Below are 922,746 nucleotides of genomic sequence, written 5' to 3' on the forward strand. Positions count from 1 at the left end.
CGGGATATGATAATCTGTATAAAAAGATCGAAGACAGACTAAAGAAATTCATAAGTATCTATCCTCACCCCGCAGATAAGCTCGTCGAAAATTATTCTCAAATCATCTCCGCGTTACAAGCGTCGGGAACAATTACTCCAGCGGAGGCTCGAGGGCATTTAACGGCCTTATTGCCTGAGGTCATTGCATTATCGAATAAACCTGGCGCAGTGGCTTGGGCAACGTCTTTGGTTGATACGATAAAGAATGATGCAGAGGGGCGTGAAGAACTGATAAAAAAACTCACTGAAAAAATGGCTGATCCCAGCAACGAAATCATCGATCAGCAAGGTAATAAAAACGCCTTTCAGCGGCTGAGTTTTATGGGTAGAAACTCTTCAATGTATGTCAGGGCAGTGATTAAAATACTCGAGGATGGTGGTATACGGATATCACACAAATCAGACAAAACGCCAATAGATAAGAAAATCTTTGATGCAGCAAGAAAAGCATCCGAAGAGATTGTCAGTGACCTCACAGAAAATACCTTTAAGATTATCAGAAGTCGGATTTGGACGGATAACAGAAATGCGATGTTGGATGTCGCCCGTGAGCATATTCACAGTTTATCACGTATGCAAGCAGAGATAGACAAACACAAACCGGGACTGCTGGATGCACTGGCTGGTTCCCTCGATACGATGTATCACGAAGGACTTACTCAGCACGAACAACATGCTGCTGGCTGTCGCGAAAGAGACGAAGCCATCGTTGCTGAAAAGGCTGCTGAGCGGGAAGCAAAATATGCAGAACGTGATTCTCAGGAAAATTTCAACATTATGGAATTTGCTGAAGGGGTAATGTCATTATCAAGAATAATAATGACTGCCACACCTGGTGTTAAACCCTGTGATATTGAGTCACTAACCGAAAAAGGAAAGATCAAACAGGATATTGATCGTTCAAAGGTGCGGGTTAAGCAGGAAAAGGCTCAGCAAAAAGAAAAATCAAGACAGCAAAAGGGACATGAGGAGAATATAACCAAACAAATAGCAGCAATGCGAAATGATATTCATGGTTTAGAAAATGCATTGAGACAAATTAATACAACGTTAAAGATACCTAATCTCACTCCAGGACAGCGAGACAATCTCGAAGGTTTAAGAGATCTTGTAGCAAGAAAAATCTGTGATTCAGAATTTCTGGCACAAGCTATACTTAATCTTGAAGCATTGAAAAAAGCGAATAAAGAAAGTTTAGAACTGATCAATGAGTTGCCACATCTAAGAAAAAGAATGGAAAAACAGCGAGAGATTGATGAAGCGATCTCCCATCTCTATCTCGATTCCGAAAGTGGCTCGGCAAGTGACACTGATAGCGTGCATTCGCAACCAACGGCAAAACAATTACGAGATGCTCACGTCAGACCTATGGTCGTTGATAATGGTAAAGGTGGTGAGGAAACTATTTACGTGGAGTTGACCAATGATACGTCTATGAAGCAATACATTTATGATGGGGAAACAGGAATGTTTCGCCAGGGTTATAATCATGTTGATGCAAAAGGGAAGAGAATGCGGCTTCCGGGCGGGTTTAATCTGCCCCCTGCGCAAAGGGCAAAACTCCAGGAGTTTATGAAGGAAAATATTTCGGGTTTTTCAACATTAACAGAAGCACAATTAGATAATTATATTAATAATATTCCTGCTGACAGCGCTGACAACTATACAAAGATGCTGGCATTTTTATTCAAGGCAAAAAAAGGTAAAGAAGCCGAGTGGATAGCCAAACATCAACCCGTTAAGGACGATACGGGTCCTGAGGTCAAATCCCAGGTTCAGCCAAAGGGCAGAAGGGATAAACCTGAAGCTGAACCTGAAGCCGGTCCATCACAACCCAAGAGAGTGAAATTAAGAGCTGATGGTGGGGCGCATGGCACACCACCAAGATCGAGGCCATCAGCATCAGGTGCATTGCATGCACCTTTTGGTAGTCCGCGAGTTGGCGCAAGCTCCAGCTCCAGACGTAGTGAACCAGTGGCATCCCACAATACTGAGCGAGCGACTCCACAATATATGGCTACGACTGAAAAAGGAGAAGTTCTGACCAGAATTGAAATCCCAAGGGAAGAGTGGCCAGAAACATTGATTCATTATACTGATGGCAAAGGATTCGAGGGAATAGGTCAAACTAATAGAATTAACTCATCATGTAATGCTAAAGGTGTCAAAAACGAAAAAAAATCGTTTGGAGGTTATTTTACCAATCTGTCACCACTTGATGCCAGCAGATACCAGATCAGTAAAAAAATAATTGGCATGGGAGTGAGTTTTTCTCTTGAAGATAAGACCTTTAATCTGCTTGAAATAAAACCCCAAAATCTACCAGAAGGTTCAAAAATGTACAAATGCTCCTGGAGTGATAATATCTTTACAGTAGAGTCCCCGGATCCCGACAAATCAATCAGGCTAGTGCAATCTAAAGTAAGGCCGACAGGGGACGATGTTTTAGTGTGGAAAGGAACATATAATGGGTATAAAATGAGTAGAAATAAATAGGCGTATATTTTTATATGCCAAAATTTTAGTTACTAAAATACCATGTAGCAGTACGTCTTTCCTGCTGCTACTTTTTTTGGGTATATTTTATGATTTTTTCATGATATTTAATTTTAATCAGGCTTCATATGTTATATGTGGTTTAACTTCGGACAATGACAATATATGAGGTGAACATATGGAAGCCAGTACAGCTAAAGTCGGTGGCAGTGGTAATCCTATCATTGCGTCCATGGGAGTGGGTAGTAGTGAAAGTGAACGCCATCAGGTTCCAATACTGGGTATATCAAATGAGACAATTGAACCTCTTAGTCTGATCACCTCTACAATCCCCAGCATCTCCCCCAATGATTGCTTTAAAAAAATAATTTCTTTTTTCTCTTCGCTTAACATTCTGCATATTGAAACACATAAAACACCCTTTTTATCTACCATTCACTTACTGGAAGCATTTTATAAAAACAGCGAGGCCTTCAGGATATGCTTTGAAAAAGTCTGCCAGAAAATAACACATGCAGACTATGAAGCTAAAAAAAACTTCGCCCAAATGCTGCATGCGTTCAATGACTATGAAAAAGAATTCAAAGATAACGCATCGGGTATAGAAATCGCTCTATTCTGTACTATGCAAAAAATCATTTCTTATGGTTCAGGGGCGGTCAATATCGAGCCGATTAAACGCGCACTGCATCAGAGTGACGTTCAGACCATTGCGCCGGTGATAAGGGATTTGGAAAACCGCTGCCTGGATAACTATCTACGCGTCGAAACGAAAGATTATACGCCTGATGCCTATGCCACTGGACTTTGCAATTCCCCTTTGGATCAAACGCTGCTGGAAGTTAAAGACCTGATTAAGGATTACAATCCGGAAAACAAACCAGTGGTATTGCTTTTAGACTTTGACGATACCATCAGTATTGCGAGTCATCGGTTTATGGGGATATCCAATAAAGAGTGGGCTGACAGGGAATTCGACAAGACGGCGGAGAATAAAGAAGCTCACATACGGGACGTTTTTCTCTCAGTTTGCGCAGGGCGAGCCTATGTCGGTTTTATTTCGTCGCGTTCTTTCATTGATGGTGCATTGATCAAGCTGGTTGATTTTTTAATCACCAAAGATATTGCCGGGGCAATGTGGCCTAAAAAATCAGATTGTGAAGATATCGATATTAAATTTGATGGCACAGTGGCAAAAGATGTCACAGTATTCCCGGATGGCAAGACCCGTTCGTGGTGCTATAAAGATAAAGTCTACCTGACATCTCAAACACCTAAGATTGAGATCATCAATGATATTGTGAATAAGCTCGCCATCCAGCACGGCGTCAAACCGAACGATTTCTTTGTTGCGTTCTGTGACGATGATGGAGGGAATCATGAAGTCGCGCGTAATGCCTTTAAACAGATGAAACGTGACGGAACTGAAAGCTATGAGCTTTTATCGGTGCAAACATTCCCGCATGAAATGGTCGAGGATGTGTATGTCTATCGGGATGACGTAGAGGGGTGAGTCCCAGGCTTAATCCGCAACCCGTTCGGCGTCGCTACGTGAAATCTGAGAAAAGAGCAGGGTAATGGAGAAGGAATTGTGTAAACAGGAGGATTGCAATCGCCATGTGTTTTTTCCTGCCTTTTCGGGGGCGGGATTGCGATAATATTTCAGTAAAATAGGGTGAGTGAACGGGTTAATGGTCTGGTTCAGAACAGGAGAATTAAATAGGACAACTCACCTCAGTCGTGATGACCGCTTGGCTTGCTTTACCCTCGGCTCTTGCTAATTTTTACTCAATGCGATGAATCCCTCCCTGTGCGACGAGGCTTAAGCCGCTAACAAACTAATACCAGACGATGAGTAAATACTGACTCAGATTATGGCTTTCCTGCCAGGCAGGGGGCCATTCGGTAAGGTAATTTTTGAGAGGAGTACATGATGGGAAAAGATAAACCGTATCAACCGTCACGTCGGGTAATACTGAAACACGCTCTCGCTATTTCCGCACTTTCCGTCACAGGGCTAACCGGCTTAACCGTGCCTTCTATCGCCTTTGCTGCCTCCCTCAGCAAAGAACAACGTGATGCGATGACACCGGATTCAGTGATTGAGCATTTCAGGCAGGGCAATCTTCGCTTCCGTGAGAATCGACCGACCAAACATGATTATCTGGCGCAGAAACGCAGTAGTGCGGCAGGCCAGTATCCGGCTGCCGTGATCCTCAGTTGCATAGACTCGCGTGCACCGGCTGAAATTGTTCTCGATGCAGGTATCGGAGAAACATTTAACGCGCGTGTGGCAGGTAATATCAGCAATCGGGACATACTCGGTAGCATGGAGTTTGCCTGCGCAGTAGCCGGGGCGAAACTGGTACTGGTTATGGGGCACACCAGTTGCGGTGCGGTTCGCGGGGCTATTGATAACGCCGAGCTTGGAAACCTGACGGGTTTGCTGGATGAGATAAAACCCGCCATTGAGAAAACGGAATACAGTGGTGAACGTAAAGGAAGCAATTATGATTTTGTTGACGCGGTGGCCCGTAAAAATGTTGAGCTGACGGTCGGGAATATTCGCGAAAACAGCCCGGTACTGAAAAAACTCGAAGAAGAGAAGAAAATTAAAATTGTGGGCAGCATGTATCATCTTGTGGGTGGCAAGGTGGATATTTTTGAAGTGTAGCATTGGCCCGTTAATTAATTTATCCCGGACCCGAGCAGGGTAATGGAGAAGGAATTTTGCCGTAGCGGCGCGGTCCGGAGGATGTACGGATATCGCATTTAACATAATATACATTGTAGGTACTTTGGTGTGACAGCAGAAAAGAACGATAACCAGGTGAAATGATGAGCTGGTAATCGCCGCCACTGCCAGCTGACTTTGACCCGGTAATAAAAAACCAGCTGATGCAGCTGGTTTTTTTATCTGGCAATTACCAGCTGACGGGCTTCAGCTGCATACCATGGTTACCCCGGTAATCCGGTGATACCGGCGATGTCCAGTTAGCCAGCAACTCAGCCTGCGGTTTGTAAATTTCTACCCCCAGCGGACGGCAAACTTTCAGCGTATCTTCCGCTTCGTCGCCCCACATCGGCAATGACAGATCGCCGCCCGGACAGGTGGATAACGCACACAGCAGGTCAATCTCAGCGAAGAACTCCAGGTAATCGCCCTTTTTCGCCGGACAGGCTTTCATAAAGTATTGGTCATCGTCGTTCAGGCCGGTGCACTGGAAAACATTCATCACATCGTGAACATCAAACTCAGTCAGACCATACGGCTGTACAGCACGCACCAGATTGGAATGGCAATGGAAATCGAAATCTTCACCGGTTAGCAGCTTGTTGACGTAAGGATCGCAACGCGTTCCCAGCAAATCATGCACCCGGCCACCATCGCTGTCGATGCCATAATCCGCCAGCGAATCAGCAGTAATGGTCGCCATCGGGCGGATAAACGGTAAATTGGACCACAGGCGATCGTAAGTCGAAAGATGCGCGCGTTGTAGCTGCCGTGTGCGGGACACCCACATTCTCTCGCGCGGATCGCGGCGGTTCCAGATATTCAAATCCCCGACCTGCGGACCTTCCGGCGTGGTAATACGGAACAGATGCCCGGCTGGCACTTCCCAGGCAAAACCGGTACGAATCGGGATCAAATGGGAGGCGGTAAGCTCACGCGGTCCCTCGGCCAGTGCCTGATAAAACTGGCGATCAACATCTAATGCAGAGCCGGATGTGCTCTGGTAAGCGGCAGGATAATTCGACATCAGTATGATTCTCCATGAGAAATAGGATGACTAAAAGTGGTGGTCAGCTGGCGCTCGGAATAGTCGAGGTAATCAATGAGCGCCTGGCATGCGGCTGCGGTTTGATGCTCGCCCAGCAATGTCAGGATCTGACGATCGCGGGCAATCCACGGCAGCTGAAAATCACGCTCGCCAGCACCGCTGCAAAACAGCAGACGTAACTGCGCCAGCAAGACGCTGAAAAAATCGTTAAATCTGGAGCAACCCAACATCTGTACGATGCTTTGATGAAAACGCAGGCTATGGGTACCCACGCTGCGCCACTGCTCCTCGGCCGCCGCCTGAGCAGCCTTGTCCAGATGCTGCGCCATGCGCGTCAGATGAAAGTCACTGACTGGGCTGTTTACGGTTAGCGCCAGCACTTCCAGATGACGGCGCGCTTTGAAAATATCGCGCACATCACGCTTATCCAGCTGGCGAACAAACACCCCGCGATTCTGGTGATAATTCACTAACCCTTCGCCGTGTAAGAAACGCAGCGCTTCCCGCAGCGTATTGCGGGAACTGTCACATAACGCCGCCAGTTCGATTTCACCCAGCGCCTGCCCGGCCACCAGGTTGCCGCTGATAATATTTTCCCGCAGCAGAATCGAAATACGCTCGAACGCGGGCAAGCCAGATAAATCAATATGTTCTGGTATTTCAATGGTTAAGGTTCGGGTTTCCCCGGCTATTCCTTTCATATGCTGACCTCAGGCCGTGGCCATATCATCGATAAAGCGCGAAATCCGGTGATCGCGCATCTGGCGAATCTCTGCGGGTGAGGCATCGATCTGAATACGCCCCTGCTCCATAAACACCACCCGGTCTGAAATGGCGAAAGCAAATTTCATCTCATGGGTGACGATCAACATGGTGATCCCCTCCTCTGCCAGCTTTTCAATCACCTGCAGGACTTCACTGACGCGCTCGGGATCAAGTGCCGATGTCGGTTCATCAAACAGCACCACCGCAGGCTTCATGACCAGCGTACGGGCAATGGCCACGCGTTGTTGCTGACCACCGGATAACTGATGCGGATATTTGGTGGCATGTTCCAGCATTCCCACTTTATCCAGCATCGCCAGGCTGCGTTGATGCAGGTCCTCACGGCTGTCCAGATTGTGCAGACGCGGTGCCAGCAGCAAATTTTCCAGCACTGTTTTATGCGGGAACAGATTAAACCCCTGGAACACCATGCCGAGACGGGTAATCTGCGAACGGTAAGGTAAGGCATTCTCACGCTGTCCCGCCTCGATAAACGCCTGACCCAGCAGCTCTACGCTGCCCTGGTCGAGTTTCTCCAGCCCGTTTACCGTACGGATAAGCGTCGTTTTGCCGGAGCCGGAAGGACCAATAATCGAGATCACCTCGCCAGGTTTCACGCTGAGGTTGATATCGCGCAGCACCGGTTTATCGTTAAACGCTTTGCTGATCCCGCGTAATTGCAGAATCGGTTTGGCCGATGCGCTATGGCTTTTGCGCGTCAGTGCCTCGGGGGCCGGTAAGCTGGCGCGTGCCTGCTCGGCATCAAACGCGGCCGGAGTCCGGTTTTGTACATCCCAGCGGCGTTCGAGCCAGCCAAACAGACGCTCAAACACGGTGACAATCAGCACGTAATAGCAGGCCACCGCTAGCATGGTTTCCATCACCTTGAAGTTGTCGGTGTACAGGCGCTCGCCCACCATCAAAATCTCGGACAGCGAAATCACCGATACCAGTGACGTCATCTTTACGATGGTAATAAATTCATTCACCAGAGTGGGCAGCGAGATGCGCAACGCCTGCGGAATAATGATGCTGAGGCGAATCTGGGTGGTGTTTAATCCTAACGCCCTTCCCGCTTCAAACTGCCCACGCTGGACTGATAACAAACCACCGCGATGGATCTCCGCAATATAGGCGGTCTCACTGATGATCAGGGCCAGCAGGCCAGCGGCAAACGGGTTGGACAGCACGCTGCTGGTCGCCGGAAAAATTTGTGGCAGGTTAAAGATAAAAATCAGCAGCACCAGCAGTGGCAGGCTGCGGAACAGCCAGATATAACAGCCAGCCACATTGCGCAGCAGCGCATGGCGCGACTGCTTTGCCAGTGCCACACCCAGCCCCAGAACGATCCCTCCCAGCCAGGTCAGCACGCTGAGTTGTACCACCAGCCAACTGGCCCGCCAGAAGTCCGCGTAATGAAATAAACTTATCAGGTAAGGCCAGTCAAATTGCATGCTTCCTCCAGGGCGATCCGTTATTTACAGCGTGCCAGCCAATGCTTTGGTGATTTCATCCGCGTCCGGCATTTGCAGGTTGTACTTTTGCAACAGCGCACGATAGCTGCCATCACTCACCTTCTGCGCGAATGAGGTTTTCAGTTCGTTCAGCAGCTGCGGGTTGTCCTTATTCACCGCCAGGCCGACCACCACCGGATAAATCATCTGGTGGGAAGAGATTTTCAGACGCTGCCCGGTCTTTTCGACCGTCGCTTTTGCCACCGCGGCATCTTCATATTGCACATCCACCGCTGACGACAGCAGCGCCTGAGTGGCTTCCGGTGAAGTCGGGAACTCGCGTACCGAAATGGCACCCAGCCCTTTCGGCTGGCAATAGTCCGTTGACACTTTATTCAGACGCGCAATCCAGGCACCGCCTTTGATCGAAGCGACGCGTTTGCCGCACAGATCTTCCGGCTTTTCAGGCGCAAAGCTGGAACTGGCGGTGACCAGCAAAGAACCCCCGGTTTTCATATACGGCAGAAAATCCACCTGCTGTGCACGCTCTGGCGTGACATAGAGTGTTGAAGCGACAATGTCGAACTTATCGCTCTTTAAGCCGAGGATCAGGCTGGCAAAACGGGTGTCCTTCACCACCGGTTTCAGTTTCAGCGGCGCGGCGATCAGATCAATAAACTCGGCATCAAAACCCGCAGGTTTATCCTGTTTTAAGAAGTTATACGGCGGATACGTCAGGTCCGAGCCAATGGTCAGGCTGCCAGGCACAAGGGTGGCAGCCTGCGCGACGCTGAAGAACACAGGTGCTGCAAGACAGGCCATGCGTAACATCGTTTTCATAGTGGAAAGCCTCTGGTGTTATTTGTTCAACAATGTATAAGCATTAAGTGTGCCAATATTATTTTTTGTGATTTTCCAGTGGATCAAATGCCGCCAGGGAAGATCTTGTTACGATGATTTGAACCAGAATGGGGCAAAAAAAACGGGCGATGCACCAGCATCGCCCGCTCGGGGAAGGAAAGGATCAGGTTATTTGCCGGCAAATTCCGCAAAGGCCACTAACTGGCGCGCGAGGAAACGTTTGGTGTCCTCATCGACCAGCATGCCATCCACCACCTTATGGCCGACATCGCCAATCATCGCTTCCGGCTTATTCAGCACTTTGGCATCGAAATAAGCGAGGATCTGTCGCAGATGCAGCTGCGCACGCACCCCGCCTAACTTACCCGGCGAGGCAGACTGAATCAGCACGGGCTTTCCGGCCAGCGGTTGCGGATTGACACGAGACAGCCAGTCGAGGGCATTCTTCAGCAAGCCCGGAATAGAATGGTTATATTCCGGGGTGATGATCACCAGGCCATCAGCCTCGGCGATATCTTCTGCCATGGCGACCACGGCCGCAGGAAACCCCGCCAGTTCCGTGTCCATGCTGTAATGCGGGAAATCCCCCGGCGAACCCAGCGCGGTAAAAACCACGCCCTCGGGAGCCAGTTCCGGTAATGTGCTGGCAATCGCCGCATTGACCGATCCGCTACGCAGGCTACAGGTCAGGGTGACAAACTTCAGAGGGGGATGATTCATGGTTCGCTCGCTATGTAATGGGGAAGTCTAAGCGATTATCAGCAGGAATTGAAAAAAAGTAAGTTATACAGATGGATAGCTATACGAAGATATAATTGATCCTTCAGCAAAAAGTCACACCCGCTCCCTCACACCTCATTCAAATTATCTGAAAGATTCCGCCAGAGATCAGGTATTCAGTTCCCCCTGCCATGTGCTTACAATTTACCCAATCGAAGCATACGCTTCCCCTGAATTGAGCGACACAGGAAATTATCATGAAATATATCAACATTTTTGCCACCAGCATGACGCTGCTATTCCTTTCATTCTCAGGCTTTGCACAAGCCCACGGCACAACGCTGGATGATGCCCAGGCCCGCGTGGTGATGCAGTCTAAAGAGGCTGGCGCATCGTATAAAATCGACAGCGCACGTTATGTGAACCACATCGAGCCTGCTGCTGAACTGATCAGCTACACCCTCGAATAACCCCCCGCCATACGCCGTCGTTTCTGCGTGCCTGCGACTATACTGTTGCGGGGGTTAACACCCTCAGTGCCGCTACTCATCAGCTCAAACAATCCTTAACTGATAGGAGTCTGTTCTATGGCTTTTGTAACGACGAAAGATGGCGTGAATATCTTCTTCAAAGACTGGGGACCTAAAGAAGCTCAACCGATTGTCTTCCATCATGGCTGGCCATTAAGCGCCGATGACTGGGACAATCAGATGTTGTTCTTTCTGGCAGAAGGATTCCGGGTTATCGCGATTGACAGGCGCGGTCATGGCCGGTCGGATCAGGTCAGTGAAGGACATGATATGGACCATTACGCGGCAGATGCCTCAGCAGTCGCTGAACATCTTGACCTGCATAATGCGGTGCATATCGGACATTCCACCGGTGGCGGCCAGGTCGCACGTTATGTCGCCCAATATGGACAGCCACAGGGCCGCGTCGCCAAAGCGGTGCTGATTAGCGCGGTACCGCCTCTGATGTTGAAAACACCGGGTAATCCCGAGGGTACACCATTAGAGGTGTTTGATGGCTTTCGCGCTGGGCTGGCAGCGAATCGCGCGCAGTTCTATCTGGATGTGGCTTCAGGTCCGTTCTATGGCTTCAACCGTGAAGGCGCACAGGTTTCCCAGGGCACGATTCAGAACTGGTGGCGTCAGGGGATGATTGGCGGGGCTAAAGCACATTACGATGGTATTAAAGCCTTCTCGGAAACCGATCAGACGGAAGATTTAAAGGCGATAACCGTCCCGACGCTGGTGATGCAGGGCGATGACGATCAGGTGGTGCCCTATAAAGATGCCGCATTGCTGCAGGATGAACTACTGCAGGACAGCACCTTGAAAATTTATCCCGGCTTTCCCCACGGGATGCACACCACCCATGCTGATGTGATCAACGCTGATTTGCTTGCCTTTATACGTGCCTGATTGACCTTCTCTCCTGAACCAGTCCGTTCCGGGCTGGTTTCTCCTTCCCGACCCTTGTGCCATTTTGTGATGCAGTTCATGGACTTAAGGTGGGAGCGAGTTTCTCTATGTTCGTGACAGCAAATTTTATCTTTGGCCCATCTCATTCCGCTAACGTAGCGCCATAACGCATGTAGTGGAGGAAATGAGATGGATAAGCTGTTGTATGGTATGGCCTATTATCGCGAATACTTGCCTGAGGAACGGCTGGATGAAGACATCCGCCTGATGAAGGCTGCCGGTATCAATGTGGTGCGCATTGCCGAGAGTACCTGGAGCACCTTCGAACGGCACGACGGCGAATTTGATTTCTCCAGCGTGCTCACCGTGCTGGACCGCATGCATGCCAGCCAGATTGCGGTCATTGTCGGCACCCCCACCTATGCGATACCGGGCTGGCTGGCAAAGAAACACCCATCCGTGATGGCGACCACACCCCAGGGCGTGAACAAATATGGTCATCGCCAGAAGATGGATATTACCAGCCCCATCTATCTGCGTTACGCCGAACGGATTATCCGCGCATTACTGCGCGCCACGGCGCAGCACCCCGCAGTGATAGGTTTTCAAATCGACAACGAAACCAAGTATTACGATACCTGCGGTGCGCATGTACAGCGTGATTTTGTGCGGCATTTGCAGCAGCGGTTTGCTGGCGATCTCGGCCGCCTCAATGCGGAGTTCGGGCTGGATTACTGGAGCAACCGTATCGACGCCTGGGAAGACTTCCCGCCGCTGGAGAGTACCATCAATGCCAGTCTTGGCGCGGCTTTCCAGCAATATCAGCGTCAGCTGGTTGAACAATTCCTTGCCTGGCAGGCTGAGCTTGTCAGCGAATACCGGCGGCCAGAGCAGTTCATCACCCATAACTTCGATTTTGAATGGCGCACCTGGTCATATGGGCTGCGTGGCGAAGTCGATCATTTCGCCGCTTCTGCCGCGCTCGATATTACCGGCGTCGATATCTATCATCCCAGCCAGCACCAGCTGACCGGCGCTGAAATCGCCTTCGCCGGCGATATCGCCCGCACCACCAAAGATAATAATTATCTGGTGCTGGAAACCCAGGCGCAGGCCTTCAAAAACTGGACCCCTTACCCCGGGCAGCTGCGCCTACAGGCGTTCAGCCATATTGCCTCGGGTGCGGCGATGATCGGTTACTGGCACTGGCATTCTCTCCACAACGCCTATGAAACCTACTGGAAGGGCTTGCTCAGCCATGATCTGCAACCCAACCCGATTTACCATGAGGCGCAACAGATTGGCCAGACACTGTCCCGGCTGTCGCCACAACTGGCGGGATTAAAGAAACAGAATCGGGTGGCGCTGCTGGTCAGCAATACCTGCCTGACCGCCATTGACTGGCACCCGTATCAGGGGCACCAGTTTGGCCGTCACAAAGAGCATCAGTACAACGATCTGTTCCGCAGTTATTATGATGCCCTTTACCGGCTGAATATCGAGGTAGATATTCTCACCGTTGACGACCCGCGCATCAGCCGATATCAGTTGCTGATCGCGCCACTGATGTATGCCGTGTCTGATGACGTGCTGCAACGATTAAACCGGTTCGTGGCTGACGGCGGTCATGTGCTGTATTCGTTTAAGTCAGGTTTTGCCAATCAGCATCTGAAAGTGCGTCATGAACGCCAGCCGGGCGTAATTCGCGAAGCGATTGGGGCCAGCTATCAGTTGTTTGTCGAACCACATGACGTCACTTTGCAGTCGGATGTGCTGGACCTGCCCCCGCAGGCCACCCGGGTTGATCACTGGATGGAGTTACTGGAAACGGAGAACCCGAATGCGGAAATCTGGGCGCGTTATCAGCATCCTTACTGGGGAAAATATGCTGCCATCGTTCACAATCGATTTGGCCGTGGCAGCGCCACCTATATCGGATGCTGCATCAGCGAGGGCGCGCTGGAGAGCGTGTTATGTACGCTGCGCCAGCGACTGGGATTGGCCGATGACGCTGAAGGCCACCGCTTCCCGGTGGTGGTTAAACGCGCCACCAATCGTGCCGGTAACACCGTGCTGTTTTATCTCAACTTTAGCAGCCAGCCGCAACAGGTCACGCTGTCATTCACGCGTGGACGGGAATTGTTGCGCCAGCGGCACTGGCAACGCGGCGAGACACTCACGCTGGCCGACTGGGATGTCGCGATTGTTGAACTGGAGGAGGCACAATGAAAACCGCTACCCCGACGGATGACCTGCAACGCATTGGCCTCGCTGAACGCCTGGCCTTTGGCATCGGTGATTATGGCACCAACCTGACTTACACCCTGATGGTAACCTTCCTCGCCTATTTTTATACCGATGTCGTTGGCATCTCCGCCCTGCTGATTGGCTCGCTGATGTTCTTCGCCCGGGTACTGGATGGGGTGATCTGTATCTTTGTTGGTATCCGCATCGATAAAACCCGTTCGCGTCTCGGCAAAGCGCGTCCCTGGGTACTGTGGACCGCACTGCCTTTTGGTTTGTCGGCCTTTTTGATGGCGACGGTGCCGAATGTCAGCGATAGCCTGAAGGTGGCTTATGTGTGTATCACCTACCTGCTGGCAAACATTTGTTTTACCGCCAATAACATCGCCTATGGTTCACTGTTGGCGTTGATCACCCGTGATGCGTACCAGCGCGGCATCCTGAGTGTGTTCCGTAAGGGGCTATCGACCTGTGGCTCGCTGACAGTCGGCGTGTTCACCCTGCCGCTGGTCGCGCACTTCGGCAACAGCAGTACCTCCTGGATCATCGTGTTTGCCCTCTTTGGTTTCTTTACCGCGCTCTGTCTGTTCCTGACGGCGTTGGGGACGCGTGAACGTGTCCAGCCGGTGCGCAGTGACAACAGCCAGCGCATCAATGTACGTCAGGTGGGGAGTTCCATGCTGGCGAACCGTTACTGGCTGATGATCTTTTTCTATCTGTTGATTACCTTTACCAGCCTGACCGCACTCTCCGCCGTGGGGGTATATTATTCGAAATACATTCTGCGCGATGTCTCCCTGATTGCTTATATCAGCATGGCGCAATACATCCCTGGTCTGCTGACCCTGATGATCATCCCGCTGTTGCTGAAAAAACTGGGTAAGCGGCGTCTGGCGATGCTGGGTTTACTGGTCTGCTCGGTCGCCTATCTGATCCCGTTGCTGAATAAACAGGATGCGCTGTTTGTGATCATCGCCACTGCCGTGCGCAGCGTCGGCTTCTGTGGCATTGGGGCCACCATGTTTGCCTTGCTGGCCGATACCATTGACTACGGAGAATGGCGTACCGGGTTACGTATTGAGGGCATTTTGTTCAGTGCCGGTACCCTCGGGCAGACACTGGGCATGGGGTTAGGTACCGCCAGTGTCGGCTGGGTACTTGGCGCAGTCGGATTTGTCAGCGGCGGCAATGCCGTACAATCAGCGTCAGTGCTGAACACTATCGAGTTTCTGTTTATCTTTTTCCCGCTCTTGCTGGCGCTACTCAACTTCGGGCTGCTTTATTTCTACAAACTGGATGATTTCTATCACCAGGTGGCACAGGACCTGGCAGCGGGCCGCTATCAGCAAAATAATCCGGTCATGACGCCGGTGGTTCGGGAGCCGCTACAACACTAAAGTTGCGCCACGCCGCAAAAGCGCCCTCTGCTCAGCGATTCTGACGGGGGGCGTCGTTATACTTCCCGCACTCTAATTCGCAGGAATGATGCAGATGGTTGAGTTGAGCGATGCCGACATGATGAATTTCTCCCCGCTGGTGAAAAGTTTCACCTTTAACGCCTTTATGGTGTCGGGATATACGCCAATCAGCCCCGGCAGCAAGCTCGACTTCTTTATTCACCGACCCCAGGGGATGAAAGGTTATCTGCTCAATATCACGCTAAAAGGTGAAGGCATTATTCATCACGCTGACGGAGAATTCCGTTGCCAGCAGGGAGAGATGTTGTTGTTTCCGCCGGGGGTGCTGCATCATTACGGTCGCGCTAAAGAAAGCCCCGCCTGGGATCATTTGTGGATTTATTTTGTGCCTCGCCCCTACTGGATCGACTGGTTACACTGGGATCGAAACCTGGGGCAGATAGGCCGTATGGCATGCGGCGATACGCCCCTGTTGCAGCACATGGTGCAGCTGTTTAAAGAGGTTATTCACTGGAATGCCGCAGCAGAGCCGCTGGCAGAAGCGATAGCAATGAACACGCTGGAACGTATTATTCTGGATGCATTCCAGCGGCAACCCACCAGCAACCGTCATAACCGTGACCCACGTATCCAGACAGTCTGCCATTACATCAATGAACATCTGGCCGAAGAGACGCGGGTGGAACAATTGGCACAGATGACGTTTTTATCCCCTTCCCGGCTGGCGCATCTGTTCAAGCGAGAGATGGGACATACCATTTATGGCTGGCGTGAGCGCCAGCGCGTTTCACGCGCCTGTGATTTGTTGCAGCAAACCCAGTTGCCGATTGCCCAGGTGGCACGCGCAGTCGGCTACGGTGATCCCCTCTACTTCTCGCGCATATTTAGCCAGCACCGCACACTGAGCCCGCGCGAATATCGCAAAAAGTTTGAACGTATACCGCTCTTTTAATCGGCAGATTGAATTCCGATCAATAATTAACCATTCGGGTCAATAAGTTATGCCTTATCTTCACATTGCAACATTCGCTGATGATAATCAGACTTATTGTGATAACATCCGGCATTATGCTAACACCCCTACATCTTTACACAGGTTGAACCTGTGTCTTTTCGCAGTATATTGGATATTAAGCACAACGTTTAAACATCCGTGAAATTCAGGTTGAGAAGAGTCCTTCTATGAATCACTTAGTTTATGTTGTAGATGATGACGAATCGGTAAGATCTGCCCTGAGTAATCTGCTCAGTTCAGAAGATTATGACGTTATTGTTTTTTCCACTGCTCAGGCATTTCTTGATCACACCTTCAACGCCGTTCCCAGTTGTCTGATTCTGGATATTAATATGCCGGGTGCGGATGGCTTTGCCGTAGCAAATACCTTAAATGAGCGCGGTTATGTTATTCCTACCATTTTCCTCACCGGGTTCGGCACTATTCCTGTTACCGTTAAAGCGATGAAAACCGGTGCCTGTGAATTCCTGACCAAACCGGTCGATCCGGAGCGGATATTACAGGCGGTGGCAGAAGCGCTGTTGATCGCGGAAGAAAACCTGGTTTCTTCACAGGAAAAATATGACATGACGGTTCGCCATCAGTCACTGACCCCGCGGGAAAGCGAAGTCATGATGCTGGCAATCAGTGGCCTGCTGAACAAGCAGATTGCTGCGGAGATGGGCATCAGTGAAATTACCGCCAAGGTGCATAAACGCCGGGTGATGGAAAAGATGAATGTCCGTTCCCTTTCTGACCTGGTGCGTGCTGCCGAACGGCTGAACATTCTCAGCACGCGCCGTCGTTAAGGGTTAAGCACTGGCTGGCGGCTCGACGGGTAAGGTAAACCAGAAGCGGCTGCCATAGTCAGCCAGGTTTTCCCCGCGCAATTCGCCGCAGTGCTTTTTAATGATGCCCTGGCTTATCGTCAACCCCATTCCCATCCCTTCCTTTTTGGTGGTATAGAACGAATCAAAGATATGTTCCCGCACCTCATCCGGGATACCCGATCCGCTGTCCCGCACTTCAAAGCGAATGGTGTCGGGGGTGGGATTGGAGGTTGCCAGCGTCAGAATCAGTGGACGCTGGTCAATATCGGTCATGGCATCGATAGCATTCACCACCAGGTTCAGTAGCACCTGCTGAATCTGGATGCGGTCACAATACACCTCGGCACAATCGGCATGCAGTTTCAGCTCCAGCGAGATCCATTTTCTTTCAATCTCCGCGCGTGACAATGCCAGAATATCGCGCGCAATCAAATGCAGGTTCGCTTTAGCAAATACCGAGTCATGTTTGCGGGTTAACGCCTGCAGGCCCCGGATAATGTCACCTGCGCGTTTTCCTTCCTGCAAAATCTCGTCCAGGCTGAAACAGGCATTCTCGATATGCCGGGGTTCGCGTTTCAGCCAGCGCTGGCTGGCACCGGCATGGGCCACGATCGACATTAATGGCTGGTTGATTTCATGCGCGATCGAGGCGGTTAACTGCCCTACAGTGGTGGCGCGCGAAACCCGGGCGAGATCGGCCTGTGCCATACGCGCCGCATCCTCTGCCCGACGTTGTACGGTAATGTCGGAAATGGTGCCAAAATATTCTTTGACTTCCGGCCAGTTCTCCACCGGATCGCCAATTCCTTTGATATAACGATTTTCGCCATTTGGCCGGATGATGCGAAATTCCGCCTGCATACTGATGCCGTTCTGCACACTGTCGCGCACCAGGTCATTAATACATTGAAAGTCGTCAGGGTGCACAACGGTCATGAAATCCGCCATCGACCAGCTTTGCTGCTGCTCGGGCAGACCGAGAATACGCATATACTCATCCGACACGGACAGCCGGTCCTGCCCGATATCCCAGCTCCAGGTGCCAGTATGGCTGATTTTCTCCCCCATCATCAGGGAGGTCTGGCTGGCGCGCAGCTGCTTCTCCACGCGTCTGCGGTGAATGTTCTCCTCAAGCAATTCGGCATACAGGCGCGCAGTCTCAATGGATACTGCTGCCTGCGCGCTGAGGGTTTTGACGATATGCGATTGCTCGGCGGTGAACACATCCGGCATCAGCCGGTTTTCCAGATATAACACCCCAACCATATTGGCCTGCTTGAACATCGGCACACACATCACGGCTGCGCCGGAAGAAACCAGATAAGGGTCCTGACTGAAGGGACTGAAATCTTCCGGTTTACCGGTACGAATCTCCTGCCCGGTGCGGATCACCGCGGAAAGTACCGACAGCGGCAAATCGGTGGCGGCTGGCCGTTCTTTGACAATTCTGACTTTAACGCCATCGGCATTGGCTTCGGCCCAGGCTTCCGTTTCCGGGACATTGCCGTCCAGCACGCGAATCAGCAGGCAACGCTGCGCCCCGGCGCGCTCCAGCAGCATCCGCATCAGAATATGGATCAGACGGTCAAGATTGATCTCCTCCGTCAGGGCGCGTACCGCTGTCACCACACTTTCGAGGTCACGAATGGATTCGTCTGCAAAGGGAATGGTGGTGAACGCGTTGCTCTGTTTTTGCGTCGCCAGCTGCGGATAGCGTTGTTCCAGCTGGCGTACCTTGGCCTGTGCGCCCCAGTTTTCCCAGCCGCTGATCGCCCCTTTTAAATAGGCATCGGCAGGCACGTCGAGTTTCCAGCCTTTGGCGCAATACCCCGCCAGCTCGTAAGCCAGTGCGTTGATGTGCTGATAACCTGACTTGCGTGACAAATTAATCGCCATCTCGTACTGGCTTAACGCCTCGCCCACTTCACCGCGCAGGCGGGCAAGTTCCGCCGCGATCAGTGCGGCTTTATCGGCAAACAGCTCGGGATTAAGCACCGACCATTGGACAATCTTGTCAAAATGGTCGTGGGCCTGTTGATGAACTTTGGCGGTCGCCTGCCCGGCAGACAGCGGCACCGTCAGGCTCAATGCGCTAAAGAAATGTAAATCCAGCAGATAGATATAGCCAGGCACGGCGCTTATCAGCTGCGTCGCCTCGGCGAAACAGGGCAAGGCCAGGGCATATTCGCCCGCATAAAAATGCGCCATACCGCGATACAAATATGACCAGAACAGCACCATTGCTTTAGGACCGGACACCGGCCCAGGCTCGCTGCCGGTAAGTTGTGTCGGATAGAGATCGATACCGCTGAATTTGGTATGGCTGCTGCCACGCAGATGGATGACAAAATGCTTCTGCATCAGCAGCACGTTTTCGACATCGGGATAAAAAGATTTTTGCGTAAAGGCCAGGCCACGTTCGATGGTGGTCTGCACCGACTCCAGGTGATCACCGCGCGTCAGGTAGTTCATCACCTGATGACGTAACGACAGGCAGGCAAAGGATTTATCGCCGTGCGCCAGCGCAACGTTAAAGCTTTTTTTCGCGTAATCGATTGCGAAGGCCAGCGGCTGCGTCCAGATCCCCACCTGATCGAGCGGCAACAACGTGCGCGCTTTAAAACGCACAAAGTTGTGCTTTTCGGCCAGCTGCGTGGCTAACATGCCGGATTTAAAGCCGTAGTGGTATTCCTGGTAGCGATCGGTGATCAGTACGCTAAACCATGACAGGCCAAACACCGACGCACCACTGATACCGTGGTCCAGCGTCATATCCAGCATTTTGCACACCAGCAGCAGGTGCAACTGCGGGCAGTCATAAGAGGAAGCAAAAATGGTGCTGGCCATCAGGTTCAGCACCGACTCTTTTTCGCGGTTCGCCATCAGCGGCAACGTACCGAGGGTGATGGACGGATCCGGCCCCAGGCGCGCTTTCAGTGCGTACCAGGCCGCGTTGCACTCATCCTCATCCGGATAGCGATTGAAATGCACACCGAACACCGCCAGCCAGGCCAGCGCGGTTTCCAGTGCCAGATAGTTGTCTGACTGCCGCATATGGATCTCAGCCGACAGGCAAGCCGCCGCCGATTTCTCCGTCAGGCTGCCCGGCATCCCCAGCAGTACAGTGCACTGGGCCTGTGCTGCGCTGAGATTGCCCTGCAGGAACTGGCACTCCGCTTCCTCGAAGCCCAGTAAAAAATGGTCAGAGGTGGGTTGTTGCTGATCCAGCGCGCGGGCCGTTTGCAGATAGCGTAACGCCGACGCGTAATCGCCAGCACGTTTGGCGCGCTGCGCCGCTGTAAGGCTGAGGCGAAAGTAATTGCGGCTTTGTGCCGGGGGCATCGGCACATCCGCCGCCATCGCAATATGGTGCACTGCGCGAAACAGCGTTTCGTTACCTTCGGCGCGCGGCGCACACTCTGCCAGCAGACAGGCGGCCTGTTGATGGATGCGTAACTTTTGCTTAAAACCAATCAGCAAAAAGGCTGCATCATGGACGCGATCGTGAGTGAAGGTGTATTCATCGTTGACGATGGTAATAAACTTTGCGGCGATGGCAGGTCGCAGCCGCTCCTGAATTTTGCGCTGACCAGCCCCCAGGATCTGGCTGAGCAGCGCCAGCTGACCATTTCCCCCCAGACAGGCCAGGCTGCCGAGCAGTTGCCGGGTCGCTTCAGGCATGCGCTCCAGCTGGCGTACCACCAGGCTGGCGACATTATCGGTATACTGACGCGCCTGCAACGCACTCTGGTCGTAATGCCATTTCAGCGGATCTTTGGTGTAAAAGATGAGCCCGTCATCGATAGCCTGTTTAAAAAACTCTTGCAGGAATAGCGGATTACCACCGGTTTTCTCATGGATCAGCTGGGCCAGCTCGCTGGTGCCGCTGGTACGGGTATGCAACATACCCGCCAGCCAGCGGGCGACCATTTTGACGTTAAGCGGCTGCGGTGTCAGCTGGGTGATACGTGCTGCGGCACTCTGGATGCGTGCCAGAAAACCGGCCACCTGCCGACAAGGCATCGACTCGGCATCGCGATGCGCGATCACCAGTAAAAACGGCAGATGTTCGTTACGCTGAAACACCGTCTCCAGCAGTTGCAGGCTGGCCTGATCTGCCCAGTGCACGTCATCAATTAACATCACCAGCGGTTTACCTGATGAGGCAAATGCCTTGATTAATGCACAAGCCATCTGGTGAAAACGTTCGCGCGCATCGATTAACGGATCGGTGCTGACCACAGGTTGCGAAATACCCAGCAACTGGCGCAGTTCCGGCACCAGTTCAATTGCCAGCTCGACATCATGGCCCAACGCTCGTGTTAAGCGCGTCCGCCACACCCGTACATCCGCCGCGGGCAGGCCGAGCAGATACAACGTCAGGGTACGGAAGGCGGCGCTCAGCGCGGAATATGGCACTTTGGGGGAATGTTGATCGGCTTTGCCGACCGTCAACAAAATGGGCTTGTGTTGTAGCTTTTTCAGCGCCGAGGCAATGATGGCAGACTTCCCTGATCCCGGCGCACCGCCGATCATCACCAGATGATGGGTACCGCTGTACTGCGCCTCCTCCAGTGCGTTCAGTAACTCCCGCGCCTGTGGATGGCCGGTAAACAGCGTTTCAATACGATAATTCGTCGTGAAACGTTCCTGCAAACCCAGGGTAAAAGGGGCGATGGTGCCCTCTTGCGTCAGCGTCGCCTTGCAGCGCCGCAGATCGGCCAGCAAGCCGTCAATGGTTTGATAACCATCGGCGGGCGATTTTGCCAGCAGACGCAGGATGATGGCCGACAGCATCGCCGGGACATCCGGGCGAATTGATTCTGGTGGACGTGGCGCGGTCGCCAGATGATGGTGGATCCACTCAGCCTGCCCCGCCTGGGGCGAACCAAACGGCAGCCTGCCGGTGAGCATTTCATATAACACCACGCCCAGACTGTAGAGGTCGCTGAGGTTGCTGACCGGATAAGGCGTACGTCCGGTATGTTCCGGCGACATGTAAGCCAGCGTGCCGCCCGACGCGCGCAGCGAATTTTTCAGTTGGGAATCGACGGTGACGGAGGCCAGCCCAAAGCCACCCAGACGGTAGGAACCGTCGTTATTCAGAAACAGATGGGCGGGTTTGATATCGCCGTGCACAATCCCCTGATGATGGGCCTGACTCAATGGCAAACATAGCTGAATCGCATTGCGCAAATAATCCGCGATCTGCTCCGGCGGCATCCCGATAATCCCCGCCAGTGTTCGATAAGGAAACTGCGGATACACCAGCGCATAATGACCCTGGTGACGGGTAAAGCCCGCCGGTTTCACCGCCCAGCGCGGAGCCAGATGCGGGGCCAGCGCCAGCTCGTTTTTTAATAACTGCGTCGCCTGAAATGCCACCTCGTCACTGGCGGCAGTGGCGATCAGCACGGTTTCACCGGCAGCAAATCGCCCCATCAACCAGGCATGCCATCCTGCGCCAGCGGGGTCAGCATTATCTCTTCCGGCAGGATGATCTTCGCTTCGTCGTTACCTTCCTGCGGCACAGAGATAATGCCCATTATGGTGTTTCCCCCTGCGACAGTTCGCTACGGATAATGGTCAGGAGCGTATCAACATCAATGGGTTTTCGCAAAAAGGTGAGCGCACCCAACGCGATCGCATACCACTGCACGGATTCTTCCTGATCGGCAGAGATGAAAATCACGGGCAGAGCCACGGATTGCTGTTTCAGGAGTGAGTAAAGTTCAAAACCGCTCATTCCTTTCAATCTGACGTCGATGATCAGCATAACCGCGCCGGTTAATGCTGAATCGTTTTGGAGGAGTTCTTCGCCCGATTCATACAGGCTGGTGGTGTATCCGTCAGAATGCAGTAAATTGCTCAGGCCATTACGGACTGAGCGTTCATCATCAACGATAACAATGTGCTGTGGTAGCGTCATGCTGTAATCCTCTGATAATCCTCACGCGTACGTGAGGATATTCCTTAGGGTCCCTTTTCTCCACCAGGTGGTGGCGTGCCACTGATTTTGGGCACACATTCATGGCGGAACCAGGCCAGGGTTACCGGTTGGCGACGGATCAGGCGTTGCGCCAGCGGGACCAGTTGCTCCCCCACCAGCATGCCAAATAATCCCAGCAACGCGATCACTGGCGGCGCAGGGGAATTGACATCTATCAGACCATAAATCACGCCCGCCAGCATACCCACCACCAGCGAAATAACATATGACTTCAGCATGGTCAGGATCTCTTATCGACGTGGCTTGCAACCGCGGCGGTCTGCTGCACTGGCTTCACCAGATGAATCAGCTGCCCGCCAATAATCATACCCAGCAAACCGATGAGCGCGATTGCCGGTGGTGCGGGTGAACGGACCCGGAGCAGTGCATAGAACAAGCCAACCAATACGCCTGCCCCCAGAGAAATGATCAAAGGATTCATCATGATCCTCCTGAGACCGGCACATCAGAGTGCCGGTCATCGCAAGGGAATTAACGTGCCGGAACCGGCGCCAGGGTGCGATGTTCGCTTTCCTGACGTGATGGCGCTTTGTGCACCATGGTGTAAGCGTAATCAACGCCGATGCCGTAGGCACCAGAATGCTCTTTGGCAATCTTCATTACAGCGTCATAGGTATCACGATGCGCCCAGTCACGCTGCCACTCCAGCATCACCTGCTGCCAGGTTACCGGGATCACCCCAGCCTGGATCATGCGCTGCATGGCATAGTCGTGGGCTTCTTTTGAGGTGCCGCCAGAGGCATCCGCCACCATGTAGATTTCATAGCCGCCTTCCAGCATGGCGCACAGGGCGAAGCTGTTGTTACACACTTCGGTCCACAGGCCGGAAACCACCACTTTTTTCTTCCCATTAGCGGCCAGCGCATCACGGACTTTCTGATCGTCCCATGAGTTCATGGAAGTACGTTCCAGGATATCCAGCCCCGGGAACACGTCCAGCAGTTCAGGGTAGGTATAGCCAGAGAAACTCTCGGTTTCGACCGTGGTGATGATGGTCGGAATGTTAAATACCTTCGCCGCTTTCGCCAGCGCGACCGTGTTATTTTTCAGCACCTGACGATCGATTGACTGCACACCAAACGCCATCTGCGGTTGCTGATCGATAAAGATAATCTGGCTGTTATGCGGGGTCAGAACTTCAAGCTTAGAGTTGGACATGAATGTACCCATTGAGGTTAGTAACTGGATTTCCGCGAACATAAATACGGAGCAAAAGTGGCAGTCACCGGTTGGTCACTGTCAGATCGGAGTTTAGGGGGCATTACATGACCGGACTATTATCTCTGTGTATAAGTATACGAACGTATAGGTATCCCTTTGTATAACTAGACGGCGTTTCTCCCCGCTTACCATAATCCTGAGCTGATGGTGCTCTGACGCCCTGCGACAGCGCGCATTTCCCGTCCTGCTATTCGGACATCTCAGTTCAGGAGGATCTATGGTGACGCTCGGTAAAGCAGAGCTGATTTTAATCAACGGTAAATTCCACACCGTTGACCGCGCCAACCCGGTGGCTGTCGCCGTGGCGATTCGTGAAGGCAAATTTCTTGCCGTCGGTAGCGAGGCCGAAGTGATGGAGCATCATTGCGAAGGCACTAAAGTGATTGATCTTAAGGGACATACTGCCATTCCTGGTCTGAATGATTCCCACCTGCACCTGATCCGTGGCGGCCTCAACTACAACCTGGAACTGCGCTGGGAAGGCGTACCGTCGCTGGCTGATGCGCTGCGCATGTTAAAAGAGCAGGCGCTGCGTACCCCGTCGCCCCAGTGGGTGCGCGTTGTCGGTGGCTGGACTGAGTTCCAGTTTGCCGAACGCCGGATGCCAACGCTGGAGGAGATCAACGACGCGGCACCGGACACCCCGGTGTTTATTCTGCATCTCTACGATCGCGCCCTGCTCAACCGCGCCGCACTCAAAGTGGTGGGATACACCAAAGACACACCAAACCCGCCAGGGGGTGAAATCCAGCGCGACAGCAACGGTAACCCAACCGGTATGTTGATTGCCCGCCCCAACGCGATGATCCTGTATGCCACACTGGCGAAAGGACCGAAACTGCCGCTGGAATTGCAGATCAACTCCACCCGTCAGTTTATGCGTGAATTGAATCGCCTCGGCCTGACCAGTGCTATCGATGCGGGCGGCGGTTTCCAGAATTATCCTGACGATTATGAAGTCATTGCCGAGCTGCACAGCAAAAAGCAGATGACGGTGCGCATCGCCTATAACCTGTTTACCCAGCGTCCCGGTCATGAACTGGAAGATTTCGAAAAATGGACCGATATGCTGACGCCCGGCCAGGGCAGCGACTACTTCCGCCATAACGGTGCCGGTGAAATGCTGGTGTTCTCGGCGGCAGACTTTGAAGACTTCCTCGAACCGCGCCCGGACCTCGCCCCAGGGATGGAAGATGAGCTGGAGCGCGTGGTGCGTCATCTGGTGGAACATCGCTGGCCGTTCCGTCTGCACGCCACTTACAACGAATCCATCAGCCGCATGCTGGATGTGTTTGAAAAAGTGGATCGCGATATTCCGTTTAACGGTCTGCATTGGTTCTTCGATCATGCGGAAACCGTGACGCAGAAAAATATCGACCGCATCAAAGCCCTCGGTGGCGGCATTGCGGTGCAACATCGTATGGCGTTCCAGGGCGAATATTTTGCCGAACGTTATGGCATCGAAGCCACCCGCCATACCCCGCCGGTGGCGCGTATGCTCGAAACCGGCGTACCGGTGGGTCTGGGTACTGACGCCACCCGCGTGGCCAGCTACAACCCCTGGACCGCGCTCTATTGGCTGGTTTCCGGCCGTACCGTGGGCGGCATGCAGATGTATGACGTCAATGCCCGCCTCGATCGTGACACCGCGCTGATGTTGTGGACCCAGGGCAGCGCCTGGTTCTCCAGTGAACAGGGCAAAAAAGGACAGATCAAAGTCGGCCAGCTGGCAGATATGGCGGTGCTGAGTAAGGATTTCTTTAGCGTACCGGAAGAGGAAATCAAAGGTATTGAGTCAGTGCTGACGGTGGTGGATGGCAACGTGGTGTATGCCGCCGGATCCTTCAGTTCAGAAGCCCCACCGACGCTGCCGGTGTTGCCGGAATGGTCACCGGTGGTGAAGGTGCCTGGTCATTACCGCAGTGCGCCGCCGGATGCTATGACGCGCGTAGGTATGATGCCGCAGGCGCATCATTGTAGCGGCCCCTGTGGTGTCCACAGCCACCAGCATGATATTGCGCGTGGTGCCAATGTTCCGGTAGCCGAAGATAACGCCTTCTGGGGCGCGCTCGGTTGCAGCTGCTTTGCGTTTTAACATCATGAAGACTTCATCGTTTTTCTCAATCCCGCCCCGGATCGATCTGGGGCTGTTTTTCCTGCGTCTGACCGGCAGCCTGTTACTTTTGCATGTCCATGGCCTACCGAAAGTGTTTCATTTTCAGGAGGAACTGACGCGTATCGAAGACCCGTTCGGTATGGGGCCGTATATGAGCCTGATCCCGGCGATCGTGGCTGAAGTGATCTGCCCGATCCTGATCATCCTCGGCTGGTGGTCACGTCTGGCCTGTCTGCCGATTATTGGCGTATTGCTGGTGGCGATGCTGGTGGTTCACCCGGACTGGTCGATCGCCGACGGCCAGTTTGGCTGGTTGCTGCTGATTATCTTTACCACGCTGGCGTTGACCGGGCCAGGAGCCTGGCGCATCGGCGTGAAGCCAAAGCAGGAGCTGCGCCATGGCACAGGTTAATGATATTCACAGCGCCGGAGCCGAACTCCCGAGCGAAGTACCGGTGCAAGCCGCTTCACCCTGGCAACCCCTGAGACAACCCGTTTTCCGTATGCTGTGGCTGGCCACAGTGGTGTCCAACATCGGTTCATGGATGAACGATGTTGGCGTCAACTGGAGCATGCTGACGCTCAGTAGCGATCCCCTGATGGTGGCACTGGTGCAGGCTGCCAGCAGCCTGCCGATGTTTCTGTTCGCGCTGCCTTCCGGGGTAATGGCCGATATTGTCGATCGTCGTAAATATCTGCTGTTCTCACAGCTATGGGTATTTATCGCCGCAACCGGCCTGACGCTGCTTTCCTGGTCTGGGCTGGTGACGCCCTGGGTGCTGCTGGTTGCCGCTTTTTTATTGAGTACCGGCGCAGCGATGAGTTCACCGCCCTTCCAGGCCATCGTGCCTGACCTGGTAAACAAAAATGAGCTGGGCCCGGCCATCGCTCTGAACTCTCTCGGTATTAACATCAGCCGTGCCATTGGTCCGGCGCTGGGTGGCCTGATCCTGTCGTTTGCCGGTCCCTGGATGGTATTTTTGCTCAATGCGTTGTCAGTGCTCGGGGTCGCCTGGGTGCTGTATCGCTGGAAGGCCGCTCCCAGTATCCAGCGGCTGCCACCGGAACACTTCTTCCCTGCGGTGCGGGTGGGGTTGCGCTATGTCCATGCAGCACCGGTTTTCCGCAATGTGCTGGTGCGCACCTGCGCCTTCTTCCTGTTTGGCAGCGCCGGATGGGCCTTGTTACCCCTGGTGGCAAGACGTGAACTGGGACTTGGCCCCGGCGGCTACGGCATTATGCTGGCCTGCATCGGCCTCGGGGCCATCTGCGGTGCAGTTTTACTGCCGGGATTGCGCAAAAAATTCAGCGCCGACCGGCTGATGGTGCTGGCCAGCCTGATGTTTGCTCTGACCATGCTGGCGCTGGCGTTTATCCGCCATTTCTGGTGGCTGAATGCCTGCCAATTCTTCACCGGATTCGCCTGGATTGCCGTGCTCTCCACCCTCAATCTCGGCGCGCAGCGCAGTGCTGCCAAATGGGTTAAAGCCCGCGCGCTGGCGGTGTACCTCACGGCATTCTTCGGCTCCATGACCGCAGGAAGCGCCGTATGGGGGCAACTCGCGACGCATTTCTCGATTCCGGTTTCGCTGTCGATTGCCGCAGTGGGGATGTTTTTATCCTGCGCCACTGTCTGGCGCTGGCGGCTCGATCAGGACCCCGATTTAAATCTTGAGATTCTGAACGACAGCGATAACAACCCGGTGCCCGAGGTCCATCACAATCGTGGCCCGGTGATGGTGAGCTACGAGTATCGGATCCGCCCGGAAGACGCTCATGATTTTACCGTCTGTATGCAGGATATGCGCCGCGTACGGCGTCGTGGCGGCGCGATCAACTGGTCGATTTATGAAGACGTGCTGCAACCCGGCATTTTCGTCGAAACCTTTGTGGTGGGGTCCTGGATGGAACATCTGCGCGAAAAGGAACGCTACACCATGAACGACCGCAAGATTCAGAGCCGGGTCTACGCCTTCCATCAGGGCGAAAACATGCCCGACGTTCGCTATCTGGTGGCCCCGGTCTGACACAGGCCGCCCAGGCATATCAATCAACTCAATCAACAAGAGGTCCATGCAATGAGCACTTTCAGAACCACAGACGGTACGCAGATTTATTTTAAAGATTGGGGTACAGGTAAGCCGGTGCTATTCAGCCACGGCTGGCCGCTGGATGGGGATATGTGGGATAGCCAGATGAATTTCCTGGCGGAACGTGGCTATCGCGTTATTGCGTTTGACCGTCGTGGCTTTGGCCGCTCAGAGCAGCCGTGGCAGGGATATGATTACGATACCTTCGCTTCCGACATTAACGATTTGATCAACTGCCTCGGTCTGGAAGAGGTGACGCTGGTTGGTTTCTCCATGGGCGGTGGCGACGTCACCCGCTATATCGCCAACTATGGCACCGCTCGCGTTGCGGGACTGGTGCTGCTGGGCGCGGTAACGCCGATCTTTGGTAAAGCCGAAGATTATCCGCAGGGCGTGGATTTATCGGTGTTTGCTGGTATCCGTGACGGATTGAGAAAAGATCGTGCGCAGTTTATCAGTGATTTCGCCGTGCCTTTCTATGGCACCAACGCGGGCCAGACCGTTTCTGACGGCGTGCTGACGCAGACGCTGAATATCGCTCTGCTGGCATCATTGAAAGGTACGCTGGATTGCGTCACCGCATTTTCTGAAACCGATTTCCGCCCGGATATGCAGAAAATTGACGTGCCTACGCTGGTTATTCACGGCAGCAACGATCAGGTCGTCCCCTTTGCCACCACCGGCAAAGTCGCGGCGGAGATGATTAAGGGTGCAGAACTGAAGGTGTACGAGAATGGCCCGCATGGTTTCGCGGTTACCCATCAGGATCAGCTGAATGAAGATTTGCTGGCGTTTCTGCAACGCTAGTCACAGTGTCAGGGGCGAATAAACTCGCCCCCTACGTTTAAGGTCGGCATTGATGCCGACCTTGCCAATGGTTATCGGGTCGGATGATTCACTTCAAGCGGACGCAAATCAAACACTAACACCTCGGCCTCATCGCCTTCGCTGAAGGTCAGCGTTTTTTCATTGCGCACCCGCGCACCATCTCCGGCTTTAAATTTCACGCCATTCACCGTGATGCTGCCGCGTGCCACATGGATATACGCATAACGATCATCATCCAGCGTCAGGGTCTGCTGCTCACCCGCACTGAAGAGTCCGGCGTAGATACGCACATCCTGACGAATGCTCAGTGAACCTTCCTGACCTTCCGGAGAGACGATCAGACGCAGATTGCCACGTTTGTCACTCTCAGGTACCGAGATTTGCTGATAACCCGGCGGTGAGTTCTTCTCAGATGGCACTACCCAGATTTGCAGGAAGTGAACGCCATCCTCACTGGAGTGGTTAAACTCGCTGTGCGTCACGCCGCTGCCAGCACTCATCAGCTGCACATCACCCGGAACAATCACCGAACCCGTTCCCATCGAGTCTTTATGCTCCAGCGCGCCTTCCAGCACATAGGAGATAATTTCCATGTTGCTGTGCGGATGTGCACCAAAACCACGCGCTTTCGCTACCCGATCATCGTTGATGACTAACAGGTCGGAGAAACCTACCTGTTTCGGATCCCAATAGTTGGCAAACGAGAAAGTATGGTGTGAATGTAACCAGCCGTGTGCACCGACACCACGTTGTTCTGACAGGCGTTGTTCAATCATGATCTGCTCCTCAATTCTCTGTGTTAACCGGGTAAAGGAGTGATGTCTCCTTCGTTGAACACAGATTAGGGTAAACAGATTTGCCTAACAATGACGTCATATTGCAATCAGTGTAACGAATTAGTGGACAATAAAATCAATAAAAAGCGCGATAAATCGCGCCGCTACAGTTCGACGGCGCAATGTATCACGCTATAAGTGACTTAAAGGCTGGAAAACTTATGCAGCACACGCACCAGCTGGGTAACAAAGCCGTATTCGTTGTCGTACCAGGAGACGGTTTTCACCAGCTGGATATCACCGGCTTCGCTGATTTCAGTCTGGGTTGCATCGAAAATCGAACCAAAGGGCACGCCAATCACGTCGGAGGAAACAATCGGATCGTCGGTATATTTAAACGATTCGTTGTTTTCACAGGCTTTTTTCAGCGCGGCGTTAATCTCATCCACCGTGACTTTTTTATCCAGCACCGATACCAGTTCGGTGACAGAACCGGTTTTCACCGGCACGCGCTGCGCATGCCCTTTCAGCTTGCCAGACAGCGCCGGAATCACCAGCCCGATGGCTTTCGCTGCGCCTGTGGTATGAGGAATGACGTTTTCCGCTGCCGCACGTGAGGCACGGAAATCTTTACCACGAGGCCCATCAACCAACGCCTGGGTGCCGGTGTAGGCATGGACGGTGGTCATGGTGCCGACTTTAATGCCAAAGCTGTCGTTAAGGGCTTTCGCCATGGGGGCCAGGCAGTTAGTGGTGCAGGAAGCCACCGAAATGATGGTATCAGCCGCATCGAGCGTGTCATCGTTGACGTTAAACACGATGGTTTTCATGTCACCGGCCGGGGCAGAAATCAGCACTTTTTTCGCCCCAGCATCAATATGCGCCTGGGCTTTGTCCGCGGAGGTATAGAAGCCGGTACATTCAATCACCACATCCACGCCGAGCTGACCCCAGGGGATGTTCTTCGCATCTTTCTCAGCAAATACCTGGATACTTTTGCCATCAACCACCAGGTTGTTGCCTTCAGCACTGACCGATACCGGGAAAGCACCGTAGTTGGAATCGTACTTCAGCAGATAAGCCAGCATTTCTGGCGAAGTGAGATCGTTGATAGCAACAATTTCAACCGCTTCTTTTTGCTCAAGAATACGACGCAGAACCAGGCGACCAATGCGACCAAAGCCGTTAATACCGATTTTTTTCATGATAGAAGTCCTTGCCATGGGTGAAGAGGAATTCAATAACAACCGGGAAAGATGACAATTAAATTAACTCAACTGCCGCCATCTCCCCCACGCATTCTGTGCGCAAAATTTCTGCAATGAAAAACGCCAGCGTGGATGCTGGCGTCGGCGGATTAGTTGAGGTGCAGTTTTATTTCTGCGCCTGCCTGTTGCAGCGCGGTGCGTACTGTTGGCTCCTGGCTCAGGGCATTCAGTAAGCCATAGTCATGGATCATGCCGTTGTAACGGGTGACGGTGACGGGCACGCCTGCTGCGTCCAGTTTGCGTCCAAACGCTTCACCTTCATCACGCAACACATCCAGTTCGGCGGTTTGAATCAGCGTTGGCGGTAAGCCGCGTAACTGTTCAGTGGTGGCGCGTAACGGGGATGCCAGAATATTGTTGCGATCTTTTTCACCCGGGGCATAGCTATCCCAGAACCACTTCATCATGTTTTTGGTCAGGAAGTGGCCATCCGCGAACTGCTGGTAAGAAGCATCATCAAAGCTGGCGTTGGTGACCGGCCACAGCATGACGTCATAACGAATCGCCGGGGTGTGGAATTGTTTGGCCTGTAACGCCACTGCCGCCACCATATTGCCCCCGACGCTGTTGCCGACCAGTGCCAGGCGGCTGCCATCGACGCCAATCTCTGCGCCATGCTGCGCGACCCACTTGGTGGCTTCATAAGCCTGAGTAATGGCGACCGGGAAATGTGCTTCCGGCGATGGGGTATAATTGACAAAAACCGCTGCCGCGCCCGATGCATTCACCAGATCGCGTACCAGGCGCTCATGCGTCTGATAATCGCCTAACACCCAGCCACCACCGTGGAAAAACATAAACACCGGCAATACGCCCTGCGCATGTTCTGGCTTCACGATGGTCAGCGTCAGCGGCTGACCCAGTACCTGAATGACTTTTTCACTCACCTGGGCCGCGGGCAGTTTGACGCCCTTCTGCGCGCCAATCAGTACCTGACGTGCCGCTGCTGGTGAAAGTTGCTCAATCGGTTTGCCGTTACCGCTGTTCAGCACGTTAAGAAAGGCCGCGACACCCGCTGTTGGTGCGGGAAGGTTTTCTTCACTCGCGGCAAATGCTGCACTTACCTGACTCGCCAGTAATAAAGCACCCATCACCATCTTCAATTTCATTGTCTTTTCCTTTTCAAATGTTACGTTAAACAACGCAATGGTTTTTCGCTTATTTATTTTTTAACAGTTCTGCCGTCAGGTGGAAGAATGCGCCTTTGTCATTGGCATATTGCCCCCTGATTTCACCCGGGGTGGCATGAATATATTTTTTAAAAATACGGGTGAAGGTTTGCTGGCTGGTAAAACCATTTTCTATCGCAATTTCCAGCAGGGTTTTCTGACTATGAATAATGGAAAACGTCGATCTGATGACCCGGCGAAGACGTATATATTCGCCGAGGTTATACCCGGTTACGTCGCGGAAGATCCGCTGGAAATGCCAGTGCCCATAACCACTTTTCCCGGTTACGGTGCTGACACGAATATTTTCGTCATACAGGTGGTCTTCAATCCAGTGGATAATGTCATCCACCACTGAATAAATAATCTTTTCATGCACCGGATAAGAGGTGGGCAGAAATGTCTTCTCAGCCGTCATCGCGTTCATATAACACCCTGCCTTGTAGATATTGAATAACAATATCAATCAGCTGTGGTGTAAAAGAAAGTTATACAAACGGATAGGTATACGAATGGATAATTGATTTTTATTTTTGGTCGCCCTTGAGGGCGACCGTGCCCATTACATCATCTGTGGTTCGCGAATCGCATTACCACGGGCAAAACGGCTCAGGCTATAGGGAGACAAATCGGTATAGGGCTGATCGTTCATCACCAGCTGTGAACACAACTTCCCGGCCCCCGGGCCGATGCCAAAACCATGACCACTAAAGCCAGAGGCGACGATCAGACCCGGGATCTGCGGGATTTCGTCAATCACCGGTACCAGGTCCGGGGTAGTATCAATCCAGCCACCCCAGGCATGATCGACGGCAATACCCTGTAATACCGGGAATTCATGCACCATTTTGGCAATCGCTTCGCGCAGAATTTGCTTGTCCGCGGCCGGATCCAGCACGCGGATTTTTTCAAACGGCGAGACCGCGTCCATCGACCAGGATCCTGCCGCTTCCGGACCGGAAAAGAACGAGCTATTGATGCGGATTTTCAGCTTTTTGGCGATTTTACTGCGGTACATGGGATAAAAGCGTGTGGCATAACGCAGGTTCTGCGGCGCCAGGTCCAGTTGCCCGCGCCCGGATATCGCCACGGTATAAGATCCATCAAGACGCCGACGCATCGCCAGTCCAGGCACACTCAGACAGCCCGGGGTCACTTCTGCCGCCACTGTAGTCTTAAATGCCGTACCCAGAATGTTGGCGCTCGGCAGTTCAATGCCATAACGCGTGCAGAAGCGTGAACTCCAGGCTCCGCCACAGCAGATGACCCGGCTGGTTTTGACCAGGCCGCGCTCGGTCCACACACCGGTTACACGACCGCCACTGATGTCCAGCCCGCGCACGGCACAGCGCTGTTGAATGTTGGCTCCCCGCTGCTGCGCCCCCATCGCCAGCGCAGGCACCGCCTGTGAAGGTTCAGCACGACCATCACTGGGCGACCACACACCGCCCAGCCAGGTTGTTTTGCCACCAATACGTTCCTGAGCTTCTTTTGCCGACAGCAGCTGGCTGTGAAAACCGATATTTTTCGCCTGTTGACCCCAGCTTTCCCACTTTGCCAGGTCTGCCGCTTCGGTGGTGCCGTACAGGATACCGGTACGGCGGAAACCCAGGTCCCTGCCGATTTCATCCCCCAACTCAGACCAGCGTTGCAGGCTGTACATCGCCATCGGCAGCTCGTAAAGATCGCGGTTTTGTTGTCGCACCCAGCCCCAGTTGCGACTGGATTGTTCACAAGCCATCACCCCTTTTTCAAACAGCGCCACCGACACGCCGCGCTTCGCCAGTTCATAGGCGACCGAGGTACCGATGATTCCACCACCAATCACCACCACATCAGCCTGTGCAGGAAAGGCTGGGCTGTCAGGCACTGCATCAATCTTTACGCGCATAGAGAGTCCTCAACGTCTCAGGAACTGCATAAATCCGGGATACCTTTACCGATTCTGATAGAGGTCCCAGCGGTTGCCGTAAATATCCTCAAACACCACTACCGTGCCGTACTCCTCTTCCCGAGGCTCTTCGCAGAAAGTCACACCCTTTGCTTTCATTTGCTGATAATCGCGCCAGAAATCATCGGTTTGCAGGAACAGAAACACGCGTCCCCCGCATTGATTCCCGATAAAACCTTCCTGACGCGGATTCGAGGCTTTCGCCAGTAACAGGTTGCAGTCACTCTCCGGATTGGGGTTCACCACCACCCAGCGCTTACCAGGTTGCGGCGTATCTTCGATTAAATGGAATCCCAGTTTCTGCGTGTAATATTCAATGGCCCGATCATAATCGTCCACCACGATAGCCACATATCCCATACAACGTTTTTGTGTACGCATTGTTCACTCCTTTGTTTTTAGTGGTTTCATCATAAAGACGCTGAGCGGATCGGGTAAATAAGGCGGGAAAGCTGCGCACTGGCGATAGCCCATTTTCTCGTACAGCCGGATAGCCGCCTGTTGCTGATTGCCGGTTTCCAGCCGGGTCACCCCACAGCCCTGCTGCATGGCGAGGGTCTCAAGTTGCTGCACAATCGCCTCACCCAGTTGGTGACCGCGCCACGCCGGGCGCACATAGATGCGTTTTAATTCTGCCCCCCCGTCACCCTGCAACAAAATCGCCCCACAGCCCACCGGATGGTCAGCGGCATCAGTGACCATCAGGCAATGCAGCATGCCATCCTCAACCGTGGCGAGATCCAGACAGTGGTTACTTTCCGCCGGATAAAGCACGCTCTGGAAAGCGTCCAGTTCGGCTATCAGCTGTTGTAAATCGGTATTTTGCGGGTGGGTGGTTTTGACAGTAAACATCCTTGCGATCCTTCTGTTCCGGCAGGTTATTTATTCAGGGTTCCACACTACTTTTATCGCGAGGAGAATAGCCAGGGTAAGACTTCTTTCGTATACATGCGTAGCGGCGCGAGGTATCACGCCGCTACGACAGGCAGCTATCAGGCTGCACCACCCGCCAGTTTATTTAAGGCGATCACTTCAGAATGCTCGACCAGCGGCGGCAGTTCGCCAAACAACTTCACAATATGCGGTGCATTAAGATGTTGTTCCAGCAGCGCCTGGCTTTGCCACTCTTCGGTCCAGATAAAGCGACGCGGGTTCTGGCTGTCGCGATTAAGCTGGTAAGTGATACAACCCGGCTCTTTTAATGTTTCTTCAATCACGCCACGAAATAGTTTCTCAGCCTGATCTTCACTGCCTGGTTTAATAGTAAATATTGCTACAACAGGAACTGTCATATTCCACTCCAATATTAAAAATAATAAGCAGCAATACGTTAGCGCAGCCTGTGCGGGCTGTCAGTCTGAAATTGTGCGGCCTGAAATTGATATATTGTTAGCTGAACAATTTTCGATACTGAATAAACTCGGTTTTACTGGCGACCTGATCATATAACCTGCGTGCGGTGGCATTCGATTCCTGGGTGGTCCAGTACACACGCGAGCAACCGGCCGCTTCTGCCTGCTGGTACACCGCGAGGATCAGCGCTTTACCTGCCCCTTTACCGCGTGCCGCCTCACTGACAAACAGATCTTGCAGGTAACAATAATCCCCTGTTGTCCAGGTGGAACGATGGGTCAGATAATGCACCAGACCGAGTAGTTCTCCGTTTTCTTCGGCCACCAGACAATGCATTGGCTCGTTATCGGCCAATAAGCGGCTGAAGGTATTTGCAGTCGTTTCCGCACTGATATCCGCCGCATAAAAACGTTGATAGCCCTGCCATAAGGCCAGCCACGAGGAGTAATCATTTGTCTGTAACGCACGTAACTGCATAGTTAATCCCTGCCTTTTATCATATTGATTATCTTATCCGCCGCCACGACCCGGTCATCATTCGGGAACCATTTATTCGCCAGCATAATCACGGCAATGTGCTCTGAGGGGATAAATACCGCATAGGTGGAGAAACCATTGGTGGAGCCGGTTTTGTTGTACCACGCCTGTTGTGGCGCAGGCTGTAACGGACGAATGGGCTGAGCAGCCATGCCCTGCATAATCCTCTGCCCGCTATTCCCCGCCACCAGCGTATGTTGTGTTACCGGCAAGGAATAATATTCCCACATCATCGCCTGCGTGAACGCCTCGGTGTGATATTGCCCCTGATGGGTGATGGCGATCGCCCGCCGCCATTCGGGATCAATTTGCACGTTATTGATCTGAATCGCCAGCCAGCGGATCAAATCGGCGCTGGTGGATTTCAGACCATAGGCTTCAGCATCCAGCGGGCCAGGTGTGACACGTACCGGTTGATCCTGTTTGTTGTAACCCTGGGCATAGTTTTTCATCTCTACTGGTGGCACCTGTACCCAGCTGTGATGCATCCCCATTGCGGGCAGCAGCTGTTGTTCCATTGCCTGCCGGAATGGCTGATGCAAGCTTTTAGCGGCGATCATGCCCAGCATCCCAATACCGAGGTTGGAATAAACCCGCTGTGCGCCAGGCGGCGCAGAAGGTTGCCAGTGCTGATACCATGCCATCAGTTGCTGCTGATTGGTCACTGCATCCGGCACAAACAGCGGCGTGCCGCTGGTATGCGTTGCAAGGTTAAGCAATGTGACGCGATCAAAAGCACTGCCCTTGAGTTCTGGCAGCCAGTGGCTGGCGGTGTCGCTGAACTGTAACTTGTGCCGGACTGCTGCATAGCTCGCCAGCGTCGCGGTGAAGGTTTTACTCAGCGATCCAATTTCAAACAGCGTTTCATTGGTGATCGGCTGTTGTGTGGTTTTCGACGCCACGCCGTAGTTATAAAACGTGGTTTTACCGCGATAAAAAATCGCCACGGCCATGCCGGGCACCTGATATTGCTGCATCAGCGGTGTGACGATCGGGTCGATGTCGGGTGTCTGGGCCAGTACGCTGCCACTCACCAGCACTGCCAGTACGGCGATTTTTTCCATTAAACGCATTGATATTCCTTTAATTTTGGTAACGGGCGGATTTCAACCAACCACAATAAATTAAGTGAACAACTTCACAACTGCAACACGGCGTTTGCTCGCTCAGGCGCAGCGGGAATTACAATGATCTCCTTATCTCGCGGTTTTTCAGGAGGAAACACGTCATGTTCGTCACCAATAAAGTTCGCATGAATCGCCTGTTTCAACACGGCAAATGTCTCGATGTGGCTATCGATCACGGCATTGCTAATGAACCCGATTTTCTCATTGGCCTGGAAAATATTGCTGGCGTGATGCGCAACCTGATAGCTGCCCAGCCGGATGCCATTCAGGTCAATTACGGCCAGGCCGATTTGTTGCAACGCGAAGTAGGACGCAAACCGGCGTTGGTGATGCGTACTGACGTCGGTAACGCCTATAACGCCGCCCGTCATCGCGAAATGTGGGCGGTGCTGCACAATCCGGAAGAACCGATTCTCGCCGCATTGCAGATGGATGCCGCTGCGGTGGTGGTCAATCTGTATCTGATCCCTGATGAACCCGGCATCTTCCGCATGTGCGTGGAGAATATTGGTCGCCTGCGCCAGGCCTGCGATCGCTACGCGATGCCACTGATGATTGAACCACTGGTGATGGCCCCTGCGGGACAGGGTGCCGCGTACGGCTCGATCGGTGACGTGGAGAAAATCGTGCCGCTGGTGCGCCTGGCGCGCGAGTTGGGTGCCGATATCGTCAAAGCCGATCCGACTGAGAACGTGGAAGACTTTCATCGCGTGGTGGAAGCGGCGCGCTGCCCGACGCTGGTGCGCGGTGGCGGCAAAGGCGAGCTGGGTGCGGTACTGCAAAAAAGCGCGGCGCTGATGGCGCAAGGTGCCAGCGGCATGGTGTATGGTCGCAACGTTTACCAGCACGATAACCCGTCACGCGTGGTGAAAGCGCTGATGGCGATTATTCATCAGGGAGCCAGCGGCCCGGATGCGCTGGAAATTTATCAGCAAGGTTAAGGGTTTGCACCACGGGTGAATACGGGTATAAACAATGTTCAACCCTCACCAGGATCAACATCGTGCAAATCACCCAGTTACCGTTTGGCATTACCCAGTGGGATCACATCGAGCCGGAAACACATCACGGAGAACGCGGCTTTGCGCTTTGGCGTACGCAGCGTTTTAACGATATTCGCGTACGGATGGTGGAGTATTCGCCGGGCTATCTGGCCGATCACTGGTGCCTGAAAGGGCATATTTTGTTGTGTCTTGAAGGCGAGATGCTGACCGAGCTGGAGGATGGCCGCTGTTTTACCCTGACACCGGGCGTCAGTTACCAGGTCGCCGATAACGCTGAAGCGCATCGTTCATCAACGGAAACCGGTGCAAAGTTATTTATTGTCGATTAATCAATCGCGCCCTGTGTAGCGGCGCGATTCATCGCGCGATTTTAATCTTTACTGATGTTGCGCCAGCGAATAAGCGGCCGTTAAATCCAGGCGTTGCCAGAAGGACTGATCCGCAGTGCTACCTGATAACGGATAACCTGCTGGCAGTGCCGATTTCACCATCAGCGCACGACGTTGCGCGTCAGACAACTGCGGCAACGCCGCTTTCAGCAGCACCTCAGCCCCAGCGGGTACCGTCACCGCCACATTTTTACCCGCGGCTTTCGGCAGGTTGTAGCTCATGGTAAAGCGATAGAACTGCTTCATCTGCGGCGAGGTGTAAGGGTCGTCCTGACCGGCACTGCGTGCGCACTCTGCCAGCGAGGTACCACACTCTTTCTCCAGCGCCGCACGCAGCTGATCGCGCGCCTCACTGAACAGCGCCTGGTAGCGCGTGTCGTTCAGGTAATTGGCAACGTTACGTTCGGCCACCATGCGTGAACCCATCACATCCAGCGGGTAATGCACGCCCAGCACCAGACGCGAATAACCATAACGCGCACCACGGGTGACCAGCGCTTCGAAACGTTCCGGCACCATCTCGGCCATCAGCAAGGCATCGGTGTAACCGGTGTTGGTATGGCCACTCGGGAAAGAACCGCCATCGGCGGTATACGGTTGATTATCTTTCACTACCGTATCATCCGGCACCAGATGGATGGTGTTGCCTTCATGCAGGAACGGGCGCGGATAGTTGAAATGCTTTTTCGCCGCGCCGGTGCTGACTTCGCTGGCCTTAATCAGTGCAGCAGCTTTGCCCAGTTCGCCCTTATCATAGGCAGCCAGAAACGCTTTGCCCAGACGTGGACCCAGCGCATCGGCGAGGAAATAAAGATGGTTGATGCCTTCAGCATCGGCCAGCGCCTGATGACGCGTGCCCTGGGTGGCATTCAGATTGATATGGGTGACAGTGGCGCGGTTGGCATCCAGCACGCTGGCCGGTAGATCGCTAAAACCCGACAGCAGCGCGATGCCTGCCTGCTGATTGGCTTTGGTCTGGAAATCGTAACCTTTACTTTTCAGCCATGCGTAGTCAGCCTGCGTTGGTGACTGTTTGGCTTTTTCCAGCAGGTTACGCGTCAGTGCTGGATTGTTACCCTGTAACGCGGCACGTTCGGCCTGCAACATCTGCTGTTCAAGATCGTTGTAACCTGCGTGAGCAGAACCGGTTGAAGTCTGGCTGGCGAGCGCGGCGGCGTCCGGCAGTGAGATCGCATGCGCCTGCTGCGCCAGCAGCAAAACGGTGGCCATCAGTGTATAGCGGGTTTTCATTATTTTCCCCTGTTATCAGAATATTACCTTGCCGGGGAAACACGCTAGCACCCTGATGTGACAGTTTTATTTCATTTAACGGCACTGGCTGGCACAGTTTTGTACGCAAATTTGTGCCAGCGAACCACATGCGCTGTCTTTATTGTTGTTGCATTGAGATTGCTGGATATAACAGTTCTGCTGGCAGGCAGAAACATCACATTTCGCTGCGGCGGGCGTCAGTTGCGGTAGCGGCGTTTTTTGCTGCGGTTGCCAGTTGGTTTGTGCTGCGACACCCAGGCTGGTCAGCAGCAGCAACAGGATAGTCCACTTCATCGCCTTACCCTCGTGTGGTTAGTCAGAATCAGTATGGCACAGTGGATATGACACCCACCGGTAGCGGCGCGATTTATCGCGCAATTTTGAGTTCTGAGCCGAAAAAAGCGCGATAAATCGCGCCGCTACACTATGTGCAGAATGAAACTATTGATTCATGCTTTACATGCTTATGCATCAATTTAGTGCGCAGCAATGAACTATTGTTGTGCGCGCCATACATATCCTCCAAAATAAAATTGATTAAAATCAATAAATATCAATCCATTGGCTTCTCAGCTGCTGACATGTCTTCATTGGTACAAAAGTTGCAAGCCTAATCCGTATTGCAAAGGAGACAGTTATGAAAGCGATTGTGATTGGTGCTGGCATCGGCGGAATGAGCGCGGCGATTGCGCTGGAGAAAGAAGGTTTTAGTACGGTGGTGTTCGAAGCGGTGAAAGAGATGAAACCGGTCGGTGCCGCTATTTCCATCTGGCCCAATGGCGTGAAGTGCCTGAATGCCCTCGGCATGAAAGAATCACTCCGTGCGCTGGGCGGCAATATGGCGTTTATGGCCTACAACGATGCCCACAGCGGCAGCACCCTGACCCGCTTCAGCATGTCACCGCTGGTACAGCAGGTGGGCGAATATCCCTATCCGGTTGCCCGTGCTGAACTCCAGGCGATGCTGATTGATACCTATGGCCGCTCACGCATCAACTTTGGTAAGCGCGTAACTCAGGTGGAACAAACCGCGTCAGGCGTTACCGCTTGGTTTGACGATGGCAGTCAGCAAAGCGCCGATTTTCTCATCGCGGCTGACGGTACCCACTCGGTTATCCGGCATTATGTGCTGGGTGAAAACGTTGAACGCCGCTATGCCGGGTACGTTAACTGGAATGGTCTGGTGACCATCGATGAAAGCATCGCCCCGGCGAACCAGTGGACCACGTTTGTCGGTGAAGGCAAGCGCGTCTCGCTAATGCCCGTCAGCGACAACCGGTTTTACTTCTTCTTTGATGTCCCGCTGCCAAAGGGATTAGCGGAAGATCGCAGCACGTTGAAAAGCGACCTGAAAGGTTATTTTGCTGGCTGGGCCGAGCCGGTGCAGCGGCTGATCGACACCATCAACCCGGACACCACCAATCGCGTAGAGATCCACGATATCGAACCCTTCAGCCAGTTTGTCAAAGGCCGGGTAGCGCTGCTGGGTGATGCGGCGCACAGCACCACGCCGGATATTGGTCAGGGGGGATGCGCGGCAATGGAAGACGCCATTGTGCTGGCGCAGACGCTGGCGGCCCATTCGCTGGGGATAGAAGATGCGTTACTGCGTTATCAGGCACGTCGCGTGGAACGTACCAAAGATTTAGTGCTGAAGGCGCGTAAGCGTTGTGATGTCACGCACGCGAAGGACGCGGCCATTACCGCCGCCTGGTATCAGGATCTGAAAAATGAAACCGGCGAGCGGGTGCTGGCCGGCATGTGCGACACCATCGAAGGTGGCCCGCTGGGGTAAATATTAAAATGCACCGACTGTCTATTGTGCGCGATAAATCGCGCCGCTACGGTCGGTGCATCACATTGCGCCGCTACGACAGTCCGCGATTCTCCAGCATCGGGCCGATTTCCGGCGCTTTGCCGCGCCAGGCCAGCCACAGGTACTGCAAATCGGTGCTGTTGCCGCGTGACAGGATGTGTTCACGGAAGTGCTGACCATTTTCCCGCGTTAAGCCGCCCCGCTCCTCAAATGCCTGATAGCCATCATCGGCCAGCATTTGCGTCCAGATATAAGCATAATAACCCGCGGCATAGCCGCCGCCCCAGATATGGCGGAAATAGCTGGAACGGTAGCGCGGCGGGACGGTTGCCAGGGCGATATTTTCCGCCGCCAGCGCCTGCAATTCAAAATGGCTGACATCTTCGGGATTATCATGGGTGGTCAGTGAGTGCCATTGCATATCCAGCAACGCGGCAGCCAGCAGCTCCGTCATGTCGTAACCTTTGTTGAACTTCGCCGCACGCACCATTTTCTCCCGCAGTTCAGCAGGCATCGGCTCGCCGCTCTGATAATGGCAGGCATAATTGGCGAACACCTGCGGGTTGCTGGCCCAGTGTTCATTAATCTGCGACGGGAATTCGACAAAATCACGCGGTGTGGCGGTGCCAGACAGCGTGACATAACGCTGCGAAGCGAACAGACCATGTAGCGCATGACCAAACTCATGGAACAGGGTGATAACTTCATCCCAGCTCAGCAACGCTGGCTGACCCGCCGCCGGTTTAGTGTAATTACAGACGTTGTAAATGACGGGTTTGCTGCCCAGCAGTGTCGATTGATCGACAAAGTTGCTCATCCATGCACCGCCGCTTTTGTTATCACGTTTAAAGAAATCGGTGTAGAACAGCGCCAGCGGCGTATCGTCTGCATCGAAAATCTCATATATGCGGACATCGGGATGATAAACCGGCAAATCATGACGCTCGCTAAAGCGAATGCCGAACAACTGGCTGGCTGACCAGAACACGCCTTTCTCCAGCACGTTTTCCAGCGCGAAGTACGGGCGAATCTGGCTCTCATCCAGCGCGTATTTGTCTTTACGTACCTGCTCAGCGTAGAAGCTCCAGTCCCAGGCGCGCAGCGGGAAACTATGGTGCGACTGTTCAATGGCCTGCTGAATCTCAGCCGCTTCCCGCTCGGCCCGTCCACGGGCGGCAGGCACGATATTGCGCATAAAACTCAACGCCGCTTCCGGAGTCTTCGCCATCTGGTCCTGCAAACCCCACTCGGCGTAGGTTTTGAAGCCAAGCAGACTGGCCCGCTGCGCGCGCAGCTGCGCCATACGCAGTACCAGCGCGCGGGTGTCGTTTTCGTCGCCCTGTTCACAACGCGTCAGCGATCGCTGGAACAACACTTCGCGGGTGGCCCGCACGCTTAACGCCTGCAGCACCGGTTGCTGGGTGGTGTTTTGCAATGGGATCAGCCATTCACCCGACAGACCGCGCGCCTCGGCCGCTGCTTTGGCATGCGCCAGTTCCTCATCGCTGAGTCCGGCCAGCGCCGCAGGACTGCTGACGGTATACGCCCCCGCTTTAGTCGCAGCCAGTAGCCGATTACCAAACTTCGTACCGAGCGTGGCCAGCTCCTGATTACAGGCGCGCAGCTGATCTTTGTCTGCGTCATTCAGGCTGGCACCCGCCAACTGAAAATGTTGCCAGACCACTTCCACCAGGCGCATCGCTTCAGCATCCGGGCATTGCGTACCGCGATGCTGATAAACGCTGTCGAGACGGGCAAACAGCTGGCTGTTCAGCGTGATTTCATCGTTCAGCGCCGTCAGCTGCGGAGTAATGATTTCATCCACTTCCTGTAGCAGTTCGCTGGTATTGGCGGAGGTCATGGCACCAAACACCAGATTGACACGGCTCAGCAGTTGCCCGCTGCGCTCCAGTGCTTCATAGGTGTTTTCAAAGGTGGCAGGTTCCGGATTGCTGGCGATCGCCGCGACCTGCTGACGTTTCTCTGCAATACCGGCTTCCAGCGCCGGGAGAAAGTCTGCTTCCTGAATAAGGTCAAACGGTGGGGTCTGGTACGGCAAGGTGCTGGCGGTGAAAAAAGGATTCGTTCTTGAATTCATTATCGCTCCTGACAATCAGCAACGCCGGAACAGGGCCCGGCGGGATGTCTCTATCCTGGCAGTTTCGCGCCGTCTCAACAACTCATCGTCTGACGCTGATAAACACTAATGATCTCTCCTGCCACCGCCACGGCAATTTCTGCTGGCAGCTTGCCCTTCACATCCGGTAAGCCGATCGGGCAACGCAGGCGGGCCAGGGTATCCGCTGCGATCCCTTTCCCCTCCAGCCGATAGCGAAAACGCTGCGCTTTGGTTTCCGAACCAATCACCCCGGCATAACAGAAATCGCCACGACGCAATATGGCTTCGCTCAGCGCCAGGTCGAGCGGATGATGATGGGTCATCACCACGAAATAGCTGCCCGGCCGCGCTTCGGCTACACAGTCCACCGGCTCCTCCAGCTGCCGCACCGAGACGCCATCCGGCACTGTGCGGAACTGCGCAGCACGGCTATCAATCCAGGTGATGTGACAGGGTAACGTTGACAGCAGTTGTACCAACGCCTGGCCGACATGCCCCGCACCGTAGACCTGGATTTCTGGCTGCTGCTGCATCAGCGGTTCAAACAAAATCGTCGCCATGCCGCCACAACACTGCCCCAGCCGCGCCCCCAACGCAAACTCCTCCGTATGCGGTGAACAGCGTTGCTGTTGCAGCATTTCTCGTGCCTGGGCGAGGCATTGATATTCCAGATGACCGCCGCCAATGGTGAGAAAGCTATCGCTGGCGGTGACCACCATTTTGCTGCCGCTGTCACGCGGCACCGAACCGCGCTCGCTGAGCACGGTCACCAGCACACAACTCTGCCGTTTTTCCCGCAGGCTATGCAGCACGCTAATCCAGTCGTGGTAGATCATCATCCGCTCCAGAGAGGCGCTGGACGCCCCAGAAAACCCGTTCCGGTGTGGCAGGCGCATCCAGCAGTGGATGCTGACGATAATCCGCCACGCTGGCGATCGCATCCTGCAACGCGCACCACACGGCAATCCCCAGCATAAAAGGCGGTTCGCCGACGGCTTTGGAGTGGAACACCGTCTGCTGTGGATTTTTGCGATTCTCCACCAGGGTGACGCGCAGATCCGCCGGGACATCGCTGATAGCCGGGATTTTGTAGCTGGCCGGTCCATCAGTCAGCAGTTTGCCCTGATCGTTCCACACCAGTTCCTCACAGGTCAGCCAGCCCATGCCCTGCACAAATCCCCCTTCCACCTGGCCGATATCAATCGCCGGATTCAGGGAAGCGCCCACGTCATGCAGGATATCGGCACGCAACAGGCGGTACTCGCCGGTGAAGGTATCCACCAGCACTTCGCAGCAGGCTGCGCCATAGGCGAAGTAATAAAACGGCGTGCCGCGACCGGCGTTGCGGTCGTAATGAATGCCCGGTACGCGATAGTAGCCGGTGGCAGAAAGTGGCACCTGATTCAGCCATGCCTGCTGGCAGACCTGGGCGAAGGTAAAATGCTCCTCTCCGACCCGGACGATGCCGTTGCTGAAATTCACCCGCTCCGGCCCGCACTGATGCAGTTTGCACAGCATTTCAGTTAAGCGATCGCGCAACGTCTGCGCCGCATCCTGGGCGGCTTTGCCGTTCAAATCGGCCCCACTGGAGGCGGCCGTCGGTGAGGTGTTGGGCACTTTACCGGTATCGGTGGCGGTGATCTGGATTTGGCTAATGTCGATTTGCAGCACTTCAGCGACGATCTGCGCCACTTTGGTATTCAGCCCCTGGCCCATTTCGGTGCCACCGTGGTTCAACTGCACCGTGCCGTCGGTGTAAATCAAAATCAACGCCCCGGCCTGATTGAGGAAGCTGGAGGTGAATGAGATACCAAATTTCACTGGCGTCAGCGCCAGCCCGCGTTTCATCACCCGATTGACCGCATTGAATGCCTGAATTTCGCTGCGTCGCGCCGCGTAGTCGCTACTGTTTTCCAGCTGCGCGGTGATCTCATCCAGCAGATTATCTTCCACCTGCTGGTGATAATGAGTGACGTTGCGATCCTGCTTACCGTAGTAGTTACGTTTGCGCAGTTCCAGCGGGTCGATCTGCAACTCACGCGCGATGTGGTCCATGATTTGCTCAATCGCCACCATGCCCTGCGGACCACCGAAGCCACGATAGGCGGTATTTGACGCGATGTTGGTACGACAGCGGTAACCAGTAATCAGCGCATCGCCGAGGTAATAAGCATTATCGGCATGGAACATGGCTCGATCGACTATCGATCCACTAAGATCGAGCGAATATCCACAATTTCCTGCCAGATCGATCTTCACCCCGCAGAAACGTCCTTCGTCATCGAAACCGACGTCGTAACGTACATAAAAGGGATGACGCTTGCCGGTGATACGCATGTCATCACGTCGGGCGAGACGCATTTTCGCTGCCCGCCGGGTCTGGCGCGCGGCAATCGCGCACAGGCAGGCCACCCCTGCTGCCTGCGTTTCTTTACCGCCAAAGCCCCCACCCATGCGGCGCATATCGATGGTGACATTGTTCATACTGATCCCCATCACTTCTGCCACCAGCTTCTGCACTTCGGTGGGGTTTTGTGTGGAGGAGAACACCTGCAAATTGGCATCCTCACCGGGGATCACCAGTGCCGTCTGGGTTTCGAGGTAAAAATGTTCCTGCCCGCCGATATGAAAGCTGCCCTGAATACGGTGTGGCGCGCGCGCCAATGCAGCATCGGCGTCACCGCGCTGATGGACATGAGGCTGCTGGACAAAATATCCCTGCTCCAGCGCCTCACAGACATCAAGGATCGCCGGTAACGGTTCATATTCGACGATAGCCGCAGCGACTCCGGCGCGTGCCGCTTCCGGGGACTCGGCGGCGACGGCGATCACCATCTGACCGAGATATTCCACTTTATCCTGCGCCAGCAGCGGGTCACCGGGTTCCAGCGGACCCACATCGTTGATGCCCGGCACATCACGCCAGGTCAAAACACTGACCACGCCTGGCACTGCGTAGCAGGGTTGCACATCGAGCCGGGTGATGCGCGCATGGGCGTGCGGGCTGAGTAACGGGCACAGGTGCAGCAAACCGGGCAGCTCTGGTTTGTCGTCGATATACATCGCTTCGCCGGAAACGTGTTTATCGGCGCTTTCATGCTTACGGCTGCGCCCGACGCCAGTCTGGATACCGGCGTCAAACTGCGTCTTTAACAGGGTTTCATTCAATTGCGGGCGGTTATGAGACATAGCGCGTTACCTCGGCAATGGTCAGCTCACCACTGGCCTGCGCGTAGTAGCGCCGCAACAGATTACGCGCTACTTGCAGGCGATAATCCGCGCTGGCGCGGAAGTCGCTCAGTGGCTGGAAATCATGGCTCAGGGCAGCACAGGCCGTTTCAATGGTGGCCAGATTAAAAGGCGCACCGGCGAGCGCAGCCTCGGCATGTAACGCTCGTTTCGGTGTCGCCGCCATGCCACCAAAGGCCATACGCACACGCTGCACCGTACCGTTTTCCAGTTGGATATTGATGGCGGCAAAGATGGCGGAAATATCGTCATCCAGGCGTTTTGACACCTTCCAGGCAACAAAATCAGGTGACACTGTCACACGAGGGATGATGATGGTACGGATAAACTCGCCCGGTTGTAACACCGTCTGGCGATAACCGGTGAAAAACTGATCGAGCTCCACTTCACGACAATGCTCCCCCTGCTGTAATTCCAGCCGGGCGCTAAGCGCCAGCAGCATTGGCGCGGCATCACCAATCGGTGAGGCATTACCGATATTGCCACCGAGCGTCCCCTGATTGCGGATTTGCAGTGAAGCGAAACGCTCCAGCATGGCACTGAATGCCGGAATGCGCGACGCCAGAAACTGATAACAATGATGCAGGGATGCCCCCGCGCCGAGACGCCAGCTTTCATCATCCTCAAGACAGGTCTTCAGCTCCGCTACTTGCTCCAGCGCGATTAACAGCGGGATACGCTGATACTGCTGGGTGATTTGTAAGCTGAGATCGGTGCCACCTGCCAGCAGACGCGCTTGTGGATGCTGCTGATACAGCGCCGCCAGTTGTGCCACCGTTTTGGGGACAAAACAGCGGCTATCATTGGCGTCCAGCACCTGCACTTCGTTGCTGACCAGCGCCTGTAAGCGCTGCACCAGACTGGCCTCGCTCTGGCTGAAGTTATCACTGGCTGGCTGTGCGCAGGCCTGCTGCGCCGCATCCATAATCGGTCGATAGCCGGTGCAGCGACACAGATTCCCCGCCAGGGCCTGCTCCGCCTGATGCCGGTCCCAGCCGTCACTGTTTTTCTGTAAGGTAAATAACGACATGACAAATCCCGGCGTGCAGTAGCCGCATTGTGAGCCGTGGCAATCAACCATCGCCTGCTGCACCGGGTGCAGATCGTTCCCCTGGCGCAGGTCTTCCACGGTGATCAACTGTTTTCCCTGCAAGCTGCTGACCAGCGTCAGGCAGCTGTTTACCGTTTCATAGCGGATACGGCCATCCACTACCTTGCCCAGCGTCACGGTACAGGCACCACAGTCGCCTGAGGCGCAGCCTTCTTTGGTGCCGCGTCGTTGCTGGTGATTACGCAGATAATTCAGCACGGTGAGATTGGGATCGAGGGCATGCTCGGTCACCAGACGGTTATTAAGCAGAAACTGAATCATGCAGCTTTCACCCCGCTTTCACGTTGCCAGACGGGCTGACCATTAACCCAGGTCTGGGCGATGTTGCGATCGTCACCCAGCGTCATCAGCACAAACAGTTTTTCCCAGATATCTTTGCTATTGGCATAGCGCAGTTGCTGTAAAGCTGATACGGCCGGGTCGAGTACCACGAAATCCGCCTCTTTACCGGGATTGAAATTGCCGATGGCATGATCAAGATCGAGCGCATGCGCCCCACCCAGCGTTGCGTGGTAGAAGGCTTCACAGGCGCTGAGTTTGTAGCGTTGCAGCTGGCCAACTTTATAGGCTTCGCCCAGCGTCTGGAGCAGATTGAAAGTGGTACCAGCGCCGACATCCGTGCCAATCCCCATACGCACCCCCTGTTGCCAGCAGCGTTTGATGTTAAATAATCCGCTGCCGAGAAACAGGTTGGAGGTTGGACAAAAGGCTATCGACGAATCGGTATCGTGCAGGCACTGCCATTCATGGTCTTCCAGATGCAGGCAGTGGGCAAACACGCTGCGTTTCCCGGTGAGGTGGTGTTGGTGATAGACATCAAGATAGCCTTCGTGCTCCGGGAATAACTCTTTCACCCAGGCAATTTCCTGCGGATTTTCGCTCAGGTGGGTATGCAGCCAGGTATCGGGAAATTCCGCCCGTAGCTGGCTCACTTTTTCCAGCAACTGAGGCGATGATGTAGGGGCAAAACGCGGGGTTAGCGCATAACTTAACCGCCCGCGATTGTGCCAGCGCTTAATCAGGTCACGGGTTTGCAGGTAGCTGGCCTGCGGCGTTTCCGTCAGATAAGCCGGTGCGTTGCGATCCATCATCACCTTTCCGGCGATCAGGCGCATATTGAGTTGCTCCGCCGCGCTGAATAAGGCATCGACCGATTGTGGATGCACCGTTCCGAACACCAACGCGGTAGTAGTGCCATTCGCCAGCAGCTGGTGCAGAAAAAATGCCGACATCTGCGCGGCGTGGTCAGGGCAGTGATACTGGCTTTCTACCGGAAAAGTGTATTGATTCAACCATTCCAGCAACTGCTCACCAAATGCGCCGATCATCTCGGTCTGTGGATAATGGATATGGGTGTCGATAAAACCCGGCACGATCAGTTTGCCACGCAGGTCGGTCAGGTTGGCGAGATTGATCTGTGTCTGCGCAGTTTCCCAGCTTTCCAGGCTGACGACTTTGCCGTCGCGCAGCGTCAGTACCCCATCTTCGAGGTAACGTGCCTGATCGGCAATGGTGTCAGGCTGGCTAGCCAGGCCGGTAAAGTCAAAAAAGCTGGCCCGCAGCGTGGTTTCGGATGCAAAAGGCATAAAATGTTCCTTAATTGAGAAAGCACCCGGCTTTCTCTTTGTTATGGCAGGTGACGGCCTTTTATGTAGATTGCAAACAACATGCCAACGCAGATTTTTGTTTTTATCATAATTTACAATGAGTTGTGTTTGATTTCGTGTTTTTGTGTTGCGAACTCCAGGCAACCGAATGCGCAACCGGTTGCCTGGAGTCGCAATCGGTTGCGATTTAACAACTGGTATTTTTGGTGCGATTGGCGTGAGAATGACGTGTGTCATCGTGGTGCAAGCCTGCGCCATCATTGTGCATGACACGTTCGGTCATTGTTTGTTATCGGCAGAACACCAGGCTTGAATTTAAAGAAAGGATTGGGTGCATTGAGGTTAGCAGCAACAACGAGTGGCGGGGATTACTCCCCGCCGGTTGCTCTTACCTGGGTTCGTAATCCATGACAGCAGCAACCTCCATGTAGCCGGTGCGGATTCGTACCTCGCAAAGGTCTTTCCTCGTTACCAATATGGCGGCTATAACCGCCCCTAATAGGATGGTGGCGATCAGGATCGCCTTATGCTGCTTCATGGTTGCTTCTCCTTGCCTTTCAGCACGTAAGAGGCTACCTTTATGTTGTCGAGCATGAAGGGGCCTCGGGTTGATTTAATCTTAATCACTCGGGGCTTTTCTTCTTCCTGCCTTTGACAAATGCTTCAGGCAGAAAGCCTCAAGCACCCGCCGCGATTCTAAGCCAACCCTCTGACTTAACCAAAGTTTTTAGATACCCCGCTTCGGAAATACGTACTTTTATCTCAATTTTGCGATCCGGGCCCGACATGCTTATGGTTTATGATGTTTATGGTTCATGACCCGGAGAGCCAGGTTGTCGTGCTGAATACGGTGCTGACAATTCAGTTTTGCCTCCTGTATACCCCTTTAGATTTTGAGGTGGATTAATTTAATTTAAATCAATAGATTAATCATGACGTGCAATTATTTAAGGAACAGTGAGATGATTATTTTTGTTACCGGCGCGACCGCCGGTTTTGGTCAAAGTATCACCCGCCGCTTCATTGCTACCGGTCATAAAGTGATCGCCAGCGGACGCCGCGCTGAGCGCCTGCAAGCACTGAAAGACGAGCTGGGCGACAATCTGTATACCGTTCAGCTGGACGTGCGTAACCGCGCGGCAATCGAGGAGGCTATCGCCGCCCTGCCTGCCGAATGGCGCAATATTGATGTGCTGGTTAACAATGCCGGTCTGGCGTTAGGCGTAGAGCCAGCACACAAGGCCAATATTGAAGACTGGGAAAATATGATCGACACCAACAACAAAGGTTTGGTGTATATGACGCGCGCGTTGCTGCCAGCCATGGTGGAACGCAACGTCGGTCATATTATCAATATCGGCTCCATTGCCGGTAGCTGGCCGTACTTAGGGGGCAACGTTTATGGTGCGACTAAAGCCTTCGTGCGTCAGTTCAGCCTGAATCTGCGTACCGATTTGCACGGCACCGCACTGCGTGTGACGGATATCGAACCAGGACTGGTAGGCGGTACCGAGTTTTCCAATGTCCGTTTTAAAGGCGACGACGGCAAAGCGGATAAAGTGTATGAAGGCACCACCGCACTGACAGCCGAAGATGTCACCGAAGCGGTGTATTGGGTCGCGACGCTGCCGAAGCACGTCAATATCAATACGCTGGAGATGATGCCGGTGACACAAACACTGGCCGGTCTGAAGGTTCATAAAGAATAAATCGTCGCGGCGCGATTTATCGCGTCGCTACGCTTCACTACCCCAGCCAGCCACAATAATCAGCATGCCACTTAAGGCTATCAGGCCCCCTGCCCAGTCCCACGGGCTGAGTTTTACCCCATCAACCACCCGCAGCCAAATTAGCGCCGTCATCACATACACACCACCGTAGGCGGCATAGACGCGCCCACTCGCCGCCGGGTGTAACGTCAGCAACCAGACAAATAGCATCAGGCTGGCCGCAGCCGGTAGCAGCAGCCATGCCGTCGCCCCCTTCTTCAGCCACAGCCACGGCAGAAAGCAGCCAACAATTTCCGCGATGGCAGTGAAAAAAAACAACAGTGCGGTTTTCACCAGCATAAAAAGTCTCTCAAAAGTCTCAACGAATGCCTCACCGCTGGTGAGTAAAGAAGCAGCGATGATATACTAGCGACCATTGTTGTTACAGCCACCATCGCGGCTGTGCTGGCGTTAACTGAAGGAAAAGATGATGAAAAAACTGTTTCCCGCACTACTGGCTGCGGTACTGACCTCCAGCGTACTGCTGGCTGCCCCTATGGCTTCCGCGCAGACTGATAAGCTGATCATTGAAAACGGCAACAGCGCTGCCAGCAATGAGGCGGCACGTCAGAGTAAGGAACAATGGAATGACACCCGCAACCTGCGCAACAAGGTCAACACCCGCGTCGAGAAAGAGTTCGATAAGGCTGACAAAGCGTTTGATACCCGCGACTCCTGTGAAAAAAGCTATAACGTCAACGCCTACTGGGAACCTAATACCCTGCGCTGTCTGGATCGTCGCACCGGTCGCCCGGTCGCACCATAAGCCGCTGATGCTGCTATAGTCATCAAGGGAATAAAAACCAAAGGAGTGTGTGATGAATAAACGTGTAGCCGTTGTATTGTTGTCCCTGCTGGCATTGCCGATGCTGGCACAGGCCTCCTGTGAAAGCGTAAAAGCAGATATCAGCAAAAAAATCATCAGTAACGGCGTAGCCGAGTCAGATTTTACCCTGGATATCGTCGCGAACGATCAGGCCGATCAGGCAGGTGGCCAGGTTGTGGGCCATTGCGAAAACGACAGTCAGAAAATTGTCTACAAAAAGCTGAACCACGACGCTGACAGCAACGAACCCAATGCTGCGGGCAGCTCACAGGACTCATCTTCACAGTAAACATACCCTGTAGCGGCGCGGCTTTGCACGCCGCTACTCATTCTCCGGCCGCTGATGCGGCATCAGCCACGCAATCCACAGTGTCAGGCTGGCAATCAGCAGCGCCACCACAAACACCCAATGCAACGAACTGGCGATCTGGGCTATCCACTCCTGCAATGTGCCGTATGGCAATGCCTGGCGGCTATCATGCGACATGATTTTTTGCATCGGATCGCTGGCCTGCGGCAGCCGTAGCATCAGGTTATAATTCAGCACCGCCCCCATCAGCGCCGTCCCAATCGCCGAACCCAGCATCCTGCTAAACATAATCGACGCGGTACAGATACCGCGAATCTCGTAATGCGCATGGTTTTGTACCGAAACCAGGAAGGTGGTGCTGGTCATCCCCATGCCCGTGCCGATGACAAAAGCGGTGAGTCCAGCCTGCAAAATGCTGCTGTCGGCGCGCAACAGCAGCAGCAACGCACTACCGGCAATTAATAATAGCGCCCCCAACTGGGCGGTAAAGCGGTAAGAGGTCATCAGCATCAGACGCCCACTCAGGGTGCTGGCGAGTGGCCAGCCAATCGACATCATCGCCAGCGCACTGCCCGCCTGTAACGGTGTGCCACCGGTAATGCCCTGAATCCAGGTGGGCAGGAAAGCGCTGATCCCCATCATCGCTGCCCCGATAATCAGATTGCCCGCATTGCCCGCCACAATTAACCGGCTGCGCCAGATGGCCAGCGGGAACAGGGGGGCCGCCGCACGTTGCTCATGACGTTTGAGGAAAAACGCGGCGATAAACGCCATCAACACGAAAAACAGTAACCAGTAGCCCAGCACTTCTGCCTGCAACAAGGCGATCAGTAACGCGCTGACGCTGAGCATTAGCCAGGCGCAGCCGGTGATGTTCAATGCACAAGGTTGTTGTTGTTCACGTGCGGGAAGGAATCGCGCCAGCAGCAGCATGGAGAGCAACCCAATCGGCACGTTGACCCAGAAAATCACCGCCCAACTGAAGTGCTGCACCAGCCAGGCACCGCTCAGCGGGCCGAGTATTGCCGCCACTCCCCAGACGCTGGAAAGCCAGCCCTGCACACTGGCGCGTTCGCGCGGCGAGTAGATGTCCGCGACGATGGTGGTGGTCAGCGGCATGATGGCTCCCGCCCCCATCCCCTGAAAAGCACGGAACAGAATCAGCCATGTCATGCTGTGGGCAAAGCCACACAGCACCGACCCGATCAGGAACAGCGAAACGCCAACAAAAAATAGCGTTTTTCGGCCCCACATATCTGCCAGCCGCCCGTAAAGCGGCACCGTCACCGCCTGGGTGAGCAGATAAATGGAGAAAACCCAGCCAAACTGCGAGAAGCCGCCCAGATCGGCAATGATGGTGGGCATCGCCGTCGCCACAATGGTGACCTCAATTGCCGCCATAAACATAGCCAGCATGCAGGCTATGAGGATCCAGTGGCGGTTTCCCGTTTGTATTTCTGCGCTCTCAGTCATTTTTTTACCTTCCTTTGTCTCAAAGCTAGACGAAATTTGCCGTCGTCAATTTCCTCTGCGTGCGCCCTGTTGTGACATTGTCACACAATTCGATGAATTTTTTTTATTGTCATAAATTGCCTGATTTCATGCGGCCTGAACCCATTTTTTCCCCTTTTTCTATCTGTCTGATTTTCCCCTGAAAACTGGCATGTTTCGTTTTAGGTTGCTATAGGTCTAAAACCCCTTTCCCGGTTTTCACTGGAAAAGTGACATTAAGAAGTCGTTTTATCTGCAATCTTAATTTTTTCAACGCTTTTATGATTCAGGGAGAAGCACGCTATGCAAAACGCATCGCTTGCCCGACGAGCCGGGTTGGCAGTGCTTGCCATTTTGGTGGTGGTTGGGCTGCTGGTCTGGGGACTCGGGCTGGATACGCTGCGCGCCCGCCGGGTGGATTTACTCTACCTTGGGCAACAGCATCTATTTTTGGTGTTCTGGTCGATGTTCTTCGCGCTGCTGGTCGGCATTCCCAGCGGTATTTTGCTAAGCCGTCCGTTTGCCCGGCGCTGGGCCGAGTACGTGATGCAGATTTTCAACGTCGGCAACACGTTGCCGCCACTGGCTGTGCTAGCCCTGGCGATGGTGATTGTCGGCATCGGCGATCGCCCGGCGTTAATTGCGCTGTTCCTCGCCTCTCTGCTGCCTATCGTGCGGAATACCTTTGCTGGACTGAGCGCGGTACCCCCTTCGCTGCTCGAAGCCGCCAACGGTATTGGCATGACCAAATTTCAGCGTTTACGCCAGGTGGAAATCCCCAATGCGCTGCCGGTGATCCTCACCGGGGTACGGATTGCCACCGCCATCAATGTTGGCACGGCACCACTGGCGTTTTTGATTGGTGCCAGCAGCTACGGCGAGCTGATTTTTCCGGGCATCTATCTCAACGATTTCCCAACGCTGATCCTCGGTGCAGCGGCAACCGCCCTGTTTGCGCTGATCCTCGATATGCTGCTTGCCGCAGTGGGACGCATCCTCAGCCCGCACTCAGCGGCATAACCACAGGAGTCTTGTGATGGCCACTGCCAACCTGCTGGCGCGCTGGGCGAAACGCACTGCGCTGGCGCTGACCGCAACCCTGGCACTCAGCCAGGCCGCTGCGGCTGCCACTCCCATCGTGATGGCGACCAAAAGTTTTACCGAGCAGCACATCCTTTCCGCTATGACGGTGTTGTGGCTGCAAAAGAAAGGTTTTCAGGTGATCCCAAAAACCAATATCGCCACCACCATTGGTCGTAATGCGATGATCAACAAACAGATTGATATGACCTGGGAATATACCGGGACGTCACTGATCATCTTTAACCACATCAATAAGCCGATGTCGTCACAACAGGCCTATCAAACGGTGAAAGATCTCGACGGTAAGCTGGGGCTGATCTGGCTGGACCCGGCACCCATGAACAATACCTACGCCTTCGCCATGAAACGCGAACGTGCTGACAAGGAAGGTATCAGCACTATGTCGCAGCTGGTGGCAAAGCTGGAGCAGATTCGTAAGACCGACCCGGATCATAACTGGAAGCTGGGGCTGGACCTGGAGTTTGCCGGGCGCTCTGATGGCCTCAAGCCGTTACAGAAGGCCTATAACATGCCGCTTGACCGCCCACAGATTCGACAGATGGACCCCGGTCTGGTGTACAACGCGGTGCTGGAAGGCTTTGTTGATGCTGGCCTGATCTATACCACCGACGGACGCGTCAAAGGCTTTGATCTCAAGGTGCTGGAAGATGATAAGCACTTCTTCCCAAGTTACAACGTCACGCCAGTGGTGCGTAAAGATGTGCTGGAGAGCCATCCAGGGCTGGCAGCGGCGCTGAATCAGTTGTCACCGTTGATCACAGACGAGGCGATCACTGAGATGAATAAACGCGTCGATATCGATCACCAGTCTCCTGAACAGGTGGCGCGTGATTTCCTTCAATCCAAAAACATGCTGTAAGGAGGCGCTATGGATACCCTGCATTACATCATGGATAACTGGGACACCCTGCTGGCCCTGACCTGGCAGCATACCTGGCTGGTGCTGGTGGCGGTGGGTTTTACCATTGTCGTTGGCGTGCCGCTCGGCATTTTGATTGTGCGCTTTAAATGGCTGGCGACGCCGGTATTGGGCATTGCCACCATTGTGCTGACTATTCCGACCATCGCGCTGTTTGGTCTGATGATTCCGCTGTTTTCGCTGATCGGTCAGGGTATTGGTGCCCTGCCTGCCATCACCGCCGTGTTTCTTTATTCACTGCTGCCAATTGTGCGTAACACCCATACCGCGCTAGAGAACTTACCACCGGGTCTGCGTGAGGCGGGACGGGGCATTGGCATGACCTTCTGGCAGCGCCTGCGCTGGGTCGAGATCCCCATGGCATTGCCGGTGATTTTTGGTGGTATCCGCACCGCCGTGGTGATGAATGTCGGCGTGATGGCGATTGCCGCAGTGATCGGTGCGGGTGGTTTGGGCCTGCAACTGCTGGATGGCATCAGCGGCAGCGATGTGCGGATGTTGATTGCCGGTGCGTTGATGATTTGTGTGCTGGCTATTGTACTTGACTGGCTGCTGCATCGTTTGCAGTCGGCGCTGACTCCTAAGGGGATTCGATAATGATAAAACTGGAAAACCTGACGAAAACCTTTACCCAGAAAAACGGCTCTCGCTTCAATGCTGTTGATAACGTCAGCCTGGAGGTTCCCGCCGGGGAAATGTGTGTGCTGCTCGGTCCTTCTGGCTGCGGCAAAACCACCACGCTGAAAATGATAAACCGACTGATTCCCGCAACCAGCGGCAGAATTTTGATCAATGGTGAAGACACCAGCATGCAGGATACCGTGACGCTACGCCGCAATATCGGCTATGTGATCCAGCAGATTGGTTTGTTCCCCAATATGACGATTGAAGAGAACATCACCGTGGTGCCCCGCATGCTGGGCTGGGATAAAAAGCGTTGCCGTGAACGCGCTACCGAGCTGATGAGCATGGTGGCGCTCGATCCGACAAAATTCCTGCATCGCTACCCGCGCGAGATGTCCGGTGGCCAGCAGCAGAGGATCGGCGTGATCCGCGCGCTGGCGGCGGATCCGCCGGTGCTGCTGATGGATGAACCTTTCGGTGCCGTTGACCCGATTAACCGCGAGGTGATCCAGAATGAGTTCCTCGACATGCAACGGCAATTAAAGAAGACGGTCATGCTGGTCAGCCACGATATCGACGAGGCATTGAAGCTCGGTGACCGCATTGCGGTGTTTGGACAGGGCAAAATTGTGCAGTGCGCCAGCCCGGATGAATTGCTGGCGAAACCGGCGAATGATTTTGTTGGATCGTTTGTCGGCCAGGACCGCACCCTGAAACGTTTGTTGCTGGTGCAGGCGGGTGACGTCACCGATCAGCAGCCGACTATTACCGTACAGCGCAGCACCCCGCTACAGGAAGCCTTCGCCACCATGGATGATAACGATATGCGCTCGGTAACGGTGGTAGATAATGATGGTAAGCCGCTGGGCTTTGTGAAACGCCGCGAAGCACGCGGGGCCAATGGACGCTGTGAAGAAATGCTGCATACCTTTACCGTCACCGGCAAAGCCGAAGAGAACCTGCGTGTCGTCCTGTCCAAATTGTATGAACACAATCTGGTATGGATGCCGATTGTCGATGAGGATGGCCGTTACAGCGGGGAGATTTCGCAGGATTATATTGCGGACTATTTAAGTTCGGGACGGACACGTCGGCGGTTAAATCCTTAACTGCACTGATCCGTAGCGGCGCGATTTATCGCGCAATCCCGTGCACGATGCGGGAAAAACCCGCGCGATAAATCGCGCCGCTACGTCAGTGTTTAATGGGAGTCCTCTGCTGCAGTCGTCAGTGCTGCGTTGTTCTGCTCTGATGGCAGCATCACGTTGAGCACAATCGCCAGGATGCCGCCGGTGGTCACCGCATGGCCAAACAAATTGGTGATGATCATCGGGAATTGTTTCAGCACATCCGGTACCGCTTCTACTCCCAGACCCAGACCAAATGACACCGCCACGATCAGCATTTCACGCCGTCCCAGCGGCGTCTGCGTCATCACGCGGATCCCCGCAGCGACTACGCTACCGAACATCACCAGCGTTGCTCCACCCAATACCGGCGGCGGAATTTGCTGCAACAGATTGCCAATCACCGGGAACACGCCCAGCAACACCAGCATCAGACCAATCACCATGCCAACATAACGGCTGGCGACGCCGGTCATCTGAATGACACCGTTATTCTGCGCGAAGGTGGTGTTCGGGAAAGCAGAGAACATCGCGGCCAGCACGCAGCTGATGCCATCCGCCAGGATACCGCCCTGCAAACGCCGCTGGAAGCCCTCTCCCTCAATCGGCTGGCGCGACAGCAGGCAGTTTGCGGTGAGATCCCCAACGGCTTCGATAACGCTAATCACAGAAACCAGCGCAATCGGCACAAAGATCGCCCAGTCGAAGTTGAAGCCAAAGCGGAAAAAGCCCGGCATCACCAGCCAGCTGCTGGTTGCCATCGGTTTCAGTTGCAGATGGCCAGTCAGTGCGGCAGCAATACAACCGACGGCGATGCCCGCCACCACTGCAATCAGTCGTGCCCAGCGGTTACGTGAACGGTTGAGTGCCACAATCACCAACAACGTCAGTGCGCCCAGCGCCAGGTTCCACGGAGCGCCGAAGTCAGCCGCGTTATGACCACCGGCCCAGTCAGTGATGCTGACTTTTATCAGGCTGATGCCAATCAGGGTGATCACAGTGCCAGTCACCACTGGCGTTAACACTTTACGCAACGGCGCGATACAGCGGCTGATCAGCATCGGGATCAGCGCGGCGATCAGGTTGCAACCAAAGATCATCGCCATGATCTCTTCCGGCGATCCGCCGCGTGCTTTCACCATCAGGCCGCCAGACAGGATCACACCAAGGAAGGCAAAACTGGTGCCCTGTAAACAGATCATCCCAGCACCGATGCCCATAAAACGCCGCGCCTGAATAAAGGTACCCAAACCAGAGACCAGTAACGACATACTAATCAGATAAGGAATATAAGCCTGTAATCCCAGTACCGAACCAATAATCAGCGGTGGCGTGATGATCCCCACTACGCTGGCCAACACATGTTGCAGTGCGGCAAAAAATGCGGGGACTGGGCCTATGCGTGCTTCCAGCCCGTACAGCAAACCTTTTTCATCTGAGTGCGACATAACGGTGCTCCGGCAGTAAATTCATCAGGTCAGCTGATGCATGAATCACGCCAGAGCAATAAGTTTAAGTGATATTTTTGGCAGGATGTTGAATTTAAAGGGGATTAATTTGATAAAAAAGGCGGCTGAATCTGCAACCTTAGATTCAGCCACTACGCATTTGCCACTTTTCGTTTCATCAGGCTGCTGGTTTTGCACTGTCGTTGTGCGACAGACGGTTATCCAGCAGCGAAAGATCGAGGTAACCACTCAGATCACGCTGTTCCGCACGCGGCAGATAGGGCAATTCACCCACTAACGGTGCGGCCAGCTTTTCACTCAGTACATCAATGATTTCAGCATAATGTGCCAGTCCAGGGTTGATGCGATTGGCAACCCAACCCACCAGCGGCAGACCATCCTGTGCTATGGCCTCGGCAGTCAGTAAAGCATGGCTGATGCATCCTTCTTTAATCCCGACCACCAGAATCACCGGCAACTGCTCCTGTTTTACCCAGCTTGAGAGCGGTTGCAGATCATTCATCAGGCAGCGCCAGCCGCCCGTTCCCTCAACCACCACATGCGGGGCGCGCTCCCGCAAGGCAGCCAGCCCTTTACTGAGCAGCGGATAATCAATTTGATGGGTGGGACTGGTGCTGATTTCATCCTCTTCCAAAGTAATAGGATTGATCGCGGCATAAGGTAATGCCAGGCCAGAAGCCTGCTGCAATAACAGTGCATCCTTGTTACGCAAGCCCTCAGGAGTCTGTTTTGCGCTTTTAGCAATGGGCTTATAACCCACAGCGCACTGACCTGCCTGTGCAAAGCACTGCAGCAGCGCGCGGGAAACCACGGTTTTGCCCACCGCGGTGTCGGTACCGGTGATAAAGAGTGTTTTCACCCTCTCCTCCTTCGTTATAGCGATGTGAACCAGAGGTGACGAAGGGGCAGTGTAAGTAAATGTCGTACCTGACAGATTGCGTTAGCGCAAACTTAGGGCGAGCTAATCAACCCTGGAGCAGTTTTACCAGTAAATGACCGGAATAAAGGGCATCTTTGATTAACGCCGCAGCCCCTAAGGTGCCGGGATCGTTAAACACGGTGGGGGCAAGCTGGATTTCATCGCTGTAAGCCGGTAATGCCTGCTGGCGAATGGTGCTGCTGACGGCAGGAAACAGGACGTCAGCGGCCTGATTGAGGGGAGAACCGATGAGAATTTGGCGTGGATTGAAGATATTAACCATCATTGCCAGCATGCGGCCAATATGATGCCCGACCCCGGCAATGACATCAGTCGCCAGACGGTCGCCCTGCTGTGCTGCCTGGCACAGGGTTTCAATCGTCAGCGGGGCCGCGTGCAGGCGGCTCTCCGGCTGGGTCGGCAGGCGCAATTTCGCCAGATTGAGCAAACTGCCAATGCTGGCGACGGTTTCCAGGCAGCCATGATTACCGCAGTAACACTGCTGACCATAAGGATCAATTTGCGTGTGACCAATTTCCACCAGCGCCCGCCCGCTCTTGTGCAGCAATTGTCCACCGGTAATCACCCCGGCTCCCACGGTTTCATCAATTACAATCTGAATCACGTCCTGCGCCCCGCGTGATGCGCCAAACAGCGATTCAGCCAGGGTCCAGGCGGAAATATCATGCTGCACGAAAACCGGCACACCACTACGTTGCGACAGGGTCTCGCCCAGCGGCATATCCTCAATATCGTAACCGGGGATACGGTGCACAACGCCGGATGCGGCGTTAATCAGGCCCGGCAGCGTGATGGCGATAGCCGTCAGGCGCTCCAGTTTTTTCTGATGACGGATAAAAAAGGCATCGATCAGTTCCAGCAGCTCCTGCAACAACGGTTTGTCCGGGCCGACGATCAGTGGCAGACGCTCCTCCTGCAAGGCTCGGCTGCTGAGGTCGCGCAATGTCAGGGTGATGTGACCAGGCTGAATACGTACCGCCAGATAGTGCCAGGCCAGAGTATCCAGCAGCAGGCCGATAGCCGGACGTCCACGGCTGCCCGCTTCCTGAAACTCGGTTTCCTGAACCAGATGTGCATCCAGCATTTCACGGACGATTTTGGTGATGCTGGCAGGAGCCAGTTGGGCGCGCTTAGAAAGTTCAATACGCGAAATCGGGCCGAAATGATCGATCAGTCGGTAAACCACGCCTGCATTGGTCTGCTTTATCTGGTCAATGTGGCCAGGTTGACTGTCCTGATTCACGCCCTGCTCCCGGTTATTTTCGCGCTTCTAAATAAATAGCAACTATGGTGCGGCAGAATGGCGGATAGCGCCAAATATTTGATTAGATATGTGATTTATCGCACATAAAGCCTGGTGTTTTTCTCACCCACTGGATTAAGTTTCGGCGTTGCGCTGTAAAAGCATCATCATATTCGCCATCTGCGCGCTGGGTTCGCGGGTGGATGACCACACCAGCCATACCTCCGAAAGCGCATCGCTTTCATGTAGCGGTAGCCATACCACATCAGCCAGCCGTGCGCGGCGAAACGATGCGGGTAATATCGACACCCCCAACCCGGTCGCCACCAACCCGAGAATGGTCATCGCCTCACCGACTTCCTGGGTTACAAAAGGTTTGATCTGGTAACGATGCAGCAAGGCAAGAATCTCACCATATAAGGCAGTGCCGCCCTGGGGATCAAAGAAAACAAAGGGTTCATTGGCCAGCGCCTGGATGGAAATGGACTCGGCATCGGCCAGTGGATGCGCCCAATGCACCACCGCACAGAGCGGCTCACGCAGCAACAATTGATGCTGCAAATCAGCAGGCAACGGTGTATTGCGCATCACACCCAGGTCGAGACGTCCTTCATGCAACGGTGCCAGTTGCTGCCGGGTGTTGATCTCCTGCATCTGGATATGGACCTCCGGCCAGCGCTGACGGAAATGGTAGAGCGCATCAGACACCAGCCCGGTAAAAGGTGCGGATGAGGTAAAACCGATGCGCAACTCCCCTTCCTGACCATTATGTAACCTGACGGCACGGCTGGCAGCCTGTTCGACCTGCAGCATGATCCCGCGCGCATCCAGTAAAAACTGCTGCCCGGCGGCGGTCAGTTGCACGCTGCGATTGGTACGGGTAAACAGCTGCGCACCAATTTCCTGTTCCAGCTGCTGGATCTGCTGGCTGAGCGGCGGCTGTGAAATATTCAGGCGCTGAGCAGCACGACCAAAATGCAACTCTTCAGCCACGGCAATGAAATAGCGCAGATGACGCAGTTCGATATTCATATTTTAAACGTCTCATTCGAGATTATTAATATATTGTACAACCTATTCATACTTTCCTACGATATCAATACCTTCATAATCTTAAGGATTTTCCGTGAGTCGCTCTTCTCAGGCTGTGACACTCGATGAGGACGAAGTGTCCGTTGTGCCTGCCTCAGTTCCCGCATCAGCAACATGGATTGAACGTGGTTCGCCGCAATTTATGCGTGTTACCCTTGCCCTGTTCTCTGCCGGTCTTGCCACCTTTGCCCTGCTTTATTGCGTCCAGCCTATTCTGCCCGTGCTTTCCCAGCAGTTTGGTGTATCGCCAGCGGCCAGTAGTATCTCGTTGTCGCTTTCGACTGCCCTGATGGCACTGGGATTGCTGGTCACCGGCCCGCTGTCGGATGCTATTGGTCGCAAATCGGTGATGGTCACTGCGCTGATGCTGGCGGCCATCTGTACCGTCATTTCTGCCATGATGACCAGCTGGCACGGCATCCTGCTGATGCGTGCGTTGATTGGTTTATCGCTCAGTGGTGTGGCTGCGGTGGGGATGACCTACCTGAGTGAAGAGATTCATCCACGCGTGATCGCCTTCTCGATGGGGCTGTATATCAGCGGTAACTCGATTGGCGGGATGAGCGGACGTCTGCTGACCGGGGTGCTGACCGATCTGTTTTCATGGCGCATTGCCATTGGGGTGATTGGCTGTTTTTCGCTGGCTTCCGCGTTGATGTTCTGGAAAATCCTGCCTGCTTCGCGTCATTTCCGCCCGGCTTCTCTGCGTCCACATAACCTGCTGATCAATTTCCGTCTGCACTGGCGAGATAAGGGCTTGCCGCTATTGTTCGCCGAAGGTTTTCTGCTGATGGGCGCATTTGTCACCCTGTTCAACTACATTGGCTACCGCCTGTTAAGTGCCCCGTGGTTTCTCAGCCAGGCAGTGGTGGGATTGCTTTCTGTGGTCTATCTGACTGGCTCCTGGAGTTCGCCTAAAGCCGGTGCCATGACCAGTCGCTTTGGACGCGGTCCGGTGATGATTGCTGCTACCGCCATCATGCTGTGCGGATTATTACTGACAGCATTCAATACGCTGTGGATTATCCTGCCCGGTATGATGCTGTTTACCGCAGGTTTCTTTGCCGCTCACTCGGTTGCCAGCGGCTGGATTGGTCCGCGCGCCCGTCGTGCAAAAGGCCAGGCATCATCCCTCTATCTCTTCAGTTACTACGCGGGTTCCAGTGTCGCCGGTACCTTAGGTGGCGTGTTCTGGCATAGCTTTGGCTGGAGCGGCGTCACGCTGTTTATCAGCATGCTGCTGGTGCTGGCTTTGCTGGTCGGCTGGCGTTTGCAGTGCCGTAAACTGTAGTAGCCTGCATCTTTATAACGGGGTCATTGCGCCCCGTTTTCCCACGCGAAAAACACTTCCTGATAAACCTTTAGTCCCAATCAAAACAAAATATCAATTGCTAGCTATAATTTGTTCTATTCCAACTATTGTTAGACTTTTTTTTTCACAGCAACGAGGAAGTCAGATGGGACTCTATTATTATGTCGATAAGCACGCAGGTTATAATGACAATCACGTGGTTCATGCCACCGGCTGTCCCTTCCTTCCACCTGACTCGGCACGGCGTTTTCTTGGAACTTTTTATACCGCGAACGCCGCAATTCAACAGGCGCGAAAATTTTTCCCCAGCGCCATGGGCTGCGAACATTGCTGTCCGGTTTTGGTAAAAAAAAACCTGACGACTCAGAATAACGTGGCGCTAAAACACCTGGTGTGACTCTGATAATCCCGGCCTGGATCCCGTCGCAGCGGTGCGCCGTTTTGTTAAGTTTTCCTGCGGCATTTCGCTATGTTAGAGACACTAAAACTGGCTTCAGGTTGGATCGTTGATGCGGGAAAAATTCGCGAAGTCACAAATCGCCCTGCACTGGTTAACAGTGCTGTTGATCGCTATTGCCTATACCACCATTGAACTGCGCGGTCTGGTTCCGCGTGGTTCATGGGCGCGCAATCTGATGATAATGACGCACTATAGCTGCGGTGTATCAGTATGGGTACTGATGCTGGCGCGTGGTGTGTTACGCCATCGTCACGCTTCACCCAATATCCTGCCACCCCCGCCACGCTGGCAACAGGGTTTAGCCCACCTGATGCATCTTCTGCTGTACGCGTTGTTTCTGGTATTGCCGATTTTGGGAGTAACCTCGAAGTATCTGAATGGACGTCCCTGGCAATTATTTGGCGTGGTGATGCCCGTCAGTGCAACCCCGAATTTTGATCTCGCCGATAGCCTGATCAGCTGGCATGAGACCCTCGCTCCACTCGGTTACTGGTTAATCGGCCTGCATGCAGCCGCAGCATTACTGCACCATTACGTATTCAAAGACAACACGCTGTTGCGCATGATGCCGGCACGCAAACGCGGTTGATAACCTCAGGCTATTGACTTTAGCGTTGGCGATAAAAAATATTCAGCAATAAAACGCGCTTAGAAGGTTTCCCTCCGCGTTTTAATCCATCACAATAGGCATAAATTGTGATGGATGTCACTTTACATGGGTGTCTTTAGCCCTTCATTTGCTGCTGACTGATCTGAAATTAATGCAATCAACAACCGTCTCCCGTAAAACGGCCTGGCTACGAGTCGTGCTGCTGGCCATTGCCGCTTTTGTCTTTAATACCACCGAATTTGTGCCGGTCGGCTTATTGTCAGATATCGCCGCCAGTTACTCGATGAAAACGGCTGATGTCGGCATCATGCTGACCATCTATGCCTGGGTAGTGGCGCTGTTATCGCTGCCGCTGATGTTGCTGACACGCAATATTGAACGCCGCCTGCTGCTATCGATTCTGTTCGTGCTGTTTATCGCCAGTCATGTGCTTTCGTCTGTGGCCTGGGATTTCACCTCACTGGTGCTCTCCCGTATCGGTATCGCCCTCGCCCATGCGGTGTTCTGGTCAATTACCGCGTCGCTGGCGATACGCGTTGCTCCGGCGGGTAAAAAGACCCAGGCGCTGAGTATGCTGGCAACCGGCACCGCGCTGGCGATGGTCCTGGGTGTGCCGATTGGCCGCGTCGTAGGTCAGTATCTGGGCTGGCGCACCACCTTTGGCATGATTGGTTTGTCTGCTCTGGTGCTGCTGGTGTTACTGGTGCGTATTCTGCCGCGTCTGCCAAGCGAACACACCGGATCGCTCAGCAGCGTACCGATGCTGTTTCGCCGACCGGCGCTGGTCAGTATGTATGTGCTGGTGACAGTGGTGGTGACCGCCCATTACACCGCCTACAGCTATATCGAACCCTTTATGCAAGTGGTGGCGAATTCCGGGGAGAACTTCACCACCTTGTTACTGCTACTGTTCGGCTCTGCGGGGATTATCGGTAGCGTGCTGTTCAGTACCCTCGGCAATAAATATCCCTCAGCCCTGCTGATTGCGGCCATCGCCGTGATTACCTTGAGCATGGGTTTGTTGATCTTTGCCGCCGTGCGTCCGGCAGCCATTGCTACGCTCTGTATCTTCTGGGGTATGGCCATGATGATGATCGGGCTGGCGATGCAGGTGCGGGTATTGTCGCTGGCACCGGACGCGACCGATGTGGCAATGTCGCTGATGTCCGGCATTTATAACATCGGCATTGGTGCCGGGGCGCTGCTGGGGAACCAGGTCAGCCTGCATTTAAGCATGGCGGATGTGGGTAATGTGGGTGGATTAATTGGTCTGGTCGCATTGTTCTGGTGCATCTACATCTTCCGTCGCTATCCGCAGTTGCGTTCGAACGGATAGTCGAAAAAGGGCTTCAGATACGCTGTGATCTGAAGCCAGCCCCTTCTTATTTATAGAGTTCTGCGGTGCCATGCAGGTTGTTGTTGCCAGAGGTCGAAGTGATGCGGAAAGACTTTGCTCCGGCAGCACTCGCCTTCTCCGCCAGTTGATTCTCCAGCGATGTCAAATCCGTGCTACCTGATGCACTAACCACGCCAATTTGTTGTTGATTCACTGGCGCTTCGCTCACCAGATCAGCAGCCATGGTTCCAAACGCGATTGATGACAGGGCCACAGCGGCCAGGGTCAGTTTAATGCTTTTCATGATTTGTCTCTCTTTGCAGATGAAATTAGGGTCAGTCGCCATTAAATTAACAACCGTTAAGTAAATGCTAAATCCAAAGCCGTATGCGCGTCAACTATTTTATTAACGCTCGTTATTTTAATGGGAGTGGCGTGAGTATGGGCTTTGGCGTCGATCTACACTTGACGGATCAGGCGGTTTTTCCGATCAAAAGCACAAACGGGCAAAGTGTGGACATCACTTTACCCGCTGCCCTTGCATATTAATTTAATGATCGGTAATTTAATGATATGTTTTCGCCGTTGTGAGGATGTATGAGCCAGATAAGTGAACCGGTGATCCGCAAAAGTCGTGGCAGACCCAAAGTCTTTGATCGCGATGATGCGCTGGATAAAGCGTTGATGCTGTTCTGGGCACACGGTTATGAAGGCACCTCGCTGGCGGATTTAGTGAGCGCTACAGGTGCGAAAGCCCCCACGCTCTACGCTGAGTTCGAAAACAAAGAAGGCCTGTTTAAGGCCGCCATGCAGCGTTATATCGAACGGTTTAGTGCACAACGTAATGCCGTGCTGAATGATGTAGCGCTGGATGTTAAGTCAGCGATAGAGGCGTATTTCCGCGCCACCGCGGCCTGCTTCACCGAGTGTGACAAACCGGCCGGTTGTTTTTTCATTTGTACTTCCAGCGCCCTTTCCGCCGGTTCTGAAGAGGTAGCACGCATGCTGGAGCAGCAGCATCATGCGCAGGAACACGCGTTACAGCAGTTCCTGGCAACCCGTCAGCAGCAGGGTGAGTTGCCTGCCTGTAGCAATACCACTACGCTTGCCAGTTTTCTCGCCTGCGTGCTCCAGGGAATGTCAGTGCGCGCCCGTGAAGGTGCTAGCCGGGAAGATTTAGAGCAAATCGTTGATACACAAATGGCGATTTGGCCTGCTCTGGCGGGCTATTGTTCAGTAAGGTCGTGACGGCGCGGGAGTTCACGCCGCCACGGGCTTAGGGCAGGAAAAACATCGGTTTTAATGCTGCGCTTACCGGGCTGTTATCGGCGTTGGACGGCATCAGATCTTTCATTGATGCCCACCAACGCTGGCAGACTTCGGTTTGTGCCACCGCCTGCCAGCGTGCTTCTGATTCAATCTCAACGCTGGCAAACAGCAAGTGGCGTTCTGCATCCAGCCAGATAGCGTAATTATGCGCTCCATGCGCTTTGAGGGTCTCAGCCAGCTCCGGCCAGATGGGCGAATGACGGCGCAGGTACTCCTCATGGCAATCCGCATGGACCTGCATGACAAAGGCTCTACGCAACATTCGCCCGCTCCACCTGCAACGCCGCCTGCCAGGGGGTGACACCAAAGCGTTCTCCCAGCGCGATCAGTTGTTCCGTGGTAATACTCTGGCGAATCCCTCCCATCGACAACGCTTTGACTACCACTTCCGAGGATTTTTCCGCTGTATCAATCAGACCAAAGGTCTCATCCAGCGTCGGCCCCGCGCCAAAGATGCCGTGGAAAGGCCACATTACCAGGCTATGTGTCGCCATTTCATCGGCCGTTGCCTGACCAATGCCATCGGTGCCAGGGACCATCCACGGCAGAATACCCACGCCATCCGGGAACACGACCAGACATTCGGTGCTGCCTTCCCATAACAGGCGGGTGAAGCGCGCGGAATCCAGCTCCACCACGTAACTCAGCGCCATAAAGTGGGTGGCGTGACAATGCATAATCACACGGTCAGCACCGTGACTCACCTGCTTACGCACGCTGTGCGACTGGAAATGGGCAGCCAGTTCTGAGGTCGGTAAGCCACCATTGCTCAATCCCCAGTGAATTTTGTACGACAGCCCGCGGTCATCGACCTGCAGCAGCACCAGACTGTCGGCGGGATCAAGTTGAACATTGCGGAAAAACTTGCCGGATCCGGTCACCAGGAACCAGTCATTTGCCAGTGCCGGTGCAGGTTTGCTGAGTTCAATACAACGAGGTTCAGCATAGAAATCCGCAGTATACGGCTGCACTTCTTCTGGCAACAGACGCAGGCTAACGTTACCGCCGTTGCGCTCATCCCAACCCTTTAGCCACATATCACTGGTCGCTTTAACCATTCCCTGTACAAACGCGGAAGTGAGAATACTTTGCATGGTGTGTCCCTTAACGTTGAGCCAGAATTTGTTGTTCGTAATGGCGGACATCGCTCAGCCAGCTGGCATCTGCCGGTACGTCATGGCGCAGGCACCAGGCTTCCCAGACCGCCTGCCACGGCAGTGATTTTTGTTCTTCCAGCAGCGCGAGGCGGGCGGTGTAATCCCCTTCACTTTCCAGTTTGCGCAGCTGTTCCGTCGGCTCCAGCAGCGCGCGCAGCAGCGCTTTTTTGGCGTTGCGCGTACCAATCACCCAGGCGGCAATGCGGTTGATGGAAGCATCAAAAAAGTCGAGGCCGATGTGGACCTTATCGAATAACTTCTGACGGGCGATTTCATTGGCGATCGCCTGAGTTTCGTCATCCAGCAGCACCACATGGTCGCTGTCCCAGCGCACCGGGCGGCTGACATGCAGCAGCAGGCGTGGCACATACAGCATGGCGGTGGAAATCTTGTCGGAGATCACTTCCGTCGGGTGAAAGTGGCCGGCATCAAGCGTCAGCGCGATCTGACGGCTACAGGCATATCCGAGACAGAACTCGTTAGAGCCGACGGTATAACTCTCAGCACCGATGCCAAACAGTTTGCTTTCAACCGCATCGATATGATGTTGTGGATTAAGTTTTTCACTGATGATCTCATCCAGCGCCGCCAGCAGTCTCTGGCGCGGTGCCAGCCGATCCACCGTCAGATCTTTCATCCCGTCCGGCACCCAAATGTTCATGACCGACGCCGTACCCAGCTGTTCGCCGAACGAAGCCGAAATGCGGCGGCTGGCCTTGCAGTGATCAATCCAGAACTGGCGGATGCTCTTATCTGCATGCGCCAGAGTAAAACCGTCGGCGCTCAGCGGGTGTGAGAAACAGGTCGGGTTGAAATCCAGCCCCAGTTTGTTGCTTTTTGCCCACGCCACCCAGTTGCTGAAATGTTCTGGTTCGATGGCATCACGCTCTACCGGCTTATCGCTTTCCAGATAGATCGCGTGCAGGTTGAGGCGTTTAGCTCCCGGAATCAGCGACATCGCTTTATCGAGATCAGCGCGCAGCTCCTCAGCATTACGCGCCTTGCCCGGGTAGTTGCCGGTGGCCTGAATACCGCCGGTCAGAGCACCTTGCGGGTTCTCGAATCCGCGCACGTCATCGCCCTGCCAGCAGTGCATCGACACCGGGATACCATCCAGTTGCGTCATTACCTGTTCCACATCCACGCCGATCGCGGTGTAGCGTTGTTTCGCCAGGTCAAAGGCCTGTTCAATCAGCTTTGTCATAAGCAAGTTCCTTAGCGGGTTGGCTCAGCGCGGCAAAACGTGCCTGGCTGGCACGAAAAGCGCTGTTGTTAAGCGGTTCGAATTTTTCTAACGGGAAGTTTTGGCTGATACAGCGACGCAGGTCGGCCACATCTCGCAGCTCACCGAGAGCGATCAGCTGGCAGCCGACATTGCCCAGCGTCGAGGCTTCCACCGGTCCGGCGAACACCGGCAGCTGGCAGGCATCGGCGCAAAGCTGGTTGAGCAACGGGTTCTGGCACCCCCCTCCAACCACATGCAGCTGACGCAAAGGTCCCGCACGTAGCTGGCCGAGTTCGCTGATGACCTGGCGATACAGCAGAGCCAGGCTGTCAAAAATGGTGCGGGCCAGCGCGGCAGATGACTGAGGAACCGGCATATGTTGTTCCGCACAGGCGTTCTGAATTTCCTGCACCATACTGGCGGGATTGATAAAGCGGCTGGCGTTGGGGTTGATCAGGGCGCGGCAGGCCGGTTCATCCGCCGCCTGCTGAATCAATCCACACAGATCGCTGATTTGCAGTTCACTGCACACCCGCTGCAACAGCCACAGGCCCATGATATTTTTCAATACCCGGTAGCCCTCCGCGCCCCCTTCATTGGTGATATTGGCGTCAAGCGCGGCACGGCTCAGGCAAGGTTGCAGGCTCTCAATCCCCATCAGTGACCAGGTACCAGAGCTAAGATAAGCGGCATCATCCTGCATTAAAGGCGTTGCCAGCACGGCACTGGCGGTGTCATGGGTGGCGACCGCAACCACCGGAATCCTGTGTCCACGGGGACTGGACCAAAAACCGACGGTGTTACCCGGTGCGGAGGGTTTGCCAAACCAGCGGGCATCCACCCCGGCCCAGGCCAGTAAATCCGGGTCCCATTCGCCACTGGTGATGTTCAGCAATTGGGTCGTCGTGGCGTTGGTGTATTCCCAGTTCATGTTGCCGGTCAATTGAAAATGCAGGTAGTCCGGAATCATCAACGCATGTGCTACCTGCGCCTGCCAGTCTGGCTGTTGCAAATGCAGGGCACGCAGCTGATACAGGGTATTAAACGGCAGAAACTGAATGCCGGTGCGCTGATAAATGGCCTGTTTGCCGAGATCGCTGATTGCCTGCGTCATCTGGCCATCGGTACGGGCGTCGCGATAGCTCACTGCCTCGCCGACCCGCTGTCCATCAGCATCCAGCAGCACCAGGTCAACACCCCAGGTATCGATACCGATGCTGTCCGGCACGATACCTTCCTCATCCAGCTGTTGTAGCCCGCAACGTATCTCCTGCTCCAGATGGTCCAGATCCCAGCAGTCGTAACCGGCACGACGCACGCGCTGATTAGCAAAACGGCGCACTTCCCGCAGCGTGATGCGCTGAGACGCGGAGGTCCATTGAGCGAGCATTATGCGCCCGCTGGATGCGCCTAAATCAATGGCAACAATGTTACGCATACTCATGGCGAGTTCTTCCTGTGATGAGATGCGTAAAGAGTAAAAATCCTGCCGTCTGGTCACCTTCCCCTTACTGCCAGCGCGCCAATGCTGCTGGCACCGTTACAAAGATGTTCGTGAGACAGCTCACAGAACCATACAAGCACCGGGTTGTGACCTTCGCCGCATTTTCCCGAACAACACGCGAGATCTTGAAAAATTAGCCATTTTCCTGCATTGGCAGGTTGAAAATTCAAGGTAAGGTGGCAGCCGCCTGAGTAGACTCGGTTACGGTTTTGTTAATAATGAGAGGCGAGCCATGACCGTTTTACACAGCGCAGATTTTTTCCCTGCCGGGGATTACGCCATCGCCATCGAGCCGCGCGTGCCGCAGCAGGCGTTTCCTGAACATCACCATGATTTCCACGAAATTGTGCTGGTAGAACAGGGTTCCGGCATTCATGTGTTCAATGGTCAGCCGCAGGCGCTGTGTGCCGGTTGTGTGTGTTTCATTCGCGATCACGATCGCCATCTTTATGAGCAAACCGACAACCTGTGTCTGACCAACGTGCTGTATCGCAGTCCGGCGGCCTTCCGCTTTCTCTCCGGTCTGCAAGCTTTGCTGCCGCGCGAGGAGGATGGCAATTACGCGTCACACTGGCGGATTAACCACAAGGTGATGGGCCAGGCCTTGCAGATTGTTACGCAGATGAATCCGCCAGGTGTCTGGTCACTGGAGAAGCAGGCACGTCAGGAACAGTTGTTCCTGCAACTGTTGGTGTTGTTGCGCGAGGCGGGTCACAACGATGAAGCCCAGGATCAGGAAGCCCGATTGCATCGGTTGCTTGACTGGCTGAATGAGCACTACAGTGAAGAGATTCTCTGGGAGGCACTTGCTGACCAATTTTCACTGTCGCTGCGCACCCTGCATCGTCAGATGAAGCAACAAACCGGGAATACGCCGCAACGCTACCTGAACCGGTTGCGCTTGCTACAGGCGCGCCACCTGTTACGGCACAGCGATTTGCGCATTACGGATATCGCCTTTCAGTGTGGATTTGGTGACAGCAACCATTTCTCCACCTTGTTCCGGCGGGAATTTGGCTGTGCACCCAGAACGGAGCGCCAGCAGATGTTGTGATTAGGAGTGACCCTCATGTCGCTAATATTGTCGCGCGAAGACTATTTCCCGGCACCCTCTTTGCCGATTGCGGTAGCTGAACGCCTGCCGCAGCCTTCCTTCCCGCCGCATCGTCATGAGTTCAGTGAAATTGTGATTGTCTGGCGCGGCAACGGCTTGCATGTGCTCAACGATCGACCGTGGCTGATTACCTGTGGCGATGTGTTTTATATTCGCGATAACGACTGCCACAGCTATGACAGCGTCAACGATCTGGTGCTGGACAATATTCTCTACTGTCGTGACCGCTTTCATCTTGGACTGGACTGGAGCCAGTTGTTGCCACCCGACGATGCAGAATCCCCGGGCTGCTGGCGCTTAACCACGCGTGGTATGGCGCTGGCACGTGGGGTGATCACCCAGCTGGAGCGGGAAAGCCGCAAAAGCGATCCTCTCTCCATTCAGCTTTCTGAAGCGCTTTTTTTGCAGCTGGCGCTGATCCTGCGCCGCCACGGTTATGCGGCGGATCGTCCCTGGGTATTGCCGGAGGGAGAACAGCTGGACCTGCTGATGTCTGCCTTGCAGGGCGCGATTGACCGCCCTTTCGACCTCGCCACGTTTTGCGAGCAGAATCAATTAGGTGAACGGGCGCTCAAACAGTTGTTCCGCCAGCAGACCGGCATGACCATCGGCCATTATCTGCGTCAGTTACAGCTATGCCAGGCGAAATATCTGCTGCGTACTCAGGATTGGTTAATCAGTGAAGTGGCCGCCCGTTGCGGCTTTGATGACAGCAATTATTTTTCGGTGGTATTTACGCGTGAAACCGGCCTGACGCCGAGTGCGTGGCGGCAACGTTTTTTGCCAAACCGCCTAATAATGATGAATGAAACACATTAAATCATTGCGGCGCGATAATTCGCGCCGCAATGATGTATCAGGATGCCATGCCCAGCCCGACAATATTCGCCGCAATGATGATCACCACACAGCCCAGCGACAGTACACGTACCGGACGTTGCCCAACGGCTTTCCATTCCTTCATGACCAGCCCAACCAGGCCACCGCACAGCACATACAGGCTCATATGCAGCATCCAGCTGACGAAGTCATACTGTGCCGGGATTTTGGCGTGTCCCCAGGCATAGAAGAAGAATTGCAGATACCACATGGTGCCGCCCAGCACGGCGAAGGCGATGTTAGCAATCAGCATCGGCTTCGCAATTGAGAAATCGGCCCGTACAGAGAGATCCGACTTCACCGCCAGACGGATAAAGCAGTAGGCCAGGTTGACCAGCGCCCCGCCCCCCATGATCACCACATAACTGGGCAATGCCACATACAGCGGGTTAATGCCAAGATTCGCCGCAGCCTCGTGCATCGGTTTCGCCGCGTCCATAGCAAAAGACATCCCGGCTGAGAAGATGCCGCAAATCACCGCCAGCACCAGCCCCTTCTTCAAATTGAACTCTTCCGCATTGATGCCCAGGGCGCGTTCTTTTAACAATCCGGCGCGTGAGACGATAGCGACGCCAATCAACGCCACAAACACGCCGAGCAACGTTAATCGCCCGCCTTCCGAGCTGAACAACTCGACAAAGCGGCCCTGGAGCAGCGGCGTCATCAGCGTACCTACCACCAGGGTAATCCCTATGGCGATACCGATGCCCATCGACATACCGAGATAACGCATCGTCAGCCCGTAGTTGATGTTGCCGATACCCCACATGCCCCCAAACAAAAACACCGGCAGCAACTGCGAAAAGCTGAAGCTACCGTAGTAGGCCCAGAAATTCGGTAACAGCACCGCACTGACCACCCAGGGCAAAATCAGCCATGACATCACGCCACCGACCGACCACATGGTTTCCCATGACCACTTTTTCACCTGTTTAAACGGAGCATAAAAGCATGCGGCACTGGCGGCACCCACCAGATGCCAGAAAATACCTGCAATGATGGCACTGTTCATTGTTATTCCTTCGTAAGGTTGAGGCCAACAGGAAACCGACGGTCTCCCGATTACCCGAGAGTCTACGGCGGTCAGCTTTTACTCAGCCTTTGGATGGTTGCCGGGGAACGGGCGGAGTTGGCAATATCCGGTGGGTATTCAACATTCGGATCACAAATCCACATTTGCAGGCAGTTACACAGGTAAAATAGATAACTCATTTATTATTATCGATTTTTTCCGGTAATGTTGTGTTGATCAGCACAGTTTTAACCTGATTGCCAGACTTCCTCTTAACATGGCAATCACACAAAGCACGGATCATGCCTTCCCCCGGCCGCAATTAATCCGTATAACGTTGAGGAAAATCATCAGGACGAAGGATTGGGATGAACACCAAATGGTTGACGCTGATGCTCTCAAGGCCGGTAAGCCGCGTGATGCTGGATGATATCCGCGCGATTGTGCCGCCTGAGTCACTCAACATCTTCATTAATGGACTGGAAGAGACCCGTTATGCCCGTGTTGAATGCGTGCAAAGCGAGGATAACTGCGCCCTGCTGGCGTCGGCTATCGTGGTCTGGCGGCAACTTGGGCATATTCATAGTATTCAGTATCAAAAAGGTGAACATCTGCGTGAAGTTGACGATGCCACGCAGTTTCAGCTGTTCAGTATGATGAAAACGCATCGTGCCCTGGTTCAGCTGAGCTGAACCCGCATTCACTTTAGGATAATCATGAAAATCGGACTGCTTTTTCCTATCGCCATTATTGTTGCCGGTGTCAGCTTTCTGGCCTGGTTTATTGCCAGCGGCGCGATGATGCCAGGTTCCTGAGGTTTTCAGACTCTGCCGACCCACATAGTAACCTGCTGAATACGCAGCATTTCGCCAGTTATGCTGCGTTTATCATGTTGTTCTTCCCGTCTTTGCCATCCACACGCCCGCCCTGGCAGCCATAAAAAGGTGCTACACCTTGATCTGTTTCACTCTGCATTTCACACAAATTTAACGAAACCGATCGCGGAGACCCTACAGATGACAACGCACCATCAACATTTCATTAATGGCGAGTTTGTTGCAAACCAGAATGATAAATGGATTGAAGTGATTAACCCGGCCACCGAAGCGCTGCTGTCACGCGTGCCGGAAGGCACAAAGCAGGACGCCAGCCAGGCCATTGCAGCGGCAGAAGCGGCGCAACCCGGTTGGGAGGCGTTACCGGCGATTGAGCGCGGCAACTGGCTGCGTAAAATCGCCGCCGGTATTCGTCAACATGAGACGGAATTGACCGCTACCATCGTTGCCGAAGGCGGGAAAACCCAGGGGCTGGCGCAAACCGAAGTGCTGTTTACCGCCGATTATCTTGAATATATGGCGGAATGGGCGCGACGCTACGAAGGGGAAATTGTTAACAGCGACCGCCCCAACGAAAACATTTTTGTCTTTAAAAAGGCGATTGGCGTCACCACCGGCATTCTGCCGTGGAATTTCCCTTTCTTCCTGATTGCGCGTAAAGCGGCCCCGGCGCTGGTCACCGGCAATACCATCGTGATCAAACCCAGTGAACTGACCCCCAACAACGCGGCGATCTTCGCCCGTATTCTGCATGACATCAGCCTGCCTAAAGGGGTGATTAACTTTGTTTACGGTTACGGCCCGGAAGTCGGTCAGGAGCTGGCGGCAAACCCGAAAGTCGGGCTGGTAAGCCTGACAGGCAGCGTCAATGCCGGTATCGCCACCATGGAAGCCGCAGCGAAGAACGTCACTAAAGTCTCACTGGAACTGGGTGGCAAAGCCCCGGCTATCGTGATGGATGATGCCGATCTCGATCTGGCGGTGAAAGCGATTGTCAGTTCACGTGTGATCAATACCGGGCAGGTGTGTAACTGTGCCGAGCGCGTTTATGTGCAGGAAGGCATCTACGATCGCTTTATCAATGCGCTAACCGAAGCCTTTAAGCAGGTGAAATTCGGCAATCCTGCGGAACTGACTGACATCGATATGGGGCCGCTGATCACCGCTGCAGCACTGGGGCGCGTAGAACAAAAAGTGGCGAAGGCGGTTGAGCAAGGCGGCAAAGTGGTGCTGGGCGGGAAACGTGCTGGCGATAAAGGTTTCTACTTTGAACCCACCATCATCACCGGCGTACGCCAGGAGATGGAGATCATGCGTGAAGAGATCTTTGGACCGGTGCTGCCAGTCATGACGTTTAAAACGCTGGATGAAGCGATCACGCTGGCTAATGACTGTGAATATGGGCTAACGTCGTCGATCTACACGCAAAACCTCAATACCGCAATGATCGCCCTGCGTCAGCTGAAGTTTGGTGAGACCTATATCAATCGCGAGAATTTCGAAGCGATGCAGGGTTTCCATGCGGGCTGGCGTAAATCGGGTGTCGGCGGTGCCGATGGTCGTCACGGGCTGGAAGAGTATCTGCAAACCCATGTGGCGTATTTGCAGTTTTCGTAAAAAAAACTTGCGCGATAAATCGCGCCGCTACGGAACAGTGCGTTTATTGACCGGGTCGGCATCAATGCCGACCCGGTTACGGTTATTGCAGTGGGTTAACTCAGGCGCTGCTTGCTGCGCACCAGCGCGATACCACTCAGCAATGCCACTGCCATCAGATAATAGCTCGGTGCCAGGCTGGTGCCGGTCGCGCTAATCAACAGGGTACAAATCAGCGGCGAAAAACCACCAAATACCGTCACCGCGATGTTATAGCTGATAGCCATGCCACTGGCGCGGGTACCCACCGGAAACAGGTCAGCCATCACCGAAGGTACCGTCGAGAAATACACCGACTTCAGCAGTGCCATCCAGCCCACCAGCAGAATCAACGTCGTCGGGGTGGTGTGGTTCACCACCATCTTAAACGCCGGATAGATGGTCACCAGCAGCAGAATCAGCGATCCCCACATCAACGGCACACGCCCGACTTTCTCAGCCCACAGTCCCATCAACGGCGTAACCACGGTCAGAATCACCCCGGCCAGCAGCGTGGCAGTGAAGGCCGCCGACCCCGGCAGATGCAGCGTTTTGGTGGCATAGGTCGGCACATAGTTGAGCATGTAGTTGACCGCAGTGGAGATCACCATCAACCCAATTGCCAGCAGCATCAGCTCCTTCTGGCGGCCAAACAGGCGCTTCAGCGGTGCCGCTTCCGGCTGTTGTGCAGCGAAGCTGGCCGGTTCATGCACATGGCGACGGATATAAATACCCAGCGGACCGATCAACAAACCAAACGCGAACGGAATACGCCAGCCCCACTCCTGAATCTGGCTCTCGGTAAGGATCTGCGTCAGACCCAGACCAAACGCCGACGCCATCAGGGTGCTCGCCCCCTGGGTGGCGAACTGCCAGCTGGCGATAAAGGCTTTGCGCTCTGGAAAATGCTCAACCAGGAACGCCGTCGAGCTACCGAACTCGCCACCGGCGGAGAATCCCTGGATCAGGCGCGCCAGCAGAATCAGTACCGGGGCAATCAGGCCAATCGAGGCGTAACCCGGCATAAAGGTAATAATCGCTCCGCCCAGCATCATCAGGTTGATCGACAGCAGCAGCGCCTTTTTACGGCCATGACGATCGGCGTAGTTGCCCAGCACAATCGCCCCCAGCGGACGAATCAGGAAAGAAACACCGAAGCTGCCAAAGGTCAGCAGCAGCGATACCGAGGGATCGCTGGTCGGGAAGAAAGCATGGGCGATATAACTGGCGAAGAAGCCATATACCGCAATGTCGAACCACTCCAGTGCATTGCCGATACAGGTGGCAAACAGCGTTTTATGCAGGCTGGGTTTGACCACGCTGGCCGGTGCGCTTTGGCTAAGGCTGCTCATTTGGCACCTCCGGCATGGGCACGGTGACGGGCCATCAGTTCCTCGCCCTGCTCACCCAAATCCCACAGCAGGCGCGTCATGATTTGCAGACCCTCACGCGCAATGGATTTCAGCATATGCTCGTTGACGCCATGCTGACCGCAGGCCGGATACGAGTGCGGCACCCACAACGTCGGCAGGCCGAGGATATCGGAGAACACTTCGTTCGGCAGCGAGCCACCGAGATTCGGCAACAGCGCCGGTTTTTTCCCGCTGGTCTCCGCCATGCTTGCCAGCACCCAGTGCACCAGCGGATCGGTGGGATCAAGGCGGGTGGCAGGCGATCCGCGCATAAACTCCACTTTTACCTGATCAAAGCCATGTTGTTGCAGATGCGCCTCGATGTGCTGCACCAGGTTTTGCCAGTCAGTCCCGACGACAAAACGCAGCTGACAAACTGCGCTGGCCTCACCAGGAATGGCGTTCATCGGCCGTGCCGGATTGCCGGTGAGAAACGCCAGCACTTCCAGCGTGTTCCAGCCATACAGGCGTTCGGTTGGCGTCAGTCCGGGCTCACCCCAGTTAACCTCAATCTGCGGGTCGCCTGGCATGCCCCCTACTTCGATATCACTCAGAATGGCACGCACTTCATCCGTCAGTGAGGTCGGTTTCAGCGCCGCCACCTGCAATACGCCATTGGCGCTCACCAGCGAGGCAATCGCATTCGCCAGCTGAGTACCGGGGTTGGTCAGCAGACCGCCCCAGTTGCCGGAGTGGTAGGCATTGTCGCGTGCGTTAATGGTCAGACGAAAATTGACGCAGCCGCGCGAACCAAGGAACAGCGTCGGGCGTACCGCATTGAGGCGCGGGCCGTCAGAGGCGATAAACAGGTCCGCTTGCAGCAGTTCACCGTGTTCCTGGCACAGCTGCGCCAGCCCCGGCGAGCTGATCTCTTCGCCCATTTCAAACAGCATTTTACAGTTAAAGCCAAGCCGTCCGCCGCGCGCCTTGAAGACCTGTTCCAGCGCCGCCAGATTGACGCAGTGCTGACCTTTATTATCCGCGCTGCCGCGACCGTACCAGCGATCGCCCTCTTCGGTCAGCTGCCACGGCGATAATCCGTCGCGCCAGTTTTCATCATCGCCAAATACCACATCGCCGTGACCGTAACTCAGCAGCGTTGGCAGGGCTGGATCCTCCATACGCACCGCAACCAGGAACGGACGCTGGGCGGTGACCGGGTTGTCGATAAAGTGCAGCGTAAACCCGAGTGCCGCCAGTTGCGGCCCGATTTCCTGATGCAGGTAGTGATGCAGTTCGTCATCGCGATCCGCGCGCTGGCTTTCAGTCACCAGCGCCACGCGGCGCGCCAGTAATTGCTGGAATTCCCCGCTGTCAAAATAGTCGCTGGCCTGATTAACGACCTGTTGTACTGTCATGTTTGCCCTGTCTTTTGTTGGTTTTATCATCATCCTTATCTTTGCGGAAAGGCTGATTTGCCACAATTATCAATTTATCGAGTAAGATTTGCTTTTAAAGCAAAGGTCAGCTGCCCGATTACGAGGCATGCACCATCAGGAGGCAGGTCAGTGCTCAGCAGTGAAATTCGTTATTTTATGGCGGTTGCCAATGCCGGATCGCTCAGCGCGGCCAGTGAGCAGTTATTTGTCGCCATTTCGGCGATCAGCCGCCAGATTCAGCGGCTGGAAGCTGAAGTCGGTGTGCCGCTGTTTGACCGCCACGCCCGTGGCATGGTGCTGAACGAAGCCGGAGAAATCTTTGCCCATCATGTGCGGAAAAATATGCTGGATATGGAATATGCCCTGGCGGAAATTAAGGGACTCACCGCCGTGCGCCGCACGCAGATTCGCGTGGCCTGCACCGATGGCATGGCGTTTACCTTGCTGCCACGTCTGTTTGCCGATTTCCGCGCCAGTAACCCAGGCGTGCTGTTTAGCCTGAAAGTGGCCAGCACCCAGGGCGTGGCTGAGTTAATTCGTAACGGCGAGTGTGATCTGGCGTTGCAGTTCAGCCTGTATGCCGAGCGTGGCGTTGAGGTCATCGGCTCCTGGCCCGCGCCAGTGCAGCTGGTGATGCATCATAACCATCCACTGGCGCAGGCTGATGAGGTGACACTGGCTGACCTGGGCCAATATCCGCTGGCGTTACCGGAGCAAAACACCACGGTGCGCCAGTTGTTTGATCTCTCCTGCCATATGAGTGGCTATGTTATCGAACCGGTGCTGACCTGCGATAACTTCTCCACCCTGTTCCATTTTCTGCTGCAAACACCGCTGGCGGTCACCATTTGTAGCCCGTTTACCGTGCGGTATGAGGCGCAAACTCACGGGTTGCTATTGCGCTCGGTGCGCATTGATCAGTTGAACCAGCGAACGCTGCAATTGCAGACATTATCAGGACGGCCGCGTAGTGCCGCCCTGAATTTGTTCCTCGATTTTCTGCACCAGCAGCTGAACACACTGGAACAATCGAGCGGTTAAAATCCGATTTCTCGCGATTAGTTGACTTCAATGAGTCTGCATCGTTATACAAGGCATTAATTAATAATTTGATTTAGTCGTTCTGCGAACGAACGCCCCGTTAAATTGATAAGGACTCCCGATGACAGATCAACTCGCCCGCCAGCTGACTCAGCGGTTTTACCGTTATCTGGCCGTTTCCAGCCAGAGCGATGCCAAATCCACTACGCTTCCGAGTACCCCCTCACAACATGCCATGGCTGAGCTGCTGGCAGCAGAGCTGCGTGAGCTGGGGCTGGAAGAGGTGATGATCGACGCACACGCCACGGTGACGGCACTGAAGCGCGGTAATCGCCCTGAAGCCCCACGCATCGGGTTTATCACCCACATCGATACTGTTGATGTCGGGTTGTCAGCGGATATCCACCCACAAACCCTAACCTTTACCGGCGACGACCTGTGCCTGAATGCCGTGCAGGATATCTGGCTGCGCGTGGCTGAGCATCCTGAAATCGTACCCTACCTCGGCCAGCAAATTATCTTTAGCGACGGGACCAGTGTACTCGGCGCAGACAACAAAGCGGCGGTGACGGTGGTGATGACGCTGATGGAAAACCTGCAAGGTGATCATGGCGATATCGTGGTGGCCTTTGTACCCGACGAGGAAATTGGCCTGCGTGGTGCCAAAGCGCTCGATCTGGAACAACGTTTTGACGTCGATTTTGCCTGGACCATCGACTGCTGCGAGCTGGGCGAAGTGGTCTACGAAAACTTCAATGCCGCCGCTGCTGAGATTATTTTTACTGGTGTTCCGGCACACCCGATGTCCGGCAAAGGCGTGCTGGTGAATCCGCTGCTGATGGCGCATGACTTTATCCAGCGGTTCGATCGCCAGGCGACGCCGGAGCACACCGAAGGACGCGAAGGCTATATCTGGTTTAACGATATGCAGGCCAATGCCAGCCGTGCGGTGCTGAAAGCATCGATTCGTGATTTTGATCTCAATGGCTTCGATGCGAAGAAACAGCAACTGGTGGAAATCGCCGATGAGATTGCCGCACAGTATCCCACCGGACAGGTGGCGCTCAGCATCAATGATGTCTACAGCAATATCAGCAATGCTATCGGTGAGGATCGGCGAGCGATTGATTTGATATTTGCCGCGCTGGCACAGCTGGGGATTGAACCGAAGGTGATTCCGATGCGAGGGGGGACTGATGGGGCAGCGCTATCGGCTAAAGGCTTGCTGACACCGAATTTCTTTACCGGTGCACACAACTTTCATTCGCGTTTTGAATTCCTGCCAGTGCCGTCGTTTGTGAAGTCGTATCAGGTTGCGGAAGCCTTGTGTTATCTGGCAGCCAGATAAACTCGTGCAATACGGTGTGCATCCTTATTGATGCACACCGTAATAGGTTATTTCGCCACGCTAACGTCGATACCCGGGAAGAATTTCGCCGCCAGTTTGGTCACGGTGCCATCAGTCTGCACTTTGGTGATCGCCGCATCCAGCTCCTGTTTCAGCCTGGCGTCACCCTTGCGCAGGCCAAAACCGATGCCTGAGCCGAGGATAGTATCGTCTTCCACTGGCTTGCCAACGAAAGCAAAACCTTTGCCCTGCGGCTTATCAAGGAAACCGGACTGACCCGCGGCTGACATCACCAGCGTGCCATCCAGACGCCCGGCGACCATGTCGTTATACACCTGGTTTTGATCCTGATAGGACGTTACGGTCACGCCCTCCGGCTCCCAATGTTTTTTGGCATAGGTTTCCTGGATGGAACCCTGCAATACGCCGATGTTTTTCCCTTTCAGCGATGCTGCGGTCGGCAGCAGGCCCTGGCCCTCTTTCGCCACCAGCATGGTCGGAATACGGTAAATCGGTTTGGTGAAGTCGATGCTTTTCGCGCGTGCTTCGGTGATGTTCATCGCAGAGTTGATGGCATCAAATTTCTTGGCCTGCAACGCCGGGATCAGAGCATCAAAGCTGCTTTCGACCCAGCTGCATTTGAAGTTGCCGCTCTGGCAAATGGCTTTACCCAGCTCAATATCGAAGCCTTCCAGCTCGCCCTGGGCGTTGCGGCTCTCAAACGGTGGGTACTGTGATTCCAGACCGTAGCGTAAGGTCTCCTGGGCGAATGCATGCACAGAGGTCATCATGCCCAGCGCCACAAAAAGTACGTTTAATTTTTTCATTGTTATACCCCTAAGTTACCCTTTGACCCGGCAGAGTGCTTCTGCTCCGGCCTGTAATGTCGCGTCGTCTTTGGCAAACGACAGACGGATTAATTTATTGTCTGTGCCATCCATATAAAACGCCGACAACGGAATGGTCGCCACACCGTGTTCGACGATGAGACGTTTTACCATTTCGCTATCACTTTCGTCACTGAAATGTCCGTAACTGGCTAAAACAAAGAAGGAACCGGCGCACGGCAGCAGTTTAAACGGCGAATCCGCCATCAATGACATCAGACGATCGCGCTTCTGCTGATAGAACGGCGACAGTTGCAGATAATTTTCCGGATGTTGCAGGTAATGGGCAAAACCCACCTGCATCGGGGTATCGGCGGCATACATCATAAACTGATGTACTTTGACAATTTCCGTCATCAGCGCGGCCGGTGCCAGCGCATAACCGACGCGCCAGCCGGTGACGTGGAAGGTTTTACCAAAGGAGGAGACAATCACGCTGCGCTGCGCCAGCTCAGGATGCGTCGCCATACCGCAGTGCGGACGACCATCAAACACGATGTGTTCGTACACTTCGTCGGACAACACCACGATATCGGTATTACGCGTCAGTGCGGCCAGCTGATCCAGATCCGCCGGGGTTAACACCTGCGCACTCGGGTTGTGTGGCGTGTTGATGATGATCATGCGGGTACGTGGCGTAATGGTGGCTCGCAGTTCGTCCCAGTTGATGGCAAAATCCGGCACCTGCAATTTCAGGCCAATCGGTTTACCACCCTGCAAACGGACCACCGGCGCATAGCTGTCGAAGGCTGGTTCGAAGAAAATCACTTCATCACCAGGATGCACCAGCGCGGAAATCGCCATATAGATACCCTGGCTGGCGCTGCCGGTGATCAGCACTTCACTGCCGACATCGTACTGCTGGCCATACAACGTATGCACTTTCTGCGCCAGCGCTTCTTTCAGTGCAGGCAGGCCCGTCAGCGGCGCGTACTGGTTATGACCCTCGCGCATCGCTTTGCTGACCAGCTCGACCAACTGTGGATCGCAGGGGAAATTCGGTGCGCCCTGTGACAGGTTGATGGCTTTATGCTGCGCCGAAAGCTGACCAATCACACTGAAAATAGTGGTGCCAACATCGGGTAATTTTGAAGAGGTCTGAACACTTGATTGAAGAGACATCGTAACTCCGCCAGATAGGTTGCATAACCACGTAATAAAATCAGATTTCTATTCAACGGCCTGCTGCTTGAGTCCACAAGCGAATTGTTGTCATAATAGCCATGACTTAAAATCATAGCTTGAGGCTGTTATGTCCCGCTCTGCTCTGCCGCTCAACGCCATTCACGCCTTTCTGGTCACGGCGCGTCACCTGAATCTGACCCGTGCCGCCAGTGAGCTTTGCATTACGCAGGGCGCGGTCAGCCGCAAAATTGCCGCACTGGAGAGCTGGCTGGGGTTCGCGTTATTCGAACGTCACGCGCGTGGGCTGCATCTGACCTCGCAGGGGGCGGCGCTGCTGCCTGAGCTGCAACAGGGATTCGCCATGCTGGTCAATGCCACAGAAAAGGCCAGCCGCAGCAATGTCTCGATACGCCTGAAAGCGCCCACCTGTGCCATGCGCTGGCTGGTGCCGCGTCTGGTGGCGCTGGAGCAACAGCGACCGGACATCCATGTGGCGCTCACCACCACTCTCGATCATGCCTCGCAACTGGATAACTTCGATGCGGCGATTGTCTACGGCATTGCCCCCGCCGAGGCCATCCATTTATTTGATGAGCGTCTGACCCCGGTGCTGGCCAGCAGCGTCACGCCGCCCGCCAGCGTGGCTGCCCTGTCCCGCTTCACCTTTTTACATCCCACCAATGACACCCGCGACTGGCAATTGTGGCTGCATGCACAGCAGGCCAGCGTTCCGATGGCGCGCAACCAGCATTTTGCCACCATGGATCTGGCGATCAGTGCGGCGATTCAGGGATTTGGTGTGACGGTGGCGGATGTGTCGCTGGTGCAGAATGATCTGGTAAATGGTCGGTTGATCGCCCCGTTTGACCACTGCGTCTCTACCGGGGCGAGTTATAGCTTATTACAGCGAGCGGAACGTGATGCGCCACCCTTCCTGCAGGAACTGGTGGCGTGGTTGTGTCAGCCTCAGAATGAAACCCATTCGTCGGTGCTGGCGGATTTGGATTGAGCTACCGGCGGCGCGTTGAGCGCCGGACGGCGTAACACAGGCCCAGCCGGTGGTTTGGCCGCGACCGTAACCGGAGCGCTGGGCGCAAGGCGGAATTTCGCCACTGACGCCTGCAACTCTTCGGTCTGACGTTCCAGCGCGCTGGCCGCCGCAGAAACCTCTTCAACCAGTGACGCGTTCTGCTGCGTCACGCTGTCCATCTCCGTCACTGCCGTGCCCACCTGCGAAATCCCTTTGCTTTGTTCTTCCGAGGCAGCGGCGATGTGCTTCATGATCTCATTCACATCCTGAACCGATTTCAGGATGTCATTCATGGTATGACCGGCATTGTTTACCAGCTCTGAGCCTTTACCGACGCGCTGTACCGAATCTTCAATCAGGGTAGCAATCTCTTTCGCCGCATTGGCGCTGCGCTGGGCGAGGTTACGCACTTCGCTGGCAACGACGGCAAAACCACGTCCCTGTTCACCGGCACGCGCAGCTTCCACCGCCGCATTGAGTGCCAGAATATTGGTCTGGAAGGCAATGCTATTGATGACGTTGGTGATTTCAGCGATTTTCTTCGAACTGCCGGAAATCCCTTCCATAGTGGTCACCACTTCCCCCACCAGACGGCCCCCCTGCTGTGCAGTCCCGGTGGCGGTTTCCGCCAGTGAACTGGCCTGACGCGCGTTGTCGGCGTTAAATTTCACCGTGGCGGTCAACTGCTCCATGCTGGCAGCGGTTTGCTCCAGCGCGGCGGCCTGCTCTTCGGTACGGGAAGAGAGATCGTTGTTGCCTGCGGAAATTTCCGCCGCACCACGGTAAATGTTTTCCGTACCGCTGCGAATGGCGCTTACCGCTTCACGCAGGCTGTCCTGCATCGCGCGCAGTAACGGCACCAGTTTGCCCACACAGTTGCGGCCAAACTCCTGCACCGGCTGGCTGAGATCCCCCTGAGCGATAATGGCGAAGTGATCGCGAATCTTATCCAGCGGCTTAACCAGCATGGTGACGAGGTAGCGATCGGTAAACAGCAGGATCAACAGCCCCACCACTACCGCCGCCAGGATAATGACCTTCGTCACGTTAGTCAGTTTATCGACGTTGACACGCGTTTCATCCAGCTTGATAGCCGCCGCCTGATTAAAACTCTCGGCGCTGGCACCAAACGCACGGCTCAACGCCGGTGTGACATTATTGGCCTGCGCACGGTAAGCCTCCAGCGTGCCCTGCTGCGCCAGCGCGACCTGCGGCGCAATCCCCTCATCCAGCAGTTTTTGCCAGCTGGCGATCACGCTATTGGCAGTGTCCGCATCCATCGGCCCGGGAGCCATCGCTTTAAACTGTTCCAGCTGCTGCTTCATGCTGTCCAGTGCCTGCTGTACCGGCCCAAATGCATCGGCCGGAGGTGTGGCACCTGAGGCACGGATTTCCATCACACGCGACATGCGTGTGACCACACGAAAATATTGATCGTTGCCTTTGCTCAGCACCGTCATCTGATTGACCAACTGACGATCAACCTCGTTGCCGTCACCCAGAGCGTTTAGCGAGTGCACGCTAAACAGGCCGACGACGCACCACAGCAGGCAGAACAGCCCAAGAATGGTTAGCATGACGGCACGAATAGTAAAATTTTTTAAGATACCCATACGAAATCCCTTGATGTGAAACGCAATGGAGGCCCGATAAAATCGGGCATATTGCGTTTATCGGCAGTCGATTCAGAAAATGTACTGGTTTAGTAAGCTAATTAATTGCTGGATCGGCCACAGATACAAAAGGATTGTCTGAGCTAAATCAGAGGGATGCGGAAAAATTTGCCTTAAAAAAACGTTTGCGGAATTTAATCATTAGCAGGTTAATTAAAGTTTCACCATGCTGCGCATCATCAGGCGGAACAAGCGCAGTCGCCCACGCATAAAACGAGGCTGTAACCGCAGGGGATTCTCTTTATCCTGGCCAAACACTAGCGTTACATCTTCACTGGCACGCCAGGCGGGCCAGGCAACGTCACCCTGCAACTGATGGCTGAACGCATTGGCGTCCCGGGCAAACGTCACCCAAAAGGCGCTGACTTTGGCGGCAAAGGCATGGTCGGCTGCGGTATACGTGCGCCCTTCCGGCGGAGGCAGCGACTGAAGCGTATTAAAGACATAGGGGATTTCATTGCCGTGCCAGGCACCGTGGGGATAGAGATCGCGTGATTGTTCGGAAACATAATCGAACCAGTAACGCCAGCCAGGCATACCAATATTATGTTGCGCTTTAACGATCAACAACGGCATCACCGAAAAGGCCATATCACGCGCCACGGCACGTCCCAGCAGGGCGTCATCATGAAGATCGTACAGCCACTTAATCACCTGATAGCTGAAGCGATTTTTACGCCGCAGCTGCTGAAGCACCTGGGTGGCATCGACACCAAAATACTCAAGCACGCTGGCTTCATCGCTATTGCTGCCAATCATCAAGGGCACCCGGTGCTGTTTGCCCGCCAGAAAAGTGGCCAGCATCGGCCGGGGCAACACCGTATCGCCACTGATCGGCACTGGCCCCAGCGCCAGCGGGCGTTGCAACGGCCAGAACGCCTCCGCAGGCAACTCGCGTAGCTCAGAGGCAGAAGCGTTCTCCGTCAGCCCGAAATGCGCCGCCACCTTTTTGCCCGCCTGCTGCGCTTCCGCACGCGGAATATCCGGCAGGCTATAGGCGCTCTGCACAATGCCTTTGTGGAACAATCCCTCGGCCAGCGGGGAACAACATAAAGACAATACGCTACGCGCGCCCGATGACTCACCAAACAAGGTGATATTGTGGCGATCGCCGCCAAATGCCGGGATATTGCGCTGCACCCATTGCAATGCCGCAATCTGATCGAGCAACGCGAAGTTATTCACCATGCCGCCATCGGGATATTCCGCATCCAGTGCCGGGTGGGAAAAAAAACCGAAATGCCCGAGGCGATAATTGAGAGTGACCACCACCACGCCCTGCGCGGCCAGCGCTTTGCCACGATAAGGATCGAGGCTGCCCGCACCAATAGCAAATCCGCCGCCATGCAGCCACACCATGACCGGCAGCGGTCTGGAGGGTTCGATATCAGGCGTCCAGATATTCAGATAGAGGCAATCTTCGCTAAAACGTCCCGGATCACCGCCCCCTGCCGCGACGCAGTAGTCCCGATTTTGCCAGCTGGCGTCGCCCCATGCTGTGGCATCATGCACCCCCTGCCAGGGTTGCAGCGGCTGTGGTGGCCGCCAGCGCAAGGCGCCAACCGGAGGAGCGGCATAGGGTATCCCCTTGAAGACAAAAAGATCATCATCCATTGTGCCTCTGAGTTCACCTTCCGCTGTCACGATCCTCAGACGTCGTTCATTTTTCATCTCGGCTTCCCTGATCATGGATTCCTCCATTATTTGCAGGCCCGGCGTGATTGTCCATGTTGCTGAGGAATTTGCAGATTAAGCCGAAAACCCGCACGCGAGATTCAACATCCCATTCTGATTTTTTGTCGGGTTGCCATTTACCGATTAGATTTAATGTTACAGGTTGACCTGGCGAAATGGAGAAGCGCAATGTTCGGTGGCATTAATCAGCTGTTTACCCGGATGTGTGATCATCCGGACTTCGCTAAATTGTTGCTCCGCCTGACGTTTGGCGGATTACTGTTGTTTCATGGTGAATTTAAAGTCGTTCACGGTGTGGCATGGATTGAGCATCTGCTCACCGTCAGAGGTATGCCTGGCTTCATCGCATACGGTGCTTATATCGGGGAAATTCTGGCACCCGTGATGATGATCATTGGTTTCATGACACGCCCTGCGGCGTTCATTATCGTGATCAACATGATTGTCGCGACGTTGCTGGTCAAAATGGGCGTGGTCTGGCACCTGACGGATGTGGGTGCATGGTCGCTGGAGACGGAAGCCCTTTACACACTTGGCGCACTCGCCATTATGTTTCTGGGGGCCGGGAAATACTCGCTGGTGCGGACTCCGCGCCTGCAATAATGCTACCAAGCCGGTCCGCAGACCGGCTCTTTTTTATGCCAGTCCGCAGCGTACCAGACTGCGCTGCTGCATCTGCTGATACAACACCATTTCATCCTGCACCGCTGCACCCAGCGCGTTTTCAAATGCTTCACGACTGGCATAGCCCGCACTGCGTACCTGGGCTTCATCCCCCAGATTAGACTGGAAAATCCCCGCCGCGCTTACCGGTAAAAAGTCTTCATAAGTGATGGGTTCTGCCAGCAATCGCCCTTCTTTCATCAGCTGCTCCATACTCTCTTCCGCACGCGGAGGAGACTGGACACCTTTTTCCGTTAGCCGATAGCGGAACCACGCCAGCTGCTGTTCCCGCAGGCTGGTTTCATCATCAGGGAAGTCACTGAACACCGCTGCCAGATGTTGCTGATGGTGTTGATTATCAGGAGCGGTTCCCGCTTCGGCCAGCAACTTATCATACAGCGCGCGGCCTTTCGGCGTCAGCGCCACGCCACGCTGCTCGATTTCGCCGAACCGGGCGGTGTGCGTCCCCTGAAAGCCATCCTGAAAATGAACCGGCTCTTCCAGCGCCTTGAAGCTGGTCTGGCGCAACAGAATCGGCACCTGACGTTGCGGTGGGCCTTCGATCAGCGTTTTAGGATCGATACCGCGTGACGGCATCAGCGCCTGCACACGGTCAATGTCCAGCGTGCGCGGGGTCAGGTGGTTGATATGACAACCGCGGAAACACACCACATCGGCGATCAAACGATGTTGCTGGCTCAGCGCACGATAGGTAGCGCTGTCTACCGTGGTATGCGCATGCCAGCGGAAAGTTTCCAGCGCTTCTTTGACAAATAACGCAGCATCGCCAGCGGTAAGCCCCCCCTGATGCTGGTGTTTCGCAATCAGCGCCCGGCAGCCTGGGGTAAAAATATCGCGTGCCGCGAGGATAGCGGCAGCTTTGGCACGCAGCGCCTCATCGTTAATCAACTCCAGCCGCAACAGTGAGGTAAAAACGCGGAAGGGATTGCGCCGCAGCGCACTATCGCTGACCGGGCGAAACGCGGTGGAGTGCACCGGCACGCCAGCCTGTGACAGATCGTAGTACCCCACCGGATACATCCCCATGACGGCAAACATCTGCCGCAACAGGCTTAACTCCGCAGCCGTACCCACACGGATGGCACCATGACGCTCCACGCTTAAGCGGCTGAGTTCATCGGCAGCCGCCAGACGATTTTTCAGGGCGGGATTGGCTTCCAGCGTCCGTTCGTTAACGGCGCTGACCAGCTGCGTCAGAGTGCCATATTGCGGCACCTCTTGCTGGTACATGGCCGACATGGCCTGAGAAAACAGCGTACGAATGGCATCACTGGCGAGAAAGTTGTCCATGATTATCACCTCGGGCTAAAGGGTTGTTGCTACTGTAGATCAACCGTTTAACACCGGGTAACAATTTCGTGGAACTGTGATCTCGCCTGCTTACTCTGGATCGCCAAAGCGAAATTTCAGGACCAGCATCACCGTGGTTAACGCCGCCGGGAGTGCCAGCATCAGGAAGATATGACTGAATGACCAGCCGAGCGACAGCAATTCTGCGCCAACAAAGGCGCTCAGGATGGCACCGACGCGTCCTACGCCATGCATCCAGCTGGAACCGGTCGCACGCGCATGGGTGGGATAATAACTGGCAGCAAGCGCGTTCATGCCGGTATTGGCGCCGTTAAAACAAAAGCCGCTGCAAAAGGCGATGCCACTCATCAATCCGACCTCGGCCGGGGAGAAGCCGAGGACGATAATCGCGATACCGCCACAAAAATAGATCACTGCCAGCGCCAGGTTGGCATTGACGCGGTCCATCAGCCAGCCAGCGAACAGTGAACCCAGGGTGCCGCCAGCCTGGTACATCGCGGTGATGATTGCGGCTTCGGTAACCGACATCCCCAGCGTATTCACCAGTGACGGCAGCCAGCTGCCAATCAAATAAACCAGGAACAGCCCCATAAAATAACCGCCCCACAGCATCAGGCTGCCAAACAGGTAACGGCGGGACACGACGGTGGCTATCGCGCCATGACGTGCTGCGGGTGGCTCGGCACTGTGAAAATGGCTATTGGCTTGCACTGCGCCCGGCATCATACGATCGAGAATGGCATGTATCCGTGCCGCAGGTGCCCGACGACTGATAAGAAAACGCACTGATTCCGGTAAACCGTGTAGCAAGAAAGGCAGTACCACCAGCGGCAGCACACCGCCAAGCAACATCACCGCATGCCAGTTATAACGCGGCAGCAGCCATGAGGCGGCAAAACCACCTGAGGCGGCACCGAAGGTGAAACCGCAAAATACCACGGTAATAATGAAGGAACGACGGCGTTCAGGGGCGTATTCCGCCACGAGCGTACCCACGTTGGGCATGGCCGCGCCAAGGCCTAATCCGGTCAGGAAACGGAACAACATCATCTGTTCGATGTTTTGTGCCATCGCAGTGGCCAGTGTCCATATGCCGAAGAACAGTACGCTTTGTAGAATCAGCAGGCGGCGACCAAAACGGTCGGCCAGTGGCCCCGCCACCACAGCACCCAGTGCCAGCCCCACCAATGCGGCGCTAATGACCATGCCGAGTTGATGATTGCTGACTCCCCAGGCAGCTTTGAGCGTCGGTGCGATAAAGCCCATCAGTGCGATATCCATACCGTCCAGCGCCACGACAATGAAGCAGAGCGCAATCAGGCGCTTTTGCCGGCTACTGAATGCGCTCTGATTAATGAGCTGGCGGACATCTACTGCTTCAACGCTGGTCACGTCAGAACCCCTGCTTCGGCTTACCGATTTAAACATCAGTTTTGGTAAAAAAAACGGCGCTTATGATAGCTCATCGTTAACAATAGCGGGCACTAATTTTGAATGTAATTGAGAATTATTCAGGATTTGTGATCTTAACCCTCTGATATTACAGGCGGTGATAATGTACCCGGCAGCTTAATATGCGGTATTTCCCATGATTACAGCGACTTATGCGTTTAGCGCAATACAATCTAAAATTGTTAATATAATTTTGCAGCAAGGTTAACAAAATTTCAGTTTGCCAGTTGCTTGCACGCTGGAAATCTCATTAAGTGTGAGGTTATGGACAAAAATATCCTTTTCAATCAGCGCATTCGCTTGCGCCACTTACATACCTTTGTTGCGGTAGCGCAGCAGGGCACCCTTGGCCGGGCAGCAGAGACTCTCAGCCTGAGCCAGCCTGCGCTATCGAAAACCCTCAACGAGCTGGAGGAACTGGCAGGTGCCCGTTTATTTGAACGTGGCAGACTTGGTGCGCAACTCACCACCCTGGGGGAACAATTTCTTACCCATGCGGTGAAGGTGCTGGATGCATTGAATCATGCCGGGCAGAGCTTCAACGCCCCGCTGCCAGGACGCCCAATGGTGATTCGTCTTGGCGCGCTGACGACGGCAGCGATGGGTATGCTGCCGCAAATTCTCGATCGTTTTCATCAGCAGCAACCCAACACCACGGTTCAGGTGGCAACCCTGCATAACAACGTACTGCTGGCGGGTTTACGGGCCGGGGAATTTGATATCGGTATTGGCCGCATGGCCGACAGCGAAATGATGGCTGGCCTGACTTATGAGTTGCTGTTTCTGGAGTCGCTGAAGCTGGTAGTACGCCCGGAACATCCGTTATTAGGTGACAACGTCACACTATCACGCGCCATGCAATGGCCGGTGGTGATCTCCCCGGAGGGCACGGCACCACGCCGTATCGCCCAGCAGATGCTGGATGATCAGGACTGCTCCCTGCCCGCCAACTGTGTTGAAACCTCTTCCACCTCACTGGCGCGTCAGCTGGCGCTGCGTTACGACTATGTGTGGTTTGTGCCGTCCGGAGCCATTAAAGAAGATTTGAGCCATAACGCGCTCTGCGCCCTGCCCATCAGTTCCGTTGGACCTGGCGAGCCGGTGGGTATTATCACCCGCACCGGTAATACCTTAAGCCTGAGCGCAGAAGTCTTAATGGCGACGATCCGTAAGTTCCACAGCTAGCGGCTGCGCTTGGCATGCCGTTCGCGGTTATCCAGGCGCGCCTTATCCGTTTTACGTAATCCAACGTAGAGCGCTCCCGCGCCGCCGTGCTGCGGTTGTGCCACGCAAAAGGTTTGCACTTCATCAAACTGTTGTAGCCAGCGAGCGAGGTAACTGCGCACGATATTGGCGTGCGATTCATCCTCCCGCCCCTTACCGTGAATGATCAGCAGATTGCGTAACCCCTGCTTGCGCGCCTGCATCATAAAGCTGAACAACGACTGGCGGCAGGTTTCTACCGGCTGACGCAGCAGATTGAGACTGGCATCCAGTGGGTATTTGCCCAGCCGCAGCTTATCCAGCACCCCTTGCTGGATACCGTCGGCTTTGTGTTCCAGCGGCGTCCCAAGGGAAATAATCTCCAGAAAGCCACGCGTGAGAAAGTTTTCCTGTTCATCATTGCGTTGTGCCACCCGTGGCGCTTTGGTGGACGGTGTGCGCAGCCACTGGGTATTGGCGCAATCTTTCAACGGTGTTACATCACCCATGGCATCCCGGAAAAGGTCATCATCATCAAGGTTCATGGTTTTTTCCCACATAACAATTCAGCGAAGAAAGAGTAGCAAAAGCTTTCTGGCATCACATCTGTCACTTTTTGTACAAAAACCCAGCAACGGGTGGTGCAAAAAAGTGTCAACAAATCGTTCCAGATCAAAAAACACCCTTGCGGAATTTATCGGCAAATAGCGGAATTAGCGCTGATCAACTATTTTTGTGTCACCCCCACTTTTTTTGAGGATTATTACTGCTCGGATGAGTGCCCTTTGCACGGAAAAATGTTAAAATTGACCACAGTCAATAATCATCGAGCGTAGACATTATGATCCCGGAAAAACGCAGCATTCGACGTATTCAGTCTGGCGGTTGTGCCATCCATTGCCAGGATTGCAGTATCAGCCAGTTGTGTATTCCCTTCACGCTGAACGAGCACGAACTGGATCAGCTGGATAATATCATCGAACGCAAAAAGCCGATTCAGAAAGGCCAGACATTGTTCAAAGCCGGTGATGAACTGAAATCTTTATACGCTATTCGCTCTGGCACCATCAAAAGTTACACCATCACTGAACAGGGTGACGAACAGATTACCGGCTTCCATCTGGCAGGTGATTTGGTAGGTTTTGACGCCATTGTCAGCGCCCATCACCCCAGCTTTGCCCAGGCACTGGAAACCGCGATGGTGTGCGAGATCCCGTTTGAGACTCTCGACGATTTGTCCGGCAAAATGCCTGCCCTGCGTCAGCAGATGATGCGCCTGATGAGTGGCGAGATTAAGGGCGATCAGGACATGATTCTGTTGCTGTCGAAAAAGAATGCTGAAGAACGCCTGGCGGCCTTTATCTGGAACCTGTCACGTCGCTTCGGTCAGCGCGGTTTTTCCCAGCGCGAGTTCCGGTTGACCATGACGCGCGGCGATATTGGTAACTATCTGGGACTAACCGTAGAAACCATCAGCCGTTTACTCGGTCGTTTCCAGAAAAGTGGCATGCTGGCGGTAAAAGGCAAATATATCACTATTGAAAACCATGCTTTGCTGGCAGAACTTGCTGGTCAGACTGAGCAGGCTGCCTGACACTCAGCCGGATCGATAAATGTTATTTTATTGATCCGGCAACAACTTTTTCCCTTCTGCACTGTCCTAACTTAGGCTATCTTTATCCCAACTTGCTTTGGTTTTGAGGAGATTGCCTTATGTCCCGGTACCAAAATATTCTGGTCGCGATTGATGCACAGCAGGACGATCAACCCGCGCTGCGGCGTGCGGTTTATCTCAATCAACGCATCGGCGGAAAAATCAAAGCTTTCCTGCCTATCTATGATTTTTCATACGAAATGACCACGCTGCTGTCGCCTGATGAGCGTGGCAATATGCGCAAAGGCGTGATAAGCCAGCGTACCGAGTGGATCCGTGAACAAGCCCACGCCTATTTAGAGGCGGGGGTCGATATTGAAATCAAGGTGATCTGGCATAACCGCCCCTTTGAAGCGATTATTCATGAGGTCATGACCCATCAGCACGACCTGGTGCTGAAGATGGCGCACCAGCACGATCGGCTGGAAGCAGTGATCTTCACCCCCACCGACTGGCATCTGCTGCGTAAATGCCCTTGCCCGGTGTGGATGGTTAAAGACCAGCCGTGGCCGGAAGGCGGCAAAGCGCTGGTGGCAGTGAACCTCGCCAGCGAAGAACCTCATCATGATGCCCTCAACCAAAAGCTGATTCAGGAAACCACGGTGCTGGCGGAAATGGTTAACCATACCGAAGTGCATCTGGTGGGTGCCTACCCGATTACCCCGATAAACATCGCTATCGAACTGCCGGACTTCGATCCCAGCGTTTACAACGATGCGATTCGCGGCCAGCATCTGGTGGCGATGAAAGCGCTGCGGCAGAAGTTTTCCATCAGTGAAGAGTTCACTCATGTGGCAAAAGGTTTGCCGGAAGAAGTGATCCCCGATATCGCAGCCCATCTGGGAGCGGGAATTGTGGTGCTGGGTACCATAGGCCGTACCGGATTATCTGCGGCGTTCCTCGGTAATACTGCTGAACAGGTGATCGACCATCTGCGTTGCGATTTGCTGGCGATTAAGCCGGATGACTTTAAATCACCCATCGAACTCGATGATGATGACGAAGAAGACGACGACGAATAACAGGCTGTGCACGCTGTCGAACAACCCGCGCGATAAATCGCGCCGTTACGAATAATGAAGGGCGACATATGTCGCCCTTCTGGTTTTTACAATGCGCGCAGGATGCCTTCTACGCTGGCCTTCGCGTCACCAAACAACATCTGGGTGTTGTCTTTGAAGAACAGCGGGTTCTGCACACCGGCATAGCCAGTATTCATGGAACGTTTGAAGACAATAACGTTCTGCGCTTTCCAGACTTCCAGCACTGGCATACCCGCGATAGGACTGCGTGGATCTTCCTGCGCTGCCGGGTTCACGGTGTCGTTCGCACCGATAACCAGTACGGTGTCGGTATCGCTGAAATCATCGTTGATCTCATCCATCTCCAGCACTACGTCATACGGCACTTTGGCTTCCGCCAGCAGTACGTTCATATGACCAGGAAGACGACCGGCCACCGGGTGAATACCAAAACGCACTTTGATACCGCGTGCGCGCAATTTCTCGGTGATTTCCGCCACCGGATACTGCGCCTGCGCCACCGCCATGCCGTAGCCGGGGGTGATGATCACTGAGGTTGAGGATTTCAGCAGCTCTGCGGTTTCTTCAACATTGATCTCACGGTGTTCACCGGCCTCTTCGCTTTCACCACCGACGCTGGTATCCGTACCAAAGCCACCGGCAATCACGCTGATAAACGAACGGTTCATCGCCTTACACATAATGTAAGACAGGATGGCACCGCTCGAACCCACCAGCGCACCGGTGACGATCAACAGGTCGTTGCTCAGCATGAAACCGGCCGCCGCCGCTGCCCAACCTGAATAGGAGTTCAGCATGGAGACCACTACCGGCATGTCAGCACCGCCGATAGAAGCCACCAGGTGCCAGCCAAATGCCAGCGCGATCACCGTCATCAGCAGCAGCGCAAATACCTGTGCACCGGTACTTTCCGTGCGGACAAACCACACCAGCAGCGCAAATGAAACCACCAGCGCCAGCAAATTAAGCTTGTGGCGATGCGGCAGCATCAGCGGACGCGATGAAATTTTACCGCGCAATTTGCCAAAGGCGACGATTGAACCGGTGAAGGTGACCGCACCAATAAAGATGCCGAGGAACACTTCGGTCAGATGGATGTTTTCCATCACCGCCGAAAGGCCCGGTGCGTGGTCGAGGTAGCTGTTAAAACCTACCAGCACCGCCGCCAGACCAACGAAACTGTGCAGAATAGCAACCAGTTCCGGCATTTCGGTCATTTCGACTTTCTTTGCCAGACGGACACCAATTGCACCGCCGATCACCATCGCCAGCAGGATCCAGGCAACGTGACCGCTGTTGGGACCAAAGATGGTTGCGAGTAGCGCGAGAGCCATCCCGCTCATGCCAAAAATGTTACCCTGCTTTGAAGTCTCATGTTTAGAGAGACCGGCAAGGCTGAAAATAAACAGAATCGCGGCAACAATGTATGCTGCAGTGACTAATCCGCCAGACATGTTGTTACCCCTTAATTCTTACGAAACATTTTCAGCATGCGCTGGGTGACAGTAAAGCCACCAAAGATGTTGATACTGGCGATCAACACCGCGATAAATGCCAGCAGCGTAACCCAACCGCCGTGCCCCATCTGCAACACTGCGCCAACCACGATAATGCCGGAAATGGCGTTGGTCACGGACATCAGCGGGGTATGCAGCGCGTGGCTGACGTTCCACACCACGTAGTAACCCACCACGCAGGAGAGCGCAAACACGGTAAAGTGCGACAGGAATTCCGGCGGCGCGACGTTTGCCAGGCAGGCGAACAGCACCACGGCCAACGCCAGCAGCACAAATTTACGCCACGGCGATGCCGGCTTTTCTTCGACTTTTTGTTTCGGGGCCGCTGCAGGCTGCGCGGCTTTCGGTGCAGCGGAAACCTGAATCGGCGGGGCCGGCCAGGTCACTTCGCCGTCACGGATGACCGTTACACCACGAATCACCACGTCTTCGAAATCGACAGTGATTTGACCGTCTTTCTCTTTACATAGCAGTTTCAGCAGGTTCACCAGGTTGGTGCCATACAGCTGAGAAGACTGGGTCGGCAGACGGCTTGGCAGATCGGTGTAACCAATGATCTTCACGCCGTTGCTGGTCAGCGTGACCTGATCGGCGACGGTCAGCTCACAGTTACCGCCGGTTTGCGCCGCCAGATCGACAATCACGCTTCCCGGTTTCATGCTGGCAACCATCTCTTTGGTAATCAGCTTCGGTGCCGGGCGGCCCGGAATCAGCGCCGTGGTGACGATGATGTCCACGTCTTTTGCCTGTGCGGCAAACAGTTCCATCTCCGCCTTAATAAAGGCTTCTGACATCACTTTGGCGTAGCCGTCGCCGCTGCCCGCTTCTTCCTCGAAATCCAGCTCAAGGAACTCGGCACCCATACTCTGTACCTGTTCCTTCACTTCCGGACGGGTATCGAATGCACGCACGATAGCGCCCAGACTACCCGCCGCGCCAATCGCAGCCAGACCAGCCACGCCCGCACCAATCACCATCACTTTGGCGGGAGGCACTTTACCTGCCGCCGTGATTTGCCCGGTAAAGAAACGACCAAATTCATGCGCGGCTTCAACAATGGCACGATAACCGGCAATATTCGCCATCGAGCTGAGTGCATCCAGCGCCTGGGCGCGGGAAATACGTGGCACGGAGTCCATCGCCATCACGGTGACGTTACGTGCCGCCAGTTTTTCCAGCAGCGCCGGATTCTGTGCCGGCCAGATAAAGCTGACCAGGGTGCTACCTGCACGCGTCAACGCGATTTCGTCATCGTCGGGCGCATTCACTTTCAGCACGATATCTGACTGCCACACCTCAGCGGTGTTGCTGATGCTGGCACCTGCGGCAACAAAACTTTCATCATCAAAACTGGCACGAATACCTGCGCCCTGCTCGATGGTGACGCTGAATCCCAGCTTGATCAGTTGCTCAACGGTTTTCGGCGTGGCGGCCACGCGCGATTCATTGGCTAACCGCTCTTTGGGTATCCCAATTAACATACTGTTTCCTTTCATCGGTTAAAGGATGAGGGTCTGTAAGCGGCACAGGCTCAGGTAACTGAAACAATGTTTCAGCTACTTATGAGCGAAATGCGCAATGTAACAAAGTCTTTATAACCTACTGAAAATATGAATAGCGATCCACAGTGATAATGCATACTTATGACATTCACACAAATATTCAGAAGCAAAGATTGAATGCCACGTTTTGCCACTGCATTTTGGTCATATTAAAAAATTATATGCTGTGCAAAATCGTGTCACGGCGAATTTAGTGTTATTAAAAACCTTTATTTAACAATACTTTAACTATTGCAGCACTAAGTGTTACCAGATTTAGTGGTAACGCGCACAAAAAAACGCCATAGCAGATAGTGATGACAGTCCAATGAATAATCCGGGTAGATTGTCAATCTGTGTCGGATAAATTGGCTGAGACAGGCTGATTATTACATGTAATAATCAGCGGCTAATCTGTTATACATCAAGAGTCCAGCACGTTTTCGTACTCATTTTTGCGTAAGGCGAAGGATCATTTTATGAAGCTTAAGAACACTATTCTGGCGTCCACCTTGTTATCACTGCTGGCAGCCAATGCGTTTGCTGCGCAGGAACTGACGCCGGAAAAAGCGGCCGCGTTGAAGCCATTCCAACGTATTAATATCACCGGCCGTTTCAACGCGATTGGCGACGCTGCTGACGCCGTATCAAAACGTGCTGATGAACTGGGCGCAGCCTCTTACTACATTCAGGGCATCAACGACAGTAACGGCAACAGCGGTAACTGGCGTGTTACCGCTGATCTGTACCACGCGGATGCACCTGAAGCATCAAAGCAGACTGAATACCTCAGCTACAATGGCGTAAAAGCGCTGCCAAAAGCAGAAGCTTACCGTCTGGAGCCGTTCGATACCGTTTCCGTCAGCGGCTTTTTCCCCAGCCAGCCGGATGTCAACGACGCTATTTCTAAAGCAGCGAAAGAGAAAGGCGCGGCCTCTTTCTTTATCGTTCGTCAGATCGATGCCAACAATGGCGGTAACCAGTACGTCACCGCTTATGTCTATAAAGCCGATGCCAAAGAACGCAAAGTTCAGAGCCCGAACCTGATCCCTGCTGATTCTGAAGCGGGTAAAGCCGCACTGGCCGCAGGTGGTGCTGCCGCGAAAAACGTTGAGATCCCGGGCGTTGCCTCTTCAGAAACCCCAACCACTAAAGTGGGTCGTTTCTTCGAAACCCAGACCTCCACCGGTGAGCGTTACACGGTAACCTTAGCCGACGGTAAGAAAATTCAGGAAGTGAACGCGATTACCGCAGCACAGATGCAACCGTTTGATACCGTGACCTTTACCGGCCACTTCGGTTCACCGACTGAAGTTTCTGAAGAAGTGGCGAAACGTGCCGGAGATAAAGGGGCGAAGTATTACCACGTCACCCGTCAATGGCAGAACCAGAGCGGCGGCAACCTGACCGTCACCGCAGACCTGTTCAAGTAATCTTCAGGCAGGGCGGCACTCGTCGCCCTGCTATTTGCATAAAAGCTAACCATCTCTGCATCATCATTCATTGCCTTCCCGCTACGCACTCCGTAAAATCTGCCGCCTGATTTTCAGGGCATTCCGTTTCAAAGCCGACGATTTGTCGCGTTAATATCCAACGGAATCGTTTTTACCCAGCATACTCTGCTGCTCAGGAATGGCGTTTTGGATAAAAAATTAGGTCTTAGTGCACTCACCGCGCTGGTACTCAGTTCAATGCTGGGAGCGGGTGTTTTTAGCCTGCCACAAAATATGGCCGCCGTCGCGGGTCCGGCGGCGTTGCTGATTGGCTGGTTAATTACCGGTGTGGGAATTCTGTTTCTTTCCCTGGCGATGCTCTTGCTGACACGCCTCAAACCCGAGCTGGATGGCGGTATCTTTACCTATGCCCGTGCCGGGTTTGGCGAGCTGATGGGGTTCTGTTCGGCGTGGGGATACTGGCTTTGCGCGGTCATTGCTAACGTTTCCTATCTGGTGATTGTGTTTTCTGCGCTGAGCTTTTTTACCGATACGCCCGATCACGTGGTGTTTGGGGATGGTAATACCTGGCAGGCGATGCTCGGTGCATCGGTGTTGCTGTGGCTGGTCCATGCGCTGGTGCTGCGCGGCGTGCAGACGGCAGCCAGCATCAATGTGCTGGCGACACTGGGCAAACTGGTTCCGCTACTGCTGTTTGTGGTGCTGGCGGTAATGGCATTTAACTATGATCGTTTTCGCCTCGATTTTAGCGGTGTTGCGCTCGATAAACCGCTGTGGGAACAGGTGAAGCAAACCATGCTGATCACCCTTTGGGTGTTTATCGGTGTTGAAGGTGCGGTGGTGGTCTCAGCCCGCGCGCGCCATAAGCAAGATGTGGGTCGCGCGACAATGCTGGCAGTGCTGGCCGCGCTGCTGGTTTATCTGCTGGTGACGCTGCTGTCGCTGGGTGTGGTACCGCGCGCGGAGCTGGCGCAAATGCGTAATCCCTCGATGGCCGGATTGATGCAACATCTGATCGGCCACTGGGGTGATGCCGTCATCGCCATCGGCTTAATCATCTCGGTGTGCGGCGCCTATCTGAGCTGGACCATTATGGCCGCTGAAGTCCCGTTTCTCGCCGCGCAATTAGGGGCTTTTCCGCGCAGCATTGCCCGGCAGAACCGCCATAACTCCCCCGCTGCCTCGCTATGGCTGACCAATGGCAGCGTGCAGGTGTGTCTGATTCTGATTGCCGTCACTGGCGCGGATTACAATACTCTGCTCACCATCGCCTCGGAGATGATTCTCGTGCCTTACCTGCTGGTCGGTTTGTATCTGATCAAGGTGGTTCGCGGACAGCAAAAGCCCCTGGCGATGCTGACGGGCATCGGTGCCAGCCTGTACGGTATCTGGCTGTTGTACGCGTCAGGTCCGTTGCATCTGCTGCTGTCCGTGGTGCTGTATGCGCCGGGTGTGCTGTTGTTTCTATATGCGCGCCGTGGCGGCCGTGCCAGTCAGACGCTGTCACAGCTGGAACGTATCGCTATCGTCTTGTTAATCGCCGCATCACTACCCGCCGTGTGGCAGCTGACAAATTAATGCGGTTGTCCGGGGATGGTCACGCACAGCAGGTCACCCTGCTGTGTCAGATTGAGCGGCTTACGGTATTCCTGATGGATGGCGTCAAGCTGCTCCGCTGACAGCGGATAAGGTAACTGGATATCGAAACGGCTGATGTGCTGCTGTTCAGCCAGGGTGATCAGGCGCGCAATGTTGATCTCATCACTGACCTGAGTTGAAATGATTTGTAATGCTAATTCTTTCAGATGATCGTCGCTGGCCTGTAGACTGTGCGCTGATTTACGGGTGACCATGCCAAAAATGGGCAACACACCATAGATGGCGTCAACGAAGCTCCAGCGTTTTTTGCACGAGGCGGAAAGGAAATCACTGTAATTGAAGCAGATGCGGTCACTGTATCCGGCTGAAGCCAGCTCTTTATCAGACACCCTCGCACTCCTCCTGTTTTTCATTACGGTTCCGAACCTTGCGCCACAACGCGCTGCTAATAATGGCACATTTCACGGCCCGGATACCAGAGAGCAAAGGATATTTCGTGCTGTAGCATAGAGCTCGACAGCTGAAAACGCTATGCTGCTGTCCATACTCACCAGTCACAGTGGATTATGAACAAGATTGTATATGTGGAAGATGAACCGGAAGTAGGTGAGCTGATCGCTGCCTACCTCGGACGTCATGACATTGAAGTAATTGTGGAAACGCGCGGTGACCGCGCTGAAGCCACCATTGCCGCCGCTGATCCCGATTTAGTGATGCTGGATATCATGCTACCGGGCAAAGACGGCATGACCTTATGTCGCGACTTACGTGCCAGCTGGCAAGGCCCCATTGTGTTGCTGACATCGCTCGACAGCGATATGAACCACATTCTGGCGCTGGAAATGGGTGCCAACGATTATATTCTGAAAACCACCCCACCTGCGGTGCTGCTGGCGCGCCTGCGTCTGCATTTGCGTCAGGCGCATATCGGCCAGCCGGAAGTTACCCCGGCGGTACAAAGTTCGCAGAAGGTACTGCGCTTTGGCTCGCTGACTATCGATGCGCTGAATCGTCAGGTCACGTTGTTTGAGGAAAACATCACCCTTTCCACCGCGGACTTTGACCTGCTGTGGGAACTGGCCAACCACGCCGGGCAGATTCTCAACCGTGATGCGTTATTACAAACCCTGCGTGGCGTCAGCTATGACGGGATGGATCGCAGCATTGATGTGGCAATTTCGCGCCTGCGCAAGAAACTGTATGACAGCGCCACCGAGCCGTTCCGCATCAAAACCATCCGCAACAAAGGCTATCTGTTCGCGCCGCAGGCCTGGGATACCCGTTCCGCATGAGAAAGCTCTTTATCCAGTTCTATCTGTTACTTTTCGTCTGCTTTCTGGTGATGACCTTGCTGGTAGGGCTGGTGTACAAATTCACCGCCGAACGCGCCGGACGCCAGTCGATGAATGATTTAATGGCCAGTTCGCTGTTTTTGATGCGCAGCGAGTTGCGTGAGATCCCGCCGCGTGACTGGAACAAAACCATCCGCAGCCTCGATCTCGATTTATCCTTTAATCTGCACATCGAGCCGATGAGTAAGTATGAACTGGACGAGCCGGATATGAAGCGGTTACGTGCAGGCGAAATCGTGGCGCTTGACGATCAATACACCTTCCTGCAACACATTCCGCGCAGCCATTACGTGTTATCCGTTGGCCCGATTCCTTACCTGTTTTATCTGCATCAGATGCGTCTGCTGGATATCGCGCTGCTGGCTTTTATTGGCATGTCGCTGGCGTTGCCAGTGTTTATCTGGATGCGCCCCCACTGGAAAGAAATGCTGCGGCTGGAAAAGGCAGCACAACGCTTTGGTCGCGGTGAACTGGATGTGCGTACCCATTTTGACAGCACCTCCAGCCTGTTCCGTCTCGGCGTCGCCTTCAACCAGATGGCCGATAACATCAACACGCTGGTTGCCAGTAAAAAGCAGCTGATTGACGGTATCGCCCATGAATTACGCACCCCACTGGTACGTCTGCGCTATCGGCTGGAGATGAGTGAAAACCTGAGCGAAAATGAATCTGCAGCGCTGAACAGGGATATCGGCCAGCTGGAAAGCTTAATCGAGGAGCTGCTGACCTATGCGCGCCTCGACCGTCCGCGTGTCGATCTCACCCTGAAATCTTTTGATCTCGCCGAATGGCTGCGCCTGCATATTGAAGATGTGCAGGCGGTGAATCCGCAGGCGCAAATCGATCTCGACATTCCGCAACGTGAAAACGTTGGCGTCGCTGATACCCGTCTGATGGAGCGCGTGCTGGATAACCTGGTCAATAACGCGCTGCGCTACGCACAACAACGGCTGCGCGTCAGCCTGTGGTTTGATGGCAGTATCGGGTGTTTGCAGGTGGAGGATGACGGCCCAGGCATTCCGCAGGAAGAGCGTGAACGCGTGTTTGAGCCCTTTGTACGCCTCGATCCCAGCCGCGATCGTGCCACCGGCGGCTGCGGCCTCGGTCTGGCGATCGTCCACTCCATCGCCCTTGCGTTGCAGGGCAATGTCACCATTGAGAGCAGCCCGCTGGGCGGTGCCAGCGTTCGCTTTTGCTGGCCGGTTGATCTACCCTTGCGGGAAATCCCGTCGCGCTTAACCTAACAAGGAGTTTCCCCGTGTCCTCAGCTTATCAGGAACTTAGCCGCACTTTTCTGCGTCTGTCTCGCTTCGGCCATTTAGGCGCTATCGCCGGTGTGGATATGCAAACCACCATGCCTGCCGGTGGCAGCCGCGCCCGTGGTGAAGCCATGGCCGAGCTGAGCGTATTTATGCACGAAATCCTGACCGATAAACGCCTCGGTGGCCTGTTTGATGCCGCGCAGCAGGAATCTCTCAATGATGTGGAGCAGGCAAACCTGACGGAAATGCACCGCGCCTGGCAACAGGCTACCCTTCTCCCGGCCTCATTAGTTGAAGCAAAATCGCTGGCGGGTTCCCGTTGTGAACACGCCTGGCGTCAGCAGCGCCCGGCGAATGACTGGCAGGGATTCGCCGCCAATCTGAAAGATGTGGTGAAACTGAGCCGCGAAGAAGCACAGCTGCGTGCTGAGGCGCTGGGCGTCTCCCGCTACGATGCACTGCTTGACGTGTTCGAACCGGGTATGACCAGCGCTCAACTTGACCAGACCTTTGGCGAGTTAAAAAGCTGGCTGCCGGAACTGCTGCAAAAAGTGGTGGCTAAACAACAGCAGCATCCCGTCACCACGCCGGTCGGGCCGTTTGCTATCGAATCACAAAAGCAACTCGGGTTGAGCCTGATGGGCACCCTCGGCTTCGATTTCAATCATGGCCGTCTCGACGTCAGTGCCCACCCTTTCTGCGGCGGTGTGCCGGAAGATGTGCGTATCACCACCCGTTACAATGAGAACGAATTTCTCAGCGCGATGATGGGGGTGATCCACGAAACCGGTCACGCCCGTTATGAACAGAATCTGCCCCAGCAGTGGCGCGGGCAGCCGGTTGCGCATGCGCGTTCCACCGCGATGCACGAATCGCAAAGTCTGTTTATGGAGATGCAGCTGGGACGTAGCCGTGAGTTTCTGCAACGAATCCAGCCGCAGGTGATTGCGCTGATGGGCGGTCAGCCCGCCCTAGCCAGTAATAATTTTATCCGTCTGACGCAACGTGTGAGACCGGGCCTGATCCGTGTTGATGCCGACGAACTCAGCTATCCGGCACATGTGATTTTACGTTACGAGATTGAACGTGCGTTGATTGAGGGCGAGATCGAGGTAGACGATATTCCTGCGCTGTGGGATGAAAAGATGCAGGATGCACTCGGCATGGATACACGAGGCAATTATCGTGATGGCTGTATGCAGGATATCCACTGGACGGATGGAGCCTTTGGTTACTTCCCGACCTACACCCTCGGAGCCATGTATGCGGCACAGCTGTTCCAGGCGGTGAAGCGCGCCATTCCGCAGGTCAGCGAGCTGATTCTGCAGGGGGATTTACAACCGGTGTTTGACTGGCTGCAACAGAATATCTGGCAGCACGGCAGCCGTTTCCCGACCGGGCAATTGCTGGTCAACGCCACCGGAGAAACCTTAAATCCGTACTATTTCCGCCAGCATCTTGAACAACGTTATCTGGCTGATTAAACTGCGCGGCGGCCTTGCTGGCCGCCTTTTCTATTCCTTTACCTTCCTTTGTACATTCCGTTACACGCCGATACCAATCCCTCACGGAAAGAATTCCTGCAATTTCATATAGTCATTTCACCGGCCCCGCAGTGGGCTACACATGAAAAAATAGTTCGAGGAATTTGCAATGAAAAAATTATTTGCGCTGGTGATCGCCGCTGCTATGGGTCTGTCTTCTGTAGCTTTCGCAGCTGAAACCACTGCTACCCCGGCTCCGGCTGCTGCTGCAACTACTACCGCTGCACCGGTTAAACACAAAGCGACTACTCATAAACACAAGAAAGCCGCTGCACAGAAAGCTCAGGCTGCCAAGAAACACAAAAAAGCAGCAAAGAAAAAAGCAGCACCAGCCGCACAAAAAGCTCAGGCTGCCAAAAAGCACCACAAAAAAGTAACCAAACCTGCTGCACAGAAAGCTCAGGCTGCTAAAAAGCACCACAAAAAAGCAACCAAACCGGCTGCACAGAAAGCCCAGGCTGCTAAAAAGCACCACAAAAAAGTAACTAAACCTGCTGCACAGAAAGCTCAGGCTGCTAAAAAGCACCACAAAAAAGCGACCAAAAAAGCCGCTAAATAAGGTTGCCTCTGCGCGCCCGACCTTGCATTAATGATTAAAACACCCGGTTCTGCCGGGTGTTTGTTTACTGGAGTAGCGGAACATGGTGCGTCGCTATCGCTTCGAAATCATTCTGATTGTGGTGATCCTGTGCGGCATTGTCGCAGCCAGCTTCTTTATTTAGTCGTTGTAGCGTGCTGATTATCCCAATATTTCTCCCTATTTTACCGCTTACCGACTATAGTTATCGCTCAAGCGTGATGACCAAAACCTCTACTTATTCTCGCCATTGAGAGAACTATGCGCCTGGCTATCCTGTTATTTGTTGGTATTTTCAGTTTTAACCTTGCAGCACATGCCGATGACGAAGACGGGCCAAGCCCGGACGAGATTAAAACGCTGTTCTTTGGCAAGGATCACCGCAAAGCCATTACCGATGTCAGCGCTGCGCCCTGGGATGCCATAGGTCAACTGGAGACCGAAAGCGGCAACCTCTGCACGGCTACGCTGATTTCTGCCCATCTGGCATTAACCGCAGGTCACTGTTTACTGACCCCACCAGGCAAATTCGATAAACCCGTAGCGCTGCGTTTTATGGCTGGCAAAAAAGGCTGGCGTTATGAAATTCATGATATCGATGCTCGCGTGGAACCCTCACTGGCACGCAAGCTGAAAGCCGATGGTGAAGGCTGGATTGTTCCGCCTGACGCCGCACCTTTTGATTACGGTTTGATTATCCTGCACAACCCGCCCTCCGCTATCACGCCGATTCCGCTGTTTGACGGTTCGCGTGGCGATCTGACGGACGCGCTGAAAGCCACAGGACGTCAGGTAACTCAGGCCGGTTACCCGGCAGATCATCTGGATACGCTGTATTCGCACAGCGATTGTCTGATTACCGGCTGGGCACAGCGCGCGGTATTGTCGCACCAATGCGATACCCTGCCCGGCGACAGCGGTTCACCGCTGCTGCTGAAGAAAGATGACGGCTGGCAATTAATTGCGGTGCAAAGCTCCGCCCCTGCACCCGCCGATCGTTATCGTGCGGATAACCGCGCCATTGCGGTCACCTCGTTCCGCGACAAACTGGAGGAGTTAGCGCAATAACATTGCGCTAACCCGATAAGGTGCGTTGCCAGTCGGCAACGCGCTATTAATTCATCTGCTCCATGGTCTGCAAAATACGCTTATCCGAAATCGGGTAAGGCGTCCCCAGTTGCTGGGCAAAGTAGCTGATACGCAACTCTTCCAGCATCCAGCGAATCGCCAGCACTTCCGCATCATCCTGACGCTGCGGCGGCAGCTTGTTACGCCAGCTTTGCCACGCCTGCTCCACAGCCTGGACTTTCAGCATGCGGGCGCGATCGCTATGTGGATCGACCGGCAATTTCTCCAGACGGCGCTCAATGCCCTGCAAATAACGCAAGGTATCTGCCAGACGCTGCCAGCCGTTGCCGGTCACGAAACCGCGATACACCAGCCCGCTCATCTGATTCTTAATATCCGCCAGTGCCAGCGCCAGAGACATATCCAGCCGACCTTTCAGACGTTTGTTAATATTGAAAACGCAGGTCAGGATCTGCTCCACCTGTTTCGCAATGGTGACAACCGTCTCGTTCAGTTCGGCACGGACTTTGTCGCGCAGCTGTTCAAAGTTTTCCTGTTGCCACGCCGGCCCCCCTGCTTCGCTCATCAGCTTATCCACACCGCAGGCGATGCAGTCGTCAATCAGCTCCAGCACTTTGCCATACGGGTTAAAGTACAATCCGAGTTTGGCCTTATTGGGCAGCTTCTCGTGCAGATACTTGATCGGCGATGGAATGTTCAGCAGCAATAAGCGACGCTGACCGCGCCACATCATTTTTTGTTGCTCCTGCTCGCTGTCGAACAGGCGAATCGCAACGCTATCTTTCTCATCCACCAGCGCAGGCCAGGCTTTAACCTGATAGCTGCCGCGTTTCTGCTCATAGCTTTGCGGTAAATCGCCGAAACTCCAGATATGCAGACCGCTCTGCTCCAGCCCGTCATCCGCCACTTTAGACAGCGTTTCCTGCACTTTCCCTTTCAGCGCCAGCTTCAGCTGATGCAGATCTTTGCCTTCCTGTAACTTGCGGTTGTGTTCATCCACCACGCGGAAGGTCATTTTCAGGTGATCGGGCACCTGATCCCATTGCCAGGCTTCGCGGTCAATGGTGACCCCCGTCATCCGGCGGAACTCACGCTCCAGCGCATCCAGCAACGGCAATTCCAGCGCGGTTACACGACCGAGGAAGGCTTCAGCATAGTTCGGGGCGGGCACCAGATTGCGTCGTACCGGTTTCGGTAACGATTTAATCAGGGCAATCACCAGTTCGCGGCGCACGCCGGGGATTTGCCACTCGAACCCGGCCTCATCAACCTGATTAAGTAGCGGCAGCGGGATATGTACCGTTACCCCATCCGCATCGGTACCCGGTTCAAACTGGTAACTGAGTTTCAGCTTCAGGTTGCCCTGATGCCAGAAATTCGGGTAATCAAGCTGGCTGACCTTTTCCGCACCATCCTTAATCAGCATCTGCTTATCGAAGCTGAGCAGGTCGGGATTATCTTTGCTGGCTTTTTTCCACCAGTTGTCAAAATGACGCGCCGAAACGACGTCACTGCCGATACGCCGATCGTAAAAGGCAAACAGCGTCTCATCATCCACCAGGATATCGCGGCGACGTGATTTATGTTCCAGATCTTCGACTTCGCTACGCAGCTTCTGATTGTTGCGGAAAAAGGCGTGACGCGTCTGCCAGTCACCTTCCACCAACGCATGGCGGATAAACAATTCACGGCTCAGTGGCGCGTCGATTTGGCTGTAATTCACCTTACGTGCCTGCACAATCGGCAAACCGTACAGTGTGACCTTTTCAGTCGCCATCACTGCGCCCTGAGCTTTCTCCCAGTGCGGCTCGCTGTAGCTGCGCTTGATCAGATGCTGCGCCAGCGGCTCGATCCACTCTGGATCGAGGCGGGCGGCGATACGTCCCCACAGACGGCTGGTTTCCACCAGTTCCGCCACCATGGTCCATTTCGGCGGTTTTTTAAACAGACCGGAACCGGGAAAGATGGAGAAGCGGGCATTGCGTGCGCCAGTAAACTCCTGTTTATCGGCATCTTTCTGGCCAATATGCGATAGCAGCCCGCTCAGCAAAGCGCAGTGGACTTCACGATAGGGTGCCGGTTCGCTGTTGACCGGCATCCCCTGCTCACGCACCACCTGGCGCAGCTGGGTGTAAATATCCTGCCATTCACGTACGCGCAGATAGTTGAGGTAGTCGCTTTTACACTGGCGACGGAACTGATTCCCCGACAGCGCTTTTTGCTGTTCCTGCAGATAGTTCCATAAATTCACGAACGTGAGAAAGTCCGACTCTTTATCTGCAAATCGCCGGTGTTTCTCGTCCGATGCCTGCTGTTTCTCCACCGGACGTTCACGCGGGTCCTGAATCGAGAGCGCCGCGGTGATGATCATCGCTTCGCGCACACAACCAAATTTCTGCGCTTCCAGCACCATACGCGCCAGGCGCGGGTCCACCGGCAGCAATGCCAGCTGCCGCCCGGACGCGGTCAGTTTGTAGTGCCCGTCTTCATTGACGGTGATCGCCCCCAGTTCCTCCAGCAACCTGACCCCATCCTGGATATTGCGTTTATCCGGGGCTTCAACAAACGGGAACGCGCCAATATCGCCGAGGCCGAGCGCGGTCATCTGCAAAATAACCGACGCCAGGTTGGTACGCAGAATCTCCGGGTCGGTAAATTCCGGACGGCTCAGGAAATCGTCTTCTGAGTACAGCCGGATACAGATGCCTTCCGAGACACGGCCGCAGCGGCCTTTACGCTGATTCGCCGAGGCCTGGGAGACCGGTTCAATCGGCAGGCGCTGCACTTTGGTGCGGTAGCTATAGCGACTGATACGCGCAGTGCCGGGGTCAATAACGTATTTAATGCCCGGTACCGTGAGCGAGGTCTCCGCCACGTTGGTGGCCAACACGATGCGTCGCCCGCTGTGAGACTGGAACACCCGGTTCTGTTCCGCGTTCGACAGACGCGCATACAGCGGCAGAATTTCGGTGTGTGGCAGATCACGCTTCATCAGCGCATCGGCGGTGTCGCGGATTTCACGCTCACCGCTCATAAAAATCAGGATATCGCCACGGCTTTCCTGGCCCAGTTCATCCACCGCATCAAAGATGGCCTGTAACTGGTCACGATCGGTGTCGTCCGCTTCTTCAACGATGGGACGATAACGCACTTCCACCGGGAAGGTGCGGCCAGACACTTCAATCACCGGCGCGTTGTTAAAGTGACGTGAAAAGCGCTGCGGATCGATGGTAGCGGAGGTGATGATCACCTTCAGATCCGGACGACGCGGCAGCAACTCGCGCAGATAACCCAACAGAAAATCGATATTCAGGCTGCGTTCATGCGCTTCATCGATGATGATGGTGTCGTACTGCAACAACATGCGGTCCTGCTGAATCTCGGCCAGCAGAATACCGTCGGTCATCAACTTCACCTGGGTGGTGTCGCTGACCTGATCGTTAAAACGGACCTTGTAACCAATGCAGCCACCGAGCGATGTCTCCAGCTCGTCGGCAATACGGTTGGCGACGGTACGCGCAGCCAAACGGCGCGGCTGGGTATGACCAATCAACCCTTTCACACCCCGACCCAGCGTCAGACAGATTTTCGGCAGCTGTGTCGTTTTGCCCGAGCCGGTTTCACCCGCCACGATGACCACCTGATGGTCGCGAATGGCTTCGGCAATTGCCTGCTGTTTCTGGCTGACAGGCAGATTTTCCGGGAAAGTGATGCGGGGTGTCGCGGCCATACGCTGGGCGACACGCTGCTCTGCCTGGCTGAATTCGGCCTCCAGCTCGGCAGCAATCCCCTCTTGTGCGGCGGGATTTTTCACTTTGGTTGCGCCATGTAGCCGACGCTGCAGACGCTGGCGATCGCGCAACATCAGGTTTTCGAGTCGCGTCCAGAACGGGGCCAAAGGAGAAGTAACGGATGATGACATAGTGATGAGTTACCTGTTGTGGCAATGCTCAGGCACTGCCGGCCGGAAATACCGGCGGATTCAATCAATTAATGAGCGGCATCATAGCATAATTTGCCTCTGCTGCCCTGACCGTGCGTGCTGCCTTATTCAATAAATTCGAACATAGGTCTCGAAATATTGCGCTTTTACCCGGCCCTTAATCTTCGTAGAGTGTAACGCATTGAGCGGTAAGCCTTCCGCGTAGACAAACAGGAAAACACCATGAGCAAAGTATTAGTTCTGAAATCCAGCATCCTTGCAGGTTACTCTCAGTCCAGCCAACTGGCTGATTTCTATGTTGAGCAGGCAAAGAGCAAGGGTGATGAAGTCACCGTTCGTGACCTGGCCGCTGACCCGATTCCGGTTCTGGACGGTGAGCTGGTTGGCGCGCTGCGTCCTTCTGACGCTCCGCTGTCACCGCGTCAGCAGGAAGCGCTGGCTCTGTCAGACGCCCTGATTGCTGAGCTGCAGGCTCATGATGTGGTCGTTATCGCGGCACCGATGTACAACTTCAACATCCCGACCCAGCTGAAAAACTACTTCGACCTGATTGCCCGTGCTGGCGTCACTTTCCGTTACACCGAAGCAGGCCCGGAAGGTCTGGTGAAAGGTAAACGTGCGGTGATCCTGTCCAGCCGTGGCGGCATCCACAAAGACACCCCGACCGACCTGCTGACCCCGTATGTTAAGCTGTTCCTCGGTTTCATCGGCATCACTGACGTGAACTTCGTGTTCGCAGAAGGTATTGCTTACGGTCCGGAAGTGGCGACCAAAGCAACCAGCGATGCTAAAGACGCGATCAAAGAGATTGCTGCTGCGTAAGCAAAACTGTGTCATCTTTTAGCCGGGCCTGAGCGCCCGGCTTTTTTTTGCCTATTTTTGCAACCATTGCCCGTTAATTCCCTGCACATACTCGCCAGATGCGGCACGATTCACCAGTTTTTCTCCAGCGATGCGCGCCACTTCACCGGTGGTCAAATTGTTCTGCTGCGCCACGCGTTGATATTGCTGGCTACGCCCGTCGTTGATACGTTTGACCAGCGCCAGCGTTTCGCTGTCCTGCTGACGTGCGGCAATGTAGCCACTCAGCGTTTCACCGACCCGCCCCTGCTGGCGGGCCTGGTCGAGCGTCAGCGCCCAGGCAGAAGGCACCAGTAACAGCGCCAATAGCAGAACCATCCCTTTACGCTTCATCGCCCCCCTCCTCAAAATAAACCGCTCTGATTCTTCAGCAGGGCTTCCACATCTTTATCCACCTTGATGTGAATTTCATGCTCGATTTTTACATTCATATTGATGGTGATCGGCTCTTTCGGTGCCGCGACTTCAATACGCGGCACGCAGCCAATCAGCGGCAGCCCGGCTGCCAGCACCAGTAATGCCCTCAGGCTCATGGTTGGGGGTCCTTTTTGGATGGCAGGGTGGCATTTTGCTCCACCCAGGATTGCAAATTATCGCCAAAGCGCAGGCTGCGCCACAGCTGGAACAGGTTTTCCTGATGACGGTAGTTAAGGTTGACCGATTGTCGGCGATTGCTGAACTGGCTGGTACCCTTCACCTCCGATTGCAGGGTCAGATTGCCGAAGTTATCCAGATCCAGCGTGGCCCATGAACGGGAAATTTCCATATAACGTAGCCAGTCCATTGCCGCCCCGGCGGCAAAATTGTTGCTGGTGATGGCATCGGCCATGTCTTTGTCCATGCGAAAGGTCAGCGGGCCGCTGTTGGCGATCCAACCTTTCTCAACCAGCCAGCGTGGATTATTCACCCACAACGGCAATTCGCCATTGACCTTGCCGGACATGGCGAACTGTTTCGGTTTAATCGCGGTAATCAGGCGACTCAGGTCGATATCTCGCAGCGAAATACGCGCAGGGTCATGCTGCGGCAGACGCAGCTCCGGCAGGCTGACGTGGCCGCCTAGCAGGTCGAGGTTGACATTGGAGAGCGTCAGCGGCTGCCGTTCCTGCCACGGATAATGGCCCTGCAAATCGGCGGTGATATTCTGCAAAGCAAACTGATTTTTCACTTCCGCAATGCGCAGGGATACCGGCCCACGTCGGCCAAGCTGCCATTGATGATCTTTCAGGCGGAACGGCAGCGAGAAATCGATGCCATTGATTTCGCTATCAGGCATCCAGACGCTGCCGTTTTTTACCACCCAGTGTCCACCCGCCTCGAATCCCTGATCGCTGGCGGCAGAAAACGCCACCTGCGCCTGAAGATCGCCCGACTGAATGCGCATCTTCAGATCGCTGCTGAGTAAAGGCTGAAACACCGCCAGCGATTGTTTTGGCCACCAGGCTTCACCACGCAATCGCTCGCCATCCCAGCGCCCATGCACCCGCAGCGGACCGATATCGCCTGCCCTGAGCTGACCACGCCAGATAAACTGGCTCGGGTCGCTGCCTTTCGCTTCAAAATCGAGTTCCGAAGGCGGCAACCAGCCACCGTAGCTGAAGCGGGTCTGGCCTGACTTGAGAACAAAACCGCCGTTAAAAGCGGGATGTTGTACATCACGCTGCCAGCGCACCGGCGCGGTGAGGGTAAGACGTGGTTTGCTCACCTCGACCATGCCGTAAGCCAGCTGATCAAAACCGGTGTCCAGCGTATCGAGACTGATGAGCTGGTCCTGCCAGCTACCGGTGCCTTTCACATCCCATTTGGCATTGAGGGGATCCATTACCCCATCGCCCCAGTAACGCCAGTTCCAGCGTCCCCGGTCGGGCCAGAATTGTGTCGCCCGCCCATCAAGATGCAGTCTGAAGCGGCCAAAGCTGGGATCGTGTGCCTGCAGGATCGCCTGCAAGCGCCCGTTTATCCCTGCTGTGCTCAATGTCACCCCGGCCAGCGGCCAGCGTGCCTCATCCACTTGCAGTGTGGAAAGCAGACGGCCACGCAGACGCAGCAAGGCACCGGGCCGCAGCGCCAGTTGCGGATCGGTCAGCATCCCCTGCAATACACCCGGAATAGCACCGTATAATTGCAGCTCAGAAAATTTGCTTTCGCCGGTTAACTGGAACGGTAAATGGCTGTTTTGCAGGCTGAGGGAACCGGGGCCGACGCTCAGCACCAGGTTGCCTTTGCCGCCCTTGCCTTGCGTCAGCAAATTGAAGCGCCCCTCGACCTGCGTGTTTTCCAGCCCCTGCTGCCAGTGAGTCAGCGTCAGCGCCAGACCACCCGCCAGAGGCTGTCCCTGCTGCGGCCAACGCCATTGTCCCTGGGCAATACGGATGTGTTGATCGTCGATCTGCCACGGCAGTTGCAGCAAAGGTTGCTCGTCCCCCGGCTGACGCACCGTCAGCTTACCCTGCTGCTGTTGCCAGTTGAGCGCCAGGCTGAGCGGTTGTGGCCACTGCGTCAGGCTGATATCGCCACTGAGTTCACCGGCCACCGGCAGACCATCGGCAAAAGTGGGTAATGTCAGGGTGCCATGCACATCCAGCGGTTTGGGCAGTAACGGGTGGGTCAGTTGCAGCTGCGTGAGTTGCAACTGCTGGCCTTGCAGGCGCGCGTCAACGCTCAGGTTATTGCCCTGATAACGTAAGAGCTGTGTGTCTTTGTCGAGAGTCAGGTCAAACTGACCGGCATATTGCTGCCACGGTAAAAGAATCAGTTGATCAAGATGGATATCTGCACCCGGCAGCATCGCCTGCCACTGCGCCAGAGTACGCGGGGCATCGCTGGGAGCGCTGCTTTGCGGCAACGATTGCAGGCAGTCACTGTTGAGTTGTAGCTGGCGAGCGGCGAGTTGCCAGCGATGCTGATGCCAGCCGAGCCGGGCATCGCTGACTTTGGCCAGTTCACAATCCCCGGCCAGGTAGCGGACTTCTGGAATAAACAGACCGCCCTGTTGCCAGCCGGGCGCAGCGCCCAGTTCCACGCGGGTATTGTCCGGCAGCCAGATACCGACCAGACGGGGCAACCATTGCGTCACCGTCAGTAACAATCCTAATAGCAACAATGTCAGCGCCAGCAGCGCAGCAAGTAATCGGCGTAGGCCCCGCGTCATGGCAGCTCACTTTCCTGTTCTTAACACAATCCTGACGAAGATGATGGCATGTTATGCCGGGTTAATGAAGGCTTAAACCCTGCTTCGGGTATTCACCAGCAAAGTTATGCAGAAACCGTTATCCTGTGAACATACCTGCATTCCATTTTTCAGGAGCGAAACAATGAAAGTTGCGGTTTACAGCACCAAACAGTATGACCAGAAATACCTCGAACACGTCAACGCCAGCTACGGTTTTGAACTGGAGTTTTTTGACTTTCTGCTGACAGAAGCCACCGCCAAAAACGCCGTCGGCTGTGATGCCGTCTGTATTTTCGTTAATGATGACGGTGGCAAAGTGGTGCTGGAGGAACTGGCTGCACTGGGGGTGAAATATATCGCGCTGCGCTGTGCCGGATTCAATAACGTCGATTTGACCGCCGCTGCGGCGCTCGGTTTACAGGTAGTGCGCGTACCCGCCTATTCGCCGGAAGCCGTAGCGGAACATGCGGTGGGCCTGATGATGACGCTGAACCGCCGCATCCATCGCGCTTATCAGCGTACCCGTGACGCTAACTTCTCGCTCGATGGTTTAACCGGTTTCAATATGCACAATAAAACCGCAGGCGTGGTCGGCACCGGTAAAATTGGTGTGGCTGCCATGCGTATCCTGAAGGGCTTTGGTATGCGCTTGCTGGCGTTTGATCCTTACCCCAGCCCGCAGGCGCTGGAGCTTGGTGCAGAATATGTGGATTTGAAAACCTTATTTGCCGAGTCCGATGTCATCACTCTGCACTGCCCGTTGACGCCGGAAAATCATCATCTGCTGAATGCCCATGCTTTCAGCCAGATGAAAGATGGGGTGATGATCATCAACACCAGTCGTGGTGGCTTAATTGATTCTCAGGCCGCAATTGACGCGCTGAAGCAGCAGAAAATTGGCGCGCTGGGGATGGATGTGTACGAAAACGAGCGGGATCTGTTCTTTGAAGATAAATCGAATGATGTGATTCAGGATGACGTGTTTCGTCGCCTCTCGGCATGCCACAACGTATTATTCACCGGCCATCAGGCATTCCTGACGGCGGAAGCCTTAACCGCCATCTCCGAAACCACGCTGAGTAATCTGCGGCAGCTGGAACGGGGAGAAGAGTGTCTCAACCTGGTAAAAGCCTGACTGTGTGCGCCTGCGTTAGCGGGCGCATCTCCCACCCATCAGCGCCTGCTCATCACAACGACGACCATTTGCCAACTGGCACATCCCGATACGGGAACCATCGAGCTGACGTGAAAACGCCAGTGTACCCCCGGCATTCGCGCAATTCGATTCCGCCAGCGACGACATCACCACCTGCGGTTGTATATGTGCGGCAGTCGCTTGTTGCGGCGGTTCATTATCACTATTGCTGCTGCAGGCAGAAAGTAACAGTGCAGCACCGGCCAGCAGGAAGGAAGCGGCTTTCATCGTTCAGGCTCCGGGCGGATGGGGAAAAATTCGAACCAGCATATGTCAGGCACAGCAAGGGGTCGAGAGGCGACACAGCTTTTTACAAAATTTTCTTTCCGGCTTTGCAACCAGAATTATCCTGATTGACGTTTTTTTACCACTTAGCGGCGAAAAGTGCCCGCCTTTCAGACCCACAGCAACCTGGCGTAAGTGGTTTAAAAAGCAGCAAAGTTAGATTTCGGTGCGCAGGATTCAGCACACCACACAGATAAGAAAGTGACGGCAGATCGCTTTGCTAGACTGAGATGATTAACCCGGCAATTTTACGGGCATTCTCAGCTTAGCAAAGGACGATCTATGATTACCGTTGACGGCAACGGTGCTGTGGCTTCTGTCGCCTTCCGTACCAGTGAAGTTATCGCCATCTACCCCATCACACCCAGCTCAACCATGGCAGAGCTGGCGGATAGCTGGGCCGGCGTTGGCCGCCGCAATATCTGGGGTGACGTCCCGCGTGTGGTGGAGATGCAATCCGAGGGCGGTGCGATTGCCACCGTACACGGTGCACTGCAAACCGGCGCACTTTCCACTTCGTTCACCTCATCGCAGGGCCTGCTGCTGATGATCCCGACACTCTACAAACTGGCCGGGCAACTGATGCCGTTTGTCCTGCATGTGGCGGCACGTACCATTGCTACCCATGCCTTATCGATTTTCGGCGATCATTCTGACGTGATGGCGGTACGTCAAACCGGTTGTGCGCAACTTTGTGCCTCCAGCGTGCAGGAAGCGCAGGATTTCGCCCTGATTGCGCAAATGGCATCGCTTAATAGCCGCATTCCGTTTATCCATTTTTTTGACGGTTTTCGTACTTCGCACGAGATCAATAAAATCGTCCCGATCAGTGACGAGACGCTGCTGGCACTGATGCCACAGGAAGCGATTGCGCAACATCGCGCCCGCGCCCTCACCCCGGATCACCCGACAGTACGCGGCACCTCAGCCAATCCGGATACGTATTTTCAGTCACGCGAAGCGACTAACCTGTGGTACGACGCCTGCACCGGGCATGTGATTAACGCCATGGAGGCGTTTGCCGGGCAAACCGGCCGCCGTTATCAGCCGTTCGAGTTTTACGGCCATCCACAGGCGGAGCGGGTGATTATCATGATGGGATCCGGCTGTGGTACCACCGAAGAAGCCATTGACGAGTTATTGCAGCGTGGCGAAAAAGTCGGTCTGGTCAAAGTCCGCCTCTATCGTCCGTTCTCCGCCAGCCATCTGTTGACCGTACTGCCTGCATCTGTCCAGCGTGTCGCGGTGCTGGATCGCACCAAAGAGCCGGGCGCGCTCGGTGAACCGCTGTTTCTGGATGTGATGACCGCACTGGCGGAAGCCTACAGTCGCGGCGAGCGCAGTACGTTGCCGCGGATTAGTGGTGGACGCTACGGTTTATCATCGAAAGAATTCGCACCCGATGCGGTACTGGCGGTGTTCCGCGCCCTGCAACGTCCTGAACCACCGGCCCGCTTTACCGTCGGTATTTATGACGATGTGACCCATCTGTCGCTGCCGCCGGAAACCAATATTGTCCCCAATCGCGCCCACCTCGAAGCCTTGTTCTACGGGCTGGGCAGCGATGGTAGCGTCAGTGCCACCAAAAATAACCTGAAGATTATCGGCAATGCCACGCCCTGGCAGGTACAGGGTTATTTTGTCTATGACTCAAAAAAAGCCGGCGGGCTGACGGTTTCGCATTTGCGTGTCAGCCAGCAACCTATCCAGTCGGCCTATCTGATTCAGCAGGCCGATTTTATCGGCTGTCACCAGCTACAGTTCATCGACAAATATTCGATGCTGGACCAACTCAAACCCGGCGGCATTTTTCTGCTAAATACCCCCTACGCGGCCGATGAAGTGTGGTCTCGTCTGCCACAGGAAGTGCAGACGCAGCTTAACGACAAACAGGCGCGTTTTTACGTGATCAACGCCGCCCGCATTGCGCGCGAATGCCAGTTAGGGGCACGCATCAATACCGTGATGCAAATGGCTTTCTTCCAGCTGACGCAAATTTTGCCGGGGGACAGCGCCCTGACAGAACTGCAAAACGCTATCGCCCGCAGCTATCGCAGCAAAGGTGAGGAACTGGTGCAGCGCAACTGGCAGGCGCTGGCGATGGCACAACAGGCGCTGGAGGCAGTGCCGTTGCAACCGGTCGATACCCGCAGCCCGCATCGCCCACCGGTTGTTGCAGATAATGCACCTGATTTTGTCAAAACCGTGACGGCAGCGATGCTGGCCGGTCTGGGTGACAAATTGCCGGTATCCGCCTTACCCCCCGATGGCAGTTGGCCGACCGGCACCACTCAATGGGAAAAACGCAACATTGCCGAGGCTGTACCAATCTGGCAGCCCGATCTCTGTACCCAGTGCAACCACTGCGTGGCGGCCTGCCCCCATTCCGCCATTCGCGCCAAAGTGGTGCCACCGGAAGCGCTGGCGGGCGCGCCCGCAACTCTGGCCTCACTGGATGTTAAATCGCGCGATATGCGCGGACAAAAATACGTGTTACAGGTCGCCCCCGAGGATTGCACCGGCTGCAACCTGTGCGTTGAAGTGTGCCCGGCCAGCGATCGTGAACATCCGGAAATCAAAGCCATCAACATGAAATCGCGTCTGGAGCATGTTGAAACGGAAAAAATCAATTACGACGCCTTTCTTGCCCTGCCGGAGATCACCGCCGAGCAACTGGAACGTATCGATATCCGTACCTCTCAGTTGATCACCCCGCTGTTTGAATATTCCGGTGCCTGCTCCGGCTGCGGCGAAACGCCTTATATTAAGTTGCTGACTCAGCTCTACGGCGACCGGCTGTTGATCGCCAATGCAACCGGCTGTTCCTCCATCTATGGTGGCAATCTGCCGTCTACGCCTTATACCACCAACGCGGAAGGACGCGGTCCGGCCTGGGCCAACTCCCTGTTCGAAGATAACGCCGAGTTTGGCCTGGGGTTCCGGCTGAGCGTTGATCAGCAACGTCAGCGAGCACTGCGTCTGCTGGAACAGTGCGCCGCGCAATTACCAGAGAGCCTGGTCGCCGACCTCAGAAGTGACAATGTCACACCATCATTACGCCGTGAACAAATCGCCCAACTGCGCAACCTGCTGCAAAGCTCGACACGGCAGGATGCTCAGGCGCTAATGATCGCAGCCGATGCGCTGGTGGATAAATCGGTGTGGCTGATTGGCGGCGATGGCTGGGCCTATGACATCGGTTATGGCGGGCTGGACCATGTGATGAGCCTGAGTGAAAACGTTAATGTGCTGGTGCTTGATACCCAATGCTATTCCAATACCGGCGGACAGGCTTCGAAAGCCACCCCACTGGGAGCCGTCACCAAATTTGGCGAACAGGGAAAACGTAAGGCGCGTAAAGACCTCGGCATGGCAACCTTGCTGTACGGGCATGTTTATGTGGCGCAGATTTCGCTCGGTGCCCAGCTCAACCAAACGGTGAAAGCGATTCAGGAAGCCGAAGCCTGGCCGGGGCCGTCGTTGATCATCGCGTACAGCCCCTGCGAGGAGCACGGCTATGACCTGGCCTATAGCCATGAACAAATGCGCCTGCTGACCACCAGTGGATTCTGGCCGCTCTATCGCTTCGATCCACGTCGTGCGGAACAGGGCAAAGCCGCGTTGTCACTCGATTCACGCCCGCCCAGCTCTGAGCTGGAGCAGGCCTTGATGAATGAGCAGCGCTTCCGGCAGCTGCAAACCAGCGAACCGGAAGCCGCTGCCCGGTTGTGGCGTGATGCCAGCGACGCTGCTAATCAACGTTATCAGCGGCTGGCAGAACTGGCAGGGAAAGCAGAGAAAAACGAGTCATAAACAAAGCCCGGCACAAATGGCCGGGCTGCAAGCTTATCAACAGGGCTTGAGTTGCGTAATTGCCATCTCCACTGCCCGGTTCGGGGATCCGGTTAATTCGCGATAACGGAGTTGCAGATTTTGTAGCTCCGTTGCCAGCACATCTTTTTCTGTCGCCGCGCCACGCTGCGCCAGTTCCAGGTAACATTGCCCCACCAGGCGGCACGCTTCTTCAAATACCATGTCGTACGTTTGCATCTGCCTCTCCTCACCTTTAGAAACTAAAGTAACTTATGCTTCCATCCTGTCAGTGCAGACAAAGCAAAATCTTCGCGCAGATCAATAAATGCACAAATAATTCAGGCAAAGAATGCTGATCCGGTTCCAGTGGCTGACTTAACCAGAAAAACGTGGCTTCTCCATGCGGAATCCCAGTCCGATTAGGCGACCAAAGACAAAACGCAGAAAGGGAAAGCGGCGGATAAGACCAGGCATCGGGCTTTTACTGCCGGGTTTACGTTTATTGCTGCTCATTTTAATTTGCAGAAATTGTGTTGCCACCGTCGGAAACTGACGGCGTTTCTGTACCTTCGCCAAATCGCGCACACTGACTGCACCCCGGCGCAGCGGTTCCGTCAGATAATTGGCGGCTGCAACTGCATCCTGAATCGCCAGATTGACGCCAACCCCACCAATCGGCGACATCGCGTGCGCCGCATCACCGATGCAAAGTACGCCGGGCTTCATCCAGCTATCAAGCCGGTCGATACGGATCGACAGTAACTTAAATTGCTGCCACTCCTCCAGCATTGACATCCGTTCCACGCTAAAGGGCGCAACGGCAGCGATAGCCTGTTTAAACTGATCCAGGCCCGCCACCTTTAATTCCTCAAACTGGCCTTTCGCAATGGTGTAGCCGCATTGCCAGTAGGTGCCGCGATCGATAACGATAAAGTTTTGCCGTGGCCCCTTATGTCCCATTCCCCAGGTCGGATCGCCCGACTGTTTATCCAGCCGAAACCACACCACATCCTTTGATGCGCCAAACGCCCGACTGGTCAATCCGGCGGCGAGACGGACCGCTGAATTGCGGCCATCAGCCCCCACAACCAGCGGGGCCTGAATTTCCACCGGGCCCTGTTCGGTGTTCGCCCGAATGCCCCGCACGGTGTCATGCTGGTAGAGAAAGCGGTCAAAAGTGGTGGATTGTAGCAGGGTGAAACCGGCAAACTGCGCGCTTTTCTGCGCCAGAAAGTTGAGAAAGTCCCATTGCGGCATAAACGCGATAAAACGGCATTGCACGGGCAGTCGGGTGAAATCGGCCATGGTGACTTCCTCACCGGCCAATTCAGCCTGTAACTTTTCTGCGCGCTGGTGTGGCAATAGCAAAAGTTCGTCCAGTAAACCGAGCTGATGCATGATTTCGAGTGTAGAGGGATGAATGGTATCTCCGCGGAAATCGCGCAGGAAGTCGGCGTGTTTTTCTATCACCACCACGCGTAACCCCGCACGCACCAGCAGATACCCCAGCATCAACCCCGCCGGGCCTCCGCCAACAATACAGCAATCGGTTTTCAGGATGTCATTCGCTTCGGGCTTCATAACCACTCCTTTGTTAGCACCCGATCAGTTTATGATAATAATTATCATTTGTGTATAGATGATAATTCTGCGCTTATGATGATCATGCCCATCTTTCTCCAGTGCTTCGTACCTGATAAAATATAACGTCAGCAGGGTTCTAATACTCATCAGGTACGCAAGGTAGAAAAACAATGACACGGACTTTCACCGCTCTCTTTTTTATTATTTTCCTGTGTGCGTTTTCTTATTTAAAGCTAAAAGGAATTTCCCACTATTCAGATGATGTCGTGTTTTCGCAAGAAGCACACACCCCAGATATTTTCCAATGGCTTATTACACGCTATCAATCATGGTCCTCCCGCACCGCCATTGAATTCGTATTATTAAAAATAATAAACCATAAACAAACATGGGCATTTTTAAATTCATTCTTCTTCGCTGTAACCATATGTTCATTATCCTGGATAGTGGCGAAAAATAAAAAAGACGCCATTTTAGCCAGCCTGTTCTTTGTACTGGTCATACTTTTCACTATTAAAAAAGGGTTTATCAAGGAGGGCATCCTGTGGATGACTGGCTCAGTTAACTATTTGTGGCCGTTTGCCCTTTCCATATTGGGCTTTGCTCTGCTTAAACGATGCACGACAGAACAGAATTTCTATAGAAATGCGATCGTCACCGCGATAATTTTTTTCTTCTCCTCGTTCAGCGAACAAATCGTGGTAATCAATCTCTTTCTATTGCCGACAATCGCTTTACTCTATCGGGGGCCAGTGAGAAAAGCAGCACTCATCTCTCTGGCAACCACTCTGCTGGTGTTCACGTACATCATACTCAGCCCGGGAAATACACGTAGATTATATCTTGAGATTGGGCGCTGGATGCCTGACTTTGTTAATTTGAATTTTGTTGATAAAGTGCTTATGGGATTGAATCTGGCCTTTGACCAGATGTTCACTGTTCAGCCAATCGCAGTCGGTATTATTTATTTATGTTTAGCCTTGATACTCCGTAACAATAAAAAGGCTCAAATATTTTCTCTGTTACTGCTTATTGCAACCATCACCTTGTCACTGATTGAACGTAGAGTTTTTGCCACATCAAATTTTGATGCCATCTACAAGTTCAGTTCAGAAAATATAACCAGCACTTTCGCGATTGCCAGAGCCGCTACGGTTATCATCTTTGCTCTCGCCACCACCCTGCTGTTGTTTCTGGCACAACAGGAGAGGAAAACGGCATGGCTCATCGCGATAGCCTATATTGCCTCATATTCAGGAACGGTGATGCTCGGCCTGTCACCTACCATCTATGCTTCAGAGCAACGAGTGCTGATGGTGTCAGGAATGATGGTGTCTGCGCTGGCAGCGTATCTGGCTCTTCAGACGTGTGCAATGAGTCAGAGCAAGCTGCTCCGGTGATTATCGCGGCAGAATGCAGGCACTTGACCTGAAGAATCTGAGTAACCGTATAACCAGGATAACTGCAAAATGCGCTGGCGTTCAGCGCTGCAATCCGTACCATACGCACTCATGTCAGAGGGGTTTTCAGTCGCGGGATGCGTTCTGCGATGCTTCACACCTCAAGCCGTCATTGTAAAGCGTGAAAATAATGTCAGAAAATCAAGAAGTCACAAAAAAAGAGCAGTACAACCTGAACAAATTACAAAAGCGTCTGCGTCGTAACGTGGGCGAAGCCATTGCTGATTTCAATATGATTGAAGAAGGCGATCGCATCATGGTGTGTCTGTCGGGCGGCAAAGACAGCTATACCATGCTGGAAATCTTACGTAATCTGCAACAAAGCGCGCCGGTTAACTTTTCACTGGTGGCGGTGAATCTTGATCAGAAGCAGCCCGGCTTCCCGGAACACATCCTGCCCGCGTATCTCGATAACCTCGGCGTTGAGTATAAGATTGTTAACGAAGATACTTACTCCATCGTTAAAGAGAAAATTCCGGAAGGCAAAACCACCTGTTCATTATGCTCGCGTCTGCGTCGCGGCATTCTCTATCGCACCGCGACTGAGCTGGGCTGTACCAAAATTGCCCTTGGCCATCATCGCGACGATATTCTGCAAACGCTGTTCCTGAATATGTTCTACGGCGGCAAGATGAAGGGTATGCCACCAAAGTTGATGAGCGATGATGGCAAGCATATCGTGATCCGCCCGCTGGCCTACTGCCGCGAAAAAGACATCATCCGTTTCTCTGAGGCTCGCCAGTTCCCGATTATCCCGTGTAATCTGTGCGGCTCCCAGCCTAACCTGCAACGTCAGGTGGTGGCCGATATGCTACGCGACTGGGATAAACGCTACCCGGGCCGTATCGAAACCATGTTTAGCGCGATGCAGAACATCGTGCCGTCCCATATGGCCGACATTAACCTGTTTGACTTCAAAGGCATTCAGCATGGCGATGCGGTGATTGATGGCGGCGATCTGGCATTCGATCGTGAATCGCTGCCCGTGCAACCTGCTGGCTGGCAACCGGAAGAGGAAGATGCTGCCGATTTAAGCGTCCGTCTGGATGTATTGCAGATAAAGTAATTCGCCCCGACAGAAAAAGGCGCGTCGCTTCGGCTACGCGCCTTTTTTATTAGCGATGCGGTGGCGGATCGATAATCGGTGGAAACTCAGGATCGTACGGCGGATCGGGTTCAGGAATGGGTTGTGGATGCGGAATCGGTTCCGGAATCGGTGGCGGATCGGTTGGAATGGGATCGGTGGCGCGGATAACTGACATGCCGTTCTCCTTGTCGCTGAATGTCTTATAAGCATAGGAAAAGATAAGCGGCACTGGCAAACGGACAAAAAAAAGCCGGCGGATTAGCCGGCGTTGTACGAATCAAATGTGCTATGCAGTAATTCAAAAAAGGAAGTAAGACAATATGGAGCGCAACGCCCATCGCTTGACGTTGCATTCACCTGCGAGAGAGAGTTTGCTCCTGTTGCCTGATGTGGATATTGACGTCGATCAGTTTTTTTACGCTTTTTTACCCTCGCATCCTTAATTTACAGCGGGTTACCTTCTGCTAACCCGCCATTAACATCATCAGTGGCGCTTATAGCCATTTGCGTTGTCTTAGCCACCAGGCCAGTCCCACTACCATGATTAATAACAGCAGGCAGAACACGCCAAAACCCATATGCCAGCTATTGCCGGGGATACCCCCGAGGTTGACACCAAACAGGCCGGTTAAAAAGGTGGTCGGCAGGAAAATCATCGCCAGCAATGACATGGTGTAGGTACGTCGGTTCATCGCTTCCGCCAGCACTGCGGCGATTTCATCGGTCAGCACTGCCGTTCGTGCCACCCCCGCATCCAGATCGTCCAGCCCGCGGCCAAGTCGGTCGGCAATATCCTGCATGCGACGACGGTTATCGTCGTCCATCCACGCCAGTTTTTCACTGGCCAGTCGTGCATAGACATCCCGCTGCGGGGCCATATAACGACGCATCACAATCAGTTGCTTGCGCAGCAACGCCAGTTCACCCCGGGCCGGGACTTGCTGATCCATCAGGGCATCTTCCAGCTCGATAATCTTGTCATGCATCTCTTCAATAAATTCACTGGCATGATCGGTAAGCGCATCACACACATCCACCAGCCAACTGCCGCCGTCTACCGGGCCATTGCCGTTTTGCAGATCGGTCAGCACTTCATCGACGGCGTAGACTTTACGACGACGCGTCGAAACAATCAGTTTGTCATTAATAAATACCCGCATCGCCACCAGCTGATCCGGTCGTGAATCACTGTTGTGGTTAACGCTGCGCAGCACAATCATAAAACCATCGCCAAGGCGTGACACGCGTGGCCGCATGCTATCGCCAGCCAGCGCATCACGCACGGCATCGGGAATGAGTGGGGTTTTTTGCAGCCATTCAGCGCTCTGCTCCTGAGTGTAATTCAGGTGTAGCCAGCAAGGACGTTCACAATTAATGACCTCAGTCTCATCAATAGCGATCACCCCACCTTTGCCGTCGAGCTGACAAGCCACAATGGCATCTGAAACCTTCAATTCTTTACCTTCAATGACGTTCACGAACTCGCCTCTTCATCAAAATCAATACGATACAGTCTAGCGTGGCGACGACGAGTTGCAATCTTCAGGCTGTGAGCAAACATGACAGGCGGCCAGAGCGGCCGCCAGGAAGATTAGTGTTTTTCAATCCACATTTCGCGGCTGTAGGCCACATCTTCTGGATTGGTAATCGGGTAGCCTTTCACCCAGGGTTTAATCAGACGTCCATTGGTGTACTGATAAATCGGCGCAATCGGTGCCTGTTCAGCCAGAATTTGCTCGGCACGGTTGTAGTCCTGATTTCGTGCCTGCGCGCTGGTTTCGTTACTGGCTTTTGCCAGCACGGCATCGTAATCGGCATTATGAAAACGCGCGATATTGCCGCTATGGCTGGAAGTCAGCAGGCTGAGGAAGGTAGAGGGCTCGTTATAATCTCCCACCCACGAGGCACGAATAACGTCAAAGTTGCCGCTGTTGCGGCTATCGATATACGTCTTCCATTCCTGATTTTGCAGCGTGACATCCACGCCCAGATTCTTTTTCCACATCGATGCCACCGCAATGGCGATTTTCTGATGGCTTTCTGAGGTGTTGTACAGCAACGTCAGATGCAGCGGTTTCGCCGGTCCATAGCCCGCTGCCGTCAGCAGCGATTTAGCCTGCGCATTGAGTTCCTGCTGACTATGCTGCTGCATATAACTTTTCTGCGGCGTGAAACCTGCTGTTACATCAGGCGTGAAACGCCAGGCGGGCTTCTCACCGGTGCCCAGCACTTTTTCGGCGATGATGCGGCGATCGATGGTCCATGTCAGCGCCTTACGTACACGGATATCGGCAGTCGGGCCTTTTTCGGTGTTAAAGGCGTAGTAATAGGTGCCAAGCTGGTCCGGAGTATAGACCTGGCCCGGCAGCTCTTTTTTCAGCAGCGCGTACATGTTTTTCGGAAAGGATTCAGTGATATCGATATCGCCAGCACGATAACGTTTGGTGGCACTGGATTCCTCATTGATTGGAATGAAGGTGACTTTAGTCAGTACCGAGTGCGCATCATCCCAATAATGGCTGTTACGGATCAGCACAATTTTTTCATTCACGACACGATCCTGGAGCTGATAAGCGCCATTGCCGACCAGCTTACCGGGGGCCGTCCAGCCATCGCCCTCTTGTGCAATGACTTTTTCCGGCACCGGAAACAGCGCCGCATTGGCTACCATGCTGGGAAACCACGGCACCGGGCGTGACAATGTCACTTTAAGTCGATTACCATCCAGCACGCTGACACCCAACTTGTCGGGGCTCATTTGCCCTTTGGTGATGGCTTCAGCGTTCTCGATGCCGCTCAACGTCGCAAACCAGGCTGAAGGCGAGCTATTTTTCGGATCAACCAGCCGTTGCCAGCTGTAAACAAAATCCTGGGCGCTGACCGGGTCGCCATTGGACCAGCGGGCATCTTTGCGCAGGTTAAAAATCCAGGTCTTGTTATCGTTACTGCTCCAGCTTTGTGCCACGCCCGGCACGATATGGCCCTGCGCATCCTGATTGGTCAGCCCTTCGAACAAATCACGCATGACCTGAATTTCCGGCAGGCCGACGGCTTTCATCGGATCAAGCGATGCAGGTTCATCTTTAATATGGCGCACGATTTCCTGTACCGGTGCCAGTTGTGCGCCCGGCGGCACATTGGCGGCGAATACCGGCGAAGTTGCACCGATAACCATTAAGGCAGCAAGCGTCTTGCGAAAAGTTATTTTCATCACCACTCCTTTACCCAAAAAAAGGCGGCCGCCAAAAAAAATGCGCCACCAGCGACTTTCGGCACTTTATCGCAAATTGCTGATTGATAAATAGCTATTTTCCCGCGCGCTGTTTACCGTTATGTTGAGGCTGGATCCCCGGTCACAATTTGAGGAAGTTTGTTATGTCGTCACTACACCCGCGCCCACTGCGCGGCAAGCTGGATGCTGTCTGGCAACAATATGGGCAATCGGTGCTGGGTGCGCCGCTGCTATGGTTTCCCGCTCCGGCTGCCGATGCCGAGAGTGGTCTGATTATCGCGGGGACTCACGGTGACGAAAATGCCGCAGTGGCGACGCTATCGGGCGCTATGCGTACTTTGCCGGAGTCACTGCGACGTCATCACGTTATCCTGGCAGTCAATCCTGATGGCTGTCAGCTTGGTCTGCGCGCCAATGCCAATGGTGTCGATCTCAACCGTAATTTCCCGGCGGCTAACTGGCAAAGTGGTGACACCGTATATCGCTGGAACAGTGTGGCAGACCAGCGCGACGTGGTGCTGTCTACCGGGGAACGTCCCTCATCAGAACCAGAAACCAGCGCGCTGTGTCAGCTGATTCATCACATCAAGCCGCGCTGGGTGGTGACCTGGCATGAGCCTCTGGCCTGCATTGACGATCCGCACAATAGCGAACTGGCGCAGTGGTTGTCGCAGCAGACGCAACTGCCGGTCGTCAGCAGTGTCGGGTATGCTACCCCCGGCTCGTTTGGCAGCTGGTGCAGTGATCTTGACCTGCTGTGCATCACCGCCGAAATGCCACCGATTTCGGTGGACGAAGCCACCGAGGTGTATCTGGAAACCATGATTAATCTGCTGCGCTGGCAGCCGCAGGGATAAGCACCCCGTTAGCAAAATGCAGCGACGGTTCCACATCCGCAGCCAGCCAGGTGGGACCGTCGAGATCGGCAAACTGCGCCAGCGGCGTCAGCGGAAGCGCCGCACGGATGGCACGCGAAGTGCACAGCATGCAGCCCAGCATGATGCCGAATCCCTGCTGCCGCGCACTGACGGCCAGCGCCAGTGCCTCCGTCAACCCACCGGTTTTATCCAGCTTAATGTTAACCATTTCATAGCGGCCTTGCAGGGCAGCCAGGCTTTCGCGGGTATGGCAGCTTTCATCGGCGCAGATCGGCAGCGGGTGAATAAAATTCGCCAGCGCCGCATCCTGGGCAGCAGGGAGTGGCTGTTCCAGCATCGCCACCTGAAGGTCGGCCAGCAGCTGACAACGTGCCGCCAGCCCTTCTGCCTGCCAGGCCTCGTTGGCATCGACAATCAGCGTGGCTTCCGGTACGGCGCTGCGAATCGCCACCAGACGTTCGCTGATGAAGTTATTGTCCAGCTTAATTTTTAACAGCTTTGCACCATGCTGCCATAGCGCCAGCGCGCTGCTGGCCATGGCATCAGGTGTGTCGATGCTGACGGTATGCGCGGTGACGATGCGGCTGGCGAGGCTGACACCACATAGCTCCGCCAGGCTTTGCTGTTGTTGCTGGCGCTCCAGATCCCACAATGCACAATCAACGGCATTACGCGCAGCCCCCGGCGGCAGTGCCTGTTGTAAGGCTACCCGTGTCATACCCGCCTGCAACTGCGGTAGCACGCTGGCAATTTGTGCCAGCACTGAGGCTTCGCTTTCCCCATAGCGCGCGTAAGGTGTTGCCTCGCCCACGCCGCGAATCCCTTCATCTTCAATTTCCACCACCACCACTTGCGCTTCAGTGCGGCTGCCGCGCGAAATGACAAACGGTGAATGCAACGGCCAGGCTTCCGGATAACTCTTTACTGTTCTCATTATTTCTCCTTTAATCCGTCACTTAAATGCGAGGCGGCTCAGTAATCGCTACGATTTGCTCTCGTAAACCCTTAAAAAATATGTCATAAACAACGGCTATACCTGTACTGACGTGTTAAAAGTCAGCTATTTTCATCGTTAAAAGGAAATCGTATGTCTCAGAATGTTCACTTCCAGGGCAACCCGGTGCCAGTTGCAGGCCAGTTCCCGCAGGCAGGCACCCAGGCTAAACCGTTTTCTCTGGTAGCTAAAGATCTCGCTGATGTGACTCTTTCTCAGTATGCAGGCAAACGCAAAGTCCTGAACATTTTCCCGAGCATTGATACCGGCGTCTGTGCCGCTTCTGTGCGCAAGTTCAACGAACTGGCGGGTAAAGCCAACAATACCGTGGTGCTGTGCATCTCCGCTGACCTGCCGTTTGCGCAGTCGCGTTTCTGCGGTGCAGAGAGCCTGAACAATGTGGTGACGCTGTCTACCCTGCGTGGTGCTGAGTTCAAAGAAGAATACGGTGTGGCGATTGCCGAAGGCGCGCTGAAAGGCCTGACCGCGCGTGCGGTGGTGGTGATCGACGAAAACGATAAAGTCATTTATAGCGAACTGGTGAACGAAATCACCAGCGAGCCAAACTACGATGCGGCGCTGGCTGCGCTCAACTAAGTCGTAAGTTAAAAAAAACCGTCTTCATTGCTGAAGACGGTTTTTTTATGCCGAATTATTCGCTTTCGTTGCGTTTCTGGCTTAACCCATATTCGCGCAACTTATTGGCAATGGCAGTATGTGACACGCCCAATCGCTTCGCCAGCTTACGCGTGCTGGGATAAGAGAGATACAGGCGCGTCAGAATCGAACGTTCAAAACGACTGGTGATCTCATCCAGCGTCCCTTCCATCGCCTCTTCTCCCATCGATACATCGAGCGCCTGCTCCGGCAACACGATATCCTGCGGACGGAGTTCATAGCCTTCCAGCTGCGTCAGGGCTCGGTACAGGGCATTTTTCAGCTGTCGCACATTGCCCGGCCAGCTGTAACGCGTGAGAAAGGCTGTCAGCTGCGGAGAAAGACGCGGGCGTGGCAACCCCTGTTCATCAGCAAAACGGGCGACAAACATTTCAGTGAGCGGCAGGATATCCTGCGGACGTTCACGCAGCGGCGGCAGGTTCAGCGTCAGTACATTCAGACGATAGAACAAATCTTCACGGAATTCGCCACGTTGAACCAGCTCAATCAGGTTCTTTTGCGTGGCACAAATCACGCGCACATCAACGTGCACCTCGTGCTCCTCGCCGACGCGGCGGAAGGTGCCATCGTTCAGGAAGCGCAACAGCTTGGTCTGCATACGCGGTGACATCTCACCAATTTCGTCCAGCAGCACCGAACCGCCATTCGCCTGCTCGAAAAACCCTTTTTTCCCTTCCAGCGCATTAGGATAGGCACCCGCCGCATGACCAAATAATTCACTTTCCGCCACATCATCGGGCAACGAGGCACAGTTCAGTGCCAGGAAAGGTTTCTTGCCGCGCGCACTGCGCAAATGACAGGCGCGCGCCAGCATATCTTTACCGGTGCCGGTATCACCGACAATCAGCAGCGGTGCATCGTGCATTGCCAGCTTACGAGCCTGGTCCAGCACCTGACGCATTTTTGGCGTGACCGCTACGATATGGTCGAATTCCGACTCATCGGTTACCGTCAGATTCTGCAGCTGACGGCCCATCCGCGCGGTGGATTTCAGGGTAATCATCGCACCCACCGGCTGATCGCTCTGGCCTTCTTCTTCAGCGAGATAAATCGGGCGCGCTTCCAGCAGGAAATCACGTCCCTGAATCACCACGTGCTGTACCTCAGCATCAACCCGATCATTCTCAATCCAGCGCTGGAAGTTAAAGCCGCTGATCAGCGTCCCCGCGTTCTGGTTGCGGATTTTTTGTTCGTCGAGATTAAACAGATTTTGTGCCGCCGGATTCGCCAGTTCCACTTTGCATTTGAGATCGATGGACAATACCGGTTCCGGCATCGCCACCAGTAACGCGCTCAGTGCCCGGTGTTCACGTTCTGAGGGCATGTAAGCCACGGTGCGTACATCTGTCACGCCAGGTGTACGGCGAATTTCCGCCATCAGTGAGCTGAATTGTTCGAATTCCAGTGCGGAAAAGTTGAGGTAGATGCGCCCAAGTGGCGCAATTTCAATGCCGCGCAGGTCGATATTGCGGGCAACCAGCAGGTCGAGCAGCTCGCGCGCCAGCCCGATACGGTCCTGGCAGAAAACTTCCAAACGCATTGCGATGGCCTTATTCAGGTTTTGATTTTAGTGATAATACGCTAACTTGCGACGCCTCAGAAGGGGCCTGTCAGGAAAAGTTGACAGTAAGAAGCCGACGATTGACAAAAGTGTAACGGAACAACCAATAATAATCCCGCCAAAAATCACAATTAACAAAGAAAATCTCACCTTTCACACCATTTTCAGTGCGAAAGGTGAGCGGGTGCTGATTATTTAGCACTCTGCCCTGCTTTAGCCTCGCTTTTGCTAAGGGTTTCTTTCAACTGGCCAATCAGTTCACGACGGAAATCACCCAGCCGCGGTTTATCATCTTCCAGCCATGGCAGAGGGCGACACAGCTCCATCGCCTTAATACCCAGGCGTGCCGTGAGCAGTCCGGCACCAATCCCCTGGGCTGCGCGAGCAGAAAGCCTTGCAGCAATATCCTGCGATATCCAATCCATGCCCACCTCACGTACCAGTTCAGAGGCTCCGGCAAAGGCCATATTCAGCAGCACCAGACGGAACAGGCGCAAACGGCTGAAGTAACCCAGCTCGATGCCGTAAAGGGTGGCGATACGGTTCACAAGGCGTAAGTTACGCCAGGCGATAAAAGCCATATCCACCAGTGCCAACGGGCTGACAGCAATCATCAGGGTCGCTTCCGCCGCATGACGGCTGATTTCACGCCGGGCCTGACGATCCAGCACCGGCTGCACCAGCTGCGCATACAGCGTGACTATCTCACGATCGTTATGCGTTTCATGCAAGGCAGCATGCCAGCGCTGCAATGCAGGATGCGCCTGATCCAGCTGCGCCTGCTGTGCCAGTTTTTCACAAAATGCACGCCCTTTACCGATACCATGGCTATGGAGTAGCTCACGCCCTATATCACGCTCCTCAGCGCGCTGCCGCAATCGATATAACCGACGCCACTCGCTAATCAGCGCACCCGCCCCGGCGGCGATGATCAAGCCACCGGCAACGCCGCTGCCTAGTGCAAACCAGTCACGTGTCAGCCAGGCATCGTGCATCCACTGCACTCCCTGAGCCACTACACTGACGCCAAAAATGCCGAGGCCGGCACCCACCATTTTGCGCCACAGGCTGCGTTTCGGACGCAGCGCCGCTTCAACCACTTTTTCACCCGCGCCCTCTTCCAGCGGCTCCTCTTCACGGGTGGCGAGAAACGCCACGTCAGTGTCGGCGCTGAAGGTTTGCGCCGCACGCAGCGGTTTATCTGCTTCGCGATCCAGAGGCCGGGCAAAGTCGATGCGCGGTTTCAACGGTGTTTCATCGTTCATCGCAACTTATCTCCCAATAAAAACTCCAGCGCCGCATCCATACGAATGTGTGGCAGTGGACGGTCAACGTCGAGCTGCTGCGGGCGGAATTGTTCAAACTGAAATCCCTGCTGTTGCCAGAAGGTGTGGCCAGGCAGGCGTGGCGGCACTTCGCCGGGATAGAAAGTCAACGCCTCACCATCGTCCAGACGGTTACCGCGCAGCGCGGGGAGTTTCTCGCCACGATGATCAACCAGCCCGCTTTCGGTCGCCTGCACCGAGGCCAGACCGAGACAATCCATGGTGATGCCTTCGAATGCGGCGTTCTGCCACGCATCCTGCACCAGCTGCTGCAATAACGACACCATGTTGGCGTGCTGATCGGCGGTGATGTGATCCGCTTTGGTGGCAGCGAACAGCAGCTTGTCGATAACCGGTGAAAACAAACGACGAAATAAGGTGCGCTGGCCGTAATGAAAGCTCTGCATCAGTTGTGTCAACGCCAGACGCATATCGTTAAACGCCTGCGGTCCGCTGTTCAGCGGTTGCAGGCAGTCGACCAATACAATCTGCCGATCAAAGCGCAGGAAATAATTTTTATAAAAACCTTTCACCACATGCTGGCAGTAGTAGTTAAAACGCTGCTGCAGCATCGCGAAATTACTGCCCGCCGGTGCCTGCCGCTGGATGTCGTCCACCTGAGGCCAGGGAAAAAACTGTAATGCAGGCGCACCAGCCATATCTCCCGGCAACACAAAACGCCCCGGCTGAATAAAATGCAGCCCCTCGGCTTTGCATTGATGCAGATAATCGGTCCAGGCGGCGGCGATGGCGGCCAGACGGTTTTCATCGGCCTGAGCATAAGGATCGAGATCGGCACACAGACTGCGCCAGCGCTGCGCCCATATGGCGCGATCGCCCTGCAACAATCCCAGCATCTGCCGTGACCAGCCAGCATAATCCTGCGCCAGCATCGGTAAATCGAGCAGCCATTCGCCGGGATAATCGACAATTTCCAGATACAACGTGGCCGTGTCTTTGAAGTGGCGCAGCAGCGATTCATCCGGGCGATAGCGTAGTGCCAGACGCATTTCACTGACGCCGCGTGTCGGCGTGGGCCAGCTGGGCGGCACGCCATACAGTTGGGCCAGACCTTCGTCATAAGTAAAACGTGGCGTACCCAATTCGCGTTGCGGCACACGTTTGACACCGAGCAGACGCTCCTCGCGCACCACAGAAAACAGCGGCAAACGAGCGCCGCTGTGGACATTCAGGAGCTGATTAACCAGTGAGGTGATAAAGGCCGTTTTGCCACTGCGGCTCAGGCCCGTCACGGCAAGGCGCAGGTGACGGTCAACTCCCCGATTCACCAGCGCCATCAATTCATTTTGCAGTCTTTTCATCGTTTTCCCTGATGAAGCGTGCCGACAGGCGACTAAACACCTTTGTCAGCAACGGTTCCAGCGCAAACGCCAGTAACAACTTTAACGGACGCCGCGCCACCGATTTCACTGCCCAGCCAGCGAGGCCGCCAGGGGCATATGTGACTGCACTGATGATGATAAATTTTCCCGCCGACTTCAACGCAGGTGCTGCGCGGCGACGCAGGGTTGTAAAACGTTGGGCGGACAAGGCAACCTCCGGCAATTAAATTTGACGAAAACGACTACGCACGCTGAAAGTTTCCGAGGTGACGTAACGTTCAATATCGCGCACATGATGTTCATCGACCTGTAGCGCAGCATCCAGCTCATCGAGCAGCTCGCTGGCACTGGGTTTATGTACGTCCGGCGCATCATCCGGTTTTACATCCAGTACGAAGCCGAGGATAAAGTAGGCAATCAGAACAAAGCCGAACAACCCAAAAAACATCGACAGTACCAAAATTACCCGCAGCAGCGTGACGGGGACATCAAGATATTCCGCCAGACCGGCACAAACCCCGCGCACTTTACCCTGTTGCGGGATACGCCACAGCTTACGCCCTTTCAGACTTCCTCCGCTCATGGCTGCCTCCAGTTCGGGTGCTCAGCATCAAGAATCGCCTCCAGCGCTTCGACGCGTTCGCGCATCCGGCGAGCATCCTGCGTCAGCTGTTGTAAACGTTGCATGTCATTCGAAGAAAGCTCCGCACCGCCGTTGCGTTTGTTGCTGTAATGAAGCCATAACCAAATCGGTGCGACAAACAGCACGAAGATGGTCAGCGGAATGGCCAGAAAAAGTGCGCTCATTGACTCTCCTTAATCATTTAACCCGTGACTGGTTCAGCACCATTACTCGCTGCGATTCATTTTGGCTTTCAGGGCCGCCAGCTGCTGGCTGATTTCATCATCAGCTTTCAGCTCGGTGAACTCCTGATCGAGGCTTTTCGGTTTACCAAAACGCTGGCTTTCCGCTTCTGCTTCCATGTGATCGATACGGCGTTCAAACGATTCGAAACGTGCCATCGCGTCATTCAGTTTATTGCTGTCGAGTTGACGACGCACATCGCGCGATGAAGAGGCTGCCTGGTGACGCAACGTCAGCGCCTGCTGGCGGGCACGGGTTTCGCTGAGTTTTTTCTCCAGCTCACCAATTTCCCCTTTCATACGTTCCAGCGTTTCTTCGACTTGTGAAACTTCCTGTTGCAGCGCAGCGATCAAATCGGTCAGTTTCTGTTTTTCAATCAGTGCCGCGCGCGCCAGGTCATCTTTATCTTTGCGCAGAGCCAGCTCAGCTTTTTCCTGCCATTCAGCCTGCTGAATATCGGCCTGCTCAATACGGCGCAGCAATTGTTTCTTTTCGGCCAGGGCACGGGCCGAGGTGGAGCGCACTTCCACCAGCGTGTCTTCCATTTCCTGAATCATCAGGCGTACCAGTTTCTGCGGATCTTCAGCTCGCTCCAGCAAAGAGTTGATATTGGCGTTCACGATGTCGGCAAAACGAGAAAAAATACCCATAATGATGTTCCTCAGAGTGTAATGTGGTTGCGTAAGACGCTCATCACTAATACAAAAGGCGTGCCAGTTTTTAACTGTATGAATTTATTGATCTTGATTGTTTTACATCCCGCCAGTATTCGCATAAGGTAGTGAAATTGATTAACTGATGGTGAAATTCATCATGGCAAATGGTAATGACAACCTGCTGGGCGAATCCAACAACTTTCTTGAAGTGCTGGAACAGGTTTCGCGCCTCGCCCCGCTGGAAAAACCGGTGCTGGTGATTGGCGAACGCGGTACCGGTAAGGAGTTGATTGCCAGCCGTCTACATTATTTATCCGATCGCTGGCAGGGTCCTTTCATCTCCCTTAATTGCGCCGCATTGAATGAAAATCTGCTCGATTCTGAACTGTTCGGCCATGAAGCCGGTGCCTTTACCGGTGCGCAGAAACGACATCTCGGTCGTTTTGAACGCGCCGATGGTGGCACGCTGTTTCTCGATGAACTGGCGACAGCGCCGATGCTGGTGCAGGAAAAATTGCTGCGCGTCATTGAATATGGACAGCTGGAGCGCGTCGGCGGCAACCAGTCGCTACAGGTTAATGTCCGTCTGGTGTGCGCCACCAATGAAGATCTGCCCGCGCTGGCAGCGGAAGGCAAATTCCGCGCGGACCTGCTCGATCGTCTCGCCTTTGACGTGGTCCAGCTGCCACCGCTGCGCGAGCGCCGCAGTGATATCCTGGTCATGGCAGAACATTTTGCCATTCAGATGTGCCGCGAACTGGGTCTGCCGCTGTTCCCCGGCTTCAGTGAACAGGCGCAACAGGCGCTGTTGCACTACAACTGGCCGGGTAATGTGCGCGAACTGAAAAACGTGGTAGAACGTTCGGTATACCGCCATCACAGCATTGAGGAGCCGCTGGATAACATCATTATCAACCCGTTTGCGCCACGCAGTGCGCCGGTTTCGGTTGCCGCCAGTACTGAAAGCAGCCAGCCCGCTCTGCCGCTCGATCTGCGTCAGTGGCAGAACCAGCAGGAACGTCAGCTGGTGGAACGCAGCCTGGCGGAGGCGAAATATAACCAGCGCCGGGCAGCGGATTTACTGGGGGTTACCTATCATCAGCTGCGGGCGATGATGAAGAAGCATGGCATCCAGGTGCGCGATGAAGGATAAAAGCGTTAACGTTTACCATCGGCAAACTCTGCAATCTCCAGCAACATATCTGATATGGTGTCAGGGTTATAAAGAATAAATTCACTTCTTAATTCACTGTTGGTTGTGAATGTCGTTATTGCCTCATCAAAAGTGCTGGCCCTCATTGCGGTAATAAACCCTGCCTGTTGTTTATCTGAGAACTGAAGATAATGCTTCGCTCTGCTGCTGGCGATAGAGCGATGCCATTGGCGGCGTATCGCAATTTTTTCTTCCAGCGGAATCGTCTTCACAATGAAATTGCAGTTAGAGTTACAGAAATCTTTCTCTGTTACAGGGGCACCCACGTAATAATTGTCTGGCAATGGATCGGTTCCCATGTCGCCTTCTTTTTTAACTTTAGCATGTACCGATTCATGTATGATAATCTGCACTTTTTCCCAAATATTTTTTGACCAAAAAATTTCCGGCAGCCCTATTTTATTTAATAAGGGATAATAAACGGCATTCGCTTTTATCCCTCCCACATATTCTAATTCCACTACACTTTTGTCTTCATCAGCCAGCCACTTTTGTGCTTCTCTCAGTTCTGAAACGATTTTACTCACTTTGGCAAAGATAGCATCACTCACTTCATTCGGCTGAACACCAATATATTCAGCGATAACGCTCCTGACGCTGGCATCTTTGCTCTTAATCAGCATCTCGACTCTGTCCAGAGTTAGTTCAAAGTTTTTAATCGCCTGCACTATCGCAATTTTATGGGCAATGTTATTTTTGCCAATGCTGTACTTCCCATCCGCGACCACCCGGTTTCTCTTTATTACATCATTGGTTGCGTCGTCCATACCCCATATAATTTTGCCTTCTAAATTTTCTGGAATGCTGGACACGACAGAACCACCACCTTTGACCCTTTCATCAAGTTTCCATTGCCATTTTTCCACATCAAAAATATATGCCAGTGCAGATGCGCCTTCTGGCCGGGTATAGGTTGACGGCACTTTTAGCTGCACACGTTTATTTTCTAAGATCTCAACAGCAACATACCAATCCCTGCCATTTTTATTTCCTGTTCTGAGATAAAAGTCACCTTTATTAGCCTGATAAACCTCCGGTAATTCAGCGACAGGTGTCAGGTTCAAATCACGGGATAACTTCAGCCTTAACTCTTTTGGTATGGTGTATTCAAAAGCTGGCGAGGTCACCTCACTCCTCCTCCACTCTTTTATTTTATTATTATAGGTAAATTTTGTCTGACTCAAGCCACCTTTTTTAAACGAATGCAAATCACTGATAGTTGGCTTCGGTGTTACAAAATGCTCGCCGTCCGCCATAATTTCAATATACTCCGCCTGGCCCTCTTTTTGCCCGACACGCAAAAAATACTGATTTGTTTTTTCCTGGAAATATACTCCAGGATATCCCTGTATGCGGCTGATGCCCGTGATACTGGAGAGTTTTTGCGTTGTTTCAGGCAGGTTATCTAAACTTCTAAATGCCTGCCGGTCGAAAACCCAGCCGATGTCTTTTTCAAAAAAATAGGTATTCTGACGTGAACCGTAGACGGGATTATTACTCTTCTCCTTCACCGTGAGGAGATCACCTTCAAAGAAAACATTCACATATTTATATTTACTATCCGACTCCCGCACGCGCAAATATAAGTCCTCATTTTCATCGCGCCACAGAATTGTACCTTCACCATAGTCATAGGATTTAAGTGTTTTTTCGTGCCATGCAAACGTTTTCATCTCAGGTAAAAGCAGGATATGTTTCGTTTGCCAACCCGCATCACCACGTTTATATTCGAGCGCTTCCTCATGGCCTGCGGTGAATCTGACATTCAAAAGATCCATCAGCGCGGATTCCAGTTCGTTTTGGTCAACCGCCCTTCCCGCAAGATGGTCATTTATCAGTGAAAAGATAGATCCCAATGAACTCCTGATGAGTCCGGCCGGATGCAGTGAGCTGGCGAGGGATTCTATTTTGCCAAGCTGGATAGCCAATGATTTCAAAGCCTGTTCAGTTTTGGATTCTAAAAGCCTGCCGGAAGAATATTGATAGAGTTCAATTGCCGCGCTAATAAATGATTCAACCGGTCGTTTAAAGGCTTCCGTCAAAAGGCCGGTAATATCCAGGAGGGTATATTGGGTTTTAATTCCTTCATCCAGTCTTCTGATAATAATGACATCGACAGGATTAAAAGGAGCTGGTGTCGTTTGCATCTGTCTGACAGGAAGTGACCGGACATTTCTTATCTGATTATCGTGTGGTAATAAACGCCAGTCTGCTGTGTCACCCAATCCACGCCTGGTTTTATCATCCCGTTGTTGCTGCCGATTGCGTGTCCGGGTGCGTTCAACGCCTTTATCATTCCTGATTAGTCTGTGTTCTTCTTCATGCGGACGATTCAAAACATGCATTGCTGTCTGGGCAGAATTATCAGAACGGACATTGATCGCTGGCGCATCACGCGCTCGGGACTTTACAGGATGGTGCTTAGCCGGGTTAAGGGCCGAAATGACCTGGTAATGGTGCCTGACAACAGCTTTTTTACAGGGAAGAGGTTTCTGACTTTTATTATGATACCCGGAAACCGGGGCCGGTTGTGATATTGCCTTTACCGGTGGCGCATGTATGGTAACGCCGGACGTTCGGACTGCGATTTGCTGTGGCCTGCCCGATGGTGAATATAACGGTGTGCTACACACCGCCGTGGCGATGGCTCCCGTTGTTAACGCGCCAGTAAAAAAATAGCGTCCGGGTTTGAAATAATGTTTACGAACCGAGGCTGGTTTTGCTGCGGTGATGTTTTCGAAGCTGACCTTGCAGGCTTTGCCGTTTAACAGGATGGTCGTTGAATCCTTAACTTTCGAGCCTCTGCGCGCACCGGCAGCGGGCCTCGGTATCCCTACAGCTGTTAATGATATCCTCGTCATAAACGCCTCCATGATAATAACGTTCACTATGAGAGTTTACTGCACAGGTTTTCGAAATAGTTTGCGCAGTAGCAAGGTGGCGAGCGAGTGCAGCCAACGAAGCTACAGCGCAAAATATGAAGAAAAAAAAGCCCGCTATAAGCGGGCAACAAATACTGGAAGCAATGTGAGCAATGTCGTGCTCTTCTTCGGTAGAGCCACCGTCGAAGCGCAGAAGAATAATAATCATTCTTATTATCATCTGTAAACCCCTAATTGAGAATTTTTCTCATTTCCACACTAACGTTGTGATTACCCCACCCTCGGTTTGCTGAAAAAGACACCAGAACTGTCCTTAATTTGGGGAGTACCCAGCGTTTGCGATACACTCTCGCTATTGCCTCAGAATCGTTGAGTTCTATGCCAAAATTATTCCCCACGCTGTTGCTCAGCCTCAGCGTATTGAGTGCGTCTGCATGGGCGCTGCCTGCGAACGATATTCGCCATACCGGCTTCGTTTATTGCGTCAACGGCACGGTGAATACCTTCAACCCGCAGCTGGCCAGCAGCGGGTTAGTGGTCGATACCCTTGCCGCACAGCTTTACGATCGCCTGCTTGATGTCGATCCCTATACCTATCGGCTGATACCCGACCTGGCACAAAGCTGGGAGGTGCGTGATAACGGCGCAACGTATCGCTTCCACCTGCGTAAAGATGTTGCCTTTCAGCACACCAACTGGTTTACGCCGACACGAAAAATGAATGCCGACGATGTGGTGTTCAGCTTTGCACGTATGTTTGATCGTCAGCATCCATGGCATAACGTTAACGGCGGCAGCTACCCTTATTTTGATAGCCTGCAATTTGCGGACTCGGTGCAGAGCGTGAAAAAACTCGATGACGATACCGTCGAGATTCGCCTGAACAGTCCGGACGCCTCGTTCCTGTGGCATCTCGCCACCCATTACGCGCCAGTGCTCTCCAAAGAGTATGCCGATCAACTGACGGCCAAAGGTCAGCAGGAAAGACTGGATCGTGAACCCGTCGGCACAGGCCCATTCCAGCTCAGCGAATACCGTACCGGGCAATATCTGCGTCTTGCGCGCAACCCGCAATACTGGCGCGGGGTGCCACGTCTCCAGCAGGTGGTGATCGATCTCGGCGTTGGTGGCACCGGTCGCCTGTCGAAATTGCTGACCGGTGAATGTGACGTGCTGGCCTATCCAGCTGCCAGCCAGCTCAGTATTCTGCGCGACGACCCACGTTTACGTATGACGCTGCGTCCCGGCATGAATATCGCTTATCTGGCCTTTAACACCCGTAAACCGCCGCTGGATCGACCTGAAGTGCGGCATGCGCTGGCGCTGGCGATCAACAATGAACGTTTGATGGAGTCGATTTATTATGGCACCGCTGAAACCGCCGCATCGATTCTGCCGCGCGCCTCGTGGGCATATGATAATAACGCGCGTGTTACCGAATATAACCCGGCCAAAGCGCGGGAAACCCTGAAGGCGTTGGGTGTGGAGGATCTGCATTTACGCCTGGTGGTGCCCACTGCGTCGCAGTCGTGGAACCCCAGCCCGCTGAAAACCGCTGAGTTGTTACAGGCCGATCTGGCGCAGGTCGGGGTGCGCGTCACCATCGTCCCGGTGGAGGGCCGTTTTCAGGAAGCTCAGCTGATGTCCATGAACCATGATATTACCCTCACCGGCTGGGCCACCGACAGTAACGACCCCGACAGTTTCTTCCGTCCGCTCCTGAGCTGCGCGGCGATTCGCTCGCAAACCAATTACGCGCACTGGTGCTCACCCGCCTTTGATGAGGTGCTGCAACAGGCCCTGCTGTCACAACAGCTCGCGGCGCGCATTGAAAGTTATGATAAAGCGCAGCAGATGCTGGCGCAGGAGCTGCCGGTGCTGCCACTGGCATCATCACTACGTTTGCAGGCCTATCGCCATGATATTAAAGGCCTGGTGCTGAGTCCGTTTGGTAACGCCTCATTCGCAGGCGTTTATCGTGATGAAAGCAGCGAGGAATAAGCATGATCATCTATATATTGCGTCGCCTGCTGTTGTTGATCATCACGCTGTTTTTGCTGTCGCTGGTCAGCTTCAGCCTGAGCTATTTCACCCCCAATGCCCCGCTGGAAGGCGCGTCCTTGTTTGATGCCTGGTGGTTCTGGTTTAAGGGGCTGCTGCAGTTTGATTTTGGGGTGTCCAGTACCAATGGTCAGTCGATTGATATCCAGCTACGCGAGGTGTTTCCCGCCACGCTGGAGCTGTGCATTCTGGCCTTTATGCTGGCGCTGATGGTCGGGATTCCGCTCGGGATCTGTGCCGGAGTGATGCGTAATAAATGGCAGGACAAGGCGATTAGCGCGCTGGCACTGCTTGGTTTCTCCATGCCGGTGTTCTGGCTGGCCTTACTCTTCACGATGTTTTTCTCGTTAACCCTCGGCTGGTTGCCGGTATCTGGCCGGTTTGATTTGCTCTATCCGGTGCAGAACGTCACGGGTTTCGCGCTGATTGATGCCTGGCTGAGTCATTCACCGTGGCGACATGAGATGCTGATCAGCACCCTGACTCATATGATCCTGCCGGTGGTGGTGCTGGCCGTTGCTCCGACCACCGAAGTGATTCGCCTGTTGCGTAGCAGCACCAGCGAGGTGATGGATAAAAACTACGTTAAAGCGGCGGCGACGCGTGGGCTGTCGCGTTTTACCATTATCCGCCGCCATGTGCTGCATAACGCACTGCCCCCGGTGATCCCCCGACTGGGTTTGCAGTTCTCCACCATGCTGACGCTGGCAATGATTACAGAAGTGGTGTTCAACTGGCCAGGTCTGGGGCGCTGGCTGATCAATGCTATCCGCCAGCAGGATTATGCCGCAATTTCTGCCGGTGTGATGGTGGTAGGCAGCCTGGTAATCGTCGTTAACGTGCTGTCAGATATTGTTGGCGCGGCGCTGAACCCATTGAAACATAAGGAATGGTATGCCCTTAGATAATATCTACGCCGAAAAACGGCAGCCCGGCACCTTCCGACTCAGCTGGCAGCGCTTCTATCACGACACCAGCGCGATGATCGGCTTATATGGCTTCGGTGCCATCCTGTTTCTGTGTCTGTTTGGCGGCCTGTTGGCTCCCTATGGTATCGATCAGCAGTTCCTTGGCTACCAGTTACTGCCGCCCTCATGGTCACGCTATGGCGATGTCTCGTTCTTCCTCGGCACTGACGATTTGGGCCGCGATGTCCTTAGCCGGTTGCTGAGCGGCGTGACGCCAACCGTGGGTTCGGCGATTCTGGTTACGCTGCTGGCGGCGATCTGCGCGCTGGTGCTCGGCGTGCTGGCTGGCATTACCCACGGTCTGCGTTCGGCGGTGATGAACCACGTACTGGATACACTGCTGTCGATCCCCTCGTTGCTGCTGGCGATCATTGTGGTGGCGTTTCTTGGCCCACGGCTGGAGCACGCCATGCTCGCCGTGTGGCTGGCGCTGATCCCGCGTCTGGTGCGCGAAATCTACACCGCCGTGCACGATGAGATGGAAAAAGAGTATGTGGTGGCACTGCGTCTGGATGGGGCGCGTAACTTCAATATCCTGTGGAGTGCGGTACTGCCTAACGTCCTCCCGCTGCTGGTCAGCGAATTTACGCGTTCGCTATCGATGGCGATTCTCGATATCGCCGCGCTCGGTTTTCTCGATCTTGGCGCACAGCTGCCATCGCCCGAATGGGGCGCGATGCTGGGTGACTCACTGGAACTGATTTATGTTGCCCCCTGGACGGTCATGTTACCCGGAGCTGCGCTGATGGTGAGTGTATTGATTGTTAACCTGCTGGGCGACGGCATCCGTCGCGCCGTAGAAGCGGGAGCTGAATAATGCCATTACTCGATATCCGCAATCTGACCATCGAATTTATGACCGCAGAAGGCCCGGTCAAGGCGGTTGATCGTATCAATCTGACCCTCACCGAAGGCGAAGTACGCGGTCTGGTGGGCGAATCCGGTTCCGGCAAGAGCCTGGTCGCCAAAGCCATCTGTGGCGTCACTAAAGATAACTGGCGCGTCACCGCCGACCGTATGCGCTTCGACGATATCGATCTGCTGCGCCTGTCTCCACGCGAACGCCGTCGCATTGTCGGCCACAACGTCTCAATGATCTTTCAGGAACCACAGTCCTGTCTTGACCCCTCGGAAAGCATTGGTCGCCAGCTGATGCAGGCGATACCCGGCTGGACATTTAAAGGCCACTGGTATCAGCGGTTGTGGTTTTGGCGCAAAGCGCGTGCCATTGAGTTGCTGCATCGCGTCGGTATCAAAGATCATAAAGACATCATGCGCAGCTTTCCTTACGAGCTGACCGAGGGTGAATGCCAGAAAGTGATGATTGCTATCGCCCTGGCGAACCAGCCACGGTTGTTGATTGCCGATGAGCCAACCAACGCCATGGAACCCACCACCCAGGCGCAGATTTTCCGCCTGCTCAGCCGCCTCAATCAGAACAATAACACCACCATTTTGCTGATCAGCCATGACCTGCGCACCATGAGTCAATGGGCCGATCGCATCAACGTGATGTATTGCGGCCAGACGGTGGAAACCGCACAAAGCGAAGATCTGATGGGAACGCCCCATCATCCTTATACCCAGGCGCTAATCCGCGCGATGCCGGATTTTGGTAGCGCTTTGCCGCACAAAAGCCGTCTCAATACGTTGACGGGAGCGATTCCTTCGCTGGAGCATCTGCCGATTGGCTGCCGTCTTGGACCGCGCTGTCCTTACGCGCAACGGAAATGTATTGAGACACCGCGGCTCAATGGCACCAAAGCGCATCTGTTTGCCTGCCACTTCCCGCTGAATATGGAGGGTCAGTAAACATGGAAACGCTGCTGGAAGTACGCAACCTGAGCAAAACGTTCCGTTATCGCACGGGGCTGTTTCGTCGCCAACATGTAGAAGCGGTGAAAGATGTCAGCTTTACGCTGCGCGATAAACAGACGCTGGCAATTATCGGGGAAAATGGTTCCGGTAAATCCACGCTGGCGAAGATGCTGAGCGGCATGGTTCCCCCCACAGATGGACAAATCCTGATTGACGATCATCAGTTGGAGTATGGCGACTATGGTTATCGTAGCCAGCGCATCCGCATGATTTTTCAGGACCCGACAACGTCGCTGAACCCGCGCCAGCGCGTCAGCCAGATCCTCGATTTCCCACTGCGCCTGAATACCGATTTGGATGATGAGGCGCGGGAAAAACGCATCATTGCCACGCTGCGCCAGGTGGGCTTATTACGCGATCATGCTGGTTATTACCCCCATATGCTGGCACCGGGGCAGAAACAACGTCTGGCGCTGGCGCGTGCGTTGATTCTGCAACCCAAAGTGATTGTGGCGGATGAAGCGCTGGCCTCGCTGGATATGACCATGCGTTCACAACTGGTGAACCTGATGCTGGAGCTCCAGGAGAAGCACGGTATCTCCTATATTTATGTCACCCAGCATATCGGCATGATGAAGCACATCAGCGACCAGGTCCTGGTGATGCATCAGGGCGAAGTGGTGGAGCGTGGCGGTACCGCCGATGTGCTGGCCTCCCCGCTGCATGAACTGACCAAACGGTTGATCGCCAGCCATTTTGGTGAAGCCCTGACCGCCGAAGCCTGGCGGCGTGAGCGTTGATTGTTCACTGCGTCGCGGAAAACGCGGCGCGATTTACCGCATTTGACAGAGACGTGCTAGAATCCGCACGTCGATTAACGTCGGTCGCGCACTTTTTAACCATTGCGGCCGCCAACAACAATGACCATAAGGATTACAGCTATGGGTTTTCTTTCCGGTAAGCGCATTCTGATTACTGGCGTTGCCAGTAAACTTTCCATTGCCTACGGTATTGCGCAGGCGATGCACAAACAGGGCGCAGAGCTGGCTTTCACCTACCAAAACGACAAACTGAAAGGTCGTGTGGAAGAGTTTGCTAAAGACCTGGGTTCAGACATTGTTCTGCCGTGCGATGTGGCAGAAGACGAGAGCATCACTGCGCTGTTCACCGAGCTGGCAAAAACCTGGCCAAAATTTGACGGTTTCGTTCACTCCATCGGTTTCGCCCCGGGCGACCAGCTGGATGGCGACTATGTAAACGCCGTTACCCGTGAAGGCTTCAAAATTGCTCACGACATCAGCGCCTACAGCTTTGTTGCTATGGCGAAAGAGTGCCGTGCGATGCTGAACCCGAATTCAGCGCTGCTGACCCTGTCTTACCTGGGTGCAGAGCGCGCCATCCCGAACTACAACGTGATGGGCCTGGCTAAAGCATCTCTGGAAGCCAACGTTCGCTACATGGCGAACGCGATGGGTCCGGAAGGTGTACGTGTTAACGCCGTGTCTGCGGGTCCGATCCGTACGCTGGCAGCCTCTGGCATCAAAGATTTCCGTAAGATGCTGGCACATTGCGAAGCCGTTACCCCTATTCGCCGTACTGTAACCATCGAAGACGTAGGTAACTCTGCGGCCTTCCTGTGTTCTGATCTGGCGGGTGGTATCACGGGTGAAGTGGTACACGTTGATGGCGGCTTCAGCATTGCCGCGATGAACGAGCTGGAACTGAAATAAGTTCCTGAGGGCGAGCCTGGCTCGCCCTTTTCATTTATGCCCGCAATCCTCTGCATCAAATATGCGCGATAAATCGCGCCGCTACGTTCTTATGCATTCTTGCTATTAATTATCACCGATCATTCTTTTGCCCCGGACAGCCCTTCGGCGAGGATAAGCTAGCCCTTCGGTGCGCGCCCGTTTTCAGATTGCGGCCACCGCTACCGAGTCCGTTTTTTGCAAAAGGAATGACCATGGAACAACGCCGTTCTCCAGGCCATGACCAGTGGTTTTATGAAAGTCAGACCCGCCCGCAACATAGCGCTGCGGCACCGCTGGTCCCTGAAGCTGCCCATATTGAGGATCGTTTTCTGCTCGGTTTACAGCAGGAAGCTACCGCCTTGCAGCCGTTGTTTATTCGCTTTCAACCCGCCCTGCTGGCGGCGCGCGATCTCAGCCAGATTCTGTTTCCCGACACCTTAACCCCCACCCTGACGCATACTCTGACGCTGTATGATCGTCTCAGTACCGCACTGACCGTGGCACAGGTGGCGGGCGTCCAACGCTTATGCAATCACTATGCTGCGCGACTGAACCCACTGCCGGGCCCTGACTCCTCCAGAGAAAGTAATAACCGGCTGACGCAGATCACCCAGTACGCGCGCCAGCTGGCAATGCAACCGGCGCTGATTGATGGCAGCAGTATCAGCGCGCTGGATGCCGTCGGGCTGACGGAACCGGATATCGTCACCCTTAATCAACTGGTGGGTTTTGTCAGCTATCAGGCGCGTGTGGTTGCCGGGTTACAGGCGATGATCGGCCTGCCCGTTCGCTGGATCCCCGGCGTATCACCACCACCCGATGCCGACGCCGCATTGTTTCAGCAATCCTCCCACTGGCAGCATGCGCTGAAACCGGTTGAGCTGCGTTATGCCACGGCGGAACAACTGGCGGCCATCACCTTTTGTCAGGGAATCGATGGGCTGGATGACGCGGTGTGGTTGCTGGTACATGATGCCCAGGCCTTGTACGGCTGGGCGACATTGCATCAACGTTTAAGCGAGCATTTTGACGCGGATGAGTCTCAGGGACAGGCGGTGAGCGCACGGATTCTCGGCTGCCAGCGTCAGTTTGATCGCCATGCCAGAGAGAAGCGCGACACGTTGATTAATGGGATTGCCGGTGACGACGAGCCACTGACCGCGTTGAGCGCACAACTTACCCGGCTTCCTGAGCGTTTCAGCGCTGCCCATCTGCAACCGCTGCTCAACGCCGGTTGGGGAACAGAAAAGATCTTTACCCTGCTACAGGCGGTGGCGCTGGCAAACTGGCAGGACCGCCTGTTGATGGCGCTGGGCGAGACACGTTAATCGGGCAAATGCCCACGCGCTTCATCGAAAAAATGCTGAGCCAGCGGCGTTGCCCGGCCTGGTTCAGCAATCACCAAAGCCGCCTGGCGTCCCATCGGCGCAATCTCAATCGGGCGACGTTGCAGATTTTGCAGCATTTCCGGCAGCAGATGCCCACAAGGCGAGACCATCACTCCTAACCCTACCTGCGCGCTTTGCAGCAACTGCATAATGGATGCGCTCTCGACAATCACCCGTGGCTGGAGCCCAGCCGCGCGCAGCTGGCTATCGAGATAACGGCGGAAATAACGTGTCGGTTCAGCGAGACACAGCGGCTGGGTAGCAAGCAGCGCCAGATCAAGCGTCGGATGCTCCAGCAGCGCCGGGAAAACCTCGGGATTGAACACCGCCTCGACACCGCGATCTTTCAATAGCGCCGTCTGGAAATGCAATTCGCGCAGCGCATTGAGTTCAAAAAAACCGATACCACCATCGACCGTATGGCTGTTCAGCGCATCCAGCAACTGATCGGCGCTCATCGCCGACACGCGATAATCCAGCTGCGGATAGCGTGCCTCAACCGCCTTCAGCAGCGCTGGTAACGCCACGCTGCACTGCGGCATCACTCCGAGACGCAGAGTGCCATTCACGCCGTGTTTCAGCGATTCCACTTCCAGTTTAAGTCCCTGATATACCGAGACGATTTCCCGCGCCCAGGCTAGTACCCGTTCACCTTCCGGGGTAAAGCCATCAAAGTTGTTGCTGCGGTTAATCAGCGACAGACCCAGCTCGCGTTCAAGATTTTTCAGGCGCATCGATAGCGTAGGCTGGCTGACAAAGCTGGCCTCCGCTGCCCGGCCAAAGTGACGTTCGCGTTCCAGATTGCACAAATAAATTAACTGTTTGATATCCATGTATTTTCACAAAGTTACAGCGACACCTGGCGTGCGCGTCTGAGAGCGGTCAGAGACATCATCGTCAACATCAGGCCGATCATTAATAACAATTTAAAACTGATGGCCTTCAGCAGCACGATACCCACCACCCCGCCGCCGAGGAACGCCAGCACCGTATACAAATGCAGCTTCAGCCGCTCAATATATAACGGCGCATCTTTGGGCGATTCCTTACGCCGCAGCACATCAAATAACATCGCCAGCTCGATACCGATATCGGTCGAGGTGCCGGAAACATGGGTGGTTCTGACGCGCGCGTTGGAAATCCGCGTCACTACCGCATTTTGTAGCCCGAGGAGAAAGCTCAGGCTGAGGATCAGCTGCACCCCGGAATCACCGTTAGGAAACCAGCTCTCCAGCACACCCAGCACCAGCAACGCGATGCCTTCGATAAAAATATTGATGGCGTAAATGCCACGAATTTCACGTCGCCGTCCGGCGTTGATAATCAGGGTTGAGACCGAGGATCCCGCAATAAATAGCAGGATAATCAGCAGAAAAAACAGGCCGATATGCAGGTCAACTTTTGCCAGATGATCTGATAACAGCGAAACGTTACCGGTCATATTGGCGGAGAAAAAACCCACGGTTTCGAACGCTGCCGTGTTCAGTGCACCGGCCACTGCCGCAAGGGTACAGGCCAGACTACGGTCGGTATTATAGGTTCTGGAACTCTCAGTGCTTACCAGCATGGCATTTCCCTGACTACCATCAACCCGGCTATCATCCTGCCAGCGCTGAATATTCTCAAGCGCTTCGCTTCTTTTTCCTGTCAGGCCACTCCTAGCGCACTTTTCACTTCACTGGCAATCTTCTCCACCTGTGGGCCATAAATCACCTGCACATCGTGCTCACTGACCCGGTTCACGCCATTCGCCCCGGTGGTCATCAGCGTCTGATCGACGACTTCATTCATTTGTTTAACGCGTACCCGCAGACGGGTAAAACAACAATCGACATCCTCGATATTGGCCTCCCCACCCAGCCCGCTGATGATCACACGGGTGCGCTCGTCGGCCGCCACCTGCTCCGGTTTCTGCTCATCCTCAGATTCGCGGCCCGGGGTTTCTACCCCCATCCGCGTGATGACAAAACGGAAGCCATAGTAGTAAATCGGCACATAGATGACCCCAAGGACCAGAGTCCACCACCAGTGCGTTTTGCTGCCGCCCAGGATGCCAAACACCACCAGATCGATGGCACCGCCCTGCACGTTGCCAATCATCAAATGCAGCATCGACATCAGCATAAACGACAGGCCCATCAATAGTGCATGCAGGAAATACAGGACCGGTGACACAAAGATAAAGCAGAACTCCAGCGGCTCGGTAATACCGGTGGTGAACGAGGTAAGCGCACCCGCCAGCATCAATGCTTTAACGCGCTGCTTATGCTCCGGGCGTGCGGTGTGGTAGATCGCCAGTGCGGCAGCGGGCAGGCCAAACATCATCACCGGAATCTTGCCCTGCGCGAGGAATTGGGTGGCGGTACGGACCGTCTCATCCGGAATTGCCCCTGGGTTGGTCAACGAGGTGTTGAAAATATTCAAGGCTCCAACGATGGTCTGTCCATCCACCGTCGCCATGCCGCCAATTGGTGTGAAACGCACGGTTTCATTGAGGATATGATGCAAACCGGTCGGGATCAGCAGACGTTCGCAGGCACCAAGCAGAAACGCACCGTACTGGCCGCTTTTGCCGATCATCTGCCCCACCCAGGCGATACCGGCACCGATGGTTGGCCAAATCAACGCCAGCAAGATTCCCACCAGCGGCAACACTACTACGGTGATAATCGGCACAAAACGCCGCCCGCCAAAGAAACTGATGGCAGTGGGAAGCTGCTGGGTATAAAAACGGTTATGCAATGCCACCGTAATCAGACCCGCTATCACCCCGCCGAGTACACTCATGTTGTAGGTAAAGATGCCCAACATCTCGATATATTCCGCCGAGGTCATCATCGCCGTGGTTTGATCCATCCCCGACTGCTGCAGGGCAGCTGCGGTGGTGGTGGCCTCCGTCATTCCCTTCGCCGCCAGGGTGGTGCTGATGCCCACATTCATGGCGATAAAACCAATCACAGCGGCAAACGCAGCGGTCGGTTTTTCAGCTTTTGCCAGACCAATCGCACTGGCAACGGCAAAAAACACCGGTAGATTGGCAAACAGCGCACCAGCCACCTTACGAATAAACCCAATAATGAGCTGAGGAACTTGCATATGTGCGAAGGCATCGCCAGTAATCGCCGGGTTTTGCATAGCCGCGGCCAGACCGAGAAATATCCCGGCAGCGGCAATCACCGAGATGGGCATCATTAAGGCTTTACCGAAGGCGTGAATTTGGCTGGCCAGATTCTTCATGGTTCAGACCTCTGCAATAATTGAAAGTACAATTATTAGCCAGTTATTCGCTGCACAGGTAAAAGCCCGCCCGCAGTGGCCGGTAAAGTTTGAACTGGCTCACGCTTCTGTCCGATTAGCGCGATAAACGCCAGCTATCGCACCATTAAGTCAATCAATTAGACAACTTTTGCTCTGAGTCGCACACTTCCCGTCAACAGTCGTCATATCCTGATAACAACTCCCAAACAATAAGCCTGCATTTACTATGAAATTTAAACGTAAAATTCAGCCCTACCGTGCCGCTGCCGGTGGATGGGGCTCTTTGGAAGCGACCACCCGTTTCGTCTTCGACAGTAAAGCTGCACTGAAAAACATGCGTAACCTGTTGCGTATGAACAAAGCACGCGGCTTTGACTGTCCGGGATGCGCGTGGGGCGATGACAACAAAAGCACCTTTAGTTTCTGTGAGAACGGTGCCAAAGCGGTGACCTGGGAAGCCACCCGCCGCGTCGTTGAACCCGCGTTCTTCGCCCAGCACAGCGTCAGCACGCTGTATCAGCAAAGTGATTATTTCCTTGAATATCAGGGCCGTCTGACCCACCCGCTGCGCTACAACCGCGATACGGACCATTACGAGCCGATCAGCTGGGATGATGCCTTCGCGCTGATTGCCAGCCATTTACAGGCGATGGACCACCCTGACCAGATGGAGCTGTATACTTCTGGTCGCGCCAGCAACGAAGCTTCCTGGCTGTATCAATTGTTTGGCCGCGTGATGGGCACCAACAATTTTCCTGACTGTTCCAATATGTGCCACGAAGCCAGTGGCTCCGGTTTGAAACGCAGCATTGGCGTGGGCAAAGGTACCATCCGTCTCGATGATTTTGACCATGCCGATGCGATTTTTGTCTTCGGTCAGAATCCCGGCACCAACCACCCGCGTATGCTGCACAGCCTGCGTCACGCCGCCGATCACGGCGCGCGTATCGTCACCTTCAATACCCTGCGCGAGCGTGGTCTGGAGCGTTTTGCCGATCCGCAAAAACCGCTGGAAGTGGTGACGTCGATGGCGGGCACCATCAGTTCCGCCTATTATCAGCCTAATCTGGGCGGTGATATGGCGGCCATCCGCGGCATGGTAAAAACGCTGCTGGAAACCCATCGCGCGCTGATCGCGGCCGGTGAAAAAGGTCTGTTTGACGAAACCTTTATCAACGCCGCTACCCAGGGCGTGGAAGCCTATCTGACCGCAGTGGATAACACCCGCTGGGATGACATTGTGCGTCAGTCCGGGCTGAGTGAAGCGCAGATTCGTGAGGCTGCCGCCATCTATCAAAGCGCCGACCGGGTGATCTGTACCTGGGCGATGGGGATCACCCAACATAAACACTCTGTCGATACCGTGCGTGAAATCGTCAACCTGCAACTGCTGTTTGGTCAGCTGGGCAAGAAAGGCGCAGGCCTGTGCCCGGTGCGTGGTCACAGTAACGTGCAGGGCAACCGCACCATGGGTATCGATGAAAAACCCAGCAAGGCGTTCCTCGATGCGCTGGGCAAACATTTTGACTTTGAACCACCGCGCGAACACGGTCATAACACCGTGGAAGCCCTCAACGCCATGCTGCGTGACGAAGTGAAAGTGCTGATCGCGCTGGGTGGCAACCTGGCGGCAGCGGCACCTGACTCGCCGCTGACCGAAGAGGCGCTGCAACGTTGCGGTCTGACCGTGCACATCAGCACCAAACTGAACCGTAGCCATCTGGTACCCGGTCACGAAGGTTTGATTCTGCCCACCCTCGGTCGTACTGAGCGTGATCGTCAGGCAACGGGTAACCAGTTCATCACCGTGGAAGATTCATTCAGCATGGTGCACGCCTCTGAAGGTGTCGGTATTCCTCTGGCGGACACCCAGCGTTCAGAAACTGCGATTGTCGCCGGTATCGCTCATGCCACCCTTGGCAAAGAGAAAATTGACTGGCTGGCGCTGGCCGATGATTACAATCTGATCCGTAATCACATTGCCGCCACCATCCCAGGCTTTAGCGATTTCAACACCAAATGTGATCTCCCGGGTGGGTTCTACCTCGGTAACGCCGCCGCAGAACTGCGTTTCAATACCCCGTCACAGAAAGCAGAGTTCAGCAATGCTGCCCTGCCCACTTCGCTGTTCCCACAGCTGGGCGATGTCGAGGTACCGTTTACGCTGCAAACCCTGCGTTCCCATGACCAGTACAACACCACCATTTACGGCCTCGATGACCGTTATCGCGGTGTGTACGGCCAGCGTGAAGTGGTGTTTATTCACCCGGACGATTTACAGGCGCTCGGTTTCAGTGAAGGCGAACTGGTGGATATCGAAACCCTGTGGAACGACGGTATCACCCGCCGGGTGAGCGGTTTTAAACTGGTGCCGTATAATATTCCTCGTGGCAATCTGGCCGCTTACTACCCGGAAACCAACCCGCTGGTGCCCCTTTCCAGCTACGGTGACGGTAGCGGCACCCCGACTTCGAAGTCAGTGCCGGTGAAGCTGGCCTTAACAGCCGCTGTACCAACCCAACGTATTGCCTGACGCCGGGTTATCAGAAGGTAAAAAGCCGCGTAAAGCGGCTTTTTAGCCTGTTTTGGCCTTGCCGCGCGGGCATGATTCGCGTAAAACTGTCAGCCGCTCTTAGGCCACGAAACTAAAAAAATTATGTTCCAGGATAACCCGCTGCTCGCGCAGCTGAAAGAGAAGCTCCACGCGCAGACCCCGCGCGCCGAAGGCGTGGTGAAAGGTACGGAAAAAGGATTTGGCTTTCTGGAGGTTGATGCTCAGAAAAGCTACTTCATTCCACCGCCGCAGATGAAAAAAGTGATGCACGGTGACCGCATCGTTGCTGTGATTCACACTGACAAAGATCGCGAGAGCGCCGAGCCGGAAAGCCTGGTTGAGCCGTTCCTGACGCGTTTTGTCGGCCGCGTACAGAAAAAAGATGATCGTCTGTCCATCGTGCCCGATCATCCGCTGCTGAAAGATGCCATCCAATGCCGCGCAGCCCGTGATGTCAGCCATGACTTCCAGGCCGGTGACTGGGCCGTGGCCGAAATGCGTCGCCATCCGCTGAAAGGCGACCGTGGTTTTTATGCTGAACTGACCGAATTTATCACCACCGCTGACGACCATCTGGCACCGTGGTGGGTGACGCTGTCGCGCCACAATCTGGAGCGCGAAGCACCGGAAGTCGGTTTTGGTGAAATGATTGACGAGCATCTGCAACGTGAAGATCTCACTGCGCTGGATTTCGTCACCATCGATAGCGCCAGCACCGAAGATATGGACGATGCGCTGTACGCAGAAGAGACTGCCGAAGGCAACCTGCTGCTGACCATCGCCATTGCCGATCCTACTGCTTATGTCCCTGAAGGCAGCACACTGGATAAACTGGCCGCGAAACGCGCCTTTACCAACTACCTGCCGGGCTTCAACATCCCGATGCTGCCGCGCGAGCTGTCTGACGATGTGTGCTCACTGCGTCCGAACGTGCGTCGTCCGGCGCTGGCCTGCCGCGTCACCGTACTGAAAGACGGCAGCCTGGCTGATGACATTCACTTCTTCGCCGCATGGATCGAATCCAAAGCCAAGCTGGTGTATGACGAGGTTTCTGACTGGCTGGAAAACAGTGGTAGCTGGCAGCCATCCAGCGACGCTATCGCCCAGCAGATTCGCCTGCTGCATCGCCTGTGCCTGGCGCGCAGCGACTGGCGTCAGACGCACGCACTGGTGTTCAAAGATCGTCCGGATTACCGCTTCGTACTGGGCGAAAAAGGTGAAGTGCTGGATATCATTGCCGAGCCACGCCGCATCGCTAACCGCATCGTCGAAGAAGCGATGATCCTGGCTAACGTCTGTGCCGCCAAAGTGCTGCAACAGAAACTGGGCTTTGGTATCTACAACGTGCATACCGGTTTTGACCTCGCTAACGCGGAACAGGCAGCTGGCGTACTGGCTGGCCACGGTATCACCGTGGATCCACAGGCCATTACCACGCTGGACGGTTTCCGTCAGCTGCGTCGTGAGCTGGATGCCCAGCCGACACAGTACCTCGACAGCCGTATCCGCCGTTTCCAGGCCTTTGCCGAGATCAGCACCGAGCCAGGCCCGCACTTTGGCCTCGGTCTTGAAGCGTACGCAACCTGGACCTCACCGATTCGTAAATCTGGCGATATGATCAACCATCGCCTGCTGAAAGCCATTATTCGTGGTGAATCGATCGCGCGTCCGCAGGATGAGCTGACCGTGACCATGGGTGAACGTCGTCGCCTGAACCGCATGGCCGAGCGCGATGTGGGGGACTGGCTGTACGCACGCTTCCTCGCACCGTTTGCCGGTGGCGATCGCAAGTTCAGCGCCGAGATCATCGACGTTTCCCGTGGTGGTATGCGCGTACGTCTGCTGGAAAATGGCGCGGTTGCCTTTATACCTGCGCCGTTCATCCACGCCGTGCGTGATGAGCTGGTGTGTTCGCAGGAAAACGGTACCGTACAGATCAAAGGTGAAGTCGCTTACCGTGTGACTGACGTGATCGACGTGACCATCGCCGAAGTACGTATGGAAACACGCAGCGTGGTGGCTCGCCCCGCCGCCTGAGCATGAAATTGTGCGGGATAACAGTCGTTATCCCGCATTTTTCCCCGCCTGTTTAAACAATTGTTAAATTTGTATTCCGCTTCACACTTCTTCATCTAATCACTGTCGCTTACATTCCATTACATTATTTTTAACTTGTTGTATTCGATCGTTTATTTTTCCCGGTCCCTACAAGGAGTTAACTCATGAACAACGTCAGAACCGGATTGATCTGGTTAGCGGTGGCGTTAATTGGTGCCGCATCGTTTGCCATGCTGGCGCTCAGTCGTGGCGAACACGTTAACGCGGTCTGGCTGGTGATTGCTGCCGTGGCCTGTTACAGCATTGCTTATCGCTTCTATAGCCTGTTTATTGCCCGCCGCATTTTCGAGCTGGATGATCGTCGCCGGACCCCGGCGGAACGTTTCAATGATGGTCTGGATTATGTGCCGACCAATAAGTGGGTGCTGTTCGGCCATCACTTTGCCGCCATCGCCGGTGCCGGTCCGCTGGTCGGCCCAATCCTCGCCGCCCAGATGGGTTTTCTGCCTGGCACTATCTGGATCCTGGTCGGCGTGATGCTGGCCGGTGCGGTTCAGGATTTCCTGGTGTTGTTTATCTCCACCCGTCGTGATGGCCGCTCGCTGGGCGAAATGGCGCGGCAGGAGCTGGGTGCCTTTGCCGGGGTGATTACCATGCTCGGCGCGTTCGGCGTAATGATCATTATTCTCTCAGCCCTCGCGCTGGTGGTGGTAAAAGCGCTGGCAAACAGCCCGTGGGGATTATTCACCATTGCGGCCACTATCCCGATCGCCTTGTTTATGGGCGTGTATATGCGTTTTCTGCGTCCGGGAAAAATCGCTGAAATCTCAATTATCGGCTTTGTGCTGATGATGGCGGCGATCATTTTTGGTGGCGATATCGCCCAACATCCCTTCTGGGGACCCTTCTTCACCCTGAAAGGCACCGAACTGACCTGGGTGCTGGTGATTTACGGTTTTGTCGCCTCGTCACTGCCGGTGTGGCTGCTGCTGGCCCCGCGTGATTACCTCTCTACCTTCCTGAAAATTGGCGTCATTCTTGGTCTTGCGGTAGGCATTTTGTTTGCCATGCCTGAACTGAAAATGCCCGCCGTCACTAAATTTATCGATGGCACCGGCCCGGTGTTCTCCGGTGCGATGTTCCCGTTCCTGTTTATCACCATTGCCTGTGGTGCGATCTCCGGCTTCCATGCACTGGTGGCCAGCGGCACCACGCCGAAACTGGTAGAGCGTGAGAGCCATATCCGTTTTATCGGCTACGGTGCGATGTTGATGGAGTCTTTTGTCGCCATCATGGCGCTGATTTGCGCCTCAGTGCTTGATCCGGGCGTCTACTTCGCCATGAACGCACCAGCCGCACTGATCGGCACCACGGTCGAAAATGCTGCGCAGGTGATTAATGGCTGGGGCTTTGTGGTGACGCCGGAAATGCTGACCTCCATCGCCGGTGAAGTGGGAGAACAAACCATTTTGTCACGAGCTGGTGGCGCGCCGACCTTTGCGGTGGGTATGGCACACATCATCACCGAGGTGTTTAACAGCCGCGCGATGATGGCGTTCTGGTATCACTTCGCCATCCTGTTTGAAGCGCTATTTATCCTGACTGCCGTGGATGCCGGTACGCGCGCCTGTCGTTTTATGGTGCAGGATCTGGTGGGCACGGTAGTCCCATCACTGGCGAACAACCGTTCATGGCTGGGCAATATGGCCGGGACGACCGTGGCAGTAGCAGGCTGGGGATTCTTCGTCTATCAGGGCGTGGTGGACCCACTCGGGGGCATCAATACCCTGTGGCCACTGTTCGGCATCGGTAACCAGATGCTGGCCTCGATGGCGCTGATCCTCGGCACGGTGGTGCTGTTCAAAATGAAGAAGCAGCGTTACGCCTGGGTGACCATTTTGCCTACCGTATGGCTGTTTATTACCTCGATGACCGCGGGCTGGCAGAAGATTTTTCACGAAAAACCTTCAATTGGTTTCCTCGCTCAGGCCAGCAAATTCCGTAAAGGCCTCGACGAAGGCGTGATTATCGCACCGGCCAAAACCGTGGCGGATATGCAAACCATTGTCTTCAGTAACCAGATAAACGCCTTGCTGTGCGGCTTCTTTATGCTGGTGGCGGTCACCATGCTGATCGCCGCGTTCTTCGTCATTCGTCGTGCATTACGCAGTGAAGTGCCGACCGTACATGAGTCGGTGGTGTCACTGCGTAAGGAGGTGCGTAATGTCTGATGCTATTCGTTACCCGCGAAAACCAACAGGAACCTGGCAAATCCGCCAGTGCCTGCCACTGACTAGTGTGGCGAGGGATGCACCACGCACGCGCTGGCAACGATTATGGCGAGGTTTGCAGCAAAGCTTCCGCTTAATGGTCGGCGTCCATGATTATCAAAATTATCTGCAGCATATGCGTCTGCATCACCCTGACCAGACGCCGATGAATGAGCGTGATTTTTATCGCTACTGTCTCAATGCCCGCTTTCCCAGTGAGCCAGGAAAACTGGGCAAATGCCCTTGTTAATGCTGCATAGCCCCAAATTTTTGGGGCTTTTTCGTGCCATTCATTTCTCTAAACAAAAATATATGCGGATTGCATCTTGTGCTTACGCAAGAGGATGAATACTGTTGCTAAAATAATGAGATACCGCCTGCTGAGCATTCCCCGGAGGAAGTTTCCATGACCGATGAACAAGGGCAAACGTTGCTATACACCTTGTTTGGCACCACCAGCCCTCATTGGCGTCTGACAGCAGACAGCGATGCATTGCACTTTGCCGAAGAAGAACATGCCCACACCAATCTGGCCGTTCCTCTTACCCCTGCGCAGGCGAGTTTGCTGCGCGCCATGACCGTTATAACCTCCAGCATTAACCTGACGTTATCGCTGCACGGCACGCCTGTGCCAATGCATTTTGTCGGCCGCAAAGTGAATCAGGCCACCTGGGCCGGTACCGCTTCTGCATGGGGTGATACCTCATCTGTCGCACGCGATTTGACCCTCGGACTTTCCTTTGCGGAACAAGTCGTTTCTGAAGCCAACTCGGTGATTGTCATCCTTGATCAGCGAGGAAATATTCAACGTTTCAATCGGTTAAGTGAAGAATACACTGGCCTTAAAGAACACGAAGTGATTGGCCGTAACGTATTCCAGCTGTTTATGACCAAACAGGAGGCCCAGGCCTCACGTCGCAACATCGCCGGATTCTTTCGTGATGGCAGTTCTTACGAAGTTGAACGCTGGGTGAAGACCAAAAAAGGTCAACGACTGTTTCTGTTTCGTAATAAGTTCGTCCACAGTGGCAGCGGCAAAAATGAAATATTTCTCATCTGTTCAGGAACGGATATAACCGAGGAGCGCCGCGCCCAGGAGCGTCTGCGCGTACTTGCCAATACCGATACCGTCACCGGTTTACCCAATCGCAACGCCATCCATCAGCAAATTAGTCTGGCTCTGGAGATGGCGAAAGGCACGCAAACCGGCGTGGTTTACCTCGATTTGGATAATTTCAAGAAGGTGAATGACGCCTACGGCCATATGTTTGGCGACCAGTTACTCCAGGCCGTATCGCTGGCCATCCTGAGTTGTCTCGGGAAAGATCAGACTCTGGCGCGCCTGGGTGGTGACGAGTTTGTGGTGCTGGCAGAAAACACCAGCCAGGCCGCACTGGAAGCCATGGCCTCACGTATTCTGGAACGGCTGCGTCAGCCATTCCGCATCGGCCTGATAGAGGTGTACAGCGGTTGCTCAATCGGCATCGCTCTCGCCCCGCTGCATGGCGAGGATCGTGAAAGCCTGATTCGTAACGCCGATACCGCGATGTATCACGCGAAAGAAAATGGTCGCGGTAAGTTTTGCGTCTTTGCCAGTGAGATGAATCAGCGCGTGTTTGAATACCTGTGGCTCGACACCAATCTGCGCAAAGCGCTGGAGCAGGATCATCTGGTGGTGTATTACCAGCCGAAAGTGGATCGCGATGGCGAGGTGCGCACGGCCGAGGCGTTGGTGCGCTGGAATTCGCCGGAGCGCGGTCTGGTGCCCCCCGGGGATTTTATCGCTTACGCGGAAGAATCCGGCCTGATTGTGCCGCTTGGCCGCTGGGTGATGCTCAACGTGCTGCAACAAGTCATCGCCTGGCGCGCGGAAGGCATCTGGTTACGGGTTGCGGTGAATGTCTCAGCGAAGCAGCTGATTGATCAAAGTATTTATAGCGACCTGAAACAGGCGCTGGCGGAAAGTGGCCTGACGGATTGTCCGATTGATATCGAACTCACCGAAAGTTGTCTGATTGAGAACGAAGCCGATGCACTGAAGCTGATGAAGCAGTTTCAGGAGTTGGGGGCGCAGGTCCATCTCGACGATTTCGGCACCGGTTATTCCTCATTGTCTCAGCTGGCGCGCGTACCGATTGACGCAATCAAGCTGGATCAGAGTTTTATTCGTAATATCAATAAGCAACCGGTGGCGCAGTCACTGGTGCGTGCCATTATGGCGGTGGCTAAAGCCCTTGATTTGCAGGTGATTGCCGAAGGTATTGAAACCAAAGCCGAAGAAAAATTTGTTATGGCTAACGGCGTCGATGGGCGTCAGGGTTATTATTATGCGAAACCAATGCCCGCAGACCAGCTCGGGCATTGGCTTAAGCATCCTGCCCGTGTTTAACGCTGGTCTGCGAGATTATCCGGCCTTGCGCAGGGATGCGCTATGACGGTTCTGCAGTTGCACCAGACGTTCCATATATGCAATGTCTTTTGGTTCCAACGTGAAAGCATAATCAACCCAATCCTCCGTAATATCCATTAGCTCCGCCCTGGAGAGTTGTAATACACGCTGACGCGCTTTCAGCATTGCCCGTACGCCATTCAATTTCGGACGCAGGGTATCGATGAAGGTGCGCGTGGCGCGATAGCTATCACCAGGCTGGAACACTTTATCCACCAGACCGCGGGTTTCATACCATTCCGCGCTGTGTGACTCCCCTTCACAAATTAACTCTTCTGCCAGCTTCATGCCGGCACGCCGCGCAACTAACGAGTACCCGCCCATGCCCGGGAACAGATTGAAGGCAATTTCCGGGAATCCCAGACGTGCGCTGTTCTGCGCCAGAATGAAGTGGTGCGCCAGGGCGGCTTCAAAACCACCGCCAAGTGCACTGCCCTCAATCATAGCCAGCGTTACCGCTCCGGTGTCGAAACCCTTCGCAGCTGAATGGATGCAGTCCACGCAGGCACGGGCATAAGCACGCAATGCTTCCCGCCGGTTGTTACGAATGCACTCGACAAAGAACCGCAAATCGCCTCCAGCGTTAAACATTTGTGGTACCAGCGATCCCGTCACCCAAAAATCGATCGGCAGACCGGAACGCTGCGCAGCGTAGCTCAGGTTCATGATCTCCTCGATTAATTCGTGGTTAAAGCTGGGACGCGGTTGCGCCCGCAGCATCATCCACATGGTGTGCCGCCCTTCCTCATAATAGGCAGCCAGCTGCGTGGTTTGTCCGACTTCGGTGAACAATCTGCATGTAGGTTGGTTAATCACTGTCATAGTCTCATCCTCTGTTTATATGATGCGTTGAACGCAATATCAGCGTAATCCAGAGTGAGGCCAGACCAAATGAGAGATTGATTTATATAGCAAATTCCAGAGATTTCCCCGACACAGGGGTCGGGGAAAGATTAGCAGGGTTACTTGATGGCCGCGCGTTGTCCTGCCGCAACATGAAAACGCTTAACGCGCCGTGAATAAAGCGCCGTAATGATGGGGACCAATACTGAAGTAACAATGACCGATGTCGCCACCAGCGCGGTAGCCGCAGGAGCAACGGGTTTAAACTGTGGCAGCATTTCGGCAATCAAGACCGGCGTTGCCACCGCGGCACCCGCGGTGCTGGAAGCAGCAATGCCTGCGGTACCGTCGCCACCGCCAATCAGACGGTCGGCAAGGATTAGCGGAATGCCGGTGATGATGATCACCGCGACGCCCAGCAACACACCGAGTAAACCGGTTTGCGCAATAACCGCTAAATCAATGGTATTGCCGAGCGCAAAGGCGAAAAACGGAATCAGGGTATGCACCGCTTTGCCGAAGAAATCCCGCAACTCCGGGTCGAGGTTACCGAGGGCAAAACCAACGAGGAATGGCAGCACCGCGCCGACAAACACATGAGGTTCAAACGAGGCGATGCCCGCCGTACCCAGAATCACCATGGTCATCAGTGGCCCTGATTCCAGTGACATCAGCACAAACGCCCCCGCTTCTTCTTTGGAGCCATATTGCTGCATGATCGAGGCATACAAACCGCCGTTGGTCATATCCATCGCCGCCACTAACGCCAGGGTAGAAAGGCCAGCAAACATGCCCACTTCCACCCCGTTTTCCGGCATCACGCGTGAGGCAATGGCTGCCACCACCCAGGCCACCGCGATTTTGGTTAGCACCAGCGTACCGGATTTGCGTAACACGGTGCCGGTGGCGCTGAGTTTAATGGATGCGCCCATGCAGAAGAACCATACCGCAAGGATGGGTACAGTGCCGCTCATGAGTCCATTGGTGAACGAACCGAAGTATTTGCCCGCGCCGGGTGAAAAGGTGTGGCACAGTGCGCCAAGGAACAACGGGATCAACATCATACCGCCAGGGATTTTATCGATTGCACGTTTGATATGCATATTAGTGTCACCTTGACTGAGCCAGAGGGAGGTGCGTTAAACATTGCCAACAGGTCTGGCTGGCAAGATAACGGCTTCTCACGAGCAAAATAGTGATCGCCAATATATTTATGAAACGTTGTTTTATTTTTATTGGTTTATAGTTTTATTTTTTGACCATGCTCGCCATACCAGTTAGTTTTTGGCAATAAAAAAGGCACCTGCTGGTGCCCTGGCGGTGTTCCATTACTTCTGCCCATACCAGGCATTTTTGCCATGCTTTCTTAGGTAGTGCAGGTCAAGCAGGGTTTGCGAAATGGAGGGCAGCTCCTGACGTAACTGTTCCGTATGCAACGCCATATAGGCGACTTCCTCCAAAACCACGGCGCTGTGAACCGCAGCATCCGCATCTTTACCCCAGGCAAAGGGACCATGAGAATTGACTAATGCCGCAGGAATGGCCGTCGGGGCAATTTCGCGTTTGGCGAACGTCTCGATAATCACCTGCCCGGTATTCCATTCATACTCCTGTTCAATCTCTTCTCGCGCCATTGCACGGGTACAGGGAATGGTGCCGTAGAAATCGTCAGCATGGGTGGTTCCCCAGGCAGGAATGTCTCGTCCGGCCTGCGCCCAGATGGTGGCGTGGCGCGAATGAGTATGCACAATACCGCCAATTTCCGGCCAGGCAAGATACAGCGCACGATGCGTTGCGGTGTCTGAGGATGGCCGCATTTTCCCCTCCACCACCTTGCCGCTTTCCAGTTCTACCACCACCATGTCGTCGCGCTGCATGTTGGCGTATTTCACCCCGGAAGGTTTGATCACCAATAAGCCGCTGGCACGGTCGATAGCACTGACATTACCCCAGGTAAAGGTCACCAGGTTATAGCGTGGTAAATCCAGATTGGCTTCCAGTACCTGTTGTTTCAACGCTTCCAGCATGTTTTTTCTCCTGCAAGATGTGATGGAGAAATTGTGCAAAGCCTGCGGCAAAAACGTTATGGAGGGAATGGCTGTAAAAGCAGCGGAAAGTGGCTGAGGGCGTAAAAATGTGGCGTGAATTAGGAGTTTTCTATCTTCGGAAAAAATCCGTAATGATTAGACTTGTCTCCAGCCAACCGTGGAGCGTTTTTTGCTCCCACACGGCAGGGTTAACACGCTGTTTTCGCATTCGGGCTGCGGATTGCAGGCTTAAGGATGAGGACCGTGATGACATAACGGTGTGAAACAGTTTCAGGGAGCAACGCCTATACTTAAAGAGTTGCCTCTGTATGTACAATCAAGGAGAAGTTTATGACAACAACAATGAAACGTCTGACCGCGGCCGTGCTGGCGACCACTTTAGTTATCGCCCTGAGCGGTTGTTCAAACTGGTCCAAACGCGATCGTAATACCGCCATTGGTGCGGGTGCTGGCGCGATTGGCGGTTCGGTTCTGACTAACGGCAGTGCATTGGGTACCATTGGTGGTGCCGCAGTGGGTGGCATTATCGGCCATCAGGTCCACTAAAGGACCTTACATAATATAAGGCTACGCAGCGCATCTACAGTACAGGGCCACTCATTGAGTGGCCCTTCTTTATTTAGCCGCCGGCGAGTTTAACCTTCATCCCTTTGGCTTCCAGCAACGATTTCAGCAGGTCACGCTTGTCGCCCTGGATTTCAATCACGCCATCTTTCACTGCGCCACCACAGCCACACTTTTTCTTCAGTTCGGCAGCCAGTTTCGCTAACGCATCATCATCCAAATCGACACCGGTGATCAGACACACGCCCTTACCTTTGCGGCCACTGGTCTGACGCTGGATGCGCACCACGCCATCCCCCTTAGGACGTGGTACTTTTTCTTCGACGGGCGCAATACGCCCACTTTCGGTGGAGTAAACCAGCGGATTGTCCTGAGCCATTAACCCTCCTGTAAACTGCGCAGAATTTGCTGCAATGTTGCCGCAGGATCGGCTGATTGGGTGATCGGACGCCCAATCACCATATAATCAACCCCTGCCTGCTGCGCCTGCTGCGGTGTCATAATGCGGCGCTGATCGCCCGCATCACTGCCAGCCGGACGAATACCGGGCGTGACCAGCGCGAAATCCTTGCCGATAACCTGTTTAAAATGTGCCGCTTCCTGTGCGGAGCATACCACACCATCCAGCCCGCAATCGTGCGTCAGGCGCGCCAGACGTTCTGCCTGAGCTGCCGGTGACAGAGTGATGCCCAGACCTTTGAGATCCTCTGCATCCATGCTGGTCAGTACCGTAACGGCAATCAATAACGGAGCATCATTACCATATGACACCAGCGCCTCACGCGCCGCATTCATCATGCGCGCCCCGCCACTGGCATGCACGTTCACCATCCACACCCCCAGGTCTGCTGCTGCCGCCACCGCATGTGCCGTGGTGTTAGGGATATCGTGAAATTTCAGGTCGAGGAAAATCTCGAAACCACGCGCCTGTAACGTTTTGACCAGCGATGGGCCAAATAGCGTGAACATCTCTTTGCCGACTTTCAGACGGCATTGGCTGGGATCGATCCGATCGACAAATTGCAGTGCGCTGTCGAGATTATGATAGTCGAGTGCCACCAGGATAGGTGAAGTGGTAACAGGCATAACGTTTCCTCAGTTACAGGCACCCGCAGGCGCGTTAGACAAACGGCAAGCATTCTACCTGCCTGTCCTGGTGACGACAATCTCAGTGCCGCGATTAACCGGCTGATTGAACGCAGGCTGCACAAGGCCTGAGGTTATTGAATTTTCTTAGCCTTTAGTATGTTGTAACTATGATGATGTTTTTTTTAAAACTGACGACCATTACTGGCCGTCAAGTCCGCGAATAGGTTTCACCGATGACCAGGTGCGGCATGAAGGACAATGCCAGTACAGCGCATGTGCGGTGAAGCCACATTTCTGGCAACGATAGCGCGGTTTGGTGCGAATTTGCTCGCCAACCATATCCCGCAGCACCATCAGGCTTTCTTTTGCACGGCCATCTTCCGCTTCATGCAGGTGAAAATCCATCAGGCGATGGAACACACGCATGGTCGGATGACGCTGCAGCTGCCGGTTGATATAGAGCTGTGCCGCTTCCGGGCCTTGCTGCTGCTCAAGGATATCGGCGAGATACAGTTCTGCTGCCGCCCCGGTGTTCTCCTCCACACAACGTTGCAGGAATTGCGCCCATTGTTCCGGCTCTTCCATCCGTTGATAGCAGGTTTCCAGCATCGGCAGGGTTTCGCTGACCAGCTCTTTATCCTGCTCCAGCACACGTTGCAGACGTTCCACCGCTTTCGCGTATTCACCCTGCTCCATCAGGATGCGACCGGTCATAATGGAGACACGCGCACTCTGACGATCGGCGGCCTCGCCTTTTTTCAGCAGCGACATCGCACGATCGAGATCATCACTGCTGAGCGCCTGCAGCGCCAGTTCACAATAAAAGTGAGCAATTTCACCTTTCTGCTTATCCTTGCCCAACTTGACCAGCTTTTCCGCCACCTCAATCGCCTGCTGCCAGTCACTGGTTGCCTGATGGATTAACAGCAACTGTTGCAACGCGCCGATGCGGAAATCGGTCTCATCTACCAACTGGCTAAACATATCTTCTGCACGGTCATACAGGCCAGCCGCCATATAATCGCGGCCCAACTGTTGTATCGCCAGCAAACGCTGTTCGTAGCTGAGTGAGGCACTTTCCATTAATGACTGGTGAATGCGGATGGCACGGTCAACTTCACCGCGGGAACGAAACAGGTTACCCAGCGTAAGGTGGGCTTCAACCGTGCCACTGTCCTCTTTCAACATGTCGAGAAAGAGGTCAACAGCCTTGTCCTGTTGGTTAGATAGCAGAAAGTTAACCCCTGCAACGTATTCACGTGACAGGCGGTTGGCTTCCTGTTGCTTATCCTGTTGTGCACTGCGCCGGCCCATATACCAGCCATACGCTGCAGCGACAGGAAGAAGCAAAAACAGCAATTCAAGCATCGAAGCTTAATCCCGACGACCGGCGGAAGGTGAGGTTGTCACCGCGGTCGATTGTTCATTTTGCGCCTGCATACGTTTCAGTTTGCGCTGCGCGTGTGCCAGCGATACCCGTAACCGTAACCAGAACAGCCCACAAATTGCCCATCCCAGCAGAAATCCGGCACCAAACAGACCAGCCAGCAATGTTGAAATACGAAATTGGCCCTGCGCCAGCAGATAGTTAAAAGTGATGATTTGGTCGTTATGCGCCCCGAGCGTAACGGAGACGATAAAAATGACCAATACCACGAGAAAAATCAGCAAATATTTCACAATGCATCCTGTCTGAGGTTATCCAGTAGAAGTATGCCAAAAAAGCGACGCCGATGCTGCTTATCACCACATCAAACGGCCTGATTTACGCAAGTGCAATCAATAATATGGGGCTGGATGGGAAAATTACAATCCGTCGTCCCGCTGTGCAATCTCTTTTGCCTCCGGTGGCGGGACACTAAGGGGACCACAAAACCGCTGTGCCAGCCATGTTGCTATCATCACCAGCAACCAGGAAATCAGCGTTGCCATTACCAAATCACGCGGCCAGTGCATCCCCAGCATCAGGCGACTGCCCATCACCAGACTCGCCCAGACAAACACCACCACGATGGTCAGGGTGTGACGCCGCGGCCACAGTAAACCGATGACCAGTAACGCCCAGCTGGCAGCAAACAGGGTATGACCAGAAGGAAACGCAAAGCCCGTTTCAAATGCCCAGTGTTTTTTTAACCAGCCAGGCAGCATCGTATCATTCGCCAACAGTTGTTCTACCACCTGGCTGCGCTGCTTACGTTTTAGCTCGTAAAACTGGTGTTCATCGAGACCATGGCTTTTTGCCAGCCACATCACGTAGGGACGAGGCTCCTGCACCTGATCTTTAATAAAGGATTTAGTGTACTGCCCGGTGAGAATAGCGCCATTCATGATGATGAGCAGCAAAATCGCGGGCCTGAGACGGAAGCGCAGGCACCATAATACCCAGGCACTGAGAAGCAGGCTGGTAAGCGTTCCCCATGGGCTGGTAACGGTTTCCGTCATCCAGAACAGGAATTTCAACAGTGCTCCATGGGATCCTGGCTGCCACTGCCAGCCAGAAAGCCAGACGCTCAGCGGCATTATCAGCAATAAAAACGCCCCGAACGTCGTGCGTTGTACAATCTTTAACATCCACTTTCCCTTACAACCGCGTAAAACACTGTGCCATGCATAACTTTAGCTGAAAAAAGAATAACATAACCATTGCGGCTTAGATAATTGTGCTTTATCACTACAATAACTCTGACTGATTAACTGCCTGATGTCAGGTTGTGGCACAATATTGTCAGTTTTGGGGCCACACAGGCCCATGCGTTATCATGATGATAGCGCATCCTATGAAGGTTCTGGAGAGTCACATGCAGCTTAAACGGGTAGCAGAAGCCAAACTGCCCACGCCATGGGGAGATTTCCTGATGGTTGGTTTTGAAGAACTGGCAACCGGTCACGACCACGTCGCGCTGGTTTATGGTGATGTTAGCGATCACACTGCGGTGCTGGCGCGCGTCCATTCTGAATGTCTGACCGGTGACGCTTTATTCAGCCTGCGCTGTGATTGCGGGTTCCAGCTTGAAGCCGCGCTGACGGCGATTGCTGAAGAAGGCCGCGGCGTGCTGCTTTATCATCGTCAGGAAGGTCGCAATATCGGCCTGTTAAACAAGATTCGTGCCTATGCACTACAGGATAAAGGCTTTGACACCGTAGAAGCCAATCATCAGTTGGGCTTTGCCGCAGATGAACGTGATTTCACGTTATGCGCTGATATGTTCAAACTGCTGGGTGTCAATGAAGTGCGCTTGCTGACCAATAACCCGCGCAAAGTGGAAATCCTCAGCGAAGCTGGCATCAATATTGTTGAGCGCGTGCCGTTAATCGTTGGCCGCAATCCAAAGAATGCCCATTACCTCGATACCAAAGCGGAAAAAATGGGGCATCTGTTGCCGAAGTCGTAATAAAAAAGCCGGGATACTCCCGGCTTTTTCTTAGTTCAGCATGTTACGAATTACGTAATGCAGAATGCCATCGTTCTGGTAATAGGTCAGTTCATTCCCCGTATCAATTCGACAGCGCGTCTCCAGCGTCTCGCGGCTGCCATCGGCGCGAGTCAGGGTCACGTTGACGGTACATCCCGGTTTGAGCTGTGCCAGGTTTGCCACATCAATATGCTCCTCACCGGTCAGTTGCAGCGTTTTACGCGTGACCCCCTGAGGAAATTCCAGCGGCAGAATCCCCATACCAATCAGGTTTGAACGATGGATACGCTCAAACGACTCGGCAATCACCACGCGCACGCCTTGTAAGCGCGGGCCTTTGGCCGCCCAGTCGCGACTTGAGCCGGAGCCGTACTCTTTGCCCGCAATCACCGCCAGCGGTATCCCCTCCTGCTGATACTTCATGGCAGCATCGTAAATCGCCAGTTGTTCATTGCTGGGGAAATGTCTGGTATAGCCCCCTTCCACGCCAGGGACCATCTCATTACGAATACGAATATTGGCAAAGGTGCCGCGCATCATCACTTCGTGGTTACCACGACGCGATCCATAGGAGTTGAAGTCGTTGCGCTCCACACCATGTGCCAGCAAATAACGCCCCGCCGGACTTTCTGCCTTGATACTGCCGGCCGGAGAGATGTGGTCGGTGGTGACTGAATCACCGAGCATCGCCAGAATGCGCGCACCGGTGATGTCCTGCACCGGTTTTGGTGTTTTTTCCATATCGTCAAAAAACGGTGACAACCGGATATAAGTTGAACCTTCATCCCAGTTATAGGTGGCTGCTTCACTCACTTTGATTTGTTGCCATTCCGGTGTGCCATCAAATACTTCGGCATACTCTTTGTGGAACATATCACTGGTCACCTTTTGTACTGCCTCGGCAATTTCTTCCGGTGACGGCCAGATTTCTTTCAGATAAACATCATGGCCGCGTTGATCCTGGCCGATCGGATCGCTCTGCAAATTAACCTTCATATTACCCGCGAGAGCATAAGCCACCACCAGCGGTGGCGAAGCCAGCCAGTTGGTTTTTACCAGGGGATGGATGCGGCCCTCGAAGTTACGATTACCGGAAAGCACTGCGCCGACGGTCAAATCGCCCTCTTTGATCGCGCTCTCGATACTATCCGGTAACGGTCCCGAGTTACCGATACAGGTAGTACAACCGTAGCCGACCAGATTGAATCCCAGTTCGTCGAGGTAAGGAGTCAGTTGCGCGACAGCCAGATAATCAGAAACCACTTTAGAACCGGGTGCCAGCGATGCCTTCACCCAGGGTTTGCGCATCAGCCCTTTTTCCACGGCTTTTTTCGCCAGTAATCCCGCCGCCATCAGTACGCTGGGATTTGAGGTATTGGTGCAGGAGGTAATCGCCGAGATCACCACCGCCCCATCATCCAGCTGATAGCTGTCACCGGTTTCGCTGTCGCGATAACTGACGCTTTTATGTGGTTTCTGTGCCTGGTTGAGTTCCAGTTCATTACTGGCGGCGAAAGCCGCAGGGACATCACCCAGCGAAACACGGTCCTGTGGACGTTTTGGACCGGCGAGGCTGGATTCAACATCATTCATATCCAGCGCCAGGGTGCTGGTAAATACGGGCTCATCACCGGGGTTACGCCACATTCCCTGCGCTTTAGCGTAGGCCTCCACCAGTTGCACCTGCACACTATCGCGGCCAGTCAACGTCATATAACTCAGGGTGACATCATCAATCGGGAAGAAACCACAGGTTGCACCGTATTCCGGTGACATATTCGCAATGGTGGCGCGGTCAGCCAGCGGCAGATCTGCCAATCCATCACCATAAAATTCGACGAATTTACCTACCACGCCATGCTTACGCAGCATCTGCGTGACGGTTAAGACCAGGTCAGTTGCGGTGATGCCGGGACGTAATTTCCCGGTAAGTTTAAAGCCCACTACATCCGGGATCAGCATTGAAACTGGCTGTCCGAGCATGGCCGCTTCTGCTTCGATACCCCCTACTCCCCAGCCCAGCACACCGAGTGCATTAATCATAGTGGTGTGAGAATCAGTACCAACCAGCGTGTCGGGGTAGGCCACATCCGTACCGTCCACGTTTTCATGCCAGATGGATTTACCGAGATACTCAAGATTCACCTGATGGCAAATGCCGGTGCCGGGTGGCACGACGCGAAACCGATTAAAGGCTTTTTGCCCCCAGCGCAGGAAAACATAACGCTCATGGTTACGTTCCATCTCTAACCGGACGTTTTCCTCAAAAGCCTCATCGTCACCAAAGTGGTCAACCGTGACCGAGTGGTCAATCACCAGATCGACAGGCGACAGCGGGTTCACCTTTGCAACATCGCCGCCGAGACGTTTTACTGCTTCACGCATTGCCGCCAAATCGACCACTGCCGGTACGCCGGTAAAGTCCTGCATCAGTACCCGCGCCGGGCGATAAGCTATCTCACGATCGGCATGTGCATCTTTTTGCCATGCCACCAGCGCCTGAATGTCTTCTGCCGTTACTGAGTCTTCATCCTGCCAGCGCAGCAGATTTTCCAGCAGAACTTTCATTGATTTGGGTAGACGATCGATATTGCCTAACTGGTGGGATGCTTTTTGCAGGCTGTAATATTGCCAGGTATTTTTACCAACTTTCAGCGTCTCCTGACTCTGCTCGCGTAACGTCGACATAGCTCCTCCTTAATAATGACACTCTTAACCTCAGTAACCACAAGGTTTAGCTTAAAGATAGACCACATTTTCGTTAACGTTTTGATAACAACACGAATTGACACATTGAGCTATGTATTTAACGACAAACAAAAATGCCCCGACGATGGGTCGAGGCATTTAAAATGAGAAACAATTTGAGTTATTGGATTACATTATCATCCACACAGCAGCGGCCCAAAAAAGGAATGAAAAGGCATATATGCTGAACCATGACATTGTTGTTGTTGCATTCATAGAGTCACTCCCTCCCGGATTCCGGGTAAAAAGGGATAACGTCCTCAGCCAGAGCTGATGACACCGTTTTTATATGCTGAGTGTTAAAAGAGGGGCTTTAAAGTTGCCCGCCGGATAACCCGGAAAAGAAGGACTACTCGTTGATATAAAAAGAGCAGAACGCAGACCTGCGTTATTTGGACTTCGGATCCATGAATGATTCAATAAAGTGACGCTGCTTTTCACTCAGTTCCCACGATGAAGGGATTGCCACTTCCTGTTCCGTGCTGGCAGCATCTTTTGCTTTACACACAGGTGTGTTGGGCTGACGTGCAGAAACTGAAGATTTACTGCTGAGTGTATTTGCCCACATGGCTTAACCCCACATACGCCAAATCATTAGTGCCACCACTACCCAGAACAAGGCTGATGCAGCGAAGACAGTCAACCAGGCTTTGCGACGGATGTTACCTGAACGCTCAACCTTGGTGCTTTTAGCCCGGAAATCCGGTTGTACAGTTAATCTCGTAGCCATAGTTTTTGATAATCACTCTCAATAAAACGATTGATGACATCGATTAAGATTTAGGACGAATCCTAAACGCGTTAAGACCAAAAATCCAGTTATTTTTATTGAGCACAACGATTAATGCTATTTATCAAAATGTCAGAAACTGATGAGATAAATTTAATAACTAAGCAAACTATTAATTAAATAGTTACATTGTAAATTTGGGTTAAATCAAAATTAGATCCAATCTTAATTAAACCTTAATTTACCGGACCAGCTAAAAAGCCCTTCCCCATCAACTCTTAACTGGAGTATGGGAATATTCCTGGGATCTCGCAAAGCGGTAAAGTAAAAAATGTGTACTAATTCGCATTTAAGAACTAACAATGAAAAAACATGTGACCGATGTTTCATTTACAAAAAAATAATGAAAATTTTTGAGCTACGGCTGGCGCTAAGTAAGGAAAAAACTGAGGGTGCCAGTCAGGCACCCCGAAAAAATAATGACTTAGCGGATCACTTGAAAGGTAACTTGATATCACGGAACATGGCTTCAATATCTTCATTGGAGCGCAAGGCGACTGCGGTATCCACGACATCGCGGGTCAGATGCGGAGCAAAACGCTGAATAAAATCATACATATAACTACGCAGGAAGGTACTGCGTCTGAAACCAATCTTCGTGGTGCTATTGGTAAATATCTCTGATGCTTCAATGCGGACTAAATCCGGATCGGAAACCGGGTCCACCGCCATGCTGGCAATCACTCCCACCCCTAATCCTAAACGGACATAGGTCTTGATGACATCCGCATCGGTGGCGGTAAAGACAATACGTGGCGTCAGTCCCGCACGATTAAACGCGGTATCCAGCTCAGAACGTCCGGTAAAGCCGAAGGTGTAAGTCACCAGAGGGAACTCGGCCAGCTCCTCAATCGTCACCTGCGCTTTCCCCGCCAGCGGATGGTCCGGCGTCACCACTATTGCGCGGTTCCAGTGATAACACGGCAGCATAATCAGGTCGTCGTAGAGATGCAGCGCTTCGGTGGCAATAGCAAAGTCAGCATTGCCTTTAGAAACCGCTTCAGCAATTTGGGTAGGTGAGCCCTGATGCATATGCAGGGACACACGTGGATAGCGTTCGATAAAGCCTTTAATGACCCCTGGCAGCGCATAACGGGCCTGAGTATGGGTCGTCGCGACGTACAGTGAACCTTTATCTGGCCAGGTATGCTCACCAGCAACCGATTTGATCGCATCGACTTTAGATAGCACTTCACGGGCAATGCGAATGATTTCCTCACCCGCTGGGGTAACCTGCGTCAGATGTTTACCGCTGCGGGCAAAAATCTGCACGCCCAGTTCATCTTCCAGCATTCTGACCTGTTTACTGATGCCTGGCTGCGAAGTGTATAAGCCTTCTGCGGTGGAAGAGACATTGAGGTTGTGATTGACCACTTCAACGATGTAACGCAACTGCTGCAATTTCATAGTTATATCTTCCCGGTAGGCGACAGAGTAGCAATCCCCCATGAGCGTGTTTCCGCCCTGGTTGAGGTATTTCAGGGAATGCGCGTCAGCGAAACGTAAAATCTATAACCACTATATCAGTTAAAGAAAGAATGTAGAACGATTAGCTATAAGGATGGGAAAAAGGCCAGCAAATGCTGGCCTTGGGGGGATTATTTTTTCGCTTCCTGCCATTTGCCGTCGATATAGAAGGCAGACCAACCGGTCGCTTTGCCCTCTTTTTCTGAGGCAACATATTGCTGCTTAGTCTTGCGACTAAAGCGCACCATGGTTTTGTTGCCTTCCGGATCGGTGGCCGGTGCTTCTGCCAGATATTTCAATTTTTCCGGCAGACGGTCAGCGAAACGCTGCAACTCTTCCACCAGCGGCGCACGGGTCTCGCGCGATTTAGGGAAGGTATTGGCGGCCAGGAATACACCGGCTGCGCCATCACGCAGGACGAAATACGCATCCGATTTCTCGCACGGCAGTTCCGGCAACGGTACCGGATCTTCCTTCGGCGGCGCGACTTCACCGTTACGCAGGATTTTGCGGGTGTTTTTACACTCGTCGTTGGTACAGGCCATGTACTTACCGAAACGTCCCATTTTCAGGTGCATTTCAGAACCACATTTTTCGCATTCAACGATCGGGCCATCATAACCTTTGATACGGAACTCGCCCTGCTCGATTTCGTAGCCATCACATTCCGGGTTGTTACCACAAACATGCAACTTGCGCTGATTATCAATCAGGTAACTGTCCATCGCAGTGCCGCACTTCTGGCAACGGCGGCGGGCGCGTAATGCGTTGGTTTCCGCATCGTCACCTTCCAGCACGTTCAGCACTTCGTTTTCCGGGATCAGGTTGATGGTCTGCTTACAACGCTCTTTCGGCGGCAGCGCATAACCGGAACAACCGAGGAACACGCCGGTGCTGGCGGTGCGAATGCCCATCTTACGTCCACAGGTGGGGCAATCGATGGAGGTCAGCACCATCTGGTTCGGCTGCATGCCGCCTTCTTCCGGCTCTTTTTCGGCCTGATCCAGCTGCTGGCTGAAATCGCTAAAGAAAGAGTCCAGCACACCTTTCCACTCGGCCTGATTGTTTGCCACCTGATCGAGGCTGTCTTCCATGTGCGCGGTGAAGTCGTAGTTCATCAGCTCACGGAAGTTCTCTTCCAGACGATCGGTGACAATCTCACCCATTTTTTCCGCGTAGAAACGACGGTTCTCGACCCGCACATAACCACGATCCTGAATCGTCGAGATGATGGAAGCATAGGTAGAAGGACGACCAATACCGCGCTTTTCCAGCTCACGCACCAGCGAAGCTTCACTGAAACGGGCTGGCGGCTTGGTAAAGTGCTGGCTTGGCAGCAATTCTTTCAGATCCAGCACATCGCCAACATTCACCGGAGGCAACGTCAGATCTTCATCATTCTTGCGCAGCGCAGGCATCACGCGAGTCCAGCCATCAAAACGCAGAGTGCGTCCTTTGGCTTTCAGTTTGAAGTCAGCTGCGCCCACGGTCAGCGTGGTGGAGTCATACTGCGCAGGCACCATCTGGCAAGCAACGAACTGACGCCAAATCAGCTGATAAAGCTTCTGCGCGTCCGCTTCCATATCCTTCAGCTTATCCGCCACGATCTCCACGTCAGAAGGACGAATCGCTTCGTGCGCTTCCTGCGAATTGTCTTTGCTGGCGTAAGTGTTAGGTGCCTCTGGCAGATATTTCTTACCAAAATTCTGGTCGATATAACCGCGTGCCATAGCAATGGCATCCTGACTCAGGTTGGTTGAGTCAGTACGCATATAAGTGATGTGGCCCGCTTCGTACAGACGCTGTGCCATCATCATGGTTTTCTTCACGCCGAAGCCAAGACGCGTACTGGCCGCCTGCTGCAGGGTAGAAGTAATGAAAGGCGCAGAAGGCTTGCTGCTGGTCGGTTTATCTTCACGATCCAGCACGTCATAACGGGCTTTCTGCAGCAGCGCAACCGCCGCATGGGTCTGTTCACGGTTAACCGGACGGAAGGCTTTATCGCCCTGATGCGTCACCTGCATCGCCAGCGCATCGCCTTTGGGCGTAACAAAGTCAGCATCGATTTCCCAGTATTCTTCCGGGACGAAGGCTTTGATTTCGCGCTCGCGCTCCACCACCAGACGCACCGCCACTGACTGCACACGACCGGCAGACAGACCACGGGCGATTTTCTTCCACAGCAGCGGAGAAACCATATAACCCACCACGCGGTCCATAAAACGGCGCGCCTGCTGAGCATTAACACGTTCGATATTCAGCTCGCCCGGCTTATCAAACGCCTGACGAATTGCATTTTTGGTGATTTCGTTAAACACCACGCGGCTAAAACGCTTGTCGTCGCCACCAATAACCTCGCGCAGATGCCAGGCAATGGCTTCCCCTTCGCGGTCAAGGTCGGTTGCGAGATAGATGTGATCAGCATCGGCCGCAAGGCTTTTCAGTTCTGAAACTACCTTTTCTTTACCCGGCAGAATCTGATAATCCGCCTGCCAACCATGCCAGGGATCCACGCCCATGCGATTCACCAGCGCGGCTTTTTCATCTTTCTTTACCTTCTTACCGGCGGGTTTCGCTTTTTCCCCGTCGGCACTTTTACGGGTCGTTGAACCACTGGTCGGCAAATCACGGATATGACCGACGCTGGATTTCACCACGTAGTCATTACCGAGGTATTTATTGATTGTTTTGGCCTTTGCCGGGGACTCAACGATGACGAGTGCTTTACCCATATGTACCTTTACCTAATTGAAACGTCCTGATAAACGGGAGAGGATTGGAGACCCTGAAACCCAATGGGTTCAATATTGCTGCCACTTTTTCACTTTTCAAGGCAACCGGGACAATCTCAGGTCAGATTGCATCGACTTATGCAACTTTATGATTAGGAGCGAGTTTTCCATCTGACAGTATCACACATCCCGGTGTGATCTCCCTGAAATCTGAATCGCCCACACTCTACCTGATAAAATCCGTTACGCAACTTAATTAGCACTCTGTTTAATTTTGCGCCAATTTTGCCTGTTGCCACTGATTTGCACCTCCCACTCACTGGCAAGTAATATAGAAGGAGAAAAGTGACTGTCAAAAAAGGAGTGAATAATGTCAGCATTTACGGAATCCATTTCACGCCAGGTGTTACTGGAAAAAGCCAATCAGCTCATCAAAGAACACGATGATTATTTCGCCGGTATGGAAGCCAATGAGGTCATCCAGCAAGGGGACGTGTTAGTGTTTCGCGGCCCCTTCTTTCTTGATGAACAAGGTTTACCCACTGTCAAAACCACTGCCGTATTTAACGTGTTCAAATACCTGGCGCTGACCTTTTCTTCCCACTATCACCTGGAATAAAAAAACCCGGCCGGAGCCGGGTGGTTTTACAGTAGCGGCTTATTACCACGCTGCCACATTTTCAGAATTACCCGCTCCGCTGCCAGGCTGGCGCTATGGGTCACGCGATCGATCATTTTGCGTTTGCGCGCATAGTGCACGCCGAGCACGGTAAAGCGGTCCATCTGATGGATAATCAGCGCATCGCTGGTGCCAATTTCGTCAACCAACCCCAGGTCCAGCGCCTGGCGACCATACCAATGTTCGCCGGTCGCCACCTTTTCCAGGTCGAGCGTCGGGCGCATCTGATGGACAAAATCTTTAAACAGCTGATGCGTTTCGTTCAGATCTTCGCGAAACTTTTCCCGGCCTTCGTCGGTATTTTCGCCAAACAGCGTCAGGGTACGTTTGTACTGACCCGCGGTATGCAGCTCGACATCGATATCGTTACGCTTCAGCAGACGGTTAAAGTTGGGGATTTGTGCCACGACCCCGATCGAACCTACGATCGAGAACGGTGCCGCGACAATGCGATCGGCTACACACGCCATCATATAACCGCCACTGGCGGCCACCTTATCCACCGCCGCCGTCAGCGTCAGACCCGCATCACGGAGCCGTTGCAGCTGCGACGCCGCCAGGCCATAACCGTGCACCACCCCGCCGGGGCTTTCCAGCTTCAGCAACACTTCATCGCCCGGAGTGGCTACCGCCAGCACCGCAGAGATCTCTTCACGCAGTGAGCTGACTTCTCCGGCGTCCATACTGCCTTTAAATTCCAGCACATACAGCGTCGGCTTTTCCGCTTCCGCTACACCGGCTTTGGCATTACGTTTGGCGGTTTTTGCTTTCTGCTTCTCTTCTTTTTTATGCTGTTTCAGCCAGACTTTTTGCATCTGAGGCTTCATTTTCGCCAGCTGCAAATCTTCTTTCATCTGGCGGTAGTCTTCATCCAGATGGGTTAAGCGCAACTGACCGCCGCTGTGACGTTTACGCAGCGCCGCATTGAGCACAATCAGAACAATAGCTGCGATCGTCACCACCACGGTGACGGCCTTGGCCAGAAATAATCCATAGCTGGAGAGTAAATCCATTCTGCCGCCTTATTAAACAGTGAATTACAGACAAAGGCTGAGTTTACCCGCTTTACCCGCGTTCGTCGCCTGAATTGCCGGCAGGCGGCACAGAATGCACGGTTGAGCGATTGCACCGAACGCCAATTTGAGGCATAAAACCAAAAAACCCTCTGACCTGTGCAAAGGACATCGCTGTGCATTATCAACCGAAAAGCGATCTGCTTGAAAATCGTATTATCCTGGTCACCGGCGCCTCTGACGGTATTGGCCGCGAAGCTGCATTAACCTATGCGCGCTATGGTGCGCAGGTGATCCTGTTAGGCCGTAATCCCGATACGCTGCAACAAACTGAACACGCAATCAATCGACTCAACAAAAAGCCCGCGTCATCGTTGCTACTGGATTTCTCTCATGCCACGCCAGAAAGTTGCCAGCAACTGGCACAACAGCTGGCCCAGCAGGTACCGCGTCTGGATGGCGTGCTGCATAACGCCGGCATTCTCGGTGAAATTGTGCCGCTTGCCGAACTGGAGCCGCATATCTGGCGTCAGGTAATGCAAATTAACCTCGATGCCACCTTTTTTCTCACTCAAGCCCTGCTGCCATTGCTGCTGAAATCCGATGCCGGCTCTCTGATCTTCACCACCTCAAGCGTAGGCCGGGTGGGCCGCGCGGGTTGGGGAGCTTATGCCGTGTCAAAATTTGCCACCGAAGGCATGATGCAGGTATTGGCTGATGAATATAAAAATCGCCATTTACGGGTGAATTGCATCAATCCGGGCGGTACTCGCACCAAAATGCGCGCCAGCGCCTTCCCGGATGAAGATGCCAGCCTACTGAAGACTCCGACTGATTTGATGCCGCTCTACCTTTATTTAATGGGTGATGACAGCAGACGAAAAACCGGCATCAGTTTTGACGCGCAGCCAGGACGCAAACCCGGACCAGCCAGCGCATGAGTGAACAACGTCATCAGCAACGCCAGCAGCGTTTAAAAGAACAGGTAGATGCACGTATCGCGGCAGCCAGTGAAACCCGTGGCATTCTGATTGTGTTTACCGGCAATGGTAAAGGCAAAACCACCGCGGCATTTGGCACCGCATTGCGCGCCTGTGGCCATGGCAAAAAAGTGGCGGCGATTCAGTTTATTAAAGGTGAATGGCCCAACGGCGAACGTAATCTGCTGGAGCAGCATGGGGTGGAATTCCAGGTGATGGCAACGGGCTTTACCTGGGAAACGCAGAACCGGGCAACCGACACCACCGCCTGCCAGCAGGTGTGGCAACACGCGCGACGCATGCTGGCTGATCCGCAGTTGGATCTGGTGATTCTTGATGAGATCACCTACATGGTCAGCATGGATTATCTGGATCTGGATGAATTGGTGACGGCTTTAATCGAGCGGCCGCTGGAGCAAACGGTCATCATTACTGGCCGCGGTTGTCACCGTACATTACTGGAGATGGCCGATACCGTGACGGAGATGCGCCCGGTAAAACACGCGTTTGATGCCGGCATTCAGGCTCAGCAAGGTATTGACTGGTAAAAACAATTGACGCCGCAAAGGCGGCGTCAATGATAACTCAGGAACCGCGCTTACTGCTGCGACGGGGCGAGTTACTGACCTGGCTGTGACGTTTCACTGCACGGCGAATCTGGTTCGCTTTCGTGCGGCGACGATCTTTCTCAACCGCCACTTTGGTCACCGTCTCTTCCGGCATCTCAACCAGGGTCCGCAGATAGTTTACCGCCGGTAATTCCAGCTCCATCCAGCCACCACGCGGCAGGCCTTTAGGCAGTTGAATATCACCATAACGCACACGCATCAGACGGCTCACCTGCACGCCAACCGCTTCCCATAAACGACGTACTTCACGGTTACGGCCTTCGGTCAGCGTCACGTTGTACCATTGGTTGATACCTTCGCCACCCGCGAAACGCAGCGTTTTGAATGCCGCAGGGCCGTCTTCCAGCTGCACGCCTTTGCTCAGCTGGCGAATTTTATCATCGCCAACTTCACCGAACACGCGTACCGCGTATTCACGTTCAACTTCACGGCTCGGGTGCATCAGGCGATTCGCCAGTTCACCATCGGTGGTAAACAGCAACAGGCCACAGGTATTCACATCCAGGCGACCAACGGCAATCCAGCGCGATCCACGCAGGCGAGGCAGGCGGTCAAACACCGTCGGACGCCCTTCCGGATCGTTACGGGTGCAGAGTTCACCTTCGGGTTTGTAATACGCCAGCACCCGACACACTTCCGTGGTGGATTCAGCGATGGAAACCACATGGCCATCAATACGGATTTTCAGGGATTTGTCGTTTTCGATGCGATCGCCCAGCGTCGCCAGTTTGCCATCAACGCTGACGCGTCCGGCCGAAATCATGGTTTCGATTTCGCGGCGCGAACCATGACCGGCACGCGCTAATACTTTCTGTAATTTCTCGCTCATTGAGCAGCCTCGTTGTCGCCTTCCCAGGCGTCGTGGTAAGAAGGTGCGGATACAGGGATTACCAGTTCCCATATCAGAATTCGTTTCAGCCGCCAGACCTGCAAGCGGCCCGCGATTTTACACTAAGCATAGCAGCGTTAAAACCTTTTACTTTTCTGCCGATAACAATGGTCGCGCATTTAGTGTCCATCCTGCAGAGAAAAACGCTATCCATTCGCAAAATTAATAAATGGCCCGCAGCGATATCAGGCTATTTTGCCCCAACCCCCTGAATTTTTGCCTTTTTGACCTGAGAGTCGTTGTCAGAAAAGCAGCCGCACTTAAACAAACTGATACATTAGCCACTCTCAATACTGCAATCACAGCATAGCCATCTATGCTTATGTTAAAGTGCGATTACAAAGACTACCACGGAAGTCAAAAACAGAATTTAATCCTGATCAACACGCTTAAGTAAGCCTCATCCCCCCAATAAATGTAAATTCCCAGCTAAATAACAGCGTGGATTGGATTACATCTATATTTTCTGATTTATTTTATAAAGGTTAAATTTCTGAATTGTTCTGATTTAAAATCTGTGTAAAATTTGACCCTGAAATCCAGTGCATCGTGAAAATAAACACTTTAAGCCTTACCTTTTATTATCTATTTACTAACAAATCAATAACGAGCATTGTGAAATTTCATTGATAATATAAACCGGCGCGCGCGGGAGTTGTTGCGTTAATTCATTCAGGTACGAATTAAACTTGCATGCCAAAAATCTTCACCAGGGATTTTACCGGTATGCCTGAATAAAGATTACTATCATGAGAACTTCCCTGCTTTGGCCTGCGCTCGCCGCGCTGGCACTGAGCGGTTGTTCCGTGGGCCATACTGAGTACAGCCGTGCGGCGCTGCAACACGTTGATATGAGCGTGACCGGCATCCCGACTGTACTGGGTTTAGGTGTCCTCGGCACAACCATTCCTTTAACACCAGAGTACAGCCTGACAGCTGCTCACGTTGCGACCACTGCCGTCCAGCGTGTGAAGGCTTATCACCCGTATTGTGATGTGGCAATTATTTATCACAAGAACGATCCTAAGACGTTGGTTAAATTCCGCAAAAGTGCCATTGGCGAACCGATTAAGATGTACGGTTACAGCTTTATTTCTGCCATGCCCGTTGAATCAAATGGTGTGAATTTAGCGCGTACCGCAATCAATAATCACTGGAATAAAAAACCCTGCGTGGCGATGGCGACAAATGCTGGCGTGGTACAGGGAATGTCAGGAGGTGCGGTATATAATGCAGACCAGACCATGGCTGGCGTTATTGTCGGATATAGCCATGAAATCGATAATGTGCGCAGTGGTAAAACGGTCCTGAAAGATGTATCGCTCTATATTCCGTATGGCGAATTCAGAACCTGGCTGGAAACCAATATTGGCCAGACGCCGGAGACGACGCCTGACCACGCATAATTACAGGAAAGGGCGAATATCGCCGACGCCTTCACGCACAATCACTGGAGCATCGCTGGTGAGATCGACCACCGTGGTCGGCTGTTGTCCCAGCGTACCGCCATCAATGATCAGATCGACCAGTTTACCGATGTTGTGCTGGATCTCTTCCGGGTCGGATTCGGTAAAATCATTACCCGGCAGCATCAGCGAGGTGGACATCATCGGCTCATTGAGTGCCTCCAGCAGCGCCAGCGCCACCGGGTTTGAAGGCACACGCAAACCAATGGTCTTACGTTTATCGTTCATCAAACGACGTGGCACTTCTTTGGTGGCTTTCAAAATAAAGGTGTAATTACCGGGCGTATTATTTTTGATGATACGAAACGCCGAATTATCCACCTGCGAATACGTCGAGAGTTCTGACAGATCACGACACATCAGGGTGAAATTGTGGTGCCCATCCAGCTGTCGGATACGGCAGATGCGCTCCATGGCATTTTTCTCTTCGAGACGGCAACCCAGCGCATAACCGGAATCGGTCGGATAAACAATAACTCCGCCTTTATTGAGATAGTCAACCGCCTGGTTGACCAGACGTGGCTGCGGATTATCCGGGTGAATATGGAACAGTTGACTCATAAAAACCTCATATCACCTGTCTGCTGGAACCAGATCAGGCGCAAGTGCAGGAAAACGTTCCCAGATCGGTTCGACACCGCCGGGTAACCACAACTTACGCCCCAACTCGATCCACGGACAGGGTTGGTGAAAATCAGATCCCTGCGACGCCGCCAGTTGATGATCGCGGGCATAGGTTGCCAGCTGACTGCGTTCATTAGGTGCCTGCTGGCATTGCGCCACTTCCATCGCGTCACCGCCCACCTCTGCGAAATGGGCGATCAGTCGTCTCAGCCATTTGCCGGATAGACCATAACGCCCTGGGTGAGCCAGCACGGCATAGCCACCGGAATCATGAATTGCATCAATGGCTTGTTTAATTGTACACCATTGTGGCGGCACATAACCGGTTTTACCGCGTGCCAGGTAATTCTTAAACACCTGGGCCAGGTTGTCCGCTTTACCGATTTCCACTAAATAGCGGGCAAAATGACCACGGGTAATCACCCCACCCTGCGCCAGCCGTTGCGCTCCTGCCAGTGCGTCAGGAATGCGTGCACGCTCCAGACGCTCGGCAATCAGCAGCGCCCGTTCAACCCTGCATTGATGTTGTTGCGCCAGAAATTGCGTCAGCTGCGGATGCTGGCAATCCACATGCAGCCCAACGATGTGGATTTCATGATTCTCCCACAATGTTGAAGCTTCCAGTCCGGCCACCACCTTAAGCGGTAGCGCCTGCTCCAGCACCGTCGATTGTGCTTCCGCCACGCCAGCAACGGTGTCGTGATCGGTAATGGCGAGCACACCGACACGCATTTCAGCCGCGCGCTGCACCAGCGCCGCCGGGGTGAGCACGCCATCGGAAGCCAGGGTATGGCTGTGTAAATCGTAAAGGGGAAAACGGGGGATGTCCGTCAAGATAACTCCAGCAACTGCATGAACCGGCAGGCATGATAACGATTTTGCCCTGAACTGAAAAAGGGTATTGACTTTTTTCAGCCGAACCAGTTAACTAGTACACAAGTTCACACGTAACGGGTATTTAATCATGGCTGTTGTTCATACGCATTCAAATGGTTGGTGGCGCGATGTTCCCGAACACGGGCGACGTCGTCGTGCACAACTTGCGTAAACGCTGTGCAGATACCTGAGCCCGCCACCGAGCGGGCTTTTTTTTGAGCTAAATTCAGAGAAATCATCATGCCAAATGCGAAACCTACATTGAAGTTGATTACCGGCACCGCGCCCTACCGCGAAGATCCGGCCGCAGTGTTTCATCAGTTATGCGGCGCACGTCCGGCAACCTTGCTGCTCGAATCCGCTGATATCGACAGTAAACGTAACCTGAAAAGCCTGTTAATCGTTGATAGCGCTCTGCGTATTAGCGCACTGGGCAACGTGGTCACTATTCAGGCGCTGTCGGAAAATGGCCGGGCGCTGCTGGCGCTGCTGGATGAAGCGCTGCCACAGACGGTGCGCATTGCGGTGCGCCCGGATGGCCGCGAGTTGCACTTCCCACAGCCGCGGGATTTGCAGGATGAAGATTCCCGCCTGAAAGCGTTGTCAGTGTTTGATGCGCTGCGCCTGATCCCCCAGCTGGTGCAAAGCCCGGTGGAAGAACGTGAAGCCATGTTCCTCGGTGGTTTGTTTGCTTACGACCTGGTGGCAGGATTTGAAGATCTGCCTGAATTGCAGAATGACCAGCGCTGCCCCGACTATTGCTTCTATCTGGCTGAGACCCTGCTGGTGATTGACCATCAGGAGCGCAGCGCTCGTCTGCAGGCCAGCCTGTTCTGTCCGTCCACCAGTGAGTTCCAGCGTTTGCAGAGCCGTATCGAACAATTACGCGGACAGATGACGCATGCCGCCCCTGCTCTGCCAGTGCAGACAGTGGAACATATGGTGTTAAGCACCAACCAAAGCGACGAGGTTTACTGCAACGTCGTCAGAGAGATGCAGGAAGCCATTCGCATTGGCGAAATTTTCCAGGTGGTACCATCACGCCGTTTCTCACTGCCGTGCCCGTCACCGCTGGCCGCTTATGACACACTGAAGAACAGCAACCCCAGCCCGTATATGTTCTTTATGCAGGACCAGGATTTCGCGCTGTTCGGTGCCTCGCCGGAAAGCTCGCTGAAATACGACGCCACCAGCCGCCAGATTGAAATCTATCCGATTGCCGGTACCCGTCCGCGCGGCCGTCATGCTGATGGCTCGTTGGATCGCGATCTGGATAGCCGTATCGAACTGGAAATGCGTACCGACCATAAAGAGCTGGCCGAGCATTTGATGCTGGTGGATCTGGCGCGTAACGATCTGGCGCGCATCTGCGTACCTGGCAGCCGTTATGTCGCCGACCTGACCAGCGTTGATCGCTACACCTTTGTGATGCACCTGGTCTCACGCGTAGTCGGTACGCTGCGTCATGATCTTGACGTGCTGCACGCGTATCGCGCCGTGATGAATATGGGCACCCTGAGCGGCGCACCCAAAGTGCGCGCCATGCAACTGATTGCCAATGCCGAAGGCACCCGCCGCGGCAGCTACGGTGGCGCAGTGGGTTACTTCACCGCGCATGGCGATCTCGACACCTGCATCGTTATCCGTTCGGCATGGGTAGAGGATGGTGTTGCCACCGTGCAGGCCGGAGCCGGTGTGGTGCTGGATTCGCAACCCCAGGCGGAAGCCGACGAAAGCCGTAATAAAGCCCGCGCCGTGTTGCGCGCCATTGCCACCGCCCATCACTGCAAGGAGATTTTCTGATGGCCGACATCCTGCTGCTCGATAATATCGACTCCTTTACTTACAACCTCGTTGATCAGCTGCGGACCTTCGGCCACAACGTGGTGATCTACCGTAACAATCTGCCCGCCGAACTGCTGATTGAGCGTTTGCAACAGATGGAAAACCCGGTGCTGATGTTATCTCCTGGTCCGGGCGCACCGAAAGATGCGGGTTGTATGCCTGAACTGTTGCAGACGTTACGTGGCCGGCTGCCGATTATCGGCATTTGTCTCGGACATCAGGCGATTGTTGAGGCCTACGGCGGTCATGTCGGCCAGGCGGGTGAGATTCTGCACGGGAAAGCCTCGTCGATTACCCATGATGGTATCGGCATGTTTGCCGGCCTGAGCAATCCGCTGCCAGTCGCACGTTATCACTCGCTGGTTGGCAGTAATACCCCCGCTGAACTGACGGTAAATGCCAGCTATAACGGCATGGTGATGGCTGTGCGCCACGATGCCGACCGCGTGTGCGGTTTCCAGTTCCATCCTGAATCTATTCTGACCACCCAGGGCGCACGTTTGTTAGAACAAACGCTGGCCTGGGCGCTGGCGAAGTAATAGGGAGATAATGATGCAAGCTATTCTGGAAAAACTTTATCAGGCCCAGACACTGACCCAGGCCGAGAGCCATCAGCTGTTTAGTGCCATTATTACCGGCCAGCTGGAACCGACCCAGCTGGCAGCTGCGCTAATTGCCATGAAAGTACGTGGCGAGCGCCCGGAAGAGATCGCCGGTGCCGCCTCCGCGCTGCTGGAAGATGCCAAACCCTTCCCGCGTCCGGATTACACCTTTGCCGATATCGTCGGCACCGGTGGCGATGGCAGCAACAGTATCAATATTTCCACTGCCAGTGCTTTTGTCGCGGCCACCTGTGGGCTGAAAGTGGCGAAACATGGCAACCGCAGCGTGTCGAGCAAGTCCGGTTCGTCCGACCTGCTGGCCGCGTTCGGCATCAATCTGGATATGCCCGCAGAACAGGCGCGGCTTGCGCTGGATGATCTGAATGTGTGTTTCCTGTTTGCCCCGCAGTATCACAGCGGTTTCCGCCATGCGATGCCGGTGCGTCAGCAGCTAAAAACCCGCACGCTCTTTAACGTGCTCGGCCCATTGATCAATCCGGCGCGTCCACCGCTGGCGGTGATTGGTGTCTACAGTCCGGAGCTGGTGCTGCCCATCGCCCAGACGCTGAAAGTGCTTGGCTATCAGCGTGCAGCTGTGGTGCATGGCGGCGGTATGGATGAGGTTGCGCTGCACAGTCCGACCCAGGTGGCGGAACTGCGTGACGGTGAAATCACCGGTTATCAGCTAACCCCGGAAGACTTTGGTTTCCGTTATCACGACAAAGAAGCCCTGGCAGGTGGCACCCCGGAAGAAAACCGTGACATTCTGACGCGTTTACTCCAGGGTAAAGGCCAGCAAGCCCACGAGGAAGCCGTGGCGGTCAACGTGGCGATGTTGCTGAAAGTATTTGGTAATGAAGATTTGCGTGACAATGCGCAGCGTGCCCTTACCGCGATTCGCAGCGGCCAGGCATACGAACGCGTTGTCGCCCTGGCAGCGAGAGGATGAGATGAGCATTAAGGGAACCGTGTTAGAAAAAATTGTGCTGGATAAAGCCGTATGGGTGGAAGCGCGCAAAGCGCAGCAACCACTGACGACCTTCCAGAACAGCCTGCAACCGGCCGAACGCCATTTTTACGATGCGCTGCGCGGCACGCGTACCGCTTTTATTCTGGAATGTAAGAAAGCGTCCCCGTCGAAGGGTTTGATTCGCGACGACTTTGATCCCGCCACCATCGCTGGCGTCTATCGTCATTATGCTTCTGCGGTATCAGTGCTGACCGATGAGAAATACTTCCAGGGCAACTTCGAATTTCTGCCCATCGTCAGTGCAGCGATTACCCAGCCGGTACTGTGCAAAGATTTTATCATCGACCCTTACCAGATTTACCTGGCACGTCATTATCAGGCCGATGCCATCCTGCTGATGCTGTCAGTGCTGGATGATGATCAGTATCGCCAGCTGGCTGCCGTGGCCCATAGCCTGAAAATGGGCATTCTGACTGAAGTCAGCAATGAAGAAGAGCTGGAGCGCGCCATTGCACTGGAAGCGAAGGTGGTCGGCATCAACAACCGCGATCTGCGCGATCTGTCGATTGACCTGAATCGTACGCGCCAGCTGGCCCCCCGTCTCGGCCATGGCGTGACGGTGATTAGCGAGTCCGGCATTCATAACTATGCTCAGGTACGTGAGCTGAGCCATTTCGCTAACGGTTTCCTGATCGGTTCCGCTCTGATGGAAGAAGACGATCTCAATGCTGCGGTACGTCGCGTGCTGATGGGTGCGAACAAAGTATGTGGCCTGACTCGCGCGGAAGATGCCCGCGTTGTGCATGAAGCCGGTGCTATCTACGGCGGCGTGATTTTTGCGGCGGGTTCACCGCGCCAGGTCAGCACTGAACAGGCCCAGACGGTGATTGCCGCGGCACCGTTGAAATACGTCGGCGTGTTCCGTAACAACAGTATCAGTGACATTGTCACGCAGACGACGACACTCAACCTGTTTGCGGTTCAGCTGCACGGCGATGAAGACCCGGCGTTTGTTGCCGAATTACGCCAGACCCTGCCTGCTAATGTGCAGATCTGGAAAGCCCTGAGCATCAAAGACGCGTTACCCGCACGTGACTGGCCGCACGTCGATCGTTATGTCTTTGATAATGGCCAGGGCGGTACCGGCCAGCGTTTTGACTGGTCACTGTTACAAGGCCAGAAGCTGGACAACGTGCTGCTAGCCGGTGGATTAAGCGCCGACAACTGCGTCGAAGCCGCACAGCTCGGTTGTGCGGGTCTTGATTTCAACTCTGGTGTGGAATCGGCCCCTGGTATTAAAGATGCCGGCAAGATCGCCGCAGTATTCCGCACGTTACGCGCCTATTAATTTCTCTTGCCCGCCGGGAGCGGGCTGGATAAGGAAGATGAGAAGATGACGTTACTGAATCCCTATTTTGGCGAATTTGGCGGCCAGTATGTGCCGCAAATCCTGATGCCGGCTTTGCGTCAGCTGGAGGCCGCGTTTGTCGAGGCTCAGCGCGATCCGGAATTTCAGGCGGAATTTACTGACCTGCTGAAAAACTATGCAGGTCGCCCTACCGCACTGACCTTGTGCCGCAACCTGACTAAAGGCAGTAAAACCCGCCTGTATCTGAAGCGTGAAGACCTGCTGCACGGTGGCGCGCATAAAACTAACCAGGTGCTGGGCCAGGCGTTACTGGCAAAGCGCATGGGTAAAAACGAAATCATCGCAGAAACCGGAGCCGGTCAGCACGGTGTTGCCTCGGCGCTGGCATGTGCGTTGCTCGGGATGAAGTGCCGCATTTATATGGGTGCGAAGGACGTAGAGCGTCAGTCACCAAACGTGTTCCGTATGCGCCTGATGGGTGCTGAAGTTATTCCAGTACACAGTGGTTCGGCGACGTTAAAAGACGCCTGTAATGAGGCCCTGCGCGACTGGTCTGGCAGCTATGAAACGGCGCACTACATGCTCGGCACCGCTGCCGGTCCACACCCGTTCCCGACCATCGTGCGCGAATTCCAGCGTATGATCGGCGAAGAGACCAAAGCGCAGATTCTGGAAAAAGAAGGACGTCTGCCGGATGCTGTGCTGGCCTGTGTCGGTGGCGGCTCCAACGCCATCGGTATGTTTGCTGATTTTATCGATGAAACCAGCGTTGGCTTGATCGGCGTGGAACCGGCAGGTCACGGTATCGAAACCGGCGAACACGGTGCACCGCTGAAACACGGCCGCGTAGGTATCTACTTTGGTATGAAAGCGCCGATGATGCAGACTGAAGAGGGACAGATTGAAGAGTCCTACTCCATCTCTGCCGGTCTCGACTTCCCGTCTGTCGGACCGCAACATGCCCATCTCAATAGCATCGGTCGTGCTGAATATGTGTCGATTACCGATGACGAAGCGCTGGATGCCTTCAAGCAGCTGTCGCGTTCAGAAGGTATTATCCCGGCACTGGAGTCATCTCATGCGCTGGCTCATGCGCTGAAGATGATCCGCGAGAATCCGGAAAAAGAGCAATTGCTGGTGGTTAACCTGTCCGGCCGCGGTGATAAAGATATTTTCACCGTTCACGATATTCTGAAAGCGAAGGGAGAGATCTGATGGAACGTTATAATCAGCTATTTAAACGTCTGTCGGCGAATAAAGAAGGTGCGTTCGTTCCTTTCGTTACCCTCGGCGATCCCTCGCCGGAGATGTCGCTGAAAATTATTGATGCATTGGTTGCCGGTGGTGCCGATGCGCTGGAGTTAGGCATTCCCTTCTCCGATCCACTTGCGGATGGCCCGACTATCCAGAACGCCACGCTGCGAGCGTTTGCTGCTGGTACCACCACCGCGCAATGCTTCGAGATTCTCGCCAGCGTGCGCCAGAAATACCCCGATCTGCCGATTGGTCTGCTGATGTACGCAAACCTGGTGTTCAGTAAAGGGATCGATAATTTTTACGCGCAATGTGAAGCTGTGGGTGTGGATTCCGTGCTGGTGGCAGATGTTCCGGTGGAAGAATCAGCCCCGTTCCGCCAGGCAGCGATGCGTCACAACGTCGCACCAATCTTTATCTGCCCGCCGAATGCCGATGATGACCTGCTGCGCGAGATCGCTTCACATGGCCGTGGCTACACTTATTTTCTGTCACGCGCCGGGGTAACCGGTTCAGAAAACCGCGCTCACGTGCCGCTGCAGCATCTGATCGACAAACTGCATGAATACCATGCTGCGCCGCCATTGCAGGGTTTTGGTATCTCAGAACCCGGTCAGGTGAAAGAAGCGGTCGCGGCCGGTGCGGCCGGTGCGATTTCGGGATCGGCGATTGTGAAGATCATCGAACGTAACCTTAACCAACCTGATGTGATGCTGAATGAGCTGCAAACCTTTGTCAGCAATCTGAAAGCCGCCACACGTTAATGCCCTGCCCGCCTTATCCGCTCACGCTGCGGGTAAGGTGGTTTTCTTCATGATGAACACTTCTCGTTTATAGCAAAAGATTACGTCTGATCCTGATGTTCTCCACGCAGCTTACCTAAGTAGTAAGCCGCTAAATAACCGACAATCATAGAACCAAAAAAACCTGCCAGCTTCATCGTGAGGCTGTCAAAAATATAGAATGAAGCCAAAGCGACAAAACTCATTGCAACGGTAATTGTTCCCTCTAATGCATGGGCCAACAACCACCCGATGGCCTTAACCAGCCAACTTGCAAATCTCATGGTTAATCCTTTTACACATTTCTGGGTGGCTGGTGATGAACTCAAGATAAGGCTGTAACTGATCCTCAACGAGGAAATAAATCATATCGAGTCCTTGCGGCTGTACTTTCCAGTATATGTGAGGGTAATGATGCTGCGGCTTGCTAATGCGGCTTCTTCAATGAATCCCTGCCACAATCCGGCACTAATCGTGAAACTGGTACCGAATCGGTATAATGTCTTCCATACTTTGCTGCCACGAGCAAATTTCACTATTGATGCAGCAACAACCTGAGAAGTCAGTATCTGAGCACCTACGCGGCCAGCTAATCTGCCGGTACCGTATCCAATCTGATTATGGACGACCTGTTTACCCTGCTCATCCAGTTTGTTGTAGAACTCAATGATGACAATGGTAATCAATCGGCGCAGAGGTTCTTCATTTTGAACTAATGACTTGATAACCCTATAAAAACGTTCATTTTCCTGATCATTACGAATTCTACGTTCAAAACCTAATGCGCCAGAGCTGATATAAGTTCGTTTTACACCGTAGTAAAAACTCTTCGGTATTCCCTTCACACTATCCCAGATACCTTCAGCGATCTTAGAAGCATCCATAGCCACAATCCTTTGTTGCCCAATAGAAGTGCCAATGATATCTGAAGTGGTTTGAATTGCACAAATTTCATCAAATTTATTAATGATTTGTGGCCTCTGTCACCCTGGTAAGCAGATTTAATTTTGCAGAATCATGCAAATGACTCACTCCCCAAGTCCCGATTCATAGGCATTATGATCATTTCGCGTTTTTTCGCTGTGCTGATTTGACCATTTCCCGTTGCCACACCACACTTTAAGCGCACCGTCACATCGCGGTGAAACATCATGTATGACAGGGAGATAACCAATGAAACTGTTCAAAATCGTTGCGGGATTGCTGATGGCTGCGGTGATGGCGCTGACCCTCAGCGCGTGTGCACCCACGCCGACACAGGAAGGGACCGGTGGTTATATCGATGACACCGTGATCACGACGAAAGTGAAAACTGAATTGCTGAAGGATGACTCGCTGAAATCAACCGAGATCAATGTAGAAACCTTCAAAGGTCGGGTGCAGTTAAGTGGTTTTGTCAGTTCACCCCAGATGGCTAATCGTGCAGTGGCCGTTACACGCAGCGTCGCAGGTGTGAAATCCGTGGTTAATAATATGCAAATCAAATAAGCAATCGGGCGGCCAACAGGTCGCCCGAATTTTTTGTCCCGGTCAGAAACGGTAACCAACACCAAAGAAGAAAACAAAGGGATTAATATTGGTATGGATATTCTGCTGTTCACCAGCCGCTTTAAATTTCACATTGGTATCAATATCCATGTACCACAGTGATGCGTTCAGCATCCAGTCCCGGTTGATTTGATAATCAACACCAACCTGTCCAGCCACCCCCCATGAATTTTTCATTTTGAGATCGCTCAGCCCGGCATCTTGCCCGGTTTGGTTGAAACTTTTATCAAAGAACATCGTGTAGTTAATACCCGCACCCACATAAGGCCGGAATTTACTGTTGCTGTCTAAGAAATAGTATTGCGCCATCAGCGTTGGCGGTAGCTGATGGACGGTCGCAATATTACCGGTCGCATTCAGGCCGACTTTGTGTCTGAAAGGCGTAGCCGCCAGCAATTCAATACCTATGTTATCGGTTGCCATATAGGTAAAGGTCAGGCCCATCTGGGTATCATTGCTGACGTTAAATCCCCCCAGACCCAACACATTTTGTGAGCTTTCTGTGGGACGTACCGTTGCGGTACCCACACGCATAAAGAAATCACCTGCTTCGTGAGCCAGTGCCAGTTGTGGAATTGCCAGTGCCACCAGCAGCGCGCATTTTGCCAGTTTCATATTCACTCCTTTGCCCATTTGTTATTGATGTAGTGACGAAGTTTGTGGCAAGAGATCTATCGCGTTTTTCGACAAATTGCATCTGAATCATTTCAGATAAATCACTTATAAAACAATGAATTGATTCAGATCAATTTTGGCGTTACAGCAGGAAATAAAAATCTGCTTGCGAAAATTTCGCGCCGTGACTACTTTGCTGAATCCTGCCGTTGATTTTGGTTCGATGCTTAGGAGAAGCGGGCGATCAAATGAGCGATTCATTCAACCCTTGTATGACCTGTGGCGCCTGCTGCGCCCATTTCCGTGTTTCTTTCTATTGGGCCGAAGCTGACGATGCTGGCGGTGAGGTACCGGTGGAATTAACTGAGCCTTTAAGTCTGCTAATGCGCAATATGCGCGGCACTAACGCGCGTACGCCGCGCTGTGTGGCGTTGCAGGGCGAAATTGGTGGTTGTGTCTCATGTGGCATCTATCAACAGCGCCCGTCACCTTGTCGTGAGTTTGCGATGTCAGGCGAGCAGGGTGTACTGAACGAAGCCTGCGATCGGGCCAGGGCGCGCTATGGTTTGCCCGCGCTTTTTTGCCCATCTTTACCAGACATGACAGAAAGTTATCCTAATGCGGGTGCCAGCATGCCCGCAGAACATGTACAATCGCCGGGTTAATTAACCCGGTTCCTTCAAGGAGTGTACATGTCTATCACGGCAAGCTCGTTATACCGTGACACAGGAAATTTTCTGCGCCATCAGCTGATTACCGTTGTGCTGATGGCGTTGCTGACCTCGTTTATTACCGTGATTATCGGCCATGCCCTGACCCCCGGTGCCGACCAGTTGTCACTGCTGAGCCAGAGTGATGACAGCGCATCCTCGCTGTTTGAGCTGGTACAGAATATGTCGCCGGATCAACAACGCATTTTGCTGCGCGCTTCCGCTGCGGGTACCTTCGCAGCGCTGGTGGGCAACACCCTGCTACTGGGCGGCATGCTATGCCTGATCCCGATGGTATCGGCGGGTCAACGTGTCAGCGCCCTGCGTGCTATTGGTGCTTCCGCACCATTGCTGCCGAAATTGCTGCTGCAAACCTTTTTAATCACTTTACTGGTTCAGCTTGGCTTTATGGTGCTGATGGTGCCTGGCGTTCTTTTGGCGATCCTGTTCTCGCTGGCTCCGGTGATGTTGGTCAGTGAAAAAATGGGTGTAATGCGCGCCATGCGCGCCAGCATGCGTATGGCCTGGAAAAACGTCAAACTGATCGCCCCGGCCATCATTGTCTGGTTGCTGGCTAAAATCGCGCTGATGTTCTTCTTTTCTTCGCTGACAGTGCTGCCCGCCAATGTGGCTTCTGTGGTACTAAACGCACTGGGGAACCTGGTTTCCGCCATTCTGATTATCTATTTGTACCGGCTCTATATGCTGTTACGTTAAGGATTATGGCGCTCATTGAGCGCCTTAATTGCCGCCCCTGACTGGATATCCTATGAAGCAGTTACTTGATTTTCTTCCACTGGTCGTGTTCTTCATTTTCTACAAGCTGTACGACATTTTTGTCGCCTCCGGCGCACTGGTGGTTGCCACCGGCATTGCGCTGATCGTCAGCTGGGTGCTGTACCGCAAGCTGGAGAAAATGACCATTTTCACTTTCGTGCTGGTGGCAGTGTTCGGCACTCTGACGTTGGTGTTCCATAACGATGAATTCATCAAGTGGAAAGTGACGGTGATCTATTCCCTGTTTGCGCTGGCATTGCTGTACAGCCAATGGTTTATGAAACAACCGCTGATTCAGAGCATGCTGGGTAAAGAGTTGCAGTTACCGGATGGTGTCTGGCGACGTCTGAATGTGGCCTGGGCCATTTTCTTCCTCGCCTGCGGTCTGGCAAATATTTATGTTGCATTTTGGTTATCACAGGAATTTTGGGTTAACTTTAAAGTGTTTGGTCTGACCGGTCTTACCCTGCTGTTTACCCTGTTAAGTGGCGTGTATATCTGGCGACACATGCCGCAACAAGAAGAAAAATAATGAATGATGCCCGGCAATTGCCGGGTTTTTTGGCGCCTGCCGCCATCACCTGCATAAGAACTGAAGCAATGGACGAAAAACACAAATTGCCGCAAGGCGAAATGGTGCTGCGCACGCTGGCAATGCCAGCCGATACCAACGCCAATGGTGATATCTTTGGCGGCTGGCTGATGTCGCAGATGGATATGGGCGGTGCGATTCTGGCGAAAGAGATTGCCGAAGGTCGCGTGGCAACCGTGCGCGTGGATGGGATGAGTTTCCTCAAACCCGTTGCGGTGGGTGATGTGGTGAGCTGCTATTGCCGCTGTATCCGTACTGGCAACAGCTCCATGACCATCAATGTCGAAGTGTGGATCAAAAAAGTGTCTTCAGAGCCGATTGGCCAGACCTACTGCGCCACCGAGGCGGTATTTATCTATGTCGCCATCGACAACACAGGTAAGTCACGCCCGTTGCCACCGGGTAAAGCCAACCTCAGCGATTAACCGCGATAAAAAAAGCGGTCCTTTGACCGCTTTCTCATCTTATTCGATATTCGCGCCACCGTTGATACGGAACACAATGTTCATCGTCAGGTTAGTGCCCGGACGTCCCGGCTGATAGCGCCATTTTTTCATCGCTTGCTTCACTTCACGTTCGAACATGTTGCGTGGTTCAGCCGAGAGAATCTGAATATTATCAACGCGACCCTCACTATCAACATCAAACTGCACCCGCACCCGACCTTCCACACGCAGCGCAAACGCGCGTGCCGGATAAGCGGGCTTGCTGACGTTCATCGCTTTCGGACCATCTGAAACTGATGGCGTCGAGGTCGGATTGGTTTTCGGTGCCGTTGTCGGCCGTGTCTGCGTGGTCGGCGCGTCGGTTTTTACCGGAGCCTGCGGCTTCGTTTCCTCACGCGGTTTTACCTCACGTTTCGGTTCGTGCTTTTTCTCTACCTTCGGCTTAGGTTTCGGCTTCGGCTCAGGTTTTGGAATCGGAATCGGGACCGGCTCAGCTTTAGGGGGTTCCGGGGCAACTTCAGGAACCGGCTCCGGTGTAGGTTCGGGTTCCGGCGGTGGCGGTGGCGTCTGCACTGTCGGCGCAGGTTCTGGCTGCACTTCCGGTGCCACCATGCTTACGCTAATCGGTTGTGATGCTTTAGGAACCTCAATGACCTGATGAAACGATGCATAGAGAATGCCAGCAATTACTGTGCCGTGAAGTACCACGGACAACAGCAGAGAAACGGGGGTACGTTTTGGGAAAGGCGTAGTCAGCGTCGTCATAACAGTCATGTTCATTGAGTGAAGCGCAGATTTTAAATGCAAATAGCAATCAGTTTCAATAAGCAGTGTTAAGTGCGTACCAGTAAATGCCTTTTTTAGCCCCATTTGCGCAGAATGGCGCAGGAAATATCTTTCGTTTGCACTCTGTTTACCGATCACTTAACGTGTTTCGCAAATCTGACCAGTATAACGGGAGTTCCCAATCGTGCTTTATGTCATTTATGCGGAAGACAATGCTGATTCACTGGAAAAACGTACTTCTGTACGCCCTGCCCACCTGGCGCGTCTGCAACTATTGCAGGATGAAGGTCGTCTGATTGTGGCAGGTCCGATGCCTGCGGTTGATAGCAATGATCCCGGTGCCGCCGGTTTTACCGGTTCAACCGTGATTGCCGAGTTCCCATCGCTGGAAGCGGCACAATCCTGGGCCAATGATGACCCCTATATTGCAGCCGGGGTGTATAAGCAGGTTGCGGTCAAGCCATTTAAACGCGTTTTCTAGATGTGGCGCGCACTTGCTCTGCTGATCATTGTCTTCGCATTGCTTGGCAGAGCACTCTGGATATGGCGTCGGCAGGGCTTTCGCAGCGCCCGTCAGCACATCGTGATGTTGATTGTGCTGGCCGCCGCGCTACAGATGGTAAACCTGACCTTAGTGTTACGCGGCGTTTAACGCCGCGCATTCCCATCAGGTATTTTGGGTGATGAACAGGATAGAGCGACGGTGTTGCTGCGCAACCTGGTGACGAATGGCGTGAATACGTTTATAGCGCCGGGATTGCCCTTCCAGCCAGCGCGCACGACGGCGCTGCACCTGACGTAACATTCTCCAGCGAGCCACTTCATTTCTGCTTCGTCTCATCACATCCTCTCTGACTGGCTAATCACCGGCTCGCATTATAGTGATCTGCCATAAAATGCCAATTCGAATCGCTTATCGTTAACCCGTTATGATTAAAGGTTTCGCTACCGTTCATCAGCACGTAAACTTTGCTCATCAAAGCGCGAACGGGACGTCCACTTAATGACCACATTTTATACCCTGATCAGTTGGTTGCTACTGTTTGGCTACTGGTTACTCATTGCGGGTGTGACACTGCGAATTCTGATGAAACGCCGTGCTGTGACTTCTGCCATGGCCTGGCTGCTCATCATCTATATTCTGCCGCTGGTGGGTATTATTGCGTATTTGTCATTTGGTGAACTGCATCTGGGCAAACGCCGTGCGGAGCGTGCGCGCACCATGTGGCCGTCAACGGCCAAATGGCTCAACGACCTAAAACAATGCCGCCATATCTTCGCCACTGAACACAGCGACGTGGCGCTATCGTTGTTTCAGCTGTGCCACCATCGTCAGGGTATTGCCGGAGTAAAAGGCAACCAGCTCCAGTTGCTGACCAACTCCGATGATGTGATGCATGCCTTAATCCGCGATATTCAGCTGGCTCGCCACAATATCGAGATGGTGTTCTATATCTGGCAACCCGGCGGGCTGGCAGACGAAGTGGCTGAATCGCTGATGGCGGCATCACGGCGTGGTGTGCACTGCCGCCTGATGCTCGACTCCGCCGGCAGCGTGGCCTTTTTCCGCAGTCCGTGGCCCGGCATGATGCGTAATGCGGGTATCGATGTGGTAGAAGCGTTACAGGTCAGCCTGCTGCGTGTGTTCCTGCGCCGTATGGATTTGCGCCAGCATCGCAAGGTGGTGCTGATTGATAACTACATTGCCTACACCGGCAGCATGAATCTGGTTGATCCACGCTTCTTCAAGCAGGACGCAGGTGTGGGTCAATGGATTGATATGATGGCCCGTATGGAAGGCCCGGTCGCCACCACCATGGGCATTGTCTACTCATGCGACTGGGAGATTGAAACCGGCAAGCGCATCCTGCCGCCCGCCCCTGATGCCAATATCATGCCGTTCGAACAGGAGAGTGGTCACACCATTCAGGTGATTGCTTCCGGCCCCGGCTTCCCGGAGGACATGATCCATCAGGCGTTGTTAACGGCAGTCTATTCCGCACGCCACCAGTTGATTATGACGACCCCCTACTTCGTGCCCAGCGATGATTTGCTGCATGCCATTTGTACTGCAGCGCTGCGCGGGGTGGAAGTCAGCATTATTGTGCCACGTCATAACGATTCCCTGCTGGTGGGCTGGGCCAGCCGCGCCTTCTTCACCGAGTTGCTGGAAGCCGGGGTGAAGATTTATCAGTTCGAGGATGGGCTGTTGCATACCAAGAGCGTGCTGGTCGATGGTCAGCTCAGCCTGGTGGGCACCGTAAATCTTGATATGCGCAGCCTGTGGCTCAATTTTGAGATTACCCTGGTGGTGGATGATGCCGGGTTTGGCAGCGATCTTGCTTGTGTCCAGGATGACTATATCGCCCGCTCACGCCTGCTGGATGGCGCCCGCTGGGCAAAACGTGCCTGGTGGCAACGCATCGTCGAACGACTGTTTTACTTCTTCAGTCCTTTACTGTAAAACGAGCGGAAATATTTACCGCCGCAGGGCACGCAAATGACCATGGATTTAAATAATCGCCTGACTGAAGATGAAACGCTGGAGCAGGCTTACGATATTTTTCTGGAACTGGCAGGGGACAACCTCGATCCGGCCGATATCATTTTGTTCAATCTGCAGTTTGAGGAACGTGGTGGCGCTGAGCTGTTCGATCCTTCGGAAGACTGGCAGGAACATGTCGATTTTGACCTGAATCCTGACTTTTTCGCTGAAGTGGTGATTGGACTCGGTGAAGCGGACGGTGAGCCGATTACCGATGTCTTTGCGCGCATTCTGCTGTGTCGCGAGAAAGACCACAAACTGTGCCATATTCTCTGGCGCGAATAGGGTCACAAAAGAACGCCGGGCAATCGCCCGGCGTTTTGTTTTACATCGGGTCCACCTTGAGGCAGGACACCGCATGGCGGAAGCTGCCTTCGAGTAATGGTCGTGTTTTCGCGCACTCTGGCCCGGCAATCGGGCAGCGGGTACGGAAGACGCAACCTGATGGTGGATTGATGGGCGACGGCAGCTCTCCTTCCAGCAACTGGATCTGTTTATTCTTTTCCAGATCCGGATCGGGAATCGGCACCGCCGACATCAGCGCGCGGGTGTAGGGATGCTGCGGGTTGTTGTACACCGCGTCGTAGGTTCCCAGCTCCACCGCGTGACCGAGGTACATCACCAGCACGCGGTCGGAGATGTGCTTCACCACTGCCAGATCGTGAGCAATGAAGATCAGCGATAACCCCATCTCACGTTGCAGCTGCTGCAACAGGTTCACCACCTGCGCCTGAATTGACACATCAAGTGCCGATACTGGCTCATCACAAATGATCAGTTTCGGTTCCAGAATCAGCGCGCGAGCGATACCGATACGCTGGCACTGGCCACCGGAGAACTCGTGAGGATAACGGTTGATAAGGTTTGGCAGCAGGCCAACCTTCATCATCATGTTTTTAACCTTATCCTTCACTTCCTGACGTGACATCTTCGGATGATAGGTACGCAGCGGTTCCGCGATAATATCGCCGATGGTCATACGCGGGTTGAGCGACGCTAACGGGTCCTGGAAGATCATCTGGATGTCGCTGCGCGCTTTGCGCCACTCTTCCTGACTCTGTCCCAGCAGATCCCGCCCCAGCCAGGCAACACGCCCTTCTGTGGCCTTCACCAGCCCGATAATGGCACGCGCCAGCGTCGATTTACCACAGCCGGACTCGCCCACCACGCCGAGGGTCTCCCCTTCATATAAGCGCAGGCTGACGCCATCGACTGCTTTCAGGGTTTTAGCTGGCTGCCAGAACCACTGCTTGCCATCTTTGATATCGAAATGCACCTTCAGATCGGCGATTTCCAGTAACACTTTCTTTTCCGCTACGGTGTTCATACTAATTCCTCCACCGGCTTAAAGCAGGCACGCAGGCGTCCGTCACCAAAAGGCTCCAGCGCCGGGGCTGTGGCACAGATATCCATCGCATGCGGGCAGCGAGGCTGGAATGGACAACCCTGCGGCAGACGCAACAGGTTAGGTGGATTGCCTGGAATGGTCATCAACGACTCGCCTTCAGCATCCAGACGCGGCACCGCGCTCAGCAGACCGATGGAGTACGGGTGCGCCGGTTGATAGAACACATCGCGCGCCCGGCCATATTCCATGGTACGTCCGGCATACATCACCAGCACCTTGTCGCAGATCCCCGCCACCACGCCCAGATCGTGGGTAATCATGATGATCGCGGTGTTGAACTCGCGTTTGAGTTCATTCAGCAACGTCATGATCTGCGCCTGCACTGTCACGTCCAGCGCGGTGGTTGGTTCATCGGCGATCAGTAATTTAGGACGGCATAGCAATGCCATAGCAATCATCACGCGCTGACGCATCCCGCCGGAGAACTCGTGCGGAAACATTTTCATGCGTTTGCGCGCTTCCGGCATTTTCACCGCATCCAGCATACGCACCGACTCTTCAAACGCCTGCGCATTGTTCATCCCTTTATGCAGCTTCAGCACTTCCATCAGCTGTTCACCGACGCGCATATACGGGTTGAGCGACGTCATCGGATCCTGGAAAATCATCGCGATCTGCTCGGCGCGCAGCTTATTCAGTTGATTTTCCGGCAGGTTGAGAATCTCCTGGCCGTTAAATTTTGCCGACCCGCCAATACGACCGTTTTTTGCCAGCAGCCCCATCAGGGCAAAGGCCGTCTGCGATTTACCCGAACCAGACTCCCCTACGATCCCGAGGGTTTCACCGGCACGCAGGGAAAAGTTGAGGTCGTTGACGGCGGTGACGTCACCGTCGTGCGTGCCAAAGGTCACGCGCAGATCTTTAACGTCTAACAACAGGTTGCTTCCCGCACGGGCCGCCATTGCTGGCTGAAATTCATGAATGGTCATCGGGAAACTCCTCAACGATCTTTCGGGTCGAGGGCATCACGCAGGCCATCGCCGATAAAGTTAAAACAGAACAGCGTGACCACCAGGAATCCTGCCGGAAACAGCAGCAACCAGGGTGAAACTTCCATGGAGTTGGCACCATCGCTCAGCAGCGCGCCCCAGCTACTCAGCGGCTCCTGGGTACCCAGTCCGAGGAAACTCAGGAAGGATTCAAACAGGATCATGCTGGGAACCAGCAGCGAGGCATACACCACGACCACACCCAACACGTTAGGCACGATATGGCGCAGCACGATATTGGTGGTGGATACCCCACCGACCTGGGCCGCTTCAATAAACTCTTTGCGTTTCAGGCCCAGCGTCTGGCCACGCACGATACGCGCCATATCCAGCCACGACACCATACCGATGGCGACAAAAATCAGCAGGATGTTACGGCCAAAGAAGGTCACCAGCAGAATGACGAAGAACATAAACGGGAAGGAGTTGAGGATTTCCAGGATACGCATCATCACCGAGTCGGTTTTACCGCCGAGATAACCGGCAGCCGAGCCATACAGGGTACCTACCAGCACGGCAATCAACGCCGAGGCAATCCCCACCATCAGTGAGATACGGCCACCGATGGCCACGCGCACCAGCAGATCGCGGCCAGAGGAGTCCGTGCCGAACCAGTGTCCGGAGGTGGTGTCCGGCGGCGCGGACATCATGCCCCAGTCGGTGTCGTCATAGCGGAACTGCGACAGCATCGGGGCGAACACCACAAACAGCGCGATCAGCACCAGCACCAGCAAACTCAGCAGCGCAGCACGGTTATGGATAAAACGACGACGCGCATCCTGCCACAGGCTGCGGCCCTCAACTTCCAGCTTTTCACTGAAGGCATCCAGAGCTTCGCTGTTTTTCTTACTTAACATCATGGGCGAACTCCAGCATCAGTAACGAATCTTCGGATCGATCACGGCATACAGCACGTCAACGACCGCATTAAACACAATGGTCAGTACACCGACCAGGATGGTCAGGCTCATTACCAGCGAGTAGTCGCGGTTAAGCGCGCCATTAACGAACAGCTGACCAATGCCCGGCAGGCCATAAATTGACTCGATAACCATTGAACCGGTGATGATGCCGACGAATGCCGGACCCATGTAGGAGATGACCGGCAACAGCGCCGGTTTCAGCGCATGACGCAGCACGATACGACGCAGCGGCAACCCTTTGGCCCGCGCGGTACGGATAAAGTTGGAGTGCATCACTTCAATCATCGAACCACGCGTAATACGCGCGATGCTGGCGATATACGCCAGAGACAGCGCCACCATCGGCAGCAGCATGTATTGCAGTTGCCCGCCATTCCAGCCACCACCAGGCAGCCAGCGCAGGGTGATGGCGAACACCAGGACCAGCAAGGGTGCGACCACAAAACTCGGTATCACCACGCCGGTCATGGCGACCCCCATCACCGCATAATCCCACAAACTGTTCTGTTTCAGGGCGGCTATTACGCCCGCGGTAATCCCCAACACCATCGCCAGCACAAAGGCCGCCAGACCAAGTTTGGCTGACACCGGGAACGCATGTCCTACCAGATAGTTAACGCTATAGTCCTTGTACTTAAAGGAGGGGCCGAAATCGCCATGCGCCAGCTGAATCAGGTAATCAACATATTGTTTGCCGATGGGATCGTTGAGATGGTATTTGGCTTCGATATTCGCCATCACTTCGGGCGATAAGGTGCGTTCGCCGGTAAACGGGCTACCGGGTGCCAGTCGCATCATGAAGAAGGAGATGGTAATCAAAACGAAGAGCGTCGGAATCGCTTCCAGAATCCGTCGCAGGATGAATTTTAACATTGCCGTACCTACCAGGCTGTTGCTTCACAAAGTAATTGGCGGTGCCGCAGCACCGCCACTGTCGATAGCCTGTGTGCTATTAGTGTTTAATTATATAAAAGTTCTTATCGAGGGTTTTATCCAGCGGATCTTTGCCGGTGTAACCGCCGACATAAGGTTTCACCAGACGTGCGTTCACGTAGTAGTAAACCGGCACGATGGTGCTGTCCTTATCGAGGATCTGTTCTGCTTTTTGATAATCAGCGGCACGACCTTTGGCGTCAGGTGCTTTGATAGCATCTTTGATCACCTGGTCATACTCAGCGCTCTTATAGTGCGAGGTGTTACTGCTGCTGTCCGATAACATGATGTTCAGGAACGACGTCGGTTCGTTGTAGTCCGCACACCAGGCCGCACGGGAAACGTCAAAGTTGCCCTGATGACGGGTATCCAGGAAGGTTTTCCACTCCTGGTTTTCCAGCTTGATATTCACACCGATGTTTTTCTTCCAGATTGATGCAGCGGCAATCGCCAGCTTTTTGTGCAGGTCGGAAGTGTTATAAAGCAGGTTGAAGGTCAACGGTTTATCAGCGGTATAACCGGCTTCAGCCAGCAATTTCTTCGCTTCAGCGTTACGTTTTTCCTGTGACCATTTGAACCAGTCCGGCGGCAGAATTTCCATGCCATCGGTGGCCGGCGGAGTGAAGCTGTAGGCAGGCATCTGGCCCTGTGCCAGCACTTTGTTCACCATGATGTCGCGATCCAGACCCAGTTTCAGCGCTGCACGTACGCGCGGATCGGTGAATGGTGCTTTCTGGTTGTTGATTTCGTAGTAGTAAGTACACAGGTACGGGTCAACATGCAGCTCTTTGCCGTTATCACGCTGCAGCTTCTTGAACAGCTCAATCGGCATGTTGTTATAGGTCATGTCGCTGCCGTTCTCAGAGAAGTAACGGTTAACATCGCTCACTTCAGAGCTGATCGGCAGGAAAGTGACTTTGTTCAGCACCGTGTGGGCGTTATCCCAATATTCCGGGTTACGCACCAGCGTAATACGCTCGTTGATCACATGATCCTGCAGTTTAAAGGCACCGTTACCGACCCAGTTTTGCGGCTGAGTCCACTGCTCACCAAATTTCTCAATCGCCGGTTTGTAAACCGGTGACATCACGGAGTTAATCAGCAGTTTGTCGAAATACGGCACTGGCTCACTCAGGGTGACTTCCAGCGTGTGATCGTCCAGCGCTTTCACGCCCAGATCGGTGATGGGTTTTTTACCGGCGATGATGTCATCGACGTTAGCAATGTGACCATACTGCGGATAGCTGGCATACGGGGACGCCGTTTTCGGGTCAACCAGGCGCTCCCAGCTATATACGAAATCCTGTGCCGTTACCGGCGCACCATTCGACCATTTGGCATTTTTACGCAGATGGAAAGTCCAGACTTTGTAGTCTTTGTTTTCCCAGCTTTCCGCCACGCCAGGCACCGGTTTGCCATCGCTGTCGCTCACCAGCAGACCTTCATACAGGTCACGCGCCACGTTATCTTCTGGCACGCCTTCGATTTTATGCGGATCCAGTGACTGTACTTCGTCACCATTGCCGCGCACCAGCTCCTGCTTTGCTGCCAATTGAACGCCTGCTGGCACTGTCGCTGCCAACGCGGCATTCCCTGCCAGCGCGCCAATCGCCGCAACTACACCTAAGGCGATCAGGCTTTTCTTCGTGATGTTGTTCATTATTACGCTCCAGTTTTATTATCGTCACCGGGTCGGTCTGAGCCGCCCGGCGTACCCCGTATCCGGGAATCTCCGCCCTGTCTGGTCAGAGATTGCAATCCCCCTTGCAAGGGTTGCCACGGTAACGTGCCGCCCGACTGTAGCGCCGGATCAGCCCGTTACTCAATGTTTCTTTATGTAATAGTATTTCAGATTAATCAGATCCTGCGGATCCTGCCCGGTAAAACCGCCCACCCAGGGCTTCACCAGGCGTACGCTGACGCGGTAATACACCGGGATAATCGCTGAATCTTTATCCTGCTGATTTTCTGCCTGTTGATAGAGCGCGGCGCGTGTCGCGTCGTCCGGTGCCGTCAGCGTTTGCGCCATCAGCCGATCGAATGCCGGGCTGCTGTAGAAAGCGGTATTGATGGAAGCGCCGCTCAGCAGAATATTCAGGAAGGTGGACGGTTCGTTGTAGTCTGCACACCAGGTGGCGCGCACCACATCGTATTGCGCCTGATGGCGTGTCTCCAGCAGCGTTTTCCATTCCTGATTTTCCAGGGTCACCACTGCGCCGAGGTTTTTCTGCCACATTGAAGCAGCGGCAATGGCCTGCTTTTTGTTTTGCTCGGAGGTGTTGTACAGCAGCGAGAAGCGCAGCGGATGCTGGTCGTTAAAACCGGCCTCAGCCAGCAGTTTTTTCGCGCTGGCATTGCGTTCTGCCTGCGTTTGAGTGAACCAGGCGGGCGGGGAAAGCTGCACGCCGTCAGTAAATGGTGGGGTCAGGCTGTAGGCCGGGATTTGTCCCTGCCCCATCACTTTCTGCGCGATGATGTCGCGGTCCAGCGTCAGCTTCAGCGCAGTACGCACCCGGGCATCATTAAATGGGGCTTTTTTGTTGTTGATTTCATAGTAGAAGGTACACAGCAGCGGGCTGACTTTGACCTGGTCGCCAAGATCCTGGCGCAATTTATGGTACATATCCGGCGGAACCACGCTGTTGGTCATATCCGTGCCGCCACTGCGATAACGGTTAATATCGCTGTTTTCCGACGATAGCGGCAGATAGACGCCCTCTTCAATCACGGTATGGGCATTGTCCCAGTAGAGCGGATTGCGCTTCACCACGATTTTTTCATTCACAACCCACTGACTGAGCGTGTAAGGACCATTGCTGACGTAATGTTCAGGCTGCGTCCACTGCTCGCCCCACTTCTCCACCGCTGGAGGATAAACCGGCTTCATTGCGGTATTTGCCACCATGGAGAGGAAATAAGGAACGGGTTCTGTCAGCGTTACCTGAAAATGACGAGCGTCCAGCGCTTTGACACCCAGCTCCGCAGGTTTGGCTTTACCCGCCATGATCGCATCAACATTGGCAACATGCGCCGCCTGCAAATAACTGGCGTACGGAGAGGCCGTTTTCGGATCGGCAAGGCGTTGCCAGCTGTAAACAAAATCAGCGGCCGTGACGGGCTCACCATTACTCCAGCGGGCGTTTTCTCGCAGGGTAAAAGTCCAGACGCGCGCCTGATCGTTTTGCCAGCTTTCAGCCACACCGGGGACAATTTTCCCGTTGTTGTCGGTGTTAACCAGGCCATCGAGCAGGCTTTGAATCACATTCGATTCCGGTACGCCCTCAATTTTCTGCGGATCAAGAGACGCCACTTCGCTGCCGTTATTAATCACAATACGCTGTGTGGCGGATAATTGTGTCCCTGCCGGGATATCAGCCGCCTGACTCTGGCTCAAAATACCCCACAGGCAGAGGGCAAGAGGTGAAAACGCCGGGGCCTTCGCTACCATCCATTTCATCAAAAGAAATCAACCTTCAACATAAACCTGATAGCGAGTAAGCAAGAACCGTACACATTTTTGACTATCAGATAAAAAAATTGCGATGTTCCGAAAATTATCAGAACAAATGCCCATGCGCCAAAGCTAAACCACAAAAATGTTATCTAATTCTCTTTTATCACGTCTTATTGCCAAGGAAAAGTGTTAATTCTTAACCAAAATTATCACTTAATTTATTGATTTATAGGCAATTATAGATGAATTTGCTGTCATTATGTGCAGAGTTAAATGCAGAATGGATAAAATGTGTTTTATGTCACTGAATAGTATAAACATGGGATATGTGAATAGGAAAAACCCCGACAAAGCGAGTTTTATTTATATCTTACCCTGATAATCAGAATATGATGCTGTGATAATTATCACAGTAAAATACAGAGAATAGCTAAACGCGGATTAGCACAGTAGCAAAATTGATAACCCACCCGTGATATTAAGCATGATGAATATCAGCACCAACATGGTGCGAAATTACCCTTTATCGCACCATGTTGGATCATGAAAAGATGACGTGTAGAAAATTAAGGCGATTTTTAACTTAATAAACCAGGGAAAATGGCTTTTAGTCCGGTGACCACAAACTCAATACCCAACGCCATCAGCAGTAAGCCCATAATACGCGTAATCACGTTAATTCCCGTCTGCCCCAGCACTCGGACCATTAGCGGAGCTGCGCGGAACAGCAACCAGCAGCAGAAAGCAAAAATGGCAATCGCCAGGGTGAATCCCAGCAGGTTTTGCCAGTTATGGTAGCGCGTACTCCAGACTATGGTGGAACTGATCGCTCCGGGGCCAGCCATCAGCGGCAATGCCAGCGGCACGACGCCAATGCTTTCACGGATCGCGGTTTCTGATTTTTCCTGTTTGTTCTGCTTATCTTCCCCCAGCTTACCGCTGATCATCGACATGGCGATGGTCACCACCAGGATGCCACCGGCAATACGGAACGAATCAATGGAGATCCCGAACAGGTGCAGAATCGCATCGCCGAGGAACAACGAGGTCCACAATATAATGGCCACAGCCAAATTTGCCGTCAGGTTGGTTTTATTGCGTTCTACCGCCCCCTGATAGCTGGTCATGCTGATAAAGACCGGAATGATGCCGACTGGGTTCACCAGGGCGAACAAACCGACAAAAAACTTAATATAGCCGGATAGATCAAGTAGCACGGGGGTCACAGTCAGCTCCACAATGGGTCACAGTAAAAATCGCGCATAATGTAGTGCAAATCACTGGCTAAAAACCAGCGCTTTCAGCAGAAATCTATGCTACCTCCGAGGCAATAAACCAGTGCATTTATCTGCCGTTAACGTTGGGTTACTGCTTTGCTACTGTTCGGTCCTTATTGTGTGGCGGGCTGCGATTACTTTAATTGCAAAAGTGGGTGCTGAATGGTGTCAGCTTAGGACAAAATTGATCTGCGTCATAATTCTAATACCTCATCAGGGGTAACCTTACCCCATCGAAACAATATCCTGAGGCACCAGCATCCAGAACAGTAAACCTTTTTAGTAAGCAACCGCGAGTTCACTCGCCTTCCTGACCAAACAGCGTTCTATAGCGCGACTATACTTTTGGATCCAGGCTTGTTTACTAAAAAAGTTTAACTTCCTTCAGGAGAGCACCATGGCCGTAACTAATGTCGCCGAACTTAATGCACTGGTAGAACGTGTTAAAAAGGCACAGCGCGAATACGCCAATTTTAGTCAGGAACAAGTTGATGCCATCTTCCGCGCCGCTGCCCTCGCCGCCGCTGATGCACGAATCCCGCTCGCTAAGATGGCCGTTGCCGAATCCGGCATGGGCATCGTCGAAGATAAAGTGATCAAAAACCACTTTGCTTCCGAATATATCTACAACGCTTATAAAGATGAAAAAACCTGTGGTGTGCTCGACACTGATGACACCTTTGGCACTATCACTATAGCCGAACCTATTGGCCTGATTTGCGGTATCGTACCGACCACCAACCCGACTTCTACTGCAATTTTTAAAGCTCTGATCAGTCTGAAAACCCGTAACGGCATTATCTTCTCACCACATCCACGCGCCAAAGATGCGACCAATAAAGCCGCTGATATCGTACTGCAAGCTGCCATCGCCGCGGGTGCACCAAAAGATATTATCGGCTGGATTGATGCCCCGTCCGTGGAACTGTCAAATCAGTTAATGCATCACCCGGATATCAACCTGATCCTGGCGACGGGTGGCCCGGGCATGGTGAAAGCCGCCTACAGCTCAGGTAAACCAGCGATTGGTGTGGGTGCCGGTAATACCCCGGTAGTGGTGGATGAAACGGCCGATATCAAACGCGCTGTGGCTTCAATTCTGATGTCAAAAACCTTCGATAACGGCGTGATTTGTGCTTCTGAGCAGTCCGTTATTGTCGTCGACTCCGCCTATGACGCGGTACGTGAACGTTTCGCCACCCACGGCGGTTATATGCTGCAGGGCAAAGAGCTGAAAGCCGTGCAGGATATCATCCTGAAAAATGGCGCACTCAACGCCGCGATTGTTGGTCAGCCAGCGCCGAAAATTGCTGAAATGGCCGGTATTACCGTCCCGGCAAACACCAAGATTTTGATTGGCGAAGTGAAGCTGGTTGATGAGTCAGAACCTTTTGCTCATGAGAAATTATCGCCGACACTGGCGATGTATCGTGCCAAAGATTTCCAGGACGCGGTTGATAAAGCAGAAAAACTGGTAGCAATGGGCGGTATCGGTCACACCTCCTGCCTCTACACCGATCAGGATAACCAGAATGAACGCGTGCACTACTTCGGCGACAAGATGAAAACCGCACGTATTCTGATTAACACCCCGGCTTCACAGGGTGGTATCGGTGACCTGTATAACTTCAAACTGGCTCCGTCACTGACACTGGGTTGTGGTTCATGGGGCGGCAACTCCATTTCTGAAAACGTGGGACCGAAACATCTCATCAACAAGAAAACCGTGGCCAAGCGAGCTGAAAATATGTTGTGGCATAAACTTCCGAAGTCTATCTACTTCCGTCGTGGTTCTCTGCCAATTGCGCTTGAAGAAGTGGCGACTGACGGGGCCAAACGTGCTTTCATCGTTACCGACCGTTTCCTGTTCAACAATGGCTATGCTGACCAGGTCACCCGCGTGCTGAAATCACACGGTATCGAGACTGAAGTATTCTTCGAAGTAGAAGCTGACCCGACGCTGAGCATCGTGCGTAAAGGTGCAGAGCAGATGAACAGCTTTAAACCCGACGTCATTATCGCCCTCGGTGGTGGTTCACCGATGGATGCCGCCAAAATCATGTGGGTGATGTACGAACATCCGGAAACCCACTTTGAAGAACTGGCGCTGCGCTTTATGGATATCCGTAAACGTATCTACAAATTCCCGAAAATGGGTGTGAAAGCGCGCATGGTCGCTATCACCACCACTTCCGGTACCGGTTCTGAAGTGACACCGTTCGCCGTCGTCACCGATGACGCGACGGGCCAGAAATATCCGCTGGCTGACTATGCACTGACCCCGGACATGGCGATTGTCGATGCTAACCTGGTGATGGATATGCCGCGTTCACTCTGCGCATTTGGTGGTCTGGATGCGGTGACCCACTCACTGGAAGCCTACGTTTCTGTGCTTGCCAATGAATACTCCGATGGTCAGGCTTTGCAGGCACTGAAATTGCTGAAAGAAAACCTGCCAGCCAGTTATAAAGAAGGGGCGAAAAACCCGGTAGCGCGTGAGCGTGTGCACAATGCCGCCACCATCGCAGGTATCGCGTTTGCTAACGCCTTCCTCGGGGTATGTCACTCCATGGCACATAAATTGGGTTCAGAATTCCATATTCCGCATGGTCTGGCGAACGCCCTGCTGATTTGTAACGTCATTCGCTACAACGCCAATGACAACCCGACTAAGCAGACCGCTTTCAGTCAGTATGACCGTCCGCAGGCACGTCGCCGTTATGCCGAAGTAGCTGACCATCTGGGCCTGAGTGCTGAGGGTGACCGTACTGCGCAGAAAATTGAAAAACTGCTGGCATGGCTGGAAGAGATGAAAACCCAGCTGGGCATCCCGACTTCAATTCGTGAAGCAGGGGTACAGGAAGCTGACTTCCTCGCTAAAGTTGATAAGCTGGCTGATGATGCCTTCGATGATCAGTGTACCGGTGCGAACCCGCGTTATCCGCTGATTGCTGAACTGAAACAAATCATGCTGGATACCTTCTACGGTCGCGAATTTGTCGAAACCACCGCTGAAGTGACAGAAGCAGTTGATCTGCAGCCGGTAAAGTCAGTCAAGACTGAGAAGAAAACTAAAAAGGCGTAAGCCCTGATAACAAAAAAACCCGCTTCGGCGGGTTTTTTTATATTAACTGTTTTTACAGATGGGGTTGATTCGACCCATAAATGGCTTTTAATGAGCCTTCATCAATTGCCTGTTTATAATGCTTACGGCAAACGGATATATAACGTTCATTACCGCCGATCACCACCTGCTCACCTTCACTAAAGGGTTTTCCGTTAGCATCCAGACGTAAAACCATGCTGGCTTTACGCCCGCAATGGCAGATAGTTTTCAGTTCCACTAACTTATCCGCCCATGCCAGTAAGTATTGGCTGCCGACAAACAACTCACCGCGAAAGTCGGTGCGCAGTCCATAACACAGCACCGGAATATCCATATTATCGACCACATCAGACAACGCTTTTACCTGTTCGCGAGTCAGAAACTGACTTTCGTCCACCAGCACGCAATGTACCGGTTGTCGGGCATGTTCAGCCGCTATTTCTGCATCCAATTGAGTTTGCGCATTATATAAAAACGCCGGTGAAGAGAGACCAATACGCGAACTAACCTTCCCGGCACCGAAGCGATCATCAATTTCGGCGGTATACACCAGGGTACGCATGCCTCGTTCCTGGTAATTATAGGAGGATTGTAGCAAGGCCGTTGATTTGCCCGCATTCATCGCCGAGTAATAAAAATAGAGTTGCGCCATTGGAAAATCTCATCAGAGCCTGAATCAGTTGCGCGCAAGTCTACCATAAAGACAGCATGACTGTAGCGATGGCTTAATTTTTATCATTTGCTCAAATTACCGACGCCAGACCACTTCGTTTATTGGCCAGGAGGCACCAACACCGCACGAAATGACAAAACGACAATGTTTGTTTTTTATTCACACTTATTCTCCTGCCTGCGTAGTTACCTTGCAACCACTGGTTATAAACCACAAAATTTAAGGGTTAAGGAATACAAAAGAGAGAGTTAAATAGTGTCTGGAGGTTGCTAAAAAAGTCTTATCAGTTTTAATTTACGTTTTACTTTATAATTTTACTATTGCAGTTATTTTTACCCACCACTATTATGAGCGGGCAGAACAACTCCCATTAAATATATTTTGAGATTAGGACAATGAGCGAAGCACTTAAAATTCTTAATAATATCCGTACATTGCGCGCGCAGGCTCGGGAATGCTCTCTTGAAACACTGGAAGAGATGCTGGAAAAACTTGAGGTTGTGGTGAATGAACGTCGTGAAGAAGAGTCACATGCAGAGGCAGAAAATGCTGAGCGTAACCGTAAGCTGGAACAATATCGTGAAATGCTGATTGCTGACGGTATCGATCCCAACGAGTTACTGAATGCGTTATCTGAAACCAAAACTGCAGCTAAAACCAAGCGTGCAGCTCGCCCGGCTAAATATCAATACGTTGATGAAAATGGTGAAAACCGTACCTGGACAGGTCAGGGTCGTACACCAGCCGTGATTAAAAAAGCCATTGAAGAACAAGGCAAACAACTGGACGATTTTCTGCTGTAAATCCCCCAGTGCTTCGAAATGATTGTGACTACACACCCGTTTGGTGAATTCACCAGGTAAGAAAAAGGAAGCCGCTGGCTTCCTTTTTTTATGCATCATTATTGCTGATAAAACTCACGGTACCAGTCAACAAATTGCTGCACGCCCTCTCGCACGCTGGTCTGCGGGTGGAAATTTATCGCTTTCTTCAGGGCTTCAGTATCTGCGCTGGTTTCCAGCACATCACCGGGCTGCAGCGGCATCATGTTTTTCTTCGCTTCCATGCCCAGTGCACTTTCCAGTGCTTCGATATACGCCATTAATGTCACCGGCTGACTGTTGCCGATATTGTAGACGTGATACGGCGCAGAACTGGTGGCTGCCGATCCGGTTTCTACGGTCCATTGAGCGTCTGGCTGCGGAATCACATCCTGTAAGCGGACAATCGCCTCAGCAATATCATCAATGTAGGTGAAATCACGCATCATCTGCCCATTGTTGTACACATCAATAGGTTCTCCAGCCAGCATCGCGCGGGTGAACTTGAACAGCGCCATATCGGGCCGTCCCCACGGGCCGTACACGGTGAAAAAACGTAAACCGGTGGTGGGCAATTGATAGAGATGCGAATACGTATGGGCCATTAACTCATTGGCTTTTTTGGTCGCGGCGTACAGCGAAACCGGATGATCAACCGAGTCGTCGGTTGAAAAAGGCATTTTACGGTTCAGACCATAAACTGAACTGGAGGAAGCATAAAGAAGATGGCCGACCTTATGATGGCGGCAACCTTCAAGAATATTGAGATGGCCGATGAGATTGGATTCGGCGTAGATATGCGGATTCTGGATAGAATAACGCACCCCGGCTTGTGCCCCTAAATGAATGACACGATCAAAGCCATGATGTTCAAACAAGGAAGAAATGGCCTGGCGATCAGCCAGGTCCATTTTACTGAAACTGAATGCGGGATGAGAGGCTATCCGATCAAGGCGGGCTTGCTTCAGGCTGACATCATAATAATCATTCAGGTTGTCGATGCCGACAACCTGGTGACCGGCAGCCAGCAGACGCTGACAAACATGAAATCCAATAAAACCTGCCGCGCCGGTAACCAGAAACTTCATACATCCCTCATTTATTACGCAATTTGAATAGAAGCTCCGCGGCCGATTGCATAATAAACGAAGCCGCGTTTGCTGATGCGTTCCGGATCATACAGGTTACGACCATCAAAAATCACGGGTTGTTTTAATGCCGTTTTAATGACATCAAAATCAGGTGCGCGGAAATTCTGCCATTCGGTACAGATGACCAGGCCATCTGCGCCCTGCAGCGCCGCTTCTTTGGTACCCATGAGTTTCAGATCGCTACGGTGTCCGTAGATACGTTGCGCTTCATCCATCGCTTCCGGATCGAATGCCTGAATAGTCGCACCCGCTTCCCACAACGTTTCCATCAAAACGCGGCTGGAAGCTTCACGCATATCGTCGGTGTTCGGTTTAAATGCCAGGCCCCACAGCGCAAAGGTCTTACCACGCAAATCATCGCCAAAATGACGTTTGATAAAGGTGGGCAGTTTGCTTTTCTGTGAGTCGTTAACATCTTCAACCGCCTGCAGCAGACGCGGTTTATAACCGATAGACTCAGCAGTACGAATCAGCGCCTGAACATCTTTCGGGAAGCAGGAACCGCCGTAACCACAGCCCGGATAGATAAAGTGGTAGCCAATACGGGAATCAGAACCGATGCCCTGACGCACTTTCTCAATGTCCGCACCAAGGCGTTCAGCCAGGTTGGAGATCTCATTCATAAAGCTGATTTTGGTTGCCAGCATGCAGTTTGCTGCGTACTTCGTCAGCTCTGCGCTGCGGATATCCATTAAAATCATACGATCATGGTTGCGGTTAAACGGCTCATAAAGCTCACGCAACAGCTCAACCACTTCATCGTTATCAGTACCGACCACGATACGCTCAGGACGCATGCAGTCACTTACCGCTGCACCTTCCTTGAGGAATTCCGGGTTAGAAACCACATCAAACGCAATATTGGCATCACGGTTTTTCAGGGTTTCCGTCATCACCGAGCGCACTTTATCTGCTGTGCCAACCGGTACTGTTGATTTATCGATAACCACTTTGTGACCATTCATGTGCTGCGCAATGGTACGAGCTACTGCAGTCACATATTTCAGATCGGCTGAACCGTCTTCATCTGGCGGTGTACCCACGGCGATAAACTGCATCACACCGTGGTTTACGCCTTCTTCCGCATCGGTACTGAATTTCAGGCGCCCTGACTCATAGTTCGCCATCACCAGAGGAGTGAGTCCCGGCTCAAAAATCGGGATGATGCCTTTTTTCAGGTTTTCGACTTTATTCGCGTCGACATCAATACAGAGAACGTCATGTCCGACTTCGGCCAACACCGCAGCCTGAACCAGACCGACATAGCCGATACCAAATACAGTGACTTTCATTGAATTATCCTGTGCTTAATGAGTTACTTTTTATTTCCTACTTCGCCTTCAAGCCACTGTGCAAAATCTTTGCCCAGGACCGGGTGGCGAACACCGTACTCAACAAAAGCCTGCATATAACCGAGCTTGTTACCGCAGTCATGGCTCACACCCTTCAGGTGATAAGCTTCAACCGTTTCTTTTTCCATCAGCATCGCAATGGAGTCAGTCAGCTGTACTTCACCGCCAGCACCCGGAGGGGTTTTCGCCAGCAACGGCCAAATATCCGCAGACAGCACATAACGGCCAACCACTGCCAGGTTTGATGGCGCTTCAGACGCTTTCGGTTTCTCAACGACACCCACCATCGGCGCACTTTCGCCCGGGCTGAGATCCGCACCTTTGCAGTCAACCACACCGTATGCGGTCACATCGGCAACCGGCTCAACCATAATCTGGCTACGGCCACTTTCTTCGTAACGCGACAGCATTTCTGCCAGGTTGTCTTTGGTCGGGTCAGATTCGTACTCATCGATGATCACATCCGGCAGAATGACGGCAACCGGCTCATCACCGACCAGCGGGTGTGCACACATCACAGCGTGACCCAGACCTTTGGCGATGCCCTGACGCACCTGCATGATGGTAACGTGTGGCGGGCAAATTGACTGGATTTCGTCCAGCAGCTGACGCTTAACACGTTTTTCCAGCATTGATTCCAGCTCAAAACTGGTATCAAAATGGTTTTCGATCGCGTTTTTAGACGAATGGGTAACCAGCACAATTTCGTTAATGCCAGCAGCAATACACTCATTCACGACATACTGGATCAACGGCTTATCGACCAGCGGTAACATCTCTTTGGGAATCGCTTTCGTGGCAGGGAGCATACGCGTACCCAGACCAGCAACAGGGATTACCGCTTTTTTTACTTTAGACTTAAAGGCAGACATCAAGATACCTCTCTTATAGGCCGCTCAAGTTAATACTTGATATGTCGGTTTAAAAAACGAAATGAGTATATCAGCTACTCACTGACGGATTTATCCTGGATGGAGTTAATCCGCGGAATTTAAGACTATTACCCAAGTGTAAAGCTTACCCCTGGCCCTGTCTCCAGCCCGCAGAAAATATAAATCTAATCGCTTATTCTTCAGCCGATAACATCAGACGCAGCCTGCCACCAGAGCCCCAGACATGGCATTGCCAGGACTCTGCACGCTGACTAATTTGATTGAGGTGGGTACTGCCCATAGTGCCAAGCGGAACCCCATTACTGAGTTGAATTTGATGGGTGTTAATGTGCAGTGTGGCGTTAAGACCTGCCGACACCAAAATAAGATTTTTAAGTTGCCGATGATAGTAACCGACCAGCAATGGAAATTGCCCATTCAGGTTTGCCTGACGCAACAACATATTCACCTGGCGCAGCAAGCCATTTAACTCCGGCAGGCGCTGTTTCTGTCCGGAAAGTTGTTCCTGCAGCAAGCCGTTAAACAACGCGCGCAACAACAACGCAGCCAACACGCCATTATCTCCGGCTCGGGTTACATCAAGACAATAAAACGCCAGGTCTTTATCGGATAACGCGGCAATATCCAGTACCAATCCCGGCTGTTCTGCCATGGTAAGCTGGCGATAATTAATCCGGCAGTTAGCAATAGTTTGCTGCACCGGGGGTTGCAGTTGCTTCAGAAGTTTGGAAGCCGCCAGCGGATCACGCACCAGCGCATCCCAATCCTGGAACAGCTGTTCATCTTCCTCAACCTTGGAGGTAAACATGGAAGGATAAAGGCACTCATACACCGCTTCACGAAAGCGGTCGAGGTTCTTCAAAGGCTTGAGCAGCACATCCTGCACACCAAGGCGTAAAACATGGGCAATATCGGCCATATTTTGTGTTGCCGAGATGATCAGAATTGGCACGCTGTTGCCGCGACTGCGGATTCGCTCGACAAACTGAATGCCACCCATGCGCGGCATTTCCAAATCGCAAATCACCAGATCAACCGGTTGTGCGGTGAGTAACGTCAGGCCATCGAGGCCATCGCCCGCCTGCATCGTCTGAGCGCCGAGACTGACTAATAAGTTATCCAGCATCGAACGGAAAACGACCTCATCTTCGACAATGAGTATCTTTTTGCCGATTAGTGGTTTTTCCATTCTCTCCCCCTGCGTACCAGATATTTCAATAGTGGTTCATAAAACGCAGTTGCGCCTTTCAGAATTAACTGAAGTAACAACATCTGTGAATGAACAACCTGACTATCTGCTACGAACCAGTGGCAATAGTTCATCCATTTTCTTCTCAACGGCGGCCTTGCCTGCCGCAATGGCTTCTTCAGCACGGTGAAAGTCCAGCGTAGAAATTTGTGGACAGAATGGCTGAATCAGCACATCCGGCGGATCGCCTGCCATACGGTTACGCTTCAGGCGATTTTCCAGTACCTGGATGGAGGTAGACATAATTTCCATCGCACCAGGTGTTTGATTAGCGCGGCGCTGGGCTAATCCCAGCAACCGCTGGCGCAGTTTTTTGCCCCAGCTCAGTGCTTCTGCTGCCGCTTGTTCTTCCCCACTTTGCGGCGTAACCGACAGCAAATCTTGTTGCATCAGGTGCGCGTCATGCTGCAAATCAACCGCGATAACGATATCCGCGCCCAGCGCCCGGGTGAGCGAAATCGGCACCGGATTAACCACCGCACCATCCACCAGCCAGTAACCATTGTAGCCAACGGGTGGTAATAAGCCTGGCATACTACAGGAAGCACGTACCGCCTGATGCAGGTCACCCTCGGTTAACCACAACTCACGGCCGGTACTAAGATTGGTGGCAACCACACCAAAAGGTTTGTCACACTGCTCAATAAAATCATTCGGGATCAGTTGCCGGACGTGACTGAATACCCGATCGCCTCGCAACAAACCACCGCGCTGCCATGACAGGTCCATCAGCCGAATGACATCCCAGTAACGAAAGGCGCTCACCCAGCGTTCCATCATACCCAGACGGCCATTTACATAAGCTGAACCGACCAGCGCACCCACGGAACATCCGGCGACGACATCGACCTCGATACCGGCCCGCTCCAGCGCATTAATCACGCCAATATGTGACCAGCCTTTGGCGGCACCTGATCCCAGGGCCAGCCCGATCCTCACCTTTCTCATCTTACCTCGGGTTTTGCCTGGTACGTAGCATCGCGCCTGACACTCGGCTACCATAGCGCGCGCAATCTTTAACTTTAATCACCCTCTGGAGATGACGTGTACGAAAAGTGCCCCTGCTGCAGCGGAAAGCAGTATAGCCTATGTTGCCAACCCTTTCTGACCGGGCAGAGTTCCCCCGCCAGTGCTGAGCAACTGATGCGCTCACGCTACTGTGCTTACGTGGAGAAAAACGCTGCCTGGCTGGTCGCCACCTGGCACCCCAGCCAGCGGGTGGCCGAACTTGAGACGTTATTATCTGAAAGTTTTTCCGGCACCGAATGGCTGGGCCTGAATGTAACCCGTTGTAATCAGGGAAGCCATGAGAACGAAGCATTCGTGACTTTTTTTGCGCGATTCATCGAAAAAGGACGTACTTCGGCCATCTATGAATGTTCACGCTTTCTTCGTGAGGATCAACGCTGGTACTATGTTGACGGAACAACGCCTGAACTGGGGCGTAACGATCGCTGTCCTTGTGGCTCCGATAAAAAATACAAAAAATGTTGTGGCTGATTTGGACATTCACCCAACGGCTTTACCATTCATCGCTTTGACAGGACTCTGATCGAGATGCAAGCGCAAACCATGCAACGAAAAGTATTACGTACCATTTGCCCCGATGCGAAAGGTCTGATCGCCAAAATCACCAATATTTGTTACAAGCACGAACTCAACATCGTGCAGAACAACGAATTTGTCGATCACCGTACCGGGCGTTTTTTTATGCGCACAGAGCTGGAAGGCATTTTCAACGACAACACCCTGCTCGCGGATCTCGACAGCGCCTTACCGGTTGGATCGGTCCGTGAGCTGAACAGCGCCGGACGCCGTCGTGTGGTGATTCTGGTGACCAAAGAAGCGCATTGCCTTGGCGACCTGCTGATGAAAAGCGCGTTTGGTGGTCTTGATATGGAAATTGCTGCGGTTATCGGCAATCACGAAACGTTGCGCTCGCTGGTCGAACGCTTCGATATTCCATTTGCGCTGGTCAGCCATGAAGGATTGACGCGTGAAGAGCACGATAACCGCATGGTTGAAGAGATTGATCGTTATCAGCCGGATTACGTGGTGCTGGCTAAATATATGCGCGTACTAACCCCAGCGTTTGTGCAGCGCTACCCGAACCAGATCATCAATATTCACCACTCCTTCCTGCCCGCCTTTATTGGCGCGCGTCCTTATCATCAGGCCTACGAGCGTGGCGTGAAAATCATTGGTGCCACCGCGCATTATGTGAACGACAACCTCGATGAAGGTCCGATCATTATGCAGGATGTCATCAACGTGGATCACAGCTACACCGCAGAAGAAATGATGCGCGCGGGTCGTGACGTTGAGAAGAATGTACTGAGCCGTGCACTGTACAAAGTGCTGGGCCAGCGTGTGTTTGTTTACGGCAATCGTACGATCATTCTTTAATCACTCAGACGCTGAACTGTGCAAGGCTTCAGCGTCACGGGCAAAAAGTGGGCAATCGATTCATAAATTTAGCGTGGGCGCTTTACAGACTGAGCGCATTTGGTATTATGCGCCCCGCTTTCAGGCGTAATGATTCAGGCCAGTGGTGGGATTCCCGAGCGGCCAAAGGGAGCAGACTGTAAATCTGCCGTCACAGACTTCGAAGGTTCGAATCCTTCTCCCACCACCATCTGAATCGCCGCGACCTGTAGCCACAATATGTATCATCCCTGGTGGGATTCCCGAGCGGCCAAAGGGAGCAGACTGTAAATCTGCCGTCACAGACTTCGAAGGTTCGAATCCTTCTCCCACCACCATCCAGATATTTCCTGTGTTGATTCCACTCCAGAACATCCATATTGCTGATGGAGAAGGATGAGAAACTTCGACCGAAGGTTCGAGTCGAGCTACGCGAGACAACGCGCTTTAGCGCGGCCCGAAGGGTGAGGCGCGACGCGCCGAATAATCCTTCTCCCACCACCATCCAGATATTTCCTGTGTTGATTCCACTCCAGAACATCCCCCTTAGTTATTTGCAAACTCATTTCTGAGTGCCTCGACAAAACAGCGTATTTTTGCCGTTTGTTTACGTGCCGAGGGAACCAGGACATGCATCGGGCGTGACGGACCTTCGTAATCCGGCAACACCCTGACCAGATGTCCTTTGTTGATTTCCTCTTTCAGCACATCTTCTGGTCCCAGCGTAACGCCATAGCCTTCCAGCGCCGCATGCATCAGCGCCTTCCAGTCATTGGATCTTAACCGCCCTTCTGGTCTCACTTCTTCCGTTTTCCCCTCTTTGCGGAACATCCAGCGACAGGGCATAGCGGCCGACCACAGTCCATACACCAGACAAGCATGGTGCTGCAAATCTGACGGTGTCAGCGGTAAGCCATACTGTTGAATATAGGAAGGAGCAGCACAGGCAATCAGCCGGTAAGGTGACAGCGGCCATGCCACCATCGAGCTGTCGGCCAGTTCGCCAATGCGGATAATCACCTCGGCCTCTTCTTCGCCAGGATTGATGATCCTGTCACTCAACGTCAGTTCAACCTGCACCTCTGGCCAGGTCGCCAGATAGTGGGTGATAAAAGGAGCAAGTGCGTAAGAGCCAAACGTCACCGGGGCATTCACCCGAATGATGCCGGAAGGCGTCGCCTGCATATTCAACACTACGGCATCCGCCTCCTCCACTTCCGATAACACCACCCGACAGCGTTCGTAATAGCTGCGCCCGATATCGGTCAGATGCTGACGGCGCGTAGTGCGGTTAATAAGTGCCGTACCTAAGCGCGATTCAAGCGCAGCAATGTGTTTCGCCACCATCTGTGGTGACATTTCCAGCGCATCAGCCACCGCTGCAAAAGAACCCAGTTCTGCGGCTTTAACGAATACTTTCATTCCAGTCAGCCTATCCACGATTAACCCCTTTGAGTTGTTTTTAAAACAACAATAGATCGATTTATCTTCTTTTAGGAGAGAATCATAGTAGACCACAGGTCAAGCCCCTGTGGAGGAATAATGAGAATTGGAATTATTGGTGCCGGATTCGTGGGCCGTGCGGTCGCTAAACTGGCAATTCAGGCCGGACATCAGGTCATGCTCAGCAATTCACGTAGTCCTCAGACGCTGTTCAGTCTGCGTCCGATGATCGGTTGTGAAATAGGTACGGCAAGCGAAGCCGCCAGATTTGGCGATATCGTGCTTATTGCAGTGCCACTGACCGCCATCGATGCACTGCCGGTAGATGAACTGAGAGGAAAGCATCTTCTCGATGCCGTTAACTACTATCCTGATCGCGACGGTAACGTCGATGTGCTGGCCAGGCGACAGACCACCACCAGTGAACTGCTGGCCAGCCACTTACCCGATAGTCAGATTACTAAAGCCTTTAACGCTATCCCCATGACTCAGCTGGAGAGTGATGGATTACCGGCGGCAACAGCCGGACGACGCGCACTGCCGCTGGCAGGCGACGATAAAGAGGGCAAAGCTGTCGCTGCCGCGCTTTACGAAGCTTTTGGCTTTGATACCGTCGATGCCGGTCCGCTGGCTGAAGGCTGGCGTTTCGAGCGCGGAATGCCCTCCTACTGCGTGCGGATGACCAGACAGGAGTTAGCAACGGCACTGGCCCAGGCCAGAAAGGACTGATTTACCACCTGCCGCCCGTCAGCACGCGGCGGCAGGTAAACCCCACGCCTTGCCTTTTCTGTCGATTCTGCCCATGACATTTATGACAAAACTCGCTACCATCCCGCCATACTTATCACGGATAAAATGGCTGCCACATGAAATTTGTCTCATTTAACATCAATGGCTTACGGGCGCGTCCTCATCAACTCGAAGCGCTGGTTGAGCAACATCAGCCAGACGTGATTGGCCTGCAGGAAACCAAGGTCCATGACGATATGTTCCCACTCGAGGAAGTGAGCAAGCTCGGTTACAACGTGTTTTATCATGGACAAAAAGGCCACTACGGCGTCGCTCTGTTGACAAAAGCACAACCGGTGGTGGTCCATCGTGGTTTCCCGGATGATGGTGAAGATGCCCAGCGCCGTCTGATCATGGCAGAAATTCCCAGCCCGATTGGTGATATCACGGTTATCAATGGCTATTTCCCGCAGGGAGAAAGCCGTGACCATCCGATCAAGTTCCCGGCGAAAGAGAAGTTTTATCAGGATCTGCAAAACTACCTGCAAAATCAGCTGGCCGCCGATAAGCCGGTGCTGATTATGGGTGATATGAATATCAGCAGCACCGATCTCGATATCGGCATCGGGGAAGAGAACCGCAAACGCTGGCTGCGCACCGGCAAATGCTCGTTCCTGCCGGAGGAGCGTGAGTGGATGGATCGCCTGATGAACTGGGGACTGGTGGATACCTGGCGTGCTAAATACCCGGAAACAGCAGACCGTTTCTCATGGTTTGATTACCGCTCCAAAGGTTTTGATGATAACCGTGGCCTGCGTATTGATCTGCTGCTTGCCAGCCAGCCGCTGGCCTCACGCTGCATCGCAAGCGGTATCGACTATGACATCCGCAGTATGGAAAAACCGTCCGATCACGCACCAGTGTGGTCAACGTTCGGTTTTTGATGATGCCGGGTGGCCTGCAACAGGCCACCCGGATTATTTGATGATCTTCCAGATTAAGGGATTGGTACCCATCACTTTCTCATCGCGTGAGCATTGCAGCAGCACGCCTTCCGCTTTGACCACCGCCCCTTCAGAATAACTGCGATTCTCATAGGTGCAGCACTGCAGGCAATTGCTTTGCTGGTTATTTTGTCCCTGCGTCCAGACTTCAGGTGGCATATCAACCACCACATCGGTATTGCCGGTGCGCCCCACATCAGGGGTGCGATTGGCCTGCGCAGCGCTGCTAAACAGCAATACGCCACTCAGCAGCACCATCAAATAACGCATCACTCGGTCTCCTTCATTTTGCGCCGGGCGGGTTTGCGTGATCGTTTTTTCTCACTCGCTGTGCCGCTCGCGGCAATGCCACGAAATGCCTGCAACGACGGCTGCTGACGCGCCTGACCAATCAAACCGATTAAGGTGCTGACCAGCGGCTGCATAAACTCATCGTAACGACAGGCTTTTTCACTGATGCGGGTTAGCGTCGATTCCCAGTGCGCCGTCATATCAGGCCGTGCCGCCATTTCGGGTAGCGCGTGAATCAATGCTCTGCCCGCTTCTGTGGAGTGAATATAACGGCCCTTCTTCACCAGGAATGTTCGCCGGAACAATAATTCAATAATTCCGGCGCGCGTCGCTTCCGTTCCTAAACCATCGGTTGCTCGCAGCACTTTCTTTAGATCTTTATCCTGAACAAAACGCGCGATACCGGTCATCGCGGAGAGTAAAGTCGCATCGGTGAAGGGACGCGGAGGCTGAGTCTGTTTCGCCAGTACCTCCCCGCGTTCGCATAACAGCTCATCTCCTTTGCTGACCACCGGCAACGGGGTGCCATCGTTCTCTTCATCTCGCTCTTTACTGCCCAGTAATGCCCGCCAGCCCGCCTCAGCCAGAAACCGAGCTTTCGCGACAAATTTGCCACCGGCAATGTCGAGATCGATCACGCACTTGCGGAACACCGCATCAGGGCAGAACTGCATCAGATACTGGCGTGCGATCAGCCCATAAATATTGGCTTCGTTTTCGCTCAGGTTAACCTTGCTGGAGCGCGCGGTTGGAATGATGGCGTGGTGCGCATCCACTTTTTTATCGTCCCAGCAACGATTGCGCTGATCGACATTGAAATCCGCTGGCGGCGTCATATCCGGCTGGTGTGCCTGAATGGCGTTCAGTACCGCATGCCGACCCGCAAAATGCTCTTCGGGCAGATAACGACAATCCGAGCGCGGATAGGTAATCAGTTTGTGGGTTTCATACAGGCGCTGGCAGCAATCCAGTACATTTTGCGCACTCAGGCCAAAGCGCCTTGCCGCTTCGATTTGCAGACTCGACAGTGAGAACGGCAACGGAGCGATTTCTGATTCCCGTTTATCATTATACCCGGTGACCAGCGCGGGCTTGCCGTTGATGCGTTCCAGCACATGATCCGCCAGCGAACGGTTTAGTAAGCGACCTTCTTCATCCTGCCAGGGTTCACAGGCGTCACTTGGCACCCAGCTGGCGACAAAGCGCTCGTTTTTTGGCGTCACAATGTGCGCTTTGACTTCGAAATAGTCCTTTGGAATAAAGTTTTCGATTTCTTCATCACGACGGACCACCAGGCCAAGCACCGGGGTTTGCACCCGGCCAACCGAGAGTACGCCGTCGTAGCCAGCGTTGCGTCCCAGCAGCGTCCAGGCACGGGTCATATTGATGCCATACAACCAATCCGCACGCGCACGCGCCAGCGCCGAGACGCACAGCGGAATAAACTCACGGTTTTCACGTAAACGACCTACCGCCCGCTCCACCGCCTGCGGATTGAGATCGTTAATTAAACAACGCTGCACCTTTTGACGTTTTTCCGGCGGCAGCTGGAGATAATCGATCACCTCATCCACCAGCAACTGACCTTCACGGTCCGGGTCACCCGCGTGCACCACCTCGGTGGCCTGCGCCAGCAATCCTTCAATAACCTTCAGCTGTTTTGCCACCGATGGCCGTGGCTGGAGCCGCCACTTTTCGGGGATGATCGGCAGATCGGCAAGGTTCCAGCGGGCGTATCGACTGTCATAGCTGTCTGGCTGAGCCTGCTCCAGCAAATGCCCGACACACCAGGTCACCACCTGGTCATTGCCGCAGGCAATATACCCATCGCCGCGTCGGTGCGGTTTTGGCAACACGTCAGCGATGGCGCGTCCCAGACTGGGTTTTTCTGCAATAAACAAACGCATGAATGGCGTCGTTCCTTAAACGTCAGTTAACTACGGTAATCAGTGGCAGATGGGGTTCTGCCGCAAAAAGCTCGCCAATGGCGGTTGCAGTGACACCCGCCAGCATGGCACAACGCTGAAACTCCTCGATAGCCGAGGGTTGTACCGCCACCAGCAGGCCGCCAGACGTTTGCGGATCACATAACAACGCGCGCGTCGCATCATCCATCGGCGACACATGTCGGCCATAACTGGCAAAGTTGCGGCCCGTCCCACCGGGGACAGCACCGGCAGCGATATAGGCATCAACCCCGGACAGACGCGGCACCTGCGCGACAATCACCTCAGCACGCAAGCCCGATCCCTGACAGATTTCACTCAGATGGCCCAGCAAGCCAAATCCGGTGACATCGGTCATGGCGGTGACCCCCGCCAGTTGCGCGAACTCTGCACCGGCTTTATTCAGCTGGCACATCACTTCCGCCGCCAGCGTCTGATGCTCAGGCCGCAGCAATCCTTTCTTTTCTGCCGTGGTCAGAATGCCAATGCCGAGCGGCTTGGTCAGGAACAGTTGACACCCGGCCTGCGCCGCGCTGTTTTTCTTCACGCGCGCCACATCGACGATACCGGTCACAGCAAGGCCGAAAATCGGTTCGGGGGCGTCAATGGAATGGCCGCCCGCCAGCGCAATACCCGCCGCCTGACACGCCGCGCGACCACCCTCCACCACCTGCTGCGCCACTTCCGGGCTGAGCACATTGACCGGCCAGCCCAGAATCGCGATAGCCATAATGGGTTTACCGCCCATGGCGTAGATGTCACTGATGGCGTTGGTCGCGGCAATACGGCCAAAGGTGTGGGGATCGTCAACGATCGGCATAAAAAAGTCGGTGGTACTGACCACCGCGCTGCCGTTGCCTAAATCGTAAACCGCTGCATCATCACGCGTTTCATTCCCCACCAGCAGATGGGGATCATGGAAGGCGGTCAGTTCGCTATGCAGGATGGTTTCCAGCACCTGGGGGGATATTTTACAGCCACAGCCAGCACCGTGGCTGTACTGGGTCAGGCGAAGAGGTTCACTCATGGCGGGTTCCTTATGCACTGGCAGATAGCGCTATGTTAGCCTGGCTGCCAGCATGTGGTAAGTGTTACGCGGTTACAGTTCGATCAATCGCACAGGCGATATGCAATCCCTGCAACGTCACTCAGCCTGCCGCACCAGCCCGCCATTTGTCTGTCAGAAATAACTGACAAATTCCGCCGTGTCGGGCGGGAGTACGGTGGTGCTGGATTTCAGCTGTGGCGTACCCAGATAAAGGAAGCCGACAATCGCATCCTGCTCACGGCAACCAAAGGCTTCGCGTACCTGAGGATGGTCCGTCCAGGGTCCACTGCGCCAGATGCCATTGAAGCCCTGCGCGGCGGCGGCCATTTGCATCGCCATCACCGCACAACCAGCGGAAATCAGTTGTTCCCAGCGCGGCACCTTCGGGTGATCTTCGCACCGCGCCACCACGGTGATAATCATCGGTGCGCGGAACGGTGACGAACTGGCTTTCTCTATCGCCTTATCATCCATCGCGCTGGCACGGGCAGCCTGCTCCAGCAGCTGGCTCAGACGGTCACGCCCTTCTTTCTCAACAATAATGAAGCGCCACGGCTGTAATGCGCCGTGATCCGGTGCGCGCATACCCGCGCGCAGAATGTTCTCCAGCACCTCACCCGCCGGTGCAGGATCGGCCAGACGTGAAGCCGAGCGACGATTAACTAACAAATCAAGTGCATCCATTATCTTCTCCCTTGTGTAAAAGCGTTGCCTAATCCTGGCATACGACGATCTTTTGTAACAGTCTGGCGCGATTTCCTGCTGACATTTAGCACGCTGCTCTTTAGGATGAGGGCGACATCGGGGCTGCCAGCGTGCTGGCTGTCTTCGGCTACGTGAATATGGAGAGTCTATGCGCACACTGTGGCGAATTATTGCAGGCCTGTTCCGCTGGGGCTGGCGGGTGCTGAATTTTATCCGGGAATTTATCCTTAACTTATTTCTTATTGTTTTGATCCTTGCAGGTGTTGGGATCTGGTTGCAGGTGAGCGGTTCAAGCAGTAGCGAACCGGTGCAACAAGGTGCGCTAAAAGTAGACCTCACCGGTGTACTGGTGGACAAACCTTCGGTCAGCAATCGTCTGAGCCGTATTGGTCGTCAATTGCTCGGCAGCAACAGCGATCGCTTGCAGGAAAATTCCCTGTTTGATGTTGTCGATGCCATCCGTCAGGCAAAAGGTGACAAAAACATCACCGGGATTGTGCTCGACCTGCGTGATTTTGGCGGTGGCGATCAGCCTTCGCTGCAATATGTCGGGAAAGCGTTGCGCGAGTTCCGTGACAGCGGCAAACCGGTGTATGCCATTGGCGATAACTACAGCCAGGCGCAATATTATCTCGCCAGCTATGCCAACAAGATTTACCTGTCACCGCAAGGCACCGTGGATTTACATGGTTTCGCCACCAACGGGCTGTACTACAAAACGCTGCTGGATAAGCTGAAAGTTAATTCACATGTGTTCCGCGTTGGCACTTACAAATCGGCAGTGGAACCTTTCCTGCGTGACGATATGTCACCGGAAGCACGCGATGCTGATAGCCGCTGGATTGGTCAGCTTTGGCAGAACTACCTGAACACCGTCTCAGCAAACCGCCAGATCACGCCGGAACAGCTGTTCCCTGGCGCCGCAGGCATCATCAGCGGATTACAGGCTGTGCAGGGCGATACCGCTAAATATGCGTTGAACAGTAAGCTGGTGGATGCACTGGAGAGCCGTGCTGTTGCCGATCAGGAGATGATCAAGACGTTTGGCTGGGATAAGCAAAACAACGATTATCGCAACGTCAGCATTTACGATTACACCGTTAAACAACCGCCGACGCAGCAGGATGGCAATATCGCTGTGGTAATGGCAAGTGGTGCGATCATGGACGGTGAAGAGACCGCCGGGAATGTCGGTGGTGATACCACAGCCGCGCAGATCCGCGATGCGCGTCTCGATCCGAAAATTAAGGCGATCATCCTGCGCGTGAACAGCCCTGGTGGCAGCGTCACCGCCTCAGAAGCGATCCGCGAAGAACTGGCGGCTGCCCATGCAGCGGGTAAACCGGTCGTCGTATCGATGGGTGGCATGGCGGCATCCGGCGGTTACTGGATCTCCACACCAGCTGATTATATTGTGGCGAACCCCAGCACCCTGACCGGTTCCATCGGAATCTTTGGTGTGATTAATACCGTCGAAAACAGCCTGAGTACCATTGGCGTGCACACCGATGGCGTTGCCACTTCACCGCTGGCAGATGTCGCGACCACCAAAGCGCTGCCACCTGAAGTGCAGCAGTTGATGCAGCTGACCATTGAAAACGGCTATCGTAACTTTGTAGGTTTGGTCGCCGCGTCGCGCCATAAAACGCCAGAGCAGATCAATGATATTGCTCAGGGCCATGTCTGGACCGGTAGCGATGCCAAAGCCAATGGGCTGGTGGATGCCCTGGGTGACTTTGATGATGCCGTCAAAAAAGCCGCCGAGCTGGCAAAAATCACCACACCACAGTTGAGCTGGTATCAGGATGATCCAGGCATGCTGGATCTGCTGCTGAATCAGATGAGTGCTTCGGCTAGCGCCATCATGCCACAGGCACTGAAAGTGTGGCTGCCGGCACCGATGCTGGATGTGATGAGCGCCATGAAGCAACAGCCTGGCCTGTTCGATAACCTCAACGATCCGCAAAATCGTTACGCGTTCTGCCTCAACTGCGGCAACGTAAACCCTAAATAATTCGCGCTGCAGGAGGGCGGCAAGCGAGTGAATCCTCAGGAGCTTACTCAGGTAAGTGACTGGGGTGAATGAGCGCAGCCAACGCACCTGCAGCGCGAAGAATGACGGGTGTGAGATAATCTTTACAGTCCGGCCTCTGGCCGGGCTGCTTTTCCCCGGTAATCCCCTTATACTGCGCGTTTTACGGCAAGTCTGAGTTCATTCATGCAAAAGAAAAATATCTACGTCGCCTACACTGGCGGGACCATTGGTATGCAGCGCTCCGCCCATGGCTACATTCCGGTGTCAGGTCACCTGCAACAGCAGCTGGCCAATATGCCTGAGTTCCACCGCCCGGAAATGCCAGATTTCACCATTCACGAATATCACCCGCTGATGGATTCCTCCGACATGACGCCGGAGGACTGGCAGGCTATCGCCAATGATATCAAACAGAATTACGACCATTACGACGGCTTTGTGATTCTGCATGGTACCGATACCATGGCATTCACCGCGTCGGCACTCTCCTTTATGCTGGAGAACCTTGCCAAGCCGGTGATCGTCACCGGATCACAGATCCCACTGGCAGAATTGCGCTCAGACGGCCAACAGAACCTGCTGAACTCGTTGTATGTGGCGGCTAACTATCCGATCAACGAAGTGACGCTATTCTTTAATAACACCCTGTTCCGGGGTAACCGCACCACTAAAGCGCACGCTGATGGCTTCAACGCGTTTGCCTCGCCAAACCTGCCACCGTTACTGGAAGCGGGTATTCATATTCGCCGCCTGAATACTCCACCGGCACCGCCAGGCAAGGGTGCACTGATTGTCCATCCGATCACCCCACAACCGATTGGTGTGGTGACCATTTACCCAGGAATATCTGCGGAAGTGGTACGTAATTTCCTGCGTCAGCCGGTGAAAGCCCTGATTCTGCGCTCCTATGGCGTAGGCAATGCGCCGCAAAACGCGGAGTTCCTGGCCGAGCTGCAACAGGCGAGTGAGCGTGGGATTGTGGTGGTCAACCTGACGCAGTGCATGTCTGGCAAAGTGAATATGGGGGGATACGCCACCGGTAATGCACTGGAGCATGCTGGCGTGATCAGCGGTTTTGATCTCACTGTTGAAGCAACATTAACAAAACTTCACTTTTTACTGAGTCAAAACCTCACCAGCGGAGAAATTCGTGCCAGAATGCAGCAGAATTTACGTGGCGAACTGACAGAAGATTGATACGGAGCGAGATGTAATGAAGCGGGCATTGATAATCATCGATATACAAAACGATTTTTGCCCCGGTGGCCCAATGGCAGTGCGTGAAGGTGACCTGACGGTTGCTGTTGCCAATCGCTACGCACGTGAATTTCGGGCCAGGGGCGAGTGCGTGGTGGCATTGCAGGACTGGCACCCGAAAAACCATGGCAGCTTTGCCTCTGTATCCGGCGAGCCGGTGTATACCTTAGGGGAACTGAACGGATTGGCGCAGATCTGGTGGCCAGACCACGGCATTCAGGGTTCTGCAGGGGCCGATTTCCATCCGGAGCTGGATCGTTCGCTGATTGATGCGGTGTTCCATAAAGGACAGGATGTGGATGTTGACAGCTACAGCGCCTTTTTCGACAACGGCCATCGCCGTAAAACCGAGCTGGACAGCTGGCTGCGTGAACGTGATATCAGCCATTTAGTGGTATTGGGGCTGGCAACCGATTACTGCGTCAAATACAGCGTACTGGATGCGCTGGAGCTGGGTTATCAGGTTGAAGTGGTGGAAGAAGGCTGCCGCGGTGTCAACCTCAACCCCGACGATAGCGCCATTGCCATAGAACAGATGCGTAATCAGGGTGCGGTAATTATCTGAAAATCAGGGCTGGTGGTCACCAGCCCTTCAGCAATCAGTGCAGGTTGATACGGGTCACATCGGTTTCGATGCCGAACTCTTCTTTCAGCTCTTTCTTCGACTTCATCACCATCTCGCCATTTTTGCCAATGGTCATATGCTGCGGTGCATCGTTGTGACGCGCCTGCCACAACATCACCAGCTGCAGGCAGTTTTCACGCTGCTCCGGGGTTAGCGCTACCCCATCCGGCCACTTCCCCGTCTCCACTGCAGTGGCAAGACGCTGGTAAACTTCTGGCGTCATCGCCGCCAGCATCGCTTCCAGTTCCTGTTTCATGCTTACCCCTGCTGTTGCTTGCCCTGCTCATCAGTGAAGCTGAGCGAAGCGGAGTTGACGCAATAGCGTTCACCGGTCGGCTGTGGTCCATCCGGGAACACATGCCCCAGATGCGCATCACAGTTTCCGCAGCGGATTTCGACGCGGTGCATGCCGTGGGTATCATCTTCGAGGTAACGAATCGCATCATCGCTGACGGGCTGGTAGAAGCTTGGCCAGCCACAGCCAGAATCATATTTGCTCTCGGAAAGGAACAGCGGCGCGTTACACACCAGGCAGTGGTAGATGCCCTCCTGCTTATTATGCAAAAGGGCTCCGGTAAAAGGAGGTTCCGTTCCGCGATGCTGGGTTACATAGCGCTGCATTTCGGACAGCTGCGCGATTTTTTCCGCAGGTGCGGTGTCTTTAGCCATTTTAGGATTCCGGGGTGTCATTCTGAAAAAATCGACTAGTATTCTAACAAACGAATAACATCATCCGGGTCTTTTTTCGTGCGAACGCATCCGTCTCGCGGATCACAGCACGAATTTGTGATGCCGATCACCCTTTACAATACACATCCCTTTATAGTCGGCGATCGGCAGATCTGGCTCTGGAATAATCGCCGTTGCGCAAGCGTTTGCGCAACGAATAATTCCTGTCAGTGGAATTGACCTGTCGCAACAATTGACACGATTCCGCTTGACGCCTGGTAAGGTTTTTGTAATTTTACAGCCAACCTTTTATTCACTAACAAATAGCTGGTGGAATATATGACTATCAAAGTAGGTATCAACGGTTTTGGCCGTATCGGTCGCATCGTTTTCCGTGCTGCGCAGCAGCGTTCTGACATCGAAATCGTCGCGATCAACGACCTGCTGGACGCCGATTACATGGCTTATATGCTGAAGTATGACTCTACGCATGGTCGTTTCGACGGCACCGTAGAAGTTAAAGACGGCGCGCTGATTGTTAACGGTAAAAAAATCCGTGTTACCGCTGAGAAAGACCCGGCTAACCTGAAATGGGACGAAGTGGGTGTTGACGTGGTTGCTGAAGCAACCGGTATCTTCCTGACCGACGAAACTGCACGTAAACACATCGCAGCTGGCGCGAAGAAAGTGGTTCTGACTGGCCCATCTAAAGATGACACCCCGATGTTTGTTCGCGGTGCTAACTTCGAGAAATATGCTGGCCAGGACATCGTTTCTAACGCATCCTGCACCACCAACTGCCTGGCTCCGCTGGCAAAAGTCATCAACGACAAATTCGGTATCGTTGAAGGTCTGATGACCACTGTTCACGCGACCACCGCTACCCAGAAAACCGTTGACGGCCCGTCTCACAAAGACTGGCGCGGCGGCCGTGGTGCTTCTCAGAACATCATCCCGTCTTCTACCGGTGCGGCTAAAGCCGTAGGTAAAGTTCTGCCAGAACTGAACGGTAAACTGACCGGTATGGCGTTCCGCGTTCCGACCCCGAACGTCTCTGTTGTTGACCTGACCGTTCGTCTGGAAAAAGCCGCCTCTTACAAAGAAATTTGTGCAGCCATCAAAGCCGCTGCTGAAGGCGAAATGAAAGACGTGCTGGGTTATGTTGAAGATGACGTGGTTTCAACTGACTTCAACGGCGAAGTGCTGACTTCAGTATTCGATGCTAAAGCCGGTATCGCGCTGAATGACAACTTTGTGAAACTGGTTTCCTGGTACGATAACGAAACTGGTTACTCTAACAAGGTTCTCGACCTGATTGCACTGGTTGCTGCTAAGTAAGAAAACCCGTGAAATGGACAAGGGGCGACTTAGGTCGCCCTTTTTTTTGGCTAGCTAAAGAGAAGGTCTTTGTATGCAAGAGTCGCTTTTTTCGCTACCCGTGGTGACGCAGATTACGCCTTATCTGTCACAACGTCAGATTGGTGATTTGCCCGTCATTGTCGTCAACCATCCTCGTGTCCGTGCCGCCATTACCCTGCAGGGTGCTCATTTGCTTGCCTGGCAACCGAGCGGCCAGCAGCCGGTGTTATGGCTGAGTGACAAAACACCGTTTGCTGCCGGTAAAGCTATTCGCGGCGGCGTACCGATTTGCTGGCCATGGTTTGGTCCGGCGGGTGAACCAGCACACGGCTTTGCCCGTAACCTGCCCTGGACGTTGTCAGCACATGATGAAAATGAAGAAGGTGTCATTCTGACCTTCGCGCTGGAAAGCAACGCACAAACCAAAAAGCTCTGGCCGCACGATTTCACCCTGTTTGCCCGCTTCCGTATCGAATCCCATTGCGAGATCGAACTGGAAGCACACGGTGATTTTTCTGCCACCGCGGCGCTCCACAGCTATTTCCAGATAGCCGATATCGTCCAGACCGAGGTGAGCGGACTGGGTAACGCGTTTATCGATAAAGTGGACAGCAGTGCCTCCGGTGAATCAAATGGCCGCCAGACTTACCCCGGCCGTATTGATCGCGTGTTTACCGCGCCAGATGACTGCAGCGTGATCCATGATAAAGGTGGCAACCGGCTTATCGAGGTTTACCATCATTATCAAAGTGACGTTGTCACCTGGAACCCGGGGCCAGAATTGTCATGCAGCATGGCTGATATGGCTAATGATGGTTACAAAACCATGGTGTGCGTGGAAACCGCACGCATTAATCAGCCGTTAGTGAGCGCTGGTGAATCCCCTGCCCGCCTCGCCACCACCTTCCGGTTGCGCAGTAAAGCCTGATAAAAGCGGTGCTGATGCGCCGCTATACCACATCCAGCGGCAGCTTATTCTGCGGCGGTGGAAACGCCTGGTTCAGCAACGCCAGTTCTTCCCCGCTTAACACCACGTCAAGCGCTGCCGCATTTTCCCGCACATGAGCCACACTGCTGGCTTTCGGAATGGCGATCACCCCATCTTTACGAATCACCCATGCCAACAGCAATTGCGCTACGCTAATGCCCTGCTGTTGTGCAACCTGCTGCACGCGCGCATCGCTGAACAGTGACTGCCGCAGCCGCCCCGCCTGGGCTAACGGGCAGTAGGCCATGATGGGGACATCACGCTGCTGGCATTCCGGCAGCAAATCATATTCGATCCCCCGCGAGGCGAGATGATAAAGCACCTGATTGGTCAGACAGGCGCTACCGCCGTCTTCTCCCCACAGCTCCTGCATATCGTCAGTATCGAAATTCGATACTCCCCAGTGCCGGATTTTCCCCTGCTGTTGCAGGGTTTCCATCGCGAGGATGGTCTCTTCCAGAGGGATGTTGCCACGCCAGTGCAACAAATAAAGGTCGAGATAATCAGTCTGTAAACGGCGCAGACTGCGCTCACAGGCATCAATAGCATCGACTGCACCGGCGTTCCACGGGTAGACCTTTGACACCAGCCAGGCCTGATCGCGTCGTCCTTTTAATGCCTCACCCACGACAATTTCCGCCCCACCCTCAGCATACATCTCAGCGGTGTCAATCAACCGCAGTCCGCAGTCCAGCCCGGCCTGCAGCGCTGCGACTTCCTGCTGGTGTGTCGCCGGGTTTTCCCCCATATACCAGGTCCCCTGGCCGATCGCCGGTAACAGTGATTCTCCCTGAAACTGAATTGTTCTGGTCACAAAGCCTCCAAATGCACCATAAATGAACCCACAAATGGTGCAATACAGAAAAAGAGCACCATTGCGGTGCATGGATGCAAAACCAACAAAAAATAGCGCCATGCAGCGTGGTCTGACACTGCGGCTGTCAGGTTACAGAAGGTGTTCTCGCGTACGAAACACACATTGCTGATATGAACCAGGAGCAACGTTTACCCTGTCATCATCACCCAGCAGCACCGGCTAAAAACGGTCCTGCCCATCACGATAAGATGATTCGTCATAAATAACAAAGGCACTATGAGATAAGGGAACTGCACCGGTGCTGCAAGCCGCAAAATATCAGGATCCCGGCACAGAAAGCACTTTAAGTTTGAAATGGTTCACAATTTATTCGGTCTATTAATATAACAATCACACACAGAGTCTAACCAAATTCTGCCAATGCTTTAACTTTTAATGAGGGTGCTTCTCAATCGCAGCAGAATTGTCTCAAATCGACGATACCGGCCCGAAATGAGGGCCTGGTTTTCCATAGCTTATGAGACTTTGTTATTGATATATCGCTAAATAAGGAGAAAAGACGGAGGAAATTTCTTAAATGCCTTCTACAGTTAAAAGTAAGACGAGACTTTTTGTACGAGCAGAGTAACCATAAGAATTGTGTATCCCGATAAAAAAACGTCAGGTTGGCATAAGGGTTGCTGTACTCAATAGAGAATATCTTCCGGGAGCTGCAAGAGCATCTTATTACGCTCCTTTACCTGTGCTAAAAACGAAAGGACGGGCATCGCTATGAATATATTCGATCACTATCGTCAGCGTTATGAAGCTGCCAAGGACGAAGAGTTCACACTGCAGGAATTCCTCGCAATCTGTAAGCAGGATCGCAGTGCATACGCCAACGCTGCAGAGCGACTGTTGATGGCCATTGGTGAGCCAGTGATGGTTGACACTGCTCAGGAGCCACGCCTTTCCAGAATATTCTCGAATCGCGTCATTGGACGCTACCCTGCGTTTGAAGAGTTCTACGGCATGGAAGAAGCGATTGAACAGATCGTCTCTTACCTCAAACATGCTGCGCAGGGGCTGGAGGAGAAGAAACAGATCCTTTACCTGTTGGGTCCGGTGGGTGGCGGTAAATCTTCCCTGGCCGAACGCCTTAAATCGCTGATGCAGCGCGTACCGATTTACGTGCTCAGTGCCGATGGCGAACGTAGCCCGGTGAATGATCATCCGCTGTGCCTGTTCAACCCGCAGGAAGACGCCAACATCCTCGAAAAAGAGTATGGTGTGCCGCGGCGTTACCTCGGCACCATCATGTCTCCGTGGGCAGCGAAACGCCTGCACGATTTCGGCGGCGATATCACCCGTTTTAAAGTGGTCAAAGTCTGGCCATCTATTCTGGAACAGCTGGCGATTGCCAAAACTGAACCGGGCGATGAAAACAACCAGGACATCTCCGCGCTGGTGGGTAAAGTGGATATCCGTAAACTGGAGAACCACGCCCAGAACGATCCCGATGCTTACGGCTACTCCGGCGCACTGTGCCGTGCCAACCAGGGCATCATGGAATTCGTTGAGATGTTCAAAGCACCGATCAAAGTGCTGCACCCTCTGCTGACTGCAACGCAGGAAGGGAACTACAACGGTACTGAAGGGATCTCCGCACTGCCGTTTAACGGCATCATTCTGGCGCACTCCAACGAATCAGAATGGGTCACCTTCCGTAACAACAAAAACAATGAAGCGTTCCTTGACCGTGTGTACATTGTCAAAGTGCCTTACTGCCTGCGTGTTTCCGAAGAGATTAAAATCTACGAGAAACTGCTGAACCACAGTGAGCTGGCCACAGCGCCTTGCGCGCCGGGTACACTGGAAACCTTAGCGCGTTTCTCCATCCTTTCGCGCCTGAAAGATCCGGAAAATTCCAGTATCTACTCCAAAATGCGCGTCTACGATGGTGAGACACTGAAAGATACCGACCCGAAAGCCAAGTCATGGCAGGAGTACCATGACTACGCTGGCGTGGATGAAGGGATGAACGGTCTTTCTACCCGTTTCGCCTTTAAAATCCTGTCACGCGTGTTCAACTTCGACCATGCCGAAGTGGCGGCTAACCCGGTACACCTGTTCTATGTGCTGGAACAGCAAATTGAACGCGAGCAGTTCCCGCAGGAGCAGGCTGAGAAATATCTGGAGCACCTGAAAGGTTACCTGATTCCGAAGTACGCCGAGTTTATTGGCAAAGAGATTCAGACGGCTTACCTCGAATCTTACTCGGAATATGGTCAGAACATTTTTGATCGGTATGTCACCTACGCCGATTTCTGGATTCAGGATCAGGAATACCGCGATCCAGATACCGGACAATTGTTTGATCGTGAATCACTGAACGCCGAGCTGGAAAAAATCGAGAAACCTGCCGGGATCAGCAACCCGAAAGATTTCCGTAACGAGATTGTCAACTTTGTGCTGCGTGCCCGTGCGCAGAACAGCGGACGCAATCCGAACTGGACCAGCTACGAAAAACTGCGCACGGTTATCGAGAAGAAAATGTTCTCGAACACCGAAGAGTTGCTACCGGTGATTTCGTTCAATACGAAAACCTCAACGGACGAACAGAAAAAACATGATGATTTTGTCGATCGCATGATGGAGAAAGGCTATACCCGCAAACAGGTGCGCCTGCTGTGCGAATGGTATCTGCGTGTGCGTAAATCGTCATAATTCGGTCTGTAAGCTAAACGGCGCCGGTGCGCCGGAAGAGGAAGGTCGGGTTCGCCCGACCTGGCTTGCACTGTAGTTTGGGGGAACTTTATGGCCTATTTCATCGATCGGCGTCTGAACGGCAAGAATAAAAGCGCAGTCAATCGGCAGCGCTTTCTGCGCCGTTACAAGTCGCAAATCAAGCAGTCGATCTCCGAGGCCATCAACAAGCGTTCGGTTACCGACGTGGAAAGCGGCGAGTCCGTCTCCATTCCAATTGACGACATCAACGAACCGATTTTCCATCAGGGCCGTGGCGGCAGCCGCCATCGCGTCCATCCCGGTAACGATCATTTTGTCCAGAATGACCGCGTCGAGCGCCCGCAGGGCGGCGGCGGCGGTGGCGGAGCCGGTCAGGGCAATGCCAGTCAGGATGGTGAAGGCCAGGATGAGTTCGTCTTCCAGATTTCGAAAGATGAATATCTTGACTTACTGTTTGAAGATCTTGCGCTACCTAACCTGCGTAAGAATCAGCATCGCCAGTTAAACGAATACAAAACCCACCGGGCAGGTTTCACTTCTAATGGGGTTCCGGCCAATATTAGCGTGGTGCGTTCGTTGCAGAATTCTCTGGCACGTCGTACTGCCATGACGGCGGGTAAACGCCGTATGCTGCATGAACTGGAAGCCACACTCAGCGAGGTGGAAAAAACCGAGCCTGCGCAGCTGCTGGAAGAGGAGCGACTGCGCAAAGAGATCGCGGAGTTACGTGCGCGCATCGAACGCGTGCCGTTTATTGACACCTTCGATCTGCGTTACAAAAATTTCGAGAAACGTCCTGAGCCTTCCAGCCAGGCGGTGATGTTCTGTCTGATGGACGTTTCTGGCTCCATGGATCAGGCCACCAAAGACATGGCGAAGCGTTTTTACATTCTGCTCTATCTGTTCCTGAGCCGAACCTATAAAAACGTCGATGTGGTATACATCCGCCATCACACCCAGGCAAAAGAAGTGGATGAACAGGAGTTTTTCTACTCGCAGGAGACCGGCGGTACTATCGTATCCAGCGCCCTGAAGTTGATGGACGAGGTAGTGAAAGAACGTTACGACCCGGCGCAATGGAATATCTATGCCGCGCAGGCCTCGGATGGCGATAACTGGGCCGATGACTCCCCGTTGTGCCACGAGATTCTGGCGAAGAACATTCTGCCGGTGGTGCGTTATTACAGTTATATCGAGATCACCCGCCGCGCCCATCAAACCTTGTGGCGTGAGTATGAGCATTTGCAGGCAATGTTCGATAACTTTGCGATTCAGCACATCCGCGAGCCGGAAGATATTTACCCGGTATTTAGAGAACTTTTCCACAAACAGGTGGCAGAAGCCTGATAAGCATAGCCGGTCACTGACCGGCTTTTTCTTTCCCGCAACCGCTACATTCCCGCCAGACGATGCTGATTTTGCCGACAAATTTAACTACAGATGCCCCAACACCTGCCGATATTAAAAAATGTGTAATTTTGCGCTGACAAGCTATTGATAAGGCATTATCTTTTGTCTTCATCCGTGTGAAACTTACACACTACATCTGATTTGCCACCCGCCGCAGGAGAATGCCGTTGAATGCCAGCATGGTTTACAGTTTGTTCATTATTGGTTCAGTGCTGGTAGCGGCAAGTATTCTGCTTAGCTCCTTCTCATCACGCCTGGGTATCCCGATTCTGGTGATCTTCCTCGCACTGGGGATGCTGACCGGGGTTGATGGTATCGGCGGTATCGCTTTTGATAACTATCCGGTCGCTTATCTGGTTTCGAACCTGGCGCTGGCGATCATCCTGCTCGACGGTGGAATGCGTACCAAAGCCAGCTCGTTTAAAGTCGCGCTGGGTCCGGCGCTGTCGCTGGCAACGGTGGGCGTGATGATCACCGCCGGTCTGACCGGACTGGCCGCCGCCTGGCTGTTCCATCTCGATTTGATGCAGGGCTTTCTGATAGGTGCCATTATCGGCTCCACCGACGCCGCAGCGGTCTTTTCCCTGCTGGGTGATAAGGGCCTGAACGAACGCGTCAGCGCCACACTGGAGATTGAATCAGGCAGCAATGACCCGATGGCGGTGTTTCTGACCATCACCCTGATCGACATGATTCAGCAGGGACAAAGCGGCCTGAGCTGGATGTTTGTGGTGCATCTGGTGCAGCAGTTTGGTCTGGGAATTGTGCTCGGACTGGGGGGTGGCTGGGCGCTGCAACAGCTGATCAACCGCATCAATCTGGCACAGGGGCTGTATCCGCTGCTGGCGCTGAGTGGCGGGATCATTGTGTTCGCGCTGACCACGGTGATGGAAGGCAGCGGGATTCTGGCGGTTTACCTGTGTGGCTTCCTGCTGGGCAATAGCCCGATTCGCAACCGCCATGGCATTCTGCAAACTTTCGATGGTATGGCGTGGCTGAGCCAGATTGGCATGTTTATCGTGTTGGGCCTGCTGGTCACCCCTTCGGATCTCTGGCATATCGCCATTCCGGCGATGCTGCTGTCATTGTGGCTGATTCTGGTAGCGCGCCCGCTGTCGATTCTGGTGGGATTATTGCCGTTTAAAGGTTTTACCGGCCGCGAACGCATCTTTATCAGTTGGGTCGGGCTGCGTGGCGCGGTTCCCATCATCCTCGCGGTATTTCCGATGATGGCCGGGCTGGAGAATTCCTCGCTTTACTTCAACATTGCCTTCTTTGTGGTGCTGGTGTCACTGATGCTGCAGGGCACCTCTCTGGGCTTTGCCGCGCGCAAAGCTAAAGTGGTGGTCCCGCCGACCGCCTCCCCGATTAGCCGTGTCGGACTGGATATTCATCCGGAAAACCCGTGGGAACAATTTGTCTATCAACTCAGCGCCGACAAATGGTGTATCGGTGCCGCGCTACGTGATTTGCAGATGCCGCGTGAAACCCGTATCGCCGCGCTGTTTCGTGACAATGTGCTGATGCATCCTAATGGCAGTACGCGGCTCAAAGAGGGAGACGTGCTGTGCGTGATTGGTCGCGAGCGCGATCTGCCCGCCCTCGGCAAGATGTTCAGTCAGTCGCCACCGGTGGCGCTCGACCAGCGCTTCTTTGGTGACTTTATTCTGGATGCCGATGCACGGCTGCGTGATGTCGCGCAGATTTACGGGCTGGATCTTGATGAAGAGACTAACGATCAGCAATCCCTCGGCCAGCTGGTGATGTCCCTGCTGGGCAGCACGCCAGTGGTTGGTGACCAGGTTGAATGGAACCAGCTGACCTGGACGGTGGCGGAGAAAGAAGACAATCACATTCTGAAGATTGGGGTACGTCCGGCGGAAGAGAAGGAATAATCCGAGGCCAGACCACTCGTAAACCGAGCCAGAACGACTATGATCACAGTTCCACCCAGTGCAAACGGGAGATTCCTATGGGACATGTGGTTAAGATTGGTCGTTACGAGATCATTGATGCGGAACTGAACGCCGAGAAACCCGACACCGTCAGTATCCCCTGCCTGACTAACCCCGGCCTGAGCTATCAGCTCGACGGCTGGGATCATGAAACCAGCGTACCGGCCTGGATCGATGGCGAACCCGTCGATCTGGAAATTGGCCACTACGATAAGCAACAAGACCGCTGGGTACTAAAGAAACCCGCCTGAGTCATTTTATTTACCGCCATCCGCTGCGAATGGCGGTTATTCCTAAAAACAGTCTTAAAATAAGGCGTTATATAGGATAATTTTTAGATTTTATTACATATATTCATTAGGTTATATCACTTCCGCACCAGGCATTTCTTTCCTTTTCAGACTATTTCCATATTAACTCCGTCAGATAACTCCTGCATAATCTTTAACACCGCTACAGAATATTGTGACAATAATCACGTTTTTAGCGGTCTTTTAAAGCGCAACGCTAATGGCAGCACCGACTCACATTTCGCTGAGAAATCATATCTTTCCCTATTCAGCGATTCACACCTGAACGCGTACTTGATTCTGGTCAGGCCATCTTTTACTGAAGAAAAGAGAGCAGGTTTTATGGCAAGTACATTGGTATTGAACAATGCGGCCCGCTCATGGAGCGGCTTGCGAAAAAATCTTATTGCGAAGGTTGCCCTAAGTATTTCTGATTTAATTGCATTAAATCTGGCACTTTTTTTGTCTGCCGCCACCGTCCAGGGTATTTGGGGAGAACTGGACAGCTTTATTCCTCCACAACAGATTGAATATCGTTTTATTGCCCAGTTGGGTCTGTCACTTCTTTGCACGCTGTGGTTTTGGGTGCGCTTACGTCATTACACTTATCGCAAGCCTTTCTGGTTTGAGCTGAAAGAGATCGTCAAAACGCTGTTTGTGTTCTCATTGCTCGATCTGGCGCTGATCGCCTTCTCGAAATGGGACTTCTCACGCATGGTGTGGGTGTTCAGCTGGAGCTATGCCCTGCTGCTGCTGCCACTGATGCGTGCCGGGGTCAAACGCGCCATCAACCGCGCCGGACAATGGCAAAAAGAGACCATCATCATTGGTTCCGGTAAAAATGCCATGGAAGCCTACGCAGCCCTGCAAAGTGAAGAAATTCTTGGCTACAACGTGCAGGCGTTTATTGCACTTGAGGATGATAAACGCCCGGAAAGTGTCAATGGCGTTCCGGTCATCACCTGGGAAGATATTAACTGGCAAACCATGGACCGCGATAACACCCAATTTATCGTCGCCACCGAGTTTGAGCAGCAGGTGGTGCGTGATAAATGGCTGAAGTTCCTGTCAAAAATGCAGTGTCGCTCGGTATCCGTCATTCCGACGCTGCGCGGCGTGCCGCTGTATGGCACCGACATGTCATTTATCTTCAGCCATGAAGTGATGATTCTGCGCGTCAGCAACAATCTGGCTAAACGCTCTTCGCGCTTCCTGAAACGGACCTTTGATATCGTGGTGGCTTCGCTGCTGCTGCTGTTCCTGGCCCCGGTTTTCGGCCTGCTGTGCTGGATGGTGAAACGTGATGGCGGGAATGCCATCTACGGTCATGAGCGCGTCGGATTTGAAGGCAAAAAGTTTAAATGCCTGAAATTCCGATCGATGGTGACCAACTCACAGGAAGTGCTGCAAAACCTACTCGCCACCAGCGAGGAAGCCCGGGCTGAATGGGATCGGGATTTCAAATTGAAGAATGATCCACGCATCACCAAAATTGGTGGCTTCCTGCGTAAAACCAGCCTTGATGAGCTGCCGCAGTTGTGGAACGTGATTCGCGGTGAGATGAGTCTGGTGGGGCCACGCCCGGTGATTGAGGCTGAGCTGGAACGCTATGCGGGGGATGTGGATTACTACCTGATGGCTAAACCGGGTATGACCGGGCTTTGGCAGGTCAGTGGCCGTAACGATATCGATTACGACACCCGCGTCTATTTCGACTCCTGGTACGTGAAGAACTGGGCGCTGTGGACGGACATCGCCATTTTGTTCAAAACCGCAGGCGTCGTGCTGCGTCGCGACGGCGCATACTAATACCCTCGACGCGATGTCTGTTGCAGTCTGGCAGGCATCGCCTTTTCTCTTTTTACCCCTTTCTTTTTTTCCGCTTAATCATTACCCTTCCCGCTCAATTAACAGGACGTTTCTGGTTCGTAATGCAAAAATTTACCCTACTGCTCTTAAGCCTGGTGCTGCTGGCACCGCTCGGCATTGATCTTTATCTTCCGACGTTACCGCAAATTGCTGAAGGGCTGGACAGCCCGGTAAGCCTGATTCAAACCACCATTCCGCTGTTCCTGCTGGTGATGGGGTTGGGTCAGTTGATCACCGGCCCGCTGGTGGATAATTTTGGCCGTAAACCTATCGCCCTGATTGGCCTGGCGCTGTACATCATCGGCAGTGCGGTCGCGGCGACCGCGACCGTCTGGCCGGTGTTCATGCTGGCGCGATTGATTCAGGGCTGTGCGGTGTGTTGCACGGCAGTGGTGGCTTTCAGCGGTGTGCGCGATCGCCTCAGCGGTGAAGCCGCCGCACGCGCTTACGGTTTCCTGAATGGCGCACTGAATATTGTCCCGGCGCTGGCCCCATTGCTGGGGGGATTGCTGGCGGATGCCTTTGGCTGGCGCGCGCCTTTCTGGTTCCTGTGCATTTACGCCGTTGTGCTTACGGTGGTCGTGCTGCTGTGGCTGCCTGAGACTCGTCCGGCAAATACGTTGCGCGTTGCCGGACTGCCGCTGGCGCAATATCTCGCCATCGCGCGTGAACCGCGTTTTCTTGCTTTTGCCTTTGCCAATGCCGGGGCACTCGGCATGGTGCTGACCTATGTCTCGCTGGCACCCCATGTACTGATGACGGAAGGCGGACTTACGCCGCTCCAGTTCTCCTTTGCCTTTGGTGCCAATGGTTTCTGGATCATGCTGGTCAGCGCTTTTGTCAACAAAACCATTCGCAAAGCCGGACGCCCTTTCTGCCTGGCGATGGGTTTTGTGGCGATGCTGGTCGGCGCGCTGCTGCTGACAGCAGGCATGGTGTTGTTGCCGGATAGCTGGCAAACCCACTGGTCGCTGTACATGATCCCGGTGGCGATCTCGGTCGCTGGCCTGGCGTTCACCGTTGGACCGGCCACCAGCTATGCGCTGGAACCGTATCAACAGCAGGCTGGTGTCGCCTCTGCGTTACAGGGATTTATTCAGATGGCATGCGGTGCGGGTGGCAGCCTGCTGGTGGTTGCCTTCCCGCTGGCAGAAAAATCTGCGCTGGCATTGATGATGCTGATTGGTGCAGCGCTGGCGCTGATCGCCTGGCGCTGCAGCAAAGGAATGCACGGATCTCTGACTGCGGTTAAATGATTTCCACCGGAACGCGTGGTGCCAGGGCACACATCAACTCGTAGCCCACCGTTCCGGCTGCTTTGGCCACGTCGTCGATTTTCACCTGCTCGCCCCACAGCTCCACTTTCGAACCAATGCCAGCCTGCGGGCAGGGCTCCAAATCAATCATTATCATATCCATGGAGATGGCACCGAGGGTGCGGGTTCTCACGCCATCGACTGACACCGGCGTGCCGGTTGGCGCATGACGCGGATAGCCATCAGCATAGCCACAGGCCACTACCCCAATACGCTGTGCAGCTGACGCATGGTAGCGATAGCCGTATCCCACACCATCACCCGCCTGCAACTGCTGAACACCAATGATTTCACTGGTCAGTGTCATCACCGGTTGCAGGCCGGTACTGGCGATATCCTGCCAATTGCCACTTGGTGAGGCGCCGTACAGCACGATACCCGGACGAACCCAGTCAAAATGCGCTTCCGGATGCCACAATGTCGCTGCCGAGTTCGACAACGAACGCGGGCATTGCAGCCCTTCTGCCGCCTGCTCGATGCGTTTCATCGGTTCGATCAGTCCCTGCGGGTTTTCCGCATCGGCAAAATGTGCCATCAGCGTCATCTCAGCCACATTCGGCAGTGCGCGCAGAGCCTGCCACACCGCGTTAACCTGCTCCGGGCGAAAGCCCAGACGGTTCATCCCACTGTTGACTTTGACGTAGATATCGACAGGGGCAGAGAGCTGCGCCTGCGCCAGCGCCTGGATTTGCCAGTTACTGTGTACGCTGGTGGTCAGACGATAGCGGTCAATCAGTTGCAGATCCTCGGGATGGAAGAAACCTTCCAGCAGCAAAATCGGTTTTTTCCAGCCCTGTTCGCGTAACAGGATGGCCTCTTCCATATTCAGCAACGCGAAACCATCGGTCTCGGCCAGGCTCTGCCAGACACGACGGATACCATGCCCGTAAGCATTAGCCTTTACCACCGACCAGACGCGTGACGATGGCGCCGCCTGACGAACGATGGCCAGATTATGTCGCAGCGCCTGTTGATTAACGGTGGCGACAATAGGACGTGACATACTCTTGCTCTCCCTGAATGCTCAGCGCGCTACGTTAGCATTACGCAGCGGCGAAGTGTTTGGCTCAAAACCCGGCAAATAACGCAATACAGACAAATCGTCAAAGGCGATAGCCGGTTTCTGGCCGGAAATCAGATCGGCCAGCAGCTGACCGGAACCACAGGCCATGGTCCATCCCAGCGTACCGTGACCGGTGTTGAGATAGAGGTTGGAGAGCGGCGTACGTCCAACAATCGGTGTACCGTCCGGCGTCATTGGGCGCAATCCGCTCCAGAAAGTGGCCTGTTCAACATAACCGCCTTCAGGATAGAGATCGCTGACCACCATCTCCAGCGTTTCACGTCGTGCCGGTAACAGTTTGGTGTTAAAACCAACAATTTCCGCCATACCCCCCACCCGGATGCGATCATCAAACCGCGTCACGGCAACTTTATAGGTTTCATCAAGAATGGTGGAAACCGGTGCAGCGTCCGGATTTTTAATCGGGATGGTCAGGGAGTAGCCTTTCAGGGGATAAACCGGGATGGAGACAATATCTTTCAACAGCGCGGTGGAGTAGGAACCAAACGCCACCACGTAAGCATCGGCTTTGATCACTTCATCGCCGCACTTCACGCCGTAAATACGGTTGCCTTCACGCAGCAGGTGATCAACCGGGGTATCGAAGCGGAAGGTGACACCCGCAGCTTTCGCCATCTCAGCCAGACGCTGGGTAAACAGCTGGCAATCACCGGTTTCATCATTCGGCAGACGTAAACCGCCTGTCAGCTTATGCGCTGTCGCCGCCAGCGCAGGCTCTGCACTCGCCAGCTGATGTGACTCCAGCAATTCATAAGGTACGCCTGCTTCTTTTAGCACGGCGATATCTTTGCTGGCACTGTCGAACTGCTGTCGGGTACGAAACAGCTGCAATGTACCGCCCTGACGCCCTTCGTAAGCAATGCCGGTTGACTCCCGCAACGCTTTCAGACAATCACGGCTGTATTCGGCGATACGCACCATGCGGCTTTTGTTTTCCTGATAATGACGCATATCGCAGTTACGCAACATGTTCCACATCCACTCCAACTGGAAGCGGCTGCCGTCAAGGCGGACAGCTAACGGCGCGTGACGCTGAAACATCCATTTAACCGCTTTTAGCGGCACACCGGGAGCAGCCCAGGGGGCAGCATAGCCGGGTGAAATCTGTCCGGCGTTGCCTGCACTGGTTTCCAGTGCCGCACCCGGCTGGCGATCAATGACGGTAACCTCATGTCCGGCCTGCGCCAGATACCAGGCGCTTGCGACGCCGACCACCCCACTTCCCAGAATCACTACGCGCATAAGACCCCCGCCACCCCAACAAAAGCATAATTGACCAAATAATTCGCCCGGCACAGCATAACCAGACACCTGATAAAACCTCTCATCTGACCATCACATTTCACATGTTTTTTACCATTCTGGTAACTAAAATCATGCCGACACGGCAAAATCAGGATTTTTTATGCTAAAAAATCATTAACCAGCAATTTATGATGCGCCAACCAGTGATTTTCTCTTTTTTCAGGAGAAAGCGCCGCAGTCATATAATGCGCTTATAAACAGAATTTTATTCTGATAATTGGAGCGTTATTGATATTTGGGTTTACGAAATCATCTGCGGGGTTTAATTGAATGATTTTGTGCCAAAAGAATTCGTTTGAGTTCCGGTTTCGGATAAGCGACAGTGGACTATCATTGATGTGTTCGCTCAGTTTTTTTGGGCTGTCTTTCTCAGGATGAAGCCTTAAACGTTCGTGACAGGTGACATTCCGTTACCTGCCACTCTGCAAAACAGAGGTGCGCTATGACGACAATCTTTGACGAGCCAACCAGGAACAGTAAACGACTCAGTGACGGACCTGACTGGACATTCGAACTGCTCGATGTCTATCTGGCGGAAATTGACCGCGTAGCCAAACTCTACGGGCTGGATACTTACCCGCACCAAATCGAAGTCATTACCTCTGAGCAGATGATGGATGCTTACTCCAGCGTGGGTATGCCAATCAATTACGCCCACTGGTCCTTCGGCAAGAAATTCATTGAGACTGAGCAACGATACAAGCACGGCCAGCAGGGTCTGGCTTATGAGATCGTGATTAACTCTAACCCCTGTATCGCCTATCTGATGGAAGAAAATACCATGACGATGCAGGCGCTGGTGATGGCGCACGCCTGTTACGGTCATAACTCCTTCTTCAAAAATAATTACCTGTTCCGCAGCTGGACCGATGCCAGTTCAATTGTCGATTACCTGCTATTTGCCCGTAATTACATTACCGACTGCGAAGAACGCTACGGCGTTGAAGAGGTGGAACGCCTGCTGGACTCCTGCCATGCGTTGATGAATTACGGTGTCGATCGTTATAAACGTCCGCAAAAAATCTCGCTGCAGGAGGAGAAAGCCCGGCAGAAAAGCCGTGAAGAGTACCTGCAAAGCCAGGTGAATACCTTGTGGCGCACTCTGCCGCGTAAAGAGAAGGAGTCGGTGCATATTGAAGCGGCCCGCTATCCTTCTGAGCCGCAGGAAAACCTGCTGTATTTTATGGAGAAAAATGCGCCGTTGCTGGAATCGTGGCAGCGTGAAGTGTTGCGCATTGTACGCAAAGTCAGCCAGTATTTTTATCCGCAGAAACAAACCCAGGTGATGAATGAAGGCTGGGCCACGTTCTGGCATTACACCATCCTCAATCATCTGTATGACGAAGGCAAAGTGTCGGAGCGTTTTATGATGGAGTTCCTGCACAGCCACACCAACGTGGTGTTCCAGCCGCCTTACAATAGTCCGTGGTACAACGGCATCAACCCCTACGCACTGGGATTCGCCATGTTCCAGGACATCAAGCGTATTTGTCAGTCACCGACCGAAGAGGATCGCTACTGGTTCCCGGACATCGCCGGATCTGACTGGCTGAAAACGCTGCATTTCGCCATGCGTGAGTTTAAAGACGAGAGCTTTATCAGCCAGTTCCTGTCGCCGAAGGTGATGCGCGATTTCCGCCTGTTTACCGTACTGGATGATGATCGCAACAATTATCTGGAGATTGCCGCCATCCATGATGAAGCAGGTTATCGTGCCATTCGTCAGCAGCTGTCTGCGCAATACAACCTGAGCAATCTGGAACCTAATATCCAGGTTTACAATGTTGACCTGCGCGGCGATCGTTCGCTGACGCTGCGCTATGTCCCGCAGCAGCGAGCACCGCTGGATAAAAGCCGTCGCGAAGTGCTGAAACACGTACATCGGCTGTGGGGCTTTGACGTGATTCTTGAACAACAGAATGAAGATGGCAGCGTTGAGCTGCTGGATCGCAGTCCGGCACGCGGCCCGGCACTGTGAGATAACGAAAAACGCCATCAATCTGATGGCGTTTTTTTAACTGAAGAAGGGGTTAGCGCTTGCTGCCCAAATCCTCCGGCATACTTTTCTGCATGCCATGCCAGATCTCACCACTACGACGGCCATAATCACGCACGCAATCCACAATCTGTTCCTGCGTCGGCACCACGCCGCACAGGTTAGCCAGCTGCTGATAAAAGCTGCGGGCCAATTCGCGTGCTTCCGGGTTAGAGAAGTAATGACGACCCACACGGGTATACAAACCTTTCAGACCATTAAGGATCAGACCATAGATCGGGTTACCAGAAGCAAAAGCCAGACCACGGAACACCCGATAATCCAGCTCGGTGTATGCCTCGGCCTGGTCATCGGAACTGAGCGCCGTTTCCAGCACGTCACGCGCCTTGTCCGGGTGATGGCGCAGGGCACGGCTGATAAAGATCGATGCGATGTTGGTGCGCACTGACAGCAGATTATCAATCAACTGTGGCACGCTGTCGTGATCGAGACGCGCCAGCGTTTCCAGAATATTTAAACCTGAGGTTTCCCAGAAATCATTCACACGCGTCGGTTTACCGTGCTGGATAGTTAACCAGCCATCACGAGCCAGGCGCTGCAATACCTCACGCAGCGTGGTACGGGTTACGCCGATCAGTTCAGAAAGCTCACGTTCGGCAGGCAGAATTGATCCCGGCGGAAAACGACTGTTCCAGATGCTTTCAATAATATACTCTTCAGCAAATCCTGCAGGGCTTTGCGCCTTAATCACCATAGCATTTATTTCTCGTTGCTTTCTTTGTCGTAATTGGACTCATCATACCAGAGGGGCTATAGCGGATATAGACTGGCAACAGATTAAAAGCGCGCGCTGCCGCAAATTTCAACATCAAAGATTTACCTCAGGGAGAGTCGATGGAACTCAGCTATGCGCAGGCATTCAGGCGCAATTTTCTTGGGCAGTCGCCCGAATGGTACAAACTTACCCTCATTGCTTTTCTGGTGATCAATCCGCTGATTTTCCTGTTTATCAGCCCGTTTTTTGCTGGCTGGTTACTGGTGGCGGAATTTATTTTTACCCTTGGCATGGCGTTAAAATGCCACCCGCTGCTACCCGGTGGCTTGCTGGCCATTGAAGCGATAGCCATCGGTATGGCCACTGCCGATCAGGTGAAAGCCGAGCTGGCGGGCAATATTGAAGTGTTACTGCTGCTGATTTTTATGGTGGCAGGCATCTTCTTTATGAAACAACTGCTGCTGTTCGTTTTCACCCGAATATTGCTGTCGATACGTAGCAAGGTGCTACTCGGGTTGACCTTCTGTCTCGCCGCCGCATTTCTCTCAGCCTTTCTTGATGCGCTGACCGTGCTGGCCGTGGTCATCAGCGTGGCGATGGGTTTTTACGAGATTTATCACCGTGTAGCGTCCGCTAATCCTGGGCAGCATGATGAAGCGCGCGCAACGCTGGAAAAATTCCGTGCTTTTCTGCGCAGCCTGATGATGCAGGCAGGTGTGGGGACCGCCCTCGGTGGGGTGATGACGATGGTAGGTGAGCCACAGAATCTGATCATTGCTCACGCAGCAGGCTGGAACTTCACCGATTTCTTCCTGCGAATGGCACCGGTCACCGTTCCCGTGCTGCTGTGCGGTATTGCCACGAGCATGCTGGTGGAGCGTTTCCGCTTATTTGGCTACGGTGAAACGCTGCCTGATGCAGTGCGCACCATTTTGCTGGAAAGCGATCGCCAGGCCAGCGCGCAGCGCACCCGCCAGGAGTCGCTGAAACTTGGCATACAAGCGCTGATCGGTGTCTGGCTGATCATCGCCCTGGCTTTTCATCTGGCTGAAGTCGGCCTGATCGGACTTTCGGTGATCATCCTTGCCACATCGCTATGCGGCATCACCGACGAACATACGCTCGGCCAGGCGTTTACCGAAGCCCTGCCCTTTACTGCACTGCTGGCGGTTTTCTTTGCCATCGTCGCGGTGATCATTGAACAGCAATTGTTCCAGCCACTGGTCCATTTCGTGTTGCAGGCCGATCCCGCCGCACAACTGAGCTGGTTTTATGTGTTTAATGGCCTGCTGTCCGCCATTTCCGATAATGTATTTGTCGGTTCGGTGTATATCAATGAAGCCAGACATGCCTTTGACAGCGGGGCCATTGACCAGCATCAGTTCGCATTACTGGCGGTTGCCACCAACACCGGAACAAATCTGCCCTCTGTCGCAACGCCTAACGGGCAGGCGGCATTTCTGTTTCTGCTGACCTCCGCTCTGGCTCCGCTGATCCGTCTTTCTTATGGCCGCATGGTGTGGATGGCTCTACCCTTTACCCTGGTGTTGTCGCTGGTCGGCTTTCTCTGCATTAATGCATGGCTGGTACCCGCGACAGATTATTTCGTGCAGCAGGGTTGGCTTAGCGCCGCACAACCCTGAGGTTTTTTGGCCTGGATCAGGATAAGTCATTTTTCTACATGATTTTTTCCCGCGTCCAGGCTGGCACGCACGCGCTTTTGGTTTACACTGCGATGCATTAACGACTACAGGAACAGCACTATGTTGCGATATTTGAACCAATGTTCGCGGGGACGCGGAGCCTGGTTATTGTTGGCACTGACGGCACTGGCTCTTGAACTGACTGCACTCTTTTTCCAGCACGTGATGGGGCTACAACCCTGCGTCATGTGCATTTATGAACGTTGCGCGCTGTTTGGCGTGATGGGTGCGGGTATTGTCGGTGCCATCGCACCGAAAACGCCGCTGCGTTGGGTGGCGTTGCTGATCTGGCTTTACAGTGCGATTGAGGGGTTAAGACTCTCCTGGGAGCACACCATGATCCAGCTGCACCCGAATCCGTTTGTCACCTGTGATTTTGCCGCACGTTTCCCGAGCTGGCTGCCACTGGATAAATGGTTCCCGGCGGTATTTGTGGCGCATGGTGACTGTTCTGAGCTGGGCTGGACTTTCCTCACCTGGAGTATGCCGCAGTGGCTGATCGTGACTTTCGGTGCCTATTTGCTGGTTGCCGTGCTGGTGCTGATTGCTCAGCCGTTTAAAGCCAAACGCCGCGATTTGTTTGGACGCTAATCAACATAAAACAGGCAGCCTGCGCTGCCTGTTTTTTCTCAGCCATGGCGATCCGGCCGATCAATAATATGTTCTTCCCAGTCTCTCACTTCGCTCTCACGCACCGCGATAAACCGCACTGAAATGCGCTGCGCATGCATCGCTTTCTTCGAACCCGCAATCAGCGGATGCCAGGCTGGCAAGGTTTTCCCTTCCCCCAGTAACCGATACGCACAGGTACGCGGCAGCCAGTTGAAGGTGGTGAGATTTTCCCGCGTCAGCTTGATACAGTCTTCTTCATACTCAAACCGCCGTTCGTAGTTACGGCACTGGCAGGTTTTGATATTGAGCTGATTACAGGCCACGTTAGTGAAGTAGATTTCATCGGTGTCCGCATCCTGCAGTTTATTCAGGCAGCACTGACCACAGCCGTCGCACAGCGATTCCCACTCGGCGTCGTTCATTTGGTCAAGGCGTTTTGTCTGCCAGAAAGGCTGTTCGGTCATGGTGGCGGTCCGGATTAACGTAAAGACCGCACCTTATACAAGGTTCAGGTGCGGTGATGCAAGTTTTACAGTACGCGAGTGGTAATACCGTGGCCAGCGAGGGAGATTTCCAGCTTATCGCCGGAACGCATTGGTCCCACCCCTTCCGGGGTACCGGTGAGCACCACGTCGCCTGCACGCAGGGTAAAATACTGGCTCATGTAGGCAATCAGCGGCAGAATTTTGTGGATCATGTCAGCGGTGGTGCCATGCTGGCGCACTTCACCGTTCACCACCAGCTTTAACTCCGTGTTCTGCGGATCGCCACTGAATTCAGAGACAGGAATAAAACCAGACAGCGGACAGGAGTTGTCAAAACCTTTGGATTTCTCCCACGGACGGCCTGTTTTCTTCAGACCGGCCTGCACATCACGCAGCGTCAGGTCCAGTGCCACACCATAACCGGCAATGGCTTTCGCCACATGTTCTTCGCTCGCCTGCTTCAGCGTCGCGCCGATCAGCACGGCCAGTTCAACTTCATGATGCACTTCACCAAAATTGCCCGGAATGGACAGCGGCTGACGCAGATCGCACAGTGCGGTTTCCGGTTTGATAAACACCACCGGTTCGTCAGGCGTTGCACTTCCCATCTCCTTGATATGATTAGCATAGTTGCTGCCAACACAGACCACTTTGCTGGCCGGATAATCCAACAGAGCGCCCTGCCAGTTACGATGCTGATACATGCTATTCCCCTGCTTTGATTTGAGTATGACGCCAGTTGAGCTGGCGCGTTGTGTCTGCTTCAGTGCCGGAACGCGGCAGGCTGAGGGTCAATATATTAAGCTGCTTTGTGGCTAAGGAGTGTGCGTAAATTGTCAAAAGACGTTAATCGATATCGCCATGGGTGGTTGATATTGCCTGCAATTAAGGGTTAGCCACAGGCAAATAAATAAAGCGACCACGCTGATGATTAAATCTGGATATATTTACAGATGAATCCGAATTAATCTTTTTTGTTTTGCTGAAGATGTATGTTCAACAGACTTTCCGGCGGCGGTGGCAATTGTAAATAATAGCCCTGTTCGCTCAATGCCTGCTTAACTTTATTGATATCTGCACCCGCCAGTTTGTCGCGCTTTTCCAGCGACAGCACCATAGATAGCTGGGGTTTGCCGAAGCCACGGAGCAATTCTTCTGGCACACGAGAAAAATCGTCTTTTTTTTCAACATAAAGATAAGTCTGGTCACGCTGCGGGCTTCTGTAGATCACACAAAACATATTTTTTACTCGAATTAACTGATGGCGTCACTTGCCTGAATATAGCAGTAACTATAACATGCTTGCTGAACTTCGAATATTGACCGCAGGGTGTTAATGACGATTTTATCGGCGTTCATCTAACGGTAGTGAAAACAGGACGAGTCAGGACAGATGTCGCAAACGCCAATCGAATTCAAGGGAAGCAGTTTTACCCTATCAGTCGTTCATCTGCACCATTCGCAACCTGAGGTGATTCGTCAGGCGTTGCAGGACAAAATCGACCAGGCGCCCGGCTTTCTGAAAAATGCACCGGTGGTGCTGAATGTGTCGGCATTGAACGGCGACATCAACTGGAAGCAGATGCAGCAAGCCATCAGTGCAACCGGGCTGCGCATCGTTGGCGTCAGCGGTTGTAAAGACGATGCGCTGAAAAAGATGATTGCGCGTGCCGGATTGCCGGTGCTGTCTGAGGGGAGCGATCGCAAAAAGCGCAATGATGCGCCAGCGGATGTTCCCGAGCCAGCCCCCGCCCCCGTAGTGGCGGAGACCGTCAATAAAACCCGCATCATTAATACGCCAGTCCGTTCTGGCCAGCAAATTTACGCCCGCAATGCTGATTTGATTGTCACCAGCAGCGTTAGCGCCGGTGCCGAGCTGGTTGCCGATGGCAACATCCATATTTACGGCATGATGCGCGGTCGCGCCCTGGCAGGTGCCAGCGGCGATCGTGACTGCCAGATTTTTTGCACCAACCTCGTCGCAGAGTTGGTCTCCATTGCCGGGGAGTACTGGATCATGGATCAGATTCCGGCTGAGTTTTTTGGTAAAGCTGCGCGTTTATGCCTCAAAGAGGGCGCGCTCACCATTCAGACACTTAATTAGGCCCCTTTTCTTTCGTTAAGGAAATCAACATTTATGGCACGCATCATTGTAGTTACATCCGGTAAAGGGGGCGTTGGCAAGACCACGTCAAGCGCGGCCATCGCCACTGGACTCGCGCAAAAAGGCAAAAAAACCGTGGTGATCGATTTTGATATCGGTCTGCGTAACCTCGACCTGATCATGGGCTGTGAACGTCGTGTTGTTTACGACTTCGTCAATGTTATTCAGGGCGATGCCACATTGAACCAGGCGCTGATTAAAGATAAGCGCACTGAGCAACTGTATATTCTGCCAGCGTCGCAAACCCGCGACAAAGACGCCCTGACCCGTGAAGGCGTTGAAAAAGTGCTTAACGACCTGGCAACGATGGAATTCGATTTCATCGTCTGCGATTCACCTGCCGGTATCGAAACTGGTGCGTTGATGGCGCTGTATTTTGCAGATGAAGCCATCATCACCACCAACCCGGAAGTGTCCTCGGTACGTGACTCTGACCGTATTCTCGGCATCATTTCGTCCAAATCCCGTCGTGCGGAAAATAGCCAGGAAGCGGTGAAAGAACACCTTCTGCTGACCCGTTACAATCCGGGCCGCGTGAGCCGTGGTGATATGCTGAGCATGGAAGACGTGCTGGACATCCTGCGTATCCCGCTGGTCGGTGTGATCCCTGAAGATCAATCGGTATTACGCGCTTCCAACCAGGGCGAACCCGTGATCCTCGATACCACCTCAGATGCCGGTAAAGCCTATGCTGATACCGTAGACCGCCTGCTTGGCGAAGAACGCCCCTTCCGCTTTATTGAAGAAGAGAAGAAGGGTTTCCTGAAACGCCTGTTCGGGGGATAACCAATGGCATTACTCGATTTCTTTTTATCCCGTAAGAAGAACACAGCCAACATAGCCAAGGAAAGGCTGCAGATTATTGTGGCTGAACGCAGAAGGGGCGACAGTGAGCCCCACTATCTGCCGCAGCTCAAGCGCGACATTCTGGAAGTGATTTGCAAATATGTGAAAATTGATCCGGATATGGTCACCGTTCAGCTGGATCAGAAAGGGGATGATATCTCGATTCTGGAGCTGAACGTTACGCTACCGGAGACGGAAGAAGTCACCAAATGACGCCAGCGGTTTCCTGATTTTCCCCTGCGCAATTTGCAGGGGAAAAAATCGCGCTTACAGGGTTTGCAGAATCTCGTCGATGCGCGCTTTCAGCAAATCGCCGCGCCAGCCTGTGAGCAATTCCGGGGTGCGCGATGCAGTTTTCAATCCCCAGTACACACTCAGCACCTGATTGATCTGGCGGCGTGAAGCCAGCAATTCCTGACTAAACCCGGTTTCCTCGCTTACCTGCTGCACCAGCGCTTTAATCGCTTTGAATGTCTGTTTGTATTGCGGATGGTCGATCAGATTGCCCAGCGGTTGCGGCAGCGTGGCCTCATCCTGCGCCTGTGCTTCGGCGACCAGCGCCACCATCGCTTTACCGTGGAAGCGAATCTCATGACCGTTCAGGCCGAGATGGTCCAGCTCACCCAGGCTACCCGGCATAAAACGCGCCACTTTCCACAGATTCTCTTCGCGCACCACAAAGTTAACCGCCATATCTTTCTGACGTGCGGTGTTAAGACGCCAGGCGGCCAGACGCTGCAATGCCGCCAGCTGACGCGGGCGCAGCTGCCAGGCATTGGTGATATCACGCCAGGCCTCGTTGGGTGCCAGCACATCAAGACGGCGCTGGCACAGGTTTTCGCATTCGCTGCGTGCCGCCGCCATATTACCCGCCGCTTCAGTTTGCGCCAGCAACTGATGAGCGATAGGCAGCAAATAGGCTACATCGGCTGCCGCATATTCGCACTGCCGCTCCGTCAGCGGGCGAGCCAGCCAGTCAGTACGCGCCTCACTTTTATCCAGCTCGATTTGGTCAAAATGCATCACCATCGCCGCAAAACCCCATGACAACGGCTGACCGGCAAATGCCGCCAGAATCTGGGTATCAATCATCGGGTCCGGCAGGCAGTCAAAACGATGCAGGAACACTTCCAGGTCTTCACCACCCGCGTGCAGGAATTTCGTGACCCGGGTATCACGCAGCAGGTCGATAAACGGCGTCCAGTCACTGATGTTGAGGGGATCGATCAGGACCAATTGCTCGCTATCAAACAGCTGGATCAGGCCCAGCTGCGGATAGTAAGTACGGGTGCGGACAAATTCGGTATCCAGCGCCACGGCAGCATGCTGGCGTGCTTTGTCGCACACCGCAGCCAGTTGGTCATTTTGGTCGATCAGGGAATAATTCACGTTATGTTTTCGCCGCGACTCACTGCGCGCAGCGCTCCATGTTAAAAGCAATAAAAACGCCGGACATTGCCGGCGTTAACCATTGAGCGAGGTACGCACTACTGCCCTTCCCGCTTCACCTCATCACGCAATTCGCGACGTAAGATCTTGCCCACATTCGTTTTAGGCAGCTCGTCACGAAACTCGATAATCTTCGGCACCTTGTAGCCGGTAAGCTGACGCCGACAGTGATCCAACACTTCTTCTTTGGTCAGGCTGGGATCTTTCTTCACGATGCAGACTTTCACTGCTTCACCGGAAAGATCGCTCGGCACACCAATCGCTGCAGCCTCGCGCACCTTCGCGTGCTGCATCAGCACATCTTCGATTTCGTTGGGATACACATTAAATCCCGACACCAGAATCATGTCTTTTTTACGATCAACGATGCGGATAAAGCCTTCGCTGTCCACGGTAACAATATCACCGGTATGCAGCCAGCCATTTTTCAGCACTTCTTCCGTGGCTTCCGGACGTTGCCAGTAGCCGATCATCACCTGCGGACCGCGAATGCAAAGTTCGCCGGGTTCGCCAGGTGCCACATCATTATCCTGTTCATCCACGATGCGCACATCGGTGGAGGGTACCGGTAAACCGATGCTACCGGTGTGGCAGGTAATGTCATACGGATTGACTGACACCAGCGGCGAGCATTCCGTCAGACCATAACCTTCCAGCAAATAGTGTCCGGTCAGTTTTTCCCAGCGTTCAGCCACCGCCTTCTGCACCGCCATTCCCCCACCCGCAGACATACGCAGGGTAGAGAAATCCAGCTTATTAAAGTTGGCATCGTTCAGCAGCGCATTGAACAACGTATTCACGCCGGTGATCGCGGTAAACGGGAACTTCGCCAGCTCTCTGACAAAGCCCGGAATATCTCGCGGATTGGTAATCAGCAGGTTCTGCCCACCCAGGTCGAGGAACAGCAGGCAATTCACCGTCAGAGCAAAGATATGGTACAGCGGCAGTGCGGTGACGACGCATTCCTGCCCCGGACGCAGCAGTTTGCCATAGGTTGCCTTAGCCTGTTCGAGGTTGGCCTGCATGTTGCCGTGTGTCAGCATCGCGCCTTTCGCCACCCCGGTGGTCCCACCGGTATATTGCAAAAACGCCAGATCATCATTGGTGACATCGGGACGCTGGTAACTCAGCTGTTCCCCCTGCTGTAACGCCTGACGAAACGGCACCGCGCCTGGCAGATGGTATTTCGGCACCAGTTTTTTTACATAGCGGACGATAAAGTTGACCAGTGTGCCTTTGATTGGGGCCAGTTGATCGCCCATGCGCGTCAGCATCACATGTTTAACCTGCGTCTCTGCGACCACTTTTTCCAGCGTGTGGGCAAAGTTCGACACGATAACAATCGCGCAGGCACCGCTGTCATTAAGCTGATGCTTCAACTCGCGCGGCGTATACAGCGGGTTAACATTGACCACCACCATCCCGGCGCGTAACACACCAAATAGCGCCACCGGATATTGCAGCAGGTTCGGCATCATCAGGGCCACCCGATCACCGGCTTTCAGCTTCAGCCCATGCTGCAACCAGGCGGCAAAGGCGCGGCTTTGCTGCTCCAGCTGGCGATAGGTCATGGGTTGCCCCATGTTTACGAAAGCGACCTGATCGGCATATTGCGTTGCCGCATGCTCAAAAAGATCGATTAACGATGTATAGCGGTCAGCAGTAATTTCCGCTGGTACATCTGGCGGATAGCGTTTCAGCCAAACCTTAGTCAAAGATTCACCCCGAGATTCTTGTTGCTTAGCCATCGCCGCCTCTGCCATCAGTGTTATTAACAATATTTTAACTGATTGTACCAGTTTGCCGGGTTCGACCTGTTCAGGTTGCGAGGCTCATCACTAAATTTCGCGCTTCGGTTGCGTGCGCAATAAAAAAGCCCGGTCGCGAGCGCCGCGATCGGGCCGTAACTAACTGAAATAAAATATTATTCAGTCAGAATGGTTTGTACCTGTGCCGGACCGCTACTGTACATGCCCCAGTAAGGGTTAGGTCCCCAGTATCCTGGGTGATGGCGCGTCGGTCCGTAAAATATCCAGGGATCGATGGGCTGAGGTGGCGTCATCACTTGCTGGGTTAAATGCCAGCGCTGATAGCCTTTCACATCAATCACCACAAAATTATAGCTGGCCTGGCCTACGGTGCCTTTTTCGCTACCTTTAATGTTGCCCAGCACCGTGACGTACTGATTATTAACATCGGTCGGATCGACAAATCCGTGGATGTCGGCAAAAATACGGCCAACCGATGCCGAGCCAAGACGCGGACGCCCGCTGTCATCCAGCGGCTGAGTGGCGATTTCCAGACGCGTCAGACCATTCAGATTGGTGACGTTCACCACTTTACCGCCAAAGCGTGATTCCTGGCCAACGTAAAGCTGCGGCGCATTCATCACCCGTAATAAATCTTGCTGTGGAAGCGGAGAACTCCCTTTAATGGAATCCGGCACCGAAACACAACCGCTGAGCAACAGCGCGCAGGCTAACAGAGCGCCAGACATCCCTTTACGACTGATTGGCATAAAAGCCTCCTGTTATTTCTCAGATTAGACTGAAAGCGCAGCGATAAGTTGCGTGTTGGCTTAACGTCCCGGCAACTTTTTCCAGGCCACTTCATTGCGCAGATAAACCGGCTCGGCATGTTCCACGGCGACCGTTTCCCCTCGCTGCCAGGCCGCTACGGCCAGCGGCAGCATATCTTCAGCCGCCGGTAAGGTGATTGCGCTGGACAGCAGTTGTGCGCCTGGCGAGGTGAGCAATTGCGGCCAGGCCTGCCAGCCGGTACCGACAGTAGTCCATTCTCCGCTCAGACTTTGGATTCGTGCCTGGGCCGCTTCTGGCGACAACACCGCTTCGGTCTCTGCACCCTGCCATTCGCCATTGGCGTCACGCTGATACTCTGCCCAGTAGACTTCGCCCATACGTGCATCAATCGCCGCCAGTACGCGCGTCGCGCCATTTTTACGCCATGCGCCCTGCGCCATCGTGGCTAAGGAGGAAACGCCAATCATCGGCAGATTTGCCCCCAGCGCCAGTCCCTGAGCAATGCCAATGCCAATACGTACGCCGGTAAAGCTGCCTGGTCCACGCCCAAAGGCCAGCGCGTCAAGCGCGGTCAGTTCCAGCTGCTGCGCCTGCAACAGCTCCTGCACCAGCGGCAGAATGCGCTGCGTGTGGTCACGCGGGGCGATTTCGAAACGGGCATCGATGTGCTGTTGATTCAGCAGCGCGGCAGAACAGGCTTCTGTCGCCGTGTCCAGGGCTAAAATTCGGGCGGACATAACAACCTCGGGAGATTCAAAATGGCGCGCATCTTACCACAGCCTGGCACAAATTAGTGACTCTCCTGCTCGCGGGCGAAGCGGATGGCGCGGTCAAGATCGCGGGTACGTGGCGTAGGAGGCAAACTATTGAGGAACAGCGCACCGTAAGGACGCGACACCAGACGCTGGTCGCAAATCACCAGCACACCGCGGTCGTCGGTATCACGGATTAAACGTCCCACCCCTTGCTTCAGGGTGATGACCGCATCCGGCAGCTGGACATCGTTAAACGGATCGCCGCCGCGGATACGGCAATCTTCCATGCGCGCCTTGAGCAGCGGGTCTTCCGGCGAGGTAAACGGCAGCTTATCAATGATCACCAATGACAGCGCGTCCCCCCGCACATCCACCCCTTCCCAGAAACTACTGGTGGCCACCAGCAAGGCATTGCCCGCTTCAATAAACTGCTTCAGCAGCTGGCCTTTGCTGGTTTCGCCCTGCAACAGCACCGGCAGCGTCATGGAGGCACGAAATTCCGCTGCCAGCTCACGCATCATCATGTGTGAGGTACAGAGGAAAAAACAACGTCCCTTGTTGGCGTCGATCAGCGGTTTCATCATGCGCGCCAGCTGACGGGCACCTCCAGGGCGGTTCGGCTCCGGTAAGTTGCGCGGCACGCACAGCAACGCCTGGCGGGCATAATCGAACGGGCTGTTGAGGATCAGCGTTTTCGCTTTATCGACCCCCAGCCGGCTGGAGAAATGGCTCATCTGTTCATTGACCGCCAGCGTAGCTGAGGTGAACACCCAGGCGGCTTTCCGATTATCCATCACTTCGCGGAAGCGTTCCGCCACCGAAAGCGGCGTCAGCGCCAGGGTGAAATGTCGGCTGGAGCATTCATACCAATAACTGAACCCCGGTTCGTCGATGGCGCGCAGACGTTTCAGGCGTGTTCGATAGAGGGCGGCACGCTCAAAGGCGGCATCCAGCAACGCGGAGCGTCCCAGCGACAATTTGATCACGTCATAACAAAGTTCCAGCGCATCATCCAGCAGAGTCAGCATGCGCATCACGTTGTTATCGTTCAGCAGATCGCGCAGATTGCCACGGAAGCCCGGGTCCCCGAGCGTCAGGCGGAAATCCTGGGTGCATTGCGCCAGCCGATCGGCGGATTTCTGTAGCTGCTGCACATCACGCACTTCAGTGCGGTAAGCAATGATGATGTCTTTGACCAAATCGAGGAGTTGACGGCTGGAGAGTTGCTGGCCGAAATACTGGCTGGCGATATCCGGCAGTTGGTGCGCTTCGTCAAAAATCATCACGTCAGCTTCGGGGATCAGCTCACCAAACCCCCCTTCTTTCACCACTAAATCGGCGAGGAAAAGATGATGGTTGACCACCACCACGTCGGCATCCATGGCCCGTTTACGCGCTTTAACCACAAAACAATCTTTATACAGCGGACAATCACTGCCAAGACAGTTGTCGTTGGTGCTGGTGACGTAAGGCCACACCGGGCTGTCTTCGGCGACACCGATACAACTGCTGATATCACCGTCCACGGTTTCTGATGACCAGCCACGCAGGGTAATCAGATCGCCCAGCGCCTGGACGCTAAGGTCGCCACCGGTTTGCGTTTGCTGCTCCATCCGCTCAAGACAAAGATAGTTGGAGCGGCCTTTCAGCAACGCGGTTTTGCCTTTGAATTTCAGGGCGCGGGCCACGGTGGGCAGATCGCGGTTATACAGCTGATCCTGCAGGGCTTTCGAGCCAGTGGAGATAATGACTTTTTTGTCAGCGCGCAGCGCGGGGGCGAGATAAGCGTAGGTTTTCCCGGTACCGGTGCCGGCTTCGACCACTAACTCCCCACCGGTTTTCACCGCCTCAGCGACCGCCTGCGCCATCTCGCGCTGCGCTTCACGCGGTTTAAAACCAGGGATCGCCAGCGCCAGCGCGCCGTCAGCTGCAAAATCGTCTGCCACACATCCTCACCAATAACGCAAAAAGTACTGTAATTATGTCAGGATTCCACTCATGCGACCACAACAGATGACAGCACACCAGCCGATGTGTCAGGCTAGCAGCGCGAAAATTAAGGAGAAAATCATGACTATTACGCGTATCGATCCGGAACACCGCATGTCCGAAGCCGTTATTCATAACCAGACCGTGTATTACACCAGCGTACCGGAAAACCTTGATGAGGATGCGGAAGCGCAGACGGCCAATGCGCTGGCGGTGATTGACGCGATTCTGACCCGCGTCGGTTCCGACAAAAGCAAAATCCTCGACGCCACCATTTTCCTCGTCGATAAAGCCGACTTCCCGGCGATGAACCGTGCCTGGGATGCCTGGGTGTCACCGGGCAACGCACCGGTGCGCTGCACCGTACAGGCTGGTCTGATGAACCCGAAGTATAAAGTCGAAATCAAGATCATCGCCGCGTTATAACGTGTTTCGGGCGTCAGGCGTCGTCTTCGTCGTCTTCAAAACGCGCCCGAATCTGCTCACCCTGGTGGCTCTGGCGAATTTCATGCGCCACCTGGGCAATCGCCTGACCACTGGCCATACCGCCCGCCATCAGTTCCTGAATACGCTCGACAGCCTGTTGCTGCTGTTCGTGAGATAATGCCGGAAGACCTGAAAACATAACTCGCTCCTGGGAAAAAGGGGACGCATTATTCCATGCGGAACAAACAGGTGCCAGCAGCAAAAAAATATGTCAGGCTAACGCCCTTGTTGCTGTTATCTGATTTGTCTCATGATCGTAAAAACCCTCGCTCTGAATTATACGCCGGATACGCTGCCGCAGCTTTTTTCCTCCCTTGCTCATCAGCCATGGGCGATGTTGCTGACTTCAGGTCACGCCGATCATGCGGATAACCGTTTCGATATCATGACCGCCGATCCGCGCGTAACCCTGGTGACCCGCGGCCCAGCGACAGAAATTACCCAGCAGAATACAACGCTCAGTTCAACCGACGATCCGCTCACGCTGGTACAACGCTACTGTGATGCCCTCGGTGTTCAGCCCGCGTTTACGACGGACTTGCCGTTCCAGGGTGGTGCGATCGGTTTATTCGGTTACGATCTGGGTCGTCGTTTCGAACACCTGCCACAGCTGGCGCAACAGGATCTCAACACGCCGGATATGGCGGTGGGCATTTATGACTGGGCGTTGATTGCCGATCATCATCAGCAAAAACTGACACTGGTCGCGCTTGGTGATCCTGAGGCACGCTGGCAGTGGTTACAGGCACAAACCGCCCCTGCGGTTCAACCCTTTGCCCTCACCAGTGACTGGCAATCCAACCTGAGTTTTGACGAGTATGCTCAGCGCTTTGCTGCCGTGCAGGCATATATCCAGGCGGGTGACTGCTACCAGGTGAATCTGGCCCAGCGTTTTCAGGCCAGTTATCGCGGTGATGAATGGCAGGCGTTTCAGCGCCTGAATGAAACGAATCGCGCACCATTCAGCGCCTTTTTGCGCCTGCCGAAAAGTGCCATTCTCAGCCTGTCCCCGGAGCGTTTTCTTTCTCTGCAACAACGGGTGATTGAGACCCGGCCGATCAAAGGGACCCGCCCGCGTATGGCCGACCCGCACGCCGATCGTCAACAGGCGCAGGAACTGGCCAGCGCAGAGAAAGATCGCGCCGAAAACCTGATGATTGTTGACCTGCTGCGTAATGATATTGGTCGTGTCGCCGAACCGGGCAGTGTCAGCGTGCCGGAACTGTTTGTGGTGGAGCCGTTCCCCGCCGTGCATCATTTGGTCAGCACGGTGCGCGCGCAATTACCGGCGACGCTTGCCGCCACCGACCTGTTACGCGCCTGTTTTCCTGGCGGTTCCATCACCGGCGCACCGAAAATCCGTGCGATGGAAATCATTGAAGAACTCGAACCTCACCGCCGCAATGCCTGGTGTGGCAGTATTGGTTACCTCAGCCTGTGTGGCCGCATGGATACCAGCATCACCATTCGCACGCTGATTGCCGAAAATCAGCAGTTATACTGTGCAGCGGGCGGTGGCCTGGTGGCTGATAGTGTCGTCGCGGCGGAGTATCAGGAAACGCTGCACAAAGTGAATCGTATTCTGCCCAGCCTGCAGGAGCCATTTTAAGATGAACGGAGCACTGACCCTCGATCAATTCCTGAGCCGTTTTGTGCTGCAACCCCCGGTTGCTGCGCCAAAAAGTGTGATCAACGGCCGACGCGCTGCGGTGCTGGTACCGTTGATTGACGCAGCCGAGCCGGGGTTGTTGCTGACACGTCGATCCACACATCTGCGTAAACATGCCGGTCAGGTGGCTTTCCCCGGCGGCATGCAGGATGCCAGCGATGATTCACTGATCCACACCGCCCTGCGTGAGGCGCAGGAAGAGGTGGGGATTCAACCTGACCAGGTGCAGGTGGTCGGCGTTTTGCCTGCCGTCACCAGCAGCACCGGCTTCGCGGTGACGCCAGTGGTGGGCATTATTCCCGCCGGGCTGCCGCTCATCATCAATGCCGACGAAGTCGAAAGTGCCTTTGCCATGCCGCTGGCCGAGGCTTTGCGCCTCAGTCGCTACAGCGACCTGACACTGCGCCGGGGTCATCGGCAGCATCAGGTGTGGCTCTCCTGGTACGAAGATTATTTTATCTGGGGCATGACCGCGGGCATTATTCGCGCACTCGGCCAGCAAATCGCCCTTCCCGTCTGATTTTCCTCTCTGGCATGGCAGCTTGCCATCCTGTCACTTGCTGTTTTTTTCGCCGGTGACGGATAACTATTTCTGTGCTGTATAATTAGTTTATTTCATGCGAAAAGCTGATCCTGTTGCAGCACCTGCGATTACTATTAGCCGCATAAAACGGCCTGCGCCGTACTAAATAAGATTTGTGAGGAGTGTCACCGGTGATTAGTGTTTTTGACATGTTCAAAGTGGGTATCGGCCCATCCAGTTCGCATACCGTCGGCCCGATGAAAGCGGGTAAACAATTTGTCGATCTGCTGGCCGAACAGGGTAAGTTGCAGGATGTCACGCGCATTGCGGTCGATGTCTATGGTTCCCTGTCACTCACCGGTAAAGGTCACCATACCGATATCGCCATCATTATGGGTCTGGCCGGTGATGAACCCGCTACTGTGGATATCGATGGCATTCCGGCATTTATCCAGGATGTCGAACAACGTGAGCGTCTGCTGCTGGCGAACGGCGCACATGAGGTTGATTTCCCACGTGAAGGCGGCATGGTGTTTCGTAGCGAAAATCTTTCTTTGCACGAAAATGGCCTGACGCTGTACGCCTTTGCCGGCGACCTGCTGATTCTCAGCAAAACCTATTATTCCATCGGCGGTGGTTTTATCGTCGATGAAGAACATTTTGGCCAACCGGTGCTGGATCAGGTCTCGGTTCCCTGGCCGTTTCACTCCGCCAAAGAGTTACTGAGCCACTGCCGCGAGAGTGGTTTGTCTCTGTCTGGCCTGGTGATGAAAAATGAGCTGGCGCTGCACAGCCGTGAGGAAATCTACAGCTACTTCGCTAACGTCTGGCAAACCATGCAGGCATGTATCGATCGTGGCCTGAATACCGAAGGCGTGCTGCCGGGTCCGTTGCGGGTGCCGCGTCGTGCGGCATCACTGCGCCGTCTGCTGGTCTCCTCGACCAAACATTCCAATGACCCAATGAATGTTATCGACTGGGTCAATATGTTTGCGCTGGCGGTAAATGAAGAGAATGCCGCGGGTGGCCGCGTCGTTACCGCCCCCACCAACGGTGCCTGCGGCATCGTGCCTGCGGTGCTGGCCTACTACGATCATTTTATTGAAAACGTCACGCCGGATATTTATATCCGCTACTTCCTTGCCTCCGGTGCCATCGGCATACTGTATAAAATGAATGCGTCGATTTCCGGTGCCGAAGTGGGTTGTCAGGGGGAAGTAGGCGTGGCCTGCTCGATGGCTGCAGCCGGTCTGGCGGAGCTGCTGGGGGCCAGCCCGGAGCAAGTCTGCGTCGCTGCCGAAATCGGCATGGAGCATAACCTGGGTCTGACCTGTGACCCGGTAGCGGGCCAGGTTCAGGTGCCCTGCATTGAGCGCAATGCCATTGCCTCAGTCAAAGCCATCAACTCCGCCCGTATGGCGCTGCGTCGTACCAGCGAACCGCGCGTTTCGCTCGATAAGGTGATCGAAACCATGTACGAGACCGGCAAAGATATGAACGCCAAGTATCGTGAAACCTCACGCGGCGGCCTCGCCATTAAGGTGCAATGCGACTGATTTCGCTCTGACACGGCAGCTTGCTTCGGTGCGCAAAAAAACACCGATTGAACTTTTTTATGCATCTGCTGCTACCTCCGCCTGGTTAAACCAGATAGAGTGATTTACGCGCGGCCCTCGTTGGCCGCGCTGCTTTTTCAGTACCGCTTTTTTTCCTGAGCCGTGCTAAACCTGGCCGCCGCTATGCCGATAACTTATACGTTACTTTGGCTTTAATCCTGGTCCTTGCAAGGTGGTTACTGATGCTCATAGCCCAGCAATTTGTTGGTCAATTTCGCCGTAAGCGTTTGCTTATTGCGTTAGTGATCGCCGCGCTGGTATTAATTCTTACGCTGACTTTTCGTTATATCGAAGAGAAGTCACGTATTGAGCAGCAGTCACTGGATTTTGCGTCACGCGCCATCGAACGTTTTGATCGCATGTTTTCACCGCTGGATGTCTCCGCCAATAACACCCTGGGATTGGTTGGCGTACCCTGTCCGGAAGTGCGTTTCCCACTGATTGAAAAAATCGCCGCGCTACAAACGGTGCGTTCAATACAGCTGGTGCAGAACGACACCCTGTATTGTTCCAGCATTTATGGTCCGAGTAATATTTCTTTCAGCCAGACTTACCCCGAACTGGCGATTAATAATCAGCGCATGATGTTAACCACCGATGATTACCTGTTAAAAGGTTCTCCGGTGCTGTTGCTGTGGACACCTAAATCGCTGGATAACCGCGAAGGTCTGCTTCAAATGATTAATATCGAGCTGATGACCAATTATCTGCTGGAGCCGCAGTTGCCATGGGTGGAACGCGCCATTTTCAACGTTGGCGGCCAAAGCCTGGAGTATGGCAATCCGCTGATCGAACCGACCGTCCCCTCTGATGATGAAGTAGCCTACGATCAGGCATCCCTGCGTTATCCCTATACCATTACCCTGTATGGCCCCTCGCCCGCCCGTCTGGCGCTGAGTACCATGCCCTCGCAGTTACCGCTGGCGGTGCTGCTGAGTCTGTTGATGGGTTATATTGTCTGGCTGGCGACCGCTAACCGCATGAGTCTTAGCTGGCAAATTAGCTATGGGATCACGGCCAATGAATTTATGGTCTACTGTCAGCCGCTGATTAATGCCAAAAGTGGCGAATGTGATGGTATCGAATTGCTGCTGCGCTGGCATAATCCGCGCCAGGGCTGGATCGCGCCCGATGTATTTATTCCACTCGCTGAACGACAAAATTTAATTGCCCCGCTAACGCGTTTTGTCATCGCTAAAGTGGTGGATGAACTCCCGAACCTGCCGCGTTGCCCCTCCTTCCATATTGCGATTAACGTCGCCGCCAGCCATTTCCACGATCGGGCGATCGTCGAGGATTTGCAGCGCATCTGGTGGCCAGCCAATCCGCTGCCAGGCCTGGTGGTGGAATTGACCGAGCGCGATGCGTTACCCATCATTGATCAGTCGGTGGTGGCCCAATTGCATGAGATTGGTGTCAGGCTGGCGATTGATGATTTCGGCACCGGACACAGCTCGCTGGCCTATCTGAAAGACCTGAAGCCGGATGTGCTGAAGATCGATAAGATCTTTACCGCAGCCATCGGCACTGACGCAATCAACGCCACCGTGACTGATATGGTGATTTCACTGGCACAGCGTCTGAATATCGCCCTGGTGGCGGAGGGCGTGGAGACGGCGGAACAGGCGCATTATCTGCGTGAACGTGGTGTGGATCATTTGCAGGGGTATTTCTATGCCCGACCAATGCCGATTGAAGATTTCCCCGACTGGCTGGAACAGCATCAGGCTCAGTTGAGTGCATAAAAAACGGCACCCGCGGGTGCCGTTTAGCATTATGCTTCTTCTTCCTCATCGTGCGGTCGATCGCGGGTCACACGAACCAGGTCCACCCGATAATCTGTCGCTTCGATAATCTGGAAATGCAACGGAGGGAGGTCAATCACCTCACCTGGCACGGGCAGTTGGCCTTTCTGATCGATCAACAGACCTGCCAGTGACGCGTGGTCATCTTCTGCTTTCACCAGCTCATGATAATCCAGCAGCTGTTGCAGAGAGTGCAAATCGGTGCCCCCTTTCACCAGCCAGCCATCGCCATCGACGATAATGTCCGGAGTTTCATCTTCGTCCGGGAATTCACCGGCAATCGCTTCCAGCACGTCAAGCGGGGTAATCAAACCCTGCACCACGCCGAATTCGTTAGTGACGATCACGAAGCTGCCTTTGGCACGGCGCAGCACGCCTAATAGGTTGATCGGGTCCAGCGTTTCCGGCACTACAATCGGCGGCGTATTGGCGGCGAAAGTCGCCACATCCATGCCGTGCTCCAGCGCGACCAGCAACTCTTTGGCGCGTACTACACCGATGATCTCATCCAGCTCACCACGGCATACCGGGAACAGGCTGTGCGGCGTATCCAGCAATTGAATGCGAATTTCGTCCAGCGGACGTTCCACATCTACCCACGAGATTTCACCGCGTGGCGTCATAATGCTGCGAATCGAACGTTGTGCCAGCGTCAGCACGCCGTTGATCATATAGCGCTCTTCATCTTTAAAGGCTTCCTGCGGCAATGCCTCCACCAGCGCTGACTCTTCCGTGTTGACGGCTTGCTTACGCTGACGTCCACCCATCAGACGCAAAATCGCTTCTGCGGTACGTTCACGCATCGGACGATGTGCCTGATGACGAATAAAGTTACGACGCGCAATCTGGTTAAACAGCTCGATCAGAATCGAGAAGCCAATCGCGGCATACAGGTAACCTTTCGGAATATGGAAACCAAAACCTTCCGCCATCAGCGACAGACCGATCATCAACAGGAAGCTGAGACACAGCACCACCACGGTGGGATGCGCGTTAACAAAACGCGTCAACGGTTTCGAGGCCAAAAGCATGACACCCATGGCGATCACTACCGCCGTCATCATCACCGGCAGATGGTTCACCATCCCCACAGCAGTGATCACCGCATCCAGTGAGAACACCGCGTCAAGCACCACAATCTGCGTCACCACCGCCCAGAAGCTGGCATAGCTGCGGTTGCCCTGATGCTCCAGATGGCGGTTTTCCAGTCGCTCGTGTAGTTCCATCGTGGCCTTGAACAACAGGAAGATACCACCCACCAGCAGAATTAAATCGCGCCCGGAAAAGCTGAAATCGCCTACGCTGAATAGGGGTCGCGTCAATGTCACCATCCAGGAGATGAGTGACAGCAGGCCAAGTCGCATAACCAGAGCCAGCGACAGACCGATCAGACGCGCTTTATCGCGCTGCTTTGGCGGCAGTTTGTCCGCCAGGATGGCGATAAAAACCAGGTTATCGATGCCGAGAACAATCTCCAGCACGATGAGCGTCAGCAAACCCGCCCAGATTGAGGGGTCGAAGAGAAATTCCATCAATGACTCCTTACCAGGGGAATGCGTACACGTGAGCCGGTCTGCGCAATAAAGCGAGACAGCAGATCGTTAACGGTTTGGATAACGCCGGAAGGCGTGAAAGCATGCGCCAGCGGGCGCGGAGAAAGTGTGAAGCGACGTCGGTGACGGTCCATAAAGGTGAGCTAAAGCCCGGTACTCCTGAGGAATAAACAGAACGTTAATGTATCAGTTACATTTCTGGCGTCAAAAAATTTTCTTACATTTACAAACAGTAACAGCCTGAAAGGAGGAGAGATAAAAGCACAAATTAACCCCGTTACGCTCTCAATAACTGACAAACATCACATAAATTATTTTTTCACTCACTAAAATAAATCGCGACCTTATCGCTGTGCAGCGGAAAGTTTTGGCTTATTAATCGATGCTTTTCTTCATCTTAGCCCGAAACGATCCACATGAATCAACAACGGTAATTTTCATCGATTCCCGGCGAAGCCAGAGAATCTCTCATGCGAACGGAGGTAGCAAGTGACCATTGCTATTGTAATTGGTACACATGGCTGGGCGGCAGAACAACTGCTAAAAACAGCAGAAATGCTGTTGGGTGAGCAGGAAAATGTCGGATGGATTGATTTCGTTCCCGGCGAAAATGCAGAAACGCTAATAGAAAAGTATCAGGCGCGACTGGCCAATATGGACACCTCAAAAGGTGTACTGTTCCTGGTCGACACCTGGGGTGGCAGTCCCTTCAACGCGGCAAGCCGCATCGTGGTTGATAAACCGGATCATGATGTCATCGCCGGGGTCAACATTCCGATGCTGGTGGAAACCCTGATGGGACGGGATGACAATCCCTCACTGGAGGAGTTAATTCACATCGCGGTCGAAGCCGGCCGTGAAGGCGTGAAGGCGCTAAAAACCGAAACGGCGGAACCCGCTCCTGCTGCACCGGCTGCCAAAGCCGCTCCGCAGCCGCAGAAACCGCTGGCTCCTGGCGAGCACATGAAGATTGGTCTGGCGCGTATTGATGACCGTCTGATTCATGGCCAGGTCGCCACCCGCTGGACCAAAGAAACCAACGTCACACGTATCATTGTCGTCAGCGATGAAGTTGCCAACGACCATGTGCGTAAAACACTGCTCACCCAGGTCGCCCCTCCCGGTGTCACCGCGCATGTGGTGGATGTCGATAAAATGATTCGCGTCTGGAACAACCCGAAATATGGCCGCGATCGCGTCATGCTGTTGTTCACCAACCCTACCGATGTCGAACGTATTGTTGAACAGGGCGTGGATATCAAATCGGTCAATATCGGCGGGATGGCGTTCCGTCAGGGCAAAACTCAGGTTAACAATGCGGTCTCTGTCGATGAAAAGGATATTGCCGCCTTCCGTAAACTCAATGACCGGGGTATTGAACTGGAAGTGCGCAAAGTTTCTAACGACCCGAAACTGAAAATGATGGACCTGATTGCGAAGGTAAATCCGTAATTCGCCATCTGCGCCTGCGTATGTGGGCGAAAATTCGTGACCTTTGCTTAGGAGAAATGCAATGGAGATAACCTCGCTACAAATCGTTTTGATATTTATTGTGGCCTGTATCGCCGGGATGGGTTCGATTCTTGATGAGTTCCAGTTCCACCGTCCGTTGGTGGCCTGTACCCTGATTGGTGCGGTGCTCGGCGATATGAAAACCGGCATCATCATCGGTGGTACGCTGGAAATGATTGCACTCGGCTGGATGAACATCGGTGCCGCCGTGGCCCCCGATGCCGCCCTCGCCTCCATCATCTCAACCATTCTGGTTATTGCCGGTGGTCAGAGCGTCGGTGCAGGTATCGCGCTGGCGATTCCGCTGGCGGCAGCTGGCCAGGTGCTGACCATTATCGTTCGTACTATCACCGTAGCCTTCCAGCACGCTGCCGATAAAGCGGCCGAGAAAGGTAACCTGTCGGCGATTTCGTGGATTCACGTTTCCGCTCTGCTGTTGCAGGCAATGCGTATCGCGATTCCCGCGTTAATCGTCGCCATTTCCGTCGGCACCAGTGCGGTACACACCTTGCTGAGTTCGATTCCGGAAGTGGTAACCAACGGCCTCAACATCGCCGGTGGCATGATCGTGGTGGTTGGTTATGCGATGGTGATCAACATGATGCGCGCTGGCTACCTGATGCCGTTCTTCTACCTCGGCTTCGTTACTGCCGCCTTCACCAACTTCAACCTGGTGGCACTGGGCGTGATTGGTGTGGTAATGGCAGTGCTGTATATCCAGCTGGCACCGAAATATAACCGTGTTGCCGGTGCTGCTGCGGCCGGTCCTGCGCAAAACGACCTCGACAACGAACTCGATTAAGGAACAGGTGACATCATGGTTGATACAACTCAGTCTCAAAAGAAACTCACCCCCGGCGATGTCCGTGGTGTGTTCCTGCGCTCCAATCTGTTTCAGGGTTCGTGGAACTTTGAACGTATGCAGGCGCTGGGCTTCTGCTTCTCAATGGTGCCGGTAATTCGTCGTCTTTATCCGGAAAACAATGATGACCGTAAACAGGCCATCAAGCGCCACCTGGAGTTCTTCAATACCCACCCGTTTGTGGCCGCACCGGTACTCGGTGTCACCATGGCGATGGAAGAGCAACGTGCCAATGGTGCAGCGATTGATGATGGTGCCATCAACGGTATTAAAGTTGGCCTGATGGGCCCGCTGGCCGGTGTTGGTGACCCGATTTTCTGGGGTACGGTACGCCCGGTGTTTGCGGCGCTAGGTGCCGGGATCGCCATGAGCGGTAGCCTGCTTGGCCCATTGTTGTTTTTCCTCTTGTTCAATATCGCGCGTTTGCTTACCCGTTATTACGGTGTGGCTTACGGTTATCGTAAAGGGGTGGATATCGTTAGCGATATGGGCGGCGGCTTCCTGCAAAAACTGACGGAAGGGGCGTCCATCCTCGGCCTGTTTGTCATGGGGGCGTTGGTAAACAAGTGGACACATGTCAATGTGCCGCTGGTGGTATCACGCATCACTGACCAGACCGGTAAAACCACCGTTACCACGGTTCAGTCGATTCTTGATCAGCTGATGCCGGGCCTGATCCCACTGCTGTTAACCTTTGGTTGTATGTGGCTGCTGCGCCGTAAAGTTAACGCCCTGTGGATTATCGTCGGCTTCTTTGCGATTGGTATTTTCGGTTACTGGATCGGTTTGCTCGGCCTGTAAAAGGCTCAGCCGGGAGCATGTCTCCCGGCTGCTTATTGACGTTACCTGAGCGCCAACGTTCAGGTAACTTCTGTTAAGGAATCATCATGTCACTGACTGACGCCCTGATTGTCCTGTTGATTGCGGGCCTGCTGTTGTTCGCCATCTACGATGAAGCCATTCTGCCGCGCCGTAATGGCCCAACCAAATTGCGGGTGGCGCTGCGCCGCCGCCATAAAATCGATAGCGCCATCTTTATCGTGCTGCTAATGATTCTGCTGTGGAATAACGTCAGCCATCAGGGGCCGCAACTGACCACCACCCTGCTGATGGTGTTGAGCTTTATGGCAGTCTGGCTATTCTGGCTGCGCAGCCCGAAACTGCTGATGAAAAACGACGGTCTGTTTTTCGCCGGCGTATGGATTGATTATCGCCGCATCCAAAGTATGAACCTGTCCGAAGATGGCATCCTGGTGATGCAGCTGGAGCAGCGGCGTCTGCTGATTGCGGTGAAACAACTCGACGATTTAGAACGTATCTACAACACGCTGGTGGAAGCGCGTTAATCGCGCTGCCAGAGCGTCAGGGTGAAATCCGCGTCACAACTGAACTCTGTCGCTTCTGCCAGGGTTTGCCACACGTCTTCACGCGCACGCCAGGCGAAAGGTGTCATTTGCAGCAAGGTGGTTGCCGCTTTTCCGCTCAGTGTCATGGTATAAGCCAGGTTTTGCTGTTCAACCTGATGAAAACCGGCATACGCCTTCTCCTCCGCCACATGCAGCTGCACTTTGCGATAAATTAACGCTTTAAATTGCTGCAAATGATGCGGCCCAGGGGTCACCGTCAGCAGATACCCCCCCTGTTTTACCACCCGGCTTAGTTCATCTTCATTACAGGGGGCATAGATGCGCACAACTGCATCCAGTGAAGCATCAGCAAATGGCAGGCGTTGGCTTGAAGCGACACAAAACTTTACTGAGCGATAACGCTTCGCCGCCATGCGAATGGCTGCCTTCGCCACGTCAAGGCCACAGACCTGCGCTGATGGCAGCGCAGCAGCCATTGCTGCGGTGTAATAGCCCTCACCACAGCCAATATCCAGCAATTGCGCTGAGGTACCCTGCAGACGCTGCGCCAGCCATGAGGCAAGGTGATCGCGCAGTGGCTGATAATATCCGGCATCGAGAAACTCGCGTCTTGCCAGCAGCATTTCCGGGCTGTCTCCCGGCTGACGGGAGCCTTTATGCTGAACCGGTAACAGATTGACGTACCCTTCTTTGGCCTGATCGAACTGATGTCCGGCTCCACAGCGGTAGCTGGTGGCCTGCAACAGAAGTGGCTGGTGACAAAGCGGGCAAATCAAAGACATAGATAACTCCGGGTTAGCGATTCGCGGCGCAGTGTAACCTGGTCATCTGGTAACAGAAAGGATAAAGAAAAGCCCCGGTCAGTGACCGGGGCTTTAAGATTCGTTTCAGCGGTGCATGGCACCCAGCCTGGCGACGAAATCAGATAGCAGTGACGTTAACTGCTGCAGGGCCTTTCTGGCCATCCTGGATTTCGAATTCAACGTTTTGGCCTTCGGCCAGAGTTTTAAAACCATTGCCCTGGATTGCAGAGAAGTGTACGAACACATCTTTGCTACCGTCAGCAGGGGTGATAAAACCAAAACCTTTAGACTCGTTGAACCACTTAACCTGACCTTTAATTTTTGCCATTTTTGCAAATTCCTTAGAGTGTTTATATTGCCCGGAGGCAGACTTACAGAGAAACCAGAGACATTTACTGCATGAGGCACTAATTTAAGGTTTCGGCAAGGAAGCGGTATTCAACGTCAACGTCTTTACTCGTAACTTCTTTACTGAAGATGCCATACATAAACAGAACTGTACCTCGTTTAACCCACGAATCGTTATCACATATCCGCAAATTAATGGCAAGCCATTTTTAAAAGGTCATCGACTTGCCGCACATAATTGCTAGCCAGGGCACAGGCTTTGCCTGTTTCGCTTCCGCCGTCGTTTGCCGATACTGCACAAAAAAAGGTTATTGATCAGTATCATTACAGCCAAAAATTGTTGTAGTCGAATTAGGGGGAACTGTCCAATTCGCCACTATTTAAACAGATAAACATACGCAAAAAATATTGCAAAAATATGGCATGGATAATGTAATCCACCAAAATGTTAACGTCTGACGCAACATATGTGCATCGTTCAAATCCTGTACAATAGTTTTTATTTAGTACAGCTTATTAATAGTTTTGCACCAAAATCAGGAAAATATAAACCTGCCTGCCCCAAATATATGCACAAATTTGATTTGGCATTTATCTCATTTTTTTCTAACGTCACAACAATTAAATGTTAAAAAAACGCACCAGCTGGCGGAATTTAACAAAATGGGCTTAGGACAAATCTGAATCGATATTCGGCAAATTGCGGCTTTCACCTATTCTCCACGGCGCAAAGTCAGTCCCCGTCTCCCCTGCAGTGCGCAGTGCCTGTACCAGCACTGCGGGCGGTTCATCCAGCGATTCATCTGCCAGTTCAAACACTCCCCAGTGAATGGGGATGGTTACCGGCCTGCCGATTTGCTGCCACAGTTGCACCGCCTGGTCCGGGTCCATATGCTGACCGCGCATGAACCATTTTGGTGCGTAAGCGCCGATCGGCAAGGCAGCAAGGTTAAATGGCCCCAGTTTCTGGGCGATGGTCGTGAGATTTTCACTGTAACCACTGTCACCCGAAAACCAGAAATTAAACGTGGTATTCCTGACCACCCAGCCACACCACAGGGAGCGGTTACGGTCAAAGAAAGAACGCATACTCCAGTGACGTGCAGGTACCGCAGTAAAGTGGATACCGGCCAGCTCAATGCTCTGCCACCAGTCCAGCTGAGTCACGTGACGCACTCCCCGACGACGACACCAATCTTCCATACCGAGCGGTACCAGAAAATGCGCCTGCGGAAATTGCCGCGCGATACGCTTCACCGTCGGGCGATCCAGGTGATCATAGTGATTGTGCGAGATCAGCACGTAGTCGAGATGAGGTAACTGAGCAACGCTGAGCGGTGCCGGGGTCTTACGTTGTGGACCCACAAACGGTAGCGGTGACGCGCTTTGCGACAGAGCCGGGTCAATCAGCAGGTAACGTTGATTAACACGCAGCAATAAAGCGGCATGTCCCAGCCACCAGATGCGATCGTCATCACCACTTAAATCAGCCGACTGGCACCAGTCACTGATAAATGCCGGATAACCCGCCTGCGGTGGCAGAGGTAGCCCCTGCTCTTTGCGCTCACGCCGCCAGCGTTGCAAATCCCCGGGATGCCGTAACTCCTCTTCCGGGTTACGGAAGCCCTGCGGCGTGTGGTGCATTTTTGCCGCATCGTACCAGGGATTTTGCCAGGCCATTACCTCTCCACTCGATGATTAACGTTCCGGGATTAAGCGAATAAAATCGCGCTTTTCACTCTCTTCTTCGCTTTTTGTTGCAGTGTCTGGCTGTGCGTCGGCCAAACGGCGCAGTAGCGCATTTTGTTTCTTTTGTTCTTCCAGTAGCGCTTCCAGCAATTGAATCTGTTCGCTGGCCCGCACGCTGGCCCGGTTAACAAAGAACCAGGCGATAAAGGCCACAACGATAATGATGGCCAGTACGCCATAGCTGAACAGCGGACTGGAATTTGCGGCTAACTCATTCATAACTGCCTCAGATTACTGATTAATGTCAAATACTCACTCAGCTGCTGATTCTACGCCTTGCGACGGCAAAAGATAATGGGCACGAACGGAAAGCAGAATTTCCTGTGCGCCATCTTTCAGTTATCTCTGATCGATCTGGCGAGGAAAGCGAGGCATGCTGCTACTATAGAGATGGCAGCAACATCTGGACAGCTGCGTTATGTATCACATGGAGACAAAATGAAACTATTCATCCGGGCGATAGTGGTCATCGCCGTTATCTGGTTAGCAATGTTATTTACGGGTTATGGCGTGTTAACCGGCAGCAATAAAAACGCGGCCGGACTCGGCCTGCAATGCAGCTACCTGACTGCACGTGGCATGATCACGGCACAGTATCTGCATACCGATAGCGGTATTGTCGGCGTGACGGACTGCCCGCTGCTGAAAAAGAGCGGTGAAGTGGTCGATAACTGATCTGTAAACGGGCTGGTAACGCAGCCCGTTTATCGCATCGGTTTAAAAAGGATAGTTGTGATAGCCCATTTGCTCAGAGACAGCTCGTGCGGCACGATGCAGCATGGCAACATATTCGTTTTTGCCTTCTTCCGAGAAACGAATCGTCGGGAATGAGATGCTCAGACCGGCAATGACGACGCCAAAGCGGTCAAACACCGGCACCGCGATGCAACGTAATCCCTCTTCCTGCTCCTCGTTATCTTCACCAAAGCCCTGCACCTTCACCTGGTCGAGCACCTTCAGTAACGCCTCAGCGCTGACGATGGTATTGGCGGTGCTGCGACGAAATTCCACTTCGCGCAGGATCTCCTGCACCTCGCTACGATCGCGCCACGCCAGCAAGACTTTGCCAATTGCCGTGGTGTGCAGCGGATTACGGCGTCCAATCCGCGAATACATGCGCAGGTTGTAGAGCGAATCAATTTTGTGAATATAAACGATGCTGTCTTCTTCCAGCGCCCCGAGATGGATGGTCTCTTTGGTCAGACGTGACAGCTCACGCATCTGCACATCGGCGCTGCGAATCAGGTCAACATTTTGCAGCGCCTTGGCACCCAGCTCGAATAACTTGAGCGTCAGCGAGTATTTTTCCGTTTCACCTTCCTGTGCCACATAGCCCAGCGACTTCATAGTCTGTAAAAAGCGATAGACGGTGCTTTTTGACATCATCACGCGCTGAGACAGCTCGGTAATGCCATGATCGCGCTCTTCCCCCAGCGCCTGCAAAATACCAAACACCTTCATCACCGAAGAAACGGAATCGGGCTGTTTATCGTTATCAGCGTTCGCCATCGCGTATCCTTTTTTGAGGTTGTTTCAAAAAAAACGGAACAGAAGCGCCAGTATATGCGTTTCAGGCCACAGGCGGCAATGCACAGCACTAAGCGACACATTCACAGATACTTTTTGTCATGCAATACGATGCTTTCCGGCACAGAATTGATTAGCATGATGATATTCACTTACTTCACTTATTCCTTCTATGTCCGCAACCTCACTTCAGGATGGTTTACCCGTTCCACAACGTTATGGCGCAATTATTACTATTGCGCTGGGCATTATGATGGCGGTGCTGGATGGCGCGATTGCTAACGTCGCCTTGCCTACCATCTCACGCGAATTAAACGCCAGTCCGGCTGAATCGATATGGATTGTGAACGCCTATCAAATCGCCATCGTTATCTCGCTGCTATCGCTGTCGTTTCTCGGTGACATGCTCGGTTACCGCCGCGTCTATCAGGCTGGCCTGGCGCTGTTTATCGCGACATCGCTATTCTGTGCGCTGTCGTCGTCACTGAATATGCTCACCCTTGCCCGTGTACTCCAGGGATTCGGTGGCGCGGCGCTGATGAGCGTTAACACCGCACTGATACGCATCATCTATCCACAGCGCTTCCTTGGGCGCGGCATGGCGATCAACTCGTTAATCGTGGCCGTGTCCACCGCCGCAGGCCCGACGGTAGCAGCTGCTATTTTGTCGGTTGCCAGCTGGAAATGGCTGTTCCTGATTAACGTACCGCTGGGGATTATTGCTCTGTGGCTGGCGCTGCGTTTCCTGCCGGATAACCAGCAGAAAGCGAAGCAACAGAAGTTTGACGTGGCCAGTGCCATTATGAACGCGCTGTTCTTTGGCCTGTTGATCTCGGCGCTAAGTGGTTTTGCCCAGGGTCAAAATCACTGGCTGACACTGGGTGAAGTCGTGGCGCTGCTGTTGGTCGGCGTGGTGTTTATTCGTCGCCAGTTAGCGATGCCGGTACCGCTGCTGCCGGTGGATCTGCTGCGCATTCCCATCTTCACCCTCTCTCTCGGCACCTCTATCTGTTCATTCTGCGCCCAGATGCTGGCAATGGTTTCACTGCCCTTCTTCCTGCAAAACGTGCTGGGACGTGATGAAGTGGCCACCGGCCTGCTGTTGACTCCCTGGCCGCTGGCAACGATGGTGATGGCCCCGATCGCCGGTCGTCTGATTGAGAAGGTGCATGCCGGTCTGCTGGGTGGACTGGGGCTGGCGATGTTTGCGGCCGGTCTGTTTCTGCTGGCCCTGCTGCCCTCGCAGCCAGCCGATGCCGATATTATCTGGCGCATGATGCTGTGCGGTGCGGGTTTTGGCCTGTTCCAGTCGCCCAACAATCACACCATAATCTCCTCCGCGCCACGTAACCGCAGTGGTGGTGCCAGTGGTATGTTAGGAACCGCACGTTTGCTGGGACAAAGCAGCGGGGCTGCGCTGGTGGCGTTGATGTTCAACCTGTTCAGCGAGAGCGGTACTCATGCCTCGCTGATTCTGGCTGGTGTCTTTTCAAGCGTCGCTGCGGTGGTGAGTATGGCGCGCATGACACAATCACGTGAAACTGCCGAATCTTAAAAACTAAGGGCGCCTGCTGAGGCGCCCTTTTCGTTGTTGCTATTACTTCAGATATGCACCGCTGCGTAACGCTTCGATTCGCTTATCCAGCGGCGGATGTGACATAAACAGCTCGCTGAGCGATTTACCCTTACCATTGATACAGAAGGCCATCATGCTGCTCGGCTCCTGCGGTTCATAGCTGGTTTTCAAACGCTGCAACGCGGCAATCATCTTTTCACGACCGACCAGCTTCGCTGACCCCGCATCGGCATGGAACTCACGATGACGCGAGAACCACATAGTGATGATGCTGGCGAGAATGCCGAATACCAGCTCCAGCACGGTAGCTACCGCAAAGTAGACCAGCGGGTTGCCGTTACTGCTTTCTTCACCATCGCGGTTGCCCGACAGGAAACCGGAAGCCACCTGGGCAATGATACGTGAAATGAAGATCACGAAGGTGTTCACAATACCCTGAATCAGCGTCATGGTGACCATGTCGCCGTTGGCAATATGGCTGATTTCATGGGCCAGAACCGCTTCTGCTTCATCGCGACTCATGTTTTGTAACAGCCCGGTGGATACCGCCACCAGCGATGCATCACGACGTGCACCAGTCGCAAAGGCGTTGATATCGGGCGCGTGATAAATGGCAACCTGCGGCATAGCAATGCCGGCCTGCTGAGCTTGGCGGCCAACGGTGTCCATTAGCCAGCGTTCCGTTTCGTTACGGGGTTGTTCAATTACTTCACCACCGACTGAACGTAACGCCATCCATTTAGACATCAGCAGTGAAACAAACGCACCGCCAAAGCCAAACAGACCTGCCATAATCATCAGACCCTGAACACTGCTTGACTGGATTCCTGTCAGACTGAGAATCAGTCCGAAAACCAACATCACCGCCAGGTTGGTGATCAGGAAAAGAGCAATACGCATCATAAACGTTAATCTTCCTCAGTTGTGCTCGCGCTTATACGCGGATATACATCCTAGGGTCATTACGCAGCATTTCAAGCAACCTTAATCTTTAAGTGTCTAAAAAGACATAACTTTACATTCAGTAATGTCTCTGCGCCTGGCAAACATTAAGTGACTTAAGGGATAAAAAAAAGCACCGCATTGAGCGGTGCTTGTGATTTACGCCTAACGATTATTTACTGCCCGCTGCCTGCGGCTGGGATTTCTCCAGCTGCGCCAGGTCATTGGCAATTTTCACCGTTTCATCCAGATACGGATCCGGCTCTTTGTAATCCTTCGGCAGATCGTCAAGGCTCTTCAGCTGCGGTTTGCCCTCGGCCTGATAACGCGCGTTGATACGTTCCAGACGTAATGCATCTTCATCATGGTTCTCTTTCTCGCGCTGGACAAGATTGAGAGACACGATATTGCGTTTGTCTTTGGTCGCGTTGAAGCGCGCAATATCTTTCATGATGTACTGGAACTCGCGATCTTTGGCGATGCGATCGTTATGCTCTTTGGTCAGTTCCGGCACCAGCGGCGTGATATCACCGGTTTTGGTGTAGGTCGCCGCACTGACGCTATCCCACGGTAAGGCGTTATCTTCAAACTTCTCACCGGTCTCTGCCGCTTCGACGCCAGTCGGCATCAGCAGATCCGGCGTGACGCCTTTACGCTGGGTGCTGCCGCCATTGATACGGTAGAACTTCTGAATGGTGTACTGGACAGAACCCAGTGCAGGCCATTCCGGGCGCAGCATCTGATCATAGATACGGTTCAGCGAACGATACTGCTGCACGGTACCTTTACCAAAGGTCGGTTCACCGACAATCAGCGCACGACCATAATCCTGCATGGCGGCGGCAAAGATCTCAGACGCGGAAGCACTGAAGCGATCCACCAACACCACTAATGGGCCTTTGTAGTACACGATGCCATCATTATCACTGTCCTGGCGCACGCGACCATTGTTGTCACGCACCTGCACAACCGGGCCACTCGGAATAAACAGGCCTGAAAGCGATACCGCCTCAGTCAGTGCACCACCGCCGTTGGTACGCAGATCAATCACGATGCTATCGACATTCTGCTTCTGCAGTTTCTGCAGCTGTACTTTCACGTCATCCGTCAGACCCACGTAGAAGCCCGGGATATCCAGCACGCCGACTTTTTCTTTGCCGACGGTCTGCACCGTGCCTTTCACCGCGCGGTCTTCCAGGCGGATTTTCTCACGCGTCAGGGTCACAATGCGGGTTTTGGTCCCTTTGCCAGCAGGCAGGATTTCCAGCCGTACTTTGCTGCCTTTCGGACCTTTGATTTTGGCTACCACATCATCGAGACGCCAGCCGATGACATCTTCCATCGGTTTACCGGGTTGAGCCACGCCAACAATACGATCGCCTACGCTGATCGATTTACTCTTCGCCGCCGGACCACCCGCCACCATCGAATTGATTACCGTGTAATCATCATCCATCTGCAACACAGCACCAATGCCTTCCAGTGACAGGCTCATCTCGGTGTTGAATTGCTCGGTGTTACGCGGTGACAGGTAGTTGGTATGCGGATCGATTTCGTGTGCAAAGGCGGTCATCGCCAGCTGGAACACATCTTCACTGTTGCTCTGCGCCAGACGACGGATAGCAAAGTTATAACGCTTGGTCAGCGTGTCACGAATCTCTTTGTCATCTTTACCGGCCAGCTTGAGGCTCAGCTCATCAAATTTGACCTTCGCATCCCACAGCGCATTTAGCTCATCGGTGCTTTTCGGCCACGGTGACTTGCTGCGGTCAATGTCGATGGTGTCATTGCCGGTAAAGTTCATCGGGCGATTTAGCACGCTCAGCGCATACTGATAGCGCTCAAAGCGGCGTTTCTGCGCCAGATTGTATAAATCGTAAAAAACATCCAGCTTGCCGCTGCGCAGTTCATCACCCAGCGTGGTCTTCTTATCGGCAAACTGCGCGATGTCTGAAGCCAGCAGCACATTGTGGTTGTAATCGAGCAGATTCAGGTAGCGATCAAAAATTTTCGCAGAAAAATCCTGATTCAGGTCGAACTGACGATAATGCGAACGGGTAAAGCGCGAGGTGACGCGTTCACTGACGGTGGGATGCTGTGGTTCTTCGTGTAACTGGGGAATCTGATCTGCGCGGGTAATGTTATCCGCAGCAAAACTGGGGCCTGCCAGCAGCAGGCCCGCGATCATACCGATCTTAAAAATAGTGTTCATGCCAGGGTCAGCCTCCGTTTCAGAACTGCAAATGTTCTGCGCGCACAATCATTGCCATGCCGGAAGCGAGCTGTACCCGAACGCCATCTTTAGTAATTTCAAGAATGGTTGCGTCCATCGCACTTTTGCCTGCTTTAACTTTAATATTCTGGCCGGGTTGCAAAGTTGAGGTATCAGTGATGGGTTTAGCTCGCGGTGGGCGTGGCGCAGCGTTACGTTCAGCAGAGGCGGCACGCGGTGCCTGCGGACGCGGTTTACGCGGCGCCTCACCTTCAGCGGTTTTACGCGGAGCCGGTTTGCGCGGACGACGTTCGCCCGTCTCTTCACCTGCTTCACGTTTCTTCGCTTTTTGCTGCTCGCGCTGTACCTGAACACGCGCTTTCGCTTCTTCCAGCTGTTTGCGCGCATGTTCAACATGTTGCTCATCCAGCACGCCACAGGCGTTGCCGTCGAGGTCAACACGGATGGCACCCGCTTTAATGCCGTAAAGGTAACGCCAGCTTGAGGTATAAAGACGTAAGGCCGAACGCAGTTGCGTCTTGCTCAGGCCCATATCGCCCTGAACACGCTCGACCAGATCCTGAAAGATACCGATTTTGAGCGGACGCGCTTCACCTTCGGCGCTAAAGCAGTGCGGAAAACGCTCCGCCAGAAAGGCGATGACTTCTTTACTGCTATTCAACTTAGGTTGATTTTCCATGAAATTTCCTGATTACAACGGGTTTGCCGACCAGAGCAGGCATGAACAGGCGACATTATAATGACAACATCGCCAAATGCTATGTGATCCAGTCGATTAGCTGCGCGTCAGTTGAAGAAATTTTTCAATGTCGCTGCCCGCCAGTACTTCACAAAGCCCGTCAGTAAGGGCCACCAGCCCCGCTTCATCCTCACTATCGAAGCGAGAATAAACCGTACTGTCGATGTCCAGCACACCGACTAACGTGCCATTCACTTTCAGAGGAATCACGATTTCGGCATTACTGGCGGCGTCACAGGCGATATGACCGGGGAAAGCGTGCACATCTTCCACGCGCTGCACTTTCTCTTCTGCAATCGCCGTGCCACAAACACCCTTGCCTACAGCAATACGCACACAGGCAATTTTGCCCTGGAAGGGACCCAGTACCAGCGTATTTGCTTCAGTCAGCAAATAAAAACCTGCCCAGTTGACGCCTTCCAGGCGTTCAAACAGTAACGCGCTGCAATTACCCAGCGCGGCGAGGAAAGAGGTTTCACCTGCCAGCAGCGCACGCGCATCGCGATTTAAATCCTCGTAAAAGGCTTTTTTGTTCATTGTTTAACCATAATTCGACGCAGCAAAGCCGCGTGTGTCACTCAGATGTTAAAATAAGCACTAATTATCCAGCGTCACAAGGTGAATCATTGTGTTAGTTACTATACCCTTAGCTTTCTGTGGATCGAACTTCATGCCACCACAGATGTCTCAGCCAGCAACCTGCTGCCTGACATGCCGGTAACTGTAACGAACGATGGGCCACTTGCGTCACCCTATGAAAATTCACGCTATCAGCCAGACGTTGCCCCACGCACGTTATCAGCGTTGTCCGCAATGCGATACCCTTTTTTCCTTACCGGATGTTAAATCGCATCAGGCGGCCTACTGCCCGCGTTGTCACGCTCGTATTCAGAGTGGTTTTGACTGGTCAATGACGCGTCTGACCGCGATGGCGGTCACCATGCTGATGCTGATGCCGTTCGCTTTTACCCTGCCGCTGGTAGATATCCGGCTGCTGGGTATGCGCATTAATGCCAGCCTGCTGGAAGGGGTGATACAGATGACGCAACAAGGCGATGTCATCACCGCATCCATCGTGGCGTTTTGCACCATTGGCGCCCCCATGACGCTGGTGGCGGGCATTAGCTATTTGGGCATCGGTCATGCACTGGGGATGAATCTGCGTCCGGTGTTGCTGATGCTGGAGAAGCTGAAAGAATGGGTGATGCTGGATATCTATCTGGTCGGCGTCGCGGTGGCGTCCATCAAAGTACAGGACTACGCCACGCTGGAAGTGGGTTATGGCATGGTGGCTTATATTGCGCTGACGGTACTTAGCGTGCTGACGCTGATTCATCTTAATGTCGAGCAACTGTGGGAGCATTATTATCCGCAGGCAGTCCCCACCTCACCGCCTGAGCAATGGCAGGTTTGCCTGAACTGCCATCACACCGGTATGGCAGATGATCGCGGGCGCTGTACCCGCTGCCATACGCCGCTGGATTATCGCCGCCGCCACAGCCTGCAAAAATCCTGGGCATCGTTAATTGCTTCCATCGTGCTGCTCATTCCTGCCAATCTGCTGCCGATTTCTGTGGTGTATGTTAACGGGGCACGGCGCGAGGACACCATTTTTTCCGGTATTCTCGGCCTGGCTTCCGGCAATATTCCGGTGGCAGCGGTGGTGTTTATCGCCAGTATTCTGGTGCCCTTTACCAAAGTGCTGGTGATGTTAACGCTGCTGCTCAGTATTCATTTCAAATGTGAACAGGGGCTGAAAACCCGTATCCGCTTGCTGCGCGCCGTGACCTGGGTAGGTCGCTGGTCGATGCTGGATCTGTTCGTCATTTCATTAACCATGTCGCTGGTCAATCGTGACCAGCTGCTGGCATTTACCATGGGACCTGCCGCGCTCTATTTTGGCTCGGCAGTGATCCTGACCATTATGGCTGTAGAGTGGCTTGACAGCCGCCTGATCTGGGATGCACATGCAACAGGAAACGCCGACTACACCGACTAGCGCAAATCTGCGAAACAAACGCAAGATTTCGCCATTCTGGTTACTGCCCATTATCGCCCTGCTGATTGCCGCATGGCTGTTATGGACCAATTATCAGGAACGCGGGACCATCATCACCATCAACTTCCAGACTGCGGACGGTATCGTGCCGGGGCGTACGCCTATTCGCTATCAGGGTGTGGAAGTGGGTACGGTGCAGGGTATCGTGCTGAGCAATGACTATCGTAGCATCCAGATTAAAGCCAGCATTAAAAGCGACATGCGCGATGCACTCCGCGACAACACCCAGTTCTGGCTGGTGACACCCAAAGCCTCGCTGGCCGGGGTCTCCGGGTTAGATGCCCTGGTGGGTGGCAACTACATCAGTATGATGCCGGGCAGCGGTAACCCACAGGAACACTTCACAGCGCTGGATACGCAACCGAAATACCGTGTGAATACCGGTGAGTTATTGATCCACCTGCGTGCACCCGATCTCGGCTCGCTGAATACCGGTTCGCTGGTGTATTACCGCAAAATTCCGGTTGGCCGGGTCTATGACTACAGCATCAACAGTAATACTGATGGCGTGACTATTGATGTACTGATTGAGCGCCGCTTCATTAACCTGGTGAAAAAACAGAGTCGGTTCTGGAATGTGTCTGGCGTGGATGCAGATATCAGTCTGAGTGGGGCCAAAGTCAAACTGGAGAGCCTGGCGGCACTGGTTAATGGTGCCATTGCCTTCGATTCTCCCGACGAAGGCCAGCAGGCTGACTCCGATGAAAACTACCAGCTCTATCCCGACCTCGCACAAAGCCAGCGCGGGGTGCAGGTCAGCCTCGACCTGCCGAGCGGTGATAACCTGAAGGCAGACAGCACGCCGCTGATGTATCAGGGGCTGGAAGTGGGCACCTTAACCAAGCTGAATTTGCTGCCTGGCGGTAAAGTGACCGGGGAATTGACCGTTGATCCCTCCGTCGCCGGATTGATGCGCACGGGCACCCGCATTGAAATGCGCTCGCCAAAAATCAGCCTGACAGATACCAATCTCAGCAGCCTGTTAACCGGCAATACCTTTGAACTGGTACCCGGAGAAGGCCAGCCACAGGATCACTTTAGCGTATTACCGGCCAGTGAATCTTTGCTGCAAAAACCGGATGTCCTGACACTGCAACTTAATGCGCCAGAAACCTACGGTATCGACGCCGGACAACCGGTGATGCTCTACGGCATGAAGATAGGCCAGGTCATCTCACGGGAACTGGACGAAAAAGGCATCAGTTTTGTGGTGGCCATCAATCCGGAATATCGCCATCTGGTACACGGTGACAGCAAATTTATCGTTAACAGCCGCATTGACGTGAAATTCGGCCTTGATGGCATGCAGGTACTGGGTGCCAGTGCACGTGAATGGGTGGATGGCGGTATCCGTCTGGTTCCGGGGGCAAAAGGCAACCCGCAGATGCGTTACCCATTGTATGGCGATGCTGAGCGTGCAGAGGAAGGGATTATTGGCGATCAGCCCCCAGCCACGCTGAAACTGACAGCCAGCAGCCTGCCTGATGTTCAGACCGGTTCTGTGGTGCTGTATCGTAAATTCCAGGTGGGTGAAGTGGTGAATGTTGTGCCGCGCGCCGATGCCTTTGAAATCTCGATTCATATCGAACCGCAATATCGCAAACTGCTCACCAGCGAAAGCGTATTCTGGGCCGAGGGGGGTGCCAAGGTACAGTTGAATGGTAGCGGTCTGACCGTGCAGGCATCACCGCTGAATCGCGCGCTGAAAGGTGCCATCAGTTTCGATAACCTGAGCGGTGCGCAAGCGGCAAAAGGGGTGAAGCGGGTACTTTATGCTTCTGAAACCGCCGCACGCGCCGTAGGCAGCCAGATTGCGCTGCACACCTATGATGCCAGCAAACTGTCAGCCGGCATGCCGATTCGTTATCTTGGTATTAACGTCGGCCAGGTCGAGTCGCTCTCACTGAGTGCCGACAACAACCAGGTGGTGGCAAAAGCCGTACTGTATCCGGAATACGTACAGGACTTTGCCCGTATCGGCAGCCGTTTCTCGGTGGTCTCTCCACAGATTTCTGCCGCTGGCGTCAACCATCTTGAGACCCTACTGCAACCCTATGTCAACGTCGATCCTGGCAAAGGTGCCCAGGCGCGCACTTTTGAGCTTCAGGACAGCACCATTACCGATTCACGTTATCTTAATGGTCTGACAATCTTTGTTGACGCGACAGAAGCCGGTTCACTCTCGGTGGGTACACCGGTGCTGTTCCGTGGGGTGGAAGTCGGTACCGTTACCGGCACCTCGCTGGGCAATATGGCGGACCGCGTTCAGGTGGCGTTGCGCATCAGTAAGAAATATCAGCATCTGGTGCGCAACAATTCGGTGTTCTGGCTGGCATCCGGCTATAACCTGAATTTCGGCCTGATTGGCGGCGTGGTCAAAACCGGCACCTTCCAGCAATTTATTCAGGGTGGGATTCAGTTTGCCACCCCGCCAACCGTGCCACTGGCACCGCAGGCGGGTGCGAACAAACACTTCCTGTTGCAGGATGAAGCGCCGAAAGACTGGCGCAACTGGGGAACCGCGATTCCTGACCCCGCACAACCCTAAGCAAATCGGGCAGCCTGGCTGCCCGATTCTTTTTCGCGTGTTACACTTCGCGCTCTGTTTGCTATCCCCGGAAGAAACCCGTGTCCGAACGTTTTCCTGAAGATTTCCTCACGCTGATGCGTGCCAGCCTGCCCAACGATGAAGAACTGCAACGTTTTCTCGCCATCAGTCAGCAACCGTTACGCCGCAGCTTGCGTGTGAATACCTTAAAAATTAGCGTGTCTGATTTTCTGGCATGTACCGCACATTACGGCTGGCGACTGACGCCCATTCCGTGGTGCGCTGAAGGATTCTGGATTGATCGCGACGACGAATCGCTGCCGCTGGGCAGCGTGGCGGAACATCTCAGCGGGTTGTTTTATATTCAGGAAGCCAGCTCGATGCTGCCGGTAACGGCATTGTTTGATGCCGCGCCCGATGCGCGTCAGGTAATGGATGTTGCCGCAGCACCGGGCTCCAAAACCACGCAAATGGCGGCGTTGATGCACAATAATGGCGCGATTCTGGCCAATGAATACTCCGCCAGCCGGGTAAAGGTGTTACATGCCAATATCAGCCGCTGTGGGGTCAGCAATGTCGCCCTGACCCATTTCGATGGTCGTGTGTTTGGTGCGGCATTGCCCGAGCAGTTTGATGCCATCCTGCTGGATGCCCCCTGCTCCGGAGAAGGCGTCGTGCGTAAAGATGCCGATGCGCTGCGCAACTGGACCCTGGCCAGCACTGAGGACATCGCCGCCACCCAGCGCGACCTGATTGACAGCGCTTTTCACGCCCTGCAACCTGGTGGCACGCTGATTTATTCCACCTGTACGCTCAACCAGATTGAGAATCAGCAAGTCATCAGCTGGCTGCAGCAACGTTATCCTGATGCTGTCGAAATTATACCGCTGGATGGCCTGTTCGCGGGTGCCGAAAAGGCCCTGACGTCAGAAGGCTTCCTGCATGTGTTCCCGCAAATCTTCGACAGCGAAGGCTTCTTTGTCGCACGTCTGCGGAAAACCGCCAGCGTACCGGCATTACCCGTTCCAACTTATAAAGTTGGCAAACTCCCCTTTTCACCTGCCAGCCGGAAATTGACGGCTGAAGTGATGCAGGCGGCGGCAAAAGTTGGCCTGCACTGGGACGATAATTTGCTGTTATGGCAGCGTGATAAAGAATTGTGGCTGTTCCCCGCCGCACTGGAAAGCTGGCTGGGTAAAGTGCGCTTCTCGCGCATCGGTATAAAACTCGCGGAAACCTTTCCGAAAGGGTATCGCTGGCAACACGAAGCCGTGGTCGCTCTGGCACAGCCGGATAGTTCGCTGGCCTTTGCGCTGACGGAGGCCGAAGCGGAAAGCTGGTATCGTGGTCAGGATATCCATCCGGAGCATCTGCCCGAACGGGATGAGGTGATTGTGACCTGGCAGCAGCAGACACTCGGTCTGGCAAAAAAGGTCGGCAATCGTATCAAGAATAGCTACCCGCGCGAGCTGGTGCGCGATGGCCGTTTGTTCCGGTAAAGCTTACTGCAGCTGCACCAACGTGAGCCGGTTGCCGAATACGGCACCGGTATCGATATAATGTTGATTGGCAGCGTTGAGCGGTTGCTCCAGCGGGGTATGGCCAAAATAAAAATCGCTGGCCCCCTCAATTGCTGCCGAGTTACCGCGCTGATGTCGCCCCAGCCGGTCGCGGCTCCACACCACCTGATGCCAGTCAACCTCTTGCCCCAGAGAGTAGTGACTGGCAGGATAATCCGCATGGGCGATCACCACCACGCGGTCGGCGAGTTGCAGATGCAAAATCAGCGGCAATGCAGCACAACGCCTTAGCGCATGACGCGCTGCAATCACCTCACTGCCGCGCAATTGCCAGAACCATTCACCCCCATTCATCAGCCATAGCATCGGGTCCTCGCCCTGCAACGCCGCGATAGCCATCTGTTCATGATTGCCGCGTACACATCGAAACCAGGGTTCATCCAGCAATGCCAGACAACCGGGACTGTCGGGTCCCCGATCGATCAAATCACCAACGGAAATTAATAAATCCTGCTGCGTATCAAACTGATGCAGAATCAATTGTGAATCAAGCTGAGTGCGACAACCGTGTAAATCGCCAACTACCCAGATGTGACGCCATGCTTCCGCATTGACCGTTTGATAAAACATATTGGTCTCCTGAAAGCTGGTTTACTGGAAGTTTAGTGAATCCGGCTTAAAGTATAGCCTGGCGACATGCAGGCATCGGAGGGAAGCGTGAACAGCCGTAAACAATTTATTGGCGTACTGGTAGTCATTTTTGTCGGCAGCCTATTGCTGCTGGAAACGCTTGCGCGGCTGGTACATTTGCTGGTGGTGGGATAAGGGTGATGTCGCTGGCAGATTCAGCAGCGGCCGCATCCTGCAGCCCCGATGAACGTCCCTTCCGGCGCTTATCTCCGGCACTCATTGAAGGTGTTAGCTCTGCGAGGGACGGCAGCTACTGTAATTCTTCGGAGTATTCCGATCAAGTTAAATGATATTAACTATCATTCTCACTAAAAAATTTAGACCCGACAACTAATCTCTCTATAAATCAAATTGTTAGAATTTGACGATGGACATTGCCAATTGGCAACGGTGAGATGAAATGGTAAGCATCCACAGCCACATCGCCTCCCCGTTTTTTGCCAGGCTTATACAAACGCAGTTTGAGAGGGAGCCGTTTATGAAAGATTATTATAAGATTGATTTGGAAACCTTTATGCAAAATAACAAACTGTTAATTGCTGAGATTAAAAGCAAAGCACCAGTTTATGCTGATGATATGGGGATGGATGAAGTGCAATATATTAACCGCGAAATAAAACGTGCTCATCTGGAATATATTGAGAGTCTGGGTATAAAAGATCCTTACGAGTATTACATTACTCAACACGAAGAAGATCGCTATCTTGCCGACCAACTTATCGCACAACACCGTAAAGCACTGCGCCCCGCTTCTTAACCCCCTGGCATGGTTGCCATACAAACAGCGCGGCAACCTGCTGCAGAGGATTAGTCATTAGCTAGCGCGTGATAAAGAAAATCGCGGCCATAAAGCCCAGAAATAATACCGCAAAGGTAATGAAACCCAGTCGTGGCGATTTAGCCCGGCCAACCAGCGCGGAAATAAACACCGATAATAAGGTTAATGTGCCAATCATCACCCAGAGAAGGTATTGCGTATTTGCCATGTAGGACCCTTATAAGCAGGCAACATCAATAAAGCGCCATTTTATACCATTTTTTGCCCGGCTGGCTCTCAGGATATTTGCGGTTGGACAGCTATCTATGATGCATTGTGGCAACGTACCGCTTCCAGCGCCTCCAGTTGCTGCAATCGTTCGGTGGCCTTTTGGTTGGCTTTGGCTTTAGCAATCCCGTTGCCGATACCAAAATCCCCCACAAAGCCAATCACCGTTAACGCATCAAACTGCCCGGTCTTCGCGATCTGCTGCTGAACGTCATGGCTTTTGGCTATTTCCTGCTGCAATGTCGCGCAATCATCATTTTTAGCTTCTGCATCACTCACCTTTGCAGATTGTGGGTACTGTTTCAGAGCGCATCCGCTAAGCAGCAGGATGATGAAAAGGCAAGCAGGCTTGTACATTGCGGTTCTTCTCATCTTGATCGACGCCATCTATATGGCTGGTTTGGCGTTAAGCTAACATAGCGAAAAGATCCTAATCGAGTGATTAGCATCATCAGACAGGTTTTGTTTATCTCCGGCAGTGTTCCGGGGGCGTCGAACAGGTATCACACAAATCGTGGGTAAAAAAGGAAAAAGGCCGCATTTCTGCGGCCTTTGCCAATAATTAGTACCCCACCCGGCGCTTATCTCCGGCACTCTCTATGGCTTAGCTCTTGAAGGGGTGAGTAAATTATCTCAGATTTATCCTAAAAATATAGCCCCACAACCACAGTTTTACTCATGTTCGTGAAGTTAGTCACAACCATTTGGTATGAGGCGTTCCGTCGTTGCTGAAGTGACGATGAGCGGACATGGTTCAAGTGCATCATTATTGACTGCGCGGCTACCACCAGGCTTAGGTCAAAAGGACAATTATCCAGTTGAAGAACGGGTTATCAAAAGACTCAATTCTTAATCCGAGCACGCATTTTATCTATTTCACCTAAATAATATTCCCCGATCTTAAAGAAATTAACATCATGTGTCATCGCTTCTGAAATGGCTGAAGCGACGCGTTGTCTAAAGGAGTCTAAAAAGAGCAAATAACCATCCATAGAAGTCACATGATGAATGTTTGACGCTCCAAGTGCATCAAGAATGTAATTATTGAAATTTTTGAAAAAAGAATACAGTGGGACATTTTTATCTATCGTAAAAATTTCATGAAGCTCTGTAAGATTACGAATATATAACTCGCATTTAAAACTATAGGAATACGTTGAAAACTGAACTTTAGAGAAATCGAAATGACTGGCATAGTTAACCAGAGCAATAATGGTTTTACCGAGACTAAGATTAGTCGTTAAGTTCACCCTCGTATCAACTTCACAAAAAGTACAAAGTGCATTTACCACATCGGAAAGAAACACAAAGTCATTATGCAAGTCAACCACATTCAGTACAATAAACTTACCTGCAAATATGATGTCTCCATCCTTTGCAGCTCTCTCAACCGTTAACATTAGCAGAGAATGGAGAGTAGATATGTCATCAACCAGCACATGAGGTGAGTCGAGGTATTCTCCTGATTTCATCTTAGAATTGATACTTTCCCCGCAGTTGAGTATATCTTTTAATGATCCGGCTTTCACAGATGTCAAATCTACCTTTGTGTCGCACTGAGAGAATGAGTTATTTGTGAAGATTTTTTTGTAAAAAATCATCCTGGATTTAAATGCAAAGTTATTAAATGCATCAACTTCCGCCTTATCCAGCAGGTTATTAAACATTAACTGATGCATCCTAAACTTTTCAAAATTCATTCTTTCCAGCTGAAAACGCATAAAATTCTCATTCTTTTTAGCCGTTTCCTGATCCGTCATAGATCGTTTTTTTGCCTCATCGGAGAGCTGTCTATTTTGAAAAATTGCAAATAACAGTGCGGCTAAAGCAGCGACTGCACCACTTAAAGTAAATAACCCAGAAAGCAAAGAACCAAAATCTGACCATTTCCCAGAGTCACGAAAAACGCCTTCTAAAGAGAACGTAACAGGTATTCCCGTAACATACTCTCGATATAGGTATAGAACCACCAAAGGGAAAATTAACGTAATAAGTAAAACGAAACCCAAAATTAAATATTCTTTACGCATTTTATTCCTATTAATGAATTGCTTGCCGATCCACTGGTGGACAACTCCAGAGTGTATCCATACCGTGTTTGTAATAATGTACTCAATATGCACACATAAGAAAACATTAACGAAATCCTGTGCAAGCTAATCTACATTGGCACCCTTTTCGCGACAAATCTGGCTGATGATTCTCCCAGGTGATAACGGAAACCGGCGATTATCCGGCGGATACCACGACGTTAAAACCTGCCACCGGCTTTGATAAATGGGACGGGAAAAGTGGGTAACAGATGCGGATGCGCAGAAACAGGCCGATGTGGCAGAAGCCGATAATCAGAAGATTACGCTCATCAGCAGCGCCAATACCACGACCCAAGCATGGCAGACGCAGCTGATGCTCGGCATCATTACCGATGCTGATAAAGAAAAGCTGACCGAATGGATGAAATATATTCAGGATGTGCAGGCAGTGGTTACTGTCGCCGCCCCGGATATTGTCTGGCCGGATAAGCCCGCATAAAAAAAATGCCCCCGTTATAGCGGGGGCGCTTATGCGCATAGCCGGGAAATCAGAATGTTATTCCGGCCAGGTTATCATTTCATCCAGGCGTCTGAGGATGTCCGGGAAGTGGCTTTCATTAATGCCAAATTCGCCCTTTATCTGAACGCTATCCGCATGTTCTTCAGGGCGCAGAACATATTCAACAATCACTGCATCATCACCTGTGACTTTCCGCAGAACCATATTCAGCTGATTAAGCTGGCTGCGAAAACTGAATGATTCAATTTCCTGCTGAGCCATCACAGCCTTGTAATGCACGGAAAACTGATTGCGCAGTTCCCTGAGTTCGCCGACTGTAAACTCAGTCTGAAACTGTACTTTCACCCCGCTGACGGAAAACTCCACGAAAGACTTAATCCAGTCCCAGAGGTGATTAACCGGATCGGCTTCGTCATCCACGACACGCTCGAAAGGTGAGACCGCGAAGACGAATTCTTCATTTCTGATATCAAACATGCGTACTTTCCTGCCGGTTAATCAAAATATTTAAAATGGGTAATCGTCCAGTCTGATTCCCGCACCACAACCTCAAGAGTGTACTTCTTATACTCGGTGACATTTCTCTTACGATTCAGTTTATACATCTCAGTTTCGTAGCGAAACATCCCTTCCCCGTTACGAGGATCAGCCATACGTCTACCATAACGGATAGCTTTTTCCTGAATATGTAATGGAACATAGCGCCCCGGTTCGTACATATGCCGGGCGGCTGTTTCAGTCATTTTAATGTTACGGGCAGATAACCCGGTTTTAAGCCGGGCACGGAGAAACATGATTGTCGCCTGGCTGAGTTTCGCGCTGACAGCCGAACGCGTACCCGCTTCAAACAGCACACGCCCCGCACGGAAAATACGGAAGACGCCAAAAGCAATGAGCGCAATATCGGTTGGATCTATCAGGGGTGTTTCAAGAGGGGCTTCTTCCAGCCTTAGAAAATGTCCCTGCGTGTCGTAAATCTGCCACAGTCCCGGAGCCTGGGCGACTGAATAGCCTACGCACATGCCGCTGGTTTCATCCAGCACGGATTGTGCATTGTGTGGCAACGTCCGGGGGCGGACTTCAAAAAAGACATCAGCCGGTAAAGGCGACTGGAAGGTGTAATACCTGCCGGGTTCTTTCGTTGCGGTTCCTGCAATCATCATCGTTCCCTCATTTTCAACTGGTTGTTTGTAGTACCACTGGATATCAGAGCGATAGCTCAAGAGTAACTGCCCGCTGAGCAATCAGCAAACTTCTATCACATGCCCCGCCCCGCCCGGGCTGCCACCCTGAGCACACCTTTAACCAGGAGTGCACAGATGGCAGATTATCATCACGGTGTCCGCGTCACTGAAGTAAACGACGGCACGCGCACCATCTCCACCGTATCCACCGTATCTACCGCAATCGTCGGCATGGTCTGCACCGCTGGTGATGCGGATGCGGCTACTTTCCCGCTGAATAAGCCGGTGCTCATCACCAACGTGCAGGGCGCAGTCGGCAAGGCGGGCGTCAAAGGCACGCTGGCCGCAGCGTTGCAGGCGATTGCCGACCAGTCGAAACCCGTCACCGTTGTGATGCGCGTGGCCGAAGGCGACGACGAAGCCGAAACCACGTCCAACAGACGGTCTATTCCAGCAAAGCCACGGCCATGCGCGCCGCCAAAGCGAAGTGGGAGAAGCTGCAACGCGACGTCGCGGAGTTCTCGATCACCCTGGCAATGGGTCGGGCTGATCTTTACCCGAAAACCCCGGTTGCGGTGAGCGGATTTAAATCAGTGATTGATGCACAGCCGTGGCTCATCAGCAAAGTCACGCATAGCCTGAGCGGCAGAGGTTCCAGCAGGGTGATACAGAGGATAAGAGGATGTGTGTTAACTCATTGATTTTACGATAAGTCATTGATGCTAAACAGCAGACAAAAAAAGACCGAATACGATTCCTGTATCCGGTCCAGGGAAATGGCTCTTGAAGAGCCGTGCGCTAAAAGTTGGCATTAATGCAGGCGAGGTCGCCTTGCCTTTTAAAGGTAGACCACAGGTGATTATTTTCCAGCCAACCATCACATCAGGGAAGGAAAGCTGCCGACTCTGTGATCGCAACGGCAGAATAGCGCAGGAAGGTGGCGTAGCGGGTTGCCACGCCTTTCAGACAGGGATTACTGACTGCACAGCGCCTGAGCGCGGGCGATAATTGGTTCGAGACTCATCTTCTGTCCGGGGTGGGCTTTATCTTCCGCCTGAATTGAACTGATGGATTCCGTGGTGCCACGGCCCGATTTCAGGTTTGCTTCGGCTTTGTCATTCAACGGGTACTGCAACAGCGTGCTGGGGTTGATGGCGAACAACGCACCATCCTTCTCACAGCTCAGCATCACTTCTTCACGCGTGAACGGCCATTTGTCTTTGCCAATCTCAAAACGGCTGATGGTAATAATCTGTGCCGCCATCGCCTGGCTGCACAGGGTCAGCAGCATACAAGCTGGAATCAGTTTCTTCAGCAAAATGTCGTCCTCATACATTCAATCGGTATAGATGATTCAGGCTGGAGCCAGCGTGGCAAACACGCTAACCAGCCCGATAACAACAACCGCCAACAGCAGTTCAAACTGCGTCAGGCGAATAAAAATCGTGGCTGCGCCACTGCCCGCCAGGCGAAAACGCGGCACCAGCCAGTAACGGTTGATCACCGCAACGGTCACCATCAACATGACTAACAACACCTTCGCAATCAGCAACTCACTCCACGGCGTTTGGTGCCATTGCAGCGGTGATCCGGCAATCAACAGGCTATTGAAAATGCCCGTTAACAACGCCAGCGCTACGGCTAAATGCCCATAGCGGGAAAAACGCATCATGCTGCGGATGGCATCGGTGCGGTGCGCTATCTTGCGGGCTTCACGCATCAGCAGCAGCAGTGGCAGCAGGCCCCCACTCCAGAATGCTGCCGATATCAGATGTAACGCATGGTTGGTTTGTTGCAACGTACCCTGCCAGCCATCGTGCATCGCAGCATGCCCTACTCCGGCTAACGTGATCAGCTGCAACAATCCGGTCAGCAACAACAATTGCTGTCGCACGTTGCCGCGCAGCAGGAATGCCAGCACGCTGAGTAAGGCAAACAGGATCTCCCAGCGCCACACCTGGCCAAAACGCGTCGCTAAAACCGCCAGCCAGGTATCGCTATCTACAACATTATGCCAGTCACCACTCATCAGGCCCGTTTGCGTCGCGAGCATCAGCACGGCGCTGAATAAACTGACTACCGCACTTAACTTCAGGATGGCTGACAGGCGTTGCGCCAGTATCGGACGGAAACGCTTCGGTGCCAGCAGTGCGGTGTAGAACGCGCTGCCGGTGAGCAACAACGCGGACAGAAAGTGGAATACCCGCAGGCTGATCCACAGCGTACCCAAGCTCATTACTTCACGCTAAATGTGTAACTGCCTTTGGTTTTATGACCATCTACCGAGAGCACGTGCCAGCTTACCTGATAGCTGCCAGCAGGCAGCGGCTGACTGAGCGGAACAATCAGCTGATCATGTTGCTTATCATTGAGCGTGGCCTTGTCTGCTGGCACGACCTGATTCTGCGCATTACGGATCTCCACGCCACTAAAAGCGGGTTCAACATCTTCCGTAAAGGTCAGCGTTAGCGCTTGCGGTGAAGTTTCAACGGTTGATTTGTCAGCTGGAACCGGCGTTTTAAGGTGAGCATGGGCCAGGGCAAACTGACTAAATGCCAGCGTGGATGATGCCAGCAACAGCGCCGCAATGCGGGTTAAGGTCGTCTTCTTCATCAGTCATCCTCTTTATTGCGGCAATCCACCGCAGGCGTGGCAGCAGGATACGCTGCTGATCTTCGGGTGTCGAGACCTGCAATGCGATCCCTTTTCCCTTGATCCTTAACGATGAAAACATTACTTTTGCCCCTGTTAACAGGAGAAAAGCATGAGTCAAAACCTTGCCCTGCTGTCGCAGGAAGAGAAAGACAAAGTGAATGTCGATCTGGCTGCCGCCGGAGTGGCTTTCAAAGAGCGCTACAATATGCCGGTCGTCGCCGATTTGGTGGAGCGGGAGCAACCACAAGCGCTACGTGAGTGGTTTCGCCAGCGTTTGATGCATTATCGCCAGGCGTCACTCAGCCTTTCCCGCCTGCCTTACGAACCGAAGCAGAAATAACCTATGTTACGCGTTATCGATACCGAAACCTGCGGTTTGCAGGGTGGCGTGGTCGAGGTGGCGTCGGTAGACGTTATTGACGGACAAATCCTCAATCCGATGAGTGATCTGGTTTGCCCGGATCGTCCTATCAGCCGTGAAGCAATGGCGGTGCACCGCATCACCGAAGCCATGGTGGCGGATAAACCGCCCATTGAACAGGCGATTGGCCGCTATCATGGCAGCGCCCATTATGTCGCGCATAATGCCAGCTTTGATCGTCGGATGCTGCCGGAAATGCCTGGTGAATGGATTTGCACCATGACGCTGGCGCGCCAGCTGTGGCCCGGCCAGAAATATGGCAACCAGGCGCTGCGCCATAGCCTGAAGCTGGATGTGACACCACCCGCTGATTTGCATGCGCACCGCGCGTTGTATGACTGCTATATCACCGCCGCCTTGCTGATTCGCATTATGGAAAAATCCGGCTGGGACGCGGCACAAATGGTGAGTCGCTGCCAACCCGCACCGGTCGCCGATGATGTTTTCCCCTTTGGTAAATATCGCGGACAGAGCATCGGTAGCATTGCACGCAAAGATCCTGGCTATCTGCGCTGGGTGCTGGAGAACGTGCGCGATTTGCGCCCACCGTTGCGGCAGGCGCTGCGTAAATACGTGAAGACGGGTCAGTAGTCGCTGCGATCGGGTAACACGCCCTGTGCCAGGCCAATCAGGAAACTAAATTCCAGCGCCACCCCTTCATAGGATTTAAAACGCCCCGACTTTCCGCCGTGGCCGGAATCCATATCCGTGCACAGCAGCAGCAACGTATCATTGGTTTTTAGCTCACGCAGTTTCGCCACCCATTTCGCCGGTTCCCAGTATTGCACCTGTGAATCATGCAGGCCGGTGGTCACCAGCAGATGTGGGTAAGCTTGCGCGGCCACATTGTCATAGGGGCTGTACTGGCTAATGGTGTGATAATACTCCGCCTGTTCGGGGTTGCCCCACTCATCGTATTCCCCGGTGGTCAGGGGAATTAAGGGATCGAGCATGGTCGTCACCACATCAACAAACGGCACCTGCGCCACTACGCCGTGGTAGAGCTGCGGTGCCATATTAATCACCGCCCCCATCAGTAAGCCTCCGGCACTGCCCCCCATGGCATACAACTGTTGCGGGTGACCCAATCCTTTTGCCACCAGGGCTTCCGTCACATCAATAAAATCAGTGAAGCTATTGATCTTGTTGTGCAGCCTGCCATCGTCATACCACTGCTGCCCCAGTTCACCACCGCCGCGCACATGGATAATCGCATAGACAAATCCACGCTCCAGCAGGCTGATACGGCTGGTGCCAAAGCTGGCGTCCATACTGCTGCCATAAGCGCCATAGCCGTATACCAGCAACGGATTGTTGCCAGGCTGGAAATGCTGGCGATGATAGACCAGCGAAACCGGAACTTCGGTGCCATCACGAACGGTGATCCAATGATGTTCACTTTTGTAGTCGTCAGGATTAAAGCCCGGTACCGGCGTTTGCTTCAACACCCGACGTTCGCCGCTTTCCATATTCAGTTCGAACAGGGTAGTTGGCGTGGTCATTGACGAGTAGCCATAGCGCAACGTATCGCTGTCCGGTGAGGGATTGTAGGCCAGCCAGGTGACATACGTTGGGTCATCAAACGCGATGCCGGTGCTTTCTCCGCTTTCCCAGTGGATCTGCCGCAGGCTGGTAACGCCGCGGGAACGCTCCTCAACCACCAGCCAATGCGTAAACAGCTGAAAATCCTCCAGCACCACCTGCTCGCGCGCCGGGATCAGTGTTTGCCAGCGATGCTCCGCCAGCCAGGCGCTGCGGTATAAACCAAAGTTTTTACCCTCGCGATTGGAGCGGATGTAGAACTGATGATTGTAGTGATCAATGGTGTACTCATGATCGCGGCGGCGCGGACAAAACACCTGGGGCTGTGCATCGGGATACTCCGCATCAATCAGCTGGATTTCACTGGTGGTGGTGCTGAATAACGCAATCAGAATAAAGTGTTCGGAGGTGGTTTTGTGCACACTAAGGTGGAAGGTATCGTCCTTTTCCTCATAAACCAGTTGGTCATCAGATTGCGGATGACCCAGTTCATGACGCCAGACCTGATAAGCCAGCAAGGTTTGCGGGTGTTTGCGCACATAATAGATAGTACGTGAATCATTGGCCCACGCCAGGCTGGACGATGCATCGCTTAACACCTCGGGGTACCAGCTGCCGCTTTGCAGATTACGAAAACGGACTCCGTACTGGCGGCGTGAGAGGAAATCTTCCGCCAGCGCCATCACCTGATTATCAGGGCTTATTGCCAGCGCGCCCATGGTGTAGAAGTCACTGTGCGATGCTCGCTGGTTGCCATCCAGCAGCAGTTGCCACTCCGCATCGGTACCAGCCTCTTTGGGTTGGCGATAATAAGCTGCGTATTCATTGCCGCTTTCATAACGGCTTTGGTAACGATAGCCATTTTTGACATAGGGTACGGAATGATCCTGCTGCGGAATGCGGTCAATGATCTCCTTCAGCACCCGATCCTGTAAATGCGTCTGCGATGCCATCATCGCTTTGCCGTAATCATTTTCGGCATGCAGATAGTCGAGTACTTCGGGGTTTTGCCGATCATCGTCACGCAACCAGAAGTAATTGTCCGTGCGCGTTTCCCCGTGCAGTGTCATTTGATGGGGGATTTTTTTGGCCCTGGGCTGATTTATCATTGTTCATTTCCCTGAAGAGACAACATTCTGCAAGCGTGGCACCGATTGGGCGCAAAGCCAAGCCATTAGCTGGCAGGAAAATGTAAACGAAGGCCACTGATGTGGCCTGAGCAGGTTAACTGGCGGGGAGTGCCGCTTTCTCCGCAATAAGATCTTTTTGCATTTCCTCGCGTACATCCTGGGGAATTTTTAAAGCATCCCCCAACGCAGAGAGGTAGCTGCGCTCCATAAAATGGTCGAGATCAATGGCTGCGCAGCTGAGGAAGTAGAGTTCCAGTGCCTCTTCCTCATTTTTTACATCCGCAGCCAGCCAGTGCGGATCCAGCGGGCGATTCATCGCCTGTTGAATCAGCGCTTCCGCCTGCGCGCCATAGCCAGCCTGCTGAATATTTTGTTCGATGGTCGCACGTTCACGATCGTCAATATGTCCGTCACTTTTGGCCGCAAATACCAGCGCGGTCACCAGACGTGCTGCGCGCTGGTCCAGCGGTGTTTGCAACTGACCATAACCCGCTTCATTCTGATGGCTTTCACTCACCCGCTGTTTGTATTTGTTCCACAGCACGGCACCCGCTGCCGCGCTACCACCAATAATTAACGCTTTTCCGCCGTATTTGGTCAGCAGCTTGCGTGAAGATTGACTCGCGATCAGCAATCCTGCCAGCCCACCTAACGCGCCGGGTGCTAGCATGTCACTGAGACCACTCCCCTGACCCGCGCCTCCCTGCTTTTTCAGTACCGATTGAATTTGCTGCAGCCAGTTATTCATCGTTTAACTCCTGTTTAGGATTCCGGTTTCACATGCTGCCGCAGAAGATGTCAGGAAATGTCAGAGCGGAGAAAAGTAAGGCAAACCTTATCAGGGGGAAAAGGTGAGAACGCAAACGTTTTCGTATATACTGCGCGCGCATTTTGACTGCTAAGGTGAAATTATGACGACTCTCGGAACCGCGCTGCGTCCTGCCGCAACGCGTGTCATGCTGTTAGGTTCAGGCGAGCTGGGCAAAGAAGTGGCACTGGAGTGCCAGCGTCTTGGTGTGGAAGTGATTGCTGTCGATCGCTACGCCGATGCTCCAGCCATGCACGTTGCCCATCGCAGCCATGTAATTAACATGCTGGATGGTGATGCACTGGCCGCGCTGATTGCTCAGGAAAAACCCGATTTTGTGGTGCCGGAAATTGAGGCGATTGCCACGGAAAAATTGCTGGAACTGGAGCTTCAGGGACAAAAAGTGGTACCTACCGCGCGCGCGGCACGTCTGACCATGAACCGCGAAGGCATTCGTCGTCTGGCGGCCGAAGAACTGGCATTGCCGACGTCCACCTACCAGTTTGCCGATAGCAAAGAAAACTTTGTCGCCGCCGCTGACACCATCGGTTTCCCATGCATCGTGAAGCCGGTGATGAGTTCATCCGGCAAGGGTCAGAGCTTTATTCGTGATGCCAGCCAGCTGGACAAAGCATGGGATTACGCTCAGCAGGGTGGTCGTGCCGGTGCCGGTCGCGTGATTGTGGAAGGTGTGGTGAAGTTTGATTTCGAAATCACCCTGCTGACCATCAGCGCTGTGGATGGCATTCATTTCTGCGCCCCGATCGGTCATCGCCAGGAAGACGGCGATTATCGTGAATCCTGGCAGCCGCAGCAGATGAGCGATCTGGCACTGCAACGCGCCCAGGACATCGCCGCGAAAGTGGTGAAAGCACTGGGCGGCTACGGCCTGTTTGGTGTGGAGTTGTTTGTCTGCGGTGATGAGGTCATCTTTAGCGAAGTCTCACCACGCCCGCACGATACCGGTATGGTGACACTGATTTCACAGGACCTGTCAGAGTTCGCGTTGCATGTGCGTGCCTTCCTCGGCCTGCCGATTGGCGGCATTCGCCAGTATGGCCCGGCGGCCTCGGCGGTGATCCTGCCGCAGCTGGAAAGCAACAATGTGCGTTTCGTTAATGTCGAAGCGGCGCTGGGTGCTGGTCTGCAACTGCGCCTGTTTGGCAAGCCGGAAATTGCGGGCCAGCGTCGCCTGGGTGTCGCGCTCGCTACGGGTGAAAATACCGATGATGCCATCGCCCGCGCCATTGCCAGCGCGGCTGCGGTGAAAGTCGAAGGTTAATTGCTGAAGCGGTGAGCCTTGTGCTCACCGCTGTTAACTTTATCGCACGGTTGCCGCAAAATTGCGCACGATGTCGGCGACCTCAGATGCCGCTTCAAGTGGTAACAGGTGCCCTTTACCTGGAAGAATATGCAATGGCGCGCCGGGAAAGTGCACGGCGATTTGTCTTTCCACCACTGTCAGTGGGTCAACCTGATCACGCTCCCCTGTCACTACCACCACCGGCACCCTGATGGCAGAGGCCACCGCGTGCAAATCCTCTTTTGAACTGTTATCGAGCCAGCCACTGACCGCTACAGGGTCCATACGCAATGCATCCTTAATAAGCTGTTGCTTCGCTTCTGTCGCGATCGGCGAGGCAGTCAGAATATTTTCCACTGTCCAGCGAGCCGCTTCTTCACTGGCATAAGCCGTACGCATCATTTCCCTCTGCTCGTCACTGATAGACATGGGCGCAAGTGGTGATGAGGCCACCAGTACCACACCAGACAGTCCCTGCGGGCGGCGGCTGGCAATCAACTGTGCGACTTTTCCCCCCATAGAATGCCCTACCAGGATATAGCGTTGTAATTCCAGAGTCTTAATCACCGCCTGTACATCATCAGCATGATCACCAGTGTTATAGCCACTGGCAGGTGCAGCAGAAGCGCCAGCGCCGCGTGCATCAATGGCGACACAACGAAAATCCTCGCTCAAACCAGCCATGACTCCCTGCCATGTCAAAGACGATCCACCCCAGAAATGCAGAAACACCAGGGCAGTCTCCCCTTGACCATATTCTGTAATATTCAGCTCAACACCGTTCGCAATAATTTTCATTTTCCCTCCTGTTTAGAGAAATGTTCATTTTGTTGCGACAGATCTTGCGTCATTACATTTAAATAGGGAATGATCGTCATGGTTCATAGATTACATACTTAAAATACGCATGGGGAATTATGGATCGCTTCACGGAGCTGGCAGTATTCGTGGCCGCAGTGGAAGAAGGCAGCATCGCGGCGGCGGCAAGAAAACTGGGGTTATCTGCAGTGATGGCTGGCCGTTATCTCACCTCGCTGGAGCAAAGGGTTGCCGCGCGATTGGTTGAACGCACGACGCAGCGGTTAAGTCTGACTGACGCTGGGCAAAAATACATGGCCAGGAGCAAACATATTCTTGAAGCCTGGGCAGAGGCCAATCGTGAAGCGGCAGACATACAAAGTAACCCAACCGGAACCTTACGTATCGCAGCCCCTGTGACCTTCGGTACCTTGTATCTCGGCCCGTTGATTGCACAGTTTATGGCCGATTTTCCTGCGGTAAACATTACATTGCAGTTACAGGATCGCTTCATCAATTTAGTGGAGGATGGTATCGATTTGGCGCTCCGTATCGGTCATCTACCCGACTCAGAGTTAATTGCGCGAAAAATTGCGGATTGCCCATTACTGGCCTGTGCCACCCCAGCCTATCTGGCCGTTGCGGGCTCGCCGGCGACACCGGCTGAACTACACAGTCATACGCTGATAGGTTACCTGGGTAACCAGAATGCTGCGCCCTGGCATTTTTATGATGATGAACAGGGATGGATTCAGGCAGATGATAAGCGACGTTTTCTCGCCAACAATACCGCGATCATGCTGGAAGTCGCGCTGGCACATGCCGGGATCGCTTATGGCCCGGCTTTTGTTTTTAATCGCCATCTTTCAAGCGGTGAGTTAGTCCAGGTTTTACCCGCATGGGCTTGCCCAACGCTTCCAATGCACGCCATTACACCCAATGCAAAGTATGTAAATACCAAAACACGCTTGTTTATTGAACGGCTTAAAACAACGTTTGCCAGCAACAGTGAGAATTAATGAACCGGCAGCGCACTGCCGGTAACGGAGAGCGATTATGGCTTACTTAGCGCCAGCCACCGCCTCTTGCGCCAGGCGCGTAATACGATCCCAGTCGCCTGCTTCCAGCGCATCGTTTGGCACCAGCCAGGAACCTCCGATGCACAGCACGCTTTTCAGCGCCAGATAATCGCGGTAGTTTGCCGGTGAAATGCCACCCGTCGGGCAGAAACGCACCTGCGGGAAAGGTCCGCCGATAGCCTGTAGCGCTTTCACCCCGCCATTCGCTTCTGCCGGGAAGAATTTAAACTCTCGCAGGCCGTAATCCATACCGGTCATCAGTTCAGAGACAGTGCTGATACCTGGGATTAACGGCACCGGCCCTTCTACTGCGGCACGCAGCAACGGCTCGGTAATGCCCGGGCTTATCACGAACTGTGCACCCGCATCGGTCACTTCTTTCAGTTGCTGAGGATTGATAACGGTGCCCGCCCCGACAATCGCCTCTGGGACTTCTTTAATCATGGCGCGTAACGCATCCATCGCGACAGGGGTACGCAGGGTCACTTCCAGCACACGCACACCACCCGCAACCAGCGCTTTTGCCATCGGCACAGCGTGTTCGAGTTTGTTCACCACAATGACCGGTACGACCGGTCCGGTTGTCAGGATCTGTTCTGCACTTGTTTTCCAGTTTTTCATCACGTTTCCTAAGGGGGGTTTCAGTCAGACCATGAGCCTGGTCTGTGGGATGTTCCTGAGCCGTACCATACAAGATTCGTGTGACTCGCGTCTATTGGCTGCGAAGTATTTTTGAAACCACGGTTCATTCTGCTTAATCGCTACAGCGGTAAAATCTCGCCGGAATCACCAGACAGCTTAACCACCGTGCCATCCTGATATGCCTGGGTACGCTGTGCGCTATCGATATACACCGGGATGCCGCGTGCGGCTGCCAGCAGTGCCGGGTGGGAATGGACACCAATGTCGGTAAAATAAATGCCTTCAATCCAGGCACTATCCAGCGCCATGATCTCGGAAGGCAACAAATAATTAGCGATAATCAGCGTGGGGGTGTGCTGCTGTGGCAAGGTCAATAACGGGTGTCCGAGTAGCAACCGCAGTACCCGTATGCCGACGTCATAAACATCCACATATCTTTCGCGTAAATAAGCATCTTCAATGGCCCGATACTCATCCGCCATCTGGCTGATGGTTGCCAGCCAAAGGTGCTCAACAGGCGCACTTTGCTGGTCCATCTTTTCACACGTCGCATCATAAAGTTCGCTATCTTCCAGCATCATCTGATGCGCGGAAAAAATGGCTGCCTCTTTGTCAGATAATTGCTGTCCCGTGGTGGTGACCAATGCCGCCAGTTCCTGTTGCGCGGCCGTTATTGCATCGCTCAGCCGGGCAAGTGCCTGTGGCTTTGCTTCAGCCGTTCGCGTCGGGAGCGGCGGCTTACCCCGTTCAATACGGCAGACAGTGACAGATAACCACGCTGGCGATTTTTTCCTGGCGTCGTCCACCGCAACGGTCTCCTGCACCTCATCACCGAATTGTGTCGCGGCCAGTGCAGCAAAAGCGTCTATTGCCTGCTGCGCCTGCGGCCCGCGCGCATGCAGGGTAATCACATCGCCACATTTGATAGCCAGTCGCGCCACGTTGTTCATACTCTTCGCGTTGAGCATGCGATCACCGTTGGCCAGCTGTACATCGGCATCGAATTGACTCAGGCTCCGGGCAATCGCCGAGGCCGGGCGGGCATGGATACCGGTTGGGTTGGTTATGGTCCAGGAAAAGTGCAAAGGATAGTTGCTGGTGTCGCTCACTGGCGCGGGTGCACCGGCCAGCCAGTCGCTCTGATTCAGCTGGGCATATTTAGCCGCCAGCGCCTGGTGTGCCTCGGTGATGACCTGGTCGATGGGCTGACCCGCCGCCGCTGCCACCGCCGCAGCGACAGTGCCTTCCACCAGCGGGGCCGCGCAGACCTGAACCCGCGCCATGGCCTCCTCGCCCAGCAGTTCCTTCGCCATATCGGTACTGAGAATCGCGCTTCCCATATCGACCATCACCAATACATCATCATCCATGACAGCCTCAATGGCCGCCATGATTGCAACCGGGTCAGTGCCTATCGGATTCTCCGGGTCATCCATCCCTGCCGCCACCGCGAACTTCACTTTTCCCTGCGTCATTTGCGACGCCAGCTCAACAACCCCGTCAGCCAGTTTTTTGCTATGAGAAACCACCACGATATTGACCATATGTCATAACCTTATTGAGGACTGCAACTGTTAACCAACAACCTCACAAAGTGTTTTAAACAGCAGATAGCTGGACGTGGCACCTGGGTCCTGATGACCGATGGATCGCTCGCCAAGATAACTGGCGCGTCCCTTCCCTGCCCTCATCGGAATGGTGCTTTTCATTGCCGCCTCAGCAGCCTGCAAGGTACTACTCAATGCCGTTGCCAATGGCGCTTCCTGTTGGTTTTGCAACGACGTGACAATGGCTGACAGCGTATCCACCATGGTTTTATCACCCGGATGCGCCATACCGCGTGCGCTGATACGATCCGTCCCTTCCCGGTACATGTTGTACAAATCTGTCACCGTCAGTTCTTCTTTCGCCATCACGCACTCGGCGGATTTAATGAAAAAAGTGCCATACAGCGGCCCACTGGCACCGCCAATACTTGATAACAGCACCATGCCGGTATTTTTCAAAATGGTGCCGATATCCTTATCTTCCAGCGTCGGCAGTTTTTCTTTCACCTTTTTGAAGCCACGGTTCATGTTTAACCCGTGGTCGGCATCGCCAATCTCACGATCCAGATTGGTCAGAAACTCCTGTTGTTGTTCAAACACCGCTGCCGACGCATCCAGCCAGTCAATGACCTGTTTCTTGGTTACGACCATTGTTATCCCCCGGAGAGTGATTTCATCCGGTGCCGAAGCGGCCCGTCATCAGCGACCAGGCCGCGACACCGCGTTACATTTTCCAGCGTAGCGCTGGCGTGCTGACCGGAAAATCCCACAACGTCAGCATTTCCTCATCGACTTTCAATAACGTAATCGATACCCCCTGCATGTCGATGGAACTGCAGAAGGTCCCCACCAGATTACGGGCAATATGAATGTTGCGCCCGGTGAGTAGCTCCGCCGTTTTGCGATACACGGCATACAGTTCCGACAACGGCGTGCCCCCCAGCCCATTGACCAGCACAATCACACTGTCCTGTTCATTGAGTGGTTCGGTAGTCTGGCTGTTTTCCATCCACTCGCCTTTATCACCGTTCCATTGTCGTAACACACGGCTGTAGGGAGTATTGTCGAGAATTTCGTTAACCATCTCCGTGACCAGCGTATCGCAATCGCTGTACTTCTCCCGACGAATACCCGGCTCACCATGAATACCAATGCCAAACTCGATTTCATCATCGGCCAAATCAAAACTGGCCCTGCCAGCCGCCGGAACGGTACAGGCCGACAACGCCACGCCAATCGACCGTCCCCGGTTGCCAATACGTGTGGCCAGCTGCACGCATTCATCGAGGCTGTAACCTTCTTCAGCCGCCGCCCCGAGTATTTTCTCCGCCAGCACGGTAGTAGCAACACCACGCCGTCCGGCGGTGTACAGGCTATCCTTGACCGCGACATCATCGTCAATCACCGCCACCTGCACCGGAATGCCTTCGCCGTGCAGCAATTCAGCCGCAGTTTCAAAATTGAGAATGTCCCCGGTGTAATTTTTAATCAGCAGCAAAATACCGTTATCGCCGTTAACCTTTTGCGCACATTCATACATTTGATCGGGGGTGGGTGAGGTAAAAATATGTCCGGGACAGGCACCGTCAAGCATACCGAAACCAACAAATCCGCCATGCATCGGTTCATGTCCCGATCCGCCACCGGAAATCAGCGCCACTTTCGGTTTATCTGTACGACGACAGACATAGAAAGGTTCGGTATTTACCATTAATTCCGGATGCGCCAGAGCAAAGCCTTCCAGTTGTTCCCTGACCACATCATCGACTTTATTGATCAACTTTTTCATCAATCCTTCCTCGTATGCCCTCCCCCGCCTGGACCTCACGGACAGGGGAGCTGACGGTTAATGGGTGGTAAAGACAGGAATCAAGATTGTGTATAATAATGAGCCAGCCGCGCCGCCGATTAACGGACCGACGATCGGCACCCAGGCATAGCCCCAGTCGGAACCACCCTTATTTTTTATCGGCAACAACGCATGGGCCAGACGCGGGCCAAGGTCACGCGCCGGGTTGATCGCATAGCCGGTAGGGCCACCTAACGACAGGCCGATACTCCACACCAGCACACCGACCGCATAGGGTCCGAAGCCGCCAGCAATACCATTGTGCGAGTTAAAAATGGCCAGCACGCCAAACGTTAGCATTGCAGTGCCGATAATTTCGGTGACCAGGTTCCATTTATAGTCACGAATGGCAGGACCAGTACAAAAGGTGGCGAGGATTAACCCCTTATCGTCGGAAACATCATAGTGGCGCTTGTAAGTGAGCCAGACCAGAATCGCGCCGAGAAACGCCCCGACAAGCTGGCCGATAATGTAAACCGGCACCACGCTTGCAGGAATGCCGCCCTGGAGCCAGACAGCCAGGGTCACCGCCGGATTGAGATGCGCGCCGCTGACCCAGCCGACGGCATAAACAGCGACAGTCACCGCAAAGCCCCAGCCTGCGGTAATGACAATCCAGCCGCTACTTCCTCCTTTGGTTTGTTTTAATACCACGTTGGCCACCACACCGTCGCCAAGCAGAATCAACAGCATGGTGCCGACCATTTCTGATAAAAAGATGTTCATCTTTCTTTCCTTTAATTAACAGGTGATATAGCTGGTCGTCTTATGCAAGAACACGTTGAGAATAGGAAGGCGAAAAAAGGCTGTAAAAAAGTTTTTTTTGTTCAATCCGGAAACAGTCTTTTTCCGGAGAAGGTTGCAAAAAGAAACATCACGCTGGAGAAAAAACGGGTTATTTGACCGCCGTCATACTGTATTCAAAGATGTGAGATACTTCACAGCCCTCCACAGGAAAATTAAAAATCATCTGAAATACAATCAATTACAAATATATCTCTCCTGACTAAACTGAGAAAAAATATTTGCCGATCGATGTCACAAATTGCTACGTCCTTTTCCTGGAAAGAACCAAAATACTCTACATATAGCGCTACGTTCGCGTGACAGACGCGTACCTCAATATTAATCGCTGGATCTTTTTCAGCAGGAAGGCAACGCATGCGTCTCAATATGAAAGCGATATGGCGGGCGTTTGTCGCCAAAGATCCCGGCGAGTTTAACAACCTCACCAGTCTGGATCGTCTCGATATTAAACCCTGGCTGAAGGAGTCCTGGCTGCGTTGTCGGCGACAACAGCGGCATGATCACTGGCCACCACAACTTTATGCCAAAGGCATCACCTTCGACTCGCTGTGCCGCAACAAATCGGAGATGCTTAATATCTCCTCACCGATTATCGAGGATATTTTCGAATATCTTGATACGCCGGATTGCGCCATCTTCATTACTGATGAAACCGGTTGTACGCTGCGATTTTACGCCACCCCGGCAATGACCACCCGCCTGGCAGCACTGGGGATCCGTGCCAGTGTCTACTGGCGGGAAGGCATGATGGGCAATAATGCCGTTTCCAGCGCCCTGCTGCTGCACGAAACGGTCAGCGTCAGAGGCTATGAACATTTCAACCGGCATCTGCACGCCTTTACGGTGTGCGCCGCACCGGTTTTTGATAGCGACAGCACCGTGATGGGCGCGGTGGGTCTTGTCCTGCTAACCGGTAATGATACCCTGCCAACACTGGGACTGGCGCTGGTGCACTCCATCGAACAACAAATTACCGCCAGGCTAAATACCGACCTGGTTCTGGCCGAGTCCAATCAGCATCTCAGCGAAGTCCATGCGCTGCTGGACGGCGTGGAAGAAGGCGTGCTGGCCTGGGACAATAAAGGCACCATTCTGTATCTCAATATTCACGGCAGCGATTTATTTAATGTTAAAGGTGAAAAGATCCTCGGGAAAAATATCCACGAGATTATTAAATTACCGCAAAACATCATTAATGCGATTGAACACAACCGTGAAGTTGATTTGTTTGAAACCGCGATTGAATTTAATGGCAGTTTTATTTCACTGGCGATCTCCCTGAAGATCGTTAAAGGCCCCAATAATAGCTCGGATCGCTATATCGCCCTGTTGCACCCCATCGATCGCATCCGTGAACTGGTACATCGCCACAGTGGTGTCTGGGCGCGTCTGACCTTTGACGATCTCGACTATGTGGGCAGTTCCAATGCGATTCGGCGCGTGATGCGTCTGGCACAACAGGCAGCGAAAGGACGCGGTTCGGTACTGCTGCACGGAGAAGAAGGGTTGGGCAAGTCGCACCTGGCGCAGGCGATTCATAATGCCAGCGAGCGTCAGGATAAGCCTTTTATCACCATTAACTGCCAGGCAATCCTGCGTGAAGCAATGACCAGCGAGTTTCTCGGCGGCGTTATTAACGGTGACAAGCATGTGATTTCTAAATTCGAACTGGCTAAAGGTGGCACCTTGCTGCTGGAGAATGTCGAATATCTGACGGCAGAAGTACAGACCGCGCTGCTGCAATTGCTGAAAACCGGGCTACTTAGCAAAGCCAACCAGCTGCTGGTGCCTCTGGATGTCCGCCTCATCACCACCACCACGGTTGATATCAATCAATACGTCGATGAAAACCGCTTCCGCCGCCATTTACTGTATGAGTTACAGTCGTTTGATATCCATATCCCGCCGTTACGCGAGCGCAGCGAAGATATTCCGCCGCTGATCAAACGTTACCTGAAAATCATGAGTCATGAGGTGGGTAAAAACGTGTCACTGTCTGACGATGCATTGCAACTGTTAACGCGTTACAGCTGGCCGGGCAATAACCGGGAATTGCGTAATGTGCTTGAACGCGCTTTCAGTTACAGCGACGGCGCAATGATTCGGGCAAAAGATATTCCTTCCTCCCTGATTGAAAGGATTCGCGATATTGGTGTCGAGCCGCCAGCCCATGGTCTGCACAGCCTTAATGATATGGAGCGGGACGCCCTGATTCAGGCAGCCATCCAGTGTAAGGGGAGAGCCATGAAGATTACCGAGGCACTGAAGATCAGCCGTACCTCGCTGTGGAGAAAGCTAAAAGCCTTCAATATTCATCTGGAAGATTATAAGGCGCGCTGAAGCCAGTTATTGGCACATTCCGTAGCGGCACGATTTATCGTGCGGTTTATGCAGAGCGCGATAAATCGCGCCGCTACGAATAGCTCAGCTGTGACGACTACTCGAATTCGTTCCAGGAACGTCCGTCACGGGTGATCATCGCCACGGAGGCGACAGGTCCCCAGGTACCGGCCTGATACGGCTTCGGTGCATCCGCATCGGCGCTCCATGCATCAATGATGGAATCCACCCATGTCCATGCGGCTTCGACTTCATCGCGGCGCACGAACAGCGCCTGAATGCCACGCATGGTTTCCAGCAACAGACGCTCATAAGCATCCGCCAGATGCGACTGATTGAAGGTTTCTGAGTAACTGAGATCCAGCTTGGTGGTCTGCAGTTTGTGTTTGTGATCCAGACCCGGCACTTTGTTCAGAATCTCGATATCCACACCTTCATCCGGCTGCAGGCGAATCGTCAGCTTGTTCTGCGGCAGTTCAGCGTAGGAATCTTTGAACAGGTTCATTTCCGGGTTCTTGAAGTACACCACCACTTCAGAACACTTGGTTGGCAAACGCTTACCGGTACGCAGGTAGAACGGTACGCCCGCCCAGCGCCAGTTGTCGATATCGACACGAATAGCCACGAAGGTTTCTGTAGCGCTCTGCTTGTTGGCACCCTCTTCTTCCAGGTAGCCTGGTACTTTTTTACCCTGGACGAAACCGGCGGTGTATTGGCCACGCACGGTTTTTTCACGCACGTTAGTCTGATCGATGCGACGCAGCGAACGCAGCACCTTCACTTTTTCGTCACGAATCGCATCGGCACTCAGGTCTGATGGCGGCGACATGGCGATCATGGTGAGGATCTGCAACAGATGGTTTTGGATCATGTCACGCATCTGGCCCGCTTTATCAAAGTAGCCCCAGCGGCCCTCGATACCCACCTCTTCAGCCACCGTAATCTGCACGTGGTCGATGGTGCGGTTGTCCCAGTTGTTGACGAAGATCGAGTTAGCAAATCGCAGCGCCAGCAGGTTCAGTACCGTTTCTTTGCCCAGATAGTGGTCGATACGGAACACCTGGCTCTCTTCGAAGTATTTGCCCACGCTGTTGTTGATCTCCTGAGAGGTTTCCAGCGAGGTGCCAAGCGGCTTCTCCATCACCACACGCGCCGGTTTGGCGTTCAGTTTGGCTGAACCCAGACCATCGCAGATGGCACCAAAGGTGCTCGGCGGCATAGCGAAGTAGTTAATGGTGACGCGATTTTTCTGGTCGAGCATTTTGCCCAGACGAGAAAAGTGCGAAGTATCGTTTACGTCGAGGTTACAGAAGTCGAGACGGCTGCTGAGTTTGTCCCACAGCGCTTCATCGATCTTCTCTTTCATGAAGGTTTCCAGCGCTTCACGCACCACTTTGGTGTATGCGTCTTTGTCCCACTCCGCGCGGCCTACGCCGATAATGCGCGTGGTGTCGTGAATCTGACCGGCTTTCTCCAGCTGATACAGTGAAGGCAACAGTTTCCGGCGTGCAAGATCGCCTTTGGCACCGAAAATCACCAGATCGCATGCCTGGGCTGTTTGTGTTACCGCCATTTTCCTCTCCTCGTTGCAGGATATACCCGGTCGAGCGTCCTCATTTACCGGGTCCTTATTGTAATTTTCTTACAGCACAATGTACTTTTTTCCCTGTGCCGGAACAACCCGGACACAGGCTTACGTGTGATAACTCTGAACGCGATTGATGAATAACGTGTGTTGTCACGTGCGCTTTTGACGCTTTTTCTGTTTCTGCTTTTGTCGGGGCAAAACCCATCACGGGTCAAAGTATGACAAAAAAATCGCGTTTACATTTATCCGCAACTGCGTGCGACTGCAGTTTACACGGTATATTGTTGTTAACAGAGCGCCCTTTCATCCATAAATGAAATTGGCAAAAGTGATGAGTGGTCATCGGGTTATCAATATGCTGGAACAGATTCAGGCGCAATTGCAGGCGCTGAGCAAATCGGAACGTAAAGTCGCGGAGCAAATCCTTGCCGCCCCCCAGCAAGCCATGCATTCCAGCATCGCCACGCTGGCCGCAGCCGCCGGGGTAAGTGAGCCTACGGTGAATCGTTTTTGCCACCGCATGGGAACGCGAGGCTTCCCCGATTTTAAGCTGCAACTGGCGCAGAGTCTGGCGAAAGGCCCAAACTGGGTCAGCCGGGATGTGGAAGAAAATGACAGCGTTGAGAGCTACAGCCATAAAATCTTTGATTCGGCGCTGGCCGGTCTCAATCGCGTACGCCAGCAGCTGGATATGGCGGTGATTCAGCAGGCGGTTCGGGCGCTGACGCGTGCCAATAAAATTGCTTTTTTTGGTCTCGGTGCCTCCGCCGTGGTCGCCCATGACGCCACCAATAAATTCCTGCGTTTTAATCTGCCGGTCATCTGGTCGGAGGATATTGTGATCCAGCGCATGAGTTGCATAAATAGTGGACCAAATGACGTTTTTGTTCTCATATCACATACTGGTCGAACCAAAAATATGATAGAACTGGCTCGCCTGGCGCGTGTAAACGCTTCCACCGTTTTGGCTATCACGTCCCCCGGTTCACCGCTCGCGGCAGAAGCCACACTGGCACTGACACTCGATGTTCCGGAAGATACTGATATCTATTTGCCGATGGTTTCCCGCCTGGCGCAATTGACCATGGTCGATGTCCTGGCAACGGGTTTTACCCTTGAGCGCGGCACCTCTTTCCGCGAGAATCTAAAACGGGTTAAAGAGGCGCTGAGAGATTCGCGCCTGGAGAAGCAAGTGCAGACAGAAATCAATGCACGGCAAAATAATTAACATCACATTCACAATGTGAGTCGAATCACAGCCCATCGATCATATAGAATATGTGACCACAACGTGTCCAGATGACAGGGACACGATACTTAGTCAACGGAGTCCTTCATGTCCAGACGTCTCAGAAGAACCAAGATCGTTACAACCCTCGGCCCGGCAACCGATCGCGACAATAACCTCGAAAAAATCATTGCGGCGGGTGCGAACGTTGTACGACTCAACTTCTCCCATGGTTCCCCGGAAGATCATCAGCTACGCGCCAACAAAGTGCGTGAAATTGCGGCCAAGCTGGGTCGCCATGTCGCCATTCTCGGCGATCTGCAGGGTCCGAAAATTCGTGTATCGACCTTCAAAGAAGGCAAAGTATTCCTCAATGTTGGCGACCGCTTCCTGCTGGATGCCAGCCTGAGCAAAGGTGAAGGCGACAAAGAGAAAGTCGGTATCGACTACAAAGGTCTGCCTGCTGACGTGGTGCCAGGCGATATTCTGCTGCTGGATGATGGGCGCGTGCAGTTGAAGGTGCTGGAAGTTCAGGGCATGAAAGTCTTCACCGAAGTCACTGTGGGCGGCCCGCTTTCCAATAACAAAGGCATCAACAAACTGGGCGGTGGCCTGTCAGCCGAAGCGCTGACCGAGAAAGATAAAGCCGATATCCTCACTGCGGCGAAAATTGGCGTAGACTACCTGGCCGTTTCTTTCCCGCGCTGTGGTGAAGATATGAACTATGCGCGTCGTTTAGCGCGCGATGCCGGTTGCGAAGCCAAGCTGGTCGCGAAAGTGGAACGCGCAGAAGCGGTAGCGACCCAGGAAGCCATGGATGACATCATCCTCGCTTCTGACGTGGTGATGGTAGCGCGTGGTGACCTCGGCGTGGAAATTGGCGATCCGGAACTGGTCGGCATTCAGAAAGCGTTGATTCGTCGTGCACGTCAGCTGAACCGCACCATTATCACCGCAACGCAGATGATGGAATCGATGATCACCAACCCGATGCCGACCCGTGCTGAAGTGATGGACGTGGCGAACGCCGTGCTCGACGGCACCGATGCGGTGATGCTGTCAGCTGAAACCGCAGCGGGCCAGTACCCGGCAGAAACCGTTTCGGCAATGGCGAAAGTGTGTCTTGGCGCGGAAAAAATCCCGAGCGTTAACGTGTCCAAGCACCGCCTTGAAGTGCAGTTCGACAACATCGAAGAAGCGATTGCAATGTCCGCGATGTATGCAGCGAACCACCTGCAAGGGGTTACCGCCATTATCACCATGACCGAATCAGGCCGTACCGCGCTGATGACATCACGTATCACTTCGGGCCTGCCGATCTTCGCTATGTCACGTCACGAGCGTACGCTGAATCTGACCGCGTTATACCGTGGTGTGACGCCGGTATTTTTCGACAGCAACAACGACGGTGTTGCCGCCGCTCACGACGCCATCAATCTGCTGCGTGACAAAGGTTTCCTCGTCTCCGGCGACCTGGTGATTGTGACCCAGGGCGACGTGATGGCGACCACCGGCACCACCAATACCAGCCGGGTGCTGCGCGTAGACTAAATACGCCCACTGACAGCGGCTGTAACAACAAGGAAAACGCGACTGCCCCGGCAGTCGCGTTTTATTTTCTCTGACAAGGAGGCCAGATGGCCCGCTTTCAACCCATAACCCAACTCACCGGCCGCGTGCTGTTATTTCCGCTGGCGCTGGTGTTGTTTGAGTTTGCCACCTATATCGCCCACGACATGATTCAACCCGGGATGTTGCTGGTCACCAGTGAATTCAATGTCGGGCCGGAATGGGTTTCCACCTCGCTGACGGCCTATTTGATGGGTGGAGTGGTACTGCAATGGCTGCTCGGTCCACTCTCCGACAAATATGGCCGCCGTCCGGTGTTACTGTTCGGCATTTTGTTTTTTGCCGCTGCCTGCATGCTCACCACCCTGGTACAGAACATCGAGCAATTTGTCACTCTGCGCTTTATTCAGGGCATCAGTCTGTGCTTTATCGGCGCGGTCAGCTATGCCGCCGTACAGGAGGCTTTCGCCGAAGCCCTGGCCGTGCGCATGATGGCGTTAATGGCGAATGTGGCGCTGCTCGCCCCGCTGGCAGGCCCCCTGGCCGGGGCGGCCTGGCTTAGCGTCGGTGACTGGCGCAGCATGTTTTGGTTGTTTGCCGCCTGTAGCATGGTGGCCTTCGTGGTGCTGTGGCGCATCATGCCTGAAACCGCCGGTGACCGCAGTCACTCCATTGCCCTGCCAAACCTGGCGCGCGGCTATGGTCGTCTGGCACGCGATAAGCAGGTGATGTACGGCTCCTTCGCGATTGGTCTGGTGTTTATCCCGATTCTCACCTGGGTCGCCCTGTCGCCGGTGATTCTGATGCATGATGAAGGTCTGTCGCGTCTGCATTACGCCTTGCTGCAATTGCCGGTGTTTCTGGCAATGATCGCCGGGAACCTGACGCTGGGGAAACTGGCGGGACGGGTCCCGATTGAGCAACCGGTGAAGTTCGCCGCATGGCCGATTCTGCTTGGCCTGAGCATTGCGTTGCTGGCAAACCTGCTGAATAGTCACAGCTATCTGTTGCTGACGGCGGGGCTAAGTCTGTATGCCTTTGGTGCCGGGATGGTCAACGCCGGTTTGTACCGTCTCACCCTCTACGCCAGCAATGAAGGTAAAGGCAGTATTGCCGCGATGCTGGGCATGATCAGCATCCTGACGCTGGCTATCGGTATCGAACTGGCGAAAAGCGCTTATTTCAGCGGCGGCACACCGTGGTTTAGCGCGATTAACTTCGCCAGCGGTGTGATGTGGTTCGGCCTGGTGACGTTGTTTCTGCGGGAACGCAAGCGCCGCAGCCAGGTTACTGAAGTCTGATTAATTAACAGGCGTTGTATTGGATGATGGGATCGAATAATTCAACGCCTGATATTGGGTGATATTTTCAGCAAAAAATTTACCTTAAAAAAAATGATGAAAAGATTTCATGGACATCTTTTGAACTTTATTTTTGGCTAATTTATCACCCATTTTTCTCATAACCCAAATAGCCCATTAATTCGTCTCGCAAATTAAATCTCGTTCTGAATGATGAAGAGAAATTAATTCGCGATAAAAATTAATTCTCTCATCCCAACCGGCATAGCCTTCCTGAACATTAGCTTACCTGTTCAACTAACTTGTTGCTTAAGCAGACAATTATCCGGCCCCGCCCCTCTGATTCTGCAGAGCGATCGATTATTATCGTCAGAATCTAAAATTTTATTAGTTAATTTTTCTGAACTCTGATCGCACGCTTTCTTAGCGAAAAACTTACACTTGCCTGACATTTTCCTGCACATTAGTCTGTGCGCGCAGTTTAAGGATTAGTTTAATTAAACACGGGATATAACATGAACAAGAATGCTGTTGCGGTAATGATGATGGCCGCGCTTTCAGGGACCGCTTATGCGGAGTCTGCACAATTCACACCAAACTTTTCACCGGAAAGTCTGAGTGTCGCCACTTCGGTGGGTATGCTGGGCGGTAAATCCAAAGAGCTGGTTTATGATGCCAGCAACGCACGTAAAGTCAGCCAGCTGGACTGGAAAATTAAAAATGTCGCCATCCTGAAAGGCGATATCTCCTGGGATGCATGGTCCTTCCTGACCTTGAATGCGCGTGGCTGGACTTCTCTGGCTTCCGGTTCCGGTCATATGGATGATTACGACTGGCAGAATGCTAACCAGTCAGGCTGGACCGATCACTCATCACATCCGAGCACCGATGTGAATTATGCTAATGAATACGACCTGAATGTGAAAGGCTGGTTCCTGCAGGGCGACGATTATAAAGTCGGTGCAGTGGCGGGTTATCAGGAGACGCGTTTCAGCTGGACGGCAACCGGCGGCTCTTACAATTACGACAATGGCGAACTGGTAGGTGACTTCCCGAATGGCCAGGCAGGAATTGGTTACAGCCAGCGTTTCTCCATGCCGTATATTGGTCTGGTCGGTCATTACCGTATCAATGATTTTGAATTTAACGCCCAGTTTAAATTCAGCGATTGGGTGCGTGCACATGACAACGACGAACACTATTTGCGCGAACTGACCTTCCGCGAGAAAACCTCAAATTCCCGTTACTACGGCGCGTCTGTGGATGCGGGTTACTATGTCACCGAAAATGCCAAAGTATTTGCTGAATTTACTTACAGCAAATACGAAGAAGGGAAAGGCGGCACTCAGGTTATCGACACGCCAACCGGTGAGTCAGCGTCTTTCGGTGGTGATGCAGCGGGTATTTCCAACAAAAACTACACCGTGACGGTAGGTCTGCAATATCGCTTCTAATCACTAAACCTGTCGGGTTCATCCCGACAGGTTTTTTCGCTTATTTGCGGGGATAAAGATCTTTACGCACATAGGGTTCAATATCCCCCTCTTTACGCGTCTTCAGTAGCTTGAGAATCCAGGTATATTGCTCCGGGTGTGGAAGCACAAAGATTTCCACTTCTTCATTCATACGACGCGCCAGCGTTTTATCATCCGCTTCCAGCAAATCATCCATTGGCGGCCGCACATAGACTTCAAGACGATGTGTCGTGCTGTTATACACCGGGAACAACGGCACCACGCGCGCCCGACACACCTTCATCAGGCGGCCAACTGCCGGTAATGTCGCTTTGTAAGTGGCAAAAAAATCAACAAACTCGCTGTGCTCCGCCCCGTGATCCTGATCTGGCAGATAATAACCCCAGTAGCCCTGACGCACGGAACTGATAAAGGGTTTGATACCGTCGTTACGCGCATGCATACGCCCACCAAAACGACGACGCACCGTATTCCAGACATAATCCATCAGCGGGTCGCTCTGGTTATGGAACATCGCTGCCATCATCTGCCCTTCAGATGCCAGCAGCATTGCCGGAATATCGACACCCCAGCCATGCGGAACGAGGAAAATAACGTTTTCATTATTGGCCTGTAGCTGGTCGATGATGTCGCGACCAAACCAGTCAACACGCTGACGCACCCGCTCCGGGTTGCGTATGCCGAGTTCCGCCATCATCACCATCGCCTGCGGGGCGGTAGCAAACATTTCATCGACGATGGTTTCGCGCTCGGCTTCGCTCAGTTCCGGCAGGCAGTAATACAGATTGATCAACGCACGGCGACGCGCGCTTTTTGCCAGCTTACCTGCCAGCTTACCCAGGCCACCCAACAGGGGATCTCGCACTTTTGCGGGTAACATAGCCATACCGGCCAGCGCACCAATCGCCAGCCAGTTGCCCCAGTATTTCGGCTTCAAAAAAGAACGTTGAAAAACGGGAATAAACTCAATGTTATTTTTTTTACGGGTTTCCATGCACTCGCCTCTGACAATGACCGGTCAATAATAGTGACGATGACTAATTTTGCAATCTTCGTGCGTCAGATAGCAAAAAACCGACGAATAATCCGTCGGTTTTGCGTTTTTGCCCGTGATAATGCGTTACTGCTGCAGTACCAGTTGCGGCAGATAAGTCTTCACATCCGCCAGATAGCTGCTGCGATCTTTACCGGTCAGCCCTTCCATACGCGGCAGTTTCGCCGTGAGTGGGTTAACGGCCTGATTGTTAATCCAGATTTCAAAGTGCAGATGCGGCCCGGTGGAGCGTCCGGTATTGCCGGAAAGCGCGATACGATCGCCACGCTTCACCTTCTGCCCTGGCTTCACCAGCACTTTGCTCAGGTGCATGTAGCGCGTCATGTATTGGCGGCCATGACGGATCGCCACGTAATTACCCGCCGCACCGCCGTTCTTCGCCATCACTACTTCGCCATCACCCACCGCTAATACCGGCGTACCAATTGGCAGCGCAAAATCGACACCGCGATGCGGCGCGATGCGACCGGTGACCGGGTTCAGACGACGTGGGTTAAAGTTGGACGATACACGGTATTGCTTCACCGTCGGGAAACGCATAAAGCCACGCGCCAGGCCGGAACCGTTACGATCGTAGAATTTGCCGTCTTCGGCACGGAAGGCATAGTAATCTTTGCCGCCGGTATGCAGGCGTACCCCCACCAGCTGGCTCTGGGCACTCTTGCCGTCGAGCATTTCGCGCGACATCAGCACGCTAAACTGATCGCCAGCACGCAGCTTGCGGAAATCCATCTGCCACTGCATCGCCTTGATCACGTTACTGATTTCCGTGCTGGTCAATCCGGCGCTGCGGGCGCTGGCAGCAAAACTACCGTGCACTTCGCCTTTCATCACGCTGTTTTGCCATTCGCCTTTTTGCAGCTCCTGCTGCATTTTAAAGCTGCCGTCATTCTGGCGCTGATAAGTGCGGGTTTCACGGCGATCAAGCTCCCAGCTGAAGCTCTGCAACTGTCCGTCGGCGTTCAGGGTCCAGCTCAGCTGCTGACCGACGCGCAGACCTCGCAGATCTTTATCGCTGCTGACCAGTGCATTGATGTCACCGAGGTCGATACCATACTGGTTGAGGGCGCTACTCAGTGTATCGCCTGCAGAGACCGTATAATCGTGCACGTTCGGATTGTCCGGCACGTCTTTATCGATATCGTCTGCCGGGATGTCTTCTTCCGGTTCTGGCGTCGATTGATCGACCGGCTCACTGTCTTCCGGCAGCAGATTCTGCAATTCGAATTTGTCCAGTGGGACATTTTTGACGATCGGCGTAGAATCATCGGTGGGATGGTAAACGTAAGGCCGCCAGACAGCGACGGCCAACGTAATAACAGTTAATGACCCCAGCATAACGCGGTGGGGGCGCGGCAAATTATTAAATGCGAGGGCGACAGAGCGGGCTATCTGCTGCACTTTTACCTATTCCTCTATGCTCCATTCAGGCAGCTTGCATACTGGCTCGACAGCTGTGAGAGGAATTTCACGTAGCTGTCTTTGGTTAAGCTGATTCCCATGCCCAATGGATCCAACGTACCTTTACGCACATTCGTCCCTCGTGACACGGCATCGATGACCGCCGGCCTGAATTGTGGTTCAGCAAAAACGCATGTGGCTTTCTGCTCAACCAACTGTGTTCGTATTTGATTTAAACGCTGTGCGCCCGGTTGGATCTCAGGATTAACGGTAAAATGCCCTAATGGTGATAAACCGTAATGTTTCTCAAAGTAGCTATAAGCATCGTGAAAAACGAAGTAACCCTTATTCCGCACCGGAGCAAGCTGCGCGCCAATGTGTTTGTCCGTATCCGCTAATTCTGCTTCGAAATGCTGCAGGTTGGCGTCTAGTTTGGCCTTGCTTTGCGGCATAAGTTCCAATAATTTTCCGTGGATTGCAACCGCAGATTGCCTTGCGATCTCTGGGGACATCCACAGATGCATATTAAACTGACCATGGTGATGGTGTTCATCAGCGGCATCATGGTCAGCGGAATCTGCTGCTCCATGTCCCTGATCATGCGCATGATCATGCTCATCATCGTCATCAGCACCGGTAATCAGCAGTGGCTTAACCCCGGCAATATCGGCAATTTCCAGATTTTTATTCGCCGGAAGTTCCGCCGCTGACTTCGTCAGAAAGGCTTCCATTTCCGGGCCGACCCAAACCACTAAGTCTGCGTTTTTTATACGTTTTACATCTGAAGGACGTAGTGCATAATCATGCTCAGACGCGCCATCCGGCAGCAGCACTTCCACCGGCGTAACGCCATCGGCAATCGCAGCGGCGATAAATCCAATCGGTTTAATTGAGGCAACGACCGCAGCGGATGCTGGCAGAGCAAATGAGGCCGCTAATGCGACCGCAGGAAGGGTAAAAGCAAGGCGCTTTTTATTGTGTAACATAATGCGTCATTCCATCGTGACCAGGTGATGGAATGTGATATTATAACATTCGAAATTCTGTGCAACCTGTAAATATCATGCCTTCACTTGTTACGCTCGAAAATATCTCCGTGAAATTCTCCCAACGTCCAGTCCTGGCGGGTGTCAGCCTGTCACTGGAGCCGGGAAGAATTTTGACATTGCTTGGCCCGAATGGTGCCGGGAAATCGACCCTTGTGCGTGTCGTGCTGGGCTTGCTGACGCCTGACACCGGCAGCGTAATACGAAGCGCCAGTTTACGTATCGGCTATGTGCCGCAGAAACTGCATATTGACCCAACCCTGCCGATCACTGTCGAACGCTTTATGCGTCTGTCGCGTGGCAGCCGCGTGGACGCCATCTTACCGGCGTTAAAACGCGTGCAGGCCGGGCATCTGCTGCATGCACCTTTACAGAAATTATCCGGCGGTGAAACGCAACGCGTGTTGCTGGCCCGGGCGCTACTCAGCGACCCGCAACTGCTGGTGCTGGATGAACCCACTCAGGGGGTCGATGTGAATGGACAGGTCGCGTTGTATGACCTGATTGATCAGCTCCGACGCGAGCTGAACTGCGGTGTGCTGATGGTTTCACATGACCTGCATCTGGTGATGGCAAAAACTGACGAAGTACTGTGCCTCAATCACCATATCTGCTGTTCCGGCACGCCGGAGGCGGTCTCGCAGCATCCGGAATTTATCGCCATGTTCGGTCCTCGCGGTGCTCAGCAGCTGGCTATTTATCGCCACCATCATAATCATCGTCACGATTTACAGGGACGAATTGTTCTGCGCAAAGGAAATGGCCCGTCATGATTGAACTGTTGTTACCCGGCTGGCTGGGTGGTGTGTTTCTGGCACTGGCAGCCGGTCCGCTGGGCGCGTTTGTCGTCTGGCGTCGTATGTCCTATTTTGGTGATACCCTCGCCCACGCCTCACTGCTCGGTGTGGCCTTCGGCCTGCTGTTTAACGTCAATCCCTATTATGCCGTGATTCTGGTGACGGTTTGCCTGGCGCTGGGGCTGGTGTGGCTGGAGCGTCGTCCGCATCTGGCGATCGATACCCTGCTCGGTATTATGGCGCACAGTGCGTTATCGCTGGGTCTGGTGGTAGTCAGCCTGATGTCCGGCGTGCGCGTCGATTTAATGGCTTATCTGTTCGGTGATTTGCTGGCGGTTACGCCACAGGACTTGTGGATGATGGGCGCTGGCGTGGTGATTGTGCTGGCGGTGATGGCGTGGCAATGGCGCTCGCTGCTGTCTATGACCATCAGCCCGGAACTGGCGCAGGTGGATGGCGTCAACATTCAGCGCACGCGCCTGATGCTGATGCTGGTGACGGCGCTGACGATTGGTGTGGCGATGAAATTTGTCGGGGCGTTGATTATCACTTCGCTGCTGATCATCCCGGCCGCTACCGCACGCCGCTTCTCACGTTCGCCGGAGCAAATGGCAGGCTTTGCGGTGATTATCGGCATTCTGGCCGTCACTGGCGGTTTGTGCTTTTCCGCGCTTTACGATACCCCGGCAGGCCCGTCAGTGGTGCTATGCGCCGCCATCCTGTTTATCATCAGCATGGCGAAGAAACCGGCGGCCTGACGCCGGTTTACTGTTCTTCGCGGGTAATCCCGAAGTGACGATACGCATGCTGCGTTGCCATACGGCCACGCGGCGTGCGCTGAACAAAGCCCTGCTGAATCAGGAAGGGTTCAATCACATCTTCGATAGTCTCACGCTCTTCGCCAATCGCTGCCGCCAGGTTATCCAGTCCAACCGGGCCGCCCATGAACTTATCAATAATCGCCAGCAACAGCTTGCGGTCCATGTAGTCAAAGCCCTGGCTGTCCACGTTGAGCATATCCAGCGCGCTGGCAGAAACCTCACCGCTCATATCACCATTGGCCCGCACCTCAGCGAAGTCCCGCACACGGCGCAACAGGCGGTTGGCAATACGTGGCGTCCCGCGTGAGCGACGTGCGATTTCCAGTGCACCCTCTTCGCTCAGCGCCAGGCCCAGACAGGCGGCGCTGCGACCAACGATATGTTGCAAATCCGCCACATTATAAAATTCCAGCCGCTGCACAATCCCGAAGCGATCGCGCAGTGGTGAAGTCAGCGAACCGGCGCGAGTGGTGGCACCAATCAAGGTAAAAGGTGGGAGGTCCAGTTTGATGGAACGCGCCGCTGGTCCTTCACCGATCATGATGTCCAGCTGATAATCTTCCATTGCCGGATACAGCACCTCTTCCACTACCGGGGAGAGGCGATGAATCTCATCGATGAATAACACATCATGGGGTTCGAGGTTGGTCAGCATCGCCGCCAGATCGCCCGCCTTCTCCAGCACCGGTCCGGAGGTGGTCCGCAGATTGACGCCCATCTCGTTGGCGACAATATTCGCCAGCGTGGTTTTACCGAGGCCAGGCGGGCCGAAGATCAACAGATGGTCGAGCGCATCACCGCGCAGCTGCGCCGCCTTGATAAAGATCTCCATCTGCTCACGCACCTGCGGCTGGCCAACATATTCAGACAGCAGCTTAGGTCGAATGGCGCGGTCGAGGTTCTCTTCTTCGTTAACACTGCTGGCGGAGACCAGACGATCGGCTTCAATCATGCTTTACCTCAAATGGCTGCGCGCAGGGCTTCGCGGATCAGGGTTTCGCAGTCCGCATCGGGTCGGCCAATCTTACTTACCATACGGCTGGCTTCCTGCGGTTTATACCCCAGCGCTACCAGGGCCGCAACCGCTTCTGCTTCCGCATCGTTGGTATCTGGCACGGCAGACGGCGTGGTCAGGGTAAAGGCGTTGTCGCCACCGAACAGATCGCCGTGCATCCCTTTGAAGCGGTCCTTCATTTCCACCACCAGGCGCTCGGCAGTTTTCTTGCCAACACCCGGTAACTTCACCAGCACCGCAATCTCTTCTTTCTCCACTGCCGTCACGAACTGCTGTGCCGACATGCCGGAGAGAATTGCCAGCGCCAGCTTTGGCCCGACGCCATTCACTTTGATCAGCTCGCGGAACAACGCACGCTCCTGTTTGCTATTAAAACCAAACAGCAGCTGCGCATCTTCGCGCACCACAAACTGGGTGAAGATAATCGCTTCCTGGTTTAGCTCAGGCAGCTCATAAAAGCAGGTCATTGGCATATGCACTTCATAACCGACGCCGTGCGCCTCAATTAACACCAGCGGCGGCTGTTTTTCCAGAATATTGCCTCGTAAACGACCAATCACCTGAGCACTTCCTTAATCTATGAGTAAGCCTGTTTATATACCATAAAAAAGGCTGGATGAATATCCAGCCTTAGGTTTTCATCTAGCCCGACCGCAAACGCCCTCGCGTCAGCACCAGCTTGCTATCACTCATCCGCGCCGCGTTCTGACTGACGTGGCAATGGGTGATGGCGATGGCCAGGGCGTCGGCCGCATCCGCCTGTGGATTGGCCGGTAACTTCAGCAAGGTGCGCACCATATGCTGCACCTGGCTTTTTTCCGCGCTACCCATGCCGGTCACCGTTTGTTTGACCTGGCGTGCCGCGTATTCAAATACCGGCAGATCGCGATTCACCGCTGCCACGATGGCGGCCCCACGCGCCTGCCCCAGCTTGAGTGCTGAATCGGCGTTTTTCGCCATAAATACCTGTTCGATGGCAAAAAAATCAGGCGAAAACTGGGTGATGATTTCGCTGACGCCGGCATAAATCAGCTTGAGACGGGATGGCAGGTCGGTAACGTTAGTGCGGATACAGCCGCTGCCCAGATAACTGAGCTGGCGGCCGGTCTGGCGGATAACACCGTAGCCGGTGACGCGCGAACCAGGGTCGATCCCAAGGATTATCGCCATGGTGCGTCTCCGGCAATCTGGGGTTGAGAAAACGCCATTACAGCGTTTCCGCCACCTCATCGGAAATTTCGCCGTTATGGTAAACTTCTTGCACGTCGTCGCAATCTTCCAGCATATCGATCAAACGCAGCAGTTTCGGTGCGGTTTCCGCATCCATTTCGGCTTTGGTTGACGGGATCATGGAAACTTCCGCGCTATCGGCTTTCAGGCCAGCGGCTTCCAGTGCATCACGCACCGCACCCAGTTCTTCCCAGGCCGTGAACACGTCAATAGCACCATCATCGTAGCTCACCACATCTTCCGCGCCTGCTTCCAGTGCAGCTTCCATCACGCTATCTTCATCCTTGCCCGGTTCGAAGGAGATCACCCCTTTCTTGCTGAACAGGTAAGAAACGGAACCGTCAGTACCGAGGTTACCCCCGGTTTTGGTGAAGGCATGACGCACTTCGCCGACGGTACGGTTGCGGTTGTCACTCAGACATTCCACCATCACCGCAGAACCGCCCGGACCGTAACCTTCATAAATGATGGTTTCCATGTTGGAATCATCTTCACCACCCACGCCGCGTGCAATCGCACGGTTCATGGTGTCACGGGTCATGTTGTTGGACAGGGCTTTGTCCATTGCAGCGCGCAGACGCGGGTTGGAACCGGCATCGCCACCACCCAGTTTCGCGGCAGTCACCAGCTCGCGAATGATTTTGGTGAAGATCTTACCGCGTTTCGCATCCTGAGCCGCCTTGCGGTGCTTGGTGTTTGCCCATTTACTATGTCCAGCCATAAAAATTTCTCTCCGATCTCAAATCTTATGCAGGGTATCTTTCTAACCTGACTGTTCAATTTCGCTGTGCAGTTCTGAAGAACGCACCAGATGCATTAAATTCTAATAAATGCGCCACCGAAAAAACGCGTGGCGGCTGGCATTCAGATAAATTCTTCAATTGCCTGGCGGTTACTCCAGGACTTCGTCAGGGCTGCTGCATCAGTGGGCGTCAGCCAGCGCGCGGCAAGGTGTTCACTCAGGATAACCTCGCGCTCTGCGGGCAGTGCCAGCCGGAACCAGTGTTCACGGTTGTGGGTGGTGCCCGGCGCGTAGCGATGGCGGTAGTGCGGGAAGATCTCGAACTCGATTTGCTTATGGCAATCTTCCAGCGACAGCTGTTCGGTTACCACATCAATCGCCAGTTCTTCCTGCACCTCACGCTGGGCAGCCTGAAGCGGGCTTTCCCCGGCTTCAAGGCTGCCAGTGACCGATTGCCAGAAGCTCTCGTCATCGCGGCGTTGCAGCATCAGCACCCGGCCTGAGTCCTGAGCAAAAATCACCACCAGAACCGAAACCGGATGCTTATAGCCCATTATTTATTCTCAAGCTTGTCTTTCTTCGGAGCCAGCTGAATCCCGAGATCGGCCAGCGCAGCCGGGTTGGCTTCGCTGGGTGCTTCCGTCATCAGACAGGCCGCCGCGGTGGTTTTCGGGAAGGCAATCACGTCACGGATGTTATCGGTGCCGGTCAGCAGCATGGTGACGCGGTCCAGACCAAATGCCAGACCCGCATGTGGCGGGGTGCCGAATTTCAGTGCATCCAGCAGGAAGCCGAACTTCTCACGCTGTTCTTCTTCCGCAATACCGAGAATGCTGAACACCGCCTGCTGCATTTTGCCGTTGTGGATACGCACGGAACCGCCGCCCACTTCATAACCGTTGATCACCATATCGTAAGCATTGGCGATGGCCTGCTCCGGGTTTTCTGCCAGTTGCTCAGCCGTCATCTCTTTCGGCGAGGTAAACGGATGGTGCATCGCTGCCAGACCACCTTCGTCATCCGCTTCGAACATCGGGAAGTCGATGACCCACAGCGGTGCCCAGGCTTTGTCATCGGTGATTTGCAGGTCACGACCCACTTTCAGACGCAGTGCACCCAGCGCATCGGAAACCACTTTGGCGCGATCGGCACCAAAGAAGATCACATCGCCATCCTGCGCGCCGGTGCGCTCAAGAATCGCGGCCACAATCTCAGCATTGAGGAACTTCGCCACCGGGCTTTGTACACCTTCAAAACCTTTCGCCAGCTCGTTGACCTTCATCCACGCCAACCCTTTGGCACCGTAGATTTCAACAAACTTGCCGTACTCATCAATCTGCTTACGGCTCAGGGTGGCACCACCCGGCACGCGCAGCGCGGCGACACGGCCTTTGGCATCGTTGGCCGGACCAGAGAATACCTGGAATTCGACGTTTTTCAGCAGATCCGCAACATCCACCAGCTCCATCGGGTTACGCAGATCTGGCTTGTCAGAACCGTAACGACGCATCGCTTCGGCGAAGGTCATTTGCGGGAAGCTGCCAAGGTCAACACCGCGGATATCCATCCACAGTTCACGGATCAGACGCTCCATCACTTCACGCACCTGTTCGGCGCTCATAAAGGAGGTTTCCACGTCGATCTGGGTAAATTCAGGCTGACGATCGGCACGCAGGTCTTCGTCACGGAAGCACTTCACGATCTGATAGTAACGGTCAAAGCCGGACATCATCAGCAGCTGTTTGAACAGTTGCGGTGACTGCGGCAGTGCATAAAATTTGCCTTTATGCACACGGCTCGGCACCAGATAGTCACGCGCACCTTCCGGTGTGGCTTTGGTCAGCATCGGGGTTTCGATATCGAGGAAACCTTCGTTATCCATAAAGCGGCGGACAAAGCTGGTGATTTTTGCGCGGGTTTTCAGGCGCTGAGCCATCTCCGGACGACGCAGGTCCAGGTAGCGGTATTTCAAACGTGCTTCTTCGCTGTTGATCTGGTTGGAATCCAGCGGCAGCGGCTCAGCACGGTTAATAATGTTCAGGTCATGGGCAAAGATTTCAATCTCGCCAGTCGCCATTTCGCTGTTTTTATTCTTCTCATCACGCGCACGCACGGTGCCAGTGATTTGGATACAGAATTCGTTACGCAGCTCAGACGCCAGCTGGAAAGCCTCCTGACGATCGGGATCGAAGAACACCTGGACGATGCCTTCACGGTCGCGCATATCGATAAAAATCAGGCTACCCAGATCGCGACGGCGGTTTACCCAGCCGCAAAGAGTGACTTGCTGACCCACATGAGACAGATTGAGCTGTCCGCAATATTCTGTACGCATAACGTATCCTTTTAACTTCGCCGCTGCAGCCAGGCAGCATCAGGCCGCGTAACCTTCTGAGATGCTGCCGCAAAAAAGGCGGCTATTATAATGGAAAAAGCCTGACAGGATAAGTAGAGCCGCGCCAAAGCGCTTAAAACATCTGCTTTTGTCACAGGTTGTTATCCCAGTGTGAATAAAACAGGTTAACCTGTCGCTGATTTTTCCGTATGGGGTTCGTTTTGACGCTACGTATTGGCTTACCGCAGTGGCAGCATGCACACTGGAAACAATTTGGTCTGGCAACGCTGGCCGATTATGCGCAGTTGTTCGATTGTGTCGAAGGCAATACCACGCTTTATGCATTACCAAAGCAGGAAGTGGTGCTGCGCTGGCGCGACATGACCCATGACGATTTTCGCTTCTGCTTTAAATTCCCGTCCACCATCAGCCACCAGGCGGCGTTGCGTAACTGCGATGATTTGCTGGCGGAGTTTTTGCGTCTGCTGGACCCGTTAGCCAACCGTATCGGCCAATATTGGCTGCAACTCCCCGCCGCCTTTTCCCCGGCGCAACTGAATGATTTGTGGCACTTTCTGGATAGCCTGCCGCGGCGCTTCAGTTATGGTGTAGAAGTGCGCCATGCGGCGTTCTTTGCCAAAGGCGAGGCCGAACGTGCGCTTAATCGCGGCTTGCAACAACGCGGCGTGAATCGGGTGATTCTGGATAGCCGCCCGGTACATGCCTCGCAATCACAAACCGCCGTGGCCATCCATGCGCGAGAAAAAAAGCCTCGCGTACCGCCACATGCGGTGCGCACCGGCAACCAGCCGATGGTGCGTTTTATCGGCAGTGATAGTGTTGATGAATCTGTGCCAATGTTTCAGCCGTGGCTGGCAAAATTGCCCGGCTGGCTGGTGGAAAGCGATCCGATGTTGTTTATTCATACCCCCGATATGGGTGAGGTTTTTCCACTGGTTGCCGCCTTGTGGCCCCAGTTGCAACAGCTGGAACCCCGGCTGCCTGCGCTGCCCATCTGGCCTCAGCAATCCAGCCTGTTCTGACACCTCGGGCTACACTCATGGGAAACGGGTGCAGCCTGCGGCAGTTTCTGCCAGAATAGCGCCCTTTCCGTTTTCTCTCCGGATATTTCATTATGTCTGACCGCGATACGCTATTTTCCGCACCCATCGATAAACTGGGTGACTGGACCTTTGACGAGCGCGTGGCTGAAGTCTTTCCCGATATGATTCAGCGCTCGGTGCCCGGTTATTCCAACATCATTTCGATGATTGGTATGCTGGCAGAACGCTTTGTGCAGCCCAACAGCAAGGTCTACGATCTGGGCTGTTCGCTCGGTGCTGCCACGCTCTCAGTCCGCCGTAATATTCATGTGCCGGGTTGTGAGATCATTGCTGTTGATAACTCGCCGGCGATGGTTGAACGTTGTCGCCGCCATATCGATGCTTTCCGTGCCGATACGCCGGTGCAGGTGCTGGAGGCGGATATTCGTGATATCCACATCGAAAACGCCTCCCTGGTGGTGCTCAACTTTACGTTACAGTTCCTGGAACCCGATGCCCGGTTGTTGCTGTTGCAAAAAATTGCCCAGGGCCTGAATCCTGGCGGGGCGCTGGTGCTGTCGGAAAAATTCAGCTTTGAAGATGCCGAAGTCGGCGAGCTACTGTTCAACATGCACCACGACTTCAAACGCGCCAATGGCTATAGCGAACTGGAAATTAGCCAGAAACGCAGCATGCTGGAAAACGTTATGTTGACCGATAGCGTCGAAGCACACAAAGCGCGGCTTAAACAGGCGGGTTTTTCCCACGCCGAGCTGTGGTTCCAGTGCTTTAACTTTGGTTCGCTGGTGGCACTGAAATGATTGATTTTGGTCGATTCTATCAGCAAATCGCCACTGGCCCGCTTGCCAGCTGGCTGGAAGTGTTACCTGCCCAGGTGGCGGCCTGGCAGCGGGAAAATCTACACGGTCATTTCCGTAACTGGGAAAAATCGGTTGAGCATCTTCCCGCACTTGTCCCGCAGCAGCTCGATTTACTGCATAGCGTCAGTGCACAACAGGATGATCTAACTGAACGTCAGCGTGCCGGGATTGAAAAGCTGTTACGTAATCTCATGCCGTGGCGCAAAGGGCCGTACTCACTCTACGGCACAGAAATCGATACCGAATGGCGTTCGGACTGGAAGTGGCAGCGTGTACAGCCACACATTTCCCCGCTGGCCGGACGCACGGTGCTGGATGTCGGCTGTGGCAGTGGCTACCACATGTGGCGCATGGTCGGTGCCGGTGCACAGCTGGTGGTCGGTATCGATCCCATGCAGTTGTTCCTGTGTCAGTTCGAAGCAGTACGCAAGCTGTTGGGTGACGATCGTCGTGCGCATTTGCTGCCGCTGGGCATTGAGCAACTGCCTGCGCTACAGGCGTTCGATACCGTGTTTTCGATGGGGGTGCTGTATCACCGCCGTTCGCCGCTGGACCATCTGCTGCAGCTGAAAAATCAGCTGGTCAGTGAAGGGGAGCTGGTGCTGGAAACGCTAGTGATTGAAGGGGATGAGAACGCGGTACTGGTACCTGGCGAACGTTATGCGCAGATGCGCAACGTCTACTTTATTCCTTCCGCTGCCGCGTTAAAAAGCTGGCTGGAGAAGTGTGGCTTCGTCGATGTGCGTATCGTTGATTACGCGGTCACCTCGGTGGAAGAACAACGTCGGACCGACTGGATGACCAGCGAATCGCTGGCCGAATTCCTTGATCCACTCGATAGCAGCAAAACGGTGGAAGGCTATCCAGCACCGCTGCGCGCGGTACTGGTCGCACGTAAGCCCTGATCTTTAACGCCGCGACAGCGCCAGCTTCGCGGCGAAACCGATAAATACGCAGCCAGTCAGACGATCCATCACTTTCAACACGGTCGGACGACGCAGGTGTGCAGCAAAGTAGTGGCTGCCACCAATCAGCACCGCATTCCACACCAGACCAATCGCCATATGGGTTAGCGCCATCAGGGTACACCACAACGGTACTGACGCACCGGCCGGGATAAACTGCGGCAGGAAAGTGACGTAAAACACCCCCACTTTTGGATTCAGCATGTTGCCCAACAGCCCACGACTAAAACAGGCGAAATAACTTTGTTCTTTTGTGGTGGTAACCTGCCCGTCATCCGCCTGAGTACGCGGATTCAGCAACAACTTCACACCCAGCCACAGCAGATACGCTGCCCCCACCCATTTCAACAGGTTATAAGCCATTTCTGAAGCCAACAGCAACGCCCCCAAACCCAGGCCCACCATCACTCCCCACACCAGACATCCCAGCGTGACACCGAACGCGGTAGCCGAGGCACGTTTCCAGCCCTGGGCCGCCGCACTACGCAGCACCAGTGCGGTATCAAAACCCGGTGTTAAGGTGAGGATGGTAATAGCAAACAGAAATGAAATCAGTAAAGTCATGGCGGGCTCCCTGTAAATTTGCCGCTATCTTAACGCTGCAATGGGAGGAAGACGATAGTTACCTTCCGTGAGTAACTGAGAATAATTCTCAACTTGCCACCAATGGTTAAATTACCGTCATTTTTCTGTGTCAGTTTGATGCCAGTCTCTTTTCTCACCCAAAGGAGTTATGGCTATGAGTAAGTTTATTTTCTCTTCACCACGGAAATATGTGCAGGGCGCTGGCGTGCTGGATGAACTGGGAGCCTCTCTCGCAGAGCTGGGTACACACGCTTTTCTGGTGGCCGACGATATCGTCTGGCAGCTGATTGGCGAGCGGACACAGCAGGCTTTAAAGGCCACCAGCATCGAATTCAGTCGTCAGCCGTTTAATGGCGAAGCCTCCAGCAATGAGATCAACCGCCTGGCACTACTGGCGAAATCTACCGGCAGCGATGTGATTGTCGGCCTCGGTGGCGGTAAAACGCTGGATACGGTGAAAGCCGTGGCTGATGAACTCAAACTGCCGGTCGCCATCGTCCCCACCGTAGCCTCCACCGATGCACCATGTAGCGCGCTTTCCGTGATCTACTCCGACAGCGGCGTGTTTGAAAGTTATCGCTTCTATAGCAAAAACCCGGATTTGGTACTGGTCGATACCGCGGTCTGTGCCAGCGCGCCCGTGCGTCTGTTCGCCTCCGGTATTGCCGATGGTCTTGCTACCTGGGTAGAAGCACAGGCGGTGTTGCGTTCACATGCCAAATCGATGGTCAATGGCGATCCTACCATCGCCGGACTGGCGATCGCCCGTGCCTGTGAGGAAACGCTGCTGACCTGGGGATTCAGCGCTTACACCGCCGTCAGCGAAAAACGCGTAACGCCAGCGGTTGAAGCTGTCGTAGAGGCCAATACCCTGCTCTCCGGCCTTGGCTTTGAGAATGCCGGTCTGGCTGGCGCACATGCCATCCACAATGGTTTTACCGCTATCGACGGGGATATTCACCATCTGACCCATGGTGAAAAAGTGGCTTATGGCACCCTGACCCAGATGGTGCTGGAGCAGCGTCCGGATGAAGAGATCGCGCGCTACATCCGTTTCTATCGTTCGATTAATATGCCGACCACACTGAAAGAACTGCATCTGGAGCATGAGTCCTGGGAGAACCTGGTGCGGGTGGGTGCGCTGGCAAATAGCGAGGGCGATACGCTGAAGAACCTGAATCCGCATCTGGCACCGGAAGACATCGCCAATGCCATTCTGGCGGTTGATGCGTTCAGTAAAACCGTTAAATAATCCAGTCTGCGTAGCGGCCTGAGTGATCGCGCCGCTACGCTGTTGTCATCGCTACTGCTCTTCAGTGGGTTTATCCCAATACTGATATTTGTAAGCCGAACTGAGATGACGCTCGATGGTTCCTTTCTCAAACACTTCGGTTTCGTGCAAATAACTGAGCGTGCAATTTCCTACCTCATCCCACAACTGACATTCATCCACCGATCGGAGGGTACTGACCGGTGTGGTCGCCGTGCCATTCAGACGTAACTCACGCCACTGATTGTCATAGGTGTAGGTATCTTTGCTGCGTGCGCTGATGGCGCTGATCACCAGCCCCTGTGGATTCCAGTTGTAGGTACTCTCACCGTTAGTCAGCGCATCGCTGCCGCGTGCGACGCTTCTTTCCACGCGGAAATGTTTGTCATAACGGTAAGTGGTATCGGTGAAGCCGTTTTTGCCCATGCTGGTAAATTTGTCAGAGGAACTGATGATGTTACCCCGCTGCCCCATCTGCCAGTTAATGGTGCCCTGCCGGTTATCCACCACCACTTCTTTCCCCTCTTTCAGGACTTTCACCAGATAGGCGTACTCCGCCACCCAGCCGCCCTGCACACGCGCAATATGCTGTTCCATGCTCAGCACGACATTACTTTCGCTTTTATCATAAGTAATGTCCGCCACCATCAAATCACCACAGGGATCAAACTGCCCCAGAATACGTTTCTGTGAATCAACGTCTTTACCAAATTCACCGGCAATCACCTGGCGCACAGCGCCTTTCGCATTCCCCCCCAGCATAATCCAGTTGTTGCTATTGGTGATGTTCTTGCTCAACGGCGGACAGACGGTGCTGACAGCCAGCGCAGCGCCACTGAGCGGAAAAAGCAGCAGTAAAACGGCACAAGGGATGGATTTCATGATGGTTATCCGTGAATAGCCTTAACTTTCAATGTAAGCATCTTTTTTCATGATGCGCTACGGTCAGCTTGCGGAGATCATCACAAAGGGGGAAGGAAGCTCATCACACAACAGTAAAAGACGAATCACCAGGATTTATTTAAAGTTTACTTTAAATATTTAAACCCGGTTTATATCCGCTATTTAATGTTAGCTTCTGCCATTGCAGGATTTCATAGATTTTAAAACTAAAAAAACTCTTCTGAACAAAGTCAAGTCTGATTAACCCATTATAGTGAGGCTATTCATGAGATTAAGCTCACTGCCGCCCATTTATAATCCCTAAGGCAATCTTAATGAGAACAGCCGTACCCTACTATCCCTAACTCTACGGAGGGTTTAAGCATGATTCAATCAGCCAGCGACATTCAGAAACGCAGCGATGAAAAGCGTGGTATGAAGCCCAAAACCTATAAACTCCCCCTGAATACCATCGATCGAATCGAGTTGCTCGCGAGTCATTCCGGGATATCTCAGGCAGCCATCATCGCCAATGCTATTGATATTTACGAGCAGTCGCTAAAACGACAATAACGCGCCATGTTCTGTTCCTGACGCGTAGCGGTGCGATTTATCGCGCGGGTTATGGTTGACGCGAAAAGATATTGCGCGATAAATCACGCCGCTACGTTTCATACTTTATCCATCATTAAAAGTGATGACGGGATGCCATTCCAGATAAGATTATCGTAGCTTACTCCTTATTATCTTCTCACCCTCCTCTGTGAGTCTGACCTCGTAATAGCGTGTCATATCGCTCACTACCACCACGAAATCAATTAAACCTTCGCGCATCAATGGTGCCAGGCTCCGGCAAGTGACCTCTTTACGTTTTCTTCGTACATTATCATGTCTGACTTCCACACCGACTGCTTTATCACCTCGTAACTTATAATCCGTTCCGTTTCGCATGCGATTCAGAGTCACGAGTTTCTCCTGTGAAATCATGGTCATATCCATTTACCCCAGCCAAAAGTACTACATTGATGACACACGAATGTTGTGGTTGATAAATCATCCGTGCTTTTAGTTGTAATAAGTTCTTTTCTCTGCACGTCATGGTAATGACAATATGGAGATTATGTGAGTTTAATATTGGCGGGTTGACGGATTTATATTTTTATGATTAGTCATATTTGATGCTACGCGCAGTAAGGGGACACCGACGTGGTATAACCAGGTTCCGCTGAGGTTAATACTTATTTTAGACAAAAAGAACCCCAGCAAGAAAAACTGGGGTTTGGTACTTGCAAACACCACGTCATGCTTTCGGCGTGCTGCGCGGCAAAATTGGCGCGATTTCAGGCTACCCGGACGGTGTTCATCTGCATCATGCTTTTCATGGCTTCCACCACATCACCGTCAACACAGTAGCGACTGAATTCATCGGTTTCCGCTTCAGAACACATCGACACCCCAGCTTTGCGGTAGCGCATTGGAGAGGCGACTAAGCGGCTTGCCGAGCTATGAACTTCCTGGATGCCACCATCCAGAAACTTTTGCAGGTTGCTAAGACGCACCCCTGCCCCGGCCATAATGATTGGACCCACGTTTTGCTCATTAAGTTCCCGCAATAATGGAATTCCGGTTTCCGCGCTTTGCTGCTGGCCCGAAGTCAGAATGCGCGCAATCCCCAAATCACTCAGTACCTCAAGGGCACGTTTTGGGCTATGGCATAAGTCAAAAGCGCGATGGAAGGTCACTGCCATGCCGTCACACAATGCCATAATCTGGCGCATACGGGCGACATCCACATGTGCATCTTCATCCAGCATGCCAATAACCAGACCGGGGAAACCCAGTTCACGCATCAGCGCCACATCCGATTTCATCACTTCAAACTCGTGGGCGGTATAACAAAAATCACCGCCGCGCGGCCGGACGATCGGATGCACCGGAATTGTCACCTGCCGTCGTGCCGCTTCCAGCACGCCCGCAGAAGGTGTCAGCCCACCTTCACGGGGTGCGCTGCAGAGTTCCACTCGGTCAGCACCGGACAGCTGCGCAGTCATTGCACAGTCGATGCCGTAGCAGCATATTTCCAGTTTCGTCATACTTTTCTCCTTTCACATGACTTCTGGCTCGGGAAGATTGCTTAAGTTAGTCTGCTCAATGAAGACAGTTTACGTGGAAAACTAACTATGGCATTCAATTTTGACCAATGGATAGACCGCCGTCACAGCGATAGTTTGAAATGGCACAAATATGGCGATCAGGATGTACTGCCACTATGGGTTGCCGACACCGATTTTCGCTCCCCGGAATGCGTGATTACTGCGATAAAAAACCGGGCAGAGCACGGTGTTTTTGGTTACGGTGCTACACCAACCGGATTGATTGATATCACGATTTCCCGTCTGGCGCAGCGCTATGGTTGGCATATCCAGCCGGAATGGATTGTGTTATTGCCGGGAGTCGTCAGTGGCCTGAATCTTTCGGTCCGCGCATTTACCGACCCCGCGCAAAGCACCGTCGCTCCAGACCCGATTTATCCCCCGTTTCGCGCTGCGGCTAAACTGGCGGATCGACGTCAAATCCACTTGCCGCTGCAGTTAGAAAATCAGCGCTGGCTAATGAATCTGGCGGTGGTCAATGAACAGATGCAGGGTAATGAACGTTTGCTGATGCTGTGCAATCCGCAAAATCCGGGCGGCACCGCTTATCGACGTGACGAGTTGCAGGCACAGCTGGCCTTTGCGCAACAATATGATTTGATCGTCTGCTCTGATGAAATTCATTGCGACCTGATCCTTAGCCCCGGCGTGCAGCACGTTCCTTTTGCATCACTCAGCGAAGACGCGTCACAGCGCAGCATCACGCTGATTTCACCATCGAAAACCTTCAACATTGCCGGGCTGGGCGCATCAATGGCGATCATCCCTAACCCGGAATTACGTAAACGTTTTAATCAGATGCGTCAGGGGATTGTGCCCGCGGTGGATATTCTGGCACTGGTCGCGGCAGAGGCGGCCTGGCGGGAGGGGGATGCCTGGCTGGCAGCACAGCTTGATTATCTGCGCGCCAATCGTGACTGGCTGGTGGAACAGGTAAATGCCCTGCCCGAGCTCAGCATGGTATCCCCAGAAGCGACCTACCTGGGCTGGATCGATGCCAGCAAGCTTGCCGTTGCCAGCCCGGCACGGTGGTTTGAACAGCATGGGCTGGGTTTCTCACCAGGACGCGATTTTGGCGACGATAATTTTGTTCGTTTCAATTTTGGCTGTACCCGCGCCACGCTGAAGGAAGCCGTCGCACGTCTGCAACGCGCGGTGGCAACCCGACGCTAAGCCTGTTCGCTGGCGACGATCTCTTCCAGTCGCCACGGATGAAACTTAATGGTAGTTTGCCCATCCGTCACTGCCAGGGTCGGATTGGGCAAACGCTCCTTTTCGCCCTGCGGGGTGCTGGTTTTAAAGGAAATTCCCGGTTGCATCAGCGCTTCATCGGCCAGCAGCGCCATCGCCCGCATGCCCAGCGTTTCCGGCTCACCACGCAACACAATTTCCACATGTTCCCATCCTTCATGCCGATAGAGTTTTTCACCCGGCCAGGGTAACTCGATCACCTCAACCTGCCAACCCGCCAGCTGCATGGGCTGATGCAGTTTGAACAAACAAATCGGACGACCATTGATCATAGCTTCAGAGAACTGGCTGCCGATTTGCAGCAAACCCTGCTTCCAGCGCTCAGCCGTAGCGTACTGATGGCAGCGAACTGCCACATGATCGGCTTCGTGTTGATCGAGCTGCAATCCCAAACGTTCAGCAAATTGGAGTAACGCCTGTTCAAAGCGCAGCAGGTCCTGTTCCAAATCCTTCAGTTCCGAAGGAAAAATCATCGTCATGCGTCAATCACCTTACGATTAGTTTAGATCTTTTAATCAATGCAGACTCTTGCAGAATCTGAATTTCTTCAGGCATAACTGTCGGAATCATCTGATTTCGACGCTAAAACCCCGTAAAACCGTATAAAACTGCCTTTCAATTCGGATTAATCGCAACCCCAGGTCCAAAAGTTACTTTATGAAAGTGCTTTAACTATCTGTTTTTAGTAAACATAATTAATACAATGAGATAAGTCTTATTTAGCCTGCAAACAATTGCAGCCTGAAATCCTTTCTTATAAATTTGTGACTACTCAAATAAAAGGAATGGCCCTATGTCTATGCTCATTGTTGTCGCGGTCCTGATTGCATTGATGGGATTTGCAATTTCCCGCCACTGGAAGGTGCGTGAAGACAAAAGCGTTAAAAATCCTCGGCGCTTTGCACGGCGCCGTTAATCGGCGCTGGTGTTTCCTCTATTTTTCAGTCTGAACCGATTGCTGACGCACTCTATCATTTCACGTATACTTCCCCTCTTATTTTTTCCGTCCCGCCAGCCCGAGAATGCCTCTGCGGGATGACGACAACGGCTCGCTCATGGCAGGCGGGCCATTTCAGCATATGAAGGTAACGCGGTGAATATTCAGGCTCTTCTTTCCGACAAAGTCGGTCAGGCAATGATCGCGGCAGGTGCGCCTGCCGATTGCGAACCCCAGGTTCGTCAGTCCGCTAAGGTGCAATTTGGCGACTACCAGGCGAACGGTATCATGGCGGTGGCAAAAAAGCTCGGTCAGGCACCGCGTCAGCTGGCTGAGCAGGTGATCCAGCATCTTGATCTGCACGGTATTGCCAGCAAAGTCGAAATCGCCGGTCCCGGCTTCATTAATATCTTCCTCAATCGCCAGTGGCTGGCTGAGCAGGCGGCGCAGGCGCTGGTATTACCCCGTCTTGGCGTTAGCACCGTGGCACCCGAAACCGTGGTGATTGACTATTCCGCACCGAACGTGGCGAAAGAAATGCACGTAGGTCACGTCCGCTCCACCATCATCGGTGATGCTGCGGTGCGTACGCTGGAGTTTCTCGGCCACCATGTCATCCGTGCCAACCACGTTGGTGACTGGGGTACGCAGTTCGGTATGTTGATTGCCTACCTGGAAAAACAGCAGAACGAACATCATGAAGATATCGCACTGGCTGACCTCGAAGCCTTCTACCGCGAAGCCAAGCGCACTTATGACGAAGACGAAGCTTTCGCTGAAATCGCGCGCGGCTATGTGGTGAAATTGCAGGGTGGCGATGAATATTGCCGCACCATGTGGAAGAAGCTGGTCGATATCACCATGAGTCAGAACCAGAAAGTTTATGACCGTTTGAATGTTACCCTGACGCGTAAAGATGTGATGGGTGAAAGCCTGTACAACGACATGCTGCCGGGCATCGTTGCCGACCTGAAAGAGAAAGGTCTGGCGGTTGTCAGTGAAGGCGCAACCGTGGTGTTCCTTGATGAATTCAAAAACAAGGAAGGCGAACCGATGGGGGTGATTGTGCAGAAGAAAGATGGTGGCTATCTCTACACCACCACCGATATCGCCTGTGCGAAATATCGTTACGAAACCCTGCATGCTGACCGCGTGCTGTACTACATCGATTCACGCCAGCATCAGCATCTGCAACAGGCATGGACCATCGTACGTAAAGCCGGTTACGTGCCTGAGAGCGTGCCGCTGGAGCACCACGCATTTGGTATGATGCTGGGCAAAGATGGCCGTCCATTCAAGACCCGTACCGGCGGCACCATCAAACTGGCTGACCTGCTGGACGAAGCGGTTGAACGCGCACTGGCGCTGGTCAGTGAGAAAAACCCGGATATGACACCGCAGGAGTTGCAGGAACTGGCGGAAGTGGTGGGCATTGGCGCGGTGAAATACGCCGACCTGTCAAAAAGCCGCACCACCGATTACGTCTTCGACTGGGACAACATGCTGGCCTTTGAAGGCAATACTGCGCCTTACATGCAGTATGCCTACACCCGCGTGCTGTCGGTGTTCCGTAAAGCCGGCATTGATGCCGACAGCCTGCAAGGCGAGATTGTATTGACTGAAGAGCGTGAAGCCCAGTTGGCAACCCGTCTGCTGCAATTTGAAGAAGTCATTACGCAGGTTGCACGTGACGGGACACCACATGTGATGTGTGCTTATCTGTACGATCTGGCGGGTCAGTTCTCGGGCTTCTACGAGCACTGCCCGATCCTGTCGGCGGAAGATGAGCAGGTGCGTAATAGCCGTCTGCAACTGGCGGCATTGACAGCGAAAACGCTGAAGCAGGGTCTCGACACCCTCGGCATTAAAACTGTCGAACGTATGTAATACAAATTAACCGCCCATCTTTGATGGTGGGCGGTTAGCTGAAATTGCATTAAAGAGCAGGCTTCCTCAGCCGATAGTAGTTTTTATCCATGGATGAGTCTGAGGAACAAAATGAAACGAATACTCCTGGCCGCCCTGATATTAGGGACAGCGCCTGTCGCTTTTGGCGCTTCATTTGACTGTAATAAAGCCGCCGGATTTACTGAGCTGACCATCTGTACCACACCCGCATTATCTACTCTTGATACGCAGCTAAACACCCTTTACAACACAGCCCTGCAACAACAGCCGCAAAATAAACCGTTGTTACGTAAATCGCAAATCGCCTGGCTAAGGGATATAAGAAATAAAGCCACCACCATTCAGGATCTGGAAACCGCTTACCAGGGACGCATCCGGGATCTCACCACCCTGACTGACGGCAAAGAAACCTCGTCGCCCAATACGTCCGTAAAACCCGTTGCGACGCCACCAGTAACCCCCGTGAAATCTCCGCTTGAAGTCAAAGCAGAATCCGGTGATGTGGCCGCACAAGCAGAGTTAGGCATTAAACTGAGTGACGGAAATCTGCAACAGCAACAAGCGGCACTGGCCTGGCTGGAACAAGCAGCCAAAGCAGGCAATATTGCCGCGATATCCCGCCTCGGTTATTTGCTGACTTACGGTGAGGGTGTGGTCAAAGATGTTCCACGGGGTGTTCAGCTTACTCAGCAGGCAGCCGTCGCGAACAATGCTGAGGCGCAGATAAATCTTGGTTACAGCTATGCAAAGGGAATCGGGGTTCCCAGGGATTTGCAACAATCGTTGTTATGGTATGAAAAGGCCGCCCAAAATGGCAGCCCGCTGGCGGCAAGGAATATTCAGGCCGTCAAATACCAGATTGCACAGCAGCAAAAATATCAGGATGGATTTACAGCAATTATTACCTGTGGCCCGATGGGCGGAAACTATGTCGATAATTGTTTCAATGATAGCGATCTGAAGATCACACAAAACAATATGACCACGCTTTACAATATGAACAGTGGCAATTATCCCAGCCAGGCGGGAGAAGCTAAAAGTGATGGCCTGCATATTCTTTTAACGAAAAGCTTCACGCTGTTTGCGCAAAACAGCATGGATAATGACATTCTCTCGATCAAAATTGTCAGAAACAGTACCGGTGACGTGGTTTATCAGGATCAGGCGTCAAAATATGGCGTAATCAAGGTGCAGAATTAAACGCATATTCCACAACGGCGCGATTTATCGCGCCTGCTTTACGCTACATGATGAACGTAACCTGTACCTGTTACGCTAATGATAATTCACCGTCACTTCACTGCTCACCACGCGTAAGCCTGGCGGCACGGCACCCCGTCCGTTAAAGCCAAAAGCCAGGTGCAACGTTTCATCGGCAGCGATATGCGCCAAACCGCGCGTTGTACCGCTCGCCCCCTCCAGCAGCACACAACGCTGGCTGGCACAAAGGCGCACCACCAACCCGGATGGTGCCGGACGGCTCAGCTGATAACGCCAGCTCACCTGCGAAATGGTTCCCTGCACCTTGGTTGCGGCACGTAACGGCGGAGAAGCCAGCCAGTTGCCACGCGCTCCAAGCGTCGGCCCGCTGGCGCTGGCATGCCATGCACCATCAGCCGCCACCGCCCACAGCGGCAGCAGCAGCAAAAAGCCCGGCCACACACGAAGCATATTATTTGCCCCCGATGGTGGCGGTCATGCGAATCTGGCGGTTATCCGTCAGCTCCATATTGGACAACACCACCAGCTGCGGCAGATTACGGCGCAGGAAGCGCGCCAGCAATGCGCGCAGCGGATGGTTAACCAGCAGCACCGGCGGCGCACCCAGCATTTCCTGACGTTGCAGCGCATCCTGTGCCTGATGCAACAAGCGATCGGCGAGACCCGGTTCCAGACCGCCGCCGCCCTGTAATGCCTGTAACAACAGGCGTTCCAGCGTGGCATCCAGGCCGATCACCTGCACTTCCCCGTTGCCCGGGAACCACTGCTGGGTGATGGCACGGCCCAGCGCCACGCGAACCACACTGGTCAGCTCCTGCGGATCGGTCTGTACCGGTGCATGTTCGGCCAGCGTTTCGATAATGGTGCGCATATCACGAATCGATACTCGCTCCGTCAACAGGTTCTGCAAGACCTTATGCAACGTGGTCAGGGTGATCACGCCCGGCACCAAATCTTCGGTAAGTTTCGGCATTTCCTGCGTCACACGATCCAGCAGCTGCTGGGCTTCATGACGACCAAACAACTCGCTGGCGTATTGTCCAATCAGATGATTGAGGTGTGTTGCGACCACGGTACTGGCTTCCACCACGGTGAAGCCCTGAATTTGTGCCTGCTCTTTCAACGCACTGTCGATCCAGATAGCCGCCAGGCCGAAGGCTGGGTCAACAGTCGCCTCACCCGGCAGGGTGCCGGCTGCGGTGCCAGGGTTAATCGCCATCCAGCGTCCCGGATAGGCATCGCCGCTGCCAATTTCTACCCCTTTCATCAGAATGCGGTAACGTGCGGGCGGCAGTTCCATGTTGTCGCGAATATGTACCACAGGCGGCAGAAAGCCCACCTCCTGCGCCACTTTTTTACGGATACTGCGGATACGCCCCAGCAGTTCACCGTTTTGCAAATGATCGACCATCGGAATCAGGCGATACCCGACTTCCATACCGAGTGAATCTTCCAGTTGGACGTCGGTCCATGAAGCTTCAACCGTGGCAGGTGTCTCCTGACTTTTCACCACGCTGGACGCTTCCGGTTGTTTCTTCGGCTGCATCTGGCGGCCACGCAACCACCAGGCCAGACCCAATAGCCCAGCGGTGAACAGCAGGAACACAAAATTCGGCATTCCAGGCACCAGGCCCAGCAAACCGATCACCCCGCCACTCAGCATCAGTACGCGCGGGTTGTTAAACAGCTGGCCCACCATCTGCTCGCCAACGTCCTGGTCAGTACTGACGCGCGTCACAATAACACCCGCAGCGGTCGAGATGACCAGTGCCGGGATCTGCGCCACCAGACCATCACCAATGGTCAGCAGCGTATAGGTTTCAGCAGCATGCCCCAGATCCAGACCGTGCTGAACAACACCCACCAGCAGGCCACCAATCACGTTAATCACCATGATCATGATCCCGGCGATGGCATCGCCGCGTACAAACTTACTGGCACCGTCCATCGAACCGTAGAAGTCCGCTTCCTGCGTCACCTCTGAGCGACGGCGTTTGGCTTCCTCTTCGCCGATCAAACCGGCGTTCAGATCGGCGTCAATCGCCATTTGTTTGCCAGGCATCCCATCGAGGACAAAGCGTGCCCCCACCTCAGCGATACGGCCAGCACCCTTGGTGATAACCATAAAGTTGATGATGACCAGGATGATAAACACCACGATACCAATCGCGAAGTTGCCACCGACCAGAAAGTGGCCGAAGGCCTCCACCACGCGTCCTGCCGCTGCGGCACCGGTATGACCATCCAGCAGGATGATACGTGTCGAGGCGACGTTAAGCGCCAGACGCAACAAGGTGGAGAACAGCAGAATGGTAGGAAATGCCGCGAAATCCAGGGTGCGCTGGGTGAACATCGCCACCAGCAACACCATGATCGACAGCGCAATGTTAAAGGTAAACAGCAGGTCAAGGATGAACGCGGGTAACGGCAGCACCATCATCGACAGGATCATCATGATCAGAACCGGACCGGCCAGTACCTGCCATTGTGTGTCTTTGAAGTTGCCCGGTAACCGCAGCTTTTCGGCCAGATTAGCCATCGTTTCTGTTCTCTCCTGGAATGTCCATCTCTGCCGGGACCGACAGATTATTAGGTTTCTTCGGTATCATGCCGCCTTCACGCTTCCAGCGTCGCAGCTGCCAGACCCACGCCAGCACTTCGGCCACCGCCGCATAAAGTGCCCCCGGAATGAACTGACCAATTTCGGTATGACGATATAGCGCACGCGCCAGCGGTGGTGCTTCAAGAATGGGTACGCGATGTTCTTTGCCCAGTTCGCGAATTTTCAGCGCCACGTCACCCGCACCTTTCGCGATGACCTTCGGTGCGCTCATTTTTTTCTCGTTATATTGCAGTGCCACCGAGTAGTGCGTCGGGTTGGTGACGATCACATCGGCCTTGGGTACGTCGGCCATCATGCGGCGGCGGGCAGCGGCACGCATTGCCTGACGAATTCGCCCTTTAACATGAGGATCACCCTCCTGCTGTTTGAATTCGTCACGGATATCCTGACGCGACATACGTAATTTTTTGAAGTAGCTGTACAACTGCCAGAACACATCGAAGCCGACCATCGGAATCAAACCCAGCATCACCAGCGCACAACACACGGCGATCATATTCATGCCATGTTCTAGCGCGTTCATCGGTGATTCGCTGATCAAACGCAGCATCTCCGGCCAGTGCGACCAGACATACCAACCCGCCACCACCCCCACCAGCACCGCCTTGAGGATAGCTTTCAGCAGCTCAGCCCAGGTTTGTCCCGAAACCATGCGCTTCAGGCCGCTCAGCGGGTTAAGTTTGGTGAAATCCGGGCTGAGAGATTTGCCGCTGATAACAATACCGCCCAGCAGCATCGGTGCCGACATCGCCACCAGCACTAAACCGGCCATCAACGGCAGCACCGCCAGCACCGCCTGACCAATCAGGGTACTGATATGCGCCACGATCACTTTGTCATCCGTGACCATGCCATGATCAAAACGAAAACCGGTCGCCACCATCGCGGCCAGCCGTCGCGCCATGCTGGTGCCGCCCAGCCATAAAATCATAATGCCGGATAACATCATCAGTAATGACGTCAGCTCGCGCGAACGCGGAATCTGCCCCTCTTCACGCGCTTTTTCAAGTCGGTGCGCTGTGGGCGATTCTGTTTTGTCCTCGTCACTACTGTCTTCAGCCACGACTTACCTCTGCTGACTGGAATTCTGAGCATAGGATGCCAAAAGGCGCGGACGCTAAAGCGTGGATTAAGGGGGGAAAATGTCAGTTTATTTAGCCATAAGGGAAATTACCGCCTGCGCAGATGACATCGCGGCCAGATTTATCGCGGGATGTTCAGGAATTGAGTTGTTTTAACTCGCCCTCACTGAGGCCAGTCACTTTTATGATGGTGTTGAAGTCCAGTTTTTCCGCTAGCATACGGCGCGCTATTTCAAGTGTGACTTCCTGACGGCCCTCCAGGTATCCTTCCTGCCATCCTTTCAGATGTGATTCCAGCCGCCACTGCTCTTCGATTGTCATTGTCTTTTCCTCAAAGGAAATTACCACGCACAGATGACGTAGCGGACTGATTTATGACGGTATGTTCAGGCGTTGAGTTGTTTTAACTCGCCATGACTGAGGCCAGTCACCTTGATGATAGTGTTGAAATCGACTTTTTCCGCCAACATACGACGAGCCATTTCCAGCGTGACTTCCTGCCGTCCTTCCTGCCGCCCTTCCTGCCGCCCTTCCTGCCGTCCTTCCAGACGTGACTCCAGCCGCCACTGCTCTTCAATCGTCATAATCTTTTCCTCAAGTTGCGGTTTGGCTTGCCTCAGTATTTCAACCACCTTGCCCCGATCATCTGTATCTCCATGTCGCAGCAAATAAAATATGACATCGATCGAGAGATCATCATTGTAATCCACCGCCAGCAAGGTTGCTATCGGGTCGATATTTTCCAGCATATCGCGTAAACGGATAATTTTGTGTGCCATCTCAAGCCGCGCCACATCCCGGTGCGTCATGATTTCCTCGTCAGGAATGACCGTAACATCAACCAGCGGGAAGGGCCGACAGAAGATCTGTTCAGCCAGTTTCGGATTGCGAAATGACTCCAGCCAGTTCATCGAATAAGGATAGGGGCTGATCCTTCCCTGATAAAACAGCATCGGCACCACGATGGGTAATTCACGATGGCCTTCATCGAGGTGGCGCTGCATGGCGGCAATGCTGTAGCGCATCATGCGCAAGGTCATATGTTTATCGGGAGTGCTTTGATGCTCGATCAACGTATAGATATACCCTGCACCACAGTCGGTCTTCATGGATAACAGGACATCAGAATAAAAGGCGCTTAGATCTCTTTCAATAAAGGTAGTCGGTATCAGTTGGAGCGTATTCAGGTCGCAATGCTGTTGTATTTCCTGCGGTAAGTGAATTTCCAGGAATTGCCTGGCGACGGGAAGATGACTGAGAAATTTTTTAAACAGTGCATCATGTGGCGCGGGAGTAGCCCCCATAGCGGTAATTCCTGTCACTGGTGAGAAAAGTGACTGGACGTTAGCACAGGTGGTCAGTCTCCGAAATTTGAGTCATCAAAATGTCAGAGGGATTTAAGGCATTCAGGATGTGTTCAGGAAAGTATCAGCAAAGAGTCATTTCAAAACGATGCCCTTTCAGGACAGGGCATCGCAGAAAATGGCGAGATAAACTAGCGGCTACACCATAGCGCCATGTGTCGTGTTTGCAACGCTGGTTTCACGATAAAAGCGCACCACTTCACCCACCAGCAACAACGCTGGTGATTGCAGCTGCTCGCGGGCTACTGTCTCGCTAAGCTTATCCAGGGTGGTGATGAGCACCCGCTGTTGTGGTCGCGTGCCATTCTCAATGATGGCAACCGGCGTGGTCGGTTCTCGCCCCTGCGCCTGCAACTGTACGCTAATACTGGCGCTCCATTTCAGCCCCATATAAAACACCAATGTCTGATTGGCGGCGGCGAGGCTATGATCATCCAGCTGCGGCTCGCCGGTTTTACCGTGCCCGGTAATCAGCCGCAGCGACTGGGCGCATTCGCGGTGGGTCAGTGGAATCCCGCTGGCTGCCGCACAACCAGCAGCGGCCGTAATTCCCGGTACCACCTGACAACCAATCCCGGCCTGCTGGAGACAAACCATTTCTTCCCCACCACGACCAAAAATAAACGGATCGCCCCCTTTCAGACGCACCACATTGCGCCCGCTACGCGCCAGATCCACCAGCAGTTGATTGATCTGCGCTTGCTTTAACCCATGGCTGCCGAGTTTTTTACCGACATCAATCGCCAACGTGCTGGATGGTACTTCCGCCATGACATCGTCACTGACCAGACGATCATAGACCACCACATCGGCACTTTTGATCAACCGCAGCGCTTTCAGCGTCAGCAGCTCCACATCGCCCGGCCCGGCACCCACCAACCATACCTGCCCCTGTGGCGCATCCAATCCCGGCGGGTTAAACAGTTTATCCAGTGTCTCAATTGCCTGGGTCATAATGGCCTCCGCTACTGCGCTACCTGGAGCGCGCTGATAAGTTGTTTCAGCTCCGGAATACAGGAGCCACAGTTAGTGCCGCACTTGAGCGATGCGCCCAGCGCTGCCGGAGAGTGGCAACCTTGCTCAATGGCTCGTCGGATGGCGACTTCACCGACGCCAAAACAGCTGCAAATGGTCCGTCCCTGGCTCTCTCCCTGTGCAGGCCGTCCGCCAAGTAGCGCATGGCGCTGTTGCGCCGTGGCTGGATGTTCGCTGAATCCCAACGCGACAAAGGAATGGTCAATCTCTGGTAACCAGGGAGCGGCATAGAATGCCCGCTCCAGCTGACCATTGCGCCAGCCCAACAGATGCAACTGCTGACCTGCCCGGGCATGCTGCCATTGCAGTTCAGCTGCACCGGGCTGCTGCTGTAACCAATCGGCGGGTGCTCCCTGCCCGGCCAGTACATAACGCAGTACACCCGGCTGCGGCGCGCGTGACCAATAATCCACATGCTGAGGATCCGCCTGCTCGCGCTGCCACAACCAGCCCTGCCACTGCGGACGCAGTGGTTGCAGGCGCACGCCAGTTTGCTTGAGGGCCGGTTGCCCGGAATCCGGACAACAGCGCGCGGCCACCAGCCCATCGACATTCGCCTGGCCGCTGAACTGACGCGTCCAGTGCATTGGGATAAATAACTGTCCACGCGTCAGGCCGTTATCGATAATCACCCGGCCACACCACCAGCCAAGCTGCGATTGCACCCGCGTCAGATCGCCCTGACTCAGGCCATGCGACGCCGCGTCATGCGGATGCAACAACACAAAAGGCTCGTCGTAATGCTGCATCAGCCGCGGCACCGCACCGGTACGCGTCATGGTGTGCCACTGATCGCGGATACGCCCGGTGTTCATCAGCAACGGATAGTGTTCGGACGATGGGGTAGATAGCGGAATGGCTACCGGCAGCAGACGGGCTCTACCCCCTGGATGAAAGAAGCGGCGATCGCTGAACAGCCGCGAAGTACCTGCCGGGGCAGCCGGATTAACCGGCCACTGCACCGGCTGCAACTGGTCATATTGTTCACGACTCAGCGTTGCCAGGGTGCTGATATCAAACGCACGACGTCCCTGATTTTCAAAACCAGACAGTGCTGCATGTTCAATAAAGATTTCATGGGGATGCTGCCAGCCAAACGCGTCCTCATAACCGAGGCGCTGAGCCACCTGAGCCAGCAACCACCAGTCCGGCTTCGCTTCCCCGGCGGGCGCAACAAAGCTGCGTTGACGCGAAATGCGGCGTTCCGAATTGGTCACGGTGCCATTCTTTTCCCCCCACCCCTGGGCGGGCAGCAGCACGTCGGCATACGCGCTGGTATCCGTGGCCGCGCTCACCTCCGAGACAATCACCAATGGACAGCGTGCCAGCGCTTCAGCCACGCGATTTCCCTCCGGCATCGACACCGCCGGATTGGTGCCCATAATCCAGACCGCTTTTACCTCACCGCGCTCAACCGCCTGGAACAGTTTCACCGCCTTCAGTCCGGGCTGAGAGGCTACCCGCTCGCTGCGCCAGAAACGGGCCACTCGATCCACCTCTTCCACGCTAAACCCCATATGCGCGGCCAGTTGATTGGCCAGGCCGCCAACTTCGCGCCCGCCCATGGCATTGGGCTGGCCGGTGAGCGAGAAAGGCCCGCAGCCAGCGCGGCCAATTTTGCCGCTCAGCAAATGCACGTTAAGGATGGCGTTGTTATTGTCGCTGCCGGTCTGCGACTGGTTGATCCCCATGCACCATAACGTCAGCACGCGGGGATGCGCGGTAAACAGCTGCCAGAAAGTCAGGATGCTGGCCTGATCCAGCTGGCAGGCATGGGCAACGGCGGCCAGATCCCAGTCAGTACAGGCCGCCTGCGTCGCTTCGACATGGTCGAGGTGCGGCAGCATGCTGCTATCGATGCCACCCTCGCTGCTTAGCCAGTTAAGTAATCCGGCAAATAAGGCGCTATCGCTGCCGGGACGCAGGGCCAGGTGCAGGTCGGCCAGATCGCAGCTGGCGGTCCGTCGCGGGTCGATAACCACCAGCTTCATCCCTGGCCGCTGCTGCTTCGCCTGCACCAGCCTCTGCCAGGCAACCGGATGCGCCCAGGCGGCGTTGGAACCCACCAGAATCACCAGATCCGCCTGCTCAATGTCTTCATAACAGCAAGGCACCGCATCGGCACCAAAGGCCCGTTTGTACCCCACCACTGCCGAGGCCATACACAACCGCGAGTTGGTATCGATATTGGCGGCACCAATAAAACCTTTCATCAGTTTATTGGCGACATAATAATCTTCAGTCAGCAGTTGCCCGGAGGCATAAAACGCCACTGCCTGTGGGCCATGCTGACGGATGATGTCACGCAATCCTGTGGCCACATAATCCAGCGCCTGCCCCATGCTGGCACGCTGGCCTTTTACTTGCGGCCACAGCAAACGTCCCTCCTGCCCGAGGGTTTCCCCCAGCGCAGAACCTTTGACGCACAGGCGGCCAAAGTTGGCGGGATGCTGGCGGTCGCCACTGACCGGGGCATCAGGAGCATGGATCTCGACGCCACAACCCACGCCACAGTAGGGACAGGTAGTTTTCATGATGCCGCCGCCAGGGCCAGCAGCGGCTGATTACCCAACCAGACTTTGCCCTCCTCAACCCGCACTGGCCAGCAACGTAATTGCAACTGGGGGTTGTCGAGGCTTTGCCCGTCACGCAGGCGTATCCGCTGCTTATACAATGGCGAGATCACCACCGGTTCCCCGGCCACATCACCGAGAATGCCGCGTGACAACACGCTGGCCTGAGTACCCGGTTCAATATCCTCCAGCGCATAAATGGCACTCCCGAAGCGGAACAAGGCCACGCGCTGCTGACCCAGCCGCGCCCCGACACCTGCCGCAGGCGGGATCGCCGCCTCATCACAGATGGCGTGCCACGGTTCCGCTGGCAGGGTCAGTACCGGGATACTGAGGTTATCAACCGGCTGACGCTGGCCACGTACTTCACTGTAATGCAGGGTTTCGTCCGGCTGGTCGCTGTTGATGGTGGCACTGAACAACGCACGACGCGACGGGTCGGCCAGCGTGGTGTGCCATTCGCACTGATAACGATCCACCACCCGCTGCATCTCCTGCTCCAGTGTGGCACCGATGCCGAGCGCATCGTCAATCACCACCTCACGCAGATACGCCAGCCCGCCTTCCATGTTGTCCATCCATACGCTGGTACGTTGCAAACGATCGGCAGTGCGGACATAGAACATCAGAATGCGATCGACATAACGGATCAAGGTGTCGTCATCCAGGTCGCTGGCAAACAGATCAGCATGGCGTGGCTTCATACCGCCATTGCCGCACACATACAGGTTCCAGCCTTTATCGGTGGCGATTACGCCAATATCTTTGCTCTGCGCTTCCGCGCATTCGCGCGTACAGCCGGATACCGCCATTTTAATTTTGTGCGGCGCTCGCAGGCCTTTGTAGCGATGCTCCAGCGCGATGGCAAAGGCGGTAGAATCCTGCACGCCGTAGCGGCACCAGCTCGATCCGACGCAGGATTTAACCGTGCGCAGCGATTTACCATAGGCATGGCCCGTTTCGAATCCGGCGGCAATCAGCGCTTCCCAGATAGCGGGCAGTTGATCGAGACGCGCACCAAACAGGTCGATACGCTGCCCGCCAGTAATTTTGGTGTAGAGATCGTACTGTGCCGCCACTTCACCAATCGCGATCAGGCCCTGCGGGGTGATTTCACCACCCGGTACGCGCGGTACCACCGAGTAGGTGCCATCTTTCTGGATGTTAGCGAAGTAACGATCGTTGGTGTCCTGCAACGGCAGATGCGCGGGCTTTAGCAGATAATCATTCCAGCAGGAGGCCAGCAGTGAACCCACCAACGGCTTGCAGATTTCGCAGCCATGACCACGACCATGCTGGGCCAGCAACTCATCAAACGTGGTGATCTCACCCACGCGGATCAAGTGATACAGCTCCTGGCGTGACCAGGCAAAGTGCTCGCAAATGTCCTTCTTCACTTCAACCCCGAGACTGGCGAGCTGATGCTCCATCACCTGCTTCACCAGCGCGCTGCAACCCCCACAACCGGTGGCCGCTTTAGTGCAGCTTTTCAACGTCGCCATATCACCGCAGCCGCCTTGCACCGCAGCACAGATGTCGCCTTTGCTGACATTGTGGCAGGAGCAAATCTGCGCGCTGTCCGGCAACGCGGCAACGCCGAGTGCTTTGGCCGGCGACCCTGCCAGCTGCGGCAGAATCAGGCTTTCAGGCGCTTCCGGCAGCGCCATTTTATTCAGCATCATTTGCAGCAGGCTGGCGTAATCGCTGGTGTCTCCCACCAGCACGCCACCCAACAGGGTTTTGCCATCCTCAGACACCACCAGCTTTTTGTAGATGCCTTTCGGGTTATCGATCCATTGATAGTTCTGGCTGGCCGGAGTACGACCATGAGCGTCGCCAAATGATGCGACTTCCACCCCCAGCAGCTTTAGCTTAGTGCTCATGTCCGCGCCGCTGAAGGCCGCCCCTTCCTGAGCCAGTTGTCCGGCCAGCACCCGCGCCATCTGGTAACCGGGTGCCACCAGCCCAAAAATTTGTCCGTGCCACAGGGCGCATTCCCCGATGGCATACACATCGCGCACGCTGGTTGCGCAGCCATCATCAATGACGATGCCACCACGTTCACCGAGGGTAATGCCCGCCGCACGCGCCAGCGCATCACGCGGGCGGATCCCGGCGGAAAACACCACCAGGTCGCTATCCAGCAGGCTGCCATCGGCGAAACGCAGTTGCACGCTGCCGTCCGGCTGGCTCTCAATCGCTTCCGTCACCTTGCTGGTGTGCACCTGCACCCCGAGGGCGCTGATTTTGCCACGCAGCATTTGCGCGCCACCGTCATCCAGCTGCACGGCCATCAGGCGTGGAGCAAACTCAACCACGTGGGTTTCCAGTCCCAGTTGCTTCAGGGCATTAGCCGCCTCCAGACCCAGCAAACCGCCACCAATCACCACCCCGCGTTGCGCCCCACGCGCACAGCTGGCGATAGCATCGAGATCCGCCAGCGTACGATAGACAAAGCAACGCGGCAGGTCATGGCCTGGCACTGGTGGCACAAACGGCACTGAGCCGGTCGCCAGCACCAGTTTGTCCCACGCCAGTTCGTTCCCCTGGCTGTCGCGCAGGCTGCGGCGCTGCGGGTCAATCGCATTGACTTCGCAACCGCTACGCAACTCAATGCCGTGCTGCTGGAAAAAGTTGTCACTCACCAGTGACAGGTCGTCAGCACTTTTGCCCGTGAAATACTCGGTCAGATGCACGCGGTCGTAAGCCATCTGCGGCTCGTCGCCGTACACCACAATATGATATTGCTGATGCAGGTCGCGGCTGACCAGTTGCTCAAGAAAATGGTGGCCAACCATACCGTGGCCCACGACTGCGAGAATGGGTTTGCTCATCATTGTGCTTCCTGCAGCCACTGGCTGCGTCGTATTGTTGTCCAGGCCAAACAGCGCATTGATATCAACGCGTTCGGTCCGTTGTAATCGGGTGAGTAACGTTGCTGCCGGACTGCTGTCACCAAACAACAGCACGCCTGAAAGCACGCCATCACGCAGGAACAGCCGCTGGTAGTGTCCCGCTAGCGGGTCGAAGCTGGTCAGCGAGGGGGCTTCACTCATCTCTCCGGCACTGAACATCTCGATACCGCTGACCTTGAGCCGGGTGCCGCTTTCCTGGTAATAAAAATCATCCACCGGCTCCCCGGCCAGGCTTCCGGCCAGCACCGCCGCCTGTGCCAGACAGGGTGCGACCAGGCCGAAGGTTTCCCCGTCAATCTCGCAGCATTCACCAAGGGCATAGATACCGGGGATCGCGGTATGCAGCTGGCGATTCACCAGAATGCCGCGTTGACAAGACACTCCCGCCGCCTGCGCCAGCGCAATCTCCGGAATGACGCCGATGGCAATCACCACCTGCTGTGCGGCGATCTGGCTGCCATCGGTGAGCGTCACCTGCTGCGCCCCCACCTGCTGCAACGACACCCCGAGACGGCAGTCGATACCACGCGCTGTCAGATGTTGCTGCAACAGCGACCCGGCGTGGGCATCCAGCTGACGATCCAGCAGCCAGGGACGATGGTGCAGCAAAGTGACTGCGCGCCCCTGCTGGCACAGTGCCGCTGCCGCCTCAACACCAACCAAGCCACCGCCCAGCACCACCACCGGTCCCGCCTCAGCCTGCATTTTTTCCACATCGCGTAAGGTGCGGAATCCCAGCACATGGGGCTGTCCGATGCCGGGCAGTGACGGCATCCGTGGCTGCGATCCACAGGCAAATACCAGCTTGTCCCAGCTCAGGGTGCGCTGGTCGGTGTGCAGCAGTCGGGCGTCGATGTCCACCGACTCAACCTCTTCCCCCGCCAGCAACCTGACACCGTTCTCCGCATACCATTGCGGGGAATGAATCAGGGTTTCAGCGAAGGTTTTCTCCCCCGCCAGCACCGGCGACAGCAGCACCCGGTTGTAATTTCCCTCGGGTTCGCGGCCAATGACGGTAATCGCATAACGTCCTGGCGCACGCTGCAGCAGGGTTTCCACCATGCGCATCCCCGCCATACCGTTTCCGATAACAATCAGCTGCTGCATGCCCGGCTCCTTACGCGACCGCCGTCTGCTTTTCGTAGAGGAAGTGCAGGATTTGCTGGCGCAACTGGTGATAACGCGGCTCATCGGCCAACGCCACACGCGAGCGCGGGCGTGGCAAATCAATCGCCAGAATCTCGCCAACCTGCGCAGCTGGCCCATTGGTCATCATCAGCACCCGGTCAGAAAGCAGCACCGCTTCATCCACATCGTGAGTAATCAGCACGATGGTGGTGTTGAGTTCCTGCTGGATGCGCATCACGCTGTCCTGTAAATGGGCGCGGGTCAGTGCATCCAGCGCACCAAAGGGCTCATCCAACAGCAGCACTCGCGGCTTCATCGCCAGCGCACGGGCAATGCCCACGCGTTGCTTCATGCCACCGGAGATTTCACCCGGGCGTTTATGCATGGCATGACTCATCTGCACCCTGCCAAGGTTGTGTTCGATCCACTCCGCCATCTCACTGCGACTCATCTTGCCTTTAAAGATCTGCTGCACAGCCAGTTCCACGTTTTGATACGCCGTCAGCCACGGCAGCAGCGAATGGTTTTGAAACACCACCGCGCGCTCCGGGCCAGGACCGGTGATCTCGCGGTTGTCACACAGCAGCACACCGTTACTCGGCGCGGTCAACCCGGCAATCAGGTTAAGCAGCGTCGATTTGCCACAGCCGGAATGACCAATAAGACTGAGGGTTTCTCCCGGATGGATGTCAAAGCTGACGTTATCGAGGGCGAGGAAATCACCCTGAGCCGTGGCAAAACGCTGGCTCACCTGCTGCACACGAATGATCGAATTCATCAGAGAGGCTCCTTATTTATCCCAGCTAAAACGACGCGCCAGCAGCATCAGTATTTGTTCGAGCAACAGCCCGACCACGCCGATGATCACGATGGCAATCAGAATGTTTTCCACATTGAGGTTGTTCCACTCATTCCAGATCCAGAAACCAATCCCCAGGCCTCCGGTCAGCATCTCGGCGGCGACGATCACCAGCCAGGCGATACCGATGGACAGACGTACCCCGGTCAACACGGCGGGCAACACCGCCGGGAACAGGATGCGGCGCATCACCGTCCATTCAGACAGTTGCAGCACCCGCGCCACGTTGAGGTAATCCTGCGGGATGCGTTGCACCCCTTCGGCGGTGTTGATCACCATCGGCCAGATGGAGCAGATAAAAATGGTCCAGCTGGAGGCCGGTTCAGCACGCTGAAACAGCAGCAGGCCGATTGGCAGCCAGGCGAGCGGGCTTACCGGACGCAGCAACGCGATGATCGGATTGAACATGCGGGAGACAAAGGTGAAGCGACCGAGCAGAAAGCCTGCCGGAATGCCCACCAGCGCTGCCAGACCAAAGCCCACCGCCACGCGTTGTAACGATGCCAGCACGTTCCAGCCAATGCCCTGATCGTTTGGACCGTTGTTATAGAAAGGGTCGGCAAACAGGGTCAGTGCCGCCTGCCAGGTGGCGTACGGTGTGGGAAAGCCTTTGCTGGACAACGCGGCGATTTGCCATACCAGCAGCAGCAACAGCATGCCGCAGCCTGCCGGAATCAGCCGTTGCAACAGCGGCCGCAGCCAGGGCTGGCGGATGCTGGGGGTCGTTTGAAGCTTGAGAGTGATCACCTGCGCCGTCGGCGCGGCGGCGCTGACCGGGGGTTTCAGGGTGCGCGCTTCAGATTTCATGGCAACTCCTCTTAATGGTGAATAGCGAAACTGGCGGCGTAGGCGGCAGGGTTGCTGCCATCCCACACTTTGCCGTCCATCAGGGTGCTGCTGCGCATGACGCCAGTAGGCAGCGTGACATTGCCCACCGCAGCCGCAGCCTGTTTATAGATGTCGATACGGTTGATTTTCTGTGCCACGCCAGGGTAATCCGGATCGCTTTTCAGCATTCCCCAGCGTTTCAGTTGCGTCAGGAACCACATGCCATCGGAAAGCCACGGGAAGCTGACTTCACCGTCGTGGAAGAAGCGCATCGCATGCGCGTCCTGCCACTGCTGACCGAGACCATTTTCGTAATGACCCAACATGCGGCCTTCCAGGATTTCGGGTTTGGTGTTGATCCAGGCGCGCCCTGCCAGGGTTTGCGCGGTTTCGCGTCGGTTGTCGTCGGATGCATCAATCCAGCGCGCGGCTTCCAGTACCGCAGCAGTAAGCGCACGGGCAGTGTTGGGGTTTTCCGTGACCCATTGCGAGCGGGTGGCGAGGATTTTTTCCGGGTGATCTGGCCAGATTTGCTGTGTGGTTGTGGCGGTGAAACCAATGTTGTCGCTGATGGCACGCTGGTTCCAGGGTTCGCCAACACAAAAACCGCTCATATTGCCGATCTTCATGTTCATCACCATTTGTGGCGGTGGCACCACCACGGTACGCACATCCTCAATGGGATCGATCCCGGCATTTGCCAGCCAGTAATACAGCCACATGGCGTGGGTACTGGTGGGAAAGGTGTGAGCAAAGGTATACGTGCCTTTGGCGCTGCCCGCGATCAGGGTTTTCAGACTGGCGGCATCGGTCACCTTCTGATCTTTCAGCTGATTGGCTAAGGTGATGGCCTGGCCATTGTTGTTCAGCGTCATCAGGTTGGCCATATCGTGCTGCGGCCCGGCCACACCCAATTGCAGGCCATAGATCATGCCGTACAACGCATGGGCCGCATCCAGCTCACCGGACGTCAGTTTGTCGCGCACTGCCGCCCAGCTGGCTTCTTTGCTGGGTTGCAGGCTGAGGCCGTATTTTTTGTCGAATCCTTTTACTGCTGCCATCACCACCGGTGCGCAGTCCGTCAACGGGATAAACCCCACCCGCACTGTACTTTTCTCCGGCGCATCACTGCCTGCTGCCCAGACGGCGTTGCGTAAGCCAGGCAGCAGATAGCTACTGCCCACCACCGCACTGCCCAGCAAAAACTGACGACGGGAAATCGAAAACCGCGTTTTGCTCATCCGCTTTACCCTGAAAAAAGGAATAAAAAAAGGCGTCCTCCCACATGCAATTGCACGGGGCCGGACGCCTTTATCCAAAGCACTCGTTCTGCCGCCATTGGCAAAACAAATGCGTAATGTCATTCAGGATATTGCAAAGGCTGTGCCAGGAAGGTGAAGGGCGACATTTCAGGCAGTTAAGCGGCTAAGCCCTTTTTTCGTTCAGCGGTGCGCACTGCGTTGACGCAAAATACGCACATTGTTTGTGCAGCTAACTCTAATGGGTTATGTCTTTAACGTGGCGGCGACCGCGAGGATCGCCTGAGCGATTTCAAGGATACGTTTGTTCTGGTTCATGGCGCTTTTACGCAGCGTCTGCCACGCGTCCTGCTCACTGTAGCCATGTTGTTGCATCAGCCAGCCCTTGGCCTGATCGATGATTTTGCGCTCATCCAGCGAGGCGCGCATGCTGGCCAGTTCATCGGCCTGCGTTTGTAAACGCTGCGCCTGCTCGCGGATCAGCGACAGCACCGAACGGCCCAGCTGGGGGGCCAGACCATTGCTATCCAGCGTGATATCCTGCCCCGCCAGCCAGTTCGCACCTGCTACATATAAGGTGAAACCGGCCTCATCCGCCAGCGCAGGCGCGTGGGTATCAGGCTGCTCACTGGCAGCGATGGCGCGTTGGCAGCAGCTCATTAACATGGCACTCAGGCCATCTTCTACCTGTTTCATTTTATCGAGACGCGCGGTGAGCAACCGGAACCATTGCAGTACGCCGCTCTCGCCACAATGCGCACCGGTACAGGCGATACGCCGCAGACGTTCAATATCCCCTCCCGCATCAGCCATAGCGCGCCAGCGTTGCAGATTATAGGCATCGGCGAACTGGCTGAAGGTGGCGAAATTTTGCTCCTGGGCTTCAATCAATGCCTGCAACCGCTGCCGCTGCTGCTCACTAAAATGTCCGGCGGCAAAACCCGCAGAGCCGGTGGCGCGTTCCTGCCCGGCCAGTTCTTTCCCCTGCATAAAGCTGAACAGCGCGATTAGCGCGCGTGAAATATCCGGCTCGCTGGCGGTATCCGCCGCTTCAAACACCAGATTGAGTAAGGTGCGGATGATGTGGTTGAACGCTTCCATCGCCTGTGCATGCGCCAGCTGCTGGCTTTGTACCTGCAACCGCAGTGCGGGTAATCCTTCCAGCGCCTGTAAACCCGCCGCGATTAACAGGCAGAAGCGACTGTAGCCTGGTTGCGCATCTGCCGGTGGCAGCACGGCGAGCATGTGCTGTTGACCACGCTGGACATCCAACGCGCGCGCTTCCAGCTCATCACCAAATAAACGTCCGTCTGAACACAACCAGATGTTGCTGACGCCTCTTTCGCGTTGCAACAGATGAATTAACTCACTGATTGCAGTGATTAATTCACCAGTACGCAGCAGCCGTTGCAGGCTGGCAATTTCGCTCGCGCGGCTGGCCTGCAAATAATCCACAGCCTGAGTCATCGCATTCTCCTGGCAAATAACCTTTTCGACTAAAAGACTTAGCAAAAGCCATGCCGGAACTGAAGTTGCAACGGGCCGAATCAGGGGCGGATATTCTGAAAGTAAGAAAATTGTTTACTGCCGCAATCTTTTTTTACAACAGAAAATAGATTAATCTTATTTACCGTTTATTTTTGGTCCTGACGGGTATCAAAAGCGGTTACGCTGGCCGGAGCGCCGAATCGCATCAAATAAGTTAAATTGGCTTAACTATCCCCACGCGCACAGTTTTTTTATCACCCAACGATCGTCCCGTTTTCCCCGTTAGCACGGGATTTCATACGGTGCAATGGTTTGAATTCTCAAAAGTCTTAGGTAGACTGACGGGAGCACTATCTTTCTGTAATCTGTCTGTTTTTTTGATGGCTTTCTCACTGCATAATCCGGCCTCCTGCGCCCGTTAACAGGCACCCGGGACTCCCCATTATGTAGTTAATCTGATGAAATTTGAGGATCATGGTGAATAAGAGTCTTGTGCTAACACTGCTGGCGGTGCTCACTCTGGCGAGTTGTAAAGCGCCACCGCCGCCAGTCACAGATGACACCCTGGTAACCAGTGAAGTGAATGGGGTTAAACTGGTTCATCGTCATGCGGTGGCAGCACCTGGCGAGTTCACGCCGGTCAATGAGAGCTTTCGTGCCTTATATGGCGCATCCATCATGACTACACCCGACTATAGCGGCAAAGTGGTGCGTTACCTGGAAACCGGTAAAACCTTTGAAGTTTTAGGTCGGGTTGAACATAGCTGGCTGGCAATTGCAGATGAAGCACAGGGTCAGCTGATTGGCTACGTACCGCCGAAAGCGGGCGTCGAAAGCAGCCGTTATGATGCCACCGTGCGCAGCGACCGTCCCCGTCCCCGCCGCAGCAAACAGGTCTGTGTAGACGTGGGGGGTGCCAGTAAGGCATGCCGCACCAACGATACCGCGACCTGGATCTTAGACTGAACATGAAATCCGGCGCATATTGCCCGCAGAAGGCTGACTCTCTGCGGGCAGAGAGTTTCACTATTGCCTGGAAGAACACGATTTAATGACTCAGGACGCTCCTGCACGTGATGCGAACGTCGCGGGCAATGATAACCTTTTATTGACTGCCGCAGCCCCAATCCTCAATGCCGTCGTTCAGATTCGGCAGGCCGCGACGCATGACGATCCTGCCGGGCTGCGTCAGTTACTTATCGATGAAGTTCGCCAGTTTGAAAACCGCTGTAAACAAGCCGGTTTACCGTTTGAGATGATCATTGGCGCTCGCTATTGCCTGTGTAGCCTGCTGGATGAAGCCGCCGCGCAAACGCCATGGGGCACCCGGGGTGTCTGGTCCGGTAATGGCATGCTGGTCACTTTCCATAATGAAAGCTGGGGCGGCGACAAGGTCTTTCAACTGCTGTCACGCATTTCACAAAACCCGGAACAACATCTGTGGCTGCTGGAAGTGATTCACTATTGTCTGCTGCTGGGGTACGAAGGCCGCTATCGCGGCAGTGAGAACGGCCCTGCGCAGTGCGAAATCATCCGTAAGCGCCTGGCGCATTTGATTGCCGAAACCCGTCCGGATAACGCTGCCGCAATGGCTCGCCTGGTAGAGGTCCATCCGCTGGTGAGCAGCTTATCCCGTCCGATGGTGCCACTGTGGGCCTGCGTCACAGTGGCGACCCTGGTGGCCTGCCTGATCTACAGTGGCCTGAACTGGCGTCTGGGCAATGCCGCGGAACCCCTGCTGCGCGCCATCTATCAAACACCGTTACCGCAAATTACGCCAGGACGCCGCCCGACATCCCCCCAGGCACTGCTTGACCTGCATCAGCGCCTTAACGATGTGATCGCCGCCGGGCAACTGGAAGTCAGCGATGGTGCATTTGGGAGCAAGGTGATCATCCCCGCCGATAAGCTGTTTGCTACCGACGGTACGGTCGTCAATCAGGTGGGACGCGCCCTACTGGCACACGTCGCCAGTGCGATGAAATCAGTGAAAGGTACGGTGCTGGTTTCAGTATATACCGATGACAGCGCGGTGGATGGACGCTTTGCCTCCAGCTATGAATTCTCCTTTGCCCGCGCTCGCGCTGTGGCGCAGTTGCTCAATCCGCAGCTGGCTGAGGGGCACAACGTAAAAGCTGAAGGACGTGGCGACAGCAATCCCCTGCTGCCCAACGACAGCAATGAAAACCGCGCCCGCAACCGCCGGGTGGAAATCACCTTATTCGCGGCACCGGAAACCCTCAGCAATCATCAGGGAGGCCAGTGATGCGCGCATCACTTCAGCATTTATTAACCCACCGCCTGCTGTGGAGCTTTATTGGTGTCAGCGCGCTGAGTTGCGTGCTGTGGATACTCGGTCCGCTGTGGAGCTGGGGCGATACCCGCCCGCTCGAACCGGTGTGGCCACGCCAGCTGGTGGTGGGCTTCCTCTATTTTTTCTGGGTTCTGTTCCAGTTTATCCCGGCAATCTGGCGGGGGTGGTTTAACAGTAAACTCCTCACCCGTCTGCAACAGGACAACAGTGAAGAGTTAACCGATCGCCAGGCAACCGAAACGTTACTGACACAACGTTTCAGTGAAGCCGCACAGCGCCTGAAGCGTACCCAGTTTGGCCGACGTCCACAGCAAAGCTGGCTGGCACGGTTTCAGAGCCACTATCTCTATCAGTTACCCTGGTATGTGATCATTGGCGCTCCCGGAGCCGGTAAAACCACCGCCCTGCTTAATGCCGGGCTGGATTTTCCCCTTACCGATAGCCTTGGTAACGCGGCAATCCGTGGTGTTGGCGGAACACGCCATTGCGACTGGTGGTTTACCGACAGCGCGGTACTGATCGACACCGCCGGTCGCTATGCATTGCAGGAGAGTCAGCGCGCACGCGACGCCAGCGAATGGCAAAACTTTATCCATTTGCTGAAACGCTATCGCACCCGTCAGCCGATTAACGGCGTCATCATTACTATTAGCGTGGCCGATCTGCTGACCGACTCTGCCGAAGCGCGCCATGCTCAGGCCACCGCCCTGCGCCAGCGTATGGTCGAACTGCATCAGCAAACCGGCATTCATTTCCCAGTGTATGTGATGGTGACGAAAACCGATCTGCTGAAAGGTTTTCTCAGTTTTTACGGTGCACTGACTAAGCAACAGCGCGATGCCGTCTGGGGTTTCACCTTTCCGTGGGATCCGGGTAAACCGCACAAGGATAGCTGGCATCGCAGCTTCAATCAGCATTTCCACCTGCTGGAGCAGCGCCTGCAACAGCAGCTGGCGGGGGTGATGGCGCAGGATCGCGACCTGACGCAACGAGCCGACAGTTTCCTTTTCCCGCAGGAATTCAGCTCCCTGCGACCGCTGCTGAGTGAATATCTCGATGTGGTGTTTTCCGGCCATCAGGATGCAGTGGCCTGGTCCGCGCGCGGGTTGTTTTTTACCAGCGGCACCCAGGAAGGCTTGCCCTTTGACCGCATCATGGGTGAGTTAAACCGTAAATTACAGCTGCCGCTGGCTGGGCAGCACACCATTGCCGCCTGGGATAGTGTCAATCGCAGCAGCCCGATTCCCGGTACCAAAGGTCAAAGCTTTTTTATCCGTAATCTCCTGAGTGACCTGGTGTTTCGTGAAAGCGGGCTGGCCGGGAGTAACCGCCATTGGGAGTACCGCAACCGGTTATTTCACTGGATTGGCTACGGTGCCCTCACGGGTGCCCTGCTGCTGCTTTCCTGTCTGTGGCTGGCAAGTTATCTCCAGAATCAGCGCTATCTGGACCAGGTCGCCGCTCGTATCGCGCCCATTACCCGCCAGAGCCAGCAGGTGATTCATCAGCCCGCTGATAATATTTTTGATCTGCTACCCTTCTTAAATAACCTGGTCAAATTGCCGCTGTCGGACCGTTTTTCCCTCGACAATCCACCGCTTACTATGCGTGTCGGCTTGTATCGCGGTAATCAGGTGAGTGACGCGGCATGGGTGCTTTATCAAAACGCCTTAAAGTCTTTATTGTTGCCACGCGTGGCACAGCAAATCACCAATCTGCTGCGCGACGATCCCGGTACCGACAATGAATACAGCCGCAATGCCTTGCGGGCCTATCAGATGTTGTATCAGCCTCGCAATTATGACGGTGAGTTTCTGCGCGGCTGGCTGATGCAAAACCTGCAACGTTCCCTGCCCGCCAATGTCAGCGCTCGCGATTTACAACAACTGGACTGGCATCTCAGCCAATTGCTGGATCAGCAGATTCAGTCTTCGCCTTATGCCAGCGACAATGCGTTGATGATGCGTAAGCTTGCGGAAAATCTGAAAAATGCGGGTCAGAATGGCAATACGCTGACGCTCGTGCCTTTAAAGGCTGCACAGCGATTGACCGGACGCAGTGAGTAATGGTGAGGTAACGATGGCGACCTATACCGCCCCAGGCTGGTACGGGAAATTGCCGACAACCGGTGATTTCCTGCGACAGCGTCTCAGTGAAAATACCGTGACATCCTGGAGCCATTGGTTTCAACAGGGATTGCTGCACTGGCACCCGGAGAATGATGCCAGTACCCAGCAGTTTCTCGCCGCACCGGTGTGGAATTTTGTTTTGCCGATTTCGCCACTGCGCCAACAGGTGCAAATGGGTTGCCTGCTGCCCTCGTGCGATCGCGTTGGTCGCGCCTGGCCGCTGCTGGCATTGCACCATTTTCCACTCAACCTGTGGCATCCTGCGCAACTGGCGATTTCCGGTGAGTGGTTCCAGGAGCTGGGCGCGACGCTGTGGCATGCTGTGCGTGAAGCACAGACAGCGGAGCAGCTGGAACAGTCGATACAGCAGGTGTCACCTTTACTGGTACCGGAAAAACGTCGCTCTGACATCATGGATGTCATCGGTTTTGACGATCTGCCCAGCACGCTGAGCTGGCGTGAGGTGGCAGACCAGTTTGATCCCCAGCAGCATATCAGCTACTGGTGGAGTAATCGCAGTGACGGTTTTGCTCACGCCACACATAAACACAGTGGCCCGCTCACCGCGCAGCTTTTTTCGTTATTGTTTAACCCGGCGTCTGGTGCACAGCCGGGACGTAACGGTCTTTATCCGCCGATGTTCGAATAAGACCGCGACGTTTGCCCTCTGAAAACGGGAAGACTCATGGAATTTACCATTGTGCAATGCAATACGGATGTGCCGGCAAAAACGGTGGCGTTTAAGCCTCCCGGCGGCACCATCGGCCGTAGCCAGGATAATGACCTGGTGCTGCCGGATGAATCGCGGGCCATTTCGCGCCTGCAGGCACTGGTACATCTGTCGCCAGAAGGCGAATGCCGTCTGACCAATCAGGGAAGCGTCACCTCGGTGGTGTTGAATGGTGCGGCATTACCCCGTGGCGCGCAGGCGGTCCTGCAGCATGGCGATACGCTAAAGATTGGCGATTATGGCCTGGAGGTCCGCGATCCGGTGCGTACAAGCACGCAAAAAGATGATCCGCTGGCGTTGTTTGCTGCCAGCGAAAGCGATCCTCTCGGCATGCTGGATGGCCTGCATATCCCCGCCGAGAATGTTATCTCTGAACCCTTAGTGACACGCTCTGAACGCCATAATGATGCCCGGCTCGGCATCGATCCACAGAGCGATTCCCCCGCCCTGCCCGCCATCATGACCGGCAGCGATCAGGATAAACTGATTGCTGCTTTGCTGGAGGGGATGGGGCTGAATAACGGCCATCAGACGCCGATGAATGAAGATCAAATGCGGGTCACTGGCCGCATGTTGAGTCTGTTCTCACAGGGAACGGTGGCGCTGCTTTCCTCGCGCTCGATTCTCAAGCGCGGCGTAAAAGCTGACATGACGATGATCCTCAATGAGGCCAATAACCCGTTCAAGATCCTGCCCTCCGGCAAAACTGTGTTGATGCAGATGTACCAGAGCCAGATGCCGGGCTTTATGCCGCCGGAAACGGCGGTACGCGATGCGCTGGTGGATTTACAGGCGCATCAACTCGGAATGATCGCCGGGATTCGCGCCATTATTGCGGCGATGCTGCAATCGTTCAATCCGCAACGGCTGGAAGAACAGGCACGACGCGATGGTGCCATGCCGAAAATGCCGTTTTCCAATACCCGCAAAGCCGCGTTGTGGGACCATTTTTCCCGTCATTATCAGCGCACCGCCGGTGAGATTGAGGATGACTTCCACACCCTGTTCGGCGAAGCCTTTCTTCATGCCTACGACATGGAAGTCAATCAATACAAGGACTCACAAACGCGGACCGAAGACGCATGAAGATGATGTTTGCCAGTCGCTGCCAGCAGGGTATGCGCGATGAAAATCAGGATCGCACCGGCGCGAAACTTGACGAGCATAAAGCCTGTTTTCTGGTCTGTGATGGCGTCGCAGGCATACCCGGCGGAGACATGGCGGCACAGCTGGTACGTGACACGCTGCTGGGTGCATTGCAGGACAATGAGGACTTCACACCGGAAGTCACCTGTGAAGCGGTGAAACTTTGCCAGCGCGTGTTGCTGGACGCGCAGGGAAAGAATCCGAATTTTTCCCGCATGAGTACCACGCTCGCCGCCCTGTTTATTGACCGGGAAAAACAATGCGCGTGGTGGGCGCACGCGGGTGACAGCCGGGTTTATCACTTCCGTCACGGTGCGCTGCACCAGGTCACTCGTGACCACAGTCTTGCCCAGCAGTTACGCGAAGCTGGCTATGAAAATACCGGCATTAACAGTAATTTACTCTATAATGCGCTGGGCGTTGAACCGGCGAAACCCGCCACATTTAGCGATGTGATTGCGCTGGAGGATGGCGACGCATTTCTTGTCTGCACCGACGGATTTTGGCTCAACCTGACCACCGAAGAAATGGAACAGGCACTGCGCATGGTGAATGCCTGCGAAGAGTGGCTGGCATTGATGGAACAAGCCGTTAACCGCAGCGTAAAAAGCGACAATCTGAGTGCTCTGGCGATTTGGATTGGCGAGCCACAGGAAGCAACGCTGCTTTATTCCCAGGCTGATGCGGCACGTTTTCTGCCGTCACGTTATTGATGCAAGGATTCATATGAAATTGTGGTTGCCGGGCTTAGCGACCTTGCTGCTCACCCTGACAGCACAGGCAGAAGATTATCGGGTGGTGTACTCGCCAAGCCTCTCACTGGAAGTGTATATCGATGACGTGGCCAGTAATGCGCCGAACGACTGGTGTAAAGAAACGCTGCCGCTGCGCATTGTCTCGGGTAAAAGCACCGACTCCAGCGTACTGACCAGCTTCCTGCCACGCGTAGGGACATTGCTGGCGAATCAGTGTGGCACGCTTGATGTCATTCCCTGGCAAATGACGGATAAAGAAGGCAGCGTACTGGCGAACGGCAGTGCCACCAAATTGCAGAACTGGCGGCCGATTGTATTGAATGACGCCACGGCCAGTGCCAGCAACGATAATGCCGCACCGCTTGATTTATCGCGCCCTGCGGACAGCACGCCATTGCAGCAATTTGCGCTGCCCGGTGGCTGCCATTTCCGGACTTCATGGGATGAGAAAGGGGAATCGTTATTTGTCCCGGAGAGTACCCAGCAGCACTGCTCCAGTGAAGGCTGGCTGGAAGGTGCAAGCGAACTGACGCTGATGAGTGCCGGTCAGACCCGCAAGCAGTTAGTGAATTTTTATCAGGGTTATCCCATCGCCGATCTCAATCTGAACGCGACAGCGTTGCAGGTGGTGGCTGTGAATAATCAACGCATGATTGTGACGCGTCCTGATGCCGACGGTAGCTGGCTGGTGTTGCCGTTTGATGCGCAACAACACCTGTGGCGCTTTACCGGGACTTTGCTGATCAAAATGGATAAGACCGCTGGACAGGATAGTGATGCCGTTAAAAAGCGGGTTGATACCTTACGTGGCGTCTGGACGCCACAGTTTATGCCACAGCAAAAAGTGACTGTGTTACTGATTGACACCCTGCATGCGGATCTCGCCGATCCCGCGATTGGTGCCTGGCGTAACATTAATTAATTAGCGGTCGTTGCCCATGTCATCGCGATGGCCGGGCGCTACAGGACGTGTTCAGAGAGTTCACTATGTCGGCAAACGATAATCAGAAAGTACCCAACGCCCTGCCTGCGGGTTACCGGTTCAATGAGTTTGAAATCAAGGATGTGATTGGCGGCGGTGGTTTCGGCATTGTTTACCGTGCCTGGGATCATCAGCTGGAGCGCACTATCGCCATCAAAGAATATATGCCGGTTTCACTGGCTATTCGTGCTGCTGATCTGTCGCTGGAGCTGCGCGGCGAGCGCTTTCAGAAGCTGTTCAACGCTGGTCGCAATAGCTTTATTCAGGAAGCCCGTCTGCTGGCGCGTTTTAATCATCCCGGCCTGCTGCATGTATTGCGTTTCTGGGAAGAGAACGGCACTGCCTATATGGGGACGCTCTACTACAGCGGCATGACGCTGAAAGAGTGGCAGCTGACCAGCCCGGAAAGCGTCAACGAAGCCTGGATACGTCGCCTGCTGCCGCCGTTGTTTGGCGCCATCAATACCATTCATCAGGCCGGCTACCTGCATCGTGATATCTCACTGGATAATATCCAGATTCAGGAAAACCAGCTGCCTGTGCTGCTGGATTTCGGTTCCGCGCGTAAAGAGATTGGCAACCTGTCCGATGAAACCGAGATTATGCTGAAACCCGGTTTTGCGCCCATTGAACAATACAGCGAAGAAGGTGAAGGCGAACAAGGCCCCTGGACTGACATCTACGCGCTGGGCGCGGTACTGCATAATCTGATTACCGGCTATGCGCCACCGGTTTCCGTGGTGCGCTGCATTGAAGACAACTATCAGCCGCTGGTAGAACGCAAACCTGCAGGCTATTCGCTGCCCCTGCTGCATGCCATCGACTGCGCGCTGGCGATGAAACCCACTGACCGGCCACAAACCATTGATGCTTTCGCCAGCCTGATCGACTTACCGGTAAGCGATGTCGAAGCGCTGGTAGCCCAGTATACCAGCGTCAGCGAAACGCCAGCGGAACCTGAACCAGCGATCATCATTCCTGAACCCCAGATCATGGGAGTTAACCATGCGGCGGCGGCCATTGAACCGCTCACCCCACGCAACGTCCGTCGTTTATCACCCGGACTGCTGGCGGTGGCTGCCGTTGCACTGCTGGCGGTGATTGTTGCCGTCTGGAAAGTGAATCATCGTGACGTGGTGGTGCCGTTAGCGAACTCAGGCACACCCGCACCCGCCGAAGCCAGCAAAACCGTCAGCAATGCACCAACGCTGGCAACCCTTTATCTGCGTTTGCAGAGCGGCGAGAATATCGTGCTGAATGGGAAAGCGCAGAACGTGAAGCCTGCCAGCAACGGGTTTGCCTCGCTGAGCCTGGCGGCAGGCCAGTATCATATTGAAGTGCACAGTGGCAGCCAGGTTCACAGCCAGACGCTGACCATTGATAAACCTGGCACCTGGCTGATTAATCCCGGCAATTAAGAGGATAAACGCGCTGTACGTTGTTGCAGCGCTCTGACCTGGCTGGCAAGCACCGTTAGCCCTTCTTCCTGCATACCGCGCTTTGCCAGTTCCTGCTCCAGCGCAAAGAGATACTGCGCGTTGGTGCCCAGCGGGCCGCTGGCCTGGGCAATTAACGGGGCGATAGTCCCAGGGCAGGAATCGGCTTCGAATAGCGGATGGCGCGGATCCATAATAAACACCAGCGCAGATACGCTGCGACCATCGTCCAGCTTCAGTTCACACCAGGTGGGCAGATAGCAGCCAGTGATCATTTCACGCTTCCACAGCAATTCCAGTTCTTCATGCAGACGCGCTTCTGGCAGACGAAACGCCAGCCCACTGGTGCTACCACCCTCTTTCAGCGCCAGCATGCGGCCAGGGTGCGATGCGGTACCGCGTCCGGCCGTGAGCCGCAGACAGAAAGCACGATGCCAGCCATCAAGATGACCAGAAGCCACTTCTTCCGACTCAAAAACCGGGTTCCACATTAGCGAGCCGTAACCGAAAATCCACACCGGACTTTGGTCAGGCCGACAGGCAAGCGTGGCAGCGAGAGAAGCGGCACGTTGCTCACAGCTCCACAGCAGCGTGTCATCAATATCGCCGAATGATGTTTTACAATCCGCTTTTAATAAGAATTCCCGGGTTAGCAATGCGACCTCCTCAACTCCCCTGACATCCTGTCGATTTGGCTCCGCTGAAACTGATTTCATGACCTTTGGCTAGCACAGAGCTGCCTGATAAGAAGACATTAATGCATTTGTCACAATTTTTTCAAGGTTGATGCCGATCACAAAGGGTAAATTGCCCGTAAATAGCATCGGCTGCCTGGCATGATACTTGAGGTGAGAAAGTCAGATGGGTTGAGAAGTGTGAAGCGGGCCGCAAAGACCCGCGCAAATTAATGTTTACGATGCCACTTATTATCGTCGCCCTTTTGGTAATCTTTTTTCACTGCCGCCCAGGCCACTTTATGTGCCACCTTTTCCCGTGAATCATCGCCGCGCCAATCGTCTTTATCCTGATACTGATCCCAGGCGCTGTTAAACGCTTTCTGGTAGATGGTTTGCGCGTGCGCTGGCAGTACGTGGCGTATGCTGTCAGGCAGTTGACGTGTTGATGAATAAGGCATAGTTCCTCCCCTGCGAACACACCTTATAAGTCTGGAACAGATAAAGAAAAATGCAAACCAACATTTTTACCTTATAAACAGAATAATTAAGTTATAACATCAATTTTTATCCATTAACTCAAAATTAAATCGCAAAAAATCACCATTAAAATCCTCACCGTTCAAACATTAACATCATGAAAATATGAAGATGAATTGAGATAACCTTGTTTTTTACCCGGATTGGTCTTGATTTCACTAAAAGTAAAAACGCGTAAAGATGCAACAACGGAGAAGCTGAAAAGTTACACTGCGCATCGCGGTAAAACCACGTATATTTATCAGGCACTGACTGCCTGATTTTGTTCTTTTTTCCGGAGAGGATGGTGAATGGCTGCACAAGAGAAAACCCGACATTCTGAGTATTCCCTGATTTTCCCGATTGTCGCCCTGGCAGTATTGAGCTTTTTTGGCGGGCAAACCAGCCTGCTGGCTGTCGTCGGCATTAACCTGCTGGCGCTGGTTGCTATTCTGAGCAGCGCATTCAGCGTGGTTCGTCATGCTGACGTTCTGGCCCACCGGCTGGGCGAACCTTATGGCTCACTGATCCTCAGCTTGTCGGTGGTGATTCTGGAGGTCAGCCTGATCTCGGCGCTGATGGCAACCGGCGATGCCGCGCCCGCACTGATGCGCGATACGCTTTACTCCATCATTATGATTGTTACCGCAGGCCTGGTAGGCTTTGCGCTGCTGCTCGGCGGGCGTAAATTCGCTACCCAGTACGTCAATCTGGTTGGCGTTAAGCAGTATTTGATCGCCATTTTCCCGCTGGCAATTCTGGTGCTGGTGTTCCCCAATGCGTTACCTGGTGGCAATTTCACCACCGCCCAGGCGTTGCTGATTGCGGCGATTTCCGCGGCGATGTATGGCGTGTTTCTGCTGATTCAGACCAAAACGCACCAGAATTTGTTTGTTTATGAGCACGAAGATGAGAGCGATGATGGCGACCCGCATCATGGCAAGCCATCGTCGCACAGCTCTGTCTGGCATACCGCCTGGCTGATTGTGCATCTGATTGCGGTGATCAGCGTGACCAAAATGAACGCCAATACGCTGGAACATCTGCTGACAGAATTAAATGCACCCGAGCAGTTTACCGGCTTCCTGGTGGCATTACTGATTCTGTCACCGGAAGGTCTCGGGGCGATCAAAGCGGTGCTGATGAACCAGGTGCAACGCGCAATGAACCTGTTTTTCGGTTCCGTGCTGGCGACAATTTCCCTGACGGTACCTGCGGTGACCATTATCGCTACGCTGACTGGCCAGCAGCTGGTGTTCGGTCTGGAGCCGCCGCATATGGTGGTGATGAGCGCCGTACTGATCCTGTGCCATATTTCGTTTTCCACCGGGCGTACCAATGTGCTCAACGGCGCGGCCCATCTGGCCCTGTTTGTCGGCTATCTGATGACGATTATGTTGTAACCGAACGCGCAATAAAAAAGGCGTCTTACGACGCCTTTTTTCATCAACCGGCAAATTAATTGCTGGTATCCAGTTCCGGGAAGCTTTTCACCAGATCATCAATGGCTTTCATCTGCACCAGGAACGGCTCCAGCTTGTCGAGCGGCAGCGCTGACGGACCATCACATTTGGCGCTGTTCGGCTCCGGATGCGCTTCGATAAACAGGCCGGCAATACCCACTGCCATACCCGCACGCGCCAGTTCACCCACCTGTGCACGACGTCCACCGGATGCTGCACCGAAGGGGTCACGGGTTTGCAGCGCATGGGTAACGTCGAAAATCACCGGGCTATTGTTGGTGACTTTCTTCATGACGTTGAAACCGAGCATATCCACCACGAGGTTGTCATAGCCGAAATTGCTGCCACGGTCACACAGAATGACTTTGTCATTGCCGCCTTCGGCAAATTTATCCACGATGTTGCCCATCTGACCCGGGCTGACAAACTGCGGTTTCTTCACGTTGATCACCGCGCCGGTTTTCGCCATCGCTTCAACCAGGTCAGTCTGACGCGCCAGGAACGCAGGCAACTGAATCACATCCACCACATCAGCAACGGGTTGTGCCTGCGCCGCTTCATGGACATCAGTAATGATTTTCACGCCAAACGCCTGTTTCAGCTCCTGAAAAATCTTCATACCCTCTTCCAGACCCGGACCGCGATAGGAATGGATTGAAGAACGGTTCGCTTTATCAAAAGAGGCTTTGAACACGTAAGGGATGCCGAGTTTATCGGTCACTTTCACGTAGTGTTCGCAGATACGCATGGCGAGGTCGCGCGACTCCAGCACGTTCATGCCGCCAAAGAGAACAAATGGCAGATCGTTTGCGACCTTGATATCACCAATACTGACTACTTTCTGTGTCATGCCCTTTCCTTATTCAGAGGTACGCTTAGTGCAGCGTGACCTGTTTTTGTTCAATTGCGTGGATCTGCACCCGAATCATTTCGCTCACCGGGTCTTCCGGACACTGTTCAACAAAGTAGGTAAGATCGTTCAGCGCGATATGTTCACATTCCAGCTGAGCATAGATCAAACCACGATCGCGGATTTCATACGGGTCGTCCGGATCGATTTGCAACAGCACCTGGCTGACATTCAGCGCCAGCTCCATCTTCTTCTCTTCCATCAGCGCCGCTTTCAGCGTATCGAGCATTTTGCGCATCACGCTGACGGTTTTCGCTTCGTCGAGATCGTCCTGATAGAGCTTCGCTGTCGGGCTGATATTGCCCTTCAGCCACACTTCCAGCGTATGGGTATCAAGGGTTTCGCCGTTAAACGGATTGATCAGCCACATTTCGCCATCCAGCCAGTCCGCACGCAGAATCATCTGCGTCGGGAAAATCACCGGCATCAGCGGCAACTCCAGCTCCTCAGCGATATGCAGCAGGATCACGCCCAGTGACACCGCCGTGCCCTGGCGGCTTTTCAGCACCTTATCGATCCATAACGCATCCGATAAATTGTAGACGCCACTGGCACCACCAAATCCCCACTGGCGATAAAACAGCTCCAGCAACTTTTCCAGTTGCAGGTCGGCATCCGTTGCACTGCTGACATACTCGCGCGCTTCTTCAACCAACGCAGCCAGCTGAAGCTCAACGGATTGAGCAGAAAAATCTTCGCGGATGGCGCAGGTTGCGCCAATAACCGCTTCACTTAACGGTGTTTGACTGTAATCAAGTTGCTCTGGCGAGGTCATACTATCCCCAATAACGGCACTTTGGTCATCGCCAGCTTAAACACGACCAGCAACGCCACGATAGCCAGCAGACAGGCAATCCAGCGGATACTCATCTTGCGTGGGCGACGACTTAGTGCCACGGAACCTAAGGCGATGTAGATAATAACCCCTATCAGCTTCTCCGTCAGCCAGCTTCCTTGTGGTGAGAACGGGTAAAAGTGCGTAATCATGACCAACAGCACGCCGCTCAACAGTAAAAAGGTGTCGTTTACGTGTGGCGCAATGCGCACCCAGCGACGGTTCAACTGCCCGGAACCGGTACAAAGCCAGTAGAAACGCAGCAAGAACAGGCTAATGGTGATGACCACCGTCAGCAGGTGGAAATGTTTGATCAGTGGATACCAGGTAACCATCTTGCTTCCTTAATCAGAGAAATTGTCCAAGCGTCACGCGCGGATTACCGCCGTAATCGTCCACGGTGTTCACCTCTTGATAGCCGTGCTGAACCAGCAAGGTACGCACCGCCTCACCCTGTTGCCAGCCATGCTCAAGCAACAGCCAGCCACCCGGCAAAAGCCAATCCGTGGCCGAGGCGATAATGACCCGAAGATCCGCCAGTCCGGCATCATCGGCCACCAACGCGCTGAGTGGTTCAAAACGTACATCCCCCTGCTGCAGATGTTCATCGGCGGCATCAATATAGGGAGGATTGCTGGCGATCAGGTCAAAACGTTGTGGGCGAAGGTCGCTGAACCAGTGGCTGAGGAAAAACGTTGCGTTAGCAATATGCAGACGCTGGGCATTTTCCTGCGCCAGCGCCACGGCAGCGGCAACACGATCGCAGCCGATAACCTGGCAATCAGGTCGTTCACTGGCCAGTGCCAGCGCGATAGCACCGGTGCCGGTGCCCAGGTCAAGTATGTTTGCGGCAGCAGCAGGCAGATGGACCAGCGCCTGCTCCACCAGCACTTCGGTATCAGGACGCGGGATCAGGGTGGCGTCACTGACGCGTAGCGGCAGCGACCAGAATTCGCGTTCACCCACCAGATGCGCCACCGGCTCACCCCGGGCACGACGTGCCAGCAGAGTATCGAGTTGCTGTAGCTGGGTGTCATCAAGCTGCGCATCATCAAACGCCACCAGCCAGCTGCGGGATTTGCCCGTGACAAACGCCAGCAGAATTTCTGCATCGCGTTTTGGGCTATCGCCACCATGGAGCGCAGTGACGGCCTGCCGGAGCCAATGACGGATTTCCATTAATCCTGTCCGGCCAGCGCCGCCAGCTGATCGGCCTGATATTCCTGCACAATCGGTTCAATCAGGGTATCCAGCTTACCTTCCATGGTTTCATCCAGACGATAAAGCGTCAGGTTGATACGGTGGTCGGTCACCCTTCCCTGCGGGAAGTTATAGGTGCGGATACGGTCGGAGCGGTCACCGCTGCCCAACAGGTTGCGACGCGTTGAGGCTTCGGCTTCGTGGCGTTTTGCCATTTCAGCTGCGTGTATACGCGCACCCAATACGGCCAGCGCTTTCGCTTTGTTTTTATGCTGCGAACGCTCGTCCTGGCACTCCACCACAATACCGGTCGGCAGGTGGGTAATGCGGATAGCAGAATCGGTGGTGTTAACGTGCTGGCCACCGGCACCGGAGGAGCGGAAAGTATCAATTTTCAGGTCGCCTGGATTGATTTCCGGCAGTTCGGCTTCCGGTAACTCAGGCATCACCGCCACGGTGCAGGCTGAAGTATGGATGCGGCCCTGCGACTCCGTTTCCGGGACGCGCTGCACGCGATGTCCACCCGACTCAAACTTGAAGCGGCCATAAGCGCCATCGCCAATTACGCGGGCGATAACCTCTTTATAACCGCCATGCTCGCCGTCATTGCTGCTGATAATTTCTACCTGCCAGCGACGCGCTTCCGCATAACGGCTGTACATACGGAACAGGTCCCCGGCAAAAATCGCCGCTTCATCACCGCCAGTGCCTGCACGGACTTCCACAAAGCAAGGACGCTCGTCGTCAGGATCCTTCGGCAACAGCAATACCTGTAACTGTTGCTCCAGTATTTCGCGTTTTTCGCGTGACGTTTTCAGTTCTTCCTGCGCCATATCGCGCATTTCAGGATCGTCGAGCAGCATCTCAGCCGTCTCAACATCTTCCTGTACCTGCTGCCATTCACGGAAACAACGGGTCACGTCAGACAGCTGTGCATATTCGCGCGAAAGCGCACGGAAACGGTCCTGATCGGCAATCACGCCAGCATCGCCCAGCATCGCTTCCACTTCTTCGTGACGTTCCTGGAGCGCTTGCAGCTTGGCAACAATAGAGGTCTTCATGTAATTGAGGGTATCCCGTAAAAGGACGTAACAGCCTAATCGAGACCGAGACTGTCACGTAAGATCTGCAGACGTTCGCTGTCGCCATCGCGCGCGGCCTGCTGTAGTGATTTGGTTGGAGCGTGAATTAAACGGTTGGTCAGCTTGTGTGCCAACTCCTGCAATACTTTTTCCGCATCCGCGCCCTGACGCAACGCTGCCAGCGCACGCTCCTGCAATTCTGCGCGGACATCATCAGCCTGGGTACGGTACTCGCGAATGGTTTCAACGGCACTTTGCGCGCGCAGCCAAGCCATAAATTCGCCACTTTCCTGCACCACAATGCTTTCGGCCTGCACGGCAGCGGCTTTACGCTGCGCCATATTCTGTTCAATGATGGCCTGCAGGTCATCCACGCTGTAGAGATAGGCATTGGCGAGTTTGCCCACTTCCGGCTCTACGTCACGCGGTACAGCGATATCCACCAGCAGCATCGGCTGGTTACGGCGTGCTTTTAACGCGCGTTCCACCATCCCTTTGCCGATAATGGGCAGCGGGCTGGCAGTAGAAGAAATAATAATATCAGCATCGGCCAGACGCGAATCAATATCCGCCAGACCAATTACTTCAGCCCCGACCTCATCGGCCAGCAGCTGAGCGCGCTCACGCGTCCGGTTGGCGATCATCAGTTTTTGCACATGGTGCTCGCGCAAATGGCGCGCCACCAGCTCGATGGTTTCACCGGCACCCACCAGTAAAACATTGACGGTGCTGAGCGATTCAAAGATTTGACGCGCCAGGGAACAGGCGGCAAAAGCGACGGAAACCGCGCTGGCACCGATTTCGGTTTCGGTACGGACGCGTTTGGCGACAGAGAAGGTCTTCTGGAACATGCGCTCCAGTTCGCTGGTCAACGCATGACCGCGCTGGGAATCGGCGAAGGCTTTTTTCACCTGCCCCAGAATTTGCGGCTCGCCCAGCACCAGTGAGTCCAGCCCGCTGGCGACGCGCATCAGATGGCTGACGGCAGCGTTATCCTGATGCCAGTAGAGACTTTTGCGCACATCTTCTTCGCGCAGCTGGTGATAATCACACAACCAGCGCACCAGCTTCTCCTGCAAATCAGTCTGCTGCTCTACGCTGAGGTAGAGTTCAGTACGATTACAGGTGGAAAGCACCACTCCGCTTTGCACCATCGGTTGGGACAGCAGGCTGCTAAGTGCCTGATCCAGCGTATCCGGCGTGAACGATACACGTTCGCGCAGTGCAACGGGTGCGGTTTTATGGTTGATTCCGAGAGCAAGCAGCGTCATGGTGATTCTGGTTGGGATATCCCAGGTATTGTCATGGTTTTGTGAAGCGCATTCTACAAGATGCCTTAGATCAAGAAAAGCCATACAAAGGCTATGACTGTAATAAGATTAAACTGATCGTGCGCAATAATCCGTATATCAGCATTGACGGCTTAGATGCGGATGGTTAGCGTTACCGGTTACGAAATAAAAACGTGTCTGAGGAGATGACCACGTGATGCACATGCCCCCGCGCAAGCTGTTGCGCCTTTTACCCCTTGCCAGTGTGCTGCTGGCTGCCTGTAGCATCAACAAGCCGCAGCAGGGTCCTGGTCCCAGCACCACCTCACCACAGTGGCAACAACATCAGCAGACAGTGGCGAAAATCAGCCACTATGAAACCCGTGGTGCGTTCGCTTACATCTCTGATCGCCAGAAAGTGTATGCCCGTTTTAACTGGCAGCAAACCGCCGCTGACCGCTATCGCCTGCTGCTGACCAACCCGCTGGGCAGCACCGAGTTGCAGCTGGATGCGCAAGGTTCAGTCGTTCAAATCGTCGATAACAAAGGCAAGCGCTACGTTAGCAACGATGCTGAAAAAATGATCTCCCAGCTGACCGGCATGGATATTCCGCTCGCCAATCTGCGTCAGTGGATGATGGGCCTGCCTGGCGATGCCAGCGAGTATCAGCTGAACGACCAATATCAGTTACAGAGCCTGAACTATAGCCGTAACGGCCAGCAGTGGAAGGTCTCGATTACGGATTATGACAGCAAAGTCACACCACCGCTGCCAGCAAATCTGGAGCTAACTGAAGGTGGCCAGCGCATCAAACTGCGTATGGATAGCTGGACCGTACAATGATCACCACCTGGCCTGCTCCAGCGAAGCTGAATTTATTTCTTTACATCACTGGCCGTCGTCCGGACGGCTATCATAATCTGCAAACCCTGTTTCAGTTCCTTGATTACGGCGATACGCTGACCATCACCCCGGATGACAGCGGCGATATTCGTTTGCTGACACCACTTGATGACGTGCCGGACGAGGATAACCTGATTGTGCGGGCCGCCCGGGCGTTAATGCAGGCGGCAAACCTGCGCGGCACCCTGCCGCCACAGGCCGGTGCGCAGATCACCCTGGAAAAGCGTCTGCCGATGGGTGGTGGGCTGGGTGGCGGCTCATCAGATGCCGCTACGGTGCTGGTGGCGCTGAATCATCTGTGGCAAACCGGGTTGAGTGTCGATGAGCTGGCGACCCTTGGCGTGCGGCTGGGTGCCGATGTGCCGGTGTTTGTCCGCGGGCAGGCAGCTTTTGCCGAAGGCGTGGGTGAACAATTGCAGCCAGCCGCCCCGGCAGAAAAGTGGTATCTGGTGGCCCATCCTGGCGTCAGTATCGCTACGCCGCAAATTTTTGGCGATCCGGAGCTGACGAGAGATTCACCAACTCGCTCACTTGATGAACTTTTGCAGCTTCCTTTCCACAATGATTGTGAGTCTGTGGCAAGAAAACGTTTTCGTGAGGTTGATGAGCTGGTTTCCTGGCTGCTAGAATACGCGCCGTCGCGCCTGACTGGGACCGGAGCTTGTGTGTTTGCTGAATTCAACACCGAATCCGCCGCTCGTCAGGTGCTGGAGCTTGCCCCGGAATGGATACGAGGATTTGTGGCGCGCGGGCTAAATATCTCGCCGTTGCAGCGTACTCTTTCCGGGATTTAAGCGTATGCGTGACTGTGTCACCCCTGTTCCAGACACAGCACGCGACGCATCAACACACCTGTCTGAACACGCTTTGCGGTATGCGCCGGTTATCGCAGCGTTGTTCATTCGCTGGACGCAAAGCCTGAGGTTCTTCTCGTGCCTGATATGAAGCTATTTGCTGGTAACGCCACCCCGGAACTAGCACAACGTATTGCCAACCGCCTTTACACCAGCCTCGGAGACGCCGCTGTCGGTCGTTTCAGCGATGGTGAAGTGAGTGTACAGATTAACGAAAATGTACGCGGTGGTGATATTTTCATCATCCAGTCCACCTGTGCCCCCACCAACGATAATCTGATGGAGCTGGTTGTGATGGTCGACGCGCTGCGTCGGGCTTCTGCTGGTCGTATTACTGCCGTTATCCCCTACTTTGGCTATGCCCGTCAGGACCGCCGTGTGCGTTCTGCGCGTGTGCCAATCACCGCTAAAGTGGTTGCGGATTTCCTTTCCAGCGTGGGTGTTGACCGTGTTCTGACGGTGGACCTGCACGCCGAGCAGATTCAGGGCTTCTTTGATGTCCCGGTTGACAACGTGTTTGGCAGCCCAATTCTGCTGGAAGATATGCTGCAAATTGGTCTGGAAAACCCGATTGTGGTTTCCCCGGATATTGGTGGTGTGGTTCGCGCCCGTGCGATTGCCAAACTGCTCAACGACACCGACATGGCTATCATTGATAAACGTCGCCCGCGTGCCAACGTTTCTCAGGTCATGCATATCATTGGTGACGTCGCTGGCCGAGACTGTGTACTGGTCGACGATATGATCGACACCGGCGGTACGCTGTGTAAAGCGGCTGAAGCGCTGAAGGAGCGCGGTGCGAAGCGCGTGTTCGCTTACGCCACACACCCGATTTTCTCTGGTAACGCAGTGGAAAACCTGCGCAAATCGGTGATCGATCAGGTTATCGTTTGTGACACCATCCCACTGTCTGACGAGATGAAATCTCTGCCGAACGTGCGTACTCTGACGCTGTCCGGCATGCTGGCCGAGGCGATTCGTCGTATCAGCAACGAAGAATCCATCTCCGCCATGTTCGAACATTGATCGATTGTTCAAATGAAACCGGGCCTCGCGCCCGGTTTTATTTCTCTGGTCCTGCTATCGCGTCATTTACCGACTAAGCCGCTCCTGCCGCAGATACTCGCGCGATAAATTTCGTTAAAATTCGCTATTCTCGTTGCCATTCACTGTTTTCTGCCAACACTGACATCCGGACTTTAGCGCTCCCATGTTTAGTGGTATTTTTCACCACACTTTTTTTGAGAACTCCGACCACTATGGCTCTCGACATCTACACACTTTTTGTTTGTGAGCTCTATGTACTGGGGTTTTTAAGCATCATTCTGGTCTTCGCCTGGGTCGGTTCACAATATGATCGCGTGCTGGGTTTCACCTCGCTGACCCTGACATTAACCTTACTGGCGGTGTTTCTTAGCAGCCTGCGTGCCGCAGGACTGCACTTTCTGCCGGTTGCGGTCGGAAATGTGGTCATGATGCTGGCTTATGGCAGTTTGCTGAATGCCTTCCGCGTGTTCGATAACAAGCCTCTGGGATTGAGCTGGCTGGCCGGTGCCCTGCTCTGGGCAATTCTGTGTTGCTTCCCCGCCTTTTATGACAGCCTGCCCAAACGCGTGCTGGTGGTTTGTCTGCTGTGTATCTTTTACACCGCAGCCTTAATTCAGTTGCTTTGGCGTGCCCGCGCCACATTGACGGTGACATTCTGGCCTGCGCAAACGCTGCTGTGGATTCATCTGTTGTTCCACGTTGCCCGTATCTTTCTTGATGATGCCGTGGCGACTCCGGTACATGGGGCGATTGGTGGCTCCAGTTTTTCCGTCTACGTCATCCTTGAATCCATTTTGTTCGTGATTGGTCTGGCCTTTACGATTCTGGCAATGGTGAATGAACGCACGCAAATTGCACACAAGCTGGCATCACTGCACGATCCGCTAACCAGCGTGTGGAATCGCCGGGCCCTGTTCGAGCAGGCAGAAAAGATCATTGCCCGCCGATTACGTCAGCAGCAGCCATTCACCGCCGTGTTGTTCGACCTGGATCATTTCAAAAGCATCAATGACCGTTATGGTCATCAGCAAGGCGACCGGGTGCTTATCGATTTTTGTCAGATTGCGCAGGCGTTATTGCCGGAGGAAGGTAAGTTTGCCCGTCTGGGCGGCGAGGAATTTGCCGCTATTCTGCCCGGTGGCAGCGAACTGGCGCAAACAGTCTGCGAACGCATCCGGGTGGCGACTCAGCTGTCGCAACCGGATGATATCAGTTACACCGTCAGCATTGGTTTTGCCACTTCCTGTCAGGAAGATAAACATTTCCCGGCATTGCTGGCACTGGCCGATGAAGCGCTCTACCGCGCAAAAGCCACAGGCCGTAACCGCACCGAACAGTATCTGGCGCAGTTACAGCCGTTTAATCAGGCTACGTTGGTGTAGCGTTAAGAATGATGGGTATTGCGGCGGCAACGTTTATCGCCGTAATGCCGCAACCAGAAATAACGGTCTTCTACTTTTTCACGTCCGCTGACGCGTGCGCCAACCAGCCACAGCAGCGCACCAATAAAGATGCTGAACATTGCGCCATGCGCAAGAAATTGCGGCAGATTCAGCGAAGGAATTTGATTAATGATCGAATACCCGACGCCGAGCACCATGGTGAGTAAGCCGAGACACATCAGGCCATTACCAATATAGCGAGTATGATGACGTTTCATGGTTTACCTCCTTCCTTATGAGCAAAGCTAAGAACAGCACATAACGTTAACTGACCATAAGTTTAGGCAATACCAGGCGGTTAATATGCGTACAGGATCACACATCTTTCACAATTCTGACAAAACTTTACCGCTTATCGGATTGATTTCGATAGAAAATGATAAATAACGAAGCGTCACTATTCTTCAGCCTCGCCCTTTGTCATCTTCTCGGGCACGCAGTAAACTATCGCCCTTTCGTGATCGAGACAGGATAACCATCGTGAGCAGCATTAAACTGATTGTCGGACTGGCAAATCCCGGCGCCGAATATGCCGCCACGCGCCATAACGCTGGCGCCTGGTATGTGGATCTGCTGGCAGAGCGCTACAATCAGTCTCTGAAAGACGAACCCAAATTCTTTGGCTATACCGCCCGGCTGTCACTGGCGGGAGAAGATGTGCGCCTGCTGGTACCGACCACATTTATGAACCTGAGTGGCAAAGCGGTGGCAGCGATGGCGACCTTTTACCGTATTGCGCCGGAAGAGATTCTGGTCGCACATGATGAGCTGGATTTGCCGCCTGGCATCGCAAAATTTAAGCAGGGTGGCGGCCACGGCGGCCATAACGGGCTGAAAGACATCATCAGCAAACTGGGAAATAACAATAACTTTCACCGTTTGCGTGTTGGCATTGGCCACCCAGGAGATCGCAATAAAGTTACCGGATTTGTGCTGGGTAAACCGCCCACCAGCGAGCAGAAATTGATTGATGATGCCATTGATGAAGCGGTGCGTTGCACTGAACTCTGGCTAAAAGAAGACAAAATAAAGGCGATGAACCGCCTGCACGCTTTCAAAGCCGGTTAACGCCAATTCCCGCGCCGCACAGCAGCATTTCTGTGTATAATGCGCGAAATTTTTAGAATCTGTCAGCGTTGCCAGCCAGCGCTGCACCCTCAGTGAGAAAGGTAATCAGACCATGGGATTTAAATGCGGTATTGTGGGCCTGCCGAACGTCGGTAAATCCACCCTGTTCAACGCGCTGACCAAAGCGGGTATCGAAGCAGCCAACTTTCCGTTCTGCACCATCGAACCCAATACCGGTGTGGTACCTATGCCCGACCCGCGTCTTGATCAACTGAGCGACATCGTTAAGCCGCAGCGTGTTGTGCCAACCACCATGGAATTCGTCGATATTGCCGGTCTGGTTGAAGGTGCGTCGAAAGGTGAAGGTCTCGGCAACAAATTCCTGACCAATATCCGCGAAACCGAAGCTATCGGCCATGTGGTACGTTGCTTTGAGAATGACAACATCATTCACGTTGCAGGCAAAGTAAACCCGGCTGAAGACATTGACGTTATCAACACCGAACTGGCGCTGTCGGATCTCGATACCTGCGAACGCGCTATCCAGCGTGTGCAGAAGAAAGCCAAAGGCGGAGATAAAGACGCAAAAGCTGAACTGGCTGCGCTGGAGAAGTGCCTGCCGCATCTGGAAAACGCCGGTATGCTGCGTTCACTGGATCTGGATGCCGATGAAAAAGCCGCCATCCGTTATCTGAGCTTCCTGACGCTCAAGCCGACCATGTACATCGCCAACGTCAACGAAGATGGTTTCGATAACAACCCTTACCTCGACCAGGTTCGTGCGATTGCTGACGCTGAAGGCTCTGTTGTCGTACCGGTTTGTGCGGCTGTCGAATCAGATATCGCCGAGCTGGATGATGAAGAGCGTGCTGAGTTTATGGCGGAGCTGGGTCTGGAAGAACCCGGTCTGAACCGCGTTATCCGCGCCGGTTACACCTTGCTCAACCTGCAGACCTACTTCACCGCAGGCGTCAAAGAAGTGCGTGCCTGGACCATCCCGGTCGGCGCAACGGCTCCACAGGCCGCTGGCAAGATCCACACCGACTTCGAAAAAGGCTTTATCCGCGCCCAGACCATCGCATTTGATGACTTTGTCACTTACAAGGGTGAACAAGGCGCGAAGGAAGCAGGAAAAATGCGTTCAGAAGGCAAAGAATACATCGTGAAAGATGGCGATGTGATGAACTTCCTGTTTAACGTCTGATTTACTTCTTATAAGTTGATGTCGAAAATCAGGCCCATGCAAATTGCATGGGCTTTTTTATTACCGCTATTATTACCCGGCAGTTTATCAATTGGCTTCAATACGGTTTACAGATTGAAGACACTTCAGGGATTTATCCTGACCGGCTCCAATACTGCAAGCTCTCCTTCGCGAACCAAAAATCAACGCAATTGCGTGGATTTTTCTTTACACATCACCGCGAATGAGTCCCTTTTTCTCGTTCTCCTGCTGTCTTATTCATTATCTCTGATGAAATAACTGCTAAGAAATTTCTGTGATTCCCAAAAGAAAACATCTATCCCACATACTGTTACATTGTCAGACTTTAAGCAGAAAAATATCTTAATATTTAACGCCACTCAGGAGGCGTTTTTTTCTATCGAAATTTGCACAAAACAAAATTCAACTAATAATTAGCCACTGCCAGATATTAAGCACACTTGATTTATTCATGGAGGATTCACATGAAATATTCTTTTTTTGCCCTGGCTGTAACCACCTGTTTAACAGGCAATGCCTGCGCTATAACACCAGGTGGTGTGGCCGGATGGAACTGGTCTGTCAATGCGGACAATATTACCAGTCTCACCCTGCCGTTAACGGTTAACAAGGCCCCAGACACTGCTGGTTATTATTTTGCAAATCAATTTTCTTTCACTGGTACCCGTGCCGTTGGTTATATTGGTTTGCAGCCACACACAACCGAACAATATATGTTGATTTTCTCTTCTTTTATTAACGGAACGGCTGTACTGGACAGTCAGCACTGTCGCCTTGGTGCTGATGGCGGTCACGGTGTGAGTTGTTCTACCCTGTATTCGATCAAGACAGGTAAAAAATATCTGTTTGAAGTTCGCCGTGATAACCATGACGCGAATACCTGGTACGGTTTCGTCAAAGAAGAAGGGAGTAAGAATGAAACACAGATTGGTGCATGGCGCCTGCCTGCGGGTTCAGGAACTTTAAGAAACAATCAGGCGGGGTGGATTGAGTATTATAAGAATGTTGCAACCTGTTCTATTCCGGAAGTCGCGCAAATCACCGTTTCACCACCCTACGTCACTTCAAACGGGAAACAAGGCGAGCTTACTTATCCGCATTCATATGGGCGATGTAATGGTAAATTCAATTATCAGTATGAGTTCGTGGGTAAAGATTTAAAAACCACCGTTGGGCAACCCAGTCACTAAGACGCCGTTCTTTATGGTGAAGACTGTTCTTACCGCGATCAAATACGAAAAAATCCACGCGATTGCGTGGATTTATTATCCCGTAAGAATAATGCGTTACTTAATCCCCATCGCATCCCGCAGGGTAAAGAACAGGTCAGTCTGATCTGTCAGACCCACCACATTGGCAGCATGAGGGCCGTAAGCAGCAATACGCAGCTGAGTGCCAGTGTGTTCCTGCGAATCCTCTTCTGAATTACCGTAGCTGATGGTCATCACCGCGCCATCTTTGGTGTTGACAGCCTGCGTCAGTCCCGGCGCTTTGGTGCCATTTTCGATAATCTGGCTACTGTGAGCGTGGTCCGCAGTCACCACCACCAGCGTGTCACCGTGCTGGCGGGCAAAGGCCAGTGCCTGCTGTACCGCTTCGTCCAGGTCCACGGTTTCACCTATCTGACCACAGGGATTGGCAGCATGATCCTGTTTATCAATCGATGCCCCCTCAACTTGCAGGAAGAAACCTTTGTCATTTTGACTGAGCAGGTCCAGTGCCTTTTTGGTCATCTGCGCCAGTGTCGGCGTAGTTGCCGGGCGATCTTTATTAACTTCACAGGTGACCACTGGCTTATCCAGGTTACCGTGATAGCTGGCTTTTGGCCCCTGCCAGCGTACCGGCATATTGCCCTCCGCAAACAGCCCCAGCACTGGCTTGCTTTGGTCTGCCTGCTGCACAGCATTCATACCATCAAGATTATCCACCAGCTGATAACCCATAGCCTGCGCCTGCTCACGCAGGGTTTTGCCCTGATATTCACCCGCTTTCGCTACTTCGCTGAAAGATTTCGCTCCGCCGCCCAGCGTGACATCCGCGCGGGTTTTCAGCATCTGTTCGGTAATTGACCCCTTCCCACCCTGCTCCAGCGCATTGCTCGGGCATAGATCACTGGTTTTTTCCGGGCCATAGCATTTACGTGAGGTCACATGGGCGATCAGTGCCGCAGGTGTCGCATCCTGCAATTCCGCCGTAGAAACGTTACCGGTCGCCTTGCCCGCTGCTTTTGCCAGCTCCAGCAGCGTGGTCTGATCTTTACCGTTCACATCAACGCCAATGGCACCGTTATAGGATTTGGTGCCGGTAGCCCAGGCCGTGGCAGAAGCGGCTGAATCCGTGACGTAGTTTGGTTTGTGGGTTTTCTTATCCAGAGAATAGTGGGTGTACTGGCCGGTGAGCGGTAACGCATCGATACCCGGGAAAAAGCCACCGGCCCCCATCGCCTGGTTACGTGCTGCGGTGATTTCTGAATCCCCCATGCCATCACCAATCAGCAGAATCACGTTTTTAGCCGTGCTGTTGCTGAGCGAGGCTTTCAATGCTTCAGTTTGATCCCCCGTCAGACGACGCGCACCGCCGTGCTGCGTCAAATCACCGGTTGCGGCGCGGGAGTAAGTTTCCTCATCCGCCACCGCAGCCGAAGCAAACAGTGAAGCGATAAGTGGAACCGTAATCAGAGGTATATGTTTCATTTATAAGCATCCTTATTCACAAATATAACCAAATGTTTCCGCGGACAAGTCTGCGACAATTTCGTGATACTTTTGTGACTGACATGCAATATTTTGATGACAGGATAACCAAAGCGTACAGGGTTGAAGCGATTCGCTCAGGGCTTAAGCGAATAGAAAAAAAGGAGAAAATAGGGCTTGACCCTTTTAGGCGAACTCCCTATAGTAGCGCCCCGTTGACCCGCCAAGGTCAGCAGCAAAAAATGTGGTGAGGTGTCCGAGTGGCTGAAGGAGCACGCCTGGAAAGTGTGTATACGGCAACGTATCGGGGGTTCGAATCCCCCTCTCACCGCCACAATTTTGAAGAAGAGTCTGAACTTATGTTCAGACTTTTTTTTTGCATATTCTCCGGGTGAGAGAGGGTGAGAATCCCCGACGGGGTTCGACAACCGGCACAGCCGGTTGGACAGTTTGGGCGCGCAGCGAACAAACTGCCCGCAGGGCGAGCGAAGCGAGTCAATCCCCCTCTCACCGCCACAATTTTGAAGAAGAGTCTGAACTTACGTTCAGACTTTTTTTTTGCCTGGTCCCCGGCAGCGGCACAAAAAAACCCGGCCTGAGCCGGGTTTTGTCTACTGTCCTGATTCTCAATGGTTAACTGTAAGCATGCAGCGTGCGCTGGCAGAGTGCTGAACGTACACAGTCGTCTTTAGCAAAACGGACAACCCCAATCATCTCATCCTCTTCGAAGCGCGCCAGCGCATCTGCAAGGCCTGATAGCACACCACGCGGTAGATCACATTGGGTGATATCACCGTTGACGATTACCGTCACGTTCTCACCAAGGCGCGTCAGAAACATCTTCATCTGCGCGGCGGTGACGTTCTGCGCCTCATCCAGAATCACCACGGCATTTTCGAAGGTGCGTCCGCGCATATACGCGAAGGGCGCGATCTCCACCTTGCCGATTTCGGGACGCAGGCAGTACTGCATAAAGGAAGCGCCAAGACGTTTAACCAGAACGTCATAGACCGGCCGGAAATAAGGGGCGAATTTCTCGGAAATATCTCCGGGGAGGAAACCGAGATCTTCATCCGCCTGCAGAACCGGGCGCGTAACGATTATCCTGTCGATGTCCTTATGTATCAGGGCCTCAGCCGCTTTGGCTGCGCTAATCCAGGTTTTTCCGCAGCCGGCTTCTCCGGTGGCGAAAATAAGCTGTTTCGTTTCTATGGCATTAAGATAGTGCGCCTGAGCATCATTTCTGGCCTCAATTGGTGAACGATCGCGTACATCCCGCGCCATACCAATTGCATCCAGCCCACCCATCTGCACCAGCGAAGTGACCGATTCTTCTTCACGCTGACGATGACTGCGAGAGTCATTACGAATTACTCTTCTTGCTTCGCGACGCGCTTTGATCACTGCTTTCTGTCTTCCCATAGTGGCACCTTACAGTTGGTTTCATTTATCGCCGCAGGGGCTTTCCTGTTGCGATGACGTGAACGCTTTAGAGGTTTACGTGGCTTCCTTTAGAGCCGTTTCTAGCCATTGAGAAAGGTGTACAACAACGCCAAAACGCTGCCGCGCACCGGTAATGAATTGGGGCCTGAAAAAGTCTGAAAATTGAAAAGTGAAGAGGAAACTTTCGAGGGAAGAAATCCCCCGCAGTGGACTGCGTATGTTGGAGGGTATTTACCTGTCCTTTGAAGGACCGAATCATGCGCGAACTCCAGTGACCTTAGCCACACTTCTGACAACGCTTATGATTAAAGTGCATCATATTTACGGTCCTTTGCAACAGTAATTTTAACTATCGGCTAACAAAAAGTGACTGCGGCATGCACCCGGCCTGCATCTTAAATTAAATTTAAGATTATTATCAATGAGTTATTTATTTCGGGTTGGTCTGAACTTTTTAGGAGGATTCGGAAATCGCAGATGCCATGCGAAACTCAGGAAAACCTGACGGGGATGATGCCTGCGCATCTGATGTGGTAAAACGTGCTGTGTATTTATTAACCAACTGGTCAACAACCGGCAGGTGGGATAATTGTTTTACCCTGGAAAATATATTCACTCGCGGTTCAATACCTCGTCTCTAGGCACTGCAATAAAACCCGCCCCATAAAATGAGGCGAGCAGAGGCTTATTTAGTCTGATACTCGGCTTCCGCCGCCGCGAAACGCAGTTGTGCCGCCTGCGATGGCGCGCGCCCCATCAGGCTCACCACCACAATTGCGATGCTGGCAAACAGGAACCCGGGAATAATTTCATACAGATCCAGCCAGGCAAAATGTTTCCACACCAGCACCGTCGCTGCGCCAATAATCATGCCCACCAGCGCACCGTTACGTGTCATGCGTTGCCAGCACACACCAAACAGCACCACCGGACCAAAGGCAGCGCCAAAACCGGCCCAGGCATAACTCACCAGACCCAACACCCGATTTTCCGGATTTGCAGCCAGCGCGATCGCAATCAAGGCAATCACTAACACCATCAGACGTCCCACCCAGACCAGCTCCCGCTGACTGGCATTTTTCCGCAGGAAACCTTTATAAAGATCTTCCGTCAGCGCACTGGAACACACCAGCAACTGGCAGCTCAGCGTTGACATGACTGCCGCCAGAATGGCCGACAGCAGAATACCGGCAATCCACGGATTGAACAGGATGCGCGCCAGTTCGATAAACACGCGCTCACCGTTCTGACTGACACCGCCAGCCTGGTCAGGATGGTTCTGGAAGTAAGCAATACCGAAGAAGCCCACTGCCACTGCGCCTGCCAGGCACAGGATCATCCAGGTCATCCCAATCCGACGCGCGGTGCGGATGGAACGATGGGAGTCGGCTGCCATAAAACGCGCCAGAATATGCGGTTGACCAAAATAACCCAGTCCCCAACCGAGCAGCGACACAATCGCGATAAAGTTCAGCCCTTTCAGCATGTTGAGGTTTTCCAGGCTTTTGGCTTCAATCACCGCCAGCGAGTCGGACAGGCCACCCACCGCAACAATCACAATCACTGGCGTCAGGATCAGCGCGAAGATCATCAGGCTGGCCTGAACGGTGTCAGTCCAGCTCACCGCCAGGAAGCCACCCACCAGGGTATAGAGAATAGTGGCCGCAGCACCGGCCCATAACGCCGTCTGGTAATCCATACCGAAGGTGCTTTCAAACAGACGCGCGCCAGCAACCACTCCTGAAGCACAATAAATGGTGAAGAAGATAAGAATGATCAGCGCAGAGATCACCCGCAGAATTTTGCTGTGGTCCTCAAAGCGGCTGGTAAAGAAGTCTGGCAGCGTCAGGGCATTGTTATGATGCTCCGTCTGTACACGCAGACGTCCGGCAACGATTTTCCAGTTCAGCCAGGCACCGATAGTCAGGCCGATGGCAATCCAGCTCTCAGAAATGCCCGAGAGAAAAATGGCACCTGGCAACCCCATCAGCAGCCAGCCACTCATATCCGACGCCCCTGCAGAGAGCGCCGTTACCACGCTGCCAAGGCTGCGGCCACCGAGAATATAATCATCAAAGTTTTTGGTTGAACGATATGCCACAAACCCGATCAACACCATCCCGAGGATATAAACAACAAAAGTCACCAGCATCGGTGTACTGACATTCATTTTATCTCTCCACTTATTATTCGATTTCCATAAAGGCGCGGTATCCTGCCGCAAAGCGGTGGCCGGCACAATGCCTTTCATTTCGCGCCCCAGACGGTTGCACCCAATGAATTTACAACCACTCAAGGTGCAACCCTGGCGAGATTCTTGCAATAAACCTCAGACCAATGACTTAGCGCACAATTAACAAGGTTGCACAAAGTTGCAACATAAGTGATAGTGCAGTTCACACCGGACATCAAACTATTCTTTTTGAGGAACAGGAAAACATGGGAACCACCACCATGGGGGTGAAGCTGGATGACGCCACCCGCGATCGCATTAAACTGGCAGCGCAGAAGATCGATCGCACGCCACACTGGTTGATTAAACAGGCGATTTTTAACTATCTGGCGCAACTTGAGGCCGGGGATTCGCTGCCAGAGATTCCATTGCAATCCAGCGATACGGCGCAGGAAGACGCGTCAGCTGAAGAACCCCTGCAACCGTTCCTTGATTTCGCCGAGCATATTCTGCCGCAGTCGGTGACACGTTCAGCCATTACCGCCGCATGGCGTCGTCCGGAAACCGATGCCGTCCCGATGCTGCTGGAACAGGCACGTCTCCCGGCCCCGCTGGCGGAAAAAACCCATCAGCTGGCTTACACCCTCGCCGATAAACTCCGGCATCAGAAAGGTGCAACCGGGCGCGCCGGAATGGTGCAAAGTTTGTTGCAGGAGTTCTCCCTCTCTTCTCAGGAAGGGGTGGCGCTGATGTGCCTGGCCGAGGCTTTGCTACGTATTCCAGATAAACCGACGCGTGATGCACTCATTCGCGACAAAATCAGCAATGGCAACTGGCAGTCGCATCTCGGTCGCAGTCCGTCGATGTTCGTTAATGCCGCCACCTGGGGCCTGTTGTTCACCGGTCGTCTGGTGTCCACCCACAATGAGGCTAACCTGTCCCGTTCCCTTAACCGCATCATTGGTAAGAGTGGTGAGCCGTTGATCCGCAAAGGTGTGGATATGGCGATGCGTTTGATGGGGGAACAGTTTGTAACCGGTGAAACCATCGCTGAAGCGCTGGCTAACGCACGCAAGCTGGAAGAAAAAGGCTTCCGTTATTCTTACGATATGCTGGGTGAGGCGGCACTCACCGCCAGTGATGCCAAAGCCTACCTGGTCTCCTATCAGCAGGCCATACATGCCATTGGTAAGGCCTCTAATGGTCGTGGCATTTACGAAGGTCCGGGTATCTCCATCAAGTTGTCGGCACTGCATCCGCGCTACAGCCGCGCGCAGTATGAACGTGTGATGGAAGAACTCTACCCGACGCTGAAATCGTTGACGCTGCTGGCGCGCTCTTACGACATCGGCATTAACATCGATGCCGAGGAAGCTGACCGTCTCGAACTGTCGCTCGATCTGCTGGAAAAACTGTGCTTTGAACCGGAGCTGGAAGGCTGGAACGGGATTGGCTTTGTGATTCAGGCCTACCAGAAACGCTGTCCATTCGTGATTGATTACCTGGTAGATCTGGCTCAGCGCAGCCGTCGTCGTCTGATGATCCGTCTGGTGAAAGGCGCCTACTGGGACAGCGAAATCAAACGCGCCCAGATCGACGGCCTGGAAGGCTACCCGGTCTATACCCGCAAAGTGTATACCGATATCTCCTACCTGGCCTGCGCACGCAAACTGCTGGCGGTGCCAAACCTGATCTATCCACAGTTCGCCACTCATAACGCCCATACGCTGGCGGCGATTTATCAGCTGGCGGGTAACAACTACTATCCAGGCCAGTACGAATTCCAGTGCCTGCATGGCATGGGAGAACCCTTGTATGAGCAGGTGGTGGGCAAAGTCGCCGATGGCAAGCTCAATCGCCCATGTCGTATTTATGCACCCGTCGGCACCCATGAAACCCTGCTGGCGTATCTGGTACGCCGTCTGCTGGAAAACGGAGCTAACACCTCGTTCGTGAACCGCATCGCCGATACTTCGCTGCCGATTGATGAACTGGTGGCCGATCCGGTCACGGCGGTGGAAAAAATGGGCGCGAGCGAAGGGGCGATTGGCCTGCCGCACGCGAAAATTCCATTGCCGCGCGAATTGTATGGTGAAAAACGCGTTAACTCCGCCGGTCTCGACATGGCGAACGAACACCGTCTGGCGTCGTTGTCCAGCGCCCTGCTGAACAGCGCCAGCCAGCCGTGGCAGGCCCAGCCGTTGATTGACGGTGAACTGGGTGCCGGTAGCGGCCGTCCGGTGCTCAACCCGTCAGCTCCTGCTGATGTGGTGGGCAGCGTGCGCGAAGCCACATCTCAGGAGGTGTCACAAGCACTGGATGCTGCGGTGAATGCCGGTCCGATCTGGTTTGCCACCCCACCGCAGGAACGCGCCGCCATTCTGGAACGCGCTGCCGAAATGATGGAAGGCCAGATGCAGCAACTGATTGGCCTGCTGGTGCGCGAGGCGGGCAAAACCTACAACAACGCCATCGCCGAAGTCCGTGAAGCGGTGGATTTCCTCTACTACTACGCAGGCATGGTGCGTGATGATTTCGACAATGTCACCCATCGCCCGCTGGGTCCGGTGGTGTGTATCAGTCCGTGGAACTTCCCGCTGGCGATTTTCAGCGGTCAGATTGCCGCCGCTCTTGCCGCAGGCAACAGCGTGCTGGCGAAACCGGCCGAGCAGACGCCACTGATCGCCGCCCAGGCAGTACAGATTATGCTGGATGCCGGTGTGCCGTCTGGCGTGCTGCAACTGTTGCCAGGCCTGGGGGAAACCGTGGGTGCTCAGTTGACCGGAGACGAACGCGTGCGCGGTGTGATGTTCACCGGTTCTACCGCCGTCGCCACCCTGCTGCAGCGCAATCTTGCTGGTCGTCTTGATCCGCAGGGTCGTCCAACGCCGCTGATTGCCGAAACAGGAGGGATGAACGCGATGATCGTCGATTCCTCAGCGCTGACCGAGCAGGTGGTGGTGGATATCGTTGCCTCCGCGTTTGATAGCGCCGGACAGCGTTGCTCCGCCCTGCGTCTGCTGTGTGTGCAGGATGATGTGGCCGATCACACGTTGAAAATGCTGCGTGGTGCCATGGCCGAATGCCGCATGGGAAATCCGGAGCGCCTCTCCACCGATGTGGGTCCGGTGATTGATGCCGAAGCCAAAGCCAATATTGAGCGTCACATTCAGGCGATGCGCAGTAAAGGCTTCACCATTTACCAGGCCGCACAGGAAAATCCGCAGGACAGCAAAGAATGGGCGACGGGCACCTTTGTTAAACCAACGCTGATTGAGTTGGAACAGGTCAGCGATCTCGACAAAGAGGTATTTGGTCCGGTGCTGCATGTGGTGCGTTTCGCACGCAATAACCTGCCGCAGCTGATCGATCAGATCAACGCCTCCGGTTATGGCCTGACGCTCGGCGTACACACCCGTATCGATGAAACCATTGCGCAGGTCACCGCCGGAGCGAAAGTTGGCAACCTGTATGTGAACCGCAATATGGTCGGTGCCGTGGTCGGCGTGCAACCGTTTGGGGGTGAAGGCTTGTCGGGTACCGGTCCGAAAGCCGGTGGCCCACTCTATCTCTATCGTCTGCTGGCAAACCGCCCGGATGCTGCACTGCGCACGACTTTTGATCGCCAGGATGCCGAGCGCCCGGTGGACAGCGTGCTGCGCACCACGCTGCTCAACGCCCATCAGGCACTGCAACAATGGGCACAGGACAAACCTGAACTACTGGCCCTGACGCAGCGCTATGAACAGCTGACACAGGCCGGTACGGTGCGCGTGCTGCCGGGTCCGACCGGTGAGCGCAACACCTTCACCCTGTTACCGCGTGAGCAGGTATTGTGTATCGCCGATAATGAACAGGATACGCTGGCGCAACTGGCAGCCGTCACCAGCGTCGGCAGCCATGCGTTGTGGCCGGATGATGAACTGCATCGGACGCTGCGCGCGGCGTTACCTGCGGCGGTTCAACAACGTATTACGCTGGCAAAAGATGTGCTGGCCGGTGAGTTTGATGCGGTGATCTACCACGGTGATGCCGATCAGCTGCGTAGCCTGTGTGAACAGGTTGCCGCGCGTGACGGTGCGATTGTTTCCGTGCAGGGCTTTGCCCGTGGTGAAACCAATCTGCTGCTGGAACGGTTGTTGATTGAGCGCTCGCTCAGCGTCAATACCGCCGCTGCTGGGGGTAACGCCAGCCTGATGACCATTGGTTGATATTGAAAAGCAAAGCGGCCCTGTAACAAGGCCGCTTGCAGATCTTATTGCGCGATAAATCGCGCCGCTACGCTGTGGTGAATTTGGTATGCCTGCATCCATCTTGCACGGTTTGTAGCGGCGCAATTTATTTCGCACGTTTGTTCTCCGGCGATAAACCGTACCGCTACGCCGCAGTTTTTTTACGTTTCATACCAATCAGAGTGGGGAAGACAAACAAGGACTGCCCCAGACCACGATTGGTTAATGACCACACCAGTACCGAGCACAGCGAACAGATGGTGACGATCGCTATCGGGTAGAGACATGCCCACAGCACGGAAAACCACGTTTGCTCGAACAGATGATGACGCTGGGCAAACAGAATCGCCGACATACCAAAGAACTCAATGAAGATGCGGTGAATAACGTAAATCTGTAACGTGTTACGTCCAATCCAGTTGAGCCAGCTCATACGGAAATGGGCATTCAGCCAGCGACAAATTGCCACGCTGCACAGCACCGCAATCAGGCACATAAACAGGCTGCGGTTCATACCGAAGATCACATGGACACCGGCAATGGCCGCCAGCAGCGCCCAGGGCACAATATTCTCACGCCGCCATTCGCTCAGGCGCAGCATCAGCGGGCTCCAGAATGCCCCCATCAGGAAGAACAGGAAATATTGCGCCAGGCTTTGTGGTCCCCAGAAAGGAATAATCTTCTCTACGGCCAGATAATTCAGCACCACCGCCACCACCAGCAACGCTATTTTCTGCTTACGGAAGATCCTGGCGAGCAGGAAGTAAATGCCCAGACCATACAGATACCAGGAAGTACTCATAGCGAGGAAGGTCAGCTTAAGAAACTCAAGTAAAGAACCTGCATACGCCGCATTCAGGTTTTCGGAAATACGCTGCCCGGTAATTTCAGAGGAGATACCAACAATTGACCACCACTGAATAAATCCCCATAAAATATAGAGATAGAACAGGTTGGTAATCCGACTGGTAAATACCTGTTTCCACGGGCGATTCATAATCCCGTTCGCCGCCAGCAATCCCGACACAAAGAAAAAGGCTGGCATACGCAGTGGCGACAATACCGTATTGAACTTCACCCATAACTCAGCCGGAATCCATCCTGCCGACAGATACTGCACCGTATTCTCAAATCCGGGTAAGACCGTGTGATAGAGCACAACCAGTAATATGCAGGTCCCTTTGAGGGTGTTTACCCACAATATTTCATCGCTCCTGGTGTTATTCATAAGATTAACTCCCGCTGTGTAGGTCTGAAATGTGAAAAATGTGAGGCAGATAAATGGCGAGTACTTTTTTTGATTAAGGGGCAATTATCGGGCAGGAGATGCTGCATTACTGTAGCGAAACTCTTAAAAGTTTTTCACTGGTCCTGATATAACAATGCGTTACGTGGTTTTATCTTTATTTGTAAATAAGCAGGCTAATGATTTACTTCATTTATTTAAACGGTCAGGAACCACCGTCACTGTCAACAGAATATCAACACCCCTCACAATTAAGAATATTTCACCTGTTATTCAGCCAGGGAATAATCGAGTCAGAAGAGTAAAAAACGCCGCAACTGAATTGCGGCGTTGAGGATTATTGACTAAGGAATTTATCGAGAAATTGCCGGGTACGCGCCTGCTGTGGGTTGCTAAACAGCGCCTTTGACGGCCCCTGCTCTACGATGCGTCCCTGATCCATAAAGATCGCGCGGTCAGCAACATCACGGGCAAAGCTCATTTCGTGGGTGACGATGACCATGGTGCGTTTCTCTTCCGCCAGCGCGCGAATGGTATTCAGCACCTCCCCCACCAGCTCAGGATCGAGAGCGGACGTCGGTTCATCAAACAAAATCACCTGCGGCCGCATCGCCAGCGCACGCGCAATCGCCACGCGCTGCTGCTGTCCACCGGACAACCGGCGTGGGAAGCTCTCTTCCTTACCCTGCAAGCCGACTTTCTCCAGCAGCGAGCGCGCGCGCGCAATGGCTTCCGCTTTCGGCTCGCCTTTGACGATTACCGGCCCCTCAATGATATTTTCCAGCACCGAGCGGTGAGGAAACAGATTGAAGTTCTGGAACACAAAACCAACCTGCTGACGCAGACGCCGTACCAACTCTTTCTGCTTGTGGATGCCCAGTGCGGCATCGACCGAGATATCCCCGACCCTGATGCGCCCACTATCCGGCACTTCCAGCAGGTTGATACTGCGCAATAACGTAGTTTTACCCGAGCCACTCGGTCCGATAATGGCGACAACTTCGCCGGAAGCCACGTCCAGATCGATACCGTGCAGCACCGTCTGGCCGTGAAATTGCTTCACCAGCTGACGAACTTCAATGGCACTCATTTCACCTCCCGATCCTGACGATTTACATGCGCTTCCAGCCGGTTCTGCAAGGCAGAAAGTACCGTAGCCATCACCCAATAAATCACCGACGCGGCCAGATACATGGTAAATACCTCAAGGGTACGCGAGGTGATCAGCTGCGCCTGACGGAATAACTCCGGCACCTGAATGGTCGCCGCCAGCGAGGTGTCTTTCACCAGGCTGATAAAGCTGTTGCCCAGCGGTGGCAATGCCGTCCGCGCCGCCTGCGGCAGGATCACGCGCCGCAGTGTCTGCCACGGCGTCATACCGATACTGGCGGCCGCTTCCCACTGTCCACGCTCAATCGCCGCGATGGCACCACGCAGCGATTCCGAGGCATAGGCTGCGGTGTTAAGCGACAGGCCAATCATCGCGGAAGGAATCGGGTCCAGCTCGATACCAAACTGCGGCAGACCGTAGTAGATCATAAACAGCTGGGCGATCAGCGGGGTACCGCGAAAGATCGAGACGTAAATGCGGGCCAGCCAGTTAATTGGCCAGAAGTGGGACAGGCGCATCAATGCCAGCACAAAGCCAAGTATCAGGCCAAAGAACATCCCGCCGATACTCAGCTGAAGGGTGAACACCGCGCCTTTAAGGAGAAATGGTGCTGAATCCAGCACCAGTTGTAGGCTTTCCTGCATTATTTAGTGACGTCCGCGCCGAACCATTTCTCGGAGAGCTTGCTCAGCGAGCCATCTTTTTGCATCTCAGCAATGGCGGCATTAATCGCGTTCAGCAAATCATCATTGCCTTTACGCAGTGCCACACCCGATTCCAGACGGGAGAAGGCCGGACCGGCCACTGCCATGGTATCGCCGGTTTTCTTTACCAGATCCAGCGCAGCCAGGCGATCAACCAGGATGGCATCAAGACGGCCAGAACGCAGATCCTGATATTTGGTCGGGTCATCATCATAGGTGCGGATATCTACACCCTTGACGTTATCGCGCAGCCATTGTTCATAGTTAGAACCGAGGCCAACCCCCACTTTCTTACCTGAGAGATCTTCCGGCTTACTGATGCTGCCCGCGTTTTTCTTCAGTGTCAGCGCCTGCACACCGGAAATGGTGTACGGCGTGGAGAAGTCATATTTCTTCTTACGCTCGTCAGAAATAGTCACCTGATTGATGACAACGTCAATGCGTTTTGAATCCAGCGCCGCCAGCATGCCGTCCCATTTGGTCGGTTTCAGGCTGGCTTTGACGCCGAGATGCTGGGCCAGTTGCTGAGCAAACTCGACTTCAAAACCGGTCAGCTTGCCGTTTTCATCCTGGAAGCTGAACGGTGGATACGTCCCTTCCAGACCCACCAGCAGCGTACCGCGCTCTTTAACTTTATTGAGCAGATTTTCTGCCGCAAAGGTTTTCACGTTGAAGCCAGCGACTAACGCCACCGCCATCACGCCCATCACCAGCTGGCGACGAATCTGTGAGAAAGCCATAGTTACCCCATTTATTATTTGTGAGTTGTGTGTTGTGAGGCGGCAAAAACCACATCTGCCGCACTATCGTTATTAGCGCTACTTAACCGGGCAAGTCAAATAACGGGCGGATTATAAACCTTTTTTCAGCCGCGCCTCAGACCGAAGGATGATAAGCAAATAACGCGGGCGCACCGCCGGTATGAACAAATAATAGTGGCCCTTCGCGGCGGAAGCGCTGCTGACTGATACCATCAATGAGCCCGGCCATGGCTTTGCCGGTGTACACCGGGTCAAGCATGATGCCTTCCAGTCGCGCCAGCAGCTTGACCGCGTCCATCCCTTCTTCGTTCGGTTCACCGTAGCGCGGGGCAAAATAGTCATCCCACAGGGTAATCGGTGCCTGAGCGGTGACCTCCAGCTGCTGTGCCAGCGCACTGCGGATGCGCTCCACCACTGGCAACTGATCGGCCACTTTACGCGACACCGTCACCCCCACCAGCTCGCTATCTGGCAGCAACTGCTCCAGACCAACCGCCAGACCGGCATGGGTACCGGCGCTACCGGACGCGACAACCACCGCAGCAAAATCCACCACCCCTTCGCTCTGATGGGCGATTTCCTGTGCGCACTCGACATATCCCAGCGCCCCGAGCGCATTGGAGCCGCCAACGGGCACCACATAAGGACGAAATCCCTGCGCTTCCAGGCGGATGGCCTGCTCCGCCAGCTGTGCGGTTGGGTTGTGCAACGCCTCCACCATCACCACTTCCACATCCATCAGATCCAGCAGCAGCCGATTGCCGTTAGTGAGGTAGTTTGCGGCGGTGGTACCAATCGGGTTTTCCAGCAACGCCACGCATTTCAGGCCAAGACGCGCTGCTACCGCGGCGGTCTGGCGCACATGGTTCGACTGGATAGCGCCCGCGGTCAGCAACACATCCGCGCCTTCGCGCAGGGCATCGGCCGCCAGAAATTCAAGTTTGCGCAGTTTATTGCCGCCGAACGCCATCGGCGTGAAATCATCGCGTTTGATAAAAATATCACGGCCCAGATAGTCAGACAGACGTGGCAGGTGTTCCAGCGGCGTAGGTGCACCGAGTAATTCAAGACGGGGATACTGGTGCAAAAGATGTAAGGACAATGCAGCCTCCATTCGGGCTAAGTGCGATTATTCTTACAGTGTTGCAGAAGATGAGAGAAGTCGCACCCGGAAATCACCGGGTGCGGTCCCTGTTGCTGACGTCTTCGACAACAACAGGGAGGAGGATCACAGTTAACTGCGCTGCCAGCCTAAAAACTGGTCATATTTGCGCAAAGCGATGCGGTAGTTGTTGTTACCGGCATCAGGTAAATCGTTCTCCAGACATTCATGCCAGCTGTTGCCCCGCAAGCGTTCTGCCGGGAAGTTTTTCGCCTTAAGCATGTCATCGAGACGACGTAACCGCACCACGTATTCACGAATGGTGCTGTGACTCATCTCAGTCTGTTCAAAGAGGTATTGTTTGAACGCCATGATATCGAAGTAATTCGGATGAGTATTACAAAAAATATCGCTGCAAAAACGACACAAGGCAGTCAATTCCGGCTGGAGTTTCATCCAGACCTGATCGTCAATCATCTGGTCCATCCGTGCGATGGCCTCTTTATTGATAATCTGGCCACGGAACACTAACGCCATACGGTCAAGAACTTTGCCACAGTGCGAACAATTGCTTTGGCTGTGCTTGTAGTCTTTAAGGTAGCGACTTAAAGGTCTGGCTTTGGATTTGGCTCCCATTGCTGAGTCCCCGGTTTTATTATTTTTGGATCGCCAGGAACTGATTCTGTCAGCGCGCTCCCGTTAATCGGGCACGCAGGCGTTTAATCGCCTGACTGTGCAGCTGGCTGACGCGGGATTCGCCCACTTCAAGCACCGCGCCAATCTCTTTCAGGTTCAGTTCTTCCTGGTAGTACAGTGTCAGCACCAATTTTTCACGCTCGGGCAACGCCTCGATCGCTTCAATTACGCGCTCACGCAGATTCCCTTCCATCAGTTGATGAAGCGGGTTGGCTTCTTCATGCCCTTCCGTCACCAGCTCTGCGCTGTCACCGTGTTCTTCCCGATACTCGTCGTAGGAGAAGAGCTGGCTGTTGTTGGTATCCAGCAGAATCTGCCGATACTCTTCCAGCGAAACATTCAATTGCTCAGCCACTTCCTGCTCGGTAGCCGCGCGCCCCATCGCTTGTTCTACCTGATGCATCGCACCCGCCACTTCGCGCGCATTGCGGCGAACGCTGCGTGGTGCCCAGTCACGACTACGCAATTCATCCAGCATTGATCCCCGGATACGCTGCACGGCGTAAGTGGTAAAGGCAGTGCCCTGTAACGCGTCGTAGCGCTCCACGGCGTTCAGTAAACCAATGCCACCGGCCTGCAGCAGATCGTCAAGTTCAACGCTGGCTGGCAAGCGCACCTGCAGACGCAGCGCTTCATGCCGCACCAGAGGAACGTAGCGCTGCCAGAGCGAATGTTTATCCATCACGCCATCGGCGGTATAGAGATCGTTCACGTTGACTACCCTGCGTTAGTAAAGTTATCGGCATGATTATCCAATTCTGTAGGGTGTTTTGATTGGGTGAATAGGCGGGCAAAGCGCGGTTATTTCAAATTTGTAATAGATGGCAGCATCATGAGCCGCCATCCATCGGGAGATTAACGCAGATTACGCAGACGCTGCCGCGTGCCGGGCGGCACCGCATCCCACAGTGCACAGGTTTTACCCTCAAGCACCTGATAAAAAGGATTAATGTTATCGTCGCTTTCCAGTTGTGATTTGAACAACACCTGGCCGGTTTCCGCATCAATGCTTAACATTCGGTTGATAAACAGCCGTTGTAAGTCACTACGCAGGAACAAACCGTTGTCCACGCTATTATCGGCGAGAAATCCATCATCATTTTCCTGGGTATCGATATGGCAGGCTTCAACCCAGGGCCAACTATGGCGCTCGGTCAGCCGGGTACCGGTGATAATGCAGGCACCATAACGCGCCTTTACTGCGGCGCTAAATTCGGCCTGGCTGTCGCGCTGGAAAACTCTGGCTTTAACCCGCCTGCCCACTTCGATGCCGGGCATCACTGCGATCGGTACTTTATGTTGCGGCGTACTCAGTACCACCAGGAATTGCACTTTGCGTGACAGCGGGAAACAAGGGTGCGCCTGTGGGTCGAACAACTGCCAGTATTCATCCTCTTCATTCTGGCGCATCAGTACCAGCTTAAAACCACGGCTCGCCAGCATGTTTTGCGCCTCGGCAGAATGCGGATCGAGCATCGCATAGACCCGGGTTTCCCCCACCACCTTCCAGCGATTTTCTTTCTTTATTTCATCAGTACGACGGAAATAAAGGAAAGCCTGCTGGTTTTTCAGGTAATGCTCAAAACGGCGCAGATAGTTTTTACGTTCGTTATCATCCGAGACAAATAACAGATCTTCCAGCGGGCTATTGATCTCCTGTTGGGCAAACACTGCGCGGATAATCAAATTGCGATAGCTGGTTGACGGGCTCAGCAACCCGCGGGAGGTAAGCTCTTTTTCGTCAGGATGCTGTTGCGTGTAGCGCAATGCGATCTCTTCAAAAGTCAGTAGCTCACCGGGTAACAAGTCATAATTGAAGCGCATAGACACCCCAGAAAATGGAAAAAATAAGGCAATAATTGGTGTGATTCTGAAAGGGGTTATCGGCAGATTAGGCGGGTTCTGTAACAGGATGGTTACTTTTTTTATGGTAGCGGCACGCTGAATCGTGCCGCTGCGGAAAGATAACCTGTCAGACAGAATTTTGGCGGGTTTCCTGCGCTTTATGCAACGCTAAAATTTGTTTAGCAAGACGCTCTAGCGCTTCCCTGTTTTCTGAATCGGTCGGTAAACGACCGTAAGTATCGTAGAAAATCGACGCTTCAGAATCAATAATGGCGCGCAGTGCGGAAAAACTGGTGTTTTCAAAACGGAAAAATTCACCGAGTGATACCCCTTCGCCATCGTAAACCTCTAAATAATCCGGACGCAGCAACAGCCAGGGTTCATTTGGCTGATCGGCGGGTGGTATGAAACTGACCACTCCGTTCGGTTGATAATAAGCGACAAAGTCGTGCACCGCGTTTTCCTCAATCACCATTATATTCACATGCCGGGCCAGATAGCTGTAGAGCTGCGGCCCCGTAATCGCATCAATGGTTGCTTGCAATACCTGAAAACGCTCTGCGAAACTGGCCCGCCTGGTTTTATCCAGCGCTAGCGAGGACACCAGCTTTTTCCAGTCCGCGTGAGGATGATAAGGAGGCTCGCCTTCGGCACGTTCTTCATTGATCTTTGCAGCAATATCAAGGATACCCCTCCCGCCATCCACACCATTTGGGAATAAAAACAGCAGATATGCCAAATCATCCAGTTTCAGTGATAGCCTTTCCAGTGTGTAGGGATACAGGCCATCCTGAATTAACTTCCCAATTTGGTGCTCGTCAAATTTTTCTCCATTAAGTTTTTTGCCAATATTTTTCAATGAAGTTAACAATAATAAACTATCATAGTCGTCGTTTTTCTCAGGATTTCTGAATGCGTGAAATAATAACTCAAGCGAATCATCGCTGAGACCATCCATCCAGTGAAAATCTATTTTCCCGGTGCGGGTTATTTCCGGGATATGCAGGTTACTCCAGAGACCAATACGATTGAGACGAAATATTGAGATAGCGAGATTATCTATTAATTCCTCCCTGAGCATTTTATAGCTTAATCCTTTATCCCCATAAGGGAGGCCTTCCAGATTCATATCGGTAATGGGCAAACCTTCACCGAGAATAAACGGTGCTGCGATCATATGCTGCCTCAGACTGGCCATACGGGCTGCACGATTGTTGCTGAGGTGATGCCTGATGCTTTTTTCGCTAAGATTGCCATCATAATACAACCCCCTCTCTTCTGGATTAATAATACTCCTCATCATAAATAACGGACTATTATATTCCGCATTCTCCTGTAGATTATTCATGGGAAGGCGTTGCATATAACGTAGCTCTAACAATCGCCTGTTCCGGTTAGCGACCAAATCCTCTTTAATTACTCCATCTCTGGCGACAACATCATCAAGATTGTCAGTGTAATTATAGTTTTCGATGCTATAGTTCTCGTCTAATTGCCGCTCATTCAGAAAGAAATGTCCTTCAAAATCGATGTTATTAACAAAGTGTGCCAGTTCGATCAAATCTTTCTCAAAGCACTCTTTTAAATTCTCTATCTGTTCCTGAACCGCGGATTCTTTTATGCGCAGGCAATCCTCGGGTAAATCAGGATCTTCTTCCGCATCCCGCACAATTTCCCCCAGGTCTTCCAGTGCGGTTCCCAATAATCCCGTTTTCTGTATCAATGTTGCGGCTTCTGCCTGCTCAAGGAAAGTCAGCAGCTGGTGGGGATTGATTCCGGGTTCTAACAGAACGGTCACGAGGTCATTGTTAATGGCATCAGCAAAAATCTTCAGTGAACTCATTTCCTTGATTTTTTGCCTGCTAACCTGCTCCTTAAAATCAAGGTTATGCAGACCCTCCTGCGCTCGCTCCATCTGTCGTTGTAAATGACCGAAGATCCTCTTTTGCTCCACCGGGTCATCTATCCAGTTGGCAATAGCTTCCTTTATTCCTGCCAATCTATTGGCATCGTAGATCGATAAAAAATGATGTAATACGTTTCTCAGAATCCTTAGGTCTTTTTCAGTAATGACTTGTGATGGTGTAAGATTTTTCCCGATAAAACTGCATAAATCCTTTTGCAATGACGTTGAGAAGTTATCCAGAATAGTATCCTTAACGTGTGGCTTACTTAGCGTAAGATCTGGCAAGAGATCTTCAAGCTTTTTTTCCTGCCCGGTTATATCTGGTGCCCGCTCCAACGGTGCTACCCGAACAAATTCCCGATAAATATCATAGTGATTTTCAATATGATCTGCTGTCTGACCTCTTAAATAAATCCAGGAGTCTTGATCGCCGTACAACGCCATGGATACTGAGCGGAACAAACAATTGCCATCGGCCGCCACATCATGCACGTAACCTGCGTTATCGATAAATTGATAATGCTCATAACCGCGAATCCTGACTCTTTGTAAATTAATGGTTCTCTGTGCATTCTGCTCCTGACCGGCATCAGCAATCATTCCCACATCAGCATCATAGATTCGGATTCGTATATTGCAGGCATTAGCCAGCGCATCCACTGCAATATCGATGGCATCATGATCCCATCTGCCTTCCTCGCGAATGCAACTTAATAAATTTTCTTTTGCTTTTTCGCTTTCACTTTTTTCTTTCGTCTGTAATGAAAGTTTTTCCAGCAACTGTGTGGCGTTTTTTTGGATCGATTTTTTTACTTTTGCATTATGTCTTGCTTCACTCCCTGATTTTAATATATCGCTCGCCCCCCAGCTGGGATCAAAGCGTTTACTTTTAACTTGCTCTTTGCGACCACAGGTAATCTCCATAACCGAAGACGGTCTTTTCTGCGCGATGCTAAATGGCGCTATTTTCTGAATTGAACGGATAAATTTACTGTCTGCATGGTTGCGGAAAGGGAAAGATTGACTGGCAGCAGAGGATAGATTCCGCTCTGGCCGGAGTGGTGGTGGCATAATGCGTGAAGCAATTGTTTCAGTGGTATTATTTAAAGATGCAACTGTTGTTATTTTTTTCAATGCAGGTGGACGGGTAGATAATGTGGACTGGCGATTAAAACTCACTAATGAATGAACATTATGAAAGTCTGGCATGATATATTCCTTATTAAGCCTTGATAATCCATCATTTAATCTGACGCCAGGCATATTTGCTCAGCGACATTACAACAGGCTTTTTATATTCCTGACGTGAAATAAAAAAACAGGTTTAGTTTTCCGATGCACCTCCTCTTTTTCTGACATATTAAGCAGCGGTGCGATAAAGCGCGCCGCTGCTGAGTTTTTTAACCTTTCAGCCGTGCTAAGATGTTCAACGCAAAACGTTCCAGCGCCTGCCGATTTTCCGCATCAGTGGGTTTGCGTCTGCTCACATTCGCCTGGCGAATAGCATCGATCTCAACAATAGCCCGCAGCACGGAAAAGTTGGAATTCTCAAACCGATAGAATTCTATCGGATCCATTGACCTTCCGTCATAGGCTTCGAGGGAATTAGAGCGCAGCACCACATAAGGTTGGGCTGGTTGTTCTGTCGGAGGGGTATGCGCCATCCGACCCGACGGGTCAAAAGAAGCCAAAAATTCCTGTGCCTCGCTTTCCTCAATAACGACGATTTTGCTTTGCTGGGCCAGATAGCGGTAGAACTCTGTAACCGGAATATTATCGATTCTTGCCTGTAAGACTTGCAGACGCCTTTCGAGTATTTCTTTGAACCTCCTCTTATTTGCCAGTGTGGTGACCAGCATTTTCCAGTCAGCGGTGGGGTTATAAGGTACTTCATCCTGCACACGTTCGTCATCGATCTGCGCGGCAATATCAATAATACCCCGTCCCCCATCGACACCATAAGGGAGCATAAATAACAGCCAGGCAAGTTCATCCAGTTTCAGCGAAAGTTTGTCCAGCGTGAACGGTTCAAGACCTGCCTCGATAAGCCCGGCAATCTGATGTTCATCGAATGTGCCCCCTTTGATTGTCTTACCGATACGCATTAAAGAGGAGAACAATAATAAGCTATCCAGTTCATCGTTTCTTTCCGGGTTTCTGAGTCCCTGAAATAAGGCCTCTAGCGTGTCATCCGCTAACCCGTCCATCCAGTGGAAATCCATAACACCAGTTCGGGTTATCTGGGGGATTATCGTATTACTCCAGAGACCAATACGATTCAAACGAAATGTTGAGATAGCCGGATTGTCGATCAATTCCCGGTTTAACACCTCAATACTCAGCCCTTTACAACCATAATTTAGGCCGTCCAGGTTCATATCGGTGACTGGACTGCCCTCACCGAAAATAAAAGGTGCACCTGCCATATGCTGCTTCAGGCTGCCAGTCCTTTCCGCACGGTTATTATTCAGATGAAGCCTGACACTTCTTTCGCTGATTTGGCCATCATAATATAATTCTCTCTGTTCCGGGTTGATCACACTCCTCACCATAAACAGCGGGCCGTTGTATACCACATCGTCAAAAAGATTGTTAACCGCCACGCGTTGCATAAAAAGCTTCTCTAATAAACGCCTGACCCGATGCGCGATAACATCTTTTTTGTTAACGCCCTCTCTGCTTACCACATCATCCAGTTTATCAGTGTGGTTATAATTTTCCGGGCTATAGTGCTCATCTAATTCCCGGTCACTCATCATGAAAAAACCCTGGACATCGATATCAGGATCAAACCGCGCCAGTTCTAGCAGACTTTCTTCAAAATCTTCTTTTAATTGCTCTATCTGACGCTGAACCGATGGCTCATTTATACGCAAGTACTCGCGTGGTAAATCGGGGTCTTCTGCCGTTCCCTGCAATATATCAGCCAGATCTTCACAGGTGGCACCAAGTAATCCGGCATCCTGGAGCAGATTGGCGGCTTCCGATGTCTCAAGGAAAGCCAGCAGCTGATGGGGGTTAACACCTGTACCCACTATAATGGTCACCAGATCATTGCAGACGGCCGTCGCGAAAATCTTCAGTGAATTAACATCTTTGTATTTTTGCTGACTGGCCTGCTCGCGAAACTCCAGGCAGCGCAAACTATGTTGAGAACGTTGTGCCAGTGCTTCTAAGCGCCCCAGCTGTCGTTTTTCCTCTACCGGGTCCAGCTGCCAGCGGGTAATCGCCTGCTTTATTTCAGCCAGCTTTTGCACATCAAAGATCGATAAAAAGTGATGTAGTACATTTCGCAAAGTAACTTCATCTGCTTCTGCAATCACCTGTACCGGCGTTACGCTCCGATCAATAAAACTGCATAGGTTCTTTTTCAAGTTTCTTGCGGTGATATCGAGAATGTTATCTTTTATATGCGGTCTGCTTTCCGTCAGTCCTGACAAGCGCTCATCCAATAACTCCTCTTCTGACGGCTCTGAAATAAATTCCTTATAATCCCCCCAATGATTCTCCACATAATTAGCCGTTTCATTCCTCAGATGACGCCAGGAATCTTCATCACCGTATAGCCCAAGCGATACTGAAGCAAAAAAACAATTTCCGTCTGCTGCCACATCGTGAACGACACCGGAATTATCGACCAATTGATAATGTTCCTGACCATACAGCCTGATTATTTGTAAATTTATCGTCTGTTGTGAATGTTGCGCATCCCCTACCTGAGTGGTGGAGCCCAAATCTGCATCATAAATATTCAGTCGAATATTGAATGCCTTCACCAGCGCGTCAACCGCAATATCAATTGCCTGATGATTCCATTTGCCAGATTGGCGTATGCTACTTAATACATCCTGTTTGAGTTGTTCATTCTGCTTGTTCTCACGCTTATTTAATGTGAGTTTCGCCAGCTGCTCAGCCGCATTTTTCCTGATGAATTTCTTTTACCGCCTGCTTTATATTATCTCCCGAGTACAATATATCCTGCACACCCCAATCACCGGTAACGCGCTGTTTTTTATTATTCATCTCGCGACGGCAATCCATTGCCTTTACCGGAGAGGGTCGCTGAGGTGCGGGATGAGTGACAGGCACCAGGGACCGAATAGAGCGGGTAAATTGATTATCCACTTTGCCACGAGAAGATAATACCGGTAAAGATAAACTGGTCGCGCGGGTTAAAACTCGATTAGGTAATAATTGTGGTGGTAATGACAGCCGGGCTGAACTATTCCCCAGGGATGTGACAGCTGTATTTCTGATATGTGATGTTGCTGGCGTAGATAATAGTGATTGCCGATTAAAACTGGCAAGCGAATTAACGTTATTAGCGTTTGGCATAATTATTCCTTATCAGACTGATTATAATCCATCATTGAATCTGACGCAGAGCACGTCAGCTTACCGGCAATTGCAGCCCCTTTTTACCTGAAATCACGCTCTCCTTCCCTGGAACTTGCTCACAAACTGACCTGCGTCACGGTTTTATCTGCCCGTTACAGCAACTTGCCGCCATACCACGCGGGAACCCGGCAAATCAGGGCAAAAAGCCCGTCTGTTTAAGCCATTGTTCCCCGGGTCAGTTGCATAAAATAAAGCCGTTAAATTTACTCAGGCTAAGGTTGGACGCCATGTCTTCACCCTCACGGGCGCTGCTGCTGGATGCGGGATTCGCATCGCTGCCCTTTCTCGATGTTTTACGCCAGCAGGGTTACCGCACTGCGGTCTGTGGCAGTAAAAACCAGGACCCAGGCCATCGCTGCGCGGATGACAGCAGTCCGGTTAACTATGGTGATGTGCAACAGGTGATGGATCTGTGCCGCGAATGGCGCATTTCAGCGCTGCTGCCCGGCGTTACCGATGTGTCTTATCTCACCGGATCGCGCGTGGCGGAACAGCTTGGCTTTCCCGGATTTGACACCCCTGACGTCAGTGACACGTTGTTTCAGAAAGATCAGTTCCGTCGCTGGGCGCTGACCCATCATTTCCCGGTGCCCGCCGCGGTGGACCAGCTAAGTGAGAGCGAAACGCTCCCTTTACCATTAATCGTGAAACCCGTGGATGCGTACAGCGGACTGGGAATTACGCATATCAGCGAACGCGCACAGTTACCCGCCGCTTTTGCTGCTGCCCGCCAGGCATCGCGCAGCGGCGAGGCGCTGATTGAACAATTTATTCAGGGTTCGCTGCACAGCCATTCCGCGTTTATCCGCAACGGTGAAATCGTCTGCGAATTCTTTGTCGATGAGTTTTGCACCGTTTACCCGTGGCAGGTTAACAGCAGCTCCCTCACCACCCAGCTCAGTTGCGCAATGCAGGATCGGGTCAGTGATTGTCTGGCGACGCTAACCGCACAACTTGGTCTGGTTGATGGTCTGCTGCACACCCAGTTTATGACTAACGGCAACGATTTTTGGTTGATCGAACTGACGCGCCGTTGCCCTGGCGATCTCTACAGCCGCCTGGTCAGCCTCTCCACCGGAGTGCCTTACTGTAGCCACTTCGTCGCCCCTTTTATCAGGCTGGACGACCATTTTGATCAGCGCCGTCCGGTGCGTCAGCGTTTTATTGCCCGTCATACCGTTTCGGTGGCCCAGCCGACCCGTTTCCCTGGCTTCCATTTCGCGGCGCTGCCGGCACAGATTCTTGATGTGATCCCGCTGAAAATGCCAGGCGACGCGCTGGAGGCCGCACCACGCGATCGCGCGGGTCTGGTGTTTGCCGAATGCGACAGCCTGACCACGCTGGCAGAGTTGACTCCTCATCTGAACCAATATCTCAACCCGTCGATACAACAGGAGAGATCATTATGACCCAGCCACTCAAGCTGGCCTTTCTCGGTGGCGGGATGAATTCCGCCATCGGCCAGACGCATAAAATTGCCTGCCAGATGGATGGCGAGTTCCAGCTGGTCGCCGGTTGTTTCAGTCGCGATGCGCAAATCAACCAGCAAACGGCACAGGCGTGGGGGATCCCGGCAGAACGCCTGTATGGCCATTACGAGGCGTTACTGGCTGCCGAACATGACCAACTGGACGCCGTGGTGATTTTACTACCGACACCCCATCATCTCGATGTGATCGTGCGCTGTCTGGAATACGGCGTCGCCGTGATTTGTGAAAAAGCGCTGGTCGAGTCCGTCGCCAGCGCCCAGCTGGTGCACCGTACCCTGCAACGCACCGGTGGTCGTCTGTATGTCACCTATAACTACAGTGGCTACCCGATGGTGCGCGAACTGCGTCAGCGCATCGCGGATGGCGAGCTCGGCGATATTCAGCAAGTGCTGGTGGAAATGCCGCAGGAAGGCTTTAGTCGCCGCAATCCGGCCGGTGAAGTCGCTCGTCCGCAAAGCTGGCGACAATCTGACGGCGTGATCCCAACTGTCTCTCTCGATCTCGGTGTACATGTCCATCAGCTGGTGGATTTTGTCGCGCAACGCCGGGCAACCGATGTGTATGCCATCAATAGCCACTTCACCTCGCTGCCCAATATCATCGATACCGTACATGCCGTTTCCCGTTATGAAGACGGCCTGGTGTGCCAGTATTGGTATGGCAAAGCCGCACTGGGTTACCGCAATGGCTTACGCATCCGGGTGATGGGTGATAAAGGCAGTGCCGAATGGCTCCAGGTCGAACCGGAGACCCTGAAGCTCACCAACGCACAGGGGCAGGTCACGTTAATTGATCGTACCGATAACGCCAACCGCATCGCCAATCTGCCGCGCTACTGCCGCTTCAAAGCCGGTCATCCTGCCGGGTTTATCGAAGCCTTTGCCAATTATTACGTGGATATCGCGCACAGTTTGCGCGGTGAGCATAATGATTACAGCCAGGGTATTGATACCGCGTTGAGTGGCTTAACCTTTCTCGAGAAAGCGCAGCGCAGTGCTGCACTGCATCAACCGGTTACGCTGCTGGATCTGCTCAGCCAGCCGGTTACCGCCGCCAGCTAACCCTGCAGTAACCGCATCTCCCCCGCGTCAGGGGAGATGCTCTCTTCGTCTGTCTTCAGGCTGCCGCGATCTGGCTGGCTGCCAGCACGATATCAATGATACGCGTCTGCTCAGCTTCGGTCAGTGTCGGATGGATCGGCAGGCACAGGACCTGTTGCGAGGTTTCGGTCGCCACCGGCAAGTTGTCGGGATGGGATGAATCGTAGCCTTTGTACATCGGGAACTGCGATATCAGTGGGTAGAAATAACGACGCGCATAAATCCCGGCATCTTTCATGCGCTGGTACAGTTCATCACGCGACAGCGGGAAGTGTTCCGGATGGATAAACAACGGACAGTAGGCATAATTCCACTCGGTTTGCGCATCGCTATACAACAGTGATACACCGGGTACAGAAGCCAGTGCCGCAACGTAGCGCTGATAGATCTGCTGGCGCACCGCAAAGGCAGCATCAACGTGTTTGAGCTGTAACATACCAAATGCCGCCTGGAATTCGCTCATTTTGCCGTTAATACCCGCCGCTACCACGGTGGTTTCATCAGCAAAACCGAAGTTTTTCAGATAATCGATGCGACGTTTGATTTTCTCATCAGGACAGATAATCGCCCCGCCCTCAAAGGTATTAAACACCTTAGTGGCGTGGAAACTCAGCACCGATAAATCGCCATGATTCAGGATGCTGACGCCTTCACGCTTCACCGCGAAGGCATGCGCAGCATCATAAATCACCCGCAGGCCATAGGTATCGGCAATACGCTGAATCGCATCGGTATCGCACGGAATACCGTAGCAATGTACCGGCATGATGGCGCTGGTTTGTGGCGTAATGGCCGCTTCAATTTTGGCCGGATCGAGGTTACAGGTCACCGGATCAATATCGACAAATACCGGTTTGATGCCGTTCCACAGCAGTGAGTGCGAGGTGGCGACAAAGGAATAAGGCGTGGTGATCACTTCTCCGCCGATGCGTAATGCCTGTAGCGCCGTCATTAAGGCCAGCGTGCCGTTAGAGAACAGGCAAATATGTTTGACCCCAAGGTACTCCGCCAGCGCCGCTTCCAGCGCCTGATGGTACGGACCGCCGTTGGTCAGATATTTGCTCTGCCAGATATTCTCCAGATATGGAATAAACTCTTCCAGCGGCGGCAATAACGGACTGGTGACCAGAATGTTTTTATTGTCGTAATGTGGCGCAATCTTTTTCATCAAAACCCCCTGTGGGCGGTGTCACGGTCAGGAAAATGGATACCCGCCTGCTGCCAGAAGCGCGTTAGTCCGGCTTCCGTCAGTTGATACGCGGGATCAAGCGCCGGAACCGGCGGCCATTCAGCCTGCTGGTGCCAGTCGCGAAGTGCGGTAATCCAGAGATTCTGTTTATTACGGATATGGCTCGCCGATCCGCGATGCCGCAGCGAAGCGATGTCGCTGCACAACACCGGCAGACCCGCCGCCTGATAATGGAGTAATGACAAATCATTTTTGCCACGGTTTTCGTCCAGATTGAGACGAAACAGCACCGCCATGTTGACCTGCAGGCTGGCGAGTTCGTTGACCGAAACCGGACCCGGCGCAGCACGATGGATTTCGCCGATCGACCCGAGCCAGCTGGCTGGCGCTTCACCACGGATCACCCAGTCGATAAACGCTGAGGTTTCGCTCACGATGCTGGCAAAAAAGCGCACATCGGCAGCGCTGAGTTCACCGGTGTCACACAACACGCGCAGGCGTGCGTGACGCGGTGCATGGGGGGGAGGTGTTTCTGGCATCATGACCTGCGACGGCAGCAGAAACGCGCTTTGCTTACGTTTTTGCAGCCAAAGCTGTGATTCTTCGCTCCACACCAGCCAGCCGTTCAGCCAGCTGGCCTGCAACAAATTCGAGCCGGATTGCTGGCTGACACTGGCTTCCGGCAGGACATAGCATTGGCAGCCGCTCAGGTTCACTAGCGACGCAATATTTTCCCGTTGTCGCTCGGCGACGTCGGCGGTAACGATCAACATATCCGGTTGCAGACGCAGCAGCACCCAGGGGGTAAAGGCGTCATAGGTCAGCAGTGCAATCTGTTGCTGCTGTGCCATCACACTCAGGATTTGCAGCAAGCGCGCGCTATTAGGCTTATGTTGATCGTCATGTACAAAAGCCACACGGGGAATGTTTGCCTCGCTAAAGGCAGGCCAGGTTTGTTTCAGGCTCTCATCAACGCTGAAAGGATCACCGTGCAACGAGTAATTAAGGGGATAAGCCGGATCGCATAGCAAGTCACGTCCCCAATGCTGGCGCAGCTGGCTGGCCTCTGGCGACGAAGGGTTGAATCCACGCGCATTGCCCTCGGTTGCCACCACACTGTGCGGTGTCCAGATACTGCGATAACCCGCCTGGGCAATTTTCAGCGCAAAGTCGATTTCTGCCACGGCAGGATCGCGATAGCTTTCGTCCAGCCCACCCGCCTGCTGCCAGCAATGCTGCCGGATCAACAGGCACTGAGCATTGAGCAGCCGTGACTGACGATCGCTTTGCAGATAACCGCCCATTGCCGATGAATCCCAGCGTTCACCGTGACCAATATGTGCCGCCAGCCCGCGATAACCGGCAATAACGCCCGCCGAGAGGATATGCTGTTCGGTGTGGATTAACTTTGGCCCCACCATCGCCACTTCCGGGCGCAGCGCATGGTTCATCAACGCTGCCAGCCAGTTATCCAGCAAGAAGATCAGCTGCGGCTCAATAAAGCACAGAAACTCGCCGGTGGCCTGCGTTGCTGCCGCATTACGCAGTGCAACAGGCTGCCAGCCGGTGGCTACCTCAATCACGCGAATGCGTGCTGGATCGATGGTTGCCAGCCCTGCCAGCCAGGTATTCAGGGTGCTGTCTTCATGCTGATGATTCACCACCAGCAGCTCGGTATGCGGCCAGTTGTTATGTTGCAGCAGGCTGGTGATGGCACGCTCCAGCTCTGCCAGCGAATTGCCTGCCAGCAGGATCAGCGAGACCAGCGGCATTGCGGTATGTCCATACAGCAGCTGCAGCGTCTGACCTGGCTGAATATGGACCTGAGCCGCGGGATACCCCATCAGCTGCAGGCCATGCTCCAGCACCCGCCCAGTCTCCAGACTTTCTGCTTCAGTCAACTGCGGTTCAGGCAAGATACACAGCGGGTCCGGGTAATGTCGGATCGTCTCAGCACCTGCGTGTAAGGTGATCTGCTGCATCAGAGCAACTTCAAATGCCTGCGGATATTGCCGTGCCTCACCCTGCCAGCGTTGCAGTGCCTGGCGTGACAACCAGCATCGCTTCAGATATGCCGCAGGTGCTGCACTGAACAGGTCCCAATCCCACTGGGGTTTCAGATGTGGCACCGCGGTACCTGCTGCGTTCAGCCACAGCTCGTCGCTGTACACCGCCAGTGCATCCGCTTGTCTGCTGAGAAAGTGGGCCAGTACCGGCCAGTTTTCCGCACTGTAAAAACTGCCAGTGGGGATGCAATGTAACCAATCATAGGTGGCTTCAACGCTGGCGTATTGCAGCCAGTTGAGCCACTCATCCGCCTGAATCGCCAGTATGTCCGCCGGCAGGGTTATATCCTGCGCCGCAATCACCACCACCTGCACAAACGCGGGCCGTTGCATCAGCGTGTCTAACGTCAGCAAGAGATGCTCAGGATGGTCGGGATCGTTAAACACCGCCACCAGGATACGCGGCGAGCTGGCTAACGCCAGCCTGTCATGCAGAGCGGGTGTCAGGCTACGTTGCACCAGCCAGTTTTCCAGTCGTCCCTGCCACAGCGCCCGCTGGTGCTGGCGCAGCTTCTGCTGGGTAATATCCACCAGCTGCTGGATCTGCGCCTGCGTCTGCTCACGTCGCTTCAGTAAGGTATCTCGCATCTGCCATAAATTGGCACGCACCGCCTCAAGCGTGGCGGGATGGTCATCCCAGCAGATACCGACAGCACCATTTTCCGCCAGCGTCGCTTCGGTCAGGGCATATTTTTCGTAACCCGCCGCCCTGAGCGCCACCACCGGGCTGCCACACAGAATGGCCAGCAAGGCGGTACCGGATGACTCAAAGGTATAAAACGTTCGCGCCGTTTTCAGCTTTGCTGCCAGTTCAGTCAGCGTCAGTGGATTGCGCATCGAGAGAATCTCAACGCCTGGCGGTAAGACGGAGAAATCAACCGCAGAGAGCGGTACACGGTTGAGATACAGAATGTCACAGCTTTTCTCTGGCTGATCGTCCTGGAACAGGTCGAGGTTATAGCACTCGATATTGAGCATGCGCGGATTCGCGTGTTTACCAGCAAATTCCGGGCGATACCAGAAAAACAGGTCATCAGCACCAGCTTCCAGGGCATTGCCGTTAATCACCCCTTCCTGGTTGAGCATGTAACGCACCACCATCGCTGCCTGATGAGGGTTGCCGCTTATCACTTCCGGGTAGATAGCGGTAAACAGGCCACCACGCAGCCGGTGATCCCGCAGTTCTTTACCGCTGACCACCGGTGTATTCCATGCCGGATTAACGGCGCAATTGACCATCCATGCCTGTCTGCCACTTTCATTCAACAGATGGCACAAGCGATGCATCACCTGTATGCCAGCCGAAGACTCGCGATAATCCGGCGCGATAATGAAATAAGGGAAGTTTTCGTCCTGAATGGTGGTCATCGTTGTGCGCTTCTTCTGTAGCTGATGTAGCCCGGCAAATATTCCCTATACTAGCGACCCCGCTGTGCCACCAATCCCCAAAACAAAGGGCAAAAACGGGGTATTTACGTCGTTATCAGACAGTCCAGGCTTTTAACCAGTTGTCCAGATGCGTACCGGTCAGCATCCACTCATCCCGCACCAGGGTTTGCAGTGCCAGACCATTGCGTTCGCTGGCATCCGCATCGCTGAGGTGCATACGGATCGCATCCACCCAGTCCTTAAAGCGGTTCTTAACGCGCGTGACCGGCAAATCAGTGTGGCGATAACATTCCACATCGCTACAGATCACGGGAATGCCACAGGCACCGTACTCCATCAGACGCAGATTGCTTTTGCAGACGTTAAAGATATTGTCTTCCACCGGTGCCAGCGCCAGATCGAGATTGAGCGCCGCCAATGCCGTCGGATAGAGACTGATGTCTACACCAGCATGATGTTCATGGACGTAAGGACGCAGTTTTTCCGGACACATGCCCATAAACACCCACTCCACCTCATTCGCCAGCGCCTTCACCACGTCGGCAATCATTTCCAGATCGCCCTGATGGCTGGAGCCACCGGCCCAGCCCACGCGCGGTTTGCGCCCCTGGCCGCGCAGGCTGTGCAGGTTGCCCCACCAGTTCACCGGCAGACGGTTCAGCACCACCTGGATATCGGGATGGAAAGTGGCGAGCGACTCCGCCAGTGGCGGTGTCGAAACCACAAAGCGGTCGAAGTAGCTCAGGCTTTTACGCAGCAGTCCGGAGATCTCCTGGCTGAAATTGGCACGGTTGTAATGCTTCATCGGCAGATTGAGGATGTAATCATCCAGTTCGAACACTTTGAACATATCCGGCATCTTACCCGCACGTTCGATCCACGTATGAAAAGCCGGAGCGTAACGGCGCTGGATGATCAGGCTGTCGGGACGATACTGGGCAACTTCGCTCAGATTGAGCAAAGATAACGAGGCGTTGCCCTGCGCTTTTCCTTCCATTTGCATGGCATACAGCGGTTGCAACATGCGGTAATGACCGCAACCCGCCGTATCAGAGTGATGCAGCAGCAACTGCGGCAGCACGGCTCGTTGCACCGGACGCCAGCTCATTTCGCTGTCATTGCTGATATCAAAGTGTCGGCTGCGCAGAGACAGATTGGTGTTATAAGCCGGGTCATGCCCCACCAGCGGCAGCCAGCGTTGCAGCAACGTGTCTTCTTCCTGCTGCCTGAGCTGGGCGGCAGTCTTGAGGGTGACACCCGCAAAGGGACTTTTGCGTTCGGCGGCACGCATGATACGTGCGTAAGGCGTCCAGACCGTGAGATAACCCTGTTCGCGCGCGCGCAAACACAAATCCACATCGCTAAACAGCGGCTGGCTTTCGTCGAAACCGTTAAGCGCCGCGAACACGGCAAAACGCACCAGCATAAAATCACCAGACACGGCGCTGTAATTCTGATCGAGATGCAGGCGACCCAGCGCACTGGGATCTTTATCATCATGGCCACGCAGCACATCACCCACCACGCCATTAATGCCCAGAATATACCCCGCGTGACGGACTTTATTATTGGTGGAGAGCTGCTTACCGCCAACAATCGCCACCTCCGGACGCTGCCCATGATTGAGCAGATTATCCAGCCAGTCGCCATCGGCAATCGCCAGCTCACTGTGCATAAACATCAGGTATTCACCCAGTGCCTGCTCTGCTGCCAGATTGCTCATCGCACCCTGATGCCACGGATGCGGATAGTGAATGACGCGAATACGTTGTGGATCCACCGTGGCAATGGCACTCAGCCAGTTGTCGCGTTCCGGGCTGTGCTGATCGTCAGCCACAATCAGCAGCTCATAATGCTGATAACGCGTCTTCTCCATCAGGGTGGTCACACAGGTAATCAACGCGGGCAGACTTTGCCCGGCGAGGATCACGATCGAGACTTTTGGCTGCGCCTCGTGGTTGTAGCGCAGGCGATAGTTGTAGTAATTGTCGAGGGCAATTTCGGCATTGGCGTACCCCCGGTTTTGCAGGTGACGCTGGATAATCCCGGCATCCACCACCACCTCGCGTGCACGCAGGTGCGCCGTCACCAGCGGTTCCGCCAGGTGCCCGACGACATTCAATCCTTGTGATTCGATCAATTTCACGATCAAATCCAGCTCTGCCGCCTGCGGATAATTGAGGTCAAACCCTTCCGCTGCCAGCAGCAGTTCACGGCGGAACAGCCAGTGCTGGGCCATGGTTTTCGGCGAGCTGAGTAACATGTCGAGGTTGAAATCCGGGCGGAATGCCAGTCCGGAGGGTTCACCATTGATGAAGAAATACTCATCGGCATATAACGCCAGCACATCATCACGGGAGGGCAAGGTACTCGCCAGTGCGATCAGGCCAGAGGCATTAAAACGCGTTCCCGCCTCAACAAAGATAAACCAGTGGGCATCCTGATCGTTGATCAGTTGATTGATCACCGGCAAACGTTGATCGGCTGCGGCCGGAAACGCCAGCACACCCGCCTGATTATCGCTTACCGCACCGACCAGCATTGGGCGCAGCGTCAGTAATGGGGAAGAAAACGCCGCCAGCGATGTCACTGTTTCATCAAGCAGGGCCGCATTATCCGCGGTGACAGTGATCACCACCGCCACACAAACCGGTTGCGTGACTTCCGCACTCATTTGCATCAGGGCCGCCTGGTGAGCCGGAGTCAGCTGACGCACCGCATTCCAGTGGTTAAGGGTGCTGTTACTCAGCGCCTGATACTGCTGCTGGCGCATATTGTATTGCGTCGTCTGAGCCGGTTGCGTCAGCGAGGTCACCCTGACGATATCCGACGGACCTTTGGCATTGATATACCATGCCGCTTTACGCAACTGCTGAATCAGTTTCTCACGGGGGATGCGGATATGATCTTCCCCCTCTTTCATATGCGGTTGCACATACAAATCTGACACACGCACCGTGCACAGCGCCTGCGGAAACCACACCACATCCCCCTGCGGCAGTAGTTTGCTGTACAACACCATCGCACCAATTTCTGGCAGCGCCTCACCCTCAATGCTTAATAACGCACCGTTATCTGGCATGAGCGCCAGTAACATTTCCCGACGCATCAACGCAGCACTGAGATCACCGAGCAGGTTGTAGCCAAGACGACACTGGTAACGCAACAGGTCCATGCCCTTGATCACCCCCGGCTCCGGCAAAAACGCGGCGGTGGAGAGGATATCGGCCAGCGGTTCACCGGCTGCATCCATCCGGTTGCGTTTTGATAGCGCCAGTACCGCCTGGGGTGCCGTGTCTAATGCTCCAACCAGGGTACTGATGGCGTTGCTGGTCAACAGATCCGTATAACTCAGCACATTAATCAACTCACCCCGCGCTTCCCGAATCGCTTCGGCAATCACTTCAGGATGTCGTGACGGATAGACCAGATGGCGAACCGGATGGCCCGGCTGATTCAGATAAGGTTGTAGCAGTTGTGCGACAAATTCCGTACCGCTGACGTCAGCCACCAGGATTTCACAGTTGGGGTGATCCTGCGCCAGCGCACTGTTGAGTGCCTCTTCCAGCCAAACGGGAAAATGCGCCGTGATAATAATGCTGACAAGTGGGGAGTGGTTCATGATGGCCCTTCTCTGGCAATGGTTGCGTCAACCGTCATCGGCACGCAGCAAGACGATTTTTCCTTATCCTAAGGGTTACCAGCGAATTCAATCCGCCAAGCAGCGCCACGATTTTGTGGTTATTCAGCCATAAAAAAACCCCGCCGGAGCGGGGTTTGCAAGCCATTAGAAACTTACTGCAGCAGAGACAGAACCTGCTGCGGAACCTGGTTAGCTTTCGCCAACACGGAGTTACCTGCCTGCTGGATGATCTGTGCTTTAGACATGTTCGACACTTCTGTCGCGTAGTCCGCATCCTGGATACGGGACTGTGCTTCTGACAGGTTGGTCGTGGTGTTGTTCAGGTTGGTGATGGCAGAGTCCAGACGGTTCTGCACCGCACCCAGGCTTGAACGGTAGGTGTCAACCTGAGAGATAGCTTTGTCCAGCAGAGCCAGCGGGTCAGCAGTGGATGCACCAGCGAATTCTGCAGTCGCGGTGGTGGCACCGCTGGTGCTCAGATGAATGGCCATAGTACCGCTGGTTGATTGAGCGGCGTTATTGCTGTTCGCCAGCACGGTACCGCTTACTGCGTAGTTTTTGTCTTGCAGGGTGGTGTAAGCAGTCACATTACCGCTGCTGTCAGTACCCACTTTAATCAACTGACCACTCACGGTCGCCGGGCTGCCGCTCGACAGGCCATTCGCTGCGTCATCATAAGAAACGTCAACGGTGTTCAGTTCAACTTTACCTGCGTTGTTGCCAGAAGTACCGTCAGTATCAACAGATACAGAGTAGTAATCGCTGCCAGACTGTACCACGTATTCGCTGGTGCCAGAGATCTGGTGCAGAGACAGAGTACCGCTGCTCACGCCCAGTTTGCTTGCTACGTCAGTCAGGTCGATATCTTTCATCACGCCGGTGCCGGTATCAGCAACCTGAGTGATAGAGTCAGACACATCCAGAGAGTTTTTAGAGACGGAGAAGCCGCTCAGACCCAGAGTAGAAGAGTCAATCTGCTGCAGGTTGATATCGATGGTTTCGCCATCGTTAGAACCGACCTGGATGCTCATTGAACCGTTTTTAGACAGCACGTTCACGCCGTTGAAGGTGGTCTGGCCAGACACACGGTCAATTTCGTCGAGACGTGATTTGATTTCGTCCTGGATTGAAGACAGGTCAGAATCAGAGTTGGTACCGTTCTGTGCCTGTACAGTCAGTTCACGGATACGCTGTAAGTTGTTGTTGATTTCAGACAGTGCGCCTTCAGTAGTCTGCGCAGCAGAGATACCGTCGTTGGCGTTACGCGCTGCCTGAGTCAGGCCGTTGATGTTAGAAGTGAAGCGGTTAGCAATCGCCTGGCCCGCTGCGTCATCTTTAGCGCTGTTAATACGAAGACCAGAAGACAGACGCTCGATAGAAGTAGACAGAGCAGACTGGTTCTTGTTGATGTTGTTCTGAGTGATCAGCGAGAGGCTGTTGGTATTAATGACTTGGGCCATGATAAATATTCCTGTTAATCAAGTCTTTCGGTTAAGGTGTGGGCTTCAACCCGCCGGCTTCAGCGCCGTCAAAGTTGTTATCGTCTGCCTTTAAACAACCTTTAGATTTTTTTTAGTACCAGGCAAAAATTTTTCACTTCAGCCTGTCACGCTTATCTTTATCGCCCAGGTCCTGCACTTCTTTAGTGCTGAATGATCACTTTTCTAGCGTCAGAAATACCCTTCTCTATATACGCTATTCGCTTTATTACTCGCAGGTAAATAAATTTAAACTTTCCCCATCCAAAGCCGATAACCCCGGTATTCACTCTCCGTGTCGACATAAATAAGGAAACAACATGGCAGCAACGATTACTAACCTGGGTGTCGGTTCAGGCCTGAATTTAAGTGACATTTTAGACAGTCTGGAAACCGCCGAGAAAGCGTCATTAACACCGATCTCCAATCAGCAAACGGCGTACACCGCTAAACTGAGTGCCTATGGGACGCTGAAAAGTGCTTTGACGACGTTCCAGACAGCCAATACCGCGTTAAACAGTGCTGACCTGTTTACTGCAACAACCGCGACCAGCACTTCCAGCGCCTTTAGCGCCACCACGTCTGGTAACGTTGTCGCCGGTAATTACACTATCAGCGTATCTCAGCTGGCACAGGCACAGACGCTGACCTCCGCCACGCAAACCAGCAACAGCACCGCACTGGGCGATAGCTCGGCCAGCAGCCGCACCATGACGATTAAACTGGTGGATGGCACCAGTAAAGACATCACCCTGACCAGCGATCAGACCTCGCTGACCGGTATGCGTGATGCCATCAACAGCGCCGATGCCGGTGTCACTGCCACTATTATTAAAACCGGCGATAGCAGCTACCGTCTGTCACTGACCTCAACTGAAACCGGCAGCGATAATGCCGTCAGCAGCATCACGGTGACTGGCGATGATACGTTGCAGGGTATCGTCGGCTATGACGCCAGTGCCAGCAGCAACGTCATGACAGAAAGCGTTGCAGCGCAGAACGCCAAACTCACAGTGAATAACGTGGCGATTGAGAACAGCAGCAACACCATCAGTGATGCGCTGGAAGGGATTACGCTTAATCTGAACGATACCACCACCGGCAACCAAACGCTGGCCATCACTAAAGACTCATCGAAAGCAGATAACGCAATCACCAACTGGGTGAGTGCTTATAACGCCCTGCTGACGCAGTTCGACACCCTGACCAAATATACCGCGGTGGATGTGGGTTCAGATTCACAGGACTCCAGCAACGGCGCACTGCTCGGCGACAGTACCCTGCGTACCATTCAGACCCAGCTGAAAAGCATGTTGACCAATGCGCAGAGCTCATCCACGTATAAAACCCTGGCGCAAATCGGTATCACCACCGATCCGACAACCGGCCAGCTGGATCTGGATGCTGACAAACTGTCCACGGCGCTGAGCACCGATGCCGATGGCGTTAAACAGATGATTATTGGCGATGGTAAAACCACCGGTATTACCACCACCATTGGCAACAGTCTGACCAGTTGGCTCTCCACTACAGGTATTGTGCAATCGGCTACCGATGGTGTGAGTAAGACGCTGAACGACCTGACCGATCAGTACAACAACATGAGCACCCGCATTGATAACCTGATTGCGCGCTATAAAACGCAATTTACCCAGCTCGACGTCACTATGAGCTCGCTGAACAGCACCAGTACTTACCTGACTCAACAGTTCAGTACTTCATCCAGCAGTAGCTCATCCTCATAAGGAATGATTCATGTATAGCGCAAATGGCACAAAAGCCTATGCCAAAATCGGCGTTGAAAGCGCCGTCATGAGCGCCAGCCAGCAGCAACTGGTGGTGATGCTGTTTGACGGTGCGCTCAGTGCACTGGTTCGCGCCCGCCTGTTTTTACAGGACGGTAATATGGAGGGCAAAGGCCGCTCGCTCTCTCATGCGATCAACATTATCGAAAACGGACTCAAACAGGGTCTGGCAGACAGCAACGGTGATGAACTCACCGATAACCTGTTAGGGCTGTATGCCTACATGGTTCGCCGTCTGTTACAGGCTAATCTGCGTAATGACGTGGAAGCCATCGAAGAAGTTGAAGGCCTTCTGCGTAATATCGCCGATGCCTGGAAAGAAGTCGCTCAACCTCAACACCTTCAGGACGCCGTTTAATGACTATCGCACCGCATCTGATTGCCATTTATCAACAGTTACTCGATCTCAGCCAGGGAATGCTGCGCCTTGCCGCAGACGGCGAATGGGATGAATTGATTAAAAAGGAGTTGGAGTATGTCAGTGCGGTGCAACAGCTAGCCCGATCAACGCAGGATGCTGCACCTTCGCTGCAAACCCAGGAACAGTTGCGCCCGGTACTCCGCCATATCCTCGACAACGAGAGTGAAGTCAGACGTCTGTTGCAGGCTCGTATGGATGAACTGGCACAGCTGGTGGGGCAAACATCACGGCAGAAGTCGGTGATGGGCGCTTACGGCAAGCAAGGCAGCGTGCTGGTGCCGCGCGAATCGGTCTGATTTTTTACCCTCACGCAGCGGCAGTGAAAGATCATTTCCCCGCCGCTGCGTTTTTTTTCTGCTTTTATTGCTGCGCAACGCTCTGCGTCGGCCGCATAATTTCCGGCTCAATATTCTGAATCACCGCTTCATTTGGCCGCGCCGCCACTTCCTGTAAGGCCTGCTGACATTCCACTGTCGGGCGCTCCACTTTGCGCATGCGCAGACCATCGTAACGCAGCTCACCATTTTGCAGTCGCAGCGGCATCACGCGCACCAGACGCGTCACGTTGACCCACTGATCGTCAAAACGCGTCAATTTGCCCGGCTTGGCGATCACGCGTTGCCATTGACGACAATCCAGCGTATCCCCCTTAGCACCGATGATCAGACTCGCCATCGCCTGGTCACTGACAAGCTTGCTCTGCGGCCCTGTAGTTTGCCAGTAACCCTGCAATTCTGCCGGAGGCGGGGTTTTCACGGCGGCTTCATAGTTGTTAATCTGCGCACAACCGGTCAGCGCCAGCGCCGCCAGTATCATCCACTTTTTCATCTTCGGTCCCTACACTCGCTTCAATGGCGGCTACGTTATAATTTTTCCAGTGAGTTTCGCAAGCTATCTGCGCGCGGGTTGTTCGTATCACGCTCTTTTTCCGTCATAGAAGCGCGCCCGGGCGACAACCCGGCTGTGGCACGTTACACTACGCGCCGAGTCGATCAGCAGGAATTCCGCATGAAAACACCAGAACAATATTACGCCCAGGCGCGCGAGATGTTTTTTGCCGCCCACCCTGATTTCCAGTCCGCACTGGATGAACTGACGGAGCAGGATGCCCGGCAGGCGAGCATGACATTGGACGCCCTGCGCCAGTGGCACGCTGAACGTATCTACGCCGCATTTCTCCGTCAGAAAAATCTCGACGGTATGCTGTTTTCCATTCAACTCGCCGAGCCAGACAAGGACGTGGCGGCAACCGCTATCGAAACTTATCTGAAATCACACGCTACGGCGCTGGGAATGACGTGGGAAGAGTTCTGCATCAAAAACGAACTCTGACTCCACAGCACGATTTCATCTGGCCCTAAAAAGCTCAAAATGATCAGGATAAAGTTGTACAACTTAATAAAATCTGTATAACTTAATCTCACGACTTCGGTCGTAGATTGTCCTTGAACGAATGGTGCCTTTGCACCGCCTCTGGAGGTGTTGCTGGATTTCCACCTCCAGAGGTAAAATTTTTTTGCTACTCTTCGCGTTCAATCGCCTTCACTTCTACATAACGCGCCACGGCCAGCAGGCGGTTAATGTGCGTCAGCAACAGATCCACATCTGACTGCAAGAACTCCTGTGATGAGCGTGATGCCGTCACAATGGCGTCCTGCACCGTGTCACTGATGGTTAGCGAATTATCCTGTTTGGCCTGAATCAGCAGCGCAGCAATCAGCAGCGACTGTGCTTCCACCTGTGCCATGAGTTCTTTTGCTTCCACATCCATTTTTGCCATCTTGAGCAAAATATCGATGACCAATTGCCGCATGTTTACCCCCTGGAATGTAAAGTATCCTGATCAAAGATAATATTTTCGTCTTATCCCTTCCCGCCGCTTGATACTGTTTTTATTTACAGTAATATGACGCTCTGATTCATTAAATGGAATGCCCTGATGTTTGTGGAGCTGATTTACGACAAGCGCAACGTAGCGGGATTGCCCGGCGCGCGCGAAATGATTTTGCAGGAACTGGAAAAACGTGTGCAGCGGGTGTTTCCGGAAATTGAAGTGCGGGTTAAGCCGATGGAACGTAATGCCATCGAAACCGACATGAGTAAAAACGAGAAAGCCACCCTGGCACGTATCATCGAAGAGATGTTCGATGAGGCTGATATGTGGCTGGTGGCTGATTAACCACCAGCTCCATCGGCTTAGCTTTCCTGCTCACTATGATTGATGGCGATTTCCAGATCCTGAATCGCCTGATCAATATCATCCAGCAATTTTCCCTGCCTGTTGATCAACCCATCAAACCGGGTGGCATACTCTTTATCTTTATATTCACCCGCATCAAAGGCCAGCCAGTGACTGGAAAGCGTTTCAGTATTGGTTTGCGCGTAATGACGCATCTCTTTTAGCTGTGAGGTGACATCACGCAGGTAGTCAGTTTTGGTTTTGATTGCCTCTGAATCACTCATGCTATTTTCCTTTTTCTAAAAATTGCCAGTTTTAATAACGTGCGAATGATTAAAGTTAGTAGAAAATAGCGGTAACGCCTTAGGAATAATCGGAACTGAACGCAGATCAATGTCGGGCAAAAAACCCGCACAATGGCGGGTCAAATAAGACAAAACTACGGCAAAAATTACAACACGTCGGTCAAGTGATCGACGACAACCCTTCCGTTTACATCGGTTTGCGTAATGCGATAACTGACGCACCAGGAACGCTGGATACACATTTTATCAAACAGGGACACCCGCCCTTTATGTTCGCCATTCGCACCGATAATGCGCCATTCAGTAATATCTTCCTGACCGCGATTGTTAAGCCTTTGCATACCCTGTTCTACTAAGCGATCGCTATCATCAATCTTCAAATAATCACGCAACATTGTACTCACCTCCCGTTAACGAAGGTTACACTACGCTTTTTATTTGTCGTTTCAATCTAATTTTTTTATCGACAAGTGAGTAACAACCTGATGCAGAAAGAATCCGACTTGACGTAAACCCATCGCCACGTTCCAGCCGGTTAAAGGAGGGAAAGCAACGGCAAATATAAATCATCTGTCATATCGTCTTTTTCCGTCATCGCTCTGTTAATGTAGGTCACACAAAAATAATGCTGTGGAACCTGCCATGCTCTCAACCGTCCTTTATCGCAGCCATCTGTGCGACCATGTTCCGGTGAAAACCCTGGAAGATATGGTTGGTAAAGCCAATAAAAAGAATGAATTATCGGATGTAACGGGCATTTTGTTATTTGATGGTCTGCATTTTTTCCAGCTGCTGGAGGGACCGCCTGAAGCCGTACAGTCTATCTATGAGCGGATCTGTAAAGACGCGCGTCATGAGAACCTGGTGGAATTGTTGCATGACTATGCTCCCGCCCGCCGTTTTGGCAATTCCGGTATGGAGCTGTTTGACTTGCGCGAGCATGATAAGGCCACGGTATTGCAGGCAGTGCTGAACAAAGGGACCTCTAAGTATCAGCTTACCTTTGAAGATCGGGCGTTACGTTTTTTGCGTACCTTTGTCGAAGCCAGAGAAAAAGAAAACTATTTTGAAATTCCGCCGGCCAGCACCTGGGAATTTATCGCTGATAGCGGGGAAAAGGTGCTTATCGACGTTATTCCCGATCCCACTACGCAGTGCCACTTTGCCTTTCAACCGATTATCGACCCGTTCTCTCGCGAAGTCCTGGCGCTGGAGGCGCTGATTCGCAGCGCGGATGGCGGACCGCCACAAAAGTTCTTTGCTCCCTACAGCCGCAAGCAAGCCTATGAGGTCGATCTCAAAAGTAAAAGCCAGGCGTTTAAGCTGGCAAAACAGTTCGGCATTCCGGAACTGACGCTGTCGATTAATCTGTTACCGATGTCGCTGGTGATGGTGCCCAACGCCGTGGATTATTTGCTGGCTGAAATTCGGGCCAGTGGCCTGGTGCCTGAGCAGATAGTGGTGGAGGTGACCGAGGATGAAGCCATCTCGCGTGCCGATGAATTCGCCGCCGCAATTAAACAATTAAAGGCCGCCGGGATCAGCGTGGCGCTGGATGACTTTGGTGCCGGGTTTGCTGGCCTGTCGCTGCTGGCAAAATTTCAGCCCGATAAGATCAAAATCGATCGCAACATCATCAAAGACGTACACAAAAGCGGCCCGAAGCAGGCTATCGTGCATGCCATTATTAAGTGCTGCTCCTCACTGGAGATTTCAGTGATTGCCGAAGGGGTAGAAAAAGCTGAAGAGTGGATGTGGCTGGAAGCGGCCGGGATTAGCAAATTCCAGGGTTTCCTGTTTGCCCGCCCGCAGCTGAACGGCATTCCTGCCGTGGCCTGGCCGGAGATTCAATAGATTTTATGATGCCATAGCAGACAGGCCACCCGCAGGTGGCCTGTCTTGAAATTAATGCCCCACCCGGCGCTTATCTCCGGCACTCGTAATTGGCTTAGCTCTTGAAGGGGCAGAACAATCATCTCAGATTATTCCCAGCGAAACTTAGCAATAGTTGCTAAGTTTATTATTAGCCAAGAAACAGTATGTTTCGGGTATTAACTCTGTTTCTACACCGACATGTTCATGATGTCGGTATAAGCCGAGACTAGCTTGTTTCTGACCTGAATTCCCATCTGCATTGAAATCGATGATTTCTGCAAATCGACCATCACGTCGTTCAGTGCGACGCCTGGTTTACCCATCTCAAAATCCTGCGCCTGGGTGCGTGCATTGTTCTGGGTGTCGCTGATTTTATCCAGCGCGGCTTTCATGGTGGCTGCAAAATCCACCTGCTGTGTGGTGTCACTCTGCTGACCGCTGGCCTGCACCGATGTCAGCTGGAGCTGCTGCAGAACACCATCAATTGCCTGAATCGACATGCCATTACCTCGTTGAAGTTGATCCGAATTTTCACGATGGAAAAGTTAGCACACTGTCAATAAGACAAAGGCGCTAAATGACTGCAAAAAACCCGGCTTATTCAGCCATCAAATTTCGTGATTCAGAAAATAATGCAAAGCATTGGAGTGGAATTTCATTTTTCGACGTTTCAGGGAGTCAGTTTTGTCACCACAACACACCCGGTCAATTATGTCAGGCAGGAATCGGTCATGAATGCGAGTGCAGCCGCTACACAGGATACAACAAAGAAAGGCTTCAGTGACCTTATCGCCCGCCTGCGCGCCAATCCGCGAATTCCCTTAATTATCGCTGCCGCTGCGGCTATCGCAGTGGTTTTTGCATTGGTGCTGTGGGCCAAAACCCCGGATTATCGCGTCCTTTATAGCAACCTTTCCGATGAGGACGGCGGCGCGATTGTTACCCAGCTGACCCAGATGAACATCCCTTACCAGTTCTCAGAGACTGGCGGTGCGCTGATGGTGCCTGCAGAAAAGGTGCATGAACTGCGCCTGCGTCTTGCCGAGCAGGGGTTGCCGAAAGGGGGTTCGGTCGGTTTTGAACTGATGGATAAAGAGAAATTCGGCATCAGTCAGTTCAGCGAACAGGTTAACTATCAACGTGCGCTGGAAGGTGAACTGGCGCGCACCATCGAAACGCTCGGCCCCGTCAAAAGCGCTCGCGTCCATCTGGCAATGCCAAAACCGACGCTGTTTGTCCGTGAACAGAAAGCCCCTTCTGCCTCAGTCACCCTGAACCTGCAACCAGGACGTGCGCTCGATGAAGGCCAGATTCAGGCCATCGTGCATATCGTCTCCAGCAGCGTCCCCGGTCTGCCGCCGGGTAACGTCACGGTGGTGGATCAGGCCGGTCGCCTGCTGACCCGTTCTGACAGCGAAGGTCGCGATCTTAACGATGCCCAGCTGAAATTCACATCCGAAGTGGAAGCGCGTTATCAACAACGCATCGAGGCTATCCTCAACCCGATTGTTGGCCAGGGTAATGTGCATGCGCAGGTGACGGCGCAGCTCAACTTTGACCGCAGCGAACAAACCGACGAGAAATATCAGCCGAACGGTGGTCCGGATAACTCGGCGATCCGCTCACGCCAGACCAGTACCAGCCAGCAAAACGGCAGCCCTTATCCGGGTGGCGTACCGGGTGCATTGTCTAATCAGCCGGCACCGGCCAATACGGCACCGGTCACCAACCCGCCAGCCAATAATGCCAACGGCCAGAATGCTAATGGACAGAACAACGCGGCGAATGGCAGTACCACCAGCACCGCCCAGAACAGCGGTCCGAGCAACTCACGTCGTGACGACACGGTGAACTACGAGCTGGATCGCACCATCCGTCACACCAAAGTGAATGTCGGTGATGTGCAGCGTCTGTCGGTTGCCGTGGTGGTGAACTATCGCGCTGACGACAAAGGCAAACCTGTTGCCCTTAACGATCAGCAGATTAAGCAGATTGAAGACCTGACGCGTGAAGCGATGGGCTATTCGCAGACCCGTGGCGACAGCATCAACGTGGTGAACTCACCGTTCAACATGACTGAGCCTGCCGGTGGCGACCTGCCCTTCTGGCAACAGCAGTCGTTCTTTGATCAGCTGATGACCGCCGGTCGCTGGCTGCTGGTCGCGCTGGTTGCCTTCATCCTCTACCGCAAGCTGGTCCGTCCGCAGTTGCTGCGTAAACGTGAACAAGAACAGGCTGCCGTTGAAGCTGCTGCCGCCCGCGCTGCTGCGCAGGAAGAAGAGCAGGCCTACAACGTGCAGCTCAGCAAAGATGAAGTGGATCAGGAGCGTAAATCAACTAACCGCATGAGCGCGGAAGTGTTGAGCCAGCGCATCCGCGATATGTCTGAAAACGATCCACGCGTTGTCGCGCTGGTGATCCGTGAATGGATGAGTAACGAACTATGAGTCTGACCGGTACTGAAAAAAGCGCCATTCTGATGATGACCATTGGCGAGGATCGTGCGTCTGAGGTGTTCAAACACCTCAACCAGCGCGAAGTGCAACATCTGAGTGCGGCAATGGCCAGCATGAAACAGATTTCGCACAAGCAGCTGACCGAGGTGTTACGCGAGTTTGAGATGAATGCCGAGCAGTTTGCCGCGCTGAGTCTCAACTCCAATGAATACCTGCGCACGGTGCTGGTCAAGGCGCTGGGCGAAGAACGCGCCTCCAGCCTGCTGGAGGACATTCTCGAAACGCGTGAAACCACCAGCGGGATGGAAACCCTCAACTTTATGGAGCCGCAGGCAGCTGCGGACCTTATCCGCGACGAACACCCGCAGATTATCGCCACCATCCTGGTCCACCTCAAACGTGGCCAGGCGGCAGATATTCTGGCGCTGTTCGACGAACGTCTGCGTCACGATGTGATGCTGCGTATCGCCACCTTCGGCGGCGTACAGCCAGCGGCGCTGGCAGAGCTGACCGAAGTGCTCAACAGCCTGCTGGATGGTACCAACCTCAAGCGCGCGAAGATGGGCGGCGTAAGAACCGCAGCAGAAATTATCAACCTGATGAAAACCCAGCAGGAAGAAGCGGTTATCGAAGCGGTTCGCGACTTCGATGGCGAGCTGGCACAGAAGATCATCGACGAGATGTTCCTGTTCGAAAACCTGGTGGAAGTGGACGACCGCAGCATCCAGCGTCTGTTGCAGGAAGTGGAATCCGAGCAGTTGCTGATCGCCCTGAAAGGTGCCGAGCAGCCGCTGCGCGAGAAGTTCCTCAAAAACATGTCCGCCCGTGCGGCCGACATCCTGCGCGACGACCTTGCCAACCGTGGCCCGGTGCGTATGTCGTCGGTGGAAAACGAACAGAAAGCCATCCTGCTGGTGGTACGCCGTCTGGCAGAAGCAGGCGAAATGGTAATTGGTGGTGGCGAGGAAACCTATGTCTGATGCCTTTTCCGCCCGTCCGTGGCAGCCCTGGCAGCCTGATGATTTAGGGCGTTCGTTTGATGCGGAACCGGAACCGTTGCCGCTGGAATCTATCAGCGACGAAGAGCTGAGTCCCGAAGATGAGCAGCAGCAACAGCTGGAACGTCTGCAACAGCAGATGCGCAAAGAAGCTCAAACCCAGGGCTACAGTGAGGGCTACCAGAAAGGCCATGCCGAATCACAGCAGCATGGTTATGACGCCGGTTTTCAGCAGGGATTAGCCGATGCCCAGCAGCAGCAGGCACCTTTGCAGGCGCGTATGCAGCAACTGGTGACGGAATTCCAGCACACACTGGAATCCCTCGATAGCGTGATAGCCGCGCGACTGATGCAGCTGGCACTGGAAGCCGCCCGTACGGTGATTGGCCAGGCGACCACGGTCGATGGCAGCGCCCTGCTGCGCCAGATCCAGCAGCTGATCCAGCAAGAACCGATGTTCAGTGGCAAACCGCAACTGCGCGTCCATCCTGACGATTTGCAACGTATCGAGCAGACACTCGGCCCGACACTGGATCTGCACGGCTGGCGTCTGTTGGCTGACAGTACCCTGCACCCCGGCGGCTGTAAGCTCAGTGCCGAGGATGGCGATCTCGATGCCAGCGTGGCAACGCGCTGGCAGGAATTGTGCCGCCTGGCGGCACCGGGAGAGTTCTGATGACTACGCGCCTCAATCGCTGGCTCGGGGCGCTGGACGCCTTCGAAGATCGTATTTCTCAGGTCCAGACCGTGCGCCGTTATGGTCGATTGATTCGTGCCACCGGCCTGGTGCTGGAAGCCACTGGCCTGCAACTGCCGCTCGGAGCCACCTGTGTGATTGAACGCCACGATGGCGCGAATATTACCGAAGTGGAAAGCGAAGTGGTCGGTTTTAACGGCCAGAAACTGTTTCTGATGCCGCTGGAGGAAGTGGACGGCATTTTGCCCGGTGCCCGCGTTTATGCCCGCGTCACAGGCGATAACGCCCACAGCGGTAAACAGCTGCTGCTCGGTCCGCAGCTACTGGGCCGCGTGCTCGATGGCAGCGGCAAACCGCTGGATGGCCTGCCCTCGCCGGAAACCGGCTATCGCGCCCCGCTAATCACCGCGCCTTTCAACCCGTTGCAACGTACCCCTATCGAAGATGTGCTGGATACCGGTGTGCGCGCCATTAACGCCCTGCTCACCGTCGGTCGCGGCCAGCGTATGGGCCTGTTCGCCGGTTCCGGTGTCGGCAAAAGCGTGTTGCTCGGCATGATGGCACGTTACACCAAAGCCGATGTGATTGTGGTGGGGCTGATTGGTGAACGTGGTCGCGAAGTTAAAGAGTTTATTGAAAACATTCTCGGTGCAGAAGGCCGTGCCCGTTCGGTGGTGATTGCCGCACCGGCGGATGTCTCACCGCTGCTGCGTATGCAGGGTGCCGCCTATGCCACGCGTATCGCCGAAGATTTCCGCGATCGGGGTCAGCACGTGTTGCTGATTATGGACTCTCTGACCCGCTACGCCATGGCCCAGCGTGAAATCGCGCTGGCTATCGGCGAGCCACCGGCGACCAAAGGTTATCCGCCTTCGGTGTTTGCGAAACTGCCGGCGCTGGTGGAACGTGCCGGTAACGGCACCCACGGCGGCGGTTCGATTACCGCGTTCTATACCGTTCTGACCGAAGGCGACGATCAGCAAGACCCGATTGCCGATTCGGCGCGTGCCATCCTTGACGGCCATATCGTGTTATCGCGCCGTCTGGCAGAAGCCGGACACTATCCGGCGATTGATATTGAAGCCTCGATCAGCCGTGCCATGACGGCGCTGATCGATGAAAACCACTACGCACGCGTGCGCCAGTTTAAGCAACTGCTCTCCAGCTTCCAGCGTAACCGTGACCTGGTGAGTGTGGGGGCTTATGCCGCAGGGAGCGATCCCATGCTGGATCGGGCCATCAAGCTCTATCCACAAATGGAGGCTTTCCTGCAACAGGGGATTTTCGAACGCAGCGACTACGACGATGCCTGCTTGCATTTACAGGCGATGTTCGGTTAACCCGGTGTTAAGGGGAATGCAATGAAAACGGCCAATGCTATTGATACATTGCGCGATCTGGCGGAACAGGACCTGGAAAAAGCGGTTATTCATCTCGGTGATATGCGCCGCGGTCAGCAACAGGCGGACGAGCAGCTGCATATGCTGCTCGATTACCAGGATGAATATCGCAACAAGTTAAATCAGGACATGTCAGGTGGCATCGCCAGCACCCGCTGGACCAACTACCACCAATTTATTCAGACGCTGGAAAAAGCCATTGAACAGCATCGCCAACAGCTGCAGCAATGGGAGAAGCGTCTCGATCAGGCTCTCAACAACTGGCGCGAAAAGCAAAAGCGGCTCAATGCCTACCAAACGCTAATCACCCGCGCTGCCGAAAACGCTTTACGACAGGAAAACCGTCTCGACCAGAAACGGATGGATGAATACGCCCAACGGGCTGCATTGAGGAAAGGCGAATGATTACGCTGCCAACAGTGGTGACGCAAACCCCGACTGCGGGTGATGCGGACACTTCAGTTTCGACGGACATTCTGCAGGGGGTGGAAAACCTGCCGCAGGACTTCGTCACCGCGCTGGGAAATAAGCTGCTCACGCTGGCGCAACAACAAGGCACCAGCACGCAATCGGCTGATTCATCAGCAGAAAGCGATGAAAAATCCAACAAAGGTGTCTCGCTGAGTGCGCTGATGGAGGCACTGGACAAACCAGAGACCCTGAACGCACTTTTACAACCGGAAAATATTAAAGCCACGCTGAAATCAGCCGATGATAAGGATAAGAGTGAGGCAAGTTCGTTAAGCGCCAGCGACTTACAGAATGTTCAGGCCCTGTTCGCCATGTTGCCAGCTGCGGTAGAAAACCGAACCACGCAGACAGCAGCAACCAGCGCGCTGAGTGACAGCACCAGCGATAAAAACGCCAGCCTGAATAGCTCGTTACTCAATTCGCTGGCCAGCGCCATGAAGGATGAACAGCCCGAGACAACGGCGGCCACCACAACAGTAACGGCGAAGAAAACCAGTGATGTCGCGGATGCGTTAACCGCGCAGACCAGCGCCACAACGGCCACCAGTAGCACGGCCAGTAGCAGTAACAGTAGCACGAACAGCACGGCCCTGACGCTGGATGAAAGTTTCCAGCAGGTGCTGAGCACGTTGGCGAAGACGGATGATAAGCGTGACCTGAGCAACAGCAGTGACACGACCACCCCGATCACCAGCGCGCCATTAAGCAGTACCAGTACCCTGACCAGCAGCACCGCGTCGACCAGCGCTACGCCATCGACCCCGATGCTCAACGCGCAACTCGGCAGCGCAGAGTGGCAGCAGGCGCTGAGTCAGCAGATTGTGATGTTCAGCCGCAATGGGCAGCAAAACGCCGAATTGCGTCTGCACCCGGAGGACCTGGGTGCAATTCAGATCAGCCTGACCCTCGATAAGGATCAGGCACAGTTAAATATGGTTTCCAGCCACAGCCATGTGAGGGCCGCGCTGGAAGCGGCTCTCCCACAGCTGAAAACGGCGCTGGCGGAGAGCGGCATCAACCTGGGACAGAGTAATGTCAGCAGCGACGCCTCCGCACAGGGCCAGAATTATCAGGGCCAGCAGGAAGGTCGCCGTGATGGACAATACGGTAGCTTTACCCTCTCCCAGGACAGTGAAAACGAGATAACGCCTATTGCCGTCCCGGCAGCCCTCCAGGCGCGCGCGACCGGCAACGGCGCTGTCGATATCTTTGCCTGACAGCGGCTAACGCTGAAGGTAAGCGTAAAACCCGCGTCTTTTCTTCCCATTGTTTGACTTAAGACGCGGGATAATCTGTCCAGGCGAGCCGAAAGGCTTGCCCATAATTCACAGGAAGTAACTGCAAACATGTCTGATAACGCGAAAGCTAAAGGCCGCAAACGTTCAATATTAATTCCGGTGTTACTGATTGTGACGCTGGCCGCTTGCAGCGTGGCAGGCTATGCAGTCTGGCGAATGATGAATAAACACGAGGGCGGTAAGCCGGAAGTGGCGAAAGTTGAGCCGCCACCCGCCCCCGTATTTTTTGCAATGGATACTTTTACGGTTAACCTGGTCAATCCTGACAACGATCCTGACCGTGTGCTGTACGTGGGCTTTACGCTGCGTCTGCCCGATGAGGATACCCGTCGTCGGCTGAATGACTACCTGCCGGAAGTGCGCAGCCGCCTGCTGTTGCTGCTTTCCCGCCAGAGCGCAAGTTCACTGGCATCGGAGCAAGGCAAACAGGCCCTGGTTGATCAAATCAAACAGGTGCTGTCACCGCCGCTGGTAAAGGGTCAACCTCCGCAGGTGGTCAGTGACGTGCTGTTTACCGCCTTCATTTTGAGGTGATTTAATGGGCGATAGCATTCTCTCCCAGGCTGAGATTGACGCGCTGCTCAATGGCGACAGTGACAGCGCGGAAGTAGAGAAGAGTTCCACCGGGGGCGATGGTGATATTCGTCCCTATGATCCCAATACCCAGCGCCGCGTAGTACGCGAGCGTTTGCAGGCACTGGAGATCATCAATGAGCGTTTTGCCCGTCACTTTCGTATGGCGCTGTTTAACCTGCTGCGTCGCAGCCCGGATATCAGCGTTGGGGCGATCAAGATTCAGCCGTACCATGAGTTTGCCCGCAACCTGCCGGTGCCGACCAACCTGAACCTGATCCACCTGAAACCGCTGCGCGGTACCGCGCTGGTGGTGTTCTCGCCGAGTCTGGTGTTTATCGCCGTGGATAACCTGTTCGGTGGTGATGGCCGCTTTCCGACCAAAGTGGAAGGCCGCGAATTTACCCATACCGAGCAGCGCGTAATCCGCCGCATGCTGAAGCTGGCGCTGGAAGGTTACAGCGATGCATGGAAAGCGATTTATCCGCTGGATGTGGAATATGTCCGTTCCGAGATGCAGGTGAAGTTCACCAATATCACCACTTCACCGAACGACATCGTGGTGAATACCCCGTTCCAGGTGGAAATTGGCAACCTGGTGGGTGAATTCAACATCTGTATTCCGTTTTCAATGATTGAGCCGCTGCGCGAGCTGCTGGTCAATCCCCCGCTGGAAAACTCCCGTCAGGAAGATAACCACTGGCGTGACAATCTGGTGAAACAGGTGCAGCACTCGGAGCTGGAGCTGATTGCCCACTTCGCCGATGTGTCGCTGCGTCTGTCACGTATTTTGCAACTGAAACCTGGTGACGTCCTGCCCATTGAGAAGCCGGATCGCATCATCGCACACGTAGATGGCGTACCGGTGCTGACCAGCCAGTACGGCACGTTAAATGGCCAGTATGCGCTGCGTGTCGAGCACCTGATTAACCCGATTTTGAATTCGCTGAATGAGGAACAGCCCAATGAGTGACAGCAAGAAACCGTCCGATGACGACATCTCCGCGGACGATCTGTGGGCTGCAGCAATGAACGAGCAGGCGGCAACCAGTGCGCCTGAGCAAAGCGATGGCGTGTTCAAATCGCTCGAAAGCGGTGCGGCCAGCGGTTCATTGCAGGACATCGATCTGATCATGGATATCCCGGTCAAACTGACTGTGGAACTGGGTCGCACCAAGATGACCATTAAAGAGCTGCTGCGTCTGACCCAGGGGTCAGTGGTGGCGCTGGATGGACTGGCCGGTGAACCGCTGGATATTCTGATCAACGGCTACCTGATTGCCCAGGGTGAAGTCGTCGTGGTCAACGACAAATATGGCGTGCGCATCACTGACATCATCACCCCATCCGAACGTATGCGTCGTCTGAGCCGCTAATAATGTTAAAAGATGCGCAAACCGGTCAGCCGGTAATCCATAGCGAACCGGTGGTTTCAACCGGTTCGGTGGTAGGCCAGGTCAGCAGCGTGCTGGCGGTGATTATCCTGCTGATCCTCGCCTGCGGTTGGCTGGCACGCCGCCTCGGTTTTGCGCCGAAAACGGTCAACGGTCAGGCGCTGAAAGTCAGCGCCAGCGTACTGGTCGGCAAGCAGGAGCGGGTGGTGATTGTCGATACCGCGGATGCCCGTCTGGTACTTGGCGTGACTACGCAGCAAATTACCCATCTGCACAGCCTGCCGCCGATTGCACCGGAAGATCTTTCGGCTCCCCCGGCGCCCGCGCAGGATTTTCGTCAGTTGCTACAGACTTTAGTTAAACGCCCCGGAAAACCCCAATGATGCGTCGATTGCTTCCCCTTCTGCCGCTGCTGTTGCTGGCACCGGTTGCCCATGCGCAACTGCCAGGTCTGGTAAGCCAGCCGCTGGCAAACGGTGGCCAGAGCTGGTCGCTGCCGGTGCAGACGCTGGTATTTATCACCTCCCTGTCGTTTCTTCCGGCAGTGTTGCTGATGATGACCAGTTTCACCCGCATCATTATTGTGTTTGGTTTGTTGCGCAACGCACTGGGGACGCCGTCAGCCCCGCCGAACCAGGTGCTGGTCGGTCTGGCGTTGTTTCTGACCTTCTTCATCATGGCGCCAACCTTCGACAAAATTTATACCGATGCTTATCTGCCGTTCAGTCAGGACAAGATCAGCATGGATGTCGCCATTGATAAAGGTGCGCAACCGCTGCGTGACTTTATGCTGCGTCAAACCCGCGAAGCCGACCTCGCCTTGTTTGCCCGTCTGGCTAACACGCCACCGATTCAGGGACCGGAAGCCGTGCCGATGCGCATCCTGCTGCCTGCCTATGTGACCAGCGAGCTAAAAACAGCCTTCCAGATTGGTTTCTCGGTCTTTATCCCCTTCCTGATTATCGACCTGGTGGTTGCCAGCGTGCTGATGGCGCTGGGGATGATGATGGTGCCACCGGCCTCAATTTCGCTGCCGTTCAAGCTGATGCTGTTCGTGCTGGTGGATGGCTGGCAGTTGCTGGTGGGTTCACTGGCACAAAGTTTCTATTCCTGAGTGGCGTCATTCGCCACTTTTCTCAACACAGGAGCGCAACATGACACCCGAATCGGTAATGGTAATGGGACAGGAAGCGATGCGTATCGCGCTGATGATGGCCGCCCCGATGTTGCTGGTGGCGCTGGTCAGCGGATTGATCATCAGCGTGTTGCAGGCCGCTACGCAGATTAACGAACAAACGCTGTCGTTTATCCCTAAAATTCTCGCCGTTGCCGCCACCGCCGTGATTGCTGGCCCGTGGATGCTGAATCTGATCCTGGATTACATGCGCAACCTGTTCAGCAACCTGCCCTATATCATCGGTTAATGATTACCCTCGACAGCAGCCAACTGGTCCACTGGGTCAGCCAGTTTTTCTGGCCGATGGTGCGTTTGCTGGCATTGTTTGCCAGCGCACCGGTTTTGAGTGAAAAAAGCATTCCTAACCGCGTCAAAATTGGCCTGGCAGTGCTCACCACCTGGATTTTGATGCCGCTGCTGCCCTCGGTTAACGTGACGCTGTTTAGCGCTGCCGGTTTCTGGCTGCTGCTGCAGCAAATATTGATTGGTGTCGGCCTCGGTCTGACCATGCAGTTTGCCTTTGGTGCGGTGCGCATGGCGGGTGAAGTGATTGGTTTGCAGATGGGGCTGTCGTTCGCGACGTTCTTTGATCCCGCCAGTCGCCTCAATATGCCGGTACTGGCGCGTATCCTTGATATGCTGGCGATGCTGCTGTTCCTGACCTTTAACGGTCATTTGTGGTTGATCTCGATGCTGGTTGATAGTTTTCACACCATGCCGATCAGCGATCACCCCCTTAACGCCAACGCCTTTATGGCGCTGGTGAAGGCAGCGGGATTAATTTTCCTTAACGGCATGATGTTAGCGCTGCCTTTGATAGTTCTGCTCCTCACGATCAACATGGCCCTGGGTTTGTTAAACCGTGTTACACCACAGTTATCAATTTTCGTAGTGGGCTTCCCGATAACCTTATCTGTGGGTATCCTCAGCCTGGGTCTGATGATGCCTCTGCTCGCCCCCTTCTGCGAACATCTCTTCAGCGAAGTCTTTGATTTGCTCGCTCAGTTCATGTCAGAACTCTCCCGGCAAGGATGATTAACGATTCTGTAGCCGTTCTTAAGTGATAGTTAAGGATTCAAAATCTATTTGTGCATTTTTCGAACCATATTTCTCAGAAATCAACTGAGGATATTCTGATAAATGCGCATTTATGGTGAAAATTATTCTTATTAAACGACGGTTCAAGTATTTTAGTCAGACGAATCCTACGATACCTAAACGTGTGGATTCGTTGAGAAAATGCCCAAAAGATTGTTTTTGAACAAAAAAAATTTAACAGCGATTTTTCTTGTAAGAATTCTTTTTTTACGGCATTGTCAACACTCGCTGAAGCGTCACACTTTCGCAATTCAAATGTTTTTAAGATTTGTCCTATCAGATTTGTCTGTGACATGCGCGATAGTGACATGGCTCGCAAAAACAGTGCGATCTTAGTACTTAAGGCAACTTCCCGGCGATTCCCACTATCGCGGGGACAAGAGTGACGTGAAGTAACACAACAAACTTCGCAGGACGGGTCAGGGAAGAGTCATTATGGCGTACGAGTCGCCAGACTGCTGAGCAGAATAAAAAAGTGTCTTTGGAAATCTCTCTCGTACCGCAAACGCGTAATTCATCGTTGATTTAAACGGATAACAAATTTGGTGAGGGTCGCTAACATGCCAACGATTATTATGGATTCATGCAACTACACACGCCTGGGATTATCGGACTATATGTCCGCAAAAGGAGTTAAAAAGAAAAATATTACCTCCGTGTCGGACATTGAGCAATTGCAGCAACGCTGTGAGCAGCTAAAACCCGGAGTGGTATTTATTAACGAAGAGTGTTTCATTCATGAATCCGATTCCAGTGATCGTATTCGCGGCATTATCATGCAGCACCCTGACACCTTATTTTTCATCTTCATGGCGATTTCAAACATCCATTTTGAGGAATATCTCTACGTTCGTAAGAACCTGATTATTACGTCAAAATCGATTAAAACATCGACCCTGGACTCCTTACTTGGCACCTACCTGCAAAAGAAACTCAATGCAGCGCCGCGAATTTCAGCTGGACTTGATATTCACCCTCTGACATTAAGCCAGACGGAATCGAACATGCTGAAAATGTGGATGTCAGGCCACGACACCATTCAGATTTCAGATAAGATGCAAATTAAGGCGAAAACAGTTTCGTCACACAAAGGTAATATTAAACGCAAAATTAAGACCCACAATAAACAGGTTATTTACCATGTTGTGCGTCTGACGGATAATGTTACTTCTGGCATCTATGTCAACGTGCGATAATTTCACACGGTAAAAATAAGGGCTAATCAGCGGATTAGCCCTTTTTTACGTTTTATCCGTTTTGCGATGCAGATCCCACTCTGCCATCTAATCCTTTCTCCTGCCTTGCCGATGTTAGCTTCAGCACACCAACCTAACTGAGAGCAAGGATATGAAAACAGCATCGATTGATGAGCAACATAAGCTCAGCATCTGGCAGAACCTGCGCCTGATGCCTCTTTTCAGCATGATCTTTGGTGGCATTCTGCTGCTTTTTGCCCTGTGCATTGGACTCGCCAGCTACTTTCTGATTCAAAGCAATACGTCGCTGAATGACGCCACGGATGAAATTCAAATCCGCATGGGGATTTCCAACAGTTCCAACCACTTACGCACCGCCCGCCTGAATGTGATCCAGTCCGGCGCGGCAGCACGTATCGGTGAGATGGATGGCTACCGTGCCGATCTGGCGCGCACCGAGCAGCGCATTGAACAGGCTCGTGCTGGCTTCAAACTGTATATGGACCGTAAAACCAAAACCGCAGAAGATCTGGCACTGGATGCACCGCTAACCGAACGCTTCAATGCCTATATCGATAAAGGACTGAAGCCGATGATCGACTCGGCAAAACAAGGCAGCTTTGAAGGAATTATCGCGCAGGAAACCGACGTAACGCGCAAGCTGGATGATGCGTATAACGCGGTGTTACTGAAGGCGATTAAGATTCGCACCGACCGGGCAGATGCCATTAACGCCATGGCCGCACATCAATCCCGCATCGGTTTTATCGCGATGGCAGCGGCATTTGCCGCCGCGCTGGTGCTGGTGCTGCTGACCTTCCTGTTCCTGCGCCGCGTGGTGATTAACCCGCTGCGTCAATCCGTGGCGCGCATTGAACGCATCGCGCAGGGCGACCTGACCGCGCCGGAACAGCACTGGGGCCGCAGCGAAATTGGTAGCCTGCTGCATAATCTGCAACTGATGCAGGCTTCACTGGTACGTACCGTCGGCACGGTCCGTGAAGGGGCGGTGGCTATTTATCAGGGGTCCAGTGAAATCTCTGCCGGTAATACCGACCTCTCCTCACGTACCGAAGAACAGGCTTCTGCGCTGGAGCAAACGGCGGCCAGCATGGAACAACTGACGGCCACGGTGAAGCAGAACGCAGAAAACGCCCATCATGCCAGCCAGCTGGCAGCGGATGCTTCCGGCAAAGCGCGCAGCGGTGGTGAGCTGGTTAACGGCGTGGTGAAAACCATGAACAACATTTCCGGCAGCTCAAAGAAAATTGCTGAGATTACCAATGTGATCAACAGCATCGCCTTCCAGACCAACATTCTGGCACTGAACGCTGCGGTTGAAGCTGCGCGAGCCGGTGAACAGGGGCGCGGTTTTGCTGTGGTCGCCAGCGAAGTGCGCAGCCTGGCACAGCGCAGCGCCCAGGCGGCGAAAGAGATTGAGTCGCTGATTGGCGAGTCGGTTGAACTGATCAGCAATGGCTCCAGCCAGGTCGGCGCGGCGGGTGCCACCATGAGCGAGATTGTTGAGGCGGTACGCAGGGTGACCGATATTATGGCGGAAATTGCCGCCGCTTCAGATGAGCAGAGCCGTGGCATCCAGCAGGTGAGTCTGGCTGTGACTGAGATGGATAACGTGACGCAGCAGAACGCCTCGCTGGTGGAAGAAGCCTCTTCGGCGGCGGCATCGCTGGAAGATCAGGCGGGCAAACTGACGCAGGCCGTGGCGGCATTCCGTTTAAATGACAGCCCGGGATTGCTGGTGCCCACATCTCTTGTGCAACCCATGCCAAAAACGTTTAACCCACGTCCGGCACTGGCGGCTACCAGTAACGATAACTGGGAAACGTTTTAAGCATTAGATATCAATAACATCCCGTAGCGGCGCGATTTATCGCGCAGTCCCGTGCGTTCTAACGGAAAAACCTGCGCGATAAATCGCGCCGCTACGGGTGCAACTCATTAATCCCCTGCATAGGGTTCGACAAATATCCCTTCCGCATGATCGCTTTCATTAAAGAACCAGATACCCAGCGGATAATCCTCCAGCGCCACCAGATACATCACCCCTTCGTTAAAGGGTTCCACCGCCAGGATTGTCCCGCTACGGCGTGGACCGCCGTCTGTCTTTACCGTCACGCGGTCATTGACCTTCATTGATTACTCTCCAGAAATAGTGCCTCGGACACAGTGTAACGGAAGAAATGGGCAACTGCGTGATCGCGATCAGCATCAGATGATTCGCACGTCAGAACGACTAACGATGTGCCCGGTAAGGGATTTTCACTTTCTTAACGTTTAGTGGCGAGACTTTTGACGCCCTCAGCGCGTAGAATTTTTGGCACTGCACCAACCCCAAAGGCGCAGTCAACCTAAAAGTAACAAGGATTTTTGCCCGCGCAGCGCGGGCTTTTTTTTGCCCGTCAATAAGCCGCCCGCCCATTTCTCCCTGCCGTCTATACTGTTTTAAGACCCCTTGCGCCTTTCAGGAGGCTGATGATGGCAACTGCAAAAGAGTACAGCGATAACGTTCAGCGTGAAGTGAATATCGATGTTGAAGCGTTGCTTCAGGCTATTCAGGAAAAAACCTCGGGTGAGGTGAAAGAGTATATGGAACCCGAGCACGCGCACCGCGTAAAGGTGGGGGGTGAATCTTTCGACTCCTATACCGAGCTGGCGGAGGCCTTTGAACTGGATATCCGCGATTACACCATCACCGAAGTCAACCGCTAACCTTCGCGGCAAAAAAATACCCGGCGGGATGGCCGGGTAAAGATAAAGCGTTAAATTCGTTACACCAGGAAAATCTCTAACACAGCAGCCAGATTACGCGCTGGTCTGAATAAGACAAGAGCCAGCACTTACTGGAGATGCAACGTCATGCGCGCTTGCCACGCAGGTTGTTACCGAAAACACCGCGCCTTTGCTGCCTTTTTTCTGCACAATCATCCAGCATGCACAATTCTGCTATCACTGCGTTTTCGGATTTTTCTCAGCCCCGTTGCACGCTGACAGGCGAAAAACTGTGATCACGATTACGCTATTATACTGATAATTCCTCGCTTTACGCATACCCGAGGGGTAAGGAGTGTGATGATGGTCAGTCTTGACCAACCGCTATTGATTGTCACCGACCTCGATGGTTCGCTGCTGGACCATCACGATTATCGCTGGGATGCTGCCAGCGAATGGCTGATACGCCTGAAACAACATCAAATCCCGCTGGTGATTTGTTCCAGCAAAACCGCTGCCGAGATTATCCCGTTACAGAAGAAACTCGGCATTGCCGGGGCCCCCTTTATCGCTGAAAACGGTGCCCGGCTCGCCTTGGGCGGTGAACAAACCCTGCCCGAAGACCCGAGCCGTGACTATCTCGATCTCTGCCAGCAACTGAAAACTTTGCAGAGGAGATTTCACTTCACTGGCTTTCATGATTTCAGCGACATGGAGGTGGCGAAATTCACCGGGCTGACGCCTGCCGAAGCGCGACAGAGTCGGTTACGCGAGGCTTCCGAAGTCGTGCTGTGGCGCGATGACCCCACCCGTCTTGAAGAATTTCGCGCCGCACTGACACCACTCGGGCTGGCGTTAACCCAGGGGGGGCGTTTCTGGCATGTCATGCCGCAGGGCAGTGGTAAAGGCATCGCCTTGCAACGTCTGCAACAACATCTTGCCCGCCAGGAAGGCCAGACGCGTATCACCATTGGCTTAGGCGATGGTCCCAATGATGCGCCGATGCTGGAAGATGTCGATTATGCCGTGGTGATTAAGGGGTTCAGTAAAACGCCGGTCATCCTGCAGCGCGATGATGTTGAAAACGTCTACCACACCGCACATGTTGGCCCGCAGGGCTGGCGTGAAGGTCTGGATTATTTTCTTGCCCAACCCGATTAACGGGCCGCACAGCTAATCAGAAGGATGAGGCGATGAGTGATTTTTACCAGAATGGCGTGATTACTAACTTTCATAATCTCACCCACCGCAGCGTTGAATCGCTGGAAAAAGAGATGGTGCGCTTTGCACGTAAACGCAAAATGGGGCTGATTTTACCGTCGCTGTTTTCCGAACTGGAAGGTCCGGCACTGGATAATATCGTCAACGAACTGGCGAAAGTGCCCTACCTCGATGAAATCGTCATTGGGCTTGATCGTGCCGACCGCGATCAGTTTCTGTTTGCCCGTGACTTTTTCTCCCGCCTGCCACAACGCCACCGGATTCTGTGGAATGACGGACCACGGCTGAAGGCGCTGGATGCCGAGCTGGATAAAGAGGGCTTATCCCCCAGCCAGCCAGGCAAAGGCCGCAACGTGTGGTTCTGCACCGGTTACACCCTGGCCTCTGACCGGACCAGCTGTGTCGCCCTGCACGACTGCGATATCGTCACCTATGAACGCAGCATGCTCGCCCGTCTGCTCTATCCGTTGGCTAACCCGGCTTTTCAGTATGAGTTCTGCAAAGGTTTTTACGCACGCGTCGCGGGGGGCAAACTGAACGGGCGTGTTGGCCGTCTGCTGGTCGGTCCGTTGCTGCGTTCATTACAAAAAGTCTACGGCCATTCGGAGTATCTCGATTACCTCGCCAGCTTCCGCTATCCCCTGTCTGGCGAATTTGCCATGCGCACCCATGTGCTGAATAACATCAAGATTCCCGGTGACTGGGGGCTGGAAATTGGGGTGCTGTCGGAGATTTATCGCAATTACACTACCCGCCAGAGCTGTCAGGTTGAGATCGCCGATAACTATGATCATAAGCATCAGCCGTTGTCGGAAGAGGATGGTACCGGTGGATTGAAACGCATGAGTAACGACATTGTGCAGTCGCTGCTGCGTAAACTGGCGACGATGGGGGTTCCTCTGACCAGCGATTCATTCCGGGTGCTGAAAGCCACCTACTACCGCAATGCGCTGGATATGATGGAAATCTACAACCACGAAGCCACCATGAACGGCCTGAAGTTCGACCAGCATATCGAAGAAGCGGCGGTGGAGATGTTCACCCAGGCGATTCTCGACGCCGGTCAGGCGTTTATTGAACGCCCGAATGACAAACCTTTTATCCCCAGCTGGAGCCGCGTGCAATCCGCATTCCCCGATATCCTGCAACGGATTTATCAGGCAGTGGAAGAGGATAACGACGGTAAAGTCTAATCTTTACTGCACACGCGGTTACGCCCGCTGGTTTTTGCCAGATAGAGCCTGCTGTCAGCTTTGGCTTGCAGGCTTTCGGCGTCGTAATCACCCTGCTCCTCGCTGCTGGTCACCCCGGCGGATAAGGTGATATTGAAAGTGGTGCTGGCATTAACCAGGATGGTTTTTGCCGCCAGCCGTGCCCGGATACGTTCTGCGACCGCAGAGGCTTCCTCAAGCCGGGTTTCCGGCAGCACAATGCAGAATTCCTCCCCGCCGATCCGCCCCGCGCTATCATATTTACGCAGCGTATGACTGATGACGCTGGCGACGCGAATCAACGCCTGGTCACCTGCGTGATGCCCCCAGGTGTCATTCACGTTTTTGAAGTGGTCAACATCTAACTGAATCACCGAAATCGGCTGTCCCTGTTGCTGGCAACGGGCGGCCTGAGCGACGAATTGTTCAAAGAAGGCATTGCGATTAAGCAGGCGGGTTAACCCATCATAGTTGGCACGCCAGGTGAGGCGCGCAGAGAGATCGTCCATACGCCTTACCAGGCGAAAAATCACCTGATGCGCCACCGCTAGCAGCAGCACAAACAACATCCACATGCCAAACAGGAACAAAGAGACGCGACCTAACTCCTGCTGCATCCCCTGCTTCAGAGTTTGCACATTGATAATATAACCCTCTACATTTTCCAGTTTGCTCCAGCTGGCAAATTTCGTCCCAAGCCGCAGAATCCCACTCGGTTCGTGTTGCATCCGACCTAATAATTGCTGCCGTTGTTCAGGGTTGAGGGGAACTTCATCCGGCGCATGCAGGCGGGCGATTTCATCCATTTTCCTGTCCAGGAATACCATATTGCCCTGCAACAACGTATGGCGCGTTTTCGCCATCAGATCGCGAATCCGTGCCTGCGGGAAATCCATCGACAACACACCATACCAGTAACCATTGCTGATAATCGGTGTGCTCAGGGTCAGCATCAGGCCTTCATTAAATAATCCCTGATAACCGCTGGTCCAGCGCAGGCGATTGGCAGGAGTTTGTGGCGGGGCAAGCGCGCGGAAATAGTTACGCTGCACCATAGTGGCGTAACTCAGCTCCAGCTCCTGCGCGCTTTGCGGCGGCCGCGAACTGATGTAAAACCCGGCGCGTGAGATGTACCAGAAGCGCGAATGAAAATCGTGGTCAGGATCGCTGAACTGCATAATAAAACTGAATTCCAGCGCTGCACGGATTTCCTGGTCGATGCGCGTTGCATCACGCTGCAATAAAGGGTCCCGTTTCAGCCACTCATCACTGACACCGTTAAGCGGCATACTGCGTGGGCTATTCAGCTGTAGCTGCCACTGCGGTTGCTGACGGAGATCCTTAAAGCGCGTAACGGCTTCGCGCGCATTGTCTGAATCGAGCGGATGCATCAGCGCATAGCTGAGCATTTTCTCGTAGTAGACCAATTCGTCAACGCTTTCCTGGAACTGGCTGTCGAGACTTTTCTGTATTTCCGCCAGTTGCGCACGCTGACGATCTTCGTAATTGTTTTTGAGTTCCAGCGCTTCATGAACCGTGAGAAAAGCGGAGAAAAGGAAAACCGCAAAAAAACACAGGTGAACCGGTAAAAAAGGATTGCCCGACTGCCGGGGAAGTGGCGATTGTGCCATCAGCAACCATGCTCCGGAAAAAGGCGAATGAAAACAGTGTAGTCAGCAGGAGAAAAATCGTACAGGCGGGAATCAAATGAAAATCAGATAGTTCGCTGAATAACACGGGACGGCAAAAATCCGTCCCGGAGGCGGTTAGCTGGCCAACTGGCGCGCTGTGGATAAGTGACAGAGTTCGTCACTATGGAACGCCTCACGGCGCACGCTGTAGCCATCATACCAACGACACTCTACCATTCCGCTGGCATAGCCGGTCACCACCATAGTGGGTCCGCCCTGTTTATGCTGAACTTCGTCACTGATCGCAAAGGTCATTACGCGCCCTCCCTTCTACCGTTGAATGAACCTCATCAGGTATAGCAGGTGGGGGATGTTTTTGCCTATAAGAGTTTGTGATTACAACTGCAATTTAGGAATAAGCAGTTAAAAATGCGGAAAATAAAAAAAGCGGATAAAAATTATTATCCGCTTTGAAATCGTTTCCCGGGTGGGAAAATCAGATTTTGCAGCCTTCGCAGTCGGCTTCGTCGCTCAGATCGGTCGGCACTTCGCGCGCTTTTTCAGCTGCTTTCGCCTCAGCCTGTTCCAGCTGTGCATCGATATCAAATTCAAACATATCGTCGTTCATCATCGTTCTCCTGACCCGTGATTAAAAATTTCCTGCGCTTTATAACGATTATCCACGCAATTTGGCAACCAGATTCACCACTAATAGCACGATCGACCCAATCAGGAATCCCAGTACCAGATTGGCACCGTTACTCAGCAACGCCGAGATCAGCGGGCCAAATCCGTCGCTGTACTCGGTAATGGCATGATGCAGCGGCGTTATCCCATGGACCACGATGCCACCCCCGACCAAAAACATTGCTACCGTCCCCACCACCGACAGAATTTTCATCAGGATCGGTGCCGCCGCCAGCAACAGCCCGCCGACAGCCTGCGCCAGCGTGGACGACTTTTCCCGCAGCCAGTAGCCGAGGTCGTCGATTTTCACAATCACCGCCACAATACCGTAGACGCCGACGGTGACCAGAATCGCAATACCCGCCAGAATCAGCACCTGATTCAGCAACGGAGCCTCAGAAACGATGCCAAGCGTAATCGCCACGATCTCAGCGGAAAGAATAAAATCGGTACGCACCGCACCTTTCACTTTATTCTTCTCAAATTCCCGAGGGTCCTGCTGCGCCAGCTGCTCAAGCCGCTGCTGCCGCGCCTCCGGGCTTTTTTCTGCTTTATCATGATTCAGGCTGTGCAGCACTTTCTCCACCCCCTCGTAGCAAAGATACGCGCCACCCACCATCAGTAACGGCGTAATCAGCCAGGGAGCAAAAGCGGAGATCAGCAACGCCAGCGGCACCAGAATCAATTTGTTAATAAACGAGCCTTTGGTAACACTCCACACCACCGGCAATTCGCGATTGGCTTTTACACCGGTAACCTGTTGCGCATTGAGCGAGAGATCATCTCCTAAGACACCCGCCGTTTTTTTTGCTGCCACCTTGCCCATGACCGAAATGTCATCAAGCAATGTTGCAATATCGTCCAGAAGCGTCAGTAAGCTGGTTCCTGCCAAAATATTATCCTTATTCCGGTTCGTGATCCTGACAACAGGGGCAACGCTCAACCGCCGTTACCGACATATCGGCGATGCCCGCACAATCCCACTCGACGCGTAATGGTTGCCCTGCCACATCTCCCGCGTGCAAATATTTGCTCACCGGACTTTCCGTCATACCCGTAATCTCTTCGGTTGCCACCAGCGTATCTCCCAGATAGATACGTGCGGTGGCTCGGGTGTTGATCATCCGTTCGTCACGAAGTTGGTACAGGCGTTTGACCGTCAGTTTGATGCTGCTCATGGCTATATTCCGCGTCCCAGAGAAAGGGGAGATCTAAACCGTTATGGCGTATAAAAGCAACAATCACCCTTATTCAGCGCGATAATGATGCAAACCGGCATGATCAATTTCACCGCTATGGCTGGCTGCCAGTAACCACTCCTCCAGCCGTTCGATCAGCGCTTCATCATCCAGACGCAGCTTACCGCGCAGGGCGCACTCCCAGATGATAAGGACCTTCCAGCCACTCTCCTGTAGCTGGCGGACATAGCGCCTGTCGCGTTCAACATTGCTGTTAATTTTTCCGGTCCAGAATTCGGTGCGCGTGGCGGGCATCTTGAACAGGTAACAGTGATGGCGGTGCCAGAAGCAACCATGCACAAAAATAATCGCCTGCTGGGCAGGCACAACAAAGTCAGGACGACCTGCTAATGCTTTATCCTGTACCCGATAGATAAAGCCGCGGTCTTTTAATATCAAAGCGATACGTTGTTCAATCTCAGTGTCCTGATTGCGAATCGCGCGCATATTTTTGCTGCGCACATCACGGGAATGGACGTCGGCCATAACGTTTCCTTCTTCTTGTGGCTCCTTCAACTTTAGCGGTTTGGGGCAAAAGCGAAAGCCTCTCCTGTTGCTGATACTGCGGGCCAATTTCTTCATGATGAGATGAGTGATAGCATAGCCGCTTCACTGTTAAGGAAAAACGCATGCACGCCGAAGAGACCGCCGCGACTGCCTCACCCTCCCCGCTCACTGTTTCCACCCATGACGATGCCAGCAATCTGCTGCAACAGGTTCTGGCGATTTATGCCGCGCGCGATCTGGTCATCACACTCAGCAACGCCGGTGGTCGTGACTGGAACGTAACACGTCTCAACCGGATACGTCAGGGCAAGATGGCAGCACCGGCGCTAAGCAGTGCGGAAGTGGCTAGCCTGCAGGCGTTATTACCCAGCCGACCCACACATTACGATGCGCCTCGCTTCCAGTTTGTTGACCTGTTCGCAGGCATTGGCGGCATTCGTCGTGGATTTGAGCAGATTGGTGGCCAGTGCATCTTCACCAGTGAATGGAATAAAGAGGCGGTTCGCACATACAAAGCCAATCATTATTGCGATCCGCAGACCCATAGTTTTAACAGCGATATTCGTCAGGTGACACAACCGGCGGGACTGACTGATGAACAGGAAATTTATCAGCACATCGCCAACACAATCCCTGACCATCAGGTGCTGCTGGCTGGCTTCCCCTGCCAGCCCTTCTCGCTGGCAGGCGTGAGTAAAAAGAACGCCATGGGGCGAGCACACGGTTTTGAATGTGAAGCACAGGGCACGCTGTTCTTCGATGTGGCACGTATTCTGGCCGCGAAAAAACCGCCATTCTTTGTGCTGGAAAATGTCAAAAACCTCAAAAGCCACGATAAAGGCCGCACCTTTGCCATCATCATGGCGACGCTGGATGAACTGGGCTATGACGTGGCTAATGCGCATGACGATGGACTGCCGGATGCCAAAATCGTCGATGCGCGCCATTTCCTGCCACAGCACCGCGAACGTATCGTGCTGGTGGGTATCCGGCGTGATATCGGACTCAGCGCAGGTTTTTCCCTGCGTACCCTCTCCTCGCTTTACCCGAAACAAGTGCCAGCCCTGAGTAGCCTGCTGGAGCCGCAGCCCGATGCCAAATACACACTCTCCCCGGTGCTGTGGAACTATCTCTATCAGTACGCTAAAAAACATAAAGCCAAAGGTAATGGATTCGGTTTCGGCCTGAACGATCCGCGTAATCCTGTGGTCTGTGTGCGTACTCTGTCGGCACGCTATTACAAGGATGGTTCGGAAATTCTTATCGATCGCGGCTGGGATAGCGCATTAGGCGAGCAGAACTTTCAGCATCCCGGAAATATGGCGCGCCGTCCGCGACGTTTAACACCACGGGAATGCGCGCGCCTGATGGGGTTTGAAGCGCCCGGTGAAGCACGTTTCCGCATTCCGGTCTCCGATACGCAAGCTTATAAACAGTTCGGCAACTCGGTGGTGGTGCCGGTATTTGCTGCTGTCGCGCAATTGCTGCTGCCGTTGATTGAGCAATACACGCATAACAATAAGTGATTTCGGTCCAGAATTTCCTTTAGTGACGCGTGTTCTGCTGTTTTCCCTGGCAGTCACTCCTCTGTCACCAAACTGTCACACGCCCTGCCAATACTGCTTTTTATTTTTTGGGGGCGTTTGATGTCACTCCTTTCCGTTATCTCTCTGCCAGCGCGGCTGCGCGCCCGGCTTTCCCTGCGCATACCTTTGTGGCTCACCAGTCTGCGCAGCCAGTTTTTGCTGTTTATGGTGCTGTTTTGCCTGCTGCAATCGGCAGGCGTGATGTTGCTTAACAGTAAAGTGAATCAGACCCAAACCTCGCTGCAACAGGCCAGCCTGCTCCGGGATAGGCTGGCCCTGCTGGATAAAGCCCGTATTGAGTTACTCACCGCCAGTGATAATAGCCATGGGGCGGCCATCTATCTGATGCAGGATCAGCAAAGCGGCTCAGTGGATAGCTGGAAAAGCCTTGCCGCCGCCGCTCAGGACTCGTTAAATCAGGCACAGCAGCTGTTTACGCAATATCATGCGGCAGCCGATAGCCCGCTGGCGCAGGGTTTTGCTTTGCTGGCTGGCGGGTTGCAGGAGCAGCTCAAAGGTCTCAGCGCCAATGATATCAACGCCTTCTTTATGGTGCCGATGCAGGCATTTCAGCAGCAATTCAACGATGCCTGGTTCAGCGAAATCGAGCAGGCCAACCATCAACTTAGCAGCGTGAATCAGAGTACCCTGAGCACCCTGAAACATAGCCGGGACCTGTCCTTGCTGGTCAGTGCGCTGTTAATGGCCCTGTTGTTACTGACGGCGACGCTGCTGATTCGCGGTGTATTACGACCACTACGTCACGCCAATGCCCAGCTGGCACAAATCGCCACCGGTGACCTGCTTGCCAGCCACACCTTAGCCGGTCGCCAGTCGCTGGAAACACGCCAGTTACTCCAGTCAATCGATACCATGCGCCAGGGGTTGCAGCAGATCGTGAGCGATATCAACACCGTCGCGGTGAGTGTTGCGGCCGGTGCCGAACATATGCAACAGCATAACGAGCAGGTGATGCAGCAACATCAGGCGCAAAACGCCAGCTTCCATCACTTGTCACAGCGTCTGCATCGGGTATCAGAAGAAGTGGAAAATGGCGCGCGCTTCTCGCAGCAGGCCACCCAGGAAGCCCAGTCTGCCGATACGTTAATGCGTAACTGCGCGCGGGAGGTGGATAACATGGAACATCAGATGCAGCAGATCGTCAACGCTTCCGGCGATATCGCCGGGATTGTCGATATGCTGGATAATCTTTCGCTGCAAACCCGATTGCTGGCACTGAATGCGGCGATTGAGTCGGCGCATGCTGGAGTATATGGCCGCAGCTTTTCGGTGGTGGCGAAAGAGATTGGGTTGTTGTCGCAGCAAAGCGGCCAGTCAACACGACAGATCGATGGTCTGATTCAGCATACGCGCCAGCATGTCAGTGACGGTTTCGATAAGGTGAAAACGCTGGAAACGTTGTTTGCGCAAATAAGCCACGCGGTTTCGGGGGTGGTACAACAGCTGGACGATTTGCAAACCAATACCACGGCCCAGAGCCGTCGTGTCAGCACTATTGCCCAGGAAGTGGTGGCAATGAGCGAGCAACTCCAGAAAAATGAAACGCTTAATGCGCAGCAGGTGGACGCGGCTGCGCAGTTGCGTGATCTTTCAGACCGCCTGGCGCAGCGCGCGCAGCAGTTTCGCGTGGAACACGCTTAAATTTCTGGAAAGAAAAACCCGTCAGGCGACGGGTTTAGTCTTATTTTTTCTTCTTACCCTGCTTCTTCAGCAGCGTACGGATCTGTTTCAGTTCCGCGGCACTCAGCTGTTCAGCCGGTGCTTCCTCTGTGTCCTGATTATCAATCGCGTCCTGAGACGGTGCCAGTAAGCTCGCCTGCAAGCGATTAACAATCTCCTGGCTCATGGAAATCTGGTTGTCCAGAGCCAGCTGTTTGATGTGTTCTTTCAGCGCAGGATCAATTTTAATGGTTAAGTTAACGGTCTCGGTCATCTTGTTACTCCTTTTTGATTTTCATCAACGTAGCGGAAGATGCCGAAAGTTAACAGGCTGTCATAAAAATTTAATATTAAACCTGTATAGGGCTGAAATCTCTTAATACCGATTCATCAATGGAGGTCAGATTGCCCTGTAACTCCGCACAGAGTTTGGCCATATAGCGCACCAGAAAGTCAGCATTGTATTCTGCCAGCTGACGGCCAGCTTCCGTTTGCATGGTTTCCGGCAGGCGCAACAGCTTCTTCTGAAAATGATCCAGTGTCCACTGCACATCATTCAGCTCGCGATCTTTACCCAGCGGATCATCGCTATCGAACAGCGGACGACCCAGTGCGCCTGCGGTATAAAAGACGCGCGCCAGTCCAATTGCCCCCAGTGATTCCAGCCGGTCCGCATCCTGCACAATCTTCGCTTCCAGCGTATGAGGAGCGATTCCGGCGCTAAAGCTGTGCGCCTGTACCGCATGGGCAACTGCATCAAGATGATCGGCCGGAAAATCAGGGAAGTCCTGCTGCAAAATACGACGCGTCTCTTCTGCGGCATAGGTCGAGGCCAGATGGCGTTCCGGGTGGTTTTTCGGCAGGTTAACCACATCATGGAAGTAGCAGGCAGTGAGCACCACCAGCGGATCAGCATCACTCTGCTGCATAATGCGCGACGCGCTCATCCAGACACGGCGCAGGTGGGCGATATCATGGGCTTTATCATCATGCAGCCAGTTCTGCTGCAGCCAGTTTTCGAATCGTGTTTGCCAACCAGTTAGCGACATCGTGCTTCTCCTGTTATTGCTGTTATAAAGCACCGCCAGGCTCAGGGTGCTACTCCTGCGGACATCATAGCGGCCCGTTGATGACACTATCTTTACACCCCTCCTGCATAAGCCATGAGGAAAAAATGAGATCCTGATCCTGTTATAGCGCTGTTAACTCCGCTTTCCCAGCACCATAGATGTTTTCGGTATTTCCTCATCCTCGTTTCAGTTAAACGACTCTGTTTAGCAGCCATAATGTTTTAAAGCCATACAGATATAGTGTGTTAATCAATTATTCTGGTTTAACCCACTACTTAAAATCGTTTCGGTAAACCGATCACCCACGGCATATTCTGAAAGAGTTCCCATTTTGTCCGTTATAACGTACTGTATCTGAGAAAAATGTGATTCTGTTTTTCCGTCTAAGCCAAGTAAGCACGCTTTTTGCTTATGAGCCATTTTTAAAACTGAAAACGCACGGATGGCCTGACTATAAGGCGACAAATTATTAAGCAAATTTATTTAAACCCATTATGCTAATTCTGCACATCCGCAGACGCGAATGAGGCAGCAGATTCTCCGGGTTCGTGACATAACAAGAGGTAAATCATGAAAGAACGGCCGATTCTTTTTTCCGAACAGCGGGTACGCGCCCTGTTGGTTGGCCAGCAAACACAGACCCGGCGCATTATGAAGACTCAGGCATTTGGTCCGGGTCAGGATCACCACGAAGGTGTGCACGCATTTGACGTCAGCGCGAACCATCTGCATGGCTACAAACTCATGTCGATGGCTGATATCAGCTATCATTGCCCCTATGGCAAACCCGGCGATCGCCTGTGGGTGCGTGAGACCTGGCGTGGGCCGATTGTTCCCGAAGATCAGCTCACTGAATACGAGCGAGATCCTATCCCCTTCCGTCTTCCGTCGTTCTGCCAGTACCGTGCCGACAGCAATGAACTGGGGCAGTTGGATGAGAACATGCAGGATGCTGAACAATTTGGCTGGCAGACGGCCATCCATATGCCGCGCTGGGCCAGCCGCATCGACCTGGAAATTACCTCAGTACGCGCGGAGAAGATTCAGGACATCAGTGAAGACGACATCATGGCAGAAGGCGTCCAGACCGACTCTCACTTCCTGAATAACTTCTTCACCATGAATATGAATGCTGAATCACCGAAAGAGGCCTACCGCAAGGCCTGGCAAAAGCAATACGGTGCCACCAGTTGGGAAGTTAACCCCTGGGTATGGGTGATCGAGTTCCAGCGTGTAGAACGTGAATAAATCCTCCCTCCTCTCCCGCCTGCGGGAGAGGAAAACTCTCACCTTTGTAATCCCAGTCACAGACAAAATCCTCGCTAACAGGTTGAATAGACGGCTTTGAATCCGCGCTGGTAATTTTCTCTGCACCGCGCGACGATACCGTCTTCCGCCCTGAAGAGTGAGTGATGCAATGTTCAAATGGCCGTGGCAAGCGCAGGTTGAATCTTCCGTTGCAGCACTCCCGTGGCAACAGGCGCTGGCGCAGCCTATCTTCTCTCTGCTGGAGGAGGATGAGCACCGAGCCTTGATCGCCCTGGCCCAGCGCTTCCTGCAACAGAAAAAGATAACTCCACTTCAGGGTTTGCAACTGGATGAGCTGCGCACCGCGCGACTGGCGTTATTGTTTTGCCTGCCGGTGTTAAAACTCGGTCTGGAATGGCTCGATGGCTTCCACGAGATCCTTATCTATCCTGAACCCTTTAATGTGGATGACCACTGGCAGGATGAAAGCGGTCTGGTGCACCAGGCGGCAGCCGTGCACGCCGGTCAGAGCTGGACACAAGGTCCGGTGGTATTAAACGCCCTGGATATTCAGGATTCGTTCGATCTCTCCGGCTATAACCTGGTGATCCACGAAGTGGCACATAAGCTGGATGCGCGCGGCAGCGGTTATACCAGCGGTGTCCCGGCGATTGCGCTGCGTGATGTCGCCAGCTGGGAGAAAGATTTGCTACATGCGATGGAGCAAATTGAAGCCGAGGTGGAGCTGGTTGGTGAGCAGGCCGCCACTATCGATCCTTACGCCGCCAGCGATGCTGCCGAATGCTTTGCGGTGCTGTCCGAGTATTTCTTTAGCGCACCGGATTTGCTGGCAAACCGCTTTCCCGCGATGTACCAGCATCTGCAACAGTTTTACCACCAGGATCCACTGGCACGATTAAACCCCGCACCACCGGAATCTGCTTAAAGCGTGATCGCTTTGTATTATTGCTAGCCAGTTGAATACAAATGTGTTTTTAGCTGTTGACACATCTGCCAGTGGCCATTAATATGCGCGCCATCGAAACCGATTCCTCTGTAGTTCAGTCGGTAGAACGGCGGACTGTTAATCCGTATGTCACTGGTTCGAGTCCAGTCAGAGGAGCCATATTTAGAGAAGCCCGCTCAGGGAAACCTGAGCGGGCTTTTTGCTTTTCTTCTATACCATCTTACGGAATCGGGTTCCTTACCGGAATATCGTTAAATACATCCAGGTCCCGAACCAAATCATCAATTAACTTAGTTAAAGGTTGCAGGCGGGTCGCCGGGTTGCGGAAACTGAACTGGCCTAATAGTAATTGTTTGAGTTGCTCACGGGAAAAGGTAATCCCATAAGTCGCTTCTAATTCAGCCATCCATTCCGGTGTATATATACGCTTAAGCTGGGCCAGATAATCAACGACAGCGGTCATATTTTCATAACGGTCATCCAGTGAAAATGTATCATTTAGCTCCTTCAGATGATGCTCTTTACCCTGCAGATAATGTTGTCGGATTTTTATATCCTCTGCCTGGTAGTTTACCAATGCATGATATTTATCCACATCCGAGAGATAAAAGTGAAATACTGAATCCAGGCTATCGTCTTTCGGGTTGAAATGTCGCAACGCCGTTTTACTTTTCTTTCGATTGCAAATGCCGCACACAGGCACAAAATTGTGAATATTCAGGGCGTAATAACTATATGTCGATTTATCCAGGTAATGGTCGAGTTCACCGTAAAACTGTTTGCCCACATCCAGAAACGCTTTGTCGCAGTATGGGCACACCACCGTGCTGAGCGACTTAGCAAAACAGGGGGCCGAGACTGAATTTCTGAAACGCGTGTAGCTTGCCTCCATCCATGTATTAAAGGCAAGTCGCTGCTGGGGTGTCAGACCACGTAATGCGGCCTCAAAGACCTGGCTTCGCCTGTTTAACCTTTTACCTTGCCATGGTGTGCTAATGAAAGCAGCCTTTACCAACGCAGCTTCTGATTTGTTGAGGAAAATGCGCAGTGAATCAACTTTTGTTGCTGATGATTTGACATGCTTCAGTGCGGCAATATCAATATTAAACTGATCATAATCATTCGTCCTTCCGGCGAAAAAAACAGTGATCACCGCCGCTCTTAAATGCCTGTTAACGGCAAGCGTGATATTAAATTCGGAGAAATAATTGACCCGCACACACCACTCGAGAAAAGGCGTATCATCCCTCATTGAGTTTTCCTTTTAACAGTGCACGCTGCTGTTCCGTTAACCTGGACAGAAATTGATCTATCTCCTGATTTGCCATATGTTCTGGTGTCCTAAGTTTATTCTCCAAGGCATAAACAACGACTGGCTCCCCTGTTTCAGCAATCAGAAAACGTAACATCTCTTCATCAACCTCCTTGTCCTCCAGCACCTCACGTATTTTACTGCTCGCAAATGCACCTACCGAGCGATCAACGAAGAAACGGTGTTTGTATAAATCGTGAATATTGCTGCCAAACGTTTTCCCTAATATTTCAGAAGACGGATCTACCGCTATCACACTCGCGGAAGGTAAATCGGAAACAACGATCGGATTATGGCTGGAAATAATTAACTGAAAGTTCCGTTGCGAATACGTGGCTAATAAATCCAGCATCGATTTAATCAAACATCTTTGCAGGTCGGGATGCAGATCTGAATCAGGTTCGTCCAGCAGTAACTGCATATTATTTGCTCTGGTTCTCGCGTCTTTTGCCTTGCGCTGCAAAGTGGCGTAAAGATCAATGATTTTCCACTCGCCAGTGCTAAATGGAGGATCTATGGTGAAACGACTTTCACTGACATTTTCTTTAATTTTTGCCATAACTGACAGAATACTACGAAACGGTTCACCGTTTTGCCTGACAGGCGAAAACTCATAACGAACCGTTCCATTCCGGGTGAAATTACTACGCTGCATATAATACAGAGACTTTACCAGCGTGTAAGGATCAACTGAAAAGAAATAATTACACAACGGCGAAAACTCATTAAGCAGTTTAAATGCACTATCTTCCGAGTCAATCATACTGATGTAATACAGCAATGAAACATACCCAGGAATAATATGCCTAATATCAGGATTTTCTTTATTTATCTCTTTCCAGAAAAAGTTATTTTCCTCATAAGATCGCGCGATGGCCCATAGCAATCTCAGTGCAACCAGTGTGGCAACAAATTTTTTCTTATCATGTAATTTGAGATCGCCAGGCAACGCGACCTCAACATGACTAAACTTTTGGTACCATGAACGCTGTACATTCCACGTAAACAAACGCGATGCCATCCTCTCTTGCAGATCGAGATGGTCCATAACCTGATAACAATAAAACACTTCATCCGGACCTGCGTGGCTTTTATTACGCCTCCGATACGAAATCGATAAATCGTGTCGTGCGTTCTTACTCCCTGAGAAACTCAACTGAAGATTGTTTGAAGCATAATACCAGGTGTCTACTATGGGCGTACTTTTTATCTGCTCACAACTTAATCGCATGATCTTATCAGCATGAAACTTATCTCTTGTCCGCCATAAGCCAGCAACTCTTCCCTGTGTCACTTTTACCACATACACATAGTCAAATCGGGTAAAAATATAGGTGAAGGCATAAGCACTGACATCCGCTCCGTCTTCCACGACTTGCCCGATCTTTAACAACGAGCCAGTAAGATTCAGTATGCTCATTACGCCTGATTTGCCACTACCATTCTTACCGGTGAGACACACGATTTCCGTATTGGCAGAAAAAAAATGTTTAGGGACGGAATCATCACGTAACTCAACGTTAATCTCTTGCTTATCTTCATCAAATCGGTAGAGATATTGCAGAGAGAAGTCATAAGTTTGCTCGACGATATTGCGCCAGCGTTCAATACTGAGGGAAAGAGCACTCATCTACGTTTCCTTACGAGTGGTTGAATGTGGAAAGGATATCAACATACAGAATCCATTTCAGAAACATCCTACTCTCGCAAGAAATATTTGGCCAAATCATTACCAGAAAATGCCATGTTCATGGCAATAGCGTGAGAGTATTTTCTTTTTTCATCTTATTTTTCCCCGCACAAATTGCTGAAACCTGAAGTTACCCTTCAAGAAATTTAGAAACACTTAGTTTGTCATGAAACGTCAATAAAACAGCGACCTCAAACGAACCGAGCGGTACAATAAGCGTGCATTTTCACTAATCACAATTTACACATCATGAATACCATTCGTTTTAAAATCAGGCCATTGCCTGTGGCATTACTTTGTGCGCTGGCCATGCCTGCCGCACAGGCAACCGACTTTTTCCATCAGGACACGATGACCGGCGACTGGGGAGGTGCACGCACCGACCTGGCGCAACATGGCGTCAACTTAACCGGCGATTATGTTTCTGAAACCGCCGGAGTCCTCAGTGGCGGCCAGTCTTATGGCACCCGCTATGCGCAGCAAATTCGCCTCGGTGCCACTTTTGATCTGAATCGTCTGTTTAATGCTGAACATGCCGGTACCATCCAGCTCAGCATTAACGACCGTCGTGGACGCAGCACCTCTGCCGATCTGGTGGGCAACCGTCTGCCGATTCAGGAAGTTTATGGTGGGGAATATACCCGTCTGAGTGAATTCAGCTACACCAACACCCTGTTTACACCGCAATTGCAGTACAAACTGGGCTGGCTGGCGATGGGCAATGATTTTGGTGGTCTGTCGATTCTGACTAACTTTATGAACGCCGGATTCTGCGCCCACCCGCTTTCCCTGTCAGGTGGCAGCGGCTGGGGCAACTACCCAAATGCGCATCTGGGCGGTGAGCTGAAGTACACCTTCAATGACAGCTGGGCACTGCAAACCGCCGTGTTTAATGTTAACCCGACGCAGAACAGCGAATCATCAAACGCATTTAAACCGTTCGTTCCCGGCACCACCGGCTATATCGTACCGATTGAGTTGATCTACAACTTCAACAGCGCCCTGCCCGGTCAGTACAAATTAGGTTATTACTACGACAGCTCCAACGTCGCACGTATTGACCAGCCGGACCGCCGCGCCGATAAACGCTGGGGGGCTTATGTACTGGCGGATCAGACCATCTGGCAATCCGCTTCCCTGCGCAGCCAGAATCTGCATGTATTCGGTCAGGCCACCACCACCGACGAAGCCACTTCCCCTTTCCGTCACTGGTATTCCGCCGGTCTGGTGCTAAATGGTCCGTTTGAATCGCGCCCCAACGATGCCATTGCCATTGGTTACGGTCGTGCGGTGTACAACCAGCACAGCCGTGATAACGCGGTTGATAGTCTGCGAGCCAAAGACGAGTTAGCCCAGGCAGAAATGGTGAACGGTCTGGATATCGGTGAGCAGCTGGTTGAAATGACCTATAACCTTCAGGCTACGCCGTGGCTGTCCGTGCGCCCGAGCGTGCAGTACATCAAAGAACCGGGTGCCTTCTCGAATAAAGAGATTAAAGATACCTGGGTAGCCGGTGTGCAGGTTAAAGTGAAGTTCTAAAAGAAAACGCCTTCCACGACAAACGAGGAAGGCGTATTTAGCAGGCGGGAATTAATGACCGTTCAGCGCAACATCGATGGTTTTCAATACCTGATGCAGCTGCGCAGCATCAACCTGACCCGGCGCTGAAGCCGTGCCCAACATACCGAAAGTCAGATCGTCGCCAAACACTTCACCCGACAAACGGGAAATGGCACCCAATCCGCCCATCGACATGGTCAGCAGCGGTTTGCGTGAATATTGATTACGAATCTGCGCAGTCGCATCGATCAGTTTCACCACATCGCCGGAATCATGCGGCATTACCGCGATTTTCAGGATATCGGCCCCCATGCTGTCCTGTTTACGCAGACGAGCGACGATTTCACTGGTCGATGGGGTTTTGTGGAAATCATGGCTCGACATCACCACTTTAATCCCCGCCTGGTGGGCCGCAGTGACTACCTGATGAATCACGGCCGGATCGCGGAACATTTCCACATCAAGAATATCGATGAAATGGTCTTTAATCAGCGCCAGATATAACTTGCCATAGTCCTTATCGCTGATAGCTTTCGCGCCACCTTCAGATTGGGTACGGAAAGTCAGGATCAGCGGTTTACCCTGGACATCTGCTGCAACCTGTTTGCCCAGCGCGCCAACTTTGGCGGCGTCAGTAGCAAAATTCAGGTAATCAATGCGGTATTCAATCAAATCGGCATCCGGGTTGGCGCCGATGGCTTTCGCTTGTTCCAGTACCTGCTCGGCTGTCGCACCCGTGGTCGGAATGATGACTTTCGGCATACCTTCGCCAATCGCGGTCTGACGGATAACAATCGGTTCTGCGTGACGCACGCTTACTGCGGCGGCAGGTGCGCTGGTGGCAGCGATGGCGTTGGTCACGCCCGGCAAGGCCAGCAGCAGAGAAATCGCTAATACATTTTTACGCAAGTTCATGGGTTGTTCCTGTTTCGCTAATGACACACCTGACAAGATGAGAGCGGCACGAATGCCGTCTCTTTCCGGTCGGATTATTTTTTTTAATTTCAGGTGAATGCTGTCAGGTAATGCGATGTCGAGGCTTATCCAGGAAAGAGTTATTGCATCGGGGCTGGCTTACTTAAGGGTGAAGTTGCTCCGTCATTGGTGGTGGCGGTAGAAGTGACATTCGCTACCTGCAAATCAGCGCTTAACGGAGTCTGATAATGAATGACGCCATTGCCTTGCGCATTAATTGCCACCATTTCATAACCAAGGAAATGCTCGGCTTCATCCATGGCAGGTTTGCTGTTGGAGAAAAACTCAATACGGTATTCGGTATTGGCTTCACCTTTCACATTACCGTCTACGGTCAGCGTGTTCTGGTTACGGACGACACGGGTAATAGCCGGGGCATGCTGGTCTTTATTCGGCGTCGGTTCACAACCGGCAACGTTGCCATCAATAGCGCAGATTTTTTCCAGTTTGCTGGTGTCATCGCTGATACCACCACCACGATTACCGATAAATGCCGCGTGTTCCAGACCGGGTACATTAAATACAATCGCTCCGGCATAACCCGGCAGGCAGCTACCACCGGCAAAGCAACGTTTAATTTCTTTACCGTTATCGACCATAATATTTTCAGTGATACGGTTTACCGCTGGTCCGGTAATACGGTTGATACCAAAGCTGCCATCTTTACCCGCCGCACCCTGCGGACGAACAGACACGGCCACGCGGTTACCGGTCATAATATTCCCCGCCACCACATTGCCGGTACCACTTAAGGTCACTGCGGAAGAGAGGTTGGTGAAGGTATTATCGGCAATATAGTTGCGATTACCCCAGTTCAGCTGTACGCCATCGGAATAATTTTCAAAGTGGTTATGAATCACTTCGTTGTCATTACCCCATAACATTTCCAGGCCCTGCGACGGTTCCTGATTATGTACGCTATCCGTGGTGACAAAGTTATCCGCAATCAGATTGAATGAAGCGCCACGAGTGGCTTCCATTGCATCGCCGTTATTAATAAAGGTATTGCGGATAATTTTATTACGTTCGGTGGTGGTTGCCGTGGAATTGCCTTTACCATCATCGCCGGTCATCATAATACCGGCACCGCCGTGGTTACCGACAATACGGTTATCTTCGATGACGTTATTTTTGGCGCGATTGATCAGAATGCCGATACAGAAATTACGCACCTCTACCCCTTGCAGGGTGACATCATGGGTATCGCGCAGCACCAGGCCCGGCATGGTGGTAGTACGAACATTCGCGCCATACTGGCCGCTAACGGCTCCCGGGCAGGATCGCGGATCGACGCCTTTAATGTAACCCGAGCCATCGATAGCCACATAGCTGCCATTTTTGAGGAAATCGCTGTTAATAATATCCACCGGCCCTTTAATTTCCGGCAGTGGTTTATTGGGTTTAATAATCAGTGGCTGGTTGTTAGTGGAATGTAATTCGATGCGATAATGACCAGGATTTTGATTATTCTTTTCCAGTGCCCAACGCAGCGTACCATTGCTGCCATCATCAGCTGGAGAAGTCACCTGAAGTACTTCAAGACCCTGTGTTGCGTTATCCGCTGCGTATGATGCCAATGGCAATAGCAAGGCTATTGCGCAAGTAATTTTATTTTTAATCATGATAAATTCCGATCTTGCTTAAGATGCCGGAAAGTGAAGCACCCGTTTCCGGCCCCTGGATTTATAACATTTCCATCCCATTTATAACCTGTGACTTACCTTCCTCCATTAAAAGAAACTGGTCCACAACGAAGAGATCGGCATGGCTAAAACCAGCGCAGGTAACATATTTGCCACCGGGAAGATTTTAATGCCGCAAATACGGAAGCCAGTAGCGAACATTAATACGCCGCCTACCGCTGAGAAGTCCGCCTGCATCGCTGGGGTGGTCAGCGGCAAAATAAATACCGCGCCATAAGCCAGCAACAACTGGATAATGAGCTGTGGCACCGCCACCACTGCCACGGCAAAACCCAGTGACGTGGCAAAGATTGCGGCAGTGAACAGATCAAGGAACGATTTCGCAATCAGGACGCTGGTATCGCCGGTCATGCCTTCGTGCATTGAACCAAATATCCCGGTGCCGCTGGCGCAAAACAGCACGATAATCGCCACATAGCTTTGCAGAAATTGCTCCTGCGATTCCTGATCCTGTGCACCTGAACTGACAAACATCTCCACCAGCCCGCGCGCCTTGCTGCCCAGCTTGCCAATGCCTTTTTCGAGATAACACAACTCACCGAGCAGTGCGCCGAGGATCACTGACAGCACCATTACCGGCATATGGCTGACTTTCACCACCAGCACAATCCCCATACACATCGAGGCGGCGCCGAAAATCAGCGGCATGGAGGTTCTGATACGCTCGGGCAAACGCGAACTGAGCAGCGCACCGACAATGCCGCCAATCAGGACGGCAGAGCCATTGATATAGGGTCCAATAATCACGATTTATTACTCCTGGTCATTAAAGTCACGTCTTCTCCCCAGCGCGGCAGATCGGCGCAATCCAGATCCATCAGCCCCAGAGCACGTGCAACGCTATGCGCAATAATCTCTTCCACACTTTGCGGCCTGGCATACAGCGCAGGCACCGGCGGGAAAACAATCGCGCCGGATTCGGTCGCCTGTTGCATATTGCGGATATGTCCCAGATGGAGCGGAGTTTCCCGCACCATCAGGACCAGCCTGCGCCGCTCTTTTAATACCACATCAGCAGCACGCGTCAGCAGATTGTCGGTCAGGCCGTTGGCGATAGCCGCCAGGGTATGCATCGAACAGGGAGCCACCAGCATGCCGAGGGTGCGGAATGAACCGCTGGCGATCGCCGCCCCTACGGCACGGATGGGATAAACCACATCGGCTAACTCCGCCACATCCTCTGCACTGAGGTCGGTTTCATGTTCACGATTAAGATGCCCCGCCGGAGAGATCACCAGATGGCTCTCCACCTCCATCTGACGTAAATAACGTAATGCCTGTACGCCATAGGAAAAACCGGAGGCACCGCTAATGCCCACAATCACCCGAGGTTTACCACTGTTACGAATCACAGACCCTGACATGCTAACTCCTTATTTTTTGTTAAAACCTGGGATAAAGCGATTCACATCCACTTCGAGGAACTCGCTGCGGTGGAAATTGGCTTTCAGGTGATAAGGCACGGTGCAGTCAAAAATCGTTTTGCAGGCAATACCGTGATCGCGTACCGATGGGCTGTAGGCCGGATCGGAAGACGGATCGAGCGGATGGCAGCGGACGCCGGGGATAAATACGGTATCCACATCACCCTGGTAGCGGGTAGTCATTGCCCAGACGACGTCGTTGATATCGAACACATCCACGTCTTCATCCACCAGCATCACATGTTTCAGTTCGGAGAAGGCGGAGAAAGCCAGCAGAGCCGCCTGACGCTGACGTCCTTCATCAGCCGGGGTGCGTTTTTTCACCTGCAACACCGCCAGATATTTACCGGTACCTGGAGTCGGGCAATGTACGGTCTGCACAAAGCCAGGCAGTGCGCGTTCAACCATTTGCAGGATACTGGCTTCGGTCGGGATACCGGCCATATTGGTGTGTTCATCGCTTGGACCGATACAGGTTTGCAGAATCGGGGAACGACGATGGGTGATGGCTTTCACTTTAATCACCGGAACTTCGGCCTGGGCTGCACCGGTATAACCCGGGAATTCAGGCATGGCTTTACCGGAGTTGGTGTTCTGGTCTTCACGCACACGCACGCCTGGCAGCAGTTCGCCTTCAATCACCACTTCAGCATTAGCAATGGCACGCGCATTGACGGTAACGCATTCAGCGAGTTCAACGGCCTGGTTGCGCAGGCTACCGGCGATGGACAGTTCATCGAAGCCGAGCGGCGTTGTTGGCGGCTCAAAGCAGGCACCAATTTCAATCGCTGGATCGACACCGATGCTGATAGAAATCGGCAGCGGTTTACCGGCGGCTTCCGCTTTCTGACGGAAGGTATCCAGATGGCGGCCCGGCACGAAATACATCGAGATTTCGTCTTTGCTCTGCACGCATAAACGGTGAATGGTGACGTCGTGCTCGCCGGTTTCAGGGTCGGCGGCATAACACATACCCAGAGTGAAATACGGACCGGCATCTTCCGGGGTATTGGTCGGCGCAGGCAGAATTTTCAGGATATCGAAATCCGGGTCGCTGGCCAGATGAACCACTTCCTGGCAGGCTGCCTGTTCACGGGGAATGACAATCGGCGCAATCGGGTTTGCAACGGAATCTTTCAACATAAACGCCAGGTTTTCCGGGGTGGTGCCAAACAGGCGCGCCACACGTTTACGTGAAGAAAGCAGGCCAATCAGCACCCGCATATCGTTATAGCCTTTGATTTTGTTGAAAATCATAGCCGGGCCGATTTGCGTTGGGCGTTTCACAGTGCCGTGCGCACCCACATAGCGGTAAACCCCGGATAGCTCGGCAATCGGGTCTACCGGTTCATCGGTGTAGATCAATTCATCATCGTACTGGCTTAACACTTCCAGTGCGGAACGCAAATCGGTGACTTTCGTTTGCTTAACAGACATCTCAATGTCCCTCTTAGTCGTGGTAATCGGTGATGCAGCGGCGCAGACAAACGCAGGCACACCTTGAGAACAACAGGAGTGAATTCAGTGGCATAGAACCGGCACCTCCCGTCGTTGCCCCCACAGTTTTAGAGGATCGGTGATAAGAGTCCAATAATAATACCGGCGGTTTTGATAAGGAGTTATTATCAGAAAAAATCAGGAGAGAACCGATGGATTACCGGCATTTACACGCATTCGTGGTACTGGCGGAGGAGCTGCATTTTGGCAAGGCGGCACTGCGCCTCAACATCGCCCAACCGGCATTAAGTCAATACATTAAGGCGCTGGAAAAGGAGCTGGAATTTGAGCTATTCACCCGTGACAGGCGGCATGTAGCACTGACCTTTGAAGGCGAACAGCTGGTGGAAGAAGCGCGCATTGCATCGAGCCACTACGTTAAGTTTCGCAACAATGCCCGCAGCTTACGCCTAGGTTATCGCGGACAAATTAAGCTCGGCTATGTCGGATCTTCCATCCTCGATCCGGCACTCACGCTGTTAATTAATGGTTATCGTAAGCGGAAACCGGACATCGATATCGTGATTGAAGAACGTAATGTTCACGAACAACTTACACTTTTGTTAACTAATCAAATAGATGTCGCACTGGTTCGTTCACCGGTGCCACGATATGATCATTTGGCCTATCTCGATCTTGCCACCCGTCCCCTGATTGCGGTGCTGCCGCGCAGCCATGCGCTAGCCTGCCAGCCGCGAATTGCGTTAACGCAACTTGCTACTGAACCGTTTTTGATGCAGGAAGACCCGCCAGGCGTCGGGCTGGGCTGGTCGGCACTGAACGCCTGCCAGCAGGCAGGATTTGTGCCGCAGAAAATCCAGCCAACCCGTGACGTCTCGGTGGCCATTGGCCTGGTTTCAATGGGGATGGGAGTGACGCTGGTCCCTGAGACCCAGCGTTCGGTGATGATACCCGACGTAGCCTACTGCTTTTTGCAGGATCAGCACGCCACCTCGACGCTGACCATGAGCTGGCAGCGAGAGATAAAGAATAAGGCGTTACATGATTTTATCCAGTTTGCGCGGGAGCTGACGCAGTAGTCAGGCATTCAGCAATTGTTCGAGCGACAGCGTTGCACCACCACACACCACCACCAGTGGGTTGCGGTAAGGCTGCATCACGGCTTTTTGCTGGTATAAACAGGCCAGGCTCGCCCCACAGGCGGGTTCGGTCAGCACCCGATGGTCATCGATAAACAGGCGACAGGCGCGCAATGCCTCTTCATCTGTCACCACTTCGCTGATCACCGGATGCTCCCCGGCAAGTTTTACGGCCTGGTCGCAGACCTTTTTCGCGCCAAGGCTGGTGGCAACCGTGTTGATACGGTCGATTTCAACCGCATGCCCTGCCCTGATGGCCGCGTGAAACGATGCTGCACCTGCGGTTTCCACCGCAATCACCGGCACATCCGGCAAACCGTTGCGTTGCAAGCCTGTAATAACACCAGATAACAAGCCACCCCCACCCACCGACAACACCACCGCGTCAGGGCGTACACCGGCAGCCACCACCTCATCGACCAGTGTGGCATGTCCCTGCCACAGCAACGGATCATCAAAAGGATGAATAAAGGCATCGGTTGCACTTAACAACGATTGTGCATACTGGTTCGCTTCCTGCCAGGACACGCCATGGACGATCACCTCGGCCTGTTCCAGCCTGAGCAGTTCTCTGGCGCGGATTGGGGTGGACTCCGGAACGATAACCGTCACCGGGATGCCCAGAGTTCGGCCTGCGTAAGCCACCGCCAGCCCGGCATTACCGCCAGAGGACGAGATAAAACGACGCGCTCCCTGTTGATAATAGCGCTGGCACGCGAGGCCAACGCCTCTGATCTTGAATGAACCCGAGGGTTGTAGTGCGTCCATCTTTAACCAGACCTGGCTGCCGGTAAGCTGGCTCAAAGGTCGGGAATTCAACAATGGCGTGTTGAGGTGTAATGGCATGTTAACTCACCTGTTCTGCTAAGTTTTTTTGGGCGACGGCCTGCACTTCGATTTCTACATCGAGGTCAAAAGCCAGCTTGCTGCTGACCACCGAACGGGCCGGATAGCCATGCTGGAACCACTTTGCATATTCCTGATTAAATTCAGCGAAATGCTTCATGTCCGACAACCAGACCGTGACCTTGAAAATACTCTCCAGACTGGATCCCAGCTCAACCAATGAGTGCCGGATACTGGCAAGAATATTGGCGGTCTGCGTGGCAATATCGCCGTACAGCGGCTCTGCATGCGCCGTCATCGACACCTGGCCGGAAAGATAAAGCACACCGTTGGTTTCTGTCGCCGCCGCGAAAGGAAACGGCAAACTGCTGGCATAATTTTTAATAGCTGGATTCATGATTGCCCCGCATGGACAGGCTAAGTGGATAACCTAAAATAACAACAAAAAGTTGAAGTATCAACATTTGGTTGAAAACAGGTCATGACGATAAGCATGTTTATATTTCAACAAATTGTTTATACTCGCAGGCAAAATTTGCTCTTACACCATGAGTTTGGCGCATGACAGACGATCACGAAAAAACACGCCTGATACAGCAACTGAGTGCGGTTATGGATGCCTTTGCTTCGATCTCAGGTCATCATGTTGAGGTGGTACTGCACGATCTGACGCAGCCTGAATCCTCCGTGGTAAAAATCATTAATGGTCATGTCTCCGGCAGAAAGCCAGGCAGTTCCCTGCTGGATGGCCCGGAGAATGATCGCGGATTTCTCGGCCTGCTGAACCTGGATACTCTGCCGTCCAGCACTGAACCCACGGTTTTTCCCAATTACCCGACCGCAAGTCTGCAGGGCAGCCCACTGCGCAGTTCAACCGCATTGTTTAAAGATGAAAACGGCAAACCCGCACTGGCGCTGTGTTTCAACGCTGACAACCATGCGATAGAGGCGGCGCGCGATGCGCTGGCTATGCTCCTTCCGCAGAACAGCAGCAAAGATGGAGGCGAGGCCGGGCTGGAAGAAAAGATGGATGAGATCATCCGCAGCTGTATCCCTCCCACCGGGCAGCTCAGAACCGGTACCAGTAAAAAAGAGAAAGTTGAAATCGTGCGGCAGATGCAGAACAAGGGAATGTTTATCGTACGCGGTGGTGTAGAAAAGGCGGCCAAAGTGCTCGGTGTCACCCGTTACACCATTTACAACTATCTGGATGAAATCAAAAAGAAGAGTGCGTAAAACCTGAAGTAAAGTCTGCCTGCCAGCCGCCGATATAACGGAGAGAATCCATCAATCAGGGAATAATGATGCCTCTCCAGCGAACTATCCTGGCTTCAATGCTGTTACTCGGCGCAGTTTCTCCGGCCATGGCCGCCTCTTTTGACTGCAACCGCGCCAGTACGCCGCAGGAAAAACTGATTTGCCAGACCCCACAGCTCTCGGCTCTCGATGAAACCTTAGCCACTGTTTATCGCCAAAAGATATCTGGCCTGGCCGCTGCTGATGCGGCGCAGTTAAAACAATCGCAGCGTGACTGGCTGAAACAACTGCGCAGCCGCGGCACCGATGCCGCCCAATTACAGACGGCATACCAGCAACGCATCGCGGCACTTAACACCGCAGCGGTTTCCCCTGTGGCTGAAACCAAAGCACCCACAGTGGATGCGCCACACGCGCCGGTGAAGTCTGCGCCAGAGCAGCTGATCATCACCGCTCACTATGTTTACCAGCCGGGTTCTGTCACACCGGAACCCTACACGCCGCCGCCTAACACGGGTGTGAGCCGTATCATGCCAGAAGGTCGTGTGATTATCCGCACCGGCACCTACCGTTGCGGCTTCAATAATATCCCGGACCCGGCCAACGGTACCGCCTACACCCAGGTTTCTCTCCAGGTGGGAACGGACAGTATCAATATGCTTAATCAGCATTTCTCGCTGGTGCAGATTAAGCATCAGCCTTACGACCACACCCGCAGTGTTCCCTCCTTTATGGTGAAGGAGTTCCGCTCAGCCGATAACCAAACCATTATTACCCATCAATTCAATGAATTTCGTTTGCTGTTCATTGGCGTGATCAAGGGCCAAAAGGCCAGGGCTGAGTGCGAGTTAGAGCACTAACGAGCTGGTTTACACCTCTGTCCAGCCACGCAGCAGGTTGTGATACATATTCAGTAGCGACAGCAGCTCCTCGCTGTCGCCGTGGCGCGCTTTCAGGCTCTGAATATTGCGGTCCAGCTCAAATAACATGGCACGCTGTTTATCATCGCGCACCATCGACTGAATCCACAGGAAGGACGCCACGCGCGCACCGCGCGTCACCGGTGTGACACAGTGCAGGCTGCTGGAGGGATACAACACCAGATGCCCGGCGGGAAGTTTGACCTTGTGCTGGCCGTAAGTGTCTTCAATCACCAGCTCACCGCCGTCATAGCTGTCCGGTTCACACAGGAACAGCGTGGCGGAAAGGTCGGTACGCATCCAGCCCGCCGCACCGTTGTGACGTACTGCGCCGTCCACATGAAATCCGTAGGTTTCCCCCTGTTCATAGCGATTAAACAACGGTGTGGAAATGGTGCGCGGTAGCGCAGCGGAAAAGAACAGCGGGTTGTTGTTCAGTGCCTGCAATACCGCCGCCTGCAACCGATCGTATAAGGGGGTACGGGTATCGATTTGTTGGTTATTTTTGACCGTCGCCCCCTGGCTGCCGACAGTAACCCGGCCATCGACCCATTCGGCCTGTTGCAGCAGGGAAGTGAAACTGGCGACCTCTTCCGGCGTCAGCACGGCAGGAATGTGATACATCATCGCGTTGTTCTCTCTTTAAAACAGTGAGGCTTGCACATTCCGTAGCGGCGCGATTTATCGCGCACAGTTAATCGCGCCGCTACAGTCGGTTAGAAATGGACGTTGGCGGTCAACAGGAAGGTACGCGGTTCACCCGGATGGTAGCGGTAACCACTCTTGTTGATCGAGGCAACATAGTTGGTGTCAAACAGGTTGTAGACGTTAAGTTGCAGATCAAGGTTGTTATTCACCTTGTATCCCAGCTTCGCATCCGCCACCCAGTACCCTTCAGTATGATCCGGTGTGCCCACTGCACCATCACTGCCACGACGCAGGCTGCCGACATAACGCGCACCGGCACCGACTGACAGCGCATCCGTCGCCTGGTAGTTGGTCCACAGGGTAAAGGCATGTTTCGGCGTATACGCCAGCGCAGATGAACCGTCCTGCGCCACGTTGTCACCTTCAGTCACCGAGGCATGTTGCTGGGTATAACCGGCGATGATCTGCCAGTCCGGCGTGATATTACCGGTGGCCGACAACTCATATCCCTCAACACGTTTCTTACCGTACTGTGAATAGGTGCCGTCGTCATTTTCCGCCACTTCGTTCTCAATATCGGTACGGAACAGCGCCGCATTCAGCAACAGACGTTTATCCAGCACTTCCCACTTGGTCCCCACTTCGCTGGATTTGGCCTTTTGTGGTTTGAAATCGGTACGGTTGGCGCTATTGCCGCTGCCACCTGCCGCCAGGGCAAAGCTGCTGCCGCCCGGCGGTTGCTGGGAGATAGCGTAATTGACGTAGACGTTGCCGTGTTCAGTCAGGCGATACAACGCACCCGCCTTCCAGTTCACCAGATTGCCGGATTTCGCGGTATCAACCGTGGTGATCGGTGTCCTACTCGGTACTCCTGCCGGGCAGGCCAGCGCTCCACGTCCGGTGCCACCACAGGCGGTCGCACTGTCGTAATCAGTGTGATAGTTGTCGAGGCGAATGCCACCGTTCAGCTCGAAGTTTTTGGTGATCGCCAGGGTATCGAAGGCGTAGATACCAAAAGTATCGGTCTGGCCATTGGCGTTGGCACCGTTACGATCCAGCCCGCCCACCGAAATGCTGCTGATCGGATGGTAGATATTGACCGCTGGCGCGGTAATCGCGTTCACACCGTAGTTGGTCTGGTTTTCTCGGGTAAACTCCACCCCGGCGCTAACATCATGTCCGACCGAACCGGTATAAAACTTCGAGGTGATATTGGTCTGGTTGGTCAGGATACGGTTGCTGACATCTTTCAGGTTGGCGTTACGCGTCCAGGTCCAGGTGCCAACATCATTCGGGTCTGGCATACCGATGGTGCTGCCCATCACCGCCGTCAGCAGATACTCCTGCTTGACCCGTGACCAGCGTGTGGTGTTACGGATGGTGGTGTTATCCGACAGATCATGCTCGAAACGGATGGTCGCGGTATCGGTGGTGGATTTGTCAAAGTCCGAATCGGTGCCGTAGTAGTTGCTGGTCGCCACTTTCCCGGAATTATTCAGCGCGGAGGTTGCCGCGGTCGGTGAGGAGTAACCCGGCAGGCCGATGGTCGGAATGCCGCCATCCGGGGTGTTGTTCTGGTGCACATGCAGGTAATTGAGGTACAGCCGGGTTGAGGTATCAAGCCCAAACGCCAGCGATGGAGCCACACCATAACGTTCATTCTCGATGTTATCACGTCCGGCATCGTGGGTTTTCTCGCCCATCAGATTGAGCCGGAAAGCGGCGTTATCGCTGATGGCCTGGTTGTAATCCAGTGTCCCGCGACGCATCCAGGCACTGCCGACGCTGACTGAGGCATCGAGACCGGTATCCAGGCGTGGCTGCTTGCTGATCATATTGATAGAACCCGACGGTGCGCTGCGGCCATAGTCCGTCCCTGCCGGGCCTTTGATCACCTCGACCTGCTCGGTGTTAAAGGTATCGCGCGTCACGCTGCCGATATCGCGGATACCGTCAACGTAAATGCTGTTCGAGGTATCGACACCACGCATATACACCGCATCCCCGGTGGAGGAGCTGCCGTTTTCCCCGGCGTAAAATGCCCCGACACCCGGCACGTTTTTCAGTGCATCGGTGAGGTTATTGAACCCCTGATCTCGCATCACCTGGCCGGGAACCACCGTGATGGTACGCGTGGTATCCACCAGCGGCTGGGTGAATTTCGGGTCGGCGGAAACGCCTGGTGAATAGAGCGAAGGGGTCTGCGCTTCCACTACCAGGGTATCGTCGGTTTTTTTGCCGGTATTGTCTGCCGCCAGCGCTGCCGCTGGAGAGATACCGATGCACAGCCCGGTGAACAAGGTCAGCGAGTTAAAGCTGCCAAACGGCAGATTGCGATTTTTATCCATTTTTAAAAGTGTGGGTTTGATTGTTGTTATTGACGCGCACATCAGGCCACAGGGGAAATTTCACATAGGTCCGGCCCGATCCCTTAAATGATAAAAAGAATGGTTATCATTTACTTTCGTATTTTTACACGAGCACAACGGTAAAGAAAAACATTTCTTTACGCATTTATTACACAATCAATACAGTTGAACGAATCAAGGAGGGTTTGTAAGAATTATTTAAACAATGTGCAGAAATTCGTCAGATTGGGCGCATAAAAAAAGCGCGATAAATCGCGCCGCTACAAAAATATGGCACAGCGTATAGCTGTAGCGGCGCGATTTATCGCGCTGAACTCACGCGCACAGCTCATTCCAGTAGCTGTAGCGCATCACCAGATGGAATCGTTCATCTTTCATAGTAACGATACACCGAGGGATGGAATTCAATGCCATACAGCTGGCTGATGGGAATGAGCAGCTCAATATGTTTCGCGACATCGATGTCACGCTGTTGCGGCACCGCGTTCTGAGGCTGATTGAAACGATTAAACCACTGCTGTAGTAACTTTTTCATCGGCTGTTCTCCAGAAATGATTGACCATGTCAGTAAAGCGCACCCCGGCTTATAACCAAAACAATTAGTTCTGCGCTTCATTGCCGCAAATTGCATATAACATCAGGCATGGGGTGGCAGTGCGGCACCTTCCATGCGGCAGCGCAACCAATCCCGTACACGGTAATAACGCAGCGTCAGTTGTGGGCCAAAGCCCATCCAGAACGGGGCTTTATGCAGTGGTTCAATTTTCAGCGCCAGCTCACTCTCCGGCACCTCCAGCGCCCATTCGGCCAGAATGCCGCCCAGCATACTGCCGGTGGGCACGCCTCGCCCGGAAAGGCCGGTCAGCGCCACCACACCGGGTGCCAGCTGATACAGCCGCGGGATAGTGCGCTGCTGCATATCCAGCTCGCCATACCAGAAATATTCCCAGCGTAATGGCTGGTCGATAGCCGGATGCAGCCAGCGCAGTCGGTCACTCATCACCTGATGGGTATAATTTATCTCACGCCCACGCCGCCCCATCGGGAACATCGAGGCAACGATTCGCCCCTGCTGGTTGTATTTGTAAACGTAGATATCACCGCGTCCGTCATGGAGGGTGGTATTCAGGGGCAGTACATGGCGGCGCAACGCCTCATCCAGCGGCTGGGTTGCCGCCACAAACACCCGCATGATACGAAAACTCTGTGCCAGCTGCGGCCAGCCAGCGACGGTATAAGCCCCGGTGGCGAAAATCACTTTATCCGCCAGTACAGCGCCCTGCGGCGTGATCACCTGCCATTTGGCTCCCTGCTTTCTCACCTCGCTGACCGGCGATTCACAATAGATCTCTCCGCCCTCCTGCACCACTGCGCGCGCCAGACCGCGCGCATAACCCAACGGATTGAGGTGCCCCCCTTCATGATGAAACCAGCCACCATAAAAGCGCGGGCTGCCACTGATGCGTTCCGCCTGCGCGGCATCCACCGCTGCGGTGCGCGCCCCCACCGCGTTGTACTGGCGGGCTTTCTCTTCGATCAACTTCATCGCACCCGGCCGTGCCGCTGCCTGTAGATAACCGTTTTGCTGCCATTCGCAGTCAATCTGGTAGTCACTGATCATGGCGCTGACCTGATGATTCGCCTGGGTCTGCCGCGCAATCAGTCGCTCCGCCCAGGGCTCACCGAGTAACCGGCGCAGTTCCGGCAGGGAAAAGTGGGTAAAGGTCGGTGTGCAGTGGCCGGCATTGCGTCCCGAACCACCAAAACCGGCCTGCTGCGCTTCCAGCAGCGTGACTTTTACCCCCTGCTTTGCCAGCGTCAGCGCCGTGGTCAGGCCGGTATAACCGCCGCCCACCACACAGACATCGGCCTGGCGCTCGCCCTGCAACGGGGGCAATGGCGGCGCGGCAGCCGCAGTGGCAAACCACAGCGAATCTTCAAACGGGGAGAACCGGGCCATGAGTCACCTCACTCTTTCTCGCTGCGGGCGTCCAGCGCATCGCGCAGCCCATCGCCAATAAAGTTAAAGCAGGTTACCGCCAGAGTAATGGCGATGCCCGGCACCAACGCCAGCCAGGGCGCGCGAATCAGGTACTGCTGTGCACCGTTGAGCATATTGCCCCAGCTCGGCAGCGGTGGCTGAATGCCATAGCCGAGAAAGCTAATATAGGCTTCCAGCAGGATGGCGCGCGCCACCGTCAGCGTCGCGGCGACGATAATCGGCCCCACCACGTTGGGTAGCAGCTCGCGGAACATAATCCAGCGCCCGGACAGACCCAGCATGCGCGCCGCCAGAATATATTCACGTTCACGCAGCGAACGTACTTCCGCCTCAACAATGCGTGCCACTTCCATCCAGCTGGTCACCGCGATAATCACGGTAATCATCGCCGGATCCGGTTTAATAAACGCCGCCAGCGCCAGCAGCAAAAACACGCTGGGAAAAGCGAGAAACGCATCGACGACACGCATCAGCAGCGCACCAACACGTCCGCCGTAATAGCCAGCCACAATCCCCACCAGCGTGCCCAGCATGATACTGAGCAGCATGGCAAAGAAACCCACCAACAGCGAAATACGCCCGGCCATCAACAGTCGCGCCAGCAAATCACGCCCGAGTGGATCGGTGCCCAGCCAGTGCCAGCCGGTAAGCGGCGGCGCAAAACGCGCGCGCAGGTCGATATGTAAATCGTCAAACGGCAGCAATGCGGGGCCGAATGCGCAGGCCAGTGCCATCAGGATAATCAGCAGCAGACTGGCGCAGGCCAGCCGGTGACGCAAAAAGCGTTGCAGCGTACGGTTGCCTCGCCAGCGTGACGTGGCGACCGGTGGCGTAATCACAGAAGATGCCATCTTGCCTCCTTAAGCGGGACGAATTCGCGGATCGACCAGCGCGGTGATCACATCCGCCAGCAGATTGCCAATCAGCACCAGAATGGCCGAACACATCAGCAACCCCATCACCACCGGGTAATCGCTGTAGCCGAGGCTGTCGAGGAACAGACGCCCCATGCCCGGCCAGGTGAACACCGTCTCCGCCACCAGCGCGCCACCGAGAATGGTTGGCAATTGCATGCCCGCGAGGGTAATCATCGGCAGCAGCGCATTGCCCACCACATGCTTCATCAGCACACGACGTGGGGAAACACCTTTCGCACGCGCGGTTTTGATGAAATCCTGGTTGATGACCTCGAGCGTGGCGGTGCGCATGTAGCGGCTCCAGATCGCCACATCGACAAAAGTCAGCACCAGTACCGGCAGAATCAGATGGCGCAGCACATCCAGCAGCGAACCGTCCCCCACGGTGTACATATTTCCGGCGGGCAGCCATTGCAGCTTCAGTGCAAAGAAATAAATCGCCACCAGGCCGAACCAGAAGGTGGGAATCGACAGCGCGACCATCGCCCCCATGGTCGCCATGCGATCAAACAGGCTGTCACGTTTGATGGCGCTCTGAATGCCGATCCACACACCAATCGCGATGGAAAACACCATTGAGGTGCACATCAGCAACAAGGTGGCAGGCAGATGCGAAAAGATGATGCTGAGTACCGGCTGACCATCACGGTAAGATCGCCCCCAGTCCCCACGCAGCAAATGGCTGAGCCAGTCAAAATATTGCACCGGCAAAGGCCGGTTCAGTCCCATCTGGGTGGCGATGCGTTGCATCGCTTCCTGGGTCATCCCCGGCGTTAAGGCGTATTGCGACAGTGGCCCACCGGGTGCCAGGTTCAATGCGGCAAAACCGATGATCGACACCAGCAACAGCAAGATGATGCTTTGGCCAACACGTCGCAGCAAAAATGCGCCCATGGCTCTCCTCCCCGGCGTGACGCGCGATCACGTCACGCACTCTGTGAATGGACTCAGGCTTTTTTGTTCCAGTACCAGGTGTTGACGTTCCAGCTATCGATACGCACGTTGATGTTGGGAATGATATTTTCCGCACCCTGCTTGTGACCGCGCACATTGGCGAAACTGAACAACGTCAGGAACGGCAGGTCTTTGCGCACCAGCGCCTGGATTTGCAGATAAGCCGCCTTACGCTGCTCGGGGGCAAACTCGGCACTGCCCTGCGCCAGCAACTTATCCACCTCGGGATTTTTGTACTGGAATACGTTCTGTCCCGCCCCACCCTGAGCCGGAATGGCATCGGAACGCATATAAGTGGCGGTATCCGGGTCAGAACCGGTGAGATAATTCAGGCCGACAATGGCGCTATCAAATTTCGACAACATCCAGTAATCGCCCCACATCACCGCAGGCGGCAGGTTGGAGATCTTCATCTCGACGCCAATTTCCTGGAAGCTTTGCTGCATAAACTGCTGCATTTGTTCGCGCAGATGGTTCCCGGCGGTAGTGGAATTGGTGAACGACAGTTTGACGCCATTCTTCTCGCGTATCCCGCCCGCACCGGGCTTCCAGCCTGCCTTATCCAGCAGCGCTTTGGCTTTATCGAGACTGAATTCATGGGCCGGTAAGTCAGCGTTAAAATATGACGACTGACGCGGCATATAGGTTTCGGTCGGCTTCGGCAGGCCGTAATACAACGCATCGATAATGGTTTGTTTATCAATGGCGTAATACAGGGCTTCACGCACAGCGGGGTCCTGGAACTGTGGACGCGCCAGGTTAAAGGCAAAGTTCTCAATGGTGGCGCTCTGGAACACGTCCACCACTTTACCCGGCAGCTTTTTCGCCTCGTCGTAATGGTCTGCCGAGATCCACTGCAACCCGGCAATGTCGATATCGCCGGAGACAAACTGGGTGTACATCACGTTGAGATCCGGGATGTATTTATAAATCAACCGGTCGAGTTTCGGGCCGTCGCCAAAGTAATCTTTGTTGGCCGTCAGTTCGATATGGTCGCCCGGCACCCGCTGCTGCCATTTGAACGGTCCGGTGCCCACCGGCGCGCTGTTGAACGGCGCGGTGTTTTTGTCCTGCACGTTGGCAAAGCCATGCTTCGGCACAATAAAGGTGGCGGCAAGAATCGAGGTGTAAGGCGAATAAGGTTTTTCCATGCGCCATTTGATTTCGGTCGGCGAGACGATGGTAATGTCGCGCACCAGCTCATGACCGGAACGGCTCCAGCTGCGGAAATTCGGATCTACCAGCAGTTCCAGAGTGAATTTCACATCTTCGGCAGTGAACGGCTGACCATCGTGCCACTTCACCCCTTCGCGCAGTTTGAGATGGAAATTGAGACCATCGGCGGAGATGCCGCCGTTGGCCTGCGTCGGCACTTCTGTCGCCAGCGCTGGGGTGAAGTTGCCTTTCTCATCAATGCCAAACAGCGGATCGAACAAGCTGAAATGCAGGCCGTCGTCTACCTCGATATGGGGCATCAGCGGGTTAAACACCGTCGGTTCCTGGGAGAACCCCACCACCATCTGTCCACCACTTCCCGCTGGCCCGGTCATTGCTGCACGCGCCACGTTGCTGCCGAACAGCCCCGGCAATGCCATCGCTGCGGTGCCGGAGGCCAGATAAACCAGGGCCTGCCGACGGGAAATTTTTGGCAGGGAATCTGCAAACTTATCGCTCATTGTTATTCCTCAGGTGAACAGAAACACAACGCCGCGCTGCGGCAATAAGAGTTAGTAGCCGGTCATAATTTCGATCTTTGAACCATCGGTGAAACGGGAGAAACGGAAAGCATTGGGGTCCACTACCGGCGTGCGATTGAGTACCAGGTCAGCGGTGAGGCGTCCGGCTCCGGGTCCGATACCAAAGCCATGGCCGGAAAAACCGGTGGCCATCACCAGGCCGGGATAACGCTCGATATGGGAAATTACCGGGATGGCATCCGGCAGCACATCAATGCAGCCTGCCCAGCGCTGCGCGACTTTCAGCCCGGCCAGTGCAGGCAGTTGCTGTTTCAGCTGCTCCAGTACCTTGTCAGTGAGTTTTCTCGACGGCGGCAGATCGAGCACGCGGCAATATTCAAACGGGCTGGGTTCATCCAGATGCCAGTGACGTGGCATGCGCCACTCGTCATAAAATCGTCCGGTGAGACGCAGGCGTAATGATCCCCATTCATGGCGCAGTGCTGGCAGGAAATTGTGGGCAAAACGAAAAGTATCGGGCACGAAATCCACTTCGCTTTCATGCCCGGAGGCGATGGTGTAACCACCATCCTGACGTTTACGAATTGCAAAATCGCGCGCCCAGAACGCCGCTTCCGGCCCACCCGCCAGCGGCTCGGTGCGTACCACGCTGTTCAGCACCTTGAGCTGTGGCAGGCGCAGACCAAAGCGCTGCGCCATCAGCCCTGACCAGGCACCTCCGGCCAGCACCACGCTCTGGCAGGCAATCGCACCGCGTTCCGTCATCACGCCAGAAATACGCCCACCGCTGGTTTCGATACCGCGCACCGCGCATTCCGTCAGAATATGCGCACCGTGGCGGCGTGCCGCCTCGGCAATCGCCGGAGCCGCTTTCTGCGGTTCAGCACGCCCATCATCCGGAGTATAGAGCGCACCCACGCCCTGAATTTTGTGGCCGGGGAACAGTTTCTCCACCCCGTCGCGATCCAGCATTTCAGCACGAAAGCCGGTGCCTGCCATATGCCGCGACCAGCTTTGCAGCTCGCTGAATTCCTGGTCAGTGGCGCAGTTAAAGGTGATGCCAGCACGCTGATAACCGGTGTCCGCCTGCACCCGTTGATCCAGTTGCTGCCAGATACGCAGTGATTCGGCCATCAGCGGGACTTCACGCGGGTCACGGCGCGCCAGCCGCACCCAGCCCCAGTTACGGCTGGATTGCTCCTGACCAATGCCGCCTTTTTCACACAATGCGACGCTGACGCCCTGTTCGGCAATTTCCAGCGCGGTGGCGCAACCAATAATGCCGCCGCCAATCACCACCACATCGACTTTCTCCGGCAATGTCACATCGCCGTGAACCGGCACAACAAATGGACCAGGCATAATAATTCCCGCAGTTTTGTCATCATTATTTCAGTCTGCCATCAGACGCCATCAGAGATATTTCGACAACAGTTCACCGTGCAGGTGAAATTAATTTTTCACCCACAGAAATATGCAGCTTTTATTAATGCATTACGGCTGTAAGACTTTTTTTAATAAACGGATGACGGTGTGTTTTTCTCTGGCCGTCAACCGCTGAAAAAAACGATCTTCCTGTTGTTGCGTCAGTTCGCGCACGCGCTGCGCCAGAGCCTTACCGTGTTCGGTAAGAAACAGCGCCTGTGAACGGTTATCGCTGTGGTCGGCCTCGCGCGTCAGCAACTGTTGTTGCTCCATCTGCTCCAGCAGACGTGCCATGGCCGAACGGTCACGCTGGATCACATCGGCAATCACCGAAGGCCGGATACCGGGGTGGCGATCTACCACCAGCAGCGTGCTGATTTTGCCGGTGCCGCGCGCCACTTCGAGTCCAGCCAGTTGCTGGTCAAGGTCACGCGACACGGCGATGTTGATGCTACGAATGTAAAAACTCAGCATATTGCCAAGCGGTCCCAAATCCACGTCAACGGCTTGTTGCGGAACAGCTGGTTTTATCATTCTGCGCTCCACATTACTGAAAAAAAACGTCTCAGAAGAAGGGATTAGGGCAGTCAAAACTTTCATCAAGTATTGGCGAGATAGTGGACAATGACAACGACTTTTGTCATAGCTTTTTCCAATTTAACTTATGACACCACCCGTTCTTCCGCATGGCCAGGAATGGCGCTAACCAGTTGTTGTGTATAACGATGCTGCGGCTGGCGGAACACCGCCTGCGGCGTGCCCTGCTCAACAATTTCCCCTTTAAACAGCACTGCGATACGGTCACAAATCTGGCTGGCGACACGCAGATCGTGGGTAATAAAAATCATCGCCACCTGGGTTTGCTGCTGAATGCTACGCAGCAATTCCAGTACCTGGGCCTGAATCGACACGTCCAGTGCGGAGACCGATTCATCCGCCACCAGCAGCACCGGGTCGAACATTAACGCGCGCGCAATGCCGATGCGCTGGCGCTGACCACCGGAAAACTCATGCGGGAAACGCTGCCAGGCACTGGCATCCAGACCCACCCGTTGCAGCAGCTGTTTGGCTTTGCGCTCCACTTCCTGCGGCGTCATGCCGCCCAGCGCCAGCGGACCGGCCGAGAGGATGGTGCCAATGGTGTGGCGCGGGTTAAGTGAAGCAAAGGGGTCCTGGAAAATCATCTGGATATAACGCCGCAGCGGACGGAAATCCGCTTCTTTCATCGGCAGGATATCGCGCCCGTCAAACAGGATTTCCCCGCTATCCGCCGCCAGCAACTTCAGCAATACCCGGCCTAGCGAGGATTTGCCGGATCCCGACTCACCGACAATGCCCAGCGTTTCGCCCTTGTTCAGGCTGAAGCTGACGTTGTTTAACGCCTTCACCTCACGGCTGCGGCTCAACCAGCCACCGTCGCTGGGGTAGGTTTTCACCAGGTTATTGACCTGCAATACCGTTGGTGTGTCACGCACATCTTTGTCACCGGCATGCATACGTGGCACGGCGGCAATCAACTTCTGCGAATAGGGATGTCGGGGCGCATTTAACACCTGCTGTGCCGGGCCAGACTCCACCATATGGCCTTTTTCCATCACGATGACCCGGTCAGCGATCTCCTCCACCACACCAAAATCGTGGGTGATAAACATCACGCTCATCGCCTTGCGCTGTTGCAGGCCACGGATAAGCCGCAGGATTTGCGCCTGGGTGGTGACGTCCAGCGCAGTGGTGGGTTCATCGGCAATCAGAATATCGGGGTCAAGCGCCAGCGCCATGGCAATCATCACGCGCTGACGCTGCCCGCCGGACAGGCGAAACGGGTGCTGATGCTGAATTTTTTCCGGTTCCGGCAACCCGACTTCTTCCAGCAGCGCCAGTACTTTTTGCTGGCGTGACGCGGGGGTGCCGACGTTATGCGCCAGCATCACCTCGGCGATCTGCTCACCAATGGTCATCAGCGGATTGAGCGCCGACAACGGGTCCTGAAAGATGATGGCAATTGTCTTGCCCTGCAACTGACGCAGCTGATCGGCGCTGTGCTGCAACAGGTTGTTGCCGCGCAACAAAATCTCTCCGCCCTGCACGCGCAGCGCCTTCGGCAGCAACCCCATCGCTGCATGGGCGGTGACGGATTTACCCGAACCGGATTCACCAATGATGCAAAGAATTTCCCCGGGCCAGAGATCAAAACTGAGGTTTTCCACCGCAAAACGGCGGTCCATGCCGGCAGGTAACGCCACAGAAAGCTGGCGCACAGAAAATAACGGGGCGATGTTGTCAGGGTTTTCCATATTGACGCTCCTGGTTGCACTGAAAAATAGTTTTTCGGTATCGAAGCCAGCGGTTAATTAACGGAATTGACCAGCAGATGAATTTAATTTTTTAGTTAAGCAGGGAAAATGGCACAGATTAGCGGCGGGGAAATAATAGGTTTTACTTATTTCGCATTTGACTTATCCGCGCGATAAATCGCGCCGCTACAATTCATTGCACATACCGTAGCGGCGCGATTTATCGCGCATCGTTAAAGGGGATTTACCCCCCGGTTTTCGCCAGCATTCGCCGATAATTATTCAGCCATGTGCCGCTGGTCAGACGCCACCAGAAGCAAATGCCGCGCACTGTCCAGTCGAGGAACATGCCGAGCCACACGCCAACGACCCCCATACCCAGCACAATGCCGAGCAGGTAACCGGCTACCACGCGTGCACCCCACATGCTGAACATCGAAACGTACATGGTGTAACGGGCATCGCGAGCACCTTTCAACCCGGCGGGCAGCACCCAGGAGGCGGTCCAGATCGGCATAAAAGCGGCATTCAGCCAGATCAGGTGTTTGGTCACCGTGATTACCTCCGGATCGCGGGTATAGAACTTTGCCAGCAACCCGGCAATCGGCACGGTGATCGCCGCCAGGCTACACAGGCCAATCATCGCCAGCCAGAACACATGCTTGATCTGGCGTTCGGCCTGCATCACCTGATTACGCCCGAGTCGCTTGCCGGTGATAATGGTCGAGGCCGAGCCTAATGCGTTACCGGGCAGGTTAATCAGGGTGGCAATCGAGAAGGCGATAAAGTTACCGGCGATTTCGTTGGTGCCCATCCCGGCGACAAAAATCTGCGTCAGCAGCTTACCGCCGTTAAACAACACCGATTCGATACTGGCGGGCACACCAATGCTCAGCACTTCCATCAGGATGCCGTAATTCCAGCGCCGAAAGTAACTCTGGATGGAGATCTTTAGCGCCGGATTGATACCCAGATACAGCACGTAAATCGCCGCTATGGCACCGATATAGCGTGAGATGGTCAGCCCGAGACCGGCCCCGATAAAACCCAATCCATGCCAGCCAAAACAGCCATAGATCAGCACGGTACTGATGATGATATTGAGGATGTTCATCCCGCCGTTGATCAGCATCGGGATTTTGGTGTTGCCCGCCCCGCGCAAAGCACCGCTACCGATCAGCGCAATCGCCGCTGCCGGATAACTCCACGCAGAAGTTTGCAGGTAGCTGAGCGCCAGCTCCTTCACCTGGGGCTCGGCGCTCCCGGCAATCACATCGATGATCAAGTGACCCCAAATCTCAATGGCGATCACCAACATAAATGCCAGTACCGTCATCAATCCCAGCGACTGACGGGTGGCCGCGCGCGCGCGTTTGCCATTACGTTTGGCAAGGCTGAACGCCACCACCACCGTGGTGCCGAGATCGATGGCGGCAAAGAATGAGATGATCACCATATTGAAGCTGTCGGCCAGGCCTACGCCCGCCATCGCTTCTTTACCCAGCCAGCTGACCAGGAAGGTACTGAGGACGCCCATCAGCATCACGCAGAGGTTTTCGATAAAGATGGGCACGGCCAGAGGCGTAATTTCACGCCACAACAGCGTGCGATAAGAACGGCGTTTTGGGTACCACGCCGTTTTTCTGATCGCCCGCATCACTGCTACGCCAGGATTTTGCAAGGGAATACCAAATCACTTTGGACAAGAAGAATAATGATGATAGGCCGCTAACAATTATGCAAAGTGTTTCCCGTCAACATTTAATCATTATTACAAACTTTTTGTTCCCGGGGCCGCAGGATCGACCGCACCGCCCAGATAAGCACTGCGTACATCCTCGTTATGCAGCAATTCCTCGCCGCTGCCGCGCAGCAGAATTTCACCGTTGACCATGACATAGCCCCGATCGGCCAGTTGCAGCGCATGGCGGGCATTCTGCTCCACCAGAAACAGCGTCATGCCCTGTTGTGTCAGTTCACGCAGGATGCTGAAGATCTGTTTCACCACCAGCGGTGCGAGCCCGAGACTTGGTTCATCCAGCAGCAGCAGCTTTGGCCGACTCATCAGCGCACGCGCTATCGCCAGCATTTGCTGTTCGCCACCGGACAGCGTCATCGCACGTTGCTTACGCCGTTCCAGCAGGCGCGGAAACAACTGATACATACGGTCCTTATCCTCGCGCACATGACGATCGCCAATCGAGATGGTACCCATCAGCAAATTTTCCTCTACCGTCATATCGGGGAAAATTCGCCGCCCCTCCGGGGACTGGGCAATGCCGCTGGCAGCAATCGCATGAGTCGATTTGTGGCTGATGGCTTCGCCGCGAAAGCGAATCTCCCCGGCAGCGATACGCGGCTGGCTGAAGATCGACATCAGCAGCGTGGATTTGCCCGCCCCGTTGGCCCCAATCAGCGCCACCGTTTCCCCTTCGTTCACCGTCAGGGAAACCTGTTTCAGAGCCTGTACCGGACCGTAAAACACATCCACCCCTTCAAAACTCAGCATCGGTTCAGCCATGATCACTCTCCTCTTCCGCGCCGAGATAGGCGGCAATCACTTTCGGGTCATGACGGATTTGCTGCGGGGTGCCCTGGGCAATCACATCCCCGTGATCCAGCACCACGATATGGTCAGAGATGCGCATCACCATCGGCATATCGTGTTCGATTAACAACACGCTGATGCGATGGTCAGCGCGCAGGCGATGCAGAATCTGGCTTAACGCCTCGGTTTCCACCGGGTTGAGTCCGGCAGCCGGTTCATCGAGGCAGATCAGCTCTGGTCGCGTGCACATCGCGCGGGCAATCTCCAGCCGTCGCTGCTGGCCGTAAGACAAGGTGCCTGCCAGGCGGTTGGCGCTGCCGACCAGGTCCACATTCTCCAGCCAATAAAACGCCCGATCCAGCGCGCGATTTTCCGCCTCGCGATAGCCGCGGGTATTCAGAATGCCCGCCAGCAGCTGGCGGTTAACCTGCATATGTTGCGCCACCAGCAGGTTCTCAATCACCGACATCTCACGAAACAGGCGGATATTCTGGAAGGTGCGCGCCAGACCGGCACGGTTCACCAGATGCGCACCGCCAAACATTTTGTACCAGACGCGCGAACCGAGCCGCGCCGGATGCAGCCAGTCTGCGGGGTGAATTTTCTGCCCCAGTACCTGAATCACGTCGGTAGATCGCTGCCTGGCATTCAGGGTGATGCGCCCACCTGTCGCCCGGTAAAAGCCGGTTAAGCAGTTAAATACCGTGGTTTTTCCCGCACCGTTGGGGCCAATCAGCGCCGTCACCGAACCACGTTCAACGGCCAGGCTGACGTCATTAAGCGCTTTAATGCCGCCAAAGCGCATCATCAGGTTATCCACCTGCAAAATAGCATCACTCATGGCGTACTCCTTTACGCAGCGGCACGCCCACGCGTGCGGTTCGCACCAGCCCGCGTGGCCGCCAGATCATCATCAGCACCATCAGCACGCCAAACAGCAGCACCCGGTACTCGGCGAAGCTGCGCAGCAGCTCGGGAGCAACGGTCAGCACAAACGCCGCCAGCACTACACCCAGCGTCGAACCCATCCCGCCCAGTACCACAATGGCGAGGATCAGTGCCGATTCGAAAAAGGTAAACGAGGTCGGATTGACGAAACCCTGATAGCTGGCAAAGAACACACCAGCGATACCGGCGGTTGACGCACCCAGCATAAACGCCGACAACTTGACCAATACGTGATTCAGACCCATCGCCCGGCAGGCAATCTCATCTTCGCGCAGCGCTTCCCAGGCGCGACCAATCGGCATGCGCGTCAGGCGATGTTTGATAAACAACACCAGCAGCACCACCAGAACCAGCACCACGTAGATAAAGATAAACTTCATGTTCGGGTTGTAGTCGAGATGGAAAAACTCGTTATACGGCACCCCGCCCTCGCGTGCACGGCGACCAAATTCCAGCCCGAGAAAGGTGGGAGACGGCACCGACACCCCGTTGGGGCCGCCGGTAAATGTCAGCCAGTTGTTCAGCACCAGACGGATGATTTCGCCAAAACCAAGGGTGACGATCGCCAGATAATCGCCGTGCATCCGCAGCACCGGGAAACCCAATAGCGCACCAGCAAAGGCGGCCATCAGCGCCGCGAGCGGCAACATGCTCCAGAATCCAAGGCCGAGATACTCATAACCAAGGGCCAGCCCGTAGGCACCGATGGCGTAAAACGCCACATAACCGAGGTCAAGCAGCCCCGCGAGACCCACCACAATATTCAGCCCAAGACCAAGCAAGACGTAAATCAGCCCGAGAATCGCCACTGTCAGCAGGTATTTACTCGAAAGGAACGGAAACGCCAGCGCCACCAGCAGCAGCACAGGCAGAATCCAGCGCAAAGGAGAGCGGTGCCCCGGTTCGCGCACGTACACGCCATCATCATTGCCTTCGAATTTACGCGCGAAGCGCTGCCCGGCAGCGGATTGCTGAAACAAGCTAAACAGCAGGCGTCCCACCATCACCACCGCCACCAGCACAGCAACACGCTGTGGCGAAAGATGAAAACTGTAGCCATCCAGCACCACACCGACAATCGGGCCAAACACCACCAGCGCCACCAACCCGGCCATCAGACAATCCAGCAGCGACTGGCGCAGATCAATTCGTTGCGTCATTGCACTCATTTTGGCGTCCTCATACTTTGGCAACCAGCGGTCGTCCCAGCAGCCCCTGTGGCCGGAAGATCAAAATCACCACCAGCAGAGCAAAAGAGAAAACATCTTTGTAATCGGAGTTCACCAGCCCGGCGAACTGCGCCTCCGCCACGCCAAGCAGCAGGCCGCCGAGCATCGCCCCCGGTAACGAACCGATGCCGCCCAGCACCGCAGCGGTAAAGGCTTTGATGCCGATAACAAAACCAATATAGAAATCAAAGGTGCCGTAATTCAGGGTGACCAGCACCCCGGCCAGGCCCGCCATCGCCGCGCCAATCATAAACACCAGCGAAATCACCCGGTCGGTGTTGATACCAAGAATGGCGGCCATGCGCCGGTCCTGCTGCACCGCACGGCAAATCCGTCCCAGCCGCGTGTATTGGATAATCCAGGTAAGCAACGCCATGCCGCACAACGCGGCAATCAGGATAAACACTTTGGTCCAGGTGATTTGCACCACGCCATCACCCACTTCCATGCGCAATACACCGGACATCAGGGTGGGAATGCCCTGCTGGTTCGGACCCTGACTTATCTGCACGTAGTTTTGCAAAATCAGTGACATACCAATGGCAGAAATCAGTGGTGCGAGACGGGTGGAGTTACGTAACGGACGATAGGCGATGCGCTCGATAGTCCAGCCGTAGACCGCCGTCACCACAATGGTGAAGATCAGGGTGCCGAAAATCAGCAGTGGGAAGGAGTGAATGCCAAAAAAGCTGAGCAGCCCCAGCCCGATGGCACAAAGATAGGCAGAGACCATATACACTTCGCCGTGGGCGAAGTTGATCATGCCGATGATGCCGTAAACCATGGTGTAGCCAATGGCAATCAGCCCGTAAACCGCGCCCAGTGTCAGGCCGTTCACCAGCTGCTGGAGAAAGAAGGCTTCCATATGCAAGTCCCGTGCTTAAAGGGAGCGCAAACTTCGCGCCCAATCGCGAATGGCCCCGCAACGCGCGGGGCCGCGTGTCAGCTTACAGCTGGTGATATTTGCCTTTATCGTCCCACTGATACACCACATAATCCGAGACTTTCAGATCGCCTTTGCCGTCCCAGGCTTTTTTGCCCATCACGGTATCGACGCTATTAGCCTTCAGCCACTCACTGGCTTTGGCGTTATCTTTACCTGCGGCTTTGTAAGCGGCGGCCAGTGCCTGCACGGAAGCGTAGGCATACAAGGTATAGCCTTCCGGCTCAAAACCACCGGCGCGGAATTTGGCGATCACCGCTTTGCCGTCAGGAATCTGACGCGGATCCTGACCAAATGTCATATAAACGCCTTTGGTGTATTGCGGGCCGCCCGCTGCGGTCACCATATCTTCAGTCACGATACAGTCACCGGAGAAGAAGGCCGCCGTCACACCCTGCTCACGCATCTGGCGCACCAGCGGACCGGCTTCCGGGTGGCAGCCACCGAAGTACACTACATCCGGTTTGACTGAGGCGATTTTGGTCACCAGCGCGTTAAAGTCCTTCTCACCGCGCGATAAACCTTCATACAGCACTTCGTTAACACCGCGCTTTTCCAGCGCAGCCTTGGTGGCATCGGCCAGCCCCTGGCCGTAGGTGTCTTTGTCGTGGATCACCGCCACGCGTTTGGCTTTCAGCTTATCGATGATGTAGTTAGCGGCAATAGCCCCCTGCTGATCGTCGCGGCCACACATACGGAACATGGTTTTCATGCCGCGTTCGGTGATTTGCGGGTTAGTCGAGCCGGGGGTAATCGCCAGCACGCCTGCATCGTCATACACTTCGGAAGCGGGCATGGTGGAAGAGGAACAGAAGTGCCCCACCACTGCCAGTACCTTGTCCTGGTCTACCAGACGGTTGGCAACGGCGACGGCCTGTTTCGGTTCGCAGGCGTCATCCCCCTGCACCAGCACAATTTTCTCACCGTTAATGCCCCCGGCAGCGTTGATATCATCCGCCGCCTGAGTAGCACCTTTCCAATACTGTGCGCCGTAAGTGGCATTAGGGCCGGAAAAGGGTCCGGCTACCCCAATCTTAATATCCGCCTGGGCATAAAACGCCGCGCTCAGGCAACCTGCAATCACAACCTTCAATGGTAATTTTATGAATTTCAAAGACATGCTTTCAATCCTCAACGGGTCAGGAACGGAGCCATACCACGGCCTGGGAGAAATCAATTTCTGAAACTTAACGATGTGCAGTGTGTGACCAACAGGGCCACGGTTAACAATCAAGCAAAAAGCTCGCCAAAGGTAAGCATTGGTGACAAGTTTTTGCACCGGCATCGCGCCAAAGCGGGAGGGAACGCGTCTGCTGATCTTAACCATAGCCAGCGTTTTAAGACGCACCAGCACTCTGTTGGTGCAGAATGCGGTTGATCACAGATTCTTCATGGTGCTGAGGGGTTTACCCGCTATGCTATAGCCAAATCGACCCAAAATTGATGCGGGAGAACTTATGAATACACAACGGAACGGCATCAGCAGCCAGCAGGCGCTGGATGAACTTGAACGGTTATACGCCAACGCGGTAGAGGCGTTACGCAACGCGATTCGCGACTTTACTGAAAACGGACGTTTGCCGGATGAGGCAGCGCGCCAGCAGGGGTTATTTGTCTATCCGGAGCTGCGTATTACCTGGGCTGGCGAGGGTCCGCAACGTAATCGTACCCGTGCCTGGGGCCGTTTTACCCACACTGGCAGCTACAGCACCACCATCACGCGCCCGGCGTTATTACGTCACTATCTCAGTGAGCAATTGCTGATGATTGAGAAAGAGTACGAGGTAGTGATTGAAGTCGGACCCTCACAGCAGGAAATTCCTTACCCTTATGTGATTGACGGTTCCGATTTGTCTCTGGACCGCTCGATGAGCGCCAGCATTGCACGCCATTTCCCCACCACCGAACTGTCGCAGATTGGCGATGAAACCGCCGATGGTTTGTTCCATGCTGACGCGCAGCTCCCGCTGTCACACTTTGATGCACTGCGTACCGACTTCTCGCTGGCGCGTCTGCGTCATTACACCGGCACCGCCGTGGAGCACTTCCAGCCGTTTGTGCTGTTTACCAATTACACGCGTTACGTTGATGAGTTTGTCCGCTGGGCAATTGAACAGGTACAGGATCCCAACACCTCCTACGATAGCCTCGCCTGCGCCGGTGATGTGGTGATCACCAAAGATACCCAGGATCCGGAAGCGATGATGTCGGATCTGGCGTGGAAGAAGCATCAGATGCCTGCCTGGCACCTGACCTCACCCAATCGTCGTGGCATTACTCTGGTCAACATTGGCGTGGGCCCTTCCAATGCCAAAACCATCTGTGACCATCTGGCGGTGGTACGTCCGCACGCCTGGCTGATGATTGGCCACTGCGGCGGCCTGCGTGAAAGCCAGACCATTGGCGATTACGTGCTGGCGCATGCCTATCTGCGTGACGACCATGTGCTGGACAGCGTACTGCCGCCGGATATTCCGATTCCGAGCATCGCCGAGGTGCAGCGTGCACTCTACGACGCCACCAAAGCGGTGAGCGGCATGCCCGGTGAAGAAGTCAAACAACGCCTGCGCACCGGCACCGTGGTGACCACGGATGACCGCAACTGGGAACTGCGTTATTCCGCTTCTGCGCTGCGCTTTAATCTCAGCCGCGCGGTGGCGGTGGATATGGAAAGCGCCACCATCGCCGCCCAAGGTTATCGTTTCCGGGTGCCTTACGGCACGCTGTTGTGCGTGTCGGATAAGCCACTGCATGGTGAGATCAAACTGCCAGGCCAGGCGAATCGTTTCTACGAGGGAGCGATTTCCGAGCATTTGCAGATTGGGATTTGTGCGGTCGAGCTGCTGCGCGCCGAGGGGGATAAGCTGCATTCACGCAAATTGCGTACCTTTAATGAACCGCCGTTCAGGTAATTAATGTCACCGCTCCTTTGTGAGCGGTGCAATCCTCCGATCATGACTTCAACATGCGATAAAGCTCACATCACTTAAACTAAACTTTAGTATAGTTTTTTGTGTTATGGTACGGTACCGTAAAGTTTTGCCAGTTGAATGTACTCATGATGGAGAGATAGATAATGACATCTATACCTGTATTAAAATTATCTTTGTTAGATGGGGACCAGAATGATAAAGATAAATTTATCGGCCTGTTAACAGAAGCCGCTCATGATGTTGGTTTTTTCTATCTTAGCGATCATGGCGTCGCAGCATCATTCCTGACTGAAGTTCGTGAACAAACCCGAAAGTTTTTTTTCTTATCTGAAGAAGAAAAACTTTCTGTTTCAATGATTAATTCCCCTCATTTCAGAGGATATAACCGAGCCGGTAATGAATTAACCAACGGTAAAGCAGACTGGCGAGAACAATTTGATATCGGAGCTGAACGGAAGCCCTATAACTTAACGGATAAGGATCCTATCTGGATGGGCTTGCATGGTTTTAATCAATGGCCTGCATCCTTGCCTGAGTTGAAGAATACCCTTCTTTTCTACAACAATATATTAACCAACATCTCGCTGAGATTACTCAGAAGCCTTGCATCAGGTCTGGGGTTGCCAGAAAATTCTTTTGACAAAATATACGGTGACACACCGAACGAGCATATCAAACTCATCAGATATCCACGTTGTAAAAAAATAACCGAGACTCAGGGTGTGGGGGCTCATAAAGATTCTGGTCTTTTGACGCTAATTCTTCAGGACGAAAATAAAGGCTTACAAGTTAAGACTACCGATAATAAGTGGGTAGATGTTTCTCCAATTGATAATACCTTTGTGGTTAATCTGGGCGAGTTACTGGAGTTAGCCACTAACGGATATCTCAAAGCAACCGTTCATAAGGTTCTGGCCCCGGCAGGAGAGAATGACAGAATTTCAGTGGCCTATTTCTTAGGTGCCAGTCTCGATTCTGTCGTACCGGTATTCAGATTGCCCTCAGAGTTAACCTCCGATTCCTCATTTATCGAAACTGACCCAAACAACCCGCTACTCAGAGATGTGGGCCTGAATTATATGAAGGGAAGGCTGCGCTCTCATCCCGATGTTGCTAAGAAATATTATGCAGAATGGGGCAATTTTCTATGAACAATAAACTGGTAGTGATAACGGGAGCCAGTTCCGGATTTGGCGCTGAAGTTGCCAGGGCACTGAGCAACAGGGGATATTGTCTTGCTCTCCTGGCTCGTCGTATCGATAAGTTACGTGCAATGAATCTTGCAAACTCCCTGTGTTTTGAAGTCGATGTTACCTGTCGTGAACAGGTTGTTAATGCTATTCGTAAGGCCGAAGAAAAGTTTGGCGACGTAGATTGCATCATAAACAATGCGGGAGTGATGTTATTGGGCGAATTAGAATTTCAGAGTCAGGACGAATGGAACCGAATGATTGATACCAATATCAAAGGCGTCATTCATGGTATGCAGGCGGTCTTGCCCTCGATGCGCGAACGGAAAACAGGAACAATAATCAATATCTCCTCCCTGGCGGGTCAAAAGACCTATCAATACCATGCTGCATATTGTGCAACTAAGTTCGCCGTACACGGTTTGTCCGACAGCGTTCGCTGGGAGGTTGCCCCGGACAACGTCCGGGTTATCACCATCTCTCCTGGTGCCGCCGAGACGGAGCTTATCAGCCATATTAGTGACGACTTCGTGAAAAATGATTATATCGAATGGAAAGAAAGTATAGGCGGTGTCATTTCTGCCAAAAATGTTATTGATAGCATCATATTTTCATACGAGCTACCGCAGTCAGTATGTGTGCGCGATCTTAAAATTGCGCCGACAAGACAGCAAAATTAGCACTCTTTATTTTTTCTGGAAGGCCAATTATTCAGAGGCAGTAAATGAGATGGCATTTACACCCTTCAGTGTAAATCCTTCCTTTTATTCAGGATCCTTTTTATCGCTTCCTGCTCTGTTTCTGCGCCTTCTACCTCACCTTCACAAATAGCAATCCAGTAGTCGGACAGCTTGCCTTTTTGTTGTGGCAGATGGAATGTTTTGAGTTTTTTTTCTTTGTTTTTCATAACAACGATCGTCCTTGTTAATTGCACACATGCAAGGCATGGCAGCAATATCCTTCCAATAAAGTGATATAAACGCGAGAACATTCAATATGACTACTAATAATAGTAGGGTTATTTTTCATAAACCTCAAGACGAAGAGTTATTTTTTGAGTGGTTTTGTGATCACCCTATTATTCACTGGAACACTGGCATTATGTTGGTAAAAAACTCAAATCATGAATTTATCGCATCAAACTCAGTATTCAGTAATTATTCAGGTTATACTCCGAAATCTCTCATAGGTTTGAATGATGAAGATATGCCATGGGCAGAAAATAAAGATATTTACATAAATCACGAAAAGGATATTTTATCTGGTTTAGAATATAACGTTATAGAACCACTAAGTGGCGTTGTTAAAACCTGCTTATTTACCAGTAAAAAAGTTATCTACTCCAAAAGCGGAAAACCATCAGGCACGATCGCAACAGCACTGATTTTCAATGGCTCAGTTGAATTTGGCAACCTTGCAGGTACTGCTTCCAGCATGCGAGTTTGCGACTATTCCGGATTCAACCTGACAATTGTTGAGTCGAGAGTATTATTTTATCTTCTGAAAGGTTTTTCACGCCGAAAGATATCCGAACTGGCAGGAATATCGACTTCATCGCACGATTTTCATTTGATGAATATTAAGGAAAAGTTCAGAGTCGATACGCGAGACCAACTTGTTTTTTTCTGTTATCAAAATGGGTTGCATGAGTTTATACCCTATCACATTGTTCTTTAATTTATTTTATCAACCTCATCGCATCATAACTGCCCAAACCTATGAATTTTCATAGGTGTTTTTTTGCTTCTGATTTACATCATTTATCACTCCATATATAAATCATCACGTGACCTAGAGATACTCAATTTAACGGATGAATAGGCAATGGAGCGAAAAGGGAAAATGAATCCTGAAGACTGGCATGTAGAGGATATTATTGCTGCTGTCAGAAAAAAGAAGAAGTCTCTCGCTGCACTTTCAAGGGAAAATGGACTGGCGGCTGGAACATTAAATAATGCTCTGCGAAAACCCTGGCCACGGGGAGAAACAATTATTGCGCAGGCATTAGGCCTGACCCCCGCTGAAATATGGCCAAGTCGTTATCCAGGAGGCAATAAAAAACAAAAAAAACCACTACTTACAAAGAAAATAAAACCTTAACGGGCGACTAACGGGATGCCCAGTCTGACAAACGTCCAGATACCAGCCAGGGCTGCGCGATAAATCGCGCTGCTACAACGGCGGTGTGATGTTTGCAAATAAATTCAGGAAGATGCACATGACCGTAGCGGCGCGATTTATCGCGCGTCTTTCCAAACAACGCGCAATAAATTGCGCCGCTACGAATAAGGAGGATTACGCGCTCAACCAACCCAGTTTGATCACAAACAGGATCGACATAATAATCAGCGCCGCATTCACCTCTTTAGTACGACCGCTCAGCAGCTTCACTACCGTCCAGGTAATAAAACCAAACGCAATACCGTTGGCGATGGAGTAAGTCAGCGGCATGGTCAGCGCAGTCACGGTGACCGGGGCTGCGGTGGTGATATCTTTCCAGTCAATCTCCGCCAGGCCGGATGCCATCAGTACGGCGACAAACAGCAGCGCCGGTGCGGTGGCGAATACCGGTACACTGCCCGCCAGCGGCGAGAAGAACAGGCTGAGCAGGAACAGAATGGCAACCACAATCGCCGTCAGACCAGTACGGCCACCGGCGCTGACGCCCGCTGCCGATTCCACATAACTGGTGGTGGTTGAGGTACCCAGCAGTGAACCAAACAGTGCTGCCGCACTGTCGGCAATCAGCGCACGGCCCATTTTCGGCACGTTACCCTGCTCATCCGCCAGACCGGCGCGCTTCGTCACACCCAGCAACGTACCGGTGTTGTCGAACACGTCCACAAACAGGAAGGCAAAAATCACGCTCACCAGGCCGACGTTAAAGGCACCCGCGATATCCAGATGCAGGAAAGTCGGGGCGATTGACGGCGGTGCAGAGAACACGCCACCAAACGGCGTCAGGCCGATACCCATCGACAGGAAGGTGACGATCAGAATACCGATCAGCACCGCACCGGTAACGCGACGCGCTTCCAATACTACGATGATGACAAAGCCCAGCAGTGCCAGCAGCGGACCCGGCTTGGTCAGATCACCCAGACCCACCAATGTCGCCGGGTTATCCACCACGATACCCGCCCCTTCCAGCGCAATCAGCGCCAGGAACAGGCCGATACCCGCCGCAATCCCGGCGCGCAATGGCAACGGAATGCTGGCAATAATCCATTCACGAATTTTGAACACCGACAAGGCAAAGAAGATACAGGCAGAGAGGAATACCGCACCCAGCGCGATTTGCCAGGTGTAGCCCATATGCAGTACCACTGTGTAAGTAAAGAAGGCGTTGAGGCCCATACCCGGTGCCAACGCAATCGGGTAGTTGGCAATCAGGCCCATCAGGACGCAGCCAATCGCCGCCGCCAGACAGGTTGCCACAAAGACCGCACCCTTATCCATGCCAGTGGCACCGAGGATGCTTGGGTTAACGAACAGGATATAGGCCATTGCCAGGAAGGTGGTTATGCCCGCAATAACTTCGGTGCGGACCGTTGTGTTGTGCGCTTTTAGCTTGAATAGTTTTTCTAACATCATCATCTCTCGTGATGGGGAGACGTCACTGACGTGCGTTCTCTTGCCAATGGGGTGTGCATGCGCGTTATTGTTTCGGGAAAAAGCAGACGGGGCTGCATGCTCTGCCATCGATCCGCCTTGTAGTCAAACTCCTTTCCCCTCAGTCCTCATAGCAATTGCTATGCCATGCCGGGACGCAATCGTTTACCTTCTCAATCGCAGCAACGGCTAAGACTATTCTGAACCAGAACGAGGCGCGATTATGGTGCATTGCACCATGTGTGCGCAATCGTTTTCCCACACGTCAATGGGGGAGTGAAAAAAGATTGCGGTAACGCACGCTTTCGCATTCTGTCAGGCGATGTCGCTCACGTTTCTGTTGCCTGATGCAGCAGGCAAAAGCGGTCGGTATACACTCTCCGTTAACTCTTCCATAACAAAAGAGGCCCGTAATGAAGCCCGCAATTCTGGTAGTGGATGACGATCGTGCCGTCTGCGAACTGCTGCATGATGTGTTGAGTGAACATGTTTTTACCGTTTATAGCTGCCACCAGGGCAAAGACGCGCTGACCTTACTGGCGGCGCATCCGGAAATTTCTCTGGTGATGCTGGATATGATGTTACCGGACACCAACGGCCTGCTGGTGTTGCAACAGATGCAACGACAACGGCCCGAGTTACTGGTCATCATGCTGACCGGTATGGGATCGGAAGCGGATATGGTGGTCGGGCTGGAAATGGGCGCGGACGACTACATTGCCAAACCCTTCAATCCGCGCGTGGTGGTGGCGCGCGCCCGCGCCGCGTTACGCCGTTGCGGACGGCTGGCGCAACCGGACAGCGTCCAGGATGACGGCTGGCACTTTAACGGCTGGCGGCTGGATGAAGCACGTTGCCAGTTGTTCAACCCCCAGCGCGAAAGTGTGCCGCTCACCCAGGGCGAGTATGCGCTGCTGCGCGCGCTGGTATGCCATGCACGTAAAGTACTGACGCGCGATCAATTGCTGGAACTCACCCACAGCGAAACCCTGGATGTGTTTGATCGCACCATTGATGTGTTAATTATGCGGCTGCGGCGCAAGATTGAAATGAATCCGCACCAGCCCAGCCTGATCCGCACCATCCGCGGCCTCGGTTATGTTTTTTCCGCCGATGTGATGCGTCCGGCGTCGCTAGCGCCAGTCACGCAAATCGCCTGACCCATCCAGCGCTGCATCTCGCTCAAAGGGCGGGTGCCGTCCAGCGCATTGGCCGCATGCAAATTGAAACAGGCGCAGGTGTGCGCCAGCTTTAGGGTATCGGTCATCGGCCAACCCTGGTGGCTGGCATACAGCACCCCGGCACAGAAGGCATCCCCTGCGCCGACGCTGCCGACAATCTCCTCCGGCTGTAACTGCCACGCCGGTTGCCAGTGCCCTTCACCACCGACCTGCAACCCCCATGCGCCCTCAGGGGCATGGATCACCACGCGCTGACGCACCCCCTGCTGCGCCAGCCAGCGGGCAGCGGCAGCAAAGCTGGCGGGCGGTGCCAGTCCTTGTGTACTGCGCAGGCTGATGCCGGTGAGCGATTGCGCTTCCAGTTCGTTAATCACCAGATAGTCGAGCCAGCGTAACGCGGGCACCACCAATGCCTGATACTCCCCGGCACGCGACACCAGATCGAGCGAAGTCAGATAACCGCGCTGCTGCATTTGCGCCAGCAACTGTGCGCTGCGCGTGCCCCAGGTTGCATCCGGCACATCGAGGGCATCCAGCAGCAGCAGATACCCCAGGTGGAAGATACGATGGTCGGTATTCACCGTGGCAAAATGCGCCAGATCAAGCTGCGCATTGGCTCCCCGCGCATGGAAGAAAGTGCGCTGTCCATCGGGTGTGGTCATCACCTGAGTCATGGCGGTATTCACGCTGCGAGTACGCTGGACCAGATGTCGCTCAACATGATGCTGGTCCAGCAATTGCACCAGATAGTCGCCGTCGCTGTCCTCACCGATCATTCCGACAGCCGCCAGCGGCAGGTTGATCTGCATACGTGCCAGGGTGAATAACACATTCGGCACCGCACCGCCGCTACACTTTTCGCTGTGGTGGATTTCGGCCAGCCAGCCCTGCTCCGGCCAGTGACTGATACGCTGCACATGATCCACCAGCATGCTGCCTGCCGCTAAGATGCCGCTGCGTGCCACCATCTCAGACTCTCCCGGCGCTGCCAAATACCCGCATCTGCTGCGCCACCACGTTGGCGATATCGCGCTCCACTGCCATCAGCAGTTCGGCAAAGGCATCGTAGCGCGCTTCACGCTGGGCAATCTGGCTCTCAATCGCCCCCAGCGCCGCCTGAGACATGCCGGTGTAGAAATTGATTTTATGGATGCCCAGACTGATGGCGTGACGGAAATCCGCATCGCTGATGCCGGAACCACCGTGCAGCACCAGCGGCACCCGCGCCGCATCACGGATCGCCGCCAGCCGGTCAAAATCGAGTTTCGGTTCGCCTTTATATTTGCCATGCGCATTACCAATCGCCACCGCCAGGCAATCAATGCCGGTGCTGCGCACAAACTCCGCCGCCAGTCGGGGATCGGTAAATTTATCGCTGTCCGCTTCACCAAACAACGCGCCACCTTCATCCCCGCCGACCGCGCCAAGTTCCGCTTCCACCGACACCCCAAGCGCGTGGCAGATCTTCACCACTTCCTGGGTCTGGCGCACGTTCTCGTCATAACTGAGGGTGGAACCATCAAACATCACCGAGGTAAAACCGAGACGGATCGCCTGCATCACCGCCTCGAAATGCAGGCCGTGATCGAGGTTAAGCACCACCGGAATATCGTGCAATGCCGCCTCTGTGCGGATGGCCGCAATCAGATGATCGAGGCTGACATACTTAAAATGCACCTCAGCGATATTGATGATAAACGGTGAACGCTGCTGCTCTGCCGCATGGAACAGGGCACGCAGAAAGTGGGTATCGAGCACGTTAAACGCGCCGAGGGCATAACCGTTTTGTTGCGCATGAGCCAGGCCCTGCGCCAGTGAGATGAGTGCCATATTGTTGCTCCTTCAGTCCAGCCAGCGGGCATATTCGTTACACAGCAGCCAGCGCGGGTCTTCATCCTCATCAATCGGGTTGAAGCGCGCCAGCGGGGTGAGAAAGACGTTGTCGTGCTCATCATCGTTCGGCATGGAAACCTCCCCCACCAGCACGTCGCCGTAACCCTCTTCTCCCCAGAAGCTGTGCCAGATACCCGGCACCAGGGTGACGCTCTCCCCCGGCGACAGGCGCAGTTGTGATCCAGCAGCATGGGTCTGACGGATGCCATCGAGGGTGACGTTCACCGGTGTGTTGGCCAGACGGTCGCCATCACGATTGTGCAGCGTGACAATCAGGTTGCCGCCGCCACGATTGATAATGTCTTCCATCTTTTGCGGGTGGTAGTGCATCGGCGTCACCTGCCCTTCCCGCACATGCATGATCTTTTCCGCATAGGGTTTCGCCCACGGCTTGCCGCCGCGCGAACCGTTACGCAGGGTGAACAGGGTTAAACCGGTCTGAAAGAAATCCTGCGCGCCAAAGCTGGTGACATCCCAGCCGAGGTGTAGCGCCAGCAGCTCGTCGGCCGCCGGCTTATCCAGCGCACGCCACTGGCTCAGGCCATAATCAGCCCAGCTGGGCAGATGGACATCCTGGCGCATAAAGAATTCACGGGTGAGTTGCAGAATGGTATTCACTTCCGAACGTTGCATCACTGCGTCTCCGGTCAGTGGAAAGTGGGGGGCGGCCCATGGCGCACCGCCCACGTCGGTTATTTCACCGTCCAGCCTTTGTAGCTGCTGACATTGTTGCGGTCGATCATCGACACCGGGATCAGCACTGGCTTATCCGGCGCAGGTTTGCCTTGCAGGATGTCATAACCGATCTCCACCGCTTTCGCCGCCATCACCTGCGGGTCCTGCGCCGGGGTAGCGACAAACAGCGAACCTTTGCGTTTCAGCGCCTCTTCACCGTCCGGGCTGCCATCGACGCCAACAATAAAGAATTCGTGGCGCTGCGCCTGTTTGGCGGCTAAATCCGCGCCGATGGCGGTAGGATCGTTAATGGCGAACACCGCATCAATTTTCGGGTTAGCCGACAGCAGGCCGGTCATCACTTCCAGCCCACCTTCACGGCTACCCTTGGCGTTCTGGTTGGAGGACAGGATCTTGATATCCGGGTGGGTTTTGAACTCGTTCATGCAGCCTTCCACGCGGTTCTGCACCGCTGAAACCGGCGGTCCGTTAATGATCACCACGTTGCCTTTGTCTTTCAGGCGGTCAGAGATGTATTTACAGGCCATCGCCCCTGCTGCGGTGTTATCGGAGGTGATGGTAGCATCGGCACCTTCGGCAGCCACGTCCACTGCCACCACCACGATCCCGGCATCGCGGGCGCGTTTGACGGCAGGCGCGATCCCTTTCGAGTCAGCGGCGTTGAGGATGATCATGTCCACTTTGGCGGCGATAAAGTTGTCGATTTGCGCCACCTGCTGGCCGAGATCGTAACCGCTGGAGACCAGCGTCACTTTCACGTCATCTCCTGCCAGCTTGCGTGCTTCCAGTGCCGCCCCTTTGGTGATCTGCACGAAGAACGGGTTGGCGAGGTCGCCGACGGTGACACCAATGGCTTTTAACTCTTTGGCCTGGACCAGCGGTGCGCTGAAAAGCGTGGCCGCCAGCAGTCCGGTGATAATCGGATTAAAACGCATAGTCGATGTTCTCCTGCTTTTTTTTGTTGGTATTGCATTGCGCGATAAATCGCGCCGCTACAAAATCGTGCGTCATCCCGTAGCGGCGCGATTTATCGCGCGTCTTTTTCTCTTTCAACCGACGTGATGCCGGGTACGGTACTTGTCGATCAACACGGCGATAATGATCACCCCTCCCTTAATCACCAGCTGCCAGAAGTACGACACCCCCATCAGCGTCATGCCGTTATTCAGCGTGGCGATAATCAACGCACCAATCAGCGTGCCGGTGATGGTGCCGATACCGCCGACAAAGCTGGTGCCGCCGAGGATCACCGCAGCAATCGCGTCCAGCTCGTAGCCCACCCCGAGGTTGCCGTTGGCGCTGTACAGCCGCGAGGCGCTCATCAACCCGCCCAGCCCGGACAGCAGGCCACTGACGGCATAGACGAACGCCAGCACCGCCCCGACCTTGATGCCGGTGAGACGTGCCGCCTGCATATTGCCGCCCACCGCGTAGATATGAACGCCAAGCGTGGTGCGGCGCAGAATGAACCAGCACAAGGCAATCACCGCAAAGGCAATGACAATCAGCCACGGAATCGGCCCGATATAGCCATTGCCTATCCACTCAAAGTTAATGTCGGAGTTAATCACCGTGGTGCCGTCCGCCAGCAGATAAGCCGCGCCACGCAAGGCGGTGTAGGTGCCAAGGGTGACGATAAACGGCGGTAGTCCGGCCCAGGCCACCAGCAGGCCGTTGAACAGCCCCATGATCAGGCCCGCCCCCAGCGCCGCCGGGATGGTCAGGCTGGCAAACGCCGGGTCGAGTGAAACCACCATCGCCACCACCGCCGTGGTGCCGAGCATCGAACCGACCGACAAATCAATGCCGCCGGTAAGGATGACAAAGGTCATGCCCGCCGCCAGCACAATGTTGATCGACGCCTGACGGGTGATGTTCAGCAGGTTGGCTTCGGTAAAAAAGTTGGGTGCAACAAAACCAAACACCGCGACGATCAGAATCAAAATCGGCAGGATGCCGACGGTCTGCAACAGATCCGCCATCAGCGCGCGTTTCAACGTCGGGTTTTTCATACGGGTGGTTTCACTGGTCATCCACGTCTCCTCAAGGCTCGACCGGCTGTGCGCCGGTGGCCAGTGTCATAATGTTTTCCTGGCTGATCTCATCACCGCTCAGTTCACCGGCAATGGTGCCTTCGCGCATCACGTATACCCGGTCGCTCATCCCCACCACTTCCGGCAGTTCACTGGAGATCATCAGAATCGCCACACCCTGCTGCGCCAGCTGGCTCATCATGCGGTAGATTTCACTTTTGGCACCGACATCCACGCCGCGCGTGGGTTCATCGAGGATCAGGATGCGTGGGGCAATCGCCACCCAGCGCGATACCAGCAACTTCTGCTGATTGCCGCCGGACAAGCCTCCAGCGCGCACCTGGGCATGGGGAACACGAATGTTGAGGGTCTGGATCGCCTCACTGGCGATCTTCTGGCCTTTGCGCCGATTGAGCAGGCCATAGCTGGCGTCACGTTCCAGCGTCGCCATCACAATATTTTCCTGGGCGGCCAGCTCGAGAAATAACCCCTGCTCTTTACGGTTCTCGGTGAGAAAGCCAATGCCGTGGGCGATGGCTTCGCGCGGTGAGTGAATTTTCACTTTCTCACCATCAATCCAGACCTCGCCGCTACTCGGCTTGTGCACGCCAAAAATCAACTGCGCCAGTTCGCTGCGCCCGGCCCCCACCAGCCCCGCCAGCCCGACAATCTCTCCGGCGCGCACCGCCAGGCTGCTGGGGTGGACCTTTTTACCGTCTGTCAGGTGGTTAACCGCGAGACGAATCTCCCCAAAGGGAATGGAGCGATCTTTGTTGAACAGATCGCTGAGCGGACGCCCGACCATCATGCGCACCAGCTCGCTGGCGTTGAGTTGATCACGCGTCAGACTGCCGACGTACTGACCATCACGCAGCACGCTAACGCGGTCGGAGAGTTCATACACCTCCGCCATGCGGTGGCTGATATAGATAATCGCCATCCCCGCGCTGCGCAGACGTTTGATTAAGGCAAACAACTGCTCGGTTTCGCGGTTGGAGAGCGCGGCGGTGGGTTCATCCATCACCAGGATGCGGCTGTTGCGATGCAGCGCGCGGGCGATTTCCACCTGCTGCTGCTCGGCAATGCTGAGACGGCTGACCAGATCGGTGGCGCTGAACTGCGCACCAAGGCGATCGATCACCTGCTGCGCCTCTTCCGCCATCTGGCGACGTTTGACCAGGCCCACGCGGGTAATTTCGCTACCGAGAAAGATGTTTTCCGCCACCGTCAGATTGGGGGCCAGATTGATCTCCTGATAAATCAGGGTGATGCCTGCCGCCAGCGCGTCTTTCGGTCCTTTGATGACATAGGGTTGACCATCAATCAGGATTTCCCCACTGCTGGCGGTGTATGCCCCGGCCAGAATTTTCATCAGCGTGCTTTTACCCGCGCCGTTTTCCCCCATCAGCGCATGCACCTCGCCGGGCCAGACTGTCAGATCCACCCCTTTCAGCGCGTAGAAACTGCCAAAGCGCCGGGTAATTTCCCGCATTTCCAGAATCGGTGTGGCCGCCATCGGTTCGCTCCTGCTGGCAAATCGTGCAGCGAGTTAAGCAATGACAGATAAATGGAAAATGTCAGCCACCATTCATATTTGTCATAAAGCGCCGACCTGGCACTTCTATACTCGCGCAGAAAAGGGCCGGTTGGAGGACGCAGCATGAGTCGAAGTCTGCACTGGCAGGTAGGCGCGCGCGGTCGCCTGCTGCTGTTTAATCTGCTGGTGGTGTGCGTCACCCTGGCGGTGGGTCTGGTGGCAATTAGTGGATTTCGCCACGCCGGTCACATTCAGGAACAGGCGCAGGCACAAACCCTCGCCGATATGAGCGGCAGCCTGGCGCTGGCACGCGACACCGCCAACGTGGCAACCGCCGCTGTACGGCTTTCCCAGGTGGTGGGCGCGCTGGAGTACCAAAGTGAATCGGCGCGCCTGCAACAAACCCAGCAGGCGTTGCAGCACTCGCTGAATCAACTGGCGCGTGCACCGCTGGCGTTGCTGCAACCGGCCTTGCTGCAACGCATCCGTGAACGCAGCCAGATGCTGGAGCAAAGCATCAATCAGCTGCTGCTCAAAGGCCATGAGCGCCATCTGCAACGCAACCTGATGCTGAGCGGCCTGTGGCAGGCTCAGTTACTGCTCAACCATATCGATAGCCTGGCAGTGCAGCAGCCCTTTTCCCCCGACCTGCGCCAGCAAACGACCCGCCTGCTCACCGTCGCCATTCAGTCCACTACGCCACAGGCGGCAGTACGCCAGCTGAATACGCTATTCGATGCCTGGTCAACGCTGCCAACGCAGGGGGTACTGGCGGATAAAGTGCAGCAACTGGTCAGCACCGAACGTGCGCTGCTGCCGGTTGCCACCGAGCTGGATCAGAGCGATATCGCCATTGCCTACGCCACCTATCGCATCAAAGCGCTGGTGGCGATGCTTAACGATGACATCACCCATTACGTGCAGCTGGTGGCGCAGCAAACTGACACCCGCAGCCAGGCCACCCATCAGGAGCTGGACTCCATCATCGGCTTTATCGGCCTGTTTATGCTGCTGGCGCTGCTGATCACCGGGTATGCCGGTTACTACATTTATCGCAACCTGGGTTCCAGCCTGACGGCCATCGCCCACGCCATGACGTTGCTGGCGCAGGGGGAGAAAAGCGTCAATGTGCCTGGGCTGGCGCGACGTGACGAGCTGGGGGATCTGGCGCGTGCCTTTAACGTGTTCGCACGCAATACCGCCTCGCTGGCACACACCTCGCGCCTGCTGAAAGAGAAAAGTAACCAGCTGGAGTCCACCTTTCTGGCGATGCGTGATGGCTTTGCCCTGTTCGACAACAGCGGCGGGCTGGTGGTGTGGAACGCACAATACGCGCAACTGCTGGGTATCGCCCCGCGTGAACTGCATCGCGGCCTGCATTATCAGCAATTGCTGAAGCAACTGGAGATTGAACTGCACGGACTGGGTGAAGCGCAGGAGGTGCGGCTGGCGGATGGTCGCACGCTGGAGCTGCGCTTTAGCCCGGTGCCACGGCGTGGCATGGTCAACACCGTGCTGGAACGCACCACGCGCAAAGCGCTGGAAGAGGCATTGCTGCACAGCCAGAAAATGAAGGCGGTTGGGCAACTCACCGGCGGGCTGGCCCACGATTTCAACAATCTGCTGGCGGTGATTATTGGCAGCCTGGCCCTTACCGTCGATCAACTGCCGCCCGGCACCCTCGCCAGCCGTATCGAACGCGCAAGACAAGCGGCGGATCGTGCCGCCCAGCTCACCCAGCGTCTGCTGGCTTTTTCACGCAAGCAGGCACTCTACCCGCGCGCCGTGTCGGTGGTCGATTTGGTGGATAATTTACAGGGTCTGTTGCAGCACTCGCTGCTGCCGGGCCAGCAACTGGTGATTGAGGCCGAGCGCCCCGGCTGGCCCGCGTGGATCGACGCTGGACAGCTGGAGAATGCGCTGATGAATCTGGTGGTCAATGCGCGCGATGCGATGGAAAAGCAAAGCGGCGAAATCCGCCTGCGCGTCTGGCATCAGCGGCGCAACGAAGGCGACCGCGTCACCATTGAAGTGATCGACCACGGCTGCGGCATGTCCGCCGAGGTGCAGGCGCAGGTGTTCGAACCCTTTTTCACCACCAAAGCGATTGGCAGCGGTAGCGGGCTGGGATTGTCGATGGTGTATGGCTTTGTGCGTCAGTCCGGCGGGCAAATTGAACTGGAAACTGCGCCCGGCCAGGGCACCACGGTGCGCCTGTTACTGCCGCGTGCTCCTGATGTGGTACAGCCTGCGTCCGTCGTTGCACCCCACTTGCTGAGCGCCAGTGCCGATCGGCTGGTGCTGGTACTCGATGACGAACCGGCGGTGCGCCAGACGTTGTGCGAACATTTACATCAGCTGGGCTACCTGACGCTGGAGTGTGGCGATGGCGAGAGCGCGCTGACGCTGCTGCGCCAGACGCCAGATATCGAACTGTTGATCAGTGACCTGATGCTACCCGGCAACCTCAACGGTGCCGATGTGATCCGCCAGGCGCAGCAGCAGTGGCCGCAACTGGCGACGCTGCTGATCAGTGGACAGGATTTGCGCCAGACGCCGGTGATGCTGCCGCTGTGTGAGCGGCTGGCAAAACCCTGGCATCAGGCGCAGCTGGTGCAGGCGCTGGAACGCGCCTGGCAGCGCAGTGAACGGCTCAGTCGCGCGCGGCGGGCTGCCACAGCGGCACCGCTTTCCCGGTGATGTAACGCTTACGCAGACGGCTGGAGACAACATCCATCATCATCACGATCGCCGCGAGGATCACGGTGATAAACATCACCACATCCCAGTTCCACAGGCGCATGTTCTCGGCATACACCAGGCCGACACCGCCTGCGCCAACAAAGCCCAGCACTGCCGCCGAGCGGGTGTTGGATTCAATCTGGTACAGGCTGAGGGCGAGGAAGGTCGGGAACGACTGGGTGAAAATACCGAAGCGGTGTTTTTGCAGGCTGTTGGCCCCGACGGCTCCCAGACCACGGCTCGGCGAACGTTCCACCGCTTCGTGTCCTTCGGCATACAGTTTGCCGAGCAGGCCAATGTCCTGCATCACTATCGCCAGCACCCCGGCCAGCGGCCCCATGCCGACCGCGCGCACAAAAATCAGACCCCAGATCGCCATATCGATGCCGCGCAATATATCCAGCACACGACGCATCAGCAGCGAAATCGGGCGGGTCAGCGGGTCGTGCATCACGTTACGCGCCGCCAGGAAGGAGATTGGCAGCGCCAGCAGCGTCGCGGTGAAGGTACCGGCAAACACAATCGCCAGCGTGATGCCAATCTGTGACAGGTAATAACCGAATGGCCAGTTGGCGAAATCCTGCCAGACAAACATGCGCAGGAAATAACGTCCCAGCTGCTGGCAGCCAATCAACAGGCGACTCCATTCGATACCAAAAACTTCAAAGAAAAAGAGGTAGTAGAGCAGCACGGCCAGCGCGATCAGCGCAATGCGGCGCAGATAGCGCTTTTGCGCGGCAAACAGCGCCGGGTGTTCCTGCTTCAGTTTGCCAATATCCGGGGCCAGAGCAATCATGCGCGTTCTCCTTCCACCACGCGACGGCGCAGCCAGCCAGAGATCGTATCCAGCAGCGACACCACCACGATGATCAGCAGCAGCGTAATGCTGACCTGATCGTAACGGTCGAGTTTGATATTGGTCATCAGCTCCTGGCCGATGCCCCCTGCCCCTACCAGACCCAGTATGGTGGAGGAGCGGAAATTAATCTCCAGACGCATAAAGCTGTAGGAGAGGAAGGTCGGTTTGACCTGCGGCCAGAAGGCAAAACGCATGCGCTGCAATTTGCTGGCACCGCAGGCGGCCAGGCCGCGTACTGGCTTGTCCGAAGCACTTTCAATTGATTCGTAGAACAGCTTGGTCAGGCTGCCAACGGTGTGCAATGCCAGCGCAAGAAAGCCGGGAATGGCACCGATACCAAAGGCCATAACAAACATCACTGCCCACGCCAGTTCCGGCATGGTACGCAAAAAGGCGACAAACGCGCGGATGGCGAGACGCACACCGGCGGGGGATTGCGTATTGTCGGCGGCGAAAAAGGCCAGCCCGGCGGCGATAGCCACGCCAATCACCGTTGATGAGATCGCCAGCTGTAGGGTTTCCCAAATCAGCGGTAACTGAATATTCAGGCGATAGCCCCAATACGCGAAGGAACCTTCGGTTTTGACATCGGCAAACAGCACCGGTAAATGCAGCACCGGCATGGTTTCGCCAATGTAATCAAAGAAATGTGGCAATGATTGCCAGACAGTGACCAGGTTAAATTCCGCGATTTTGCCCGCAGCAAGATACAGCGCCACCAGCAACAGCGACCACAGCAACGTGTCACGCTTTTGCTGACGACGGATGCGTTGATAGTAGTGTTCAAAATCGGTCAAGGGGGGAATCCTGTGGTTGGAATGCGTACCATAACGATGCGATTTATCGCGCAATGAATTGCGCCGCTACGGCAGTGTGCACGATTTCGTAGCGGCGCGATTTATCGCGCAGAAAAAGCGTTAGCCGCGGCTGCCCTTCATCAGGTCACGCTTCATATCAATGATGTTCTGATAGTCAGCGACAGTTGCCGGGCCGATATGCTGCTCACCGCCCACTGCTTTAACAAAGCAGCTGTGATCTTCTTTATCCAGTTTCTTGATGGTTGCCACCACTTTTTCTTTAAAGTCGGCTGGCAGATTGTTGCTCACCAGGATTGGACCGTTCGGGATCAACGGTGATTTCCAGATGATGCGAATCTGTTTCATCAGGTCCGGGTGGTCCATACGAATCAAACGACCAAACGCACCTGAGGTGTAACCGGTGTTGTAATCACCCACCAGTGAAGTCCAGGTTACCGCGCCGTCAAACTGACCATTCAGCACGCCGAGGATGTCCTGCTCGTGGCCGCCGGAGAAGGTCACGTTAGAGAAGGTGCCTTTGTACTTATCATCCACTGTGCCGCCAAACTCTTTCTTGAATGCCTGGTTTGGCATCAGGAAGCCAGAGGTCGAATCCGGGTCGGCCATGCCGAAGGATTTACCTTTCAGGTCTTCCAGCTTTTTGTACGGGCTGTCCGCTTTAACGATCACCACCGAGTGGTAACCTTGTGAACCGTCTTTGTCATCCACCACGATACCAACGATATCGACCGCTTTCGGGTTCTGCAGGTAGACCGAGGCATACGATGCCGGTGACATGCTCAGTACCAGGTCAATTTTGTTACCCAACAGGCCCTGAATCACGCCTGAGTAGTCAGAAGAGTTACGCAGTTGGGTATCAACATTCAGCTCTTTGTCGAAGAACGTTTTCACACACTGGTTGTCGCCAATCTGCTGCGTGGCGTTCTGGCCACCCAGAATCCCGAGGTTAAGTTGCTTAGGGGCATCCGCTGCGTTAACGCCAAAAGCCATCAAAGCGCCAGTCAGTAAAGCTAAAGAGGTCAGTTTCATTGGTGGTTATTCTCTTGCCGTGGGAGTTAGTGGAGCTGGTTAATTTCGTCGCCGTACAGCTCATGCAGCAGGCCGTCGGTCAACTCAGAAGGATGTCCGTCAAACAGCACCTTGCCGCGCTGAATACCGATGACGCGGGTGCAGTAGTTTTTCACCAGTTCAATCGAGTGCAGGTTGACCATCACACTGATGCCCTGCTCGCTGACCTGGCGCAGCACGTCCATGATGCGTTTGGTGTTTTTCGGGTCGAGAGAGGCTACCGGCTCATCCGCCAGCAGAATCTTCGGGTTCTGCATCAGCGCGCGACAAATCGCCACGCGCTGCATCTGACCACCAGACAGGTTTTCGGCGCGTTGCAGCGCCTGCGGCAGCATGTTCATCCACTGCAACAGCTCAATTGCCTGAGCGCGGTCAGCTTCGGAAAAGACTTTAAAGAAGGATTTCAGTGTAGAGGTCTGGCTGAGACGTCCCAGCAGCACGTTAGTCAGCACATCGAGGCGCGGCACCAGGCAGAAATCCTGGAAAATCATGCCGCATTCGCTGCGCCACTCACGCATCTGGCGACTGTTCAGCGCCACCACGTTGCGTTCCGCTTCGCCGCTACGCTGGGTGAGGATGGCACCCTCGCTGGCTGAGATGGTGCCGTTCAGCATATGTAACAATGTCGATTTGCCTGCGCCTGAGCGGCCAATCACCGCCACCAGTTCCCCCGCATGCAGATCGAAACTGACATTATCCAGTACGCGGTTTTCGCCGTACGCTTTGCACAGTCCCTGCACCGACAACACCTTGTTGCCCTGCTGCAGGTGCGGAACATAAGGATTGTCGATCACGGTTTTCAGTAATGCCTGTGCCATATTCCGCTCCGTTTCATCTGAGGTGTGAATTGCCCGCTTATTACGGCCAAACGGGATGAAGACTTGATGACAGCAAAATGATCAAACCGTGACAGCGGGTTCAGCGGGTTCAGCGGGTTCCGCCCGCCAGGCAGCAGCGGTTCGGCTATTGAGAAGGTTCCGCCCGCCAGGCTTTAGGCAGTTTCAGGGCCGCCTGTGCAGGCGGACGGGCAAAGGTCCGAGGGCGCGGACCTTTGCAATCCGCGCCCTGCGGCGTCCTCGCGCAGCGCTACGCGCTGTCCCCTCGCTTATCACTCAGGCCGTACGGACCGCGCGGATTCGCCATCCCTGGCTCATGCCGCCCTCTCGCCGCATCCATGCGGCTCGTCCTGGCCTTCCCTCTGCACTCGGCGCTGCGAATGCCGCCCACACCCCCGTCTGAAAGACCGCAGAAAAAATAAAAAGCAAAAAGGAAGAGGCTGAAAAGCACAAGTCATACAGCGGGGGGGGGGGGGTGAGCGCCATCCGAACTCGCTGAGCGCGGGAACGATTCCAGGATGAGCCGCATGGATGCAGCGTGTAGCGGCGCGATTTATCGCGCGAAAAAGCCGCCTCGGTACAAAAAATACGCGCGATAAATCGCGCCGCTACAACCACTCACGCAACTGAGCGAGCGTATCCGCCAGTGCGCCATCGTTATTGAGCGGAAAACTATGGGCCGGGAGCGGCTCAGCCGCACGCGCCAGCCGACGCGCAATCTCCGCCTCGCTTTCGCGCCCACGCTGCCGCAGACGCATCGCCAGTACCTCGGGTGACACCTGCAACACCAACGGCAGCAGCTGGCTGCCGTAGCGTTGCTGTGCCACCGGCAGATGCAGCCGCGAACCATTGACCAGCACGTTAAGATCGCGTGCCAGCCAGTGGTCGATTTCTTCACCCAGACCATAGCTAAGACCATGCGCCTGCCAGCTAAGGGCAAACAACCCGAGCGCCTCACGCCGCCGAAACTCCGCTTCGCTCAGCGCCACATGGTTCTCACCCCCGGCATCCGCCGGGCGTGTAATGTAGCGATGGGCGATCACCAGACGCTCCGGCGGTGCTTCGCGCAGCGCGTTGAGCAGGCTGTCTTTCCCCGAGCCGGATGGGCCAGTCAGCCAGATCAGACGCGCCATCAGAACACCAGCCTGCCCTGCGACCACACATGACGAATATGCGGATGACCGTGATCGGTGTGCGCCAGTACCAGGTCGGCACGTAGTCCTTCGGCGATGGTGCCGCGATCCTGCAAGCCGATGGCTCGCGCCGGATTACGTGTCACCAGCGCCACCGCCTGCGGCAGTTCCAGCGTGTTGCGTTCATCCGCCGTCAGGCGGAACACCGCATCCAGCAGGCTGGCTGGGTAGTAATCCGAGGAGAGGATATCCAGCAGACCGGCACTCGCCAGCTCCCAGGCTGCCACATTGCCGGAGTGCGAACCGCCGCGCACAATATTGGGCGCGCCCATCAGCACCTGCATTCCGCAGGCACGTGAAGCAGCAGCGGCTTCCAGCGTGGTGGGGAATTCGGCAATCGCACTGCCGACGTCGTGAGATTCGGCCACGTGCGCCGCCGTGGCATCATCGTGGCTGGCAATCGGAATACCACGCGCCCGGCACATCGCCGCAATGGCGTTGCGGTTCGGCTGTGACCATTCGGCCGCCAGCGCCAGCTGTTCGCGTTCAAACTCGTCCATTTGCGCGTCATTGAGCTGATATTTGCCCTGATAATAATCGCGGTACTTCTCCAGCGAGGCGTACTGACGCTGACCTGGCGAGTGATCCATCAGCGACACCAGCGACAGTTCCGGCGTGCTGACCAGCGCTTCAAACAGCGTCAGCGTGGTGTGATAAGGCAGTTCACAGCGCAGATGCAGCTGGTGATCGACGCGATTCAACCCTTTGCGATTGCTGTCGCGGATGGCGTCGATCATCTTGTTGAGGTTATCGAGGCGATGACCGCCGTCACGCACATCACCCACGCCAATCGCATCCAGCACCGTGGTAATACCGCTGGCAACCATCAGCGCATCATGGCTGCTCATGGCGGAATGGGCAGGCCAGTCCACTTTCGGACGCGGAGTGAAGAATTTGTCCAGGTTGTCGGTATGCAGCTCCACCAGCCCGGGCAACAGATACGCCTGTTCGCCATCCAGCGCGCCAGGTTGCTGGCTGTTGCTGTCGCTAAAGCTGGCGATACGCCCCTCGCGGATCTCCAGCGATCCGGCCACCACTTCATTTTCCAGCACCAGTCGGACGTTATTGACGATCATGCTTCTGCTCCTGTTTGTACCGGCTGCATGACGTGCAGGCGATCGGCCACGCGACTGCGCACCGCTTCGTCATGAAAAATACCAACGATGGCCGCACCGCGGGCGCGCGCCTGTTCAATCAGTTCCACCACTGCCGCGCTGTTGGCGCTGTCGAGGGAAGCGGTCGGTTCATCCAGCAGCAGCACCGGATAATCAGCGATAAAACCACGCGCGATATTGACGCGCTGCTGCTCGCCGCCGGAGAAGGTTGACGGAGCCAGTGACCACAGGCGTTGTGGCACGTTCAGGCGCGTCAGCAGCTCTTTGGCGCGTTTCTCGCAGAAGGCGCGCTCCACACCACGCTCCAACAGCGGCTGCATCACGATTTCCAGCGTCGGCACACGCGGGATGACACGCAGAAACTGGCTGACCCAGCCAATGGTATTGCGGCGAATGGCAAGGATCTGGCGCGCCGGTGCCTGCGCCATATCGATCCATTCCCCGGCATGTTGCAGCCAGATATGGCCGCTGTTGGCCTGATAGTTGCCGTACAGCGCACGCAACAGCGTTGATTTGCCGCTACCGGAGCGGCCATGCAGCACCACACATTCGCCCGTGTTGACTTCCAGACTGGCGTCCTGCAACACCGGCAGCGCCACGCCGCTCTGGTTGTGCAGCACAAAGGTCTTACACAGCTTCTCCACGCGCAATTGCGTATTCATGGTTGACTCCGCCATTAGTTGAGCACCGAAGAGACCAGCAGTTGTGTATAAGGGTGATGCGGATCGTCCAGCACCCGATCGGTGAGGCCGCTTTCCACTACCCTGCCCTGTTTCATCACCAGCAGACGATGCGCCAGCAGGCGTGCCACACCGAGATCGTGGGTGACAATCACCACTGCCAGATTGAGTTCGCGCACCAGGGTGCGCAGTAAATCCAGCAGACGCGCCTGCACCGACACATCCAGCCCGCCAGTGGGTTCATCCATAAACACCAGCGAGGGCTGGGTGACGAGGTTGCGTGCAATCTGCAAACGCTGCTGCATCCCGCCGGAGAAGGTGGTCGGCAGGTCGTCGATGCGACCCGCAGGGATCTCCACATCCTGCAACCAGCGCATCGCTTCGGCGCGGATATTGCCGTAATGACGCTGTCCGACCGCCATCAAACGCTCGCCGATATTGCCGCCCGCTGTCACCTGCGGACGCAGGCCGTCGAGCGGATGCTGATGGACCACGCCCCATTCGGTGCGCAGCAGGCGGCGTCGGTCGCTCTCGCTCAGCTGATACAGGTCCTGATTGCGATAAATAATGTTGCCCTGCTGCGGCGCTAAACGCGCCGACAGGCTGCGCAGCAGCGTGGTTTTGCCGGAGCCGGATTCACCGACAATCCCCAGCACTTCGCCGGGATAAAGTTCAAAGCTGACCTCCTCAAAGCCTTTGCCAGGCGCGTAAAGGTGAGTGAGGTTATTGACCGCAAGCAGCGGCTGTTCACTGTGCATGCTGTTGTTCCTGCTGCTGGTGGCAAAAATCGGTATCGGAGCAAACAAACATGCGCGTACCGGCGTCATCCATCACCACTTCATCGAGATAGCTGTGACGTGAACCGCACAGCGCACAGGGTTGATCCCACTGTTGTACGCTGAATGGGTGATCGTCGAAGTCGAGACTTTCCACTTTGGTATACGGCGGCAGCGCATAGATGCGTTTCTCACGCCCGGCACCAAACAATTGCAGCGCGGGCATCATATGCATCTTCGGGTTGTCGAATTTGGGGATCGGTGAGGGGTCCATCACATAGCGATCGTTGACCTTCACCGGGTAAGCGTAGGTGGTGGCGATATGGCCGTAGCGGGCGATGTCTTCATACAGTTTCACCTGCATGATGCCGTACTCTTCCAGCGCGTGCATGGTGCGGGTTTCGGTCTCACGCGGCTCGATAAAACGCAGCGGTTCCGGGATCGGCACCTGAAAAATCAGCACCTGATCCTCCTCCAGCGGCGTCTCCGGGATGCGGTGACGTGTCTGGATCAGCGTGGCATCCACGGTGCGTTCCGTGGTAGCCGCACCGCTGACACGCTGGAAGAAGCGACGGATCGACACCGCGTTGGTGGTATCGTCTGCGCCCTGGTCAATCACCTTCAGCACGTCCTGATCGCCAATGATGCTGGCGGTGATCTGAATCCCGCCGGTACCCCAGCCATAGGGCATCGGCATTTCGCGTCCGGCAAACGGCACCTGATAACCCGGGATGGCGACCGCTTTGAGGATGGCGCGGCGGATGGTGCGTTTGGTTTGCTCATCCAGATAGCCACTGTTATAGCCGCTCAGTTCACTCATCATTCTGCTCCTGATGCTGTTGGCGCAGCCGCTTGAGCAGCTCCAGCTCCGCCTGGAAATCGACGTAGTGCGGCAACTTCAGGTGCGAGACAAAGCCCGCGGCTTCAACGTTGTCGGCGTGGGCCAGCACAAACTCTTCGTCCTGCGCCGGGCTGGTGATGCGTTCCTGATACTCGCGGGTTTGCAGCGCGCGATCCACCAGCGCCATCGCCATCGCTTTACGCTCGGTACGGCCAAATACCAGGCCGTAACCACGGGTAAATTGCGGTGGGTTATCGTCCTGAGAGGCGAAGCCGTTGACCATCTCACATTCGGTCAGCAGGATTTCGCCAATCTCAATCTCGAAACCCAGCTCTTCCGGGCAGATGGCGACGCTAAGATAGCCAGTACGGATTTCACCGGCGAACGGGTGGTTGCGGCCATAACCACGCTGGGTCGAATAGCCCAGCGCCAGCAGAAAACCTTCATCACCGCGCACCAGCTGTTGCAGACGCGCGGCACGCGATGCCGGAAAAGAGGGCGGTTCACGGGTGATATCGCACGGCTCGCTGCCATCATCTTCCTCACGCGTGGCCAGCCCTTCGGCGGTCATCATGCTGAACATATGCGGGCAATGCTGCGGCAGCACCTGGTCACCACGCGGCGCTGACGGGGTTTCACCGTTCGCCAGCAGGGTAAAATCCAGCAGGCGGTGGCTGTAATCATAGGTTGGGCCAAGTACCTGGCCGCCGGGCAGATCTTTGTACACTGCCGAAATACGACGCTCGATACGCATCGCATCGGTGTCTAACGCCAGGCTGTCCGCCAGGCGTGGCAACGTGGTGCGATAGGCGCGCAGCAGGAAAATCGCTTCGACTAAATCGCCGCTCGCCTGCTTGATCGCCAGCGCCGCCAGCTGCGGATCGTAGATGCCGCCTTCGGTCATCACGCGATCCACCGCCAGACCCAGCTGCTCTGCCAGCTGGTCACACTGCAGCTCCGCCAGCGCACGATTGCCACGACGTAAATCGGCCTGTAATTGATGGGCGCTGGCTATCGCCTTTTCGCCCCCTTTCACCGCCACGTACATCAGCACACCTCCACGTCAGTGGTGCGCGGCAACGCCATCATCGCTTCGCCACAGGTGAAAATCAGATCGACGCCCTGTGGGAACGGATGCGGGCGCTCACGCAGGTAATGAAGAATCGCCGCAGGCAGCTGAGGGGCGATGGCACGCGGTTCACGCAGACCCGGACCAGACAGACGCAGCGTCAGGCCACCGTTCAGCGATGGCACTTCAATAATCAGCGTGGTGCTTTTTTCTGGTGACAGGTTATCACCAGCAGCGAAGTGCGCCGGATCAGGGTTGGCGCTGGCATGGGTCAGGGCGAAGGGAGCATCGCGCTCGCTGACAATCGGTACACCGGTATGGAAACGCAGGTTGCTGCGCAGGATCTCGTTATCCATCTTCTCATCCAGCCACAGGGCGCTTTCCTGATCGACCAGCGTCAGCAGCACCGCCGTTGCCGCCGGTGACAGATCGCCCCAGCCCTGGGCCAGCGGCAATGCCACCATCACGCCCGGCTCACTCATCGCTTTCAGAATGCGACGGAAAGCGCGCTGCGCATCAGCCACCGGATGGTTAAAACTTGCCAGTAATGTCATCAGTTATCTCCGCGAACCAGCGTAAAGAAATCCACTTTGGAGCTGGCGATTTCGCGTGCGCGCAGCTGACGCTGCTCTTCACGCAGGGCCGCCAGCGGGGCAATTATTTTTTCTTCGATCAGCGCCTGGGTTTCCGGCTGCTGTAATAAGGCATCGATCAAGGCGCAACGCTCGGCATGGGCTTTATCGCGTCCCAGCACATAGCTGAACCCGAGGGTACCATCGTGCAGTTTCACCACTGCACGCGTCACCGTGGCATCGCCCATCACAAAGCGCTTGCCACTGCCCCCCATGCGCGCCTGCAAACGGGTCAGACCGGTTTCTGCCGGACGCACCCGTTCAAAGCTCGGGTTGAGTCGGAGCTGTTGCCAGTGAGCGTCAAGCTGGCTGGCTTCACTATGAGCCAGCACCGACATCCAGTGCTGACGGGCCGTAGGTTGTTTCATTAGTGCTCCAGGGTCAGTTCAATCATGTCGCCACGCGTCAGGCTGACGGAGTATTCCGCTACCTGGCCGTCGCTGTTTTTATTCAGGGTACGTACGCACAGCACCGGCGACTGCAAAGCAATCTCCAGCTGCTGGCACTCTTTGGCCTGTGCACGGCGGGTGCTGATGCGGGTCTGCGCGCGGGTCAGTTGCAGGCCGGCATGCTGCTGTAAATAGTTATGCAGCGAACCGCTGTGGAACTGTTGCATCACCGGCCACCAGCTCAGCTCAGACAGGTAATGGTTGATGACGCAGACCGGTACGCCATTAACGCGACGCAGGGTACGCAGGTGAATAACGCTGTCCCCTTCCCTGATGCCGAGGGCGCTGGCGACGTCACTACTGGCTGGACGCAGCACCGCCAGCAGACGTTCGCTGGTAGGATGGCTGCCCTGCTCCAGCAGGTTCTGAGTGAAACGGGCCTGAGCATGCAGTGGGTAGTCATACGGACGCATCAGCACCAGGATGCCGACGCCATGACGCCGTTGCAGCAGCCCTTTATTCACCAGCTCGTCTACCGCACGGCGCAGCGTGTGGCGATTGACTTCGTAATGTGCCGCCAGCTGTTGTTCAGAAGGCAGGTAATCGCCGCAGCGATAATGTTCCTGTAGCGCCTGCTCCAGTTGGGCGGCGACCGCCTGGTACACAGTGGTCGGATGTCTGGATATCTCCATCACCATCAATACCTCGCTCGCGTAAGGTTGTGGAATCGCAGCCAGAGACGCTGCGGGATGCCGACTACCTTGACGCAGGCAAATGACAACTCCGTGACGGCTCAGTGACGCACTGATGAATTTGCTTTAAGGCAGCAGGATGCGAGTAATTCAGACGGGAATTTAATAAAAAATTTTTAACTGTTGCCTTTGTGATGCTGCTCAAAAAAATACCGGTTATTTTCACTTCATTTACGCCCCCCTTGCGCAATGCAGCTTTTCATACTTCTGCTAAGTTAAAACATGACACCTCCTTGTTACGCGAACTTTAAAATGATTAATGCAATCAAACTGTCAGACGGTTTTCGGCGCAACTTTGTGCGTGAAGTGATCCTGCCGTTAGTGGCGATTCTGGTGCTGACCTTTGCCGGTGCCGGTGCTGGCCTGTTCTGGGGCACCCGCCTGACCAATAACGAAGCGCAGGAACAGCAGCAACGCATGATTGAGGCTTCGTTTGACCAAAGTCTGACGGAACATTTGCGCCAGCTGCGCAGCCTGACGCGCTGGGCACCGCTGGCTAATCAGCTGGATTTGCCGCAGCCGGATCAGGGCTGGCTGGATGAGAATGTCGGCAACTGGCTGTATGAAATGTTCGACCATGAGCTGGTCCTGATACTGGGGCAGGATAATCAACTGCTTGAGGTGTGGCGTAATGGGCAGCAGGTGCCGGATCGCCAGGTGGGGCCACAGGTACAGGCGATGCTCAACAGCACGCTGCTGCTCACCAGTGCCCCTTCCGCAGATCGCGCCGATTTTGTGCGTATTGGCGATCGCGCCGCCTCAGTTGCGGTGGGTGATATCAGCCGTGACTCCCGTCTGGCTGGGCGCTATCGGCTGGTGAGCGTGAAATATCTCGATGACGGTTATCTGAACCGGCTGGCGACGCGCAGCCAGTTGCGACAGTTGCATTTCAGCAGCGGCACACCACAGCCCAATGACCGGGCGCATTATCTGCTGAACACGCAACAAGGCGATCCGGTGGGCTATATCAGCTGGGAGCCAGACCGGCCTGGCGCGCAGATGTTGCGCACCATCGGTCCGTCCACCCTGCTTTCGGTGGTGATGATTACCCTGGTCTGTCTGTTTATGGTCCGGCGTATCTGGACCTCATCATTAAATCTGTCCCAGTCGCTGCTGCGGCTGGGGGCCAGCGAGGCGCAGGCACAGCATCTGGCGTTTCATGATGTGCTTACCGGCCTGCCCAACCGGTCGCTGGTGGAAGACAGGCTCAGCCAGGCGCTGGCGATGGCCGCACGCTACGATCATCGCGTGGCGTTGTTGCTGATCGATCTCGATCGTTTTAAGAACATCAATGATACCTACGGTCACCACGCGGGCGATGATTTGATTATCGAAGTCGCGCATCGGCTGAGCGGCCTGGTGCGCGCCAGCGATACCGTTGGCCGCATCGGCGGAGATGAATTCATTATCGTGATGCCGGATGTGGAGAATATCGGCCAGGTACAGGCCGTGGCAAAACGCATCATCGACGCGCTGAGCGAGCCCTACCATTTGTTTGGCAGTGAAGCCTGGATTGGGGCCAGTATCGGCCTGGCACTGGCACCCAAAGATGGGCTGGATCGCCAGGAGTTGATGCGCAAAGCGGATATCGCGTTGTATGAAGCGAAAAACGGCGGACGCGGTCAGTATCGTCAGTTTGAGCGGGCGATGGATGAATCGCTGCGCACCCGCCAGCAAATCGCCGCCGATCTGCGCCACGCGCTGCTGCATTACGACGGTCTGGCGGTGTGGTATCAGCCGTTGATGGAGATCAGCGGCCAGCGTGTGGTGGGAGTGGAAGCGCTGTTACGCTGGCAGCATCCCACCCGTGGCGAGGTCGTTCCCGGAGAGTTTATTGCTATCGCAGAGGAAACCGGATTGATCATCCCACTGGGAGAATGGGTGCTGCGCGAAGCCTGCAAAACCTCGCTACGCATGCCGCAGCTGATCGTCGCTGTTAACGTTTCACCGGTGCAGTTCCGCGCCAGTGGTTTTGTCGAGCGGATGATTGAAATTGTCCAGTCCGAAGGGGCCGATCCGCAGCGCATGGAGCTGGAGATTACCGAAGGGGTGTTGATTGAGGATGAGCATGAGGCGCGCAACAATATCATCGCGTTACGCAATGCCGGTTTCCGCATCGCACTGGATGATTTCGGTACCGGCTATTCCAGCCTGAATTACCTCAGCACCTTCCCGGTGGACAAAATCAAGATCGACCGCTCCTTCACGCAGTCATTAGGGGTGGCGCAGAATTCGGCCGCGATTATTGAATCGGTGGTACGCCTCGGCCACGCCATGGGGTTAATGGTCACCGCCGAAGGGGTAGAAACCGAAGGCCAGATGAGCGCGCTGGCCGATGCCGGCTGTAACCAGTTGCAGGGTTATCTGTTCAGCCAGGCCGTGCCGATCGAGGAAATTGAAAGGATGGTGTGATTTTTAATTGCGCGATTTATCGCGCGGTAATGAGCAAACTTTACTGGAATCCATTACGCAAAAAATTAATCTAAAAATTAACCACCGCATAATTTCTGACAATATGCTCCCGCAACAAGGAGAGCAACATGTCACGTCGAAAGAATCTGCGCTTACCCTACTATGACTATAAATCAGCAGGGGCCTACTTTGTAACGATGGTAACTCGCCAACGTGCTCCACTGTTTGGACATATTGAAAACACGCAATTAATGAGTAGCCGCTTTGGAATAATTGCCGAACAGGAGTGGTCAATGTTGCCGTCACGCATAAATAAATTAAAGCTTGATGCTTTTGTTCTGATGCCAAATCATCTGCATGGCATCTTGTGGCTGGAAGAAAACAGACTCTGCCCACTTTCACGCATCATTGCGTTATATAAAGCAGGTGTAACCCGGCGTTGCGGGCAAAAAATCTGGCAATTTAATTTCCATGAACGCGTGATTCGGGACGAGCGAGAATTGTATTTTGTGCGGCAATATATTGAGCAAAACCCATTGCGCTGGGAATGGGATCGATATTATTTATAATTGCGCAATAAATCGCAAAAGATTGCGCGATAAATCGCGCCGCTACGGTACATTGCACGTATTTGTAGCGGCGCGATTTATCGCGCGTTTGTTATTACGACGGAAAATCCGTATCAATCGACGTTTGTTTCCATGCCTCGACCTGCGCCAGCCGTTCTTTCAGCTTATTGGTCACTGCGTCATAACCCCAGGCCCCCATCACCAGATGGCGCGGTGGGGTGGCGTTTTCGGTGATGGCTATCATCGCGCTAGCGGCGCGCGCCGGATCGCCCGCCTGGGTGCCGCTGTATTCAGAGGTGGCTTTCATACGCGCAGCGGCGGTTTCGGCATACTCTGGCAGCTTGCTCGGCGTCTGATGCAGTGAACGCCCTGCCCAGTCGGTACGGAACGGGCCGGGTTCGACGCAGGTGACGTGAATGCCCAGCGGGGCGGTTTCCAGCGCCAGCGAATCCGACCAGCCCTCCACCGCGTGTTTGCTGGCCGAGTAATAACCCGAGCTGGCAAACCCCATAAATCCGGCCACCGAGGTGATATTGATAATGTGGCCGCTGCGCGCCTGACGCATCGTTGGCAGGATGGCGCGGGTCAGCGCAAATAAACCAAACACGTTGGCATCAAACTGGGCACGAATTTCCTGATCCTCGCCCTCTTCTACCGAACTCTGATAACCGTATCCGGCGTTGTTGACCAGCACATCAATGGTGCCGAACGTCGCCAGCGCTTTAGCTACCGCAGCATCAATACTGGCCTGCTGCGTGACATCCAGCGCCACCGCCAGCGCATTGCTGTGCCCTTCAACCAGATCCTGCACTTTCCCCGGATCGCGTGCCGTCACCACGGTGTGGAAACCGCGCGCAATCGCCTGCTGTGCCAGTTCACGACCAAAGCCGGTGGAGCAGCCGGAAATAAACCATACGGGATGTTTTGCTGTTGCCATGCTGAGACTCTCCTGAAAAGGTCAGACGCCCGATGAACCTGCCATCGGGCAAAGAGGTTAAGCCTGGCAGGAAAGCCGCAACGGTTTTAGCGTGTTGTGCGTCATCAAATCATCATCGCCGGATAACGCTGGCGCAACTGGCTGAAGATGGCGTGCATCTGCGTCGCCATGCCCGTCTCTGGCTGGCTATCCGCTGCCACCGCCTTAAACACCTGATGCTTAAGAAAATGACGCCAGCCAACCGGTGCAGCCGCCAGGAAGCTGGTCAGCAACTGATAGCGTTGCGGTGTCCATATCGCTTCAAACGCGTCACGCGCCGCCCCGTGATCAAAGTGTCCGGCAGCAGGCTGGCGCATGGCATGACGCAGTTCAGCGGTCATGACCTCGTCAACCTGGTCATTGACGATCGCCACGCCATACTGCTCGCGGGCCGCCGCCAGACTGACGAAGCCGCAGCGTACATCCCGCAGTACCGCCTGCACATCACGATCCACTGCCAGACCGTAGCCCCCCGCTCCCGGACCGCACACCTCAACAATGTCCCCCGGCTGGCAGCGAATCACATCGGTGTTGCCATGTTCGAGGGTGTCACCGTCACGCAGGGTGCGGAAGTGCGACAAACCGCCCGGTGCGCCGCCGAGCACGCCCGCCGAGGCAAATACCGAACGATTACGGTTACGGGCGGTGACCAGCGTATCCGGGGCAAAAACCTCAAACACCATCTCGCTGGCTAAGCCGCCGCGATAACGTCCGGCACCGGCGCTGTCGGGCACCAGGCCATAGCGATGGAAATGGATCGGCACTTCCGCTTCGTTGATCTCAATCGGCGTGTTTTTCAGGAAGGCGGATAACCCACCAGATCCATCCGGGCCATCGTGACGTGGCGTACCGCCCGCACCACCGCCCACCGGACCAAGCGATGCCACTACGCTGCGGTTAGCGGCATCGCTGGTGCGAATATTCATGATGGAGTTGCCACCCGGCGAGTTGGCTGGCAGACGTTCGGGGATCGCCTGGGAAAATACGCCGATGGTGGCGATCTGCGACAGAGCACAGGTCAGCGAACGCATGCCCACTGCCGCCGGTGCTTCACAGTTCATCACCGTTCCCGGCGGCAGAATGGCGCGCGTCGGGCGCAGCGTTCCCGCGTTCAGCAACAGGTTACGGTCCAGCGTGGAGAGCACATAGGTGACCCCCACCAGCGCCAGCGGGTGGCGTTCGCGTCCACCGGTTGGCATATTCAGCGAGGAAGCCAGCTGTGGATCGCTGCCGGTGTAATCCAGCTCCAGCGTTTCCCCCTGCACCCGCAGGGTGATCGCCACCCGGCACGGGAAGCCCCCTTCGCCATCCTCGTCGGCAAAGTCGGCATAGAAATATTCACCGTCGGGAATGGTGGCGATAATGCTGCGCGCCTGGCGTTCGGCGTACTCCAGCATCCCCTCGATACCTTGCAGAAAATCCACCACCCCGAAACGGGCGATAATCTCGTGGATTTTACGCTCACCCACGTTTACCGAAGCAAGCTGGGCTTTGAAGTCACCCCAGTTCTGATCCGGTACGCGCACGTTGAGCCGCATAATGCGCGCCACTTCTTCATTTAACTCACCGTTACGCATGATTTTCAGCGGCGGAATGCGGATGCCTTCCTGCACGATATCGGTCAGGGAACGCGACAGCGAAGCCGGGACTGCGCCGCCCACATCAGTATTGTGAATATGCCCCACCACAAAGCAGACAATTTCCCCCTGATGAAACACCGGTTTCCAGATATGGATATCCGGCGAGTGGGTTGCCACGTTGCCCGCGTAGGAGTCGTTGGTGATGCAGATATCTCCCTCGTCATAATGCTCAATCAGGGTCAGCACCGGGCCGTAATCAATCCCGCTATACCAGGGCGCGCCAAAACTGCGCGGTGAGGCGAACGCCAGCCCGTCCCGGCTGACAATCTGGCAGGAGAAATCTTCCGTCTCTTTGACAAAAGTGGAGTGCGCGGTGCGCATCAGGGTAAACGCCATCGCGTCGGCCGCTGCCGCACAATAGTTGGCGAGAATTTGCAGGTTACGTCCGTCAATCGCCATCTTAGTGTGCCTCCCGTGGGGTAATCAGTAAGTTGCCAAACTCATCCACCAACACCTGCATGTGCGGTGGCACGCAGGTGGTGCAGTCATCCTGCGCGATAATCACCGGCCCGGTCAGCTGATGTCCGGCACGCAGGCTGGCGCGCAGCACCACATCAACCTGATGTTCTGCCCCATCAATCCACGCGCGGGTCTGTTGCGCCACGGCTACCGGCCCGCTGGCCGCAGCCAGACGATTCAGCGTGGGTTTGGGGGTCGGCGAGGCGATCACCAGCCGCAGATTGATGATCTGCACTGGCGCGCTGGCATCGCAATGACCAAACAGCTGCTGATGCTGGCGATCAAAGGCATCATGTAAGGCGCTGACATTGGCCTGCACCAGCCAGCACTCCTCCAGCATCACTTCAATTTCGAATGACTGGCCGCGATAGCGCATATCGGCGCTGTAGTGCAGGGTGAACGGCATCGCGCTACCGTGCTGATCACTCAGCCAGCCACGGGCGCGCAGGCTGAGCGCTTCCGCTTCTGTCGCCAGTTTATCCGCCAGTGAGGCATCCAGATCGCTGTACAAGGTACGGATAAAATCATTGCGGATATCCGCCACCAGTCCACCCAGCGCAGACAGTACTCCCGGGGTCGGCGGCACAATCACCCCTTTCATATTCAGTTCACGCGCCAGGAAGCAGCCCATCATCGGACCGGCACCACCAAAGGCGAGGAACCAGAATTCACGCGGATCGAGACCAAAACGTGACAGCAGGCCGCTGGTATCGCTGTACATGCTGGAAATCGCCAGTTGGATAGCGGTTTCCGCCGTCTCCTCCACCGGGATACCCAGGGTTTCCGCCAGCGGTTGCCAGGCAGCGCGTGCAGCGGCAACGTCCACCCTGACGGCGTTATAGCCCAGATCGCCGTGACCGATCATGCCGCAGGCGGCAAAGGCATCGGTAGCGGTCGGCTGCGTGCCGCCACGCTGGAAGCATACCGGTCCGGGCAGGGAGCCGGCGCTATCCGGCCCCATGTGCAGCACGCCCTGATTATCGATCCACGCCAGTGAACCCCCGCCCTGCCCGACGGATGTCACCGCCACCGAGGGGATATAGATCGGGAAATCACCGATGATTTCACCATTACCCTGTGCCACCTGGCCATCGATGATCACCGCCACATCGGCGCTGGTGCCGCCAATGTCGAGGCTAAGGATTTTTTCAAAACCGCAGGTGCTGGCGAGAAAGCTGGCGCCAATTACGCCGGATGCAGTGCCGGACAGCACCATCTGCACACATTCGCTTTTCGCCTGCTCCACCCCCATCACCCCGCCGTTGGATTTCGTGATACGCGGCGGTGGCGTCACGCCCATGGTGTTCAGGGCGCGCTCAAAGGATTCGAGATAATGGATCACCATCGGCTGCACATAGGCGTTAATGGTGGCGGTGATGGTGCGTTCATACTCGCGGATGATGGGCCAGATATCTGCCGAGCAGGAGGTCAGCAATTCTGGTGCCCGGTCATTGATAATCGCTTTCACTGCCGCTTCGTTATGGCGATTACGGTAGCTGTGCAGCAGCGCCACCACAATGCCCTGGCACCCTGCCGCCCGCGCGCCTGCAATCGCCGCCAGCACGCTGTCATGATCGACATCCTGCAACACGGCACCATTACGGTCGGTACGTTCTTTGATGGCAAACACCCGGTCACGGGAAATCAACGGCTCTGGTCGGCGTGAGAACAGGTCGTGGATATGCGGTATTTTCAGGCGCGCCAGCTCCAGCACATCGCAAAAACCCTCGGTAGCGAACAGCGCCAGTTTGACGCCGCGCCGCTGGATAACCGCGTTAATCCCCACCGTGGTGCCGTGGGTGAAGTAGTCGATTTGCTGTGGTGCGATGCCGTCACGTTGTTCCAGTTGCGCCAGTCCGGTGAGAATTTCACTGCCGGGCTGGTCGGGTCGCGATAACACTTTCAAGGTGTGAATCTGATTAGTCTGCACGTTCAGGACGGCGAAATCAGTAAAGGAGCCGCCAATATCTACGCCAACGCGATAACCCATGGTGTTTTCCCATTATCAGGAGAGAGGAAATTCCATCAGCTTGTGCGGATCCTGTACCACACGCCAGCCGAGGCGCTGGTACAGCTGATGGGCATCATTCGTCGAAAGCATCCAGCGGCGCACCGTTTGTAACTCCGGGTGCTCCCGCACACAGGTCGCCAGCCAGCTACCCAGGCCGTGGCCGCGCCAGTTTTCATCGATGATGACGTCACATAACCAGCCGAAGCGGGTGTAGTCCGTCACCAGCCGGGCAAAGCCAATTTGTTGATTTTGATGATAAAGGCCAAACGGCAGCGACCCGGCAATCGAGCGCTCGGTTTTCGCACGCGGCTGGCCCTTAGCCCAGTACGAACGCACCGCCAGCTGGTCATGAATCCAGTCAATATCAAGGCGCTGACGTTCGGTAGAGAGAGTGAAGTCATCGCGCTGCCACTGCTGAGCGGGGATGGTTAAGGCGTCCATGGCAACTCCTTGTAAAGGGGTGAATTGAGTTTAAAGGCGTTGGGGCAAGCATAACGGCTGAAGCCGGAGCCTGAACAACTAAGATAAAGGGAATTTTGTACGATGGAGAAATTTTATGCTGCTCAGGTAGGAGGCCAGACCGGGCCGGGGTGGTGGCGATCTTGTTCGCCGGTCGCTGGCTTGCCAGCAGCGGTTTGGCTCTGAGGGGGTTCTGCCCGCCAGGTAGCGGCGGTTTGGCTCCGCAGGGGGTCCGCCCGCCAGGCTTTAGGCAGTTTCAGGGCCGCCTGTGCAGGCGGACGGGCAAAGGTCCGAGGGCGCGGACCTTTGCAATCCGCGCCCTGCGGCGTACTCGCGCAGCGCTTCGCGCTGTTCCCTCGCTTATCACTCAGGCCTGACGGACCACGCGGATTCGCCATCCATGGCTCATGCCGCCCTCTCGCCGCATCCATGCGGCTCGCCCTGGCCTTCCCTCTGCGCTCGGCGCTGCGAATGCCGCCAACACCCCCGCCTGCACGCCCGGCGCTGTCTGCTTTGCGCGATAAATCGCGCCGCTACGGTACGTGCAATCCTTTGTAGCGGCGCGATTTATCGCGCAGGCAGCCATGGCGAAAGCACAGAAAAGCATTGATGTGGCAGCGGCGGCTGGGCGCCATCCGAACTCGCTGAGCGCGGGAACGATTCCAGGATGAGCCGCATGGATGCGGCGAAAGGCGGCGTTGAGCAGGAGCGAATCGACGCCGATCCGTCGGAAGTTGTAGCGGCGCGATTTATCGCGCGAAAAAGCCGCGAAGCGGCGAGGCAGGCGGCGCAAGGCCGGGGAATGCAAAGGGGGCGGCCTGGCCCCCTTTGCTCGGTCGCCGCACCGGCGATCTGAAACTGCCTTAGCCCAAGGCGAACGAAACCTTCCCGAAATCAACGAACCCAACGAACCCGCGTTAACGCGAAATCACACCCCAAACTCAACCGAATTCTGTTTCGCGATCAGCGACCTCAACGGCACACTACTTTTCATAATCGGCGACTTAATCACGATATAACTGAAATACTTATCGATGCCGATTTGCGCATCCAGCATCTTTTCAATCACTTCCTGGTAATGTTCAATACTGCGGGTAATAAAACGCAGCAAATAGTCGTAACCGCCGGTGATCAGATGGCACTCCATCAGCTCATCCACATCACGCACCGCGTTTTCGAATTTCATAAAATCTTCGCGGCGATGGCCGGAGAGCGTCACTTCGGTAAACACCGTCACCGAATCGGTAATTTTGGTGAGATTGATATGCGCTTCATAGCCGGTGATAAAACCCGCCTGCTCCAGACGTTTCACCCTTTGCAGGCAGGGGCTGGGTGAAAGTCCAACGGCGTCGGCCAGGTTGACGTTGCTGATACGGCCATCTTTTTGTAGTTGCACCAGGATGTTGATATCGATGCGGTCGAGTTTCATTAAGCCGTTCATAGCACCCCTCATTGTTGACCAACTGTGCAGGTTATCCCGATGGTATATCACGCTTTAATGTGGCTGCGCCAGCACTGACGCACGCCACGATTTTCGGGAAGCCTGAGAATAATTTCAGCAATATCAATGAGGAAGCCGGATTTATCCGAGTCGGCCACTGGCGCGTGCCAGCGCGATATCAAAGATATGTAGCGCTTCTTCCAACTGCGAATCCGTCGTCACCAGCGGTGCCAGGAAGCGGATAGTGCTGCGGTGCAGACCACATTTAATCAGCAACAATCCTTCCTGGCAGGCGCAGTCGAGGATCTTCTGCGTCATCACCGCGTCAGGGCGTTTGGTTTCGAAGTCGATAATTTCTACCGCCTGCATAAAGCCGACGCCGCGCACATCGCCGATACAAGCATATTTTTCCGCCAGCTGGTGCAGATGCGCATTAAGCTTGTCACCCAATTGATTGCTGCGCGCCAGCAGGTTGTCATTTTCCAGCAGATCGAGCACCGCCAGTGCCGCCGCACAGCCAAGCGCGTTGCCGCCATAGGTGCCGCCCAGACCACCCGGTAACGGTGCATCCATCATCGCCGCTTTACCCACCACGCCGGAGATGGGCAGACCGCCACCGAGGCTTTTCGCCACCGTGATCAGGTCCGGGGTGATACCCGAATGCTGGAAGGCGAACATTTTGCCGGTACGACCAAAACCGGTCTGCACTTCATCACAAATCAACAAAATGCCGTGCTTCTCGGTGACTCGACGCAGAGCCTGCATAAAGCTGGCACCGGCAGGCAGGAAACCACCATCGCCCTGCACCGGTTCGATGATGATTGCGGCGACGCGTTCCGGCGCAATCTGCACCGCAAACAATTGATCCAGCGCTTGCAGACAATCTTCGTCGCTCACGCCATAAAACGCGTTCGGAAACGGCAGTCGATACACCTCGCCCGGGAATGGACCAAAATTCTGTTTGTAAGGCTGACTCATCCCGGTCAGGGTACAACCGAGCAGGGTGCGGCCATGAAACGCACCGTCAAAGGCGATGATGCCAGATCGCTGGGTATGGGCACGGGCGATTTTCACCGCATTTTCTACCGCCTCCGCACCGCTGGTGAAAAACACGCTTTTGAACGGCTGACCATTGCCTACCAGCTGATTCAGACGCTGTGCCAGCTCGATGTAACCCGGATAGGCCACCACCTGGAAACAGGCGTGTGACACCAGGCCCAGCTGGCGGGTGACGGCATTAACCACCGCCGGATGGTTATGGCCGACATTAAGGACACCAATGCCGCCGACGAAATCAAGGTAGCGATTGCCCTCCACGTCCCACACTTCGCTGCCCTTTGCCCGCTCGATCACCAGCGGATGTGCGGTGACCACGCCACGCGGCACATGCTGCTCACGCGCGTCCAGTAACAGGCTGTTATCGGAATATGTTTGCTGTTCCGCCATGACATTCTGCATTTTTAACCCTCATCCACGTAACGTTCGGTTGGCTCAAGTATCGCAACCCATTGGTTTCTCACGCTGCCGTAATTGCCGGAGCAGCGGCATTTCCTGTTAAAATCGTCAGCCTTTCAGCAGGGAAATGCTTTCAGTATCCCCGGTTACGATCGATAACACCGACCATCGGTTCGCCGCGTTGATAGCGACGCAGATTGTCGAGCAACGCCGCCACCGCGCTGTCGGTTTGCGTCTGGCTGGCGATGTGCGGCGTCAGCCAGATGGCCGGATGGTGCCAGAAAGGATGCCCGGCAGGCAGCGGCTCAGGATCGGTCACGTCGATCACCGCCGCACTGAGCTGACCGCTCGCCAGTGCCGCCAGCAGATGATCGTCATTGAGCTGTGGCCCACGTCCCACCTGCACCAGCGCCGCTCCGCTGGGCAGCCGTGCAAAGAGTTCAGCATTGAGCAACCCGCGCGTGCTGTCGGTAAGCGGCAGCAGGCATACCAGAATGTCGCTATGGGCAAGGAAATCATCCAGCTGTTCGCTGCCATGCCAGCAGCGCACCCCGTCGATTTCACGTGGTGTCCGGCTCCAGCCCGCGCAGTGAAAACCGAGCGATACCAGCTGCTTCAGCGCAGCCTGACCGAGTTCACCCAACCCCATGACCCCGACCCGGCGCTCCCCGGCGGTATGTATTTTGTGGGTTTGCCACTGCTGTTCACGCTGCTGCTGGAAATAGCGCGGCATATCGCGATGCAGTCCCAGCACGGCAAAAGTGACGTACTCCACCATGCCCTGGGTCAGGCCGGGTTCGATCATGCGCACCACCGGCAGATCCGGCGGCAACGTACTGAGGTCAAACTGGTCAGCCCCCGCGCCTACCGACAGCAGCGCTTGCAGGTTTGGAAAGGTCGCCAGCACATCTTCCGGTGGCTGCCAGGCAATCAGCACCTCCACCTGCGCGGCATCGCCGATCTCTGGCCAGATATGCAGCCGGATATCCGGCGCGTGCTGCGCCAGCCAGCGTTGCCAGTGCGCCCCGCGCACCGGGTCCGATTTATAAACGATATGCATCAGGCCATCGCCTGGGTCATCAACCCGAACGCCTGCATCTCACCGACCTGCGGTGACCACGGCGTTCCCCGTATCATGGTGGTCGGTGCATCGACCTGATCCAGTCCCAGCGTTACCAGCCAGGCGGCCAGCGGCTGTGCACCATCGGTATCAATGCGGACAAATTCGCCGCCCAGCCCCTGCATCAGCGCGGCCACCAGCGCCTGCGCCACCGGCAGGTTCTGTGCAATCACCGGGCCAATCGCCCAGCCATGACCAAAACGCCGCAGGCTGGCAAAACCGTGGATACGCTGCTGCGCGTCCTGCAACATCACCGTCTGGCTATTGGCAATCAGCTGGTTGAGCAAACGCGGACGCCACATGCCATGCGCCTGGTGATCCAGTTCGGTCAGCAAATCCGCATCCGCCGGAGTAGCGTTACGCAGCGTCAGCCCGGTAGGGATAGTCACCTGCGGTACCGCTGCCAGCGCACGCGTCTGGTGCTGCTGGATATGGCCGGTCACGTTGAAACCGAGCTTCGCATACAGCCCTTTACCCATTTCCGTCGCGTGCAGGCGTACGTTGCAGCCAGGAAATTTCTCCAGCAACGCCAGCATCAGCTGTTTGCCAACACCGCGCCCCTGGAACTGGTCATTGACGATCACCAGCCCGATGGTGGCGGACTGCTCTCCCCAGCGCCAGCCGATGGCGCTGCCAAGGTAAGCACCGTCTTCCTCCGCCACCACGCCTTCGCCCAGTTGTTGCGCCTGCAACCAGTCTTCGCGCCGGTGCGGCCACTTCAGGTTTTGCGTCATGGCAAAACCCTGTTCAATGTCGTCCGCCGTCATCGCGCGTAATGTGATACTCATGTTGTGCTCCTTACATCATGCCTGGTGCGTCGAGGCCACTGCCATCAACCAGGCGGGAATAACGATATGGGGTCGGGTCCACCACCGGCGTGCCGTCGGTCGCCAGATCGGCGGCCAGCCGCCCGGCCCCCGGACCAATACCAAAACCGTGTGCACTGTACCCGGCTGAGATCACCAGTCCCGGTAGTTTCGCCACGGTGGAGATCACCGGAATGGCATCGGGGGTGCTGTCGATCATGCCGCCCCAGGATTGCGCCAGCTTAAGATTGGCCAGCGCCGGATACTCTTTACGCATCGCCGCCAGCCCTTCTTCCACTATGCTGGCATCCGCTGCCGGGTCGAGAATACGTACCCGTTCAAACGGCGACTGGCGATCAAACTCCCAGCTGCCCAGCGCTTCCGGGCCAGAAAAGAACGGTTTGATGCCAGGATTGAATTTAAGGTTTTTGCGGCGGCTTTTGAAGGTCGGATAGAACTGGCGTGCGTAGCGAATACCCTGCGCACCCGGTTCAAGACGACCGCGACCGGACACCGAGACGGTATAGCTGCCGTCAATCTGCGGGCGGCAGGCAAAGCCGGGGGTGTACAGCGGCATCGCAATCGCCTGCTCAATCGGCTGGGTGCGGAAGGCTGTGCCGATCACATTGCCAAGTGGCAGATCGATGCCGTGTCGGCGGCAGAACATCGATGTCCAGGCCCCGGCGGCGCAAATCACCCGGCTGGTTTTGATCAGGCCACGCTCGGTCCACACGCCGCTGACCCGGCCTGCCGCAATGTCCAGACCACGTACCGCGCATTGCTGGAACACCCGCGCGCCAAGACGCTGCGCACCAATCACCAGCCCGGCGGAAGCCAGTCGTGGCTCCGCATGGCCATCAGTGGGTGAGGACACTCCTCCGAGCCAGGGGGTGGTACTGCCAGGCGTCATCGCTTTGGCCTGCTCTGCGTTGAGCATGTCGCTGCGTACTCCGTAGTTTTTTGCCATCCGGCCCCATTTTTCCCAGGCCGCAATATCTTCTTCGTTACGCGTCGCATACACCAGGCCGCTGCGGCGGAAGCCCAGTTCTTCGCCGGTGGCCGCGTTGAGTTCCCCCCAGCGCTGGAGCGCATAGATAATCAGTGGCAGTTCGCGCTCGTCGCGGTTCTGCTGGCGACACCAGCCCCAGTTACGGCTCGACTGTTCCGCACCCACCAGCCCTTTTTCCACCAACACCACCTTTAACCCCTGCTGGGCCAGCTCCCAGGTGGCGGCAGAACCGGCGATACCGGCACCAATCACCACCACATCGGCGGACTCAGGGAAATCAGCACTGTCCTGTACATAACGAATCGGCGCAGGCATAACGTTGCTACCTCAATATTTAAAATATTTCTGCGATTTATAACCGCGCGATAAATCGCGCGACATCGGGAAAAAACCGCGCGATAAATCGCGCCGCTACATTCGTGCTGTTATTCCGCCTTCAGTACTTCTTCGTGCTCATCGAGCCAGCCCTGACGCAGCTCTGGCACAGCACGTTTCAGGCGTTCGAAATACAACTCGCTGGTGGGTTTGTCGTAATCCGCTCGGGCGATCTGGGTGACAATGCGGCCGCTTTTCATCACCACGATATCGTCGCAAACGGCGCGCACCGCGTGCATGTCGTGGCTGATAAACAGCACGGACAGCCCCAGCTCACGCCGCAGTTCGCTGATCAGATCCAGCACTGCCGCCGCCACTACGGTGTCGAGCGCCGAGGTCACTTCATCACACAGGATCAGATCCGGCTCGGCGGCCAGCGCCCGTGCGAGGTTAACGCGCTGTTTTTGCCCGCCGGAGAGCGCCCACGGACGCCGCCATAACACGCTGCGTGGCAGTTTGACCAGGTCGAGCAACTGATGCAGCCGCTGTTCGCGTGCCGCCCCACTCAGGCCGTGAAATAAGGCCAGCGGGCGTGACAGGATGCGTTCAACACTGTGCGCCGGATTCAGCGCGGTGTCTGCCATCTGAAAAACATACTGGATACGGCGCAACTCGTTATCGGGCCGCTTGTGCATGTCACCGTTGATGTAATGACCGTTGAATAACAGATGTCCCTGGCTCGGCGCATTCAGCCCGGCTATGGCGTGCGCCAGCGTGGTTTTACCGGATCCAGATTCGCCAATAATGCCGATCGCCTGCCCTTTCCACAGTTTCAGATTGATGTCTTCGAGGATGCGGATTTTGGGCTGACCATCGCTGCCGCGTGGACCATAACCGGCACAGAGATCGCGCACTTCCAGCAAAGGCTGGATCTCTGCCGTGTCACAGCTCCAGCTGCTTGGCCGCTCGGTCTGACGTGCGGCATCCATCAGCAACTGGGTATATTCCGCCTGCGGGTCGCCGATCAGGCGTTCGGTGGTGCCGTATTCCGCTATCTGGCCGCGCAGCAGCACCAGAATGCGGTCGGCCATTTGTGCCACCACCGCCAAATCGTGGCTGACGTAGATTGCCGTGACGCCGCGCTGCGCCACCACGCGGCGAAACGCCTTCAGTACCTCCACCTGGGTGGTCACATCCAGCGCGGTGGTGGGCTCATCCAGAATCACCACATCCGGATCGCCAATCAGCGCCATTGCCGTCATTAAACGCTGTAACTGGCCGCCGGATACCTGATGCGGAAAGCGCTCACCGATGGTGTCCGGATTCGGCAACGCCAGTTCACGAAACAGCGCGATAGCCTTCTCTTTCGCCGCTTTGCGTTTCATGCTGCCGCGGATCACCACCGGCTCGATCACCTGATCGAGGATGCGCATACCGGGGTTAAACGACGCCGCCGCGCTCTGCGCGATATAGGCGACCTTGTTACCACGAAACTCGCGCAGCTGGACCGGCGACAGGCTGCGGACATCGGTGCCTGCCACATGGATCATGCCGTCCGCGATACGGCAACCATGACGCGCATAACCCATCAGCGCCATGGCGATGGTGGTTTTGCCGGAGCCGGATTCACCAATCAGCGCCAGCACTTCGCCTTTCTGCACGGTAAAACGAATGTCGGAAACCAGATCGATCTCTTCGCCTTTGTCGGTCTGTGCAGTGACGCGCAGATTCTCGACGGCGATCACCGGCATCGCGGTGTGCGGTGTCACGTTCATGCTCCCTCCTTCGCAAAACTCAGCGGACGCATCGCCTGCAAGCTGTCGATAAACAGGTTGGCACCAATGGTCAGGCTGGCTATCGCCACCGCAGGCATCAGCACCGCAGGTGAACCATCAAACAGGCCCTGGATGTTTTCACGTACCAGCGTGCCCCAGTCGGCATACGGCGGTTGTACGCCGAGACCAAGGAAACTCAGGCCGCTGAGCAGCAACACGATGTAGACAAAACGCAGACCAAAATCGGTCAGCATCGGGTGCACCATATTCGGCAGGATGTCATGGATGGCGATGTACCAGCGGCTTTCACCGCGCAGCTTCGAAGCGCGCACGTAGTCCATGTTGCGCAGGCTGCTCGCCATGGCAAATGCGATACGAAACGCCCCCGGCCAGTAGGTGAAGATTGCGGTGAGAATCAGCATCGGCAGGGAAGAACCGAACACCGCCACAATCATCAGCGACAGCACTTTGCCGGGCAGCACCAGCAGCGCATCGTTGACGCGTCCCAGCAGTTCCTCCAGCCAGCGCCCGGTGACGGCTGCCAGCAATGCCAGCAGCGTACCAATCAGGCTGGCCCCGATCGCCGCGCTCAGCGCCAGGCCGATGGAGAACTTCGCGCCGTACAAAATGCGGCTGAGGATGTCACGGCCAAGATAATCCGTACCCAGCCAGTTATCTGCGGTAAAGCCGCCCAGCATCGGGCCGCCGCCAATATCTTCAACGCTGTGCGGTGCGAGCTGCGTACCGAACAATGCCATAAACACCCAGAACAGCGAGATCAGCAGGCCAAAACGACCGGAGATCGATAGCGACTGAAAAAAGCGCCAGGGAAGTAGCAAGCTATTCATCAGCTCCTCCATTTCGGGTTAAAGGCGATGGTGAGAATGTCGGCTGCCAGCAACAACAGCAGGTAGCAGGCGGCAAACAGCATGACGCAAAATTGCACCACCGGCAGATCGCGGTTGCTGACCGCATCGACCAGCGCACTGGCGAGGCCAGGGTAGCTGAAGATGGTTTCGATGATGATCACGCCACCAAACAGATACGACAGGCTGAGCGAGATGGAGTTAGCAATCGGCCCGACGGCATTAGGCAGCGCATGACGCAAAACTGCGCGCAGCGGCGAGACGCCTTTTAAGCGCGCCATTTCCAGGTAGGGGCTGTCGAGCTGATTGATGATGGCAGCACGCGTCATGCGCGCCATTTGCGCCACCAGCACGCAGCATAGCGTCAGCACCGGCAGCGCATAGGATTTCAGGTAACTGAGCAGGCTCATATCCGGGCTGCCGAATGACATGGCTGACACCCAATGCAGCTTCACCGCGAAAATCAGCACCGCCACCGTTGCCACCAGAAATTCCGGTACCGCCACCGTCGCCATGGTGCTGACCACAAGGAATCGGTCAATCATTGAACCCCGGTTCATCGCCGCCGCAATGCCGATCACCAGTGCCAGCGGTACGCAGATCAGCGTGGTGATTGCCGCCAGTTCAAAGGTGGCCGGAATACGCTGCGCCACCAGCTGTGCCACCGGTAAATGGCTGGCGAACGAGATGCCGAAATCGCCATGCAGCATGCCGCCCAGCCAGCTGAAATAACGCACCAGCAGCGGCTGATCCAGCCCGAGTTGCTGACGTAACGCCGCCACCGTTTCCGGTGTGGCGTTTTGCCCCAGAATCATCTGCGCCGCGTCACCGGGCAGCAGGCTGGTGATAAAAAACACCACCGCCGAGACGATAAGTAAAGTCAGGACGCCCGCGCCAGCGCGCCGGGCAATCAGGAACATCATGTATCGGTTCATCGGCGTACTCCTCTCAGGGTTAGGGATCAGGCAGAGAGCCAGGCAAACTCATGGAAGCGATAACCCATCATCATGCCTGATGGCCATGCCTCCACCCCTTTCACCTTCTTGTTGTAACCATCGGTGGAGCTGATAAAGGTGGGGATGATGGTGCCGCAGTGGTCGTAAATCAGCGTCTGCATATCACCGTACATCTGCTTGCGTTTCGCCTGATCGCGCTCACCCCTTGCCGCCACCACCAGCTGGTCAAACTGATCATTTTTCCAGCCGGATTCATTGTTCGACGCGGTGGAGAGATAGAACTGGGAGAACAACATATCCAGCGTCGGACGCGGGTTGATGGAGCCGTAGCCGACCGGATCTTTGGTCCAGTGCGTTGACCAGTAGCCGTCATACGGCACGCGGCGCACTTTGAAGTTCACCCCGGTGTTGCGCGCCACCTGCTGAATCAGCTGGCCACCCTCCACTGCCCCTTCAATGTTCGGTGTGGTGATGATTTCCACACTGGCCCCGACCATGCCGGCTTTTTTGAAGTGGAATTTGGCTTTTTCCACATCCAGCGGGCGTGGCTTCAGATCCGCGTTGTACAGCGGATGCCACGGCGGTACGGGCGTGTCATTACTCACGTCGCCATATCCCTGCAACACGGTCTTCACCAGCATTTCGCGCGGTTGCAGATACTTCATCCCCAGCACGAAATCTTCGTTGCTGCCGGGTTTCATGTCGGTGCGCACGATCAGGTTGGTGTACATGCCGGATTTACTCTCCAGCACGCCGAAATCACGGGTGGCTTTGATACGTTTGCAATCGGCAGCGCTGAGGGTGGAGATGATATGCAGGTCACCCGACATCAGCGCATTGACGCGCGCTGCCTGGTCGGTCACGCCCAGCAGTTCCACCTCGTCGAGATGTGGCAAATCGGGTTTGAAGTAGTTGGGATTCTTCACGCCCACGGTACGCACGCCGGGACTGAATTCTTTCAGTTTGAACGGGCCGGTGCCGATGCCTTTACTGAAATCTTTGGTGCCATCCTGCACGATCAGGAACGGGGCCGCCGCCAGCATATAAGGAACGTCAAAGTTGGCCTGGCTCAGCACCAGCTGCACTTCGTTATCATTGACGGCGGTGAAGGTTTTGAATTGATCGGCCAATTTGAAGGCGTTGGAGGCGACTGCCGGATCTTTGTGGCGACTCAGGGAATAAATCACATCTTTGGCGGTGAGCGGTTTGCCATCGTGGAAGGTCACGCCCTTGCGCAGCTTGATTTGCCAGGTAATGCCATCACTGGATGCCACCGATTCCGCCAGCCCCGGCTGAATTTGCAGGTTTTTGTCCAGTTCAGTCAGACCGCTGTAGACCATAAACTGACGGGTGTAGTCGCCGCTGTTGTTGCCTTTGGCGGGATCAAGCGTATCGGTGGCTGAGGCGTTGGCCATCGCCGCGCGCAGCTTACCGCCTTTGACCGGCGTTTCCGCCGCAAAACCCATTTCCGGAAAACCGATCAGGCCGGTGCTCATCACCGCACCGGCGGACAACAACTTCATCAGGCTGCGACGGGACAGAGACCCTTCGGTCAATGCACGCGTCAGAGCCGGATTCACAGCGTCAGATTCTTTCTTAAATTTACTCATCTGCACACCCTCAATATGAAATGTTGTTTGCTTTGATAATCGTTACTGACACCCTGCGCCTTGCCGTTTTGCGCAATTAATTGCGCCGCTACAGACCGCACCCCGCCGTAGCTGCGCGATTTATCGCGCGAACAGGTGCAGGAGATGATCAGGAGAGCCGGTCCTTAGCTTTGTAATACAAGCCCGCGAGAGGCAAAAACCACGGTTTGCCGTGGTAACCGGGCAACGCAGGCCAGGCCTCTCGCTGCCACGGGTTATCATTGCGTTTTTCGGCCAGCACATCGGCCATCACCCGCCCCATCCAGGTTGACATCTGGGTGCCATGCCCGCTGTAGCCGAGGGAATAGAACACGCCGTCGTGCTCACCGGCACGCGGCAGGCGGTCGGCGGTCATATCGACCATGCCGCCCCAGCAGTAATCAATGGCGGCCTTACCCAACTGCGGGAACAGCGCGGTCATCGCCGCCCGTAACACCTCGCCGCTGCGCGAGTCCGACGTCGGATTGCTGACGGCAAAGCGGGCGCGGCCGCCAAACACCAGACGACGGTCGGCAGTGGTACGGAAGTAGTTACCGATATTCAGCGAGGTGACGTAGGTACGATCCTGCGGCAGGATCTGGCGCAGCAACTCATCGCCCAGCGGTTCTGTCACCACGATAAAACTGCCCACCGGCACGATGCGGCGCTGGAACCACGGAAATGGCCCTTCGTTTGAAACACCGGTGGCCATCAGTACCTTGTCGGCCACGATTTCACCCTGTGTGGTGGTGATACGGTGGCGATAACCGTTCAGACGGGTTAGCCCGGTAACCGCGTGATGTGGGAAAATCTTCGCCCCGCTGCGAGCAGCCGCTTCCGCCAGTCCGACACCAAATTTCCCCATATGCATCTGACCGCCACGCTTTTGCAGCAGGCCACCGTGAAAGGCATCGCTACCCACTTCACGCCGTATGTCATCTTTGCTAATCAGCTCGATCTCCGGGTCCACGGTATCGCGCATCAGTTGCCAGGCGCTGCGCAGGCCGGGGAAGTGCGTGGCCTTGCTGGCGAGTTTCAGTTTGCCGCACAGGCGGAAGTCGCAATCGATCTGCTCGTCATGCACCAGCTGCTCGACATAGCTCACCGCCCCATCAAAAGCACGATAGAAGCGGCTGGCCTGTTCCAGCCCCTGGCTGGCAACCAGTACGGCAAAGTTTTGTGAGACGCCGGTATTGCAGTGACCACCGTTGCGCGCCGAGGCCTGGCTCATGATGTCGCCACTTTCCAGCAGCACCACATCGATGCCGCTCCGTGCCAGGTTGAGCGCTGCCGAGACGCCGGTAAAACCACCGCCAATAACCACCACGCTGGCCGTGGCGGGCAGCGCACCCGTGGCTGCGCCGGTAAATTGCGGGGCGGTGGCCTGCCAGAAAGATTCGAGTTTCATTGCGCTGCCCTCCGGGCTTAGAGTCCGACCACAGCGGGCAGACCGCCGATATCTTTGATCTCGGTGTAGCCGTAAGCCGGGTTGGCAGGATCGTGACCACGATTGACCCACACCTTGTTGGTGATCCCCATGTCATGGCAGGTCATCAGGTCATAACGCAGGCTGGAGGAAACATGCAGAATTTCGTCCGGACGGCAGTCAAGTTTTTCCAGCATGTATTCAAAGCCTTTCATCTGCGGCTTGTATGCGCCGACCTCTTCTGCGGTGATCGCCATGTGGATCGGCGCACCGAGACGCGGAATATGATGTGGCAGCAGGTCTTTCATCGAGTTGGAGAGCAGCACCAGCGGGAATTCTTGCGCCACTTTCGCCAGACCGGCTGGCACATCCGCATGCGGACCCCAGGTGGCGCAGTCGGTGTAGATAAAGTCGCTGTCGGCTTTGTCCCACTGCACGCCCCACTTGTTACAGGCGCGTTGCAGTGCGTGACTCACCACGTCGTAATAGGGTTTCCATGCGCCCAGCACTTCGTCCATACGGTAACGGGCAAAATCGGTGGTAAACGCCCGCATCGCTTCCGGTGCCACGCGTTCTTTAAAGCAGCGCTCAGCCGCCCCCGCCATATCGAAGTTGATCAGGGTGCCGTAGCAATCAAAGGTGATGTATTTCGGTTTAAACAGTGCCATGACGCGACCTCGTCGTTGTCTGAAACGGAAATTAAAAATCGATTAATACACTCTTCTGGCGCTGACAGGCCTGAAAAGCCTGACGCCCCAGATCTTTGCCAATACCGGAGCCAAGGAAGCCGCCGGTGGGGATAATAAAATCGCCGGAACGGCCATAGCGGTTGATCCACACGGTGCCGGATTCCAGTGCACGCATCGCCCGCATCGCCCGTGGCAGGCTCAGGGTGTGCACTCCAGCGCACAGGCCATAGGTTTCATGCGTTGCCAGCTGTAGGCCTTCCTCTTCGTCGTCAAACGCCTGCACGGTAAGCACCGGGCCAAAAATTTCCTGCTGCACCGCCGGATTATCAGGTGCCACACCGCATAACAGCGTTGGCTGCCAGAACCAGCCTTCGGCGGTGTCGGCAAAACGCTCGCCACCTACCAGCACCTCCGCTCCCTGCGCTTTCGCGGCCGCGATCACCGATGCCACTTTGTGGCCCTGGCGTTCGTCTATCAGTGGTGCATAACGGCTGTCATCCTGCCAGGTGACACCCGGCCGCGGTTGCTGGCACAGCGTCACCAGACGATCCAGCAACGGCTGTGCGATACCACGTTGCACAATCAGACGCGTACCGGCCACGCAGGCCTGGCCGCCATTGGCGGTAAAGCCGCGCAGGATACGCTGTGCCAGCACCTCAATATCGCCTGCATCGTCGAACACCAGCTGTGGACTTTTGCCACCCAGTTCCAGCGTGACCGGTTTCATGCCGTGCTGCGCGGCATCACTCATGATGCGTGCACCGGTCACGGTAGAACCGGTAAAGGAAACCTTGCGCACCAGCGGATGCGTGACCAGTGCATGGCCGGTCACCGCCCCGTTGCCCTGCACAATATTCAGGATGCCCGCCGGTAAACCGGCCTGCACAGCCAGCTCAGCCATGCGTACGGTGGAGAACGGTGTCAGCTCGGAGGGTTTCAGCACCACGGCATTGCCCGCCGCCAGCGCCGGGCCGCATTTCCATGACGCCATCGATAACGGGAAATTCCACGGGGTGATGGCGCCGATGACGCCATAAGGTTCAGAGATCAGCATGCCAAGGCTGCTTTCTTTGGTCGGGAACAGGTCGCCGCTGTATTTGTCGGCGCACTCGGCGTAGAAACGAATCGCTTCGGCGGTGAACGGAATTTCATGCTGCACCACGTCGCTGATCGGGCGGGTGGAACCGAGCGCTTCCAGCTGTGCCAGCAACAGGTCGCTCTCAATCAGATCCGCCCAGCGACGCAGCACTTTGCCTCGTTCGCGCGGTGGACAGCTGCGCCAGCTGCTGGCAGTTAATGCGTGATGAGCGATAGTGACCGCACCATCCACATCCGCTGCGGTGGCTTCATTCAGGCTGGCGTAGACTTTGCCATCGGAGGGGCGTTTAACCGCAAAAGACGCGCCCTGCGTATGTTGATGCTGACCATTAATATAATGTCCAGCGGGTAAAGAAACTTTTTCAGGGTCGAAACTTAACATGGAAAAATCCTTATTTGTCACACCCGTCATTAGCGTGCTAATTAAAACTTCTTGCCACAGTTATCTGCGCTGTTAATAAGCTAATGCAGAAAGTATGCCAGCCCATCAAAAAATAATAATGCGTAAAAAACAGCCCAAAAAAATTTTCTGCCGTATTGGCGAGCTAAATTTTGCGGAATTGCCGAAGCAATAAACAGATGATTTACTTCACAAAATACGTGCATCCCTTTGGTGCACCTCGCATGAAACTTGCACTAAAACAGCGAATGCCGGGAAAAACATGACATTGCGCACAAAATAAAAAGCGCCTGTTACCAAAGGCAACAGGCGCTGAGCTGTTCGTTTGTTAATTTTTAATCAGAGGCTGCCAATATGAAAAGTTTTCTGCTCCAGATACTCTTCTATTCCGTAGCGTGATCCTTCACGTCCTAAACCGGATAATTTAATTCCACCGAATGGCGCGGCGTCTAATGAAATGGCACCGGTATTAAATCCCACCATGCCAAATTCCAGCGCTTCTGCTACGCGCCACGCCCGCCGAATATTTTCGGTGAAGAAATAAGCACCGAGACCATAAGGCGTATCATTCGCCATCGCGATGGCTTCTTCTTCTTCATCAAAAATAAACAATGGCGCAACCGGGCCAAAAGTTTCTTCATGGGCGATACGCATGCGGCTGGTGACATTACCGAGCACCGTTGGCTGAACAAAAGTGCCGTTGGGCTGGCTGATGCCCCCCGTCAGCAGAGTTGCCCCCTGGCTCAGTGCATCATCAATATGGCTATTCACCTTTTCAACCGCGCGATCGTTAATCAACGGACCGATGGTGCTTTGCGCATCAAAGCCGTCGCCGACTTTTAACGTCGCCACCGCTGCCAGCAACCGGGCGCTGAAACGTTCATAAATACCACGCTGCACCAGGATGCGGTTGGCGCAGACGCAGGTTTGTCCGGCATTACGAAACTTGCTCGCCATCACGCCAGCAATCGCAATCTCCAGGTCGGCATCGTCAAAGACGATCAAGGGTGCATTGCCACCCAGTTCCAGGCTCAAACGTTTCACGCTGTCGGCACTTTGCTGCATCAACAGTTGCCCGATGCGCGTGGATCCGGTGAAGGAGATTTTGCGCACCGTACGACTGGCAGTGAGCGTGCTGCCGATATCGGCAGGCAGACCGGTCAGTACCTGAAGCACGCCACTCGGGAAGCCTGCGCGTTCGGCCAGCACCGCCAGCGCCAGTGCGGATAACGGCGTCAGTTCGGAAGGCTTCACAATGATGGGGCACCCAGCTGCCAGCGCCGGAGCAACTTTGCGGGTGATCATCGCAATCGGGAAGTTCCACGGCGTGATGGCGGCAGCCACCCCCACCGGTTGTTTCAGCACCAGTATGCGGCGATCTTCGCTCGGTGCCGGGATGGTATCACCATAGATACGGCGCGCCTCTTCCGCGAACCATTTAACGAAACTGGCACCGTACAGCACTTCGCCTTTGGCTTCCGCCAGCGGTTTGCCCTGTTCGGCGGTCATGATGATCGCCAGGTCATCCGCATTCTCCAGGATCAGCTGATGCCACTTTTCCAGCAACGCCGCGCGGGCGGCATTCGGCGTCTTACCCCAGCTGATGCGTACTGATTCGGCATAATCTATTGCCTGTTCGGTTTCTACCGCACCCAGTGCCGGGATGGTCGCCAGCGTTTCCTGAGTGGAAGGATCGACAACCGGCAACGTCGCGCCGCTGTGCGCATCCTGCCAGCGTCCGCCAAATAACGCCTGCTGGCGCAGTAACTCCGTATCTTTCAGTTGAATTCGCGACATGCTTTTCCCCTGTGTCTATGTCATTTCACTGTAACGCGGCGGCACAGCGCAGGATGTTTTTCTGCGAGAACGAAATGACACAGCTACGCGTTTTGTGACGGGAAAAGAAATTTTATGCTGCGCGGCCCGAACGAGCCGCACGCGGGAAGTTAGATCTGGAAGTCGATGGCGGGTTCTTCGCCGGTTTCGTAGGAGAGCGCCTGACGCTTGATCTCTTCCAGCGACAGGTTGGCGTTACAGAGTTCGAGGAATTGCCAGACATAGTTACGTTGCAGCTGGCCGCGTTTCAGGCCCAGCCAGACGGTGTTGGCATCGAATAAATGACGGGCATCGATTTTTACCAAGTCTTCACCATCATAGATATCGCAAGCCTGGTCGGCGAGGATGCCGACGCCGAGACCCAGTTCGACATAGGTTTTTACCACATCGGAATCCTGGGCGCTGAGCACAATATCCGGCTTCAGCCCGGCAGCCTGGAAGGCGCGGTCAACACGCGAACGGCCAGTGATACCCTGGCGGTAGGTGATCAGTGGATAGCGGCTCAGCTGACCCAGCGATACCTGCTCCGTCTGCAACAGTTCATGATCGTGCGGCACCAGCAGCGAGTGATGCCAGCTAAACCACGGGAAAGCTGCCAGGCTGGCGTTATTCACCAGTTGTTCACTGGCAATACCGACATCGGCCTCCCCCGCCAGCAGCATCGCCACAATTTCCTGCGGCGATCCCTGATTCAGCTCCAGCCGTACATTGGGGTAGAGCTGGCGGAAAGCTTTGATCACCCGCGGCAGGCTATAACGTGCCTGGGTATGGGTGGTGGCGATGGTCAGCACCCCGCTGGTTTCATTGGTAAACACATCGGCGAGGCGGCGGACTTTGCCCGCTTCATCAAGGATGCGTTCAGCAATGGTCAGCAACGCTTTACCTGGCTCAGTCATCCCCAGCAGACGCTTACCACGACGGATAAAAATTTCGACGCCAAGTTCATCTTCCAGATCGCGAATATGGCGACTGACCCCGGATTGCGAGGTAAAGAGCGTGTTAGCGACTTCAGTCAGGTTGAACTCGCAACGGGCTGCTTCACGTATAATTTTAAGTTGCTGGAAATTCACACCTTTTCTCCTTGTTCCTGCCCCTGTTTCATCCATGTTATGAAGTTGGTGGCAGTACAACAAATAATAAAAAACGGTTTGTTATGCGGAATGGTAATAAGGAAGGAGCCAGACCGGGTTGAGGCGGTGGCGGGTTGCGTCCGCCGTTCCGCCCGCAAGGCAGCAGCGGTTTGGCTATGAGAAGGTTCCGCCCGCCAGGCATGGCCGAGTTTCAGCCGCAACGTGCAGGCGGACGGGCAAAGGTGCGATGGCGCGCACCTTTGCAATCCGCGCCCTGCGGCGTCCTCGCGCAGCGCTTCGCGCTGTTCCCTCGCTTATCTCTCAGGCCTGACGGACCGCGCGGATTCGCCATCCATGGCTCATGCCGCCCTCTCGCCGCATCCATGCGGCTCGTCCTGGCCTTCCCTCTGCACTCGGCGCTGCGAATGCCGCCAACACCCCCGCCTGCACGCCCGGCGCTGTCTGCATTGCGCGATAAATCGCGCCGCTACGTTACGTGCAATCCTTTGTAGCGGCGCGATTTATCGCGCAGGCAGCCATGGCGAAAGCACAGAAAAGCATTGATGTGGCAGCGGCGGCTGGGCGCGGGAGCGATTCCAGGATGAGCCGCATGGATGCGGCGAAAGGCGGCGTTGAGCAGGAGCGAATCGACGCCGGTCCGTCGGAAGTTGTAGCGGCGCGATTTATCGCGCGAAAAAGCCGCAAAGCGGCGAGGAAGGCGGCGCAAGGCCGGGGAATGCAAAGGGGACGGCCAGGTCCCCTTTGCTCGGTCGCCGCACCGGCGAGCTGAAACTGCAAGTGCCAATAGCGAACGAAATCACACCGAACCGAACGAAATCACGCCGAAGCGAACGAAATCACCTCGTAGTAGGTGTCGGGCGCAGCCTGACCAGTCGCCCCCGACCGCAATCAACCTACCAGCATTAATTCACGATCTTCCACCATCGGCTTATTCAGCAGCGACAGCAGAATATTTTTCACCGCCTGCGCTGATGGCGACAGTGGCAGACGCGCAGACACGTTCAGTGACAGCGGCAGATTCAGCGATGGGCTGTTGATGCGCGCCATCCAGGCATGAGTAGAACTGACCAGCGCACGCGCGGCCGACTCCGGCAGTACGGTCACGCCCATACCGCTCGATACTGCCGCAGTCAGCGTAGAAATCGATTCAATCTCACCAATAATGCGCGCACTGAGACGACGCAGGGAGAAGGCTTCATCCACACGTTTACGTACCGCACTGTAATCGCGTGGCAGGAACAGGTTCATCTGCGCCACATCGGCCAGATCCACCGTGGTTCCTGGGCAGTCGGTCGCACCGACCAGATACAGCTCTTCTTTCATCAGCGGAATGCTGTTGATACCAGCCGTTGGTGCGCGGTCGTACAGCACCGCCATATCCAGCTGGCCGTTCATCACTTTCTCGTTCAGAGAGGTACCGCTGTTTTCATGCAGATACACCAGCACATCCGGATACTGTTCGCGCACGGTTTGCAGCAACGGCATGGTCAGCGATGATGCTGCGGTACCCGGTGCCAGACCAATCGAAACCTGGCCATTCAGCGCCTGGCCCGCATTGATCACCGCCGTCTGCGCCTGTTCGCACTGACGCAAGATGGTGCGTGCGTGGGCATAAAGAATTTTACCGGCTTCCGTCGGCGTTACGCCGCGTTTGGTACGAATCAGCAATTGCTGATCCAGCTCGTTCTCCAGCGTCGCCACCTGCTGGCTAAGCGCGGGCTGCGCAATATGCAACACTTCTGCTGCCTGAGTCAGGCTGCCGATATCGACGATTTTTACAAAGTATTTCAGTCGTCTTAAGTTCATTTTGCCTCCGTCACGGATCCCCGAATGCCCAATAATTATTGGTGCTCTTAGCCTGCTGGCTTGTGGTGATATAGGTTGCAATATGCAGGCCAGGTTTTATCAAAACACGTAAAAGCTTTACCAGATTTTTCCTAACGACGCGGAAAATAAGCGTTTCTGATTACCACTTTAGAGTTAATAAGCGCAGCACATGGCACGGATTGTTGAAAGATTACGCGTAACGCACCAAATAAGTGCAGAAAATGCGAGGCAGGCGTGCAAAAAAGTGATGACCCGGCGACTCTTTTTAGTGCACTGAATGGCGTCAGCATGGGCAAAGACAGGGAAAATCAGGGAGTTAAATGAAGGTTATATGACAAAGCCAGTAGTAAAACTTATCACCTGCCATCCAAAGCGATACGCGAAATAATTCGTACTGAACCAAGGCGGCAAGCGACCTCAGCCCCGAGAGCATAGATTACTATGTGACCGGGGTGAGGGAGCGCAGCCAACGCAGCTACGGTGCGAAGTATGAAGCGTATCAGCGTTTTTTGCGGTTGCGGTGCATATCGATGGACACTGCCGCGACGATGATGATGCCTTTAATGATGTCTTGCACGTACGCATCCACCCCTACAAAGGTGAATCCACTCTTAATCAGGCCGAGGATCACCGCACCGATCAACGTGCCGGTAATACGACCCACGCCGCCCATCAGGCTGCTGCCGCCGATAACTGCTGCGGCGATGGCGTCCAGTTCATAGGCGAGCCCCATACTTGACTGTCCGCTACTGACGCGCGCCGCCAGTACCACACCGGCCAGGCCCGAGAGCGCACCGGCGATGGTGTAGACGATAATCAGGTATTTATTGACGTTGATGCCGGAGACTTTAGCGGAGGTCATGTTGCCGCCAATGGCGTAGACATATTTGCCGTAGCGGGTGTGCTTCAGTGCGATATGGAACAGGAACGCCACCACCAGGAAGATCACCACAGGCATTGCACCCTGACCGATCGAGGTGAAACCATCAGACAGGAAGCTGATCGGGTTGCCCTGGGTGTAGTACTGCGCCAGACCGCGTGCGGATACCATCATACCGAGGGTGGCGATAAACGGAGGGATACCCGTTTTGGTGATCAAGACCCCGTTGACCAGCCCACAGACCAGCCCCACCCCAATACCCGCAACAATCGGAATGGCCGCTGGCAGGTTAACCAGCGAAGGATACATCGGCGTCAGGCTATCGGAGGTTTGCGCCAGGCTGGCCGCGACAACCGCCGTCAGCGCGATGACTGAACCGGATGAAAGATCGATACCGGTGGTAATAATGACCTGAGTCACCCCCACCGCGATGATACCGATAATCGCCACCTGCAACACAATCAGCACCAGACGATTGGTGTTCATCAGGAAGGATTGATCGCGGACATACCAGCCCGCAATTTCAAAGATCAGGGCAATACCCAGCATCACCACAAAAATACCGGTATCTTTCGGCATCTTGTGGCGCAAATTGCTGAAAAAGGACGTCTGTTGTTCAGTTGCCTGGGGGGCTGTAACTTTCATGTTGCTCATAGTTGCCTCACGCCTTACTCAGATGCCAGCGACAAAATGGTTTCCTGGTCGGCCTCTTCTTTATTGAGGATGCCGGTTATACGTCCTGCATGCATCACCATTACGCGGTCACTCATGCCGAGAATTTCCGGCAGCTCCGAGGACACCATAATGATGGCGACGCCACGGTTCGCCAGTTCGCTGATCAAACGATAGATCTCTGCTTTGGCACCCACGTCGATACCACGCGTCGGTTCATCAAGAATGAGAATCTTCGGCTGAGCCAGCAGCCAGCGGGCAATCAGCACCTTCTGCTGGTTACCACCGCTGAGGTTATTGATGATTTGGTCCATGGTCGGCGTTTTGATGTTCAGCTTGCGGATTTGCTCCATGCAGTCCTGCGCCATCTTCATATGGCTGACAAAGCCGCTTTTGCCGATGTAATCCGGCATGTTGACGATGCTCATGTTCTCCAGCACCGACAGCACCAGAAACAGCCCCGATTTTTTACGGTCTTCGGTCAGGAACGCCATGCCCTTCTCAATTGCCGTGGAGGGTGAGTCGATTTTCACCGGCACGCCGTCGATCAGCACTTCACCACTGTCGAAACTTTCCATGCCAAACAGGCTTTCCATCACTTCACTGCGACCGGCACCCACCAGCCCGGCAACGCCAAGAATTTCCCCTTTGCGCAGCGTGAAGCTGACATCTTTAAAGCGACCTTTGCTGTTGAGGTTGCGCACCGTCAGCACGTCTTCGCCGATCGCATTGTTAAATTTCGGGAATAGCTGAGTCAGTTCACGTCCCACCATCTGGGTAATCAGCGACTGACGGGTAAACTGCGTGGTGCTGTTGCTGCCCACCCAGGCACCGTCGCGGAAAATGCTGATTTCATCGGTGATGGAGAAAATTTCATCCATTTTGTGACTGATATAGATGATGGCTTTGCCCTGCTCACGCAGATCACGAATAATGGTGAACAGGTGCGAAACTTCTGTTTCTGTCAGAGCAGAGGTCGGTTCATCCATAATCACGATGTCGGAGTTCCACGACACCGCTTTGGCGATTTCCACCATCTGCTGGGCTGCGATGCTCAGTTCACCGACCATACGGTCGGCTTTCAGACGGATATTCAGTTTGTTCAGCAACTGTTGTGTCTGCTGGTTGAGCAAAGTGTGGTCGACAAAGCCGTATTTCATCGGTTCACGACCGAGCCAGATGTTTTCAGCTACGGTCATATGAGGCACCAGATTCAGTTCCTGGTGAATCATGGAGATCCCGGAACGCAGAGCATCCATGGTGTCCTGAAACTGCACTGGCTCCCCTTTAATGCGGATGGTGCCCTTATCGGGACGATACATCCCGATAAGGCATTTCATTAAAGTGGATTTGCCCGCGCCATTTTCGCCCATCAGGGCATGTACCGACCCTGGTTTAACGCGCAGTGAGACATTGTCGAGTGCCTTCACTCCAGGGAAGAACTTGCTGATGCCTTCGGCTTCAAGCGCAAAAGCGGTCATACATCACCTCCGTACGGCTTTGTCGGGATTGGTTTATTTCTGATTCAGGCTGGCGAATTTGGTGTAGTTGTCTTTGGTGATTAACTGGAACGGGATATCCACCACCTTCTGAACTTTTTCACCATTGATCAGTTTGATGGCAGTCTGGACTGCACCTTCTCCCTGACCTTTTGCATCCTGGAATACACTGGCAACCATCTTACCGTTCTTGATCATCTGTAACGCATCAGGTGTTCCATCCACGCCAGCGACCAAAATGTGATTCGAATTCTTACCCAGCGCCTGTAACGCACCAATGGCCATCTCATCGTTGTTGGAGGCAATGGCCTGAATATCATCACCGGCTGTCAGCCAGTTACTCACGACATCGACCGCATCGTTGCGGGTGAATTTGGCGGTTTGCTTCTGCACAACCTTAATATTGGGATATTTAGCCACTACCGCTTCGACGCCTTTGGTACGCTCGCGCGTGGATTCATTGGCCAAATCACCCAGCAGAATGGCGACGTTACCTTTACCACCCATCGCTTTTGCCAGCGCTTCCATCTGCAAGCGGCCCGCCAATTCAGAATCTGAACCGACGAACGCCATCTTGTCCGTCAATTCACCCGCTGGTTTACGGTTAACGAACACCAGTGGGATGCCTGCTTTCGTCGCGGCATCAATTACCGGTTTCACTGCGTTAGTATCCACCGGGTTAACGATGATGGCGTCCACACCCTGACCGATAAAGTTCTGCACCTGTTGCAGTTGCTGTGATACGTCGCCTTTGGCGTCTTCGACCTGACCTTTGATGTTGTCTTTGGTCATCTCTTTCTGCATTGAGGTACGCAGGATGGTGAGAAAGTTGTCATCAAACAACGCCATAGAGACGCCGACCTGGATATCTTTTGCCATTGCAGCGGCAGGTAACATGCAAGCTAACAGGGAAGTCACTAACGCTTTTTTAATGTTCATAGGTAACCCTTCGTTATCGTTAACATGCGCAGGTTGGCTGATACTGCGAATGAAAAAATTCTTTTACATTCATTCAACGTCGCTGGCGTTTTTTATCTGGTTGTAGAGGTAAGGCTTCTGGTTTAACGTTATCGGTTTTCAACAACTCATCATTGCAACATGTTCCTTATCAACAAGTTATTTTCAAAACAGCGTTTCGGGTTATAAAAGTTGTTCCACCCGTGATGATAAGCAGTTCATTTATTCCATCTTAACGACATTTGAAATTTTCATCATAAAAGCACTGAAACAGTTGTTTTAAAATCGGCAAATAACAAAACTTTGACACGCATCTAACATCTGCGAGGAATTGCGTTTAAAGTGAGATCTTGCTGGCAGTTTGAATTGTGATCATTCAAGGCATAAAACCAGCAATCCGCTGCTTTTCCGCGCACTTAAACCAGAAGTGTGCAGGAGGGCTTTGACAACGAGGATCGGCATCGCTAATATGCGCCTCGTTCCAACGATTCCTCTGTAGTTCAGTCGGTAGAACGGCGGACTGTTAATCCGTATGTCACTGGTTCGAGTCCAGTCAGAGGAGCCAAATTCGAAGAAAAGCAGCCTGAAAAGGCTGCTTTTTTTTTGTCTGTCGTGACGCGATGATTACTGGTCGTAGTTGAAATGCAGCACACCATAGCGTGGGAGAATCTCTCCCGGTGTGATAAGACCGTGCACATCTTTATCACCCGTATCCATATGTTTCTTATTTAGCGTTGGCGCTTTATTGGTGTTTTCAAACGTCAGTAGCGGCTTCCAGCCTTCCGGGCCATCGTTTGATGGAACTAACACCAGCGGACCATTTTCGATAATCAGATCATTGATCTGTTTATAAGTCCCCGCAGCAATCCGGTCATGTTGATAGATCTTGGTCAGCGTTAACCAGCTGTCGTCCGCCAGATAAGGCACCGGTGCCGGACGGGTTTCATCAGCCCAGTTAAATGTACATCCATCCGTGGCTGACACAGCTTCTTCGCACTGCATGATGAAGTTAAAAGGTGCTGTGGAATCATCTTTCAGCGGTATTACCAGCAGCGTCCGGTTTAACTCTTCATTCTGTGCGATGACCACCGCCGTCAGGCTGAAAGTAAAGGGATTGCTCGGAATAGGCAGCTCAGCGCTAAAACAGCTGGCATCTTTGACATCGCATTCGGTCTGTAACGTCATCGGCCAGGTTTGCGTGCCGTCCGTCAGACTGAGTTTGTCCGTCGATTCCATCCCCTCAGCGACAACATGCGCGGTAAAGGTCTTTGCATCTTTCACCTTCTGAGATGCAGCCTCAAGCGCGCGGATCGAGACTTTGGTTTCAACTTTCACGGTTTTTTTACCGCCTGTTACGCTGTTCTGAGCGACAACTCTGTCCGGTGAATCCGGGTTCACACTTGCCGACTGCCCGATAACTGCTTCAATCGGGGCAAGTTCTGCGGGTAGCGTTTTCTCCCGTGTAACCGGTACCGTTACGCTGTAGCTTTCACCCGGCTGTAAATCCAGCGCGAGGAGAATCATCTGATGTCCTTCTTTGCCTGTCCAGGTGTTATCAGTATCGTATTTGCAGTCGGTATGCTGCGAACAGCGCACCACAATATCTCCCTGTGTTGAGCGCACTACCCCAGCGGGCAGAATAACTTTCAACTCGGTGGATTTAACGGCTTTCTCAATCTGCGACTGGGTTTTAAAATTCACCGTCAGGCTTTGCACGGATTGTATCTTACTGAACGTCAGAGGTTCTTCAGGATTCATATCAATGGAATAAACATTCTCCGCCTTAAGCAGAGAGTCATCGATGTTAAAAATCCGCTGCTGTGGTTTAATATCAACGGTTGTTCCAGATACACGGGAAATTAATGAATCATTATTATTTATAATGTTACCGGCCAGCACAGAGACCGAAGTAACAGAGATCAACACTGCGCCCAGGGAAATACATTTATCTGCTCTCATCTTAACCGTCCTTGCATATGATTTATTATTCCGGATTTACTTTGAGTGAAACGCATTTCCCTGAAAACCTCAGATTCTGAGGAATGCTTCAAGCGTTATAATAATTTACCTCTAAAGCATGACATGTCGATATGGGGTGAATAGAGTGTTTTTCCTGTGTGGGAGTTGGGAAGCTACCATTATCATTACTGACAAAACCATTCCATATTCCGGATGATTTCCTGAAAAAAACCAGAGAAATAAAGCAGAGGAAATCAAAAACATCAATATTATAAACAGTTATCATCTCCTGTAACCGATTGGGGGTAGTCATGATAACTTTAATTTTTAAATGCGGGACAATGATATTTTTCTATGTTGAAAAAAAAGCCGGAAGGATCTTTAGGATCGCTTCCGGCTTTTATCGGTTAGATTAACCATCTATAACTAGTTTGAAATAATAGAATTAATAAATAACTAACCTGCCAGATGGCCACTTACCGTCCCAGCCGCAGGGAATGTGTCCATTTTCATATACTATGATCAATTCCTCAAAAAAAAGACCACCTTTTAAATACTTCTTATAAGCGTCTTCCATTAGAAAACTCACCAAATCCCACTTAACATTATCCAGTATTACATTCTCATTCATAACTTTATTTTTTAATAAAGGAATAATTTCGTTATCGATAGCCTTTTTTGCTTCACTGACCAGGGCATTCCATTCCTGATAGTCTTTAGTATGTTTTTTTGCCAAACACCCTGTAATTTCATTACCGGCATCGAGCGTAACATTTTCCCAATTATCACCCGACACCTCTTTAATAAAATCGGAATATTTAACAAGCTGCTTTGTGTGGTTCAGAGAGCTTTGCTTTCCAATATTGATGAACCAGTTGATTCCGAGCAAACGGTCTATTGCTTTTCTTGATATATTCATGGCTTCACATGGATTTATAATGCATTAAAAGTTGGAGTGATTTCAACTGACGTATATTTTATTATTACGTTATTGTTAGAATAAAGTTGATTATATCAATTATTTAAACAAATCTTTAATTCATAAATAACCTACAAGCAATTAAATAAACTTAAGTAGATGAAAGTTTATATGCCTGACGAATAAAATAAAAATCGAAAGAATTATCCACCTCTTCTTCCGTGCCTCCACCATGCTGGATGTTTTCAATTAACTCTATAAGTTCTTTTCTTTGCATATTCAGCCTCAAAAATGATAAGCCCGATCCAATACATCAAGGTGATATTTCTGGGTGACAATTAAAATATTAGCAACCGTCCGGGTGGAGGCGGGTTGTCTGATCCTGACAGCGGGTGGCTAAAACAAAAAGCCGGAAGGATCATTTTGATCGCCTCCGGCTTTATTAATCATATTTCAATTTCGTAAAGATTGTTTATAAATTCATCAAAGCTTGAAGATATCAAATATACGTTATCCATTCCAGGAGGAGTACCATCTTCGGCCTCACTTTCATGGTCCCCAAAATATACCCCAGCCGAATCATGTTTCAATTCAATTAGGATTAAATTTCCACCAGGATCTTTAGCTATCGGAATGAAATTTTTAGGAATACGACTCTTGTAGGTATTATAATAATTCATAATACTCGCGGTATTTGAGTCGCTCACTTCCAAAAACTTATCAACACTTGACCCATCTTCACCATTAGCAAAACTAAAGCCATCTGACTCTGGATAACCACCATTATTTTTTTTTAGAAACTCTCTGTAATCATTAGGTAGATTAATGCCAAGTTGCTTTTCCAAAACTGTCAGTTCCTGCTCGCTTACTATACCTTTTGAATCATGTATTAGTGCCATCACTTTATCTTCCTGTTGCTATGCCGCCAGTATGTTTTACCGCAGCGTGTATGAAGGTGGAACAGGGCTGCCTGATCCTGACGGCGGGCGGCTAAAGATAAAAAGCCGGAAGGATCATTCAGATCGCTTCCGGCTTGATTTTTTAATCTAAGAAGTCATCATTTTCGAGATAATAAATAACGGCGTCTATTATCTCATCTCTGGTTGACTTAGGGTTATGGTTGTTTTTGTTAATCACCACATCTTTAAATGTTGGTGATTCTAAAAAAGTCGAATAATTATCTTCCATATCTATTTCTTCATCATCATCTTCAGATAGGTAATAATTTTTATTTAAAATATCCTCTTTTGATAAAACATCAAAATCTTCATCTATAAATATCCAGCCAGCTTCGGGCAAGGACTGGTAGCTTTTCAATAGCGCATCAAAGCCATTAATTACTTTCATAAGTCACCTTCTGCATTTTGTTCCTCCTCCCCATTTATTACGTCCACCCAAGCCATCAGGATGATAAATCTTATGGAAATCACGGTGATCAGGACGATCGACAAGTTTTAGCGAACCCGGTTCATCACCATGATGCCAAGTAGTCCCCGGAGGTGAAGAGCCTTTGAAATTTCCTTTTGAGCTTGGCTGAACATATTTAACAACCTCAGGATATTTCGTATACATCGTCTTTTTAAATTCAGGATCAGTCTGAAGCCGGTTATAAACAGACTCGTTTGCACGACTAAAATGTTCTTTATCCGTCATAGTATATTCGCTGGGGTCCAGTGTGTGCTCATGGAACACATGATATTTCCCTAACCCACGCTCCCCTTCGCCTTTATATAACCCCAGCGGATCTATCCAGCTGAACGCATTCGGCGCATAAGCATAAAGATTCAGCCCACCCATCAACCCTATCGGGTCCTGCTGCGTAAACCGTCCGCTGTCCGGATCGTAATACCGGAACAGATTGTAGTGCAGTCCCGTTTCCCGGTCCAGGTACTGGCCCTGCATCCGCAGATTCTGCGCGAAACCGGGAGTCTGGAGGGACGACTCACGCAGCAGTTTGCCCCACGCACCGTTCACCCCTTCCCAGCTGATGCGCCCTTCACGGTCCGTCAGCCGCTCCGGCATCCCGTTTGCCGCACAGTGGAACCAGGCTATTTCCGGGTTGTCCGTGCCGTCGATACGCGCCAGCGGCTCAAAGCTCTGCGCCCCGCTGTACACATACGTCAGCGGCACGTCATCCTGAATCTCCTGCAACAGGCGGAACCCTTCCCAGACGAAGCGCGTGGTCACCGCCTTCCCGACCGGCCTGCCCTGCACCAGCGGCTGCCGCGTTTTGCTGATGCGGCGGCCCAGCGGGTCATACTGAAAACTCACCCGCACCGGCGGCCGGTTGCGGTCGTACGGTTCGCTCAGTACCTCCGTCAGACGATGTTCACCGTCGTAACGGTAGCGCCAGCGCACCTGCCCGTTGTCCTTCTCCGTGGTGCGGCCATGCACGTCATACTGCCAGCGGATGCCGTTCAGCTGCGTCACCCGGTTGTGCGGCACCGCACCGGCATGGCGCTCCAGCGGGTTTCCCGCTGCGTCCCAGCGCCACTGACTATTCCCCGGCTGCACACCTTCCTGCCCCAGCAGGCGGCCCGCGCTGTCATACTGCCACAGCGTCTGGCTGAACGGGTTATCGTCCCGTTCTTCGCGGATAAGATTGTTGCGGTAGTCAAAATCACGACGGCGTGACCAGCAGCGCGGGGCCGGACGCTGCGCATCGCCGTTAAACACATCCTTTTTCACCAGACGGCCCAGACGGTCATACTCAGTACGCGTCGTCAGTCCGCCCTGACTGCGGCTCAGCTCCCGGTGCAGCGTGTCGCGGGTGAATTCGCTCACCGTCAGGCTGTCCAGCGCGATGCTCAGCAGATGCCCGCTGCCATAGTACAGCTGCTTCAGCTGACGTCCGTCCGGCAGCGTCAGCGCGGTGCAGTTACCCAGCGCATCATACTGCCATGCCAGACGGCCCTGTCCCCCCTGTTCGTCCGTCACCCGCCCCAGCGCATCGTAGCGGAAGGTGATTTCCTGCTCCGCCTGGCGGCTCCACGCCGTGTCCGACAGCGGCAGATGCCGGGTGATGCGGGCCAGCTGACCCTCCGGCGTGTAGCGGTAGCGCGTCTGGCCTTCCGGGGTGGTACGGTCCAGCAGCTGCCCCGCCGGACTCCAGCTGAACCGGTGCGTGATGGCGGCCGGGTGCCCGGCGGCAAAAGTACGCGAGCGCGTCTGCCCCGCCGCATCGTACTCATAACGCGTCGCCACGCCATCCAGGCCAATCTCAGCCAGCAGCAGCGAGTCCGCCCCCCACTCAAAGCGATAACTTTCGCCGTTTTCATTGGTCAGCGCCGTCATGCGACTGCGGCTGTCCCAGCTGCGCTGCACTTCCTCGCCCTGCGCGTTGCGCGTGGCAATCAGGCGGCCCTGGCTATCATAGCGAAACAGGCTGCGCTGGCCGTCGGCAGCATGCCAGGCAACCGGCAATCCTTCCCCGTTCCAGCTCAGGCTCTCTTCCCAGCCTTCCGCGCGCTCCAGCCGCTGCGGGCGACCGGCAGCATCGTATTCATAACGCGTCTCTTCACCATCCGGGGTGATAACGCCGCTCAGCCATCCCCGCGCATGGTAGCGGTAACGCGTGGTCCGTCCCGAACAGTCGGTCTCGCGGATCACCTGGCCGGCATCGTTATAGCCACGGTGGTAAATATTACCCGCCGCGTCCTGCTCCTCCGTCACCAGCCCGTATTCATCGCGCCGGTAAAACGTGCTCTGCCCCAGCGCATCCACCACCCGTTCCAGCCCGTGGTGGCTGTCGTAAAAATACTGCGTCACACTGCCGCCCGGTGCGGTAACCGCCACCGGCAATGCGCGATGTGGCAGCCACTGCACCGCCTGCGCCGCACCGTCTGCGTCCTGTTCCTCCACGCGGTTGCCGTAGTCATCATAGGCAAAGCTCACCGCATGGCCGAGCGGGTCAATACGCCGCGTCAGCAGCTCGTGTTCATTCCACTCATAGCGCCATTTTTCACCGCGCTCATCGATAAAACAGGTAATCAGGCCCTGTGCGTTCCAGTGGTGTTCCCGCTGCTGTCCGTCATAGGTTGAGACACGGGTGATCCCGGCAGCCAGATCATAATGCATCCGGCAACCGTCACCGCTGCTGCTGCGGGTTTCCACCACGCGCCAGTGGTCGAACTTTTCCCAGCGATATTCATTTTCCGCACCGCCCGCCAGCTGATGCCAGACCATCAACCCGTCTGCGTTGTAGCGGAACCGACGGGTGACCACGCCCGCCGCATCGCTGACGTCAGCCAGCTGCCCCTGTGCATCATATGTCCAGTGCATCAGCGGCCAGTGCCGTTCACCATCAAAGTGGTGCGCGGAGGTGACCCGCTGCGGATGACGTGGATCGTCATAATGCAGCGCCACATCAATCGCCAGCGGCTCATCATGGATGCGCACCAGACGTCCCTGCGCATCCCATCCCGTTTCCAGCGCGTTACCATACTCATCGCTCAGCGAGGCCAGCCGCAGCTGCTGCGGGTCTGCCGCCGTCGGTTTGTACAGCCGCCAGACGGCACCATCATCGTCGGCAATGGCGATATCACCCTGCGCATTCCGGCGGATCATCAGCCCTTCGCTGATGCTGTAAAGCACTGCCTGATCTCCGGGCAGAGTAAACGTCAGCTCGCGGCCGGTGTCATCAAACCAGGTAGCCTGTTCCCCTTCCAGCATCAGGTAGCTGTCGAACACCGTGGCCCAGCCGGTACCGAACAATCCGGCGCGCTGCGTCAGGCTGTTGTAGCTGCGCTGCCAGCGCAGCGGGAAGCGCCCCGGCAGGACGAAGTCGCGCTCGGCGGCGTCGTTCAGGACTTTAACACCCGTGGCGGCATGCACCGGATGAAGTGAGGAGAACACGGCGTTGATCGCCATGTCCGCCAGCATACCGCCCCCGGCCATCGCCAGCGCACAGGGCATATTTTTCAGGATCTGCGACGGACGACCACGGATCAGCGAAAGCCCGATCATCGCCAGCGCCAGACCCGGCTGTTTGCCGCTTTTGATATCGCGTACCGTCAGCGTCTCACCGCCGATGATGACATCAGGCGAGACGTTATCGCTGATGGTGGCTTCGCAGGTGGTGCGGTCTTTGGCCCGCACGGCAGGCTGACCGTTGATAAAGACGCTTTTGGAGCCTTCCGCCAGAAACTGCGGGCCGCTGTGCTTTTCACACAGCACTTTGTCCTGCATCAGCGGCGAGGTACCCGCAGAGGCAGATGCCACGCCGGGCTGCCACATGGCGCTGCCGAACTGCTCTGCTGCTGCCAGCAGCATGCCGCCGTAATCGGCAAAACTGGCGGGGGACTGCGGTTCCGGCGCGGGGGTATCGCCGGACGTCAGGGTTCCGGCAGCCCGCGCAGCGGCGAGGCCGTTGATGATCACATCATCTGATCCACTGATGATCACACCCGCCGGGGATGGCGGGAACAGAAAGTTGCCGATTTCGTCCGCGCCTGCGCTGATTTTGCTGCTCAGACCGGTGGCATTGGCGGCCACCCCCGCCACGATCCCGCTCAGCAGGCAACTGCTGCCGAGCGCAGTCAGTGCGCCGATGCCAAGGACCGGACCGGCAAAGGTGGCCGCTCCCGCGACAATCGCCCCCATTGCCGCATAGGTCACGCCCTCCGCGACAATGCTGGTGATATCCGCCAGGATGCTGGAATGAATGATCTCATCGCCCTGCCGGGCTGCGCGGTTATCCATGCGTCAGGCTCTGCTTAAAAACCTGCCTGTTTATTTTATTAAAGAAGGCATTCATCTCTGTTTCCTTTCAGGAGTATATAAATGACAAAATTCATCCTGAGAATGTGCTAATACCCATTAGCTCTTCACCGGATATAAAAATGAAATAAAAAAATATATAATTACCGCTAACACGGACTGATCTTTACAATGATGAATATATCCTGAGCGAATAGCTTATTAGTAAGACGGCGCAAGGATAAAGAGATTCCCGGCTATCTTTGCGATACGCTGCTCTTCTGCCAGTTTTTTACGCCAATCTTCAGGAATGGATGAATAACCATATAAGGCACCAGCAATTTGACCCGCTGTAGCCGCCACACTATCTGCATCATCTGCAAGATTAGCGGCTAGCAGGATGGCATCGCGAAAATTATCAGTATGCCAGACCGCCCAAAGTGCAGCTTCAAGTGTATCAATCACATAACCGCTTGACCGAATCTGATTGCGATATTTGTGTTTATACTCTCCAGCATTTATTAGTGCCGTTCGTGCATTGAAAGGACATACATGAGCTGATAAAGCCTGCTGCTTATCAGCTCCATTTAAAAGCCAGTAAAGGATAAGGCCAAGTAATCGGCTACAATCCACGGATTCGACTGCGCCATGTGTAGCCCGCCCTTGTTGTTCTGCATCGCAAAGTGCATGAATCAAAGAATGGCGTTGAAAAATGACCGAAGGTGAAAGACGAATGATAGATGCGTTGCCAGCGGTTTCAGGATCAACATTACCAAACCAGTCATCACCTTGCTGAAGAAATTGTTCGAGAGCATATCGTGTCGTATTACCGATATCAAAACAAATACCATTAACACTGTTGACACCATATCTGTACCAGTTAACTAAACGATTTCGAAAATCAGTTAAATCCAGCCGATTTTTAAAAAGATAAGTTTCAGCCAGACAAAGCGCCATTGATGTATCATCAGTCCATTCTCCCGCCCTCAATCCAAATGGTCCGCCACCCACCATATCATCAATGTGATATTGATCACGCTGCTGGAACTCAAGTGTCGTACCCACAGCATCTGCAACCGCTAAACCAACCAGGGCCCCTTTAGCACGATCACAAAGAATGTCGTCATCCACCAGAGGAAACGTTGATGCTAACCATTGCGGAAGAGGCTTTATCCCATTAAGCCAGGATTGATAATCGAGTTGAAATACACCCCGACTTATTTTATCTATTGGAAATTTTTCGGGAAAATTTTCGCTGTAATTTCTGCCAACATAACCCGCAATAGTAGAGTATTCCTCTCTCAGGTCAATCATTCTATTTTCACCTTAAGAAACTCATCCGTTCAATGTAATGAGGTTAGTTCTTAGTGTTTGAGAGATAAGAACCATTCCTTCTGATATATCCTGTCTCTGAGGATCTGAAACCAGCCCCTGGTCTTCATAATCGAATATATTAACCAAATCTTCTTTACGAGCTGGCTTTCCGGCCGTCGTCTCATAGGTGCTCATACCCAATGTCATTTGTCTGATCATTCCTGATGGGAGCACATTGAGTCTGGAACCTTTGCAGTAATACATTATCGACTTATCCAGCTCTCTTTATTTGCGAAAACACTCATAAAAACCATCAGCCTCAACGAGGAAATTATTATTGAATAGAATATCAACTTCCAGTATACATTTTTCACTAACTACCAACCTGAGTTTGAGTTCAATTTTTTCAGGTTTTCCATTATGGAGACAAGTGATAATTTTTTAACAAAGCTCATTTTAATATCCCGAAAAATTAATAAAACTGAACCCTAAGAAACTTCCATCACCATTCATTGGTGTTACACCCAGGATATATTTTACAGAGGGGCGCTGCATTGTGAGCTATCGCCCAAAGTGCGGTGACCGCAGCACGCCGCAGGTCAGCATCGCGGGCACGTGGCTGGCTGAGGCGGGGTTTGAGATCGGCCAGCCGGTCTCTGTCAAGGTAGAGGCAGGCTGTCTGATTCTGACGACAGGCGGCTAAAATAAAAAATCGGAGGACCTTTGAGTCCGCTTCCGGTTTTATTTATAGACCCTTTCCGAGTGGGTTTGACATCAACCAATCGATTTGGATTTTTATATTTTTAAATGTTACAATCTAACTAAGTCAGCAATATTATTGACTCTACTCTCAGACTTAGAAAATGACAACATTATATTAGATTTTTCTTTTTTAAACTTAACCTTGTAGGCTCCAGGAGAAAGGTCTAAAAAAACACCTGACATATAATCTGCTCCATCCGGTTCAAGATCTCCACCACTGGCATCCTCTCCAGCACCAATAAAAACTTTTCCGACTGGAACTTTTAAAAATAACTTTCCGTAGCCTTCATTAAGATCTTCATGAATTTCAACCGTATAATCACCGTCACTACCGAGACTTAAAAATAAAACATTCCCTCTGTTTATTTCATCTATCTCATCATCAGGGATACTCCACCAGTCAGGATCATCGTTAACCCGGTGCTTAAGAGAAGCCAAATCAAAAATGGACAATGTCGCGGTATCCGTTGTAAAAGAAAAGTTTTTTTTCATAATTACTTCTAGTGGAAAATTATTTCGCTAATCGTGTCTCCCGGTGAAGACCCGCTTTTCTACCTGCTTTTTTAAAAAAACTACAAACACTTTTGTTTGTAGACTCATTAAGCATTTGTAATCTTTACGTTGGTGAATCATCAACGATTAAATCTACGGGATGATCTGCATTCAAAGTGGTTAAGTCCGGTGATCTACCCATCATTCTTTCTTGAGTCAAATTTAACAAGCCGACCACCTGCATGTGGCTGAACTGCACCCTCACACCTGCACACCAAATGAAATTGATTGATTTATATTTAAAAAATAACGATACTAATATTATAACACCTCCAGCCCATTCAAGTTAATCAATTGATTACTCATCCAAAAAAATAAAACAAATCATCAAGCTTTTCTTTATCCTCTTTATTAAAAGGCTTTATTTTATTGTTATTTATTATTTCAAACACGCCTCTTACTGCGACTCTTTTGGGGAGGGAGGCAATCACCCTCTCAATTTCATCAATTAAATCATTATCTGAAAGATACTTTTTGGCTAGCTCCAGAAGAATCTTATTACCTTCATTGATGTTCATATCAATCCTCTATCAATCAATAATATCTACTTGATCGAAATTGACTATCCGATTATCCGCATTTAGCTGAACCGCACCACCCTTACCATATTGTGGATAGGCTTCTGCAAATGGTTCAAGTCTTGGAGCTCCTTTATCACCAGCCCAATATGGAACCCTAACCTGAGGTTTACCATTTTCATAAAGCTGCAAAGTATCAAACGTCCCTCTTAATCTTGCATCACTCCATTCTGGAGCTATTTGGAATGCATTCTTCGCTTCGGCCGAAGTCGAATATTTCTCGAAACCAATGTATGACGCAGGCGCAGATTTGCTCTCAACCGTTTTTAAAGCCCATTTGTTGACCTGACCATCATCATCAAGATATCTCATATAACGATAAGCAGTCGAGGGCATCGTCGCACTTGGTCCATCAGGCCCGACATAAAAATCAGGTTTACATCTATTCAGCCCCAGCGGATCTATCCAGCTGAACGGGTTCGGCGCATACGCATACAGGTTCAGCCCACCCGCCAGTCCTATCGGGTCCTGCTGCGTAAACCGTCCGCTGTCCGGATCGTAATACCGGAACAGATTGTAGTGCAGTCCCGTTTCCCGGTCCAGGTACTGGCCCTGCATCCGCAGATTCTGCGCGAAACCGGGAGTCTGGAGGGACGACTCACGCAGCAGTTTGCCCCACGCGCCGTTCACCCCTTCCCAGCTGATGCGGCCTTCTCGGTCCGTCAGCCGCTCCGGCATCCCGTTTGCCGCACAGTGGAACCAGGCTATTTCCGGGTTGTCCGTGCCGTCGATACGCGCCAGCGGTTCAAAGCTCTGCGCACCGCTGTACACATACGTCAGCGGCACATCATCCTGAATCTCCTGCAACAGGCGGAACCCTTCCCAGACGAAGCGCGTGGTCACCGCCTTCCCGACCGGCCTGCCCTGCACCAGCGGCTGCCGCGTTTTGCTGATGCGGCGGCCCAGCGGGTCATACTGAAAACTCACCCGCACCGGCGGCCGGTTGCGGTCGTACGGTTCGCTCAGTACCTCCGTCAGACGATGTTCACCGTCGTAACGGTAGCGCCAGCGCACCTGCCCGTTGTCCTTCTCCGTGGTGCGGCCATGCACGTCATACTGCCAGCGGATGCCGTTCAGCTGCGTCACCCGGTTGTGCGACACCGCACCGGCATGGCGCTCCAGCGGGTTTCCCGCTGCGTCCCAGCGCCACTGACCATTCCCCGGCTGCACACCTTCCTGCCCCAGCAGGCGGCCCGCGCTGTCATACTGCCACAGCGTCTGGCTGAACGGGTTATCGTCCCGTTCTTCGCGGATAAGATTGTTGCGGTAGTCAAAATCGCGACGGCGTGACCAGCAGCGCGGGGCCGGACGCTGCGCATCGCCGTTAAACACATCCTTTTTCACCAGACGGCCCAGGCGGTCATACTCAGTACGCGTCGTCAGCCCGCCCTGGCTGCGGCTCAGCTCCCGGTGCAGCGTGTCGCGGGTAAATTCGCTTACCGTCAGGCTGTCCAGCGCGATGCTCAGCAGATGCCCGCTGCCGTAGTACAGCTGCTTCAGCTGACGTCCGTCCGGCAGCGTCAGCGCGGTGCAGTTACCCAGCGCATCATACTGCCATGCCAGACGGCCCTGTCCCCCCTGTTCGTCCGTCACCCGCCCCAGCGCATCGTAGCGGAAGGTGATTTCCTGCTCCGCCTGGCGGCTCCACGCCGTGTCCGACAGCGGCAGATGCCGGGTGATGCGGGCCAGCTGCCCCTCCGGCGTGTAGCGGTAGCGCGTCTGTCCTTCCGGGGTGGTACGGTCCAGCAGCTGCCCCGCCGGACTCCAGCTGAACCGGTGCGTGATGGCGGCCGGGTGCCCGGCGGCAAAAGTACGCGAGCGCGTCTGCCCCGCCGCATCGTACTCATAACGCGTCGCCACGCCATCCAGGCCAATCTCAGCCAGCAGCAGCGAGTCCGCCCCCCACTCAAAGCGATAACTTTCGCCGTTTTCATTGGTCAGCGCCGTCATGCGACTGCGGCTGTCCCAGCTGCGCTGCACTTCCTCGCCCTGCGCGTTGCGCGTGGCAATCAGGCGGCCCTGGCTATCATAGCGAAACAGGCTGCGCTGGCCGTCGGCGGCGTGCCAGGCAACCGGCAATCCTTCCCCGTTCCAGCTCAGGCTCTCTTCCCAGCCTTCCGCGCGCTCCAGCCGCTGCGGGCGACCGGCAGCATCGTATTCATAACGCGTCTCTTCACCATCCGGGGTGATAACGCCGCTCAGCCATCCCCGCGCATGGTAGCGGTAACGCGTGGTCCGTCCCGAACAGTCGGTCTCGCGGATCACCTGCCCGGCATCGTTATAGCCACGGTGGTAAATATTACCCGCCGCGTCCTGCTCCTCCGTCACCAGCCCGTATTCATCGCGCCGGTAAAACGTGCTCTGCCCCAGCGCATTCACCACCCGTTCCAGCCCGTGGTGGCTGTCGTAAAAATACTGCGTCACGCTGCCGCCCGGTGCGGTAACCGCCACCGGCAATGCGCGATGTGGCAGCCACTGCACCGCCTGCGCCGCACCGTCTGCGTCCTGTTCCTCCACGCGGTTGCCGTATTCATCATAGGCAAAGCTCACCGCATGGCCGAGCGGGTCAATACGCCGCGTCAGCAGCTCGTGTTCATTCCACTCATAGCGCCATTTTTCACCGCGCTCATCGATAAAACAGGTAATCAGGCCCTGTGCGTTCCAGTGGTGTTCCCGCTGCTGTCCGTCATAGGTTGAGACACGGGTGATCCCGGCAGCCAGATCATAATGCATCCGGCAGCCGTCACCGCTGCTGCTGCGGGTTTCCACCACGCGCCAGTGGTCGAACTTTTCCCAGCGATATTCATTTTCCGCACCGCCCGCCAGCTGATGCCAGACCATCAACCCGTCTGCGTTGTAGCGGAACCGACGGGTGACCACGCCCGCCGCATCGGTGACGTCAGCCAGCTGCCCCTGTGCATCATATGTCCAGCGCATCAGCGGCCAGTGCCGTTCACCATCAAAGTGGTGCGCAGAGGTGACCCGCTGCGGATGACGTGGATCGTCATAATGCAGCGCCACATCAATCGCCAGCGGCTCATCATGGATGCGTACCAGACGTCCCTGCGCATCCCACCCCGTTTCCAGCGCGTTACCATACTCATCGCTCAGCGAGGCCAGCCGCAGCTGCTGCGGGTCTGCCGCCGTCGGTTTGTACAGCCGCCAGACGGCACCATCATCGTCGGCAATGGCGATATCACCCTGCGCATTCCGGCGGATCATCAGCCCTTCGCTGATGCTGTAAAGCACTGCCTGATCTCCGGGCAGAGTAAACGTCAGCTCGCGGCCGGTGTCATCAAACCAGGTAGCCTGTTCCCCTTCCAGCATCAGGTAGCTGTCGAACACCGTGGCCCAGCCGGTACCGAACAATCCGGCGCGCTGCGTCAGGCTGTTGTAGCTGCGCTGCCAGCGCAGCGGGAAGCGTCCCGGCAGGACGAAGTCGCGCTCGGCGTCGTCATTCAGGACTTTAACGCCCGTGGCGGCATGCACCGGATGAAGTGAGGAGAACACGGCGTTGATCGCCATGTCCGCCAGCATACCGCCCCCGGCCATCGCCAGCGCACAGGGCATATTTTTCAGGATCTGCGACGGACGACCACGGATCAGCGAAAGCCCGATCATCGCCAGCGCCAGGCCCGGCTGTTTGCCGCTTTTGATATCGCGTACCGTCAGCGTCTCACCGCCGATGATGACATCAGGCGAGACGTTATCGCTGATGGTGGCTTCGCAGGTGGTGCGGTCTTTGGCCCGCACGGCAGGCTGACCGTTGATAAAGACGCTTTTGGAGCCTTCCGCCAGAAACTGCGGGCCGCTGTGCTTTTCACACAGCACTTTGTCCTGCATCAGCGGCGAGGTACCCGCAGCGGCCGACGCCACGCCGGGCTGCCACATGGCGCTGCCGAACTGCTCTGCTGCTGCCAGCAGCATGCCGCCGTAATCGGCAAAACTGGCGGGGGACTGCGGTTCCGGCGCGGGGGTATCGCCGGACGTCAGGGTTCCGGCAGCCCGCGCAGCGGCGAGGCCGTTGATGATCACATCATCTGAGCCACTGATGATCACACCCGACGGGGATGGCGGGAACAGAAAGTTGCCGATTTCGTCCGCGCCTGCGCTGATTTTGCTGCTCAGACCGGTGGCATTGGCGGCCACGCCCGCCACGATCCCGCTCAGCAGGCAACTGCTGCCGAGCGCAGTCAGTGCGCCGATGCCAAGGACCGGACCGGCAAAGGTGGCCGCTCCCGCGACAATCGCCCCCATTGCCGCATAGGTCACGCCCTCCGCGACAATGCTGGTGATATCCGCCAGGATGCTGGAATGAATGATCTCATCGCCCTGCCGGGCTGCGCGGTTATCCATGCCTTATGCTTTCCGTGGGTTATGTAATGTCAGGCTTTGTCGAAATGCGTTCCAGCGCACAGCATCCTCTTCGCTGAAGGGCCGAAGGGCGGAGAGGGTAAAAACCATCAGGGTACGGGTTCCGGGTACTTCGGCGGCCAGTTGCTTTTGCCATAGTGCCTGGCCATTGCGTTCGTAAGCAGTTTCCACTTCGATGGCATCCAGAGCATGGTCTGCGCCAGCGGTGACATGGGCGAACGCGCTCTGATGGATTTCCCCCATCTGCTGACGCAACGCATCCCATTGATGCTGAAACTCCTGTTGAAAGTCGCTGCCTTCCGGGATAGGACCACGGCTGACAATCAGCGCAAGGCCACTGGCCTCATCACGCAGGATATTCATGGTGGTATCCTGCCAGGCAGCAGGAAACAGGGAAAATGCGCCCTCGTTGAATTGGTAGTGCATGTTGGTTATCCGTTCTGGGGGTTTAAATCGGGTATAGAGGCGAGAGGTTTCGCCATATTTTTCGCTGCGAGTTGCTAAAGGTGGTTTGATTAATTCTTAGCCTGTGCGATTTAGCGTTTGGAAAGAATGTGGTGTAGGAGTAAAACAACAATCGGGGTCTTCAAGCAATTCCCAGGAAAGTTTTCCATCTTTTTTAAGAGTAATTCTGGCTTTGCGTTTGTCTGGTTCGCCCCCTGTAGAGGGAAACCACACAATGGCCGAGGAACCTTTTATAACTCCGTGCAAGGGATCTGACTCGCCAATCGCCGGACAATCAATCTGATCACCGCCATCCATATAACAGTAGGTTCCGGTGATCTCGTTGCCTGTTTGTTTTAAGGTCAGTGATAAAGAAATTTGCTCCCCCCGTTCTCCTCGCCAGATACCGCTGAAAGGGGCGGGTATTTCTAATTCATCAGCTCTCTCGGCGGTCATCTTTAGATTACAGCTTTCACCGACCAGCAACGCCAGCGTGCCACCTGCTTCAGAGGTAATCCATGCATTACAGTTTGCATCGCGGTACTTCAACCATAGCCGCTGTGATTCCACAAAAGATTTTTTGGTATCACCATCATGTGATGCCAAGAAAGTTTTGTAGTTTTTATTTAATCTCGCATCCTGTTTGATGATTTCATCGTTATAACAGTCACGCATCGCAACGGTAATTCCGTTTGAATTGGACATGCATTTTTTGAAAACAGGAGTGAAACTTTCCTCACTGGCCTTTGCTGCATGGAAGGGTAGAGATAAAAATACAGTCACCAATAATGTAAACTTATCAAGTCTCATTCACTCATCCTTGTATTAATTGCTGATAATTTTTCAGATCATTTAAAAACCGCTACCAGTTGTCAAAGTGGGCATATTTCTAGCTTACCCACTTTGAAATAAATCAACACAGAGTGTTAAATGCAATCTTTCACTCTATGAAATATTGAAATAGTTCAAAATTAAACCATCATAAAATCACGATGGACATTAAAAATCTCAATAAAATAATTATCACCATATAAAAACATGATATTATAATAAAAATCACAACCTACTTTTTTCACTCAACTATTCATCATAATTCGGTGCGATGCCTTTATGCGTTTCAATTAGTCTATTTTTTTTAACCCAACCAGTTACTTGATCATCATCAGCAACATACATTACCCTATAAAAATCCCCATATTCAACATATGCAATCAGATCGTTACCAGGAATAACAAAAGTCCCTTTCATTATACACTTCGTATCAGGTGCGGAATAAAACTGCAACCTCCCTTGCCCACCAACCTTATAAAGGTTATCTGTATTATCAAAGCGAACACCTTGAGAAATTCCTGTTTTATCAGCTTCCTGGCAGTAGACGCTTGCTGATGACGTCAACGGGAGCAAAACAAGTAACAACCCAAAAAACTTTATCATATCATCCCTCGACTTTTCATAATGTCGATTAACTTCTTAGCATAATTAGGATCTGTTGCATAGCCTTTAGCTTGTAAACCTTTAGCCCAGTCGACCGGATCCGTTGAATGGAACAGACTACTATAACGCGGATTCTTTATCAGAAACTGAGCATGCTGTTCAATGCTTTCATCTATAGAATCATAGCTAGCAAATTTATCCAACACTTGTACTCTCTTACCATTAATATTCTCATGAGTCCATGTCTCCACATAGTTAGGCGATCCATGAGCTTTTATACCAAAAAGATTGTTACTAACTTTTTTGGTTTTTTCATCAACAGGTACAAGTGTTCCCCAGTTTGATTCAAGAATTGCCTGAGCTGTAACAATTTCGGCTGGAATTCCTGTTTTCTTCTCGATAGCCTTCGCTGCGGAATTTACTTTATCAAAAAAGACTTGTTTTTCGAGTGGTAAAGGACGTCTTTTCCCAGCCGGCTTACTACCGGCAGATTTTGCAACAACCGCTCTTAACTTCAGAGGGTTAGGTCCCTCCGCCTTATCCCCCTTTTTTGCCGGGAATAGATTCGTCACCGCCTCCGTAATATTCTGCTTATGGCTGCTTCCCGGCGCACCTGTTCCGGGCTGTGCACCTGCGGTATTCAGGTTAAGTTTGCCGCCCGATGTGGTGATATTTCCGTCACCCTGCACGAAGAGATTAAACCCTTTGCCGACGATATTGATCTGCCCATTGGCGTTCAGTTCTATCGCGCTTTCACCGCATTCCAGCCGCAATTTTGTGCCCGACCCCAGCACATAAGTTTCTACCGCCGCATCGATTTTGCCTTTGCCGGTCAGCAGTTCTTCACCGCCTTTCACACCATGTACACGATTGGTTTCAACCCGGTAGAGCTCATTAACGCCGACGTAGTGGCTGTGGTTGTTGGCGACAGTATGGGTGGCGTCATTTTTGACGTTGGTATCCATATTCTTTTGCGCCTGAATCCACAGCTGTTCCTCGCCTGCCTTGTCCTCAAAGCGCAGCGCATTGGCGGTGTCTGCGGTGCCGTCTTTAGTCCGGCTGAGGAAGCCCATCTGGGTTGCCGCCGCTGGCAGCGCCCACGGTGGCATGCTCGCCTCGTTATAAACACGACCAATGATCAGTGGGCGGTCCGGATCGCCGTTGATGAAATCCACCACCACTTCATCACCCACGCGCGGGATTTGTACCCCGCCGAATCCCTGACCCGCCCAGGCGCTGGAGACGCGTACCCAGCACGAACTGGTATCGTCACCTTTTGCCAGCCGGTCCCAGTGGAACTTCACCTTCACCCGACCATAACGATCGGTCCAGATCGACTCGCCTTTTGGTCCCACCACTTTTGCCGTCTGCGGGCCATGCGTTTTCGGCCAAGCCGTGCGGGGCGGTGTTCGGTAAGTAATTGATGCCGGGAGCACGGTAAAACGGATGTTGTGCGTAGTGGTCACATCCCCGCTGGCGTAGCTGTTTTCCTCGAAAGAATATTCGGCTGTTACTGTCAGATATTTGCCGTTGTCGCTGAAGTGCGGCGCATTGAGCAGCCCGAAGGTGTAGCCCGGTGCAATACCCGTCGCCGTCCCCACTCCGCTGATGCTGTGGTGCTCCACCTCCCACACCTCCTGGCGGATGCGGGTGTAAAACTCACCGTGGCTGTGATCCACAAAGTGCCCCGGCCAATCATAAACATCCACGGAGCCGGGACTCGGTGCCACCGGATTCTGGCGTGCCTGTAACATCCAGGCGTTTGGCTTGCGGAAATCATAATCGTCGGTGCTGTACATCCCTGGCGTGACGCTCTCCGCAAGTGACCACTGGCTGATGCCCTCTTCCGTCACACTGCCGCCCGACGGCGCAACGTGGTAAGGGATGGTTTCATAACCGCTGAAGGGTTGATGCTGATCCGCCGCGTCGCACAGCACCAGGGTGTGTTTATCGGCCTCGTGGCGGAACCAGAAGTAAATGCCTTCCAGCTCCATCAGACGGCTGATAAAGGCATAGCTGCTTTCCTGGTACTGCACACAGTAATCCCAGACCCGATAGCTACTGCTGAGCCGCGACTCCACATTGACGCTGTACTCCTTCAGTAACGTCTGCACAATCTGTGGCACCGTCTGGCTCTGGAAGATGCGCAGGTTACGATCGCGCCTCATCGGCCACAGGTCCGGCTCCACTGTCAGAGCATAAACCGCGTAACGGGTACCGTTTAGCTCCTCGTTGCGTACCGCCACGCGGGTGATTTTACCGTTGATATAGCGCGTACTCAGCAGATGCTCTGTCGGTAGCGTAAAGGTGATCGGTTTTCCCAGCAGAGACTGACGATCGATGCGCGCATCGGTGGCAAGCAGCTCCGCGTCCAGGGCAAATGATTCCGAGAAGGCTTCGGACCCGTTGAGTTTCCAGAACAGCAAGCCCTCCATGGGCAGCTGAACGGTTATGCGTGAAAACATAAGCAAATCCCTTGTAGTTAGCTATGTGGATCGAGCAGCCAGACGCCTTCATCACCGATGGTCAGCGTCTGTTCACGTGCGCCATGCTGGCTATGAATGGAGAATGTGTAATGACCCGGTGCAAGCTGCAATGCAGCGAAGCCATTGGCAGCCGGTACCAGCGCCTGTTGTTTACCATTCACCTGCACCTGTTCGCCCGGTTGTAACCTGATATACACCTGCGCGACCGGTGCAGGCGGCGGTGCTGGTTGTGCTTCACGTGGTGCCGTTGGTGGTTCTGCCGGTGTTGCGGGTTGTTGCTGAACCGCAGGTGCCGCACTGGCCGTGGCGACCGGAGGAGATTCCGGCTGTGACTGAGCCTGTACATCATCATCACCGCCTCCGGCCACCAGCAGGCCAACACACAAACCCAGCACCACACCTGCCGCCACCAATCCCGGTAGCGCGAAACGATGACGCAGCAAGGCTTTAACCGGCGAAAGAGGTACCGCTTCTTCCTCTACTTCCTCAACCGGTACCAGCATGGTCCCTGGCCCACTGACGTTGGCGGCGTGCGGGGTCTCTGCGTTGCTTTCCGGCAATGCCATCAGTTCAGCGAAGGCATCGATACTTTGCGGACGGTCTTCTGCTTTCAGCGCCAGAGCCGCATCGACAGCGTTGAGCAGCGCCGGGGAGAATCCTGCTGGACGACGCTGGGCCAGCGGCTGGTAGTTATCTTCGATGCTACGCACCACGCTTACCGGCGGTGGCGCGCCAGTGATCAGGGTATGCAGCACTGCGCCCAGCGCATAGATATCTGTCCAGGCCCCCTGCTCGCTTTCATCGTTGTCGCTGTACTGCTCAATCGGCGCATAACCTGGACGCAGCATGGTTTCGCTTTCGTCAGACAGGTTACTGATGGTCTTACGTGCCGAACCGAAATCCAGCAGCACCGGTTCGCCGTTACTCTGGATCTGGATGTTATCCAGCGAAATATCGCGGTGCAGATAACCCGCATCATGAATGGTTTTAATTGCCCCCAGCAGTGGTGGCAGCAGACGACGGATCCATGCTTCATCAATCTGTTGTGGATTGCGCGCACGCACGATGGAGAGCGTGGTACCACTGTAAAACACCGTGCCCATATAGGCCGTGTCGTTTTGTACCCAGAAGCGCAGCACATGCAGCAGGTTAGGATGGTTGAAACGCGCCAGCAGCCTGGCTTCCTGGATAAAACTGTTCAAACCCGCTGCGAACGTTTTGCTAAAGCGCTCGCTGCGCAGTACCAGATTCAGCCCTTCGCTGCGCACCGCCAGCGAGGCAGGCATAAATTCTTTAATCGCGATGTCACGTTCCAGCTGATGATCCCAGGCGCGATAGACAATGCCAAAGCCGCCACCGCCGATGACTTCCTTAATTTCAAACTCATTGAATCGGTAACCCAGCGGTAATGCGTTGGGTACATTGAGGTGATTATCGTGTTCCGACATAGACGAAAACTCTCTGATAACGAACGGCTTTAGACATCAAACTGGCAGACAAACTCGCCCTGTTCACAGCGCACCTGTACCCGGCGATAACGTTCATCACGGGCATGGGCGCTGAGCAACATCTGGCTCATTTGCGGCAACAGAGTATTGGTGAGAATGGCATCAACCATGCGGCCACCGGATTCCACTTCGGTGCAACGCTGCACGATCTGACTGACGACGGAATCCTCAATGTCCGCTTCAATGCCGTGGTTCTCTGCCAGACGACGCACGATACGCGTCAGCTGCAAGCGAACAATCTCCGCCAGCATCGCATCACTCAGCGGGTAATAAGGCACTACCAGCAGGCGTCCCAGCAGAGCCGGTGGGAAGACCTCCAGCAATGGCTTGCGTAATGCCGTGCTCAGCGTGTCAGGTGCGGGTAGCAGTTCCGGATCGGCGCACAGCGCGCTGATCAGCTGCGTACCGACATTGGAAGTCAGAATGATGATGGTGTTACGAAAATCGATATGGCGTCCTTCGCCATCCTCCATCCAGCCTTTATCGAACACCTGAAAAAATAATTCGTGCACATCGGGATGTGCCTTCTCGATTTCATCCAGCAGCACCACGCTGTAAGGACGGCGGCGCACTGCTTCGGTCAGCACGCCACCTTCGCCGTAACCGACGTACCCCGGAGGCGCACCTTTTAACGTGGAGACGGTGTGCGCTTCCTGGAATTCGCTCATATTGATGGTGATGACGTTTTGTTCACCGCCATACAGGGATTCCGCCAGCGCCAGGGCGGTTTCAGTTTTCCCTACCCCCGACGGACCACACAGCATAAACACGCCCACCGGTTTATTCGGGTTATCCAGCCGGGCGCGTGCGGTACGAACCCGTCTGGCAATCAGATCCAGACCATGACGTTGACCAATCACTCGCTGATTCAGGGTATCTGCAAGGTTCAGTACTGCATCTATCTCATTCTTCACCATGCGTCCCAGTGGGATGCCTGTCCAGTCCGAGACCACGGCTGCAACCACGCTGGCATCCACCGCAGCAAACAGCAGCGGTTCTTCCCCCTGGAGCGCGCGCAGTTGCTGCACGGTGGCGTCCAGTTCGCTGCGCAGCGTCGCCTCCCCCTCACTGACACAACGTGCCCGTAAGGCGATCAATTGATTAACCAACTCCCGCTCCTGCTGCCAGCGAGCCGTGAGCGCATCGCGGGTGGCAGACAGCTCAGCATACAACACCGCAATTTCCTGCTGACGCCCAGGGGCACCCAACCCGACTTTAGCCTCGCGTTCGGCGATTTCCGCTTCGATATCAAGCGCAGCCAGGCGATGCAGACAATCTTCCAGTGCGGCGGGCTGCGCCCCCTGGCTGACCGCCACACGTGCACAGGCGGTATCCAGCAGTGCGACAGCTTTATCCGGCAGCTGGCGTGCCGGGATATAGCGATGGGACAGCTTAACCGCCGCGCTCACCGCCTCATCCAGCAGCAATACCTGATGATGTTTTTCCAGCGCACTCACGGTACTGCGCAGCATCTGGATGGCTTTCGCCTCATCCGGCTCCTGTACCTGTACCGTCTGGAAACGGCGGGTCAGCGCCGGGTCCTTCTCAATATATTTTTTGTATTCGGCCCAGGTGGTAGCACCGATAGTTCGTAGTTGCCCGCGCGCCAGCGCCGGTTTCAGCAGGTTTGCTGCGTCGCCGGTGCCCTGCTGACCGCCCGCACCGACCAGCGTATGGATCTCATCCACAAACAGCACAATCGGCGTCGGGCTGGATTGCACCTCGTTGATCAGCGCCTGGAGCCGCGCCTCAAACTCGCCTTTCATCCCGGCACCGGCCTGTAACATGCCTATGTCCAGTAGCCATAGCTGTACATCGCGCAGCGGTGCAGGGACATCGCCTGCCGCAATACGCAACGCCAGCCCCTCAACGACCGCCGTTTTCCCGACACCGGCTTCACCGGTCAGCAGCGGATTGTTCTGGCGGCGACGCATCAGGATATCCACCATCTGGCGGATCTCTTCATCACGCCCCGTCACCGGATCGATCGCCCCACTGCGCGCCCGGGCGGTGAGGTCCTGCGCGTACTGCGCCAGGGTGCTGCTACCAGCCGCCGCGGGTGCGGAGACATCTGGCTGCGTCAGTGCCTGCTGCACTTCCTTACTATTGCTGAGTAAGGTGTCGAACTGCTCCAGCAGCACGTCGGCATTAATTCGCGCAAACTGCGATGAAATGCCTTTCAGCACGCTGGCGAGGTTGAAGGTTTTCAGCATGCCGATCAGCAGATGCCCGCCACGGATGCGTGTTGCACCGTATTTTAGCGAGGCGTAAACCCAGGCGCGTTCTACCGCGCTGTCGATGTGTTCGGCAAGATCGGAGACGGAACTGGCACCGCGCGGCAGGCGATCCAGTGCCGCCACGATATCCCGCGTCAGCGCGTTTTCATCCAGTGAAAAGTGGCTGATTATCTGCTGTAAATCCCCCTCCTGCTGCTGCATCAGCTGGTGCAGCCAGTGCACCAGTTCAACATAGGGATTGCCGCGCAGCTTGCAAAAGGCGGTGGCGCTTTCCAGCGAGGAAAATAACAGCGTGTCCAGTTTACCGAATAACACGGCTCGGCTGATTTCAGACATATCGGGTCCTGTAATATGAAGAAGCTGGCTATGTGGCAGGGAAAAGGGGTTGGGCTAGAGCGAAGCAGCCTCAACCTCAAAAACGAAATCTTCGCGATCGACAGGCTGGTCGGGTTGTCCCAGCCAGCTGGTATAACCCAGACGGGCATTGCCCCCTAAAGTCACGCCGTTGACATCTTCAGCCGCAAGAATCAGGCTGAGATCCCATTGCATTTCGATGCCGAGATAATGGCGCACCCAGTCGCGCACCTCACATGCTCCTTTCCCGTCGGGCAGGAAATGCGCATATTGTGCAGCGCTAAGCGGGCCAAAACGCAGACGGAAGCGATGCTGAACATCACGCACCGCGATCCCAAGAAAGGCGGACTCTCCCAGACGAGGCATCTGCCTTCCGGCACCGAGGCGGGCCTGGTCGCGGTGATCCAGCGTCAGCCATTGCGGTACGTTTTGCTCCATCGTCACTGGCACACCAAAATAGAGGCGCAGAATGCGTTCTAAACCTTCTGCATCGTGTCCGTGGCGGCTGAGATGGCCCACCAGCATCAGTCGGGCATGCAGGCTGAGCGAACTGGCCTGCTGCTGCGCCGGAAAACCAATGCCCGCCAGACACGCCAGATAATCCTGAAAGCGTTTATCGTCACCGCGATCCAGCGAGGCGGTCGGCTGTGCATCAGCCCATGCACGATAAAACAGCAGCGTGGCACGATGGTGGAACAGGTCGGCAAAAGCTGAAAGGCTGTGATCCTGATGATGGCTGATGCGCTCGCGCACGTATTCAGTCAGATGCGTCGGGAGCGGACCATTCGGGCCAAACAGACCAAAACTGTAGATCGAGACTTCATGACGTCCATCCTCTTCGCGCTCGCTGACTTTAGCTAGCGTCGCCGGGGCAAACGCCAGTGAAGGCGTCTGGCCGAGACGGACGGCTTCGAACTTCGGCAGTGGCGCACGCCCCAGGCTATAACGCTGACCACTCTGCGCATTCAGCCTGCGCAACAGCTGGAAAAGATCGTAGCGCCAGGGCGCAGCCATCACCGCCTGCCAGAAATCATCAGGCAGACGACTGGCACTCTGCAGCGGAATAACCTGTGCGACATCACTCATAGCAGTGCCTTCTGACCCATACGTGGCGGCCAGTAACCCATTTCGCCCCGTTGCTGGCTGCTCAGGGTCAATTCGGTAAAGCTGTTGAGCGCCACCAGCCGCGAAAAGACACGCTCCAGCACGCTGCCAAACAGCCATGGGCTGGCACCGGAGAACACCTGCTCATCCACCTCCAGCGCGATACTCACGCCGCGAGCAAACACCACCGGCCCCGGTTCAGGGACACGACGATGCACCGCCTTCAGCTGGCAATGGCGGATACCTTCAATCTGGCGGGCCACCGGTGCCTCAGCCAGATTTGCATACAGGCTGAGTAACTGACGCAATGCAGCAGCACCTTCGCCGTCAGCGCTGTCCATCAGGCTGAGGTAGTTCATTTGCAGATGGCTAATCAGCCGCCAGGAGGATAACCCTTCAGCCAGCGCCGGACGCGGCGGCGTTGGCCCTTTACATAGCGTCAGCTGGCTTACCGGGATAGAGTCCGGCATGACGAAGTTGCCCTGCTCCTGTTGCAGCAACATCAGCGGTAAATCACGGCTGGTGCACATCACTTCAGCGGAGAAGAAACGCATGTCATCCCGCCACGGCGAATGATGTTCATCAACCAGTGAGAGAAAAACTTCAGAACCGATATAGCCGGTGCGGGTGCCGTAACGTTGCGCATGTTCCGAGAGGGTGCGCTGCTCACGACGCAAAGAAAAGTACGCGCCGTAGTCGCCGCTATCCGGGCTGAAAGTGCTCCAGAACGGGCGGAAAACCTGTTCCTCGCGTTGTCCTTCTACCGTGGCAAACAGTCGCTGTACCGAGTACACCTCGTAATCCAGCGGGCGGATATTGTCTACCACCAGATGATATTCGTGCTGGCTGTCGCTGACTTTCAGGCGCTCAGCCGTTTTCGGAAACAGATTAATCACCGGTGTGCAGTGCAGCGCAAGATGGTTGCTATCCACCACACTTTCCAGCTCAGGGTCGGCCTTATCGAGCAAAATGATGATGTCGAATGCCTGTGCTTTGTGGCATCCCGCCAGAAACGACGCCAGCTGGTGCAGGCTGATAAACTGAAAACGCGCCGGAAAGGCAAAATATTCCTGCAACAGCCGATAGCCATCGAAATTGCGCAAATCATCCGGCAACAATGCCTGCTCCGGTGCAAAGCCCTGCTGTTGCAGCGCACTGTCCGCCAGCACCAGGCGCTGCGGTTGGGCCTCCACCGATTGCAGCAGGATGCCAACCCGATGCTGCATCAACAGTTCCAGTAACTTCAGTGCCTGAATATCCGGCCCGCTGAGGTATAGCATCAAATCATCAAGCTTCAGCTGGCTGAGAGAGGAAACACCCTCGCACTCAATACGCACCCGTAATGCGCTACTGGCACCACGTCCGCTGAGTTTCAGTTCACCCAACGGGATATCACCCGGGACGCCACCCAGTGACACCTCACTGATGCGTAAGGGATGGAGCATCACGTCGTGCGCCGTGGTGTAGCTGCAGGTGACGCCGGATTTTTTCAGGCTCTGGCTTTCCATCATGGTGCCGCGTGGCACCAGAAAGCCGTTGCTGATATCCCCTTTACGGCTGTCCGGCGTTAACTGAGCTATCGCCATCGAAGGTGTTGGCGCCAGATAACCCGGTGCGATCATTTCCAGCAGCCGCTGCGAGAAGCGTGGGAACTCTGCATCCATTTTCAGCTGCACGCGGGAGGTGAGAAACGCGAACCCCTCCATCAACCGTTCAACATAAGGATCAGCGACATCAATGCCGCGCATCCCCAATCGCCCCGCTACTTTGGGGTAATGGGCAGCAAACTCCGCTCCCATTTCGCGCAGATAGGCAAGCTCACGGTTGTAGTAGTCGAGCAGTTTACTGTCCATGATTACCCCGCATCCTGTAGTTCGAAATGGCCGCTTTCAAGATCCACCTCGGTACGGAACAGAAACTCCAGCGGATAAGGTACGCACCACAGGCGACCTTTGATCTCCAGTGACAACACGTTGTGCAGATCGAGAGAAGTCAGGTCGCTGACGCAACGCACCTGCAAACCCTGCGGCAGGATACGGGGTTCAAAATGCAGGATGGCATCAGTCATTTTGCGCTGGACATCCTCCCATTCGATATCGGACATATTTTGCCCGGCCAGCGGTGCGACGCCGAAATTCCACACCGAGCGCTGCACATGGGTAAAGCAGTCGAGATCCTGCTGCGCTTCGTTGTTGATGGTGTTAAACAGCCACTGCAAATCACGCAGCACATGGCGACGCAAAGTACTGTGGCTGATCAGGATACTGTTGCCAGGTTCCGTGCGTTTGTCGGGGGCATCATCGGTCAGACGATCCAGCAGCGATGATTGCAACTTGTCACGCGAAGTGAGGGTGTCGCGATTTTTACGCGCACGATAGCCGCCATGCAGCTGGGCATAGCCGTCCTGTTGCGCAGGATAATCACGGCTCATAAGACGACTCGACGAGATCGAACGTGAGGCGCTGCAGCGCCAGCAGCGGATATTCAGCGCTGTCGCTCAGCCAGACTTTCTGACCGTGACCAATAAACTGGCTGTCGTCATTACCCAGCGGTTGCCATTCGGTGACGCTGCTACGCAGCCAGCGCTCTTCAGGCGTTGCCGTGAGAGGATAACGCACCGGAAGCTGACAGACCTGCTCGCTGCCATCCACCAGTTGTATCCGCGTGTGACGCCATACCAGATCCGTCACGCTGGTCGGTGCCTGAAACTGCATTTCACGAATGGCGGCAAACGGAATCCAGTAATAACGCCCGTTAACCAGCGCCTCACAAACCGGACCAAAACGGCTGTCACCATCCATCAACCAGGGGAAATCCATCTGCTGGTCCTGCTGCTCCAGCGAACCTGGATTCGCGGCAGCGTTTTCCAGTGCCTGCTGACGCAGTTCGGTGCCATGTGCAACATCTCCGGCAATGTCAGCCTGCAACGCAGCCAGCAAGGTTTCACACCACATCCAGGCACTGCCCGGCAGGTGTGGCTGAGCTTCACCCTGCAATACCGCAGCGCGCTGTTGTTCACCGGCAATCGCCTGTTGCAGCAGCGTGACCGTCGGTTGCGCCTGCGGGGTCAATGCCAGCCAGGATTGCAGCTGGGTTTGCGCTCGCGTCCAGTTGCCAGCCAGACACAGCAGTTGAACAAAGGCAGCGCGCAAATCGGCATCAGCCGGATTCGCCTGGATCTGCGCCGTAATGCTGGCAAGATTTTCCGCCAGTGATGCGGTAGCCAGACGCTGTTGTAACCTGTCCATGCATGCTCCTTTGCGTTAGTTAACGGTGCGATAAACGGCAGCAGCCGGATCTTTCAGTTCCGGATGCAATTGTTCCACCAGCAGGATTTTCAGCGGTAATGCACTGTTCAGCCACGGCGACCAGACTTTGCGGACTTCCTGCAGCCGGGCGCGTAATGCGCTTTCATCCGCAGCATCGCTGGCTGGCATTTGTACCACCACCTGATCAGGTGCCTGCCAGCCGTTAAACTGCGGGCTAAACGGCAATACCAGCCAGCTTTCTGGTGATTTCTCGTTACTCAGCACCATGCGCTCACGGTTGACCGTGGTAATGGTCAGTTCACGGGGTGAGGGTTTGCTATTCAGCCCGGCAACCGGAAATCCCTGCAGGAAGGTGACTTCCACCGATTTTGCTGCGCCATTCCCCATCTGTGTCAGGGTGCTGTGACCACTCAGCCAGCCATCCTGAGCGCAGACCAGTCCCTGTTTCGACGGGACAAAAATCGCGCTGGATTGTGCCGGTTGAGTCCACCAGGTACGGAAATGGCACCCATCCAGCAGACTGAATTGCTGCCAGGGCGTGGTATCCGCAGGGGGTGAACTGAGCACCGGTGCCGGTGCTGGGGCAGCAACGGGCGGCGGTGGCGTGGTGACGGGCTGCCAGTTCTTCGTCTGCTCGGCACTGCCCTCTGCCAGCGCGTTACCTTGCTCATCCTCCAGCTGCCAATGCAGCTGTTGCAGCGACTTACACTGGGAAGCCATCAGCCCCGCCACTCGCGGCAGGAATCCATCCAGTACCGCTGCATTCTTTTCACCTTTGGTGACGATGCGCAGATCCACACTCTTCTGGCACCAGCTTGCCAGCTGGTTATCTTTTACGTCATCAATCCAGACATCCAGTTTCTGTGCCGGGGACTGAACAATGCGATAGTTCTCTGCAAAAGCGTGTGTGCTCAGCAGCAACGCAGCCAGACCCAGTAATCCATATTTCATGTTGGCGTTCTCAATCGCGAAGAGGGAAAAACTGCGCCGCATCTGACAGCGAGTGCAGTAAGGTGGTGTCCTGAGGTGAACCAACCCAGACAGCCAGCGCACTGAAATTATCCTGCTGGCCTTTTTCCGGTTGGTCGTTTCTGATGATTTGTTGCATCAGCGTCAGCCACTCCTGTGGCGTGTTGACCATATGCAACGATTGCTGCATCTGCTCCAGCGTGACGCCGTGCCAGAATCCATCGGTGCACAATAAAAAGGCGTCACCATCTTCAATCTCCACCACATCGCTATAGCTGGCATCACGCTGTTCATCCCCCATACCAAGGGCAAAATAAAGCAAGTTGGTATTGATACCTTCCGTCTGATGGCCAGCATCTTTCATTTGCTGGACCAGGCTGTGATCGGTCGTGACGTGATACAGATAACCGCGCCGAAATAAATAAAGGCGGCTATCTCCGGCATGTGCCCAGTAGGCCAGCTCGTAATCACGATCGATAAACAGGCTGACCAGCGTCGTACCCATGCGACTGTGCTCGCTGCTGGCTTTCTGCTGCTGGCGAATCGCGTGATTGGCGTGATTAACATAATTGCGGATGGACTGTGCATTCAGGTGGCTATCACCGTTGAAAGCATCCATCAGGCTGCTGCGGGCGATGGTGGCCGCCACCTCGCCGCCGGGAAAGCCCGCTACGCCGTCACAAACGACAAAGCAGGCTGAACGTTCACCGATGATTTCACCGGTCTGATCCTGATTGCTGGCGCGGTCGCCCTGATTCGACGTGGAAGCAATGGTGATATTCATGCGTCATCCGTGTGGGTTTGTGAGTCTTTGTACTGATTAACTTCCATGTCATAGGCGTGCAGGAAGGCTTCGCCGAACAGGGTGTGGAAGTCGTCTTCGATTTCTCCGGCTGTTTCGCCGTAACGCTCAACAAAATGTTCCCACAATGCCGCCTTGCGACTGCCGGGCAGCCCCAGACGCGATACCGATCCCGCCTGACGCGCCTCTTCTTCCAGCTGATCCGGGTTAAAGGATTGCAGCATCGACGCGATAATGGCGCGGATTCCGGCGATCATTCCCAACTGATGCGCCTGCAAATCGATCAGTGCATCACGCACCGCCTGACGGGGTGGCATAAAGCCGGGCATGCGGCTGCCAAACATTTGCATCAGCACCGTTTTACCCGAGGGCAGCAATTTGAAGGGGTTGTTGGCGTCGTCGAGAATCACCGTCATATCCGCTTTTACGCCACGCTTCAGAATCGAACGTGAAGAGAGCAGCGCCACCGTCCCCTGTGAGAACATGCTGAGCATCTGACCAAACTGGCGCATCTGTTCACGATCGAACTGCGGCGTGGGCTGTAAATCCTGCAACCCCATGCCTTCCAGCAAGGCATCCAGCAATTCGCCTTTTAATGCGTCGCCACTGCTCTGGGCTGAAGCACCGTTCTGGCTGCTGGAGGCCACCGGGTCAATACGCAGACGACCTTTCGGTATCGGTGATGGCGTGCGTTGTACCGCCTGCGGTGTCGGCAGGGTGATGCCGCCGTATTCAACCTGGCTTGCCGGGCTCGCTTCGGCTGCCTCCTCAATTAAAGGCACGGGTTCGGATGCAGGTTGTGTTTCGGTGTCGTCAAACAGCGGTGAACTGCTCAGATCGGCCAGTTTGACATCTGAGGTTTCTTCCTCCGGTTCGGGTGGAATAATGCTGGCAGATTGCGCTAATTGTGGCTCCGGTTGTGCCAGTGGAACGGCCCCCCCCATCATCAGGCCGAGGGGATCGTCATGAATACGAGGATCGGGAGCGCTCTGGCTGCCAAACAGGCTGAGCGGGTCCAGTTCCGCGGGCTTCGCTTCTGGCGGTGCCGCTGCAACGACGCTTTTCTGCCCTGCCAGCGCGCTCGGCGTTGCATCGTCGAAAATACTGTCCTGGGCGAACAGGGCATCACCGGCATCAAACAGGCTGTTATTTTTAGGCTGCTGGCCAATATCCAGCGGGGCATCATTAATCAGCGCGGCCAGCGGGTCTTCCGGGTTACGATCGGGCGATGCGGGGGCCGTCAACGGGTTCACTTCCGGCGCGGCGGGTGCCACTTTGTTTGGCTTCGAGAGATCATCGGAGATGGAGAACTCCTTCGCCAGGCTATCCCAGATCTCACTCGGGATCGCAGCGGTACTGCTACTCGCTGCAGCGGGTGGTTCATCAGCAATCACAGCAGGTTTGGTCACCGACTGGGATGGGGCCTTCGGTGGTTGAGCGGGTTGCTGTGCGTTAATATCATTAACCAGCAGCTGATAGTCATCAATGCCGAGAATATCGCCGTCCTGTAATTCCACCTGTCGCCCACGTTCCAGCGGAATATCGTTCAGCATCACACGCGTGACGTTGCCGCGATTCGTCAGGCGACATTCACCGTCAGCGGTAATATGGACAATGGCCTGTAAACGGGAGATGGTCCGGTCGTCATCGGGTAACACCAGGTTGTTATCAACACCACGACCAATGGTGCCACCAGGTGGTAAGAAGTCAAAAAGGGCTTGCGGCGGCTGATGGCCGGGTTTAGTCGTTATTATCGTAAAGCGCATAACGGATTCCTGCGGTTAGCTGTTCGGCATCTATATTGCGCACCTCTCGGAGGAAAGGGGCGGGATATAGGGAGCTGATTTTTGAGGCACGGAGATTTAATGAGTGTTGTAGCAATGACATAAAATGTTTAACACTCCCAAAAATCACTTCATAACACCTGAATCCTGAGCTATGACATTGTCATTTTCGGTTATGATATAGTCCCAAACATCATTTCCTTTCAGGCTGGGATAAAATGCATAATTATATTTTCCATTTTCAAAACCATATCCCTGAAAATCACATACATCAGGGCAATTGGTATTGATCGTTGCGCCTTTTAGTTCAATAAAACTATTATCTTTTAAGTTTGTTGATTTTAGAAAGACTTTATCGCAGGTTAAATTACCTTCATCACAATCATACTCAATCACTGCTTTAAATTTCACCCCGTGAAAATTTAAGATAGATTTTGCGTAAGTGACACTTGAAAAGGCAATGATAATTACAAATGGGAGTATGTATAGAGACATTTTATTGATAAATTCCCTTTTAGCTGTGACAGACTAAGCAGACCTGAATCAGATGATTTTCATCCCTGGCGGAACATAATGAAATACGGTTACCCCAGGCATTTCAGCAAGTCTAAAACTGGTGGCAGCAACTGAAAATCAGGGTGGCAAATCATAAAAAACATCGTATTTATTCACGACAATACCTACCACACCACTGTTGAGCTACTTCAGAAGAGAATTGGATATAAAACTTAATGCAACGGCAAGAAACAGCACCGTAAAACTGGCAACATTTAACTTATGCAAACTAAATATCCAGGAAATTCTGCTCAGCGGCTGATTTTTAACAAACAAGTTCGCTTCTTCACTCACGGATTCATTTCTATCCAGATAAATTTTCTTTCCGTGATAAACATCAACAAAATAAGCTATTTTATGCGCATTAAACATTGGACCAAGGAAAGATGCAAAATTCGTGATAATATCCAACTGAATACCGCGCTGTCTGAAATCACTCAATAAAGACTCGTACTTACTTTGATTTTTTTTGAAAACAAAATAAGCGACTAACTGTGAAGCGAAGGCAATAAAATATAACGCCAGAGATAAATATAGGAAAAAATCAGCCAATGTCATAATAACTCCTCCACCAACGCATTCAACATACCCTTTAAGATAAAAAGAGTATGATTTTTGGGGTAAGGGTTATTAATTTAATATATATGAAAAAACCACCAGAAAAACAGCAAAGACAGCTGTTAATAAATAAATGACTTTATAGAAATTGAGCAACTCCAACATCCAGTTTATTTTTTCATGAGGTTGTTTCTGAACGAAATCGTAAGCCTCTTGCTTAACATATTCTTTTTTCGAAAAACGCATTTTCACACCACGGTATAATCGAATAAAAAATGCGAGCTTTTGATAGTTTGCATAAGACCCCATAAATCCTGAAACTCTTGTTGTTAAATCCAACGGCAAGCCTGCTTGCTGATATTCGCTGACAAATTGATTATATTTTTCCTTGTTTCTTCTAAAAATAATCGCCGCATAAACATGCAAGACACCAATCAAAAAGAATAAAACTACGCAGCAATACATAAAAAAATTACTCATATTAACCTGGATCATCTTTTATAATTCAAAAATACAAAAACCTCCAGACCAGTGCGACCACAACGAACAACCCGGCCATAGAGTAAGCCACCATATTTATTCTATGTAGTTTAATGATCCAGACAATCTGATCTTCTGGTAGTTTCTGAATAAACTGATATGTTTCAGGATTAACCACTTCATTCTTTTTGTAATACCATATTTTTCCATAGTACAACCGTGTAAAATACATAATTTTGAACTCATTAAAGAACGCTCCAAAATGAGAAGCAATATTTGTCATTACATCAAGCTGCAAGCCTTTATTACGAAATTCATTGATTAAATCATCATAGCTACTTGCATTCTTTTTAAACAGGAAGACCCCATATAAATGGATGCCAAATGCCAGAAGTAGTAAAAAAATTTGCAAAAAAAATAATACATCATATGAAATCATAAAATTTTATCCATGGCAGCGCCTACAATCCCACCAGCCAACTCACCCATTCCATATCCAGCGACGGCAGCACCAGCAATACTGCAAGTCAATATACCAACAGGCCCTGTAGCGATTCCAAGGATCACACATGCCATAGGGAGTAATGTACCACCAATTTGGGCGCCATACATTGCCGCATAAGTGCTCGCACCAAATTGAGCATATTTCTTGATTGCTACTTTGGCACATTCATCTTTGCGCCCTACAGTACAAGCATCATAAACATCATTTGTCGTATTCAGTGCACTAAATCCAATCGATACCCAGCCACCCATTTTCATAAACTTTGCGGCCTTCGCGGCACCATCAACGTAGGTGGAGTAACCACGAATTGCACCAACCCCTGCACTCTCCCAGTCGTGTACAATCGATGAACTTGACAGGTTTAAAGCGTGTTTTAACTTCTGATAAGGCTGTAATTTCAGTACCAGACGGGAAAATTTATTTAACAGCACATCCAGTTCGCCAAACAAACGACGACGTTCAACAAAGAACTGCTCGCCGATAAGCGTACCCGCAGTCAGGTATTGGTTGCGGTAAGCGACCTCAATGGCGGTCAGTTTTTTACCAATCTCCGCGAAATATTTCTCTCCGGCATCCCCGATAACACCCGATGATTTGTCCATAAAGTTGGTGATTGCTGCAATCGAAGCGTAATGCTGATGAAAAAAGCTGGCTTCATCTGCAGAGAGATGATCCAGGCTGTTATTGGTCGCAGTTTTTGCTGCTCTCAACGCATTCATGGCTGCCGGGCTGTTATTACCGTAAGGATCAGCCACTATCAGTATCTGCCCTGGTTTCGCCCAGGCGACATCCGCATTTAATTGCAAAAAGTAATTGGCCGCCGCAATATTGCGGTTTCCGAACAGAAACATCGCCTGCTCTGTCAGTCTACCGGGACGTTGCACCACGCAAAAACCCGGTTCAACCATACTATTTCCGCTCATCACAATATCCTTTTGCTATTAAATGCAGTTATTTTTTAACATTGAATAAAGCGACCCCGTAAGGCCGCTTTATAAAAAATTACGACTCTTTGTTTTCTTTAATATTCCAGCCAGCGCTGCTCTCAGCACCTTTACCACCAGAAGAACTTTGCTCCCAGTATTGCTGTTTCACTTTCGCCGCCTGGAAACCGTAGGTCACAGCCAGAGTGTCGCCATTGGCAGCACCAGTGTAATCCAGACGAGAAACCAGCACGTCTTCCAGCGTGATACGCGCATATTCAACCTGAGAACCACCGGCTTTGCACACGGACAGTTCCACTTTAGTCACATGTTTACCGTTCGCACAGTACTTCAGAATAGCGGAGGTGGATTTGTCGATCAGGGCATTCACGCTCAGATCATTAAAATTCACTTTACCGGCACCGCCGCCGCCGCCTACTGCCATATTGCCAGGCTGAGTCGCCCCCCAGCTAAAGGAGGTAATATCCGTCCAGCCGGTGTGATTAGAGTCCTTCGATTCTCCAGTCACGCCATCAACTTTTAAAAACATATCTATAGCCATAATTCTCTTCTCTTGTTTGATTTACGCTTTGCTTTTAACAAGCATCGTTATGGCAAACAGGAAAGCATGGGGCTGAATAAAACAGTCCATATTTTACCTCTGCCTCGTGTTCTGAATAGCGCTACATGTGTTATTCAGAGGGGATTCTTATTACGAATTAACGCAATAAGAAAAGGGTGCAGAGAACCTGAAAATTCAGATTCTCTGAATCATTCGCAACGATTAATTATCTTTCGCTTTCAGCGACGGCAGTTTTGATACCAGTCGCAGTGATACCGTCAGACCTTCCAGCTGGTAATGCGGACGCAGGAAGAATTTTGCGGAGTAATAACCCGGATTATCTTCCTGTTCTTCAACATTGACTTCGGCTGCCGCCAGCGGCTTGCGTGATTTGGTTTCCTGGGATGAGTTAGCCGGATCACCGTCTACGTAGTTCATCACCCAGTCGTTCAGCCAGCGCTCCATCTCATCGCGCTCACGGAAAGAACCAATTTTGTCACGCACGATGCATTTCAGATAATGAGCAAAGCGGCAGCAGGCAAACAGATACGGCAGACGAGCTGCCAGACGTGCATTGGCCGTCGCGTCGGGATCGTGATATTCCGCCGGTTTCTGTAACGACTGCGCACCAATAAAGGCAGCAAAATCGGAGTTTTTACGGTGCACCAGCGGCATAAACCCATTTTTCGCCAGCTCGGCTTCACGGCGATCGCTGATGGCAATTTCGGTTGGACATTTCATATCCACGCCGCCATCGTCGCTCGGGAAGGTATGGCAAGGCAGATTTTCTACCGCCCCGCCCGATTCCACACCGCGAATGGAGGTACACCAGCCGTACTCTTTAAACGAACGATTAATGTTGGCCGCCATCGCATAAGCCGCGTTGCTCCAGGCGTAATTGTTATGATCGGAACCGTCGGTCTTTTCTTCGAAATCAAAGCTGTCGACCGGATTGGTGCGGATTCCATATGGCAGACGCGCCAGGAAACGAGGCATCACCAGGCCGAGGTAACGTGAATCTTCCGATTCACGCAGGCTGCGCCAGGCCGCATATTCCGTGTTCTGGAAGATCTTGGTCAGATCGCGTGGATTGGCCAGTTCCTGCCAGGACTCCATCTGCATCACTTCCGGTGCTGCACCGGTAATAAATGGACAGTGCGCGGCAGCGCCAATACGCGCCATTTCACCCAGCAGCTCCACATCCTGCGGGCCGTGGTCGAAGTAGTAATCGCCCACCAGGCAACCAAAGGGTTCACCACCAAACTGACCATATTCTTGCTCATAGACTTTCTTGAACAGCGGGCTACGATCCCAGCCAACGCCTTTGTAACGTTTCAGGGTGCGTCCCAGCTCCTGCTTGGAGATGCTCATAAAACGGATTTTCAGCATCTCATCCGTTTCGGTGTTATTCACCAGATAACTCAGGCCACGCCAGGCGCTTTCCAGTTTCTGAAACTCATCGTGATGAATAATCTGGTTAATCTGCTGCGATAATTTCTCGTCAATTTCCGCGATCAGTGACTGGATGGTGCGATAGGAATCGTTCGAAATAGTCACGGTATTTTCCAGCGCCTGATGCGCCAGAGTTTTTACCGCGCTTTCTACCGCTTCTCGTGCCTGATCGTTCTTCGGGCGGAACTCTTTACTGAGTAACGCACTAAACTCATCCTGGCTGAAGCTGGTGCCACCCTGTAGTTGCTGCTGTTCGGTGCTCTGGCTCATGCTTACTCCTCCTTCCCTTCTGCCGCGTCAGCCTGTTTTGGCAGATGCGTCAGCGCCTGCAACAGCGTGGGATCATGCAGAATCTTGCCAATCAACTCTTCCGCACCGTTTTTGCCATCCATATAGGTCAGCAGGTTGGCGAGTTGAGTGCGTGCTTCCAGCAGTTTGTTGAGCGGCTCAACATGACGGGCAATCGCATCGGGCGAGAAATCATCCATGCTTTCGAAAGTCAGTTCGATATTGAGTTTGCCCTCGCCGCTTAGGGTGTTGTCCACCTGGAACGCCGCACGAGGCTTCATCGCTTTCATGCGCTCGTCAAAATTATCAATATCGATCTCAAGGAATTTACGATCATCAACGGCTGCCTGCGGTTCCAGCGGCTTGCCTGCGAGGTCTGCCAGTACGCCCATGACGAACGGCAGCTGGATTTTGCGCTCCGCGCCATAGATCTCCACGTCATATTCGATCTGAACGCGAGGCGCGCGATTGCGGGCGATAAATTTCTGCCCACTGGATTTCATTGTGGCCATGGTTTTCTCCATAAATGATGCGCGGGTAAAGGCGCAGGTCTCACTGCGTGATGAAGAGGTAAACGCGCGTTAGTTACGGCGTCCGAAAATATTTTCCAGCTGGTGAACCCCGTCCGGGGCCAGATCACGGATGATGTCCATAAAGTCGAGCTCGATCAGTCGTTGCACACGATCAATCATCAGCGGTGCCGGATGGCTGGGTTCGTGCTGGCTGAAGTATTGCTTCACCTTTTCCAGCATCAGTTGCGCATCGGCGCGGGTACTGAGTTGCGCGCTGCGCCAGTCAGGTACATTGCGCGTGGCCCCAGGGACAGCGGCGGGGGAAGATTCATCTGCGGCCTGCTCACTGGCGGTGTCAGGTTGCATCGTTCCCGGATCGCCGGGCTGAGCCAGCCCCGCCAGCAGCGCAAAACTTTTCTGCAACTGCGCCATATCTGGCGCTGCGGTTTCATCCAGACGTTCCACCAGAATTTCGCGGATAGCTTGCAGACGCACATGAATATTCAGCACGGCTTCAGCCGCAGATTGCCCTGGCTGTGCCAGTTCATCCCGCAAGCGCGCCATGCCGCCGGGGTAATCAGCAATTTCCGCTTTGCTGCCGTCGCACAGGGCGGCGGCATCGCGCAGGATGATGCCATCGGAAGCATGGCGTAGCAGCCAGGCCTGACGTACCGCCGCTGTCAGAGAAGATTGATCACTCAGCAGCGCCAGTGCGTTAATACGGTAGAAAGGATCCTGCTCGCCATCCTCTTCCAGACGGGGCCAGAGCGGTTCCCAATATAACAGCAGGGCCTGTTCAATCAGTTTCAGCCCCCGGGCATACCCCGGCAGCCCCTGGAGATTGGCCCACGCCTGCGTCAGTGCCAGCATCACGCGCAAGTCTTTGCTGCGACTAAGCAACTCAGTCGCCAGTTTTTCTACCCGGTTCCAGTCAGCCGGTTCCGCCGGGATGATGGTGTCACCAAATTGCTGTTCCGCCTTACCGGCACTGGCCTGCTCCATCGCCTGATAATCTGCGTGGTATTCCAGGTTTTCACCGCAGGGATGGTCATTGCTGACCGGTGCCAGCAGCTCCTCAATATTGATCGTCATGCGGGTACACCTCAGGATTCAAACATAGGGGGATAAAGTCCGTTTCGTCCGGGCTTCGCGCCGCCAGCGGGATCAAACAGTAGCGAAAACAGCTGTGCGGTGAAGTTGCCACTATGCACATGGGTGTACAGCGGGAATCCGTCGCTCTGATTTGTCCACCAGAAACTGGTGTAAAACTGTGGGTCAAAGCTGTCGGCAGGCAGTTGCCAGCTCAGGGTCGAGACACTTCCCCCCTCCCCGATAATCGCCAGAATGTCCGAGGGCTCGCCACTCGCCTGCTGCTGTGGCTGCGGAATACTGAGCAGCGCCTGATCCAGTTGCTCCACTGTGCTGCCATCCCTCACCCCTCGCAACAAGGTGTTGCCGACCTGCTGATACCAGTCGCCGGAGTGGGCCAGCAAAGCAGGTGACCATTCCGCAGGACTGAAGTGGTGCAAGGCGCACAACGGGTAGTGACGGCCCACGCCGTCGCGCGAGGCAGTCAGGCTACCCATCTGGATGAGCTGGCTCCCCAGCATCGGGGGTACCACAAAATTCCAGACCGGTGCGCTCAGAAAGTCTCGCGAAGGGGCGCTATCCCCTTCAGTGCTGGTTTGCCAGTGGTGCAAACCCACCTGAAACCAGTTTGACCATTGCCGCAGCAAGGTGTCGGGAAAGCGTCGCTTCACAAAATCACCCGCATTGGGCAGTTTGCCGTACCAGCCGGGTGCTGCGTATTGCGTCATTGTCAGGCTCCAATTCAGGGGCAGCTAAAAGCGGGAAGCTGGAACGGGTTACGAATACTGCCGGGCGTGAACGACAGCGTGACCTGATGGCCCTCAACATTAAAGCTGGCTTCGCGTGTCAGCCCCCCTGCGTCCGTCAGTCGGGCGCGGTCAAAAAAGCGGTTAAGAGCCCAGGGGCCGCTGGTCACCAGCGTTGATGTCGTACCGTTGGTTAAACCGAGCTGCATACGCACCTGGCTGGTCCCACCGGTTCCTGGCCAGCTCACCATTTGCACCGCCTGCGGACCGTGGCTGTAGCGCAGAATCTGCCCGTCCACATCGAGCGTCAGGTTGAGGATGTCGTTATCCATTTTCACCGTGCGCAGCGTGACGCGGAATGACGGCGTGGTGGCGCCGTTGGTGAAGAAGGCATCGCGGATTGACTGGGCCTGCTGGAACGGGCGTAACAGCGCTTCACCACCAGGCAGGGTTTTGCCATCAATGCCCGGGGTAAACCGCCAGGCCGCATGAGTGGTATCCACTTTGTTCGCCAGATTGTCACGGAAGAAGCTATCCATCAGGCCACTGCCGGGCGCAAACATTCTCGCTAAATCATCCGGCGTCACTTCATTACGGCCATTACGTACCAGCGGGTAACGTCCGGCAATGGCCTGCTGACAGAAGCTGCCTACCTCCATGCGGATACGCTTACGCACATTTTCCATGTCACGCTGCTGCGCATCACTGCTGGCCCCGACAGCCATACTTGAAACCATATTTTGCAGCGAACCCGGTAAGCGCCCGGCACTGGCCTGCACACGACTGATCGCATCACCTGAAGGCGGCGGCATGCCGCTGTTAGCCGCATCCTGTACTGCGGTGAGATAACGATAAAGATCGTCAATCTGGCGCAGAAAATCGTCCACGGCCAGTACCTTGCTGCCCTGCTGCAACGGCTGCGCCAGTTCGATAATGGCCGCAAAGTGCGCGCCAACCACCTGCTCCGGCGCCGGGCTGCCCTGGTTTTGTGCCGCATTGGCTTTCGGCGTACTAAACAGCGCCTGCAGGGTACGTGTTGCGCTGTTATCTGAGGAAGACGGCTGCTTTTGCGCCGTTTTGTCATCCGTCGGCGCGCGCGTAAGGGTCAATATTTTGCTGAGATTCACCACCAGCTGACGCAGCGGTGAATGGTTGCCGGAAAGCAGACGCGCGGTGTTAATGCGTTGCGCGAGATCAGCGCTGCTATTGAGCTGGATATCGCTAAGGAATTGCTCCCACTGGCGGATGTAATCCTGCATATAAAGCTGACGCACCGCCAGATCGGTCTGCTGGCTGTTTTCCTGTTGGCTGGTGCCGCCCAGCACCCAAATATCATCCTGGAACAGCGCCTGAGTTACCGGCGCAATTTGTTTATCCACGTGCTGCCAGTATCCCTCCGGCGTATACAGGCCGGACACACCATCATTCACCGATTTACCACTTTTACGGGAAAAGACCAGTTCACTTTGCGGACCGCCCAGCGCTGCCAGCGTCACTGGGGGTAAGGTGCCATCACGTTGCAGCAGACGCTTCAGGCGTCCGTAAACGCGCTGGGATAGCGGCATCTGATTAATCAGCGCCTGCTCGCGCTTTACCAGCGCATCATCCTTCGCATAGGGCGAGGATTGAATTTGCGTTTCCAGCAGTTGTTGCAGATGCCAGGCCAGCTGTTTCACTTCCTGCTGCGTCACGTTCTGCGGCAGTTCACGCGAGATGTTCAGCATCAGCCACGCCTGCAGGAACTTGCCGTCGTAGTGCTTCGGCTGATACAGCATCTGATACGCCTTCAGCGCTTCGTAGCTGTAGTCAGCATCGCTGCCATTGTCATTACGTAACCAGCGGGTGATATGCTGCGCCACCTGTGGCATCAGCAGTTGCTTCAGAGCCTTGTTGTACAGCGCCTGGGTGGCGTCACTGACTTCAGTACCCCGGTACAACCACATGCGGCGTGTCAGCGGCGGATCCTGCAACGAAAAGTCATTGCTTTCTGGCAGGTGCAGAATGGTATTGAGATAAGGCACCAGCGCAAACAGATCGCCCGTTCCTTCCCGTTGCAGCTGTGCCCCGAGTTTTTCCACTTCAGGCGTTTTCGCCGCCATTTCCTGCAGGTAAGCCTTATTTTTACTGTAGCTGGTCAGCCACAGCGCACCGGCGATCAACACGATGACCAGTAATGCCAGATAGCCAGACCACAGACCGGCACGGTTGCGCAGTTCCCACCAGCGATTGCTGGCCGCCAATCCTGACTCCTGGAACACCACGTCTTCGAGCATGTCCTTGAGGAAGAAACTCTGTCCCTTCGGCGACGGAATCGGCGCATCTTTTCCGACCTGGTCCCAATTGCCTGACTCGCCGTCCCGTTGTCCGGGCAGGTGCAACGCACGGGTCAGTTCCCCCATCACGCGGTCAAATGGCAAACCTTCCTGAGTGCCGCTGGCAAAATAAATGCCCCGCGGCGCAAACTGGGTTTCGAAATCCGAACGGGCAAATAACGTATCCAGCGCTTCCGCCAGATGGGGACGCAAGGCGGCAAACTCCTGCGGGAACAGGTAACTTTCAGCACGTCCCTGCGCATCACTGACCAACGGCAGGGTATCCGCCAGGCCTGCATCAAGACGTTGCTGCAGCAGTGAGTATTCCTGCTGGAACTGGCTACTCAGTTCAAATTCAGCCGTTGAGGCCAGCGCCCAGGGAAAGGTGAAGCCCCAGATTTGTTCCCGCTGTGCTTTATCCAACCCACCAAAGTAGCTGCGAAATCCCTTAAGCAAATCCGCCTTAGTGACCAGCACATACACCGGGAAACGAATACCGAGACGATCGTGCAATTCCATCAATCGCTGACGTAAAGCCAGCGACTGATTACGCAACGCTTCCGGCGTCTGGCTCAACAGATCCGCCACACTGAGGGTGACGATTACGCCATTGATCGGCTGACGGCCACGGTACTTACACAACAACCCAAGAAAATGATGCCACTCGCTGGCATCGCGCTCCTGCTGGCTTTCCTGGGTGGTATAACGTCCGGCGGTATCCAACAGCACCGCTTCGTTGGTAAACCACCAGTCACAATTACGTGTCCCGCCAATGCCACGCAGCGCCGCCTTACCAAACTTGTCCGCCAGCGGGAATTGCAGACCGGAGTTCACCAGCGCCGTGGTTTTTCCGGCACCCGGTGCGCCGATGATCATGTACCAGGGCAGCTGATAGAGATACTGACGGCTGAAACGCTGCGCCCAGAATGGCGTACCTTTGCTGTTATGGCGCTGAAAATGCGCCTTTTTGAGCATGTCGGTCGCTTCGCTAAAACGGCTCGCCAGCACCTGTTCTTCGTTGGTCAGGCGCTTGCGATCCTGCTCTGGAGCATCCGCCGGTGACGTTTCGAGACTCGACATCAGTTTACGGTTGAGCCACATATTGTAGATGCGGGGAATCGCCTGACTCAGGCCCCACACCAGATAGAGCAAAGCGATGCTGATAACACGATTCTGTTCCGGCTCCAGTGGCCGGGAGTCAACAATAGAGAATACCGGGCCAATGACCCAGATAATGAAAGAAAGTGCAGTGATCCCGACAAATCCCCAGGCAAGGCGGCTGGTCAGCACGGCAAAAAGCATATTCAGCATGGATTAGTTCCCTCTCGCCAGGCCGTTGAGTTCAGCTTGCGTTGCATCCGGTGCCACCAACAGCGTAATTTCTACGCGGCGGTTACGGGCGCGATTTGCGGCGCTGGAGTTCGGCACCAACGGATTGCTTTCGCCCCGCCCTTCGGCCTTCACCCGATTCGGCTGCGCCAGCTGCTGTTGCAGCAGGGTCTGGACTGACTGCGCACGCGCCAGGGAGAGTTCATAATTGGAGGCAAAGCGGGCGCTGCGGATCGGGACGTTATCGGTATATCCCACTACCAGAATCTTGCCGCTGACATTGTTCATGGCCGCCGCAATACGCTGAATAACCGCTTCATAGCGGCCACGTACCGTCGTTGCACCGGAGGTAAACAAACCATCACCTTTCAGCGTCACCACACTTTGATCGGCTTCATCACGTACCGCTACCAGACCCGCATCAATTTCCGGTTTGAGGAAGGTTTTCAGGTTAAGTGCCGCAGGAGGTGGCGGTGCCGGATTACGAATCTGGATTTCTGGCAGCGATGTCTGATAGATGTTGGCCAGCACCGGCGTGGTGTAGTCCCCCAGCCGCCAGTTCAGAATGATGTAAAACAGACAGGCCCCCAACGCCGCCACTGCCGCGCAGGCCCACAGAGGGATCATGGGACGCCACAGCTTGCGCAGCACCGGTTGATCGGTAGGGTGCACCGACAGTGCAGACGCATAGCTGCCACGAACGCCTCTGATCATCTGCAACAGACGCTGTTTGATGGTTTCAAGTTGCGAGCGCCCGTTATCCAGCACCCGATAGCGCCCTTCAAAACCGAGCAGCAGGCAGAAATAGATCAACTCCAGCAGTAAAATATGCTGACGTGGATTCTGTGAAAGTTTTGCCAGCAGCTGGAAAAACTTCTCACCGCCCCAGGTTTCGTTATGAAAGGTCACCAGCAGACCGTTGCTGGTCCAGACTCCCCGGCTGCCCCACGGCGTGAGCGCTGCGGCCTCATCCAGTGCGGTACACAGACAGTAACGCGCACCAATGATCACTTCATAGCTCAGACCCGATTGCTGACAACTCAGCTCGAAACGACGAATCTGATCAATCAATTGCTGGCGCAGACGCGCAGGGTCGTCGTGAGAGACAGAATGGCGGATTTGAGGGATGGCGTTAATCAGCGGATTCGCCGCTGCCACCAGGATATTCTGGTGGCTCAGGTCTGGCGTCGCGGCATCGCTATTCGATTTTGGTTGTGGCTGCATCATGCGTGCTCAGTTTTGATTATTCTGACTGACTGCGAATGGCCCAGAACTCCATATTCAGGCCCGGAAATTCACCGGCAAGGTGTAGCGCAAAGGCTCCTGAGCGCTCCATCTCCTTCCACAGCTCACTGTTTTTATCCAGTTCAAAGTAGCTGTAACCCGCATGCCACGGGATTTGCGGCGGTGCACCAGGCATGGCAATCAGCGCCAGACCGGGGAGTTGCAACTGCACCAGATCGCGGATTTTGGTGACTGGTGCGACTTTCATCTGCGCCGGGAAATGGGTTTTTAAGGCATCGGCCGGGACGCTGGCTTTCACCGCCAGTACAAAACCAAACTCGCGCACCATACTGCTATCCGGCACGGTCGCGACATTGAGGCCATGTGAACGCTGCGTCAGAGGTAACTGGATCGCGCTCTCCTCCATTACCTGCGATAGCCCCTGGCGTAACAACAGCGCCAGGCGGGTGAAACATCCGCGCAAATCGTCATGGTCATAGCGTGGAAAAATATCCGGCGTGCGGGCCGGTAGCCAGGTGCAAAGCTCGGCCGCCAGTTGCAGCCACTGGCAGTACAGCGATTCGGGGTGGAGCAACGGCAAATGTTGCAGATGGGCATGCAAACCGAGTTGGCGATTCAGGAGCGCCAGCAGCATGAAATCAACCATGTCGGCACTATTAAAACGGCCCGTGTTAGGTGCACGCTGGCTCAGTTGCTGGCTACGCTGCTGTATCAGCCCGTGCAGATCGTTCATCATGCTTTGTAAAGCTTGACTACCGGTTAGGGTCAGCATCGGCGGGATGTAGTCACTGTCGAGGCGGATATGGTTATCGCTACGCTTTTCCACCACCCGCGCAACACCCATCGCGGTCCATTCGGCGGTAAGATCCTGCTCAAGCATCAGGCGCAGGCGTAATTTGCCAAACTGCACCGTTGCCGCACCAACAGCCAGCGCATTGTCATCTTCCACCTCGGTTTCCCAGGCAAGATAGCGCGCCAGCGAGTCCTGTGAATCCTGAAAGGCCACCGCTTCACGCCCATTGCGCCGTGTCGGAATCGCCAGCACCACTTTGGCACGATCAACATTTTCTGGCAGGTCGAGTGGTGCCGGGCCCTGCTGTGGCTGACTGAAGGAAAAGAAGGTGCCATCTGGCAGACAGCCACTGGCAGCACTCAACGCCAGTTTGCCCTGACGCAGCAAGGCTTCATCAAATTCAACGTCAAAAAAACCCCAGGTATAGACGCGCTGGGATTGCCCCCACTCGCGCAGCGTACTGTGCAGAAAGTTTTCCGACTGCTGGAAATGATGCGGGCGCAGGAACATACCTTCTGTCCACACCACCTTTTCGGCTCTGTTCATAATCATCCTTTACTGCTTAACCGGGCGCAGACCGTTGATATCAGCAACAATGCGGGCGTTAAGCTCACCATCATTACTTTTCCAGAATTGCCAGAAAGAACTGTTGTCACCATCCGGGAAGGGCAATGCCAGACGCCATACCTTGCCATCCAGCGTCTGATATTCAGCCATAACACCAATAAAACGCGCTTCCGGCAGGCTCTTGCCGGTGAGAGTTTTGCTGAGTTGTCCTGATCGCAAGAAGAATTCCTGCGTATTAAGAAGTGAGTTGCCCAGGGCAGTGGCCGGCTGGTTTTGCAGGGAATAGAAATCTGCGGACATAAATGCCGCATCAGAGGTTAATAGCATCACCCGCACCTTGAGCGGCGCACCGGCATTGATTTGCGGGTGCGCCTGAAAGTTCAGGTTGTAACGCGCAACCGGGGTCTGGCTACTGCTGCAGGCAGTCAGTAGCAGGACCAGCAGCGGCCACAGCCACTGCCTCAGTCGGAATGTTGTTAGCGTCAATGCCATCTCCTGTCCCTCCATGTTCATCGTGTTTAGTTGATGATCCAGGTCCCGCTGTTGCCGTTCTGACAGGCTTTGCTGTCACCATCGACCGACACGCAGGTTTTCTTCTTCGCACTGGTACGGGCACGGCGTTTAGGTTGGTCAGCCTTCAGGGTTTGATCATACAAATCGCTTTTCACCAGCGCGCGGAACGGCACATAGCCGGTTAGCTGAGCTGGCTGCGCCGTCGTCTGAGGTACTGAATCTGCGGCTTTTTTCGCATCGGCATCCGGCGCTGCAGCCTGCTGAGGTTGTTCGCCCACAGCCAGCCAGTTGTTCTCTACCATGCCAAGCACGGTATAGCTTCCGCCGGTTTGTAACGTCGTGACGACTTTGCCGCCGAAGTCAGGGCGGGTCATGACCGACGCCGGATAGAGCGCACGATATTCTTCATTGATGGGGCTTAACTGCGCAGGCGGGGTAACGGCATGACGATGGATCAGGGTCACACCATCGACGGTGCTGGTGACCATAGTGTCATCAGTGATTTTCGGTGGCGCTTTACAACCTGCAACAGCAAAGACAAACAGCAGGCTTAACGCAATACGGAGATTCACCATTTTCTTCATGTTTAGTTCCATTAATCTCTAAAAAATGGCCATTGGCCGGTTGTTGGCAAAACAAATCACTGGTTGCAGTTATTCATGCTGCAATACAGGACCATTTAAAAAAATTAACCACAAGATTCCTGCGGCAGAAATAAGCAAAAAAATGCTCACAACTGATCAGTTATAATTAAGTATTTAAGATGCAATAAAAGGAAACGAGAGACCAGGCGGGAGTTTCTGAGTGGCGGATCAATCATTCATCAAAATGATCAATATTTGCAACTCAAAGGAGGTTAAGCAGCGATCACAAGATTTTCTTATGACATTCCCGGTCTGAAAATCACCCTGTTCAATGAGACTGATTAAACAGTATTGAATCAGGGGGTAATAGCAATGACGAAGTTTAACTGTTAACTACGTTAAAATAATCGATCTAAATCAATATGTTAAAAAATTACACGCCAGCATGGCTACCGCACGAGCCAGGTAATACCCGCCCGTGAGCACGAAATCACAATCGAATTTTTAACAATTGCCAAAGGTTTACATAACCCTGACGAAATATCAACGCGATGTTATCCTGGAAACATACTTAAATAAAAGTTAACAAATAAAACTAATGCAAATTCAGCCAAATTTACCGGGTTTAAATAAGAATGCTCCCAAAAAATGATTAGAAACATAAGAAAATAATCACTTATGATGAGATTTCATACATAGAAAATTCATAAAATTTCATACAAATAATGGATCTGATTCAGGGGAGAATTAGTGAAAACTGCAGCGACGGGTGATATGAAGGTTAAAAAACTTACAAAACAGTACAAATTAGACGTTTATCCCATCAAATAATGAATTTCACTTGATTATTGAAAATAAACGTCCATCTGAAATGTGAAGAGAAAGAAATGAATGCGAATTTTTCCGATGCTTACCAGCCAGTTCCGGTGGGATTGGACAAAAAACGGGCGCTTAACGCCGCTTGTCCACGCGCGCAACCAGACGATCACCCAGCCACTGAATGCCACATACCAGGATAATCAGTACCGCGATCACTGCCAGCATGACATTGGTTTCGAAGCGTTGATAACCGTAGCGAATCGCCAGGTCCCCTAACCCACCGGCCCCAATGGCACCCGCCATCGCCGACGCGCCCACCAGCGCCACCAGGGTGACAACAAACCCTGCCAGGATGCCCGGAAGCGCTTCGGGTACCAGAACCTCCCAGACGATGCGTAATCTGCTGGCTCCCATCGCGCGTACTGCATCGATCAGGCCACGATCCACCTCACGCAATGACACCTCCGCCACCCGGGCAAAATACGGTGTCGCGGTGATTGAAAGCGGGACAATTGCGGCCCAGGTTCCAAGCGAGGTGCCAACCAGAAAACGGGTAAACGGAATCAACGCCACCAGCAAAATAATAAACGGCAGCGAACGAAAGCCATTAATGGTCACCCCAAGCACCCGATTGATGAATCGATGTTCGGCAATTCCACCCGGACTGGTGACCACCAGAATTAACCCTAAGGGTAAGCCTGCTACCAAAGAGAACAATCCAGAAACCAGCGTCATTAGCAACGTTTCGCCAATGGCGTTAAGCAATAAATCAATCATGACTGGCGACATAACCTATTAACTCCACTTGCGCCTGCTGCTGTTGCAGCCAGCTGATTAACGGTTGCTGCTGCGCGTGTGGCAGTGCAATAAAGAAACGGACGACCGCGTAGTGCTGAATATGATCCACCCCGCCCTGCAACAGACGAAATGCGCCTGGCCATTGACTGGCGAGCCGCGTCAGCAGGTCCCCCTGCGCATCATCACCGGCAAAATTGACGCGAAAAATTGCTTCTCCGTCAGGTTGTGGCTGGATACGTGCCGCCAGACTTTCCGGCAGCTGCGGCAGCAAGCCACGTAATAATGTTTGTGTTAATGAGGTTTGTGGATGGGCAAATACCTGCCATACCGGACCACTTTCAATAATTTCGCCGCCGTCGATCACCGCCACCCGATGAGCAACCGTTTTGATTACCTCCATCTCGTGGGTGATCAGCAGGATAGTGATGCCGAGCTGCTGATTAAGTGATTTCAGCAGCGCGAGAATCGAGCGTGTGGTTTCAGGGTCGAGCGCCGATGTGGCTTCATCACACAGCAGCAGTGCTGGTTCTGCCGCCAGTGCACGAGCAATCCCCACGCGTTGCTTCTGCCCCCCTGACAGGGCTGCCGGGTAGTGGTCCGCTTTGTCAGCCAATCCCACCAGATGTAATAACTCATCAACACGTTGCTGCCGCTGTGCTTTGGCCACCCCGGCGATTTTTAGCGGCAGCGCCACGTTCTGTGCCACCGTTTTTGCTGACAATAAATTGAAGTGCTGGAACACCATCCCTACCCGGCTACGCACCGCCTGTAAGGCTTTCTCTGATAAATCACTGATAGCGCGCCCTTCAATCTCAATCACACCTTCATCAGGTTGTTCCAGGCCGTTCAGACAGCGAATCAGCGTGGATTTCCCGGCACCGCTACGGCCAATGATGCCGAGGATTTCTCCCTGGTTTACCGTGAGTGAAACCTTGCGTAGCGCATGTGTGGCACCAAACCGGCGTGAAATATCGCGTACGCTGACTACCACGGGTGAGGGGTGCAAGCGATCCTGCGTATCGCTGACCGCACGGCGCGATATTGAAATGTCATGGGGAAGGAGTAGTGTCATGGGTCATCCTGCATCGGCTGAGCACTGCCCGGTTAACGGGTCGGGAATCAGCGCAGTATACGCAGCGCGTTATTATCACTTAATCTCGATTTCAGCATTGTTATTCACAAAATGCATATAAAGCGCACAGCCACTGCGTGATCACGCGTGATGCTGTGCTAACATCCTCTTTTTGCACCTTGTTACTGAGCACTATGTCGGATACCACCAAACGTAAGAATGACCCTGAAGGGCTAAAGAAACGCATCCTCGCTGGCGCACTGAAAACCTTTGCCGAGTTCGGTATGCAGGGTGCACGGCTGGAGCAGATTGCCGAGCACGCTCAGACCACCAAACGTATGGTGGTGTACCACTTTGTTAATAAAGAGAAGCTATATATCGAAGTGCTGGAGCAGGTTTATCAGGCGATTCGTCAGCATGAAACCGGGCTGAATCTGGCGGCGATGGCTCCGGAAGAAGCGATGGTCAAACTGGTCGAAGCCAGCTTTGATTACCACGTCTCCCACCCCGATTTTATGCGACTGGTCTGCACCGAAAACCTGTTACGTGGCCGCTACATCACCCAGTCGGAACGGATAAAAGCGCTGAACAAGAGCGCCCTTGATTTGCTCGATGATATTTTGTTGCGCGGGCAACAGCAGGGCATCTTTATCACCGATGTGAATACCATCGATGTGCATCGCCTGATCAGCAGTATCTGCGTACATCATGTCTCGAACCGCTACACCTTTAACGCGCTGTTTAGCCCGGATAAGAGTGAAGAGGAGAGTATCCACCGCAACCGGCAGCTGGCCGTCACCGCCACGCTGCGCTATATCCGTAAAGCCCCTTAGTCTGCGGCTGCGCTGTGATGGTCTACGCTTTAGGGAAATGGGACCGTCACAGACCTCAGACTAAGGAACGCCGTAGTGAAAGATTCCCACCTTTATCCATTACGTCACACCGCCAGCATCGATCATGCCACTGCCTTATGGAACTGGGCGCAAAATGCCGTTGTCGGCCAGCGCAGCCAGTTACTGCGACCACAGAATGAAGCCGAACTGCAGCATATTTTGCGCCATTCGCAGGGCAAAGTGCGCGTACTGGGGAGCCGTCTGTCCCCCGGACGGATGCTGCGGGTCGGTGAGCAGGATGTGTTGCTGGATCTCAGCGCGTTACAAGGGGTGATCGCCAGCGATGATGTCAGCGTCACCTTTGGGGCGGGCACCCGGCTGGAGCAGGTCTATGCCACGCTCACTGCCATGAACCTGATGCTGGCTTCATCTCCGGGCGTGATTGCGGTACAAACACTGGCTGGTGCCATGTCCACCGGTACCCACGGCCAGGGATTGGATCAGAGTTCACTGGCAGACGAAGCGCTCCGGATCCGTATGGTGCTGGCCGATGGCAGCCTGCGGGAATTTACCCGCGACGATGCCGATTTCCCTGCCGCCCAGGTGGCGCTCGGGGCACTGGGCATTGTTACCGCCGTCACGCTGCGTACCCAGCCTTTTCGCCTGTTTACCTGCCACAAGAATGCCGTGTCCGCTGATAACCTTGAACAGGATTTGCTGAACTGGAACCAGCAATACGAATTGAGCAAAGCCTGGTGGTTTGTTGATGACAATCTGATACATGTCTGGAATGCCGAAGAGGCCAGTGAGCAGGACAAGCAACGTTATTACGCCAGTCAGCGTGAAGTGATTGAGCATGGAGAAGAAACCAACAGCAGCCTGAATGACACCATCGATCAAACGCTGGCGCAGATGCATCGGGATACGCAGATCCAGGGCAAAGGCGGCAAACAATTCCGCACGGTCACGCGTTTTCGCGACTTCACCGATATCAGCGGCGATATTTACCAGCTATTTTGTCGCGGCATTGCGGTGCCACAAATTAATGTTGAGATTGGTGTCCCGCTGGACAAAACTCCGCAAATAATCAATAAAATCAAAGCCTGGTACGCGGCCAATCATCCCCATATGCATTACCCGATCATTCTGCGCTGCACCGGCCCCTCCTCAGCCTGGCTGAGCCCAGCCTGGCAGCAAGCCACCTGCTTTTTCGGCTTTGTGGTGTATTACGCCGATGATGGTTCGTTATCGCAGGATGGGCTGCACTTTCTCACTGAAGTGGAAAAATTGCTGGCAGCCGAGGGGGGACGCCCACACTGGGGCAAATATTACGATGCCCGACGCTATCACTGGCGCGATATTTATCCGCAGTGGGATGCTTTTCGCGCCGTGCGCCAGCAGCTCGATCCGTATCGCCGTTTCAGCAATGACTACGTTACCGCCCTTTTCGATTAAGCCTGACGAGAGGAAAGTATGTTTGCCTGGGTCACTTTATTAACACAACCCGATTACCTGGTCGGGGTGAGAGCTTTGCATCGTTCGCTACAAAAAAGCGCAACCCAATGGCCACTGATTGTGATGGTGACCGATGCCATTGATGTCGCCACGCGTGAAGCGTTGCAGACTGAGGGTTGCGTGCTCCATCCCGTGACGCCGCTGACTCCCCGTGCCGATTTGGATCAACACTACGCTTCGGCGCAGTTTGGTGAGGTGTGGAGTAAACTGCGCGCCTGGGAGCTTACCGGCTGTGAACGCGTGGTTTTTCTCGACGCCGATATGCTGGTACTTCGCAATATGGACGAGCTTTTCACCCTTGATATGGGTGATTACGCCCTCGCCGCCTGCCATGCCTGCCGCTGTAACCCGAATCAGATTGCCAGTTACCCGGCCAGCTGGCAGCCGGAGAATTGTCACTATACCTGGCAGGAGCGTCACCAACTGCCCCCGCCAGAGCTGGATCGTTATCTCAACGGCGGATTTCTGGTACTGAAGCCCGATATGACAGTTTTTCAGCAGTTGCAGGATAAAGTCGCCGCGATTGACGATCTGCGCCGTTATCCTTTCTCCGAGCAGGATTTACTCAATGAGGTTTTTGCCGGGCGCTGGCTGCCACTGTCCTATATCTACAATGCGTTGAAAACCTTACCTTTTCAGCATCCGCAGATGTGGCAGTCTCAAGAGGTGAAAAACCTGCATTACATTCTGACGAAACCCTGGAAGCGTGATTTGTATCAGCCTGAGATGGAACGCGACCGGTATTATGCACTGGATAAGTTGTGGTGGCAGATGTCAGCAGAGTGACCACAGAACTGCTCAGATCGTAGCGGCGCGATTTATCGCGCCGCTACGATTAACGTTCCAGGGTTACACCGTCATCCAACGTCGTTCCACTGCCGACACCGCCACTGCTTCCAGCACCTTCTGCACCTGTAACCCTTCGGCAAAATCAGGCCACATACGATCGCCTGCCGCGATGCCATTAATCAGGTCACGAATTTCCACGGTTTTCTGATCGTTGAAACCAATGCCATGTCCGGCAGAAACGCAGAAGTTGGCATAGTCTGGGTGAGCAGGCCCGGTCAGAATGGTTTTAAAACCTTGGCGACCGGCCGGGTCATCGTGGAGATAAAGTTCCAGCTCCGCCATACGCTCCTGGGTATAACGCAGCGTGCCTTTGGTGCCGGTTACCACGTAGGTCAGTCCCATTTTGCTACCGCAGGCGATGCGCGAGGTTTCAAACACCCCATGCGCGCCGTTTTTGAATCGCAGCAACGCACTGGCCTGGTCTTCATTTTCTACTGGTAACAAACGAGTCAGGTCTTTCGGATCGGGACGCTGTTTGATGACCGTCATCATGTCGCCACTGACTTCGGCAATATCGCCCACCAGATAGTGCGCCATATTGACGATATGCGCTGCAAGGTCACCCAGCGCGCCCAGTCCGGCCAGCGCTTTCTGGCAGTGCCAGTCCAGTGGTGTTTCCGGCTTCGCCAGATAATCTTCGTTGTGGGTGCCATAAAAATGCACCACCTCACCAATTTCCCCGCGGGCAATGATTTCACGCGCCAGCTGGCTGGTCGGGTTTTTCATGTAGTTGAAGCCCACCAGGGTTTTGACACCTGCCTGCCGGGCGGCCTGCACCATCTCTTCCGCATCGGCAACCGAGAGAGATAACGGTTTTTCTGAATAGACATGTTTACCATGGCGAATCGCTTCCAGCGCCATCTCCTTATGCAGGAAATTGGGGGCGCAGATATCAACCACATCAATGGCGGGATCGCGCACCAGCTCACGCCAGTCGCCGGTGGAACGGGCAAAACCAAAGGTTGCCGCCTGTTTTGCTGCCAGCTCCGGATTGACCTCCGCCAGCATCTCTCGCACGATTTCACCTTTCAGCGCAAAAACCGTGGGTGCCTGGGCATAGGCAATTGCATGACAACGTCCAATGTAGCCACTGCCAATCATACCGATTCTGACTTTGTTCATAGCGCACATCCTGGGTTCACAGAAGAAGTGATCCGGAATATAAATTTCACCTTGTACATCCACAATGGTGAAATGAAATATCTGTGATCATGCATGCGATCGACCTGACAAAATCGACAAAATAGAATGTAATTTTTCATATGGTTAGTGATGGGCATCACAATCTATTGTTCCCATTTAGTATTGTGATGAATTTTACATTTCATTATTTTCCCAGGACGTTTTGTTGATGTCTGGTTTCGCGCGGGTCAGCCTGATGCTTTATTCAGCAGTCAGAACAATTTGTGCAAAAGGGCTTTGACAAGCCGCTGCCTGCTCGTTACTATGCGCCCCGTTCAAACGATTCCTCTGTAGTTCAGTCGGTAGAACGGCGGACTGTTAATCCGTATGTCACTGGTTCGAGTCCAGTCAGAGGAGCCAAATTCGAAGAAAAGCAGCCTGAAAAGGCTGCTTTTTTTTTGCCTGTATCGACGTGAAGCAATGTGACAACGTCAAAACAGCGCGATAAATCGCGCTGTTACCTGAATTAACGCCAGCCCAGCTCCGGTGCGACGTGGGTCAGAATCGCTTCCATCACATGAGCACAGTAATCCACACCCAGCTGGTTCGGAATGGTCAGCAGCAGAGTATCGGCTTCAGCAATCGCCTCATCCTGCGCCAGCTGTTTGATCAGCTGTTCCGGTTCCGCCGCATAGCTGCGACCGAAGATGGCTCGGGTTTTCTCATCGAGGAAACCTACTGAATCCTGTTCCTGACCGCTGCGACCGAAATAAGCACGGTCAATATCGTTGGTCAGCGCAAAAATGCTGCGGCTGACGGAAACGCGTGGCGTATGCTGATGCCCCGCCGCCTGCCAGGCTTCACGGTAAGCACGAATCTGCTTGGCCTGCTGGATGTGGAACGGCTCGCCGGTTTCATCATCTTTCAGCGTAGAACTTTGCAGGTTCATCCCCTGTTGCGCCGCCCAGATAGCCGTCGCATTGGAGCCAGAACCCCACCAGATACGCTCACGTAGCCCTTCTGAAAACGGCTCCAGACGCAGCAGGCCCGGTGGATTCGGGAACATCGGTTGCGGATTAGGTTTGGCAAAACCTTCTCCACGCAACACCTCAAGAAACTCCTCGGTGTGGCGACGGCCCATATCCGCATCACTCTCGCCTTCCTTCGGGTTATAACCAAAGTAGCGATAACCTTCGACCACCTGCTCCGGCGAACCACGGCTGATACCCAGTTGCAGACGACCATTAGAAATCAGGTCCGCTGCACCGGCGTCTTCCGCCATATACATCGGGTTTTCATAACGCATATCAATCACGCCAGTACCAATCTCGATCGTTTTGGTACGTGCCCCCACCGCCGCCAGCAGCGGGAATGGCGAACTCAGCTGACGGGCAAAGTGATGCACACGGTAATAAGCGCCGTCGGCTCCTAACTCTTCAGCAGCCACGGCCAGATCGATGGATTGCAGCAGTACATCCTGCGCGGAACGGGTGGCGGACTGCGATGATGGGGTCCAGTGACCAAAGGATAAGAAGCCAATCTTTTTCATGGAAATATTCTCCTCGTGGGCGGGTTACGCCCCGGCTAAGTCAAGTCAGTTTCGATGCTGAAAGGTTACGTCAGACCGGTCCGTACTGATAGCCAATAGTTTTCATCCGCTTCATCAAGTTTTTCGACATAAGTAAGAAAATTAAGGTCTTTGTCTTTTTTTTGACCTTGCCGCATCGTCTGGCGGAGAGATTACACAGCAGGACTACGCCGCCATCATGACCCAGGGTTCCTCCGCCTATATCAGCGCGCAACAGCGTGAACAGATTTATCAATTGAAGCGCAGCTGGCTGTGGCGCAGTGAGTTGCCAACCTGGCTGCTGATCCTGGCGGTATATAGCGGCTGGTTTGGCACCTTGTGGTATGGACAGCGGCTGGGGCTGTTACCCACCACCCTGCTGCTGATTATCTTCACCACCTGGTATATGTCGTTGCAGCATGAGCTGATCCATGGCCACCCCACGCGCTGGCCACGCCTTAACCAGCTGTTTGGCACCCTGCCGCTGGCGGTGTGGTATCCGTATGGGTTATATCGTGATTCGCATCTGGCGCATCATCACAACCATACCCTGACCGATCCACAGGACGACCCTGAAAGCTATTACCTGACACCACAACATTGGGCGCGGCTCCAGCCGTGGCAGCGCCGGATCATTCATCTGCGTAATACCTTCCCCGGGCGTCTGCTGCTCGGGCCGCTGCTGGATATTCTGGCCACCCTGCATGCCATGCTGAACGCTTTCCACCAGCGCGATGGGCGCGCTATCACCATGTGGATCATTCACCTTGGCCTGCTGGCTGGGCTGTTTACCTGGCTGGCGCAGCAGGGCTTTTCACCGCTGTGGTTTGTGCTGGCTGTCAGCTACCCAGCGCTGGCACTGACTAAAGTCCGATCCTTTTATGAACATCGGGCTGAAGAGGAACCGCTGGCCCGCTCGGTAAATAACGAAGCTGCACTGCCGTGGCGTTTGCTGTTTCTTAACCTCAACTATCATTCAGTACATCACGATCTGCCTGGCCTGCCGTGGTATGGCCTGCGTCGGGTTTACCTGCTGCACCGTGATGGCTACTTCCAGCGTAACCAGGGGTTCCGTGCGGCAGGTTATGCCGAGTGGCTGCGACGCTTCTGGGCCAGGCCGGTCAATGTTAACGCCCATCCGGGCCGCAACCAGGATGCACAGGATGACTAAACGCTTGTCGTTGCCGATGTACGATATCAATCATGCCGTGACCGCAGCACTGGCCGGGGCACTGGCGCAGCTGCTGGCAGCACGTGGCATCACGGCAAACGTGGAGTGGCACAGCGACCTGCTGCCGCACTGGCGTGACAGCGATTTATTGCTGAGCCAGACTTGCGGTTATCCGCTGGTGAAATTGCTGCCGGAGGTGCAACTGGTCGGCGCGTTTCAGTCCAGTGCGCCGGGTTGTGAGGGGCTGCGCTATCGCAGCTGGCTGGTGGTCCGCGATGAAGATCAGGCGCTGTCGCTGGCTGACTTTCGTGGTCGCCGCGCGGTGTGCAACAGCGACGATTCGCACTCCGGCTACAACTCGCTGCGTTATGTGGTGGCACCGCTGGCACAGCAGGGGCGTTTCTTTGCTGAGACTCACTTCAGCGGCAGCCATCGTCAGTCACTGGCCGCACTGCGTCAGGGCCTGGCCGACATCGCCGCCATCGACTGCATCACCTGGGCGCTGGTGCAGCGCAATTTCCCCGGAGAACTGGCCGGGCTGACGAGGATTGGCGAGACGCCACTGTGCGCCGCGTTGCCGCTGATCACCGCGGCACAGACCGACCCGGATACGCTGGCACAATTACGCGCCGCGCTCACGCAGTTGACGGAGGATGAGAAGTATCGGGAACTGTGCACTGCCAGCTTGATTGGCGGTTTCGCCACGCCAGATCGCGCCTTTTATGATGAGGTGTTGCAGTGGGAACAACAGGCCGCCACGCTGGGCGTGACGGCGCTGTAAGTTTAATGACGTGAAGCGATGATCGCATCGGCCACGTTTTTCGGTGCTTCGGCGTAGTGATTAAACTCCATGCTGTAGGTGGCACGCCCCTGCGACATCGAACGCAGCGTGGTGGAGTAACCAAACATCTCCGCCAGCGGCACTTCAGCGCGGATTATGCGTGCGCCAAAACGTTCGTCCATCCCCTGCAACGTGCCACGGCGTGAGGAGAGATCCCCCATCACGTTACCGGCGTACTCTTCCGGAGTTTCCACTTCAACCTGCATCACCGGTTCGAGGATCACCGGATCGGCCAGTTTTGCTGCCGCCTTAAAGCCAAAAATTGCCGCCATGCGGAACGCCATTTCCGACGAGTCAACATCATGGTAGGAACCAAATGTCAGAGTGGCTTTAATGTCCACCACCGGATAACCCGCCAGCACGCCGCTATTCAGCGCTTCGCGAATCCCCTTCTCTACCGAAGGAATAAACTCGCGTGGTACAACCCCGCCTTTAGTGGCATCTTCAAACGCAAAACCGGCTCCCGCCTGCTGCGGTTCCAGCGTCAGAACCACATGACCATACTGGCCTTTACCGCCTGACTGACGCACAAACTTCCCTTCCACATCACGCACCGTTTTGCGGATGGTTTCACGGTAGGTCACCTGCGGTCGGCCAATGTTGGCTTCGACGCCAAACTCGCGCTTCATGCGATCAACGATGATCTCCAGATGCAGCTCGCCCATGCCGGAAATAATCGTCTGACCTGACTCTTCATCGGTATGCAGGCGGAATGAGGGATCCTCCGCCGCCAGCCGCTGCAATGCCAGCCCCATTTTTTCCTGGTCGCTCTTGGTTTTCGGCTCGATGGAGAGCGAAATCACCGGTTCCGGGAATTCCATACGCTCCAGCGTGATCACCGCGTTGGGATCACACAGGGTTTCGCCAGTGGTCACCTCTTTCAGGCCGACACAGGCAGCGATATCACCCGCACGAATCTCTTCAATTTCAATACGATCGTTAGCCTGCATCTGTACAATGCGCCCGATACGCTCTTTGCGCCCTTTCACCGCGTTCCACACGCTGTCGCCTTTACGCAATACGCCAGAATAAACGCGGACAAAGGTCAGCTGGCCGACATACGGGTCGCTCATCAGTTTAAAGGCCAGCGCCGAGAAGGGTTCGTCATCGTCGGCATGGCGTTCAGCGTGTTCGCCACGCTCATCCACACCGGCAACCGGTGGCACATCCACCGGCGACGGCATCAGCTCGATCACCGCATCCAGCATGCGTTGCACCCCTTTGTTTTTAAAGGCGCTACCGCACAGCATCGGCTGGATCTCGTTCTGCAAAGTACGCTGACGCAGACCAGCAATCACCTGCTCCTCGCTCAGATCACCCTGCTCAAGGTACGCATCCATCAGCGCTTCACTGGCTTCCGCCGCAGCGGCAACCATGTTTTCGCGCCACTCCGCCGCCAGGGCCTGCAAATCATCCGGGATAGGTGCGTAACTGAAGGTCATCCCCTGAGTCGCGTCATCCCAGGAAATGGCGCGCATTTTGATCAGATCCACCACGCCGGTAAAGTGTTCCTCGGCACCAATCGGGATCACAATCGGCACTGGATTAGCGTGCAGACGATCCTTCATCATCTGCACCACATGGAAGAAATCCGCACCCTGCCGGTCCATTTTGTTGACGAAGGCAATACGCGGCACATGATATTTATTGGCCTGACGCCAGACGGTTTCTGACTGCGGCTGCACGCCGCCAACAGCGTCATACACCATCACCGCGCCATCCAGCACACGCATGGAACGTTCCACTTCAATAGTAAAATCGACGTGTCCGGGGGTATCAATGATGTTGATACGGTGTGGCGCAAAGCTGCCATCCATACCCGGCCAGTAGCAACTCACGGCAGCCGAGGTGATGGTGATACCACGCTCCTGCTCCTGCGCCATCCAGTCGGTGGTTGCCGCGCCATCGTGCACTTCACCCAGCTTATGGCTCATCCCGGTGTAAAACAGGATGCGCTCGGTGGTGGTGGTTTTACCGGCATCGATGTGCGCGGAAATGCCGATATTGCGATAACGTTCGATGGGTAGCGGTCGGGGCATGATGCGTCCTTAGTCTGTTTGACGGAAAAAAGCGGGCACCATTGCCCGCTGATGCTATATAGCGTAGACCCATTGTACGAATGAATACGAACAGTTTGAGCTGTTTTTCATCAACCACAATTACATCAATACGCATTTGACCACTGGCATCCCATGCCGCTGCGTTTTATGGTAGGGGTCTCATTCTCAACGGGAAACACAACCATGCGCATTCTGGTAGTCGGCGCCGGCGCAACCGGCGGGTATTTCGGTGCGCGTCTGGCGCAAGCAGGACGTGATGTGACTTTTCTGGTGCGCGAGCGCCGTTTTCAGCAGTTAAAAAACGGCGGGCTGGTACTGAAAACCCCCACCAGCAGCGAGACCCTGCATCCACAGCTGGTGCAGGCCGGTGCGCTGCACGGCACTTATGATCTGATTATCCTGACGGTGAAAAGCTTTGGTTTGACACAGGCGATTGAAGATATCGCCCCTGCGGTTGGCCCGGAGACGCTGATTATGCCGATCCTGAACGGCATGCGGCATATTGATACGCTACGCAGCCGCTTTGGCGATAAGGTGATTGGCGGACTGTGCAAAATCAACGCGACTTTGGGTGAAAACGGCGAAGTGGTGCAGATGACCCCGCTGCACATCCTGTTCTACGGCGCACTGGATGGTCACAACGATGCACGTCTGCAACGGGTGAATGAAGCCCTGAGTGGTGCGCAGTTCGACAGCGTTTTTGCCGATAACATCGGCAGCGAAATGTGGGAAAAGTGGCTGCTGTTGAGTACCCTCGGTGCCGTCTGCTGTATCGCGCGTGGCAATACCCAGCAGATCCTCACCTCACAGGGCGGTGAAGCGTTATTACGGGGAGTTTTCGGCGAAGTGCTGTCCGTCATCAGCGCAGAAGGCTATCAGGAGCGCCCGGCGGTGACGGCGAAGATTTTTGAGACGCTGAATAACCCGGCGGCAGCGATGACATCATCGATGTATCGCGATCTGACCCAGGGCTATGACATCGAAGCTGACCAAATCATCGGCGATTTGCTGGTGCGTGGCACGCGCAACGGCGTGGTAACGCCGCTGCTGAATGCGGTGTATGTCAATTTGCAGGTGTATCTGAAGAATCGATAGCACAGACGTCGCGACGTAAATTAACTCTCCAGCACTGACCAGATGGCCGGATTGCCAATATACGCACGCAGCGCATCGAGAAACACCGTCACCCTCGCCGGAGGGTGCCGTAGCGCGCGCAACGCATAGATCCCGGTAACCGCCTGCGGTTGTGCCGACCACGCAGGAAAGAGCAGCTGTAATTTACCCGCTTTGATATCTTCCCCGACTACCCAGTCGGGCAGATAAGCAATCCCCATGCCCTCAACCGCCGCCAGCCTCATCCCTTCGAAATCATCACAGCCAAACAGCGGCGCAGTGCTACCCGCCCGTGTCGGATGCCCCAGCACATCGGCCCAGCCCAACAGGTCGGCACCGTGTAATTTGTCGATTAACGGATGACCCGCGAGTTCGTTCAGCGAACCTGGGACCCCCTGTTGCGCCAGATACGCTGGACTGGCGCACAATACCCGTGTCTGCAACGCTATGCGGCTGCCAATCAGGGTGCTGTCGGACATATCTCCAATGCGGATCACCAAATCCAGCCGTTCTGCGACCGGGTCCGCCAGCCTTTCCGTCAAATCCAGTTCCAGTCGCAGCTCAGGATGCTGACGCGACAGTTCACCCATCACCGGCAGGACATAACGTTTACCAAAGGTTGGGTAGCAGGCCACACGCAGGATCCCGGTGACCTCGCCCTTCATCGATGCCAGCTCCTGCTGCACATCCACCAGTGAGTCCAGAATCTGCCTGGCGCGGATCAGCAACGCCTCGCCCGCATCGGTCAGGGTCAGATGGCGGGTAGAGCGCAGGAACAACGGTGTATCAAGATGTGCTTCCAGCGCATCAATCTGACGGCCAATCGATGATGGCGTACGGCCACGGCGACGTGCGGCGGCGGAAAAACTACTCTCGCGTGCCACGTCTACGAAGACACCGAGGAACTCGGCAAATTTCTCTGATTGCATCTGTGCATTTCTTGCATAGCTGTTGTGGGGAGAAGCCATCTTATCAGCGAAGCCTCCCCGGCTTAACCTTCTTCTCAACGCAAATCGAAACATCATCAATCTGAGGAAGAAGACCATGCAAACACCAACTTATGATCCACTTTACCTGTTCATCAACGGCACCTGGCTGGCCGCAGACCATCGCGATACTGCGCCGGTCGTCAATCCGGCCAATGGTGCCGTGCTTGGCCGCCTGCCGCTGGCGACCGCCGCCGACCTGGCGCTGGCGCTGGATGTCGCACAGGACAGCTTCAATGTCTGGCGTCATACCGTCCCGGCTGAGCGCGCCCGCATTATGAAACGTGCAGCGGACCTGATGCGTGAACGGGCGGAGCATATCGCCACACAAATGACGCTGGAAGAAGGCAAACCGCTGACTGAGAGCCGCGATGAAGTCCAGCGCGCCGCTGAATATTTCGAGTGGTTCGCCGAAGAAGCCCGCCGCATCGATGGCCGTGTCGTCCCGGCCAATCGTCCGGGCGTACAACAGCTGGTGAAACGCCAGGCGATAGGTCCGGTAGCCGCCTTCACTCCGTGGAACTTCCCGGCTATCACTCCGGCGCGCAAACTTTCCGCCGCACTGGCCGCAGGATGCAGCGTGATTCTCAAGCCCGGAGAAGAAAGCCCGTCCACTGCGCTGGCCCTCGCCCGCTGCCTCGACGATGCCGGTTTACCTAAAGGGGTCCTGCAAATCGTCTTTGGCGTCCCGGACCAGGTCTCTTCCCAGCTGATTGCATCACCGATCATTCGTAAAGTCGCCTTTACCGGTTCGGTGCCGATTGGTCGTCTGCTGTCCGAACGTGCCGCCGCAGGGGTGAAACCCATTACGCTGGAGCTGGGTGGACATGGTCCGGTGCTGGTGTTTGCCGATGCCGATATCGATGCCGCCGCCACCGGTGGTGCAGCCAACCGCTTCCGCGGCACCGGTCAGATCTGCATCTCCTCAACCCGTTTCCTGATCCAACGCCCGGCCTATGAACGCTTCGTCGCCACCTTTGTCGCCGCCACGGAGCAGCTGGTGATTGGCGACGGCATGGCCGCCGAAACTCAGGTGGGACCGCTGGCGAATCAACGTCAGCTGGAAAAGATGGAATCACTGGTGGCTGATGCGGTTGCCCAGGGCGCCAAAGTGCTGACCGGCGGCAAACGTATCCCCGGCCCCGGCTATTTCTTCGCCCCTACCGTGCTGGCGGATGTGCCGATGAGCGCCCGCATCATGCATGAAGAACCCTTTGGTCCGATTGCGGTGATGCTCCCTTTTGACACGCTGGAAGATGGCCTGGCCGAAGCCAATCGCCTGCCCTATGCGCTCTCCGCCTATGCCTTTACCCGTGATGCACGCACCGCTATCGATGTGGGTGACGGGCTGGAAGCCGGCATGATCGGTATCAACCAGTACCGCATCATCGCCACCGAACTGCCCTTCGGCGGCATGAAAGAAAGCGGCCACGGTTCTGAGGGCGGCAGCGAAGGCATCGGGCATTATTTAACCAACAAATTTATCAGCCAGATTTAAGGAGAAAACCATGAAACCGATTGATTTCACCAGCCCGCGTGCGGCCGCCCGTCCCTTTACACCCAAACTGGCGGATTTCGTTGAGCAACCGCTGTATTCAGAAGTCTGGAAGGATGCCGATCTGGCCCCGCGTGACCGCAGTCTGATCACCATCGCCTGTTTGATCGCCCTGAATCATGCCAATGAGCTGCCCGCGCACTTACGTCGCGGTATCGAAAATGGCCTGACGAAAACCGAGTTGAGCGCAGTGATTACCCATCTGGCGTTCTACGCCGGTTTCCCCGCCGCGATTACCGCGTCGGCTTATGCCAACGCCACCTTTGCTGACGACCAGGCTAATTGATATTTAAGGATAACGCGATGAAAGCCATTACTTTTGAACAGTTTGGACCGGCAGAGGTATTAAAACTTGGCGAGGTGCCGGAACCCACACTTCGCCCTCATGACCTGCTGGTCCGTACCCGCGCCGCAGGCGTTAACCGCGCCGATCTCACCCATCGCCGTGGTGGCTATGGTCGGCCCGATTTTGGTGATTCTACCCTTATGGGGCTGGAAATTGCCGGGGATGTGATTGCGGTTGGTGCTGAGGTTACCGGCTTTAGCATTGGTGACCGGGTGATGGGGATTGTCGGCGGGGGTGCTTACGCCGAGGTTGCACGCATTGATTACCGCATGGCGATGCCCATCCCTGACAGCCTCAACTATGTTCAGGCCGCCGCCATCACCGAAGTGTTTGTCACGGCGAATGAAGCGCTGATCCACCTGGGCAAATTACAGGCGGGGGAAACGGTGCTGATCCATGCCGGTGCCGGTGGCGTGGGTGGTGCGGCGGTCCAGCTGGCGCACGCTCTGGGCGCAACGGTCATTACCACAGCCCAGGACAGCGCCCATCAATTGGTACGCCGTATGGGGGCGGATTATGCCATCGATTATGTGCATGAAGACTTTGCCGAGGTGGTCGCCAGCCTGACGGAGAATCGCGGTGTGGACCTGATCCTCGACTTCATTGGCGCGCCCTACTTCGAACGCAACGTCAATGCGCTCAACTTCGGTGGCCGCCTGGTGCAGATTGGTATTATGGGCGGCATCGAAAACGCGAAAATTCCGCTGGATCGGCTGCTGTATCGCCACCTGCAAATTATCGGCACCGTGATGAAATCGCGCAGCCAGGCGGTTAAACACGCCATGTCACAGCGCTTCCGTGATCGCTGGCTGGCAGAGTTTGGTCACGACGGACTGATGCCTATCATTGACAGTGTCTATCCTCTTGCCGAAGCCAGTGCCGCCCATCAGCGCATGGAAGAGGGTCTTAACGTCGGGAAGATTGTGTTGACAGCATAACCTCATGCCGATCTGGTCAAAACCGTCGCGGCGCGATAATTCGCGCCGCAACTGGAGATTCTTAGCTCGTGATGCGTGACTGCACTCCCGGCAGACGCATCAGCCGCTGCCATCCGGTTTCTACCGCTTCCGGCACCTCAACATGACCAAAGAATCCTTTGCCACGCGGCCCATAACCATTTTCATCATCGCGCAGCCGTTGTACTTCACCCATCAGCAACGACAGGAAGCGCTCCATTGACCACAATCCCTGCGGCGGTGCGCCGGTGATACGCAACATGCCGGAATCAATAATCACCTGAGGGGTAAACACCGGCCAGCTGATAAATTCCGGGGCATCCGCGCGATCGCGCCATTGCCAGCGGAAGGTTTCCCAGGTACGACGTTGCATCAACGGGTCCTGCACCAGAATCACCCGCTGCGGCTGCCACTGTTCGGTATCCAGCAATTGCTGGCTAAACGCAGCATTTTCTCCGCAGTTGCGTGATTTTTCTTCCAGCAGCAGCTGATCGTCAGGCAATGCCGCAAAGACGCGCGCAATGTCACCCAGCATGGCGGCCTCGCTTTTGCCCCGGGTATCAATCTGTCGATACAGCGGATGAGCAGCCATCATCTGTGCCAGTAACGGCGTGGAATGACCAATCCCGCCACTGATTAATAACGGCAGCTGGTATTTCTTTGCCAGCGCCACCACACCTTCAATATTCGGCAGCACCGCATGCCCGGCCAGAATGGCCAGGTCCGCCTCCAGCGTGCCCTGATGCGGCATATGATCCAGCGCCAGCCACTGCGCCAGCGTGTTGATATCGTGAATGTGTTCCTTATTGAGTTGCATGTTGTTCTCCTCAGGTTATCTCTCGCAGTGTACGCCTTAAGACCACACCGACAGGGAAAAATTTGCTACACTCGCCGCTATCATCTTCAGGAGAGTTCAATGACTTCGCGCTCCGTAACCCTCGATGACGTCGCTCAACTGGCGGGGGTTTCCTACCAAACCGTTTCCCGCGTGCTTAACCGCTCCGCTCAGGTTTCTCCCCGTACCAGGGCCAAAGTTGAAGCCGCGATGCAGCAGCTAAACTATGTGCCGAACCGCGTGGCGCAGCAGCTGGCTGGCAAAGCCACCCGCACGCTGGGGCTGGCAACCAGTGATCTGGCTCTGATGGCACCGGCGCAGATCGCCTCAGCCATCCAGCAACGTGCCGCAGCACTTGGCTACCATCTGGTGATTGCCATGGCTTCAGGTAGCGCTCAGGACACGGTCAATGAACTGCTGGCGCAGCGGGTTGATGCACTGCTAATCAATCTGCCGCTGGACGCCAGCGCAGCAGAACAGATTCAGCAGCAATGCGGTGATAAACCTGCCCTGTTTCTTGATGTTGAGCGTAGTGCCAGGGTCATGCAATGTCAGTATCGCAGTGAATCTGGCGCACGCCAGGCAGTGGATCATCTGGTGGCGCTCGGCCACCGCCAGATTGGGGTGCTGAACGGTCCGGCAAGTTCAGCCTCTGCGCGCGCACGCTTTCAGGCGTGGCAGCAGGCGCTGGCAGCCCATAGACTGACAACCTGTTGCGTGCTGGAAGGCGACTGGAGCGCAGCGTCAGGTTATCAGGCATTGCTCAGCCAGTTACCGCATCACCTACCGCAGGCGCTGCTGGTGGCGAACGATCAGATGGCGCTCGGAGCAATGCGCGCGCTGCATCAGCATGGCGTGCAGATTCCCGCTGAGATAGCCGTGATTGGTTATGATGACACGGTGGAGAGCGCCTGGTACCAGCCCCCACTGACTACGGTGCGTCAGGATTTGCAGCAGCTCGGTGCAATCAGTGTTGATCGGCTGCTGGCGCGCCTGGACGGTGTGAGCCACGACGAGCAGCCACTGGAAACCACGCTGGTGGTGCGGGAAACCACGGCAGCGCCGCAACAGGAAAAGTCAGATATCGCCGAGGTGGCGCAACAGTTGCAGGTGCTGGCAAGACGGCTGCTGCGCGAATAATCGCGACGGAAAAACATTCAGGGGCCTTTCGGCCCCTGAATACTTATTGCGGCTTGGGTTCACCCATGGCCTTGAGCTTTTTCGACAGCTCACGGCGTTCTTTGGAGAGATCCGCGTTTTTAATGATGTACTCGTCCACGCGGTCTTCATAGTCTACGCGCATGCTGGCGATAATTTCCTGAATCGCCTCAACGCTCATGCCCGGTTTGATGTATTCGCTCAGGTTATCCAGCAGCAACACACGTTTCTGGTTATCACGGATTTTCTTCTCGTTGTCCGTAATTTCGCGCTGTAGTTTGTTTTTACGACGAAACATACGCACAAACTCCAGAACGTCCTGAAATGATTGCTTGGCATTTTCCATGTTGGCACCTTTCTTTAGGCCTGCCTGAGCAGGCGGAATAGTCATATACCCTAAATACTTCGAGGTGCAGGAAGGCGGCAAGAGAATGAAGCCCCAGGAGCTTACTGAAGTAAGTGACTGGGGTGAATGAGCGCAGCCAACGCACCTGCAACTTGAAGTATGACGGGTATCTTCAGCTTAGCGGCTTGCCAGCCTCGTAAGCAATTTTCACAGCTAAAATCGGACAGGGACTTATCTTAGCGCAAAGAAAGGGCGATTCACATTAAGTCATTGCCGCGAAAACTATTTACGTAACGCCAGACGTACCAGATCGGTCATTCGCTCCAACTGGCGAGCCTGTTCAAGGCTCAGCCAGACATAGCCATAAATCGAGGTGGTCTCCAGCTGCTTGCTGCCGTTAGCAATCAGTTGCTCCAGTTCCTGCATGATATTGCCCAGTTCATGGCTGTTGGCCGTGACCTGTTCCGTCTCCCCTTTAACCATCAGCACCGCCAGTGCCTTCAGGGTGTTTTCCGTCATCTGCTGGGTGCGGCGTAACGCGGGTGCATTCAGTAACAGATAATGGCTCTCGCGTGACGCCCACCACGCATCAATTTGCATCTGCATGGTGTTAACCATATTACGGTTTATGGTCTGAATCGCTTCAAACACCGATTTTGGAATGCGGGTCTCTTTGCTGGCGGGTTCCAGTAACGCGCGCATTTTGATCACGCTGGTGAGCAGTTTTTGAAACGGTTTATTCAGCCGGGGTTTATCCACCAGGTTGGCTGAAAACCCAGTGTGATGAATTTTCGCCATATTGATAAAGGCATCGGAGAGCTGGATACGCCAGTGAATGTAGGCACGCTGCGCCCAGATGGCGGTGAACATCAGTGCCATCAGCGAGCCCAGAATCACATCCCCGCCGCGCCACATCGCCACGGTGAAGTCCCCAGCCGGTGCGCCAACCACCACACTCAGAGTGATGCCTATCAGCAGTGCCATATACGGATGTTTGCCAAGGGTGAGATAACCGCACACCACCATCACCGCAAAACACCAGACCAGCATCACTGGCAGTGAGATCAGTTCCAGCTTCAGGGCGATCAGCCCCGAGACCGCACCCGCAAAGGTGCCAATGATACGCTGGACCACACGAGGAAAGACATTTCCCCAGGTCGAGATCGGCCCCATCACTACCACCAGCGTAATCAGCGGCCAGGTTCCTTCCGGGATCTCTGTCAGACGGACAAACAAAAAGCTCAGGACAAAAGCGATGGCGATACGCACGCCATGCACGGCACGATAATGGCGGTAGAGCCAGAACTCAATGGATGAAATAGGCTTATCAGCGCGTAACATGATGGTCCGGGAACGGGAAAATTTTGCGCGCTATGTTACCCTGGCAAAACAGGATCGCTTAAGCCCTGACGCGCATTTTTACTGACTTTTTGACGACTGCTTACAAAAACCAACATGCGCGCTACATCCATTTTTCCCAATCGAAACATAGATGTAACGACATGCGCTTTTTTAGCAAGGACGCACCGGAATATACATATTGAGCAGCCAGTTGCCGCTTTGCGAACCGTCGGAAAGATAATGCTCATAGCAGGGGCGTTCATCGATTTGCCAGTCACTGCGTTGCTGTAACAGCACGAACAACTCATTCCAGGCAGCGAAGAAGTCGTTATTGGTCACTTCCCGGCAGGTATGGAAGTAGTACCCTCCCGCCAGCGTACCGTGCTGAATATTGTCCCCCGCCGCGAGGGCAAAATCCGCCGGGACCGTAAGCACAGTTTCCACTTCTAACTCCTCAGGCGGTAACTGCTGGGGATTTCCATAGTAAATGGCCATCCACTCCCCGGAGAAGCCATGACGCGCGGCCCACACCTTCAGCTGCCCAAAACCCTGCGGCACAGTTTCCTGCCAGGGTCCTTTCAGGCGATAACCGACCCAGCTTTGCGCCGGACGATCAACGACAGATGTTTTCATGATTCACCTCGGTATCAGCAAATGGGGATGCTGATACCGAAGTTAGACCATGCTTACAGTTTTTGCTTCAGGTAATCTTCAATACGCGTCACGATCCCGGCTTTATTTACCGCTGTCAGCGCATAGAGCGGATAGCTCGCCAGCTGCTTATCTTTGTCCATCACCTGAATCTCACCCACCTGCTCGTTGGCCTTCAAAGGCGCTTCCAGATCTTTGCGATCGATAACGTATTTCGCTTTCACGTTCTGCACTTCGCCACGCGGCAGCGACAGATAGATGTCCTGGGTGGTGCCGACATCCACCTGATGCGGATTACCGTACCAAACGTTTTCAGTGCCAATCTTCTTGCCTGCATGGAACAGTTGGACGGTGTCAAAGTTGTTCTGACCCCAGATCAGCAGCTTACGCGCCTGATCCTCACGTCCTTTCGAGCTTTTACCCCCCATAATCACCGCAATCAGACGATGCTGACCGATGATATTTGAGGCGATAATGTTAAAGCCGGCGGTTTCGGTATGGCCGGTTTTCAGGCCGTCAACGTGCAGATTGTTATCCCACAGCAGGCCGTTACGGTTGTTCTGGGTGATACCGTTCCAGGTGAGGGTTTTCTCACTGTACATGGCATAGAAATCGGGTTCGCCACTGATAATGGCGCGAGACAGCACCGCCAGATCACGTGCGGTGGTGTGCTGACCTGGCGCATCCAGACCGTGCACGGTTTCAAAGTGGGTATGCGTCAGGCCCAGTTTCTGCACATAGCTGTTCATCATGGTGACGAAGTTTTGCTGACTGCCCGCAACATAATCGGCCAGTGCCACACAGGCATCGTTGCCTGAATCGATAATCACCCCACGGCTCAGATCGCGCACCGTCACCTTATCGCCAGGCTTGAGGAACATCAGCGAGGAACCTTTAAACACCGGGTTGCCGGCAGCCCAGGCATCTTTGCCAACGGTAACCACATCGTCACGCGTGATTTTGTGCTGATCGATCGCCCGATCCACCACGTAGCCGGTCATCAGTTTGGTGAGACTGGCCGGGTTGCGCTCCTCATCGGGATTCCCGGATGTGAGAATCTGCCCGGTGGTCGCGTCCATCAGGACCCAGGAAGCCGCATCAATCGACGGAGGCGTCAGGGGGAATGGCATGCTGTCGTCAGCCTGCGCCAGCGATGCCCAAAAAATCATTCCAGATACAGTTACCAGCAGACGCCTTTTCAACACTTCTTCCTCAAAAAATGAATTTACCGCCGCACTTTGTACGGCAAATGCCTTTAAGAGGTTTGAATAAATTGAAAAAAAGTATGAACTGAGGACAAATTCTGCGCGCGGACGCGCAGAGCGGTGGAGGAAGGTTGTACTGTGCCAGCCGGACGACTATTCTGTGCGTTGATTTTACATTGCCAGGATAACGCCGTGCCCGCCTCCGAATTCACCTTTTTAGTCCACGATTACGAAACCTTCGGCAAGAGTCCCTCGCTGGATCGACCGGCGCAGTTTGCCGGGTTGCGTACTGATAAAGATTTCAATGCCATAGGTGAACCGCAGGTGTTTTATTGCCAGCCAGCAGATGATTATCTGCCGCAACCTGAAGCCGTGATGATCACCGGCATTACCCCGCAAACGGCGCAGGCACGCGGCGTAACGGAAGCGGCCTTTGCCGAGCGTATCCATGGCCTGTTTACCGAGCCGCAGACCTGCGTGCTGGGATACAACAATGTCCGCTTCGATGACGAAGTCACCCGCAACATTTTCTATCGAAATTTCTTCGATCCTTATGGCTGGAGCTGGCAGAACGGTAACTCGCGCTGGGATTTGCTGGATGTGATGCGCGCCTGCTATGCGTTGCGCCCGGAAGGCATTATCTGGCCGGAAAATGATGACGGCTTCCCCAGCTTTAAACTGGAACATCTGACCAAAGCGAACGGCGTGGCGCACGAGCAGGCGCATGATGCGATGTCGGATGTCTATGCCACGCTGGCAATGGCAAAGCTGGTCAAAGAGAAGCAACCGAAACTGTTTGAGTTCCTGTTTACCCATCGCAATAAACAGAAACTGATGACGCTTGTCGACATCCCGCAAATGAAGCCGCTGGTGCATGTTTCAGGGATGTTCGGCGCGGCGCGGGGTAATACCAGCTGGATTGTGCCGCTGGCATGGCACCCGGATAACCGTAACGCGCTGATCGTGGCCGATTTGGCCGGGGACATGACGCCACTGCTTGAGCTGTCTCCTGATGAACTGCGCGAACGCTTGTACACCCGCCATAGCGAACTGGGCGATCGTGCGGCAGTCCCCATCAAACTGGTACATATCAATAAATGCCCGGTGCTGGCCCCGGCCAACACCCTGCGTCCGGAAGATGCTGAGCGGCTGAATATCGATCGCCAGGCCTGCCTGGCAAACCTTGCGCTGTTGCGTCAGCATGCGGAAGTGCGGGAAAAAGCAGTGACGTTATTTGCAGAAGCCGAGCCGTTTACCCCATCAGATGATGTGGATGCGCAGTTATATAACGGTTTCTTCAGTGATGCCGACCGGGCAGCAATGAATATCGTGCGTCAGACACCGGCACAGAATCTGCCCGCGCTGGATTTAACCTTTGATGATAAGCGCATTGCAAAGCTGTTGTTCCGCTACCGGGCGCGCAACTTTCCGGGCACGCTGGATGATGCCGAGCAGCAGCGCTGGTTACAGCATCGCCGTGAAGCGCTGAACGCAGAGCGTGTGCAGGCATTCCTGCTGGAGCTGGAGTCACTGGCGAGTTTGCATGAAGGGAATAACGAAAAGCTGGGATTGTTAAAATCGCTGTATTTATATGCGCAGGAACTGGTTTCGTAATTACATTCAGGACATAACGTAGCGGTGCGATTTATCGCGCAATTTCGGTAAAACCTGCGCGATAAATCGCGCCGCTACACATACTGAAGGTGCGCGTTACCGCGCACCACTTTGATTTAAACTTCTTCGCTGTACTGCGGCACCGGGTTACGGAAGGTGCGGGTCACAAACGCCAGGTAGATAATCCCTACCGCTGCCCACACCAGACCTAACACCATTGAGGTCTCTTCCAGGTTAATCCACAGTGCGCCGACGGTCATCGCACCGAGAACCGGCAACACCAGATAGTGGAAGTGATCTTTCAGCGTTTTGTTACGCTTTTCACGGATCCAGAACTGCGCAATCACCGACAGGTTAACAAAGGTAAACGCTACCAGCGCACCGAAGTTAATCAGTGCCGTTGCGGTCACCAGGTCGAAGTTAATCGCCAGCAATGCAATCGCGCCCACCAGCAGCACGTTCAGTGACGGGGTACGCCATTTCGGGTGTACATAGCCAAAGAAACGCTCCGGGAACACACCATCACGCCCCATCACATACATCAGACGGGAAACGCCCGCGTGTGCCGCCATGCCAGATGCCAGCACCGTGACCACCGAGAAGATCAGGATGCCAACCTGCAGCGCTTTACCCGCCACAAACAGCATAATTTCCGGCTGAGAGGAATCCGGATTCTGGAAACGCGAGATATCCGGGAAGTACAGCTGCAGGAAGTAAGACACCGCAATAAAGATCACGCCACCGATCAACGCGGTAAGGAAAATCGCGCGCGGAATGGTGCGTTCAGCGTCTTTGGTCTCTTCCGACAGCGAACTGATGCCATCAAAGCCAAGGAATGAGAAACACAAGATAGTCGCACCGGTGATCATCGGTACCACATGGGCGTCAGATGACCAGAACGGTTTCGAGCTGGTCAGCGTACCTGCACCTACACCGTGCGCCACACCGTAGATCACCATCGCGGTAATCCCGATCATCACCAGAACCTGCAACACCACAATCAGGCTGTTGAAGTTAGCAACGGTTTTGATACCACGCAGGTTGGAGAGCGTCATAAAGCCCACCAGCAACACCACGAAAATCCACGACGGAATGCCCGGCACCAGCGTTTCAAAATAGCTTTTTGCCAGCAGGATGTTGATCATCGGCATGAACAGATAGTCCAGCAGTGATGACCAGCCCACCATAAAGCCAACATGTGGGCTGATGGCCTTCTGTGCATAGGTATAAGCGGAGCCCGCAGATGGGAAGCGGCGTACCAGCTTACCGTAGCTAATAGCAGTGAACAGAATGGCAATCAGCGCAAACGCATACGCTGTGGCGACGTGGCCGTCAGTCAGACCTGAAACAATGCCAAAGGTATCAAACAGGGTCATTGGCTGCATATATGCCAGGCCCATCATGACCACCGGGATCAAGGTCAGGGATTTTTTCAGGTGTGCACGCTGTGGTGCGCTAGAGGTATTAAGCGACATTGTTCAGGCCCCCTACAGCAACAACCGGACTGGGTTGTACCACAGGGAAACTGCGCAAATTGCGACAGGAGGTGGGTTGATAAGCATTTGTGCTTACCGCAGCGCCGTAGTCATCACGAAAGCGAGAACCAGCCTGCGCTGGTGCAGTTGTAAACAGCCCCATCTTTGTATCCTCAAAATCTCACGCGCAACGCGTGTTTCAGTGTCTATCTATCCGGATGCGTGTCCGGCCTCGGTTAAATTATGGTGAAATCACTCTGCAAAAAATAACCGACGCTATAAGCGTCGGTTATGTTGGTATTTTGCAGGGCGCATATTTTGCCTTAATTACTGGCTTCAATACAAGATGTTGCCGCTATTCTTCCTGCGATCAGGCATTCTTCAGCATCCAGTCAATCTCGGTTGCGGTGATCAGCCGCTCAAACTGCATCAGTTCGTACTGTTTGCAGCTATGCCAGACGGCACTGAAACGCTCCCCCAATATTTTTTGCAGCGGATAACTGTTCTCAAATTCATACAGCGCATCACTCTGCCGAATCGGCAGCGCCAGCCCCTCCGCCTCATGACCATTGCCTTTCACCGGATGCGGTAGCGGCAATGCGTTGTCCAGACCGTGCAGAATACCGGCAAGAATGGTTGACACTACGAGGTAAGGATTTGCATCGGCTCCGGCAACACGATATTCCACGCGATGATTTTCCACATCACCGCAAGGAATACGTAACGCGACCGTGCGATTGTTATGTCCCCAGGAAGCCTGCAGCGGTACAAAAGCATCCGGCAGGAAGCGACGATACGCATTCACATTCGGTGCCAGCAACGCCATGGAAGCCGGCATCAAATCGATCATCCCAGCCAGCGCACGCTTCAACAGTGGTGAATCGCTACCATCATCCAGCGAGAAGGCGTTGTGATCGGCCGCATCAAGCATACTGATATGTACGTGCATCCCGCTGCCCGCATACTCCTCGTAGGGCTTCGCCATGAACGTTGCGGTCATGCCATGATTTTCCGCCACCTGACGTACCAGGCGTTTCAGCTGGATGGCGTGATCGCAGGCTTTCAGCACGTCACGCGTGTGATGCAGGTTGATTTCAAATTGTCCTGGTGAGGCTTCGGCCAGCGCACCATCCGCCGGAATGCCCTGCTGTTTTGCCAGGTCGTCAATATCACGCAGCACGTCGGCGAAGTGATCGAGGTTATCCACCGAATAGACCTGGCTTTGCATGTTGCGTTCATCACTACCTGGCGCGCAAGGCGGCTGGATATAGCCTTCCGCATCACGTTTTTTATCGACCAGATAGAACTCCAGCTCTACCGCTACCACTGGAAATAATCCACGATTGCGCAGCTGTTGCCACAGCTGATTGAGGACATTTCGGGGTTCAACGTCAAAGGGAGTACCATCTTGGTTGCACATGGTCAGCAGCAGTTGTGCAACGCGTTGGGGGTCGGCAGCGGAGGGCATTAAAGAACCCAGGACAGGAAAGCAAATATTGTCTGGCTCGCCGAGCGCCTGTCCCAGTCCGGCCTCTTCGACGGTGTTACCCAGAATATCCATGGCAAAGACCGAAGCCGGGAAGTAACAGCCCTTTTCCAGTTTTGCTAACGCTGAGACGGGAATGCGCTTACCGCGAAATACCCCATTCAGATCATTTAAAAGTATATCGACATACTGCGTTTCAGGATGGCGTTCCAGCCAGGTTTTCACCTCCAGCTGGAACGCGCTGGTTCGCTTCTCTTCACTATGTCGCGTGAAGTCTTCTACTTCCACGAGGTTCGTCATGATCCCACCCGCCCTTTACCGTTTGTCAGGTTTGCGCAATGCTCAAAATAACAGCCACCCATCTAACATAGCTCCAACACAAAAAGTGTGCAAATGTAACAAATCTGTTTGAAGATTAGCCAGGCGGTTGCTAGATTGACAATATATTGCACACTTTTACTTCAGATGGGCATTATCGGCGAAAATATTGAACAGCGACGCGGAGACGTAATGGGCATTATTTTTGACAAACCCTTGATTGGCGTAGTGATGTGCCAGAACAACATTGGCAGCCATCCGGGTCAGACCGTTCATAACAAGTATCTTGATGCCATCGTGCTCGCTGATGGCCTGCCCCTCCCTTTGCCACATCAACTGATGCAAGCTCCTCATCTATTAGAAAACAGTATGACGCTGCTGGACGGTATTTTGCTCACCGGCAGCCCGAGTAACATTGAGCCCTGGCATTATGGTGAGGAAGGGGTGGAATCCCATGCCGACCCGGCGCGCGATCGTCTCGCTTTTGGTGTTATCACCCACGCGATGGGTAAAAAGATGCCGATACTGGGTATTTGTCGCGGTTTACAGGAACTGGTGGTGGCGAACGGCGGTGCGCTGCATCGTTACCTGCACCTGACGCATCAATTCCAGGAACATCGTGAAGATGACTCGCTACCACTGGAACAGCAGTACGCCCCGGTACATGAGGTAAAACCGGAAGCGGATGGCCTGCTCAGCCAGTTGCTCGGTAGCGATGCCGCTTTTGCGGTGAATTCTCTCCATCAACAGGGGATACGCGAACCCGGTCCCCAGGTGCGCATCGAGGCGCGCGCGGCCGATGGCCTGATAGAAGCGGTGAGTTTACGTCAGCACCCGTTTGCCCTGGCAGTGCAGTGGCATCCGGAGTGGCATTCGACCGACGATCCGGTTTCGCGCCGGTTGTTCGAAGCATTTATCCATGCTGCTGCTCGTTATCACAAGGAAAAACGACCATGAACGACGCCACTCTGGCGCCCGGACGACGTTTATCACAAATCCGCCAGGAGCTGGGATTATCCCAGCGCCGCGTTGCCGAATTATCCGGTTTAACTCACAGCGCCATCAGCACCATCGAGCAGGATAAAGTCAGCCCGGCGGTGAGTACCCTACAAAAACTGCTCAAGGTTTATGGCTTGTCCCTGTCGGAATTTTTTTCCGAACCCAAACAGGATAATACCCCACGGGTGATTATCCGCCCTGACGATCGTGTCGAGATCGGTAGCCTTGGGGTGTCGTTACAATTGATTGATAACGGTGTACCACAGCGCGCACTGGCGATGCTGCTGGAAAATTATGCTCCTGGCTCCAGCACCGGTGAAAAACTGCGCCATCCCGGCGAAGAGACCGGGACAGTGCTGGAAGGCGAAATCACCCTGGTGGTGAACGGCCAGAGTTATCACCTGTATGCCGGTGAAAGTTACGTGATCGATACCGGCTTGCCACACAGTTTTACCAATATGTCCGATCAGCCATGCCGGATTGTCAGCGCCCACTCTCCGGCAAATTTCTGACGTTTCGCGCATAAGGAGGTTGTGATGCAACATGTGGAGAGTTATTACGCCGCAACTGCGAATGCGCACCAGCCCTGGCCAGCACTGCAGGAAAGCATTCAGTGTGACGTGTGCATTATTGGTGGCGGCTTTACCGGGCTGTCATCGGCGTTGTTTCTCACCGAAGCTGGCTATGATGTGGTGGTGCTGGAAGCGGCGAAAATCGGCTTTGGTGCCAGCGGACGTAACGGCGGTCAGGTGGTGAACTCCTATAGCCGCGATGTTGATGTAATTGAACAGCGTTATGGCAAAGATACCGCGAAGATGCTGGGCAGCATGATGTTCGAAGGGGCAGACATTATTCGTGATCGCATCGATCGCTATGCCATCGCCTGTGATTATCGACCCGGAGGCATTTTTGCTGCGCTCAACAACCGCCAGATGGGACATCTGCGCAGTCAGAAAGCCAGCTGGGCACGTTATGGCAACCATGATTTAGAACTGCTTGATGAACGTGCTATCCGCCGGGAAGTGGCGACCGATCGCTATGTTGGCGGTCTGCTGGATAAACGCGGTGGACATTTGCATCCGCTGAATCTGGCGCTGGGTGAAGCCGAAGCGATTCGTCGGCATGGTGGGCGTATTTATGAACAGTCTGCCGCACTGAAAGTGGCATATGGCATGCCGAATCGGGTGAAGACCGCGCAGGGGGATGTCAGCGCCACTTTTGTGATTTTCGCCGGTAACGCCTATCTGCCTTCACAGCTGGAACCGCGTCTGAGTCGCAAAAGCATGCCATGTGGTTCGCAAATCGTCACCACTGAACCGCTCAGCCGCGACCAGGCGCTCGGGTTATTGCCAAACAATCATTGCGTCGAAGATTGTAATTATCTGCTGGATTACTTCCGCCTGACCGCCGATAACCGCCTGCTCTACGGTGGTGGTGTGGTGTACGGTGCGCGTGAACCCGATGATATTGAGACGCTGATTCGACCAAAGCTGTTGCGTACCTTCCCGCAACTGCGCGATGTACGGCTGAGTTATCGCTGGAGTGGTAATTTCCTGCTCACGCTATCGCGCATGCCGCAATTCGGCCAGCTGGAGAAAAATGTCTATTTTATGCAGGGCGATAGCGGGCATGGCGTAACCTGCACCCATTTGTCCGGCAAGCTGATAGCTGAAGTGCTACGTGGTCAGGCAGAACGTTTTGATGCCTTCGCCAGATTGCCTCACCTGCCCTTTCCGGGCGGCAGACGTTTTAAAATCCCCCTGACGGCAATGGGCGCGGCCTGGTATGCGTTACGGGATAGGTTGGGGGTGTAAAAAAGGGAGCTTTCGCTCCCTTTTAGATTCTGGCTTATTGAAGTGTGATGGGTTTGGCGAAGTTGCTGCATTGCAGCAGTTTTCCATCACCGGCAATTGACACACCGACCTGATAATTTCCTTTAAAATCCGTGACATCTGCCACAACGTTATAACCGGAATTGATTAAACCTGGCTTATGGAAATAATTCGCTACATCACCACGTGGCGCAGGCGTCATGGGTGTGTAAAAGCGTTGCCCCTGCTCGTTGGTCAGTGTTAACCATGCCCGTTCTGCGGGCTGATTATGTTCGATGGAAAACGCAGTCCAACCCGAACTCATCAGCCTGGTTTTAGCCTCTCCATCAAGTATAAAGCGTGACGATTCAACCGCATCAATACTGGCATCGCAGGTTGTTGTTACTTCAGATAATCCGACGGGTTTTTGAGCCGTGAATGCCTGCAATAATGAATTTTCAGCCTTAATATTATCAAAAGGATAGTTTTCCCAGCTTGCCTGGAAATCATCTTTGAAGTAGTGCCGATTCGGTGTCTCCAGCATCACTTCGATGACACGCTCTCCCTGCTGAGGGAAGCTATTGAGCCAGGGAGAAACCCAGACCCCACTCTGTGCGTTGATAATATTCAGACGGTAACGCTTAATTTCGCCGTTGGTCAGTTTATAATTCACGTAAAGAATACCACCGCGATATAACGCATTCTGCACTTTCGCCAGTAAAGTGAGATTCAATTCTGGTTTTAATTTCACTGCACCAGAGGTAAATTTAGGCACAGGAATCCATTCACCAAAATGCAAACTCACTTTGCCCAGGACTTGTGGTGTTAATGGTGCGCTCTGCGGTTTTTTCTTCAACAACATAACAGGCGTTCCTCTTTCTCCTGGGAAAGTACGGATTACCTGATAATGGCTCAATATCGCCGTCGACGTCAGAGGATCTTCATTGAGGACATATTTGTTGTCAAAGTCGTTATATGCCTCGCAATGTGGGTTGGTACACATCATGCTTGCCGTCCACAAGACATACTCTGAGGCATCATCACCGGCAAAAAATGCAGCATTAAGATTATCCAGCACCGGAGTCAATGTCATATAGTTTTGAAATGACGGGCGATGATGATAATTAAGTTTATTCGCTAATAAATACTCATTGCTATTGGGGTAGACATCAATTGTCTGACTGCCGATTTGTGCAACAACATCGGCTGGCAATATGTATTGAGGATAGTATCCGGCTGCTCGCGAAGCATAACTTTGTGAAAAATCCTCATGTACCATCAAGTCAGAAATTTTATTTGCACCGGGAAAAATGGATATACGCCCCATAGTGAACATCAATGCCACTATAAAAAACGCTAATCCTAACCACCTGCGCTTTGAGCTTATGACAAAAATCAGTGACATCAGAGCCACAGGGAAAATAAAATATCCAATATAATGGTCGGCACGTGAAAAGCCGATTTTCAAAAAAATCAACAGCAGGCCATTAATGGTTAACAATAATGACGGCTGGTTTTTAGCGAGAAAAAAATTAAAGCAAACAAAAACAAGAAAAATTATGATGTAAGTGGCATTTTTTAAACGCACATCATACGTCATATCAACAGAATTGCCAAAATTAAGCTGTGAGTTGATAACAGTATAATCAATCACACTACTGGCATGATGAAAGATAAGAAAACCAAACAAAAAGTAGAACGCGATCGAGGTAATCGAGAAAAGTAACACTGGCGAAAAATGACGTTTTATTACACCTGTTGAAAATAAATAGCTACCAAAGGTGAGCAGTGCAACCATGCCATAAAAAAAACGTAAATAAAATAAAAACGCGACAAAAACCCCAAGCAAAACCAATGTTTTCTTATTTTCCAACCATCGTTCCTGGCCAATTGAACGGCAATAAACTATGATAAAAAGAGGCAGGATAAAATAAATGGCCGCCGTATCAAAAACTCTTACCACGCCAACATAAACAATTGCTAAAAAGATTACAGCCCGATACTTGATCGCCAGGCGCAACATGATTGCCCAGCAAATTGCAGCATACAAACTGATAAAGACAGCAGAGGTCCAATATGAAAGCAGGGAATATTGGGCTACAATTTTCCCACTTAACCAGTACAATGGACCATAGCTAAAAAGAAAGTCCTGTGGGCCAGTAAAAAAATCTGGCACCACATTTATCCATTGCTCAGCGCTGCCCGCTGACCCAACATGAAGTGGCTGTTGACTTGTTGCGATAAAAATAATGGCAAATATAAAAACAAACAACTGAGCCAGACTAAATAATTCCGCCCTTGTTTTTTGGACTGTTACAACATTATCACGTGAGAATGCACACATACATCATCCTGATCATAGCAGAATTAATATTTAGTTATACTTACCAAAGCAGGCAGCAAAAAGAATCGACAACACTGACCAATTACCACGGATAGCGCTAATTTTAGTGGGAACTTCACCTTTCGGGTAACGACGGACTGTCGCAATTTCAAGGCAACGAAAACCCAGCTTTGGTGCGCGGTAAGAAAGATAAGCAAGGAGTTCATAAGTCGAAAAAATATCGCGGAAGGGTGCAATACGCGCGTCCAGTAACATCTTACGGCTGTAAGCCCGGAACCCCTGAGTCGTATCCGTCCATTTGAAACCTGAAAATACACTCAACATCGGCGCATGAATAAAACGGATCGCGAAGTCGCGTGAAGCAGGAGTATTTTCAGCCACACCACCTTTGACAAAACGTGATGCCTGCACAAAATCCACACCGTCTTTCAATGCCGCAATAAACTGCGGGATGGCATCGGGATCGTCTTTATCGTTACCATCAATAGTGACGATACCCTCATATCCCTGATCCAGCGCAAACGCATAACCACAGCGCAGTTGTGAACTGAGTTTGCCCGGCCCGGTTTTTAATAATAATCCGCTGACCTGCAACTGTTTCAGCGCTTCCAGCTCCAGAGAGCCATCGCGACTGCCACCATCAACAATGATAATGTCAGCGTAAGAAGCGACATTAATCGCCGCCATACGGGCCAGTAGATTCCGAATGCGTTCACCTTCATTGATTACAGGAATCACTACACAATAGTCATGTGTTTTGCCCTGCCACATCTGGCGCTCAAATGCAGGAACTTCCCAACCAGCACGAAGGGTTTGAGGTATTGATTCAGTCATAATATTTTCTGCTTATTTAACTTTTAGAGTAATCAAGGCGACGCCCGCCATCACCATAAAAATCCCGGCAATGGTTGACCAGTAAATTGGCTCACGAAACACTAATACCGAGAGTAGTGCCACACAAGCAATAGCACCTGAGGTCAGCACCGGGTGAGCAACATTTAATGGCAGGAAGGCCAGAGCGGCGGCATAAAGAAGGAAAGCCATACCATAGAGGAAAATACCCAGCCACAATGGCCAGTTAGACAACACAGCCAAAGGTTCTGCCAGGCTCGGCAACTTGCGAGGCGGTGTCATCGCCATCTTAATCAGTACGCTTGCGGAAGCATTGGATGCGATACCAAAAATCAGGATCAACCATTTCATATCGCGGCTCCTGCTGAGTCACGATAGTGGCGGGTCACAAAGTCCAGCGCTTCTTCAATGGCAGACAAAGGAGATTCGTTCTGTGTCATCAGCATTTCAATGGTAGCAACCCGCTGTGGCAGAGCATGATTGATGGCAGCGGCAACGGCGACATGATCCACCGCGCTACGACCGAGTGGAATAAGGTTAGGCTCGCTCAGATGAATATGCCCGATGATGTCAGCATCTCGCTGCATGATTTCACTGATATTCTCCTGATTGATCGCAATGGCACCAGTATCCAGCTGCATTTTAATGCCGGGGTGATTAACCTGACGCACCATGGCTGCGGCTTCAGCCGTTCCGGTCATGAAATTAGCGCCATAGCATTCAGGATTCGGCTCCAGGCAAATCACCACGCCTTCACGCTGAGCGATATGCCCCAGGCGATGGAAGAAATCGCTGGCGATGTCACAGGTGGCTTCGTCGCTTAAACCCTGGCGATCGCGATTCTTGGGGGAGCCAAAAACCAGAGCCGGAATACCCAGTCCGGCTGCGATGCGGCTGACAGCCTGCAAATGGTTCAGCATCTTTGCCTGAACAGCGGTGTCAGCAAACAGATTCAGCCCCTGGGTACCGAAAAGCAGCGATTGCATACCTGCCAGTGTAATCCCCTGCTGTTCCCAGCGCTGACGGACTACGGCGATATCGTTATCGCTGGCCTGCAATGGATCGGGAAAATATTTGCCCGGCGCAATATCGATAGCATTCACTTGCCAGCGGTGTAACAAGCGGCATACCGCCTCATCATCGGCAGGGTCCCAGGCGATATTTGAGATCGAAATTCTCATCCCGCTTTCCCGCCGTTTTCAGATTGAGCATAGGCACGAACAGCCATCAGTGATTCACGGCGATTGTATTGATAATCTGCATCGCTGGTGAATAGATGGCTATAACGGCTTTTCATACTGTAATTGCCCGGCTTGTCCTGCACGTGATTAGTAAATTCGAAGCCAAAGCCGTGTTTTGCCACATCAGCCACACTTACCGGTGCCGCAGTCAAATGCAGCAGCTTTATTTTATGCTGCAAGGCAATCTCGATGTCATACCACAGGTTGATCATGGGATAGAACTGGAACACACCGCGACTTTCGATTTGCGCGACGTTATTCTCATGCAAAAAATCATAAATGATATTTTTTTTCAGGCCCGGTCCAACGAGCCCTGGCAGACGCACAATCAGTGCATCGGGGAAGTGCTGGCTGACAAACTGCTCAAGATAGTAGCGATGTAAACCATACGCGTGTAACCCAGTCGTATCGATCGGGGTCGCTTCATCCACATTTACCGGATCTTTAAATACATCAACAGTGCTTATCAGAATAAACTGGCGGCAGGTCACCGTTTTTAATTTTTCGATCAGTGCTTCGATTTTCTGCAAATCGTCGGCAGGATCTTTATTCGCCAGCCATTTTTGCGCCGGTGCCCCCGCACACACCACCGTATCGAAAGTCTGTCCAACAATTTCATCAATGTTTGTTGAGCGATAGAGCGAATCGAACTGGCGCTGCTTCAACAGCGTAGTGCCAACAAAGCCAGAAAATCCAATTAGTGCGTCCATGTTACCCTCTGAGTAAATTAATTGTCGCGGCCAGTCTGTACGTTATTGGCTTCCGGCGCCAGCGATGTATCCATGACATTTACCCGGTTGGTATTCACCATAATTTCGCTGTTACGCTCATAAACCACCGCATACTCAGCCTGGGCGCTACTCTCGTCCAGTAATCGGCCTAAATATTCACCAAAAAATGCCATCATCACAAACTGAACGATAAACAATGAGCTCATGAACAGTATGGTGGTAGTCCATCCTTCAGCCACATTACCGCTAAGCAGATGAATGAACACGCTATAGCAGGCAAAAATGAAACCCGCGATACTCCCGCACATCCCCAACACTGACATCCAGCGTAACGGGCGGGAAGAGTTAAACACCATCAAGCGTAATAAACGTCGTAGAGACTCCACCACGTTCGCACCTTCAGACTCTTTAAACGGGGTATATTTCAACTCGCCCGCTGGATAGCCTGTTTTTTGAATGCGCAGGTAAAACTGATGGTGAAAACGGCCAATTCGCGTCACGGCATTGACTGCCCGACGGCTTAAGCAACGTAAACCGGTAGCATTACGAGGAATATCATAATCGATAGTGCGCAGTGCAACATTCATCAAACGGCGGATAATGCGGTAGCGCAGCGTGCGCACATGGCTCGACACCCCAACCACCACATCAGTACCACTCCGGCATTGATTCACGATGTCCGGCACGATATGTATCGGATCGGACAATGGGTTCCACAACACAACAAAGTCCCCGATGGCACTTTCCAAACCTGCCGCCAGCGCAACATCGTAAAACACCGCGCTGGAGAGCTGAATAATACGCACACAGGGAATATGTTTCAGTACACGGTCTTCAACTTCAGCATGTGTCGTGTTTAATCCTGGGGCGATAACAACTAATTCATAATCGCTATAGTTCTCATCTAACAGCGTGCCAAGTTTTGATAATGGCTCGTAGATGTTTTCCAGATGGTTCTGGATCACAATGACCACAGAGACAAATGATTCACTTTTTATCATTATTAATTCAGCTCTATCAGGCGCTCAATTTCATGCAACGCATCATAAATATTGTCAATCTTGCCACCCATCACGCAGTGCAATCCTTTTAAACCATGGTTGGCACGGAAAAGAATCGGGCGCGAATCGTCGCTGTCGCTGCGGGGTAAAATTGTTTTCACCTCCCAGATTGAGCGCTGATACTGACATTCGCTTAAACCGGGAACATATCGTTGTGCATCCCGCAGCATATGACCCCATGCCGACTGACGCGGGCTCTGATCATATTTAATGTGGGGATCTTCATAAGATTTACTGGCGACATCACTCCACTGGTTATGTGGCGTGTAGCGAACGTGGCTGAACGAATGCAGTTGCGCGGAGGGGAACGGCATGACCGAGAAAAATGGACCGCACATTAATGTCAGCCCCATTTTTTTGAATTCGTCAGGAACATCGACCAGACACATTTCTGTCATCTCATGACGTAACGGAATCAATGCCAGCCCTGAACCATCCAGCAGATAGTTGATGCGTGAATAAGTGCAGTTAAACACATGATCGGCATAAACTGTCTCCGGTTGACCGGAGATTGAGGTGAATACCTCAAGCCCATCGCCATACTGCCGGACTTTTTCCACCGTCGCATCTGTAACAATGCGCACATTAGCCGCTGACAGTCGTTCAATCATGAGGTCGCGCAGCTTGTGGGAATCAAATGCATATTCGCGAGTGGTGAACACGGAATCAATCAGCGCCGGGTTCATCAGACGTTTGACTGAAGCTGGCGCTTCGTCACATTCAGCACCAATACGCTGGCAGAAACGCAGGAATTGATCGCCAGTGACTTTGCTTAGTGACCCGGCAACCAGGTAATACTTAGCAAAATCATCATCTATACAGTCACGAAATTCATTAACGAAACGCGGAAAAGAGAGGCGCGATCGTAAAGCGGTAAGAATACTTCGAGGGTAATGATAGCCATTATGTACACGCGCCTGATTAACATATGACGCGCGTGACATTAGCTGTTGGCTTTTCTCAAAAATAGTGACCTGACAACCCTTTAACGCTAGCTGTTCCGCCAGATATAAGCCGAAAAAACCACCGCCAGCGATAACAATATTTTTCGCCGGGCCAGCCTTATTTTTTGAGACCTGTTGCATATGTGATCCCCAAACCTGACAAACCATTCTTAGGCAATGTCTGATACTTTTTTTGTGTCAGGAATGATACTGACTTTGCAATTAAAAGGAAACGAAAAGGAAAAGTTAAGATTGCGTTAGATCAGGTTCCAGGATAAAACAGATGCTTCTCGTACCTCACAGTGAAGATTCGGCGGCATAGCGTAGACAAATCAAGTATAAAAAAGCGACCTAACCCAAATACATAGCCATCTAATCACTCCAACCATACTAGAAACTTAACTCATCACACATCGCACTGCCGTCGATGATTTTTCCGACATTTCTGAGGTGCTCGCCAATAAATGTCAGCGGTGTCAGGTCAAGCTGAACCAGCGTCTTATCGGCCACGGTTTCTGACCGTAATGGGTTGCGTTCTTTCATCCCCCGGACTGATGCCATCCAACGAAGTCGAACTGGTGAAGATGTTTGAAGAGGTGGACATTGTTAGCGCTCGAATCTGCCCTTTCCGGACGGTAGACGTTTTAAATGCCCCTGACGGCGATTGGTGCTGCCTGGGATAAGTTAAAGGGCAGATTGGGAGTGTAAAAAAGGGAGCGGCAGCTCCCTCAGGATCAATTGACCCAACATGGTGAAATGATAACCTGCATTAACAATCCCTTGCTTCAGTGGCAGGCAAGTGTAAGGATCTGCACCTCACTTGCTACAGAACATTGCCATGCTGAAACTCTTTGCAAGATACACATCGGTAGGTGTGATCAACACGTTAATCCACTGGATCACCTTCGCCATCTGCGTCGAACGGGGTCTCCAGCAATCTTTGTCCAACTTCATTGCATTTCTCGTTGCTGTAACCTTCTCATTTTTTGCTAATGCCAAATGGACGTTCGGCTCAAATGCGACCACCATTCGCTACATCATGTATGTGTTCTTCATGGGAATGGTCGCCGTGATGATAGGTTCATATGCTGACAGAATGAAAATTAACCCGGTGGTGACGCTGGTCGTCTTCTCCGCAACAAGCCTGGTATGTGGATTTATCTATTCTAAATATATTATTTTCAGAGAACATAAATGAAAATATCTCTTGTTGTTCCTGTTCTTAATGAAGAGGAAGCACTACCCGTTTTTTACCATGCCATCCGTAATTTTCAGGGATTTGGCCATGATGATGTTGAAATAATCTTTGTCAATGATGGCAGTACCGACAATACCGAGACGTTACTTCAGCAAATTGAAGAGACCGACCCCCTCGTTAAACATATCTGCTTTACACGTAACTTTGGTAAAGAACCTGCATTATTTGCCGGACTTGAATCATCAACGGGTGACGTGGTTATTCCTATCGATGTGGATCTGCAGGATCCGATCGATGTCATACCTCGTCTGATCGCAAAGTGGCAAGAGGGAGCTGACGTCGTTCTGGCAAAACGTGTTGATCGTTCGTCCGATAGCCACCTGAAGCGCAAAAGTGCTGAATACTTTTATAAATTGCACAACATGATCAGCAAGCCGCAGATTGAAGAGAATGTGGGTGATTTCCGCCTTATGTCTCGTGAAATCGTTGATAATATAAAACTTCTGCCTGAGAAGAATTTGTTCATGAAGGGCATTCTTTCATGGGTCGGTGGCCGTACTGCAGTTGTGGAATATACCCGTGCTGAGCGGATTGCCGGTTTGACAAAGTTTAATGGCTGGAGGCTATGGAATCTGGCGCTTGAAGGGATTACCTCGTTCTCCACCTTCCCTTTACGTGTGTGGACATATATTGGCTTTTTCGTCGCCGGATTATCATTCCTTTATGGCATCTGGATGATTATCGACAAGCTGATTTGGGGCAACCCTGTGGCGGGTTATCCATCAATCCTCGTGTCGATTTTGTTTCTTGGTGGCGTTCAGTTAATTGGTATTGGGGTACTTGGTGAGTACATCGGAAGAATTTATGTCGAGGCTAAGCAAAGACCGAGATATATTATTAGAAATAAAAATAACAACTCATGAAAATATGTTCACGTGCCACACGCTGAAAAATCGGCGGCGACACGCGAAGGAAGACCATGAAATAAAGTGACTTAACCCAAAGGCATCGTCATGGGGTCACTCCAGCTATATTCGAAACCGAGCTCATCGCAAATCGCCCTGCCGTCGATGCTTTTTCCGACATCCCCCTGGGTCTCGGCCACAAATGTCGGCGGAGTCAGGCCTAGCTGACGTGCCACCGTGGGGTAAAACTCACTGCGTGTCGGATGTTTTGGCGCGCACAGGTTATAAACGCGCCCGCCTTTCGGCGTCTGCAATAGCAAGACGATGGCTTCCACTACATCATCCAGATGCACCAGATTCACCACATGCGAGCCATCACTTAAATCAGTTTTCCCGGCAAGAAAGCGTCCGGGGTGACGATTTGGCCCCACCAACCCGGCGAGGCGCACGATATCCACGCTGGTGCCCGGCAAATCATGCAGCCAGTTCTCCAACGCCACCAGCGTTTTACCGGCCACAGTTTCTGGCCGTAACGGGCTGCGTTCTTTCATCACCCCAGGACCGGGCCCATACACCGATGTCGAACTGGTGAAGATGATGCGCGGGACTTTGTAAGCCAGTGCCGTGTCCACCACGTTTTGCACCGCCTGCATATAGTCTTCACCGCCCTGCACCGTTCGGCTGGCGGGCAAGGTCACGACCAACGCATCCACCGACAGAAGCGTATTCAAATCGTCGGCTTCACACTCCAGTTCCGGCGTCAACACCAGCTGACACGCCTCAATACCGCAGCGGCGTGCCGCATCTACCCCATCCGGCGAGGTTTTGCTGCCCGTCACCTGCCAGCCGCGTGCCGTTAGCGCCATCGCCAGCGGCATGCCCAGCCATCCCAGCCCTACAATCGCGACCTTTTTCATATCGACTCCTGGCTTCGCTGCTCAAAGACATTTCATCTTAGTGCTGTCGTCTGTGTCAGACCAGCGCTAACTGTTTCGGGGAATTCCGGAAACTGACATAAAAAATTCTTGCCAGCAGGCGTTATCTTCGTTAGGTTAATCAGCACGCAAATGAATACCCATTCAGCAACGGAATTTTTTATGACACGCGTTCAGTTCAACCACCATCATCACCATCATCCTGACTAGTCTTTCAGGCGATGTGTGCTGGAAGACGTTTAGGATCTTCCAGTGGTGTGAGCGCAAAGAGAGCCCCCGGAAGATCATCTTCCGGGGGTTTTTTTATGGGCTGACGCGACCCAACTGAGTTCAGACAGGATTGAATAAGAGGACAGGAACCATGTTAGATAACACCCGTTTACGCATAGCTATGCAGAAATCAGGCCGTTTAAGTGATGAATCACGCGAACTGCTGGCACGCTGCGGCATCAAAATTAACCTTCAGCAGCAGCGTTTGATTGCGTTTGCGGAGAACATGGCCATCGACATTCTGCGTGTGCGCGATGACGATATCCCGGGCCTGGTGATGGATGGTGTGGTGGATCTCGGCATCGTGGGCGAAAACGTGCTGGAAGAAGAGTTGCTGACGCGCCGCGCCCAGGGGGAAGACCCGCGTTACTTTACTCTGCGCCGCCTCGATTTCGGTGGCTGCCGCCTGTCGCTGGCGATGCCGGTTGATGCCGAGTACACCGGTCCGCAATGCCTCGATAAGTCACGTATCGCGACCTCCTACCCCCATCTGTTGAAAAAGTACCTCGATAAACAAGGTGTCGCGTTCAAATCCTGTCTGCTGAATGGCTCTGTCGAAGTGGCACCTCGTGCCGGTCTGGCTGATGCGATCTGTGACCTGGTGTCTACCGGTGCCACGCTGGAAGCGAATGGCCTGCGCGAAGTTGAAGTGATTTATCGTTCCAAAGCGGTGCTGATTCAGCGCGATGGCGAACTGAGTGGAGCCAAGCAGGAGCTGGTCGATAAACTGATGACGCGTATTCAGGGTGTGATCAAAGCACGCGAATCTAAGTACATCATGCTGCACGCGCCAAGTGAGCGTCTGGAAGAAGTGATTGCCCTGCTGCCGGGTGCAGAACGTCCTACTGTGCTGCCGCTGGCTGGTGAAGTGAGCCGTGTGGCGATGCACATGGTAAGCAGCGAAACGCTGTTCTGGGAAACCATGGAAAAACTGAAATCCCTAGGTGCCAGCTCAATTCTGGTGCTGCCAATTGAAAAAATGCTGGAGTGACCGAATGAGCACCCTGATGACCCCCATTGAATGGCAGCAATGCAGCAGTGAACAGCAACAGGCGCTGTTGATGCGTCCGGCGATTTCCGCCTCCGACAGCATCAGCCAGGTCGTACGCGATGTGCTGGCGCAGGTAAGGGAAAACGGTGATGGCGCATTGCGTGAATTCAGCGCGCGCTTCGATAAAACGCAGGTGGAGAACCTGCGTGTCACCGCAGAACAAATGCAGGCAGCCAGCGCGCGTCTCAGCGACACCCTGAAGCAGGCAATGGCCGTGGCAGTGGGCAATATCGAAACCTTTCACAACGCGCAGCAGCTGCCAGCAGTTGATGTGGAAACGCAACCCGGCGTGCGCTGTCAGCAAATCACCCGCCCGGTGCAATCGGTTGGCCTGTATATTCCAGGCGGTTCCGCACCGTTGTTCTCAACGGTATTAATGCTGGCAACCCCGGCGCGCATCGCCGGTTGTGGTCGCGTGGTGTTGTGTTCTCCACCGCCGATTGCCGATGAAATCCTGTATGCCGCGCAGCTGTGTGGCGTGAAAGAAGTGTTCCAGGTCGGCGGCGCACAAGCCATCGCCGCCCTCGCCTTCGGTACCGCCACCGTCCCGAAAGTGGACAAAATTTTTGGTCCTGGCAACGCGTATGTGACCGAAGCCAAACGCCAGGTGAGCCAGCGTCTCGATGGCGCTGCCATTGATATGCCTGCCGGTCCGTCTGAGGTGCTGGTGATTGCCGATGCGGGCGCAACCCCGGCATTTGTCGCTTCCGATTTGTTGTCTCAGGCAGAACACGGCCCGGATTCCCAGGTCATTCTGCTGACGCCCTCGCTGGAACTGGCCAACGGCGTTGCTGCTGCGGTGGAAGAACAGCTGGCACGCTTACCCCGTGCGGCCACGGCGCGCCAGGCACTGGCGAGCAGCCGCCTGATTGTGGCTCGCGATCTGGCACAGTGTATTGAAATCTCCAACCAGTACGGCCCGGAGCACCTGATTATTCAGACCCGCACTCCACGCGACCTGGTGGATAGCATCACCAGCGCGGGTTCGGTGTTCCTTGGTGACTGGTCGCCGGAATCAGCAGGCGACTATGCCTCTGGTACTAACCATGTGCTGCCGACCTATGGCTACACCGCCACCTGCTCCAGCCTGGGGCTGGCCGATTTCCAGAAGCGTATGACGGTGCAGGAACTGACACCACAGGGCTTCCTTGGCCTGGCAGCCACCATCGAAACCCTGGCTGCCGCTGAACAGCTGGAAGCCCACAAAAATGCCGTTACCCTGCGAGTTGCAGCCCTGAAGGAGCAAGCATGAGCCTGAATGTTGAAGATCTGGCCCGCGCCAATGTGCGCGCGCTGACGCCGTATCAATCAGCCCGTCGTCTGGGTGGCAATGGTGATGTGTGGCTGAATGCCAATGAATTTCCGCTGCCGGTGCCTTTCGAGCTCTCGCAGCAAACGCTGAACCGTTACCCGGAATGCCAGCCAAAGCTGGTTATCGGGCGCTATGCCGCGTACGCCGGTGTGACGCCGGAGCAGGTGCTGGTCAGCCGTGGCGCAGATGAAGGCATTGAACTGGTGATGCGCGCTTTCTGTGAACCGGGAAAAGACGCGATTCTGTTCTGCCCGCCGACCTATGGCATGTATAGCGTCAGTGCGGAAACCATCGGTATCGAATATCGTACTGTTGCAGCGCTGGATAACTGGCAGCTGAATCTGCCAGCGATTGCTGATCAGCTGGACGGGGTGAAAGTGGTGTATATGTGCAGCCCGAATAACCCCACCGGCAACCTGATCAATCCGGACGATATTCGCGCCCTGCTGGATATGACGGCCGGAAAAGCACTGGTGGTTGCCGATGAAGCCTATATTGAATTCTGCCCACAGGCGACGCTGGCCGGCTGGCTGAAAGATTACCCGCACCTGGTGATCCTGCGCACCCTGTCTAAAGCCTTTGCGCTGGCTGGTCTGCGCTGCGGCTTTACCCTGGCGAACAAACCGGTGATTGATCTGCTGATGAAAGTGATTGCACCCTATCCGCTCGCCACCCCGGTGGCCGACGTGGCCGCCCAGGCACTGAGCGACCAGGGTCTGGCACTGATGCGTGAACACGCACTGCAACTGAATGACAACCGCAGCTGGCTGCTGGAACAGCTGCCACAGATTGCCTGCGTCGAAGCGGTGTTTCCGAGCGAAACCAACTACATTCTGGCGCGCTTTACCGATTCACCGAAAGTGTTTAAAGCCCTGTGGGATGAAGGCATTATCCTGCGTGACCAAAACAAAAACCCAGGCCTGGCGGGATGTCTGCGCATCTCCATTGGCACCCGTGAAGAATGCGAGCGTCTGATCGCCGCACTGCAAGCCTTACCCGTGGAGCAAGCATGAGTCAGAAGACCCTTTTTATCGACCGCGACGGCACCATCATCTCTGAACCCCCGGTGGATTTTCAGGTGGACCGCATGGAAAAACTGGCTTTTGAGCCGAACGTGATTCCTGCCCTGCTGGCGCTGCAAAGCGCTGGTTACCAGCTGGTGATGATCACCAATCAGGATGGCCTGGGTACCGAGAGCTTCCCGCAGGCCGATTTTGACGGGCCGCATAATCTGATGATGCAAATCCTGACATCGCAGGGAATCCGCTTTAGCGACATTCTGATTTGTCCACACAAGCCGGAAGATAACTGCGACTGCCGCAAACCGAAAACGAAGATGGTGGAAGCCTGGCTGGCAGAGGGTGCACTCGATATCGCCAACAGCTATGTGATCGGCGATCGCCACACCGACATTCAGCTGGCGCAGAATATGGGTATCCAGGGTTTGCGCTACGGAGCCGAAGGCGAAGACTGGAATGCTATCCAGCAGCGTCTGACCAAACGTGACCGCTACGCGCTGGTGAATCGCAACACCAAAGAAACGCAGATTAAAGTTGAAGTGTGGCTGGATCGCGAAGGTGGCAGCAAAATCAACACTGGCGTCGGCTTCTTTGACCACATGCTCGACCAGATTGCGGTGCACGGTGGCTTCCGTATGAATATCGATGTCAAAGGCGATTTGTATATCGACGATCACCACACGGTGGAAGATACCGGCCTGGCACTGGGCGAAGCCTTGCTGAAGGCGCTGGGTGACAAACGCGGCATTGGCCGTTTCGGCTTTGTCCTGCCGATGGATGAATGCCTGGCGCGTTGTGCTCTGGACATCTCCGGCCGGCCGCACCTCGAATATAAAGCCGAATTCAGCTATCAGCGCGTGGGCGATCTCAGCACTGAGATGGTCGAACATTTCTTCGGTTCGCTCTCCTACGCCATGATGAGCACGCTGCACCTGAAAACCAAAGGCCGCAACGATCACCACCGTGTAGAAAGTCTGTTTAAAGCCTTTGGCCGCACGCTGCGCCAGGCGATCCGCGTGGACGGTAACACCCTGCCGAGCTCGAAAGGAGTGCTGTGATGAACGTGGTGATTCTCGACACCGGCTGCGCCAACCTGTCGTCGGTAAAGTGGGCAGTTGAACGCCTCGGCTATACCCCGGAAGTCAGCCGTGACCCTGACGTGGTACTGCGTGCCGATAAGCTCTTTCTGCCTGGCGTTGGCACCGCGCAGGCGGCAATGAACCAGCTGGAAGAACGCGATCTTATCGATCTGATTAAAGCCTGTACCCAGCCGGTACTGGGCATTTGCCTCGGTATGCAGCTGCTGGGACGCGGCAGCGATGAGAATGGCGGCATCACCACACTTGGCATTCTCGATCAGCCCGTCTCCCTGATGGATACCAAAGGCTTACCGCTGCCGCATATGGGCTGGAACCAAATCACCTCGCAGGCTGGCAATCACCTGTTCCGCGGCATCGATGATGGTAGCTATTTCTATTTTGTGCACAGCTACGCCATGCCGGTAAATGCTAATACCATCGCCCAGTGCGAATATGGCCTGCCATTCACTGCGGCATTGCAGAAAGATAACTTCTTTGGTGTGCAGTTCCACCCGGAGCGTTCCGGCAAAGCAGGCGCACAGCTGCTGAAAAATTTCCTGGAGATGTGATGATTATTCCGGCTTTAGATTTAATCGACGGCAAAGTGGTGCGCCTGCATCAGGGGGACTACGGGCAGCAACGTGATTACGGTAGCGACCCGTTACCACGCCTGCAGGACTACGAGCGCCAGGGCGCGCAGGTGCTGCACCTGGTGGATTTGACCGGTGCGAAAGACCCGGCCAAACGCCAGATCCCGCTGTTGCAAACTCTGCTGCGTGGCGTGAGTGTGCCGGTGCAGGTCGGTGGCGGTATCCGCAACCGCGAAGATGTTGCAGCGCTGCTTGCGGCGGGTGCCAGCCGTGTGGTGGTGGGTTCCACCGCAGTGAAGCAACCGGAAGAGGTAAAAAGCTGGTTCCGCGAATTTGGTGCCGATGCCATTGTGCTGGCGCTGGATGTGCGTATCGATGCCGATAATCGCAAAGAAGTGGCGATCAGCGGCTGGCAGGAAGCAGCCGGTGTCACACTGGAAGAAGTGATTGGCTGGTTCCAGCCGGTGGGGCTGAAACACGTACTGTGCACCGATATTTCGCGCGATGGCACGCTGAGCGGCTCCAATGTCACCCTGTATCAGGAAGTGTCTGCGGCATTCCCGGACATCGCATTTCAGTCTTCCGGCGGTATCGGTTCGCTGGATGATATCGCTGCGCTGCGCGGCAGCGGTGCACAAGGTGTGATCGTCGGTCGTGCGCTGCTGGAAGATAAATTTACGGTTTCGGAGGCTATTGCATGCTGGCAAAACGGATAATTCCCTGTCTTGATGTGCGTGATGGACAGGTGGTGAAAGGGGTTCAGTTCCGTAACCATGAAATCATCGGCGACATCGTACCGCTGGCGCAACGTTATGCGCAGGAAGGTGCTGATGAGCTGGTGTTCTACGATATCACCGCCTCTTCGGACGGACGCGTGGTGGACAAAAGCTGGGTGTCACGCGTGGCGGAAGTGATTGATATTCCGTTCTGCGTGGCTGGTGGGATCAAAAGTGCCGAAGATGCCGCGCGCATTTTGCAGTTTGGTGCCGATAAAATCTCCATCAACTCACCGGCGCTGGCCGACCCTTCACTGATTACCCGTCTGGCCGATCGCTTTGGCGTACAGTGTATTGTGGTCGGCATTGACACCTGGTTCGACGAGGCTACCGGCAAATATCACGTCAATCAGTATACTGGCGATGAATCCCGTACCCGTGTGACCCAGTGGGAAACGCTGGACTGGGTGCAGGAAGTGCAGAAGCTGGGTGCTGGCGAAATCGTCCTGAATATGATGAACCAGGACGGCGTGCGTAACGGTTACGATTTGGTGCAGCTGAAGAAAGTGCGGGATGTCTGTAAGGTACCGTTGATTGCTTCCGGTGGCGCAGGCACCATGGCACACTTCCTCGAAGCCTTCGAACAGGCCAATGTCGATGGCGCGCTGGCGGCTTCGGTGTTTCATAAACAGATTATTAATATTGGTGAGCTGAAAAGCTTCCTGATTGACAACGGTGTGGAGATTCGCGCGTGTTAACTGCAGAACAACTGGCCAACCTGGATTGGGTCAAAACCGCGGGCATGATGCCCGCTATCGTCCAGCATAGCGTTTCTGGCGAAGTGCTGATGCACGGTTATATGAATGAGGAAGCATTGCAGAAAACCCTCACGGACGGCAATGTCACCTTTTTCTCGCGCACCAAGAACCGTCTGTGGACCAAAGGCGAAACCTCGGGCCATTTCCTGAAAGTGGTCAGCATTACGCCGGACTGCGACAACGACACCTTGCTGGTACTGGTCAACCCGATTGGCCCCACCTGCCATCTCGGCACATCGAGCTGCTTCTCCCCGGCAGCACCAGACTGGACTTTCCTGTATCAGCTGGAGCAACTGCTGGCCGAGCGTAAAAGCGCCGATCCGGCCAGTTCGTATACTGCGAAGCTGTATGCCAGCGGTACCAAGCGCATCGCACAGAAAGTGGGTGAAGAAGGCGTTGAAACCGCTCTCGCCGCCACTGTTAACGATCGCTTTGAACTGACCAATGAAGCGTCAGATTTGATCTACCATCTGCTGGTGTTATTGCAGGATCAGGACCTTGATCTGAGCGCCATCATCAATAACCTGCGTGCACGACATAAATAACCGATTGTGCACTATGCTGCTCAAAATCGTCACTGATGGCGAATTTTGAGCAGTACACTTCTCAAAAAAAACAAATCCAGCTAAAATTGAGCAATATACTGCTCAAATAAGGTCTGGTATGTTAACTCTCCAATTATACATTGATGGTCTCTGGCAGGATGCCGCTCTGCTGGACGTAAAAGAGCCGCGCAAGGGCCGGGAGAGTGCCGCTTTGCTCGCTTATGACTTCGACTACGCTTCAGAGTATCTTGATCGTAATGACCTCGCCAGCTGCAGTCTGAATAATGCAGTGATGCTGATTGGTAGCCACTTTTCCCAACCATGGTTCGGTTTTATTGACGATATCATGCCAGCGGGTGCCAGCCGACGTTACTGGGTAGCGCAACTGGGTTTACAATCTAAATCTCCTGCAGAGCAGGACTACGCATTACTGAAAGCGGGCACTATTGCGCCAATTGGTAATTTGAGAGTCAAAGAATCTTTGCCTCAACTCCCGGAGGAAAGTCAGTTGAAAACCCGCCGCTTTCCAGCGGAATGGGCAATTGAACGTGATACGGATTTCCTCGAATACGCTCAGCAGATGGGAGCCGCCAGTGGTGGTGCAACCGGGGCGGGAGGTGAAGCACCAAAATTGCTGTTGCGGCGGACAGAAAACAGCGAAGTCTGGATCGATACCTGGCAAGATGATTTACACATTCAGGATACGCATTATCTGGTGAAGTATCCGCGCGGTTCACGCAGTGAGATAGATTGCGATATTCTGCGCGCTGAATACCATTTCTATCATGAGATACATTCCCTCGGTATAAACACTATCAGCACCCGCAAAATGCTGTTGTGTGAAGGTGAACGCTATCCATCCTTGTGGCTTCCACGCTTTGATGTGGACTTTGTTGCAGGAAAAAAAGTGTTGTTCGGCCTTGAGTCAGTCTATTCCATTATGGAAAAGTCCCCTGGCAGCTATCTGAATCATTTTGACGTGATTCGCACATTGATTGAAAAACTGCGGCTTACTGGTGGAGAACGTAAGCGTCTGGTCATTGAATGGGTGCAACGCGACATGCTCAACATTGCTTTCGGAAATTCTGATAATCATGGGCGTAACAGCGCGATTATAAAAAAACCAGGCGGTATGTGGCTGGCCCCGGTATATGATTTTGCGCCGATGAAAGCCGATCCGGAAGGTGTGGTCCGTACTACCCAATGGGGATCGCCCTATGAAGAAGGGGGGCACTTTCAATGGCATTTGATTGCCGCACAGCTGGACGAATTAATCCCGCAACATGAACTTCTTCAGGCAATGAAAATGCTGGCTGAAAGTTTACGCGGACTGAAAACACGGCTGGCTGCACGCGGTGTGCCTGCTTCAATCCTGGAAATGCCGGGGATTGGTTTTAATTTTCTTGATCAACGCATCGCTGGATGGCAACTATGAAAAAAAACATTTCACCGTTCGAACGTGAAGCCATGCTACTTGATCTATTGCAGAAATTTATCGAGGAGCAGATGACGCAGGGAGAATTACTGATGCAACTGCGCAAGAAAGTCCTTGGTTTCTCCCAGGAACGCTATGCCGCTTTGGCTGGCATCAGTCGCCGTACACTTTCAGATGTTGAGCTGAATAAAGAGAGCATCACTCTCACCACATTAAGTCGCGCATTTAAACCATTAGGGTTAAAGGTAGGTGTTTTGCCGCGCCAGCCTCATATGATGCAGACCCTTCTCACCCACCTTGTTCGTCACGGAGACAACCATGACCACCCATGAAAAATTGCTGGCTCTGCTCGAACAACACCATGCGCGTTATAACGTGATGACGCATGAAGCCACCGGCAAATGTGAGGCTGTGGCGGCGATTCGCGGAACAGAAGTCGGCCAGGGCGCGAAAGCGCTGGTGTGTCATGTGAAAGGTAACGGCATCAAACAGCATGTCCTGGCAGTGCTGCCCGCCGATCAACAGGCGGATTTAAGCAAAGTGGCAGAAGCTGTAGGCGGACGACGCGCTTCACTCGCCAGCCCGGCCGAGGTCGATGCGCTAACGGGTTGCGTATTTGGTGCCATTCCCCCGTTCAGTTTCCATCCGGATTTGTTGCTGGTGGTTGATCCGCTGCTGTTCGAACGTTATGACGAGATCGCCTTCAATGCTGGTCTGCTGGAAAAATCCGTGGTGTTAAAAACCGCCGACTATCGTGCTATTTGCGGTGGGAATGTGGCGCGTTTAACGGCTTAAGTCGCACGCGCCACGGATATCAGAGGTGGTGAAGCTTTGGCCGTATGGCACACAATGCCAGGGCGCTGACAAACATCATCGATGTCGGTGAGTAGATCAGCACCGAGTCCGTCATTCCCATGATGAAAAGTGTCGCAACTGGCATGGATACCCCCATCAAGGCACTGCGTTTAAACCACACCCATAGAGCAACCGCGTAGAAAAAGACCAGCGCCGCCAGTCCGGCAATACCCTGCAAAGTGGCAATTTCGAGAAATTCATTGTGCATGTTGTACTGCACGTTCTTGTAACCTTCGGTATTGCCGGGATGAACACGCGCAATAAAGGCTCTGGCTGTCACGGTACGCTCATCAGGCGATGAATAACCCAGATGCTGCGGCAGGAAATGCAGACCGCTGTCCCAGATAGCAACGCGTGCACCGAGCGACGTCGAGCTATCGGAATCGTAGTTCTCAAGATTATTGATGCCCTGGAGCCAGCGCTCACCCGTCAGTGCCGCCAGTGCAACCACAATAACTAACGCGATTAAGCGATTCCGTTTTGGCTGCAATATCTTTAATAAGCCATAAAACCGGCTGATCTGGCACAACGTAATAAAGAAAAAGGCCAGTTGCGTGACCCGCGTTCCGGTGAGAAGCACCAGGCTCAGCGTGATAGCAATCAAAGCAATATCCAGTATCTGCCACCTGAGGCCCGCCTCTTTAACCGACAGCCACAGGTAAGTGCAATAAAGAAACATCACCATGTAGGAGGAGCTGGACGCCACATTTGCGGTAAGCCTGATACGATCGCCCGTTAGCAGATGCTCATGCACCCCCATCACCAGCGCCACAGCGGCACCAACCCACAAAATCGCTTTACACCAGTTAATACTGACTTCAGCAATTTCCTTGTTATAGATGCTGAGTACTAAAACAATAAAAGCACCAAGTATCAACCGCTTACCACCAAGCTGATAGTTACTTATGGTGTTTATCGTGGTGAGAGTAAAATCACCATAGTGTTTGTTGATATAGAATGCCCAGCTGATTTGGACCAAACCCAGGGCAAAAACCGCGATAAAAAGCAGCAAGGCGTACTTATTGAGCCTTTTACGATTGACCGGAGTGGCCAGGGTATAAACAACCAAAAACAGCGCCAGGTAGGAGGCAAAATAAAATATTTTTTGCGCATAGCCGTAAGTGGAAAGGCTGCTCGCCAGTGAACCGCATAATAAAAGTGTGATGAGAGTCACAATCATCGCAACCCATTTGGCAGGTGCGGCGAAGGGAAGAGAGTTATTCAATGTGGGTGTCCTGAACAATGATACGTCCCAGTCTTTCCATGTAATTTGCCTCGTAAAATACCGCGAGGCTTTGTTTGATTTCCTGCGCATCGGGCAACGCCCTGCCATCCGCAATTCCCTGCAATATTTCAGCCAGTTGCCCAACCTGATTCACCGGATAAAGCAACCCATTGACGTCTGGGTAAATTATCTCCGATGGACCACTGATGCAATCGGAAGAGACGCAAAAAATGCCGCGCGCCATCGCCTCCAGCAGTATCAGCGGAAAACCTTCATGATTCGAGGTCAGCACCAGGGTAGTCACTTCTTTGATATGCGTTTCAATATACTTCCAGGCGTTAGGTTGCCAGCCATGCCATTGCAGGTTATCAGCAATCCCCAACTGCTGCGCATAGTCTTCACAACGTTCCCGATCGTAGCCATCACCCACGATATCCAGTGTCCAGTTGCCCTGTACCTGCTGCAATGCATCGAACAAATCTTTCAGCTGTTTCTGATCTTCAAAGTGCACCCGTCCAACATACAAAAAGCGCGTGTGAGCAGGACGCGCGATCACCAATGGCACCGCTTTTACCGGGTTGAATACTACATGGATATTGTCAGGTTTAGCACCCAGCTCAATCAGCTGCGATTTGATTTCCGCGCTGATGGCCAGATGGGCATCAGCCATTAACAAATAATGGGGACGATAGCGATTTTTCGGCGGCAGGTGCATCCAGGAATACAGCGTCGCCTTACATCCTGAAAGATTCAGCGCTTTACGCGCCAGCATACAAGGGATGGTGTTGAGGGCAATAACCACGTCTGGTTTATGCTGACGAATAAAGCGCGCCAGGCGGAGAATATGTACAAATCGGGCAATTTTAGGATTACGGGTCACGCTGCTGCTCTGGCCCCAGACCAGCCCGTCTAACCAACTTTCTGAAGCGATTTCCAGCCGGGAGTCCAGCAGGAACAGGCCCGCACTGAACGCGTTATCACTATTGATTAAATTTATGACCTGCCGGGTGACGTTTTCCATTCCGCCATGACCATGCAGCGTTTCGCTTACGAAGAGAATTTTTTTATGGTTTGCGTCATGCATTTTTTATCTCATTGAAGTAGGTCACTAGCGCCGTAGCCCGAAATTCCGCGCATTTCTGACCGCTTTCTTCGCACTATCCCTGGTCATCACAATGAGCATAGATAAAGACTCACTGGAGAGGTGGCCTTTCTACCATTTTTGTACTACCCAGGCAACCTGCCTGACTCCAGGAATTAACTGGATTAATATATGTCAAATTCTGGCCGACACATTTTCTGCAAAATTATAACGATATTAAGGCCTTGCCTCATTTGATTTGCCGCGCACAGCAGAGTAATCTGCTGGGTTCCACATCACGACAAAAGAAGACCGATTTTATGGCAAGTACACGTTTTTCCGTCCGTTTGCGCCAGACGCTGGCGCTGGCAGTATTGGCAGGTTGCGCGTTTGGTGCTCAGGCAAAAATTGATCAGGTGCGTTTCGCCGTTGATCCGACCTACCCTCCTTTCGAATCTAAAACACCGCAGGGTAAACTGGTCGGTTTTGATATCGATCTGGGTAACGCTCTGTGTGAGCAAATGAAAACCAAATGTGTCTGGGTAGAAAGCGAATTCGACGGCATGATCCCAGCGCTGAAAGCACGCAAATTTGATGCCATTTTGTCTGATATGGGCGTGACAGAAGAACGCCTGAAACAGATCGATTTCACCATGCCGCTGTACGATACCAAAACACAGTTGATCGCGCGTAAAGGCTCTGGCCTGCTGCCAACGGCTGAATCGCTGAAAGGCAAAACAGTGGGTGTAGAACAGGGCACCGTTCAGGAACGCTATGCACGTGCCAAATGGCAGCCCAATGGTGTAAACGTGGTGCCTTATGGCGATCAGGCTCAGGTTGAGAACGACCTGGTTTCTGGTCGTCTTGATGCGGTGTTTACCGATGCCGCACAGGCTGCCATCGGCTTCCTCAAACAACCGCAAGGCAAAGACTTTGAACTGGCCGGGCCAACGGTACAGGATCCCATCATCGGACCGGGAACGGCTATCGGCCTGCGTAAAGGTGATACCGAGCTGAAGACCGCGCTGGATGATGCCTTCAATGAAATCAAAAAGAACGGCACCTTCGACAAAATCCAGAAGAAATACTTCGCGACAGATATCTCCATTCAGCAGTAAACCCAGGGCGGCGTTTGCCGCCCTTCTTTTCAATCGCACTATAATAATTGCCATTCGGACAACTCTTGCCGGTGTGAGTCAGCCTGCACCGTGGCGAACAACAGGACATCATCAACGTCATGCAACAACAACATCATCCTCTGCTCAGCGCGTCGCTGGGAACACAGCGCGAAATCTATAGCTTCCACTTCAGTGGCGATGGACATAAACGTGTGTATATTCAGGCCGCACTACATGGTGATGAGCTACCCGGCATGGCGGTGGCATGGTATCTGAAACAGAAGTTGCTGGCGCTGGAGTCTGCCGGACAACTCAAAGCCTCATTCACGCTGGTGCCCGTCGCCAATCCGTTGGCGCTGGGGCAACACTGGCATGGTACACATCTGGGACGCTTTCATACCCTCTCAGGCCAGGATTTTAATCGTCGCTTCCCGGCACTGGGGGAAACACTGGTCGATGAACTGGCTGGAACGCTGACCCACAGCGAATATGAAAACAAGCGGCTGATTCGTGATGCTATCGACCGCCACTACCGCGACAAGATCGCCAAAACCGAGCTGGATGCACAACGTTTCACGCTGATGCGCATGGCCAGCCAGGCGGATTTAATGATCGACCTGCACTGTGACTGGGATGCTCTGCCACATTTGTACACCACACCTCACGCCTGGCCTGATATTGAGCCGCTGGCTCGCTGGCTGGGAAGTGAAGTCCAGCTTCTGGCGCAAATTTCCGGTGGTGAACCTTTTGATGAGGCCTGCTGCGAACCCTGGCAGACACTGGCCGAACGCTTTGGCGATGAATATCCCATGCCGCGTGGCTTGCTGCCGGTGACGCTGGAACTTCGTGGTGTAGCGGATGTTGCCGCCGATCAGGCGGAGAAAGATGCCGACGCCATTATCAATGCGTTGATTGAGAGTGATTATATTGCCGGAGAGGTGAACGTATCCCCTGCCCTGATTAACCCCGCGACACCATTAGCCGGGTGTGAGTATATTTTTGCCCCGCATTCAGGCCTGATTCTTAATCGTCGTGCGCTCGGTGAAAAGATAAAAGCGGGTGAAGTGGTGGCAGAGATTGTTGATCCAATTACTGATCAGGTCACACCGTTGGTGGCGGAATTTGGTGGTGTGCTGTATGCACGTCATCTGATGAAGTTCGCGACAGCGGGCATGCTGGTAGTAAGACTAGCCGGGGAAAGTGCGGGTCGGGAAGGGGATTTGCTGGTGGGTTAAAAAATAAGGCTTCCCGAGGGAAGCCTTATTATGATCAGTCCAGCCACTCAGTGTGGAACACACCGTCTTTATCGATACGCTTGTAAGTATGCGCACCAAAGTAGTCACGCTGAGCCTGAATCAGGTTGGCAGGCAGAACTTCTGAACGATAGCTATCGTAGTAGGCAATCGCTGCAGAGAAGGTCGGAGTCGGGATACCGTTCTGTACCGCATAAGCGACGACGTCACGCAGTGCCTGCTGATATTCGTCAGCAATGTTCTTGAAGTACGGAGCCAGCAGCAGGTTGGCAATGTTCGCGTTTTCCGCGTAAGCATCGGTGATTTTCTGCAGGAACTGAGCACGGATGATACAGCCCGCACGGAAGATTTTAGCAATCTCTCCGTACTGCAGATCCCAGTTATATTGCTCAGATGCAGCGCGCAGCTGAGAGAAGCCCTGTGCGTAAGAAACGATTTTGCCCAGATACAACGCGCGACGTACTTTCTCAACGAATTCAGCTTTGTCGCCGGTGAAGGCTTTCGCCTGCGGACCGCTCAGCACTTTAGATGCCGCAACACGCTGTGTTTTCAGCGAAGACAGGTAGCGGGCAAATACTGATTCGGTGATCAGAGACAGCGGTTCGCCCAAATCCAGCGAGCTTTGGCTGGTCCATTTACCGGTGCCTTTGTTAGCCGCTTCATCCAGAATCACATCAACCAGATATTTGCCGTCTTCATCTTTCTTGGTGAAGATATCTTTGGTGATGTCAATCAGGTAGCTGCTGAGCTCGCCGTTGTTCCAGTCAGTGAAAGTTTTCGCCAGTTCTTCGTTGGTCAGACCCAGCGCACCCTTCAGCAGTGCATACGCTTCTGCGATCAGCTGCATGTCACCGTATTCGATGCCATTGTGCACCATTTTCACGTAGTGACCTGCACCGTCCGGACCGATATAGGTCACACAGGCTTCGCCATCTTCGGCACGTGCAGCAATTTTGTCCAGAATCGGCGCAACCAGTTCATAAGCTTCTTTCTGGCCGCCAGGCATGATAGAAGGCCCCTTCAGAGCGCCCTCTTCACCACCGGAAACGCCAGTACCAATGAAGTTAAAGCCCTGGTCAGACAGTTCTTTATTACGACGGATGGTATCTTTGTAGAAGGTGTTACCGCCATCGATCAGGATATCGCCCTTATCCAGATGCGGGGTCAGCGAAGCAATGGTTTTATCAGTCGCTTCACCAGCCTGTACCATCAGCAGGATACGACGGGGTTTTTCCAGTGAGTCAACAAACTCTTCAATGGTGTAGTAAGGCGCGAGTTTCTTGCCCTGATTCTCAGCAATGACTTCGTCAGTCTTTTCACGAGAACGGTTGAAGATAGATACAGTGTAGCCGCGGCTCTCAATGTTAAGCGCAAGGTTACGGCCCATTACCGCCATACCAACAACACCGATTTGTTGCTTGGACATTTCTTACTCCTGTCTGGATATAAAAGCTCTAACAGCTTTGGCCTTATCTAAGGGAAGTATCGATTACATTATCAATGACCGCACCATCATACATCACCAATGATGCTAAGTGCTCTCCCAAAAAACACGAATCGATAATTTCAAATCACTGATAAAAATGAGGTTTTAATTTGTACAATCTTGACCATCATGAGATTTTATCGTCCGTACAACCTCTTATTATCAGGATGACTTGTCAAACATTTCGTGCCTGAGGAAGCTCTGATAAACAACGCGTGTTCAACGCATCGCGGTCTGTATCCAGGAACCATCCCCACTTATTAAAGTAGCGAACAGCAGAAAAAACATGGTACATCAGGAACTTGATATCACGATATGAGCGTCGCTGCGATTCATGCACCACGGTTGAACCAGGGCAATATTCAACCGGCAATGCCGATGTACAGACCCGACGGCTGAGATCAACATCTTCCAGATAGAGGAAAAAACGTTCATCGAAGCCACCGGTCTTTTGCAGGGCCTGCCGGCTGATCAGCATAAAGCAACCTGACAATGAGGGTGCAAAAAAAGAGCAGCTGTAATCGGCCTGACGCAGTTCGTAATCCTGATTCATTTTGTCAGCAAGTGACGAACCAAAGCGACGGACAAAAAGCTGCCATGGTGTAGGCAACAGCTTACAACCGTGTTGCAAACTGCCATCGGGATAGACAACTTTAGGTATGGAAAGCCCTGTTTGCCGCTGCATGCTGAAGCTATAGAGCTTATCAACCTGTCCGGTAGTAAACGAGATGTCTGGATTGCATACCAGAATGTAGTCGCAGTCCTGGTTGAACTTTTGGAATACCGCATTGTGACCGCTACCAAACCCACGATTGACCGGCAGCTTGATCACTTCAATTTTAGGGTGGCTTAAACCTTCCAGCCAGCGGCAATGACCACCGTTATCGACGATGCAAATCTTATCGATACTTTGCTCGGAAGATAACGATTCCAGCGTTTTTTCGATATCGGCCTGGCTATGGCGATATAAAACTAAGGAGGCAATAATTTTCACTCAAACACCAGTTGGTTACATACGGTTCAATAGTGTGTAAGACACAGTGGTTAGCGTACCAGCCAACTGTTGGTGATAGACACCAGACTGCCTGAGTAGACATAAACGCTGTATTAATGAGCTATCGCGGATCGCGAAAAAATCATTCAGTCTGCGTTGGTTCTCAACAGTCATCTGCGCACCTATTAACCCCATCATGGCAATATTAGTATCATTCCAGGCAGCCTTTCGACCATGGTGTGCTTTCCGAAAATTAGCCATACGCGTCATCAGGCCCATGCCATTACCAATAACGTTGTTATCGTGCTGACGATATAAAACGGTTGGTTCACGATCAAAGAAAACGTGGCCACCACAGGCTGTCACGACCAGGTACAATGCCCAGTCATGAATCACCATCTCGCCATCAGCTGCCTGCCTCAACAATTCGCGTGCTTTATTATTAAACACCATGGTATTACCGCTGGCGATATTTTGCAGTAAAGCATTAGCAAATGAGGGAGGTTTAGCATAATCAGGAGAAAAGCCAATCTTTTCCCCTTCAGTGTTGATAAGTTCAGTCCGACTGCAATAGAGCGCTGGAACCTCTGGATCAACTGCATCAAGCCAGTTTACGGCCCGTTCTAACTTATCATTTATCCAGATATCGTCCTGATCAGAAAAAGCATAATAGGACGCATTAATATTTTCATTATTAATTAATGAAACAAAATTGCGACAAACGCCCTGCCGGGGACCTTCCAACAGGTTAATAGACTGCGGCACAGACAGGGAAAAATCTTTAATGGCATCTAAGCCCTGATCTGTGGATCCATCGTCTGAAGCCCATAAAGACCAGTTGATGTACGTCTGTCGCTTATAGGAATTCAGTTGCTGATTGATGAAATGGGCACCATTATAGGTGCCCAGCAGAATAGCAACAGAAGATGAAGAGTTATTCATCATTAATATTTATGACTTCTTGAAATAATCTGCAAATTTCACGGTTTGATTGCGAGAGCTCCCCCAGGAATCAAAATTCTCAACCTGCTGAAAAAGTTGATTCTGGCGCCAGCTATCTTTAGTTACCAGCTCGACGAGAGGAGAAGATAACTGCAATGGAGTCAGGCTGACCTGAAGTTTGCCAATCAGATTATGGTAATCGTTGCAAAAGGCATCGACACCAATATTAAGCTTATCATTAATAACGTTATGATCTTTTGCCTTGGAACGCCCCACATCGGTAACAGGAATTACACGCTTCCCAACCGGTTTATAACCAATAACTGTATTATGTGGTGCAGAGAAGAAGAGTTCCACTGCAACGCGGTTTTCATAGACTTTATCAATAACGGCCTGTGGGAATGATTCGGCATTAATCAATGCCTTCATATTCATATGTGAATCGCGACGTCTACGTTCAATGGTATTGGCAAGGCAAAAATAATAACCCACCACATTGATATTGAAGAAGGACTTCACTGTTTGCTCAAATGCTTCCTGTGTCGTGCCACTCCAACCCACGTCTACGAGGGCAACTGTATCGCCGGGTTTAATGCCAAGATTATTGAGATAAATAAAGAGTCCACGGCGATTACGCTGACAAACTTTTAAAATCTCAGCCTTATAACCAAGAAGGAATTTTTGGACTAAGGCGTAATTCTCTGGTTTGATGATCATTTGTGGCGGCACACCGAGGGAATACATCACATCATCGGTGGGTGGCTCAATCCCAATACGTTCCAATAACTCACCGGGTGACAAGCCATCGGAACCTGACATCAGAAAATTGATATGTTGGCCAAAATTATCTTCTGTCATCAGTGCCAGATTGAACGCAATGCGAGACCCCATGAAATAAGAAAAATCAGGGAGCCGATCGCTAAAATAGTTCCGGGCCAGACGTTCGAGTGAAAACCCATCGCGAGAGACGAACAGAAGGTTATCAACTTCGTCCTTAATACATTGTTTTCTAATCCACTCAAGAAAACCTAGCGTTGCAGACCCCTGGTAGACATATCCTAACTGCTGAAAAGTATGATTAGGCACTTCTTCAGGCGCGCTTGTCCGATAGAGTCCCTCGATCAAAGAGGTGCCAAGCGACTGGCCTTTAAGCTTAGAACGCTGATGTTTAGTACGAAGATGTTCAGGTTGGTAATGCCAGACCTTTAAGCCCTTCTCGCGCGGACGAACCACATCGGCAAGTTCATTGTCGCCGATATGCAAAATGTCATCTGCTGATACTTCGCAATCCTGAATAATAAAATCAAAAATTTCGCCCGTATCACGTTTGGTTGCATTGCGTGTAGCTGAAATATAAAGGGGAACCTGAGGTATATTATATTTATCTAATGCAGCACGAAAAAAGTCCTCACCCATATACATATCTGAAGTAATGACAACTGTTTTTCCCGCCGCCTGCATCTCGTAAAAAAACTTCAGAAAGAAAGGGTTGGGTTCAACAAGTGCCAACTCAATATCGTATTCTGCACGAGCCAAAGCACCAACATCACTTCTTACATCAGGAAATTGATTATAGATATTCTCTAATGTAATTTCCTTCCTTCCCTCTTTAACCATTTGTTTGAAAGCAAGAGCCTGGGCCTTCCTGCGTAACTGGCGGAAGTTATCAAGGCCAAATTTACAACCAACTAGGTCAAAAGCATCCTCTGGATCATTGAGAGGTCGAACAAACAGGGTATCAAAAAAATCAAAAGAAATAACTCTGGCCTGCTTAGCCTGGTGGCGCAATGATGCCAACTCCATTTCATCATCCTTAAAGTTCATCGTCTTTAATATGTCTTCATCATTCATTTCATGATCTCAAAGTTATAACCATTAGATGAAAAATTGATATTAAAAAATGGATCATACTGATAATACTGCGGGTGTTTATTATTGAGTCGACTTAACTCATTCATCAGTCGATTGTATTTTTCAGCATTCATATGATCCAGGCCACGCGATAACGACTCGTGATGAATCAGCGTTACAGCCTGGCACATCACATTGTAATAGCCTTCTTCAACCAGAAGCATGCAAAGATCAACATCGTTGTAAGCAACCGGGAAAGTCTCATCGAAACCACCGATTTTTTCATATTTAGCTCGCTCAACCATTAAACAGGCACCGGTAACAGCAAGCCAGTTATACTCAATTTGGTTTCGCAGGAAATATCCTGGATGATCTTTATGCTGGCGCAAGTAAGCATGCATCGGACCCGAGTGCAGGTTGATAATGCCAGCATGCTGCATGCTATGTCCGTCAGCATAGAGTAACTTAGCACCTACCGCACCAATGTGTTTTTGCTGGGCGTAGCCGCCGAGGCGCTCCAGCCAATCGGCCTGCATCACTTCAGTGTCATCATTCAGAAATAGCAACAGTTCGCCTGATGAGTTCGCCACACCAATATTATTGAGTTCCGAAAAATTGAATGGTACATCATGGCGAATGACTTTTACACCCTCACGCTTATTCAGTGTTGCTAAATAATCAAGCGTTGCTGGCTGCTGAGAACCGTTATCAACAACCACGATCTCAAAGTTATGCCAGCGAGTCTTCTCGAAAATAGAATCAATACAGCGTGCAAGTACTTCATGGTTATCCCGACTAGGAATAATGATCGATACCAGCGTATTATCTTTAATATGATAATTAACGCGAAAATAGCCTAAATAGCCGTTAAGCTCTTCAACTTCACCTTTGACACCACGACGCTCAAGTGCGGCTTCACGTACTGCCTTCGATGCAGCAAGAACGTAAGGTTTTGCCGTAATATCCGATGCCACAGAAGCAGGAATAATACGCCAGTGATAAAGGATTTTGGGAATATGGCTAATTTTATCGGTAATTTCACTGAGACGTAATATGAAATCCCAATCCTGACAACCATTATATTCCGAACGTAATCCGCCTAACTCGAGCGCTTTACTGCGGCGAACACAAGCTGCATGGCAGGTATACATCGTGCCCATCATGGTATCAGGTGACCAATCTGGTTTGAAATGGGGTTGTGAGAAATCACCTTCTGGTGTGAATTTATCCTCATCGCTGTAGATAAAGTCGGGATCTTCCTCATTGATGCATTGCACGAACTCGTACAGGCAATCATCGGTCAGCTCATCATCATGATCCAGGAAGACAATATAATCACCCGTCGCGGCCTCAATGGCCACATTTGTCGCGCCCGCAATCCCCTGGTTTTCAGGCATATGAATCACCTTAATACGAGGATCATTAAACGCATCTAACGCTGGGGCAATCTCAGGCATCGGACTGCAATCATTGGCTAAAACCAGTTCCCAGTTTTCATACCATTGATTTTTTACCGAGTTAACCATCAACTCAAGCAGATCTAACGGCGTATTATAAATTGGGACAATGATGCTAAATGTTGGCTTAATTTCCAGCTCAGAAATTAAATCCTCATAATGATGAGGTTTTTTCGCCGGAATATAAACATACTCATCCGGGCGCTCGGCAAAATGATAAGTCCCATCATTATGGTGACTTATAAAGACCGGAGGACGGGACGTATCAATCGGATTTTGCAGTTGCTGATCATAAGCAGCCTGCATGAAAGATGGATGGTGAGCGAACCAGCTCGGGCGGATTTTCATTGCTAGCGTCAGCGCTTTCGCCTTGTAACGCTCTGGTAAACGATAATAGAGGGAACGGGCGCTGCTCCGTAAATTACGCTTCAGTTCAGCTACTGCTGAATGTTGTAATGCTCTTCTCAACACTTGTCCGGCCTTAACTTTAATACGTTGACCAAGATAAAAACAGCGGAAAAATATCCGTTTGACAGGTCCGCGCACAGCAAATGGCACGCGTCGGCCCAACACGCGGAAAGGTGCTGAAATTTTCCAACTGGCCGAGGTCAGAAGACTATCCATATCATGCTTATACTGCGCCAGTAAATTGACATCATGCTGATGAGCAGTCTGAATGGCCTGCAGTTGTTGACGTAATTCAGCCGAAATTGCTTCTTCGCGGTTCAGCGATGCCTTTAATTCGTCAATTTGTGCACTATCATTATTATGCGTAGTTTCAGCCTGTCCTTGTAATGAAGCGAAGTCTTCAGCATTTATCCAATATTCAGCACGTACTGTAAGGTTCAACGTCTTCAGCGTAGTATAAATTTCCTGTTCATCTTTATGTTGCACCTGAGAAAGAAAAGAGGCCTCTTCTTTCAAATAATTTCTCAGATCTTCACCATCTACCTGAAAACCTACCGCTTTTAACACTGCGAGACACAGTTCTGATATATTGTTGGTCAAACAATAGCGGCTATTACCTACCGATGTGATACGCAGGAATGAATGGAAAACACCACGGAATGCCAAATAACCTAATGTGACTTTATCAGTAGCTTCCCATTCCTGATCAAAAAACACATAATTACCAGAACTATCCAGAATAACATTAAATGGTAGTGCATCTAAATATTCTACGGGCAATGAGGTCGCGGGATCAAGCTCTAATGATTTTCCTGTACGAAGCAAAACCTGATTAATCCACCCTCTCGCCCAGTCGGCAACCTCTTCAATTCGCCAATGTGGACGATTGATTATATGCACGAAGTCGACCCATAATGACTGACCTTTAATAAAGGCCTCTGAATATTTCACAGGCACAACATCGGTGGTGAAATGACCACTATCCTGAATAATGCTTGTCGTTAACTCATTATCATTACTAACAAAAGCAATGGTTTTTCGCAGCGCAACCTGGCGGCTGTCAGAGTAATGGAAAGCCGCAACACCCTGATTCAATTCTGGCTGAATCTGAACACTTGCTACCATAAGGAATGAGCTTGACATATCTGCAGCCAGCCCGTTATCCCAGATATTTTTAATACCCTGTTCAAGAGAAAACAAATATTCAGGTACAACCTGCTTATCTTTGTGTGCACTTTCAAGCGCCAACTGACTTAACTCTCTGGAATATTTTTTCCATCCAAGTGGCGTTACAACAGTGCAAGGTAACTTATAATCCGGTAACGGAATATACTCTTCCTGGTGAGAAAAACCACAATCACCCAGCAGTCTGATTAACTCCTGACGACCAAAGGTTACTACCCCTTTTTCATTGTAACTATTGTTAATGCCAAACATGGGTAAATTAACGTGGTCTTCGCATGCGCCAGAAAAATACTTAATCCCTAATTTGTTTTCGATAGCAACAAATAATTTACCGTCACTATTTAAGCGATTACGGCAATCTTCCAGCAGAGCATATTCACCATTTTCTGCCACAAAGACTCTGGCATACTCTAGTACACCAATTAAAAGGACTGCATCAAATTCGCCCAGGTCAGGCAAAGTATCAGCGGGTGCACAGATCACTGTTACATTCGGAAGATCGCGGCTGCGCGAACGTGCTATTGATGCACGTCGCAGGCTCCCTTCAACAGAAACCACCTGTGCTCCGCATTCACCCAAAAATCGGGTTATTGCACCGCAACCGCAGCCAATCTCTAAAACACGCTTATTTTTGAACCAGGAACTAAAGGGTTTGAGCAAGTTGGAACGAGATGAACTCAAATGATAAATCGATGGCCAGTCAACCATCTTTGCCTCAAGTTCTTCAGAATTGATGCTCAAATCACTGACGCTTGCAATGGCTTCAGCAATATAATTTTCTGCATCATCGCCATCACTGTAGCCAAATTCATTGTGCTCAGCCGGATACCAGAGTTGATTATCTTCATGTTGCCTGAAGCCTGAAGTTGACAATATTTCAATCAAATTAGTCTTGTTCAATTTTAATTCTCGCGTTCAAATCGGCCAAACCAGTAAAAGTACCAACCGTGCCTACAGCTAAATGAATGGAATCATATCTGCGATCATGCGGTATTACTTCGCCATGAATATTGCTACTGGCAATTCCCACGGATAAGAAGTAGTCACCTTCGAAGAGAAGATTTGGTAGTGAAACAGAGACAATTATTTCCTGTCCCCTTTTCCCTTCATCGATTAACGCAACAGACTGCCATTCGCTGTTGGTGTTATAGATGGTTACCCCCTCTTTGGTTTTAACAGCGAAACCAAAAATGGGTCGAAATACCGTATCCTGAAATTCAATTTTAAAGTAACAGTCAATCTGCTTGCGTGGTTCTAAACTACCTGGAAATGCTTCACCAGCCTGCTCAAGATAAAAGTCTGTAATTTTCGCCGCCCCATCACCCCATCGATATTCGGCTGGGTTATAGTTTGGTCGCTGGTCATATATACCGTGTAGTTTTGCATGATTAGATGTTTCGCCATCTTTTTCAGTTGCTACACCCGATTCACGTTCAAGGCGTTCTTTTTCACCTGCGGATGCCTGCTCAATTTGACGATCAACTTCATCACGCTCGCTGTCATTATTCTTTTTCTTACCAAAAAGAATATCCAGATAGCGGTTAACAATATCGCGTGGTTTGCCGTTAGCCTGACATACCCCGCCATCCAGTAAAATTGCACGATCGCAGTGCGTGACGATTTGTTCTGTTGCATGGGAAACAAAAAGTATTGATGTCCCATTTTCCTTCAATTTTTTCAGTCTGGCGAAACATTTAGCCTGAAATTTGGCATCGCCCACAGCCAATGCCTCATCAACAATTAAAATTTCAGGATCGATTTGTGCCTGAACGGCAAAAGCCAGACGCACCAGCATACCACTTGAATACGAACGCACAGGTGAATCAATAAAACGTCCAATATCGGCAAAGGAAAGAATATCGTCTAATTTCGCATCCGTTTCTTCACGAGAAAGGCCAAGAAGTGAGGCATTCAGATAAACGTTTTCCAGGCCTGAAAAGTCACTATTAAATCCAGCACCAAGTTCCAGCAACGCTGCAACGCGCCCATTAACCACCACATGACCTGCAGTTGGCGTTAACGTACCAGCAATAATTTGCAGAAGCGTGGATTTGCCCGAACCATTTCGTCCTACAATGCCCATCGTTTCACCCTTGGGTAAAACAAAGGACACATCATTAAGTGCCCAGAAATCCTCATGATAGACACGCGCTTCACGCCCAACCAGATTATCTATACGGGGCATAATGAACTGTTTCAGGCGGCGTGTGGGATTCTCATACACCTGGTAGCACTTGCTGACATTATGAATTTCAATTGCATTGTCTTCAGAGGACATCAGCAAATCCTTTTCTTGTTTTCTGGAACCATGCATAGCACAACCACATAATCACCAATGAAATTAAAGCATAAATACCCAGCCCGGAAAACGAGGGAAGTTTACCCCAAATAAGTACAGCGCGAGCTTGTTCAATAATGAAGGTCAGTGGATTTAACATGATAACTGGTTGAAGATTTTTCGGCAGTGAACTAATAGGGTAGAACACCGGCGACAGGAACATCATAACCGTCATGATAATTGTGATTGTTTGTCCAACATCGCGCAAATACACACCTAATGATGCGAGAAACCATGAAAGTCCCAGAATCAGCAGCACCAGAGGAAGTAATACTAAGGGAATGAAGACCAGAGTCCAATGAATAAAACCATTGAAGATAAAGAATGCAATCAATAAAACCAGAAGGCTAATAAAACTGTGGAACAGTACGGAGCCAAGGTTAATAATCGGCAGTATTTCTAATGGAAAAACAACTTTCTTAACATAGTTTACATTAGCAAGAATCAACGTGGGTGCCCGGTTTAACGTCTCTGCAAATAGACTATGGACAATCAACCCAACAAATAAAATTACGGCAAAATCTGTTCTCGATTCCTGAACAGCTGAGGCTCCCCAGCGTGCTTTAAATACCACGGAGAAGACAAATGTGTAGACGGTCAGCATAAACACAGGGTTGATAAATGACCACAGCAGTCCCATTGCTGACCCGCGATATCGTCCAACAATTTCACGCTTAGTCATCTGGTAGATAAGATTTCTATTTCTCCAGGAATGAACGATCAATGAGCGCAAGGATGAGGGTTTCGAAATATGAGGATCCATGAATAGTCTCTTATGAACACTGGCACCATTGGGTTAAAGATACGTGCGGTACCATCTGGATTTTACGCAAACACTTCCGTAAGCAATACAAACATAAAAGCCTCAACTTCTGAGGCTAATTAACATATCAAACTAATTCAGACAATAGTTTGCCCTGAATATCCTTTGCAGATAGCAGAGGTTCAGTAATCGGCCACTCAATTCCGATTTCGGGATCGTTCCACAGTAAGCAACCTTCGCTTCCAGGGTCATAATAGTTCGTACATTTATATTCAAAGTCAGCGAAGTCAGAGATCACCACAAAACCATGCGCCAGGCCCGGTGGAATCCAGAATTGTGTTTTATTTTCTTCAGAGAGATACACACCAACCCACTGCTTAAAGGTAGGTGATTCAGGGCGAATATCAACTGCTACATCAAATACTTCGCCTCTAACCACTCTCACCAGTTTCCCCTGCGGATTTTCACGCTGGAAATGTAATCCGCGCAAAACACCTTTAGAGGACCGCGAATGGTTATCCTGAACAAAATCACCCTCAATATTCAGAGCTGACAGGTAACGTTCTTTCTGAAAGGTTTCCAGGAAAAAACCACGCTCATCGCCAAATACTTTCGGCTCAATAATTTTTACATCCGCAATTTTCGTGTCGATAATCTTCATACTAACTTACCTTCATACAGCGCCATCAAATATTGGCCATATTTGTTCTTCATCATAGGTTCGGCCAGAGATTTCAAACTTTCCCGGTTAATAAAGCCCATGCGATACGCAATCTCTTCCGGACAGGCAACCTTCAAGCCCTGGCGTGTTTCGATGGTTTGAATGAAGTTATTTGCTTCAATCAGGCTTTCATGTGTTCCGGTATCGAGCCAGGCATGGCCGCGTCCCATAATTGAAACAGAAAGCTCACCTTTTTCCAGGTAGAGATTGTTGATATCGGTGATTTCCAGCTCGCCACGCGGAGAAGGCTTGAGATTTTTAGCCATTTCAACCACGCTGTTGTCATAAAAATACAGGCCGGTCACAGCATAATTACTTTTTGGCTCTTTGGGCTTCTCAACCAGTGAAATAGCTTTTCCTGTTTTATCAAACTCAACAACGCCATAGCGTTCTGGATCATGAACGTGATAGGCAAAAACGGTTGCACCCTGCTCTTTATTCGATGCCTCTTCCAACTGCTTATAAAGATCGTGGCCGTAAAAAATATTGTCGCCAAGAATCAAAGCACAGTTATCATCGCCCACAAACTCTTCACCAAGGATGAAGGCCTGAGCGAGTCCGTCCGGACTCTCCTGCACTTTATATTGCAGGTTTAATCCCCACTGGGAACCATCGCCCAGCAGGCTTTCAAAACGCGGAGTATCCTGCGGTGTACTGATGATCAAAATATCCCGAATACCCGCTAACATCAGGGTGCTCAACGGATAATAGATCATAGGTTTGTCATAGATAGGCAATAACTGCTTACTGACTGCCATTGTTACAGGATAAAGGCGTGTTCCTGATCCACCTGCGAGAATTATTCCTTTTTTACTTTTCACAACGTTTACCCTTCAATTTGTTAATCTGATGTAGCAACATTCAGTTATATAATTCATCCAGCATACGAATCACCCCGAACTGCCAATCCGGCAAATTAAGTTCAAATGTAGAAGTGAACTTATCTGTACTGAGGCGGGAGTTCGATGGTCGCTTAGCGGGTGTTGGAAAGGCCGAGGTTGCAACTTTATTCACGGTTGCAACTTTCAGCGGCAAGCCTTTTTTCCTGACATGTTCAATAACCGTTTCAGCATAGGCATGCCAGGTCGTGACACCTGAGGCAATAAGGTTATAAATTCCAGACTTTTCAGGTTGTGCGACTGTCATACGAATCGCATGAGCCGTGCAATCTGCAATTAATTCGGCACCTGTCGGCGCTCCGTACTGGTCATCAATTACCGATAATGACTCACGTTCCTGAGCAAGACGGATCATGGTTTTCGCGAAGTTATTCCCTTTCGCGGCATAGACCCAACTGGTACGAAAGATAAGATATTTTTCAGCGACGCTGATAATCGCGTCTTCACCTTCAAGCTTGGTCTGTCCGTAGGCATTTAGCGGCGCCGTAGCGTCCGTTTCCTTCCACGGTCTGGTACCGCTGCCATCAAAGACATAATCCGTTGAGTAGTGAACCACTAAGGCGTTAATTTCTTTCGCCGCTGCTGCCATCGCTTTGACGCTGGTAGCGTTGATCAGCCGGGCTTTATCAACTTCGCTCTCAGCTTTATCCACAGCGGTATAGGCCGTCGCGTTAACAATGACATCAGGTTTGAGCTTCAGGATACTATCGGCAATACCCACTGGGTTTTCGAAATCACCACAATAGTCCAGAGAGTGACGATCCAGTACCACTACCTTACCTAATGGTGCGAGCGCACGCTGCAGTTCCCAGCCGACCTGGCCGCTTCTGCCAAATAACAAAATATTCATTATTTGCGATTCTCATAGTTTTCTTTTAGCCAGTTCTGATATGCACCACTTTTCACATGCTCAACCCATGTCTGGTTATCCAGGTACCACTCAACGGTTTTCCTTAATCCGCTTTCAAACGTTTCCTGTGGTGACCATCCCAGCTCTTTCTTGATTTTCTCAGCATCAATGGCATAACGACGGTCATGGCCCGGACGATCCTGAACATAAATAATCTGCTCAGCGTAGGAGGCCGCTTGCGGACGCAGTTCATCCAGCAATTCGCAAACCTTCAATACCACATCAAGGTTTTTCTTTTCGTTATGCCCGCCGATGTTATAGGTGGTGCCGGTAGCAGCTTTAGTCACCACGGTATAAAGCGCGCGGGCATGGTCTTCAACATAGAGCCAGTCGCGGATCTGGTCACCTTTACCGTAAATCGGCAATGGCTTCCCTTCCAGCGCATTGCTGATAATCAACGGAATAAGTTTTTCCGGGAAATGGTAAGGACCATAGTTGTTGGAACAGTTGGTGACAATCACAGGCAGGCCGTAGGTACGTCCCCAGGCGCGAACTAAATGATCGCTGGCGGCTTTAGTCGATGAATAGGGGCTGCTTGGTGCATAAGGGGTGGTTTCAGTGAAAAGCGGTAAGTCGCCGGCCATTTCATCCGGGTGCGGAAGATCGCCATAAACTTCATCGGTAGAAATATGATGAAAACGGAATGCGTCTTTCTTTTCGGCAGGCAGCGAAGACCAGTATTGACGGCTCGCTTCCAGCAATGCGTAGGTACCCACAACATTAGTCTGGACAAATTCAGCAGGGCCAGTAATTGAACGATCGACGTGGCTCTCGGCAGCCAGATGCATTACCGCATCGGGCTTAAATTCATTAAAAACTTCCTGCAACCCAGCACCATCACAAATATCAACTTTTCTAAAGTTATAGCGTGCGCTTTGGCTGACTGCGTCAAGAGATTCGAGATTGCCAGCATAGGTCAGTTTATCAACATTAATCACTTCATCATTGGTATTGTTGATAATGTGGCGAACCACCGCTGACCCGATAAACCCTGCACCACCCGTAATTAAGATTTTCATAACGTCTCGTTTATCCCGACTTACTCAGTAAGACTTACACCAAAATGAAATGGAAAATGCCTGTCTAACAGGCACGCTACCGCCCCTGGGTTACAGCTCCCACATAGCTGAGACGGGATCAAATTGCAGAAGCGGCATATCAAACTTATTTGCAGCTATCTTTCTGAATAATCACTCGTTTATCAAGGTAATTAATAAAGGAGGATTATCTTTAAACAGTCATTAATTCTATCACTCACTAAGATCAATGACGAATAAATTGCATTTCTCATCGGGGAGTTAGTGCAAATATTGACCGCTGCGTAGCGCGGAAGATGGTTACTGAGTCACAGAATCAACTCAATCAGATTTTGATGAAACAGGCGTAAGCCTGATTATATGAGAGGGATGGAAGAGATTGGCGGGTTGTAAACCCGCCGGGGAAGGGATTACTTAAACCCATTCGGGTTTTTTGACTGCCAGTTCCAGGTATCACGCATCATCTCATCGATGCCACGCGTCACACGCCAGTCCAGCTCTGTGTTCGCCAGCGATGCATCGGCCCAAAACGCAGGCAAATCACCATCACGACGCGGTTTAAATTCAAACGGGATCTGCTTCCCTGAAGCCTTCTCGAAGGCCTTAATCATTTCCAGCACCGAGAAACCTTTGCCGCCACCCAGATTGTAGGCTTTATAACCGGTGACCTTCGGCAGATGATCCAGCGCTTTGAGATGGCCTTCAGCAAGATCGACCACGTGGATGTAATCACGCTGGCAGGTGCCGTCTGGCGTATCATAGTCATCGCCAAACACACCCAGTTTGTCCAGACGGCCAATCGCCACCTGAGCAATATACGGCAACAAATTGTTCGGGATACCAGCAGGATCTTCACCGATTTCACCCGACTCGTGCGCGCCCACCGGGTTGAAGTAACGCAAAGCAATCGCATTAAAGTTGCTATCCGCTTTGGCGAAGTCACGCATGACCAGCTCAATCATCAGCTTGGAAGTGCCATACGGACTGGTGGTGGTGGTACCGCCAATCGGCGTGGTTTCCACATAAGGAACCGGGGCATCAGCGCCATATACGGTGGCAGAGGAACTGAAGATAAAGTTCCACACACCCGCACTGCGCATCTCTTCCAGCAACACCACCGTACCGGAGACGTTGTTGTCGTAGTATTCGAGCGGCATACGGGTGGATTCACCTACCGCTTTCAGTGCTGCAAAGTGGATAACCGCTGAAATATCATTAGCCGCGAACAGATCACGCAGGCAGGCGCGGTCACGGACGTCACCTTCAACAAATACCGCCTTTTTACCCGCCAGCTTTTCAACGCGATCAACAGCTTCGCGCGAAGCATTACAGAGGTTATCCAGCACCACAACGTCGTCACCGCGCTGCAGCAGCGCCAGCACCGTGTGAGAGCCGATGTACCCTGCTCCACCCGTTACCAAAATAGCCATGTTTACTCCTTTCAGCCGCGCAATGGCGCGGCACACGATGAGAAAAGCTTATTTTGCCAGGATTTTCTGAATGGCGGCGCGGAAATCACGGCCCTGGCTGTTATTACGCAAACCGTAGGAGACGAATGCCTGCATGTAACCCAGTTTACGGCCACAGTCGAAGCTGGTACCCGTCAGCAGGGTGGCATCAACCGGTTTTTTCTTGCCCAGCGCAGCGATAGCATCAGTCAGCTGGATACGGCCCCAGGCACCCGGCTCAGTGCGCTCCAGTTCCGCCCAGATATCAGCAGAAAGGACATAACGCCCTACCGCAGCCAGATCCGAATCCAGTGTGTTGACTTCTTCCGGCTTCTCAACAAAGTTGGTGATAGTGCCGACATCGCCAGGGTTATCCAACGGTTGTTCAGTGGTGATCACCGAGTATTCAGAGAGGTCAGCTCCCGGCATATGTTTAGCCAGTACCTGGCTGCGTCCGGTTTCCTCAAAACGCGCTACCATGGCCGCCAGGTTATAACGCAGGTGATCGGCTGTCGAGTCATCCAGCAGCACATCCGGTAATACCACCACGAAGGGATTGTCGCCGATCATCGGACGCGCGCACAACACCGAGTGGCCGAGGCCCAGCGGATTAGCCTGGCGGACGTTCATGATCGTCACGCCCGGTGGGCAAATTGATTGCACTTCGCTCAACAGCTGACGTTTCACACGAGCTTCCAGCAGGGCTTCCAGCTCGTAAGTGGTATCGAAGTGGTTTTCCACCGCATTTTTGGAAGCATGGGTGACCAGCACAATCTCCTTGATGCCTGCAGCCACGCACTCATCAACGATATATTGGATCATCGGTTTATCAACGACAGGCAGCATTTCTTTTGGAATCGCTTTTGTCGCAGGGAGCATATGCATACCGAGACCCGCAACCGGGATTACAGCTTTAAGCTTGGTCATATTTATTCCATTTCATGAAGTGAATACGTGGGGTCGATTATGCAGGATCGGCCGGAACAGCAAGTATAATCTTTATCTGAAAAACCGGCACTAACTCTCTGTCATAACTTGAAAAAACGCTTTTTTCGTCCCCAACCGTGACGCCAATTGGCGGGTAATTAGAATCGCTAACCTACTGTAAAACAGTGAGAGAGCCAGGAGAAAGTCAGAATTGATAAGACCAGCCATTTTCAGACTGATCGTGCCGTCGCGGCGCACGTAATTGCGCCGCGACCTTAGGCTGTCAAAGGTTACAACCAGCCTGCAAACCATTCTGGCATCACAAACAGGTTAAAGTGGTTTACCAGCAACATCAGGCCGACAAACACCACCGAGACCGAAACCCACTGGCGTGCATAAGGCATAAAGCGAATGCCGATAACGGGTTTGATAAAGAAGGGATGGGCAAAAGCGGAGATCAATACCTGTGAAATCGACAGTGTCAGCGCCACGTAGATGACGTTAGGCCAGATCAGCGTGGTCGCCAGTACCACCAACACCACCAGGCTGGCTACGACATTCCAGTAGAACTCAACGTTAGTACGCCCGTTCGCCTGGGAAATCGCCCCGGTCAGCCCGCCCATCGGACGCAACATGCCAAACAACAGCATCAGTGGGATCAGATGGTAGACCTGCTCATGAGATGCACCATACAGCAAACGCACAATCACCGGGGACAGAATACCAATCGCCAGATACATGGTACTGCTGAACAGCATGATGACGAGCGTGCCTTTCAGGAACAGCTTCTTCAGCTGTTCCGGATCGTGCTGCTTCTCAGCAAAACGCGGTAGCGCCAGGCGGTTGATCACTGGCGAGACCAGCTTCAGCGGTTGCAGGATCAGCTCTTTCGCCAGCGAGTAGATCCCCAGCATATCGGCACCCATTACTTTCCCGACGATCAGGGCATCTGCCTGCGTGCGTAGCTGGTTAATGGTCTGCGACCCCAGCTGATAGATACCGTAACGCACGGCGGCGATAAACGTTGCCCGGTCGAATTCCCAGGTTGGACGCCAGGATTTCTCGCCAAAGTAAATCATGCACAGAATGCGCGTGAAGGCATTAATAAACAGACCGAGGATAGCCGCCGCAACGCTCAGCGATGTGAAATACAACATTGCCACGGTGCAAAGAAAGGCAAACAGCTTGGTCACCATCTCAATCTTCGCCAGCAGCACCATGCGTTTGGTTTTGACAAAGTGCGCCTGATACTGCGAAAGATGCCCGAGAACCAGGAAGTTGAGGCTGGTCAGCATAATCAGCCCGGTCAACTCCGGCAGGTGATAAAACCATGCTACCGGCCAGGCAATCATCAACATAATCAACCCGGTACAGAAGCTGAGCGAAACGTTCACCCAATAAATAGTGCTTTGCTCACGCCGGGTAATGTTCTGACGATGCACGATGTAGCTGCTCATCCCCATGTCCTGCAGTACCCCGGCCACCGCCAGAATAGCGTTGATAATCGCCAGTAAACCCAGCTCATGCGCTTCCAGCCTGCGAGCCAGTACGCTGAGTTGTAATACCTGCAACACTGCGGCGAAGCAGGTGCTGCCAAATAGCCAGACGGCTTGCGACTTTAATCCACTCACACCATGCGCTCCAGAATTTTTGCCAGCTCGCCATAGGCAATATGCTGATTGAACTCGGTTTCTACCTTGTGACGAGCGGCAGCAACCACCGGCGCAACATCGACATCTCCGCGCGACAGACGCAACAACATTTGCGCCAGTTCCTCAGGATCGTTTTCCGATACCAGCCAGCCGCTAACATTGTTCTGAATCAGCTCGGGAATGCCGCTGTGGAAGGTAGAAACCACCGGCAGCCCCACTGCCATTGCTTCCATCAGCGCTACCGGAATCCCTTCCATATCGCCATCTGCTGCGGTTTTGGAGGGCAGCAGGAAGATATCTGCTTCGCTCAGCGCCTGGCGAATCTCTTCCTGAGGCTTAAAGCCCGGCATGCTGACATAATCTTCCAGACCGGCGCGCGCAATGTGTTCGCGCATCATGCCGTCCTGCTCACCGTTGCCAATGATGGTGAACTGGAACTGCCCACCTTCATTGCGCAGGATTTCACTGGCTTTCACCGCCACATCCAGACCTTTCTTTTCAGTGAGGCGTGCGACTGAAACAATGCGAAGCGGCGTATGGAAAGTTTCACGCGGCTGGAAATTAAATTTCTCCGGCTCAATGCCCATCCGCGTGACGTGTATCTTCTCTGCCGGGCACCCCATCTCAATCAACTTGTTTTCCCACAAATGGCTGATGGGCAGCATCAGCTCGCTCTGGCGGAACAGATTGAGATAGTCCTGTTTATGTTCTTCCAGAATATGACGACGAGAGATGTCCGCGCCGTGGAAGACCGTGGCCTGTTTACCCCGCAGTACGCCAAGCTCGCGCAGCTTATTCGCCAGCGCACCTGCGTAGCCAAAGTGCACCAGAAATACGTCAGCGGCGAAGGTTTGCCTGGCATTGGCCACGATCGCGGGCAACAGCAGTTTGCTGGATTGTGCGCCATAACGGCGCACGTTGAGGGATTTAAGCAGTGAAGGTTTGCCGATTTTCGGCAGCATCAGTCCGATGCGTTGGGTGAGCTTATCGAGGTTCGATACCTTCTCTTCCGGCAGCAGATAGTGGGTTTTTGCTGCCAGATTGTAGTCATCAAACGCGGCATGGCGATTAATCAAATCGCCCGGAAACACGGAGATCACCTCCACGTCATAACCGGCATCAATGAAATGCGTTACCTGATTGAGGACAAAAGTCTCAGAGGCAACCGGAAAACGCATGGTGAAAAAGGTCAGCTTCATCACTTCACCCTAAGACGTTGAGAATTTCTTCAGTGATTCGGTTGCCAATCTCACGCTCCTGCGCCACCGCTGCATCAACTTTCTGCTTCACATTGTCGTAGTCAGCCAGCACGGTCTGCACTTTATCGATGAGCGAGCCATCCATCAGGCTCTGCACATCGGTTGCCATTTGCGGCAGGCCAAGCTGGTTCATCACACCCAGTGACTTGTGTTCATAGTTGATAGCAACGGCAGGTGTGCCGAAATTCATGGAAATAATGGCGGAATGCAGGCGGGTGCCGATCGTCAGATGGCAGTGACTTAACAAAATGCCGAGTTCGAGGTCGTTGAATTCGTCCATGATCACATGGTAATGCTCCGGATGATCAACGCTGTCACGCAGCGTCAGCGCCACCATGCGGTCATCTTTGGCATAGCTATCGATACCGGTGCAGGTTGAGAAGGCCACCACCTGATAGCCGTCGGCGATCATCGCATTGATCACCCGACCAAACGCCGCTTCGTATTCTTTTTGCGTAACGCCGAGACGTTTATCGAACGGGGCCAGCTCACGCACGGTAATCGCGATAGTTTTGCGTGAGCGGATAATCTCTTTCCAGTGCAACAGGTTATGGCTGGGATTTTCTACCTCACGCGCCTGCACCAGAAACGCGGTATCGACACCTTTCTTAACTTTGCTGGTGGTGACGCCATCCTGTTTCAGCCGCTCATAGCTGACCTCTTCACGCAGCACCAGGCTATCAACGCGGTCGAACACGAAGTTCGCCAGTGCATTAACGCGCGGGTTTTCAAAAGGTCCGACGGAATGCCCAATCATATACAGCGGCTTTTTCGCCATGAGCGCGCACAGCGCATGGTCAAACTGGGTCACGCCATACAGATCGACGAAGAAAGATCCCCCGACCTGGATAATGGCATCATAAGGTTCAAGGCTTTTGGTGAATTCGGCCAGATGCGGCGGCACAGAGAATGATTTATATAATCCCCCCTTACCCAGATGCGCCATCATAATATCCGGCATCAAACGGTTAGCCACTTTACGCTTTACGCTTCCCACTAACCCTTTAGCTGATTTGTTATTGTGCAGGAACAGAGAATCCTGCTGGATTTCCTGTTGCAGTAAGTACCCAGAGCTGGTTGGATAACGGCTGATGACGTCGATATCCAGATCACCACGCGCGGACTGAAGTGAATCAATCAGCCCGCGTAAAATCGCGCCATCCCCACGATTTCCACAGGTATGGTTACCCACCAATAAAATCTTCATAAAAACTCCAGATAAATTTTTGTAATTTTCTACAAGCCGCCATTTTCCTGGCCTGGCAAAAGTGAACTCTGTGTAAAAAGGACTGCAAGAGAGGCGAACGCCTGAAAAAAACTGCTCTATTTAATCCGGCCGCACTCCTGTTTGCGGCCGGTTTGTTGATGAACGTATTACGATTTCAGAGCGAAATACGGCAGAGCACAGGGCTCGCCATTAATCACTACCGAGATAAAACCTTTGGGTTCATGGGTATCAACCTGCTCCGGTTTCAGCATGCGTGAGGCCATCAGCAGGTCGCCCTGCTCATTGCCGCCAATACCGGCTTTCCCGTTGTGCAGACTGAAACGCTGCGGTGCCTGCTGGCTACCGCTGGCCGGCGTTCCCTGCGTCATGGCGGCATCGACGCGCGCACAGCGACCGGCGAGGAAGCGATCCTTCGCGGTACTTTTGATCAGCACAACAGTGGCGGGTGTCCAGCCGGCCAGTTTGACGAACACTTTGGTGTCCGTATCAGTACGCGGTTCATAGCGCACATCCACCAGCGGTGAACTGCCTTCCGCAGACCAGCTGGCTTCCGCCTTGCTTTTCTTGCGCTGCAAGTGGATAACCGCGCGGCCACCGGTGCCTTTGCCGTCGATCGGGTTCATCAGCGGTTGGTTGTCCGTCCCATTACTAAATTGCGCCTGACCAAACACCTCAATTTCCCAGCTATCACCCACGGCAGGTGAATAGAAATTCCCCAGCTCAAACCAGGTTTCCTGATTGGTGTTGTTCGACAGGCGAAAACGTGAAGTGATGTAGTTGTAATTCAGGCTGCCGTCGATGGCGACGCCATAGGATTCAACGCGCGTTGAACCCATCTCCCAGATATTCAGCCAGCGCTCGCCCTCCAGCGAGTTATCGATCCAGCTACCGGCCTGCAGATTGGTCTGGCGCATATTCAGCCGTGAGTTACGGGCGATCAACGGGTTCTTACAATCTTCCAGACTCAGTGCATCAATGATCCATTGGCCATTGGAGATATCGCCGGGATTTTCGGTGTGCTCAATCCAGCCGTTATGAATGATCGACTGGCTGCAACGTGGCAGATTCAGCACCATCCCGCCTTTACAGTGCTGGGCATTGAAGTTGGAAAGCTCAATGGCGGTGCTGTGATCCCAGTTACCCGCTTTCTGCCCGGACCAGCTGGCTTTAATCACATCGCCTGTACACCCGTTGGCGTACCACTGGTCGATTTTGCAATCCAGCGTATCCAGCAAACTCAACGAAACGCCGCCCACCTGGTTAAAGCGCAAACAAGCCCCACGGAAGAACTGGCCTCCCGGGCAGGTATTACGGAATAACCCCTGCTTATTCGGACGCTTGTCGCTGTTACCGTTAAAAATCAGGTTAGAAATTTCGGTCCAGCGGGCATTTACCTGAAACAGGAATTCGGAACGACCATCCGAAACCAGCGTGGTGGCTGGGAAATAGCCAAAGTTCACCATCGCACCAGAAATACGGAAGAAGCGCTGTTGCTGGTCACCGAAATCACAACCGGAAACAAAGAACGTCCCCGCCGGGAACTGCACGCAAATCGGCTGATTAGCATCCTGCGACCATTGATACATCGCCTTGATGGCAGGTGCGGCATCGGTTTTGCCGTCAGCGATCGCGCCGAAATCGAACAACGTCAGACGGTTGAAATCTTCCACCACGCGACGCCAGGTAAAACCGTTACCGCTGAACATCACGCCGTTATCGTCTTTGCCATCACCAAAGGCACCGACAAATTCGCCACCGCCCACTTCCAGGCCTTCATGCCAGCTTTTCAGCTTGATTTTGGCACCGGCAAACAGCGGACGGGTTTTACGCAATTCCTCTACCGAGGGGATTTCCCCGATCAGCTGGTAACCATTGGGTTGCGCCAGGCGCTGACTGAAGTTGCTTTGATTGGGACGACTTACGTCATCAATAGAAAACAACGTATTGCCGCTGTTGTCTTCAACGGCCATCGAGTGGGCAGGATCAGCGATTAACGCCGCATTATCGTGGATAAATTGCGCAAAATTGCCCTTATTCAACGCAATCGGCTGACTGATTTGCGATATTTTGCCGCTGGCATCACGCAGATAAACCGGGATCTGGTTACCCGCTTTGCTGGCATCGCTACCGGCCTTACCAATCCACAATTTGCCCTCAAAGTTCTGCCAGAATTGCGGCGGCATGGTGTAAACATTTTCCGGCGTGAGAATCGGGACATCTCCCTGCGGCACGCTGGAAGGATCGACCGCCTTCAATGCTGGCTGGCCATTTTTTGCGGCATAGCTGGAAAATGCACTCACCGAGAGCGCAGCAACAATGGAGGAGGCTGCGGTTTGTAAGACTTCTCTTCTTTTCATGCATCAAATCCCGTGGTCATGGGGCCGCCAGGCGGCCATAAGTGTGTCCCCGAGGTAGCCGTAGGCTTCATGCGGCGTTAAATCAGCGCCAGCCAGCTTTGTTTGATCTCTTTCCCGTCAAACTTCAGCGCCGTTTCTTTGGTTTTCTCGCTCATGCGGTAGAACAACGCATCGTCACTGGCGAGTTGGTCCATACGTGCGAGGAAAGTGGTTTTGTCATTCATGGGTACCAGGAAGCCATCTTCGCCATGATTGATAATTTCCTGCGGTCCGGTCGGGCAGTCATAGGCCACCACCGGCAGCGACCAGGATTTGGCTTCCAGCAGCACCAGCGGTAATCCTTCATAACGCGAGGTCATCAGCGCCATGTCGCTGCCACGGTAGTAATCATTGATGTTGCTGACTCTGCCGACGAAATTGACGCTGTCCGTGATCCCCAGCTGTGCAGCCTGATCGTGTAATTGCTGGCGTACCTCACCGTCTCCGGCGACAACCAGCGTCCAGTCAGGGTGGGTTTTGCTGAAATCAGCCCAGATATCCAGCAGCAGGTCGAAACCTTTCTGATGTTCGAGGCGGCCAATGGCCAGCGCCTGACGGGTTCGCGTGTGACGCGCAAAAGATTTGTACACCACCGGATTGGGAATCTGCTGGCTGGGAATATTCCAGCGGCTGAAGACCTGATGGTCTTTATCGGTCAGCACGATCACCTGGTCATAGAAGCGCAGCAACAGCCATTTCAGCAATTTGATCGGTTTACTAAAGGAGTTGATGGCGATGTGCTCGCAGGCATAGGCTTTGAAGCGCTTTTTCTTCATGGACATCAAGTTCCAGAAGGCAAACATCACACTGAGACGCCCCATGCTGATAAGGAAAACGCTGTCGAACCCTTCCTGCTGGATGCGGGCCACCGCGCTTTTAATCGGATTACTGTGCCCGGCAAAGCTGACAATCTCTTTGGCATGGGTAAAGGGGTAAAACGGCTTTCCGCTACCCTCCAGCGAATAAACGGTCACCTCATGCTGTTCGCCGAGACACTCCGACATAAAGTTGCAGATGTTTTCCGTACCCGCGTACGAATAAGCATCCTTAATCACCAGTACAATCTTTTTCATGAAACGCTTTCCACCTCAAACGCGCAAATGATGCCGGGTATCAACGATGCTTCAGGGTGAAAAGCACACCGTTCACCATATACCAGCCGTAATAGTAATAGATTTTTAAGGGATTGTTTTTATAGATAATTCTTAATAATTCGAGGTGCCATTTTGCCGCTTTATTTTTGTTACGAGACAGCGAATCACCCAACTCGTAATAGTTCACCAGCGTCTTCTGGATCACCCGGGCTTGCCGGTAACGGAGAAACAGCTCGTAGAGGAACAGGAAATCTTCATGGCCTTTACGCTGAAAGAAGATGCCCTGCGGAGGACGGCGAAAACAAACTGAAGAAAAGCAGACGCGATACTGCTTCTTCACGAAGTTTTGCTGTTGCAGATAGGGTTTGCTGTAGATGATATCGTGGTCAGCGCTTTTGGTTTTGTAGTGGTAATGGGTAATAACAAAATCGTCACCGGCCGCAATCGCGGCGGCCTGTTCAGCCAGTTTTTCCGCATGCCATTCATCATCGCTATCAAGAAAAGCGATGATCTCTTGCTGTGCAGCACGCAGCCCGACATTACGGGTCTCTGCCGCACCCTGGTTCATCTCATTGTTGAGAATAGTGATACGCGCGTCCTGGCAATGTTCACGTACCAAAGCCAGCGAATCGTCGGTCGATTTATCGTTGATCAGATAGAGATGCCAGTCGCTATAGCTCTGATCGAGAATCGACTGCACCGCACGCAATACCGTCTGGCGCGCGTTATACATCGGCATCACAATGCCGATGGTGCCTACATGATTTTTCATCTGAATACCCGTAAGAGGAGATGACAGGAAGTACAAAAAAATTGCCCCGGTCTGGGAGCAAGTGAAATCAAAAGAACCACCAATCAGGAAACAGCCCTGCTGCCAAAGAAACGGGATTTCACCTTGTTCATCAGACGGCTCATGAAGTAAGCCTGGTTATCTTTGTTAGTCAGGAAGAAGTAACGCGCGAAGCTGACGCTCGCCAGCAGCGAGTTGCCATCCATTTTGTACCGCAGCGGCAGTTTGAACGCTTTGTAGGTGTGGATATCGCGCGCCGTCAGATAGGGTTTCATGGTATCGAGCCAGAAGAAGGAGTATTTCACCGACTCCCCTTTATGCTTCGAGCCAAATTTGGTCACCAGATGGTAGGTCGCCAGCGGTTTATCAATCATGACGAATTGATAGCCCATGCGATCGGCGCGAATGCAGAAGTCATAGTCCTGGTGGCGAATATAGCGCGTATCGAATTTGATCTGTTCGGCATCGGCACGCTTCAGCACGATGGTACTGGTCTGGATGAAGCCATAACAACCAAACAGATATTCAGCCACGGTTTCGTTGTTACCAGGTGGCTGCATCGGCATCACTTTCAGGAAGCTACCGTCCTGGTGAATATTCACCTGACTAAAGATGACATAACGCGACTTGCCCTGTGCCTCAAGATTAGCGATGGTGCGCGAGACTTCCAGCAGCTTGTCCGGATGCCATTCATCGTCGGCATCAAGAAAACTGATGAAATCACCGCTGGCGAGTTCAATCCCTTTATTGCGCGCCCCTGCCCCGTTGAGTTTTACCTCAGAGAGCTCCAGCCTGATGTCCAGGTCCTGATAGCGATCGCTGCGCACCACCTGCGCCAGTTCAGCCGCATCGGCTGATTTGTCATCCACAATGATGACTTCAAAATTGCGATAACTCTGCGCATTGACACAATCCAGCGTCGTCACAATCGACTTCGACGCGTTATAAGCGGGAATTACAATTGAGAAGTGGATATCCTGCATTGCCAGCACCTCTTAAACAGCTGTTCCAGATTCAACGGTATACTCCGCCACCTGATGATGGGAATCGGCTTTTTTCCTAAAAAATCATGCCGTTATATCCATTTCTCATTAAGCAGTTGCCTACCATTACGGAATTACCTAAGCGTGTGCTGTGTGTATAAGTGTTTAAAAATCAGTGCAAAACGCACGATAAAAACGGGGCGGATAAACCGCCCCGGAAGAGTGTCTGTCTCTTAGCTTTTGGTTTCTTTGCCGTACTCGTAGTTGTAGTAGTCGTAGCCATAACCGTAGACATTCGATGCTTTACGCACCACGGCGTTGAGGATGACGCCTTTGATCTCAATACCGTTCTGCGCAAAGCGACGGTAACTGACATCCAGCTCTTTGGTGGTGTTGGTCTCAAAACGTGCCACCATCAGCGAGGTTCCGGCCAGCTTACCGATAATGGAAGCGTCGGTTACGGCCAGGATCGGCGGTGTATCGATCAATACCAGGTCATAGTTTTTACCCGCCCAGTCCAGCAACTCACCCATGCGACGATGCATCAGCAGCTCTGAGGGGTTAGGTGGCACCTGACCACGCGGCAGGAAATCAAATCCGTACGCGCCTTTCTGAATCATGCCCGGAGAGAACTCACTCTTGCCGGATAACACGTTAGACAGGCCAACTTTGTTTTCCGCTCCCAGCAGTTCGTGGGTATAGCCGCGACGCATATCACCATCGATGAACAACACGCGTTGACCCGCTTTCGACACCAGCGTTGCCAGGTTGGCACAGATAAAGGTTTTACCAATACCCGGGCTGGCACCGGTGATCATCAGAATGTTGTTCTTCGCTTCCATCATCGCGAAGTGCAGGCTGGTACGCAGGCTACGAATCGCTTCGATGGAGAGGTCAGTCGGGTTGCCAAGCGCCAGCAGCGTATTGTGCGGGTCACTTTTCTCTTTGTGCCCACGCCGCGCCAGTGCTTCGGTATCCTTCTTACGCTGCCAGTCAGACAACGGCACGCTGGCATAAACGTTCATCCCCAGCTCTTCCAGTTGCTCCGGGTTTTCAATACCGTGATGGAACACCGCTTTCAGCAGAACAATGCCGACGGACAGCACCAGGCCCAGAATCAGGCTGGCGGCAATGATCAGCAATTTCTTCGGTGCGACAGGCGAGCCAGCGGTTTCTGCCTGGTCAATGATGCGCACATCCCCGACGGTACTGGCTTTACTGATACCCAGCTCCTGCTGACGATTCAGCAGTTGCATGTAGATCTCCTGGCCGGCCTGCACATCACGCGTCAGACGCAGGATCTCCTGCTGGGTCTGCGGCATCTGCGCAATTTTCTTGTTCAGATTCGCCTGCTCGTCTTCCAGCGTTTTGCGTTTTTCCAGCAGCGCGCGGTAAGTCGGGTGATCTTTGGTGTACAGCTGTGACACTTCAGCTTCGCGGAAGGTCAGCTCATTCAGCTGACTTTGTACGCTGACGGAAGAATCCAGCGCCGATTTCGCTTCCAGTGACATATCTACCGATTCGTTTTCACGACGATAGGCGTTCAGCTTGTCTTCGGCTTCATTCAGGTTATCGCGTACCATCGGCAGCTGATTGCGCAGGAAATCAAGGCTTTTCGCTGCCTGTTCCGATTTGCGCTCAACGTTCTGCAACAGATAGTTGTTAACGATCTGATTCAGCACGCGGCTGGCCTGATCCGGATCTTCGTCCTGATATTCCAGACCCAGCACGCCGGTGTCTTTCGCTTTATCAGCAACCGTCAGACTGCCCAGCACCGCTTTGATCGCCTGCAGATCGCTCAGCTTGGTGACATCAAAGCTGGTGCCGGCATCCGCCTGAATACCGCTTACCAGCATGGTGACTTCACCGTGCTGTTCCAGCTGACCCACGCGGCCTTTAAACAACTCGTCCCCATTGCTGGTCACGGTGTAGGTCTGCGGCCCGGTTACTTCCAGCTGCACGGTACGTTTGTCGATCGAACGCGGGATTTCCAGACGCGTGATCGCGATCTGCGCCGGTTTGTTACCCATCAGACGCGACAGACCTTTACCGATGATCGGGAAATAGTTCTGCTGCACCACGGTATCCAGACCGAGATCGTCTACCGTTTTACCGATGACCATGCGCGATTCAAGAATCTGAATTTCGGTATCGGAAGCCGGTGTTGACGGCAGGATATCCTGCAGATCGTTCAGCACCGAGTTGGTGTTCTTCTGCTCGACCTGCACCATGGCATCCGCGCTATAGATCGGCGTGGCAAACAGTGTGTAGAGGGTTCCCACCAACATGAAGAAGGCGGTAACGGCAACAATGACCCACCGATGGTCAATGAGTTGTCCCACAAGATGCGCCAGATCCCATCCATTCGAATCCTCTTTCGGCGCTGTCATAACCTTGTTTTTTATATTCATGGATAATCCCAACTATCGGCTTAGTACGTTGACCCATTTCTGGGTAGCGTGTTCCAGTAACCCGTAAACCTCTTCAAAGGCCTCACGGCTTTTTTTGTACGGATCCGCTATTTCCTGTTGGTTGAGCCAGTGCCCAAGCAGCATGGTTTTCCCGCGTGCGGCTGGATCGATCCGATTTACCTGCTCAACATGACGCTTTTCCATCACCAGAATCAGGTCATAGTCACGGCACATTTCGGCCGTTAACTGCTGAGCCTGGTGACCTGCCAGTGACACGCCATGTCTGGCAGCCACATCACTGGCGGTTTGATCTGCCGGGGAGCCACGCAGAGCACCCAGCCCCGCAGACGCTACCCGGGTTTCAGGTAAAGCGCGTTTGAACAAACGCTCCCCGGTCGGGGAGCGGCAAATGTTGCCGACACAGACGACTAACACGGAGCTAATCATGGTTAAACCTTAGTTCCACTGGTGAATACGCAGTGCTGCGGAGCTTGCATCGTCGATACCGACGATGGTTGGCAGCAGCGCGGAAATCACGCGGTTCCAGCGGGTGAGCGGAGTGGAGGTGACATACACGATGTCGTACGGCTCCAGTTGGAATTCAGTACCCATCACCATTGATGCCGCATCTTTGGTATTCAACTGATAGATGTTGGCGATCTTGGTACGGTTGCTGCCACGAATAGGACGAATGACGAACACGCCGGTGGCATCTGCCGTGGTCTGATCCATGCCCTGAGCATTGCCCAGCGCTTCAGCCAGCGTCATGCCGCTGCGGTCCATTTTCAGCGTGGTTTGCTGCTTAACTTCACCCATAACGAAGACCTTCAGATCGTCGTTACGTGGGACGTAAAGAATATCGCCCGGATACAGCAAGTGGTTCTGGCTCAGGTCACCGTTTTGCATCAGCGCCTGCAGCGAAATGCGCTGTTCGCGGCCACCGTGCGTCAGCACCACGTTACGCCAGTCGGCATCCGCCGTCAGACCCCCTGCGGCGTTGACCGCGTCCAATACCGTAAGCGGTACGTTGGTAATCGCCTGCTGGCCTGAAGTCGTCACCGAACCGCTGATATAGGTTTTTTGTGAACGGAAGGCAGCGACGTTCACATCCACCTGCGGACTTTCGATGTACTGCGCCAGACGGCGCGCGATTTCGGCACGGATTTCAGTCACGGTTCTACCCGCAACTCGCACTTTGCCGATATAGGGATAGAAGATCGTACCATCAGCCTGCACCCAGTTACCGGTGTCGCTGGCACTGCGGTACTGGCCCGCAGGGGTGGTCAATTCCGGGTGATCCCACACGGTGACGTTCAGTACATCACCAATGCCGACACGATATTCATAGCTCTGAATTTCGTTCTGCAACGCCGGGTTGGCTTGCGCCACCAGCGGTTTCGGACGCATCTGCTCAACCAGACGCGGTGTTAAAGGAAAGACGTTAACGTATTTGTCGATGTCAAAATTGCTGTCCTGCTGCTCAATGACATCTTTTCCGCTAGTGGAAAGGCGCTGACCTGGCTCGATCGTGCACCCGGAGAGAATAGTGGCTGATACCAGTAACGGTATCATTTTAATTTTCATTGTAATCATCTGGATCTTCGCTATCAGTTAATGATTGATAGAGGCGAAAACGCCGCTGTGTAAGCGTCTTACAAAAATAAAGCCGACGGGTTAAACACCGAAACTGTGGGTCATTATCATTGGCTCCCTGGGTTTTATGTTGTCGCCTTGCCCTCGCTGTCTATCAATAAGCTCCGTCGCGTTTCAGCACTACGCCAATCGTCTTAAACAGAATCGCGATGTCATTCCACAGCGACCAGTTTTTGACATACCACGAATCGAAATAGACGCGCGTTTCATAGTCAACGTCGTTACGACCGCTGACCTGCCACAATCCCGTCATGCCTGGTTTCGCCATCAGGTAATAATCGACGTCACCGGCATAACGGCAGAGTTCATCTTCGATAACCGGACGCGGTCCCACCAGGCTCATATCGCCACGGACCACGTTCCACAGTTGCGGTAACTCATCCAGACTGGTTTTACGGATAAAGTGACCGACTTTAGTAATGCGGGGATCGTTCTTCAGTTTGAAATCTTTGTCCCACTCGGCGCGCGCCACCGGATCGGTACGCAGTACCTCTTCCAGCACCTCTTTTGAGTTGATCACCATCGAGCGGAATTTGAGACATTTGAACTTGCGACCATTCATACCGACGCGTTCATGGCCGTATATCGGGTTGCCGCCGTCACGTCCCACCAGGAATCCCAGCACCAGTAATGCCGGTGACAGCGCAATGATGATGCTGAGCGCGCCAACAACATCGAAGACACGTTTCAGGCAACGCGAAGTCCGCTTCGCCAGGTTGTTATTAACCCTCAGGATCATCACTTCGTGGCTGAAGATATACGCCATATCGGTGCCGTAGAGCGGCACACCACGCAGCGTTGGGATAACGGAAACTGAGCGACAGTTGTGCATAGCGAGCGTCTTCAGCCAGTTATCACGATACTGGCTCTGCTCAAACTCCACCGCGACGATAAATTGCGTCTCAACGTTGGTGAGCTGCCACAATTCCTGCTCATTACGCAGCACCGGAACACCGGCAATGCTGGTCTGTGGGCAACTGCCATCCACATCGAAAAAAGCGATCACATCAAATCCCATCACTTCTTCGCTTTGCAGTGCCTGCCAGGCTTCCTCGGCATTCTTGCTACTGCCGATGATAATGGTCTGCTTTTTCCACATGCCAAAATGGTTCAGGACGCGTTTTGACAGGGCACGCCCCAGTGGAATTAGGATTAATGCCAGAAGCCAGGTCAGTACCCAGACAAAACGCGACATCTGCCACTGTGACAGTGCGGTAATTGACAAATCGATGACAGAGAAAATAAGAATGGTACGAAAGATCTCTTTGAGCTCGAACCAGAAAGGCTTGCGATAGGTGAAATGTCGCAGGCGAACCCAGAACCAGCCAACACAAATAATCGACAGACAGATGTGTGTGGCGATTTTTAAATCGAGGTCTTTTTCAGAAATATCTGCCAGTGGGGAGTTCGTGAGCGAATTAATCAGCGCCAGAGCAATAAACAACGCCGCGTTGAAACAAATTAAATCCGAGCACGCCAGTAAAATTTTAGTGAGGAGACTTTTATAGGTAAATTCGTTATCGCGCATAATTAACTCTTTATTTTATTTCCCTAATCCTTAATGCCACAAGACTGCGTAATAAATGAGCGATATAAAAAACTGTCACGAAAGCAGCAATCTGGGGGGTAAATCTTCGGCGTTGATGCCAGTTCCTTTGCAGTCACACCCAGAAAATTATGATAAATACCAACAGATTAGTCCGAGTTCCTGCTGATACCCCTCCAAAGCAAATCCCCCGGAGAGAAAAGCACTTCGGACACGCTACCGCCCTTGGCTGTCGCTGCCAATACCGCTTTACTCACCCTATTTCCTGTCTGTGAACGACCTTAAAAGCCATGACAATAACTGGCCTTAACCTGGGCACGATCACAATTCTCAACATTAAGAAGCTAAACAGCGCGCTATTAACAACATAAGCGCAGACATTTACTAACACGTTGCTATACTAGTTATTACTGGCTTGTTTACAAGTAGACCCCGTGTTCCCTGCTCTATTTTAGGAAAAAGACTACCAGTCATTAGTATTGATGCCATCCCTTTCAGGCCATTCCCACGCAAAAATCAGAATAATTCGATACTCACCTTCTGCGCATTTCGCATTAAAAATGCACATCGACGCATGAAGAAAAAAATTAATAGTGGTGATATCAGGCGCATGTTGTTTATCCATACATTCAACTTATCTGTACAAAATAGCGTTTAGGAATATTCCTTATTATCATGAGCACCCTATGTAATACGGTGATCAGGCGCTATTTGTTCCCTGCCTGAGGATTAACTATGATAAGACTAAGCTCATTCTCAGACATTCAGGTGATGAAAGCATGTTGGCGTGGATCACTGATCCCTCGCTCTGGGCCGGATTAGTCACGCTAATCGTTCTTGAGCTGGTGCTAGGCATTGATAACCTGGTTTTCATTGCCATTCTGGTGGAAAAATTACCTTCGTCGGTACGCGATCGCGCCCGTGTGATTGGTCTGCTGCTCGCGCTGGCATCGCGTCTGCTGCTGCTGGCCTCGCTTTCCTGGCTGGTTACCCTGACCCAACCCCTCTTTACCTTCTGGCAACATAGCTTCAGTGCGCGCGATCTGCTGCTATCTGCGGGCGGTGTATTTCTACTGTTTAAAGCCACAACCGAATTAAATGACCGGCTGGAAGGCAGCGACGAAGACGACGGTCAAACTAATAATGGTGCTAAATTCTGGCCCGTCGTGGCGCAAATCGTGGTGCTGGATGCCATCTTCTCGCTTGATGCGGTGATCACCGCAGTGGGTATGGTGAATGAATTGCCGGTGATGATGACGGCAGTCACCATCGCCATACTGCTGATGTTGCTGGCCAGTAAACCCCTCACGCGTTTCGTCAATGGCCATCCCACCATTGTCATTCTCTGCCTGAGTTTCCTGCTGATGATTGGCTTCAGCCTGGTGGCAGAAGGCCTTGGCTTTATCATCCCCAAAGGATACCTGTACGCCGCCATCGGCTTCTCAATCCTGATTGAAATATTCAACCAGCTGGCGATATTTAACCGCCGCCGTTTTCTTTCTGCTGGCCGTCCGCTGCGTCAGCGCACTGCTGAAGCGGTGCTGCGTATTTTACGTGGTGAAGCGCAACGTGCGGAGCTGGACGCCGACACCGCATCGCTCCTCGCGGATAGCGAGGAAGGCGCGCTGTTTAATCGCCAGGAACGGCGCATGATTGCGCGCGTACTGGGGCTGGGACAGCGACAAATCAGCAGCATCATGACCTCACGCCATGACGTTGAACATATCGATTTGAGTGAAGACCCGGCAGAAATTATGGCGAAACTCGATCGCAATCAGCACACCCGCATCCTGATTACCGAAAAGGGCAATGAGCCACTGGGCGTGGTGCATGTCATTGATCTGATGCATCAGGCTTTGCATGTTAAATCACTCGATTTACGTTCGCTGATTCGTCAGCCGCTGGTGTTCCCCGAACGCCTCACGTTGCTGCAGGCGCTGGAACAGTTTCGCCAGGCACGCACCCATTTTGCCTTTGTGGTCGATGAATTTGGCTCGGTGGAAGGGGTGGTCACGCTTAGCGATGTGATGGAAACCATTGCGGGTAATCTGCCTAATGAAGGAGAAGAGATTGATGCCCGCTATGACATTCAACCCAGCTCCGACGGCGGATGGATTGCGAACGGCCATATGCCGCTGGAAGATTTAGCGGTGTATGTACACCTGCCACTGGATGAGAAACGTAACTATCACACGTTGGCCGGTTTACTGATGGATAGCCTGCAACATGTGCCGCAGGAAGGGGAAGTTTTACAGGTGGGGGATTACCTGCTGCGGACGTTGCAGGTAGAAAATCACCGCGTGCAGAAGGTGGAGATTGTGCCGCTGGAACCTACCCCGTAGCGGCGCGATTTATCGCGCGCTTTTGGGGTTGGTGCAGCGTAAAACATGCGCGATAAATCGCGCCGCTACATCACTGCTTATCTTTAGATGACTGCTGCCGATCCAGCCACTGATCCAGTCTGCTCTTCGCTTCACTCTGCAATTGCTGGCGCAAAACCTGATCCACCGGCAGCGAATATTGCAAATTGTCCCACTGACCGTACATACGCAGCGGGATAGTCTGCTCATTCATCACTGCAGCCAGCTTATCGTCGCCTTTCCAGCCACGCAGCATCATATTAATGGTGACATCCAGCTGACGAGTGGCGAGGTTAATATTGCCCTGGCTCTGCACGGCCAGATGGCTACTGCCACCCTGCAAATCCGGCAGGATGATGTTGCCATGATTCAGACTGATGCGACCGCTCAACTGCTGGATATTCTGGTCGTCGCTGGCGTCGTTGGTGACGCGATTGCTGATACGATCGACGGCACGTCGCACCATCTGCTGCAGATTGATCTGCGCCAATTGCAGGTTGTTGGCGGTTAATTCCGCACTCCCCTGCCAGTTCTGTTTGGCATCATCGATACTCAGACCGCTGCCACTCAAATCACCCTGCAGTGACACCGTTCCCTGTAACGCTTCCGGCAGTTCAAATGCCTTCAGCAGCGGCGCAATCGCCACCTGTGACAGTTCCGGTTGCAACGTCACCTCAGTGACCGGATGACGAATATCTACGGTTCCCGGTATTGAGAACTGCCCGTCGCCCAGCTTGCCCTGCAATTGGCTGAGGGTCATCAGCCCCTCCTGATTACTGGCGGCCAGTTGCAGATTGCTTAACGTCAATCCACGCCACACCGCTTTGTCCGCATTGAGGTTCAGTGACAGGTCCATCATATTCAGCGGCGAATCGCTGTTGTCACGCTCACGCGGCTCGGCAATCACCGGGGTGCGTATCACGCTGGCATGTTGCGGGGTACCACTATCACTGACCGGGGCACTGGCCATCAGATTATCGAGATTCAGCGTCGAGGCATGTAGCTTCAGCGCGAGCTGCTGCGGCAGAGAAAGACGTCCTTGCGCGCTGCCGTCAAGCGAACTGTCATTGGCACTCAGTTGCATTTTATTCAAGGCAAACTGCTGGCGGTCATTATTCCATTCACCTTCGCCACTCAGCGTCCCTTTGATTCCCTGGGTCGGCAAATTGGCACCATCCAGCGTGTAATCCAGCGCATCAATCTGACCTGTCAAACGATGGGGATATTGCGCAGCATCAAGCTGTCCCTTGAGGCTGACCACAAGGTTGCGCTGATTGCGGGAAATACGGGTGCTGAGATCAATGCTGGCTTGCTTGCTGGCATCCTGACTCAGGTTGAGGTTCAGCGCGCGGAAGTTGTATTCGTCACCGCCCTGCTGCTGCCAAATCAGCAGGCTATCAGCAAGGCGCAGCTTACCAATATCAAATGACCAGCCATTGTTACTGGCAACCGGTTCGGCATCACGCGGCCCTACCGGTGCCCCCGTCGGCTTTTTCGCATCACTATCAGGCGTGACGCGGATGATGGCATTTTTCAGCATCACCTGGCTGACGCTCAGTTGATGAGAGAGTAACGGCCACAGGTTAACGTCGAGACGCATATTTTCTGCGATGACCACCGGCTGACTGGCCCCGGGCGCAGTCAGGCTCATCCGGCCAGCCAGAATGCTCAGCTGCGGCCAGACGTGCCAGCGCAGATCGCCACTGACCTGGAGCCGATAACCACTGCGTTGTTCCACCTGTTGTACCATATAGGTACGAAAGTCGTTGGGATTCACCAGCAACACCAGTGCTGTCATTCCCGCTACGACCACCACTAACAGGATGGCCAGCGTGGTTATCACTCTTCTCATTACATCCTCAATATCCGGCGATCAATCTTTGTCGATACGGCTGGCATCAGCACCCTGCTGGCCACGATATTTAGCATCTTCACGACGGTTGTACGGACGCGCCGCCGGGCCGGAGAGTGGCTCAAAACTCAGGGCACCAATCAGCATACCGGGACGCAGTGCCAGCGGCAGCTTACCGGAATTATAAAATTCCAGCACGATGCGCCCCTGCCAGCCCGGGTCGATACGGTGTGCCGTCACATGCACCATCAACCCCAGACGGGCCAGTGATGAACGACCATCCAGCCAGCCGACCAGATCATCCGGCAACGTCACGGATTCCAGCGTCACCGCCAGCGCCAGCTCGCCCGGATGCAGGAAGAACGCTTCCCCTTCCGGCAGCACAATTTCATCGCTCATCACGCGATCCAGTGCAGCACTCACCTCATGCTTTGGACCACTGAGGTCGATAAATGCCGCCGTGTGGCCGCGAAAGGTGCGGAACTGATTGCCGAGGCGCACATCGACCGTGGCACCATTAATACGCTCAACTGGCGGACGTGGCGAGATCGCCAGCTTACCGCTGTCCAGCCAGGTTTCTATATCGCGATCGCATAATCTCATCGCTGTGACTCCATGATTTAAGTGTAGCGAAAGGCTGCCGCTGATGTGACAACCTGAGCGCGTCACGTCCATCCGGACGCGGTTTATTCGAAGAACTGGTTAATTTTTGCCTTGAGGATATCAATGGCAATGCGGTTTTTCCCACCGCGCGGCACAATAATGTCGGCGTACTGCTTGGAGGGTTCGATAAACTGCAGGAACATCGGGCGAACCGTCTTCTGATACTGGCTCATCACTGAATCCATCGAACGGCCGCGTTCGTTAACATCACGTTTCATACGACGCATCAGGCAGATATCCAGCGGGGTATCGACGAAAATGGAGAAATTCATTTCCTGACGCAGGCGCGCATCAGTGAGCAGCAAGATCCCTTCGAGGATAATCACCTTTTTCGGCTTCAGGTGGATACACTCAGTGGTACGGGTGTGCTCAACATAGCTGTAAACCGGCAGTTCGATGTCCTGCCCCGCCTTCAGTGCCTGAAGATGTTGCAGCAGCAGGTCATGATCCATCGCACTCGGATGGTCATAATTGGTTTTGACCCTCTCTTCCATGGTGAGGTGGCTTTGATCTTTGTAGTAGGCATCTTCCGGGATTACCCCGATATGCTCGTCACCGACCTGGTCACGGATTTCACGATAGAGCGTGCTGGCAATAAGACTTTTTCCGGATGCGGATGCACCTGCAATGCCAACGATCACGCACTGATGGGACTTGTCAGTCATACTTTTTTAAGACCTGATAACTGGAGCCTGTTGAAGTCGGAACTTCGACGGGCCGATAATGAGAGGGTTTGGTTGGCGGCAATTATAGGTATTTCACCGGTTTGATGCCAGAGAAATGCAGGCCGTGGCTTTTCAGATTATCCCCTTTTGCAGCAAGCCGCTTAATCGATACACTGTTCTTCTGCCAATATTGCGTGCAATGTTGCGCCTGACCGTGTGTAAGTCCAAAGGAGATGTATGAGCTGGAAAACCCTGACCTATTTCGGTGACAGTATGCTGCTGATCCCCACTGCGGTGATCATCGCACTGGTGCTGCCGTGGAAAAGCGACAACCGCCGTACCGTGTGGTATTGGCTGCTGGCGTTTGGTCTGGCTGGTTTGCTGGTCAGCATTTCTAAAATTATGTTTCTTGGCTTTGGCATTGGCAGCGCCCGGTTTAACTTCACCGGCTTTAGCGGCCACAGCGCGATGTCTGCCACACTCTGGCCGGTAATGATGTGGCTGGTTTCCGGTCGCTGGTCCAGCTTCTGGCGCACGCTGACTATCAGTATCGGTTATCTGATCCCAATGATGGTCGGGTTATCCCGCCTCGCAATCCACGCACATTCACCTAGCGAAGTGATTGCTGGTCTGGCGCTAGGTTTTACACTCAGCAGCGCCTTCCTGCTTAGCCAGCGTGACACCGCGCTGAAAGCCTTTAGCCTGCCACAGATGGGCGTAGCTTTTCTGGTGCCACTGTTACTCGTCAGCCATGGCCGTGTTGCCACCACACAGCAATTCCTTGAGCGCTTCTCTGCCGACCTTGCCGGTCTGGAAAAACCGTATACGCGTGCCGACCTCTTTCGTCAGTAGCCTGACAGGCCCTCTGTTAACAAAGGGCCTGTCAATCTATTGAATAAGGGGCAAAAGTGAATTGGCGGCAGACATCTGTACCAGATGTGCTAGCATGCCTGATAGAGAATGACTGGCGCATTTTTCGTCGTGTTGCGAATGCGCGCTGCTGGATTCGTGCATGACCCTCGACATATTGACCTCGCAGTATGGCTCTAAGAAATATTGGCTCAGCGCCCTCTATCTGGGGGTAATCGCGTTTCTGCTAACGCTGTTTTGTCTGGAGCTAATCGTCGTCAGTGGACGTATTTCGCCGCTGTGGTATTCCACCGCATTGATGACCATTGTGGTGTTCCGCGCCCCTGCGCCGCGCGTGCCGCTCCTGTTGCTGGGCTGTCTGATTGGTACTGCGCTAGCCAATCTGCTGATGATCGGTCCGGCAGTCAGTAACCTCAAATTTGCCTTACTGAATATGCTACAGGCGCTGATCGGTGGCATGATGCTCCGCGCGTTGCTTAACCGCAATGCACCACTGAATTCGCTGCTCGACTGGGGGCGTTACGTGGTGTTCGCCGGGCTGCTGGCACCGCTGGCAGGTGGGGTGCTGGCGCTGTGGATCCTGCATGTTGATGGCAAAGCCACACTGCCCTTTTTCTCGACCTGGGTAGTTTCAGAGATCATCGGTATGCTGGCGCTCGGTCCGGTACTGCTGCTGTGGCCATCAGGTAAGCAGGAAAGCCCGATAGCGCGTCATCGCGTTCTGGAGACACTCTTCACCCTCGCCGTTACTCTGATCGCCAGTTATCTGAGCCTGCGCTATCTGCCATGGCCCTTCACCTTTATTGTGGTGATTCTGTTCTGGTGCGCAGTACGCCTGCCGAAGTTTGAAGCTTTCTTACTTTTCCTGATCAACTCCAGCTTTATATCGTTCCTGCTGGCGTTTGGTCTGGTCAATCTTGGCCATGAGGATCGCATGCTGGGTCAGACCGGGACCTGGCTCCCCTTCCTGCTGGTATTACTCCCCAGCCATGTGATGGCTCTGGTGATGGATGCCTTTCAGCGTGAGAAAAACCATATCTCCGAAAATGAAACCCGCTTCCGTAATGCGATGGAATATTCCGCTATCGGCATGGCGCTGGTATCGCCGCAGGGCGGCTGGTTGCAGGTAAACCAATCGCTGTGTCGCACGCTGGGTTTCCCGGCTGATGAGTTGAAAAAACTCACCTTCCAGCAAATCACCCACCCGGACGATCTGGAATCCGACCTGCAGCAGCTGAAACGCCTGTTGAAGGGAGAAATTCTGACTTACACCATGGAGAAGCGCTATTTCCGCAAAGATGGCGATATCGTCTGGGCGCGTCTGACGGTATCCATGGTGCGAGATACACAGCAGCAGCCGCTCTACTTCATTTCGCAGATTGTCGATATTTCCGAGCTGAAACAGAGTGAGCAGGTCAATCGTCGCCTGATGGAACGTATCACGCTGGCAAATGAAGCCGGGGGTATTGGCGTCTGGGAGTGGAACCTGCTGACCGGTGAACTGATGTGGGATAAGCGCATGCACGAGCTGTATGGTCTGGCTGCCCATGAAGTGCCAACCTACGACCTGTGGATGCAGCGCGTACACCCGTCAGAACAGGACTACGCCGCACTTACGGTACAGGAAGCGATTGAGCGCCGCAGCGCGTTTCACATGGAATATCGCATCAACCTGCCGGATGGCATTCGCTATGTACGCACCGAGGCCAACCGTATCCTCAGCCAGGATGGGCAAATTGAACGCATGCTCGGCATCAGTCAGGATATCACCCATCTGCGTACCCTGAACGATGCGTTGTTCCAGGAAAAAGAGCGCATGGCAATCACCCTCGATTCGATCGGTGAGGCAGTGATCAGCACCAATGACGAAATGCGTGTCACCTTTATGAACCCGGTAGCGGAAATGATGACCGGCTGGACCCAGGATGCTGCGGCTGGGCTGCCGATCTCTGAGTTGCTCAATATTACGCGCGGAACCACGGGTCCTCGTCTCGAGAATTTATTGCTGTGCCAGTTACCGGGAGAAAAAACCACCCCCGGACTGGAAGAGGAGCTGGTGTTGCATACCGCCGACGGTGGCGTGTTCGAAATCCATTACAGCATCACCCCGTTGAAAACCCTGACCGGCGACAATATTGGCGCAGTAATGGTGATTCAGGACGTTAGCGAATCACGCAAGATGATGAAGCGCCTGAGCTACAGCGCCTCACACGATATGCTGACACGTCTGCCCAACCGTCTGAGCTTTGAACAGCAACTCAAGCGTCTGCTGAGCGATGCCACGGTGCATCAGCATCAACACGTACTGGTGTTTATTGACCTCGATAAATTTAAAGCGGTGAATGATACCGCAGGCCATGCGGCCGGAGACGCGTTGTTGCGCGAGCTGGGTGAACTGATGCAGCATCATTTACGCAGCAGTGATTTCCTTGCCCGCCTCGGTGGTGATGAGTTTGGGTTGCTGCTACCGGATTGTGAGGTGGACCAGGTCAGGGATGTGGTGCATCGCCTGGTCACGGCGGTCAATCAGTATCGCTTTATGTGGATGGAAAACGTCTACCAGGTCGGTGCCAGTGCGGGTATGACGCAAATTGATGAACATAACTGCATCAGCAACCTGGTGATGTCACAGGCGGATGTTGCCTGTTACAGCGCCAAACACGCCGGACGTGGTCAGTATCACGTTTATCAGGAAATACAGATGTAATCTGCCTTGCCTGCCCGCCTGAGCTGCGCTAAAGTCGCCCCCTTTTTTCAGGCATGGGGGAAATGATGTTTATCGGATTCGATTACGGCACAGCCAACTGTTCCATCGCAGTCAGCGATCGGGGCGAACCACGACTGCTTACGCTGGAGAATGGTCAGCGCCTGCTTCCCTCCATGATTTGCGCCCCGACCCGCGAAGCCATTAGCGAGTGGCTGTATCGCCATCATCAGGTACCTACCCCGGATAACGAAGGCCAGGCGTTGCTGCAACGCGCGTTACGCTTTAACCGCGAAGAAGATATCGATGTCACGCCGGGCAGCGTGCAGTTCGGCCTCACGGCGTTGCAGAACTATATGGTCGATCCGGAAGAGGTGTGGTTTGTAAAATCACCCAAATCCTTTCTCGGGGCCAGCGGCCTGAAACCACAACAGATCGCGCTGTTTGAAGATTTGGTGTGCGCCATGATGCTGCATATCCGTCAGCAGGGCGAAAACCAGCTGGATCAACCGATTGAGCAGGCGGTCATTGGCCGTCCCATCAACTTCCAGGGGTTGGGTGGCGATGAGGCGAATGAACAGGCTCAGGGCATTCTGCTGCGTGCAGCAAAACGCGCCGGATTCCGCGATGTCGAATTCCAGTTCGAGCCGGTCGCTGCGGGCCTCGATTTTGAAGCCACGCTGGAAAAAGAAACGCGCGTGCTGGTGGTGGATATCGGCGGCGGCACTACCGACTGTTCGATGCTGCTGATGGGACCCGAATGGCGCAACAAAGCCGATCGCCGCGAGAGTTTACTCGGCCACAGTGGCTGCCGCGTCGGGGGTAACGATCTCGATATCATGCTGGCATTCAAAACCCTGATGCCCCTGCTCGGTCTTGGTGGCAGCACGCAAAAAGGCATTGCCCTGCCCGCTCTGCCGTGGTGGAACGCGGTAGCGATTAACGATGTTCCGGCACAGAGCGAGTTCTATTCCGCCGCCTGCGGCAAGTTGTTGCGTGATTTAATCCGCGATGCCCAGAACCCCGACCAGGTCACTCACCTGCTGAAAGTGTGGCAGCAAAAACTGAGTTATCGCCTGGTACGTGCGGCAGAGGAAAGCAAAATCGCCCTGTCCGAGCAGCCGATCACATCCGCCTCGCTGGCATTTATTGCCTCACAGTTGCAGGCGGAAACCAGCACCAGCCAGCTGGAAGAGGCGATCAATCAGCCGCTGGAGCGGATTCTGGAACAGGTTCACCTGGCGCTGGCAACCTGCGCCACCAAACCTGAAGTGATCTATCTGACCGGTGGCAGCGCGCGTTCACCGATTCTGCGCGCGGCACTGCAACAGGCATTACCGAATACGCCGATCGCCAGCGGCGATGATTTTGGCTCGGTGACAGCAGGTCTGGCCCGCTGGGCTGAAATTATGTTTGCCTGAGATAAAAAAAAGGCGTCCCGCAGGACGCCTTCTGCAAAGTTTCTGATTAGAAACTGATATTTGCCGCGATACCACCAATAAACGCATCTTTCACTTCGCTCACTGCACCCGGCGCCGTGACATATTGCAGGTTCGGACGCAGCTGGAGCCATTTGGTCAGCTGAGCGTTGTAGTAGATTTCATAGTTGTATTCTGAACCATCCTGAATCGGCAGATAGGTCGGGCTGTTGTAGTCCGTCTCACCGTTAGCCGCATTCTGCTGGCGTAATGCTGTGGTGTAAGAGCTGTTGACGTGAATACGTGCTGCACCAATACCAATTTCATCGGCAGGACGCGCGTCAAACGGCCCTTTCCAGGTAAAGCTGATGGATTGATAGTTGTCGGTTTTCGAGGTTTTGTGGTCGTTCATTACCGCCTGAACCGTCACGCCAAGACCACGGCTGGCATCGCCACCCTGTGCAGTCAGCTGTTGTTGCAACAGCACATAACCGCCGTAGGCATGCGCCTGATCCTGGTAACCACCGTTGCGCCAGCTACCGTAGACATCACCATCAACTGAAGAATAGTAATAACCGATACGGTAGTTACCCGGCAGTTTGTCCGGACCAAAGGTGGGTTTCCAGCCCAATTCCACCGGCACCATATTGCCTAAGGAATTGCCCATATCGAGACGGAAGCCATTGCCGGTATCGTAGTTTTTCGGGTTATCGTTGTAGAAGCCCACCTGGAAGAAGACTTCCGGGGTAATGTTAAATTTGATACGACCGCCCCACTGGGAAACCGGCCAGTTGTACCAACGATCGCCACGCCAGTTACCGGCCTGGCCGCTACCGAATGCCAGGTTCTGGAACTTGCTATCAAAGTTATCGAAGTCTTCGCCCACCGTGACACGACCGGCTTTGATATCAACCACATCGTTAAATAATCCCTGACGTAACCAGAACTGCGTTAAACGCCAGGTCTGTCCACGACCATAAACTTCCTGCACAGAGGAGAGCATGCCGCTACGCGGATCGCCCACCTGATCAGAAATATTCTGGCCATTACGGTCGGTGATGGTCATCTGGAATTCAGCATCCTGCCAGTTCAGCAGTTTTTCCAGGTCTAAATTAACGCCAAACGCCCATTGGTCGCTGTAGCGCATTGAAGTGTTTTTATCGTAACCGCCACCCAGGTTAGAAGCACTTTCCATGGTGTAGTTAACATCAAACTTAACGCCATCATTCTCCAGTTGGGTTCGGTAACCGCCCCAGTCACCGAACATGTAGGGTGAATCGTAGCTGAATGCATCCGCTGCCACGGCAGAGGCACTCAGCAGAGCAAACATAATGGTTCCCGCGGCCAGACGGCTCGGAAGGCGTTGCACTGCTTCTTTTCTGTTCATGATGATTATTCTTTTGTGAGTTTCTGGAAAGATCGAGCAGAGAATAGTTCTGGGGTGGGAGAGGTTTTTGCAAATATGTGCTCAGAGTTCCGCAGAGTGACAGTTTTTTAACGCAATTGTGACAGCGATCTATGAATGAAAATCTTTTGCAGAAAATGGCATTTTTTGACTGGAAAAAATAATGGAACAGTCCCGAGACTAACTTATTGTTGCGGCGCGAGAAATCGCGCCGCTGTGGTTAAACGACTACTCTGCGCTAGCGCGAGACAGTTCTTCAATCTCCTGTTTGCTTAGCGTCAGCTGTGTCGCTTTCACCAGATCATCAATCTGCGACAGCGAGGTCGCGCTCACAATCGGTGCAGTGATGCTCGGGCGCGCAATCTGCCAGGCCAGTGCCACCTGGGTTGGCGAAGCATCGTGCGAGTCAGCCACATCGTCCAGCGCTTCCAGAATACGCAGGCCACGCGGGTTGAGATATTTGGCAACCACGCCCTGCCCGCGTGCACTTTTGCTGGCATCCGCAGCTTTACGGTATTTTCCGCTCAGAAAGCCGCTCGCCAGTGAATAATAATTAATCACGCCCAGGCCATGTTCCACCGCGACCTGCTCCAGGCCGTTTTCGTAACCCTGGCGATCATAAAGGTTGTACTCAGGTTGCAGAGTTTCATAACGTGCTAATCCCTGCTGCTCGCTGATTTTTAGTGCTTCCTGCAAACGGTCGGCGCTGTAGTTAGAGGCTCCAATGGCACGGACCTTGCCCTCTTTGATCAGCGAATCAAACGCGGCCAGCGTCTCGGCCAGCGGGGTATCCTGATCGTCGCGGTGTGCCTGATACAGGTCGATGTAGTCGGTTTGCAGACGGCGCAGCGAATCTTCCACTGCCTGACGAATATATTGTGGCTTCAGGCCGTTTTTTTCCGGTGACAGCTCCATACCAACTTTGGTCGCCAGTACGATGCTGTCGCGTTTGCCGCTTTTCTTCAGCCAATTGCCAATGATAGTTTCGGATTCACCGCCTGCATTACCGGGTACCCAGCGTGAATAAACATCGGCGGTGTCGATGAACCACAATCCCTTCTCCACCAGCGCATCCAGCAGGGAAAACGAGGTTTTCTCATCAACGGTCCAGCCGAAGACATTGCCTCCAAAAGTGAGAACCGGCACTGCAATACCACTGTCGCCAAGCTGGCGGGTAGATTGTTGACTCATTTTATTTCTCCTTAATTGAAACGAGACGGTATAGCTTCCGAGCTTAGCAAAGGGCCGAAACCTGCTGGTGAAAAAATCCTGATAAATTCGTACAGAATATGAATAATTAGCAGGCTCAGAACGATATTCTTAATTCCTTCAATTTTTGCCCAGACCAGGCGATTACAATTCTTTGGTTTGCGCTCCGGTTGGTTGGGTTGCGCATTTTGGGAAACGACTACGCAGGAGAGCGCATCAATTCATGAAGAACCGACATCCATTGTGGAAAAAAAGTCTCATCACCCTGGCGATCGTCGCTGTGCTGGCCGGAGGTTATTACTGGTGGCAGCATCCGGCAGAACCGAATAAACAACCACAGGCCGAAGGACAGCGCCATCATGGTCGCGGTGCCGGTGGCGCAAATAGTGGGGGGCGTCCACTGGCACCGGTGCAAGCCGCAAACGCCGAATTACAAAGCGTTCCGCATTATCTGAGTGGGCTGGGCACCGTCACCGCCGCCAACACCGTCACAGTACGCAGCCGTGTGGATGGTCAGCTCATGGCACTGCATTTCAATGAAGGCCAGCAGGTGGCTGCCGGGGCGTTACTGGCAGAAATCGATCCACGCCCTTATCAGGTCGCATTGATTCAGGCTCAGGGACAACTGGCGAAAGATCAGGCCACACTGGCGAATGCGCGCCGTGATTTAGCCCGTTATGAACAACTGGCGAAAACCGCGCTGGTGTCGCAGCAGGAACTGGATACCCAACGTTCACTGGTGAGTGAAACCCTCGGTACCATCAAAGCCGATGAAGGTAACGTCGCCAGCGCCCAGCTCAATCTGACCTATAGCCGCATCACCGCCCCCATTTCCGGGCGGGTTGGCCTGAAACAGGTTGATGTCGGTAACTACGTGACTTCCAGTGATACCACTGGGTTAGTGGTGATCACGCAAACCCACCCGATCGACGTGGTGTTCAGCGTGGCAGAGAACAATATCAGCCAGATCCTCAAAGCACAGAAAAGCGGCCAGCCGCTGATGGTGGATGCCTGGGATCGCAGCAATAAAACCCTGCTGACCACCGGCACCCTGCTGAGTATTGATAACCAGATCGATGTCACCACTGGCACCATCAAACTGAAAGCGCGCTTCAGCAACGAGGATGACGCGCTGTTCCCCAACCAGTTCGTCAATGCGCGCCTGAAAGTCGATACCCTGCAGGATGCAGTGGTGATCCCCACCGCCGCATTGCAAATGAGTAATGAGGGTCATTTCGTCTGGGTGGTGAACAGCGAGAATAAAGTGAGTAAAAAACGGGTCACCGCCGGTTTGCAGGACAGCCAGCAAGTCGTGATCAGTGCCGGGCTGGCCGCAGGGGATCGCGTGGTCACCGATGGTCTGGACCGCTTAACTGAAGGGGCGACGGTCGAAATTGTCGCACCGCAAAGCACCACGCCGCTGAACCGGCGCGCCACCCAACCGGCACGCGGAGAACGTCAATAATGCAGGTGATGCCTCCCGACGCCAGCGGCGGACCGTCGCGCCTGTTTATTCTACGCCCGGTGGCGACCACACTGCTGATGATCGCCATCCTGCTGGCCGGTATTCTCGGTTATCGCTTCCTGCCGGTGTCCGCGTTGCCGGAAGTGGATTATCCGACGATTCAGGTGGTCACCCTCTACCCCGGTGCCAGCCCGGATGTGGTGACCTCCTCAATTACCGCACCGCTGGAGCGTCAGTTCGGCCAGATGTCCGGGCTGAAGCAGATGTCCTCGCAAAGCTCCGGTGGCGCTTCGGTGGTCACACTGCAATTCCAGCTCTCACTGTCACTGGATGTAGCGGAACAGGAAGTGCAGGCGGCGATCAACTCCGCCACCAACCTGCTACCCAGCGATCTGCCTAACCCGCCGGTTTACAGTAAAGTCAATCCGGCGGATCCGCCGATTATGACTCTCGCCGTCACCACCACCAGCATGCCGTTAACTCAGGTGCAGGATATGGTGGAAACGCGCGTGGCGCAGAAAATTTCCCAGGTCTCCGGTGTCGGGCTGGTGACCCTTTCTGGCGGGCAACGCCCGGCAGTTCGTGTGCAAATGAACGCCCAGGCGCTGGCGGCGCTGGGGCTAACCAGCGAAACGGTGCGCACGGCGATCAGCAATGCCAACGTCAATTCAGCTAAAGGCAGCCTGGATGGCCCTACTCGTTCCATCACCCTGTCCGCCAACGATCAGATGACCTCCGCCGAGGATTATCGCCGCCTCATCATCAGCTACAACAATGGCGCACCAGTGCGTCTGGGCGATGTTGCCACCATTGAACAGGGAGCAGAAAACAGCTGGCTCGGTGCCTGGGCCAATCGACAGCCCGCGATTGTGCTTAACGTGCAACGTCAGCCGGGGGCCAATATCATTGCCACCGCTGATAACATTCGCGCCCTGCTGCCATCGCTCACCGCAGCGTTACCTAAGTCGGTTGAGGTCACACTGCTGACCGACCGCACCACCAATATCCGTGCCTCCGTTGCGGATACTCAGCATGAACTGATGCTGGCGATGGGTCTGGTGGTGATGATCATTTACCTGTTCCTGCGTAATGTCCCGGCGACCATTATCCCGGCGGTAGCGGTGCCGCTGTCACTGGTGGGCACCTTTGCCGCGATGTATTTCCTCGGTTTCTCCATTAACAACCTGACGCTGATGGCGCTGACCATTGCCACCGGCTTCGTGGTTGATGATGCCATCGTGGTGATCGAGAATATTTCCCGTTATCTGGAGAAAGGTGAGAAACCCCTGACCGCCGCACTGAAAGGCGCAGGCGAAATCGGGTTCACCATCATCTCCCTGACCTTTTCGCTGATTGCCGTGCTGATTCCGCTGTTATTTATGGGCGATGTGATTGGCCGCCTGTTCCGCGAATTTGCCGTAACCCTCGCGGTGGCGATCCTGATTTCCGCCGTGGTGTCGCTGACGCTGACGCCAATGATGTGCGCGCGTATGCTAAGTCTCGAATCGCTGCGTAAACAAAATCGTTTTTCCCGCGCCAGTGAAGCGATGTTTGACCGTATCATCGCCGGTTATGGTCGCTGGCTGACACAGGTACTTCGACATCCCTGGCTGACGCTATCGGTGGCGATCGGTACCCTGCTGCTGACCGTGTTGCTGTGGATAGCGATTCCGAAAGGCTTCTTTCCCCAGCAGGACAACGGCATTATTCAGGGGACATTGCAGGCTCCGCAGTCGGTTTCCTATGCCAGCATGGCGCAACGCACGCGTGATGTGGCGTCGATTGTGATGAAAGATCCGGCAGTGCAGAGCCTGACATCATTTGTCGGTGTTGACGGCACCAATGCCGCGCTCAACAGCGCACGGCTGCAAATCAACCTGAAACCCCTGTCCGAGCGTGATGACCGCATCCCGGCGGTACAAAAAAGGCTACAGGCAGCGGTGGCGCAGATTCCGGGGGTCTCGCTCTGGTTGCAGCCGGTACAGGATCTCACCATCGATACCCAGGCCAGCCGCACCCCTTATCAGTTCACGCTGCAATCGGGTTCGCTGGAGTCGCTCAGTACCTGGGTTCCTGCGCTGCTTAACCAGCTCAATACCCTGCCTGAGTTACGCGATGTCAGCAGCGACTGGCAGGATCAGGGGCTGGAAGCCTTTATTCGCGTCGATCGCGACAGCGCCAGCCGGCTCGGCATCACCATGGCGGATATCGACAACGCGCTGTACAACGCCTTTGGTCAGCGCCTGATCTCCACCATCTACACCCAGGCAAATCAGTATCGCGTGGTGCTGGGACAAAACAACGATGCCACACCCGGCCTTGCCAGCCTTGACGGCATTCGTCTTGCCAGCACCGCGGGTGGCAGCGTACCGCTCAGCGCCATTGCCACGGTGGAGGAACGTCACGCCGCACTGAGCATCAACCATCTTGACCAGTTCCCGTCAGCCACGTTTTCATTTAACGTCGCCGAGGGCTATTCACTGGGTGAAGCGGTTAAAGCCATCAGTGCGGCGGAAGATCAGGTGGGGATGCCCGCCGAAATGATGACGCAATTCCAGGGCAGCACGCTGGCGTTCGAGGCGGCGCTGACCAGCACGGTGTGGCTGATTATCGCGGCGGTGGTGGCGATGTATATCGTGCTCGGCGTGCTGTACGAGAGTTTTATTCACCCCATCACCATCCTCTCAACGCTGCCCACCGCCGGGGTGGGTGCGCTGCTGGCGCTGATGCTGAGCGGTAACGAGCTGGATATTGTGGCCATCATCGGCATCATCCTGCTGATCGGTATCGTGAAGAAAAACGCCATCATGATGATCGACTTCGCGCTGGCCGCCGAACGTGAACAGGGGATGGCCCCCTATGAGGCGATTTATCAGGCCTGCCTGCTGCGTTTCCGCCCGATACTGATGACAACCCTGGCGGCGTTGCTTGGCGCGTTGCCGCTGATGCTGAGCATGGGTGCGGGTGCTGAGCTACGGCGTCCACTGGGGATCGCGATGGTAGGGGGGCTGATCCTCAGCCAGATCCTGACGCTGTTCACCACGCCGGTGATCTACCTGTTATTTGACCGTCTGGCGCACGCCACGCGCCGCCGCTTCCAACGTTCGGAGGCACAACCGTGAAGTTTTTCGCCCTGTTTATCCACCGGCCTGTCGCTACCACGCTGCTGACGCTGGCGATTGCGCTGGCGGGTATTCTCGGCTTCCGCCTGCTGCCGGTTGCGCCGCTGCCGCAGGTGGATTTTCCGGTAATCGTGATTTCCGCTTCCCTGCCCGGCGCCTCGCCGGAAACCATGGCGTCGTCGGTCGCGACCCCGCTAGAGCGCTCACTGGGGCGTATCGCCGGGGTCAGCGAGATGACCTCCACCAGCTCGCTCGGTAGCACCCGTATTATTCTGGTGTTTGATTTTGACCGTGACATCAACGGTGCCGCGCGCGATGTGCAGGCGGCGCTCAATGCCGCGCAAAGTCTGCTGCCGACGGGTATGCCGAGCCGTCCGACTTATCGCAAAGCCAACCCGTCCGACGCGCCCATCATGATTCTGACGCTGACCTCGGACATTTATAATCCCGGTCAGCTGTATGATTACGCCTCAACCCAGCTGGCGCAGAAATTGTCGCAGATTGAAGGGGTTGGCGATGTCACCGTCGGGGGGAGTTCATTACCGGCGGTGCGTGTCGATCTCAATCCACAGGCGCTATTTAATCAGGGTGTTTCACTGGATGCGGTACGCACCGCCATTGTTAACGCCAACCAGCGCCGCCCGCAGGGTGCGATTGACGATCAGCAACTGCGCTGGCAGCTGCGTACCAACGATGAACTGCAATCTGCCAGCGATTACCAGCCGCTGGTGGTGCACTACAACAACGGGGCGGCTGTCAGGCTCAGTGACGTGGCGAACGTGCAGGACTCGGTGCAGGACGTGCGTAACGCCGGGATGACCAATGGCAAACCCGCGGTACTGCTGATCATCCGCAAATCACCGGATGCCAACGTTATCGATACCGTTGACCGTATCCGCGCCGAACTGCCACTGCTGCATGATGTGATCCCGGCGTCCATTGACTTACAGGTCGCTCAGGATCGTTCGCCGACCATTCGCGCCTCACTGCATGAGGTGGAGCAGTCGCTGGTGATTGCTGTGGCGCTGGTGATTCTGGTGGTATTTTTCTTTCTGCGCGATGGCCGCGCCACGCTGATCCCCGCCGCAGCGGTGCCGGTTTCGCTGATTGGCACCTTTGCCGCCATGTATCTGTGTGGCTTCAGCCTGAACAACCTGTCGCTGATGGCGCTGACCATCGCCACCGGCTTTGTGGTGGATGATGCCATCGTGGTGCTGGAGAACATTGCGCGCCATGTGGAAGCGGGGATGAAACCCCTGCAGGCCGCTTTGCAGGGGGTGCGCGAGGTCGGATTTACCGTGTTGTCGATGAGCCTGTCGCTGATTGCGGTATTCCTGCCGCTGCTGATGCTGGGCGGCCTGATTGGGCGTTTCTTCTCCGAGTTCGCCATCACCTTGTCAGTGGCGATTCTGATTTCGCTGTTTGTCTCCATCACCCTGACACCGATGATGTGCGCGTATTTGCTTAAGCCCCAGGCCCGTCGCGCGCAACCGCGCTTACGGGGTTTTGGTCGGCTGCTGATGGCGGTACAGCATGGCTACGGTCGCTCGCTGGGCTGGGTACTGGATCATGCGCGTTGGGTATTGCTGGTGTTGATCGCTACCGTCGGTCTGACCATCTGGCTGTTTATTTCTATCCCCAAAACCTTTATGCCAGAACAGGATACCGGGCGGCTGACTGGCTTTATTTCCGCCGATCAGAGCATCTCCTTCCAGGCGATGCGCGGCAAATTGCAGGATTTTATGAACATCATCAAAGCCGATCCGGCGGTGGATAACGTCACCGGCTTTACCGGCGGTTCGCGTACCAACAGCGGTTCGATGTTCATCTCGCTTAAACCTTTATCTGAGCGCAGCGAAAATGCGCAGCAGGTGATTGCGCGCCTGCGCATCAAACTGGCGAAGGAACCGGGCGCAAATCTCTACCTCAACGCGGTACAGGATCTTCGCATCGGTGGACGTGAATCCAATGCCAGTTATCAGTACAGCCTGCTGTCCGATAATCTGACGGACCTGCGCACCTGGGAACCGCAGATCCGTCAGGCATTCTCCAGCTTGCCGGAACTGGCCGACGTCAACTCGGATCAACAGGACAAAGGCAGCGAAATGGACCTGACGTACGATCGCGACAGCATGGCACGGCTGGGGATCGATGTCTCCGCCGCCAACGCGCTGCTGAATAATGCCTTTGGTCAGCGGCAGATTTCCACCATTTATCAGCCGCTGAATCAGTACAAAGTGGTGATGGAAGTGGATCCGCGCTACACCCAGGATATCAGCGCGCTGGACCAGATGTTCGTGATCAATAGCGACGGCAAAGCTATCCCACTGAGCTGGTTTGCCCGCTGGCAACCGGCCAACGCGCCGCTGTCTGTTAACCATCAGGGCTTATCGGCCGCTTCGACTATCTCATTCAACCTGCCGGAAGGGGTATCCTTATCCCAGGCGTCGGATGCCATCGACCGCACCATGACCGCTCTCGGTGTGCCCGCCAGCGTACGCGGCAGTTTTGCGGGTACCGCACAGGTGTTCCAGCAATCACAATCCAGCCAGCTGTACCTGATTCTGGCGGCAATTGCGGCGGTCTATATCGTGCTGGGGATTTTGTACGAGAGCTACGTCCACCCGCTGACCATTCTCTCTACCCTGCCCTCGGCCGGGGTCGGCGCGCTGCTGGCGCTGGAGCTGTTTAATACGCCGTTCAGCCTGATTGCGCTGATTGGCATTCTGCTGCTGATTGGCATCGTGAAGAAAAACGCCATCATGATGGTCGATTTTGCCCTCGAAGCAGAGCGCAAAGGCAATCTGACCGCGCGTGATGCGATTTTCCAGGCCTGTCAGCTGCGTTTCCGCCCGATCATGATGACCACACTGGCGGCGTTGTTTGGTGCACTGCCGCTGGTGCTGACCAGCGGCGACGGCGCGGAACTGCGTCAGCCGCTTGGCATCACCATCGCCGGTGGCCTGGTGATGAGCCAGCTGCTGACACTCTACACCACCCCAGTGGTGTATCTGATGATGGATAAGCTGCGGCGCAGGAAGCGTCCGGTACTGATCAACATTCAGGAGAATTGACGGGATGAAGAAACCATGACCACTCAGAACGCGACAGTGCGATGGCAACTGTGGATTGTCGCTTTTGGCTTTTTTATGCAGTCGCTGGATACCACCATCGTTAACACCGCCATCCCGTCGATGGCGCATGACCTTAACGTCAGCCCGCTGCATATGCATTCGGTGATTGTGTCCTACGTCCTGACAGTGGCCGTTACCCTGCCGCTAAGCGGCTGGCTGGCGGACCGTTTTGGCGTGCGCAATATCTTCTTCACCGCCATCGTGTTATTCAGCATTGGCTCGATATTTTGCGCCTTCTCCTCCTCGCTGGATCAACTGATCCTGGCGCGTGTGATTCAGGGGGTGGGCGGCGCGATGATGGTGCCAGTCGGGCGCTTAACGGTGATGAAAATTGTCCCGCGCGAGCAGTACATGTCGGCAATGACTTTTGTCACCTTACCCGGCCAGGTGGGCCCGCTCCTCGGCCCGGCGCTCGGCGGCATCCTGGTACAGTACGCCAGCTGGCACTGGATCTTCCTGATTAACATCCCGGTAGGCATTATCGGCGCGATCGCCACGCTGGCCATCATGCCCAACTACACCATGCAAACCCGGCGCTTCGATTTTCTCGGCTTTGGCCTGCTGGCGGTGGGTATGGCAACTCTGACGCTGGCGCTGGATGGACAGCGCAGCACCGGTGGCTCGCCGTTGCTGCTCGGCCTGCTGATCCTGGTTGGCGTATTTTCCCTGCTATTCTACCTGATGCATGGTCGTAACAACGACAACGCCTTGTTCAGCCTGAAATTATTCGATAACCGTATCTATTCCATCGGCCTGCTCGGCAGCTTTACTGGCCGCATCGGCAGCGGCATGTTGCCGTTTATGACGCCGATTTTCCTGCAAGTCGGTCTCGGGTTTAGCCCGTTTCATGCTGGCCTGATGATGATTCCCATGGTGCTGGGCAATATGGGGATCAAACGCGTGGTGGTCAGGATCGTCAATATGTTTGGCTACCGCAACGCGCTGGTGGGCGGCACCTGCGCACTGGCGCTGGTGGTGCTGCTGTTTCCGGCGGTGGCGCTGCTCGGCTGGACCTGGCTGTTGCCGGTGGTGTTGTTACTGCAGGGCATGGTTAACGCGATCCGCTTCTCCTCGATGAATACCCTGACGCTGAAAGAGTTACCTGACGATCTGGCGTCCAGCGGCAACAGTTTACTGTCAATGATTATGCAGCTCTCCACCAGTATCGGGGTGACCGTGGCTGGTCTGCTGCTCGGTGCTTTCGGTCATGGCGCGGTAGTGAATAGCGCTGCAGCCCATCAAACCTTTATCTACTCCTACCTGTGCATGGCGTTGGTGATTATCCTGCCTGCGCTGGTGTTCTGGCGTGTGCCGCAGGATGTGAGCAAAAACGTCGATTTGCGACGTAAAAGGAGCGAAGGATGAAGCAGCCAGTCAAACTCGGGATTGGTCCCAAGCTGTTTCTGGCCATTTTTTCCACCTGCATGCTGGTGATTATCATCATGCACTGGGGAGTGCGACTCAGCTTTGAACACGGCTTCGTGGATTACATCCGCAAAGGCAACGAACAACGTTTGACACTGCTCAGCGATGCGCTCGCCGATCAATACGAGCAGCACGGCAACTGGGATTTTCTGCGCAATAATGACCGCCTGATTTTTACCATCCTGCGTTCGCTGGAGCAGAATCCCGGCAGCGAAAATCAGTTGCCACCCCACGGCTGGCGTACTCAGTTCTGGATCATCGACCAGCAGTACAAAGTGCTGTCCGGCCCGCGTTCACCGGTACCGCCTGAAGGCACAAGGCGCAACATTACCACCAGCAACGGTAAAGTGGTTGGCTGGGTGATTGGTTCTCCGGCGGAACGCCTGACGCGCAGCACCGATATCAATTTTGACCAGCAACAACGCCGTACCAGCTGGATCATTGTGGCGTTTACCGCACTGATGGCGGCGCTGGCGACCTGGCTGATGGCGCGCGGTTTACTGGCCCCGGTGAAACGCCTGGTGGATGGAACCCATCATCTGGCCGCGGGGGATTTCGCCACCCGGGTTGAAGTGGGCAGCAGCGACGAGCTTGGTCAGCTGGCGCGTGACTTCAACCAGCTTGCCAGTTCACTGGAAAAAAATGAGAGCAATCGCCGCGCCTTTATGGCGGATATCTCCCACGAACTACGGACTCCGCTGGCGATTTTACGCGGTGAGCTGGAAGCGATGCAGGATGGCGTGCGTAAACTGACGCCGGAGGCCATTATCTCGCTGCAAAGCGAAGTGGTGGTGTTGACCAAACTGGTGGACGATCTGCATCAACTGTCGCTGTCGGATGCCGGTGCCCTCGCCTATCGCAAGCAGGCGGTGGATTTGGTCCATCTGCTGGAAGTGGTGGCAGGCAGTTTTGGTGAGCGCTATCGCAGCCGCCAACTGACATTACAGTTGTCGCTGCCTGCTGAGGCGGCCAGCTTCGGCGATCCGGACCGGCTGATGCAGTTGTTCACCAATCTGCTGGAAAACAGCCTGCGCTATACCGATGCGGGTGGTCAGGTACGTCTGACCATGAAAAACCAGGGTGACCATTGGCAGCTGTGCTTTGCAGACAGCGCACCCGGTGTCGATCCGGCCCATCAGGCACGGCTTTTTGAGCGCTTCTTCCGTGCCGAAAGCTCACGCAACCGTGCCAGCGGCGGTTCGGGCCTCGGCCTGGCCATCTGCAAAAATATTGCGGAAGCGCATGGCGGCAGCATCAGTGCAGATCTCTCTGATTTAGGTGGACTGCAAATCACGCTAAACTTGCCCTATGTTCCTCACTAAGCGCAGCCTATGAGCACGGAAAAGCAAGACCCTTTAATCCTTGTTGTTGAAGACGAGCCAAAACTGGCGCAGCTGATGATTGATTATCTGCAGGCGTCTAATTACCGCACCCATCACATTGGCGATGGCAGCGAGGTGCTGAGTTATGTGCAGCAGTCTCCGCCGGATCTGATGCTGCTGGATTTAATGCTGCCTGGCCGTGATGGCCTGACCCTGTGCCGTGAAATCCGCCGTTTTTCCGATCTGCCGATCATTATGGTGACGGCGCGCACTGAAGAGATCGATCGCCTGCTGGGGCTGGAAATCGGTGCTGACGATTACATTTGTAAGCCATTCAGTCCGCGCGAAGTGGTGGCTCGGGTGAAAACCATCCTGCGCCGTGTTAAACGCTCGCCGGAAGAAGTCCAGCAGGCGTCCCATTTGCTGATTGATGAAAGCCGCTTTCAGGCCAGCTGGCGTGAACAGCCGCTGGAGCTGACGCCCGCCGAGTTTCGTTTGCTGAAAACTCTGGCGCTGGAGCCGGGCAAAGTGTTTTCGCGCGAGCAGCTGCTTAACCATTTGTATGACGACTACCGCGTGGTCACCGATCGCACCATCGACAGTCACATCAAAAATCTGCGCCGTAAGCTGGAAAATCTCGATGCCGAGCAACCCTTTATCCGCGCGGTATACGGTATGGGCTATCGCTGGGAAGCCGATGTGTGCCGCTTAGTGTAGCAGGCAGCGCATTACCTTGATCCAGGTCAATTTACTTCGCGGTGGCCCTGCCTAAAATTCCCCACCTTTTGCAGGGCTGTCTGACACGGCCACTGCACATGCCATCCACGATGGCATGCTGACCTGACATCAGTGAGATCCCATGTTTAAACCTGAACTGCTTTCTCCAGCGGGAACGCTGAAGAATATGCGCTATGCCTTTGCCTATGGTGCCGACGCGGTGTATGCCGGTCAGCCTCGTTACAGCCTGCGCGTGCGCAATAACGAATTCACCCATGAAAACCTCGCCAAAGGCATCAATGAAGCCCATCGGCTCGGTAAAAAATTCTACGTTGTCGTCAATATTGCGCCGCATAACGCCAAGCTGAAGACCTTTATCCGCGATCTGACGCCGGTGGTGGCGATGCAGCCGGATGCGCTGATCATGTCCGATCCCGGCCTGATTATGCTGGTGCGTGAAGCCTTTCCGGCGATGCCGATTCATCTTTCGGTGCAGGCTAATGCCGTCAACTGGGCGACGGTGAAATTCTGGCAGCAGATGGGACTGACGCGGGTGATCCTGTCGCGTGAACTGTCACTGGAAGAAATTGCCGAGATCCGCCAGCAGGTGCCGGAAATGGAAATCGAGATCTTCGTACACGGTGCGCTGTGCATGGCGTATTCCGGCCGTTGCCTGCTCTCGGGCTACCTGAACAAACGCGATCCCAACCAGGGTACCTGCACCAACGCCTGCCGCTGGGAATACAAGGTGGAAGAAGGCCAGCAGGATGAAGTCGGCAATATTGTCGGTTTTCATCAGCCGGTGGAGATGCAGGACAGTGCACCGACGCTCGGCATCGGTACCCCCACCGACCGGGTGTTTCTGATGGAAGAGAAGATGAAACCCGGCGAGACCATGAGCGCCTTTGAGGATGAACATGGTACGTACATCATGAATTCCAAAGATCTGCGCGCGGTGGCGCATGTCGAGCGTTTGAGTCAGATGGGAGTGCATTCCCTGAAGATTGAGGGGCGTACCAAGTCATTTTATTACTGTGCACGTACCGCGCAGGTTTATCGTCGGGCCATTGACGATGCCGCTGCCGGTAAGCCCTTCGATCCCGCGCTGCTGGAAACGCTGGAAGGGTTGGCGCATCGCGGCTATACCGAAGGTTTTCTGCGTCGCCACACCCATGACAGTTACCAGAATTATCAGCAGGGTTACTCGGTATCCGAACGCCAGCAGTTTGTCGGCGAGTTTACCGGCGAACGCCGGGGTGACTGGGCGCAGGTGGCAGTGAAGAACAAATTCCTGCTCGGTGATGAACTGGAGATCATGACGCCCAACGGCAATCTGAACTGTCGGCTGGAAGCGATGCAGAATGACAAAGGCAACGCAGTTGAGGTGGCTCCGGGTGACGGCCACCGCATCTGGTTGCCGGTGCCGGAACATGTCGATCTGGCTTTCGCCCTGCTGCTGCGTAATTTCACCGATGGCGACAGCACGCGCGATCCTCACGCCAGCAATCGCACGTAATGAAAAGAAATGGTTGAAATTAGAACAAGATCACAGACCGCCGTTTCGCCCTGGCGTAAACTCGCTTCCGCTGCTAACGAGTAACAATAAACAGCAGGTAGTACCAGGAACCACCTCATTCACCCGCCCGGCTCCCCCGTGCGGGTTTTCTTTTTTCGTCACCCGCCGATAAAGTTCCCTGCCCAGCTATGCTATAACCACCTGTCTGAGAAAGCATTAAGGGACGAATCATGCAAAACAAACCGCTGACGTTATTGATCCTCAACGGCAAAGGTGCCGGAAATGAGGAATTACGGGCCGCCGTCAATCAACTGCGTGACGAAGGCTTTAATCTGGCCGTGCGTGTCACCTGGGAAAAAGGCGATGGTGACCGTTATGTCCAGGAAGCGGTCAGTTTGCAGGCTGAAACCGTGGTGGCGGGTGGCGGTGATGGCACCATCAATGAAATCGCTACCGCACTGGCCGCATTAGCGGAATCACAACGACCGGTACTGGGGATTTTACCGCTTGGCACGGCCAATGATTTTGCTACCAGCGCAGGTATCCCGCTGGAGATGGAACCGGCATTGCGCCTGGCGGTGCTCGGCAAGGCCAGCGCCATCGACCTGGCGCGGGTGAATGGCGATCGCTACTTTATCAACATGGCAACCGGGGGCTTTGGCACCCGTATCACCACGGAAACGCCAGAGAAACTCAAATCGGCGCTCGGCGGTGTCTCGTATTTTATTCACGGTTTGACCCGCGTTGATACCTTAAAGCCGGATAGCTGCGAAATCAGCGCCGCGGATTTTAACTGGCAAGGCGATGCGCTGGTGATCGGCATTGGTAATGGTCGCCAGGCGGGCGGTGGGCAGAAATTATGCCCGGATGCGTTGATCAATGATGGTCAACTCAACCTGAGTATCGTCACGGCTCAGGAGTTGCTGCCTACCCTGCTGCATTCACTGACGCGCGATGATGAAAACCCGAACATTGTCGGCGCGAAGTTACCGTCACTGCATATTCGCTCACCCCATGAGATGACCTTCAATCTCGATGGCGAACCGCTCACCGGCAGTGAATTCCAGATTGAGGTACTGCCGGGCGCGCTGAGCTGCCGTTTACCGCCGCAGTGTCCGTTGCTGGCGTGATCTGAACAATATCCCCCGTAGCAGCGCGATTTATCGCGCATTTTTTCACCACGCCGCGCAAGACGTTGCGCGATAAATCGCGCCGCTACCACTCAGTGTCTGCACCTGCCCATCTTGTGACCCTCTTCACAACTCCGTAACGTAGACTTGTATGGTAGTATTTGTGCGCGTATTTTTTCCTCATTGAATTCCCGTTAATGCCCAATCCCCCCTGAAGAGGATGCCAGGCAAGGAGCTGATGATGAAAAGTGTCGTGATTGAACAACCGGGTGAACTGCTGCTGGCGGAGCGTCCTGTGCCGCAACCTGCCGCCGGAGAAGTGCGAGTTAAAGTCCAGTTTGCCAGCATCTGTGGCTCCGATGTGCATATCTGGCACGGTCATAATCCATTCGCCAGATATCCACGCGTGATCGGTCATGAATTCTTTGGTGTGATCGATGCCACAGGTCTCGGTGTTGATGAACGTCGTATTGGTGAACGCGTGGCCGTCGATCCGGTGGTGAGTTGTGGTCACTGCTATCCCTGCTCCATTGGTCGCCCCAATGTTTGCAAAGAACTCCAGGTGATTGGCGTGCACCGCGATGGTGGCTTTAGCGAGTTCGCTGTCGCCCCGGCCAAAAATGCCTTCCGTTTGCCCGACAGCATTCCCGATAAACTGGCCAGCATGGTCGAGCCTTTCACCATCGCCGCCAACATCACCGCGTTCCTGCAACCGCAGCCACAGGATGTCGCATTGATTTATGGTGCCGGTCCGATGGGTCTGACCGCCATTCAGGTATTGAAAGGGGTCTACGGCGTTAAACAGGTACTGGTGGTGGACCGTCTGCCAGAACGCCTGGCGCTGGCGCAACAAAACGGTGCCGACCAGGTGTTTAACAACAGCGAGATCCCGCTGGCTGCCCAGCTTGAAGGGGCGCAGCCCACGCTCATCATTGATGCCGCCTGCCATCCGGCCATTCTGGCGGAAGCGGCCGCCCTCGCCTCACCGGCAGCCCGCATCGGCCTGCTGGGCTTCTCAGGCGAACCCTGCAGCATTACGCAGCAGAGCCTGACCAGCAAAGAACTGTCGCTGTTTACTTCGCGTCTCAACAGCAACCGTTTTCCGCAAGTGATTGAGTGGATGGAAAAAGGCCAGATTCAGCCAGAGAAACTGGTTACGCACTATTTCCCGCTGGCAGAAATTGAACGCGCGATGACGTTGTTCGAAAAAGACCCTCGCACCTGCTGCAAAGTGATTCTGCATATGGCCTGAGTTAACCTTCACACCAGGTGTCCTCCTGCCGGTACGTACCCGCCGGCAGCACTACTATAAAGATGATGATGTCGGAGTTTCTATGTTGAAGAATCTGCGCTGGACCCTCGTACTGCTGTTGTTTCTGGTTTATATGATCAACTACCTCGATCGTATTGCCTTGTCCCTGACCGTTCCGCTGGTGGAAAAAGATTTGATGATCAATGCCGAGCAGTTCGGCATGATTTTCGGCAGTTTCTTCTTCGGCTATGCCCTGTTCAACTTTATCGGCGGCCTCGCCACCGATAAATTCGGTCCGACCATTGTGCTTGGCACTGCGGTGGGCATGTGGTCGTTGTTTTGCGGTATGACCGCGCTTGCCACCGGCTTCTGGTCGATGATGATCCTGCGCGTGCTGTTCGGCATGGCAGAAGGGCCAATCTGCGCCTCGGCCAACAAAGCCATCAATGGCTGGTTCCCGAAAAAACAGGCCGCCACTGCCATGGGCTTATTAAGTGCCGGTTCCCCGCTCGGTGGCGCAGTCGCTGGTCCGATTATCGGCTATCTGGCGCTGTCATTCGGCTGGCGTCCGGCCTTCGTTGCCATCTGCGTGATTGGTCTGGTGTGGATGGCAATCTGGTTCTTTATCGCCGCGGATAACCCGGCGAAAAGCAAACGTGTCTCACCGGCAGAGCGGGCGCTGGTGGAGAAACTGAAAGCTGAACAGTCAAATGAAGAAGAGGATCTGGCCGGGGCCGCGCACGGTATGGGTTACTATCTGCGCCAGCCAATCATCCTGGTCACGGCATTCGCCTTCTTTTGCTACAACTACATTCTGTTCTTCTTCCTGAGCTGGTTCCCGGCGTATCTGGTGCAGGCACATGGTCTGGATATCAAAGCCATGAGTATCACCACCATGATCCCGTGGATTGTCGGTTTCGTCGGTCTGGCGCTGGGTGGCTGGATTTCCGACAAAATTTTCAACATCACCGGTAAGTTGCTGTTGTCGCGTAAAATTGTGCTGGTGGTCTCACTGCTGGCAGCCGCAATTTGTGTCGCGCTGGCGGGTACGATAAAAGAGGTCAATTCGGCGGTGATCATGATGTCGATCTCCATCTTCTTCCTCTACATCACTGGCGCGATCTATTGGGCGATTATTCAGGACGTGGTGCACAAAAGCCGTGTCGGTAGCATCAGTGGCTTTATCCATCTGGTGGGAAGCCTGTCTGGCATCATTGGTCCTATCGTCACCGGCTTTATCGTCCAGCACACCGGCAAATTTGACAGCGCCTTTGTGCTGGCCGGCGTGGTCGCTGGCCTGGGTGCGCTGCTGGTGCTGTTTGTCATCCGCAGCCCGAAAACCAGCAACAAACCGGTTTCCGCTTAACAGATTGATCATGACGGGGCGGTTCCCCGCCCCGTTTGCGAAAAGGAATGATGATGTTAGAGATTGAACGCCTCCCCGCCGACGTACAACGTCCGAGCTATGACCGCAACAAACTGAAAACCCGCATGGTCCACATCGGGTTTGGTGCTTTTCACCGCGCCCATCAGGCACTGGCGAGCGACAAACTGGCCGCTCAGGGCAGTGACTGGGGTTACTGTGAAGTGAACCTCAACAGCGGCGCATTAATCGAGGCGCTGCGCCAGCAGGACTTACTCTACACCCTGACCGAAATGGCCGACGACAGTCTGCATACCCGGGTGATTGGGGTGATCACCGCCGCTCTGCATGGCAAGGGGGATGGCATCGAGGCGGTGATTGAGGCCATGAGCCAGCCGGATGTGGCGATTGTGTCGATGACGGTCACCGAAAAAGGCTACTGCCACCTGCCTGCCAGCGGCAACCTCAACCCGGATCATCCTGATATCGTTCACGACCTGGCCCAGCCGCAGGCACCACGCTCTTTACCGGGGCTGATTCTGGCTGCGATCATCCGTCGCCGCGAACGGGGTTTAGCACCGTTTAGCGTGATGTCCTGCGATAACATGCCGGAGAACGGCCACGTGACGCGCAACGTGATCGTCCAGCTGGCGGAACGTCACAGCAGCGAACTGGCCGATTATATTAAAGCCCACCTCTCCTTCCCTTCGACCATGGTCGATCGCATCGTTCCGGCCATGACTGATGCCGCATTCGCCACCCTGGCGGCACGGCTCGGCAGCAGCGATCCGGTTGCCGTGGAAGCGGAACCCTTCTTCCAGTGGGTGATCGAAGACAATTTTGTCAGTGGCCGTCCCGCCTGGGAGAATGCCGGGGCTGAGCTGGTGAGCGATGTGCTACCGTTCGAAGAGATGAAGCTGCGTATGCTGAACGGCAGCCACTCCTTCCTCGCGTATCTTGGCTACCTGGCGGGTTACGAACATATCAGCGACTGTATGGCCGATCCTCATTATCGCAGCGCCGCCCGCGCGTTGATGATGCAGGATCAGGCTCCCACCTTGCGTACCCAGGGGGTGGATCTGGCGGCCTATGCCGATTCGCTGATTGCTCGCTACGAAAACCGCGCGATCAAGCATCGCACCTATCAGATCGCCACCGATGGCACGCAAAAGCTACCGCAGCGCATGCTGGACAGTGTGCGCTGGCATTTGCAAAACGGTTCAGGCTGCGATTTTCTGTTGCTGGGGGTGGCGGGCTGGATGCGTTATGTCAGCGGTGTGGATGAACACGGCCAGCCGATTGAGATTCGCGACCCATTGAAAGATGAGCTGGCGCGCATTGTGGCGTCGAGCGAAGAAGGTGCACCTCGTGTTCGCGCCTTACTGGGATTGAAAGCGGTATTCGGTGAGGACTTACTGCATCATGCCGGCTTCGTGGCACGCGTCACCGAACTCTATCAGCAATTGTGTGCCGCTGGTGCTCGCGCCACAGTGCATGCCCTCACCCGGGCTGCAACAAACTTGTAGCGCAGAGGCAGCGTGCTGATTAGACTGCTCCCTTATAACCTCCATAATTCGATACGGATATTGCTGCATGTCGATTGTCTATACCATAACCACCAGCGAACCCGTAAATCAGCAGATTTACCGCTATCTGCGTCGGGATATCGTTACCTGCGCCATCCATCCCGGCTCGCTGCTGTCGGAAAAAGAGGTTTCAGCGCGCTTTAATGTCTCACGCCAGCCAGTGCGTGAAGCCTTTATCAAACTGGCTGAGGCTGGACTGGTACAGGTATTACCGCAACGCGGCACTTTTGTACGCAAGATTTCCGCCCAGCGTGTCGCTGATGGCCGGTTTATCCGTGAGGCGGTGGAAATCGCCGTGGTGCGCCGTGCGGCGCAGGAAATCGCGCCAGAGGCGCTGATGGCGCTGGAACATAATCTTCAGCTGCAGCGTTTAGCGGCCGAACGCCATGACAGCCAGTCATTCCTCTCCCTCGATGATGAGTTTCACCGCCTGATTGCGGAAGGCATCAACTGCCTGCTGGCATGGGAAACGGTGGAGAACATTAAAGCCACCATGGACCGGGTCCGGTTTCTGACACTGAGCGAAGTTTCCCCACCGGAAAGCCTGATTCAGCAGCATGAAGAGATTTATGCGGCGCTGAAAGCGCATGATGTTGAGGCTGCCGAGTCTGCGATGCGTCGTCATTTGCAGGAAATGATTCTGACCATTACGCCGATTGCGGAACGGAATAGCGAGTGGTTTGAAGCGCCTTGAATCAGTGCCCTCTCCCGTTTACGGGAGGGGCACTACTGCACACTATGCAATCGTTACATCTTTGGATAAATACACATCCTGCACCGCGTTAATCAGTTCCACGCCCTCTTTCAGCGATTTCTTAAACGCTTTGCGTCCCAGGATCAGCCCCATACCGCCCGCACGTTTGTTAATCACCGCCGTACGCACTGACTCGGCCACATCGGTCGCCCCGGCGGCTGCTCCGCCAGAGTTAATCAACCCGGCGCGCCCCATATAGCAGTTCGCCAGTTGATAACGCACCAGGTCAATCGGGTTTTCCGTGGTCAGCTTGCTGTAGACACGCTCATCGGTGTGACCAAAGTTGACAGCGGTGTAGCCCCCGTTATTTTCCGCCATTTTCTGCTTCACAATATCCGCACCAATGGTCGCCGCAAGATGGTTGGCCTGGCCGGTTAAATCGGCACTGGCATGATAATCCACACCATCTTTCTTAAAGCCGTTATTGCGCAGATAAGCCCACAGCACCGTCACCATGCCCAGCTCATGCGCGCGTTCAAACGCAACAGAAATCTCTTCAATCTGTCGCCGAGACTGCTCAGAGCCGAAATAGATAGTGGCACCGACCGCGATGGCCCCCATATTGAACGCCTGCTCCACGCTGGCGTACAGGGTCTGATCGTACTGGGTTGGATAGCTCAGCGTCTCGTTATGGTTCAGTTTCACCATAAAGGGAATCTTGTGTGCGTAACGGCGTGCAACCGAAGCCAGCACGCCATAGGTCGAAGCGACACAGTTGCAGCCCGCTTCAATCGCCAGCTCCACGATATTTTTCGGATCGAAGTAGTGCGGGTTGGCAGCAAACGAAGCCCCCGCCGAGTGCTCAACGCCCTGATCAACCGGCAGAATCGACAGATAGCCCGTGCCCGCCAGTCGGCCAGTGTTGTACAAGGTTTGCATATTACGTAACACGACTGGAGAACGATTGTTGTCCGTCATTACGCGATCAACATAATCCGCGCCCGGTAAATAAAGGCTTTCCGCTGGAATGGTCATGCAGCGATGTTGAAGAAGACTGTCCGCTTCTTTGCCCAATAACTGAACGATGTCCGTCATGCTGACTCCTGAATAAATGGCTGGATTGGAACCGACACCTGCCGATTCGCCCCCAACAGCCTGGACCCAAATCCGCCAGGCTGGCAAATTGCTGACTCCATTTTTCAGACAGATGCGCAGGCAAAAAACGGCAATCCGGCGTTACGCCCTACCACCAGCGATGGAAATGGTGCACCGGCCCAATACCTTTGCCGACCTCTAGCGAATCCGCCTGCAACAGCGCCTGTTGCAGCCACGCTTTGGCTTCCGCCACCGTGGCTGACCAACTGTCATGCCGTGGACGCAGTGCCGCCAGCGCCGCTGACAACGAACAGCCGGTGCCATGCGTGTTGCGGGTATTGACGCGAGGTGCGGTAAAGCGCTGGCGTCCGCTGCGAGTGATCAGCCAGTCCGGGCTTTCCGCATCACTCAGATGTCCTCCCTTCATCAGTACCGCTTCACACCCGAGATCGAGCAACGCATCGCCCTGCTGGAGCATGGTGGCTTCATCCTGCGCCATGCTCCGTCCAAGCAACGCCGCCGCTTCCGGTAAATTTGGCGTAATCAGGGAAACCTGCGGCAGTAGCAGTTCACGGATACTGTCGATGGCATCAGGTGACAACAACGCGTCGCCGCTTTTGGCAATCATCACCGTATCCAGCACCACAAACGACAGGCTGGCACGCTTCAGCTTCGCAGCGACGATTTCCACTACCGCCGTTTCCGCCAGCATGCCGATTTTAGCGCTGTCAATACGCACATCATCGAGTACCGAATCCAGTTGTGCACCGACAAATTCCGGATCGATGCGATACACCGATTGCACGCCACAGGTATTCTGCGCCACCAGAGCGGTGATCACGCTGGTGCCGTAAGCGCCGAGTGCCGAAAAGGCTTTAAGATCGGCCTGAATTCCCGCGCCACCGCTCGGATCGGTGCCCGCAATGGTTAATGCATTGATGCGCTTCATGGCGTCACCTCCAGCGTCCACAGTTCATCGAGGAAGGCGGCCACAAAGCTCCCTGGTCCCTGCACCTGACGCGCAGCCCTTTCCCCCGCCAGCGACATCACGCGACAGGCGGCAGCCACATGTTGCAGGCGCTCACCCGGCAGGCTGGCAAAGCCCGCCACCACTGCCGATAGTGCGCAACCGGTGCCCACCACCCGCGTCATTAATGGGCTGCCGCCGGGAATTGCCAGGATGTTGTGACCGTCAGTAACATAATCCACTTCGCCAGTGACCGCGACGATGCTGTGATAATCACGCGCCAGTTGCTGTGCGGCACTGATTGCCGCGTCGGCCTGATGCAGGCTATCCACACCACGCCCGCCTGCCGCCTGATTCGCCAGCGCCAGGATTTCTGAGGCATTGCCACGAATAGCCGCGGGTTGCTGGCTTAGCAGCTGCTGACAAAATTCGGTGCGAAACGTTAACGCGCCGACCGCTACCGGATCGAGCGTCCAGGGCGTCCCCGCCCGGTTGGCTGCGGAGACGGCTGCCTGCATCGCATCACGACGATCGCGTGTCAGGGTACCAACATTGATCAGCAACGCATCGGCGAAACCACTGAACTGTGCGGCTTCATCAGCATCGATCACCATGGCAGGTGAAGCGCGTAGCGCCAGCAGGACATTCGCGGTAAAGGTTTGTACAACGTCATTGGTCATGCAATGCACCAGCGGCATATGCTGACGGAGTAACTGAAGAGATTGCGCGAGTTGCGCTGTGGAGAGAAGGTCAGGCTGTTTCATAAGGCTCCCAACCGGCGATCAAGAAGGCGAATGCGGTCAGGCATCTGACTTCCCTACGCTGGCATTATCCAGATCAGGTCAGCGGGTTTATCTCAGCCCCGTTTAGGAGGGCACCCCGAGTCATTGATATATATAAATATATTACACAGCAATTTCTGCGATGTGAGCCATGATCATAAGTGACTTAGCCATTGCTGTAAACCTCAGATTAGCCCCTCATATGGACAGAAAATCCGCATAAAAAACCCCGCAGAGCGGGGTTTCCAGGCTGAATGGACACCTACTTACCGAGATATTGCTTAACTTTCTGCGTATCCTTACCCACGTTTGCGACTGCGGTTCGTAATTGTGCGACAGAAACATCCAGGGTTTTAGTCCAATATTCGACTTCCCAGGTTTCACTGAGACGAATAACGCGTTTGTCTTCAGGTTGTCTTTTCTTCAAAGCATCAGTCATTTTACAGCTCCTGAGGTTAAATTAAGTGGCATAACGCCCCCTTCAGATCAGCAGCCAGAAGTGTGCTGGCTATCGGCGAAAATCCTAGGCAAAATCCTCATCAAGATCAAGGTATAGAAACTACACCAAAGTACAACAAGCCGTAATTATCATCGATAAGAAAATTTTTATCTTTGGATTCATGAACTCCCTGCTTTGTAAAGAATACACTTCGCCCGTCACCTTTTAGCCTGTCCTGTTTCGCAATGTCATTACCCTCGCCCGCCTGCTGGTTTCATGCAGGGATTCCTCACGATAAGAACATCCTCCCCCTGACCTGAAACATCTTAATTTAATTAAATATCATATAGATAACATCAACCATCCTGTCTAAACCTGAGATCCTGTGTTTTGCGTGCCACGTCATAATTTGCAAAAAATGCTATTGATAATTCGCGTCGCGAAAAATAACATCACACCACTTGTTACATGAGGTAACAGTTTCACCAAACATCATCACCAAAGGAATTATCACGGAGGATTTACCATGAACCGGACTCTTCGCACGCCACTGGCTGCTGCTATTGCTTCCATCCTGACTGTTACGGCATTGATTCCCTGCACACCCGCACTGGCGGCAGGCTTTGTTGATGACGCCTCTCTTACCGGTTCGCTCTTCTACTGGCAACGCCAGCGCGATCGTAAAGAGATGGATCCGCAGCATGGCAAGTACGGCCAGTATGATGCCAACCTGCACCATGCTTCTGCCAATGCCAGCCTGGACTTCTCTTCCGGCTATCTGGCGAATTTTATTGGTCTCGATCTCTCCGCTTTCGGTGCGCTGGAATTAACCCATGGTGGCCCCGCCGCCCCCAATGAAATCGGCTTCAGCGATGCCCGCACACGCTGGGATGAAAAATGGACCGGTGATAAGAGTGGCGCCAGCCTGTACAAGGCTGCACTGAAAACCAAATGGCAGGATAACTGGCTGCGTGCTGGTTATTTGCAACCAACCGGCCAGACGCTGCTGGCACCGCACTGGAGCTTCCTGCCAGGCACCTATCGCGGCGTCGAAGCGGGAACCACCTTCGACTTTGCAGATACCGGCGCGCTTTCCTTCTCCTGGATGTGGGCAGATCAGTACAAAGCCCCGTGGTATCAGCACATGTACAACTTCCGCAAAGCGGACGGCAAAACGGGGATTCCGTGGCTGCAATCCTTCGGCGCGAAGTATGACTTCAAAAACGATTTCATCCTGGAAGGCGCATATGGTCAGGCGGCAGATTACATGGATCAGTATTTTGCCAAAGCCTCATATCAGCTGCCGCTGGCCGGGTCACCGCTACGCACCAGCTATCAATTTTACGGGGCCAAAGATCGCGAAAGCGGCGGCACCAGCAATATCAACCATGTCTATGACGGTTTAGCCTGGCTGCAGGCCATGACGCTGGGCTACACACTGGGCGCTTTTGATTTCCGTCTCGAAGGGACCTGGGTCAAAGCCGAAGGCAATCAGGGCTTTTTCCTGCAACGCATGACGCCTTCCTATGCCAGTTCCAATGGCCGCATGGATGTGTGGTGGGATTCGCGTTCAGACTGGAACGCCAATGGCGAGAAAGCATTGTTTGCCGGAGTCATGGTCGATCTCGGCCACTGGCAATTGCCGGGCTGGCAGGCGGGTGGATCTTATGCCTATGGCTGGGATGCAAAACCCTCAACAAATCCCATCTACAACCAGCAACAACGCCTGACGGAATCTGCGTGGAGTCTCGACCTGGTTTATACCCTGCAGGAAACGCGCGCCAAAGGTACTCAGTTCAAACTGCATTACACCCAGTATGACAACCACAGCAACCTGCCCAGCTACAGCGGTGGCTACGGCAATATTTTCCAGGACGAGAAAGACATCAAATTTATGGTCATCGCGCCCTTTACCCTTTTTTGACCCTGAGCTGGCAGGAGCCAGAATTCATCCGCGCATAAGGATAACAGCATGAAAAAATTGAAATTAAGCCTTCTGGCATTGAGCGTTATCGCGCTCGGTGCCTGTAAATCGGTACCACAAAACCAGCAAGCGATCGTGGATCAAATCAGTCAGTTTGGTGTGCAGTACCAGGTAACCGACAATCAGGCCGCCAGCCATGGCGTAGATTGCGCCCAACTTGGCGCTGACTGGGCTTCCTGCAATCGGGCCACCATCAAGCTAACCAACCATGGCCCGGCCATCACCAGCAACAACTGGGCGATTTACATGAGCAACGTGCATGAGACCCTGCGCGTCGATAACGACCAGTTTAAAATGACACATGTCGTCGGCGATTTGACCCGCCTGGAACCGACAGATAAATTCACCGGCTTTGCTGCGGGAACCACCGTAGAGATCCCCATCGTTAATGAATACTGGCAGCTGTTTATCACCGATGTGATGCCGCGCTGGTACGTCACCGCAGAAGGGGCATCGCCAAAAATTATCAGCAGCACCGACACGGAAAATTTAACTGACTTCGTCCAGCCGTTTGGCAATCAATGGAAGCGCGTGGCTGACGATAAAAACGTGCTGATGCAACCCGACAGCCGTTTCGCCAAAAATGCTGATATCAAATTGCTGCCGGCAACGACGTTGCGTGGACAAATTACCCCCACTCCACGTTCGGTCAACATCCATGCAGCTGATGTCGATCTGAGTAAGGGTGTGGTGTTGCATCTCGATGCTTTGCCAGCCAACCAGGCTCAGGCAGTAGAGCAACGTTTCGCCATGCTGGGTATCCAACCGAATCTGAAAGGCTACGGCATCAAAACCCGTATTGACTCAGGCAAGTTCCACGGCGAAGAGGCGGTATCGGGTGCTTACCAGCTACGCATTACCCCTCGTGGTACCGATATCGTTGGCTATGATGCGGCTGGCGCATACTACGGCCTGATGTCGTTGCTCTCGCTGGTCCCGGCCGAGGGCAAACCCATTATCGCCACGCTGGAAGCGCAGGATGCACCGCGTTTTGCCTATCGCGGGGCTTTCCTGGATGTGGCACGTAACTTCCACAGCAAACAGGCGGTGTTGCGGATGCTGGACCAAATGGCCGCATGGAAGATGAACAAATTCCACTTCCATCTTAGCGACGATGAAGGCTGGCGCATCGAAATCCCCGGTCTGCCGGAACTGACCAATGTCGGGAGCAAACGCTGTCACGACCTGAGCGAACAACAATGCCTGGTGCCGCAGCTAGGTTCCGGTCCGTTCAGCGATAATCATGGTAGTGGGTATTTCAGCCGCACCGATTATATTGAGATCCTGAAGTATGCTCAGGCACGCAATATTGAAGTGATTCCGGAAATCGATATGCCTGCCCACGCCCGTGCTGCCGTCATCTCGATGGAAGCACGCTATAACCGGCTGATGGCAGCAGGCAAAACGCACGCGGCCAGCGAATTCCGCCTGATTGATCCCACCGACACTTCCACTACCACCTCGGTACAACTGTACGATCGTACCAGCTACCTCAACCCCTGCCTCGACTCCTCACAACGTTTTGTTGACAAGGTGATAGGTGAAATTCAACGCATGCACCGTGAAGCAGGTCAACCGCTGACGACCTGGCACTTTGGTGGCGACGAAGCGAAAAACATTCGTCTTGGCGCAGGCTACACCGATATAAAAAATCCTGAGGCAGGTAAAGGCATTCTCGATCAGCGCCAGCAAGACAAGCCCTGGGCTAAATCACAGGTCTGCCAGGCATTGGTGAAATCCGGCAAAGTGAAGGACCTGGAACATTTGCCAAGCCACTTTGCGCTGGAAGTCAGCCAGTTGGTCAAAGCGCACGGCATACCGGTGATGCAGGCATGGCAGGATGGTCTGAAAGATGCCAGCAACGCTCATGCTTTCGCCACCTCACGCACGCGCGTTAACTTCTGGGACACTTTGTACTGGGGCGGATTCGACAGCGCCAATGACTGGACACAAAAAGATTACGATGTGGTGATCTCCAATCCGGATTACGTCTACATGGACTTCCCCTATGAGGTTAATCCGCTGGAACGCGGCTATTACTGGGGGACGCGTTTTAGTGATGAGCGCAAAATGTTCAGCTTTGCACCGGATAACCTGCCGCAAAATGCTGAGACCTCAGTTGATCGCGATGGCAATCCTTTCGCCACGACGTCGGACAAGCCGTGGGGTGGTGCATATGGCCTCTCTGCCCAGTTGTGGAGCGAAACCGTGCGTACCGATCAGCAGATGGAATATATGATTTTTCCGCGTCTGTTAGCGGTTGCGGAACGTGGCTGGCATCGCGCCAGTTGGGAGCTGGATTATCAGCAGGGTCGCAGCTATAAGGGCGGTGAAACCCACCATGTCAACCAGGCACAGCTCACTGGCGACTGGCAGCGTTTTGCCAATCTGCTGGGCCAGCGCGAACTGGGCAAACTGGATAAAGCCGGTGTTCATTACCGTCTCCCAGTCCCTGGCGCGCGCATCAATGCTGGCAGGCTGGAAATGAACATCGCCCTGCCCGGTCTGCCGCTGCAATACAGTCTGGATAATGGCAACAGCTGGATTGGCTATCATCCGCAGGCACAACCGACCATTGCCGCAGGCGATAAGGTGATGGTGCGTAGCCTGAGTCTGGATGGAAAAAGGGCGAGTCGCAGCGAAAGCCTGTAATCGAATAAATTGCGCTGGATCATTTCTCATCACTGACGCTCCAAATCGTCATAACTGATTCAGCGCAAATAACATCCCGGATGTTGAACGGCAAAAAAGGAGGTGGCACAACAAATAACTCAAAATAGTTATTGGCGTTAATAAAATAAGACCGGGTAAATCAAATTATATTGCGCGCAGGCTGAGTCCCCTGCGCGCTTTTTTATTTGAAATTAATAAATAATTTCAAAATGAGAGCAACATCACTGTTGCTTGATTAATATCAAACTATGAGCGAGTAAAAAACGGCCTAATTTCATTCCGGACCTGAAGAATATAATTAAATCCGGCAGACACCATGAAATTAAGATTACTCAGTTTTATTCCGCACGCGCATAAATGGCGCAATATTCAGATCTCACGTAAAGGCGCAGTTTCTCCCTCTGGTCGTCACTACCATTCCACACATGTCCAGGCACATTGCAAAGGATGTGGTGAACGCATTCACCGGGTCTATTACCGGGATATCAGCGATGCAGAGGCACGCCGCTGGTTAGGATAATCAGGCAGATATCAGCGGATCATATGTTGCAGAGATGTTATGGCATGGTAATCTCCCCATATTAACCTCTTGCCAATATCACCGCTATGCCTGATCTATTAACCACATTAAGTCACCAGATTTACCCCTCGGCCCCATTATTTATTCTTATTTTTCTCGGTTATTGCCTGACGCGTTTTGGCAAATGGCCCGCCAGTATCAGTGAAGGGATGAACCGTTTTGTGTTCAATGTGGCCCTGCCCTGCATGCTGTTTGATGTAATGAGTGATTTCTACAAAAGCCCGCCGGTGGATTTTCGTCTGCTGCTGGCATTTTTTGGCAGCTGTCTGCTGGTATTTATTGCCGGGCGCGTGATCGCAGCAAAAGTGTTCCAGCTGGAAAGCATTGCCGGGTCGGTGTTTGCGCTGGGTGGTATTTTTTCCAACAACGTGATGCTGGGCATTCCCATCGCCACGGTGTTACTGGGCGAACAGGCATTGCCATCGGTGGCACTGGTGCTGGTGTTTAATAGCCTGATCCTCTGGACCCTGCTGACAGTATCGGTGGAGTGGTCAAAGCATGGCAGCTTCTCGGTACACGGGCTTGGTCGCACGCTGATTAGCGTACTGAAAAACCCGCTAATTATCGGCATCCTGAGTGGTACGGCCTGGAGTTTCCTGCAACGACCGCTGCCACTGATTGCGGCACAACCCATTGATCTACTTGGCTCCATTGCTGCACCGCTGTCGCTGGTGACGCTTGGCATGAGCCTGGCGCACTATCGAGTGCGTGATGGCCTGAAGGAAAGTTACAGTATCTGCCTGCTGAAGCTGATTGTGCAGCCGATGTGCATCTGGGCGATCGCCTGGCTGACCGATTTACCGGCGCTGGAAAGTAAAGTGGTGGTGCTACTGGGATCGATGGCGGTGGGCGTCAATGTCTACCTGATGTCGCAAAAATTTCAGGTGCTGACCGGCCCGGCTGCGGCCAGTATGTTGTTTTCCACGCTGTTCGCGGCGGTGACCACACCGGTATGGATGATGCTGATGACGCTGGCCGGGTACTGACGTGCAAAAAAAAAAAGCCCTGCAACACAGGTTGCAGGGCGTTTGCGTGGCTATCGCAACAAAATTATTCAGCCGGATTGGTGCGGATCAGATAATCGAACGCACTCAGTGAGGCTTTGGCACCTTCACCGCTGGCAATGATGATCTGCTTGTACGGCACCGTGGTGCAGTCACCCGCTGCAAACACGCCTTTCAGGCTGGTTTCGCATTTCGCATCAATAATGATTTCGCCCATACGGTTGCGCTCAACGGCGCCTTCCAGCCAGGTGGTATTCGGCAGCAGACCAATCTGCACAAAGATGCCGCTCAGCGCGATTTCATGGCTGTTCTGATTGGTGCGATCGGTATAAACCAGGCTGGTCACTTTGCTGCCATCGCCTTTCACTGCCGTGGTTTGTGCGTTAAGGATCACATCCACGTTTTTCAGGCTACGCAGTTTGTCCTGCAATACCTTGTCAGCACGCATTTCGCTGGCGAATTCAAGCAGGGTGACGTGCTCAACGATACCCGCCAGGTCGATGGCCGCTTCAACACCCGAGTTACCGCCACCGATGACCGCCGTACGCTTACCTTTAAACAGCGGACCGTCACAGTGCGGACAATAGGTTACACCTTTGGTGCGATACTCTTCTTCACCCGGCACACCCATATTGCGCCAGCGAGCGCCGGTAGCCAGGATGATGCTGCGTGATTTCAGCACTGCGCCAGAAGCGGTTTCGATTGCATGCAGACCACCCTCTTTGGCTGCCGGGATCAGCTTGATCGCGCTCTGGGTATCAATCACATCAACATCGTAATCATCAACGTGGGCACGCAGTGAACCTGCCAGCTTCGCACCTTCGGTTTTCGGTACGGAGATGTAGTTTTCAATGTCCACGGTATCCAGTACCTGGCCACCAAAACGCTCACCCATCAGACCGGTACGAATACCTTTACGTGCCGAGTAAATCGCTGCTGCTGCGCCCGCCGGACCACTACCGACGATCAGTACTTCATAGGCATCACGCTTATTCAATTCTTCCGCCGCACGTTTGTCAGCGTTGGTGTCCACTTTGCCGACGATTTCCGCCAGGCTCATACGGCCCTGACCAAACTCTTTGCCGTTCAGATAGACAGCCGGAACGCCCATCACGTTACGTTCGGTGATTTCGTTCTGGAACATGCCACCGTCAATCGCCGTATGGCTGACATTCGGATTGAGGATTGCCATCAGGTTCAGTGCCTGAACAACATCCGGGCAGTTGTGGCATGACAGGGAATAATAAGTTTCGAAATGGAACTCGCCTTCAAGCTGAGCCACTTGCTCCAGCAGGCTCTGCGCTTCTTTCGAAGGGTGTCCACCGGTCTGCAGCAGTGCCAGTACCAGTGAAGTAAATTCATGGCCCATCGGCGAACCGGCAAAACGCGGGCCGCTGTGGCTGCCAGGGTTGGTAATCAGGAATGAAGGCTTACGTACCGGACGATCATTCTCTTCGCGGAAGCTGACTTTGTCAGACAGGCTCGCGATATCAGCCAGCAGGGTCCGAATCTCTGCGGATTTGGCGCCATCATCCAGTGTGGCAATTAACTCAACCGGTTTCGTTAATTTCTCAAGGTAAGCCTTGAGTTGGGTTTTTAAGTTGGTGTCGAGCATAATGAGTTCCTGTTGCTGGTCGAAAAATCGGGTGCCGTAGCACCCGATTGGAGAAACATCGAAGGGCTGCGTGTTGGCTTAGATTTTGCCAACCAGGTCCAGTGATGGAGCCAGAGTCGCGTCGCCTTCCTGCCATTTAGCCGGGCAAACTTCACCTGGGTGAGAAGCAACATACTGAGCCGCTTTCACTTTGCGCAGCAGGTCAGAGGCGTCACGGCCAATGCCTTCAGCAGTGATTTCGATAGCCTGGATGATGCCTTCCGGGTCAACGATGAAAGTACCACGATCTGCCAGGCCTTCAGCTTCACGCATGATTTCAAAGTTACGGGTCAGTGCACCAGTCGGGTCGCCGATCATCGCATATTTGATTTTAGCGATGGTTTCAGAAGAACCGTGCCAGGCTTTGTGGGTAAAGTGGGTGTCAGTAGAAACAGAGTAGATATCTACGCCCAGTTTCTGGAATTCTTCGTGATGATCAGCCACGTCGCCCAGTTCGGTCGGGCATACGAAGGTAAAGTCAGCTGGGTAGAAGAAGAAAACACTCCATTTACCCTCAACGTCTTTCTCGGTTACGTCGATAAATTCGCCGTTTTTGAATGCTGCGTTTTTGAACGGTTTAATTTTGGTATTAATGATAGACATCGGGTGACCTCCGTTAAAAGATGTGATGCAGGTTACATAATTTTCGGGCCAACATCTAATATGCAGCCGTTATCAATTAGATAAACAAAAGCTATCAAACGCGACAAGGCCCGATTGCTGCGGCCTGCCGCGGCATTCTACACAGAAACTCCCCTGATTTAACGTGGTTTATCTTTTTGCGCCGGAACTGCTACTTTTGAGTGAACCGACTGCTGGAGTTCATCAGTGCATATTCGATTGTTTCAGGAAGCTGACCGCCCTTTTCTGCGTACGCTGTTCCTTGCAGCGCGCCGGACCAACTGGACCTGGCTCGACAGTGATGACTGGCAGCTGGAGGATTTTGATCGGGTAATCATGGGTGAGACCGTGCTGGTCGCGGAAATTGACGGCCATCGCGCCGGTTTTGCCGGTGTGCTCGATAATGATAATTTCCTGCACAGCCTGTATGTCTCCCCCGATTTTCAGGGCCAGGGTGTGGGCAGTGCGCTACTGGACGCGGTACAGGCACGTTTTACCGGCACCGGGGCGCTGAAATGCCTGCTGCTGAACCAGGCTGCGCAAACCTTTTATCTGAAGCATGGCTGGCAAAAGGTGGCGCAGGGTGAAAGCGATCAGGGGAAATACCTGTTGATGCACTATCCGCTGACGGCGCGCGCCAGCGGATAATCAGTCGGTTAAACCGCGCGGAAGGCGATATCGTCGGGGATCACTTCCCCATGCCAGTAAAGCTGCGATGCCACGCGCCCGGCCAGTTCACGATACATCACGGTAAACTCACTGTCTGGACGACGAATCACCGTTGGCTCACCGTCATCCAGATCTTCGCGCAAATTAATATGCAGCGGCAGCTGCGCCAGCAGACGGGTGTTGTAGTCCTGCGCCAGTTTCTGCGCACCACCCGTGCCAAAGATCGGCTCATGATGACCACATTCGCTACAGATGTGGATGCTCATATTTTCCACCACACCCAGCACCGGTACGTTGACCTTCTCGAACATCACGATACCTTTACGCGCATCAATCAACGCGATGTCCTGCGGCGTCGTCACCACCAGCGCGCCGGTCACCGGGATATTTTGCGCCAGCGTCAGCTGGATATCACCGGTGCCGGGTGGCATATCCAGCACCAGATAATCCAGGTCCGGCCACATCGTTTCATTGAGTAGCTGCATCAATGCCTTGCTGGCCATAGGGCCACGCCACACCATGGCGTTATCGTCAGTCACCAGATAACCAATGGAGTTGGTCGCCAGCCCGTGCGCCATGATCGGGGCCATATGGGTGCCATCCGGCGAAGTCGGACGCTGATTTTCCGTACCGAGCATGTTGGGAATCGACGGACCATAGATGTCCGCGTCAAGAATCCCCACGCGCGCCCCTTCCGCCACCAGCGCCAGCGCCATATTCACTGCGGTACTGGATTTGCCCACGCCCCCTTTGCCGGAACTGACCGCAATGATGTTCTTCACACCATTGACGCCAGGGTGGTTTTTCACCCGCTTCAGGGTGGCGATATCGTGGCGTAACCGCCAGTCAATCGCCCGGGTTTGCGTCAGGCGCAGCAGCTCGCTGCTGGTTTGTGCTTTCAATTCCTCAAACGCACTGGCCCAGGCGAAAGGCATCACCAGTTCCAGATGCAGTATGTCATCCAGTAACGCGACATGGCGCAAGGCTTTCAGTGTCGTAAGATTGTGCTTCAGTGTCGGATGTTCAAAGCCACTCAGCACGCCTATCACCACGGCGCGCAGGGCCTCAGGTGAATGTTGTTCCCGGGATTGTGAAGTCATCCCCGCTCCTTACTCTTTATTCTGACGCTGAACTTCAGCGATGTGATTTCAATAATATCAGATAGGGCATAAAGTGACGTGACTGTCAGGTTGTGTTTACGCCAGAGAGTGCTTCGGTTAACATCTTAAGCCCGATTTTTCATTTACAGAAAGCTACGCAAACTATGACTCAAGTCGCTAAAAAAATTCTGGTAACGTGCGCGCTGCCATACGCGAACGGCTCAATCCATCTCGGCCACATGCTCGAGCATATCCAGGCAGACATTTGGGTGCGTTACCAGCGAATGCGTGGCAATCAGGTTTACTTCATCTGCGCCGACGACGCGCACGGCACACCGATCATGCTGAAAGCACAGCAACTCGGCATTGCGCCTGAGCAGATGATTGCTGAGATGAAGCAGGAACATGAGACCGATTTCGCCGGTTTCGACATCAGCTATGACAACTACCACTCGACGCACGGCGACGAAAACCGCCAGCTGTCGGAGCTGATTTATGGCCGTCTGAAAGAGAACGGCTTCATTAAAAATCGCACCATTTCTCAGCTGTACGATCCGGAAAAAGGCATGTTCCTGCCCGATCGTTTCGTTAAAGGCACCTGCCCGAAATGTAAATCGCCGGATCAATATGGCGACAACTGTGAAGTCTGCGGTGCCACTTACAGCCCGACCGAGTTGATCGAACCAAAATCCGTGGTATCTGGCGCGACGCCGGTAATGCGTGATTCCGAGCACTTCTTCTTCGATCTGCCTTCCTTCAGTGAAATGCTGCAGGCGTGGACGCGTTCTGGTGCGTTGCAGGAACAGGTGGCGAACAAAATGCAGGAATGGTTCGAATCCGGCCTGCAACAGTGGGATATCTCGCGCGATGCGCCCTACTTCGGTTTCGAGATTCCAGGTGCGCCAGGCAAATACTTCTACGTGTGGCTGGATGCGCCAATCGGCTACATGGGGTCGTTTAAAAACCTGTGCGATAAGCGCGGCAATATCGATTTCGACGAGTTCTGGAAGAAAGATTCCACCACCGAGCTGTATCACTTTATCGGTAAAGACATCGTCTATTTCCATAGCCTGTTCTGGCCCGCGATGCTGGAAGGTAGCCAGTTCCGTAAGCCGACCAACCTGTTTGTGCACGGTTATGTGACGGTTAATGGCGCGAAGATGTCAAAATCTCGCGGCACCTTTATCAAAGCCAGCACCTGGTTGCAGCACCTGGATGCCGACAGCCTGCGTTATTACTACGCGGCGAAACTCTCTTCACGTATCGATGATATCGACCTGAACCTGGAAGATTTCGTGCAGCGCGTGAATGCGGACATCGTCAACAAAGTGGTAAACCTGGCATCACGTAACGCTGGCTTCCTGACCAAACGCTTTGGCGGCAAACTGTCGTCCGAACTGGCCGATCCGGCGCTGTATCAGACTTTTGTCGATGCCTCGGAGAAGATCGGTGAAGCCTGGGCCAGCCGTGAATACAACCGTGCCATCCGTGAAATCATGGCACTGGCGGATCTCGCCAACCGTTATGTGGATGAACAGGCACCGTGGGTGGTGGCGAAACAGGAAGGCCGTGATGCCGACCTGCAAGCCATCTGCTCAATGGGTATCAATCTGTTCCGCGTACTGATGACCTGGCTGAAACCGGTATTACCGTCTCTGAGCGCCCGCGCTGAAGCTTTCCTGCAGAGCGAACTGAGCTGGGATGCTATCCAACAGCCGCTGCTGGATCATAGCGTTGCTCCGTTCAAAGCATTGTATGGCCGCATTGAGATGACCAAAGTTGACGCGCTGGTTGAAGCATCGAAAGAAGATGCTGCCGCCGCTAACAAGCCTGCGGCGACCGGCCCTCTGGCTGAAGCACCGATTGGCGACGCGATCACCATCGATGATTTTGCCAAAGTCGATATGCGCGTGGCGCTGATCGAAAAAGCAGAGCTGGTGGAAGGTTCAGACAAGCTGCTGCGCCTGGAGCTGGATTTGGGCGGTGAGAAACGCCAGATCTTCTCTGGCATTCGTGCCGCCTATCCGGATCCGTCAGTGCTGGTCGGCAAGATGACCATCATTGTCGCTAACCTGGCACCGCGTAAGATGCGCTTCGGTGTATCGGAAGGGATGGTGCTGTCAGCGGGTCCTGGCGGCAAAGACCTGTTTGTGCTGTCCGTGGATAGCGGTGCACAGCCAGGAATGCCGGTGAAATAACACTCTGAGCCGTCATTTTCTGGCGGCTTCTGCCATCCTGTAGCGGCGCGATTTATCGCGCTGTTTTTTGACAAAACCCGCGCGATAAATCGCGCCGCTACAGACTGCAAACCTTACCCATGATGTGATCTCTGGCACGCTAAGCGCTTAATGCGTATGATGAAGCCCTATGAAAACAGGAGCCTGTCATGCCCACCGTGCTGTCTGTCAGCTGGCGCTATTTGCGCGCCTTTATCATCATTTACGCTGCTCTTTATGCCGGAATCGGCATTTCTACCCTGCTTCCTATTAACATTCCCGGTAGTATCATCGGTATGCTGCTGTTGTTTATGCTGCTGGCGCTGCAAATCCTGCCCGTGGACTGGGTCAAACCCGGTTGTCATTTGCTGATTCGCTATATGGCGCTGCTGTTTGTCCCGATCAGCGTCGGAGTGATGAGTTATACCGATATCCTTACCGCGCAATTCGGTCCTATCGTTGTTTCCTGCCTGATCAGTACCTTCCTGGTACTGGTGGTGGTCGGCCTGAGCGCCGAGCGAATGCAGCGGTCTGGCGTGCCAAAGGAGCCAGGAAATGAGTGATATCTGGTGGTCCCTGCCACTGACGCTGCTGGCCTATTTCCTCGCCCGTAAGTTTGCAGCAAAAATCAAAATTTCCATCGTTAACCCGTTACTGGTGGCGATGGCGATTGTCATCCCCATTCTGCTGCTGACACATATGCCCTATGCCCGCTATTTTGCTGGCAGCGCGCTGCTCAATCAGCTATTGCAACCCGCTGTGGTGGCGCTGGCCTTACCGTTGTATGAGCAGATGCATCAAATCCGCGCCCGCTGGAAAACCATTATCAGCGTCTGTTTTATTGGCAGCATCACGGCAATGATTTCCGGCACCGCCATCGCCTTATGGTTGGGTGCAACGCCGGAGATTGCTGCCACCATCATGCCGAAGTCGGTCACAACGCCGATTGCTATGGCGGTTTCAGCCTCAATGCATGGCATCCCAGCTATCAGCGCCATTTGTGTACTGATTGCGGGTGTGCTGGGCGCAGTATTCGGCCATATGCTGCTCAATCTGTTGCAGATAAAAAGCAAGGCATCACGCGGATTAGCGATCGGCAATGCCTCGCATGCACTGGGCACCGCGCGCGCCGCAGAGATTGATTATCAGGAAGGGGCGTTCAGTTCTCTGGCGCTGGTGATTTGCGGCATTATTACCTCGCTACTGGCACCGTTCCTCTACCCGGTGCTGATGCACTGGTTCGGGTAAACTTGCGAGAGATCTCGCAAAGTTGAAACAAGCAAGGCGGCTTACATTGTCAGAGCGATATAGATCACATATAACCCTTCAGGCGGCGCACCGCCGCTGACGCGTTAACGAGGCCATCATGCATCCAAGATTCACTTCCGCTTTCTCTGCCCTGCCGGTCAATCTGCAACAGGCGTTGCAACCCATCATGGATGCCGCCGATTTTCATGGTGTCCTGCAGGCCAATGAAGTGACGCAGTTACAGCAGGCTACCGCGCTGGAAGCCGATGCCCTCGCTCTCGCCTTGCTGCCACTGGCGGCATCCTGTGCCGTCGCGCCAGTTTCAAATTTTAACGTCGGTGCCATTGCGCGTGGCAGCAGCGGTAACTGGTATTTCGGTGCCAATATGGAATTCCGCGGTGCACCTTTACAGCAGACGGTGCACGCGGAACAAAGCGCCATCACCCATGCCTGGCTACGGGGTGAAACGCAGCTGGAGACCATCACCGTCAATTACACACCGTGCGGACACTGCCGCCAGTTTATGAACGAGTTGAACAGCGGCACCGCCATTCGCATCAGCCTGCCAGGCCGTGCTGTCAGCACCCTGGGCGATTACTTGCCGGATGCTTTCGGCCCTGCGGATTTGAATATTGCTGAACGTTTACTGACCCCGGTCAATCATGGCTTTAGCTTGCAGGGCGACACTCTGCAACAGGCAGCCATTGAGGCAGCCAATCAGAGCCATGCCCCCTACAGCCACAGCTACAGCGGAGTGGCGCTGCGTAGCCGCAGCGGGCAGATTTTTACCGGACGTTATGCGGAAAATGCCGCATTCAACCCCAGCCTGCCCCCGCTACAGGCAGCCTTGATTCTGCTGAATATGCACAACGAAGCGCTGGATAGCGTGCAGCAGGCGGTACTGGCGGAATGCCAGGGGGCAGTGCTCAGCCAGCATGACGCTACGCGTGCCACACTGGCGGCGCTGGGATGTGGCGATTTTGCCGCTGTCACCTTGTCAGTTTGCGCAGTTAAGTGATCCTTTTACCGCTTTTGTGACCTTTTATTAACAAAAGCTGTACATCTGCAGGAAATTTCATAGGATCTGGCGCCAGAAATCACTTCACAATAAGAAAGTCTGGCGTTACCTTTCCCGGCGACACGCCAGAAAACACTGCAACCGGAGCAAAAACTGCATGGAACTCGAGTACGAAAGTAAACGTCCGCTGTATATTCCTTATGCCGGTCCGATCCTGCTGGAATTTCCGCTGTTGAATAAAGGCAGCGCCTTCTCCCTCGAAGAACGTAATGAGTTCAATCTCAATGGTCTGCTACCCGAAGCAGTTGAAACCATTGAAGAACAGGCCGAACGTGCATGGCGTCAATTCCAGGATTTCAAGAACAATAACGACAAGCACGTTTACCTGCGCAATATTCAGGACACCAACGAAACCCTGTTCTACCGCCTGTTGGACAATCATCTGGAAGAGATGATGCCGATTATCTATACCCCGACGGTCGGCGCCGCCTGTGAACACTTTTCTGAGATTTACCGTCGTGCGCGCGGCGTATTTATTTCCTATAACAACCGCGATCGCATCGAAGACATGCTGCAAAACGCCACCAAACAGAACGTGAAGGTGATTGTGGTAACCGACGGCGAGCGTATCCTTGGTCTTGGCGACCTGGGTATCGGCGGTATGGGGATTCCGATCGGTAAACTGTCACTGTATACCGCCTGTGGCGGCATCAGCCCGGCTTACACCCTGCCCGTGGTGCTGGATGTGGGTACCAACAACCAGCAACTGCTGAATGACCCGCTGTACATGGGCTGGCGTCATCCGCGTATCTCGGGTGAAGAATACGAGGAATTCGTTAACGAATTTATCCAGGCGGTTAAACGTCGCTGGCCGAAAGTGCTGCTGCAATTTGAAGACTTTGCGCAGAAAAATGCCATGCCGCTGCTGGAGCGTTATCGTGATGAGATCTGCTGTTTTAACGATGACATCCAGGGCACCGCAGCCGTGACCGTCGGTACGCTGATTGCCGCCAGCCGCGCTGCGGGCAGCCGCCTGTGCGAGCAAAAAGTGGTGTTCCTCGGTGCCGGATCTGCCGGTTGTGGTATCGCCGAGCAGATCATCGCGCAGATGAAATCCGAAGGCCTGAGCGATGACGAAGCGCGTGCCCGCGTGCTGATGGTGGATCGTTTTGGTCTGCTGACTGATAAGCTGCCGAACCTGCTCGATTTCCAGAGCCGTCTGGTGCAGAAGAGCGACAACCTGAAAGCGTGGGATATCACCAGTGATTCCATTTCCCTGCTGGATGTGGTGCGTAACGCTAAACCGGACATCCTGATCGGTGTTTCGGGTCAGCCAGGCTTGTTCACAGAAGAGATCATCCGTGAGATGAACAAACACTGTAAACGCCCGATTGTGATGCCGCTGTCAAACCCCACTTCACGCGTGGAAGCCACCCCGGCGGATATTATCGCCTGGACCGATGGTGCCGCGCTGGTGGCGACCGGTAGCCCGTTTGCACCGGTTAGCTGGAAAGGCAAAATCTATCCGATTGCCCAGTGCAACAACTCCTACATCTTCCCGGGCATTGGTTTGGGTGTGATCGCCTCTGGCGCTTCACGCGTTACTGATACCATGCTGATGACCGCCAGCCGTGCTTTAGCCGATTGTTCACCGCTGGTGAATGACGGCGAAGGCCCGGTTCTGCCGGAAATCAAGGATATCCAGGGCGTGTCCAAAGTGATTGCCATGGAAGTGGGTAAAGCCGCCCAGCTGGCTGGGGTTGCCGTGGTCACCTCGGAAGATGTGCTGTCCAGAGCCATCAATAACAACTTCTGGCTGCCGCAGTATCGTCACTACCGTCGCACCTCAATCTGATGATAGTGATTTGCCGGGCAAACCCGCCCGGTAATGCGCAAAAAAACGCCAGCCAACTGGCGTTAACTTGCTTCCCGCAGAGGCCTCAAGTAGCCTTGAACCATTCCTGTTTCCGCCAACCGAGTGCCTGCGCGCATGATTAAACGCGTTTTCTTTGGTCTGCTTTTCATCATCTTACTGATGGTGGCGACCGCACTTGGCCTCGATCGCTGGATCAGCTGGAAAACCGCCCCCTTCATCTATGAAAATGTCGCTGCATTACCACATCGCCAGGTCGGTGTAGTGTTAGGCACGGCCAAATATTACCGCACCGGCGTGATCAACCAGTATTACCTGTATCGCATTCAGGGTGCCCTCAACGCCTACAACAGCGGCAAAGTGAATTACCTGCTGTTAAGCGGCGACAATGCGCAGCAAAACTATAACGAACCGATGACGATGCGCCGCGATTTGATTAAAGCAGGTGTCGATCCGGCCGATATCGTGCTCGACTATGCCGGGTTCCGCACGCTGGATTCGATCGTTCGCACCCGTAAAGTTTTCGATACCAATGATTTCATCATCATCACCCAGCGTTTCCACTGTGAACGTGCGCTATTTATCGCCCTGCATCTGGGGATTCAGGCGCAGTGCTATGCCGTGCCGTCACCGAAAAATATGCTGACGGTGCGTTTCCGCGAAGTGGGTGCGCGCTTAGGGGCGCTGGCAGATTTGTACCTGATGAAACGCGAGCCGCGTTTCCTCGGCCCGCTGGTGCCGATTCCGGCGGTGCATGAAGTACCGGAGGATGCGCAGAGTTACCCGGCGGTGACGCCAGAGCAGTTGCTGGAGCTGGAAGAGAAGCTGAAGAAGTAACACAAATATGTAGCGGCGCGATTTATCGCGCGTCTTTTAAAACCCGCGCGATAAATCGCGCCGCTACGGAATGTTATTATTTCTTACGGGCGTATTTCAGCGAGTCCAGCGCCACGGCGAAGATGATGATGCCGCCCTTGATGATGTACTGCCAGTAAGGGTTCACGCCGATATAGGTCAGACCGTAGTTAATGACGGTGAAGATGATCACACCGGTCACCACGCCTGCGACCGTACCCACACCACCGGCGAAGGAGACACCGCCAACCACGCAAGCAGCAATCGCATCCAGTTCATACATAAAGCCGAGGTTGTTGGTCGCACTGCCGATACGCCCCGCTTCCAGCATCCCACCGAAGGCATAGAACACCCCGGACAGTGCATACACCAGAATCAGGTTCAGCGGCACGTTAACACCGGAGACTTTCGCTGCTTCCGGGTTACCCCCGATAGCAAAGATGTTTTTACCGAAGCGCGTTTTATTCCACAGGATCCAGACGAAGATGATGGCGATAATCGCGTAGAAGGTAATGTACGACAGTTTGAAATCACCAAAGCGGAAGAAGCCCTGGGCAAATTTCGAGAAGCCAGCATCAAAACCTGCAATCGGTGATGCGCCCACGTAGTCGTAGTACAGCGAGTTAATGCCGTAAACGATAATCATGGTACCCAGGGTGGTGATAAATGGGGTGACTTTCAGATAGGCGATGATCACGCCGTTCACCAGACCGATGATGCCACCAATGATGCACACCGTCAGAATCACCAGCGGAATCGGCACAGTATCCAGATGCGGGAAGACTTTGTTGGCGTTATCCATGGCCTGCAACAAGGTTGCCGCCACCACCGCCGCCAGACCCACCTGACGCCCGGCCGACAGGTCAGTACCCTGGGTAACAATTAACCCGGCCACACCGAGTGCGATAATAATACGCACTGATGACTGGGTCAGAATATTACTCAGGTTCATTAAACTTAAAAATGTCGGGTCCTGGAAAATAATAATAGCCAGCAGTACCAACAGGACAACATAAATGCCGCCCTCTTTTAACCAGGTTAGCGCATTCTTTTTAGTAGTCGCTTTCATGTTAAAGCCCTTGCTTCATTAAAGGTGTAATGACGCTAAACGCAGGATTTCATTCTGCGAGGTCGTTTTAGTATCAACAATGCCCGCTACCTGTCCATTACTCATCACCAGAATGCGATCGGTAATGCCCAACAGTTCTGGCATTTCAGAAGAGATAATAATGATGCCTTTCTCTTTCTTCGCCAGCTCGGCAATCAGCTGGTAAATTTCGAATTTTGCCCCGACGTCAATACCACGAGTCGGTTCATCCAGCATCAGAATTTCCGGCTGAGTTAATAACCAGCGGCCAATAATCACCTTTTGCTGGTTACCGCCAGAGAGCGATCCAATTTGTGTATGATGGCCCGGAGTTTTCACCCGCATCGCATCAATCACCCATTGGGTATCGCTTTTCATCCGTTTATTGTCCAGCAGTCCCATATTGTTTTTATACTTTCTGATATTGGAAATAAGTGAGTTAAAACCAATATCGAGGTAAGCATAAATACCGGTGGAACGCCGTTCTTCCGTTACCAGGGCAAAACCGTGGTTAATCGCTTCGTTCGCACTGTGGTTATTAATCGCTTTGCCATGCAGCTTAATGGTGCCGCCTGATTTCTCGCGAATACCAAACAGGGTCTCGACGATATCAGTACGCTTAGCCCCCACCAGCCCGGCAATGCCAAGAATTTCACCTTTATGCAGATCAAACGAGATATCGCGAATCGACGGCTGGCGCAGCGACGTCAAATGACGCACTTCCAGAATCACTTCACCCGGTACGTTAATTTTGTCCGGGAAGCGCTGGTTGAGGGAACGGCCAACCATCATGGCGATGATCTTATCCATATCCAGCCCTTCCAGCGGCTGGGTAGTAATCCATTGTCCATCGCGCAGGATGGTGATCTCATCACACAGCTGGAAAATTTCTTCCATCTTATGCGAGATATACACAATACCGCAGCCACGATCTTTCAACTTACGAATAATAGTAAAAAGATGATTAACCTCTTTTTCCGTCAGCGACGACGTTGGCTCATCCATAATAACGATTTTGGCGTCATAGGAAAAAGCTTTGGCGATTTCAATCATCTGCATCTGCGAAACAGACAGATTGGCAACCTTATCGCGCGGATCAATATCAATATCCAGCTCGTCAAAGATCGCTTTAGTATCGCGATACATTTTATCCTGATCGACAAATACGCCTTTGCGTGGATAGCGGCCAAGCCACATGTTATCCATCACGCTGCGTTGCAGAACCAGGTTTAATTCCTGATGCACCATCGATACGCCATTTTCCAGCGCTTCTTTGGAACTTTTATAATCAATTTCTTCACCCTGAAACAGGATGCTCCCCGTATCCTTTTTATAAATCCCAAACAGACATTTTAATAATGTGGATTTGCCGGCTCCGTTTTCACCCATCAATGCGTGAACCGAGTGAGGCCGCACTTTTAAATTCACATTATCTAAGGCTTTAACCCCTGGAAATGATTTCGAGACATTCGTCATCTCCAGCAGATATTCACGCTGTGTGGTCGGATTATCACTGGCCATAATTTACCTGGCTAAAAAAAGCGTTGGTCAGATGCAATAAGGCGCGGCGTAATGCCGCGCCCGGGACGGATTACTTCACAAACTGAGACAGATTATCTTTATCTACCGGTACATAAGGAACGCGAACGATCTTATCAACCATCTTGAAGTTAGTGCCTTCGGTTGCTGGCTTACCATCAGCCAGGTTTTTCGCCATATCCAGCGTCGCTTTTGCCTGGTTTTCCGCATCGTTCAGCACGGTACCAGCCAGTGCGCCAGATTTGATCAGCGCCAGCGCTTCTGGCAGGGCATCAACACCGAACACCGGGATAGAGGTCATGTTATGCGCTTTCAGTGCTTCTACCGCACCCATTGCCATGGCGTCGTTGTTGGCGATAACCACTTCGATTTTCTTCGCATTCGGGCCTGACAGCCAGGCGTCCATTTTGTCTTTCGCCTGTGCGGTATCCCACATCGCGGTATCCATCGCTAACTGCTGCGTTTTGATGCCGTCTTTGTTCAGGGTATCGATAACGTATTTCGTACGGGCTTCAGCATCCGGATGGCCCGGTTCACCTTTCAGCAGGACATACTGAATTTCGCCGTCTTTGTTCAGATCCCATGCCGGGGTAGCTTTCCAGTGTTTCTCAATCAGTTTGCCCTGGATAACACCGGACTCTTTAGAGTCGGTACCCACGTAGTAGGCTTTGTCATAGCTGGCCAGCACTTTGGCGTTCGGTTCTTTGTTGAAGAACACCACCGGCACATCATTGGCTTTTGCTTTATCAATGACCACTGCGGCAGCAGCCGGATCTACCAGGTTGATCGCCAGCGCTTTCACGCCTTTAGCCATCAGCACGTCAATCTGATCGTTCTGTTTTGACTGGTCATTCTGCGAGTCATTCATCAGCAGCTGTACGCCACCAATTTTCTTCGCTTCACTCTCAATGTCCTTACGCACCATGGACATAAAGTTGTCGTCATATTTGTAAATGGTGACGCCAATGCGTGCATCTGCGGCGTGAGCAGTCGCACCAAACATCATGCTGGCAACCAGTGCTGTGAGCGTGAAAACCTTCTTATTCATGGTATCTCCGGTTTTTTTATGCAGGGTATTTCATCGCGCCATGCTGCTCTGTGGCAGACAGCGCAGTCGGTTGAAACTCTCTGGTGGGGCGGATGCATCAAGCTCAAAGCCAAACCACCACCGTTTTCCTGACTTCCCTGTGCGTAACCGCTTCCTGAAGAATGTTGTGAACCATTTCAATCGGCTGCTGAAACCATGTCGGGGAAGGAAAACCCGGCGTTACATAATGTTTCAGTCCGGTAAGACGCTGCCATCATAGTGATCGGCATGTTAATTAACTGTGAATACAATCACAGATTGAAAACGGTTACACAGCCCCATCGCCTGAATTAGTGACAGACTCCACATTTTGCCGCTGGGCCACCGAATGGCGGCGTACCAGCGTCGGCATAAAGCAATGGGTCGCATGCGGATCCAGTTCCCCGGCGGCACCTTTCAGCGCCAGCTCAGTGGCCAGTTTCGCCATAGAAACAATGGGATAACGCACAGTCGTTAACTGTGGATCGGTATAACGTGAGATGGGAATGTCATCAAAACCGATGACGGAGAAATGCTGTGGTACCTGAATGCCATTATCTTTCAATGCAGTGAGCGCGCCTGCGGCCATACCATCGTTGTAGGAAAATACGGCGGTTAAATGTTGGTTACGTCCCAGTAACTCTACCATTGCCGCCTCACCGCCCTGCATATCCGGCTCGGCCTGGGCGACCCAGCTTTCCGGTGGACGGATCCCCTGCTCTGCCAGGGCCTGCAGCCAGCCTTCACGTCGCTGGGCCACATCTTCAATCGGGTGACTGGAGCTGAGAAAACCAATGCGTTGATGCCCCTGTTGTAACAACATGCGCGTAGCAACCAGCGCACCGGTCACGTTATCGAGACAGACACAACGGTGTTCAAAACCCGGAATAGTACGATTTATCAGTACCATACCAGGAACCTGTTCGAGGAAATGCGCCAGTTCGGCGTCTGAAAGCGTTTTCGCGTGCACCACCAGCGCGTTGCAACGCTGGCGGATCAGCACCTCAATGGCATGACGTTCTTTCTCTTCCAGATGCCAGGAGTTGCTGATCAACACATGTTTTTGCATGCGCTGAGCGACGGTATCTACCGATTTCACCAGCGCACCAAAAAAGGGGTCGGAGACATCCATGACGACAACGCCGATGGTGTCGCTGACCTGAGTTGCCAGCGCCTGAGCATTGGCATTAGGCCGGTAACCCAGCGTATCCACCGCCTGGAGTACGGCTTCGCGGGTATCCGCGGTAACGGCACTGCTGTTATTGAGCACACGCGAGACGGTGGCTACCGACACGCCGGCCTGACGGGCGACATCACGAATCGTTATCATGCAGCTGTTCCACAGAGGAGAAAATGCGCCTGGTGCGCGTAACGGCGCTATTCTGTCAGGGCCTCTGGGGATGCAGCGTGAATTACGTCACACGAATGAAAACGGTTACATACAATTCTGCAACCTTTGTGATGGCCGTCATTATCTTACCGGATCGCGTTACGCGATTTACCCGCCGCTAATGCCGTCAGTTTGCGCCATAACCACTCCATGGGTCCCTGGCGGAACCGGCGCAGCCACAGCACGGAAAACAGGATGTTAACCAGCCACACAGGGGGAACAAAGGCCAGCAATTGCAGGCGGTCATACTTCATAAACAGCCCGAAACGATAAAACAGCGTGGTGCAGATCAGCGTTTGCAGCAGGTAGTTACTCAACGCCATCCGCCCGACGCACTGAATGGCGAAACTGATACGCGTTGCGGCAATCTGTGGCCAAAAGCCGAGGCACAGCGCGGCATAACCGAGGCTGAGAAACGGGCTGGCAACATCACGCGGTACCTGCAAATAAAATCCGCTCCAGATGAAATCCCAGCCAAGATGCCACTGTCCGATGATACCTGGAATGGCGATCAGCCAGCCCACGCTCAGCAATATCACAGCCGCGCGGCGATAATGCTGCACGCTGAATTGCCCGCTCAACCAGCCGGTACGCATCAACGCAGCACCAATCAGCATCAGGCCCGCCAGCTGCCAGCCATATTGCGAGGCCAGCGCCATCAGGCTGGAAGAAAGATGATCAAGGCGGTTCTGCACCGCTTCCCAGCCCCCCAATAGCTTCCAGTAGCGTTCATACTGGAGATCGGCCACACCCGGCAACCAGGAGCGGCTGGGTTGCGGCGAGGAAATCGCACCAAACACCAGCAGCACGCCGCACCCCACCAGATACAGTAGCGCGCCGGTTTGTAATAATGCGCGGTTCGAGGGCACTTCACGTAACATCCGCCAGATAACCAGCCCAATCAGGCCGTAATCCAGCAAAATATCCCCTTCCCAGAAAAACAGCGCATGGATCAAACCCAGCAGCACCAGCAACGACAGGCGCGCCGAAATCCAGCGGCTGCCGCGCGGAATCTGCATATGCAGCCCGGCACCAAACAGTAACGCGAACAGCGTGAGGAATTTGAGTTGCGCCAGACCGTCCATCACCGCCCAGGTCCAGGCGTCAGACAGCGAAATCTCGCCCTGCCATGCCGGATTGAGATACGCCGCCGATGGCAAGCCGAAGCCAACAATGTTTAACAGCAGAATGCCGAGAATGGCGCAACCACGAATGAAATCCAGCGCGAGATAGCGTTGCATCGGGTGTCCTGAGGGAAAAATGAAAACGGGCGGCAAACGCCGCCCAAACAGTCTTAGTTATGACGTACCGCGCGCAGAAACTCCTGACGGGTATTCTGGCTGGATTTAAACAGGCCACCTAATGAAGTGGTCGTGGTGGCGCTGGTGGCATCTTTCACACCGCGCGCTTTGACACAGTAATGCACCGCATCAATCGACACTGCCACATTGTTGGTGCCAAGCAGCGTCTGCAACGCAATCAGCACCTGCTGTGTCAGACGCTCCTGCACCTGCGGACGCTGGGCAAAGAACTGCACGATGCGGTTGATTTTCGACAAGCCAATCACTTTATCTTTCGGGATGTAAGCCACGGTAGCTTTACCATCGATGATAACGAAGTGATGTTCGCAGGTGCTGGTCAGGGTGATATCACGTACCGTCACCATTTCATCAACCTTCATCTTGTTTTCGATAACGGTGATTTTGGGGAAGTTGGCGTAGTCGAGACCTGAAAAAATTTCATCCACATACATCTTAGCGATGCGATGAGGGGTCTCCATCAGGCTGTCATCTTCCAGGTCAAGATTCAGCAACTGCATGATTTCGGTCATGTGACCGGCGATCTGACGTTTGCGGGTTTCATCGTCCATTTCACGCACCGGGGCGCGTAACGGCGTTTCCAGGCCACGCGCCAGCAGCGCTTCATGAACCAGGGCGGCTTCCTGACTTAAGGTGCTCATCGTAATCTTCTCCGGCAGGTGATGCGCCCGCAGGTCGGTGCCTGCGGGGGAATTTCTGAGCGCGTATTGTGAAACACTCCGCGCCCTTAATCCAGCAATCAATCTGATTGGAGATGAAAGCTTTTCATGGAGCGCTACGACGCAACACCAGCGCGCCCGCCAGCAGTAAACCGGCTCCGGCAACCCATAAGGCCGGTTCCAGCTGATGCCACAGCAGAGACGAGCCCCACGACAGCAATGGCCCGCCGAGTTGTCCAACGGCATAGCCCGTGGTCAGCAGCCCGGCCAGATAACGCGTATGCTGCGGAGCCAGCTCACGGCCATATTGCAACGTCAGTTGTACCACGCACAGGAAACCACCACCGATCAGCACAGCCCCGATCATCAAACCATTCAGCCCCGGCAGCACGCTTGCGGCGATCACACCCAGCGCCTGCGCCCACAACACCAGCGCCAGCCGGACATGACTACTGCCCCAGTGGCGGGTCATGATGCCAAGGAGGATGCCGATGACCGCCGCACCGCCAAACACCGGCCAGACAAACTGGGCGAAGGCACTATGCGGGAAACGGGCTGCCGCCATTTGCGACAGGAAGGTTGCGGGCAGAATGTAACCAAACCCGGCCAGGCTGTAACTCAGTACCAATCGCTTCAGGTTACCATTCAACACCAGCGGCGCTGGGGCCTGATCGGGCCGATGCAGCTGGCCCTGGCGCGGCAGAAAACGGGCGATGGCCGCAATCAGCAGCAACGCCAGCAAACCATACGCCCCCCACGCCAGCGCGGCACTGGCACCGGTGGCATGCAACAACACCGCCAGTATCCCGCTGAGGAAGATCCCGGTGCCCGGTCCGGCAAACACCGCCGCTGACAATCCCGGGCGTCCATGATGCAGCAGTTGTTCATTACTCCATGCCGCCACCAGTACCATCGCCCAGCCGCTGGCACAACCGATAAGAAAACGAATCAGACCATGCAACCATGGGCCGGAGACACAGGCGGAGAGCAACGTCAGCACCACCGCGCCCCATACTCCCAGCTGCAAGCGCCATTCGACGCGCGTACGTGCCCGCATAGCATCAAAGGAGCCGCACAAATACCCCAGATAATTCAGTGCCGCCACCAGGCTGGCACTGGTCAGCGTCAACTGATGGTCCTGAATCATTAATGGGACCTGCGGCGTAAAAGCAAACCGCCCAATCCCCATCGCAACCACTAAACTTAAGAATGCACTGAGCGCGACGCGAAACGCCATAACTAACCCCTGATATTGTTTTATCACTTGCTTCAAGCATGCGCGATGTTTAAACTCACGAAAAGTGAATAATACTAACCAAGTTGTTTACGAGAAGAGAATATGGATCTGGTCCAACTACGCATGTTCTGTTCTGTGGCTGAAACCGGCTCGCTGGTTCGTGCGGCGGAACAGCTGCATCGGGTTCCCTCGAACCTCACCACCCGTCTGCGCCAGCTGGAAGAAGAGTTGGGCGTGGACCTGTTTATCCGCGAGAAGCAACGCATTCGCCTGTCACCGATGGGCCATAACTTTCTCAACTACGCCCAGCGTATTCTGGCGTTGAGCGATGAAGCGCTGAGTATGGCACGCGCCGGTGAACCCGGTGGCAACTTTGCGCTCGGTTCAATGGAAAGCACCGCAGCAACGCGCCTGCCGGGCTTGCTGGCGGCATATCACCAGCGTTTTCCCTCGGTAGCGCTGTCGCTGATCACCGGCACTTCGGGCGAGATCATCGATAAAGTGCGCGAAGGCACGCTGGCAGCCGCGCTGGTTGATGGTCCGGTGACCCATGATGATCTCAACGGCTGTATCGCTTTTCGCGAAGAAATGGTGTTAATCACCAGCCTTGAACATAAGCCGATCATCAATGCGCGTGATACTCAGGGCGATACGTTGTTCGCCTTTCGTAACAGCTGTTCGTATCGCGTCAAACTGGAATCCTGGTATCGCGACAGCCAGACCGCGCCGGATAACGTGATGGAAATCCAGTCTTATCACGCCATGATGGCCTGCGTTGCAGGCGGTGCGGGCGTGGCAATGATCCCGGCATCGGTGCTGAATCAGATGCCGGGCAAAGTTCGGGTGCAGGAACATGCGCTCCCCCCGGCGTACCGCGACACCGCGACCTGGCTGATGTGGCGTCGGGATGCGTTCACCCCCAATGTCGAAGCATTGAAGTATTTGATTATTGAATTATTTGATGACCGGCCGCTCAACGATGAACTGATGCATCCGCTGCATGCGACCGAGTAAATTTGTCATTTATTAACTGTTTTACCCTAAATAATTCGAATTGCAGGAAGGCGGCAAGCGAGTGAATCCCCAGGAGCTTACTCAGGTAGGTGACGGGGATGAATAAGCGCAGCTAACGCGCCTGCAATTTGAAGTATGACGGGTAATCACGACCAACGGGCCGCCTGGCCCGACTCTACAGGAAGAGGAATTGCATGAACATGATTAAAACCCGTGCCGCCGTTGCCTGGGCAGCTGGCGAACCACTGAAAATCGAAGAAGTGGACCTGATGCCACCACAGAAAGGCGAAGTGCTGGTACGCATCGTGGCGACCGGTGTATGCCATACCGATGCGTATACCCTGTCGGGTGCCGATCCGGAAGGCGTGTTCCCGGCGATTCTTGGTCATGAAGGCGGCGGCATCGTGGAAGCGGTGGGTGAAGGCGTAACCAGCGTGGAAGTCGGTGACCACGTGATCCCGTTATATACCCCGGAATGCGGCAAATGTAAGTTCTGTCTGTCAGGCAAAACCAACCTGTGTCAGGCGATCCGCGCCACGCAGGGCAAAGGGTTGATGCCGGATGGCACCACGCGTTTCTTCAAAGACGGTCAGCCGATTTTCCACTATATGGGCACCTCGACGTTCTCTGAATACACCGTGGTTCCGGAGATTTCACTGGCGAAAATCAGTAAAGAAGCCCCGCTGGAAGAAGTTTGCCTGCTGGGTTGTGGCGTGACTACCGGTATGGGCGCAGTAATGAACACGGCCAAAGTGAAAGAAGGCGATACCGTGGCCATTTTCGGTCTCGGTGGTATCGGCCTGTCCGCGATTATCGGTGCGAAAATGGCGAAAGCTGGTCGCATTATCGGTATCGACATCAACACCAGCAAATTCGACCTCGCGCGCAAACTGGGCGCAACCGATCTGATTAATCCAAAAGATTATGAGAAGCCGATTCAGGACGTGATCGTTGAACTGACTGATGGCGGTGTGGATTACTCGTTTGAATGTATCGGTAACGTTAACGTGATGCGTTCCGCGCTGGAGTGCTGCCACAAGGGTTGGGGTGAGTCGGTGATTATCGGCGTCGCCGGTGCCGGTCAGGAAATCTCCACCCGTCCGTTCCAGCTGGTTACTGGTCGTGTGTGGCGTGGCTCTGCATTTGGCGGCGTAAAAGGCCGTTCGCAGCTGCCGGGCATTGTGCAGGATTACCTCGACGGTAAATTCGCGCTCAATGATTTCATTACCCATACCATGCCGCTGGAAGATATCAACGAAGCGTTTGAGTTGATGCACGAAGGGAAATCCATCCGTTCCGTGGTGCATTTCAACAAATAACCAGGAGGCGTTATGGCATCCACTCTGGAATTGCTTGAAGAGCATCGCATGTTTGGCGGCTGGCAACAGCGCTGGCGGCATGCTTCATCGGTACTCAATTGCCCGATGACTTTCAGCATTTTTCTGCCACCGCCCAGGGACGACACACCACCGCCGGTGGTGTGGTTCTTCGCCGGGCTGACCTGCACCGATGAGAACTTCACCACCAAAGCGGGCGCTCAACGCGTGGCGGCGGAACTGGGTCTGGTGCTGATTATGCCAGACACCAGCCCGCGCGGTGACGATGTGGCGAACGACAGCGGCTACGATCTCGGTCAGGGCGCAGGATTTTATCTCAACGCCACTCAGCAGCCGTGGGCGGCACACTATCGCATGTTTGATTATGTCAGCCATGAGTTACCGGCGCTGGTCGCTGCTAATTTCAAGCTGAGTGAGCGACAGTCGGTGATGGGCCATTCGATGGGTGGCCACGGCGCATTGCTGCTGGCGTTGCGTCTTGGCGGGCGTTTTGCTTCGGCTTCCGCCTTTGCGCCAATCGTCAACCCAACTGAGGTGCCGTGGGGGCAGAAAGCGTTTAGCGCCTATCTCGGTGACGATCGTGCCAGCTGGCGTGAATACGATAGCTGCCTGCTGATGCGTGAGGTGGAACATCGGCTGCCAATCCTGATTGACCAGGGCGACAGCGATCAATTCCTTGCCGATCAGCTGCATCCGGAACGTCTGGAGGCTGTGGCACGTGAGCAGGGATTCCCGCTGGAATTACGTATTCAGCCGGGATACGACCATAGTTACTTCTTTATCGCCAGTTTTGTGGAAGACCATCTGCATTTTCACGCGAAACATTTGCTGGTATAGGGCAAAATAAATCTAAGCCGCGAACGTTCGCGGCTTTTTTTGCTTATAAAAAGCGTGGTGTGAAGCTGTGGGGAGTATCGAAATCATGTTTCAAGGCGAAACTTCCCTCTTCGTCCTCAACATTAAAGACTTTATTGGTGGTGATGCTCATCGCCTTTAATGATTTAATCACAATGGTGTCGGCAGAAAAATGCGCGGCTTTATCTGCAAGTAAAGTGTCATAATTCACTAGCGGTCGATAAAAATAACAAAAGTCCATCGATTCGCGTTCAGGTCTATTATTTGCCACCATCACACGACAACGCACCTCTCCCCCCGGTGCCATGCGCTCTGTGGCGCTGACATGGTAATACGGCGCGACAATCAGCGTTTTCGTCTCTATCTGTTTTATTTTCTTACGGCCAAATAATATTTTTACCGCATCAAGAATATCCTGCCTGACCGCACGCACCGAACTAATAGGGTTATCGCGGTTGATCAGCATCGCGCCCGCTGGGTCAAATATAAGGTTTTGACAAACGATATCGTTCGCTCTGACTTGCTCAAATAAAGCGACCGGAGAATTTTTAATTTGTTCGATCATTGCCGTACATTGAAAAATCACTTCCGGCTGGGTTGCAGGACGCTCTGTCCAAACGGATAGCGTCGCACGGGGAATCTTCATCATTTTTTCTCCATAAAAAATGTGTCCCGTGGTTCTATCCTGGATTGGCCCGGCGATCAGTGATTAGTACGACAAAATATCATTAAGAAAGCGGCGCGATAGATCGCGCCGTGATGAAAGGGCTAAATAATTGACTCCGCCACCAGGCCATCAATCATGACCTGCGGCATTCCCTGTGAGCAACATTCGATACGGCCACGCACACCGTAAACCTGCGCCAGCGTATCCGGGGTGATGACCTGCGCCGGTGCGCCATCGGCCAGCAAAGTCCCGTTCTTCAGCATCAGGGCGTGGTCAGCATGACGCAGGGCGATATTAATATCATGCACCACCACCACCGTAACGATATTACGCAGCCGCGTTTCACGGCGTACCAGATCCATCACGTGGAACTGGTAATTGAGATCCAGCGCGCTGAGTGGCTCATCCAGCAGCAACAGCTCGGGACGACGAATCAGGGACTGGGCCAAACCCACCAGCTGCTTCTGTCCACCGGAGAGCTGATCAAGATAGCGCATCGCCAAATGAGCAATACCGAGTTGCTCCAGCAGATGCATGATCTCCGTCTCACTGGCGGCACTATGCAAACCGCCTGAGGCGCGCTGTGCCACGATGATTGATTCCAGCACATGCAGATGCACCCCGGCAGGCAACGTTTGTGGCAGGTACACCACACGCTGCGCACGACGGGCAAACGGCTGGGTCATTAACTCTTCACCGTTCAGCCACAGCTCGCCCTGCCCTTTGCTCAAACCTGCCAGTGCACGCAGCAGCGTCGATTTGCCACAACCGTTCGGCCCGAGCAGCACGGTGATCTTGCCACGCGGCAGCTGTGGAACGTTGAGGTCCTCGATGACTTTACGCTTCGGATAGCCTGCGTAAAAATGGCTGAGACTTAATCCTTGTTCCATTACACATTCCCCCGATGACGCAGAATAATGCTCAGGAAGAACGGCACACCAACCAGCGAAGTGACGATACCGACCGGAATGATGACGCCAGGAATCAGGTTTTTCGATGCCACTGACGCCAACGACAGTACCAGCGCACCGGTCAGCGCACTGGCTGGCAGATAATAACGGTGGTCTTCACCAAACATCATACGGGCAATATGCGGGGCCACCAGGCCAATAAAACCAATCGGCCCGACGAAGGCAACCGCCAGCGCCGAGAGAATGCTGATGCGTAATAAGGTGGCGAGACGCAGGCGACGCACATCGATACCAAAGCTGATCGCGCGGTCTTCGCCCAGGCGCAGCGCCGTCAGTTTCCAGCTGCTGAGCATGGAGAACGGAATCAGGATGGCAAAGGCTGCCGTCAGCACGCCAAGTTTCTCCCACGAGGCGCGCGCCAGGCTGCCCATGGTCCAGAACACCAGCCCCTGCAGGGTATCTTCACTGGCGATGAACTGCATCATGGAGACCAGCGCATTAAAGGTAAACACCAGCGCGATACCAAACAGCACCACGCCCGAGGTGGAAACCCGTGTCCAGCGCGTCACGCCGTCCAGCATCAGCGCGGCAAACAGCGCAAAGATAAAAGCATTGGCCGAAATAAACCACTGATCCGGCACACCCGGGATACCAATACCGAGAATAATCGCCAGTGCCGCACCAAAGGCCGCAGCGGAAGAGACACCGAGGGTAAAGGGACTCGCCAGCGGGTTATTCAGGATGGTTTGCATCTCTGCCCCGGCGAGGCCGAGTGAGAAACCCACCACAATTGCCATCAGTGCATAAGGCAGGCGGATGTCCCAGACAATGACCCGCGTACCCGCATCAACGCTGTCGGGTTGTGTCAGGGTCTGCCACAGGGTGTGCAGGGAAAGCCCGGCCGGGCCGAGCGTAAAATCAAGAACTAACGATGCCAGTATTGCCAGCACCAGAACACCGATCAGCAACATCCGCTGACGCAGCACCTGATGATAGTGCGTCATGGTATCGACATCGTTGCCGTTTTCCGCCACCAGCGCGGCTTCCGAGGTACGCATTGTTTTACCTGTTTCTCGTCACAATCATAACGGCAGTCACAATAGAGCAGGTGATAATAATTATCAATTTTATCTGTGTTACTAAACGCCAAAAAAAAGCGCGGACATTGCCGCGTCTTTCAATATGTTGCAATCACTCTTTAAACGTCGGGAATTCCATTTCGCTGTATTTCACAAAGCGGGAACCCCGTACCAGTTTGTAACCCAACCAAATCACCAAAAATAGCGGAATACCAATATAGGTTGCCGCTACGCCGTACCAGTCGATACGGTCAGCAAGGAAGGCCTGGTAGTTCTGGCCGAGGGTGATAATCAGACACAACACAAAGGCGAAAATCGGTCCGATGGGGAAGAAGCCCGAGCGATAAGGTAAATCTGCCAAATCATGCCCCTGTGCGGTGTAACCACGACGGAAACGGTAGTGGCTGATGGCAATCCCCAGCCAGGCGATAAAACCGGTCATACCTGAAGTATTCAGCAGCCACAGATACACTTCCTGGTTGCCAAATTTGGAGGTCAGGAAGCACAGACCAGCCACCACGGTGGTGGCGATTAACGCATTGCGCGGTACACCGCCTTTCGACAGTTTGGCGAAAATACGCGGCGCTTTACCTTCACTTGCTAGGTTAAACAGCATACGGGTGGAAGCATACATACCGGAGTTACCGGCTGACAGCACCGCCGTCAGGATAACCGCGTTCATTACCGCTGCGGCCGACAACAGACCGGCATTCTGGAACACCAGAGTGAACGGGCTGATGCTGATATCTTTAATATCGTTATGTAACAGTTTCGGATCGGTGTAAGGCAGAATCAGGCTGATAATCAGAATGGCAAAAACATAAAACAGCAGGATACGCCAGAACACCTGACGCACAGCGCGCGGAATGTTTTTCGCCGGATCTTCCGATTCACCGGCAGCGATGCCAATCAGCTCAGTACCCTGGAACGAGAAGCCGACAATCATCGCGACACCAATCATCGCCGCAAAGCCGCCGGCGAAAGGCGCATCACCTACCGTCCAGTTGTGCCAGCCTGCGTTTTCCGCGCCGCGCATAATGCCAACGATCATCAGCACACCCACCACGATAAAGATGATGACGGTGGCGACCTTGATCAGGGAGAACCAGTATTCCGCTTCACCGAAACCTTTTACGGAAATGTAGTTGAGCAGGAACATCAGGCCGAGGAACAGCGCGCTCCAGATCCAGCCTGGGGTATCGGGGAACCAGTAGTTCATCACCAACTGGGATGCGACGAGGTCAACAGCAATGGTGACGGCCCAGTTGTACCAGTAGTTCCAGCCGAGGGCGAAACCGAAGCCTTCCTCAACATATTTTGCGCCGTAAGTCGCGAAGGAGCCGGACACCGGCATAAATGCGGCCAGCTCGCCGAGGCTGGTCATCAGGAAGTAAACCATCAGGCCAATCAACGCGTAAGAGAGCAGTGCGCCACCTGGGCCTGCCTGTGAAATCGTTGCGCCCGAGGCAACAAAGAGGCCTGTTCCAATCGATCCGCCAATGGCGATCATTGTCAGATGACGTGCCTTTAATTCGCGTCGTAACGCAGGTTGTTGTGTTGTTTTTGAGTCATTATGCATGTGTAAACGCTATGCCGGATAAAAATAAGGCGCGATTGTAGCAGCTAAGCCTGCTCTGTATAGCATTCACGTCGGGTTATTAGTTACCTTCATAATCGCCACGAAATTATTAGCCGCTGCGTTTGTGTTTACTCGCGGCAGTAGGTTAAAAAGCGGTTAAGCGCCTTGGAGAGATGTTTCTGGCGATGGTGGATGCGATACAAAGTGCGCGTCAGACGCGGCAGTGGCACCGCCACTTCCACCAGCGTGCCTGCCTCCAGCAAATCGGCGATCACCCGCCGTGACAGGCAGCTAATGCCCATACCGTGGCGTACCGCATGTTTGATCGCCTCCGAGTTGCCCAGCTCCATACCCAGTTGAAACTGCGGCAGATGGGACAACAGCAGATAATCGACGATTTCACGCGTACCGGAGCCACGTTCACGCAGGATCCACGGCGCAGCGGCCAGACTCTCCAGAGTGACCGGCTGTTGCAGAATGGCGGCATCCGGTGCGGCAAACACCACCAGCTCATCCTCCAGCCATGGCTCGCTGATCAGTTCCGGCACATGGCACGGCCCTTCAATCAGGCCAATATCGACCCGGAAATCCGCCACCGCATTAATGGCATCCTGACTGTTGCCGACGCTCAGCTCCAGCGGCAGCGCAGGAAAATCGCGACGATAAGCAGCGATCATCCCCGGCAGCAGATAGTTGCCGATGGTGCTGCTGGCGAACAGACGAATGGCACCATTGTCTTCTTTAAACAATTGTTCGATTTCACCCGCCTGTTCCAGTAACCCCACCGCGCGCGGATAGAGTAAGCGCCCATGTTCGTTCAAAACCAGCCGTTTGCCGACGCGGTCGAACAATTGCACACCGAGCTGGCTCTCGAGGTCCGCCAGCGCAGCACTCACCGCCGACTGGGACAGAGCCAACACCTGCGAAGCCTGAGTCGTGGAACCACTCTTCAGCACTTCGGTAAAAACTTCAATCTGACGCAGCGTAATGTGCACGCGTCCTCCTCACATCGCTTACCACTAATCATGGTTAATTATTAATGTATTATCAATTTTAGTTTTATACCAGCTACGTTAGTCATTATATGGCGAATCCTGCTCAGGAATAGCGTTTATCCCGATTGACGACGCAATGTGGTGTAGCGTGTTGATTGGTGTACTGACGATGGCGGGATGCGGAATATGCTGGTATGGCGTAGACGCATTGATTGAGGTGAGTTTTTTTGCCAGCTCACAAGTAAGTCTGGATATAAATAATCGTCGAGTTATCGTTGCTGGCAATATCACCACCTTCTGAACCCAGATCAATGTGCACTGTCTGGTTCCGGAATGATATACACGCTGGCATTGTTATATCCCGTAATATTGCTGCCACGTTCTATACAACGGACCAGGAGTTTTGTGGCGGAATCCAGACGTAATTTGATTTCTCGCAGGGCAGATAAACATCTGCTTCCGCAGGTATAAAGATCAATACTGATGTAATGACTTTTAGGGTAAGTATGGTAAGAAAGATGAGATTCGCTGAGTAAAAACAAACCGGTTACACCCTCACCTTCTGCCGTGAACTTTTGTGAGAGATAGCCAATAACGTTAAGTTCCGTTACGCTCAGGACTTCTGAGAAAAACTTTTGCAATTGCACTTCATCTTGCAGGAAACACTCATCGTTGATAACAATATCCAAAACATAATGACAGACCTTATCTTCCATAATAAAACCCCATTTACTTTCAATTTTATAAACTCAGAATCTGAAAATCATAAAAACAACTTAGTAAATATACTAACCAATTTAATTAAGATGAGATCGTCAAATACTAATATCTGTGATCGGAATCATGAAAAACATTAATTCCACCCAAATGAATGGTTTTTATTAACCATTCAAACCTGATTGATCAACTTGCTCATATCATTATAAACCGAGTCCACTTTACCCCCTCAGCTGTTTCCATTTTAAGCGGGCACTCATCCTGAAATAATAAGAGTATGCAATGTCTGGCATTGTTCTTTTCTCAGATTTGGCGTTTTAATGCCCTGAGTCATCCAGGGCAATACCCGGGCTTTGCACATACAAGATATATCTGAGATACTTATTAATATTGCGTTGATTTTAAACTTATTTAAACAACAGAAAAACAGGCATGCCGCAGGACATTTCGCGGTTAATAGCAGGAGAATGTCATGAAATATATCGGCGCACATGTCAGTGCATCAGGCGGCGTAGACCAGGCAGTGATCCGTGCCCACGAACTGGAAGCCACGGCGTTCGCGCTGTTCACCAAGAATCAGCGCCAGTGGAAGGCAGCGCCGCTTTCAGGTGAGGTGATTGATGCGTTTAAGACAGCCTGCGAAACCTATAAATTTACGCCGGGCCAGATTTTACCGCACGACAGCTATCTGATTAATCTCGGCCATCCTGTGATGGAAGCGCTGGAGAAATCCCGCGAGGCGTTTATTGATGAAATGCAGCGTGCCGAACAGCTCGGCCTGACCTTGCTAAATTTCCATCCGGGTAGCCATCTGCAACAAATTGATGAGCAGGCGTGCCTGAAGCGTATCGCAGAATCCATCAATATTGCGCTGGATAAGACGCACAATGTCACCGCAGTGATCGAAAACACCGCAGGCCAGGGAAGCAACCTCGGTTTTCGCTTCGAACATCTCGCCACCATTATTGAGCATGTGGAAGATAAATCACGCGTCGGTGTTTGTATTGATACCTGCCATGCCTTTGCCGGGGGTTATGACCTGCGCACGGAAGATGCCTGTGTCGCGACCTTTAATGAATTTGAACGCATTGTCGGATTTCAATATCTGCGCGGCATGCATCTGAATGATGCCAAGAGCACGCTTGGCAGCCGTGTTGACCGTCACCATAGCCTTGGCGAAGGTAATATCGGCAAGACGGTGTTTAGCTGGCTAATGAAAGATGCACGCTTTGATGGTATTCCAATGATCCTGGAAACCATCAATCCGGATATCTGGAAAGACGAGATTGCATGGCTGAAGTCGGAGCAACAGGGATAAAAAAAGGGGCGGCCTTGTGGACCGCCCCTTTGCTATGCCTGGTGTTGGCGTCGATAAACGTTATCAGGCGGCTTTAGCCAGCTCTTCTTCCGGACGTTTCAGGATAGCGTAGCCCAGGCCCGCCACCGCAGTACCAATCACGATGGACATCAGGTAACCCAGCACCGGTGTAATCGCTCCCGGAATCAACAACACAAACAGACCACCGTGCGGTGCCATCAGTTTGGCACCAATCGCCATTGAAATCGCACCTGTCACCGCACCACCAATGATACAGCACGGCAGTACACGCATCGGGTCACGGGCGGCAAACGGAATCGCACCTTCAGAAATGAAGCACAGACCCAGCACCAGCGCTGCCTTGCCACCTTCCTGCTGACCTTTGTTGAACTTACGACGAGCCACGATAGTCGCCAGGCCCATGGCCAGCGGCGGAACCATACCGGCGGCCATAATTGCAGCCATCGGGGCGTAGGTCTGCGAACTCAACAGGCCAACACCAAACGCATAAGCCACTTTGTTCACCGGACCACCCATATCGGTACACATCATGCCACCGAGGATAGCACCCAGCAGAACCGCGTTAGCCGTACCCATGTTTGCCAGCCAGTGAGTCAGGCCGCTCATGATGCCCGCTACCGGTTTACCCACCACATAGATCATCAGCAGGCCGGTAATCAGGCTGGCAACCAGCGGAATGATCAGTATCGGCTTCAATGCCTCCATACTCTGCGGCAGCTTCACTTTGCTGCTGAGCATCTTCGCGGCGTAACCGGCAATAAAACCCGCGATAATCCCGCCAAGGAAACCGGCGTTAATGCTGGTAGCGATCATACCGCCAATCAGGCCAGGGGTCAGACCGGGACGGTCTGCAATGGAGAAGGCGATAAAACCTGCCAGCACCGGCACCATCAGGGCGAACGCGCTGCCGCCACCAATTTGCATCAATGCTGCCGCCAGGGTACCCGGCTCTTTAAACGCGGTGATACCAAACGCAAACGACAGTGCGATGCTCAAACCACCCGCAACCACCATTGGCAGCATGTAAGACACACCGGTCAGCAGGTGACGATACGCGCCCGCTTTCTCTTGTTTGTCTTCCTGACCACCTGAAGCGCGCGCGCCACTCGGCTGGTAAGGTTTGGCTTCAGTCTGTGCTTTATCCAGCTCCTGGGCGGTTTTCTTCAGCGCCAGGCTGGTTGAGGTGCGATACATCGGCTTACCGGCGAATTTCGCCAGATCCACGTCGATATCTGCCGCTACCACCACCAAATCAGCCGCCGCCACTTCTTCCGGGGTGATGGCGTTGCCAGCACCCACTGAGCCGCGGGTTTCCACTTTCACCCACCAGCCACGTTTTTTGGCTTCGGCTTCAATCGCTTCAGCTGCCATAAAAGTATGGGCAACACCGGTCGGACAGGCTGTCACTGCAACGATGCGCTTCTGACCGCTGCTCTGCGCCACAGCCGGTGCGGCAACGGCCACGTTTTGCACCGTCTGAGCATTGGCTTTTGCCTGATTGATCGTTGCCAGCGGATCGCGCAGCAGCTGCTGCACATCAACCAGCGCCAGTGATTTGCCTGCCAGCTGCGCATCGTGCGGTGCGTTGTGACCCGCCACCAGCACCAGATCGGCGTCAGCGGCGTTTTCGGTAAGGGTAAGACCAGCCTGCGCCGCGACAGCACGCAGACTTTCCATCGCTAAATGTCCTGAGGCGAGGCCCAGGGAAGAATCTTTAATCAGCAGCGTTTTCATTATACCTCTCCTGCTGTTAGTTAACGGGTTGTAAGTCAACACGCGCCATCATCGCGGCCAACTGGGTACGATCGGTAACCCCTACGTTGCTCTGGCTGACAGCCATGGCCGCCACCGCCGTTGCAAGGCGCAGGGTATGTTCACTGGACTCACGCATCAGCAGGCCATAAATCAACCCGCCAACCATAGAATCCCCGGCACCTACGGTGCTGACCACTTCACACGCAGGTGGTTTGGCAATCCATTCGCCTGAAGCATTCACCCACAGCGCCCCTTCTGCTCCGAGTGAAATCACTACATGGGCTATGCCCTGTTCGCGCAGTTCATGCGCGGCGTCAATCACATCCTTCAGCGTCGGCAGCTTGCGCCCGGCCCAGATTTCCAGCTCGCGACGGTTGGGTTTCACCAGCCAGGGAGCGGCTTTCAGACCCGCGACCAGCGCCTCACGGCTGCTGTCGAAAATAATGCATGGACACAGAGTACGCAGATCGCTCATCCATTTTGTGAACGCTTCTGGTGCCACACCCACAGGCAGGCTGCCGCTGACACACACCATGTCGAACTGACCCAGCCAGGTCAGGGAATCTGCTGTGAAGCGATCCCAGTCCTGGGTGGTAACGTCAAAACCCGAGAAATTCAGGTCGGTCACTTCGCCATCTTTTTCCGTCAGTTTGACGTTAATACGGGTACGGCCCTGCACCACCTGAAAGCGGTTAGCGATGCCCAGCTCGCTGAACAGTTGCTGGAAACCATCCTGGTTCTCTTTACCCAGGAAACCACCTACAGTGACATCAATACCTAAGTCCTTCAGTACCTTAGCGACATTAATGCCCTTACCTGCGGCATGCAAACCGGTGGTTTTTACCAGATTCACTTCCCCACGTTCGATTTCCGGCGTAAAGCCAACCAGATCGTACGCCGGGTTCAGAGTGATGGTGGCTACGCGACGACTCATGCTACCCCCTCGCCCAGGCCACTATTAATGGCCTCTTCAATGGCACTCAGTGCCTGCTGTGCATCTTCGCCGCTGGCAGTAAAGCGCAGGCGGTGACCTTTTTTGACGCCAAGCGCCACCACTTTCATCAGACTGCGGCCATTGGCTGGTTTACCGCTGCCATCGAGGTTAGTGACGGTGATATCACTGTTGAACTGCTTGATGACGGTAACCAGCGCCGTACCCGGACGGGCATGCAGGCCATGTTCGTTACGAATGGTGAACTCTGCGGTCAGCATATCGGCCTGCTCATCCACTTCACTGGTCAGCAGCGCCAGAATCCCGGCGGCATCTGCTTTCAGCAGACGTTCAGCTTTGCTGGCATGCAGCAAGCTGCTGAGGTAACCCAGCACTTCCAGCGGACGGTTGTCGCTGGCGGCAACCGTTACCAGCAGCGCTACGTTTGCACCGGCATGGTCAAAAGGCGTTGCTGCACGGCTGACTGCGACGCCGCTGTTCAGGTTACCTACCGGGCTGTCGCTCAGCCAGATACCCTGCCCGAGGCTTAACGGGGCGTTAGACACGACGTTAGCGACGAAACTGGCATCGACGGCCCCTGCCGCCTGCAGGCGACCGGCATTCAGCGCCTGCAGCGTCATCAGATCGCTGGCAGCCACATCAACGGCGATCAACGAGGTATCGAACTGGAATTCCGCAGCCTGCTTCTCACCCATCAGCAGCGCACGCAGGTCTTCCGCTGAAGCGGTTTTCAGTTGTTCAGCAATGCTGTCGTCGCTGAGTACATGAGTCAGCTGACGCAACAGCGCGAGATGTTCGTCGGATTTTGCAGCGATACCGATAGCGACATAGGCCGTCTGACCGTCGCCCCATGCCACACCCTGCGGAAACTGGAAAACCTGTACGCCCGTTTTCAGCACTAAATCACGGGTATCCGTGGTGCCGTGTGGGATGGCGATGCCGTTACCCAGGAAAGTAGTGGTTTGCTGTTCGCGCGCCAGCATGCCGTTAACGTAGCCTTCAGCTACATTGCCCGCAGCGGTTAATGCCGCCGCAACCTGACGAATGGCCTCTTCTTTATTCTGTGCACTGGCAGCGGTATGAATGGCCTGAACTTCGAGCTGGAACATATTTCTCCTCGCTTGCTGAATTGAATCGTTTCAGCTTGATGGCGAAAAAATACGCTGTACGACATCGGCTTAGCCGGGACGACAACGCTGAAACGTTTCAGGGAATATGGTACAGCTGTGCCAGGCAGGCAAGAAAATGCGTAAATGGCGTAGCAGATTTTTGAAGCGACGCACACTTCAGAGGTGATTTAGGATTTTAGCCAGATGCCGCGCTGACGTTTTTGCTGTAACGCCAGCGTCATTTAAGGCAAATGCTTCAGCAAAATGTCAGCAAAAATTCAGGGAGCGGTATCGACTTCTAATTTAAGCAGAAAAGTCATGGCATCAGCACGGCTGCTGCCGCACATTTCAGCGCTGGGCTGCAGGCTGCCACACACCGCCGGGCGCAATGGCGAACCGAATATTTTACAACGCAGCTGCGCATCAAGCTGAATGCAAGGGGTATTCGCCGGTTTGCCGTTGGGCATACCCGGGATCGGGGAAGAGATGGAAGCAGCAATGCAACAGGCACCGCAATGGTCACGACACAACATCACGCGCTCCTGCACGGGGATTTCGGCGCGACAATAACAGGCTGTCCTCAGGAATACCATCCCGCATTCCCTAAATTTTGCGCTAGTCCGCTTGCCTGTTTTTCATCGCGCGGGTAACGTGGCGCGATCTATTCTCTCTTAGCGAGTAACACACGATGCCAAAGGCAAACGAGATTAAAAAAGGAATGGCGCTCACCTGGAACGGCAAACTGCTGCTGGTGAAAGATATCGACATTCAAAGCCCCAGCGCACGCGGTGCGGCTACCCTGTATAAGATGCGTTTTACTGACGTGCGCACTGGCATGAAAGTCGAAGAACGCTTTAAAGGCGATGACATCCTGGAAGCCATCACCCTGACCCGCCGCTTCGTCTCCTTCTCTTATATAGATGGCGATGAGTACGTGTTTATGGATGATGAAGATTTCACGCCATACACCTTCAAAAAAGATCAGATCGAAGAAGAGTTGCTGTTTATTCCTGAAGGCGGCATGCCGGGCATGCAGGTTCTGACAATGGATGGCCAGCTGCTGGCACTGGAACTGCCGCAAACGGTTGATCTGGAGATTGTTGATACTTCACCAGGCATCAAAGGTGCTTCCGCCAGCGCCCGCACGAAACCCGCCGGGATGAGTACCGGTCTGGTTATTCAGGTGCCGGAATATCTCAGCAACGGCGACCGTATTCGTATTCATATCGCCGAACGTCGCTATATGGGACGCTCTGACTAAGCAGACTGCTCTGTCCGGCGCACAGTAAATGTTATAGTATAACAATCTACTGGGCGCGCCGGATGGATTTTCCCGCGCGTTGTTCTCGTTTGCTAAGGCATGATTGTGACGCACGTAAATGTTATTACCGGATTTCTCGGTAGCGGTAAGACCACCGCTCTGCTCCATCTGTTAGCCAGTAAGCCCGCCAATGAAAATTGGGCAGTGCTGGTCAATGAGTTTGGCGAAATTGGCATTGATGGCGCATTGCTCGCCGATCGGGGGGCCACGCTGAAAGAGATCCCTGGTGGCTGTATGTGCTGCGTCAACGGCCTGCCGTTGCAGGTGGGTCTGAATATGTTGCTGAAGCAAACCAAACCCGATCGCCTGCTGATTGAACCCACCGGCCTTGGACATCCCAAACAGTTGCTGAATATGCTGCGCGCTGCAGTGTATCAGCCGTGGCTACAGGTCGATGCCACGCTGACATTACTCGATCCCCGCCAGCTGGCTGACCCGCGCATTGTGCAGAATGAAAATTTCCAGGATCAGCTCACCGCCGCCGATATCGTCATTGCGACCAAAAGCGATCGCTGGAGTGACGAAGATCGTCAGTTGCTTGCAGACTGGCGTCAGCAGCAGCTCGGCGATCGTCAGTGGGTGGAAGCGGCCTGGGGAGAGATCGATCCCGCCCTGCTCAGTCAGCGGGGATTGGCCGATCGTGCGGTTCCGGAGGCGTTGCATCATCACGCTGAATCACGTCCACAAGGGCTGGCAGCGCTCAAACTTGACGGCCAGGCACGCTGGCGGCGAGCGCTCAATGAAGGCCAGGGTTATGCCTCCTGTGGCTGGATTTTTGATGGTGATACAGTATTTGATACCATCAAAATCCTTGAGTGGGCGCGGCTTGCGCCGGTAGATCGGGTGAAAGGCGTGCTACGCACTGCGGAGGGTTTAGTCACCATTAATCGTCAGGGTGAGGACTTGTTTATCGAGACGCGCCCGACGACACCACCCGACAGCCGTATTGAATTGATCCATCATCAACCCGTTGACTGGAACCTGTTACAGACCGGGCTGTTGAAGATTCGTTTAAAATAGATGCGGTACGTTTTGCCGTTATTTTTCTTTTTTGAGTTGGACTATGCGCGCTTCACGTTTATTCACCATCCTGCTCCTCAATGTGCTGGGTGTGGTGATTTTCTTTTCCTGGTATCTGCCGCCTGAGCACGGTTTCTGGTTTGGTCTCGACAAAGCCATTTTCTTCGGTTTCAACGATCAGATGGTCGTGCATCACGGTTTTGCACTGCTAGTGGCCATCACTAACTTCCGCGGTTTTGACCTGGTTTCACTGCTGGCAATGGGTTCACTGTATATGTGGTTCTGGCGACGCGAAACGCCACAGGGCCGTCGCCGCATGTTGGCGATTGGCATTACCATGCTGCTGACCGCCGTCATCCTCAACCAACTGGGGCATTTAATCCCGGTGCAGCACGCCAGCCCGACGCTGTTTTTTGAACACGTTCATCGCGTGAGTGAACTCACCGGTATTCCGGCTAAAGATGCCTCAAGCGACAGCTTCCCGGGCGACCACGGTATGATGCTGATGATCTTCGCCTGCTTTATGTGGCGCTATTTCGGTTGCCGCGCTTTCCTGATGGGTTTACTGATTGTGGTGGTATTTGGCCTGCCTCGCGTGATGGCGGGTGCGCACTGGTTTACTGATATCGCCGTGGGTTCGTTGTCAGTGGTATTAGTGGGCCTGAGCTGGTGGTTGCTAACACCAGCCAGTGACAAATTAGTTAACTGGCTGTATCGCTCTTTACCGGGCAAACATAAGCCGCAGGCATAATTGTTTAGCGCGAGTGATCAAAGCGTAAAATAGCGATCACTCGCGCTTAATGAAACCAGAAATAGATTATTAGCCTGCTAATAAATTTCTTATAAAAAGAAAAGATTATGATGGAATTTGCCGCACAATAGCCTTTTTCCTAAGCTGTCCAGTCAGAACCCTCTTAAAATCGGCCTTAACGCCAGAATTAGCCCCTGATCCCACCGCTATTTCCCTGTTTAAACGCTGCCAGTTGTCGATAAAGTAGCCATTGTGTTACAGATTGATTTCACATCGAAAAAACCTATAAAAATTTATATAAAAGCACTCGCCACGCGGTCTGTAATCGGTTAACCTCAAACGCAATTAGTAGGTGAACAGCATAAAATCTGGTTCCGAAGGCAACAAAAGTGTGTTCTTAAACACATTTTGGTAATTAAGGAATTGTCTTAGCTGCTCCCTCTTATTAATCTCGACTCGTTTTGTCATCTGGCTGGCGACATTTTGTCGTAAGGATTTCGAAGGAAAACACCCATAATGGTCAAGTCTCAACCAATTCTGAGATACCTCAGGCGGATTATTCCCGCAGTAGCTCTGGCAACACTTTTATCGGCATGTAGCAGTACCCATAACGGTCAAAACGCGAATAACGAGAATCATGAAGTTAACAACCAGAATGGTTTTTTACTTCAGGCGTCTCAGGACGAATTCGAACAGATGGTGCGGAACGTGGATATCAAATCCCGCATCATGGACCAATACGATGACTGGAAAGGCGTGCGTTACCGTTTAGGCGGTGACACTAAGCGCGGCATCGATTGTTCTGCTTTTGTTCAGCGCACCTTTCGCGAACAGTTTGGTTTAGATCTTCCGCGCTCAACCTATGAACAGGAAGATACAGGTAAGCAGGTTTCACGCACGAAACTGCGTCCGGGTGATTTAGTGCTGTTCCGCGCCGGTTCCACCGGTCGCCACGTTGGCATCTATCTGGGCAATGACAACTTTGTGCACGCCTCTACCAGCAGTGGTGTGATGATTTCCAGCCTTAACGACAGTTACTGGAAAGCACGTTACCGTGAAGCACGGCGTGTTTTGGGACGAAATCCCAGCTAATGAATCCCCTTTGAAGATCCTCTCAGCCAGAGAATCAGAAAACGCTGCCCCGGCAGCGTTTTTTTTCGTCTGTCATTTTTTTCCATCGAAATTGATAAAAAGTTTTTGAGAATCAAAAATATAACAAGACTTTTCGCGCGCTCTCGTTATATTCTCGTTTACTTACTTACCCCAACTAATTCGGCTCAGAAGCTGGCGTAAAACACAGCGGTGACCGGGCTAATTACGGGGCTACACCAGAGAGTAGTAGTGCGCAATTAACATAATAAAATGGCAAGACAAGGGGAATTCACTCCATGCCACTGTCGGGGACGTTTAAACGTCATGCAGCCTATTCGCGCCGAATCGCCTGGAGCAGCGTGATTGTCGGCGTTGTGTTCTTTCTGTTGTTTGTCACTGTGATGTTGACACTGGCCTGGCAAAAAAGAGTACAGCAGCATGCGCTGTTACTGACACACAGTCGGGACGATTTACAGCAGGTGATGACAACCCTGGTCGGTACCCTTTATCCGCTGCAACAATATACTCAGCTAGAGTGCAGCAACGTTGGTCGCGAACTCACCTCACGCGCGGCCTTTGCCGGTAATATTCGCGCCATTTTGCTGGTACGCGATGGTGACGCTTATTGTTCCTCTGCTACCGGTGCCTTCAGGTTACCGGTGAATGATATCTCCCCCGAATCTGAACTTGAACGCGATCGCGATGTGCGCTTGCTGGAAGGCACGCCGCTGCAACCCGCCAAACCTGCGCTGGCGCTGTGGCTGAAAACCCCCGGCAAAGCGGAAACCGGCATCCTCACCACCATGAATCTCAGCCTGACACCTTATCAGTTGCTGGCTTCATACCATCCGGAAATCACCGGGATGGCGCTGATCGTGGGTGATCGGGCCATTATGAGTGGTAGCAATCAGGTGGTGCGCGTCAGTGATTTGCCGCCGGCGCTGGCCTCCATGTCGCTGAATAATGATGCGATGCGCTTTGTCCTGTTCGGTTCCATCCTCGCCTTACGTGATTATCATCTGATTCTGCTGAGTGGCATTCTGTTTGCACTGGTGGTGGGAGGAACCTGCTGGCTGTTGCTGACGTTGCACCAACGCCCTGGCAAAGAGATTATGCAGGGGATTAAACGCGGCCAGTTCCATGTGGAATATCAGCCTCTGGTGACAGCCCATGATGGCCGACCCTATGGCGTCGAAGCCCTGCTACGCTGGACCCACCCCAGCGAAGGGTTAATCCCGCCCGATGCCTTTATCAGTTATGCCGAAGCACAAAATCTTATCATCCCCCTCACCCGCCATCTGTTTAAATTAGTCGCTCGCGATGCGCATGCCATGTGTGGCCATCTGCCGCGCGGTACCCGGATGGGGCTGAATTTGTCACCGTTGCACCTGGCCTCAGACAGCTTCCGCAACGATGTGCAAAACTGGATCGCCGATATGCCTGCTAATCACTTCAACTACGTGTTTGAGATAACTGAACGCACGATGGTGAAGGAAAAAAACGCCGGTGAAATCTTTGCCTGGCTGCATGATAACGATATCAAGATTGCCATTGATGACTTTGGTACCGGACACAGCGCGCTGATTTATCTGGAAAGATATCCCTTCGATTATCTCAAAATCGACCGTGGTTTTGTGCAAAGCATCGGCACCGAAACCGTCACCTCGCCGGTGCTGGATGCCGTGCTGCAACTGGCGAAAAAGCTCAACCTGAAAACCGTGGCAGAAGGCGTGGAAACCGGTGACCAGGCTGCCTGGCTGGTCAATCGTGGCGTCACCCATTTACAGGGCTATCTGTTTAGTCGCCCCTTGAAGCCGGAAAATCTGGTGGACTATTATCAGCAGCAGCAACTGGTTGCTGCCGGTTAACGTCACGCAAACGTCATGAAACTGCTACCATAAGGTGCGGATAACGAAAGGAGAGCGTCCCTCTTATGCTGCTTCGTTTAGTCACAGCGTTGCTGCTTGGCTGTGTAATGTCGCCATTGCATGCGGAAACCATCAACGAAAGCTATGCCTTTGCCAAACTGGGTGAGCCGAAGTATGTGGTGAATTTTACCCATTATGACTATGCCAATCCGGCCGCACCAAAAGGCGGCAAGCTGACCCTGGCCGTCATTGGCACTTACGATAACTTCAACCGTTATGCCTCGCGCGGCAACCCCGGTGCCGCAACCGATACCCTGTATGACGGCCTGTTCACGACCTCCGATGATGAACCTGCCAGCTACTACCCTCTGATTGCCGAATCGGCGCGTTATCCCAGCGATTTTCACTGGATGGAAGTCTCAATTAATCCTCATGCGCAATTTCAGGATGGCACACCGATTACCGCTCAGGATGTGGCTTTCACTTTTAACAAGTTCATGACCGAAGGGGTTCCCCAGTTCCGCGTGGCGTTTCGCGGCGTGGAAGTCAAAGCCCTGAATCGTCTGACGGTACGTATCAATCTACCTAAGCCGGATAAAGATCTGGCGTTGAGCTGGCTGACATTGCCGGTGTTGCCCGAGAAGTTCTGGCAGAACAAAAAATTCAATGAACCCATTGGCTATCCACCGCTGGCCAGCGGGCCTTACCGCGTCACCTCTTACAAGCCAGGGCAGTTTATCCAGTACAGCCGGGTGAAAAATTACTGGGCAGCCAATCTGCCGGTCAATCGCGGACGTTTTAACTTCGACACCATCCGCTATGACTACTACCTCGACGATAACGTGGCGTTTGAGGCGTTCAAAGCCGGGGCCTTCGATCTGCGCATAGAAGGCTCCGCAAAAAAATGGGCCACCCAATACCGGGGGCGCAACTTTGACAGCCACGCCATCGTCAAACAGGTAACGCCTAATGATGTCTCCACCAACACCAGTTGGCTGGCGTTCAACAATGAGAAGCCGCTGTTTAGTGATATCAGGGTTCGTCAGGCGCTCAGCCTGGCCTTTGATTTTGAATGGATGAATAAAGCGCTGTTCTATGGTGCCTATAAGCGTACCAGTAGCTATTTTCAGAACACGGCGTATGCCGCAGCAGGCTACCCTGATGCCGCGCAGCTGATTTTACTGGCACCGTACAAGGATCAGTTACCAGCGGAAGTGTTTAACAACGAATACGCCCCACCCCATTCTGACGGCAGTGGTTTCGATCGCGGTAACCTGCTGAAAGCGATGAATCTGCTGAAAGAAGCAGGCTGGGAGATTAAGAACCAACAATTGGTCAATGTTAAAACCGGCCAGCCGTTTCGTTTTGAACTGTTGCTGAACAGTGGCTCCAGCAATGACTGGACGCTGCCATTCCAGCACAGCCTCGCACGGTTGGGTATTCAGGTTTCGCTACGTCAGGTGGATAGCTCGCAATATCTGCGCCGCCTGCGCCACGGCGATTATGATATGACGCCATCGGTGTATTACGCCATGCCCTGGCCATCGACCGATCTGCAAACCATCTGGCAATCGGAGTACATCGATTCAACATGGAATACTGCGCGGGTGAAAGATCCGATCGTTGATCACTTTGTGCAGCAAATTGTCGCGGACCAGGGGAATGAGAAAGCGTTGCTGCCGCTAGGCCAGGCGCTGGATCGTATCCTGCTGTGGCGTGCCTATATGATCCCGATGTGGTTCAATGCCGAACAGCGGCTGGCATACTGGGATAAATTCTCGCACCCCGAAATTAAGCCAGCCTTCGCCACCGGCCTGGAAAACTGGTGGTACGATGTGAACAAAGCCGCGCGTTTGCCGGCGGATCGACGCTGAGGAGTGCGGTTTGGGTGCTTATTTCCTGCGCAGGTTACTGCTAATTATCCCCACCCTGTGGGCCATCATCACTCTCAACTTTTTTATTGTGCAGATAGCACCGGGGGGGCCGGTAGATCAGGCGCTGGCGAATATTCAATTCGGCCACAGCAGCATCATTCCTGGTGCTGGCGATAGTGGTGGTGGTGGCACACGCGGTGCGCTGAGCCGGGAAAATCCCGGCGACAGCCAGTATCGTGGCGCACGCGGCCTCGACCCGGAAGTGATTGCCGAAATCAAAAAACGCTATGGCTTCGATAAACCCATGTGGCAACGCTACGTGGAAATGCTGTGGAATTATGTCCGCTTTGATTTTGGCGATAGCCTGTTCCGCAGCGCTTCGGTGTTACAGCTGATTAAAGATAGTTTGCCGGTCTCCATCAGCCTGGGGTTGTGGAGCACGCTGATTATTTATCTGGTGTCGATTCCGCTCGGTATCAAAAAAGCGGTACGTAACGGCAGCGCCTTCGATATCTGGAGCAGTAGCTTTATTATCATTGGCTATTCCATTCCGGCATTTCTGTTCGGCGTGATGCTGATCGTGCTATTTGCCGGTGGCAGTTATCTCGACTGGTTCCCGTTACGCGGCCTGACCTCACCCCAGTTCGACACCCTGCCATGGTACGGCAAAATCACCGACTATCTCTGGCATATCACCCTGCCGGTACTGGCAACGGTGATTGGCGGTTTTGCCACTCTGACCATGCTGACCAAAAACTCGTTCCTGGATGAGATCCGCAAGCAATACGTGGTGACAGCTCGCGCCAAAGGGCTGGATGAAAAACGTATCCTCTACGGCCATGTCTTTCGCAACGCTATGCTGCTGGTAATTGCCGGTTTCCCGGCCACCTTTATCAGCATGTTTTTCACCAGTTCGGTGCTGATTGAAGTGATGTTTTCCCTCAATGGTCTCGGCCTGCTGGGCTACGACGCCACCATTCAACGCGACTATCCGGTGATGTTTGGCACGCTGTACATTTTCACGCTGATCGGCCTTCTGATGAATATTCTCAGCGATTTGACCTACACCCTGGTCGATCCACGCATTGATTTTGAGGGCCGCTGATGCGCTTGTCTCCATTGAACCAGCAGCGCTGGCAGCGCTTTCGCCATAACCGCCGGGGTTACTGGTCGTTATGGATATTTCTGGTCATTTTCCTGTTGTCGCTGGGAGCAGAGCTACTGGCGAACGATAAGCCACTACTGGTGCACTATCAGCAACGCTGGTATGTCCCGCTGCTGTTTAACTACAGCGAAAGTGACTACGGCGGGGATTTTTCCACCCCGGCAGATTATCAGGATCCGTGGCTGAAGCAGCGTATTGATCAACAGGGATGGGCCATCTGGGCACCGATTCGCTTTAGCGACAGCACCATCAACTTTGCCACTCAGGTACCCTTCCCTTCACCGCCTTCAACGCAGAACTGGCTCGGGACCGATGCCAACGGCGGCGATGTACTGGCCCGCTTACTCTATGGCACACGAATTTCTCTGCTGTTTGGCCTTCTGCTGACGCTGTTCTCCAGCGTCATCGGCATCGTGGTGGGTGCGGTTCAGGGTTACTTTGGTGGACGCATCGATTTGGTGGGACAACGCCTGATTGAAGTGTGGTCCGGTATGCCGTCGCTGTTTTTGCTGATTCTGCTTTCCAGTGTGATCCAGCCAGGTTTCTGGTGGCTACTGCTGGTCACCGTGGTGTTTGGCTGGATGAGCCTGGTCAGCGTGGTGCGCGCAGAATTTCTGCGGGCGCGTAATTTCGACTATATCCGCGCCGCGCGCGCCCTCGGTGTCAGTGACAGCCGCATTATGCTGCGCCATATGTTGCCCAACGCCATGGTTGCCACCCTGACCTTTCTGCCCTTTATTCTGTGCGGATCCATCACCACGCTGACCTCACTGGATTTTCTCGGTTTTGGTCTGCCGGTTGGATCGCCTTCGCTGGGTGAATTGCTGTTGCAGGGAAAAAATAATTTGCAGGCACCGTGGCTTGGGCTGTCGGGCTTTTTTGCGCTGGCGATTTTGCTATCGCTGCTGATTTTTATTGGTGAAGCGGTGCGCGACGCCTTCGATCCAAGCCGGGGAAGCTGAATGAGCAATTTACTGACCGTCAATCATCTCGCCGTCGCCTTTCAGCAACGTACCGTGGTGGAAGACATTTCGCTGCGGGTGGATGCGGGTGAAACCCTGGCGCTGGTCGGGGAATCCGGTTCCGGTAAAAGCGTCACGGCGTTATCGATTATGCAGTTATTGCCTCAGCCGCCCGTCACCTACCCTCGAGGCGAAATTCTGTTTAACGGGCAGAACCTGCTGCAAGCCAGTGAGCGTTCGCTGCGCGGTTTACGCGGTAACCAGATGGCAATGATTTTTCAGGAACCGATGGTGTCGCTTAATCCGCTGCATAGCGTAGAGAAGCAATTGTACGAAGTGCTCTCGCTACACCGGGGCATGCGGCGTGAAGCGGCGCGGGCGGAAATTCTCAGCTGTCTCGATCGCGTCGGTATCCGCCAGGCGGCGACACGCCTGCAGGATTTCCCACATCAGCTTTCCGGTGGCGAACGTCAGCGCGTGATGATCGCCATGGCGTTACTGACACAACCTAAGCTGTTAATTGCTGATGAACCGACCACCGCGCTCGACGTCACGGTGCAGGCGCAGATTCTGCAATTGCTACGTGAATTACAACGTGAACTGAATATGGGCATGTTGTTTATCACCCATAACCTCAGCATTGTGCGTCAGCTGGCGCATAACGTGACGGTGATGCGCAATGGTCGTGAAGTGGAACATAACCGCTGCGCCACCTTGTTCAGCCAGCCGCAACATGCTTATACCCGCGAGTTACTCGCCGCCGAGCCAGATGGCCGACCGGCCCCCCTCAGCGACAGCACGCCACTGTTACAGGTGAAGAATCTGCATGTCGGGTTTCCCATTCGGCGTGGCCTGCTGAAACGCACCATTGCCGAAAAGATGGCGGTGCAGGATCTGAGCTTTACCCTGCGGCGTGGCGAAAGTCTGGGTCTGGTGGGTGAGTCCGGCTCTGGCAAAAGCACCACCGGGCTGGCGCTACTGCGTTTGATCGCCGCCCGCGGGGAAATCTGGTTCGACAATCAACCGTTGCATCAGCTGTCGTCTAAACAGTTGCTGCCGCTACGGGAAAAGATTCAGGTGGTGTTTCAGGATCCTAACTCGTCGCTCAATCCACGCATGACGGTGCAACAGATCATTGCTGAAGGGCTGGCGGTTCATCGCCCGACACTGACAGCGGCAGAACAGGAAGCGAAAGTGATTGCGGTGATGCAGGAGGTGGGACTGGATGCGGAGACCCGGACACGCTATCCGGCAGAGTTTTCGGGAGGACAACGCCAGCGTATCGCCATCGCCCGCGCCTTGATCCTCGAACCGCAGCTGATGGTGCTGGATGAACCTACCTCGTCGCTGGACCGTTCGGTACAAAAACAGATCCTCAGCCTGCTACGCCGTTTACAGCAGCAGCATCAACTGGCTTATCTGTTTATCAGTCACGATTTGCAGGTGGTACGCGCCCTGTGCCATCAGCTGATTGTGCTGCGCCAGGGGGAAGTGGTGGAACAGGGGGAATGTGATGCGCTATTCAATGCACCGACGCAGGAATACACCCGTCAGCTACTGGCTTCGGCCCAGGGAGAAAGCCTGACTTAATGGCCGTCAAAGGTTTCGGCGATAGCCACACCCTGATTTTTCAGGCAGCAATTGGTGGCGCTTTCGTCACCGCGCTGGATCAGCAAACAGGGCTGTCCTTCACAATGGGCGATTTTGCATTCCACCTGAATCTGCGCCAGCGTATCCTGCAACTGGCGCAGGATTTCCATCGCCGGATGGCCATCGTGGCTGAGCAGGCGTAGTGCGACCAGATCCTGGTCATTTTCAGCATCGGCAGATTCCTGTCGCTCAATCTCACCAGCATGATCAACCGACCAGCGATAATGTTGCGGCAGACGATGCACAACCGAAAGTTGCAGCATAGATACGTGATCCCCAGAGACGTTAACTTCATTCACGACGAATAGCGCACACGCAGTGAATCCCTTTCCTGGTTAACTCAGAATACGGACGTCAAGGCTCGCCTTCTCGTTTTAAGCACAAAACATATAGCAGATTTATTATTTGCGAGAATGCTCGCATTTATCGCTATATGTACCTTGTTCAGCGGCAGTTAACAATCATTTTAGACGCAATGTGGTTACTTTTTTACTTATTAATTTTCACAATATGGAAACATCACGCGTGGGAAAGGGTTGGAGAATGGATGAAAATTGCCCGTAACGGCGCGTTAAATCGCGCCGTCAGTGACGAAACCGCAGAGAGGATTCAGGCGATATTATGACGAGGTCGTGTAGCGTAACTGAACAACATAATAGAAACGGTGGCGCATAACGCAATGGTCGCGACCATCGGCCAGGCACTGCTGACGTTCACCATCGAAAGTAACGCCCCCACCAGCGCACCAACACCAAAACGCAGCGTACCCGCCAGTGATGATGCGGTACCCGCCATATGCGGGAATTCATCAAGAATCACCGCCATCGCGTTGGAGGAAACCGTCGAGACACAACCGATAAACATCGCCACGCCCAGCACCAACGGCAGGAAACCCAGGTTGAGTGCACTCGCCACCAGCAGCCAGACGCCCATACAGAACTGAATGACCAACCCGATTCGGAACATCGCCAGCGGACCAAAACGACGCACCGCACGGCTGTTAATCAACGTCATCACAAACAGGAAAACCACGTTGAGGCCAAAGTAATAACCAAAGTTCTGTGGCGAAACGTGGTTCACCTCGATGTACACGAAAGGCCCGGCATTAAGGAAAGCAAACAACCCGGCAAACGAGAAACCACTTGCCAGCATGTAACTGAAAGCGCGTTTATGCCGTACCAGCGCGACAAAATTCCCCATCGTGGTACGCAGATGAAAACGCTGACGCTGCTCAGGTTTGAGCGTCTCGCGGATCTGGGTCACCACCAGCACGGTGGTCACGATAGCCGCTATCGACAACGTCCAGAAAATGGCATGCCAGCTCCACAACAGCAGCAACCAGCCACCGATAATCGGTGCCAGCAACGGCGCAATGGTGGTAATCAACATGACGAACGACATCATGCGTGAGAATTCCTCTTTCGAGTAGCTGTCACGCATCAGGGCGTTGATCACCACGCTGGCCGCCGCTGCCGACAGGCCGTGCAGAAAACGCATGAAGATCAGTTGATCGATGGATTGCGATAACGCACACGCCGCCGCCGCACAGGCAAAAATCAGCGTACCAAGGGCAATCACCGGTTTGCGGCCATAGCTATCCGCCAGCGGTCCATAAACCAGCTGACCAATGGCAAAGCCGAGAATATAAAGGTTAAGCGTCATCTGCACGCTGCCGGATGAAACGGCAAACTGACGTGCAATTTGTGGCATTGCTGGCAGATACATATCGATGGAGAGCGGCATCAACATCGCCAGCAATCCGAGGATAACCACTAACCCGACCGGTGAGTTCTTGTCCTTTGGCACCACGTGCTCCCGCTATTTCTGTTGTTTTAATTCGTCAGGTAAACCAATGCTCTCGACCTCTTCCCCGGTCAATTCACGGTACTCCCCTTCTTCAAGATCGGCATCAAGCGCGATAGCGCCGATACGTTCGCGATGCAGGGTCACCACATGATTACCCACCGCCGCAAACATGCGTTTCACCTGGTGATAACGCCCTTCGCTGATGGTCAACAACGCTTCCTGCGGGCCGATAATTTCCAGCGTCGCCGGTTTGGTCAGATCTTTTTCATTGTGCAGCTGGATACCCGCGGCAAAGGTGTCCACCAGCGCCGGATCGAGTGGGGATTCAACCCCGACACGGTAGGTTTTTTCACAATGGTGACGTGGCGAAGTAATACGATGCGACCACTGACCGTCATCAGTCAGCAGCACCAGACCGGTGGTATCAATATCCAGACGCCCTGCCGCGTGCAGCTTCCAGGCCATAGGTTCTTCAATAAAGAACAGGATGGTCGGGTGATCCGGATCATCAGTGGAGCAGACATAACCCTGCGGCTTGTTCAGCATGAAATAGCGTGGACCATGCTGCTGAACCAGTGGATTACCGTCGTATTCCACTTCGTCATCCGGCAGCACTTTATAGGAGGTGTCACGCACCGTTTCACCATTAATGGTGATTTTTTTTGCACGTATTTCACGTGCGGCAATGGCACGGCTGATTTCCAGTTGCTGAGATATGAATTTGTCGAGTCGCATGAATTCGCTTTGCCTGTTACTGCGGAGGGAAACTGAAACGGTGTTTTTATCCGTTGAAAATGTAAGGGCAGTATAGCCTGAACCATCGACGGCTAACAGAGCTGATCCTGCGTTTCAGGCGCTTTCATGGCATAATGCGGGTCCGTTTCAGAAAAAAGTTTTGGCCCGATGTCTTTCACCCTGCGCCCCTACCAGCAAGAAGCGGTTAACGCGACCGTTGCCCACTTCCGCCAGCATGCGACACCCGCAGTGATTGTGCTGCCCACCGGGGCAGGAAAAAGCCTGGTAATTGCCGAACTGGCACGACTGGCGCGCGGGCGCGTGCTGGTGCTGGCGCATGTCAAAGAACTGGTGGAGCAGAACCACAGCAAATATCAGGCATACGGACTGGAAGCCGATATCTTCGCCGCGGGATTACAAAGGAAACAAAGCGAACGCAAAGTGGTGTTTGGCAGTGTGCAGTCGGTGGCACGCAACCTCGATCGTTTCGACAGTGCCTTTTCCCTGGTGATCGTCGATGAATGCCACCGCATCAGCGATCACAGCGAAAGTCAGTATCAGCAACTTTTCACCCATCTGCGCCAACATAATCCACAGTTGCGGCTGCTGGGGCTGACGGCTACCCCATTCCGCCTGGGTAAAGGCTGGATCTATCAGTTTCATTATCATGGAATGGTACGCGGCGATGAAAAGGCGCTTTTTCGTGATTGCATCTATGAATTGCCGCTGCGCTATATGATTAAGCATGGCTTTCTGGTACCGCCAGAACGGCTGGATATGCCGGTGGTGCAATACGATTTCAGCCGCCTGATGCCGCAAAACAACGGTCTGTTCAGCGAAGCCGACCTGAATCGGGAACTGAAACAGCAGCAGCGCGTTACGCCGCACATTATCAGCCAGATCGTGGAGTTTGCCGACGATCGCCGTGGCGTGATGATTTTTGCCGCCACCGTCGAGCACGCGCGTGAGGTGTTAACGCTGTTGCCGGAAAATAGCGCTCTGGTCTCAGCCGAAACGGCGGTGAAAGAACGCGACCGTCTGATTAACGCCTTTAAGGCGCAGCAATTGAAGTTTCTGGTTAACGTCGCGGTGCTGACCACCGGCTTCGATGCCCCCCATGTCGATTTGATTGCCATTCTGCGCCCCACCGAATCTGTCAGCCTGTATCAGCAAATCGTCGGACGCGGCTTGCGCCTTTCCCCCGGCAAAACCGACTGCCTGATCCTCGATTACGCCGGTAACCCACACGATCTCTTCACGCCTGAAGTGGGTGCGCCCAAAGGGGCCAGCGATAATCAGCCGGTGCAGGTTTTTTGTCCCGCCTGCGGCTTCGCCAACACCTTCTGGGGCAAAGCCACTGCTGATGGTCATGTGATTGAGCATTTTGGCCGCCGTTGCCAGGGGGTGCTGGAAGACGACGACGGGCAGCGTGAGCAATGTGATTATCGCTTCCGCTTCAAAAGCTGCCCGGATTGCGGTGCCGAAAACGATATCGCGGCGCGTCGTTGTCACCAGTGCGACAAGGTGCTGGTTGATCCCGATGATATGCTGAAGGCCGCGCTGAAACTCAAAGACGCTCGTGTGCTGCGCTGCGGCGGCATGACGCTAACGCAGGGACGTGATGAGAAAGGCGAATGGCTGAAAGCGACTTATTATGATGAGGATGGTCTGGACGTCAGCGAACGTTTTCGCCTGCACACGCCCGCGCAACGTAAGGCATTTGAACAACTGTTTATGCGTCCCCATCAGCGCGCACCAGGTGTGCCACTCGGATGGCAGACCGCCAGCGATGTGGTAGCTCTGCAACCGTTATTACGTCATCCTGATTTTGTCGTGGCGCGTGCTAAGGGCCATTTCTGGCAAGTCCGCGAAAAAATATTTGATTATCAGGGCCGTTTTCGTCGGGCCAATGAACTGCGTTGACCCACGGAATCATTTGCCCGTGCGGCGCTTAGCGGCTATAATGCCGCCCGCTTTTGCATTCGCAATGGCGTTTGAATAATCGTTCTGTTGCTGGGTCGCCTGTAACAGGAATCAACGAAGAGATATTAAGATGTTTACTATCAACGCAGAAGTACGTAAAGAGCAGGGTAAGGGTGCGAGCCGCCGCCTGCGCCACGCTAACAAGTTCCCGGCCATCGTTTATGGCGGAACTGAAGCACCGGTTTCTATCGAACTGGATCACGACTCAGTCATGAACATGCAGGCTAAAGAAGGCTTTTACACTGACGTTCTGACCATCGTTGCTGACGGTAAAGAAATCAAAGTTAAAGTTCAGGCTGTACAGCGTCACCCGTTCAAGCCGAAACTGCACCACATCGACTTCGTTCGCGCTTAATCGCCTGACGAGTTGAAGAAAAAACGCCGCATCTGCGGCGTTTTTTTATGGGCGGAAATCAGTTGCCGCCGGTGCGACGTTGCAGCTGATCGCGCAGATTAGGCGGCGTGCCTTTGATGGTCAGCGTATCCGTCGTAGGATCCCAGAAAATACGCTCACCCAACAGCATGGCGTCGAAGTTCAGGGTTAACCCACCACCGCTACCGGCAAATTTAGTCAGCTGACGTAAGGTGCTGCGATCGGCAGGAAAATGCTCTTCCAGCTCGTAGCCTTGCTCCTGGGTAAACGCCTGAAAAGTCTTTTCGCCCAGCGGCGGCAGTTCGCTGGAAAGGTCTTCCAGCGCAATTTCCTCACCGGCCTGCAGCTGATCGTTACAATAGCTGTAAACCTGCTGACGGTAATTCTGGCGTTCATTTTTATCCAGATTCGACTCCGCACAATAATCATCCACCGCCTGCAATAAGCCGCGGTTTTGTGCTTTGGTATCGAGGCCCACGCTGGCACCGAGGAAATCCATAAAGAAGTCGGCAACTTTACGCCCTACCCGTCCACGCAAAAACGTCAGATAACGGGTCGATTCCGGGTTAGTTTCCCATTCGGTGAGGTCAATGCGCGCGACGATATCGGCATGATTAATATCGAGATAGTGTGTGCTGCTGATATCCAGTTCTTCGTTAACCCGCATGCTGGACTGGCTGTTCAGCACCGCAACCAGCAGGTATTCCACCGCCAGATAACGATAATGGATAAACAGCACGATACCGCCTTCAGCAAAAGAATATTTGCCGAGTTCATCGCGCAGACGCCCGGTCGCCGCCCGGCTAAAGGCGAGAAAGTCATCTTCCCCTTTGCGGCAATTACGCAGCGCAGCGGCCAGTTCGCTCTCTTCATCGAACAACCCATAGGCTTTGTTCTTGGCGCTGTACACCCGATGCAACTCTTCTGCCATCTCCTCAACCGCTTTGGTGGCAGGCAGCAGGGTATCACGCAGCACCAGCTCAAGCTGGTTCTCATCACGTTTAACTAACTGATGCAGGGCAATCTGGTCGATATCCAGACTCATGATAGACTCTCCTTTAAGCACAGGCGCGTATTCAAACACCGCACGCCGCTGCTTTCAACTCCATACACAACACGAACGTTTCGCGTTTGATAAAATTGCGGAAAAAATCGCGTTGTTACGGTAATATACCGCCTTTTGATACTTGATTAGTCGACGATATGCCACAATCATCCCGTTACAGTGACGAACGCGTGGAGAAACTCCTCGCGCAAATGGCGCAGATTCTTGAAAAAGACAAAGCGCCAACCGACCTTTCCCTGATGGTACTGGGGAATATGGTAACCAATTTGATCAACACCAGCGTCTCTCCGGCACAGCGCCGCAGCCTGGCACGATCTTTTGCCGATGCGTTGCAAGCGTCGGTTCGCGATGACAACGCCCATTAATTTGCAGATTTGACCTTATAATATGGTAACCAACCGGCAGCGCTACCGTGACAAAGTCTCCCAGATGATCAGCTGGGGGCATTGGTTTGCCCTGTTTAATATTCTCTTCGCGTTAGTTTTAGGCAGCCGTTACCTGTTGGTTTCCGACTGGCCAGCGTCGCTGGCTGGTCGTATCTATGCCTATACCAGCTGGATTGGCCACTTTAGCTTTCTGGTGTTTTCCGTTTATCTGCTGGTGATCTTCCCGCTCACCTTTGTGGTGATGTCGCAGCGATTGCTCAGGTTCCTTTCAGCTATCATCGCCACCACAGGGCTGACGCTGATTATGGTCGACAGTGCGGTATTCAACCGCTTCCATCTCCATCTCAATCCGGTGGTGTGGGAGCTGGTGATAAACCCCGACCAAAGTGAGATGGCGCGCGACTGGCAGCTGATGTTTATCAGCGTACCGGTGATATTTCTGGTGCAGATGCTGTTTGCCACCTGGAGCTGGCAGAAGCTGCGCAGCCTCAACCGTCGTTCGTTTGGCAAACCGCTGGCAGCGCTGTTTATCTGTGCGTTCTTTGCCAGCCATCTGCTGTATATCTGGGCTGATGCCAACTTCTATCGTCCGATCACGATGCAGCGCGCTAACCTGCCACTTTCCTATCCGATGACGGCGCGACGTTTCCTTGAGCGTCACGGTCTGCTGGATGCGCAGGCGTATCAGCAGCGTCTGGTGCAGCAAGGCGATCCGGAAGCGTTATCGGTGCAATATCCGTTAAGCGATATCACCTTCCGCGATGGTGGTACACGTCATAATTTGCTGGTGCTGACGGTGGATGGCCTGAATAACGCCAACGTGGAAAAAGCGTTACCGTCGCTGAATCAGTTCGCTACTGACAACGTGCGCTTCACGCAGCACTACAGCGCCGGAAACCAGCCTGAAAAAGGCTTGTTTGGTCTGTTCTACGGCATCTCATCAAGCTATATGGATGGGGTGCTGGCCGCACGTACGCCTTCCACATTACTCAGCGCGCTGAACAGCCAGGGTTATCAGTTCGGGTTGTTCTCCTCCGATGGTTTTAATCAGCCGTTATATCGTCAGGCACTGCTGGCGGACTACTCCCTGCCCGCCATGGACAGCCAGCCGAATAGCGCGACCGTCGCCCAATGGCAAAACTGGCTCAACGGGCAGAAGGACAACAGCACCCCCTGGTTCTCCTGGGTGGCACTGAATGGCGTCACCATCACTGGCGATAGCCTGAAAGCGCAACAGCGTAGCTATTTACGTCAGGCTGCGGGTGTTGACGCGCAAATCGCCGCTGTACTGCAAACCCTGCAACAGCGCGATTTACTGAAGAATACTGTAGTGGTGATTACCGCTCAGCGCGCCATTGCGCTGGATGGTGATGACAACAATCCGGGCAACCGCGCGACCCTGCAGGTGCCGCTGGTGGTGCACTGGCCGAATACGCCAGCGCAGACTATCGATCGCCTCACCGATCAACAGGATGTGATGGTGACATTGATGCAACGGCTGCTGCATGTGCGGACCAACCCGGTGAACTATTCTCAGGGTGAAGATCTGTTCGCCGCTCAGCGCAGCCATAATTGGGTAGCGAGCAGTGAAGATGGCAGGCTGGTGGTAACCACACCGGACATGACTCTGGTACTGAACAATAATGGCAGCTACCGTGCATACGATGCACAGGGTAAAGCGCTGAAGGATCATAAACCGCAACTGGCGTTGTTGTTGCAGGTACTGACGGAAGAGAAGCGCTTCATCGCAAACTGATTAAATATGAGGCAGTTAAACCGCTCGCATCTTGCAATCGTGCGCGGAAACGGTAGTATATGCCTCCACGTTCGGCACGTAGCGCAGCCTGGTAGCGCACTGTCATGGGGTGTCAGGGGTCGGAGGTTCAAATCCTCTCGTGCCGACCAAAATTCCCAAAAAAAGCAGCCTGCAACGGCTGCTTTTTTATTGCCTGAATATCGTGATGGTCATATCGTGGTCCTGCATGCTAACCTTTACGCCCCCAATTACCCTTCCATGCGTTGACCAGGATATACGAAGAAGAACAGGACATGATTAATACGATAAACGCAAACTATAATGTTAAATTCTATTTCTTAATCGCCTTTTTCATATTAATAGGCTACAGCCCGATCTATCTCTCAAATTATGCTTTTTCTGATGACTGGTTTTACATATACGCATCAAATACAGACCCCAATAGCATATTAAAGTGGGATGTTTTATCTGGCAGGCCATTGTATGGTTTTTTTCGTTATCTTTTTTCATTTTTTATTGACGATGTTAATAGCCTTATCGTTCTGAGAGTATTTTCACTCCTGTCACTGATTGCTCTGGGATGTTACCTCTATTATTTCACCAGCAAACGTCAGATTCTTGAGAATAACCTGCAGCGCTTCACTTTCAGTACGATGTTATGCCTGCTGCCTTCGTTTCAGGTGTACACGGCCTGGTCGGTATGTTTCCCTTACGTACTTTCCGTCATTTTTTCTGGCCTGAGTTATTCCTGCCTCACCAGCCACAGAACATCATTAAGCAGATTATTATTATCAGCGATCTTTATCTCGGCTTCTTTTGCCATTTATCAGCCTGCTGGCATGAGCTTTTTATTCTTTGCGATGATTGACCTTTGTCTGTCAAAGCGAGTGGTTGATCGTAAGATTTTCATCAGGACGATATTGATGTTAGGCTTTGGTATGTTCAGCGCATTGCTGTTTGCCAAAGCACTGCCGTACTGGCTTTACCATGACATTCTGGCCAGAACGAATGTAACTCTGGAGTTTGGAAAGAAATTATTGTGGTTCATTAAAGAACCGCTAAAAAACGCCATTGCCAATTATGACTTAGGCAAAACGTTATTTTCTGTCATCCTCTCACTCGTCATTATGGGTATTGGTATCGCTGCAATGACAAAACATGGTAGAAAAAAACCTTATTTTTTTGTCTTTTTCGTGTTTGCATCAGGATTGCCAAACTTACTGGTCAGTGAGAGCTGGGCAGCGTATCGCACCATCGTCGCCATTGCATTGATCACCACGGCGGTGTTCATCGTTGGCCTATTGACGATTTTTAAGAACATCAGATTCCCGCAAATACCTTATGTTATTTTCATCTTACTGACGGTATTTGTTAGCAACCAGAATATCCGCAATGGTTTTTCTCTACCTCAGCAGGAAGAATATCATCTGTTCAACGCTGAAGTCCTGAGAACTGTTCCTGCAGAATTCAAAGGTGAGTTGTATTACAGCATCAACTCAGATAATTTACCGAGAGTTGCAAAATCCACTAAATATGATGAGTTCGGTGCCCTTTCATTAGGCATGCCCTGGACATTTGCGGGCATGGCGTATTCAGCCAGAAAAGAGCACGCGATGAATTATGTCATTCCAGCTGCGCCGGTGATTGGCCTCAACAACACTTGTACTGAGCCTTGTCTGGTCATCAATGCCAGCGCCGTGCTAAATCATGGTGTGAAATAACTCATTAGCCTTAAATCAAATTTCGCTATTTTACACCGCCAGGGTATCACCCTGGTGGTGTTCCAGCTCCAATCCGGTGCTACAAATCAAAAATCACCCCTCATTCACCCAAATCCGCATCTCCCCTGCTCCACGATTCGCCCAGCTAAACCACGGAATAAACGTTAAGGTTTGAGTTTGCCGGGTGGAAGGTGCACGATCATAATGCCAGAGCAATTGCTGCTCAGGCTCATGAGAAGTGTGCTTGCTGCCCTCAGCCTGAATGAGCACCTTATGCGCAAACAACCCTTTACCCTCAAAAGTCGTGAAGTTGGCAGAGTCAGACAACCACAGATTATGCAGCTGCTCGCCGTTATCCGCCTGTTCCAGACAATACACCAGCGGACCGCGTTGAATCGCCACTTTGCCTGCAACGTGACGTACCAGCGGATTGCCATACACACGGCGTACCGGCATGGGCAATGTCAGCGCCAGGGTGTCGCCTTCCACCCAGAGCCGATTGATATGCAGATAACCTTTGCGGATGTCATGCGCTACCGCCACGCCATTAAGCGCCACCTGTGGTGCATCGCACCAGTCCGGCAAACGCAGAGCCAGCGTATGCCGCACCGGCTGCGCTGAATCGATAGCGATGGTCACATTTTCCTGCCACGGGAAGTTGCCGCTGATACGCAGGCGTAGCGTTTGTTCGCCTACCGGCACTTCCACGCTATTGCCGACATAAAGATTGATGTAAAGCGCATCCTCGCGCGGTGTATAGATATAGTGCCCCAGCGAGGTCAGCACGCGGGCGATATTCGGTGGACAGCAGGCGCAGCCGAACCACCGCTGACGTACCGGTTTAACATGATCGTAGATATGGTTAAAACTGAGGGTTTTAGGATGTACTTCCAGCGGATTGACGTAAAAGAAATGTTTGCCATCCAGCGCCATCCCTCCCAGCACGGTGTTATATAACGCGCGTTCCATCACATCGGCGTACTGGCTGTCGGCTTCCATCTCCAGCATACGCCGGGCAAACATCATCAGGCCAATCGAAGCACAGCTTTCGGCATAGACGCTGTCGTTCGGTAAATCGTAATCGCTGCTGAAGGCCTCCCCGCTGCTTTGCGAGCCGATGCCGCCGGTGATATACAGCTGGCGCTGCGCCATGTTATGCCACAGACGCAGGCAATCCTGCCGTTTCGCTTCATCCTGGCTGAGTCTTGCCAGATGCGCCACGCCCGTCATCAGGTAGACAAAGCGTACCGCGTGACCAATCGCCGTCTGTTGTTCCGCAATGGGTTGATGAGCCTGACTGTAGGCCTTGTCTTTTACCATCCATGCCGGGCCGTAAGTATTCCAGTAGGATGTTTCGCCCCGCTTTTGATACTCAATATCATAGAAATGCGGCTGCGTACCGCGCTGTTCGACAAAGTAGTTCACCAGCGTCATATAGCGCAGTTCCTGGGTTACCTCATGTAAACGCATCAGCGCCAGTTCAATTTCCGGATGTCCCGGATAGCCATGCAGCTGTGTGTCCCCCGGGCCAAAGACGCTATCAATATGGTCAGCAAGTTTGCAGACCACCTCCAGCAAGCGGCGTTTGCCCGTGGCCTGAAAGAAAGCCACACCGGCTTCAATCATATGTCCGGCGCAGTAAAGTTCATGGCATTCGGCGAGATTGGTCCAGCGATCCGCTGGCGCTTTGACCGTGAAATAGGTGTTGAGATAGCCATCGTCACACTGGGCGGCTGCCACCAGCTCAATCACCTCATCTGCGGTTTTCTCCAGCTCCGCGTCGGGTTTCTGACACAAAGACCAGGCGACAGCCTCCAGCCATTTCGCCACGTCACTGTCCTGGAACACCATGCCGTAAAACTCCCCTTGTTGCAGGCCAGCGGCAATGCGGAAATTTTCGATAGCATGGCTGGGATCGGCTTCCGCGATGCGGTCATTGAGCGCATCCCACTGATAAGGGATCACGACATCGCGTACCAGTTGCTGGTACTGACCGAGGAACGGGTCGCTGATTTTGAGCTTATGCAGGTTAACTTCCATCACAGACATTAGGGTCTCCTTAAGACTGAACATGGCGGACGCGCAGGTCACTGGCAATGCGTGCCATCATCGGATTATTAAGTTTGCAGGCACGAATGCTGAACGCCAGCAGCAGGTGAAATAAGGCCGGGAGCAGAGTTTCCATGGTGGTAATTCCCTGCAGTGAAGCGGCGGTCTGATTACCGGCACCCGGCTGGTAGGCCACGAAGATAAACACCAGGCTGATGATCCCGGCACTGGAAGCCCAGGCGAGCTTGATACAGAACAGGTTGAAGGCAAAGTTCATCCCCGACGAGCGCACACCGGTTTTCCACTCACCGTAATCATCGGCAAACGCCATCAGCGCAAAATGCAGCGGCAGCGTAAAGCCGAGGATAATGCCGTTACCGAGGATCACCGCCAGCCACAGCGTCTGCCACGCCACGCCTGTGGGCAGCAACCACATCAAAACCGCCAGGGCCGCCAACACAATATTGGTGCGATAGTAAAGTTTGACGGTATCAATGCGTTTTGACAGCGGGCTGACGATGACTGAGCCAAGAATCGAGGCAAAGGTCACCATGGTGAAAAATAGCGAGGTATAGGCAGTGCTGCCTTTCAGCACATAGGTGATGAAGTACATATAGCCACCACCACGGATGTTAAACACATTAATCAGCAGGAAGGACATCAGCAACATCAGCAACAGTTGGTCGTTGCGGCGTAACCCGGCCAGATGTTGCCGCAGGGTAAATTTGCCCATGCTGTCCAGCGGTACGCGCTCACGCACCCAGAAGAAGCAGCAAAGAAACATCACCACCGCCACCGTGCACAGCAGTCCCACGCCCGCCTGATAACCGAGTGCGGCATTGCCTTTACCCAGCGCCGACACCAGCCACGGCAGGCCGACGGAGACCAGAAAACCCGCCACGCCACACAACACAAAACGCCATGACTGGCAGGAAAGCACTTCCGTATGGCGGGTGGTCATGGTGTTGATCAGCGCACAGTAAGGCACGTTAATCGCCGTGTAGCTGATCGAGAGCAGCAAATAAGTCCCGAAAGCCCAGGCGATTTTCATGTTCATGCTGACATCAGGGACGGTAAAGGTCAGAACGCCAATGATGCCAATCGGTACCGCAATCCACAGCTGCCAGGGGCGGAAACGTCCCCAGCGGCTCTGGGTGCGGTCGGCAATGATCCCCATGATCGGATCGGATACCGCATCAAACACGCGCAGAGCAATAAACAAGGTTCCGACCAGTGCCGGAGTCAGGCCAAAGACATCGGTATAGAAAAACGTGAGAAAATTCATAATCAGGCAGGTGATCACCGTGCCACCGGCGTCCCCCAGCCCATAACCGATTTTCTCGCGCATCGACAGCACATCGCTGGTGTCCTGCTGCGTCAGCTCGGTTTGCGTAATCGGGGTAGAAGTCATCGAAAACTCCTCGTCAGGTCAGAGTACATTACCCGCATCATGGCGGGCTTATTTACAGGTACCTGACTCATTCTGCCTGCAATCTGGCAACCAACAAGGGAACGGAAAAGTATAAAAACAGGGTAATTCCGACCTGATAGCTGAAATGTGAACTGGATCGGGCATCGCCTCACTTTATGATTAATAATCAGTCACAAAGTGATTTTATGGTCGCCCAAAAGCAGGAAATTGAATATCGATGTTCGAATTATCCATAGCATTTCCGATTCAGGTGCAAAACGGGGGTTTGTTTATTTCCCGTGGCGTGGGAAGCCATCCGGCGCGCACCCTGTCCTCCTGGGAAGTCATCTTTGTCGAGCGTGGCGAGCTGCAAATTCGCGAAGAGGATCGGTTATTTTCCGTACAGGCAGGTGAAAGCCTGCTGCTGAGGCCCGGATATCGGCACGTCGGGGAAGGAACATTTCCGCCAGATCTAAAATTCTACTGGCTGCATTTTGAATGGCTGAAAGGAGCCAGAGAAACCGGGTTGCATCAGGCGCTGTTAACGCTTCCCCAGCACACCCGCGTTGGCGATCCACAATACGTTATTGCGCTGTTTCGGCAGTTTCTTAGCGAACAGGAAAACATTCATCGCAGTATCGCGCTGGAGTGCATTTTGCTGCTGATTCTGCAACAAATCGCTGCCCCAGGCCCGCAGGAAAGCGCCGATGACAGCCCAGGCGTCGCCCTGGCATGGAAAGCGCATCAGATCATCCGTAGCCGATTCCATCTGCCGCTTTCCACTGCGGTGCTGGCAAAAGAGCTGCACTGCAATGCCGATTATCTTGGCCGGGTTTACCGTCGGACATTTCGCCTGACGCTGACGGAAGCCATCCATCGTCAGCGCGTCCTGGCAGCCGAAAAACTGCTGATCAGCAATTCATTGTCGTTAACCGAAGTGGCCCGACAGTGCGGGTTCAGCGATACCAGCTATTTTCGGCAAATCTTCCGTAAACATACCGGCCTGACGCCAGCAGGCTGGAAACAACGCTACTGTAAAGAGCACATTAATTCCTGATATGTCGTCTCATCCCTGAAATGCAAAGTAGCGTTGTGGCGTCAGTCCCAGCGCTTTACTAAACATGGCAATCAGCGCACTGCCGTTACAATATCCCAGCTGGCTGGCAATCTCTTCCACCGCCATCCCCTGTGACAGCTGGTTGATGGTCGTTGTAATAGTTAACTGCTGACGCCACTGCGCGAAGCTTAACCCGGTCTCCTGACGAAACAAGCGGGACAGGGTTCGCGGGGTGATCCCAGCCTGATTGCTCAGGCTCTCCAGCGTAGCGTTATTGCCTGGCTGCTGTAGCAATGTCCCGGTTATCGCCAACAGTCGCGGCTCTTTCGCTACCGGCAGGCAACTGACCTGCGCCGATTGTGCCTGGCTTAATTCATTGAACAGCAACGCCAGGATGAGCAGATTGCGCCGCTGATGCTGGGGTAAATCATCCAGTTCGGTTACCAGTTGATGGACGAGACGGGTGATTAGCAAAGGGCAAAGTGTCTCAATACATTTTTTCTCACCCGCATCGGCCAGATATAAATTATGAGTCTGCGTCCCTGCCTGCGCATGGGTTTGGTGCGTGAGCCCGGAGGGGATCCATAACGCACGGTAAGGAGGTAAGGTCCAGCTTGCCTCGGCGGTATGGATAGTGACCGCCCCACTACTGCAATATGTCAGCTGCGCCGTGGCGTGTGAATGCCAGGCCTGTGCCTGCTGGTGCGTGTAGAAATAGGACACGACAGAGGGAGCCGGCGTTAACATCTGCGGTTGCAGCTGCGGAATTTTACTTTTCAGTTTGAGTGCGCTATTCATTTCACCACCTGCCATCACCTCTCCTCCGCCTGATATCCGAAAATTTCGCCACTATTTATCGATTGCGACAACCTTTGTCGCTTTTTCAGGGTGATCTCTCCGAGCACAGAATAACAGACAGCCACCATCTTTTAATAAGAAATAAAATCATTATCATTCGCCTTCTCCTGGTCGGGATTGCCCGTTACGCTGCTGGTGCAGCTTTTGTAACGCGAGTCAAAAAAGCCTTATCCAGACAAACTTTTATGTGGTGAGCATTTATTTAACTTATTAAGAGATAGGGAAAATTGATGTGCAAGATGACAGGCATGGGTAAGGGTCCATTCGTACTGAGTGCGCTTGCGTTAGTGTTGATGGCTGCTAAAGTCAGCGCAGCAGATCAGCAAATGGTGGTGACGGCCAGCCAGGCTGCCCGGCCATCGACAGATGACACCAGCGTGGTATCCACCAGCACCACCAGCGCGACCAAAACGGCAACGCCGAAAATTGAGGTGCCGCAATCGGTATCCAGCGTGACGCGTAAGCAGATGGATTTACAGGCAGCGCAGACCACGGCTGAAGCCTTGCGCTACACCTCCGGTGTGGTGTCAGAGATACGTGGCGCATCCAGCAATGGCGCGAGTTATCTGTTCAGCCGCGGCTTCTATCTGGAACAATTTCTGGATGGTGCCAGAATGCCGAGCGACAGCAGCTTCGGTTATGCGATTGCCAATTATGATACCTATGGCTTTAGCAACATTGAGGTGCTGCATGGACCGGCCTCGGTGTTATATGGCCAGGTTAATCCCGGCGGCGTGGTCAATCTGACCAGTAAAAAACCCACGGCAACGCCAGTAAACGAGGTGTTTGTTACCGCAGGGAGCCACGACCATCTGCAAACCGGTTTTGATGTCGGTGGCAAAGCCAACGACGATGGCACCCTGCTGTACCGCCTGACAGCCAGCGGCACCGACAGTAAAACTCAGGTTGACGATACGCGGCAAAAGCATGTGTATGTCGCGCCCGCACTGACCTGGCAACCCAACGAGGATACCTCGCTGACGGTGCTGGCCAAGTATCAGCGTGATCCGGATATCGGTTATTACAACTTTGTTCCGGCAGTCGGCAGCGTATTCGGCACGGCGAACGGTAAGATCTCGCCACATACCAACCTCGGCGATCCCAACTTTGATCATCATTCACGTACCCAGTTCTCCGTGGGCTATGAATTCTGGCATCGCCTGAATAACACCCTGATGATGCGGCAAAATGTGCATTACAGCGATGTGAAAGATAACCTCGAAAATGTTTTCACCAACGGTTACGCCAGTGGTTCCAGCCGCGTGCTCAACCGTTATGCCTTCTTCAACCATGAACAGGCGAAAACCCTTTCAGTCGATAACCAGCTGGAAGCCGATTTCGATACCGGCGCTGTCTCGCACCAGTTGCTGTCAGGTGTTGATTTCCAGCGGGTGCTGTATCGCGAAACCGTGGGGCTGGGCGCTGCGCCAACGCTGGATGCCTTTGCGCCAGAGTACAGCGCCGTCACCATGCCCAACACCACGTCAGACGATCATATCCGTCAGAAGCAACTGGGCGTTTATACCCAGGATCAGATGCGATTTGGCAACTGGAGTTACCTGCTGGGGATGCGTGAAGACTGGGCGCATGCCGATGACGTTAACCCGGTAACGGATTCCTCTACCGAACAATCTGCCCGTGCCTTCACCTGGCGCACCGGGCTGGTTTATCAGTTTGATAACGGCATTGCCCCGTATGTCAGCTTTGCTAAATCCTTTAATCCGCAGGTCGGTACGCTATATGGTGGCGGCATGGCAAAACCCACCACGGCCAACCAGTATGAAGTGGGGGTAAAATATCAGCCGACCGGCTTTAACGGCTTTATCACCACGTCCTGGTTTGATCTCACTGAGAAGAATGTGCTGACCAGCGATCCGCAACATTCGGGGTATAACACACAGGCCGGACGCGTCAGATCGAAAGGTGTCGAGGTGGAAGCGCACGCCAACCTGACGCCATCACTGACGCTGATCAGCGCCTATACCTGGCTGAACGCGGTCACCATTGATTCCAACGACAGCGCCACCACGCTGGACGGCGGCACCACCTCACTGGAAGGCAAACGCCTGTGGGGAATACCACGCAATACGGCATCCGCCTGGCTGGACTACACCTTCCATCAGGGGGTAATGCAGGGATTTGGTGTCAACGCGGGTGTTCGTTACATCGGAGCCAGTGAAGATACGTCAAACACCATTCGTGTGGCGTCCGCAACCGTGATGGATGCGGGTATTCATTACGATACCGGTGATCATTGGTTGTTTAGCCTGAACGCCAGCAACCTGCTTGACCGCCATTATGTCGCCTCGTGCTATAGCGCCACGACCTGTACCTATGCCGATGGCGCAAACGTACTGGCCAGCGCACGCTATCGCTGGTAATGGCATGAGAAGACGTACGTTTTTACAGTGGTTCGCGTTGCTCTCCCTGGCGGGGAGCACGCGTTATGTGAGTGCGTCTTCACTCCCGGCCCCACGTCTGGTGGTACTCGACTGGGGGCTGGTGGAAACGCTACTGGCGATAGGTGTGATCCCGGCTGGCGTGGCAGAAATCGAGGGGTATCACGACAACGTGGTGGAACCCCGCATTCCCGCCGAGGTGCCGGATGTCGGCCTGCGCCTGACCCCCAATCTGGAGTGGTTACAGCAGTTAATGCCGGATTATATCCTGATCAATTCCAGCCAGGAGTCGCAGCGCGAAATCCTTGAGCGCATCGCTCCGGTGCGGGCATTCACCATTTACAGCGACACAGGGACACCCTGGCAACACGCCATCGAGGCCACCCGCCAGCTGGGTGAGCTGTGTCACCGCCAGTCCGCTGCCGCGCAGCTGATCAGCGGTGCCGCAGAAACCTTACGCCAGGCAGCATCAGGCCACGCAACCAACTTAACCGTTTTCCTTATCCGCTTTTTCGATGCCCGCCATATCGGTGTCTATGGTCAGCGCAGCCTGTTTCAGGACGTTCTCACCGCCATGAAAATCAACAATGGCTGGCAGCGAGAAACTGATTACTGGGGAATCAGCGTCGCCGGGCTGGATAGCCTGGCCCCGGCCACTGAGGCACAGATTCTTTATTTCACCCCGTTACCCGCCAGTATGCCGCACGGCCTGGCGGATAATGCCTTATGGCAGGCGCTACCTGCGGTGCAGGCAGGCCATAGCGCGCCATTACCCGCCTTTTGGGGATTTGGCATGCTCCCCTCCGCCATGCGTTTTGCCCGGCAACTGTCCGCAGCACTCAGAGGTCGGTCCGCATGAAACCCCTGAACCTGCGCGCCCGGATAATATTGCTACTGGCGTTACTGCTGCCATTACTGTTGCTGAGTCTGCATAACTTTGCCCAGTTGCTGCCGATGCCAGCGCACTCTATTCGGCAACTGATCGTTTTGCAGGGATGGTTACCGCGTCTGGTGATCAGCCTGTTGTGTGGGGCAGCGCTGGGGCTGGCGGGTCTGCTGTTTCAGCAAACGCTGCGTAACCCGCTGGCAGAACCGATGACGCTGGGAGTGGCTGCCGGTGCCCAGCTCGCGCTCTCACTGGTAACGATATTTCTCCCGCACTGGCTGGCGGCAGGGACGCAAACGGTGACGCTGATCGGGGCGATCGCTGCAGCCGGGCTGGTGCTGGTCCTTTCAGCCTCACGTGGGCTGGAGCCTTCGCGGGTAGCGATTGCCGGTTTGGTGGTGAGTTTATTCTGTGGTTCAGTGATCACCGTGCTGCAATTGCTCTACGCCCCTTATCTGCACAGCCTGTTTATCTGGGGAGCCGGTTCGCTGGTCCAGGCGGGCTGGGGATCGGTACGTCAGTTAGCCGGGCAGTTGCTGGTTGGTTGGCTGCTGGCGTTATTATTACGGCGTCCGTTGCAGCTGCTGGGCCTCGGTGAACTGCACGCCAGCAGCCTCGGACTACGCACCCAATATGCCAGGCTGGCAGGATTTGCACTGGCGGTGCTGCTGACCGCCACCGTGGTCAGTGCGGTCGGAGTCATAGGTTTTGTCGGGCTGGCAGCCCCTGCCCTGGCACGGTTGCTCGGCGCGCGTCGTCTGCTGCACCAGTTACTACTGGCCCCGCTGTGTGGCGCGGTATTGCTGTGGGGTACCGATCAGGCCGTCCAGCCTTTTGCCAATGCGCTGGGGGAGTTGGTACCCACCGGAGCGGCCACCGCGCTGTTTGGTGCTCCGCTGATACTGTGGTTACTGCTCAGGTTACGCGTAGCATCTATGCCTTTGGCCCCGGTGTCTGCGGGTGCTGGCGAATCGATCCACACAGACCACCGTGTCTCCCCTCTTAGCCTCGGTTTGTTTGTGTTGCTGGCGCTGTGTCTCCTGCTATCGGTGTTTTTTGGCCGCTCCCCCAGCGGCTGGGCATTCACACCACTCCCGCATCTGGCAGCGTTGTTGCCATGGCGCGTACCCCGTGAGGTGGCCGCCTGTGCTGCCGGGATGATGCTGGCCGCAGCCGGGGTGTTACTGCAACGATTAACCGGTAACCAGCTGGCAAGCCCGGAAATGATGGGGGTGAGTGCTGGCGCTGCTTTGGGGATGCTGGCATTGACTCTGATGGTAGGAAGCACATCACATGCGCTGCGTCTTGGCGTTACCACGGGCGGGGCGTTGGTTACGTTGCTGATCATTTTATCTTTTTCCCGCCGTCATCATTTTTCCCCGGATCGCGTTTTGCTGGCCGGTGTGACCATCAGCGCGCTGTTCCAGGCATTGGTGGCGACGGTCATCGCAGCGGGTGATGAACGCGCCATCACTTTGCTGAACTGGTTATCCGGCTCGACTTACTCGATCATGCCGCACGATGCAGAAGTCGCGGCGGGGATGGCGCTGATATTAAGTGTACTGACGCTGTTTTTCCGGCGCTGGCTGAGCATTTTACCGCTGGGTGCAGCCTGTGCCGCCTCCGTCGGTGTCACTCTGGCGCAGGCCCGCCTGCTCACCCTGACCTTTATCGCCATGCTGACGGCATCGGCAACCTTGATCGTCGGCCCGGTATCCTTTGTCGGCCTCACCGCTCCGCATATTGCGCGCCTGCTGGGTGCGCGGCGTCCGGGGCAGCAACTCCTGCTTGCCCTGCCCAGTGGCGCGTTAATGATGGTAGTGGCAGATTGGGCCGGGCGCACCTTGCTGGCCCCACGCGAACTCCCCGCCGGGCTGGTCGCCACCCTGCTGGGCGTACCTTATATGATGTGGCTGCTTACCCGGCGTGGTGAGAGATCATAAGAGAGGGTGTTACGCCTGCTTATCTGCACGGATCCGTAGCGGTGCGATTTATCGCGCTATTATCAGCAGTGCCCTGCCAAAAGCGCGCAATAAATTGCGCCGCTACGACCTGGTGCGATATTGCATCACGGGGCAGATTTCTGCGTCCGCTGCGCCAGCCACTCTTCCTGCGTGATTTCCCAGTTGCCCGCCAGCATTTCGCCGCCGACAAAGGCTTTACTGAAGGTGTCAATCAACCGCATCCCGGTGCGTTCGGAGATGCGCCGCGATGCGAGGTTATCCATCGCTTTGGGCACGCGCAGACGAGGTTGTTTCAGGGTCAAAAACCAGTAGTCAGTAACCACAGCACAGGCTTCGCTCATCAATCCCTGCCCCTGCCACTCTGGCACCAGCCAGAAACCCCGGTTATCTTCCTCACCGGCGCGCAGGGAGATCAATCCAATCACTGTCTCTGGCGCGGAACGGTGGCGTAAACTCCAGTGCCATGCCTGACCGGCCTCCATTGCGGGTAACGCGATGTGGTTAATGTAATAACTGGCCCCGTCCGCAGGGTATGGCCAGGGGACCGCGTTAGTCAGATGCCGTACGATTTCCCAGCGTGGGAAGATTTGTTGTACCTGGATAGCATCGCTGCTTTGTAGCGGTTCCAGAAGCAATCGTGGCGTTTCAAACCGGGGTACTGTCATCTCAACCTCCTGTTGTCCAATCCCTTAATGGGTATCAGAAAATAGCCAGAATTAACATTGTTTTTACCAGATAATCAGTAAGTTACCGGGCGTAATAAATCTTGTCCCAGATCACATTTTTGCCAAATTGTGACAGCAATTCATCTGAGTGAAACAAAACTGTCACACTATTACCCTAACCTTTAGTCTCCTGTTTTACGATGGAAAACCGTTATGGTCATCAAAGCAAAAAATCTGCAGGACGCTGAAGAACTCCTGCACTCCGGTATCAGTAAAGTCGAACTGGCTTACGATATTGGCAGCGACGATTTCTTCCGCCTGGCGTCTCGCTGGTGCGATCGCGGTGCGCGCATCAGTAAAGGCCATCAGCATTTTGTGGTATCGATCAAGAGTTTTGCCATTCCCCCTAATGACTAAAGGCGGTGAGCGCTGAGCTTGCCCTCTCTCCGGCTGACTGGTTAAATGCCCTTTTCCGTCAGCCGTGATTCCCTATGTTTACACCCGCAACACCGCTTACCGTTCCTGAATCACCCTTTTTGCTCGCCGCTAGCATAACACCTGGCTCCCCGTTGCTCGCCTGGTGTCAGTTCGATAAACAGCACTGGCAGGCCGAGCTGCATCAACGTTGGCAATTGCCACTGCCTGCGGCACTGGAAAAGGCAGTGATTAAGCGTAAGTCCGAATACCTGGCCAGCCGCTGGCTGGCGCGCGAAGTGATGGCACAATTTGGCGTGGCGGATTTTGTGCTGCTCAACGCTACCGATCGTTCCCCCTGCTGGCCCGCAGGCGTGCAGGCCTCACTGTCGCATAGCCATGATATGGCGGTGATTACGGCAACGCGTGAACCGCTGTGCGTCGGTGTTGATGTGGAACAGGTGATGGCTGCCAGGACGGCGCAGGAAACGGCGGAAATGTTGATGAATGCGCAGGAACGTGCGCTGCTGCAACAGCTTGCGTTGCCCTTTGCTATGGGGGCGACGCTGTTGTTTTCCCTGAAAGAGAGTGTGTATAAGGCATTGTGGCCGCAGTTACATCAACCCATGGAATTTCTCCAGGCGGAGCTGATCCAGCTCGATCTGACGGCCCATACCGCCCTGCTGCGCTTAACCGAGGATTTTTCTGCGCACTTTAACCAGCAAACCTTGCTTCAGGCGCGTTTCAGTCAAAGTGAGCAGCGCGTGGTAACGCTGGTCACGCATCCTCTGGTGCTTCAATAACATCAGCCGTTAATGGCCGGTATCGGTGCGTTTTACCGCATCCAGCGTCGCCATTTCACGTTCGCTACCGGTCAATTCACTCAGCTTACCGTCACGCATTTCCAGCAGGCGATCGGCGTGAATGAAATAGTGATCGTCATGGCTGATAGCAAACACCGTTTTGCCGGATTCCTGTAACCAGGGCAGTAGCTCGCGATAGAAAATACGGCGGAAATGCGGGTCCTGATCGGCGGCCCATTCGTCAAGCAGCAGAATGTCGCGCTCCTCTGCGGCTGCCAGCAGCAGCGCCAGGCGCTTACTTTGTCCTTTCGACAGTTGCAGATTCAGTACCTTGTTGCCCGTCAGCTTCAGTTTATCCTGCATCTTCAGACGCTCCAGCCAAAGCTGTACCAGCGCCGGATTGGCGGGTTGACCAGCCTGGCCGATAAGACGATCAAACAGATGCACATCGGTGAACACCGCAGAGAAATGCTGGCGATAAGCTTCCAGATTGTGCCAGTCAACCGCTTTGCCATTCAGCAACAAGCTACCGGATTGCGGCTGATACAAGCCGGTCAGTAGCATCGCCAGCGTCGATTTGCCGCTGCCATTACCGCCAATCAGGAACACCAGCTCGCCCCGACGCAGCGTCAGGTTGATCGGCCCCACTTCGAAGCCATGTTCGCCATAATGGAAGCAAACATCACGTAATTCGAGGGATTCCCACTCACTGGCAGCGGGCAAGGCTTTGAACTCCGCTTCATAAGGTGCGAGGTCAAAAGTATTCAGCTTACGAAATGCCACCTGGGCACTGAGCAGCGTAGGTAAAGCGCCCACTGCTGCCAGTAAAGGTGTGCGCAGAAACAGCAGCGTCAGCGAGTAAGTTGCCGCCACGGCGGTATTGGCCCAGCCAAGACCATTGGCCATCCAGAACACGATGCCAATCGCCCCGAGCATCATAATGTTTGACCAGTTCACCGCACTGAGATGGAAGGTATCGGCACGCACAATATGGTGACGATAGCTTCTGGCGTTTTCCTGGTAAACACTGTCGTAAATCTGCTGCGCGCGATCGCGGTTCAGCTGTAGCTCTTTGCGCCCTTCAATGATGGTTTGATAGTCACGATAGAGGTCATCTTCCACCTCGCGCAGCTTCGCCATATGTTGATAAACACGCGACACCAGTAACCAGCCCCCCACCAGCGTCACCACCAGCCACAACGAGGTCACCGCCAGCATTTTCGGTGATAACCACGCCATATACAACGCGGAACCAAGGGTAATGATGATGCCCTGGATCAACTCCGGCAGACGGACAAAAGCAATGGTAATGGCCCGCACGTCACTGGTCAGCCCAGCCAGCAGTTGTGCGTTGCCGATCTGCTCAATACGCTCTACGCGGGTATCCAGAATACGTTTGATAAATTCGCCACGCAGACGCCAGACGAAGTGATGACCCAGCAGTGTCAGCGACAGCTGTGAGCCGAGCGTCACCGCCATCAGCAGAAACAGCTGCAGCAGGAACGCCGGTAATACGCTAACCGAGGTATTCACCGCCGTGATCAGCTCGTTATTAATCCAGGCAATCATGCCAATGCCGAGCACAGCGCTAAGTAAAGTAAGAAGGATGACGCCAATAAAAGGCCAGCGATACTGGCGATAGACAACCTGAAGCAGAGCCATTAAACGGTTCCAGCAGTAAACTTTTGCAGCCTGCAGTTTAATGGTGCGTCAGATGATAGCAAGAATAATTCTCATCCAACGCGCCCTCAATGGGCGCGACGGAAAGTGAGGTTATAGCGAAAGGCACCGGCCTGCGGATGCACACCCGGTTTGAGCGGCAGAATGCCGTGATAGCGCAGACGCGAAGGCCCACCCCATACCACGATATCGCCGTGCTCCAGTAATACGCGCTGTGTGGCATCACCGCGTTCGAAACCACCAAACTGAAACACGGCGGGCAGCCCGAGCGACACCGAAACGATCGGCTGGCGCAGGTCCTTCTCATCTTTATCCTGATGCAGCGTCAGTTTGGCACCGGGCTCATAACGGTTGATCAGACAGGCATCCGGGTTAAAACCGCTGAACCCGGCTTCCAGCGCCGTCTGTTGCGCCAGCTCGCGGAACAAGGTCGGCATCGGCGGCCATGTATGTCCGCTGAGGTTATCCTGCTCGGTGTACTGGTAGCCGCGCGCATCACTTGACCAGCCCAAATTGCCGCAGTTGGTCATGGCGACCGACATGCGGTGTCCACCCGGCGTAATGCGATGAGCAAACGGGTTAAGTGCGGCGATAGTATGAATTTCCGCCAGCAAGGCATCCGCCTGCTCGCGGGCGCGACGACGCAGGATCACCGCCCCCTCAGCCAGCGGTTCCTGCCACGGCGCTTCCTCACTAAACAGATCCAACATCTGCGCCTCCGTAATCAGTGATCATCCTGCGAAATCAGGAATTGTTTAAACTGCGGCGACATCCAGTGGCTGAAGCCATCGTCCTGTTTGCTGATCAGATACACCGCCAGATGCTCCTTCAGCGCCAGCGCTTTCGCGCGCTCAGTGCCGAGCACCATCAGCCCGGTATCCCAACCATCCGCTTCCAGCGCGGTGGTGGCGATCACCGTTGCCGATACCAGTTTATGCTGGATCGGCCGCCCGGTGGCCGGGTCGATGACATGTGAAATACGTTGGCCATCCAGTTCATAATAGTTGCGATAGCTGCCGGATGTACTGATGCCGTGGCCCTGCAAATCCACTCGCGCTTCCACTGCATTTTCCCGATCGGTAGGCTTCTGGATCGCCACCCGCCACGGCTGATTCTGCGCGTTCAGGCCGCGACTCAATACCGCACCGCCCACCGACACCAGATAATCGGTGATGCCCTGCTGCTCCATCAGTCGTGCCAGATGGTCGGTTGCATAGCCTTCGCCCATGGTGGAGAGATCAACATACAAGCCCGGCAGATCTTTTTGCAGCCACTGGCCGTCAACCGCCTGAATCACCCGCAGATGCTGTAACCCGGTTAGCGCTTTCGCCGCCGCAATTTCAGCATCTGTTGGTGTATGCGCAGGTTGTTTGGTCGGCCCAAAACCCCACAGATTGACCAGCGGCCCGACGGTAATGTCCATCGCGCCCCCGGTTTTATTGCCGATGCGCAGTGCTTCGGTAACGATATCCGCCATATCGGCACTGACCGGCTGCGGTGCAGTGCCCTGATATTGATTGAAGCGCGACAGCACGGAGTCCGGCTTCCAGGTAGAAAGTTCGCCATCGTCCTGATCCAGCTGCTGCTGGATCGCCTGCTGTAGCGCCGCTTTACGCTGCGCATCGACCCCCGCCAGGCTGACCCGCCATACCGTACCCATGGTTTTACCTTCCAGCACCAGGCTTTGCCGGCTGGCAGTTTGATCGCAACCACTCAACCCGATCACCACCAGGCCAGTCAGCAGAATATTCTGAAAACGCATTTAATCCTCATCTGTAACGCTTTAATTAAGCCTGTTACAAAGCATAACTCGCTTGTAAATCAGGCTAAAGGTGCTTGAAGTTGACTGAAGGCTGGCACAGGATAACCCGTTCCTGCACAACCGCGCATACGGGAGCGTCAGATGATTTATACGATTCTTGTGGTGGCCACTGGCCTGTTTTTTTACAGCAGCCTGCAATGCTGGCGGCATTATCGTCAGCGTCATCTGCGCGGGCGTTAAATTTCTGCACCAGAAAAACCCGCGTTGCACCGCTTCAGCGCTGGCGCAGTGTAGCAAAGTCAAACCGATCCGCGTGGCGCTGAGAGCGGTGTTGTGGCATGAATTCTGCAATGTTGAAGCTAAGTTGAATATCGCTGAGGCAGCAGAATGGAAAAGTCAAAAACACAACACGGCAAATGGCAGCAGTGGCTGAGTTTCTCAGCCTTTACCCTCGCGGGCGTGGCGCTGGAAGGCAGCCACCCTCCAGCACAACAGCAAGCGCCAAAAGCGAAGAAGTGGCGCGCTGCGCAGTAATGCTGCGTTTATAGCCCCAGTTCACTCAGGCCCGGATGATCAATCGGGCGTGTTCCCAGCGGCCAATGGAATAAACGCTGCGCTTCAGTGATTGCGAGATCGTTGATACAGGCGTAGCGCGTTACCATCAAACCCTCTGCCCCGAAGTGCCAGTTCTCATTACCGTAGCTGCGAAACCAGTTACCACTGTCATCATGCCATTCATAAGCAAAGCGCACCGCCAGCCGGTCGTTATGCCACGCCCATAACTCCTTAATCAGCCGATAATCCAGCTCTTTAGCCCACTTGCGTTGCAGAAACGCCTCTACATCTGCCCGTCCATTGACAAACTCACTGCGATTACGCCAGCGCGTATCTTCAGTGTAAACCTGTGCCACCCGATGTGGATCGCGGCTATTCCAGGCATCTTCCGCCATCCGCACTTTCTGCGTGGCGCTTTTTTCATCAAACGGGGGAATCAGCATCATGGTCTCCTTATTTATGTAGACAGATCTGTCTACTTGATTCATCCTGCCGTATGTAGACAATTCTGTCTACTTCCTTTTTACGGTGACGCTATGCTCGCTCCTCTGACTTTCGATCCCCAGGCCGCCGCGCGCGACCGCATCCTCAATACCGCCCAGCGCCTGTTTTATCAGCAGGGCATTCGCGCCACAGGCATTGATAAAGTGATTGCCGAAGCGGGCGTTACCAAAGTGACCTTTTATCGACACTTCCCCGCCAAGAACGCCCTGATTGTGACGTTTCTGCAACAGCGCCATCAACGCTGGATGACAGCATTTCGCACAGCACTGGCGCAGCAGCCTGCGCTGGTGGATGCCCTACCCGCTGCATTGCAAAGCTGGTTTAGCGAAGCGGATTTCCGTGGCTGTGCCTTTATTAACAGTGCGGCGGAATTGGGAGACACCCTGCCGGAAGCCAGTGTGATGATTCTGGAGCATAAAAGAGAGATGGCGGCGGCGATTGCTCAGCAACTCACGGCAGAACAACAGACAATAGTTGGACAGATTGTCTTGCTGGTGGAGGGGGCGATTGTGCAGGTTCAGTTGGGAGAAGCGACAGAGCAGATTATTGCTGCGTTACGAGGTGCGCTAGTGACGTTGTTAAAACCGGAGCGTGACCGGCAGGCCACGCTCCAGCAAACTTCTTAGAACTGGTAAACCAGACCCAGAGCAACAACGTCGTCGGTGTTGATACCGGCGGCCTGGGTGAAGTTGTTGTCGTCCAGCAGGTTGATCTGGTAATCAACATAGGTGGACATGTTTTTGTTGAAGTAGTAGGTCGCGCCTACGTCGATGTATTTTTTCAGGTTCTGAGAACCGTAGTTCTGAACATCACCGCGTGAAGAGATGAAGGCCAGAGACGGACGCAGACCGAAGTCGAACTGGTACTGTGCAACCATTTCCCAGTTATCCGCGCTATCCGCATAACCAAACGCAGAGCTGTCGCTGGAACCGAAGCGTGTTGCGTTGATGGAACGGGTATACATCGCGGCCAGGTAGATGTTGTTGGCATCATATTTCAGACCACCGGTATAAGCCTCGGCTTTGTTACCGCGACCCAGGATACCGTCGTAGCCACCGTTCTGCGAGTTGGTACGATCAGACGACATCATCGCCGCACCGATACCAAAACCAGAACCCAGGTCATAGGTGGTGCTCAGACCAAAGCCATCACCGTTCTCACCCAGCACATCACGGCCAGATGCGGACTCAGTCGGGTTGTCATTTTTGCCCTGATACTGCACGGCAAAGTTCCAGCCATCCACCAGACCGAAGAAGTTGGTGTTGCGGTAAGTCGCCAGACCATTGCTGCGCTGGAACATGAACTGGTCAGCACCGTAGGTATCACCACCGAACTCAGGCAGTACGTCGGTCCATGAACCGATGTCATACAACACGCCGTAGTTACGACCATAGTCGAAAGACCCGGCATCACCGAATTTCAGACCAGCAAAGCCCACACGCGTGAAGCTGTTAGCCGTACCCTGGTTCTCTGTGGTATTCAGAGCCGCCTGGTATTCCCACTGGCCGTAACCGGACAGTTGATCGGTAATCTGCGTCTCACCTTTGAAGCCAAAACGCAGATAAGACTGGTCACCATCACTGCCAGAGTTGTCAGAAAAATAGTGCAGACCGTCTACTTTGCCGTACAGATCTAATTTGTTGCCATCTTTATTGTAAATTTCCGCTGCGTTTGCAGCACCTGCGACAAGAAGCGCAGGAATCATCAGGGAGAGAACACGAAGTTTCATTTTATTACCCTCTGTAATGTGCCTTTATTTATGCCACTGCTAACTGAACGATTAAAAATTCAGCCGGCAAGCCATTGTTATTTTATAGAGGGCAATAATCTATCACGAAAATGATACTAAATTTCCGAAAGTGTTTCATTGTATGAAATAAATATTTCCAAATGTAAATTTTGGGGAACTAATAAGCAGCACGCATCGGTAAAAAATATAGCACATATTGATAAACCGATTTTTAGTTACTTAATATCAATAGGTTACATTAGAAACCCTTTCAGCACTGAATGATAAAACTTTTCAGCCATCAGAGAATACAATTACTCCCGCTATCATCATTTATTTCATTATTACCTTCATTCACCCCGAATGAGATGTTTACCCTAAATTCCCGCCGGACATGTTTGTCCGGCATTTTTTTGCCTGCCATTTATCGCCGCTTTGTCATCTTCCGTAAACTTACTTGACCGCCTTTAATTAAGACAGCCCTCCAATAACATTATTTGTTTATTTCCGCACATTTTGTTCAATAACAAGTCAAAAACCAATCATGTTAATTTCCCGCTGCAACAAAGATCATTGTAATTATTTGCGGTCCGTAATATTCACCCTCACATATCGCTTCTTTGCCTTTATTCAGCAAGTTAAGCTGTGCATTCATTAGGTCATTGTGACCAGTTCAATTTAAATATGACTTGTGCAACCAGGGGAAAATAGCGTTTTTCCAAACCGGTACGGCGATGAGATAACCTTATTGGTTATTCCTCTTCTGATAAATCGCTCGATTAATCTTCCGGTAAAGCTGAAGTTTTCTATTTATCTCGTGATCAACATCACAAATTATTCCGCAGCCGGAAGAGTGTTTTTCAGCTAACCTATTGAATCAACTCATCATGATTTGAGTTAAGTCACACACCCGCGCGGTCCCGGCGCCAGGAAAGTTCTGGAAAAAAATTGCAGTGGCTGAAAAGTCGGTAAAATGCCCTTTTTCCGGTTAATTCATGGCATGGGACGAACCCTTAACCTGCCGTTGCAGCGGGTTGATGCTAAGATCGCCCTTTTGACGAGAAAGATAATAACTTCATGACAGCACTGGACGCCGCACAACATCCGCGAGACGCTCGCTTTCTGCACTGGTCAACACGTACCGTGTTTCTCATCAATGGTCTCGGCATGTCCGCCTGGGCTCCTCTGGTGCCGTTTGCCCGCGATCGTCTGCACTTAACCGGCAGCATGCTCGGTGCATTATTGCTGTGCCTTGGCATTGGTTCGCTGGCCGCAATGCCGGTTACCGGAAAACTGGTGGCGCGCCATGGTTGCCGACGTGTCATGCTCTGCTCCACTGCGTTGGTGCTGATGATGCTGCCGCTGCTGGCGACAGCCAGCCAGACCGGAGTGATGGCAGTGGCGCTGATGTTGTTTGGTGCCGGACTTGGCACGCTCGATGTCGCCATGAACTATCAGGCAGTAGAAGTAGAAAAAGCCGCGCGTCGTCCGATGATGTCCGGCTTTCACGCTTTCTTTAGTCTGGGCGGGATTATCGGCGCCGCGACGGTCAGCCTGCTGATGAGCGCCGGACTGTCGCCACTCGCCGCAGTGGGCGTGGTGATGGTGGTAATGGTGTTGCTGCTGTTACGCAGCCAGCCAGGGATGATGACCACCCGTTTACACCAGCCTGATCAGCCATGGCTGGTGATTCCACGCGGCTGGGTGGCCTTTCTCGGACTGCTGTGCTTTATCCTGTTTCTCGCCGAAGGCGCGGTACTCGACTGGGGTGCCCTGCTGCTGTTACAAAGCCCGGAGATGCCCGCCACCTGGGCCGGACTGGGCTATGCGGTGTTTTCTGTTGCCATGACCCTCGGACGGTTTACCGGAGATAAAATCATCCAGCGCTGCGGGCGTTATCCGGTGATGCTGGGCGGCGCTCTGGCGGCAGCGGCGGGCATGACGCTGGCTGTCATGATCCCCTGGCCTGGTCTGGCGTTGCTGGCTTTTCTGCTGGTGGGGTTCGGCCTGGCCAATACGGTGCCGATGTTGTTCAATGCTGCCGGAAATCAACACGATATGCCGTCAAATCTGGCGATTTCCGCCATGACAACCTTAGGCTATGCAGGTATTCTTTCAGGTCCGGCTTTGATCGGATTAATATCCCAGTGGATCAGCCTGAGCGGCGCATTTTTGCTTATCGCCCTGCTGCTGCTGGCTGTAGCTGCCAGTGCCCGACTGGTTGCGCGATAATTTCAGGTGCCTGAGACGCTATGTTGCCTTACAAATTTCCTCTGACATCCGGCAATGTGACCCGCTTTTTTGTGGTGTTCAACCTGGTGCTGTTCCTCGCGCTGGGCGCGATGGTGCACAACAGCGTTAATGCCTGGATCACCGATAAGCGCTACGCGATGACCGATCTGGCACGCGCCATGCAGAAGCGCATCGATGCGTACCGCTTCGCCACCTGGCAGATTTATGAAAACCTTGCCACCAGCGCTGCCGGTTCCACACCGAACAGCAGCCTGCAGGAAACCCGTCTGCGTCCGGATGTGTATTACCTGGAAAAAACCCGTCGCAAAACCGAAGCGCTGATTTTTGGTTCCCACGACAGCAGCACGCTGGATATGACCATGCGCATGTCCAACTACCTCGATACCCTGTGGGGGGCGGAAAATCCCACCTGGTCGATGTATTTCCTCAATGGTCAGGATAACAGCCTGATCATGATCTCAACCCTGCCGCTGAAAGATATGGCGACACGCTATAAAGAAAGCGCGATCAATTCGCTGGTAGATAGCCGCCGTGCCGAGATGTTGCAGCAGGCTAATGCGCTGGATGAACGCGAGAGCTTTTCACCGCTGCGCCACTTTGCCTGGCAGAATGACCATTACTTCACGCTGCGTACCACCTTTAATCAACCGGGTCATTTAGCCACGGTGGTGGCTTTTGATTTACCGGTCAACGATCTGATTCCGCGCAGCATGCCGCTGGAGAATTTCCTGCTACGTCAGGACACCACGCAGTCCAGCAGCAGCAACAGCGATGATGAAACCAGCGAAACCACTCATGTTTCACTGGTTAACCCGAATCTGGAAATTGCGGCATCGCTGCCAAGCACCTCGTTGCAGCTGGTATACCGTGTACCCATCACCAACCTGATTATTGATAGCCTGCATAATCTGCTGTGGCCGTTACTGGTCAATCTGCTGCTGTTCCTGCTGTCGATAGCCGGTATCACCCTGCTGCGCCAGCAGTCGCTGCGCCCGAATGAGAACCAAAGTGCGGAGCTGGATTCCCTGCGCATGTTGAATGAAGAGATTGTCGCCAGTTTGCCGGTCGGCTTGCTGGTGTATGATTTCGCCACCAACCGTACTTTGCTGAGCAACAAGATCGCTGAACATTTGCTGCCGCATCTGAACCTGCAAAAAATCATCAATATGTCCGATCAACATCAGGGCGTGTTGCAGGCCACCATCAATAACGAGGTGTACGAGATCCGCCACGCGCGCAGCGTGCTGTCGCCGCATACGCAGCTATTTATGATGCGCGATCAGGATCGCGAGTTGCTGGTCAACAAAAAGCTGCAAAAAGCCCAGCAGGTCCTGGATCGTAATCACCAGATGCGTCAGCAGTTGATGCATAACCTCGGCCACGCCCTGCACCGCCCTCTGGAAAGTATGGTGGCGCAGCTGGTGCAGCTCAGCCAGCGCGACAGCGATGAGAGCGTGCTCGATCTGCTCGACGAAAGCCAGGGGCTGGCGCGTCTGGTGGATGACATTGTGCTGCTCAACCGTCTGGAGGCCCATGACTGGTCGCCAGATGCCAGCCGTTTCAACCTGCAGGAGTTGCTGGATGAAATTGCGCTGGAAAGCCTGCCGCTGCTGCGCCGCAAAGGCCTGGCGCTGGTGGTGAATAATCACCTCGCCAATGATGAGATCCGCTTTGGCGATCGCCGTGCGCTGCGCAAAGTGCTGACCACCCTGATGCATTACTCGCTGACCACCACGCTTTGGGGCAAGATTTCCCTCGACATTAAGGCCAGTGAAAGCAAGCCAGACCGCATCCTGTTGCAACTGGTCGATACCGGTTCCGGTCTGACGGTTGACGAGCTGGCAAACGTCGATTTCCCGTTCCTCGGCGATACCACACAGGATCGTTTTGGTCAGGCATCCGGCATGGCCTTCTTCCTGTGCAAACAGCTGTGTAAACAGATGGGGGGTTCTCTGGAAATTGTGGCAAAACCGGATATCGGCACCCGCTACAATATCCAGTTACCGCTGGCGCTGGAACAGCAGACCGAGCAGGAAGAGAAGCTGCTGGAAGGCGTCAATGTGCTGGTCGATATCGCCATGGAAGATGTGCATAAAATTGTTTGTCGCCACCTGGAGAACTGGGGGGCGAAGTGCCTGACTTCTGACGAGCGTTTGTCAGGGCAGGAACATGATGTGCTGGTAACTGACGACCCTTCACGCCTTAACGGCTGGGCGCTGTTACTGGCGGGTGATGAGATGGGTCACCACGCGCTGAACGATCAACAATTCCGCGTTAACTTTAACCTCAGTAATGCATTACTCGATGCGTTGCTGGCATTGATCGAGAAGCAACTGGCCCATGATTTAATGGAGGAGACTAACGAAGATGAGGCTGCCACACCGCTACTAAGCGGAGGCTATTTTCAGCTGTTTACCGAGACAGTTCCGCCTGATGTCAAGAGACTGTATACTGAAGCAGCGGAGAAGGATTACCCCTCGCTTGCTCAGACAGCGCATCGCCTGAAAGGCGTGTTTGCCATGCTAAATCTGGTGCCAGGTAAACAGCTTTGTGAAGAGTTAGAACAGCACATTAAAGTATGTGACGATTCAACCATTAAAAATACCACCAGTGAAATTGACGCTTATGTCAATCAACTGCTGCAGCAAGGTAACCCATAAGATGAATAACCTGAATGTAATTATTGCCGATGACCATCCAATTGTTCTGTTTGGTATCCGTAAGTCTCTGGAACAGATTGAATGGGTCAACGTTGTAGGTGAGTTCGAAGACTCAACAGCACTGATTAATAGCCTGTCCAAACTCGATGCCAATGTCCTGATTACTGACCTCTCCATGCCAGGCGAGAAGTATGGTGACGGTATTACCCTGATCAAATACATCAAACGTCATTATCCGGACCTCTCGATTATCGTTCTGACCATGAACAATAACCCGGCGATCCTGAGTGCCGTACTGGATCTGGATATTGAAGGGATCGTGCTGAAACAGGGTGCACCGACTGACCTGCCAAAAGCGCTGGCAGCATTGCAGAAAGGCAAAAAATACACGCCGGAAAGCGTGGCTAAGCTGCTGGAGAAAATCAGTGCGGGTGGTTATGGTGACAAACGTCTGTCACCGAAAGAGAGTGAAGTGCTGCGTCTGTTCGCCGAAGGTTTCCTGGTCACTGAAATCGCCAAGAAGCTGAACCGCAGTATCAAAACCATCAGCAGCCAGAAAAAATCGGCGATGATGAAGCTGGGCGTGGATAACGATATCGCGCTGCTGAACTACCTCTCTTCCGTCAGCGCCACCCAGGTCGACAAAGAGTAACCCCGTTCAGGCGGTGCCGTCGCACCGCCTGTTCTGCCATTCCCTACCCTTCCCGCGTTTTCCGTACCCGCTCTGCGTAGATCGCCAGCGTGGTTTTCAACACATCCAGCGTCACCGGTTTGGACAGGCAGTTATCCATCCCCGCCTCCATACAACGCTGCTTCTCTTCCGCCAATGCATTGGCTGTCACGCCAATCACCGGGAACGCGTGTCCCAGCTGACGCAAACGCTGTGTGAGACGATAGCCATCCATATTTGGCATATTCACGTCGCTCAGCACGATATCAATATGGTTACGACTGAGTACATTCAACGCATCGACACCATCCTGCGCAGTTTTCACCTGATAGCCCAAAGTGCCGAGCTGTTCTGACAACAACATACGGTTGATCGGATGGTCATCAACAATCAACACCATGATGTCTTCATAGCAGGCCTCTTCAGCCACAGCCCCCGGCAACGCCAGCGGCGTAGTGGTTTCGCTGTCGATCGCAATGCGATAAATGCGCCCCAACAACACCGGCAATTCGTGCAGCGTAGCGCTGCTGTGCAGCCACTGCCCTGCGGCTATCTCCTGCGGCATATCGATGTGTTCGCCGCTGATGCAGATACGCGCTCTGACGCTTTGCAACGGCAGATCTTCATGGTCGCTGATGATCACATCGTCGCTACCGGCCTGTCCCTGATAACGGGCAACCTGCATGCCCTGCTGTTGCAGCAGGCGCAGCAGGAAGCTGGCGAGGTAATCGTTACGCAGGTCGAGCCAGAGCGCTTTTTCCTGCAACCCTTCCAGCAGAGGCGGCGCTGCCTGTTGTCCGGCGTAAATCGGGATGCGCACCACAAACTGGCTGCCCATGCCCGGCTCAGAATCCACCTCAATATCCCCGTCCATCATATTGATCAGCTTTTCGCAGATCGCCAGTCCGAGGCCGGTTCCCTGGAAGTTTCGCTGCACGCCACTGCCGACCTGGAAGAACGGGTCAAACAGCCTCGTCACCTCTTTCGCCGGAATGCCGACGCCGGTATCACGCACGCGAAACGCCAGGTAGCCTTCTTTCTCATAAGCATGGAGGATGATGCACCCGGTATGGGTAAATTTGATGGCGTTATTCAGCAGGTTAGAGATGACCTGTTGCAGACGTAGCGGATCACCATCCAGCGTCAGCGGCACATCATTTTCGATAAACACATACAGCGCGAGGCGTTTGCGCACCACCAGCGAAAGGTAGTTGCCGACGATATGGTTAATCACCTCACGCGGGGAGAAAGGACGCGGTTCAATCTTCAGCTGCTCAGACTCAATTTTCGAGAAATCGAGAATGTCGCTGATAATTTTCAGCAGCAGACTGGAGGAGTTATTCATCGCCGTGACCAGCGAATCCACCCCTTTCGGTAACGCTTTGGTCTGCAACAGATCGAGGTTTCCGATGATCCCGTACAGCGGCGTACGTAATTCATGGCTGACGGTGGCGAGGAACATCGATTTCGACGCACTGGCCTGCTCTGCCGCCTGCGCCATCTCCTGTAACGATTGCTCCATACGCACGCGTGCCGAAACATCCACCAGCACGCAGATCGCCACGTTTTCATTGCGATAGCGCGAATGAACAAAGCTAATTTGCAGGTTGGTATTGCTGCCCGTCAGCACATCAACAAAGTTAACCTGCTGGCCACCAATGATTTCGTTCAGGCGCTGCCGGTCTTCCTGGGTAAGCAACGTCAGGTAATTGTGCGCCAGTTCATTGCTGAGGATATTGGTGCCGTCACTGGTGCGCAGGATACAAATCCCCACCGGCGCAGAGGCTACAATTTTACGGTTGAACTGTTCATGTTCTTCCAGCCGATGTGCATTATCTTCCGCCGGCAGAAACATGCGGCGCTCAAATATCCACGCCAGAGTAAACAGCAATAATGCGCTGAGAATATTCAGCAGCAGCGCGTTAATCAGCATCAGTTTCAGCTGATCAACCAGCACATCGGTGGAGAGTGACCAGACAATATTGAGGTCAGACGGCGGCAACGGTTTTTTCAGCACCAGCTGACGGTAACCGTCCAGATAGCCGAACCAGGTTTTGTCATCAGGCAGATCATCAAGGGAGTAACCCGGACCACCGCGACGTGTGGTCAGCAGAGGGCGGTAATTCTCATCGGTGATGGTCGCCACCAGCGGCAATCCACCCGGCTGAATAAATTCATCGAGGCGAATGTTTTGCTCCACCCCGAGCAGCGCCTGCAGTTTATTCGCCACATAGACCGGCATCACCATAGAGAAACTGCCCACTCCTGGCTGGGTGCCTTCGGTGATCCAGTACATCGGATTACGACGCTCGTCTTCATTGCTGCTGCGATAGCGCAGCACACGCTCGCGCAGTGCTTTCAGGCTGCGATCCCGATCCACCGTATTACTGCCAATGGTGAAATCGGCCAGGCACTGATTTTCTCCGCCGATAAAGAACACCCGATTCAGCTCATAGGCCGAAGCAAAATTACTTTTCCAGTAATTGATGTAGTAACTGAGGGAATCGAGGGAGTTACGCCAGGTGCTGCTCATTGAGGTGCAATCACCGTCGGAAAACAGCGGCGTGAATTGCGGCAGCGTCCCTTTGCTGGTGGGCATGCCGTTCAGCACATCCAGACCACTGGCACTGCTGGTGAGGCGGTTTTCCGTGATGTACTTCAGTTCACGCATCACATCTGCCGAGTGGCGGACATACCATTCCGCCTGACCGTAGTTGGCGTCAAATTCCTGGCGAACCGCATTCTCTTTTTCGTGCAGCACATTGATGATGTAAAAGGTGGTCAGCAACGCACCCAGCGACCAAAGCAGCAACGCCAGTGCGCGGAACAGGTAGCGCGAGATACGGAGCGTGGTACGGAAGGAGACGAGATATTTCAATGCAGGCTCAACTCACGGCAAGGGGTAAAGGTCAGGGAATTATTATGCCCATACACTAGCTTTATCATCCCGAAAAAGCCAGACGGAGCGCCGCTTCCGGTCAAAACTCAGAAAAAGAAACGGCAGGTCGGTTGCCCTGACCTGCCGTTGGTTATCACCGAGACAGATTACTCTTCTTCGTCTGCTTCCGGTGCATCGTCGTCGTTGTCTGTTTCCGGCGCGATATCCTCTTCGCCTTCGGCAACGCTACCATCGATGGCATCGAGTTCTTCCTCTTCCACCGGTTCGACCACACGTTGCAGACCCACCACGTTTTCATCTTCTGCGGTACGAATCAGAATCACGCCCTGGGTATTACGACCCACGATGCTGACTTCCGACACGCGAGTACGCACCAGCGTACCGGCATCGGTAATCATCATGATCTGATCGCAGTCGTCCACCTGCACCGCACCGACTACCGGCCCATTACGCTCGGTGACCTTAATGGAGATCACACCCTGAGTCGCACGGGATTTGGTCGGGTATTCGCTGTTGGCGGTACGTTTACCGTAACCATTTTGCGTCACGGTCAGGATCGCGCCTTCTTCACGCGGCACAATCAGCGATACCACTTTGTCGCTTTCGGCCAGCTTGATACCGCGTACGCCTGAAGCTGAACGCCCCATCGCACGGACGGCACTTTCCGCAAAGCGCACCACTTTACCGGCAGCAGAGAACAGCATGGTTTCATCGCTACCGTTGGTCAGCGCCACACCGATCAGCTCATCATCTTCACGCAGATTGATGGCGATGATGCCAGCACTACGCGGACGGCTGAATTCCTGCAACGCGGTTTTCTTCACGGTGCCGTCAGCGGTTGCCATAAAGATGTTGAAGCCTTCGGTGTACTCGCGTACCGGCAGAATGGCGGTGATGCGTTCGTTCGCTTCCAGCGGTAGCAGGTTGACGATCGGACGGCCACGTGCGCCACGGCTGGCTTCCGGCAGCTGATACACCTTCATCCAGTACAGACGGCCACGGCTGGAGAAGCACAGAATCGTATCGTGGGTGTTGGCCACCAGCAGACGGTCGATAAAGTCTTCTTCTTTAATACGTGCGGCGGATTTGCCTTTACCACCGCGGCGCTGGGCTTCATAGTCCGTCAGCGGCTGGTATTTGACATAACCCTGATGCGACAGCGTCACGACCACATCTTCCTGGTTGATCAGGTCTTCGATGTTGATGTCTGCGCTGTTGGCGGTAATCTCAGTGCGACGCTCATCGCCAAACTGGTCGCGCATCGCTTCCAGTTCTTCACGGATCACTTCCATCAGGCGCTCTGCGCTTGCAAGGATATGCAGCAACTCAGCGATTTGATCGAGCAGTTCTTTATATTCGTCGAGCAGCTTCTCGTGTTCCAGGCCGGTCAGTTTCTGCAAACGCAGATCCAGAATGGCCTGAGCCTGCTGCTCAGTCAGATAGTATTGACCGTCACGAATACCGAACTCGGCTTCCAGCCACTCCGGACGCGCAGCGTCATCACCGGCACGCTCCAGCATCGCGGCCACATTGCCGAGATCCCACGACTGCGCAATCAGGCCTGCTTTCGCTTCTGCTGGCGTCGGTGCGCGACGGATCAACTCGATAATCGGATCGATGTTAGCCAGCGCAATCGCCAGACCTTCAAGGATATGGGCACGATCGCGCGCTTTGCGCAGTTCGAAAATCGTACGACGCGTCACCACTTCACGACGATGGCGAACGAACGCTTCAAGGATCTCTTTCAGCGCCATAATTTTCGGCTGGCCCTGATGCAGCGCCACCATGTTGATACCGAAAGAAACCTGCAGCTGAGTCAGCGAGTAAAGGTTGTTCAGTACCACTTCACCGACCGCATCGCGTTTGATCTCGATAACGATGCGCATGCCGTCTTTATCCGACTCATCACGCAGGGCGCTGATGCCTTCGACACGCTTCTCTTTCACCAGCTCGGCAATCTTCTCGATCAGGCGTGCTTTGTTCACCTGATACGGCAGCTCGTGAATGATGATGGTTTCACGACCGCTTTTCGCGTCAGCTTCCACTTCGCCACGCGCACGGATATAGATTTTACCGCGACCGGTACGGTAGGCTTCTTCGATACCACGACGACCATTGATGATGGCGGCGGTCGGGAAATCTGGCCCCGGAATGTGCTCCATCAGCCCTTCAACGCTGATGTTTTCATCATCAATATAGGCCAGGCAGCCGTTAATCACTTCGCGCAGGTTGTGCGGCGGAATGTTGGTGGCCATACCGACGGCGATACCGGAAGAACCGTTAACCAGCAGGTTAGGGATTTTAGTCGGCAGGACCTCAGGAATCTGCTCGGTTCCGTCATAGTTAGGAACGAAATCGACAGTCTCTTTTTCCAGGTCCGCTAACAAATCGTGGGCGATTTTGGCCATACGCACTTCGGTGTAACGCATCGCTGCGGCGGAGTCGCCGTCGATGGAGCCGAAGTTGCCTTGACCGTCTACCAACATGTAACGCAGGGAGAAAGGCTGGGCCATACGAACGATGGTGTCATAAACGGCAGAATCACCGTGCGGGTGATATTTACCGATAACGTCACCGACCACACGGGCGGATTTTTTATAGGGTTTGTTCCAGTCGTTACCCAGTTCGCTCATGGCAAAAAGCACACGGCGGTGCACTGGCTTCAGGCCATCACGGACGTCGGGTAAGGCTCGGCCAACGATGACCGACATGGCGTAATCGAGATACGAGTTTTTCAACTCTTCTTCGATATTGACCGGTGTAATTTCTCTCGCAAGGTCGCTCATGGAGCCGCTATCCCTCTACATAATCCCGGAATTCAAAGGTGCGAAAGTATATCACATTGCTTACATGGGGTGAATGTTAAGCGCGGTTTAATCCCGCTTTTCCTTTGTTCTGAGAGGTGCGCAGGCCGCGCTTAAGCGTTTATACTGAAGCCACATTTTGTCTGGAGTCATGATTCAATGAATGAACAACCGCAGGAAAGCCGCCAGAACGTCGATCACAACGAAATTGCCAAGTTTGAGGCAGTCGCATCGCGCTGGTGGGATTTAGAGGGTGAATTTAAGCCGTTACACCGCATTAATCCCCTGCGTCTTGGCTGGATTGCCCAGCACAGCAATGGTTTGTTTGGCAAGAAGGTGCTGGATGTAGGCTGCGGCGGCGGCATTCTGGCGGAAAGCATGGCGCGCGAAGGCGCAGAAGTCACCGGGTTAGATATGGGTGCTGAACCGCTGGAAGTGGCGCGTCTGCATGCGCTGGAGAGCGGTATCAGCGTCAACTACGTGCAGCAAACGGTGGAAGATCATGCCCTCAGCCATGCGGGCCAATATGACGTGGTCACCTGCATGGAGATGCTGGAGCATGTGCCGGACCCACGTTCGGTGGTGCTGGCTTGTGCGCAGCTGGTGAAACCTGGCGGCGAAGTCTTTTTCTCCACCATCAACCGCAACCCGAAAGCCTGGCTGCTGGCCGTGTTTGGTGCCGAATATGTGATGCGCATGGTGCCGCGCGGCACGCATGACGTGAAGAAGTTTATCCGTCCGGCGGAGTTGCTGAACTGGGTGGATGAAACCCCGCTGCGTGAGCAGGGGATGATTGGTTTGCATTATAATCCGCTGACCAATCAGTTCCGGTTGGGTCGTGGCGTCGATGTGAATTATATGGTGCATACGCACCGGCAGGATTAAGGCGGCCCTGCGCCCATCAGCAGCAGTTTGACTCTGAGAAGGTTCCGCCCGCCAGGCAGCAGCGGTTTAGCTATGAGAAGGTTCCGCCCGCCAGGCAGCAGCGGTTTAGCTATGAGAAGGTTCCGCCCGCCAGGCTTTAGGCAGTTTCAGGGCCGCCTGTGCAGGCGGACGGGCAAAGGTCCGAGGGCGCGGACCTTTGCAATCCGCGCCCTGCGGCGTCCTCGCGCAGCGCTACGCGCTGTTCCCTCGCTTATCACTCAGGCCTGACGGACCGCGCGGATTCGCCATCCATGGCTCATGCCGCCCTCTCGCCGCATCCTTGCGGCTCGTCCTGGCCTTCACTCTGCACTCGGCGCTGCGAATGCCGCCACCCTCCCCGCCTGCACGCCCGGCGCTGTCTGCATTGCGCGATAAATCGCGCCGCTACGTTACGTGCAATCCTTTGTAGCGGCGCAATTTATCGCGCAGGCAGCCATGGCGAAAGCACAGAAAAGCATTGATGTGGCAGCGGCTGCTGGGCGCCATCCGGACTCGCTGAGCGCGGGAACGATTCCAGGATGAGCCGCATGGATGCGGCGAAAGGCGGCGTTGAGCAGGAGCGAATCGACGCCGGTCCGTCGGAAGTTGTAGCGGCGCGATTTATCGCGCGAAAAAGCCGCGAAGCGGCGAGGCAGGCGGCGCAAGGCCGGGGAATGCAAAGGGGACGGCCAGGTCCCCTTTGCTCGGTCGCCGCACTGGCGAACTGAAACTCCCTCAGCCCGTAGCGAACGAAAACACTCCGAACACGGGCCTGCCCGTAACCATCACGGATATATCCCTTTAAACACCGTTTTCTTCCTTGGTTCAGTCATCAGCGCCTCCAGCGCCTCCACACAAACCAGATAGTGCGATGTTTTTTTATGGGCCAGCACCGCCGCCTCATCCGCATAAGCTTCATAAATAAAAAAACGCGTCGGCACGTTACTGTCCTGCAAAACATCAAAACGCAGGTTGCCAGGTTCCTGTACCGCCCCAAGATGATTTGCCTGGAATACTCGTAAAAATTCGTCGATACAGTCGGCTTTTACGTTGATCTCCACCAGAGTGACTTCCATTCACGTTCTCCTTAAAAATCGTAGTTGTCGATGTTGTCTTTGGTAAACACCACGCGCTCAGGCAACAGCACGATACCGTTGCCTTTGGCTTCATAATTGTAGCCCTGCACGCTGTTGTCGGAGACCGTCACTTTGCCCACATCCGGTACCTGTAAACTGTCTCCAGGATTGAGATCGCCTTTCAGCAACTGATTCGCCACCGCAATCGAAATCCGGCCCTGCTTCACCACATCCCACAGACCGAACTGCTGCACCGTCCCGCGCTTAACATAGGGTCGCATCACGTTCGGGGTGCTAAACCCAACAATGGTCACATCCTTACGCCCAAGGTTTTCCGCTGCCTGCGCCGCAGCCGGTAACGCATTGGCGTCCGGGGCGATGATCGCATCCAGATCGCTCCAGGATTTCAGGATCCCCTCCGCCGTCTGCAATGATTTGGTGGCATCGTTATAGCCATACTGGGTGGTGACAATCTCCCAGTTAGGGTGATCTTTGGCGATCTTCGCTTTCGCTTCTTTTACCCATTGATTCTGATCGGTCACCGTCGGGCTGGAATAGAAGAACGCGACCCTGGCTTTATCCTTTTTCACCTGGCTGGCAGCCATATCCACCAGCATGCCACCCAGCTGCGCAGGGGTGCCCTGATTAATATAAATCGAGCGGCATTCCGGTTTGGTGTCGGAGTCCCAGGTGAGCACCTTCACACCGCGTTGCATCGCGCGTTTCAACGCCGGGCACAGGCCGTCTGGCGAAACCGCGGCTACGACGATGGCGTTATAACCCTGATTAACAAAGTTATTGATCATCTGCACCTGGCCGGAAACGCTCGGCTCGGTGGGGCCATCATAGGTCACATCAACGCCGAGGGCTTTTCCGGCCTCGGTGGCCCCTTTGCCGCCGCTGGTGAAATACCCTACCCCCACCAACTTGGGGATAAAGGCGATCCGTTCGGCTGCCTGAACGCTCAGACTGGCACCGAGGACACAGCACAGGGCCAGAGATAACCGCTGCATTTTCATGATTTTTACTCCTGGTAAGATGCGCGATCGCGCGTGAATCGCGCACGCAAACGCCGGCTAAGCTGGCGCACAATGCCTGGATTCAGGCTCCAGGAGCGTCCGATCACCGCAAGAATCAGCAGTGCGCCAGAAAGCGCGCTACTGACCTGACTCGACACTCCCACCATTTGCAAACCCTGCTGCAAAAAACCGATGACCAGCGTGGCCAGCGCGGTGCCCAGCACCGAACCCGCCCCACCGTAAATATTGGCACCGCCCAGCACCACCGCCGTGATCGCAGGCATTAACAGCGGCGCACCGAGGTCGGCACGCGCCGAGCCGAAGTACGCGCTCATCACCGCCGCCGCCAGCGCCGATGCCAGCCCGACCAGGCTGTAAAGCAGCAGCAACGTGCGGTTGACCGGCAACGCGCCATAGCGCGCCGCACGCAGGTTCTGGCCGAGCAAAAACACATAGCGTCCGGTACGCGTCCGGTGCATCAGCAGCCAGAACAACAAGCAGAGCAGCGTAAACAACAGCAGTGGCATCGGTATGCCGAGCGGGGTGAGATTGGCTAAATCGGTAAAGGTCGCCGGAAAATCCCCGATCCCTTCAAAGCCGGTCGCTCCGGCCAGCCCGGAAAGCAGCAGCGCACCGCCACCGTAGAGATAAAGCGTGCCGAGGGTGATCACCAGCGGGTTCACGCCGGTCCAGAGGATGAGCGCGCCATTGAGCCAGCCACACAGGCTGCCCAGCAACAGCGTACACAGTAAAGCAACCGGTAAAGGCCAGTGACTTTGCAGCATGATACCGAGTGCGATAGCACATAAGCCGGTCACCGCGGCAAAGGAGATGTCGATACCGCCACTGACAATCACCAGCGTCAGCGGCAAGGCGACAATGCCGACGGTGATAAAATCGCTGGTGCTGAATAGCAGGGTGTCGATGTTCAGCATGCGTGGATTACCCCAGCCAAACAGCAGGATTTCCAGCACCAGCAGCAGCGCCAGCGCGCCTTCCCAGTTCAGATAGCGCTTCATTCGGTCGCTCCCCGGCGCGAGGCCGCTGTCGGCGGTGGTTTAACGGTTTTTTTTCGTGCCGGAGGGGATAAAAAACGGGCGTACTTTTGCCGATGCAGACGGCGGGTCAGCGCCTGGCGTAAGCGTCCGTCAATCACCAGCACCGCCAGCAGCACCAGTCCCGAGATAAAATCATTCCACCATGCCGGTAGCCTGAGCAGCACCAGCACACTATCGATTTGCGTCAGGAACCAGGCACCGAGTATCGCCCCCAGCAGGGTCCCCGAACCGCCCAGTAAACTGACACCGCCCAGCACACAGGCTGCGATGGCTTTCATCTCCATCCCGGTGCCGGTTTGATTGGGCACAAAACCAATTTGCGCAGCAAACACCATCCCGGCCAGCGCCGCCAGCGCGCCGTTAGCAGTGAAAGCCAGTAAACGCACCTGATTGACCGGCACGCCCAGCTGACGCGCGCCCTGCAAATTATCACCGGTGGCATAAAAGTTGCGGCCGGCAGCGGTCCGCGCGAGGAACAACATCATCGTAAGCGCGATAAGCAAAATCATGATGCCCAGCGGTGACAGCCCCGCCACTACCGGCGCGGCCAGGGTTTTCAGCTGCTCCGGCAACCCTTCGATCCATTTGCCACCGGTCAGCAACAGCATCAGGCCGCGATAAAGCCCGAGAGTGCCCAGGGTGGCGACAATCGCCGGAATACGCAGCCCGGTGACCAGTACACCATTAAACAATCCGGCTAACATACCGGTGCCCAGCGTTGACAGACAGGCCAGCGGCAGTGCGACTCCCTGATTCAACAGAACACCCAACACCGCAGCACACAGCCCCATGGTGGAACCGCAGGACACATCAATATTGCGCGTCAGCAGCACCAGCGTGGCACCCATCGCCAGCAGAATGGCGATCTGCGCACTGCCAAAAATCATCCCCACTAATTGCAGGCTAACGTTCTGACGATCCAGCAGCCAGGGCAGCATAAACAACAGCAGGATCGCCAACAGGGTGCTCAGCTCCCGGTGGGTTTGCAGGTATTTCAGCATCAGTATTCTCCTGCTGCCTGAGCGCTACGACCCCAGGCCATCTGAATGATATGTTCCGCACTCACCGCCGCTCCGGATAATTCGCCCACCAGCGCACCCTGATGCATCACCACCACGCGATCCGCCAGCAGCGCGACCTCATCCAGATCCGAAGAGATAATGATCAGGCCGATCTGCTGCGCCACCACCGATCGCAACAACTGATAGATATCAGCGCGAGCGGCCACATCCACCCCGCGCGTCGGTTCATCGACGATCAGGACTTTCGGCATCGCCTCGAGGCAATTTGCCAGCAATAACTTTTGCTGATTCCCCCCGGAAAGCGTGCGCGCCAGCTGGTCGTTGTGACTGAATTTGATCCCCAGCGCGCGCTGGTAGCGTGTCAGCACAGCCCTCTCCTGCCGGGGCCGCAGCCACCAGCTGCGCCGTGGCAGCGTTAATGCGGTGACGTTCCACGCCAGCGGTGCATCCGGATAGAGGCCGGAGGTTTGCCGGTCTTCCGGCAGATAAACCAGCCCGGCGCGCAGACGCGCGGCTGTCGGTAGCGACAACAGATCCTGCTGCTGCAAACGGACCGTGCCGCTGCTGGCGGTGCGTAATCCGTACAGCGTTTCCGCCAGTTCGGTACGCCCGGCCCCAACAATGCCCGCCAGACCGAGGATTTCCCCCGCTTTCACCTGCAACGAAATCTGACGAAAACCTTCACCACTCAACTCATCAACCTGCAATAGCACCTGGCCTTTTTGCTCCGCAGGCACGTTACCCGCCTGTAACCACAGCTGCTGCTCAGCGCTCAGTGGGGCTTGTCGTTCGGGCGGCATCATTGCCGCCACCAGCGCGTCATCATCCAGCGCATTAATGCTGCCCTGTAACACCACGCAACCGTCACGCATCACGCTGACCTGATGCGCCAGCGCCCGAATTTCCGGCAGCTTATGGGAAATGAACACCACCCCCACGCCCTGCCCGGCCAGCTGTCGCACCAGGCGGAACAGGCGATCGGTTTCCACCGGGGTTAATGACGCGGTTGGCTCATCGAAAATCACCACTCTGGCGTCGCGCATCAGGCCACGCAGAATCTCCACCTGTTGCTGGTCAGCCACCGCCAGGGTACCGGCCAGTGCGTCCAGCGGCAGCGCGCTGCCCATCTGGCTGAGTAAGGTTTGCAGTTTTTGGTTGTCCGCCTGGGCGCGCGGCAGGCGAAAAAGGATGTTCTCGCGCACCGTCAGGCTGGGGAACAACAATGGCTCCTGTGGCACCAGGTAGATACCACACTGATGTGCTTTGGCCGGGGTCATTAACGTCAGGGGCTGATTAGCGAGGGTAAGCGTGCCGCTATCCGGTTGTTCGATTCCGGCAATGATTTTCATCAGCGTTGATTTGCCTGCGCCATTGCCACCGAGCAAGGCGTGAATCTGCCCCGCATGCAGTTGAAAATCGATGCCACGTAGCACCGGCACACCGGAAAACGCCTTACAGACCGCAGTGATGTGTAACAGCAAGCTGGATTGCCGATTGACCTGATCCTGCACCATTGCCGCTCCCGATAAGAACAAATGATTTTTAAATAACATTATGTTCACAATCCTGGATAAGCTTTTTCGATAAAACTCTCGCAGCGGTCACAGATTGTTATTTCGCCAACATGGCGCGTATGATTGTGGCTGACTTGTTGTGCGAACTGCCAGCACGGTCACATTTCCTTCAACAACCAAAACGAACAATTGATTTACTTTTTATAAAGTGTTCATCATGAAAAGCGATCTTAGCCCGGCAACGGGTCTCACTGTGGAAAACAGTATGAGTGAAGAAGAGCTACTGGCGCGTACCGCCTGGTTCTATTACCACGACGGACTGACACAGAATGAAATTGGTGAGCGACTTGGTCTGACTCGCCTGAAAGTTTCACGCCTGCTGGAGAAAGGACGCCAGTCAGGAGTGATCCGCGTACAGATTAATTCGCGTTTTGAGGGATGTCTGGCACTGGAACATGCCCTGCTCGAACGCTTCAGTCTGAAGCAGGTACGGGTGCTGCCGCAGCTTCACGGCCCGAATCTTAGCCAGCGGCTGGGGGTGGGTGCCGCCCAGATGCTGATGTCGTTACTCCAGCCGCAACAGTTGCTGGGGGTGGGGTTTGGCGAAACCAGTATGAACACCCTGCAACATCTGAGCGGTTTTATCGCTTCGCAGCAGATCCGCATGGTGACTCTCTCGGGCGGCGTCGGGCCGTATATGACTGGCATCGGCCAGCTTGATCCGGCCTGTGGCATCAGCATTATTCCGGCACCGCTGCGCGCTTCCAGCGCCAGCGTGGCGCAAATCCTGCGTCAGGAGCGCAGCGTACAGGACGTGATGCTCACCGCCTGTGCTGCTGATGTGGCGATTGTCGGCATTGGTGCGCTCAGTCAAAAGCAGCAGGCCACCATTTTACGCTCGGGTTATATCAGCGAGGGAGAACAGCTGATGTATGGTCGCAAAGGCGCGGTGGGTGACATTCTCGGCTTCTTTATGCGTCCCGATGGACAACTGGCTGAGTCCATGCCGATCCATGATGAACTGATAGCCGTCAGTCCTGCCGAGCTGGCGACGATACCTGTCGTGGTAGGCGTGGCAGGCGGCACCGAAAAAGCAGAAGCCATCATTGCCGCCCTGAAGGGGGCGCGCATTAATGCCCTGGTAACAGAAGAGGACACAGCCCGCGCGATGTTGGCGTTATTGCAGTAGCCCTGCGGCGGGGTCGATCCGGTCAGATTTTTTGCAGGAGTTACTGAGATGACGCTATCCCATGCCCCGCATTTAATGGCGCTCGACGCCGGCACCGGCAGCATTCGCGCGGTGATTTTTAACCTGCAAGGTGAGCAAATTACCGTCGCCCAGGCCGAATGGCAGCACCTGGCCATACCCGATGTGCCCGGTTCGATGGAATTTGACCTGAGCAAAAACTGGCAGCTGGCCTGCCAGTGCATTCGCCAGGCGCTGCAACAGGCGCAGCTCCCTGCCAGCGCCATCCGTGGCGTAGCCTGTTGTTCGATGCGTGAAGGTATCGTGTTGTATAACAAGGCCGGTGAGGCGATCTGGGCCTGTGCCAACGTTGATGCCCGCGCCAGTCGTGAAGTCAGCGAACTCAAAGAAATCCATCACGGCGAGTTTGAACGCGAAATCTACCAGTGCTCCGGACAAACCCTGGCGCTGGGTGCGATGCCGCGCCTGCTGTGGCTGGCGCATCACCGTCCGGATATCTATCGCCAGGCCGCCACCCTGACCATGATCAGCGACTGGCTGGCAAAATGCCTCAGTGGCGAGCTGGCGGTTGATCCTTCCAATGCCGGAACAACCGGCCTGCTCGATTTACGCAGCCGCAACTGGCGGCCGGAACTGCTGGAGATGGCCGGTTTACGCGGCAATATGCTGTCACCCGTGGCGGAAACCGGTACCCCGCTCGGGTACGTCACTGCCGACGCAGCCAAGGCCTGTGGCCTGGCACAAGGCACAGTGGTGGCGATGGGCGGTGGCGATGTCCAGTTGGGCACGCTGGGGCTGGGGGTGGTCAGGGCCGGAGAGACAGCGGTGCTGGGTGGCACCTTCTGGCAGCAGGTAGTGAATCTGCCACAGCCGCAGGTCGATCCGGCGATGAATATTCGTATCAATCCGCACGTCATTCCCGGCATGGCGCAGGCGGAAGCCATCAGCTTTTTTACCGGCCTGACCATGCGCTGGTTCCGTGATGCCTTTTGCAGTGAGGAGAAACTGCTGGCGGAACGGCTGGGGGTTGATTGCTATAGCCTGCTGGAGGAGATGGCCGCCCGCGTTCCGGCCGGTGCCTGGGGGGTAATGCCGGTATTCTCTGACGCGATGCACTTTAATAAGTGGTATCACGCCGCTCCGTCGTTCATTAATCTCTCCATCGACCCGGAACGTTGTAATAAGCAAACCCTGTTCCGCGCGCTGGAGGAGAACGCCGCCATTGTTTCAGCCTGCAATCTTGATCAGGTGGCAGAATTTTCCGGCGTGCGGGCATCGCATCTGGTGTTCGCAGGCGGCGGATCCAAAGGGAAGCTGTGGAGCCAAATCTTAAGTGACGTGACCGGTCTGACGGTAAAAGTGCCGCAGGTAAAAGAAGCGACCGCGCTGGGCTGCGCCATTGCGGCGGGGGTCGCTGCCGGCCTCTACAGCAACCTGGCGGAGACCGGACGCGACCTGGTGCGCTGGGAACGGGAATTTCATCCCGATGCCGCTCATCATGCGCTCTATCAGCAGCAAAAATCCGTCTGGCAGAAGGTGTATGCTGACCAGCTGACGCTGGTGGATAACGGGCTGACCACGTCAATGTGGAAAGCGCCAGGGCTGTAACAATGCCTTATCCTGCTCCGTCGCGGCGTGATTTCTCGCGCCGCGACGGGCACAATGATGACAACCGTATCTGCGGCCAGTCATAAAAAATTCATCAGTTAACTCGGAAAAATCCGTATCTGCGTAGCTTATCCTGCCATTTTTTCACCAGAAATTTGAGTTGGTGGAGTGGATTGCATAAGAAATACGCGCTCGATCAAGTTCTGAAAAAAATCTGCATTCCGGTTGACATGATGTCGGGCCTTATAAGACAAGGCCTAAGAAATTTCGCAAAAATTACAACCCCTGCAAACATCATTTTTTCCTCTTGTTAACCCGCGCTAAAATACTAAAATATGCCTCCATGTTGTTATGGTTTTACCCTTCACCCCCTAGATATAGTGTTTATCCACAACATTATTCACAATGAATATGCTGTGCATAAACCGGGATTTCTTTTAATTTTTGGATACTCACGCAAAGGTAAAAACGCGACATGAACCAAAGTCTGCTCGTTACTAAACGCGATGGCCGCCAGGAGCGCATTGATCTCGACAAAATTCACCGTGTACTGGACTGGGCAGCCGAAGGGCTGAACAACGTCTCCGTGTCACAGGTTGAACTGCGTTCTCACATTCAGTTCTATGATGGGATTCGGACCTCCGACATCCATGAGACCATCATCAAGGCCGCTGCAGACCTTATTTCTCGCGATGCCCCGGATTATCAGTACCTCGCCGCACGCCTGGCGATTTTCCATCTGCGTAAAAAAGCCTACGGCCAGTTTGAGCCGCCGACGCTGTTCGACCAGGTAGTCAAAATGGTCGAGATGGGCAAATACGATCGCCATCTGCTGGAAGACTACAGCAAAGAAGAATTCGAGCAGATGGACGGCTTTATTGACCACTGGCGCGACATGAACTTCTCCTACGCCGCAGTGAAGCAGCTGGAAGGTAAATACCTGGCGCAGAACCGCGTTACCGGTGAAATCTACGAGAGCGCGCAGTTCCTGTATATTCTGGTGGCTGCCTGCCTGTTCTCCGGCTATCCGCGCGACACGCGCATGGATTACGTTAAGCGTTTCTATGACGCGGTCTCTACCTTCAAGATTTCGCTGCCGACGCCAATTATGTCCGGTGTACGTACCCCGACGCGTCAGTTCAGCTCCTGCGTATTGATCGAATGTGGCGACAGCCTGGATTCCATCAACGCCACTTCCAGCGCCATTGTGAAATACGTTTCCCAACGTGCCGGTATCGGTATCAACGCCGGTCGCATCCGTGCGCTGGGCAGCCCGATTCGCGGCGGTGAAGCGTTCCACACCGGTTGTATCCCGTTCTATAAACATTTCCAGACGGCGGTCAAATCCTGCTCGCAGGGTGGCGTGCGCGGTGGTGCAGCGACGCTGTTCTACCCGATGTGGCATCTGGAAGTTGAAAGCCTGCTGGTGTTGAAAAACAACCGTGGCGTCGAAGGCAACCGCGTCCGTCATATGGACTACGGTGTGCAGATCAACAAGCTGATGTACCAGCGCCTGCTGAAAGGTGAAGATATCACCCTGTTCAGCCCGTCTGACGTGCCTGGCCTGTATGATGCCTTCTTCGCCGATCAGGACGAATTTGAGCGTCTGTACACCACTTACGAGAAAGACGACAGCATCCGTAAACAGCGCGTGAAGGCGGTCGATCTGTTCTCTCTGATGATGCAGGAACGAGCCTCAACCGGCCGTATCTACATCCAGAACGTTGACCACTGCAACACCCACAGCCCGTTTGATCCGGCTATTGCGCCGGTACGTCAGTCTAACCTGTGCCTGGAAATCGCCCTGCCGACCAAGCCGCTGGATGACGTCAACGACGAAAACGGTGAAATCGCCCTGTGTACGCTTTCTGCGTTCAACCTCGGTGCGATCGACAGCCTCGACGATTTGGAAGAACTGGCGACCCTGGCCGTACGCGCCCTGGATGCCCTGCTCGACTACCAGGATTACCCGATCCCGGCCGCTAAACGTGGCGCTATGGGTCGTCGTACCCTGGGTATTGGTGTGATTAACTTCGCTTACTACCTGGCGAAAAACGGTGTTCGTTACTCCGATGGCAGCGCCAACAACCTGACGCACAGAACGTTCGAAGCCATTCAGTACTATCTGCTGAAGGCGTCTAACGAGCTGGCGAAAGAGCAAGGTGCCTGCCCGTGGTTCAATGAGACCACCTATGCGCAGGGCATTCTGCCGACCGATACCTATAAAAAGGATCTCGACAGTATCTGCAACGAGCCGCTGCATCTTGACTGGGAAACGCTGCGTGAGTCGATCAAAACCCACGGCCTGCGTAACTCCACGCTGTCTGCACTGATGCCGTCTGAAACCTCGTCGCAGATTTCGAACGCCACCAATGGTATCGAACCGCCGCGCGGTCATATCAGCATCAAAGCCTCGAAAGATGGCATCCTGCGCCAGGTGGTGCCGGAATATGAGCGTCTGAAAGATCAGTACGAACTGCTGTGGGAAATGCCTTCCAACGACGGCTATTTACAGCTGGTTGGCGTGATGCAGAAGTTTATCGACCAGGCAATTTCGTCGAACACCAACTACGATCCAAACCGCTTCGCCAACGGCAAAGTGCCGATGAAGCAGTTGCTGAAAGATCTGCTGACCGCTTACAAGTTTGGCGTGAAAACTCTGTACTACCAAAACACCCGTGACGGTGCTGAGGATGCGCAGGACGATCTGGCCCCTTCCATTCAGGATGACGGCTGCGAAAGCGGCGCTTGTAAGATTTAATTAAAGGGCGGAGCACGCGGCTCCGCCCTCCTTGTTTCGGGGTCGACAGCTGTCGGCCCGTTCACATTTGGACATCCCTATGGCTTACACCACATTCTCGCAAACCAAGAATGACCAGCTGAAAGAGCCGATGTTTTTCGGTCAGTCAGTCAACGTTGCCCGTTTCGATCAGCAGAAATATGACATCTTCGAAAAGCTGATCGAGAAGCAACTCTCCTTCTTCTGGCGTCCGGAAGAAGTGGACGTTTCTCGCGATCGCATCGACTATCAGGCGCTGCCGGAACACGAGAAACACATTTTTATCAGCAACCTGAAGTATCAGACGCTGCTGGATTCGATTCAAGGTCGTAGCCCGAACGTGGCGCTGCTGCCGCTGATCTCGATCCCGGAACTGGAAACCTGGATCGAAACCTGGGCGTTCTCCGAGACCATCCACTCGCGCTCCTATACCCACATCATCCGCAACATCGTTAACGATCCGGCGCTGGTGTTTGATGACATCGTCACTAACGAGCAGATCCTCGCCCGTGCACAGGATATCTCTAAGTACTACGATGACCTGATTGAGATGACCAACTACTGGCATCTGCTGGGTGAAGGCACTCATCAGGTGGCGGGCAAAACCGTCACCGTTAATCTGCGCAGCCTGAAGAAGCAACTCTACATTTGCCTGATGAGCGTGAACGCACTGGAAGCGATTCGCTTCTATGTCAGCTTCGCCTGCTCCTTTGCGTTTGCCGAGCGCGAGCTGATGGAAGGTAACGCCAAAATCATCCGCCTGATTGCCCGTGATGAAGCGCTGCACCTGACCGGGACTCAGCATATGCTGAACCTGATGCGCAGCGGTGAAGACGATCCGGAAATGAAAGAGATTGCCGCAGAGTGCCGTGACGAATGTTACGACCTGTTCAAGAAAGCAGCCGAGCAGGAAAAAGAGTGGGCAGAATACCTGTTCAGCGGCGGCTCGATGATCGGCCTGAACAAAGACATTCTGTGCCAGTACATCGAATACATCACCAATATTCGTATGCAGGCGGTCGGTCTTGATCTGCCTTTCCAGACCCGCTCCAACCCGATTCCGTGGATCAACAGCTGGCTGGTGTCTGATAACGTGCAGGTTGCACCGCAGGAAGTGGAAGTCAGCTCTTATCTGGTGGGTCAGATCGACTCTGAAGTGGGCGAAGACGACTTCAACGACTTCCAGCTGTAAGCATGAGCCGTTCTGTCGTCATTCTGCGCAGCTCCGGCACCCGGCTGGAGTGCGCAGAAGAACATCCCAACCTGCTCGCCACGCTCGAAGCGCATAACTTGTGCGTTGAATTCCAGTGTCGCGAGGGCTACTGCGGCTCCTGCCGGATGCGTTTGCTGAAGGGTGAAGTGCAGTACGCCGAGACACCGCTGGCGTTTATTCAGCAGGGCGAGTTTTTGCCCTGCTGTTGTAAAGCCAAAGGCGAGATTGAGATCGAGCTGTAACTTTTGCACGATTTGTAGCGGCACGATTTATCGTGCGGATTTTCCTGGCACAGCGCACAGAATTGCGCGATAAATCGCGCCGCTACGAGATCGTTTAAATCTTCACCGTTTCCAGCACATCAATCCAACCGTGTCCGGTGCTGACTTCACTGCCATGCAGCCAGCGGCGCAGCATATTCATTGCCATCATCGCCACCACCTTCTGGCGAATCTCCAGGTTATGCCGCCCATGGTTGAATTTCACCCGCTGACCCCAGCTGGCTTGCGGGGTGTGCAGCGCAATCGACACCTCCCCTTCATGCAAAGTGCCCACGGCCAGCGCCACATCGGCCTGCTGCTGCCCGGCGAAATCACGGATGCGCTGCACCTGCTGCTCCAGCGTTTCCGGCAGCGATGGCAATACATTGCCAGCCCGTAACGGTACCTCTGCTGAAGCCAGCTGCCACTGCAACAAGCCAGCGGTGTACGATTCGCTGATCGCCAGCGTTAACTCACGCGCTGCCAGCTCACGCGCCAGCAACGCCGGTAGGCCCTCGGTGCCATAAAAAATGGTGCATTCTGCCAGTTGCAGTTTGACCTGTTGCCACACCTGCTCCATCGCCACACGCTGGCTGGCCGGGCCGGTGAGTTTGATTTCAATAATCGGCATTGAGGAGCGATACCCCATCACCACGCCATCCGGTAACGGCAACGGCTCCAGTTCCGCCGCTAAATCGCTTTCGCCGCGACCAAAGGTAGTCAGACGCAGGCACAAGGGTGGCTCCGGCAATTCAAAGCGTGCTTTCAGACGCGGCAGAATCTCCTGCTCGACCATCACTTTAAATTCGGAGGGTACGCCCGGGGTGAAGAAGATCCAGCAACGATTGAGTTGCAGTGCAAAACCACAGGCGGTGCCTACCGGGTTATCAATCAATTCGGCGTTGGCGGGAATTTCTGCCTGCTTGCGGTTGCTCGGTGCCATGATGCGCCCACGTCCGGCAAACCAGGCCTCCATTTTCTCCAGCCATTCCTGATGCAGCACCAAATGGCTGTCGCTGGCCGTAGCCGCCGCAAGGGCGCTGAGATCGTCGCTGGTGGGGCCAAGGCCGCCATTGACAATCAGCACATCGGCAATCTGGCTACGGCTCTGGAGCGCCTCCACCAGCGATGGCAGAGCATCCCCTACCGTGCTGCGGCTGGTCATCGGCAAACCATGCTGAAACAACACATCAGCCAGCCAGGCAGCGTTGGTATCCACAATCTGCCCATGTAACACTTCATCGCCCGTTGAGAGCATTTCAACTCGTATCACGTTTATTCTCCTTATTCCCTGTCGCTTTACTGTAGGAACCAGGCGAGAGAAACACAATCACTGTGGGTGCGGAAGCGGGGTATTTTCAGTAAGACAGGATGAATGGGCGCGAAGAATTCACGCCCGGAAAAGCATTAACGGCGGGCCAGCAGCAACCCTAAGAACAACCCGGCGGCGGCACCGATACCAATTCCCTGCCAGGGTTTATCATGCACATAATCATCGGCACGATAAGCGGCTTTTTTCGCCCGATAGTAGTAGCTGTCAGAGGCCTGGCTGACGCGTGATTTCACTTCTTCCAGTGCCTGCTCCGCTTTGGTTTTCAGTTCGATATACTTTTGATCGGCCGGGTCACCTGACGAACGCAGCACTTCTTCCAGCGTTTCGGTCAGCAGGGCCAGATCGTCATCAAGACGGCTTTCAAATTGATCTGAAGATGACATTACGCAGTTCCTCCATGTATTTAACTTACCTGTCGGTTAACTATAGTCACTAAAAACCAGAAGCGGCCAGGAATCGCCCGAGTTTCGTCGCCAAAGCGTAAAGATCTGAAATCTGCTTCGCTTCCCTGATTAATCTGATAAATTTCTTCGGACTGAATTTTTTCATTCGGCGACTGTCGTATCCCCCTGTAGCCTGAAGCTATCAGGTCTGAAATGTGTGCATGATGCACGGCAGTCACCTTAAACCCGAGCAGCTAAGGATTAGATTTCTGGCATGAATCGTAGAAAGTTTATGAAAGCGTCAATGGCCCTCTCTGCCCTGAGCGGCATGACGGGTCTGTCCACGCTGTTTGCGCAGTCCGCCTGGGCCGATGATGGCATCGCCGACGGCACTGCGGTTCGCTTCGATTTCGATGTATTGAAAAAGAAAGCCGCCGCACTCGCCAGACAGCCCTGGGGTGGCGCGCCTGGCCCGCTGCCTGACACCCTGGCCAATCTGACCCCGCAGGCCTATAACGAAATTCAGTACGACGCCAACCATTCGCTGTGGAATAACATCCCCAATCGCGAGCTGGATGTGCAATTTTTCCACGTTGGCATGGGGTTTAAACGCCGTATCCGGATGTTTTCCGTCGATGCCGACAGCCGCGAAGCGCGTGAAATCCACTTCCGCCCGGAGCTGTTCAACTACAACAACGCCAACGTTGATACCAAACAGCTGGTCGGCAAAACCGATCTTGGCTTTGCGGGTTTCCGTGCATTTAAAAAGCCGGAGCTGGCGCGTCGCGATATCGTCTCCTTCCTCGGTGCCAGCTACTTCCGCGCCGTCGATGAAACTTATCAATACGGCCTTTCCGCGCGTGGCGTGGCGGTGAATACCTTCAGCAACGGCCATGAAGAGTTCCCGGACTTCACCGCCTTCTGGTTTGAAACGCCGAAAGCCGAAGACACCACCTTTGTGGTGTATGCCCTGCTGGATGGTGCCAGCGTCACCGGTGCCTACAAGTTCACCATTCACTGCGAAGCAGAACGCGTGGTGATGGAGGTGGAAAACCACCTGTTTGCCCGCAACGAGATCCGTCAGTTGGGTATCGCACCGATGACCAGCATGTTCAGCTGCGGCACCAACGAACGCCGGATGTGTAATACCTATCATCCGCAGATCCATGACTCCGATCGTCTGGCGATGTGGACCGGTAATGGCGAATGGATCGCCCGTCCGCTGAACAATCCGCAGCGTTTGCAATTCAACGCCTATCAGGATGAGAACCCGCGTGGCTTTGGCCTGTTACAGCTCAATCATGACTTTAAAGATTATCAGGATGTGATTGGCTGGTACGACAAACGTCCGAGCTTGTGGGTCGAGCCGATTGGCAAATGGGGGAAAGGGGCCATCAATCTGATGGAAATCCCCACCACCGGTGAAACGCTGGATAACATCGTTTGCTTCTGGCAACCGGCTGAACCAGTCAAAGCTGGCAGCGAATTCAACTTCCAGTACAAACTGTACTGGAGTGGCCTGCCGCCGGTGCGTAGCGGTCTGGCGCGTGTCGATGCCACCCGCACCGGCATCGGTGGCTTCCCGGAAGGCTGGGCACCGGGCGAACATTTCCCGGATCAGTGGTGCCGTCGCTTTGCGGTGGATTTCGTTGGTGGCGACCTGAAAGCCGCTGCACCGAAGGGTATCGAACCGGTGATCACCGTGTCTGCCGGTACCATTAAACAGGTTGAGATTCTCTACGTGGAGCCGCTGGACGGTTACCGCATCCTGTTTGACTGGTATCCGAACAGCGATTCCACCAAGCCGGTGGATATGCGCCTGTTCCTGCGTACCAAAGACGAAACCCTGAGTGAAACCTGGCTGTATCAGTACTTCCCGCCACCGCCAGACCAGCGTAAATACGTTGACGACCGGCAGATGACGCCGGGCTGATAAACATGGCGAGGTGCAAACCTCGCCATTATTTTTGCATGTCGATATGCGGAATATCATCTTCCAGATAGACGTCACTCACCGCGACAAAGCCATGGCGACCATAGAACGATTGCAGATGCGCCTGGGCTGAGAGGAATTGTGTATGTTGCGGCCAGTGCTGCTGGCAAGCCTGCAACGCCTGGGTCATTAAACGGTTGCCCAGATTATTACCACGCGCGCGATCCGAAACGATAACGCGACCTATCTTCACCGGGCTTTGTGCATCCGCAGGTGATAACAGCCGCGCGTAAGCCACCAGTTCATCGTTATACATACCTAACAGATGACGATTCTCCGCCACCAGATCCTGCCCATCGACATCAAGGTAAGGACATTGCTGCTCCACCACAAATACTTCACTGCGCAGCGCCAGCAGCGCATAAAGTTGTTGCAGGCTCAAATCACGATGATGAATATCCAGCCAGTTAATTTCCATAAAGCCTCCTTGTTGGGCGGTTAATTTACCTCACGTACGTCGTTGTTGTAGTGCAAAACCGGTAAAAAAAGCACATAACAGCGCCGCCAGCCACGGCAAGCCGTGCAGCGTCAGCGACATTGCCAGCCCACCCAATGCCGGACCAATAAAAGCGCCAATCCCCCAGGCCACTGACAACGCGGCATAGGCCGCTGCCAGTTCCGAACCCTGAAAACGCTGCCCCACCAGCGTGATGATAACCGTGTAAATACCGACAAATACTCCGCCCCAGCAAAACAGCAGCAAGCGCGCCAGCCATAGCGACTGAAGCGCGAACGGCCAGGACAGCGCCCCGAGGGTGGACAACGCCGCCAGCCAGACAATTAAGTGATGACGATCCATGCGATCGGCCAGCCAGCCGATCGGGAGCTGCAACAGGATCGCCCCAACCATTAAAATGGTAATCAACGATGTCGCCTGTCCTTCAGACCAGCCAAGATTGATGGCGTACAACGCCAGCAGATTCATCCCCGCCGCTTCCAGCGCCGCATTAAGGATGGTCGCCGCCAGCGCCAGAGGTAACAAGCGCAGCCAGCGCGACAGTTTTCGCGGTGTCCCCTCTTCCGCGCTGAAATGCAGTTTGCCGCTGGCGCACAGCGCCAACACAGCAAGGGCAGATAAGGCCGCGCCAGTGATAAATGCGCCGTCACCACTGCCCAGTATCGTCAGAATAAAAGGACCGAGCGCGAATCCTGCTGACAGCATCGCGGTGTAAGTTGCCAGCATTTTTGCCCGGTTATGCTCCGCAGCTTGTTGATTCAGCCAGGTTTCCGTCACCACCAGAATCACTTCTGAGGCCATCCCCAACAGCAGCCGCAGCAAGAAGCTGCTGCTAATCGGTAGCACAGGAAAAAGGATCAACAACAACACCGTGACCAGCAGCGACAGGGTAAGCAGGAATTTAGGTGCAAAACGACGGATGAGAGCGGGCAATGCTGGCGCGATAAGCAGCACGCCCAGCGCATGCATCGCCGCATTGATGCCGATTTGCGTTTCACTGTATCCCGCCTTTGATAGCCGCAGCGCAATCAAAGGCGCACTTAAGCCGTAGGTCAAACCAAAGATGGTAATGGCGAGGAGGATCATCGCGCGATTACGCGTCATTTTATCACGCTGCGCGAAGGCGTCCGCTTCTGCTGCCATAAGGTAAAACGTAAGCGCAAGCTCTGCCACAGACGCACTGGCCACAACCTGATAGGTTGCGGTTCAATCACCCGCTTGAGCAGACGCACGTAATCCAGCACCAGGCCTGGTGTCCAGGCCATCTCCTCTGCCCTGCCGCGTACCACGCCTAATAGCCAAAAATTAGGGTCAGCCAGCAGGCGTAAGCCGGCATACGGCTGTCGTGCCAGAATCCCCTCAATCGCCACATCCAGCGCCTGTATCACCGCAGATGAGCAATTACGTGCCGTCAGGTTGTAGGTACTGTCCAGCCGGTAGCTGTGCCAGAAATTTTGCAAGGCCTTAAAATTGTAATGTGAAAACAGGATCTGTTTATCGGGCTGACACCAGTCAGCCACCTCCAGTGACAGAGAGGCCAGGAAGCGCCCCGCAACATCGTTATGCTCACCCGAGCGTAACACTGCGCGGAAGTTACTACTGTCGCGATCAATATCCTCGAGCGGATAGTGACTGATATACAGACCCTCTCCGACCGCCAGCGAAGTATGCCCGGTCGATATCACCCCGTGCTGATCAACCGCAGCGATATAGCGATTAATTAACCGGTAACTCTCGCGCAGCCTGATAGAACCTAACGGAGTCCAGACATAGACCTTGAGCAGCTGGGGAGGTGGCTGAAGGGGAAAAGGAGGATGCACATACTGGCTGCTGTGCCACTGTCGCAATCCGCCCACCTTAAACAGGGGTAGCGTGGTCACCGTGCTGTTGGCCGTCAGCAGGTGTGCCTGACGCGCCATCTGTAGCAACGTGGTGCCAATACTTAGCAACAGTAACGAGAAACACAGTGGTACGGCGATGTGATGATGAAACGGCCAGTCACTGATGATCAGAATACTGATAATCCATTCCACCACGCCGGTAACGCATTGCTTCTTCCAGCGCCAGCCACGTAACACGATGGCGGCCACGAAGCGGAACAAACCATCAATCATAAAGGCGATGCCAAACAGCACTGCCGATACATCATTGTTATCCTGCGGAATATTGAGAATCAAAAAGCCGATACACCACAAGCCCAGCGCCTTGAGCAGGGTCAACCCATCAATGCGCATTTCGCGGATAAAGGCGAGTGTCATCTGCACCATGCCTTCAATAATAAAAAATAGCGCGAGCATATCCAGTGGAACCGAAAGCAAGCCGTCACTGGCAATATCGTAGAAGATCAATGCCGCCAGTAGCAGCAACGCCATGCCAGTCAAAGCCAGCCAATACCAGCGTCGCCGGATCACCTGGGCACCGGTCAGCAGAAAGATCAACTTAATCACATTACCTCAGCGCAGCGGGATGAACATGACTTAAAAGTTAGCAATCGGTGGCGGGGTTGTCTGAGATAACAGGCAAAAAAAATCAGGCCCGCAGGCCTGATTTGTCAGTAGCATAATGCTTACATCAGCGGCTGTGCCATTTGCACCAGCGTAATGAGCGGCTGCGGATAGACACCCAACAGCAGGACCAGAATGGCGGAAATCAATACCACCACCCCACCGGCAGTGAAGGCCCAGTTGGCCGGGGTATCACGATCGCGCGTGTGCAGTTCCGGCGGACTGAGGTACAAACTCACCGTGACACGCAGGTAATAGTAAAGACCGATGGCGCTACCCGCCACCACCGCGCCGGTCAGCCACCACAGGTGCGCATTCACACCCGAAGCGATCACGTAGAACTTACCGATAAAGCCCAGCGTCATCGGGATACCCGCCAGCGACAGCATCATGATGGTCATCACCGCTGACAGAATCGGACGGTGCCAGAACAGGCCACGATAAGAGTACAGGGTGTCGGCATCCGGGCCACGATACGGGCTGGACATCAGGCTGACCACACCGAAGGCACCCAGGCTGCTGAACAGGTAACCAGCCAGATACACCCCGGCAGTTTCCAGTGACAGCTGATGGGTTTTCACCGAAATCAGCGCCACCAGCAGGTAACCCAGGTGGGCGATGGAGGAATAACCCAGCAGACGCTTGATGTTGCTCTGCGAAATCGCCATCAGGTTACCGAACAGGATGGAAACGAAGGCAATGACACCCAACACGGTGCGTACGGCTTCACTGTCGGTCACCGGCGCGTACATAAACAAACGCATGATCACGCCGAAGATAGCGATTTTGCTGGCGGTCGCCAGGAAGGTTGAAACCGGAGCAGGTGCGCCCTGGTACACATCAGGCGTCCACAGATGGAACGGCACCAGCGACAGTTTGAAGCCGAGACCGATAATCATCATGCCGAGGCCAACCAGCAACAACGGCTGCTGCATCATGCTGTCGTTCAGGCTTTTACCAAGCTGAACAAAGCTCAGGCTACCGGAGTCGGCATAGATCAGCGCAATACCGAACAACAGGAACGATGACGCTGCTGCCGACAGAATGGTGTATTTCAGTGCCGCTTCCAGTGAACGTTTCTGGCGGAAAGCGTAACCAATCAAACCAAACAGCGGCAGTGACAGCAGTTCGATACCGATAAACAGCGCCGCCAGATGGTTGGCGCTGGCCAGCACGATACCGCCGAGTGCCGCAATCAGCACCAGCAGATAGAACTCATCTTTGTTGTCCGGGAAACCGGCCAGCCACGGATAAGCGAAGGTGCAGGTCGCGAGACTCGCCAGCATCACCAGCCCGGTGTAGAAGATAGAGTAACCATCGACACGCAGCATCGGCGTGACATCCATTGGCCCGACATGGGCAACAAACCACAGAGAAAGCAGCGCCAGGTTAAGACCAATGACCGTCAGCGTGGCATTAACAAAATGGTTGCGTCGCCACGCAATGGACAGCATCACAACCACCACCGTCAATCCGACGATCAACAGCGGCAGTAACGCGATCAATTGTTGAGGAGTTATTGTCATGGCGAATTACGGCCTTGTAGTTGAAATTGAAGCGGTAAACCACTGCTGAATGTTGCTCATTGCAGCATGGGAAGTGTCGAGGATCGGCTGCGGATACACTCCGAGCAGAACCAGCAGCACCACCAGAACCATAATCATAATGAACTCACGCGGTGACATGCCTGGCAGCGGCGCCTGTGATTTTGCTTCACCGTAATAAGCGCGCTGCATCATCACCAGTGAATAGACCGAGGCGAATACCAGACCAAAAGTGGCAATCACGATAATCACCGGCACTACCTGGAAACTGCCGGTGAGAATCATAAATTCCCCGGCAAAGTTACCGGTGCCCGGCATACCCAGATTGGCGACGGCAAAGAACAGCGACAGTCCCGGAATCCATTTGATGCGTGACCACAAGCCCCCCATCTGACGCATATCACGGGTGTGCAGACGTTCATACAGCTGGCCACACAGGATGAACAGCGCAGCGGCGGACAGGCCATGCGCAATCATCTGTACCACTGCACCCTGGAACGCCAGCTGGCTGCCGGTGTAGATAGCAATCAGCACGAAGCCCATATGCGAGATAGAGGTGTAAGCGATCAGGCGTTTGATATCTGTCTGTGCAAACGCCATCCAGGCACCGTAGAAGATACCGATGACGCCCAGCCACATAGCAATCGGTGCAAACTCCGCCGAGGCATGCGGGAACAGCGGCAGACTGAAGCGCAGCAGACCATAAGCGGCGGTTTTCAGCAGAATCCCGGCGAGGTCCACCGAACCGGCTGTCGGTGCCTGGCTGTGCGCATCTGGCAACCAGCCGTGCAACGGTACCACCGGCATTTTTACCGCGAAGGCGATAAAGAAGCCCAGCATCAGCAGATATTCCACGGTGTGGGACATCGGCGTTTTCAGCAATTCTTCGTAGCTGAAGGTCCACACACCGGTGGCGTTGTAGTGCACAAACACCAGCGCCAGGATGGCAATCAGCATCACCAGACCCGATGCCTGGGTATAAATAAAGAACTTGGTGGCGGCGGTGATACGGGTTTTCCCGTCCGACGCTTTATGACCCCAGAGCGCGATGAGGAAGTACATCGGCACCAGCATCATTTCCCAGAAGAAGAAGAACAGGAACATGTCGATGGAGAGGAACACGCCAATTACGCCACCGAGGATCCACATCAGGTTGAGGTGGAAAAAGCCCTGATATTTCTCAATTTCTTTCCAGGAGCAGAGTACCGCCATCAGACCGAGCAGACCGGTCAGCACCACCATCAGCAGCGACAGACCATCAATCGCCAGGTGGAAATGGATACCGAAACGCGGGATCCACGGCACCGAATATTCTGATTGCCACTGCGGCATTCCTGTCGCCTGCGTCAGTGAATAGCCTCCCTGCAACCACAGCTGCATAGAGAGCACCAGCGTCAGCCCCATGGTGATCAGGGCGATCCAGCGCGGCACCTTCGCGCCAAGGCGCTCGGCCAGCCAGCACAGCAAGCCACCGAGAAAAGGTATGATTATTAGCCAAGGTAATAACACGGCGTACTTCCCTTTTTTTTGCCTTTATCAGGCAATTTTTACTTTCTCGACTGGGGTGAAGGAAAGACCGCCACCCCGCCCATCAATCTTTTTAAACCACCAGCAGCAGGGCCAGAACGACCACAGCACCGACACTCATGGACGCCACATACCAGCGCAGATAGCCGTTTTCGCTGACCACCAGCCCCTTGTTGCCAACGCGTGAAATCAGCGCGGGCAGATTCATCAGCGAGTTCAGCGGGTCACGGTGCAACAGCCAGGCAATGCCGAGGAATGGCTTAACGAACACTTTGTCGTACAGCCAGTCGAAGCCCCAGGCCGCAAACCACCAGGTACCGAAGAAACGGCCCGGTGCACTGTTGGCAACGCGGGTCACCAGCTGACGTTTGCCCAGCCACAGCGCCGCAGCAATCAGGATACCGACGATAGCCACCACGCCAGAGGTGATTTCCAGCCCCACTTTGCCGCCTTCACCAAACTCGTTCTGCGGCAGAACACCTGCCAGCGGTGGAGTAATCAGCGCACCAATAAAGGTCGAAAGCACCAGCAGCACAATCAGCGGCAGATGATGAGTAATGCCTTTACCGGCATGGGCATGAATTTTTTCTTCGCCGTGGAAGACGATGAAAATCATGCGGAAAGTATAGATAGAAGTCAGGAACGCCCCGACCAGACCGGCAACCATCAGATTGATGTGGCCATTGGCCAGCGCACCAAACAGGATTTCATCTTTACTGTAGAAACCTGCGGTAATCAGCGGCAGCGCGGCCAGTGCCGCACCACCCACCAGGAAGCAGGCATACACCAGCGGGATGCTCTTACGCAGACCACCCATTTTGAAGATGTTCTGCTCGTGATGGCAGGCCAGAATCACTGAACCTGAAGAGAGGAACAGCAGCGCTTTAAAGAACGCATGGGTCATCAGGTGGAAAATCGCCGCATCCCACGCCTGAACACCAAGTGCCAGGAACATGTAGCCAATCTGGCTCATGGTCGAGTAAGCCAGTACGCGTTTGATATCGGTCTGCACCAGCGCGGCAAAACCCGCCAGCACCAGGGTGATAGCCCCCACGATACCGACCAGATGCAGCACATCCGGCGTCAGCAGGAACAGGCCATGCGTACGGGCGATCAAATAGACACCCGCCGTCACCATGGTCGCGGCGTGGATCAGTGCAGAAACCGGCGTCGGACCGGCCATCGCATCCGCCAGCCACGTCTGCAACGGCAGCTGTGCTGATTTACCCACCGCACCACCCAGTAACAGCAGGGTAGCCCACTGCAACATATGGTTGTCAGCCGCAAAGTGCGCCGGAGCCAATTCCATCAGTTCGCGGAAGTTCAGCGTACCCAGTTCGTTGTAGAGGATGAATAAGGCTAAAGCCAGGAACACATCACCCACACGGGTAATGATGAAGGCTTTCATTGCTGCTTTGCCATTTTCCGGGTTGCTGTAGTAGAAACCGATCAGCAGATAGGAACACAGCCCCACCCCTTCCCAGCCGAGATACATCAGCATCAGGTTATCGGCCAGCACCAGAACCACCATGCTGGCGATAAACAGGTTGGTGTAAGCGAAGAAGCGTGAGTATCCCTCTTCACCGCGCATGTACCAGGAAGCGAACATGTGGATGAAGAAGCCAACTCCGGTCACCACGGACAACATCGTCAGCGACAGGCCATCCAGCACCAGGTTGACTTTGATGTCGAAGTGTCCGACGTTCATCCAGGTCCAGAGCGCCTGCGTAAACGGCTGCTGCCCCTGGCTGAAGAAATCCATGCCGACAAAAATAGTGGTCAGGGCAGCCAGACCGACTGAGCCCATCCCCACAGCGGCAGACAGGTTCTCCGACCAGCGACCACGGGAAAATGCCAACAGCACGAAGCCAATTAGCGGAAATAAAACGGTTAAATAGAGAAGATTCATCCGCGCATCTCGCTCACAGTATCAATGTTCAGCGTCTGACGACGACGATAGAGCTGGAGCAGCAGCGCCAGACCAATACTGGCTTCCGCCGCCGCGAGGCTGATGGCCAGAATGTACATTACCTGGCCGTCCGCTTGCCCCCAGTAGCTGCCTGCCACCACCAGCGCCAGCGCGGCAGCGTTGATCATGATTTCCAGACCAATCAGCATAAACAGCAGGTTACGGCGCAGCACCAGTGAGGTCAGGCCAAGAACAAACAGCACAGCAGCCAGAATCAGGCCGTGTTGTAACGGGATCATGCGTGCTCCTCCTTATTCCCTTGCGCCTCTGCCGGACGGTTGCTTAACACTTCGCCCTGACGCTCTTCACGTCCGATATGGAAGGCCACAACCAGACCAGCCAGCAGCAGCATCGACGCCAGCTCCACAGCCAGAACATAAGGACCAAACAGGCTGATACCCACCGCTTTGGCGTCAATAACGGTGCCATCAATACCCTGATCGTGTGCGGTGCTGATGGCATAAATCATCACCACCAGCAGCAGTAAGGACACGATGCCAGGACCAATCCACAGCGATGGCTTCAGCCACTCGCGCTCCTGATCCTGCTGGGTTTTGCCAAGGTTCAGCATCATCACCACGAACACGAACAGCACCATAATGGCACCGGCGTAGACGATAATTTCCAGCGCACCGGCAAAGTAAGCGCCCATCGAAAAGAACACACCCGCAATCGACAGCAGCGAAACAATCAGGTACAGCAGCGCATGTACCGGGTTGGTGTGAGTGATGACGCGTAGCGTCGTCAGCACCGCCACCAGTCCGCAAAGATAAAACGCAAATTCCATACCTGGCTCCTTAAGGTAACAAACCTTTGACGTCGATCGGTTTGGCTTCGTTTTCAGCATCGCCTTTGCCTTTCCCGTCAATTGCCATACCCGCCATGCGGTAGAAGTTGTACTCCGGATATTTACCCGGCCCGGAGATCAACAGATCCTGTTTTTCGTACACCAAATCCTGACGCTTAAACTCACCCAGTTCGAAATCCGGGGTCAGCTGGATAGCCGTAGTCGGACAGGCTTCTTCGCACAGGCCACAGAAGATGCAGCGTGAAAAGTTGATGCGGAAGAATTCCGGATACCAGCGGCCATCCTGCATTTCGGCTTTTTGCAGCGAAATACAGCCTACCGGACACGCTACCGCACACAGGTTACAGGCAACGCAACGCTCCTCACCGTCCGGATCGCGCGTCAGCACGATGCGGCCACGGTAGCGTGGCGGCAGGTACACCGGCTCTTCCGGGTACATCTGGGTTTCGCGTTTGGCGAAGGCATGCATGCCTATCATCCAGATACTGCGCACTGTCGTGCCGAAGCCAACGACAATATCTTTTAAAGTCATCTCAAAACCCCTTACTGCGCAGACAGAATCACTGCGGCGGTCGCCAGCAGGTTCAGCAGCGTCAACGGCAAACACACTTTCCAGCCGAACGACAGCACCTGGTCATAGCGTGGACGCGGAAGCGCAGCACGAATCAGGATAAACATCACCATGAAGAACGCAGTCTTAACGGCAAACCAGATGATCGGCGGCAGGAACGGCCCCTGCCAGCCACCGAAGAACAGCGTCACAATCAGCGCTGACACGGTGGTGATGGCCACGTATTCACCGACAAAGAACAGACCGAACTTCATCCCGGCGTATTCGATGTGATAACCATCGGCCAGTTCCTGCTCGGCTTCCGGCTGGTCAAACGGATGACGGTGACACACCGCAACGCCTGCGATACAGAAAGTAAGGAAGCCGAAGAATTGCGGAATGATGTTCCACAGGTGCGCCTGGCTTTCGACGATGGCATTCAGATTGAACGATCCCGCCTGCGCTACCACACCCATCAGCGACAGACCGAGGAACACTTCGTAGCTCAGGGTCTGCGCGGAAGCACGCATCGCACCCAGCAGCGAATATTTGTTGTTACTCGACCAGCCCGCAAACAGCACCGCGTACACCGCCAGACCCGCCATCATCAGGAAGAACAGCAGACCGATATTCAGGTCAGTCACCATCCAGGTCGGTGTGACCGGCACAATTGCAAACGCCAGCAGCAGCGAAACAAACGCAATTACCGGGGCGAGGGTGAAGATGAATCGGTCGGTAAACGGCGGAATCCAGTCCTCTTTAAAGAACATTTTGATCATGTCCGCTGCCAGTTGCAGCGAACCGCCCCAACCTACACGGTTCGGTCCGTAACGGTTCTGCCATAAGCCGAGCAGACGACGCTCGGCAAAGCTCATAAAGGCACCACAACCCACCACCACCAGCAGGATGACGATGGCTTTGCCGATGCTAATCAGGATGTCAATAACGTCCGGTGTCAGCCAGCTCATTGCGCCGCCTCCTGCAGTTTGTCAATTTGCGCACCCGAGAGGAACGGCGGTACACCCGGCATACCGAGTGGCAGACCTACCTGCCCCGCCTGCAATGACGCGGAAAAACGTACCGGCAGGCGCAGGGTTTCACCAGCACACACCAGCTCCACCGCCGCACCGTTATTCACACCGAGCTTCTCAGCGTCGGCTGGGTTGATCACCAGCGTGGCCGGAGACATACGTTTCTGGAACACCGGTGAACGTTGCGTCATCTCTTCACTACCGAACAGCTGATAGTAAGGGGCCACGCGCCACTGGCTGCCACCGACAAAACTTTCCGGCACGGCACTGAACCACGGCAGTGAACCTTCTGCGGCCTCAAACAGACGCACACCCGGATCGCCATTGCGCAGCTTACCGCCCACTTCGGCCTGGAATTTGTTCCATGCCTGTGGGGAGTTCCAGCCTGGCGCCCAGGCAAACGGAATCTGCGAACGCGCAGCATTCGGCTGGTTGTTCCCTTCCATCGAGAAGGCAAACATGGTGTCTTTATCCTGCGGCTGACGCGGTTCGTGCACGCTGATATTCGCGCGCGCCGCAGTACGGCCACTGTAACGATGCGGGGAACGCGCCAGTTTCTGACCACGAATACGGAAGCTGGCATCCGGTGCCGCGTCCTTGATGCCTTTCAACTGCGGCAATGCCGCGATGGTGGCATCTATCACATGGTCGAGCAGCGTCCAGTCAATGTGGCGGCTTTCCACTGTGCTGTGCAGCGAATGCAGCCAACGCCAGCTTTCCAGCATCACCACGCTGCTGTCGTAGTAGGAAGGATCGTAAACCTGGAAGAAGCGCTGAGCGCGACCTTCATGGTTGATCGAGGTACCATCGCTTTCGGCAAAGCTGGCTGTGGAGAACACCAGGTTGGCTTTTTCCAGCGTGGCGGTGCGTTGATGATCAACCACAATCACGTTGGCAGCCTGCGCCAGTGCCGCGTCCACCGTCGCCTTCGGCGCGTGGCGATACAGATCGTTTTCCAGCACCACCAGCGTATCGGCTTCGCCGTTGCTCAGTTGCGCCAGGGCGCTATCCAGCGATGCACCGCCCATTAGGCCCAGGCCGATGCTGTTAGCGGCGGATGCCAGCAGGGTGATGCCGACATCCGCACCACGCGCTTTCAGCGCTTTAGCCACGTTGGCGGCCGCTTCAATCATTGCGGTGCTGCCAGAGTGAGTACCGGAGATAATCAGCGGCTTTTTCGCCCCGGTCAGCGCCTGTACCACCACATCCAGCTTACCGTTCAGCGTCTTGTCAAAATCGCCAACCGCTGGCGCGCTTTCATCCAGCGCATGCGCGATGGCAAAACCGAGACGTGCCTGATCTTCCACCGGAGCGCGATAGCTCCACGCGGCGATATCATCCAGACGGGTTTCATCGACGTTGGTCACGAACAGCGGGTGTTTGGCGTGTTGTCCGATGTTGAGGATCGCCGCGATTTGCCAGTCAGCCACTTTCTGTGCGGCGGCCATTTCGCGTGCTTTACCCTTCACCGCCTGACGTACGGACAGTGCCACGCGCGCGCCAACCTGAGTCAGATCTTCGCCCAGCACCAGCACCGCATCGTAGCTTTCAATTTCACGCAGAGACGGGGTATAGATACCGCCTTCGCGCAGCACTTTGAGCATCAGTTCCAGACGCGCCTGCTCGCCTGCTGGCATACCGGTGGAGAAGTTATCCGCTCCCACCAGCTCGCGCAGGGCAAAGTTACTTTCGATGCTGGCACGCGGAGAGCCAATCCCGATGACTTTTTTCGCCTGACGCAACACATCTGCCGCTGCGTTCACAGCCTGCTCAGCATTCAGAGTGACCCAGTCATTGCCACGCAGCTGTACCGGATGGCGCGGACGGTCCTTCAGGTTGACGTAACCGTAACCAAAGCGACCGCGGTCACACAGGAAGTAGTGGTTTACTGTGCCGTTATAACGGTTTTCGATACGTCGTAATTCGCCGTAACGCTCACCGGGGCTGGTGTTACAACCGACGCTGCATTGCTGGCAGATACTCGGCGCAAACTGCATATCCCACTTACGGTTATAACGCTCGGAGTGGGTTTTATCGGTGAAGACCCCGGTCGGACAGATTTCTACCAGGTTACCGGAGAATTCGCTTTCCAGCGTGCCATCTTCCGGACGACCAAAGTAGACGTTGTCATGCGCGCCATACACACCAAGGTCGGTGCCATCGGCGTAATCTTTGTAGTAACGCACACAGCGATAACAGGCGATGCAGCGGTTCATTTCATGAGAAATGAACGGGCCGAGGTCCTGATTCTGGTGAGTACGTTTGGTGAAGCGATAGCGACGGAAGCTGTGGCCCGTCATTACCGTCATATCCTGCAGGTGGCAGTTACCGCCCTCTTCGCACACCGGACAGTCATGCGGGTGGTTGGTCATCAGCCATTCCACCACGCTTTCACGAAACTCTTTCGCTTCGCCATCGTCGATGGAAATAAAGGTGCCGTCCGATGCGGGCGTCATGCATGACATGACAAGGCGACCGCGGGTATCTTCGGCATTCTGGAATTGCTTTACCGCGCACTGGCGACAGGCACCCACGCTTCCCAGCGCCGGATGCCAGCAAAAATAAGGAATATCAAGGCCCAGAGACAGACATGCCTGTAGCAGGTTGTCCGACCCGTTCACTTCATACTCTTTACCGTCTACATGGATAGTAGCCATAGTGAATATGCTTCCGTAAGGCCCGTCCGGGGACGAGCGTTAAACATCTATTTCTTTCCCCACGCGAGGCAATCGCGTCGGGTAATCCGTGTACGGCGGCTGATTACCAGCGCGCTTTCAGCAGGTTCGGCTGGATACCGCCGATGGCTCGGGTATTGCCAAACACCTGCGGCGCAATGCCGGCTTCAAACTCTTCACGGAAATATTTAATGGCACTCTGCAATGGCTCTACCGCACCAGGCGCATGGGCACAGAAGGTTTTACCTGGGCCAAGCTGGCGACAAAGCTGTTGCAGGGTTTCGATATCACCCGGCTGGCCTTGTTTCTGCTCCAGCGCACGCAGGATCTTCACGCTCCACGGCAGACCATCACGGCATGGCGTACACCAGCCACAGGATTCGCGGGCAAAGAACTCTTCCAGATTGCGCACCAGCGACACCATGTTGATCTCATGGTCAACCGCCATCGCCAGCGCGGTCCCCAGACGGCTACCGGCTTTACCAATGCTGGCAAATTCCATCGGCAGGTCGAGGTGTTGATCGGTGAGGAAGTCAGTGCCTGCGCCGCCCGGTTGCCAGGCTTTGAACTTCAGACCATCGCGCATACCACCGGCATAATCTTCCAGGATCTCGCGCGCGGTAATACCGAACGGCAGCTCCCAGACACCCGGGTTTTTCACGCGGCCTGAGAAGCCCATCATTTTGGTGCCGGTATCATCACTTTTAGAGATGTTCTTGTACCACTCCACCCCATTGAGGAAGATGGCCGGTACGTTCGACAGCGTCTCAACGTTGTTAACACAGGTCGGTTTGCCCCAGACGCCAGCACTGGCCGGGAACGGTGGCTTGGAACGCGGGTTAGCGCGACGCCCTTCCAGCGAGTTAATTAACGCGGTTTCTTCACCACAAATGTAGCGCCCCGCCCCGGTATGCACGATCAGCTCGAAATCAAAACCGGTGCCGAGAATGTTTTTGCCGAGAAATCCGGCTTCAGTGGCTTCAGCGATTGCTTTGCGCAGATGCACCGCCGCCTCGATATATTCACCGCGCAGGAAGATGTAGCCACGGTAGGCTTTCAGTGCAAAGGCACTGATCAGCATTCCTTCCACCAACTGGTGCGGCATTTGCTCCATCAGCAGGCGGTCTTTATAAGTACCTGGTTCCATCTCATCAGCGTTACACAGCAGGTAACGGATGTTCATGGATTCGTCTTTCGGCATCAGGCTCCATTTCAGGCCGGTGTTAAAGCCTGCACCACCACGGCCTTTCAGACCGGAGTCCTTCACCGCTGCGACGATTTCGTCCTGACTCATGCCTTTCAGCGCTTTTTCCGCGCCAACGTAGCCGTTTTTGCTGCGATATTCGTCGATCCATACCGGCTGTTTGTCATCGCGCAGACGCCAGGTCAGTGGATGCGTTTCCGCAGTACGAATGATCTGTTTGATAGTCATTGATACTGCTCCAGTAAGTTGGCAATACCTTCCGGCGTCAGATGAACGTGGGTATCTTCATCCACCATCATGGTCGGGCCTTTATCGCAGTTACCCAGACAGCAGGTCGGCAGCAACGTAAAGCGGCCATCCGGCGTCGTCTGGCCCGGTTTGATGTGCAGGTTTTGTTCTAAAGCGGCCTGAATCCCCTGATAACCGGTGATATGGCACACCACGCTGTCACAGTAGCGAATCACATGACGCCCTACCGGCTGACGATAGATCTGGCTATAGAATGTCGCCACACCTTCGACGTCACTGGCCGGAATACCCAGCACCTCGGCAATGGCGTGAATCGCGCCGTCAGGCACCCAGCCACGCTGTTTCTGCACGATCTTCAGCGCTTCGATGGAAGCCGCGCGCGCATCTTCGTAATGGTGTTTTTCGTGCTCAATCGCGTGGTGTTCTGCCTCGCTCAGCACAAAGACCTCATTCGGGTCGATCGTTTGGATGGCAATTTTTTGATCGTGCATAATTAGCGGTCCACGTCTGACATAACAAAATCGATACTACCGAGGTAAACGATCAGATCGGATACCAGGCTGCCACGGATCACCGACGGGATCTGTTGCAGATGCGGGAAGCTCGGCGTACGCACGCGGGTGCGGTAGCTCATGGTGCTGCCATCGCTGGTCAGGTAGTAACTGTTGATCCCTTTGGTCGCCTCGATCATCTGGAAGGATTCGTTGGCCGGCATTACCGGGCCCCAGGAAACCTGCAGGAAGTGAGTGATCAGGGTTTCGATGTGTTGCAGCGTGCGCTCTTTCGGCGGCGGCGTGGTCAGCGGGTGATCCGCTTTGAACGGCCCTTCCGGCATATTTTTCAGGCACTGCTCCAGAATGCGCAGCGACTGCCACATCTCTTCCATTTTCAGCATCACGCGGGTGTAGGCATCGCTGATCCCGGCACCGACCGGAATCTCGAAATCGAAATTCTCGTAACCTGAATACGGACGCCATTTACGCACGTCAAAATCAAGACCGGTGGCGCGCAGACCGGCACCGGTGGTGCCCCACGCCAGTGCTTCGTCCATGTTGTACGCGGCAACGCCCTGAGAACGGCCCATCAGCACGCGGTTGCGCAGCGCTGCTTTGTCGTACTCTTTCAGACGTTTTGGCATCCAGTCGAGGAATTCACGCAGCAGACGTTCCCAGCCTTTCGGCAGATCGTGCGCCACACCACCTATACGGAACCATGCCGGGTGCATACGGAAACCGGTAATGGCTTCGACCACATCATAGATTTTCTGGCGATCGGTAAAGGCGAAGAACACCGGCGTCATCGCACCGACGTCCTGAATAAAGGTTGAGATGTACAGCAGATGGCTGTTGATGCGGAACAGTTCCGACAGCATCACGCGAATCACATTGACGCGATCCGGAACGGTGATACCCGCCAGTTTTTCCACCGCCAGCACATACGGCATTTCGTTAACGCAACCACCGAGATACTCGATACGGTCGGTATACGGAATGTAGCTGTGCCAGGACTGGCGCTCACCCATTTTCTCGGCACCGCGGTGGTGATAACCGACATCTGGCACGCAATCGACGATCTCTTCGCCATCCAGTTGCAGAATGATACGGAACGCACCGTGGGCAGACGGGTGGTTTGGACCGAGGTTAAGGAACATAAAGTCCTCGTTGGCGGTGCTGCGCTTCATCCCCCAGTCTTCGGGTTTGAAGGTCAGCGACTCCATTTCGAGGTCTTCTTTTTGTTTAGTCAGCGTGAAGGGATCAAATTCGGTCGCACGCGCCGGATAATCCTTGCGCAACGGATGCCCTTCCCACGTTTGCGGCATCATGATGCGCGTCAGGTGCGGGTGACCATCAAAGGTCATGCCAAACATTTCCCAGGTTTCGCGCTCATACCAGTTGGCATTGGCAAAAATTTTGGTGATGGTCGGCAGACGCATATCGTTTTCAGACAACGCGACCTTGAGCATGATGTCGCGATTGCGTTCAATCGATAGCAGATGATAGAAAACGGAAAAATCCGCGGCAGGCAGGCCCGCGCGGTTGGTACGTAAACGCTCGTCCATGCCATGCAAATCATACAGCATGACGTAAGGCTTCGGCAGTTTGCGCAGGAATTCGACAATTTCCAGCAATTGTTCACGCTTCACCCACACCACCGGAATACCGGTGCGGGTGGCCTGAACGGTAAAGGCATCCGGCCCAAAACGGTTACGCAGCTCGCCGATCACCGGGTCGTCCAGGTGATCCCGGGTTTGCCATGCAGGCTGAGCGAGATCTTGCGTGGTTAAATCTGTCATACGTTACTCACCATTCCGGCCTGTTATCAGGCACTCAAAAGAAGGCGTCAGGATGGCGGCACACATTAAATTGTGGTGTTCTGCTGCGGCCGTGGCTCCATCCGTGTACGGGTAGCTTAAACTTCGTCGGGTGTTCTCAGGTTGGTGACTGCGATACGGTCACCGCGTTTTCTTTCGCGTTCTGATTGCATATTCGCGCGATAAACGCCCTGATCCCCCACCACCCACGAGAGCGGACGACGCTCTTTGCCGATGGATTCGCGTAACAACAGCAGCGCCTGCATATAAGCTTCCGGACGCGGCGGGCAACCTGGGATATACACATCCACTGGCAGGAATTTATCTACGCCCTGTACCACCGAATAGATGTCATACATGCCGCCGGAGTTGGCACAGGCCCCCATTGAGATGACCCATTTGGGTTCGAGCATCTGGTCATACAGACGCTGAATCACCGGGGCCATTTTGGTAAACGGCGTACCGGCAATCACCATGAAGTCAGCCTGACGCGGTGAGGCACGCATAACTTCCGCACCAAAACGCGCCACGTCATGCACCGCAGTGAATGACGTGGTCATCTCCACGTAGCAACAGGAAAGGCCGAAGTTGTACGGCCAGAGAGAGTTTTTACGACCCCAGTTCACCATGTCGTGCAGGGCATTTTCGAGTTTGCCCATATAGACGCTGCGGTGAACATGCTGCTCCAGAGGATCAGCGACGATCTCCTGTTTTTGCAGCGGATAGCGATCGTTATCGCCCCCATTCGGGTCTACGCGTGTCAGCGTGTAGTCCATCTTATTGCCTCGCTTTTACTGCTTTTGAGGATTGGTGTGGCTGTGACTGACCGGGCTTGACTTGACCACCACGCGACGACGCGCCGGTGCCCAATCCAGCGCACCGATGCGAACCAGGTAAACCAGGCCTGCCAGTAGCACCAAAATGAAAATTGCGGCTTCGACAAAGCCGACCCAGCCGCTTTCGCGTATGGAAGTCGACCATGCGTATAAAAAGAGGGCTTCGACGTCGAAAATCACGAAGAACATCGCAACCAGATAGAATTTTGCAGAGAGGCGAATATGGGTGTCACCGACCGAGTCGATACCCGATTCAAACGGGGTGTTCTTGTAACGCGCGCGGGCACGACCACCTAACAACCAGCCACCGGTCAACATAAAGGCGCAAAGACCGAACGCGAGAACAATGAAAACAATAAATGCCCAGTGATGAGCGATCACTTCTGTGGTTGTTGACATACTCTTTGCTTACTCATCAAAAGTGGCGATGGCATCCTGCACATTCGCAGCAAACGCACCACATCGATTCAAGGGAAGGATAAAAAACCTTATAAACTTTGCTGTCATTAGCAATTAAGCAGCAATTTTATGGGGTTTTTTACTCCTTTCTATAACCTTTTGTCAACTTTGACAAAAGTATCCAAACATTATTTTACATCCGCAGCATATTATTAACATACAAGGCCAGTTGCGCCAGCTAAATCGCTTCAGTTTGTGAGGTTACTTTCAGTGTAGCGGGTATTCACATGCATGGATCGTGCATTTAACAATCATATTTTGACAGGAATTAACCGGATTTCCTTGTCCTTTTCAGGGCTATTTTCTTGATCCAGGACACATAACAATGCTTTTTGCTGTAAAAAGAGACAATTCTCGCAGGCAGATGCCCAGGGAAAGATGGCACGAAATGAGAAAATCGTTCCACTTCAGATGAAAATGAAACGCATTTCATTTTTTCAGGCAGGGGGAAATTTATTACCGGCGTGTCAGCACCAGAATGGCAGAGATAAATGACATAAAAAAAGCCTTAGCAGAGAAAAACCATGCTAAGGCTTATTTATCTAAGTTTTAACAATTGCCTGGTATTCTATTTGAGAATGATTACCCGCGCAGATTGTGCTTACTCTTCGTCGTCCAGCAACAGTGTGCCGTCCGGATTTGCACTTAGATTGTACGGATCGTTAGTTGATTGCATAGCATTGAAGATGGCCAGCGCCAGTTCATTATCGCTGTCCGGATTACGGCACAGCAGATATTGGGTATCCGGTAAAACAGGCAAGCCTTCAGCAGCACCCATCACTCGCAGTTCCGGGCTCATCATTTCCACCGGACGCGCGGTAACGCCAAGACCGGCTTTTACTGCCGCACGGACTGCCGCCAGCGTCGAGGCCACATAGGAAATACGCCACGGAATACCCGCTTCGTTCAGATGGTCAATCGCCATGTCGCGGTACGGGCTTGGTTCATCCAGCAGCACCAGTGGAATCGCTTCACCGCGCTGGAAGATGTAATCAGCCGCACAATACCACAGGGTCGGCGAGGTACGCAGAACCTGGTGGGTAAAGTTACCCGGACTGGAAGTGGTGACCACCAAATCCACTTCTCCCTGGTTCAGCATTTCCATCATAAATGGATTACGCTTCACGCGGACATCAATCGCCAGCTTCGGATAAACCGAGGTCACACGATTGAGCAGGAAAGGCAGAATGGTATCTGAGGTGTCGTCAGAAGCGCCAATGGTCAGCACGCCCTGAATATTGCTATACATCAGAGAGGTACAAGCTTCGTCATTGAAACGAAGGATTTTTCTGGCGTAGCCCAGCAGTTGGATGCCATGCTCCGTCAGCAATTTATTACGTCCATGTCTGGCAAACAGCTCTTTACCTACCAATTGTTCCAGACGCTGCATCTGCTGGCTTACTGCTGATTGCGTTCTGCACACGGCTGCAGCCGCAGCCGCAAAAGTGTTCAGGTCAGCAACGGCGACGAAAGTTCTCAGCAGATCGAGGTCGAGATTCAGTATCGGACGATTTGCATTAGTCATGTTTTTTCTTCACTTATAAGATTTTTTACAAACTACTACCCTGGTGTATTACCTTACTTATCATTGGGATAAGAGGTAATGGTGCTTAATGACAGTCCTGTGTGGAGACTGTCATGAAAAAACTGGGTCAGGCGGATTCCAACGATTACGTCACTCTGAAAACAGAGCAGCGGCGTCACAAAGACAGAACAACTTCTCGGGCCGAAAGCGTAAATCGCGCAAATGCAGGAAGCTGTGTAGTTGCCTGGTTTCCCGCCAAAAACGTGCACGGGTCAAAAAATGATAACTGTATGTTATGGTGATGCGAAGAGGTAAAGTGCATCAAATAATAAATTATACTTAATCATTTTTGCGCCAGAAATGGAAATGTTTTTGTTAGAAAGCTCGTAATTTTTGACCTGTCCCCTTTTCCCGCACATCCTGCCACAAAGCTGTTCATTTTTTAAGCCCCCCTGGTTCCGAAACTTCATAGGGAAAGCTTAAGTTTCAGCGCAAATGCTATTTAATACAGACTTCGGACACCGCCCTGCTGCCGATAGTTCTCTGATTCTGTCTCTGAAACTGAATGAGAATCGGGGACAGTTTCTGACGCCAGCGGACAATAAACTGGCAATGACTAATTATTCGACTTCCTACAAGGATTCTTTAACTATTTCATTACGTCGCTAACGATTCAATGCGACAGTTGTGAATAAAAATATACGCAATCCCCTTCTTTACGTCTGGATTAAGGAGTTTACAGCTCCCCGGCCCCCTGTCAGCATTAAATATCAACCCTGGTAACTTTACTGGATAATTCAACCAGATTAATCAGTGTAAAATGCCTTTTCAGCCAGTATCAGCATAAAAAATTGCCAAACTCGCCAAAACCTTTCATTACCCTTCTTTTGTTACGGGGAGAGGAGTAAATTGGGCGGGTTTGTTTTTTGAGGCAGGTTAAATGGACTCTGCCCGTTAAGGCGGTAGCGATGAATTTTCAAATTGATAAATCCGGCAAGCTGGATAATGTCTGTTATGACATCCGTGGTCCGGTACTGAAAGAGGCGAAACGTCTCGAAGAAGAAGGCAACAAAGTTCTCAAACTCAACATTGGCAACCCTGCCCCGTTTGGTTTTGAAGCCCCCGATGAAATCCTGGTTGATGTGATCCGCAACCTGCCCAGTGCCCAGGGATATTGTGACTCCAAAGGTCTCTATTCAGCGCGCAAAGCAATCATGCAGCATTATCAGGCGCGCGACATGCGCGATATGACCGTTGAAGACATCTATATTGGTAACGGTGTTTCGGAACTGATTGTGCAGGCCATGCAGGCGCTGCTGAACAGCGGTGATGAAATGCTGGTACCTGCACCGGATTACCCGTTGTGGACCGCCGCCGTCTCCCTTTCCAGTGGAAAAGCGGTACATTATCTGTGTGATGAATCCGCCGGCTGGTTCCCGGACCTGGATGATATCCGCAGCAAAATCACCCCGCGCACACGCGGCATCGTGATTATCAACCCGAACAACCCCACCGGGGCGGTGTACAGCAAAGAATTGCTGATGGAAATCGTTGAGATTGCCCGCCAGCATAATCTGATCATCTTTGCCGATGAGATTTACGACAAGATCTTGTATGACGAAGCGCAGCATCATTCCATTGCCGCGCTGGCTCCCGATCTGTTGACCGTCACCTTTAACGGCCTGTCAAAAACCTATCGCGTTGCCGGTTTCCGTCAGGGCTGGATGGTACTGAACGGTCCGAAGAAACACGCGAAAGGCTACATTGAAGGTCTGGAAATGCTGGCCTCGATGCGTCTGTGCGCCAACGTCCCCGCACAACACGCAATTCAAACCGCGCTGGGTGGCTATCAGAGCATCAGTGAATTTATCGTGCCGGGCGGCCGCCTTTATGAACAACGCCAGCGCGCCTGGGAATTGATTAATGACATCCCTGGCGTCAGCTGCGTCAAGCCGCAGGGTGCGCTCTATATGTTCCCGCGCATTGATGCGAAGAAATTCAATCTGTTCGACGATCAGAAAATGGTGCTTGATTTCCTGCTACAGGAAAAAGTGCTGCTGGTGCAGGGCACCGCGTTCAACTGGCCATGGCCGGATCACGTGCGCATCGTTACCCTGCCCCGCGTTGACGATCTGGAAATGGCCATCACCAAGTTTGGTCGCTTCCTGCAAGGGTATCGTCAGTAGCGTCACACGCGTATAGTGAGTGTATTTCGGGGAGAGGCTTTTCTCCCCGTCGTCCGATCAGGAACTGCTCATGACCCGTAGCCACTTTTTCGCCCATCTCTCCCGTCTTAAATTGATCAACCGCTGGCCGCTGATGCGTAACGTGCGCACCGAGAATGTCTCTGAGCACAGCCTGCAGGTCGCCATGGTCGCCCATGTTCTGGCCGTGATTAAAAACAAAAAATTCAACGGCAATCTGAATGCCGATCGCATTGCCATGCTGGCGCTTTATCATGATGCCAGTGAAGTGCTGACCGGCGATCTACCGACCCCGGTGAAGTATTACAATGCGCAAATTGCCCATGAATACAAAAAGATCGAGAAGATTGCCCAACACAAACTGATTGAAATGCTCCCGGCGGAACTGCAGGAAGAATTTCGTCCGTTGCTGGATGAGCATCTGCATAGCGAAGCGGAACAAGCAGTGGTCAAGCAGGCCGATGCCCTGTGTGCGTATGTCAAATGCCTTGAGGAACTGTCTGCCGGTAACAATGAGTTTTTGCTGGCAAAAGCACGTCTGGAAAAGACGCTGGCGCAACGCCGTTCGCCGGAAATGGATTATTTTGTTGAGGTATTCATCCCCAGCTTCAGCCTGTCGCTGGATGAAATTTCGCAGGATACGCCGTTGTAACGGCGCGATTTATCGCGCCGTTACAGATTATGCTTGCAGCGAAAGGGTAAAACCGCCCTTGCCGTCACCGGTCACTACCAGGTCTTCCAGCGTGGTAAGCGCAAAAGTTACCTCGTCGAGACGTGGAGTATCTTTCGGCGCATTTACCGCAATCACCGCGCTGCCCGCATTCAATCCGGCCAGCACACCCGCAGGCGCATCTTCCACCACCACGCACTCGCCAGCCGCCAGACCCAGTTTCTCTGCGCCCAACAAATAGGCATCTGGTTCCGGCTTGCCGCGTTTTACATTCTCGGCGGTGATAAACACGGCAGGCGCAGGTAATCCGGCGGCTTTGTGACGCGCATGGGCAACCGGGACTGAACCTGACGTGACAATCGCCCACGGAATTTGCAACTCGTTGAGTGTCGCCAGCAGTGCCTGTGCACCCGGCAAAGCACACACCCCGTCAGTATCTTCCGCTTCGATACGCTCCAGACGCAAAAACTCCGCCTGAATCGCCTCCTCGCTCTGGCCCGCCATAAAATGGCGCAGCGAGGTAATTGCCTGTTTACCATGAATGAAGCTCAGGATTTCTTCCGCCGCAAAACCATGACGTTCACCCCATTGGGTCCACGCGCGCTCAACAGCAGGCAGCGAATCCACCAGCGTGCCATCTAAATCAAACAGAAAACCCCTGTACTTCACTCGATGCTCCTTCTTCAGGCATTAAGGATTTGCGCGATCTCGTTCGCGCTCAAATGGTACTGACGCGGACAAGTGTGCCACACCGCCAGCATACGTTGGTATTTTTCCCACATCGGCGTTTGCGCATTAAACCCGTGGGTGCCGGAATCAAAATGGGTGTAGCGCCCTTCAGTATTGACCATAAAGCGCACATAGCCGAGGTAGCGTGCTTCCGTGGCGGCGTCAAAACCGAGAAAAGCCAGACGACGTTCCTCAATCAGCGCAGAATCTTTGAGATTTGACCAGGAAACATGCAGCGCGTGGTGCATCTCCATAATATCGATCAGGGTGCGACAGGTGTCTTCGCTCAGCTCGCCGAACTCTTTATCCAGTTCGCGTAACTGCAGGCCATAGCCACGTTCAATGATGGTCTGATAACGGCGGTAACGTTCAGCGTTGTCCGGCTCCAGCATCGCCATCATTTTGTACTGATTCGACAGGATGAGCCGCTGTGCGTGGGTCATTTCCATGGTTGTTCTCCCGGGGCATCAATTTAGGTATAGAGAAATGATTGCACAAGGGAACAGATGCGGGTATGTCCGCACCACTTTTCTTTGATTTGAACCGGGATCAGCGGCGAATTCTGTCCCGGCGGGAAACGTTTATCGATCAAAGATCGTCAAGGAAAGTACGATCCAGCTGTTTAAATGCCCGTTTCAGCACATCGGCCAGTGCCTGGTAGGTCGGTTTACCTTCGACCGGCGCAATCGCCTGTCCGGCTTCTTCCAGTTTGGCGCGGACCTCATGGAACCATTGCAATAAAGAAGGTGGCAACGGTGTGATGGAGCGTTTACCCAGCCACCATAAACCCTGCATCGGCAGGCTACAGGCAAATAGCGCAGTGGCTACCGCAGGCCCCAGCTGCCCGCCCATGGCGATCTGCCACGTCAGGGTAAAAATTGCCAGGGGAGGCATAAAGCGAATGGAAAAACGTGTCGCCGTCACCACACGATTTTCAGGAAACACCGGTGCCAGGCGTTTATCGGCTGGCCAGGTCTTCATGTAATGCTGGCCGCGCTGAAATAAGCCGAACCAGCCTGGATTACCTGTATCATTCGCCATGGTAGACCTCAACTATTACTGCAAGATTTAAAATAAACTGACAACCACACAACTTTACGTGACATCCTTCAAAAGTTTTTGTCTTTAAGGGTGACACTGGGTATTCTGACGCCGTTTTAGCAACATTACCGGAAGCTTCTGCTCAATAAAAGCGCAGTTTAGAGCCATGTTTCGCTAAGCTGATTTAAAAAAATCGCGTAAAATTACCAAAATTTTTTTGCGGATCGGTCTCTTTTTGACTACCGCATGATGTTAATCATTAATTTACCAGCTTTCATGAACTACGCTGTTAGTCTGATTGCGTTATTTCTCGCCACTATTTAACCAATAGGTACTTCCATGTCGACGAAGTTAGTTCTGGTTCTGAACTGCGGCAGCTCCTCACTCAAGTTTGCCATCCTCAACCCCGCCAACGGCGACGAATTCCTCTCCGGTCTGGCTGAATGCTTCCACCTGCCCGAAGCGCGTATTAAATGGAAACTCGAAGGTAGCAAACAGGAAGCCCCTCTGGGCGCGGGCGCAGCGCACAGCGAAGCCCTCAACTTCATTGTTAAAACTATTCTGGCACAAAAACCAGAGCTTTCGGCACAAATCGCTGCAATCGGCCATCGTATCGTTCATGGCGGCGAACAACTGACGAAATCAGTCGTGATTGATGAGTCCGTTATTCAGGGCATTAAAGATGCTTCTTCATTTGCTCCGCTGCACAATCCGGCACATCTGATCGGTATCGACGAAGCAATGAAAAATTTCCCGCACCTTTCAGATAAGAATGTGGCGGTTTTTGATACAGCATTCCATCAGACAATGCCTGAAGAATCGTATCTCTACGCTCTGCCGTACAAATTGTATAAAGAACACGGCGTACGTCGCTATGGTGCCCACGGTACCAGCCACTACTACGTGACCCAGGAAGCGGCAAAAATGCTGGGTAAACCGGTAGAAGAGCTGAACGTCATCACCTGCCACCTGGGCAACGGCGGTTCTGTTTCCGCGATTCGTAACGGTGTTTGCGTCGATACCTCAATGGGTCTGACGCCACTGGAAGGTCTGGTGATGGGCACCCGCAGCGGTGACATCGATCCAGCCATCGTTTTCTTCCTGCATGACACCCTCGGCATGAGCGTTGATGCCATCAACAAACTGCTGACCAAAGAGTCTGGTCTGCTGGGTCTGACCGAAGTGACCAGCGACTGCCGCTATGTGGAAGATAACTACACCACCAAAGAAGATGCCAAACGCGCCATGGACGTGTTCTGCCATCGTCTGGCGAAATACATCGGCGGCTACACCTCGCTGATGGAAGGCCGTCTGGATGCGGTGGTCTTCACCGGCGGTATCGGTGAAAATGCCGCGATGGTGCGTGAGCTGTCACTGCAGAAACTGGGCCTGCTGGGCTTCGAAGTGGATCACGAACGCAACCTGGCAGCGCGTTTCGGTAAATCCGGCTTCATTAATAAAGAAGGCACCCGCCCGGCGGTGGTGATCCCCACCAACGAAGAGTTGGTCATCGCCCAGGACGCCGCGCGTCTCACCGCGTAAATGCTTCTCTCCGTCAGCTCAGGCTGACGGAGTTGTTTTTGACACCCTGCAACACCTGAGAGGTTATAAAGTGTCACGTACAATTATGCTCATTCCAACCGGCACCAGCGTCGGTCTGACCAGCGTCAGTCTTGGCGTGATCCGTGCGATGGAACGCAAAGGCGTGCGCCTGAGCGTATTCAAACCGATTGCGCAGCCACGTACTGGCGGCGACAAACCGGACCAGACCACCACCATCATCCGTAAGAACTCCACGATCCCAGCCGCTGAACCGCTGCTGATGTCGCGTGTTGAGTCGCTGCTGGGTTCCAACCAGCAGGACGTGCTGATGGAAGAGATCATCGCCCGCTACCACGAAAACACCAAAGATGCCGAAGTGGTGCTGGTGGAAGGTCTGGTGCCGACGCGCAAACACCAGTTTGCCTCCGCACTGAACTATGAAATCGCCAAAACCCTGAACGCCGAAATCGTCTTCGTCACCGCCCTGGGTAACGATTCTCCGGCCCAGCTGAAAGAACGTATCGAACTGACGCAAAGCAGCTTTGGCGGCAGCAAGAACAAAAACATCACTGGCGTGATCATCAACAAACTGAATGCTCCGGTGGATGAACAGGGACGCACGCGTCCGGATTTGTCAGAGATTTTTGATGACTCTTCCAAAGCCAGCATCGCCAACATCGATCCGAAAACGCTGTTCACCAACAGCCCGCTGCCGGTACTGGGTTGTGTGCCGTGGAGCTTTGATCTGATCGCCACCCGCGCGATTGATATGTGCCGTCACCTGAACGCCGAGATCATCAACGAAGGCGAAATCCAGACGCGCCGGGTGAAATCCGTCACCTTCTGTGCCCGTAGCATCCCGCACATGCTGGAGCATTTCCGCCCGGGTTCTCTGCTGGTGACCTCCGCAGACCGCCCAGACGTGCTGCTGGCAGCCTGTCTGGCCGCGATGAACGGCGTGGAAATCGGGGCCATTCTGCTGACCGGTGGTTACGAGATTGATGAACGTATTGGTCGTCTGTGCGAGCGCGCCTTCCAGACCGGCCTGCCGGTATTTATGGTGAAAACCAACACCTGGCAGACCTCGCTCAGCCTGCAAAGCTTCAACCTCGAAGTCCCGGCTGATGATACCCAGCGTATTGAAAAAGTGCAGGAGTACGTCGCCAGCTACATCAATGACGACTGGATCGAATCGCTGACCGCCACTTCCGAGCGCAGCCGTCGTCTGTCACCACCAGCCTTCCGCTACCAGCTGACCGAGCTGGCACGCAAAGCAGGCAAGCGTATCGTCCTGCCGGAAGGCGACGAACCGCGTACCGTGAAAGCTGCTGCCATCTGTGCCGAACGCGGAATTGCCACCTGTGTGCTGCTGGGTAACCCGGATGAGATCCAGCGTGTGGCTGCGGCTCAGGGCGTGGAACTGGGCAAAGGCATCGTCATTGTCGATCCGGAAGTGGTGCGTGAGAACTATGTGCCGCGTCTGGTTGAACTGCGTAAGAGCAAAGGCATGACCGAAGTGGTTGCGCAGGAACAACTGGAAGACAACGTGGTGCTGGGCACCATGATGCTGGAAAGTGGTGAAGTTGATGGCCTGGTTTCCGGTGCCGTTCATACCACTGCCAACACCATTCGTCCGCCGTTGCAGCTGATCAAAACTGCGCCGAACAGCTCACTGGTTTCTTCGGTGTTCTTTATGCTGCTGCCGGAGCAGGTGCTGGTGTATGGCGACTGCGCCATCAACCCGGACCCGAACCCGGAACAGCTGGCCGAAATCGCAATTCAGTCTGCCGATTCTGCCAAAGCTTTCGGAATCGATCCGCGCGTCGCGATGATCTCCTACTCCACCGGTAACTCCGGTGCCGGTAGCGACGTTGAGAAAGTCCGTGAAGCCACGCGTATCGCGCAGGAAAAACGCCCTGACCTGGTGATCGACGGTCCGTTGCAGTATGACGCCGCCATTATGGAAGACGTGGCGAAATCCAAAGCGCCGAACTCGCAGGTTGCAGGCCGTGCCACCGTGTTTATCTTCCCGGATCTGAACACCGGTAACACCACCTACAAAGCGGTACAGCGTTCAGCGGACCTGATCTCCATCGGACCGATGTTGCAGGGTATGCGCAAGCCGGTGAACGACCTGTCACGCGGTGCGCTGGTGGATGACATTGTCTACACCATCGCCCTGACAGCGATTCAGTCTCAGCAGGCTGAAGGCTAAAATCCTCAGGCGTCCTGTGGGACGCCTTGTTTTGCGTGATAAATCAAGCCGCTACGTAAACTGCACGCATTTGTAGCGGCGCGATTTATCGCGCGAGGTCAACAGCGATTATTGCAACATCACATCCAGCGCACGCAGATGCTGCGGCTGCCACGACAGGCTTACCTGCGCGCCCGGCTGCCAGCTTTTGTCCATCTTCGACGGCGACAGTTTCACCATAAAGTTCTCCTGCCCGGCCACACTGGTCAGCATACGCACATGGTCGCCCAGGTAAATAAACTGCTGGATCTGCGCCTGCACGATCTGATCGCCCTGCTCCGGCGCATTGACGTTCACACGCTCCGGACGAATGCTGAGCTGGATCTTTTTGCCCGGTGAACTGGGGCGCACTTTCAGCGCATCAAGCTGCGTACCATCATCCAGTTTCACCTGATAGAAATCACCGTTTTGCGCCACCTGCGTCGCCAGTAAGCTGTTGTTTTCGCCAATAAACTGCGCGACAAACGCATTCTCCGGCTGCTCGTAAAGTTTATCCGGGCTGTCCATCTGCTGGATCATGCCATCGTTGAATACCGCAACCCGATCGGACATGGTCATCGCTTCGCTCTGATCATGCGTCACATAGACGATCGTCAGGCCCAGCATATCGTGTAACTGTTTGATCTCCATCTGCATATGTTCACGCAGTTGCTTATCCAGCGCCCCGAGCGGTTCATCCATCAGTACCAGCTTCGGTTCAAACACCAGCGCACGCGCCAGGGCCACACGTTGCTGCTGCCCACCGGACATTTGGGCCGGATAGCGATCCGCCAGTGACGTCAGTTTGATCATATCCAGAATGCGATCAACGCGGGATTTGATGTCGGCTTTGTTCATGCGGCGGATCGACAGCGGAAAGGCAAGATTTTCCGCCACCGTCATATGGGGGAACAGCGCATAGTTCTGGAATACCATGCCGATGTCGCGCTGATGTGGTGGCAAGGTATGCAGCGGTTTATCACGCAATAAAATCTCGCCATCGGTCGGCGTTTCAAAGCCCGCCAGCATCATCAGGCTGGTGGTTTTACCTGAACCGGATGGACCAAGCAGCGTGAGAAACTCCCCTTCCTCCACGTCAAGATTGAGGTTACGCACCACCAGCTTATCGCCGTCGTAACTCTTTTTTATGTTCCTGAAACTAACGAAATTTCTCATGACGTTCTCTCGTAAAGCGTGAAGGAAAAGTAATCCGGCACGATTCCTGCATCGACATATCTGACATGCGCATGCTGGCGGCTCTTTTTTTAGCACTACCACAACGCATTTCAGGAACACAAGAGAAATTTGACAATTTGAATACAAAGTTAGCCTGAATCAAAAAACGCAGGCTATTGATTTCTATTGTCTTTTAAAAATCAACGTTACAAAAATGTTAACAATAACGCTAATGCACTGATTACGTGCCCTGCACCGGGACAGGGCAGAATCGGTCACATCGGAACCGGTGTGGTTTTGAGATGGTGTTGCAGGCGTTGCAGAATCGGCGCGAATGCGGTGGCCATCTGCGCTTCGTCAACGCAGGCGTAGCCCAGCAGCAGGCCGCGGCGCAGCGTCCCGCGCTGGTAGTACGAGGAGAGCGGACGTGTCAGCACGCCGTTCTGCTCCAGCTCGGCACTGAAAGCCACATCGTCGATACTTTCCGGCAGTCCGAGAATCAGGTGCAGCCCGGCGTTGCTGTGGTGTACCACCCAGGACGCGCCGAGGGTGTCGGTAATCAGCGCCACCAACGCCGCACGGCGACGGCTGTAAATCTGCCGCATCCGCCGCACATGGGCTGCGTAGTGCCCTTCACGAATAAACTCCGCCAGCGTCAGCTGCACCAGGCCATATCCGCCACGATAAAGCTCCGAATGGGCCATTTTCATACGCGTCGCCAGGGGTTTGGGCACCACCATGTAACTCAGACGAATCCCCGGGTAGAGCGTCTTGCTGAAGGTGCCGAGATAAATTACTGGTGCATCCGGCGATAATCCCTGGAGCGCCGGAATTGGGCTGCCAGCAAAGCGGAACTCACCATCGTAATCATCCTCAACCACCCAGCTACCGGTACTTTTGGCGCGATTTAATAACTCATGGCGGCGTTGCAGGCTCATCACTGCCCCCAGCGGATACTGGTGCGAGGGGGTGACGCAAATCAGGCGTGGCGCAGGACGATCACTCTGTTCCGCGGGCAGCACCAACCCCTGCTCATCCACTTCGGTGGGGATCAGGTCGATACCATTGACTGCCAGCACGTTGCGGATGCCCCAGTAACCCGGCTCCTCCACCAGCGCACTGTCGCCCGGATCGCACAGCATTTTCGCCAGCAAATCGAGCGACTGATGGGTGCCCGCCGTGACCAGCACCTGTTCCGCCGTGCAGTTGACCGAACGGATCACCCGCAGATACTCAGCCAGCGCCTGTTGCAGCTCGACGCATCCACCGTGGTTGGCATAGCTCAGTGATTCCACCGGCAGGCGTCGGCTGATGCGCAGCTGGATTTTGCGCCAGATATCGTGCGGCATGTAACTCACATCCGGCACGCCCGGCATAAACGCCCCCCACTGAAACGCCCCGGCACCACTTTGCGACAGCAGACGCGCCCCGCGTCGTGACAGGCGGATAGTATTCATACCACGTGCGCGCTGAACGGGTGCCGGAGCCACTTCCGGGCTTTGTTCCGGCAGCACCAGGCAGACGAAGGTACCACTTCCGGTGCGAGTTTCCAGATAGCCTTCCGATTGCAGTTTTTCGTACGCCGCCAGTACGGTATTACGCGATACCGAAAGCTCGCGCGCCAGGTCACGGCTGGCGGGCAGGCGCACCCCGGTGGCGATGGCACCTTCCTGAATCGCCCCCTGCAACACGTCGTACAGGCGCTTGGCCAGCGAGCCGCCGGAAAGCTGATTTAAACGCTGAAACAGCAGGTCACCCAGTAAGCTGCGCAAAATTGGTACCTCAAAATAAAAAAAACTGGCTCTGGATTATAAAACCCTGAAAACGCTAAAAAGCAAGCAGGGCAGTTTTCCGGCGTGAAGTCAGCCGGCGAATCACATGATGAGGTTGAGCTATGAGTAACAGCGAATTACAGGCACGTCGTTTAAACGCCACCCCACGCGGTGTTGGTGTGATGTGCGATTTCTATGCCGTGAAAGCGGAAAACGCCACGCTCTGGGATCATCAGGGCCGTGAATACACCGATTTCAGTGCCGGTATTGCGGTACTAAACACCGGCCACCGTCACCCGAAAGTGATGGCTGCGGTGAAACAGCAGCTGGATTGCTTCACCCACACCGCGTTCCAGGTGATCCCTTACGAGAATTACATCAGCCTGGCCGAGCGCCTGAATGAGCGCGTACCCGTTACCGGCCCGGCCAAAACCACTTTCTTCTCCACCGGTGCCGAAGCGGTGGAGAACGCGGTGAAAATTGCCCGCGCGGCTACCGGTCGTCCCGGCATCATCGCCTTTACCGGTGCGTTTCATGGCCGTACCCATATGACCATGACGCTGACCGGCAAAGTGGTCCCCTACAAGACCGGCTTTGGTCCGTTCGCCAGCTCAGTATTCCACGCCCGCTATCCCAATGCACTGCATGGCCACAGCGTGGCAGCGGCACTGGAAAGTCTCGAAGCTATCTTCAAGTGCGATATCAGTCCGCAGCAAGTCGCCGCCATCATTTTCGAACCGATTCAGGGCGAAGGTGGTTTTAACGTGGCACCGCCGGAATTTGTCAGCGCGCTGCGCACGCTGTGCGACCAGCACGGCATTTTGTTGATTGCCGACGAAATTCAGAGCGGCTTTGCCCGCACCGGTAAGCTGTTTGCCAGCGAATATTATGACGTGAAGCCTGACCTGATCACCATGGCGAAAAGCCTGGCGGGCGGCATGCCGTTGTCGGCGGTATCCGGACGCGCTGAGGTGATGGATGCACCGCAACCGGGCGGTCTCGGCGGCACTTACGCCGGTAGCCCGCCAGCGATTGCAGCGGCACACGCGGTACTCGACGTGATCGACGAAGAACAACTGTGTCAGCGCGCGAACCAACTCGGCGCGAAACTGAGTGAAACCCTACAGGGTGCCGGGTGCCGTTCACTGGCTGAAGTACGCGGTCGCGGTTCAATGATTGCGGCGGAGTTTAATGACGCCGCAGGTAAACCTTCCGCCGATATCGCGCGCGCCATCCAGCAGCAGGCACTGGCACAGGGATTGATTCTGCTGACCTGTGGCGTGCACGGTAACGTGATCCGCTTCCTTTACCCGCTCACCATCCCGGACGCGCAGTTCAACAGCGCATTGCAACTGCTGTCCGGCATTCTGGCGCAACACTAATTCTCTCCCCCGATGCATAGCGCCGTTCCCGCTATGCATCGGTACCTGGCATAAAAGCTGCATTGCAAACACTACGCAGGTTCGCCTGCACATCAATAATAATTCAGGAGTTGTGGGATGGTTAAAAAGTTAGCTGTACTCATTTTCGCTACCATAGCACTGCAAGCACAGGCAGAAACCCTGACTGTGATCTCTTTTGGTGGCACCAACAAGGACGCCCAGGACAAAGCATTCTATAAACCGTTTACCGCTGCCGGGAAAGGCACCATCGATGCTGGCGAATACAACGGCGAGATGGCGCGTATCCGTGCCATGGTGGAGACCAAACAGGTCGGCTGGGATGTGGTTGAGCTGGAAACCCCGGAACTGCTGCGTGGTTGTGATGAAGGCCTGTTCGAAACGCTCGACTGGAGCAAGCTGGGCAACAAAAGTGATTTCATTCCTGGCAGCGTCAGCGAATGCGGTGCCGGGATTTTTGTCTGGTCTACCGTGCTGACCTACGACGCCGACAAACTGAAAACCGCCCCCACCAGTTGGGCTGATTTCTGGGATGTGAAGAAATTCCCCGGCAAACGCGCGCTGCGTAAGAGCGCCAAATACACCCTCGAAATCGCGCTGATGGCGGATGGCGTGAAGCGTGAAGATGTCTACAAAGTGCTGGCGACCCCGGCCGGTGTCGATCGCGCCTTCAAAAAGCTGGATGAGCTGAAACCGAATATCCAATGGTGGGAATCCGGCGCACAGCCACTGCAATGGCTGGTATCGGGTGATGTGGTGATGGCATCGGCGTACAACGGCCGAGTCGGTACCGCCCAGGCGGAAGGCCACAACTTCAAAATCGTCTGGGACGGCGGCCTGTATGACCTGGATAACTGGGCCATCGTTAAGGGCTCGAAACATAAAGCCCTGGCAGAACAGTTTATCGCCTTCGCCAACCAGCCCGAAAACCAGAAAGTCTACGCCGAAAATATTCCTTACGGCCCGACCAATATCAAGGCCGGTGCCCTGCTGGCACCTGAGCGCCTGAAGCAGTTGCCCACCTCGCCGGATAACCTGGCGAAATCGGTGCAGGTGGATGCCAATTTCTGGCTGGAACACGGCGAAGAACTGGAACAGCGCTTTAACAGCTGGGCCGCGAAGTAAGTAGTTCCGTAGCGGCGCGATTTATCGCGCGTTTTTTTCCGGCACGACGCACAGCATTGCGCGATAAATCGCGCCGCTACGAATTAATGCAGAAATATCAGTAAGGAGTCCGGCCATGAGCCAAAATCCCGTTTTGGATCCCCCAGCACAATCAGTGCATAACCCGCGCGTTCCGACGCTGCGCCAACGCCTGCAACGCAGCGAGTTTGCGAAGACGCGACGTTCGCTGCTGCTGATTGCACCTCTGCTGGTGTTCGTGGTGGTCTGCTTCCTGTTCCCAATTGGCTCGATCCTGAGCATGAGCATCAATAACCCGGAGCTGCCGGAAGCATTGCCGCAAACCAGCAAAGCATTGCAGCAGTGGTCTGGCGACGCGCTGCCGGATGAGCGCGTTTATGCGCTGCTGGCCAAAGAGTTGATCGCCGCCCGCGATCAGGGACAAATCTCCAGCGTGGCGAAACGTCTCAGCTACGAAGATGCCAGCTACCGTCGCCTGATCCTCGCCGTCCCGCGCATCGCCCCTGCCGATGGGGTGGATGTGAAAAACACAATGATGGCTAAACAGCCGCTGTGGGGCGATCTCACCACCTGGCGCACGCTGCAACGTGCCGCAAAACCCTTCACCAGCCTCTACCTGCTGTCGGTGTTTGACCGTAAAGTCGATGCCAAAACCGGTGACATCGTCAGCCAGCCTGCTGACCAGGCGCTGTACGTGAATGTATTGCTGCGCACCTTATGGATGGCGACAGTGGTGACGCTACTGTGCGTCGGTATCGGTTATCCGCTGGCCTACTGGCTGGCGAAGCAACCTTCTGGCCGCGCCAATCTGCTGATGATTCTGGTGCTGCTGCCGTTCTGGACCTCACTGATTGTGCGTACCGCCAGCTGGATTGTGCTGCTGCAATCGGGTGGTCTGATTAACCGTGCGCTGATGGGCATCGGGGTGATCGACCATCCACTGACACTGGTATTTAACCGCCTGGGTGTTTATATCTCGATGACCCATATTCTGCTGCCGTTTATCGTGCTGCCACTGTACGCAGTGATGAAAGGCATTTCTCCCAGCTATATGCGCGCCGCTATCTCGCTCGGTGCGCATCCGTTCCTCGCCTTCTGGCGCGTCTACGTGCCGCAAACTTTTGCCGGTATCACCGCCGGTGCGCTGCTGGTGTTTATGATGGCGATTGGTTATTACGTCACCCCGGCGCTGCTCGGAGGGCCTGATGATCAAATGGTCAGCTACTTTGTCGCCTTCTTTACCAACAGCACCATGAACTGGGGCATGGCCGCCGCCCTGGGGAGTCAGTTGCTGATTATCGTGATGCTGTTGTACATCGTTTATATCCGTGTCACCCGTACCTCCGCAGAAGCGGCGGCGCGCTAAGGAGCGAAGAAATGAAACAACAAGGTTCTACTCTGCTGCGCCTGTGGGGCGCGTTCTTCAACTTCTATGGCGCGGCGGTGCTGCTGTTTTTAATTCTGCCAATTCTGGTGATCGTGCCGCTATCGTTTAACTCCAGCTCATTCCTCAGCTATCCGCTGAGCGGCTTTTCACTGCGCTGGTATCAAACCTTCTTTCATTCGCAGGAGTGGCTGGGCGCACTGGGGAACAGTTTGCTGATTGCGCCGCTGGCGACATTGCTCGCCACCATTCTGGGGGTGCTGGCGTCAATGGGACTGGTACGTGGCGAATTTCGCGGCAAAGGCATCGTAATGGCGATTATCATCTCGCCGATGGTGGCACCGGTGGTGATTATCGCGGTAGGAATGTTCTTCTTCTTCGCCCGGTTATCGCTGCTGAACAGCTACCTCGGACTGGTGCTGGCGCATACGCTGCTTGGCGTACCCTTTGTGGTGATTACCGTGGTGGCGGTGCTGAAAAGCTATGACACCAACCTGTCACGCGCGGCAGCCAGCCTGGGCGCATCACCGCTGCTGACCTTCCGCAAAATCACGCTGCCGCTCATCGCTCCAGGGGTGTTCTCTGGCGCGTTATTTGCCTTTGCCGCCTCGTTCGATGAAGTGGTGGTGACGTTGTTTCTCGCCAGCCCGAGCCAGCGTACCCTGCCGATTCAGATGTTTGCCGGGATTCGCGAAAACCTCGATCCCACCATCGCGGCAGCGGCGACGCTGATGATTGCAGCTTCACTGGTGCTGCTGATTGTGATGGAGATACTGCGGCGGCGTGGTGAGCGCATGCGTCAGTCGCACCCTGCCCATTAATGTAAAAGGCGCCACAATCGGCGCCTTTACTTTTATGATTCGCTATTGCGACTCAGCCATAACGACAAAGCTTTCAGTGAATCATCAGTGAACTCATCACAGCGGGCGGTGATCTCTTCCGGTGTCATCCAGAAGACTTCATCCACCTCCTCTTCCTGCATCGCAAACGGACCGTGCGACACGCAGCTGAACAAACCGCCCCAGACGCGGCAATGTTCATCTTCGAAGTAGAATTTTCCATGCTCAGCAAACGGCACCGCGGCAATACCCAGTTCTTCTTCCGCTTCACGACGCGCCGATTCCAGCATGTCTTCACCGCTCTGCACCACACCACCGGCGGTCGCATCAAGCATACCAGGCATGAAGTCTTTGATTTCGGTACGACGCTGCACCAGAATCTTGCCCATGCCGTCATGCACCACGATATAGGTGGCGCGATGACGCAGGCACTGCGCACGCATCTGCGCGCGACTGGCCTGCGCAATCACTTCATTCTCTTCGTTAACGATATCTACCCATTCGATACCGCTATCTGCAGGTTGATCCACCATCCGTAACCCTTTTCTGTTTAGGCGTGCCGGGCACGCGCCTGTTTACTGTTCTTTATTAGAGTGTGCGGTAAGGTAAAGGGTTCTTTTCCCCATCGCAAGACCTCTTCGTGCTCAGCGTTGTTTGCCCGATTCTGTCAGCCACAGCTGTACTGAGGCACGCTGCCACTGGAACTCAGCGTAATGCTGCAACTTCACCGGTAGCACATCACCATGCAGCGCCAGACGATTAATCATCACCGCCAAATCGGTATCCGCAATCGACCATTCGCCAAACAGGTTCTGCTGTCCATCCGGCAGCAGACGTTGCACCGCCGTAATCAGCTTCTGTGCCGACTGCTCTCCTGCGCGGCTTAGCGGCGCAAAACGTTCACCGGCAAACAACACTTCGGTTGGGCGCTCCTGACGTAGCGGCATCAGGTCGCTGCGCAGCCATGCCTGAATCTCACGGGCATGGGCGCGCTTTTCCCGGTCGCGGGGGTACAGACGTTCGTACTCCGGTGCCGGGAAGCGCTCCTCAAGATATTCGGCAATTGCTGAGGATTCATTAAGAATAAAATCATCAATTTGCAATGTCGGCACCCGGCAGGTGAGCGACAGCGCACGATAATCATCATCCCATTGCGCATTACGCGACAGATCAACACGTTTCAGGGTGAAGGGAATGCCCTTTTCGGTCAGTGCCACGTAGACCGACATGGCATAAGGGCTGAAGAAAGAAGCATCGGACCACAACGTCATGTTCGGGTAATTCATCGGCTGCCTCGGATGTGCATCTGGAGTGCTTCATGTTTACCGATTTTTATTTAGTAAGGCAATGTGGATCTGAACCGGTAAGACCAGCGCAGACTACGGTTTTTTCATCGTAAGCGTCGGCGCGGTCACGCCAGCCGTGTGCTTCTCTTCTATGCTGAAACTGAGCACATAACAAGCACAAGGAGGCTCAACATGCATCTGCTTATTACCGGCGGCACGGGTTTGATTGGCCGCCATCTGATCCCGCGCCTGTTACAGCTTGGTCAACAGGTGAGCGTGGTGACGCGTGATGTCGCAGCCGCACGCGAGAAGCTGGACCCACGCGTTGCCTGCTGGTCCGGCCTTGCGCAGCAGCAGGATCTCAATGGGGTCGATGGGGTGATTAACCTTGCCGGTGAGCCCATCGCCGACAAGCGCTGGACCGCAGAACAGAAACAACTGCTGTGCGAGAGCCGCTGGCAGATCACCGAACGCCTGGTGTCGCTGATCCATGCCAGCAGCCAGCCGCCGAAATTTTTGATCTCCGGCTCAGCCACCGGTTTCTATGGCGATACTGGCGATTTGGTACTGACCGAAGACGATCCCGGACATGAAGAGTTTACCCATACGCTATGTGCCCGCTGGGAGCAGCTGGCGCTGGCGGCGCAGAGCGATCGTACCCGGGTGTGCCTGCTGCGTACCGGCGTGGTACTGGCGAAGGAAGGCGGTGCGCTGGCAAAAATGAAGCTGCCGTTCAGGCTTGGCGTCGGTGGCCCCATCGGTAGCGGCAAACAATATCTGCCGTGGATTCATATCGACGACCTGGTGAATGCGGTCTGGTGGCTGATTGATAATCCGTTGCAGGGGCCATTCAATCTGGTGTCACCCTATGCGGTCCGCAACGAACAATTTGCTGCCACGCTCGGCCAGGTGATGCATCGTCCGGCTTTTATGCGCACTCCGGCCAGCGCTATCAGGCTGATGATGGGTGAATCTGCCGTGCTGGTGCTCGGCGGCCAGCATGTGCTGCCGAAACGGCTGGAGGAGTCAGGATTTGGTTTTCGCTGGTATGACTTGCAGGAGGCATTGCAGGATACGGCGGCATAAACAGGGCTGATCGTAGCGGCGCGATTTATCGCGCAATTCCGTGCGCGATGCCGGTAAAATCTGCGCGATAAATCGCGCCGCTACATTCTGGTCCGGTTATTTCAGCGAGCCTTTCAGGAACTGCTGCAAACGCGGGCTTTTCGGGTTGTTGAACACTTCATCCGGCGCACCCTGCTCCTCAATTTTCCCCTGATGCAGGAAAATCACATGGCTGGAGACGTGACGGGCAAACTCCATTTCGTGTGTCACCACCACCATGGTTTTGCCCTCTTCCGCCAGCTTCTGCATGATGCGCAGCACTTCACCGACCAGCTCTGGGTCGAGCGCCGAAGTCGGTTCATCAAATAACAACACTTCCGGCTCCATCGCCAGCGCACGGGCGATAGAAACGCGCTGCTGCTGACCACCGGAGAGATGCACCGGGTACTTAGCGCGGGCGCGTTCGTCGATACCCACTTTGTCGAGATACTTAATGGCACGGTCACGCGCTTCGGTTTTGCTCAGGCCCAGCACCTGAATCGGTGCTTCCATCACGTTCTCCAGCACCGTCATATGGCTCCACAGGTTGAAGTGCTGGAACACCATGGTGAGACGGGTACGCAGCGAACGCAACTGCTCCTTATTCGAGACCTTTAGCTGACCATCGGTGTCGCGCACCAGGTTGATCTGCTCATTGTTAACTGCGATGGTGCCTTCACTCGGTTTTTCGAGGAAGTTAATGCAGCGCAGAAAAGTACTTTTCCCGGAACCGGACGAGCCAATGATACTGATAACATCACCGGCATCCGCCTGTAATGACACGCCTTTCAGGACTTCATGTTCACCGTAACGCTTGTGCAGTTCGGTAACGCTTAATTTATTTTCAGCCATAGGTTACTCAATGCGATGAAGAAGGTTTCACGTGGGCCAGCCAGCGGCGCTCCGCCATACGGAACAGGCTAATCAACACGTAAGAGATAATCAGGTACAGCACCGCGGCAATACCAAAAGCGACAAACGGCTGATAGGTAGCGGAGTTGATATCGCGCGCCACTTTCAGCAGATCTGGCACTGTGGCGGTAAACGCCAGCGCGGTGGAGTGCAGCATCAGGATCACTTCATTGCTATAGGCAGGCAGCGCGGTACGCAGCGCCGAAGGCAGAATGATGCAACGATACAATTTAAAAGTTGAGAACCCATAGGCGCGTGCCGCTTCGATTTCACCGTGTGGTACGGCGCGAATAGCCCCGGCAAACATTTCGGTGGTATAAGCGCAGGTGTTGAGGGTAAACGCAAGCAGGGTACAGTTGAGTCCGCTGCGGAAGAAGGCGTTCAGCAACTCGGACCCTTTCACGACTTCCAGCGTGTACATGCCGGAGTAGAACACCAGCAGCTGCACATACAACGGCGTACCGCGGAAGATGTAGGTGAACAACCATACCGGGGTAGAGATAAAGCGATTGGGTGACACCCGGGCAATCGACAGCAACACCGCCAGACAGCCGCCAATCGCCACAGAAATAATCAACAGCCACAGAGTGATAGCCACGCCGGTAAAACGGTAACCATCGGTCCAGAGCAGGGATTTCCAATACTCCTGAATAATATCGATCATAGCTCTGCCCTTTTCACACCCACTGAGTAGCGGCGTTCAAGCCACCACAGCACGCCGTTCGACAGCGTGGTAAACACCAGATAAATCACCCCGGCAACAATCGCGAAGTAGAACGGCTGCCAGGTACTTTTACCTGCCAGCTGGGTGGCTTTCACCACATCCTCAAGGCCGAGCAGCGAAACCAGCGCGGTCGCTTTCAGGATCACCTGCCAGTTGTTACCGATGCCCGGCAGCGCAAAGCGCATCATCGCCGGGAACAGAATGCGACGGAAAGTTTGCGAGCCGGTAAAACCAAACGCGGTGGCCGCTTCAATCTGCCCCTTCGGTACAGCGAGAAACGCACCACGGAAGGTTTCAGTAAAGTAAGCACCATAGATAAAGCCGAGGGTGATGATACCGGCCACCATCGGGTCGATATCGAACTGCGCTACACCCATCGCATCGGTCAGGGAGTTCAGGGCGATCTGCAGACCGTAGAAAATCAGCAGCATCAACACCAGATCCGGTACGCCGCGAATCAGCGTAGTGTAGCCTTCAAAAAGCATCGCCAGCGGGCGATTGCGGGAAAGTTTGGCGCCAGCGCCAATTAAACCAAGCACCACGGCCAGCAACACCGAACTGAGCGCCAGTTCCAGTGTAACCAGGGTGCCTTTTAGAATGACGTCAGAATAGCCATACAACATGAATTTGATCCTGTCGTGGGGAAATTAACGAAGCACTGCCCGCATGTCGCGGGCAGTCTGGTAGACAGGATAATCAGTCACCGTACACATTGAAATCAAAGTATTTCTTCGCAATCTTGTCGTAAGTACCGTCTTTGCGCATGGCTTCGAAGGCTTTGTCGATGGCGGCTTTCAGATCCGCATCATCTTTACGCAGGCCCATACCGGTGCCGACGCCAAAGATTTTATCATCTTTCACCGCCGGGCCAGCAAAGGCGTAGTTTTTACCTACCGGCTGCTTCAGGAAGCCTTCGCTCGCCTGCACTTCGTCCTGGAAAGCGGCATCGATACGGCCCGCATTCAGGTCCTGATACACCAGATCCTGGTTAGCATACGGCGTAACGGTGACACCCTGCGGACGCCAGTATTGATTGGCGTAAGTTTCCTGGGTAGTGCCCTGCAACAGACCAATATTCTTGCCTTTCAGTGACTCAATGGTCGGCTGAATGGTGGAACCTTTTGGTGCAACCAGACGGGCGTTTGCTGCGTAGAGTTTTTCAGAGAAGCCAATCTCTTCCTGACGCTTTTCAGTAATGGAGAGTGAAGAGATGATGGCATCGATCTTCTTCGCTTTCAGCGACGGGATCAGCGCATCGAAATCGCTTTCCACATAAGTACATTTAGTCTTGATGCGTTTACAGATCTCGTTAGCCAGATCAATGTCAAAACCCACTAACTGTCCTTGCGCGTTTTTCGATTCAAACGGCGGGTAAGTCGGGTCAGTCCCGATGCGCAGCGTATGCGGTACCGCCGCGAACACGCTCGCGGCGCTGGACATTGCCAGCATCAGAGAAAGAGCCAGAACTCGCTTTTTCATAGGTAACCCTCAAGTGAAGTGCTTTTTGTTATGTGGTGCGTGATGTGTTTGCGCTGTTTAATTTGCATGTTTCATGCCAGTTGTGCAAATTGGCGAAACCCTGTACAGACGCACTAAATACTGCGTCCACCAGGGGGCGCAAGCACTTAGTTTGTGAGGAAAATATAACAGTCGGGTGAGCAGGAAAAAGCGACATTGTTAACTTTTGGTGCATGAAATGCACGAAGAGTGATCCTGTACGCAATTTGGCACCATAATAGTGCAACCCTGCACCATTTATGCGCCTTGCCAGCGAGTGAACAGATCCTGCGGTAACTCAATATCGAACTGGTCCAGTACGCGATTGACCGTTTGATCCACCAGCTCGGCAATATTTTGCGGACGGTGATAAAACGCGGGTACCGGCGGCATAATCACGGCGCCCAGTTCAGCGGCAGTGGTCATCATACGCAGATGGCCTACGTGCAACGGGGTTTCCCGCACACACAGCACCAGTTTGCGCTGCTCTTTCAGCACCACATCAGCGGCACGCGTCAGCAGGCTATCGCTGTAACTGTGGACAATACCGGACAGGGTTTTCATCGAACAGGGCAGGATCACCATGCCAAGTGTTTTAAATGAACCGGAGGAAATGCTGGCAGCAATATCGCGCACGTCATGCACCACATTGGCCAGTGCCTGCACCTCGCGCAGATTGAAATCGGTTTCCAGCGCCAGGGTCTGACGCGCAGCCTGACTCATCACCAGATGGGTTTCCACCTCGGCCAGCGGTTGTAATACCTGCAACAGGCGCACGCCGTAGATTGCGCCGCTGGCGCCGGAAATACCAATAATGAGTCGTTTCATAATTATTTTGCCATGCAGGTAAACCACAATCATAACCCGCAGCAGAAGAGGAAGACAAACCAGGAGGGAAATGCAGCGCCCGCCTGAATATCAGACGGGCGCAGGGACTTAACCTTCGTTATGTAATTCCAGACCTTCCACTTCAGTCTGACGTGCGATGGCTTTTGCATCGTCATTACGCAGTGACTGGAGATAGTCAAGATAACGCTGGTCAACGTCTTTGGTGACGTAAATACCGTTAAAGACCGAACACTCAAACTGCGCGATATCCGGGTTCTCTTCGCGTACTGCTTCGATCAGATCGTCGAGATCCTGGAAAATTAAGGCATCGGCTTTGATCAGCTGACGAATCTCTTCCACTTCACGACCATGGGCGATCAGTTCAGTCGCGCTCGGCATATCGATGCCATACACGTTCGGGAAACGAATTTCCGGTGCGGCTGAAGCCAGATATACACGCTTCGCACCCGCTTCACGTGCCATCTCGATAATCTGCTCCGAAGTCGTACCACGTACGATGGAGTCATCCACCAGCAGTACGTTCTTATCACGGAACTCAGCACGGTTAGCGTTCAGCTTGCGGCGTACCGCGCTGCGGCGCAGATGCTGGCCCGGCATGATAAAGGTACGGCCAACGTAACGGTTTTTCACAAACCCCTGACGATACGGTTTATCAAGAATACGGGCGATTTCCAGCGCCACATCGGTAGAGGTTTCCGGGATCGGGATCACTACATCGATATCGAGATCTTCCCACTCACGGGCAATCTTGGCACCCAGCTTGGTGCCCATGCGTACGCGCGCGCTGTAAACCGAAATTTTGTCGAGGAACGAGTCTGGGCGTGCGAAGTAGACATACTCGAACAGACACGGATTGCTTTTCGGGTTCTCCGCGCACTGACGTGTGGAGAGCTGGCCCTGCTCAGTGATGTAAACTGCTTCACCCGGTGCCACGTCACGAATGAATTCAAAGCCCAGCGTATCCAGCGCCACGCTTTCAGACGCGACCATATACTCGATACGGCCATCGGCGATTTGGCGTTTACCCAGCACCAGCGGACGGATGCCGTTAGGATCGCGGAAGGCAACCATGCCATGACCGATAATCATCGAAACCACCGCGTAAGCACCACGCACCTGCTGGTGCACGGCAGCCACCGCGGCAAAAATGTTGTCAGCTTCCAGCGGGTAATGCTGAAAACGGTCCAGCTCCTGCGCAAAGATGTTGAGCAGAATTTCGGAATCAGAGGTGGTGTTGACGTGACGGCGACCCACTTCGAACAGCTGCTTACGCAGTTCGTGCGCGTTGGTCAGGTTACCGTTGTGCGCCAGCGTAATGCCGTAAGGGGAGTTCACATAGAAAGGTTGCGCTTCAGAGGCGCTGGAGCTGCCTGCTGTCGGGTAACGTACGTGACCAATCCCGATGTTGCCTTGCAAACGCTGCATGTGGCGTGCTTCGAAGACATCGCTCACCAGCCCATTGGCTTTGCGCAGACGAAAGCAGTTAAGCGCATCGATGGTACAAATGCCGGCGGCATCCTGCCCGCGGTGCTGCAGCACCGTTAACGCGTCATAGATCGACTGGTTTACTGGCATAAAACCGGTGATACCAACAATACCGCACATGTTGTCATTTCCTCATTAGCCGCACTCCCGGTGGCATCACCGGGGTAAAAAACTCGACGTGCTTTTCAGATAGTCAAAAAACCACCTGATGATGTAACTGAACTGGGGAATGAGTTGGGACTGCTGCCAGTCCGGGCTTTTCGAGAAGCCGGTGAATGTATCAAGGAAGAAGAGAATAGCGGCAACGATTAGCACGCCACGCAACGCCCCGAAACAGACCCCCAACACCCTGTCGGTTCCCGACAGGCCGGTCTTTTCAACCAGCGTGCCGATCACATAGTTCACGATGGCACCCACAATCAGGGTAGCAACGAACAGTACCGCGATAGCGATACCGTTACGAACCAGTTCGTCGTCAAAACCTGTAAACCAGACTGCAAGGTAGGCGTAGTAGTGACTGGCGACAAAAAACGCACATCCCCAGGTAACGAGAGATAAGGCTTCCCGGACAAACCCGCGAACCAGGCTGACCAGAGCCGAAAAACTAACTACCGCAATAATGACGTAATCAATCCAGATCATGAACTCTTCCAGCGCCAGCGCGATTGCACCCCTGCATCCAGTTCGGGGCGCATTCTAACAGAAAAAGAAAACGTTTGCGTAGGGTTTTCCGGTTCCGTATCCATAAAAAGGGCGAAGAAAAAAAATCACCTCGCCCCGACGTATCTCAGCAAGGTAACCAACTGAAATAAAATAATTTTTCTGTCATCAATTTGATGAACAACCTGTGCTATGCCGCGCCTTTTTCTGCTATCGGCGCGGCTTATCAACGGTTTAGCGCGTGCTGTACGGTTTGACGACCCCACCGAGTCCGGAAAGGTTTTTCAGCTCACCCAGCGCCGCCTGCATCTTCGCTTTTGACGCATCCGGCCCGACATAAATACGGGTGATCTGGCCCTGAACCGGCGTTGACGGCACCGTAAAGGCGCGATAGCCCGAGAGACGCAACTGCGCCACAATCTCGTTGACCTTCGCTGCGTTTTTCAACGCCCCGAGCTGCACCACATAAGCCTGACCCGCTGGTGCTGGCGCTTCTGCTTCACTCTGCTTCGGCGTTTCGACCGGTTTCGGCTGTTCCACCGGCTTAGGCTCAACCGGTTTCGGCCTGGGTTGCTCAATCGGTTTCGGCTTAGGCTGCTCGACGGGTTTGGGTTTCGGCGTCTGCACCGGCACACTCTGATGCACTGGTGGCGGCGTCACCACACTGGGTTCGCTATTCTGCGCAGGCTGGTTATTACCGCTCTCCGCCGGACTGCTGGTTTTGCTGTTGGGGGCGCTCTGCTCCGTCGTCGTACCCGCGCCTTCCGGCGGCTGAGCAGGCAACGGCTGGGTTACCGGCGGCACCATCTCGCTGTCCTGCTGGTCATCCGGTTTCGGCACCAGCGGAATGGCAGCGAACTCCTCTTTGTAGTGCTTTTTCTTGCCATCCAGCAGGCCAGGCAACACGATGACGCCAACCGCCACCAGAATGACCGTGCCCACCAAACGGTTCTGAAACTTACTTGCCACTGCCGTTCTCCGCTGCCATCGATTCCATTACCTGTGCCACGGTGTGGAAAGAACCACACACCAGAATCACATCCTCGGGACGGGCCTGCAAACGTGCCGCCTGCCAGGCAGCATCCACGGTAGCAAATGCTGCGCCGCTCGCCAGATGGGCAATCAGTTGCTCAGCAGTCGCGCCACGTGGCCCCTCAAGGGGTGCGCAGTACCAGCTATCCACCTGGGGTGCCAGCGCCGCCAGCGTTCCCGCGATATCTTTATCATGCAGCATACCTACCACCGCATGAACCTTACCGGAACGCGGCAGTTCCGCCAGACGTGAAGCCAGATAATAAGCGGCATGGGGATTATGTGCCACATCCAGGATCACGCGCGGCGATTCACTGACCGTCTGGAAACGGCCCGGCAAAATAGCCAGCGGCAGATGCTGACGAATAATCGCCTCGCTAACCGGTAAACCCGACGCACGCAGCGCGATAAGCGCGGTCGCGGCATTGGGTAACGGCACCTGCGGTAACGGCAGGTCGCACAATTCTCCCTGCGCATCCTGCAGCGTCCAGCTGTCGCCATGCTGCTGCCATTGCCAGTCGCGGTTACGCTGCAACAGCACTGCGCCCTTCTCTGCCGCAACGATCGCGATGGTATGCGGCATATCCGGTTCACCCACTACAGCCGGTTTACCTGCACGGAACACACCCGCTTTTTCACGGCCAATGCTTTCGCGATCCGGCCCCAGCCAGTCGGTGTGGTCCAGCGCGATGCTGGTGACCACCGCCACATCGGCATCGACGATGTTGGTCGCGTCGAGGCGTCCACCCAGACCGACCTCGAGGATCACCACATCCAGCCCCGCTTCACGGAACAGATTTAACGCGGATAAGGTACCGAACTCGAAATAGGTCAGCGAGATGTCGCCGCGCCCGGCTTCAATGGCGGCAAAACTGGCGCTGTGCAGAGCTTCATCCAGCTCCTCGCCCTGAATGCGCACCCGTTCGGTGTATCGCACCAGATGCGGTGAACTGTAGACCCCGACACGGAAACCGGCGGCCATCAGTAACGTTTCCAGCGTGCGGCAGGTGGTGCCTTTGCCATTGGTTCCGGCAACAGTGAAGACGAAGGGAGCAGGTTTTAGCAGGTTGAGGCGTGCAGCGACGCGTTGAATACGATCCAGACCCAGTTCGATGGTCTGAGAATGCAGATGTTCAAGATAATGAAGCCACGTGGCCAAAGGCGACGTGGCTTGAGGAAGGTGAAGAGTGTCCATGTTTCCCGTTCAGCATGTGTCGCGGCATTAGTAAAAAGGCGCATTGCTGCGCCTTTCCGTTGCCTGTCAGGCCTCGTTGCTTTCCGGCTCAGCCGCAGTGGGCTGATCACCATCCTGCAGCGGCGCTGGCAGGTTCATCATTTTCGCCAGCAGGCTTGCCAGCTTAAAGCGCATTTCCGGACGACGGATGATCATATCGATCGCGCCTTTCTCAATCAGGAATTCACTGCGCTGGAAGCCCGGCGGCAGTTTTTCACGTACGGTCTGCTCGATAACACGTGGGCCGGCAAAGCCGATCAACGCTTTCGGTTCCGCGACGTTAAGATCGCCCAGCATCGCGAAGCTGGCAGAAACGCCACCCATGGTTGGGTCAGTCAGTACCGAGATATACGGCAGACCGCGTTCCTGCATTTTCGCCAGCGCTGCACTGGTTTTCGCCATCTGCATCAGCGACATCAGCGCTTCCTGCATACGTGCACCGCCACTGGCGGAGAAGCAGATCAGTGGGCAGTTATCTTCCAGCGCCTGCTCAACTGCACGCACAAAGCGAGCACCAACAACCGAACCCATTGAGCCACCCATAAAGGCAAACTCAAACGCCGCAGCCACCACCGGCATACCGTGCAGCTGGCCTTTCATGACGATCAGGGCATCTTTCTCGTCGGTTTCTTTCTGCGCCGCAGACAGACGATCTTTGTACTTTTTCGAGTCACGGAACTTCAGCAGATCCTTCGGTTCCAGCTCGCTACCTAATTCTACCAGTGTTCCTTCATCCAGCAGGCTATGCAGGCGCTCACGGCCATGCATGCGCATGTGATGGTCGCACTTCGGGCAGACCTCAAGATTACGCTCCAGCTCGGCGCGATACAGCACCTGGCCACAGCTGTCGCACTTAGTCCACACCCCTTCCGGGATACTGGCACGGCGCGTCGGCGTAATATTGCTTTTGTTAAGTATGCGTTCAATCCAGCTCATTGATGACCTTTCTGTTTAAAACCGACCTGGTCCAGTCTTCTCATTGCTGCTGAAATCACCTTCAGCAGGCCGTAAATGTCGCTCATTAAACCACAACCGCTTCTCGCTGTGGATAAAAATCTGGTTTTGCGCTTACTGAGATTTCTGCTGACGTGCCTGGCGGCGATGACGCCAGACTTCAATTACGCCCGGCAGAATCGACACCACGATAATCGCGACGATCAGCAGTTTCAGGTTCTCCTGCACCACCGGCAGATCCCCAAACAGGTAGCCTGCGTAAGAGAACAGCAGCACCCACAGCAGCGCACCCGAGACGTTAAAGAGCGCGAAGTGGCGATAAGACATATGTCCCATCCCTGCCACAAAGGGGGCAAAGGTTCGCACGATTGGTACAAAGCGCGCAAGTATAATGGTTTTACCGCCGTGGCGTTCGTAGAAGGCGTGGGTCTTGTCCAGGTAACTGCGACGGAAAATCTTCGAATTGGGATTGCTGAATAACTTCTCACCAAACAGACGACCAATGGTGTAGTTAACCGCATCGCCCAGAATCGCCGCGATCACCATCAATGCCACCATCATATGCACATTGAGGTCGTTGCTGGGCAGCGCCGCCAGCGCACCGGCCACAAATAACAGCGAATCACCCGGCAGGAAAGGTGTCACCACCAGCCCGGTTTCGCAGAACAGAATCAGGAACAGAATGGCGTAAATCCAGATGCCATACTGCGCCACCAGTTCGGCCAAATGCACATCAATATGCAGGATAAAATCGACGATAAAATGGATGAACTCCATAAAGCCAGGCTCCTTACATCCTTCGGGTAACAATTAATCTGCGAGGAACAACGGTCCCAGCGCAGGCTGAGGTAACGCAAAGTGGGATGGATAATCCACCGCCACCAAATACAAACCCTCGGCTCGGGCCGTTGCGGCCGCAAGTGTGCGATCTTTCGCTGCCAGTAGCGTCGCCATCCAGTCTTCCGGCTGATTACCACAGCCAATTTCCATCAGGCTACCCACGATATTGCGCACCATATGATGCACAAACGCATTGGCCTTAATATCGACAATGACGTATGGCCCCTGGCGCGTGACGTTCAGATGCATCACATTGCGCCACGGCGTACGTGACTGGCACTGCACCGCGCGAAACGACGTGAAATCATTTTCGCCCAGCAGACACTGACCGGCGCGCTGCATCTTTTCGGCATCCAGCGGATGGTAAAAATGCGTCACACCATTGCCGAGAATCGCCGGACGCAGCCGCTGGTTGTATATCACGTAGCGATAACGGCGCGCCGTGGCGCTGAAGCGGGCATGAAACTCGTCCGGCACCGCTTTCACCCAACGCACCGCGATGTCCGGTGGCAGATTGGCGTTGACGCCCAGCGTCCAGGCTCCGTCGGCACGCTGAGAAGTGGTTTCAAAATGCACCACCTGACCGGTGCCGTGTACGCCGGCATCAGTACGCCCGGCGCAGAACACGCTGACCGGATGATTCGCCACTTGCGACAGCGCTTTTTCCAGCTTTTCCTGCACGCTGCGGACTTCCTGCTGCCGCTGCCAGCCGTAGTAACGGCTGCCGTCATATTCAATGCCTAACGCCAGCTTATGCGTGTTACCTTCAGACAACATTAATACAGATACTCCTGCACTAACTTCTCAGCAGTTTTCACCGCCATCAGCGCACCGCCGAAACGGATGTTGTCCGCCACTGACCAGAATTGCAGCAGCTCAGGAATACCATAATCATTGCGGACACAGCCGATGCTCAGCTCACCGTTACCGGAAGCATCCTGCACCTGGGTTGGGTAGTCGCCTTCGTCGCTGAGACGGATATCATCCGCTCGCGCCAGTTCATCCCGCGCTTCTTCGGCAGACAGCGGACGCAGATTCTCCAGGTGTACGATTTGCGCATTGCCGTAGAACACCGGCACCTGCACGCTGCTCACTGCAATCGGTAAGCCTTCGTCCTGCAACACCTTGCGTACCTGATCCACCAGACGACGTTCACTTTCCACGCTACCCTGGTTGTCCACCAGCTGTGGCAGCAGGTTGAACGCCAGCTGGCGACCATAATAATGTTCATCCGCCGGGACGCCGTTCAGTAAACGCGCGCTCTCTCCCGCCAGCGCATCCACCGCTTTTTTGCCGTCACTGGAGACGGAAATCAGGTTAGTCACCTGCAAACGTCCCAGACCGGCGGCATCCACCAACGGTTTGATGGCGCTCAGCAGCTGGCTGACCAGGCTATCCGCCACGCTGATAATGTTGCGATTGCGATAATCCGCCAGCACCTGCGGGTTCACATCCGGCACCACCAGCGGCACGTCCGGCTCCAGCGCGAACACATCGCTGCTGTCAATCACCAGACAACCCTGGCTGGCAGCCTCTTCGGCATAACGCGCCGCCGCGCCCGGGCCAGCGGCAAAAAACGCCAGCTGCGCCTGCGACCAGTCAAATTCTGCCGCATCCTGTACCCGCACCGAGCGGCCATCAAAACGCAGGGTTGTTCCGGCGCTGTTTTCGCTCGCCAGCAAATAAATTTCACCAACCGGGAACTGGCGTTCCGCCAGCAGTTCCAGTACAGCGTTCCCTACTGCGCCTGTCGCGCCCAATAGCGCAATATTCCAGCCGTCAGACATGTTGGTTTACTCCAGACAATGACATAAAAACAGAAGGCGGTGATATTCACCGCCCATTAATTCGGACAAATCAGGCACCTGCCGGTTGCAGCGTGGCGCGGAACCCGAGTTGATTAAGCATGTCAGCCGCGGCAGCGTCATCACAAATCACCTGCAATGACGACCATTCACGGCGTTCTTCATATTGCTTACGCAGGCGGTCAAACTCGCCTGGCTGCGCCGCCACTTTACGCAGTGGGGCATCATCGCGGCGCACATCATACACCAGGTGCACCAGACGTTTCAGCACCGGCTGATCAAGCTTGCCGTGTAAGGTAATGCTGCCAAATTCCGGGGCGGGCAGCAGGCTTTCCAGCGGCACCTGCTGCGGCTGACCGAGAAACTCACACCAGGCTTCAAACACCTGCGTGGTGCCGCGCGCCTTGCCTTCGAGGGTGTAACCGGCAATATGCGCGGTGGCAATGTCCACCTTACCCAGCAGTTCCAGCGACAGCTCCGGTTCCGGCTCCCACACATCCAGCACCACGCTGAGATCCTGGCGCATGTTCAGCACTTGCAGCAGTGCCGCGTTATCCACCACCGGGCCACGACAGGCGTTGATCAGAATGGTATTCGGTCGCAGCGCCATCAGCAGCGCCGCATCCGCCAGATGCCAGCTTTTATACTGGCCATCTTTAAATAACGGCGTATGGAAGGTGAGAATATCGGCCTGCGCCACCAGTTCATCCAGCGAGTGGAAAACTTCCGCATCACCGCGATCGGCACGCGGCGGATCGCACAACAGGGTTTTCACGCCCCACGCCTGCAAGCGTTTTTGCAGACGGCCACCGACATTGCCCACGCCGACAATCCCCACGGTACGATCGCGCAGGTTAAAACCATCGCGCTCCGCCAGCAGCAGCAGCGAGGAGAAAACATATTCCACCACCGCGATGGCGTTGCAGCCCGGCGCGGCGGAAAAGGCGATGCCCGCCTCCTCCAGCGAGGTCTCATCGATATGGTCGGTGCCCGCCGTCGCGGTGCCGACAAATTTCACTGGCGTACCGGCGAGGAGCGTCGCATTGACTTTAGTCACCGATCGCACCATCAGCCCACTGGCATCCGCGAGTTCGGCTTCCGGTAAGGGGCGTCCCGGTACCGCCAGCACCTCACCGGTGCGGCTAAAGAGTTCACGGGCATACGGCATGTTTTCATCGACGAGAATTTTCACCACGGCAGTCCTGTAAATTCGAAAGGCCCATATTCTGGCACAAAGCCTTTGATTAACCTAACCGGCTACGATAGCGATCCGGTGTGGTCCCGGCCTGGTGCTGAAACATGACAATCAGCGCCGAGGCGGAGCTGTAGCCCAGCTCAAAAGCAATCGCCTGTACACTCATCCCCTGCTCCAGCAAGGCAATCGCACGCAAAAAACGCAGGCGTTGTCGCCACTCACTAAAGGACATATGCAGCTGCTGCTGGCAACGCCGCGCCAGCGTACGCTCGGTGGTAAACACCCGTTTAGCCCATTGTGCCAGCGTGGTGTTATCGCCGGGATGCGCCTGGAGCGCGTGCAGAATCGGTGCCAGCAATTTGTCATCCGAGGTGGGCAGATAGCTTTTATGCAATGGCGCGAGGCGCAGCCGGTCACACAGCACCTCGCACAATCGCCAGTCTGCTTCACTGCGTGGCTGCTCCAGGTTGCGTTGGGCAAACTCGTCCATAATGGCATGAACGATGGCATCCGCATTCAACAGGCAGGCTTGTGATGGCAAGCCCAGGCATAGATCGGCGGCAATATTGAAGGTACGAAACTGCGCCTGACGATGGTTATAGCTGCTGTGGCGCTGACCGGGTGGGATCCAGATCGGCATATCGGCTGGCGTCAGCAGGCGCTCCCCTTCCACCTCCATCTCCAGCACATGGCTTTTGACGAAAATCAGCTGCCCCCAGGAGTGGGTGTGGGGCAGATATTCGGTATTGGCGTTGGCCTGCTCGAAGCGCATAAAGTAGCGCAGCTGTGAGGCATCGAGCGGCGGCTGATATTCAACCTGTAAACTCATTCTGTCCGGTCATTAATGATTTTTGTCCGATTTTAGTTATCTGTCTTAAACCGGTCAAATGTAAACTTTTCGCGTTTACTTTCTGGAGCCGTACGATGAATTTTCTCTTTCCGCTGGTGGCGGTGCTGATCTGGTCGATCAACACCATCGTTAGCAAACTCTCCGCCGGGAGCATCGATCCCGCCGCCATTTCCTTTTATCGCTGGATCCTGGCGCTGGTGGTGCTGACGCCGTTTGCCCTGCCTGGCGTCTGGCGTCATCGTCGGCAAATTATCGCCAGCAGCGGACGCCTGCTGATCCTCGGCCTGCTTGGTATGGTGCTGTATCAAAGCCTTGCCTATTACGCGGCGCATAGCGTATCGGCGGTGATGATGGGGATTCTCGGGGCCACCATTCCGCTGCTGACCATTCTGCTCAGCCTGGTGGTGTTACGTCTGGCTCCAACGCGCGGGATTTTAATTGGCGGATTGCTGTCGTTTGCCGGTCTGGTGTGGCTGGTCAGCGCTGGCAACCCGGCACAGCTGCTGCATCAGCGCCTCGGCAATGGTGAATTGATGATGCTGGCCGCTTCAACCTCCTACGCGTTGTATGGCGTGCTGACCAAACGCTGGGCCATCCCTCTGCCGACCTGGCAAAGTTTATATGTGCAGATTTTCTTTGGCGTGCTGTTGCTGCTGCCCGGCTTTCTGCGCACGCCGGATGTGTCACTTAATGCGCATAATATCCCGCTGGTGCTGTTTGCCGGGCTGTTCGCGTCGATCATCGCCCCGTTCCTGTGGATCCTCGGCGTGCAGCGCCTCGGGGCCAGCACCACCAGCATCTTTATGAATTTTGTCCCGGCCTTTACCGCCGTCATTGCGATCCTGTTCCTGCATGAACAGCTGCATGGTTATCACTGGATTGGCGGTGGCATGACGTTGCTGGGGGTGATTCTGGCACAGCGGCTACGCACGCCGTTACGTCGCCCCCGGACAGTCACGCCCCCTGTCAGTGGAAGCTGACCGTCACCCGTAGCCCGCCCAGTTGCGGGCTGCGGTCCAGCCTTAAATCAGCGCCATGCCAGACGCAGATATCTTTTACCAGCGCCAGACCGATACCGGCACCGGGTTGCTGCTGGCCGTTATCCAGCCGCGAGAAAGGTTGCAGCGCCTGCTGCTGCTGGGCATCGTCAATCCCTGGCCCGCTATCCTCAATGGTCATCACCCCGCAGGCGATGCATGCCGTCACAATACCGTGCACCGGCGTGTACTTGATGGCATTATCCAGCAGGTTGCTGCATAACTCCGCCAGCAGCAGCGCATCGCCCTGCACCTGACATTGCCCCTCACCTTCATAACCCAGATCGATTTGTTTATGGCGCGCCGCCGCATAACCACTGAAGCACGCCTGCTGCACAATGGCCGCCAGATCAACGCGCTCCAGGGGTTTATCTTCGCCGTGGCGGGCTTTGATCTGCGCCAGCTGCAACAGTCGGTCGGTGAGATGTACGGTGTCGTCCAGGGTATGGCGCATCCCCTGCAGGCTTTCACGCCATTGCCGTGGATCGTCGCTGTTAAGTGCCACACCCACCTGAGTTTTCAGAATGGTGAGCGGCGTACGCAGTTGGTGGGATACATCGGCGCTAAAACGTTCCTGACGCGCCAGCAAACCACGCAACCGCTCCAGATGACGGTTGAACGCGATAATCAGTGGCTGTAGCTCGGACCAGGGCAGCAATGACGGCAAAGGCTGCAGCTCCCCCGGTGCACGGCGCAGAACGATGCGCGACAAACGACGCAGTGGGCGTAGCACCTTGCGCAGCAGCCACCCCGCCAGAATCAGGGTAATCAGCACCAGAATGCTTTGGCTGATCAGGGCGGTACGTAATAATCCCTCAGCAAAGGCGTGGCGCGAATTCAGGGTTTCCGCCACCAGTACCAGCGCCATGCCCTGCACTCCCTCTTCGCTGACCGGTTGCCACAGGGCCACCACCCGAATCGGCTGCTGGCGATAGCGGGCATCGTAGAAATGAACCAGCGCCGGAAACAAGGTGGAAAGCGGCGCATTGCGTGGCAACGGCGGCAAATCCTCGTAGCCTGACAACGTCTGTCCTTCCGGGGAGATCACCTGATAGAAAAGTTGATCGTTCATATTACGTTCGAAACTGTCGAGCACCACCCAGGGAACATCAACCTGCAATTGTTGCTGGCGCACCACCAGCCTCTCCGCCACGGTTCGCGCGGAAGCCACCAGCGAACGATCATAAGCCTGATTCGCCGCCTGGAGCGCGCTGTGATAATGGGTGTACACCGATAATCCCCACAGCAGCAGCAGCGGCACACCCAGCCATGCCAGCAGCTCGCCACGCAGCGAGCGAATCAGCCGCATGGCTGACACTCAAGGCTGTAGCCCAGCCCACGCAACGTGATGATCGCGACATCACTGCCCGCCAACTTTTTCCGCACCCGATGGACATATAACTCGATGGTTTCAGGGCTGGCTTCATCACACAGGGAAAAAGTTTGTTCATAGAGATGCTGGCGCGATACCGGGTGACCGGGACGCCGCATTAAGGTGGTCAGCACGCTGGCTTCACGCGGGGTCAGATGTAATGGCTGCCGATTCAGCAGGAAGCAACCTTCATTGTCCCGCTCCAGTTGGCCAATCACCTGCGATTGCGGCGTTTGCCCATGACTGCGGCGCAGCAAGGCACGCAGCCTGGCTTCCAGCTCATCCAGCTCGAAGGGTTTGCTAAGATAATCATCCGCCCCGGCGTTCAGCCCCTGTACCCGCTGTGCCAACGCGTTACGCGCGGTCAGCAGCAAGACGGGGACGTTCTGCCCGCGTCGTCGGAGCCGCGCCAGCACCTCAAGGCCATGCATACGCGGCAGCGTCACATCCAGCACCACCAGCGCATACTCTTCGCTTTGCAGCACATGATCCGCCGCCACACCGTCAGCCACCCAATCTATCGTAAATCCTTTTTGTGTCAGCGCTTTTTGCAACCAGCTCGCCATCTCAACCGTGTCTTCCACCAGTAAGAGACGCATGTCACACCCCGCCATTTTCCCTGAGGAATGAAAGGTAAATGAAAGGTTGTCACCTTAACAATTCATTAACCCCGAATTTTCGGCGGTAATCACAAACTGGAATCATCAATGGAGCGACAAATGAAAAACAACATTCGCACCGTCCTCGCCACCACCTTACTGGCTATGTCGGTTTCCACCGCGTCCGCCGCGGCACCAGAACGCACTGAATGTATCGCCCCGGCAAAACCGGGCGGGGGTTTCGATCTCACCTGCAAGTTATTGCAGGTCTCGATGCAGGAGACGCAGCAAATCACCACGCCGATGCGCGTCACCTATATGCCCGGCGGCGTGGGTGCAGTGGCGTATAACGCCATCATTGCCCAGCGACCGGCCGAAGCAGGCACGCTGGTGGCCTTCTCCGGTGGCTCGCTGCTGAATCTGTCGCAGGGTAAATTTGGCCGCTACTCGGTGGATGATGTGAAGTGGCTGGCCGCCATCGGCACCGACTACGGCATGGTGGCAGTACGTAATGATGCCCCCTGGAAAACCCTTGGCGAGCTGATGGAGGCGATGAAAAAAGATCCCACCAACGTGGTGGTGGGTGCCGGTGCCTCAATTGGCAGCCAGGACTGGATGAAAACCGCGCTGCTGGCGCGTGAAGCCGGTATCGACCCACGCAAAATGCGCTATGTCGCTTTCGAAGGCGGCGGAGAACCGGTGACGGCGCTGCTCGGCAATCATATCCAGGTGGTATCCGGCGATATGAGCGAGATGGTGCCGCATTTGCAGGGCGGCAAAATGCGCGTGCTGGCCGTGATGGCCGACCAGCGCCTGCCGGGTGAACTGGCTGCCATCCCCACCGCTAAAGAGCAGGGGTTCAACGTTTCATGGCCGATTATTCGTGGTTACTACCTCGGCCCGAAAGTCAGCGCCGCCGACTATCAATGGTGGGAAGACGCGTTTAAAAAGCTGGTCACCACCAAAGAATTCCAGCAGCAACGCGATTTGCGTGGCTTGTTTGAATTCAACCTGTTTGGCAGCGAACTGGACAGCTACGTAAAGCATCAGGTCGCGACCTATCGTGAACAGGCCAAATCCTTCGGGCTGGCAAAATAATGGGGGCGATAATGAGCGATCGTATTTTCGCCGCCATCTGGCTGGCACTGTGTATCGGCGGATTGTTTATCGGCTGGCAAATCCAGAGCGAATACAGTTATGAACCGGTCGGACCGCGCCCGTTTCCGCTGCTGTTACTTGGTCTGATGGGAATTTGCGCGCTGCTGATGCTGCTGCGTAAACCGGATGCGGTGCTGTGGCCTGCGCCCGCCATCCTGAAAAAGCTGCTGACGTTAAGCATCATGCTGGTGCTGTACGGCTGGCTGTTCGAGCAACTCGGCTTCGCCTTGTGCACCACACTGCTGACCTTCGGCATTGGCCTGCTGTTTGGCGCGCGCTGGTGGGCGGCGGTGATTTCCGGTGGCGTGATGGGTATGGCGCTGTTTTACGCCTTTGATCATCTGCTGGATGTCACGCTGCCAGTCGGCAGCTGGTTCAGTTAACGGGAGATTATGATGGATACCTGGTCTTTTCTGATGCAGGGTTTCGCCGTCGCCATGACGCCGGAAAACCTGATGATCGCCTTGATCGGCTGCTTTATTGGTACCATTGTCGGGTTATTGCCCGGTCTTGGACCGATTAACGGCGTAGCGATTTTGATGCCGCTGGCGTTTGCCTTGCACTTACCGGCGGAGTCGGCGCTGATCCTGCTGGCTACCGTCTATATTGGCTGTGAATATGGCGGGCGCATCTCCTCGATTTTGCTCAACGTACCGGGCGATGCCGGGGCGATTATGACCGCGCTTGACGGCTACCCAATGGCGCAGCAGGGCAAAGCAGGCGTGGCGCTCTCCATCTCTGCCGTCAGCTCCTTCGTCGGTTCCACCATCGCCATCATCGGCATTATTCTGTTCGCGCCGCTGCTGGCTAACTGGTCACTGGCGTTTGGTCCGGCGGAATACTTCGCTTTGATGGTGTTCGCCATTGCCTGCCTCGGCAGCATGATGAGCCACAACCCACTGAAGTCATTTCTCGCCGCACTGATGGGGCTGGGGATGGCGACGGTGGGCGTGGATGCCAATACCGGCGTGTATCGCTTTACCTTCGACAGCGTGCATCTTTCCGATGGCATCCAGTTCGTGGTGGTGGTGATTGGCCTGTTCTCGGTGAGCGAGATTCTGCTGATGCTGGAATCCACCAGCAGCGGCCAGAAAATGGTGCGTGCCAGTGGTCGGATGCTGTTCAATATGCAAGAGGCGGCGATGTCGGCCGGTGCGACGCTACGCGCGTCCTTTATCGGTTTCTTTGTTGGCGTGCTACCCGGTGCCGGTGCGACCATTGCCAGCGCCATCGCCTATATGAGCGAGAAGAAAATCAGTGGCAGCGATCAATTCGGTAAAGGGGATATTCGCGGCGTGGCCGCGCCGGAAGCGGCGAATAACGCCTCCGCCTGCGGTTCCTTCATTCCGATGCTGACGCTGGGGATCCCCGGTTCCGGCACCACGGCGGTGATGGTGGGTGCGCTGACGCTGTACAACATCACCCCCGGCCCGGCGATGTTTACCGAGCAGCCCGATATCGTCTGGGGATTGATTGCCGCGTTGTTGATCGGCAACGTGATGCTGCTTGTCATGAACATTCCGATGATCAACCTGTTCGCGCGCATGCTGACCATTCCATTGTGGTTCCTGGTCCCGGCGATTGCGGCGATTTCTGCGGTCGGGGTTTACGCAGTGCACAGTACCACTTTCGATCTGTTGCTGATGGTGGGGCTGGGCATTTTCGGTTATATCCTGCGCAAGATGGATTTTCCGATGTCACCCTTGATCCTCGGCTTTGTGCTGGGCGAAATGCTGGAACAAAACCTGAGGCGTGCGTTGTCAATCAGTAACGGCGACCTGCTGATCCTGTGGCAAAGCCCGATCTGCAAGATACTGCTGGTGCTGGCGGTATCGGTGCTGGTGGTGCCACCGCTGTGGAAACGCTGGCGGCGTAAGCGCCTGAAGCTGGCCGAGGCAAAATAATTCCCTGCTACCTGCTGCCCCCGTGGATTTCCCGGGGGCTTTTGCTATCATATGGCCTCGTTTTTCCGGCGCACCCGGATCTGACTCGGTTTTCAAGGATTCCGCCATGCAACCTCTCAGCGGTCCCGGTGTGCCCTCGGGCGATCGTTCCCCACTCACTCAGGCAACTGGCCCTGCGCGCCCTGGTGGCCCGGCAGGCGAACAGCCATTATCTCCCGCTCAGCGCACCACGCTGGAACGCCTGATCGTACGTATTATGTCGCTCAGTACCCTGAAAGCCCCGGAATTGTGGGCTGGAGTGCGTCATGAAGTCGGCGTGAAGAACGATGCTGAACTGCAATCGCGTCATTTTCCCGCTGCCGAGCAGCATCTCAATAGTCGCTTAACCCAGGTGCAGGACAGCCACGCTACACGTCAGCTGTTGCAGCAACTGCTGGAGAAACTGCCGCTGGGTAATAACCGCCAGGCGGTGAGTGATTTTATCCGCCAGCAATTTAACCAGACGGTACTGAGCGCGCTGTCACCAGACCAGCTGCGTCAGGTGCTGACCATGCTGCAGAACGGCCAGATGGCGATCCCGCAGCCGCAGCAGACGCGTAGCAGCGACCGGTCACTGCTGCCTGCCGAACATCAGGCGCTGAATCAGCAGGTGACGCGCCTCGCCGCCAGCACCGGTGAATCGCCGGTGAAAGTGCTGGGGGATGTGCTAAAGCTGGTTAACCTGAAAAGTGGCGATCCGATTCCATCACGCCATTTCCCGCTGTTGACGCAATATTTACAGGTGCGTCAGACGCTGAGCCAGCTGAGTTCACCTACGTTGCACATGCTGGAAAGCTCGCTGAAGCAACCTTTGAGCGCCGATGAGCAGCGCTTGCTGGAGGATTACAGCCAGCAGCGTTTCCAGGCCACGCCGCAGATGGTACTGACCCCGGCGCAAACTCAGGATCTGCTCAACCTGTTGTTCAGCCGCCGCGCCGAAAAAAACCTCGAGCAGCCGCTGTCCGCCAGCGAACTGCGCCCACAACCCATCTGGGCACCGATCTTCAATCAGTTACCGGCACCGCTGGCGCAGCGCCCGGCGCTGACGTTAAGCCTGGCGCTGGTGGTGTTTATTTTCCTGATGTGGATATTCCTCTGATTCAGCATCCACATTGTGCGGCCGGGGCAGCGGTGGGCCATTCGCCCACCGCACTGCCCCACGCCATCGGATGACCGTCTCGCTTCCAGAAATCCAGCCCACCAATCAATTCTTTGACCTGAAAACCTAATGCCGCCAGCTTCAGTGCCGCTTTGGTCGAACCATTGCAGCCGATGCCGTCACAATAGGTGATGTAAACTTTCTGCCGATCCAGCTGCGCGGTGGTGGCTTCGTTCATGGTGCGATGCGGGAAGGAGATCGCGCCGCAAATATGACCGGCCTGATACGCCTCCGTGGCGCGTGCATCAAACACCACAATCTGCGCGATGCCCGCCGCCATATCTTCGGCTAAATCCCAGGCATCGGTGTAATACGCCAGCTTGTGTTGCAGATAAACCAGACTTTCAGCGGCACTGGCCGGGGGGAAGGCTAAAACCGATGACATCGCATTCTCCTGTTGTGAATTTCCCTCAGTGTACGGCAAAGTGGTCTGCATCCTGATACCACTTTATCACCCCGGATAAGACCACCATGACATCATCTCCCTTGCTGGCCCTGTTCAGTCATCAAAGCCAGGGCGGCCTGCGCGAACGGTTGTGCGGCACGCTGCGCCAGGCGATTGCCAGCGGCCATCTGCGTTATGGACAAAAGGTGCCTTCCAGCCGCCAGCTGGCGATGGATCTCGGTCTTTCCCGCGTCACCGTGGAAGCCGCCTACGCTCAGCTGGAAAGTGAAGGCTATCTGCAGCGCCAGAGCGGACGCGGCACCTTTGTTGCCATCGCCATGCCGCTGCGTGCGCAACCGGGTAAACAGCATGACATCCTGAATTTTTCAGCGCGTGGCAGCCAGGTACTGGCAACGGGAGGATGTCAGGACCCACCGTTCCCACAGGCATTTGCTGCCGGTTCGCCGGAATTACGTGCGTTTCCACATACAGCATGGCGACGCATCAGCGCCAGCGTACAACGTTCACTGGGCAGCAAAGTGATGGGTTATGGCGATCCCTGCGGTTATGCGCCATTACGTCAGGCGGTGGCCGATTATCTGGCATTGTCGCGCGGCCTGCGTTGTGACGCCGGGCAGGTGATGATTCTGACCAGCTCACAACAGGCGTTACAGCTGCTGGCACTGATGTTTCTCGATAGCGGCGACGACGTCTGGCTGGAGGAACCGGGATATCCGGGAGCACGCAATGCCTTCCTCGCCGCCGGTGCGCACTGCCGCGCAATGCCACTGGATGCTGAGGGGGCGGTCCCCCTCAGCGGCCGCGCAAAGCTGGTCTACCTCACCCCATCGCACCATTATCCCACTGGCATACCCATGAGCCTGGCACGGCGCTTACAGTGGCTGGCGTGGGCACGGCAGCAGGATAGCTGGCTGATTGAGGATGATTACGATAGCGAGTTTCACTATGGTGAACGCCCACTGCCTGCGCTGCAGGGGCTGGAAGCGGAGAGCCGGGTCATTAGCCTCGGCACCTTTTCCAAAACGCTGTTCCCGTCACTCCGCCTCGCCTGGATGGTGGTGCCTCCGACGCTGGTTGATGCCCTCGGCCGCGCACGCAGCGTGCTGGACGGACACAGCGCGCTGTTGCCACAGGCGATCACCGCCGAGTTTATCCAACAGGGGCATTTTGCCAGCCACCTGCGTCTGATGCGCCAGCTGTACCACAGCCGTCGTGATGTGCTGCTGCAACAATTGCGCACACGCTGCGGCAACTGGCTGACGCCACTCCCGGCAGCAGGCGGCCTGCAGCTGACGGTGAATTTATCGCAGGGCGATGAAGCGAAGTTGACCGATGAGGGGCGAGCGAGGGGCCTGCAACTGCCGCGTCTGTCGCCGCTGTATGCGGGAGAGACGCGGCAGACTGGCTGGATACTGGGTTTCGCCGCGCTGACGCCCGGCGAAATTGTGGCTGCCTGCGATAAGCTGGTTATGCTGCTGTCGCGTGACGGGCAAAGCGCCAGGTAACCAGCATACCGAGCGCCGCACAGCAGGCGCCCGCAACATACACCGAACCGTAACCGAGCGCCGTCGCCAGCAGCCCGGTCAGCGGGCCACTGGCCCCGTAAGCGATATCCTGAAACGCGGAGAAGCCACCCAGCGCGGTTCCGCGAATCTGCGGCGAGACGCGTTTGATGACCTCCACGCCGAGCGCCGGGAAGATCAGCGAACAGCCACAGCCGGTGAGCGCGGCCCCCAGCAGCGCGACCCAGCCTTGTCCGGCCAGCGCCAGTAGCGTCAGACCGGCAGCTTCCACCAACAGCGAGACCATCGCCACTCGCACACCACCGTGACGATCCGGCAAACCACCGAAGAACACGCGGACCAGCACAAAAGCACAGCCAAAGGCGGTCAGCGCGAAACCGGCGTTGCCCCACTCTTCAGCAGCAAAATAAAGCGAGGTAAAGGTACCGATGACCGCAAAGCCAGTACCCTGGAGCGCCAGCGCCAAACCGGGCTGAAAGATGGTTTTTATTACGCTGAACAGTGATGGGCGTTCTCCCCCCACCACCGGCACCGCTGAAATCCAGCTGTTTAACGCCAGCGACAGCAACGGTAGCAACAGGGCTGCCCCGCCAAGCGCGGCAAATCCGGCGTAATCGTGGATCAATAAACCCAGCGGCGCACCGGCAGCCAGCGATCCATAAATCGCCATCCCATTCCATGACATTACCAGCCCGGAACGTCGGGTCCCGACCAGGCCCATACCCCAGGTAAGATTGCCGGTCAGCAACAGGCTTTCACCGAAGCCGAGCAGCAGCCGACCTATCGCCAGCAGGCCGAACTTCGCCCACGGCGACACCGGCAGCAGCGCCGCCGCCAGATAGGCCACGCCCACCAACGCGATCGCCATCATGCCATGCTGAGTGGTGAGTTTTGCGCCGTGCTGATCGGCGCGCCGACCGGCGAAACTGCGCGTCAGCAGGGTGGCAAAGAATTGAATCCCCACCGCCACGCCAACCATGACGTTGTTCATGCCCAGCTCCTGGTGGACATACAACGGGATAACCGGCAGCGCCAGCCCTGCGGTGAGATAAGTCAGAAACACCGCAAAAGAGGTGCAGGCCAGAGGAAACACAGATTGCGTCTGCGCGTTTGCAGCCATAGACATAATGGACGTAACTCCTTGTTCTGAGACGTGCCATGCAGGCGAAAACCAGACACACGCACGTCTTCTGTGATTAACAGAAACGGGTGCGTTGATTCACGTGAACGCTTACGTATTACGAGATGAGGGCATTGATTGTGGCAAGCGAAGCGCAGAATGTCAAAACAGCGAGGGCCGGATTAACCGGCCCTCGTGGGAAAAATGGCCCTGAAATCAGGCGTTATATTTACGCATGGTCAGGGTGGCGTTGGTACCGCCGAAGCCGAAGCTGTTCGACATCACGGTAGTCAGCGCTTTTTCGGTCGGCTTAGTCACGATGTTCATGCCCTTCGCCGCATCGTCCAGTTCTTCCACGTTGATGCTCGGGGCAATGAAGCTGTTTTCCAGCATCAGCAGGGTATAAATCGCTTCCTGCACGCCCGCCGCACCCAGTGAGTGGCCGGTCATCGCTTTGGTCGCGGAGATATACGGCGTGTTGTCACCGAACACTTCGCGAATCGCACCCAGTTCTTTCACATCGCCAACCGGGGTAGAAGTCCCGTGGGTGTTGAGGTAGTCGATCGGTGCGTCCAGACCCTGCATCGCCATTCTCATGCAGCGCACTGCGCCTTCACCTGACGGAGCGACCATGTCAGCGCCATCAGAGGTTGCACCGTAGCCGACGATTTCAGCATAGATGTGCGCACCACGAGCCAGTGCGTGCTCCAGTTCTTCCACCACAACCATACCGCCGCCGCCAGCAATGACGAAGCCGTCACGGTTAGCATCATAGGTACGTGAGGCTTTTTCCGGGGTTTCGTTGTATTTGGTGGAGAGCGCGCCCATGGCATCGAACTCACAGGCCATTTCCCAGCTCAGTTCTTCACCGCCGCCAGCAAATACGATGTCCTGTTTGCCCAGCTGGATCTGCTCAACCGCGTTACCGATGCAGTGTGCAGAAGTTGCACAGGCGGAGCTGATGGAGTAGTTCACACCGTGGATTTTGAACGGGGTTGCCAGGCAGGCAGACACGCCAGATGCCATGGCTTTGGTGACCACATACGGGCCAACCGCTTTCAGACCGCGCGGGCTGCGCATAGCATCCGCACCGAACACCTGAAAACGCGGGGAACCGCCGCCGGAACCGGCAATCAGGCCCACACGCGGGTTGTTCTGATACTGTTCTTCAGTCAGGCCGGAATCTTTAACCGCTTCCGCCATCGACAGGTACGCGTAAATAGAGGCATCGCTCATGAAACGCACAATTTTGCGATCGATAAGCCCGGTGGTATCCAGTTTTACGTTACCCCATACGTGGCTGCGCATCCCGGCTTCTTTCATCTCTTCGGAGAAAGTGATACCAGAACGCCCTTCACGCAGAGATGCCAGCACCTCCTGCTGGTTATTACCAATGCTGGAAACAATACCCAGGCCAGTAATCACTGCACGTTTCATTAAAATAGTCCTCTTCCACTTCTTTTGGATTGACGTGCACTCTAGCTTACAGTTGTAAGCCGAACAAGTCCGATCAGCCATTTCCTTTTGTAAATTTGCGTCATGTGATGGCTCTCGCTAAAATCACGCCACTGCCTGAAATATGGACCTTTCCCTTGAAGTTATCCCCGGTTGAACACGCACAGCTAAACTGGAACGAACAGGGTACACCTGTTTCGCAAGCCTTCGACGATGTCTACTTCTCCAATGACAATGGTCTGGAGGAGACGCGCTATGTCTTCCTTGATGGCAACCAGATTCCGCAACGCTTCCCTGATCATGATCGTGACCTGTTTATCGTGGCGGAAAGCGGTTTTGGCACTGGCCTCAACTTTCTCACGCTGTGGCAGGCATTCGACCGTTTCCGTACTCAGCACCCGACCGGCCGCCTGCAGCGCCTGCACTTTATCAGCTGTGAAAAATTCCCACTGACCCACCCGGACCTGGTGGCGGCCCACGCCCACTGGCCGGAACTGCAACCCTGGGCCGAACAACTCCAGCAGCAATGGCCAGCGGCGTTACCGGGCTGCCAGCGGCTGCTGTTTGCTGGCGGTGAGGTCACGCTGGATCTGTGGCTAGGCGATATTAACGCGCTAATTGATACCTTTGATGACAGTCTGCATCGTCAGGTGGACGCCTGGTTTCTCGATGGTTTCGCGCCAGCGAAAAACCCGGAGATGTGGACGCCGGGCCTGTTTGCCGCCATGGCACGGATGGCGCGTCCGAACGGCACGCTGGCGACCTTCACCTCCGCCGGATTTGTCCGTCGCGGTTTGCAGGAAGCCGGGTTTAGCATCACCAAACGCAAAGGCTTTGGTCATAAACGCGAGATGCTGACTGGTGAGTTAACCACTGCCCCTACCCTGCCGCCGCGTCAACCGTGGTATGCGCGACCAAAAGCGGATAGCCAGGACGTGGCGCTGATTGGCGGTGGCGTTGCCAGTGCGGTGCTGGCACTGACGCTGTTGCGTCGCGGCTGGCGTGTGACCCTGTATTGCGCTGATGCAGCGGCGGCGCTGGGTGCTTCCGGCAATCGCCAGGGCGCGCTCTATCCGCTGCTGAATCAGCACGATCCCGCACTGGCTCGCTTTTTCCCTGCAGCATTCAGCTTTGCCCGCCGATTGTATGACGCGCTGCCGGTGAGCTTTGAGCACGACTGGAGCGGCGTGCTGCAACTCGGCTGGGACGAGAAAAGCGCCGACAAAATTTCCCAGATGCTGGATATGGGGCTGCCGCCAGCGATCGCCCAGGGGGTCAATAAAGAACAAGCAGAAGCGCTGGCCGGTGTCGAGCTGGGCATGGGTGGTATTTATTATCCGCACGGTGGCTGGCTGTCGCCCTCTGAACTGACCAGCAACCTGCTGGAATTTGCCCAAAGCCAGGGCCTGCGGGTGCATTGGTTGCATCGCGTCAGCCAGCTGCAATGTCAGGAAGATGGCTGGAAATTGAGTTTTGTCGATAAGCACCCGGTGCAGCATCAACAGGTGGTGCTGGCTAACGGCCATGCGCTGCTGGATATCGCCCAAAGTCAGCCGTTACCGGTGTATGCGGTGGCGGGCCAGGTCAGCCATGTGCCCACCAACCCAGCGCTGGGCGCGTTACGCAGCGTACTGTGCTATGACGGCTATCTCACACCGGTCAGCCCGAATTATGCCACCCACTGCATCGGGGCCAGCTACCATCGCGGCGTGACCGACACCGCGTATCGCGCCGATGACCAGCAGGAAAATCGCCAGCGCCTGATGAATTGTCTGCCAGACGCCGGGTGGCCAGCACAGGTTGATGTCAGCGGCAGTGAAGCGCGTAACGGCGTACGCTGTGCCACGCGCGACCATCTGCCCATGGCCGGCAGCGTCCCGGATTACGACGCGACCCTGACGCAATACGCCCGGCTTGCCGAACAGCGCGCGCAAGCCGCAGCAGTGGCTGACGCCCCACTCTATACGGGATTGTTTGTGCTGGGTGCGCTTGGATCGCGCGGATTATGCAGTGCGCCTTTGGCTGCTGAAGTGCTGGCCGCACAAATGAGTGGAGAACCACAACCGCTGGATGCGGCCACGCTGGCGGCAATGAACCCCAATCGCTACTGGGTCAGAAAACTGCTGAAAGGGAAGAAGGCGGGACGGTAGGCGTCCCCCCGCCCCGATTGATCAGGCGGACTTGCGCGCCTGGCTAAACAGATTATCCCACATGCCAACCACTAGCGCCTGGTCACGCGGCGACAGTTCACCCGCCGCAATGGCTTTTTGCAGGCTGTGGGTCACCTGAAGCTGCAATGCTTCCGGCGTGTGTTCACCGGTTTGCTCAATCTCCGCCACTGCCAGCGTCAGATGTCCGCGCAGATAACCGCCCGCAAAAAGCTCGTCGTCACTGGCGTGATCCACCATATCGTCAATCAGCGCCAGAATGCGTGACTCAAATTCTACGATCATCTCTCTTTTCCTTCATTAATGGTCACAGATCTTCCGGCCAGGGAAAGTGTGCTGCCGTCAGAGCAGGCGTGCCGTAATAATCGGTTAATGCCTGAATAAAACGCGCCGGACGCGCCGGGATGCCTTGCTCAAGGTAAGCCATCACCTGGGCATGCACCTTGCGCTGAAACGCGATGCGATCTGGCTCACAATCTCCTTCGAGATTGTCACAACTTACGTTGAAGGGAAAGCCCGCCGCCACACAAAACAACCACTCCAGCGCCTGCGGTTTGATCTCTACCGATTCAAACTGGCTTTGCGTCTGCGCATCGCGCCCATCCGGGCAATACCAGTAACCAAAATCCACCAGCTTGCGCCGCTCGGCTCCCGCGATGCACCAGTGAGAAATTTCATGCAACCCACTGGCGTAAAAGCCATGTGCAAACACCACGCGGTGCCACGGCGATGTCTCATCAGCGGGAAGATAGATGGGTTCATCGTCGCCTTTAATTAGACGCGTCTGAAACTCGTCCTGAAAGCAGCTATCGAACACGCTAATCAGCTGCTCGTAATGATGTGTTGTACTCATGATGTCATTGTTCTGTTGAAAACCGGCGTCATTGTCGCATCGGTTGCCGCTATTGACGAGTGTTTGATCACAGGGTGGCCATCCATGCCAGCAGCGCGCTACCGTGGCTATCCCATAACAGTTTGGCGCTCATCACCGCTGACACCGTCACCACCATCGGGCGGATCAGTTTCTGTCCACGGCTCAGCACCAGACGCGCGCCGAGTCTGGCACCGCAAAACGCGCCCAGCAGCATGATAAGCCCGGTGCCCCACACCACTTTGCCGCCAAACATAAAGAACAGCAGGCTGCCAAAGTTGGAGGTGAAATTGAGAATTTTGGCGTGTGCGGTGGCTTTTGCCAGGTTGAAGCCGCATAAGGTGACGAAGGCCAGTGCATAGAACGAACCCGCACCGGGACCAAAGAAGCCATCGTAAAAACCGACGCAACCGCCGCCCACCAGCGCATAGGCCAAACCGTGCAGGCGCTGCGCGCGATCCTGTTCGCCGATGCGCGGCATCAGCAGGAACCACAGCCCGATACCGATCAGCAGCAGCGGCAGCATCTGGCGCAACACGTCGGCATGCATATGCTGAATCAGCAACGCGCCGCACACCGCGCCGACAAAGGTCATGGCGATATTCAGCCGCTGCGCATGCAGCTTCACTGCACCACGGCGCACAAAATAAAGGCTGGCGGAGAAAGATCCGCCAACCGATTGCAGTTTGTTGGTGGCTAACGCCTGAGCGGGAGAAAGTCCTGCCGCCAGCAGCGACGGCAGAGTTAGCAGGCCTCCGCCACCGGCGATGGAATCAATAAATGCTGCCAGAACCGACACACCGAACAACACGACCAGCACCAAAGGGCTGGCGACGAACCATTCCATGGATATTCCTACAGAAGATGTTTATCAAGCAGCGCCTGGCAAGAAGGTGGCAACGGCGGCGGTTCTTTTTTGACCGGTGGCGTACTGCCCGGTTTTTTCGGCAGGAACCAGCTGTCCAGCTCAGCGCCACAGCCATCGCCTGGCGGAGGAGGAGCCTGATCCTGACACTCCAGGCTACCTGGCGGGCAACGCAGACGGACATGCATATGCGCGCGATGGGCAAACCACGGACGTACTTTATTCAGCCAGGCACGATCGCTGCCTGCGTCGGCACAAAGCTGCTTTTTAATCGCCGGATTGACGAAGATACGCGTCACTTCATCATCTTTCGCCGCCAGTTTGATCAGGCTATCAATCTGCGGCTGCCAGTGGCGCGCCACCACCTGTTTGCCGTCGGGAGCGACCAGATCGAGTGGCTGCGGCTGCAGCAGTTGCTGCGCTGTCCAGCGGCTTTGCGGCAGTTGCAGCCAGATATCAACATCCAGTCCGGTCTGATGGCTGGCGTGACCGCTGCTAAAACGCCCACCCGCTGCCATCCCCATATCGCCAATCAGCACCTGTCCCAGTTGCAGCTGATGCACCTGGGTACTGAGACGCTGAATAAAGGCAATCAGATCCGGATGGCCGTAATAACGACGCTGATCCTGACGCATCACCTGGTAGTTGGGTGAATTTAGCGGCAATTGTTCGGCACCGATAATACAGCCGTTGGCAAAACTGCCAATCGACTGTGGCGCACCGCTAATCGGTTGATGAATTTGCTGCCAGGGTGTGGCGGCCCCGGCAACCGCACTGAACAGCAGCGCGGCGAGAGTCAGCAGCAAGCGACGCATCGATTTACCAGCGCGGAACAGTGGAGTTAACGTCAGCACACTGCGCACGCTGGCGCAGCAGATGATCCATCAGCACGATCGCCATCATCGCTTCCGCAATCGGCACCGCACGGATACCCACACAAGGATCGTGACGCCCTTTGGTGATCATCTCAACTTCTTCACCATCACGGGTGATGGTTTTTCCCGGTACGGTGATGCTGGAGGTCGGTTTCATCGCCAGGTTGGCGCTGATGGTCTGACCGCTGCTGATGCCGCCGAGAATGCCGCCCGCGTGGTTGCTCTGGAAGCCATTGGCGCGGATTTCATCACGATGCTGGCTGCCACGCTGGTTCACCACCGCGAAGCCATCGCCAATTTCCACCCCTTTCACCGCATTGATGCTCATCAGCGCATGCGCCAGATCCGCATCCAGGCGATCAAACACCGGTTCACCCAGGCCCGGCGGCACGTTTTCCGCCATTACCGTCACTTTGGCACCGATGGAATCGCCTTCTTTTTTCAGCGCGCGCATCAGTTCATCCAGCGCTTCCAGCCTGGAAGCATCCGGGCAGAAGAACGGGTTTTCTTCGACGATGCTCCAGTCCTTCAGCTCACAGGCCACATCGCCAATCTGTGCCAGATAGCCACGCACCTGAATACCGTGTTTCATTTGCAGGTATTTTTTCGCGATGGCACCGGCTGCCACACGCATTGCCGTTTCGCGCGCCGAAGAACGGCCACCGCCACGGTAGTCGCGCAGACCATATTTCTGTTCGTAGGTGTAATCCGCATGGCCGGGACGGAACAGGTCTTTAATGGCGCTGTAGTCCTGTGAACGCTGGTCGGTGTTCTCAATCAGCAGGCCGATTGACGTTCCGGTGGTGACACCTTCAAACACACCCGACAAAATTTTCACCTGATCCGGCTCGCGACGCTGCGTGGTGTAGCGCGATGTACCAGGACGGCGACGATCGAGGTCGTGCTGAATATCAGCTTCGGTCAGTGGAATGCCGGGCGGCACACCATCAACAATGCAGCCCAGCGCAATACCGTGCGACTCGCCAAACGTGGTTACTCGAAAAAATTGTCCGATGCTGTTTCCGGCCATGGTAATTCCTTGTTGCGGGCGAACACTCGCCCTCGTTTTTAGTCTTTGAAGAAAGAGAAGTGATGCTGCGCATCAACGATTTGCTGACGGGTCAACATAAATACGCCGTCGCCACCGTTGTCGAACTCCAGCCAGGTAAAGGGCACATCAGGATACTGTTCAATCATATGCACCATGCTGTTACCCACTTCGCAAATCAGCACGCCCTGCTCGCTCAGATAATCCGGCGCACAGGCGAGAATGCGGCGCACCAGCTTCAGGCCATCGCTGCCTGCCGCCAGACCCAGCTCCGGCTCGTGGCGATATTCACCCGGCAGATCATCCATATCTTCCGCATCCACATACGGCGGGTTGGTGACGATCAGATCGTATTTCACGCCCGGCAGACCACGGAACAAATCGGCGCGGATCGGCGTCACATGGTTGAGCAAACCGTGTTCTTCAATATTACGTTCCGCCACCGCCAGCGCGTCAGTGGAGATATCCACCGCGTCCACTTCGGCTTCAGGGAAAGCGTAAGCACAGGCAATGGCGATGCAACCGCTGCCGGTACACATGTCGAGAATATGTGCCGGATTATCGCCAATCAGCCCGGCGAAGCGATTTTCAATCAATTCACCAATCGGCGAACGCGGCACCAGCACGCGCTCATCGACATAAAATTCGTGGCCGCAGAACCAGGCTTTGTTGGTGAGATAGGCCACCGGAATGCGCTCGTTAACGCGACGAATTACGCGCTCAACGATGCGATGGCGTTCGCTGGCCGTCAGGCGCGCATGACGCATATCTTCCGGGATATCAAGCGGCAGCCAGAGGGTGGGCAGGACCAGTTGTACCGCTTCGTCCCAGGGGTTATCTGTACCGTGACCATACCAGATACCGGCCGCGGAAAAACGGCTGACAGCCCAGCGCAACATGTCCTGAATGGTGTGCAGTTCATTGACTGCCTCATCGACGAAAATTTTGTCCACGTAGCCCTCCAGCAGGCCATAAAATCAATCGGCCGATAGTTTGCCACGAAGCCGGGCAGAATTCAGCGCGGCAAGGTGAAAAAGCTGACATTTGTTAACACTTAAAGGTAAGGTATGGCATCGGGTTCCCCCGCCATTTCTGATGATATCTATTGAGACATGAGTAAGAAGACGCCGCTAAGCCAGGACGATCAGGCGCTGTTTCGCCAGTTAATGAGCGGAACGCGCAAAATGAAACAGGACACCATCGTGCATAAACCGGTGGTGAAAACGCGCGAAGTGCCGCTGAAAAGGCTGCTTTCCGAACAGGCCGACAACAGCCATTACTTCTCCGACGAGTTTCAGCCGTTGTTGTCCAGCGACGGTCCGATGCGCTACGTACGCGCTGACGTCAGCCATTATGAGCTGAAAAAACTGCGCCGTGGCGACTATACTCCGGAAATTTTTCTCGATCTGCACGGCTTAACCCAGATGCAGGCCAAACAGGAGCTGGGCGCGCTGATTGCCGCCTGCCGTCGTGAGCATCTGTTTTGCGCCAGCGTAATGACCGGCCACGGCAAACACATCCTCAAGCAGCAAACGCCGCTGTGGCTGGCACAACATCCGTGGGTGATGGCATTTCATCAGGCACCGAAAATGTTTGGCGGCGACGCCGCCCTGCTGGTGCTGATTGAAGTAGAAGAGTGGCAACCGCCAGAACTGCCATAAAAAATCAGGGCCGCACAGGCGGCCCACAGCGGGATTACATCGCTTTAGCCAGTTTCGATGGACTGACCTGCCATTCCAGCTTGCCTTCGCAGGCTACCGGGTCAAAATTGACACAGGCAATCGCCGAAGTGGCAAACATCGGCGGCGTTTCCTGCGGGCAGAGTTCAGAAACCAGATATCCCACCAATGGCAGGTGCGAAATCACCAGCACCGATTTCACGCCTTCGTTCGCCAGTGCCTGTAAATAACAGGCCACCAGTCCCGGATCGCCCCCTGGCGTCAGCTCTGGCAATACGTCCTGCTCTTCCGGCAGAGTCAGAGCTTCACGTACCGTTGCAAGGGTTTGCCCGGCACGAAGATAGGGGCTTACCAGCACCCGTTCGATATCCAGCGCCTGGCCGTTAAGCCAGCTCGCCATCTGGCGTGATTCGTCGCATCCACAGATCGTGAGTGGCCGGACTGAATCACTTGCTGCTTCCAGAGCCGCATCGCCATGACGCATGATAAAAACTTGCATAAAGCACCGCTGTTGTTTGTCGATATCGTCCGGTACCACAGCACCAGACGCTTCATTCTGCGAATGAACGCTGTGTTTTACCGCAATGGCTTCAGTATAGTCAACCGGTTGTTTATTAAATAAGCATATCTCGGAATGCTACCGCGTAAGCCATTTCTTAGCAGGCTATCTAACCCGCTGAATCTGTAAGCCTATTCAGATTTGTGCAGAAATGTAAAATTTCGTTTGTTGTTGTAGCACCGTCATCAGGGCGTCACAAGGGGTGAAACGATCGCCATGACGCTGCATTAAAGCGTTTAATGTATTGACCATCTCCCCGGCCCCGCGCTGATCCATATAATGGAAAGGCCCGCCGAGAAAAGGGGGAAAACCAATACCAAATACGGCGGCAATATCGCCGTCGCGTGCGCTACGAATCACGCCTTCGTCCAGACAACGTGCGGCCTCGTTCAGCATCATCATCACGCAACGCGTAGCAATTTGTAACTCACTCTGCTGCGCCTGCGGTTTAATCCCCAGCAGACGGTAAATCGACGCATCGGCTTTGCGTTTTGTCGGCCAGCGGCTGCGCGCGTATAAATAGAAGCCTTTGCCATTCTTTCGCCCTTTACGATCGTCGGCCAGAATCTTGCCGACGGCCTCCGGCGCGCTGAAACGCTCACCGTATGCCTGTTGCAGAATCGGGCTGATTTTACTGCCAACGTCGATACCGACCTCATCCAGCAGTTGCAATGGCCCTACCGGAAAACCAAACTTCACCAGCGCCCGATCGATATGTTCAATCGGCTCACCTTCCAGCAGGCAGCGCATCGCTTCATTTATATAGGGCGCGAGAATGCGATTGACGTAAAACCCCGGCCTGTCCGCCACCACCACTGCGGTTTTACCCAGCTCACGCGCCAGTTGCACCGTGGTCGCCAGCGTCTCCTCCGAAGTGCCATCATGGGGAATCACCTCCACCAGCGGCATTTTATCCACCGGACTAAAGAAATGCAGGCCGATAACGTTTTCCGGGCGCTGCGCGTGGGCCGCAATGTCACCAATCGGCAGCGATGAGGTGTTAGACGCAAAAATGGTATGTGGCTGGCAATGGTTTTCAATGTCCGCCACCATTTGCTGCTTCAGCGTCAAATCTTCAAATACCGCCTCAATCACCAGGTCGCGCCGGGTGAAGCCCTGATAATCCTGGCTGCCGCTGATCAACGCCATCTGCTGCTGGCGCTGCGCAGCATTGATCTGCCGACGCTTCAGGCGTTGAGTCAGTCGATCCCAGCTGTACTGCAACGCATGGTTGATGCCGCTGAGATTAATATCGCGGATGCGTACCGGCAATCCGGCATTCAGCGCCGTTACGCTGGCAATGCCCCCGCCCATCAGACCGCCGCCTAATACGCCGATATGCGTTAACTCACGCGGCGTGGCAGCGGCAAAAGCCTCTTTCTTCATCGCCGTGGAGGCAAAAAACAGGCTGCGTAGCGCGGCGGATTCGCGGGTCATCGCCAGCTGACCAAAAGCTCGCGCCTCTGCTTCGTGACCGGCACTGCTGCCCTGCTCCAGCCCGATACGTACCACCTGCAAAATACGATCGACAGCCGGATAGTTGCCGTGGGTTTTGCTGTCGGTTTGACGTTTTGCCAGCGCGAACAACAGATGCCTGGCGATCGGCCCCTGCATCAGCCGGTCGCGGCAGGGTAGCGTTCGTAGCGTCTTTTTACCCTGCAGTATCCGTGCTACGGCCGTTTCCAGCAGAATAGCTTGTGGCACCGCATCATCCACGATCCCCAGCTTCAATGCCTGTTTTGCCCGCAGTTGTTTACCGGTCAGGATCAACGGTAGCGCCTGCTGCACACCAATCAGCCGTGGCAGCCGCTGCGTGCCTCCGGAGCCAGGCAGTAAGCCCAGCTGGACTTCCGGCAGGCCGAGACGGGTTTTATCATCCAGCGAACAGATACGCGCGTCGCATGCCAGCGCCAGTTCGAGACCACCGCCAAGACAGGCACCATGGATCGCCGCCACCACCGGAAAAGGCAACGCGGCAATATTCGCCATCACTTCCTGCCCCTGACGCGCCAGCGCTTCAGCTTCTTCGGCGGTAGCACAACGATCAATCATGCTGATATCCGCCCCGGCGATAAAGTTATCGCGCTTGCCGGAAATCAATACCAGCCCGGCCAGCTGTGGGTCACGCCGTGCTTCAGCCAGCACCGACATAATCTGCGGGACAAACTCTGCCTTCAGGGTATTCATCTTTTCACCCGGCACATCGATGGTGATTACGCCGATATGGTCGAGGCGCATGTGCAGGTGGAATGCGGAATCACTCATTATTCGGCCTCCAGTACCATAGCTGTCCCTAATCCACCCGCTGCGCAGGCGGTGACCAGCCCCAGCCCGCCACCACGCCGCCGCAGTTCCTGCAAGGTTTGGGTGATCATGCGCGCACCGGTTGCAGCAAAGGGATGTCCATAGGCGATCGACCCGCCCAGCACGTTGAATCGTTCTTCATTCACTTCACCGAGGGCGTGTGGGCGATTCAGCACCTCGCGCGCGAAACGCTCATCATTGAACATTTTCAGATTCGCCAGCGTCTGTGCCGCGAAGGCTTCATGCATATCAATCAGGGTGAGATCGTTCAGGCTCACCCCCGCACGTTCCAGCGCCAGCGGCGAAGCATAAGCCGGTCCCAGCAGCATATCCTGCCAGACATCAATGGCGCTGAAGGCGTAGCTGCGCAGGTAGCCAAGCGGCGTGATGCCCAGCTCACGGGCACGACCTTCACGCATCAGGATCACCGCCGCCGCGCCATCGGTCAGCGGCGTGCTGTTAGCTGCCGTCACCGTACCGTGACGACGATCGAATGCCGGACGCAATCGGGCATAATCCGCCGCGCTGGCGTTGAAGCGTACGTTGTTATCCTGTTCGACCGGCGCTTTCCACGGCGGTACAAAGGCGGGCATCACTTCCTGCGCCAGCACACCCGATTCCCACGCACGCGCAGCACGCTGGTGTGAACGCAGGGCTAACGCATCCTGCTGTTCACGGGTAATGCCATGGGTTTTTGCCATCTGTTCTGCGGTATCCCCCATGCGCAGACCCGTGGAATACTCCGCGACAGCGGGTGGCACCGGCAGCAGGTCACGTGGGCGCAGACGGCGCAAAATCTGTAATTTCTGGCCGAAGCGACGCGCTTTGTTGAGATCGACCAATGCGCGTGCCAGGGTTTTGCTGACGCCAATCGGCAACACGGATGAGGAATCAGCGCCGCCAGCGATCCCGGCATCGATGCTGCCCGCCATCAGGCTTTCCGCCACATTTGCCACTGCCTGGAAGCTGGTAGCGCAGGCACGGCTGACGCTGTAAGCATCGGTGTGCACGCTCAGGCCGCTGCTCAGCACAATTTCACGGGCGATATTCGGGGCCTCCGGCATTTGCACCACCTGGCCAAACACCAGTTGATCGATGACCTCCACCGGCAGTTCACTGCGCGCCATGAGTTCACTCACCACCATCCTTCCCAGCTCCAGCGCCGGAATGCCATGAAAATCACTCGCCTGGCGGGCAAAAGGAGTACGAAGACCCTGGGTTATGGCGATGCGTTCGCCCTGACGCGTCAGCAGCGGCTGCGCTTTGCTCATCGACTGTCACCTGTGCTATTTGACCGGGGCGTCATTGCCCAAAGAGGTCTGACCTGATCATCAGTGTTAACCAGGAGCGCGTAAGTCGCCAATATGCAGAGAGAAAAAGTGCGAGGAGAAACACGAAATTGAAAAACGCTGCCGGAAGGGTGTCCGGCAGACGAGGGGGGATTAATTAGCGCAGGCCAAGCTGGAAGATTAATGCTTCTGCCTGACAGGCAAAGGTGAAATCAATATTCAGACGCACACCGGCGGCTTCTTCATCAAAGCGTGAGCGGATATCACAGGGTTCGGATTCGACCTGGCGCGCCCGGTCACTTAAATGTTTGAGCATGGCTTCCGCTGCATGGCGGTCAGCGAATACTCCTGACCAGCTTGCGGCACAATCGGTGTTATCCATGACGGTGCCAACATCCACACAGCAGCAGGCTGCTGTCTCGTTCGCACTGCAGTTTTTAATGGCATCAGTCATCATGTTCTCCTGACTAAAAATGGTTATTTCTGCTTCAAATTGTACGCCTGATGCACTGCCATCGCCACGAACTGCCCGCTAAGTGACGAATATCACACTATAAATTGATCCAAAACAAATTTGAGTCACTATGCTGGAACGTAACGGCAAGGATTTTGTTATGCAGATCTGATTTTATCGATCAAATTGGAAATATTTTAAAAACAATATTGCAACATCGACACAGGTCAGACCTATACTCGTCGCACTGGTCTGATATGTGTCAATGTCGTCAGTCCCTACAATCCGCCGTCCCTTGTTACGTGATGTGACAACTTTTAATAATAATTGATATGAGGTTGTGGTCATGAACCATAAGAACCTGTTTGCAAAGTCGGCTGTGGCCGTTGCAGTGGCGCTCGTCTCTTCTCATGTTTACGCAGCGGGCTTTCAACTTAACGAATTTTCAGCAATTGGATTAGGTCGTGCATATTCGGGTGAAGGCGCAATGGGCGATACCGCCGCCTCCGCCAGCCGTAACCCGGCAACCATGGCATTGATGGATCGACCTTCCTTCTCCATCGGCGCGGTTTATATTGATCCCGACGTTAATATCAGCGGCACCAGTCCCTCTGGCCGCAGCCTTGATGCAAAAAATATTGCACCCAATCAGTGGATACCGGATATCCACTATGTACACCCGATTAATGACCAATGGTGGGTAGGGGCTTCCGTCACCTCTAATTACGGCCTGGCAACCGAATTTAATGACGGTTATACCGCCGGTGCTTACGGTGGTACGACCGACCTGACCACCGGTAACTTTAACATCAGCACCGCGTACCGTCTGAATGAACACTTCAGCTTCGGCGTCGGTTTCGATGCGGTTTACGCCAAAGCGAAAATTGAACGTTATGCCGGTGAGTCTGGCGCAGCACTGGGTATTCCAGCAGATACACAAATCGCCCGTCTGAAAGGCAACGAATGGGGCTATGGCTGGAACGCCGGTATCTTATATGAAGTAGATAAGAACAACCGCTTTGGCTTTACCTATCGTTCAGAAGTGAAAGTCGATTTCGACGGCGAATACAAGAGCAACCTGCCTACCTCCATCAATGCAGTCAACCAGGCGCTTAATTTAGGTTTGCCTTACGCAACCGGTGGTTCCACCATTCCAGGCGCATTGACACTCAACCTGCCGGAAATGTGGGAAGTCTCAGGCTGGCACAAAGTGGCACCGCAATGGGCAGTGCACTACAGCCTGACCTATACCAGCTGGAGCCAGTTCCAGGCGCTGAATGCCACGGGTAACAATGGTCAGACACTGTTCTATAAAAATGAAGGTTTCCGCGATGCTTACCGTATCGCGCTCGGTACCACTTACTTCTACGACGACAACTGGACCTTCCGTGGCGGTATCGCCTTTGACGATAGCCCGGTTCCAGCCGAAAACCGTTCCATCTCCATCCCGGATCAGGATCGCCTGTGGCTGAGCCTCGGTGCCTCGTATGCGTTTACCCCGGATGCCTCCGTGGATTTGGGTGTTTCCTATATGCATGGACAGAACGTCACTATTCAGGAAGGCAGCTACACTTTCAGGTCTGAAGGTAAGGCGATGTTGTATGGCGCGAGCTTCAACTATAAGTTCTGATGTGACCCGGTATGCATGAAAAAGGCGGCTGAATCAGCCGCCTTTTGTTGTTATTTATTCCGCATCAATCTCGTTAAGATCGCCCTGGATCGCTTTCGCGTTCGGGTTTTCTTCCGGCTTCAGCTTACCGCCTCTGGCGAGGAAATCATTACGCTGGAAATAGGCATTACGCACAAACGCATAAGGATCCTGTTGCTGGCGCAGAATCGCATCGCTATCCAGCAGCTGTGCACGGGTTTCCACCCCTTCCAGCGTCCATTTACCGATGGCCATCGGCCAGGTCAGCCAGCTCAGCACCGGGTAGAGGGTATCAACATAATCACCGCCATCCTGACGGATCGTAAAGCTGCCGTAAGCAGGCAGCTCCACATACGGACCATAGCCGACACCATAACGCCCCAACGTACTACCAAACCGGTGCGGTTCTTCACGCGCCAGCTCAGGATTGGCTTTACCTGCCACATCAATAAAGCCACCCAGCCCTAACGTGGTATTCAGGAAGAAACGCGTGAAGTGGATCATCGCACGACGCGGTTCACCCGTCAGGAAAGCGTTGAGCATACTCGCCGGTTCATCAAGGTTACTCAGCACATTACTTATCCCGGTACGCGCAGGTACTGGCACGTAATCGCGCCAGGCCACCGCTACCGGACGCACCACATAAGGATCCAGCACGTTGTAGTTGAAGTTAAACATCGTGCGGTTAAAGCCTTCAAGCGGATCGCTGCGCTGCGCAGTTTGATCGTTGTCAGCCGGTTTGGAACTGGCACATCCCACCAGCAATACACTGGCCAGCGCCAGACCGGTCAGGCGGTAATTCATTCTTATCTCCCTGTGCATGAAAATGGTGTATCGCTTCAGGGCTGCTGCTGATTAATTTCCACAGCAAGTTGCTGATGACCATCCCAGGGAGTAACCGCGCTTAAACCAAACCAATCGCCAGGCTGGGGATTGGCGCTACCATCGCGCGAAATACGTACCCGGATCTGCACCTGATGCTGCGCCGACAACAAACGGTCTGGCATCATAGCGTTACTGTCATCCAGCGTAAGCGATAACGGGAAATGGCTGAGCGGAAAACGCTTCACAGCCACAGGCACCGGTGATACACCGTCAGTAACAGAAATATACATCACTCCGCCCTGCGGCAACATTTTTTCTGCCTGCGGATTTAAACTCACCGTCAATGCCAGATGGGTATTTTGCTGTCCCGCGTCGGTTTTCGCTTGTTCAATACTGCGCTCGATCATCGCGATGCGCTTATCTCCTGCCGGTAACAGTTTCAGCATCATCTGCCAGGCACCAATCGCCTCGTCATACTGCTGCTGTTCGAAGGCGTTAAATGCCAGCAAACTCAGGGTACGCACGTTGCTGTGATCGCGTTTCAGCAGGTCACGCAGCAACATGCTGGCCTGACGATTATCCTGCGGATCGCTGGAGCGCGTCAGCACCTCGGCATAATCCTGTTGCAGTTCCAGATTATTCGGAGCCAACTGCAACGCCCGTTCGAACGCCTGGCTGGCATCGCTGGCATTATTAAGCACCATGCCGAGGCGGCCCAGCATGGTCCAGTCATTCAGGTTTTGCGGGTCAGACTGCAGTGAAGTACGCAGCCCCAGTTGCAGTCGCGCCAGTTCTTCCATGGTCAGCGGTTTGGCCTGCGGGTCCATCACGCGCGCGCGCAGCGCCGGATATTCCTGCTGTACCGATGTCCAGCCCGCCAGCTGCGCCAGCCCGCCGGTTTTCAGATACATTCCCAGCGACACCACCACCAGCAATCCTACACCCGGCAACAGAATCCAGCGGCTGCTTTGCTGGTTTCGCGCGGCTTCCTGCTGTTGCGGAACATCGGTCAGCAAGGTTTGTTGCAGCTCGCGTACCATTTCCGGACGCTCTGCTACCACACCTTCCTCTTCATCCCGCTCCAGCTCACGCAGGCGCTGCTGATAAAAGTCAGTATTCAGACGATCGCGATCGCCATTGCTGGCCACGCGCTGACGCCAGCCCGCGCTGAGAAAAAGCGCGCAAGCCGCAGCCAGTAAAATAATCAAGGTAATCCAGAATCCACTCATTATGACTTCCCGTCACGCTTCAAAATCGCCGCGAGGCGCTGTTGTTCGTTTTCATCCAGTTCGCTGCGTGTTTTACGCTGGCGACTGCGCAGGATAATGATCAGGCCGCCCAGCACCACAAACAGCGCCGGTCCAACCCACAAAATCAGGGTCGATGGCGTGACCGGGGGTTCATAGGTCACGAAGTTGCCATAGCGCGCCACCATATAATTGATGATTTGCTGTCGGCTCTGACCCTGCTTCATCAATTCGTACACTTTCAGGCGCATATCCGCCGCAATCATGGCGTTGGAATCTGCAATGCTGTTGTTCTGGCATTTAGGGCAGCGCAGCGAACCGGTCAGGTCGCGGTACTGTTCCTCCTGCTGTACCGAATCGAACTGGTAAGTATCGATGGCTGCCCACAGGCTGGTGCTCAACAGCACCCCCGCGAGCAAAAGAAGCAGCCGTTTCACGCGCCCGCCTCCTTGCTGTATTTATCCCACAGCGGCTTCACTTCCTGCTGCCAGACGCGATCGTTCATGTCGCCCGCGTGGCGATAGCGAATGATGCCTTTACCATCAATCAGGAAGGTTTCCGGTGCACCATAGACGCCCAAATCCAGACCGAGCATGCCATCCCCGTCATACAGGCTGAGGGCGTAAGGATTGCCCAGCGTATTCAGCCAGGTCACGGCTTTGGTGCGGTCGTCTTTATAATTAAGGCCCACCACGCGAATGCCTTTTTCCGCCAGCGTGTTGAGGTATTCATGCTCGGCGCGACAGGTTGGGCACCAGGTGGCCCAGACGTTAAGCAGAATCGGCTTGCCATCGGTCAGAACCTGCTGGCTGTAGATTTTGCCCGGCTTGTCGAGCGCTTCCAGCTTAAATACCGGCACCGGTTTACCGATCAGTGCAGATTCCAGCAACGTCGGGTCATCACCGTTGGCGTTGCGCGACAACTGCCACAGCAACGCCGCCGCTAACAGCAGAAACAATACCAGCGGAATAAAAAGGATCTTCTTGTTCATGCCTGCTCCTCCCGTGGCGCTTTTTTGCGCGAACGATAACGCGGATCGAGCAGACACAGCAGACCACCCACCGCCATAAACACGCCGCCGAACCAAATCCAGCGCACGAACGGTTTGTAATAAATACGCACCGCCCAGGAGCCATCATCCAGCTCTTCTCCTAACGCGGCGTAGAGATCGCGGGTAAAGCCACCGCTGATCGCTGCTTCGGTCATCATGGTACGCGCCGCCGTATAGAAGCGTTTTTCCGCATGCAGCACGGCTTCCGGTTTGCCATCACGGGTCACGTCGATAATCGCCACGCCACCGCTGTAGTTCGGGCCCTGCAGGTTGTGAACATCGCGGAAAATAAAGTGATAATTATGGATATCAACATTATCGCCAGACTTCATGCGCACATCGCGTTCCACGCTGTATTGCGTGCTGAAGGCGATCCCAATCACCGTCACCGCAACACCGAGATGGCCGAGCACCATGCCCCAATGGCTGCGCGTCAGATGGCGCAGACCGGCAAAGAAGGTGTGGCGATGGGTGGCGCGTTCATGCAGCTCCATCAGCGTCAGGAGGATCACCCAAATCGACATCAGCAGCCCGATCACCGTCATCGCTTCAATACGATCCTGTAACAACCACGGCAGGGCGATAGAGAGGATTAGCGTGACCAGCAGCGCGATACCCAGACGCTTCCATAGCTTCTGCGGTTCATCACGACGCCAGCGCACCAGCGGACCGATGCCCAGCATCAGCGCGAACGGCGCCATTAGCCAGGTAAACATCGTATTAAAGAAGGGTTCACCGACGGAAATGCTGCCCAGGCCCAGCTGCTTATGCACCAGCGGCAGCAGGGTTCCCAGCAGCACCACCAGCATGGCTGCAATCAACAGGACGTTATTGCCGAGCAGGAAAGATTCGCGCGACCAGGCTTCATTTTGCACCCGGCTGCGTACCTGCCCCCCTTTAATCGCATACAGCAACAGCGAGCTGCCAATGACGATCACCAGGAAGGCGAGGATAAACATGCCGCGCGCCGGATCGGACGCAAACGAGTGTACCGACACCAGCACGCCGGAACGCACGAGGAACGTACCCAGCAGACTGAGCGAGAACGCCGTGATCGCCAGCAACACCGTCCAGGATTTGAAACTGCCGCGTTTTTCCGTCACCGCCAGCGAATGCATCAGCGCAGTACCGGCCAGCCACGGCATAAAGGAAGCGTTTTCCACCGGATCCCAGAACCACCAGCCACCCCAGCCCAGCTCGTAATAGGCCCAGGCCGAGCCCAGCACGATACCGATCGTCAGGAATACCCAGGCCGCGGTGGTCCACGGACGTGACCAACGTGCCCAGGCGGTATCCAGGCGACCCGCCATCAGCGAAGCAATGGCAAAGGCAAACGCGACTGAGAAACCGACATAGCCCATATACAGCAACGGCGGATGGAAGATCAGACCGATATCCTGCAGCATCGGGTTAAGATCGCTGCCATCAATCGGGAAGTTCGGTAAGGTGCGGGTAAAGGGGTTCGATGTCAGGGTGATAAACAGCAAAAAGCCGAGGTTAATCATTCCCATCACCGACAGCACACGCGCCAGCGCATCCTGCGGCATGCCGCGGCTGAAAATCGCCACGGCCAGCGTCCAGCTGCTGAGCAGCAGTACCCACAACAGCAACGACCCTTCATGCGCACCCCAGGTCGCTGCTATGCGGTAGTACACCGGCAGCAACGTGTTGGAGTTGGTGGCGACATAGGCCACGGTGAAATCGTTGACGATAAACGCGTGCACCAGCACCAGGAATGCTGCCGCGATACAGGCAAACATCCCCCAGGTGAGCGGTCGTGCCAGCGCCATCAAACGCGCATCCTGGCGCACCGCACCCCATAATGGATAAACACTTAACAGTAGCGCCAGTCCCAGCGCCAGACAGAGCAGAAAGCTGCCAATTTCTGGCATCATGATTGGGCACCCGCCTGCTGGTAAGTTGCCGCAGGTCCTTTGTGGTTTTTCTTCATCGCGTCCTGAATTTCCGGTGGCGTATATTTTTCATCGTGCTTCGCCAGCACTTCTTTGGCGTTCACCAGGTTGCCATCTTCCAGCACACCCTGCGCCACGATACCCTGCCCTTCACGGAACAGGTCCGGCAGGATACCTTCGTAGCTGACACTGACCACGCCGTTGGCGTCATACAGTTTGAACGACACAGCAAGGGTTTTCGGATCACGTTTAACGCTGCCCGGCATCACCATGCCACCCACACGCAGACGCTGGCCTGGCTCAGGTTTCTGATGGTCCTCGCCCTTGCCGTACAAGATTTCACTCGGGGTGTAGAACAGGTCGATATTGGAACGCAGCGCGTACATCACCAATGCGGTGGCCAGGCCTAAGCCCACCAATACCGCCACCACCACAGTCAGGCGGTTACGACGACGGATATTCACACGGATTCTCCTGCCGCTTCACTGGCGGCTTTTTTCGATTTGGCCGCACGGATGCGACGCTCCCTGGATTGACGCTGGCGAATCTCCGCCAGTAACCGGCGGCGAAACAGCACGGTGTGCAGCACCAGACCAATCAGCGGAATCAGCGTGAGGACGACGGCGAGCCAGACATAAAAGGCATAACCGCCCATGGCAAAGAAATCCTGCCAGGAAGAGAAAGCTGGCGTCATGATTTGCGCCCTCCCTGTGCTACCTCAATCGCCCATGGGCGATGACGTTCGGTAAACAAAATCATGTTACGCAGCCGCATCAGCGTCAGCGAAACGAAAACCAGCAGATAACCGAGAATCGCCCAGCGCAGCGGGGTACGCATGCTTGGCGCAATATCCTGTTGCAGGATGCCAGACGAGCCCTGATGCAGGGTGTTCCACCATTGCACCGAGAAGTGGATGATTGGCAGGTTGACCACACCGACCAGAATCAGAATTCCGGCAGCACGACCCGCGGTACGGCGATCGTCAAAGGCGTGATACAGCGCAATCACTCCCATATAAAGGAACAGCAGTACCAGTTCGGAGGTCAGACGCGCATCCCAAATCCACCAGGTCCCCCACATGGGTTTACCCCAGGCGGAACCGGTGACCAGCGCGATAAAGGTAAACACCGCCCCAACCGGTGCCATCGCTGCCGAGACCAGGTCAGCCATCTTCATCTGCCACACCAGGCCGATAAACGCCGCAATCGCCATCGAGGCATACACGCCCATGGACCACATTGCCGCGGGTACATGGATGTACATGATGCGGAAGCTGTCACCCTGCTGATAATCGGCGGGTGCAAAACCAAAACCCCACGCCCACCCCAGCAACAAGGTGGCAACCCCCAGTACAGCGAACCAGGGAATTAAGCGGCCACAAAGCTGATACAGCTTTTCAGGCTTTGCCCACCGGTTTAACCATTTCCACATTTGCATAGCTCACAATATAAGAAGAGAGATTACTGCATCTCTGTGGATGCACGATTTAATGCAGGCTGATACGCAGCGCCGCCGCCGTTGCAAACGGGGAGAGCGTAGCGCTGCCTGCCAGCATGGCGCCAAGAATCGCCAGATAGCCACCAATCGGCAGTCCCTGTCCGGCGGCATCAATCGCCGCACTGGCAAAAATTAACACCGGTATCGCCAGCGGCAATACCAGCAAACTCAGTAACACGCCGCCGCGCCGTAGCCCGACGATTAATCCGCTGCCAATCGCGCCAAGAAAACTCAGGGTTGGCGTACCCAGTAACAGGGTCAACGCCATGGCACGCCAGCTGGAAAAGTCCAGCGACAACAGCAGTGCCGCCAGCGGTGACAATAAAATCAGCGGTAATCCGGTAATCAGCCAGTGAGCAATCACTTTGCCCAGAACCGTTACCGGTAGCGGTGTGGGTAACAGCAAAAGCTGTTCCAGCGAACCGTCCAGGAAATCATCGCGGAACAAACGCTCCAGCGCCAGCAGTGATGCCAGTAAAGCAGCGACCCAGGCAATGCCAGGTGCAATGCGTGCTAACTGCTGCGGATCCGGACCAATGCCCAGCGGAAACAGCGTGATGACAATCAGGAAAAACCACAGCGGGTTAATCACTTCCGCACCGCTGCGGAAAGCAATTTTCAGCTCGCGCTGAATGACACGTCCCAGCATCATGCCCACTCCGACGTCAGGCGGATTTTGCGCACGCGCTGCGCGCTATCCGGTAAATCCTGATGCGTGGTTAGCACCACTGCACCACCGTTATCGGCATGCCAGGCAAAACGCGCCATGAGTTTTTCCACTCCGGCCTTATCGATTGCCGTTAACGGTTCATCCAGAATCCACAATTTTGCCGGGCTGAGCCACAATCGGGCCAGCGCGACACGCCGTTGTTGTCCGGCAGAAAGTTGTGCCACCGGCACCTCTTCATAACCCAGCAGGTCCACCTGCTCCAGCGCGGCAAAAATCGCCTCACCGTGGCTGTCGCCATGCCAGAAATGCAGGTTCTCCAGCGGAGAGAGTACCGACTTCACGCCCGGATGATGGCCAAGATAAAGCAGGTTTTGATGCCATGTTTCCCGTTGCTGCCGAATCGGCTGCCCCTGCCACTTCACCTCGCCCTCTTCCGCCCGACTCAATCCCGCCAGTAAACGTAACAGCGACGTTTTGCCTGCGCCATTCGGCCCTTCTATTTGCACAATATCGCCTGCCTCAACACGAAAACTCAGCCCATTGAACAGGGTACGCTCATCGCGAACGCAAGAGAGATTAATGACTTCGAGCATAGAAGGGAGAATCACAGCAATGAAATTAGGCCAGGATAATACCACAATGAATCTGTGGGCCGTAGTCTGTGAACTTCGTCACACCTCCCTCGATCGGGGTAAACGGGCGCATCAGATCAATAAACTGCTCAAAAAACCACCTCAGTTAAAGTCTTGTTACTCTTATTTTGAATTCACGTAACAAATTGGTGTTGCGCAAAACGGCTACGCTTATTGCATACCGGCATTATCACCGGAGGAAAACATGAAATCATCATCATCAGTTTCACAAGACAAAAACGATGTAGAAAGTGAGGAAAAAGATCAGGGAACGAAGATTGAAGTAGATGAGGATGCTCTGCCCTCACGTGCCGCAGCCATTCATGAAGAGATTCGTCAGGACGGGGAAAAAGAGCTGGAACGGGATGGTATGGCGCTGTTGTGGTCGGCGATTGCTGCTGGCATTTCCATGGGTGCATCCCTGATGGCAAAAGGCATTTTCCAGGTACATCTGCAAGGTGTGCCCGGTGGTTTTTTGCTGGAAAATCTGGGTTATACCTTCGGCTTTGTCATTGTAATCATGGCCCGCCAGCAGCTGTTTACCGAAAATACCGTCACAGCCGTATTGCCGGTAATGCACAAACCCACGTCAGGGAATTTTCTGTTGCTGCTACGTTTCTGGGGCGTGGTGCTGGCGGGTAACCTGATAGGTACCGCGCTGGGTGCACTGGCATTTAATCATATGCCGATTTTCGATGATGCCACTCGTCAGGCATTTACCGCCATCAGTGAAAAAGTGATGGAGAATCCACCCGCTGAGATGTTCGCCAATGCGGTGATTTCCGGCTGGATCATCGCCACTATGGTGTGGATGTTCCCTTATGCGGGTGGCGCGAAAATCGTGGTGATAGTGATGATGACCTGGCTGGTCGCGCTGGGCGATTTGGCGCATATCGTGGTTGGCTCGGTGGAAGTGCTGTATCTGGTGTTTGCGGGCAACATCGCGTGGCATGAATTTTTCTGGCCCTTTGCCCTGCCGACGCTGCTCGGTAACATTACGGGTGGCACGCTGATTTTTGCCTTAATCAGCCACGCCCAGATTCGTAATGACATGAGTGAAGCGGCTAAAGCAAAAGCGCGCGCTGAGCAAAAGCGGAAGGAAATGTGAGAAATCCCTCTGATTTGTCGAGATATTGAGCAAACGGTGGCCGCACGGTTAAATTCGTGTCGGTGGTACGCTATACTGCGCGCCGACGTTCCCTTAGTTAAATGGATATAACGAGCCCCTCCTAAGGGCTAGTTGCAGGTTCGATCCCTGCAGGGAACGCCATGAGCAGCCTTTCCTTCCTGTTAAACCCACCTGAATAACGCCTACGTCACCAACAAAATGAGTGGTTAAAAGTGAATTGTGCTCTTCGGCAGATCTGATGACATCAGGGATGGGGGCTTTCAGGGAAGGTGATTAAAGGGCTGGTTGCAGCCCTTTTTAAGCCAAATTCAAAATAACCAGCGCGCCAGTGCCAGAGAAAGCCCGGCTGTCGTAACCATACTCGCCATCAGCCATTTTGTTTGTTTGCCAATTTCTTCATGAAGATCGCTACGAGTCATGTAATTTGACTTGATTACCGCCAAATCAATTTTCATCGCGGCAAGATCCACGTCCTGCTTTGACGTCCGTATCTCCATATTTGATCTCCTCATGTTAGCTGTCATTGTAAATTCCGTGATAATTCCTGGAGTTATCGTTTGCCATGCTAACGACATCCGCAGAAAAATCACCAAAAAAACACGGCAATAACGTGAAATGCAAAGAGGCTCGCAGAACAAATCCCGCGTTTCATCACGTTGCAGAATCCATCCCTTCCCGTAGGGCATTGCGCAAATTTGTCAGCATATACTCGACAAACAGCGTTGCATCGCTGGCACGGTCGCATGCGCCGAGGATTTGATAGTAATGTTCCTGATCGTGATGAATTAACGTTTCCACCGGCAGCCATGCCAGCTCACTGCGCCAATGGCTGAGGATCAGGGTTTGCCATAGCCTTCCCATACGACCATTGCCATCGGGGAAAGGATGAATGAATTCAAATTCGTAATGGAAAACGCAGCTGGCAACCAGAGGATGAACCTCCGTGGTTTCCAGCCAATGCAAAAGATCCTGCATCCGTCGGGGGACCTGGCTGGAGGAGCCATATGGATCAGCTTATCTTCACGATAAATACCCGCGTTGCTCTGGCGCAACTGGCCAGGAAAATCGACCAGACCCGCCATTAATAGCCGGTGTGCCGCCAGCAAATCATCAAGGCTGGAACTCCGCCACTCGGCCAGCTCCTCGTACGCAAGAATCGCATTACGCACTTCCTGGATATCTTTGGCTGGCCCCAATACTCGCTTCCCTTCCATCAGAGCTGAAACCTGGCCGAGAGTCAGGCTTGTTATGTTCAATCGCCAGTGAAGCCTGAATCGTGCGGATACGATTCTCTTTATGCAATGTCGGGGACGTTTGTTCAGCCTGAGCCGCCCAGCGCCCCATTAGCTCCCCCACCTCAACGAGAAGGTGCATGATAGTGATACTGAGCTGGAAAGGCGGCTGATATTGAGGCATTGCAGGTTAATCCCATGAATCGCAGAATTCGCTAATAGTAACCCGAATTATGTCGCGAGAAGATCTCACCCCTGCTGCTGCCGCCATAACGAAGGCGTCACGCCATGCAGCTGACGGAAACGGTTACTGAAGTGGCTGGAGGAGTGAAAACCACAGCGCAGCGCAATGTCCGTGAGGGGCAGCGCGGTATGCTTCAGCAATGTCAGTGCTTCATCCATACGACGACGCATCACATATTGATGTGGGGCGATACCTGCGCTGGTTCGAAACATGCGGGCGAAATGGAACTCGCTCAATGCCGCCTCTCCCGCCAGCTGCGCCAGGGTTAACGGTTGATCCAGATGTTCATCGATATACGCCAGAATGCGTCGTAACACTATCGGGGCCAGCCCACCGCGCACCTGTGGTGCCTGCCACTGGACATCGCTGTAGTGCTGCAACAAGTGCGTCATCAGTAAGGTTGATGCGCTGCTGAGCATCAGTTGGTTAGCGGGCTGTTGCCAGTCAGTGCTGAGCAGGAAATGGCGATACAGCTGGGTGATGCGATCGTCATCAGAGAACACTTTTTCATGCAGATTCAGGCGAGCCGCGTCGCGGTCCCAAATCTGTTCCGCCATCAGGCGCAGGTGCTGGTCGGTGCAATAAAGATGCACAAACGACAGGTCAGCGCGGATGTCCCATACCGATTCGGTGCCGGACGGCATCAGGCAAAAACGATCCGGCCCACCACCGTTGCGCCAGCCGTGCTGCGTTTTATGCCAGGTATCGTAGCCATCTGCGGTGTACAGGCTGAGCGTATGGTGATCGCTGAGGTTAGTGACGCGATCGCCACTGTTAAACCAGGCTGCCAGTTTGATGCCACTATTCAGCTGCACGCTGTCACGCAGCTGTGCTTTATGTCGCTGTAGCATGTTAAAAGTCTGGTAGTCGGGCATAGTCACGATCGCTCTTTATTTGATAACCCGCATTTTACGGATTCATCGGGACAGAGAACAGGCCACATTGGGACACCACAGGAAAAAGCGCAAGATTTTGCAATTCGTTCGCAAGGGGATGCAAGCCAGCCGGGAATCAGCACGGCACACTCAATACAAATTTGTTGTGGAGTAGGCAAAATGAACCTGATGTTGTATCTGGCGGTGGTGGTGATTTGGGGAACGACATGGATCGCCATTTTTTTACAGCAGGAAGCGGCCAACACGCCGGTCTTTGTCGCGGTGTTCTGGCGTTTTTTACTGGCATCGCTGGTGATGCTGGTGATGCTGAAACTGATTCGCCGTCTGAAAAAGCTGGATGCGCAGGATCATCTGTTCTGCCTGTTACAGGGTTGCTGCGTGTTTGGCTTCAATTTTGTCTGTTTCTATCATGCCGCCGCCTGGATCAGCAGCGGGCTGGAATCGGTTATTTTCTCGATGGCGGTGCTGTATAACGCCTTAAACAGCTGGATCTTCTTCCGTCAACGCCCCTCGTTCCGCCTGTTGCCCGCCGCCATCCTGGGATTGGGTGGTATTGTTGCGCTGTTCTGGGGTGATATCCGCACCGCCCATCCGGCACCACAATTATTATGGGGAGTAGGGTTAAGCGCCCTCGGCACGCTGGGTTTCTCCTTTGGCAACATGATTTCGACGCGCCACCAGCGTCGTCAGCGCGATGTCTTAACCACCAACAGTTACGCCATGTTGTATGGCGCGCTGATCATGGCGGTCCTCGCGGTACTGAACGGTGATTCGCTGGCACCGGCGTTCAATCTGCAATGGCTGGGTGCGATGAGTTATCTGGCGATTTTTGGCTCGGTGCTGGGATTTGGCGCGTACTTCACGCTGGTGGGTCGCATTGGTGCCAGTCAGGCAGCCTACAGTACCTTGCTGTTTCCGCTGGTAGCACTGACCTTATCGACCCTGTATGAAGGTTATCAATGGCATAACAATGCGATTGTTGGCCTGGTAATGATTCTGGCGGGCAATATGGTGATGTTTGTACGCTGGCCTGCGGCAAAACGTCTGCGTCTGGCGTAATACACGAGAGCGGGCATTGCGCCCGCTCTCTCGTCCTCTTAGCGCCAGCCCTGCACGCCGATATTGAGCTGGTGAGGTTGATTGATCGCTTTTCTGGCGATCCAGTAAAGCAGTATGCGTTCATCGTCTCTGTCGCGGTCGGCCATTGCCAGTAGTTTCAACGACAGCGTGGATTTATTCACCGGTTGATGCTCATCGCTTAACTCGATCACCGCCTGACCGATGATGCAGCAAACTTCATCCTCACTGGACGCGGATTCATATGCTCGGTCTTTCATATTTCCTCCTGTTAAGTGAATTTTAAGCCTGGCAAAACTTCACCATTTTGCAGCCAAAGCGCCGCCATGCACGCATTTGGTTACATTTTATCACGCGAAGCAACAGCTTCACATGTGATGACAAGGCACCACTGTCTGCAATGTCATTCATACCCGTTTCGCTGCATTTCATTCCGCCCTCACAGCCTTTCACGCCCTTTCCCCACACGCGTACGCGAGGGGGGCTTATCATCGCCTCAGTTTCCGAATTCCCGGATGGGAGAGAAAAAATGAAAAGCACAACACCGAGTTATCAACGTACCCGCTGGCTTACTCTTGCCGGCACCATTTTGACCCAATTTGCGCTGGGTTCGGTCTACACCTGGAGCCTGTTTAATGGTCAGCTGGCGCAGAAGCTCGATGCACCCGTCAGCCAGGTGGCTTTCTCCTTTGGTTTACTGAGCCTGGGCCTGGCGATTGCGTCATCACTGGCGGGCAAATTGCAGGAACGCTTTGGCGTACGCAATGTCACCATCGGTGCTGGCGTACTGATGGCGCTGGGCTTCTGGTTAACCGCCCATGCCGATAATCTGATGATGCTGTACCTCAGTGCCGGTGTGCTGGTCGGTCTGGCCGATGGCGCGGGTTATCTGATGACCTTATCCAACTGTGTGAAATGGTTCCCGGAGCGCAAAGGGGTGATTTCCGCCTGTGCGATTGGTGCCTACGGTTTAGGCAGCCTGGGTTTTAAATTTATCTGCGGCGCGTTACTCAGCACTCAGGGACTGGAAAACACCTTTATCATCTGGGGTGTTATGGCGATGGTGATGATTGTGATTGGTGCGTTGCTGATGCGTGATGCGCCAGTGCAGCAAAGCAACAATGCTTCCGTTCAGCAGGCTAAAGACTACACCCTGGCGCAGTCCGTACGCTTACCGCAATACTGGATGCTGGCGCTGATGTTCCTGACTGCCTGCATGAGTGGTTTGTATGTGATTGGCGTAGCAAAAGATATCGGCGAAGGTCTGGTACATCTCAGTACCGCTACCGCCGCCAACGCCGTGACCGTGATTGCCATCGCCAATCTGAGTGGCCGCCTGGTTCTGGGTGTGCTGTCCGATAAAATGGCGCGCATTCGGGTGATTTCGCTGGCACAGGTGGTTTCACTGCTGGGCATGAGCATCCTGCTGTTCACCCATATGAATGAATCCACCTTCTTTATCTCTCTGGCCTGTGTGGCATTCAGCTTCGGCGGCACCATCACCGTGTTCCCGTCACTGGTGAGCGATTTCTTTGGCCTGAATAACCTGACCAAAAACTATGGCCTGATTTATCTTGGCTTTGGTATCGGCAGCGTGCTGGGGTCGCTGGTGGCATCGGTATTTGGTGGTTTTACCATCACTTTCAGCCTGATTATGACCCTGCTGGTGATTTCTCTGTTCCTCTCCATCAGCATCCGCCTGCCACAGCGCCACGATGTGCAGGAACCGGTACTGCATCGCAGCTAAGTTTTCTCCCAATGCCGTGCCTTAGGCACGGCATCCTGCTGCTTAACCTTTGAATAACGGCTCAGCAATCCCCGCCACCGCCACATCCACCGCAAAAACATCGCCGGATTGTGGATAACGTGCCAGCTCCTCCGCAGTGCGATGCTCACGCGATGAGGTGATGTACAGCGTCTTCAGGTCTGCGCCGCCAAATGCCACCATGGTCGGCCAGCGCACCGGCAAAGCAATCTCATCAACAATCTCTGCCGTCAGCGGATCAATACGCACCACGCGCCCCCCATCAAACATGGCTGACCAGTAATAGCCTGCGCTATCCACTGCGGCGCCATCCGGTAATCCCCCTTTGGCGTCAAACTGCCGGAAACGCTGCCGTGTCCCCGGTTCCCCGCTCTGTGCATCCAGCGGGTAGCGATACAGCACCTCATTCGGCGTATCGCTGTGATACATCCATTGACGGTCCGGCGAGAATGCCAGCCCGTTGGAGATTTTGACATCCTGCGCCATCACCCGCAGCGCGCCATCGGGGGTGACGCGGCACAACAGGCCACCGTTTTTATCCTGTGGTTCCCATAAGCTGCCGCACCAGAAATTGCCCCAGGGATCCACGCGTCCATCGTTAAAACGGCTTTTGGCCACGATTCCCGGATTATCCGCCAGTTTACGCTGCGGTTTACCTTCATCATCCAGCAGCCAGACGCCACTGCGCAAAGCGGCAATCAGACCGCCCTGCTCGCGCAGTCCGATACATCCCACCTCTTCCTGTTGTGGGAAGCTGCGCAACTCACCGCTGGCTGGATCGAAACGGTGAATCGCCGGGGCCAGTATATCAACGCACCACAGCACCTGCTCCCGGGTTGACCATAGCGGGCACTCAGCCAGTTCCGCCTGCAATGCCAGTACATTTCTTACTTCGCGCGCCATGATGTTCTCCTTAATTTAAACTGCCCTGACTTTAGCTGGTATCCCACAGTTCTGCACGATGTGCGTTAATTGAGAACAGATATTATTCAGGCTTGCTTTTCAGAGTAATCGCGTTATTATCATCCTGTATTCAGCTTATTCCGATTGGTTTATATTTCCTCCCGCCTCTCTCCTCATCACACTGAAATATTCAGAAATAGATCCAGAAATAACTCTACATTAGCTGCATCTTAGCTCCACTTTTCCGTTGTAATCTGGCCTCATTGGAAAAGAGGAGGACTCTCCATGAAAAAATTAATAAAAGTCGCGTCCGTTGTTGCCGTTATAGTCATGCTGAGTGGTTGTATTATTGATCCTGGGCATGGGCGTGGACCCGGCTGGGGACCGCCACACGGCGGCTGGCACCACGGCGGACCGGGTTATGGCCGGTGGTAATTGGGCAAAGCACACACAGCAAATAATAAAAAAGAAAAAGGGCGGGGAAATACCCCGCCCTGTTTTTTAGCTTTTTACCGCGTAATTACATTGATACCAGGCTTTCTTTAGTCCTGGAATATGACTATCTTCCGCCGGTAACGATTCCACTTTATCAAATCCACGTTTGCTGCAATATTCTGCCAAATCCATTTCCATGGCATCGCGATTAAATTTCTGCGGATCGTAGCGATACTGAACGGTATTTGAACTGGGATCTTCATCGACACGCTCAAATCCACCTGGTTGGCTGACACTACAGCCGGTCAGCATTAAAAGCGCCATGGCGCCTAATAACCACTTTTTCATTATGATGTCCTCATTCGATGCCGCAGTGTAAATGGCGGCACAGCGCCTTTCCATAGGATTAAGGCGCGAAATGTCTGCACAAAACCAAGCTTTTACCAATCAAATTGATAAAACCAAACGGTTATTCATATCAGCACAGCAGTGCCATGATGTGTTCAGACAAAACGAAGTCGGCACCACACCAGGTGAATAGATAAGAGACTGACTGATTGTGACCTTATGCCCGTGCTGAGCGGGCTTTTTTTTGCCCGCTATCCGGTAAGGCTGACCATTTTACGCAGGAGATTGGCGGCTTGTTTGGCAGGCAATGCCAGAATGCCGCTGTACAGGTCAATCGACATCGCGCACATCGCTGAACGATCCACCGTGGTATCCGCTGGCATATTCAGTTGCTGCAGGCGATCGCCCCATTT

At 54.0% G+C, this 922,746-nt stretch carries 822 protein-coding genes, 8 tRNA genes, 1 other RNA gene, 5 pseudogenes, 1 riboswitch and 2 other annotated features (2 of these 839 cut by a window edge); of the genes and pseudogenes, 336 read left to right on the forward strand and 500 right to left on the reverse strand.

Going from position 1 to position 922,746, the window contains the following annotated elements; all coding sequences use genetic code 11:
* From AC6I8X_RS09910 to AC6I8X_RS09920, 3 genes are all read left to right on the forward strand, one after another.
* A protein-coding gene (locus AC6I8X_RS09910; protein ID WP_497840995.1) for a hypothetical protein crosses the window boundary here: on the forward strand, positions 1–2,537 show its 3' portion. The gene continues 178 nt to the left of window position 1, outside the view; only the last 2,537 of its 2,715 coding nucleotides appear in the window; its start codon lies off the left edge, out of view; its stop codon occupies positions 2,535–2,537.
* Between the two features lie 178 nt (positions 2,538–2,715).
* Positions 2,716–4,050 (forward strand): hypothetical protein, encoded by a 1,335-nt coding sequence (locus tag AC6I8X_RS09915; RefSeq protein ID WP_497840996.1) that lies wholly within the window; start codon positions 2,716–2,718, stop codon positions 4,048–4,050.
* A 420-nt stretch (positions 4,051–4,470) separates the two neighbouring features.
* Positions 4,471–5,211 carry a carbonic anhydrase gene (locus AC6I8X_RS09920; protein ID WP_313685582.1) on the forward strand — a complete coding sequence of 247 codons (741 nt, stop codon included), beginning with the start codon at positions 4,471–4,473 and terminating at the stop codon, positions 5,209–5,211.
* Between the two features lie 250 nt (positions 5,212–5,461).
* Here the strand turns inward: AC6I8X_RS09920 and AC6I8X_RS09925 are convergent, their stop codons facing one another.
* The 5 genes from AC6I8X_RS09925 to AC6I8X_RS09945 form a co-directional block, all read right to left on the reverse strand.
* On the reverse strand, positions 5,462–6,298 hold the full coding sequence (locus tag AC6I8X_RS09925; protein WP_310616285.1) for an urea carboxylase-associated family protein: 837 nt from the start codon (positions 6,296–6,298) through the stop codon (positions 5,462–5,464).
* Positions 6,298–7,020, reverse strand: coding sequence for a GntR family transcriptional regulator (locus AC6I8X_RS09930; RefSeq protein ID WP_313685563.1), 723 nt, complete (start codon positions 7,018–7,020; stop codon positions 6,298–6,300). The genes AC6I8X_RS09925 and AC6I8X_RS09930 overlap by 1 nt, the downstream gene beginning before the upstream one ends.
* A 9-nt stretch (positions 7,021–7,029) precedes the next feature.
* Positions 7,030–8,538, reverse strand: a complete 1,509-nt coding sequence (locus tag AC6I8X_RS09935) for an amino acid ABC transporter permease/ATP-binding protein (protein ID WP_313685562.1) — start codon at positions 8,536–8,538, stop codon at positions 7,030–7,032.
* A gap of 24 nt (positions 8,539–8,562) precedes the next feature.
* Positions 8,563–9,378, reverse strand: a complete 816-nt coding sequence (locus AC6I8X_RS09940; protein WP_497840997.1) for an ABC transporter substrate-binding protein — start codon at positions 9,376–9,378, stop codon at positions 8,563–8,565.
* 189 nt (positions 9,379–9,567) lie between these two features.
* Positions 9,568–10,119, reverse strand: a complete 552-nt coding sequence (locus AC6I8X_RS09945; protein ID WP_497840998.1) for an NADPH-dependent FMN reductase — start codon at positions 10,117–10,119, stop codon at positions 9,568–9,570.
* A 257-nt stretch (positions 10,120–10,376) separates the two neighbouring features.
* Here AC6I8X_RS09945 and AC6I8X_RS09950 point away from each other — a divergent pair, with 257 nt between their 5' ends.
* From AC6I8X_RS09950 to AC6I8X_RS09975, 6 genes are all read left to right on the forward strand, one after another.
* On the forward strand, positions 10,377–10,589 hold the full coding sequence (locus AC6I8X_RS09950) for a DUF1471 domain-containing protein (RefSeq protein ID WP_497840999.1): 213 nt from the start codon (positions 10,377–10,379) through the stop codon (positions 10,587–10,589).
* A gap of 117 nt (positions 10,590–10,706) precedes the next feature.
* Positions 10,707–11,543: an alpha/beta fold hydrolase gene (locus AC6I8X_RS09955; RefSeq protein ID WP_313685557.1), complete on the forward strand. Its 837-nt coding sequence runs from the start codon at positions 10,707–10,709 to the stop codon at positions 11,541–11,543.
* Between the two features lie 189 nt (positions 11,544–11,732).
* Entirely contained in the window at positions 11,733–13,772 is a 2,040-nt protein-coding gene (locus AC6I8X_RS09960; protein ID WP_497841000.1) for a beta-galactosidase, read from the forward strand.
* Positions 13,769–15,184, forward strand: coding sequence for an MFS transporter (locus tag AC6I8X_RS09965; RefSeq protein WP_497841001.1), 1,416 nt, complete (start codon positions 13,769–13,771; stop codon positions 15,182–15,184). The genes AC6I8X_RS09960 and AC6I8X_RS09965 overlap by 4 nt, the downstream gene beginning before the upstream one ends.
* Positions 15,185–15,278: 94 nt before the next feature.
* Positions 15,279–16,157 carry an arabinose operon transcriptional regulator AraC gene (gene araC, locus AC6I8X_RS09970; RefSeq protein ID WP_313689081.1) on the forward strand — a complete coding sequence of 293 codons (879 nt, stop codon included), beginning with the start codon at positions 15,279–15,281 and terminating at the stop codon, positions 16,155–16,157.
* A gap of 230 nt (positions 16,158–16,387) precedes the next feature.
* Positions 16,388–17,008, forward strand: a complete 621-nt coding sequence (locus AC6I8X_RS09975; RefSeq protein WP_299453104.1) for a response regulator transcription factor — start codon at positions 16,388–16,390, stop codon at positions 17,006–17,008.
* Between the two features lie 3 nt (positions 17,009–17,011).
* Here AC6I8X_RS09975 and AC6I8X_RS09980 read toward each other — a convergent pair whose 3' ends face one another.
* The 5 genes from AC6I8X_RS09980 to AC6I8X_RS10000 all read right to left on the reverse strand — a co-directional run bounded on the left by AC6I8X_RS09980 (position 17,012) and on the right by AC6I8X_RS10000 (position 24,197).
* Positions 17,012–22,471, reverse strand: coding sequence for an ATP-binding sensor histidine kinase (locus AC6I8X_RS09980; protein WP_497841002.1), 5,460 nt, complete (start codon positions 22,469–22,471; stop codon positions 17,012–17,014).
* Between the two features lie 103 nt (positions 22,472–22,574).
* Positions 22,575–22,958, reverse strand: coding sequence for a response regulator transcription factor (locus AC6I8X_RS09985; protein ID WP_313688597.1), 384 nt, complete (start codon positions 22,956–22,958; stop codon positions 22,575–22,577).
* Between the two features lie 44 nt (positions 22,959–23,002).
* Positions 23,003–23,257 (reverse strand): XapX domain-containing protein, encoded by a 255-nt coding sequence (locus AC6I8X_RS09990; protein WP_299453109.1) that lies wholly within the window; start codon positions 23,255–23,257, stop codon positions 23,003–23,005.
* 2 nt (positions 23,258–23,259) lie between these two features.
* Entirely contained in the window at positions 23,260–23,460 is a 201-nt protein-coding gene (locus AC6I8X_RS09995) for a DUF1427 family protein (RefSeq protein WP_313688601.1), read from the reverse strand.
* A 50-nt stretch (positions 23,461–23,510) separates the two neighbouring features.
* On the reverse strand, positions 23,511–24,197 hold the full coding sequence (locus tag AC6I8X_RS10000) for a hydrolase (RefSeq protein WP_084874831.1): 687 nt from the start codon (positions 24,195–24,197) through the stop codon (positions 23,511–23,513).
* A 280-nt stretch (positions 24,198–24,477) separates the two neighbouring features.
* On the opposite strand from AC6I8X_RS10000, the gene AC6I8X_RS10005 reads away from it, so the two are divergent.
* From AC6I8X_RS10005 to AC6I8X_RS10020, 4 genes are read left to right on the forward strand one after another with little or no spacing between them, the layout of a single operon-like run.
* On the forward strand, positions 24,478–26,355 hold the full coding sequence (locus AC6I8X_RS10005) for an amidohydrolase (RefSeq protein ID WP_299453112.1): 1,878 nt from the start codon (positions 24,478–24,480) through the stop codon (positions 26,353–26,355).
* A 4-nt stretch (positions 26,356–26,359) separates the two neighbouring features.
* Positions 26,360–26,788, forward strand: a complete 429-nt coding sequence (locus AC6I8X_RS10010) for a DoxX family protein (protein ID WP_313688593.1) — start codon at positions 26,360–26,362, stop codon at positions 26,786–26,788.
* The gene (locus AC6I8X_RS10015; protein ID WP_497841003.1) at positions 26,775–28,403 is read left to right on the forward strand and encodes an MFS transporter; all 1,629 of its coding nucleotides are present in this window, start codon (positions 26,775–26,777) and stop codon (positions 28,401–28,403) included. The genes AC6I8X_RS10010 and AC6I8X_RS10015 overlap by 14 nt, the downstream gene beginning before the upstream one ends.
* Before the next feature lie 51 nt (positions 28,404–28,454).
* Positions 28,455–29,273: an alpha/beta fold hydrolase gene (locus AC6I8X_RS10020; RefSeq protein ID WP_313688590.1), complete on the forward strand. Its 819-nt coding sequence runs from the start codon at positions 28,455–28,457 to the stop codon at positions 29,271–29,273.
* Positions 29,274–29,344: 71 nt separating this feature from the next.
* Here the strand turns inward: AC6I8X_RS10020 and AC6I8X_RS10025 are convergent, their stop codons facing one another.
* The 10 genes from AC6I8X_RS10025 to ampC all read right to left on the reverse strand — a co-directional run bounded on the left by AC6I8X_RS10025 (position 29,345) and on the right by ampC (position 37,421).
* Positions 29,345–30,070 (reverse strand): pirin family protein, encoded by a 726-nt coding sequence (locus tag AC6I8X_RS10025; protein WP_313688588.1) that lies wholly within the window; start codon positions 30,068–30,070, stop codon positions 29,345–29,347.
* Positions 30,071–30,273: 203 nt separating this feature from the next.
* Positions 30,274–31,275 carry a type I glyceraldehyde-3-phosphate dehydrogenase gene (gap, locus tag AC6I8X_RS10030; RefSeq protein WP_497841004.1) on the reverse strand — a complete coding sequence of 334 codons (1,002 nt, stop codon included), beginning with the start codon at positions 31,273–31,275 and terminating at the stop codon, positions 30,274–30,276.
* Between the two features lie 152 nt (positions 31,276–31,427).
* Positions 31,428–32,447 (reverse strand): alpha/beta hydrolase, encoded by a 1,020-nt coding sequence (locus tag AC6I8X_RS10035; protein ID WP_497841005.1) that lies wholly within the window; start codon positions 32,445–32,447, stop codon positions 31,428–31,430.
* A 49-nt stretch (positions 32,448–32,496) separates the two neighbouring features.
* Positions 32,497–32,934, reverse strand: coding sequence for a helix-turn-helix domain-containing protein (locus AC6I8X_RS10040; protein WP_497839725.1), 438 nt, complete (start codon positions 32,932–32,934; stop codon positions 32,497–32,499).
* A 135-nt stretch (positions 32,935–33,069) separates the two neighbouring features.
* Positions 33,070–34,398 carry an NAD(P)/FAD-dependent oxidoreductase gene (locus AC6I8X_RS10045; protein WP_497839726.1) on the reverse strand — a complete coding sequence of 443 codons (1,329 nt, stop codon included), beginning with the start codon at positions 34,396–34,398 and terminating at the stop codon, positions 33,070–33,072.
* A gap of 45 nt (positions 34,399–34,443) precedes the next feature.
* On the reverse strand, positions 34,444–34,839 hold the full coding sequence (locus AC6I8X_RS10050) for a VOC family protein (protein WP_299453129.1): 396 nt from the start codon (positions 34,837–34,839) through the stop codon (positions 34,444–34,446).
* Between the two features lie 3 nt (positions 34,840–34,842).
* A complete protein-coding gene (locus tag AC6I8X_RS10055) occupies positions 34,843–35,310 on the reverse strand; it encodes a GNAT family N-acetyltransferase (protein WP_497839727.1) in 468 nt (155 codons plus the stop codon).
* Between the two features lie 140 nt (positions 35,311–35,450).
* On the reverse strand, positions 35,451–35,750 hold the full coding sequence (locus AC6I8X_RS10060; protein ID WP_084874852.1) for a putative quinol monooxygenase: 300 nt from the start codon (positions 35,748–35,750) through the stop codon (positions 35,451–35,453).
* 97 nt (positions 35,751–35,847) lie between these two features.
* Positions 35,848–36,288 (reverse strand): GNAT family N-acetyltransferase, encoded by a 441-nt coding sequence (locus tag AC6I8X_RS10065; protein WP_299453134.1) that lies wholly within the window; start codon positions 36,286–36,288, stop codon positions 35,848–35,850.
* Between the two features lie 2 nt (positions 36,289–36,290).
* Positions 36,291–37,421 (reverse strand): class C beta-lactamase, encoded by a 1,131-nt coding sequence (ampC, locus tag AC6I8X_RS10070; protein ID WP_497839728.1) that lies wholly within the window; start codon positions 37,419–37,421, stop codon positions 36,291–36,293.
* A gap of 155 nt (positions 37,422–37,576) precedes the next feature.
* Between ampC and AC6I8X_RS10075 the strand changes: the two genes are divergently transcribed.
* Together AC6I8X_RS10075 and AC6I8X_RS10080 are read left to right on the forward strand one after the other, a co-directional pair.
* Positions 37,577–38,416, forward strand: coding sequence for a class I fructose-bisphosphate aldolase (locus AC6I8X_RS10075; RefSeq protein ID WP_313687729.1), 840 nt, complete (start codon positions 37,577–37,579; stop codon positions 38,414–38,416).
* 62 nt (positions 38,417–38,478) lie between these two features.
* The gene (locus AC6I8X_RS10080) at positions 38,479–38,808 is read left to right on the forward strand and encodes a DHCW motif cupin fold protein (RefSeq protein ID WP_299449252.1); all 330 of its coding nucleotides are present in this window, start codon (positions 38,479–38,481) and stop codon (positions 38,806–38,808) included.
* 48 nt (positions 38,809–38,856) lie between these two features.
* Here the strand turns inward: AC6I8X_RS10080 and AC6I8X_RS10085 are convergent, their stop codons facing one another.
* Both AC6I8X_RS10085 and AC6I8X_RS10090 read right to left on the reverse strand, forming a co-directional pair.
* Entirely contained in the window at positions 38,857–40,119 is a 1,263-nt protein-coding gene (locus AC6I8X_RS10085; RefSeq protein WP_313687732.1) for an acid phosphatase, read from the reverse strand.
* A gap of 75 nt (positions 40,120–40,194) precedes the next feature.
* Positions 40,195–40,434 (reverse strand): hypothetical protein, encoded by a 240-nt coding sequence (locus AC6I8X_RS10090; protein WP_208715096.1) that lies wholly within the window; start codon positions 40,432–40,434, stop codon positions 40,195–40,197.
* A 343-nt stretch (positions 40,435–40,777) separates the two neighbouring features.
* Here AC6I8X_RS10090 and hpxO point away from each other — a divergent pair, with 343 nt between their 5' ends.
* Positions 40,778–41,935, forward strand: a complete 1,158-nt coding sequence (gene hpxO / locus AC6I8X_RS10095) for an FAD-dependent urate hydroxylase HpxO (protein ID WP_313687735.1) — start codon at positions 40,778–40,780, stop codon at positions 41,933–41,935.
* Positions 41,936–42,008: 73 nt separating this feature from the next.
* Here the strand turns inward: hpxO and dcp are convergent, their stop codons facing one another.
* The 6 genes from dcp to AC6I8X_RS10125 form a co-directional block, all read right to left on the reverse strand.
* Positions 42,009–44,054, reverse strand: a complete 2,046-nt coding sequence (dcp, locus tag AC6I8X_RS10100) for a peptidyl-dipeptidase Dcp (RefSeq protein ID WP_497839729.1) — start codon at positions 44,052–44,054, stop codon at positions 42,009–42,011.
* Between the two features lie 74 nt (positions 44,055–44,128).
* Positions 44,129–44,911, reverse strand: coding sequence for a xanthine dehydrogenase accessory protein XdhC (gene xdhC / locus AC6I8X_RS10105; protein WP_313688227.1), 783 nt, complete (start codon positions 44,909–44,911; stop codon positions 44,129–44,131).
* Complete coding sequence (xdhB, locus tag AC6I8X_RS10110; protein ID WP_497839730.1) at positions 44,889–47,264, reverse strand: xanthine dehydrogenase molybdopterin binding subunit; 2,376 nt, start codon at positions 47,262–47,264, stop codon at positions 44,889–44,891. Before xdhB ends, xdhC begins: the two co-directional genes overlap by 23 nt.
* Positions 47,254–48,696 (reverse strand): xanthine dehydrogenase small subunit, encoded by a 1,443-nt coding sequence (gene xdhA / locus AC6I8X_RS10115; RefSeq protein WP_313688220.1) that lies wholly within the window; start codon positions 48,694–48,696, stop codon positions 47,254–47,256. The genes xdhB and xdhA overlap by 11 nt, the downstream gene beginning before the upstream one ends.
* The gene (gene guaD, locus AC6I8X_RS10120; protein WP_497839731.1) at positions 48,693–50,021 is read right to left on the reverse strand and encodes a guanine deaminase; all 1,329 of its coding nucleotides are present in this window, start codon (positions 50,019–50,021) and stop codon (positions 48,693–48,695) included. The genes xdhA and guaD overlap by 4 nt, the downstream gene beginning before the upstream one ends.
* Before the next feature lie 409 nt (positions 50,022–50,430).
* Positions 50,431–50,580, reverse strand: coding sequence for a Hok/Gef family protein (locus AC6I8X_RS10125; protein ID WP_497839732.1), 150 nt, complete (start codon positions 50,578–50,580; stop codon positions 50,431–50,433).
* A 424-nt stretch (positions 50,581–51,004) separates the two neighbouring features.
* Between AC6I8X_RS10125 and ydfG the strand changes: the two genes are divergently transcribed.
* A complete protein-coding gene (gene ydfG, locus AC6I8X_RS10130) occupies positions 51,005–51,751 on the forward strand; it encodes a bifunctional NADP-dependent 3-hydroxy acid dehydrogenase/3-hydroxypropionate dehydrogenase YdfG (RefSeq protein ID WP_084874878.1) in 747 nt (248 codons plus the stop codon).
* A 27-nt stretch (positions 51,752–51,778) separates the two neighbouring features.
* Here ydfG and AC6I8X_RS10135 read toward each other — a convergent pair whose 3' ends face one another.
* A complete protein-coding gene (locus AC6I8X_RS10135) occupies positions 51,779–52,108 on the reverse strand; it encodes a YnfA family protein (RefSeq protein WP_313688229.1) in 330 nt (109 codons plus the stop codon).
* A gap of 133 nt (positions 52,109–52,241) precedes the next feature.
* On the opposite strand from AC6I8X_RS10135, the gene AC6I8X_RS10140 reads away from it, so the two are divergent.
* Complete coding sequence (locus AC6I8X_RS10140) at positions 52,242–52,577, forward strand: DUF1283 family protein (RefSeq protein WP_299449254.1); 336 nt, start codon at positions 52,242–52,244, stop codon at positions 52,575–52,577.
* A gap of 52 nt (positions 52,578–52,629) precedes the next feature.
* Positions 52,630–52,926, forward strand: coding sequence for a DUF1161 domain-containing protein (locus tag AC6I8X_RS10145; RefSeq protein ID WP_299449234.1), 297 nt, complete (start codon positions 52,630–52,632; stop codon positions 52,924–52,926).
* Positions 52,927–52,959: 33 nt separating this feature from the next.
* On the opposite strand, the gene AC6I8X_RS10150 is transcribed toward AC6I8X_RS10145, so the two are convergent.
* Positions 52,960–54,420 (reverse strand): MDR family MFS transporter, encoded by a 1,461-nt coding sequence (locus AC6I8X_RS10150; protein WP_497839733.1) that lies wholly within the window; start codon positions 54,418–54,420, stop codon positions 52,960–52,962.
* Positions 54,421–54,741: 321 nt separating this feature from the next.
* On the opposite strand from AC6I8X_RS10150, the gene AC6I8X_RS10155 reads away from it, so the two are divergent.
* The 4 genes from AC6I8X_RS10155 to osmV are packed head-to-tail and all read left to right on the forward strand — an operon-like array spanning position 54,742 to position 58,194.
* The gene (locus tag AC6I8X_RS10155) at positions 54,742–55,458 is read left to right on the forward strand and encodes an ABC transporter permease (protein ID WP_497839734.1); all 717 of its coding nucleotides are present in this window, start codon (positions 54,742–54,744) and stop codon (positions 55,456–55,458) included.
* Positions 55,459–55,474: 16 nt separating this feature from the next.
* On the forward strand, positions 55,475–56,401 hold the full coding sequence (locus AC6I8X_RS10160; protein ID WP_409521805.1) for a glycine betaine ABC transporter substrate-binding protein: 927 nt from the start codon (positions 55,475–55,477) through the stop codon (positions 56,399–56,401).
* 9 nt (positions 56,402–56,410) lie between these two features.
* Positions 56,411–57,058: an osmoprotectant ABC transporter permease OsmW gene (osmW, locus tag AC6I8X_RS10165; protein WP_497839735.1), complete on the forward strand. Its 648-nt coding sequence runs from the start codon at positions 56,411–56,413 to the stop codon at positions 57,056–57,058.
* The gene (osmV, locus tag AC6I8X_RS10170) at positions 57,058–58,194 is read left to right on the forward strand and encodes an osmoprotectant ABC transporter ATP-binding protein OsmV (protein ID WP_497839736.1); all 1,137 of its coding nucleotides are present in this window, start codon (positions 57,058–57,060) and stop codon (positions 58,192–58,194) included. Before osmW ends, osmV begins: the two co-directional genes overlap by 1 nt.
* A gap of 92 nt (positions 58,195–58,286) precedes the next feature.
* On the opposite strand, the gene AC6I8X_RS10175 is transcribed toward osmV, so the two are convergent.
* The 4 genes from AC6I8X_RS10175 to AC6I8X_RS10190 form a co-directional block, all read right to left on the reverse strand.
* Complete coding sequence (locus AC6I8X_RS10175; RefSeq protein ID WP_497839737.1) at positions 58,287–59,660, reverse strand: nucleobase:cation symporter-2 family protein; 1,374 nt, start codon at positions 59,658–59,660, stop codon at positions 58,287–58,289.
* 178 nt (positions 59,661–59,838) lie between these two features.
* Positions 59,839–60,540 (reverse strand): dethiobiotin synthase, encoded by a 702-nt coding sequence (gene bioD, locus AC6I8X_RS10180; protein ID WP_497839738.1) that lies wholly within the window; start codon positions 60,538–60,540, stop codon positions 59,839–59,841.
* Positions 60,541–60,646: 106 nt separating this feature from the next.
* On the reverse strand, positions 60,647–61,864 hold the full coding sequence (gene mlc / locus AC6I8X_RS10185) for a sugar metabolism global transcriptional regulator Mlc (RefSeq protein ID WP_313688267.1): 1,218 nt from the start codon (positions 61,862–61,864) through the stop codon (positions 60,647–60,649).
* 135 nt (positions 61,865–61,999) lie between these two features.
* Positions 62,000–62,896: a LysR family transcriptional regulator gene (locus AC6I8X_RS10190; protein ID WP_497839739.1), complete on the reverse strand. Its 897-nt coding sequence runs from the start codon at positions 62,894–62,896 to the stop codon at positions 62,000–62,002.
* Between the two features lie 94 nt (positions 62,897–62,990).
* Here AC6I8X_RS10190 and ynfM point away from each other — a divergent pair, with 94 nt between their 5' ends.
* From ynfM to AC6I8X_RS10210, 4 genes are all read left to right on the forward strand, one after another.
* Positions 62,991–64,247: a multidrug efflux MFS transporter YnfM/SxtP(Kp) gene (gene ynfM, locus AC6I8X_RS10195; RefSeq protein ID WP_084874905.1), complete on the forward strand. Its 1,257-nt coding sequence runs from the start codon at positions 62,991–62,993 to the stop codon at positions 64,245–64,247.
* A 166-nt stretch (positions 64,248–64,413) separates the two neighbouring features.
* Positions 64,414–64,665 carry a hypothetical protein gene (locus AC6I8X_RS10200; RefSeq protein WP_497839740.1) on the forward strand — a complete coding sequence of 84 codons (252 nt, stop codon included), beginning with the start codon at positions 64,414–64,416 and terminating at the stop codon, positions 64,663–64,665.
* Positions 64,666–64,777: 112 nt separating this feature from the next.
* On the forward strand, positions 64,778–65,317 hold the full coding sequence (gene cybB, locus AC6I8X_RS10205; RefSeq protein ID WP_313688262.1) for a cytochrome b561: 540 nt from the start codon (positions 64,778–64,780) through the stop codon (positions 65,315–65,317).
* A gap of 172 nt (positions 65,318–65,489) precedes the next feature.
* The gene (locus AC6I8X_RS10210) at positions 65,490–66,674 is read left to right on the forward strand and encodes a sugar transporter (protein ID WP_497839741.1); all 1,185 of its coding nucleotides are present in this window, start codon (positions 65,490–65,492) and stop codon (positions 66,672–66,674) included.
* 46 nt (positions 66,675–66,720) lie between these two features.
* Here the strand turns inward: AC6I8X_RS10210 and bhsA are convergent, their stop codons facing one another.
* A complete protein-coding gene (bhsA, locus tag AC6I8X_RS10215) occupies positions 66,721–66,978 on the reverse strand; it encodes a multiple stress resistance protein BhsA (RefSeq protein WP_021183187.1) in 258 nt (85 codons plus the stop codon).
* A gap of 293 nt (positions 66,979–67,271) precedes the next feature.
* Here bhsA and AC6I8X_RS10220 point away from each other — a divergent pair, with 293 nt between their 5' ends.
* Complete coding sequence (locus AC6I8X_RS10220) at positions 67,272–67,922, forward strand: TetR/AcrR family transcriptional regulator (RefSeq protein WP_497839742.1); 651 nt, start codon at positions 67,272–67,274, stop codon at positions 67,920–67,922.
* A 28-nt stretch (positions 67,923–67,950) separates the two neighbouring features.
* Here the strand turns inward: AC6I8X_RS10220 and rhaM are convergent, their stop codons facing one another.
* From rhaM to rhaB, 4 genes are read right to left on the reverse strand one after another with little or no spacing between them, the layout of a single operon-like run.
* On the reverse strand, positions 67,951–68,265 hold the full coding sequence (rhaM, locus tag AC6I8X_RS10225) for an L-rhamnose mutarotase (protein ID WP_313689240.1): 315 nt from the start codon (positions 68,263–68,265) through the stop codon (positions 67,951–67,953).
* Entirely contained in the window at positions 68,255–69,097 is an 843-nt protein-coding gene (rhaD, locus tag AC6I8X_RS10230; protein WP_497839743.1) for a rhamnulose-1-phosphate aldolase, read from the reverse strand. Before rhaD ends, rhaM begins: the two co-directional genes overlap by 11 nt.
* Before the next feature lie 10 nt (positions 69,098–69,107).
* Positions 69,108–70,364 carry an L-rhamnose isomerase gene (locus AC6I8X_RS10235; protein WP_299453737.1) on the reverse strand — a complete coding sequence of 419 codons (1,257 nt, stop codon included), beginning with the start codon at positions 70,362–70,364 and terminating at the stop codon, positions 69,108–69,110.
* Positions 70,348–71,829, reverse strand: a complete 1,482-nt coding sequence (gene rhaB / locus AC6I8X_RS10240) for a rhamnulokinase (protein WP_497839744.1) — start codon at positions 71,827–71,829, stop codon at positions 70,348–70,350. Before rhaB ends, AC6I8X_RS10235 begins: the two co-directional genes overlap by 17 nt.
* A gap of 292 nt (positions 71,830–72,121) precedes the next feature.
* Between rhaB and rhaS the strand changes: the two genes are divergently transcribed.
* Entirely contained in the window at positions 72,122–72,943 is an 822-nt protein-coding gene (rhaS, locus tag AC6I8X_RS10245; RefSeq protein WP_313689233.1) for an HTH-type transcriptional activator RhaS, read from the forward strand.
* Positions 72,944–72,958: 15 nt separating this feature from the next.
* Positions 72,959–73,822, forward strand: coding sequence for an HTH-type transcriptional activator RhaR (rhaR, locus tag AC6I8X_RS10250; RefSeq protein WP_497839745.1), 864 nt, complete (start codon positions 72,959–72,961; stop codon positions 73,820–73,822).
* Between the two features lie 37 nt (positions 73,823–73,859).
* Here the strand turns inward: rhaR and rhaT are convergent, their stop codons facing one another.
* Positions 73,860–74,894 carry an L-rhamnose/proton symporter RhaT gene (gene rhaT, locus AC6I8X_RS10255; RefSeq protein WP_497839746.1) on the reverse strand — a complete coding sequence of 345 codons (1,035 nt, stop codon included), beginning with the start codon at positions 74,892–74,894 and terminating at the stop codon, positions 73,860–73,862.
* 368 nt (positions 74,895–75,262) lie between these two features.
* On the opposite strand from rhaT, the gene AC6I8X_RS10260 reads away from it, so the two are divergent.
* The 3 genes from AC6I8X_RS10260 to aldA all read left to right on the forward strand — a co-directional run bounded on the left by AC6I8X_RS10260 (position 75,263) and on the right by aldA (position 77,347).
* A complete protein-coding gene (locus AC6I8X_RS10260) occupies positions 75,263–75,586 on the forward strand; it encodes a hypothetical protein (RefSeq protein WP_313689585.1) in 324 nt (107 codons plus the stop codon).
* 24 nt (positions 75,587–75,610) lie between these two features.
* Positions 75,611–75,709, forward strand: a complete 99-nt coding sequence (locus AC6I8X_RS10265; RefSeq protein ID WP_139807978.1) for a YoaK family small membrane protein — start codon at positions 75,611–75,613, stop codon at positions 75,707–75,709.
* Positions 75,710–75,910: 201 nt separating this feature from the next.
* Positions 75,911–77,347 carry an aldehyde dehydrogenase gene (aldA, locus tag AC6I8X_RS10270; RefSeq protein ID WP_497839747.1) on the forward strand — a complete coding sequence of 479 codons (1,437 nt, stop codon included), beginning with the start codon at positions 75,911–75,913 and terminating at the stop codon, positions 77,345–77,347.
* 95 nt (positions 77,348–77,442) lie between these two features.
* Here aldA and AC6I8X_RS10275 read toward each other — a convergent pair whose 3' ends face one another.
* The gene (locus tag AC6I8X_RS10275; protein ID WP_497839748.1) at positions 77,443–78,717 is read right to left on the reverse strand and encodes an MFS transporter; all 1,275 of its coding nucleotides are present in this window, start codon (positions 78,715–78,717) and stop codon (positions 77,443–77,445) included.
* Positions 78,714–80,135: a M20 family metallopeptidase gene (locus tag AC6I8X_RS10280; RefSeq protein ID WP_497839749.1), complete on the reverse strand. Its 1,422-nt coding sequence runs from the start codon at positions 80,133–80,135 to the stop codon at positions 78,714–78,716. Before AC6I8X_RS10280 ends, AC6I8X_RS10275 begins: the two co-directional genes overlap by 4 nt.
* Before the next feature lie 150 nt (positions 80,136–80,285).
* Here AC6I8X_RS10280 and AC6I8X_RS10285 point away from each other — a divergent pair, with 150 nt between their 5' ends.
* On the forward strand, positions 80,286–81,197 hold the full coding sequence (locus AC6I8X_RS10285; protein WP_497839750.1) for a LysR family transcriptional regulator: 912 nt from the start codon (positions 80,286–80,288) through the stop codon (positions 81,195–81,197).
* A 121-nt stretch (positions 81,198–81,318) separates the two neighbouring features.
* On the forward strand, positions 81,319–82,545 hold the full coding sequence (pepT, locus tag AC6I8X_RS10290; protein ID WP_497839751.1) for a peptidase T: 1,227 nt from the start codon (positions 81,319–81,321) through the stop codon (positions 82,543–82,545).
* 47 nt (positions 82,546–82,592) lie between these two features.
* Here the strand turns inward: pepT and AC6I8X_RS10295 are convergent, their stop codons facing one another.
* Both AC6I8X_RS10295 and AC6I8X_RS10300 read right to left on the reverse strand, forming a co-directional pair.
* Positions 82,593–83,372: a transporter substrate-binding domain-containing protein gene (locus AC6I8X_RS10295; protein ID WP_313686109.1), complete on the reverse strand. Its 780-nt coding sequence runs from the start codon at positions 83,370–83,372 to the stop codon at positions 82,593–82,595.
* Positions 83,373–83,387: 15 nt separating this feature from the next.
* The gene (locus AC6I8X_RS10300) at positions 83,388–84,554 is read right to left on the reverse strand and encodes a methionine aminotransferase (RefSeq protein ID WP_497839752.1); all 1,167 of its coding nucleotides are present in this window, start codon (positions 84,552–84,554) and stop codon (positions 83,388–83,390) included.
* A gap of 130 nt (positions 84,555–84,684) precedes the next feature.
* On the opposite strand from AC6I8X_RS10300, the gene AC6I8X_RS10305 reads away from it, so the two are divergent.
* Entirely contained in the window at positions 84,685–85,566 is an 882-nt protein-coding gene (locus tag AC6I8X_RS10305; RefSeq protein ID WP_299453698.1) for a LysR substrate-binding domain-containing protein, read from the forward strand.
* On the opposite strand, the gene AC6I8X_RS10310 is transcribed toward AC6I8X_RS10305, so the two are convergent.
* Together AC6I8X_RS10310 and AC6I8X_RS10315 are read right to left on the reverse strand one after the other, a co-directional pair.
* On the reverse strand, positions 85,524–87,200 hold the full coding sequence (locus AC6I8X_RS10310) for a methyl-accepting chemotaxis protein (protein ID WP_497839753.1): 1,677 nt from the start codon (positions 87,198–87,200) through the stop codon (positions 85,524–85,526). The two genes, AC6I8X_RS10305 and AC6I8X_RS10310, sit on opposite strands and share 43 nt — an antisense overlap.
* A gap of 213 nt (positions 87,201–87,413) precedes the next feature.
* Entirely contained in the window at positions 87,414–88,931 is a 1,518-nt protein-coding gene (locus AC6I8X_RS10315; protein ID WP_497839754.1) for a carboxylesterase/lipase family protein, read from the reverse strand.
* A 192-nt stretch (positions 88,932–89,123) separates the two neighbouring features.
* On the opposite strand from AC6I8X_RS10315, the gene AC6I8X_RS10320 reads away from it, so the two are divergent.
* Complete coding sequence (locus AC6I8X_RS10320; RefSeq protein WP_084874956.1) at positions 89,124–89,558, forward strand: DoxX family protein; 435 nt, start codon at positions 89,124–89,126, stop codon at positions 89,556–89,558.
* Positions 89,559–89,591: 33 nt separating this feature from the next.
* On the opposite strand, the gene hglS is transcribed toward AC6I8X_RS10320, so the two are convergent.
* Together hglS and AC6I8X_RS10330 are read right to left on the reverse strand one after the other, a co-directional pair.
* Entirely contained in the window at positions 89,592–90,929 is a 1,338-nt protein-coding gene (hglS, locus tag AC6I8X_RS10325; protein ID WP_497839755.1) for a 2-oxoadipate dioxygenase/decarboxylase HglS, read from the reverse strand.
* Positions 90,930–91,019: 90 nt separating this feature from the next.
* Positions 91,020–92,342 carry an MFS transporter gene (locus AC6I8X_RS10330; RefSeq protein ID WP_497839756.1) on the reverse strand — a complete coding sequence of 441 codons (1,323 nt, stop codon included), beginning with the start codon at positions 92,340–92,342 and terminating at the stop codon, positions 91,020–91,022.
* 324 nt (positions 92,343–92,666) lie between these two features.
* Here AC6I8X_RS10330 and AC6I8X_RS10335 point away from each other — a divergent pair, with 324 nt between their 5' ends.
* The gene (locus AC6I8X_RS10335; RefSeq protein ID WP_313686125.1) at positions 92,667–93,587 is read left to right on the forward strand and encodes a LysR substrate-binding domain-containing protein; all 921 of its coding nucleotides are present in this window, start codon (positions 92,667–92,669) and stop codon (positions 93,585–93,587) included.
* On the opposite strand, the gene smrA is transcribed toward AC6I8X_RS10335, so the two are convergent.
* Positions 93,584–94,150, reverse strand: a complete 567-nt coding sequence (gene smrA, locus AC6I8X_RS10340) for a DNA endonuclease SmrA (protein ID WP_497839757.1) — start codon at positions 94,148–94,150, stop codon at positions 93,584–93,586. The two genes, AC6I8X_RS10335 and smrA, sit on opposite strands and share 4 nt — an antisense overlap.
* Positions 94,151–94,446: 296 nt before the next feature.
* Between smrA and fnr the strand changes: the two genes are divergently transcribed.
* Together fnr and uspE are read left to right on the forward strand one after the other, a co-directional pair.
* Positions 94,447–95,199 carry a fumarate/nitrate reduction transcriptional regulator Fnr gene (gene fnr, locus AC6I8X_RS10345; protein ID WP_084874964.1) on the forward strand — a complete coding sequence of 251 codons (753 nt, stop codon included), beginning with the start codon at positions 94,447–94,449 and terminating at the stop codon, positions 95,197–95,199.
* Positions 95,200–95,318: 119 nt separating this feature from the next.
* Positions 95,319–96,281, forward strand: a complete 963-nt coding sequence (uspE, locus tag AC6I8X_RS10350) for a universal stress protein UspE (RefSeq protein ID WP_084874966.1) — start codon at positions 95,319–95,321, stop codon at positions 96,279–96,281.
* 86 nt (positions 96,282–96,367) lie between these two features.
* Here the strand turns inward: uspE and pntB are convergent, their stop codons facing one another.
* Complete coding sequence (gene pntB, locus AC6I8X_RS10355) at positions 96,368–97,756, reverse strand: Re/Si-specific NAD(P)(+) transhydrogenase subunit beta (RefSeq protein WP_299453667.1); 1,389 nt, start codon at positions 97,754–97,756, stop codon at positions 96,368–96,370.
* Between the two features lie 11 nt (positions 97,757–97,767).
* A complete protein-coding gene (gene pntA, locus AC6I8X_RS10360) occupies positions 97,768–99,300 on the reverse strand; it encodes a Re/Si-specific NAD(P)(+) transhydrogenase subunit alpha (RefSeq protein WP_497839758.1) in 1,533 nt (510 codons plus the stop codon).
* Between the two features lie 539 nt (positions 99,301–99,839).
* On the opposite strand from pntA, the gene ydgH reads away from it, so the two are divergent.
* Together ydgH and AC6I8X_RS10370 are read left to right on the forward strand one after the other, a co-directional pair.
* Complete coding sequence (gene ydgH, locus AC6I8X_RS10365) at positions 99,840–100,793, forward strand: DUF1471 family protein YdgH (protein WP_208715146.1); 954 nt, start codon at positions 99,840–99,842, stop codon at positions 100,791–100,793.
* A 207-nt stretch (positions 100,794–101,000) separates the two neighbouring features.
* The gene (locus AC6I8X_RS10370; RefSeq protein WP_497839759.1) at positions 101,001–102,392 is read left to right on the forward strand and encodes a basic amino acid/polyamine antiporter; all 1,392 of its coding nucleotides are present in this window, start codon (positions 101,001–101,003) and stop codon (positions 102,390–102,392) included.
* On the opposite strand, the gene AC6I8X_RS10375 is transcribed toward AC6I8X_RS10370, so the two are convergent.
* Positions 102,389–102,802, reverse strand: coding sequence for a hypothetical protein (locus AC6I8X_RS10375; protein WP_084874976.1), 414 nt, complete (start codon positions 102,800–102,802; stop codon positions 102,389–102,391). The genes AC6I8X_RS10370 and AC6I8X_RS10375 overlap by 4 nt on opposite strands.
* Positions 102,803–102,979: 177 nt before the next feature.
* On the opposite strand from AC6I8X_RS10375, the gene rstA reads away from it, so the two are divergent.
* From rstA to AC6I8X_RS10405, 6 genes are all read left to right on the forward strand, one after another.
* The gene (rstA, locus tag AC6I8X_RS10380) at positions 102,980–103,705 is read left to right on the forward strand and encodes a two-component system response regulator RstA (protein WP_299453650.1); all 726 of its coding nucleotides are present in this window, start codon (positions 102,980–102,982) and stop codon (positions 103,703–103,705) included.
* Positions 103,702–105,009 carry a two-component system sensor histidine kinase RstB gene (gene rstB, locus AC6I8X_RS10385; RefSeq protein ID WP_313686350.1) on the forward strand — a complete coding sequence of 436 codons (1,308 nt, stop codon included), beginning with the start codon at positions 103,702–103,704 and terminating at the stop codon, positions 105,007–105,009. The genes rstA and rstB overlap by 4 nt, the downstream gene beginning before the upstream one ends.
* Before the next feature lie 14 nt (positions 105,010–105,023).
* Positions 105,024–106,511 (forward strand): carboxypeptidase M32, encoded by a 1,488-nt coding sequence (locus AC6I8X_RS10390; protein WP_497839760.1) that lies wholly within the window; start codon positions 105,024–105,026, stop codon positions 106,509–106,511.
* Between the two features lie 169 nt (positions 106,512–106,680).
* On the forward strand, positions 106,681–107,130 hold the full coding sequence (gene asr, locus AC6I8X_RS10395; RefSeq protein ID WP_299453641.1) for an acid resistance repetitive basic protein Asr: 450 nt from the start codon (positions 106,681–106,683) through the stop codon (positions 107,128–107,130).
* 82 nt (positions 107,131–107,212) lie between these two features.
* Positions 107,213–107,293, forward strand: coding sequence for a small membrane protein YdgU (ydgU, locus tag AC6I8X_RS10400; RefSeq protein ID WP_462982560.1), 81 nt, complete (start codon positions 107,213–107,215; stop codon positions 107,291–107,293).
* A gap of 116 nt (positions 107,294–107,409) precedes the next feature.
* Positions 107,410–108,216 (forward strand): trypsin-like serine peptidase, encoded by an 807-nt coding sequence (locus AC6I8X_RS10405; RefSeq protein WP_299453639.1) that lies wholly within the window; start codon positions 107,410–107,412, stop codon positions 108,214–108,216.
* 46 nt (positions 108,217–108,262) lie between these two features.
* Here AC6I8X_RS10405 and hrpA read toward each other — a convergent pair whose 3' ends face one another.
* Positions 108,263–112,159, reverse strand: coding sequence for an ATP-dependent RNA helicase HrpA (gene hrpA, locus AC6I8X_RS10410; protein ID WP_497839761.1), 3,897 nt, complete (start codon positions 112,157–112,159; stop codon positions 108,263–108,265).
* A 243-nt stretch (positions 112,160–112,402) separates the two neighbouring features.
* Here hrpA and azoR point away from each other — a divergent pair, with 243 nt between their 5' ends.
* Positions 112,403–113,002, forward strand: a complete 600-nt coding sequence (azoR, locus tag AC6I8X_RS10415) for an FMN-dependent NADH-azoreductase (RefSeq protein ID WP_313686357.1) — start codon at positions 112,403–112,405, stop codon at positions 113,000–113,002.
* A gap of 51 nt (positions 113,003–113,053) precedes the next feature.
* Here azoR and AC6I8X_RS10420 read toward each other — a convergent pair whose 3' ends face one another.
* From AC6I8X_RS10420 to AC6I8X_RS10430, 3 genes are read right to left on the reverse strand one after another with little or no spacing between them, the layout of a single operon-like run.
* A complete protein-coding gene (locus AC6I8X_RS10420; RefSeq protein WP_313686359.1) occupies positions 113,054–113,374 on the reverse strand; it encodes a YdbL family probable chaperone protein in 321 nt (106 codons plus the stop codon).
* An 11-nt stretch (positions 113,375–113,385) separates the two neighbouring features.
* On the reverse strand, positions 113,386–113,574 hold the full coding sequence (locus AC6I8X_RS10425; protein ID WP_013509194.1) for a YnbE family lipoprotein: 189 nt from the start codon (positions 113,572–113,574) through the stop codon (positions 113,386–113,388).
* Entirely contained in the window at positions 113,571–116,192 is a 2,622-nt protein-coding gene (locus AC6I8X_RS10430) for a YdbH family protein (protein ID WP_497839762.1), read from the reverse strand. Before AC6I8X_RS10430 ends, AC6I8X_RS10425 begins: the two co-directional genes overlap by 4 nt.
* Before the next feature lie 163 nt (positions 116,193–116,355).
* Here AC6I8X_RS10430 and AC6I8X_RS10435 point away from each other — a divergent pair, with 163 nt between their 5' ends.
* A complete protein-coding gene (locus tag AC6I8X_RS10435; protein ID WP_497839763.1) occupies positions 116,356–117,348 on the forward strand; it encodes a 2-hydroxyacid dehydrogenase in 993 nt (330 codons plus the stop codon).
* Positions 117,349–117,363: 15 nt separating this feature from the next.
* Here the strand turns inward: AC6I8X_RS10435 and AC6I8X_RS10440 are convergent, their stop codons facing one another.
* The gene (locus tag AC6I8X_RS10440; protein WP_208715159.1) at positions 117,364–117,636 is read right to left on the reverse strand and encodes a putative hemolysin; all 273 of its coding nucleotides are present in this window, start codon (positions 117,634–117,636) and stop codon (positions 117,364–117,366) included.
* A 339-nt stretch (positions 117,637–117,975) separates the two neighbouring features.
* On the opposite strand from AC6I8X_RS10440, the gene nifJ reads away from it, so the two are divergent.
* Positions 117,976–121,506 (forward strand): pyruvate:ferredoxin (flavodoxin) oxidoreductase, encoded by a 3,531-nt coding sequence (gene nifJ / locus AC6I8X_RS10445; RefSeq protein WP_497839764.1) that lies wholly within the window; start codon positions 117,976–117,978, stop codon positions 121,504–121,506.
* Between the two features lie 36 nt (positions 121,507–121,542).
* Here nifJ and AC6I8X_RS10450 read toward each other — a convergent pair whose 3' ends face one another.
* Positions 121,543–121,743, reverse strand: coding sequence for a DUF2767 family protein (locus AC6I8X_RS10450; RefSeq protein ID WP_084875001.1), 201 nt, complete (start codon positions 121,741–121,743; stop codon positions 121,543–121,545).
* A gap of 138 nt (positions 121,744–121,881) precedes the next feature.
* A complete protein-coding gene (locus tag AC6I8X_RS10455; RefSeq protein WP_497839765.1) occupies positions 121,882–123,087 on the reverse strand; it encodes an FAD-dependent oxidoreductase in 1,206 nt (401 codons plus the stop codon).
* Positions 123,088–123,260: 173 nt separating this feature from the next.
* Between AC6I8X_RS10455 and AC6I8X_RS10460 the strand changes: the two genes are divergently transcribed.
* Positions 123,261–124,490, forward strand: coding sequence for a DUF6056 family protein (locus tag AC6I8X_RS10460; protein ID WP_497839766.1), 1,230 nt, complete (start codon positions 123,261–123,263; stop codon positions 124,488–124,490).
* Positions 124,491–124,680: 190 nt separating this feature from the next.
* Positions 124,681–125,616 (forward strand): tRNA 2-thiocytidine(32) synthetase TtcA, encoded by a 936-nt coding sequence (gene ttcA / locus AC6I8X_RS10465; protein ID WP_299453610.1) that lies wholly within the window; start codon positions 124,681–124,683, stop codon positions 125,614–125,616.
* Positions 125,617–125,665: 49 nt separating this feature from the next.
* Here the strand turns inward: ttcA and AC6I8X_RS10470 are convergent, their stop codons facing one another.
* The 3 genes from AC6I8X_RS10470 to AC6I8X_RS10480 form a co-directional block, all read right to left on the reverse strand.
* On the reverse strand, positions 125,666–125,812 hold the full coding sequence (locus AC6I8X_RS10470) for a hypothetical protein (protein ID WP_167379243.1): 147 nt from the start codon (positions 125,810–125,812) through the stop codon (positions 125,666–125,668).
* A gap of 319 nt (positions 125,813–126,131) precedes the next feature.
* Positions 126,132–127,115, reverse strand: a complete 984-nt coding sequence (zntB, locus tag AC6I8X_RS10475) for a zinc transporter ZntB (protein WP_299453605.1) — start codon at positions 127,113–127,115, stop codon at positions 126,132–126,134.
* Between the two features lie 113 nt (positions 127,116–127,228).
* Positions 127,229–128,848, reverse strand: coding sequence for a peptide ABC transporter substrate-binding protein (locus AC6I8X_RS10480; RefSeq protein ID WP_313684541.1), 1,620 nt, complete (start codon positions 128,846–128,848; stop codon positions 127,229–127,231).
* A gap of 164 nt (positions 128,849–129,012) precedes the next feature.
* On the opposite strand from AC6I8X_RS10480, the gene mpaA reads away from it, so the two are divergent.
* Positions 129,013–129,726 (forward strand): murein tripeptide amidase MpaA, encoded by a 714-nt coding sequence (gene mpaA / locus AC6I8X_RS10485; RefSeq protein WP_299453599.1) that lies wholly within the window; start codon positions 129,013–129,015, stop codon positions 129,724–129,726.
* Here the strand turns inward: mpaA and ycjG are convergent.
* Complete coding sequence (gene ycjG, locus AC6I8X_RS10490; RefSeq protein ID WP_416412420.1) at positions 129,695–130,681, reverse strand: L-Ala-D/L-Glu epimerase; 987 nt, start codon at positions 130,679–130,681, stop codon at positions 129,695–129,697. The genes mpaA and ycjG overlap by 32 nt on opposite strands.
* Positions 130,682–130,834: 153 nt before the next feature.
* On the opposite strand from ycjG, the gene tpx reads away from it, so the two are divergent.
* Positions 130,835–131,338, forward strand: a complete 504-nt coding sequence (gene tpx, locus AC6I8X_RS10495) for a thiol peroxidase (RefSeq protein ID WP_084875021.1) — start codon at positions 130,835–130,837, stop codon at positions 131,336–131,338.
* A 55-nt stretch (positions 131,339–131,393) separates the two neighbouring features.
* Here tpx and tyrR read toward each other — a convergent pair whose 3' ends face one another.
* The 7 genes from tyrR to pspA form a co-directional block, all read right to left on the reverse strand.
* Positions 131,394–132,959: a transcriptional regulator TyrR gene (gene tyrR, locus AC6I8X_RS10500; RefSeq protein WP_299453594.1), complete on the reverse strand. Its 1,566-nt coding sequence runs from the start codon at positions 132,957–132,959 to the stop codon at positions 131,394–131,396.
* Positions 132,960–133,171: 212 nt separating this feature from the next.
* Complete coding sequence (locus tag AC6I8X_RS10505) at positions 133,172–134,245, reverse strand: TIGR01620 family protein (protein ID WP_313684549.1); 1,074 nt, start codon at positions 134,243–134,245, stop codon at positions 133,172–133,174.
* A complete protein-coding gene (locus tag AC6I8X_RS10510; RefSeq protein ID WP_497839767.1) occupies positions 134,242–135,627 on the reverse strand; it encodes a YcjX family GTP-binding protein in 1,386 nt (461 codons plus the stop codon). The genes AC6I8X_RS10505 and AC6I8X_RS10510 overlap by 4 nt, the downstream gene beginning before the upstream one ends.
* Complete coding sequence (gene pspD / locus AC6I8X_RS10515) at positions 135,608–135,856, reverse strand: phage shock protein PspD (protein WP_084875032.1); 249 nt, start codon at positions 135,854–135,856, stop codon at positions 135,608–135,610. The genes AC6I8X_RS10510 and pspD overlap by 20 nt, the downstream gene beginning before the upstream one ends.
* A 15-nt stretch (positions 135,857–135,871) precedes the next feature.
* Positions 135,872–136,231: an envelope stress response membrane protein PspC gene (pspC, locus tag AC6I8X_RS10520; RefSeq protein WP_313684554.1), complete on the reverse strand. Its 360-nt coding sequence runs from the start codon at positions 136,229–136,231 to the stop codon at positions 135,872–135,874.
* A complete protein-coding gene (gene pspB / locus AC6I8X_RS10525; protein ID WP_013509216.1) occupies positions 136,228–136,455 on the reverse strand; it encodes an envelope stress response membrane protein PspB in 228 nt (75 codons plus the stop codon). Before pspB ends, pspC begins: the two co-directional genes overlap by 4 nt.
* A gap of 42 nt (positions 136,456–136,497) precedes the next feature.
* Positions 136,498–137,163 carry a phage shock protein PspA gene (gene pspA, locus AC6I8X_RS10530; RefSeq protein ID WP_084875040.1) on the reverse strand — a complete coding sequence of 222 codons (666 nt, stop codon included), beginning with the start codon at positions 137,161–137,163 and terminating at the stop codon, positions 136,498–136,500.
* A gap of 163 nt (positions 137,164–137,326) precedes the next feature.
* Here pspA and pspF point away from each other — a divergent pair, with 163 nt between their 5' ends.
* A complete protein-coding gene (gene pspF, locus AC6I8X_RS10535) occupies positions 137,327–138,322 on the forward strand; it encodes a phage shock protein operon transcriptional activator (RefSeq protein ID WP_313684558.1) in 996 nt (331 codons plus the stop codon).
* A gap of 5 nt (positions 138,323–138,327) precedes the next feature.
* On the opposite strand, the gene AC6I8X_RS10540 is transcribed toward pspF, so the two are convergent.
* Positions 138,328–141,243 (reverse strand): hypothetical protein, encoded by a 2,916-nt coding sequence (locus AC6I8X_RS10540; RefSeq protein WP_497839768.1) that lies wholly within the window; start codon positions 141,241–141,243, stop codon positions 138,328–138,330.
* Between the two features lie 399 nt (positions 141,244–141,642).
* Here AC6I8X_RS10540 and sapA point away from each other — a divergent pair, with 399 nt between their 5' ends.
* The 7 genes from sapA to AC6I8X_RS10575 all read left to right on the forward strand — a co-directional run bounded on the left by sapA (position 141,643) and on the right by AC6I8X_RS10575 (position 149,190).
* Positions 141,643–143,265: an ABC transporter substrate-binding protein SapA gene (gene sapA / locus AC6I8X_RS10545; protein ID WP_497839769.1), complete on the forward strand. Its 1,623-nt coding sequence runs from the start codon at positions 141,643–141,645 to the stop codon at positions 143,263–143,265.
* Between the two features lie 2 nt (positions 143,266–143,267).
* The gene (sapB, locus tag AC6I8X_RS10550) at positions 143,268–144,233 is read left to right on the forward strand and encodes a putrescine export ABC transporter permease SapB (protein ID WP_313684564.1); all 966 of its coding nucleotides are present in this window, start codon (positions 143,268–143,270) and stop codon (positions 144,231–144,233) included.
* Entirely contained in the window at positions 144,220–145,110 is an 891-nt protein-coding gene (gene sapC, locus AC6I8X_RS10555) for a putrescine export ABC transporter permease SapC (RefSeq protein ID WP_208715186.1), read from the forward strand. The genes sapB and sapC overlap by 14 nt, the downstream gene beginning before the upstream one ends.
* Positions 145,110–146,105 (forward strand): putrescine export ABC transporter ATP-binding protein SapD, encoded by a 996-nt coding sequence (gene sapD, locus AC6I8X_RS10560; RefSeq protein ID WP_313686030.1) that lies wholly within the window; start codon positions 145,110–145,112, stop codon positions 146,103–146,105. Before sapC ends, sapD begins: the two co-directional genes overlap by 1 nt.
* Positions 146,106–146,107: 2 nt before the next feature.
* The gene (sapF, locus tag AC6I8X_RS10565) at positions 146,108–146,911 is read left to right on the forward strand and encodes a putrescine export ABC transporter ATP-binding protein SapF (protein ID WP_313686028.1); all 804 of its coding nucleotides are present in this window, start codon (positions 146,108–146,110) and stop codon (positions 146,909–146,911) included.
* A gap of 141 nt (positions 146,912–147,052) precedes the next feature.
* Positions 147,053–147,841: an enoyl-ACP reductase FabI gene (fabI, locus tag AC6I8X_RS10570; RefSeq protein ID WP_013509224.1), complete on the forward strand. Its 789-nt coding sequence runs from the start codon at positions 147,053–147,055 to the stop codon at positions 147,839–147,841.
* Between the two features lie 233 nt (positions 147,842–148,074).
* Entirely contained in the window at positions 148,075–149,190 is a 1,116-nt protein-coding gene (locus tag AC6I8X_RS10575) for a CMD domain-containing protein (RefSeq protein WP_313690380.1), read from the forward strand.
* On the opposite strand, the gene AC6I8X_RS10580 is transcribed toward AC6I8X_RS10575, so the two are convergent.
* The 3 genes from AC6I8X_RS10580 to AC6I8X_RS10590 all read right to left on the reverse strand — a co-directional run bounded on the left by AC6I8X_RS10580 (position 149,187) and on the right by AC6I8X_RS10590 (position 152,487).
* Positions 149,187–150,083: a LysR family transcriptional regulator gene (locus tag AC6I8X_RS10580; RefSeq protein ID WP_497839770.1), complete on the reverse strand. Its 897-nt coding sequence runs from the start codon at positions 150,081–150,083 to the stop codon at positions 149,187–149,189. The genes AC6I8X_RS10575 and AC6I8X_RS10580 overlap by 4 nt on opposite strands.
* Positions 150,084–150,097: 14 nt before the next feature.
* On the reverse strand, positions 150,098–150,817 hold the full coding sequence (locus tag AC6I8X_RS10585) for a YoaK family protein (RefSeq protein WP_208715195.1): 720 nt from the start codon (positions 150,815–150,817) through the stop codon (positions 150,098–150,100).
* An 80-nt stretch (positions 150,818–150,897) separates the two neighbouring features.
* Positions 150,898–152,487: a PTS transporter subunit EIIC gene (locus AC6I8X_RS10590; RefSeq protein ID WP_313688517.1), complete on the reverse strand. Its 1,590-nt coding sequence runs from the start codon at positions 152,485–152,487 to the stop codon at positions 150,898–150,900.
* 247 nt (positions 152,488–152,734) lie between these two features.
* Here AC6I8X_RS10590 and AC6I8X_RS10595 point away from each other — a divergent pair, with 247 nt between their 5' ends.
* The 5 genes from AC6I8X_RS10595 (at position 152,735) to pdeR (ending at position 161,779) form a co-directional block, all read left to right on the forward strand.
* Positions 152,735–155,041 carry an FdhF/YdeP family oxidoreductase gene (locus tag AC6I8X_RS10595; RefSeq protein WP_313688519.1) on the forward strand — a complete coding sequence of 769 codons (2,307 nt, stop codon included), beginning with the start codon at positions 152,735–152,737 and terminating at the stop codon, positions 155,039–155,041.
* A gap of 123 nt (positions 155,042–155,164) precedes the next feature.
* On the forward strand, positions 155,165–157,099 hold the full coding sequence (locus AC6I8X_RS10600; RefSeq protein WP_497839771.1) for an exoribonuclease II: 1,935 nt from the start codon (positions 155,165–155,167) through the stop codon (positions 157,097–157,099).
* Positions 157,100–157,284: 185 nt separating this feature from the next.
* Entirely contained in the window at positions 157,285–159,351 is a 2,067-nt protein-coding gene (locus AC6I8X_RS10605; protein ID WP_416412404.1) for a carbon starvation CstA family protein, read from the forward strand.
* The gene (locus AC6I8X_RS10610) at positions 159,344–159,640 is read left to right on the forward strand and encodes a YbdD/YjiX family protein (RefSeq protein WP_497839772.1); all 297 of its coding nucleotides are present in this window, start codon (positions 159,344–159,346) and stop codon (positions 159,638–159,640) included. Before AC6I8X_RS10605 ends, AC6I8X_RS10610 begins: the two co-directional genes overlap by 8 nt.
* A gap of 156 nt (positions 159,641–159,796) precedes the next feature.
* Positions 159,797–161,779, forward strand: a complete 1,983-nt coding sequence (pdeR, locus tag AC6I8X_RS10615; protein WP_497839773.1) for a cyclic di-GMP phosphodiesterase — start codon at positions 159,797–159,799, stop codon at positions 161,777–161,779.
* Positions 161,780–161,794: 15 nt separating this feature from the next.
* Here the strand turns inward: pdeR and AC6I8X_RS10620 are convergent, their stop codons facing one another.
* The 3 genes from AC6I8X_RS10620 to araD all read right to left on the reverse strand — a co-directional run bounded on the left by AC6I8X_RS10620 (position 161,795) and on the right by araD (position 164,709).
* On the reverse strand, positions 161,795–162,661 hold the full coding sequence (locus tag AC6I8X_RS10620; RefSeq protein WP_208715207.1) for a crotonase/enoyl-CoA hydratase family protein: 867 nt from the start codon (positions 162,659–162,661) through the stop codon (positions 161,795–161,797).
* A gap of 140 nt (positions 162,662–162,801) precedes the next feature.
* Positions 162,802–163,785: a 2-keto-3-deoxygluconate transporter gene (kdgT, locus tag AC6I8X_RS10625; RefSeq protein ID WP_313688554.1), complete on the reverse strand. Its 984-nt coding sequence runs from the start codon at positions 163,783–163,785 to the stop codon at positions 162,802–162,804.
* 225 nt (positions 163,786–164,010) lie between these two features.
* Positions 164,011–164,709: an L-ribulose-5-phosphate 4-epimerase gene (gene araD / locus AC6I8X_RS10630; protein WP_313688552.1), complete on the reverse strand. Its 699-nt coding sequence runs from the start codon at positions 164,707–164,709 to the stop codon at positions 164,011–164,013.
* A gap of 351 nt (positions 164,710–165,060) precedes the next feature.
* On the opposite strand from araD, the gene osmB reads away from it, so the two are divergent.
* Positions 165,061–165,276, forward strand: a complete 216-nt coding sequence (osmB, locus tag AC6I8X_RS10635) for an osmotically-inducible lipoprotein OsmB (protein WP_084875083.1) — start codon at positions 165,061–165,063, stop codon at positions 165,274–165,276.
* 73 nt (positions 165,277–165,349) lie between these two features.
* On the opposite strand, the gene yciH is transcribed toward osmB, so the two are convergent.
* The 5 genes from yciH to pgpB all read right to left on the reverse strand — a co-directional run bounded on the left by yciH (position 165,350) and on the right by pgpB (position 168,954).
* Positions 165,350–165,673, reverse strand: a complete 324-nt coding sequence (gene yciH / locus AC6I8X_RS10640) for a stress response translation initiation inhibitor YciH (RefSeq protein WP_299453522.1) — start codon at positions 165,671–165,673, stop codon at positions 165,350–165,352.
* A complete protein-coding gene (gene pyrF, locus AC6I8X_RS10645) occupies positions 165,673–166,380 on the reverse strand; it encodes an orotidine-5'-phosphate decarboxylase (RefSeq protein WP_299453519.1) in 708 nt (235 codons plus the stop codon). Before pyrF ends, yciH begins: the two co-directional genes overlap by 1 nt.
* A 201-nt stretch (positions 166,381–166,581) precedes the next feature.
* The gene (gene lapB, locus AC6I8X_RS10650; RefSeq protein WP_299453518.1) at positions 166,582–167,751 is read right to left on the reverse strand and encodes a lipopolysaccharide assembly protein LapB; all 1,170 of its coding nucleotides are present in this window, start codon (positions 167,749–167,751) and stop codon (positions 166,582–166,584) included.
* Positions 167,752–167,757: 6 nt separating this feature from the next.
* Complete coding sequence (locus AC6I8X_RS10655) at positions 167,758–168,063, reverse strand: LapA family protein (RefSeq protein WP_299453517.1); 306 nt, start codon at positions 168,061–168,063, stop codon at positions 167,758–167,760.
* Positions 168,064–168,189: 126 nt separating this feature from the next.
* Positions 168,190–168,954, reverse strand: a complete 765-nt coding sequence (pgpB, locus tag AC6I8X_RS10660; RefSeq protein ID WP_497839774.1) for a phosphatidylglycerophosphatase B — start codon at positions 168,952–168,954, stop codon at positions 168,190–168,192.
* A 227-nt stretch (positions 168,955–169,181) separates the two neighbouring features.
* On the opposite strand from pgpB, the gene ribA reads away from it, so the two are divergent.
* On the forward strand, positions 169,182–169,775 hold the full coding sequence (gene ribA, locus AC6I8X_RS10665; protein ID WP_299453512.1) for a GTP cyclohydrolase II: 594 nt from the start codon (positions 169,182–169,184) through the stop codon (positions 169,773–169,775).
* A 30-nt stretch (positions 169,776–169,805) separates the two neighbouring features.
* Here the strand turns inward: ribA and acnA are convergent, their stop codons facing one another.
* The 5 genes from acnA to topA form a co-directional block, all read right to left on the reverse strand.
* On the reverse strand, positions 169,806–172,484 hold the full coding sequence (acnA, locus tag AC6I8X_RS10670; protein WP_497839775.1) for an aconitate hydratase AcnA: 2,679 nt from the start codon (positions 172,482–172,484) through the stop codon (positions 169,806–169,808).
* A 448-nt stretch (positions 172,485–172,932) separates the two neighbouring features.
* Positions 172,933–173,112 (reverse strand): YciX family protein, encoded by a 180-nt coding sequence (locus AC6I8X_RS10675; RefSeq protein WP_299453507.1) that lies wholly within the window; start codon positions 173,110–173,112, stop codon positions 172,933–172,935.
* 3 nt (positions 173,113–173,115) lie between these two features.
* Entirely contained in the window at positions 173,116–173,274 is a 159-nt protein-coding gene (locus AC6I8X_RS10680) for a YmiA family putative membrane protein (RefSeq protein WP_013509244.1), read from the reverse strand.
* A gap of 492 nt (positions 173,275–173,766) precedes the next feature.
* The gene (cysB, locus tag AC6I8X_RS10685) at positions 173,767–174,741 is read right to left on the reverse strand and encodes an HTH-type transcriptional regulator CysB (RefSeq protein WP_021183095.1); all 975 of its coding nucleotides are present in this window, start codon (positions 174,739–174,741) and stop codon (positions 173,767–173,769) included.
* 191 nt (positions 174,742–174,932) lie between these two features.
* Positions 174,933–177,533, reverse strand: a complete 2,601-nt coding sequence (topA, locus tag AC6I8X_RS10690) for a type I DNA topoisomerase (protein ID WP_497839776.1) — start codon at positions 177,531–177,533, stop codon at positions 174,933–174,935.
* 370 nt (positions 177,534–177,903) lie between these two features.
* On the opposite strand from topA, the gene AC6I8X_RS10695 reads away from it, so the two are divergent.
* A complete protein-coding gene (locus tag AC6I8X_RS10695) occupies positions 177,904–178,152 on the forward strand; it encodes a DUF2498 family protein (RefSeq protein ID WP_299453502.1) in 249 nt (82 codons plus the stop codon).
* A 26-nt stretch (positions 178,153–178,178) separates the two neighbouring features.
* On the opposite strand, the gene sohB is transcribed toward AC6I8X_RS10695, so the two are convergent.
* Entirely contained in the window at positions 178,179–179,225 is a 1,047-nt protein-coding gene (gene sohB, locus AC6I8X_RS10700) for a protease SohB (RefSeq protein ID WP_299453499.1), read from the reverse strand.
* 176 nt (positions 179,226–179,401) lie between these two features.
* On the opposite strand from sohB, the gene AC6I8X_RS10705 reads away from it, so the two are divergent.
* Complete coding sequence (locus AC6I8X_RS10705; protein ID WP_416412394.1) at positions 179,402–180,166, forward strand: YciK family oxidoreductase; 765 nt, start codon at positions 179,402–179,404, stop codon at positions 180,164–180,166.
* Positions 180,163–180,753 carry a cob(I)yrinic acid a,c-diamide adenosyltransferase gene (gene cobO, locus AC6I8X_RS10710; protein ID WP_299453493.1) on the forward strand — a complete coding sequence of 197 codons (591 nt, stop codon included), beginning with the start codon at positions 180,163–180,165 and terminating at the stop codon, positions 180,751–180,753. Before AC6I8X_RS10705 ends, cobO begins: the two co-directional genes overlap by 4 nt.
* 37 nt (positions 180,754–180,790) lie before the next feature.
* On the opposite strand, the gene rluB is transcribed toward cobO, so the two are convergent.
* Positions 180,791–181,663, reverse strand: a complete 873-nt coding sequence (rluB, locus tag AC6I8X_RS10715) for a 23S rRNA pseudouridine(2605) synthase RluB (protein WP_208715232.1) — start codon at positions 181,661–181,663, stop codon at positions 180,791–180,793.
* Positions 181,664–182,472: 809 nt separating this feature from the next.
* Here rluB and AC6I8X_RS10720 point away from each other — a divergent pair.
* Positions 182,473–183,129: a serine protease gene (locus AC6I8X_RS10720; RefSeq protein WP_313687965.1), complete on the forward strand. Its 657-nt coding sequence runs from the start codon at positions 182,473–182,475 to the stop codon at positions 183,127–183,129.
* Here the strand turns inward: AC6I8X_RS10720 and AC6I8X_RS10725 are convergent, their stop codons facing one another.
* Both AC6I8X_RS10725 and rnm read right to left on the reverse strand, forming a co-directional pair.
* Positions 183,130–183,750, reverse strand: a complete 621-nt coding sequence (locus AC6I8X_RS10725; protein WP_299453484.1) for an L-threonylcarbamoyladenylate synthase — start codon at positions 183,748–183,750, stop codon at positions 183,130–183,132.
* A 12-nt stretch (positions 183,751–183,762) separates the two neighbouring features.
* Positions 183,763–184,647, reverse strand: coding sequence for an RNase RNM (gene rnm, locus AC6I8X_RS10730; RefSeq protein WP_313687968.1), 885 nt, complete (start codon positions 184,645–184,647; stop codon positions 183,763–183,765).
* A 154-nt stretch (positions 184,648–184,801) separates the two neighbouring features.
* Positions 184,802–184,906: a sequence feature (Trp leader region), on the forward strand.
* Between the two features lie 23 nt (positions 184,907–184,929).
* Here rnm and AC6I8X_RS10735 point away from each other — a divergent pair.
* The 5 genes and pseudogenes from AC6I8X_RS10735 to trpA all read left to right on the forward strand — a co-directional run bounded on the left by AC6I8X_RS10735 (position 184,930) and on the right by trpA (position 191,493).
* Positions 184,930–186,492 carry an anthranilate synthase component 1 gene (locus tag AC6I8X_RS10735; protein ID WP_497839777.1) on the forward strand — a complete coding sequence of 521 codons (1,563 nt, stop codon included), beginning with the start codon at positions 184,930–184,932 and terminating at the stop codon, positions 186,490–186,492.
* A pseudogene (gene trpD / locus AC6I8X_RS10740) lies at positions 186,492–188,085 on the forward strand (bifunctional anthranilate synthase glutamate amidotransferase component TrpG/anthranilate phosphoribosyltransferase TrpD). The gene AC6I8X_RS10735 and the pseudogene trpD overlap by 1 nt, the downstream one beginning before the upstream one ends.
* A gap of 1 nt (position 188,086) precedes the next feature.
* Positions 188,087–189,454, forward strand: a complete 1,368-nt coding sequence (gene trpCF / locus AC6I8X_RS10745) for a bifunctional indole-3-glycerol-phosphate synthase TrpC/phosphoribosylanthranilate isomerase TrpF (RefSeq protein WP_497839778.1) — start codon at positions 188,087–188,089, stop codon at positions 189,452–189,454.
* 45 nt (positions 189,455–189,499) lie between these two features.
* The gene (gene trpB, locus AC6I8X_RS10750) at positions 189,500–190,690 is read left to right on the forward strand and encodes a tryptophan synthase subunit beta (protein ID WP_084875136.1); all 1,191 of its coding nucleotides are present in this window, start codon (positions 189,500–189,502) and stop codon (positions 190,688–190,690) included.
* Positions 190,690–191,493, forward strand: a complete 804-nt coding sequence (trpA, locus tag AC6I8X_RS10755; RefSeq protein ID WP_299451162.1) for a tryptophan synthase subunit alpha — start codon at positions 190,690–190,692, stop codon at positions 191,491–191,493. The genes trpB and trpA overlap by 1 nt, the downstream gene beginning before the upstream one ends.
* An 80-nt stretch (positions 191,494–191,573) precedes the next feature.
* On the opposite strand, the gene AC6I8X_RS10760 is transcribed toward trpA, so the two are convergent.
* Both AC6I8X_RS10760 and AC6I8X_RS10765 read right to left on the reverse strand, forming a co-directional pair.
* On the reverse strand, positions 191,574–191,795 hold the full coding sequence (locus AC6I8X_RS10760) for a hypothetical protein (protein ID WP_313688778.1): 222 nt from the start codon (positions 191,793–191,795) through the stop codon (positions 191,574–191,576).
* Positions 191,796–191,876: 81 nt separating this feature from the next.
* Entirely contained in the window at positions 191,877–192,395 is a 519-nt protein-coding gene (locus tag AC6I8X_RS10765) for a hypothetical protein (RefSeq protein ID WP_497839779.1), read from the reverse strand.
* A 289-nt stretch (positions 192,396–192,684) separates the two neighbouring features.
* On the opposite strand from AC6I8X_RS10765, the gene AC6I8X_RS10770 reads away from it, so the two are divergent.
* Positions 192,685–192,999 carry a BON domain-containing protein gene (locus AC6I8X_RS10770; RefSeq protein ID WP_313688782.1) on the forward strand — a complete coding sequence of 105 codons (315 nt, stop codon included), beginning with the start codon at positions 192,685–192,687 and terminating at the stop codon, positions 192,997–192,999.
* A 42-nt stretch (positions 193,000–193,041) separates the two neighbouring features.
* On the opposite strand, the gene ompW is transcribed toward AC6I8X_RS10770, so the two are convergent.
* Positions 193,042–193,674, reverse strand: a complete 633-nt coding sequence (ompW, locus tag AC6I8X_RS10775; RefSeq protein ID WP_299451164.1) for an outer membrane protein OmpW — start codon at positions 193,672–193,674, stop codon at positions 193,042–193,044.
* Positions 193,675–193,922: 248 nt separating this feature from the next.
* On the opposite strand from ompW, the gene AC6I8X_RS10780 reads away from it, so the two are divergent.
* The 4 genes from AC6I8X_RS10780 (at position 193,923) to yciA (ending at position 196,178) form a co-directional block, all read left to right on the forward strand.
* The gene (locus AC6I8X_RS10780; protein ID WP_313688784.1) at positions 193,923–194,339 is read left to right on the forward strand and encodes a YkgJ family cysteine cluster protein; all 417 of its coding nucleotides are present in this window, start codon (positions 193,923–193,925) and stop codon (positions 194,337–194,339) included.
* Between the two features lie 27 nt (positions 194,340–194,366).
* Complete coding sequence (locus AC6I8X_RS10785; RefSeq protein WP_313688786.1) at positions 194,367–195,101, forward strand: YciC family protein; 735 nt, start codon at positions 194,367–194,369, stop codon at positions 195,099–195,101.
* Positions 195,102–195,153: 52 nt separating this feature from the next.
* Positions 195,154–195,693, forward strand: a complete 540-nt coding sequence (locus AC6I8X_RS10790; protein WP_299451169.1) for a septation protein A — start codon at positions 195,154–195,156, stop codon at positions 195,691–195,693.
* Positions 195,694–195,761: 68 nt separating this feature from the next.
* On the forward strand, positions 195,762–196,178 hold the full coding sequence (gene yciA, locus AC6I8X_RS10795; RefSeq protein ID WP_041525794.1) for an acyl-CoA thioester hydrolase YciA: 417 nt from the start codon (positions 195,762–195,764) through the stop codon (positions 196,176–196,178).
* Between the two features lie 39 nt (positions 196,179–196,217).
* On the opposite strand, the gene tonB is transcribed toward yciA, so the two are convergent.
* The gene (gene tonB, locus AC6I8X_RS10800) at positions 196,218–196,964 is read right to left on the reverse strand and encodes a TonB system transport protein TonB (RefSeq protein WP_313688790.1); all 747 of its coding nucleotides are present in this window, start codon (positions 196,962–196,964) and stop codon (positions 196,218–196,220) included.
* 205 nt (positions 196,965–197,169) lie between these two features.
* On the opposite strand from tonB, the gene AC6I8X_RS10805 reads away from it, so the two are divergent.
* Together AC6I8X_RS10805 and AC6I8X_RS10810 are read left to right on the forward strand one after the other, a co-directional pair.
* Positions 197,170–197,466, forward strand: a complete 297-nt coding sequence (locus tag AC6I8X_RS10805; protein WP_208715290.1) for a YciI family protein — start codon at positions 197,170–197,172, stop codon at positions 197,464–197,466.
* Entirely contained in the window at positions 197,467–197,637 is a 171-nt protein-coding gene (locus AC6I8X_RS10810) for a hypothetical protein (protein WP_310616525.1), read from the forward strand.
* A gap of 15 nt (positions 197,638–197,652) precedes the next feature.
* On the opposite strand, the gene AC6I8X_RS10815 is transcribed toward AC6I8X_RS10810, so the two are convergent.
* Positions 197,653–197,826, reverse strand: coding sequence for a YciY family protein (locus AC6I8X_RS10815; protein WP_013509336.1), 174 nt, complete (start codon positions 197,824–197,826; stop codon positions 197,653–197,655).
* A 162-nt stretch (positions 197,827–197,988) separates the two neighbouring features.
* On the opposite strand from AC6I8X_RS10815, the gene cls reads away from it, so the two are divergent.
* Positions 197,989–199,449, forward strand: a complete 1,461-nt coding sequence (gene cls, locus AC6I8X_RS10820) for a cardiolipin synthase (protein WP_497839780.1) — start codon at positions 197,989–197,991, stop codon at positions 199,447–199,449.
* A 36-nt stretch (positions 199,450–199,485) separates the two neighbouring features.
* Positions 199,486–199,815, forward strand: a complete 330-nt coding sequence (locus AC6I8X_RS10825; RefSeq protein ID WP_313690398.1) for an HI1450 family dsDNA-mimic protein — start codon at positions 199,486–199,488, stop codon at positions 199,813–199,815.
* Between the two features lie 40 nt (positions 199,816–199,855).
* Here the strand turns inward: AC6I8X_RS10825 and oppF are convergent, their stop codons facing one another.
* The 7 genes from oppF to AC6I8X_RS10860 form a co-directional block, all read right to left on the reverse strand.
* On the reverse strand, positions 199,856–200,857 hold the full coding sequence (gene oppF, locus AC6I8X_RS10830) for a murein tripeptide/oligopeptide ABC transporter ATP binding protein OppF (RefSeq protein ID WP_416412391.1): 1,002 nt from the start codon (positions 200,855–200,857) through the stop codon (positions 199,856–199,858).
* Positions 200,854–201,867 (reverse strand): ABC transporter ATP-binding protein, encoded by a 1,014-nt coding sequence (locus tag AC6I8X_RS10835; protein ID WP_497839781.1) that lies wholly within the window; start codon positions 201,865–201,867, stop codon positions 200,854–200,856. The genes oppF and AC6I8X_RS10835 overlap by 4 nt, the downstream gene beginning before the upstream one ends.
* An 11-nt stretch (positions 201,868–201,878) precedes the next feature.
* The gene (gene oppC / locus AC6I8X_RS10840) at positions 201,879–202,787 is read right to left on the reverse strand and encodes an oligopeptide ABC transporter permease OppC (RefSeq protein WP_084875167.1); all 909 of its coding nucleotides are present in this window, start codon (positions 202,785–202,787) and stop codon (positions 201,879–201,881) included.
* 15 nt (positions 202,788–202,802) lie between these two features.
* A complete protein-coding gene (gene oppB, locus AC6I8X_RS10845) occupies positions 202,803–203,723 on the reverse strand; it encodes an oligopeptide ABC transporter permease OppB (RefSeq protein ID WP_497839782.1) in 921 nt (306 codons plus the stop codon).
* A 79-nt stretch (positions 203,724–203,802) separates the two neighbouring features.
* Positions 203,803–205,443, reverse strand: coding sequence for an oligopeptide ABC transporter substrate-binding protein OppA (gene oppA, locus AC6I8X_RS10850; protein ID WP_299451198.1), 1,641 nt, complete (start codon positions 205,441–205,443; stop codon positions 203,803–203,805).
* Between the two features lie 162 nt (positions 205,444–205,605).
* Entirely contained in the window at positions 205,606–207,240 is a 1,635-nt protein-coding gene (locus AC6I8X_RS10855) for an ABC transporter substrate-binding protein (RefSeq protein WP_497839783.1), read from the reverse strand.
* A gap of 575 nt (positions 207,241–207,815) precedes the next feature.
* Complete coding sequence (locus AC6I8X_RS10860) at positions 207,816–208,463, reverse strand: YchE family NAAT transporter (RefSeq protein ID WP_084875175.1); 648 nt, start codon at positions 208,461–208,463, stop codon at positions 207,816–207,818.
* A gap of 448 nt (positions 208,464–208,911) precedes the next feature.
* Between AC6I8X_RS10860 and adhE the strand changes: the two genes are divergently transcribed.
* Positions 208,912–211,599 carry a bifunctional acetaldehyde-CoA/alcohol dehydrogenase gene (adhE, locus tag AC6I8X_RS10865; protein ID WP_313686775.1) on the forward strand — a complete coding sequence of 896 codons (2,688 nt, stop codon included), beginning with the start codon at positions 208,912–208,914 and terminating at the stop codon, positions 211,597–211,599.
* Between the two features lie 52 nt (positions 211,600–211,651).
* Here the strand turns inward: adhE and tdk are convergent, their stop codons facing one another.
* A complete protein-coding gene (gene tdk / locus AC6I8X_RS10870) occupies positions 211,652–212,272 on the reverse strand; it encodes a thymidine kinase (protein WP_313686777.1) in 621 nt (206 codons plus the stop codon).
* 416 nt (positions 212,273–212,688) lie between these two features.
* Here tdk and hns point away from each other — a divergent pair, with 416 nt between their 5' ends.
* Positions 212,689–213,096, forward strand: a complete 408-nt coding sequence (gene hns, locus AC6I8X_RS10875; protein ID WP_084875182.1) for a histone-like nucleoid-structuring protein H-NS — start codon at positions 212,689–212,691, stop codon at positions 213,094–213,096.
* Positions 213,097–213,194: 98 nt separating this feature from the next.
* Here the strand turns inward: hns and AC6I8X_RS10880 are convergent, their stop codons facing one another.
* From AC6I8X_RS10880 to rssA, 5 genes are all read right to left on the reverse strand, one after another.
* The gene (locus AC6I8X_RS10880) at positions 213,195–214,202 is read right to left on the reverse strand and encodes an NAD-dependent epimerase (RefSeq protein WP_313686781.1); all 1,008 of its coding nucleotides are present in this window, start codon (positions 214,200–214,202) and stop codon (positions 213,195–213,197) included.
* A gap of 14 nt (positions 214,203–214,216) precedes the next feature.
* On the reverse strand, positions 214,217–215,557 hold the full coding sequence (locus tag AC6I8X_RS10885; protein ID WP_416412384.1) for a UDP-glucose dehydrogenase family protein: 1,341 nt from the start codon (positions 215,555–215,557) through the stop codon (positions 214,217–214,219).
* Positions 215,558–215,580: 23 nt separating this feature from the next.
* Positions 215,581–216,489 (reverse strand): UTP--glucose-1-phosphate uridylyltransferase GalU, encoded by a 909-nt coding sequence (galU, locus tag AC6I8X_RS10890; RefSeq protein WP_299451211.1) that lies wholly within the window; start codon positions 216,487–216,489, stop codon positions 215,581–215,583.
* Positions 216,490–216,682: 193 nt separating this feature from the next.
* Positions 216,683–217,699: a two-component system response regulator RssB gene (gene rssB / locus AC6I8X_RS10895; protein ID WP_313686786.1), complete on the reverse strand. Its 1,017-nt coding sequence runs from the start codon at positions 217,697–217,699 to the stop codon at positions 216,683–216,685.
* A 102-nt stretch (positions 217,700–217,801) separates the two neighbouring features.
* Positions 217,802–218,707 (reverse strand): patatin-like phospholipase RssA, encoded by a 906-nt coding sequence (gene rssA, locus AC6I8X_RS10900; RefSeq protein WP_084875193.1) that lies wholly within the window; start codon positions 218,705–218,707, stop codon positions 217,802–217,804.
* 96 nt (positions 218,708–218,803) lie between these two features.
* Between rssA and AC6I8X_RS10905 the strand changes: the two genes are divergently transcribed.
* From AC6I8X_RS10905 to AC6I8X_RS10925, 5 genes are all read left to right on the forward strand, one after another.
* Positions 218,804–219,259, forward strand: coding sequence for a YchJ family protein (locus AC6I8X_RS10905; protein WP_299451215.1), 456 nt, complete (start codon positions 218,804–218,806; stop codon positions 219,257–219,259).
* A gap of 57 nt (positions 219,260–219,316) precedes the next feature.
* Positions 219,317–220,165 (forward strand): formyltetrahydrofolate deformylase, encoded by an 849-nt coding sequence (purU, locus tag AC6I8X_RS10910; RefSeq protein ID WP_084875197.1) that lies wholly within the window; start codon positions 219,317–219,319, stop codon positions 220,163–220,165.
* Positions 220,166–220,309: 144 nt separating this feature from the next.
* Positions 220,310–220,394: transfer RNA gene (locus AC6I8X_RS10915), tRNA-Tyr, on the forward strand.
* 42 nt (positions 220,395–220,436) lie between these two features.
* Positions 220,437–220,521, forward strand: a tRNA-Tyr gene (locus AC6I8X_RS10920).
* Between the two features lie 37 nt (positions 220,522–220,558).
* A non-coding RNA gene (locus tag AC6I8X_RS10925) (RtT sRNA) lies at positions 220,559–220,687 on the forward strand.
* 42 nt (positions 220,688–220,729) lie between these two features.
* On the opposite strand, the gene AC6I8X_RS10930 is transcribed toward AC6I8X_RS10925, so the two are convergent.
* The gene (locus AC6I8X_RS10930) at positions 220,730–221,623 is read right to left on the reverse strand and encodes a LysR family transcriptional regulator (RefSeq protein ID WP_313689281.1); all 894 of its coding nucleotides are present in this window, start codon (positions 221,621–221,623) and stop codon (positions 220,730–220,732) included.
* A gap of 102 nt (positions 221,624–221,725) precedes the next feature.
* Between AC6I8X_RS10930 and AC6I8X_RS10935 the strand changes: the two genes are divergently transcribed.
* Positions 221,726–222,355, forward strand: coding sequence for an NADPH-dependent F420 reductase (locus AC6I8X_RS10935; RefSeq protein ID WP_497839784.1), 630 nt, complete (start codon positions 221,726–221,728; stop codon positions 222,353–222,355).
* A gap of 137 nt (positions 222,356–222,492) precedes the next feature.
* Positions 222,493–223,299 carry an exodeoxyribonuclease III gene (xthA, locus tag AC6I8X_RS10940; RefSeq protein ID WP_299451220.1) on the forward strand — a complete coding sequence of 269 codons (807 nt, stop codon included), beginning with the start codon at positions 222,493–222,495 and terminating at the stop codon, positions 223,297–223,299.
* Between the two features lie 33 nt (positions 223,300–223,332).
* On the opposite strand, the gene AC6I8X_RS10945 is transcribed toward xthA, so the two are convergent.
* The 4 genes from AC6I8X_RS10945 to AC6I8X_RS10960 form a co-directional block, all read right to left on the reverse strand.
* Entirely contained in the window at positions 223,333–223,629 is a 297-nt protein-coding gene (locus tag AC6I8X_RS10945) for a YnjH family protein (protein ID WP_497839785.1), read from the reverse strand.
* Positions 223,629–225,557, reverse strand: a complete 1,929-nt coding sequence (locus tag AC6I8X_RS10950) for a DNA topoisomerase III (protein WP_497839786.1) — start codon at positions 225,555–225,557, stop codon at positions 223,629–223,631. Before AC6I8X_RS10950 ends, AC6I8X_RS10945 begins: the two co-directional genes overlap by 1 nt.
* A gap of 22 nt (positions 225,558–225,579) precedes the next feature.
* Positions 225,580–226,623 carry a selenide, water dikinase SelD gene (gene selD / locus AC6I8X_RS10955; RefSeq protein WP_299451225.1) on the reverse strand — a complete coding sequence of 348 codons (1,044 nt, stop codon included), beginning with the start codon at positions 226,621–226,623 and terminating at the stop codon, positions 225,580–225,582.
* Between the two features lie 153 nt (positions 226,624–226,776).
* Positions 226,777–227,328, reverse strand: a complete 552-nt coding sequence (locus AC6I8X_RS10960; RefSeq protein WP_497839787.1) for an NAD(P)H nitroreductase — start codon at positions 227,326–227,328, stop codon at positions 226,777–226,779.
* 169 nt (positions 227,329–227,497) lie between these two features.
* Between AC6I8X_RS10960 and sppA the strand changes: the two genes are divergently transcribed.
* From sppA to pncA, 3 genes are all read left to right on the forward strand, one after another.
* Positions 227,498–229,363 (forward strand): signal peptide peptidase SppA, encoded by a 1,866-nt coding sequence (sppA, locus tag AC6I8X_RS10965; protein ID WP_416412378.1) that lies wholly within the window; start codon positions 227,498–227,500, stop codon positions 229,361–229,363.
* Between the two features lie 204 nt (positions 229,364–229,567).
* Positions 229,568–230,581, forward strand: a complete 1,014-nt coding sequence (gene ansA / locus AC6I8X_RS10970) for an asparaginase (RefSeq protein ID WP_313689386.1) — start codon at positions 229,568–229,570, stop codon at positions 230,579–230,581.
* A gap of 16 nt (positions 230,582–230,597) precedes the next feature.
* Positions 230,598–231,206 (forward strand): bifunctional nicotinamidase/pyrazinamidase, encoded by a 609-nt coding sequence (gene pncA / locus AC6I8X_RS10975; RefSeq protein WP_084875219.1) that lies wholly within the window; start codon positions 230,598–230,600, stop codon positions 231,204–231,206.
* Between the two features lie 34 nt (positions 231,207–231,240).
* Here the strand turns inward: pncA and AC6I8X_RS10980 are convergent, their stop codons facing one another.
* Positions 231,241–231,522 (reverse strand): YeaC family protein, encoded by a 282-nt coding sequence (locus AC6I8X_RS10980; protein WP_497839788.1) that lies wholly within the window; start codon positions 231,520–231,522, stop codon positions 231,241–231,243.
* Between the two features lie 2 nt (positions 231,523–231,524).
* Positions 231,525–231,935 (reverse strand): peptide-methionine (R)-S-oxide reductase MsrB, encoded by a 411-nt coding sequence (gene msrB / locus AC6I8X_RS10985; RefSeq protein WP_310617488.1) that lies wholly within the window; start codon positions 231,933–231,935, stop codon positions 231,525–231,527.
* 339 nt (positions 231,936–232,274) lie between these two features.
* Here msrB and gapA point away from each other — a divergent pair, with 339 nt between their 5' ends.
* Together gapA and AC6I8X_RS10995 are read left to right on the forward strand one after the other, a co-directional pair.
* Entirely contained in the window at positions 232,275–233,273 is a 999-nt protein-coding gene (gene gapA / locus AC6I8X_RS10990) for a glyceraldehyde-3-phosphate dehydrogenase (RefSeq protein WP_332665988.1), read from the forward strand.
* Between the two features lie 73 nt (positions 233,274–233,346).
* Positions 233,347–234,222 carry a D-hexose-6-phosphate mutarotase gene (locus tag AC6I8X_RS10995; protein WP_497839789.1) on the forward strand — a complete coding sequence of 292 codons (876 nt, stop codon included), beginning with the start codon at positions 233,347–233,349 and terminating at the stop codon, positions 234,220–234,222.
* A gap of 22 nt (positions 234,223–234,244) precedes the next feature.
* Here AC6I8X_RS10995 and AC6I8X_RS11000 read toward each other — a convergent pair whose 3' ends face one another.
* The gene (locus AC6I8X_RS11000; RefSeq protein ID WP_497839790.1) at positions 234,245–235,096 is read right to left on the reverse strand and encodes an aldo/keto reductase; all 852 of its coding nucleotides are present in this window, start codon (positions 235,094–235,096) and stop codon (positions 234,245–234,247) included.
* A gap of 774 nt (positions 235,097–235,870) precedes the next feature.
* Here AC6I8X_RS11000 and yeaG point away from each other — a divergent pair.
* From yeaG to AC6I8X_RS11030, 6 genes are all read left to right on the forward strand, one after another.
* Positions 235,871–237,805 carry a protein kinase YeaG gene (gene yeaG / locus AC6I8X_RS11005; protein WP_332665996.1) on the forward strand — a complete coding sequence of 645 codons (1,935 nt, stop codon included), beginning with the start codon at positions 235,871–235,873 and terminating at the stop codon, positions 237,803–237,805.
* Positions 237,806–237,895: 90 nt separating this feature from the next.
* Positions 237,896–239,173 carry a YeaH/YhbH family protein gene (locus tag AC6I8X_RS11010; RefSeq protein WP_299451245.1) on the forward strand — a complete coding sequence of 426 codons (1,278 nt, stop codon included), beginning with the start codon at positions 237,896–237,898 and terminating at the stop codon, positions 239,171–239,173.
* Between the two features lie 230 nt (positions 239,174–239,403).
* On the forward strand, positions 239,404–241,131 hold the full coding sequence (locus AC6I8X_RS11015; RefSeq protein WP_299451247.1) for a potassium/proton antiporter: 1,728 nt from the start codon (positions 239,404–239,406) through the stop codon (positions 241,129–241,131).
* 77 nt (positions 241,132–241,208) lie between these two features.
* Positions 241,209–241,442 carry a DUF1480 family protein gene (locus tag AC6I8X_RS11020; protein ID WP_299451249.1) on the forward strand — a complete coding sequence of 78 codons (234 nt, stop codon included), beginning with the start codon at positions 241,209–241,211 and terminating at the stop codon, positions 241,440–241,442.
* Positions 241,443–241,823: 381 nt separating this feature from the next.
* A complete protein-coding gene (gene wbaP / locus AC6I8X_RS11025) occupies positions 241,824–243,290 on the forward strand; it encodes an undecaprenyl-phosphate galactose phosphotransferase WbaP (RefSeq protein WP_299451252.1) in 1,467 nt (488 codons plus the stop codon).
* A gap of 122 nt (positions 243,291–243,412) precedes the next feature.
* Complete coding sequence (locus AC6I8X_RS11030; RefSeq protein WP_313688914.1) at positions 243,413–244,606, forward strand: multidrug effflux MFS transporter; 1,194 nt, start codon at positions 243,413–243,415, stop codon at positions 244,604–244,606.
* Here the strand turns inward: AC6I8X_RS11030 and dadX are convergent.
* Positions 244,599–245,669 carry a catabolic alanine racemase DadX gene (gene dadX / locus AC6I8X_RS11035; protein WP_313688912.1) on the reverse strand — a complete coding sequence of 357 codons (1,071 nt, stop codon included), beginning with the start codon at positions 245,667–245,669 and terminating at the stop codon, positions 244,599–244,601. The genes AC6I8X_RS11030 and dadX overlap by 8 nt on opposite strands.
* A gap of 21 nt (positions 245,670–245,690) precedes the next feature.
* Positions 245,691–246,992, reverse strand: a complete 1,302-nt coding sequence (locus AC6I8X_RS11040; protein ID WP_084875250.1) for a D-amino acid dehydrogenase — start codon at positions 246,990–246,992, stop codon at positions 245,691–245,693.
* A 505-nt stretch (positions 246,993–247,497) separates the two neighbouring features.
* On the opposite strand from AC6I8X_RS11040, the gene AC6I8X_RS11045 reads away from it, so the two are divergent.
* A complete protein-coding gene (locus tag AC6I8X_RS11045; protein ID WP_084875252.1) occupies positions 247,498–249,033 on the forward strand; it encodes a SpoVR family protein in 1,536 nt (511 codons plus the stop codon).
* Positions 249,034–249,085: 52 nt separating this feature from the next.
* On the opposite strand, the gene fadR is transcribed toward AC6I8X_RS11045, so the two are convergent.
* Complete coding sequence (gene fadR / locus AC6I8X_RS11050; RefSeq protein WP_084875254.1) at positions 249,086–249,805, reverse strand: fatty acid metabolism transcriptional regulator FadR; 720 nt, start codon at positions 249,803–249,805, stop codon at positions 249,086–249,088.
* A 140-nt stretch (positions 249,806–249,945) separates the two neighbouring features.
* On the opposite strand from fadR, the gene nhaB reads away from it, so the two are divergent.
* Positions 249,946–251,469, forward strand: coding sequence for a sodium/proton antiporter NhaB (nhaB, locus tag AC6I8X_RS11055; RefSeq protein ID WP_497839791.1), 1,524 nt, complete (start codon positions 249,946–249,948; stop codon positions 251,467–251,469).
* A gap of 120 nt (positions 251,470–251,589) precedes the next feature.
* Positions 251,590–252,120, forward strand: coding sequence for a disulfide bond formation protein DsbB (gene dsbB, locus AC6I8X_RS11060; protein ID WP_313689219.1), 531 nt, complete (start codon positions 251,590–251,592; stop codon positions 252,118–252,120).
* A gap of 38 nt (positions 252,121–252,158) precedes the next feature.
* Here dsbB and ycgN read toward each other — a convergent pair whose 3' ends face one another.
* The 3 genes from ycgN to AC6I8X_RS11075 all read right to left on the reverse strand — a co-directional run bounded on the left by ycgN (position 252,159) and on the right by AC6I8X_RS11075 (position 253,866).
* Positions 252,159–252,605, reverse strand: coding sequence for a cysteine cluster protein YcgN (ycgN, locus tag AC6I8X_RS11065; RefSeq protein WP_313689217.1), 447 nt, complete (start codon positions 252,603–252,605; stop codon positions 252,159–252,161).
* Between the two features lie 65 nt (positions 252,606–252,670).
* Positions 252,671–253,330 carry a fumarylacetoacetate hydrolase family protein gene (locus tag AC6I8X_RS11070; protein WP_084875262.1) on the reverse strand — a complete coding sequence of 220 codons (660 nt, stop codon included), beginning with the start codon at positions 253,328–253,330 and terminating at the stop codon, positions 252,671–252,673.
* 260 nt (positions 253,331–253,590) lie between these two features.
* Complete coding sequence (locus tag AC6I8X_RS11075; RefSeq protein WP_313689213.1) at positions 253,591–253,866, reverse strand: YcgL domain-containing protein; 276 nt, start codon at positions 253,864–253,866, stop codon at positions 253,591–253,593.
* Between the two features lie 153 nt (positions 253,867–254,019).
* Here AC6I8X_RS11075 and minC point away from each other — a divergent pair, with 153 nt between their 5' ends.
* Genes minC through minE form a run of 3 tightly spaced genes read left to right on the forward strand, consistent with a single transcriptional unit; the run spans position 254,020 to position 255,849 of the window.
* Positions 254,020–254,730, forward strand: a complete 711-nt coding sequence (gene minC, locus AC6I8X_RS11080) for a septum site-determining protein MinC (protein WP_497839792.1) — start codon at positions 254,020–254,022, stop codon at positions 254,728–254,730.
* Positions 254,731–254,763: 33 nt separating this feature from the next.
* The gene (gene minD, locus AC6I8X_RS11085) at positions 254,764–255,576 is read left to right on the forward strand and encodes a septum site-determining protein MinD (protein WP_416412369.1); all 813 of its coding nucleotides are present in this window, start codon (positions 254,764–254,766) and stop codon (positions 255,574–255,576) included.
* 3 nt (positions 255,577–255,579) lie between these two features.
* Entirely contained in the window at positions 255,580–255,849 is a 270-nt protein-coding gene (gene minE, locus AC6I8X_RS11090) for a cell division topological specificity factor MinE (protein WP_013509389.1), read from the forward strand.
* A 54-nt stretch (positions 255,850–255,903) separates the two neighbouring features.
* Here minE and rnd read toward each other — a convergent pair whose 3' ends face one another.
* The 5 genes from rnd to yoaA form a co-directional block, all read right to left on the reverse strand.
* Positions 255,904–257,025 (reverse strand): ribonuclease D, encoded by a 1,122-nt coding sequence (gene rnd, locus AC6I8X_RS11095; protein ID WP_313688872.1) that lies wholly within the window; start codon positions 257,023–257,025, stop codon positions 255,904–255,906.
* Between the two features lie 98 nt (positions 257,026–257,123).
* Entirely contained in the window at positions 257,124–258,800 is a 1,677-nt protein-coding gene (fadD, locus tag AC6I8X_RS11100; RefSeq protein WP_299451291.1) for a long-chain-fatty-acid--CoA ligase FadD, read from the reverse strand.
* 209 nt (positions 258,801–259,009) lie between these two features.
* Entirely contained in the window at positions 259,010–259,603 is a 594-nt protein-coding gene (locus AC6I8X_RS11105) for a Slp family lipoprotein (RefSeq protein ID WP_299451293.1), read from the reverse strand.
* 60 nt (positions 259,604–259,663) lie between these two features.
* On the reverse strand, positions 259,664–260,362 hold the full coding sequence (gene tsaB, locus AC6I8X_RS11110; protein ID WP_497839793.1) for a tRNA (adenosine(37)-N6)-threonylcarbamoyltransferase complex dimerization subunit type 1 TsaB: 699 nt from the start codon (positions 260,360–260,362) through the stop codon (positions 259,664–259,666).
* Between the two features lie 53 nt (positions 260,363–260,415).
* A complete protein-coding gene (gene yoaA, locus AC6I8X_RS11115) occupies positions 260,416–262,326 on the reverse strand; it encodes a DNA repair helicase YoaA (protein WP_497839794.1) in 1,911 nt (636 codons plus the stop codon).
* A gap of 124 nt (positions 262,327–262,450) precedes the next feature.
* Here yoaA and AC6I8X_RS11120 point away from each other — a divergent pair, with 124 nt between their 5' ends.
* Complete coding sequence (locus AC6I8X_RS11120; RefSeq protein ID WP_021183012.1) at positions 262,451–262,795, forward strand: RidA family protein; 345 nt, start codon at positions 262,451–262,453, stop codon at positions 262,793–262,795.
* 13 nt (positions 262,796–262,808) lie between these two features.
* On the opposite strand, the gene AC6I8X_RS11125 is transcribed toward AC6I8X_RS11120, so the two are convergent.
* A complete protein-coding gene (locus AC6I8X_RS11125; RefSeq protein ID WP_299451302.1) occupies positions 262,809–262,994 on the reverse strand; it encodes a YoaH family protein in 186 nt (61 codons plus the stop codon).
* Between the two features lie 111 nt (positions 262,995–263,105).
* Here AC6I8X_RS11125 and pabB point away from each other — a divergent pair, with 111 nt between their 5' ends.
* The 4 genes from pabB to pdeD all read left to right on the forward strand — a co-directional run bounded on the left by pabB (position 263,106) and on the right by pdeD (position 268,408).
* Entirely contained in the window at positions 263,106–264,464 is a 1,359-nt protein-coding gene (gene pabB, locus AC6I8X_RS11130) for an aminodeoxychorismate synthase component 1 (protein WP_497839795.1), read from the forward strand.
* A 1-nt stretch (position 264,465) separates the two neighbouring features.
* Positions 264,466–265,044, forward strand: coding sequence for a CoA pyrophosphatase (locus AC6I8X_RS11135; protein ID WP_299451306.1), 579 nt, complete (start codon positions 264,466–264,468; stop codon positions 265,042–265,044).
* A 194-nt stretch (positions 265,045–265,238) separates the two neighbouring features.
* The gene (locus AC6I8X_RS11140) at positions 265,239–266,603 is read left to right on the forward strand and encodes an L-serine ammonia-lyase (RefSeq protein ID WP_497839796.1); all 1,365 of its coding nucleotides are present in this window, start codon (positions 265,239–265,241) and stop codon (positions 266,601–266,603) included.
* Between the two features lie 242 nt (positions 266,604–266,845).
* Entirely contained in the window at positions 266,846–268,408 is a 1,563-nt protein-coding gene (gene pdeD / locus AC6I8X_RS11145; RefSeq protein ID WP_299451312.1) for a cyclic di-3',5'-guanosine monophosphate phosphodiesterase PdeD, read from the forward strand.
* A 29-nt stretch (positions 268,409–268,437) separates the two neighbouring features.
* Here pdeD and AC6I8X_RS11150 read toward each other — a convergent pair whose 3' ends face one another.
* Complete coding sequence (locus tag AC6I8X_RS11150) at positions 268,438–270,000, reverse strand: TerC family protein (protein ID WP_497839797.1); 1,563 nt, start codon at positions 269,998–270,000, stop codon at positions 268,438–268,440.
* 510 nt (positions 270,001–270,510) lie between these two features.
* On the opposite strand from AC6I8X_RS11150, the gene manX reads away from it, so the two are divergent.
* The 4 genes from manX to AC6I8X_RS11170 all read left to right on the forward strand — a co-directional run bounded on the left by manX (position 270,511) and on the right by AC6I8X_RS11170 (position 273,741).
* On the forward strand, positions 270,511–271,473 hold the full coding sequence (manX, locus tag AC6I8X_RS11155) for a PTS mannose transporter subunit IIAB (RefSeq protein ID WP_299451315.1): 963 nt from the start codon (positions 270,511–270,513) through the stop codon (positions 271,471–271,473).
* A 61-nt stretch (positions 271,474–271,534) separates the two neighbouring features.
* A complete protein-coding gene (locus AC6I8X_RS11160; RefSeq protein ID WP_084875295.1) occupies positions 271,535–272,335 on the forward strand; it encodes a PTS mannose/fructose/sorbose transporter subunit IIC in 801 nt (266 codons plus the stop codon).
* A gap of 15 nt (positions 272,336–272,350) precedes the next feature.
* On the forward strand, positions 272,351–273,196 hold the full coding sequence (locus tag AC6I8X_RS11165; RefSeq protein ID WP_013509404.1) for a PTS mannose transporter subunit IID: 846 nt from the start codon (positions 272,351–272,353) through the stop codon (positions 273,194–273,196).
* Positions 273,197–273,282: 86 nt separating this feature from the next.
* Positions 273,283–273,741: a DUF986 family protein gene (locus AC6I8X_RS11170; protein ID WP_313688408.1), complete on the forward strand. Its 459-nt coding sequence runs from the start codon at positions 273,283–273,285 to the stop codon at positions 273,739–273,741.
* Here AC6I8X_RS11170 and rlmA read toward each other — a convergent pair.
* The 5 genes from rlmA to AC6I8X_RS11195 form a co-directional block, all read right to left on the reverse strand.
* Positions 273,738–274,544 carry a 23S rRNA (guanine(745)-N(1))-methyltransferase gene (rlmA, locus tag AC6I8X_RS11175; protein WP_497839798.1) on the reverse strand — a complete coding sequence of 269 codons (807 nt, stop codon included), beginning with the start codon at positions 274,542–274,544 and terminating at the stop codon, positions 273,738–273,740. The two genes, AC6I8X_RS11170 and rlmA, sit on opposite strands and share 4 nt — an antisense overlap.
* 139 nt (positions 274,545–274,683) lie before the next feature.
* Complete coding sequence (cspE, locus tag AC6I8X_RS11180; RefSeq protein ID WP_001062678.1) at positions 274,684–274,893, reverse strand: transcription antiterminator/RNA stability regulator CspE; 210 nt, start codon at positions 274,891–274,893, stop codon at positions 274,684–274,686.
* A gap of 79 nt (positions 274,894–274,972) precedes the next feature.
* Complete coding sequence (locus tag AC6I8X_RS11185; protein ID WP_139810977.1) at positions 274,973–275,053, reverse strand: DUF2627 domain-containing protein; 81 nt, start codon at positions 275,051–275,053, stop codon at positions 274,973–274,975.
* Between the two features lie 529 nt (positions 275,054–275,582).
* Complete coding sequence (locus tag AC6I8X_RS11190) at positions 275,583–276,593, reverse strand: MBL fold metallo-hydrolase (RefSeq protein ID WP_497839799.1); 1,011 nt, start codon at positions 276,591–276,593, stop codon at positions 275,583–275,585.
* Positions 276,594–276,611: 18 nt separating this feature from the next.
* Positions 276,612–276,881: a YebO family protein gene (locus AC6I8X_RS11195; RefSeq protein WP_208715350.1), complete on the reverse strand. Its 270-nt coding sequence runs from the start codon at positions 276,879–276,881 to the stop codon at positions 276,612–276,614.
* A 219-nt stretch (positions 276,882–277,100) separates the two neighbouring features.
* Here AC6I8X_RS11195 and AC6I8X_RS11200 point away from each other — a divergent pair, with 219 nt between their 5' ends.
* The gene (locus AC6I8X_RS11200) at positions 277,101–277,337 is read left to right on the forward strand and encodes a YobH family protein (protein WP_084875306.1); all 237 of its coding nucleotides are present in this window, start codon (positions 277,101–277,103) and stop codon (positions 277,335–277,337) included.
* Positions 277,338–277,379: 42 nt separating this feature from the next.
* On the opposite strand, the gene kdgR is transcribed toward AC6I8X_RS11200, so the two are convergent.
* Positions 277,380–278,171 carry a DNA-binding transcriptional regulator KdgR gene (gene kdgR, locus AC6I8X_RS11205; RefSeq protein ID WP_313688416.1) on the reverse strand — a complete coding sequence of 264 codons (792 nt, stop codon included), beginning with the start codon at positions 278,169–278,171 and terminating at the stop codon, positions 277,380–277,382.
* 190 nt (positions 278,172–278,361) lie between these two features.
* On the opposite strand from kdgR, the gene AC6I8X_RS11210 reads away from it, so the two are divergent.
* Positions 278,362–279,744: an MFS transporter gene (locus AC6I8X_RS11210; RefSeq protein ID WP_313688418.1), complete on the forward strand. Its 1,383-nt coding sequence runs from the start codon at positions 278,362–278,364 to the stop codon at positions 279,742–279,744.
* Positions 279,745–279,786: 42 nt separating this feature from the next.
* On the opposite strand, the gene htpX is transcribed toward AC6I8X_RS11210, so the two are convergent.
* From htpX to AC6I8X_RS11230, 4 genes are all read right to left on the reverse strand, one after another.
* On the reverse strand, positions 279,787–280,668 hold the full coding sequence (htpX, locus tag AC6I8X_RS11215) for a protease HtpX (protein WP_021182993.1): 882 nt from the start codon (positions 280,666–280,668) through the stop codon (positions 279,787–279,789).
* 211 nt (positions 280,669–280,879) lie between these two features.
* Positions 280,880–282,919, reverse strand: coding sequence for a carboxy terminal-processing peptidase (gene prc, locus AC6I8X_RS11220; protein ID WP_497839800.1), 2,040 nt, complete (start codon positions 282,917–282,919; stop codon positions 280,880–280,882).
* A 19-nt stretch (positions 282,920–282,938) separates the two neighbouring features.
* Positions 282,939–283,619: an RNA chaperone ProQ gene (gene proQ, locus AC6I8X_RS11225; RefSeq protein ID WP_497839801.1), complete on the reverse strand. Its 681-nt coding sequence runs from the start codon at positions 283,617–283,619 to the stop codon at positions 282,939–282,941.
* A 96-nt stretch (positions 283,620–283,715) separates the two neighbouring features.
* On the reverse strand, positions 283,716–284,216 hold the full coding sequence (locus AC6I8X_RS11230) for a GAF domain-containing protein (protein WP_084875316.1): 501 nt from the start codon (positions 284,214–284,216) through the stop codon (positions 283,716–283,718).
* Between the two features lie 217 nt (positions 284,217–284,433).
* Between AC6I8X_RS11230 and yebS the strand changes: the two genes are divergently transcribed.
* The 3 genes from yebS (at position 284,434) to rsmF (ending at position 289,785) form a co-directional block, all read left to right on the forward strand.
* Positions 284,434–285,678 carry a membrane integrity lipid transport subunit YebS gene (yebS, locus tag AC6I8X_RS11235; protein ID WP_497839802.1) on the forward strand — a complete coding sequence of 415 codons (1,245 nt, stop codon included), beginning with the start codon at positions 284,434–284,436 and terminating at the stop codon, positions 285,676–285,678.
* Positions 285,647–288,286: a PqiB family protein gene (locus AC6I8X_RS11240; protein ID WP_497839803.1), complete on the forward strand. Its 2,640-nt coding sequence runs from the start codon at positions 285,647–285,649 to the stop codon at positions 288,284–288,286. Before yebS ends, AC6I8X_RS11240 begins: the two co-directional genes overlap by 32 nt.
* Before the next feature lie 80 nt (positions 288,287–288,366).
* Positions 288,367–289,785: a 16S rRNA (cytosine(1407)-C(5))-methyltransferase RsmF gene (gene rsmF / locus AC6I8X_RS11245; RefSeq protein WP_497839804.1), complete on the forward strand. Its 1,419-nt coding sequence runs from the start codon at positions 288,367–288,369 to the stop codon at positions 289,783–289,785.
* Between the two features lie 3 nt (positions 289,786–289,788).
* Here rsmF and AC6I8X_RS11250 read toward each other — a convergent pair whose 3' ends face one another.
* On the reverse strand, positions 289,789–290,436 hold the full coding sequence (locus AC6I8X_RS11250; RefSeq protein WP_497839805.1) for a metallophosphoesterase: 648 nt from the start codon (positions 290,434–290,436) through the stop codon (positions 289,789–289,791).
* A 538-nt stretch (positions 290,437–290,974) separates the two neighbouring features.
* On the opposite strand from AC6I8X_RS11250, the gene AC6I8X_RS11255 reads away from it, so the two are divergent.
* The gene (locus tag AC6I8X_RS11255) at positions 290,975–291,253 is read left to right on the forward strand and encodes a DUF6388 family protein (RefSeq protein ID WP_299451546.1); all 279 of its coding nucleotides are present in this window, start codon (positions 290,975–290,977) and stop codon (positions 291,251–291,253) included.
* A 61-nt stretch (positions 291,254–291,314) separates the two neighbouring features.
* On the opposite strand, the gene AC6I8X_RS11260 is transcribed toward AC6I8X_RS11255, so the two are convergent.
* From AC6I8X_RS11260 to AC6I8X_RS11270, 3 genes are all read right to left on the reverse strand, one after another.
* Positions 291,315–291,482, reverse strand: a complete 168-nt coding sequence (locus AC6I8X_RS11260; protein WP_167379245.1) for a hypothetical protein — start codon at positions 291,480–291,482, stop codon at positions 291,315–291,317.
* 95 nt (positions 291,483–291,577) lie between these two features.
* Positions 291,578–291,898 carry a hypothetical protein gene (locus tag AC6I8X_RS11265; RefSeq protein ID WP_313686320.1) on the reverse strand — a complete coding sequence of 107 codons (321 nt, stop codon included), beginning with the start codon at positions 291,896–291,898 and terminating at the stop codon, positions 291,578–291,580.
* A 485-nt stretch (positions 291,899–292,383) separates the two neighbouring features.
* Complete coding sequence (locus tag AC6I8X_RS11270) at positions 292,384–293,571, reverse strand: hypothetical protein (protein WP_497839806.1); 1,188 nt, start codon at positions 293,569–293,571, stop codon at positions 292,384–292,386.
* A 179-nt stretch (positions 293,572–293,750) separates the two neighbouring features.
* On the opposite strand from AC6I8X_RS11270, the pseudogene AC6I8X_RS11275 reads away from it, so the two are divergent.
* Positions 293,751–294,073, forward strand: a pseudogene (locus tag AC6I8X_RS11275) (tail fiber assembly protein); the annotation flags it as partial.
* 57 nt (positions 294,074–294,130) lie between these two features.
* Here AC6I8X_RS11275 and AC6I8X_RS11280 read toward each other — a convergent pair.
* Together AC6I8X_RS11280 and AC6I8X_RS11285 are read right to left on the reverse strand one after the other, a co-directional pair.
* Positions 294,131–294,571: a WapI family immunity protein gene (locus AC6I8X_RS11280; RefSeq protein ID WP_313686328.1), complete on the reverse strand. Its 441-nt coding sequence runs from the start codon at positions 294,569–294,571 to the stop codon at positions 294,131–294,133.
* 17 nt (positions 294,572–294,588) lie between these two features.
* Positions 294,589–295,317: a hypothetical protein gene (locus AC6I8X_RS11285; RefSeq protein WP_497839807.1), complete on the reverse strand. Its 729-nt coding sequence runs from the start codon at positions 295,315–295,317 to the stop codon at positions 294,589–294,591.
* A 96-nt stretch (positions 295,318–295,413) separates the two neighbouring features.
* On the opposite strand from AC6I8X_RS11285, the pseudogene AC6I8X_RS11290 reads away from it, so the two are divergent.
* Both AC6I8X_RS11290 and AC6I8X_RS11295 read left to right on the forward strand, forming a co-directional pair.
* Positions 295,414–295,716 (forward strand): annotated as a pseudogene (locus tag AC6I8X_RS11290) (phage tail protein); the annotation flags it as partial.
* A gap of 23 nt (positions 295,717–295,739) precedes the next feature.
* A pseudogene (locus tag AC6I8X_RS11295) lies at positions 295,740–295,979 on the forward strand (hypothetical protein); the annotation flags it as partial.
* Positions 295,980–296,251: 272 nt separating this feature from the next.
* Here AC6I8X_RS11295 and AC6I8X_RS11300 read toward each other — a convergent pair.
* From AC6I8X_RS11300 to copC, 3 genes are read right to left on the reverse strand one after another with little or no spacing between them, the layout of a single operon-like run.
* Positions 296,252–296,599, reverse strand: a complete 348-nt coding sequence (locus tag AC6I8X_RS11300; protein WP_313686342.1) for a YebY family protein — start codon at positions 296,597–296,599, stop codon at positions 296,252–296,254.
* 33 nt (positions 296,600–296,632) lie between these two features.
* On the reverse strand, positions 296,633–297,514 hold the full coding sequence (copD, locus tag AC6I8X_RS11305) for a copper homeostasis membrane protein CopD (RefSeq protein WP_313686332.1): 882 nt from the start codon (positions 297,512–297,514) through the stop codon (positions 296,633–296,635).
* Entirely contained in the window at positions 297,514–297,891 is a 378-nt protein-coding gene (copC, locus tag AC6I8X_RS11310; RefSeq protein ID WP_313686334.1) for a copper homeostasis periplasmic binding protein CopC, read from the reverse strand. Before copC ends, copD begins: the two co-directional genes overlap by 1 nt.
* 151 nt (positions 297,892–298,042) lie before the next feature.
* Between copC and AC6I8X_RS11315 the strand changes: the two genes are divergently transcribed.
* Both AC6I8X_RS11315 and exoX read left to right on the forward strand, forming a co-directional pair.
* Entirely contained in the window at positions 298,043–298,273 is a 231-nt protein-coding gene (locus AC6I8X_RS11315; RefSeq protein ID WP_084875343.1) for a DNA polymerase III subunit theta, read from the forward strand.
* Between the two features lie 3 nt (positions 298,274–298,276).
* The gene (gene exoX, locus AC6I8X_RS11320) at positions 298,277–298,945 is read left to right on the forward strand and encodes an exodeoxyribonuclease X (RefSeq protein WP_497839808.1); all 669 of its coding nucleotides are present in this window, start codon (positions 298,277–298,279) and stop codon (positions 298,943–298,945) included.
* On the opposite strand, the gene AC6I8X_RS11325 is transcribed toward exoX, so the two are convergent.
* Both AC6I8X_RS11325 and AC6I8X_RS11330 read right to left on the reverse strand, forming a co-directional pair.
* Entirely contained in the window at positions 298,939–301,002 is a 2,064-nt protein-coding gene (locus AC6I8X_RS11325; protein ID WP_497841035.1) for a prolyl oligopeptidase family serine peptidase, read from the reverse strand. The genes exoX and AC6I8X_RS11325 overlap by 7 nt on opposite strands.
* Before the next feature lie 118 nt (positions 301,003–301,120).
* Positions 301,121–301,774, reverse strand: a complete 654-nt coding sequence (locus AC6I8X_RS11330; RefSeq protein WP_313685586.1) for a tellurite resistance TerB family protein — start codon at positions 301,772–301,774, stop codon at positions 301,121–301,123.
* 163 nt (positions 301,775–301,937) lie between these two features.
* Between AC6I8X_RS11330 and purT the strand changes: the two genes are divergently transcribed.
* The gene (gene purT / locus AC6I8X_RS11335; RefSeq protein ID WP_313685588.1) at positions 301,938–303,116 is read left to right on the forward strand and encodes a formate-dependent phosphoribosylglycinamide formyltransferase; all 1,179 of its coding nucleotides are present in this window, start codon (positions 301,938–301,940) and stop codon (positions 303,114–303,116) included.
* 39 nt (positions 303,117–303,155) lie between these two features.
* Here the strand turns inward: purT and AC6I8X_RS11340 are convergent, their stop codons facing one another.
* Positions 303,156–303,935: an alpha/beta fold hydrolase gene (locus tag AC6I8X_RS11340; protein WP_497839809.1), complete on the reverse strand. Its 780-nt coding sequence runs from the start codon at positions 303,933–303,935 to the stop codon at positions 303,156–303,158.
* 119 nt (positions 303,936–304,054) lie between these two features.
* Between AC6I8X_RS11340 and AC6I8X_RS11345 the strand changes: the two genes are divergently transcribed.
* Positions 304,055–304,954: a LysR family transcriptional regulator gene (locus AC6I8X_RS11345; RefSeq protein WP_313685592.1), complete on the forward strand. Its 900-nt coding sequence runs from the start codon at positions 304,055–304,057 to the stop codon at positions 304,952–304,954.
* A gap of 42 nt (positions 304,955–304,996) precedes the next feature.
* On the opposite strand, the gene AC6I8X_RS11350 is transcribed toward AC6I8X_RS11345, so the two are convergent.
* The 5 genes from AC6I8X_RS11350 to AC6I8X_RS11370 form a co-directional block, all read right to left on the reverse strand.
* Entirely contained in the window at positions 304,997–305,635 is a 639-nt protein-coding gene (locus AC6I8X_RS11350; protein WP_084875359.1) for a bifunctional 4-hydroxy-2-oxoglutarate aldolase/2-dehydro-3-deoxy-phosphogluconate aldolase, read from the reverse strand.
* Positions 305,636–305,775: 140 nt separating this feature from the next.
* Positions 305,776–307,200, reverse strand: a complete 1,425-nt coding sequence (dhaM, locus tag AC6I8X_RS11355) for a dihydroxyacetone kinase phosphoryl donor subunit DhaM (protein WP_313685595.1) — start codon at positions 307,198–307,200, stop codon at positions 305,776–305,778.
* A gap of 30 nt (positions 307,201–307,230) precedes the next feature.
* The gene (dhaL, locus tag AC6I8X_RS11360) at positions 307,231–307,854 is read right to left on the reverse strand and encodes a dihydroxyacetone kinase subunit DhaL (RefSeq protein ID WP_299451570.1); all 624 of its coding nucleotides are present in this window, start codon (positions 307,852–307,854) and stop codon (positions 307,231–307,233) included.
* Between the two features lie 73 nt (positions 307,855–307,927).
* Positions 307,928–308,992 (reverse strand): dihydroxyacetone kinase subunit DhaK, encoded by a 1,065-nt coding sequence (gene dhaK, locus AC6I8X_RS11365; protein ID WP_313685598.1) that lies wholly within the window; start codon positions 308,990–308,992, stop codon positions 307,928–307,930.
* A 57-nt stretch (positions 308,993–309,049) separates the two neighbouring features.
* Positions 309,050–309,778 carry an MIP/aquaporin family protein gene (locus tag AC6I8X_RS11370; RefSeq protein ID WP_299451573.1) on the reverse strand — a complete coding sequence of 243 codons (729 nt, stop codon included), beginning with the start codon at positions 309,776–309,778 and terminating at the stop codon, positions 309,050–309,052.
* A gap of 435 nt (positions 309,779–310,213) precedes the next feature.
* Here AC6I8X_RS11370 and dhaR point away from each other — a divergent pair, with 435 nt between their 5' ends.
* Positions 310,214–312,199, forward strand: coding sequence for a dihydroxyacetone kinase operon transcriptional regulator DhaR (gene dhaR, locus AC6I8X_RS11375; RefSeq protein WP_313685600.1), 1,986 nt, complete (start codon positions 310,214–310,216; stop codon positions 312,197–312,199).
* A 97-nt stretch (positions 312,200–312,296) separates the two neighbouring features.
* Here the strand turns inward: dhaR and zwf are convergent, their stop codons facing one another.
* Positions 312,297–313,772, reverse strand: coding sequence for a glucose-6-phosphate dehydrogenase (zwf, locus tag AC6I8X_RS11380; protein ID WP_313685602.1), 1,476 nt, complete (start codon positions 313,770–313,772; stop codon positions 312,297–312,299).
* Between the two features lie 364 nt (positions 313,773–314,136).
* Between zwf and AC6I8X_RS11385 the strand changes: the two genes are divergently transcribed.
* The 4 genes from AC6I8X_RS11385 to AC6I8X_RS11400 all read left to right on the forward strand — a co-directional run bounded on the left by AC6I8X_RS11385 (position 314,137) and on the right by AC6I8X_RS11400 (position 319,339).
* Positions 314,137–315,015 (forward strand): MurR/RpiR family transcriptional regulator, encoded by an 879-nt coding sequence (locus tag AC6I8X_RS11385; RefSeq protein ID WP_299451701.1) that lies wholly within the window; start codon positions 314,137–314,139, stop codon positions 315,013–315,015.
* A 108-nt stretch (positions 315,016–315,123) separates the two neighbouring features.
* Positions 315,124–316,566: a pyruvate kinase gene (gene pyk / locus AC6I8X_RS11390; RefSeq protein ID WP_084875375.1), complete on the forward strand. Its 1,443-nt coding sequence runs from the start codon at positions 315,124–315,126 to the stop codon at positions 316,564–316,566.
* An 86-nt stretch (positions 316,567–316,652) separates the two neighbouring features.
* Positions 316,653–317,885, forward strand: a complete 1,233-nt coding sequence (locus tag AC6I8X_RS11395; RefSeq protein ID WP_497839810.1) for an MFS transporter — start codon at positions 316,653–316,655, stop codon at positions 317,883–317,885.
* 515 nt (positions 317,886–318,400) lie between these two features.
* Positions 318,401–319,339, forward strand: coding sequence for an omptin family outer membrane protease (locus AC6I8X_RS11400; RefSeq protein WP_497839811.1), 939 nt, complete (start codon positions 318,401–318,403; stop codon positions 319,337–319,339).
* 40 nt (positions 319,340–319,379) lie between these two features.
* Here AC6I8X_RS11400 and lpxM read toward each other — a convergent pair whose 3' ends face one another.
* From lpxM to znuA, 3 genes are all read right to left on the reverse strand, one after another.
* Entirely contained in the window at positions 319,380–320,354 is a 975-nt protein-coding gene (lpxM, locus tag AC6I8X_RS11405) for a lauroyl-Kdo(2)-lipid IV(A) myristoyltransferase (RefSeq protein WP_497839812.1), read from the reverse strand.
* 126 nt (positions 320,355–320,480) lie between these two features.
* On the reverse strand, positions 320,481–321,815 hold the full coding sequence (mepM, locus tag AC6I8X_RS11410; protein WP_313688657.1) for a murein DD-endopeptidase MepM: 1,335 nt from the start codon (positions 321,813–321,815) through the stop codon (positions 320,481–320,483).
* Between the two features lie 14 nt (positions 321,816–321,829).
* Positions 321,830–322,801, reverse strand: a complete 972-nt coding sequence (gene znuA, locus AC6I8X_RS11415; protein ID WP_497839813.1) for a zinc ABC transporter substrate-binding protein ZnuA — start codon at positions 322,799–322,801, stop codon at positions 321,830–321,832.
* A 77-nt stretch (positions 322,802–322,878) separates the two neighbouring features.
* Here znuA and znuC point away from each other — a divergent pair, with 77 nt between their 5' ends.
* Positions 322,879–323,634, forward strand: a complete 756-nt coding sequence (znuC, locus tag AC6I8X_RS11420) for a zinc ABC transporter ATP-binding protein ZnuC (RefSeq protein ID WP_313688653.1) — start codon at positions 322,879–322,881, stop codon at positions 323,632–323,634.
* Positions 323,631–324,416 (forward strand): zinc ABC transporter permease subunit ZnuB, encoded by a 786-nt coding sequence (znuB, locus tag AC6I8X_RS11425; protein WP_299451586.1) that lies wholly within the window; start codon positions 323,631–323,633, stop codon positions 324,414–324,416. Before znuC ends, znuB begins: the two co-directional genes overlap by 4 nt.
* Before the next feature lie 7 nt (positions 324,417–324,423).
* Here the strand turns inward: znuB and ruvB are convergent, their stop codons facing one another.
* From ruvB to aspS, 6 genes are all read right to left on the reverse strand, one after another.
* Positions 324,424–325,431, reverse strand: a complete 1,008-nt coding sequence (gene ruvB, locus AC6I8X_RS11430; protein ID WP_313688651.1) for a Holliday junction branch migration DNA helicase RuvB — start codon at positions 325,429–325,431, stop codon at positions 324,424–324,426.
* Between the two features lie 8 nt (positions 325,432–325,439).
* The gene (gene ruvA, locus AC6I8X_RS11435; RefSeq protein ID WP_299451588.1) at positions 325,440–326,054 is read right to left on the reverse strand and encodes a Holliday junction branch migration protein RuvA; all 615 of its coding nucleotides are present in this window, start codon (positions 326,052–326,054) and stop codon (positions 325,440–325,442) included.
* Between the two features lie 82 nt (positions 326,055–326,136).
* A complete protein-coding gene (gene ruvC, locus AC6I8X_RS11440) occupies positions 326,137–326,664 on the reverse strand; it encodes a crossover junction endodeoxyribonuclease RuvC (RefSeq protein WP_313688648.1) in 528 nt (175 codons plus the stop codon).
* Positions 326,665–326,701: 37 nt separating this feature from the next.
* On the reverse strand, positions 326,702–327,445 hold the full coding sequence (locus AC6I8X_RS11445; RefSeq protein WP_299451590.1) for a YebC/PmpR family DNA-binding transcriptional regulator: 744 nt from the start codon (positions 327,443–327,445) through the stop codon (positions 326,702–326,704).
* 143 nt (positions 327,446–327,588) lie between these two features.
* Complete coding sequence (nudB, locus tag AC6I8X_RS11450; RefSeq protein WP_313688646.1) at positions 327,589–328,020, reverse strand: dihydroneopterin triphosphate diphosphatase; 432 nt, start codon at positions 328,018–328,020, stop codon at positions 327,589–327,591.
* Positions 328,020–329,801, reverse strand: coding sequence for an aspartate--tRNA ligase (gene aspS / locus AC6I8X_RS11455; RefSeq protein WP_497839814.1), 1,782 nt, complete (start codon positions 329,799–329,801; stop codon positions 328,020–328,022). Before aspS ends, nudB begins: the two co-directional genes overlap by 1 nt.
* A gap of 221 nt (positions 329,802–330,022) precedes the next feature.
* Here aspS and AC6I8X_RS11460 point away from each other — a divergent pair, with 221 nt between their 5' ends.
* The 3 genes from AC6I8X_RS11460 (at position 330,023) to cmoB (ending at position 332,630) form a co-directional block, all read left to right on the forward strand.
* Positions 330,023–330,844, forward strand: coding sequence for a DUF72 domain-containing protein (locus tag AC6I8X_RS11460; RefSeq protein WP_313684135.1), 822 nt, complete (start codon positions 330,023–330,025; stop codon positions 330,842–330,844).
* Between the two features lie 92 nt (positions 330,845–330,936).
* On the forward strand, positions 330,937–331,665 hold the full coding sequence (cmoA, locus tag AC6I8X_RS11465; protein WP_313684133.1) for a carboxy-S-adenosyl-L-methionine synthase CmoA: 729 nt from the start codon (positions 330,937–330,939) through the stop codon (positions 331,663–331,665).
* On the forward strand, positions 331,662–332,630 hold the full coding sequence (gene cmoB, locus AC6I8X_RS11470; protein ID WP_299451599.1) for a tRNA 5-methoxyuridine(34)/uridine 5-oxyacetic acid(34) synthase CmoB: 969 nt from the start codon (positions 331,662–331,664) through the stop codon (positions 332,628–332,630). The genes cmoA and cmoB overlap by 4 nt, the downstream gene beginning before the upstream one ends.
* A 3-nt stretch (positions 332,631–332,633) precedes the next feature.
* On the opposite strand, the gene AC6I8X_RS11475 is transcribed toward cmoB, so the two are convergent.
* Entirely contained in the window at positions 332,634–333,254 is a 621-nt protein-coding gene (locus AC6I8X_RS11475) for a LysE family translocator (RefSeq protein ID WP_313684130.1), read from the reverse strand.
* 175 nt (positions 333,255–333,429) lie between these two features.
* On the opposite strand from AC6I8X_RS11475, the gene AC6I8X_RS11480 reads away from it, so the two are divergent.
* Positions 333,430–334,527: a glycerol dehydrogenase gene (locus AC6I8X_RS11480; protein ID WP_497839815.1), complete on the forward strand. Its 1,098-nt coding sequence runs from the start codon at positions 333,430–333,432 to the stop codon at positions 334,525–334,527.
* A gap of 51 nt (positions 334,528–334,578) precedes the next feature.
* Here AC6I8X_RS11480 and AC6I8X_RS11485 read toward each other — a convergent pair whose 3' ends face one another.
* Positions 334,579–335,427 carry a hypothetical protein gene (locus tag AC6I8X_RS11485; RefSeq protein WP_313684126.1) on the reverse strand — a complete coding sequence of 283 codons (849 nt, stop codon included), beginning with the start codon at positions 335,425–335,427 and terminating at the stop codon, positions 334,579–334,581.
* A 384-nt stretch (positions 335,428–335,811) separates the two neighbouring features.
* On the opposite strand from AC6I8X_RS11485, the gene AC6I8X_RS11490 reads away from it, so the two are divergent.
* Positions 335,812–336,000 (forward strand): ribbon-helix-helix protein, CopG family, encoded by a 189-nt coding sequence (locus tag AC6I8X_RS11490; protein WP_084875423.1) that lies wholly within the window; start codon positions 335,812–335,814, stop codon positions 335,998–336,000.
* Positions 336,001–336,767: 767 nt separating this feature from the next.
* On the opposite strand, the gene cutC is transcribed toward AC6I8X_RS11490, so the two are convergent.
* Positions 336,768–337,520 carry a copper homeostasis protein CutC gene (cutC, locus tag AC6I8X_RS11495; protein ID WP_084875425.1) on the reverse strand — a complete coding sequence of 251 codons (753 nt, stop codon included), beginning with the start codon at positions 337,518–337,520 and terminating at the stop codon, positions 336,768–336,770.
* Between the two features lie 87 nt (positions 337,521–337,607).
* Here cutC and AC6I8X_RS11500 point away from each other — a divergent pair, with 87 nt between their 5' ends.
* Positions 337,608–338,753, forward strand: a complete 1,146-nt coding sequence (locus AC6I8X_RS11500; protein WP_313684120.1) for a MalY/PatB family protein — start codon at positions 337,608–337,610, stop codon at positions 338,751–338,753.
* Here AC6I8X_RS11500 and AC6I8X_RS11505 read toward each other — a convergent pair.
* Entirely contained in the window at positions 338,750–339,310 is a 561-nt protein-coding gene (locus AC6I8X_RS11505) for a VOC family protein (RefSeq protein ID WP_299451608.1), read from the reverse strand. The genes AC6I8X_RS11500 and AC6I8X_RS11505 overlap by 4 nt on opposite strands.
* Positions 339,311–339,624: 314 nt before the next feature.
* On the opposite strand from AC6I8X_RS11505, the gene AC6I8X_RS11510 reads away from it, so the two are divergent.
* The 3 genes from AC6I8X_RS11510 (at position 339,625) to AC6I8X_RS11520 (ending at position 342,876) form a co-directional block, all read left to right on the forward strand.
* Positions 339,625–339,747 (forward strand): hypothetical protein, encoded by a 123-nt coding sequence (locus tag AC6I8X_RS11510; RefSeq protein WP_276329370.1) that lies wholly within the window; start codon positions 339,625–339,627, stop codon positions 339,745–339,747.
* 177 nt (positions 339,748–339,924) lie between these two features.
* Entirely contained in the window at positions 339,925–341,655 is a 1,731-nt protein-coding gene (gene argS / locus AC6I8X_RS11515) for an arginine--tRNA ligase (RefSeq protein ID WP_497839816.1), read from the forward strand.
* Between the two features lie 111 nt (positions 341,656–341,766).
* Positions 341,767–342,876, forward strand: coding sequence for a lysozyme inhibitor LprI family protein (locus AC6I8X_RS11520; protein ID WP_497839817.1), 1,110 nt, complete (start codon positions 341,767–341,769; stop codon positions 342,874–342,876).
* A 75-nt stretch (positions 342,877–342,951) separates the two neighbouring features.
* Here AC6I8X_RS11520 and flhE read toward each other — a convergent pair whose 3' ends face one another.
* The 12 genes from flhE to AC6I8X_RS11580 form a co-directional block, all read right to left on the reverse strand.
* The gene (gene flhE / locus AC6I8X_RS11525; protein ID WP_313684112.1) at positions 342,952–343,347 is read right to left on the reverse strand and encodes a flagellar protein FlhE; all 396 of its coding nucleotides are present in this window, start codon (positions 343,345–343,347) and stop codon (positions 342,952–342,954) included.
* A 1-nt stretch (position 343,348) separates the two neighbouring features.
* Positions 343,349–345,436: a flagellar biosynthesis protein FlhA gene (gene flhA / locus AC6I8X_RS11530; protein WP_313684111.1), complete on the reverse strand. Its 2,088-nt coding sequence runs from the start codon at positions 345,434–345,436 to the stop codon at positions 343,349–343,351.
* Complete coding sequence (flhB, locus tag AC6I8X_RS11535) at positions 345,429–346,583, reverse strand: flagellar biosynthesis protein FlhB (protein ID WP_497839818.1); 1,155 nt, start codon at positions 346,581–346,583, stop codon at positions 345,429–345,431. Before flhB ends, flhA begins: the two co-directional genes overlap by 8 nt.
* A 154-nt stretch (positions 346,584–346,737) precedes the next feature.
* Positions 346,738–346,923 (reverse strand): Rpn/YhgA-type helix-turn-helix domain-containing protein, encoded by a 186-nt coding sequence (locus tag AC6I8X_RS11540; RefSeq protein ID WP_313684107.1) that lies wholly within the window; start codon positions 346,921–346,923, stop codon positions 346,738–346,740.
* A 65-nt stretch (positions 346,924–346,988) separates the two neighbouring features.
* Entirely contained in the window at positions 346,989–347,906 is a 918-nt protein-coding gene (locus AC6I8X_RS11545; RefSeq protein ID WP_497841036.1) for an Rpn family recombination-promoting nuclease/putative transposase, read from the reverse strand.
* 198 nt (positions 347,907–348,104) lie between these two features.
* Complete coding sequence (gene cobA, locus AC6I8X_RS11550) at positions 348,105–348,920, reverse strand: uroporphyrinogen-III C-methyltransferase (protein ID WP_497839819.1); 816 nt, start codon at positions 348,918–348,920, stop codon at positions 348,105–348,107.
* An 11-nt stretch (positions 348,921–348,931) separates the two neighbouring features.
* Positions 348,932–351,535, reverse strand: coding sequence for a nitrate reductase (locus tag AC6I8X_RS11555; RefSeq protein ID WP_497839820.1), 2,604 nt, complete (start codon positions 351,533–351,535; stop codon positions 348,932–348,934).
* Positions 351,532–355,596, reverse strand: coding sequence for a nitrite reductase large subunit NirB (gene nirB, locus AC6I8X_RS11560; RefSeq protein WP_497839821.1), 4,065 nt, complete (start codon positions 355,594–355,596; stop codon positions 351,532–351,534). Before nirB ends, AC6I8X_RS11555 begins: the two co-directional genes overlap by 4 nt.
* Before the next feature lie 10 nt (positions 355,597–355,606).
* On the reverse strand, positions 355,607–356,395 hold the full coding sequence (locus AC6I8X_RS11565) for an ABC transporter ATP-binding protein (RefSeq protein WP_497839822.1): 789 nt from the start codon (positions 356,393–356,395) through the stop codon (positions 355,607–355,609).
* Between the two features lie 12 nt (positions 356,396–356,407).
* Positions 356,408–357,283 carry a nitrate ABC transporter permease gene (ntrB, locus tag AC6I8X_RS11570; RefSeq protein WP_313684093.1) on the reverse strand — a complete coding sequence of 292 codons (876 nt, stop codon included), beginning with the start codon at positions 357,281–357,283 and terminating at the stop codon, positions 356,408–356,410.
* A gap of 11 nt (positions 357,284–357,294) precedes the next feature.
* Positions 357,295–358,545 (reverse strand): CmpA/NrtA family ABC transporter substrate-binding protein, encoded by a 1,251-nt coding sequence (locus AC6I8X_RS11575; RefSeq protein ID WP_497839823.1) that lies wholly within the window; start codon positions 358,543–358,545, stop codon positions 357,295–357,297.
* A 264-nt stretch (positions 358,546–358,809) separates the two neighbouring features.
* Entirely contained in the window at positions 358,810–360,030 is a 1,221-nt protein-coding gene (locus AC6I8X_RS11580; RefSeq protein WP_497839824.1) for a nitrate- and nitrite sensing domain-containing protein, read from the reverse strand.
* A 495-nt stretch (positions 360,031–360,525) separates the two neighbouring features.
* Between AC6I8X_RS11580 and AC6I8X_RS11585 the strand changes: the two genes are divergently transcribed.
* From AC6I8X_RS11585 to AC6I8X_RS11620, 8 genes are all read left to right on the forward strand, one after another.
* On the forward strand, positions 360,526–361,017 hold the full coding sequence (locus AC6I8X_RS11585) for an SH3 domain-containing protein (protein WP_415860450.1): 492 nt from the start codon (positions 360,526–360,528) through the stop codon (positions 361,015–361,017).
* An 85-nt stretch (positions 361,018–361,102) separates the two neighbouring features.
* Positions 361,103–362,317, forward strand: a complete 1,215-nt coding sequence (gene icmH / locus AC6I8X_RS11590; protein WP_497839825.1) for a type IVB secretion system protein IcmH/DotU — start codon at positions 361,103–361,105, stop codon at positions 362,315–362,317.
* Complete coding sequence (tssM, locus tag AC6I8X_RS11595) at positions 362,317–364,431, forward strand: type VI secretion system membrane subunit TssM (protein ID WP_497839826.1); 2,115 nt, start codon at positions 362,317–362,319, stop codon at positions 364,429–364,431. Before icmH ends, tssM (AC6I8X_RS11595) begins: the two co-directional genes overlap by 1 nt.
* Before the next feature lie 13 nt (positions 364,432–364,444).
* Positions 364,445–365,143 (forward strand): type VI secretion system-associated protein TagF, encoded by a 699-nt coding sequence (tagF, locus tag AC6I8X_RS11600; protein WP_299451637.1) that lies wholly within the window; start codon positions 364,445–364,447, stop codon positions 365,141–365,143.
* Between the two features lie 36 nt (positions 365,144–365,179).
* On the forward strand, positions 365,180–366,310 hold the full coding sequence (gene tagH, locus AC6I8X_RS11605) for a type VI secretion system-associated FHA domain protein TagH (RefSeq protein WP_416412281.1): 1,131 nt from the start codon (positions 365,180–365,182) through the stop codon (positions 366,308–366,310).
* On the forward strand, positions 366,307–367,083 hold the full coding sequence (locus tag AC6I8X_RS11610; RefSeq protein ID WP_313688429.1) for a PP2C family protein-serine/threonine phosphatase: 777 nt from the start codon (positions 366,307–366,309) through the stop codon (positions 367,081–367,083). The genes tagH (AC6I8X_RS11605) and AC6I8X_RS11610 overlap by 4 nt, the downstream gene beginning before the upstream one ends.
* Positions 367,084–367,096: 13 nt before the next feature.
* Positions 367,097–368,047, forward strand: coding sequence for a hypothetical protein (locus AC6I8X_RS11615; protein WP_497839827.1), 951 nt, complete (start codon positions 367,097–367,099; stop codon positions 368,045–368,047).
* A gap of 65 nt (positions 368,048–368,112) precedes the next feature.
* Positions 368,113–369,525, forward strand: a complete 1,413-nt coding sequence (locus AC6I8X_RS11620; RefSeq protein WP_313688427.1) for a serine/threonine protein kinase — start codon at positions 368,113–368,115, stop codon at positions 369,523–369,525.
* Here the strand turns inward: AC6I8X_RS11620 and AC6I8X_RS11625 are convergent.
* Positions 369,522–370,199 carry a gamma-glutamylcyclotransferase gene (locus AC6I8X_RS11625; RefSeq protein ID WP_299451646.1) on the reverse strand — a complete coding sequence of 226 codons (678 nt, stop codon included), beginning with the start codon at positions 370,197–370,199 and terminating at the stop codon, positions 369,522–369,524. The genes AC6I8X_RS11620 and AC6I8X_RS11625 overlap by 4 nt on opposite strands.
* Positions 370,200–370,447: 248 nt before the next feature.
* Positions 370,448–370,678: a putative cation transport regulator ChaB gene (gene chaB, locus AC6I8X_RS11630; RefSeq protein WP_497839828.1), complete on the reverse strand. Its 231-nt coding sequence runs from the start codon at positions 370,676–370,678 to the stop codon at positions 370,448–370,450.
* Positions 370,679–371,047: 369 nt separating this feature from the next.
* Here chaB and chaA point away from each other — a divergent pair, with 369 nt between their 5' ends.
* Positions 371,048–372,139, forward strand: coding sequence for a sodium-potassium/proton antiporter ChaA (chaA, locus tag AC6I8X_RS11635; protein WP_497839829.1), 1,092 nt, complete (start codon positions 371,048–371,050; stop codon positions 372,137–372,139).
* Positions 372,140–372,194: 55 nt separating this feature from the next.
* Here the strand turns inward: chaA and kdsA are convergent, their stop codons facing one another.
* Genes kdsA through hemA form a run of 6 tightly spaced genes read right to left on the reverse strand, consistent with a single transcriptional unit; the run spans position 372,195 to position 377,497 of the window.
* Positions 372,195–373,049 (reverse strand): 3-deoxy-8-phosphooctulonate synthase, encoded by an 855-nt coding sequence (gene kdsA, locus AC6I8X_RS11640; RefSeq protein ID WP_084875498.1) that lies wholly within the window; start codon positions 373,047–373,049, stop codon positions 372,195–372,197.
* A gap of 25 nt (positions 373,050–373,074) precedes the next feature.
* A complete protein-coding gene (gene sirB1 / locus AC6I8X_RS11645; RefSeq protein ID WP_313688622.1) occupies positions 373,075–373,884 on the reverse strand; it encodes an invasion regulator SirB1 in 810 nt (269 codons plus the stop codon).
* Complete coding sequence (locus AC6I8X_RS11650; protein ID WP_310617558.1) at positions 373,881–374,279, reverse strand: SirB2 family protein; 399 nt, start codon at positions 374,277–374,279, stop codon at positions 373,881–373,883. Before AC6I8X_RS11650 ends, sirB1 begins: the two co-directional genes overlap by 4 nt.
* A 13-nt stretch (positions 374,280–374,292) precedes the next feature.
* Positions 374,293–375,123 (reverse strand): peptide chain release factor N(5)-glutamine methyltransferase, encoded by an 831-nt coding sequence (prmC, locus tag AC6I8X_RS11655; protein WP_497839830.1) that lies wholly within the window; start codon positions 375,121–375,123, stop codon positions 374,293–374,295.
* Positions 375,123–376,205: a peptide chain release factor 1 gene (prfA, locus tag AC6I8X_RS11660; RefSeq protein WP_299451656.1), complete on the reverse strand. Its 1,083-nt coding sequence runs from the start codon at positions 376,203–376,205 to the stop codon at positions 375,123–375,125. The genes prmC and prfA overlap by 1 nt, the downstream gene beginning before the upstream one ends.
* Before the next feature lie 35 nt (positions 376,206–376,240).
* The gene (gene hemA, locus AC6I8X_RS11665) at positions 376,241–377,497 is read right to left on the reverse strand and encodes a glutamyl-tRNA reductase (protein WP_084875511.1); all 1,257 of its coding nucleotides are present in this window, start codon (positions 377,495–377,497) and stop codon (positions 376,241–376,243) included.
* Positions 377,498–377,714: 217 nt separating this feature from the next.
* Between hemA and lolB the strand changes: the two genes are divergently transcribed.
* The 4 genes from lolB to AC6I8X_RS11685 all read left to right on the forward strand — a co-directional run bounded on the left by lolB (position 377,715) and on the right by AC6I8X_RS11685 (position 381,684).
* Entirely contained in the window at positions 377,715–378,341 is a 627-nt protein-coding gene (gene lolB / locus AC6I8X_RS11670) for a lipoprotein insertase outer membrane protein LolB (RefSeq protein ID WP_313688626.1), read from the forward strand.
* Positions 378,338–379,195 carry a 4-(cytidine 5'-diphospho)-2-C-methyl-D-erythritol kinase gene (ispE, locus tag AC6I8X_RS11675; RefSeq protein WP_497839831.1) on the forward strand — a complete coding sequence of 286 codons (858 nt, stop codon included), beginning with the start codon at positions 378,338–378,340 and terminating at the stop codon, positions 379,193–379,195. The genes lolB and ispE overlap by 4 nt, the downstream gene beginning before the upstream one ends.
* A 138-nt stretch (positions 379,196–379,333) precedes the next feature.
* Entirely contained in the window at positions 379,334–380,281 is a 948-nt protein-coding gene (gene prs, locus AC6I8X_RS11680) for a ribose-phosphate diphosphokinase (RefSeq protein WP_021182910.1), read from the forward strand.
* A gap of 233 nt (positions 380,282–380,514) precedes the next feature.
* Entirely contained in the window at positions 380,515–381,684 is a 1,170-nt protein-coding gene (locus AC6I8X_RS11685) for a GGDEF domain-containing protein (RefSeq protein WP_497839832.1), read from the forward strand.
* 2 nt (positions 381,685–381,686) lie between these two features.
* On the opposite strand, the gene ychH is transcribed toward AC6I8X_RS11685, so the two are convergent.
* On the reverse strand, positions 381,687–381,962 hold the full coding sequence (gene ychH, locus AC6I8X_RS11690; RefSeq protein ID WP_299451661.1) for a stress-induced protein YchH: 276 nt from the start codon (positions 381,960–381,962) through the stop codon (positions 381,687–381,689).
* Between the two features lie 262 nt (positions 381,963–382,224).
* On the opposite strand from ychH, the gene pth reads away from it, so the two are divergent.
* The 3 genes from pth (at position 382,225) to AC6I8X_RS11705 (ending at position 385,227) form a co-directional block, all read left to right on the forward strand.
* Positions 382,225–382,812: an aminoacyl-tRNA hydrolase gene (pth, locus tag AC6I8X_RS11695; protein ID WP_313690272.1), complete on the forward strand. Its 588-nt coding sequence runs from the start codon at positions 382,225–382,227 to the stop codon at positions 382,810–382,812.
* Positions 382,813–382,924: 112 nt separating this feature from the next.
* On the forward strand, positions 382,925–384,016 hold the full coding sequence (gene ychF / locus AC6I8X_RS11700) for a redox-regulated ATPase YchF (protein ID WP_299451663.1): 1,092 nt from the start codon (positions 382,925–382,927) through the stop codon (positions 384,014–384,016).
* Between the two features lie 485 nt (positions 384,017–384,501).
* Positions 384,502–385,227, forward strand: a complete 726-nt coding sequence (locus AC6I8X_RS11705) for a DUF3472 domain-containing protein (protein WP_497839833.1) — start codon at positions 384,502–384,504, stop codon at positions 385,225–385,227.
* Between the two features lie 96 nt (positions 385,228–385,323).
* Here the strand turns inward: AC6I8X_RS11705 and phoA are convergent, their stop codons facing one another.
* Positions 385,324–386,730 (reverse strand): alkaline phosphatase, encoded by a 1,407-nt coding sequence (phoA, locus tag AC6I8X_RS11710; RefSeq protein WP_313690208.1) that lies wholly within the window; start codon positions 386,728–386,730, stop codon positions 385,324–385,326.
* 246 nt (positions 386,731–386,976) lie between these two features.
* On the opposite strand from phoA, the gene AC6I8X_RS11715 reads away from it, so the two are divergent.
* Positions 386,977–387,064: transfer RNA gene (locus AC6I8X_RS11715), tRNA-Ser, on the forward strand.
* A 299-nt stretch (positions 387,065–387,363) separates the two neighbouring features.
* Here the strand turns inward: AC6I8X_RS11715 and phoH are convergent.
* Positions 387,364–388,152 (reverse strand): phosphate starvation-inducible protein PhoH, encoded by a 789-nt coding sequence (gene phoH, locus AC6I8X_RS11720; RefSeq protein WP_084875535.1) that lies wholly within the window; start codon positions 388,150–388,152, stop codon positions 387,364–387,366.
* A 706-nt stretch (positions 388,153–388,858) separates the two neighbouring features.
* Entirely contained in the window at positions 388,859–390,343 is a 1,485-nt protein-coding gene (gene putP, locus AC6I8X_RS11725; RefSeq protein ID WP_497839834.1) for a sodium/proline symporter PutP, read from the reverse strand.
* A 269-nt stretch (positions 390,344–390,612) separates the two neighbouring features.
* Between putP and putA the strand changes: the two genes are divergently transcribed.
* Positions 390,613–394,557, forward strand: a complete 3,945-nt coding sequence (putA, locus tag AC6I8X_RS11730) for a trifunctional transcriptional regulator/proline dehydrogenase/L-glutamate gamma-semialdehyde dehydrogenase (protein ID WP_497839835.1) — start codon at positions 390,613–390,615, stop codon at positions 394,555–394,557.
* A gap of 166 nt (positions 394,558–394,723) precedes the next feature.
* Here putA and AC6I8X_RS11735 read toward each other — a convergent pair whose 3' ends face one another.
* The 11 genes from AC6I8X_RS11735 to AC6I8X_RS11785 form a co-directional block, all read right to left on the reverse strand.
* Entirely contained in the window at positions 394,724–395,806 is a 1,083-nt protein-coding gene (locus AC6I8X_RS11735; RefSeq protein ID WP_313689041.1) for an acyltransferase family protein, read from the reverse strand.
* A 355-nt stretch (positions 395,807–396,161) separates the two neighbouring features.
* The gene (tcyN, locus tag AC6I8X_RS11740) at positions 396,162–396,914 is read right to left on the reverse strand and encodes an L-cystine ABC transporter ATP-binding protein TcyN (RefSeq protein ID WP_299451675.1); all 753 of its coding nucleotides are present in this window, start codon (positions 396,912–396,914) and stop codon (positions 396,162–396,164) included.
* Complete coding sequence (gene tcyL / locus AC6I8X_RS11745; protein ID WP_084875548.1) at positions 396,911–397,579, reverse strand: cystine ABC transporter permease; 669 nt, start codon at positions 397,577–397,579, stop codon at positions 396,911–396,913. The genes tcyN and tcyL overlap by 4 nt, the downstream gene beginning before the upstream one ends.
* Positions 397,579–398,379, reverse strand: a complete 801-nt coding sequence (gene tcyJ / locus AC6I8X_RS11750) for a cystine ABC transporter substrate-binding protein (RefSeq protein WP_208715439.1) — start codon at positions 398,377–398,379, stop codon at positions 397,579–397,581. The genes tcyL and tcyJ overlap by 1 nt, the downstream gene beginning before the upstream one ends.
* Before the next feature lie 136 nt (positions 398,380–398,515).
* On the reverse strand, positions 398,516–399,502 hold the full coding sequence (locus AC6I8X_RS11755; RefSeq protein WP_313689038.1) for a D-cysteine desulfhydrase: 987 nt from the start codon (positions 399,500–399,502) through the stop codon (positions 398,516–398,518).
* Between the two features lie 132 nt (positions 399,503–399,634).
* A complete protein-coding gene (gene fliZ, locus AC6I8X_RS11760; protein ID WP_013509525.1) occupies positions 399,635–400,138 on the reverse strand; it encodes a flagella biosynthesis regulatory protein FliZ in 504 nt (167 codons plus the stop codon).
* Positions 400,139–400,187: 49 nt separating this feature from the next.
* Positions 400,188–400,910: an RNA polymerase sigma factor FliA gene (locus AC6I8X_RS11765; protein ID WP_084875557.1), complete on the reverse strand. Its 723-nt coding sequence runs from the start codon at positions 400,908–400,910 to the stop codon at positions 400,188–400,190.
* A 143-nt stretch (positions 400,911–401,053) separates the two neighbouring features.
* Complete coding sequence (locus AC6I8X_RS11770; protein WP_313687663.1) at positions 401,054–402,022, reverse strand: HNH endonuclease signature motif containing protein; 969 nt, start codon at positions 402,020–402,022, stop codon at positions 401,054–401,056.
* A 148-nt stretch (positions 402,023–402,170) separates the two neighbouring features.
* A complete protein-coding gene (locus tag AC6I8X_RS11775) occupies positions 402,171–405,158 on the reverse strand; it encodes an OTU domain-containing protein (RefSeq protein ID WP_497839836.1) in 2,988 nt (995 codons plus the stop codon).
* Between the two features lie 191 nt (positions 405,159–405,349).
* Positions 405,350–407,725 (reverse strand): OTU domain-containing protein, encoded by a 2,376-nt coding sequence (locus AC6I8X_RS11780; RefSeq protein WP_497839837.1) that lies wholly within the window; start codon positions 407,723–407,725, stop codon positions 405,350–405,352.
* Positions 407,726–407,858: 133 nt separating this feature from the next.
* Entirely contained in the window at positions 407,859–408,284 is a 426-nt protein-coding gene (locus tag AC6I8X_RS11785; RefSeq protein ID WP_497839838.1) for a hypothetical protein, read from the reverse strand.
* A gap of 290 nt (positions 408,285–408,574) precedes the next feature.
* On the opposite strand from AC6I8X_RS11785, the gene AC6I8X_RS11790 reads away from it, so the two are divergent.
* Complete coding sequence (locus AC6I8X_RS11790; RefSeq protein WP_497839839.1) at positions 408,575–409,756, forward strand: ATP-grasp domain-containing protein; 1,182 nt, start codon at positions 408,575–408,577, stop codon at positions 409,754–409,756.
* Entirely contained in the window at positions 409,753–410,898 is a 1,146-nt protein-coding gene (locus tag AC6I8X_RS11795; RefSeq protein WP_313687671.1) for a Gfo/Idh/MocA family protein, read from the forward strand. The genes AC6I8X_RS11790 and AC6I8X_RS11795 overlap by 4 nt, the downstream gene beginning before the upstream one ends.
* A gap of 55 nt (positions 410,899–410,953) precedes the next feature.
* Here the strand turns inward: AC6I8X_RS11795 and vioA are convergent, their stop codons facing one another.
* From vioA to AC6I8X_RS11810, 3 genes are all read right to left on the reverse strand, one after another.
* The gene (gene vioA / locus AC6I8X_RS11800; RefSeq protein ID WP_313687673.1) at positions 410,954–412,105 is read right to left on the reverse strand and encodes a dTDP-4-amino-4,6-dideoxy-D-glucose aminotransferase VioA; all 1,152 of its coding nucleotides are present in this window, start codon (positions 412,103–412,105) and stop codon (positions 410,954–410,956) included.
* Positions 412,105–415,560: a glycosyltransferase family 2 protein gene (locus AC6I8X_RS11805; RefSeq protein WP_497839840.1), complete on the reverse strand. Its 3,456-nt coding sequence runs from the start codon at positions 415,558–415,560 to the stop codon at positions 412,105–412,107. Before AC6I8X_RS11805 ends, vioA begins: the two co-directional genes overlap by 1 nt.
* Positions 415,561–415,675: 115 nt before the next feature.
* Positions 415,676–419,203 carry a glycosyltransferase gene (locus AC6I8X_RS11810; RefSeq protein ID WP_497839841.1) on the reverse strand — a complete coding sequence of 1,176 codons (3,528 nt, stop codon included), beginning with the start codon at positions 419,201–419,203 and terminating at the stop codon, positions 415,676–415,678.
* On the opposite strand from AC6I8X_RS11810, the gene AC6I8X_RS11815 reads away from it, so the two are divergent.
* Entirely contained in the window at positions 419,202–419,336 is a 135-nt protein-coding gene (locus tag AC6I8X_RS11815; RefSeq protein ID WP_299449584.1) for a hypothetical protein, read from the forward strand. The genes AC6I8X_RS11810 and AC6I8X_RS11815 overlap by 2 nt on opposite strands.
* Positions 419,337–419,376: 40 nt before the next feature.
* Here AC6I8X_RS11815 and AC6I8X_RS11820 read toward each other — a convergent pair whose 3' ends face one another.
* The gene (locus AC6I8X_RS11820; protein WP_313688139.1) at positions 419,377–420,684 is read right to left on the reverse strand and encodes a FliC/FljB family flagellin; all 1,308 of its coding nucleotides are present in this window, start codon (positions 420,682–420,684) and stop codon (positions 419,377–419,379) included.
* Between the two features lie 338 nt (positions 420,685–421,022).
* On the opposite strand from AC6I8X_RS11820, the gene fliD reads away from it, so the two are divergent.
* The 3 genes from fliD to fliT are packed head-to-tail and all read left to right on the forward strand — an operon-like array spanning position 421,023 to position 423,224.
* Positions 421,023–422,447 (forward strand): flagellar filament capping protein FliD, encoded by a 1,425-nt coding sequence (gene fliD / locus AC6I8X_RS11825; RefSeq protein ID WP_313688141.1) that lies wholly within the window; start codon positions 421,023–421,025, stop codon positions 422,445–422,447.
* 10 nt (positions 422,448–422,457) lie between these two features.
* Positions 422,458–422,865, forward strand: a complete 408-nt coding sequence (gene fliS / locus AC6I8X_RS11830; RefSeq protein ID WP_299449581.1) for a flagellar export chaperone FliS — start codon at positions 422,458–422,460, stop codon at positions 422,863–422,865.
* Positions 422,865–423,224: a flagella biosynthesis regulatory protein FliT gene (gene fliT, locus AC6I8X_RS11835; RefSeq protein ID WP_313688144.1), complete on the forward strand. Its 360-nt coding sequence runs from the start codon at positions 422,865–422,867 to the stop codon at positions 423,222–423,224. The genes fliS and fliT overlap by 1 nt, the downstream gene beginning before the upstream one ends.
* 64 nt (positions 423,225–423,288) lie before the next feature.
* Here fliT and yedD read toward each other — a convergent pair whose 3' ends face one another.
* Positions 423,289–423,756, reverse strand: a complete 468-nt coding sequence (gene yedD / locus AC6I8X_RS11840) for a lipoprotein YedD (RefSeq protein WP_497839842.1) — start codon at positions 423,754–423,756, stop codon at positions 423,289–423,291.
* A 180-nt stretch (positions 423,757–423,936) separates the two neighbouring features.
* On the opposite strand from yedD, the gene AC6I8X_RS11845 reads away from it, so the two are divergent.
* Complete coding sequence (locus AC6I8X_RS11845; RefSeq protein WP_497839843.1) at positions 423,937–424,260, forward strand: DUF6388 family protein; 324 nt, start codon at positions 423,937–423,939, stop codon at positions 424,258–424,260.
* A 187-nt stretch (positions 424,261–424,447) separates the two neighbouring features.
* Here AC6I8X_RS11845 and iraP read toward each other — a convergent pair whose 3' ends face one another.
* Positions 424,448–424,741: an anti-adapter protein IraP gene (iraP, locus tag AC6I8X_RS11850; protein ID WP_084875588.1), complete on the reverse strand. Its 294-nt coding sequence runs from the start codon at positions 424,739–424,741 to the stop codon at positions 424,448–424,450.
* Positions 424,742–424,867: 126 nt separating this feature from the next.
* Here iraP and AC6I8X_RS11855 point away from each other — a divergent pair, with 126 nt between their 5' ends.
* Complete coding sequence (locus tag AC6I8X_RS11855) at positions 424,868–425,107, forward strand: DinI-like family protein (RefSeq protein WP_084875590.1); 240 nt, start codon at positions 424,868–424,870, stop codon at positions 425,105–425,107.
* A gap of 17 nt (positions 425,108–425,124) precedes the next feature.
* Here the strand turns inward: AC6I8X_RS11855 and AC6I8X_RS11860 are convergent, their stop codons facing one another.
* Together AC6I8X_RS11860 and AC6I8X_RS11865 are read right to left on the reverse strand one after the other, a co-directional pair.
* Entirely contained in the window at positions 425,125–425,391 is a 267-nt protein-coding gene (locus AC6I8X_RS11860) for a hypothetical protein (RefSeq protein WP_084875593.1), read from the reverse strand.
* Between the two features lie 167 nt (positions 425,392–425,558).
* Entirely contained in the window at positions 425,559–425,807 is a 249-nt protein-coding gene (locus AC6I8X_RS11865; protein ID WP_084875595.1) for a hypothetical protein, read from the reverse strand.
* Positions 425,808–426,054: 247 nt separating this feature from the next.
* Here AC6I8X_RS11865 and AC6I8X_RS11870 point away from each other — a divergent pair, with 247 nt between their 5' ends.
* Entirely contained in the window at positions 426,055–427,266 is a 1,212-nt protein-coding gene (locus tag AC6I8X_RS11870) for a diguanylate phosphodiesterase (RefSeq protein WP_497839844.1), read from the forward strand.
* Between the two features lie 209 nt (positions 427,267–427,475).
* On the opposite strand, the gene fliE is transcribed toward AC6I8X_RS11870, so the two are convergent.
* Entirely contained in the window at positions 427,476–427,787 is a 312-nt protein-coding gene (gene fliE, locus AC6I8X_RS11875; protein ID WP_299449576.1) for a flagellar hook-basal body complex protein FliE, read from the reverse strand.
* Positions 427,788–428,018: 231 nt separating this feature from the next.
* Between fliE and fliF the strand changes: the two genes are divergently transcribed.
* The 15 genes from fliF to AC6I8X_RS11950 all read left to right on the forward strand — a co-directional run bounded on the left by fliF (position 428,019) and on the right by AC6I8X_RS11950 (position 441,897).
* Positions 428,019–429,734: a flagellar basal-body MS-ring/collar protein FliF gene (gene fliF, locus AC6I8X_RS11880; protein WP_299449575.1), complete on the forward strand. Its 1,716-nt coding sequence runs from the start codon at positions 428,019–428,021 to the stop codon at positions 429,732–429,734.
* The gene (gene fliG / locus AC6I8X_RS11885) at positions 429,731–430,723 is read left to right on the forward strand and encodes a flagellar motor switch protein FliG (protein WP_084875603.1); all 993 of its coding nucleotides are present in this window, start codon (positions 429,731–429,733) and stop codon (positions 430,721–430,723) included. The genes fliF and fliG overlap by 4 nt, the downstream gene beginning before the upstream one ends.
* The gene (fliH, locus tag AC6I8X_RS11890; protein ID WP_313688959.1) at positions 430,716–431,417 is read left to right on the forward strand and encodes a flagellar assembly protein FliH; all 702 of its coding nucleotides are present in this window, start codon (positions 430,716–430,718) and stop codon (positions 431,415–431,417) included. Before fliG ends, fliH begins: the two co-directional genes overlap by 8 nt.
* Positions 431,417–432,778, forward strand: a complete 1,362-nt coding sequence (fliI, locus tag AC6I8X_RS11895; protein WP_084875607.1) for a flagellar protein export ATPase FliI — start codon at positions 431,417–431,419, stop codon at positions 432,776–432,778. Before fliH ends, fliI begins: the two co-directional genes overlap by 1 nt.
* Before the next feature lie 21 nt (positions 432,779–432,799).
* Positions 432,800–433,243: a flagellar export protein FliJ gene (gene fliJ / locus AC6I8X_RS11900; RefSeq protein WP_299449572.1), complete on the forward strand. Its 444-nt coding sequence runs from the start codon at positions 432,800–432,802 to the stop codon at positions 433,241–433,243.
* Complete coding sequence (locus AC6I8X_RS11905; RefSeq protein WP_497839845.1) at positions 433,240–434,526, forward strand: flagellar hook-length control protein FliK; 1,287 nt, start codon at positions 433,240–433,242, stop codon at positions 434,524–434,526. Before fliJ ends, AC6I8X_RS11905 begins: the two co-directional genes overlap by 4 nt.
* 129 nt (positions 434,527–434,655) lie before the next feature.
* The gene (gene fliL / locus AC6I8X_RS11910; RefSeq protein WP_416412231.1) at positions 434,656–435,141 is read left to right on the forward strand and encodes a flagellar basal body-associated protein FliL; all 486 of its coding nucleotides are present in this window, start codon (positions 434,656–434,658) and stop codon (positions 435,139–435,141) included.
* Between the two features lie 4 nt (positions 435,142–435,145).
* Entirely contained in the window at positions 435,146–436,153 is a 1,008-nt protein-coding gene (gene fliM, locus AC6I8X_RS11915; RefSeq protein ID WP_013509553.1) for a flagellar motor switch protein FliM, read from the forward strand.
* Positions 436,146–436,556, forward strand: a complete 411-nt coding sequence (fliN, locus tag AC6I8X_RS11920) for a flagellar motor switch protein FliN (RefSeq protein WP_084875614.1) — start codon at positions 436,146–436,148, stop codon at positions 436,554–436,556. Before fliM ends, fliN begins: the two co-directional genes overlap by 8 nt.
* A gap of 2 nt (positions 436,557–436,558) precedes the next feature.
* Complete coding sequence (gene fliO / locus AC6I8X_RS11925; protein WP_497839846.1) at positions 436,559–436,957, forward strand: flagellar biosynthetic protein FliO; 399 nt, start codon at positions 436,559–436,561, stop codon at positions 436,955–436,957.
* Positions 436,957–437,688 (forward strand): flagellar type III secretion system pore protein FliP, encoded by a 732-nt coding sequence (gene fliP, locus AC6I8X_RS11930; RefSeq protein WP_313686208.1) that lies wholly within the window; start codon positions 436,957–436,959, stop codon positions 437,686–437,688. Before fliO ends, fliP begins: the two co-directional genes overlap by 1 nt.
* Before the next feature lie 40 nt (positions 437,689–437,728).
* Positions 437,729–437,998 (forward strand): flagellar biosynthesis protein FliQ, encoded by a 270-nt coding sequence (gene fliQ / locus AC6I8X_RS11935; protein WP_299449568.1) that lies wholly within the window; start codon positions 437,729–437,731, stop codon positions 437,996–437,998.
* Complete coding sequence (gene fliR, locus AC6I8X_RS11940) at positions 437,998–438,786, forward strand: flagellar biosynthetic protein FliR (RefSeq protein ID WP_299449567.1); 789 nt, start codon at positions 437,998–438,000, stop codon at positions 438,784–438,786. Before fliQ ends, fliR begins: the two co-directional genes overlap by 1 nt.
* A gap of 623 nt (positions 438,787–439,409) precedes the next feature.
* Positions 439,410–440,045 carry a transcriptional regulator RcsA gene (gene rcsA / locus AC6I8X_RS11945; RefSeq protein WP_013509559.1) on the forward strand — a complete coding sequence of 212 codons (636 nt, stop codon included), beginning with the start codon at positions 439,410–439,412 and terminating at the stop codon, positions 440,043–440,045.
* 151 nt (positions 440,046–440,196) lie between these two features.
* Complete coding sequence (locus tag AC6I8X_RS11950) at positions 440,197–441,897, forward strand: methyl-accepting chemotaxis protein (protein ID WP_497839847.1); 1,701 nt, start codon at positions 440,197–440,199, stop codon at positions 441,895–441,897.
* 107 nt (positions 441,898–442,004) lie between these two features.
* Here AC6I8X_RS11950 and dsrB read toward each other — a convergent pair whose 3' ends face one another.
* Positions 442,005–442,199, reverse strand: a complete 195-nt coding sequence (dsrB, locus tag AC6I8X_RS11955) for a protein DsrB (protein WP_299449565.1) — start codon at positions 442,197–442,199, stop codon at positions 442,005–442,007.
* Positions 442,200–442,541: 342 nt separating this feature from the next.
* On the opposite strand from dsrB, the gene AC6I8X_RS11960 reads away from it, so the two are divergent.
* From AC6I8X_RS11960 to AC6I8X_RS11970, 3 genes are all read left to right on the forward strand, one after another.
* On the forward strand, positions 442,542–442,775 hold the full coding sequence (locus AC6I8X_RS11960) for a DUF2525 domain-containing protein (protein ID WP_084875628.1): 234 nt from the start codon (positions 442,542–442,544) through the stop codon (positions 442,773–442,775).
* A 363-nt stretch (positions 442,776–443,138) separates the two neighbouring features.
* The gene (locus tag AC6I8X_RS11965) at positions 443,139–443,936 is read left to right on the forward strand and encodes a mannosyl-3-phosphoglycerate phosphatase-related protein (protein ID WP_313686205.1); all 798 of its coding nucleotides are present in this window, start codon (positions 443,139–443,141) and stop codon (positions 443,934–443,936) included.
* A gap of 32 nt (positions 443,937–443,968) precedes the next feature.
* Entirely contained in the window at positions 443,969–445,189 is a 1,221-nt protein-coding gene (locus tag AC6I8X_RS11970; protein ID WP_208715474.1) for a glycosyltransferase family protein, read from the forward strand.
* On the opposite strand, the gene dgcQ is transcribed toward AC6I8X_RS11970, so the two are convergent.
* From dgcQ to AC6I8X_RS12000, 6 genes are all read right to left on the reverse strand, one after another.
* Entirely contained in the window at positions 445,186–446,838 is a 1,653-nt protein-coding gene (dgcQ, locus tag AC6I8X_RS11975; RefSeq protein WP_497839848.1) for a cellulose biosynthesis regulator diguanylate cyclase DgcQ, read from the reverse strand. The genes AC6I8X_RS11970 and dgcQ overlap by 4 nt on opposite strands.
* 135 nt (positions 446,839–446,973) lie before the next feature.
* Positions 446,974–447,153 carry a YodC family protein gene (locus AC6I8X_RS11980; protein ID WP_313686189.1) on the reverse strand — a complete coding sequence of 60 codons (180 nt, stop codon included), beginning with the start codon at positions 447,151–447,153 and terminating at the stop codon, positions 446,974–446,976.
* Positions 447,154–447,334: 181 nt separating this feature from the next.
* Positions 447,335–447,469: a hypothetical protein gene (locus tag AC6I8X_RS11985; protein WP_021182849.1), complete on the reverse strand. Its 135-nt coding sequence runs from the start codon at positions 447,467–447,469 to the stop codon at positions 447,335–447,337.
* 45 nt (positions 447,470–447,514) lie between these two features.
* Entirely contained in the window at positions 447,515–448,417 is a 903-nt protein-coding gene (locus tag AC6I8X_RS11990; RefSeq protein WP_497839849.1) for a DUF808 domain-containing protein, read from the reverse strand.
* A gap of 10 nt (positions 448,418–448,427) precedes the next feature.
* Entirely contained in the window at positions 448,428–448,703 is a 276-nt protein-coding gene (locus AC6I8X_RS11995; protein WP_299449562.1) for a hypothetical protein, read from the reverse strand.
* A gap of 69 nt (positions 448,704–448,772) precedes the next feature.
* Complete coding sequence (locus tag AC6I8X_RS12000; RefSeq protein ID WP_313686184.1) at positions 448,773–449,249, reverse strand: very short patch repair endonuclease; 477 nt, start codon at positions 449,247–449,249, stop codon at positions 448,773–448,775.
* Positions 449,250–449,392: 143 nt separating this feature from the next.
* Here AC6I8X_RS12000 and dcm point away from each other — a divergent pair, with 143 nt between their 5' ends.
* Together dcm and AC6I8X_RS12010 are read left to right on the forward strand one after the other, a co-directional pair.
* Complete coding sequence (gene dcm / locus AC6I8X_RS12005) at positions 449,393–450,796, forward strand: DNA (cytosine-5-)-methyltransferase (RefSeq protein WP_497839850.1); 1,404 nt, start codon at positions 449,393–449,395, stop codon at positions 450,794–450,796.
* Positions 450,797–450,916: 120 nt separating this feature from the next.
* Positions 450,917–452,518, forward strand: a complete 1,602-nt coding sequence (locus AC6I8X_RS12010; protein WP_313686181.1) for a methyl-accepting chemotaxis protein — start codon at positions 450,917–450,919, stop codon at positions 452,516–452,518.
* A 40-nt stretch (positions 452,519–452,558) separates the two neighbouring features.
* Here the strand turns inward: AC6I8X_RS12010 and AC6I8X_RS12015 are convergent, their stop codons facing one another.
* Together AC6I8X_RS12015 and AC6I8X_RS12020 are read right to left on the reverse strand one after the other, a co-directional pair.
* A complete protein-coding gene (locus AC6I8X_RS12015; protein WP_084875645.1) occupies positions 452,559–452,810 on the reverse strand; it encodes a hypothetical protein in 252 nt (83 codons plus the stop codon).
* A 76-nt stretch (positions 452,811–452,886) separates the two neighbouring features.
* Positions 452,887–453,585, reverse strand: coding sequence for a phosphohydrolase (locus tag AC6I8X_RS12020; protein WP_208715483.1), 699 nt, complete (start codon positions 453,583–453,585; stop codon positions 452,887–452,889).
* A 591-nt stretch (positions 453,586–454,176) separates the two neighbouring features.
* Here AC6I8X_RS12020 and AC6I8X_RS12025 point away from each other — a divergent pair.
* The 3 genes from AC6I8X_RS12025 (at position 454,177) to AC6I8X_RS12035 (ending at position 455,980) form a co-directional block, all read left to right on the forward strand.
* A complete protein-coding gene (locus tag AC6I8X_RS12025; protein ID WP_299449558.1) occupies positions 454,177–454,854 on the forward strand; it encodes an ASCH domain-containing protein in 678 nt (225 codons plus the stop codon).
* A 169-nt stretch (positions 454,855–455,023) separates the two neighbouring features.
* Complete coding sequence (gene mtfA / locus AC6I8X_RS12030; RefSeq protein ID WP_497839851.1) at positions 455,024–455,800, forward strand: DgsA anti-repressor MtfA; 777 nt, start codon at positions 455,024–455,026, stop codon at positions 455,798–455,800.
* Between the two features lie 104 nt (positions 455,801–455,904).
* Positions 455,905–455,980, forward strand: a tRNA-Asn gene (locus AC6I8X_RS12035).
* A gap of 61 nt (positions 455,981–456,041) precedes the next feature.
* Here the strand turns inward: AC6I8X_RS12035 and AC6I8X_RS12040 are convergent.
* Both AC6I8X_RS12040 and AC6I8X_RS12045 read right to left on the reverse strand, forming a co-directional pair.
* Positions 456,042–457,073 carry a hypothetical protein gene (locus tag AC6I8X_RS12040; protein ID WP_313683290.1) on the reverse strand — a complete coding sequence of 344 codons (1,032 nt, stop codon included), beginning with the start codon at positions 457,071–457,073 and terminating at the stop codon, positions 456,042–456,044.
* Positions 457,063–458,763, reverse strand: a complete 1,701-nt coding sequence (locus tag AC6I8X_RS12045; RefSeq protein ID WP_497839852.1) for an AAA family ATPase — start codon at positions 458,761–458,763, stop codon at positions 457,063–457,065. The genes AC6I8X_RS12040 and AC6I8X_RS12045 overlap by 11 nt, the downstream gene beginning before the upstream one ends.
* A 345-nt stretch (positions 458,764–459,108) precedes the next feature.
* Between AC6I8X_RS12045 and AC6I8X_RS12050 the strand changes: the two genes are divergently transcribed.
* The gene (locus tag AC6I8X_RS12050) at positions 459,109–460,362 is read left to right on the forward strand and encodes a carbohydrate porin (RefSeq protein ID WP_313683288.1); all 1,254 of its coding nucleotides are present in this window, start codon (positions 459,109–459,111) and stop codon (positions 460,360–460,362) included.
* Between the two features lie 51 nt (positions 460,363–460,413).
* On the opposite strand, the gene aroD is transcribed toward AC6I8X_RS12050, so the two are convergent.
* The 5 genes from aroD to AC6I8X_RS12075 form a co-directional block, all read right to left on the reverse strand.
* Positions 460,414–461,298 (reverse strand): type I 3-dehydroquinate dehydratase, encoded by an 885-nt coding sequence (gene aroD, locus AC6I8X_RS12055; RefSeq protein ID WP_313683287.1) that lies wholly within the window; start codon positions 461,296–461,298, stop codon positions 460,414–460,416.
* A gap of 140 nt (positions 461,299–461,438) precedes the next feature.
* Positions 461,439–462,884, reverse strand: a complete 1,446-nt coding sequence (locus AC6I8X_RS12060) for a NosD domain-containing protein (RefSeq protein ID WP_497839853.1) — start codon at positions 462,882–462,884, stop codon at positions 461,439–461,441.
* A gap of 204 nt (positions 462,885–463,088) precedes the next feature.
* A complete protein-coding gene (locus tag AC6I8X_RS12065; protein WP_084875667.1) occupies positions 463,089–463,808 on the reverse strand; it encodes a DUF554 domain-containing protein in 720 nt (239 codons plus the stop codon).
* Positions 463,805–464,425, reverse strand: a complete 621-nt coding sequence (locus tag AC6I8X_RS12070) for a UbiX family flavin prenyltransferase (RefSeq protein WP_313683285.1) — start codon at positions 464,423–464,425, stop codon at positions 463,805–463,807. Before AC6I8X_RS12070 ends, AC6I8X_RS12065 begins: the two co-directional genes overlap by 4 nt.
* Positions 464,426–464,434: 9 nt before the next feature.
* Positions 464,435–465,922 carry a UbiD family decarboxylase gene (locus AC6I8X_RS12075; RefSeq protein WP_497839854.1) on the reverse strand — a complete coding sequence of 496 codons (1,488 nt, stop codon included), beginning with the start codon at positions 465,920–465,922 and terminating at the stop codon, positions 464,435–464,437.
* A 212-nt stretch (positions 465,923–466,134) separates the two neighbouring features.
* Between AC6I8X_RS12075 and AC6I8X_RS12080 the strand changes: the two genes are divergently transcribed.
* Complete coding sequence (locus AC6I8X_RS12080; protein ID WP_497839855.1) at positions 466,135–467,022, forward strand: LysR substrate-binding domain-containing protein; 888 nt, start codon at positions 466,135–466,137, stop codon at positions 467,020–467,022.
* Here the strand turns inward: AC6I8X_RS12080 and AC6I8X_RS12085 are convergent, their stop codons facing one another.
* Positions 467,023–467,928 (reverse strand): pyridoxal-phosphate dependent enzyme, encoded by a 906-nt coding sequence (locus AC6I8X_RS12085; RefSeq protein ID WP_313683282.1) that lies wholly within the window; start codon positions 467,926–467,928, stop codon positions 467,023–467,025.
* Position 467,929: 1 nt separating this feature from the next.
* The gene (locus AC6I8X_RS12090) at positions 467,930–468,325 is read right to left on the reverse strand and encodes a RidA family protein (protein WP_313683281.1); all 396 of its coding nucleotides are present in this window, start codon (positions 468,323–468,325) and stop codon (positions 467,930–467,932) included.
* 164 nt (positions 468,326–468,489) lie between these two features.
* Here AC6I8X_RS12090 and AC6I8X_RS12095 point away from each other — a divergent pair, with 164 nt between their 5' ends.
* Both AC6I8X_RS12095 and AC6I8X_RS12100 read left to right on the forward strand, forming a co-directional pair.
* Positions 468,490–469,164: a helix-turn-helix transcriptional regulator gene (locus tag AC6I8X_RS12095; RefSeq protein WP_313683280.1), complete on the forward strand. Its 675-nt coding sequence runs from the start codon at positions 468,490–468,492 to the stop codon at positions 469,162–469,164.
* A 65-nt stretch (positions 469,165–469,229) separates the two neighbouring features.
* Positions 469,230–470,045, forward strand: coding sequence for a lysozyme inhibitor LprI family protein (locus tag AC6I8X_RS12100; protein ID WP_497839856.1), 816 nt, complete (start codon positions 469,230–469,232; stop codon positions 470,043–470,045).
* Positions 470,046–470,054: 9 nt separating this feature from the next.
* Here the strand turns inward: AC6I8X_RS12100 and ybiX are convergent, their stop codons facing one another.
* From ybiX to AC6I8X_RS12180, 16 genes are all read right to left on the reverse strand, one after another.
* Positions 470,055–470,732 (reverse strand): PKHD-type hydroxylase YbiX, encoded by a 678-nt coding sequence (gene ybiX, locus AC6I8X_RS12105; protein ID WP_313683278.1) that lies wholly within the window; start codon positions 470,730–470,732, stop codon positions 470,055–470,057.
* Between the two features lie 89 nt (positions 470,733–470,821).
* Positions 470,822–473,101, reverse strand: a complete 2,280-nt coding sequence (locus tag AC6I8X_RS12110; RefSeq protein ID WP_497839857.1) for a catecholate siderophore receptor Fiu — start codon at positions 473,099–473,101, stop codon at positions 470,822–470,824.
* A 388-nt stretch (positions 473,102–473,489) separates the two neighbouring features.
* Complete coding sequence (locus tag AC6I8X_RS12115; protein WP_299449541.1) at positions 473,490–473,657, reverse strand: hypothetical protein; 168 nt, start codon at positions 473,655–473,657, stop codon at positions 473,490–473,492.
* 102 nt (positions 473,658–473,759) lie between these two features.
* Complete coding sequence (locus AC6I8X_RS12120) at positions 473,760–475,082, reverse strand: NAD(P)/FAD-dependent oxidoreductase (protein ID WP_313683275.1); 1,323 nt, start codon at positions 475,080–475,082, stop codon at positions 473,760–473,762.
* Between the two features lie 8 nt (positions 475,083–475,090).
* On the reverse strand, positions 475,091–475,975 hold the full coding sequence (locus AC6I8X_RS12125; RefSeq protein WP_084875689.1) for an ABC transporter permease: 885 nt from the start codon (positions 475,973–475,975) through the stop codon (positions 475,091–475,093).
* Between the two features lie 9 nt (positions 475,976–475,984).
* On the reverse strand, positions 475,985–476,935 hold the full coding sequence (locus AC6I8X_RS12130) for an ABC transporter permease (protein ID WP_299449538.1): 951 nt from the start codon (positions 476,933–476,935) through the stop codon (positions 475,985–475,987).
* A gap of 53 nt (positions 476,936–476,988) precedes the next feature.
* Positions 476,989–478,671, reverse strand: a complete 1,683-nt coding sequence (locus tag AC6I8X_RS12135) for a peptide ABC transporter substrate-binding protein (protein WP_497839858.1) — start codon at positions 478,669–478,671, stop codon at positions 476,989–476,991.
* Between the two features lie 51 nt (positions 478,672–478,722).
* Entirely contained in the window at positions 478,723–480,054 is a 1,332-nt protein-coding gene (locus AC6I8X_RS12140) for an NAD(P)/FAD-dependent oxidoreductase (protein WP_497839859.1), read from the reverse strand.
* A 132-nt stretch (positions 480,055–480,186) separates the two neighbouring features.
* Positions 480,187–480,651 carry a MarR family winged helix-turn-helix transcriptional regulator gene (locus AC6I8X_RS12145; RefSeq protein ID WP_313683273.1) on the reverse strand — a complete coding sequence of 155 codons (465 nt, stop codon included), beginning with the start codon at positions 480,649–480,651 and terminating at the stop codon, positions 480,187–480,189.
* 128 nt (positions 480,652–480,779) lie between these two features.
* Entirely contained in the window at positions 480,780–482,411 is a 1,632-nt protein-coding gene (locus AC6I8X_RS12150) for an ABC transporter ATP-binding protein (protein WP_497839860.1), read from the reverse strand.
* Between the two features lie 244 nt (positions 482,412–482,655).
* Positions 482,656–484,068 carry an EmmdR/YeeO family multidrug/toxin efflux MATE transporter gene (locus AC6I8X_RS12155; protein ID WP_313683271.1) on the reverse strand — a complete coding sequence of 471 codons (1,413 nt, stop codon included), beginning with the start codon at positions 484,066–484,068 and terminating at the stop codon, positions 482,656–482,658.
* 114 nt (positions 484,069–484,182) lie between these two features.
* Positions 484,183–484,932 (reverse strand): ABC transporter ATP-binding protein, encoded by a 750-nt coding sequence (locus AC6I8X_RS12160; RefSeq protein ID WP_313683270.1) that lies wholly within the window; start codon positions 484,930–484,932, stop codon positions 484,183–484,185.
* The gene (locus AC6I8X_RS12165; RefSeq protein WP_299449531.1) at positions 484,925–485,800 is read right to left on the reverse strand and encodes an ABC transporter ATP-binding protein; all 876 of its coding nucleotides are present in this window, start codon (positions 485,798–485,800) and stop codon (positions 484,925–484,927) included. The genes AC6I8X_RS12160 and AC6I8X_RS12165 overlap by 8 nt, the downstream gene beginning before the upstream one ends.
* A complete protein-coding gene (gene livM / locus AC6I8X_RS12170; RefSeq protein WP_313683269.1) occupies positions 485,793–487,076 on the reverse strand; it encodes a high-affinity branched-chain amino acid ABC transporter permease LivM in 1,284 nt (427 codons plus the stop codon). Before livM ends, AC6I8X_RS12165 begins: the two co-directional genes overlap by 8 nt.
* A gap of 10 nt (positions 487,077–487,086) precedes the next feature.
* Positions 487,087–488,001: an ABC transporter permease subunit gene (locus AC6I8X_RS12175; RefSeq protein ID WP_299449528.1), complete on the reverse strand. Its 915-nt coding sequence runs from the start codon at positions 487,999–488,001 to the stop codon at positions 487,087–487,089.
* An 82-nt stretch (positions 488,002–488,083) separates the two neighbouring features.
* Complete coding sequence (locus AC6I8X_RS12180; protein WP_313683267.1) at positions 488,084–489,199, reverse strand: branched-chain amino acid ABC transporter substrate-binding protein; 1,116 nt, start codon at positions 489,197–489,199, stop codon at positions 488,084–488,086.
* A 337-nt stretch (positions 489,200–489,536) separates the two neighbouring features.
* On the opposite strand from AC6I8X_RS12180, the gene AC6I8X_RS12185 reads away from it, so the two are divergent.
* The 3 genes from AC6I8X_RS12185 to AC6I8X_RS12195 all read left to right on the forward strand — a co-directional run bounded on the left by AC6I8X_RS12185 (position 489,537) and on the right by AC6I8X_RS12195 (position 492,882).
* On the forward strand, positions 489,537–490,991 hold the full coding sequence (locus tag AC6I8X_RS12185) for an AMP nucleosidase (RefSeq protein ID WP_313683266.1): 1,455 nt from the start codon (positions 489,537–489,539) through the stop codon (positions 490,989–490,991).
* A 164-nt stretch (positions 490,992–491,155) separates the two neighbouring features.
* Positions 491,156–492,163 carry an isopenicillin N synthase family dioxygenase gene (locus tag AC6I8X_RS12190; RefSeq protein WP_313683265.1) on the forward strand — a complete coding sequence of 336 codons (1,008 nt, stop codon included), beginning with the start codon at positions 491,156–491,158 and terminating at the stop codon, positions 492,161–492,163.
* Complete coding sequence (locus AC6I8X_RS12195; protein ID WP_497839861.1) at positions 492,160–492,882, forward strand: SDR family oxidoreductase; 723 nt, start codon at positions 492,160–492,162, stop codon at positions 492,880–492,882. Before AC6I8X_RS12190 ends, AC6I8X_RS12195 begins: the two co-directional genes overlap by 4 nt.
* 65 nt (positions 492,883–492,947) lie before the next feature.
* On the opposite strand, the gene AC6I8X_RS12200 is transcribed toward AC6I8X_RS12195, so the two are convergent.
* On the reverse strand, positions 492,948–493,109 hold the full coding sequence (locus AC6I8X_RS12200; protein ID WP_158087403.1) for a hypothetical protein: 162 nt from the start codon (positions 493,107–493,109) through the stop codon (positions 492,948–492,950).
* An 89-nt stretch (positions 493,110–493,198) separates the two neighbouring features.
* Between AC6I8X_RS12200 and AC6I8X_RS12205 the strand changes: the two genes are divergently transcribed.
* Together AC6I8X_RS12205 and AC6I8X_RS12210 are read left to right on the forward strand one after the other, a co-directional pair.
* Positions 493,199–493,879 carry a helix-turn-helix transcriptional regulator gene (locus tag AC6I8X_RS12205; RefSeq protein ID WP_497839862.1) on the forward strand — a complete coding sequence of 227 codons (681 nt, stop codon included), beginning with the start codon at positions 493,199–493,201 and terminating at the stop codon, positions 493,877–493,879.
* 165 nt (positions 493,880–494,044) lie between these two features.
* Entirely contained in the window at positions 494,045–494,302 is a 258-nt protein-coding gene (locus AC6I8X_RS12210; protein WP_497839863.1) for a helix-turn-helix domain-containing protein, read from the forward strand.
* Positions 494,303–494,497: 195 nt separating this feature from the next.
* On the opposite strand, the gene AC6I8X_RS12215 is transcribed toward AC6I8X_RS12210, so the two are convergent.
* A complete protein-coding gene (locus AC6I8X_RS12215) occupies positions 494,498–495,796 on the reverse strand; it encodes an NCS2 family permease (RefSeq protein WP_217621306.1) in 1,299 nt (432 codons plus the stop codon).
* A 431-nt stretch (positions 495,797–496,227) separates the two neighbouring features.
* Between AC6I8X_RS12215 and AC6I8X_RS12220 the strand changes: the two genes are divergently transcribed.
* Positions 496,228–496,974 (forward strand): response regulator, encoded by a 747-nt coding sequence (locus tag AC6I8X_RS12220; protein ID WP_497839864.1) that lies wholly within the window; start codon positions 496,228–496,230, stop codon positions 496,972–496,974.
* On the opposite strand, the gene AC6I8X_RS12225 is transcribed toward AC6I8X_RS12220, so the two are convergent.
* The 6 genes from AC6I8X_RS12225 to AC6I8X_RS12250 form a co-directional block, all read right to left on the reverse strand.
* Positions 496,911–497,963: a carbohydrate kinase family protein gene (locus tag AC6I8X_RS12225; RefSeq protein WP_497839865.1), complete on the reverse strand. Its 1,053-nt coding sequence runs from the start codon at positions 497,961–497,963 to the stop codon at positions 496,911–496,913. The genes AC6I8X_RS12220 and AC6I8X_RS12225 overlap by 64 nt on opposite strands.
* A 1-nt stretch (position 497,964) precedes the next feature.
* Positions 497,965–498,825, reverse strand: a complete 861-nt coding sequence (locus AC6I8X_RS12230; protein ID WP_313689292.1) for a ketose 1,6-bisphosphate aldolase — start codon at positions 498,823–498,825, stop codon at positions 497,965–497,967.
* A gap of 12 nt (positions 498,826–498,837) precedes the next feature.
* The gene (locus tag AC6I8X_RS12235; RefSeq protein ID WP_299449614.1) at positions 498,838–499,521 is read right to left on the reverse strand and encodes a D-lyxose/D-mannose isomerase; all 684 of its coding nucleotides are present in this window, start codon (positions 499,519–499,521) and stop codon (positions 498,838–498,840) included.
* 59 nt (positions 499,522–499,580) lie between these two features.
* Positions 499,581–500,519 (reverse strand): ABC transporter substrate-binding protein, encoded by a 939-nt coding sequence (locus AC6I8X_RS12240; RefSeq protein ID WP_497839866.1) that lies wholly within the window; start codon positions 500,517–500,519, stop codon positions 499,581–499,583.
* Positions 500,520–500,633: 114 nt separating this feature from the next.
* Positions 500,634–501,617, reverse strand: a complete 984-nt coding sequence (locus tag AC6I8X_RS12245) for an ABC transporter permease subunit (protein ID WP_084875734.1) — start codon at positions 501,615–501,617, stop codon at positions 500,634–500,636.
* Between the two features lie 10 nt (positions 501,618–501,627).
* Positions 501,628–503,133: a sugar ABC transporter ATP-binding protein gene (locus tag AC6I8X_RS12250; RefSeq protein WP_497839867.1), complete on the reverse strand. Its 1,506-nt coding sequence runs from the start codon at positions 503,131–503,133 to the stop codon at positions 501,628–501,630.
* 144 nt (positions 503,134–503,277) lie between these two features.
* Between AC6I8X_RS12250 and AC6I8X_RS12255 the strand changes: the two genes are divergently transcribed.
* Positions 503,278–505,854: an ATP-binding protein gene (locus AC6I8X_RS12255; protein ID WP_313689943.1), complete on the forward strand. Its 2,577-nt coding sequence runs from the start codon at positions 503,278–503,280 to the stop codon at positions 505,852–505,854.
* Here the strand turns inward: AC6I8X_RS12255 and phnE (AC6I8X_RS12260) are convergent.
* From phnE (AC6I8X_RS12260) to phnF, 13 genes are all read right to left on the reverse strand, one after another.
* On the reverse strand, positions 505,808–506,692 hold the full coding sequence (gene phnE, locus AC6I8X_RS12260) for a phosphonate ABC transporter, permease protein PhnE (RefSeq protein WP_497839868.1): 885 nt from the start codon (positions 506,690–506,692) through the stop codon (positions 505,808–505,810). The genes AC6I8X_RS12255 and phnE (AC6I8X_RS12260) overlap by 47 nt on opposite strands.
* On the reverse strand, positions 506,689–507,552 hold the full coding sequence (phnE, locus tag AC6I8X_RS12265; RefSeq protein ID WP_084875742.1) for a phosphonate ABC transporter, permease protein PhnE: 864 nt from the start codon (positions 507,550–507,552) through the stop codon (positions 506,689–506,691). The genes phnE (AC6I8X_RS12260) and phnE (AC6I8X_RS12265) overlap by 4 nt, the downstream gene beginning before the upstream one ends.
* A gap of 120 nt (positions 507,553–507,672) precedes the next feature.
* Positions 507,673–508,602 (reverse strand): phosphonate ABC transporter substrate-binding protein, encoded by a 930-nt coding sequence (gene phnD, locus AC6I8X_RS12270; protein WP_084875744.1) that lies wholly within the window; start codon positions 508,600–508,602, stop codon positions 507,673–507,675.
* 26 nt (positions 508,603–508,628) lie between these two features.
* Positions 508,629–509,459, reverse strand: coding sequence for a phosphonate ABC transporter ATP-binding protein (gene phnC / locus AC6I8X_RS12275; RefSeq protein ID WP_497839869.1), 831 nt, complete (start codon positions 509,457–509,459; stop codon positions 508,629–508,631).
* A gap of 626 nt (positions 509,460–510,085) precedes the next feature.
* Entirely contained in the window at positions 510,086–510,610 is a 525-nt protein-coding gene (phnN, locus tag AC6I8X_RS12280) for a ribose 1,5-bisphosphokinase (RefSeq protein ID WP_313690193.1), read from the reverse strand.
* Positions 510,610–511,746: an alpha-D-ribose 1-methylphosphonate 5-triphosphate diphosphatase gene (phnM, locus tag AC6I8X_RS12285; RefSeq protein ID WP_208715557.1), complete on the reverse strand. Its 1,137-nt coding sequence runs from the start codon at positions 511,744–511,746 to the stop codon at positions 510,610–510,612. Before phnM ends, phnN begins: the two co-directional genes overlap by 1 nt.
* Positions 511,743–512,447, reverse strand: a complete 705-nt coding sequence (gene phnL, locus AC6I8X_RS12290; protein ID WP_299449510.1) for a phosphonate C-P lyase system protein PhnL — start codon at positions 512,445–512,447, stop codon at positions 511,743–511,745. Before phnL ends, phnM begins: the two co-directional genes overlap by 4 nt.
* Before the next feature lie 14 nt (positions 512,448–512,461).
* Positions 512,462–513,223 (reverse strand): phosphonate C-P lyase system protein PhnK, encoded by a 762-nt coding sequence (gene phnK, locus AC6I8X_RS12295; RefSeq protein ID WP_084875754.1) that lies wholly within the window; start codon positions 513,221–513,223, stop codon positions 512,462–512,464.
* Positions 513,213–514,061, reverse strand: coding sequence for an alpha-D-ribose 1-methylphosphonate 5-phosphate C-P-lyase PhnJ (locus tag AC6I8X_RS12300; protein ID WP_084875755.1), 849 nt, complete (start codon positions 514,059–514,061; stop codon positions 513,213–513,215). The genes phnK and AC6I8X_RS12300 overlap by 11 nt, the downstream gene beginning before the upstream one ends.
* On the reverse strand, positions 514,054–515,130 hold the full coding sequence (locus tag AC6I8X_RS12305; protein WP_497839870.1) for a carbon-phosphorus lyase complex subunit: 1,077 nt from the start codon (positions 515,128–515,130) through the stop codon (positions 514,054–514,056). Before AC6I8X_RS12305 ends, AC6I8X_RS12300 begins: the two co-directional genes overlap by 8 nt.
* Entirely contained in the window at positions 515,130–515,705 is a 576-nt protein-coding gene (gene phnH / locus AC6I8X_RS12310) for a phosphonate C-P lyase system protein PhnH (protein WP_497839871.1), read from the reverse strand. The genes AC6I8X_RS12305 and phnH overlap by 1 nt, the downstream gene beginning before the upstream one ends.
* A complete protein-coding gene (gene phnG, locus AC6I8X_RS12315) occupies positions 515,705–516,151 on the reverse strand; it encodes a phosphonate C-P lyase system protein PhnG (protein ID WP_313690152.1) in 447 nt (148 codons plus the stop codon). The genes phnH and phnG overlap by 1 nt, the downstream gene beginning before the upstream one ends.
* A complete protein-coding gene (gene phnF, locus AC6I8X_RS12320) occupies positions 516,151–516,864 on the reverse strand; it encodes a phosphonate metabolism transcriptional regulator PhnF (protein WP_497839872.1) in 714 nt (237 codons plus the stop codon). The genes phnG and phnF overlap by 1 nt, the downstream gene beginning before the upstream one ends.
* Before the next feature lie 312 nt (positions 516,865–517,176).
* On the opposite strand from phnF, the gene AC6I8X_RS12325 reads away from it, so the two are divergent.
* Together AC6I8X_RS12325 and AC6I8X_RS12330 are read left to right on the forward strand one after the other, a co-directional pair.
* Positions 517,177–519,336, forward strand: a complete 2,160-nt coding sequence (locus tag AC6I8X_RS12325) for a putative bifunctional diguanylate cyclase/phosphodiesterase (protein ID WP_497839873.1) — start codon at positions 517,177–517,179, stop codon at positions 519,334–519,336.
* A 128-nt stretch (positions 519,337–519,464) separates the two neighbouring features.
* Positions 519,465–519,905, forward strand: coding sequence for a transposase (locus AC6I8X_RS12330; RefSeq protein WP_497839874.1), 441 nt, complete (start codon positions 519,465–519,467; stop codon positions 519,903–519,905).
* A 94-nt stretch (positions 519,906–519,999) separates the two neighbouring features.
* Here AC6I8X_RS12330 and AC6I8X_RS12335 read toward each other — a convergent pair whose 3' ends face one another.
* From AC6I8X_RS12335 to cbl, 18 genes are all read right to left on the reverse strand, one after another.
* Positions 520,000–520,842: an oxidoreductase gene (locus AC6I8X_RS12335; RefSeq protein WP_313689055.1), complete on the reverse strand. Its 843-nt coding sequence runs from the start codon at positions 520,840–520,842 to the stop codon at positions 520,000–520,002.
* 104 nt (positions 520,843–520,946) lie between these two features.
* Positions 520,947–522,920, reverse strand: coding sequence for a hydantoinase B/oxoprolinase family protein (locus AC6I8X_RS12340; RefSeq protein WP_313689053.1), 1,974 nt, complete (start codon positions 522,918–522,920; stop codon positions 520,947–520,949).
* Position 522,921: 1 nt separating this feature from the next.
* Positions 522,922–524,970, reverse strand: a complete 2,049-nt coding sequence (locus AC6I8X_RS12345) for a hydantoinase/oxoprolinase family protein (RefSeq protein ID WP_497839875.1) — start codon at positions 524,968–524,970, stop codon at positions 522,922–522,924.
* Between the two features lie 15 nt (positions 524,971–524,985).
* Positions 524,986–525,432 carry a GNAT family N-acetyltransferase gene (locus AC6I8X_RS12350; RefSeq protein WP_299449501.1) on the reverse strand — a complete coding sequence of 149 codons (447 nt, stop codon included), beginning with the start codon at positions 525,430–525,432 and terminating at the stop codon, positions 524,986–524,988.
* A gap of 946 nt (positions 525,433–526,378) precedes the next feature.
* Complete coding sequence (locus tag AC6I8X_RS12355; RefSeq protein ID WP_021182786.1) at positions 526,379–526,891, reverse strand: Lrp/AsnC family transcriptional regulator; 513 nt, start codon at positions 526,889–526,891, stop codon at positions 526,379–526,381.
* Between the two features lie 141 nt (positions 526,892–527,032).
* Positions 527,033–528,349, reverse strand: a complete 1,317-nt coding sequence (gabT, locus tag AC6I8X_RS12360; protein ID WP_313690437.1) for a 4-aminobutyrate--2-oxoglutarate transaminase — start codon at positions 528,347–528,349, stop codon at positions 527,033–527,035.
* Positions 528,350–528,479: 130 nt separating this feature from the next.
* Complete coding sequence (locus AC6I8X_RS12365; RefSeq protein WP_497839876.1) at positions 528,480–529,406, reverse strand: 2-hydroxyacid dehydrogenase; 927 nt, start codon at positions 529,404–529,406, stop codon at positions 528,480–528,482.
* Positions 529,406–530,254, reverse strand: a complete 849-nt coding sequence (locus AC6I8X_RS12370; RefSeq protein ID WP_497839877.1) for a GNAT family N-acetyltransferase — start codon at positions 530,252–530,254, stop codon at positions 529,406–529,408. The genes AC6I8X_RS12365 and AC6I8X_RS12370 overlap by 1 nt, the downstream gene beginning before the upstream one ends.
* A 10-nt stretch (positions 530,255–530,264) precedes the next feature.
* Entirely contained in the window at positions 530,265–531,596 is a 1,332-nt protein-coding gene (locus AC6I8X_RS12375; RefSeq protein WP_416412188.1) for an NAD(P)/FAD-dependent oxidoreductase, read from the reverse strand.
* 110 nt (positions 531,597–531,706) lie between these two features.
* A complete protein-coding gene (locus AC6I8X_RS12380) occupies positions 531,707–533,371 on the reverse strand; it encodes an ABC transporter ATP-binding protein (protein WP_497839878.1) in 1,665 nt (554 codons plus the stop codon).
* A complete protein-coding gene (locus AC6I8X_RS12385; protein WP_299449494.1) occupies positions 533,368–534,219 on the reverse strand; it encodes an ABC transporter permease in 852 nt (283 codons plus the stop codon). Before AC6I8X_RS12385 ends, AC6I8X_RS12380 begins: the two co-directional genes overlap by 4 nt.
* The gene (locus AC6I8X_RS12390; RefSeq protein ID WP_299449492.1) at positions 534,219–535,172 is read right to left on the reverse strand and encodes an ABC transporter permease; all 954 of its coding nucleotides are present in this window, start codon (positions 535,170–535,172) and stop codon (positions 534,219–534,221) included. The genes AC6I8X_RS12385 and AC6I8X_RS12390 overlap by 1 nt, the downstream gene beginning before the upstream one ends.
* 26 nt (positions 535,173–535,198) lie before the next feature.
* On the reverse strand, positions 535,199–536,803 hold the full coding sequence (locus AC6I8X_RS12395; protein WP_313688342.1) for an ABC transporter substrate-binding protein: 1,605 nt from the start codon (positions 536,801–536,803) through the stop codon (positions 535,199–535,201).
* Between the two features lie 148 nt (positions 536,804–536,951).
* Entirely contained in the window at positions 536,952–538,229 is a 1,278-nt protein-coding gene (locus tag AC6I8X_RS12400) for an NAD(P)/FAD-dependent oxidoreductase (RefSeq protein WP_497839879.1), read from the reverse strand.
* A 17-nt stretch (positions 538,230–538,246) separates the two neighbouring features.
* Positions 538,247–538,915 (reverse strand): haloacid dehalogenase type II, encoded by a 669-nt coding sequence (locus tag AC6I8X_RS12405; protein ID WP_313688346.1) that lies wholly within the window; start codon positions 538,913–538,915, stop codon positions 538,247–538,249.
* A 31-nt stretch (positions 538,916–538,946) separates the two neighbouring features.
* Positions 538,947–540,416 carry an aldehyde dehydrogenase family protein gene (locus tag AC6I8X_RS12410; RefSeq protein WP_497839880.1) on the reverse strand — a complete coding sequence of 490 codons (1,470 nt, stop codon included), beginning with the start codon at positions 540,414–540,416 and terminating at the stop codon, positions 538,947–538,949.
* A gap of 357 nt (positions 540,417–540,773) precedes the next feature.
* Positions 540,774–542,231, reverse strand: a complete 1,458-nt coding sequence (locus tag AC6I8X_RS12415; protein ID WP_313688350.1) for an NAD-dependent succinate-semialdehyde dehydrogenase — start codon at positions 542,229–542,231, stop codon at positions 540,774–540,776.
* Between the two features lie 149 nt (positions 542,232–542,380).
* Positions 542,381–543,340 (reverse strand): HTH-type transcriptional regulator Cbl, encoded by a 960-nt coding sequence (cbl, locus tag AC6I8X_RS12420; protein ID WP_299449485.1) that lies wholly within the window; start codon positions 543,338–543,340, stop codon positions 542,381–542,383.
* Between the two features lie 496 nt (positions 543,341–543,836).
* On the opposite strand from cbl, the gene AC6I8X_RS12425 reads away from it, so the two are divergent.
* Complete coding sequence (locus AC6I8X_RS12425; protein ID WP_497839881.1) at positions 543,837–544,130, forward strand: hypothetical protein; 294 nt, start codon at positions 543,837–543,839, stop codon at positions 544,128–544,130.
* A 119-nt stretch (positions 544,131–544,249) separates the two neighbouring features.
* On the opposite strand, the gene nac is transcribed toward AC6I8X_RS12425, so the two are convergent.
* The 4 genes from nac to AC6I8X_RS12445 form a co-directional block, all read right to left on the reverse strand.
* Positions 544,250–545,167, reverse strand: a complete 918-nt coding sequence (gene nac, locus AC6I8X_RS12430; protein WP_313689801.1) for a nitrogen assimilation transcriptional regulator NAC — start codon at positions 545,165–545,167, stop codon at positions 544,250–544,252.
* A gap of 520 nt (positions 545,168–545,687) precedes the next feature.
* Positions 545,688–546,713: an ABC transporter permease gene (locus tag AC6I8X_RS12435; protein WP_313689804.1), complete on the reverse strand. Its 1,026-nt coding sequence runs from the start codon at positions 546,711–546,713 to the stop codon at positions 545,688–545,690.
* A gap of 23 nt (positions 546,714–546,736) precedes the next feature.
* Positions 546,737–548,221: a sugar ABC transporter ATP-binding protein gene (locus AC6I8X_RS12440; RefSeq protein WP_313689799.1), complete on the reverse strand. Its 1,485-nt coding sequence runs from the start codon at positions 548,219–548,221 to the stop codon at positions 546,737–546,739.
* Positions 548,222–548,254: 33 nt separating this feature from the next.
* The gene (locus AC6I8X_RS12445; RefSeq protein WP_497839882.1) at positions 548,255–549,178 is read right to left on the reverse strand and encodes a sugar ABC transporter substrate-binding protein; all 924 of its coding nucleotides are present in this window, start codon (positions 549,176–549,178) and stop codon (positions 548,255–548,257) included.
* Positions 549,179–549,685: 507 nt separating this feature from the next.
* Between AC6I8X_RS12445 and AC6I8X_RS12450 the strand changes: the two genes are divergently transcribed.
* Positions 549,686–549,761 (forward strand) — tRNA-Asn (locus AC6I8X_RS12450).
* A 59-nt stretch (positions 549,762–549,820) separates the two neighbouring features.
* Here AC6I8X_RS12450 and AC6I8X_RS12455 read toward each other — a convergent pair.
* The 7 genes from AC6I8X_RS12455 to tri1 all read right to left on the reverse strand — a co-directional run bounded on the left by AC6I8X_RS12455 (position 549,821) and on the right by tri1 (position 559,085).
* On the reverse strand, positions 549,821–550,912 hold the full coding sequence (locus AC6I8X_RS12455; RefSeq protein WP_497839883.1) for a hypothetical protein: 1,092 nt from the start codon (positions 550,910–550,912) through the stop codon (positions 549,821–549,823).
* Between the two features lie 688 nt (positions 550,913–551,600).
* Positions 551,601–552,074 carry a hypothetical protein gene (locus AC6I8X_RS12460; RefSeq protein ID WP_497839884.1) on the reverse strand — a complete coding sequence of 158 codons (474 nt, stop codon included), beginning with the start codon at positions 552,072–552,074 and terminating at the stop codon, positions 551,601–551,603.
* Between the two features lie 151 nt (positions 552,075–552,225).
* Positions 552,226–552,351 (reverse strand): hypothetical protein, encoded by a 126-nt coding sequence (locus tag AC6I8X_RS12465; RefSeq protein WP_497839885.1) that lies wholly within the window; start codon positions 552,349–552,351, stop codon positions 552,226–552,228.
* Between the two features lie 169 nt (positions 552,352–552,520).
* Positions 552,521–552,973, reverse strand: coding sequence for an SMI1/KNR4 family protein (locus AC6I8X_RS12470; RefSeq protein WP_497841037.1), 453 nt, complete (start codon positions 552,971–552,973; stop codon positions 552,521–552,523).
* A 142-nt stretch (positions 552,974–553,115) separates the two neighbouring features.
* Positions 553,116–553,421: a DUF7716 domain-containing protein gene (locus AC6I8X_RS12475; protein WP_497839886.1), complete on the reverse strand. Its 306-nt coding sequence runs from the start codon at positions 553,419–553,421 to the stop codon at positions 553,116–553,118.
* A gap of 3 nt (positions 553,422–553,424) precedes the next feature.
* Positions 553,425–557,774 carry an RHS repeat-associated core domain-containing protein gene (locus AC6I8X_RS12480; protein ID WP_497839887.1) on the reverse strand — a complete coding sequence of 1,450 codons (4,350 nt, stop codon included), beginning with the start codon at positions 557,772–557,774 and terminating at the stop codon, positions 553,425–553,427.
* Positions 557,775–557,993: 219 nt separating this feature from the next.
* Positions 557,994–559,085, reverse strand: coding sequence for an ADP-ribosylarginine hydrolase Tri1 (gene tri1, locus AC6I8X_RS12485; RefSeq protein WP_497839888.1), 1,092 nt, complete (start codon positions 559,083–559,085; stop codon positions 557,994–557,996).
* A gap of 556 nt (positions 559,086–559,641) precedes the next feature.
* Here tri1 and AC6I8X_RS12490 point away from each other — a divergent pair.
* The gene (locus tag AC6I8X_RS12490; RefSeq protein ID WP_497839889.1) at positions 559,642–559,788 is read left to right on the forward strand and encodes a SymE family type I addiction module toxin; all 147 of its coding nucleotides are present in this window, start codon (positions 559,642–559,644) and stop codon (positions 559,786–559,788) included.
* Positions 559,789–559,895: 107 nt separating this feature from the next.
* On the opposite strand, the gene AC6I8X_RS12495 is transcribed toward AC6I8X_RS12490, so the two are convergent.
* The 33 genes from AC6I8X_RS12495 to AC6I8X_RS12655 all read right to left on the reverse strand — a co-directional run bounded on the left by AC6I8X_RS12495 (position 559,896) and on the right by AC6I8X_RS12655 (position 599,444).
* The gene (locus tag AC6I8X_RS12495; protein ID WP_497839890.1) at positions 559,896–560,339 is read right to left on the reverse strand and encodes a DUF6386 family protein; all 444 of its coding nucleotides are present in this window, start codon (positions 560,337–560,339) and stop codon (positions 559,896–559,898) included.
* Between the two features lie 362 nt (positions 560,340–560,701).
* Positions 560,702–560,917 (reverse strand): hypothetical protein, encoded by a 216-nt coding sequence (locus tag AC6I8X_RS12500; RefSeq protein WP_497839891.1) that lies wholly within the window; start codon positions 560,915–560,917, stop codon positions 560,702–560,704.
* 12 nt (positions 560,918–560,929) lie between these two features.
* Positions 560,930–565,333: an RHS repeat-associated core domain-containing protein gene (locus AC6I8X_RS12505; protein ID WP_497839892.1), complete on the reverse strand. Its 4,404-nt coding sequence runs from the start codon at positions 565,331–565,333 to the stop codon at positions 560,930–560,932.
* Between the two features lie 3 nt (positions 565,334–565,336).
* Complete coding sequence (locus tag AC6I8X_RS12510) at positions 565,337–565,777, reverse strand: DcrB-related protein (RefSeq protein WP_313689467.1); 441 nt, start codon at positions 565,775–565,777, stop codon at positions 565,337–565,339.
* Between the two features lie 96 nt (positions 565,778–565,873).
* Positions 565,874–566,605, reverse strand: coding sequence for a lysozyme inhibitor LprI family protein (locus tag AC6I8X_RS12515; RefSeq protein ID WP_497839893.1), 732 nt, complete (start codon positions 566,603–566,605; stop codon positions 565,874–565,876).
* Between the two features lie 270 nt (positions 566,606–566,875).
* A complete protein-coding gene (locus AC6I8X_RS12520) occupies positions 566,876–567,229 on the reverse strand; it encodes a hypothetical protein (protein WP_497839894.1) in 354 nt (117 codons plus the stop codon).
* Positions 567,226–569,694, reverse strand: a complete 2,469-nt coding sequence (gene tssI / locus AC6I8X_RS12525; RefSeq protein WP_313689461.1) for a type VI secretion system tip protein TssI/VgrG — start codon at positions 569,692–569,694, stop codon at positions 567,226–567,228. The genes AC6I8X_RS12520 and tssI overlap by 4 nt, the downstream gene beginning before the upstream one ends.
* A 17-nt stretch (positions 569,695–569,711) precedes the next feature.
* Entirely contained in the window at positions 569,712–571,163 is a 1,452-nt protein-coding gene (locus AC6I8X_RS12530) for a serine/threonine protein kinase (RefSeq protein WP_497839895.1), read from the reverse strand.
* 29 nt (positions 571,164–571,192) lie between these two features.
* Positions 571,193–573,796, reverse strand: a complete 2,604-nt coding sequence (tssH, locus tag AC6I8X_RS12535) for a type VI secretion system ATPase TssH (protein WP_497839896.1) — start codon at positions 573,794–573,796, stop codon at positions 571,193–571,195.
* Positions 573,797–573,850: 54 nt separating this feature from the next.
* Positions 573,851–574,900, reverse strand: coding sequence for a type VI secretion system baseplate subunit TssG (gene tssG / locus AC6I8X_RS12540; protein ID WP_497839897.1), 1,050 nt, complete (start codon positions 574,898–574,900; stop codon positions 573,851–573,853).
* On the reverse strand, positions 574,897–576,771 hold the full coding sequence (gene tssF / locus AC6I8X_RS12545) for a type VI secretion system baseplate subunit TssF (protein ID WP_313688698.1): 1,875 nt from the start codon (positions 576,769–576,771) through the stop codon (positions 574,897–574,899). Before tssF ends, tssG begins: the two co-directional genes overlap by 4 nt.
* Before the next feature lie 2 nt (positions 576,772–576,773).
* The gene (gene tssE, locus AC6I8X_RS12550) at positions 576,774–577,349 is read right to left on the reverse strand and encodes a type VI secretion system baseplate subunit TssE (RefSeq protein WP_313688700.1); all 576 of its coding nucleotides are present in this window, start codon (positions 577,347–577,349) and stop codon (positions 576,774–576,776) included.
* Positions 577,339–578,166, reverse strand: coding sequence for a type VI secretion system accessory protein TagJ (locus AC6I8X_RS12555; RefSeq protein ID WP_497839898.1), 828 nt, complete (start codon positions 578,164–578,166; stop codon positions 577,339–577,341). Before AC6I8X_RS12555 ends, tssE begins: the two co-directional genes overlap by 11 nt.
* 15 nt (positions 578,167–578,181) lie before the next feature.
* Positions 578,182–579,138 (reverse strand): hypothetical protein, encoded by a 957-nt coding sequence (locus AC6I8X_RS12560; RefSeq protein WP_497839899.1) that lies wholly within the window; start codon positions 579,136–579,138, stop codon positions 578,182–578,184.
* Between the two features lie 10 nt (positions 579,139–579,148).
* Complete coding sequence (locus tag AC6I8X_RS12565; RefSeq protein ID WP_299449432.1) at positions 579,149–579,940, reverse strand: PP2C family protein-serine/threonine phosphatase; 792 nt, start codon at positions 579,938–579,940, stop codon at positions 579,149–579,151.
* Positions 579,937–581,724 (reverse strand): type VI secretion system-associated FHA domain protein TagH, encoded by a 1,788-nt coding sequence (tagH, locus tag AC6I8X_RS12570; protein ID WP_497839900.1) that lies wholly within the window; start codon positions 581,722–581,724, stop codon positions 579,937–579,939. The genes AC6I8X_RS12565 and tagH (AC6I8X_RS12570) overlap by 4 nt, the downstream gene beginning before the upstream one ends.
* Before the next feature lie 144 nt (positions 581,725–581,868).
* Complete coding sequence (locus AC6I8X_RS12575) at positions 581,869–582,237, reverse strand: hypothetical protein (protein ID WP_497839901.1); 369 nt, start codon at positions 582,235–582,237, stop codon at positions 581,869–581,871.
* Between the two features lie 204 nt (positions 582,238–582,441).
* Positions 582,442–582,855: a hypothetical protein gene (locus AC6I8X_RS12580; protein WP_313686154.1), complete on the reverse strand. Its 414-nt coding sequence runs from the start codon at positions 582,853–582,855 to the stop codon at positions 582,442–582,444.
* A gap of 72 nt (positions 582,856–582,927) precedes the next feature.
* A complete protein-coding gene (locus tag AC6I8X_RS12585) occupies positions 582,928–583,335 on the reverse strand; it encodes a hypothetical protein (protein WP_497839902.1) in 408 nt (135 codons plus the stop codon).
* 25 nt (positions 583,336–583,360) lie between these two features.
* Positions 583,361–583,774 carry a hypothetical protein gene (locus tag AC6I8X_RS12590; RefSeq protein WP_497839903.1) on the reverse strand — a complete coding sequence of 138 codons (414 nt, stop codon included), beginning with the start codon at positions 583,772–583,774 and terminating at the stop codon, positions 583,361–583,363.
* On the reverse strand, positions 583,771–584,763 hold the full coding sequence (locus tag AC6I8X_RS12595; protein WP_313686148.1) for a hypothetical protein: 993 nt from the start codon (positions 584,761–584,763) through the stop codon (positions 583,771–583,773). Before AC6I8X_RS12595 ends, AC6I8X_RS12590 begins: the two co-directional genes overlap by 4 nt.
* A 79-nt stretch (positions 584,764–584,842) precedes the next feature.
* Positions 584,843–585,325 carry an Hcp family type VI secretion system effector gene (locus tag AC6I8X_RS12600; RefSeq protein WP_084875884.1) on the reverse strand — a complete coding sequence of 161 codons (483 nt, stop codon included), beginning with the start codon at positions 585,323–585,325 and terminating at the stop codon, positions 584,843–584,845.
* 222 nt (positions 585,326–585,547) lie between these two features.
* Positions 585,548–587,047 (reverse strand): type VI secretion system contractile sheath large subunit, encoded by a 1,500-nt coding sequence (gene tssC, locus AC6I8X_RS12605; RefSeq protein ID WP_313686146.1) that lies wholly within the window; start codon positions 587,045–587,047, stop codon positions 585,548–585,550.
* 2 nt (positions 587,048–587,049) lie between these two features.
* A complete protein-coding gene (gene tssB, locus AC6I8X_RS12610) occupies positions 587,050–587,577 on the reverse strand; it encodes a type VI secretion system contractile sheath small subunit (RefSeq protein WP_084875888.1) in 528 nt (175 codons plus the stop codon).
* Between the two features lie 69 nt (positions 587,578–587,646).
* On the reverse strand, positions 587,647–588,669 hold the full coding sequence (gene tssA, locus AC6I8X_RS12615; RefSeq protein WP_497839904.1) for a type VI secretion system protein TssA: 1,023 nt from the start codon (positions 588,667–588,669) through the stop codon (positions 587,647–587,649).
* An 11-nt stretch (positions 588,670–588,680) separates the two neighbouring features.
* Positions 588,681–589,394, reverse strand: a complete 714-nt coding sequence (gene tagF / locus AC6I8X_RS12620; RefSeq protein ID WP_497839905.1) for a type VI secretion system-associated protein TagF — start codon at positions 589,392–589,394, stop codon at positions 588,681–588,683.
* Between the two features lie 14 nt (positions 589,395–589,408).
* Positions 589,409–593,035, reverse strand: coding sequence for a type VI secretion system membrane subunit TssM (gene tssM, locus AC6I8X_RS12625; RefSeq protein ID WP_497839906.1), 3,627 nt, complete (start codon positions 593,033–593,035; stop codon positions 589,409–589,411).
* A gap of 3 nt (positions 593,036–593,038) precedes the next feature.
* Positions 593,039–594,280, reverse strand: a complete 1,242-nt coding sequence (locus tag AC6I8X_RS12630; RefSeq protein ID WP_409521724.1) for a DotU family type VI secretion system protein — start codon at positions 594,278–594,280, stop codon at positions 593,039–593,041.
* A 16-nt stretch (positions 594,281–594,296) separates the two neighbouring features.
* Positions 594,297–595,637: a type VI secretion system baseplate subunit TssK gene (gene tssK, locus AC6I8X_RS12635; RefSeq protein WP_497839907.1), complete on the reverse strand. Its 1,341-nt coding sequence runs from the start codon at positions 595,635–595,637 to the stop codon at positions 594,297–594,299.
* A gap of 9 nt (positions 595,638–595,646) precedes the next feature.
* A complete protein-coding gene (gene tssJ / locus AC6I8X_RS12640) occupies positions 595,647–596,150 on the reverse strand; it encodes a type VI secretion system lipoprotein TssJ (RefSeq protein ID WP_084875898.1) in 504 nt (167 codons plus the stop codon).
* A 26-nt stretch (positions 596,151–596,176) separates the two neighbouring features.
* Complete coding sequence (locus AC6I8X_RS12645) at positions 596,177–596,767, reverse strand: SH3 domain-containing protein (protein ID WP_313686134.1); 591 nt, start codon at positions 596,765–596,767, stop codon at positions 596,177–596,179.
* 939 nt (positions 596,768–597,706) lie between these two features.
* Positions 597,707–598,363 (reverse strand): methionine ABC transporter permease, encoded by a 657-nt coding sequence (locus AC6I8X_RS12650; RefSeq protein ID WP_497839908.1) that lies wholly within the window; start codon positions 598,361–598,363, stop codon positions 597,707–597,709.
* Entirely contained in the window at positions 598,344–599,444 is a 1,101-nt protein-coding gene (locus tag AC6I8X_RS12655; protein ID WP_313690375.1) for a methionine ABC transporter ATP-binding protein, read from the reverse strand. Before AC6I8X_RS12655 ends, AC6I8X_RS12650 begins: the two co-directional genes overlap by 20 nt.
* A gap of 194 nt (positions 599,445–599,638) precedes the next feature.
* Between AC6I8X_RS12655 and AC6I8X_RS12660 the strand changes: the two genes are divergently transcribed.
* The 3 genes from AC6I8X_RS12660 (at position 599,639) to AC6I8X_RS12670 (ending at position 602,578) form a co-directional block, all read left to right on the forward strand.
* Positions 599,639–600,277 carry a TetR/AcrR family transcriptional regulator gene (locus AC6I8X_RS12660; protein ID WP_497839909.1) on the forward strand — a complete coding sequence of 213 codons (639 nt, stop codon included), beginning with the start codon at positions 599,639–599,641 and terminating at the stop codon, positions 600,275–600,277.
* A gap of 75 nt (positions 600,278–600,352) precedes the next feature.
* The gene (locus tag AC6I8X_RS12665) at positions 600,353–601,732 is read left to right on the forward strand and encodes a D-arabinono-1,4-lactone oxidase (RefSeq protein ID WP_497839910.1); all 1,380 of its coding nucleotides are present in this window, start codon (positions 600,353–600,355) and stop codon (positions 601,730–601,732) included.
* A gap of 18 nt (positions 601,733–601,750) precedes the next feature.
* Complete coding sequence (locus AC6I8X_RS12670; protein WP_313689073.1) at positions 601,751–602,578, forward strand: glycosyltransferase family 8 protein; 828 nt, start codon at positions 601,751–601,753, stop codon at positions 602,576–602,578.
* A gap of 63 nt (positions 602,579–602,641) precedes the next feature.
* Here AC6I8X_RS12670 and AC6I8X_RS12675 read toward each other — a convergent pair whose 3' ends face one another.
* Complete coding sequence (locus AC6I8X_RS12675; RefSeq protein ID WP_497839911.1) at positions 602,642–603,763, reverse strand: Gfo/Idh/MocA family protein; 1,122 nt, start codon at positions 603,761–603,763, stop codon at positions 602,642–602,644.
* Positions 603,764–604,107: 344 nt separating this feature from the next.
* On the opposite strand from AC6I8X_RS12675, the gene AC6I8X_RS12680 reads away from it, so the two are divergent.
* Positions 604,108–604,183, forward strand: a tRNA-Asn gene (locus AC6I8X_RS12680).
* A 106-nt stretch (positions 604,184–604,289) separates the two neighbouring features.
* On the opposite strand, the gene AC6I8X_RS12685 is transcribed toward AC6I8X_RS12680, so the two are convergent.
* On the reverse strand, positions 604,290–605,312 hold the full coding sequence (locus AC6I8X_RS12685; RefSeq protein WP_313689069.1) for an LLM class flavin-dependent oxidoreductase: 1,023 nt from the start codon (positions 605,310–605,312) through the stop codon (positions 604,290–604,292).
* 217 nt (positions 605,313–605,529) lie between these two features.
* Here AC6I8X_RS12685 and AC6I8X_RS12690 point away from each other — a divergent pair, with 217 nt between their 5' ends.
* Both AC6I8X_RS12690 and AC6I8X_RS12695 read left to right on the forward strand, forming a co-directional pair.
* Entirely contained in the window at positions 605,530–606,501 is a 972-nt protein-coding gene (locus AC6I8X_RS12690; protein ID WP_497839912.1) for a fatty acid desaturase, read from the forward strand.
* Entirely contained in the window at positions 606,494–607,282 is a 789-nt protein-coding gene (locus AC6I8X_RS12695; RefSeq protein WP_497839913.1) for a phosphate/phosphite/phosphonate ABC transporter substrate-binding protein, read from the forward strand. The genes AC6I8X_RS12690 and AC6I8X_RS12695 overlap by 8 nt, the downstream gene beginning before the upstream one ends.
* Before the next feature lie 2 nt (positions 607,283–607,284).
* On the opposite strand, the gene fusA is transcribed toward AC6I8X_RS12695, so the two are convergent.
* Positions 607,285–609,381 (reverse strand): elongation factor G, encoded by a 2,097-nt coding sequence (gene fusA / locus AC6I8X_RS12700; RefSeq protein WP_497839914.1) that lies wholly within the window; start codon positions 609,379–609,381, stop codon positions 607,285–607,287.
* A 204-nt stretch (positions 609,382–609,585) separates the two neighbouring features.
* Between fusA and AC6I8X_RS12705 the strand changes: the two genes are divergently transcribed.
* Positions 609,586–610,497, forward strand: coding sequence for a ketopantoate reductase family protein (locus AC6I8X_RS12705; protein WP_497839915.1), 912 nt, complete (start codon positions 609,586–609,588; stop codon positions 610,495–610,497).
* A gap of 20 nt (positions 610,498–610,517) precedes the next feature.
* Here AC6I8X_RS12705 and AC6I8X_RS12710 read toward each other — a convergent pair whose 3' ends face one another.
* Positions 610,518–611,444: a LysR family transcriptional regulator gene (locus AC6I8X_RS12710; RefSeq protein WP_313684085.1), complete on the reverse strand. Its 927-nt coding sequence runs from the start codon at positions 611,442–611,444 to the stop codon at positions 610,518–610,520.
* Positions 611,445–611,559: 115 nt separating this feature from the next.
* Between AC6I8X_RS12710 and AC6I8X_RS12715 the strand changes: the two genes are divergently transcribed.
* Genes AC6I8X_RS12715 through AC6I8X_RS12725 form a run of 3 tightly spaced genes read left to right on the forward strand, consistent with a single transcriptional unit; the run spans position 611,560 to position 614,340 of the window.
* Positions 611,560–612,999 (forward strand): NAD-dependent succinate-semialdehyde dehydrogenase, encoded by a 1,440-nt coding sequence (locus tag AC6I8X_RS12715; RefSeq protein ID WP_313684083.1) that lies wholly within the window; start codon positions 611,560–611,562, stop codon positions 612,997–612,999.
* A 10-nt stretch (positions 613,000–613,009) separates the two neighbouring features.
* A complete protein-coding gene (locus AC6I8X_RS12720) occupies positions 613,010–613,342 on the forward strand; it encodes a carboxymuconolactone decarboxylase family protein (RefSeq protein ID WP_299449354.1) in 333 nt (110 codons plus the stop codon).
* A 17-nt stretch (positions 613,343–613,359) separates the two neighbouring features.
* Positions 613,360–614,340, forward strand: a complete 981-nt coding sequence (locus tag AC6I8X_RS12725; protein ID WP_313684081.1) for an NAD(P)H-quinone oxidoreductase — start codon at positions 613,360–613,362, stop codon at positions 614,338–614,340.
* 61 nt (positions 614,341–614,401) lie between these two features.
* On the opposite strand, the gene AC6I8X_RS12730 is transcribed toward AC6I8X_RS12725, so the two are convergent.
* Complete coding sequence (locus AC6I8X_RS12730) at positions 614,402–615,175, reverse strand: YdcF family protein (protein WP_497839916.1); 774 nt, start codon at positions 615,173–615,175, stop codon at positions 614,402–614,404.
* Between the two features lie 99 nt (positions 615,176–615,274).
* On the opposite strand from AC6I8X_RS12730, the gene AC6I8X_RS12735 reads away from it, so the two are divergent.
* Complete coding sequence (locus AC6I8X_RS12735) at positions 615,275–616,333, forward strand: LacI family DNA-binding transcriptional regulator (protein ID WP_497839917.1); 1,059 nt, start codon at positions 615,275–615,277, stop codon at positions 616,331–616,333.
* Between the two features lie 43 nt (positions 616,334–616,376).
* Here the strand turns inward: AC6I8X_RS12735 and tmaR are convergent, their stop codons facing one another.
* The 4 genes from tmaR to dacD all read right to left on the reverse strand — a co-directional run bounded on the left by tmaR (position 616,377) and on the right by dacD (position 619,891).
* Complete coding sequence (tmaR, locus tag AC6I8X_RS12740; protein WP_013509702.1) at positions 616,377–616,697, reverse strand: PTS system regulator TmaR; 321 nt, start codon at positions 616,695–616,697, stop codon at positions 616,377–616,379.
* A gap of 282 nt (positions 616,698–616,979) precedes the next feature.
* The gene (locus AC6I8X_RS12745; RefSeq protein WP_299449343.1) at positions 616,980–618,038 is read right to left on the reverse strand and encodes an FUSC family protein; all 1,059 of its coding nucleotides are present in this window, start codon (positions 618,036–618,038) and stop codon (positions 616,980–616,982) included.
* Between the two features lie 171 nt (positions 618,039–618,209).
* Positions 618,210–618,671, reverse strand: coding sequence for a GyrI-like domain-containing protein (locus AC6I8X_RS12750; RefSeq protein ID WP_299449341.1), 462 nt, complete (start codon positions 618,669–618,671; stop codon positions 618,210–618,212).
* Positions 618,672–618,724: 53 nt separating this feature from the next.
* Complete coding sequence (dacD, locus tag AC6I8X_RS12755) at positions 618,725–619,891, reverse strand: serine-type D-Ala-D-Ala carboxypeptidase DacD (protein ID WP_208617286.1); 1,167 nt, start codon at positions 619,889–619,891, stop codon at positions 618,725–618,727.
* Between the two features lie 195 nt (positions 619,892–620,086).
* Between dacD and sbcB the strand changes: the two genes are divergently transcribed.
* On the forward strand, positions 620,087–621,508 hold the full coding sequence (gene sbcB / locus AC6I8X_RS12760; RefSeq protein WP_497839918.1) for an exodeoxyribonuclease I: 1,422 nt from the start codon (positions 620,087–620,089) through the stop codon (positions 621,506–621,508).
* 116 nt (positions 621,509–621,624) lie between these two features.
* Here the strand turns inward: sbcB and AC6I8X_RS12765 are convergent, their stop codons facing one another.
* Both AC6I8X_RS12765 and AC6I8X_RS12770 read right to left on the reverse strand, forming a co-directional pair.
* Positions 621,625–622,983, reverse strand: coding sequence for an APC family permease (locus tag AC6I8X_RS12765; protein WP_299449336.1), 1,359 nt, complete (start codon positions 622,981–622,983; stop codon positions 621,625–621,627).
* Positions 622,984–623,353: 370 nt separating this feature from the next.
* Positions 623,354–624,769: a glutamine synthetase family protein gene (locus tag AC6I8X_RS12770; protein ID WP_299449333.1), complete on the reverse strand. Its 1,416-nt coding sequence runs from the start codon at positions 624,767–624,769 to the stop codon at positions 623,354–623,356.
* A gap of 210 nt (positions 624,770–624,979) precedes the next feature.
* On the opposite strand from AC6I8X_RS12770, the gene puuD reads away from it, so the two are divergent.
* Genes puuD through AC6I8X_RS12785 form a run of 3 tightly spaced genes read left to right on the forward strand, consistent with a single transcriptional unit; the run spans position 624,980 to position 627,600 of the window.
* Positions 624,980–625,744 (forward strand): gamma-glutamyl-gamma-aminobutyrate hydrolase, encoded by a 765-nt coding sequence (puuD, locus tag AC6I8X_RS12775; protein WP_313684061.1) that lies wholly within the window; start codon positions 624,980–624,982, stop codon positions 625,742–625,744.
* Entirely contained in the window at positions 625,741–626,298 is a 558-nt protein-coding gene (gene puuR, locus AC6I8X_RS12780) for an HTH-type transcriptional regulator PuuR (protein ID WP_299449327.1), read from the forward strand. The genes puuD and puuR overlap by 4 nt, the downstream gene beginning before the upstream one ends.
* Before the next feature lie 24 nt (positions 626,299–626,322).
* On the forward strand, positions 626,323–627,600 hold the full coding sequence (locus tag AC6I8X_RS12785; RefSeq protein WP_497839919.1) for an NAD(P)/FAD-dependent oxidoreductase: 1,278 nt from the start codon (positions 626,323–626,325) through the stop codon (positions 627,598–627,600).
* 34 nt (positions 627,601–627,634) lie between these two features.
* On the opposite strand, the gene AC6I8X_RS12790 is transcribed toward AC6I8X_RS12785, so the two are convergent.
* The 8 genes from AC6I8X_RS12790 to AC6I8X_RS12825 all read right to left on the reverse strand — a co-directional run bounded on the left by AC6I8X_RS12790 (position 627,635) and on the right by AC6I8X_RS12825 (position 635,313).
* Complete coding sequence (locus AC6I8X_RS12790; RefSeq protein WP_497839920.1) at positions 627,635–629,941, reverse strand: hypothetical protein; 2,307 nt, start codon at positions 629,939–629,941, stop codon at positions 627,635–627,637.
* 30 nt (positions 629,942–629,971) lie between these two features.
* The gene (locus tag AC6I8X_RS12795; RefSeq protein ID WP_313684054.1) at positions 629,972–630,775 is read right to left on the reverse strand and encodes a glycosyltransferase family 2 protein; all 804 of its coding nucleotides are present in this window, start codon (positions 630,773–630,775) and stop codon (positions 629,972–629,974) included.
* A gap of 12 nt (positions 630,776–630,787) precedes the next feature.
* Complete coding sequence (locus tag AC6I8X_RS12800) at positions 630,788–631,144, reverse strand: EamA family transporter (RefSeq protein WP_299449309.1); 357 nt, start codon at positions 631,142–631,144, stop codon at positions 630,788–630,790.
* Entirely contained in the window at positions 631,141–631,974 is an 834-nt protein-coding gene (locus AC6I8X_RS12805; protein WP_497839921.1) for a sugar phosphate isomerase/epimerase family protein, read from the reverse strand. Before AC6I8X_RS12805 ends, AC6I8X_RS12800 begins: the two co-directional genes overlap by 4 nt.
* Positions 631,971–632,744 carry an NAD-dependent epimerase/dehydratase family protein gene (locus AC6I8X_RS12810; RefSeq protein WP_497839922.1) on the reverse strand — a complete coding sequence of 258 codons (774 nt, stop codon included), beginning with the start codon at positions 632,742–632,744 and terminating at the stop codon, positions 631,971–631,973. Before AC6I8X_RS12810 ends, AC6I8X_RS12805 begins: the two co-directional genes overlap by 4 nt.
* 17 nt (positions 632,745–632,761) lie before the next feature.
* Positions 632,762–633,766 (reverse strand): glycosyltransferase family protein, encoded by a 1,005-nt coding sequence (locus tag AC6I8X_RS12815; protein ID WP_497839923.1) that lies wholly within the window; start codon positions 633,764–633,766, stop codon positions 632,762–632,764.
* A 2-nt stretch (positions 633,767–633,768) separates the two neighbouring features.
* Positions 633,769–634,938 (reverse strand): NAD(P)/FAD-dependent oxidoreductase, encoded by a 1,170-nt coding sequence (locus AC6I8X_RS12820; RefSeq protein ID WP_497839924.1) that lies wholly within the window; start codon positions 634,936–634,938, stop codon positions 633,769–633,771.
* Positions 634,939–635,160: 222 nt separating this feature from the next.
* On the reverse strand, positions 635,161–635,313 hold the full coding sequence (locus AC6I8X_RS12825) for a hypothetical protein (protein WP_313683150.1): 153 nt from the start codon (positions 635,311–635,313) through the stop codon (positions 635,161–635,163).
* A gap of 295 nt (positions 635,314–635,608) precedes the next feature.
* Here AC6I8X_RS12825 and AC6I8X_RS12830 point away from each other — a divergent pair, with 295 nt between their 5' ends.
* Together AC6I8X_RS12830 and AC6I8X_RS12835 are read left to right on the forward strand one after the other, a co-directional pair.
* On the forward strand, positions 635,609–635,968 hold the full coding sequence (locus AC6I8X_RS12830) for a GtrA family protein (protein ID WP_167379248.1): 360 nt from the start codon (positions 635,609–635,611) through the stop codon (positions 635,966–635,968).
* Positions 635,965–636,891 (forward strand): glycosyltransferase family 2 protein, encoded by a 927-nt coding sequence (locus AC6I8X_RS12835; protein ID WP_497839925.1) that lies wholly within the window; start codon positions 635,965–635,967, stop codon positions 636,889–636,891. The genes AC6I8X_RS12830 and AC6I8X_RS12835 overlap by 4 nt, the downstream gene beginning before the upstream one ends.
* Before the next feature lie 71 nt (positions 636,892–636,962).
* Here the strand turns inward: AC6I8X_RS12835 and AC6I8X_RS12840 are convergent, their stop codons facing one another.
* On the reverse strand, positions 636,963–637,790 hold the full coding sequence (locus AC6I8X_RS12840; protein ID WP_313683148.1) for an SDR family oxidoreductase: 828 nt from the start codon (positions 637,788–637,790) through the stop codon (positions 636,963–636,965).
* A 180-nt stretch (positions 637,791–637,970) separates the two neighbouring features.
* On the opposite strand from AC6I8X_RS12840, the gene hisL reads away from it, so the two are divergent.
* The 12 genes from hisL to AC6I8X_RS12900 all read left to right on the forward strand — a co-directional run bounded on the left by hisL (position 637,971) and on the right by AC6I8X_RS12900 (position 647,438).
* Complete coding sequence (hisL, locus tag AC6I8X_RS12845) at positions 637,971–638,018, forward strand: his operon leader peptide (protein WP_100396937.1); 48 nt, start codon at positions 637,971–637,973, stop codon at positions 638,016–638,018.
* Positions 637,994–638,115 (forward strand) — a sequence feature (His leader region). Its footprint overlaps the gene before it by 25 nt.
* Before the next feature lie 54 nt (positions 638,116–638,169).
* The gene (hisG, locus tag AC6I8X_RS12850; protein WP_084875970.1) at positions 638,170–639,069 is read left to right on the forward strand and encodes an ATP phosphoribosyltransferase; all 900 of its coding nucleotides are present in this window, start codon (positions 638,170–638,172) and stop codon (positions 639,067–639,069) included.
* Positions 639,070–639,073: 4 nt separating this feature from the next.
* Positions 639,074–640,381 (forward strand): histidinol dehydrogenase, encoded by a 1,308-nt coding sequence (gene hisD, locus AC6I8X_RS12855; RefSeq protein ID WP_313683147.1) that lies wholly within the window; start codon positions 639,074–639,076, stop codon positions 640,379–640,381.
* The gene (hisC, locus tag AC6I8X_RS12860) at positions 640,378–641,454 is read left to right on the forward strand and encodes a histidinol-phosphate transaminase (protein ID WP_299449288.1); all 1,077 of its coding nucleotides are present in this window, start codon (positions 640,378–640,380) and stop codon (positions 641,452–641,454) included. The genes hisD and hisC overlap by 4 nt, the downstream gene beginning before the upstream one ends.
* The gene (hisB, locus tag AC6I8X_RS12865; RefSeq protein ID WP_084875973.1) at positions 641,451–642,518 is read left to right on the forward strand and encodes a bifunctional histidinol-phosphatase/imidazoleglycerol-phosphate dehydratase HisB; all 1,068 of its coding nucleotides are present in this window, start codon (positions 641,451–641,453) and stop codon (positions 642,516–642,518) included. Before hisC ends, hisB begins: the two co-directional genes overlap by 4 nt.
* Complete coding sequence (hisH, locus tag AC6I8X_RS12870; RefSeq protein ID WP_299449281.1) at positions 642,518–643,108, forward strand: imidazole glycerol phosphate synthase subunit HisH; 591 nt, start codon at positions 642,518–642,520, stop codon at positions 643,106–643,108. Before hisB ends, hisH begins: the two co-directional genes overlap by 1 nt.
* On the forward strand, positions 643,108–643,845 hold the full coding sequence (gene hisA / locus AC6I8X_RS12875) for a 1-(5-phosphoribosyl)-5-[(5-phosphoribosylamino)methylideneamino]imidazole-4-carboxamide isomerase (RefSeq protein ID WP_313683146.1): 738 nt from the start codon (positions 643,108–643,110) through the stop codon (positions 643,843–643,845). The genes hisH and hisA overlap by 1 nt, the downstream gene beginning before the upstream one ends.
* On the forward strand, positions 643,827–644,603 hold the full coding sequence (hisF, locus tag AC6I8X_RS12880) for an imidazole glycerol phosphate synthase subunit HisF (protein WP_208715762.1): 777 nt from the start codon (positions 643,827–643,829) through the stop codon (positions 644,601–644,603). Before hisA ends, hisF begins: the two co-directional genes overlap by 19 nt.
* Positions 644,597–645,208, forward strand: coding sequence for a bifunctional phosphoribosyl-AMP cyclohydrolase/phosphoribosyl-ATP diphosphatase HisIE (gene hisIE, locus AC6I8X_RS12885; RefSeq protein ID WP_299449273.1), 612 nt, complete (start codon positions 644,597–644,599; stop codon positions 645,206–645,208). The genes hisF and hisIE overlap by 7 nt, the downstream gene beginning before the upstream one ends.
* Positions 645,209–645,326: 118 nt before the next feature.
* Positions 645,327–646,643: a type II toxin-antitoxin system HipA family toxin gene (locus tag AC6I8X_RS12890; protein ID WP_497839926.1), complete on the forward strand. Its 1,317-nt coding sequence runs from the start codon at positions 645,327–645,329 to the stop codon at positions 646,641–646,643.
* Positions 646,640–646,975 (forward strand): helix-turn-helix domain-containing protein, encoded by a 336-nt coding sequence (locus AC6I8X_RS12895; RefSeq protein ID WP_084875979.1) that lies wholly within the window; start codon positions 646,640–646,642, stop codon positions 646,973–646,975. Before AC6I8X_RS12890 ends, AC6I8X_RS12895 begins: the two co-directional genes overlap by 4 nt.
* Positions 646,962–647,438, forward strand: a complete 477-nt coding sequence (locus AC6I8X_RS12900) for a YbaK/EbsC family protein (RefSeq protein WP_313683143.1) — start codon at positions 646,962–646,964, stop codon at positions 647,436–647,438. Before AC6I8X_RS12895 ends, AC6I8X_RS12900 begins: the two co-directional genes overlap by 14 nt.
* A 19-nt stretch (positions 647,439–647,457) precedes the next feature.
* Here AC6I8X_RS12900 and AC6I8X_RS12905 read toward each other — a convergent pair whose 3' ends face one another.
* Together AC6I8X_RS12905 and AC6I8X_RS12910 are read right to left on the reverse strand one after the other, a co-directional pair.
* A complete protein-coding gene (locus tag AC6I8X_RS12905) occupies positions 647,458–648,723 on the reverse strand; it encodes an O-antigen ligase family protein (RefSeq protein WP_497839927.1) in 1,266 nt (421 codons plus the stop codon).
* Complete coding sequence (locus AC6I8X_RS12910; protein ID WP_313683141.1) at positions 648,716–649,807, reverse strand: glycosyltransferase; 1,092 nt, start codon at positions 649,805–649,807, stop codon at positions 648,716–648,718. The genes AC6I8X_RS12905 and AC6I8X_RS12910 overlap by 8 nt, the downstream gene beginning before the upstream one ends.
* 317 nt (positions 649,808–650,124) lie before the next feature.
* On the opposite strand from AC6I8X_RS12910, the gene AC6I8X_RS12915 reads away from it, so the two are divergent.
* Positions 650,125–650,922, forward strand: coding sequence for an ABC transporter substrate-binding protein (locus AC6I8X_RS12915; RefSeq protein WP_313683152.1), 798 nt, complete (start codon positions 650,125–650,127; stop codon positions 650,920–650,922).
* Positions 650,923–651,041: 119 nt separating this feature from the next.
* A complete protein-coding gene (locus AC6I8X_RS12920; protein ID WP_497839928.1) occupies positions 651,042–652,157 on the forward strand; it encodes a succinylglutamate desuccinylase/aspartoacylase family protein in 1,116 nt (371 codons plus the stop codon).
* 34 nt (positions 652,158–652,191) lie between these two features.
* Here the strand turns inward: AC6I8X_RS12920 and gnd are convergent, their stop codons facing one another.
* From gnd to wbaP (AC6I8X_RS13040), 24 genes are all read right to left on the reverse strand, one after another.
* Entirely contained in the window at positions 652,192–653,601 is a 1,410-nt protein-coding gene (gene gnd, locus AC6I8X_RS12925) for an NADP-dependent phosphogluconate dehydrogenase (RefSeq protein ID WP_208715769.1), read from the reverse strand.
* Between the two features lie 235 nt (positions 653,602–653,836).
* Positions 653,837–654,655, reverse strand: a complete 819-nt coding sequence (locus tag AC6I8X_RS12930) for a glycosyltransferase family 2 protein (RefSeq protein ID WP_313683139.1) — start codon at positions 654,653–654,655, stop codon at positions 653,837–653,839.
* A gap of 15 nt (positions 654,656–654,670) precedes the next feature.
* Positions 654,671–655,600: a glycosyltransferase family 2 protein gene (locus tag AC6I8X_RS12935; protein ID WP_497839929.1), complete on the reverse strand. Its 930-nt coding sequence runs from the start codon at positions 655,598–655,600 to the stop codon at positions 654,671–654,673.
* Between the two features lie 6 nt (positions 655,601–655,606).
* On the reverse strand, positions 655,607–657,448 hold the full coding sequence (locus AC6I8X_RS12940; protein WP_313683137.1) for an HAD family hydrolase: 1,842 nt from the start codon (positions 657,446–657,448) through the stop codon (positions 655,607–655,609).
* A complete protein-coding gene (locus tag AC6I8X_RS12945; RefSeq protein ID WP_497839930.1) occupies positions 657,445–661,398 on the reverse strand; it encodes a glycosyltransferase in 3,954 nt (1,317 codons plus the stop codon). Before AC6I8X_RS12945 ends, AC6I8X_RS12940 begins: the two co-directional genes overlap by 4 nt.
* On the reverse strand, positions 661,385–662,776 hold the full coding sequence (locus tag AC6I8X_RS12950) for an ABC transporter ATP-binding protein (protein ID WP_313683135.1): 1,392 nt from the start codon (positions 662,774–662,776) through the stop codon (positions 661,385–661,387). Before AC6I8X_RS12950 ends, AC6I8X_RS12945 begins: the two co-directional genes overlap by 14 nt.
* Positions 662,766–663,599, reverse strand: coding sequence for an ABC transporter permease (locus AC6I8X_RS12955; RefSeq protein ID WP_299445614.1), 834 nt, complete (start codon positions 663,597–663,599; stop codon positions 662,766–662,768). Before AC6I8X_RS12955 ends, AC6I8X_RS12950 begins: the two co-directional genes overlap by 11 nt.
* Positions 663,600–663,726: 127 nt before the next feature.
* Positions 663,727–664,260 carry a dTDP-4-dehydrorhamnose 3,5-epimerase gene (gene rfbC, locus AC6I8X_RS12960; protein ID WP_299445612.1) on the reverse strand — a complete coding sequence of 178 codons (534 nt, stop codon included), beginning with the start codon at positions 664,258–664,260 and terminating at the stop codon, positions 663,727–663,729.
* Positions 664,257–665,141, reverse strand: a complete 885-nt coding sequence (gene rfbA / locus AC6I8X_RS12965; RefSeq protein ID WP_497839931.1) for a glucose-1-phosphate thymidylyltransferase RfbA — start codon at positions 665,139–665,141, stop codon at positions 664,257–664,259. Before rfbA ends, rfbC begins: the two co-directional genes overlap by 4 nt.
* Before the next feature lie 40 nt (positions 665,142–665,181).
* Entirely contained in the window at positions 665,182–666,069 is an 888-nt protein-coding gene (gene rfbD / locus AC6I8X_RS12970) for a dTDP-4-dehydrorhamnose reductase (protein WP_313683133.1), read from the reverse strand.
* Entirely contained in the window at positions 666,069–667,148 is a 1,080-nt protein-coding gene (gene rfbB / locus AC6I8X_RS12975; RefSeq protein ID WP_497839932.1) for a dTDP-glucose 4,6-dehydratase, read from the reverse strand. Before rfbB ends, rfbD begins: the two co-directional genes overlap by 1 nt.
* A 428-nt stretch (positions 667,149–667,576) precedes the next feature.
* Positions 667,577–668,596: a UDP-glucose 4-epimerase GalE gene (gene galE / locus AC6I8X_RS12980; RefSeq protein ID WP_497839933.1), complete on the reverse strand. Its 1,020-nt coding sequence runs from the start codon at positions 668,594–668,596 to the stop codon at positions 667,577–667,579.
* Positions 668,597–668,644: 48 nt separating this feature from the next.
* A complete protein-coding gene (gene galF, locus AC6I8X_RS12985; protein WP_084875994.1) occupies positions 668,645–669,541 on the reverse strand; it encodes a UTP--glucose-1-phosphate uridylyltransferase GalF in 897 nt (298 codons plus the stop codon).
* A gap of 290 nt (positions 669,542–669,831) precedes the next feature.
* Complete coding sequence (locus tag AC6I8X_RS12990) at positions 669,832–671,172, reverse strand: MOP flippase family protein (RefSeq protein ID WP_497839934.1); 1,341 nt, start codon at positions 671,170–671,172, stop codon at positions 669,832–669,834.
* Positions 671,169–672,392, reverse strand: a complete 1,224-nt coding sequence (locus AC6I8X_RS12995) for a glycosyltransferase (RefSeq protein WP_313683131.1) — start codon at positions 672,390–672,392, stop codon at positions 671,169–671,171. Before AC6I8X_RS12995 ends, AC6I8X_RS12990 begins: the two co-directional genes overlap by 4 nt.
* A gap of 4 nt (positions 672,393–672,396) precedes the next feature.
* Entirely contained in the window at positions 672,397–673,659 is a 1,263-nt protein-coding gene (wcaK, locus tag AC6I8X_RS13000) for a colanic acid biosynthesis pyruvyl transferase WcaK (RefSeq protein WP_497839935.1), read from the reverse strand.
* A 167-nt stretch (positions 673,660–673,826) separates the two neighbouring features.
* Positions 673,827–676,037 (reverse strand): phage tailspike protein, encoded by a 2,211-nt coding sequence (locus tag AC6I8X_RS13005; protein ID WP_497839936.1) that lies wholly within the window; start codon positions 676,035–676,037, stop codon positions 673,827–673,829.
* Positions 676,038–676,114: 77 nt separating this feature from the next.
* Positions 676,115–677,149, reverse strand: a complete 1,035-nt coding sequence (locus tag AC6I8X_RS13010; RefSeq protein ID WP_313683128.1) for a glycosyltransferase — start codon at positions 677,147–677,149, stop codon at positions 676,115–676,117.
* Between the two features lie 40 nt (positions 677,150–677,189).
* Positions 677,190–677,942 (reverse strand): glycosyltransferase family 2 protein, encoded by a 753-nt coding sequence (locus AC6I8X_RS13015; RefSeq protein WP_084876000.1) that lies wholly within the window; start codon positions 677,940–677,942, stop codon positions 677,190–677,192.
* Between the two features lie 83 nt (positions 677,943–678,025).
* Complete coding sequence (locus AC6I8X_RS13020; RefSeq protein WP_084876001.1) at positions 678,026–678,943, reverse strand: glycosyltransferase family 2 protein; 918 nt, start codon at positions 678,941–678,943, stop codon at positions 678,026–678,028.
* 233 nt (positions 678,944–679,176) lie between these two features.
* Entirely contained in the window at positions 679,177–681,354 is a 2,178-nt protein-coding gene (wzc, locus tag AC6I8X_RS13025) for a tyrosine-protein kinase Wzc (RefSeq protein WP_497839937.1), read from the reverse strand.
* A 12-nt stretch (positions 681,355–681,366) separates the two neighbouring features.
* Positions 681,367–681,801, reverse strand: a complete 435-nt coding sequence (locus AC6I8X_RS13030) for an arsenate reductase/protein-tyrosine-phosphatase family protein (RefSeq protein ID WP_299445586.1) — start codon at positions 681,799–681,801, stop codon at positions 681,367–681,369.
* Positions 681,802–681,810: 9 nt separating this feature from the next.
* Entirely contained in the window at positions 681,811–682,947 is a 1,137-nt protein-coding gene (locus AC6I8X_RS13035; protein WP_313690334.1) for a polysaccharide export protein, read from the reverse strand.
* A 154-nt stretch (positions 682,948–683,101) separates the two neighbouring features.
* Positions 683,102–684,535, reverse strand: a complete 1,434-nt coding sequence (wbaP, locus tag AC6I8X_RS13040; protein WP_497839938.1) for an undecaprenyl-phosphate galactose phosphotransferase WbaP — start codon at positions 684,533–684,535, stop codon at positions 683,102–683,104.
* Between the two features lie 797 nt (positions 684,536–685,332).
* On the opposite strand from wbaP (AC6I8X_RS13040), the gene AC6I8X_RS13045 reads away from it, so the two are divergent.
* Entirely contained in the window at positions 685,333–686,895 is a 1,563-nt protein-coding gene (locus AC6I8X_RS13045) for a TerC family protein (RefSeq protein ID WP_497839939.1), read from the forward strand.
* Between the two features lie 70 nt (positions 686,896–686,965).
* Here the strand turns inward: AC6I8X_RS13045 and asmA are convergent, their stop codons facing one another.
* The 3 genes from asmA to udk all read right to left on the reverse strand — a co-directional run bounded on the left by asmA (position 686,966) and on the right by udk (position 690,093).
* Positions 686,966–688,765 carry an outer membrane assembly protein AsmA gene (gene asmA / locus AC6I8X_RS13050; protein ID WP_313687810.1) on the reverse strand — a complete coding sequence of 600 codons (1,800 nt, stop codon included), beginning with the start codon at positions 688,763–688,765 and terminating at the stop codon, positions 686,966–686,968.
* 21 nt (positions 688,766–688,786) lie between these two features.
* The gene (dcd, locus tag AC6I8X_RS13055) at positions 688,787–689,368 is read right to left on the reverse strand and encodes a dCTP deaminase (protein ID WP_013509754.1); all 582 of its coding nucleotides are present in this window, start codon (positions 689,366–689,368) and stop codon (positions 688,787–688,789) included.
* An 83-nt stretch (positions 689,369–689,451) separates the two neighbouring features.
* Positions 689,452–690,093 (reverse strand): uridine kinase, encoded by a 642-nt coding sequence (gene udk, locus AC6I8X_RS13060; protein ID WP_299445574.1) that lies wholly within the window; start codon positions 690,091–690,093, stop codon positions 689,452–689,454.
* Positions 690,094–690,330: 237 nt separating this feature from the next.
* Here udk and AC6I8X_RS13065 point away from each other — a divergent pair, with 237 nt between their 5' ends.
* The 3 genes from AC6I8X_RS13065 (at position 690,331) to yegD (ending at position 695,088) form a co-directional block, all read left to right on the forward strand.
* On the forward strand, positions 690,331–690,945 hold the full coding sequence (locus AC6I8X_RS13065) for a phosphatase PAP2 family protein (protein ID WP_299445572.1): 615 nt from the start codon (positions 690,331–690,333) through the stop codon (positions 690,943–690,945).
* A 160-nt stretch (positions 690,946–691,105) separates the two neighbouring features.
* On the forward strand, positions 691,106–693,670 hold the full coding sequence (locus AC6I8X_RS13070) for a diguanylate cyclase (protein WP_313687805.1): 2,565 nt from the start codon (positions 691,106–691,108) through the stop codon (positions 693,668–693,670).
* 65 nt (positions 693,671–693,735) lie between these two features.
* On the forward strand, positions 693,736–695,088 hold the full coding sequence (gene yegD, locus AC6I8X_RS13075) for a molecular chaperone (RefSeq protein WP_497841038.1): 1,353 nt from the start codon (positions 693,736–693,738) through the stop codon (positions 695,086–695,088).
* Between the two features lie 46 nt (positions 695,089–695,134).
* Here yegD and AC6I8X_RS13080 read toward each other — a convergent pair whose 3' ends face one another.
* Together AC6I8X_RS13080 and AC6I8X_RS13085 are read right to left on the reverse strand one after the other, a co-directional pair.
* A complete protein-coding gene (locus tag AC6I8X_RS13080) occupies positions 695,135–696,472 on the reverse strand; it encodes a carbohydrate porin (protein ID WP_299445568.1) in 1,338 nt (445 codons plus the stop codon).
* Between the two features lie 246 nt (positions 696,473–696,718).
* Positions 696,719–697,681 (reverse strand): aldo/keto reductase, encoded by a 963-nt coding sequence (locus AC6I8X_RS13085; protein WP_497839940.1) that lies wholly within the window; start codon positions 697,679–697,681, stop codon positions 696,719–696,721.
* A 241-nt stretch (positions 697,682–697,922) separates the two neighbouring features.
* Here AC6I8X_RS13085 and AC6I8X_RS13090 point away from each other — a divergent pair, with 241 nt between their 5' ends.
* The 12 genes from AC6I8X_RS13090 to AC6I8X_RS13145 all read left to right on the forward strand — a co-directional run bounded on the left by AC6I8X_RS13090 (position 697,923) and on the right by AC6I8X_RS13145 (position 716,425).
* On the forward strand, positions 697,923–699,164 hold the full coding sequence (locus AC6I8X_RS13090; protein WP_497839941.1) for an MdtA/MuxA family multidrug efflux RND transporter periplasmic adaptor subunit: 1,242 nt from the start codon (positions 697,923–697,925) through the stop codon (positions 699,162–699,164).
* Positions 699,164–702,286 (forward strand): MdtB/MuxB family multidrug efflux RND transporter permease subunit, encoded by a 3,123-nt coding sequence (locus AC6I8X_RS13095; protein ID WP_497839942.1) that lies wholly within the window; start codon positions 699,164–699,166, stop codon positions 702,284–702,286. The genes AC6I8X_RS13090 and AC6I8X_RS13095 overlap by 1 nt, the downstream gene beginning before the upstream one ends.
* Positions 702,283–705,360: a multidrug efflux RND transporter permease subunit MdtC gene (gene mdtC, locus AC6I8X_RS13100; protein ID WP_497839943.1), complete on the forward strand. Its 3,078-nt coding sequence runs from the start codon at positions 702,283–702,285 to the stop codon at positions 705,358–705,360. The genes AC6I8X_RS13095 and mdtC overlap by 4 nt, the downstream gene beginning before the upstream one ends.
* Before the next feature lie 15 nt (positions 705,361–705,375).
* Entirely contained in the window at positions 705,376–706,785 is a 1,410-nt protein-coding gene (mdtD, locus tag AC6I8X_RS13105) for a multidrug transporter subunit MdtD (RefSeq protein WP_313684862.1), read from the forward strand.
* Positions 706,782–708,167 carry an envelope stress sensor histidine kinase BaeS gene (gene baeS, locus AC6I8X_RS13110; protein ID WP_497839944.1) on the forward strand — a complete coding sequence of 462 codons (1,386 nt, stop codon included), beginning with the start codon at positions 706,782–706,784 and terminating at the stop codon, positions 708,165–708,167. The genes mdtD and baeS overlap by 4 nt, the downstream gene beginning before the upstream one ends.
* A gap of 9 nt (positions 708,168–708,176) precedes the next feature.
* Entirely contained in the window at positions 708,177–708,884 is a 708-nt protein-coding gene (baeR, locus tag AC6I8X_RS13115) for an envelope stress response regulator BaeR (RefSeq protein ID WP_497839945.1), read from the forward strand.
* Between the two features lie 142 nt (positions 708,885–709,026).
* Entirely contained in the window at positions 709,027–710,400 is a 1,374-nt protein-coding gene (trhP, locus tag AC6I8X_RS13120; RefSeq protein WP_497839946.1) for a prephenate-dependent tRNA uridine(34) hydroxylase TrhP, read from the forward strand.
* A gap of 230 nt (positions 710,401–710,630) precedes the next feature.
* On the forward strand, positions 710,631–711,530 hold the full coding sequence (gene yegS, locus AC6I8X_RS13125) for a lipid kinase YegS (protein WP_497839947.1): 900 nt from the start codon (positions 710,631–710,633) through the stop codon (positions 711,528–711,530).
* Between the two features lie 241 nt (positions 711,531–711,771).
* A complete protein-coding gene (locus AC6I8X_RS13130) occupies positions 711,772–712,782 on the forward strand; it encodes a Zn-dependent oxidoreductase (protein ID WP_313684880.1) in 1,011 nt (336 codons plus the stop codon).
* 82 nt (positions 712,783–712,864) lie between these two features.
* A complete protein-coding gene (locus tag AC6I8X_RS13135; protein ID WP_313684871.1) occupies positions 712,865–714,148 on the forward strand; it encodes an MFS transporter in 1,284 nt (427 codons plus the stop codon).
* 53 nt (positions 714,149–714,201) lie between these two features.
* A complete protein-coding gene (locus AC6I8X_RS13140) occupies positions 714,202–715,671 on the forward strand; it encodes a mannitol dehydrogenase family protein (RefSeq protein WP_497841039.1) in 1,470 nt (489 codons plus the stop codon).
* Positions 715,672–715,738: 67 nt separating this feature from the next.
* Positions 715,739–716,425 carry a GntR family transcriptional regulator gene (locus AC6I8X_RS13145; RefSeq protein ID WP_313684875.1) on the forward strand — a complete coding sequence of 229 codons (687 nt, stop codon included), beginning with the start codon at positions 715,739–715,741 and terminating at the stop codon, positions 716,423–716,425.
* Positions 716,426–716,467: 42 nt separating this feature from the next.
* Here the strand turns inward: AC6I8X_RS13145 and fbaB are convergent, their stop codons facing one another.
* The 4 genes from fbaB to AC6I8X_RS13165 all read right to left on the reverse strand — a co-directional run bounded on the left by fbaB (position 716,468) and on the right by AC6I8X_RS13165 (position 719,708).
* A complete protein-coding gene (gene fbaB, locus AC6I8X_RS13150) occupies positions 716,468–717,520 on the reverse strand; it encodes a class I fructose-bisphosphate aldolase (RefSeq protein ID WP_299445542.1) in 1,053 nt (350 codons plus the stop codon).
* A 148-nt stretch (positions 717,521–717,668) separates the two neighbouring features.
* Entirely contained in the window at positions 717,669–718,469 is an 801-nt protein-coding gene (thiD, locus tag AC6I8X_RS13155) for a bifunctional hydroxymethylpyrimidine kinase/phosphomethylpyrimidine kinase (RefSeq protein ID WP_497839948.1), read from the reverse strand.
* Positions 718,466–719,251, reverse strand: a complete 786-nt coding sequence (gene thiM / locus AC6I8X_RS13160) for a hydroxyethylthiazole kinase (RefSeq protein ID WP_299445538.1) — start codon at positions 719,249–719,251, stop codon at positions 718,466–718,468. The genes thiD and thiM overlap by 4 nt, the downstream gene beginning before the upstream one ends.
* A gap of 33 nt (positions 719,252–719,284) precedes the next feature.
* Positions 719,285–719,379, reverse strand: a riboswitch (TPP riboswitch).
* A 152-nt stretch (positions 719,380–719,531) separates the two neighbouring features.
* Positions 719,532–719,708, reverse strand: a complete 177-nt coding sequence (locus AC6I8X_RS13165; protein ID WP_299445535.1) for a DUF3606 domain-containing protein — start codon at positions 719,706–719,708, stop codon at positions 719,532–719,534.
* 526 nt (positions 719,709–720,234) lie between these two features.
* Between AC6I8X_RS13165 and chiP the strand changes: the two genes are divergently transcribed.
* From chiP to AC6I8X_RS13185, 4 genes are all read left to right on the forward strand, one after another.
* A complete protein-coding gene (gene chiP / locus AC6I8X_RS13170) occupies positions 720,235–721,632 on the forward strand; it encodes a chitoporin ChiP (protein ID WP_497839949.1) in 1,398 nt (465 codons plus the stop codon).
* Between the two features lie 48 nt (positions 721,633–721,680).
* Positions 721,681–724,344 carry a beta-N-acetylhexosaminidase gene (locus AC6I8X_RS13175; protein ID WP_497839950.1) on the forward strand — a complete coding sequence of 888 codons (2,664 nt, stop codon included), beginning with the start codon at positions 721,681–721,683 and terminating at the stop codon, positions 724,342–724,344.
* Positions 724,345–724,681: 337 nt separating this feature from the next.
* Entirely contained in the window at positions 724,682–724,885 is a 204-nt protein-coding gene (locus AC6I8X_RS13180) for a hypothetical protein (protein ID WP_313683548.1), read from the forward strand.
* A gap of 86 nt (positions 724,886–724,971) precedes the next feature.
* A complete protein-coding gene (locus tag AC6I8X_RS13185; RefSeq protein WP_497839951.1) occupies positions 724,972–725,931 on the forward strand; it encodes an AEC family transporter in 960 nt (319 codons plus the stop codon).
* Between the two features lie 64 nt (positions 725,932–725,995).
* Here the strand turns inward: AC6I8X_RS13185 and ahpF are convergent, their stop codons facing one another.
* Together ahpF and ahpC are read right to left on the reverse strand one after the other, a co-directional pair.
* Entirely contained in the window at positions 725,996–727,564 is a 1,569-nt protein-coding gene (gene ahpF / locus AC6I8X_RS13190; RefSeq protein WP_313683550.1) for an alkyl hydroperoxide reductase subunit F, read from the reverse strand.
* Between the two features lie 78 nt (positions 727,565–727,642).
* A complete protein-coding gene (gene ahpC, locus AC6I8X_RS13195; protein ID WP_013509781.1) occupies positions 727,643–728,206 on the reverse strand; it encodes an alkyl hydroperoxide reductase subunit C in 564 nt (187 codons plus the stop codon).
* 225 nt (positions 728,207–728,431) lie between these two features.
* Here ahpC and AC6I8X_RS13200 point away from each other — a divergent pair, with 225 nt between their 5' ends.
* Complete coding sequence (locus AC6I8X_RS13200; RefSeq protein ID WP_299445520.1) at positions 728,432–728,872, forward strand: GNAT family N-acetyltransferase; 441 nt, start codon at positions 728,432–728,434, stop codon at positions 728,870–728,872.
* A gap of 8 nt (positions 728,873–728,880) precedes the next feature.
* Here the strand turns inward: AC6I8X_RS13200 and apbC are convergent, their stop codons facing one another.
* Positions 728,881–729,993 carry an iron-sulfur cluster carrier protein ApbC gene (gene apbC / locus AC6I8X_RS13205; protein WP_299445518.1) on the reverse strand — a complete coding sequence of 371 codons (1,113 nt, stop codon included), beginning with the start codon at positions 729,991–729,993 and terminating at the stop codon, positions 728,881–728,883.
* 164 nt (positions 729,994–730,157) lie between these two features.
* On the opposite strand from apbC, the gene metG reads away from it, so the two are divergent.
* From metG to sanA, 6 genes are all read left to right on the forward strand, one after another.
* Positions 730,158–732,191 carry a methionine--tRNA ligase gene (gene metG, locus AC6I8X_RS13210; RefSeq protein WP_313683551.1) on the forward strand — a complete coding sequence of 678 codons (2,034 nt, stop codon included), beginning with the start codon at positions 730,158–730,160 and terminating at the stop codon, positions 732,189–732,191.
* Between the two features lie 188 nt (positions 732,192–732,379).
* Positions 732,380–732,772: a CidA/LrgA family protein gene (locus AC6I8X_RS13215; protein ID WP_299445514.1), complete on the forward strand. Its 393-nt coding sequence runs from the start codon at positions 732,380–732,382 to the stop codon at positions 732,770–732,772.
* On the forward strand, positions 732,765–733,457 hold the full coding sequence (locus tag AC6I8X_RS13220; RefSeq protein WP_084876040.1) for a CidB/LrgB family autolysis modulator: 693 nt from the start codon (positions 732,765–732,767) through the stop codon (positions 733,455–733,457). Before AC6I8X_RS13215 ends, AC6I8X_RS13220 begins: the two co-directional genes overlap by 8 nt.
* A gap of 118 nt (positions 733,458–733,575) precedes the next feature.
* A complete protein-coding gene (gene cdd / locus AC6I8X_RS13225; protein WP_497839952.1) occupies positions 733,576–734,475 on the forward strand; it encodes a cytidine deaminase in 900 nt (299 codons plus the stop codon).
* 157 nt (positions 734,476–734,632) lie between these two features.
* Positions 734,633–736,330: an NAD-dependent malic enzyme gene (locus AC6I8X_RS13230; RefSeq protein ID WP_299445508.1), complete on the forward strand. Its 1,698-nt coding sequence runs from the start codon at positions 734,633–734,635 to the stop codon at positions 736,328–736,330.
* A 135-nt stretch (positions 736,331–736,465) separates the two neighbouring features.
* Positions 736,466–737,185: an outer membrane permeability protein SanA gene (sanA, locus tag AC6I8X_RS13235; RefSeq protein WP_313683554.1), complete on the forward strand. Its 720-nt coding sequence runs from the start codon at positions 736,466–736,468 to the stop codon at positions 737,183–737,185.
* A gap of 76 nt (positions 737,186–737,261) precedes the next feature.
* Here the strand turns inward: sanA and mglC are convergent, their stop codons facing one another.
* The 7 genes from mglC to AC6I8X_RS13270 form a co-directional block, all read right to left on the reverse strand.
* On the reverse strand, positions 737,262–738,272 hold the full coding sequence (gene mglC, locus AC6I8X_RS13240; RefSeq protein WP_313683555.1) for a galactose/methyl galactoside ABC transporter permease MglC: 1,011 nt from the start codon (positions 738,270–738,272) through the stop codon (positions 737,262–737,264).
* Positions 738,273–738,290: 18 nt separating this feature from the next.
* A complete protein-coding gene (mglA, locus tag AC6I8X_RS13245) occupies positions 738,291–739,811 on the reverse strand; it encodes a galactose/methyl galactoside ABC transporter ATP-binding protein MglA (protein WP_497839953.1) in 1,521 nt (506 codons plus the stop codon).
* Positions 739,812–739,881: 70 nt separating this feature from the next.
* On the reverse strand, positions 739,882–740,877 hold the full coding sequence (gene mglB / locus AC6I8X_RS13250) for a galactose/glucose ABC transporter substrate-binding protein MglB (protein ID WP_299445499.1): 996 nt from the start codon (positions 740,875–740,877) through the stop codon (positions 739,882–739,884).
* A gap of 307 nt (positions 740,878–741,184) precedes the next feature.
* Entirely contained in the window at positions 741,185–742,225 is a 1,041-nt protein-coding gene (gene galS / locus AC6I8X_RS13255) for an HTH-type transcriptional regulator GalS (protein ID WP_299445497.1), read from the reverse strand.
* A 146-nt stretch (positions 742,226–742,371) separates the two neighbouring features.
* Positions 742,372–743,526, reverse strand: coding sequence for a DUF418 domain-containing protein YeiB (gene yeiB, locus AC6I8X_RS13260; protein ID WP_497839954.1), 1,155 nt, complete (start codon positions 743,524–743,526; stop codon positions 742,372–742,374).
* Positions 743,527–743,579: 53 nt separating this feature from the next.
* Positions 743,580–744,245, reverse strand: a complete 666-nt coding sequence (gene folE, locus AC6I8X_RS13265; RefSeq protein ID WP_084876050.1) for a GTP cyclohydrolase I FolE — start codon at positions 744,243–744,245, stop codon at positions 743,580–743,582.
* Between the two features lie 124 nt (positions 744,246–744,369).
* On the reverse strand, positions 744,370–745,500 hold the full coding sequence (locus tag AC6I8X_RS13270; protein WP_497839955.1) for a YbfB/YjiJ family MFS transporter: 1,131 nt from the start codon (positions 745,498–745,500) through the stop codon (positions 744,370–744,372).
* 102 nt (positions 745,501–745,602) lie between these two features.
* Between AC6I8X_RS13270 and ptrR the strand changes: the two genes are divergently transcribed.
* The 3 genes from ptrR to fghA all read left to right on the forward strand — a co-directional run bounded on the left by ptrR (position 745,603) and on the right by fghA (position 748,688).
* Positions 745,603–746,514, forward strand: a complete 912-nt coding sequence (gene ptrR / locus AC6I8X_RS13275; protein WP_299445490.1) for a putrescine utilization regulator PtrR — start codon at positions 745,603–745,605, stop codon at positions 746,512–746,514.
* A gap of 194 nt (positions 746,515–746,708) precedes the next feature.
* Positions 746,709–747,833: an S-(hydroxymethyl)glutathione dehydrogenase/class III alcohol dehydrogenase gene (locus AC6I8X_RS13280; protein ID WP_299445488.1), complete on the forward strand. Its 1,125-nt coding sequence runs from the start codon at positions 746,709–746,711 to the stop codon at positions 747,831–747,833.
* A 12-nt stretch (positions 747,834–747,845) separates the two neighbouring features.
* Positions 747,846–748,688, forward strand: coding sequence for an S-formylglutathione hydrolase (fghA, locus tag AC6I8X_RS13285; protein WP_313683560.1), 843 nt, complete (start codon positions 747,846–747,848; stop codon positions 748,686–748,688).
* A 43-nt stretch (positions 748,689–748,731) separates the two neighbouring features.
* On the opposite strand, the gene AC6I8X_RS13290 is transcribed toward fghA, so the two are convergent.
* The 6 genes from AC6I8X_RS13290 to AC6I8X_RS13315 all read right to left on the reverse strand — a co-directional run bounded on the left by AC6I8X_RS13290 (position 748,732) and on the right by AC6I8X_RS13315 (position 754,653).
* A complete protein-coding gene (locus tag AC6I8X_RS13290; protein ID WP_497839956.1) occupies positions 748,732–749,355 on the reverse strand; it encodes a hypothetical protein in 624 nt (207 codons plus the stop codon).
* 119 nt (positions 749,356–749,474) lie between these two features.
* On the reverse strand, positions 749,475–750,263 hold the full coding sequence (locus AC6I8X_RS13295) for an ABC transporter ATP-binding protein (RefSeq protein WP_084876056.1): 789 nt from the start codon (positions 750,261–750,263) through the stop codon (positions 749,475–749,477).
* Positions 750,263–751,342, reverse strand: a complete 1,080-nt coding sequence (locus AC6I8X_RS13300) for a FecCD family ABC transporter permease (protein WP_084876057.1) — start codon at positions 751,340–751,342, stop codon at positions 750,263–750,265. The genes AC6I8X_RS13295 and AC6I8X_RS13300 overlap by 1 nt, the downstream gene beginning before the upstream one ends.
* Positions 751,343–751,475: 133 nt before the next feature.
* Positions 751,476–752,942, reverse strand: coding sequence for an amino acid permease (locus AC6I8X_RS13305; protein WP_313683563.1), 1,467 nt, complete (start codon positions 752,940–752,942; stop codon positions 751,476–751,478).
* A gap of 128 nt (positions 752,943–753,070) precedes the next feature.
* Positions 753,071–753,937, reverse strand: a complete 867-nt coding sequence (gene yieE / locus AC6I8X_RS13310; RefSeq protein ID WP_299445479.1) for a DNA-binding transcriptional regulator YeiE — start codon at positions 753,935–753,937, stop codon at positions 753,071–753,073.
* Positions 753,938–754,245: 308 nt separating this feature from the next.
* Positions 754,246–754,653: an S-adenosylmethionine decarboxylase family protein gene (locus tag AC6I8X_RS13315; RefSeq protein ID WP_313683564.1), complete on the reverse strand. Its 408-nt coding sequence runs from the start codon at positions 754,651–754,653 to the stop codon at positions 754,246–754,248.
* A gap of 473 nt (positions 754,654–755,126) precedes the next feature.
* Here AC6I8X_RS13315 and nfo point away from each other — a divergent pair, with 473 nt between their 5' ends.
* Complete coding sequence (gene nfo, locus AC6I8X_RS13320; protein WP_313683565.1) at positions 755,127–755,972, forward strand: deoxyribonuclease IV; 846 nt, start codon at positions 755,127–755,129, stop codon at positions 755,970–755,972.
* Positions 755,973–756,035: 63 nt separating this feature from the next.
* On the opposite strand, the gene fruA is transcribed toward nfo, so the two are convergent.
* From fruA to AC6I8X_RS13340, 4 genes are all read right to left on the reverse strand, one after another.
* Positions 756,036–757,727 carry a PTS fructose transporter subunit IIBC gene (gene fruA / locus AC6I8X_RS13325; protein ID WP_299445473.1) on the reverse strand — a complete coding sequence of 564 codons (1,692 nt, stop codon included), beginning with the start codon at positions 757,725–757,727 and terminating at the stop codon, positions 756,036–756,038.
* Between the two features lie 16 nt (positions 757,728–757,743).
* On the reverse strand, positions 757,744–758,682 hold the full coding sequence (fruK, locus tag AC6I8X_RS13330) for a 1-phosphofructokinase (protein ID WP_313686392.1): 939 nt from the start codon (positions 758,680–758,682) through the stop codon (positions 757,744–757,746).
* Complete coding sequence (fruB, locus tag AC6I8X_RS13335; RefSeq protein WP_313686394.1) at positions 758,679–759,809, reverse strand: fused PTS fructose transporter subunit IIA/HPr protein; 1,131 nt, start codon at positions 759,807–759,809, stop codon at positions 758,679–758,681. Before fruB ends, fruK begins: the two co-directional genes overlap by 4 nt.
* Positions 759,810–760,087: 278 nt before the next feature.
* Complete coding sequence (locus AC6I8X_RS13340; protein WP_313686396.1) at positions 760,088–760,342, reverse strand: YkgJ family cysteine cluster protein; 255 nt, start codon at positions 760,340–760,342, stop codon at positions 760,088–760,090.
* A 155-nt stretch (positions 760,343–760,497) separates the two neighbouring features.
* Here AC6I8X_RS13340 and yeiP point away from each other — a divergent pair, with 155 nt between their 5' ends.
* From yeiP to yejF, 9 genes are all read left to right on the forward strand, one after another.
* On the forward strand, positions 760,498–761,070 hold the full coding sequence (yeiP, locus tag AC6I8X_RS13345; protein WP_084876066.1) for an elongation factor P-like protein YeiP: 573 nt from the start codon (positions 760,498–760,500) through the stop codon (positions 761,068–761,070).
* A 105-nt stretch (positions 761,071–761,175) separates the two neighbouring features.
* A complete protein-coding gene (locus AC6I8X_RS13350; RefSeq protein ID WP_497839957.1) occupies positions 761,176–762,150 on the forward strand; it encodes a CobW family GTP-binding protein in 975 nt (324 codons plus the stop codon).
* Positions 762,151–762,193: 43 nt separating this feature from the next.
* Positions 762,194–762,901, forward strand: coding sequence for a phosphatase PAP2 family protein (locus AC6I8X_RS13355; RefSeq protein ID WP_299445462.1), 708 nt, complete (start codon positions 762,194–762,196; stop codon positions 762,899–762,901).
* Positions 762,902–763,417: 516 nt separating this feature from the next.
* The gene (gene mepS, locus AC6I8X_RS13360) at positions 763,418–763,993 is read left to right on the forward strand and encodes a bifunctional murein DD-endopeptidase/murein LD-carboxypeptidase (RefSeq protein ID WP_299445460.1); all 576 of its coding nucleotides are present in this window, start codon (positions 763,418–763,420) and stop codon (positions 763,991–763,993) included.
* 296 nt (positions 763,994–764,289) lie between these two features.
* Positions 764,290–765,861, forward strand: coding sequence for a cyclic di-3',5'-guanosine monophosphate phosphodiesterase PdeN (pdeN, locus tag AC6I8X_RS13365; protein WP_313686403.1), 1,572 nt, complete (start codon positions 764,290–764,292; stop codon positions 765,859–765,861).
* Between the two features lie 65 nt (positions 765,862–765,926).
* The gene (locus AC6I8X_RS13370; RefSeq protein WP_497839958.1) at positions 765,927–767,735 is read left to right on the forward strand and encodes an extracellular solute-binding protein; all 1,809 of its coding nucleotides are present in this window, start codon (positions 765,927–765,929) and stop codon (positions 767,733–767,735) included.
* A gap of 10 nt (positions 767,736–767,745) precedes the next feature.
* Entirely contained in the window at positions 767,746–768,840 is a 1,095-nt protein-coding gene (locus AC6I8X_RS13375) for a microcin C ABC transporter permease YejB (protein WP_313686407.1), read from the forward strand.
* Positions 768,840–769,862: an ABC transporter permease gene (locus AC6I8X_RS13380; protein ID WP_497839959.1), complete on the forward strand. Its 1,023-nt coding sequence runs from the start codon at positions 768,840–768,842 to the stop codon at positions 769,860–769,862. Before AC6I8X_RS13375 ends, AC6I8X_RS13380 begins: the two co-directional genes overlap by 1 nt.
* Complete coding sequence (yejF, locus tag AC6I8X_RS13385; RefSeq protein ID WP_313686411.1) at positions 769,863–771,452, forward strand: microcin C ABC transporter ATP-binding protein YejF; 1,590 nt, start codon at positions 769,863–769,865, stop codon at positions 771,450–771,452.
* Here yejF and AC6I8X_RS13390 read toward each other — a convergent pair.
* The 3 genes from AC6I8X_RS13390 to rsuA form a co-directional block, all read right to left on the reverse strand.
* A complete protein-coding gene (locus AC6I8X_RS13390; protein WP_084876074.1) occupies positions 771,449–771,775 on the reverse strand; it encodes a YejG family protein in 327 nt (108 codons plus the stop codon). The genes yejF and AC6I8X_RS13390 overlap by 4 nt on opposite strands.
* A 346-nt stretch (positions 771,776–772,121) precedes the next feature.
* Entirely contained in the window at positions 772,122–773,318 is a 1,197-nt protein-coding gene (locus AC6I8X_RS13395) for a Bcr/CflA family multidrug efflux MFS transporter (protein ID WP_299445447.1), read from the reverse strand.
* A 12-nt stretch (positions 773,319–773,330) separates the two neighbouring features.
* Positions 773,331–774,053: a 16S rRNA pseudouridine(516) synthase RsuA gene (gene rsuA, locus AC6I8X_RS13400; RefSeq protein WP_313686414.1), complete on the reverse strand. Its 723-nt coding sequence runs from the start codon at positions 774,051–774,053 to the stop codon at positions 773,331–773,333.
* Between the two features lie 168 nt (positions 774,054–774,221).
* Between rsuA and radD the strand changes: the two genes are divergently transcribed.
* Together radD and rplY are read left to right on the forward strand one after the other, a co-directional pair.
* Positions 774,222–775,976, forward strand: coding sequence for a DNA repair helicase RadD (gene radD, locus AC6I8X_RS13405; protein WP_299445443.1), 1,755 nt, complete (start codon positions 774,222–774,224; stop codon positions 775,974–775,976).
* A 130-nt stretch (positions 775,977–776,106) separates the two neighbouring features.
* Positions 776,107–776,391 carry a 50S ribosomal protein L25 gene (gene rplY, locus AC6I8X_RS13410; protein ID WP_084876077.1) on the forward strand — a complete coding sequence of 95 codons (285 nt, stop codon included), beginning with the start codon at positions 776,107–776,109 and terminating at the stop codon, positions 776,389–776,391.
* A 58-nt stretch (positions 776,392–776,449) separates the two neighbouring features.
* Here the strand turns inward: rplY and yejK are convergent, their stop codons facing one another.
* On the reverse strand, positions 776,450–777,454 hold the full coding sequence (gene yejK, locus AC6I8X_RS13415; protein ID WP_313688282.1) for a nucleoid-associated protein YejK: 1,005 nt from the start codon (positions 777,452–777,454) through the stop codon (positions 776,450–776,452).
* A gap of 158 nt (positions 777,455–777,612) precedes the next feature.
* Here yejK and AC6I8X_RS13420 point away from each other — a divergent pair, with 158 nt between their 5' ends.
* From AC6I8X_RS13420 to AC6I8X_RS13435, 4 genes are all read left to right on the forward strand, one after another.
* Positions 777,613–777,840: a YejL family protein gene (locus AC6I8X_RS13420; protein WP_084876079.1), complete on the forward strand. Its 228-nt coding sequence runs from the start codon at positions 777,613–777,615 to the stop codon at positions 777,838–777,840.
* Between the two features lie 22 nt (positions 777,841–777,862).
* Positions 777,863–779,617: an LPS biosynthesis-modulating metalloenzyme YejM gene (gene yejM / locus AC6I8X_RS13425; RefSeq protein WP_497839960.1), complete on the forward strand. Its 1,755-nt coding sequence runs from the start codon at positions 777,863–777,865 to the stop codon at positions 779,615–779,617.
* A 72-nt stretch (positions 779,618–779,689) separates the two neighbouring features.
* Positions 779,690–779,766, forward strand: a tRNA-Pro gene (locus AC6I8X_RS13430).
* Positions 779,767–779,910: 144 nt separating this feature from the next.
* Positions 779,911–781,338: a hypothetical protein gene (locus AC6I8X_RS13435; RefSeq protein WP_497839961.1), complete on the forward strand. Its 1,428-nt coding sequence runs from the start codon at positions 779,911–779,913 to the stop codon at positions 781,336–781,338.
* 93 nt (positions 781,339–781,431) lie between these two features.
* Here the strand turns inward: AC6I8X_RS13435 and AC6I8X_RS13440 are convergent, their stop codons facing one another.
* A complete protein-coding gene (locus tag AC6I8X_RS13440; RefSeq protein WP_497839962.1) occupies positions 781,432–783,387 on the reverse strand; it encodes a glycoside hydrolase family 127 protein in 1,956 nt (651 codons plus the stop codon).
* A 10-nt stretch (positions 783,388–783,397) separates the two neighbouring features.
* Complete coding sequence (locus AC6I8X_RS13445; RefSeq protein WP_313688275.1) at positions 783,398–784,798, reverse strand: MFS transporter; 1,401 nt, start codon at positions 784,796–784,798, stop codon at positions 783,398–783,400.
* A 238-nt stretch (positions 784,799–785,036) separates the two neighbouring features.
* On the opposite strand from AC6I8X_RS13445, the gene AC6I8X_RS13450 reads away from it, so the two are divergent.
* Positions 785,037–785,855 (forward strand): helix-turn-helix domain-containing protein, encoded by an 819-nt coding sequence (locus AC6I8X_RS13450; protein WP_299445429.1) that lies wholly within the window; start codon positions 785,037–785,039, stop codon positions 785,853–785,855.
* Between the two features lie 9 nt (positions 785,856–785,864).
* On the opposite strand, the gene AC6I8X_RS13455 is transcribed toward AC6I8X_RS13450, so the two are convergent.
* Positions 785,865–786,653: a helix-turn-helix domain-containing protein gene (locus tag AC6I8X_RS13455; RefSeq protein WP_497839963.1), complete on the reverse strand. Its 789-nt coding sequence runs from the start codon at positions 786,651–786,653 to the stop codon at positions 785,865–785,867.
* Positions 786,654–786,943: 290 nt separating this feature from the next.
* Between AC6I8X_RS13455 and AC6I8X_RS13460 the strand changes: the two genes are divergently transcribed.
* The 3 genes from AC6I8X_RS13460 to fhuB are packed head-to-tail and all read left to right on the forward strand — an operon-like array spanning position 786,944 to position 791,941.
* Positions 786,944–789,094, forward strand: coding sequence for a TonB-dependent siderophore receptor (locus tag AC6I8X_RS13460; protein ID WP_497839964.1), 2,151 nt, complete (start codon positions 786,944–786,946; stop codon positions 789,092–789,094).
* A 4-nt stretch (positions 789,095–789,098) separates the two neighbouring features.
* Positions 789,099–789,971 carry an ABC transporter substrate-binding protein gene (locus AC6I8X_RS13465; protein WP_313684823.1) on the forward strand — a complete coding sequence of 291 codons (873 nt, stop codon included), beginning with the start codon at positions 789,099–789,101 and terminating at the stop codon, positions 789,969–789,971.
* A complete protein-coding gene (fhuB, locus tag AC6I8X_RS13470; protein ID WP_497839965.1) occupies positions 789,968–791,941 on the forward strand; it encodes a Fe(3+)-hydroxamate ABC transporter permease FhuB in 1,974 nt (657 codons plus the stop codon). Before AC6I8X_RS13465 ends, fhuB begins: the two co-directional genes overlap by 4 nt.
* A gap of 125 nt (positions 791,942–792,066) precedes the next feature.
* On the opposite strand, the gene AC6I8X_RS13475 is transcribed toward fhuB, so the two are convergent.
* Positions 792,067–792,627: a GNAT family N-acetyltransferase gene (locus AC6I8X_RS13475; protein ID WP_497839966.1), complete on the reverse strand. Its 561-nt coding sequence runs from the start codon at positions 792,625–792,627 to the stop codon at positions 792,067–792,069.
* A gap of 213 nt (positions 792,628–792,840) precedes the next feature.
* On the opposite strand from AC6I8X_RS13475, the gene AC6I8X_RS13480 reads away from it, so the two are divergent.
* Together AC6I8X_RS13480 and AC6I8X_RS13485 are read left to right on the forward strand one after the other, a co-directional pair.
* Positions 792,841–793,044: a hypothetical protein gene (locus tag AC6I8X_RS13480; RefSeq protein WP_013509840.1), complete on the forward strand. Its 204-nt coding sequence runs from the start codon at positions 792,841–792,843 to the stop codon at positions 793,042–793,044.
* Positions 793,045–793,118: 74 nt separating this feature from the next.
* On the forward strand, positions 793,119–793,844 hold the full coding sequence (locus AC6I8X_RS13485; protein ID WP_497839967.1) for a 4'-phosphopantetheinyl transferase family protein: 726 nt from the start codon (positions 793,119–793,121) through the stop codon (positions 793,842–793,844).
* 9 nt (positions 793,845–793,853) lie between these two features.
* Here AC6I8X_RS13485 and AC6I8X_RS13490 read toward each other — a convergent pair whose 3' ends face one another.
* The 3 genes from AC6I8X_RS13490 to apbE form a co-directional block, all read right to left on the reverse strand.
* Complete coding sequence (locus AC6I8X_RS13490; RefSeq protein ID WP_313684831.1) at positions 793,854–795,506, reverse strand: multidrug ABC transporter permease/ATP-binding protein; 1,653 nt, start codon at positions 795,504–795,506, stop codon at positions 793,854–793,856.
* An 86-nt stretch (positions 795,507–795,592) separates the two neighbouring features.
* Positions 795,593–796,234, reverse strand: a complete 642-nt coding sequence (gene alkB, locus AC6I8X_RS13495) for a DNA oxidative demethylase AlkB (RefSeq protein ID WP_084876090.1) — start codon at positions 796,232–796,234, stop codon at positions 795,593–795,595.
* Between the two features lie 14 nt (positions 796,235–796,248).
* Positions 796,249–797,286: an FAD:protein FMN transferase ApbE gene (gene apbE, locus AC6I8X_RS13500; RefSeq protein WP_313684834.1), complete on the reverse strand. Its 1,038-nt coding sequence runs from the start codon at positions 797,284–797,286 to the stop codon at positions 796,249–796,251.
* 387 nt (positions 797,287–797,673) lie between these two features.
* Here apbE and AC6I8X_RS13505 point away from each other — a divergent pair, with 387 nt between their 5' ends.
* On the forward strand, positions 797,674–797,820 hold the full coding sequence (locus tag AC6I8X_RS13505) for a hypothetical protein (protein ID WP_497839968.1): 147 nt from the start codon (positions 797,674–797,676) through the stop codon (positions 797,818–797,820).
* An 8-nt stretch (positions 797,821–797,828) separates the two neighbouring features.
* Here AC6I8X_RS13505 and AC6I8X_RS13510 read toward each other — a convergent pair whose 3' ends face one another.
* The gene (locus AC6I8X_RS13510) at positions 797,829–798,284 is read right to left on the reverse strand and encodes a nuclear transport factor 2 family protein (protein WP_497841040.1); all 456 of its coding nucleotides are present in this window, start codon (positions 798,282–798,284) and stop codon (positions 797,829–797,831) included.
* Positions 798,285–798,377: 93 nt separating this feature from the next.
* Between AC6I8X_RS13510 and AC6I8X_RS13515 the strand changes: the two genes are divergently transcribed.
* Complete coding sequence (locus tag AC6I8X_RS13515) at positions 798,378–798,971, forward strand: TetR/AcrR family transcriptional regulator (protein ID WP_497839969.1); 594 nt, start codon at positions 798,378–798,380, stop codon at positions 798,969–798,971.
* On the opposite strand, the gene ompC is transcribed toward AC6I8X_RS13515, so the two are convergent.
* Positions 798,968–800,074, reverse strand: coding sequence for a porin OmpC (ompC, locus tag AC6I8X_RS13520; RefSeq protein ID WP_313684841.1), 1,107 nt, complete (start codon positions 800,072–800,074; stop codon positions 798,968–798,970). The two genes, AC6I8X_RS13515 and ompC, sit on opposite strands and share 4 nt — an antisense overlap.
* 1,077 nt (positions 800,075–801,151) lie before the next feature.
* On the opposite strand from ompC, the gene AC6I8X_RS13525 reads away from it, so the two are divergent.
* From AC6I8X_RS13525 to rcsB, 3 genes are read left to right on the forward strand one after another with little or no spacing between them, the layout of a single operon-like run.
* Positions 801,152–802,306, forward strand: coding sequence for an MFS transporter (locus tag AC6I8X_RS13525; RefSeq protein ID WP_313684843.1), 1,155 nt, complete (start codon positions 801,152–801,154; stop codon positions 802,304–802,306).
* A gap of 23 nt (positions 802,307–802,329) precedes the next feature.
* Positions 802,330–804,987, forward strand: coding sequence for a phosphotransferase RcsD (gene rcsD / locus AC6I8X_RS13530; RefSeq protein ID WP_497841041.1), 2,658 nt, complete (start codon positions 802,330–802,332; stop codon positions 804,985–804,987).
* A gap of 1 nt (position 804,988) precedes the next feature.
* Positions 804,989–805,639, forward strand: coding sequence for a response regulator transcription factor RcsB (gene rcsB / locus AC6I8X_RS13535; protein WP_013509853.1), 651 nt, complete (start codon positions 804,989–804,991; stop codon positions 805,637–805,639).
* A gap of 43 nt (positions 805,640–805,682) precedes the next feature.
* On the opposite strand, the gene rcsC is transcribed toward rcsB, so the two are convergent.
* Positions 805,683–808,535, reverse strand: a complete 2,853-nt coding sequence (gene rcsC / locus AC6I8X_RS13540; protein WP_497839970.1) for a two-component system sensor histidine kinase RcsC — start codon at positions 808,533–808,535, stop codon at positions 805,683–805,685.
* A gap of 167 nt (positions 808,536–808,702) precedes the next feature.
* Positions 808,703–811,342 (reverse strand): DNA topoisomerase (ATP-hydrolyzing) subunit A, encoded by a 2,640-nt coding sequence (gene gyrA / locus AC6I8X_RS13545; RefSeq protein WP_497839971.1) that lies wholly within the window; start codon positions 811,340–811,342, stop codon positions 808,703–808,705.
* A 177-nt stretch (positions 811,343–811,519) separates the two neighbouring features.
* Between gyrA and ubiG the strand changes: the two genes are divergently transcribed.
* Positions 811,520–812,245, forward strand: a complete 726-nt coding sequence (ubiG, locus tag AC6I8X_RS13550; protein WP_299445389.1) for a bifunctional 2-polyprenyl-6-hydroxyphenol methylase/3-demethylubiquinol 3-O-methyltransferase UbiG — start codon at positions 811,520–811,522, stop codon at positions 812,243–812,245.
* An 803-nt stretch (positions 812,246–813,048) separates the two neighbouring features.
* Here ubiG and lsrG read toward each other — a convergent pair.
* From lsrG to lsrA, 5 genes are read right to left on the reverse strand one after another with little or no spacing between them, the layout of a single operon-like run.
* Positions 813,049–813,339: a (4S)-4-hydroxy-5-phosphonooxypentane-2,3-dione isomerase gene (gene lsrG / locus AC6I8X_RS13555; RefSeq protein ID WP_497839972.1), complete on the reverse strand. Its 291-nt coding sequence runs from the start codon at positions 813,337–813,339 to the stop codon at positions 813,049–813,051.
* 11 nt (positions 813,340–813,350) lie between these two features.
* On the reverse strand, positions 813,351–814,358 hold the full coding sequence (gene lsrB / locus AC6I8X_RS13560) for an autoinducer 2 ABC transporter substrate-binding protein LsrB (protein WP_409521715.1): 1,008 nt from the start codon (positions 814,356–814,358) through the stop codon (positions 813,351–813,353).
* 5 nt (positions 814,359–814,363) lie between these two features.
* Entirely contained in the window at positions 814,364–815,377 is a 1,014-nt protein-coding gene (lsrD, locus tag AC6I8X_RS13565) for an autoinducer 2 ABC transporter permease LsrD (protein ID WP_299445385.1), read from the reverse strand.
* Positions 815,374–816,417: an autoinducer 2 ABC transporter permease LsrC gene (gene lsrC / locus AC6I8X_RS13570; RefSeq protein WP_497839973.1), complete on the reverse strand. Its 1,044-nt coding sequence runs from the start codon at positions 816,415–816,417 to the stop codon at positions 815,374–815,376. Before lsrC ends, lsrD begins: the two co-directional genes overlap by 4 nt.
* Positions 816,417–817,952 carry an autoinducer 2 ABC transporter ATP-binding protein LsrA gene (lsrA, locus tag AC6I8X_RS13575; protein WP_497839974.1) on the reverse strand — a complete coding sequence of 512 codons (1,536 nt, stop codon included), beginning with the start codon at positions 817,950–817,952 and terminating at the stop codon, positions 816,417–816,419. Before lsrA ends, lsrC begins: the two co-directional genes overlap by 1 nt.
* Before the next feature lie 217 nt (positions 817,953–818,169).
* On the opposite strand from lsrA, the gene lsrR reads away from it, so the two are divergent.
* From lsrR to yfaE, 5 genes are all read left to right on the forward strand, one after another.
* A complete protein-coding gene (lsrR, locus tag AC6I8X_RS13580) occupies positions 818,170–819,141 on the forward strand; it encodes a transcriptional regulator LsrR (protein ID WP_299445379.1) in 972 nt (323 codons plus the stop codon).
* Positions 819,142–819,189: 48 nt separating this feature from the next.
* Positions 819,190–820,767, forward strand: coding sequence for an autoinducer-2 kinase (gene lsrK, locus AC6I8X_RS13585; RefSeq protein WP_497839975.1), 1,578 nt, complete (start codon positions 819,190–819,192; stop codon positions 820,765–820,767).
* A 475-nt stretch (positions 820,768–821,242) separates the two neighbouring features.
* Complete coding sequence (gene nrdA, locus AC6I8X_RS13590) at positions 821,243–823,528, forward strand: class 1a ribonucleoside-diphosphate reductase subunit alpha (protein WP_313685659.1); 2,286 nt, start codon at positions 821,243–821,245, stop codon at positions 823,526–823,528.
* Between the two features lie 79 nt (positions 823,529–823,607).
* Positions 823,608–824,738 carry a class Ia ribonucleoside-diphosphate reductase subunit beta gene (gene nrdB / locus AC6I8X_RS13595; RefSeq protein ID WP_313685657.1) on the forward strand — a complete coding sequence of 377 codons (1,131 nt, stop codon included), beginning with the start codon at positions 823,608–823,610 and terminating at the stop codon, positions 824,736–824,738.
* Between the two features lie 2 nt (positions 824,739–824,740).
* Positions 824,741–825,001: a class I ribonucleotide reductase maintenance protein YfaE gene (gene yfaE, locus AC6I8X_RS13600; protein WP_208715892.1), complete on the forward strand. Its 261-nt coding sequence runs from the start codon at positions 824,741–824,743 to the stop codon at positions 824,999–825,001.
* A 94-nt stretch (positions 825,002–825,095) separates the two neighbouring features.
* On the opposite strand, the gene AC6I8X_RS13605 is transcribed toward yfaE, so the two are convergent.
* Complete coding sequence (locus AC6I8X_RS13605) at positions 825,096–826,292, reverse strand: nicotinamide mononucleotide deamidase-related protein YfaY (RefSeq protein WP_299445369.1); 1,197 nt, start codon at positions 826,290–826,292, stop codon at positions 825,096–825,098.
* Between the two features lie 134 nt (positions 826,293–826,426).
* Entirely contained in the window at positions 826,427–826,735 is a 309-nt protein-coding gene (gene elaB, locus AC6I8X_RS13610) for a stress response protein ElaB (protein WP_084876105.1), read from the reverse strand.
* A gap of 274 nt (positions 826,736–827,009) precedes the next feature.
* Between elaB and AC6I8X_RS13615 the strand changes: the two genes are divergently transcribed.
* Positions 827,010–828,668, forward strand: coding sequence for a glucan biosynthesis protein D (locus AC6I8X_RS13615; RefSeq protein ID WP_313685652.1), 1,659 nt, complete (start codon positions 827,010–827,012; stop codon positions 828,666–828,668).
* Between the two features lie 28 nt (positions 828,669–828,696).
* Here the strand turns inward: AC6I8X_RS13615 and AC6I8X_RS13620 are convergent, their stop codons facing one another.
* From AC6I8X_RS13620 to lrhA, 17 genes are all read right to left on the reverse strand, one after another.
* Positions 828,697–829,146, reverse strand: coding sequence for a GNAT family N-acetyltransferase (locus AC6I8X_RS13620; protein ID WP_313685650.1), 450 nt, complete (start codon positions 829,144–829,146; stop codon positions 828,697–828,699).
* 30 nt (positions 829,147–829,176) lie between these two features.
* Positions 829,177–830,289, reverse strand: a complete 1,113-nt coding sequence (locus AC6I8X_RS13625; RefSeq protein WP_497839976.1) for an MFS transporter — start codon at positions 830,287–830,289, stop codon at positions 829,177–829,179.
* Positions 830,286–831,632 (reverse strand): HdeD family acid-resistance protein, encoded by a 1,347-nt coding sequence (locus AC6I8X_RS13630; RefSeq protein ID WP_313685646.1) that lies wholly within the window; start codon positions 831,630–831,632, stop codon positions 830,286–830,288. Before AC6I8X_RS13630 ends, AC6I8X_RS13625 begins: the two co-directional genes overlap by 4 nt.
* A gap of 119 nt (positions 831,633–831,751) precedes the next feature.
* Positions 831,752–833,215, reverse strand: coding sequence for an NADH-quinone oxidoreductase subunit NuoN (gene nuoN / locus AC6I8X_RS13635; protein WP_299445357.1), 1,464 nt, complete (start codon positions 833,213–833,215; stop codon positions 831,752–831,754).
* A 6-nt stretch (positions 833,216–833,221) separates the two neighbouring features.
* Positions 833,222–834,742: an NADH-quinone oxidoreductase subunit M gene (gene nuoM, locus AC6I8X_RS13640; RefSeq protein ID WP_299445355.1), complete on the reverse strand. Its 1,521-nt coding sequence runs from the start codon at positions 834,740–834,742 to the stop codon at positions 833,222–833,224.
* 91 nt (positions 834,743–834,833) lie between these two features.
* Positions 834,834–836,669, reverse strand: a complete 1,836-nt coding sequence (gene nuoL, locus AC6I8X_RS13645) for an NADH-quinone oxidoreductase subunit L (RefSeq protein WP_084876112.1) — start codon at positions 836,667–836,669, stop codon at positions 834,834–834,836.
* Positions 836,666–836,968: an NADH-quinone oxidoreductase subunit NuoK gene (gene nuoK / locus AC6I8X_RS13650; protein WP_013509877.1), complete on the reverse strand. Its 303-nt coding sequence runs from the start codon at positions 836,966–836,968 to the stop codon at positions 836,666–836,668. The genes nuoL and nuoK overlap by 4 nt, the downstream gene beginning before the upstream one ends.
* The gene (nuoJ, locus tag AC6I8X_RS13655; RefSeq protein ID WP_299445336.1) at positions 836,965–837,516 is read right to left on the reverse strand and encodes an NADH-quinone oxidoreductase subunit J; all 552 of its coding nucleotides are present in this window, start codon (positions 837,514–837,516) and stop codon (positions 836,965–836,967) included. Before nuoJ ends, nuoK begins: the two co-directional genes overlap by 4 nt.
* 10 nt (positions 837,517–837,526) lie before the next feature.
* Positions 837,527–838,069, reverse strand: a complete 543-nt coding sequence (nuoI, locus tag AC6I8X_RS13660) for an NADH-quinone oxidoreductase subunit NuoI (protein ID WP_013509879.1) — start codon at positions 838,067–838,069, stop codon at positions 837,527–837,529.
* A gap of 11 nt (positions 838,070–838,080) precedes the next feature.
* Positions 838,081–839,055 carry an NADH-quinone oxidoreductase subunit NuoH gene (gene nuoH, locus AC6I8X_RS13665; protein ID WP_313688941.1) on the reverse strand — a complete coding sequence of 325 codons (975 nt, stop codon included), beginning with the start codon at positions 839,053–839,055 and terminating at the stop codon, positions 838,081–838,083.
* On the reverse strand, positions 839,052–841,775 hold the full coding sequence (gene nuoG, locus AC6I8X_RS13670; protein WP_497839977.1) for an NADH-quinone oxidoreductase subunit NuoG: 2,724 nt from the start codon (positions 841,773–841,775) through the stop codon (positions 839,052–839,054). The genes nuoH and nuoG overlap by 4 nt, the downstream gene beginning before the upstream one ends.
* Positions 841,776–841,878: 103 nt before the next feature.
* Positions 841,879–843,219 carry an NADH-quinone oxidoreductase subunit NuoF gene (nuoF, locus tag AC6I8X_RS13675; RefSeq protein ID WP_313688946.1) on the reverse strand — a complete coding sequence of 447 codons (1,341 nt, stop codon included), beginning with the start codon at positions 843,217–843,219 and terminating at the stop codon, positions 841,879–841,881.
* A gap of 2 nt (positions 843,220–843,221) precedes the next feature.
* A complete protein-coding gene (gene nuoE, locus AC6I8X_RS13680; RefSeq protein ID WP_299445328.1) occupies positions 843,222–843,737 on the reverse strand; it encodes an NADH-quinone oxidoreductase subunit NuoE in 516 nt (171 codons plus the stop codon).
* A gap of 2 nt (positions 843,738–843,739) precedes the next feature.
* Positions 843,740–845,539, reverse strand: coding sequence for an NADH-quinone oxidoreductase subunit C/D (gene nuoC, locus AC6I8X_RS13685; RefSeq protein WP_084876119.1), 1,800 nt, complete (start codon positions 845,537–845,539; stop codon positions 843,740–843,742).
* Between the two features lie 116 nt (positions 845,540–845,655).
* Positions 845,656–846,333 (reverse strand): NuoB/complex I 20 kDa subunit family protein, encoded by a 678-nt coding sequence (locus AC6I8X_RS13690; RefSeq protein WP_084876120.1) that lies wholly within the window; start codon positions 846,331–846,333, stop codon positions 845,656–845,658.
* Between the two features lie 15 nt (positions 846,334–846,348).
* Positions 846,349–846,792, reverse strand: coding sequence for an NADH-quinone oxidoreductase subunit A (locus AC6I8X_RS13695; RefSeq protein ID WP_084876121.1), 444 nt, complete (start codon positions 846,790–846,792; stop codon positions 846,349–846,351).
* Positions 846,793–847,453: 661 nt separating this feature from the next.
* Positions 847,454–848,377: a transcriptional regulator LrhA gene (gene lrhA / locus AC6I8X_RS13700; protein ID WP_007889314.1), complete on the reverse strand. Its 924-nt coding sequence runs from the start codon at positions 848,375–848,377 to the stop codon at positions 847,454–847,456.
* A 968-nt stretch (positions 848,378–849,345) separates the two neighbouring features.
* Here lrhA and AC6I8X_RS13705 point away from each other — a divergent pair.
* Both AC6I8X_RS13705 and yfbR read left to right on the forward strand, forming a co-directional pair.
* Positions 849,346–850,563: a pyridoxal phosphate-dependent aminotransferase gene (locus AC6I8X_RS13705; RefSeq protein WP_084876123.1), complete on the forward strand. Its 1,218-nt coding sequence runs from the start codon at positions 849,346–849,348 to the stop codon at positions 850,561–850,563.
* 70 nt (positions 850,564–850,633) lie between these two features.
* The gene (gene yfbR, locus AC6I8X_RS13710; RefSeq protein WP_299445317.1) at positions 850,634–851,233 is read left to right on the forward strand and encodes a 5'-deoxynucleotidase; all 600 of its coding nucleotides are present in this window, start codon (positions 850,634–850,636) and stop codon (positions 851,231–851,233) included.
* 27 nt (positions 851,234–851,260) lie between these two features.
* On the opposite strand, the gene AC6I8X_RS13715 is transcribed toward yfbR, so the two are convergent.
* The 3 genes from AC6I8X_RS13715 to yfbV all read right to left on the reverse strand — a co-directional run bounded on the left by AC6I8X_RS13715 (position 851,261) and on the right by yfbV (position 853,021).
* Positions 851,261–851,920, reverse strand: a complete 660-nt coding sequence (locus tag AC6I8X_RS13715) for a sugar phosphatase (protein WP_497839978.1) — start codon at positions 851,918–851,920, stop codon at positions 851,261–851,263.
* Between the two features lie 14 nt (positions 851,921–851,934).
* Positions 851,935–852,429, reverse strand: coding sequence for a YfbU family protein (locus AC6I8X_RS13720; RefSeq protein WP_084876126.1), 495 nt, complete (start codon positions 852,427–852,429; stop codon positions 851,935–851,937).
* 139 nt (positions 852,430–852,568) lie between these two features.
* A complete protein-coding gene (gene yfbV, locus AC6I8X_RS13725; protein WP_497839979.1) occupies positions 852,569–853,021 on the reverse strand; it encodes a terminus macrodomain insulation protein YfbV in 453 nt (150 codons plus the stop codon).
* A gap of 339 nt (positions 853,022–853,360) precedes the next feature.
* On the opposite strand from yfbV, the gene ackA reads away from it, so the two are divergent.
* Both ackA and pta read left to right on the forward strand, forming a co-directional pair.
* A complete protein-coding gene (gene ackA / locus AC6I8X_RS13730) occupies positions 853,361–854,563 on the forward strand; it encodes an acetate kinase (RefSeq protein ID WP_084876128.1) in 1,203 nt (400 codons plus the stop codon).
* Between the two features lie 70 nt (positions 854,564–854,633).
* Positions 854,634–856,778 carry a phosphate acetyltransferase gene (gene pta, locus AC6I8X_RS13735; protein ID WP_313684336.1) on the forward strand — a complete coding sequence of 715 codons (2,145 nt, stop codon included), beginning with the start codon at positions 854,634–854,636 and terminating at the stop codon, positions 856,776–856,778.
* 108 nt (positions 856,779–856,886) lie between these two features.
* Here pta and AC6I8X_RS13740 read toward each other — a convergent pair whose 3' ends face one another.
* Together AC6I8X_RS13740 and pdxR (AC6I8X_RS13745) are read right to left on the reverse strand one after the other, a co-directional pair.
* Positions 856,887–857,972 (reverse strand): ABC transporter ATP-binding protein, encoded by a 1,086-nt coding sequence (locus tag AC6I8X_RS13740; protein WP_299445308.1) that lies wholly within the window; start codon positions 857,970–857,972, stop codon positions 856,887–856,889.
* 275 nt (positions 857,973–858,247) lie between these two features.
* Positions 858,248–859,744 carry a MocR-like pyridoxine biosynthesis transcription factor PdxR gene (gene pdxR, locus AC6I8X_RS13745; protein ID WP_313684334.1) on the reverse strand — a complete coding sequence of 499 codons (1,497 nt, stop codon included), beginning with the start codon at positions 859,742–859,744 and terminating at the stop codon, positions 858,248–858,250.
* A 122-nt stretch (positions 859,745–859,866) separates the two neighbouring features.
* On the opposite strand from pdxR (AC6I8X_RS13745), the gene AC6I8X_RS13750 reads away from it, so the two are divergent.
* The 4 genes from AC6I8X_RS13750 (at position 859,867) to AC6I8X_RS13765 (ending at position 864,492) form a co-directional block, all read left to right on the forward strand.
* Positions 859,867–861,126: a 4-aminobutyrate--2-oxoglutarate transaminase gene (locus tag AC6I8X_RS13750; RefSeq protein WP_416412015.1), complete on the forward strand. Its 1,260-nt coding sequence runs from the start codon at positions 859,867–859,869 to the stop codon at positions 861,124–861,126.
* A gap of 117 nt (positions 861,127–861,243) precedes the next feature.
* A complete protein-coding gene (locus AC6I8X_RS13755; RefSeq protein WP_299445302.1) occupies positions 861,244–862,269 on the forward strand; it encodes an ABC transporter substrate-binding protein in 1,026 nt (341 codons plus the stop codon).
* A gap of 115 nt (positions 862,270–862,384) precedes the next feature.
* Complete coding sequence (locus tag AC6I8X_RS13760; protein ID WP_497839980.1) at positions 862,385–863,653, forward strand: ABC transporter permease; 1,269 nt, start codon at positions 862,385–862,387, stop codon at positions 863,651–863,653.
* Between the two features lie 11 nt (positions 863,654–863,664).
* Positions 863,665–864,492: an ABC transporter permease gene (locus AC6I8X_RS13765; protein ID WP_299445298.1), complete on the forward strand. Its 828-nt coding sequence runs from the start codon at positions 863,665–863,667 to the stop codon at positions 864,490–864,492.
* Between the two features lie 32 nt (positions 864,493–864,524).
* Here AC6I8X_RS13765 and yfcD read toward each other — a convergent pair whose 3' ends face one another.
* A complete protein-coding gene (gene yfcD / locus AC6I8X_RS13770; RefSeq protein WP_084876136.1) occupies positions 864,525–865,043 on the reverse strand; it encodes an NUDIX hydrolase YfcD in 519 nt (172 codons plus the stop codon).
* A 111-nt stretch (positions 865,044–865,154) separates the two neighbouring features.
* On the reverse strand, positions 865,155–865,796 hold the full coding sequence (yfcF, locus tag AC6I8X_RS13775) for a glutathione transferase (RefSeq protein ID WP_497839981.1): 642 nt from the start codon (positions 865,794–865,796) through the stop codon (positions 865,155–865,157).
* A 192-nt stretch (positions 865,797–865,988) separates the two neighbouring features.
* Here yfcF and AC6I8X_RS13780 point away from each other — a divergent pair, with 192 nt between their 5' ends.
* Entirely contained in the window at positions 865,989–866,882 is an 894-nt protein-coding gene (locus AC6I8X_RS13780; RefSeq protein WP_313684326.1) for a TIGR01777 family oxidoreductase, read from the forward strand.
* 96 nt (positions 866,883–866,978) lie between these two features.
* Here the strand turns inward: AC6I8X_RS13780 and hisP are convergent, their stop codons facing one another.
* From hisP to AC6I8X_RS13855, 15 genes are all read right to left on the reverse strand, one after another.
* The gene (gene hisP / locus AC6I8X_RS13785; protein WP_497839982.1) at positions 866,979–867,752 is read right to left on the reverse strand and encodes a histidine ABC transporter ATP-binding protein HisP; all 774 of its coding nucleotides are present in this window, start codon (positions 867,750–867,752) and stop codon (positions 866,979–866,981) included.
* Positions 867,753–867,759: 7 nt separating this feature from the next.
* Positions 867,760–868,476, reverse strand: a complete 717-nt coding sequence (locus AC6I8X_RS13790; RefSeq protein ID WP_084876140.1) for an ABC transporter permease — start codon at positions 868,474–868,476, stop codon at positions 867,760–867,762.
* Positions 868,473–869,159 (reverse strand): histidine ABC transporter permease HisQ, encoded by a 687-nt coding sequence (locus tag AC6I8X_RS13795; RefSeq protein ID WP_299445286.1) that lies wholly within the window; start codon positions 869,157–869,159, stop codon positions 868,473–868,475. Before AC6I8X_RS13795 ends, AC6I8X_RS13790 begins: the two co-directional genes overlap by 4 nt.
* A 73-nt stretch (positions 869,160–869,232) precedes the next feature.
* Positions 869,233–870,015, reverse strand: coding sequence for a lysine/arginine/ornithine ABC transporter substrate-binding protein ArgT (argT, locus tag AC6I8X_RS13800; protein WP_208715920.1), 783 nt, complete (start codon positions 870,013–870,015; stop codon positions 869,233–869,235).
* Between the two features lie 276 nt (positions 870,016–870,291).
* Complete coding sequence (locus tag AC6I8X_RS13805) at positions 870,292–870,861, reverse strand: UbiX family flavin prenyltransferase (RefSeq protein ID WP_084878532.1); 570 nt, start codon at positions 870,859–870,861, stop codon at positions 870,292–870,294.
* 108 nt (positions 870,862–870,969) lie between these two features.
* Positions 870,970–872,487 (reverse strand): amidophosphoribosyltransferase, encoded by a 1,518-nt coding sequence (gene purF / locus AC6I8X_RS13810; RefSeq protein WP_299445281.1) that lies wholly within the window; start codon positions 872,485–872,487, stop codon positions 870,970–870,972.
* 36 nt (positions 872,488–872,523) lie between these two features.
* On the reverse strand, positions 872,524–873,009 hold the full coding sequence (cvpA, locus tag AC6I8X_RS13815; protein ID WP_084876145.1) for a colicin V production protein: 486 nt from the start codon (positions 873,007–873,009) through the stop codon (positions 872,524–872,526).
* Positions 873,010–873,261: 252 nt separating this feature from the next.
* Entirely contained in the window at positions 873,262–873,996 is a 735-nt protein-coding gene (gene dedD, locus AC6I8X_RS13820) for a cell division protein DedD (protein WP_497839983.1), read from the reverse strand.
* The gene (gene folC, locus AC6I8X_RS13825) at positions 873,986–875,254 is read right to left on the reverse strand and encodes a bifunctional tetrahydrofolate synthase/dihydrofolate synthase (RefSeq protein WP_497839984.1); all 1,269 of its coding nucleotides are present in this window, start codon (positions 875,252–875,254) and stop codon (positions 873,986–873,988) included. Before folC ends, dedD begins: the two co-directional genes overlap by 11 nt.
* 66 nt (positions 875,255–875,320) lie before the next feature.
* On the reverse strand, positions 875,321–876,229 hold the full coding sequence (gene accD / locus AC6I8X_RS13830; RefSeq protein WP_208715926.1) for an acetyl-CoA carboxylase, carboxyltransferase subunit beta: 909 nt from the start codon (positions 876,227–876,229) through the stop codon (positions 875,321–875,323).
* A gap of 132 nt (positions 876,230–876,361) precedes the next feature.
* The gene (locus AC6I8X_RS13835; protein ID WP_299445273.1) at positions 876,362–877,024 is read right to left on the reverse strand and encodes a DedA family protein; all 663 of its coding nucleotides are present in this window, start codon (positions 877,022–877,024) and stop codon (positions 876,362–876,364) included.
* Between the two features lie 33 nt (positions 877,025–877,057).
* The gene (gene truA, locus AC6I8X_RS13840; protein WP_084876150.1) at positions 877,058–877,864 is read right to left on the reverse strand and encodes a tRNA pseudouridine(38-40) synthase TruA; all 807 of its coding nucleotides are present in this window, start codon (positions 877,862–877,864) and stop codon (positions 877,058–877,060) included.
* Entirely contained in the window at positions 877,864–878,874 is a 1,011-nt protein-coding gene (locus AC6I8X_RS13845; RefSeq protein ID WP_313689279.1) for an aspartate-semialdehyde dehydrogenase, read from the reverse strand. The genes truA and AC6I8X_RS13845 overlap by 1 nt, the downstream gene beginning before the upstream one ends.
* Before the next feature lie 70 nt (positions 878,875–878,944).
* Positions 878,945–880,084: a 4-phosphoerythronate dehydrogenase PdxB gene (gene pdxB, locus AC6I8X_RS13850; RefSeq protein ID WP_497839985.1), complete on the reverse strand. Its 1,140-nt coding sequence runs from the start codon at positions 880,082–880,084 to the stop codon at positions 878,945–878,947.
* Between the two features lie 52 nt (positions 880,085–880,136).
* Positions 880,137–880,916: an AraC family transcriptional regulator gene (locus tag AC6I8X_RS13855; RefSeq protein ID WP_313689273.1), complete on the reverse strand. Its 780-nt coding sequence runs from the start codon at positions 880,914–880,916 to the stop codon at positions 880,137–880,139.
* Positions 880,917–881,011: 95 nt separating this feature from the next.
* Here AC6I8X_RS13855 and AC6I8X_RS13860 point away from each other — a divergent pair, with 95 nt between their 5' ends.
* The gene (locus AC6I8X_RS13860; protein ID WP_497839986.1) at positions 881,012–881,917 is read left to right on the forward strand and encodes a DMT family transporter; all 906 of its coding nucleotides are present in this window, start codon (positions 881,012–881,014) and stop codon (positions 881,915–881,917) included.
* Here AC6I8X_RS13860 and AC6I8X_RS13865 read toward each other — a convergent pair.
* Both AC6I8X_RS13865 and tctD read right to left on the reverse strand, forming a co-directional pair.
* Positions 881,904–883,283 carry a sensor histidine kinase gene (locus AC6I8X_RS13865; protein ID WP_497839987.1) on the reverse strand — a complete coding sequence of 460 codons (1,380 nt, stop codon included), beginning with the start codon at positions 883,281–883,283 and terminating at the stop codon, positions 881,904–881,906. The genes AC6I8X_RS13860 and AC6I8X_RS13865 overlap by 14 nt on opposite strands.
* A complete protein-coding gene (gene tctD / locus AC6I8X_RS13870; protein WP_497839988.1) occupies positions 883,274–883,945 on the reverse strand; it encodes a transcriptional regulator TctD in 672 nt (223 codons plus the stop codon). The genes AC6I8X_RS13865 and tctD overlap by 10 nt, the downstream gene beginning before the upstream one ends.
* Before the next feature lie 108 nt (positions 883,946–884,053).
* Between tctD and AC6I8X_RS13875 the strand changes: the two genes are divergently transcribed.
* From AC6I8X_RS13875 to flk, 4 genes are all read left to right on the forward strand, one after another.
* Positions 884,054–885,043, forward strand: a complete 990-nt coding sequence (locus tag AC6I8X_RS13875; RefSeq protein ID WP_497839989.1) for a Bug family tripartite tricarboxylate transporter substrate binding protein — start codon at positions 884,054–884,056, stop codon at positions 885,041–885,043.
* An 11-nt stretch (positions 885,044–885,054) separates the two neighbouring features.
* A complete protein-coding gene (locus AC6I8X_RS13880; protein ID WP_313690097.1) occupies positions 885,055–885,486 on the forward strand; it encodes a tripartite tricarboxylate transporter TctB family protein in 432 nt (143 codons plus the stop codon).
* A 12-nt stretch (positions 885,487–885,498) separates the two neighbouring features.
* On the forward strand, positions 885,499–887,007 hold the full coding sequence (locus AC6I8X_RS13885; RefSeq protein ID WP_497841042.1) for a tripartite tricarboxylate transporter permease: 1,509 nt from the start codon (positions 885,499–885,501) through the stop codon (positions 887,005–887,007).
* Between the two features lie 106 nt (positions 887,008–887,113).
* Positions 887,114–888,145: a flagella biosynthesis regulator Flk gene (gene flk / locus AC6I8X_RS13890; protein WP_313682294.1), complete on the forward strand. Its 1,032-nt coding sequence runs from the start codon at positions 887,114–887,116 to the stop codon at positions 888,143–888,145.
* Between the two features lies 1 nt (position 888,146).
* Here the strand turns inward: flk and AC6I8X_RS13895 are convergent, their stop codons facing one another.
* Positions 888,147–888,590 (reverse strand): rhodanese-like domain-containing protein, encoded by a 444-nt coding sequence (locus tag AC6I8X_RS13895; RefSeq protein ID WP_313682292.1) that lies wholly within the window; start codon positions 888,588–888,590, stop codon positions 888,147–888,149.
* Positions 888,591–888,676: 86 nt separating this feature from the next.
* On the opposite strand from AC6I8X_RS13895, the gene pdxR (AC6I8X_RS13900) reads away from it, so the two are divergent.
* Positions 888,677–890,116 carry a MocR-like pyridoxine biosynthesis transcription factor PdxR gene (gene pdxR / locus AC6I8X_RS13900; RefSeq protein WP_313682290.1) on the forward strand — a complete coding sequence of 480 codons (1,440 nt, stop codon included), beginning with the start codon at positions 888,677–888,679 and terminating at the stop codon, positions 890,114–890,116.
* Here the strand turns inward: pdxR (AC6I8X_RS13900) and AC6I8X_RS13905 are convergent.
* Both AC6I8X_RS13905 and fabB read right to left on the reverse strand, forming a co-directional pair.
* Complete coding sequence (locus AC6I8X_RS13905) at positions 890,079–891,260, reverse strand: MFS transporter (protein WP_409521655.1); 1,182 nt, start codon at positions 891,258–891,260, stop codon at positions 890,079–890,081. The two genes, pdxR (AC6I8X_RS13900) and AC6I8X_RS13905, sit on opposite strands and share 38 nt — an antisense overlap.
* Positions 891,261–891,470: 210 nt before the next feature.
* Positions 891,471–892,691: a beta-ketoacyl-ACP synthase I gene (fabB, locus tag AC6I8X_RS13910; protein WP_299449222.1), complete on the reverse strand. Its 1,221-nt coding sequence runs from the start codon at positions 892,689–892,691 to the stop codon at positions 891,471–891,473.
* A gap of 155 nt (positions 892,692–892,846) precedes the next feature.
* On the opposite strand from fabB, the gene mnmC reads away from it, so the two are divergent.
* Positions 892,847–894,859, forward strand: coding sequence for a bifunctional tRNA (5-methylaminomethyl-2-thiouridine)(34)-methyltransferase MnmC2/FAD-dependent 5-carboxymethylaminomethyl-2-thiouridine(34) oxidoreductase MnmC1 (gene mnmC, locus AC6I8X_RS13915; protein ID WP_497839990.1), 2,013 nt, complete (start codon positions 892,847–892,849; stop codon positions 894,857–894,859).
* Between the two features lie 21 nt (positions 894,860–894,880).
* On the opposite strand, the gene AC6I8X_RS13920 is transcribed toward mnmC, so the two are convergent.
* The 6 genes from AC6I8X_RS13920 to prmB form a co-directional block, all read right to left on the reverse strand.
* The gene (locus AC6I8X_RS13920; protein WP_084876166.1) at positions 894,881–895,162 is read right to left on the reverse strand and encodes a YfcL family protein; all 282 of its coding nucleotides are present in this window, start codon (positions 895,160–895,162) and stop codon (positions 894,881–894,883) included.
* A 22-nt stretch (positions 895,163–895,184) separates the two neighbouring features.
* On the reverse strand, positions 895,185–895,730 hold the full coding sequence (locus tag AC6I8X_RS13925; protein ID WP_208715942.1) for an elongation factor P hydroxylase: 546 nt from the start codon (positions 895,728–895,730) through the stop codon (positions 895,185–895,187).
* A gap of 67 nt (positions 895,731–895,797) precedes the next feature.
* Entirely contained in the window at positions 895,798–896,595 is a 798-nt protein-coding gene (locus AC6I8X_RS13930) for a sulfite exporter TauE/SafE family protein (RefSeq protein WP_084876168.1), read from the reverse strand.
* An 8-nt stretch (positions 896,596–896,603) separates the two neighbouring features.
* On the reverse strand, positions 896,604–897,428 hold the full coding sequence (gene mepA, locus AC6I8X_RS13935; protein ID WP_313682284.1) for a penicillin-insensitive murein endopeptidase: 825 nt from the start codon (positions 897,426–897,428) through the stop codon (positions 896,604–896,606).
* A 4-nt stretch (positions 897,429–897,432) separates the two neighbouring features.
* Complete coding sequence (gene aroC / locus AC6I8X_RS13940) at positions 897,433–898,518, reverse strand: chorismate synthase (protein ID WP_299449207.1); 1,086 nt, start codon at positions 898,516–898,518, stop codon at positions 897,433–897,435.
* A gap of 38 nt (positions 898,519–898,556) precedes the next feature.
* Positions 898,557–899,489: a 50S ribosomal protein L3 N(5)-glutamine methyltransferase gene (gene prmB, locus AC6I8X_RS13945; RefSeq protein ID WP_299449204.1), complete on the reverse strand. Its 933-nt coding sequence runs from the start codon at positions 899,487–899,489 to the stop codon at positions 898,557–898,559.
* A 159-nt stretch (positions 899,490–899,648) separates the two neighbouring features.
* On the opposite strand from prmB, the gene smrB reads away from it, so the two are divergent.
* A complete protein-coding gene (smrB, locus tag AC6I8X_RS13950) occupies positions 899,649–900,197 on the forward strand; it encodes an endonuclease SmrB (RefSeq protein ID WP_208715946.1) in 549 nt (182 codons plus the stop codon).
* A 34-nt stretch (positions 900,198–900,231) separates the two neighbouring features.
* On the opposite strand, the gene sixA is transcribed toward smrB, so the two are convergent.
* The 4 genes from sixA to AC6I8X_RS13970 form a co-directional block, all read right to left on the reverse strand.
* Positions 900,232–900,714, reverse strand: coding sequence for a phosphohistidine phosphatase SixA (gene sixA, locus AC6I8X_RS13955; RefSeq protein ID WP_299449197.1), 483 nt, complete (start codon positions 900,712–900,714; stop codon positions 900,232–900,234).
* A 195-nt stretch (positions 900,715–900,909) separates the two neighbouring features.
* Positions 900,910–903,039 (reverse strand): fatty acid oxidation complex subunit alpha FadJ, encoded by a 2,130-nt coding sequence (gene fadJ, locus AC6I8X_RS13960; protein WP_497839991.1) that lies wholly within the window; start codon positions 903,037–903,039, stop codon positions 900,910–900,912.
* Complete coding sequence (fadI, locus tag AC6I8X_RS13965; protein ID WP_497839992.1) at positions 903,039–904,349, reverse strand: acetyl-CoA C-acyltransferase FadI; 1,311 nt, start codon at positions 904,347–904,349, stop codon at positions 903,039–903,041. Before fadI ends, fadJ begins: the two co-directional genes overlap by 1 nt.
* 175 nt (positions 904,350–904,524) lie before the next feature.
* Positions 904,525–904,821 carry a YfcZ/YiiS family protein gene (locus AC6I8X_RS13970; protein WP_313682307.1) on the reverse strand — a complete coding sequence of 99 codons (297 nt, stop codon included), beginning with the start codon at positions 904,819–904,821 and terminating at the stop codon, positions 904,525–904,527.
* A gap of 346 nt (positions 904,822–905,167) precedes the next feature.
* Here AC6I8X_RS13970 and fadL point away from each other — a divergent pair, with 346 nt between their 5' ends.
* A complete protein-coding gene (gene fadL / locus AC6I8X_RS13975; protein WP_497839993.1) occupies positions 905,168–906,451 on the forward strand; it encodes a long-chain fatty acid transporter FadL in 1,284 nt (427 codons plus the stop codon).
* Positions 906,452–906,505: 54 nt separating this feature from the next.
* Here the strand turns inward: fadL and mlaA are convergent, their stop codons facing one another.
* From mlaA to ccmA, 10 genes are read right to left on the reverse strand one after another with little or no spacing between them, the layout of a single operon-like run.
* Positions 906,506–907,273: a phospholipid-binding lipoprotein MlaA gene (gene mlaA / locus AC6I8X_RS13980; protein ID WP_313682271.1), complete on the reverse strand. Its 768-nt coding sequence runs from the start codon at positions 907,271–907,273 to the stop codon at positions 906,506–906,508.
* Between the two features lie 35 nt (positions 907,274–907,308).
* Positions 907,309–908,523, reverse strand: coding sequence for a c-type cytochrome biogenesis protein CcmI (gene ccmI / locus AC6I8X_RS13985; RefSeq protein ID WP_299449180.1), 1,215 nt, complete (start codon positions 908,521–908,523; stop codon positions 907,309–907,311).
* The gene (locus AC6I8X_RS13990) at positions 908,523–908,978 is read right to left on the reverse strand and encodes a cytochrome c-type biogenesis protein (RefSeq protein ID WP_084876180.1); all 456 of its coding nucleotides are present in this window, start codon (positions 908,976–908,978) and stop codon (positions 908,523–908,525) included. Before AC6I8X_RS13990 ends, ccmI begins: the two co-directional genes overlap by 1 nt.
* The gene (locus AC6I8X_RS13995) at positions 908,975–909,532 is read right to left on the reverse strand and encodes a DsbE family thiol:disulfide interchange protein (protein ID WP_299449175.1); all 558 of its coding nucleotides are present in this window, start codon (positions 909,530–909,532) and stop codon (positions 908,975–908,977) included. The genes AC6I8X_RS13990 and AC6I8X_RS13995 overlap by 4 nt, the downstream gene beginning before the upstream one ends.
* Positions 909,529–911,487 (reverse strand): heme lyase CcmF/NrfE family subunit, encoded by a 1,959-nt coding sequence (locus tag AC6I8X_RS14000; protein WP_299449173.1) that lies wholly within the window; start codon positions 911,485–911,487, stop codon positions 909,529–909,531. The genes AC6I8X_RS13995 and AC6I8X_RS14000 overlap by 4 nt, the downstream gene beginning before the upstream one ends.
* Positions 911,484–911,969: a cytochrome c maturation protein CcmE gene (gene ccmE / locus AC6I8X_RS14005; protein WP_299449172.1), complete on the reverse strand. Its 486-nt coding sequence runs from the start codon at positions 911,967–911,969 to the stop codon at positions 911,484–911,486. The genes AC6I8X_RS14000 and ccmE overlap by 4 nt, the downstream gene beginning before the upstream one ends.
* Entirely contained in the window at positions 911,966–912,199 is a 234-nt protein-coding gene (ccmD, locus tag AC6I8X_RS14010) for a heme exporter protein CcmD (RefSeq protein ID WP_084876184.1), read from the reverse strand. Before ccmD ends, ccmE begins: the two co-directional genes overlap by 4 nt.
* Entirely contained in the window at positions 912,196–912,936 is a 741-nt protein-coding gene (locus AC6I8X_RS14015; RefSeq protein WP_313682267.1) for a heme ABC transporter permease, read from the reverse strand. The genes ccmD and AC6I8X_RS14015 overlap by 4 nt, the downstream gene beginning before the upstream one ends.
* 55 nt (positions 912,937–912,991) lie before the next feature.
* Complete coding sequence (gene ccmB / locus AC6I8X_RS14020; RefSeq protein ID WP_299449225.1) at positions 912,992–913,651, reverse strand: heme exporter protein CcmB; 660 nt, start codon at positions 913,649–913,651, stop codon at positions 912,992–912,994.
* Positions 913,651–914,265 carry a cytochrome c biogenesis heme-transporting ATPase CcmA gene (gene ccmA, locus AC6I8X_RS14025; RefSeq protein WP_313682264.1) on the reverse strand — a complete coding sequence of 205 codons (615 nt, stop codon included), beginning with the start codon at positions 914,263–914,265 and terminating at the stop codon, positions 913,651–913,653. Before ccmA ends, ccmB begins: the two co-directional genes overlap by 1 nt.
* Before the next feature lie 244 nt (positions 914,266–914,509).
* Between ccmA and AC6I8X_RS14030 the strand changes: the two genes are divergently transcribed.
* Both AC6I8X_RS14030 and AC6I8X_RS14035 read left to right on the forward strand, forming a co-directional pair.
* Positions 914,510–915,412: a formate/nitrite transporter family protein gene (locus AC6I8X_RS14030; protein ID WP_313682262.1), complete on the forward strand. Its 903-nt coding sequence runs from the start codon at positions 914,510–914,512 to the stop codon at positions 915,410–915,412.
* An 87-nt stretch (positions 915,413–915,499) separates the two neighbouring features.
* A tRNA-Arg gene (locus AC6I8X_RS14035) sits at positions 915,500–915,574 on the forward strand.
* Positions 915,575–915,741: 167 nt separating this feature from the next.
* Here AC6I8X_RS14035 and AC6I8X_RS14040 read toward each other — a convergent pair.
* The 3 genes and pseudogenes from AC6I8X_RS14040 to AC6I8X_RS14050 form a co-directional block, all read right to left on the reverse strand.
* Positions 915,742–915,930 (reverse strand): hypothetical protein, encoded by a 189-nt coding sequence (locus AC6I8X_RS14040; protein WP_084876187.1) that lies wholly within the window; start codon positions 915,928–915,930, stop codon positions 915,742–915,744.
* A 160-nt stretch (positions 915,931–916,090) separates the two neighbouring features.
* Positions 916,091–916,849 (reverse strand): annotated as a pseudogene (locus AC6I8X_RS14045) (Fic family protein); the annotation flags it as partial.
* A 65-nt stretch (positions 916,850–916,914) separates the two neighbouring features.
* Complete coding sequence (locus AC6I8X_RS14050; protein WP_313682305.1) at positions 916,915–917,784, reverse strand: helix-turn-helix domain-containing protein; 870 nt, start codon at positions 917,782–917,784, stop codon at positions 916,915–916,917.
* 180 nt (positions 917,785–917,964) lie between these two features.
* Here AC6I8X_RS14050 and AC6I8X_RS14055 point away from each other — a divergent pair, with 180 nt between their 5' ends.
* Positions 917,965–918,864 carry a DMT family transporter gene (locus AC6I8X_RS14055; RefSeq protein WP_497839994.1) on the forward strand — a complete coding sequence of 300 codons (900 nt, stop codon included), beginning with the start codon at positions 917,965–917,967 and terminating at the stop codon, positions 918,862–918,864.
* A gap of 38 nt (positions 918,865–918,902) precedes the next feature.
* Here AC6I8X_RS14055 and AC6I8X_RS14060 read toward each other — a convergent pair whose 3' ends face one another.
* Complete coding sequence (locus tag AC6I8X_RS14060) at positions 918,903–919,142, reverse strand: hypothetical protein (protein WP_013509957.1); 240 nt, start codon at positions 919,140–919,142, stop codon at positions 918,903–918,905.
* A gap of 269 nt (positions 919,143–919,411) precedes the next feature.
* On the opposite strand from AC6I8X_RS14060, the gene AC6I8X_RS14065 reads away from it, so the two are divergent.
* Positions 919,412–920,629: an L-lactate MFS transporter gene (locus AC6I8X_RS14065; RefSeq protein ID WP_313682257.1), complete on the forward strand. Its 1,218-nt coding sequence runs from the start codon at positions 919,412–919,414 to the stop codon at positions 920,627–920,629.
* Positions 920,630–920,671: 42 nt separating this feature from the next.
* On the opposite strand, the gene AC6I8X_RS14070 is transcribed toward AC6I8X_RS14065, so the two are convergent.
* A complete protein-coding gene (locus AC6I8X_RS14070) occupies positions 920,672–921,550 on the reverse strand; it encodes an SMP-30/gluconolactonase/LRE family protein (RefSeq protein ID WP_497839995.1) in 879 nt (292 codons plus the stop codon).
* A gap of 285 nt (positions 921,551–921,835) precedes the next feature.
* Here AC6I8X_RS14070 and AC6I8X_RS14075 point away from each other — a divergent pair, with 285 nt between their 5' ends.
* The gene (locus AC6I8X_RS14075) at positions 921,836–921,985 is read left to right on the forward strand and encodes a hypothetical protein (RefSeq protein WP_313682253.1); all 150 of its coding nucleotides are present in this window, start codon (positions 921,836–921,838) and stop codon (positions 921,983–921,985) included.
* Positions 921,986–922,051: 66 nt separating this feature from the next.
* Here the strand turns inward: AC6I8X_RS14075 and AC6I8X_RS14080 are convergent, their stop codons facing one another.
* Together AC6I8X_RS14080 and AC6I8X_RS14085 are read right to left on the reverse strand one after the other, a co-directional pair.
* Positions 922,052–922,333 carry a lipoprotein gene (locus AC6I8X_RS14080; RefSeq protein ID WP_299455200.1) on the reverse strand — a complete coding sequence of 94 codons (282 nt, stop codon included), beginning with the start codon at positions 922,331–922,333 and terminating at the stop codon, positions 922,052–922,054.
* A 251-nt stretch (positions 922,334–922,584) separates the two neighbouring features.
* Positions 922,585–922,746, reverse strand: the 3' end of a protein-coding gene (locus AC6I8X_RS14085) for a hypothetical protein (RefSeq protein WP_313682248.1). The gene runs 642 nt beyond the window's last position; the window shows 162 of its 804 coding nt (coding positions 643–804); its start codon lies off the right edge, out of view; the stop codon is at positions 922,585–922,587.

Source organism: Pantoea sp. X-Soil-TKNS-1280 (genome assembly GCF_059730475.1).

What these genes read in the sequence shown, in the direction of transcription:
- copD (WP_313686332.1), bottom strand. Translation starts at nt 297,514, where the DNA reads ATGAGCTTGGGTACGCTGTGGATCAGCCTGCGGGTATTCCACTTTCTG.
- truA (WP_084876150.1), bottom strand. Translation starts at nt 877,864, where the DNA reads ATGTTGTCTGAAGGTAACACGCATAAGCTGGCGTTAGGCATTGAATAT.
- thiD (WP_497839948.1), bottom strand. Translation starts at nt 718,469, where the DNA reads ATGAAGCGCATCAATGCATTAACCATTGCGGGCACCGATCCGAGCGGT.
- znuA (WP_497839813.1), bottom strand. Translation starts at nt 322,801, where the DNA reads ATGTTACACAATAAAAAGCGCCTTGCTTTTACCCTTCCTGCGGTCGCA.
- AC6I8X_RS12000 (WP_313686184.1), bottom strand. Translation starts at nt 449,249, where the DNA reads ATGGCCGACGTCCATTCCCGTGATGTGCGCAGCAAAAATATGCGCGCG.
- topA (WP_497839776.1), bottom strand. Translation starts at nt 177,533, where the DNA reads ATGGGTAAAGCACTCGTCATCGTTGAGTCCCCGGCAAAGGCCAAAACA.
- hisA (WP_313683146.1), top strand. Translation starts at nt 643,108, where the DNA reads ATGATTATTCCGGCTTTAGATTTAATCGACGGCAAAGTGGTGCGCCTG.
- AC6I8X_RS11125 (WP_299451302.1), bottom strand. Translation starts at nt 262,994, where the DNA reads ATGTTTTCAGGTCTTCCGGCATTATCTCACGAACAGCAGCAACAGGCT.
- AC6I8X_RS10050 (WP_299453129.1), bottom strand. Translation starts at nt 34,839, where the DNA reads ATGCGTACACAAAAACGTTGTATGGGATATGTGGCTATCGTGGTGGAC.
- AC6I8X_RS10035 (WP_497841005.1), bottom strand. Translation starts at nt 32,447, where the DNA reads ATGAAATTGAAGATGGTGATGGGTGCTTTATTACTGGCGAGTCAGGTA.
- AC6I8X_RS13865 (WP_497839987.1), bottom strand. Translation starts at nt 883,283, where the DNA reads ATGCGGCTGATTCGCTCGCTGCGTGGCGAGCTGCTGGCATGGCTGGGT.
- pntA (WP_497839758.1), bottom strand. Translation starts at nt 99,300, where the DNA reads ATGTTAATTGGGATACCCAAAGAGCGGTTAGCCAATGAATCGCGCGTG.
- AC6I8X_RS12115 (WP_299449541.1), bottom strand. Translation starts at nt 473,657, where the DNA reads ATGAAAAAGTTACTACAGCAGTGGTTTAATCGTTTCAATCAGCCTCAG.
- yeiB (WP_497839954.1), bottom strand. Translation starts at nt 743,526, where the DNA reads ATGCAACGCTATCTCGCGCTGGATTTCATTCGTGGTTGCGCCATTCTC.
- AC6I8X_RS12175 (WP_299449528.1), bottom strand. Translation starts at nt 488,001, where the DNA reads ATGGAAGCCTTCTTTCTCCAGCAGCTGGTGAACGGCCTGACACTGGGC.
- AC6I8X_RS11775 (WP_497839836.1), bottom strand. Translation starts at nt 405,158, where the DNA reads ATGCCAGACTTTCATAATGTTCATTCATTAGTGAGTTTTAATCGCCAG.
- osmB (WP_084875083.1), top strand. Translation starts at nt 165,061, where the DNA reads ATGACAACAACAATGAAACGTCTGACCGCGGCCGTGCTGGCGACCACT.
- AC6I8X_RS10810 (WP_310616525.1), top strand. Translation starts at nt 197,467, where the DNA reads ATGTGGCGCGCACTTGCTCTGCTGATCATTGTCTTCGCATTGCTTGGC.
- fliN (WP_084875614.1), top strand. Translation starts at nt 436,146, where the DNA reads ATGAGTGACAGCAAGAAACCGTCCGATGACGACATCTCCGCGGACGAT.
- AC6I8X_RS11815 (WP_299449584.1), top strand. Translation starts at nt 419,202, where the DNA reads ATGATGGCCCTTCTCTGGCAATGGTTGCGTCAACCGTCATCGGCACGC.
- AC6I8X_RS13835 (WP_299445273.1), bottom strand. Translation starts at nt 877,024, where the DNA reads ATGGAGTTCATCCATTTTATCGTCGATTTTATCCTGCATATTGATGTG.
- mlaA (WP_313682271.1), bottom strand. Translation starts at nt 907,273, where the DNA reads ATGAATTACCGCCTGACCGGTCTGGCGCTGGCCAGTGTATTGCTGGTG.
- AC6I8X_RS12010 (WP_313686181.1), top strand. Translation starts at nt 450,917, where the DNA reads ATGTCACTCCTTTCCGTTATCTCTCTGCCAGCGCGGCTGCGCGCCCGG.
- AC6I8X_RS11315 (WP_084875343.1), top strand. Translation starts at nt 298,043, where the DNA reads ATGAGTCAAAACCTTGCCCTGCTGTCGCAGGAAGAGAAAGACAAAGTG.
- fliF (WP_299449575.1), top strand. Translation starts at nt 428,019, where the DNA reads ATGAATGCGAGTGCAGCCGCTACACAGGATACAACAAAGAAAGGCTTC.
- AC6I8X_RS12220 (WP_497839864.1), top strand. Translation starts at nt 496,228, where the DNA reads ATGAAGCCCGCAATTCTGGTAGTGGATGACGATCGTGCCGTCTGCGAA.
- dcd (WP_013509754.1), bottom strand. Translation starts at nt 689,368, where the DNA reads ATGAGATTATGCGATCGCGATATAGAAACCTGGCTGGACAGCGGTAAG.
- AC6I8X_RS14070 (WP_497839995.1), bottom strand. Translation starts at nt 921,550, where the DNA reads ATGGCGCGCGAAGTAAGAAATGTACTGGCATTGCAGGCGGAACTGGCT.
- rfbC (WP_299445612.1), bottom strand. Translation starts at nt 664,260, where the DNA reads ATGAAGATTATCGACACGAAAATTGCGGATGTAAAAATTATTGAGCCG.
- AC6I8X_RS13355 (WP_299445462.1), top strand. Translation starts at nt 762,194, where the DNA reads ATGCGCGCTTCACGTTTATTCACCATCCTGCTCCTCAATGTGCTGGGT.
- tcyL (WP_084875548.1), bottom strand. Translation starts at nt 397,579, where the DNA reads ATGCAGGAAAGCCTACAACTGGTGCTGGATTCAGCACCATTTCTCCTT.
- sohB (WP_299453499.1), bottom strand. Translation starts at nt 179,225, where the DNA reads ATGGATTTACTCTCCAGCTATGGATTATTTCTGGCCAAGGCCGTCACC.
- bhsA (WP_021183187.1), bottom strand. Translation starts at nt 66,978, where the DNA reads ATGAAAAGCATTAAACTGACCCTGGCCGCTGTGGCCCTGTCATCAATC.
- AC6I8X_RS12820 (WP_497839924.1), bottom strand. Translation starts at nt 634,938, where the DNA reads ATGGTTTGTCAGGTTTGGGGATCACATATGCAACAGGTCTCAAAAAAT.
- AC6I8X_RS11795 (WP_313687671.1), top strand. Translation starts at nt 409,753, where the DNA reads ATGACCCAGCCACTCAAGCTGGCCTTTCTCGGTGGCGGGATGAATTCC.
- fabB (WP_299449222.1), bottom strand. Translation starts at nt 892,691, where the DNA reads ATGAAACGTGCAGTGATTACTGGCCTGGGTATTGTTTCCAGCATTGGT.
- hpxO (WP_313687735.1), top strand. Translation starts at nt 40,778, where the DNA reads ATGAAAGCGATTGTGATTGGTGCTGGCATCGGCGGAATGAGCGCGGCG.
- ccmI (WP_299449180.1), bottom strand. Translation starts at nt 908,523, where the DNA reads ATGAGTGGATTCTGGATTACCTTGATTATTTTACTGGCTGCGGCTTGC.
- AC6I8X_RS12400 (WP_497839879.1), bottom strand. Translation starts at nt 538,229, where the DNA reads ATGAAACTCGAATCTTTCTGGCAGGCCACCGCCCCGCAATTTACCGGC.
- livM (WP_313683269.1), bottom strand. Translation starts at nt 487,076, where the DNA reads ATGAGTGCAATGACGCAACGAATTGATCTGCGCCAGTCGCTGCTGGAT.
- AC6I8X_RS11865 (WP_084875595.1), bottom strand. Translation starts at nt 425,807, where the DNA reads ATGTTGCGTGATTATTTGAAGATTGATGATAGCGATCGCTTAGTAGAA.
- hisD (WP_313683147.1), top strand. Translation starts at nt 639,074, where the DNA reads ATGAGCACCCTGATGACCCCCATTGAATGGCAGCAATGCAGCAGTGAA.
- cmoA (WP_313684133.1), top strand. Translation starts at nt 330,937, where the DNA reads ATGTCTGACCGCGATACGCTATTTTCCGCACCCATCGATAAACTGGGT.
- AC6I8X_RS13480 (WP_013509840.1), top strand. Translation starts at nt 792,841, where the DNA reads ATGGTCATCAAAGCAAAAAATCTGCAGGACGCTGAAGAACTCCTGCAC.
- AC6I8X_RS12185 (WP_313683266.1), top strand. Translation starts at nt 489,537, where the DNA reads ATGAATACACAACGGAACGGCATCAGCAGCCAGCAGGCGCTGGATGAA.
- AC6I8X_RS12650 (WP_497839908.1), bottom strand. Translation starts at nt 598,363, where the DNA reads ATGTCGCCAGTCATGATTGATTTATTGCTTAACGCCATTGGCGAAACG.
- AC6I8X_RS13140 (WP_497841039.1), top strand. Translation starts at nt 714,202, where the DNA reads ATGTTAGAGATTGAACGCCTCCCCGCCGACGTACAACGTCCGAGCTAT.
- AC6I8X_RS11770 (WP_313687663.1), bottom strand. Translation starts at nt 402,022, where the DNA reads ATGCGCTTCAATTATGACTTGTTACCCGGTGAGCTACTGACTTTTGAA.
- nuoJ (WP_299445336.1), bottom strand. Translation starts at nt 837,516, where the DNA reads ATGGAATTTGCGTTTTATCTTTGCGGACTGGTGGCGGTGCTGACGACG.
- AC6I8X_RS10160 (WP_409521805.1), top strand. Translation starts at nt 55,475, where the DNA reads ATGGCCACTGCCAACCTGCTGGCGCGCTGGGCGAAACGCACTGCGCTG.
- phnL (WP_299449510.1), bottom strand. Translation starts at nt 512,447, where the DNA reads ATGAATACGCAATTGCGCGTGGAGAAGCTGTGTAAGACCTTTGTGCTG.
- AC6I8X_RS12675 (WP_497839911.1), bottom strand. Translation starts at nt 603,763, where the DNA reads ATGAACAAAGTCAGAATCGGTATGATTGGCAGTGGCTACATTGGACGT.
- trpB (WP_084875136.1), top strand. Translation starts at nt 189,500, where the DNA reads ATGACGTTACTGAATCCCTATTTTGGCGAATTTGGCGGCCAGTATGTG.
- gnd (WP_208715769.1), bottom strand. Translation starts at nt 653,601, where the DNA reads ATGTCCAAGCAACAAATCGGTGTTGTTGGTATGGCGGTAATGGGCCGT.
- AC6I8X_RS10960 (WP_497839787.1), bottom strand. Translation starts at nt 227,328, where the DNA reads ATGGATGCACTTGATTTGTTAGTTAATCGTCGCTCGGCTTCACGTCTG.
- AC6I8X_RS12800 (WP_299449309.1), bottom strand. Translation starts at nt 631,144, where the DNA reads ATGAAATGGTTGATCCTGATTTTTGGTATCGCATCCAATGCTTCCGCA.
- tonB (WP_313688790.1), bottom strand. Translation starts at nt 196,964, where the DNA reads ATGACGACGCTGACTACGCCTTTCCCAAAACGTACCCCCGTTTCTCTG.
- AC6I8X_RS10725 (WP_299453484.1), bottom strand. Translation starts at nt 183,750, where the DNA reads ATGAGTCAACTGTTCCATATTCACCCGGATAATCCGCAGCCACGTCTG.
- ispE (WP_497839831.1), top strand. Translation starts at nt 378,338, where the DNA reads ATGATCACCACCTGGCCTGCTCCAGCGAAGCTGAATTTATTTCTTTAC.
- sirB1 (WP_313688622.1), bottom strand. Translation starts at nt 373,884, where the DNA reads ATGACCTCGCCAGAGCAACTTGATTACAGTCAAACACCGTTAAGTGAA.
- AC6I8X_RS12080 (WP_497839855.1), top strand. Translation starts at nt 466,135, where the DNA reads ATGGATTACCGGCATTTACACGCATTCGTGGTACTGGCGGAGGAGCTG.
- AC6I8X_RS11255 (WP_299451546.1), top strand. Translation starts at nt 290,975, where the DNA reads ATGAAAGATTATTATAAGATTGATTTGGAAACCTTTATGCAAAATAAC.
- AC6I8X_RS10785 (WP_313688786.1), top strand. Translation starts at nt 194,367, where the DNA reads ATGTCTATCACGGCAAGCTCGTTATACCGTGACACAGGAAATTTTCTG.
- AC6I8X_RS13295 (WP_084876056.1), bottom strand. Translation starts at nt 750,263, where the DNA reads ATGGAACAAGGATTAAGTCTCAGCCATTTTTACGCAGGCTATCCGAAG.
- fliG (WP_084875603.1), top strand. Translation starts at nt 429,731, where the DNA reads ATGAGTCTGACCGGTACTGAAAAAAGCGCCATTCTGATGATGACCATT.
- AC6I8X_RS13010 (WP_313683128.1), bottom strand. Translation starts at nt 677,149, where the DNA reads ATGAAAAAGATTGTACTGGTGATTAAGGATGCTTATTCGTACGCGGGT.
- rhaR (WP_497839745.1), top strand. Translation starts at nt 72,959, where the DNA reads ATGTCGCTAATATTGTCGCGCGAAGACTATTTCCCGGCACCCTCTTTG.
- puuD (WP_313684061.1), top strand. Translation starts at nt 624,980, where the DNA reads ATGGGCATTATTTTTGACAAACCCTTGATTGGCGTAGTGATGTGCCAG.
- AC6I8X_RS12515 (WP_497839893.1), bottom strand. Translation starts at nt 566,605, where the DNA reads ATGAGACTTGATAAGTTTACATTATTGGTGACTGTATTTTTATCTCTA.
- AC6I8X_RS12405 (WP_313688346.1), bottom strand. Translation starts at nt 538,915, where the DNA reads ATGGCACTGTTTAAACCGAAATACATCACCTTTGATTGCTACGGCACC.
- pdeR (WP_497839773.1), top strand. Translation starts at nt 159,797, where the DNA reads ATGACCGATGAACAAGGGCAAACGTTGCTATACACCTTGTTTGGCACC.
- AC6I8X_RS12840 (WP_313683148.1), bottom strand. Translation starts at nt 637,790, where the DNA reads ATGAAAAAGGTCGCGATTGTAGGGCTGGGATGGCTGGGCATGCCGCTG.
- sppA (WP_416412378.1), top strand. Translation starts at nt 227,498, where the DNA reads ATGCGCACACTGTGGCGAATTATTGCAGGCCTGTTCCGCTGGGGCTGG.
- AC6I8X_RS11480 (WP_497839815.1), top strand. Translation starts at nt 333,430, where the DNA reads ATGAGTAAGTTTATTTTCTCTTCACCACGGAAATATGTGCAGGGCGCT.
- tcyJ (WP_208715439.1), bottom strand. Translation starts at nt 398,379, where the DNA reads ATGGCTTTCTCACAGATTCGTCGCCAGCTGGTGATGGGCGTGATGGCG.
- AC6I8X_RS12375 (WP_416412188.1), bottom strand. Translation starts at nt 531,596, where the DNA reads ATGCCTGCGCCGATTCGTTATGTACAGGACAGTGCTGATTTCCCTGAG.
- AC6I8X_RS11475 (WP_313684130.1), bottom strand. Translation starts at nt 333,254, where the DNA reads ATGACTTTACTGATTTCATTTCTGTTTGCTATTACCATCCTCACCTTA.
- AC6I8X_RS13460 (WP_497839964.1), top strand. Translation starts at nt 786,944, where the DNA reads ATGTGCAAGATGACAGGCATGGGTAAGGGTCCATTCGTACTGAGTGCG.
- lsrK (WP_497839975.1), top strand. Translation starts at nt 819,190, where the DNA reads ATGACGCTATCCCATGCCCCGCATTTAATGGCGCTCGACGCCGGCACC.
- AC6I8X_RS10835 (WP_497839781.1), bottom strand. Translation starts at nt 201,867, where the DNA reads ATGACCATTCATGAATTTCAGCCAGCAATGGCGGCCCGTGCGGGAAGC.
- AC6I8X_RS13875 (WP_497839989.1), top strand. Translation starts at nt 884,054, where the DNA reads ATGGAGCGACAAATGAAAAACAACATTCGCACCGTCCTCGCCACCACC.
- rfbD (WP_313683133.1), bottom strand. Translation starts at nt 666,069, where the DNA reads ATGAATATTTTGTTATTTGGCAGAAGCGGCCAGGTCGGCTGGGAACTG.
- AC6I8X_RS12815 (WP_497839923.1), bottom strand. Translation starts at nt 633,766, where the DNA reads ATGATAAAAAGTGAATCATTTGTCTCTGTGGTCATTGTGATCCAGAAC.
- AC6I8X_RS12595 (WP_313686148.1), bottom strand. Translation starts at nt 584,763, where the DNA reads ATGAGCGGAAATAGTATGGTTGAACCGGGTTTTTGCGTGGTGCAACGT.
- yfaE (WP_208715892.1), top strand. Translation starts at nt 824,741, where the DNA reads ATGAGCCGTTCTGTCGTCATTCTGCGCAGCTCCGGCACCCGGCTGGAG.
- AC6I8X_RS12575 (WP_497839901.1), bottom strand. Translation starts at nt 582,237, where the DNA reads ATGTCTCTATACATACTCCCATTTGTAATTATCATTGCCTTTTCAAGT.
- AC6I8X_RS11545 (WP_497841036.1), bottom strand. Translation starts at nt 347,906, where the DNA reads ATGGGGGCTACTCCCGCGCCACATGATGCACTGTTTAAAAAATTTCTC.
- dadX (WP_313688912.1), bottom strand. Translation starts at nt 245,669, where the DNA reads ATGTCACGTCCTATTGTCGCCACCGTTAATCAACAGGCGCTGCGACAT.
- pspF (WP_313684558.1), top strand. Translation starts at nt 137,327, where the DNA reads ATGGCAAATGGTAATGACAACCTGCTGGGCGAATCCAACAACTTTCTT.
- AC6I8X_RS13305 (WP_313683563.1), bottom strand. Translation starts at nt 752,942, where the DNA reads ATGCATAATGACTCAAAAACAACACAACAACCTGCGTTACGACGCGAA.
- AC6I8X_RS14060 (WP_013509957.1), bottom strand. Translation starts at nt 919,142, where the DNA reads ATGAAAGACCGAGCATATGAATCCGCGTCCAGTGAGGATGAAGTTTGC.
- AC6I8X_RS10770 (WP_313688782.1), top strand. Translation starts at nt 192,685, where the DNA reads ATGAAACTGTTCAAAATCGTTGCGGGATTGCTGATGGCTGCGGTGATG.
- minD (WP_416412369.1), top strand. Translation starts at nt 254,764, where the DNA reads ATGGCACGCATCATTGTAGTTACATCCGGTAAAGGGGGCGTTGGCAAG.
- nuoE (WP_299445328.1), bottom strand. Translation starts at nt 843,737, where the DNA reads ATGCACGATCAAAAAATTGCCATCCAAACGATCGACCCGAATGAGGTC.
- AC6I8X_RS13080 (WP_299445568.1), bottom strand. Translation starts at nt 696,472, where the DNA reads ATGAACAGAAAAGAAGCAGTGCAACGCCTTCCGAGCCGTCTGGCCGCG.
- AC6I8X_RS10435 (WP_497839763.1), top strand. Translation starts at nt 116,356, where the DNA reads ATGAAAGTTGCGGTTTACAGCACCAAACAGTATGACCAGAAATACCTC.
- AC6I8X_RS09935 (WP_313685562.1), bottom strand. Translation starts at nt 8,538, where the DNA reads ATGCAATTTGACTGGCCTTACCTGATAAGTTTATTTCATTACGCGGAC.
- AC6I8X_RS12355 (WP_021182786.1), bottom strand. Translation starts at nt 526,891, where the DNA reads ATGAACGGCTTAATGAAACTCGACCGCATCGATATCAACATCCTGGTG.
- AC6I8X_RS10060 (WP_084874852.1), bottom strand. Translation starts at nt 35,750, where the DNA reads ATGACAGTTCCTGTTGTAGCAATATTTACTATTAAACCAGGCAGTGAA.
- AC6I8X_RS13475 (WP_497839966.1), bottom strand. Translation starts at nt 792,627, where the DNA reads ATGACAGTACCCCGGTTTGAAACGCCACGATTGCTTCTGGAACCGCTA.
- phnG (WP_313690152.1), bottom strand. Translation starts at nt 516,151, where the DNA reads ATGAAACAACCTACGGCCCGTCAGCACTGGATGTCGGTGCTGGCTCAT.
- AC6I8X_RS10790 (WP_299451169.1), top strand. Translation starts at nt 195,154, where the DNA reads ATGAAGCAGTTACTTGATTTTCTTCCACTGGTCGTGTTCTTCATTTTC.
- AC6I8X_RS11845 (WP_497839843.1), top strand. Translation starts at nt 423,937, where the DNA reads ATGAAAACACCAGAACAATATTACGCCCAGGCGCGCGAGATGTTTTTT.
- fusA (WP_497839914.1), bottom strand. Translation starts at nt 609,381, where the DNA reads ATGCCCCGACCGCTACCCATCGAACGTTATCGCAATATCGGCATTTCC.
- rssB (WP_313686786.1), bottom strand. Translation starts at nt 217,699, where the DNA reads ATGGAAAAACCACTAATCGGCAAAAAGATACTCATTGTCGAAGATGAG.
- fliT (WP_313688144.1), top strand. Translation starts at nt 422,865, where the DNA reads ATGACTATCGCACCGCATCTGATTGCCATTTATCAACAGTTACTCGAT.
- AC6I8X_RS12475 (WP_497839886.1), bottom strand. Translation starts at nt 553,421, where the DNA reads ATGAAAGTAATTAATGGCTTTGATGCGCTATTGAAAAGCTACCAGTCC.
- AC6I8X_RS11620 (WP_313688427.1), top strand. Translation starts at nt 368,113, where the DNA reads ATGTCGGCAAACGATAATCAGAAAGTACCCAACGCCCTGCCTGCGGGT.
- AC6I8X_RS11505 (WP_299451608.1), bottom strand. Translation starts at nt 339,310, where the DNA reads ATGACGATGATTTTTCCTTCGGAACTGAAGGATTTGGAACAGGACCTG.
- baeS (WP_497839944.1), top strand. Translation starts at nt 706,782, where the DNA reads ATGAAGCAGCCAGTCAAACTCGGGATTGGTCCCAAGCTGTTTCTGGCC.
- AC6I8X_RS12395 (WP_313688342.1), bottom strand. Translation starts at nt 536,803, where the DNA reads ATGAGTAAATTTAAGAAAGAATCTGACGCTGTGAATCCGGCTCTGACG.
- AC6I8X_RS12565 (WP_299449432.1), bottom strand. Translation starts at nt 579,940, where the DNA reads ATGAATATCACCATTGCTTCCACGTCGAATCAGGGCGACCGCGCCAGC.
- AC6I8X_RS13130 (WP_313684880.1), top strand. Translation starts at nt 711,772, where the DNA reads ATGAAAAGTGTCGTGATTGAACAACCGGGTGAACTGCTGCTGGCGGAG.
- AC6I8X_RS09965 (WP_497841001.1), top strand. Translation starts at nt 13,769, where the DNA reads ATGAAAACCGCTACCCCGACGGATGACCTGCAACGCATTGGCCTCGCT.
- AC6I8X_RS13065 (WP_299445572.1), top strand. Translation starts at nt 690,331, where the DNA reads ATGAGCTGGAAAACCCTGACCTATTTCGGTGACAGTATGCTGCTGATC.
- AC6I8X_RS12335 (WP_313689055.1), bottom strand. Translation starts at nt 520,842, where the DNA reads ATGGCAACAGCAAAACATCCCGTATGGTTTATTTCCGGCTGCTCCACC.
- ydfG (WP_084874878.1), top strand. Translation starts at nt 51,005, where the DNA reads ATGATTATTTTTGTTACCGGCGCGACCGCCGGTTTTGGTCAAAGTATC.
- AC6I8X_RS12555 (WP_497839898.1), bottom strand. Translation starts at nt 578,166, where the DNA reads ATGGACAGGTTACAACAGCGTCTGGCTACCGCATCACTGGCGGAAAAT.
- lsrG (WP_497839972.1), bottom strand. Translation starts at nt 813,339, where the DNA reads ATGGAAGTCACTCTGGTGGAGATCAACGTAAAAGCCGACTGTATCGAC.
- nuoN (WP_299445357.1), bottom strand. Translation starts at nt 833,215, where the DNA reads ATGACAATAACTCCTCAACAATTGATCGCGTTACTGCCGCTGTTGATC.
- AC6I8X_RS13930 (WP_084876168.1), bottom strand. Translation starts at nt 896,595, where the DNA reads ATGGAATGGTTCGTCGCCAGCCCTTTGGTGCTGGTCGTGTTGTTCGGT.
- AC6I8X_RS13885 (WP_497841042.1), top strand. Translation starts at nt 885,499, where the DNA reads ATGGATACCTGGTCTTTTCTGATGCAGGGTTTCGCCGTCGCCATGACG.
- AC6I8X_RS13030 (WP_299445586.1), bottom strand. Translation starts at nt 681,801, where the DNA reads ATGATTAGCTCCGTGTTAGTCGTCTGTGTCGGCAACATTTGCCGCTCC.
- fliP (WP_313686208.1), top strand. Translation starts at nt 436,957, where the DNA reads ATGCGTCGATTGCTTCCCCTTCTGCCGCTGCTGTTGCTGGCACCGGTT.
- pspC (WP_313684554.1), bottom strand. Translation starts at nt 136,231, where the DNA reads ATGAGCGGAGGAAGTCTGAAAGGGCGTAAGCTGTGGCGTATCCCGCAA.
- lsrB (WP_409521715.1), bottom strand. Translation starts at nt 814,358, where the DNA reads ATGAAAATGCAGCGGTTATCTCTGGCCCTGTGCTGTGTCCTCGGTGCC.
- xdhB (WP_497839730.1), bottom strand. Translation starts at nt 47,264, where the DNA reads ATGTCTCATAACCGCCCGCAATTGAATGAAACCCTGTTAAAGACGCAG.
- AC6I8X_RS11105 (WP_299451293.1), bottom strand. Translation starts at nt 259,603, where the DNA reads ATGCCAATCAGTCGTAAAGGGATGTCTGGCGCTCTGTTAGCCTGCGCG.
- ackA (WP_084876128.1), top strand. Translation starts at nt 853,361, where the DNA reads ATGTCGACGAAGTTAGTTCTGGTTCTGAACTGCGGCAGCTCCTCACTC.
- AC6I8X_RS13905 (WP_409521655.1), bottom strand. Translation starts at nt 891,260, where the DNA reads ATGTCTATGGCTGCAAACGCGCAGACGCAATCTGTGTTTCCTCTGGCC.
- AC6I8X_RS09940 (WP_497840997.1), bottom strand. Translation starts at nt 9,378, where the DNA reads ATGAAAACGATGTTACGCATGGCCTGTCTTGCAGCACCTGTGTTCTTC.
- AC6I8X_RS13995 (WP_299449175.1), bottom strand. Translation starts at nt 909,532, where the DNA reads ATGAACAAGAAGATCCTTTTTATTCCGCTGGTATTGTTTCTGCTGTTA.
- oppA (WP_299451198.1), bottom strand. Translation starts at nt 205,443, where the DNA reads ATGAACAACATCACGAAGAAAAGCCTGATCGCCTTAGGTGTAGTTGCG.
- AC6I8X_RS12230 (WP_313689292.1), bottom strand. Translation starts at nt 498,825, where the DNA reads ATGGCACTCATCTCACTGGCGCAGGGCCTGGCTCATGCGCAACAAAAC.
- ruvB (WP_313688651.1), bottom strand. Translation starts at nt 325,431, where the DNA reads ATGATTGAAGCCGATCGTCTGGTCTCCGCCAGCAGTGTTAACGAAGAA.
- AC6I8X_RS12580 (WP_313686154.1), bottom strand. Translation starts at nt 582,855, where the DNA reads ATGACATTGGCTGATTTTTTCCTATATTTATCTCTGGCGTTATATTTT.
- fliE (WP_299449576.1), bottom strand. Translation starts at nt 427,787, where the DNA reads ATGTCGATTCAGGCAATTGATGGTGTTCTGCAGCAGCTCCAGCTGACA.
- yejF (WP_313686411.1), top strand. Translation starts at nt 769,863, where the DNA reads ATGAGCAATTTACTGACCGTCAATCATCTCGCCGTCGCCTTTCAGCAA.
- araC (WP_313689081.1), top strand. Translation starts at nt 15,279, where the DNA reads ATGGTTGAGTTGAGCGATGCCGACATGATGAATTTCTCCCCGCTGGTG.
- AC6I8X_RS12770 (WP_299449333.1), bottom strand. Translation starts at nt 624,769, where the DNA reads ATGACGAACCTCGTGGAAGTAGAAGACTTCACGCGACATAGTGAAGAG.
- AC6I8X_RS13485 (WP_497839967.1), top strand. Translation starts at nt 793,119, where the DNA reads ATGTTTACACCCGCAACACCGCTTACCGTTCCTGAATCACCCTTTTTG.
- AC6I8X_RS11610 (WP_313688429.1), top strand. Translation starts at nt 366,307, where the DNA reads ATGAAGATGATGTTTGCCAGTCGCTGCCAGCAGGGTATGCGCGATGAA.
- dhaL (WP_299451570.1), bottom strand. Translation starts at nt 307,854, where the DNA reads ATGGTCGTAACCAAGAAACAGGTCATTGACTGGCTGGATGCGTCGGCA.
- AC6I8X_RS12690 (WP_497839912.1), top strand. Translation starts at nt 605,530, where the DNA reads ATGACCCAGGGTTCCTCCGCCTATATCAGCGCGCAACAGCGTGAACAG.
- AC6I8X_RS10510 (WP_497839767.1), bottom strand. Translation starts at nt 135,627, where the DNA reads ATGAAAAGACTGCAAAATGAATTGATGGCGCTGGTGAATCGGGGAGTT.
- AC6I8X_RS12085 (WP_313683282.1), bottom strand. Translation starts at nt 467,928, where the DNA reads ATGCCATTACACCTCAACACGCCATTGTTGAATTCCCGACCTTTGAGC.
- AC6I8X_RS12940 (WP_313683137.1), bottom strand. Translation starts at nt 657,448, where the DNA reads ATGAATGATGAAGACATATTAAAGACGATGAACTTTAAGGATGATGAA.
- wbaP (WP_299451252.1), top strand. Translation starts at nt 241,824, where the DNA reads ATGGCAAGTACATTGGTATTGAACAATGCGGCCCGCTCATGGAGCGGC.
- AC6I8X_RS10420 (WP_313686359.1), bottom strand. Translation starts at nt 113,374, where the DNA reads ATGAAGCGTAAAGGGATGGTTCTGCTATTGGCGCTGTTACTGGTGCCT.
- AC6I8X_RS12915 (WP_313683152.1), top strand. Translation starts at nt 650,125, where the DNA reads ATGGCAAGTACACGTTTTTCCGTCCGTTTGCGCCAGACGCTGGCGCTG.
- AC6I8X_RS11370 (WP_299451573.1), bottom strand. Translation starts at nt 309,778, where the DNA reads ATGAACATCTTTTTATCAGAAATGGTCGGCACCATGCTGTTGATTCTG.
- ttcA (WP_299453610.1), top strand. Translation starts at nt 124,681, where the DNA reads ATGTCAGAAAATCAAGAAGTCACAAAAAAAGAGCAGTACAACCTGAAC.
- hglS (WP_497839755.1), bottom strand. Translation starts at nt 90,929, where the DNA reads ATGGACAACTTTCTCGCCAGTGATGCCATTCGTACGCTGTTTTCTCAG.
- uspE (WP_084874966.1), top strand. Translation starts at nt 95,319, where the DNA reads ATGTCCCGGTACCAAAATATTCTGGTCGCGATTGATGCACAGCAGGAC.
- AC6I8X_RS10300 (WP_497839752.1), bottom strand. Translation starts at nt 84,554, where the DNA reads ATGTCTCTTCAATCAAGTGTTCAGACCTCTTCAAAATTACCCGATGTT.
- wbaP (WP_497839938.1), bottom strand. Translation starts at nt 684,535, where the DNA reads ATGCGCGATAACGAATTTACCTATAAAAGTCTCCTCACTAAAATTTTA.
- AC6I8X_RS12345 (WP_497839875.1), bottom strand. Translation starts at nt 524,970, where the DNA reads ATGGGTTATCGCGTTGGCGTAGATATTGGCGGCTCCTTTACTGATTTC.
- AC6I8X_RS12070 (WP_313683285.1), bottom strand. Translation starts at nt 464,425, where the DNA reads ATGTCAGGGTCTGTGATTCGTAACAGTGGTAAACCTCGGGTGATTGTG.
- sixA (WP_299449197.1), bottom strand. Translation starts at nt 900,714, where the DNA reads ATGCAAGTTTTTATCATGCGTCATGGCGATGCGGCTCTGGAAGCAGCA.
- AC6I8X_RS12130 (WP_299449538.1), bottom strand. Translation starts at nt 476,935, where the DNA reads ATGGGCGCATTTTTGCTGCGACGTGTTGGCCAAAGCATCATCTTGCTG.
- hns (WP_084875182.1), top strand. Translation starts at nt 212,689, where the DNA reads ATGAGCGAAGCACTTAAAATTCTTAATAATATCCGTACATTGCGCGCG.
- hrpA (WP_497839761.1), bottom strand. Translation starts at nt 112,159, where the DNA reads ATGTCATCATCCGTTACTTCTCCTTTGGCCCCGTTCTGGACGCGACTC.
- AC6I8X_RS13615 (WP_313685652.1), top strand. Translation starts at nt 827,010, where the DNA reads ATGAATCGTAGAAAGTTTATGAAAGCGTCAATGGCCCTCTCTGCCCTG.
- AC6I8X_RS10200 (WP_497839740.1), top strand. Translation starts at nt 64,414, where the DNA reads ATGGGACTCTATTATTATGTCGATAAGCACGCAGGTTATAATGACAAT.
- nifJ (WP_497839764.1), top strand. Translation starts at nt 117,976, where the DNA reads ATGATTACCGTTGACGGCAACGGTGCTGTGGCTTCTGTCGCCTTCCGT.
- AC6I8X_RS13620 (WP_313685650.1), bottom strand. Translation starts at nt 829,146, where the DNA reads ATGGAAATTAACTGGCTGGATATTCATCATCGTGATTTGAGCCTGCAA.
- AC6I8X_RS14065 (WP_313682257.1), top strand. Translation starts at nt 919,412, where the DNA reads ATGAAAAGCACAACACCGAGTTATCAACGTACCCGCTGGCTTACTCTT.
- AC6I8X_RS10575 (WP_313690380.1), top strand. Translation starts at nt 148,075, where the DNA reads ATGGAACAACGCCGTTCTCCAGGCCATGACCAGTGGTTTTATGAAAGT.
- AC6I8X_RS12165 (WP_299449531.1), bottom strand. Translation starts at nt 485,800, where the DNA reads ATGAGTGATGCTATTTTGCAGGTGGATAACCTGATGATGCGCTTTGGC.
- galS (WP_299445497.1), bottom strand. Translation starts at nt 742,225, where the DNA reads ATGATAACGATTCGTGATGTCGCCCGTCAGGCCGGCGTGTCGGTAGCC.
- AC6I8X_RS10020 (WP_313688590.1), top strand. Translation starts at nt 28,455, where the DNA reads ATGAGCACTTTCAGAACCACAGACGGTACGCAGATTTATTTTAAAGAT.
- AC6I8X_RS12415 (WP_313688350.1), bottom strand. Translation starts at nt 542,231, where the DNA reads ATGTCGCGAATTCAACTGAAAGATACGGAGTTACTGCGCCAGCAGGCG.
- pyrF (WP_299453519.1), bottom strand. Translation starts at nt 166,380, where the DNA reads ATGCCTGTTACCACTTCACCTATCCTGGTGGCACTCGACTATCATAAT.
- AC6I8X_RS10065 (WP_299453134.1), bottom strand. Translation starts at nt 36,288, where the DNA reads ATGCAGTTACGTGCGTTACAGACAAATGATTACTCCTCGTGGCTGGCC.
- AC6I8X_RS13215 (WP_299445514.1), top strand. Translation starts at nt 732,380, where the DNA reads ATGCCCACCGTGCTGTCTGTCAGCTGGCGCTATTTGCGCGCCTTTATC.
- AC6I8X_RS13525 (WP_313684843.1), top strand. Translation starts at nt 801,152, where the DNA reads ATGACAGCACTGGACGCCGCACAACATCCGCGAGACGCTCGCTTTCTG.
- AC6I8X_RS12600 (WP_084875884.1), bottom strand. Translation starts at nt 585,325, where the DNA reads ATGGCTATAGATATGTTTTTAAAAGTTGATGGCGTGACTGGAGAATCG.
- phnC (WP_497839869.1), bottom strand. Translation starts at nt 509,459, where the DNA reads ATGGCACAGGCATTACTGAAAACCGTGATCGACAATCCTTATGTTCCG.
- AC6I8X_RS09925 (WP_310616285.1), bottom strand. Translation starts at nt 6,298, where the DNA reads ATGTCGAATTATCCTGCCGCTTACCAGAGCACATCCGGCTCTGCATTA.
- tctD (WP_497839988.1), bottom strand. Translation starts at nt 883,945, where the DNA reads ATGCGTCTCTTACTGGTGGAAGACACGGTTGAGATGGCGAGCTGGTTG.
- AC6I8X_RS10460 (WP_497839766.1), top strand. Translation starts at nt 123,261, where the DNA reads ATGACACGGACTTTCACCGCTCTCTTTTTTATTATTTTCCTGTGTGCG.
- flhA (WP_313684111.1), bottom strand. Translation starts at nt 345,436, where the DNA reads ATGGCTAATCTGGCCGAAAAGCTGCGGTTACCGGGCAACTTCAAAGAC.
- fliL (WP_416412231.1), top strand. Translation starts at nt 434,656, where the DNA reads ATGTCTGATAACGCGAAAGCTAAAGGCCGCAAACGTTCAATATTAATT.
- AC6I8X_RS13165 (WP_299445535.1), bottom strand. Translation starts at nt 719,708, where the DNA reads ATGACTGATGCTTTGAAGAAAAGACAACCTGAAGACAAACGCGTTATT.
- yfcF (WP_497839981.1), bottom strand. Translation starts at nt 865,796, where the DNA reads ATGAATTACCCGAACATGACGTTGTGGTCCGATGCTTCTTTCTTCAGC.
- AC6I8X_RS11555 (WP_497839820.1), bottom strand. Translation starts at nt 351,535, where the DNA reads ATGAAAACTACCTGTCCCTACTGTGGCGTGGGTTGTGGCGTCGAGATC.
- tssB (WP_084875888.1), bottom strand. Translation starts at nt 587,577, where the DNA reads ATGGCCACAATGAAATCCAGTGGGCAGAAATTTATCGCCCGCAATCGC.
- msrB (WP_310617488.1), bottom strand. Translation starts at nt 231,935, where the DNA reads ATGGCTAAAGACACCGCACCTGCGGAAAAAATCGCGCAGCTGTCCGAA.
- AC6I8X_RS13180 (WP_313683548.1), top strand. Translation starts at nt 724,682, where the DNA reads ATGAAATTAAGATTACTCAGTTTTATTCCGCACGCGCATAAATGGCGC.
- AC6I8X_RS12720 (WP_299449354.1), top strand. Translation starts at nt 613,010, where the DNA reads ATGAAACCGATTGATTTCACCAGCCCGCGTGCGGCCGCCCGTCCCTTT.
- AC6I8X_RS10605 (WP_416412404.1), top strand. Translation starts at nt 157,285, where the DNA reads ATGAACAACGTCAGAACCGGATTGATCTGGTTAGCGGTGGCGTTAATT.
- cdd (WP_497839952.1), top strand. Translation starts at nt 733,576, where the DNA reads ATGCATCCAAGATTCACTTCCGCTTTCTCTGCCCTGCCGGTCAATCTG.
- AC6I8X_RS12920 (WP_497839928.1), top strand. Translation starts at nt 651,042, where the DNA reads ATGCAACAACAACATCATCCTCTGCTCAGCGCGTCGCTGGGAACACAG.
- rstA (WP_299453650.1), top strand. Translation starts at nt 102,980, where the DNA reads ATGAACAAGATTGTATATGTGGAAGATGAACCGGAAGTAGGTGAGCTG.
- AC6I8X_RS09930 (WP_313685563.1), bottom strand. Translation starts at nt 7,020, where the DNA reads ATGAAAGGAATAGCCGGGGAAACCCGAACCTTAACCATTGAAATACCA.
- AC6I8X_RS13340 (WP_313686396.1), bottom strand. Translation starts at nt 760,342, where the DNA reads ATGTTGTGTCGTGACCATTGCGGTGCCTGTTGCATTGCTGCTTCCATC.
- metG (WP_313683551.1), top strand. Translation starts at nt 730,158, where the DNA reads ATGACTCAAGTCGCTAAAAAAATTCTGGTAACGTGCGCGCTGCCATAC.
- phoA (WP_313690208.1), bottom strand. Translation starts at nt 386,730, where the DNA reads ATGAAACATATACCTCTGATTACGGTTCCACTTATCGCTTCACTGTTT.
- AC6I8X_RS10540 (WP_497839768.1), bottom strand. Translation starts at nt 141,243, where the DNA reads ATGACGAGGATATCATTAACAGCTGTAGGGATACCGAGGCCCGCTGCC.
- proQ (WP_497839801.1), bottom strand. Translation starts at nt 283,619, where the DNA reads ATGGAAAATCAACCTAAGTTGAATAGCAGTAAAGAAGTCATCGCCTTT.
- AC6I8X_RS10505 (WP_313684549.1), bottom strand. Translation starts at nt 134,245, where the DNA reads ATGAACGATGAAACACCGTTGAAACCGCGCATCGACTTTGCCCGGCCT.
- ampC (WP_497839728.1), bottom strand. Translation starts at nt 37,421, where the DNA reads ATGCGTTTAATGGAAAAAATCGCCGTACTGGCAGTGCTGGTGAGTGGC.
- tssM (WP_497839906.1), bottom strand. Translation starts at nt 593,035, where the DNA reads ATGCTGAATATGCTTTTTGCCGTGCTGACCAGCCGCCTTGCCTGGGGA.
- AC6I8X_RS13450 (WP_299445429.1), top strand. Translation starts at nt 785,037, where the DNA reads ATGTTCGAATTATCCATAGCATTTCCGATTCAGGTGCAAAACGGGGGT.
- fliS (WP_299449581.1), top strand. Translation starts at nt 422,458, where the DNA reads ATGTATAGCGCAAATGGCACAAAAGCCTATGCCAAAATCGGCGTTGAA.
- fadL (WP_497839993.1), top strand. Translation starts at nt 905,168, where the DNA reads ATGAACCATAAGAACCTGTTTGCAAAGTCGGCTGTGGCCGTTGCAGTG.
- phoH (WP_084875535.1), bottom strand. Translation starts at nt 388,152, where the DNA reads ATGGGAAGACAGAAAGCAGTGATCAAAGCGCGTCGCGAAGCAAGAAGA.
- AC6I8X_RS13625 (WP_497839976.1), bottom strand. Translation starts at nt 830,289, where the DNA reads ATGACGCGTAATCGCGCGATGATCCTCCTCGCCATTACCATCTTTGGT.
- AC6I8X_RS12095 (WP_313683280.1), top strand. Translation starts at nt 468,490, where the DNA reads ATGACAGACGATCACGAAAAAACACGCCTGATACAGCAACTGAGTGCG.
- chaB (WP_497839828.1), bottom strand. Translation starts at nt 370,678, where the DNA reads ATGCCTTATTCATCAACACGTCAACTGCCTGACAGCATACGCCACGTA.
- AC6I8X_RS09975 (WP_299453104.1), top strand. Translation starts at nt 16,388, where the DNA reads ATGAATCACTTAGTTTATGTTGTAGATGATGACGAATCGGTAAGATCT.
- AC6I8X_RS11580 (WP_497839824.1), bottom strand. Translation starts at nt 360,030, where the DNA reads ATGACTCAGGCTGTGGATTATTTGCAGGCCAGCCGCGCGAGCGAAATT.
- AC6I8X_RS11520 (WP_497839817.1), top strand. Translation starts at nt 341,767, where the DNA reads ATGAAACGAATACTCCTGGCCGCCCTGATATTAGGGACAGCGCCTGTC.
- AC6I8X_RS10000 (WP_084874831.1), bottom strand. Translation starts at nt 24,197, where the DNA reads ATGTCCAACTCTAAGCTTGAAGTTCTGACCCCGCATAACAGCCAGATT.
- dhaM (WP_313685595.1), bottom strand. Translation starts at nt 307,200, where the DNA reads ATGGTCAATATCGTGGTGGTTTCTCATAGCAAAAAACTGGCTGACGGG.
- pabB (WP_497839795.1), top strand. Translation starts at nt 263,106, where the DNA reads ATGATCGTAAAAACCCTCGCTCTGAATTATACGCCGGATACGCTGCCG.
- phnD (WP_084875744.1), bottom strand. Translation starts at nt 508,602, where the DNA reads ATGAAACTGACCTCTTTAGCTTTACTGACTGGCGCTTTGATGGCTTTT.
- AC6I8X_RS10440 (WP_208715159.1), bottom strand. Translation starts at nt 117,636, where the DNA reads ATGAAAGCCGCTTCCTTCCTGCTGGCCGGTGCTGCACTGTTACTTTCT.
- yedD (WP_497839842.1), bottom strand. Translation starts at nt 423,756, where the DNA reads ATGAAAAAGTGGATGATACTGGCGGCGCTGGCGCTGACCGGTTGTGCG.
- AC6I8X_RS12135 (WP_497839858.1), bottom strand. Translation starts at nt 478,671, where the DNA reads ATGAGCGATAAGTTTGCAGATTCCCTGCCAAAAATTTCCCGTCGGCAG.
- AC6I8X_RS13855 (WP_313689273.1), bottom strand. Translation starts at nt 880,916, where the DNA reads ATGAGTTTACAGGTTGAATATCAGCCGCCGCTCGATGCCTCACAGCTG.
- asr (WP_299453641.1), top strand. Translation starts at nt 106,681, where the DNA reads ATGAAAAAATTATTTGCGCTGGTGATCGCCGCTGCTATGGGTCTGTCT.
- AC6I8X_RS11585 (WP_415860450.1), top strand. Translation starts at nt 360,526, where the DNA reads ATGGTGAATAAGAGTCTTGTGCTAACACTGCTGGCGGTGCTCACTCTG.
- AC6I8X_RS12495 (WP_497839890.1), bottom strand. Translation starts at nt 560,339, where the DNA reads ATGAAAAAAAACTTTTCTTTTACAACGGATACCGCGACATTGTCCATT.
- AC6I8X_RS12705 (WP_497839915.1), top strand. Translation starts at nt 609,586, where the DNA reads ATGCGCATTCTGGTAGTCGGCGCCGGCGCAACCGGCGGGTATTTCGGT.
- AC6I8X_RS11980 (WP_313686189.1), bottom strand. Translation starts at nt 447,153, where the DNA reads ATGACCTTTGCGATCAGTGACGAAGTTCAGCATAAACAGGGCGGACCC.
- pdxR (WP_313682290.1), top strand. Translation starts at nt 888,677, where the DNA reads ATGACATCATCTCCCTTGCTGGCCCTGTTCAGTCATCAAAGCCAGGGC.
- nuoH (WP_313688941.1), bottom strand. Translation starts at nt 839,055, where the DNA reads ATGAGCTGGCTGACACCGGACGTTATTGACATCCTGATTAGCATCGGC.
- ychF (WP_299451663.1), top strand. Translation starts at nt 382,925, where the DNA reads ATGGGATTTAAATGCGGTATTGTGGGCCTGCCGAACGTCGGTAAATCC.
- AC6I8X_RS14080 (WP_299455200.1), bottom strand. Translation starts at nt 922,333, where the DNA reads ATGAAAAAGTGGTTATTAGGCGCCATGGCGCTTTTAATGCTGACCGGC.
- AC6I8X_RS11985 (WP_021182849.1), bottom strand. Translation starts at nt 447,469, where the DNA reads ATGATGAACGACGATATGTTTGAATTTGATATCGATGCACAGCTGGAA.
- AC6I8X_RS10335 (WP_313686125.1), top strand. Translation starts at nt 92,667, where the DNA reads ATGGACAAAAATATCCTTTTCAATCAGCGCATTCGCTTGCGCCACTTA.
- AC6I8X_RS11070 (WP_084875262.1), bottom strand. Translation starts at nt 253,330, where the DNA reads ATGTATCAGCATCGTAACTGGCAGGGCGCTCTGTTGGATTATCCGGCC.
- AC6I8X_RS12910 (WP_313683141.1), bottom strand. Translation starts at nt 649,807, where the DNA reads ATGCATGACGCAAACCATAAAAAAATTCTCTTCGTAAGCGAAACGCTG.
- prfA (WP_299451656.1), bottom strand. Translation starts at nt 376,205, where the DNA reads ATGAAGACCTCTATTGTTGCCAAGCTGCAAGCGCTCCAGGAACGTCAC.
- alkB (WP_084876090.1), bottom strand. Translation starts at nt 796,234, where the DNA reads ATGTTGGATCTGTTTAGTGAGGAAGCGCCGTGGCAGGAACCGCTGGCT.
- tmaR (WP_013509702.1), bottom strand. Translation starts at nt 616,697, where the DNA reads ATGGAAAATGCCAAGCAATCATTTCAGGACGTTCTGGAGTTTGTGCGT.
- baeR (WP_497839945.1), top strand. Translation starts at nt 708,177, where the DNA reads ATGAGCACGGAAAAGCAAGACCCTTTAATCCTTGTTGTTGAAGACGAG.
- xdhC (WP_313688227.1), bottom strand. Translation starts at nt 44,911, where the DNA reads ATGATCTACCACGACTGGATTAGCGTGCTGCATAGCCTGCGGGAAAAA.
- AC6I8X_RS10045 (WP_497839726.1), bottom strand. Translation starts at nt 34,398, where the DNA reads ATGCGCGTAAAGATTGATGCAGTGCCTGACAGCCCAGCCTTTCCTGCA.
- mglC (WP_313683555.1), bottom strand. Translation starts at nt 738,272, where the DNA reads ATGAAAGCGACTACTAAAAAGAATGCGCTAACCTGGTTAAAAGAGGGC.
- AC6I8X_RS11820 (WP_313688139.1), bottom strand. Translation starts at nt 420,684, where the DNA reads ATGGCCCAAGTCATTAATACCAACAGCCTCTCGCTGATCACTCAGAAC.
- cobA (WP_497839819.1), bottom strand. Translation starts at nt 348,920, where the DNA reads ATGACCCAGGCAATTGAGACACTGGATAAACTGTTTAACCCGCCGGGA.
- AC6I8X_RS13750 (WP_416412015.1), top strand. Translation starts at nt 859,867, where the DNA reads ATGAGTAACAGCGAATTACAGGCACGTCGTTTAAACGCCACCCCACGC.
- hisH (WP_299449281.1), top strand. Translation starts at nt 642,518, where the DNA reads ATGAACGTGGTGATTCTCGACACCGGCTGCGCCAACCTGTCGTCGGTA.
- AC6I8X_RS12440 (WP_313689799.1), bottom strand. Translation starts at nt 548,221, where the DNA reads ATGACCGCTTTTGCGCTTGAAGCCGAAGGCATCAGCAAGTTCTTCCCT.
- AC6I8X_RS13780 (WP_313684326.1), top strand. Translation starts at nt 865,989, where the DNA reads ATGCATCTGCTTATTACCGGCGGCACGGGTTTGATTGGCCGCCATCTG.
- AC6I8X_RS09985 (WP_313688597.1), bottom strand. Translation starts at nt 22,958, where the DNA reads ATGACGCTACCACAGCACATTGTTATCGTTGATGATGAACGCTCAGTC.
- AC6I8X_RS12465 (WP_497839885.1), bottom strand. Translation starts at nt 552,351, where the DNA reads ATGCAAAGAAAAGAACTTATAGAGTTAATTGAAAACATCCAGCATGGT.
- AC6I8X_RS12470 (WP_497841037.1), bottom strand. Translation starts at nt 552,973, where the DNA reads ATGGCACTAATACATGATTCAAAAGGTATAGTAAGCGAGCAGGAACTG.
- AC6I8X_RS12015 (WP_084875645.1), bottom strand. Translation starts at nt 452,810, where the DNA reads ATGACCGAGACCGTTAACTTAACCATTAAAATTGATCCTGCGCTGAAA.
- AC6I8X_RS10430 (WP_497839762.1), bottom strand. Translation starts at nt 116,192, where the DNA reads ATGACGCGGGGCCTACGCCGATTACTTGCTGCGCTGCTGGCGCTGACA.
- trhP (WP_497839946.1), top strand. Translation starts at nt 709,027, where the DNA reads ATGTTTAAACCTGAACTGCTTTCTCCAGCGGGAACGCTGAAGAATATG.
- AC6I8X_RS11265 (WP_313686320.1), bottom strand. Translation starts at nt 291,898, where the DNA reads ATGTACAAGCCTGCTTGCCTTTTCATCATCCTGCTGCTTAGCGGATGC.
- AC6I8X_RS10260 (WP_313689585.1), top strand. Translation starts at nt 75,263, where the DNA reads ATGAACACCAAATGGTTGACGCTGATGCTCTCAAGGCCGGTAAGCCGC.
- AC6I8X_RS12180 (WP_313683267.1), bottom strand. Translation starts at nt 489,199, where the DNA reads ATGTCTTTGAAATTCATAAAATTACCATTGAAGGTTGTGATTGCAGGT.
- yebS (WP_497839802.1), top strand. Translation starts at nt 284,434, where the DNA reads ATGAAAATTCACGCTATCAGCCAGACGTTGCCCCACGCACGTTATCAG.
- AC6I8X_RS11230 (WP_084875316.1), bottom strand. Translation starts at nt 284,216, where the DNA reads ATGAACAAAAAAGCCTTTTACGAGGATTTAAATCGCGATGCGCGTGCG.
- AC6I8X_RS11785 (WP_497839838.1), bottom strand. Translation starts at nt 408,284, where the DNA reads ATGCCAAACGCTAATAACGTTAATTCGCTTGCCAGTTTTAATCGGCAA.
- AC6I8X_RS11855 (WP_084875590.1), top strand. Translation starts at nt 424,868, where the DNA reads ATGTTTGTGGAGCTGATTTACGACAAGCGCAACGTAGCGGGATTGCCC.
- exoX (WP_497839808.1), top strand. Translation starts at nt 298,277, where the DNA reads ATGTTACGCGTTATCGATACCGAAACCTGCGGTTTGCAGGGTGGCGTG.
- ribA (WP_299453512.1), top strand. Translation starts at nt 169,182, where the DNA reads ATGCAGCTTAAACGGGTAGCAGAAGCCAAACTGCCCACGCCATGGGGA.
- ompC (WP_313684841.1), bottom strand. Translation starts at nt 800,074, where the DNA reads ATGAAACTTCGTGTTCTCTCCCTGATGATTCCTGCGCTTCTTGTCGCA.
- AC6I8X_RS12785 (WP_497839919.1), top strand. Translation starts at nt 626,323, where the DNA reads ATGCAACATGTGGAGAGTTATTACGCCGCAACTGCGAATGCGCACCAG.
- AC6I8X_RS13880 (WP_313690097.1), top strand. Translation starts at nt 885,055, where the DNA reads ATGAGCGATCGTATTTTCGCCGCCATCTGGCTGGCACTGTGTATCGGC.
- asmA (WP_313687810.1), bottom strand. Translation starts at nt 688,765, where the DNA reads ATGAGAAGAGTGATAACCACGCTGGCCATCCTGTTAGTGGTGGTCGTA.
- znuB (WP_299451586.1), top strand. Translation starts at nt 323,631, where the DNA reads ATGATTGAACTGTTGTTACCCGGCTGGCTGGGTGGTGTGTTTCTGGCA.
- pepT (WP_497839751.1), top strand. Translation starts at nt 81,319, where the DNA reads ATGACAGATCAACTCGCCCGCCAGCTGACTCAGCGGTTTTACCGTTAT.
- tagH (WP_416412281.1), top strand. Translation starts at nt 365,180, where the DNA reads ATGGAATTTACCATTGTGCAATGCAATACGGATGTGCCGGCAAAAACG.
- AC6I8X_RS11500 (WP_313684120.1), top strand. Translation starts at nt 337,608, where the DNA reads ATGGCATTCAATTTTGACCAATGGATAGACCGCCGTCACAGCGATAGT.
- lolB (WP_313688626.1), top strand. Translation starts at nt 377,715, where the DNA reads ATGCACATGCCCCCGCGCAAGCTGTTGCGCCTTTTACCCCTTGCCAGT.
- tagF (WP_299451637.1), top strand. Translation starts at nt 364,445, where the DNA reads ATGGCGACCTATACCGCCCCAGGCTGGTACGGGAAATTGCCGACAACC.
- rhaB (WP_497839744.1), bottom strand. Translation starts at nt 71,829, where the DNA reads ATGAGTATGCGTAACATTGTTGCCATTGATTTAGGCGCATCCAGCGGG.
- ycjG (WP_416412420.1), bottom strand. Translation starts at nt 130,681, where the DNA reads ATGAGAACAGTAAAGAGTTATCCGGAAGCCTGGCCGTTGCATTCACCG.
- AC6I8X_RS13300 (WP_084876057.1), bottom strand. Translation starts at nt 751,342, where the DNA reads ATGCGTACCTCGGAAGCCGCGCTGGTGGCGGAAAACGGCAACGATGTC.
- AC6I8X_RS09915 (WP_497840996.1), top strand. Translation starts at nt 2,716, where the DNA reads ATGGAAGCCAGTACAGCTAAAGTCGGTGGCAGTGGTAATCCTATCATT.
- rstB (WP_313686350.1), top strand. Translation starts at nt 103,702, where the DNA reads ATGAGAAAGCTCTTTATCCAGTTCTATCTGTTACTTTTCGTCTGCTTT.
- phnK (WP_084875754.1), bottom strand. Translation starts at nt 513,223, where the DNA reads ATGCACAGTGAACAGCCGCTGCTTGCGGTCAATAACCTCACTCACCTT.
- AC6I8X_RS12560 (WP_497839899.1), bottom strand. Translation starts at nt 579,138, where the DNA reads ATGAAATATGGATTACTGGGTCTGGCTGCGTTGCTGCTGAGCACACAC.
- AC6I8X_RS12075 (WP_497839854.1), bottom strand. Translation starts at nt 465,922, where the DNA reads ATGTCTGTTAAGCAAACGAAAGTCACCGATTTGCGTTCCGCACTGGAA.
- AC6I8X_RS12935 (WP_497839929.1), bottom strand. Translation starts at nt 655,600, where the DNA reads ATGATGAATAACTCTTCATCTTCTGTTGCTATTCTGCTGGGCACCTAT.
- icmH (WP_497839825.1), top strand. Translation starts at nt 361,103, where the DNA reads ATGACTCAGGACGCTCCTGCACGTGATGCGAACGTCGCGGGCAATGAT.
- mglA (WP_497839953.1), bottom strand. Translation starts at nt 739,811, where the DNA reads ATGGCCAGTGATAATCCGACCACACAGCGTGAATATCTGCTGGAGATG.
- yeaG (WP_332665996.1), top strand. Translation starts at nt 235,871, where the DNA reads ATGAATATATTCGATCACTATCGTCAGCGTTATGAAGCTGCCAAGGAC.
- AC6I8X_RS11120 (WP_021183012.1), top strand. Translation starts at nt 262,451, where the DNA reads ATGACTATTACGCGTATCGATCCGGAACACCGCATGTCCGAAGCCGTT.
- AC6I8X_RS12155 (WP_313683271.1), bottom strand. Translation starts at nt 484,068, where the DNA reads ATGCGGGCGATCAGAAAAACGGCGTGGTACCCAAAACGCCGTTCTTAT.
- AC6I8X_RS11615 (WP_497839827.1), top strand. Translation starts at nt 367,097, where the DNA reads ATGAAATTGTGGTTGCCGGGCTTAGCGACCTTGCTGCTCACCCTGACA.
- tssC (WP_313686146.1), bottom strand. Translation starts at nt 587,047, where the DNA reads ATGAGCCAGAGCACCGAACAGCAGCAACTACAGGGTGGCACCAGCTTC.
- AC6I8X_RS12520 (WP_497839894.1), bottom strand. Translation starts at nt 567,229, where the DNA reads ATGATAAAGTTTTTTGGGTTGTTACTTGTTTTGCTCCCGTTGACGTCA.
- lsrD (WP_299445385.1), bottom strand. Translation starts at nt 815,377, where the DNA reads ATGAAGCGCTATCTGAACTGGGAAGGCGCGCTGGCGCTGCTGCTGGTG.
- sapB (WP_313684564.1), top strand. Translation starts at nt 143,268, where the DNA reads ATGATCATCTATATATTGCGTCGCCTGCTGTTGTTGATCATCACGCTG.
- AC6I8X_RS11210 (WP_313688418.1), top strand. Translation starts at nt 278,362, where the DNA reads ATGTCCGCAACCTCACTTCAGGATGGTTTACCCGTTCCACAACGTTAT.
- dhaR (WP_313685600.1), top strand. Translation starts at nt 310,214, where the DNA reads ATGCGTCTCAATATGAAAGCGATATGGCGGGCGTTTGTCGCCAAAGAT.
- AC6I8X_RS14040 (WP_084876187.1), bottom strand. Translation starts at nt 915,930, where the DNA reads ATGGAGATACGGACGTCAAAGCAGGACGTGGATCTTGCCGCGATGAAA.
- AC6I8X_RS12140 (WP_497839859.1), bottom strand. Translation starts at nt 480,054, where the DNA reads ATGCCTGGTCCATTTGTTGTGCCGGTTCACGGCGATGTGACATTGCCG.
- hisG (WP_084875970.1), top strand. Translation starts at nt 638,170, where the DNA reads ATGTTAGATAACACCCGTTTACGCATAGCTATGCAGAAATCAGGCCGT.
- cspE (WP_001062678.1), bottom strand. Translation starts at nt 274,893, where the DNA reads ATGGCAAAAATTAAAGGTCAGGTTAAGTGGTTCAACGAGTCTAAAGGT.
- AC6I8X_RS11160 (WP_084875295.1), top strand. Translation starts at nt 271,535, where the DNA reads ATGGAGATAACCTCGCTACAAATCGTTTTGATATTTATTGTGGCCTGT.
- AC6I8X_RS12195 (WP_497839861.1), top strand. Translation starts at nt 492,160, where the DNA reads ATGAACAATAAACTGGTAGTGATAACGGGAGCCAGTTCCGGATTTGGC.
- cobO (WP_299453493.1), top strand. Translation starts at nt 180,163, where the DNA reads ATGAGTGAACAACGTCATCAGCAACGCCAGCAGCGTTTAAAAGAACAG.
- xdhA (WP_313688220.1), bottom strand. Translation starts at nt 48,696, where the DNA reads ATGATTCAGTTTCTGCTTAATAACCGTCTGGTGACCGAGCATGCCCTC.
- rhaD (WP_497839743.1), bottom strand. Translation starts at nt 69,097, where the DNA reads ATGCAAAGTATTCTCACTTCCGCGTTTGTACAGGGAATGGTTAAAGCG.
- AC6I8X_RS11490 (WP_084875423.1), top strand. Translation starts at nt 335,812, where the DNA reads ATGATTCAATCAGCCAGCGACATTCAGAAACGCAGCGATGAAAAGCGT.
- AC6I8X_RS11685 (WP_497839832.1), top strand. Translation starts at nt 380,515, where the DNA reads ATGGCTCTCGACATCTACACACTTTTTGTTTGTGAGCTCTATGTACTG.
- sapC (WP_208715186.1), top strand. Translation starts at nt 144,220, where the DNA reads ATGCCCTTAGATAATATCTACGCCGAAAAACGGCAGCCCGGCACCTTC.
- phnH (WP_497839871.1), bottom strand. Translation starts at nt 515,705, where the DNA reads ATGACATTACTGGCAAGTTTTAACCATCCGGTGGCTGATGCGCAGCGC.
- AC6I8X_RS10995 (WP_497839789.1), top strand. Translation starts at nt 233,347, where the DNA reads ATGCAAGAGTCGCTTTTTTCGCTACCCGTGGTGACGCAGATTACGCCT.
- AC6I8X_RS10720 (WP_313687965.1), top strand. Translation starts at nt 182,473, where the DNA reads ATGAGAACTTCCCTGCTTTGGCCTGCGCTCGCCGCGCTGGCACTGAGC.
- AC6I8X_RS11995 (WP_299449562.1), bottom strand. Translation starts at nt 448,703, where the DNA reads ATGAGCAGCATCAAACTGACGGTCAAACGCCTGTACCAACTTCGTGAC.
- AC6I8X_RS12365 (WP_497839876.1), bottom strand. Translation starts at nt 529,406, where the DNA reads ATGCATATCGTTTATAAATCGGACCCGGTGCGCGGGGCGCACTGGCAA.
- AC6I8X_RS10405 (WP_299453639.1), top strand. Translation starts at nt 107,410, where the DNA reads ATGCGCCTGGCTATCCTGTTATTTGTTGGTATTTTCAGTTTTAACCTT.
- AC6I8X_RS14050 (WP_313682305.1), bottom strand. Translation starts at nt 917,784, where the DNA reads ATGCCCGACTACCAGACTTTTAACATGCTACAGCGACATAAAGCACAG.
- mglB (WP_299445499.1), bottom strand. Translation starts at nt 740,877, where the DNA reads ATGAATAAGAAGGTTTTCACGCTCACAGCACTGGTTGCCAGCATGATG.
- AC6I8X_RS10585 (WP_208715195.1), bottom strand. Translation starts at nt 150,817, where the DNA reads ATGCTGGTAAGCACTGAGAGTTCCAGAACCTATAATACCGACCGTAGT.
- yciA (WP_041525794.1), top strand. Translation starts at nt 195,762, where the DNA reads ATGGACGAAAAACACAAATTGCCGCAAGGCGAAATGGTGCTGCGCACG.
- AC6I8X_RS10695 (WP_299453502.1), top strand. Translation starts at nt 177,904, where the DNA reads ATGTCAGCATTTACGGAATCCATTTCACGCCAGGTGTTACTGGAAAAA.
- AC6I8X_RS14030 (WP_313682262.1), top strand. Translation starts at nt 914,510, where the DNA reads ATGAAATCATCATCATCAGTTTCACAAGACAAAAACGATGTAGAAAGT.
- mepA (WP_313682284.1), bottom strand. Translation starts at nt 897,428, where the DNA reads ATGCGTCGCTTGCTGCTGACTCTCGCCGCGCTGCTGTTCAGTGCGGTT.
- AC6I8X_RS12890 (WP_497839926.1), top strand. Translation starts at nt 645,327, where the DNA reads ATGTTAACTCTCCAATTATACATTGATGGTCTCTGGCAGGATGCCGCT.
- AC6I8X_RS10780 (WP_313688784.1), top strand. Translation starts at nt 193,923, where the DNA reads ATGAGCGATTCATTCAACCCTTGTATGACCTGTGGCGCCTGCTGCGCC.
- AC6I8X_RS10275 (WP_497839748.1), bottom strand. Translation starts at nt 78,717, where the DNA reads ATGAGCAGCCTTAGCCAAAGCGCACCGGCCAGCGTGGTCAAACCCAGC.
- AC6I8X_RS10220 (WP_497839742.1), top strand. Translation starts at nt 67,272, where the DNA reads ATGAGCCAGATAAGTGAACCGGTGATCCGCAAAAGTCGTGGCAGACCC.
- hemA (WP_084875511.1), bottom strand. Translation starts at nt 377,497, where the DNA reads ATGACGCTGCTTGCTCTCGGAATCAACCATAAAACCGCACCCGTTGCA.
- araD (WP_313688552.1), bottom strand. Translation starts at nt 164,709, where the DNA reads ATGCTGGAAGCGTTGAAACAACAGGTACTGGAAGCCAATCTGGATTTA.
- AC6I8X_RS12090 (WP_313683281.1), bottom strand. Translation starts at nt 468,325, where the DNA reads ATGAATCCAGCTATTAAAAATTATGCCAGCAGTTTGCCGTTTCCTTTC.
- elaB (WP_084876105.1), bottom strand. Translation starts at nt 826,735, where the DNA reads ATGTCATCTTCAGATCAATTTGAAAGCCGTCTTGATGACGATCTGGCC.
- gyrA (WP_497839971.1), bottom strand. Translation starts at nt 811,342, where the DNA reads ATGAGCGACCTTGCGAGAGAAATTACACCGGTCAATATCGAAGAAGAG.
- pyk (WP_084875375.1), top strand. Translation starts at nt 315,124, where the DNA reads ATGTCCAGACGTCTCAGAAGAACCAAGATCGTTACAACCCTCGGCCCG.
- AC6I8X_RS11650 (WP_310617558.1), bottom strand. Translation starts at nt 374,279, where the DNA reads ATGGTTACCTGGTATCCACTGATCAAACATTTCCACCTGCTGACGGTG.
- AC6I8X_RS10310 (WP_497839753.1), bottom strand. Translation starts at nt 87,200, where the DNA reads ATGGGTATCTTAAAAAATTTTACTATTCGTGCCGTCATGCTAACCATT.
- AC6I8X_RS14000 (WP_299449173.1), bottom strand. Translation starts at nt 911,487, where the DNA reads ATGATGCCAGAAATTGGCAGCTTTCTGCTCTGTCTGGCGCTGGGACTG.
- AC6I8X_RS13795 (WP_299445286.1), bottom strand. Translation starts at nt 869,159, where the DNA reads ATGTTGTATGGCTATTCTGACGTCATTCTAAAAGGCACCCTGGTTACA.
- AC6I8X_RS13220 (WP_084876040.1), top strand. Translation starts at nt 732,765, where the DNA reads ATGAGTGATATCTGGTGGTCCCTGCCACTGACGCTGCTGGCCTATTTC.
- AC6I8X_RS12735 (WP_497839917.1), top strand. Translation starts at nt 615,275, where the DNA reads ATGACTTCGCGCTCCGTAACCCTCGATGACGTCGCTCAACTGGCGGGG.
- rlmA (WP_497839798.1), bottom strand. Translation starts at nt 274,544, where the DNA reads ATGTCTTTGATTTGCCCGCTTTGTCACCAGCCACTTCTGTTGCAGGCC.
- cutC (WP_084875425.1), bottom strand. Translation starts at nt 337,520, where the DNA reads ATGACGAAACTGGAAATATGCTGCTACGGCATCGACTGTGCAATGACT.
- AC6I8X_RS12120 (WP_313683275.1), bottom strand. Translation starts at nt 475,082, where the DNA reads ATGGCCCGGTTCTCCCCGTTTGAAGATTCGCTGTGGTTTGCCACTGCG.
- AC6I8X_RS13175 (WP_497839950.1), top strand. Translation starts at nt 721,681, where the DNA reads ATGAAAAAATTGAAATTAAGCCTTCTGGCATTGAGCGTTATCGCGCTC.
- AC6I8X_RS10580 (WP_497839770.1), bottom strand. Translation starts at nt 150,083, where the DNA reads ATGGATATCAAACAGTTAATTTATTTGTGCAATCTGGAACGCGAACGT.
- AC6I8X_RS10470 (WP_167379243.1), bottom strand. Translation starts at nt 125,812, where the DNA reads ATGTCAGTTATCCGCGCCACCGATCCCATTCCAACCGATCCGCCACCG.
- fliJ (WP_299449572.1), top strand. Translation starts at nt 432,800, where the DNA reads ATGAAAACGGCCAATGCTATTGATACATTGCGCGATCTGGCGGAACAG.
- AC6I8X_RS10040 (WP_497839725.1), bottom strand. Translation starts at nt 32,934, where the DNA reads ATGAACGCGATGACGGCTGAGAAGACATTTCTGCCCACCTCTTATCCG.
- AC6I8X_RS13970 (WP_313682307.1), bottom strand. Translation starts at nt 904,821, where the DNA reads ATGACTGATGCCATTAAAAACTGCAGTGCGAACGAGACAGCAGCCTGC.
- znuC (WP_313688653.1), top strand. Translation starts at nt 322,879, where the DNA reads ATGCCTTCACTTGTTACGCTCGAAAATATCTCCGTGAAATTCTCCCAA.
- fnr (WP_084874964.1), top strand. Translation starts at nt 94,447, where the DNA reads ATGATCCCGGAAAAACGCAGCATTCGACGTATTCAGTCTGGCGGTTGT.
- osmV (WP_497839736.1), top strand. Translation starts at nt 57,058, where the DNA reads ATGATAAAACTGGAAAACCTGACGAAAACCTTTACCCAGAAAAACGGC.
- nfo (WP_313683565.1), top strand. Translation starts at nt 755,127, where the DNA reads ATGAAATATATCGGCGCACATGTCAGTGCATCAGGCGGCGTAGACCAG.
- AC6I8X_RS09995 (WP_313688601.1), bottom strand. Translation starts at nt 23,460, where the DNA reads ATGAATCCTTTGATCATTTCTCTGGGGGCAGGCGTATTGGTTGGCTTG.
- nirB (WP_497839821.1), bottom strand. Translation starts at nt 355,596, where the DNA reads ATGCAGCAGCTGATTGTTATCGGAAACGGTATGGCGGGGATGCGCATG.
- purT (WP_313685588.1), top strand. Translation starts at nt 301,938, where the DNA reads ATGACGACTCTCGGAACCGCGCTGCGTCCTGCCGCAACGCGTGTCATG.
- oppB (WP_497839782.1), bottom strand. Translation starts at nt 203,723, where the DNA reads ATGTTAAAATTCATCCTGCGACGGATTCTGGAAGCGATTCCGACGCTC.
- AC6I8X_RS14055 (WP_497839994.1), top strand. Translation starts at nt 917,965, where the DNA reads ATGAACCTGATGTTGTATCTGGCGGTGGTGGTGATTTGGGGAACGACA.
- AC6I8X_RS12995 (WP_313683131.1), bottom strand. Translation starts at nt 672,392, where the DNA reads ATGAAGCTGACCTTTTTCACCATGCGTTTTCCGGTTGCCTCTGAGACT.
- AC6I8X_RS12435 (WP_313689804.1), bottom strand. Translation starts at nt 546,713, where the DNA reads ATGAAAGTTACAGCCCCCCAGGCAACTGAACAACAGACGTCCTTTTTC.
- gap (WP_497841004.1), bottom strand. Translation starts at nt 31,275, where the DNA reads ATGAAAAAAATCGGTATTAACGGCTTTGGTCGCATTGGTCGCCTGGTT.
- lsrC (WP_497839973.1), bottom strand. Translation starts at nt 816,417, where the DNA reads ATGCTGAAATACCTGCAAACCCACCGGGAGCTGAGCACCCTGTTGGCG.
- tri1 (WP_497839888.1), bottom strand. Translation starts at nt 559,085, where the DNA reads ATGATTGACCTGAGAGAGGAATACTCTACTATTGCGGGTTATGTTGGC.
- AC6I8X_RS13920 (WP_084876166.1), bottom strand. Translation starts at nt 895,162, where the DNA reads ATGATCGTAGAATTTGAGTCACGCATTCTGGCGCTGATTGACGATATG.
- AC6I8X_RS11045 (WP_084875252.1), top strand. Translation starts at nt 247,498, where the DNA reads ATGACGACAATCTTTGACGAGCCAACCAGGAACAGTAAACGACTCAGT.
- putP (WP_497839834.1), bottom strand. Translation starts at nt 390,343, where the DNA reads ATGAATGTCAGTACACCGATGCTGGTGACTTTTGTTGTTTATATCCTC.
- ansA (WP_313689386.1), top strand. Translation starts at nt 229,568, where the DNA reads ATGCAAAAGAAAAATATCTACGTCGCCTACACTGGCGGGACCATTGGT.
- pntB (WP_299453667.1), bottom strand. Translation starts at nt 97,756, where the DNA reads ATGTCTGGCGGATTAGTCACTGCAGCATACATTGTTGCCGCGATTCTG.
- AC6I8X_RS10055 (WP_497839727.1), bottom strand. Translation starts at nt 35,310, where the DNA reads ATGTTTACTGTCAAAACCACCCACCCGCAAAATACCGATTTACAACAG.
- fliD (WP_313688141.1), top strand. Translation starts at nt 421,023, where the DNA reads ATGGCAGCAACGATTACTAACCTGGGTGTCGGTTCAGGCCTGAATTTA.
- AC6I8X_RS12215 (WP_217621306.1), bottom strand. Translation starts at nt 495,796, where the DNA reads ATGATGTTAGAAAAACTATTCAAGCTAAAAGCGCACAACACAACGGTC.
- AC6I8X_RS10765 (WP_497839779.1), bottom strand. Translation starts at nt 192,395, where the DNA reads ATGGATGCTTCTAAGATCGCTGAAGGTATCTGGGATAGTGTGAAGGGA.
- thiM (WP_299445538.1), bottom strand. Translation starts at nt 719,251, where the DNA reads ATGAAACAGCCTGACCTTCTCTCCACAGCGCAACTCGCGCAATCTCTT.
- tssM (WP_497839826.1), top strand. Translation starts at nt 362,317, where the DNA reads ATGCGCGCATCACTTCAGCATTTATTAACCCACCGCCTGCTGTGGAGC.
- AC6I8X_RS12670 (WP_313689073.1), top strand. Translation starts at nt 601,751, where the DNA reads ATGTTTGCCTGGGTCACTTTATTAACACAACCCGATTACCTGGTCGGG.
- AC6I8X_RS13005 (WP_497839936.1), bottom strand. Translation starts at nt 676,037, where the DNA reads ATGAAAAGAAGAGAAGTCTTACAAACCGCAGCCTCCTCCATTGTTGCT.
- AC6I8X_RS14015 (WP_313682267.1), bottom strand. Translation starts at nt 912,936, where the DNA reads ATGTGGAAATGGTTAAACCGGTGGGCAAAGCCTGAAAAGCTGTATCAG.
- AC6I8X_RS10005 (WP_299453112.1), top strand. Translation starts at nt 24,478, where the DNA reads ATGGTGACGCTCGGTAAAGCAGAGCTGATTTTAATCAACGGTAAATTC.
- rfbB (WP_497839932.1), bottom strand. Translation starts at nt 667,148, where the DNA reads ATGAAAATCTTAATTACGGGTGGTGCAGGGTTTATCGGGTCAGCGGTG.
- AC6I8X_RS10425 (WP_013509194.1), bottom strand. Translation starts at nt 113,574, where the DNA reads ATGAGCCTGAGGGCATTACTGGTGCTGGCAGCCGGGCTGCCGCTGATT.
- apbE (WP_313684834.1), bottom strand. Translation starts at nt 797,286, where the DNA reads ATGCGTTTTCAGAATATTCTGCTGACTGGCCTGGTGGTGATCGGGTTG.
- AC6I8X_RS12480 (WP_497839887.1), bottom strand. Translation starts at nt 557,774, where the DNA reads ATGGATAACCGCGCAGCCCGGCAGGGCGATGAGATCATTCATTCCAGC.
- azoR (WP_313686357.1), top strand. Translation starts at nt 112,403, where the DNA reads ATGAGCAAAGTATTAGTTCTGAAATCCAGCATCCTTGCAGGTTACTCT.
- hisC (WP_299449288.1), top strand. Translation starts at nt 640,378, where the DNA reads ATGAGCCTGAATGTTGAAGATCTGGCCCGCGCCAATGTGCGCGCGCTG.
- tpx (WP_084875021.1), top strand. Translation starts at nt 130,835, where the DNA reads ATGTCTCAGAATGTTCACTTCCAGGGCAACCCGGTGCCAGTTGCAGGC.
- yfcD (WP_084876136.1), bottom strand. Translation starts at nt 865,043, where the DNA reads ATGGTGGATCAACCTGCAGATAGCGGTATCGAATGGGTAGATATCGTT.
- mdtD (WP_313684862.1), top strand. Translation starts at nt 705,376, where the DNA reads ATGACCACTCAGAACGCGACAGTGCGATGGCAACTGTGGATTGTCGCT.
- AC6I8X_RS12350 (WP_299449501.1), bottom strand. Translation starts at nt 525,432, where the DNA reads ATGGACGCCTTAACCATCCCCGCTCAGCAGTGGCAGCGCGATGACTTC.
- cls (WP_497839780.1), top strand. Translation starts at nt 197,989, where the DNA reads ATGACCACATTTTATACCCTGATCAGTTGGTTGCTACTGTTTGGCTAC.
- AC6I8X_RS09950 (WP_497840999.1), top strand. Translation starts at nt 10,377, where the DNA reads ATGAAATATATCAACATTTTTGCCACCAGCATGACGCTGCTATTCCTT.
- AC6I8X_RS13705 (WP_084876123.1), top strand. Translation starts at nt 849,346, where the DNA reads ATGAATTTTCAAATTGATAAATCCGGCAAGCTGGATAATGTCTGTTAT.
- AC6I8X_RS12645 (WP_313686134.1), bottom strand. Translation starts at nt 596,767, where the DNA reads ATGGAACTAAACATGAAGAAAATGGTGAATCTCCGTATTGCGTTAAGC.
- lsrA (WP_497839974.1), bottom strand. Translation starts at nt 817,952, where the DNA reads ATGGTGCAGGATCAGGTCAATCGGCAATCCAGCTTGCTGTTACACATC.
- yfbV (WP_497839979.1), bottom strand. Translation starts at nt 853,021, where the DNA reads ATGGCGAATGATACAGGTAATCCAGGCTGGTTCGGCTTATTTCAGCGC.
- AC6I8X_RS12510 (WP_313689467.1), bottom strand. Translation starts at nt 565,777, where the DNA reads ATGCACTACCAATTCAACGAGGGCGCATTTTCCCTGTTTCCTGCTGCC.
- AC6I8X_RS12300 (WP_084875755.1), bottom strand. Translation starts at nt 514,061, where the DNA reads ATGAGTGAACTGAGCGGCTATAACAGTGGCTATCTGGATGAGCAAACC.
- fliZ (WP_013509525.1), bottom strand. Translation starts at nt 400,138, where the DNA reads ATGGGAGCCAAATCCAAAGCCAGACCTTTAAGTCGCTACCTTAAAGAC.
- acnA (WP_497839775.1), bottom strand. Translation starts at nt 172,484, where the DNA reads ATGTCGACGTTACGCGAGCAGAGTCAGGAGACGCTGAAAGTTGGTAAA.
- rcsA (WP_013509559.1), top strand. Translation starts at nt 439,410, where the DNA reads ATGCCAACGATTATTATGGATTCATGCAACTACACACGCCTGGGATTA.
- AC6I8X_RS13380 (WP_497839959.1), top strand. Translation starts at nt 768,840, where the DNA reads ATGCGCTTGTCTCCATTGAACCAGCAGCGCTGGCAGCGCTTTCGCCAT.
- AC6I8X_RS11020 (WP_299451249.1), top strand. Translation starts at nt 241,209, where the DNA reads ATGGGACATGTGGTTAAGATTGGTCGTTACGAGATCATTGATGCGGAA.
- fliM (WP_013509553.1), top strand. Translation starts at nt 435,146, where the DNA reads ATGGGCGATAGCATTCTCTCCCAGGCTGAGATTGACGCGCTGCTCAAT.
- nuoG (WP_497839977.1), bottom strand. Translation starts at nt 841,775, where the DNA reads ATGGCTACTATCCATGTAGACGGTAAAGAGTATGAAGTGAACGGGTCG.
- mpaA (WP_299453599.1), top strand. Translation starts at nt 129,013, where the DNA reads ATGTCGTCACTACACCCGCGCCCACTGCGCGGCAAGCTGGATGCTGTC.
- AC6I8X_RS13045 (WP_497839939.1), top strand. Translation starts at nt 685,333, where the DNA reads ATGTTGGCGTGGATCACTGATCCCTCGCTCTGGGCCGGATTAGTCACG.
- AC6I8X_RS13315 (WP_313683564.1), bottom strand. Translation starts at nt 754,653, where the DNA reads ATGGAAGATAAGGTCTGTCATTATGTTTTGGATATTGTTATCAACGAT.
- chiP (WP_497839949.1), top strand. Translation starts at nt 720,235, where the DNA reads ATGAACCGGACTCTTCGCACGCCACTGGCTGCTGCTATTGCTTCCATC.
- AC6I8X_RS12500 (WP_497839891.1), bottom strand. Translation starts at nt 560,917, where the DNA reads ATGAACATCAATGAAGGTAATAAGATTCTTCTGGAGCTAGCCAAAAAG.
- AC6I8X_RS09955 (WP_313685557.1), top strand. Translation starts at nt 10,707, where the DNA reads ATGGCTTTTGTAACGACGAAAGATGGCGTGAATATCTTCTTCAAAGAC.
- AC6I8X_RS13390 (WP_084876074.1), bottom strand. Translation starts at nt 771,775, where the DNA reads ATGCTGCAACTTTCGGTTGTGCATCGTCTGCCGCAACATTATCGCTGG.
- AC6I8X_RS10010 (WP_313688593.1), top strand. Translation starts at nt 26,360, where the DNA reads ATGAAGACTTCATCGTTTTTCTCAATCCCGCCCCGGATCGATCTGGGG.
- AC6I8X_RS09920 (WP_313685582.1), top strand. Translation starts at nt 4,471, where the DNA reads ATGGGAAAAGATAAACCGTATCAACCGTCACGTCGGGTAATACTGAAA.
- fliR (WP_299449567.1), top strand. Translation starts at nt 437,998, where the DNA reads ATGATTACCCTCGACAGCAGCCAACTGGTCCACTGGGTCAGCCAGTTT.
- sapF (WP_313686028.1), top strand. Translation starts at nt 146,108, where the DNA reads ATGGAAACGCTGCTGGAAGTACGCAACCTGAGCAAAACGTTCCGTTAT.
- AC6I8X_RS11540 (WP_313684107.1), bottom strand. Translation starts at nt 346,923, where the DNA reads ATGACAATCGAAGAGCAGTGGCGGCTGGAATCACATCTGAAAGGATGG.
- AC6I8X_RS13925 (WP_208715942.1), bottom strand. Translation starts at nt 895,730, where the DNA reads ATGAGTACAACACATCATTACGAGCAGCTGATTAGCGTGTTCGATAGC.
- AC6I8X_RS13765 (WP_299445298.1), top strand. Translation starts at nt 863,665, where the DNA reads ATGAAACAACAAGGTTCTACTCTGCTGCGCCTGTGGGGCGCGTTCTTC.
- AC6I8X_RS13435 (WP_497839961.1), top strand. Translation starts at nt 779,911, where the DNA reads ATGATTAATACGATAAACGCAAACTATAATGTTAAATTCTATTTCTTA.
- AC6I8X_RS09945 (WP_497840998.1), bottom strand. Translation starts at nt 10,119, where the DNA reads ATGAATCATCCCCCTCTGAAGTTTGTCACCCTGACCTGTAGCCTGCGT.
- AC6I8X_RS13895 (WP_313682292.1), bottom strand. Translation starts at nt 888,590, where the DNA reads ATGTCATCGGTTTTAGCCTTCCCCCCGGCCAGTGCCGCTGAAAGTCTG.
- AC6I8X_RS13290 (WP_497839956.1), bottom strand. Translation starts at nt 749,355, where the DNA reads ATGATGAAGATTCCCCGTGCGACGCTATCCGTTTGGACAGAGCGTCCT.
- AC6I8X_RS13230 (WP_299445508.1), top strand. Translation starts at nt 734,633, where the DNA reads ATGGAACTCGAGTACGAAAGTAAACGTCCGCTGTATATTCCTTATGCC.
- hisF (WP_208715762.1), top strand. Translation starts at nt 643,827, where the DNA reads ATGCTGGCAAAACGGATAATTCCCTGTCTTGATGTGCGTGATGGACAG.
- AC6I8X_RS10620 (WP_208715207.1), bottom strand. Translation starts at nt 162,661, where the DNA reads ATGACAGTGATTAACCAACCTACATGCAGATTGTTCACCGAAGTCGGA.
- trpA (WP_299451162.1), top strand. Translation starts at nt 190,690, where the DNA reads ATGGAACGTTATAATCAGCTATTTAAACGTCTGTCGGCGAATAAAGAA.
- AC6I8X_RS10675 (WP_299453507.1), bottom strand. Translation starts at nt 173,112, where the DNA reads ATGTGGGCAAATACACTCAGCAGTAAATCTTCAGTTTCTGCACGTCAG.
- AC6I8X_RS13695 (WP_084876121.1), bottom strand. Translation starts at nt 846,792, where the DNA reads ATGTCAACAACCACAGAAGTGATCGCTCATCACTGGGCATTTATTGTT.
- AC6I8X_RS10680 (WP_013509244.1), bottom strand. Translation starts at nt 173,274, where the DNA reads ATGGCTACGAGATTAACTGTACAACCGGATTTCCGGGCTAAAAGCACC.
- AC6I8X_RS12385 (WP_299449494.1), bottom strand. Translation starts at nt 534,219, where the DNA reads ATGAATAGCTTGCTACTTCCCTGGCGCTTTTTTCAGTCGCTATCGATC.
- AC6I8X_RS11575 (WP_497839823.1), bottom strand. Translation starts at nt 358,545, where the DNA reads ATGAGCAAAACGCGGTTTTCGATTTCCCGTCGTCAGTTTTTGCTGGGC.
- sapA (WP_497839769.1), top strand. Translation starts at nt 141,643, where the DNA reads ATGCCAAAATTATTCCCCACGCTGTTGCTCAGCCTCAGCGTATTGAGT.
- AC6I8X_RS10450 (WP_084875001.1), bottom strand. Translation starts at nt 121,743, where the DNA reads ATGCAAACGTACGACATGGTATTTGAAGAAGCGTGCCGCCTGGTGGGG.
- dcp (WP_497839729.1), bottom strand. Translation starts at nt 44,054, where the DNA reads ATGAATTCAAGAACGAATCCTTTTTTCACCGCCAGCACCTTGCCGTAC.
- pspA (WP_084875040.1), bottom strand. Translation starts at nt 137,163, where the DNA reads ATGGGTATTTTTTCTCGTTTTGCCGACATCGTGAACGCCAATATCAAC.
- oppF (WP_416412391.1), bottom strand. Translation starts at nt 200,857, where the DNA reads ATGAACACCGTAGCGGAAAAGAAAGTGTTACTGGAAATCGCCGATCTG.
- ycgN (WP_313689217.1), bottom strand. Translation starts at nt 252,605, where the DNA reads ATGACCGAACAGCCTTTCTGGCAGACAAAACGCCTTGACCAAATGAAC.
- fghA (WP_313683560.1), top strand. Translation starts at nt 747,846, where the DNA reads ATGGCATCCACTCTGGAATTGCTTGAAGAGCATCGCATGTTTGGCGGC.
- AC6I8X_RS10760 (WP_313688778.1), bottom strand. Translation starts at nt 191,795, where the DNA reads ATGAGATTTGCAAGTTGGCTGGTTAAGGCCATCGGGTGGTTGTTGGCC.
- AC6I8X_RS13845 (WP_313689279.1), bottom strand. Translation starts at nt 878,874, where the DNA reads ATGTCTGACGGCTGGAATATTGCGCTATTGGGCGCGACAGGCGCAGTA.
- sanA (WP_313683554.1), top strand. Translation starts at nt 736,466, where the DNA reads ATGATTAAACGCGTTTTCTTTGGTCTGCTTTTCATCATCTTACTGATG.
- AC6I8X_RS11350 (WP_084875359.1), bottom strand. Translation starts at nt 305,635, where the DNA reads ATGAAAAACTGGAAAACAAGTGCAGAACAGATCCTGACAACCGGACCG.
- ptrR (WP_299445490.1), top strand. Translation starts at nt 745,603, where the DNA reads ATGGATCTGGTCCAACTACGCATGTTCTGTTCTGTGGCTGAAACCGGC.
- AC6I8X_RS12460 (WP_497839884.1), bottom strand. Translation starts at nt 552,074, where the DNA reads ATGAATATATCAAGAAAAGCAATAGACCGTTTGCTCGGAATCAACTGG.
- AC6I8X_RS12805 (WP_497839921.1), bottom strand. Translation starts at nt 631,974, where the DNA reads ATGAGAATTTCGATCTCAAATATCGCCTGGGACCCTGCCGATGATGAG.
- cvpA (WP_084876145.1), bottom strand. Translation starts at nt 873,009, where the DNA reads ATGATCTGGATTGATTACGTCATTATTGCGGTAGTTAGTTTTTCGGCT.
- AC6I8X_RS11400 (WP_497839811.1), top strand. Translation starts at nt 318,401, where the DNA reads ATGAACAAGAATGCTGTTGCGGTAATGATGATGGCCGCGCTTTCAGGG.
- gapA (WP_332665988.1), top strand. Translation starts at nt 232,275, where the DNA reads ATGACTATCAAAGTAGGTATCAACGGTTTTGGCCGTATCGGTCGCATC.
- AC6I8X_RS10320 (WP_084874956.1), top strand. Translation starts at nt 89,124, where the DNA reads ATGTTCGGTGGCATTAATCAGCTGTTTACCCGGATGTGTGATCATCCG.
- tagH (WP_497839900.1), bottom strand. Translation starts at nt 581,724, where the DNA reads ATGCGCTTTACGATAATAACGACTAAACCCGGCCATCAGCCGCCGCAA.
- AC6I8X_RS11280 (WP_313686328.1), bottom strand. Translation starts at nt 294,571, where the DNA reads ATGTTTGATATCAGAAATGAAGAATTCGTCTTCGCGGTCTCACCTTTC.
- AC6I8X_RS10235 (WP_299453737.1), bottom strand. Translation starts at nt 70,364, where the DNA reads ATGACAAAGCTGATTGAACAGGCCTTTGACCTGGCGAAACAACGCTAC.
- ubiG (WP_299445389.1), top strand. Translation starts at nt 811,520, where the DNA reads ATGAATGAACAACCGCAGGAAAGCCGCCAGAACGTCGATCACAACGAA.
- AC6I8X_RS10945 (WP_497839785.1), bottom strand. Translation starts at nt 223,629, where the DNA reads ATGCGTTATTTGATGGTGCTGCTGAGTGGCGTATTGCTGTTTAGCAGC.
- AC6I8X_RS12020 (WP_208715483.1), bottom strand. Translation starts at nt 453,585, where the DNA reads ATGTCGCTAACTGGTTGGCAAACACGATTCGAAAACTGGCTGCAGCAG.
- fliQ (WP_299449568.1), top strand. Translation starts at nt 437,729, where the DNA reads ATGACACCCGAATCGGTAATGGTAATGGGACAGGAAGCGATGCGTATC.
- nuoI (WP_013509879.1), bottom strand. Translation starts at nt 838,069, where the DNA reads ATGACTTTAAAAGATATTGTCGTTGGCTTCGGCACGACAGTGCGCAGT.
- AC6I8X_RS10175 (WP_497839737.1), bottom strand. Translation starts at nt 59,660, where the DNA reads ATGTCGCACTCAGATGAAAAAGGTTTGCTGTACGGGCTGGAAGCACGC.
- AC6I8X_RS11970 (WP_208715474.1), top strand. Translation starts at nt 443,969, where the DNA reads ATGAGTGATTTTTACCAGAATGGCGTGATTACTAACTTTCATAATCTC.
- minC (WP_497839792.1), top strand. Translation starts at nt 254,020, where the DNA reads ATGTCGCAAACGCCAATCGAATTCAAGGGAAGCAGTTTTACCCTATCA.
- AC6I8X_RS11965 (WP_313686205.1), top strand. Translation starts at nt 443,139, where the DNA reads ATGGTCAGTCTTGACCAACCGCTATTGATTGTCACCGACCTCGATGGT.
- AC6I8X_RS10885 (WP_416412384.1), bottom strand. Translation starts at nt 215,557, where the DNA reads ATGAAAGTCACTGTATTTGGTATCGGCTATGTCGGTCTGGTTCAGGCT.
- AC6I8X_RS10145 (WP_299449234.1), top strand. Translation starts at nt 52,630, where the DNA reads ATGAATAAACGTGTAGCCGTTGTATTGTTGTCCCTGCTGGCATTGCCG.
- AC6I8X_RS12235 (WP_299449614.1), bottom strand. Translation starts at nt 499,521, where the DNA reads ATGCAACGTTCGGAAGTGAATACCATTCTGCAACTCACCCGTGAATTC.
- AC6I8X_RS11260 (WP_167379245.1), bottom strand. Translation starts at nt 291,482, where the DNA reads ATGGCAAATACGCAATACCTTCTCTGGGTGATGATTGGCACATTAACC.
- AC6I8X_RS13440 (WP_497839962.1), bottom strand. Translation starts at nt 783,387, where the DNA reads ATGTCTGTGATGGAAGTTAACCTGCATAAGCTCAAAATCAGCGACCCG.
- AC6I8X_RS12895 (WP_084875979.1), top strand. Translation starts at nt 646,640, where the DNA reads ATGAAAAAAAACATTTCACCGTTCGAACGTGAAGCCATGCTACTTGAT.
- xthA (WP_299451220.1), top strand. Translation starts at nt 222,493, where the DNA reads ATGAAATTTGTCTCATTTAACATCAATGGCTTACGGGCGCGTCCTCAT.
- AC6I8X_RS13515 (WP_497839969.1), top strand. Translation starts at nt 798,378, where the DNA reads ATGCTCGCTCCTCTGACTTTCGATCCCCAGGCCGCCGCGCGCGACCGC.
- apbC (WP_299445518.1), bottom strand. Translation starts at nt 729,993, where the DNA reads ATGACTTCACAATCCCGGGAACAACATTCACCTGAGGCCCTGCGCGCC.
- AC6I8X_RS12370 (WP_497839877.1), bottom strand. Translation starts at nt 530,254, where the DNA reads ATGAGTATCACATTACGCGCGATGACGGCGGACGACATTGAACAGGGT.
- guaD (WP_497839731.1), bottom strand. Translation starts at nt 50,021, where the DNA reads ATGCCTTTTGCATCCGAAACCACGCTGCGGGCCAGCTTTTTTGACTTT.
- AC6I8X_RS13085 (WP_497839940.1), bottom strand. Translation starts at nt 697,681, where the DNA reads ATGAGTCAACAATCTACCCGCCAGCTTGGCGACAGTGGTATTGCAGTG.
- AC6I8X_RS13755 (WP_299445302.1), top strand. Translation starts at nt 861,244, where the DNA reads ATGGTTAAAAAGTTAGCTGTACTCATTTTCGCTACCATAGCACTGCAA.
- AC6I8X_RS11010 (WP_299451245.1), top strand. Translation starts at nt 237,896, where the DNA reads ATGGCCTATTTCATCGATCGGCGTCTGAACGGCAAGAATAAAAGCGCA.
- AC6I8X_RS10455 (WP_497839765.1), bottom strand. Translation starts at nt 123,087, where the DNA reads ATGAAGCCCGAAGCGAATGACATCCTGAAAACCGATTGCTGTATTGTT.
- zwf (WP_313685602.1), bottom strand. Translation starts at nt 313,772, where the DNA reads ATGGCGGTAACACAAACAGCCCAGGCATGCGATCTGGTGATTTTCGGT.
- AC6I8X_RS12715 (WP_313684083.1), top strand. Translation starts at nt 611,560, where the DNA reads ATGCAAACACCAACTTATGATCCACTTTACCTGTTCATCAACGGCACC.
- AC6I8X_RS12340 (WP_313689053.1), bottom strand. Translation starts at nt 522,920, where the DNA reads ATGGCGATTGACGGACGTAACCTGCAAATTCTCGCCAACTATTGTGCG.
- dsrB (WP_299449565.1), bottom strand. Translation starts at nt 442,199, where the DNA reads ATGAAGGTCAATGACCGCGTGACGGTAAAGACAGACGGCGGTCCACGC.
- prmC (WP_497839830.1), bottom strand. Translation starts at nt 375,123, where the DNA reads ATGGAAATCCGTCATTGGCTCCGGCAGGCCGTCACTGCGCTCCATGGT.
- AC6I8X_RS12530 (WP_497839895.1), bottom strand. Translation starts at nt 571,163, where the DNA reads ATGTCGGAACACGATAATCACCTCAATGTACCCAACGCATTACCGCTG.
- smrA (WP_497839757.1), bottom strand. Translation starts at nt 94,150, where the DNA reads ATGAACCTTGATGATGATGACCTTTTCCGGGATGCCATGGGTGATGTA.
- hisP (WP_497839982.1), bottom strand. Translation starts at nt 867,752, where the DNA reads ATGGCTGAAAATAAATTAAGCGTTACCGAACTGCACAAGCGTTACGGT.
- mepS (WP_299445460.1), top strand. Translation starts at nt 763,418, where the DNA reads ATGGTCAAGTCTCAACCAATTCTGAGATACCTCAGGCGGATTATTCCC.
- AC6I8X_RS11345 (WP_313685592.1), top strand. Translation starts at nt 304,055, where the DNA reads ATGGATCGCTTCACGGAGCTGGCAGTATTCGTGGCCGCAGTGGAAGAA.
- tssI (WP_313689461.1), bottom strand. Translation starts at nt 569,694, where the DNA reads ATGTTTTCACGCATAACCGTTCAGCTGCCCATGGAGGGCTTGCTGTTC.
- phnE (WP_497839868.1), bottom strand. Translation starts at nt 506,692, where the DNA reads ATGATTGCTCTGGCCCCGGATATTGGCAAACTGAAGCAGGAACACCCG.
- AC6I8X_RS13015 (WP_084876000.1), bottom strand. Translation starts at nt 677,942, where the DNA reads ATGAAAAATCATGTAGGCACCATCGGCATTGTGATGCCGATGTATAAC.
- AC6I8X_RS13860 (WP_497839986.1), top strand. Translation starts at nt 881,012, where the DNA reads ATGAATTTTCTCTTTCCGCTGGTGGCGGTGCTGATCTGGTCGATCAAC.
- sapD (WP_313686030.1), top strand. Translation starts at nt 145,110, where the DNA reads ATGCCATTACTCGATATCCGCAATCTGACCATCGAATTTATGACCGCA.
- fruB (WP_313686394.1), bottom strand. Translation starts at nt 759,809, where the DNA reads ATGTTCCAGCTCGAAGTTCAGGCCATTCATACCGCTGCCAGTGCACAG.
- ychH (WP_299451661.1), bottom strand. Translation starts at nt 381,962, where the DNA reads ATGAAACGTCATCATACTCGCTATATTGGTAATGGCCTGATGTGTCTC.
- AC6I8X_RS12695 (WP_497839913.1), top strand. Translation starts at nt 606,494, where the DNA reads ATGACTAAACGCTTGTCGTTGCCGATGTACGATATCAATCATGCCGTG.
- cmoB (WP_299451599.1), top strand. Translation starts at nt 331,662, where the DNA reads ATGATTGATTTTGGTCGATTCTATCAGCAAATCGCCACTGGCCCGCTT.
- AC6I8X_RS10855 (WP_497839783.1), bottom strand. Translation starts at nt 207,240, where the DNA reads ATGAAATGGATGGTAGCGAAGGCCCCGGCGTTTTCACCTCTTGCCCTC.
- udk (WP_299445574.1), bottom strand. Translation starts at nt 690,093, where the DNA reads ATGACTGACAAGTCCCATCAGTGCGTGATCGTTGGCATTGCAGGTGCA.
- AC6I8X_RS12245 (WP_084875734.1), bottom strand. Translation starts at nt 501,617, where the DNA reads ATGACCAGTGAAACCACCCGTATGAAAAACCCGACGTTGAAACGCGCG.
- AC6I8X_RS11905 (WP_497839845.1), top strand. Translation starts at nt 433,240, where the DNA reads ATGATTACGCTGCCAACAGTGGTGACGCAAACCCCGACTGCGGGTGAT.
- AC6I8X_RS12250 (WP_497839867.1), bottom strand. Translation starts at nt 503,133, where the DNA reads ATGGCGGCCACACCGATTCTGGAAATGCGGGAAATTACCCGGCGCTTT.
- AC6I8X_RS12210 (WP_497839863.1), top strand. Translation starts at nt 494,045, where the DNA reads ATGAATCCTGAAGACTGGCATGTAGAGGATATTATTGCTGCTGTCAGA.
- cybB (WP_313688262.1), top strand. Translation starts at nt 64,778, where the DNA reads ATGCGGGAAAAATTCGCGAAGTCACAAATCGCCCTGCACTGGTTAACA.
- ccmA (WP_313682264.1), bottom strand. Translation starts at nt 914,265, where the DNA reads ATGCTCGAAGTCATTAATCTCTCTTGCGTTCGCGATGAGCGTACCCTG.
- AC6I8X_RS12765 (WP_299449336.1), bottom strand. Translation starts at nt 622,983, where the DNA reads ATGTCGCTTAATACCTCTAGCGCACCACAGCGTGCACACCTGAAAAAA.
- AC6I8X_RS11485 (WP_313684126.1), bottom strand. Translation starts at nt 335,427, where the DNA reads ATGAAATCCATCCCTTGTGCCGTTTTACTGCTGCTTTTTCCGCTCAGT.
- AC6I8X_RS12630 (WP_409521724.1), bottom strand. Translation starts at nt 594,280, where the DNA reads ATGATGCAGCCACAACCAAAATCGAATAGCGATGCCGCGACGCCAGAC.
- fliH (WP_313688959.1), top strand. Translation starts at nt 430,716, where the DNA reads ATGTCTGATGCCTTTTCCGCCCGTCCGTGGCAGCCCTGGCAGCCTGAT.
- dhaK (WP_313685598.1), bottom strand. Translation starts at nt 308,992, where the DNA reads ATGAAAAAGTTGATCAATAAAGTCGATGATGTGGTCAGGGAACAACTG.
- phnM (WP_208715557.1), bottom strand. Translation starts at nt 511,746, where the DNA reads ATGATCGTCAATAACGTCCGACTGGTGCTGGAAAATGAAGTGGTGGCC.
- ntrB (WP_313684093.1), bottom strand. Translation starts at nt 357,283, where the DNA reads ATGAAATCTGAAGCGCGCACCCTGAAACCCCCGGTCAGCGCCGCCGCG.
- AC6I8X_RS13690 (WP_084876120.1), bottom strand. Translation starts at nt 846,333, where the DNA reads ATGGACTACACGCTGACACGCGTAGACCCGAATGGGGGCGATAACGAT.
- AC6I8X_RS12955 (WP_299445614.1), bottom strand. Translation starts at nt 663,599, where the DNA reads ATGGATCCTCATATTTCGAAACCCTCATCCTTGCGCTCATTGATCGTT.
- AC6I8X_RS13505 (WP_497839968.1), top strand. Translation starts at nt 797,674, where the DNA reads ATGGAAAAGTCAAAAACACAACACGGCAAATGGCAGCAGTGGCTGAGT.
- AC6I8X_RS13095 (WP_497839942.1), top strand. Translation starts at nt 699,164, where the DNA reads ATGCAGGTGATGCCTCCCGACGCCAGCGGCGGACCGTCGCGCCTGTTT.
- AC6I8X_RS12750 (WP_299449341.1), bottom strand. Translation starts at nt 618,671, where the DNA reads ATGAAAACATCTGTCGTTGATCGTCCGGCGCAAAGCTGGGTCGGTTAT.
- purU (WP_084875197.1), top strand. Translation starts at nt 219,317, where the DNA reads ATGCAAGCGCAAACCATGCAACGAAAAGTATTACGTACCATTTGCCCC.
- AC6I8X_RS12745 (WP_299449343.1), bottom strand. Translation starts at nt 618,038, where the DNA reads ATGTTACGCGCTGATAAGCCTATTTCATCCATTGAGTTCTGGCTCTAC.
- lapB (WP_299453518.1), bottom strand. Translation starts at nt 167,751, where the DNA reads ATGCTTGAATTGCTGTTTTTGCTTCTTCCTGTCGCTGCAGCGTATGGC.
- pdeD (WP_299451312.1), top strand. Translation starts at nt 266,846, where the DNA reads ATGCTCATAGCCCAGCAATTTGTTGGTCAATTTCGCCGTAAGCGTTTG.
- AC6I8X_RS12685 (WP_313689069.1), bottom strand. Translation starts at nt 605,312, where the DNA reads ATGAAAAAGATTGGCTTCTTATCCTTTGGTCACTGGACCCCATCATCG.
- AC6I8X_RS09980 (WP_497841002.1), bottom strand. Translation starts at nt 22,471, where the DNA reads ATGGGGCGATTTGCTGCCGGTGAAACCGTGCTGATCGCCACTGCCGCC.
- AC6I8X_RS10155 (WP_497839734.1), top strand. Translation starts at nt 54,742, where the DNA reads ATGCAAAACGCATCGCTTGCCCGACGAGCCGGGTTGGCAGTGCTTGCC.
- rhaT (WP_497839746.1), bottom strand. Translation starts at nt 74,894, where the DNA reads ATGAACAGTGCCATCATTGCAGGTATTTTCTGGCATCTGGTGGGTGCC.
- AC6I8X_RS12505 (WP_497839892.1), bottom strand. Translation starts at nt 565,333, where the DNA reads ATGGATAACCGCGCAGCCCGGCAGGGCGATGAGATCATTCATTCCAGC.
- AC6I8X_RS11860 (WP_084875593.1), bottom strand. Translation starts at nt 425,391, where the DNA reads ATGAGTGATTCAGAGGCAATCAAAACCAAAACTGACTACCTGCGTGAT.
- AC6I8X_RS11270 (WP_497839806.1), bottom strand. Translation starts at nt 293,571, where the DNA reads ATGCGTAAAGAATATTTAATTTTGGGTTTCGTTTTACTTATTACGTTA.
- AC6I8X_RS10880 (WP_313686781.1), bottom strand. Translation starts at nt 214,202, where the DNA reads ATGAAGTTTCTGGTTACCGGCGCGGCAGGTTTTATTGGATTTCATGTT.
- AC6I8X_RS10590 (WP_313688517.1), bottom strand. Translation starts at nt 152,487, where the DNA reads ATGAAGAATCTGGCCAGCCAAATTCACGCCTTCGGTAAAGCCTTAATG.
- fliO (WP_497839846.1), top strand. Translation starts at nt 436,559, where the DNA reads ATGTTAAAAGATGCGCAAACCGGTCAGCCGGTAATCCATAGCGAACCG.
- AC6I8X_RS14075 (WP_313682253.1), top strand. Translation starts at nt 921,836, where the DNA reads ATGAAAAAATTAATAAAAGTCGCGTCCGTTGTTGCCGTTATAGTCATG.
- AC6I8X_RS11165 (WP_013509404.1), top strand. Translation starts at nt 272,351, where the DNA reads ATGGTTGATACAACTCAGTCTCAAAAGAAACTCACCCCCGGCGATGTC.
- nudB (WP_313688646.1), bottom strand. Translation starts at nt 328,020, where the DNA reads ATGGGCTATAAGCATCCGGTTTCGGTTCTGGTGGTGATTTTTGCTCAG.
- yejK (WP_313688282.1), bottom strand. Translation starts at nt 777,454, where the DNA reads ATGAGTCTGGATATCGACCAGATTGCCCTGCATCAGTTAGTTAAACGT.
- kdsA (WP_084875498.1), bottom strand. Translation starts at nt 373,049, where the DNA reads ATGACACAGAAAGTAGTCAGTATTGGTGATATCAAGGTCGCAAACGAT.
- AC6I8X_RS11150 (WP_497839797.1), bottom strand. Translation starts at nt 270,000, where the DNA reads ATGGAATTTCTCTTCGACCCCTCAATCTGGGCGGGTTTGCTGACGCTC.
- AC6I8X_RS10025 (WP_313688588.1), bottom strand. Translation starts at nt 30,070, where the DNA reads ATGATTGAACAACGCCTGTCAGAACAACGTGGTGTCGGTGCACACGGC.
- AC6I8X_RS11870 (WP_497839844.1), top strand. Translation starts at nt 426,055, where the DNA reads ATGCTCTCAACCGTCCTTTATCGCAGCCATCTGTGCGACCATGTTCCG.
- AC6I8X_RS12305 (WP_497839870.1), bottom strand. Translation starts at nt 515,130, where the DNA reads ATGTACGTGGCGGTGAAAGGGGGCGAAAAGGCGATAGCCAGCGCCCAT.
- adhE (WP_313686775.1), top strand. Translation starts at nt 208,912, where the DNA reads ATGGCCGTAACTAATGTCGCCGAACTTAATGCACTGGTAGAACGTGTT.
- phnF (WP_497839872.1), bottom strand. Translation starts at nt 516,864, where the DNA reads ATGGAGATATCCAGACATCCGACCACTGTGTACCAGGCGGTCGCCGCC.
- AC6I8X_RS13790 (WP_084876140.1), bottom strand. Translation starts at nt 868,476, where the DNA reads ATGATCGATATTATTCAGGAGTATTGGAAATCCCTGCTCTGGACCGAT.
- AC6I8X_RS11250 (WP_497839805.1), bottom strand. Translation starts at nt 290,436, where the DNA reads ATGTTTTATCAAACGGTCAATGCGGAAGCATGGCGTCACATCTGGGTA.
- AC6I8X_RS13090 (WP_497839941.1), top strand. Translation starts at nt 697,923, where the DNA reads ATGAAGAACCGACATCCATTGTGGAAAAAAAGTCTCATCACCCTGGCG.
- galE (WP_497839933.1), bottom strand. Translation starts at nt 668,596, where the DNA reads ATGGCTATTTTGGTAACGGGTGGAGCAGGGTACATCGGCTCTCACACG.
- AC6I8X_RS11810 (WP_497839841.1), bottom strand. Translation starts at nt 419,203, where the DNA reads ATGAACCACTCCCCACTTGTCAGCATTATTATCACGGCGCATTTTCCC.
- AC6I8X_RS12380 (WP_497839878.1), bottom strand. Translation starts at nt 533,371, where the DNA reads ATGAACGTGACACCGCACACCGCGATGCCGGTGATCGCCGTCGAGAAT.
- AC6I8X_RS10610 (WP_497839772.1), top strand. Translation starts at nt 159,344, where the DNA reads ATGTCTGATGCTATTCGTTACCCGCGAAAACCAACAGGAACCTGGCAA.
- AC6I8X_RS12150 (WP_497839860.1), bottom strand. Translation starts at nt 482,411, where the DNA reads ATGGAAAACCCTGACAACATCGCCCCGTTATTTTCTGTGCGCCAGCTT.
- fadI (WP_497839992.1), bottom strand. Translation starts at nt 904,349, where the DNA reads ATGAGCAAAGCGCAGCCGCTGCTGACGCGTCAGGGCGAACGCATCGCC.
- radD (WP_299445443.1), top strand. Translation starts at nt 774,222, where the DNA reads ATGTCTTTCACCCTGCGCCCCTACCAGCAAGAAGCGGTTAACGCGACC.
- tssE (WP_313688700.1), bottom strand. Translation starts at nt 577,349, where the DNA reads ATGAGCCGTGATTATCCTGCGCAACAGGACGGCTATGCCCAGCTGCAT.
- AC6I8X_RS12590 (WP_497839903.1), bottom strand. Translation starts at nt 583,774, where the DNA reads ATGATTTCATATGATGTATTATTTTTTTTGCAAATTTTTTTACTACTT.
- AC6I8X_RS10085 (WP_313687732.1), bottom strand. Translation starts at nt 40,119, where the DNA reads ATGAAAACCCGCTATACACTGATGGCCACCGTTTTGCTGCTGGCGCAG.
- AC6I8X_RS13270 (WP_497839955.1), bottom strand. Translation starts at nt 745,500, where the DNA reads ATGGCGTTTCGCGTCGCGCTCAGTGCATTCTTAAGTTTAGTGGTTGCG.
- hisB (WP_084875973.1), top strand. Translation starts at nt 641,451, where the DNA reads ATGAGTCAGAAGACCCTTTTTATCGACCGCGACGGCACCATCATCTCT.
- AC6I8X_RS12255 (WP_313689943.1), top strand. Translation starts at nt 503,278, where the DNA reads ATGAGTCGAAGTCTGCACTGGCAGGTAGGCGCGCGCGGTCGCCTGCTG.
- AC6I8X_RS10825 (WP_313690398.1), top strand. Translation starts at nt 199,486, where the DNA reads ATGACCATGGATTTAAATAATCGCCTGACTGAAGATGAAACGCTGGAG.
- ydgU (WP_462982560.1), top strand. Translation starts at nt 107,213, where the DNA reads ATGGTGCGTCGCTATCGCTTCGAAATCATTCTGATTGTGGTGATCCTG.
- iraP (WP_084875588.1), bottom strand. Translation starts at nt 424,741, where the DNA reads ATGCGGCAATTGGTCATCGATATTTTGCTCAAGATGGCAAAAATGGAT.
- rssA (WP_084875193.1), bottom strand. Translation starts at nt 218,707, where the DNA reads ATGAGAAAGGTGAGGATCGGGCTGGCCCTGGGATCAGGTGCCGCCAAA.
- AC6I8X_RS13185 (WP_497839951.1), top strand. Translation starts at nt 724,972, where the DNA reads ATGCCTGATCTATTAACCACATTAAGTCACCAGATTTACCCCTCGGCC.
- rhaM (WP_313689240.1), bottom strand. Translation starts at nt 68,265, where the DNA reads ATGTTGCGTAGAGCCTTTGTCATGCAGGTCCATGCGGATTGCCATGAG.
- AC6I8X_RS12190 (WP_313683265.1), top strand. Translation starts at nt 491,156, where the DNA reads ATGACATCTATACCTGTATTAAAATTATCTTTGTTAGATGGGGACCAG.
- AC6I8X_RS10075 (WP_313687729.1), top strand. Translation starts at nt 37,577, where the DNA reads ATGTTCGTCACCAATAAAGTTCGCATGAATCGCCTGTTTCAACACGGC.
- AC6I8X_RS13720 (WP_084876126.1), bottom strand. Translation starts at nt 852,429, where the DNA reads ATGGAAATGACCCACGCACAGCGGCTCATCCTGTCGAATCAGTACAAA.
- AC6I8X_RS12795 (WP_313684054.1), bottom strand. Translation starts at nt 630,775, where the DNA reads ATGACTGAATCAATACCTCAAACCCTTCGTGCTGGTTGGGAAGTTCCT.
- AC6I8X_RS10950 (WP_497839786.1), bottom strand. Translation starts at nt 225,557, where the DNA reads ATGCGTTTGTTTATTGCAGAAAAACCCAGTCTGGGACGCGCCATCGCT.
- accD (WP_208715926.1), bottom strand. Translation starts at nt 876,229, where the DNA reads ATGAGCTGGATTGAACGCATACTTAACAAAAGCAATATTACGCCGACG.
- AC6I8X_RS12825 (WP_313683150.1), bottom strand. Translation starts at nt 635,313, where the DNA reads ATGAAAGAACGCAACCCATTACGGTCAGAAACCGTGGCCGATAAGACG.
- argT (WP_208715920.1), bottom strand. Translation starts at nt 870,015, where the DNA reads ATGAAAAAGCGAGTTCTGGCTCTTTCTCTGATGCTGGCAATGTCCAGC.
- AC6I8X_RS10935 (WP_497839784.1), top strand. Translation starts at nt 221,726, where the DNA reads ATGAGAATTGGAATTATTGGTGCCGGATTCGTGGGCCGTGCGGTCGCT.
- AC6I8X_RS11395 (WP_497839810.1), top strand. Translation starts at nt 316,653, where the DNA reads ATGGCCCGCTTTCAACCCATAACCCAACTCACCGGCCGCGTGCTGTTA.
- AC6I8X_RS11195 (WP_208715350.1), bottom strand. Translation starts at nt 276,881, where the DNA reads ATGAATGAGTTAGCCGCAAATTCCAGTCCGCTGTTCAGCTATGGCGTA.
- AC6I8X_RS12205 (WP_497839862.1), top strand. Translation starts at nt 493,199, where the DNA reads ATGACTACTAATAATAGTAGGGTTATTTTTCATAAACCTCAAGACGAA.
- osmW (WP_497839735.1), top strand. Translation starts at nt 56,411, where the DNA reads ATGGATACCCTGCATTACATCATGGATAACTGGGACACCCTGCTGGCC.
- AC6I8X_RS10090 (WP_208715096.1), bottom strand. Translation starts at nt 40,434, where the DNA reads ATGAAGTGGACTATCCTGTTGCTGCTGCTGACCAGCCTGGGTGTCGCA.
- nrdB (WP_313685657.1), top strand. Translation starts at nt 823,608, where the DNA reads ATGGCTTACACCACATTCTCGCAAACCAAGAATGACCAGCTGAAAGAG.
- tssJ (WP_084875898.1), bottom strand. Translation starts at nt 596,150, where the DNA reads ATGGCATTGACGCTAACAACATTCCGACTGAGGCAGTGGCTGTGGCCG.
- gabT (WP_313690437.1), bottom strand. Translation starts at nt 528,349, where the DNA reads ATGCAGAATGTCATGGCGGAACAGCAAACATATTCCGATAACAGCCTG.
- ompW (WP_299451164.1), bottom strand. Translation starts at nt 193,674, where the DNA reads ATGAAACTGGCAAAATGCGCGCTGCTGGTGGCACTGGCAATTCCACAA.
- prc (WP_497839800.1), bottom strand. Translation starts at nt 282,919, where the DNA reads ATGAACACTATTTTTAAGATCGGTATGATCGCGGGCCTGCTGCTGGCA.
- AC6I8X_RS13445 (WP_313688275.1), bottom strand. Translation starts at nt 784,798, where the DNA reads ATGACTTCTACCCCGATTACGCAAACCGAGCTGACGCAGCAGGACACC.
- putA (WP_497839835.1), top strand. Translation starts at nt 390,613, where the DNA reads ATGGGAACCACCACCATGGGGGTGAAGCTGGATGACGCCACCCGCGAT.
- AC6I8X_RS13035 (WP_313690334.1), bottom strand. Translation starts at nt 682,947, where the DNA reads ATGATTACAATGAAAATTAAAATGATACCGTTACTGGTATCAGCCACT.
- AC6I8X_RS12390 (WP_299449492.1), bottom strand. Translation starts at nt 535,172, where the DNA reads ATGAACCGATACATGATGTTCCTGATTGCCCGGCGCGCTGGCGCGGGC.
- nuoL (WP_084876112.1), bottom strand. Translation starts at nt 836,669, where the DNA reads ATGAATCTTCTCTATTTAACCGTTTTATTTCCGCTAATTGGCTTCGTG.
- ahpF (WP_313683550.1), bottom strand. Translation starts at nt 727,564, where the DNA reads ATGCTCGACACCAACTTAAAAACCCAACTCAAGGCTTACCTTGAGAAA.
- htpX (WP_021182993.1), bottom strand. Translation starts at nt 280,668, where the DNA reads ATGATGCGTATTGCTCTTTTCCTGATCACCAACCTGGCGGTGATGTTG.
- lpxM (WP_497839812.1), bottom strand. Translation starts at nt 320,354, where the DNA reads ATGGAAACCCGTAAAAAAAATAACATTGAGTTTATTCCCGTTTTTCAA.
- wzc (WP_497839937.1), bottom strand. Translation starts at nt 681,354, where the DNA reads ATGAATATAAAAAACAAGGTTATGACAGCGCCGAAAGAGGATTCGAAT.
- AC6I8X_RS10140 (WP_299449254.1), top strand. Translation starts at nt 52,242, where the DNA reads ATGAAAAAACTGTTTCCCGCACTACTGGCTGCGGTACTGACCTCCAGC.
- chaA (WP_497839829.1), top strand. Translation starts at nt 371,048, where the DNA reads ATGGCTGCACAAGAGAAAACCCGACATTCTGAGTATTCCCTGATTTTC.
- nrdA (WP_313685659.1), top strand. Translation starts at nt 821,243, where the DNA reads ATGAACCAAAGTCTGCTCGTTACTAAACGCGATGGCCGCCAGGAGCGC.
- AC6I8X_RS11510 (WP_276329370.1), top strand. Translation starts at nt 339,625, where the DNA reads ATGTCTATGCTCATTGTTGTCGCGGTCCTGATTGCATTGATGGGATTT.
- vioA (WP_313687673.1), bottom strand. Translation starts at nt 412,105, where the DNA reads ATGAAAAAGATTGCGCCACATTACGACAATAAAAACATTCTGGTCACC.
- kdgR (WP_313688416.1), bottom strand. Translation starts at nt 278,171, where the DNA reads ATGGCGAACGCTGATAACGATAAACAGCCCGATTCCGTTTCTTCGGTG.
- AC6I8X_RS12325 (WP_497839873.1), top strand. Translation starts at nt 517,177, where the DNA reads ATGATTAATGCAATCAAACTGTCAGACGGTTTTCGGCGCAACTTTGTG.
- tsaB (WP_497839793.1), bottom strand. Translation starts at nt 260,362, where the DNA reads ATGTCCGCCCGAATTTTAGCCCTGGACACGGCGACAGAAGCCTGTTCT.
- AC6I8X_RS12125 (WP_084875689.1), bottom strand. Translation starts at nt 475,975, where the DNA reads ATGGCATCTTCTGTGATTACGCCACCGGTCGCCACGTCACGCTGGCGA.
- AC6I8X_RS10190 (WP_497839739.1), bottom strand. Translation starts at nt 62,896, where the DNA reads ATGAATATCGAACTGCGTCATCTGCGCTATTTCATTGCCGTGGCTGAA.
- AC6I8X_RS11705 (WP_497839833.1), top strand. Translation starts at nt 384,502, where the DNA reads ATGAAATATTCTTTTTTTGCCCTGGCTGTAACCACCTGTTTAACAGGC.
- AC6I8X_RS10125 (WP_497839732.1), bottom strand. Translation starts at nt 50,580, where the DNA reads ATGAAGCAGCATAAGGCGATCCTGATCGCCACCATCCTATTAGGGGCG.
- aspS (WP_497839814.1), bottom strand. Translation starts at nt 329,801, where the DNA reads ATGCGTACAGAATATTGCGGACAGCTCAATCTGTCTCATGTGGGTCAG.
- nac (WP_313689801.1), bottom strand. Translation starts at nt 545,167, where the DNA reads ATGAACTTAAGACGACTGAAATACTTTGTAAAAATCGTCGATATCGGC.
- AC6I8X_RS12145 (WP_313683273.1), bottom strand. Translation starts at nt 480,651, where the DNA reads ATGATAAAACCAGCTGTTCCGCAACAAGCCGTTGACGTGGATTTGGGA.
- AC6I8X_RS13145 (WP_313684875.1), top strand. Translation starts at nt 715,739, where the DNA reads ATGTCGATTGTCTATACCATAACCACCAGCGAACCCGTAAATCAGCAG.
- rcsB (WP_013509853.1), top strand. Translation starts at nt 804,989, where the DNA reads ATGAATAACCTGAATGTAATTATTGCCGATGACCATCCAATTGTTCTG.
- tssK (WP_497839907.1), bottom strand. Translation starts at nt 595,637, where the DNA reads ATGAACAGAGCCGAAAAGGTGGTGTGGACAGAAGGTATGTTCCTGCGC.
- AC6I8X_RS12830 (WP_167379248.1), top strand. Translation starts at nt 635,609, where the DNA reads ATGCTGAAACTCTTTGCAAGATACACATCGGTAGGTGTGATCAACACG.
- AC6I8X_RS11950 (WP_497839847.1), top strand. Translation starts at nt 440,197, where the DNA reads ATGAAAACAGCATCGATTGATGAGCAACATAAGCTCAGCATCTGGCAG.
- AC6I8X_RS10480 (WP_313684541.1), bottom strand. Translation starts at nt 128,848, where the DNA reads ATGAAAATAACTTTTCGCAAGACGCTTGCTGCCTTAATGGTTATCGGT.
- AC6I8X_RS12810 (WP_497839922.1), bottom strand. Translation starts at nt 632,744, where the DNA reads ATGGACGCACTAATTGGATTTTCTGGCTTTGTTGGCACTACGCTGTTG.
- AC6I8X_RS11190 (WP_497839799.1), bottom strand. Translation starts at nt 276,593, where the DNA reads ATGGCCTGGCAAAATCCCTGGTACGATGCGGCAAAAATGCACCACACG.
- ydgH (WP_208715146.1), top strand. Translation starts at nt 99,840, where the DNA reads ATGAAGCTTAAGAACACTATTCTGGCGTCCACCTTGTTATCACTGCTG.
- tssA (WP_497839904.1), bottom strand. Translation starts at nt 588,669, where the DNA reads ATGACGATCAATATTGAGGAGCTGCTGGCACCGGTCAGCAATGACCAT.
- AC6I8X_RS13455 (WP_497839963.1), bottom strand. Translation starts at nt 786,653, where the DNA reads ATGAATAGCGCACTCAAACTGAAAAGTAAAATTCCGCAGCTGCAACCG.
- pdeN (WP_313686403.1), top strand. Translation starts at nt 764,290, where the DNA reads ATGCCACTGTCGGGGACGTTTAAACGTCATGCAGCCTATTCGCGCCGA.
- AC6I8X_RS12410 (WP_497839880.1), bottom strand. Translation starts at nt 540,416, where the DNA reads ATGTTAAGTTTCGACCCTGAAAAAGTTTCTTTACCCGCTGGACATTAT.
- AC6I8X_RS11330 (WP_313685586.1), bottom strand. Translation starts at nt 301,774, where the DNA reads ATGAATAACTGGCTGCAGCAAATTCAATCGGTACTGAAAAAGCAGGGA.
- AC6I8X_RS13070 (WP_313687805.1), top strand. Translation starts at nt 691,106, where the DNA reads ATGACCCTCGACATATTGACCTCGCAGTATGGCTCTAAGAAATATTGG.
- AC6I8X_RS12025 (WP_299449558.1), top strand. Translation starts at nt 454,177, where the DNA reads ATGAAAGAACGGCCGATTCTTTTTTCCGAACAGCGGGTACGCGCCCTG.
- tyrR (WP_299453594.1), bottom strand. Translation starts at nt 132,959, where the DNA reads ATGCGTTTGGAAGTTTTCTGCCAGGACCGTATCGGGCTGGCGCGCGAG.
- selD (WP_299451225.1), bottom strand. Translation starts at nt 226,623, where the DNA reads ATGAGTGAACCTCTTCGCCTGACCCAGTACAGCCACGGTGCTGGCTGT.
- tssH (WP_497839896.1), bottom strand. Translation starts at nt 573,796, where the DNA reads ATGTCTGAAATCAGCCGAGCCGTGTTATTCGGTAAACTGGACACGCTG.
- AC6I8X_RS12835 (WP_497839925.1), top strand. Translation starts at nt 635,965, where the DNA reads ATGAAAATATCTCTTGTTGTTCCTGTTCTTAATGAAGAGGAAGCACTA.
- nuoC (WP_084876119.1), bottom strand. Translation starts at nt 845,539, where the DNA reads ATGACAGATTTAACCACGCAAGATCTCGCTCAGCCTGCATGGCAAACC.
- AC6I8X_RS13740 (WP_299445308.1), bottom strand. Translation starts at nt 857,972, where the DNA reads ATGAGAAATTTCGTTAGTTTCAGGAACATAAAAAAGAGTTACGACGGC.
- AC6I8X_RS12585 (WP_497839902.1), bottom strand. Translation starts at nt 583,335, where the DNA reads ATGAGTAATTTTTTTATGTATTGCTGCGTAGTTTTATTCTTTTTGATT.
- tdk (WP_313686777.1), bottom strand. Translation starts at nt 212,272, where the DNA reads ATGGCGCAACTCTATTTTTATTACTCGGCGATGAATGCGGGCAAATCA.
- rluB (WP_208715232.1), bottom strand. Translation starts at nt 181,663, where the DNA reads ATGAGCGAGAAATTACAGAAAGTATTAGCGCGTGCCGGTCATGGTTCG.
- AC6I8X_RS11565 (WP_497839822.1), bottom strand. Translation starts at nt 356,395, where the DNA reads ATGAATTCGATCATTCGTGTGCAGCAGGTGAGCCAGCGTTTTGCCACG.
- yejM (WP_497839960.1), top strand. Translation starts at nt 777,863, where the DNA reads ATGGTAACCAACCGGCAGCGCTACCGTGACAAAGTCTCCCAGATGATC.
- trpCF (WP_497839778.1), top strand. Translation starts at nt 188,087, where the DNA reads ATGAGCATTAAGGGAACCGTGTTAGAAAAAATTGTGCTGGATAAAGCC.
- aldA (WP_497839747.1), top strand. Translation starts at nt 75,911, where the DNA reads ATGACAACGCACCATCAACATTTCATTAATGGCGAGTTTGTTGCAAAC.
- pncA (WP_084875219.1), top strand. Translation starts at nt 230,598, where the DNA reads ATGAAGCGGGCATTGATAATCATCGATATACAAAACGATTTTTGCCCC.
- AC6I8X_RS10315 (WP_497839754.1), bottom strand. Translation starts at nt 88,931, where the DNA reads ATGAAAAATGAACGACGTCTGAGGATCGTGACAGCGGAAGGTGAACTC.
- AC6I8X_RS10815 (WP_013509336.1), bottom strand. Translation starts at nt 197,826, where the DNA reads ATGAGACGAAGCAGAAATGAAGTGGCTCGCTGGAGAATGTTACGTCAG.
- AC6I8X_RS13020 (WP_084876001.1), bottom strand. Translation starts at nt 678,943, where the DNA reads ATGCAGGATATCCACTTCTCAATTGTAATTCCCGCTTATAACGCGTCG.
- yegS (WP_497839947.1), top strand. Translation starts at nt 710,631, where the DNA reads ATGCAAAACAAACCGCTGACGTTATTGATCCTCAACGGCAAAGGTGCC.
- rsuA (WP_313686414.1), bottom strand. Translation starts at nt 774,053, where the DNA reads ATGCGACTCGACAAATTCATATCTCAGCAACTGGAAATCAGCCGTGCC.
- AC6I8X_RS11030 (WP_313688914.1), top strand. Translation starts at nt 243,413, where the DNA reads ATGCAAAAATTTACCCTACTGCTCTTAAGCCTGGTGCTGCTGGCACCG.
- kdgT (WP_313688554.1), bottom strand. Translation starts at nt 163,785, where the DNA reads ATGCATATCAAACGTGCAATCGATAAAATCCCTGGCGGTATGATGTTG.
- AC6I8X_RS13135 (WP_313684871.1), top strand. Translation starts at nt 712,865, where the DNA reads ATGTTGAAGAATCTGCGCTGGACCCTCGTACTGCTGTTGTTTCTGGTT.
- AC6I8X_RS12790 (WP_497839920.1), bottom strand. Translation starts at nt 629,941, where the DNA reads ATGTGTGCATTCTCACGTGATAATGTTGTAACAGTCCAAAAAACAAGG.
- AC6I8X_RS11185 (WP_139810977.1), bottom strand. Translation starts at nt 275,053, where the DNA reads ATGTATGGCATCTTCAGTAAAGAAGTTACGAGTAAAGACGTTGACGTT.
- AC6I8X_RS10600 (WP_497839771.1), top strand. Translation starts at nt 155,165, where the DNA reads ATGTTCCAGGATAACCCGCTGCTCGCGCAGCTGAAAGAGAAGCTCCAC.
- AC6I8X_RS09990 (WP_299453109.1), bottom strand. Translation starts at nt 23,257, where the DNA reads ATGCTGAAGTCATATGTTATTTCGCTGGTGGTGGGTATGCTGGCGGGC.
- AC6I8X_RS10210 (WP_497839741.1), top strand. Translation starts at nt 65,490, where the DNA reads ATGCAATCAACAACCGTCTCCCGTAAAACGGCCTGGCTACGAGTCGTG.
- AC6I8X_RS12900 (WP_313683143.1), top strand. Translation starts at nt 646,962, where the DNA reads ATGACCACCCATGAAAAATTGCTGGCTCTGCTCGAACAACACCATGCG.
- copC (WP_313686334.1), bottom strand. Translation starts at nt 297,891, where the DNA reads ATGAAGAAGACGACCTTAACCCGCATTGCGGCGCTGTTGCTGGCATCA.
- tssF (WP_313688698.1), bottom strand. Translation starts at nt 576,771, where the DNA reads ATGGACAGTAAACTGCTCGACTACTACAACCGTGAGCTTGCCTATCTG.
- AC6I8X_RS11170 (WP_313688408.1), top strand. Translation starts at nt 273,283, where the DNA reads ATGTCACTGACTGACGCCCTGATTGTCCTGTTGATTGCGGGCCTGCTG.
- fruA (WP_299445473.1), bottom strand. Translation starts at nt 757,727, where the DNA reads ATGAAAACGCTGCTGATTAAAGATTCTTCCCTGGGCCTCGCCTCAGGA.
- AC6I8X_RS13420 (WP_084876079.1), top strand. Translation starts at nt 777,613, where the DNA reads ATGCCACAATCATCCCGTTACAGTGACGAACGCGTGGAGAAACTCCTC.
- aroC (WP_299449207.1), bottom strand. Translation starts at nt 898,518, where the DNA reads ATGGCCGGAAACAGCATCGGACAATTTTTTCGAGTAACCACGTTTGGC.
- yfbR (WP_299445317.1), top strand. Translation starts at nt 850,634, where the DNA reads ATGACCCGTAGCCACTTTTTCGCCCATCTCTCCCGTCTTAAATTGATC.
- AC6I8X_RS10280 (WP_497839749.1), bottom strand. Translation starts at nt 80,135, where the DNA reads ATGACAGTACAACAGGTCGTTAATCAGGCCAGCGACTATTTTGACAGC.
- AC6I8X_RS10295 (WP_313686109.1), bottom strand. Translation starts at nt 83,372, where the DNA reads ATGAAAAAATTAAACGTACTTTTTGTGGCGCTGGGCATGATGACCTCT.
- puuR (WP_299449327.1), top strand. Translation starts at nt 625,741, where the DNA reads ATGAACGACGCCACTCTGGCGCCCGGACGACGTTTATCACAAATCCGC.
- flhE (WP_313684112.1), bottom strand. Translation starts at nt 343,347, where the DNA reads ATGCTTCGTGTGTGGCCGGGCTTTTTGCTGCTGCTGCCGCTGTGGGCG.
- AC6I8X_RS13490 (WP_313684831.1), bottom strand. Translation starts at nt 795,506, where the DNA reads ATGGCTCTGCTTCAGGTTGTCTATCGCCAGTATCGCTGGCCTTTTATT.
- AC6I8X_RS10150 (WP_497839733.1), bottom strand. Translation starts at nt 54,420, where the DNA reads ATGACTGAGAGCGCAGAAATACAAACGGGAAACCGCCACTGGATCCTC.
- aroD (WP_313683287.1), bottom strand. Translation starts at nt 461,298, where the DNA reads ATGAACTTGCGTAAAAATGTATTAGCGATTTCTCTGCTGCTGGCCTTG.
- ruvC (WP_313688648.1), bottom strand. Translation starts at nt 326,664, where the DNA reads ATGGCGATAATCCTTGGGATCGACCCTGGTTCGCGCGTCACCGGCTAC.
- lrhA (WP_007889314.1), bottom strand. Translation starts at nt 848,377, where the DNA reads ATGACTAATGCAAATCGTCCGATACTGAATCTCGACCTCGATCTGCTG.
- AC6I8X_RS12730 (WP_497839916.1), bottom strand. Translation starts at nt 615,175, where the DNA reads ATGCAACTCAATAAGGAACACATTCACGATATCAACACGCTGGCGCAG.
- rplY (WP_084876077.1), top strand. Translation starts at nt 776,107, where the DNA reads ATGTTTACTATCAACGCAGAAGTACGTAAAGAGCAGGGTAAGGGTGCG.
- wcaK (WP_497839935.1), bottom strand. Translation starts at nt 673,659, where the DNA reads ATGAAGATTTTATTGGTGGGTAACCATACCTGTGGAAATCGTGGGGAT.
- galF (WP_084875994.1), bottom strand. Translation starts at nt 669,541, where the DNA reads ATGACCAAGCTTAAAGCTGTAATCCCGGTTGCGGGTCTCGGTATGCAT.
- tagF (WP_497839905.1), bottom strand. Translation starts at nt 589,394, where the DNA reads ATGACGCAATACGCAGCACCCGGCTGGTACGGCAAACTGCCCAATGCG.
- rhaS (WP_313689233.1), top strand. Translation starts at nt 72,122, where the DNA reads ATGACCGTTTTACACAGCGCAGATTTTTTCCCTGCCGGGGATTACGCC.
- phnN (WP_313690193.1), bottom strand. Translation starts at nt 510,610, where the DNA reads ATGGCGCGTCTGATCTGGCTGACTGGCCCATCCGGCTCGGGGAAAGAC.
- nhaB (WP_497839791.1), top strand. Translation starts at nt 249,946, where the DNA reads ATGGAACTCAGCTATGCGCAGGCATTCAGGCGCAATTTTCTTGGGCAG.
- tssG (WP_497839897.1), bottom strand. Translation starts at nt 574,900, where the DNA reads ATGAGTGATGTCGCACAGGTTATTCCGCTGCAGAGTGCCAGTCGTCTG.
- mtfA (WP_497839851.1), top strand. Translation starts at nt 455,024, where the DNA reads ATGTTCAAATGGCCGTGGCAAGCGCAGGTTGAATCTTCCGTTGCAGCA.
- AC6I8X_RS12045 (WP_497839852.1), bottom strand. Translation starts at nt 458,763, where the DNA reads ATGAGTGCTCTTTCCCTCAGTATTGAACGCTGGCGCAATATCGTCGAG.
- fruK (WP_313686392.1), bottom strand. Translation starts at nt 758,682, where the DNA reads ATGAGTCGTCGCGTAGCCACCATCACTCTGAACCCGGCGTACGATCTG.
- AC6I8X_RS12725 (WP_313684081.1), top strand. Translation starts at nt 613,360, where the DNA reads ATGAAAGCCATTACTTTTGAACAGTTTGGACCGGCAGAGGTATTAAAA.
- AC6I8X_RS13760 (WP_497839980.1), top strand. Translation starts at nt 862,385, where the DNA reads ATGAGCCAAAATCCCGTTTTGGATCCCCCAGCACAATCAGTGCATAAC.
- AC6I8X_RS12950 (WP_313683135.1), bottom strand. Translation starts at nt 662,776, where the DNA reads ATGTCCTCTGAAGACAATGCAATTGAAATTCATAATGTCAGCAAGTGC.
- AC6I8X_RS11340 (WP_497839809.1), bottom strand. Translation starts at nt 303,935, where the DNA reads ATGAAAATTATTGCGAACGGTGTTGAGCTGAATATTACAGAATATGGT.
- yegD (WP_497841038.1), top strand. Translation starts at nt 693,736, where the DNA reads ATGTTTATCGGATTCGATTACGGCACAGCCAACTGTTCCATCGCAGTC.
- AC6I8X_RS12330 (WP_497839874.1), top strand. Translation starts at nt 519,465, where the DNA reads ATGTCACGTCGAAAGAATCTGCGCTTACCCTACTATGACTATAAATCA.
- AC6I8X_RS12100 (WP_497839856.1), top strand. Translation starts at nt 469,230, where the DNA reads ATGATGCCTCTCCAGCGAACTATCCTGGCTTCAATGCTGTTACTCGGC.
- fhuB (WP_497839965.1), top strand. Translation starts at nt 789,968, where the DNA reads ATGAAACCCCTGAACCTGCGCGCCCGGATAATATTGCTACTGGCGTTA.
- AC6I8X_RS09960 (WP_497841000.1), top strand. Translation starts at nt 11,733, where the DNA reads ATGGATAAGCTGTTGTATGGTATGGCCTATTATCGCGAATACTTGCCT.
- AC6I8X_RS11805 (WP_497839840.1), bottom strand. Translation starts at nt 415,560, where the DNA reads ATGACCACCATTCAGGACGAAAACTTCCCTTATTTCATTATCGCGCCG.
- purF (WP_299445281.1), bottom strand. Translation starts at nt 872,487, where the DNA reads ATGTGCGGTATTGTTGGTATCACCGGTTTTATGCCAGTAAACCAGTCG.
- AC6I8X_RS11960 (WP_084875628.1), top strand. Translation starts at nt 442,542, where the DNA reads ATGGCAACTGCAAAAGAGTACAGCGATAACGTTCAGCGTGAAGTGAAT.
- dsbB (WP_313689219.1), top strand. Translation starts at nt 251,590, where the DNA reads ATGTTGCGATATTTGAACCAATGTTCGCGGGGACGCGGAGCCTGGTTA.
- AC6I8X_RS12225 (WP_497839865.1), bottom strand. Translation starts at nt 497,963, where the DNA reads ATGGTGGCACGCAGCGGCATCTTAGCGGCAGGCAGCATGCTGGTGGAT.
- ccmB (WP_299449225.1), bottom strand. Translation starts at nt 913,651, where the DNA reads ATGCTGGGACGTGTCATTCAGCGCGAGCTGAAAATTGCTTTCCGCAGC.
- dgcQ (WP_497839848.1), bottom strand. Translation starts at nt 446,838, where the DNA reads ATGGCACAATCGCCACTTCCCCGGCAGTCGGGCAATCCTTTTTTACCG.
- AC6I8X_RS12445 (WP_497839882.1), bottom strand. Translation starts at nt 549,178, where the DNA reads ATGAACATTAAAAAAGCGTTAGTGACTTCCCTGTTAGCTTGCATGTTA.
- fbaB (WP_299445542.1), bottom strand. Translation starts at nt 717,520, where the DNA reads ATGACGGACATCGTTCAGTTATTGGGCAAAGAAGCGGACAGTCTTCTT.
- AC6I8X_RS11135 (WP_299451306.1), top strand. Translation starts at nt 264,466, where the DNA reads ATGAACGGAGCACTGACCCTCGATCAATTCCTGAGCCGTTTTGTGCTG.
- fliI (WP_084875607.1), top strand. Translation starts at nt 431,417, where the DNA reads ATGACTACGCGCCTCAATCGCTGGCTCGGGGCGCTGGACGCCTTCGAA.
- minE (WP_013509389.1), top strand. Translation starts at nt 255,580, where the DNA reads ATGGCATTACTCGATTTCTTTTTATCCCGTAAGAAGAACACAGCCAAC.
- fabI (WP_013509224.1), top strand. Translation starts at nt 147,053, where the DNA reads ATGGGTTTTCTTTCCGGTAAGCGCATTCTGATTACTGGCGTTGCCAGT.
- lsrR (WP_299445379.1), top strand. Translation starts at nt 818,170, where the DNA reads ATGAAAAGCGATCTTAGCCCGGCAACGGGTCTCACTGTGGAAAACAGT.
- AC6I8X_RS12660 (WP_497839909.1), top strand. Translation starts at nt 599,639, where the DNA reads ATGTCGGATACCACCAAACGTAAGAATGACCCTGAAGGGCTAAAGAAA.
- dcm (WP_497839850.1), top strand. Translation starts at nt 449,393, where the DNA reads ATGCACGCCGAAGAGACCGCCGCGACTGCCTCACCCTCCCCGCTCACT.
- AC6I8X_RS12040 (WP_313683290.1), bottom strand. Translation starts at nt 457,073, where the DNA reads ATGAGGGATGATACGCCTTTTCTCGAGTGGTGTGTGCGGGTCAATTAT.
- AC6I8X_RS12200 (WP_158087403.1), bottom strand. Translation starts at nt 493,109, where the DNA reads ATGAAAAACAAAGAAAAAAAACTCAAAACATTCCATCTGCCACAACAA.
- AC6I8X_RS13805 (WP_084878532.1), bottom strand. Translation starts at nt 870,861, where the DNA reads ATGAAACGACTCATTATTGGTATTTCCGGCGCCAGCGGCGCAATCTAC.
- AC6I8X_RS11445 (WP_299451590.1), bottom strand. Translation starts at nt 327,445, where the DNA reads ATGGCTGGACATAGTAAATGGGCAAACACCAAGCACCGCAAGGCGGCT.
- AC6I8X_RS12710 (WP_313684085.1), bottom strand. Translation starts at nt 611,444, where the DNA reads ATGCAATCAGAGAAATTTGCCGAGTTCCTCGGTGTCTTCGTAGACGTG.
- AC6I8X_RS11075 (WP_313689213.1), bottom strand. Translation starts at nt 253,866, where the DNA reads ATGTTTTGTGTGATCTACAGAAGCCCGCAGCGTGACCAGACTTATCTT.
- yciH (WP_299453522.1), bottom strand. Translation starts at nt 165,673, where the DNA reads ATGGCTCAGGACAATCCGCTGGTTTACTCCACCGAAAGTGGGCGTATT.
- AC6I8X_RS10980 (WP_497839788.1), bottom strand. Translation starts at nt 231,522, where the DNA reads ATGAAACAGGAACTGGAAGCGATGCTGGCGGCGATGACGCCAGAAGTT.
- AC6I8X_RS13465 (WP_313684823.1), top strand. Translation starts at nt 789,099, where the DNA reads ATGAGAAGACGTACGTTTTTACAGTGGTTCGCGTTGCTCTCCCTGGCG.
- AC6I8X_RS11790 (WP_497839839.1), top strand. Translation starts at nt 408,575, where the DNA reads ATGTCTTCACCCTCACGGGCGCTGCTGCTGGATGCGGGATTCGCATCG.
- pgpB (WP_497839774.1), bottom strand. Translation starts at nt 168,954, where the DNA reads ATGTTAAAGATTGTACAACGCACGACGTTCGGGGCGTTTTTATTGCTG.
- AC6I8X_RS11040 (WP_084875250.1), bottom strand. Translation starts at nt 246,992, where the DNA reads ATGCGCGTAGTGATTCTGGGAAGTGGGGTGGTCGGCGTCGCAAGCGCC.
- AC6I8X_RS13510 (WP_497841040.1), bottom strand. Translation starts at nt 798,284, where the DNA reads ATGCTGATTCCCCCGTTTGATGAAAAAAGCGCCACGCAGAAAGTGCGG.
- AC6I8X_RS12110 (WP_497839857.1), bottom strand. Translation starts at nt 473,101, where the DNA reads ATGGATAAAAATCGCAATCTGCCGTTTGGCAGCTTTAACTCGCTGACC.
- fadJ (WP_497839991.1), bottom strand. Translation starts at nt 903,039, where the DNA reads ATGAGTGATTCCGCATTCCACCTGCACATGCGCCTCGACCATATCGGC.
- folE (WP_084876050.1), bottom strand. Translation starts at nt 744,245, where the DNA reads ATGAGCACCTTAAGTCAGGAAGCCGCCCTGGTTCATGAAGCGCTGCTG.
- AC6I8X_RS12240 (WP_497839866.1), bottom strand. Translation starts at nt 500,519, where the DNA reads ATGCGTTTTAATCCGATTATCACCGGACTGCTGGCGGCCACGCTTTTC.
- AC6I8X_RS11735 (WP_313689041.1), bottom strand. Translation starts at nt 395,806, where the DNA reads ATGAATAACACCAGGAGCGATGAAATATTGTGGGTAAACACCCTCAAA.
- flk (WP_313682294.1), top strand. Translation starts at nt 887,114, where the DNA reads ATGCAACCTCTCAGCGGTCCCGGTGTGCCCTCGGGCGATCGTTCCCCA.
- fadR (WP_084875254.1), bottom strand. Translation starts at nt 249,805, where the DNA reads ATGGTGATTAAGGCGCAAAGCCCTGCAGGATTTGCTGAAGAGTATATT.
- AC6I8X_RS10015 (WP_497841003.1), top strand. Translation starts at nt 26,775, where the DNA reads ATGGCACAGGTTAATGATATTCACAGCGCCGGAGCCGAACTCCCGAGC.
- cysB (WP_021183095.1), bottom strand. Translation starts at nt 174,741, where the DNA reads ATGAAATTGCAGCAGTTGCGTTACATCGTTGAAGTGGTCAATCACAAC.
- oppC (WP_084875167.1), bottom strand. Translation starts at nt 202,787, where the DNA reads ATGATGTTAAGTAAGAAAAACAGCGAAGCTCTGGATGCCTTCAGTGAA.
- ccmD (WP_084876184.1), bottom strand. Translation starts at nt 912,199, where the DNA reads ATGACGCCAGCTTTCTCTTCCTGGCAGGATTTCTTTGCCATGGGCGGT.
- folC (WP_497839984.1), bottom strand. Translation starts at nt 875,254, where the DNA reads ATGGACACTCTTCACCTTCCTCAAGCCACGTCGCCTTTGGCCACGTGG.
- ybiX (WP_313683278.1), bottom strand. Translation starts at nt 470,732, where the DNA reads ATGATGTATCACATTCCTGCCGTGCTGACGCCGGAAGAGGTCGCCAGT.
- AC6I8X_RS10595 (WP_313688519.1), top strand. Translation starts at nt 152,735, where the DNA reads ATGAAATTTAAACGTAAAATTCAGCCCTACCGTGCCGCTGCCGGTGGA.
- AC6I8X_RS12655 (WP_313690375.1), bottom strand. Translation starts at nt 599,444, where the DNA reads ATGACACTACTCCTTCCCCATGACATTTCAATATCGCGCCGTGCGGTC.
- AC6I8X_RS10735 (WP_497839777.1), top strand. Translation starts at nt 184,930, where the DNA reads ATGCCAAATGCGAAACCTACATTGAAGTTGATTACCGGCACCGCGCCC.
- AC6I8X_RS10305 (WP_299453698.1), top strand. Translation starts at nt 84,685, where the DNA reads ATGTCCCGCTCTGCTCTGCCGCTCAACGCCATTCACGCCTTTCTGGTC.
- AC6I8X_RS13280 (WP_299445488.1), top strand. Translation starts at nt 746,709, where the DNA reads ATGAACATGATTAAAACCCGTGCCGCCGTTGCCTGGGCAGCTGGCGAA.
- yeiP (WP_084876066.1), top strand. Translation starts at nt 760,498, where the DNA reads ATGCCAAAGGCAAACGAGATTAAAAAAGGAATGGCGCTCACCTGGAAC.
- ahpC (WP_013509781.1), bottom strand. Translation starts at nt 728,206, where the DNA reads ATGTCTATCATTAATACCAAAATTAAACCGTTCAAAAACGCAGCATTC.
- galU (WP_299451211.1), bottom strand. Translation starts at nt 216,489, where the DNA reads ATGTCTGCCTTTAAGTCTAAAGTAAAAAAAGCGGTAATCCCTGTTGCT.
- pspB (WP_013509216.1), bottom strand. Translation starts at nt 136,455, where the DNA reads ATGAGCGCACTTTTTCTGGCCATTCCGCTGACCATCTTCGTGCTGTTT.
- smrB (WP_208715946.1), top strand. Translation starts at nt 899,649, where the DNA reads ATGAGTAAGAAGACGCCGCTAAGCCAGGACGATCAGGCGCTGTTTCGC.
- AC6I8X_RS11240 (WP_497839803.1), top strand. Translation starts at nt 285,647, where the DNA reads ATGCAACAGGAAACGCCGACTACACCGACTAGCGCAAATCTGCGAAAC.
- AC6I8X_RS10265 (WP_139807978.1), top strand. Translation starts at nt 75,611, where the DNA reads ATGAAAATCGGACTGCTTTTTCCTATCGCCATTATTGTTGCCGGTGTC.
- AC6I8X_RS13370 (WP_497839958.1), top strand. Translation starts at nt 765,927, where the DNA reads ATGCTGCTTCGTTTAGTCACAGCGTTGCTGCTTGGCTGTGTAATGTCG.
- nuoK (WP_013509877.1), bottom strand. Translation starts at nt 836,968, where the DNA reads ATGATCCCGTTACAACACGGCCTGATTCTGGCTGCTGTGCTGTTTGTT.
- AC6I8X_RS12160 (WP_313683270.1), bottom strand. Translation starts at nt 484,932, where the DNA reads ATGGCTGAACCGATGCTGAGTTTTGAAGGGGTGGATGTGTTTTACGGT.
- tcyN (WP_299451675.1), bottom strand. Translation starts at nt 396,914, where the DNA reads ATGAGTGCCATTGAAGTTCGTCAGCTGGTGAAGCAATTTCACGGCCAG.
- AC6I8X_RS11200 (WP_084875306.1), top strand. Translation starts at nt 277,101, where the DNA reads ATGAAACTATTCATCCGGGCGATAGTGGTCATCGCCGTTATCTGGTTA.